Annotated in this window: 763 protein-coding genes, 8 tRNA genes, 14 pseudogenes and 2 riboswitches (1 of these 787 running past the window's edge); of the genes and pseudogenes, 349 read left to right on the forward strand and 436 right to left on the reverse strand. The window is 66.7% G+C overall.

What is annotated here, in order from left to right; translation table 11 throughout:
- Window positions 1–1,151, reverse strand: partial view of a carboxylesterase/lipase family protein gene (locus AC5Y4N_RS05685; protein WP_499912346.1) — the 5' portion only. Its footprint begins 364 nt before the window's first position; 1,151 of the gene's 1,515 nt are visible here — the first part of the coding sequence; its start codon is at window positions 1,149–1,151; its stop codon lies beyond the left edge, outside the window.
- A gap of 139 nt (window positions 1,152–1,290) precedes the next feature.
- Between AC5Y4N_RS05685 and AC5Y4N_RS05690 the strand changes: the two genes are divergently transcribed.
- Together AC5Y4N_RS05690 and AC5Y4N_RS05695 are read left to right on the forward strand one after the other, a co-directional pair.
- Complete coding sequence (locus AC5Y4N_RS05690; protein ID WP_499912302.1) at window positions 1,291–2,541, forward strand: cytochrome P450; 1,251 nt, start codon at window positions 1,291–1,293, stop codon at window positions 2,539–2,541.
- Window positions 2,542–2,655: 114 nt separating this feature from the next.
- Entirely contained in the window at window positions 2,656–4,317 is a 1,662-nt protein-coding gene (locus AC5Y4N_RS05695) for an MFS transporter (RefSeq protein ID WP_499912347.1), read from the forward strand.
- Here the strand turns inward: AC5Y4N_RS05695 and mftG are convergent.
- The 7 genes from mftG to mftA all read right to left on the reverse strand — a co-directional run bounded on the left by mftG (window position 4,234) and on the right by mftA (window position 10,666).
- Window positions 4,234–5,670: a mycofactocin dehydrogenase MftG gene (gene mftG / locus AC5Y4N_RS05700; RefSeq protein WP_499912305.1), complete on the reverse strand. Its 1,437-nt coding sequence runs from the start codon at window positions 5,668–5,670 to the stop codon at window positions 4,234–4,236. The genes AC5Y4N_RS05695 and mftG overlap by 84 nt on opposite strands.
- Before the next feature lie 7 nt (window positions 5,671–5,677).
- Window positions 5,678–7,090, reverse strand: coding sequence for a mycofactocin biosynthesis glycosyltransferase MftF (gene mftF, locus AC5Y4N_RS05705; protein ID WP_499912307.1), 1,413 nt, complete (start codon window positions 7,088–7,090; stop codon window positions 5,678–5,680).
- Window positions 7,087–7,827 (reverse strand): mycofactocin biosynthesis peptidyl-dipeptidase MftE, encoded by a 741-nt coding sequence (mftE, locus tag AC5Y4N_RS05710; RefSeq protein ID WP_499912310.1) that lies wholly within the window; start codon window positions 7,825–7,827, stop codon window positions 7,087–7,089. The genes mftF and mftE overlap by 4 nt, the downstream gene beginning before the upstream one ends.
- Before the next feature lie 124 nt (window positions 7,828–7,951).
- Window positions 7,952–9,136: a pre-mycofactocin synthase MftD gene (mftD, locus tag AC5Y4N_RS05715; RefSeq protein WP_499912312.1), complete on the reverse strand. Its 1,185-nt coding sequence runs from the start codon at window positions 9,134–9,136 to the stop codon at window positions 7,952–7,954.
- A 2-nt stretch (window positions 9,137–9,138) separates the two neighbouring features.
- On the reverse strand, window positions 9,139–10,302 hold the full coding sequence (mftC, locus tag AC5Y4N_RS05720) for a mycofactocin radical SAM maturase (RefSeq protein WP_499912315.1): 1,164 nt from the start codon (window positions 10,300–10,302) through the stop codon (window positions 9,139–9,141).
- A complete protein-coding gene (gene mftB / locus AC5Y4N_RS05725) occupies window positions 10,299–10,568 on the reverse strand; it encodes a mycofactocin biosynthesis chaperone MftB (RefSeq protein WP_499912317.1) in 270 nt (89 codons plus the stop codon). Before mftB ends, mftC begins: the two co-directional genes overlap by 4 nt.
- 2 nt (window positions 10,569–10,570) lie before the next feature.
- The gene (mftA, locus tag AC5Y4N_RS05730; RefSeq protein ID WP_499912319.1) at window positions 10,571–10,666 is read right to left on the reverse strand and encodes a mycofactocin precursor MftA; all 96 of its coding nucleotides are present in this window, start codon (window positions 10,664–10,666) and stop codon (window positions 10,571–10,573) included.
- 87 nt (window positions 10,667–10,753) lie between these two features.
- Between mftA and mftR the strand changes: the two are divergent.
- From mftR to AC5Y4N_RS05745, 3 genes and pseudogenes are all read left to right on the forward strand, one after another.
- Window positions 10,754–11,326: pseudogene (mftR, locus tag AC5Y4N_RS05735) on the forward strand (mycofactocin system transcriptional regulator MftR); the annotation flags it as partial.
- A 139-nt stretch (window positions 11,327–11,465) separates the two neighbouring features.
- Window positions 11,466–11,984 carry an RNA polymerase sigma factor gene (locus AC5Y4N_RS05740; protein ID WP_499912321.1) on the forward strand — a complete coding sequence of 173 codons (519 nt, stop codon included), beginning with the start codon at window positions 11,466–11,468 and terminating at the stop codon, window positions 11,982–11,984.
- Window positions 11,981–13,255 carry a VOC family protein gene (locus AC5Y4N_RS05745; protein WP_499912324.1) on the forward strand — a complete coding sequence of 425 codons (1,275 nt, stop codon included), beginning with the start codon at window positions 11,981–11,983 and terminating at the stop codon, window positions 13,253–13,255. The genes AC5Y4N_RS05740 and AC5Y4N_RS05745 overlap by 4 nt, the downstream gene beginning before the upstream one ends.
- Before the next feature lie 198 nt (window positions 13,256–13,453).
- Here AC5Y4N_RS05745 and AC5Y4N_RS05750 read toward each other — a convergent pair whose 3' ends face one another.
- From AC5Y4N_RS05750 to AC5Y4N_RS05785, 8 genes are all read right to left on the reverse strand, one after another.
- On the reverse strand, window positions 13,454–14,638 hold the full coding sequence (locus AC5Y4N_RS05750) for an NAD(P)/FAD-dependent oxidoreductase (RefSeq protein WP_499912326.1): 1,185 nt from the start codon (window positions 14,636–14,638) through the stop codon (window positions 13,454–13,456).
- A gap of 65 nt (window positions 14,639–14,703) precedes the next feature.
- Window positions 14,704–15,549, reverse strand: a complete 846-nt coding sequence (locus AC5Y4N_RS05755; RefSeq protein ID WP_499912328.1) for a mycofactocin-coupled SDR family oxidoreductase — start codon at window positions 15,547–15,549, stop codon at window positions 14,704–14,706.
- A gap of 148 nt (window positions 15,550–15,697) precedes the next feature.
- Entirely contained in the window at window positions 15,698–16,558 is an 861-nt protein-coding gene (locus tag AC5Y4N_RS05760) for an SHOCT domain-containing protein (protein ID WP_499912330.1), read from the reverse strand.
- Window positions 16,559–16,914: 356 nt separating this feature from the next.
- Window positions 16,915–18,105 (reverse strand): elongation factor Tu, encoded by a 1,191-nt coding sequence (gene tuf / locus AC5Y4N_RS05765; protein ID WP_499912332.1) that lies wholly within the window; start codon window positions 18,103–18,105, stop codon window positions 16,915–16,917.
- Between the two features lie 86 nt (window positions 18,106–18,191).
- Window positions 18,192–20,297: an elongation factor G gene (fusA, locus tag AC5Y4N_RS05770; RefSeq protein WP_499912335.1), complete on the reverse strand. Its 2,106-nt coding sequence runs from the start codon at window positions 20,295–20,297 to the stop codon at window positions 18,192–18,194.
- A gap of 76 nt (window positions 20,298–20,373) precedes the next feature.
- Complete coding sequence (gene rpsG, locus AC5Y4N_RS05775) at window positions 20,374–20,844, reverse strand: 30S ribosomal protein S7 (protein WP_499912338.1); 471 nt, start codon at window positions 20,842–20,844, stop codon at window positions 20,374–20,376.
- Entirely contained in the window at window positions 20,844–21,218 is a 375-nt protein-coding gene (gene rpsL, locus AC5Y4N_RS05780; protein ID WP_424745522.1) for a 30S ribosomal protein S12, read from the reverse strand. The genes rpsG and rpsL overlap by 1 nt, the downstream gene beginning before the upstream one ends.
- A 263-nt stretch (window positions 21,219–21,481) precedes the next feature.
- A complete protein-coding gene (locus AC5Y4N_RS05785) occupies window positions 21,482–22,030 on the reverse strand; it encodes a TetR/AcrR family transcriptional regulator (RefSeq protein WP_499912349.1) in 549 nt (182 codons plus the stop codon).
- Between the two features lie 259 nt (window positions 22,031–22,289).
- On the opposite strand from AC5Y4N_RS05785, the gene AC5Y4N_RS05790 reads away from it, so the two are divergent.
- Window positions 22,290–22,655 (forward strand): DUF3060 domain-containing protein, encoded by a 366-nt coding sequence (locus AC5Y4N_RS05790; protein WP_499914566.1) that lies wholly within the window; start codon window positions 22,290–22,292, stop codon window positions 22,653–22,655.
- An 82-nt stretch (window positions 22,656–22,737) separates the two neighbouring features.
- Here AC5Y4N_RS05790 and AC5Y4N_RS05795 read toward each other — a convergent pair whose 3' ends face one another.
- From AC5Y4N_RS05795 to AC5Y4N_RS05815, 5 genes are read right to left on the reverse strand one after another with little or no spacing between them, the layout of a single operon-like run.
- Entirely contained in the window at window positions 22,738–23,502 is a 765-nt protein-coding gene (locus AC5Y4N_RS05795; RefSeq protein WP_499906244.1) for a crotonase/enoyl-CoA hydratase family protein, read from the reverse strand.
- Complete coding sequence (locus AC5Y4N_RS05800) at window positions 23,499–24,218, reverse strand: PaaX family transcriptional regulator C-terminal domain-containing protein (RefSeq protein ID WP_499906241.1); 720 nt, start codon at window positions 24,216–24,218, stop codon at window positions 23,499–23,501. The genes AC5Y4N_RS05795 and AC5Y4N_RS05800 overlap by 4 nt, the downstream gene beginning before the upstream one ends.
- 56 nt (window positions 24,219–24,274) lie before the next feature.
- Entirely contained in the window at window positions 24,275–25,213 is a 939-nt protein-coding gene (locus AC5Y4N_RS05805; RefSeq protein ID WP_499906239.1) for a crotonase/enoyl-CoA hydratase family protein, read from the reverse strand.
- On the reverse strand, window positions 25,210–26,838 hold the full coding sequence (locus AC5Y4N_RS05810; RefSeq protein ID WP_499906237.1) for an acyl-CoA dehydrogenase family protein: 1,629 nt from the start codon (window positions 26,836–26,838) through the stop codon (window positions 25,210–25,212). Before AC5Y4N_RS05810 ends, AC5Y4N_RS05805 begins: the two co-directional genes overlap by 4 nt.
- Before the next feature lie 57 nt (window positions 26,839–26,895).
- Window positions 26,896–27,750 carry a CE1 family esterase gene (locus tag AC5Y4N_RS05815; protein WP_499906235.1) on the reverse strand — a complete coding sequence of 285 codons (855 nt, stop codon included), beginning with the start codon at window positions 27,748–27,750 and terminating at the stop codon, window positions 26,896–26,898.
- 225 nt (window positions 27,751–27,975) lie between these two features.
- Here AC5Y4N_RS05815 and AC5Y4N_RS05820 point away from each other — a divergent pair, with 225 nt between their 5' ends.
- The 3 genes from AC5Y4N_RS05820 to AC5Y4N_RS05830 are packed head-to-tail and all read left to right on the forward strand — an operon-like array spanning window position 27,976 to window position 29,186.
- On the forward strand, window positions 27,976–28,305 hold the full coding sequence (locus AC5Y4N_RS05820) for a hypothetical protein (protein ID WP_499906233.1): 330 nt from the start codon (window positions 27,976–27,978) through the stop codon (window positions 28,303–28,305).
- Window positions 28,302–28,478, forward strand: coding sequence for a hypothetical protein (locus tag AC5Y4N_RS05825; protein ID WP_499906231.1), 177 nt, complete (start codon window positions 28,302–28,304; stop codon window positions 28,476–28,478). The genes AC5Y4N_RS05820 and AC5Y4N_RS05825 overlap by 4 nt, the downstream gene beginning before the upstream one ends.
- 15 nt (window positions 28,479–28,493) lie before the next feature.
- Window positions 28,494–29,186, forward strand: a complete 693-nt coding sequence (locus AC5Y4N_RS05830) for a hypothetical protein (RefSeq protein ID WP_499906229.1) — start codon at window positions 28,494–28,496, stop codon at window positions 29,184–29,186.
- 637 nt (window positions 29,187–29,823) lie between these two features.
- Here the strand turns inward: AC5Y4N_RS05830 and AC5Y4N_RS05835 are convergent.
- From AC5Y4N_RS05835 to AC5Y4N_RS05870, 8 genes are all read right to left on the reverse strand, one after another.
- Complete coding sequence (locus tag AC5Y4N_RS05835; protein WP_499906226.1) at window positions 29,824–33,783, reverse strand: DNA-directed RNA polymerase subunit beta'; 3,960 nt, start codon at window positions 33,781–33,783, stop codon at window positions 29,824–29,826.
- Window positions 33,784–33,833: 50 nt separating this feature from the next.
- A complete protein-coding gene (gene rpoB / locus AC5Y4N_RS05840) occupies window positions 33,834–37,325 on the reverse strand; it encodes a DNA-directed RNA polymerase subunit beta (RefSeq protein ID WP_499906224.1) in 3,492 nt (1,163 codons plus the stop codon).
- Between the two features lie 327 nt (window positions 37,326–37,652).
- Window positions 37,653–38,792, reverse strand: coding sequence for a dienelactone hydrolase family protein (locus AC5Y4N_RS05845; protein ID WP_499906222.1), 1,140 nt, complete (start codon window positions 38,790–38,792; stop codon window positions 37,653–37,655).
- Window positions 38,793–39,531: 739 nt separating this feature from the next.
- Window positions 39,532–40,617 carry an ABC transporter ATP-binding protein gene (locus AC5Y4N_RS05850; RefSeq protein WP_499906220.1) on the reverse strand — a complete coding sequence of 362 codons (1,086 nt, stop codon included), beginning with the start codon at window positions 40,615–40,617 and terminating at the stop codon, window positions 39,532–39,534.
- 163 nt (window positions 40,618–40,780) lie between these two features.
- Window positions 40,781–41,176 carry a 50S ribosomal protein L7/L12 gene (gene rplL / locus AC5Y4N_RS05855; protein ID WP_499906218.1) on the reverse strand — a complete coding sequence of 132 codons (396 nt, stop codon included), beginning with the start codon at window positions 41,174–41,176 and terminating at the stop codon, window positions 40,781–40,783.
- A gap of 26 nt (window positions 41,177–41,202) precedes the next feature.
- A complete protein-coding gene (gene rplJ / locus AC5Y4N_RS05860) occupies window positions 41,203–41,763 on the reverse strand; it encodes a 50S ribosomal protein L10 (RefSeq protein WP_499906216.1) in 561 nt (186 codons plus the stop codon).
- A gap of 520 nt (window positions 41,764–42,283) precedes the next feature.
- Window positions 42,284–43,186 (reverse strand): ROK family protein, encoded by a 903-nt coding sequence (locus tag AC5Y4N_RS05865; RefSeq protein ID WP_499906214.1) that lies wholly within the window; start codon window positions 43,184–43,186, stop codon window positions 42,284–42,286.
- Complete coding sequence (locus AC5Y4N_RS05870; protein WP_499906212.1) at window positions 43,186–43,959, reverse strand: endonuclease/exonuclease/phosphatase family protein; 774 nt, start codon at window positions 43,957–43,959, stop codon at window positions 43,186–43,188. The genes AC5Y4N_RS05865 and AC5Y4N_RS05870 overlap by 1 nt, the downstream gene beginning before the upstream one ends.
- Before the next feature lie 35 nt (window positions 43,960–43,994).
- Between AC5Y4N_RS05870 and AC5Y4N_RS05875 the strand changes: the two genes are divergently transcribed.
- Complete coding sequence (locus tag AC5Y4N_RS05875; protein WP_499906210.1) at window positions 43,995–44,546, forward strand: nucleotidyltransferase family protein; 552 nt, start codon at window positions 43,995–43,997, stop codon at window positions 44,544–44,546.
- On the opposite strand, the gene AC5Y4N_RS05880 is transcribed toward AC5Y4N_RS05875, so the two are convergent.
- The gene (locus AC5Y4N_RS05880; protein ID WP_499906208.1) at window positions 44,536–45,492 is read right to left on the reverse strand and encodes a helix-turn-helix transcriptional regulator; all 957 of its coding nucleotides are present in this window, start codon (window positions 45,490–45,492) and stop codon (window positions 44,536–44,538) included. The genes AC5Y4N_RS05875 and AC5Y4N_RS05880 overlap by 11 nt on opposite strands.
- A 62-nt stretch (window positions 45,493–45,554) precedes the next feature.
- Here AC5Y4N_RS05880 and AC5Y4N_RS05885 point away from each other — a divergent pair, with 62 nt between their 5' ends.
- From AC5Y4N_RS05885 to AC5Y4N_RS05905, 5 genes are all read left to right on the forward strand, one after another.
- Window positions 45,555–46,082 carry a DinB family protein gene (locus AC5Y4N_RS05885; RefSeq protein ID WP_499906206.1) on the forward strand — a complete coding sequence of 176 codons (528 nt, stop codon included), beginning with the start codon at window positions 45,555–45,557 and terminating at the stop codon, window positions 46,080–46,082.
- Window positions 46,082–46,684, forward strand: coding sequence for a DinB family protein (locus AC5Y4N_RS05890; protein ID WP_499906204.1), 603 nt, complete (start codon window positions 46,082–46,084; stop codon window positions 46,682–46,684). Before AC5Y4N_RS05885 ends, AC5Y4N_RS05890 begins: the two co-directional genes overlap by 1 nt.
- 315 nt (window positions 46,685–46,999) lie before the next feature.
- A complete protein-coding gene (locus tag AC5Y4N_RS05895) occupies window positions 47,000–48,403 on the forward strand; it encodes an ABC1 kinase family protein (protein WP_499906202.1) in 1,404 nt (467 codons plus the stop codon).
- Window positions 48,403–49,311, forward strand: coding sequence for an alpha/beta fold hydrolase (locus AC5Y4N_RS05900; RefSeq protein ID WP_499906199.1), 909 nt, complete (start codon window positions 48,403–48,405; stop codon window positions 49,309–49,311). The genes AC5Y4N_RS05895 and AC5Y4N_RS05900 overlap by 1 nt, the downstream gene beginning before the upstream one ends.
- 93 nt (window positions 49,312–49,404) lie before the next feature.
- Complete coding sequence (locus tag AC5Y4N_RS05905) at window positions 49,405–50,301, forward strand: cyclopropane mycolic acid synthase family methyltransferase (protein ID WP_499906197.1); 897 nt, start codon at window positions 49,405–49,407, stop codon at window positions 50,299–50,301.
- On the opposite strand, the gene AC5Y4N_RS05910 is transcribed toward AC5Y4N_RS05905, so the two are convergent.
- Window positions 50,302–51,933 (reverse strand): PE-PPE domain-containing protein, encoded by a 1,632-nt coding sequence (locus AC5Y4N_RS05910; protein ID WP_499906195.1) that lies wholly within the window; start codon window positions 51,931–51,933, stop codon window positions 50,302–50,304. It lies immediately after the preceding gene.
- A 160-nt stretch (window positions 51,934–52,093) separates the two neighbouring features.
- On the opposite strand from AC5Y4N_RS05910, the gene AC5Y4N_RS05915 reads away from it, so the two are divergent.
- Window positions 52,094–53,161, forward strand: coding sequence for an alpha/beta hydrolase fold domain-containing protein (locus AC5Y4N_RS05915; protein WP_499906192.1), 1,068 nt, complete (start codon window positions 52,094–52,096; stop codon window positions 53,159–53,161).
- 32 nt (window positions 53,162–53,193) lie between these two features.
- Here AC5Y4N_RS05915 and rplA read toward each other — a convergent pair whose 3' ends face one another.
- The 12 genes from rplA to AC5Y4N_RS05975 all read right to left on the reverse strand — a co-directional run bounded on the left by rplA (window position 53,194) and on the right by AC5Y4N_RS05975 (window position 58,223).
- Window positions 53,194–53,901, reverse strand: coding sequence for a 50S ribosomal protein L1 (gene rplA, locus AC5Y4N_RS05920; RefSeq protein ID WP_499906190.1), 708 nt, complete (start codon window positions 53,899–53,901; stop codon window positions 53,194–53,196).
- Between the two features lie 71 nt (window positions 53,902–53,972).
- Window positions 53,973–54,401, reverse strand: a complete 429-nt coding sequence (rplK, locus tag AC5Y4N_RS05925) for a 50S ribosomal protein L11 (protein WP_499906187.1) — start codon at window positions 54,399–54,401, stop codon at window positions 53,973–53,975.
- A gap of 65 nt (window positions 54,402–54,466) precedes the next feature.
- A complete protein-coding gene (nusG, locus tag AC5Y4N_RS05930; RefSeq protein ID WP_499906185.1) occupies window positions 54,467–55,219 on the reverse strand; it encodes a transcription termination/antitermination protein NusG in 753 nt (250 codons plus the stop codon).
- Window positions 55,220–55,234: 15 nt separating this feature from the next.
- Window positions 55,235–55,675 (reverse strand): preprotein translocase subunit SecE, encoded by a 441-nt coding sequence (gene secE, locus AC5Y4N_RS05935; RefSeq protein ID WP_499906183.1) that lies wholly within the window; start codon window positions 55,673–55,675, stop codon window positions 55,235–55,237.
- A 72-nt stretch (window positions 55,676–55,747) separates the two neighbouring features.
- Window positions 55,748–55,820: transfer RNA gene (locus AC5Y4N_RS05940), tRNA-Trp, on the reverse strand.
- 160 nt (window positions 55,821–55,980) lie between these two features.
- Window positions 55,981–56,490 carry a (3R)-hydroxyacyl-ACP dehydratase subunit HadC gene (gene hadC / locus AC5Y4N_RS05945; RefSeq protein ID WP_499906180.1) on the reverse strand — a complete coding sequence of 170 codons (510 nt, stop codon included), beginning with the start codon at window positions 56,488–56,490 and terminating at the stop codon, window positions 55,981–55,983.
- Window positions 56,491–56,492: 2 nt separating this feature from the next.
- On the reverse strand, window positions 56,493–56,921 hold the full coding sequence (gene hadB, locus AC5Y4N_RS05950; RefSeq protein WP_499906176.1) for a (3R)-hydroxyacyl-ACP dehydratase subunit HadB: 429 nt from the start codon (window positions 56,919–56,921) through the stop codon (window positions 56,493–56,495).
- A complete protein-coding gene (gene hadA / locus AC5Y4N_RS05955) occupies window positions 56,908–57,387 on the reverse strand; it encodes a (3R)-hydroxyacyl-ACP dehydratase subunit HadA (RefSeq protein ID WP_499906173.1) in 480 nt (159 codons plus the stop codon). The genes hadB and hadA overlap by 14 nt, the downstream gene beginning before the upstream one ends.
- Window positions 57,388–57,403: 16 nt before the next feature.
- A complete protein-coding gene (gene rpmG, locus AC5Y4N_RS05960) occupies window positions 57,404–57,571 on the reverse strand; it encodes a 50S ribosomal protein L33 (protein ID WP_499906171.1) in 168 nt (55 codons plus the stop codon).
- A 31-nt stretch (window positions 57,572–57,602) separates the two neighbouring features.
- Window positions 57,603–57,676: transfer RNA gene (locus tag AC5Y4N_RS05965), tRNA-Met, on the reverse strand.
- Between the two features lie 38 nt (window positions 57,677–57,714).
- Window positions 57,715–57,787: transfer RNA gene (locus AC5Y4N_RS05970), tRNA-Thr, on the reverse strand.
- A gap of 64 nt (window positions 57,788–57,851) precedes the next feature.
- Window positions 57,852–58,223 (reverse strand): hypothetical protein, encoded by a 372-nt coding sequence (locus tag AC5Y4N_RS05975; protein ID WP_499906169.1) that lies wholly within the window; start codon window positions 58,221–58,223, stop codon window positions 57,852–57,854.
- A 191-nt stretch (window positions 58,224–58,414) separates the two neighbouring features.
- On the opposite strand from AC5Y4N_RS05975, the gene AC5Y4N_RS05980 reads away from it, so the two are divergent.
- Complete coding sequence (locus tag AC5Y4N_RS05980) at window positions 58,415–59,269, forward strand: NYN domain-containing protein (RefSeq protein WP_499906166.1); 855 nt, start codon at window positions 58,415–58,417, stop codon at window positions 59,267–59,269.
- A gap of 22 nt (window positions 59,270–59,291) precedes the next feature.
- On the opposite strand, the gene AC5Y4N_RS05985 is transcribed toward AC5Y4N_RS05980, so the two are convergent.
- Both AC5Y4N_RS05985 and AC5Y4N_RS05990 read right to left on the reverse strand, forming a co-directional pair.
- Window positions 59,292–59,597: a hypothetical protein gene (locus tag AC5Y4N_RS05985; protein WP_499940468.1), complete on the reverse strand. Its 306-nt coding sequence runs from the start codon at window positions 59,595–59,597 to the stop codon at window positions 59,292–59,294.
- A gap of 59 nt (window positions 59,598–59,656) precedes the next feature.
- Window positions 59,657–60,526 (reverse strand): hypothetical protein, encoded by an 870-nt coding sequence (locus AC5Y4N_RS05990; protein ID WP_499906160.1) that lies wholly within the window; start codon window positions 60,524–60,526, stop codon window positions 59,657–59,659.
- A 194-nt stretch (window positions 60,527–60,720) separates the two neighbouring features.
- Here AC5Y4N_RS05990 and AC5Y4N_RS05995 point away from each other — a divergent pair, with 194 nt between their 5' ends.
- Window positions 60,721–61,437: an MBL fold metallo-hydrolase gene (locus tag AC5Y4N_RS05995; protein WP_499906158.1), complete on the forward strand. Its 717-nt coding sequence runs from the start codon at window positions 60,721–60,723 to the stop codon at window positions 61,435–61,437.
- Between the two features lie 15 nt (window positions 61,438–61,452).
- Window positions 61,453–62,154 (forward strand): crotonase/enoyl-CoA hydratase family protein, encoded by a 702-nt coding sequence (locus AC5Y4N_RS06000; protein WP_499906155.1) that lies wholly within the window; start codon window positions 61,453–61,455, stop codon window positions 62,152–62,154.
- Here AC5Y4N_RS06000 and AC5Y4N_RS06005 read toward each other — a convergent pair.
- From AC5Y4N_RS06005 to AC5Y4N_RS06025, 5 genes are all read right to left on the reverse strand, one after another.
- Entirely contained in the window at window positions 62,129–62,947 is an 819-nt protein-coding gene (locus AC5Y4N_RS06005) for an SDR family NAD(P)-dependent oxidoreductase (RefSeq protein WP_499906153.1), read from the reverse strand. The genes AC5Y4N_RS06000 and AC5Y4N_RS06005 overlap by 26 nt on opposite strands.
- Window positions 62,948–62,951: 4 nt before the next feature.
- Entirely contained in the window at window positions 62,952–64,040 is a 1,089-nt protein-coding gene (locus AC5Y4N_RS06010; protein WP_499906151.1) for a galactokinase, read from the reverse strand.
- Window positions 64,030–65,112, reverse strand: a complete 1,083-nt coding sequence (gene galT, locus AC5Y4N_RS06015) for a galactose-1-phosphate uridylyltransferase (RefSeq protein WP_499906149.1) — start codon at window positions 65,110–65,112, stop codon at window positions 64,030–64,032. The genes AC5Y4N_RS06010 and galT overlap by 11 nt, the downstream gene beginning before the upstream one ends.
- 14 nt (window positions 65,113–65,126) lie before the next feature.
- Window positions 65,127–65,636, reverse strand: a complete 510-nt coding sequence (locus AC5Y4N_RS06020; protein ID WP_499906147.1) for an LppP/LprE family lipoprotein — start codon at window positions 65,634–65,636, stop codon at window positions 65,127–65,129.
- A gap of 135 nt (window positions 65,637–65,771) precedes the next feature.
- Complete coding sequence (locus AC5Y4N_RS06025; protein ID WP_499906145.1) at window positions 65,772–66,929, reverse strand: zinc-binding dehydrogenase; 1,158 nt, start codon at window positions 66,927–66,929, stop codon at window positions 65,772–65,774.
- Between the two features lie 59 nt (window positions 66,930–66,988).
- Between AC5Y4N_RS06025 and AC5Y4N_RS06030 the strand changes: the two genes are divergently transcribed.
- The 7 genes from AC5Y4N_RS06030 (at window position 66,989) to AC5Y4N_RS06060 (ending at window position 72,609) form a co-directional block, all read left to right on the forward strand.
- Window positions 66,989–67,291, forward strand: coding sequence for a hypothetical protein (locus AC5Y4N_RS06030; protein ID WP_499906142.1), 303 nt, complete (start codon window positions 66,989–66,991; stop codon window positions 67,289–67,291).
- Window positions 67,292–67,369: 78 nt separating this feature from the next.
- On the forward strand, window positions 67,370–67,630 hold the full coding sequence (locus AC5Y4N_RS06035) for a hypothetical protein (protein ID WP_499906140.1): 261 nt from the start codon (window positions 67,370–67,372) through the stop codon (window positions 67,628–67,630).
- 267 nt (window positions 67,631–67,897) lie between these two features.
- A complete protein-coding gene (locus tag AC5Y4N_RS06040; RefSeq protein ID WP_499906138.1) occupies window positions 67,898–68,335 on the forward strand; it encodes a hypothetical protein in 438 nt (145 codons plus the stop codon).
- A gap of 34 nt (window positions 68,336–68,369) precedes the next feature.
- Window positions 68,370–70,112 (forward strand): hypothetical protein, encoded by a 1,743-nt coding sequence (locus AC5Y4N_RS06045; RefSeq protein ID WP_499906135.1) that lies wholly within the window; start codon window positions 68,370–68,372, stop codon window positions 70,110–70,112.
- Window positions 70,109–70,411 carry a hypothetical protein gene (locus tag AC5Y4N_RS06050; protein WP_499906131.1) on the forward strand — a complete coding sequence of 101 codons (303 nt, stop codon included), beginning with the start codon at window positions 70,109–70,111 and terminating at the stop codon, window positions 70,409–70,411. Before AC5Y4N_RS06045 ends, AC5Y4N_RS06050 begins: the two co-directional genes overlap by 4 nt.
- Window positions 70,408–71,028, forward strand: coding sequence for a hypothetical protein (locus AC5Y4N_RS06055; protein ID WP_499906128.1), 621 nt, complete (start codon window positions 70,408–70,410; stop codon window positions 71,026–71,028). The genes AC5Y4N_RS06050 and AC5Y4N_RS06055 overlap by 4 nt, the downstream gene beginning before the upstream one ends.
- A 33-nt stretch (window positions 71,029–71,061) precedes the next feature.
- The gene (locus tag AC5Y4N_RS06060) at window positions 71,062–72,609 is read left to right on the forward strand and encodes an AAA family ATPase (protein ID WP_499906366.1); all 1,548 of its coding nucleotides are present in this window, start codon (window positions 71,062–71,064) and stop codon (window positions 72,607–72,609) included.
- Between the two features lie 33 nt (window positions 72,610–72,642).
- On the opposite strand, the gene AC5Y4N_RS06065 is transcribed toward AC5Y4N_RS06060, so the two are convergent.
- Both AC5Y4N_RS06065 and AC5Y4N_RS06070 read right to left on the reverse strand, forming a co-directional pair.
- A complete protein-coding gene (locus tag AC5Y4N_RS06065) occupies window positions 72,643–73,035 on the reverse strand; it encodes a PIN domain-containing protein (protein WP_499906126.1) in 393 nt (130 codons plus the stop codon).
- 2 nt (window positions 73,036–73,037) lie between these two features.
- Entirely contained in the window at window positions 73,038–73,280 is a 243-nt protein-coding gene (locus AC5Y4N_RS06070; RefSeq protein WP_499906124.1) for a type II toxin-antitoxin system Phd/YefM family antitoxin, read from the reverse strand.
- A gap of 64 nt (window positions 73,281–73,344) precedes the next feature.
- Between AC5Y4N_RS06070 and recC the strand changes: the two genes are divergently transcribed.
- From recC to recD, 3 genes are read left to right on the forward strand one after another with little or no spacing between them, the layout of a single operon-like run.
- The gene (recC, locus tag AC5Y4N_RS06075) at window positions 73,345–76,578 is read left to right on the forward strand and encodes an exodeoxyribonuclease V subunit gamma (RefSeq protein WP_499906122.1); all 3,234 of its coding nucleotides are present in this window, start codon (window positions 73,345–73,347) and stop codon (window positions 76,576–76,578) included.
- Complete coding sequence (gene recB, locus AC5Y4N_RS06080; RefSeq protein WP_499906120.1) at window positions 76,578–79,859, forward strand: exodeoxyribonuclease V subunit beta; 3,282 nt, start codon at window positions 76,578–76,580, stop codon at window positions 79,857–79,859. The genes recC and recB overlap by 1 nt, the downstream gene beginning before the upstream one ends.
- Window positions 79,856–81,547 (forward strand): exodeoxyribonuclease V subunit alpha, encoded by a 1,692-nt coding sequence (gene recD / locus AC5Y4N_RS06085; RefSeq protein WP_499906118.1) that lies wholly within the window; start codon window positions 79,856–79,858, stop codon window positions 81,545–81,547. The genes recB and recD overlap by 4 nt, the downstream gene beginning before the upstream one ends.
- A 6-nt stretch (window positions 81,548–81,553) precedes the next feature.
- Here recD and AC5Y4N_RS06090 read toward each other — a convergent pair whose 3' ends face one another.
- Window positions 81,554–82,018 (reverse strand): DUF1942 domain-containing protein, encoded by a 465-nt coding sequence (locus AC5Y4N_RS06090; RefSeq protein WP_499906114.1) that lies wholly within the window; start codon window positions 82,016–82,018, stop codon window positions 81,554–81,556.
- 85 nt (window positions 82,019–82,103) lie between these two features.
- Between AC5Y4N_RS06090 and AC5Y4N_RS06095 the strand changes: the two genes are divergently transcribed.
- Window positions 82,104–83,126 (forward strand): TIGR03617 family F420-dependent LLM class oxidoreductase, encoded by a 1,023-nt coding sequence (locus AC5Y4N_RS06095; protein ID WP_499906111.1) that lies wholly within the window; start codon window positions 82,104–82,106, stop codon window positions 83,124–83,126.
- 471 nt (window positions 83,127–83,597) lie between these two features.
- Here AC5Y4N_RS06095 and AC5Y4N_RS06100 read toward each other — a convergent pair whose 3' ends face one another.
- From AC5Y4N_RS06100 to AC5Y4N_RS06125, 6 genes and pseudogenes are all read right to left on the reverse strand, one after another.
- Window positions 83,598–84,188, reverse strand: a complete 591-nt coding sequence (locus AC5Y4N_RS06100) for a hypothetical protein (protein WP_499906105.1) — start codon at window positions 84,186–84,188, stop codon at window positions 83,598–83,600.
- Between the two features lie 238 nt (window positions 84,189–84,426).
- On the reverse strand, window positions 84,427–84,768 hold the full coding sequence (locus AC5Y4N_RS06105; protein WP_499906103.1) for an SWIM zinc finger family protein: 342 nt from the start codon (window positions 84,766–84,768) through the stop codon (window positions 84,427–84,429).
- Window positions 84,769–84,797: 29 nt separating this feature from the next.
- Window positions 84,798–85,178: a hypothetical protein gene (locus AC5Y4N_RS06110; protein WP_499906100.1), complete on the reverse strand. Its 381-nt coding sequence runs from the start codon at window positions 85,176–85,178 to the stop codon at window positions 84,798–84,800.
- A complete protein-coding gene (locus AC5Y4N_RS06115) occupies window positions 85,171–86,112 on the reverse strand; it encodes an ADP-ribosylglycohydrolase family protein (protein ID WP_499906098.1) in 942 nt (313 codons plus the stop codon). The genes AC5Y4N_RS06110 and AC5Y4N_RS06115 overlap by 8 nt, the downstream gene beginning before the upstream one ends.
- An 8-nt stretch (window positions 86,113–86,120) precedes the next feature.
- A pseudogene (locus AC5Y4N_RS06120) lies at window positions 86,121–86,735 on the reverse strand (ADP-ribosylglycohydrolase family protein); the annotation flags it as partial.
- A riboswitch (SAM riboswitch) is annotated at window positions 86,692–86,803 on the reverse strand. (Overlaps the previous pseudogene by 44 nt.)
- Before the next feature lie 57 nt (window positions 86,804–86,860).
- The gene (locus tag AC5Y4N_RS06125; RefSeq protein WP_499906095.1) at window positions 86,861–88,516 is read right to left on the reverse strand and encodes an NERD domain-containing protein; all 1,656 of its coding nucleotides are present in this window, start codon (window positions 88,514–88,516) and stop codon (window positions 86,861–86,863) included.
- Between the two features lie 132 nt (window positions 88,517–88,648).
- Here AC5Y4N_RS06125 and AC5Y4N_RS06130 point away from each other — a divergent pair, with 132 nt between their 5' ends.
- Window positions 88,649–89,611: a hypothetical protein gene (locus tag AC5Y4N_RS06130; RefSeq protein WP_499906093.1), complete on the forward strand. Its 963-nt coding sequence runs from the start codon at window positions 88,649–88,651 to the stop codon at window positions 89,609–89,611.
- A gap of 504 nt (window positions 89,612–90,115) precedes the next feature.
- Window positions 90,116–91,015, forward strand: a complete 900-nt coding sequence (locus AC5Y4N_RS06135; protein WP_499906090.1) for an HNH endonuclease — start codon at window positions 90,116–90,118, stop codon at window positions 91,013–91,015.
- On the opposite strand, the gene AC5Y4N_RS06140 is transcribed toward AC5Y4N_RS06135, so the two are convergent.
- The 11 genes from AC5Y4N_RS06140 to AC5Y4N_RS06190 all read right to left on the reverse strand — a co-directional run bounded on the left by AC5Y4N_RS06140 (window position 91,012) and on the right by AC5Y4N_RS06190 (window position 116,863).
- Complete coding sequence (locus tag AC5Y4N_RS06140) at window positions 91,012–91,452, reverse strand: very short patch repair endonuclease (RefSeq protein ID WP_499940470.1); 441 nt, start codon at window positions 91,450–91,452, stop codon at window positions 91,012–91,014. The two genes, AC5Y4N_RS06135 and AC5Y4N_RS06140, sit on opposite strands and share 4 nt — an antisense overlap.
- Entirely contained in the window at window positions 91,421–92,569 is a 1,149-nt protein-coding gene (locus tag AC5Y4N_RS06145; RefSeq protein WP_499906364.1) for a DNA cytosine methyltransferase, read from the reverse strand. The genes AC5Y4N_RS06140 and AC5Y4N_RS06145 overlap by 32 nt, the downstream gene beginning before the upstream one ends.
- An 18-nt stretch (window positions 92,570–92,587) precedes the next feature.
- Window positions 92,588–93,301: a DISARM system phospholipase D-like protein DrmC gene (gene drmC, locus AC5Y4N_RS06150; protein WP_499906086.1), complete on the reverse strand. Its 714-nt coding sequence runs from the start codon at window positions 93,299–93,301 to the stop codon at window positions 92,588–92,590.
- Window positions 93,301–95,370 carry a DrmB family protein gene (gene drmB, locus AC5Y4N_RS06155; protein WP_499906083.1) on the reverse strand — a complete coding sequence of 690 codons (2,070 nt, stop codon included), beginning with the start codon at window positions 95,368–95,370 and terminating at the stop codon, window positions 93,301–93,303. The genes drmC and drmB overlap by 1 nt, the downstream gene beginning before the upstream one ends.
- On the reverse strand, window positions 95,367–99,029 hold the full coding sequence (drmA, locus tag AC5Y4N_RS06160; RefSeq protein ID WP_499906081.1) for a DISARM system helicase DrmA: 3,663 nt from the start codon (window positions 99,027–99,029) through the stop codon (window positions 95,367–95,369). Before drmA ends, drmB begins: the two co-directional genes overlap by 4 nt.
- Window positions 99,026–103,060 carry an Eco57I restriction-modification methylase domain-containing protein gene (locus tag AC5Y4N_RS06165; RefSeq protein ID WP_499906078.1) on the reverse strand — a complete coding sequence of 1,345 codons (4,035 nt, stop codon included), beginning with the start codon at window positions 103,058–103,060 and terminating at the stop codon, window positions 99,026–99,028. The genes drmA and AC5Y4N_RS06165 overlap by 4 nt, the downstream gene beginning before the upstream one ends.
- The gene (gene drmD, locus AC5Y4N_RS06170; RefSeq protein ID WP_499906075.1) at window positions 103,057–106,665 is read right to left on the reverse strand and encodes a DISARM system SNF2-like helicase DrmD; all 3,609 of its coding nucleotides are present in this window, start codon (window positions 106,663–106,665) and stop codon (window positions 103,057–103,059) included. The genes AC5Y4N_RS06165 and drmD overlap by 4 nt, the downstream gene beginning before the upstream one ends.
- Window positions 106,666–106,746: 81 nt before the next feature.
- Window positions 106,747–110,502, reverse strand: coding sequence for an AAA family ATPase (locus AC5Y4N_RS06175; RefSeq protein WP_499906072.1), 3,756 nt, complete (start codon window positions 110,500–110,502; stop codon window positions 106,747–106,749).
- Window positions 110,503–110,509: 7 nt separating this feature from the next.
- On the reverse strand, window positions 110,510–112,474 hold the full coding sequence (locus tag AC5Y4N_RS06180; protein ID WP_499906070.1) for an AAA family ATPase: 1,965 nt from the start codon (window positions 112,472–112,474) through the stop codon (window positions 110,510–110,512).
- Complete coding sequence (locus tag AC5Y4N_RS06185; protein ID WP_499906068.1) at window positions 112,471–115,836, reverse strand: DEAD/DEAH box helicase; 3,366 nt, start codon at window positions 115,834–115,836, stop codon at window positions 112,471–112,473. The genes AC5Y4N_RS06180 and AC5Y4N_RS06185 overlap by 4 nt, the downstream gene beginning before the upstream one ends.
- A 427-nt stretch (window positions 115,837–116,263) precedes the next feature.
- On the reverse strand, window positions 116,264–116,863 hold the full coding sequence (locus AC5Y4N_RS06190; protein ID WP_499906064.1) for a rhomboid-like protein: 600 nt from the start codon (window positions 116,861–116,863) through the stop codon (window positions 116,264–116,266).
- 35 nt (window positions 116,864–116,898) lie between these two features.
- On the opposite strand from AC5Y4N_RS06190, the gene AC5Y4N_RS06195 reads away from it, so the two are divergent.
- Window positions 116,899–117,393 carry an SRPBCC family protein gene (locus tag AC5Y4N_RS06195; RefSeq protein WP_499906061.1) on the forward strand — a complete coding sequence of 165 codons (495 nt, stop codon included), beginning with the start codon at window positions 116,899–116,901 and terminating at the stop codon, window positions 117,391–117,393.
- An 85-nt stretch (window positions 117,394–117,478) separates the two neighbouring features.
- Window positions 117,479–118,303, forward strand: coding sequence for an SDR family oxidoreductase (locus tag AC5Y4N_RS06200; RefSeq protein WP_499906059.1), 825 nt, complete (start codon window positions 117,479–117,481; stop codon window positions 118,301–118,303).
- 21 nt (window positions 118,304–118,324) lie between these two features.
- Here AC5Y4N_RS06200 and AC5Y4N_RS06205 read toward each other — a convergent pair whose 3' ends face one another.
- Window positions 118,325–119,830: a serine hydrolase domain-containing protein gene (locus AC5Y4N_RS06205; RefSeq protein ID WP_499906362.1), complete on the reverse strand. Its 1,506-nt coding sequence runs from the start codon at window positions 119,828–119,830 to the stop codon at window positions 118,325–118,327.
- 24 nt (window positions 119,831–119,854) lie between these two features.
- Window positions 119,855–121,213 (reverse strand): MFS transporter, encoded by a 1,359-nt coding sequence (locus AC5Y4N_RS06210; protein WP_499906057.1) that lies wholly within the window; start codon window positions 121,211–121,213, stop codon window positions 119,855–119,857.
- Between the two features lie 151 nt (window positions 121,214–121,364).
- Here AC5Y4N_RS06210 and AC5Y4N_RS06215 point away from each other — a divergent pair, with 151 nt between their 5' ends.
- Window positions 121,365–121,745: a DUF732 domain-containing protein gene (locus AC5Y4N_RS06215; protein WP_499906053.1), complete on the forward strand. Its 381-nt coding sequence runs from the start codon at window positions 121,365–121,367 to the stop codon at window positions 121,743–121,745.
- Window positions 121,746–121,754: 9 nt separating this feature from the next.
- On the opposite strand, the gene AC5Y4N_RS06220 is transcribed toward AC5Y4N_RS06215, so the two are convergent.
- Window positions 121,755–123,275 carry a serine/threonine-protein kinase gene (locus tag AC5Y4N_RS06220; RefSeq protein ID WP_499906050.1) on the reverse strand — a complete coding sequence of 507 codons (1,521 nt, stop codon included), beginning with the start codon at window positions 123,273–123,275 and terminating at the stop codon, window positions 121,755–121,757.
- A 180-nt stretch (window positions 123,276–123,455) separates the two neighbouring features.
- Here AC5Y4N_RS06220 and AC5Y4N_RS06225 point away from each other — a divergent pair, with 180 nt between their 5' ends.
- The 3 genes from AC5Y4N_RS06225 (at window position 123,456) to AC5Y4N_RS06235 (ending at window position 125,564) form a co-directional block, all read left to right on the forward strand.
- Window positions 123,456–123,842: a DUF2237 family protein gene (locus AC5Y4N_RS06225; protein ID WP_499906047.1), complete on the forward strand. Its 387-nt coding sequence runs from the start codon at window positions 123,456–123,458 to the stop codon at window positions 123,840–123,842.
- 180 nt (window positions 123,843–124,022) lie between these two features.
- A complete protein-coding gene (locus AC5Y4N_RS06230) occupies window positions 124,023–125,249 on the forward strand; it encodes a DEAD/DEAH box helicase (RefSeq protein ID WP_499906044.1) in 1,227 nt (408 codons plus the stop codon).
- A 111-nt stretch (window positions 125,250–125,360) separates the two neighbouring features.
- Complete coding sequence (locus tag AC5Y4N_RS06235) at window positions 125,361–125,564, forward strand: cold-shock protein (protein ID WP_499906041.1); 204 nt, start codon at window positions 125,361–125,363, stop codon at window positions 125,562–125,564.
- Between the two features lie 73 nt (window positions 125,565–125,637).
- On the opposite strand, the gene AC5Y4N_RS06240 is transcribed toward AC5Y4N_RS06235, so the two are convergent.
- Window positions 125,638–126,144 (reverse strand): DUF5994 family protein, encoded by a 507-nt coding sequence (locus tag AC5Y4N_RS06240; protein WP_499906039.1) that lies wholly within the window; start codon window positions 126,142–126,144, stop codon window positions 125,638–125,640.
- A gap of 161 nt (window positions 126,145–126,305) precedes the next feature.
- On the opposite strand from AC5Y4N_RS06240, the gene AC5Y4N_RS06245 reads away from it, so the two are divergent.
- The 4 genes from AC5Y4N_RS06245 (at window position 126,306) to AC5Y4N_RS06260 (ending at window position 131,227) form a co-directional block, all read left to right on the forward strand.
- Window positions 126,306–127,010: a M15 family metallopeptidase gene (locus AC5Y4N_RS06245; protein ID WP_499906035.1), complete on the forward strand. Its 705-nt coding sequence runs from the start codon at window positions 126,306–126,308 to the stop codon at window positions 127,008–127,010.
- Window positions 127,011–127,048: 38 nt separating this feature from the next.
- Window positions 127,049–128,329, forward strand: a complete 1,281-nt coding sequence (locus tag AC5Y4N_RS06250) for an alpha/beta hydrolase fold domain-containing protein (protein WP_499906033.1) — start codon at window positions 127,049–127,051, stop codon at window positions 128,327–128,329.
- A 203-nt stretch (window positions 128,330–128,532) separates the two neighbouring features.
- Window positions 128,533–129,783, forward strand: a complete 1,251-nt coding sequence (locus AC5Y4N_RS06255; RefSeq protein ID WP_499906030.1) for a KasA/KasB family beta-ketoacyl-ACP synthase — start codon at window positions 128,533–128,535, stop codon at window positions 129,781–129,783.
- Window positions 129,784–129,811: 28 nt separating this feature from the next.
- Window positions 129,812–131,227, forward strand: coding sequence for an NCS2 family permease (locus tag AC5Y4N_RS06260; RefSeq protein ID WP_499906027.1), 1,416 nt, complete (start codon window positions 129,812–129,814; stop codon window positions 131,225–131,227).
- A gap of 2 nt (window positions 131,228–131,229) precedes the next feature.
- On the opposite strand, the gene AC5Y4N_RS06265 is transcribed toward AC5Y4N_RS06260, so the two are convergent.
- A complete protein-coding gene (locus tag AC5Y4N_RS06265) occupies window positions 131,230–132,174 on the reverse strand; it encodes a DUF3533 domain-containing protein (RefSeq protein WP_499906025.1) in 945 nt (314 codons plus the stop codon).
- Between the two features lie 263 nt (window positions 132,175–132,437).
- Here AC5Y4N_RS06265 and AC5Y4N_RS06270 point away from each other — a divergent pair, with 263 nt between their 5' ends.
- Window positions 132,438–132,863 (forward strand): STAS domain-containing protein, encoded by a 426-nt coding sequence (locus tag AC5Y4N_RS06270; protein ID WP_499906023.1) that lies wholly within the window; start codon window positions 132,438–132,440, stop codon window positions 132,861–132,863.
- A gap of 1 nt (window position 132,864) precedes the next feature.
- Here the strand turns inward: AC5Y4N_RS06270 and AC5Y4N_RS06275 are convergent, their stop codons facing one another.
- On the reverse strand, window positions 132,865–133,749 hold the full coding sequence (locus AC5Y4N_RS06275) for a cyclopropane mycolic acid synthase family methyltransferase (protein ID WP_499906020.1): 885 nt from the start codon (window positions 133,747–133,749) through the stop codon (window positions 132,865–132,867).
- Between the two features lie 25 nt (window positions 133,750–133,774).
- The gene (locus AC5Y4N_RS06280; RefSeq protein ID WP_499906017.1) at window positions 133,775–134,716 is read right to left on the reverse strand and encodes a cyclopropane mycolic acid synthase family methyltransferase; all 942 of its coding nucleotides are present in this window, start codon (window positions 134,714–134,716) and stop codon (window positions 133,775–133,777) included.
- 179 nt (window positions 134,717–134,895) lie between these two features.
- Between AC5Y4N_RS06280 and AC5Y4N_RS06285 the strand changes: the two genes are divergently transcribed.
- On the forward strand, window positions 134,896–135,357 hold the full coding sequence (locus AC5Y4N_RS06285; RefSeq protein WP_499906015.1) for an SRPBCC family protein: 462 nt from the start codon (window positions 134,896–134,898) through the stop codon (window positions 135,355–135,357).
- Window positions 135,341–135,868, forward strand: coding sequence for a TetR/AcrR family transcriptional regulator (locus tag AC5Y4N_RS06290; RefSeq protein ID WP_499906012.1), 528 nt, complete (start codon window positions 135,341–135,343; stop codon window positions 135,866–135,868). The genes AC5Y4N_RS06285 and AC5Y4N_RS06290 overlap by 17 nt, the downstream gene beginning before the upstream one ends.
- Here AC5Y4N_RS06290 and nrfD read toward each other — a convergent pair.
- The 6 genes from nrfD to AC5Y4N_RS06320 all read right to left on the reverse strand — a co-directional run bounded on the left by nrfD (window position 135,852) and on the right by AC5Y4N_RS06320 (window position 144,226).
- On the reverse strand, window positions 135,852–136,808 hold the full coding sequence (gene nrfD / locus AC5Y4N_RS06295) for an NrfD/PsrC family molybdoenzyme membrane anchor subunit (RefSeq protein ID WP_499906008.1): 957 nt from the start codon (window positions 136,806–136,808) through the stop codon (window positions 135,852–135,854). The genes AC5Y4N_RS06290 and nrfD overlap by 17 nt on opposite strands.
- Window positions 136,805–137,608, reverse strand: coding sequence for a 4Fe-4S dicluster domain-containing protein (locus AC5Y4N_RS06300; protein ID WP_499906006.1), 804 nt, complete (start codon window positions 137,606–137,608; stop codon window positions 136,805–136,807). Before AC5Y4N_RS06300 ends, nrfD begins: the two co-directional genes overlap by 4 nt.
- A complete protein-coding gene (gene fdh, locus AC5Y4N_RS06305) occupies window positions 137,605–140,835 on the reverse strand; it encodes a formate dehydrogenase (RefSeq protein WP_499940472.1) in 3,231 nt (1,076 codons plus the stop codon). The genes AC5Y4N_RS06300 and fdh overlap by 4 nt, the downstream gene beginning before the upstream one ends.
- 310 nt (window positions 140,836–141,145) lie before the next feature.
- On the reverse strand, window positions 141,146–142,846 hold the full coding sequence (locus AC5Y4N_RS06310) for a SelB domain-containing protein (RefSeq protein WP_499906002.1): 1,701 nt from the start codon (window positions 142,844–142,846) through the stop codon (window positions 141,146–141,148).
- Entirely contained in the window at window positions 142,837–144,114 is a 1,278-nt protein-coding gene (gene selA / locus AC5Y4N_RS06315) for an L-seryl-tRNA(Sec) selenium transferase (protein WP_499905999.1), read from the reverse strand. Before selA ends, AC5Y4N_RS06310 begins: the two co-directional genes overlap by 10 nt.
- A 17-nt stretch (window positions 144,115–144,131) precedes the next feature.
- Window positions 144,132–144,226: transfer RNA gene (locus AC5Y4N_RS06320), tRNA-Sec, on the reverse strand.
- A gap of 47 nt (window positions 144,227–144,273) precedes the next feature.
- On the opposite strand from AC5Y4N_RS06320, the gene selD reads away from it, so the two are divergent.
- Window positions 144,274–145,266 (forward strand): selenide, water dikinase SelD, encoded by a 993-nt coding sequence (selD, locus tag AC5Y4N_RS06325; RefSeq protein WP_499905997.1) that lies wholly within the window; start codon window positions 144,274–144,276, stop codon window positions 145,264–145,266.
- Between the two features lie 4 nt (window positions 145,267–145,270).
- On the opposite strand, the gene AC5Y4N_RS06330 is transcribed toward selD, so the two are convergent.
- Window positions 145,271–145,774 (reverse strand): hypothetical protein, encoded by a 504-nt coding sequence (locus AC5Y4N_RS06330; protein ID WP_499905994.1) that lies wholly within the window; start codon window positions 145,772–145,774, stop codon window positions 145,271–145,273.
- A 240-nt stretch (window positions 145,775–146,014) separates the two neighbouring features.
- On the opposite strand from AC5Y4N_RS06330, the gene AC5Y4N_RS06335 reads away from it, so the two are divergent.
- Window positions 146,015–146,215, forward strand: a complete 201-nt coding sequence (locus AC5Y4N_RS06335; RefSeq protein WP_499905989.1) for a hypothetical protein — start codon at window positions 146,015–146,017, stop codon at window positions 146,213–146,215.
- A 145-nt stretch (window positions 146,216–146,360) separates the two neighbouring features.
- Window positions 146,361–148,727, forward strand: a complete 2,367-nt coding sequence (locus tag AC5Y4N_RS06340; RefSeq protein ID WP_499905985.1) for a lysylphosphatidylglycerol synthase transmembrane domain-containing protein — start codon at window positions 146,361–146,363, stop codon at window positions 148,725–148,727.
- A 16-nt stretch (window positions 148,728–148,743) separates the two neighbouring features.
- On the opposite strand, the gene AC5Y4N_RS06345 is transcribed toward AC5Y4N_RS06340, so the two are convergent.
- A complete protein-coding gene (locus AC5Y4N_RS06345; RefSeq protein ID WP_499905982.1) occupies window positions 148,744–149,544 on the reverse strand; it encodes a GntR family transcriptional regulator in 801 nt (266 codons plus the stop codon).
- A 112-nt stretch (window positions 149,545–149,656) separates the two neighbouring features.
- Here AC5Y4N_RS06345 and AC5Y4N_RS06350 point away from each other — a divergent pair, with 112 nt between their 5' ends.
- The gene (locus AC5Y4N_RS06350) at window positions 149,657–149,911 is read left to right on the forward strand and encodes a sigma factor-like helix-turn-helix DNA-binding protein (RefSeq protein ID WP_499905977.1); all 255 of its coding nucleotides are present in this window, start codon (window positions 149,657–149,659) and stop codon (window positions 149,909–149,911) included.
- A 141-nt stretch (window positions 149,912–150,052) separates the two neighbouring features.
- Window positions 150,053–150,640 carry a VldE C-terminal domain-containing protein gene (locus AC5Y4N_RS06355; protein ID WP_499906359.1) on the forward strand — a complete coding sequence of 196 codons (588 nt, stop codon included), beginning with the start codon at window positions 150,053–150,055 and terminating at the stop codon, window positions 150,638–150,640.
- On the opposite strand, the gene AC5Y4N_RS06360 is transcribed toward AC5Y4N_RS06355, so the two are convergent.
- Entirely contained in the window at window positions 150,637–151,839 is a 1,203-nt protein-coding gene (locus AC5Y4N_RS06360; RefSeq protein WP_499905975.1) for a cytochrome P450, read from the reverse strand. The two genes, AC5Y4N_RS06355 and AC5Y4N_RS06360, sit on opposite strands and share 4 nt — an antisense overlap.
- A 12-nt stretch (window positions 151,840–151,851) precedes the next feature.
- Window positions 151,852–152,637 (reverse strand): spirocyclase AveC family protein, encoded by a 786-nt coding sequence (locus AC5Y4N_RS06365; RefSeq protein ID WP_499905972.1) that lies wholly within the window; start codon window positions 152,635–152,637, stop codon window positions 151,852–151,854.
- Window positions 152,638–152,868: 231 nt separating this feature from the next.
- On the opposite strand from AC5Y4N_RS06365, the gene AC5Y4N_RS06370 reads away from it, so the two are divergent.
- Both AC5Y4N_RS06370 and AC5Y4N_RS06375 read left to right on the forward strand, forming a co-directional pair.
- A complete protein-coding gene (locus AC5Y4N_RS06370) occupies window positions 152,869–153,519 on the forward strand; it encodes a TetR/AcrR family transcriptional regulator (protein WP_499906357.1) in 651 nt (216 codons plus the stop codon).
- A 158-nt stretch (window positions 153,520–153,677) separates the two neighbouring features.
- Window positions 153,678–154,013 carry a DUF732 domain-containing protein gene (locus AC5Y4N_RS06375; protein ID WP_499905970.1) on the forward strand — a complete coding sequence of 112 codons (336 nt, stop codon included), beginning with the start codon at window positions 153,678–153,680 and terminating at the stop codon, window positions 154,011–154,013.
- Between the two features lie 83 nt (window positions 154,014–154,096).
- Here AC5Y4N_RS06375 and AC5Y4N_RS06380 read toward each other — a convergent pair whose 3' ends face one another.
- A complete protein-coding gene (locus AC5Y4N_RS06380; RefSeq protein WP_499905967.1) occupies window positions 154,097–154,411 on the reverse strand; it encodes a DMT family transporter in 315 nt (104 codons plus the stop codon).
- On the reverse strand, window positions 154,408–155,043 hold the full coding sequence (locus AC5Y4N_RS06385; protein WP_499905963.1) for an FMN-dependent NADH-azoreductase: 636 nt from the start codon (window positions 155,041–155,043) through the stop codon (window positions 154,408–154,410). Before AC5Y4N_RS06385 ends, AC5Y4N_RS06380 begins: the two co-directional genes overlap by 4 nt.
- Before the next feature lie 83 nt (window positions 155,044–155,126).
- Here AC5Y4N_RS06385 and AC5Y4N_RS06390 point away from each other — a divergent pair, with 83 nt between their 5' ends.
- Window positions 155,127–155,711 carry a TetR/AcrR family transcriptional regulator gene (locus AC5Y4N_RS06390; protein WP_499905960.1) on the forward strand — a complete coding sequence of 195 codons (585 nt, stop codon included), beginning with the start codon at window positions 155,127–155,129 and terminating at the stop codon, window positions 155,709–155,711.
- Window positions 155,712–155,816: 105 nt separating this feature from the next.
- On the opposite strand, the gene AC5Y4N_RS06395 is transcribed toward AC5Y4N_RS06390, so the two are convergent.
- Window positions 155,817–155,899: transfer RNA gene (locus AC5Y4N_RS06395), tRNA-Tyr, on the reverse strand.
- A gap of 134 nt (window positions 155,900–156,033) precedes the next feature.
- On the opposite strand from AC5Y4N_RS06395, the gene AC5Y4N_RS06400 reads away from it, so the two are divergent.
- A complete protein-coding gene (locus AC5Y4N_RS06400; protein WP_499905956.1) occupies window positions 156,034–156,525 on the forward strand; it encodes a YajQ family cyclic di-GMP-binding protein in 492 nt (163 codons plus the stop codon).
- A 329-nt stretch (window positions 156,526–156,854) separates the two neighbouring features.
- On the opposite strand, the gene AC5Y4N_RS06405 is transcribed toward AC5Y4N_RS06400, so the two are convergent.
- A complete protein-coding gene (locus tag AC5Y4N_RS06405; protein WP_499905951.1) occupies window positions 156,855–158,351 on the reverse strand; it encodes a sensor histidine kinase in 1,497 nt (498 codons plus the stop codon).
- A complete protein-coding gene (locus AC5Y4N_RS06410; RefSeq protein ID WP_499905948.1) occupies window positions 158,348–159,121 on the reverse strand; it encodes a response regulator transcription factor in 774 nt (257 codons plus the stop codon). The genes AC5Y4N_RS06405 and AC5Y4N_RS06410 overlap by 4 nt, the downstream gene beginning before the upstream one ends.
- 283 nt (window positions 159,122–159,404) lie before the next feature.
- Between AC5Y4N_RS06410 and AC5Y4N_RS06415 the strand changes: the two genes are divergently transcribed.
- Complete coding sequence (locus AC5Y4N_RS06415) at window positions 159,405–161,657, forward strand: SulP family inorganic anion transporter (RefSeq protein ID WP_499905946.1); 2,253 nt, start codon at window positions 159,405–159,407, stop codon at window positions 161,655–161,657.
- Here AC5Y4N_RS06415 and AC5Y4N_RS06420 read toward each other — a convergent pair.
- The 3 genes from AC5Y4N_RS06420 to AC5Y4N_RS06430 are packed head-to-tail and all read right to left on the reverse strand — an operon-like array spanning window position 161,644 to window position 163,918.
- Window positions 161,644–162,081 carry a lipoprotein LppJ family protein gene (locus AC5Y4N_RS06420; protein WP_499905944.1) on the reverse strand — a complete coding sequence of 146 codons (438 nt, stop codon included), beginning with the start codon at window positions 162,079–162,081 and terminating at the stop codon, window positions 161,644–161,646. The two genes, AC5Y4N_RS06415 and AC5Y4N_RS06420, sit on opposite strands and share 14 nt — an antisense overlap.
- Window positions 162,078–163,301: an alpha/beta hydrolase gene (locus AC5Y4N_RS06425; RefSeq protein WP_499905940.1), complete on the reverse strand. Its 1,224-nt coding sequence runs from the start codon at window positions 163,299–163,301 to the stop codon at window positions 162,078–162,080. The genes AC5Y4N_RS06420 and AC5Y4N_RS06425 overlap by 4 nt, the downstream gene beginning before the upstream one ends.
- A complete protein-coding gene (locus AC5Y4N_RS06430) occupies window positions 163,298–163,918 on the reverse strand; it encodes a class I SAM-dependent methyltransferase (protein WP_499905938.1) in 621 nt (206 codons plus the stop codon). The genes AC5Y4N_RS06425 and AC5Y4N_RS06430 overlap by 4 nt, the downstream gene beginning before the upstream one ends.
- Before the next feature lie 68 nt (window positions 163,919–163,986).
- On the opposite strand from AC5Y4N_RS06430, the gene AC5Y4N_RS06435 reads away from it, so the two are divergent.
- Entirely contained in the window at window positions 163,987–165,429 is a 1,443-nt protein-coding gene (locus AC5Y4N_RS06435) for a flavin-containing monooxygenase (protein ID WP_499905936.1), read from the forward strand.
- On the opposite strand, the gene AC5Y4N_RS06440 is transcribed toward AC5Y4N_RS06435, so the two are convergent.
- The gene (locus AC5Y4N_RS06440; protein ID WP_499905933.1) at window positions 165,426–166,040 is read right to left on the reverse strand and encodes a nucleoside/nucleotide kinase family protein; all 615 of its coding nucleotides are present in this window, start codon (window positions 166,038–166,040) and stop codon (window positions 165,426–165,428) included. The two genes, AC5Y4N_RS06435 and AC5Y4N_RS06440, sit on opposite strands and share 4 nt — an antisense overlap.
- A gap of 35 nt (window positions 166,041–166,075) precedes the next feature.
- Here AC5Y4N_RS06440 and AC5Y4N_RS06445 point away from each other — a divergent pair, with 35 nt between their 5' ends.
- On the forward strand, window positions 166,076–167,101 hold the full coding sequence (locus tag AC5Y4N_RS06445) for an NAD(P)H-dependent glycerol-3-phosphate dehydrogenase (RefSeq protein WP_499905929.1): 1,026 nt from the start codon (window positions 166,076–166,078) through the stop codon (window positions 167,099–167,101).
- A 10-nt stretch (window positions 167,102–167,111) separates the two neighbouring features.
- Here AC5Y4N_RS06445 and AC5Y4N_RS06450 read toward each other — a convergent pair whose 3' ends face one another.
- The 4 genes from AC5Y4N_RS06450 to grcC1 form a co-directional block, all read right to left on the reverse strand.
- Window positions 167,112–167,585 (reverse strand): hypothetical protein, encoded by a 474-nt coding sequence (locus AC5Y4N_RS06450; protein ID WP_499905925.1) that lies wholly within the window; start codon window positions 167,583–167,585, stop codon window positions 167,112–167,114.
- A gap of 10 nt (window positions 167,586–167,595) precedes the next feature.
- The gene (locus AC5Y4N_RS06455; protein WP_499905922.1) at window positions 167,596–168,267 is read right to left on the reverse strand and encodes a GNAT family N-acetyltransferase; all 672 of its coding nucleotides are present in this window, start codon (window positions 168,265–168,267) and stop codon (window positions 167,596–167,598) included.
- Window positions 168,268–168,281: 14 nt separating this feature from the next.
- Entirely contained in the window at window positions 168,282–169,148 is an 867-nt protein-coding gene (htpX, locus tag AC5Y4N_RS06460) for a zinc metalloprotease HtpX (RefSeq protein WP_499905920.1), read from the reverse strand.
- 64 nt (window positions 169,149–169,212) lie between these two features.
- Window positions 169,213–170,217, reverse strand: coding sequence for a nonaprenyl/(2E,6E)-farnesyl/geranylgeranyl diphosphat synthase (grcC1, locus tag AC5Y4N_RS06465; protein ID WP_499905917.1), 1,005 nt, complete (start codon window positions 170,215–170,217; stop codon window positions 169,213–169,215).
- 21 nt (window positions 170,218–170,238) lie between these two features.
- Here grcC1 and menJ point away from each other — a divergent pair, with 21 nt between their 5' ends.
- The gene (menJ, locus tag AC5Y4N_RS06470; RefSeq protein ID WP_499905915.1) at window positions 170,239–171,486 is read left to right on the forward strand and encodes a menaquinone reductase MenJ; all 1,248 of its coding nucleotides are present in this window, start codon (window positions 170,239–170,241) and stop codon (window positions 171,484–171,486) included.
- Between the two features lie 95 nt (window positions 171,487–171,581).
- On the opposite strand, the gene AC5Y4N_RS06475 is transcribed toward menJ, so the two are convergent.
- Together AC5Y4N_RS06475 and AC5Y4N_RS06480 are read right to left on the reverse strand one after the other, a co-directional pair.
- Window positions 171,582–172,274, reverse strand: a complete 693-nt coding sequence (locus AC5Y4N_RS06475) for a demethylmenaquinone methyltransferase (RefSeq protein WP_499905913.1) — start codon at window positions 172,272–172,274, stop codon at window positions 171,582–171,584.
- Window positions 172,275–172,287: 13 nt separating this feature from the next.
- The gene (locus AC5Y4N_RS06480) at window positions 172,288–173,415 is read right to left on the reverse strand and encodes a glycosyltransferase family 4 protein (RefSeq protein ID WP_499905910.1); all 1,128 of its coding nucleotides are present in this window, start codon (window positions 173,413–173,415) and stop codon (window positions 172,288–172,290) included.
- Between the two features lie 132 nt (window positions 173,416–173,547).
- Between AC5Y4N_RS06480 and AC5Y4N_RS06485 the strand changes: the two genes are divergently transcribed.
- Both AC5Y4N_RS06485 and AC5Y4N_RS06490 read left to right on the forward strand, forming a co-directional pair.
- Window positions 173,548–173,946 (forward strand): hypothetical protein, encoded by a 399-nt coding sequence (locus AC5Y4N_RS06485; RefSeq protein ID WP_499905908.1) that lies wholly within the window; start codon window positions 173,548–173,550, stop codon window positions 173,944–173,946.
- Between the two features lie 49 nt (window positions 173,947–173,995).
- Entirely contained in the window at window positions 173,996–174,661 is a 666-nt protein-coding gene (locus AC5Y4N_RS06490) for a thioredoxin domain-containing protein (RefSeq protein WP_499905906.1), read from the forward strand.
- A 16-nt stretch (window positions 174,662–174,677) separates the two neighbouring features.
- On the opposite strand, the gene AC5Y4N_RS06495 is transcribed toward AC5Y4N_RS06490, so the two are convergent.
- From AC5Y4N_RS06495 to AC5Y4N_RS06520, 6 genes are all read right to left on the reverse strand, one after another.
- Entirely contained in the window at window positions 174,678–175,166 is a 489-nt protein-coding gene (locus tag AC5Y4N_RS06495; protein ID WP_499905903.1) for a DUF3592 domain-containing protein, read from the reverse strand.
- The gene (menD, locus tag AC5Y4N_RS06500) at window positions 175,163–176,800 is read right to left on the reverse strand and encodes a 2-succinyl-5-enolpyruvyl-6-hydroxy-3-cyclohexene-1-carboxylic-acid synthase (RefSeq protein ID WP_499905901.1); all 1,638 of its coding nucleotides are present in this window, start codon (window positions 176,798–176,800) and stop codon (window positions 175,163–175,165) included. Before menD ends, AC5Y4N_RS06495 begins: the two co-directional genes overlap by 4 nt.
- 68 nt (window positions 176,801–176,868) lie before the next feature.
- Window positions 176,869–177,582, reverse strand: a complete 714-nt coding sequence (locus tag AC5Y4N_RS06505; protein ID WP_499940474.1) for an alpha/beta fold hydrolase — start codon at window positions 177,580–177,582, stop codon at window positions 176,869–176,871.
- Complete coding sequence (locus AC5Y4N_RS06510) at window positions 177,479–178,522, reverse strand: DJ-1/PfpI family protein (protein ID WP_499906353.1); 1,044 nt, start codon at window positions 178,520–178,522, stop codon at window positions 177,479–177,481. The genes AC5Y4N_RS06505 and AC5Y4N_RS06510 overlap by 104 nt, the downstream gene beginning before the upstream one ends.
- A 118-nt stretch (window positions 178,523–178,640) precedes the next feature.
- The gene (locus AC5Y4N_RS06515) at window positions 178,641–179,591 is read right to left on the reverse strand and encodes an o-succinylbenzoate synthase (protein ID WP_499905898.1); all 951 of its coding nucleotides are present in this window, start codon (window positions 179,589–179,591) and stop codon (window positions 178,641–178,643) included.
- Window positions 179,588–181,189, reverse strand: coding sequence for an amidohydrolase (locus tag AC5Y4N_RS06520; RefSeq protein WP_499905895.1), 1,602 nt, complete (start codon window positions 181,187–181,189; stop codon window positions 179,588–179,590). Before AC5Y4N_RS06520 ends, AC5Y4N_RS06515 begins: the two co-directional genes overlap by 4 nt.
- 138 nt (window positions 181,190–181,327) lie before the next feature.
- On the opposite strand from AC5Y4N_RS06520, the gene AC5Y4N_RS06525 reads away from it, so the two are divergent.
- The 6 genes from AC5Y4N_RS06525 (at window position 181,328) to AC5Y4N_RS06550 (ending at window position 186,609) form a co-directional block, all read left to right on the forward strand.
- A complete protein-coding gene (locus tag AC5Y4N_RS06525; RefSeq protein ID WP_499905892.1) occupies window positions 181,328–182,047 on the forward strand; it encodes a sensor domain-containing protein in 720 nt (239 codons plus the stop codon).
- A 33-nt stretch (window positions 182,048–182,080) separates the two neighbouring features.
- On the forward strand, window positions 182,081–183,682 hold the full coding sequence (gene fadD8, locus AC5Y4N_RS06530; RefSeq protein WP_499905890.1) for a fatty-acid--CoA ligase FadD8: 1,602 nt from the start codon (window positions 182,081–182,083) through the stop codon (window positions 183,680–183,682).
- Window positions 183,683–183,879: 197 nt separating this feature from the next.
- Window positions 183,880–184,335: a nitroreductase family deazaflavin-dependent oxidoreductase gene (locus tag AC5Y4N_RS06535; protein ID WP_499905888.1), complete on the forward strand. Its 456-nt coding sequence runs from the start codon at window positions 183,880–183,882 to the stop codon at window positions 184,333–184,335.
- Between the two features lie 12 nt (window positions 184,336–184,347).
- Entirely contained in the window at window positions 184,348–185,250 is a 903-nt protein-coding gene (locus AC5Y4N_RS06540) for a 1,4-dihydroxy-2-naphthoyl-CoA synthase (protein ID WP_499905885.1), read from the forward strand.
- Between the two features lie 106 nt (window positions 185,251–185,356).
- A complete protein-coding gene (locus AC5Y4N_RS06545) occupies window positions 185,357–186,211 on the forward strand; it encodes an SDR family oxidoreductase (protein WP_499906351.1) in 855 nt (284 codons plus the stop codon).
- A gap of 14 nt (window positions 186,212–186,225) precedes the next feature.
- Complete coding sequence (locus AC5Y4N_RS06550; protein ID WP_499906349.1) at window positions 186,226–186,609, forward strand: VOC family protein; 384 nt, start codon at window positions 186,226–186,228, stop codon at window positions 186,607–186,609.
- A 387-nt stretch (window positions 186,610–186,996) separates the two neighbouring features.
- Here the strand turns inward: AC5Y4N_RS06550 and AC5Y4N_RS06555 are convergent, their stop codons facing one another.
- From AC5Y4N_RS06555 to AC5Y4N_RS06565, 3 genes are read right to left on the reverse strand one after another with little or no spacing between them, the layout of a single operon-like run.
- The gene (locus AC5Y4N_RS06555; protein WP_499905883.1) at window positions 186,997–187,314 is read right to left on the reverse strand and encodes a DUF3349 domain-containing protein; all 318 of its coding nucleotides are present in this window, start codon (window positions 187,312–187,314) and stop codon (window positions 186,997–186,999) included.
- Window positions 187,311–187,595, reverse strand: coding sequence for a hypothetical protein (locus tag AC5Y4N_RS06560; protein WP_499905879.1), 285 nt, complete (start codon window positions 187,593–187,595; stop codon window positions 187,311–187,313). The genes AC5Y4N_RS06555 and AC5Y4N_RS06560 overlap by 4 nt, the downstream gene beginning before the upstream one ends.
- Window positions 187,596–187,622: 27 nt before the next feature.
- Window positions 187,623–188,876 carry an inorganic phosphate transporter gene (locus AC5Y4N_RS06565; RefSeq protein ID WP_499905876.1) on the reverse strand — a complete coding sequence of 418 codons (1,254 nt, stop codon included), beginning with the start codon at window positions 188,874–188,876 and terminating at the stop codon, window positions 187,623–187,625.
- 223 nt (window positions 188,877–189,099) lie between these two features.
- Between AC5Y4N_RS06565 and AC5Y4N_RS06570 the strand changes: the two genes are divergently transcribed.
- The 5 genes from AC5Y4N_RS06570 (at window position 189,100) to AC5Y4N_RS06590 (ending at window position 193,774) form a co-directional block, all read left to right on the forward strand.
- Window positions 189,100–189,402 carry a DUF3349 domain-containing protein gene (locus tag AC5Y4N_RS06570; protein WP_499905873.1) on the forward strand — a complete coding sequence of 101 codons (303 nt, stop codon included), beginning with the start codon at window positions 189,100–189,102 and terminating at the stop codon, window positions 189,400–189,402.
- Window positions 189,403–189,449: 47 nt separating this feature from the next.
- Window positions 189,450–190,553 carry an o-succinylbenzoate--CoA ligase gene (menE, locus tag AC5Y4N_RS06575; protein WP_499905870.1) on the forward strand — a complete coding sequence of 368 codons (1,104 nt, stop codon included), beginning with the start codon at window positions 189,450–189,452 and terminating at the stop codon, window positions 190,551–190,553.
- 21 nt (window positions 190,554–190,574) lie between these two features.
- The gene (locus AC5Y4N_RS06580; protein ID WP_499905868.1) at window positions 190,575–191,927 is read left to right on the forward strand and encodes a hypothetical protein; all 1,353 of its coding nucleotides are present in this window, start codon (window positions 190,575–190,577) and stop codon (window positions 191,925–191,927) included.
- Window positions 191,928–191,984: 57 nt separating this feature from the next.
- The gene (locus tag AC5Y4N_RS06585; protein ID WP_499905865.1) at window positions 191,985–193,244 is read left to right on the forward strand and encodes a molybdopterin-dependent oxidoreductase; all 1,260 of its coding nucleotides are present in this window, start codon (window positions 191,985–191,987) and stop codon (window positions 193,242–193,244) included.
- A 68-nt stretch (window positions 193,245–193,312) separates the two neighbouring features.
- Entirely contained in the window at window positions 193,313–193,774 is a 462-nt protein-coding gene (locus AC5Y4N_RS06590; RefSeq protein ID WP_499906347.1) for a hypothetical protein, read from the forward strand.
- On the opposite strand, the gene AC5Y4N_RS06595 is transcribed toward AC5Y4N_RS06590, so the two are convergent.
- From AC5Y4N_RS06595 to AC5Y4N_RS06605, 3 genes are read right to left on the reverse strand one after another with little or no spacing between them, the layout of a single operon-like run.
- Window positions 193,683–194,348 carry a methyltransferase domain-containing protein gene (locus AC5Y4N_RS06595; protein ID WP_499905860.1) on the reverse strand — a complete coding sequence of 222 codons (666 nt, stop codon included), beginning with the start codon at window positions 194,346–194,348 and terminating at the stop codon, window positions 193,683–193,685. The two genes, AC5Y4N_RS06590 and AC5Y4N_RS06595, sit on opposite strands and share 92 nt — an antisense overlap.
- 1 nt (window position 194,349) lies before the next feature.
- Window positions 194,350–195,012, reverse strand: a complete 663-nt coding sequence (locus AC5Y4N_RS06600; RefSeq protein WP_499905858.1) for a TIGR04282 family arsenosugar biosynthesis glycosyltransferase — start codon at window positions 195,010–195,012, stop codon at window positions 194,350–194,352.
- On the reverse strand, window positions 195,009–195,665 hold the full coding sequence (locus AC5Y4N_RS06605) for a glycosyltransferase family 2 protein (protein ID WP_499905856.1): 657 nt from the start codon (window positions 195,663–195,665) through the stop codon (window positions 195,009–195,011). The genes AC5Y4N_RS06600 and AC5Y4N_RS06605 overlap by 4 nt, the downstream gene beginning before the upstream one ends.
- Window positions 195,666–195,769: 104 nt before the next feature.
- Between AC5Y4N_RS06605 and AC5Y4N_RS06610 the strand changes: the two genes are divergently transcribed.
- A complete protein-coding gene (locus AC5Y4N_RS06610; protein ID WP_499905854.1) occupies window positions 195,770–196,459 on the forward strand; it encodes a response regulator transcription factor in 690 nt (229 codons plus the stop codon).
- Window positions 196,446–197,474, forward strand: a complete 1,029-nt coding sequence (locus AC5Y4N_RS06615; protein ID WP_499905852.1) for a sensor histidine kinase — start codon at window positions 196,446–196,448, stop codon at window positions 197,472–197,474. The genes AC5Y4N_RS06610 and AC5Y4N_RS06615 overlap by 14 nt, the downstream gene beginning before the upstream one ends.
- Before the next feature lie 12 nt (window positions 197,475–197,486).
- On the opposite strand, the gene AC5Y4N_RS06620 is transcribed toward AC5Y4N_RS06615, so the two are convergent.
- Entirely contained in the window at window positions 197,487–198,521 is a 1,035-nt protein-coding gene (locus AC5Y4N_RS06620) for an NAD-dependent epimerase/dehydratase family protein (protein ID WP_499905850.1), read from the reverse strand.
- On the reverse strand, window positions 198,518–199,291 hold the full coding sequence (locus AC5Y4N_RS06625; RefSeq protein WP_499905847.1) for an S-methyl-5'-thioadenosine phosphorylase: 774 nt from the start codon (window positions 199,289–199,291) through the stop codon (window positions 198,518–198,520). Before AC5Y4N_RS06625 ends, AC5Y4N_RS06620 begins: the two co-directional genes overlap by 4 nt.
- A gap of 34 nt (window positions 199,292–199,325) precedes the next feature.
- Here AC5Y4N_RS06625 and AC5Y4N_RS06630 point away from each other — a divergent pair, with 34 nt between their 5' ends.
- Window positions 199,326–200,207 carry a 1,4-dihydroxy-2-naphthoate polyprenyltransferase gene (locus AC5Y4N_RS06630; RefSeq protein ID WP_499905845.1) on the forward strand — a complete coding sequence of 294 codons (882 nt, stop codon included), beginning with the start codon at window positions 199,326–199,328 and terminating at the stop codon, window positions 200,205–200,207.
- Here AC5Y4N_RS06630 and AC5Y4N_RS06635 read toward each other — a convergent pair whose 3' ends face one another.
- From AC5Y4N_RS06635 to AC5Y4N_RS06650, 4 genes are all read right to left on the reverse strand, one after another.
- Complete coding sequence (locus AC5Y4N_RS06635; RefSeq protein WP_499905842.1) at window positions 200,208–200,543, reverse strand: ester cyclase; 336 nt, start codon at window positions 200,541–200,543, stop codon at window positions 200,208–200,210.
- 69 nt (window positions 200,544–200,612) lie between these two features.
- A complete protein-coding gene (locus AC5Y4N_RS06640) occupies window positions 200,613–202,409 on the reverse strand; it encodes a serine/threonine-protein kinase (RefSeq protein WP_499905840.1) in 1,797 nt (598 codons plus the stop codon).
- Between the two features lie 91 nt (window positions 202,410–202,500).
- Window positions 202,501–203,649, reverse strand: a complete 1,149-nt coding sequence (locus AC5Y4N_RS06645) for a BTAD domain-containing putative transcriptional regulator (protein ID WP_499905838.1) — start codon at window positions 203,647–203,649, stop codon at window positions 202,501–202,503.
- Window positions 203,650–203,665: 16 nt separating this feature from the next.
- Window positions 203,666–204,019 carry a DUF4229 domain-containing protein gene (locus AC5Y4N_RS06650; RefSeq protein ID WP_499905835.1) on the reverse strand — a complete coding sequence of 118 codons (354 nt, stop codon included), beginning with the start codon at window positions 204,017–204,019 and terminating at the stop codon, window positions 203,666–203,668.
- 49 nt (window positions 204,020–204,068) lie between these two features.
- Between AC5Y4N_RS06650 and AC5Y4N_RS06655 the strand changes: the two genes are divergently transcribed.
- Window positions 204,069–204,242 carry a hypothetical protein gene (locus tag AC5Y4N_RS06655; protein ID WP_499906345.1) on the forward strand — a complete coding sequence of 58 codons (174 nt, stop codon included), beginning with the start codon at window positions 204,069–204,071 and terminating at the stop codon, window positions 204,240–204,242.
- Here AC5Y4N_RS06655 and AC5Y4N_RS06660 read toward each other — a convergent pair.
- From AC5Y4N_RS06660 to AC5Y4N_RS06700, 9 genes and pseudogenes are all read right to left on the reverse strand, one after another.
- On the reverse strand, window positions 204,239–205,360 hold the full coding sequence (locus tag AC5Y4N_RS06660; RefSeq protein WP_499905833.1) for a MinD/ParA family ATP-binding protein: 1,122 nt from the start codon (window positions 205,358–205,360) through the stop codon (window positions 204,239–204,241). The two genes, AC5Y4N_RS06655 and AC5Y4N_RS06660, sit on opposite strands and share 4 nt — an antisense overlap.
- Before the next feature lie 51 nt (window positions 205,361–205,411).
- On the reverse strand, window positions 205,412–206,383 hold the full coding sequence (gene ccsB, locus AC5Y4N_RS06665; RefSeq protein WP_499905831.1) for a c-type cytochrome biogenesis protein CcsB: 972 nt from the start codon (window positions 206,381–206,383) through the stop codon (window positions 205,412–205,414).
- 66 nt (window positions 206,384–206,449) lie between these two features.
- Window positions 206,450–208,033 carry a cytochrome c biogenesis protein ResB gene (resB, locus tag AC5Y4N_RS06670; RefSeq protein ID WP_499905827.1) on the reverse strand — a complete coding sequence of 528 codons (1,584 nt, stop codon included), beginning with the start codon at window positions 208,031–208,033 and terminating at the stop codon, window positions 206,450–206,452.
- Entirely contained in the window at window positions 208,030–208,800 is a 771-nt protein-coding gene (locus AC5Y4N_RS06675) for a cytochrome c biogenesis CcdA family protein (protein WP_499905825.1), read from the reverse strand. Before AC5Y4N_RS06675 ends, resB begins: the two co-directional genes overlap by 4 nt.
- Window positions 208,797–209,405: a TlpA disulfide reductase family protein gene (locus AC5Y4N_RS06680; RefSeq protein ID WP_499905823.1), complete on the reverse strand. Its 609-nt coding sequence runs from the start codon at window positions 209,403–209,405 to the stop codon at window positions 208,797–208,799. Before AC5Y4N_RS06680 ends, AC5Y4N_RS06675 begins: the two co-directional genes overlap by 4 nt.
- Window positions 209,402–210,010 (reverse strand): histidine phosphatase family protein, encoded by a 609-nt coding sequence (locus AC5Y4N_RS06685; RefSeq protein ID WP_499905820.1) that lies wholly within the window; start codon window positions 210,008–210,010, stop codon window positions 209,402–209,404. Before AC5Y4N_RS06685 ends, AC5Y4N_RS06680 begins: the two co-directional genes overlap by 4 nt.
- A complete protein-coding gene (hemL, locus tag AC5Y4N_RS06690) occupies window positions 210,010–211,353 on the reverse strand; it encodes a glutamate-1-semialdehyde 2,1-aminomutase (protein WP_499905817.1) in 1,344 nt (447 codons plus the stop codon). Before hemL ends, AC5Y4N_RS06685 begins: the two co-directional genes overlap by 1 nt.
- A gap of 52 nt (window positions 211,354–211,405) precedes the next feature.
- Window positions 211,406–211,960, reverse strand: coding sequence for a hypothetical protein (locus tag AC5Y4N_RS06695; protein WP_499905815.1), 555 nt, complete (start codon window positions 211,958–211,960; stop codon window positions 211,406–211,408).
- Between the two features lie 126 nt (window positions 211,961–212,086).
- Window positions 212,087–212,215 (reverse strand): annotated as a pseudogene (locus AC5Y4N_RS06700) (nitroreductase family deazaflavin-dependent oxidoreductase); the annotation flags it as partial.
- A 22-nt stretch (window positions 212,216–212,237) separates the two neighbouring features.
- On the opposite strand from AC5Y4N_RS06700, the gene AC5Y4N_RS06705 reads away from it, so the two are divergent.
- Both AC5Y4N_RS06705 and AC5Y4N_RS06710 read left to right on the forward strand, forming a co-directional pair.
- Window positions 212,238–212,624, forward strand: a complete 387-nt coding sequence (locus AC5Y4N_RS06705; protein ID WP_499906343.1) for a nitroreductase family deazaflavin-dependent oxidoreductase — start codon at window positions 212,238–212,240, stop codon at window positions 212,622–212,624.
- Window positions 212,621–213,004 carry a nitroreductase family deazaflavin-dependent oxidoreductase gene (locus AC5Y4N_RS06710; protein WP_499905811.1) on the forward strand — a complete coding sequence of 128 codons (384 nt, stop codon included), beginning with the start codon at window positions 212,621–212,623 and terminating at the stop codon, window positions 213,002–213,004. Before AC5Y4N_RS06705 ends, AC5Y4N_RS06710 begins: the two co-directional genes overlap by 4 nt.
- A gap of 70 nt (window positions 213,005–213,074) precedes the next feature.
- On the opposite strand, the gene AC5Y4N_RS06715 is transcribed toward AC5Y4N_RS06710, so the two are convergent.
- From AC5Y4N_RS06715 to AC5Y4N_RS06765, 11 genes are all read right to left on the reverse strand, one after another.
- Window positions 213,075–213,677, reverse strand: coding sequence for a TetR/AcrR family transcriptional regulator (locus AC5Y4N_RS06715; protein ID WP_499905807.1), 603 nt, complete (start codon window positions 213,675–213,677; stop codon window positions 213,075–213,077).
- On the reverse strand, window positions 213,655–214,521 hold the full coding sequence (locus AC5Y4N_RS06720; protein WP_499905802.1) for an oxygenase MpaB family protein: 867 nt from the start codon (window positions 214,519–214,521) through the stop codon (window positions 213,655–213,657). Before AC5Y4N_RS06720 ends, AC5Y4N_RS06715 begins: the two co-directional genes overlap by 23 nt.
- Complete coding sequence (locus tag AC5Y4N_RS06725; RefSeq protein ID WP_499905799.1) at window positions 214,518–214,787, reverse strand: hypothetical protein; 270 nt, start codon at window positions 214,785–214,787, stop codon at window positions 214,518–214,520. The genes AC5Y4N_RS06720 and AC5Y4N_RS06725 overlap by 4 nt, the downstream gene beginning before the upstream one ends.
- Window positions 214,784–215,281 carry a transport-regulating membrane protein Mce1N gene (gene mce1N / locus AC5Y4N_RS06730; protein WP_499905797.1) on the reverse strand — a complete coding sequence of 166 codons (498 nt, stop codon included), beginning with the start codon at window positions 215,279–215,281 and terminating at the stop codon, window positions 214,784–214,786. Before mce1N ends, AC5Y4N_RS06725 begins: the two co-directional genes overlap by 4 nt.
- Window positions 215,274–215,723, reverse strand: a complete 450-nt coding sequence (locus tag AC5Y4N_RS06735; RefSeq protein ID WP_499905795.1) for a hypothetical protein — start codon at window positions 215,721–215,723, stop codon at window positions 215,274–215,276. Before AC5Y4N_RS06735 ends, mce1N begins: the two co-directional genes overlap by 8 nt.
- A 22-nt stretch (window positions 215,724–215,745) precedes the next feature.
- Window positions 215,746–216,189, reverse strand: coding sequence for a hypothetical protein (locus AC5Y4N_RS06740; RefSeq protein WP_499905792.1), 444 nt, complete (start codon window positions 216,187–216,189; stop codon window positions 215,746–215,748).
- Complete coding sequence (gene hemB, locus AC5Y4N_RS06745) at window positions 216,167–217,147, reverse strand: porphobilinogen synthase (protein ID WP_499905790.1); 981 nt, start codon at window positions 217,145–217,147, stop codon at window positions 216,167–216,169. Before hemB ends, AC5Y4N_RS06740 begins: the two co-directional genes overlap by 23 nt.
- Before the next feature lie 3 nt (window positions 217,148–217,150).
- Window positions 217,151–218,785 carry a bifunctional uroporphyrinogen-III C-methyltransferase/uroporphyrinogen-III synthase gene (locus AC5Y4N_RS06750; protein ID WP_499905788.1) on the reverse strand — a complete coding sequence of 545 codons (1,635 nt, stop codon included), beginning with the start codon at window positions 218,783–218,785 and terminating at the stop codon, window positions 217,151–217,153.
- A 19-nt stretch (window positions 218,786–218,804) separates the two neighbouring features.
- On the reverse strand, window positions 218,805–219,734 hold the full coding sequence (gene hemC / locus AC5Y4N_RS06755; protein WP_499906341.1) for a hydroxymethylbilane synthase: 930 nt from the start codon (window positions 219,732–219,734) through the stop codon (window positions 218,805–218,807).
- Window positions 219,735–219,743: 9 nt separating this feature from the next.
- A complete protein-coding gene (locus AC5Y4N_RS06760; RefSeq protein WP_499905786.1) occupies window positions 219,744–221,081 on the reverse strand; it encodes a glutamyl-tRNA reductase in 1,338 nt (445 codons plus the stop codon).
- Between the two features lie 132 nt (window positions 221,082–221,213).
- A complete protein-coding gene (locus tag AC5Y4N_RS06765; RefSeq protein WP_499905783.1) occupies window positions 221,214–221,468 on the reverse strand; it encodes a glutaredoxin family protein in 255 nt (84 codons plus the stop codon).
- Window positions 221,469–221,506: 38 nt separating this feature from the next.
- Between AC5Y4N_RS06765 and AC5Y4N_RS06770 the strand changes: the two genes are divergently transcribed.
- A complete protein-coding gene (locus tag AC5Y4N_RS06770; RefSeq protein ID WP_499905780.1) occupies window positions 221,507–222,412 on the forward strand; it encodes an HAD family hydrolase in 906 nt (301 codons plus the stop codon).
- Between the two features lie 28 nt (window positions 222,413–222,440).
- Window positions 222,441–222,989, forward strand: coding sequence for an FAS1-like dehydratase domain-containing protein (locus AC5Y4N_RS06775; RefSeq protein ID WP_499905778.1), 549 nt, complete (start codon window positions 222,441–222,443; stop codon window positions 222,987–222,989).
- Here AC5Y4N_RS06775 and AC5Y4N_RS06780 read toward each other — a convergent pair.
- The 9 genes from AC5Y4N_RS06780 to AC5Y4N_RS06820 all read right to left on the reverse strand — a co-directional run bounded on the left by AC5Y4N_RS06780 (window position 222,986) and on the right by AC5Y4N_RS06820 (window position 230,379).
- Window positions 222,986–224,044 (reverse strand): lysophospholipid acyltransferase family protein, encoded by a 1,059-nt coding sequence (locus AC5Y4N_RS06780; protein ID WP_499905776.1) that lies wholly within the window; start codon window positions 224,042–224,044, stop codon window positions 222,986–222,988. The two genes, AC5Y4N_RS06775 and AC5Y4N_RS06780, sit on opposite strands and share 4 nt — an antisense overlap.
- A 45-nt stretch (window positions 224,045–224,089) precedes the next feature.
- Window positions 224,090–225,163 (reverse strand): SDR family oxidoreductase, encoded by a 1,074-nt coding sequence (locus AC5Y4N_RS06785; RefSeq protein WP_499905773.1) that lies wholly within the window; start codon window positions 225,161–225,163, stop codon window positions 224,090–224,092.
- A gap of 59 nt (window positions 225,164–225,222) precedes the next feature.
- Window positions 225,223–225,324, reverse strand: a complete 102-nt coding sequence (locus AC5Y4N_RS06790) for a 30S ribosomal protein bS22 (protein WP_003402602.1) — start codon at window positions 225,322–225,324, stop codon at window positions 225,223–225,225.
- A 120-nt stretch (window positions 225,325–225,444) separates the two neighbouring features.
- Window positions 225,445–225,705, reverse strand: coding sequence for a helix-turn-helix domain-containing protein (locus AC5Y4N_RS06795; RefSeq protein ID WP_499905770.1), 261 nt, complete (start codon window positions 225,703–225,705; stop codon window positions 225,445–225,447).
- Between the two features lie 139 nt (window positions 225,706–225,844).
- On the reverse strand, window positions 225,845–226,699 hold the full coding sequence (gene proC, locus AC5Y4N_RS06800; protein WP_499905767.1) for a pyrroline-5-carboxylate reductase: 855 nt from the start codon (window positions 226,697–226,699) through the stop codon (window positions 225,845–225,847).
- Window positions 226,700–226,720: 21 nt separating this feature from the next.
- Window positions 226,721–227,548: a thioesterase family protein gene (locus AC5Y4N_RS06805; RefSeq protein ID WP_499905765.1), complete on the reverse strand. Its 828-nt coding sequence runs from the start codon at window positions 227,546–227,548 to the stop codon at window positions 226,721–226,723.
- Window positions 227,549–227,556: 8 nt separating this feature from the next.
- Window positions 227,557–228,402, reverse strand: coding sequence for a sugar phosphate isomerase/epimerase family protein (locus AC5Y4N_RS06810; protein WP_499905764.1), 846 nt, complete (start codon window positions 228,400–228,402; stop codon window positions 227,557–227,559).
- 15 nt (window positions 228,403–228,417) lie between these two features.
- A complete protein-coding gene (locus AC5Y4N_RS06815) occupies window positions 228,418–229,326 on the reverse strand; it encodes an Rv0497 family membrane protein (RefSeq protein WP_499905763.1) in 909 nt (302 codons plus the stop codon).
- A gap of 3 nt (window positions 229,327–229,329) precedes the next feature.
- Window positions 229,330–230,379: a Ppx/GppA family phosphatase gene (locus AC5Y4N_RS06820; RefSeq protein ID WP_499905760.1), complete on the reverse strand. Its 1,050-nt coding sequence runs from the start codon at window positions 230,377–230,379 to the stop codon at window positions 229,330–229,332.
- Between the two features lie 12 nt (window positions 230,380–230,391).
- Between AC5Y4N_RS06820 and AC5Y4N_RS06825 the strand changes: the two genes are divergently transcribed.
- Both AC5Y4N_RS06825 and AC5Y4N_RS06830 read left to right on the forward strand, forming a co-directional pair.
- A complete protein-coding gene (locus tag AC5Y4N_RS06825; protein WP_499905756.1) occupies window positions 230,392–231,198 on the forward strand; it encodes a DUF3109 family protein in 807 nt (268 codons plus the stop codon).
- Window positions 231,195–231,494, forward strand: coding sequence for a YciI family protein (locus AC5Y4N_RS06830; protein ID WP_499905753.1), 300 nt, complete (start codon window positions 231,195–231,197; stop codon window positions 231,492–231,494). Before AC5Y4N_RS06825 ends, AC5Y4N_RS06830 begins: the two co-directional genes overlap by 4 nt.
- A gap of 13 nt (window positions 231,495–231,507) precedes the next feature.
- Here the strand turns inward: AC5Y4N_RS06830 and AC5Y4N_RS06835 are convergent, their stop codons facing one another.
- Window positions 231,508–232,371 (reverse strand): class I SAM-dependent methyltransferase, encoded by an 864-nt coding sequence (locus AC5Y4N_RS06835; RefSeq protein ID WP_499905750.1) that lies wholly within the window; start codon window positions 232,369–232,371, stop codon window positions 231,508–231,510.
- On the reverse strand, window positions 232,372–234,285 hold the full coding sequence (locus tag AC5Y4N_RS06840) for a hypothetical protein (RefSeq protein ID WP_499905747.1): 1,914 nt from the start codon (window positions 234,283–234,285) through the stop codon (window positions 232,372–232,374).
- 195 nt (window positions 234,286–234,480) lie between these two features.
- Here AC5Y4N_RS06840 and AC5Y4N_RS06845 point away from each other — a divergent pair, with 195 nt between their 5' ends.
- On the forward strand, window positions 234,481–235,848 hold the full coding sequence (locus AC5Y4N_RS06845) for a cytochrome P450 (RefSeq protein ID WP_499905745.1): 1,368 nt from the start codon (window positions 234,481–234,483) through the stop codon (window positions 235,846–235,848).
- A gap of 12 nt (window positions 235,849–235,860) precedes the next feature.
- Complete coding sequence (locus AC5Y4N_RS06850) at window positions 235,861–236,670, forward strand: phthiotriol/phenolphthiotriol dimycocerosates methyltransferase (RefSeq protein ID WP_499905743.1); 810 nt, start codon at window positions 235,861–235,863, stop codon at window positions 236,668–236,670.
- A gap of 12 nt (window positions 236,671–236,682) precedes the next feature.
- Here the strand turns inward: AC5Y4N_RS06850 and AC5Y4N_RS06855 are convergent, their stop codons facing one another.
- Window positions 236,683–238,176 carry a flavin-containing monooxygenase gene (locus tag AC5Y4N_RS06855; RefSeq protein WP_499905741.1) on the reverse strand — a complete coding sequence of 498 codons (1,494 nt, stop codon included), beginning with the start codon at window positions 238,174–238,176 and terminating at the stop codon, window positions 236,683–236,685.
- Window positions 238,177–238,273: 97 nt separating this feature from the next.
- Here AC5Y4N_RS06855 and AC5Y4N_RS06860 point away from each other — a divergent pair, with 97 nt between their 5' ends.
- Window positions 238,274–239,113, forward strand: a complete 840-nt coding sequence (locus AC5Y4N_RS06860) for a phthiotriol/phenolphthiotriol dimycocerosates methyltransferase (protein ID WP_499905739.1) — start codon at window positions 238,274–238,276, stop codon at window positions 239,111–239,113.
- A gap of 78 nt (window positions 239,114–239,191) precedes the next feature.
- Here the strand turns inward: AC5Y4N_RS06860 and AC5Y4N_RS06865 are convergent, their stop codons facing one another.
- The 3 genes from AC5Y4N_RS06865 to AC5Y4N_RS06875 form a co-directional block, all read right to left on the reverse strand.
- Window positions 239,192–240,022, reverse strand: coding sequence for an SDR family NAD(P)-dependent oxidoreductase (locus AC5Y4N_RS06865; RefSeq protein ID WP_499905737.1), 831 nt, complete (start codon window positions 240,020–240,022; stop codon window positions 239,192–239,194).
- A gap of 96 nt (window positions 240,023–240,118) precedes the next feature.
- Window positions 240,119–240,925 carry a mycolate reductase gene (gene cmrA / locus AC5Y4N_RS06870; RefSeq protein ID WP_499905734.1) on the reverse strand — a complete coding sequence of 269 codons (807 nt, stop codon included), beginning with the start codon at window positions 240,923–240,925 and terminating at the stop codon, window positions 240,119–240,121.
- A 273-nt stretch (window positions 240,926–241,198) separates the two neighbouring features.
- A complete protein-coding gene (locus AC5Y4N_RS06875) occupies window positions 241,199–244,051 on the reverse strand; it encodes an MMPL/RND family transporter (protein ID WP_499905732.1) in 2,853 nt (950 codons plus the stop codon).
- A gap of 274 nt (window positions 244,052–244,325) precedes the next feature.
- Between AC5Y4N_RS06875 and AC5Y4N_RS06880 the strand changes: the two genes are divergently transcribed.
- Entirely contained in the window at window positions 244,326–245,675 is a 1,350-nt protein-coding gene (locus AC5Y4N_RS06880; protein ID WP_499905730.1) for a cytochrome P450, read from the forward strand.
- Here AC5Y4N_RS06880 and AC5Y4N_RS06885 read toward each other — a convergent pair.
- Window positions 245,670–246,455 carry an alpha/beta hydrolase gene (locus tag AC5Y4N_RS06885; RefSeq protein WP_499906338.1) on the reverse strand — a complete coding sequence of 262 codons (786 nt, stop codon included), beginning with the start codon at window positions 246,453–246,455 and terminating at the stop codon, window positions 245,670–245,672. The genes AC5Y4N_RS06880 and AC5Y4N_RS06885 overlap by 6 nt on opposite strands.
- A 112-nt stretch (window positions 246,456–246,567) precedes the next feature.
- Here AC5Y4N_RS06885 and AC5Y4N_RS06890 point away from each other — a divergent pair, with 112 nt between their 5' ends.
- On the forward strand, window positions 246,568–247,491 hold the full coding sequence (locus AC5Y4N_RS06890) for an SDR family NAD(P)-dependent oxidoreductase (RefSeq protein WP_499905727.1): 924 nt from the start codon (window positions 246,568–246,570) through the stop codon (window positions 247,489–247,491).
- Here AC5Y4N_RS06890 and AC5Y4N_RS06895 read toward each other — a convergent pair.
- Both AC5Y4N_RS06895 and AC5Y4N_RS06900 read right to left on the reverse strand, forming a co-directional pair.
- Window positions 247,488–248,261, reverse strand: coding sequence for a nitroreductase family protein (locus tag AC5Y4N_RS06895; protein ID WP_499905723.1), 774 nt, complete (start codon window positions 248,259–248,261; stop codon window positions 247,488–247,490). The two genes, AC5Y4N_RS06890 and AC5Y4N_RS06895, sit on opposite strands and share 4 nt — an antisense overlap.
- A 30-nt stretch (window positions 248,262–248,291) precedes the next feature.
- Window positions 248,292–248,975: a flavodoxin family protein gene (locus AC5Y4N_RS06900; protein ID WP_499906336.1), complete on the reverse strand. Its 684-nt coding sequence runs from the start codon at window positions 248,973–248,975 to the stop codon at window positions 248,292–248,294.
- Window positions 248,976–249,052: 77 nt separating this feature from the next.
- Between AC5Y4N_RS06900 and AC5Y4N_RS06905 the strand changes: the two genes are divergently transcribed.
- The gene (locus AC5Y4N_RS06905; protein ID WP_499905719.1) at window positions 249,053–249,883 is read left to right on the forward strand and encodes a class I SAM-dependent methyltransferase; all 831 of its coding nucleotides are present in this window, start codon (window positions 249,053–249,055) and stop codon (window positions 249,881–249,883) included.
- Here the strand turns inward: AC5Y4N_RS06905 and AC5Y4N_RS06910 are convergent.
- From AC5Y4N_RS06910 to AC5Y4N_RS06975, 14 genes are all read right to left on the reverse strand, one after another.
- The gene (locus AC5Y4N_RS06910; RefSeq protein WP_499905715.1) at window positions 249,859–251,133 is read right to left on the reverse strand and encodes a phthiocerol/phthiodiolone dimycocerosyl transferase family protein; all 1,275 of its coding nucleotides are present in this window, start codon (window positions 251,131–251,133) and stop codon (window positions 249,859–249,861) included. The genes AC5Y4N_RS06905 and AC5Y4N_RS06910 overlap by 25 nt on opposite strands.
- Window positions 251,134–251,166: 33 nt before the next feature.
- Complete coding sequence (locus AC5Y4N_RS06915; protein ID WP_499906334.1) at window positions 251,167–255,528, reverse strand: type I polyketide synthase; 4,362 nt, start codon at window positions 255,526–255,528, stop codon at window positions 251,167–251,169.
- A gap of 44 nt (window positions 255,529–255,572) precedes the next feature.
- Window positions 255,573–260,966, reverse strand: a complete 5,394-nt coding sequence (locus AC5Y4N_RS06920) for a type I polyketide synthase (RefSeq protein ID WP_499905712.1) — start codon at window positions 260,964–260,966, stop codon at window positions 255,573–255,575.
- Complete coding sequence (locus tag AC5Y4N_RS06925) at window positions 260,966–266,299, reverse strand: SDR family NAD(P)-dependent oxidoreductase (RefSeq protein WP_499906331.1); 5,334 nt, start codon at window positions 266,297–266,299, stop codon at window positions 260,966–260,968. The genes AC5Y4N_RS06920 and AC5Y4N_RS06925 overlap by 1 nt, the downstream gene beginning before the upstream one ends.
- 5 nt (window positions 266,300–266,304) lie before the next feature.
- The gene (locus tag AC5Y4N_RS06930) at window positions 266,305–271,065 is read right to left on the reverse strand and encodes an SDR family NAD(P)-dependent oxidoreductase (RefSeq protein WP_499905710.1); all 4,761 of its coding nucleotides are present in this window, start codon (window positions 271,063–271,065) and stop codon (window positions 266,305–266,307) included.
- Entirely contained in the window at window positions 271,066–276,387 is a 5,322-nt protein-coding gene (locus AC5Y4N_RS06935) for a type I polyketide synthase (protein ID WP_499905708.1), read from the reverse strand. It abuts the gene before it with no gap.
- A gap of 103 nt (window positions 276,388–276,490) precedes the next feature.
- Complete coding sequence (locus AC5Y4N_RS06940) at window positions 276,491–278,239, reverse strand: AMP-binding protein (protein WP_499905705.1); 1,749 nt, start codon at window positions 278,237–278,239, stop codon at window positions 276,491–276,493.
- A gap of 730 nt (window positions 278,240–278,969) precedes the next feature.
- Entirely contained in the window at window positions 278,970–279,680 is a 711-nt protein-coding gene (locus AC5Y4N_RS06945; protein ID WP_499905703.1) for a thioesterase II family protein, read from the reverse strand.
- Between the two features lie 285 nt (window positions 279,681–279,965).
- Window positions 279,966–280,652 carry a two-component sensory transduction protein RegX gene (gene regX / locus AC5Y4N_RS06950; protein WP_499906329.1) on the reverse strand — a complete coding sequence of 229 codons (687 nt, stop codon included), beginning with the start codon at window positions 280,650–280,652 and terminating at the stop codon, window positions 279,966–279,968.
- A gap of 16 nt (window positions 280,653–280,668) precedes the next feature.
- Window positions 280,669–281,862: a sensor histidine kinase gene (locus tag AC5Y4N_RS06955; protein WP_499905699.1), complete on the reverse strand. Its 1,194-nt coding sequence runs from the start codon at window positions 281,860–281,862 to the stop codon at window positions 280,669–280,671.
- Window positions 281,863–281,985: 123 nt separating this feature from the next.
- Window positions 281,986–282,744 carry a phosphoglyceromutase gene (locus AC5Y4N_RS06960; protein ID WP_499905697.1) on the reverse strand — a complete coding sequence of 253 codons (759 nt, stop codon included), beginning with the start codon at window positions 282,742–282,744 and terminating at the stop codon, window positions 281,986–281,988.
- A gap of 13 nt (window positions 282,745–282,757) precedes the next feature.
- Complete coding sequence (locus AC5Y4N_RS06965) at window positions 282,758–283,273, reverse strand: type III secretion system chaperone family protein (RefSeq protein WP_499905695.1); 516 nt, start codon at window positions 283,271–283,273, stop codon at window positions 282,758–282,760.
- Entirely contained in the window at window positions 283,270–284,589 is a 1,320-nt protein-coding gene (mshA, locus tag AC5Y4N_RS06970; protein WP_499905693.1) for a D-inositol-3-phosphate glycosyltransferase, read from the reverse strand. The genes AC5Y4N_RS06965 and mshA overlap by 4 nt, the downstream gene beginning before the upstream one ends.
- A 59-nt stretch (window positions 284,590–284,648) precedes the next feature.
- Window positions 284,649–285,887, reverse strand: coding sequence for an ROK family protein (locus AC5Y4N_RS06975; protein ID WP_499905690.1), 1,239 nt, complete (start codon window positions 285,885–285,887; stop codon window positions 284,649–284,651).
- A 171-nt stretch (window positions 285,888–286,058) separates the two neighbouring features.
- Between AC5Y4N_RS06975 and AC5Y4N_RS06980 the strand changes: the two genes are divergently transcribed.
- Complete coding sequence (locus tag AC5Y4N_RS06980; RefSeq protein ID WP_499905687.1) at window positions 286,059–286,829, forward strand: SDR family oxidoreductase; 771 nt, start codon at window positions 286,059–286,061, stop codon at window positions 286,827–286,829.
- Here AC5Y4N_RS06980 and AC5Y4N_RS06985 read toward each other — a convergent pair.
- Both AC5Y4N_RS06985 and AC5Y4N_RS06990 read right to left on the reverse strand, forming a co-directional pair.
- Window positions 286,807–288,090, reverse strand: a complete 1,284-nt coding sequence (locus tag AC5Y4N_RS06985; protein WP_499905683.1) for a L,D-transpeptidase — start codon at window positions 288,088–288,090, stop codon at window positions 286,807–286,809. The two genes, AC5Y4N_RS06980 and AC5Y4N_RS06985, sit on opposite strands and share 23 nt — an antisense overlap.
- A 34-nt stretch (window positions 288,091–288,124) precedes the next feature.
- A complete protein-coding gene (locus tag AC5Y4N_RS06990) occupies window positions 288,125–289,183 on the reverse strand; it encodes a UDP-N-acetylmuramate dehydrogenase (RefSeq protein WP_499905680.1) in 1,059 nt (352 codons plus the stop codon).
- Between the two features lie 26 nt (window positions 289,184–289,209).
- Between AC5Y4N_RS06990 and AC5Y4N_RS06995 the strand changes: the two genes are divergently transcribed.
- From AC5Y4N_RS06995 to AC5Y4N_RS07010, 4 genes are read left to right on the forward strand one after another with little or no spacing between them, the layout of a single operon-like run.
- On the forward strand, window positions 289,210–289,716 hold the full coding sequence (locus AC5Y4N_RS06995) for a DUF2505 domain-containing protein (RefSeq protein WP_499905676.1): 507 nt from the start codon (window positions 289,210–289,212) through the stop codon (window positions 289,714–289,716).
- 20 nt (window positions 289,717–289,736) lie between these two features.
- Window positions 289,737–290,249, forward strand: a complete 513-nt coding sequence (locus AC5Y4N_RS07000; RefSeq protein WP_499905673.1) for a DUF2505 domain-containing protein — start codon at window positions 289,737–289,739, stop codon at window positions 290,247–290,249.
- Window positions 290,250–290,259: 10 nt separating this feature from the next.
- Complete coding sequence (locus AC5Y4N_RS07005) at window positions 290,260–291,078, forward strand: carbon-nitrogen hydrolase family protein (protein WP_499905670.1); 819 nt, start codon at window positions 290,260–290,262, stop codon at window positions 291,076–291,078.
- Window positions 291,075–292,064, forward strand: coding sequence for an LmeA family phospholipid-binding protein (locus AC5Y4N_RS07010; RefSeq protein WP_499905666.1), 990 nt, complete (start codon window positions 291,075–291,077; stop codon window positions 292,062–292,064). Before AC5Y4N_RS07005 ends, AC5Y4N_RS07010 begins: the two co-directional genes overlap by 4 nt.
- Here the strand turns inward: AC5Y4N_RS07010 and deoC are convergent.
- The 6 genes from deoC to AC5Y4N_RS07040 form a co-directional block, all read right to left on the reverse strand.
- Complete coding sequence (gene deoC, locus AC5Y4N_RS07015; RefSeq protein ID WP_499905662.1) at window positions 292,059–292,730, reverse strand: deoxyribose-phosphate aldolase; 672 nt, start codon at window positions 292,728–292,730, stop codon at window positions 292,059–292,061. The two genes, AC5Y4N_RS07010 and deoC, sit on opposite strands and share 6 nt — an antisense overlap.
- Window positions 292,730–293,128, reverse strand: a complete 399-nt coding sequence (locus AC5Y4N_RS07020) for a DUF2599 domain-containing protein (RefSeq protein WP_499905659.1) — start codon at window positions 293,126–293,128, stop codon at window positions 292,730–292,732. The genes deoC and AC5Y4N_RS07020 overlap by 1 nt, the downstream gene beginning before the upstream one ends.
- A gap of 3 nt (window positions 293,129–293,131) precedes the next feature.
- Window positions 293,132–293,407 carry a DUF2516 family protein gene (locus AC5Y4N_RS07025; RefSeq protein WP_499906327.1) on the reverse strand — a complete coding sequence of 92 codons (276 nt, stop codon included), beginning with the start codon at window positions 293,405–293,407 and terminating at the stop codon, window positions 293,132–293,134.
- Between the two features lie 44 nt (window positions 293,408–293,451).
- Window positions 293,452–294,069, reverse strand: coding sequence for an ATP synthase subunit B family protein (locus AC5Y4N_RS07030; protein ID WP_499905654.1), 618 nt, complete (start codon window positions 294,067–294,069; stop codon window positions 293,452–293,454).
- A gap of 60 nt (window positions 294,070–294,129) precedes the next feature.
- Window positions 294,130–294,564: a helix-turn-helix domain-containing protein gene (locus tag AC5Y4N_RS07035; protein WP_499905649.1), complete on the reverse strand. Its 435-nt coding sequence runs from the start codon at window positions 294,562–294,564 to the stop codon at window positions 294,130–294,132.
- Window positions 294,565–294,676: 112 nt separating this feature from the next.
- Window positions 294,677–295,939 (reverse strand): DUF445 domain-containing protein, encoded by a 1,263-nt coding sequence (locus tag AC5Y4N_RS07040; RefSeq protein WP_499906325.1) that lies wholly within the window; start codon window positions 295,937–295,939, stop codon window positions 294,677–294,679.
- 152 nt (window positions 295,940–296,091) lie between these two features.
- On the opposite strand from AC5Y4N_RS07040, the gene AC5Y4N_RS07045 reads away from it, so the two are divergent.
- The 3 genes from AC5Y4N_RS07045 (at window position 296,092) to AC5Y4N_RS07055 (ending at window position 298,709) form a co-directional block, all read left to right on the forward strand.
- Window positions 296,092–296,787 carry a TetR/AcrR family transcriptional regulator gene (locus AC5Y4N_RS07045; protein WP_499905646.1) on the forward strand — a complete coding sequence of 232 codons (696 nt, stop codon included), beginning with the start codon at window positions 296,092–296,094 and terminating at the stop codon, window positions 296,785–296,787.
- Window positions 296,784–297,638: a polyphosphate kinase 2 family protein gene (locus tag AC5Y4N_RS07050; protein ID WP_499905644.1), complete on the forward strand. Its 855-nt coding sequence runs from the start codon at window positions 296,784–296,786 to the stop codon at window positions 297,636–297,638. Before AC5Y4N_RS07045 ends, AC5Y4N_RS07050 begins: the two co-directional genes overlap by 4 nt.
- Before the next feature lie 204 nt (window positions 297,639–297,842).
- The gene (locus AC5Y4N_RS07055; RefSeq protein ID WP_499905641.1) at window positions 297,843–298,709 is read left to right on the forward strand and encodes an endonuclease domain-containing protein; all 867 of its coding nucleotides are present in this window, start codon (window positions 297,843–297,845) and stop codon (window positions 298,707–298,709) included.
- On the opposite strand, the gene AC5Y4N_RS07060 is transcribed toward AC5Y4N_RS07055, so the two are convergent.
- The 3 genes from AC5Y4N_RS07060 to AC5Y4N_RS07070 form a co-directional block, all read right to left on the reverse strand.
- Window positions 298,706–299,560, reverse strand: coding sequence for a 3-hydroxybutyryl-CoA dehydrogenase (locus AC5Y4N_RS07060; RefSeq protein WP_499905639.1), 855 nt, complete (start codon window positions 299,558–299,560; stop codon window positions 298,706–298,708). The genes AC5Y4N_RS07055 and AC5Y4N_RS07060 overlap by 4 nt on opposite strands.
- Window positions 299,561–299,664: 104 nt before the next feature.
- On the reverse strand, window positions 299,665–300,951 hold the full coding sequence (aceA, locus tag AC5Y4N_RS07065) for an isocitrate lyase (RefSeq protein ID WP_499905636.1): 1,287 nt from the start codon (window positions 300,949–300,951) through the stop codon (window positions 299,665–299,667).
- A gap of 269 nt (window positions 300,952–301,220) precedes the next feature.
- Window positions 301,221–302,027 carry an acyl-ACP thioesterase domain-containing protein gene (locus AC5Y4N_RS07070; RefSeq protein ID WP_499905631.1) on the reverse strand — a complete coding sequence of 269 codons (807 nt, stop codon included), beginning with the start codon at window positions 302,025–302,027 and terminating at the stop codon, window positions 301,221–301,223.
- 86 nt (window positions 302,028–302,113) lie between these two features.
- On the opposite strand from AC5Y4N_RS07070, the gene ramB reads away from it, so the two are divergent.
- Window positions 302,114–303,532 (forward strand): acetate metabolism transcriptional regulator RamB, encoded by a 1,419-nt coding sequence (ramB, locus tag AC5Y4N_RS07075; protein ID WP_499905628.1) that lies wholly within the window; start codon window positions 302,114–302,116, stop codon window positions 303,530–303,532.
- Window positions 303,529–304,068 carry a carboxymuconolactone decarboxylase family protein gene (locus tag AC5Y4N_RS07080; protein ID WP_499905625.1) on the forward strand — a complete coding sequence of 180 codons (540 nt, stop codon included), beginning with the start codon at window positions 303,529–303,531 and terminating at the stop codon, window positions 304,066–304,068. The genes ramB and AC5Y4N_RS07080 overlap by 4 nt, the downstream gene beginning before the upstream one ends.
- 6 nt (window positions 304,069–304,074) lie before the next feature.
- On the opposite strand, the gene AC5Y4N_RS07085 is transcribed toward AC5Y4N_RS07080, so the two are convergent.
- The 6 genes from AC5Y4N_RS07085 to adh are packed head-to-tail and all read right to left on the reverse strand — an operon-like array spanning window position 304,075 to window position 309,161.
- Window positions 304,075–304,914 (reverse strand): SMP-30/gluconolactonase/LRE family protein, encoded by an 840-nt coding sequence (locus AC5Y4N_RS07085; protein ID WP_499905622.1) that lies wholly within the window; start codon window positions 304,912–304,914, stop codon window positions 304,075–304,077.
- A 3-nt stretch (window positions 304,915–304,917) separates the two neighbouring features.
- Window positions 304,918–306,315 carry a dihydrolipoyl dehydrogenase gene (gene lpdA, locus AC5Y4N_RS07090; protein WP_499905619.1) on the reverse strand — a complete coding sequence of 466 codons (1,398 nt, stop codon included), beginning with the start codon at window positions 306,313–306,315 and terminating at the stop codon, window positions 304,918–304,920.
- A 9-nt stretch (window positions 306,316–306,324) separates the two neighbouring features.
- Entirely contained in the window at window positions 306,325–306,855 is a 531-nt protein-coding gene (locus tag AC5Y4N_RS07095; protein ID WP_499905616.1) for a hypothetical protein, read from the reverse strand.
- Window positions 306,848–307,126: a putative holin gene (locus AC5Y4N_RS07100; protein WP_499905612.1), complete on the reverse strand. Its 279-nt coding sequence runs from the start codon at window positions 307,124–307,126 to the stop codon at window positions 306,848–306,850. The genes AC5Y4N_RS07095 and AC5Y4N_RS07100 overlap by 8 nt, the downstream gene beginning before the upstream one ends.
- On the reverse strand, window positions 307,123–307,638 hold the full coding sequence (locus tag AC5Y4N_RS07105; protein WP_499905610.1) for a DUF779 domain-containing protein: 516 nt from the start codon (window positions 307,636–307,638) through the stop codon (window positions 307,123–307,125). The genes AC5Y4N_RS07100 and AC5Y4N_RS07105 overlap by 4 nt, the downstream gene beginning before the upstream one ends.
- Window positions 307,638–309,161: an aldehyde dehydrogenase gene (adh, locus tag AC5Y4N_RS07110; protein ID WP_499905608.1), complete on the reverse strand. Its 1,524-nt coding sequence runs from the start codon at window positions 309,159–309,161 to the stop codon at window positions 307,638–307,640. Before adh ends, AC5Y4N_RS07105 begins: the two co-directional genes overlap by 1 nt.
- Window positions 309,162–309,243: 82 nt before the next feature.
- Between adh and AC5Y4N_RS07115 the strand changes: the two genes are divergently transcribed.
- Window positions 309,244–311,250 (forward strand): prolyl oligopeptidase family serine peptidase, encoded by a 2,007-nt coding sequence (locus AC5Y4N_RS07115; RefSeq protein WP_499905606.1) that lies wholly within the window; start codon window positions 309,244–309,246, stop codon window positions 311,248–311,250.
- A 7-nt stretch (window positions 311,251–311,257) separates the two neighbouring features.
- On the forward strand, window positions 311,258–311,566 hold the full coding sequence (locus tag AC5Y4N_RS07120; RefSeq protein WP_499905604.1) for a DUF2563 family protein: 309 nt from the start codon (window positions 311,258–311,260) through the stop codon (window positions 311,564–311,566).
- 7 nt (window positions 311,567–311,573) lie between these two features.
- Here AC5Y4N_RS07120 and AC5Y4N_RS07125 read toward each other — a convergent pair whose 3' ends face one another.
- From AC5Y4N_RS07125 to AC5Y4N_RS07150, 6 genes are read right to left on the reverse strand one after another with little or no spacing between them, the layout of a single operon-like run.
- Window positions 311,574–312,332: a hypothetical protein gene (locus AC5Y4N_RS07125; protein ID WP_499905601.1), complete on the reverse strand. Its 759-nt coding sequence runs from the start codon at window positions 312,330–312,332 to the stop codon at window positions 311,574–311,576.
- A gap of 7 nt (window positions 312,333–312,339) precedes the next feature.
- Window positions 312,340–313,905: a DUF456 domain-containing protein gene (locus tag AC5Y4N_RS07130; protein WP_499905598.1), complete on the reverse strand. Its 1,566-nt coding sequence runs from the start codon at window positions 313,903–313,905 to the stop codon at window positions 312,340–312,342.
- Window positions 313,902–314,798 (reverse strand): hypothetical protein, encoded by an 897-nt coding sequence (locus tag AC5Y4N_RS07135; protein ID WP_499905596.1) that lies wholly within the window; start codon window positions 314,796–314,798, stop codon window positions 313,902–313,904. The genes AC5Y4N_RS07130 and AC5Y4N_RS07135 overlap by 4 nt, the downstream gene beginning before the upstream one ends.
- 9 nt (window positions 314,799–314,807) lie before the next feature.
- Window positions 314,808–316,343, reverse strand: a complete 1,536-nt coding sequence (locus AC5Y4N_RS07140; RefSeq protein WP_499905593.1) for an aldehyde dehydrogenase family protein — start codon at window positions 316,341–316,343, stop codon at window positions 314,808–314,810.
- 9 nt (window positions 316,344–316,352) lie between these two features.
- Window positions 316,353–316,892: a mycothiol transferase gene (locus AC5Y4N_RS07145; RefSeq protein WP_499905591.1), complete on the reverse strand. Its 540-nt coding sequence runs from the start codon at window positions 316,890–316,892 to the stop codon at window positions 316,353–316,355.
- Between the two features lie 10 nt (window positions 316,893–316,902).
- Window positions 316,903–317,277, reverse strand: coding sequence for a VOC family protein (locus AC5Y4N_RS07150; RefSeq protein WP_499906323.1), 375 nt, complete (start codon window positions 317,275–317,277; stop codon window positions 316,903–316,905).
- 30 nt (window positions 317,278–317,307) lie between these two features.
- Between AC5Y4N_RS07150 and AC5Y4N_RS07155 the strand changes: the two genes are divergently transcribed.
- A complete protein-coding gene (locus AC5Y4N_RS07155; protein ID WP_499905589.1) occupies window positions 317,308–319,032 on the forward strand; it encodes an N-acyl-D-amino-acid deacylase family protein in 1,725 nt (574 codons plus the stop codon).
- Window positions 319,029–319,592, forward strand: coding sequence for a carboxymuconolactone decarboxylase family protein (locus tag AC5Y4N_RS07160; protein WP_499905587.1), 564 nt, complete (start codon window positions 319,029–319,031; stop codon window positions 319,590–319,592). Before AC5Y4N_RS07155 ends, AC5Y4N_RS07160 begins: the two co-directional genes overlap by 4 nt.
- Here the strand turns inward: AC5Y4N_RS07160 and AC5Y4N_RS07165 are convergent.
- From AC5Y4N_RS07165 to groL, 3 genes are all read right to left on the reverse strand, one after another.
- Window positions 319,581–320,405 (reverse strand): SDR family NAD(P)-dependent oxidoreductase, encoded by an 825-nt coding sequence (locus AC5Y4N_RS07165; RefSeq protein WP_499905585.1) that lies wholly within the window; start codon window positions 320,403–320,405, stop codon window positions 319,581–319,583. The genes AC5Y4N_RS07160 and AC5Y4N_RS07165 overlap by 12 nt on opposite strands.
- A gap of 86 nt (window positions 320,406–320,491) precedes the next feature.
- The gene (locus AC5Y4N_RS07170) at window positions 320,492–321,364 is read right to left on the reverse strand and encodes a putative endonuclease domain-containing protein (protein WP_499905581.1); all 873 of its coding nucleotides are present in this window, start codon (window positions 321,362–321,364) and stop codon (window positions 320,492–320,494) included.
- 216 nt (window positions 321,365–321,580) lie between these two features.
- Window positions 321,581–323,206: a chaperonin GroEL gene (gene groL, locus AC5Y4N_RS07175; protein WP_499905579.1), complete on the reverse strand. Its 1,626-nt coding sequence runs from the start codon at window positions 323,204–323,206 to the stop codon at window positions 321,581–321,583.
- Between the two features lie 180 nt (window positions 323,207–323,386).
- On the opposite strand from groL, the gene AC5Y4N_RS07180 reads away from it, so the two are divergent.
- Both AC5Y4N_RS07180 and AC5Y4N_RS07185 read left to right on the forward strand, forming a co-directional pair.
- Window positions 323,387–323,884 (forward strand): cupin domain-containing protein, encoded by a 498-nt coding sequence (locus AC5Y4N_RS07180; protein WP_499905576.1) that lies wholly within the window; start codon window positions 323,387–323,389, stop codon window positions 323,882–323,884.
- Window positions 323,885–323,942: 58 nt separating this feature from the next.
- Entirely contained in the window at window positions 323,943–325,634 is a 1,692-nt protein-coding gene (locus AC5Y4N_RS07185; protein ID WP_499905572.1) for a DEAD/DEAH box helicase, read from the forward strand.
- On the opposite strand, the gene AC5Y4N_RS07190 is transcribed toward AC5Y4N_RS07185, so the two are convergent.
- The 4 genes from AC5Y4N_RS07190 to AC5Y4N_RS07205 all read right to left on the reverse strand — a co-directional run bounded on the left by AC5Y4N_RS07190 (window position 325,631) and on the right by AC5Y4N_RS07205 (window position 328,964).
- A complete protein-coding gene (locus AC5Y4N_RS07190) occupies window positions 325,631–326,104 on the reverse strand; it encodes an SRPBCC family protein (RefSeq protein ID WP_499905569.1) in 474 nt (157 codons plus the stop codon). The two genes, AC5Y4N_RS07185 and AC5Y4N_RS07190, sit on opposite strands and share 4 nt — an antisense overlap.
- A 30-nt stretch (window positions 326,105–326,134) precedes the next feature.
- Window positions 326,135–326,947, reverse strand: a complete 813-nt coding sequence (locus tag AC5Y4N_RS07195) for an HAD-IIA family hydrolase (protein WP_499906321.1) — start codon at window positions 326,945–326,947, stop codon at window positions 326,135–326,137.
- Window positions 326,948–327,111: 164 nt separating this feature from the next.
- Window positions 327,112–328,503 carry a PH domain-containing protein gene (locus AC5Y4N_RS07200; RefSeq protein WP_499906319.1) on the reverse strand — a complete coding sequence of 464 codons (1,392 nt, stop codon included), beginning with the start codon at window positions 328,501–328,503 and terminating at the stop codon, window positions 327,112–327,114.
- A 26-nt stretch (window positions 328,504–328,529) separates the two neighbouring features.
- Window positions 328,530–328,964 carry a PH domain-containing protein gene (locus tag AC5Y4N_RS07205; RefSeq protein ID WP_499905566.1) on the reverse strand — a complete coding sequence of 145 codons (435 nt, stop codon included), beginning with the start codon at window positions 328,962–328,964 and terminating at the stop codon, window positions 328,530–328,532.
- 115 nt (window positions 328,965–329,079) lie between these two features.
- Between AC5Y4N_RS07205 and AC5Y4N_RS07210 the strand changes: the two genes are divergently transcribed.
- The 11 genes from AC5Y4N_RS07210 (at window position 329,080) to mnhG (ending at window position 341,072) form a co-directional block, all read left to right on the forward strand.
- Window positions 329,080–329,997, forward strand: coding sequence for an SDR family NAD(P)-dependent oxidoreductase (locus tag AC5Y4N_RS07210; protein WP_499905562.1), 918 nt, complete (start codon window positions 329,080–329,082; stop codon window positions 329,995–329,997).
- Window positions 329,997–331,187, forward strand: coding sequence for a molybdopterin molybdotransferase MoeA (gene moeA / locus AC5Y4N_RS07215; RefSeq protein WP_499905558.1), 1,191 nt, complete (start codon window positions 329,997–329,999; stop codon window positions 331,185–331,187). The genes AC5Y4N_RS07210 and moeA overlap by 1 nt, the downstream gene beginning before the upstream one ends.
- Window positions 331,188–331,193: 6 nt before the next feature.
- Entirely contained in the window at window positions 331,194–331,907 is a 714-nt protein-coding gene (locus AC5Y4N_RS07220; RefSeq protein WP_499905555.1) for a phosphatidylserine decarboxylase, read from the forward strand.
- Window positions 331,904–332,755: a CDP-alcohol phosphatidyltransferase family protein gene (locus AC5Y4N_RS07225; RefSeq protein WP_499905551.1), complete on the forward strand. Its 852-nt coding sequence runs from the start codon at window positions 331,904–331,906 to the stop codon at window positions 332,753–332,755. Before AC5Y4N_RS07220 ends, AC5Y4N_RS07225 begins: the two co-directional genes overlap by 4 nt.
- Window position 332,756: 1 nt before the next feature.
- Window positions 332,757–334,913 carry an AAA family ATPase gene (locus tag AC5Y4N_RS07230; RefSeq protein WP_499906317.1) on the forward strand — a complete coding sequence of 719 codons (2,157 nt, stop codon included), beginning with the start codon at window positions 332,757–332,759 and terminating at the stop codon, window positions 334,911–334,913.
- 78 nt (window positions 334,914–334,991) lie between these two features.
- Window positions 334,992–337,850, forward strand: coding sequence for a Na+/H+ antiporter subunit A (locus AC5Y4N_RS07235; RefSeq protein WP_499905549.1), 2,859 nt, complete (start codon window positions 334,992–334,994; stop codon window positions 337,848–337,850).
- Entirely contained in the window at window positions 337,847–338,320 is a 474-nt protein-coding gene (locus tag AC5Y4N_RS07240) for a Na(+)/H(+) antiporter subunit C (protein ID WP_499905545.1), read from the forward strand. The genes AC5Y4N_RS07235 and AC5Y4N_RS07240 overlap by 4 nt, the downstream gene beginning before the upstream one ends.
- The gene (locus AC5Y4N_RS07245) at window positions 338,317–339,912 is read left to right on the forward strand and encodes a Na+/H+ antiporter subunit D (RefSeq protein WP_499905543.1); all 1,596 of its coding nucleotides are present in this window, start codon (window positions 338,317–338,319) and stop codon (window positions 339,910–339,912) included. Before AC5Y4N_RS07240 ends, AC5Y4N_RS07245 begins: the two co-directional genes overlap by 4 nt.
- Window positions 339,909–340,442, forward strand: coding sequence for a Na+/H+ antiporter subunit E (locus tag AC5Y4N_RS07250; protein ID WP_499905541.1), 534 nt, complete (start codon window positions 339,909–339,911; stop codon window positions 340,440–340,442). Before AC5Y4N_RS07245 ends, AC5Y4N_RS07250 begins: the two co-directional genes overlap by 4 nt.
- The gene (locus AC5Y4N_RS07255; protein ID WP_499905539.1) at window positions 340,439–340,717 is read left to right on the forward strand and encodes a monovalent cation/H+ antiporter complex subunit F; all 279 of its coding nucleotides are present in this window, start codon (window positions 340,439–340,441) and stop codon (window positions 340,715–340,717) included. The genes AC5Y4N_RS07250 and AC5Y4N_RS07255 overlap by 4 nt, the downstream gene beginning before the upstream one ends.
- A 25-nt stretch (window positions 340,718–340,742) precedes the next feature.
- Window positions 340,743–341,072: a monovalent cation/H(+) antiporter subunit G gene (mnhG, locus tag AC5Y4N_RS07260; protein ID WP_499905537.1), complete on the forward strand. Its 330-nt coding sequence runs from the start codon at window positions 340,743–340,745 to the stop codon at window positions 341,070–341,072.
- Window positions 341,073–341,078: 6 nt separating this feature from the next.
- Here the strand turns inward: mnhG and AC5Y4N_RS07265 are convergent.
- The 5 genes and pseudogenes from AC5Y4N_RS07265 to napA form a co-directional block, all read right to left on the reverse strand.
- Window positions 341,079–341,698, reverse strand: a pseudogene (locus AC5Y4N_RS07265) (LON peptidase substrate-binding domain-containing protein).
- Window positions 341,699–341,715: 17 nt separating this feature from the next.
- Window positions 341,716–342,852, reverse strand: a complete 1,137-nt coding sequence (locus AC5Y4N_RS07270) for a glutamate--cysteine ligase (RefSeq protein ID WP_499905533.1) — start codon at window positions 342,850–342,852, stop codon at window positions 341,716–341,718.
- Window positions 342,836–343,534: a superoxide dismutase[Cu-Zn] gene (gene sodC / locus AC5Y4N_RS07275; RefSeq protein ID WP_499905530.1), complete on the reverse strand. Its 699-nt coding sequence runs from the start codon at window positions 343,532–343,534 to the stop codon at window positions 342,836–342,838. Before sodC ends, AC5Y4N_RS07270 begins: the two co-directional genes overlap by 17 nt.
- 9 nt (window positions 343,535–343,543) lie before the next feature.
- A complete protein-coding gene (locus AC5Y4N_RS07280; protein ID WP_499905527.1) occupies window positions 343,544–344,002 on the reverse strand; it encodes a LytR C-terminal domain-containing protein in 459 nt (152 codons plus the stop codon).
- Between the two features lie 40 nt (window positions 344,003–344,042).
- Window positions 344,043–344,351 (reverse strand): nucleoid-associated protein NapA, encoded by a 309-nt coding sequence (gene napA / locus AC5Y4N_RS07285; protein ID WP_499905523.1) that lies wholly within the window; start codon window positions 344,349–344,351, stop codon window positions 344,043–344,045.
- Window positions 344,352–344,477: 126 nt separating this feature from the next.
- Between napA and AC5Y4N_RS07290 the strand changes: the two genes are divergently transcribed.
- Both AC5Y4N_RS07290 and AC5Y4N_RS07295 read left to right on the forward strand, forming a co-directional pair.
- Window positions 344,478–345,071 carry a peptide deformylase gene (locus tag AC5Y4N_RS07290; RefSeq protein ID WP_499905519.1) on the forward strand — a complete coding sequence of 198 codons (594 nt, stop codon included), beginning with the start codon at window positions 344,478–344,480 and terminating at the stop codon, window positions 345,069–345,071.
- A 16-nt stretch (window positions 345,072–345,087) separates the two neighbouring features.
- Window positions 345,088–345,894 carry an exodeoxyribonuclease III gene (locus AC5Y4N_RS07295; protein WP_499905515.1) on the forward strand — a complete coding sequence of 269 codons (807 nt, stop codon included), beginning with the start codon at window positions 345,088–345,090 and terminating at the stop codon, window positions 345,892–345,894.
- A 162-nt stretch (window positions 345,895–346,056) separates the two neighbouring features.
- Here the strand turns inward: AC5Y4N_RS07295 and AC5Y4N_RS07300 are convergent, their stop codons facing one another.
- Window positions 346,057–347,412, reverse strand: a complete 1,356-nt coding sequence (locus AC5Y4N_RS07300; protein ID WP_499905510.1) for a DUF5933 domain-containing protein — start codon at window positions 347,410–347,412, stop codon at window positions 346,057–346,059.
- Between the two features lie 77 nt (window positions 347,413–347,489).
- Window positions 347,490–349,241, reverse strand: coding sequence for an MFS transporter (locus AC5Y4N_RS07305; protein WP_499905509.1), 1,752 nt, complete (start codon window positions 349,239–349,241; stop codon window positions 347,490–347,492).
- A gap of 124 nt (window positions 349,242–349,365) precedes the next feature.
- A riboswitch (TPP riboswitch) is annotated at window positions 349,366–349,477 on the forward strand.
- Here AC5Y4N_RS07305 and thiC point away from each other — a divergent pair.
- The 4 genes from thiC to AC5Y4N_RS07325 all read left to right on the forward strand — a co-directional run bounded on the left by thiC (window position 349,469) and on the right by AC5Y4N_RS07325 (window position 354,136).
- A complete protein-coding gene (gene thiC / locus AC5Y4N_RS07310; RefSeq protein ID WP_499905508.1) occupies window positions 349,469–351,052 on the forward strand; it encodes a phosphomethylpyrimidine synthase ThiC in 1,584 nt (527 codons plus the stop codon). It overlaps the preceding riboswitch by 9 nt.
- Before the next feature lie 78 nt (window positions 351,053–351,130).
- Entirely contained in the window at window positions 351,131–351,961 is an 831-nt protein-coding gene (gene thiD, locus AC5Y4N_RS07315) for a bifunctional hydroxymethylpyrimidine kinase/phosphomethylpyrimidine kinase (RefSeq protein ID WP_499905507.1), read from the forward strand.
- A complete protein-coding gene (locus AC5Y4N_RS07320; RefSeq protein ID WP_499905505.1) occupies window positions 351,958–352,584 on the forward strand; it encodes an alpha/beta hydrolase family protein in 627 nt (208 codons plus the stop codon). Before thiD ends, AC5Y4N_RS07320 begins: the two co-directional genes overlap by 4 nt.
- Before the next feature lie 64 nt (window positions 352,585–352,648).
- Window positions 352,649–354,136: a flavin-containing monooxygenase gene (locus AC5Y4N_RS07325; protein ID WP_499905501.1), complete on the forward strand. Its 1,488-nt coding sequence runs from the start codon at window positions 352,649–352,651 to the stop codon at window positions 354,134–354,136.
- A gap of 10 nt (window positions 354,137–354,146) precedes the next feature.
- Here the strand turns inward: AC5Y4N_RS07325 and AC5Y4N_RS07330 are convergent, their stop codons facing one another.
- Window positions 354,147–355,334 carry a TetR/AcrR family transcriptional regulator gene (locus AC5Y4N_RS07330; RefSeq protein WP_499905499.1) on the reverse strand — a complete coding sequence of 396 codons (1,188 nt, stop codon included), beginning with the start codon at window positions 355,332–355,334 and terminating at the stop codon, window positions 354,147–354,149.
- 110 nt (window positions 355,335–355,444) lie between these two features.
- On the opposite strand from AC5Y4N_RS07330, the gene AC5Y4N_RS07335 reads away from it, so the two are divergent.
- Both AC5Y4N_RS07335 and AC5Y4N_RS07340 read left to right on the forward strand, forming a co-directional pair.
- Entirely contained in the window at window positions 355,445–355,669 is a 225-nt protein-coding gene (locus tag AC5Y4N_RS07335; protein WP_499905496.1) for a hypothetical protein, read from the forward strand.
- A 14-nt stretch (window positions 355,670–355,683) separates the two neighbouring features.
- Window positions 355,684–356,034, forward strand: a complete 351-nt coding sequence (locus AC5Y4N_RS07340; protein WP_499905494.1) for a hypothetical protein — start codon at window positions 355,684–355,686, stop codon at window positions 356,032–356,034.
- A gap of 45 nt (window positions 356,035–356,079) precedes the next feature.
- Here AC5Y4N_RS07340 and AC5Y4N_RS07345 read toward each other — a convergent pair whose 3' ends face one another.
- The 7 genes from AC5Y4N_RS07345 to thiO form a co-directional block, all read right to left on the reverse strand.
- On the reverse strand, window positions 356,080–357,585 hold the full coding sequence (locus AC5Y4N_RS07345; protein ID WP_499906315.1) for a M28 family metallopeptidase: 1,506 nt from the start codon (window positions 357,583–357,585) through the stop codon (window positions 356,080–356,082).
- A 23-nt stretch (window positions 357,586–357,608) separates the two neighbouring features.
- Window positions 357,609–358,352 (reverse strand): ABC transporter permease, encoded by a 744-nt coding sequence (locus AC5Y4N_RS07350; RefSeq protein ID WP_499905492.1) that lies wholly within the window; start codon window positions 358,350–358,352, stop codon window positions 357,609–357,611.
- Complete coding sequence (locus AC5Y4N_RS07355) at window positions 358,349–359,260, reverse strand: ABC transporter ATP-binding protein (protein WP_499906313.1); 912 nt, start codon at window positions 359,258–359,260, stop codon at window positions 358,349–358,351. Before AC5Y4N_RS07355 ends, AC5Y4N_RS07350 begins: the two co-directional genes overlap by 4 nt.
- Window positions 359,257–360,045: an SGNH/GDSL hydrolase family protein gene (locus AC5Y4N_RS07360; RefSeq protein ID WP_499905490.1), complete on the reverse strand. Its 789-nt coding sequence runs from the start codon at window positions 360,043–360,045 to the stop codon at window positions 359,257–359,259. The genes AC5Y4N_RS07355 and AC5Y4N_RS07360 overlap by 4 nt, the downstream gene beginning before the upstream one ends.
- A gap of 295 nt (window positions 360,046–360,340) precedes the next feature.
- Entirely contained in the window at window positions 360,341–361,126 is a 786-nt protein-coding gene (locus AC5Y4N_RS07365) for a thiazole synthase (RefSeq protein ID WP_499905488.1), read from the reverse strand.
- A complete protein-coding gene (gene thiS / locus AC5Y4N_RS07370; RefSeq protein ID WP_499905485.1) occupies window positions 361,119–361,316 on the reverse strand; it encodes a sulfur carrier protein ThiS in 198 nt (65 codons plus the stop codon). Before thiS ends, AC5Y4N_RS07365 begins: the two co-directional genes overlap by 8 nt.
- 7 nt (window positions 361,317–361,323) lie before the next feature.
- Window positions 361,324–362,337, reverse strand: coding sequence for a glycine oxidase ThiO (thiO, locus tag AC5Y4N_RS07375; protein WP_499905481.1), 1,014 nt, complete (start codon window positions 362,335–362,337; stop codon window positions 361,324–361,326).
- Between thiO and thiE the strand changes: the two genes are divergently transcribed.
- Window positions 362,336–363,025, forward strand: a complete 690-nt coding sequence (gene thiE, locus AC5Y4N_RS07380; protein ID WP_499905479.1) for a thiamine phosphate synthase — start codon at window positions 362,336–362,338, stop codon at window positions 363,023–363,025. The genes thiO and thiE overlap by 2 nt on opposite strands.
- Here thiE and AC5Y4N_RS07385 read toward each other — a convergent pair.
- A complete protein-coding gene (locus AC5Y4N_RS07385) occupies window positions 362,997–363,491 on the reverse strand; it encodes an NUDIX hydrolase (protein ID WP_499905477.1) in 495 nt (164 codons plus the stop codon). The two genes, thiE and AC5Y4N_RS07385, sit on opposite strands and share 29 nt — an antisense overlap.
- A 204-nt stretch (window positions 363,492–363,695) precedes the next feature.
- On the opposite strand from AC5Y4N_RS07385, the gene glnX reads away from it, so the two are divergent.
- From glnX to AC5Y4N_RS07400, 3 genes are read left to right on the forward strand one after another with little or no spacing between them, the layout of a single operon-like run.
- Entirely contained in the window at window positions 363,696–365,015 is a 1,320-nt protein-coding gene (gene glnX, locus AC5Y4N_RS07390; RefSeq protein ID WP_499905475.1) for a protein kinase G-activating protein GlnX, read from the forward strand.
- Window positions 365,016–365,047: 32 nt separating this feature from the next.
- Complete coding sequence (locus AC5Y4N_RS07395; RefSeq protein ID WP_499905473.1) at window positions 365,048–366,043, forward strand: glutamate ABC transporter substrate-binding protein; 996 nt, start codon at window positions 365,048–365,050, stop codon at window positions 366,041–366,043.
- Window positions 366,043–368,310, forward strand: coding sequence for a serine/threonine-protein kinase PknG (locus AC5Y4N_RS07400; RefSeq protein ID WP_499906311.1), 2,268 nt, complete (start codon window positions 366,043–366,045; stop codon window positions 368,308–368,310). Before AC5Y4N_RS07395 ends, AC5Y4N_RS07400 begins: the two co-directional genes overlap by 1 nt.
- Before the next feature lie 13 nt (window positions 368,311–368,323).
- Here AC5Y4N_RS07400 and AC5Y4N_RS07405 read toward each other — a convergent pair whose 3' ends face one another.
- The 4 genes from AC5Y4N_RS07405 to fgd all read right to left on the reverse strand — a co-directional run bounded on the left by AC5Y4N_RS07405 (window position 368,324) and on the right by fgd (window position 373,387).
- Complete coding sequence (locus tag AC5Y4N_RS07405; protein WP_499905470.1) at window positions 368,324–368,986, reverse strand: PAS and ANTAR domain-containing protein; 663 nt, start codon at window positions 368,984–368,986, stop codon at window positions 368,324–368,326.
- A gap of 192 nt (window positions 368,987–369,178) precedes the next feature.
- Window positions 369,179–370,309, reverse strand: coding sequence for an acetate kinase (locus AC5Y4N_RS07410; RefSeq protein WP_499905466.1), 1,131 nt, complete (start codon window positions 370,307–370,309; stop codon window positions 369,179–369,181).
- The gene (pta, locus tag AC5Y4N_RS07415) at window positions 370,306–372,375 is read right to left on the reverse strand and encodes a phosphate acetyltransferase (RefSeq protein WP_499905464.1); all 2,070 of its coding nucleotides are present in this window, start codon (window positions 372,373–372,375) and stop codon (window positions 370,306–370,308) included. The genes AC5Y4N_RS07410 and pta overlap by 4 nt, the downstream gene beginning before the upstream one ends.
- Before the next feature lies 1 nt (window position 372,376).
- Window positions 372,377–373,387, reverse strand: coding sequence for a glucose-6-phosphate dehydrogenase (coenzyme-F420) (fgd, locus tag AC5Y4N_RS07420; RefSeq protein WP_499905461.1), 1,011 nt, complete (start codon window positions 373,385–373,387; stop codon window positions 372,377–372,379).
- A gap of 34 nt (window positions 373,388–373,421) precedes the next feature.
- On the opposite strand from fgd, the gene AC5Y4N_RS07425 reads away from it, so the two are divergent.
- On the forward strand, window positions 373,422–374,153 hold the full coding sequence (locus AC5Y4N_RS07425; RefSeq protein ID WP_499905459.1) for an MBL fold metallo-hydrolase: 732 nt from the start codon (window positions 373,422–373,424) through the stop codon (window positions 374,151–374,153).
- Window positions 374,150–374,992 carry a class I SAM-dependent methyltransferase gene (locus AC5Y4N_RS07430; protein WP_499905455.1) on the forward strand — a complete coding sequence of 281 codons (843 nt, stop codon included), beginning with the start codon at window positions 374,150–374,152 and terminating at the stop codon, window positions 374,990–374,992. Before AC5Y4N_RS07425 ends, AC5Y4N_RS07430 begins: the two co-directional genes overlap by 4 nt.
- Before the next feature lie 3 nt (window positions 374,993–374,995).
- Here the strand turns inward: AC5Y4N_RS07430 and AC5Y4N_RS07435 are convergent, their stop codons facing one another.
- Together AC5Y4N_RS07435 and AC5Y4N_RS07440 are read right to left on the reverse strand one after the other, a co-directional pair.
- Window positions 374,996–375,769 (reverse strand): enoyl-CoA hydratase/isomerase family protein, encoded by a 774-nt coding sequence (locus AC5Y4N_RS07435; RefSeq protein WP_499905451.1) that lies wholly within the window; start codon window positions 375,767–375,769, stop codon window positions 374,996–374,998.
- Window positions 375,770–375,778: 9 nt separating this feature from the next.
- A complete protein-coding gene (locus AC5Y4N_RS07440) occupies window positions 375,779–376,273 on the reverse strand; it encodes a GNAT family N-acetyltransferase (RefSeq protein ID WP_499905448.1) in 495 nt (164 codons plus the stop codon).
- A 61-nt stretch (window positions 376,274–376,334) separates the two neighbouring features.
- Here AC5Y4N_RS07440 and AC5Y4N_RS07445 point away from each other — a divergent pair, with 61 nt between their 5' ends.
- Window positions 376,335–377,186 (forward strand): SDR family oxidoreductase, encoded by an 852-nt coding sequence (locus AC5Y4N_RS07445; protein ID WP_499905445.1) that lies wholly within the window; start codon window positions 376,335–376,337, stop codon window positions 377,184–377,186.
- On the opposite strand, the gene AC5Y4N_RS07450 is transcribed toward AC5Y4N_RS07445, so the two are convergent.
- The 5 genes from AC5Y4N_RS07450 to AC5Y4N_RS07470 all read right to left on the reverse strand — a co-directional run bounded on the left by AC5Y4N_RS07450 (window position 377,183) and on the right by AC5Y4N_RS07470 (window position 381,098).
- The gene (locus AC5Y4N_RS07450; protein ID WP_499905442.1) at window positions 377,183–377,731 is read right to left on the reverse strand and encodes a hypothetical protein; all 549 of its coding nucleotides are present in this window, start codon (window positions 377,729–377,731) and stop codon (window positions 377,183–377,185) included. The two genes, AC5Y4N_RS07445 and AC5Y4N_RS07450, sit on opposite strands and share 4 nt — an antisense overlap.
- Before the next feature lie 99 nt (window positions 377,732–377,830).
- The gene (locus AC5Y4N_RS07455; protein ID WP_499905441.1) at window positions 377,831–379,030 is read right to left on the reverse strand and encodes an O-succinylhomoserine sulfhydrylase; all 1,200 of its coding nucleotides are present in this window, start codon (window positions 379,028–379,030) and stop codon (window positions 377,831–377,833) included.
- Entirely contained in the window at window positions 379,027–379,440 is a 414-nt protein-coding gene (locus tag AC5Y4N_RS07460) for a rhodanese-like domain-containing protein (protein ID WP_499905439.1), read from the reverse strand. Before AC5Y4N_RS07460 ends, AC5Y4N_RS07455 begins: the two co-directional genes overlap by 4 nt.
- Before the next feature lie 122 nt (window positions 379,441–379,562).
- Window positions 379,563–380,750 (reverse strand): formate-dependent phosphoribosylglycinamide formyltransferase, encoded by a 1,188-nt coding sequence (gene purT, locus AC5Y4N_RS07465; protein WP_499906309.1) that lies wholly within the window; start codon window positions 380,748–380,750, stop codon window positions 379,563–379,565.
- 54 nt (window positions 380,751–380,804) lie between these two features.
- Entirely contained in the window at window positions 380,805–381,098 is a 294-nt protein-coding gene (locus tag AC5Y4N_RS07470; RefSeq protein WP_499905436.1) for a UBP-type zinc finger domain-containing protein, read from the reverse strand.
- Between the two features lie 19 nt (window positions 381,099–381,117).
- Here AC5Y4N_RS07470 and AC5Y4N_RS07475 point away from each other — a divergent pair, with 19 nt between their 5' ends.
- The gene (locus AC5Y4N_RS07475; RefSeq protein ID WP_499905433.1) at window positions 381,118–382,716 is read left to right on the forward strand and encodes a Na+/H+ antiporter; all 1,599 of its coding nucleotides are present in this window, start codon (window positions 381,118–381,120) and stop codon (window positions 382,714–382,716) included.
- Here the strand turns inward: AC5Y4N_RS07475 and AC5Y4N_RS07480 are convergent.
- Window positions 382,713–383,201: a MarR family winged helix-turn-helix transcriptional regulator gene (locus AC5Y4N_RS07480; RefSeq protein ID WP_499905429.1), complete on the reverse strand. Its 489-nt coding sequence runs from the start codon at window positions 383,199–383,201 to the stop codon at window positions 382,713–382,715. The two genes, AC5Y4N_RS07475 and AC5Y4N_RS07480, sit on opposite strands and share 4 nt — an antisense overlap.
- A 56-nt stretch (window positions 383,202–383,257) precedes the next feature.
- Here AC5Y4N_RS07480 and AC5Y4N_RS07485 point away from each other — a divergent pair, with 56 nt between their 5' ends.
- Entirely contained in the window at window positions 383,258–385,321 is a 2,064-nt protein-coding gene (locus tag AC5Y4N_RS07485) for an MMPL family transporter (protein WP_499905427.1), read from the forward strand.
- Here the strand turns inward: AC5Y4N_RS07485 and AC5Y4N_RS07490 are convergent.
- Window positions 385,278–386,393, reverse strand: coding sequence for a VIT1/CCC1 transporter family protein (locus tag AC5Y4N_RS07490; RefSeq protein WP_499905424.1), 1,116 nt, complete (start codon window positions 386,391–386,393; stop codon window positions 385,278–385,280). The two genes, AC5Y4N_RS07485 and AC5Y4N_RS07490, sit on opposite strands and share 44 nt — an antisense overlap.
- A gap of 288 nt (window positions 386,394–386,681) precedes the next feature.
- On the opposite strand from AC5Y4N_RS07490, the gene AC5Y4N_RS07495 reads away from it, so the two are divergent.
- The 5 genes from AC5Y4N_RS07495 to AC5Y4N_RS07515 all read left to right on the forward strand — a co-directional run bounded on the left by AC5Y4N_RS07495 (window position 386,682) and on the right by AC5Y4N_RS07515 (window position 391,715).
- Window positions 386,682–387,131: a lipoprotein LpqH gene (locus tag AC5Y4N_RS07495; protein ID WP_499905420.1), complete on the forward strand. Its 450-nt coding sequence runs from the start codon at window positions 386,682–386,684 to the stop codon at window positions 387,129–387,131.
- Between the two features lie 58 nt (window positions 387,132–387,189).
- The gene (locus tag AC5Y4N_RS07500; RefSeq protein ID WP_499905417.1) at window positions 387,190–388,074 is read left to right on the forward strand and encodes an MAP_0585 family protein; all 885 of its coding nucleotides are present in this window, start codon (window positions 387,190–387,192) and stop codon (window positions 388,072–388,074) included.
- A gap of 174 nt (window positions 388,075–388,248) precedes the next feature.
- A complete protein-coding gene (locus AC5Y4N_RS07505) occupies window positions 388,249–389,502 on the forward strand; it encodes an alpha/beta hydrolase (protein ID WP_499905414.1) in 1,254 nt (417 codons plus the stop codon).
- 92 nt (window positions 389,503–389,594) lie between these two features.
- Complete coding sequence (locus tag AC5Y4N_RS07510) at window positions 389,595–391,067, forward strand: alpha/beta hydrolase (RefSeq protein ID WP_499905409.1); 1,473 nt, start codon at window positions 389,595–389,597, stop codon at window positions 391,065–391,067.
- A 123-nt stretch (window positions 391,068–391,190) separates the two neighbouring features.
- Window positions 391,191–391,715 (forward strand): MarR family winged helix-turn-helix transcriptional regulator, encoded by a 525-nt coding sequence (locus tag AC5Y4N_RS07515; RefSeq protein ID WP_499905405.1) that lies wholly within the window; start codon window positions 391,191–391,193, stop codon window positions 391,713–391,715.
- Between the two features lie 20 nt (window positions 391,716–391,735).
- On the opposite strand, the gene AC5Y4N_RS07520 is transcribed toward AC5Y4N_RS07515, so the two are convergent.
- From AC5Y4N_RS07520 to AC5Y4N_RS07535, 4 genes are all read right to left on the reverse strand, one after another.
- Complete coding sequence (locus AC5Y4N_RS07520) at window positions 391,736–392,182, reverse strand: STAS domain-containing protein (RefSeq protein WP_499905403.1); 447 nt, start codon at window positions 392,180–392,182, stop codon at window positions 391,736–391,738.
- Window positions 392,183–392,462: 280 nt separating this feature from the next.
- Entirely contained in the window at window positions 392,463–393,239 is a 777-nt protein-coding gene (gene modA / locus AC5Y4N_RS07525) for a molybdate ABC transporter substrate-binding protein (protein ID WP_499905401.1), read from the reverse strand.
- Window positions 393,240–393,264: 25 nt separating this feature from the next.
- Complete coding sequence (locus AC5Y4N_RS07530) at window positions 393,265–393,894, reverse strand: PaaI family thioesterase (protein ID WP_499905398.1); 630 nt, start codon at window positions 393,892–393,894, stop codon at window positions 393,265–393,267.
- Window positions 393,891–395,189 carry an adenylosuccinate synthase gene (locus tag AC5Y4N_RS07535; RefSeq protein ID WP_499905396.1) on the reverse strand — a complete coding sequence of 433 codons (1,299 nt, stop codon included), beginning with the start codon at window positions 395,187–395,189 and terminating at the stop codon, window positions 393,891–393,893. Before AC5Y4N_RS07535 ends, AC5Y4N_RS07530 begins: the two co-directional genes overlap by 4 nt.
- Window positions 395,190–395,244: 55 nt before the next feature.
- Between AC5Y4N_RS07535 and AC5Y4N_RS07540 the strand changes: the two genes are divergently transcribed.
- From AC5Y4N_RS07540 to AC5Y4N_RS07550, 3 genes are read left to right on the forward strand one after another with little or no spacing between them, the layout of a single operon-like run.
- Window positions 395,245–395,928, forward strand: coding sequence for a peptidase M50 (locus AC5Y4N_RS07540; RefSeq protein WP_499905393.1), 684 nt, complete (start codon window positions 395,245–395,247; stop codon window positions 395,926–395,928).
- A gap of 38 nt (window positions 395,929–395,966) precedes the next feature.
- Entirely contained in the window at window positions 395,967–396,746 is a 780-nt protein-coding gene (locus AC5Y4N_RS07545; RefSeq protein ID WP_499905389.1) for a site-2 protease family protein, read from the forward strand.
- A gap of 52 nt (window positions 396,747–396,798) precedes the next feature.
- Window positions 396,799–397,692 (forward strand): cation diffusion facilitator family transporter, encoded by an 894-nt coding sequence (locus AC5Y4N_RS07550; RefSeq protein WP_499905385.1) that lies wholly within the window; start codon window positions 396,799–396,801, stop codon window positions 397,690–397,692.
- A gap of 1 nt (window position 397,693) precedes the next feature.
- Here the strand turns inward: AC5Y4N_RS07550 and AC5Y4N_RS07555 are convergent, their stop codons facing one another.
- Window positions 397,694–398,107, reverse strand: a complete 414-nt coding sequence (locus tag AC5Y4N_RS07555) for a DUF3151 domain-containing protein (protein WP_499905383.1) — start codon at window positions 398,105–398,107, stop codon at window positions 397,694–397,696.
- 124 nt (window positions 398,108–398,231) lie between these two features.
- Between AC5Y4N_RS07555 and AC5Y4N_RS07560 the strand changes: the two genes are divergently transcribed.
- Window positions 398,232–399,017 (forward strand): Rv0361 family membrane protein, encoded by a 786-nt coding sequence (locus tag AC5Y4N_RS07560; RefSeq protein WP_499905380.1) that lies wholly within the window; start codon window positions 398,232–398,234, stop codon window positions 399,015–399,017.
- A 16-nt stretch (window positions 399,018–399,033) separates the two neighbouring features.
- On the opposite strand, the gene fbaA is transcribed toward AC5Y4N_RS07560, so the two are convergent.
- Window positions 399,034–400,071: a class II fructose-bisphosphate aldolase gene (fbaA, locus tag AC5Y4N_RS07565; RefSeq protein WP_499905377.1), complete on the reverse strand. Its 1,038-nt coding sequence runs from the start codon at window positions 400,069–400,071 to the stop codon at window positions 399,034–399,036.
- A gap of 81 nt (window positions 400,072–400,152) precedes the next feature.
- On the opposite strand from fbaA, the gene AC5Y4N_RS07570 reads away from it, so the two are divergent.
- The 3 genes from AC5Y4N_RS07570 to AC5Y4N_RS07580 all read left to right on the forward strand — a co-directional run bounded on the left by AC5Y4N_RS07570 (window position 400,153) and on the right by AC5Y4N_RS07580 (window position 403,711).
- The gene (locus AC5Y4N_RS07570) at window positions 400,153–400,806 is read left to right on the forward strand and encodes a DedA family protein (RefSeq protein WP_499905374.1); all 654 of its coding nucleotides are present in this window, start codon (window positions 400,153–400,155) and stop codon (window positions 400,804–400,806) included.
- Between the two features lie 46 nt (window positions 400,807–400,852).
- On the forward strand, window positions 400,853–402,229 hold the full coding sequence (locus AC5Y4N_RS07575; protein ID WP_499905371.1) for an FAD-dependent oxidoreductase: 1,377 nt from the start codon (window positions 400,853–400,855) through the stop codon (window positions 402,227–402,229).
- A gap of 126 nt (window positions 402,230–402,355) precedes the next feature.
- Complete coding sequence (locus AC5Y4N_RS07580) at window positions 402,356–403,711, forward strand: HNH endonuclease signature motif containing protein (protein ID WP_499905368.1); 1,356 nt, start codon at window positions 402,356–402,358, stop codon at window positions 403,709–403,711.
- A gap of 32 nt (window positions 403,712–403,743) precedes the next feature.
- Here AC5Y4N_RS07580 and AC5Y4N_RS07585 read toward each other — a convergent pair whose 3' ends face one another.
- From AC5Y4N_RS07585 to clpB, 9 genes are all read right to left on the reverse strand, one after another.
- On the reverse strand, window positions 403,744–406,353 hold the full coding sequence (locus AC5Y4N_RS07585) for a helix-turn-helix transcriptional regulator (RefSeq protein WP_499905364.1): 2,610 nt from the start codon (window positions 406,351–406,353) through the stop codon (window positions 403,744–403,746).
- The gene (locus tag AC5Y4N_RS07590) at window positions 406,350–407,450 is read right to left on the reverse strand and encodes a glycoside hydrolase family 76 protein (RefSeq protein WP_499905362.1); all 1,101 of its coding nucleotides are present in this window, start codon (window positions 407,448–407,450) and stop codon (window positions 406,350–406,352) included. Before AC5Y4N_RS07590 ends, AC5Y4N_RS07585 begins: the two co-directional genes overlap by 4 nt.
- 15 nt (window positions 407,451–407,465) lie before the next feature.
- Window positions 407,466–408,107, reverse strand: coding sequence for a TrmH family RNA methyltransferase (locus tag AC5Y4N_RS07595; protein ID WP_499905359.1), 642 nt, complete (start codon window positions 408,105–408,107; stop codon window positions 407,466–407,468).
- Window positions 408,100–409,470 carry an alpha/beta hydrolase domain-containing protein gene (locus AC5Y4N_RS07600; protein ID WP_499906306.1) on the reverse strand — a complete coding sequence of 457 codons (1,371 nt, stop codon included), beginning with the start codon at window positions 409,468–409,470 and terminating at the stop codon, window positions 408,100–408,102. Before AC5Y4N_RS07600 ends, AC5Y4N_RS07595 begins: the two co-directional genes overlap by 8 nt.
- Before the next feature lie 45 nt (window positions 409,471–409,515).
- Window positions 409,516–410,412: a hypothetical protein gene (locus AC5Y4N_RS07605; protein WP_499905356.1), complete on the reverse strand. Its 897-nt coding sequence runs from the start codon at window positions 410,410–410,412 to the stop codon at window positions 409,516–409,518.
- A gap of 12 nt (window positions 410,413–410,424) precedes the next feature.
- The gene (locus AC5Y4N_RS07610) at window positions 410,425–411,210 is read right to left on the reverse strand and encodes an SDR family oxidoreductase (protein WP_499905353.1); all 786 of its coding nucleotides are present in this window, start codon (window positions 411,208–411,210) and stop codon (window positions 410,425–410,427) included.
- Window positions 411,197–411,973: an SDR family NAD(P)-dependent oxidoreductase gene (locus AC5Y4N_RS07615; RefSeq protein WP_499905350.1), complete on the reverse strand. Its 777-nt coding sequence runs from the start codon at window positions 411,971–411,973 to the stop codon at window positions 411,197–411,199. The genes AC5Y4N_RS07610 and AC5Y4N_RS07615 overlap by 14 nt, the downstream gene beginning before the upstream one ends.
- Before the next feature lie 6 nt (window positions 411,974–411,979).
- Window positions 411,980–412,834 (reverse strand): trehalose monomycolate transport factor TtfA, encoded by an 855-nt coding sequence (gene ttfA / locus AC5Y4N_RS07620; protein ID WP_499905346.1) that lies wholly within the window; start codon window positions 412,832–412,834, stop codon window positions 411,980–411,982.
- 85 nt (window positions 412,835–412,919) lie between these two features.
- Window positions 412,920–415,466, reverse strand: coding sequence for an ATP-dependent chaperone ClpB (clpB, locus tag AC5Y4N_RS07625; RefSeq protein ID WP_499905342.1), 2,547 nt, complete (start codon window positions 415,464–415,466; stop codon window positions 412,920–412,922).
- A gap of 187 nt (window positions 415,467–415,653) precedes the next feature.
- Here clpB and AC5Y4N_RS07630 point away from each other — a divergent pair, with 187 nt between their 5' ends.
- The 3 genes from AC5Y4N_RS07630 to AC5Y4N_RS07640 are packed head-to-tail and all read left to right on the forward strand — an operon-like array spanning window position 415,654 to window position 418,504.
- Window positions 415,654–416,322 (forward strand): GAP family protein, encoded by a 669-nt coding sequence (locus tag AC5Y4N_RS07630; RefSeq protein WP_499905340.1) that lies wholly within the window; start codon window positions 415,654–415,656, stop codon window positions 416,320–416,322.
- A 54-nt stretch (window positions 416,323–416,376) separates the two neighbouring features.
- Window positions 416,377–417,543 (forward strand): FAD-binding oxidoreductase, encoded by a 1,167-nt coding sequence (locus AC5Y4N_RS07635; protein WP_499905336.1) that lies wholly within the window; start codon window positions 416,377–416,379, stop codon window positions 417,541–417,543.
- 58 nt (window positions 417,544–417,601) lie between these two features.
- Window positions 417,602–418,504 (forward strand): aldose 1-epimerase, encoded by a 903-nt coding sequence (locus AC5Y4N_RS07640; RefSeq protein ID WP_499905331.1) that lies wholly within the window; start codon window positions 417,602–417,604, stop codon window positions 418,502–418,504.
- Here AC5Y4N_RS07640 and AC5Y4N_RS07645 read toward each other — a convergent pair.
- The 5 genes from AC5Y4N_RS07645 to AC5Y4N_RS07665 form a co-directional block, all read right to left on the reverse strand.
- Window positions 418,501–418,893, reverse strand: coding sequence for a heat shock protein transcriptional repressor HspR (locus AC5Y4N_RS07645; protein ID WP_499905327.1), 393 nt, complete (start codon window positions 418,891–418,893; stop codon window positions 418,501–418,503). The two genes, AC5Y4N_RS07640 and AC5Y4N_RS07645, sit on opposite strands and share 4 nt — an antisense overlap.
- Before the next feature lie 27 nt (window positions 418,894–418,920).
- The gene (gene dnaJ, locus AC5Y4N_RS07650; RefSeq protein ID WP_499905323.1) at window positions 418,921–420,090 is read right to left on the reverse strand and encodes a molecular chaperone DnaJ; all 1,170 of its coding nucleotides are present in this window, start codon (window positions 420,088–420,090) and stop codon (window positions 418,921–418,923) included.
- Window positions 420,091–420,122: 32 nt separating this feature from the next.
- Window positions 420,123–420,785, reverse strand: a complete 663-nt coding sequence (grpE, locus tag AC5Y4N_RS07655) for a nucleotide exchange factor GrpE (protein WP_499905318.1) — start codon at window positions 420,783–420,785, stop codon at window positions 420,123–420,125.
- On the reverse strand, window positions 420,782–422,635 hold the full coding sequence (dnaK, locus tag AC5Y4N_RS07660) for a molecular chaperone DnaK (RefSeq protein ID WP_499905314.1): 1,854 nt from the start codon (window positions 422,633–422,635) through the stop codon (window positions 420,782–420,784). Before dnaK ends, grpE begins: the two co-directional genes overlap by 4 nt.
- A 203-nt stretch (window positions 422,636–422,838) precedes the next feature.
- Window positions 422,839–423,087 carry an Rv2628 protein family gene (locus AC5Y4N_RS07665; RefSeq protein ID WP_499905313.1) on the reverse strand — a complete coding sequence of 83 codons (249 nt, stop codon included), beginning with the start codon at window positions 423,085–423,087 and terminating at the stop codon, window positions 422,839–422,841.
- A gap of 144 nt (window positions 423,088–423,231) precedes the next feature.
- Here AC5Y4N_RS07665 and AC5Y4N_RS07670 point away from each other — a divergent pair, with 144 nt between their 5' ends.
- The 3 genes from AC5Y4N_RS07670 to AC5Y4N_RS07680 are packed head-to-tail and all read left to right on the forward strand — an operon-like array spanning window position 423,232 to window position 424,801.
- Window positions 423,232–423,774, forward strand: a complete 543-nt coding sequence (locus tag AC5Y4N_RS07670) for a hypothetical protein (RefSeq protein ID WP_499905309.1) — start codon at window positions 423,232–423,234, stop codon at window positions 423,772–423,774.
- A 31-nt stretch (window positions 423,775–423,805) separates the two neighbouring features.
- Window positions 423,806–424,213, forward strand: coding sequence for a hypothetical protein (locus tag AC5Y4N_RS07675; RefSeq protein ID WP_499905307.1), 408 nt, complete (start codon window positions 423,806–423,808; stop codon window positions 424,211–424,213).
- Window positions 424,214–424,240: 27 nt separating this feature from the next.
- Window positions 424,241–424,801, forward strand: coding sequence for a hypothetical protein (locus AC5Y4N_RS07680; RefSeq protein WP_499905302.1), 561 nt, complete (start codon window positions 424,241–424,243; stop codon window positions 424,799–424,801).
- A gap of 60 nt (window positions 424,802–424,861) precedes the next feature.
- On the opposite strand, the gene AC5Y4N_RS07685 is transcribed toward AC5Y4N_RS07680, so the two are convergent.
- From AC5Y4N_RS07685 to AC5Y4N_RS07705, 5 genes are all read right to left on the reverse strand, one after another.
- On the reverse strand, window positions 424,862–425,329 hold the full coding sequence (locus tag AC5Y4N_RS07685) for a hypothetical protein (RefSeq protein WP_499905299.1): 468 nt from the start codon (window positions 425,327–425,329) through the stop codon (window positions 424,862–424,864).
- 5 nt (window positions 425,330–425,334) lie between these two features.
- Window positions 425,335–426,813, reverse strand: a complete 1,479-nt coding sequence (locus tag AC5Y4N_RS07690) for a dynamin family protein (RefSeq protein WP_499905297.1) — start codon at window positions 426,811–426,813, stop codon at window positions 425,335–425,337.
- Between the two features lie 9 nt (window positions 426,814–426,822).
- On the reverse strand, window positions 426,823–428,703 hold the full coding sequence (locus AC5Y4N_RS07695; protein WP_499905293.1) for a dynamin family protein: 1,881 nt from the start codon (window positions 428,701–428,703) through the stop codon (window positions 426,823–426,825).
- A gap of 99 nt (window positions 428,704–428,802) precedes the next feature.
- A complete protein-coding gene (locus tag AC5Y4N_RS07700) occupies window positions 428,803–429,834 on the reverse strand; it encodes an IniB N-terminal domain-containing protein (protein ID WP_499905289.1) in 1,032 nt (343 codons plus the stop codon).
- A gap of 270 nt (window positions 429,835–430,104) precedes the next feature.
- On the reverse strand, window positions 430,105–430,638 hold the full coding sequence (locus AC5Y4N_RS07705) for an Rv0340 family IniB-related protein (protein WP_499905286.1): 534 nt from the start codon (window positions 430,636–430,638) through the stop codon (window positions 430,105–430,107).
- A 200-nt stretch (window positions 430,639–430,838) separates the two neighbouring features.
- On the opposite strand from AC5Y4N_RS07705, the gene AC5Y4N_RS07710 reads away from it, so the two are divergent.
- From AC5Y4N_RS07710 to AC5Y4N_RS07725, 4 genes are all read left to right on the forward strand, one after another.
- Window positions 430,839–432,713 carry an Hsp70 family protein gene (locus tag AC5Y4N_RS07710; RefSeq protein WP_499905283.1) on the forward strand — a complete coding sequence of 625 codons (1,875 nt, stop codon included), beginning with the start codon at window positions 430,839–430,841 and terminating at the stop codon, window positions 432,711–432,713.
- A gap of 7 nt (window positions 432,714–432,720) precedes the next feature.
- The gene (iniR, locus tag AC5Y4N_RS07715) at window positions 432,721–435,207 is read left to right on the forward strand and encodes an isoniazid response ATPase/transcriptional regulator IniR (RefSeq protein WP_499905281.1); all 2,487 of its coding nucleotides are present in this window, start codon (window positions 432,721–432,723) and stop codon (window positions 435,205–435,207) included.
- Between the two features lie 102 nt (window positions 435,208–435,309).
- Window positions 435,310–438,168, forward strand: coding sequence for a (Fe-S)-binding protein (locus AC5Y4N_RS07720; protein WP_499905277.1), 2,859 nt, complete (start codon window positions 435,310–435,312; stop codon window positions 438,166–438,168).
- Window positions 438,169–438,190: 22 nt separating this feature from the next.
- Entirely contained in the window at window positions 438,191–439,483 is a 1,293-nt protein-coding gene (locus AC5Y4N_RS07725) for a pyridoxal phosphate-dependent aminotransferase (RefSeq protein ID WP_499906304.1), read from the forward strand.
- Here the strand turns inward: AC5Y4N_RS07725 and rfbA are convergent, their stop codons facing one another.
- The 7 genes from rfbA to dcd form a co-directional block, all read right to left on the reverse strand.
- Complete coding sequence (rfbA, locus tag AC5Y4N_RS07730) at window positions 439,484–440,350, reverse strand: glucose-1-phosphate thymidylyltransferase RfbA (RefSeq protein ID WP_499905275.1); 867 nt, start codon at window positions 440,348–440,350, stop codon at window positions 439,484–439,486.
- A 9-nt stretch (window positions 440,351–440,359) separates the two neighbouring features.
- The gene (locus AC5Y4N_RS07735; RefSeq protein ID WP_499905272.1) at window positions 440,360–440,728 is read right to left on the reverse strand and encodes a nuclear transport factor 2 family protein; all 369 of its coding nucleotides are present in this window, start codon (window positions 440,726–440,728) and stop codon (window positions 440,360–440,362) included.
- 14 nt (window positions 440,729–440,742) lie between these two features.
- Window positions 440,743–441,477 (reverse strand): maleylpyruvate isomerase family mycothiol-dependent enzyme, encoded by a 735-nt coding sequence (locus AC5Y4N_RS07740; protein ID WP_499905269.1) that lies wholly within the window; start codon window positions 441,475–441,477, stop codon window positions 440,743–440,745.
- Window position 441,478: 1 nt separating this feature from the next.
- The gene (locus tag AC5Y4N_RS07745) at window positions 441,479–442,765 is read right to left on the reverse strand and encodes a cytochrome P450 (protein WP_499905265.1); all 1,287 of its coding nucleotides are present in this window, start codon (window positions 442,763–442,765) and stop codon (window positions 441,479–441,481) included.
- A gap of 5 nt (window positions 442,766–442,770) precedes the next feature.
- Window positions 442,771–444,105 (reverse strand): UDP-glucose dehydrogenase family protein, encoded by a 1,335-nt coding sequence (locus AC5Y4N_RS07750; protein WP_499905261.1) that lies wholly within the window; start codon window positions 444,103–444,105, stop codon window positions 442,771–442,773.
- A 74-nt stretch (window positions 444,106–444,179) separates the two neighbouring features.
- Window positions 444,180–445,757, reverse strand: coding sequence for a DUF7159 family protein (locus AC5Y4N_RS07755; RefSeq protein WP_499905256.1), 1,578 nt, complete (start codon window positions 445,755–445,757; stop codon window positions 444,180–444,182).
- A 225-nt stretch (window positions 445,758–445,982) separates the two neighbouring features.
- Window positions 445,983–446,570 (reverse strand): dCTP deaminase, encoded by a 588-nt coding sequence (gene dcd / locus AC5Y4N_RS07760; RefSeq protein WP_499905254.1) that lies wholly within the window; start codon window positions 446,568–446,570, stop codon window positions 445,983–445,985.
- Window positions 446,571–446,723: 153 nt separating this feature from the next.
- On the opposite strand from dcd, the gene AC5Y4N_RS07765 reads away from it, so the two are divergent.
- Window positions 446,724–446,797, forward strand: a tRNA-Gly gene (locus AC5Y4N_RS07765).
- 102 nt (window positions 446,798–446,899) lie between these two features.
- Here the strand turns inward: AC5Y4N_RS07765 and AC5Y4N_RS07770 are convergent.
- A complete protein-coding gene (locus AC5Y4N_RS07770) occupies window positions 446,900–448,120 on the reverse strand; it encodes a cytochrome P450 (RefSeq protein ID WP_499905252.1) in 1,221 nt (406 codons plus the stop codon).
- A 187-nt stretch (window positions 448,121–448,307) separates the two neighbouring features.
- Here AC5Y4N_RS07770 and AC5Y4N_RS07775 point away from each other — a divergent pair, with 187 nt between their 5' ends.
- Entirely contained in the window at window positions 448,308–448,853 is a 546-nt protein-coding gene (locus tag AC5Y4N_RS07775) for a TetR/AcrR family transcriptional regulator (RefSeq protein WP_499905250.1), read from the forward strand.
- A gap of 231 nt (window positions 448,854–449,084) precedes the next feature.
- On the opposite strand, the gene AC5Y4N_RS07780 is transcribed toward AC5Y4N_RS07775, so the two are convergent.
- On the reverse strand, window positions 449,085–449,645 hold the full coding sequence (locus AC5Y4N_RS07780; protein WP_499905246.1) for a TetR/AcrR family transcriptional regulator: 561 nt from the start codon (window positions 449,643–449,645) through the stop codon (window positions 449,085–449,087).
- Window positions 449,646–449,747: 102 nt separating this feature from the next.
- Here AC5Y4N_RS07780 and AC5Y4N_RS07785 point away from each other — a divergent pair, with 102 nt between their 5' ends.
- Complete coding sequence (locus AC5Y4N_RS07785; protein ID WP_499905243.1) at window positions 449,748–450,668, forward strand: alpha/beta hydrolase; 921 nt, start codon at window positions 449,748–449,750, stop codon at window positions 450,666–450,668.
- 428 nt (window positions 450,669–451,096) lie between these two features.
- On the forward strand, window positions 451,097–451,399 hold the full coding sequence (locus tag AC5Y4N_RS07790; protein ID WP_499905240.1) for a WGxxGxxG family protein: 303 nt from the start codon (window positions 451,097–451,099) through the stop codon (window positions 451,397–451,399).
- Window positions 451,400–451,515: 116 nt separating this feature from the next.
- Here AC5Y4N_RS07790 and AC5Y4N_RS07795 read toward each other — a convergent pair whose 3' ends face one another.
- Window positions 451,516–452,181 (reverse strand): VldE C-terminal domain-containing protein, encoded by a 666-nt coding sequence (locus AC5Y4N_RS07795; RefSeq protein ID WP_499905235.1) that lies wholly within the window; start codon window positions 452,179–452,181, stop codon window positions 451,516–451,518.
- 767 nt (window positions 452,182–452,948) lie between these two features.
- On the opposite strand from AC5Y4N_RS07795, the gene AC5Y4N_RS07800 reads away from it, so the two are divergent.
- Window positions 452,949–455,072: a glycoside hydrolase family 183 protein gene (locus tag AC5Y4N_RS07800; protein WP_499905230.1), complete on the forward strand. Its 2,124-nt coding sequence runs from the start codon at window positions 452,949–452,951 to the stop codon at window positions 455,070–455,072.
- Between the two features lie 10 nt (window positions 455,073–455,082).
- Complete coding sequence (locus tag AC5Y4N_RS07805; RefSeq protein ID WP_499905228.1) at window positions 455,083–455,589, forward strand: hypothetical protein; 507 nt, start codon at window positions 455,083–455,085, stop codon at window positions 455,587–455,589.
- Window positions 455,590–455,595: 6 nt separating this feature from the next.
- Here AC5Y4N_RS07805 and purU read toward each other — a convergent pair.
- Both purU and AC5Y4N_RS07815 read right to left on the reverse strand, forming a co-directional pair.
- Window positions 455,596–456,505: pseudogene (gene purU / locus AC5Y4N_RS07810) on the reverse strand (formyltetrahydrofolate deformylase).
- Complete coding sequence (locus AC5Y4N_RS07815) at window positions 456,480–456,866, reverse strand: Rv0313 family protein (RefSeq protein ID WP_499905224.1); 387 nt, start codon at window positions 456,864–456,866, stop codon at window positions 456,480–456,482. Before AC5Y4N_RS07815 ends, purU begins: the two are co-directional and overlap by 26 nt.
- 104 nt (window positions 456,867–456,970) lie before the next feature.
- Between AC5Y4N_RS07815 and AC5Y4N_RS07820 the strand changes: the two genes are divergently transcribed.
- Window positions 456,971–458,041, forward strand: coding sequence for an NAD(P)H-dependent amine dehydrogenase family protein (locus AC5Y4N_RS07820; protein WP_499905220.1), 1,071 nt, complete (start codon window positions 456,971–456,973; stop codon window positions 458,039–458,041).
- Window positions 458,042–458,043: 2 nt separating this feature from the next.
- On the opposite strand, the gene AC5Y4N_RS07825 is transcribed toward AC5Y4N_RS07820, so the two are convergent.
- A complete protein-coding gene (locus tag AC5Y4N_RS07825) occupies window positions 458,044–459,666 on the reverse strand; it encodes a virulence factor Mce family protein (protein WP_499905215.1) in 1,623 nt (540 codons plus the stop codon).
- 149 nt (window positions 459,667–459,815) lie between these two features.
- Window positions 459,816–461,432 carry a right-handed parallel beta-helix repeat-containing protein gene (locus AC5Y4N_RS07830; protein ID WP_499905212.1) on the reverse strand — a complete coding sequence of 539 codons (1,617 nt, stop codon included), beginning with the start codon at window positions 461,430–461,432 and terminating at the stop codon, window positions 459,816–459,818.
- A gap of 67 nt (window positions 461,433–461,499) precedes the next feature.
- Between AC5Y4N_RS07830 and AC5Y4N_RS07835 the strand changes: the two genes are divergently transcribed.
- On the forward strand, window positions 461,500–461,976 hold the full coding sequence (locus AC5Y4N_RS07835) for a nuclear transport factor 2 family protein (protein ID WP_499906302.1): 477 nt from the start codon (window positions 461,500–461,502) through the stop codon (window positions 461,974–461,976).
- Window positions 461,977–461,986: 10 nt separating this feature from the next.
- Here the strand turns inward: AC5Y4N_RS07835 and AC5Y4N_RS07840 are convergent, their stop codons facing one another.
- The 3 genes from AC5Y4N_RS07840 to AC5Y4N_RS07850 form a co-directional block, all read right to left on the reverse strand.
- On the reverse strand, window positions 461,987–462,634 hold the full coding sequence (locus AC5Y4N_RS07840) for a L,D-transpeptidase family protein (RefSeq protein ID WP_499905209.1): 648 nt from the start codon (window positions 462,632–462,634) through the stop codon (window positions 461,987–461,989).
- Between the two features lie 112 nt (window positions 462,635–462,746).
- Window positions 462,747–463,175, reverse strand: coding sequence for an ankyrin repeat domain-containing protein (locus AC5Y4N_RS07845; protein WP_499905205.1), 429 nt, complete (start codon window positions 463,173–463,175; stop codon window positions 462,747–462,749).
- Entirely contained in the window at window positions 463,175–463,354 is a 180-nt protein-coding gene (locus tag AC5Y4N_RS07850; protein ID WP_499905201.1) for a hypothetical protein, read from the reverse strand. Before AC5Y4N_RS07850 ends, AC5Y4N_RS07845 begins: the two co-directional genes overlap by 1 nt.
- A 130-nt stretch (window positions 463,355–463,484) precedes the next feature.
- On the opposite strand from AC5Y4N_RS07850, the gene AC5Y4N_RS07855 reads away from it, so the two are divergent.
- The 3 genes from AC5Y4N_RS07855 to AC5Y4N_RS07865 all read left to right on the forward strand — a co-directional run bounded on the left by AC5Y4N_RS07855 (window position 463,485) and on the right by AC5Y4N_RS07865 (window position 469,523).
- Window positions 463,485–464,981: a bifunctional phosphatase PAP2/diacylglycerol kinase family protein gene (locus AC5Y4N_RS07855; protein WP_499905199.1), complete on the forward strand. Its 1,497-nt coding sequence runs from the start codon at window positions 463,485–463,487 to the stop codon at window positions 464,979–464,981.
- Between the two features lie 69 nt (window positions 464,982–465,050).
- Complete coding sequence (locus AC5Y4N_RS07860; protein WP_499905195.1) at window positions 465,051–466,205, forward strand: oxygenase MpaB family protein; 1,155 nt, start codon at window positions 465,051–465,053, stop codon at window positions 466,203–466,205.
- Window positions 466,206–466,289: 84 nt separating this feature from the next.
- Window positions 466,290–469,523 carry an ATP-binding protein gene (locus AC5Y4N_RS07865; RefSeq protein WP_499905193.1) on the forward strand — a complete coding sequence of 1,078 codons (3,234 nt, stop codon included), beginning with the start codon at window positions 466,290–466,292 and terminating at the stop codon, window positions 469,521–469,523.
- Here the strand turns inward: AC5Y4N_RS07865 and AC5Y4N_RS07870 are convergent, their stop codons facing one another.
- The 3 genes from AC5Y4N_RS07870 to AC5Y4N_RS07880 form a co-directional block, all read right to left on the reverse strand.
- On the reverse strand, window positions 469,524–470,381 hold the full coding sequence (locus AC5Y4N_RS07870; protein WP_499905190.1) for a DUF5995 family protein: 858 nt from the start codon (window positions 470,379–470,381) through the stop codon (window positions 469,524–469,526).
- A 184-nt stretch (window positions 470,382–470,565) separates the two neighbouring features.
- Window positions 470,566–471,237, reverse strand: coding sequence for a phosphatase PAP2 family protein (locus AC5Y4N_RS07875; protein ID WP_499905188.1), 672 nt, complete (start codon window positions 471,235–471,237; stop codon window positions 470,566–470,568).
- A gap of 12 nt (window positions 471,238–471,249) precedes the next feature.
- Window positions 471,250–472,308: an amidohydrolase family protein gene (locus AC5Y4N_RS07880; protein WP_499905185.1), complete on the reverse strand. Its 1,059-nt coding sequence runs from the start codon at window positions 472,306–472,308 to the stop codon at window positions 471,250–471,252.
- 86 nt (window positions 472,309–472,394) lie between these two features.
- Between AC5Y4N_RS07880 and AC5Y4N_RS07885 the strand changes: the two genes are divergently transcribed.
- From AC5Y4N_RS07885 to cysC, 4 genes are all read left to right on the forward strand, one after another.
- Window positions 472,395–473,774, forward strand: a complete 1,380-nt coding sequence (locus tag AC5Y4N_RS07885) for a sulfatase family protein (RefSeq protein ID WP_499905183.1) — start codon at window positions 472,395–472,397, stop codon at window positions 473,772–473,774.
- 65 nt (window positions 473,775–473,839) lie between these two features.
- A complete protein-coding gene (gene stf0 / locus AC5Y4N_RS07890) occupies window positions 473,840–474,643 on the forward strand; it encodes a trehalose 2-sulfotransferase (protein ID WP_499905179.1) in 804 nt (267 codons plus the stop codon).
- The gene (gene cysD, locus AC5Y4N_RS07895; RefSeq protein WP_499905177.1) at window positions 474,640–475,563 is read left to right on the forward strand and encodes a sulfate adenylyltransferase subunit CysD; all 924 of its coding nucleotides are present in this window, start codon (window positions 474,640–474,642) and stop codon (window positions 475,561–475,563) included. Before stf0 ends, cysD begins: the two co-directional genes overlap by 4 nt.
- Window position 475,564: 1 nt before the next feature.
- Complete coding sequence (gene cysC / locus AC5Y4N_RS07900; RefSeq protein WP_499905173.1) at window positions 475,565–477,469, forward strand: adenylyl-sulfate kinase; 1,905 nt, start codon at window positions 475,565–475,567, stop codon at window positions 477,467–477,469.
- A gap of 26 nt (window positions 477,470–477,495) precedes the next feature.
- On the opposite strand, the pseudogene AC5Y4N_RS07905 reads toward cysC, so the two are convergent.
- A pseudogene (locus tag AC5Y4N_RS07905) lies at window positions 477,496–478,257 on the reverse strand (trans-aconitate 2-methyltransferase); the annotation flags it as partial.
- Between the two features lie 105 nt (window positions 478,258–478,362).
- Here AC5Y4N_RS07905 and AC5Y4N_RS07910 point away from each other — a divergent pair.
- The 3 genes from AC5Y4N_RS07910 to AC5Y4N_RS07920 are packed head-to-tail and all read left to right on the forward strand — an operon-like array spanning window position 478,363 to window position 480,741.
- Window positions 478,363–478,722 (forward strand): hypothetical protein, encoded by a 360-nt coding sequence (locus tag AC5Y4N_RS07910; protein WP_499905170.1) that lies wholly within the window; start codon window positions 478,363–478,365, stop codon window positions 478,720–478,722.
- A 54-nt stretch (window positions 478,723–478,776) separates the two neighbouring features.
- A complete protein-coding gene (locus tag AC5Y4N_RS07915; protein WP_499905166.1) occupies window positions 478,777–479,973 on the forward strand; it encodes an alpha/beta hydrolase family protein in 1,197 nt (398 codons plus the stop codon).
- Window positions 479,974–480,024: 51 nt separating this feature from the next.
- The gene (locus tag AC5Y4N_RS07920) at window positions 480,025–480,741 is read left to right on the forward strand and encodes an MgtC/SapB family protein (RefSeq protein WP_499906300.1); all 717 of its coding nucleotides are present in this window, start codon (window positions 480,025–480,027) and stop codon (window positions 480,739–480,741) included.
- A 53-nt stretch (window positions 480,742–480,794) separates the two neighbouring features.
- Here the strand turns inward: AC5Y4N_RS07920 and AC5Y4N_RS07925 are convergent, their stop codons facing one another.
- Window positions 480,795–481,679, reverse strand: coding sequence for an oxygenase MpaB family protein (locus AC5Y4N_RS07925; RefSeq protein ID WP_499905162.1), 885 nt, complete (start codon window positions 481,677–481,679; stop codon window positions 480,795–480,797).
- A 79-nt stretch (window positions 481,680–481,758) separates the two neighbouring features.
- On the opposite strand from AC5Y4N_RS07925, the gene AC5Y4N_RS07930 reads away from it, so the two are divergent.
- On the forward strand, window positions 481,759–482,376 hold the full coding sequence (locus tag AC5Y4N_RS07930; RefSeq protein ID WP_499905157.1) for a TetR/AcrR family transcriptional regulator: 618 nt from the start codon (window positions 481,759–481,761) through the stop codon (window positions 482,374–482,376).
- Here AC5Y4N_RS07930 and AC5Y4N_RS07935 read toward each other — a convergent pair.
- Complete coding sequence (locus tag AC5Y4N_RS07935) at window positions 482,373–482,948, reverse strand: VOC family protein (protein WP_499905153.1); 576 nt, start codon at window positions 482,946–482,948, stop codon at window positions 482,373–482,375. The two genes, AC5Y4N_RS07930 and AC5Y4N_RS07935, sit on opposite strands and share 4 nt — an antisense overlap.
- Window positions 482,949–483,023: 75 nt before the next feature.
- Between AC5Y4N_RS07935 and AC5Y4N_RS07940 the strand changes: the two genes are divergently transcribed.
- From AC5Y4N_RS07940 to AC5Y4N_RS07955, 4 genes are read left to right on the forward strand one after another with little or no spacing between them, the layout of a single operon-like run.
- Window positions 483,024–483,662, forward strand: a complete 639-nt coding sequence (locus tag AC5Y4N_RS07940; protein ID WP_499905149.1) for a TetR/AcrR family transcriptional regulator — start codon at window positions 483,024–483,026, stop codon at window positions 483,660–483,662.
- Between the two features lies 1 nt (window position 483,663).
- On the forward strand, window positions 483,664–484,788 hold the full coding sequence (locus AC5Y4N_RS07945) for an alpha/beta hydrolase (RefSeq protein WP_499905143.1): 1,125 nt from the start codon (window positions 483,664–483,666) through the stop codon (window positions 484,786–484,788).
- A complete protein-coding gene (locus AC5Y4N_RS07950) occupies window positions 484,764–485,723 on the forward strand; it encodes a 2-hydroxyacid dehydrogenase (RefSeq protein WP_499905139.1) in 960 nt (319 codons plus the stop codon). Before AC5Y4N_RS07945 ends, AC5Y4N_RS07950 begins: the two co-directional genes overlap by 25 nt.
- A gap of 43 nt (window positions 485,724–485,766) precedes the next feature.
- Window positions 485,767–487,965 (forward strand): acyl-CoA dehydrogenase family protein, encoded by a 2,199-nt coding sequence (locus AC5Y4N_RS07955; protein WP_499905135.1) that lies wholly within the window; start codon window positions 485,767–485,769, stop codon window positions 487,963–487,965.
- Between the two features lie 55 nt (window positions 487,966–488,020).
- Here the strand turns inward: AC5Y4N_RS07955 and fadD2 are convergent, their stop codons facing one another.
- Complete coding sequence (gene fadD2, locus AC5Y4N_RS07960) at window positions 488,021–489,697, reverse strand: long-chain-fatty-acid--CoA ligase FadD2 (protein ID WP_499905131.1); 1,677 nt, start codon at window positions 489,695–489,697, stop codon at window positions 488,021–488,023.
- A gap of 55 nt (window positions 489,698–489,752) precedes the next feature.
- On the opposite strand from fadD2, the gene AC5Y4N_RS07965 reads away from it, so the two are divergent.
- The 6 genes from AC5Y4N_RS07965 to AC5Y4N_RS07990 all read left to right on the forward strand — a co-directional run bounded on the left by AC5Y4N_RS07965 (window position 489,753) and on the right by AC5Y4N_RS07990 (window position 496,876).
- Window positions 489,753–490,994, forward strand: coding sequence for a DNA polymerase domain-containing protein (locus AC5Y4N_RS07965; RefSeq protein WP_499905127.1), 1,242 nt, complete (start codon window positions 489,753–489,755; stop codon window positions 490,992–490,994).
- A 113-nt stretch (window positions 490,995–491,107) separates the two neighbouring features.
- Entirely contained in the window at window positions 491,108–491,542 is a 435-nt protein-coding gene (locus tag AC5Y4N_RS07970) for an Hsp20/alpha crystallin family protein (protein WP_499905123.1), read from the forward strand.
- A gap of 133 nt (window positions 491,543–491,675) precedes the next feature.
- Window positions 491,676–492,347: a hypothetical protein gene (locus tag AC5Y4N_RS07975; RefSeq protein WP_499905120.1), complete on the forward strand. Its 672-nt coding sequence runs from the start codon at window positions 491,676–491,678 to the stop codon at window positions 492,345–492,347.
- A gap of 87 nt (window positions 492,348–492,434) precedes the next feature.
- Window positions 492,435–493,724: a bifunctional glycosyltransferase family 2/GtrA family protein gene (locus tag AC5Y4N_RS07980; protein ID WP_499906298.1), complete on the forward strand. Its 1,290-nt coding sequence runs from the start codon at window positions 492,435–492,437 to the stop codon at window positions 493,722–493,724.
- Window positions 493,721–495,679 (forward strand): glycosyltransferase family 39 protein, encoded by a 1,959-nt coding sequence (locus tag AC5Y4N_RS07985; RefSeq protein WP_499905117.1) that lies wholly within the window; start codon window positions 493,721–493,723, stop codon window positions 495,677–495,679. The genes AC5Y4N_RS07980 and AC5Y4N_RS07985 overlap by 4 nt, the downstream gene beginning before the upstream one ends.
- A gap of 132 nt (window positions 495,680–495,811) precedes the next feature.
- Complete coding sequence (locus AC5Y4N_RS07990; RefSeq protein ID WP_499905113.1) at window positions 495,812–496,876, forward strand: sodium:calcium antiporter; 1,065 nt, start codon at window positions 495,812–495,814, stop codon at window positions 496,874–496,876.
- A gap of 21 nt (window positions 496,877–496,897) precedes the next feature.
- On the opposite strand, the gene AC5Y4N_RS07995 is transcribed toward AC5Y4N_RS07990, so the two are convergent.
- Window positions 496,898–497,308, reverse strand: coding sequence for a pyridoxamine 5'-phosphate oxidase family protein (locus tag AC5Y4N_RS07995; protein ID WP_499905111.1), 411 nt, complete (start codon window positions 497,306–497,308; stop codon window positions 496,898–496,900).
- A 99-nt stretch (window positions 497,309–497,407) separates the two neighbouring features.
- On the opposite strand from AC5Y4N_RS07995, the gene AC5Y4N_RS08000 reads away from it, so the two are divergent.
- The gene (locus AC5Y4N_RS08000) at window positions 497,408–498,076 is read left to right on the forward strand and encodes a DedA family protein (RefSeq protein ID WP_499905108.1); all 669 of its coding nucleotides are present in this window, start codon (window positions 497,408–497,410) and stop codon (window positions 498,074–498,076) included.
- 46 nt (window positions 498,077–498,122) lie between these two features.
- Here the strand turns inward: AC5Y4N_RS08000 and AC5Y4N_RS08005 are convergent, their stop codons facing one another.
- The 4 genes from AC5Y4N_RS08005 to AC5Y4N_RS08020 all read right to left on the reverse strand — a co-directional run bounded on the left by AC5Y4N_RS08005 (window position 498,123) and on the right by AC5Y4N_RS08020 (window position 501,196).
- The gene (locus AC5Y4N_RS08005) at window positions 498,123–499,292 is read right to left on the reverse strand and encodes a L,D-transpeptidase (RefSeq protein WP_499906296.1); all 1,170 of its coding nucleotides are present in this window, start codon (window positions 499,290–499,292) and stop codon (window positions 498,123–498,125) included.
- A gap of 127 nt (window positions 499,293–499,419) precedes the next feature.
- Complete coding sequence (locus AC5Y4N_RS08010) at window positions 499,420–500,019, reverse strand: phosphatase PAP2 family protein (RefSeq protein ID WP_499905106.1); 600 nt, start codon at window positions 500,017–500,019, stop codon at window positions 499,420–499,422.
- Entirely contained in the window at window positions 500,016–500,264 is a 249-nt protein-coding gene (locus AC5Y4N_RS08015) for a hypothetical protein (RefSeq protein ID WP_499905104.1), read from the reverse strand. Before AC5Y4N_RS08015 ends, AC5Y4N_RS08010 begins: the two co-directional genes overlap by 4 nt.
- Window positions 500,265–500,341: 77 nt before the next feature.
- Window positions 500,342–501,196, reverse strand: a complete 855-nt coding sequence (locus tag AC5Y4N_RS08020) for a polysaccharide deacetylase family protein (protein WP_499905101.1) — start codon at window positions 501,194–501,196, stop codon at window positions 500,342–500,344.
- A 138-nt stretch (window positions 501,197–501,334) separates the two neighbouring features.
- On the opposite strand from AC5Y4N_RS08020, the gene AC5Y4N_RS08025 reads away from it, so the two are divergent.
- From AC5Y4N_RS08025 to AC5Y4N_RS08045, 5 genes are all read left to right on the forward strand, one after another.
- The gene (locus AC5Y4N_RS08025; protein WP_499905096.1) at window positions 501,335–501,988 is read left to right on the forward strand and encodes a hypothetical protein; all 654 of its coding nucleotides are present in this window, start codon (window positions 501,335–501,337) and stop codon (window positions 501,986–501,988) included.
- Window positions 501,989–502,090: 102 nt separating this feature from the next.
- Window positions 502,091–502,606 carry a DoxX family protein gene (locus tag AC5Y4N_RS08030; RefSeq protein ID WP_499905093.1) on the forward strand — a complete coding sequence of 172 codons (516 nt, stop codon included), beginning with the start codon at window positions 502,091–502,093 and terminating at the stop codon, window positions 502,604–502,606.
- Window positions 502,607–502,711: 105 nt separating this feature from the next.
- Entirely contained in the window at window positions 502,712–503,110 is a 399-nt protein-coding gene (locus AC5Y4N_RS08035) for a hypothetical protein (protein WP_499905089.1), read from the forward strand.
- A 250-nt stretch (window positions 503,111–503,360) separates the two neighbouring features.
- Complete coding sequence (locus tag AC5Y4N_RS08040; RefSeq protein ID WP_499905085.1) at window positions 503,361–503,486, forward strand: hypothetical protein; 126 nt, start codon at window positions 503,361–503,363, stop codon at window positions 503,484–503,486.
- Between the two features lie 99 nt (window positions 503,487–503,585).
- Window positions 503,586–504,098, forward strand: a complete 513-nt coding sequence (locus tag AC5Y4N_RS08045) for a restriction endonuclease (protein ID WP_499905082.1) — start codon at window positions 503,586–503,588, stop codon at window positions 504,096–504,098.
- A 48-nt stretch (window positions 504,099–504,146) separates the two neighbouring features.
- On the opposite strand, the gene AC5Y4N_RS08050 is transcribed toward AC5Y4N_RS08045, so the two are convergent.
- On the reverse strand, window positions 504,147–504,401 hold the full coding sequence (locus AC5Y4N_RS08050) for a hypothetical protein (RefSeq protein ID WP_499905079.1): 255 nt from the start codon (window positions 504,399–504,401) through the stop codon (window positions 504,147–504,149).
- A 173-nt stretch (window positions 504,402–504,574) separates the two neighbouring features.
- Between AC5Y4N_RS08050 and AC5Y4N_RS08055 the strand changes: the two genes are divergently transcribed.
- The 12 genes from AC5Y4N_RS08055 (at window position 504,575) to AC5Y4N_RS08110 (ending at window position 512,226) form a co-directional block, all read left to right on the forward strand.
- Window positions 504,575–505,171, forward strand: coding sequence for a LysE/ArgO family amino acid transporter (locus tag AC5Y4N_RS08055; protein WP_499905075.1), 597 nt, complete (start codon window positions 504,575–504,577; stop codon window positions 505,169–505,171).
- 49 nt (window positions 505,172–505,220) lie between these two features.
- Window positions 505,221–506,216: an ABC transporter substrate-binding protein gene (locus AC5Y4N_RS08060; protein ID WP_499905071.1), complete on the forward strand. Its 996-nt coding sequence runs from the start codon at window positions 505,221–505,223 to the stop codon at window positions 506,214–506,216.
- Window position 506,217: 1 nt separating this feature from the next.
- On the forward strand, window positions 506,218–506,652 hold the full coding sequence (locus tag AC5Y4N_RS08065; protein WP_499905068.1) for a nuclear transport factor 2 family protein: 435 nt from the start codon (window positions 506,218–506,220) through the stop codon (window positions 506,650–506,652).
- Between the two features lie 23 nt (window positions 506,653–506,675).
- A complete protein-coding gene (locus tag AC5Y4N_RS08070; RefSeq protein WP_499905066.1) occupies window positions 506,676–507,386 on the forward strand; it encodes a queuosine precursor transporter in 711 nt (236 codons plus the stop codon).
- A gap of 83 nt (window positions 507,387–507,469) precedes the next feature.
- Entirely contained in the window at window positions 507,470–508,105 is a 636-nt protein-coding gene (locus AC5Y4N_RS08075; protein ID WP_499905064.1) for a 5-oxoprolinase subunit B family protein, read from the forward strand.
- Entirely contained in the window at window positions 508,102–508,995 is an 894-nt protein-coding gene (locus AC5Y4N_RS08080) for a 5-oxoprolinase/urea amidolyase family protein (protein ID WP_499905063.1), read from the forward strand. Before AC5Y4N_RS08075 ends, AC5Y4N_RS08080 begins: the two co-directional genes overlap by 4 nt.
- A gap of 10 nt (window positions 508,996–509,005) precedes the next feature.
- On the forward strand, window positions 509,006–509,551 hold the full coding sequence (locus AC5Y4N_RS08085; protein ID WP_499905062.1) for a GNAT family N-acetyltransferase: 546 nt from the start codon (window positions 509,006–509,008) through the stop codon (window positions 509,549–509,551).
- Window positions 509,552–509,570: 19 nt separating this feature from the next.
- Complete coding sequence (locus tag AC5Y4N_RS08090; protein WP_499905061.1) at window positions 509,571–510,350, forward strand: class I SAM-dependent methyltransferase; 780 nt, start codon at window positions 509,571–509,573, stop codon at window positions 510,348–510,350.
- A 368-nt stretch (window positions 510,351–510,718) separates the two neighbouring features.
- On the forward strand, window positions 510,719–511,192 hold the full coding sequence (locus AC5Y4N_RS08095) for a hypothetical protein (RefSeq protein WP_499905060.1): 474 nt from the start codon (window positions 510,719–510,721) through the stop codon (window positions 511,190–511,192).
- A complete protein-coding gene (locus tag AC5Y4N_RS08100; RefSeq protein WP_499905059.1) occupies window positions 511,189–511,332 on the forward strand; it encodes a hypothetical protein in 144 nt (47 codons plus the stop codon). The genes AC5Y4N_RS08095 and AC5Y4N_RS08100 overlap by 4 nt, the downstream gene beginning before the upstream one ends.
- Before the next feature lie 48 nt (window positions 511,333–511,380).
- Entirely contained in the window at window positions 511,381–511,572 is a 192-nt protein-coding gene (locus AC5Y4N_RS08105) for a hypothetical protein (RefSeq protein ID WP_499905058.1), read from the forward strand.
- A 219-nt stretch (window positions 511,573–511,791) separates the two neighbouring features.
- Window positions 511,792–512,226 carry an Hsp20/alpha crystallin family protein gene (locus AC5Y4N_RS08110; RefSeq protein ID WP_499905056.1) on the forward strand — a complete coding sequence of 145 codons (435 nt, stop codon included), beginning with the start codon at window positions 511,792–511,794 and terminating at the stop codon, window positions 512,224–512,226.
- Between the two features lie 55 nt (window positions 512,227–512,281).
- Here AC5Y4N_RS08110 and AC5Y4N_RS08115 read toward each other — a convergent pair whose 3' ends face one another.
- Entirely contained in the window at window positions 512,282–512,995 is a 714-nt protein-coding gene (locus AC5Y4N_RS08115; protein WP_499906294.1) for an isocitrate lyase/PEP mutase family protein, read from the reverse strand.
- A 161-nt stretch (window positions 512,996–513,156) separates the two neighbouring features.
- On the opposite strand from AC5Y4N_RS08115, the gene AC5Y4N_RS08120 reads away from it, so the two are divergent.
- The 5 genes from AC5Y4N_RS08120 to AC5Y4N_RS08140 all read left to right on the forward strand — a co-directional run bounded on the left by AC5Y4N_RS08120 (window position 513,157) and on the right by AC5Y4N_RS08140 (window position 519,115).
- Window positions 513,157–513,426, forward strand: a complete 270-nt coding sequence (locus AC5Y4N_RS08120; protein WP_499905053.1) for an Rv0250c family protein — start codon at window positions 513,157–513,159, stop codon at window positions 513,424–513,426.
- On the forward strand, window positions 513,423–514,253 hold the full coding sequence (sdhC, locus tag AC5Y4N_RS08125) for a succinate dehydrogenase subunit SdhC (protein ID WP_499905050.1): 831 nt from the start codon (window positions 513,423–513,425) through the stop codon (window positions 514,251–514,253). Before AC5Y4N_RS08120 ends, sdhC begins: the two co-directional genes overlap by 4 nt.
- A 33-nt stretch (window positions 514,254–514,286) precedes the next feature.
- The gene (locus AC5Y4N_RS08130) at window positions 514,287–516,203 is read left to right on the forward strand and encodes a fumarate reductase/succinate dehydrogenase flavoprotein subunit (protein WP_499905046.1); all 1,917 of its coding nucleotides are present in this window, start codon (window positions 514,287–514,289) and stop codon (window positions 516,201–516,203) included.
- Window positions 516,204–516,956, forward strand: coding sequence for a succinate dehydrogenase/fumarate reductase iron-sulfur subunit (locus tag AC5Y4N_RS08135; protein ID WP_499905043.1), 753 nt, complete (start codon window positions 516,204–516,206; stop codon window positions 516,954–516,956).
- Window positions 516,957–517,279: 323 nt separating this feature from the next.
- Complete coding sequence (locus AC5Y4N_RS08140) at window positions 517,280–519,115, forward strand: acyl-CoA dehydrogenase (RefSeq protein ID WP_499905039.1); 1,836 nt, start codon at window positions 517,280–517,282, stop codon at window positions 519,113–519,115.
- A gap of 418 nt (window positions 519,116–519,533) precedes the next feature.
- On the opposite strand, the gene AC5Y4N_RS08145 is transcribed toward AC5Y4N_RS08140, so the two are convergent.
- A complete protein-coding gene (locus tag AC5Y4N_RS08145) occupies window positions 519,534–520,844 on the reverse strand; it encodes an acetyl-CoA C-acetyltransferase (RefSeq protein WP_499905036.1) in 1,311 nt (436 codons plus the stop codon).
- Between the two features lie 111 nt (window positions 520,845–520,955).
- Between AC5Y4N_RS08145 and AC5Y4N_RS08150 the strand changes: the two genes are divergently transcribed.
- Complete coding sequence (locus AC5Y4N_RS08150; RefSeq protein WP_499905031.1) at window positions 520,956–522,308, forward strand: 3-oxoacyl-ACP reductase; 1,353 nt, start codon at window positions 520,956–520,958, stop codon at window positions 522,306–522,308.
- A 10-nt stretch (window positions 522,309–522,318) separates the two neighbouring features.
- Window positions 522,319–523,167, forward strand: a complete 849-nt coding sequence (locus AC5Y4N_RS08155; RefSeq protein WP_499906292.1) for a MaoC family dehydratase — start codon at window positions 522,319–522,321, stop codon at window positions 523,165–523,167.
- A gap of 58 nt (window positions 523,168–523,225) precedes the next feature.
- Here the strand turns inward: AC5Y4N_RS08155 and AC5Y4N_RS08160 are convergent, their stop codons facing one another.
- Window positions 523,226–523,840, reverse strand: a complete 615-nt coding sequence (locus AC5Y4N_RS08160) for a TetR/AcrR family transcriptional regulator (protein ID WP_499905026.1) — start codon at window positions 523,838–523,840, stop codon at window positions 523,226–523,228.
- Between the two features lie 21 nt (window positions 523,841–523,861).
- Window positions 523,862–525,088, reverse strand: coding sequence for a glycoside hydrolase family 3 N-terminal domain-containing protein (locus AC5Y4N_RS08165; RefSeq protein WP_499905021.1), 1,227 nt, complete (start codon window positions 525,086–525,088; stop codon window positions 523,862–523,864).
- 92 nt (window positions 525,089–525,180) lie between these two features.
- Between AC5Y4N_RS08165 and AC5Y4N_RS08170 the strand changes: the two genes are divergently transcribed.
- Together AC5Y4N_RS08170 and AC5Y4N_RS08175 are read left to right on the forward strand one after the other, a co-directional pair.
- The gene (locus tag AC5Y4N_RS08170) at window positions 525,181–525,351 is read left to right on the forward strand and encodes a DUF2613 domain-containing protein (protein WP_499905018.1); all 171 of its coding nucleotides are present in this window, start codon (window positions 525,181–525,183) and stop codon (window positions 525,349–525,351) included.
- Window positions 525,299–528,628, forward strand: a pseudogene (locus AC5Y4N_RS08175) (alpha-(1->3)-arabinofuranosyltransferase domain-containing protein); the annotation flags it as partial. The gene AC5Y4N_RS08170 and the pseudogene AC5Y4N_RS08175, both read left to right, overlap by 53 nt.
- An 860-nt stretch (window positions 528,629–529,488) precedes the next feature.
- Here AC5Y4N_RS08175 and AC5Y4N_RS08180 read toward each other — a convergent pair.
- On the reverse strand, window positions 529,489–530,622 hold the full coding sequence (locus tag AC5Y4N_RS08180) for an acyltransferase family protein (RefSeq protein WP_499906290.1): 1,134 nt from the start codon (window positions 530,620–530,622) through the stop codon (window positions 529,489–529,491).
- A gap of 144 nt (window positions 530,623–530,766) precedes the next feature.
- Between AC5Y4N_RS08180 and pgfA the strand changes: the two genes are divergently transcribed.
- Both pgfA and AC5Y4N_RS08190 read left to right on the forward strand, forming a co-directional pair.
- Window positions 530,767–532,065: a cell envelope lipid trafficking protein PgfA gene (gene pgfA / locus AC5Y4N_RS08185; protein WP_499905016.1), complete on the forward strand. Its 1,299-nt coding sequence runs from the start codon at window positions 530,767–530,769 to the stop codon at window positions 532,063–532,065.
- A gap of 8 nt (window positions 532,066–532,073) precedes the next feature.
- A complete protein-coding gene (locus AC5Y4N_RS08190) occupies window positions 532,074–533,780 on the forward strand; it encodes an MmpA family trehalose lipid delivery protein (RefSeq protein WP_499905011.1) in 1,707 nt (568 codons plus the stop codon).
- Here the strand turns inward: AC5Y4N_RS08190 and AC5Y4N_RS08195 are convergent.
- Window positions 533,777–534,949, reverse strand: a complete 1,173-nt coding sequence (locus AC5Y4N_RS08195) for a glycosyltransferase family 4 protein (protein WP_499905008.1) — start codon at window positions 534,947–534,949, stop codon at window positions 533,777–533,779. The genes AC5Y4N_RS08190 and AC5Y4N_RS08195 overlap by 4 nt on opposite strands.
- A 24-nt stretch (window positions 534,950–534,973) precedes the next feature.
- On the opposite strand from AC5Y4N_RS08195, the gene AC5Y4N_RS08200 reads away from it, so the two are divergent.
- Genes AC5Y4N_RS08200 through AC5Y4N_RS08210 form a run of 3 tightly spaced genes read left to right on the forward strand, consistent with a single transcriptional unit; the run spans window position 534,974 to window position 538,245 of the window.
- The gene (locus AC5Y4N_RS08200; protein ID WP_499905005.1) at window positions 534,974–535,732 is read left to right on the forward strand and encodes a class I SAM-dependent methyltransferase; all 759 of its coding nucleotides are present in this window, start codon (window positions 534,974–534,976) and stop codon (window positions 535,730–535,732) included.
- A 60-nt stretch (window positions 535,733–535,792) separates the two neighbouring features.
- Window positions 535,793–536,782, forward strand: a complete 990-nt coding sequence (locus AC5Y4N_RS08205) for a phosphotransferase family protein (RefSeq protein ID WP_499905003.1) — start codon at window positions 535,793–535,795, stop codon at window positions 536,780–536,782.
- A complete protein-coding gene (locus AC5Y4N_RS08210) occupies window positions 536,779–538,245 on the forward strand; it encodes an aldehyde dehydrogenase (RefSeq protein WP_499905001.1) in 1,467 nt (488 codons plus the stop codon). The genes AC5Y4N_RS08205 and AC5Y4N_RS08210 overlap by 4 nt, the downstream gene beginning before the upstream one ends.
- Before the next feature lie 88 nt (window positions 538,246–538,333).
- On the opposite strand, the gene AC5Y4N_RS08215 is transcribed toward AC5Y4N_RS08210, so the two are convergent.
- The 6 genes from AC5Y4N_RS08215 to AC5Y4N_RS08240 form a co-directional block, all read right to left on the reverse strand.
- Entirely contained in the window at window positions 538,334–538,792 is a 459-nt protein-coding gene (locus AC5Y4N_RS08215) for a MaoC family dehydratase (protein ID WP_499904999.1), read from the reverse strand.
- A 67-nt stretch (window positions 538,793–538,859) separates the two neighbouring features.
- Window positions 538,860–540,695: an acyl-CoA dehydrogenase gene (locus AC5Y4N_RS08220; protein ID WP_499904997.1), complete on the reverse strand. Its 1,836-nt coding sequence runs from the start codon at window positions 540,693–540,695 to the stop codon at window positions 538,860–538,862.
- Between the two features lie 78 nt (window positions 540,696–540,773).
- Window positions 540,774–541,211, reverse strand: coding sequence for an STAS domain-containing protein (locus tag AC5Y4N_RS08225; RefSeq protein ID WP_499904995.1), 438 nt, complete (start codon window positions 541,209–541,211; stop codon window positions 540,774–540,776).
- Window positions 541,212–541,395: 184 nt separating this feature from the next.
- Complete coding sequence (locus tag AC5Y4N_RS08230) at window positions 541,396–541,782, reverse strand: dihydrofolate reductase family protein (protein ID WP_499904992.1); 387 nt, start codon at window positions 541,780–541,782, stop codon at window positions 541,396–541,398.
- A 10-nt stretch (window positions 541,783–541,792) separates the two neighbouring features.
- Window positions 541,793–542,539 carry a class I SAM-dependent methyltransferase gene (locus tag AC5Y4N_RS08235; protein WP_499904990.1) on the reverse strand — a complete coding sequence of 249 codons (747 nt, stop codon included), beginning with the start codon at window positions 542,537–542,539 and terminating at the stop codon, window positions 541,793–541,795.
- Between the two features lie 8 nt (window positions 542,540–542,547).
- A complete protein-coding gene (locus AC5Y4N_RS08240) occupies window positions 542,548–543,330 on the reverse strand; it encodes a crotonase/enoyl-CoA hydratase family protein (RefSeq protein WP_499904986.1) in 783 nt (260 codons plus the stop codon).
- A 43-nt stretch (window positions 543,331–543,373) separates the two neighbouring features.
- Between AC5Y4N_RS08240 and AC5Y4N_RS08245 the strand changes: the two genes are divergently transcribed.
- On the forward strand, window positions 543,374–544,192 hold the full coding sequence (locus AC5Y4N_RS08245) for a lysophospholipid acyltransferase family protein (protein WP_499904982.1): 819 nt from the start codon (window positions 543,374–543,376) through the stop codon (window positions 544,190–544,192).
- 3 nt (window positions 544,193–544,195) lie between these two features.
- On the forward strand, window positions 544,196–545,464 hold the full coding sequence (locus tag AC5Y4N_RS08250; RefSeq protein WP_499904980.1) for an alpha/beta hydrolase: 1,269 nt from the start codon (window positions 544,196–544,198) through the stop codon (window positions 545,462–545,464).
- A 104-nt stretch (window positions 545,465–545,568) separates the two neighbouring features.
- Here AC5Y4N_RS08250 and AC5Y4N_RS08255 read toward each other — a convergent pair whose 3' ends face one another.
- Together AC5Y4N_RS08255 and AC5Y4N_RS08260 are read right to left on the reverse strand one after the other, a co-directional pair.
- The gene (locus AC5Y4N_RS08255; protein WP_499904977.1) at window positions 545,569–547,002 is read right to left on the reverse strand and encodes a WS/DGAT/MGAT family O-acyltransferase; all 1,434 of its coding nucleotides are present in this window, start codon (window positions 547,000–547,002) and stop codon (window positions 545,569–545,571) included.
- 39 nt (window positions 547,003–547,041) lie between these two features.
- Window positions 547,042–548,259 carry an alpha/beta hydrolase fold domain-containing protein gene (locus AC5Y4N_RS08260; RefSeq protein ID WP_499904975.1) on the reverse strand — a complete coding sequence of 406 codons (1,218 nt, stop codon included), beginning with the start codon at window positions 548,257–548,259 and terminating at the stop codon, window positions 547,042–547,044.
- Window positions 548,260–548,377: 118 nt separating this feature from the next.
- Here AC5Y4N_RS08260 and AC5Y4N_RS08265 point away from each other — a divergent pair, with 118 nt between their 5' ends.
- Window positions 548,378–549,271, forward strand: coding sequence for an alpha/beta hydrolase (locus AC5Y4N_RS08265; RefSeq protein ID WP_499904973.1), 894 nt, complete (start codon window positions 548,378–548,380; stop codon window positions 549,269–549,271).
- 16 nt (window positions 549,272–549,287) lie between these two features.
- Here AC5Y4N_RS08265 and AC5Y4N_RS08270 read toward each other — a convergent pair whose 3' ends face one another.
- Window positions 549,288–550,262, reverse strand: coding sequence for a MaoC family dehydratase (locus AC5Y4N_RS08270; RefSeq protein WP_499904971.1), 975 nt, complete (start codon window positions 550,260–550,262; stop codon window positions 549,288–549,290).
- Between the two features lie 112 nt (window positions 550,263–550,374).
- A complete protein-coding gene (fadD4, locus tag AC5Y4N_RS08275) occupies window positions 550,375–551,889 on the reverse strand; it encodes a fatty-acid--CoA ligase FadD4 (protein WP_499904969.1) in 1,515 nt (504 codons plus the stop codon).
- 148 nt (window positions 551,890–552,037) lie between these two features.
- Between fadD4 and AC5Y4N_RS08280 the strand changes: the two genes are divergently transcribed.
- From AC5Y4N_RS08280 to AC5Y4N_RS08290, 3 genes are all read left to right on the forward strand, one after another.
- Window positions 552,038–553,600: a DUF4407 domain-containing protein gene (locus AC5Y4N_RS08280; RefSeq protein ID WP_499904967.1), complete on the forward strand. Its 1,563-nt coding sequence runs from the start codon at window positions 552,038–552,040 to the stop codon at window positions 553,598–553,600.
- 38 nt (window positions 553,601–553,638) lie between these two features.
- Window positions 553,639–554,088 (forward strand): Rv1443c family protein, encoded by a 450-nt coding sequence (locus AC5Y4N_RS08285; RefSeq protein WP_499904965.1) that lies wholly within the window; start codon window positions 553,639–553,641, stop codon window positions 554,086–554,088.
- Window positions 554,089–554,178: 90 nt separating this feature from the next.
- Entirely contained in the window at window positions 554,179–555,039 is an 861-nt protein-coding gene (locus AC5Y4N_RS08290; protein ID WP_499904963.1) for a PDDEXK-like endonuclease domain-containing protein, read from the forward strand.
- Between the two features lie 31 nt (window positions 555,040–555,070).
- Here AC5Y4N_RS08290 and AC5Y4N_RS08295 read toward each other — a convergent pair whose 3' ends face one another.
- The 3 genes from AC5Y4N_RS08295 to AC5Y4N_RS08305 form a co-directional block, all read right to left on the reverse strand.
- Window positions 555,071–556,894 (reverse strand): phosphoenolpyruvate carboxykinase (GTP), encoded by a 1,824-nt coding sequence (locus tag AC5Y4N_RS08295; RefSeq protein WP_499904961.1) that lies wholly within the window; start codon window positions 556,892–556,894, stop codon window positions 555,071–555,073.
- A 130-nt stretch (window positions 556,895–557,024) separates the two neighbouring features.
- Complete coding sequence (locus AC5Y4N_RS08300; RefSeq protein ID WP_499904959.1) at window positions 557,025–558,455, reverse strand: hypothetical protein; 1,431 nt, start codon at window positions 558,453–558,455, stop codon at window positions 557,025–557,027.
- Complete coding sequence (locus AC5Y4N_RS08305; protein ID WP_499904957.1) at window positions 558,452–559,354, reverse strand: hypothetical protein; 903 nt, start codon at window positions 559,352–559,354, stop codon at window positions 558,452–558,454. Before AC5Y4N_RS08305 ends, AC5Y4N_RS08300 begins: the two co-directional genes overlap by 4 nt.
- Window positions 559,355–559,492: 138 nt before the next feature.
- On the opposite strand from AC5Y4N_RS08305, the gene AC5Y4N_RS08310 reads away from it, so the two are divergent.
- From AC5Y4N_RS08310 to mmpL3, 6 genes are all read left to right on the forward strand, one after another.
- Window positions 559,493–559,807, forward strand: a complete 315-nt coding sequence (locus tag AC5Y4N_RS08310; protein WP_499904955.1) for a WXG100 family type VII secretion target — start codon at window positions 559,493–559,495, stop codon at window positions 559,805–559,807.
- Window positions 559,808–559,810: 3 nt separating this feature from the next.
- Window positions 559,811–561,472 (forward strand): alpha/beta hydrolase, encoded by a 1,662-nt coding sequence (locus AC5Y4N_RS08315; RefSeq protein ID WP_499904953.1) that lies wholly within the window; start codon window positions 559,811–559,813, stop codon window positions 561,470–561,472.
- Entirely contained in the window at window positions 561,472–562,026 is a 555-nt protein-coding gene (locus AC5Y4N_RS08320; protein WP_499904950.1) for an LppA family lipoprotein, read from the forward strand. Before AC5Y4N_RS08315 ends, AC5Y4N_RS08320 begins: the two co-directional genes overlap by 1 nt.
- 82 nt (window positions 562,027–562,108) lie before the next feature.
- Complete coding sequence (gene trmB, locus AC5Y4N_RS08325) at window positions 562,109–562,834, forward strand: tRNA (guanosine(46)-N7)-methyltransferase TrmB (protein WP_499904946.1); 726 nt, start codon at window positions 562,109–562,111, stop codon at window positions 562,832–562,834.
- 22 nt (window positions 562,835–562,856) lie between these two features.
- Window positions 562,857–563,519 (forward strand): NYN domain-containing protein, encoded by a 663-nt coding sequence (locus AC5Y4N_RS08330; protein WP_499906288.1) that lies wholly within the window; start codon window positions 562,857–562,859, stop codon window positions 563,517–563,519.
- A gap of 76 nt (window positions 563,520–563,595) precedes the next feature.
- Window positions 563,596–566,478, forward strand: coding sequence for a trehalose monomycolate exporter MmpL3 (mmpL3, locus tag AC5Y4N_RS08335; protein ID WP_499904943.1), 2,883 nt, complete (start codon window positions 563,596–563,598; stop codon window positions 566,476–566,478).
- On the opposite strand, the gene AC5Y4N_RS08340 is transcribed toward mmpL3, so the two are convergent.
- The gene (locus AC5Y4N_RS08340) at window positions 566,479–567,624 is read right to left on the reverse strand and encodes an AI-2E family transporter (protein WP_499904941.1); all 1,146 of its coding nucleotides are present in this window, start codon (window positions 567,622–567,624) and stop codon (window positions 566,479–566,481) included.
- Between the two features lie 97 nt (window positions 567,625–567,721).
- On the opposite strand from AC5Y4N_RS08340, the gene AC5Y4N_RS08345 reads away from it, so the two are divergent.
- Genes AC5Y4N_RS08345 through AC5Y4N_RS08355 form a run of 3 tightly spaced genes read left to right on the forward strand, consistent with a single transcriptional unit; the run spans window position 567,722 to window position 570,491 of the window.
- Window positions 567,722–568,840, forward strand: coding sequence for a lysylphosphatidylglycerol synthase transmembrane domain-containing protein (locus tag AC5Y4N_RS08345; RefSeq protein ID WP_499904939.1), 1,119 nt, complete (start codon window positions 567,722–567,724; stop codon window positions 568,838–568,840).
- 20 nt (window positions 568,841–568,860) lie between these two features.
- On the forward strand, window positions 568,861–570,102 hold the full coding sequence (locus AC5Y4N_RS08350; RefSeq protein WP_499904935.1) for a M23 family metallopeptidase: 1,242 nt from the start codon (window positions 568,861–568,863) through the stop codon (window positions 570,100–570,102).
- Between the two features lie 26 nt (window positions 570,103–570,128).
- On the forward strand, window positions 570,129–570,491 hold the full coding sequence (locus tag AC5Y4N_RS08355; RefSeq protein ID WP_499906286.1) for a DUF3054 domain-containing protein: 363 nt from the start codon (window positions 570,129–570,131) through the stop codon (window positions 570,489–570,491).
- Here the strand turns inward: AC5Y4N_RS08355 and AC5Y4N_RS08360 are convergent.
- The 5 genes from AC5Y4N_RS08360 to AC5Y4N_RS08380 all read right to left on the reverse strand — a co-directional run bounded on the left by AC5Y4N_RS08360 (window position 570,394) and on the right by AC5Y4N_RS08380 (window position 573,785).
- The gene (locus AC5Y4N_RS08360; protein ID WP_499904933.1) at window positions 570,394–571,791 is read right to left on the reverse strand and encodes a HAMP domain-containing sensor histidine kinase; all 1,398 of its coding nucleotides are present in this window, start codon (window positions 571,789–571,791) and stop codon (window positions 570,394–570,396) included. The two genes, AC5Y4N_RS08355 and AC5Y4N_RS08360, sit on opposite strands and share 98 nt — an antisense overlap.
- A gap of 48 nt (window positions 571,792–571,839) precedes the next feature.
- Complete coding sequence (locus tag AC5Y4N_RS08365) at window positions 571,840–572,523, reverse strand: response regulator transcription factor (protein ID WP_499906284.1); 684 nt, start codon at window positions 572,521–572,523, stop codon at window positions 571,840–571,842.
- An 84-nt stretch (window positions 572,524–572,607) separates the two neighbouring features.
- Window positions 572,608–572,955 (reverse strand): heme-binding protein, encoded by a 348-nt coding sequence (locus AC5Y4N_RS08370; protein WP_499904931.1) that lies wholly within the window; start codon window positions 572,953–572,955, stop codon window positions 572,608–572,610.
- Between the two features lie 126 nt (window positions 572,956–573,081).
- Window positions 573,082–573,597, reverse strand: a complete 516-nt coding sequence (locus AC5Y4N_RS08375) for a hemophore (RefSeq protein ID WP_499904927.1) — start codon at window positions 573,595–573,597, stop codon at window positions 573,082–573,084.
- A gap of 11 nt (window positions 573,598–573,608) precedes the next feature.
- Window positions 573,609–573,785 carry a hypothetical protein gene (locus AC5Y4N_RS08380; RefSeq protein WP_499904922.1) on the reverse strand — a complete coding sequence of 59 codons (177 nt, stop codon included), beginning with the start codon at window positions 573,783–573,785 and terminating at the stop codon, window positions 573,609–573,611.
- Window positions 573,786–573,888: 103 nt separating this feature from the next.
- Here AC5Y4N_RS08380 and AC5Y4N_RS08385 point away from each other — a divergent pair, with 103 nt between their 5' ends.
- Genes AC5Y4N_RS08385 through AC5Y4N_RS08395 form a run of 3 tightly spaced genes read left to right on the forward strand, consistent with a single transcriptional unit; the run spans window position 573,889 to window position 577,793 of the window.
- On the forward strand, window positions 573,889–576,804 hold the full coding sequence (locus AC5Y4N_RS08385; RefSeq protein WP_499904917.1) for an MMPL family transporter: 2,916 nt from the start codon (window positions 573,889–573,891) through the stop codon (window positions 576,802–576,804).
- Window positions 576,801–577,325, forward strand: a complete 525-nt coding sequence (locus AC5Y4N_RS08390) for a helix-turn-helix domain-containing protein (RefSeq protein WP_499904914.1) — start codon at window positions 576,801–576,803, stop codon at window positions 577,323–577,325. The genes AC5Y4N_RS08385 and AC5Y4N_RS08390 overlap by 4 nt, the downstream gene beginning before the upstream one ends.
- Window positions 577,326–577,355: 30 nt before the next feature.
- A complete protein-coding gene (locus AC5Y4N_RS08395) occupies window positions 577,356–577,793 on the forward strand; it encodes a CoA-binding protein (RefSeq protein WP_499904910.1) in 438 nt (145 codons plus the stop codon).
- Here AC5Y4N_RS08395 and AC5Y4N_RS08400 read toward each other — a convergent pair.
- Both AC5Y4N_RS08400 and AC5Y4N_RS08405 read right to left on the reverse strand, forming a co-directional pair.
- On the reverse strand, window positions 577,762–578,469 hold the full coding sequence (locus AC5Y4N_RS08400; protein WP_499904907.1) for a hypothetical protein: 708 nt from the start codon (window positions 578,467–578,469) through the stop codon (window positions 577,762–577,764). The genes AC5Y4N_RS08395 and AC5Y4N_RS08400 overlap by 32 nt on opposite strands.
- Window positions 578,466–579,080 carry a hypothetical protein gene (locus AC5Y4N_RS08405; protein WP_499904904.1) on the reverse strand — a complete coding sequence of 205 codons (615 nt, stop codon included), beginning with the start codon at window positions 579,078–579,080 and terminating at the stop codon, window positions 578,466–578,468. The genes AC5Y4N_RS08400 and AC5Y4N_RS08405 overlap by 4 nt, the downstream gene beginning before the upstream one ends.
- Before the next feature lie 39 nt (window positions 579,081–579,119).
- Between AC5Y4N_RS08405 and AC5Y4N_RS08410 the strand changes: the two genes are divergently transcribed.
- Window positions 579,120–581,093: a M13 family metallopeptidase gene (locus AC5Y4N_RS08410; protein WP_499904900.1), complete on the forward strand. Its 1,974-nt coding sequence runs from the start codon at window positions 579,120–579,122 to the stop codon at window positions 581,091–581,093.
- 15 nt (window positions 581,094–581,108) lie between these two features.
- On the opposite strand, the gene AC5Y4N_RS08415 is transcribed toward AC5Y4N_RS08410, so the two are convergent.
- The 3 genes from AC5Y4N_RS08415 to AC5Y4N_RS08425 all read right to left on the reverse strand — a co-directional run bounded on the left by AC5Y4N_RS08415 (window position 581,109) and on the right by AC5Y4N_RS08425 (window position 583,182).
- Entirely contained in the window at window positions 581,109–582,185 is a 1,077-nt protein-coding gene (locus tag AC5Y4N_RS08415) for a L,D-transpeptidase (protein ID WP_499904897.1), read from the reverse strand.
- 133 nt (window positions 582,186–582,318) lie between these two features.
- Window positions 582,319–582,609, reverse strand: coding sequence for a copper-sensing transcriptional repressor RicR (gene ricR / locus AC5Y4N_RS08420; RefSeq protein ID WP_499904894.1), 291 nt, complete (start codon window positions 582,607–582,609; stop codon window positions 582,319–582,321).
- A complete protein-coding gene (locus AC5Y4N_RS08425) occupies window positions 582,610–583,182 on the reverse strand; it encodes a DUF305 domain-containing protein (RefSeq protein ID WP_499904890.1) in 573 nt (190 codons plus the stop codon).
- 47 nt (window positions 583,183–583,229) lie between these two features.
- Here AC5Y4N_RS08425 and ilvD point away from each other — a divergent pair, with 47 nt between their 5' ends.
- Window positions 583,230–584,948, forward strand: a complete 1,719-nt coding sequence (gene ilvD, locus AC5Y4N_RS08430) for a dihydroxy-acid dehydratase (RefSeq protein ID WP_499904888.1) — start codon at window positions 583,230–583,232, stop codon at window positions 584,946–584,948.
- Window positions 584,949–585,008: 60 nt separating this feature from the next.
- Here ilvD and AC5Y4N_RS08435 read toward each other — a convergent pair whose 3' ends face one another.
- From AC5Y4N_RS08435 to AC5Y4N_RS08460, 6 genes are read right to left on the reverse strand one after another with little or no spacing between them, the layout of a single operon-like run.
- Entirely contained in the window at window positions 585,009–585,515 is a 507-nt protein-coding gene (locus tag AC5Y4N_RS08435) for a DUF6790 family protein (RefSeq protein ID WP_499904886.1), read from the reverse strand.
- A gap of 2 nt (window positions 585,516–585,517) precedes the next feature.
- Window positions 585,518–586,153 carry an O-methyltransferase gene (locus tag AC5Y4N_RS08440; RefSeq protein WP_499906282.1) on the reverse strand — a complete coding sequence of 212 codons (636 nt, stop codon included), beginning with the start codon at window positions 586,151–586,153 and terminating at the stop codon, window positions 585,518–585,520.
- Window positions 586,154–586,195: 42 nt separating this feature from the next.
- Window positions 586,196–586,687, reverse strand: a complete 492-nt coding sequence (locus AC5Y4N_RS08445; protein WP_499904884.1) for a TIGR04338 family metallohydrolase — start codon at window positions 586,685–586,687, stop codon at window positions 586,196–586,198.
- Window positions 586,684–587,436 carry a DUF2786 domain-containing protein gene (locus tag AC5Y4N_RS08450; RefSeq protein ID WP_499904882.1) on the reverse strand — a complete coding sequence of 251 codons (753 nt, stop codon included), beginning with the start codon at window positions 587,434–587,436 and terminating at the stop codon, window positions 586,684–586,686. The genes AC5Y4N_RS08445 and AC5Y4N_RS08450 overlap by 4 nt, the downstream gene beginning before the upstream one ends.
- A 10-nt stretch (window positions 587,437–587,446) precedes the next feature.
- Window positions 587,447–588,493 (reverse strand): alpha/beta hydrolase family protein, encoded by a 1,047-nt coding sequence (locus AC5Y4N_RS08455; RefSeq protein WP_499904880.1) that lies wholly within the window; start codon window positions 588,491–588,493, stop codon window positions 587,447–587,449.
- Window positions 588,490–589,329 carry an alpha/beta hydrolase gene (locus AC5Y4N_RS08460; RefSeq protein ID WP_499904877.1) on the reverse strand — a complete coding sequence of 280 codons (840 nt, stop codon included), beginning with the start codon at window positions 589,327–589,329 and terminating at the stop codon, window positions 588,490–588,492. Before AC5Y4N_RS08460 ends, AC5Y4N_RS08455 begins: the two co-directional genes overlap by 4 nt.
- Between AC5Y4N_RS08460 and AC5Y4N_RS08465 the strand changes: the two are divergent.
- From AC5Y4N_RS08465 to AC5Y4N_RS08475, 3 genes and pseudogenes are all read left to right on the forward strand, one after another.
- Window positions 589,277–590,315, forward strand: a pseudogene (locus tag AC5Y4N_RS08465) (sigma-70 family RNA polymerase sigma factor). The gene AC5Y4N_RS08460 and the pseudogene AC5Y4N_RS08465 sit on opposite strands and share 53 nt — an antisense overlap.
- Window positions 590,316–590,360: 45 nt before the next feature.
- Window positions 590,361–591,068 carry a pirin family protein gene (locus AC5Y4N_RS08470; protein ID WP_499904872.1) on the forward strand — a complete coding sequence of 236 codons (708 nt, stop codon included), beginning with the start codon at window positions 590,361–590,363 and terminating at the stop codon, window positions 591,066–591,068.
- A complete protein-coding gene (locus tag AC5Y4N_RS08475) occupies window positions 591,049–592,317 on the forward strand; it encodes a PQQ-dependent sugar dehydrogenase (protein ID WP_499904870.1) in 1,269 nt (422 codons plus the stop codon). The genes AC5Y4N_RS08470 and AC5Y4N_RS08475 overlap by 20 nt, the downstream gene beginning before the upstream one ends.
- Window positions 592,318–592,321: 4 nt before the next feature.
- Here AC5Y4N_RS08475 and AC5Y4N_RS08480 read toward each other — a convergent pair whose 3' ends face one another.
- Window positions 592,322–592,603, reverse strand: coding sequence for a GlsB/YeaQ/YmgE family stress response membrane protein (locus AC5Y4N_RS08480; protein WP_499904868.1), 282 nt, complete (start codon window positions 592,601–592,603; stop codon window positions 592,322–592,324).
- Window positions 592,604–592,825: 222 nt separating this feature from the next.
- Between AC5Y4N_RS08480 and AC5Y4N_RS08485 the strand changes: the two genes are divergently transcribed.
- Window positions 592,826–593,836 carry a phosphodiester glycosidase family protein gene (locus tag AC5Y4N_RS08485; RefSeq protein WP_499906280.1) on the forward strand — a complete coding sequence of 337 codons (1,011 nt, stop codon included), beginning with the start codon at window positions 592,826–592,828 and terminating at the stop codon, window positions 593,834–593,836.
- Here AC5Y4N_RS08485 and AC5Y4N_RS08490 read toward each other — a convergent pair.
- From AC5Y4N_RS08490 to fadD5, 14 genes and pseudogenes are all read right to left on the reverse strand, one after another.
- Window positions 593,826–594,597, reverse strand: a pseudogene (locus AC5Y4N_RS08490) (fructosamine kinase family protein). The gene AC5Y4N_RS08485 and the pseudogene AC5Y4N_RS08490 sit on opposite strands and share 11 nt — an antisense overlap.
- Window positions 594,598–594,604: 7 nt before the next feature.
- A complete protein-coding gene (locus tag AC5Y4N_RS08495; RefSeq protein WP_499904865.1) occupies window positions 594,605–595,576 on the reverse strand; it encodes a mammalian cell entry protein in 972 nt (323 codons plus the stop codon).
- Complete coding sequence (locus AC5Y4N_RS08500; RefSeq protein WP_499904860.1) at window positions 595,543–596,112, reverse strand: Rv1363c family protein; 570 nt, start codon at window positions 596,110–596,112, stop codon at window positions 595,543–595,545. Before AC5Y4N_RS08500 ends, AC5Y4N_RS08495 begins: the two co-directional genes overlap by 34 nt.
- Window positions 596,109–597,086, reverse strand: a complete 978-nt coding sequence (locus AC5Y4N_RS08505) for an RDD family protein (RefSeq protein WP_499904856.1) — start codon at window positions 597,084–597,086, stop codon at window positions 596,109–596,111. The genes AC5Y4N_RS08500 and AC5Y4N_RS08505 overlap by 4 nt, the downstream gene beginning before the upstream one ends.
- Window positions 597,083–597,721 (reverse strand): Rv1363c family protein, encoded by a 639-nt coding sequence (locus AC5Y4N_RS08510; protein ID WP_499904852.1) that lies wholly within the window; start codon window positions 597,719–597,721, stop codon window positions 597,083–597,085. Before AC5Y4N_RS08510 ends, AC5Y4N_RS08505 begins: the two co-directional genes overlap by 4 nt.
- Entirely contained in the window at window positions 597,691–599,307 is a 1,617-nt protein-coding gene (locus AC5Y4N_RS08515; protein ID WP_499904847.1) for a virulence factor Mce family protein, read from the reverse strand. The genes AC5Y4N_RS08510 and AC5Y4N_RS08515 overlap by 31 nt, the downstream gene beginning before the upstream one ends.
- Window positions 599,308–599,310: 3 nt before the next feature.
- Window positions 599,311–600,462: a virulence factor Mce family protein gene (locus AC5Y4N_RS08520; RefSeq protein WP_499904844.1), complete on the reverse strand. Its 1,152-nt coding sequence runs from the start codon at window positions 600,460–600,462 to the stop codon at window positions 599,311–599,313.
- Window positions 600,459–602,081, reverse strand: a complete 1,623-nt coding sequence (locus AC5Y4N_RS08525; RefSeq protein WP_499904841.1) for a virulence factor Mce family protein — start codon at window positions 602,079–602,081, stop codon at window positions 600,459–600,461. Before AC5Y4N_RS08525 ends, AC5Y4N_RS08520 begins: the two co-directional genes overlap by 4 nt.
- A gap of 3 nt (window positions 602,082–602,084) precedes the next feature.
- A complete protein-coding gene (locus AC5Y4N_RS08530) occupies window positions 602,085–603,641 on the reverse strand; it encodes a virulence factor Mce family protein (protein ID WP_499904839.1) in 1,557 nt (518 codons plus the stop codon).
- Window positions 603,638–604,669: a virulence factor Mce family protein gene (locus AC5Y4N_RS08535; RefSeq protein ID WP_499904836.1), complete on the reverse strand. Its 1,032-nt coding sequence runs from the start codon at window positions 604,667–604,669 to the stop codon at window positions 603,638–603,640. The genes AC5Y4N_RS08530 and AC5Y4N_RS08535 overlap by 4 nt, the downstream gene beginning before the upstream one ends.
- The gene (locus tag AC5Y4N_RS08540) at window positions 604,666–605,877 is read right to left on the reverse strand and encodes an MCE family protein (protein ID WP_499904834.1); all 1,212 of its coding nucleotides are present in this window, start codon (window positions 605,875–605,877) and stop codon (window positions 604,666–604,668) included. Before AC5Y4N_RS08540 ends, AC5Y4N_RS08535 begins: the two co-directional genes overlap by 4 nt.
- A 4-nt stretch (window positions 605,878–605,881) precedes the next feature.
- Window positions 605,882–606,751, reverse strand: a complete 870-nt coding sequence (locus tag AC5Y4N_RS08545) for an MlaE family ABC transporter permease (RefSeq protein ID WP_499904831.1) — start codon at window positions 606,749–606,751, stop codon at window positions 605,882–605,884.
- A gap of 1 nt (window position 606,752) precedes the next feature.
- The gene (locus AC5Y4N_RS08550; protein ID WP_499904829.1) at window positions 606,753–607,550 is read right to left on the reverse strand and encodes an MlaE family ABC transporter permease; all 798 of its coding nucleotides are present in this window, start codon (window positions 607,548–607,550) and stop codon (window positions 606,753–606,755) included.
- 208 nt (window positions 607,551–607,758) lie between these two features.
- Window positions 607,759–609,399: a fatty-acid--CoA ligase FadD5 gene (gene fadD5, locus AC5Y4N_RS08555; RefSeq protein ID WP_499906278.1), complete on the reverse strand. Its 1,641-nt coding sequence runs from the start codon at window positions 609,397–609,399 to the stop codon at window positions 607,759–607,761.
- A 163-nt stretch (window positions 609,400–609,562) separates the two neighbouring features.
- On the opposite strand from fadD5, the gene AC5Y4N_RS08560 reads away from it, so the two are divergent.
- Window positions 609,563–610,249: a GntR family transcriptional regulator gene (locus AC5Y4N_RS08560; RefSeq protein WP_499904826.1), complete on the forward strand. Its 687-nt coding sequence runs from the start codon at window positions 609,563–609,565 to the stop codon at window positions 610,247–610,249.
- A gap of 85 nt (window positions 610,250–610,334) precedes the next feature.
- Here the strand turns inward: AC5Y4N_RS08560 and AC5Y4N_RS08565 are convergent, their stop codons facing one another.
- On the reverse strand, window positions 610,335–610,772 hold the full coding sequence (locus AC5Y4N_RS08565) for an SRPBCC family protein (RefSeq protein WP_499904824.1): 438 nt from the start codon (window positions 610,770–610,772) through the stop codon (window positions 610,335–610,337).
- Complete coding sequence (locus AC5Y4N_RS08570; protein WP_499904822.1) at window positions 610,772–611,455, reverse strand: TetR/AcrR family transcriptional regulator; 684 nt, start codon at window positions 611,453–611,455, stop codon at window positions 610,772–610,774. The genes AC5Y4N_RS08565 and AC5Y4N_RS08570 overlap by 1 nt, the downstream gene beginning before the upstream one ends.
- Before the next feature lie 121 nt (window positions 611,456–611,576).
- Here AC5Y4N_RS08570 and AC5Y4N_RS08575 point away from each other — a divergent pair, with 121 nt between their 5' ends.
- Window positions 611,577–611,705, forward strand: coding sequence for a hypothetical protein (locus AC5Y4N_RS08575; RefSeq protein ID WP_499904819.1), 129 nt, complete (start codon window positions 611,577–611,579; stop codon window positions 611,703–611,705).
- A 50-nt stretch (window positions 611,706–611,755) separates the two neighbouring features.
- Here the strand turns inward: AC5Y4N_RS08575 and AC5Y4N_RS08580 are convergent, their stop codons facing one another.
- Window positions 611,756–612,532: an SDR family oxidoreductase gene (locus AC5Y4N_RS08580; RefSeq protein WP_499904816.1), complete on the reverse strand. Its 777-nt coding sequence runs from the start codon at window positions 612,530–612,532 to the stop codon at window positions 611,756–611,758.
- Window positions 612,533–612,611: 79 nt separating this feature from the next.
- Between AC5Y4N_RS08580 and AC5Y4N_RS08585 the strand changes: the two genes are divergently transcribed.
- Window positions 612,612–613,352 (forward strand): HAD-IIA family hydrolase, encoded by a 741-nt coding sequence (locus AC5Y4N_RS08585; protein WP_499906276.1) that lies wholly within the window; start codon window positions 612,612–612,614, stop codon window positions 613,350–613,352.
- Between the two features lie 45 nt (window positions 613,353–613,397).
- Window positions 613,398–614,216, forward strand: a complete 819-nt coding sequence (locus tag AC5Y4N_RS08590) for a glycoside hydrolase family 16 protein (protein WP_499904813.1) — start codon at window positions 613,398–613,400, stop codon at window positions 614,214–614,216.
- Window positions 614,217–614,219: 3 nt separating this feature from the next.
- On the opposite strand, the gene AC5Y4N_RS08595 is transcribed toward AC5Y4N_RS08590, so the two are convergent.
- From AC5Y4N_RS08595 to AC5Y4N_RS08605, 3 genes are read right to left on the reverse strand one after another with little or no spacing between them, the layout of a single operon-like run.
- Entirely contained in the window at window positions 614,220–615,644 is a 1,425-nt protein-coding gene (locus AC5Y4N_RS08595; protein WP_499904809.1) for an NAD(P)(+) transhydrogenase (Re/Si-specific) subunit beta, read from the reverse strand.
- Entirely contained in the window at window positions 615,641–615,964 is a 324-nt protein-coding gene (locus AC5Y4N_RS08600) for an NAD(P) transhydrogenase subunit alpha part 2 (RefSeq protein WP_499904806.1), read from the reverse strand. The genes AC5Y4N_RS08595 and AC5Y4N_RS08600 overlap by 4 nt, the downstream gene beginning before the upstream one ends.
- A complete protein-coding gene (locus AC5Y4N_RS08605; RefSeq protein WP_499904804.1) occupies window positions 615,964–617,052 on the reverse strand; it encodes a Re/Si-specific NAD(P)(+) transhydrogenase subunit alpha in 1,089 nt (362 codons plus the stop codon). The genes AC5Y4N_RS08600 and AC5Y4N_RS08605 overlap by 1 nt, the downstream gene beginning before the upstream one ends.
- Before the next feature lie 19 nt (window positions 617,053–617,071).
- Between AC5Y4N_RS08605 and AC5Y4N_RS08610 the strand changes: the two genes are divergently transcribed.
- Window positions 617,072–618,214 (forward strand): acyl-CoA dehydrogenase family protein, encoded by a 1,143-nt coding sequence (locus tag AC5Y4N_RS08610; RefSeq protein WP_499904802.1) that lies wholly within the window; start codon window positions 617,072–617,074, stop codon window positions 618,212–618,214.
- Window positions 618,215–618,220: 6 nt separating this feature from the next.
- Here AC5Y4N_RS08610 and AC5Y4N_RS08615 read toward each other — a convergent pair whose 3' ends face one another.
- The 3 genes from AC5Y4N_RS08615 to AC5Y4N_RS08625 all read right to left on the reverse strand — a co-directional run bounded on the left by AC5Y4N_RS08615 (window position 618,221) and on the right by AC5Y4N_RS08625 (window position 620,296).
- Complete coding sequence (locus AC5Y4N_RS08615) at window positions 618,221–618,859, reverse strand: response regulator (protein ID WP_499904799.1); 639 nt, start codon at window positions 618,857–618,859, stop codon at window positions 618,221–618,223.
- Window positions 618,860–618,921: 62 nt separating this feature from the next.
- Window positions 618,922–619,560, reverse strand: coding sequence for a response regulator (locus tag AC5Y4N_RS08620; protein WP_499904796.1), 639 nt, complete (start codon window positions 619,558–619,560; stop codon window positions 618,922–618,924).
- A gap of 109 nt (window positions 619,561–619,669) precedes the next feature.
- Window positions 619,670–620,296 carry a response regulator transcription factor gene (locus AC5Y4N_RS08625; protein ID WP_499906274.1) on the reverse strand — a complete coding sequence of 209 codons (627 nt, stop codon included), beginning with the start codon at window positions 620,294–620,296 and terminating at the stop codon, window positions 619,670–619,672.
- Between the two features lie 385 nt (window positions 620,297–620,681).
- Between AC5Y4N_RS08625 and AC5Y4N_RS08630 the strand changes: the two genes are divergently transcribed.
- From AC5Y4N_RS08630 to AC5Y4N_RS08640, 3 genes are all read left to right on the forward strand, one after another.
- The gene (locus tag AC5Y4N_RS08630) at window positions 620,682–621,554 is read left to right on the forward strand and encodes a LuxR C-terminal-related transcriptional regulator (RefSeq protein ID WP_499904793.1); all 873 of its coding nucleotides are present in this window, start codon (window positions 620,682–620,684) and stop codon (window positions 621,552–621,554) included.
- 93 nt (window positions 621,555–621,647) lie between these two features.
- Window positions 621,648–622,859, forward strand: a complete 1,212-nt coding sequence (locus AC5Y4N_RS08635; RefSeq protein ID WP_499906272.1) for an acyl-CoA dehydrogenase family protein — start codon at window positions 621,648–621,650, stop codon at window positions 622,857–622,859.
- Entirely contained in the window at window positions 622,856–623,659 is an 804-nt protein-coding gene (locus AC5Y4N_RS08640) for a tyrosine-protein phosphatase (protein WP_499906270.1), read from the forward strand. Before AC5Y4N_RS08635 ends, AC5Y4N_RS08640 begins: the two co-directional genes overlap by 4 nt.
- Here the strand turns inward: AC5Y4N_RS08640 and AC5Y4N_RS08645 are convergent.
- The 9 genes from AC5Y4N_RS08645 to AC5Y4N_RS08685 all read right to left on the reverse strand — a co-directional run bounded on the left by AC5Y4N_RS08645 (window position 623,652) and on the right by AC5Y4N_RS08685 (window position 633,112).
- Entirely contained in the window at window positions 623,652–624,134 is a 483-nt protein-coding gene (locus AC5Y4N_RS08645; RefSeq protein ID WP_499904789.1) for a DUF456 domain-containing protein, read from the reverse strand. The two genes, AC5Y4N_RS08640 and AC5Y4N_RS08645, sit on opposite strands and share 8 nt — an antisense overlap.
- A gap of 9 nt (window positions 624,135–624,143) precedes the next feature.
- Window positions 624,144–625,058, reverse strand: a complete 915-nt coding sequence (locus tag AC5Y4N_RS08650) for an NAD-dependent epimerase/dehydratase family protein (protein WP_499904786.1) — start codon at window positions 625,056–625,058, stop codon at window positions 624,144–624,146.
- 151 nt (window positions 625,059–625,209) lie between these two features.
- Window positions 625,210–626,184, reverse strand: a complete 975-nt coding sequence (locus AC5Y4N_RS08655) for an NADPH:quinone oxidoreductase family protein (RefSeq protein WP_499904784.1) — start codon at window positions 626,182–626,184, stop codon at window positions 625,210–625,212.
- 6 nt (window positions 626,185–626,190) lie between these two features.
- Window positions 626,191–627,054, reverse strand: a complete 864-nt coding sequence (locus tag AC5Y4N_RS08660) for an SDR family oxidoreductase (protein WP_499904780.1) — start codon at window positions 627,052–627,054, stop codon at window positions 626,191–626,193.
- 25 nt (window positions 627,055–627,079) lie between these two features.
- Complete coding sequence (locus tag AC5Y4N_RS08665; protein WP_499904778.1) at window positions 627,080–628,489, reverse strand: aldehyde dehydrogenase family protein; 1,410 nt, start codon at window positions 628,487–628,489, stop codon at window positions 627,080–627,082.
- A gap of 87 nt (window positions 628,490–628,576) precedes the next feature.
- On the reverse strand, window positions 628,577–629,527 hold the full coding sequence (locus tag AC5Y4N_RS08670; protein ID WP_499904776.1) for a class I SAM-dependent methyltransferase: 951 nt from the start codon (window positions 629,525–629,527) through the stop codon (window positions 628,577–628,579).
- A 42-nt stretch (window positions 629,528–629,569) separates the two neighbouring features.
- Window positions 629,570–630,523: a class I SAM-dependent methyltransferase gene (locus tag AC5Y4N_RS08675; RefSeq protein ID WP_499904774.1), complete on the reverse strand. Its 954-nt coding sequence runs from the start codon at window positions 630,521–630,523 to the stop codon at window positions 629,570–629,572.
- Between the two features lie 62 nt (window positions 630,524–630,585).
- Entirely contained in the window at window positions 630,586–631,224 is a 639-nt protein-coding gene (locus AC5Y4N_RS08680; RefSeq protein ID WP_499904772.1) for a TetR/AcrR family transcriptional regulator, read from the reverse strand.
- A gap of 199 nt (window positions 631,225–631,423) precedes the next feature.
- Entirely contained in the window at window positions 631,424–633,112 is a 1,689-nt protein-coding gene (locus tag AC5Y4N_RS08685; protein WP_499904770.1) for a putative PEP-binding protein, read from the reverse strand.
- Window positions 633,113–633,211: 99 nt separating this feature from the next.
- On the opposite strand from AC5Y4N_RS08685, the gene AC5Y4N_RS08690 reads away from it, so the two are divergent.
- Genes AC5Y4N_RS08690 through AC5Y4N_RS08710 form a run of 5 tightly spaced genes read left to right on the forward strand, consistent with a single transcriptional unit; the run spans window position 633,212 to window position 637,496 of the window.
- Window positions 633,212–633,979, forward strand: a complete 768-nt coding sequence (locus tag AC5Y4N_RS08690; RefSeq protein WP_499904767.1) for a DeoR/GlpR family DNA-binding transcription regulator — start codon at window positions 633,212–633,214, stop codon at window positions 633,977–633,979.
- Window positions 633,976–634,950 (forward strand): 1-phosphofructokinase family hexose kinase, encoded by a 975-nt coding sequence (locus AC5Y4N_RS08695; RefSeq protein WP_499904763.1) that lies wholly within the window; start codon window positions 633,976–633,978, stop codon window positions 634,948–634,950. Before AC5Y4N_RS08690 ends, AC5Y4N_RS08695 begins: the two co-directional genes overlap by 4 nt.
- Window positions 634,951–634,966: 16 nt before the next feature.
- On the forward strand, window positions 634,967–636,973 hold the full coding sequence (locus tag AC5Y4N_RS08700) for a PTS fructose transporter subunit IIABC (RefSeq protein WP_499904758.1): 2,007 nt from the start codon (window positions 634,967–634,969) through the stop codon (window positions 636,971–636,973).
- 29 nt (window positions 636,974–637,002) lie between these two features.
- Complete coding sequence (locus AC5Y4N_RS08705; RefSeq protein WP_499904755.1) at window positions 637,003–637,260, forward strand: HPr family phosphocarrier protein; 258 nt, start codon at window positions 637,003–637,005, stop codon at window positions 637,258–637,260.
- Window positions 637,261–637,316: 56 nt separating this feature from the next.
- A complete protein-coding gene (locus AC5Y4N_RS08710) occupies window positions 637,317–637,496 on the forward strand; it encodes a CsbD family protein (RefSeq protein ID WP_499904752.1) in 180 nt (59 codons plus the stop codon).
- 9 nt (window positions 637,497–637,505) lie between these two features.
- Here AC5Y4N_RS08710 and AC5Y4N_RS08715 read toward each other — a convergent pair whose 3' ends face one another.
- A complete protein-coding gene (locus AC5Y4N_RS08715) occupies window positions 637,506–639,632 on the reverse strand; it encodes a heavy metal translocating P-type ATPase (RefSeq protein WP_499904749.1) in 2,127 nt (708 codons plus the stop codon).
- Between the two features lie 64 nt (window positions 639,633–639,696).
- The gene (locus tag AC5Y4N_RS08720) at window positions 639,697–641,136 is read right to left on the reverse strand and encodes an RNA polymerase sigma factor (RefSeq protein WP_499904746.1); all 1,440 of its coding nucleotides are present in this window, start codon (window positions 641,134–641,136) and stop codon (window positions 639,697–639,699) included.
- A gap of 95 nt (window positions 641,137–641,231) precedes the next feature.
- On the opposite strand from AC5Y4N_RS08720, the gene AC5Y4N_RS08725 reads away from it, so the two are divergent.
- On the forward strand, window positions 641,232–642,635 hold the full coding sequence (locus AC5Y4N_RS08725) for a chloride channel protein (protein ID WP_499904743.1): 1,404 nt from the start codon (window positions 641,232–641,234) through the stop codon (window positions 642,633–642,635).
- Here AC5Y4N_RS08725 and AC5Y4N_RS08730 read toward each other — a convergent pair whose 3' ends face one another.
- Window positions 642,636–643,193, reverse strand: coding sequence for a Dps family protein (locus AC5Y4N_RS08730; RefSeq protein ID WP_499904740.1), 558 nt, complete (start codon window positions 643,191–643,193; stop codon window positions 642,636–642,638). It lies immediately after the preceding gene.
- A 75-nt stretch (window positions 643,194–643,268) separates the two neighbouring features.
- Window positions 643,269–644,180, reverse strand: coding sequence for a DNA-3-methyladenine glycosylase family protein (locus AC5Y4N_RS08735; protein WP_499906268.1), 912 nt, complete (start codon window positions 644,178–644,180; stop codon window positions 643,269–643,271).
- A gap of 101 nt (window positions 644,181–644,281) precedes the next feature.
- On the opposite strand from AC5Y4N_RS08735, the gene AC5Y4N_RS08740 reads away from it, so the two are divergent.
- Genes AC5Y4N_RS08740 through AC5Y4N_RS08775 form a run of 8 tightly spaced genes read left to right on the forward strand, consistent with a single transcriptional unit; the run spans window position 644,282 to window position 651,784 of the window.
- Window positions 644,282–645,424: a polyprenyl synthetase family protein gene (locus AC5Y4N_RS08740; protein WP_499904738.1), complete on the forward strand. Its 1,143-nt coding sequence runs from the start codon at window positions 644,282–644,284 to the stop codon at window positions 645,422–645,424.
- Window positions 645,425–645,426: 2 nt separating this feature from the next.
- Window positions 645,427–646,944 carry a phytoene desaturase family protein gene (crtI, locus tag AC5Y4N_RS08745; protein WP_499906266.1) on the forward strand — a complete coding sequence of 506 codons (1,518 nt, stop codon included), beginning with the start codon at window positions 645,427–645,429 and terminating at the stop codon, window positions 646,942–646,944.
- The gene (locus tag AC5Y4N_RS08750; protein ID WP_499904735.1) at window positions 646,941–647,882 is read left to right on the forward strand and encodes a phytoene/squalene synthase family protein; all 942 of its coding nucleotides are present in this window, start codon (window positions 646,941–646,943) and stop codon (window positions 647,880–647,882) included. The genes crtI and AC5Y4N_RS08750 overlap by 4 nt, the downstream gene beginning before the upstream one ends.
- A gap of 2 nt (window positions 647,883–647,884) precedes the next feature.
- Window positions 647,885–648,208, forward strand: coding sequence for a lycopene cyclase domain-containing protein (locus AC5Y4N_RS08755; protein WP_499904731.1), 324 nt, complete (start codon window positions 647,885–647,887; stop codon window positions 648,206–648,208).
- Window positions 648,205–648,516: a lycopene cyclase domain-containing protein gene (locus AC5Y4N_RS08760; RefSeq protein ID WP_499904728.1), complete on the forward strand. Its 312-nt coding sequence runs from the start codon at window positions 648,205–648,207 to the stop codon at window positions 648,514–648,516. Before AC5Y4N_RS08755 ends, AC5Y4N_RS08760 begins: the two co-directional genes overlap by 4 nt.
- On the forward strand, window positions 648,503–649,231 hold the full coding sequence (locus tag AC5Y4N_RS08765; RefSeq protein WP_499904726.1) for a class I SAM-dependent methyltransferase: 729 nt from the start codon (window positions 648,503–648,505) through the stop codon (window positions 649,229–649,231). Before AC5Y4N_RS08760 ends, AC5Y4N_RS08765 begins: the two co-directional genes overlap by 14 nt.
- The gene (locus AC5Y4N_RS08770; protein ID WP_499904724.1) at window positions 649,224–650,786 is read left to right on the forward strand and encodes an FAD-dependent oxidoreductase; all 1,563 of its coding nucleotides are present in this window, start codon (window positions 649,224–649,226) and stop codon (window positions 650,784–650,786) included. The genes AC5Y4N_RS08765 and AC5Y4N_RS08770 overlap by 8 nt, the downstream gene beginning before the upstream one ends.
- Window positions 650,783–651,784 carry a Rieske (2Fe-2S) protein gene (locus tag AC5Y4N_RS08775; RefSeq protein WP_499904720.1) on the forward strand — a complete coding sequence of 334 codons (1,002 nt, stop codon included), beginning with the start codon at window positions 650,783–650,785 and terminating at the stop codon, window positions 651,782–651,784. The genes AC5Y4N_RS08770 and AC5Y4N_RS08775 overlap by 4 nt, the downstream gene beginning before the upstream one ends.
- Window positions 651,785–651,843: 59 nt before the next feature.
- On the opposite strand, the gene AC5Y4N_RS08780 is transcribed toward AC5Y4N_RS08775, so the two are convergent.
- From AC5Y4N_RS08780 to AC5Y4N_RS08790, 3 genes are read right to left on the reverse strand one after another with little or no spacing between them, the layout of a single operon-like run.
- Window positions 651,844–652,212, reverse strand: a complete 369-nt coding sequence (locus AC5Y4N_RS08780) for a DUF427 domain-containing protein (protein ID WP_499904717.1) — start codon at window positions 652,210–652,212, stop codon at window positions 651,844–651,846.
- Between the two features lie 58 nt (window positions 652,213–652,270).
- Window positions 652,271–653,278 carry an NAD-dependent epimerase/dehydratase family protein gene (locus AC5Y4N_RS08785; protein WP_499904714.1) on the reverse strand — a complete coding sequence of 336 codons (1,008 nt, stop codon included), beginning with the start codon at window positions 653,276–653,278 and terminating at the stop codon, window positions 652,271–652,273.
- A complete protein-coding gene (locus AC5Y4N_RS08790) occupies window positions 653,275–653,766 on the reverse strand; it encodes a nuclear transport factor 2 family protein (protein ID WP_499904712.1) in 492 nt (163 codons plus the stop codon). The genes AC5Y4N_RS08785 and AC5Y4N_RS08790 overlap by 4 nt, the downstream gene beginning before the upstream one ends.
- A gap of 66 nt (window positions 653,767–653,832) precedes the next feature.
- On the opposite strand from AC5Y4N_RS08790, the gene msrA reads away from it, so the two are divergent.
- A complete protein-coding gene (msrA, locus tag AC5Y4N_RS08795) occupies window positions 653,833–654,345 on the forward strand; it encodes a peptide-methionine (S)-S-oxide reductase MsrA (protein ID WP_499904709.1) in 513 nt (170 codons plus the stop codon).
- A gap of 3 nt (window positions 654,346–654,348) precedes the next feature.
- On the opposite strand, the gene AC5Y4N_RS08800 is transcribed toward msrA, so the two are convergent.
- Together AC5Y4N_RS08800 and AC5Y4N_RS08805 are read right to left on the reverse strand one after the other, a co-directional pair.
- The gene (locus tag AC5Y4N_RS08800; protein WP_499904704.1) at window positions 654,349–656,379 is read right to left on the reverse strand and encodes a hypothetical protein; all 2,031 of its coding nucleotides are present in this window, start codon (window positions 656,377–656,379) and stop codon (window positions 654,349–654,351) included.
- A gap of 37 nt (window positions 656,380–656,416) precedes the next feature.
- A complete protein-coding gene (locus AC5Y4N_RS08805; protein WP_499904701.1) occupies window positions 656,417–657,748 on the reverse strand; it encodes a cytochrome P450 in 1,332 nt (443 codons plus the stop codon).
- A 123-nt stretch (window positions 657,749–657,871) separates the two neighbouring features.
- Here AC5Y4N_RS08805 and AC5Y4N_RS08810 point away from each other — a divergent pair, with 123 nt between their 5' ends.
- Complete coding sequence (locus AC5Y4N_RS08810; RefSeq protein ID WP_499906264.1) at window positions 657,872–658,480, forward strand: TetR/AcrR family transcriptional regulator; 609 nt, start codon at window positions 657,872–657,874, stop codon at window positions 658,478–658,480.
- Here the strand turns inward: AC5Y4N_RS08810 and AC5Y4N_RS08815 are convergent.
- The 3 genes from AC5Y4N_RS08815 to AC5Y4N_RS08825 all read right to left on the reverse strand — a co-directional run bounded on the left by AC5Y4N_RS08815 (window position 658,468) and on the right by AC5Y4N_RS08825 (window position 660,597).
- On the reverse strand, window positions 658,468–659,088 hold the full coding sequence (locus AC5Y4N_RS08815; protein WP_499904698.1) for a TetR/AcrR family transcriptional regulator: 621 nt from the start codon (window positions 659,086–659,088) through the stop codon (window positions 658,468–658,470). The genes AC5Y4N_RS08810 and AC5Y4N_RS08815 overlap by 13 nt on opposite strands.
- 21 nt (window positions 659,089–659,109) lie before the next feature.
- Window positions 659,110–659,268, reverse strand: coding sequence for a hypothetical protein (locus AC5Y4N_RS08820; RefSeq protein WP_499904695.1), 159 nt, complete (start codon window positions 659,266–659,268; stop codon window positions 659,110–659,112).
- 150 nt (window positions 659,269–659,418) lie between these two features.
- Window positions 659,419–660,597, reverse strand: a complete 1,179-nt coding sequence (locus AC5Y4N_RS08825) for a zinc-dependent alcohol dehydrogenase (protein WP_499904692.1) — start codon at window positions 660,595–660,597, stop codon at window positions 659,419–659,421.
- Between the two features lie 135 nt (window positions 660,598–660,732).
- Here AC5Y4N_RS08825 and AC5Y4N_RS08830 point away from each other — a divergent pair, with 135 nt between their 5' ends.
- The 5 genes from AC5Y4N_RS08830 to AC5Y4N_RS08850 are packed head-to-tail and all read left to right on the forward strand — an operon-like array spanning window position 660,733 to window position 665,383.
- Entirely contained in the window at window positions 660,733–661,002 is a 270-nt protein-coding gene (locus AC5Y4N_RS08830; RefSeq protein WP_499904690.1) for a DUF4235 domain-containing protein, read from the forward strand.
- Window positions 660,986–662,038 (forward strand): YihY/virulence factor BrkB family protein, encoded by a 1,053-nt coding sequence (locus tag AC5Y4N_RS08835; RefSeq protein ID WP_499904686.1) that lies wholly within the window; start codon window positions 660,986–660,988, stop codon window positions 662,036–662,038. The genes AC5Y4N_RS08830 and AC5Y4N_RS08835 overlap by 17 nt, the downstream gene beginning before the upstream one ends.
- A complete protein-coding gene (locus AC5Y4N_RS08840; RefSeq protein WP_499904682.1) occupies window positions 662,038–662,856 on the forward strand; it encodes a DUF1206 domain-containing protein in 819 nt (272 codons plus the stop codon). Before AC5Y4N_RS08835 ends, AC5Y4N_RS08840 begins: the two co-directional genes overlap by 1 nt.
- 27 nt (window positions 662,857–662,883) lie before the next feature.
- Entirely contained in the window at window positions 662,884–665,034 is a 2,151-nt protein-coding gene (glgX, locus tag AC5Y4N_RS08845; RefSeq protein ID WP_499904679.1) for a glycogen debranching protein GlgX, read from the forward strand.
- Window positions 665,035–665,089: 55 nt separating this feature from the next.
- A complete protein-coding gene (locus AC5Y4N_RS08850; RefSeq protein ID WP_499904676.1) occupies window positions 665,090–665,383 on the forward strand; it encodes a DUF732 domain-containing protein in 294 nt (97 codons plus the stop codon).
- Window positions 665,384–665,420: 37 nt separating this feature from the next.
- On the opposite strand, the gene AC5Y4N_RS08855 is transcribed toward AC5Y4N_RS08850, so the two are convergent.
- Window positions 665,421–667,022, reverse strand: coding sequence for an HNH endonuclease signature motif containing protein (locus AC5Y4N_RS08855; RefSeq protein ID WP_499904672.1), 1,602 nt, complete (start codon window positions 667,020–667,022; stop codon window positions 665,421–665,423).
- 67 nt (window positions 667,023–667,089) lie between these two features.
- A complete protein-coding gene (locus AC5Y4N_RS08860; protein WP_499904669.1) occupies window positions 667,090–667,332 on the reverse strand; it encodes a hypothetical protein in 243 nt (80 codons plus the stop codon).
- 297 nt (window positions 667,333–667,629) lie between these two features.
- Here AC5Y4N_RS08860 and AC5Y4N_RS08865 point away from each other — a divergent pair, with 297 nt between their 5' ends.
- Genes AC5Y4N_RS08865 through AC5Y4N_RS08875 form a run of 3 tightly spaced genes read left to right on the forward strand, consistent with a single transcriptional unit; the run spans window position 667,630 to window position 670,319 of the window.
- A complete protein-coding gene (locus AC5Y4N_RS08865) occupies window positions 667,630–668,991 on the forward strand; it encodes an NAD(P)/FAD-dependent oxidoreductase (RefSeq protein ID WP_499904666.1) in 1,362 nt (453 codons plus the stop codon).
- A 9-nt stretch (window positions 668,992–669,000) separates the two neighbouring features.
- Window positions 669,001–669,774 carry a DUF427 domain-containing protein gene (locus AC5Y4N_RS08870; RefSeq protein WP_499904664.1) on the forward strand — a complete coding sequence of 258 codons (774 nt, stop codon included), beginning with the start codon at window positions 669,001–669,003 and terminating at the stop codon, window positions 669,772–669,774.
- On the forward strand, window positions 669,771–670,319 hold the full coding sequence (locus tag AC5Y4N_RS08875; RefSeq protein ID WP_499904662.1) for a nicotinamidase: 549 nt from the start codon (window positions 669,771–669,773) through the stop codon (window positions 670,317–670,319). The genes AC5Y4N_RS08870 and AC5Y4N_RS08875 overlap by 4 nt, the downstream gene beginning before the upstream one ends.
- A 1-nt stretch (window position 670,320) precedes the next feature.
- Here AC5Y4N_RS08875 and AC5Y4N_RS08880 read toward each other — a convergent pair whose 3' ends face one another.
- Both AC5Y4N_RS08880 and AC5Y4N_RS08885 read right to left on the reverse strand, forming a co-directional pair.
- Window positions 670,321–670,692 (reverse strand): hypothetical protein, encoded by a 372-nt coding sequence (locus tag AC5Y4N_RS08880; RefSeq protein WP_499904660.1) that lies wholly within the window; start codon window positions 670,690–670,692, stop codon window positions 670,321–670,323.
- Window positions 670,693–671,833: 1,141 nt separating this feature from the next.
- Window positions 671,834–673,222 carry an amidase gene (locus AC5Y4N_RS08885; protein ID WP_499906262.1) on the reverse strand — a complete coding sequence of 463 codons (1,389 nt, stop codon included), beginning with the start codon at window positions 673,220–673,222 and terminating at the stop codon, window positions 671,834–671,836.
- A 56-nt stretch (window positions 673,223–673,278) separates the two neighbouring features.
- Between AC5Y4N_RS08885 and AC5Y4N_RS08890 the strand changes: the two genes are divergently transcribed.
- Window positions 673,279–673,458 carry a hypothetical protein gene (locus AC5Y4N_RS08890; protein ID WP_499904658.1) on the forward strand — a complete coding sequence of 60 codons (180 nt, stop codon included), beginning with the start codon at window positions 673,279–673,281 and terminating at the stop codon, window positions 673,456–673,458.
- Window positions 673,459–673,840: 382 nt separating this feature from the next.
- The gene (locus tag AC5Y4N_RS08895; protein ID WP_499904656.1) at window positions 673,841–674,821 is read left to right on the forward strand and encodes an esterase family protein; all 981 of its coding nucleotides are present in this window, start codon (window positions 673,841–673,843) and stop codon (window positions 674,819–674,821) included.
- A 51-nt stretch (window positions 674,822–674,872) separates the two neighbouring features.
- Here AC5Y4N_RS08895 and AC5Y4N_RS08900 read toward each other — a convergent pair whose 3' ends face one another.
- On the reverse strand, window positions 674,873–676,093 hold the full coding sequence (locus AC5Y4N_RS08900; protein ID WP_499904654.1) for an Rv1453 family transcriptional regulator: 1,221 nt from the start codon (window positions 676,091–676,093) through the stop codon (window positions 674,873–674,875).
- A 124-nt stretch (window positions 676,094–676,217) separates the two neighbouring features.
- Here AC5Y4N_RS08900 and AC5Y4N_RS08905 point away from each other — a divergent pair, with 124 nt between their 5' ends.
- Window positions 676,218–677,699 carry a flavin-containing monooxygenase gene (locus AC5Y4N_RS08905; protein WP_499904652.1) on the forward strand — a complete coding sequence of 494 codons (1,482 nt, stop codon included), beginning with the start codon at window positions 676,218–676,220 and terminating at the stop codon, window positions 677,697–677,699.
- Here the strand turns inward: AC5Y4N_RS08905 and AC5Y4N_RS08910 are convergent.
- Window positions 677,696–678,667 (reverse strand): NADPH:quinone oxidoreductase family protein, encoded by a 972-nt coding sequence (locus tag AC5Y4N_RS08910; RefSeq protein ID WP_499904650.1) that lies wholly within the window; start codon window positions 678,665–678,667, stop codon window positions 677,696–677,698. The genes AC5Y4N_RS08905 and AC5Y4N_RS08910 overlap by 4 nt on opposite strands.
- Window positions 678,668–678,738: 71 nt before the next feature.
- Here AC5Y4N_RS08910 and AC5Y4N_RS08915 point away from each other — a divergent pair, with 71 nt between their 5' ends.
- Entirely contained in the window at window positions 678,739–679,875 is a 1,137-nt protein-coding gene (locus AC5Y4N_RS08915; RefSeq protein WP_499904648.1) for an acyl-CoA dehydrogenase family protein, read from the forward strand.
- An 8-nt stretch (window positions 679,876–679,883) separates the two neighbouring features.
- Window positions 679,884–680,960, forward strand: coding sequence for an acyl-CoA dehydrogenase family protein (locus AC5Y4N_RS08920; RefSeq protein ID WP_499904646.1), 1,077 nt, complete (start codon window positions 679,884–679,886; stop codon window positions 680,958–680,960).
- 94 nt (window positions 680,961–681,054) lie between these two features.
- Here AC5Y4N_RS08920 and AC5Y4N_RS08925 read toward each other — a convergent pair whose 3' ends face one another.
- From AC5Y4N_RS08925 to AC5Y4N_RS08965, 9 genes are all read right to left on the reverse strand, one after another.
- Window positions 681,055–682,383, reverse strand: coding sequence for a maltokinase N-terminal cap-like domain-containing protein (locus AC5Y4N_RS08925; protein ID WP_499906260.1), 1,329 nt, complete (start codon window positions 682,381–682,383; stop codon window positions 681,055–681,057).
- 20 nt (window positions 682,384–682,403) lie between these two features.
- Window positions 682,404–684,176 carry a maltose alpha-D-glucosyltransferase gene (treS, locus tag AC5Y4N_RS08930; RefSeq protein WP_499904644.1) on the reverse strand — a complete coding sequence of 591 codons (1,773 nt, stop codon included), beginning with the start codon at window positions 684,174–684,176 and terminating at the stop codon, window positions 682,404–682,406.
- Window positions 684,177–684,245: 69 nt separating this feature from the next.
- Window positions 684,246–684,680, reverse strand: a complete 435-nt coding sequence (locus AC5Y4N_RS08935) for an SRPBCC family protein (protein ID WP_499904642.1) — start codon at window positions 684,678–684,680, stop codon at window positions 684,246–684,248.
- 4 nt (window positions 684,681–684,684) lie between these two features.
- On the reverse strand, window positions 684,685–685,485 hold the full coding sequence (locus AC5Y4N_RS08940; protein ID WP_499904640.1) for a lysophospholipid acyltransferase family protein: 801 nt from the start codon (window positions 685,483–685,485) through the stop codon (window positions 684,685–684,687).
- Between the two features lie 16 nt (window positions 685,486–685,501).
- A complete protein-coding gene (locus AC5Y4N_RS08945; RefSeq protein WP_499904638.1) occupies window positions 685,502–685,948 on the reverse strand; it encodes a type II toxin-antitoxin system Rv0910 family toxin in 447 nt (148 codons plus the stop codon).
- Window positions 685,949–685,995: 47 nt separating this feature from the next.
- Window positions 685,996–686,247, reverse strand: coding sequence for a hypothetical protein (locus AC5Y4N_RS08950; protein WP_499904635.1), 252 nt, complete (start codon window positions 686,245–686,247; stop codon window positions 685,996–685,998).
- Window positions 686,244–686,459 (reverse strand): DUF3072 domain-containing protein, encoded by a 216-nt coding sequence (locus AC5Y4N_RS08955; protein ID WP_499904632.1) that lies wholly within the window; start codon window positions 686,457–686,459, stop codon window positions 686,244–686,246. The genes AC5Y4N_RS08950 and AC5Y4N_RS08955 overlap by 4 nt, the downstream gene beginning before the upstream one ends.
- 61 nt (window positions 686,460–686,520) lie before the next feature.
- Window positions 686,521–687,000: a hypothetical protein gene (locus tag AC5Y4N_RS08960; protein ID WP_499904628.1), complete on the reverse strand. Its 480-nt coding sequence runs from the start codon at window positions 686,998–687,000 to the stop codon at window positions 686,521–686,523.
- Window positions 686,997–689,330 carry a molybdopterin oxidoreductase family protein gene (locus tag AC5Y4N_RS08965; protein ID WP_499904626.1) on the reverse strand — a complete coding sequence of 778 codons (2,334 nt, stop codon included), beginning with the start codon at window positions 689,328–689,330 and terminating at the stop codon, window positions 686,997–686,999. The genes AC5Y4N_RS08960 and AC5Y4N_RS08965 overlap by 4 nt, the downstream gene beginning before the upstream one ends.
- Before the next feature lie 22 nt (window positions 689,331–689,352).
- On the opposite strand from AC5Y4N_RS08965, the gene AC5Y4N_RS08970 reads away from it, so the two are divergent.
- From AC5Y4N_RS08970 to AC5Y4N_RS08985, 4 genes are all read left to right on the forward strand, one after another.
- Entirely contained in the window at window positions 689,353–692,346 is a 2,994-nt protein-coding gene (locus AC5Y4N_RS08970) for an FAD-binding and (Fe-S)-binding domain-containing protein (protein ID WP_499904624.1), read from the forward strand.
- Window positions 692,304–693,362, forward strand: a complete 1,059-nt coding sequence (locus tag AC5Y4N_RS08975; RefSeq protein ID WP_499904620.1) for a glucose 1-dehydrogenase — start codon at window positions 692,304–692,306, stop codon at window positions 693,360–693,362. The genes AC5Y4N_RS08970 and AC5Y4N_RS08975 overlap by 43 nt, the downstream gene beginning before the upstream one ends.
- Window positions 693,362–695,152 carry a glycoside hydrolase family 15 protein gene (locus AC5Y4N_RS08980; RefSeq protein WP_499904618.1) on the forward strand — a complete coding sequence of 597 codons (1,791 nt, stop codon included), beginning with the start codon at window positions 693,362–693,364 and terminating at the stop codon, window positions 695,150–695,152. Before AC5Y4N_RS08975 ends, AC5Y4N_RS08980 begins: the two co-directional genes overlap by 1 nt.
- A gap of 82 nt (window positions 695,153–695,234) precedes the next feature.
- Window positions 695,235–696,077, forward strand: coding sequence for a nitroreductase family protein (locus tag AC5Y4N_RS08985; RefSeq protein ID WP_499904616.1), 843 nt, complete (start codon window positions 695,235–695,237; stop codon window positions 696,075–696,077).
- Between the two features lie 6 nt (window positions 696,078–696,083).
- Here the strand turns inward: AC5Y4N_RS08985 and AC5Y4N_RS08990 are convergent, their stop codons facing one another.
- On the reverse strand, window positions 696,084–696,926 hold the full coding sequence (locus AC5Y4N_RS08990; RefSeq protein WP_499904613.1) for a SigB/SigF/SigG family RNA polymerase sigma factor: 843 nt from the start codon (window positions 696,924–696,926) through the stop codon (window positions 696,084–696,086).
- 91 nt (window positions 696,927–697,017) lie between these two features.
- Between AC5Y4N_RS08990 and AC5Y4N_RS08995 the strand changes: the two genes are divergently transcribed.
- Window positions 697,018–697,593 carry a TetR/AcrR family transcriptional regulator gene (locus AC5Y4N_RS08995; RefSeq protein WP_499904611.1) on the forward strand — a complete coding sequence of 192 codons (576 nt, stop codon included), beginning with the start codon at window positions 697,018–697,020 and terminating at the stop codon, window positions 697,591–697,593.
- Here the strand turns inward: AC5Y4N_RS08995 and AC5Y4N_RS09000 are convergent.
- Window positions 697,590–698,702 (reverse strand): enolase C-terminal domain-like protein, encoded by a 1,113-nt coding sequence (locus tag AC5Y4N_RS09000; RefSeq protein WP_499904609.1) that lies wholly within the window; start codon window positions 698,700–698,702, stop codon window positions 697,590–697,592. The genes AC5Y4N_RS08995 and AC5Y4N_RS09000 overlap by 4 nt on opposite strands.
- Entirely contained in the window at window positions 698,699–700,501 is a 1,803-nt protein-coding gene (locus tag AC5Y4N_RS09005; RefSeq protein ID WP_499904607.1) for a thiamine pyrophosphate-requiring protein, read from the reverse strand. Before AC5Y4N_RS09005 ends, AC5Y4N_RS09000 begins: the two co-directional genes overlap by 4 nt.
- A 107-nt stretch (window positions 700,502–700,608) precedes the next feature.
- Here AC5Y4N_RS09005 and AC5Y4N_RS09010 point away from each other — a divergent pair, with 107 nt between their 5' ends.
- Window positions 700,609–701,400, forward strand: a complete 792-nt coding sequence (locus tag AC5Y4N_RS09010; RefSeq protein ID WP_499904604.1) for a HugZ family pyridoxamine 5'-phosphate oxidase — start codon at window positions 700,609–700,611, stop codon at window positions 701,398–701,400.
- Between the two features lie 2 nt (window positions 701,401–701,402).
- Here the strand turns inward: AC5Y4N_RS09010 and AC5Y4N_RS09015 are convergent, their stop codons facing one another.
- Complete coding sequence (locus AC5Y4N_RS09015; protein WP_499904602.1) at window positions 701,403–701,729, reverse strand: carboxymuconolactone decarboxylase family protein; 327 nt, start codon at window positions 701,727–701,729, stop codon at window positions 701,403–701,405.
- Window positions 701,726–702,166, reverse strand: coding sequence for an SRPBCC family protein (locus AC5Y4N_RS09020; RefSeq protein ID WP_499904599.1), 441 nt, complete (start codon window positions 702,164–702,166; stop codon window positions 701,726–701,728). The genes AC5Y4N_RS09015 and AC5Y4N_RS09020 overlap by 4 nt, the downstream gene beginning before the upstream one ends.
- A gap of 114 nt (window positions 702,167–702,280) precedes the next feature.
- On the opposite strand from AC5Y4N_RS09020, the gene AC5Y4N_RS09025 reads away from it, so the two are divergent.
- Genes AC5Y4N_RS09025 through AC5Y4N_RS09040 form a run of 4 tightly spaced genes read left to right on the forward strand, consistent with a single transcriptional unit; the run spans window position 702,281 to window position 706,097 of the window.
- Window positions 702,281–702,550 (forward strand): hypothetical protein, encoded by a 270-nt coding sequence (locus AC5Y4N_RS09025; RefSeq protein ID WP_499904597.1) that lies wholly within the window; start codon window positions 702,281–702,283, stop codon window positions 702,548–702,550.
- 57 nt (window positions 702,551–702,607) lie between these two features.
- A complete protein-coding gene (locus AC5Y4N_RS09030; RefSeq protein ID WP_499904593.1) occupies window positions 702,608–704,167 on the forward strand; it encodes a S53 family peptidase in 1,560 nt (519 codons plus the stop codon).
- Window positions 704,167–705,360, forward strand: coding sequence for a zinc ribbon domain-containing protein (locus AC5Y4N_RS09035; RefSeq protein WP_499904590.1), 1,194 nt, complete (start codon window positions 704,167–704,169; stop codon window positions 705,358–705,360). Before AC5Y4N_RS09030 ends, AC5Y4N_RS09035 begins: the two co-directional genes overlap by 1 nt.
- Window positions 705,357–706,097, forward strand: coding sequence for a hypothetical protein (locus tag AC5Y4N_RS09040; protein WP_499904587.1), 741 nt, complete (start codon window positions 705,357–705,359; stop codon window positions 706,095–706,097). The genes AC5Y4N_RS09035 and AC5Y4N_RS09040 overlap by 4 nt, the downstream gene beginning before the upstream one ends.
- Here the strand turns inward: AC5Y4N_RS09040 and AC5Y4N_RS09045 are convergent.
- A complete protein-coding gene (locus AC5Y4N_RS09045) occupies window positions 706,069–706,566 on the reverse strand; it encodes a DUF309 domain-containing protein (protein WP_499904581.1) in 498 nt (165 codons plus the stop codon). The two genes, AC5Y4N_RS09040 and AC5Y4N_RS09045, sit on opposite strands and share 29 nt — an antisense overlap.
- Window positions 706,567–706,652: 86 nt before the next feature.
- Here AC5Y4N_RS09045 and AC5Y4N_RS09050 point away from each other — a divergent pair, with 86 nt between their 5' ends.
- The 3 genes from AC5Y4N_RS09050 (at window position 706,653) to AC5Y4N_RS09060 (ending at window position 712,094) form a co-directional block, all read left to right on the forward strand.
- Window positions 706,653–708,785 carry an elongation factor G-like protein EF-G2 gene (locus tag AC5Y4N_RS09050; protein WP_499904579.1) on the forward strand — a complete coding sequence of 711 codons (2,133 nt, stop codon included), beginning with the start codon at window positions 706,653–706,655 and terminating at the stop codon, window positions 708,783–708,785.
- A gap of 76 nt (window positions 708,786–708,861) precedes the next feature.
- A complete protein-coding gene (locus AC5Y4N_RS09055; protein WP_499904574.1) occupies window positions 708,862–709,971 on the forward strand; it encodes an epoxide hydrolase family protein in 1,110 nt (369 codons plus the stop codon).
- 182 nt (window positions 709,972–710,153) lie between these two features.
- Window positions 710,154–712,094, forward strand: coding sequence for a potassium transporter Kup (locus AC5Y4N_RS09060; protein WP_499904571.1), 1,941 nt, complete (start codon window positions 710,154–710,156; stop codon window positions 712,092–712,094).
- 78 nt (window positions 712,095–712,172) lie between these two features.
- Here the strand turns inward: AC5Y4N_RS09060 and AC5Y4N_RS09065 are convergent, their stop codons facing one another.
- Window positions 712,173–712,883, reverse strand: coding sequence for a hypothetical protein (locus AC5Y4N_RS09065; protein WP_499904568.1), 711 nt, complete (start codon window positions 712,881–712,883; stop codon window positions 712,173–712,175).
- A gap of 25 nt (window positions 712,884–712,908) precedes the next feature.
- Here AC5Y4N_RS09065 and AC5Y4N_RS09070 point away from each other — a divergent pair, with 25 nt between their 5' ends.
- The 4 genes from AC5Y4N_RS09070 (at window position 712,909) to AC5Y4N_RS09085 (ending at window position 717,056) form a co-directional block, all read left to right on the forward strand.
- A complete protein-coding gene (locus tag AC5Y4N_RS09070) occupies window positions 712,909–713,709 on the forward strand; it encodes a PaaI family thioesterase (RefSeq protein ID WP_499904566.1) in 801 nt (266 codons plus the stop codon).
- 133 nt (window positions 713,710–713,842) lie between these two features.
- Complete coding sequence (locus tag AC5Y4N_RS09075) at window positions 713,843–714,619, forward strand: enoyl-CoA hydratase/isomerase family protein (protein ID WP_499904563.1); 777 nt, start codon at window positions 713,843–713,845, stop codon at window positions 714,617–714,619.
- Entirely contained in the window at window positions 714,616–715,761 is a 1,146-nt protein-coding gene (locus tag AC5Y4N_RS09080; RefSeq protein ID WP_499904561.1) for a CaiB/BaiF CoA transferase family protein, read from the forward strand. Before AC5Y4N_RS09075 ends, AC5Y4N_RS09080 begins: the two co-directional genes overlap by 4 nt.
- A complete protein-coding gene (locus AC5Y4N_RS09085) occupies window positions 715,761–717,056 on the forward strand; it encodes an acyl-CoA dehydrogenase family protein (RefSeq protein WP_499904559.1) in 1,296 nt (431 codons plus the stop codon). Before AC5Y4N_RS09080 ends, AC5Y4N_RS09085 begins: the two co-directional genes overlap by 1 nt.
- Window positions 717,057–717,130: 74 nt before the next feature.
- Here the strand turns inward: AC5Y4N_RS09085 and AC5Y4N_RS09090 are convergent, their stop codons facing one another.
- Window positions 717,131–717,919 (reverse strand): SDR family NAD(P)-dependent oxidoreductase, encoded by a 789-nt coding sequence (locus AC5Y4N_RS09090; protein WP_499904557.1) that lies wholly within the window; start codon window positions 717,917–717,919, stop codon window positions 717,131–717,133.
- Window positions 717,920–717,947: 28 nt separating this feature from the next.
- Between AC5Y4N_RS09090 and AC5Y4N_RS09095 the strand changes: the two genes are divergently transcribed.
- Window positions 717,948–718,808: an LLM class F420-dependent oxidoreductase gene (locus AC5Y4N_RS09095; RefSeq protein WP_499904555.1), complete on the forward strand. Its 861-nt coding sequence runs from the start codon at window positions 717,948–717,950 to the stop codon at window positions 718,806–718,808.
- Window positions 718,809–718,814: 6 nt separating this feature from the next.
- Window positions 718,815–719,750 (forward strand): LLM class flavin-dependent oxidoreductase, encoded by a 936-nt coding sequence (locus tag AC5Y4N_RS09100; protein ID WP_499904553.1) that lies wholly within the window; start codon window positions 718,815–718,817, stop codon window positions 719,748–719,750.
- 1 nt (window position 719,751) lies between these two features.
- Here AC5Y4N_RS09100 and AC5Y4N_RS09105 read toward each other — a convergent pair whose 3' ends face one another.
- The 4 genes from AC5Y4N_RS09105 to AC5Y4N_RS09120 all read right to left on the reverse strand — a co-directional run bounded on the left by AC5Y4N_RS09105 (window position 719,752) and on the right by AC5Y4N_RS09120 (window position 723,600).
- Window positions 719,752–721,254 carry an amino acid permease gene (locus AC5Y4N_RS09105; RefSeq protein WP_499904550.1) on the reverse strand — a complete coding sequence of 501 codons (1,503 nt, stop codon included), beginning with the start codon at window positions 721,252–721,254 and terminating at the stop codon, window positions 719,752–719,754.
- A 12-nt stretch (window positions 721,255–721,266) separates the two neighbouring features.
- Entirely contained in the window at window positions 721,267–721,488 is a 222-nt protein-coding gene (locus AC5Y4N_RS09110; RefSeq protein WP_499904548.1) for a hypothetical protein, read from the reverse strand.
- 67 nt (window positions 721,489–721,555) lie between these two features.
- Entirely contained in the window at window positions 721,556–722,758 is a 1,203-nt protein-coding gene (locus AC5Y4N_RS09115) for a cytochrome P450 (RefSeq protein WP_499904546.1), read from the reverse strand.
- A gap of 5 nt (window positions 722,759–722,763) precedes the next feature.
- Complete coding sequence (locus AC5Y4N_RS09120) at window positions 722,764–723,600, reverse strand: mycofactocin-coupled SDR family oxidoreductase (protein ID WP_499904544.1); 837 nt, start codon at window positions 723,598–723,600, stop codon at window positions 722,764–722,766.
- 169 nt (window positions 723,601–723,769) lie between these two features.
- Here AC5Y4N_RS09120 and AC5Y4N_RS09125 point away from each other — a divergent pair, with 169 nt between their 5' ends.
- The gene (locus tag AC5Y4N_RS09125; protein WP_499906258.1) at window positions 723,770–724,288 is read left to right on the forward strand and encodes a TetR/AcrR family transcriptional regulator; all 519 of its coding nucleotides are present in this window, start codon (window positions 723,770–723,772) and stop codon (window positions 724,286–724,288) included.
- On the opposite strand, the gene AC5Y4N_RS09130 is transcribed toward AC5Y4N_RS09125, so the two are convergent.
- Genes AC5Y4N_RS09130 through acuI form a run of 3 tightly spaced genes read right to left on the reverse strand, consistent with a single transcriptional unit; the run spans window position 724,285 to window position 728,112 of the window.
- Window positions 724,285–725,937: a class I adenylate-forming enzyme family protein gene (locus tag AC5Y4N_RS09130; RefSeq protein ID WP_499904542.1), complete on the reverse strand. Its 1,653-nt coding sequence runs from the start codon at window positions 725,935–725,937 to the stop codon at window positions 724,285–724,287. The genes AC5Y4N_RS09125 and AC5Y4N_RS09130 overlap by 4 nt on opposite strands.
- The gene (locus tag AC5Y4N_RS09135; protein ID WP_499904540.1) at window positions 725,937–727,106 is read right to left on the reverse strand and encodes a MaoC family dehydratase; all 1,170 of its coding nucleotides are present in this window, start codon (window positions 727,104–727,106) and stop codon (window positions 725,937–725,939) included. The genes AC5Y4N_RS09130 and AC5Y4N_RS09135 overlap by 1 nt, the downstream gene beginning before the upstream one ends.
- Window positions 727,107–727,116: 10 nt before the next feature.
- Complete coding sequence (acuI, locus tag AC5Y4N_RS09140) at window positions 727,117–728,112, reverse strand: acrylyl-CoA reductase (NADPH) (protein WP_499904538.1); 996 nt, start codon at window positions 728,110–728,112, stop codon at window positions 727,117–727,119.
- A gap of 96 nt (window positions 728,113–728,208) precedes the next feature.
- Here acuI and AC5Y4N_RS09145 point away from each other — a divergent pair, with 96 nt between their 5' ends.
- The 5 genes from AC5Y4N_RS09145 to AC5Y4N_RS09165 all read left to right on the forward strand — a co-directional run bounded on the left by AC5Y4N_RS09145 (window position 728,209) and on the right by AC5Y4N_RS09165 (window position 733,334).
- The gene (locus AC5Y4N_RS09145) at window positions 728,209–729,351 is read left to right on the forward strand and encodes an LLM class flavin-dependent oxidoreductase (RefSeq protein ID WP_499904536.1); all 1,143 of its coding nucleotides are present in this window, start codon (window positions 728,209–728,211) and stop codon (window positions 729,349–729,351) included.
- Between the two features lie 23 nt (window positions 729,352–729,374).
- On the forward strand, window positions 729,375–730,517 hold the full coding sequence (locus tag AC5Y4N_RS09150; protein WP_499906256.1) for a sulfotransferase family protein: 1,143 nt from the start codon (window positions 729,375–729,377) through the stop codon (window positions 730,515–730,517).
- The gene (locus AC5Y4N_RS09155; RefSeq protein ID WP_499904534.1) at window positions 730,510–731,289 is read left to right on the forward strand and encodes a sugar phosphate isomerase/epimerase family protein; all 780 of its coding nucleotides are present in this window, start codon (window positions 730,510–730,512) and stop codon (window positions 731,287–731,289) included. The genes AC5Y4N_RS09150 and AC5Y4N_RS09155 overlap by 8 nt, the downstream gene beginning before the upstream one ends.
- On the forward strand, window positions 731,289–732,497 hold the full coding sequence (locus tag AC5Y4N_RS09160; protein WP_499904532.1) for a DUF1214 domain-containing protein: 1,209 nt from the start codon (window positions 731,289–731,291) through the stop codon (window positions 732,495–732,497). Before AC5Y4N_RS09155 ends, AC5Y4N_RS09160 begins: the two co-directional genes overlap by 1 nt.
- A 78-nt stretch (window positions 732,498–732,575) precedes the next feature.
- Window positions 732,576–733,334, forward strand: coding sequence for an SDR family NAD(P)-dependent oxidoreductase (locus AC5Y4N_RS09165; protein WP_499904530.1), 759 nt, complete (start codon window positions 732,576–732,578; stop codon window positions 733,332–733,334).
- A 3-nt stretch (window positions 733,335–733,337) separates the two neighbouring features.
- On the opposite strand, the gene AC5Y4N_RS09170 is transcribed toward AC5Y4N_RS09165, so the two are convergent.
- The 4 genes and pseudogenes from AC5Y4N_RS09170 to AC5Y4N_RS09185 form a co-directional block, all read right to left on the reverse strand.
- Window positions 733,338–733,805, reverse strand: a complete 468-nt coding sequence (locus AC5Y4N_RS09170) for an SRPBCC family protein (RefSeq protein ID WP_499904526.1) — start codon at window positions 733,803–733,805, stop codon at window positions 733,338–733,340.
- 72 nt (window positions 733,806–733,877) lie between these two features.
- Window positions 733,878–734,690 (reverse strand): SDR family NAD(P)-dependent oxidoreductase, encoded by an 813-nt coding sequence (locus AC5Y4N_RS09175; protein ID WP_499904523.1) that lies wholly within the window; start codon window positions 734,688–734,690, stop codon window positions 733,878–733,880.
- A gap of 7 nt (window positions 734,691–734,697) precedes the next feature.
- Window positions 734,698–735,099: a nuclear transport factor 2 family protein gene (locus tag AC5Y4N_RS09180; RefSeq protein ID WP_499904520.1), complete on the reverse strand. Its 402-nt coding sequence runs from the start codon at window positions 735,097–735,099 to the stop codon at window positions 734,698–734,700.
- Window positions 735,096–735,251, reverse strand: a pseudogene (locus AC5Y4N_RS09185) (zinc-binding dehydrogenase); the annotation flags it as partial. The gene AC5Y4N_RS09180 and the pseudogene AC5Y4N_RS09185, both read right to left, overlap by 4 nt.
- A gap of 253 nt (window positions 735,252–735,504) precedes the next feature.
- On the opposite strand from AC5Y4N_RS09185, the gene AC5Y4N_RS09190 reads away from it, so the two are divergent.
- From AC5Y4N_RS09190 to lipE, 4 genes are read left to right on the forward strand one after another with little or no spacing between them, the layout of a single operon-like run.
- Window positions 735,505–735,999, forward strand: coding sequence for a nuclear transport factor 2 family protein (locus AC5Y4N_RS09190; RefSeq protein ID WP_499904518.1), 495 nt, complete (start codon window positions 735,505–735,507; stop codon window positions 735,997–735,999).
- 5 nt (window positions 736,000–736,004) lie between these two features.
- Entirely contained in the window at window positions 736,005–737,108 is a 1,104-nt protein-coding gene (locus AC5Y4N_RS09195; protein WP_499906254.1) for an NAD-dependent epimerase/dehydratase family protein, read from the forward strand.
- Window positions 737,109–737,144: 36 nt separating this feature from the next.
- Window positions 737,145–737,636 carry a peroxynitrite isomerase gene (locus AC5Y4N_RS09200; RefSeq protein ID WP_499904516.1) on the forward strand — a complete coding sequence of 164 codons (492 nt, stop codon included), beginning with the start codon at window positions 737,145–737,147 and terminating at the stop codon, window positions 737,634–737,636.
- A complete protein-coding gene (gene lipE, locus AC5Y4N_RS09205) occupies window positions 737,626–738,867 on the forward strand; it encodes a lipase LipE (protein ID WP_499904514.1) in 1,242 nt (413 codons plus the stop codon). Before AC5Y4N_RS09200 ends, lipE begins: the two co-directional genes overlap by 11 nt.
- A 7-nt stretch (window positions 738,868–738,874) precedes the next feature.
- Here the strand turns inward: lipE and AC5Y4N_RS09210 are convergent, their stop codons facing one another.
- Entirely contained in the window at window positions 738,875–739,897 is a 1,023-nt protein-coding gene (locus tag AC5Y4N_RS09210; RefSeq protein WP_499904512.1) for a zinc-dependent alcohol dehydrogenase family protein, read from the reverse strand.
- A 150-nt stretch (window positions 739,898–740,047) separates the two neighbouring features.
- Between AC5Y4N_RS09210 and AC5Y4N_RS09215 the strand changes: the two genes are divergently transcribed.
- The gene (locus tag AC5Y4N_RS09215; RefSeq protein WP_499904510.1) at window positions 740,048–740,470 is read left to right on the forward strand and encodes a hypothetical protein; all 423 of its coding nucleotides are present in this window, start codon (window positions 740,048–740,050) and stop codon (window positions 740,468–740,470) included.
- A gap of 45 nt (window positions 740,471–740,515) precedes the next feature.
- Here AC5Y4N_RS09215 and AC5Y4N_RS09220 read toward each other — a convergent pair whose 3' ends face one another.
- On the reverse strand, window positions 740,516–740,722 hold the full coding sequence (locus AC5Y4N_RS09220) for a zinc-ribbon domain-containing protein (protein WP_499904508.1): 207 nt from the start codon (window positions 740,720–740,722) through the stop codon (window positions 740,516–740,518).
- 124 nt (window positions 740,723–740,846) lie between these two features.
- Between AC5Y4N_RS09220 and AC5Y4N_RS09225 the strand changes: the two genes are divergently transcribed.
- Both AC5Y4N_RS09225 and AC5Y4N_RS09230 read left to right on the forward strand, forming a co-directional pair.
- Window positions 740,847–741,878 (forward strand): fused (3R)-hydroxyacyl-ACP dehydratase subunits HadA/HadB, encoded by a 1,032-nt coding sequence (locus AC5Y4N_RS09225; RefSeq protein ID WP_499904506.1) that lies wholly within the window; start codon window positions 740,847–740,849, stop codon window positions 741,876–741,878.
- 149 nt (window positions 741,879–742,027) lie between these two features.
- Window positions 742,028–742,564 (forward strand): hypothetical protein, encoded by a 537-nt coding sequence (locus tag AC5Y4N_RS09230; RefSeq protein ID WP_499904504.1) that lies wholly within the window; start codon window positions 742,028–742,030, stop codon window positions 742,562–742,564.
- On the opposite strand, the gene AC5Y4N_RS09235 is transcribed toward AC5Y4N_RS09230, so the two are convergent.
- From AC5Y4N_RS09235 to AC5Y4N_RS09255, 5 genes are all read right to left on the reverse strand, one after another.
- Window positions 742,507–745,392 carry an MMPL/RND family transporter gene (locus AC5Y4N_RS09235; RefSeq protein WP_499904503.1) on the reverse strand — a complete coding sequence of 962 codons (2,886 nt, stop codon included), beginning with the start codon at window positions 745,390–745,392 and terminating at the stop codon, window positions 742,507–742,509. The genes AC5Y4N_RS09230 and AC5Y4N_RS09235 overlap by 58 nt on opposite strands.
- Window positions 745,389–745,835, reverse strand: coding sequence for an MmpS family transport accessory protein (locus AC5Y4N_RS09240; RefSeq protein ID WP_499904501.1), 447 nt, complete (start codon window positions 745,833–745,835; stop codon window positions 745,389–745,391). Before AC5Y4N_RS09240 ends, AC5Y4N_RS09235 begins: the two co-directional genes overlap by 4 nt.
- A 119-nt stretch (window positions 745,836–745,954) precedes the next feature.
- Window positions 745,955–747,130: an RNA polymerase sigma factor gene (locus AC5Y4N_RS09245; protein ID WP_499904499.1), complete on the reverse strand. Its 1,176-nt coding sequence runs from the start codon at window positions 747,128–747,130 to the stop codon at window positions 745,955–745,957.
- Entirely contained in the window at window positions 747,130–747,537 is a 408-nt protein-coding gene (locus AC5Y4N_RS09250) for a YciI family protein (protein ID WP_499904497.1), read from the reverse strand. Before AC5Y4N_RS09250 ends, AC5Y4N_RS09245 begins: the two co-directional genes overlap by 1 nt.
- Window positions 747,538–747,633: 96 nt before the next feature.
- Window positions 747,634–748,551 (reverse strand): LLM class F420-dependent oxidoreductase, encoded by a 918-nt coding sequence (locus AC5Y4N_RS09255; protein ID WP_499904495.1) that lies wholly within the window; start codon window positions 748,549–748,551, stop codon window positions 747,634–747,636.
- 137 nt (window positions 748,552–748,688) lie between these two features.
- On the opposite strand from AC5Y4N_RS09255, the gene AC5Y4N_RS09260 reads away from it, so the two are divergent.
- Window positions 748,689–749,339, forward strand: coding sequence for a maleylpyruvate isomerase family mycothiol-dependent enzyme (locus AC5Y4N_RS09260; protein WP_499904493.1), 651 nt, complete (start codon window positions 748,689–748,691; stop codon window positions 749,337–749,339).
- A gap of 83 nt (window positions 749,340–749,422) precedes the next feature.
- Complete coding sequence (locus tag AC5Y4N_RS09265; RefSeq protein ID WP_499904490.1) at window positions 749,423–750,220, forward strand: DUF1906 domain-containing protein; 798 nt, start codon at window positions 749,423–749,425, stop codon at window positions 750,218–750,220.
- Window positions 750,221–750,246: 26 nt separating this feature from the next.
- On the opposite strand, the gene AC5Y4N_RS09270 is transcribed toward AC5Y4N_RS09265, so the two are convergent.
- Both AC5Y4N_RS09270 and AC5Y4N_RS09275 read right to left on the reverse strand, forming a co-directional pair.
- Entirely contained in the window at window positions 750,247–750,474 is a 228-nt protein-coding gene (locus tag AC5Y4N_RS09270) for a nitroreductase family protein (protein WP_499904488.1), read from the reverse strand.
- A 281-nt stretch (window positions 750,475–750,755) separates the two neighbouring features.
- A pseudogene (locus tag AC5Y4N_RS09275) lies at window positions 750,756–750,953 on the reverse strand (nitroreductase family protein); the annotation flags it as partial.
- A gap of 62 nt (window positions 750,954–751,015) precedes the next feature.
- On the opposite strand from AC5Y4N_RS09275, the gene AC5Y4N_RS09280 reads away from it, so the two are divergent.
- Entirely contained in the window at window positions 751,016–751,450 is a 435-nt protein-coding gene (locus tag AC5Y4N_RS09280; protein WP_499904486.1) for a MarR family winged helix-turn-helix transcriptional regulator, read from the forward strand.
- Between the two features lie 971 nt (window positions 751,451–752,421).
- Here AC5Y4N_RS09280 and dnaB read toward each other — a convergent pair.
- The 8 genes from dnaB to AC5Y4N_RS09320 all read right to left on the reverse strand — a co-directional run bounded on the left by dnaB (window position 752,422) and on the right by AC5Y4N_RS09320 (window position 760,754).
- On the reverse strand, window positions 752,422–753,804 hold the full coding sequence (gene dnaB / locus AC5Y4N_RS09285) for a replicative DNA helicase (protein WP_499904483.1): 1,383 nt from the start codon (window positions 753,802–753,804) through the stop codon (window positions 752,422–752,424).
- Between the two features lie 601 nt (window positions 753,805–754,405).
- A complete protein-coding gene (gene rplI / locus AC5Y4N_RS09290) occupies window positions 754,406–754,864 on the reverse strand; it encodes a 50S ribosomal protein L9 (RefSeq protein WP_499904481.1) in 459 nt (152 codons plus the stop codon).
- A gap of 23 nt (window positions 754,865–754,887) precedes the next feature.
- Entirely contained in the window at window positions 754,888–755,142 is a 255-nt protein-coding gene (gene rpsR / locus AC5Y4N_RS09295) for a 30S ribosomal protein S18 (protein ID WP_499904479.1), read from the reverse strand.
- Window positions 755,143–755,181: 39 nt separating this feature from the next.
- Window positions 755,182–755,676, reverse strand: coding sequence for a single-stranded DNA-binding protein (locus AC5Y4N_RS09300; protein WP_499904477.1), 495 nt, complete (start codon window positions 755,674–755,676; stop codon window positions 755,182–755,184).
- A 103-nt stretch (window positions 755,677–755,779) separates the two neighbouring features.
- On the reverse strand, window positions 755,780–756,070 hold the full coding sequence (gene rpsF / locus AC5Y4N_RS09305; protein ID WP_499904475.1) for a 30S ribosomal protein S6: 291 nt from the start codon (window positions 756,068–756,070) through the stop codon (window positions 755,780–755,782).
- 154 nt (window positions 756,071–756,224) lie between these two features.
- Entirely contained in the window at window positions 756,225–757,841 is a 1,617-nt protein-coding gene (locus AC5Y4N_RS09310) for a glycosyltransferase family 87 protein (protein WP_499906252.1), read from the reverse strand.
- Window positions 757,842–757,873: 32 nt separating this feature from the next.
- Window positions 757,874–760,285 (reverse strand): transglycosylase domain-containing protein, encoded by a 2,412-nt coding sequence (locus tag AC5Y4N_RS09315; protein WP_499904473.1) that lies wholly within the window; start codon window positions 760,283–760,285, stop codon window positions 757,874–757,876.
- Between the two features lie 43 nt (window positions 760,286–760,328).
- Window positions 760,329–760,754 (reverse strand): DUF5318 family protein, encoded by a 426-nt coding sequence (locus tag AC5Y4N_RS09320; protein ID WP_499904471.1) that lies wholly within the window; start codon window positions 760,752–760,754, stop codon window positions 760,329–760,331.
- Window positions 760,755–760,876: 122 nt separating this feature from the next.
- On the opposite strand from AC5Y4N_RS09320, the gene AC5Y4N_RS09325 reads away from it, so the two are divergent.
- From AC5Y4N_RS09325 to AC5Y4N_RS09375, 11 genes are all read left to right on the forward strand, one after another.
- Window positions 760,877–761,728, forward strand: a complete 852-nt coding sequence (locus AC5Y4N_RS09325) for a DUF1707 SHOCT-like domain-containing protein (RefSeq protein WP_499904469.1) — start codon at window positions 760,877–760,879, stop codon at window positions 761,726–761,728.
- A gap of 218 nt (window positions 761,729–761,946) precedes the next feature.
- The gene (locus AC5Y4N_RS09330; RefSeq protein WP_499904467.1) at window positions 761,947–762,483 is read left to right on the forward strand and encodes a PadR family transcriptional regulator; all 537 of its coding nucleotides are present in this window, start codon (window positions 761,947–761,949) and stop codon (window positions 762,481–762,483) included.
- Window positions 762,484–762,534: 51 nt separating this feature from the next.
- Window positions 762,535–763,626, forward strand: a complete 1,092-nt coding sequence (locus AC5Y4N_RS09335; protein ID WP_499904465.1) for an inositol-3-phosphate synthase — start codon at window positions 762,535–762,537, stop codon at window positions 763,624–763,626.
- 10 nt (window positions 763,627–763,636) lie between these two features.
- The gene (locus tag AC5Y4N_RS09340; protein WP_499904463.1) at window positions 763,637–764,554 is read left to right on the forward strand and encodes an Rv0045c family esterase; all 918 of its coding nucleotides are present in this window, start codon (window positions 763,637–763,639) and stop codon (window positions 764,552–764,554) included.
- A 33-nt stretch (window positions 764,555–764,587) separates the two neighbouring features.
- Window positions 764,588–764,788 (forward strand): hypothetical protein, encoded by a 201-nt coding sequence (locus AC5Y4N_RS09345; protein ID WP_499904461.1) that lies wholly within the window; start codon window positions 764,588–764,590, stop codon window positions 764,786–764,788.
- A gap of 90 nt (window positions 764,789–764,878) precedes the next feature.
- Window positions 764,879–765,841 (forward strand): hypothetical protein, encoded by a 963-nt coding sequence (locus tag AC5Y4N_RS09350; RefSeq protein WP_499904459.1) that lies wholly within the window; start codon window positions 764,879–764,881, stop codon window positions 765,839–765,841.
- A gap of 21 nt (window positions 765,842–765,862) precedes the next feature.
- On the forward strand, window positions 765,863–766,654 hold the full coding sequence (locus AC5Y4N_RS09355; protein WP_499904457.1) for an LLM class F420-dependent oxidoreductase: 792 nt from the start codon (window positions 765,863–765,865) through the stop codon (window positions 766,652–766,654).
- A gap of 37 nt (window positions 766,655–766,691) precedes the next feature.
- On the forward strand, window positions 766,692–767,588 hold the full coding sequence (locus AC5Y4N_RS09360; RefSeq protein WP_499904455.1) for a DUF4436 domain-containing protein: 897 nt from the start codon (window positions 766,692–766,694) through the stop codon (window positions 767,586–767,588).
- A gap of 101 nt (window positions 767,589–767,689) precedes the next feature.
- Window positions 767,690–769,405, forward strand: coding sequence for an ABC transporter substrate-binding protein/permease (locus tag AC5Y4N_RS09365; RefSeq protein ID WP_499906250.1), 1,716 nt, complete (start codon window positions 767,690–767,692; stop codon window positions 769,403–769,405).
- Window positions 769,406–769,408: 3 nt separating this feature from the next.
- Complete coding sequence (locus AC5Y4N_RS09370; protein WP_499904453.1) at window positions 769,409–770,155, forward strand: amino acid ABC transporter ATP-binding protein; 747 nt, start codon at window positions 769,409–769,411, stop codon at window positions 770,153–770,155.
- Between the two features lie 60 nt (window positions 770,156–770,215).
- On the forward strand, window positions 770,216–770,671 hold the full coding sequence (locus tag AC5Y4N_RS09375) for a MarR family winged helix-turn-helix transcriptional regulator (protein WP_499904451.1): 456 nt from the start codon (window positions 770,216–770,218) through the stop codon (window positions 770,669–770,671).
- A 2-nt stretch (window positions 770,672–770,673) separates the two neighbouring features.
- Here AC5Y4N_RS09375 and ggh read toward each other — a convergent pair whose 3' ends face one another.
- On the reverse strand, window positions 770,674–772,014 hold the full coding sequence (gene ggh, locus AC5Y4N_RS09380) for a glucosylglycerate hydrolase (protein WP_499904449.1): 1,341 nt from the start codon (window positions 772,012–772,014) through the stop codon (window positions 770,674–770,676).
- 63 nt (window positions 772,015–772,077) lie between these two features.
- On the opposite strand from ggh, the gene AC5Y4N_RS09385 reads away from it, so the two are divergent.
- Entirely contained in the window at window positions 772,078–772,740 is a 663-nt protein-coding gene (locus tag AC5Y4N_RS09385; protein WP_499904446.1) for an SDR family oxidoreductase, read from the forward strand.
- A gap of 23 nt (window positions 772,741–772,763) precedes the next feature.
- Here AC5Y4N_RS09385 and leuS read toward each other — a convergent pair whose 3' ends face one another.
- Window positions 772,764–775,640 carry a leucine--tRNA ligase gene (leuS, locus tag AC5Y4N_RS09390; protein WP_499904444.1) on the reverse strand — a complete coding sequence of 959 codons (2,877 nt, stop codon included), beginning with the start codon at window positions 775,638–775,640 and terminating at the stop codon, window positions 772,764–772,766.
- A gap of 629 nt (window positions 775,641–776,269) precedes the next feature.
- Here leuS and AC5Y4N_RS09395 point away from each other — a divergent pair.
- The 4 genes from AC5Y4N_RS09395 to AC5Y4N_RS09410 all read left to right on the forward strand — a co-directional run bounded on the left by AC5Y4N_RS09395 (window position 776,270) and on the right by AC5Y4N_RS09410 (window position 779,132).
- Complete coding sequence (locus tag AC5Y4N_RS09395; protein WP_499904442.1) at window positions 776,270–776,680, forward strand: hypothetical protein; 411 nt, start codon at window positions 776,270–776,272, stop codon at window positions 776,678–776,680.
- Window positions 776,681–776,811: 131 nt separating this feature from the next.
- Window positions 776,812–777,765, forward strand: a complete 954-nt coding sequence (locus AC5Y4N_RS09400; protein WP_499904440.1) for an LpqN/LpqT family lipoprotein — start codon at window positions 776,812–776,814, stop codon at window positions 777,763–777,765.
- A 42-nt stretch (window positions 777,766–777,807) separates the two neighbouring features.
- Window positions 777,808–778,149: a hypothetical protein gene (locus AC5Y4N_RS09405; RefSeq protein ID WP_499904438.1), complete on the forward strand. Its 342-nt coding sequence runs from the start codon at window positions 777,808–777,810 to the stop codon at window positions 778,147–778,149.
- Window positions 778,146–779,132 carry a bile acid:sodium symporter family protein gene (locus AC5Y4N_RS09410; RefSeq protein ID WP_499906248.1) on the forward strand — a complete coding sequence of 329 codons (987 nt, stop codon included), beginning with the start codon at window positions 778,146–778,148 and terminating at the stop codon, window positions 779,130–779,132. The genes AC5Y4N_RS09405 and AC5Y4N_RS09410 overlap by 4 nt, the downstream gene beginning before the upstream one ends.
- Here the strand turns inward: AC5Y4N_RS09410 and AC5Y4N_RS09415 are convergent.
- Entirely contained in the window at window positions 779,129–779,731 is a 603-nt protein-coding gene (locus AC5Y4N_RS09415; RefSeq protein ID WP_499904436.1) for a YqgE/AlgH family protein, read from the reverse strand. The two genes, AC5Y4N_RS09410 and AC5Y4N_RS09415, sit on opposite strands and share 4 nt — an antisense overlap.
- Before the next feature lie 163 nt (window positions 779,732–779,894).
- Between AC5Y4N_RS09415 and AC5Y4N_RS09420 the strand changes: the two genes are divergently transcribed.
- Window positions 779,895–781,136, forward strand: a complete 1,242-nt coding sequence (locus AC5Y4N_RS09420) for an MFS transporter (RefSeq protein WP_499913602.1) — start codon at window positions 779,895–779,897, stop codon at window positions 781,134–781,136.
- A gap of 10 nt (window positions 781,137–781,146) precedes the next feature.
- Window positions 781,147–781,920: a TIGR03084 family metal-binding protein gene (locus AC5Y4N_RS09425; RefSeq protein ID WP_499912683.1), complete on the forward strand. Its 774-nt coding sequence runs from the start codon at window positions 781,147–781,149 to the stop codon at window positions 781,918–781,920.
- Between the two features lie 30 nt (window positions 781,921–781,950).
- Here AC5Y4N_RS09425 and AC5Y4N_RS09430 read toward each other — a convergent pair whose 3' ends face one another.
- From AC5Y4N_RS09430 to AC5Y4N_RS09445, 4 genes and pseudogenes are all read right to left on the reverse strand, one after another.
- Window positions 781,951–782,316: a type II toxin-antitoxin system VapC family toxin gene (locus tag AC5Y4N_RS09430; protein WP_499912695.1), complete on the reverse strand. Its 366-nt coding sequence runs from the start codon at window positions 782,314–782,316 to the stop codon at window positions 781,951–781,953.
- Window positions 782,317–782,434: 118 nt separating this feature from the next.
- A pseudogene (locus AC5Y4N_RS09435) lies at window positions 782,435–782,552 on the reverse strand (type II toxin-antitoxin system CcdA family antitoxin); the annotation flags it as partial.
- 23 nt (window positions 782,553–782,575) lie between these two features.
- Window positions 782,576–783,079: a pullulanase gene (locus tag AC5Y4N_RS09440; RefSeq protein WP_499912693.1), complete on the reverse strand. Its 504-nt coding sequence runs from the start codon at window positions 783,077–783,079 to the stop codon at window positions 782,576–782,578.
- Between the two features lie 17 nt (window positions 783,080–783,096).
- Window positions 783,097–784,533, reverse strand: a complete 1,437-nt coding sequence (locus AC5Y4N_RS09445; RefSeq protein WP_499912682.1) for a CCA tRNA nucleotidyltransferase — start codon at window positions 784,531–784,533, stop codon at window positions 783,097–783,099.
- Window positions 784,534–784,632: 99 nt separating this feature from the next.
- Between AC5Y4N_RS09445 and AC5Y4N_RS09450 the strand changes: the two genes are divergently transcribed.
- The 8 genes from AC5Y4N_RS09450 to AC5Y4N_RS09485 all read left to right on the forward strand — a co-directional run bounded on the left by AC5Y4N_RS09450 (window position 784,633) and on the right by AC5Y4N_RS09485 (window position 795,499).
- Window positions 784,633–785,436, forward strand: a complete 804-nt coding sequence (locus tag AC5Y4N_RS09450; protein WP_499912680.1) for an NUDIX hydrolase — start codon at window positions 784,633–784,635, stop codon at window positions 785,434–785,436.
- 65 nt (window positions 785,437–785,501) lie between these two features.
- Window positions 785,502–787,766, forward strand: coding sequence for a DUF6049 family protein (locus AC5Y4N_RS09455; protein ID WP_499912690.1), 2,265 nt, complete (start codon window positions 785,502–785,504; stop codon window positions 787,764–787,766).
- Entirely contained in the window at window positions 787,763–791,347 is a 3,585-nt protein-coding gene (gene murJ / locus AC5Y4N_RS09460; protein WP_499912677.1) for a murein biosynthesis integral membrane protein MurJ, read from the forward strand. Before AC5Y4N_RS09455 ends, murJ begins: the two co-directional genes overlap by 4 nt.
- Before the next feature lie 190 nt (window positions 791,348–791,537).
- A complete protein-coding gene (gene sigM / locus AC5Y4N_RS09465; RefSeq protein WP_499912676.1) occupies window positions 791,538–792,110 on the forward strand; it encodes an RNA polymerase sigma factor SigM in 573 nt (190 codons plus the stop codon).
- A gap of 36 nt (window positions 792,111–792,146) precedes the next feature.
- Window positions 792,147–792,728 carry an RsmA family anti-sigma factor gene (locus tag AC5Y4N_RS09470; RefSeq protein ID WP_499912675.1) on the forward strand — a complete coding sequence of 194 codons (582 nt, stop codon included), beginning with the start codon at window positions 792,147–792,149 and terminating at the stop codon, window positions 792,726–792,728.
- Between the two features lie 109 nt (window positions 792,729–792,837).
- Window positions 792,838–793,812 carry a thioredoxin-disulfide reductase gene (gene trxB / locus AC5Y4N_RS09475; RefSeq protein ID WP_499912673.1) on the forward strand — a complete coding sequence of 325 codons (975 nt, stop codon included), beginning with the start codon at window positions 792,838–792,840 and terminating at the stop codon, window positions 793,810–793,812.
- On the forward strand, window positions 793,809–794,141 hold the full coding sequence (trxA, locus tag AC5Y4N_RS09480) for a thioredoxin (protein WP_499912671.1): 333 nt from the start codon (window positions 793,809–793,811) through the stop codon (window positions 794,139–794,141). The genes trxB and trxA overlap by 4 nt, the downstream gene beginning before the upstream one ends.
- A gap of 164 nt (window positions 794,142–794,305) precedes the next feature.
- Window positions 794,306–795,499: an N-acetylmuramoyl-L-alanine amidase gene (locus tag AC5Y4N_RS09485; protein WP_499912668.1), complete on the forward strand. Its 1,194-nt coding sequence runs from the start codon at window positions 794,306–794,308 to the stop codon at window positions 795,497–795,499.
- Here AC5Y4N_RS09485 and AC5Y4N_RS09490 read toward each other — a convergent pair.
- The 9 genes and pseudogenes from AC5Y4N_RS09490 to rpmH form a co-directional block, all read right to left on the reverse strand.
- On the reverse strand, window positions 795,489–796,247 hold the full coding sequence (locus AC5Y4N_RS09490) for an acetyltransferase (protein WP_499912666.1): 759 nt from the start codon (window positions 796,245–796,247) through the stop codon (window positions 795,489–795,491). The two genes, AC5Y4N_RS09485 and AC5Y4N_RS09490, sit on opposite strands and share 11 nt — an antisense overlap.
- Window positions 796,248–796,474: 227 nt before the next feature.
- Complete coding sequence (locus AC5Y4N_RS09495; protein WP_499912664.1) at window positions 796,475–797,446, reverse strand: ParB/RepB/Spo0J family partition protein; 972 nt, start codon at window positions 797,444–797,446, stop codon at window positions 796,475–796,477.
- A gap of 24 nt (window positions 797,447–797,470) precedes the next feature.
- Window positions 797,471–798,396 (reverse strand): annotated as a pseudogene (locus AC5Y4N_RS09500) (ParA family protein); the annotation flags it as partial.
- Between the two features lie 93 nt (window positions 798,397–798,489).
- On the reverse strand, window positions 798,490–799,182 hold the full coding sequence (gene rsmG, locus AC5Y4N_RS09505; RefSeq protein WP_499912662.1) for a 16S rRNA (guanine(527)-N(7))-methyltransferase RsmG: 693 nt from the start codon (window positions 799,180–799,182) through the stop codon (window positions 798,490–798,492).
- A gap of 66 nt (window positions 799,183–799,248) precedes the next feature.
- Complete coding sequence (locus tag AC5Y4N_RS09510; protein ID WP_499912660.1) at window positions 799,249–799,827, reverse strand: Jag family protein; 579 nt, start codon at window positions 799,825–799,827, stop codon at window positions 799,249–799,251.
- A 47-nt stretch (window positions 799,828–799,874) separates the two neighbouring features.
- A complete protein-coding gene (gene yidC, locus AC5Y4N_RS09515) occupies window positions 799,875–800,918 on the reverse strand; it encodes a membrane protein insertase YidC (protein WP_499912687.1) in 1,044 nt (347 codons plus the stop codon).
- Between the two features lie 43 nt (window positions 800,919–800,961).
- Window positions 800,962–801,321, reverse strand: a complete 360-nt coding sequence (gene yidD, locus AC5Y4N_RS09520; protein ID WP_499912658.1) for a membrane protein insertion efficiency factor YidD — start codon at window positions 801,319–801,321, stop codon at window positions 800,962–800,964.
- Window positions 801,318–801,677 carry a ribonuclease P protein component gene (gene rnpA / locus AC5Y4N_RS09525; RefSeq protein WP_499912656.1) on the reverse strand — a complete coding sequence of 120 codons (360 nt, stop codon included), beginning with the start codon at window positions 801,675–801,677 and terminating at the stop codon, window positions 801,318–801,320. Before rnpA ends, yidD begins: the two co-directional genes overlap by 4 nt.
- 22 nt (window positions 801,678–801,699) lie before the next feature.
- Entirely contained in the window at window positions 801,700–801,843 is a 144-nt protein-coding gene (rpmH, locus tag AC5Y4N_RS09530; RefSeq protein ID WP_083088040.1) for a 50S ribosomal protein L34, read from the reverse strand.
- A 484-nt stretch (window positions 801,844–802,327) separates the two neighbouring features.
- On the opposite strand from rpmH, the gene dnaA reads away from it, so the two are divergent.
- From dnaA to AC5Y4N_RS09580, 10 genes are all read left to right on the forward strand, one after another.
- Window positions 802,328–803,839 carry a chromosomal replication initiator protein DnaA gene (dnaA, locus tag AC5Y4N_RS09535; RefSeq protein ID WP_499912654.1) on the forward strand — a complete coding sequence of 504 codons (1,512 nt, stop codon included), beginning with the start codon at window positions 802,328–802,330 and terminating at the stop codon, window positions 803,837–803,839.
- Between the two features lie 513 nt (window positions 803,840–804,352).
- On the forward strand, window positions 804,353–805,546 hold the full coding sequence (gene dnaN / locus AC5Y4N_RS09540; RefSeq protein ID WP_499912652.1) for a DNA polymerase III subunit beta: 1,194 nt from the start codon (window positions 804,353–804,355) through the stop codon (window positions 805,544–805,546).
- Between the two features lie 43 nt (window positions 805,547–805,589).
- A complete protein-coding gene (gnd, locus tag AC5Y4N_RS09545) occupies window positions 805,590–806,483 on the forward strand; it encodes a phosphogluconate dehydrogenase (NAD(+)-dependent, decarboxylating) (RefSeq protein ID WP_499912650.1) in 894 nt (297 codons plus the stop codon).
- A gap of 10 nt (window positions 806,484–806,493) precedes the next feature.
- The gene (gene recF / locus AC5Y4N_RS09550; protein WP_499912648.1) at window positions 806,494–807,636 is read left to right on the forward strand and encodes a DNA replication/repair protein RecF; all 1,143 of its coding nucleotides are present in this window, start codon (window positions 806,494–806,496) and stop codon (window positions 807,634–807,636) included.
- Window positions 807,633–808,154 (forward strand): DUF721 family protein, encoded by a 522-nt coding sequence (locus AC5Y4N_RS09555; RefSeq protein WP_499912645.1) that lies wholly within the window; start codon window positions 807,633–807,635, stop codon window positions 808,152–808,154. The genes recF and AC5Y4N_RS09555 overlap by 4 nt, the downstream gene beginning before the upstream one ends.
- A 211-nt stretch (window positions 808,155–808,365) precedes the next feature.
- Window positions 808,366–810,396: a DNA topoisomerase (ATP-hydrolyzing) subunit B gene (gyrB, locus tag AC5Y4N_RS09560; RefSeq protein WP_499912643.1), complete on the forward strand. Its 2,031-nt coding sequence runs from the start codon at window positions 808,366–808,368 to the stop codon at window positions 810,394–810,396.
- A gap of 15 nt (window positions 810,397–810,411) precedes the next feature.
- Complete coding sequence (gene gyrA, locus AC5Y4N_RS09565) at window positions 810,412–813,414, forward strand: intein-containing DNA gyrase subunit A (protein WP_499912641.1); 3,003 nt, start codon at window positions 810,412–810,414, stop codon at window positions 813,412–813,414.
- A 34-nt stretch (window positions 813,415–813,448) separates the two neighbouring features.
- Complete coding sequence (locus tag AC5Y4N_RS09570; RefSeq protein WP_499912639.1) at window positions 813,449–814,177, forward strand: DUF3566 domain-containing protein; 729 nt, start codon at window positions 813,449–813,451, stop codon at window positions 814,175–814,177.
- Window positions 814,178–814,216: 39 nt separating this feature from the next.
- Window positions 814,217–814,290: transfer RNA gene (locus AC5Y4N_RS09575), tRNA-Ile, on the forward strand.
- A 106-nt stretch (window positions 814,291–814,396) separates the two neighbouring features.
- Window positions 814,397–814,469 (forward strand) — tRNA-Ala (locus AC5Y4N_RS09580).
- 186 nt (window positions 814,470–814,655) lie between these two features.
- On the opposite strand, the gene AC5Y4N_RS09585 is transcribed toward AC5Y4N_RS09580, so the two are convergent.
- A complete protein-coding gene (locus AC5Y4N_RS09585) occupies window positions 814,656–815,216 on the reverse strand; it encodes a TetR/AcrR family transcriptional regulator (protein ID WP_499912637.1) in 561 nt (186 codons plus the stop codon).
- A gap of 105 nt (window positions 815,217–815,321) precedes the next feature.
- Here AC5Y4N_RS09585 and AC5Y4N_RS09590 point away from each other — a divergent pair, with 105 nt between their 5' ends.
- On the forward strand, window positions 815,322–816,254 hold the full coding sequence (locus AC5Y4N_RS09590) for an alpha/beta hydrolase (RefSeq protein ID WP_499912635.1): 933 nt from the start codon (window positions 815,322–815,324) through the stop codon (window positions 816,252–816,254).
- A gap of 116 nt (window positions 816,255–816,370) precedes the next feature.
- Window positions 816,371–816,466 (forward strand): annotated as a pseudogene (locus AC5Y4N_RS09595) (SDR family NAD(P)-dependent oxidoreductase); the annotation flags it as partial.
- On the opposite strand, the gene AC5Y4N_RS09600 reads toward AC5Y4N_RS09595, so the two are convergent.
- Window positions 816,457–816,918: a hypothetical protein gene (locus tag AC5Y4N_RS09600; protein ID WP_499912697.1), complete on the reverse strand. Its 462-nt coding sequence runs from the start codon at window positions 816,916–816,918 to the stop codon at window positions 816,457–816,459. The pseudogene AC5Y4N_RS09595 and the gene AC5Y4N_RS09600 sit on opposite strands and share 10 nt — an antisense overlap.
- Window positions 816,919–817,299: 381 nt before the next feature.
- On the opposite strand from AC5Y4N_RS09600, the gene AC5Y4N_RS09605 reads away from it, so the two are divergent.
- A partial coding sequence (locus AC5Y4N_RS09605) for a DUF2510 domain-containing protein (protein WP_499912685.1) occupies window positions 817,300–817,378 on the forward strand: 79 nt, incomplete at its 3' end.

Raw genomic sequence — 817,378 nt, forward strand, 5'->3', positions numbered from 1 at the left:
ACGGCTAATTCGGTTGCCGGACAGGCGAATACAGCGTCAGTGGCGACAGTCGAGTACGCCAGCGCCGGGTCCGGGAAGCGGCTCAGCGGATACTGTTGCAGGATCCGGCCGGCGTCGGCTCCGAAAGCATCGGCCAGCACGGCAGGATAGTCCGGCATCCGGCCCTGCTTCAGATACTGCGTCGCGGCGAACAGCGTGAACTCGTCGCGATTGGTGCCGACCAGCACCGGAACACGCGCCGCCTCTCCCCCGGCGATCGCAGCCATCGGGTCGCGCGGGAGCACCGACGTCCCGGTGACGGGACCGGTGATGCCGTCGCCGGCCAGGCGGTAGTACACCGGCGGCCCGATCAGCTTCTCCACCGGCAGCGCCCGCAGGCACGACGCGGCCTGCCCCGGATCGGGACATCCCGCCGCCGCGGCGTAGTCGAGGCTGATGCGTTCGGCGGTGGCCCGATCGGTTTGCGCCTGGCACGGACCGCTTTGGATGATCGCGGCCCGAAACAGGCCCGCGGACCCGGGGGCGACGAGGTGGTCGCACACCGACATCGCGCCCGCTGATTCGCCGGCGACGGTCACTTTGGCCGGATCGCCTCCGAACGCGGCGATGTTGTCGCGCACCCAGCGCAGCGCCGCTTGCTGGTCGGCCAGCCCGTAGTTGCCGACGTCGCCGGCGTCGGCCAGTGCCGGATGGGCGAGAAAGCCCAGCGCGCCGAGGCGATAGTTCAACGTGACGACGATCATGTCGCCGCGTGCCGCCAGCCAGCGCGCGTCGTAGATGTCGCCACTGCCGTTGACGAAGCCGCCGCCGTGAATCCAGACAATCACCGGAAGACCCTGCGCGCTACGAGGTTTCGGCACCCACACGTTGAGCGTCAGGCAGTCCTCACTGACGGCTCGGCCGAAGTCGCGGTCGCTCGCCTGGTCTTGAACGCAGCGCGCGCCGTACTTCGACGCGTCACGCACTCCCGGCCACGACGGCGCCGGCTGCGGCGGTTTCCAGCGCAGTGCTCCAACCGGCGGCGCCGCGTACGGAATGCCGGCGAACAGCACGTGGTCGTCGCTGAACGCGCCCCGCAGAGCGCCGGAGAGCGTGTGCACCAGCGTGGAATCGGCGGTGGTCGTCGCGTCGTGGCCGCACGCCGTCACCATGAGAGCCGCGACAAGCAGGGCCGACGCCCAGCCGCGTCGGCGTCCAGAACGCACGTCGCCGAAGCCTACAGACCGGCTCTTCCCCTGACCGCCCGCCATGGTCGAGACTCGTGACCACCGACTCAACGAGGAGAAGGCCATGGGCGCGCCGATTGTCGATGACGCCGCGAGGGTGTTCGCGGATCCCACCTCTTACGCGGACGAGGAGCGGCTGCACGCCGCCATGGCACACCTTCGCGCTCATGCGCCCGTCGCGTACGTCGACGTGCCGCCGTACCGGCCGTTCTGGGCGATCACCAAGCATGCCGACATCATGGCGATCGAGCGCGACAACAACCTGTGGATCAACGAGCCCCGACCGCTGCTGCAGACGGCGGAGGCCGACGACTTGGCGCGCGCTCAACTGGAGGCCGGCATGGGACTGCGCACGCTGATCCACATGGACGACCCCTACCACCGCGACGTACGAGCGATCGGCGCCGACTGGTTTCGTCCAAAAGCCATGAGGGACTTGAAGGTTCGTGTCGACGAACTGGCCCGCCAAACCGTCGACAAGATGCGCGACATCGGGCCGGAATGCGACTTCGTCACCGACATCGCGATGAACTACCCGCTTCAGGTCATCATGTCGCTGCTGGGCATCCCCGAAGAGGACTTCCCTCGCATGCTGACGCTCACCCAGGAACTGTTCGGCGGCGACGACGACGAATACAAGCGCGGAACCACACCGGAGGAGCAGCTGCAGGTGCTGCTGGACTTCTTCGCCTATTTCAACGCGCTGACGGCGTCGCGGCGCGCCCATCCGACCGAGGACCTGGCGTCGGCAATCGCCAACGCCAAGGTCAATGGTGAGCCGCTGTCGGACCTCGACACGGCGTCGTACTACGTCATCGTCGCGACCGCCGGCCATGACACCACCAAGGACGCGATCTCCGGCGGCATGCGTGCGCTGATCGAGAACCCTGACCAGTTGGCGCGGCTGCGCGAGCACCCCGAGCTCATGCCCACGGCGGTCGAGGAAATGATCCGCTGGACCACACCCGTCAAGGAATTCATGCGCACCGCAACGCGAGACACCGAAGTGCGCGGCGTGCCGATCGCCAAAGGCGAGTCGGTGTACCTGGCATACACCTCCGCGAACCGCGACGAGGATGTCTTCGACGAACCGTTCCGCTTCGACGTGAGCCGCGATCCGAACAAGCACCTCGCGTTCGGTTACGGCGTGCATTTCTGCCTCGGTGCAGCGCTGGCCCGGATGGAGATGAGGAGCTTGTTCACCGAGCTCATCCCGCGCTTGGACGCGGTGGAGCTGGCAGGTCGTCCGGAGCTGTCCGCCACCGTGTTCGTCGGCGGCCTCAAGCACCTGCCTGTTCGCTATTCGCTGCGGTAACCGTCGGTGCGGCGGATGTTTGACCGCAAGACTTTCGGTCTATGAACTAGACGACTAGTCTCGAAAAATCCACCGCCCTCGACCGGAAGGACCACCGTGGCCGGTCTGACGACCATGGTCGACACCCTCATGCGGCCCGATGCCAGCACACCCGATGTGACCGACGTTTCCCGGCGCCGACGGACATGGACGCTGGTGGTGGCGTGCAGCGGCGTGGCTTTGGTGATCGCCTCGATGATCGCGTTGAACACCGCTCTAGGCGACATCGCCGTCGCCACCGCGGCCACGCAGACCCAGCTGACCTGGGTGGTCGACGGTTACACGCTGGTTCTCGCCTGCCTGCTGCTGCCCGCCGGCGCGATCGGCGATCGCTACGGACGCCGCAAAGCCTTGCTGGTGGGACTGGCCATCTTCTTTCTCGCGTCGCTGGCGCCGTTGTTGTTCGACAGCCCAATGCAGATCATCGTTTCGCGGGCTGTCGCCGGCGCGGGCGCGGCGTTCGTCATGCCGGCCACGCTGTCGCTACTCACCGTCGTCTACCCGAAAGACCAGCGCATTAAGGCCGTCGGCATCTGGGCAGGCGTCGCAGGCATGGCCGCCGTGGTGGGTCTGCTGGTGCCGGGGTTCCTGCTGAACTTCTGGGAGTGGAAGGCGATCTTCTGGGCGCTGGCCGCCGCGGCGGCGCTGCTGTTCGCGCTGACACTGACTGTGGCGGAATCCCGAGAAGACGACGCGCCGCCGGTCGACTGGCTGGGCGCAACACTGATCGCACTGTCGGTCGCGGTGTTCGTGTTCGGCGTCATCGAAGCACCGACGCGCGGGTGGACCGATCCTGTGGTGACCGTGTCTCTGGTGGCCGGGATAGTTCTCGCCGCGGTGTTCGGCTTCGTGGAGTTGCGCCGTCGCCGTCCGCTACTGGACGTGCGGCTGTTCAAGCGACCCGAATTCGCCACTGGCGCTTTGGCTGTCACGATCTTCTTCTTCGCCAATTTCGGTTTCTTCTACCTGATCATGCAGTATTGCCAAGAGGTGCTTGGCTATTCGGCTTTACACACCGCGCTCGCGCTGACACCGCTGTTCGTGCCCATCTTCATCCTGTGCCTGCTGTCCTTCTGGTATCTGCCGAAACTCGGCCTGCGGCTCGTGCTGTTCACCGGCCTTCTTCTCGTGGCGGTGGGGATCTTCTTCATGCGCACCATGGAGCTCGGCGCTACCTACTTGGAAATGGCGTGGCCGATCACGGTGATGTCGATCGGCATCGGACTGTGCACCGCGTCGGCGACATCGGCGATCATGAACGCCGCGCCCGACGAAAAGCAAGGCGTCGCATCGGCGATCAACGATGCCACCCGCGAAATCGGTGCGGCGCTGGGCATTGCGGTCGCCGGTTCCATTCTCGCCGCGAACTACGCAAACGTGTTGCGCCCCAAGCTCTCGACATTTCCCGAAGCTCTGCGCGGCCCGGCGTCACACTCCCTCGCTGAGGCCATCAAAGCGTCCGAACACCTTGGTCCGCAAGGACATCAGCTGGCAGACGTGGCGAAGGCATCGTTCGTCGAGGCCATGCACTCGTCGTCACTGGCTCTGGCGATCAGCATCGCGATCGGCGCCTGCCTCGTCGGGCTGTGGGCACCGGGACGCGACGGCCAACAGCTGCGGGTCGTGCGTTACTTGTCGGCCCGGTGGCGACGCTCACCCCGCGGTGACGAACTCGGCGGCGCGGTGGGCCAGCATCACGATTGTGGCGTGCGGGCCCCGGCTGGGTATCGCGGGTAGCGCAGCACCGTCGATCACCCACAGTCCCTCGATCCCGCGCACGCGGCACGTCGGGTCGAGCACCGCACGCTCGTCGTGGTCGGCGCCCATCGGCGCCGTCGCGCACAAATGCTGCGACGTCGACCACAGCGGTTCGGCCTCCGGATGGCTGAGCGGGCACAGGTGACTCGCGAGCTGGGCACCCTCGCGCAGGGCCGCGACGTCGGCCGGCTCACTGTCGTAGCGGTGCTCGATGCGTGGCGCCACATCCGGACGGGCCGACCGCACGGTGACCGTTCCACGCGACCGCGGCTGCATCAGCGCCACCCCGACGTGCGGCCAGTCCGGCCGCCCGGCCGTGCCGTCGCCGACCATGGCGATGAAACCGCCTGTGTAGGGCCGAATTTCGAGTCCCGAGCCGGTGTGCAGGACAGCCTCCAGCACCGGACGGCCGGGGCTGCTTCGCCAGCTGGTGGGCATCACCCACTCCGGATGGTCGACACAGTGCATGCCGACCGGTGCGGGTTGTACCACCTCTATTCCGTGGGCGCGCAGACCTTTCTCGTCGCCGATACCCGACAGCATCAGCAGGTGCGCCGTCGCGATCGCTCCGGCGCACAGCACGATGCGGTCCGCCGTCAACGACACGGACCCGTCAGCCCCGACGGCCTCAGCGCTGGTCACCCGGCCGGCCGAGATCCTGAGTCGGCGCACTGTCGTGCGGGTGAGCAGTGTCAGGTTAGGCCGGTCCAGAGCAGGTGCCAGGATGGCTGAACCCGGCTGGACCCGGGTGCCGTCGTCGACATTGAGCGGTACCGCGCCCACCCCGGTTGCCGCGTCCGCCGGGTGCACGGCACCGTTGAGGTCCGGTATCCAGTCGAAGCCGGCATCACGCGCCTTCTCGACGAATTCTGCTGTGCTGTCGGACATTTCGTTGACCCGCTGCACGGTGATCGGTCCCGAGCTGCCGTGCGCCGGGCCGTCGAAGTCCAGGTCGGTTTCCGTGTCGCGGAAGTGACGCAGCACATCTGACCAGCTCCAGCCGGGAAGTCCCCACGCGTCGAAGTCGCCCGGCAGACCGCGGCAGAAGTAGCCACCGTTGACCGCACCGGAGCCGCCGACCACCGCACCCCGGACGACCAGCGTCGGGCGGCGCGGATGCTGTGTCAGCAGAGTCTCGAACCGGTGCACCAGACGGCTTCCGGCACCCACCGGCAGCACCGAACCGTCCGCCACCACCGCCGCGACATCCGGATCGGTCGCCGCCGGTCCGGCCTCCACCACGGTGACCCGGCACCGTTCGTCGGCGGAGAGGCGCTCGGCGACAACACATCCTGCGCTACCGGCGCCGATGACCAAGACGTCGCTGTGCAACGGCTGGCTATGTCCGAATCTGCGGCTTCAACGGTCCGGGATGACGCTCCTGGACCATTCCCATCCACATTCCGGTGCCGTAGGCGAGATCGTCGAGACGCTTGAGCGCCAGGTAGGTCAGAACGCCGAGCTGCTTCGTCTGCCGGTCGACGTTGTTGTGCCGGCTCAGCCAGTCCGCCACCCCGTCGACCACTGCAGCCATCAGCACAATGTGCCGGCAGCGCCGGAAAAGTATCGCGGCCACCAGCGCGATCGGCCAGTAGTGGCGGCAGATCGCCGAGGCCAGTTGTAACGCTGCGCCTCCTAGGCCGCGCGCGGCGAGCACAGCGACATCGCGCGGTTTGGAGTCCACCCCGTCGAGCGTGTTGGCGATCCTGCGCGCCATCAGCACTGTGATGACCATCGACACCAGATAGCTCATGCACGACCCCATGGCCAGCAGCAGCCACAACACCAGGCTCCAGCCGGAGATGACCAGCGGAGCGGTCTTGTCGGGATGGCGGACCGACAGCGGCGCCGCAGAACTACCATAGAAGGCTTTGCGGGACAACCATTCTCGAACACCGACCCGATGGTCGTGGGCCACCAGCGCGATCGGCTCGTAGCGCAGCCGGGCGCCGGACTCGACCAGCCGCCAGCACAGGTCGACGTCTTCGCCGCAGCGCAACGTCTCGTCGAAACCGCCGGCGGCCAGCAGCGCCGAGCGTCGGCAGATGACCGCCGCGCTGGGCACATAGGACACGGTTCCGTACGGGACCACCGGCGCCTCGCGCCGCCCCAGATCCAGCGACGAGCGCACCGCCTCGTAGCGGGCGATCATGTTGTCGCTCTGGGTGAGCCCGATGATCCGCGGTGCCACCAGCGCCACGGCTGGGTCCACGAAGTGCCCTAGCAGCGCCTCCAGCCAGCCGCGGCGAGGCACGACGTCGGAGTCCAAGAACGCGACGAAGTCGGTGGTGCAGGCCGCCAGCCCGGTGTTGCGGGCCGCTGCGGGTCCCTTGCTCCGGGAGTGCCTGATCACCTGAACCTGGCAGCTGAAGCGCTCGAAGTCGGACTCCCTCACCGGTATCGCGGAGCCGTCGTCGACCACTACCACCCGCAACCCGCGCAGCGTCGACAACAGGCGGCGAAGACCAAACATGTTGTCTCGCACCGGAATAACGACGGTCACGTCGCGATGGGACGGGCCACCGGACGGCCGCGGGTGGGCCACCGTGGCGTCCAGCAGCGCCCGCGCCAGCTGTGCGGTGACAGCGTCGTGCACCTCCAGCCGGCCATTGTCCAGCAGGCTGCGGGCCGACGGCGCCAGCCGCAGCAGGCGGGTGGGCGACCCACCGAGAAGGGCGGCGTTTGCGCCGAGAACACGCACACGCCGGTCGACCTGGACGGCGAATCCGTCCGGCAGCCGCGGCTGGGTCATGTCAGCATTCCGTCGCCGCCTGGGGCCCAGCGCCGGACCCGGGCGACGCAGACGTCGGCCATCTGCCGAAAGAGACGCGCGCCAGCCTCGGCCGTCGCCGTGGTGGGGTCCCCCAGCACTCCTACCTCGCTCACTGCGGCTACTCCGCCGCGGCGCATGCTCGACATCAAGTCCGCTAGCGGAGACACGTTACCTGCACGACGCTCGTCGAGTCGCACAGTTGAGGGTGAAATGTGCAGCAATATCGACGTTTCTGTATGTCCGGCGTGCGCGTCGCAGCCCGGCACGGCACACGGGCACCACGCGACGTCGCGTTCTTCGCTCCTCAGCAGTCGCACCGCCGCGACCAGCGCGTCGAGGTTTCCGCCGTGACCGTTGACGAACACGATCCGCGGCGCCCACGCGCACGCCGAGCGTCCGAACTCGACCAGCAGCTGCTCGAGCACCGCCGTTCCGATCGAAATCGTCCCGGCGAAACCCTGATGCTCTCCGCTGGACCCGTAGGCGACCGCGGGTGCGGCGAGGGCCGGCTGACCAGCAGCGGCGAGGGCCGCGACGATGGCGTGCGTGACTGCGGCAGCGATGCGGGTGTCGGTGTCCAGCGGCAGGTGGGGTCCATGCTGCTCGGTGGAGCCCACCGGCACCACCACGATTGGCGACGCACCTTCGACCTGCTTCGACGTCGACTTCCCCAACTCCGTCGGGAAGGTCACGTGGCGATCGTAGGCCGAATTCATCTGGGATACATCAGATGTTGGGGGATGAGAAATCTTGCTTCGTCAAATGCCTAGCCTCTGACCCTCATCGTTCACGGCAGCACCGTCAGTCCCGTCGGCACCACCGCGGGCCGCCGGATCGTCGTCAACTCCGGTCGCGCGGCTCTCCCAATGCCCGGGTGAAGCCGGGCGGCACGACGACGTCGTCGGGACGCAGGTCGTGGATCGACGACCGGCCGAGCCCGCGCAGCGCCGAGTCGATGCCGCCGCGAAGGATGTCGAGCACGTTCTCCACGCCGGCCTGTCCGGCGGCGGCGAGACCCCACAGGTAGGCACGACCGATCATCACGGCGCGGGCGCCCAAGGCCACCGCCTTGACCACGTCGCTACCCCGGCGGATGCCGCCGTCCAGCAGCACCTCGACGTCGCCGCCCACCGCGTCGACGATCGCGGGCAGGGCCCGGATCGGAGCGGGTGTGGAATCGAGGTTGTTTCCTCCGTGGTTGGACACCGAGATCGCCGAAACACCCGCATCCACAGCGCGTTTCGCATCGTCGACCCGCATCACGCCCTTGAGCATGAAGGGCCCGCCCCACAGTTCCCGCAGCCAGGCGACGTCGTCCCAGGTGGGCGGTGGGGTGTTCATCCATTCCCCGTACGCGGTGAAAAACGGTGGGCCTTGTTCGCCGCGGCGCGCCTGATTGGGCACGCGCAGGTCGGGCGGTCGCATGGTCTTCGCCCACTCCCACAGCCAGGCGGGCCTGGTGAGGCCGGTCGGCAGCATCCGCACGGTGGTGCGCAGGTTCATCGCCTCAGGGATCTTCGGGCTGCCCCAGTCGCGACCGTGCGAGAAGCTCCAGTCCGTGGTGAGAATGAGCCCCGCGGCCCCGGCGTCGCGGGCACGCTGGACCCGCTGTGCGATCGCGTCGCGATCGCCGAGCCAGTAGATCTGGAAGAACAGCTTGGGGTTGGCGGCGATCACCTCTTCGATGGGCTTGCTCGCGAACGACGACAACCCCATCGCGGTGCCGCGAGCGGCGGCTGCCCGCGCGACGGCTACTTCGCCGTCTGGGTGAACCGCCTGCACCCCGGTCGGCGAGATGACCACAGGAAGCGAAATATCTTGTCCCAGAACGGTTGTCGCCATATCACGCTTCTCGGTGGCGCCGATGACGTGGGGCGCGAAGCCCAGTTCGCTGAAGGCCTCGACGTTGTCAGAGGCGGTCACGCCCTTTTCGCTGGCGGCCACCAATGCCGAGTACACCGGCTTGGGCAGCCGCTTTCTGGCCTTCTGCTGCGCGAACGCCACCGTTTCGAACCACTGAGCCATCGCTACACCGGGCTTTCGTTGCACAGGCGCGCCGGCGGGCGGGGCGCCAGGGTCAGCGGGACAGGACCACGACGCGAATGGTCGCCGCTGGGCCGGGGCACATGTCGAGGGTGCGCCAGCGCGCGCGCTCCGTAGCCTTGAACGCATTCCGGGTCCGGGCCGTCCATCGGCAGGCCGGTGAAGAACTTGGCAGCCATGCAACCGCCGCGGCAGCTGTCGTAATGCCCGCAGCTGTTGCACGCTCCGGCTGATTGTGGCTCACGCAGTTCCCGGAACAGCGGAGCGGTCTTCCACACGTGGTCAAATCCGCCGTCGCGCAAGACGTTTCCGGCCAGGAAGCGGTCGTGGATAGCGAACGGGCAGGCGTACACGTCGCCGACGGGGTCGATCAGGCACACCACCCGACCGGCGCCGCACAGGTTCAGGCCGGCGAGCGCTCCGGGCGCACCCAGCGGCGACAGGTGAAAGAACGAGTCGCCGGTGAGCACACGCTCACCGCGGTCCACCAGCCAGTGGTAGAGCTGCACCTGCTGCTCTGCGGTCGGATGCAGCTCATCCCACACGTCGGCGCCACGGCCGGAGGGGCGAAGTCTGGTGATGCGCAGCGTCGCGCCGTAACGGGTTGCCAGCGCGGCGAATTCGTCGAGCTGGCCGATGTTGTGGCGGGTGACCACCACCGAGATCTTGGCGTCTTCGAACCCCGCAGCCTGCAGATGATCGAGCGCCCGCATTGCCATGTCATACGAGCCGGGGCCGCGCACCGCGTCGTTGACCGCAGCGGTGGCGCCGTCGAGCGAAATCTGGACGTCGACGTAATCGCTGGCGGCGAGTTGCTCGGCTCGCGCCCGGGTGATCCGGACACCGTTGGTGGAGAACTTCACACCGACGTGATGCGCGGTGGCATAGTCGACGAGCTCCCAAAAGTCTTGGCGCACAGTCGGTTCGCCACCGCCGATGTTGACGTAGAAGACCTGCATACGCTCGAGCTCGTCGATCACGTCCATGCACTGGCGCGTGGTCAGCTCGCGGGGATCGCGGCGGCCCGACGACGACAGGCAGTGCACGCAGGCGAGGTTGCACGCGTAGGTCAATTCCCACGTCAGGCAGATCGGCGCGTCGAGGCCGCGTTCGAACTGCTCGACCAGACGAGGCACGGCCGTCATCACGCCTCCTGACCGATCAGCATGTCGGAAGCCGCCAGGGTTTCCAACGCGCGAAGGTAAGGCCGCTCGGCACCGTCCTGCACTCCGGCCGCGCGGCACGCGGCGCGAGCATCCGGGTGGTCACCGAGCGACTGCACGATCATCAGGATCGTGCGGTCCTTCAGAAACGACAGCTTGCGTGTGCCGAAGTGATAGAGCAGCGCACCGAACGGCTCGGGCCGCACCGCGACCTGAGGGTGCAGCCGCCAGCGTCGGGCGGGGTCGAACATGCCTAGTAGACGCCGCACATGCCGTCGATGGAGACCTCTTCGACGAGCGTCTCGGTGACCAAGTCCTCTTCGGTGTGCACCTGTGCGTTGGGTTCCATCGGGCTGCCTTCCTGCTGGTGGGGTCTCGACAGACTGCGGTTGAGTCGACAGAATATGGCATCGAGTGCCGTAATGGAAGGGCAGGTCTGGTGCAATCCAGAGTCGGCCGGCGCAGGTCGACCACACGCCACCACATCACCGATGTGGCCATCGACCTGTTCGCCCGCCGCGGGTTTGCCGAAGTCAGCGTCGACGACGTCGCCGAGGCGGCCGGGATCGCCCGCCGGACACTGTTCCGGTACTACCCGTCGAAGAACGCGATTCCGTGGGGCGACTTCGACGCACATCTGCAGCATTTGCGCGAACTGCTGGCTGCCGTCGATCCCGGTGTGCCCGTCGAGCAAGCGCTGCGCGATGCGCTGTTGGCGTTCAACACATTTGACGAATCCGAGACCACACGACACCGACTGCGCATGCAAGTGATCTTGCGAACCACGGAGCTGCAGGCGTACTCGATGACCATGTACGCGGGCTGGCGGGAAGTCATCGCAGAGTTCGTCGCCGCGCGGGCCGGCACCAAGCCCGATGACCTCGCACCGCAGACCGTCGCGTGGGCGTTGCTGGCGGTGTCGCTGGCGGCCTACGAGCATTGGCTTGCCGACGAGTCGGTGTCGCTGACCGACGCCCTGGGCGACGCGTTCGACGTGATCCGCCCGGGTGGCGAACTCCCACTCCCCCCGCGAGCGGGCGTGTCTGTACGGCGACACGCCGCGAGTAGCCGTACAGGACCGCACGCTCGCGCAGAAAAAGTCGCGCATGAAGCGTCGGAGTTCGGCGGCCGGCGGCGACGATAAGGGTGTGAGCGCCGAACCTCGCCCGCCCGACGCTCCGCGTGCGCTGCTTGCGCTCTACGACCAGGCGCTGCCCGCGGTGTACGGCTACTTCGTGCGCCGCTGCGGCGATCGGCGCGCCGCGGAGGATCTCACGTCGGAGACCTTCCTCGCGGCGATGGACAGCGCACGCAAGGCCGAACCGCCCGACATCAGTGTGCCGTGGCTGATCGGCGTCGCCAGACACAAACTGGCAGACCACTTTCGGCGTGGGCACGACCGCCATGCGATCTCTGTCGCCGATGTTCCGGAGGCCGCGGACCCTACCGACACGTGGGACGCGCAGCTGGACCGGTTGGTCGCCGAGGCCACGCTGCGACGATTGCCCGAGCCGCAGCGCACGGTGCTGGTACTGCGCTACATGGACGACTGCTCGGTGCCCGAATGCGCGCAACTGATCGGCCGCACCGTCCATGCCACCGAAGCGTTGCTCGTGCGGGCACGCCGGGCTTTTCGCAACCACTACGAGGAAGGAGGTGCGCAATGACGGATCCGCTCGACGTGCTGCGCGCCGACGACCTTCCGGTGCACCCCGATCCCGAGTTCGCGGCCCGGCTGCGGGCCCGGCTCGAATTTGCACTGTCCCTACCCGCCGGCACAGAAGGAGTTGAGATGAGCGGCACTGCGCAGGCCATCGCCGAGCTGACCGAACCCGCTGACACGTATGCGGCGCCGCCGCGTCCGGCCGCCCTGCCGTACCTCGCTGTCGCCGACGCGCGCGCTGCCATTGCCTGGTACACCGACGCGCTGGGCGCCGTCGTGGTCGGCGAGCCGATCGTGATGGAGGACGGGCGCATCGGTCACGCCGAGCTCGCCTTGGCCGACGGCGTGCTCTACCTCGCCGACGAATATCCCGAGCTCGGCCTCAGAGCCCCTGCGCCGCAAGCTGTTTCGGTGAGCCTGATGCTGCACGTCGCGGACATCGATGCCGCGTTGGCCCGGGCCCGCGCGCAGGGAGCGCAGGTGCAGCGCGATATCTACGAAGGCCATGGTGGCCGCAACGCCACCATCATCGACCCGTTCGGGCATCGCTGGATGCTCACCAGCCCGCTGGCCGCGCCTGTCGAGACGATTCGGCACGGCGACCTCGGCTACGTCTCGGTATGGACGCCGGATGCCGACCGGGCCGCGGCGTTCTACGGCCACGTGCTGGGATGGACCTACGACGCCGCCAGGCACATGGTGATCAGCACCGAGCAGCCGGTCGGAATTTTTCCGGTCGACTCCGCACCGACGCTGTTCTGCTGCTACGCGGTCGACGACCTGCAGGCCGCCGCGCAGGCGATCCGCGATGCGGGTGGCCAGCTCGGCGACCAGCGGACGTTCGACGTCGGCACCGTGCTCGACGCCACCGATCCCAGCGGCACCAGGTTCGCGGTTTATCAACCCGTCGGCCAGCCTCCACGGCCCCAGCTCAACGGTGCGGGGCCAGGCGAATTGTCTTATGTCACTTATGAAGTCGAGGACTCGGCGGCGTTCCGCGAGTTCTACGGGCGGGTGCTCGGTTGGAGCTTCGAGCCGGGCCGCATCGACGACGGCTGGCAGATCACCGGCACGCACCCGATGGCCGGCGTCGCGGGAGGCAGCGCCGCAGCCACCACCGTGCCGATGTGGTCGGTGGCCGACATCGCCGAAGCGGTGGCGCGGGTGCGCGAAGCCGGCGGGACGGTGCTTCAGGAGCCGACGAGGCAGCCATATGGCCTCATGGCGGAATGTCGTGACGACCAGGGCGGCCGGTTCTACCTCGGCCAGTTCTGAGCGTCACTAGCGTCCACGGGCGCGGGCACGGGCACGGGCACGGGCACGAGCACGGGCGGGGGCACGGGCACGAGCACGAGCGCGAGCGTGCGCCGTCGTACGTCTCGCGTCGGCGTGTCGGTGTACAGACGCGCACACTCGCGGCAACAGGCCAACAGGCCAACAGGCCAACAGGCCAACAGGCCGCTAGGCGCGCGCTCAGTTCAGCACTTCGGAGATCGGCGCGCCGGCGGCGATCTTGGCCCGCGTCTTCATCACCGCACCCGGCATGCCGCCACCGACCACGCCGGCCACCACGCCGTCGCGTTCGTAGTACGCCAGGAACTTGCGGCCGTCGTCGCGGACCAGATGCACGATGTCGTCGGCCTCCGGCTCGCCGAGGCACTGGATCTTGACGTCATACTGGTCGCTCCAAAAGTACGGCACCACAACGATATTCGACGGCACCTCCTGGCCGAGCAGTGAGGGCACCAGCACCCTGGCCTGCTCGGTGACGTTGCTCCAGTGCTCCACGCGCGCTTGGTGTCCGGTGGCATCCTCCCAGGATGCGACGTCGCCGAGCGCCCACACATGCGGTGCGCTGGTGCGACCGACGTGGTCGCACACCACCCCGTTGTCCACCTTGACGCCGCTGCCTTCGAGCCAGTCGGTGGCCGGCCGGGAGCCGATCCCGACGACCACGAGGTCGGTCTGCAGCTCGGACCCGTCAGTCAGCACGACCTTGTCGACCCGGTCGCCCCCGGTGACGGACTCGACGCCCAGACCCGTGCGCACGCCGACACCCTCGGCACGGTGCAGCCGCGACACCAGCGCCCCGATCTGCTCGCCCAGCACCGACGCCAGCGGTTCAGGTTGCGGTTCCACCATCACGACCTCGATGCCGAGTCCACGCAGGCTCGCCGCCACCTCACAGCCGATGAACCCGGCACCCACCACCACCGCGCGCTTGGCCGCCGCGGCCTCTGCCCGCAGCGCCATGCTTTCGTCGAACGACCGCAGGACATGGATGCCGGCCAAGTCAGGGAAGGACGGAATACGTCGCGGCACAAGGCCAGTCGCGATCACCGCTTCGTCGTACTCCAGCTGCGACCCGTCCTCCAGCGTCACCGTCTGATTTGCCGTGTCCAACCTGCGCGCGGCCGATCCGAGGAGCAGCGTGATGTCGTTCTCGTCGTAGAACTCTCGCGGCTTGAGGGCCGTGTCGTCCATCTCGCTGCGCAGCACCTGCTTGGACAGCGGCGGACGGTCATAGGGCAGGTGGACCTCGTCGCTGACGATCGTGATGGGCCCGTCGAAGTCACACCGCCGCAGTTGTTCGGCGGTACGGGCGGCCGCCAATCCGCCACCGACGATGACTATCCGTTTGCTCACGTAACGGTTCATACACGATCACCCGGCGCGGGAGTAGCGCTCCCCTGCCCTACTCGCCGGTAGCCGGCGCCGACGGGTCAGTACTTCAGCACGCCGCGGTCGACGGGAATCTGGACACCCGATAGCGTCGCTGAGCCGTCGCCGGCTAGCCATGCGACGACGTCGGAAACCTCTTCGGGCGTCATGAATTCATTGCGATGCCGCTTGCCGCCAACATCTTTGGGGTTCAGCGGCATCGGCGCGAAGCTGTGCAGGAAGCTCGGGTGGTTTTTGAAGAGCTCCATCATGGCCTCGCGCTCGATCATCGGGGTGTCGATCGAATACGGGTGAATGGAGTTCACCCGGATGCCGAACTCACCGACTTCCAGCGCCAGCGAGTTGGTCAGCGCCACCAGACCATGCTTGGACGCCGCATAGTGACCATTGCCCGGCGTGGCCTTCAGCCCGGCCGACGAGCTGACGATGATGATCGAGCCGCCGTTGCCGGCCTCGATCATGGCCGGAACCGCGGCGCGCAGAGTGCGCCAGGTGCCCGACAGGTTCACGTCGATGACTGTGTCCCACTGCTCTTCGGTCAACTCCCATATCCGGCCCCAACTGAGCACGCCCGCGTTGGCAACGAGGATGTCGAGCCGGGCGAACTGCTCGACGCCGTCGGCGACCACCTGCCGCAGGGCGGCGGCGTCGCGGATGTCGACATGTCGAGCGAGGATCTTGCGGCCCGCCGCCTCGACGCCCTGTACCGTCTCGTCGAGATCTTCGGGGGTCGCGAGCGGATAGGTGATCGACGGTGACACCGGCCCGCAGATGTCGATGGCGATGATGTCGGCGCCCTCGTGGGCCAGCCGTATCGCGTGGGCGCGGCCCTGACCCCGCGCGGCACCGGTGACGAACGCGACCCGTCCCTCGAGTGATCCAGCCATTCGGTCAGGCTAGCAGCGAAACTGGAACGTGTTCTAGTGGGGCTTGACGGCGATCACCGCGAGAGCGGCGATGTTGTCGCGGTGCGTCCGGGAAGGTACGCCTAACTTGCGGTCAATTGCGAGTCCCGGCTGAAGCGCTCCGCGAATGTCAGATCTCGGAGATGATCTGAGACCGCTTGGATTTGTACTCCTCCTCTGTCACTGCACCGGTCGCACGCAGCGTCTCGAGCTCTTGGAGCCGCTGCGAGATCGAGACCTGCGGCGGCGCGAAACTCGGCGACGCCACCGACGGCGGCGCTGCGACCGAAGGCGTTGCGACGGGGGCCGCGGCGGGCGCGGGCGGAGCCTGCTGGGCTACCGCGCGCCGCACAATCGCCTGAATCTGCTGCAGCAGAACAGGGTTGGACCGGATATCGACCATGCGGTTCAACGGTATGCCATTGGCCTTGAGCAATTGCAGAATCTCCATCAACGGGCCGGCTTGCCCGGACAGGTCGTACGTCTTGTTGTCTTCCGCGACGGTGAACTGAGCGGGCACCAGGCCATTGACCAAAGCGCTTCGCTCCCAGTCGATTTGGAAGTCATTAGTGGCAGGGTCGACGAGTACGACGAGTTTGCGGGCGTTGAAGTTGCCCAACCGTGTGACGGATGCGATGACGCGATCGTGCGCGTCGAACGCAGCGATACCAGGGCCTTCGATGTGCAGGTCGAGCTTCACCAGCGGTTGATCGTTGATGCGCGTACCGGTTTCGCCGATGCCGGTGATGTGAGCCAACGCGAGCACACCGCTCTGCTCCAAAGCTGCTGTCTTGGCAGCGGACTTCGCGCTGAAGTTGGCCAACGCCAATGCGATCAACACGTCCGCGGCCGTGATCAGTAGACCCACGAAGAACATCCACCGAAGGAGACTTGATTGGCCGGTGGCGAAGTACACCGCCAGGAAGATCGGCCCGACCAGGCCGCCGCACAGCAGGACGATTACTTGGGACTTCAGGTACCGCGCGAACATCGGGCGTGCTCCTCACCGCCCCCCTTGCATGTCAGATTAGCTGTAGGACCCGCTTTTCGCGGTGATTGTTGACGGGTCAGCCCGAAATCCTGCGCATGGACAACCCGCGTGGCTGCCAATCCTTCGAATAGTCAGACGGTGCCAGCCGGTGGGCGGATTGCTGTGCGGTGTGAATTTGCCTACGCGCCAACGGCATTACCATTCAGGTGAAAATCCGCGTAGGCCATCAGCTGGTCGATGATCCGTGCAGCTTGCAGCATCGCCTCTAGTCTGCCGCGTGGCGTATCGGGATATGTCCGCAAAAGCAAAACGGCGCCCACCCGTTCGGATGAGCGCCGTTTGGCGTGATGCTTGAACTACTTGATGATCTTCGTGACCCGGCCGGCGCCGACGGTGCGGCCGCCCTCGCGGATCGCGAAGCGCAGGCCCTCGTCCATCGCGACGGGCTGGATCAGCTTGACGTGAATGTTGGTGTTGTCGCCCGGCATCACCATCTCGGTGCCCTCGGGAAGAGTCACCACACCGGTCACGTCGGTGGTGCGGAAGTAGAACTGCGGACGGTAGTTGTTGAAGAACGGCGTGTGCCGGCCGCCCTCGTCCTTGGACAGGATGTACACCTGGCCCTCGAACTCGGTGTGCGGGGTAGTGGTGCCGGGCTTCACGACAACCTGGCCGCGCTCGACGTCCTCACGCTTCACGCCACGCAGCAGCAGACCGACGTTGTCGCCGGCCTGGCCCTGGTCGAGCAGCTTGCGGAACATCTCCACACCGGTGACCGTGGTCTTGGTGGTGTTCGGACGGATGCCGACGATCTCGACTTCCTCGTTCACGTTGATCACGCCGCGCTCCACACGACCGGTGACCACGGTGCCGCGGCCAGTGATCGTGAAGACGTCCTCCACGGGCATCAGGAACGGCTTGTCGGTCTCGCGGACCGGGTCAGGGATCGACTCGTCGACGGCCTCCATGAGCTCCTCGACGCTCTTCACCCACTTCTCGTCACCCTCGAGCGCCTTGAGCGCCGAGACCCGCACGACCGGAGCCTCCTCGTCGAACTCTTGGGCGGCCAGCAACTCGCGGACCTCCATCTCGACGAGCTCCAGCAGCTCCTCGTCGTCGACCGCGTCGGCCTTGTTCAGCGCCACGAGGATGTAAGGCACACCCACCTGGCGGGCGAGCAGCACATGCTCGCGGGTCTGCGGCATCGGACCGTCGGTGGCGGCGACCACCAGGATCGCGCCGTCCATCTGGGCGGCGCCGGTGATCATGTTCTTGATGTAGTCGGCGTGGCCCGGAGCGTCGACGTGCGCATAATGACGCTTCTCGGTCTGGTACTCCACGTGGGAGATGTTGATCGTGATGCCGCGCTGACGTTCCTCAGGCGCGTTGTCGATCTGGTCGAATGCGCGCGACTCGTTCAAATCGGGATACTTGTCGTGCAGAACCTTGGTGATTGCTGCGGTCAGCGTGGTCTTGCCGTGGTCAACGTGACCGATGGTCCCGATGTTGACGTGCGGCTTCGTCCGCTCGAACTTCGCCTTCGCCACTGTGTTGTCCTCCTGGACTTCTGTTGGTGCTTGCTAATGAAGCAGGGTTGATCTTTGCAGTTGTTGTTCGCCGCCCGACAACCGGGTTACTGACCCGTCGCCTTCGCGATGATTTCCTTCGACACCTGCGCCGGCACTTCGGCGTAGCTGTCGAACACCATGGAGTAGTTCGCCCGGCCCTGGGTCTTCGACCGAAGGTCGCCCACGTAGCCGAACATCTCCGACAGCGGCACATGTGCCTTGACGACGCGAGCACCGCCGCGCTCCTCCATGGCCTGGATCTGACCACGGCGCGAGTTCAGGTCGCCGATCACGTCGCCCATGTAGTCCTCGGGCGTGGTGACCTCGACGGCCATGATCGGCTCGAGGATCACCGGATTCGCTTGTTGCGCAGCCTTCTTCAGCGCCTGCGACCCGGCGATCTTGAACGCCATTTCCGACGAGTCGACCTCGTGGAACGCACCGTCGAGCAACGTGACCTTCAGATTCACCAGCGGATAGCCGGCCAGCACGCCGTACTGCATCGCGTCCTGCGCGCCGGCGTCCACCGACGGGATGTACTCCCGCGGGATCCGGCCACCGGTCACCTTGTTCTCGAACTCGTAGGTGGCACCGTCCTCGCCGACGAACGGCTCGACGCTGATGATCACCTTCGCAAACTGGCCGGAGCCACCCGTCTGCTTCTTGTGCGTGTACTCGACGTTCTCCACCTTGCGGCGGATGGTCTCCTTGTACGCCACCTGGGGCTTACCGACGTTGGCCTCGACCTTGAACTCGCGGCGCATGCGGTCCACCAGGATGTCGAGGTGCAACTCGCCCATGCCGCCGATCACGGTCTGACCGGTCTCCTGATCCAGATGCACCTTGAAGGTCGGATCTTCCTCGGCCAGCTTCTGGATCGAGGTCGACAGCTTCTCCTGGTCGCTCTTGGTCTTGGGTTCGATGGCCACCTCGATCACCGGATCGGGGAACGTCATCGACTCGAGCACCACCTGGTCATTCGGGTCGGAAAGCGTGTCACCGGTGGTGGTGTCCTTCAGCCCGATCACCGCGTAAATGTGGCCGGCACTTGCCCTTTCGACTGGGTTCTCCTTATTGGAGTGCATCTGGAACAGCTTGCCCAGCCGCTCTTTCTTGCCCTTGGTCGCATTGATCACCTGCGAGCCCGAGTCGACGGTGCCCGAGTACACGCGGATGTAGGTCAGCTTGCCGAAGAACGGATGCGTGGCGATCTTGAATGCCAGCGCGGCGAACGGCTCGTCGACGCTCGCGGTGCGGACGACCTCTTCGTCTTCCTTGCCGGGGCGGTGCCCGATCGCCGGCGGCACGTCCAGCGGCGACGGCAAGTAGTCGACGACCGCGTCGAGCATCGGCTGCACGCCCTTGTTCTTGAACGCGCTGCCGCACAGCACCGGGTAGATCTCCGAATTGATGGTCAGCTTGCGGATCGCACCCTTGATCTCGGCGACGGTCAATTCCTCGCCGCCGAGGTACTTCTCCAGCAGCTCTTCATCGGACTCTGCAACGATCTCCAGCAGCTTGGTGCGGTACTCCTCAGCCTTCTCCGCGAGACCGGCCGGGATGTCGACGACGTCGTACTTCTCGCCGAGCTTCGTCTCGGCGCTCCACACCTTGGCGTTCATCTCGACCAGGTCGACGACGCCCTCGAACTCGCTTTCCGAGCCGATCGGCAGCTGAATGGGCACCGCATTGGCGCCGAGGCGCTCCTCCATGGTGCGCACAGAGAAGTAGAAATCGGCGCCGATCTTGTCCATCTTGTTGACGAAGCAGATGCGGGGCACGTCGTACTTGTCGGCCTGGCGCCACACCTGCTCGGACTGCGGCTCCACGCCTTCCTTGCCGTCAAACACGGCGACGGCGCCGTCGAGCACCCGCAGGTTGCGCTCCACCTCGACGGTGAAGTCGACGTGCCCGGGGGTGTCGATGATGTTGAGCTGGTTGTCTTTCCAGAACGTGGTGGTGGCAGCCGAGGTGATCGTGATCCCTCGCTCCTGCTCCTGCTCCATCCAGTCCATGGTGGCGGCGCCGTCGTGCACCTCACCGATCTTGTAGTTGATGCCGGTGTAGTAGAGGATGCGCTCAGTCGTCGTGGTCTTACCGGCATCGATGTGCGCCATGATGCCGAAGTTGCGTACCTTGCTCAGGTCGGTCAGCACATCTTTCTGTGCCACAGAAGTCTCACTCTTTCGGTTGCGTTGTTGGCTTGGTTGGCGGTGCGCTCGCTACGGGCCGAGGACCCGGCGAACATCACCAGCGGTAGTGCGCGAAGGCCCGGTTCGCTTCGGCCATCTTGTGGGTGTCTTCGCGTCTCTTCACAGAGGCACCCAGCCCGTTGCTGGCGTCGAGAATCTCGTTGGCCAGCCGTTCGACCATCGTCTTCTCCCGACGCTGCCGCGAGTACCCCACCAGCCAGCGCAGAGCGAGCGTGGTGGAGCGGTCGGGACGCACCTCGACGGGAACCTGGTAGGTCGCACCACCGACGCGGCGGCTGCGGACCTCAAGCGCGGGCTTGACGTTGTCGAGGGCGCGCTTGAGCGTGACCACCGGATCGGTACCGGTCTTTTCGCGTGCCTGCTCGAGCGCACCATAAACAATGCGTTCGGCCAGCGATTTCTTCCCGCGCATCAGGACTTTGTTCACCAGTTGGGTGACCAGTTGCGACCCGTAGACCGGATCGTTGACCAGCGGACGCTTTGGCGCGGGCCCCTTGCGCGGCATCAGCTCTTCTCCTTCTTGGCCCCGTAACGGCTGCGCGCTTGCTTGCGGTTCTTCACACCCTGGGTGTCCAGCGAGCCGCGGATGATCTTGTAGCGCACGCCGGGGAGGTCCTTCACACGACCACCACGCACCAGCACCATCGAGTGCTCCTGCAAGTTGTGGCCCTCGCCGGGGATGTAGGCGGTGACCTCGACCTGGCTGGTCAGCTTCACGCGCGCGACCTTGCGAAGGGCCGAGTTCGGCTTCTTCGGCGTGGTGGTGTACACGCGGGTGCACACGCCGCGGCGCTGCGGGCTGCCCTTGAGCGCCGCGGTCTTCACCTTGGCGATCTTGTCCTGGCGCCCTTTGCGGACCAGCTGCTGGATGGTTGGCATCTACCGGCTTTCTCTGTTGCGTCTTTACGTCTGTACTGCGGTTTCGCCTGGCTCGGTCACCCCGAGGCCGGGCGTGTCGCATGCGTCCGCCGCGGTCTCGACCTGTCATCGGGGACATGCGAATTGGCCCGGCGTGCGGGCATGCGATACCGCAGGCGCCTTATCTGCCAGGCACGGACGACTACGATACCAGGGCCGGCACAGTCGAAACAAACTCGTCGGCCGCCCCTATGCGCAGGTCACCGGGCGTCTGCGTGCGTCGCCTACCGCTTCTCCATCCCAGTCGCGAGCCGCAAGACCATGTCGGAGAACACCGCGTCGACGTCGACGTCGGCCATCACGCCGGTCATCTCCAGCAGCACGAATCCGTGCAGGGCCGCCCAGAACTCCAGTGCCGCATGGAACGCCTCGTCGCCGTCGAGCCCGTAGGACGCCAGCACTGCGATGACGGGTTCGGCCGCGGCGCGGGCCACTGCGGTGAACTCCGGGTCGTCGCCGCCGTCCAGCGGCATCCGCGTGAACGCCGAGTACCGGCCCGGGTGATGGTGGGCGTAGCTGCGGTAAGCGCCGGCCATCACGAGCACGGCGTCGTCGCGGGTTCTGCCCTGCCCGACCGTCCCGAGCATCTCGATGATGTCGCCCACGACGCGCTTGCGCACCGATCGCCGCAAGTCGTCGAGGCTGGCGACGTGGTTGTACAACGACGGACCCTTGGTGCCCAGCTGGGCGGCCAGCGCATTGATGGTCAGCGCATCCCAGCCTTCACGGTCGAGGAAGGTCAGTGCGGCGTTGACGATCACGTCGCGGCTCAGCTTGGTCGACCGGCCCCCCGATTTCTGCTGGGCGCGCGCCGCTCCCCTGGCTCGGCCCGCCGGCCGCGGCTGCGGCTCAGCTGCCACGTCGTCCTTTCTCTTTGCGCTCGCGCGAGCGCTCTTCGGCAAAGAACTCTAGTCCTAGCCGTCGTGGCAGCGGTCAGCTGACGCCGTCGCAGCTGCGATGACGGACTTCTACCGCAGCGGGCGGCTACGTGGGTACGCTTTGCCGGTCGGGACGTGCGCAAAGGGGGCGACGATGACGCGAACCGTTGCATGTTGCACTGCCGCGGTGTGCTTGACGCTCTCGCTGGCCGCAATGCCGACGGCGCATGCTCGCGGCGAAGGCGACACGCACATCACCGGCGTGAGCATCCAGACGACCATCGACTGCAACAACGGCACGCTGTTCGTCAACGGATCGTGGAACACGATCACCGCGTCGGGAGTGTGCTACGCGGTCACCATGCAAGGCTCCGGCAATGTCGTGATCGCCGACACCATTACCGACGACATCACCGTCTACGGCTCCGATCAGACCGTGATGTTCCACAACGGCGACCCCTACATCCTCGACCGCGGCCGCGAACTCGGGATGACCAACCGGATCGACAAAGTCCCCTAACCCCCGTGCCGCGACCGTGCGTGTCGCGCCAGCGACACGCCGCATCGGATGGCATTCGGCGCACGGTCGCGCCGGCTGAGCGCTACGCCGGTGCGCCGTGGCGGCCCGCCCCGGCGGCGAACCGCCCCGCGCCTTCGAGCGCTTCGGCCGCCACCCGCGACAAACTGCCGAACTCGAAGTCCAGCGCCTCCTTCTCCGACAGGCCCCATTGGTTGAGCATCGACAGTCGGTCCGAGCGCATGCACTGTTGCGGCAACGTGGCGAGCTCGGCAGCCAACTGCTCGGCGGCTTGGCGTGCTTGTCCTCTCGGCACCACGCGATTGGCCAGTCCTATCTGATGGGCCTCCGCGGCATCGACCGGCCGGCCGGTGAGAATCATGTCCATCGCCCGGCTGTGGCCGATCAGCCGCGGCAGCCGAATCGTGCCGCCGTCGATCAACGGCACGCCCCAGCGGCGGCAGAAGACCCCGAACACGGCGTCTTCCTCCGCGACCCGCAGGTCACACCACAGCGCCAGCTCCAGCCCACCGGCGACCGCGTACCCGCTGACGGCGGCAATCACCGGCTTGGACAAGACCATTCGCGTCGGGCCCATCGGCCCCGGCCCGGTGCGGTGGGTGGCGTTGGCCTCCGGTGTGCCGAACGCCTTGAGATCGGCACCCGCACAGAATGTTCCGTGGTCGCCCCACAGCACAGCTACCGATGCGCCGTCGTCGGCATCGAACGCTTCGAACGCGGCCACCAGCTGTGCGGCCGTCGGGCCGTTGACGGCGTTGCGCGCAGCGGGCCGATTGATGATCACCGTCGTCACCGGCCCCTGACGTTCCACGCGAACTTCGTCGGTCATGACGATGCCTCCATGAGGTGTTGGGCCGGGTGACGACGGGCGGCCAGCTCGTCGGCAAAGCGAGAGTAGCTGTCCCGCAACGAGTTCGCGGGCCAGTCCGGCGGCAGGAGTTGCTCCGGTAGCACCGGGTCGGTGAGCAGGTGGCGCACCATGCCGGCGGCGGCCACGAACCGGCCGGGCGTGTCGGTCGCCGCGGCCATGTCGTCGAGCAGCTGGGTCGCGGTCTGCGCCCACCGCGACAGGTCCCACAGCTGGCTTGCCAGGTCGGCCGGATCGTCGTCGCGGGAATGCAGCACCCGAACTCTATTGGTGATGTCACTGGGAAGCGTGATGTCGAGATTGTCGGGCCGCAGCCACACCCCTTCGCGAAGCTCGCCAAACCGGCTCTGCTGCAACGTTGTTCGCAGCGACGCGCGGGTTCGGGGATCGGTGCCGATGCTGGTGATCACGAGCGTGGTCCAGGTACCGTCCCAGGGTTTGACGTGGGGGCGCATCGCCTCGTCCTGTCGCCGCTGGCGGGCCAGCAACCGATCCGACAAGCGATAGCCGTCGGCGGAGCGCACCAAATCGCCCGTCGCGACCAGCCTGGTCAGCGCGACCCGCACCGTCGATTCCTTCAAGCCGAAATCTGATGTCAGCGTGAGCAATTCGGCGGCGGTGGCCCACGCCGGATGCGCTCCCAGCAGTACGCTCAGGACCACCGAGCGTGCGGTCATCCGGTTGAGGGTCTTGGGTCGCGACGAGCGGCTCGCGCGAAGCGTATCGGACACGGTCAGACTTGCGACGCTCGTCGACCGTAGTCGCCGAATGGTTCGTCGCGCCGTCGCACCGCCTCGCGGAACCCGTGCTCTCGTGCCTCGGCGACGAACGCATGTCCTTCGGGGGTGTGCCGGGCAATGCCGTCGAACACCGTCGAGATCATCGCGCTGTTGGCGACGCCCTGGTTGTACAGCGCGCTGTTCATCGCCAGCTTGACCATGATGAGCTGGTTTACCGGAACGGCGGCGATGCGCTGCACCAGCCGTTCGGTGCGCTCGTCGAGGTCCTTCGGATCTGGAGCTTCGACCGCCAAACCCCATTCCGCGGCCTGGGCGCCGGTGATGCAATCACCGGTCAGCAGAAGGCGTTTCGCGCGTTGATCACCGAGCCGGTGGGCCCACATGCCGGCCGCCGGCACCCCCCACACGCGGGTGGGCGGGTAGCCGATCTTGGCGTCGGCCGCGGCGATCACCTGATCGGCATGCAGCGCGATGTCGGTGCCGCCGGCGACGCAATAGCCGTGAATCTTCACGACCGTCGGCTTGTCGGCATGCATCAGACTCGAGAAGCCGCGGACGAAGCGGCTCATCATCTGGTAGTCAATCATCGGATCCCACGGCTGATTCGGCAGATGGTTGACCGCCTGGGTCTTGCCGTCGAGCACCGTGCCCTTGTACGCACTTCCCCCTCCGGCCGAGGAGGACCCCTCCGCGTACGCGCTCAAATCAAAACCTGCGCAGAACCCTTCGCCGCGGCCGGACACCAGGATCACGTGCACGTTCGGATCGAGATCCGCACGCTCGACCAAGGCCGAGAGTTCCAACGGCGTGTCGGCGACGATCGCGTTGCCTTTTTCGGGGCGGTTGAACGTAATTCGGGCGACGCGGTCGGTGACCTCGTAGGTCATGGTTTTCAGGTTGTCGAAGTCGACGGGACGAATCGCGTGAGTCATCCCTTGACCAACGCGCGTTCGATGATCGGCGCGACGTCCACCCCGGTGGGCATGGTTCCGAACGCACCACCCCAAGCCCCGCCGAGCCGCGTCGCCAGGAACGCCTCTGCCACGGCGGGATGGCCGTGCCGCACCAACAGGGAGCCTTGCATCGCCAAGCAGATGTCCTCGGCCACCTTGCGAGCGCGGTACTGGATCGTGTCGAGGTCTTGCAGTTGCGGCTTGAGCTGCTCGACGTGCTCGTCCAGGCGTCGGTCGTGGCCGGTCGTGTTGGCCAGCTCGTCGAACAGCACGTCGACGCACTCGGGGTGAGTTGCCATGGCGCGCAACGTGTCCAACGCGCTGACGTTGCCTGAGCCCTCCCAGATGCCCATCAGCGGAGCTTCGCGGTACAGCCGCGCCATGCCGAAGTCCTCGACATAGCCGTTGCCGCCCAAGCATTCCATCGCCTCGGCAGCATGCGGGGTGGCGCGCTTGCACACCCAGTACTTGGCCGCCGCCAACCCGATGCGGCGCAAAAACTTCTCGCGTTCGTCGCCGCGCACTGCGTTGTCGGTGGCACCCGCCATCCGCATCGCGATCATGGTCGCCGCTTCCGCCTCGACCGCCAGATCGGCAAGCACGTTGCGCATCAGTGGCTGGTCAATCAAATAGGCGCCGAACGCTTTTCGATGCTGTGCGTGGTGGATGGCACGGGCCAGTCCGTTGCGCATGCTGGTGGCGCTGCCCAGTGTGCAGTCGAGCCGGGTGAGGTTGACCATCTCGATGATCGTCGGGACACCGCGACCCTCCTCGCCGACCAACCATGCGGTGGCGCCGTCGTATTCGACCTCGCTGGAGGCGTTCGCGTGGTTACCGAGCTTGTTCTTGAGGCGCTGCAACAGCATTCGGTTGCGGGTGCCGTCGGGAAGAATCCTCGGCAGGAAGAAACAGCTCAGACCGCGGGGAGCCTGGGCCAGCACGAGGAAGATGTCGCACATCGGCGCGGAGGTGAACCACTTGTGCCCGGTAAGGGTGTAGCTGCCGTCGGCGTTGCGGGTGGCCTGGGTGGTGCCGGCGCGGACGTCGGAGCCGCCTTGCTTCTCGGTCATCGACATGCCCGCCGTGATCCCGGCCTTGGTGGTGGGCACCTTGAGCTCGGGATCGTATTCGCGACTGGTCAGCAGCGGCTCGTAGACGGCGGCCAGCTCCGGGTTGCAGCGCAGCGCCGGCACCACCGCATACGTCATCGAGATCGGGCAGATGTGCCCCGGTTCGGGCGTCCACACGGAGGTCTTGGCCGCGCGCACGACGTGCGCACCCGGCCGGTCGTCGGCCCACGGGGCGGCATGCAGGCCGTGCCCAACGGCGACCCGCATCAACTCGTGGTAAGCGGGGTCGTATTCGACCTCGTCGATGCGGTGCCCGTACTTGTCGTGGGTGTGCAGGATCGGGCGGTTGCGGTCGGCCAGCTCGCCCCACCGCTGTGCCTGTGCGGAGCCGGCGAGCGCGCCGAGCTCGGCGACTTCGTCGAGACCCCATTGCCCGCCCTCGCGGATCAGCGCCTCGACGAGTACGGGCGACGAGGCGGGGTTGTAGTTCTCCAGCGGCGGGACCTGGTTGGTGACGAGGTGCGTGTCGGGCATGCCGCAATGTTACATTTTTCCGACGGCCGCACAAGATGCGTAACAGCCTGGCGGCGATCACGCCGCCCGCGGATGCGCGGCGAAGAACTCCCACAGCCGCTGCGTCGCAAACGGCGGCCATTCATGACGCCCGCCATCGACCGTGATCAGCGTGACGCCGCGGTTGTCAGGGCAGGCCGCGCTTGACGTGGTGACCGCCCCGTCAGTGGTGACGACGGGCTCGCCGCACCCGTCGACGCGCCGCCAGAAGGCGTTGACGTCAGGCACGGGCGGTCCGTTGATCCGGGCCACGCCTTCGCCCTGCCCACCGTCGAACCGAATATTGCGGTCGGCGGTGCCGTGGATGTGCATCACCGATGTGGGGTGGGGCGAGTCGCAGGGGTCGAGCTGGGTGGCGGAATCAGGGCCGATCGCGGCGAAGACGTCGGTGTTGCAGGCGAGCGCGTAGCTCATCATGCCGCCGTTGCTGATGCCGGTGGCATAGATGCGGTTCTGGTCGACGCCGACGTCTGCGCTCACTTCGCGGACCATCGCGGTGATGAAGCCCACGTCGTCAATGCCGTCGCGGCTGGGTTTGCCGCAGCAGCCGTGCACGTTCCATGCCCGCGCGATGCCGTCCGGGTACGCCACCACGAATTTCGCGCTGTCGGCCAATTCGTCCCAGCCGTAAGCTCTTTCGGCTTGCTCAGCGCTGCCGAACCCGCCGTGAAGCATCACCACCAGCGATGCGGAGCCGGGCAGTCCCGACGGTTTGTGGACTCGGTACGAGCGTTTCAGGCCGCCGACGTTGATGGTGTGCACGCTCGTGCCGTCCGGGAAGCCGGTTGCCGGCTCGGCTGAGCCGTGCGGGGCAGCCGAGCATCCGGCGACCACAGCGACCGCGGCCATGATGCTGAGCGCTCGCACAAGCATGCTCACCACGGTACGTGGAGAAGCGTTCGAGACTGGCGCACGCGGCCGATCCACCACGCGCCGAGCGTGAGCTGGCTGCGAGATTTCCAGCGAAATTTCGCAGCCAGCTCACGCTCGGGACGAGAGAAGAGGCCCCGGGATCACGGATGCCCGACGCGCCTACAGTGTGGCTGAACCAGTATTTGGTGCAGAGTGCCTGTCTAAGCGGTCATTGGGCTCATATCCATGAGCGCGGGGCGGATTGTCGCCGATTCTGCAGGGCTGCTGGGCTTCTCGGCCGCGTGCGAGCGTCACGCTGCCGACGTGGCCGATGTAAGTACGGCGACTCCGACTGTGCTGGCCCCTGGGCAGGCCACCGCCGCGGTGGTCAATGAAATCCACACAACTGTGGCTGGCATCGGCGCGGTTTTCGGGCAGTGTGTCCGCTACATCGGTGCCAGCGCCGCGCAAGCCGCACGTCTCTACGCCGCACAGGAGCGGATCAGCGTCGAGAATATCGACGCGCCGCGGGGCACACCCCGCCGGGATTCCGGATTACGCCCGGCCAGGCGGTGACGGCACCGTGCGATGCGGGGCCCGCGGCAACCAGCATCTATCAGCTGGGCGACCTGCGCGACACCGCGAAACATCACGGGGGCGCCATGGTAGGCAAAGCGGGATTTCACGAGTTCGTGCTGATCGACCGTGACGCTCACTCGGTGGCGTTGGTGGTCGCCAGCGACGATTGATTCAGGGGTCGACTAATGAATGACACCAGCGAGAGCCTCGGCGCTTCGAGGGATCACTCGGGGGAAGGTGGCCAATCGGCGGCCGAAGCCGTGCCGGTCGAGCAGCAGCTGGTTTATCAAGAGTCGGTGTTCATCAACTTCCTCAATGACACCTACCAGTGGGTGGATATCAAGCTGTTTGCCTTGCCACGCGGCGACGTCGACGACCGCGGCATGCTGGAGATGCTGACGCGCCATGTGCGCTACCGCGACAGCTACGCCGGCACAGGCGACAAAGACATGGAAATCATCCACGGCCCGTACTGGCTGAAAGCCATTACGCCCGTATCATTTACGCGAGTCGATGCCGCCGACGCCGAGGCGCTGTTGCGCACCTGGGCCGAATACAACGCACCGTTGCCCGATTCGGTTCGCACGCAGATGGAAACCGAACTGTATCCGCGCCTGCGCTCGGCAACCAGCATCTATCAGTTGGCCGACCTGCGCGCCACCGCCGAACACGACTGGGGCAACGTGGTGGGATTGACTGGGTTCTACGAGTTCGTACTGATCGACCGCGGCGCTCAAAATCGGTGGCGTTGGTCGTCGCCAGCGACGACTGATCATCCAGGCTGCCGAGAAAACCCTGATACACCGCATCCGAAAGCGCGACGACGTCGTCGGCGAAGCGGGACCGGTGACCGTCGTCCACGAAGACGTTATGGATGATCAGCCGAGCGGCGTGCGTGTGATCCGAGCCCGCGACATAGTTGCTTTGTTGCGCCCACACCGCCCGCCCACCTAGGAGAAACGTGCCGCTGCTACGGACCGCGGCTGTCCAGGTCCGCGCCAGCACCGGCAAGACGCGTGTACTGATGTCGGCAGCGTGCAGGTCGCGTAGCGTGCCCGCGGCATTGCTCATCACGTCCCCGAAACCGGGCCAACCGGTGAACGCGAACAGGCTGACCGTTTCGCTCGCATCCCAGCCACCGTCCGCGCGCTGCCCACTGACTGCTATTCGAGCTAATGCCCTTCCGCGATCACCGATTTGGGCCAGGTGCCAGCCCGCCGGCACCGGCAGCCGCCGCACCCACGCTGGCGCCGCGAAAGCATCCAGTGCGGCCAGGTCGACGATCTCCTCGTCGGACTCAAGCACCCGCACCAACGAGGAGGCCGTCATCAACCGAGACCACTCGTCACCACCCTGATCCTCGCCGGCCATGCGCCGACACTAACCACTGATGCCGGCCGACCCATGCGCCGAGCGTGAGCGCACGGCGACATCTCGGCGGAAATTTCGCAGCCAGCTCACACTCGGCGCAAAGAAAGAGCCCCCGGGATACCCCGGGGGCTCTTCTCAGGCGGACTAGCGGTAGTCGCTGTACCCGTAGTCGTCCAAAGGCACCGCGGCACCGGTGCTCTGGCCGAAGTCCGGGCTGTAGTACTGATCCTCGTAGCTGGGGATCGTGTACGCAGCGGCCCGGGCCTCTTCGGTGGGCTGCACCTGGATGTTGCGGTACCGGTTGATGCCCGTACCGGCCGGGATCAGCTTGCCGATGATCACGTTCTCCTTCAGACCATTCAGCTTGTCGCTGCGGCAGTTGATCGCCGCATCGGTGAGCACCCGAGTGGTCTCCTGGAACGACGCCGCCGACAGCCACGAGTCCGTGGCCAATGAGGCCTTCGTGATGCCCATCAGCACCGGACGGCCGGCTGCGGGCTCGCCGCCCTCGGCCACCACCCGACGGTTCTCGGCCTCGAACTCCGAACGCTCCGTCAACGACCCCGGCAGGAACTCCGTCGAACCCGAGTCGATGATGGTCACGCGCCGCAGCATCTGCCGCACGATCACCTCGATGTGCTTGTCGTGGATCGACACGCCCTGCGCCCGGTACACCTCCTGAACCTCGTGGGTCAGGTGCAGCTGCACCTCGCGCGGGCCCTGCACACGCAGCACCTCGTGCGGGTCGGCCGAGCCTTCCATCAGCTGGTCGCCGACCTCGACGTGGTCGCCGTCGCGCAGCAGGCCCTCGGTGCCGTCCTCGTGGACGACGGCCTTGAGCCGGCGATTACGCACCGGAATCTTGTCGTAGACGACTTCCTCGCTGCCGTCGTCAGGAACGATCGTGATCTTGTAGAACTTCTCGTCCTGCTCGACGCGCACCCGGCCCGACACCTCGGCGATGGGGGCCTTGTCCCGCGGCACGCGGGCCTCGAACAGCTCCTGCACGCGCGGCAGACCACCGGTTATGTCTTGGCCGCCGGTGACGCCACCCTGGTGGAACGTCCGCATGGTCAGCTGCGTGCCGGGCTCGCCGATCGACTGCGCGGCCACGATGCCCACCGCCTCGCCGATGTCGACGAGCTTGCCGGTGGCCATGGAACGGCCGTAGCACATCGCACAGACGCCGTTGGCAGACCCGCACGTCAGCACCGAGCGCACTCGCACCGACGAGATGCCGTGTGCCAGAAGCAGATCGATCGCCGGGTCCCCTAGGTCGTGGCCCTTCTCGACGAGCACGTTGCCGTTGGCGTCGACGGCGTCTTCGGCCAACGTCCGCGCGTACGCCGACGTCTCGACGTACTGATCCTTGACCAGCGAGCCGTCGGGCTGGACCTCGGCAAGCCGCACGGTGATGCCACGCTCGGTGCCGCAGTCGTGCTCGCGCACGATCACGTCCTGCGACACGTCCACCAGACGACGGGTCAGGTAACCCGAGTCGGCGGTACGAAGAGCGGTGTCGGCCAAGCCCTTTCGGGCACCGTGGGTGTTGATGAAGTACTCCAGCACCGTCAGGCCCTCGCGGAACGAGGACTTGATCGGACGCGGGATGTATTCGCCCTTCGGGTTGGTCACCAGGCCCTTCATGCCGGCCAGCGTCCGCGTCTGGGTGAAGTTACCGGTCGCACCGGACTCGACGATCGTGATGATCGGGTTGTCCTCGGGGTAGTGCGACCGCAGCGCCTCACCCACCTCTTCGGTGGCGTCCTGCCAGATCTTGACCAGTGCATCGTGACGCTCGTCTTTGTTCAAAGCGCCGCGCTGGTACTGCTTTTCGATCCGGTCGGCTTCCTTCTCGTAGCGCTCCAGGATCTCCTGCTTCTCCGGCGGCACCAGCACGTCGGCCATCGACACGGTGACACCCGAGCGGGTGGCCCAGTAGAAGCCGGCGTCCTTGAGCTTGTCGACGGTCTGCGCGACGACGATCATCGGGTACCGCTCCGCCAGGTCGTTGATGATCCGAGCCTGCACCTTCTTGTGCATCTGCTCGTTGACGAACGGATACCCATGCGGCAGCAGCTCGTTGAACATCACCCGGCCCAGCGTGGTGTGGATAGTCCACGCATCGCCCGGCTTCCAGCCTTCGTCACCGAACAGCTGAGCCTCCAGCTCCGCCGGCGGGCGCAGCTGGGTGAGACGAACCTTGATGGGTGCGCGCACGGACAGCGCGCCGCGGTCCATCGCCATGATCGCCTCGGCCGGCGAGCTGAATACGCCCTGCTCCGGCGAATCCTTTGTCGCAGGCTGGTATTCGCCCTTGTCGCCCGGAACCTCGGTGGTCAGGTAGTACAGCCCCGTGACCATGTCCAGTCGCGGCATGGCCAACGGCTTGCCGGAGGCCGGCGACAGGATGTTGTTCGACGACAGCATCAGGATGCGCGCCTCAGCCTGCGCCTCCGCCGACAGCGGAAGGTGCACGGCCATCTGGTCGCCGTCGAAGTCGGCGTTAAACGCCTCGCACACCAGCGGGTGCAGCTGAATTGCCTTGCCTTCCACCAGCATCGGCTCGAAGGCCTGGATGCCGAGGCGGTGCAGCGTCGGGGCACGGTTCAGCAGCACCGGGTGCTCGCTGATGACCTCTTCGAGCACGTCCCACACCTGCGGGCGCTGCCGCTCGACCATCCGCTTGGCGCTCTTGATGTTCTGCGCGTGGTTCAGGTCGACCAGCCGCTTCATCACGAACGGCTTGAACAGCTCGAGTGCCATCAGCTTGGGCAGGCCGCACTGGTGCAGCTTGAGCTGCGGGCCGACGACGATCACCGAGCGGCCCGAGTAGTCGACGCGCTTGCCGAGCAGGTTCTGACGGAACCGGCCCTGCTTGCCCTTGAGCAGATCCGACAGCGACTTCAGCGGGCGGTTGCCCGGCCCGGTGACCGGGCGGCCGCGGCGACCGTTGTCGAACAGCGCGTCCACCGACTCCTGAAGCATCCGCTTCTCGTTGTTGACGATGATCTCGGGCGCGCCGAGATCGATGAGTCGCTTCAACCGGTTGTTGCGGTTGATCACGCGCCGATACAAATCGTTCAGGTCGGAGGTCGCGAACCGGCCACCGTCCAGCTGGACCATCGGGCGCAGTTCCGGCGGGATCACCGGCACCGCATCCAGCACCATGCCCATCGGCGAGTTGCCCGACTGCTGGAACGCCGCAACCACCTTGAGGCGCTTCAACGCACGAAGCTTCTTCTGCCCCTTGCCGCTTCGGATGACCTCGCGCAGCGAATCCGCCTCGGCGTCGATGTCGAAATTCTCGATGAGCTTCTGAATGGCTTCCGCGCCCATCGAGCCGGTGAAGTACTCGCCGTAGCGGTCGACGAGCTCGCGGTAGAGCACCTCGTCGACGATCAGCTGCTTGGGGGCCAGCTTGGTGAACGTCGTCCAGATCTCTTCCAGCCGGGCCAGCTCACGCTGCGCGCGGTCACGGATCTGACGCATCTCGCGCTCGCCGCCGTCGCGCACCTTGCGTCGCACGTCGGACTTGGCGCCCTCCTCCTCGAGCTCCTTGAGGTCGGCTTCGAGCTTTTGGGCGCGGGCCTCCAGGTCGGCGTCGCGCTGATCCTCGATGGCCTTCTTCTCGACCTCCATCTCGGCTTCCAGCGTCGACAGCTCGTTGTGGCGCATCTCGTCGTCGACGGCTGTGATCACGTACGCCGCGAAGTAGATGATCTTCTCGAGGTCCTTAGGCGCCAGGTCGAGCAGGTACCCCAGACGCGACGGGACGCCCTTGAAGTACCAGATGTGCGTGACGGGGGCGGCCAACTCGATGTGGCCCATCCGCTCACGGCGCACCTTGGCGCGGGTCACCTCGACGCCGCAGCGCTCACAGATGATGCCCTTGAACCGGACGCGCTTGTACTTGCCGCAGTAGCACTCCCAGTCGCGAGTCGGCCCGAAGATCTTCTCGCAGAACAGGCCGTCCTTCTCCGGCTTGAGCGTGCGGTAGTTGATGGTCTCCGGCTTCTTGACCTCGCCGTAGGACCACTGACGAATGTCGTCGGCGGTGGCCAGGCCGATCCGGAGCTCATCGAAGAAGTTGACGTCTAACACGTAACTCCCTTTCCCCTTTCGGGATTAGAAATTTGTAAAGGAAAGATCCGCTATGCCAGATCTTCTACGGACGCAGATTCGTTGCGCGACAAGTTGATTCCGAGGTTGGCAGCAGCGCGCTCCAAGTCCTCGTCCTCGCCCTCGCGCAGCTCGATCGCCGCGCCGTCGGAAGACAGCACCTCGACGTTCAGGCACAGCGACTGCAGCTCTTTGAGCAGCACCTTGAACGACTCCGGAATGCCCGGCTCGGGGATGTTCTCGCCCTTGACGATCGCCTCGTACACCTTGACCCGACCGACGGTGTCGTCGGACTTGATGGTCAACAGCTCCTGCAGCGTGTACGCCGCGCCATAGGCCTGCATGGCCCAGCATTCCATCTCACCGAACCGCTGACCGCCGAACTGCGCCTTACCGCCCAGCGGCTGCTGGGTGATCATCGAGTACGGGCCAGTGGACCGGGCGTGGATCTTGTCGTCCACCAGGTGGTGCAGCTTCATGATGTACATGAAGCCGACCGTCACCGGATACGGGAACGGCTCACCGGAGCGGCCGTCGTAGAGCACCGCCTTGCCGTCGGCGTTGACGAGCACGTCGCCGTCGCGGTTTGGCTGCACCGACGACAGCAGGCCCTGTAACTCCTCCTCGCGGGCACCGTCGAACACCGGCGTGGCGACGATCGTGCCCGGGTCGGCTTCCAGCAGCTCCTCGGGCAGCTTGTTCGCCCAGTCGGGCGAGCCCTCGACCTTCCAGCCGCTGTGCGCACACCACCCCAGGTGGGTCTCCAAGATCTGCCCGATGTTCATGCGTCGCGGCACACCGTGGGTGTTCAGGATGATGTCCACCGGCGTCCCGTCCGGCAGGAACGGCATGTCCTCGACGGGCAGGATCTTGCCGATCACGCCCTTGTTGCCGTGGCGGCCGGCCAGCTTGTCGCCGTCGGAGATCTTGCGCTTCTGCGCGACGTACACGCGGACCAGCTCGTTGACGCCCGCGGGCAGCTCGTCGTCCTCCTCGCGGGAGAACATGCGCACGCCGATCACCTTTCCGGATTCGCCGTGCGGCACCTTCAGCGAGGTGTCGCGGACTTCGCGGGCCTTCTCGCCGAAGATCGCACGCAGCAGCCGCTCCTCCGGCGTCAGCTCGGTCTCACCCTTCGGGGTGACCTTGCCGACCAGGATGTCGCCGTCGCGGACCTCTGCGCCGATGCGCACGATGCCGCGTTCGTCGAGGTCGGCCAGCACCTCGTCGGACACGTTCGGGATGTCGCGGGTGATCTCCTCGGCGCCCAGCTTGGTGTCACGGGCGTCGATCTCGTGCTCCTCGATGTGGATCGAGGTGAGCACGTCCTCCTCGACGAGACGATTGGACAGGATGATCGCGTCCTCGTAGTTGTGGCCTTCCCACGGCATGATTGCGACGAGCAGGTTCTTGCCCAGCGCCATCTCGCCCTGGTCGGTGCACGGCCCGTCGGCGATCACCTGGCCCGACTCCACCCGCTGGCCGGCGTCGACGATCGGGCGCTGGTTGGCGCAGGTGCCGTGGTTGGACCGGGCGAACTTGCGCAGCTGGTAGCTACGCCGGGTGCCGTCGTCGGCCATCACGGTGATGTAGTCGGCTGAGACCTCCTCGACGACGCCGCTCTTCTCCGCGACGACCACGTCGCCGGCGTCGATCGCGGCACGCAACTCCATGCCGGTGCCCACCAGCGGCGCCTCGCTGCGCACCAGCGGCACGGCCTGACGCTGCATGTTCGCGCCCATCAGCGCGCGGTTGGCGTCGTCGTGCTCCAGGAACGGAATCATCGCCGTGGCCACCGACACCATCTGGCGCGGCGACACGTCCATGTAGTCGACCTCGTCGGAGCTGACGTACTCCACCTCGCCGCCCTTGCGGCGCACCAGGACGCGCGGCTCGGTGAACCGGCCCTGGTCGTCGATCGGCGAGTTGGCCTGCGCCACCACGTGGCGGTCCTCCTCGTCGGCCGTCAGGTAGTGGATCTCGTCGGTGACCACACCGTCGACGACCTTGCGGTACGGCGTCTCGATGAAGCCGAACGGGTTCACCCGGGCATACACCGACAGCGAGCCGATCAGGCCGATGTTCGGACCTTCCGGGGTCTCGATCGGGCACATGCGGCCGTAGTGGCTCGAGTGCACGTCGCGGACCTCGAGGCCGGCGCGCTCGCGGGACAGACCGCCCGGGCCCAGTGCCGAGAGGCGGCGCTTGTGGGTCAGCCCCGACAGCGGGTTGTTCTGGTCCATGAACTGCGACAGCTGGCTGGTGCCGAAGAACTCCTTGATCGCCGCCACAACCGGTCGGATGTTGATCAGGGTCTGCGGCGTAATCGCCTCGACGTCCTGGGTGGTCATCCGCTCCCGCACGACGCGCTCCATGCGGGACAGGCCGACGCGGATCTGGTTCTGGATCAGCTCGCCGACCGTGCGCAGGCGCCGGTTGCCGAAGTGGTCGATGTCGTCGGTCTCCACCGGCACCTCGACGCCGCCCGGAGCCGTCATCGTCGGCTGGCCCTCGTGCAGCCGCACCAGGTACTCGATGGTGGCGGCGATGTCTTCCGGGGTCAGCGTGGTGGTTTGCGAGGCGACCGGCTTGTCGGTGTTCAGGCCCAGCTTCTTGTTGACCTTGTAGCGGCCCACGCGGGCCAGGTCGTAGCGCTTCTCCTTGAAGAACAGGTTCTCCAGCAGGGTCTGCGCGGACTCCTTGGTGGGCGGCTCGCCCGGACGCAGCTTGCGGTAGATGTCGAGCAGCGCCTCGTCCTGGTTGGCGGTGTTGTCCTTCTCCAGGGTGGACATCATGATCTCGGAGAACCCGAACCGCTCGCGGATCTCCTCGGCGGTCCAGCCCAGCGCCTTCAGCAACACGGTGACGGGCTGACGACGCTTGCGGTCGATGCGCACCCCGACGGTGTCGCGCTTGTCGACGTCGAATTCCAGCCACGCGCCACGGCCGGGGATCACCTTGACCGAGTGCAGTGTCTTCTCGGTGGACTTGTCGATGGTCTCGTCGAAGTACACACCTGGCGAGCGCACCAGCTGCGAGACGACGACGCGCTCGGTGCCGTTGATGATGAAGGTGCCCTTCTCCGTCATCATCGGGAAGTCACCCATGAACACCGTCTGGCTCTTGATCTCGCCGGTGTTGTTGTTGATGAACTCGGCCGTCACGAACAGCGGGGCCGCGTAGGTCTGATCCTTCTCCTTGCACTCGTTGACCGGTGCCTTGACCTCGTCGAAGCGAGGATCGGAGAACGACAGCGACATCTGCCCCGAGAAGTCCTCGATCGGGGAGAGTTCCAAGAGCACCTCTTGGAGCCCGCCGACCGGGTTCACGTCGCCGCGGGCGACGGCCTTCTCGCGCCACTCGTCGGATCCGATCAGCCACTGGAACGACTCGGTCTGCACCTCGAGCAGACCAGGAACCTCGAGCGGTTCACGCAACTTTGCGAAAGAAATTCGATTGGGGGCTCCGGGAACGGAGCTATTAGCGGTAGCTACTGCTGATTTGCTCTGGCGAGAGACTGCCAAGATGCACCCTTCCAGCACCTCATGCGACCACAGTCACCGGATTACCGGCTTCTTCGTCGCTCTTCTGCGTCGGTTCGGCCGGCCGACAACCTGTCCGGTTCTCAGAGCACGCATATGAACCCCGACAGGGGCTCAAGCGTGGACCACGGTGTCAAATTCAGGTGAGGTGGGCAGGAGGCAGCCAGCGCAACGTCCAACAGTACCGCAGGACGCGGCATTCCTCAACCACGGCATGCTGACAGTAAAGGCGCTGGCTGGCGACCTGTACTGCGACATTTGTACATGCTGCCCAACAGACTGACGCCTTCACGCGCTCTCGTCAAGGGTTTACGCGGCGTTTGGCGTAGCCAATTGCGTGCCGGCACCACTTCGCAGAGGGGTCGGCGGATGCGCGGCGCCGGGGTCATTTCCAAGGAAACCGAAGAACAGGTCGCTGCCGACGCGGAACAGATCCCGCAGCAGATTTGTGACCGGGGTCAGTGCAGTCGGCGGTGCCGGTAACGCGATCGCGGTAGCGGTCCCCGCTGCCGTGGGAATGGAGATCGTCGCACCGGGCGTGCCATAGACACCGTTGGACGTCCCGGCCAACATGTCGTTGATCCATCCGCCGGCCAGCGTCTGAACGGCCGCGATGTTTCGCGGCTGCGAAACACCTGCGACAAGGTATGCCGCGCCTTGGATCAGCGGGTTGCCGCCCTGCATCGCGTCGATGTGGCGTCCACCGACCAACTGGACACCCACGAATCTTGCGGGCCGCGCCTCGGTGAGCTCGGCGCTGGCGATGCCGAACGAGTTCCATATGTAGGGCGGAGAGGAGATCATCAAGACGGGTATGTCGTCGGGAAGCTTGGCGAGCGCGGTAGGGATCGCGCCTTGCAGCCCTACGCCGTCGAGTAGCACTACGCCCTTCAGATCGGCCACTGCGCCGTTGTCGGCGGTGTATCCGGCGACGGCAGTGACGAACCCGCCGCCGAGTGAGTGCCCGACGAGCACGACGTCTTGTGGCAGCGACACCGGATGTCCAAGAGCCGCGCTGGCGCTGGCGGTCAGCGCTGCCCGATCGCCGACGAACAGGCCGGCGGCTGCCTGCTGCAGCGTCGAACCCCCGAGCCAATTGCCGTCGGTGGTGAAGAAGTTCGACGACAACGTCGGGACGACGACCACACTGTGCGTCTGCTCGGCGAGTCGGGCTGCGGTGTAGCTGTACATCGGGCCGGTCGCAAAGAAGCCATGCTGGAAGTAGATGACACTCTTCGCCGGGGCCGGGCCGGCCGGGACATACCAGTCGGCCGGGGCGGTGACGTCGCCGATCTGCAGGGTGGACTGGCGCACCGTCACAGTGCTTCCCGGCGGGAGCACCGGCGGACCTACCAGGCTTCTCTCCACCAACGAAATCGTGTTGACCACCAACGATCCGATGGCGTTGAGCAGCGGGGGCGCGCGCGGCATGGCAGGTCGCGTGGTCACGGCCTGCGGCTTGGCGGGCGATGGTGCAGGCGCCGGTGCGCCGACGGTCGCGAGGGCAACAGGTGTCGTCGTCGTCGTTTCTGCGGTCGTCGCGGACCGTTGAGCCACATCGGCTGTCGTCACTGCGCGGTGGATTCGCGCACTAGGCGCTTCATCTTTGGGCTGGGGCCGCGACAGTGGGCCAGCATCGGTGTCGGTCTGCGGCAGTCGCGTCTTGGTCAGCCGTGACGCGCCGATGGAGAGCGGCGGTTTGGTGGTGTCTCGGGACGCCTCCGACCGCTCTTCTGCGGGCGCTGCGTTCTCTGGCTGCGGTGGCCCTACGCGCTGCCCCGACCGGGTCTTCGACGGTGCGGTCGTCGGCGCCGTCTTGGAAGGCGACGACGACCCCGTCTCTGGACGTGGGGCACCTGCCGCGACCGAGTCGAGCCGCCCTGTTGGATGCCTCGTCGGCAGCGGCGTCCGAGTCGACGCCGGCGTCCGAGTCGACGGCTTGCTCGCCGTCTTACCCGCGGATGTCGGCGTCGAGGCTGCAGAGTTGGTGCTGTCGCTTTGGGCAGAGTCTGCCGATGCAAGTCCGCACCCCAAGCCCAGCGCCACCATCCCGGCGGCTGCGCCTGCAGCAACCCACAGCGCCAGTCGCCAGCGCTCGATGGTCACCGGCAGACTCCCTCGTGAGATCGGAGCTTCGGGCGACCCGACCTATCGGAGCACGACGATGTCGGGCTGCTCGGACGCCTGTTTAACGCTGGTCGCCGGAGACCGGAATCCGCCCGGTCGGCGCCTCGTCGCTGTAGCGGTCGCGATCCCCGTCGCTGGAGTCGGGGAAGTCGTGCGACTTGTACTTGTGCGTGCCCTCGAGGTCGTCGCGAATGGCCTCCTGGGCCGCCGGCGGCAGCGTGTCCAGGATTTCGCGCACCCGCGCCCGGCGGCGTGCCACCGCCTTGCGCTCCGGCATGCCCGGCGTGGCGCTGATCTGCGGCGGCACGCCCTCGATCTCCTCCACGCCACCGTGATGGTGGCCGGCTTCGACCATGGCCTGCTCTTCGGCCATCGTCGCCTCGTCCTTTTCCTCCGACATGCCGATCGGGCCGATCCGGCGGCCGTTGAGGAATTGACGGACCACGGGCTCGTCGCTGGTGAGCAGCACTTCGCGCGGTCCGAACATCACCAGCTTGCGGCGGAACAGCATGCCGATGTTGTCGGGCACCGTGCGGGCGATGTTGATGTTGTGCGTGACGATCAGGATCGTCGCGTCGATCTGGGCGTTGATGTCGATCAGCAGCTGGCTCAGGTACGCGGTACGCACCGGGTCCAAACCGGAGTCGGGCTCGTCGCAGAGGATGATTTCCGGGTCCAGCACCAGCGAACGGGCCAGGCCGGCACGCTTGCGCATACCGCCGGAGATCTCGCCGGGGAACTTCTTCTCGTCGCCTTCCAGACCGACCATTGCGAGCTTCTCCATGACGATGTCACGGATCTCGCTTTCCTTCTTCTTGGTGTGCTCGCGCAGCGGGAAGGCGGTGTTGTCGTAAAGGTTCATCGACCCGAACAGCGCGCCGTCCTGGAACATGACGCCGAACAGCTTCCGGATCTCGTAGAGCTCCTTGGCCGAGCTCTCGATGATGTTGGTTCCGTCGATGATGATCTTGCCGCGCTCGGGACGCAGCAGGCCGATCAGCGACTTCAAGAACACTGATTTGCCGGTACCCGAAGGGCCGAGCAACACGCTGACCTCGCCCGGCGGCAGGTCGAACGTGACGTCCTCCCAGATTCGCTGGGAGCCGAAGGACTTGGTCAGCCCCTCGATCTGAATGCCGATGCCCACGCGTAGTCCTTCCGCCAGTGCTTTCCCGCCACACACGCCCCGCTTGTGGTTGCGGTCACTCTAGCCTACGTCAGCAGGTGTCGTGAGCTATAGAGCCAGGTTGTGACATGCGAAAGGGGCCGCCCGGTCGACGCGGCGGCCCCTTTGCGTGGAACTGCGTGAACTACTTGACGGTGACGGTGGCGCCGGCGGCCTCGAGCTTGCTCTTGGCTTCCTCGGCGGCCTCCTTGGCAACCTTCTCGAGCAGCGGCTTCGGGGCGCTGTCGACGAGGTCCTTGGCCTCCTTGAGGCCCAGACCCGAGACGATCTCGCGGACGACCTTGATCACGCCGATCTTCTTGTCGCCGGCCGACTCGAGGATCACGTCGAACTCGCTCTGCTCCTCGGCCGCCTCGGCGGGGGCACCGCCCGCGGCAGCGCCAGGAGCGGCGGCCACTGCGACCGGTGCGGCGGCGGTGACGTCGAAGGTCTCCTCGAACGCCTTCACGAAGTCGGAGAGCTCCAGCAGCGTCATTTCCTTGAACGCGTCGAGCAGCTCGTCGGTGGACAGCTTGGCCATGGTGGGTTCCTTCCTGATTACGGGGTTTATTCGGCGGCAGCCGGTTCGGGGTTCGCGGTTTCCTGGCCGCCTTCTTGGCTCTTCTTCTCTTGCAGCGCGGCGGCCAGCCGTGCCACCTGCGATGCGGGTGCGTTGAACAGGCCGGCGGCCTTGGTCAAGTTGCCCTTCATCGCGCCGGCGAGCTTGGCCAGCAGCACCTCGCGCGACTCGAGGTCGGCGATGCGCTCGACCTCCGCAACGGTCAGCGGGCGACCGTCCATGTAGCCGCCCTTGATCACCAGCGCCTTGTGTTCGCGCGCGAACGTCTTCAGCGCCTTCGCGGCGTCGACCGGCTCGCCCTTGACGAACGCGATCGCCGTCGGGCCGGTGAACAGTTCGTCGAGTCCATCGATGCCGGCCTCGGTGGCCGCCCGCTTGGCGAGCGTGTTCTTGGCGACCGAATAGGTGGCGGACTCCCCGAGTGACCGGCGCAGCTGGGCAAGGTTGGCCACCGTGAGGCCGCGGTACTCGGTGACCAGCGCGGCGGTGGCTTCCTTGAACTGTTCGGCGATGTCGGCGACGGCGGCGGCTTTGTCAGCCTTGGCCATGCATGCCTCCTTGCGTGGGTGTGGGTCGCCCCGCAGAAGATCGTCGGTCGCCGGAAATGACGAACGCCCCGACGCAGGGATCGGGGCGCGCAATTGCAGATGCCTCGTCCGCCTGCGTGGGCCGCCGGGAGTTTCCCGGACCTTCGACCGGATTTCTCCGGTGACCGACGGTCTTCGGTGGAGCCGTCCCAGGTTAGCAGTTACCGCCCATGAACGCCGAATCGCGGCGCGACCACCCACGATCCGCCCTTCTTCTGACGCTCAGCGCATTAGCTAGCCAGCCTCTCGAACCTTCTGAAATATGTATGCTGGCAATCCGCGTGTTTGCGGTACAGCCAGCGCATTTTCGTTTACGATAAATTTGCTGTCGCCTCGGCAGCAGGTCGGGGAAGGGAAACCGCTATGTTGCTCGCAGTCATCATTTCGGTTTTCGGGTTGGCCACTGTGTGGCTCGTCAGCGAACTGCAGTCCTACGCCGAACGCAGGGTCGCACAAAAGCACGAGAACGACTGACCGCCGCTCAACTTTCGACGAGTGCTGCCGCGCCGATCAGCCCCGCATCCGCACCGAGCGCGGCAGGCACCATCCGCACTTTCCGGAGAAAGTCGAGTCCCGCGTAGCCGCTGAGCGCCTCGCGCAACGGGTCGAACAGCAGCGGGCCGGACCTCGCCACTCCCCCGCCGATCACCACCAAGTCCAGGTCGCAGACCGCCGCGACCGAAGCGATCATCGCGGCAATGGCTGTGGCCCCTCGACGAAAGGCCTTCAGCGCCGACGCGTCACCGGCGTTGGCGGCATCCGCAAGATCTTTCGCGTCGGCGTCTGGGGCACCGGACCATCCGTTGGTGCGCGCCCAGCGCACCAATTGCGGCCCCGACGCGATGGTTTCCACGCACCCGCGCCCGCCGCACGCGCACGGCTGGCCGTCGAGGTCGACGACGACGTGGCCGACGTGGCCCGCGTTGCCGCTGGCGCCGCCGTACGGTGCACCGTCGAGCACGAGCCCGCCGCCGACTCCGGTGGACACGACGATGCCGAGCAGAAACTGCACGCCGCGGCCAGCGCCGCGCCGGTGCTCGCCGAGTGCCATGCACAGCCCGTCGCCGGCAAGTCGCACCGGCACCCCGGGCAGCAGCGCCGCGACCTCAGCCACGATCGGGAAGTCGCGCCATGCAGCGATGTTGATCGGGCTCACGGTGCCGGCCGGGACGTTGATCGGCCCGGCCGAGCAGATGCCGACGCCCCGCACGCCGGAGTCCGAAACAAGCCGTCTCACAAGCTCTTTCACTGCCGACCACATAGCGTCGGCATCACCGCACGGTGTCGGGCGCCTCACCGTGCGGGTCAGCGCTCCAGCTGAATTCACCAGTCCGGCAGACAGTTTCGTGCCGCCGATGTCGACCGCCAGGACAGGTGATGCCATCAGTGCTGAGGCCGCGAGACGTCGACGACGAGCGCGCGGTGGTCTGAAACCGACATCAGCGGCGCCGAGAACGCATCGACTCCCAGGGTGTGGTCGTCGGTGAGAATGTGGTCGAGCTGACGCTCAGGCTCGGGGGCCGGGAACGTCAACGCCTCGGCGAGCGACCGCAGTCCGGTCCAGCGACTCGGCCTGGGCGGGCTCATGTTGAGATCGCCCATCAGCACGCGGGGCCCTGGGAAGCCGCGCAGATCGCGGATCAATCGCCGCAACTGCACGCGGTTCCAGCCCGGCACAAACGACAGATGCGTGTTCGCGACGGTGATCGGCCCGAGCGGTGAATCGATGCGTGCCACCACCGCCGCGCGGGGCTCCTCGTCGACAATCGTCACGCGGTTCGGCGCGGGCAGATACATCGGGAAGCGCATCGGAATGCGAGGCAGCCGCAGGACCTGCCAGCTCTCGACCGGGAACCGCGACAGCAGCGCAATGCCGTAGGCGGCCGTGCCCGGTTGTTCTTCGCCGGTCGCCGCCATCCAGGTCGCTCCCGGGGTGCCGGAGATGGCGGCGACGAAGCGGTGGCTGACAGCGCCCATCGCCTCGGCGGCGACGGCGGTCAGATCGGCCATCTGCGAGCGCGGCTGGTCACAGTCGACCTCTTGCAGCGCGAGCACGTCGGCGTCGAGTTGGCGCACGGACGCGGCGAGCCGGTCGGGTTCCACGTTGCCGTCATGCACGCTGCGGCCGTGCAGGATGTTGAAAGTCGCCATCCGCATGGGTACTACCTACCCAACGATCCCTTGGAAGAGACGTGCCTGACCGAAATGACGAGTTGCGCGACGCGCTCAAGCGCGCGGCGTCGGCGCTGAAGGCGAACGGACCTGAGTTCGCCCTCGCCGGCAGCTATGCGCTGTGGGTCTACGGTGGGCCGGAACCGGTGCACGACGTCGACTTCGTCGTCGCCGAATCCGACGTCGAGGCGGCCGTGGCGGCGCTCGAAGACGCGGGCTTCTCGATCGAGCGGACACCCGAGGACTGGCTGTTCAAGGCCTGTGTCGCCGAGGAATTCGTGATCGACGTGCTGCACCGGCTCAACGGCGTTCCGGTGGACAAGGAGCTGATCCGCTCGGCCGATGTACGCGAGGTGCTGGCGATCGCGATGCCGGTGTTGTCGCCGACGGTGGTGGTCACCGAAAAGCTGGCTTCGCTCCACGAACATCACTGCGACTTCGCCTCGTTGCTGCCCGGCGTGCGCGCGGTCCGCGAGCAGGTGGACTGGGATCGAGTGCGCGCCGACACCGCCGACAACGACTTCGCGGCGGCGTTCCTGGTGCTCACCGACCGGCTGGGCATCACGTCTTGACCGCTGCCCGCCGCAGCCGTTCGGCGAGCACACCCACTGCGTCGGCCACCTCCGGAGGCTCGAGCACTTCGAACTCCGCGTCCACCGTCGCCACGTACAGCGCGAGTAACTCGGCGTCGTCGGCGCCGGCCGTCACGATGCAGGCGTGTGGACCATCAGGCTCCACAGTCGCCGCTGCAGGCGAAAAGCGCTGTGCCACAACGCTTTCTGGCGCATAATACCGAACCCGTGCGACGTACCGGTACGGCGAGGCGGTGATCGAACGCGCCACAAACGCGGCCGCATCGGGAGCATCGCGGGGAGTGAACATGGTGCCCGCCGCGCGCGCCTCGGCGATTCGGTCCAGCCGCAGGCTGCGCCAGTCCTGCCGGTCGCGGTCGTAGGCCATCAGATACCAGCGCCGGCCGGTGGTCACCAAGTGGTAGGGCTCCAGCCGCCGGCGAGTGGTTCGGCCGGCGCGGTCGACGTATTCGGCGGTGACGTGTTCATGGTCGCGGCAGGCGCGCGCCAGCGTCGTCAGCGTGTCGGGTGCCACCGCTTCGGGCGGGTCGCGGGTCAGCGTCACGGTCGCGTCGTGCACGGCCCCGACCTGCGAGCGCAGTCGGGCAGGCAGCACCTGGTCGAGTTTGGTGAGCGCACGCAACGCGGCCTCACCCACTCCGGCGACCGTGCCGCCGGCGGCCAGCCGCAGGCACACGGCAACAGCCACCGCCTCGTCGGGATCCAGCAGCAGCGGAGGTAATGCGGCGCCTGCGCCGAGCCGGTAGCCGCCGCCGTGGCCCTTACTCGCGTGGACGGGGTAGCCGAGGTCGCGCAGCCGCTCGACGTCGCGGCGCACACTGCGGGTGGTCACGCCGAGCCGCTCTGCGAGCTCCTCACCGCTCCACACCCGCCGTGACTGCAGCAGTCCGAGCAGTTGCAGCACCCGCGCCGTCGTCTCGGCCATAAGTTGAGCGTGCCAGAGTCAGCGGACAGAAACTGTCCGGTGGTTCCGGCAAGCTGGTGCGCATGGAGATCACCGCGCAACTTGCCGACCAGCTCGACGTGCACTGGCGTGACCAACTGCGCCCGCGTCTCGACGGGTTGACCGACGACGAGTACTTCTGGGAGCCGGTGCCGGGCTGCTGGACGGTGCATCGCGACGGCGCGATCGACTTCGCCTATCCGCCGCCACGCCCCGAACCGTTCACGACGATCGCGTGGCGGATGGCGCACGTGATCGTCGGCGTGCTGGCGATGCGCAACCACTTCCATTTCGGCGGTCCACCCGCGGATTACCAGTCGTGGCAGTACGCCACCGATGCGGCGACAGCACTGGGCCAGCTCGACGACGCCTACGCACGGTGGAACGCCGGCGTGCGCGGGCTCGATGCGGCGGCGTTGGCGCGCCCGTGCGGACCGGCCGAAGGGCCGTACGCCGAGCTGCCGATGTCTGCGCTGATCCTCCACATCAACCGCGAGGTCATTCACCACGGTGCCGAAATCGCTTGTCTGCGCGACCTTTACGTCCATTCCCACCGAACAGGAGAACACTGATGCCCGCACTGGCTCGCCCTGTCGCCGACGAGCGCCACGCGCTTCGCGAATTCATCGCCTACCACCAGAACGCGTACTTCGCCATTGCCCATGGGTTGACCGACGAGCAAGCCCGGTTATCGCCGTCGGCGAGCGCCCTGTCGATCGGCGGCTTGGTCAAACATGCGACCGGCATGCAGCGGACGTGGATGCAGCGGGTCGCGGCCGCACCTGAATCTCCGCAGCCCGACACTCGGTCCTTCGAGGAACGCCGGGCCGCGTTCGAGGACGAGTTCGTGATGCGCGAGGACGAGACGCTGCACGACGTGCTGGCCGCGCTCGCCGCGCAGAACGCTGAGACGTTGCGGCTGCTGGACGCTGCCGACCTCGATGCACCGGTTCCCGTGCCGACGGACGCACCGTGGTTCCCGAAGGACATCACACAGTGGTCCGTGCGCTGGGTCTTCCACCATGTGATCAATGAGCTGGCCCGTCACTCCGGCCACGCGGACATCATCCGCGAGTCGCTCGACGGCGCGACGATGTACGAGCTGATCGCGGCGCACGAGGGCTGGCCGGAAACGGACTGGCTCAAGCCGTGGCGGCCGCCTGCGTCCCGCTGACCTCAGCAGTCACATTGCTCACTCTTGTCTTGCGCGGGCGGCGGGAAACCGTTGTGCCCGGCTCTTGGCGACAACTGCGAAAGCCCAGCGCAGCATCCCTAGATAGCACGCCAAACCAATCCGGCCTCTGCTCCGAACCCGCTGGTCAAACCGTGTCGCTAAGAGGCGGGCACAACGGACTCCAAACCGCCGAGTGACTCATGTGGCGCAAGTGGCGACGCAAACCCGCCCCCACGAGAAAAGCGCATGATGGACCGGGTGGAGCCGCCACCCGCAGATTATGAGAACCCTAAGAACGTTTGGCACACTGCGTCTATGAGCTCATTATCACGCTCTTCGCGCGAGCGCTCATCGCTATCTCTCTCTTCGCGCGAGCGCTCATCGACCAAGCATCGCGAGGTCGCCAAGCTCGACAGTGTGCCGCTTTTCACCGAGGCCGCCCGCATCGGGGCGACCGGCTGGCACGTAACCAGAGCCGCGGGCCGGGTAGCCGGAAAGCTGTTCGACGGAGGGCCCTGGCAACAGAAGGTCATCAAGGAGGTTCCGAACGTCTTCGCGGACCTCGGCCCCACCTACGTCAAGTTCGGCCAGATCATCGCGTCGAGTCCCGGTGCGTTCGGCGAACCGCTGTCGCGGGAATTCCGCAGCCTGCTCGACGCGGTGCCTCCTGCCGACCCCGATGAGGTACACAAGATCTTCGTCGAAGATCTTGGCGAGGACCCCAACACGCTGTTCGCCAAATGGGACGACCGGCCGTTCGCGTCCGCGTCGATCGCGCAGGTGCATTACGCCACGTTGCACACCGGCGAGGAAGTGGTGGTCAAGATCCAGCGGCCCGGCATCCGCCGACGGGTCGCCGCCGACTTGCAGATCCTCAAGCGCGGCGCACAGCTCGTCGAGCTCGCAAAGCTCGGCCGGCGGCTGTCCGCCCAGGACGTCGTCGCCGACTTCGCCGACAACCTGGCCGAAGAGCTCGACTTCCGGCTCGAGGCGCAGTCGATGGACGCCTGGGTAGCGCACATGCACGCCAGCCCGCTGGGCAAGAACATCCGCGTGCCGCAGGTGTATTGGGACTACACCACCAGCCGCGTGCTGACCATGGAGCGCGTACACGGCATCCGCATCGACGACGCCGCCGCGATTCGCAAGGCCGGCTTCGACGGCACCGAACTGGTCAAGTCGCTGTTGTTCAGCGTGTTCGAGGGCGGCCTGCGGCACGGCCTCTTCCACGGCGACCTGCACGCCGGGAACCTCTACGTCGACCCCAACGGCAAGATCGTGTTCCTGGACTTCGGGATCATGGGCCGCATCGACCCCCGAACCCGTTGGCTGTTAAGGGAATTGGTGTACGCCCTGCTGGTGAAGAAGGACCATGCCGCGGCAGGCAAGATCGTCGTGCTGATGGGTGCGGTCGGCACTACGAAGCCAGAGGCGCAGGCGGCCAAGGACCTGGAGAAGTTCGCAACGCCGCTGACCATGAAGAGCCTTGGCGACATGAGCTACGCGGAGATCGGCCGGCAGCTCTCCGCGCTGGCCGACGCCTACGACGTGAAGCTTCCCCGCGAGCTGGTGCTGATCGGCAAGCAGTTCCTCTACGTCGAGCGCTACATGAAGCTGCTGGCGCCCAAGTGGCAGATGATGTCCGATCCAGAGCTGACAGGCTACTTCGCGAACTTCATGGTCGAGGTCAGCCGCGAACACAAGGAAGTCGAGGTCTAGTGCAAATCCGAACCGGCACCGCCCGCTCGGGTGACCTGGACATCTACTACGAGGACATGGGCGACCCGGACGACCCGGCCGTGTTGCTGATCATGGGCCTGGGTGCGCAACTTCTCTTGTGGCGCAAGGCTTTTTGCGAGAAGCTGGTCAACCAGGGATTGCGGGTGATCCGCTACGACAACCGTGACGTCGGGCTGTCCTCCAAGCTGCACGGCCGTCGTCACCCGGGATCGCTGCCCGTGAAAATGGTGCGGCACTTCTTCGGCCTGCGTAACCCGGCCATCTACACCCTCGAGGACATGGCGGGCGACGCGGCCGCGGTTCTCGACCATCTCGGCATCGACCGGGCGCACGTGGTGGGCGCGTCGATGGGCGGCATGATCGCGCAGGTCTTCGCCGCCGAGTACAAGCACCGCACGAAGACGCTGGCCGTGATCTTCTCCAGCAACAACCAGCCGCTGTTGCCGCCACCCGGACCACAGCAGCTGCTCGCGATCCTGCAGAAGCCCAAGGGCTCAGACCGCGAGGCGATCATCGCCAACGCGATCCGGGTCAGCAAGATCATCGGCAGCCCCGGCTATCCCCGCAGCGACGACGTGATCCGCGCCGAGGCCATCGAGGGGTTCGACCGGTCCTACTACCCGGCCGGTATCGCGCGGCATTTCGGGGCGATCCTCGGTACCGGCAGCTTGCTGCGCTACAACCGGCAAACCGAGGCGCCGACAGTCGTCATCCACGGGAAAGCCGACAAGCTGATGCGTCCGACAGGTGGTCGTGCGGTGGCTCGGGCGATCCCGCACGCCCGGTTGGTGCTCTACGACGGGATGGGTCACGAGTTGCCCGAGCAATTGTGGGACGACATCGTGGGCGAGCTGAAAACAAACTTCAGCGAGGCCACGCCCGCGTGAGTTTCAGAGCAGTCCTGCACATCGGATAGCATTTCCAGTCAAGTCTTGGGGCGTCAGCCGCCTCGGAAAAACCACGAAAGGCAAGCTAGACACATGCCTAACAAGACCAAGCAAGCCGACGACATGCGGCCGCACTTCGAGGACATCCAGGCTCACTACGACCTGTCCAACGACTTTTTCGGCCTGTTCCAGGACCCCACTCGCAAGTACAGCTGCGCGTACTTCACGGGGCCGGACGTAACGTTGGAAGAGGCACAGCTCGCCGACGTCGACCTCAACCTCGACAAGCTCGACCTCAAGCCGGGCATGACGCTGCTGGACATCGGCTGCGGCTGGGGCGTCACCATGAAGCGGGCGCTGGAGAAGTACGACGTCAACGTCATCGGCCTGACACTGTCGAAGGAACAGCTGTCGTACTGCAAAGAGCTGCTGGGCAAGGTCGACACCGAACGCACCTACGACGTGCGTCTGGAGGGCTGGGAGCAGTTCCACGAGCCGGTCGACCGCATCGTGTCGATCGAGGCGTTCGAGCACTTCGGCTTCGAGCGCTACGACGACTTCTTCAAGAACTGCTTCGACATCCTGCCCGACGACGGCCGGATGACCATTCAAAGCAGCGTCGGCTACCACCCGTTCGACCTGGCCGCGCAGGGCAAGAAGCTGACCTTCGAGCTCGCCCGGTTCATCAAGTTCATGATCACGGAGATCTTCCCGGGCGGTCGGCTGCCCACCACGCAGATGATGATCGAGCACGGCGAGAAGGCCGGGTTCGTGGTGCCGGAGGCCAAGTCGCTGCGCACCCACTACATCAAGACGCTGGGTCTGTGGGCCGAGGCGCTGGAGCGCAACAAAGAGAAGGCCATCGAGGTCACCGACGAGGAGAACTACCACCGTTACATGCGGTACCTCAAGGGCTGCCAGTACTACTTCATCGACGAGAGCATCGACGTCAGCCTGGTGACCTACCTCAAGCCGGGCGCGGCGGCCTGATCACGCCGCCGCGCGCTGCCCGGAATCGGGCGACGTCGCGGCGTTCTGCTTGCCACCCGGCTTCGTGCCGTCCGTACCCGTCTGCCCGCTCTGGCCGGTCCTGTGCTTGCCGAACAGATCGCTGACGCGCGGTAGCGGGTTGTCGACCTTGGCAACGTCCCCCGGCTTCGGCAGCTTCGGCGCGGCCGGCTTGGGCGTCTTCGCAATCGGCGTCGTCTGATCTCCCGCGACCGACGACCTGCCCAACCTGAGCTTGAACGGGTTCTGATTCTGTTCGTTGGCGTTGCTGGAACCCTGCGCGGTGGCCGACTTTGTGGCATCGGGTTCGGTTGACGTCGTCCGCGCCAGATCGAGCGTCGGAACGGCATCCGCACTGGTCTGCTGCTGCTGGGTCTTCTGCACTTGAAGTGCTGGGTTCGATTGTTGCGCAGCAAATGTCGAGAACAGCGAGATCGTCGTCGTCGACGACGAGGACGGCGGCGTCACCGTCGGAACAATCGGCACGCCGTCGGTCGCGTCGTGAATGCCCTGCCCGATCGCCGCAATCAGATCGGTCGCGAGCTTCACCGGGTTGATGTTCGGGATCAGACGGAACGTCACGGGATCTCCCGGACTGGCCGTGCGGTCATAGCCGGTGTCGATCAGCACCTTCAGAGCCGGCTGGACCAGTTCCAGGAGCGGGTCGACGATCGCCGACGTGCCAGTCGCGTTGCCCAAGTCGATGAACGGCTGCAGGATCGGCAGCGACTTCGCCGGAATGGTGACGTACGTGGTGTCACCCTTCGTCGGATTGCCGGCCGCCTCGATGAAGTTCTGGATGTCTGCGGGCGTGTACCCCCACGGCAGCTGATCCGTCGGGCCGTTGCCGTTGGGCACCAGGTAGTAGCCGTGGACGAACTGGAAGCCGGCGATCGCATTGGCGACGGCGAGCAGGTTGAGCGGATACGCCGGGAAGTCGGACACCCCGTCGTACTCGAACGAGATGTCAGTGGTCTTGATGTCGGAGTTCGTCGGGGTGGGATTGCCAAACGACACGTCGAGGATCGGGATCGTCGGCAGGAAGCTCAGCCGCGACCAGAGCCCGCCGTTCGGGCGGCTGATGTTGCCGATCATGACCATTTCGACCTGCTTCTTCTGGTCGGGGGTCAGCGTGGCGGCCAGGCGCTCCTTTTCGATGCTGACCACGCGCGCGCCTTGCGAGTATCCGAAGATGACGAGCTTGTCGCCAGGCTGGAGGTTGCCGACTACTGGCTGAACCTCGTCGTCGAGGTGCTGCACGCCCTCGCCCACCGACTCGTTCCATTTGGCGCAGTTAGCCCCCGGGCACCAGTTGGGGATGAAGAAGATCGGCCAGAACGACGCCGGATAGTTGATGCCGCTGAGCGCGCAGTTGGTGGCTGCGGTGCACGTCGAGGGCACGCCTGTGGGGTCCGACGCGTAGATGTAGCGGTTGTAGGCGTTCTTCAGGTAGTCGGTGACCACATTCGCGTTGGGGGTACCGGTGCCCGGAACGACGAACGCCGTGACCGCGCCCCACGTCAGGGCCGCGCTGAACACCGACACGACGCCGAAGGCGACCGCCGACAACAGCGCTACGACAGCAAACAACGCCTTGCGGTATGTGGCACGCACCTTCAGCCTCCTGCATGACCCGTGGACCGCTTCCCCCGGACGGGGCGCGGCTGATTCAGGCGGTTTGAACGGCATCGTCCCACAGACGACCGACCGGTTTTACAGAACCGTCAAATCGGCCGTGGAAACTTTGCTGGGAGGCCGCGCATAGCATGACGACATGCTTCAAGGCCGCCTCGCAAATCCCGACTGCACCCTCGGCACAGACCCGCGCTCCGACCCCCGAATGGTCGCCGCGCTCGCGCCGTTCGGCCTCGACGGGCTGGCGCCCACTCCGCCGCTCACACCGGACGCGCCGCTGGCCGACCGGCTGGCCTACATCGCCAAAGCGGAGGAGGTGACGGTCGCATTCCTCACGGCGTTGGCCCAGAAGGCGCCGGCGGCTGAGGGCGTGTCGACCGAGACGGTGACCATCGACGGCGACGGCGGCGACATCACGCTCTACGTCAGCCGGCCGAGCGCATCGTCGTCGACGCTGCCGTGCCTCTTCCACATCCACGGCGGCGGCATGGCATTCGGAAGCGCCACCGACCTCGGTTACGTCCGCTGGCGCGACAACCTCGCGGCCACCGGGCTGCTGGTCGTCGGCGTCGAATTCCGCAACAGCGCAGGCAAATTGGGCCCGCACCCCTACCCCGCGGGCATCAACGACTGCGCGGCCGGAATCTGTTGGACTGCAGCGCATCTCGACGAATTGGGCGGATCGCACATCGTGGTGTCCGGCGAGTCCGGTGGCGGCAACCTGACGCTGGCGGTCACGCACAAGGCCAAGCGCGAGGGCTGGCTGCATGAGATCGCGGGCGTGTACGCACAATGCCCGTACATCTCCAACCGGTTCCTGGAGCAGCCCGACGAACTGCCCTCGCTCAAAGAGAACGACGGATACGTCTTCAGCTGCATGGAGCTGGCGGTCAACGGCTCGGTCTACGATCCCGACGGCGAGCACGCCAACGATCCGGCGTGCTGGCCCGGCAACGCGACCGAAGACGACCTCGAGGGCATGCCGCCGCACGTGATCGCCGTCAACGAACTCGACCCGCTGCGCGACGAGGGCCTGCTCTATTACCGACGGCTCGTGCGCGCCGGAGTGCCGGCGGTCGGCCGGATCATCGCCGGCACCGGGCATGCCGGCGACATGATGTGCGCGGGTGCGCTACCCGACGTCTACGGCGCGAGCCTGCGCGACGTCAGTGGCTTCACGAAATCGCTTGCGGCTCAGGGCGTTTAGACCTCCGACCTTATGGTCGGTTCCGGCTCCAACTACACCTCGGCAAAATTCCGCGTCACTGACGGGTCCACCGGGATGCCCGGGCCCGTCGTCGTCGACATGGTGATCTTCTTCAGGTAGCGGCCCTTCGACGCGGTCGGCTTGGCTCGCAGCACCTCGTCGATCGCGGCGCCGTAGTTCTCGACGAGCTTGTTCTCGTCGAACGACGCTTTGCCGATCACCAGATGAAGGTTGGCCTGCTTGTCGACGCGGAAGTTGATCTTGCCGCCTTTGATGTCGCTGACGGCCTTGGCGACGTCGGGGGTGACGGTGCCGGTCTTGGGGTTGGGCATCAGGCCACGCGGACCGAGGATGCGTGCGATCCGACCGACCTTGGCCATCTGGTCCGGCGTCGCGATGGCGGCGTCGAAGTCGAGGAAGCCACCCTGGATCCGCTCGATCAGATCGTCGCTTCCGACGATGTCGGCGCCGGCGGCCAGCGCCTCCTCAGCCTTGTCACCGACGGCGAACACCGCGACGCGAGCGGTCTTGCCGGTGCCGTTGGGCAGATTGACGGTGCCGCGCACCATCTGGTCGGCCTTACGCGGGTCGACGCCGAGCCGGATCGCAACCTCCACGGTGGCGTCCTGATTCTTCGACGACGTCTCCTTGGCCAGCTTGACCGCCTCGAGAGGCGAGTACAGGTGAGTGCGATCCACCTTCTCAGCGGCCGCGCGATATGCCTTGCTCTTCTTGCTCATTCGTTCATCCAATCGTGGTGTTGGAGCCGTGGTGCGGGCCGATGCCAGCCCTCCCACAGATGGTTGTTCCGCTATTCGACGGTGATGCCCATTGACCGGGCAGTCCCGGCGATGATCTTCGCCGCGGCGTCGATGTCGTTGGCGTTGAGGTCTTCCTTCTTGGTCTCGGCGATCTCACGGACCTGGTCCCACGACACCTTCGCGACCTTGTTGCGGTGTGGCTCAGCCGAACCCTTGTCCACGCGGGCAGCCTTGAGCAGCAGCTTGGCCGCAGGCGGCGTCTTCAGCTTGAAGTCGAAGCTGCGGTCCTCGTAGACGGTGATCTCCACCGGCACGACATTGCCGCGCTGGTTCTCGGTCGCGGCGTTGTAGGCCTTGCAAAACTCCATGATGTTGACGCCGTGCTGGCCGAGCGCCGGGCCGACGGGCGGCGCAGGGTTGGCCTGGCCGGCTTGGATCTGCAGCTTGATCAGCCCGGCGACCTTTTTTCTCGGGGGCATGCTCTTCCTTTCCTTTGCGATTTCGGTGCGTTTTCATGCGCTCAGCGCCGGTTAGCGCACCGAAATCAAAGCTTTGCGACCTGGTTGAAGGTCAGTTCGACGGGTGTTTCGCGGCCGAAGATCGACACAAGCACCTTGAGCTTCTGCTGTTCGGCGTTGACCTCGCTGATCGAGGCGGGCAGCGTCGCGAACGGGCCGTCCATGACGGTCACCGATTCGCCGACCTCGAAATCGACCTCGACCGGCGTCCGTTCGATTCCGCCGGTTTCAGCGGCAGCGCCGGCGGTCGCGGCCTTCGCGGTCTTCTTGCCCGCACCCTGCGGCAGCAGGAACTTCACCACTTCGTCGAGCGACAGCGGCGACGGCTTCGACGTCGCGCCGACGAAGCCGGTGACGCCCGGCGTGTTGCGCACGGCCGACCAGGACTCGTCGGTGAGGTCCATGCGGACCAGGATGTAGCCGGGCAGCACCTTGCGGTTGACCTGCTTGCGCTGGCCGTTCTTGATCTCGGTGACCTCTTCGGTGGGCACTTCGACCTGGAAGATGTAGTCGCCCACGTCGAGGTTCTGCACGCGGGTCTCGAGGTTGGCCTTCACCTTGTTCTCGTAGCCGGCGTAGCTGTGGATGACGTACCACTCGCCGGGCTTGGAACGCAGCTCGGCCTTGAGCGCCTCGGCCGGGTCGAGCTCTTCGGCAGGGGCCTCGTCGGCAGGAGCCTCTTCGGCCGAACGCTCGTCGACATCCACGGACGCACCCGCGGACAGCTCGGCGTCAGGCTGCTCCTCGGAGTAGCCCTCGACGCCGTCAGGGGTTGTCACGGTCCTTGTCCTTCCCTACTTAAATTTCAATGCCCAGTCGCCGGCGAACACGCCACGCACGATTGCCGCATAGCCGATGTCGACGACGAAGATCAACGCCACCATGAAGACCAGGAAAGCCAGCACCACGGAGGTGTAGCTGACCATCTGCTTGCGGTTCGGCCAGATGACCTTGCGCATCTCGGCAACGACTTGCCGCAGGTAGTTGATGACGAACGCGATCGGGTTGCCGCGACCCTTGTCCGGGCCGGTCTTCTTTGCGGCTTTGGCCTTGCCCTTGCCGCCATCCTTTGTTTCGCCGGCCTTTTCGATCGGCTCGGCCTCGACGGCCTCGGTCAGTTGCCGGGACCGCTTGCCGGTGGGGCGCAGCGGCCGAGTGGCGACCGCGGTCCGACCGCTGGCGGTGGTGTCTTCGCCGTCGCCTGCGGCGCCGGCAGCCTCGCGCTCGTCGCTCACCGCATGCCCTTCCGTTCGTGCCTTCGCCGTGTCCACCCTCCAGTGTCCACGATCACTTCGTGTTCGGTTCTGCAGGGGCGACAGGACTTGAACCTGCAACCTGCGGTTTTGGAGACCGCTGCTCTGCCAGTTGAGCTACGCCCCTAGAGGTTGGCAGGCCAACCTGTACGCGTTCAGGGGCCCACACAATTCGCGCGCTCCCCGTGCGGTCGATCCAATTACCGACGGACAGCGCGCTGACGTGGGGAAACCCCGAGGTCCGAGTGTACATCGGCCCGCGTCGGAGTTACCAATCCGATTACCGCCTACGCGCCGACGGCGGTCCGCACCACCTGCCCGGTTTCCGGATCCCATTTCGCCGAGATCGAGTTGTCGCCCTCGTGGCCCATCATCGTGGTGAAGGCCTCCATGATCACCTCGCCGTTCTCGTCTTGGACGACGTTGCGGGTGGTCACGATGTCGGCACCGAACCGCTCGTCCACGGACTCGACGTACATGGTCCCGAACAGCTTGTCCCCCGCCATGATCGGCCGGTGGAACTTGAACTTCTGGTCGACCTGGACGATCTGCAACGTCTCGAAGCCGATGTCGACGTGCTGGAAGAAGTGCCGCTGGATCATCACCGCAAAGATGGCCGCGAAAGTCAGCGGTGCCACCAGGCTGTCGTAACCGAGTTCGCGGGCAGCCTCTTCGTTGTGGCTGGCCGGATCGTATGCCTTGACCGCTGCGGCGTATTGGCGGACCTGTTCGCGGCTGACCTCGAAGTAGTCGGGATATTTCCAGACCATTCCGCGGATATCGGTTTTGAGCGCCATGGTTACGCCAGCTTCGCGGTCGCGACGGCGCGACCGAAGATCTTCTTCCCACCCGTGGTGGCCGACAGCGCGATCGTCACCGACTTCGTCTCGGGATCAACCGACTTCACGCGGCCGGTGAACACGATGTCGGCACCCTTGCCGTCGTTGGGAACCGGGACGACGGCAGTGAACCGGACGTTGTATTCGGTGACCGCGCCCGGGTCGCCGACCCAGGACGTCACGTAGCCGCCGCCCAGACCCATGGTCAGCATGCCGTGGGCGATCGCGGTGTCGAGGCCCACCTGCTTGGCGATGTCGTCGTCCCAGTGAATCGGGTTGAGGTCACCGGACACGCCGGCGTAGTTGACCAGGTCCTGGCGGGTCAGCGTGATGACCTTCTCGGGCAGCTGATCCCCGACCTTCACCGAACTGAATTCACGCAATGGCATCTTTGAAGCCCTCATCTCCCTCTTCGTCACTGCGACCGACGAGCGTCGTATAGCACTCCAGGACTTCTTCGCCCTTGTCATTCGTGACGACGTTCTTGGTGACCACCGTGTCGGTGCCGAACGACTGCCTGACCGAATCCACGTAGACGTCGCAGTACAGCCGATCGCCGGTCTTGAGCGGCTTGTGGAACTTGAGCACCTGGTCGACCTGCACGATCTTGGCGTCCTTGATGGCGACGTTCGCATTCTCGAAGAACGCGGACTGCGCTTGGTAACCGAACACCGAAATGAAGGTCAACGGCGCCACCAGCCCGTCATGGCCGAGCTCCGCCGCCGCTTTCTCGTCGAAATGCGCGGGATGGTCGTTCTTGACGGCCTCGGCGTACTCGCGGATTTTTTCCCGGCCGACTTCGTAGTAGTCGGGATAGCGAAAGTGCATCCCGACGATCCTGTCGGACAAAGACACGGCTGGCGAACCTACCTCAGCGGGTCTCTTTGTGTGCTTGGTGCTTGCCGCAGTTGGGGCAGAACTTCTTGAGTTCGAGCCGGTCGGGATCGTTGCGGCGGTTCTTCTTGGTGATGTAGTTGCGGTGTTTACACACCTCGCACGCCAACGTGATCTTCGGCCGAATGTCCGTGCTGGAGGCCACTTCTGCTGCCCTTCTTGTTCTTCCTGTCCTGTAGCGATGGCCGGACTCGAACCGGCGACCTAACGATTATGAGTCGTTCGCTCTAACCGACTGAGCTACATCGCCTTGTGCTGAGGCACCGCCAGTCCACCCGGCGTCCGCCGAGCCCCCTAACGGAATCGAACCGTTGACCTTTTCCTTACCATGGAAACGCTCTGCCGACTGAGCTAAGGGGGCCTTGACCCGCGCATTGGGCCTTGTAGAGGGTACAGCGTGGCTAGCTGGCCCGCCAAACAGGAGGTCAGTGCGGTTTGCGGTCTGCCCGGTGCCGCAACGGCCGCGCCGGGTCGGGATACACGTCGTTGTTGCCGCCTGTTGTGGACAATTCCGCGGCCTCGTCGCGCAGAGCCAGCACCCGCGTGTGAATGCGGTACTCCGTCGACCGCGGCATCGAGGCCGCGCTGTAGAGGCTGCGCCGACGTCTCCACACCCGCCCGAGCCGGATTTCCCACCGCAATGCATCAGAAATTGCTTTCGACGGCCGCCCGTCTGTGACGAAGTTCCACCTGGCCAGCATCACCGCGAGCTCCGCGACCGTTGCAGGGCCGTGAACATGCAGATGGTCAGTCAGCACGTAGCGCAATTCCGTTCCGCGCAGTAACCGCTTCGTCATGACCGGACCCTGACATGCGGGTCCGACACCGCGGATTGTCGCTTAGAGGCGGGCACGACGGGTCTCCCCCGACTTCCTCCGGCGAATAGCTCCCATCGGGCACGGGGACGTCACTGCCGGTAAAGGCCGACATGCCCGCCTCTAAGCGACAAACCTCGGAAGCCGCACCGGGGGGACCCTAGATTGAGCCCATGGCTGACGGCGGTGCGACCCGCGTTGCGGTGTACCTCGACTTCGACAACATCGTGATATCGCGGTACGACCAAATCCACGGCCGCAACTCGTTTCAGAAAGACAAGGCGCGCGGGCTGACGGCCGAGCGGCTCGCGGAGGCCACCGTGGACGTCGGGGCGATCATCGACTTCGCCTCGTCGTTCGGCACCTTGGTGCTCACCCGCGCCTATGCCGATTGGTCGGCCGACGTCAACGCGGGTTACAGCGGTCAGTTGGTGGCGCGCGCAGTGGATCTGGTGCAGCTGTTCCCCGCGGCGGCATACGGGAAGAACGGCGCGGACATCCGGCTTGCGGTCGACGCGGTCGAAGACATGTTCCGGCTTCCCGACCTCACGCACGTCGTCATCGTCGGCGGTGACTCCGACTACATCGCGCTGGCCCAGCGCTGCAAGCGCCTTGGTCGCTACGTCGTCGGAATCGGCGTGGCAGGAGCGAGCAGTGGCTCGCTGGCGGCCGCGTGCGACGAGTTCGTCACCTACGACGCTCTTCCTGGCGTCCCTTCGATAGAGGCACCGAAGAAGCGTGCCCGGCGCAAGGCGGCACCTGCGGTGGAGGGGGAACCGTCGCCTCCGGACGCGCAGCAGGTCGCCACCGACCTTCTGGAGCGGGCACTGCGAATCGGCCTGCAACGCGACGACACCGAATGGCTGCACAATTCCGCGGTCAAGGCCCAGATGAAGCGTATGGACCCGTCGTTCAGCGAGAAGGCCCTGGGCTTCCGCTCATTCAGCGACTTCCTGCGATCCCGTGCCCAGCTGGTGGACCTCGACGAGAGCAGCACGACGCGGATGGTGCGGCTGCACAGCGATTGACAAGCGGAGGCACCCTGGCGGATCAGCGCTCGCCGGAGTCGATCTCGGCGATGTAGCGGTCGTACACAGCTTCTGGATCGCCGCTGGCCATCGCCTCGGCGCGCACTTCCGGAGGGATCCGGTACACCCCGGGAATCGGATCATCCAGATGACGTGTGGCAGCGCGGAGAACCGCGACGATATAGCCCTTTTCGGTGGACGCACGACGTTGGTCCTCGGTACGCAGTTCCTCGATCGCTGCCTCACGCGTTTCACCGGACACCGTCCAGTCCCGGCAGGGATAACGCGCCTCCCATGTGCCGTCTGGGCGCTGCCATGCCTGAGGCACGAAGTAGAACGATGACCCATCGTTGGGAGGCAAGCCCTCTACCGGGGTTGTTGGTCCCATCACCATCCCATCGTTCCGGATTCGTCGGTGGGCGAGTAGAAAACCTCGTGCTTGCCGTTCGGGTAGTGAATCACGCAGGCGAACCCATACGCCGTATGCCCTGTGTCATCGCACCAGATGAGGAGTGGAGTATCAGGCGGCGGACCGCCCATCGCCTGGATGGCCTCGCCACAACATCCGCGGCGGTCGGGCAGCGACTCAAACCCGAAGCGGTCCAGTTCCGTTCGCACGGCGGTCAGCTTTGCCGCGACACTCCGGTCGACCGCATCCAATGCGGCCGCCCGCTGGTGAACAGCCGCGGCGAGGCGTTGCATCTCGGCAGCCTGGGCCCTTGTGGGCGGTGCTTGTGATGTCACGGTCAAGTCCTCATTGACGACGAGGCCCGCGGCCTGCGCCTGATGGACAGCGGCAATGGCGCGCTGCTGGGCGGCGGCAATCTCCGTTGCACCCGAACGCGCCATGGCGGCAGCCCCGTGCAATGCATCGGCGACGTCGACGACCTTGGCCCGGTCAGCCCGCGTCCTGTCTTGTGCAGCAGCCGCCGCCGATCCATGCCATACCGTTCCGCCAGGATCCTGCACGATGCCGTCAGCGGTTCTGAACGCGTTGTCCCAAGCGTTGGCGGCATCAGCCCATTGCACTGCCGCGATCTCGAGATGCTCAGTGCTCCAACGGCGCACTTGTGACAGCGTCGGGTTAGCCGGCATAAGCGGATTGCCCCACTGCGCGGATTGTCCTGCCGGAGTCGCTTTCTGTTCGCGAGTAATCACCCGCTGCTGAAGAAATCCTGGATGCCAGCGCCTCGATCCGGCGTTTGACCATCCCTGATGTTGTCGAGACTCCGGCATGAACGTCGCGCACCGCAGCAACCGTCGCTTGGTGCGACGGTCCAAGTGGCGCCGCGCCTACCACAAGCTGCGTGGCGTGCTGTCGAAGCAACGCTGCGGCAGCCTCGAGCCCACTCAAATCAGCCTCTGTCGCCCACATGCGATTCAGCCTATGGCCGCCTGCGGTGTCGCACCCGCACCAATTTCGTCTGCCAGAGGCCGAATACCCTGAACCCATGGCCAGCGACGATCGCCTGTATTTCCGCCAGCTGCTGTCCGGCCGCGATTTCGGGAAGACCGACATGATCGCCCAGCAGATGCGCAACTTCGCCTACCTCATCGGCGACCGGGAGACCAAGGACGCCGTGGTCGTCGACCCGGCCTACGCCGCCCAGGATCTGGTCGACGTGCTCGAACAAGACGGCATGCGCCTGTCCGGTGTGCTTGTCACGCACCATCATCCAGACCACGTCGGCGGCACCATGATGGGCTTCACGCTCAAGGGCCTGGCCGAACTGATGGAACACACGGAAGTTCCGGTCCACGTCAACTCCCACGAGGCGCTGTGGGTGTCGCGGGTGACGGGCATCCCGCTCGCCGAGCTCACCACCCACGAGCACGGCGACAAGGTCAACATCGGCGACGTCGAGATCGAACTGCTGCACACCCCAGGCCACACACCGGGCAGTCAGTGCTTCCTGCTCGACGGGCGCCTGGTGGCGGGCGACACGTTGTTCCTGGAAGGCTGCGGCCGCACCGACTTCCCAGGCGGCGACGTCGACGCCATGTACCGCAGCCTGCATCAGCTGGCGAAGCTGCCGGGCGACCCGACCGTCTACCCCGGCCACTGGTACTCAGCTGAGCCGAGCGCGTCGTTGTCGGAGGTGCGTCGCACCAACTACGTGTTCCGCCCGACCAGCCTGGAGCAGTGGCGGATGCTGATGGGCGTCTGAGTAACGTCGGTGGCCATGGGAGAACGGGTTCACTACAGCGTCGACGACTCGGTCGCGACGATCACCATGGACGACGGCAAGGTCAACGCGCTGTCGCCGGACATGCAGCTCGAGATCAACGAGGCGCTCGACCACGCTGAACTCGAAGGCGTGCAGGCGGTGGTGATAGCCGGCAACAACCGCGTGTTCTCCGGCGGCTTCGACCTCAAGGTGCTGACGGGCGGCGGCGATGCCGCTCTCGACATGCTCGTCGGCGGATTCGAGCTCGCCGCAAGGGTTCTCGCGTTCTCCAAGCCGGTGGTGATGGCGTGTACCGGCCATTGCATCGCGATGGGATCGTTTTTGATGCTCTGCGGTGACTACCTGATCGGCGCGCCGTCGCACCGCATCCAGGCCAACGAGGTAGCGATTGGGCTCACGATGCCGGGCCCGGCTCTCGCGATCATGCGAAATCGATTGACGCCTGGGGCGATTCAGCGTGCCGTCAACCTCGCCTACGAGTTCAAGGGCGAAAACGCTCTTGCCGCAGGATATCTCGACGAGTTGGTCGAGGCGGACATGGTGCGTCCGCGCGCACAGGAAGTCGCCAAGGGCTTCGCTGCGCTGGACGCGCGGGCGCACAAGGAAAGCAAGCTGAAGGTACGGGCGGCTGTGCTGGACGAGATCCGCACGACAATCGCCGCCGAGTTCCCTAGACCTTCCGATTCTCGGACTTGATCGTGCACGCCGGGCGTCGGGCGTTGCGGGCAGTCATCCCGCCGTCGACGACCACCATCGCACCGGTGATGTAAGAGGCTGCCGGCAGGCACAGGCTCAGGATCATGTGCGCTATTTCCGCCGGCTCGCCGTAACGGCCGAGGGCAGTCCGACGTTTCGCGAAGATCGTCTTGTGCTCGACCGGGATTCGCTCGGTGAGTGCGGTGTTGATCGGTCCGGGACAGACACAGTTGACGGTGATGCCCTCGCGCCCAAGGTCGACCGCGAGCGCACGCGTCAGGCCCACCACGCCGTGCTTGGCGACGGCGTAGATGCCGTTGCCGCGGGTGGCGCCCATCGCCTCGGTTGAGGCCAGGTTGACGATCCGCGGGCACGACGACTGCCGCAGATACGGCAGCGCCGCCCGGGCGATCCGCTGGTGTGCGGTCAGCATCACGTCCAGCTGCCACCGCCAGATGTCGTCGTACTGTTTGTCGTCCAACGCGGTCGGGCGCACAACTCCGGCGTTGTTGACGACGAAATCCAAGCCGCCGAGCGCGTCGGCGGCTTCGGGCACAGTCGTGGCGACCGCCGCCGCGTCGGCGACATCCAGGCGGTAAGCCGTTGCGTGCCCGCCTCGTTGGCGGATGGCGTCGGCCACCTGGTGCACCGCGTCGGACTGGATGTCGGCGAGCGCCACCCGCACGCCCTCGGCGGCGAAGACTTCTGCGGTCGCGCGGCCGATTCCACTGCCGGCGCCTGTGATGAAGGCCGTCCGGCCGGCGACGGAGCGGCTGAGGTTCGGGGTCGTCATCGCGTCAGCATTCCATGGCGCCGGGCCCTGCCGTCGTGCGCGTGACCGTCGGCGCGGGATAGCCGGCGCGGTGCGTGACGTTGCGCACGGATTCCGCCACGTCGTCGAGCCGGTTGAGGGGAACGAGTGCGATGACGCAGCCACCGAAGCCGCCGCCGGTCATCCGCGCACCCAGCGCTCCGGCTCGTACCGCAGCGTCGGCGATCAGATCGATGTGGTCGCTGGTGATGTCGAAGTCGTCGCGCATTGATCGGTGCGATTCGGTGAGGATGGCGCCAGCGCCTTGGAAGTCCCGATTGCCCAGCGCCGCAACGAAATCCAGCACCCTTCGGTTTTCGGTGAGAACGTGGCGTGCGCGACGTGCGTCGACGCCGGTGACCGTCTCGAGCGCTGCGAGGTCTTGCACGGCACGCAGGGTCGAGACGCCGAGGGTCGCGGCAGCGCGTTCGCATGAAGCGCGGCGGGCTGCATACTCGCCGTCGGCGTGGCGGTGCCGGGAGCGTGAGTCGATGAGCAGCAGCGCAACGTCGGATGCATCGGGATCGAACGGGACGGGCTGCACCGAAAGCGATTGGAAGTCAATGAGAATCGCGGTGCGCGGTGCGCCGAAGAGACTTGCCAATTGGTCGAGCAGTCCGGTGGGGGCGCCGACGTAGTGGTTCTCGGCCGCTTGCGCGATCTGCGCCTGCTCGACGGGATTCAGGCGTAGGCCTTTGGCAGTGATCAGTGCACCCAGCACTGCGCACTCCAGCGCCGCTGACGACGCCAGACCCGCGCCGATCGGGAGATCACTCGAGATCGACATGTCGCCGCCAAGCACCGGATAGCCGGCACGGCGCAGTGCCCATAGCACGCCGGCGACGTAAGCCGCCCAGCCGCTGACATCGCCGGGGGCAGTGCCGAGTGCGATCTGAGCAAGACCGTCTGCTGCGTCGCTGCGTACGGCCAGCGTGGCGGAACCGCTTGGCGCATAGGTGACGACGGTCCGTTGGGGCAGTGCGATCGGCAGCGCGAAGCCGAGGTTGTAGTCGGTGTGCTCGCCGATCAGGTTGACCCGCCCAGGTGCGGCATAGCGGATCACGTCAAGCCTCACGCAGACGCTGCGCGGTGCCTTCGGGTGTCACGTCGCTGATGAACGCGTCCATGGCCGATTCCGAGGCGGCGAGGTACTTCAGTTTGGTGGCGCTGCGGCGGATCGACATCAATTCGACGTGGAAGTAACCCTCACGCTGGACGTCGGTGTCGGCGTACTGATGCAGCGCGGACATGTAGGGCAGGGGCGCTGAATACAGGCGGTCGAAGCGGCGCAGGATGTCGAGGTAGATCTCGGTGAACTCGTCGAGTTCGTCGTCGTGGAGGTCGGTCAGGTTGTGTACGAACCGGTTCGGGTAGATGTGGACTTCGACCGGCCAGCGGGCGGCGAAGGGGACGAACGCGGTGAAGTGCCCGGTCTGCCGGACCACGCGTCGGCCGTCGGAACGCTCGGCCTGCAGGAGATCTTCAAACAGGTTTGTGCCATGACGTTTTCGGTGACGGCGTGCTTGGATCAGCATCACCTCGGTGCGGGGCGTGAGGAACGGGTAGCCGTAGATCTGGCCGTGTGGGTGGGTCAGGGTCACACCGACTTCCTCGCCGCGGTTCTCGAAGCAGAAGACTTGAGCGATGCCAGGTCGAGCCATCAGATCAGCGGTGCGGTGACACCATGCGTCGACGACGAGGCGGGCGTGCGGCTGGTCGAGCGCGGCAAACGAGCCAGTGTGGTCGCTGCAGAAGCAGATGACCTCGCAGCGGCCGCGGCTGGGCGCGGCGGTGAAGAGGTTGCCGTCGGGTGCGGCGAGATGGTCGGTCGCGTGGCCGGTGAAGCTCGGGAAGCGATTCTCGAAGACCACGACGTCGTAGTCGTCGGCAGGAATTTCACTGGTCAGGCCGGAAGGGCTTGGGCAAAGCGGACATTCGTCGGAGGGCGGCTTGTAGGTGCGGTCTTGGCGGGCCGTGGCGATCGTGATCCACTGGCCGGTCTGCCGGTCAAAGCGCAACTCGGCCAAGGCATGTTCGTGTTCGGGCAGGGACCGTCGGTCGGTGACCGGCATCGGGGTATGGCCGGGTAACGCGAAGAACAAGAGCTCGCGGCCGTCGGTAAGGGTCCAGGCCAGCGGCTCGGTCATATGTTGGCGGCTGCCTACGGGATAGGCCAATCCTGGCGGGGCGGGATGGGATCGGCCATGACGGCACGGGCGCCGTCCCAGTAGTAGCGGACCGGAGTGACCTTGCCGTCAGTGCAGGTTCCGCAGGTGCGGCCGGACACGTAGTCGACGATCAGGGTGTCCTTCGTGGATGCAGCCACGTCGATGGTGGTGAAAGGTTGGCCGCGAGTGAGCGCGTTACCGACGTAGTTGCCGCGGTTGAACAGGAAAACCTGGCGGGGGGACGACGGCTTGGCCATGTCGATGGTCAGGACGACGCCGGAGAGGTTCGCGCACGGGTCGAAATTGCTCATGACCGGGTTGGGGTTCCAGGGTCCTTGCGTCATGGACTCGTGGCGATCGTGGGCGGTTGCGATGGCGATGGCGGTGGCTTGATCGGGGCCGCATGCCGGTGGGGGGTCTGCGGTTGCAGTGGGCAGGCCGCCCAGGATGCCCGCAAAGGCGCACACCGCTGTTAAACTCGCCACTGCTCGGCTGATCGCCATGGTCACCTCCGCGTCGACTGTCGCCCTTGCGAAAGTATCGTGCCCGCGAGCGTTGATCGAGGGTTTTTGAGCGCATTGTCCACTTCGGCCACAGCGGCCACAGCTCTCGCTCATGAGGCAAATGCACAAGCGGTATCACGGGCTTGTCGCATCGCTTCTCGGGTCGATCAGGATCTTTGCGTGCTTGTCGGGATCGGCAAGCATGTCGAACGCAGATTCAACACCCGGCAGCCCGACCGTCCCAGTAATCAGCGGTGAGGCGTTGACCTTTCCGTCCGCGAGCATGTGCAGCGTGTCGCGGAATTCCAATGGCGTGTAGCCCAACACGAATCGTAGGTCGACCTGTTTGTTGATCGCCATCGCCGGACGGATGCGATCTGCACCCATGCACACGCCGGCCACCACGATCCGGGAGAATAGGGGTGCATCGGCGATGATGCGGTCGATCATGCCCGGCACGCCGACGCATTCGAAGATCACCGGACGCTTGGGCGCCGCCGCCCCCACCACTTCCGCGGCCCGCAACAAATGCCACCATGGCACGCGCAGCTTGTGCAGCGTTTCGAGCGCGCTGATGCGTCCGAAGGCGTCGGACACGGTGTCGAGGTGGCCGCGGCCGGCGGCCGCCTCGTACGGCGACTCCTGTGCGGGATCGACTACTGCGTCCGCTCCGCACGCGGTCGCGAGAGTACGTCGAGCAGACGACAAGTCGCTGGCGATCACGGTGCGGACACCGACGGCCTTGAGCATGCAGATCACCGCCAAACCGATCGGCCCGCAGCCGATGACGATCGCGACGTCGCCCTTGCCCACGTCGCTGATGCGCACAGCGTGCAAGCCGACGGCCATCGGCTCGGTGAGAGCGGCTACCTCAGGTGCCAACCCGTTCGGCACCGGGAACGCCAACATCTGCTCGATGAGAAGCTGCTCGGCGTAGGCCCCCGGCGCTTTTGTGGTCAGCCCGATCGCATGCACCTCCTTGCCGCGGCGCAACAGCGGCATCGCGACGACGACCGTGCCGGGGCGTGGCGACTTCCTGGTACCTGGGCCGTAATCGACTATCTCCCCGCAGAATTCGTGCCCGAACACGACTTGCTGATCCGAGCGCATGAAGTCGTCGTACCCGGACTCGGTCATCACGTCGGCGAGTTCGTCGCAGTGGTGTCGGGCGTGCAGGTCCGAACCACAGATACCGCACCGGAGGACGTCGATGAGCAGCTGGCCCTTCGCGGGTGTCGGGACCGGCAGTTCGACGACCTCGAGCGTGGCCTTGGTACAGGCGACGGCTTTCATCCGTCGAGCGTACGACCGATACGCGTGCGCTCGACAGACCAATGCGGGAGGCTTGAACCATGCGCACCGTGTTGTGGGCTGGGGCTGCGTCGATGTTCGTCGTCATAATGCCCACAGCGGCGAGCGCCGTCGCGGATCCGACTGCCACCGAGGTGATCAATGTGGTGGCAGTCGACGTGAACGGCCTACCGCTCAACGGCTATCACGTGGTGGCCCGGCAGAGCTCCCCCGACCTGGCAAGCTGCAATGCCCCGTCACCGGCCGCCACCGCCGCCGACATCTACGCCTGCGAACCGAGCGAAGCCGCCGCCCAAGTGTGCTGGCCGGCCCCGGGCTCGCTGTTGTGCGCGACGGATCCTTAGAGCAAGACACTGCGCCGGTTCCCCTCCCCTGGACCCCTTCCCACCGTCCAACCGCCCGCGACGCCGATACCGTTCGCGATGCTTCTCGACGACGGCACCCGCTGCATCCTTCCCAACGGCATCGACTTCGGCGGCCGCGCCGACGGCACCGTTCCGATCTACGGATGTGAACGCAACCTCGGCGTGCTGGCGCCGCCGAATTGGAATCCGGCCGACGCGATCGACCGGACCCGACCCCTGTGGGCCGTCTTCGTCGGCCAGTTGGGTCCGCGGGACACGCCGTTCCAGCCGCCGATACGCCACACGGTGACGACGGCGTGGTTCGCCACCAACGCCTGACGATATTGCGTTCGCCCCATTCCTTTAAGGACCTTTGCCCCTTTGCTGTGGGACGGCTCGCCCATACTCTGACGACGAAGACCGGCAGCTGACGTCACCGCGTCAGGTTTGCCGGAGATTACAGAATCGTCCACATCGACGGTGCATGTCTTCTACGCTCATGCAACCGAGGGGGTCTCTGATGCTCGTCATCGCCGGCCGGGAGGAGTCCCGGTGAGCTATGTATCGCGGCGCCGTGTTCTGCAGCAGCCGGAATCTCGCCTCGTCATGCCCACAAACGTGACCGCCACGACTGCGCCAGCCAACAAGATCGTGGTCGACCGGCAGCAAGTCACCAATCGAGTACGGCCGCGCTCCGCTGACCTGATGTCGGCGATCGCGAGTCTGGACACGACGGTCGATGCAGCCGCCCGTACACAAATCATGGACTGGGTTCGCCAGCAGTACGACGCCCGCCAGGGCGGCATGCTCATCGGCCTGTTTTCGAAGTGCTACCTCGGTCCCCCGTTCGTCGACCACAAGCTGAGCCTGACCCACACAATTCTCGAGCACTACTCTCCCGGCGACGATCCCGGATTCCCTTATAACCAGGCCCGCGGCTTGGCCTGCAGCGGCGCCTATGCCTACGTCGAGATTTACTCCGACGGCGCAATCGTTCCGGTCCGCACCGACGGCACCTCTGTGGATTTCACGCCCGCGACCTAGAAACCAGCACAAACCTGAAGAGAGCACTACCTGTATGAGCAACGGATACGTCAACCTCGCCCCGGTCATCAGCGCGATCAACAGCGTCGGCCGCGACATCTCCGTCCTGAGCAGTCAAGTCAGCGCCGTCGACGCCAATGTCGGGCGCGTCTCCGCAGACCTCACCTCTGCCAGAAGCGAACTCAACCAGTTGCGCGCGGACTTCGAGGCGTTCGTGCGGCAGGCGGAGCGCACTGCAGCAGTCCAGCGCTCCGAGACCGTGATCGGCAATATCGAGGCGCAGCTGGAACGTGAGTACGGCCATTACAAGATTGTTAGGCGCACCTCGATCGGCACGTTGCAAGCCTTCGACATCGGCAACGTCAGCAACCGCACGGTTCAGCAGATCTCAGAGGAGCTGATGCTGCAGACGCCGCAGTACTGGCTGGCCCCGGCTCTCGTGGCGCTGGCCGCATGGTCACGCGATAACCAAGACCTCGCCACCAGGTCTATCGACGCAGCCTTCAGCCGCGACCCGCAGAAGACCAGCCTGTTCTTTGCACTGGTCCTGCGCCGTCAGGCGCGATTGGAGGCAGCTGGCCGGTGGCTGCGTCACTACCTCGCCTCGCTCGATCCGCGCGCTCTCACAAGGGAATTCGTCGTCATTTTGGAAGCCGCCTCCCAGGACGCGTTCGGTCCACACGGCAAGGCGATCATCAGTGAGCAACTCGACGCATGGAACGCAAAGTTCCGCAATGACCCAGGAGTCTTGCGCGCTCAGGTGGATACCTGGGTCAAAGAGATCGCCATCCATCGCGCCACTGTCGACGAGTCGCTGTACCCATACCTGTCGAAAGTGTCGCCGCAGTGGCCGCAGTGGAAAGAACTGTTAGAGCGCGCATCCGCACTGCAGTTCGTCGCCGACAAGTATGCGAGGATCCGCGATACGTCGACACCTCTGGCACATTCGGTTCAGGAGCGTCTGGACGACATCCTCGAGGTGCTCGTCACCGAATTCGACGCGGAGGAGTTGCCGTTTCAGCGCGAAGTGGTCTTCCACCGCGAAGTAATCAACAGCGGCGGTGACCTCGACAGGGCAAGAGAGAAAGCGGACGCACTCAACCAAGCTCTCGATGAGAAGTTCGACGTGGTGTCGCTACAGACACAAGCGGCCATCCGTCCGAGCATGTTTGGAGTCTCCGTGTCGGCGCAGAAAATCGCGATCGACGGAGGCCGCGGCGACTTCAAGAAAGCCATCGGCACCTACACCGCCAACTACCGCGCCGGCTATCGCGATGCCGTCGACATTCAGCTGGATCGCAACCACTCGAACTATGCAGCGGCACTGGGTTTCCCAGGGTGGAAGGCAAGTACCGGGGTCACCCAACGGGAGGCCGAAGAGTCGCTCGCCGCAACATGGCGCAAAGCAGTCGAAGCCTACCTCGAGCGGGTGCGATTTAAGGAATACAACTACGTCATCGCCGGCGGGATCGCCTTGATCGGATTGCTGTTCATGATTCTGGCCTTCCCTGTGGGGATATTCTTGTTCCTTCTAGCAGCGGGGGGTGCGGCAATCTGGCTCTGGCGCACCAAGAGCACCGCTGATCAGAAATATCGTGAAGCGCGAAACATGGCACAACAGGCACTACAGCATTCGGTAGACATCTATCGAGCCGCGATCGCCGAATTCGTCGACGCCAAACTCGCCTATGCGTCAGCCGACCAGAAAGAAGGCGCGCTACTCGCCGTCGTGGACTCATGGCCGAGATACACCACGTCCCAGGAGCAGGCATCATGACATCCCCATCTTCAGGCGCGCCGCGCGGTAAAGCCGTACGCGCCAACCGCTCTGTGCATGCGCAGGTGCAACCCGGTGTTGTGGTGCGACGTACGCGCCGAAACCCGTTCATCGCGCCGACCGCTGGTGACGACGGACCGCCGGTCTCCCGTGAGTCGCTGAGCCGCGGCAGCATCGCCAAGCCGCAACTGTCGCGCAACCGTAAGATCGCGGGCGACCTTCCAAGCTGGGACCCCCTGCCGCCGGGCGAAATCACCGTTGTGCGACCGCCTGCGTCCGCCGGGCCGCGGACGCAGTGACCGCGCCCGGCAATAGCGCCTACGAGGCTTGGGTTCTCGCGCTGAAAGCATGGGCGAAGGACCCTAACCATGACCTCAGCGGCCTCCCCCGGCTCGAAGCCGACTCGCTACCCCCGTCCGCGTATGAACGGCTGGTCGCGCACATCGCCGCCGTACAGCAGGAAGTGATGAACACCTGGCAGCGACGGCTCGAGCGCAACATCGCTCGAGCCACTACCGAACACGACTACGCCCGCACGTTCGTCGAACTTCGGGCGCTGCTTGGGCGGCGCGTACAACTCGCACAGCACCGCTCTCTTCCATCCGAAATCCAGAAGCCGCTGCTGGAAAGCGTCGAGCGAGACGTTCGACGCATTCAGCATGACCTCGAATACGCCGTCACACAGCCCGCGCGGGGCGGAGCCGTGCAGATCGCCACGCGTGAACGGCTCCTGCGGTTGGTGCGGTCGAACAGCTTCACGGTCATCTTGCAGCCCGACTACCCATTGAACTCGCTGTATGTCAACGCGAAAGCAGCCGCACCGACTGCTTCCGAAACAGCATCGCGGCCTGCCGCACCGCCTTCACTCGGACCTGTCAGGGTCACGCGGCGCCGTGTCGTCATCAACGACGGTTGACGTACGAATAGGAAGGTTTTTCCGTTGCCTAACATGGTCGGCACCGCCGAAATACTCAACCGGTACCTCAAAGCCCGAGTCCCCGTCATCATCGTGCGCAGCGCGGAGAATGCGCGAGCCCTGGAGCTGATCCGAGGTGTCGCCGGACAGTTCAAATCGATGGCTTTCTACCGACATTCGATGGCGCAGGGACTTTTCGAGTTGTCCGGGCAGGTGCAGGTCATCGACGACCGCTCGTTCGTCGGCGCCCTGGAGTACGCGTCCGCGACGTTCAATTCCCGAAGCAATGCCAACTTCGTGTTCATGGACGTCGACGAGATCGACGGTGACAATTCGACGACGCGCTACCTCGCCGAGGTCGCTCGGATAGCGGACGAACGCCAAGGGTCGTTGATCCTGATCTCGTCAAAACCGGTGTGGACAGGGCTGACTCGGCTGGGGATGACCGTAACACTCGATTTGCCCGACCTCGACGAAATGCAGGAACTGGTGACCGCGCTTGTCGAGGATCACCGCAGTGTCATGCCGATCGAGTGGGGACCGGAGGACATTCGGCACGCCGCCGAGATCCTGCTCGGTGTCAGCGAGGCGCAGGCAGTCAACGCGATGACGACACTGCTGGCGAAGGGGTTTCTGAGAACCGACGACACCGTCGAATTGTCCGAGTTCAAAGACCAGATGTTCGGCGAGACAAGCGGTATCGAAAAGGTCAAAGTTCGCGAGGAGGACAGCCGCATAGGCGGACTCACCACATTGCGGCAATGGCTGGCCGAACAAGGCGAGCTACTGCGGGCGGACCTGACCAAGACCTCACTGCACCCACCCAAGGGAGTCCTACTGGTCGGCGTACCAGGCTGCGGGAAGTCGTTGAGCGCCAAGGCTATTGCCAGTGAATGGCGACTCCCGCTGTACCGGCTCGACATGGCGTCGATCCTCGGAATGTATGTCGGCGTTTCCGAAAGCCGCCTGAAGGAGGCCCTCGAGATGGCCGACCGGGTCGCGCCCTGCGTGCTGTGGGTCGACGAGATCGAGAAGGCGCTCGCAGGGTCAGGTGACGGCGACTCGGGCGTAACGCGCCGGTTGATCGGTCAATTCCTGTACTGGTTGCAGGAATCTCGGTCCAAGGTGTTCATGGTCGCGACATCAAACGACGTGACGTCGCTGCCTCCAGAACTGCTACGCAAGGGCCGCTTCGACGAGTTGTTTTTCGTGGATCTGCCCGACGACCAAGACCGCGCGGAGATCATCCGGCTGTACTTCGACAAATACCTGCACTATGAGCCGGCGCCAGACCTTATCGACGAATTAGTAAGCATTTCAGAGGGTTTCGCCGGGTCAGACCTGGAGTGGGTGGTGCACCAGATTGCGTCGGCCGCGTTCCGCGCTGGTGAGGCGAAGCCGTCCGAGGAGTTCATCAAGGCAAAATTCACGACGGTCATGCCGTTCAGCCGGACCAACCCCGAGCAAGTCGCGGCCATTCGCGCGTGGGGCAGGGAACGGGCAATGCCCGCAGGCCGCACCGGCCATATCGATGTGCACGACGTCGGCGGAAGCCCTCGGCGGGTGGTGCTGACGAGTTGAGGAATGTTCGCGTGGCGCAGATATTCGATGCGGCTAGCTCTCGACTTCAGTTGGACGACGAACATCCACGAGGTCGCTGATGATGCGAAAGTCGCCAACGTTGAACGAAAGTAGCGGGACACCGAGGACGTTTGCGGTTGCGGCGATTGCGAGGTCGACCGCACGCCGACGCGGCTGGCCGCCACGGTTCATTACGGCGGCTGACAGCCGGCCCCATTCGCGGGCCACATCATCTGTGATCGGGTGCGGGTCGAACGTGGCTTCAATCGCTCCAAGCCGGACCGCACGGCGGGCGCGTTCGTCGTCATCAATAGCGACCAACACACCGAAATACAGCTCTGCGATAGAAGCGACGCTGATCGCCGCCTCGACACCATTCGGCGCTGCCTCACCGACGAGCACGGAGGTGTCGAGAAGCGCACGCATCGCTACTCGAACGGATCGACCAGCGAGGCAGGAAGTCGCTCGAGATCATGCTCCAGTGTCTGCGGAGGGGCTGTGCGCCAGATGGCCTGCAGCGCCGGGCCGGTAACCCATCGCCGGTGCCGAGTGGGCCCGAGCCGAGCCACCGGTCTGCCGGCAACCGTTATCGTCAGCTCCTCGCCAGCCTCGGCGCGACGCAGCACCTCGGCGACGTTGTTGCGGAGTTCCTTCTGCGGGATCGTGGCCACAGCGCCGAGGGTAGCAGAATTGCTACCACCGCGATGTCGGTGCCGCAGCATATCGTGACCGTCAATGCTTCATCTCCACCGTGCCGAGCGCACCGACCTCCTAGCTGACGGCCTCGGCAAGCTGCTGTCCGACCCGCTCCCCGACCCGTTCGCCGAGGAGCTCGTCATCGTCCCCGCCAAGGGCGTCGAACGCTGGCTCAGCCAGCGCCTGTCCCACATCCTCGGCCGCGCCCACGAATCCGACGGTGTCTGCGCCGGCATCGCGTTCCGCAACCCGCAGTCGCTGATCGCGGAGATCACCAACACCGTCGACGACGACCCCTGGTCCCCCGACGCGACGGTGTGGCCCCTGCTCGACGTTGTCGACCGAAGCCTCGACGAGCCGTGGTGCACGACGCTCGCCACCCACCTCGGCCACTTCGCCTGCGGCGAAGAAAAGGAACTCAGACAGGGCCGGCGCTACGCCGTCGCCCGACGCCTCGCGGGGCTTTTCGCCTCTTACGCCCGCCAACGCCCACACCTGCTCGAAGCGTGGCTCCGCGGCACCACCGAAGGCCTCGACCGAGACCTCAGCTGGCAACCCGAACTGTGGCGCGCACTCGTCCACCGCATCGACGCCGACCCACCGCACATCAGGCACGCCAAAACCGTTGCGCGGCTGCAGGAGTCGCCTACTGACCTTCCGCAAAGACTCTCACTGTTCGGCCACACCCGGCTGGCGATCACCGATGTCGAGCTGCTGCAAGCGCTAGCCACCCATCACGACCTTCACCTGTGGCTGCCGCACCCCAGCGACGACCTCTGGCACAAGCTCCAAGACCACCACGGCCCCATCCTGAGAAAAGACGACACCAGCCACCGCCACGTCGAGCACCCGCTGCTGGCCACACTCGGCCGCGACCTCCGTGAGCTCCAACGCAACCTGCCGGAGCCTCACACCGACGAATATCTGGGCGGCACAACCAAACCCGACACGCTGCTCGGCTGGCTGCAGCAAGACATCACCGCCAACGCCATCAGGCCCGAAGGGCGCAGACACACCACACACGACCGCAGCATCCAGGTCCACAGCTGCCATGGGGCGGCCCGCCAAATCGACGTGCTCCGCGAAGTCTTACTCGGCCTGCTCCAAGACGACAAGACGCTGGAGCCGCGGGACATCCTCGTGATGTGCCCGGACATCGAGACCTACGCACCGCTGATCGTCGCGGGCTTCGGCCTCGGCGACATGATCAAGGGCGTCCATCCCGCACACCAGCTGCGCGTCAAGCTCGCCGACCGCGCGCTGACGCAAACCAACCCGCTGCTCGGCGTCGCGTCCCAACTCCTGGAACTCGCCGGCGGCAGGGCCACCGCCACCGAAGTGCTCAACCTCGCACAAGCCGCGCCGGTAAGAGCCAGGTTCGGCTTTACCGACGACAGCCTCGAAGACATCACTCGCTGGGTGCGCCAGGCCAACATCCGGTGGGGCTTCGACCGCGTGCATCGCCAGCCGTTCGGCGTCGACTTCGTCCAGAACACATGGCAATTCGGCATCGACCGCGTGCTCGCCGGTGTCGCCATGTCCGACGACTCACGCGCCTGGCTCGAGGCCACCCTGCCGCTCGACGACGTCAGCAGCAACCGCGTCGAACTCGCCGGCCAGCTGGCCGAATACATCGACCGCCTCAGGCATGCCGTCGAAAATCTCAGCGGCACAAAGCCATTGAACGAGTGGTTGACCGATCTCACGGAAGCCATCGAACTGCTCACCCGAGTCGGCGACGACGATGTCTGGCAGACCAGCCAGCTGCAGCGCGAATTCGGCGGCGTGCTGACCCACGCCGGAGATCGCACGGACACACCGATGCGACTGCCGGACGTCAAAGCAATCCTGCAACGCCACCTCGCCGGACGCCCCACACGCGCGAACTTCCGCACCGGCACGCTGACCGTCTGCACGATGGTGCCAATGCGCTCAGTGCCCCACCGGGTCGTGTGCCTCGTCGGACTGGACGACGGCGTGTTTCCGCGCCAAGGTGTGGTCGACGGCGACGACGCGCTCGCCCGCAACCCGATGACCGGCGAGCGGGACATCCGTTCGGAAGACCGCCAACTGCTGCTCGACGCAATCGGCGCGGCCACCGAGAAGCTGGTCATCACCTACACCGGCGCCAACGAATACTCGGGGCAGGAGCGGCCGCCCGCAGTGCCACTGGCCGAACTGCTCGACACCCTCGACATGACGACGGAACGCCACGTGCGCCACGACGTCGTCGTCAAGCATCCGTTGCAGCCCTTCGACACTCGCAACGTGATCCCTGGCAGATTGATCCCCGACGAACCGTTCACCTTCGACCCCACCGTCCTCAACGCCGCCCACGCCCGCGCGGCGGACCGGCACCCACGTCCACCGTTCATCGACGGCCCCCTTCCCGAGCCAGTACCCGACTACGTCGTGCTCGCCGACCTCGTCGCCTTCTTCAAAGATCCGGTGAAGGGATTCTTCAGGGCACTCGACTTCACGCTGCCGTGGGAGGTCGACGGCGTCGAGGACGCCATGCCCGTCGACATCAACGCGCTCGAGGAGTGGACGGTCGGCGACCGGATGCTGCACGACATGCTCAACGGCATGGACCCCGACCAGGCCCGGCATGCCGAATGGCGCCGCGGCACCCTGCCGCCAGGTCGGCTGGGTTGGCGTAAGGCCACCGAGATTCGCGACCAGGCCGCGCTGTTGGCTGAGACCGCCCGGCCATATCGACACGCAGAGCCCAGCGCGGTCGACGTCGACATCCATCTCGACGACGGCCGGCGCCTGACGGGCACGGTCTCACCCGTCTACGGGAATCGGCTCGTGTCGGTGACGTACTCGAAGCTCGACGGCCGCCACCTGATGCAGTCGTGGATCCCGTTGCTGGCGCTCGTCGCTCACGCTCCGCAGTCAGAGTGGGCGGCAATCTGCGTCGGTCGCCCGAAGCGGGGCACCACACCGAAAACCGATGAGCTGACCGGGCCGGCCGACACCGCCTTGAAACTGCTGAAAGACCTCGTCGCCATGTACGACGAGGGCCGCCGTAAACCGCTGCCGCTGCCGGTCAAAACGTCTTACGCCTGGGCAGCGGCCGTGCACAGCCACGACGACCCGCAGCGCGCAGCCGGCTATCGGTGGCGCTCCGACCGCTATCCCGGTGAGTATGCCGACCCGGCGCACGTCCGCGCGTTCGGTGAGGACGCCTGGCTCAGGGACCTCCTCGCGAGAGGCCTCGACGAGTACGCGCAACGACTGTGGCTGCCACTGTTGAGAGCGCTTGTCTGATGGATCCTTTCGACCTGCTGGGTCCGCTGCCCGCACCGTGTTCGACTACGGTGCTGGAAGCCAGCGCGGGTACGGGCAAGACGTTCGCGCTGGCCGGTCTGGTCACGCGGTACATCGCCGAGGGTGTAGCGACGCTCGACCAGATGCTGTTGATCACCTTCGGGCGCGCTGCCACCCAGGAGCTGCGCGACCGCGTGCGGTGCCAAATCGTCGACGCCGTAGCCGCTTTCGACGATCCGACCCGTATCGGTGACAACCAAGTGATCGAGCACCTGGTCACTGGAACTGACGAAGAGCGAAACCAGCGGAAAGGACGGCTGCGCGACGCGCTGGCTGCCTTCGACGCAGCGACCATCGCCACCACGCACCAGTTCTGTCAGATGGTGCTCAGGTCGCTGGGCGTGGCCGGCGACACGGACTCCGGCGTCACGCTGGTGGAAAGCCTCGACGAGCTGGTCACCGAGATCGTCGACGATCTGTATTTGCGCCACTTCGGCAACGAGCGCGACGACCCGCTGCTCAGCCACGCCGACGCCCTGGAGCTCGCACGTGAGGTGGTGAAGAACCACGCTACCGAGCTAAGGCCCGCAGACCCCGATCCCGATTCGCGCGCCGCGGTGTGTATTAGGTTCGCCAAGGACGTTCTGGAGGAACTCGAAATCCGCAAGCGCCGCAAGGCAATTCTGGGCTACGACGACCTGCTGAGCCGGCTCGCTGACGCCCTGTACGCCGACGATTCGCCGGCTCGAGCGCGGATGCATCACCGCTGGCCGATCGTGATGGTCGACGAGTTCCAGGACACCGACCCGGTGCAATGGAAGGTGATCGACCGCGCATTCACAGGACGCTCCACGCTGATCCTCATCGGCGACCCGAAGCAGGCAATCTACGCGTTTCGCGGCGGAGACATCGTCACGTATCTGAAGGCGGCCGAGACAGCGGGCACCAGGATGACGCTCGGCAAGAACTGGCGCAGCGACGGCGCGCTGGTGCAGCGGCTGCAAGCCGTGCTGGGTGGCGCGCAGCTCGGTGACCCGCGGATCGTCGTGCACAAGGTCGACGCTCATCACCAAGGATCACGTTTGAACGGCGCCGGTAACCCGTTCCGGCTCCGCGTCGTGCGCCGAGAAACGTTGGGCCGCAGCGGAATCAAGGTACTGCCGATCGCCGAACTGCGCGACCACATCCCCCGCGACCTTGCCGCTGACGTCGGCCATCTGCTGGCCAGTGGTGCCACGTTCGACGGCCGCCCGATCGAGGCGCGCGACATCGCGGTGATCGTCGAGAACCACAAAGACGCTCGCGCTTGCTACCGGGCCCTGTGCGACGCGGGCATCGCGGCGGTCTACACCGGTGACACCGACATCTTCACCTCCGAAGCCGCCGAGGACTGGCTGTGTCTACTAGAGGCTTTCGATCAGCCGCACCGCTCGGGCATGGTTCGCGCCGCCGCGGCGACCATGTTCTTCGGCAAGACCGCCGACGAGCTCGCCGACGGCGGTGACCACCTCACCGACGAGGTCGCAGAGACGTTGCGGGAGTGGGCCGGTCATGCCCGCGAACGCGGTGTCGCCGCGATCTTCGAAGCGGCCCAGCGCAACGGGATGAGCGACCGGGTGCTGTCCTGGCAGCGCGGCGAACGGCTGATGACCGACCTCGCACACATGACCCAGTTGCTGCAGGAGGCGGCGCACCGCGAGCACTTCAGCCTGCCCGCGCTGCGCGATTGGCTGCGCAGCCAACGCGAGGAGAGAAGCGGCGCAAAAGAACGCTCGCGTCGGCTCGACAATGACGCCGCCGCGGTGCAGATCATGACCGTATGGGTGGCCAAGGGTTTGCAGTTCCCGGTGGTGTATCTGCCGTTCGCGTTCAACCGCAACGTGCGGACCCGCGAAATCGTGCTCTACCACGACGGCGACACCCGCTGCCTGCACATCGGCGGCAGCGACAGCCCAGACTTCACCGCGGTGTCGCGGCTGGGTCGCGCTGAAGACGCCAGCGACGACAGCCGGTTGACGTATGTGGCGATGACGCGCGCGCAGGCTCAGGTGGTCGCGTGGTGGGCGCCGTCGAAAGACGAGCCGAACGGCGGGCTGTCGCGGCTGCTGCGAGGTCGCAATCCAGGCGAGCCACTGGTGCCGAATCGCTGCGTGCCTGACAAACTTTCGGACGACGACGCACTCGTGCGGTTCAAGGAGTGGGAGGCGGCCGGAGGTCCGGTCGTCGAGGAGTCGGTAGTGCGGCCGGTGCCTGCGTTGCCACCACAGAAGGCGCCGTCCCACCTCGGGGTGCGGCACTTCCACCGGTCCATCGACACGTCGTGGCGGCGGACGTCGTATTCGGGGTTGATCCGCGCCGCCGAGTCGTCTCCGGTGAGCAGTGAGCCGGAAGTGGTCGAACTCGACGACGAGGTCGCGGAGATTCCGTTGGTGTCGGCGGCCGCTGGCGCGGACGTGCCGTCGCCCATGGCGGAGCTGCCGACGGGCGCGAAGTTCGGCACGTCGGTGCACGCTGTGCTGGAGACGGCCGACCCGTTCGCAGCTGACCTGGCCGCTGAATTGGAGGCACGGATTCAAGAGCACGCGGTGTGGTGGCCGGTCGACGTGCCGGCATCCGAGATGGCGGCCGCGATGGTCCCCTTGCACGACACTCCGCTCGGCCCGCTGGTGGACGGGTCGACGCTGCGGCAGATCGGCCTGAAGGACCGGATGAGGGAGATGGAATTCGAATTCCCTTTGGCCGGCGGCGATTTGCGCACTGCCGCACCGGAGATCCGGCTTCGCGACGTCGGCGAGCTGCTGCGGGCGTATCTGCCCACCGATGATCCGCTGGCCTCGTATGCCGACCGGTTGGCCGAAGCGGCACTGGGCAGTCAGCCGCTGAGGGGCTACCTGTCGGGTTCGGTGGACGCGGTGCTGCGCGTCGCCGGCCGGTTCGTGGTCGTCGACTACAAGACCAACTGGCTGGGTGACCCGAGCCGGCCGTTGACGGCCGCCGACTACACCCGCCCGCGGCTGGTCGAGGCGATGCTGCATTCCGACTATCCGCTGCAGGCGCTGCTGTACAGCGTTGTGCTGCACCGGTTTCTGCGCTGGCGACTGCCCCGGTATGCGCCCGAACAGCATCTGGGCGGAGTCCTCTACCTCTTCCTGCGAGGCATGTGCGGGCCGGACACGCCTGTGGTGGACGGCCACACCGCAGGAGTGTTCAGCTGGCAGCCGCCCGCGGCGCTGGTCACGGCGCTGTCCGATCTGCTTGATTCGGGTGAGGTGGCGGCATGACGAGCGTGGAGTGGCGGCGTGCCCGCAGCGCCACGGGGCTGCTGCGGGTGTTCAGCGATGCCGAGGTGATCGAATCGTCGGATATCCATGTCGCGCAGCGTCTTTGCGTCTTGACATCCGAACACGACGAAACGGTGGCATTGGCAGTGGCGTTGACGGTGCGGGCTTTGCGCAACGGCTCGGTATGCCTGGATCTGCGGTCAGCCGAGCAGCAGGTCGGGGTCGAGGGCTTGCCGTGGCCGGACGTCGAAGCGTGGCTTGCGGCGGTGAGGGCCAGCCCGCTGGCCGGGTCGCCACCGGTCCTGCGCGTCGACGGTGATCTGATCTATCTCGACCGCTACTGGCTCGAGGAGCAGCAGGTCTGCCGCGACGTGCTCACGATGACGTCGACCGAACTGAAGCCGGTGTCGGCCGCCATCGAGCGCTTGTTCCCGGCGGGCTTCGAAGAGCAGCGTGCCGCCGCGGAAGTGGCGCTCTCGCAAGGCTTGACGGTGCTCACGGGCGGCCCAGGGACCGGCAAGACGACGACGGTGGCGCGGTTGTTGGCGTTGCTTGCCGCCGGCACGCGGTTGCGGATCGCTTTGGCCGCACCGACAGGCAAGGCAGCGGCACGGCTACAAGAGGCCGTGCAACTCCAGGTGGCCGAGCTCGAGCCGGCCGACCAGCAGGCGCTGTCGGGCCTGCACGCAACCACACTGCACCGGCTGTTGGGCAGCCGTCCGGACACGTCGGCGCGATTTCGCCACCACCGCGGAAACCGCCTGCCGCACGAGGTGATCGTGGTCGACGAGACGTCGATGGTGTCGTTGACCATGATGGCTCGGCTGCTGGAGGCGGTGCGTCCGGATGCGCGCCTGATCCTGGTGGGCGATCCCGACCAGTTGGCGTCGGTGGAAGCGGGCGCGGTGCTTGCCGACTTGGTCGACGGTCTCGGCGAGGCCAAGGTTGCGGCGCTCACGAGGTCGCACCGGTTCGGTAAGTCGATCGGCAGGCTGGCGTCGGCGATCCGCGCCGGAGATGCGGACGACGTCGTCGAGGTGTTGCGCGCGGGCGGCAAGCACGTCGAGTGGATCGAGACCGACGAACCGGCGGAGCCGTTACGCGAAGTGGTTGTCCCGCAAGCGATTCGGCTTCGTCAGGCGGCGATCCTGGGTGATGCCAACGAGGCGCTGCGTGCGCTGGACGAGCATCGGCTGCTGTGCGCGCACCGGCGCGGCCCGTTCGGGGTTCGGTACTGGAACCGTCAGGTGGAGCGGTGGCTGGCGGAGGCGACGGGCGAGCCGATCTGGTCGGCGTGGTACGCGGGCCGGCCGGTACTGGTGACGGCCAACGACTACGGGCTCGGGCTGTACAACGGCGACACGGGCGTCACCGTGGTGCGTGACGGCGTGCTGCGCGCGGTGATCGCGGGCGCGGAGCGGCTCGAGTTCGCGACGGGCAGGCTGTCAGATGTCGACACGATGCACGCGATGACCATCCACAAGAGCCAGGGCAGTCAGGCCGATGAGGTGACGGTGCTTCTGCCGCAAGAGGATTCGCGGTTGTTGTCGCGCGAGCTGCTGTACACCGCGGTCACGCGCGCGAAGAACCGGGTTCGGGTGATCGGCTCCGAGTCGGCGGTGCGGGCTGCGGTGCAGCGGCGTGTGGTGCGGGCGTCCGGGCTGGCGGAGCGCTTGCGGTCGGCTTAGGGCGGCTTACGGAACCCAGCCCAGCAGGTCTTCGAAGCCGTTGTTGTAGACGACGCTGTTGGGCGGGGCGCCGACGACGTCGAAGTAGATCTTGCCCGTCGTGCTGGCCCCCGGCGGCAAGGGGCCGCCGCCGATACCGTCGGGTGTCCAGACTTCGGCGAGCGCGCGGTAGTTGTCGCCGTTTTCCGCGCGGGCGTTGAAGAACGCGATCATCGGGGTGACCGTGCCGGCTAGCGATTCGGCGGTCACCGTCGCTTCGTACAGCTGGCCGGCGACCGGGTACGGGATGGCGTCGGCGCTGTGGGTAAGCGCCGTGACCGTGTAGCCGATCTCCGTGCCGTTCGGGTCTTTGAGCGTCTCGCGCACGCCGAACCGCTGAATGTTGCTGGTCGCCGAGGCCGGCGCCGTCGCACTGGCGCTGATCAGCATGGCCGCCGCGACCACGCTTCCCACGATCTTCGAGATCTTCACGGTGACTCACCCCCTCGTCTCCCTGCGCGACCAGTACCCCTGGCGTCGCGCCTGCGAAACCCCCGCCCGAGCGTATTGTTCCACCGTGCAGGTCGACGCGATGACGATTCCGCAGCCGTTGAACCAGATCGGCGGGCTTGCCCGACGGACGCAGCAGGCAGGATTCTCGGGTCTGCTGTTCACCGAGACCGGTCGGACGCCTTATCTGAACGCGGCCGTGGCGTCGCAGGCGGCGCCGGGCCTGGAGCTGTCGACCGGTGTCGCGGTCGCGTTTCCACGCAGTCCGTTCGTGACGGCGGCGGCGGCATGGGAGCTGCAGGAGGCGACGGGCGGCAAGTTCCGGCTCGGCATCGGCACGCAGGTGCGCACGCATGTGGTGCGGCGCTATGGCGTGGAGTTCGAGCATCCGGGTCCGCGGCTGCGCGACTACGTGCTGGCGGTGAAGGCGTGCTTCAGCGCGTTCCGGACCGGCAAGCTCGATCACCACGGCGAGTTCTACAACCTCGACTTCATCACGCCGCAGTGGAGTGCGGGGCCGATAGACGAACCGGACCCGAAAGTCGATGTGGCAGCGGTAAATCCGTGGATGCTGCGGATGGCGGGTGAGGTCGCGGATGGGGTGCATGTGCATCCGCTGGGCGAGCCGGGGTACATCGCGCGGCATGTGGTGCCGAATGTGGCTGCGGGAGCGGCGAAGTCGGGGCGCTTGCCGTCGGAGATCGCGGTGATCGTGCCGGTGATGACGATCGTCGGCGACACCGACGAGGAACGGCACCGGGAGCGTGAGGCGGTGCGGGCCAGCATGAGCTTCTATGGCAGCACGCCGAACTATGCGTTCATCTGGGACGAGGCAGGCTTCGAGGGGACGACGGCGCGCATCCGCGAGAAGCAGAAGGCGGGCGACTTCGCGGGGATGGCAGCGCAGGTCAGTGACGAGCACATCGCGACGTTCGCGACCGAGTCGACGTGGGATCGACTGGCAGATGCACTGATTCAGAAGTACGGGGATGTCGCGACGCGGCTGGTGTTGTACAACGCGCTAGGCGATGCTGAGCGGTTCGAGCGGTATGGTGAGGTGGCGAAGTCGATCGCGTTGCGTCGCGAGTAGTCTCGGTCAGACGCGAAAACGGCGTCGGAGGAGAACACCGTTGTGCCCGACTCTTAGCGACAATTGCGTGGTGCAGTGCGCGCTTGTCGCTAAGAGCCGGGCACACGCGCACTCAGCAATCCGCGATGGCGTCACCGGCGGAACAGTTCTGCCGGACGCCCCCGGCCCCCGGTGGCCGCGGAACACCTCAGGCTAGCGCTGGACGCCGCGGTGCGCGCGGGGAATGACACCGACACCGTGGCCGCGATCGCGGACGGTGAGGTTTATCGACGGGTCTCGGCACTCGATGAAGGCATGGTTCGTGTAAACGAGCCGGCGACAATGGAATTCGCCCTCGATGAGTTGACTGGCCGCTGAGGCGCGTCGGGTCGACTGGCCGTTACCAGTCGCAATAAATCAGTTGACGGCGTGGCGGTCGGGTGCAGTTCTGTTCGACTTGCCCTTTCCCGACGACCACCCCACCGATGACTCTCACCGACGAAGAATTGAACGATCCAGCCGCTCCGCCGACCGATCACCGACGTCAAATCGTGGCTCGAGGGCCTGGACTCCGATGTGCGCCCTGCGCTGCAAGCGCTCGGCGAGCTGTTGGTGGGTGTCGTCGAACGGGAAATCGCGGAAAGCGCAGACAGGTTCACCGCCCGCTGCTTGAGCGTCCCGGACTCTAGCCACCTCCTGGATGAGGAACGCGAGTTGAATTCCGTATCCCGGTTGACCGTTCCGCTGGCCCTGGCCGAGTGGATCGACAGGCACGCTGACCTCTGCGAGATCGGTCCGGGCGAGTACACGTCTCCACCGACGTGGACGCAGACCGAGATCGGCGGCCGGCAGCATCGGCACCCGCTCTGCTTGCGGGTGCATTTCCCCGCGGGGACGCTTGACGACACCGGATGCGTCATTCACGTCGATGCGCGCGAAAGCGTTATCCACACCGCCGAAGTGAGCGCGTACGTGGCGCCCGACAACCAGGTGCACGCCCGCGCTGTGCTGGACCGGCTGGCCGCGCGTGCCAATGTGCTGAACCCGTACCGTGGCCAGGCGGTGCGCGCCACCCTCGAGCACGGACTGCGGTTCGACGTGGTCGACCTACCGTCGACCGCGACCCGCGAGACCGTCATCGTCCCCGACGAGGTGTGGACTGAGGTCGACCTAGGTGTCACCGCCGTGCGCGACCGTCACGACGTACTCAACGCACACGGTCTCGGCGCACGACGCGGTGTGCTTTTGTGCGGTCCACCGGGCACCGGAAAGTCAGCGGTCAGTTCGGTCGTCGCTCGCGAGGTCGTCGGCCATTTCACCGTCATCTATGTGGAAGCCAAGGCACTACCGCTTCCAGCGCAGGCTCAGGCGTACCGGTGGTTGTGTCGTCGACGGCGACGCGTCCGGTGTCGAGCGCGGCTAGTCCGGTTGCGACCATGTGCTTGCAGAAGTTGCCGTCGGCATGGTGGGGGCAGGTACAGGATCCGTCGGGTAGCGGACCGGACCAGTCGAGTTCCACGGTGTAGACATTGTTGGCTTGGATCGACGCGTAGGCCTTAGCGTCGGTCACCCGGAGTCCTCGGACATAACGGACGTAGTCTTCGCCCCTGGCGTAGACCAGATCACCGGCCACGTTGAGCAGCGCTGTCTCGGAAAGCGGCACGTCATCATGGTGCCCGACGCGAGGGCAGACTAGCCGCGGAACTCCCCTTGCGACGTCTCGTGCCGTTTCGCCCGCTCGTAGGGCGCATGGCCGCTGGGATCGAACCATTGGCAACCCAGGCAGGCCGCACGGTCTATGGAAGAAACTGCGTCGAGCACCACACCGGGGTGCCGTGACGGCCATGCGTCTGGGTCGTTGCCGTACACGGATTCATATGTGCGCCGAAGGTATTCGCGTTGGGCCCAGAAGCGGCGGGCGACCTCCACGCCAGTGGAACCACGCTTCCAGTCGACCCAGGCTGTCACCATGGCCGGACGGTACATCGCATCCCAGTAGGGCCCCCAGCCACTGGAATACGGAGCCGACCATTGCGTTGACGGCTTCAACGGCCCACCGTACGGGTTATTCATGGCTGCTCCTCGCGAATGCGTTCTGATGCGGTCTCAGTCGGCGCAACGCCGACCAGAGCTCCGGGTTCGGATTAGCGCCGGGTAACACCGCACGAATGTCCTGCAGCGCTTCGAAGATGTCGATGTTCCGGCGTCGTGAGCCGTACAACGTGGCGACCGCGGGCGCACGATTCTGCACTGTCATGTCGTGCACGAACACCTCGTGGCCGTCGGCGCGAAGTCGCTCAATAGCCCGCACAGTGTCGAGGAGGACGAAGTCCACGTTGGCGTTCGCGCCCCTTTCACTAGCCAGCCGCACATCGAGATGTGTTACGTCGGCCGGAATGTGCCCGTCGGCGACCGGACACAACGAGACGACGGCGTCGACTCCTTTGGGGAGCTTCGGCAGCGAAGCGGCAGCTCCGATCCACACGAAGTCGTCGCGCGGGTGACGCATCGGCCGCGGATGTTCGCGGTACACACCGTGGCTGTAGTCGAACCTCCGGATGACTTCGGGATCGACGATCTTCGTGGCGAGGTGAGCGAGGCAGTGGGTGTTGAGGCCGGGCCAGCCCTTCAACGCCAGCCGCCACTGCCACGGCACGGCCGACACCCCGTAGACGGCGCCGAGCAACGCGCCTGCGGCAGAGCCGACGGTGTCGGTGTCACCGCCGGCACGGACCGCTGCTTCAAGGGCCAGCCGCAGATGATCGGCGCGGAACACTTGGGCGGCTGGGTGCTCAGTCGGTACCGGCGTTGCGACGATGGCCGACCACACGCACTGCAGCGCAGGCACCACAAGGCTGTTGGCGTCGGCGAAATCCGAAGGTTGTGCCCGTTCCGCATCCTCGATGCGTGAACGCCACAGGTCTTGGCGACCAAATCGATGTGGCGCAGGCCTATTCGGACATCCTGCTGTCCGGTCATCACGGCGTGGCGAATCGCAGCCGACCACAGCACACAGGCGTCAGCGGAGTCCGGGTCGGGATGGGTGAGTCCGCTGATTGCACGGGCTCCGGCCGCGAGCCCACGTTCATCGTCGAGATAGCCCAGCGCGATAGGCGCCGCGCGGGTCAGCACCGCACTGCTGGCGGCGTGACGTGCCCCGAACGCGGCGGCCGCTTGACGGACTGCGTTGGCAGTAGCGCCGCTCTGGCCCAGGGCACGGAAGATTGCCCACGTTTGGGGGTCGACGTCCATGGCGTTGCGCGCCCACCAGTGCCACCGTTTGACAACGGCGTCGAGCGAACGTTCGTCGCGCAGATCGGCTCCAGCGGCCAATGATTCGGCGATTGCGACCGTCATCGACGTGTCGTCGGTCCATTCGCCGGGCCGAAAAGGGCCACGGCCTCCTCCGATCATCTCGACCGAGTGATCGGGCGGCACGAGCCCACCGAATTCATACCCAGCGCCCAATGCGTCGCCGGCGGCAGTACCGACCAGTGCGCCGACCGCCCGGTCATGTTGGGCAGCAGTCAGATTCGACGAGGACGAGTTCACGGTCACTCCCGGACATACCGGGCCTTCGGTGAGGAAGGCGCTCTTGCCGGCACCGGTTGGTGCAGGCCGCTTCGTCATCCGAGCCACCCACGAGCGTGGGGTTGGCGCACCGTCAAGTCGGAGCTTGGCGACGGTGTCTCGTGAAGCAGGGCCAGTCTATACCGCCGGGCCGACAAGTCGAGAAAAAGTTACGGCCGCGAAGTTCACTGTGCAATGTTGAGCCGGCGAGCGAGATCGGGACCGCCGACGTCTCGGATGAAGTCGGGGTCGCCGCAGACGACGAGTTGATCGCGGGCACGGGACAATCCGACGTAGAGGCGTTCGCGGGAGCGCTCGAAGCGCGACTCCTCGTTGACGATGAGCACGATGGCGCGCCGCTCCAGGCCCTTGAAGCCGAGGACATGGCCGTAGAACACCTGATCGGTGTCCCAGAATGTGTCCCAGTACGCCGTGTTGCCGCTGGCTTGGCGGGCGACTTGCTCGGGATGGCGGCTGCCGGTGGTCAGCAACGCGAGATCCTCGGGGCGCCAACCTTGTTCGAGGAGCGCGTCGATCTGGTCGTCGCCTACGTTCATGGCTTCGTCGCGGCTGCATGCGATGAAGGTGACGGCCGGCCCGTCGCCGCCGAGGAATCGCATCGGGTGATCGACCAGGGGCTGGAACGTGGTGGCGATCTGGCGGGTGTTGCGCAGGTTGTGGTCGAGGATCAGCGGCGTGAGTGGCACCGGTGGTGAGCCGTGCCGGTTGAAGACGCGCTGGCCTTCGTCGGTGAAGACGTACAGGCCGCCGGTCTCTTCGTCTTTGAGCGCGGCGAGCAACGGATCCCACCAGGCGTCGGCGAAGTCCTGCGCCTCGTCGACGACGATCGCGTCGAACCGGTGGCCGGCCTCGAGTTGTGTTGCCAGCTCGACCATCTGAAGCGGCAAGTCGTGTTCCCAGAACTGCACCGTCTCGTCGGTGCGCACTGCCTCGTCGGGACCTTCGGGTGCACCCCACAGCATGCCGAGGGCGTGGAACTCGCCGACGTACCCGGGCTTTTGACGCCGCGGCCAGGCTTCGGTGACGCGCCGCAGGTACGAGGCCAGTCCGTGGGAGTAGCAGACGAGGGCGACGCGCTGGCCGCGTTGGGACAGCCGGCGGGCCTGCTCCATCGCCAGGAAGGTCTTGCCGCTGCCGGCGCCGCCGCGGACTTCGACGCGGTTCAGCAGCCGGATGGCGTCGAGGATGACGGCCTGGTGTTCGGTCAGTGCATCGGCGGCATCTTCGTTGGCGAGAGCACGCGCGACGACATCACGTTGCGGTAATCCCTTGCCGCTCAGAACAACTCGCAGCTGAGCAATGGCGTCGGATGTGAGCAGCGGCCGGTCGAGCTCCTGGCGGATGAGGACGTGGCGCAACTGGTGCGCGATCGCGGGCATACTGCGTCGGTCGACGATCTTCCATCGAGGACATTCGGGTAACGCGAAGTCCTCGGGAAGTTCGGTGTCGGGCAGGACGACGACGTGGTCCCAACGCAGCCGTCCCTGTGTCCAGCGCGGGTCGCTCTCGACGTAGTCGCGCAAGGCGTAGCAGGCTTCGCGAGCCTGACGGACGGGTTCGATGTCGACCGGCTTGTCGCCCCGGAATTGACGCCACCCGGTGCCGTCGTGCCAGACCTCGCCGCCCTTGACCTCGAGACAGACGATGCCGGCGCCTTCGATTGCGACGACGAAGTCGATCTCGTGGTCCTTGAGGTGATCGGTGACGCGCTGGCTGGGAACGATGAAGTCGCCTGGTTGAAGTTGCTCGAGCAGAGCTTGGTAGACGCGCCGCTCAGCGCGGTTGGCGAGCCGAGGGATCTCGGTCGACGTGATCGTCACCTTCGCTGCTCCCCCATTGCTTTCCGAGGTCTCCCAGAGACTGGAACGGCTTATTTTCGGCAAGCTTCATGGTGGCATTGGGGCGATTCTTTGCGTGCGGTTTTTGTCGGCCGTCCGGAGTAGCTTGCGGCCATGATGGCAAGGGGTCGATCGCGCTACGACAGCAGCGGCGCTGGTGTCGCGTTCTTCGCTCTGGTCGTAATCATCGCGTTCATCGTGGAGTTTTTCTGGTGGATCGTCGCCGGGGCAGCGCTTGCCGGGGTGATCTTTGCCGGGTACGTGATCGTGCGGAGGGTTCTAGCTCAGCGGGCCGAGGCAGCGCTTCGGGCTGACGAACTCGCCTACCGAGCGGAGTTGGCGAGTCGCAGAGCGCAACGTAGGCAGAGCAGCGATTTGTTCGGCGAATCGATCACACACGAGCTCGCTGGTGGTGCTTTGGACGACGAACACGCCGCGGTCGAGCTGCCGGCGCTGGCACGGACGCCAGCGGAATTGGAAAGGCTGCTGAGCGAGAAGGAGCCGGGCTGGCGGTGGGTGGCGTTCGGCTCGGTTCTGGTCCAGCGGCAGGCCGCTGTGCAGTCGCGGTTGCGGGATTGCCGGCTCGGCTACTCGCCCGGTGCCGTACTGCGCCTTCGCACGGGAAGCGAAGTCGCCAACTTCGTCATGGCGCGGATGGAGGAGCTGCAGCGACTGACGGGCCTGGTCGAAGCCTTGATGTCAGCGCCTGCGTTCAAGGAGGTATTCGGCGTAGCCGAGGATGAGAGCACTGCCGATGCGGACGGCATCGTTCAGGTGGCCAACAGGTTGATGGACTACCACGAGCGGTTCCTCGAGCTCGCGGAGCAGTGCCGCGACGTGGAGGTGCCGACGGAGTGCTCTGACTTGATGCGTAATTGCATGGATCTGATGAGCATTCCGCTCGACGGCTACGAAGACTTCATCGATGATTATTTGAAGCGGCTGAAGGACATTGACGAGTTGGCGCCGTATGCGCGCGGGCCGTTCGAGGTTGAGCCAGTGCTGCTCAATTTCGACGTGGACGATCGCCTTATCGACGTGATAGTGAAGCGGGTGAAGGCGGCGAGGAATGGGTAGTTGGGACAACTCCCCAGGGCTGGTTGGGGGCTGCGCTCCCACGCCGCGGTGAGGATTTGTGACATGGCGCCCTCATACTTGCTGTGCTAGCTGGAGGCAGTGGTGCGGCGACTGTCACTCGTATAGCTGAACGAACCGGCGGCTATTGGGGTAAGTCGATCGCAAACGCGGTTCCACTTCAGACCATCCGGACTCTCAATAAGGTTCTCGGACGGAATTTCGTCACGCTGTATGGGTCCAAGACTGGCATTCTTGTGCTAGGAAAGCCGCTCCGTTCGGAGTCGGCGCCGCGATTGGGGCCTGCGGCAATCTCGCGATAGCGCGGATGATCATCAAGACCACCAAGGCCCGCCTATGCGCCTATAGCCGCTAGCCCGCAGTCCCGGCAGTGATCAACTCGCACATGCCGATGTCTTCAGCCCGCCTTACCGATCATGCGTTCGGGCGACACAACATCGCGTCGAATCCTCTGCCGAAACCATGTCTGCATGCAAAGCTTCGATTATGGAAAGTTCGGTCGAGCTGCATCTCCGCGAGCTGCATCTCCGCGAGATTATCTTCAACAGGCTTGCCGAGCTTGTCGCTGAGCAAGGAGTCGTCACCCGAGCCCAGCTTGAATCATTCCAGATCGGTGATCAAACCCGACGCCTCATCGACCAGAGCCGGGGCATCTGGAATCCAAGAGATCTGCTCGCCACCCTTTCTATTGTCTCCAGCCCTGATGGGCCATATGCAGATGCCAATGTCTCTGAATCCCTTCTGGCTTACGACTATCGGAAGGGAAGCACCGACGGGGACAATCTGAAATTGCGTCGAGCCTACGAGCTAGGCCTTCCGATCATCCTCCTGCGAAAGATCAAAGCCGGCATCTATGTACCGGTTTTCCCTGCCTATGTCATCGCAGATGACATAGGCAACCGCCGCTTCATGATCGCCCTGGATGAGAGCCTTCGGACTGTTTCTGATCCCCTCCACCTGAAACCAATTGAACGCGCATACGCCGAAAGAGCTATGAAACAAAGGCTGCACCAGCCGGAGTTCCGCGGGCGCATCATGCTCGCGTACGAGCATCGATGCACGGTCTGTGCGCTCAAGCACGGGAAGCTTCTTGATGCCGCTCACATCATCGGTGACCACAAGCCCCATGGGGTTCCTGCAATCGACAACGGTCTAAGCCTCTGTAAAATTCATCACGCGGCCTACGACACGAACCTCCTTGGCATCTCACCGGATTACGTGGTCCGAATCAATGGCGAGCTGATGTCCGAAACCGACGGCCCAATGCTCCAACACGGACTGCAGGAGATGGATGGCCGTAAGTTGACGTTACCCAAGCGACCGGCCGACCGACCGTCGAAAGAACGTCTCGCAGAACGATTCAATGAGTTCAAGGCGGCAAGCTAGGCTGACTGCACCTTCAATAGTGCCTGCCTAATTCGCGCCGAGGCCTTGTCCGGCTTTTCGTGCTCCCACACGCGAACCACTGTCCACCCGAGATTCACGAGGGCCTGGGTGTTTCGCCGGTCTCTTTCGACGTTCGCACTCAGTTTCTTTCGCCACCACTCAGCATTGTTGGTCGGCGAGGTCGCGTGGATAGGACATCCGTGCCAGAAGCAGCCGTCCACGAAGACGATGACCTTCCACCGGGTAAAGACGATATCCCCTCGACACCGCAACGACTTCTCTGGCCGATAGTCGACTCGAAAACGAAATCCGTCCCGGTGCAATACTTTTCGGATTTGAACCTCAAGGGCGGTATCTCGTCGACGTTGGCGCTGCATTCGGCGACGAATTGAGTCATCAAGCGGCTCAGGAGGACTCGAGCGCATGAATGTGCGCATCCAACGCGTCGATGAATCCTGGTCGGCACCGGAGGCTGCTTGCCTTGAGGCGTGTAGTGAACCCCCTCGTTGCCCCCAGACTCAATGGCGAATCACCGTACTTCGCCAGCAGCCACTGAAGGGATCTCGTGGCAGCAACATGCCTAGGCCTCTCGCTCAACCGCCACGCCTCGCGACTTCTCCCAACGGCGGCAGCCGCCGTTGGCCACCGCTGTAATTCGGACAGACACTGACGCGGTACGTCGACAGGCTGACCTGGATGAACCAAACGACGCCCAACCCACCTCACGACGGGGACGGTCACGGCGTTCCCAACCAGCTTCCATCGCACGCCTTCTGCGCCCGATCCGGCTGTCCAGCCGCTGGGAAATCCCTGCAGCCGTTCCCCGGCTTCAATGCTCGGACGTGTAATCGCAGTGCCTTCGGGCCGGCCGTGGAGCCACACTCCGGGGGGCGACGCGATACCCAGCTTCGAACCACCTTTCAGTGTCGGAGTCACACCGTCACCCCACCCGAGACCTCGGTTCCCCTCAGTCCAATAGAAGCCGTAGGCGCCAAAACGCTTTCCAGCCGTCTGCCGTGGCGCATCATCCGCAAACAAGACCGTGCGCGGGTCTTCCGTGCGAGACGCCACAATGAAGACACGGCGTCGCCGTTGCCGAACACCAAAGTACTGTGAATCGACTGTTCTGTACGCCCAATTCCAGCCGTGATGATCAAGCCACTGTGCGATGTGCTCTATCGGCGCGCCGCCATGCAGACTGAGCATGTTCGGCACATTCTCCAGAACGAGCCACCGAGGTGGCACTTTCTCGATCAACCTGAAAACCTCACGGATCAAGCCTGATTCAGCACCGTGAATGCCTTCCTTACGGCCTACTTGACTGAGGTCAGTACAGGGAAATCCCGCAGTTACTATGTCGCACTTCGGTAATGCGCGAAGCTGACAGATATCCCCGACCACATCAGCCTCAAAACGGCTGCCCAAGGTTTGCACGGCCGGACCCCAAGATTCGCACAGAAGATCAACAGCAATCCCGACGTGGGCGAGTCCCAGCTCGAAGCCTCCTATGCCGGAGAATAGACCCACCGCGCGCACATCACGATCCTCGAGCATCCTGGTCGGAATGTCCACTCATCCAGCGAAATCGACGAGTACGCCATGTCTGCGAAGGTTTTGAAGATGCTCACGGATACTCACTGCTACGAGCGGATCCCGGCTCAGCATCCCGCATTCGAGGCTGCGTCTCGCTGCCGCAGAAGAGAAGTTGGCACTCGTTACGAATGCGGCCGCGTCATCTACCGTGATCAGTTTGGCGTGCTGAATCGCCCAGTCCCCGTCTTCGGGTTCCGTAAGCGTCCACACGCGGGCGCCTACTAGCGCTTTGCAGAGCATGGTTGCGTGATCCGAGCGATCCTTGACGTCAACCACGACGGTAACAGTCACCCCACGGTCAAGTGCGTTCCTCAGCGCAAACAGCTGCGGGGAATCCTTGCCTGCGGAGTATGTCGCGGCATACACGAATGCCGTTGCGCCGTTGATCATATCGAGCGCTGCAAGAGTGGTGTGTCCACCGGAGCCCGGTACCGACGGCGATGTCCACACCGGCACTGGCCTGTCCACCTGCGGCACCGCCGCGATTCCATCGAGAACCGCGGCGACTCTGAACAAGTCGCAGTCGCGACGGAGCAGCCGCCTCAACAACTGCTGGACCTCCGACCGATGGGAGGGGTATGCCCGCTTGGCCGCGAGATGAGGCAGCTTGAGCTGGCGGAGTGCGGCGGCGACCGACCTTGCTTCGTCGGCGCTGAGTAGTTCGCCCAGTCGCGCAACCTCTGCGCTGCTCATCAGAGAATCGAAAGCCCTTCGAGGAGAGCCGGTGTCTGGACATCCTGGTCGGTCATCAGGCCAAGCAGCAAGCGCCGATCGAGGAAGCGGTTCGTTCGTTCGCAGCTGGTCTCGCTGAGGAAGAGGCAGAAATGGCATGCTGCGCCGTGAAGGAACTCCTCCTTGTCCTTGGGTATGCGATGCGAACATATCGGGTCTGACGAGCATCGTTGTCCGCGGCGAATCGCCTCCACGAACAGCCGTTCCAACTTGGCCGGCTTGGCGAGCTCAACCAGGCCTCCAAGCGTGCCTTCTCCATCGGAGGCCGTCGTGCTGATGAGCAGCCCTGCAGCCGCCGGATGCTCAGCATCTGCCGGCCAGGCATAGATCCGCTCAGTCAAGCTGGCGCTGCCGTATCCGCTCGACATCGCTGCCTGGCGAATGAGTAGGTGCGACAAGGTATGTATTGCCCAATAGCGCGGGGCAGGGAACCGCGAATCGGGATCAATGTCGCCAGCCGTTCTGCTCGTCCGGCGTTGAAAGTTGCGTCTATGTGCTAGGCGAAAAGCCTCCCAGACCGGCAGTGCAAGAACTTGCTGCTCCCACGATGCAACGACTGACTCATCGAACTGCAGGAAGACACCTTCACCCCTGTCTTCTGTGGCGGGAACCCACGTCGGCTTGCCGCTGGTGCAGAGCGGGCCGACACGGTCCGCCGCGTCGTCGATGCGATCGAGGGCATCAATCCTCGTGAACCCTATGAAGGCATTGACCTTCTTCAGCTTCTCGACCGCGACTACCGCAGAAACCACCGGCTGCAGCGGCACAGGCACGTCGCGGCGGACTGCCCGGAAATCGCGCGAGCCACTCAACTGGGTGTACTTCGGTTCGTCGGTGAGCACGGCCCACTCAGGCGCAAGAATGATACGAGGATCTGTCTGTTGTCCCGATGAATCCTCGCCCTTCGGAATCATGGTTCCGCGCGCGATCTGTACTGCCTCCCAGAGCAATTCATCAGCGACATCATCGAAAGCATCGCTCTTCAGTGCCATTGCGGCGTACTTCCGAAACATCTTCATCTCGGCGACGCCCTGCAGGTCATCGAGATCCGACTTCGGCAGAGTCCGCAAAAGCATGGCAAGGTCTGACGCCGACGCCGATTCTTCTCGGGGTAAGGCGAGCAGGCCTAGGGTTGACGCAAACCACTGGTTGGCTGCTCCGAGCATCAACAGTCGCCCTCGCTGGTCGCACTTGTAGAAGGCGTCGAGGTGGGGATGCCGACCCCGGCACATCGGAAGCTTCTCGGCTGCTTTCGGGCCGACAGCCTCGAGCATTCCTCGGCTCTGTTGGCAGGAGCGACATTGGATCTGCACATCGGGACCGATGTTGCTCTTCCATTCCCGCATCCGGAGCTCAGGGAATGGGCTACCGGAGGAACATGCGCCGCCACGGTGAACCCATGCGTCATATGGGAACTCGTCGAGATGCGCGTTGACGCATGCGATCAAGTAGCGCGCTGGAAGCGCGACGGCTTTGAATGCCTTTTTCTTGCCCTCGAAGCCTTTGCAATTCTCGTGCAAGAACTCGGCGCGGTCGGGCCGATACTTCACGACATTGCGATAGGTGAAGCGCTCATGTGAGATCGGCGCCAGTAGGCCGCATCCCGTGCAGCGCAGCCATTGCGGGAATATTCTGCAAGGAATTCCGAGATCGATGGCCGACCCCGCCGCCCAACCCTTCTCTTCTGGTGCCCACGGCGGCTTGCGGAGCTCAGTCACCTGACTACCGAGGTGGCCACGGGTTAGCTCCAGCAGACGAGGTTCGGTGATCGTATCCGCTCCGCCGGGCCGGCGCGCGTAAACCCGCTCCCACGCATCAAGACCTGACGGCATCACTGCGAAATGCGGCAGGTCGACGGTCGCTCCGATGCCATTGGTGTAGAGCATCGCGGATGGTCGTATTGATCCCACCCTGGCGCAGTTCTTGGACGTCTTGGCTTCGACATCCGCGATGGGGTCCAGGGCCTCCACACCCACGGCAATGGGTTCGGCGTCCTCGAGTATGCCGGCTTCGGCGAGCGATTCGGTCACTTCTTGCTTTCGGCTGGAACATTCCACTTGGGGTAGTTGGGCTTCTCTCTGAACGCGAGGTTCTCCGTCGTGGGGCTGACTAGAAGGTTCAACTCCGGCTGCACCTCCCGCATCGAATTCGCGACAACGAACACCTGGTCGGCTGGCTTCATCAACGACGATTCCGGGCTGATCAACAATGGCCACGCCGTGACGTTCTTCGGAACCCGCTCGTAGAACAAGGCGCCCTGGGTCTCCTCCGCCTTGCCGTACCAACGGTCCTGTCGTTGAATCAGTTTCAGCCGCAGCCTCTCCGCAGCGGCCGCATCCTCGACTGCCGGTACAGCTCGCGCCGTGAGCTTCTCGATGAGTTCGGCGACCGTCGACATCGAATGCAGAATCGCGCCCGCTCCGCCTTCGGGTGAGAGCCCATTGTCGATCCGAGCCTGGGTGACCCGAGCAACGCTGACGAGGACGCCCATGAGACCGCGTTCCATCGCGGTATCCGAATAGGGCGTAACACTCAAGGCCTCGACCTGAGCGTAGAAGGTCTCGTGGTAGTGGCGGAACTGTTCGAAATGCGCCATGTCGCGCGGTCTGGACCAATTGGCAAGTGACAGAACAAGTCCGGGCTTTGACGGGTCACGACCGACTCGCGAGGAGGCCTGAATGTATTCGGCCGTGTTCTTCGGCTGCCCGACGACGACCATGAGTCCAAGCCTGGGAACGTCGACTCCTACTTGAAGCATCGATGTCGCGAGAACGAAGTCAAAAGGCTTGACGCCCCACTCGTGCTCCGGCTTGCCGGCCTTTCGAGCTGCGTCGCGGTCCTCGAAAAACTTCTTGCGCCCTTGGGTGCTCCATCGCTCCGTGAACGGCAGCGATAGTTTGTCGAGGTTCACCGAGATGTCTTCCGACGAGATCCGTGAAGTCAGTTCGCCGATCTCGAGCCGTTCGAAGTCGTTGGTTCGACGTGGGAACGGCTCGGTATTGCCGGTAACACGTGTCGTGACGTCGTCATCGAGGTAGCGCCGCATACCTGCGAGCTCCCGGGTAGCTGAGAAGTATGCGACGGTCGTCATGTATGGGTCGGCAGCCGCGCCAGCCTCGTCGAGCAACTTCTGTCCGGCGAGAAGTAGCACTTCGGCGATCCGAATTTCAGCTAGTGTCAACCTGATTCCGTGGGCACACACGCCGAGATACTTGCGGCCGGGTGCGTCGTCGCTGACGGGAACTTCTTTCGAGAAGTACGTGTCCCGCACGTCGAGCACTTGCGGTGGGAACATGTCGACACCCCGACCATAGAGCGCCTGTACTTGCTGTTCTGCGTTACGGACGGTGGCGGTAGACGCGACGATCAATGGACGGATCATCGTGCCGTCGCGCCGATACGAGCACAGCACATCGATGGCGTTCTCGAAGACGCCCACCGACGTTCCCAGAGCGCCTGTGATGAGATGAAGCTCGTCTTGGATGATCAGATCCGGCGGGCGCAGCCGATCAACGTGTTGCACCGCGACCTTCGGGTAGTCCCGACGACCACCCTTCACGGCGTTGTGCGACGAACCCTTTCCGCACAGTCCGCCACTGTCCGGGTGCCGGTATCCGTGTCGGGGGCACAACTCATGCACATACCCGAAAAGGCTCGCGGCCTGGCCTTCGCGTGCCAGACGCGCAAACTTGTCCACTGTTGCAAGAAGGAATGTGGGTGGATGCCGATAGATCTCGTCGTCGACAGTGAGAATGGGTAGCGGTCCATCGGCATCACCCTCACTACCAAACGGGCATTCGCCGCGACGCTCGCCGCAATAGACTTCGATGCGTTCAGCAGTTCGGTCGACTTGAAGGTCCCGCTTCGGATCGATCTTGGTGCCGCACCAGGGGCACCGTTGCAGCTGGAGCACCGTCAGGCCGAACGGCTTGCTGTTGCCCGACTTCACTTCTTCTACTTGAGTTTTCGCATCGTCGAAGCGCTTGGGGCTGACGGCGGTCCCGACCCACAGCCCAATGGTGAAGGGCGTCTCACCCCAGGTCGACGGATCTTCCTGCCGAATGAGCTCGGCCGCGCAGACGAGCGCGGTTGCACGCTGAAACTGTTGAGACGTGAGGAGGCGCAAGGTATATCGCATCAGAACGGCGACGCCGTCACCGCCATCGAGCGCGCCGTCGTCGGTGTCGATCTTGCCCTGCAAACGACGGATCGCGAATGTGTATGCAGCGAGGCCAAGGTAGGCCTCAGTCTTACCGCCGCCGGTAGGGAAGAACAGAAGCTCAACGTTGGCCGCGTCACCGCTGCGGAATGGCTGTGCCGGATCAGTGAGGGCTGGGAGCTGTAGCAGGATGAACGCGAGCTGGAATGGCCGCCAAGACGCTGCCTCATCGCCTTTGGCTTCGATCACGCTCAGCGCTTTATCGATAGTTTCCGACTCATTGGCGGCGCGTCGCATAGCTACCTGGCTGCGGATGCGCTGATCGCGCATCGCTCGATTCATGAAGCGGAAAGCTCTTATTGCTTGGGGCTGGGAACTCAGATACTCCACCCCTTCGCGCAACCGAGCAGCCGCGAGCTCTGCTTCAGCGATGGCGTTCCCTGCTGTGTCCTGCAGATGGTCAGGCAGCTGCTCGGCGATGGCTCGTTGCTCGTCTAGCCAATCGGTATAGCCGTCGATCAACGGCGCGAAGGCGTCGACTACCTGTTCCGGTGAGAGCTCCGCTAGCTCACGCATTGAGGTGACGGCCGTCCCGGCCGAACCGGTTTTGGTTTGCGGGACGTCCGCCGTCGGAAGCCATGTTGTCTCAACGCTCACAGCACGTCGAATACCGTTGCCGTCGACATCCGTTGGCTCATTCCAGGTAACGGATGTGGTGCGGCCGACGGCGAACTCAAGCCGATGCCGATATTGAAGATCGAGGCGCTGGCGCTCTTCATCGGTTTCGTCATAGCCCGGCTGCAGCACATCACGGGTAGGCAGAAACACAGGTTCACCGCTATTCGCCTCGACCCTTAGCTTGGTCTGGAAGAGCCAGTCGCCGGGCGGTGCATTCATGTCCGTGACTCTGTCGTTCGACAGCGCTAATTCGATGATCACCCGGTCAGGACGTGGGAAGAGTTCCACCCGCAACGAAACGAATTTATCAAGCGGGATTGGCGGTAATGATGTGTGGCTGCTGCAGCCGCGGGCATCGATCTCTGCGGCCTTCTCAACCGGGATGCGACGTGACCACTCAACTTTTCGACCGTCTTTGTCCTCTTGCCGGAAGGTTTCGTAACGGCCCCACGATGCTTTGACTGCGAGTAGACCACAGTCTCGCGGCACCTGGCACCGCAATCCCATTGAAGAGGGGTGGGTCAGTGCTCCTTTCGGCCCTTCATCTCGCTCTTCCTCGTCTTTGGAGTCCCCAGGATCCTCGTCGGTGTTGACCGGCACACCGCGTTGCTCGTTTTGGGTGACATCGGTGTCGTTCACCGCAACGCCGCTTTCACTCGGGTCACTCGACTCGACATCAGTAGTCACTGCCGCCGACGGGTCAACAGTTACTGGCGCCAGAGCGCCAACGGCGTATGCGGCGCGGGGAGTGCCTCTAATCTCTTCTTGCTCTCCGGCGCGCGGTCCCAAGAGCTCTCGTTCGACAAGCTTCACCAGGTCGGCGCGGATGATGGTTGATGGGCTCACCCTCATGAAAACAACACGTCTCGTTCGTCCACTGCGGCTCCTTCGAGACCGTCAGCCCGGCTATGGTTTTCCTCAAGCAGCCTGTCGAGAATCTCTACTCGCGCAGCAGGCGACACAGTAAACCTCTCCATCTGCCGGTATGTATGAAAGCCATGTTCAAGCTGCACATCGTCCCATCCGTACGCAGTCAAAACGGCATCGTCCAGATCGACGTGAATGGCGCGCATATGAAGTACATCAGGGTCATCGTCTACTAAAGGGTTATTGATCAGACTGTAGAGATCTGTGAGGCCGATCTTTCGCCGCAGCATGATTTCTCTTCGATCGGAATCGAGACGTCTTCCGACTTCGTCTAAGACTGGATTCGAAGTCGGTCGTGGAAAGGTCTCAAACACATCGGACGACGTATACCTGGGATCGCTGCGCATGCCGGAGCCATACTTAATTGCCCATAATTGATGAAGGCTTGATGACAGTACCGCCTGGTCACTGAACCTAGATGTAGCGAAAATCACCAATGCGTGGCTAAAGACCTGGCCGGTCGGAACACGTACGGGCATGACTGTTTTACTCACCACGGTAATCGTCAGTACTTCTTGAAGTGTCGCGATCGCTCTCTGAAGTGCTGGCCGCTTGTCGCCGTACTGCCACCAACGTTCGGGTAGCGGACGCCGCAGCACGTAGGTTCCGTCTTGGCGGGTCCGCTGTCGCTCAGGTTTGACCTCGGCAAGCGCTCTAGCGTAGGGCAACGCGTACGTAGCTGATTCCTCCTCGCTACGGTCGTAGAAATTTATTACCCATCTAGACGCAGAGCAGTCGGGGCGCGAATTCAAATCCTCCCCATTGAGATATGGAAACAATACTTCCGCGTTCCTGCAGTCGGCGGCAATCCATTCGCGCGCTTCGTCTTTCGATATCACAAAGCCTTGTCCGTACGGCTTGCATCCTTCGAACGAAATGCCTCGGTTTTCGTTCAGTCGCCGCGGATGGCCGTTTACACGGCCGACTGGTTCCAGCTGGGTCGAGATCTTCCTTACAAGAGCTCCGTCACAAAGTACTCGAACCCCGTTGTCAACCGGAGCGACTGTGCCCCAGACCGCGGCGTACTCCAGATTCACGCCAGCAGCCGGCCATTTTCTGCTTTGGATTGCTCGAATAATCGTGAACCCCGCCCGCGACATACTGTCGAGGCCGACCTCACGTGTATCGCCCTGTGCAACGGTGTTTGTAGCAATCAGCCCCAGCGCGCCGCGGCCGTTCAGCAAAGATAAGCTTCGCAAGAAGAAGTAAGCGACAAGATCAGAGCGTCCGCCACTGCGAGTCCGTGAGACACGATTCGCCAGCCAATCTCTTAAGTTAGATCCCATCGCTCCAGAGATCTTGGTTCCGCCCAAGAACGGCGGATTACCGACTATCGCGTCGAAGCCTCCCCGGTCCATCACATCTGGCACTGCTAGGGTCCAATGTAACGGCTGCCATCTCTCGTAGTCGGTGTCGATAGCGGGCGTTAACCCATTACTGACGATGGCATCAAGTTTGACACGGTTGCCTGGTGATCCGTCGGTTGGGAGTGCTTCGGCAAGTGCCCACTCCAGCGCCTTGTAGGCGTCTTCGAGTTGAGCGCCTGGCTTGCCGCCGAGGGCGAGACCCGCTCCGATGATCCCGTCCGCCATCAACCTCAGTCGCGCGGTGACTTCCTCGGCTCGCCGGAGGAGGCGTAGCTTGCCGGATGTCGAGCGTTGTGGGTCGTCCTCGTCGACCGGCGATGCCAGCTCCCGCCGCAGCCGTGTCGCTTCGGCGAGTACAGCGTCGACATCCACAAAGGGCTGCAGGAACTTTCGCTTCCGGTCCGGGTCAATGTGCAGATGCCTCAGCTGATCGAGTGTCGTCACGCCGAGTAGTGAATTACCGCAAAGGATCTTGTCATCGACAAACGAGAATGGCTTCGTTTTGTCCAGCGATACCAACCACAGCGACAGCTTGCACATTTCTACGGCCATCGGATTGATGTCCGCGCCATACAGGCACCGCGCCACCACCTCGCGGATCGCCCTCTCCTCCGCCAGCAGCGGACTGGAAACCTCGGCCTCGCTGAGCATCCCCTCCTGCGTCCACGCCTCGGTCACGCGTCTCGCAATAAACCTCGCCGCGGCAACCAGGAACGCTCCGGAACCCGCGGCGATATCTGCGACCTTGAGATCGAGAATTGCCGTGCTGGACTTCAGCTTCCATTCATCGACGTCATTTGTCTGCAACGGCCCGGGCTCATACACCACCGGTTCGAGCGCGTACTTGACAACTTCCTCGGCCAACGACCGGGGTGTGTAGTGCGCACCCGCGTTGCGCCGCGACGGAGTCTCCATCACCACCAAGCCGCCCGGCGGAACCACCAGCGGAATACCCCGCAGGTCACGACGAATCAGATTTCCCCACCGAATCAGATCGGCGAGCAGCTCAGGATCGTGCCCGGCCACCGGCGTGAGGAGACGACTTAGTTCCGCCTCATCGACCGGATCCTCAGTAAGCTTCTTCAGCTTCGCGGCCGTCTTCGTGCTTGCGGCGGGTTGGTCTTTCTTCACCCACTCGATCAGCTTGTCAACGAAAGCCTTGGTAGTGCTTGTACTTTCACGCAGCTCGTTCAGCTTGCGGAGCGTGATCTCGGGTTCCTCACCTTCCTTGCCGACCAAGCCGACCACAACATCGTCGGTGACGGTGGCGCAGGTGTAGCCCAACAGGCCTTCGTAAATGTACCCGATCTGTTCGACGTCGATGTCTCGGAACGAAATTCGTCGCGCTTCACCCCGGACTGTGGCCTCCTGCACCGATTGGAGTACGTGCAGCATCACTCGATCGGATACCTGCACCCGCAAGCCATGCTGATCGGTTGCCGTCAGCCAAGGAAATCGGTTCGGGTCCAACAGGGAGCCCCCGTAGGCGGGCATGCGCATCTCGTCGTAATTCACACCGAAGTACAACGCGTCACTGACCGCGAGGAGCCGATGCCAGACATCGTGGGTTTCGTCGAGGTGTTCCTCGCCGTTGGCCAACGCCCGGCCCTTGAGATCGTCGAGAAGCTCGCGGATGGCATAGGAATCCCAATACAACCGCTCGGTCGGCAGCATTCCTCGTTCCTCAGCGAACAGTAGGAACACCACACGCATCATCACGGTGACCGCGGCCTGGTAAACATCGTCAGGTTTCTCAGTCAGCGGATCAGGCTCATCATTCTCGGCTGCAAGCAGTCGTGTCTCCGAAAACGCTTGCACCAGAAGCTCGATCGACTTGCGAACCTGCGTGCCGAGGGCTTCGGTGATCTCCTCGGCCTCGAGTTCGCTGCGCTGCAACAATCGCGGTAGCCGGTGCTCGGGATTCTTCGCCCGTAGCAGCTGCTGATCGATCAACGTCAGGAACGCATCACGCAGCAGCGGTTCTTCAGCCCACGTGACCGCATCAACGATGCCCGACCCGGTAGCCGTGCCTTCCTCGGCCCACACGATCCCCCACCATCGGCCATCCGTGACCAGGCCGATCGGGACCCCCGCTTGCCGCAAAAGCGCTGCCATTCGGTCGATTTCGGTCGCCGCCCAGCCATCCAAACCAGGCCCGCGAAGATCCTCAGTCGGCGAGACCACCCGCAACAACGCCGCGACCTCATCGCTTTCCCGGCCGCGCAGCCCGCCATGGGCACGAATCCTTACCTGCTCACCCGGCGAATGAATCTCGAACGCCGCGGGCAATTCGTCGGCGCCAATACGTAGGCCGTCCCACCCGGCGAGCTCGTCGAGCACCGTGTCGACCCAGGCCCGCGCGGTTTCCGCGTACTGTTCCCGCTTCTCGAGCGATTGTTGGTCATAGGCGCGCAGCCAGACCGTGAAGCCCTGTTTGAACGTCACCAATCGGTCATCGGCGTCCCCCAACCGATCAACCCCACTGGGCCAAAACCCCTTCACCACAGGCAACGACAAAAACGGGCCATCGACATCAAACTGCTCGAGCCAACTGAAATCTGGACCTGAGTTGCGACGGGGCTTCCTCATCTGATGCTCATCTCCCCGCGCTCGATGTCCTTCGGAGACAATGCAAACAGGACCGCGGCGTGGAACGTGCGGGCCTGCACATTGGTGTAGCGGGTGTCCACCGCCGCCAACTCCGCGTCACGCTCATCAGCCAACGCGTCCATGCGCGCGCGGATCTGGCGCAGGTCCCGTTCACTCTGGCGACGCTCGTCATCGAACAGTGTCAGCTCGGATTCGATTGCCTCGGCTTCTGCCAAAGCGGATTTGAGCGTCGCACGGAATCGATCGAACGTGACGATGACGCGCTCACGATCCGCTGCCCGGCGTTCTTCCAGCTGAGCCGTGACCGCGTGCTGTCGACGTTCCACCCGCTCGGCGACAGCCTTGGCCACACGCGCCCGGAGACCGTCATCCCTGTCGTTACCCCACGCTCTCGCCAATTGTTCCGCGATGGATGTCGGCACGGGTTGGAGGTTCTCGGCATCGAGGGCCTTCTCGAGTAACTCCTCGGCGCGGTGTTCGCCGACTGCTCGGCGACGGCCCAACCGTGTGCCGGCGAGAAACACCTCTTCATGGAGTCGAAGCCCCGCCCTCCCGATGAGGACCAGGCGCGTGACCGCGGCAGCGAAGGACTCCTCCAGGCCAGGAACGACGACTGCGGTCACCCGTTCGAGCGATCGTTCACCCCCCCACAGGGCAGACCGCAATCTGCGAGTGGCGCGCTGGAGCAGTGGGCTGCCGAGATGCATGTACACAACTTCGGGATCCTCCGCGAGCACCGCAGGGTCGAACGCAATTGGGCGAAGGTTTTCCCGGTCGAGGGCAGTCGTCAATCCGCGCGTCACCTGCTCCCAGGAGCTGCCAAGCGCGGGCAGGCGAAAGACCGGGACGTCCGTGCGGTCCGAGCCGATTTCCTCTATGGGAGGTAGGCGGTCGAGCTCGAACGCGACGTCGACGACACGCTGTAGGTTCGCCGGCCGCAAGTGGAGGGTCTCACGGCTTTCGGCGATGTCCTGCGCCAGCTTGGTGAGCTCCGCACCGACGTCCCGACCGCCAGCGAGCATCTGCCCGATCGGGCTCTTCTCGGCCTTCCCCTTGCGAGGTGCTGCGTCGATCCCACCGAGCTGCCGTTGCAGGTCTGGCGCGATGATTTCGTTGGCCGAACCGAGGTCGGCCATGATCTGCGCGATCTTCTTCGCAACTCGTGCAAGCAGATCGACGTCCTCCCCTAGTTGAGTGCTCTTGTCATCCGTCGCGAAGTGTCGGACCTCTGGGTCGTGACTCTGGCCGTAACGGTCGATGCGGCCGATCCGCTGTTCGAGTCGGTTGGGATTGAAAGGTATGTCGAAGTTCACGAGTCGATGGCAGTAGTCCTGCAGGTCGATACCTTCCCCAGCTGCGTCGGTTGCAAGCAGGACCCGCAGCTTCTCCCGCGAGGGGTCGGTGTTGAATCGGGCACGGATCACCTCACGTTCGTCGCCGTCGGTGCCGCCGTCGATCACGGCGACGCGGTCATTCTCATATCCGCGCTGACGAAGGATGCCGTGGATCCATCCGAGCGTATCGACGTATTCGGTGAAGACGACGACTCGTTCGTTGAGCCACTCGCCGTTGGCTTTGGTGTTGGCTTCGAGGTAGTCGATGAGGGCCTTGAGCTTCGAGTCTGGGCGAGCTTCGTAGCTGTGGCCCCAATCGCTCAGCCAATCGAGGTCCTCCTTGTCCTCTGCCGTCAGGGGCGGGAGAGCGTTCTTGGTCTGTTGGAGTGTCTGCGTTTCAGTCTGTTCGACGCGACCTTCCTCGAGGTCGTCGGCATCGAGGCCGAGAATCTCGTCGTATTCAGCGTCGAAGTCGACCGCAAGGCCACGCTGTCGGGTGTCTTTGTAGACGTCGATGGTGCGGGCGAAGGCAACCGGTGAGGAGAAGAACCGTTTCTTCAGCAGCAGCGTGGCCATGTCCTTCGCGCCGCGGTCGTCGCCCTTAGCGGCCTTGTCGCGCCGCTTCGTGAAGGCGATCAGCCGATCGTAGGCCTCAGCTTCGTCCGACGATGGGGTGAACGTCAGCGACTTGACCTCGCGGTTCCGGAACTGACCAGGGAGGTCTTTCTTGAGGCGCCGCACTGCAACATCCTTCAGCGCTTGCTCGTCAAAGACCTTGCCGCGGACAAAGCGTTGGGGGTCGATCATTTCCAGCAGTGCCGTGAAGGATTCGGTGTAGCCGTTGTGTGGAGTCGCCGACAGGAAGAGCCGATGTTCCGAGCGCTCGGCGAGGTCGCGTACGGCCCGAGTGCGCTGCGAATCAACGGCGTAACCCTTTCGCAGGCCCGCCTTATCTGTCCGTATCGGGGTGGCCGGCGCGACATGGTGCGCCTCGTCGACGACAAGAATGTCGAAGGCGAAACGAGATGCCGCCCCGCGTGACTTGGTGATCAGCGCGTCGCGAAGCTGTCTCTGGGCACGGGGGCCCGGTAGCCACGCCATCGACACGATGATGCGGGGGAACAGTGTGAATGGGTTGGCGTGCACACCGTGAGTACGTCGAACCTCTTTCATCGCTTCGGAGTTGACGATGCGGAAGTCGAGGCCGAACTTGTCGCGCATCTCGTCCTGCCACTTCACGCACAAGCCAGCGGGGCAGACGATGATGACGGTGCGTGCACGGTGACGCAGCAGCAGCTCTTGAATCACCATGCCGGCTTCGATCGTCTTGCCCAGCCCGACGTCATCGGCGAGTAGCAAGTTGGCGCGCGGTGCGCTCAATGCTCGGCGGAGCGGCTCCAACTGATATGGCTCAACTTTGGCCCCCGAACGGAACGGAGCCTGAACGGTTTTCACGTCCGCGCTTGTGACTGCACCCCATCTGAGTGCGTCGATGAAAGCGGCGAGTCGCTCGGGCGGATCGAACCTCTGGGGATCGATATGGGCAGGCAGATCTTGTGGTGGTTTCAAGCCGCGTCCGGGCTCGAGCTCCCACACGACGCGCAGCTCTTCGCCAAGTCTGTCGTCCTCGACGGACTGGAGGGTCACAGCGTGCTGTAGCTGTCGGACAGCATCGTCATGGGCACTCCGCGGCAAGCTCTGCTGCTGAACGTCGGTGACCGCCCAATTCGACCCGCGGACGGTAACAATCTGACCGACTTCTGGGACAGCAGAGGACAGTTCGAGCGCGGTCGCGGATGCTACGGGTGGCGCTAGTGGCTTACTCATTGCCGACATTGTGCTGACAGACACTGCACCTCCATTACGCGCTGACAATGGTTTCTCAATCTGAGCGGCGGTCGTCGAAGCGTGGCGCGTGGTTCGGCCGGCTTCAGACTCATGTGATATCTCGCCGAAGGCTATGAACTCTCGAAGCACCACGGCCCTCAAGGTCTTCGCGTTTCTCAAACCACGCAGGTAATCCAGTTGCGCTTTGCGGTTGGTGATAGCTCCATCTTCTCCCCGAGCTTCTCGCACGGCCATGACAACCGAGTCTCTGGACGCTTTGCAATGTGCGAGCCAGGAGTCGAGCAGCGTCGGCCAGGCTTCCTTTACGAAGTCTTCTCTGGGCCGGGCGCCATAAATCTCAGCCAGCAGCTCGGCCGAGTCTCCGTCGCCGTCAATCAGGACTCCGCGCAATTCGTCGAGCAATTGAGGCGGGAGGTGAGACCACCGGAACTTGTACCTAGGCATTTCGCGGACGCCGTAGCGAATAGTCGTTGGGAAATCGCCTCATGTCCGCCGGACGACCTTGCTGCCTCTGCGAAGCTGACCCGGAGCCGAACCCGTACCAATGACCGTACGCGCCATCTCCGTCCACGCCGGTGTATCAACACCTTTGGCATCATCGGTCCACACGAGTATGCCGTTCGGCCCATCCTTGATCTCGTCTAGCGGACTGCCATCAGAGTCAAGCGCCGGGAGTATGCCATTCGAGCGATACCACTCGAGCTTTTCTTGCCACCGCTTCGCGTACGAGGGTTGATTCATCTTGCCGAGGTGCTCCCAGTAGACGGGCACACCGGATGGCCGGGTGACGGTGAAGTCGGGACGACACCATGAGCCATCGTCGCCTTTGAGCAGGACCTCGTACCGCCATCGTCCGGGCGCCACTCTATCCAGAATGTCTGCGACGATCACTTCGTTCTTGCTCCGCACCATTTCGCCATTGACAGCAACATGAACCAGGTTGCCGTCGAAAGGCTGTGGCACCCCGTCGACTTCGATCACACGCGGCTTGGAAGCAACGAAGAGATCGGTAAGCCGACGGGCAGTTTCCGAATAACGCGGATGTGCGAGCTCCACCAGTTCGTCGACCGAACCATCATGGAGGAGAATTACTCGCTCCTTCTGACGCGTAAGTGCGGTGTAGAGAAGCTCGCGAGAAACCTTGACGCGCTTGGGCAATACGAGAATCGTCGTGCCGAACTCGGAACCTTGCGACTTGTGGACGGTCACTGCCCATGCGAGTTCAAGCGGCTGGTCTTCCTGAGAGTTGGGCCAGTACCTGTAGGTTGCACCGAGCTGAGAAGAGAATTCGACATCTGCGGGAGGCCGAGGCTTGTTGTCCCATCGTCCGACGACCACGCCGATTTCACCGTTCGCGACATAGTCAAGACCCGATCCCCTCGGCCAGGCCTTCGCGCGCGAGTCGTTTTGCGTCTGCATCACCTTGTCGCCACGAACGATCTGCTCTGGACCCATCGGTCTCGGGTTTCGCCACCCTCTGTACTTGAACGCATCGGCGAGATCCCGCGTTCTAAATGTTCGCTTGATATGCCGATTGATTTCGACGGTCCCGAAGGCGCGGGATCTGAACGGACTCAAGATCTGCCACCGCTCGACTCCGTTGCCAGCGCCGCCTTGGCCCGTTTTCCAGTTCAGGTACTTGCCGTCGTCCGACAGCGTGCCGCCATAGCTGAGCTTGAAGGCGATTTCGCGGTCAGCATGCTTACTCCAGTCGATCACCTCCCCGAGTACCTCGTCTACCGACTTCAGGACGTCGCCGTCGCGCCACTGTCGATGCTCTACATGGCGCGATGTCGTCCCGTTGCGTAGGCGCTCCCAGACCGAATCAGCGCCCGCACCGACTTCGGTATCCCCGAACCACTGAGCAAGCATGACGTCGTCGCGGCTGCTTCCACCCTGACGGCGAGACACCGTCAGCTCGACATATGACTGCGCAATACGCGTAGCGGTGTTGCAGGAGTCTGGATGGAGGTGGTTTACGAGGTCGACGAATGGTCGGCCGGCCCCGATCGGGGGCAGCTGCCGCGGATCGCCGACCAAGATGAGCCTGCGAACATTTCCCAGCGCTGACAGCGTGGCAGCGAGCATCTCCTCGGTAAGCATCGAGGCCTCGTCTATCACGACCAATCCGGCATCCTCGGCGAACTTCGGGTTCACTTGCCGGTACAAATCCCTGTCCGGGTCATAACCGCCTTTCTTCACGAGGAAAGAAGCCAAGGTTCGCGCCTGGACACCGACTTTCATGCTCATCTGAACGCTCGCCTTGCCCGTCGGGGCAAGTAACAAGACGCCCTTGCTCGAGACCTCTGTGAGACCGGCCAACGCTTTCAATAGGGTTGTCTTCCCGGTCCCTGCTGGACCCACTAAGACTGAGACTCTGGACCGGAAAAGCTCTTCCAATCCGGCCGCCTTCTCCGATCGCGCAGCTTCCTCGTCCTCGTCTAGTGGATCTCCATGACCACTGACGCTAAGTGTCGCGTCGATTTCTTTCCGTGCGTCGAGATTCACCTCGTACGGTGCTACTTCCAGCCGTGGCTCAATCCATTCGAGGATCTTGCGCTTGGCGTCTACCAGTTCGAGGAGCTTGAATGCAGGCAGCTCATCACCAAGCGTAGCCCCGTAGAATGGCGACCAATAGTCAGCTCCAGTAAGGCTTTTCGCATCCAGTTTCAACCCTTGCAGCAGCGCAGGTGAAAGAACCACTTGCTCAACCATTTCCATGCTGTTGACGCGCTCGATCACCGCAGCCTCGGAGACAATCGTGTCACCGTTTCGAGCGGCGGCCCACAAGACATCGGTGATCAGGGCCCTGACGCGGCGCCAATCGCGATGGTCGGACATGCGGCACTGTTCGGGAACCTGCGAACTCCAACGCGCGTGTGCAGCTGGGAAGAGCGCGCGGTCGACTGTCCGGAGATCTATGCGTTCCGGGTCCGAATAGCTGCAAATCGCCGCGAGATATGGGTCCTCCAGCAGTTCACCAGGTTCGAGGTTGCCGGCTGTCTTCCCCGACATCACCAATGCAATCTGTTCAGGTCGAACGTCCATCGTCGAAAGCAATTTCAAAACCGTTCGATGCTCTTGCTCAAGGTGAGTCCACTCAACTCCTACTGACGGCGGAATCATGCCGCGTATCTGGTCCGGCCACATTTGACCGTCGGCAAAGCCCTTTTCCAGCAGCTGCCACGGGTCCGTCGTCGCGCGATTTAGCTCGCGTGCGACAACGTGTGCATGCTTGACCTGAAGGTGCGCTAGGACCGCAGCAAGACCGGGCGTCGCGCCCCGCTCATCCCACAGCCGGTGAATCTCGCTGTCGATCCAGCTGAGGGCTGCCTGTGGCACCTCTATGCCTAGATCTTGCATGCCTTCGGCAGCACAGCGCAATGAATTCAGAGCGTCGATTGCCAGGTCGCTACTGACATGTTCAGTGACATAAGAGAATTCGACGTTTCTGCCGTCAGGTACCCAAGCCAACGCTCCCGACACGTCCGTACCATCATCCATCAACTGCAGGAGCCGTTGGTACGGCAGTAGCACCCCCCGCTGTTGGTCGGATCGCAAGGAATGCACGATTTTCGTTTCCCACATCGAGGAGTCGAACGGCTGCCCTCCAGATTGATTCCAGAACCCCGGGAAGGCGATTGAGTCGATCATTGCTGCTCCGACCAGAAGCCGATCGGTTCTCTCGTCTTGGAATGGCGAGTGCTTGAGGTAGATGAAGACCAAGCTGGCCCCGGCGACAACAGGCTCGAAGAAGGAGCGGATGACGGCTTGCTGGTTCTGGCCGTCCATGATCCATGTGGGCCTCTTGATTCCTAGGATTTGCCCAACTCGTGCCTCGGCGTCAGGGTCGTAATCGCTGTGCCAGTTCTGCCAGAGAGTCGATTCGAACGTCTCGCGTGCCATCCACCGGAAAGGGACGGCTTCGAACGAATACGGCGGCATACTGAGCACCGTTGGCTCGAGGTGACCCTTGAGTGCGTCGTATGTCGCGTATGGATGGGTCTTCGTCACTTGGTATCCGCTTGTTGCCATGAACGTCCCGCGCTCACTGAGGCAGGGGATTTCACGGAGCTGTCCCATGTCTTTCAGCGCGTGCGCGACTTCATATTCGTCGTCACGTTTTCCGCCGATGTTCCTGAGAAGAATGCAGGAGGAGTTGTCGAGGGGACGAGCGCAGACACGGTTATCCCACGGCTGATCGCGCCACGGTACTCGCATAGAAAGGTGCGTGCTCATTCCTGCTCTACTTCCGCCGCAGCCCGTCCGGAAGGGGATGCGAGTGGACAATGGCGAGTTCACGATTCGGTCGTGTCAAGGCTGTATACAGTGGCCCGTGCCGACCGAAGTTCTTCGGAAATTCGGCAGGCTCAACGACCACCACCGCATCGAATTCGAGGCCTCGCGCTGCATCTGGCACGGCCACAGTTACTTCCTTGCCGTCCTTCTCCCATAGCTGCGGCTCACGAGCAGATGACATCCACCCCCTCAGCCTCAAGGCTCCGGTGACGAGAGCAGGCGAGGGACATATAGCCGCCACGGTCCCCGCGGGGTATGACGCGATAAGGCGATCGATTTCGCGAACGACCATGTCGCCCAATTCTTTCCGCCGTGCCTTGTGCACTGTCGGCTCTGGTCCGACCTCTTGAAATGCATGTAGTCTTCGCTGGTTGCGCGGCAGGAGGCGGTTCGCGAACTCGAGGATCGGCTTGGTGGATCGATATCCGCGCTTGATACTCCGGACCGGTGTTTCAGGGTCGATGGCAATGACATCCAATACCTGCGACCAGCTGGCCAGTGTGTGGTCGGAACGGCGTTGATTCAAGTCTCCTAGAATCGTCCATGCATCCGCTTCATTGATTTCATCGAGCAGGAGCCACTCCAATGGAGTTACGTCCTGCGCTTCATCCACGATGACGTGTTCGACGAACGCCAGGTCTCGCGGTCGCGCCACCTCCCATTTGATAAACGCCATCAGCGGAGCGTGAACTCGGTACGTCAGTGCTTCTTTGTATGGAGGGAGCTGCCTCAGGTATCGGGACCAATCAGGCTCCCGGGTAACCTTCTCAGGTCGTGTACGCAAGTACTCATACGTCTGTTCGGCAGTCGGCGTAACCCCCCTTGCCGTCTTCCACTTGCTGATAGCAGACCTTGCGAACTTGGCAAGTTCCCAGCTCACGTCTTGGTACGTCCGCGACACGCCCGCATGTGGTGACTTCTGGCCACCTATCAGATGATCGGCAAGCTCAGGCAGGGAGAGCACCTTTATCCGGTCATTCGAACCTGCCAACCGTGCGACCACTTCACGCACATGCCTCGAGTACCCGACCGTTGGTCCAACCAATAGGACGTTGCCATCAAGCCCGTTTTCAGGCGGGGTTTCTTCGTTGACGAGGTAGGCGGCACGGTGGGACGCGATGATTGTCTTGCCCGTTCCCGGTTGACCCTCGATGATGATGCTGTCCATAGCCGGAGCAGTGACCAAATCGTACTGATCGGGCTGCAACGTCGACAGCACGGGCGCAAGGCTTTTGGTCCGCGGAGCGTGGAGCTGCGCCCTCAACAACGGCTCCGCGCGCAGCGGGGGCAAGTTGCCGTTCGCCTCATCAGACCTCGATCCGGGCGCCGGTGTTGCATCAGAGGACTCGCCCGGATTTGAGCCCTGCAAGCCGTTGACCGAAGAAGACGTCGGTTCTCGTTTGTTCCTCGACAACGCCGACTCCGCTACATCCCGGCGGCCCGGCGGCGTCGGAATCGTCAAGCCACGCTTCCTGAATGGCTCGGCAGGCGCGTCGTCACGAACTCTTTCGTCGACGAAGTCGATTATTTGTCCGTTGTAGCGCCGAAACGAACGCACTACTCCGACGTCGTCACACAGCTCGTGGTGATCGGTCCCCCCAAAAAAGGTGCAGGCGATCGGCGCTGTCCACCCAAACACTTTTATCCCGTTGACATTCGCGTAGGTTTCGCCAATGTAGAAGTCAGAGCCACCATCCAGGAGGTCCTCATCGGGACGCACCAGAGCGACTCGCCCGACGAGTTCACCAGCCGAGACTCTTCGCTGCTTGGGCAGGCCAGTGCCTGTCCACAAGCTATTACGGGGGCCCTGGTACGCGGACGGCCGACTTGCCCTTTCTTGCAGTACCTTTGCGTAATGCTTCTGGGCAGTCCGCTCGTCTTCGAGTTCCAAGTCTTTGCGCTGCGCGCTCATGCCGACTGGCCCCTGCCGACAATCTTCAGGACACAGGCAGTCAACGGTTCTAGACGGATTTCTGGCTGCGATTGGTTCGAGACTTCATCTCTCAACCTTGCGAATCGCTCGTCGGCCTTCCGCAATTGGCTTCGGAACAAGGCGATCGACCCTTGCCGCCCTCCCCGGCTCTGCGCCGTGGCGATCCGATTCCGGATTGCGTCTTTTCTGCGCTGGTATTGAGCCTCCAAGCTGATCAACTTGGCTTCCTTCAGAGCGCCGAACTCGTGATCTCGCCTAACCTGCTCCTGCGCATGGCGCAACTGAAGCTGATCTAGCGCACGGGCGGTCAGCGTGTCGAGTCGGTTGATCGACGGCAATGGCGCGTCGTTCAGAGCGCCCTCTGCCAGTGCCGCCAGGAGGGCGTTCACCGGTCCATCGCCGGCGTTACGTCCTTGATCCGTAACAGCGCACCCCCAGATCTCATCGCCGCCTCGTGACGCGGAAACCGCCGTCGCTAGCACAGCAACATAGAGGCCCGGTACGACATCTTCTTCTGACGCTTCGACCTGCAGGCAGGCAAACCTTGCCTGGCGGTGTCCCGGAATCGCTGCCGCTGCCATAACTAACGGACTCGTTGCTGTCAGCAAGATGCCGCCGCTTGTCCTTGCGAACTCCTGGTCGAGCACCAGCGGCATTGGCAATTCATTCCGCAGGAAGGCCGAGATCGAGCTGGTTTCGGCACGCGTGCGCCGGCTGGTCTTCGCCAACTCGTCGACACGTGCGGCCATCGTTGGGTTGCCGCGCAGTTCGGCGGTTAGTCCATCAGCAGAAAATGTCATACCCGGCGCACCATCGACGCGCGCCCAGTCATCCAGCAGTAGCGCCAACTCGCGTTGGCCGATGTATTGTCCCGTCCGAACAAGGTCTTCCTCCAGCCCGGCGACATCGACGTCATTGCTGACAAGAAGTGCGCTAGAGGCATCCGAGACGTCCTGGATCCCAGCCTTTTGCTCTTCCAGTGCGGTGAGAGCTTCATGCATCTTCTGCTCGCGCTGTTCCGGCGTCAGGCTGAAGTCAAAACCGGCTTGCAGCACTTTGGGGGCATTTGCCGCGATGATCGGCTCGAGAGCGCCGATCGAAGACTCGAAAATGTCGATGCGATCCAGCAGTCGGGCCAAGATGCGTTCGTCGATCGTGCTTTCGTTGACGAAATTGACTACGACGATGACCTCTTCCTGTTGCCCAATGCGGTCGATCCGTCCAATGCGCTGCTCGATCTCCATCGGATTCCACGGCAAGTCATAATTGATTACTGCCGAACAGAACTCGAAGTCGAGCCCCTCGCTCGCAACACGGTTGGCAAGTACGAAGTCGTACTCGCCGGCACGGAAGTCGGCCATGATTCGTCGGCGCTCTTCGCGGTTCACCCCACCATGCATGACAGCGATCCGAAAGTCATTGCTCAGACGGCTCTGCAGATATGCGAGCGTTGGCCTGGAATGGGTGAAAAGCAGGGCCCTTCGTCCGTCGCCATGCAAAGTCGACAAAACACCATGGAGCAAATCGAATTTGGTGTCGACCCCCTCAGGCAGTCGAATCGCAGCCTCGACCAACTGTGAGTGGGGCTCCAATCGAGCCGCTGTCTCACCGGAATCGGCATCGGAAAGTGCTCCAAACCCGACTGGGTCGAGAACGGCGCGGCGAGCCATCGGCAAACAGGCACTTGCGAGGCGAAGGGGCATCTGCATCGCGAAGTAAAGCGGTCGCTCCATCGCGTCGGCTCGCATCCGGCACCACTCGAGGTACTCGGCATAGAAGTCCTCTTCTGCGCGAGTCCAGTGAACTTGTTGTCTTTCTTCTGTTCGCTTCGCCTTGCGGTCGTCGACCTCCACCTTCTTAGTACGTGTGATGACAGTGGAGAGCGTATTCAAATCAGCGAGGTATCGCTTCGCGTCGACGATGTCTCGAGGTGCCAGTTCATCTTTGACGAGCACCTTCTGCAACAGTTCAAAATCGGGCCGCTGCATCAATGCCCGACCGAGAGCCGTGCTCTTCAGTTCATCGAGTTCAGCAAGAAGCTCCTGCCCGCGAACGCCTTTATGAATGAGTTTCGCCGTCACGCTGTTGATGACGCGATTTGGTTCCAATCTCAATTCAAGGTCTTGAATACTGCCGTAGTCTTCTGGCGCAAGCAGTTCAAGCAGGTTCAGTAGGTCTTGCTGCCTGAGATTGATCGGCGTCGCGGTGAGGAAGACCAAACTATCTGCCCATTCGGCGATCTGGGTCCCCACTGCATAACTCTTCGTATCCTGATTGCGCATTGAATGCGCTTCGTCGACGATGACGAGATCGAACTCCGGCGGCAGGTCTGTCATCTCTACAAGTCCGTCCCAGCTGCGCAGACGTTCCAAACTGCAGACATACGCTTGGCGCCGGGGTAACCGATTCTGCATGTGTCGCTCGAGGAAGGTCCTCAGTCCCCCTCCGTCGAGTTCGAGCAGTTCGAACCCGAAGCGGTCTGCCATTTCCTCCTTCCACTTGCCGACAAGGCTCGAAGGACACACGACCAATACCCGGTCGGCTTCCTGCCGGGCCTCTAGCTCCGTCCAGATCAGCCCGGCTTCGATTGTCTTGCCGAGGCCCACCTCATCGGCGATCAACAATCGCGCTTTGCCCGTCTGAAGCAGCTTCAACACGGGCTTGAACTGATAGGGCCGGAAGGTCGTTCGTGTAGCGCGAAAGGAGAACAAGGTGTTGGCGAACTTCCCGACCAACTTCGCCCGCGTCAACGTCGCGCCGAACCGGCTCGCACGAGTCGGCTCCTGAGTCACCCACACGCTGGGCCCGTCAACGCGCGGCCGGACCTTCAAACGGGATTCGATGACTTCCTGTTGCCGCCCTTCGATGATGACCGAGTACGACCAGTGGTCGCTGAAGAACTTGCGGCCACGGACTGTTGCGTCAATGCCGCCCGGATCAGTGACGACAACGTCGTTGACTTGAAATTTTGGCGCTGGTACCACTGTGGATCTGCGCCACAATTCCTCAGCCCATCGCAGAGCGGCCATCAAAGAGTGTGACGCATCGATCGAACCGGCCGCGAATATGGTCGCATCGCCAGGAGGAGAGCCGACCGCGACCTGCATCAAGATGGGATCTTTGATGCCTTGAAACCAATAGAGTCCTTCGGGCAGTGCTACGTCGGGATGCCAGAGAACTCGACATTCGTCTACGTCGTCGACAAGTCCCCGCACCGGAAGATCGATTACGAGTGCGCGGCTGAATCGCCCGCGCTCCAACACGACCGGTAACGAATCGACGTCAGGGTAGTAGCCAAATGTGGGTGCTGCATCTTGCGCTGATTGCGCTGGGAAACTCATTTGCTGCGCTGTGTCCCTCCCCAGCTGTTTCCCATCGTTGCCGCGGAGCCCGAATGCCGCGGCTATGGTAGGTAGTGTACGTACCTATCCAGCATCTCGACGCTATTTGGAGGAAAATGCCAGTTCACAGCAGTGCAAGCGAGGTTGTGGGCTTAGACCTCGGGGCGCAGGACGCCCCGCGAGACTAGCGGCAGAGGCGGACCGGTCAGGACTTCTTCCAACCAGATATCGACAGCCGATTGTTAGCCCAATTTCGGCTGTGCAGCCGTCTGTGATCGGGCATGGCAATGCTTCGACTGTTAGCACCGTCTAATCGGTGTGATCAGGCGCCTGAACGCTGCTTCGACTGCAAGGTCAGTCTTGCTGCGATGCTCAAGCTCAGCTACACCAGATCATCCAAAGGAACCGCGAGCCGCGGGTCTCGAGCTTAAGCCTCGCCTGCCCCTATCAACCGACTCGCCCCCACACCGACAACAGACGCCGTCAAGTGCCCCACCTCCGTAAACGTCGGCCGCAGTGCGACATTCACCACCAACGCCAGCAGCGTGGCCAGCTGCCCCCGTAACCGCCACGGCGGCACCACATACGCCGACGCCGCACCCGCCACCCCGAACATGAAGTAGCTGACCCCCACATCGCGCGCATTGACCAACCGCCTGGGCGCCCGGCCGCCCCTGATCGACCACCGCAGATAGCCCTGGCCCACATACGTCCCGATCACATGCGCCGCAATCCCGACGAGAAGCCAACGCAGAGAACGTAATTGACGTTCCGCCGGTGCCGCGATCCCCGCGAACACCGGAACATACGGCCACCACCTGCGGTCGTCGAGCCAGAACAAACTCGTCACCAACACCCGCGACGGTTCCTTGCGCAGCTGCCGCAAGTTGGTGGAATGCCGCTTCTGAATCCGCCGCGCCCGCCACGGTGTCGCCGACCGCTGAATCCGCGTCGTCACGAACAACACCAGCAGCCACAGAAACGACAGTGGCGCGCTCGTCACCGCCCGCACCACGACAGCTTTCATACCGGTCAACGTAGCCGCCGTGACAGGATCGCTTCATGGCCGACCGCATCGAGGTCCAACGCACCATCGCCGCACCTGCCTCCGACATCTTCGCCGTGCTGTGCGACCCCCATGGTCACGTCGCCATCGACTCATCGGGCATGCTGCAAGACGCCGACGGCGAGCCCGTCACCGCCGCCGGTGACAGCTTCGTCGTCCACATGGACCGCCAGTCGCTCAACGATTTCCCCGAACTCGGCAAGTACGACGTCACCGTCACCATCCGCGACTTCGAGAAAGACCGCCTCATCTCGTGGACGGTGCTCGGCAAGATCCGCCCACAGATCGGGCACACTTACGGCTATCGGCTCGAGCCCGACCCCACCGGCGCTGGCACGCTCGTCACCTCGTTCTACGACTGGTCCGACATCGACCAGGTCTGGCAAGACGCCGGCATCTTCCCCGTCATCTCCGAAGCCGCGCTGCGGGCCACACTCGGCATCCTCGACCGCACCGTCCGCCGCGGATATCCCCGCGGCGCCAAGACCTGAGCCCAGAAAACTCACAGCCACACCCGGGAATGCCAGCGCGCCGAGACGCCTTGGTACCTGTCGTAGCGACTGAAAGGGTTCAACCTTGTCTGACAAAGTTTGGTTCATCACCGGCACCTCCCGCGGCTTCGGCCGGGAATGGGCCATCGCAGCACTCGACCGCGGCGACAAGGTCGCCGCCACCGCCCGCGACACCTCGACGCTCAACGACCTCGCCGACAAATACGGCGACGCGCTGCTGCCGATCCAGCTCGACGTCACCGACCGCGACGCCGACTTCGCCGCCGTCAAGCAGGCCCACGACCACTTCGGCCGCCTCGACATCGTCGTCAACAACGCCGGCTACGGCCAATTCGGTTTCGTCGAAGAGCTTTCCGAACAAGAAGCCCGCGACCAGATCGAGACGAATTTCTTTGGCGCCCTGTGGATCACTCAAGCGGCGCTACCGTTCCTCCGCGAGCAGCGCAGCGGCCACATCATCCAGGTCTCGTCGATCGGCGGCATCAGCGCCTTCCCCAACGTCGGGATCTACCACGCCTCCAAGTGGGCGCTCGAAGGGCTGTCCCAAGCCCTGGCCGCCGAAGTGAAGCCGTTCGGCATTCACGTCACGCTGATCGAACCGGGCGGCTTCGCCACCGACTGGGCCGGACCGTCGTCCAAGCACGCCCGGCCACTCCCCGACTATGACCAGATCAAGGAAGAAGCCGAGCGCCAACTCAGACAGCGCGCCGCTAAACCCGGTGATCCCAGAGCATCCGCGGCCGCCCTGCTCAAAGTGGTCGACGCCGAGGAGCCACCCCTGCGGGTCTTCTTCGGCGAGCTGCCGCTCCACATCGCAAAGGCCGACTACGAGAATCGCCTCAAGACCTGGGAGCAATGGCAACCGGTCGCCGTCGAAGCGCAGGGCTAGACAACGCCTTCCGCACGGCCGTCACCGCCCCGGCGGTGTAGCCGACGACGCGCCATAAAGACCCAACGCCTGCGCTGCCGCCGTCGAAACAGCGGCTTGCAGATCCGAGATCGGCGTACTGCCGCGCACGTGGATGGCGTTCGTCAACAGCACGACGTACGTGTCCGAGCCCGGGTCCATCCACAGCATCGTCCCGGTGAACCCCGTATGGCCAAAGCTCCCAACGGGAAACAGCACGCCGCGCGGCTTGGAGTGGCTCGTGTCGATGTCCCATCCGAAGCCGCGCAGGTTCTGCCCCCTGACGGCCGGGTAGTGCGGCGCCTTGACACCGGCTGCTCGCGCCGCCTCTTGCGCCGCCTGCAGTTGGCCAGCAGTATGCCCGGGCTGCTGCGGCGTCGTCATCACCTCCAAAGTCGGCTGCGCCAAAGGGAATTCACTCGGACGCCCCGCCAACCTATCGAGCAGACTCTGCGCATACACGCTCACGTCACGAGCCGTCGAGAACACCCCCGCATGGCCCGCCACTCCCCCCATGCGCCGCGCCGTCGGGTCATGCACCGTGCCCCGCAGTAGGTGATCGATGTCCGGGTTCTTGCTCGAATCGGTCCTGCTTTCCTCGTCAAGCGCCGTCGGCGCGATCCGCGGCAACACCTCGGCATTCCACGTACCCGCCGGGCAATTGGCTGCCTCACCATGCGGATCCCATGCCACCGCGGCTCCCCTTACGCCATGCGGCCCACACGCTTTCGCCAACGGGAGGTAACGAGTGTCCCGCATGCCAAGCGGCACAAACACATTCGCCTGGACGTAGTCGTCCTCCGGTTCTCCGCTGACCTTTTCCACCAGCGCACCCAGCAGGATGAAGTTGATGTCGGAGTAGCTGAACCCTCGACCCGGAGCCGATTGCAGCGGCGCGGTGAGCGCCCGACGGATGCCTTCTGCTTTGTCGGGACTCGCGAGTCCCCACGGGTCTCTGAGGTCGACGTCTCCCGGTTCGCCTGACGTGTGCGTGAGCAACGTGCGCACCGTCACCTCCGCCCGAACCGGATCGTGCGCTGGGTTGAACTCCGGCAAGTACCGTTCGACCGGATCGTCGACGCCGACGACTCCCTTTTCGTAGAGCTGCATCACGGCCGTCGCCGTTGCCAGCGGCTTGGTCAACGACGCCACGTCGAAAATCGTGTCCTCCGTCATTTGCTCTGCGGCAGAGGGCAATCCGTCGAGCCCCTGCTCGCCGGCAAGCTTGCGCACGCCGTACGCCTGATGGAAGACCACATGGCCGTCGTGGCCGATCACCACCACCGCCCCGGGCAGCCGACGCGCCGCAATCGCATCGTTGATGAGCTTGGACACCACCGGCAAGTCCGGCGTGGGAGCCAGAACCGGCGTGGTCGTCGGCACCACAGCCGCAGGCGCCGGAATCACCTGAGCCTGATGGCTGTCGTCATCGTGTACGGGAGAGGCGCACGACGACGCGGCAGCAATCGCAATCACGATCGCACCAACGGCTCGTGCCCTGGCGTTCATGCCGACCCGCACGCCCCTATCGTGTCACCGCGCACCACGTCGTGGCTCGAAAGCGCCGCCCTGCTCCCGATCCAGGTACGTCTCAGCCCTGTTCCTCAAACAGAACAGATAGACCACCAACGACACCGCGATGCACACGGTCACGTAGACGATGAACAGCGGCACCTCGTCGCGGGCCTTGAGCGCCTGGTAGATCGCCGGCGCGGTCCCACCGACCAACGAGTTCGCCAGCGCGTATCCCAACCCCACACCGAGCGCCCGGATGTGCGCCGGGAACAGCTCCGCCTTCACCACCGCGTTGATCGACGTGTACCCGGTCAAGATCACATAACCGAGCGCCACCAGAGCGAAAGTCGTTGCGGCCGAATGCGTGCGAGGTAAGTAGGTGATCAGCACGTAGGTGTATACCAGCCCGCCGAACCCGAACCACAACAGCAGCGGCTTGCGGCCCACCTTGTCGCTGAGCAGTCCGCCGACCGGCTGCAGCGCCATCAGCAACACCAGCCCTGCCAGGTTGATCCACGTCGCCGTCATCGCTTGGTTCTTGTACGTGGCCTTCACCATCGCCGGCGCGTTGACGCTGTACGTGTAGAACGCCACGGTGCCGCCCAGCGTGATCAAGAAGCACAACAGCAGCGGCTTCCAATAGCGCGTGAGCAACTCGCGCAGCGACCCTGACGCCCGGTCCCGGCCGCCCGCGACCGCCGCCAGATGCGACTCCGGGAGCGATTCGTCCATCGTGCGCCGCAGCCAGAACACCACCACTGCCGCGACGCCGCCTACGGCAAAGCCTATGCGCCAACCGAATTCGTGTACCTGCGCGTCGTCGAACACGGCCAGCACCACCAGCAGCGTGAACTGCGCCAGCACGTGACCGCCCACCAGCGTCACGTACTGAAACGACGAGAAGAAGCCCCGCCGTTCGCGGGTCGCCGCCTCCGACATGTACGTCGCCGATGTGCCGTACTCTCCGCCCGTCGCGAACCCTTGGACCAGCCGGCACAGGATCAGGATCACCGGCGCCGCCGCACCGATCACGTCCCGCGACGGCACCAGCGCCACCACCAGCGAGCAAGCCGCCATCAGCGACACACTGAACGTCAACGCCGCCCGGCGGCCGTGGCGGTCGGCGAACCGGCCGAAGAACCACGACCCGATCGGCCGCGTCACGAATGTCACCGCGAAGATCGCGTAGATGTAGATCGTCGAGTTCTTGTCGGCCTCGTCGAAGAACTTGTACTCGAAGTAGGGCGCGAACACCGTGTAGACGTACACGTCGTACCACTCGACGAGGTTGCCCGACGATCCCCTGACCGTGTTCCAGATTGCCCGGCGCGTCTCGGCCGGGGTCGATCGCGGCGCAGCTGTGGTGGTGGCCGTCATGCGAGCTCACGATAGCGAGGTCATCAGCCGACGATGCGCTTCGACCTCCGGCGTGTCGTCTTGACACATCTGCCCCATTCGCACTCGCCGACTTGTCGGTGGCTGGGTGTAGCTTCTCAGCGCTAGCCACCAGGCACCAAGGAGGCCGCACATGAACACCCACCAAAAGTGCTGGCGCACATCAACACTGGCGATCTTGATCGCCGCACTGACCCTTGCTGTCGGTCTCGCCGCCCCGGCGCACGCCGATCCGACGCAGGACTACGTCTACTACTCGACGCTCGACACCCTGGGCATGGTCGTCTGGGATCCACCGGGCATCCGGGTGCAGGGCCTGGCCGCGTGCGCGGACATGGCCAGCGGCAACAACTGGCGGATCACCGTGACCAAGCTGATGAACATCGGCTACACGCTGCACGAGGCGTCCATGATCTTGGCGGCCGCTACCGTCGCATACTGTCCGTCGCTTGATCCACGCCTGCAGGACGCAACTCCCCCGTCGTCAACTGGGCCTGGTCTCACGGTGACGTGACAGGCTGGCCTAACTGGACGCGTACTGCACCATCGGTTCCACTTCGGACGCTCGGCCGTTGGTGATCGTCAACTGGTCCGGCCGGATCACATATCGGGTGCCGTCGGCCGGGTTGACCACGTCCCACCCGCCCGCCGATCGCCTGGCGTCGGACAGCTCGATGCTCGCCCCGTCGCTGAGCCGCTGCCCGCGGTAGTAGTAAGTGCCCGAGCTGCCCTGGCACACCACGAGAACCGACTTGTCGGTGCGCGCCATCGCCGCGACGGGATCGCCGGAATTGCAGCGTGCGGCCGATCCCACGAAGCCCTGCGCGTCGGTGCCGGCCACATTGGTGGGTGCACGCGACGTCGAGCTCGGTGTCGTCGACGACGGACGCGACGTGGTCGTCGTCGCCCGGGAAGTCGTGGTCACAGACGTCGTCGGCGACGGTTCCGTCGTCGACAACGGCGCCGCCGAGGGCACCACCGCGTCCTGAGTTCCCTTGAACACCAACCACAATGCCACCACCAACGCCACCAGCAGCAACCCCGCAGCGGCCCCCGCCAACAGCAGTTGCAGCGGTCCCATTGCGCGCCTCCGCTGCGGCGTGACAGGCGGTTGCGCGTACGGGATGTAGCCGGTTCCGACAGGGTTGGGCCACTGCGCCGGGAACTGCCGTGTCTTCTGCGGTTCGCTGGGCTTCGAAGCGGCCGGCGGCGCACTCACGGCAGCTTTTGCCGCGGCCGCCAGCTCTCCCGCCGACGCGAAGCGCGCCGCCGGGTCTTTCGCCATGCCGCGTGCGATCACGTCGTCGAACGCGCGGCTGAGACCCGGCCGAACCAGGCTCGGCCGGGGCGGCGCCGTCAGCAGGTGCGCGCTCAGCAGCTGACTGAGCTCTCCCTCGAACGGCGGCCGGCCGGTCAGGCATTCGTAGAGCACACAGGTCAGCGAATAGATGTCGGCGCGCGGGCCCACCCGTCCGCCGTTGAACCGCTCCGGCGCCATGTACGCCGACGACCCGATCGCCAGCCCGGTGTTCGTCAGCCCCGCATCTCCGGCTCCATGCGCGATCCCGAAATCGGCGAGGTACGTGAAGTCGGTGGCGGTCAGCAGGATGTTCTCCGGCTTGATGTCGCGGTGTACCAGACCGTCGGCGTGCGCGGCGTCCAGTGCCGCCGCCACCTGCTCGACAATCGACACCGCCCGCGCCGGTTCCAGCGGACCCGTTCTCGCCAACAGCGACTTCAGGTTCGCCCCCTCGACCAGCCGCATGTCGATGAAGAGCACACCGCCGATGTCGCCCCAGTCGTGCACCGGGATGACGTGCGGCTCCTGCAGCCGCGCGGCCACCCGCGACTCTCGGCGGAACCTCTCCTGATAGCTCGGGTCAGCGGCGAGCTCAGGCCGCAGCAGCTTGAGCGCGACCATGCGGTCCCGCGCCGTGTCGTAGGCCCGGTACACCTCGCCCATGCCGCCGACCCCGATGAGCGACCGCAACTCGTAGGGACCGAACGTCGTCCCTACGCGGTAGCCGCCGCGCGCTGACACCATCGGAAAACTCCCAAAAACCCAACCCCGCCGGGCGGCCGCTCACTATCGGGGCCTGCCTCGCGTGGGTTCCGTCGACGTCGTACCGGAATCGATCGCGACGGTACCGAATCCGCGCGAGCTGCGCCAAAGACGCTCGCAGCCGCCCACGGTTCGCGCCGTTTCGACGCGCATACTGTGCCCATGGCTGACCGCAACGTGCTCGGCGGCGTTCTCGAGCCGTGCGGCACCGACCCGCTCACCGGCTTCTACCGCGACGGCTGCTGCTCGACCGGCCCGCAGGACATCGGCCTGCATACCATCTGTGCGGTGGTGACCGCCGAGTTCCTGCGTCACCAGCGCTCGATCGGCAATGACCTTTCCACGCCGATGCCCCAATACCGCTTCCCCGGCTTGGTGCCGGGCGACCGGTGGTGTGTGACCGCCGCGAACTGGCTGCGGGCCCACGTCGACGGCTGCGCCGCACCCGTCGTGCTGGCCTGCACTCACGAGGCCACGTTGGCGGTGGTGCCGCTGGAGACGCTGCAGAAATACGCCGTCGACGTGCCCGACGATCTCGGCGAACTCTGACTTCGGGCCGCCGTCAGGTAGGCTGGCTTACGACAAACCGTCGTGGAACCCCCATCGGCCAAGCCGAAATCCGATTCGCGGCGATCGATTTTGCCCACCGGCAATCTCGCCACGTTGTGCTGAGTTACCGCGCTGTTCGGCGCGACGAGCCTCGGCGCACCCAATGCCTGAAAGACACCCATGACCACAAACTTCGCCGACCTTGGCGTGCCTGCAGCAGTGATCGACGCGCTCGCCGCAGCCGGCATCACCCGCCCCTTCCCCATTCAGGCCGCCACCCTGGCCGACACTCTCGCCGGCCGTGACGTCCTCGGCCGCGGCAAGACCGGCAGCGGCAAGACCCTGGCCTTCGCGATCCCTCTGGCCAGTCGGCTCCACCGCGGAACGCGTCCGTCGGGACTCGTGCTGGCCCCGACCCGCGAACTGGCCGCCCAGATCAGCGCGACGCTGGAACCGCTGGCCGCAGCCCGCGATCTGCGCCTCACGACGATCTTCGGCGGCGTCCCGCAGGCCCGGCAGGTCAAGGCGCTGCGCGCCGGCGTCGACATCGTGGTCGCCTGCCCGGGCCGGCTCGAAGACCTGATGAAGCAACGCCTCGTCAGCCTCGACGGCGTGCAGATCACCGTGATCGACGAAGCCGACCACATGGCCGACCTCGGGTTCCTGCCGAGCGTCACACGCATCCTCGCCGCCACTCCGGCCGGCGGCCAGCGGCTGCTGTTCTCCGCGACGCTGGACAACGGCGTCGACAAGCTGGTCCGACGATTCCTGCGCGACGAGATCGCGCACTCCGTCGACAGCGCCAGCTCACCCGTCGCGGCGATGAACCATCACGTCTTCCACGTCGCGGGCGCGCAAGCCAAGAAGGAACTGGTGCACCGGTTGGCCTCAGGCACGGGGCGGCGAATCCTGTTCTCCCGCACCAAGCATCAGGCGCGCAAGCTCGCCAAGGAACTCACCGCGTCGGGTGTCCCGTCAGTTGACTTGCACGGCAACCTTTCTCAGCCCGCCCGAGCACGCAACCTCGCCGCGTTCACCGCGGGTGACGCTCGCGTGCTCGTGGCCACCGACATCGCCGCGCGCGGCGTGCACGTCGACGGCATCGAGTTGGTGGTGCACGTCGACCCGCCCAACGAACACAAGGCCTACCTTCACCGTTCCGGACGCACTGCCCGCGCCGGAAATGCCGGTGACGTGGTCACCGTCGTGCTGCCCGAACAACGCGGTGACACACGGACATTGCTGCGCAAGGCCGGAATTCACGTCAGTCCTCAGCACGTGGCTGCCGATTCGCCAGCGGTGCAAGCGCTGGTCGGCGAGCTGGCGCCCTACCGCGCACCGGCCGCTCCCGTTGCCGCGCCTGTCACTCGTCGCCGGTCGGGCCAACGCCGGCGACGCCCGCAATAACCGAAGGCGGCCAACGAAAATAGCGACGCAAGATGACAATTCGCGTTTCTTTGTTACGCTGGACCACGGATGTTCTACCTACATCCGCTTTGAATGAGAGAAGTTAATTTCATGACACAAGGAACCGTGAAGTGGTTCAACGGCGAAAAGGGCTACGGCTTCATCACTCCTGACGGTGCTACCGAGGATGTGTTCGTCCACTACTCCGAGATCCAGGGCAACGGCTATCGCAGCCTCGACGAAGACCAGCGCGTCGAATTCGAGATCGGGCAAGGCGCCAAAGGCCCTCAGGCAGTCGGAGTGACCAGACTCTGAGTTTCCACACGACCGTGGGCTGGGGTGGCAATGCCACACCAGCCCATTGGTCTTCCTAGGCCCTTTCTAGGCTCTAGGCCTGCGAAACGGCCTTGGCCCATGACGCGCTCTGCGCCTCGGCAACCCGCACCACTCGGTCAGCGGTCCGGAATTCCTGGCTGTCCTGTTCGGCGACGGTCAGCGGCCGCCCCGCCGCCCGGCGAAGCACCATCAGACCCAGCGCAGGCATGGTCAGATGCGGAACGACCAGCAGCGTCGCGCAGCCGCGATCGCCCTTCACAGCCATCAGCCGTTGCGGCCGGTCATTCGAGCAAAGGATCGGTTTGGGTCCGTAGCGCAACGCGTTCAAATCCGGTGCGCCGGCCATTGCTGACCAGTTGACGCTGATATCGAGGATCTCGCCGAGAAGACGATGCAGCGCCTCCACCAACTCGGGAAGCTCACCGGCCACTGACGCGGTCCGCGGCCACCAGGCCCCGTCGATGTCGCCGCCCAACGCATGGGCCAGAGTCACCCGCACCGGACGCGCCGAGCGCCGCGCGCCGGTCATGCCGTTCACGACGACACGTCTGATCGACACGAAAAGGCTTGTTGCGCAATTCTATTGACAAGAGTGGTGCGCGAGGGCACGGAATTCTTGCAGCTGACGATGGTAAGCGACTTGCGATGTTCCACGAAATTCCTCAAACCGTTGAACTTCCGACTGTACACCGATGACGAGCCGCGCCTACCATCTCCGCGGTGCCATTTCGCTTCGGAGCGGCGCGGATCGCTTCACCGGCAGCGTTACTCACCCTGTGTGCGCTGCTCACCCAGTGCACGTCCGTCCCGCCGGCGCCTCCGACGACGCCGATTCCACGGCCGGGCACAAGCGCGCTGCCGGCGGCGTCGGCCGCTGCCTCCGTCCGCCCCGTCAGCGCCGCGGAGCTGGGCGCCAGCTGGAGGCCGGGCTGCCCGGTCGCGCCTGAAGCGCTGCGGCTTGTCGAGGTGGACTACCTCGGCTTCGACGGCCACTCACACCGCGGCCAGTTGATCGTCGACGAAGACGTGGTAGCCGAGGTGATCGCGATCTTCGGCGAATTGCAGCGACTGCGCTATCCCATCGCGAAGATGCGCACCGTCGAGCAGTATCCGGGCGCCGACGACGAACTGTCGATGGAGGACAACAACACCTCGGCGTTCAACTGTCGCGACCTACCGGGAACCGGCCGCTGGTCTTTGCACGCCCTCGGTACCGCTGTCGACGTCAATCCGCTCCTCAACCCGTCCATCGACGCCGCGGGCGCCTTCCAACCGAAGAACGCCGCACGATATCTCGACCGCAACCGCACCGAGCCCGGCATCCTTCACGACGGCGACGCCGCCGTACGCGCCTTTACCGATCATGGCTGGCGCTGGGGCGGCAATTGGCGAAACCCGCACGACTATCAGCACTTCGAGCGGTGATTTCTGGCCGCCACCTGACCTTCTCGTATCGTGACCGAATGCGTAAGGCTCGACTCCTCCACATCGGCCGCCAAGTCGGCGCGCTGGGCGTCGCGGCAGTCGCCGCCGCGTCCACCCTCAACGGCTACCGGCCGCTGGCCCGGTCCGGCTACCCGTCGATCTGGGCGTGGGCATTCGGTTTGGTGGTCACCGAGTTACCGCTGCAGACGCTGGCCAGCCAGCTCGGCGGGCTTGCGCTGACCGCTCGGCGCCTCACCCGGCCGGTGCGCTTGATCGCCTGGGTCACCGCGGCCCTGTCCGCGCTGGGGCTGCTGACCTTCCACCGCGCCGGGCATCGCGCCGACGTTCCACTGAAAGCCGCGCTGGACGACGGCCTGGGCGCCGACCGCCGCACCGACTCGTCGGGGCTGTGGCGCCGGCCGGCCGGCGGCGGCACCGCCAAGACACCGGGTCCGGTGCGGATGCTGCGCATCTACCGCGACTACGCCCACGACTCCGACATCAGCTACGGCCCCTACGGCCGCGCCAACCACCTCGACATCTGGCGACGTCCCGACCTCGACCCTGACGGTGGCGCTCCCGTGCTGTTCCAGATCCCCGGCGGCGCCTGGACGACGGGAAACAAACGCGGACAAGCACATCCGTTGATGAGCCACCTCGCCGAACTCGGTTGGGTCTGCGTGGCGATCAATTACCGGCACAGCCCGCGCAACACCTGGCCCGACCACATCGTCGACGTCAAGCGTGCCCTCGCGTGGGTCAAGGCACACATCGCCGAATATGGCGGCGACCCGAATTTCATTGCGGTCACGGGTGGTTCGGCCGGCGGCCACCTGTCGTCACTCGCAGCGCTGACGCCCAACGATCCGCGGTTCCAGCCCGGATTCGAAGAGGCCGACACCCGCGTGCAGGCCGCCGTGCCGTTCTACGGTGTCTACGACTTCACCCGCTTCGACGACGCGATGCATCCGTCGATGCCCGAGCTGCTCGAGCGCTGGGTGGTCAAGCAGCCGCACTCGAAAAACCTTCAGCCGTACATCGACGCGTCACCGGTGCGCTACGTGTCTGCGGACGCTCCACCGTTCTTCGTCCTGCATGGCGTGAACGACTCGCTGGTTCCGGTGGAGCAGGCCCGCGCGTTCGTCGCGCGGCTGCGTGAGGTCAGCACGCAGCCGGTGGTATACGCCGAATTGCCTTGGACGCAGCACGGTTTCGACATCATCGGCTCGGCACGCGCCGCCCACGCGGCTGTTGCCGTCGAGCAGTTCCTGGCCGAGGTCTACGCCACCCAACGGGCGGTGCGAGTTCAGTACGCGTGACGCGCCGGTGCCTCGACCTTGCGCCGGGCATGCACGCGGGCCTGAATCCACCTGGGCAGCGTGGGGACCGGGAGGCAACCCGACTCGCTCATCGCTTCGAGCCTACGAGCCGCGGGCCGCAAGTGGGTGGCCACGGACTCGCCCGGGCTTTCGTAGGATGGAACAGCGTCCGAACGTCATCAACTAGCTAGGCGACCAGAGGCATGCCACCGTTGAGAACCGGGGACGGACTCCCCGACGTCGTCGTCACCGCAGTCACATCAACCACCGCGCTCGCGCCCGACGCCGAAGAGACATGGCAGCAGCTGCTGGCGGGTCGTAGCGGTATCCGGCCCCTGGAAAAGCCGTTCGTCCAAGAGTTCGATTCACCGGTGCGCATCGGCGGTGAACTGCGCGAGACATTCGACCAGCAGCTGGACCGCGTGGAGCGCAGACGCACCTCCTACATGCAGAAGATGTCGTTGGTGCTCAACCGCCGGCTGTGGAAGATCGCCGGCGAACCGGAGGTCGACACCAAACGGCTGCTGGTCTCCGTCGGCCTGGCCCTCGGCTCCACCCAGGAGATCCCCAACCAGCACGATCTGTGGCGCGAACGCGGCCTGCGTGCCGTCTCGCCGTTGTCGGTGCAGATGTTCATGCCCAACGCGCCGGCCGCCGCGGTCGGCCTCGACCGCCAGGCCAAGGCCGGGGTGATCTCGCCGGTGATGGCCGACGCCGCCGGAGCGGCCGCGATCGCCAAGGCCTGGCAGCACATCGTGTTCGGCGACGCCGACATCGCGATCTGCGGCGGCGTCGAAACCCACATCGAGGCAGTGCCCGTCGCCGCGTTCACCAAGCTGGGGCTGCTGTCCACCAACAACGACGACCCCGCGGGCGCCTGCCGTCCCTTCGACAAAGACCGGGACGGCATGGTGCTGGGTGAGGGCGGCGCCCTGATGCTCATCGAAACCGAGGAGCACGCGAAGGCCCGCGGCGCGCCGATCCTGGCGCGGCTGCTGGGCGTCGCGATCAGCTCCGACGGCTACGACGACGTCAAGCCCGACCCTTCGGGCGAGTCAGCGGCCGACGCGATCAGCCACGCCATCCACCTCGCCGGGCTGACCCCCGGCGACATCGACCACGTCAACGCCCACGCCACCGGCACCACGTTCGGAGACCTCGCCGAGGCCCGCGCGCTGAGGCGAGCGCTGAAGAACAACAACCCTGCCGTCTACGCCCCCAAAGCGGCACTGGGTCAGTCGCTGGGCGCCACCGCAGCGGTCGAAGCCGTCCTGACGGTGCAGGCGCTGCGCGACGGCGTCGTGCCGCCGACGCTCAACTTGCACACCCTCGACCCTGAGATCGACCTCGACGTGGTCGCCGGGGAACCGCGGCGCGCCGACTACCGGTACGCGCTGTCGAACTCCATGGGGCTGGGCGGGCACAACGTCGCGCTGGTGTTCGGCGCGTACTGAGGCCGAGCGCACCCCGTAGGGTCGAACGGTGAACCGTATCGACCGCTTCTTCGAGATCAGCTCGCGCGGCTCGACCGTCGGCACCGAAATACGCGGCGGCATAGTCACTTTCATCGCGATGGCCTACATCATCGTGCTGAACCCGATTGTCTTGTCGGGCACCGCCGACGTCGCCGGCCACCGGCTGGAATTCACTCAAGTCTCCGCGGTCACCTCGCTCGCTGCGGGCGTGATGACAGTCCTCTTCGGCGTCGCGGCGCGGCTGCCGTTCGCGTTCGCTGCCGGCCTGGGCATCAACTCGTTCCTCGCCAGCTCCGTCGTCGGTGATCTGACGTGGCCCGAGGCGATGGGCCTGGTCGTCATCGACGGACTGATCATCGTCGCGCTGGCCGCCACCGGCTTGCGCAGACTGATCTTCGACGCGGTGCCGATGCCGTTGAAGCTGGCCATCACCGCCGGCATCGGACTGTTCATCTTGTTCGTCGGCTTGGTGGACGCGGGTTTCGTCGGTTCGACGAAGCTGCCGTCGCCTCCTGTGGGCCTGGGCAGCCACGGGGGCGGCTCGATCAACACCGTGCCGACGGTCGTCTTCGTCGTCACGCTGCTGGCGACCGGCATCCTCGTGGCGCGAAAAGTACGCGGCGCCATCCTGATTGGGCTCATCTTCGGAACCTCGGTCGCCGTCGTCGTCGAAGCGATCTGGCACCTCGGGCCCGCGACCAAGAACCCCGGCGGCTGGACCCTGTCCGTGCCGACGCTGCAGCGTTCACCGTTCGCACTGCCCGACCTGACGTTGGTCGGCGAATTCAGCCTCAGCAGCTTCAGCCGCATCGGCATCGTGGCGGCCGTCATGCTGGTGTTCACGCTGGTGTTCACCAACTTCTTCGACGCGATGGGCAGCTTCACCGGCCTGGCGCGCCAGGCCGGGCTCTCCGACGAACACGGCAACTTCCCGCGCCTGCAGGCCGCCCTCGTCGTCGAAGGCGCCGGCGCGGTGGCCGGCGGCGCGGTGTCCGCGTCGTCGAACACGGTGTTCGTCGAGTCCGGGGCAGGCATCGGCGAAGGTGCCCGCACCGGACTTGCGAGCCTCGTGACCGGCGGATTGTTCTTGGCGGCAATGTTTTTGACGCCGTTGGCCGCGATCGTGCCGTCGGAGGTGGCCGCCGCCGCGCTGGTGATCGTCGGCACCATGATGGCCTCCGTCTTGCGGGAGATCGACTTCTCGGACTTCTCGGTGTCGCTGCCCGTGGTGCTGACGGTCGCTGTGATGCCGCTGAGCTACTCGATCGCCAACGGGATCGGCGTGGGGTTCATCGCGTGGGTGGTGCTGCGTGCGGCGTCGGGCAGAGTTCGCGAGATCAGCCCGCTGCTGTGGGTGGTGGCAGCCGGGTTCCTGTTGTACTTCGCCCGCGGATGGATCGACACGCTCCTCGGGGTGCGCTGAGCTCACGCATTCGCCGGCGAGCGCTTCAACAGCCGCGACGACACCAACAGCGCGGTCAGCGTCGCCCCCAGCCACACCCCGAGCACCACGAACGGCAGCGCGCGCTGGTTGTGCGGAAAGTACGACGCCGAGTGGATGGCGCTGACCGCCGCACCGCTGGGCAGCGCGTGATTGAGGAACGCGAACGGCTGCGGCAGCAGCGACGCGGACACCGCGCCGCCCGACGACGTGTTGCCCAGCAGGATGAACACGCCCCACGTCGGGATGATCGCCCACCGGTGGATCAGCACCAGCATGGTCGAGTTGAACAACGCCGCGATCGCGATCTGCAGCGACAGCAGCAACCACAGTTCCGCAAACGGCGCGTGCAGCGCATCCAGCAGCGGACCGGTGACGCCCGCCAGTGCGGCGCCACCCACGACCACCAGCGCCGCCACACACACCAGCCAGCGGCGCAGGTTCAGCGTCTTGACGTTGGCGCGCAACTGGAACATCGTGACGAAGCCCAGAATCGTCGCCGCGATGATCACGTAGAACGTGGCCAGTCCTGCGGGGTCCGTGGCCGGCAGCGGATGCAGGTCGATGACCGGAAGGATGAAGCGGCCGGGCGCCGACTGGTCCAGCTGGGTCAACACTCGCGCCGACGACGGGTCACTGGCGCTGGACAGCAGAAGCTGCGGGGGGCTCGCACTGGCGTCGATCACCGCAGGGATCTCCTGCCGATTCACCGCGGCGATCGCGGCCTCGCGAGACGGATATGTGCGCGCGTCGAACTCGTGGGACTTGATCTGCAGCTCATTGATGATCGCGGTCGTCGTTTCCGACGGACCCACGACCGCGATGGGCAGGTGGCGCGGAAACGGCCGGCCGAGCGCCACCGTGTACGTGGTGGCGAAGGCCGAGGCCATGAGCAGCGCAATAGCGAGAACCGTTGCGGCCTTTCGCATTTCGCGCACGGACCAGCGCGGCTCCGGTTCAGCTGCCGTTGGCTGTTGTCGAGTCATGTCGCGCGCGGCTCCCCGGGTGACACGGGATCGGGTGATGACGCAACTCTATGGGTTGTCATAGGCGACGCTCGCACGCCCGACGATGTGAAAGTTCCTGCGGATGAGTACGAAGTTGCTTCATCGGGTAAGCCTCTCGGACACGCCGTTTCCGACTACCGAGGGTTGCTTTGGCTGACAACGAATATCAGGAACGCGTTCGTACAGTGACCGTGCCGATCGAGCGCAAGGGCACCGAAGCGCCGCTGCGGTTAGGAAGTTATCCGCGCCCGCCGGCCACGGTCATCGAGGTGGCCGGTGACATCGACGCGTGCGACGAAGAGCAGGTCAGCGACTACCTGCTCGGCTTCGTCCACGTCGACCACCCGCTGGTGGTGGACTTCAGCGGGGTCGAATTCCTCGGTGTCGCCGGGCTCAAAGCCGTCCTGCGCTTCGCCCGCGCATGCGATCGAGCCGGGCGCGCGTGGATGCTCGTGACCAGCGACGCGGTGAACGTCGCGCTGGCTGTCACACCGGACCACCGGCTGCCGGTGGCGGAGACGTTGGACGAGGCGCTGCAGCGGCTGGCGAAGACACCGGATGCCGACAGGACGCTGCGGGCGCTCACCGCCGCCGACAGCAAGATCTGCTGAGCTACGCCTTGACGATCGTGAACTGCCCCAGCTCGCTGATGCCGCGCCGGAAGAAGTCGGAGCAGCCGGTCAGGTAGTGCATGTAGCGGTCGTACACCTCGACCGACGTCGCGGCGATCGCCTCGTCGCGCGCCGCTTGCAGGTTCATCGCCCAGGTGTCCAACGTGCGCACGTAGTGCTGATTGAGCCGCTGCACGTGCTCGACGGAAAACCCTGCGGCGCTTGACAACCCGATGATGTCCTCGTCGCACGGGATCGAGCCGCCCGGGAAGATCTCCTTGGCGATGAACCGCATGAACTTCAGGTCGGTCATCGTGATCGGGATGCCCATCTCCGGCCAGCGCTTCAGCGGATGACCCATGATCGTCTGCAACACCATGCGCCCGCCGCTGGGCAGGATCCGGTAGCAGGTCTCGAAGAACGCGCCGTACCGCTCCTTGGGGAATGCCTCGAACGCCTCGATCGACACGATGCGGTCGACGGGCTCGTCGAACTCCTCCCAGCCGCGCAAATAGACCTGCCGCGAGCGGTCGGTATCCATGGTGTCGAACATCTTCTCGCAGAAGGCCCGCTGGTTCTTGCTGAGGGTCAGACCGATGACGTTGACGTCGTAGCGCTCGACCGCGCGCTTCATCACCGAGCCCCAGCCGCAGCCCACGTCGAGCAGCGTCATGCCGGGCTGCAGATCAAGCTTGCCCAATGCGAGGTCGATCTTGGCCAGCTGCGCCTCTTCGAGCGTCATGTCCTGGCGCTCGTAGAACGCGCAACTGTAGGTCCGCGTGGGATCCTGGAAAACGCCGAAGAAGTCGTCCGAGAGGTCGTAATGCGCTTGGACCTCTTCGAACTGCGGGCGCATCGTCTTTACGCCCGCGCCTCCGTCAGACATCGGCTGTTGCTCCCTCCTCCGAAAATCAGGCCGCCTTCTCGCAGGTGAACTGACAGACGTCGGTGTAGCCCTGCCGGAACAGGTCGGCACAGCCGGTCAGGTACTTGTGGAACCGCTCGTAGATCTCCTCGGACGTGATCGCGATGGCCTCGTCCTTCTTGGCCTCGAGATTGGCGGCCCAGGTGTCCAACGTACGGGCGTAGTGCGGCTGCAGGTGCTGCTCGCGAGTGACGGTGTAGCCGGCCTTGGTGGCGTGCTCTTTGACCATCGAGGCCAGCGGCAGACGGCCACCGGGATAGATCTCGTCCATGATGAACTTGATGAACCGCACCCGCGACATGGTCAGCGGCAGCCCCTTGGCTTTGATCTCTTCATCCTCGGGAATGATGATCGTGTGTAGCAGCATCACGCCGTCGTCGGGAAGCCAGCTGTACGTCTTCTTGAAGTAATCGTCGTACTTGCTGAAACCGAAGTGCTCGAAGGCGCCGATCGACACGATCCGGTCGACCTTGCCCTCGAACTCCTCCCACGGTTGCAGCCGCACCTCCATGTGGCGCTTGCTCTTGGAGTTGGCGAACCAGTGTTCCTCGATGTGCCGCTTCTGGTTCTGCGACAGAGTCAGGCCGATGACGTTGACGTCGTACTTCTCCACGGCCCGCATGATCGTCGAGCCCCAGCCGCAGCCGATGTCCAGCAGCGTCATTCCGGGCTGCAGACCCAGCTTGCCGAGCGCCAAATCGACCTTGGCCATTTGCGCTTCTTCGAGGGTCATGTCGTCGCGCTCGAAGTAGGCGCAGCTATACGTCTGAGTGGGGTCTTGCCACAGCTTGAAGAACTCGTTGCTGATGTCGTAATGGAATTGGACTTCTTTGGCGTCCGACCCGCGTGCCTGGGCCGCAGATTTCGAAAGCCACTTGGATTGAGCTTGAGGCGTCTGGCTCTGGGTTTGACCTGAAGTTGTTGCCATAGTCCGTCCCTGGTTGGTACTTGGGGGCTGGCGTCCGCCGCTTGTACGGTTCTTGAGACTACATCTTCGAGCGGGCTTCGCAGCTGAGGCGTTCACCCGACGGGCCGCGTAGTCAGCGCGAGCAGTCGACGGCTTGCGCCAGCTGTCCGTCGCCACGTTGAAAATGTACCATCTGGTACATGATTACGGAGAGCAGCATCGAGATCGCCGCGCCCGCGGCCGTGGTGTGGGACGTGTTCAGCGACGTCGAACGCTGGCCGGAATGGACAGCCTCGGTCACCCGCCTCGTCGGACTGGACGGTCCCGCGCTGGCCGTCGGCAGGCGGTTCGCGATCAAGCAGCCCCGCATGCCGCGGCTGGTCTGGGAGGTCACCGAGCTGGAGCCTGGCAGCTCGTGGACCTGGGTACAGCGGTCGCCGGGCGGCGCGACCGTCGCACGGCATGACGTGCTCGCCACAGCCGGCGACTGCACGCTCGTGCGGCAGCAGCTCGATCAGCGAGGACCGGTAGGCACGCTGGTCGGCTGGCTCATGCGGCCGATGTCCAAGCGCTACCTCGACCTGGAGGCGCAGGGACTCAAGGCCCGCAGCGAGCAGCGCTGCCGCAACGGCGTCGACGGCCTCGATGGCCCGGTCTCCTGACGCGTCGCGACGCGCTGAGCTGCTCGGTGCGCTGGTCGACACGTTCGCGGCGGGCGGCATCGGCGACCGCTCGCTGCGTGAGGTGGCCCAGAGCATCGGCACCAGCCATCGAATGTTGTTGCATCACTTCGGTTCTCGCGACGAACTGCTGATGGCGATTGTCGACGAGGTCGAGCGCCGCCAACGTGCGTTGTCGCGGGAGCTGCCCAGCGAGCCGGCCGAGGCGTTCGCCGCGATGTGGGCCGACGTTCGCCGACCGCAGCTGCGTCCGTTCGAGCGACTGTTCTTCGAGTGCTACGCGCGCGCGGCCCAGGGCGAAAAGCCGTACGCGAACATGCTGCCGGGCGCGGTCGACGACTGGCTGGCCGAATTCGCCGGGGCCGAACCGGCATTCGCCCGACTGGGCCTGGCCGTGATCCGCGGACTGCTGCTGGATTTGGTGGCCACCGACGACGACGCTGGCGTGGACGCGGCGGCTCAGGCGTTCGTCGAAATCATCCGCCGGTCATGACTGTCGCGGCCCTCGCGTCGCGCCGCTCCCGTTGGGGGACGACGACGTACTTGGGGTCGCGGGTGGACGCGACGCCGGCCTCGAACACGCCGAACCGCTGCAGCGCGCTGCCCGCGAGCAGCGCCAGCCCCGCCAGCGCGACCACCGGCCGGCTGCGGCCGCCCGCGACCGCGCCGACCGCGCCACCGACCGTCAGGTACTCCGCCCACATCCGCAGCCGGTGCGCTTTACCTGTGGTGTAGGCCTCGCGGACCAGCCCGAGCCGCTGCTCTGACACTCGTGACGCCACGACTTCCAGCGCTGCGCCCGCGACCGCCATGCGTCTCGCAGGCGCGGACTCGTCGAGCGGTGCCAGCAGCATCCCCAGTCCACCTCCGCTGGCGGCCGCGGACCCGGTGAACACGAACGGAAGATACGGATGCGCCTCATGCCACGCCGGGACCGCGGTCTGCGACAGCAGCACTGCCGTGTACGACGCGACCCCGGGGGCCAGCGCCGCCGCGTGCAGGCCGGCCGGCCGAGCGAGCCGACTTGCGATTCGGCCAATTGGGTTGTCCTGCAGCCGTTGTGGCAGCAGCTCTGCGACCGCGGCCAGCCCCGCTCCGGGTCCGTAGGCGCCGAGTATCCAGGTGCCCACGCTCATCGGCGAGCTGGGTTTGGCCACTCTGAGCATGTGGTGGAACCGCTCGGGCCGGCCGAGGTCGGCGATCAGCAGGTACATGCTCACCACCAGGCTGCCCAGCGCGCCCAGGCGGCCGACCCGCCGCAGGTGTGGGCGGTTCGTCAGGTCGGCCCCGGCCGCCAGCAGCGCCGACCCCGCCGACAGCCCGCCCGTGAACAGGTAGGCCGCGATCATCCAGTTCCACACCGGCGACTTCAGCACCGGCCGGCCGTAGTAGGACCGGAACTCCGCGCGGGGAACCGCCAGTTGCTCTTTCATCTCCTGCGCCCCACGAACGCCGACACCGCTGCGGCCACCAACGCCGACGCCGCCATACCCGCGTAGCGCCACATCGCCGGTGCGTCACGCGTGGGCACCACGGGATCCGGTGGCAGCCCGTAGACCTCGGGCTCGTCGAGAAGCAGGAAGAACGCGCCGTTGCCGCCGACGCCGTCGTCGGGATCGTTGCCGTAGAGCCGCGCCTGCGTGACACCGCGCGCGTGCAGGTCGTCGACGCGCTGCTGTGCCCGCTCGCGCAGCTCGTCCAGCGGGCCGAACTGGATGGAGTCCGTCGGGCACGCTTTCGCGCATGCCGGCTCGAGACCGTCGTGCAGGCGGTCGTAGCACATCGTGCACTTCCATGCCCGGCCGTCGCCCTCGCGGCGCTCGATCACCCCGTAAGGGCAGCCCGACACACAGTAGCCACAGCCGTTGCAAATGTCTTGCTGCACAACGACGGTACTGAATTCTGTGCGGAACAGCGCGCCCGTCGGACAGACGTCCAGGCATCCGGCGTGGGTGCAGTGTTTGCACACGTCGGAGCTCATCAGCCACCGGAAGTTGTCGTCGGCGCGAGCCGGCTGCTCGACGAACGCGACGTGGCGCCACGAGTTGGCTCCCAGTGCACCGGTGTTGTCGAACGACATGCCCAACAAGTTGAACCCATCGTCGGGCACACCGTTCCATTCCTTGCACGCCACTTCACATGCCTTGCAGCCGATGCAGACCGAGGTGTCGGTGAAGAAGCCGACTCGCTGCGGATGGTCGTCGTAGCCGGATTGGCTTGCGGGATCGGTCATTGCTGTTCCTCGGTGTGGGTGTCCAAGTGGGTGCCGGTTTGCGGTGTGATGCCCGCGCGATCGCGGTATTCGGCGATGTAGCTCAGCAGCGCCGGACCGCGCGGCCGCCGCCCCGGCTGGATGTCGCAGGTGAGCACCTTGCTCTCCTGGATGAACACGTTGGGGTCGGCGACCACGCCGAGCAGGTCGTTGACCACGTCACCGTCGACGAGGCCCGAATGCCCCCAGTGATACGGCATCCAGATCTGGTGCACCACATGGTTTTCGATGCGCAGCGGCCGCATCCGGTCGGTCACGAACACGCGAGCGTCCACTGCGGTGCGACTGGTGATCACATGTGCCCACTCCATGTGTGTCAGCCCGCGCTCGCCCGCCAGCTCCGGCGACACCTCGACGAACAGTTCAGGCTGCAGCTCGGACAGATACGGCAGCTGCCGGCTCATCCCGCCCGCGGTGTGGTGCTCGGTGAGCCGCGCCGCGGTGAACACATACGGGAACACCTCGCCGTGCTGTTCGGGTGGCGCTGGGTTCGACGGGTTGTCTTGGCGCGCATAGACTTTGCGCGCCGGGTTGCCCTGCTGGCGGTACAGTGCGTTGCGCACCGGAGACTCGTGCGGCTCGTAGTGGGTGGGCAGCGGACCGTCGAGCACGCCGTTGGGCGCGAACAGCCAGGCCTTACCGTCGGCTTGCATGACGAACGGGTCGTCGCCGCGCAGTGCCGCGACGCCGACCGCGTCGTCAGGTGGTTGGTAGTCGGGCGGTTTGGCCTTCTCGAAGTCGGGCACGTCGTCGCCGGTCCATTCGCCTGCATCGGCGTCCCACCAGACAAGCTTCTTGCGTTCGCTCCACGGCCGCCCCTGCGGGTCGGCGGATGCGCGGTTGTAGAGCACCCGGCGGTTCATCGGCCACGCCCAGCCCCACTCGGATTCGTTGCCCGGGGTGCGCCGTGCCGCCTGGTTGACGTCACCGGCGTACACGCCGCTGTAGATCCAGCAGCCGCACATGGTCGTGCCGTCGGCTTTGAGGTCTGTGTAGCCGTCGACGACGCGACCCGTCGTCACGTCGATGCCGCTGATGCGGCGCAGCACGTCCTCGCCGGAGGGCTCGTCGCCGTCCATCGCGTAGTCCCAGGAGAGGTCGAGCAGCGGCCGGTCCGTGGGATCGGTTGAGCCAGCGAGCTTTTCGCGCAGGATACGGCCGAGGTGATAGAAGAACCAAAGCTCCGAGCGCGCGTCACCGGGCGGGTCGACCGCTTTTTCGCGCCACTGCAGCATCCGCTGGGTCTGGGTGAAGGTGCCGGCCTTCTCGACGTGCGATGCGGCCGGGAACAGGAAGACCTCCGTGCGGCAGGTCTGCGGGGTGATCTCCCCCGTCTCGACCTCCGGGCCGTCCTTCCAGAACGTCGCGCTCTCGATCTCCACGAGATCGCGCACCACCAGCCAGTCGAGGTTGGCCATGCCGAGGCGCTGCAGCTTGCCGTGCGCGGAACCGACGGCCGGGTTCTGTCCGAGCAGGAAATAGCCGAACACGTTGCCGTCGACCATGTCCATCACCGTGCGGTACGTGCCGTGGTCGCCGTTGATGCGGGGCAGGTAGTCGAAGCAGTAATCGTTTGCGGCGGTGGCGTTTTCGCCCCAGTATTCCTTCAGCAGCGACACCATGTAGGCATCGGCGTTGTGCCAGAAGCCTTTCTGATTGCGGCTGATGATGTCGTCGAGGTAATCGCTGAGCGTTTCCTGCCCGGCGTGCGGCATCGCGAGATAGCCGGGCAAAAGGTTGAACAGTGTCGGTACGTCGGTGGAGCCTTGAATGCTGGCGTGCCCTCGTAGCGCGAACACGCCGCCGCCCGGTCGTCCGATGTTGCCCAGTAGCAGTTGGATGATCGATCCGGCGCGGATGAACTGCGCGCCCATGGTGTGCTGCGTCCAGCCGACGCTGTACACCAGCGCGGAGGTGCGTTCGCGGCCGGAGTTCTGCGCCCACGTGCGGGCGACGTATTCGAACTGCTCGGCCGGCACCCCGCAGACCCGCTCCACCATCTCGGGGGTGTAGCGGGCGAAGTGGCGCTTGAGGATCTGGTAGACGCAGCGGGGGTGCTGCAGCGTCGGGTCGGACGGGATGTCCTTGGCTCCTTGGACCGGTGCGCCCCCGGAGCCCTGCTGGTCGGGTGCGCTGCGTTCCTTGGCTCCTGAGCCACCGCCTTGGGACTCGGTCTGCTGGTACTGCCAGGTCGACGTGTCGTAGGACGCGGTGTCGCGGTCGTAGCCGCTGAACAGCCCGTCGAGGTCCTCGGTGTCTTGGAACCCCTCGTCGACCAGGAAGGCGGCGTTGGTGTACGCGGTGACGTACTCACGGAAGTCGAGCTCGTTGGACAGGATGTAGTTGATCACCGCGCCGAGGAATGCGATGTCGCTGCCGGCTCTCAAAGGCACGTGCTTGTCGACGACCGCGCTGGTTCTGGTGAACCGCGGGTCGATGTGGACCACTTCGGCGCCGCGGGCCTTGGCCTCCATCACCCACTGGAACCCAACCGGATGGGCCTCGGCCATGTTCGAGCCCATGATGACGATGAAGTCCGAGTTGGCGAGGTCTTGCTGATAGTCCGTCGCTCCGCCGCGACCGAAGGAGGCTCCCAGACCGGGAACCGTGGCGCTGTGTCAAATACGGGCTTGGTTCTCGATCTGTAATGCGCCCAGCGCGGTGAAGAGCTTCTTGATGAGGTAGTTCTCTTCGTTGTCCAGGGTGGCGCCGCCGAGGCTGGCGATGCCCATGGTGCGGCGCAAGGTGTTGCGGTCTTTGTCGAAGTCCTGCCAGCCTTTGGCGCGGGCGTCGAGCACGCGATCGGCGACCATGTCCATCGCGGTGTCCAGGTCGAGGGTCTGCCACTCGGTGGCGTACGGCGCGCGGTACTTGATTGTGGTGAGCCGCTGCTTGCCGGTGACGAGTTGCTTGCTCGCAGATCCCTTGGGACACAAGCGACCTCGCGACACCAGGCTGTCCGGATTGCCTTCGATCTGGATGACCTGGCCGTCCTTCACGTACACCTTCTGCGCGCAGCCGACTGCGCAGAAGGGGCACACGGAGTGGGCGATGTGGTCGGCGTCGGCCGTGCGGGGTTGCAGTTGTTGTGAGCGGTGGGATTGAGCGGCCTTGCCGCGGCCCGTGCTGTCGCTGGAGGTGAGCTGCCGATAGACCGGCCACGACTCGATCAGCTTCCTGAAGTCCATGTGCCGCCCCTCCCGTGCTCGCCCCGGTGTGACTTCGGTGCGATTTCCGGCGCTGAGCGCCGCTTAGCGCACCGAAATCTACGAGCGACTCTAGGTGGTAAGCCCCCTGCTCTTGCTGAATTCGGCGCGTCAAAGATGTTTCCGGGCGTACATGCGTGTGCCCGCCTGTTAGCGACAATTCACTGACCTGCGCAGACAGCGCTGTGGCCGCCGTCGGCGGGGTCCGCCGTTTATTTCGTTGACCTGTGCAAACGCATTGTCGCTACGAGGCGGGCATGACGGTCCCCGGCCGGAATTCTCGACGCGAAGGTCAAGACGGTCCGACTATCCACCGGGCGCTGTCGTCGTCACGCCGGGTGATCCGGCGGGCGTCGAGGTGTTCGAGTAGCGGCACGGCGACTCGCCGGGTGGTGCCCAGAGCACGACGGGCCTCGCTGACCGTGAACGGTTGCGGCAGCGTGCGCAGAATCAAGGCCGCCCGGTCGAACACGTCGGGTCCCAACACCACACCGTCGCCAATGCGGGTCAGCCGTCCGGCACGCACCGCCGCAGCGAGTTCCTTCGGGCCGAGACCGAGGCCGGCCAGCTCGTCAGCCTCCGGGGCGCGGAACGGTTCCTCGGCCAGCCGTTCCTCGATGATGCGCACCGCCTTGTCGACCCGCGCAGGCAGCCCGATCCCCGGCTTGCGGACTCGACCATCGGCAACCTCGAGCCCGGTGCCCTCCACCAGCGGGGCGACCAGCTCAGCGGCGGGCAGGCCGAGTTGTCGGCGCAAGGTCTCCAGTGGCATGCCCGCGGCAAGATCGTGTTCGGCAGGCCAGGTTTCAACTGCGGCCACAAGATAACGCCGCCGTTCGGCCCACCACTTCGGGTCGACCACCCAGTCACCGACACGCTGCCCCCCAACAGGAAAACCCATGGCGCGCAGCTCCCTTGCACGGGCGCAAACAGGCGGATCGACCCGACCGCGGGCCAGCTCTTCGGCGCGCGCGCGTGCCGCCCCGCGGCGGCGCAGCGGCGCCGGCCGCACGTCGAGCACCTCGATGCCCGCCGCGATCCGATGCTCACCGGGATCACGCAACAGCCCGACGTCGCCGATGCGCAACGGCAACGGCCTGGCCAACCGAAGCCTCGCGGCCGCGCCGAGCGGACGCACGTGCACCGGCACGTTGGCAGAACCGATGTGCAGCACCAACTCTCGGTGCAGCTGCCCCGGCTTGCGCAGCGCCACGTCGATCTCGGCGGTGTCCAGCCATGCGCCCGGGGTGCGAACCGTGTCGCCGCGGCCGATGTGCTGACGGTCGACGCCGCGCAGGTTCACGGCGACGCGCGCCACTGCCGCGACTTCGGCGTGGTCGCGGCCCAGCGACTGCAGACCGCGGACGGTGACGCGCCGCCCCCCGTGTTCGAGCTCGTCGCCGACTCGGATGGTGCCTGCAGCCAGGGTGCCGGTGACGACGGTGCCTGCGCCGCGCACGGTGAACGAGCGGTCCACCCACAGCCGCACGTCGGCATCGCGGTCCGGTGCCGGCAGCTGGTCTGCCAGTGCCGCCAACTGGGTACGCACCTGCTCGAGATCGGTGCCCAGCACGACCGGTGCATGTGCGAGTGTCGTGTCCGAAAGCCGTTGCCGCCCTTGGTTTGTCACTGGCGCCGGATCCGCGAGATCAGCCTTACTGATCACCACCACGGCATGCCGCACTCCGAGCGCGTCGAGCGCGGCCAGATGCTCGTCAGACTGCGGCATCCATCCCTCGGTGGCCGCCACGACGAACATCACGGCCGGCACCGGGCCGACGCCGGCGAGCATGTTCGCGACGAACCGCTCGTGTCCGGGCACGTCGACGAACGCGATCTCCCGGCCCTCGATCGAGGTCCAGGCGAACCCGAGATCGATCGTCAGCCCTCGGCGTTGCTCCTCGGCCAGCCGGTCGGGCCACATGCCGGTGAGCCGCTGCACCAGCGTCGACTTGCCGTGGTCGACGTGCCCGGCCGTCGCTACTACGAACACGCCCTGACCGCCGCCAGCAGCAGTTCGTCGTCCTCGGGTGCAACCGTGCGCAGGTCGAGCACGCAGCGGCCACCTTCCAACCGCCCGACGACCGAAGGGGCGCCGGTGCGCAGCGGCGCCGCGTACCGCTCAGGCAGGCTCACCCCGGCGCTTGGCAGCTGCACCCCCGGCGCGCCTCCGCCGCCGACCGCGGCGATGCAATCGACGGCGTGCGCGTCCGAAAGTTGTGCGGCGAGGTGCTCCGCGCGCCGGCGCAACGACGCGACGTCAACCGAAAGATGCTCGACCACCGGCGGCGGCGGACCTACCAGCGTCGCTTCCAGCGCGGCGAGCGTCAGCTTGTCCACGCGCAGTGCCCGCGCCGCCGGGTGGCGCCGCAGCCGCTCGATCACGCCGGCCCGGCCGAGTAACAGCCCGGCCTGCGGTCCGCCCAGCAGCTTGTCGCCGCTGGCGGTCACCAGATCGGCGCCGTCACGCAAAACCGTTGTGGCATCGGGTTCGTCGGGCAAAAGAGGGTGTGGGGTCAGCAGCCCCGAGCCGATGTCGACGACGAGGGGGACGTCGAGTTTGGCCAACTCGGTGACCGCAACCGCCGACGTGAAGCCGGTGACGTGGAAATTCGACGGGTGCACCTTGAGCACGAAGCCGGTGTCGGGGCCGATCGCGTCGGTGTAGTCGCGCAGGCTGGTGCGGTTGGTGGTGCCGACTTCACGCAGCCGCGCCCCGGTGGACTCCAGCAATTCGGGGATGCGGAAGCCGTCGCCGATCTCCACGAGCTCACCCCGGCTGAGCACGATCTCCTTGCCACCGGCCAGCGTCATCGCGGTCAGCAGCAGGGCCGCGGCGTTGTTGTTGACCACGTGCACGCCCTCCGCGGCCGGTACGGCGCGCGCAAGTGCGGCCAGCGCGCCGCGGCCGCGGCGCGCGCGACGGCCGGTGGCGAGGTCGAATTCGACGTCGGTGGCCCCGCCCGCGGTCACCACCGCGTCCAGCGCGGCCTGCGACAGCGGTGCGCGCCCGAGGTTCGTGTGCACGATCACGCCGGTGGCGTTGATGACCGGCCGCAAGGTGGTCGCACGTGTTGGCAAGCCGGCGACCGCGGTGTCGGCGACCTGCTCCGGAGTGATCTCGCCCGCACGTGCGCGCTGCTGAGCTTGCGCCACAACGGTTTTCACCAAGGTGCGGCCCAGCACGCGTTGGGCCTCGGCGAGCCGCGGATCGGCCAGCAGCACGTCGGTGCGCGGCACGCGCCGCCGCGGGTCAGCCATCGACGCCCTCTGGACTATGGCGGAGGCGGACGGGAATCGAACCCGCCAGCGACAGAACCTGCCGCTCAACGATTTTGAAGACCGCGCCGGCCACCAGACCGGATACGCCTCCCTGGGCCATGACGCCATCATGGCAACTCGGTAGGGCAGCATGGAACGGTGGCCTACCGATTGACCCAGTACGCGCACGGCGGCGGCTGTGCCTGCAAGATCCCGCCCGGCGAGCTGGAAGACGTGGTCCGCGGGCTGTCGACGTCCGCGCCGCGGGATCCGGCCGGCGAACTGCTGGTCGGCCTCGACAGCGGCGACGACGCGGCCGCGGTGCGGATCGAAGGTGACGTGGCGCTGATTGCGACGACGGACTTCTTCACCCCGGTGGTCGACGACCCGTACGACTGGGGCCGCATCGCGGCGACGAACGCGCTGTCGGACGTGTACGCGATGGGTGGGCGACCGGTGGTGGCGGTCAACCTCCTGGGCTGGCCACGCGACGTGCTGCCGTTCGAGCTCGCCGCCGAAACTCTGCGTGGCGGATCGGACGTCTGCAACGCCGCCGGATGCCACCTGGCGGGCGGACACAGCGTCGACGATCCCGAACCCAAGTACGGGCTGGCTGTCACCGGCATCGCCGATCCGAATCGGTTGCTGCGCAACGATTCCGCTAAGCCGGGACTGCCGCTGTCATTGACCAAGCCGCTGGGCACCGGGGTGCTGAACAGCCGCCACAAGGCGACCGGCGAGCGGTTCGCTCAGGCGATCGACGCGATGACCACCCTCAATGCGGATGCGGCCAGAGCCGCACTGCAGGCCGGTGTCGAATGCGCCACGGACGTCACGGGTTTCGGGTTGCTGGGCCACCTGTACAAGCTGGCGCGGGCCAGCGGTGTCACCGCGGTGATCGACGCTGCCGCGGTGCCGTACCTCGACGGCGCCCGCGACGCACTGGCGGCCGGCTACGTCAGCGGCGGGACCCGGCGCAATCTCGACTGGGTGGCCCCCCATGCCGACTTGTCGGCGGTCAGCGAAGAGGAGGCGCTGCTGTTGGCCGATGCGCAAACCTCCGGCGGGCTGCTGATCGCCGGGGAGATTCCGGGCGCGCCCGTCGTGGGCGAACTCGTGCCGCGCGGCGAGCACGCGATCGTGGTGCGCTGACGAATTACGGACGACAGCCCAGCGGCTGCGGCAGACGGGTGATCATCACGCCGCCGTCGGTCAGGGAGACCCCGATGGTGTCGGCGGCCGATCCCCACGCCCACGTCGTGATCGCGTCGCTCAACTCGCCGCACCACGGCATCCCGTTCAGCGGCGCATACGTCGGCAACTCGGCGCGCATCTGTGCGACCAGCTCATGATGGCTGCCGGGCACCTCCCAGAACTCGAAACCCGGCGGTGTCGGCCGCTTGCCGACGTAGGGCCGCGCGCCCACCGGCAGCGTGACCTCTGGCACCAACTGCGAACGCGGACCGCCGAGGTCGGGCAGCGGCGAGGCGGAGGGCTGCGCGGCCGTCGTGGCGGCAGGCGACGCGGTTGGCCGCGACGGCGTAGTCGCGACGAGTATCCCGACGATCAGCGCGCTGACGGCCGCCGCGATCGCACCCAGCGCGAGCCAGCCTCGCCCGGACAATGGCGGGTGGGGCGTCTGCGGTTCCGGCGTCGTCATCGTTCCCCCTGTCGCCAACCTAGGGACGCATACCTGCGCTATCCGACCACACTTGACGTTGCACTGGAGACCGGACGGTCAAATTCCCCTGTTCGCAGCGCATCCGCTGCATTTCTGCCAACCCTGGACAACTTTCTGCCAAGCCGGAACTAAAAGTTTCGGCCGCCCTGTTTTCACGGTCGACCGGCCAGGAGAACCCACCGAGTCGGTCAGCAGACAAGCACAGAGCGAGGCACGACAATGAAGAAGAACGTCACATTCGCCACGATCGCAGCGAGCGCGCTGGCTGCGCTGTCCATCGGACTGGCCGCCCCGGTCGTGGCCGTCGCGCCGGCCGACAACGGGCACGATACGGTCGGTGTCGACACGAACAACTATCCGACGAATGCGCAAACGCCTTACGGCACATACCAGAACCCGCACAAGAGCGGAGCACACTGACGCTAGCCATTCGCGAAACAACGGGCGCCTGAAAAGGCGCCCGTTGTTTCGTTGTTGGTCGGAGTGATGCTGTTAGGGCGCGACCAGCGGGCGGCCGAGCGCAGAATCAATGCGACAGCCGACCAGCGAGACGAACGGTGCGAACATGCGAGTTGACGGGCGGGACATCACCGTTTCGGGCAGCTTGCTGCAGCCGTTGACGCGACGCACCAACGACATCCTGCGGCTCGCGCTGGCCACGGTTTTCCTGGCGATCGTGGTCACGGGGTCTCTTGTCACCCGCACCGAGTGGATGGCGTTGGAGAAGTCCATCTCCCGGATCGTCGGCATACTGCCGCCCGCCCAAGCCAATCTGATCTATCTGGTGTACGGCTTCGCGATCCTGGCGTTGCCGTTCTTGATCCTGGTCGGGCTGATCGTCGCCCGCCAGTGGAAACTGCTCGGCGCGTATGCGGCGGCCGCGCTGATCGCCCTGCTGGCCCTGTCGATCACCGGCAACGGCATCGCCGCGCCGCGATGGCACGTCGACCTCTCCGAAAAGCTGGACACCACGCTGTCGCAATTCCTCGACGACCCGCGCTGGATTGCGATGCTCGCGGCGGTGCTGACGGTCTCGGGCCCCTGGCTGCCCAGCCGGTGGCGACGCTGGTGGTGGACGCTTCTGCTGGCCTTCGTGCCCATCCATCTGGTCGTCAGCGCCGTCGTGCCGGCACGTGCGCTGCTCGGTCTCGCGGTGGGCTGGTTCGTCGGCGCATTGGTGGTGCTCGTCGTCGGTACACCGGCGTTGGAAGTGCCGCTCGACGGCGCCGTGCGGGCGTTGGCGCGGCGCGGATTCCATGCCACCGCGCTGACGGTGGTGCGGCCAGCCGGGCGCGGACCGCTCGTTTTGTCCGCGGCGTCGTCGGAACCCGGCACGCCCGCGATCGTGGAGATGTACGGGCCGAACCAGCGCAGCGGCGGTGTGCTGCGGCAGCTGTGGCGCAAACTGAAGCTGCGCGGAACCGAGACCGCCCCACTGCAGGCCTCGATGCGCCGCGCCGTCGAGCACCGCGCGCTGATGACAATTGCGATCGGCGACATCGGCATCGCCAACACATCCGCGGTCGCGGTCGCGGAGCTGGACCGTGGGTGGCATCTTTACGCCCACACGCCCGCCCGCGGCCGCCCACTTGACGACGCGATTCCCGTTGACCGCGTGTGGGATTCGTTGCATCTGCTGCATGACCGGCAGATTTCGCACGGCGACTTGCGGCGCAAGGAGATCACCGTCGAGGACGGCGCCGTGCTGTTCGGCGGATTCGGCCGCGCGGAGTACGGCGCCGCCGACGCTCAACTGCAATCCGACATCGCGCAGCTGTTGGTCACCACCACCCACATCTACGACGCCAAACGGGCGGTGGGCGCGGCGATCGACGCGTTCGGCAAGGACACGATTCTCACGGCGTCGCGCCGGCTCACGAAATCGGCTGTGCCCAAACGGCTTCGCGCCTCGATCATCGATGCGGCTGCCGTGATCTCTGCCGCCCGCGACGAGGTGAAACACCAGACCGGCGCCAACCAGATCCAGACCGAGACCATCACCCGGTTCACCCGCCGGCAACTCATTCAATTGGTGCTACTGGTCGCCTTGGTGTACGTCGCGTACCCGTTCATCAGCACGCTGCCGACGTTCTTCTCCGAGTTGCGGACCGCGAACTGGTGGTGGGCGCTACTGGGCTTGACGGTGTCGGCGCTGACGTACATCGGCGCAGCGATGGCGTTGTGGGCGTGCGCCAACGGATTGGTGAGCTTCCGGCACCTGGCGATCATGCAGGTGGCCAACACCTTCGCCGCCACCACCACGCCGGCCGGCGTCGGCGGGCTGGCACTGAGTACCCGCTTCCTGCAAAAGGGCGGACTCGGCGCGGTGCGCGCCACTGCCGCGGTGGCGCTTCAGCAGTCGGTCCAGGTGATCACCCACGTGGGGCTGCTGCTGTTCTTCAGCGCCGCGGCGGGCGCGTCAACCGACCTCTCCCACTTCGTGCCGTCGGCCACGATCCTGTACCTGATCGCCGGTCTAGCGCTCGGTGCGGTGGGCGCCTTCCTGTTCGTGCCCCGGCTGCGTAAGTGGCTGGGGACGGCGGTGCGGCCGCGTCTCGAAGAGGTGGGCGCCGACCTGGTCGACCTGGCTCGTGAACCGAAGCGACTCGCAATGATCGTGTTGGGTTGTGCAGCAACAACTCTCGGGATGGCGCTGGCGCTGTGGGCGAGCGTGGAGGCCTTCGGCGGTGGAACCACGTTCGTCACCGTCACCGTGGTCACGATGATCGGCGGCACGCTGGCGTCGGCGGCTCCCACACCCGGCGGCGTCGGCGCCGTCGAAGCCGCATTGATCGGCGGGCTGGCCGCGTTCGGGGTGCCGGCGGCTGTCGGCGTGCCGTCGGTGCTGCTGTACCGGGTGCTGACGTGCTGGTTGCCCGTATTCGTCGGTTGGCCGATCATGCGGTGGCTGACCAACAAGGACATGATTTGACCAGCCGCATCGCCAGTCACCTGCGTACGTCGTGCAGTATCGCCATGTTGGGCACGGTCTCGAGTTCTTCGACGGAGTGGCTGAGCAGAATACGGCTTCGGTTGGGCGACAACAAGATCGACAGGTGATGATGCGGCCGGTCGTTGTCGGTGAACGAGATACGGTCGATTCGGATGATCGGCGCGCCGATTGCGACGTCGAGCAGGCGCGCGTTGCGGGGGTTGGCGATCTCAGCGCTGAACTCGTGCTGCATGCGGGTGAATTTGACACTCGCCTCGGCGAGAAGTTGAAACATCGGTGTGTGCGCCATCTTCTCAGCGGTGACAGTTTTGGCGAGATCGGCAGGCATCCAGGCCTCCGTGACCATCAGCGGTTCGCGGGTGCGACGCGCGCGCCGGACGGCGAGGACGTACAGCGCGTCGCCGGCCAGACCGATTTTGTCGGCGATCACCGGCGGGGTGGTGCGGACGCCGAACTCGACCACCTCGACGCCGGATTCGAATTGGATCCGATGCATCTCGTCGTCGTAGAACCGGCTGGCCGTGGGCTCGTCATGCGAATCACGTTCGCGCACAAACGATCCCACCCCTTGTCGGCGCATGATATAGCCCTGGGCCGCGAGATCGGCCAATGCGCGCCGGACGGTGATGCGAGAGACACCGAACTGGTCGCACAATTCCTGCTCCGTCGGCAGCGGCTCGCCGGGGGCGATGGCACCGCGGGCGATCTCGTCGTGCAGCACCAAGAACAGTTGCCGGTGCAGCGGCACCCCTGCGCCGGCACGGACCAAGACGGGTGTGTTGCGAGTCTCGTCCACGGCTCCTTTTTGCCCTTGCCGTCGGTTGTGTTGTCTTGTTACTATAACAACATTATGTCTTCTGCGGCTCCTAGCGAAGTACCTGAGTGACCGTCACCCAGGAAGCAGTCCGATGGCCGACCCCCCGGTGAACCGCGAGATCTTGCTGAAGGCGCTCGCTCGGCTCAGCGCCGACCAGCGTGCGGTGATCGACCGGTGCTACTACGGCGCGCAGACGGTCGCGCAAATCGCCCGCGAGTTGAAGCTCGACGAAACCACTGTGCTGTCCCGGCTGCACTACGGGCTGCGCGCCCTGCGCTCGTCGCTTGGTGAGTCGGGAATCGCCGGCGCGCTCGGAGCGCCGCCGGACCAGCCGGCGTCGCCGTAGATAACGTCCTGGTCACGACCGCGAAGAACGCCATATCGGGTCGCCGTCGGCAGTAAAGTCCCGCTCGTGGCCACGAACCCGTTTGCCAACGCCAGAGGGCGGTGGCTGGCGTTCGCGGTTTCGCTCGCCGTGTCCGCGGCCATGTTCTACAGCCAAGGCAAAGAGACGCACTGCTGCGCCGCGGCACCTGCAGCGGTGCCGACTGCTGCTGCGGCGGCGGCGCCGGCCGATCCGCCCCGGGTCGCCAGCCCCGAGGAGGCGCAACTGCTGGCGGCGAGCGCACCGATCTCAGCCGCGGACCTGCAGTTCGCACTGCCTCGCGGTGTGGCGCCCGAAGACGGCCTGCAGGTGCACACCATCTGGGTCGCGCGGGCCATCAGCGTGATGTTCCCCGAGATCACCACCATCGGCGGGTTCCGCCAGGACCCGCTGAAGTGGCATCCCAACGGCTTGGCGATCGACGTGATGATCCCCAACCACCACTCGCCGGAGGGCATCGCGCTGGGCAACCAGATCGCCGGCTTGGCGTTGGCCAATGCGCAACGGTGGGGCGTGCTGCACGTGATCTGGCGGCAGGGGTTCTATCCGGGCATTGGGGCGCCGAGCTGGACGGCCGACTACGGCAATGAGACCGCGAACCACTTCGACCACGTCCATATCGCCACCGACGGCGGCGGCTATCCGACGGGGCGCGAGACCTACTTCCTCACGTCGATGCGGCCGGGCTAACCGGTCCTGACCGGAAGCTGTGCCCACCCCCGCACGCTCGACGTCCGAGCGCGTCGCGCATTGTCGTAGTCGACCTCCCAGTCGGTCCATCGCTTGAGCACTTCCTCCAAGGCGACTCGTCCTTCGAGGCGTGCCAACGCCGATCCCAGGCAAAAGTGCAGTCCCTGTCCGAAGCTCAGATGCCCGGCTTTGCGGTGGATGTCGTAGCGGTCGGGGTCGCTGTATCTGGTCTCGTCACGGTTGGCCGACCCGTTCAGCAGCAGCATGTACGAGCCCTCCGTGACGGTGTGCCCGTACAACTCGACGTCGCGGGCGACGGAGCGCGCCTGCACGGGTGAGGGGGGTTCGTAACGCAGCGTCTCTTCGACTGCCGATGGGATGAGCGAGGGGTTTGCGACGAGTTCGCGGCGCTGGTCGGGATGTTCGCCGAGCAGTTGGCCCATGAATCCGATGAGCCGAGCGGTGGTTTCGTTGCCGGCCCCGGCGATCATCGCAGTGTAGGCGAGCACTTCGGTACGTTCGAGCCGGCGCCGCGAGCCGTCTTCTTCTTCCACCTCTGCGTTGAGCAGATCGGTCATCAAGTCGTCGGACGGATGGGTCGCCCGCCACTCGATGTACTCGGCAAACAGCGCGATCGCGTCCTGAAAGACCGTCGGGCTGAGATCGCCGACGTTGTCCTTCGAGTCGACGGTGATGCTCTTGTCGTTGCGATCCCGGATCTGCTGTTGCGCCTCTTCGGGAATGCCGAGCAGGTAGCCGATGGTGCGCATCGGCATGATGGCACCGAGATCCAGCACGAAGTCGAATCCGTCGGCGTTGCGCAGCGGATCCAGTGCGCGACAACAGAATCCGCGGACCAGGTCTTCGACCGCCATCATCCGCCGCGGTGTGAAAACCCGGGACAACAACCGGCGGTGCAAGTCGTGCAAGGGCGGATCCTCGAAAAGCAAGATGCCCGGCGGCACTTCAAGGCCGCTGAACAAGATGTCTGCCGTCGTGCCGCGTCCCGACCGATACGTCCGCCAATCGGGAAGCGCACGCGCCACGTCGTCGTAGCGACTCAGCGCATAGAAGTTGTACTTGTCGTTGTGATAAAGCGGGGCTTCTGCGCGCATTCGCTTCCACACCGGATAGGGATCGTCGTCGATGTCGAAATCGAACGGGTCGTAGTACAGCTCCGCAGTCTGCTTGGTGCTCACTGATGCTCCTCCCTACCGGGGTTGGTTCGGCACTCCGGGGAACAGCTGCACTGTCGGCCCCGAGGTGACCCAGCCACCGAGCTTCGTCACCAGGTGTGGCGCGAAAACGGCGCCGTAGACGACGTTTCCGATGACGACGACGGCCACGATCGACAGGATCGACGACTGGACGCGGGTGTGCGACACCCTGTCGGCCCACATCTCGATGACGTTGCGTCCTTGCGCATCCGTCCGCCCGAGAAGGTAAGTGAAGACCATCATCTGGATCCCCATCGCCAGCGCGTCGTAGATCGGATATTGATGCAGCGTGCCCTCGAACAAGCCGAGGCCCGGAATCACGTAGGCGTAGTAGAAGACTCCGAGCCGGGCCCCCAGGCCGGCGTTGAATATCAAAGCCCAGCAGAAGCCGACGACCAGACCGACTGCGAGAAGCGTTATTGGCCTGCGCCAGTTGAACTTTGTGCTCAGCCGACGTCCGAGTGCCGCACCTATCACCGCGGGCACGCAGAAATAGCCGATGTAGCCGATCGGAACCGACGACGGCAGGCCGCCCCAGGTCATGTTCAACGGCCACCACGAGGGCATGCGTGGCAGTGCCGGTGGAAACTGCGCGTACATCGCCCAGTCGTAGGGTGCCTCGATCCACGAGAACGAGATCGCCGAAATGCAGAGCAGAAGAAGCGGGTGCAGACGTCGCCGGCGGACGCTCAGATACACGCCGGCGACGAGGAAAAGGATGCCGCTGGCCCAGCCGAAGATGACCGCAGCCACGAGCAACGGGGTCAGCTCTGTGTTCACGGTTCGCGCTCTTCGCTTGTGCCACTGCGCGCTTCGGGATCGAAGGACACGACCAGACCGAAGATGAGGACGATCAGGCCGAACAGGGTGCCCAGCATGATCACTGCTCCCACGACCACGCCCCTTTCGCCGCTCACGTTTTATAAAAGTGAATACTATTCTAAGGGCCCCGGTCAAGACCGCTATCGTGGATGCCGTCAAACCGCTGAGCGCGGTTCAAGGAGTGAGGCCGTGGCCCAGCGACGTTCGATCGACAAGACGCCGGTTCAGGCGATCCGCCGGCCCCGTGGCGAACCGCGAAGGCTTCTGCTCGATGCGGCACGAGAACTGTTCGCCCGTCGCGACTACCGGAGCACGACGACGCGCGAAATCGCCGAGGCGGCCGGAGTCAGCGAATACCTGCTTTTTCGTCACTTCGGCTCGAAGGCCGGCCTGTTTCGGGAAGCGCTCGTCTTACCGTTCACCGGCATCGTCGACGAATTCGCGCAGACGTGGCGGTCGGTGGTCCCCGAGCAGACCGACGAGGAAGAGCTGGCGCGTCATTTCGTCGAGCAGCTCTACGACGTGGTCGTCGAACACCGGGGTCTGCTGCTGACGCTCGTCGCCTCCGAGGCGTTCAGCGACGAGGAGATTGCCGACGCGGGCATCGCCGATATCAGACGGGCGCTGGCCTTGCTCAGCCGAATTGGCGCTGAGGGCATGCGATTGCGGGGGATGCGGTCGAGCGAGGCGGACCTACCGGCGCATTCGACCGTGGCCATGATCGTCGGCATGGTGGCACTGAGTTCGACGTTCTTCGGAGCGCAGCAGCCGTCGCGCGAAGCGATCGTCAACGAACTGGTTCAGGCGGTCCTGCACGGGTTCCTGCACCGGCACGACTGAGGGGGTATGTCGCGCCGCCTTCGCAAGAGCCAAGACCCGTTGTGCCCGCCTCATAGCGACAATTAGGGGCGCTGATCCAGACGACGGGCTACCCGACCGGCCGCGGACCCACTAACTTGAGTTCATCAGCGGCGGGTGCAAGTGACCGAGGAGTCGCCATGACGTTCGCGTATCAGGACATCGCCAAGATCGTGGGCATCGCGACAGCGGCAGCAGCACTGGGGCTGGCCACGGCGACCGGCGCGACCGCTGACTCTGACGACGACGCGTTCCTGCGCGCACTCAATGCCGACGCACTGTCGTTCGACCTGCCGCAGGTAGCGATCCAGAAGGCCTACGTGGTCTGCCAGGCATTTTCAGCAGGCGCATCGCCGGCGGACATTCTGAGCAAAATGCAGACCACGTTGCCGATGACGCCACGCCAGACGGCGATATTCATGACCAGGTCCGTGCAGGTCTACTGTCCGCAGTACGGTAGCCAGCTGTCCGGCTGAAACCCTCCGCGGACTTCGGTGGCAAGTGCAGCGTTCTGCATCAGGCGACAGGGCTAGTTGTTGCGCGGCGCCGACGCCTCGAATTACGCAGTTCTGAGAATCAACACACCACCGACCACCAACGCTATGCCGGTCAGCCGAAGGGCCGTGACCGGATCACCGTACAAGACGATGCCGAGGAGGACGGCTCCTGTCGCACCGACGCCGGTGAACACCGCGTACGCCGTTCCCACGGGGATGCTCTGCATCGCGAGGGTCAAGGGATAGACCGCCGCGACCGCGAGCAGGAAGCACAACAGTGTCGGCAACGGCCGGGTGAAGCCCTCGGTCGGTTTGATGCTCTGCGACCATGCGACCTCTGCCAGCGCGGCAGTCAGCAGCCACGCCCACCCGCTCATCGCGCACCTGCCAACGTTGCGGCGAGCTGGTGCGCCAAGCGTTCGGCCCGTCTCGCGGCTCCTACCAGATCCGGCCCGGGAAACGTTGGCTGCAGGCGTATTTCATGAATGTCGGTGATGCCGCAGTACTGCAACCACCACCGCAGATACGTGGATTGGTGGTCGGTGCCAAACGTCGGTGGCACACCCGGCGCGTAGACGCGGCTGGTGTAGACGGTCACCGCACGGCGTCCGGCGAGCAGGCCCCGGTATCCGGTCGCCGGATCGAATGTGAACGCGATGCCCGGCTGGGTCACAGTGTCGACGAACAGCTTCAGCGACCACGGGATTGCACCGTTCCACATCGGTACGGCGAAAACCAGCGTGTCTGCCGCCTGCACGCGCGCGGCGGTGTCGAGGACCGCAGACCAATCCCGTGCCGCCTCCTCGGGCACGGCCTGGCCGGCGATCACCGCCATCTTCGCCGCGACGTGTCGCTGGCCGAAAGGCGCGATGTCGGTGAAGGTGTCGAGCCGGTCCACCTTTGTGTCGGGCTCGTGGTCACGGTAGGCGTTGACGAACGTCTCGGCGAGCCTCAGCGAATGAGATTCGTCGCCACGGGGCGACGCATTGACCAGCAGCACACGGGCCATTTCGATCGCTCCCTAGTTGCGGAACACTGTTCCTTACCATGAACGCCCATATGCGGAACGCTATTCCGCAATAGCATGCGACCATGGACGGGTGGCAACCGCAGCGCGAAGCGGCGGCGCGCAACGAGGCGAAGGTGCTGGACGCGGCGCGCATGCTGCTGCGCTCCCCCGACGCCGGCGATGTCGACATGCGCGACATCGCACGGGCGGCAGGTGTCGGCGTCGGCACTTTGTACCGTCGGTTCGGCGATAAGGCCGGACTGCTGGCCGCGGTGGTTGGCGAAGACGAGAGGACGCTGCAGGAGGCGGTGCTGACCGGTCCCCCGCCGCTCGGCCCCGGCGCGGAGCCGGCGCAGCGGTTGGCTGCGTTCATCGACGCGCTGGTGGCGCTTACCGAACGCAACCTCGGCGCGCTGCTGGTGACCGACGCGACCCCGCCCGGGCGGCTGAAGATCGGCGCTTATCAGGGCTGGCGTCTACACCTTGTGACGCTTTTGCGCCGGCTGCGAGATGACTTCGACGCCAAGGACGCCGGCTGGCACGCCGACGTCCTGCTCGCGACGGTCGATCCGCAGCTGTACGCCTACCAGCGGCGAGAACTTCGGCTGAGCAAGCGGCGTATCGCCGAGAACGCCAAGGCGCTCGCCGCTGCAATCGCGGGCGACTGAGTCCAAGGACTGAACGCTCACGACGCGGCGAACGTGCGTAAAGAAAAAGCCCTGAACCCCAAACGCAGGTTCAGAGCTATTCCTATGTCCTGACACATCACTCGGTGGCAGGTGCAGGATTCGAACCTGCGTAGGCGTAAGCCGACGGATTTACAGTCCGCTCCCATTGGCCGCTCGGGCAACCTGCCGTGGTGCGAATAGCAGGGTACAACGAGCACCCTCGCCACTTCCAAACCATGCACCTGGCTTGGTCCTCCGAATCGCGTGCGACGAAGATGAACCTCACGACCACACCGGCAGAACTCCAGGAGGACCGGATCCCATGGCGGATTCATCGTTCGACGTCGTCAGCAAGGTGGACCGGCAAGAAGTCGACAACGCGCTGAACCAAGCCGCGAAGGAGCTGGCCACCCGCTTCGACTTCCGCGGCACCGACACCAAGATCTCGTGGAAGGGCGACGACGTCATCGAGATCACTTCGTCCACCGAGGAGCGTGTCAAGGCCGCCGTCGACGTCTTCAAGGAAAAGCTCGTCCGCCGCGACATTTCGATGAAGGCCTTCGACGTCGGCGAGCCACAAGCCTCGGGCAAGACGTACAAAGTCAGCGGCACCATCAAGCAGGGCATCTCGAGCGAGCACGCCAAAAAGATCACCAAACTGATCCGGGACGAGGGCCCGAAAAACGTCAAGACGCAAATTCAGGGCGACGAAATCCGCGTCAGCAGTAAGAAGAGAGACGACCTGCAGGCGGTCATTTCCCTTCTCAAAGGGGCCGACCTGGACGTCGCCCTGCAGTTCGTCAATTACCGCTGACGCGGAAATAGCTGCTAACGACGTGCCGCCGATTGCTGCGGCGTGTCGTTCTGGTATGTGCCGTACGGCGTTTGACCTGGCACAGCCCAGGAGCCGTGCGCGTTCGCACCCCGCGGGTCAGGCCCGAAGTCCCCTGGTCCCGACGGGCCCGCCATGGCTGGAGCGGCCAGCGCCATGAACAATGCGGACAACGCGGCGCCGGTAAGGGCAGCCATTCTTGTTCGCCTCATTTCGGTCCTCCTGATTGCGTTCATAACACCAGGTTAGAAGCGCTTTGACGCACCGGGAAGAAACTCATGTGAAATACAAAGAATGGCGCCGGATGCTATTTACGTGATTCCGACGGCTGCCTGGGCAGAATCCACCGCGACATTGTCGACCAGCGGAAGCCGCACCCGAAACACGGTTCGGCCGTCCGCCGATTCCGCGGTCACCGAGCCCTCGTGAGCCTCGACGATCGACGCGACGATCGCCAGCCCCAAACCCGTGCTGCCGGAGTGGTGCGACCTCGCCTTGTCGGCCCGCACGAACCGCTCGAACAAATGCGGCAACAACTCCGGATCGATGTCGGGCCCGTCGTCGGTAACGGTCAGCTCCGCGTAGTCGCCGTCGCGCGCGATCGCCGTCGTGACCGTCACCCCGGCAGGCGTGTGCACCCGCGCGTTGGTCAGCAGATTGCTCACCAACTGATGCAGCCGCGCCCGATCACCACGAACCCACACCGGGTCGTCGGGCAGATCGGTGAGCCAGCGGTGGCCCGGACCCGAGACCGCGGCGTCGTTGACCGCATCGATGGTGAGATCGACCAAATCGACGATGTCGGTCTCCAGGTCATGTCCTTCGTCGAGGCGTGACAGCAGCAGCAACTCCCCGACCAGCGACGCCATCCGCCGGGCTTCGGCCTCGATGCGCGCCAGCGCGTACTCGGTGGTGGGCGGAAGCTCGGCGCTGTCCTGGCGGGTCAGCTCGGCGTAACCCTGGATCGCCGCCAGCGGCGTACGCAGCTCGTGGCTCGCGTCGGCGAGGAACTGCCGCATCCGCCGGTCCGATTCCGCGCGCTGCGCCAGCGCCGAGTCGACGTTGGCGAGCAGCCGGTTCAACGTCTCGCCCACCATGCCGACTTCGTTGTCCGGGTCGGTGTCGCGCTCGCGTACCCGCGCGGTGATGCGGTGATCGTCCAGCGGCGCCTTCGCCGCCTTCGCGGCAGTGGCTGCGACGCGGCGCAGCGGGCGCAACGCATACCGCACGACCAGGAACGTGGCACCCGCCGTGACCAACAATGCGACGACGATCAGCGCGCCGGTGACCACCATCTTTTGCCTGACCGCATCGTTGGCCTCCTCCAACGACACCCCCGACACGATCACGCTGCCGTCGCCGATACCGCGGCTTTGCATCCGATACGAGCCCAAACCGGCCAATTCGACGGTTCGCGGCGGACCGTCCGACCACGACTGCGCCTTGATCTCGGAAACCACGTCGGACGACGCGGGCACCGGTTCACCATTGGAAAAGACCGCGGCCTCGACGACGTCGCCGTTGCGCAGGACCGCGATCACGTTGCCTTCGGCATGTCCGACGAACGCCGCCAGTGGTTCCTCGGTGTTGGTGATCTTGATGCGCTCGGCGGTCACTTTGTCGAACGACTCGCACACCGCGGCCAGCGACCGCGACACCTCCGAGTCCACCATGCCGGTCACATAGCTGCGCAGCACGAGCACCGACACCGCTCCGACCGCCAGCAGCACCACCGACACGACCGCGGTCACGCCGATGATCAGCTGTCGCCGCAGCGACCGCGGCCACCACCTGCGGACTGCACTCATCGGGGCGGGCGCAGCATGTACCCCACACCGCGCACGGTGTGGATCATCGGCTCACGGCCGGCGTCGATCTTCTTGCGCAGGTACGAGACGTAGAGGTCGACGATGCTCGCGCGGCCCCCGAAGCCGTAGTTCCACACGCGATCGAGGATCTGAGCACGGCTCAACGCCCGCTTCGGATTGCGCATCAGGTACCGCAGCAATTCGAACTCTGTGGCGGTCAATGCGATCGGCTCGCCCCCGCGGGTGACCTCCCGGCTCGCGCCGTCGAGCACCAGATCGCCGACCTTGAGCACCTCGTCTTCGGGTGCCGCCGTGACGTTGGACCGCCGAAGCAGCCCGCGAAGCCGCGCGACGAGCTCTTCGAGGCTGAACGGCTTGGTCATGTAGTCGTCGGCTCCCGCGGTGAGCCCGGTGACCCGGTCCGTCACGGAGTCGCGTGCCGTCAGGAACAGGATCGGCGTGTAGGTCTCCGCCTCGCGGACCCGGTGCAGGATCTGCATGCCGTCCATGTCGGGCAGCATGATGTCGAGAACGAGGATGTCCGGCTCCATCTCGTCGAACTTTCGCACCGCCTCCTGCCCGTCATGTGCGACGTCGACGGTCCAGCCCTCGTAGTGCAACGCCATCTTGACAAGGTTGGTGAGCGCCGGTTCGTCGTCGACAAGAAGCACCCGGATCGGTGAGCCGTCGGCGCGATGCATCTTGGGCAGCTGCCCCAGGATCGCTTGGCGAGGGCGTTGGTTTCGCGCGGGCACAGACAGCGTCGTCATGATTCCATAGTCCAGATCGCATATGTGACTGTCACGTTCTTCATAGAGTTTTCCTATCTGCGCTGCTCAACACCGGGACTCATGTACGGTCTTGTGGCGCGGGCCACATGAATCGCTTTCTGCTTCAAAGGGATTCGAATGGTCACGAACATATGACTTTCAAAGATTTGCATCTTCTATGCATTCGGTCTGATCGCTTGATCCGCCTGAACCGCGCAAATACGTTGCGTAGCAAGCCTTTAACGACCCTTCCCTGCTACGAGCGGAGCAAACCATTCACACCGTGAAAGTGACGGAGCCGCAAGCCGCCGTCACCAACAAAGAACCGACGCGACTCGACCGGCTTCGGCCGATCCTGCGCTACGACGTGCCGGCGTCGCTGGTGGTGTTCCTCGTCGCCCTGCCACTTTCGCTCGGCATCGCCGTCGCATCAGATGCCCCGGTGTTGGCCGGGATCATCGCAGCCATCGTCGGCGGCATCGTCGTCGGCGTTCTGGGCGGCTCGCCGCTGCAGGTCAGCGGCCCGGCCGCGGGATTGACCGTCGTCGTCGCGGGCCTGGTCGCCGAATTCGGCTGGGCCGTCACCTGCGCCATCACGGTGGCCGCCGGCGTGTGCCAAGTTCTGCTGGGCCTGAGCCGAGTGGCCCGCGCAGCGCTCGCGATCTCCCCTGTGGTGGTCCACGCGATGTTGGCCGGCATCGGGATCACGATCGCGCTTCAGCAGGTGCACGTGCTGCTGGGCGGCAGCTCGCAGTCGTCGGCCTGGACCAACGTGGTCGAGCTACCGGGCCAGCTGCTCAACGTGAACCCAGCCGAGTTGTTCATCGGTCTGCTGGTGATCGGGACGCTGGTGGCGTGGCGCTGGGTGCCGGGGTGGCTGGGCAAGGTGCCGGGGCCGCTGGTGGCGGTCGTGGGCGCGACGGTCATTTCGGTGGTGTTCGCGTTCGACGTCGAGCGGATCAAGCTCGACGGTTCGCTCGTCGATGCGCTGTCGCTGCCGAGTCTGCCGGACGGCCAGTGGGGCGCGTTCGCGGTCGGTGTGCTGACGATGACGCTGATCGCGTCTGTCGAGAGCCTGTTGTGCGCGGTGGCCGTGGACCGCATCGGCGGCACCAGCACCAACTTCAACCGGGAGATGATCGGTCAGGGTGCGGCCAACATCGCCTCCGGCACGCTGGGCGGTTTGCCGGTCACCGGGGTGATCGTGCGCAGCTCGACGAACGTCGCCGCAGGCGCTCGCACCCGGGCCTCGGCGATCCTGCACGGGGTGTGGGTGCTGCTGTTCGCGCTGCCATTCGTGGGCCTGGCCGAGCAGATCCCACTGTCGGCGCTGGCAGGACTCCTGGTGGTCATCGGCATTCAGCTGGTCAAGTGGGCGCACATTGAAACAGCTTTGCGCACAGGCGATCTCGCTGTCTACGTCGTGACGATCCTCGGTGTCATCTTCCTCAACTTGCTGGAGGGCGTGCTGATCGGGCTCGCCCTGACGATCGTGCTCACGGTGTGGCGGGTGGTGCGGGCGCAGATCCACGCCGAGCAGATCGGCGACAACGAGTGGCGGGTGTCCATCGACGGCTCGTGCAGTTTCCTGTCGCTACCGCGCCTGACCGCAGTGCTGGCCTCGATTCCACGAGGCACTGCGGTCGACGTCGAGCTGTCGGTGGACTTCATCGACCGCGCGGTCTACGAGACGATCGAGGAGTGGCAGAAGCGCCACTGCGAGGCCGGCGGCACCGTGCGCGTGCACGACGTCGGCACCGTCGACGTCTCCGACGCGGTGGCCGGGCCGCCGGCTCGCGGGTTCACGCCCATCGACAAGAGATCCGGTGTGGCGCCGTGGAGTTCATGGCAGCCGTCCAGTTCCAACGGCAACCGTAACGGTGCTCGTCCGGTGTTGCACGGGCTGGCCGTGTACCACCGCCGCACCGCGCCGTACCTTCGCCCGCACATGCGCGAGCTCGCCCACGCGCAACGGCCCGAGACGTTGTTCATCACGTGCACCGACTCGCGGATCGTGCCGAACGTCATCACCAGCAGCGGCCCAGGTGACTTGTTCACCGTCCGCAACGTCGGCAACCTCGTGCCCGCCGGGCGCCTGGACCCCTCGATCGAAGCGGCGATCGCGTTCGCGGTGGACAAGCTGCACGTGTCGTCGATCGTGGTCTGCGGTCACTCGAGTTGCGGCGCGATGAATGCGCTTCTGCCGCACGATATTTCGGAATCGCACCCGGACGACGAACCACTGCGCGCGTGGCTGCAGCACGGCCAACCCACGCTGGCCGCGTTCGCCGACGGCCGTCATCCCGTCGCACAGTCTGCGGCCGCCGCCGGCTTCGACACCGTCGACCAGCTCAGCATGGTCAACGTCGCGGTACAGGTGCAAACGCTGTCGGAGCATCCGGTGGTCAGCCGGGCGCGAGAAGAGCGCAATGTCAACGTGATCGGGCTGTTCTACGACATCCCCAGTGCGGGTGTGCTGAGGGTGACGCCGACGGGTGTGGAGGCGCTCGCCGACGCGGGCGTCAACGGCCACTGAGCCGCTCGCTGACGTCGACCCCGACCGTCTTGCCGTCGTGTCGGTGGTCGGTCATGTTGCGGCACTCACCGGACACCTGCACCGAGCCGCGGGCGATGTTGCCGGAGGCATGGCAGATGACCGCCATCACCGCCGGGGTGTGGACGGACTCCCCGAACGGGCACTTGCCCGGTGGCGGCCCCTCCGTCCAGCCGTTCTCTACCAGCGCCCGCGCGATCCGGCGGAAGTAGCCGGCAGGGTCGGCTCCCGCTGGTATCGCGAAGCTCATCTCGACATGGCCGCGATACGGCGTGCGGCCCTGGTCGTTGCACGACTCGAACGTGAACGCACCGGTGACGTCAGTCAGGCTGGCCACCCGCACGATCTCGCGGGCGGCGTTGAGCACCTGGGTCATCGCCTGCTCGTCGCTCAGCGGTTCTGTCATGACGCGTCCTCCCTGCCCCGCCCGGCTTCCGGATCGATGTAGGCCGGCACGCCCGGGATGCGAGTGTCGATGTGTGGCAACCGAATCGGGCCGATCCACGGCAGCGTGATCTGACTCGGCGTGCTGATATGCGGCTGGCGTCGTCCTTTCGCCAGCAGATTGTCGCGTGCCAGCGCATCGGGGTGGCCGGTCACGATGTGCACCATGCTGCGCAGCGCCTCGCCGCCCAAGTCGTAATAGTGCGAATGGTTGCGAAAGCTCAGCCCGTCACCGCCGGGCACCTCGGCGTGGAACCGGATCGCACCGAATCCGTCGCCGGCGGGATCGGTACCCAGGCCCGCATATCTGCCGAACGGATAGCCGAGCGCCTCGTTCAACTCGTTGGGGACACCGCCCGCCTCACCGAGCCAGCTGATCGGATCCGATGACGCCGAGCCGACGTATACGCGACCATTGATGTGAAAGTCGCTGGCGCTGTGCGCCAAGTCCGTTCCGGGACAACCGAGCAGGATCACGTCGTCGGCATGAGCACCGCTGCCGGCAAATGCGTCGGCGACAGTCGTCGCCCCGTACGAGTGACCCATCACAGTCACATGAGCCGGGGCGCCCACGTGGGTAGCAGCCAGTCCGTTGACGTCTTGCGCCAGGCGCGCACCCCCTTGACGAGCCAGCCACGGTGACGCCACGCGGGCGTCGTCGTAGCCGTCGGGGGTGTCGTAACCCATCCAGGCGATCACCGACAGGTCGTCGTCAGGGTGGGCGGCCTTCGACTGGTCGTAGAGGTTGATCGCGTCGTTGTGGCCGCCGTGCAGCCAGCCGCTGGCGACGCTGCTGCCCGCACCCGGCACGATCACCGCGATGTCCTCGGCGCGATCCGGATCGCCGATCGCGATCGCCGCGCGGCCCTGCCCGCCGAACGCCAAGGGCTCGTACGCCCACAGCAGCACCGGGCGCGGATTGCCAGGGTCCGCTCCCCTGTCATGGTCGAGGCCCATGGTGACCTGTTCGGCGTTGCGGTGCCGGACGTCGTCGTCGGGCCGATTGAGGTCGTCGGCCAGGACCGCGCGGTTGATCTGGTCGCGAACCTGTGCGGGAACGCCGTTGAGATTGCCCAACTCTGGTGGATGCGCAGCGATCAGTTGATCCTGCTGATCGCGACTCAGCGAGTTCCACCAGGCGGACACCTCGTCGGCGTTGGCGTCGGGCGGCGGCTGGGTCATCGCCGACGCAGCACCATCACGTTATCGGTGAGCACGGCGGGTTCGCCGTCGGGACTGACAGTTTGGCGTTCGACGGCTTCGACCCTGACCCGGTCCCAGTGCTTTTCGTCGAGTTCCAGAGACTCGACCACCTCGTCGGCGGTCGGGAACTGGTGGTCGTGCATCTTCGACGCCCACGGCGGGGCGGCGGCATGATCCACAATGAGCAAGGTGCCGCCGGGCTTGACCGCCTGAGCCGCGCGGCGCAACAACGACACCCGGTCCATCGGAGTCCGAGAATGCAAGAACTGGGCCGACACCAAGTCGAACTCGCCATCCGGGAAACTCTCGGTGAGGTCGCGTCGCTGAAAGTCAATGCGGGTCTTGATATTTCGTGCTTCAGCATCAGCCATGGCCCGATCCAGCGCTGTGGTCGAAATGTCCACCGCCGTTACCTGCCAACCCTGTTCGGCCAACCAAATCGCGTCGGCGCCCTCTCCGCAACCCAGGTCGAGTGCACGTCCGGGCGTCATGACCTCGGCCACCTCGGCCAGCCGGACGTTGACCCGACCGCTCCACACTCGGTCGCGTTCGCCGTAGAGCTCCTCCCACGCGCGCTCTGCTTCACTTATCGCCATACCGACCACCTTGCCACGCTGCGTAGCCCGCTGGCCCGCACAAGTGAGGCCTGCGTCACACTTGTCGGGTGACCGTCAGTGAGTACGCCGACGTGGTGATCGTCGGCGCCGGCATTTCCGGCATCGGCGCCGCCTACCGGATTCAGCAGCGAAACCCCGAGATCCGCTACGTGATCTTGGAGCGGCGCGCGAACATCGGCGGGACCTGGGACCTGTTCCGCTACCCCGGTATCCGCTCTGACAGCAGCATTTTCACGCTCAGCTTCCCGTGGGAGCCGTGGCCGCGGCGCGAGGGCATCGCCGACGGCGACCACATCCGCCAATACCTGATCGACAGCGCCCGAAAGCACGGCATCTACGAGCACATCCGGTTCAACAGCTACGTGCGTAGCGCCGACTGGGACTCCGCGACGCACACGTGGACGGTGTGCCTCGACGACGGGACGACGTACCGGTCGCGGTTCGTGTTCTTCGCCACCGGCTACTACAAGTACGACGAGGGCTACATCCCCGACTTTCCTGGAATGGCGCAGTTCACCGGCGACATCGTGCATCCACAGCACTGGCCACAAAACCTCGACTACACCGACAAGACGCTGGTGGTGATCGGCAGCGGCGCGACCGCCGTGTCGATGATTCCCGCGTTGGCCGAACGTGCCCGTCGGGTCGTGATGCTGCAGCGCACACCGAGCTACATCGGGACGTTTCCGCGGATCGATTCGTTGACCGAGGTTATGCGAAAGATTCTTCCTCTCAAAGCTTTTCACACTGTGGTCCGGTTCCGGATGGCGGTGCAGGAGGCCATCGGCTGGTTCCTGGCGCGCAAGACGCCCGAGTTCATGAAGTTCCTGTTCCGGCGCATGCAGAGCAAGCGGCTGCCCGCCGGCTACGACATCGGCACCCATTTCACGCCGCCGTATCAGCCGTGGGATCAGCGGATCTGCCTCGCCGCCGACGGCGATCTCTTCGAGGCGATCAACGCCGGGCGGGTGGAGGTGGTGACCGACCAGGTCGACCACTTCGACACCAACGGCATCACGCTGAGGTCGGGACGCCACCTCGACGCAGACGTGGTGGTGACGGCGACCGGCATGGATCTGCAGGCGCTGGGCGGGGTGGCGCTGAGCATCGACGGCACCGAGATCAAGCCGCAAGACCGCTTCGTCTACAAGGCGCACATGCTGCAAGACGTCCCGAACCTGTTCTGGTGCATCGGCTATGTGAACGCGTCGTGGACCCTACGGGCGGACATGACCGCACGCGCGACGGCCAAGCTGATCGCGTACATGCGCGACCACGGCTATACGTCGGCCTACCCGCATCTGCAGCGGGAGCCGATGACCGAGAAGCTGACGTGGGACATCGCCGCCGGCTACGTCCTTCGCAACCTGCACGCGCTGCCGAAATCGGGTACCAAGCGGCCGTGGAACGTGCGGCAGAACTACTTCGTCGACGCAATCGACCACCGGTTCGACAGGATCACGGAGTCGATGGTGTTCGACAGCGCCTAGCCCACGGAGTTGACGACGAAATCAGCCTTGTGCCTTGTGTTTTCGATGCGCCGGGCGTTCGCTTCGTCGACCTCTCTCACCCATCTCTCGGCCTGCTCGGGTGACTTGCCGAACGCGATGTGCCGATCGACGAGGCGGCGGTGGCGCTCGTCGTACCGCAGGTCGAGGTACCACACCTCGGTGAGGCGGGCTCGGATCGACGGCCATGGTGGTGCGTCGTCAAGCAGGTAATTGCCTTCGGTGACGACCAGCCGCGCGGAGGGCGGTAGCGGGATGCTGGCCGCGACGGGTTGTTCGATCTGGCGGTCGAACGCCGGCGCGTAGACCACGTGCGGCGGCTCGGCTGCGATCCGTTCCAACAGCGCAAGGTAGCCGTGCGCGTCGAAGGTGTCGACGGCTCCCTTGCGCTCGAGGCGTCGCAGGCGGGCCAGCTCGACGTCGGCGAGGTGGAACCCGTCCATGGGCACCTGCACTGCGTCGGCGAAGTGCGCGACGAGTTCGGCGGCCAAGGTCGACTTGCCGGCCCCGGGCGGGCCGGTGATGCCGAGGATCACGCGACGGCCGCGGCCGAGCAACACGTCGACTCGCCCAGCGAGTTCGCGCGACAGCACACGGCAAGTGTGCCGTCCTGAATAAGGTGACATGCATGACACCTGCTCGCCGCGAACCCCGCGTCGTCGTGCTCGGTGGCGGATCGTGGGGCACCACCGTCGCGTCCATCGCCTCCCGTCGGGCCGAGACGCTGCAGTGGGTGCGTTCACCCGAGACCGCCGAGGACATCAACGAACGCCACCGCAATCTGCGCTATCTGGGCGACGAAGTGGAACTGAGCCCAACCCTGAAGGCCACCACCGACTTCGAGAAAGCCGCAGACTCTGCCGACGTCGTGGTGATGGCCGTGCCGTCGCACAGCTTCCGCGACGTGCTGAAAGAGCTGCAGGCGTACCTGCGGCCGTGGGTGCCCATCGTGTCGCTGGTCAAGGGGCTCGAGCAGGGCACCAGTCTGCGGATGTCGCAGATCGTCGCCGAGGTGATGCCCGGGCATCCCGCTGGGATTCTGGCCGGGCCGAACATCGCCCGCGAGGTGGCGCAAGGCTATGCGGCGGCTGCAGTGATGGCGATGCCCGATCAGCAGTTGTCCACGCGGCTGGCCCAGATGTTCCGCACTCAGCGGTTCCGCGTGTACACCACCGACGACGTGCTGGGCGTCGAGATGTGTGGCGCGTTGAAGAACGTGTATGCGATTGCGACGGGCATGGGATATTCGCTGGGCATCGGCGAGAACACCCGCGCGCTGGTGATCGCGCGGGCGCTGCGGGAGATGACCAAGCTGGGTGTCGCGATGGGCGGGCAGCCGGAGACGTTCCCGGGGCTGGCGGGTCTGGGCGATCTGATCGTGACGTGCACGAGCCCGCGTAGCCGCAACCGCCACGTCGGCGAGCAGATCGGGGCGGGCAAGCCGATCGACGAGATCCTGGCGTCGATGGATCAAGTCGCCGAGGGCGTCAAGGCCGCCAGCGTGATCATGGAGCTGGCCGAGCGGTACGGCGTGCACATGCCGATCGCGCGCGAAGTCGACGGCGTGATCAACCACGGCCGCACGGTGGAGGACGCGTATCGCGGGCTGGCCGCGGAGACGCCGGGACATGAGATCCACGGCGCGGGGTTTTGAGGTCTTGGCCCTACCGGGCGAAGCTGCCTGACGGGCTCAGCACGAACCCGTGCTGCACGGCGTTGTTCACGCATACCGTGGCACCCGCTGCGTCGATCGCACAGCTGACATCGCGGTAGCTGATCCGGGTCTGCGGAGGCAGCGGCTTGGGCGCGCCCGCCGCCGCAAACAGTGGTGCCGCGCTGTTGGCGAACGTGGGTTCTTCTGCGCCGACGCCGCTCACCAAGTTTGCCCCGTTCGGTGCAGCCGGGATCGGTCCGCTGCAGCCGTACGCGTTGCGCGTCTTGTCGAGCACGCACGTCAGACCGTTCGGTGTGCCGAATGCGTACCAGGCGCCGTCCAACACCGAAAACTCCGCCGGAGAAATCGGCGGATAGACGTTGATGTTCGGCAGCGTCCCCTCGTCGGCTCCCGCGACGGCCGTCGTCACCACCACCACTGCTGCGACGGCACCGGCGAGACCGGTCAGCATCTTGCTCAGCACGGAATCACCCCTAAGCGCTCGTGCCACCCGCCGCGGGCGCACGCACCACGACCGGTACCGCCGGGAAATAGCCGGCCATCTCGGTGCGCGCCTTGCGCAGCGCCGCTGTGCCGTAGCCCTTCTTGCGGTGCTCAGGATGAATCCACACGCGCACGTTCACTTCGTGGTTGGCGAGTTCGCCGAACACCATGCCGACCTTCTCGGTTCCCGCGACCGCCACCAACCACACGGCGTCCTCGCTGTCGATGCGTCCCAGCCCCGAGGTGATCTCGTCGTCAAGAGAGCCGGCCGGGCCGCCGGAGCCATCCCCGGCCACATGCATGTCGTCGGTGCGCGCCGAGAAGATGTCGCGGTCTGCCTCGCCGAGGAACGGCCGCAAGGTCAACCCCTCACCGGTGCTGGCCGGGCGGTCTCCGAGCGTGAACGTCAACTGCTTGTTCAGATCCTCGAGCTCGGCGGCGATGCGCCGGCGCGAATCCTTGGTGAACTTGTCGAACGACATCCCGATGACCGCTTCGGCGCCAAGCCGTGACGTGCCCAGCAGCTTGGCGATGACCTCGACGGCGTCGTCGCGATTCTCGGCGTCCACGATCGCATCGGCCACCTCGTGGCGGCGCTCGAGCGCGTTGACCAGGGCATCGGCGATTTCACGTCGGGCGGCGGCGCGGTCATGGTCAGTCATGCCACGAGCGTAGTTCAGTACATCCCTCGAGCCATGTCCTCCAGCCGCGCAATCCGCTCCGCGATCGGCGGGTGCGTCGAGAACAAGCCCACGAACCGCTCACCGGCCCGGAACGGGCTGGCGATCATCAGGTGTGCCTCGCTGGCGAGCTTCGGCTCCGGCGGCAGCGGCGCCTGCTGCACCCCGGCCGAAATCTTGCGCAACGCCGACGCCAGTGCCAGCGGATCGCCCGTCAGTTCCGCGCCCGACTGGTCGGCCTGATACTCCCGCGACCTGGACACCGCCATCTGCACGACCGTCGCCGCAATCGGACCCAGCAGCGAAACCAGAAGCAGTGCAAAGGGATTGGCGTTGCCGTCCCGCCCGCCAAACCAGCTCATCAACACCGCCAGGTTCGCCAGCCCGGTGATCACCGCCGCGAGCGCACCGGCCACACATGAGATCAGGATGTCCCGGTTGTAGACGTGCGACAGTTCGTGGCCGAGCACCGCACGCAGCTCACGTTCGTTGAGGATCGCCAGGATGCCGGTGGTGCAACACACCGCCGCGTTGCGCGGATTGCGGCCTGTGGCAAAGGCATTCGGGTTGGCGGTGTCGCTGATGTACAACCGCGGCATCGGCTGGTGCGCCACCGTCGCCAACTCGCGGACGATCTTGTACATCGTCGGCTCTTGCAGCTCGGTGACCGGCTGCGCATGCATCGCCCGTAGCGCCAGCTTGTCGCTGTTGAAATACACCCACACGTTCATGCCGACCGCGAACAGGACCGCCAACAACATGATCCCGCGGCCGAACAGCGACCCGACGAACACGATCAGCGCCGACATCAGCCCGAGAAGCAGCACCGTCTTGATGCTGTTGCCCCACCGGTGCCCGACCATCACTCACTCCTCCTGGACGCAAACGGATCGTTAGGAGAACGCTGAGCGATGAGGCTGGGTTCCGTCAACCGTGACGCGAGATCGTGTACTCGACGAGGGTCGCCAAGGCATCGCGCCCCGCGCCCGGCGGCAGCCCGGCCAACTCGTCGCGGGCTTGGGCCGCATACCGGGCGACCGTGGCCTTTGCTTTCGCCATGCCCGACGACGCCCGCAGCAACGCCAACGCCTCCGCGACGTGCGCGTCGTCCATGGGTCCCGCCAGCAACTCGCGCAGCCGCTGCGCGTCCGGTCCGCTTTCCTGCAGCGCGTAGAGCACCGGCAGCGTGTGCACGCCCTCCCGCAGGTCGGTGCCGGGCGTCTTCCCGGACTCGTCGGAGTCGCTGGCGATGTCGATGATGTCGTCGGAGATCTGAAACGCGGTGCCGACGATCCCGCCCAGCCGGCTCAGCCGCTGCACATTGTCGTCGGACGCGCCCGAGAACGTCGCACCGAGCTGCCCGGACGCCGCGATCAACGACCCCGTCTTCTCGTGCACCACACGTAGGTAGTGTTCGACGGAATCGACGTGCTGTGCGGCCCCGCGGGTCTCTCGCATTTGGCCCGTGACCAGCTCGGCGAATGTCTCGGCGATCACCCGCACCGCGTCGGGGCCCAGCCGGCTGACCAGCCGCGAGGCGGTCGCGAACAAGTAATCGCCGGCCAGGATCGCGATGTTGTTGCTCCAGCGAGCGTTAGCGCTCGGGGCACCGCGGCGCACCTGCGCCTCGTCCATGACGTCGTCGTGGTACAGCGTCGCCAGATGCACCAACTCGATCACCGAACCGGCGACGGTCACCTGCCACGCGTCCGGGTTGGGGCCCAGTTGCGCGGCGAGCACCGTGAACAGCGGGCGGAAGCGCTTGCCGCCGGCCTCGAAAAGATGCAGCACCGCGTCGCGGATGATTTCGTCGCCCTTGCCGAGTTCCTCGCTGATCAGCGTTTCGATGCGGGCCACACCGTCACGGACACTGGCGGCAAAAGCCGGGTCTCCGAATTCGACGCCCGCCACCACGGTCGCTGGTGTCCTCACCCGTCCAACATACTGGTGAACATGCACGACCGCGGACGCGAGGAGCGCAATGGCGCGAGCGCGGACGTGGTCGTCGTCGGCGCCGGTCCGGCCGGCTCCGCCGCGGCGGCGTGGGCCGCGCGAGCCGGTCGCGATGTGCTGGTGGTCGACGCCGCCGAGTTCCCCCGCGACAAGCCGTGCGGCGACGGCCTGACACCGCGCGCCGTCGCCGAGTTGCGTCGTTTGGGCCTGGGCGACTGGCTCGACACCCGCATCAAACACCGTGGGCTGCGGCTGGCCGGGTTCGGCGGCGAGGTGGAGATCGACTGGCCAGGTCCGTCGTTTCCGGCGTACGGGTCTGCGGTGCCGCGGACCGAGCTCGACGAGCGGGTGCGCCAGGTGGCCGTCGACGCCGGATGCCGGATGTTGTTGGGCTCCAAAATCGTTGCTGCAGAACGAGATTCGCGGGGCCGCGTGGTGTCGTTGACGACGCGTTCGGGGTCGTCGGTGGCGTGCCGGGAACTGATCGTCGCCGACGGTGCGCGGTCACCGCTGGGGCGGGCGCTGGGTCGTGAGTGGCATCAGCAGACCGTCTACGGGGTGGCGGTGCGGGGATACCTGTCCACACCGCGCGCCGACGACCCCTGGCTCTCCTCGAATCTCGAGCTGCGGTCGCGTTCCGGCGAGCTGCTGCCGGGCTACGGCTGGATCTTCCCGCTGGGCAACGGCGAAGTGAACATCGGCGTCGGCGCGCTGGCGACCGCCAAGCGGCCGGCCGATGTGGCGCTGCGGACGCTGATCGGCCACTACGCCGACCAGCGTCGCGACGACTGGGAATTCGACGGGCCGCCGCGCGCGGTGTCGTCGGCCCTGCTGCCGATGGGAGGCGCGGTCAGTGGAGTGGCCGGGCCGAATTGGATGCTGATCGGCGATGCCGCCGCCGGGGTCAACCCGCTCAACGGCGAGGGCATCGACTACGGGCTGGAGATGGGCAGATTCGCCGCGGACATGCTCGGCAGCGGCGACTTGTCGCTGGCATGGCCTGCGCTGCTGCAAGCGCACTATGCCAAGGCGTTCTCGATTGCGCGGCGGTTGGCGTGGTTGCTGACGGTGCCGTGGCTGTTACCCAGCGTCGGGCCATTCGCGATGCGGTCGGTGACGTTCATGCAGATGGTGGTCCGTGTGATGGGCAACCTGGTGACCGACGACGACGTCGACCGAGTCGCACGGTTGTGGCGGCGGCTGGGCAGCGGCTCACGCTGGGTGGACCGCCGTCCGCCGTTCTCGTAAGCCGATGCGCGTACCGCGTTTTCTCCCCGCGAGCGTGCACTGCGGTACAGACCGGACCGGCGTGTCGGGGTACAGACACGCACGCTCGCGCAGAATCAAGAAGTGGGCTTGATCGCCGCGTGCAGGGCCACAATGCCGCCCGTGAGATTGCGCCACCGCACCTGCGACCACCCATTGCGCTCGATGCGACGGGCCAGCTCGGCCTGGTCGGGCCAAGCCCGGATCGACTCCGCGAGGTAGACGTACGCATCCGGGTTCGAGGACACCGCGCGCGCTACCCGGGGCAGCGCCTGCATCAGGTATTCCTTGTAGACCGTGCCGAACAGGCGGTTCGTCGGCGTCGAGAACTCACACACCACCAGCCGTCCGCCGGGCTTGGTCACCCGCGCCATTTCGCGCAGCGCTGCCTCGTGGTCGACGACGTTGCGCAGCCCGAAACTGATGGTCACCGCGTCGAACGCCTGGTCTGCGAACGGCAGCCGCGTCGCGTCGCCGGCCACTTTCGGCACCGGCCGCGCCCGGCCCGCTGACAGCATGCCCACCGAGAAGTCCGCGGCGACGCACCACGCTCCCGAGCGCGCCAGCTCGCAGGTGGACACCGCGGTGCCGGCCGCAAGATCGAGGACGTCGTCACCCTTTCCGACACTCAGCGCCTGCCGCGTCGCGCGGCGCCAGAAGCGGTCACGACCCAGCGACAGCACGGTGTTGGTGAGGTCGTAGCGACGCGCGACCGCATCGAACATCGACGCGACCTCGTGCGGATCCTTGTCCAGCGTCGCGCGTCCCACCCGGCCGAAGCTATCAGGCGGCGGCGGCCCGGCCGATCCCTCGGACGGCCTGATAGTGGGCCAGCAACTGGTCGCAAATCACCGGCCAGGTGCGCTGCAGCACGCTGCGCCGGGCCGCCGGTGCGTAGAGCGACCGCGCTCGCACCACATGAGCCACCGCCCCGGGCAGGTGCTGCTCGAACTCCGCGACCTCCAGCAGCAGCCCTGTGCGGCCCGGGCTGACCAGATCTCGCGGACCCCCGGAGTTCGGCGCCACCACCGGCACGCCCGAAGCCAGCGCCTCCTGCACCGCCTGACAAAACGTCTCGTGCTCTCCGGGGTGCACGAACACGTCCATGCTGGCGTACGCGCGCGCGAGCTCGGCACCGTACAGGGCGCCGGTGAAAACTGCTGTGGGAAGCATTTTTTCGAGCCTGGCGCGGTCGACTCCGGCGCCGACGATCACCACCTGCACATCGTCGTTGTGCGCCAGCACGCGCAGACGTTCGACGTGCTTCTCCGGCGCCAGCCTGCCGACGAACCCGACGATCGGCTTGCCGGCCGGCGACCACATGCGCCGTAAGTGCTCGTCGCGCGCGGACGGCGCGAAGCCGGCGATGTCCACTCCCCGTGCCCACAGATGAAGGCGCGGAATACGCTGTGCAGCAAGCATTTCCATCGTTGCTGACGACGGCGCCAACGTGCGGTCAGCGTGCCGGTGAAGATGGCGAAACCAGGCCCACGCCGCCCGGTGCGCCGCCCCGATGCCGTAGCTCTTCGCGAAACCCGGGACGTCGGTCTGGAAGACGGCGATCGTCGGTACCTTCAGCATGCGCGCGGCCTGCAGGCCGCCGTATCCGAGCAGTGCCGGAGAGGCGAGGTGGACCACGTCGGGCGCGAACTCGCGCAATATGCCGAGTATTCGTGGCATGGGAACACCTAAGGGAAGCGAGGTGATCCGGGGAAACATGCGCGACGGCATCCGATGGACCGGCACACCGTCGTGCTCTACCGCAGCAGGCTGTTCGCCTAACGGATTGTCCGGCGCGATGACGATCGCGTCATGACCGGTGCGGTTCAGATGCTCCAAGACCCGCAGCACCGAGTTGGAGACGCCGTTGACGTTGGGCAGGAAGGATTCCGCGACAATGGCCACTCGCACGCCGAGAGCGTGTCACCGGCGCCTTTCCCGGCGGTTGCGGACAGGAATACGACACACGAAATTCAGGCGCCCCGACGAATTCTTAACATTTAGTTATCCAGTTGGCCGCAAATTCAGGTACCGTCAGCCGGAATGCTGAAAGCTGACGCGCCCGGGGGGCGGATGGTAAACGGGTGGGATGATCCGGATTGCGCTGCTCGCCTCCGGGGAAAATTGACCAATGCTGTCGCGAGCATGCTCCGGTTGGGCATCAACCACAGTGACGCGGCTCGTATGCAGTGGCAGGGCGTCGCGCAAAAGTATCGGGACCGGTGGGCTCAGGGCGACGTCGACGGAATCATGCCGGTGCTGTCGGATCTGTTGATCTGGGTACGGCAGTCCAATATTGACGTGTCGAGAAATTCTGATGTGGTCGCGCTGTTCAACGATCCGGGATTTCGCAGCCTGCGCACGCGTATTCCGGCGATCAACAAAGATCCGAAGATGCTCGACATGTTCCGCCGGCTCGCCGGCGCGGGAGCTGTCGACTAGCCGAGTTCGGCTTTCAGCAGTTGCCCGAGTTGGACAGCTACGGTCGGATATGCGCTGGCTCAAGCTGGCCGCGGTCGTCGGTGTCCTGCTCGTGACTGCGGGCTGCGCCCGGGCGATCGACGGCTCGCCACTGGCGCCAGCCGGCACGCACCCCGCGGCCACCGTGCTGATCACCGGTGACGGGTACGGCATCCAACTCGGCAGGCCGGTGGCACGGGTGTCGTTGGAGATCTTCCTCGAACCGCAGTGCGCGCTGTGCGCGCGCATGCAGATGTTCCAGGGCGGTGAGATCGCCGACCACATCGACAGCGGCGACCTCTTGGTGACGTACCGGCCGGTGACGATCTTCGACACCACGCCAGCGGGCTATTCGCACCGCGTGAGCAACGCGCTGTTCATCGCTGCGGACGCCGATCTGGCAGCGGCAGCGTTCCAGGGCTTCGTCCAGCAGCTGTATTGGGACGCCGACCCGTCAGGCGACAACCGCTATCTGGCCGGCGTGGCCGAACGGGCACGGTTGCCGCAGAGCACGATCGACCACATCGCCGCGGGCGATCCCGCCGTCGACACTATTGCGATGGACGCCGCGAACCAGAAGCTGCTCAAGGAGATTCGCCACGCCGTGGTGATCCCGACGGTCTATGACTCCAACACTCACGAGGTCGTCGACACCGCCGACAACGACTGGCTGAAGCGGCTGGTGGGCAACCGCTAGCGGTGGGACCTGCCGGCTAGCGAACGTATCGGCGTTCCACGACTGTCGCCGCCACCAACAGCGCAGCCGCCACCAGCCAGCCCACCACCGCGATCGACCCGGCCGGGATGATCGCGAGCGCGGCGTTGCGATGTTGCACGCGAACGAGATTGGGGTTGTTGCGGTCGTATTCGACGTAGATGCGCATGCCGTCCGCGAGCTCCGACGGATACAGCACGCCGAGCTCCGGGCGGTAGGTGACGCGGTCGGGGGTGACGAACTCGATCGTCGAACGGCGCGGCCCAGCGCTGAGCACCTCGGCCTGCGCCACACCCATGTTCCGTTCGATCTGCCGGTCGTTGCGCCATGCGCCGGCCACCAGCAGCACCGATTGCAACGTCACCAGACACGCCGCAACGACGATGCCGATCTTGATGCGGCGCATGACCTTTCGGCCGGTGCTGTCGGGTTCGTCGGGGTCCCTGTCGTTTCGCAAGCGATTACCTACGCTGGCGAACCGGCTCATATCGCCGCCTTGATCGACGCGTGCAACTGCCGCAGCGTCGAGCGATCCGCTTTGACTTCGAGCACTCGCATCCCGGCAGACGAAGTGTTGATCGCCTCGACGAGGTCGTCGACCTCGACCTGCTGTGACTCGATGTGATAGGCGCGGCACAATGCGCCGACGTCGACGTCATGGGGCGTGCCGAAGATGCGCGACGACACATCGGAGAACCGCGGGTCGCCCTGCTCGAGAAGCTCGAAGATGCCGCCGCCGTTGTCGTTGGACACCACGATCGTCAGGTCCGTCGGCACGGGCTCCGTCGGCCCGATCAGCAAGCCGGAGGCGTCGTGCACGAAGGTCAGGTCTCCGATCAACGCGACTGTGCGGCCTCCCGAAAGATGCTCGTGCGCCAGCGCGGCACCGATCGCGGTGGACACCGTGCCGTCGATCCCCGCCACCCCCCGATTCGACCGCACCACAACACCTTTGGTGTGGGTCCCCACCAAGGCCGCGTCTCGCACCGGATTCGACGCCCCGAGCACCAACTGGTCGCCGGGCCGCAGCGCGTCGGCGACGGCGGCAGCGACGTGCAGGCCGGTGGTCAGCGGGTGGGCCTTCAGTTGGCGGCGCACCGCGTCGACCGCGCGGCGGTTGACCTCGGCGCAGCGCCGCAGCCAGCCCTCGCTCGGCGTGCCGGTGGTGATCGCGCGGGTGCCGGTGGCCTGGGAATTGCCCGACACGTCAGGCCAGCGCGGCCCGGTGGTCAGCGCGTACACCGGCACGGCGGGGTCGGCCAGGAGCGACGACACCGTCCGGTGCAGCGTCGGCCGGCCCAGCATGATCACCTGCTGCGGATGCAGCAGCGGCAGAGCGAGCGGGTGCAGAGGGTTCTCGGCGGGTGGCGCGGTGGGCTCGGCGACGGTCGGCAGCGCGGCGAGGTTCGGGTGGACACCGGCGCCGTGGCCGCTGATCACCACGGTGTCGTGGGACAGGTCGATCTCGAGTGGTTGGTCGAACGTCACGGGCGGTGTGTAAGTCCACGGTCGGCCGCCGGGGCGGCCCGACGGGACGGCGGCCAGGTCCGGTTCGGGGCCGGGTACCAGCGGCTCGCGCAGCGGGATGTCGAACTGCACCGGCCCGGCGTTGGCGGTCCGCGCGCCCGTCGCCGCGACGAGGACCCGGCACACCGCCGAGCGCCAGCGGGCGTTCTGTTCGGCCATCTTCTCGGTGCCCTCTTCGGCCAGGCCCAGGCTGATGGAGGCGCGCACCTGCGTGTCGAAGTAGCCGAGCTGCTCCATGGTCTGGTTGGCTCCGGTGCCCAGTAACTCGTATGGCCGGTTGGCCGACAGCACGATCAGCGGCACCCGCGCGTAGTTGGCTTCCGCGACGGCCGGACCGAGGTTGGCAACCGCGGTGCCCGACGTCATGACGATCGGCACCGGCGCCTGCCTGCCGACCGCCAGGCCGATGGCGAGGTAGCCGGCGGTGCGCTCGTCGATGCGGACATGCAGGCGCACCCGGCCGGCGGCGTCGGCGTCACGCAGCGCGAAGGCCAGCGGCGCGTTGCGCGAGCCGGGACACAGCACGACGTCGCGTACGCCGCCGCGAATCAGCTCGTCGACGACCACGCGCGCTTGCGCCGTGGAGGGGTTCACGTCTCCAGGGTGTCACAGGGAGTCGCCGGGCCGGCGACGTCACGGGCCGGAGCCGCTGGGCGGCGACATCAGGCGCCGGCGAGGAACTTCAGCATCGCGGCGTTGACCACGTCGGGGCGTTCCATGAAGCCGAGGTGCCCGGCGTCGGGGATTTCCAGGTAGCGGCCGTTGGGCAACGCATCGGCGACCTCCTTGCCCAGATACGCCGGCACTGCGAGATCGTCGGCGAACCCGATCACCAGCGTGGGCGTGGTGATCGCGCGGTACGCCGGCAGTCGATTGGTGTCCGGTGCGACTTCGCTTTGCGCCCGCACCCCTGGTGTCGACTTGGCGGGCCACAGCGTGAACATGTCGATCCAGTCCCGCACGGCGTCGTCATTGTTGAGCGTCTTCGGCGAAAAGCTTTCCAGAAGACGGATTTTCGCGCTGTAGGCGGCGGGCAGCTCGATGCCGGCGTCGGCCAGTTCCATTTCGGCTCTGCGGAAGAACTTGCGGGTCAGGTCCTCCCGGCCGCGGGTGCACAACAGCACCGCGCGCTTGACCAGTTCCGGCCGGGAGAGCATCAGCTCTTGGGCGATGAAAGAACCCATCGACGCTGCCACGATGTTGGTCGGCGCGAGGTCGAGCTTCTCGATGAGCGCGGCCGTGTCGGCGACCATGGTTTCGGTGGTGAATCCGTCAGCGTCCTTGGTGGCGCCGACTCCCCTGTTGTCGAAGGTCACGACGCGATAGCCCGCACCCAGGAACGCCGGCACCTGAAACGGCGCCCAGGTGCGGCCCACGCCACCATGTCCGGCGATGAACAACACCGGCTGACCGCTGCCGGAATCGTCGTAGGCGAGGTTGACCATGCGGCGAGGTTACCGTGGCGCCGAAATCGGGTTTTCCGACACGCTCTGCATGCGTTTGCATGCGACGGGGTTCTATCTCGCGGATTGTCAGACACGCTCGCGGCGCCCGAAACGGGGCCGGCCGCGCCGTGAGCGGGCAGCCTTGATCGCGGTCCCACACCAATTGCGACATCGGCTTGAGCTGGCCCCGGGTGACCAGATCCTTAAACATCAGCGCGGCTGCGGCGGCCTTGGTGCTGACCGACGCTTTGGACATGTGGCCCGAGTCGAACGGCGGCTGCGGGTCGTATTCCAGGGATAGCTGGATGACCTTGGCGCGGCTCTCGCCGCCGATCCGCGCGGCCAGCCACAGGCCGAGGTCGATGCCTGCCGAGACACCCGCACACGTGACGACGTCGCCTTGGTGGACAATGCGCTCGTCCCCGACAGGCTTGGCGCCCAATGCTTTCAGCACACTCAAGGCCGCCCAGTGGGAGGCCGCGCGTTTGCCGTCCAGCAGTCCGGCTGCGGCGAGGATGACCGAACCTGAGCACACCGACGTCGTCCACGTCGCCGTCTGGTGGGCCTGGCGCAACCAGTCGAGTACCTTCTCGTCGCGCGCGTGTTCCATCGAGGAGAACCCTCCGGGCACCAAAATGACGTCGGGAGAAGGTGTTTCGGCGAACGAATGTGTTGCCGCGATCACCAGCACGCCGGAGTCCGCGGTGACGGGTCCGGGTTCATGCCAGACGAACCGCACTTCGGCGTCCGGCAGCCAGCGCAGCACTTCGTATGGCCCGATGAAATCGAGTGCGGTGAAGCCGGGATAGAGCACAATGGCGACGCTGACGACCCGTCGCGTGGTGCCGGCGATGGTGCGCAGCCAACTCATCAACCGGGCGTCGGCGCGCGCGTCGTCGACTCCAATGCCGCCAGGCAGCAGCATGCATCCCACACATCAGGACAGCGACGTCGGCGCGCTGGGCGTCGCCTGAGCGTCGCAAAGCGCGTCAGCCCAGCAGCTCGTAGCACTCGATGATGCGCCGGATCCACCAGTCCCGCCGGTCTGCCGGCGCCTTGAGGGTCGCCAGCCGCGCGGGTTCGGGCACGGCTGCGGCCACCGCCAGGTAGCCGTCGACCGGTGCGACGGGCTCGGCGACGTCGTGTTCGAACAGTCGTCCGGTCGCAAGCCCGCAGGCATGCCTCAGCGTCGGCAGTGCCCCGGCGGCCTGCAGTCCCGTGCCGATGCCCACCGCCGAGTCGAGCGCACTGGAGACAACAACCGGAATGCCAAGCAGCTCAGCAGTTTTCAGCAACGCTAACCGGCCACCGAGCGGCGCGACCTTCACCACCGCGACGTCGGCGGCATCCGCGCGGACCACACGCAGCGGGTCCTGCGCCTTACGGATGCTCTCGTCGGCAGCGACCGGGGTGTCGATGCGCCGCCGGACCTCGGCGAGTTCGTCGACGGTCTGACACGGCTGCTCTATGTACTCCAGCGGGCCGAGTGCCGCCGCCGCCGTGACTGCTTCGTCGACCGTCCACCCGCCGTTGGCGTCGACCCGGACGGTGGAAACCAGCCCGCGCACGGCCTCGACCCGCGCTACGTCGTCGCGCAGCGTCTGTCCGGGTTCGGCGACCTTGACCTTGGCTGTGCGGGCGCCCGGGAAGCGGCTCAACACCTGCGCCACCTGGGCCGCCGGCACCGCGGGAACGGTGGCGTTGACCGGAATGCGATCCCGGCGCAGCTCCGGCGGCATCAGGTAGGCCGCCTCGATCGCCGAAGCCAGCCAGTGCGCGGCTTCGGGGGGCTCGTATTCGACGAACGCGCCGAACTCGCCCCAGCCGACGGGTCCCTCGATGAGCGCAACCTCGCGAATGGTGATGCCGCGGAAGCGAATTCGCATCGGCAGCGCGACCACGTGGACGCGTTCCAGCAAGTCGGCGAGGTCGGGTCTCAACTGCTGAAGACCTGCTTGCCCGCCAGATACGTGGACCGCACCTCCAGGTCGGCGACCTCCGCGGCGGGAACAATCCGCGGATCTTGCGACAGGACGACGAAGTCGGCGTACTTGCCCACCTCCAACGAGCCGACGATGTCGTCGGCGAACAGCTGCCACGCCGCGTCGATGGTCTGTGCGCGGATCGCCTGCTCGACGGTCAGCCGCTCCTCAGGGGCCAACACCCGCCCGCTGGGGGCCGTCCGGGTAGCCGCGACGCTGATGTTGCGCAGCGGCTCCTCGGGCGTCACCGGTGGGTCGTTGTGCAACGAAATCCGCATGCCGGTAGCGACCGCCGAACCGCACGGCATCCATCGCGATCCGTGCTCCGGGCCGAACAACCCGTCGACCAGCACGTCGCCCCAGTAATGAATCTGATCGACGAACAAGCTACACGTAATCCCAAGTGCCGCAGCGCGTTTGAGTTGCTCGTTGGTGATCGCGCCGACGTGCTCGAGTCGCAGCCGGTGATCCTCGCGGGGCCAGCGCTGCAGCGCTTCTTCGTACACGTCGAGGATCGTGTCGACGCCCGCGTCGCCCTGCACGTGGCAGGCCATCTGCCAACCCTGCGGGAAATACGCGCCGACGATCTCGGCGAGCTGGTCGCGGCTGTAGTTGGCGTGTCCGCACGAGCCGGGTACGACGCCGATGGTGCGGGTGGCATCGGTGTCGAGGTACGGAAACGACAGGTCGACGTTGCCGATCCACGGCGAGCCGTCCACCCAGATCTTGATGCCGACCTGTTTGACCATTTCGTCGCCGTTGTCGGGGAGGGCATCGCTGGCCAATCTGGCGGTCGAGATCTCGTAGGTCCGCAGCCGCACCGTGAGGTCGTCGTGCAGCTGCCCGAGCAACGGCCGAAACATCGGGTCGAACGCCATCTCCGAGCAGGTGGTCAACCCGGCGCGGTTCAGGCGAGCGCACTCCGCGCGCAGCATCGCCGGATAGTCGGCGGGCTCGACAGCGCCTGCGAGTAGCGAGAAAACCGCAGCGGTTTCCACAGCGGTCCCGTCGAGGTTGCCGCCGCTGTCGCGGCCGTAGCGGGCGCCTTTGGGGTCCGGGGTGTCGCGGGTCAGCCCGGCACGGCGCGCGGCCGCCGAATTGAAGAACGCCTTGTGGCCGGAGTTGTGGATGACGACCAGCGGCGTGTCGGGCGCGATGCCGTCGAGCCATGCCAGCGTGGGCTCCGGCAGGCCCGACTGCAGCAGCGGATCCCAGCCGACGAGATAGGCGCCCTCAGTCCCCCGAGCCGCCACTTCCCGCTTCACCGCGTCGACGACGGCGGTGGCGTCGCGGATCCTGACCGGGCGGATGTCGGCCATTCGGTCGGACAACACGATCGCTTCCATCAGCGGATGTCCGTGCGCCTCAACGAGTCCCGGTAGCACACAGCCGTCGATGTCGACTACGTCCGTGGCCTCGCCGATCCACGGCTCGACGTCGTCACGACTGCCGACCGCCACGATGCGCCCGTCTGTCACGGCCAGCGCCTCTGCGGTGGAATTGGCGTCGTCGACCGTGAGCACGGCGCCCCGAATGACGAGTTCTGCTACTGGCATGGGTCATATCTTGCGCCGCGGGGCGATGTTTGGGTCGGATGCTCGCGGATGTGCCCGTCGGCGGTTGCGGCTCGAATCACCCACCAACCGCGCGCCTCGCCCTACACTTCACCGAAAACTCAGGACGGGTGAGGCGACGTGGGGCGAGTGCTGGCCATCGCAGCGGCGACGTCGATGGCGGCCGCCTTGACCGCCGGGTGCGCGAACACCGTGGCCGGTACCCCCAGGCCTCAGATCTTTGCGCTTCCGAACTCCACCTCCTCAGCCGCGCCCGCGGCCGGTGGTGTGCAGGAGAAGGATCTCGAGGAGCTGTTGCTGGGGCTCGATGACGTGCGCACCATCATGGACGCCCCAGATCTCGCCGTACAGCAGAGCTATGCGCAGATGCCGCCCAGCACGGCCGGCTATGTGCCGGAGGACTGCGTTCGGGCCGCCTACAACACGGTCGAGGCCGGCTACCGCGACACCTCGTTCGTCGCGGTGCGCGGCTCGGTGATGCAGGAACCCGACGACAGCCCGCAACTGCTGCACATCGTCGACCAGGGCGTCGTGACGTTCCCGGACGAGGGCGCGGCCCGCACCTACGTGACCCGGACGCTGGAGACGTGGCGCCGCTGCGCCGGGACGCCCTTCACCGCGCTGCGGCCGGAGGCGACTGAGCACTGGACCTTCGGCCAGGTCACCGAGGCCGACGGGATCAGTGCGTTACCGAAGACGGCCGACGGCTCGCAGTGGTCCTGCTCGCACGCGATCACGTCGCGGTCCAACGCCGTCGTCGACGTGTCCGCATGCGGGTTCTCGATCACCGATCAGGCGACCACCCTCGCGTCCCGGATCCGCGACAAGTTCCCGGCGTAGGACATTTCTATAACACGTTCTAGTCTTGACCCCATGAGTCAGGAGCAGCTTCGCCATCCCATCCATTCCGGTCACCTCCTCGTGGGCGCGCTGAAGCGCCACAAAGACAAGCCGCTGCTGTATCTCGGCGACACCACGCTGACCGGCGGTCAGCTCGCCGACCGCATTACGCAGTACGTTCAGGCCTTCGAAGCGCTGGGCGCCGGCACCGGCGCCGCCGTCGGCCTGCTGTCGTTGAACCGGCCAGAGGTGCTGATGATCGTCGGCGCCGGGCAGACCCAGGGCTACCGCCGCACCGCACTACACCCTCTCGGCTCGCTGGACGACCACGCCTACGTGCTGACAGATGCGGGAGTCACGTCGCTGATCATCGACCCGAACCCGATGTTCACCGAACGCGCCCTCGGTCTGCTGGAACGCGTCGACTCGTTGAAGCAGATTCTGACGATCGGCCCGGTGCCCGACGCGCTGGCCGACGTGGCGGTGGACCTCAACGCCGAGGCCGACAAGTACCAGCCCCGCCCGCTGACGGCCGCGGAGTTGGCGCCCGACCACATCGTGGGCCTGACGTACACCGGCGGCACCACTGGCAAGCCGAAGGGCGTCATCATGACCTCGCAGACCACCACCACGATGACGTCGATCCAGCTGGCGGAGTGGGAATGGCCGGAGAATCCGCGGTTCCTCATGATCACCCCGCTGTCGCATGCCGGGGCAGCGTTTTTCTTGCCGACGGCGATCAAGGGCGGCGAGATGATCGTGCTGTCGAAGTTCGACCCCGCCGAGGTGCTTCGGGTCATCGAGGAGCAGCGCATCACCGCGACCATGGTGGTGCCGTCGATGCTGTATGCGCTTCTGGATCACCCGGATTCGCGCACCCGCGACCTGTCGTCGCTGGAAACCGTGTACTACGGCGCCTCGGCGATCAACCCGGTGCGGCTCAAGGAGGCGATCGACCGATTCGGACCGATTTTCGCGCAGTACTACGGCCAGTCCGAGGCGCCGATGGTGATCACCTACCTGCCCAAGGCCGACCACGACGAGAAGCGGCTCACCTCGTGTGGACGGCCGACGCTGTTCGCCCGCACTGCGCTCTTGGGCGAGGACGGCAAGCCGGTGCCGCAGGGCGAGGTCGGCGAAATCTGTGTCAGCGGACCGCTTTTGGCGGGCGGCTACTGGCAGCTTCCGGAGGCGACGGCTGAGACGTTCCGCGACGGCTGGTTGCACACTGGTGATCTGGCACGGGAGGACGAGGACGGGTTCTGGTACATCGTCGACCGGGTCAAGGACATGATCGTCACAGGCGGGTTCAACGTGTACCCGCGCGAAGTCGAGGACGTCGTTGCCGAGCACGAGGCGGTGGCGCAGGTGTGCGTGATCGGCACGCCGGACGACAAATGGGGCGAGGCCGTCACCGCGGTCGTTGTGCTGCGCGACGACGCGCCGCGCGACCAGGAGTCGATCACCCGGATGACCGCCGAGATCCAGGCTGCGGTCAAGGAGCGCAAGGGATCGGTGCAGTCGCCCAAGCAGGTCGTGGTGGTGGACGCGCTGCCGCTGACCGGGCTCGGCAAGCCGGACAAGAAGGCCGTGCGCGCCAAGTTCTGGGAGGGCGCGTCGCGCGCGGTCGGCTGAGCGTCGTGCACCGCGAATGTGGCGTCACGCCAGTCACTTTCGTAACTCGGCCGGGGCAATAGTCGTCGTGCCCGGCTCTTAGCGACAATCCCGGCGGGTAGCCGCCAGGCAAGGCCGATTGTCGCTAAGAGGCGGCCACATCGATCATCGCCCGCCTCAGCGACGGGTTCGACAGCACGACCGGTAGCGTGCCGAATATGACCCAAGAGCGAATTCGGCCGCCGTGGTGGCTGAAGCCGATGAACAAGGTCTTCATCGCCATGTCGAAGCTGGGCTTGAGCTTCGGCGGGGAAAGCCCAGTGGTGTTGACGGTGCCGGGCCGCAAGACCGGTAAGCCCCGATCCACACCCGTGACGCCGATGAACATCGACGGGAAACGCTATGTGGTGGGCGGCTTTCCGGGCGCCGACTGGGTAAAAAACGCGCGCGCGGCGGGCGAGGGCACGCTACAGCGCGGCCGTCGCACCGAGCGGGTTCGGCTGGTGGAGATGTCACCGGAAGAAGCGCGACCACTGCTGCGGGCGTTCCCGACCGAAGTCCCGACCGGAGTGAACTTCATGAAGAACGCCGGCCTGGTGAAAGACGGCCGTCCAGAGGAATTCGAAGCGCTTGCCGGCCGATGCGCGGTGTTCCGCTTCGACGCCGTCGGGTAGGAGCGAATTGCCTTGAGTCAGAATCCCTTTGACGCATCGCTGTGGCGGACGGTGCCCGGCTTCGACGACCTGACCGACATCACCTATCACCGGCACGTCGACGACGGCACGGTTCGGGTGGCGTTCAACAGGCCGGAGGTGCGCAACGCGTTCCGGCCGCACACCGTCGACGAGGTCTACAGGGCGTTGGACCACGCCCGCATGTCGCCGGACGTCGGCGTGGTGCTGCTCACCGGCAACGGGCCCTCCCCCAAGGACGGCGGATGGGCGTTCTGCTCCGGCGGCGATCAGCGCATCCGCGGCCGCACCGGCTATCAGTACGCCTCCGGTGAGACCGCCGACACCGTCGATCCGGCACGCGCCGGCCGGCTGCACATCCTCGAGGTGCAGCGGCTGATCCGGTTCATGCCGAAGGTGGTGATCTGCCTGGTGAGCGGCTGGGCGGCCGGCGGCGGGCACAGCTTGCACGTGGTGTGCGACCTGACGCTGGCCAGCCGCGAGCACGCCCGGTTCAAGCAGACCGACGCCGACGTGGGCAGCTTCGACGGCGGCTACGGGTCGGCTTATCTGGCCCGGCAGGTCGGGCAAAAGTTCGCCCGCGAGATCTTCTTCTTGGGCCGGCCCTACACCGCCGAGCAAATGCACCGGATGGGTGCGGTCAACGAGGTGGTCGACCATGCGGACCTGGAAACCGTCGGGCTGCAGTGGGCGAAGACGATCAACGCGAAATCGCCTCAGGCGCAACGGATGTTGAAGTTCGCGTTCAATCTGCTCGACGACGGCCTGGTAGGTCAGCAGCTGTTCGCCGGCGAGGCGACGCGGCTGGCGTACATGACCGACGAGGCCGTCGAGGGTCGAGACGCGTTCCTGGAGAAGCGAGACCCCGACTGGAGCCGCTTCCCACGCTACTTCTGACGCGATTTCGGTGCGATTCCAGGCGCTGAGCGCACGTTTGCGCACCGAAATCGCGGGGGGCCGTAGGCTGCGGAGCGTGAATCCGATCCGGCGGTTCTCCCGGGCGATGGTGATGGCCGGCATGCGGCCGCCGATCGCCGAACAACTGCTCCTGCACCTGCCATCCGCCGAAACCGTGCATCTGGGCGGCAAACGCGTGCTGATCACCGGCGCCTCCTCCGGTATCGGTGAGGCGGCCGCCGAGTTGTTCGCCCAAGCCGGCGCGAGCCTTGTGGTGGTCGCCCGGCGCAAGGACCTGCTGGACGCGGTGGCGCAGCGCATTGTCGGCCGCGGCGGTCAGGCCATCGCACTGCCCTGCGACCTATCCAACATGGAGGCCATCGACGAGCTGGTGGCCGCGGTCGACGACCGGCTCGGCGGCGTCGACATCCTGGTCAACAACGCCGGACGCTCGATCCGCCGCCCGCTCGCCGAGTCGCTGGACCGCTGGCATGACGTGGAGCGCACCATGACGCTGAATTACTATGCCCCGCTTCGGCTTATCCGTGGGCTGGCGCCGGGCATGCTGGCTCGCGGCGACGGCCACATCATCAACGTCGCGACGTGGGGTGTGTTCAGCGAGGCGTCACCGCTGTTCGCGGTGTACAACGCGTCCAAGGCTGCGTTGTCGTCGGTGAGTCGCGTGATCGAGACCGAATGGTCCGGCCGGGGCGTGGCGTCGACGACGCTGTACTACCCATTGGTCGCGACGCCGATGATCGCGCCCACCAAGGAGTATCAGGGGCTGCCGGCGCTGACGCCTCACGAGGCCGCGGAGTGGATGATCACGGCCGCGCACCGGCGACCGGTGCGAATCGCGCCGCGGATGTCGCTGTTCAGCCGGGCGCTCGACCTCATGAGCCCCGAGCTGGTCACCGCGATGATGAAGCGGCAGCGTGTTCAGCCGAACCCAGTGGCGTGATAGACACGACAACCATGGAGATTCTGGCCAGCCGGATGCTCATCCGTCCCGCCGACTACCAGCGGTCACTCGAGTTCTACCGCGACGCAATCGGGCTGGCTATTTGGCGTGAATATGGCGCCGGCACAGTGTTTTTCGCAGGCCAATCTCTCATCGAGCTGGCCGGCCACGGCCGCGACGACGACGGCGGCACATTTCCGGTTGCGCTCTGGCTGCAAGTCCGCGACGTTTACGCCACCCAGAGTGAACTGCAAGGCCGGGGCATCTCTATCGCCCGCGAGGCGCGCCAGGAGCCGTGGGGACTGCACGAGATGCATGTCGTCGATCCCGACGGCATCACGCTGATCTTCGTACAGGTGCCGCCCGAGCATCCGCTGCGCCGCGACGTCCGCGGCTGACTACCGCCCCGGCTATCTGTCGCGCGGGCCCGCTTGCGTCGGCGCGACGATCCCGTGGTCGTAAGCGAAGACGATCGCCGGGTTCCGCGCTTTGGAGCCACGACAGCGCCGCGAGTGGCCCACCGCTGCACTCACCGTCGATGCGACCGGCACCCCGGCCGGACTTCGTCACGTGCTTCGCCATACGGCACCGACGGAATCTGCACCTGTGTGTGATCGCTTCGACGGCTGCAGACGGAGTTGGTGACCACACTCACCGCTTCCTTCGACGACGCGCCGGCGGCCCTTCGCGAGCACTGCCACGGCGACGCGATCAAGACCATCCTGACCGCATGAATGGCCTTGCCTCACAACGCTAATCCGGCAACGGCCGCCGATGCAGCAGTGTCAGCGCGCCGCGGCAGCCAACGGCCAGCCGACCGAGGCCAGCCGCGACGCGACCTGGTTGACCTCGTCGGGATTCGGCTCCTTCTCGGTGATCTCCCGAATGGCGCGCTGAATCTGCTCACTCGTCACGGGCGTATCGGAGTCGGCCTGCTTGAGGATCGCCTGGGCAGCCCGCACGACTTCGTCCTCGCTCAAAGAGCGCTTGAGCAACGCCAGCAGCGGGAAGTAGTCCTTCGGCGGAACGCCGTCCGGATAGCCCTTACGGAGCCAGGTCAACACACACTCGAAGAAGCTTTCGGCCATTGCGGTTGCGCTCATTTCCTCGGCAGGAACGGGAACAGGTCGACTCCAAAGTGGTGAAGGATCATCCCTCGGGTGATCCACAAGATCCCGACGACGATCACCGCCGCAACAAGCAGGAACAGCGCCACGCCGACGGCCTTCAGGGCTGGATTAGTTTGCCGCACAACACCGTCGGCGTCGGCGCCAGCGGTCCCAGCCGAATAGGCCGCCAGCCCGACAGCGAAGATTGCCGGCAGCCCGGCGCCGAGAAGCAGTCCCACGACGAGCACCCGCAGAATGCTCTCCACGTATTGCATCAGCCGTTCCCCATCTCACACGATCGGTTATTTTGGCGCCGCAATGTCGGTCTGGTGAACCTCGACGGGCATCTGGCGAACTTCCGCGGGCACCACCGAATTCGTCGCGGTATCCCAGTCGGCGTTGACGTTGGTGTGGTCGACCTTCTGCTGCTGAGCGCGCCGCCAGATGTAGAACGACGCACCGACGAGGATCAGGAAGATGACGATGTCACCCCACAGCGGCGAGCTGAACCCGGTGATCCCGTGCGAAATCCAAAACGTCAGTGCGCCAACCACTCCCGCCGCTGGCAGCGTCAGCAGCCAAGCTACGGCCATCCGTCCGGCGACAGCCCACCGCACCTGAGCTCCCGGCTTTCCGACGCCGCTGCCCAGAATCGAGCCCGTCGCCACATGGGTGGTCGACAAGGCCATTCCGGCGGCGCTGGAACTGAGGATGATCGCCGCTGACGACGCCTCGGCGGCAAGGCCTTGCGGGGACTCGAGTTCCACCAGACCCTTGCCCAAGGTCCGGATCACCCGCCATCCGCCGATGTAGGTGCCCAGTCCGATCGCCACGGCACAGCTCGCGACAATCCAGAACGGCAGTCCGTCCTTCTTGACGTCGCCGGTCAGGTGCCCGGTGGTGATCAACGCCAGGGCAATCACACCCATCGTCTTCTGCGCGTCGTTCGTGCCGTGCGACAGAGCCACCAGCGAGGCCGTCGCGATCTGGCCCCACCGGAACCCTTCTTCGCGTCGGCTCTTCAGGACCTGGCGTGTGATCCGGTACACCAGCCACGTCGCGGCGGCCGCCACGATTCCCGCTATGACGGGCGCGGCGACGGCCGGGATCAAGACCTTCTGCGTGATGCCGCTCCAGTTGACGCCGCCGACGCCGATCGCCGCGAGGCCCGCTCCGATCAGCCCGCCGAACAGTGCGTGCGAGGAACTCGACGGAATGCCGAACAACCACGTGAACAGGTTCCACAGGATTCCGCCGATCAGCCCGGCGAAGATGATGGTCAGCCCCGTCGACGGGTCGATTCCAGCCAGTAGGTGGCCGGTCTTGGCGTCCTGGATCTTCAGCACCTGGGTGGTGACGGTGGCCGCCACCTCGACTGACAAGAATGCGCCCACGAGGTTGAGCACCCCGGCGAGCAGAACTGCCACCTTGGGTTTCAGAGCGCCGGTGGCAATCGACGTCGCCATCGCGTTGCCGGTGTCGTGGAATCCGTTGGTGAAGTCGAACACGAGTGCCGTCGCGACGAGCAACCCCAAGATCAGCAACTCCGCGCTCATGGCGCCCATTCTGCTGGCACGGAGGCTGATTCACACAAACTCCGTGGATAGCGCAACTCGTGTCGAGCAGGGAGTTTGCTCTGACCTGCGAGGAGTTCACCGATTATTCACCTGGCGGATGCGGTGTGTTGGGGCGTGCAGCCGATCCGGGGCTGGTCGCGTTCTCCGCTCTACGATCGAATCAACCAAACCGTGCGGGCGGACGTCGAGGAGAGGTGGCGCAGTGAACCGATTCCTCAGCGCGATCGCGTCGTGGCTGCGCGCGGGATATCCCGAGGGCATGCCCGCCACCGACTACATGCCGGTGCTCGCCCTGCTGTCGCGTCGCCTCACCACCGACGAGGTGAAAGCTGTCGCCGCCGACTTGATGAAGCGCGGTGATTTCGACCACATCGACATCGGCGTGGCCATCACCGGCATCACCGACGAACTGCCGTCGCCCGACGACGTGGAGCGCGTGCGTCAGCGCCTCGCCGTCGGTGGCTGGCCGCTGGACGATCCGAGAGACAGCGAGGACACCGGATAGCCACCCTGCACACGCTCGAGATTCCCGCCGGCGCCGAGGTTTCGCGTGTGCTGCCCGCGGTGGAGCAGATGCTGACCGGCCGCACCCAGGCACTGCTGCCCGTGCCGACCTGGAGCCCACGTGAATCTTCCTTGCTGACAACGTCTTTGCGGGCCGGCGAACCGATCGACGACGACGTGGCGCTGGTGGTTGCGACGTCAGGCACGACGGGTGTCCCGAAGGGCGCGATGCTGACCGCAGCGGCACTGCGCGCCAGCGCGTCTGCTGCACACGCGCGCCTGGGCGGTACCGGTCGTTGGCTATTGGCATTGCCGGCGCACCACATCGCCGGCATGCAGGTTTTGATCCGCAGCGCGCTCGCCGGCACCACGCCGGTGGTGCTCGACGTCTCCGGCGGTTTCGACGTCTCACTGCTGCCCGCCGCGGTGCAGGCGTTGGGTAGCGGTCGACGCTACGCGTCGTTGGTGGCAACCCAATTGGCAAAGGTGCTCGACGACCCGGCGGCGACCGGCGCACTGGCTGAGTTCGACGCGGTGCTGATCGGCGGCGGGCCGCTCCCTCCTCCGCTGGCGGAAAAAGCTCGTGGCGCAGGCATTCACGTGGTGCGCACCTACGGAATGAGCGAGACCGCCGGCGGCTGCGTCTATGACGGGGTGCCGCTGGACGGGGTGCGGATGCGGATCGACGATGCGCGAGTGGTGCTCGGTGGCGCCACGTTGGCCAAGGGGTACCGCAATCCGCCCTCGGGTGCTGACCCGTTCGCCGAACCGGGCTGGTTCCGCACCGACGACGCGGGCAGCATCGACGCCGACGGTGTGCTCACCGTGTACGGCCGGCTCGACGAGGGCATCAGCACGGGCGGGCTGACCGTGCAGCCACAGGTGGTCGAGGCCGTGATGTCAAGCCATCCGGCGGTGGCGCAGTGCGCGGTGTTCGGCGTACCCGACCCTCGCCTGGGCGAGCGGGTGGTCGCCGCGGTGGTGCCTGCGGCAAATCGTCAGCCGCCGACGCTGCAGGAGCTGCGGGCGTTCGTCGGCGCCTCATTGGACAGCACTGCCGCGCCGCGTGAGCTGCATATCGTCGACGAGCTGCCGCTGCGCGGAATCGGCAAGGTGGACAGGCGGGCGCTGGCCGGACGGTTCTCCCGGTGATCTGCCCATAGGGTGGGCGTCGTGAAAGTGCGCAGCGAGGCGGTCGCGGTACCGCTGGCCGTCGCGCTGGTGACAGCCGCGTTCGTCGTGCCGCACCTGCATCTCGGCGTCGTCACGCCGCTGATCCGCTCGTCACCCGACCGAATCCACCAATTCGCCGATACCGCACCGATATTCGGATGGTGGAACACCCACGTGGGATGGGGCACACCCGTCGCGGTGCTGATCGGCGTGCTTGCCGTCGCGTGCGGACCCACTGTCGCCCAACGCCTGCCGTGGCGAGCGCTGCCGGTTGTCGCGTGGGCGACGTCAGCGGCGTGGGCTTTCGCGCTGGCCATGGTCGACGGCTGGAAGCGCGGCTTTGCCGGCCGGTTGACCGCCCAGCACGAATACCTGCGTCAAGTGCCGTCCGTAACCGACATCCCGGCGGCACTGCGCAGTTTCGCCCGTCGCATCCCCGACTTCCAGCCCGACTCCTGGATCACCCACGTCTCCGGCCATCCGCCGGGTGCGCTGCTGACGTTCGTCTGGCTGGACCGCATCGGGCTGGGCGGCGGCGGCTGGGCCGGCACCTTGTGCCTGCTCACCGGATCCAGCGCGGCCGCGGCGATCGTCGTGACGCTGCGGGCCGTCGACGGCGAAGCCACCGCCCGGCTCGCCGCGCCGTTCGTGGCGGTCGCACCGACCGCCATCTGGGTTGCCGTGTCAGCCGACGGCTATTTCGCGGGAGTTGCCGCATGGGGCCTTGCGCTGCTGGCCCTGGCCGTCAGCCGAAGCGTCCGGCTGCCCGCCGTGGCCGCCGCCGGTGCCGGTCTGCTGCTGGGCTGGGCGGTCTTCTTGAACTACGGCCTGGCACTGATCGCAGTCCTGGCGGTGGCTGTGCTCTTCACCGCCGATCGACGTCGCGACGCGTTCACAGCGCTGGCCGTCGCGATACCCGCTGCGCTGATGGTCGTCGGTGTCTTCGCGTGGGCAGGCTTTTGGTGGTTCGACGGCTACACCTTTGTGCAGCAACGTTATTGGCAAGGCATTGCGAATGACCGACCGTTTCAGTACTGGAGCTGGGCCAATCTGGCGTCGGTGGTGTGCGCGATCGGTCTGGGCAGTGTCGCGGGAGTCAGCAAGGTCTTCGATCTCACGGCGATCCGCCGCCGCCGCGGTATTCACCTTCTGGTGTTGGCCTCACTCACCGCGATTGCGTGCGCGGACTTGTCGATGCTGAGCAAGGCTGAAACCGAACGCATCTGGCTGCCGTTCACGATGTGGCTGACAGCGGCGCCGGCACTGCTGCCGCAGCGGTCACATCGCTGGTGGCTGGCCGCCAACGTCGTCGGTGCGTTGGTGCTCAACCACGTCATCTACACGAACTGGTAAGAAATTCGTCTCCGGAAAAACGGTGCCGCTGCCCGCAGACCGGAGTAGACGAGAGACATGGCCGACGACAGTCCGCCGACAGGACGCCGGTGGCGCAGTCCCCTTCGCGGCCCATGGCTGACCTCGGTCCTGGGCCTGGTGCTGTTGGTCGCCCTGCCGGTCGTCATCCTCACCGGTTTGTTGTCCTACATCGCGTACGGCCCGCAGTACGGACAGGCCATCCCCGCCGACGTGGGATGGCTGAAACTGCCGACGTTCGACTGGCCCACTCAACCGGCATGGCTGTACCGGCTCACCCAGGGAGTGCACGTCGGGCTTGGACTCGTGCTCATCCCCGTGGTGCTGGCCAAACTGTGGTCGGTGATCCCGAAGCTTTTCGTCTGGCCACCGAGTCGGTCGATAGCCCAAATGCTGGAACGGGTTTCGCTGCTCATGCTCGTCGGCGGCATCTTGTTCGAGCTTGCCACCGGTGTGCTGAACATCCAATACGACTACATCTTCGGCTTCAGCTTCTACACCGCGCACTACTTCGGCGCATGGGTGTTCATCGTCGGCTTCCTGATGCACATCACATTGAAGGTTCCGCGCATGCTCAGCGGTGTGCGTGCCATCCCAGTGCGAGAAGTGTTGCGCACCAAACGCTCTGACACACAGCCAGAGCCGCCCGATCCCGACGGACTGGTGGCCGCCGATCCGGCACCGGCGACGGTGAGCCGCCGCGGTGCGTTGGCACTGGTGGGTGGCGGGGCGCTGGCCATGGCCGCGATCACCGCCGGGCAGACCGTCGGCGGCTGGACCCGCCATTCGGCGTTGCTGCTCCCACGCGGGCGCGACCACGGATCGGGGCCCAACGATTTTCAAGTCAACCGGACCGCATTCGCGGCAGCGATCAGCCCCGAGAGCACCGGCGAGCGGTGGCGACTCAGGCTGACCGGTGGAACCGCTCCGGTGACGCTGGACCGCGATGCACTGGCCGCCATGGCGCAACACACCGCACGGCTGCCGATCGCGTGCGTCGAAGGCTGGTCGACCACCGAAACATGGAGCGGCGTGCGGCTGCGTGACCTGGCCGCGCTCGCCGGCGTGCCGACGCCGCGGCTGGCGCGGGTGACGTCGTTGGAACGCTTCGGCGCATTCAATCGCGCTGTGCTGCAGCGCAACCAGGTGCTCGACCCCGATTCGCTACTGGCGCTGCGGGTCAACGGTGCGGAGTTGTCGGCGGACCACGGATATCCGGCGCGGATCGTCGTTCCCGCACTGCCCGGCGTCCACAACACCAAGTGGGTGGCGTCCATCGAGTTCGAGCCCCAACCGTGACCACCGCCCGCGGCCTGCTGGCCCGCTACCGCACGTTCTACGGGTCGCATCCGTTGCACCTGCTGACCATGCTGGCCGGGTTCGCCGCGCTGGCTTACGTCATCGCCGTGATGAAACCGCAGACACTGTGGAACCCGCACGTGTGGTGGCAGTCGATCGCGGTGTGGTTCGCAGCCGCCGTCGTCGGACACGACCTGGTGTTGTTTCCGCTGTACTCGTTGGCCGACCGACTCTTGACGTTGCCCGATCGGCGGCTGCCGAAAGCTTCTGTGCCCGTGGTGAACCACCTTCGCATGCCCCTGCTCGGCGCGGCGCTGACCCTGCTGGTGTTCCTGCCCGGAATCATCGAGCAGGGTGCCGCCACGTACCAGGCTGCCACCGGTCAGACGCAGCAGCCGTTTCTGGGCAGGTGGCTGTTGTTGTGTGCGGCGATGTTCGCTAGTAGCGCGGGCTGCTACGCGATCCGGCTGGTGCGGGTCCGACGGCGAGGCTCGCCACCACCCGTCGATCCACCCGATGAATTTCGATGACCGACATCCCGACGAGCTCGGCCAGCCGGGCGGCGCTGTCGACGCCGACGGACGCCCAGCGAAACCACGGCCCGACCGCCCGCGCGGACTCCAGCCGCACCCAGCCGCGGTGCACGCCCGTTGCGGCGCTGTCGAATTCGACCAGGCACCGCCCACCCTCCCGCAGCAGCTGACGGGCCCGCGCAAGGATCCGCCCCGGGTCGCCGTCCAGGCCGATGTTGCCGTCGGCGAGCAGCACGGTGTGCCAGCGGCCGGTGGCCGGCAATGGCGCGAACATGTCGCGGCGTAGTGCCGGCGCGCCTCGGCGCCGCGCGAGCCGCACTGCGGTGGCCGACTGGTCCACACCGAGCGCTGGGATGCCGCGGCGCATCAGCTGGGCCACCAATCGCCCTGGGCCGCAGCCTAAATCGAGGGTAGGGCCGTCACACAGGCCGACTACCGCGCGGTCGAAGGCATCGTCGGCCCCGCGCCCGCCCAGCCAGCTGCGCACCGGAAGCAGGTGCACGCGACCGTCGTCGTGGCGAACCCAGCACCGTTCACCGCTCAGCGCCAGTTCGTAGAGGTTGCCCAGCACGTCACAGCCCTTGGGTGATCTTGGCAAACCGCGATTCGGATGCGCACTGCTCTCGCACCGCGGCCACGTCGTCGATGGTGTCGACGTCGCGCAGTTCGTCGACAAGCACCACGTTGATTCCGGTGTCGCGCAAGGCGCGAAGCGTGATCGCACCCGTGTCGGGTTGCGACATCGGCACCGCGCGCAGCACGTCCGCCTCGATGGGCGAGTGCACCCCGAGCACCCACCAGCCGCCGTCGATCGCCATTCCGAGCACGGCAGGCGCGGCCAGCAGCGCGTCAGCGCAGCGGGAAAGCAACCCCGCCGTGACTTGCGGGGTGTCCATGCCGATCTGCAGCACGGGCCGCGGTCCAGCCGCGGTGGCGGCATCGGCGTGGGCGTTGGCCAGCCGGTCGCCGAAATCGGTACCGCGTTGCGGAACGACGATGAAAGAGCTCAGCGCCGAACGTATCTCGTCGGCCATCACCGCGGTGTCGAGATCACCCGTCAACGCGACCACACGACTGGCCACCGGCGCTGCCGCGACGGCGTCGAGCGTGTCCAGCAACGCGGCCGCAGCGATCTGTGCTGCCGCCTGTGCACCCACCGCCTCGGCCAGTCGAGTCTTGGCCTGCCCGGGTGTGGGCGCCTTCGCGACGACCAGCACCGTCACCGGAAGCGTCATGAGATCGCCCGCCAGAAGTCGACGGCCGCCACGAGGCTGCCACGCGCGGACCCGCTGACTTTCGACTTCCCGCCGGTACGGGGGCCGTAGCCGACGTCGCGCTCCACCACGCGCCAGCCGGCCTGTGCTGCCCGCACCAGTAGCTCCACCGGATATCCCGACCGGCGGTCCTCGACGCCGAGTCGCAGCAGCGCGTCGCGGCGGGCCACTCGCATCGGCGCGATGTCGTGTATCGGCAGCCCATAGCGGGTCCGCAGCCGCCAGCTCACCGCGGCGGTGCCCAGCCTCGCATGCCAGGGCCAGCGCAACCCGCGCACCGGGCGCCGACGTCCGATCACCATGTCGGCGCCCCGCTCGAGTTCGGCGACCATCAGCGGCAGCTCCGCCGGATCCAGCGAGCCGTCGGCGTCCAGCACCGCCACGATCGGCGTCGTCGCCGCGACGACGCCCGCGTGCACTGCCGAGCCGTACCCCGGCCGTGGTTCCGTGACCACCCGAGCGCCGTGGCTGCGCGCCACATCGGCGGTTTCGTCAGTGCTGTTGTTGTCGACCACCAGAGCCTGATAACCCGGCGGAATTCTCGCCAACACGCCCGGCAGGGACGCCGCTTCGTTCAAGCACGGCAGCACCACCGTCACCGAACAGTCGGGCATGTGTGCCGAGGTTAGTCACGCCGGTGTCCGCCGCTGCGCGGGCAGGGGTGACGAATCAATGACATCGCCGCAGGTCGTTCCCGTTTCCGACTAACCTCGGGGCTGTGGCCGCACGGGTACTGATCGCCGACGACGACACCGTCGTCCGTGACGTCGTGCGGCGCTATCTCGAGCGCGACGGCCTGGACGTCACCGTCGCCGGGGACGGGACCGAGGCGCTGCGGGTGCTGGGCACCCAGCGGATCGACGTCGCGGTGCTCGACGTGATGATGCCCGGCCCAAACGGGATGGCGCTGTGCCGCACCTTGCGCAGCGGCGGGGGCTACCCGATCCCGGTGATCCTGCTGACCGCGCTGGGTGAGGAAGACGACCGCATCGCGGGCCTGGAGGCAGGCGCCGACGACTACGTCACCAAACCGTTCAGCCCTCGAGAACTCGCGCTGCGGGTGCGCTCCGTGCTGCGCCGGGCCCCGGCTCCAGGCTCTGCGGTGCCGATGGAGATCACCGCCGACGGGCTCAAGGTGGTTACTGCCGCGCGGTCGGTGTACGTCGACGGGCGCAAGGTGAACCTGACCAACCGTGAGTTCGACCTGCTGCTGTTCCTGCTGACCCACCCGGACACCGTGTTCACCCGCGAGGAACTGCTCAAGCGGGTGTGGCGCTGGGAGTTCGGCGACCTGTCGACCGTGACCGTGCACGTGAAGAGGCTGCGTACGAAACTCGGTGCGCGACATCGTGTTCAGACCGTGTGGGGGCGCGGGTACATGTGGGGCGAACCGCATGCCGACACATGATCTGGTACAGATCGCCGGCTGGGCGCTGGGCTGCACGGTGCCCGTCGTGGTGGCCGGTTGGCTGGTGATCCGGCTGGCGCGGTCGTGGTCGCTGGCCGTCAGCATGGTGGTGCTGGTGCTCATCCCGACGCTCGCGACGTTGGCAGGCGTATTGGGCGCCTCGGGCTTCATGATCACGCAGACGTTCCGGCAGATAGCCGTGGTGCTGCTGATCGTCGCGGTGGTCACCATCCCGGCGGCGGTGATGCTGGCCCGGTTCCAGGCCCGAAGAACGGTGTGGGAGAGACAGATTCGCGACTCCGAGCGGTCCTCGGAGGAGTCGCGGCGGCAGCTGGTGGCGTTCGTCAGCCACGACCTGCGCACGCCGCTGGCCGGCATCCGCGCGGTCGCCGAGGCGCTGGCTGACGGCGTGGTGCCGCCGCGAGAAATCCGCGAGCACGCCAGACACATTGAGCAAGAGTCGATTCGGCTGTCGGAGATGGTCGACGACCTGTTCGAGATGTCGAAGATCAACGCCGGCGCCGTGCAGCTGACGCAGGAGCGGGTGGCACTCGACGAGGTGGTCGACGACGTGCTGGCCGCGCACAAGATCGCCGCGGAACGTGCCGGCGTGGCGTTGCAGGCGACGCTGCCCGCCGAGCCGGTCCGGGTGATCGGCAGCGACCGCGCGTTGGTGCGCGTGCTGTCGAATCTGGTGGCGAACGCAATCGCGCACACGCCGGCGGGCGGCACCGTGAAGCTGGCGCTCGGCGCCGACGAGAACGGTGCGTTCGCCCGCGTCGACGACACCGGCGTGGGCATCGACGAGGCCGACCTTCCGCGGGTGTTCGACGTGGCGTACCGGGGCTCCAACGGACGGGTGCCGCGCAGCGACCCATCGCTGCCGAGCGGTTCTGGTCTGGGGTTGGCGATCGCGGCCGGGTTGGTGCAGGCGCATCACGGCACGCTCTCGGCGCACAATCTCGGCACGGGCGCACGATTCGAGGTCAGGTTGCCGCTCGCGGCAGATCGCTGAGCCAGCCGTTTGTCAGGCGCGCAGCGGCGCCGTTGCAAAGGCACGAATGCCGTCCGCTGGGCGGACGCGGGCAGTGAACCCGAGCAGGTCGCGCGCCCGGGTGGGGTCGGCGACGATGTGGCGGACGTCCCCGCTGCGGTACTGGCCCGTGACCACGGGCGCCGGCCCGCCGCTTGCACTGCACAGCAGTTCGGCCACCTGCAGAATCGAGATGGGTTGTCCTGAGCAGACATTCGCGGCGGTGAACCACTGCGCGCCCACCCGGCGGACGGCCGCCGCATTGGCTGCTGCGACGTCGTCGACGTGGACGAAGTCGCGCATCTGGGCACCGTCTTCGAAAACCTTTGGAGCATCTCCTTTTTCGAGTGCCGACCGGAAGATCGCCGCGACCCCCGAATACGGCGTGTCTCGTGGCATGCCCGGGCCGTACACGTTGTGGTAGCGCAGCGCGATCACCGATCCGCCGGTCGCCTCGCTCCAGGCCAGTGCGTAATGCTCCTGCGCGGTCTTGCTGGCGGCATAAAGGCTGCGCGGCCGCAGCGGCGCGTCCTCGTCCACCAGTCGCCACTGCAGATCCTCGCCGCCGAGTGGGCAGCGGTGCTCGAACATGCCGGCGTCCATATCTTCGCGGCGCCGCGGCGGCGGCTCGACCGGCCCGTGGACCGGGCAGTCGTAGCGGCCCTGTCCGTACACCACCATCGACGAGGCAAGCACCAGCCGCGAACACCCCGCGGCGTACATCTGGGCCAGCAGCACGGTGGTGGCGTAGTCATTGTGGCTGCCGTACGCCGGGGCGTCGGCGGCGTTCACGCCGGCGCCCACCATGGCGGCCTGATGGCACACCACGTCGACACCTACCAGCAAGCTCGCCAGCGCGTCGGCGTCGCGGACGTCCACGCGATGACAGCCGGGCGGCGGCTGACTGCTCGGCGCGTGGGCGGCCGGAAGCATCACGTCCACACCCACGACCTCGTGGCCGTCGGCGCTGAGCGCATCGGCCACCCGCGTCCCGATGAACCCGGCCGCGCCGGTCACGAGCACCTTCATGGCAGCTCGAAGGGAAGCGACACGCCCTCATGCGGCAAGCAATGGGTACAGGTGCGCTCGCTGTGCACCGCACTGATGACGTCGAGCACCACTTGCTTGAACGGCCCCAGGTTTCGCTGGAACTCGGCGAACACGTCGACCGCGCGCACCCCGGATCCGACGTCGATACCGGCGTCCAGATCGGTGACCAAAGCGATTGCCGCGTAACATATTTCGAGTTCACGGGCCAACACCGCCTCCGGATACCCGGTCATGTTCACCAGCTCGAAGCCCTGGCTCGCGAACCACCGGCTCTCGGCACGGGTGGAAAACCGAGGACCCTGGACCACCACCATCGTCGCGCCGTCGGTGATCCCGGGCGCCAACGCCGCCTGCCGCAGCGTCGGGCAGTACGGGTCGGCGAAGGTGACGTGAATACCGCCGGAATCGAAGTAGGTGTCGGCGCGGCCGGACGTGCGGTCGACGAGCTGATCGGGCACCACCATCGCACCCGGGCCGAGCTCACGGCTCAGGCTGCCGACCGCGCACGGCCCGAAGACCCGCCGCACACCCAGCGCGCGCAACGCCCACATGTTGGCGCGGTACGGCACCGCATGCGGCGAAAACTCGTGGCGCACGCCGTGGCGCGGCAGAAACGCCACCTCATGGTGAGCGACCTCGCCGATGGTGATCGGCGCGCTGGGCGGCCCGTACGGGGTGTCCATCTCGACGCTGCGGGCGTCGTCGTCGAAGAACGTGTAGAAGCCGCTGCCTCCGATCACGCCGATCATTGGCCCATTCAAACAGCATGCGACTATCGACGCTGTGGCCAGCGTGGCGCAGTGGATCGAGGGAGCGCGTCCCCGTACGTTGCCCAACGCCGTCGCGCCGGTGATCGCCGGGACCGGGGCGGCCGCATGGCTGCACGCCGCGGTGTGGTGGAAGGCGCTGCTGGCGCTCCTGGTGGCGGTCGCGATGACCGTCGGGGTCAACTTCGCCAACGACTACTCCGACGGCATCCGCGGCACCGACGACGAGCGCGCGGGACCGCTGCGACTGGTCGGATCACGGCTTGCGACACCGAGATCGGTGCGGGCGGCCGCCGCGGTGAGCCTGACCGTCGCCGCAGCCGCAGGTCTGGCACTGGCCCTCACCAGCGCGCCGTGGCTGATCGCGGTCGGCGCGCTGTGCGTCGCGGGTGCCTGGCTGTATACGGGCGGCTCAAATCCGTACGGATACCGCGGCTTCGGCGAGCTGGCGGTGTTCGTGTTCTTCGGGTTGGTCGCGGTATTGGGCACGCAGTACGTGCAGGCGCTTCGCGTGGACTGGGTGGGCGTGGTGCTGGCGGTGGCGACGGGCTCGCTGTCGTCGGCAGTGCTCGTCGCCAACAACCTGCGCGACATCCCCACTGACGCGCGCACCGGAAAGGTCACGCTGGCGGTGCGGCTCGGCGATGCCCGCACCCGGGTGTTCTATCAAGTGCTGCTCGGTGCCGCGGCTGTCGCAACGTTGGGCCTGACGGCCGCAACCCCGTGGGCTGCGGGTGGTTTCATCGCTGCGCCGCTGGCGTGGCGGGCCGCGGCCCCGGTGCGGCGCGGCCGCGGTGGACGCCAATTGATTCCGGTGCTGCGCGACACCGGGCTCACGATGCTGGTGTGGTCGGCGGCCGTCGCACTGGCGCTGACACTGGCGGCGCCGCCGACGTGATCAGGCGGCCGACGTCCCCGTCCAGTATTCGACGAAGCGCCCGTCGGCGATCCGCAAGATGTCGTTGCCGGTGAACGCGACGCTTCCGTCGCCGCCACGACCGACCCATCGCGCAGCCAGCAGCTCACCGTCGACCAGCGGACCCACCTCGATGTCGAACGTCAAGTCCGGCATCATTTCTCGCGTCTCGTCCACGATCGCCTGCAGCTCCGATGGCCCGTGGATGTCACGCCCCGGCCAGTGGCCCACGAAGTCGTCGGACACCAACTCGGCGGCGACCGGCTTCCCCGACCACAATTCCTCGATCCACCTCTGGTACAACGATTGTGCGCTCATACACCCGATCTTAAAGAGCCGCGTCGGTTCGGCGCGTCGGCGTCGTCGGGTCAGGATGGGCCGCGGCGATCAGCCGAATTGCAGCCACCAGTCGTGTAGCGCAGCCATGTCGGGTCCCTGACCACTGCCCAGCATCAGGTCCTCGTTGCGGGTCCAGATGACATCCGAGTCGCCCTTGTATCTGCCGCACGCCACCTGGCCCTCGACCTTGTCCGGCGTGGACGTGTAGTGCCACGTGGTGGGCGAGGGCGTGTCGCTGCCGGGGCACGTCAGCAGCTCTTCGTCTTCTTTCATCGCGCTCTCGAAATGCCGGTCAAGGCTTGCCTGGTCACCGAACAACGAATAGCGGGCGACGGCGGGCCCGCCCGGCTTGGAGTTCTGTTCACAGTCGACCGTGGCCAAGGCATCCGCGACGGGAGTGACCGGCTTGCAGGTTCCCGGGTCGTAGCCCGGCGGCAGAAGCGTCATCAGCTTGGCGATCGGCCCGCCCTGACCGGTGGTCGACGGTGCGGTCCGGCTGGTGGTCCGCGTCTTCGTACTGGTCGTAGTGGTCGGCGACGTCGTAGTGGTCGTCGAGGTGTCGTCGTTGCTCTTGAGCAACTTCGGGATCAGCAGGATGGCCACCACGGCGACGATCACCACGACGACGAGCGCGACGATGCCGAGGATGATCGGTGTCCAGTTGCGTTGGGGCGGCTGGGCCGACGGCATCGGTCCCGACGGCGGCGGCTGCCACGGCGGTCCCCCCGGCGGGCCGCCGGGACCCATGGGACCGGTGGGTCCCCAGCCGCCAGGTCCCCAGCCGCCCGGTCCCGAAGGTGGAGGAGGCTGGTACGGCGGCTGAGACGATGCGGCCGCAAACGGCGGCGGCGTCGGCGGCGGAGTCTGCGAGCCCTGCGGCGGCACCGCAGGCGGCGGCGTCGAGAAGCTGGGCGGCGGCGTCGCAAAGCCGGCCGGAGTTGTCGGCGGGACTGCGGCCGGTATGGTGGCCGCCCCGCTTCGCGCCAGGATGGTCTCGGCTTGGTCCTTGTCACGGCTGGCGAGCGCTTCGTGCGCCGCCATCGCGAGGTCGCCCGCGGTGGCATACCGATCTTTCGGGTCTTTCGCCATGCCGCGGGCGATCACGTCGTCGAACGCCGCGGGTATGCCGGGGCGCACCACGCTGGGCCGGGGAATCGGATGCATCAGGTGTGCGGTGATGACCACGCTGACGCTGTCGGCCGGATACGGCTGCGCCCCCGTCAGGCACTCGTGCAACACGCATGCCAGCGCGTAGATGTCGGCGCGGTAGGTCACCTCCGAGTTGGTGAACCGCTCAGGCGCCATGTACGCGTACGTCCCCACCGCGGTGCCCAGTTCGGTGAGCTTCTCGTCGGTCGTGGCGTTGGCGATGCCGAAATCCACCAGATACGCGAAGTCGTCCCGAGTGATCAGAATGTTTTCCGGCTTGACGTCGCGGTGCATGATGCCACTCTCGTGGGCGGCGTCGAGCGCGGACGCGACCTGACGAATGATGGCCACCGCACGCGCCGGCGTCAGGGGCCCGTAGCGGACCAGCATCTTGCGCAGGTCCGTGCCGTCGATGTAGCGCATGTCGACGTAGAGCACCCCGTCGATTTCGCCGTAGTCGTGAATCGGAACCACATGCGGTTCCTGCAACCGGCCCGCCGAATGCGCTTCGCGCTGAAGGCGTTTGCGGAACACCGGGTCGTGAGTCATGGCCGACGGCAGCAACTTCAGCGCCACGGTCCGGTCCTTACGAGTGTCTTCGGCCTCGTACACCTCGCCCATGCCGCCACGCCCGAGCAACCGTCTCAAGTGATAGTGACCGAAGTCGGTTCCCACCCGCGAGTCGGTGTCACTCATTGGTCTTCCTCACCCTCCCGCGGGCCGCATCACGGGGCCGCTCAGGGCAACACGCTAATGCCTGCGGACGCGGCTCACAGGGGAAACCGGGCTACTGAGCGTGCTCGTCAGGGGAACGGATCTCGAATGTGAAGCGGTGATCGCAGATCCGGATCCGGTCACCGTCGTTCAGCGACGTACTGCCCCGCACCCGTTGCCCTTCCACGTACACCCCGTTGGCCGATCGAAGGTCGGTGATCACGAAGCTGGTGCCGGTGTCGATGATCACGGCGTGGTGGCGGCTGACGCTGGCGTCGTCGAGCACTAGGTCGTTGTCGGCGAGCCGACCGATCCGGGTGGCGGCCGCGAGAAGCGGATGACTGCGCCCTGACTGCTCGCGCAGGCATGCCAGCGCATGCTCGCCGCTGACCGCCGTGCGTTGGTCGATGCTGACCACGGTCTCCGCCGCGGTGGCCCTGGCGGTTCGCTTGATGTCCAGCGGCTCCTGCCGCAGAATCCGCCCGTAGAGCGCCTGCACCGTCGGGCCCGGATCGATCCCGAGGTCTTCTGCGAGCGTGTCTTTGAGCCGCCGGTAGGCGTCCAGCGCATCGGACTGCCGTTCGGCCAGATAGTAGGCGGTGATCAATTGCGCCCACAGCGGCTCGCGGTAAGGGTGCTCGGCCGTCAGGCTTTCGAGCTCACCGATCACCGCATAGCCACGGCCGCAGGCGATTTCGGCTTCGGCCCATGCGGTGTGGACGAGCAGCTTGTCCTCGGTAAGCGCGGCGGCGAACGCGTCGACGAACTGGAAGTCGCGCAGATCGTCGAGCACGGGGCCGCGCCACTGGACGAGCGCAGCCGTCAGATGCTCGCTGGCAGTATCGAATTCACCAGCGGCGGCCGCCTGCACCCCCTTATTCTTCTCGGCGATGAATCTGCCGATGTCACAGGCTGTTTCGGCGATGTTGAGGCGATAGCCAGGCGGCGCGCTGACCAACGCGGCGCGCGGGTCGACGCCCGCTTTGGCCAGCAGCCGACGCAGATTCGACACGTACGAATGCAGGCTTGCCCGCGCCTCGGCCGGCGGCCACTGCTCCCATGCCGCCGTGACCAACGATCCGATGCTGACGGCACGGTTGCGGTTGATCACCAGCATGGCCAGCACGGCCCGTTGCTTCGGCGTGCCCAGCGGCACCGCCGACCCGTCGACCGTCATCTCCAACGGACCCAAGACGCCGAAGCCCAGCCCGGTCTGCGTCATGGGCTCATAGTTTGCGCTACCCCGGCGGGTTTTCGCCACGAAGCCGAGCTCTCAACTGCTCTCGGTCCCGGCGGCGTCGTTCGTCGAAAGCGGCGATACTGGCGGTGGCCCGGCGCCGCAACGGTGTGAACAACCAGATGCCCAATGGCAGCGCGATCACGATCGCGAACGCCAACGCGATATAGAGCGGGAAGTCGTGCACGCCGGCCACGCGGGCGACGCCGTAGATCAGCGCGGTCAGGCCGGCGACCAGAAGAAGCCGGGCCAGCGCGTAAAGCACCACGTCACGTACCAGCCGAGGCCCCGGCCTCCCGTCGGACCCCTCATCGTTGCCTTCTGCTCTTCGCGCAAGCGGCTCATCGTTGCCCACCGCCCGAGCCTATCCACGCGCGTATATTCGACCCAAGGAGGTGTTCACGCTGGTATACCTGCTCATCATCTTGCTGATCCTGGCCAGCCTCATCTACGTCGGTTGGCGGATGGCGCAGGCTGCGCGCGCGCCTCGGCACCGAACCCGCGTCATCGGCCCGGACGACGATCCCGAATTCCTGTGGCGGCTCGGCCGGGGCAACGACGACACGACCAAGCGTTAAGCGAAGCCCTCCGGCCGGCCGCTCGGAAAGCCGTCGGCCACAACCGCGGCCAGTTCGATCAGTGCCTGCCGGGTCGCCGGCTTCAACCGATCCAAACTGATCTCGGCACCCGCTTCGAGATGAGGGTCGAACGGCACCAACCGCACCGCGCGGCACCGCCGCGAGAAATGGTCGATCACCTTCTGCAGATCCACTTTGCCCGAGCGGGGCCGCACCGCGTTGATCACCGCGACCGAGTTGCGCACCATCTCCTGATGTCCATGCGCGTCGAGCCAGTCCAGCGTCGCTGACGCGCTGCGGGCACCGTCGACGGAACCCGAACTGATCACGATCAAAACGTCGGCTTTCGACAGCACGGCCGACATCGCCGAATGCATCAGACCAGTACCGCAATCGGTGAGCACCAGGCTGTAGAAGCGTTCGAGAATGTCGAGCGTGCGGGTGTAGTCCTCTGAGCTGAATGCCTCCGACACGGCCGGATCGCTCTCGGAGGCCAACACTTCCAGGCGGCTCGGCCCTTGCGACGTGTAGCGGCGGACGTCGCTGTAGCGCTGAATGCCTTCGGCGTCACGCAGCAGGTGGCGCACGGTCGCGGGCGTCTCCAGCGGCACCTTCTGGCTGAGCGTTCCCCGGTCGGGGTTGGCGTCGACGGCGACGACCCGATCCCCACGGATCGTCGCAAATGTGCCACCTAGCGCCGCGGTGATCGTGGTCTTGCCGACGCCGCCTTTCAACGACAGCAGGGCAATTCGATAGCAGCCCTGCAGCGGCCGATTGACTTGCGCGAGCAGATTGTTGCGGTGCGCGTCCTTCGGGCTCTCGCCCAGGTTCACCGCCTTGAAGGTGGCGAGATACAACCATTTTCGCCAGCCGCTCGACGGCGGCGGCTTCGTCGGGCGCAACAACTCCGTGGTGGTCAGGTCCTCGGAGGTGGGCGGTGGGGGTGGCGGTTGATACGGGGGTGGCGCCGGCTGCGGGAAGCCGGTGGGCGGAGTCGCGGTGGCCCAGTGCGGCGGCGGCTGACTGTGACGGCCGTTGCTGCCCCGCACCGGCCCCGTGGTGGGCTCGTCGAAGCGCTGCTGTGCGCGAAAGCCGCCGGTGTCGAAGCCGTCAGGCACGCCCTGTCCCCCTAGCTCGTCTTTCCTTCGCGCACGACACTAGCGCAGCGATCAGCCGACTCCCGCGTACGAATGCAGGCCGACCGTCACCAAATTGATGAAAAACAGGTTGAACACCATCGCGACGAAGCCGACGACGTTGATCCACGCCGCCTTCTTGTCGCGCCAGCCCGCGGTGGACCGCGCGTGCAGGTACGCCGCATACACCACCCACGCAATGAACGACACCGTCTCCTTGGGGTCCCAGCCCCAGTAGCGACCCCATGCCTCCTCCGCCCAGATCGCTCCGAAGATCACCCCGAAGCCGAACACCGGAAACGCGAAAATCGTTGTGCGGTAAGCGATCCGATCAAGGATTTGAGCATCGGGCAGCTTCTGCACGACACGCGCCAACAGGCCCTCCGTATCGGGCTGGCTGAATCTGCTCATCCGCAACAGGAACAGGATGCTCGCGACGCCGGCGACCAGGAACACCCCCGAACCGAGGCTGACCACCGACACGTGAATCGGCAGCCAATACGACTGCAGCGCAGGCATCACCGGCGCGGCGGTGGCGTAGAGCCAGCGGCCCGAAATCGTCAGCAAGATCAACACCGGCAACAGCACGAACACCCACAGCGGGCGGTACTGCCGACGTCGCAACACAACCGCGGCGGCCACCAACCCGGACAGGCATGTCAGGTTGATGAACTCGTACATGTTGCCCCACGGCGCACGCATGGTGGCGAACCCGCGCAGCGCCACGCACGCGAACAGCAAGCCGATTCCGACGTACACCAGCGCCAGGCCGGCGCCGCCGACGCGCTCGTCGAATGGTCGCGCCGGATCGTCGGCCACGCCGGGTGCGGCACCGTCGCCGCCGACGCCGGCCGCGACCAACTCCCGCGCCTCGGCCTTGCGGCTGCGGCTGTAGGCCAACTCGAACGCCAACAGCAGCAGCGCCCCGACCAGCACGACGGTGGACGACGTGAAGGCCCAGTCCGAATAGGTCGCCAGCGTCACGTCGACGTGCTCGGTATTCATGCGCGATCCGCCTTCGCTTCTCGCTCGGTATTCATGCGCGATCCGCCTTCGCTTCTCGCTCGGTATTCATGCGAGATCCGCCTTCTCTCTCGTTGGCTCGGGCGCCGCCCGGTCCGGCAGCAGGCGCGTGACCAGCCGTTCGAACTCGTCACCCCAGCCGGAGTTGTCGGTGCGGGCCAAGCCGCCCAGCTCGACGTTCACGGTACCGACGATGTCTGACGGAACGATCCGGACCCAGATCCGTCGCCGCCTGACCACCAGCGACACCAACAAACCGGCCATCATCGTCAACGCGAACACGAGCACCCAGATCTGGCCCGGATCATGGGAGACCTGGAGGTTGACGAACGGCACGGCGCCGTCGAATCGCACCACGGTCCCGTCGTCGAGCCGCACCTGCTCGCCGGCCCGCAGATTGACGCGCGCCACTTTGGCGAGCCGGCCCTGATGCATCAGCGCCGGGTCGAGCGAGAACAGCGACTGCGGCTTGCCGGTGTCCAAACCGGCGTCACCGCGGTAGACGTCGACGGCCACGGCCGGGGCGTTGAGCGTCGGGAAGCTCGACGACAGCAGCGTGCCGTCCAGCTGCTCGGTGGGCGCGAACAACCCCTGGATCGCGATCTGGTGCTTGCGACGTTCATTGGGATCGGGATAGGTGCCGCCCGGCGGGTCGAACCGCATCGCGCCCGACGAGAGCAGCGTCCGCGGGTCGTCAGGGCGCCACTGCACGGTCTGGGTGCGGGTCTGCCCGTCGCGGAACGTCACCGTGAACGTCGGCGCGTAGCCGTGGCCTTGCAGGTAGATCCGGTCGCCCTCGACGCGCAGCGGGTGGTTGACCTCCAGCCGGTACGGCCGCCACCTGCCGGCGGTCACGTCGTCGCCGGCTTGATAGTCGATGTTCGCGGCGAACGACGTCGCCTGCCCCGATGGCAGATAATGTGCTTGAAAATCGTTGACTCGCAGACAAACCGGGTTCAGCGATGTGCCGTCGACGGTGTTGCCGGCACGGAACGAGTCGAACGCCGCGGGTGATGCGGAGCAGAATCCGGGACCGCCGTCGGCGATCACCACGACATTGCCCTCGTAACCGAAGAGCTTCCCGACCGCCACCGCCACCAGCAAGCCCAGCAGCGAGAAGTGGAACACCAGGTTGCCGAACTCGCGCAGGTAACCTTTCTCCGCTGAGATTTCGACGACGTCGTCGCTGCGGCGGATGACACGGCGCCACCCGCCGAGGCGGTCGTCGATCTCGGCAGCAAGCGCTTCCGGTTCCGCCTCGAGCCGGCGCTCGGCATGCTTGGGCAGCCGAGAAAGGTTGCGCGGCGCGGCAACCGGAGTGGTGCGCAAGCTCTTGACGTGGTCGACCATCCGCGGTGCCAGGCACCCGACCAGCGACACGAACAACAGGACGTAGATGGCGGTGAACCAGAAGCTCGAGAACACGTCGAATGCCTGCAGCCGGTCAAGCCACGGTCCGATCGTCGGATGCTCGTCGATGTACTGGATAACCTTGGTCTGATTGAGGTTTCGTTGCGGCAGCAGAGCACCGGGCACGGCGCCCAGAGCAAGCAGGAACAAGAGCACAAGCGCGGTGCCCATCGACGTCAGCGCCCGCCACGTGTTGCGGGCCCATGCGACAGCGCGCCTCATATCGGCAGCCTCACGTCTGTGACGAACGCGTCGCGCACCCAGGCAATGAAGTCGTTCCAGACGCCGGTGACCAGTGCCAGGCCCACCGCGATCAGCAGTGCTCCGCCGAAGATCTGGATCGCGCGGGTGTGCCGGCGCAGCCAGCCGAGCCCGCGCACAGCCCACGCCGACCCGAATGCCAATACCACGAACGGAATTCCGAGACCCAGACAGTACGCCACCACCAGCAGCACGCCCCGCGTGACGCTGGCCCCGTCGGTGGCCGACGCGACCGCGACCACCCCGGTCAGCGTCGGACCCAGACACGGCGTCCAGCCCAGCGCGAACACCGCACCGAGCAACGGGGCGCCCGCCACAGTTGACAGGCGGCGCGGCGTGAACCTGGCTTGGCGCTGCAACGCGGGAATGAACCCGATGAACACCAGCCCCATCACGATCGTCAGGACGCCGCCGATGCGTTGCAGCAGAAGCTGATTGGTGATCAGTGTCGTGGTCATCCCGAGCACCGCGACCGTGCCCAACACAAACACCGTGGTGAAGCCGGCCACGAACAAGACCGCCGAGCCGGCCACTCGCCAGCGGGCGGTCCTGACGGCGACGTTACCGTGCGCCTGCTCTTCGCCGACGACCGCGGCGAGATACGACAGATAGCCTGGCACCAGCGGCACCACACACGGCGACGCGAACGACACCAGACCCGCCAGCGCGGCTACCCCGACCGCGACGAGCAGTGGCCCGGCGGCGGCGAGATGAGCGAAACCCGTCACTGCACTCCCGGTTTCGGTTGCTCAGCCGCCAGCCGCTGCACCACCGGCAGCAAGTCCTCGGCAAGCAACTCACGCAAGAACACCGCTGCGACTCGGTGCTGGCGGTCCAGCACCAGGGTGGACGGGATCACGGTGGTGGGGAACTTGCCACCGAACGCGATCATCGTGCGCATCGCGGGGTCGTAGATGGACGGATAGCCGATCTTGCGGTCGACGACGAAATCCTTTGCGGCGTCACGGTTGCTGTCGCGCACGTCGATACCCAGAAACGCCACGCCGTCACGCCGGGTGGCGTCGTAGACCTTCTGCAGTTCCGCAGTTTCGGCGCGGCAGGGGCCGCACCACTGTCCCCAGATGTTGACGACGACCACCTGACCGCCGAAGTCGTTGAGCCCGACCGTCTTTGCGGGGTCCATCAAGCTTGGCCCAGCTAGGTCGCCCGGGCGACGGCGGGTGTCGGGCGGGTCGTAGAAGATGTCGGTTTGGCCACCCGGCGCGACGAACTGGAACGTGCCGCCCTGGGCGACGGCGTCGTCACCGGTGGAGCAGGCGGTCGACAGTGCCGCCACAGCCGCCAGCGAAGCGATCAGCCGACGCCCAGTCATTCCGCGGCCGGTTCCCAGTAGTTCGCGCGAATGAAATCCTCGCCGTCGAACACCAATGACGTCAACGACGCCAGATCACACTGGCGCTTGCGCGGGTCATGCCACAGCCGCCTGTTTTCGAGATGCCGCCGCAGCGTCCACACCGGCAGTTGATGGCTGACCACTACGGCCTCGTGCCCGGCTGCTTTCGCGCGCGCCTTCTCGATCGCGGTGCGCATGCGCGCGGCGATCTCCTTGTACGGCTCTCCCCACGACGGCCGGAACGGGTTGACCAGATAACGCCAATTGCGCGGATCCCGCAGCGCGCCGTCGCCAGGTGAAACACGTTGTCCCTCGAACACGTTCACTGACTCGATCAAGTCTGGGTCAGTCACCACGTCCAACCCGTGGCGGGCAGCGATCGGCTCGGCCGTCTCCTGCGCCCGCTGCAGCGGCGAGGCCACTACCAAGACGATGTCGTTGTCGGCCAGCGCGTCGGCCACCGCCTGGGCCTGCGCGCGACCCCGTTCGGAAAGTCCGTAGCCGTCCAGCCGGCCGTACAGGATCTTGTCGGGATTGTGCACTTCGCCATGTCGCATCACGTGCACGGTCGTGGTCTCTGCCATCACGCCTCCGGTCGTGGGGCTCTCGCCGCGGCCCGGGCGGCCGCGGGCAGCGCAGCCTCGATGCGGTAGAACGCCTCTTCGTCGAGAACCGCTGAGACGAACCAGGTTTCGAATGGGCTCGGGGGCGCATAGACGCCGCCGTCGAGCAGCGCATGAAAGAACGCCGGATATCGCCACGTCTGACTGGCCTTGGCCGAGGCGAAGTCGTTGACCGGACGGTCACCGAAGAACACCGACAGGAAGTTCCCGGCACGCGGAATGGCGTGCGGCACACCGGCTTCCGCGAGGGAATCATGCAGTAGCTCCGCCAGTCGCTCGGCGTTGTAGTCCAGATTGCGGTACACGGATTCGTCGGCGGCGCGCAGCGTCGCCAGCCCGGCTGCCACCGCGACCGGGTTTCCGGACAGGGTGCCGGCTTGGTACACCGGGCCCAGCGGCGCCAACCGCTCCATCACCTCGGCGCGCCCCCCGAACGCCGCGGCCGGCAGCCCACCGCTCATCACCTTGCCGAAGGTGTACAGATCTGCCTGCACCGGCTCCAGCCCGTACCAGCCCGACGGGCTCACCCGGAAGCCGGTCATCACCTCGTCGCTGATCAGCAGCGCCCCGGCTTGTCGGGTGATGCGACGCAACGCCTCGTTGTAGCCCGGCTCCGGCGCGACCGTGCCCATGTTGCCGGGGCAGGCTTCGGTGATGATGGCCGCGATCTCGGTGCCGAACCGGTCGAAGGCCTGCTCCACCGCGGCCACGTCGTTGTACGGCAGCACGATCGTGTCCGCGGCCGTCGCACCGGTAACCCCTGGCGTCGACGGCAGGCCCAGCGTCGCCACCCCGGAACCGGCGTCGGCAAGAAGCGCGTCGACGTGGCCGTGGTAGCAGCCGGCGAATTTGACGATCTTGGGCCGGCCGGTGAACCCGCGGGCCAGCCGCACCGCGCTCATGGTGGCCTCGGTGCCGGAGTTGACCAGCCGGACCCGCTCGGCCGGTGGCACGCGGCGGCTGATCTCCGCGGCGAGCTCGGTCTCCGCGGGTGTGGGCGCACCGAAGCTCAAGCCGGTGGAGGCGGCGCGCTGCACGGCCTCGACGACGGCTGGGTGGGCGTGGCCGAGGATCATCGGGCCCCACGAGCAGACGAGATCGACGTAGCGGTTGCGGTCGGCGTCGACGAGCCAATAGCCGCGGGCCGACGTGATGAACCGCGGCGTACCCCCAACCGATTTGAAAGCCCGCACCGGCGAGTTCACGCCGCCCGGGATCACGTCGCAGGCTTGGGCGAACAGACGGGCGGAAACAGCGGTGCGTGCGGCGCCGTCGTCGAGGCGGACCTGCTCAGCGCTGCACATGGAACCAGTGTCCCAGCCGCAGGCCAGGCGCTGACTACAGGGTGTAGGACCTCTAGCCGCTGCCGGACGAAATCTTCGCCACGGCCGACAGATGGTCGTTGGCGGCGTTCGCGTGCGTGACGAGCGCGTCGATGTCGGGCGAATCGGCCAGACAGGCTTGCGACGCGGCGTTGATCTCACTGACCGCGGCCTGCGCCTCGTCGGTGAGCGCCTGCTTCGGGGCGGGCAGGGTTGCCGCGAACCGGGCGCCGGCGCTGCTCAGCTGGCGGCATGCGGACTGCGTGGCACCGATGTCCGAAGCGTTCAGCGCGTCGCCCAGGCTGCCCAGCGCCTGCTGGATCGCCTGGAACGGTGCGTTGGCCTTGCTACCCCAGTCGGCGCTGTTCTCGGCCGGGCGTGGCTTCTGCGTCTGCCCGATAGCCGAACGAGGCTGGGGTACGGGCTTCGGCCCGAAGATCGGCCGCGGCACCCATGGCGTAGCGGTGGCTGCCGCCGTGGGCGACGAGACCACCGGCGCGCCCTCCGGCGCCACCGCGGCCACGACACTGGCGATCACCCCCGCAGAAACCGCAGCCGCGATTCCCGCCCACTTCGTACGGGTCGACATCGATGTCCCCCTGCGTTCGCGAAATTGCCGAAAACCGACTGTAAGCGACGCAGGCGGTCCCGCTCGTCGAATGCGAGATCTAGTGACTTAGGTCCTCGCCGGAGTGAGCGCGAAGACGGGATGGTCAGGCACTTTCTGCGGTTCCTTGGTGCTCCGCTTCGTCACCGTCAGCGTTTCCGTGTTCGCCATGCCGCTGGCCATCGCGAGCCGGTTGAAGATCTTGGCAGTGAACCACGGCGGCTTGAGGTAGGCCATGCCCACGAGTTTGATGGTCACCATGCAACTGCCGCAATGGCTTGCCCGGTTCAATCGCCGCGTCACAAACCCGATTCAGCGGCTGTGGGCGGGCTGGCTGCCGGCGATGGGCATCCTCGAACACGTCGGCCGGCGGTCGGGCAGGGTCTACCGCACGCCGCTGAACGTGTTCAGCACCCACGACGGTGTCGCGATAGTGCTGACCTACGGGCCCGACCGCGACTGGCTGAAGAACTTGACATCTGCCGGCCGGGGCCGAATGCAGCGCCACGGCAAGACGTTCACCGTGACCGATCCTCGGGTGATGCCGAAATCTGTGGCGGCGCCGTCGGTGAAGGGCCTGTGGCGGCCGATCTTCGCCAGGCTGCCGTTCGAGTACGCAGTGCTGCTGAAGAAAGATGACGCATGAGCGATTTCGCGCGCCGGCGGGCCCGGTTCAACCGGCAGGTGGTCAACCGGCTGGTCCGGCCGATCAGCGGCTGGGTGTCGATGTGGTCGATCATCGAGCACATCGGACGACGCTCGGGCAAGACCCACCGCACGCCGGTGTCCGTTTTCCGCACTCACGACGGCGTCGCCGTGCTGTTGCCGTACGGAACCGACAGCGACTGGGTGCGCAACGTGCAGGCGGCCAACGGCGCTCGAGTGATGTTGAACGGCAGGACGTTTCGGGTGACGAATCCCCGAATTCTGCCGACCGCCGAAGCGGTGAAGTCGGTCAAGCCGCCCTGGCGGCAGATCATGAAGGCGACGGGCATCAAGTCGACGCTGCTGCTGACCCGAGCGTGAACTCCTGGCGAGGCGCCTCGGCGTGTCGCCGCCGTGGACGCACGTTGGTGATCCGCTCCGGCGCCGGCCGCTACGCCGGAACGGCGCGCAGCGCGGCGGGCAGACTCGGCAGGAAATGGGCGGCGGCGAATGCTTTGATGTCGTCGGCCGTCTCCAGCGGTGTCGACGACGGCAACAGCAGCGCCATCAGCGCGTAGCGCAGGATGACGTCCGCGAGCTCGCCGACGGCCTGATCGCCGATCCGCTCGGCGAACCCGGCCGGGAAGATGACTCGCAGCGCCTCGGCCATCCGCTCGACCGCCGCGGGCCAGTGCTGGTGGGCCAGCGCCAGCGTGAGCGCAGGCTCGTCAGTGATCATCCGATTCAGCACCCGATGCCGGCGCAGCTGCAGGATCGCCGAGGTGAACGCTTCCACATAGTAATTACTCTGCGGCCCACGGCTTTTCAGCTGCTGAGCGATGTCGGCGAAGAGCGCGGCGTTCTCGCGGTCGATGACCGCGAGAACGAGTTGGTCACGGTTGGTGAAGCGCCGGTAGATCGTCATGCGGCTCACGCCGGCGCGCCGGGCGACGTCGTCGAGCGCCACCCGGCGGAACCCGTGGCGATCGAATTCCACCATTGCCGCGTCCAGGATCGCGGTGGTGACGGGGTCAGCCAGCTGCTGCTCTGGCATATCCGGACCGCGCAAACTTGTTGTATCGCAACCGCATCGGCAAGCGGTCCCACAGCCAGTTGACCGGCCTCGACCGGCACAGCGCGGCGAACCGCTGATAGCGCCGTTCTTGACGGTCAGTCCACGGCAGACCCAGCAGAACCCGTGCCCGCGGCGGCAGACCGCCCGTCGTCAAGAAGGCCGCCACCGGATTGAACAGCGGCGCCGCTATCCGCCATACCAGCGGCGGAACACCTTTCGGGCACGGAAAACCCTTGGTGACGTAGCCGACGCCGTATTTCGCGGTGGGATGAGCGACCACGACCTTGTCGAGCATTGTGTCCCAATACTGTTCGAATGCAGCGTAATCGGTGGGCATCACTCGGTCGCTGACGCCGTAGCGGCGGTACCAGGTCTTGGACTCCAGATAGATCTGTTCCTTCTTGGCGCGGCTGAGCCGCTTGACGAAGGTGTCGGCGAAGTAGAGCACCTGCTCGACGAAGGTGGCGTGCGCCCAGAAATAGGTTTCCGGGTCCAGCGCGTGATAGCGGCCGCCGTCGGGCATCTCGCCCTTGATCTGGTGGTGGAAGTCGCGGACCTGGTGGCCTGGGTTGTCTGCGTCCGAGCCGTACACGGTGTTGAAGATCGGCGGCAGCGAGCGCTTGACGCGGGCGGCGGTGTCGGAGAAGAACACCGAGTGGTCGAGAACGCCCTGGCCGAGTTCGGCCAGCATGTTCTGCAGCACGGCCGGGCGGGGGCCGATCAGCAACATCCGGTTGTCGCCGAAATACCGCCACACCAGCGACTGCGGGCCCAGCGGCAACGCGTCGTCGGTGCCGGGCGTGGTCTGCGCGAGCTCAGTCATGAAGACGATGTTACAGACACTGCACTCTGTAACAACTGGCGGTGGCGCCGGAGCCGGGCGATGCCGACGACCGCGAGTGCACCGGCGGCGGTGCCGAGCATGAACGCCAGAACCAGCAGCGGCGGGTAGTACGCGACCGAACTGGTGGCGGGCTCGCCGTCGGCAACCGGCGAAACCACGACGGTCGATTGGGCCCCGAGCCAGCTGAGCACACAGCCGGCCGCCAAGGCGACGGCCAGCACGAGCTCGACGATGGCGCGCTTCACGTGGCGGCGCCGGGGTTCTCGGCGCTGCGCTCCTGCACGAGTTCGATCAGCGCAGCTCGCAGTTCGCGATGCCGGCGCGCCCACGCCTGCACCGTGCGGTCCTCGGTGAGTTTGAGCCCGATGCCGAAGCGGCCGCGAGGCACCCCTGTCAGTTCGCCCAGCGCGCGGGCCGACTGCCATTTCGGCGGATCCGCCTCTTTGTCGGCCTCGGGGAAAACCCGCACGATCGCGCTGACGTCGATGGTCTCGGTGCCCTGGCGCAGGGTCTCGCGGGTGAGCTCGACCGAGGTGTGGATTCGCGCGGCCTTGATCTGGATGGCGAGGAACCCTGACACCATCACGAGGAAGAACGCCGGGATGATCAGCTGCGGACCGATTCCCGCGTTGACCTCGATGGCCAGCATGATCGCCGCCGCCAGCGGCCCGGCCAGCAACCACCACCAGCTGGCGCCCACCTCACGGAACAGCGGCGCCGACGGCGAGCCGTCAGTCACCCTGTGCCTCTGCATCCACGGCGTCGAACCACGTGGTCGCGGAGTCGCGGCTGGCCGCCACCGCCGCGACGAGCAACGCGATCGCCGCCGGCAGCGGCATCACGATGCCGAGCAGCAGCGCACACAACACCAGCAGCAGCACGATGCCGTACGACAGCGTGACGCATGCTCTCCGAAACCGCTTGTCGCCCTTGCGCGTTCGACCGACTAGGAAAGCGAGTAACGCTCCGGCGAGGATGAACAACACACCGAATCCACGGAAGACGAACGCCATCGAGCGGACCTGGTCCTCCGACAGGCTGGCAGTGGGAAAGCTGCCGACGAGCCGACCGTAATCGGCAGTCACGGCCAGCAGTCCGCTGAGCACCAGCCAGATCGCCGCAACCACCCACGCCCAGAACGCGATCTGGACCGACACGGGTCGCGAACTGGCTGAGGTCATGATCGAACCACTTTATCGACTTTCAGCGCGTGAAATAGGCGTGTGCGTCTTTGCGGTGCAGCAGGTACACGCCGCCGAGGATCAGCACCGACCCGACGATGCCCGTGATCGCATAGACCACCGCGCCCAGCGTGGGGCGCTGCACGGTGAACAGGCTGGTGACGACGTAGATCACCGACGCGACGCCGCCGCCGGTCAGCAGCGTGCGCGCCCACCGGTAGCCCTGCCGCATCAGAAAAAGGAAGGTGACCACCAGCGCAGTCACCACGAACATCGCCAATCCGGTCATCGAGTAGACGACGACATTGTGCGGCACCTCCGGCGACGTCGCGGTGTCCACGGCCTCGCCGATCAGCAGCAGCGGCAGCGCCGACAGCCACAGCCCGAACCCGGTCCCGACGTCCACCGGCCGGGTGGGCGGCTCCTGCTGCTGCTCGGGGGATTCAGCCGAGCCAGTTGGCGACATCCGCGGCCCAGTACGTCAGCACGATGTCGGCGCCCGCGCGCCGAATGCTGGTGAGTGTTTCCAGCGCGGCCGCCCGCCCGTCGATCCAGCCGTTGGCGGCGGCGGCGCTGATCATCGCGTACTCACCCGAGACTTGGTATGCGGCGACCGGCACCGGTGAGACCTCGGCGGCGGCGCGCACCACGTCGAGGTACGCCATCGCGGGTTTGACCATGATGATGTCGGCGCCTTCGTCGATGTCCAGCGCGATTTCCCGGGCGGCTTCCCGTGCGTTGCCGGCGTCCTGCTGATAGGTGCGCCGGTCTCCGGACAAACTGGAGGCCACCGCTTCCCGGAACGGTCCGTAGAACGACGACGCGAACTTCGCCGCGTACGCGAGGATGGCGACGTCGGTGTGGCCTGCTGCGTCCAATCCGTCACGTATCGCCGCGACCTGGCCGTCCATCATGCCGCTGGGCGACACCACGTGTGCACCCGAATCCGCTTGTGCCACAGCCATTTCCACGTACCGCGACAGCGTCTGGTCGTTGTCGACCCGCCCGGAGAAGTCCACCAGTCCGCAGTGACCGTGGTCGGTGAACTCGTCGAGACAGGTGTCGGCCATCAGCACGGTGGCTGAGCCCAGCTCCTTGTTCAGCTCGCGCAGAGCCCGGTTCAACACCCCGTCGGCAGCGACGGCAGCCTCTCCGGTGGGATCCTTGTCCTGCTCGCGGGGAACGCCGAACAGCATGATCCCGCCGACGCCGGCGGCGACCGCGTCGGTAGCCGCCTGGCGCAGGCTGTCGTAGGTGTGTTGCACCACGCCGGGCATCGACGTGATCGGGCGAGGTTGGTCGATCCCGTCGGCGACGAACATCGGCAACACCAGATGCCTTGGTTGCAAGGTTGTTTCCGCGACGAGCCGACGAAGCGCCGGGGTCGAGCGAAGGCGGCGCGGACGCTGGCGGGGGAACCCCACCCCCTACCGCCTGCGGCTCTTCTTACGCGGCGGCGGCAGCGCGCCCTCGGCCCGCAGCCGCGCAGCGTGCTCGGCCAGCGCGTCGACCAGCGGCCCGATCTGCGCCACCTCCGGCTGCACGTCCACCCGCAACCCGAATTCGGCCGCGGTCTCGGCGGTCTTCGGCCCGATGCACGCCACGATCGTGCGGGCGTGCGGCTTGCCAGCGATCCCGACCAGGTTGCGCACCGTGGAACTCGACGTGAAACAGACCGCGTCGAAGCCGCCGGACTTGATCATTTCCCGGGTCTCGGCCGGCGGCGGTGCCGCGCGGACCGTGCGGTACGCCGTGACGTCCTCGATCTCCCAACCGCGTTCGCGCAATCCCTCGGCCAACGTCTCGGTGGCGATGTCGGCACGCGGCAGCAACACACGGTTGACCGGGTCGAAAACGTCGTCGTAGGGCGGGAATTCGTCGAGCAGCCCCAGCGAACTCTGCTCGCCGGACGGCACCAGTTCGGGGGTGATCCCGAATGCCCGCACCCGGTCGGCGGTGGCCTGTCCCACGCAGGCGATCTTCACACCAGAGAACGCGCGGGCATCGAGGCCGAACTCGCCGAACTTCTCCCACACCGCGCGCACCGCGTTGGTGGACGTGAACACCACCCACTGGTAGCGCCCGTCGACCAGGCCCTTGACGGCCCGCTCCATCTGCGCGGGGCTGCGCGGCGGTTCGACCGCGATCGTCGGCACCTCGATGGGCACCGCGCCATGCCCGATCAGCCGCTCACTCATGTCGCCGGCCTGGTCCTTGGTGCGCGGCACCAGGACCGTCCAGCCGTACAGCGCCCGGCTCTCCCACCAGTTCAGCTTCGCGCGGTGGGCGACGGTGCGGCCGATCGTGACGATCAGCGGGCCCGTCAATGGTCCGGCGGGGTCCGACGCGCCCAGCGCTGCGGTGTCGGTCAGCGTCTGCAGTGTGCTCTCCACCGACCGCTGCTGGGTGGTGGTGCCGTGGGCGGTGACCACGCACTGCGTGGTCTCGTCGAGCCCGTAGTCGATCAGCGTGCGGGCGGCTTCCGCCAGGTGTTCGGCGGTGGCCTGCAGGATCAGCGGGCCCGGCGCCGCCGCCAACGCCGCCCAGTCGACATTGGGGTCGCGCACGTCGGCGACGGTGTGCGACGAACCCAGCGGCAGCCCCGCGTACGTCGGCACCGCGGTGCTGGCGGGCAGACCAGGAACGATCTCGAAATGCAGATGCGTCTTGGCCACGGCCTGCACCTCGGTGATCACCGCGTCCACCGATAGCGGGTCACCCGACACCAGCCGGACCACATCGATGCCGGCGCGCGCCTCGGCGGCCAGGGTCTTGGCCACCTCGGCCGGGTCGCCGAGCGCGGGGCGCACCTCGGGGACAGACGGCAGGTTCGGGTCCACCGTGTCGTCGGTGATGCCCGGATCCGGCGACGACAGCTTCGGCGGCTCAGGCAGAGTCGTCCCGACCAGCGCCAACACCTCGGCCGGCACGTCGGGATCGGTGAACACCAGCTCCGCGCACGCCAGTACCTGGCGTGCCCGCCCCGTCAGAAGGCCCGGGTCGCCGGGCCCCGAACCCACGAACACGACGCGTCCCGGCTTGGCCTTCCGCCCTCGCGTCATCTTTACCTCGCTTTACCCATTACTCGCGCTCACGCGCGGACATCAACTCCCGGGCACCCAGTTCGAACAGCTCGGCGGCAACAGAGCGGCCAAGCTCCGCAGCCTGCCCGGGCGTTCCGATCCCGGACGCACGGATCACGTCGGATCCGTCCAGCGTCGCCACGCAGCCGCGCAGTGACAGCTCGTCGAAGACGCGGCCGTCCTCGTCGATCGACTCGACCACCTCCGCGATCGCGCCGACCGGCGCGGAGCAACCCGCCTCCAGTTCGGCGAGCAGGACTCGTTCCGCGGTGACCGCTGCGCGCGTGTCGGCGTCGTCGAGCTCCGCCAACAGCGCCGCGAGCTTGGTGTCGCCGCTGCGGCACTCGACCGCGAGCGCACCCTGAGCCGGCGCGGGCAACATCTGCACCGGCTCGAGCGTCTCAGTCACATCCGCGAGGCGTCCGATGCGGGCCAAGCCCGCCCGGGCCACCACGACGCCGTCGAGATCACCGCTTACCACCCTGTTCAACCTGGTATCAAGGTTGCCTCTTAGGGGGCGGATTTCCAAACCGAGACCCAATGCTCTAAGCTGTGCAGCCCGCCGCGGGCTCGACGTGCCGATCACCGAGCCCGCAGGCAACTCGCCGAGCACCAAACCGTCCCGGGCCACCAGCGCGTCGCGCGGGTCTTCGCGCCGGGGAACTGCGGCGATCGTGAACCGCGGGTCCGGGGCGGTCGGCAAGTCCTTGTAGGAGTGCACGGCCATGTCCACGCGGCCGTCGTGAATCGCCTCGCGCAGTGCTGCGGTGAACACGCCCACGCCGATCGTCGCAATCGGCTCAGCCGACCGGTCGCCCTCGGTGCTGATCGTGACCAGTTCCGCCGCGTGGCCCCGCGCGATGAGCGCGTCTCTGATGGCACCGGCCTGGGTGGTGGCCAACAAACTGCCCCGGGTGCCGATCCGTATGGTCAAGCGCTACCTGGGAGCTTCCGGTTCGATCGTCAGCGGCAGTTCGCCGGCCGCGACGGCGTCGACGGCCTGTGGGTCGAGTTCGAAGAGCTCACGCAGCGCCTCGGCGTAGGTGTCGCCGCCCGGCGCGCTGGCGAGCTGCTTGACCCGCACGGTCGGGGCGTGCAGAAGCTTGTCGACGACCCGGCGCACGGTGCGCGCGACCTCCTCGCGGTGGGCGCCGTCCAGACCGGGCAGGCGGTTGTCCAGTCGCAGCAACTCAGCCTCGACCACCTCGGCGGCGCGCTGACGCAAAGCGGTGACGGTCGGGGTGACCTCTGCCATCCGCTGAGCCGAAAGGTATTGCGCGACTTCAGAAGCCACGATCAGGCGGGCTGCTTCGGCGTCGGCCGCGGCGGCGCGCGCCGACGGCTCGCGCTGGATGCGGTCCATGTCGACGACGTGCACGCCGGGCAGCCCGGCGACGGCCGGGTCGACGTCGCGGGGCATGCCGAGATCGCAGATCACCAGCTGCCGCTCACTGCCGTGTGCCAGTCCGCGGTGCACGTCGGCGAGCGAAACCACCGGACGGACTGCGCCGGTACAGCAGACGACGAGATCGGCTTCGGCGAGCACGCCGGACAGGTGATCGAGCGACCACGCGTCGGCGTCGACGCCGACGTCGCGGAGATTGTGGGCCAGCCTGCGGGCCCGCGGCAGCGACCTGTTGACGACGCGCACGCGGGCCACGCCGGCGCGGGCCAGTTGCTTGGCGGACAGCGCTCCCATCGCACCGGCGCCGACGACGACAGCGGTGCGGCCGGCCAGCCCGTCCAGCCGCGTTTGCGCCATGCCCAGCGCCACCGACACCACCGAGGCGCCGGCAGCGTCGATGCTGGTTTCGCTGTGCACGCGCTTGCCCACCGACAGCGCACGCTGGGCCAGTTCGTGCAGCACCCGCCCGACCGTGCGATTGGCCTCCGCGGCCGCGTAGGCCCGCCGAACCTGCCCGAGCACCTGCTGTTCGCCGACCACGGCGGAATCCAGCCCGCTGGCGACCGCGAAGAGGTGCTCGACGGCCGCTTCCGCGTAGCGCACGTAGGCGTATTTGGTCAGATCCTGCAGCGACATGCCCGAATGCTCGGAGAGCACCTGGCCGATCGCTGACAGGCCGCCATGGAACGCGTCGACGACCGCGTACACCTCGACGCGGTTGCACGTGGACAGCACCATGGCCTCGGTGATCAACGACGACTGCAGCAGCCGGTCGGCGATCTTCACCTGATCTGCTTCGTCGGTGCTCAATTGCTCGAGCACCGCTACTGGCGCGCTGCGGTGCGACACCCCGAAAAGCAGCACGCTCACGGCCGAATCACCACGGTATCCACGGTAATCGTTTGATGGTTAGCCGACCAAATTCCTCCGCCTTTTCCCGAAACGGTATTCCGCGCGGCCCGCTCTCGCACTTTCCCGCGGTGGCGTCAGTCTGGGTGAAGGTCAACGCGCCAGGTCCGCACGCAGCCGGAGCTCGTCGACCTCCCAGTAGCTGTGCTCACGCCCTTCGAGCAGCACTACCGGCAGCCGGTCACCGAACTCCGCACGCAGGCTTGGTCGGCCGTCGGCCGCCTCGGCGTCGACGTCGGTGACCGACAACTCGAAGCCCAGCTCGTCGGCAAGCTCGCGAAGCCGCCGCCGGGCCTGCTCGCACATCACGCACCCGTCCCGCGTCAGCAACGTCACCCGCCTGTTCACGTCGCAAGTATCCGCGGTCGGTGTCCTACTGTTGAACGGTGACGGAATCCGCCTCTCAGGATGTCGCCGGCAACGCCAGCGCAGAAGCCGCCGTCGCCGACCTCGCGGCCGATGTGGCCCGCCACGCCGAACTACCCGAACCGGCGCAGTCCGGTCCGCCGCCCCCGCCCGTCGACCTCACGGCCGCAGCGTTTTTCGACGTCGACAACACGTTGGTGCAGGGCTCGTCCCTGGTGCTGTTCGCCCGGGGACTGGCCGCCCGCAAGTACTTCAACTACAGCGACCTGCTTCGGTTCGTCTACGCGCAGGCCAAGTTTCAGTTCACCGGTCGAGAGAACAGCGACGACGTGGCCGAGGGCAGGCGAAAGGCGCTGGCGTTCATCGAAGGCCGCTCGACGGCCGAATTGGTGGCGCTCGGCGAGGAGATCTACGACGAGATCATCGCCGACAAGATCTGGCCGGGCACGCGAGCGCTGGCTCAGATGCACCTCGACGCCGGCCAGCAGGTGTGGCTGGTCACCGCGACGCCGTACGAGCTGGCCAACATCATCGCCAAGCGGCTGGGTCTGACCGGCGCGCTGGGCACCGTCGCCGAATCCGTCGACGGCGTGTTCACCGGCCGGCTCGTCGGCGACATCCTGCACGGCAGCGGCAAGGCACACGCCGTGCGCTCGCTGGCCATCCGGGAAGGTCTGAACCTCAAGCGCTGCACGGCCTACTCGGACAGCTACAACGACGTGCCGATGCTGTCGCTGGTCGGGACCGCCGTCGCCATCAACCCGGACCATGCGCTGCGCGCTCTGGCCCGGCAACGCGGCTGGGAGATCCGCGACTTTCGCACCGCACGCAAAGCCGCCCGCATCGGGGTGCCGTCTGCGTTGGCGCTGGGCGCGGCGGGTGGCGCGCTGGCCGCGATCGCGTCGCGCCGCCACGGCGAGCAGTGAAACCGGCATTAGATAGGCTCGCGGCGTTATGGCCATAGCTGAAGAGATCATCGGTACGCACTACCGCTACCCCGACTATTTCTCGGTGGACCGCGAAAAGATCCGCGAGTTCGCGCGCGCCGTGCAGAACGAGCACCCGGCGCACTACTCCGAAGAAGCTGCCGCTGAACTTGGCTACCCGGCCTTGGTGGCGCCGTTGACATTCCTGACGGTGGCGGGCCGCAAGGTTCAGCTGGAGATCTTCAAGAACTTCGACGTGCCGATCAACATGGAGCGGGTGCTGCACCGCGACCAGAAGATCATGTTCCACCGGCCGATCCTGGCCGGCGACAAGCTGTTCTTCGACTCCTATCTCGACAACGTGATCGAGTCGCACGGCACCGTGGTCACCGAAATTCGCGGCGAGGTCACCGACGCCGACGGCAAGCCCGTGATCACCAGCGTGGTGACCGTGATCGGCGAGGCGCTGCACGAGGGCGAGCCGGACGAGGTGGTCGCCGCGATCGCCGCGCGCCGTGACGCGATGATCGCCAAAGCGCTAGGGAAAGCGCCGGAGTCGGCTGAGCCGCAGGGTTAACCGAAGAACGTGTTGCGCCTGTTGGCCAGCAACCGGTACAGCGTCTGCTGGATGGTTTCGCGCACCTGGTCGGTGAGCTCGAATGTGACCATGGGATCTTCCGGCGCGGAGTCGTCGTAATCGGCGGTGACGATCGGCTCGCCGAATTCGATGTACCACTTGGACGGCAGCGGGATCATGCCGACCGGCCCCGCCAGCGGGAACAGTGGGGTGATCGGAAAGTACGGCAGCCCGAACAGCCTGGCCAGCAGCTTCAGGTCGCCGATCATCGGGTAGATCTCCTCGGAGCCGACGATCGAGCACGGGATGATCGGCGCCTTGGTGCGAAGCGCCGCTGACACGAACCCGCCGCGGCCGAACCGCTGCAGCTTGTAGCGGTCCTTGAACCGCTTGCCCAGACCTTTGTAGCCCTCCGGGAAGACCGCGGTCAGTTCCCCTTTGGCCAACAGCCGGTGCGCGTCGGCGGTGCACGCCATCGTGTGCCCCGCCTTGCGCGCGGCCTGCCCCAGCAGCGGGCTGTCGAAGACCATGTCGGCAGCCAACAGCCGCAAAGACCGGTGCGACGGATGCTTGTCGTGCACGGCCACCGACGCCATCAGCCCGTCGAACGGCAACACCCCGGCATGATTGGCCACGACCAGCGCGGCTCCGGTGTCCGGGAGGTTCTCGACACCGCTCACCTCCACGCGGAACCACGACGTGAACAACGTTCGCAGCAAAGGCAGCACGACTGCGTCGTTGAAGTGCGGGTCGAATCCGAATTCGTCGACGCTGTAGTCGCCGGTGAGGCGGCGACGGACGAAATCCGCGACCGCACCGATCCGCCGGGCCAGCTCGTTGGGCTCCTCCGGCTTCTCGGCCGGGCCGCCGGCGGCGCCTCGGTGCGCGTCGATTTCCCGCACGACGGCGGCGAGATCTTCAGCGGCGGCTTGGTGCTGCGGGTCGGACAGCACCGAGGGATGTCGGCGCGAGGCCTCGGCGCGCTGGGCGGCCCGCTGCGCCGCCCCCGGATTCCCATGCAGCGGAATCACTTTCGCCTTCGGCTCACCCGACACGATCGATACCTCTTCCCACCCGTCTGCTCGAGTGTGTGGTTGCGTCTACCCCCATCGTTGCGCGGTCGCCACCGCGCGGCTCTCCAGCGAGCGTACCCACCGAGGGTCGATGATTGGTGTGAGTCCGCGACCGCGAACGTAATCGTCGAACGCCTCGGCCGTAGACCACTTGGGATGGTAGTCCAGTTCCGTCTTCATCCGCGTGGTATCCATGACTCTGCCGAAGCTCAGGTAGTTCAACTGCTCGCGGTTGATCTCCGTGTAATGGTTCAGCCGCCGAAGCGAATCGACCGCCCACAACCCGAACCCGGGCACCGGCAACGGAATGCGGCCCGCCCGGCGGATTGCTTGGGACATCATGATGATTCCGTCGGCGCCGATGTTGAACGTGCCTGCCTTGCCGGCGACCGTGCCTCGCTCCAGCGCGCCCAGCGCGTCCTGCTCGTGCAGCAGCTGCAGCCGGGCGTCGCGTCCGAGCACGGTCGGCACGATCGGGCCGGCCAGGTAGCGTGACAGTGCCGTATCCATGGCCGGGCCGATCAGATTGGCGAGCCGCAGAATCGTCACCGCGATGTCCGGGCGGCGCCTGCCCAGCCCGCGCGCATAACCCTCGATGTCGAGACTGTCTTGGGCGAACCCGCTGCCCAGAGGGCGGCGGCTGGTGCAGTCCTCGGTGAACATCACCGGGTCGCGGGGGCTGGAGCCATACACCTCCGAAGTGGACTTCAGCACCACCCGTCGAACCGAGGGCGCCTTCTGGCAGGCGGCGAACAGCTGCATCGCGCCCATCACGTTGAGTTCCTTGAGCGCGGCCCGCCCACCGGCTTTGGGCGCGTACGACGCGGCGGCAGCATGCACCACCGTGTCCACATCGTTGTTGCGAATTACCTTGGCAATGAACGGATTTCGGATGTCGGCGCGGACGAACTCCGCACGCCCCATCCGGCGCAGCAGATCCTTGCTCGGGGCGATCGCGTCGACCGCGATGATCCGGCTGATGCGAGGGTTCTGCGCTAGCCGGGCCGCGAGATAGCCGCCGAGGAAGCGGCACGCGCCGGTAACCAGAACCACGTTGGGGTACGCGGTGTCGGACGTGTTTTCCCCCGCGGAAGCCATCATGACAGCCTAGCGATCTGAGCGGGGCCCGGCAGGTGGAAAACCGGGCCGCAGCGGCCGGTTTACTTGCCGAGTTTTCTGCGCTGAACCCGGGTGCGGCGAAGCAGCTTGCGGTGCTTCTTCTTCGACATGCGCTTGCGCCGTTTCTTGATGACTGAACCCATGAACTCCGCTACCTACTATGTGCCCGTCGGGGCTGCTGCCAGTGCTACGTCTGCGTCCCGTTTACCCAGGGACCCGGACACTTTACCCACCGACGAGCGAGATCGAAAAAAGCTGTGGGGTCAGCTGACGTCGAAGTACGACTTCTCCAGCATGTCGTGCACGGCTTTGGCATGCACGCGGAACGAGCGCCCCACTCGGACCGCGGGCAGTTCGCCGTTGTGCACCAACCGGTAGACCGTCATCTTGCTGACCCGCATCAAGCTGGCCACCTCGGCGACAGTGAGAAATTGAGCTCTAGCGGCCGGCTGAACGTCGGCGGCGGCAGAATCCCGCTTACTACTCGCAGAATCGCGCCCCGACGGCCCGTTCGTTGACGTCATCGCAACCCAATCCTTCAGGCGCGCGGGCGCCAGCGGCTTCCCCTCCGCTGGCACGGACGCGTGCATACATCGAGGAGAATAGCGGTACAGGTGGGATTACTGCGACGGGTGTGGGCTAATCCGTGGAAAATTAGGCGAACTACTCTGATGTAATTCCTAGCTGGCCAGCGCGGTTTTTTGCCGCGGCCACGGCTGCGGCGACCGCAGCCCTCATGCCACACCGCTCGAGCTCAGCCAATCCCGCCGCGGTGGTGCCGGCCGGCGACGTGACCATGGCCCGCAGCCGCGCCGGCGTGGTGTCGAGGTCGCCGGGCCGGCCGTTGTCGTCGAGCCGCTCCAGCAACATCGCTGCGGACCCCGCCAACGTTTGCACGACGAGGTCAGTCGCCACTGCCCGGCTCAGCCCCACCGCCACGCCGGCGTCGACGAGCGCCTCGACCATCAGGAAGATGTACGCCGGCCCCGAACCCGAGACGGCAGTGACGGCGTCGAGCTGCGACTCAGGTACCGTCAGCACCCCGCCGACCGAGTCGAACAGCGCGGAGACCTCCTTGAGCTGCTCCTGCGAGGCGAAGCGGCCCTTCGCAATTGCGCTGACGCCCGCGCCGACCACCATCGGCGCGTTGGGCATCACCCGGATGACGGCCGCGCCGGCCGGAAGTTTGCCCTCGAAGAATGCGGTGCTGACACCCGCGACGACGGTGACGAACACATGCTCGACGCTGCCGGCCTCGTCGCGCCCGACCGCGTCGGCGATCTCGTCGACCACCGCCTCGACGTCGGAGGGCTTGACCGCGACCACGACGAAGTTCGCGTTCTCCACCGCCTCGGCCACACCGGTCACCAGGACGGAGTACGTCTCAGAGAGGTGGCGAACGCGCGCCGGGAGCCGTTCGGCCACCACCATGTCCTTGACCTGCCGCCCTGATCGCAGCAAGCCGGCCAGCAGGGCCTCGCCGATGTTGCCGCCACCGATGATCGCGATTCTGGACACCGCAGCAGCATGCCAGACGCTCTAGTGGTCCGGCACCAATGCCAGCTGACGGGTCTGCACAATGATGCGGCCCTGACTGTCGACGACGGTGTGGTCCTCGTCGAACCAGTCTCGGCCGATCTGCGTGGTGGTGGCCATGATCCGCAGCCAGCCGTCGGCAGGCAGCCCACGCAGGTATGCGGTGAGCTGCACCGTCGGCGCCCAGCCACGCCGGCCCACCGCGAACGCGACCGGCATCGAGACGTCGCCGCACATCAGCGCGAACAGGATGTCGGGGGCCATGCCCCGGGGACGCGCCCAGATCTGGATCACTGGCGCCTCGCTGCTCGCCGAGCGCCCGTCGGGCACGCTGGACAACAGCGGCCGCACGTCGATGCCCTCCCAGTAGTTGACGGTCCCGAACATCGGATGGCCGGGGCCGATCGGCTCGACGTCGGACGGCGGCTCGGGAGCCATCAACGACAGCACGGGGTTGGCGGACAGTAGCGGCGGCGCCACGTGCTCCGGCTCGCCCAGCGTCACCACGGCGTGCACCGCGACGCGCTCATTGGCGCGGTCGCCGCCGATCAGCTCGACGTCGACGACGCTGATGCGGCGGCCCCGCTTGCGCACGAACGTCTCCAGCCGCATCTCGCCGGGACTCGGCGCGGACAGGAAGTTCGCCGACACCGAGATCGGCTCGATTTCACCACCAAGAGCTTCGCGGGCGGCCGCCGCGCACAGCGACAACATCGCGCCGCCGTGCAGCTTCGGCCCGATGGTCCAGGTCTTGTTCAACTCGCCCGCGTACGCGCCGTCGCCCAGCGGCCGCAGGGCCATCGCGTCGGAGAACAGGCTGGATTCGGTCATGGTTTCCTTCAGCGCAGCAGGTGGGTGCGGGCGAACTCCAGCGACTCGGTCAGCAAGGCTTCCCGCTCGGCCTCGGTGCGCACCCCGGACGTGGTGACCTCAAGAATCACATGGCCGGCGAAATCGCTGGCGGCCAGCATCTGGCACACCTCCGCGGCTGGCTGTGTGCCGCGTCCGGGCACCAGGTGCTCGTCGATGTAGGCGCCGGACCCGTCGGTCAGGTGCAGGTGCGCCAGCCCCGACCCCATCCGGCCGGCCATCTCCAGCGCGTCGGTGCCGGCGGTCGCGGTGTGGGACAGATCGAGCGTGTAGTGCGCGTAGTTGCCCTCGAGCGGGTCATAGGACGGCGAAAACGCCGAGATCGCCGGGCCGGGCCGGCCGCCACGCTTGCGCATCCGCTCGATCGACGCCTGGGTGCCGCCGAAGAACCGGTCGGCGCGGAACGGGAACATGTTCTCCACCGCGACGACGACGTCGCTGGACTCCTCGAGCCGCGCGACCTGTTCGGCGAAGCCCTCCGCATAGCGGCGCTGCCAGCGAAACGGGGGGTGGACGACGACGGTCTGGGCGCCCAGCTTCTCGGCGGCGGCCACGCTGCGGTCCAACTTGGGAACCGGGTTGGCGCCCCAAACCCGCTGCGAAATCAGCAGGCATGGCGCGTGCACGGCCAGCACCGGCACGCCGTAACGCTGCGACAGTTTGGCGATGGCGTCGACGTCCTGACTCACCGACTCGGCCCACACCATCAGTTCGACGCCGTCGTAGCCGAGCCGCGCCGCGTACTCGAAAGCCGCCTCGGTTCTCAGCGGGTAGACAGAGGCGGTCGACAGACCAACCTTGATCGCTGGGCGCACAGGGTTCCCGGCGCGCTAGCCCGACTGCAACAGTGCCAGCGGGCCGAGGGTGACCAGCGCGCCGACCGCCACTGCGATCAGCGTGCTGGTGATGTCCTCGGTCTTGCGAACGATGCGGACCGCGACCACCAAGCCCAAGATCACCAGCACCGACAACACCAGCGCGACGATGTTGTTCCACTTCCACAGCTCGTCGAAGCCGATGAACAGCCCGGCGCCGAATGCGACCGCCAGGATCGACTGCAGCACGATCAGCGCGCTGTGGCCGATCTGCTGCAGCCTCGACGGCGGCGCCTCGTCGTCGTAATCCTCGGCGGTGGTGGTCTCCCCGGGCACGTCGGGCAGCTCGGTCACCGAGTCGGCGACCGCGTCGGGCTCGTCGCCGCGGCGCAGCAGCTCGTCGTCCGAGCGGCCGCCGAACAGCGGCTCGCGCACAGCGTGCAGGTATGTCGGCGGCTCGGCGAGATCGGCCCGATCCTCTTCGACCGCGACCGCGGCGTCGCGGCCCTCAGCGTCCTCCTCCACCTCGATGTCGAGGTCGTCGCGCGCGTCCTCTACGCCTTGCGCGTCTTCGACGTCCTGCACGTCCTCCACGTCGATGGGGTCGGGAACCATTTCTTCGGCGGGCACGTCGGCGGCGACGAGTTCCTCGGCGCCGTCCTCAGTAGTCTCAGCGCCCGGCTCGGCGGTCTCGGCGACAGGTTCGGTGGCGCCGTTCGTGTCGGTGGGCGCTTCGGCGGGTGGTGCCTCGTCGCGGACGATCGGGATCTCGCCGGTCAGTTCGGCCACGGTGACCGCGTCCGCATTGCCCCGGCGCCGGCGCCGACGCCCACCGACCGGCGGGGCGCCGATGGTCCCGTTCCGCGCCAGCAACTCCGCGACCGAAATAGGCCGAGTATCGGAGCTGTCGTGGGGTCCGGTCATGGCTCAGTCGCCCGCCCGTCGTTTCAGGTCCACGTGAGAAGCATCTGCCACCGAGGTCTCCACCGCCCGCTTGTCGGCTCCGCTGACGGCCGCCTTCTTGTCAGCTCCGCTGACAAAAGCCGTTCCATCAGCTTCGCTGTCGAGTTTCCGCAGAATAAGGCCCTCCCGCAACGCCCAAGGGCAGATGTCCAGGGTTTCTATCGACAGGGCTTTCATGCTTGCCTCGGCTACCAACGCTCCAGCCACGATCTGTGGCGCTCGCTCGGCGCTCACTCCTTCCAGTTCGGCGCGGTCGGCCGTGGTCATCCGCGAGATGAATGCGATCAATTGCCGCAGTCCGGTCGCCGTCAATGTTCTTTTTACGCGCGGCCCCGCTCCTGAGGGCGCCGCGCCAGTCAGCCGGGCCAGCGACCGCACAGTCTTGGACGACGCCACGGCCAGGTCCGGCGGACCCGCTTTGAGCAGGGTACGGCTTGGCTCGGCCAGTTCATTATCCAGCCAGTCGCGCAGCATAGCGACCCGCCGGCGCCCGGGCGGATCGTCGGGCAGCCATTCGCGCGTGAGCCGGCCCGCCCCCAGCGGCAGCGACATTGCGACGTCGGGCTCCTCGTCGACGCCGCTGGACAGTTCCAGCGAGCCGCCACCGATGTCGATGTTGATGATCCGCCCAGCGCTCCAGCCGTACCAGCGGCGCACCGCCAGGAACGTCAGCCGCGCCTCGTCGACGCCGCTGAGCACCTGAAGCTCCACGCCGGTCTCGGCCAGCACACGCGCCAGCACGTCCTCGGAATTCTTCGCGTCGCGCACCGCCGACGTGGCGAACGCCATCAACTCGGTACAGCCGGAACTGGCCGCGATCTTCGCGAACTCGTCGACAGTGGAAATCAGCTTGTCGGCGCCCTTGCGCGTGAGTTTCCCGGAGCTGTCGATGGCCTCGGCCAGCCGCAGCGACGCCTTCGTCGAACTCATCGGAGTGGGGTGCCCGCCGCGCCGCGCGTCCACCACGAGCAGGTGGACCGTGTTGCTTCCGACGTCGAGCACGCCCAATCGCACGTTTCCAACTTAATGCGTCTACCTTGGACTTCTGTGACTGGCACACACCCCGGGGAAGTCGAGTTGGACTTCGCCCGGGAATGGGTGGAGTTCTACGACCCGGACAATCCCGAACACCTGATCGCCGCGGACATGACGTGGCTGCTGTCGCATTGGACGTGCGTATTCGGCACGCCTGCCTGCCGAGGCACGGTCGAGGGACGTCCCGACGACGGATGCTGCTCGCACGGGGCGTTTTTGACCGACGACGACGACCGCGCACAGCTCGACGACGCCGTCGCGCAGCTGACCGACGCCGACTGGCAGTTCCGCGAAAAGGGGCTGGGCCGCAAGGGCTATCTGGAGCTCGACGAATACGACGGCGAACCGCAGTGGCGCACCCGGAAATACAAGGGCGCCTGCATCTTCCTGAACCGGCCGGGTTTTCCCGCTGGGATCGGATGCGCATTGCACATCAAGGCGATGCGGCTGGGTGTGGAGCCGCTGACGATGAAGCCGGAGGTGTGCTGGCAGCTGCCGATCCGGCGCAGCCAGGAATGGGTGACGCGGCCGGACGGCACCGAGATTCTGAAGACCACGATCACCGAGTTCGACCGCCGCGGCTGGGGCGAGGGCGGTCACGACTTGCACTGGTACTGCACCGGCGATCCCGCCGTGCACGTGGGGCGCAAACAGGTGTGGGAGTCGATGGCCGCCGAGCTGACCGAGCTTCTGGGCGAAAAGGCTTACGCGGAGCTGGCCGCAATGTGCAAGCGGCGCAGGAAGCTTGGGCTGATGGTGGTGCACCCGGCGACCCGCGCGGCCGGCACCGACCGATGAGCGACAAGCTGTTTCTGTTCCGGCTCTTGCCGCCCCGCGCCGACTTCGCGCAGACGATGACGGCCCAGGAGCAGGACGCCATGGCCCGGCATGCCGCGTACTGGCACGAGTTGCTCAACGCCGGGTGGGTGGTGGTCTACGGTCCCGTCGCCGACCCCGAAGGGGTGTGGGGGCTCGGGGTGGTGCGCGCGGGCAGCCAGGCCGAGGTCGTGGAGCTGGGCGAGAAAGATCCGGTGATCGCGGCCGGGATCGCGACGTTCGACGTCGCCGAGATCCTGGGCGGCATCACCGGTTGAGAGTCCATGCGACTCAGAATCGGTAACAGAGAATTCGCCACTTGCGCGCCAGCACCGGGACATGGCCCGACAGCCGGACGCCGAGCCGTAGAGGTCGCGGAAACAGTTGCACCTCAGGTCTTTTCATCAGACTGATGTCATCCACCAGTCTCAGCCGGGGGTTGCACCGCTGCGGCCATCCCGGGTCAGCGAACCCCGCGTTGGCGAATGCTTTGCCGGTGTTCTGCGGCACGAGCTTCAACGCTGTCCGGCTGACTCTGCCGATGTGGCCGTAGTCGTTGAAGGCGAGCTCACCGGTGCGGAAGTGGTCGGTTATCGAGCGGAAGAAATCGACGAGGACCGGCTGACTCAAGAATCCCGTCAGGCCATCGGCGACCAGGATGGTGGGCCGGTCGGCCGGAATTACGTTGGCCCATCCGGGATCACCGATGCGCGCCGCCACGCGGCGTTCCTGGGCATGCGCAGGCAACACCGCCTCGCGCAGCGCGATCACGGCAGGCAGATCGACGCTGTACCAATCGACCGTCGCGGGAGGGCGGTTGCGCACGATGCCATGGCTCAGCCCGGCACCGAGGTCGACGACGACGGCGTCGGGGTGCTCGGTGGTGAAGTACCGCACCCGTTCGTCGAGTAGCTTCGCGCGCAATGCCACCGGGCATCGGACAGCCGCCCCGACCTTCAACGCGCCGAAGTCGTGATCGAGCGCTCGCACCACTGCGTCGGCGGTCGGGTCAGCCAAAATCGGTCGGCTGCAACGACTGTCGAGCGCTCGCGCATACAGCGTGAGCAGCGCGGTCTTCTCGACAGGAGCCAGGTCGTCGACCGGGATCTTCGCACCCGCGTTCAGTCCGGGGCCCTCCGGGCCGACGTCGAACAACTAGTTGTCGCCGGCGCCACTGTTGCGGGACGCACCGGCGGGGGCATCCTTACGGGGGCTCGTGTTGCTGGGTTTGTGCGGAAGCACTTTCCTCACTACGTCGTTCAGCGAGGGCAGGTTACGGGTTTTCGGCGGCCCGCTCGGCGTGGTCCTGCCGGTGGGATCTGAACCGCTCGCGCTGGTGTTACCGGTGTTCGTAGTAACCGCCGTATCCGGCGTCGAGCCCTTCGGATCCGCTCCCGGGGTAGCGGGTTTCCTCCACTGCGGCAGAATGCGATTCAGGTTCAGCCCCGGGCTGGGATCGCCGCCGGTAGCAGTCTTCTCGCCCTTGCCGATTTGCGACGTCTTCTCGTCATTGCCTTGCAGCTGTGGGGATTTCGCGTTCTCGTCGTTGCCGGGCGAAGCCGCTTCCTGTTGCTGCTGTGGCGTCGCACTCGAAACCTGCAGTGCGCGAAGCTGATTCGTGTTCGGAGTCGATTGCTGGTTCGGCACGGTGTCGGTGTTGAGCGGAGGCGGATTGAAACCGAGATCCGTCCACAACTTGTGGAAGAACGGCGCTAGGTCGCTGGGGTTGTAGCCGGTGCTCAACTCCGGTGGCAGGCTAGGATTGCCGAATGACCAGAAACTCCATTTGTTCAGCTCGACAGCACGGTCGATTTGCTCCTGCGTAGGCACGTTGGCCGTACCGGCCTTATAGGCCTCCACCCATTCGTCGATGACCGGGTTACCCGGCCACAGCTGACCGATGGCCTTCACGATGTCCGGGTAATCCATGCCCGCAGCTTTGACGAAGCCGCAGTTGCCCGGGCAGAGGGCACTTCCCGGGGTGAACGGATCGAAGGCGACCACCATACCTGCGAGGAGCGATTGGAATGCTCGGCCCACTTGCACCAAGTCGGGGAACTGAATCGGGTTGGTCGACGGGTCGGCCATCAAATGGTCGAAGTAATTCTGGAAGGGCTTCGACAGATCGAGCTTGTACGTCGAATCGGCCCACGGCATCACATTTTCATCGGTGACCGGATCGACATGGGTTCCTTCGAACCCGAGCAAGGGATAAACCACGCCACTGGGATCGGCATAGCCGGTGTAGTTCGGCCCAAAGGTGTACCCGGACACCAGCTCTGACGTCGGAACCTTGAACCAGTTGTCGACGAGCGGGAATTTCACGAGCCCGGTCAACAACAGCACATTCCAAATATTCTGGTCGATACCGCTGATGCCGGTAATGGGGCTGATGGGCACATTAGGCGGGCAGGTGTTTGCGGCGCAATACTTGCTCACCGGAAGCTCTGCGGCCAGGTATCCGGTGATTTGCTGACCCAGCCCCGCATCCCACTGGTAGGTCGGGCTTCCCATCCCGGACAGCGCCGGGAACGGCACCAGAGAGTTGATCAACGCCTCGTACTTCGGGGGGTCTCCGGGATCCACTCCCCAGATGTTGTTCGCGTGCACGACGAACCATGGCCCGCTGAACAGCAATGCCGCGCCCATGTTGTTCAAAGCCTGGGTCTCGTTGTACGGCACGTTCACCAGGTCAGTCAGCAGGTTCACCGGCACGTTGAAGATCGACGCGGCTGCCAGCCGCACCTCCATGCTGGCGACGCGCCGCTCGGGCACGCTGGCGGCGTGCGATTCGGGTGTCGGCGCAACGGGTGCGAGCGCGATGACGCTGGCCCCGATCACTGCAACCCCGGACATCAAATGCGAACGAACGGCAGCGGGCATGAAAATCTCCAACTCGATGTTTGCTGCGGTAGGCCTGAACCTACCCCGGCAAACGCCCTCATGACACCCGTTCGGAGATATTCGCTCGCTGAAGAAGCACAAATCCGGCCCCAGCGAACGACCGATCATGACGCGTGATCGGTCGATCGAATTCACTACTTTTCGGCCAACTGCAGCAAGCAGCATTCACCGGGATCTTCCTCCAGGCCATTGACCAGCGCACTGCTTGGTCGACGACGGGTCTGCTATCCACGGGCGCGAGCGAATCTTACTTAGCTATCGAGTTTTTGGGCGCTGTCGCGCCGAAATCAAAATTCATCTCGGGCTCGATCAATCGTCGCGATCGACTACTCTGACATACCGGCACCGAGAGGGGACGACATGGCCACCGCGACCAGTGAGCCGGTGCGGCTCCCCCCGCAGCCGCGTATCCCGAAGACCGTGCAGGGCATCGTGCTGCTGACCGCACTGTGCGAGGCGGTTCCCGTCCTGCGCCGTCGCTACGGCAGCACATTCATGATCAATTTGCCGGTGTTCGGCAAGACCGTGGTGATCAGCGACCCGGTCCTCGTCAAAGACATCTTCAGCACCAGCAGCGATCTGATCGAACGCCCGACGAATCTGGGCCACGTATTCGGGCCCGGATCGACGTTCAGCCTCAACGGTGCCGAACATGCGGAGCGCCGCAAGCTGATCCTCCCGGCGTTCCACGGGAAGCGGGTCAGAAGCTACGAGCGCATCGTCGAGGAAGAAGTGCTGCGCGAGACGGCGACCTGGCCGGAGGGCCGCGAATTCGAAACCCTGCCCTCCACGAGCCGGTTCACCCTCAACGCCATCCTGCGCGCGGTGTTCGGCGACGAGAAACAGGCGCTCGACGAACTCCGTGACGTGATCCCGGCGATGATCACAGTGGGCTCGCTGCTTCACCTCCTGCCCTCTGTCGTCGGTCGTGACCTCGGTCGGTGGAGCCCGGGCGGGCGGTTGGCGCGGTATCGGCGCCGGATGGACGCCGTCATCGATTCACTCATCGCCGCGGCCCGCGCCGACCCCGCACTGGAATCGCGCACCGACGTGCTCGCACTTCTGCTGCAGGCCCGATACGAAAACGGTGAAGCGATCCCGGACCGCCACATCGCCGACGAACTTCTCACCTTGGTCGCGGCCGGACACGAAACGACAGCGTCGCAATTGGCCTGGGCCATCGAGCGGTTGCGCCGGCATCCGGGCGTATTGGCCCGGCTGGTCGACGAAGTGGACGCCGGTGGGCACGAACTGCGGCAGGCGACAATCTATGAAGTGCAACGCACACGCGGCACGATCGAAGCTGCGCTACGGCGGGCCACGACGCGAATCCGCCTGGGCGAGTGGGTTCTTCCAGAAGGCGCGAATGTCATGGTGAACTTTCAACTCGCTCACGAGTCCGAGGAGAATTTCCCCGCTGCCGACGTCTTCGATCCGGATAGATTCGTGGGCGTCAACCCGAAAGCGTTCAGGTGGATACCGTATGGCGGCGGTGTAAACCGTTGCCTCGGTGCAGGTTTCGCTCACATGGAAATGGACGTTGCGTTGCGCACCTTGCTGCGCGAATTCCGGTTCAGCCCAACCGACGCGCCGGGAGAACGGCGGCGCTACCGCGGGGTGGCGATCGTGCCGGCCCGCGGTGCACGGGCAGTGGTTCATCGACGAACGGGCGCAGCGTCTCGTCACCAACAACAAGAAGATATGTCGTTGTCCGACAAGGTCGGCTGAGAGGGTCCTGGCATGGCAATCGCTCCCACCGAGAAGATCTCCGACGCCGGAGTCAAGTTGTTCAAGGCATTCATGAACAACTACTGGTATCCCTCGTTGACCCGCCGACTCGACGCGGAAGATCTCACCTGCCTCAATTACGGGTATGAAGAGGATCCGCCGATGCAGCTACCGCTCGACGAATCCGACGAGCGCAACCGGTTCGGCATCCAGCTCTATCATCGGGTCGCGACGCAGGTCGACTTGGGCGGCAAAGAGGTGCTGGAAGTCAGTTGCGGCCACGGCGGCGGAGCTTCGTACCTGGCGCGAACGTTGCATCCGGCCGCATACACGGGACTCGACTTCAATCCGGATGGCATCGCGTTCTGTCGCAGGCGACACCATGTGCCCCAACTGAGTTTCGTGCACGGTGACGCCGAGAAGCTACCCTTCGACGACGAATCCTTCGATGCGGTGATCAACATCGAAGCCTCGCACGCCTATCCCAACCTTTCCCGGTTCCTCGCTGAAGTGGTGAGAGTGCTCCGGCCGAAAGGACACTTCCTCTACGCCGACTTCCGAGGCAGCAGCGAGTTTCCCGGCTGGGACGCGGCGCTGGCCGACACGACGATGCGCCAACTCGACAAGCGGGTCATCAATCGGGAAGTGCTACGCGGACTGGAGCAGAACTCTGCGCGATCGATCGACTTGGTGGGCCGGCTGCTGCCTGCTCCGCTGAGGCCCTTCGGGCGCCGATTCGCCGGCGTGCCGGGCACCGGGCTCTACCGCGACATCGAAACCGGCAAGATCGAGTACCGGATGTACTGCTTCACCAAAGATTGAACCTGATCGTCGTCACGCGATGACGTAGTCCGACAACGGGAACCGGTCCTGTTCCTTGACGGCGCTGCGCACCGATGTGGGCCGGAACAGCGGTGCTTCCCCTGTGCCCGTGTGGTTTCTAAACCAGTACGAACGAGACGTTGCGCAGTTGCCCAGGGCGAAAGCCGAGTCTTGCAGCAACTCTGTCATCCGGTCGAGGAACCGGGCGTTGGCCTGCTCGGTGACCTCGAACGTGCGAGCGCCACGCCGTTGAACCTCACTGAAAAGCCTTGCCATGTGGCGCATCTGGTACTCGACGGTGTTGAACCACGACAACCCGACCCAGGAGTACGGGCTCGCCATGGTCAAGAAGTTCGGGAAGTAGGGAATCGATATCCCCTGGTAAGCTTGGAATTTCGTTTCCCGCCACCACTTTCCGAGGTTTCTTCCTTCCCGGCCGATTACCTCGATCGCGGGCAGATTCGCTTCCCAGACGTCGAATCCGGTAGCAAGCACCAACGTGTCGACGTACCGTTTGGTCCCGTCGCACGCGACGATGCCGTCGGGTTCGATGCGAGCGATCCCACTGGTCTCCAGCGACACGTTCGGCCTGGCGAACGCACGATAGAAGGAGTTGGAGATCGTCGGCCGTTTGCAACCGAAATCGAAATCCGGGTTGAGTTTGCGGGACAGTTCGCGGTTGCGCACCCACATCAGTCGGTAGGCCGCCGAGAGTGCGGCGATCGCCTTGTTGAAGAGCTTGAAGTAGCGATATTTCCACATCGTGACCACCATCGAGAACTCGAGGGTGGTATCGGTGAACCATCGAACGACGCGCTGGGTGAGCGGCGCCCGGGCAAAAAGCCGTTGCACCGCAGGCGGAAAGGGAATGTCGACCTTCGGCAACACCCAGATCGGCGTCCGCTGATACACGGTGAGCTCCGACACCTTCTTGGCCAGCTCTGGAATCACCTGTACGCCAGTGGAACCCGTGCCGATCACAGCTGCACGGCGACCGTCCAGTGGATAGCTGTCGTCCCAGGCGGCGGTGTGAATGATGCGCCCAGCGAAACTGTCGATGCCGGTGATATCGGGTGTTCGCGGCTGACAGAGAAAACCGGTAGCGGCAATGAGGAACTGGGCGGTCAACGTCTCGCCGCCGGCGATCGCCACCCGCCAGACGTGAGCGTCCTCGTCCCACCGCGCGCCTTCGACGGTGGTATTGAAACGCATGAAGCGGCGCACGTTGTACTTGTCAGCAACATGCTCGGCGTAGCGTTTGAGTTCCGCACCGGGCGCGTAAAGGCGTGACCAGAACGGGTTCGGTTCGAACCAGTACGAAAATGTCGGAGACGGCTGGTCGACGGCAAGTCCTGGGTAGTGGTTGACGTGCCACGTTCCGCCCAGATCGTCCTCGCGGTCGACGATCAGGATGTCGTAATAACCCAGCCGATTGAGTTGAATCGCGGCGCCGATACCGCCGAATCCGGCACCCACGATGATTGCGTCGAAGTGCTGCACGCCCATATCGAGACAATAGTGGAGAACAAGCTCGAGCGGACCAACAGCAAAGTATTTCTCGTTGCCGAGGACGCGAGGCGCGCGGCCTGCCATACTTGCCCGCATGACTCGCACAGCCTCATCGGAGACCTTGGACAACATCAGCGTGAAGCTGATTTACCGCATCGGGTCCACTCGCTTGTACAAAAGGATCTTCAAATACTGGTACCCCCTGATGACCCGGCGGCTCAGCCAAGACGAGGACGTCGTGTTTCTCAATTGGGGCTACGAGGAGGACCCGCCCATGGGTCTGCCTCTCGACGAGTCCGACGAGCCGAATCGGTGCAGCATCCAGCTGTATCACCAGACCGCCACGCAGGTCGACATCGGTGGCAAGGACGTGCTGGAAGTCAGTTGCGGCCATGGTGGCGGGGCGTCATACCTGGTCCGCACGCTGCATCCGGCCAGCTACACCGGACTCGATTTCAACTCGGCCGGCATCGCGTTCTGCCGAGAGAGGCACAAGCTGCCGGGCCTGGAGTTCGTACAGGGCGACGCCCAGGATCTGCCCTTCCCAGACCAGTCCTTCGACGCGGTGCTCAATGTCGAAGCCTCGCACATCTATCCGGACTTCGAGCGTTTCCTCAGCGAAGTCGCACGCGTGCTCCGGCCTGGCGGCCATTTCCTTTATGCCGACTTCCGCAACCGCGACGGAATTCCGGAATGGGAGGCCGCACTCGCCGCATTACCGATGCGGCTGGTCTCTATGAGGATCATCAACGAAGAAGTGCTGCGGGGACTGAACAAGAATTCCCAGCGTTCGATGGAAGTGATCAATCGCCATTTGCCGGCCTTTGCGCGCCGCTTCGGGCGCGAATTCGCCGTTGTCGACGGTTCTCTGTTTCATCGGGACCTCGCCCGGGGCGAAATCACGTATCGCATGTATTGTTTCGCGAAGGACTGAGCAAACACGAATCTCGGTCGACCGAATCGCACATTCTGGCGATGTCGCGTTACCGTGCGACCTGCTGCGGGTGGCGATTCAGCGAATCGCCGGCATGAACCTTCCCATGACCGCCGGAACTACCCGCTGATAGGCCGGCCCGGTCAGCCGCAGCAACAGATCGATGACTTTCATGTCCGGCCCGATCAGGACTCGGAGACGGTTCTTGCGGACGCCAGTGAGAATGACTCTGGCGGCTCTGTCCGGGGACGTGGACCACATGCGCTTGTTGAACGCGTCTCTCAAGTCGACGTCGCCCAATTCCTTCGCCACTGTCATATTGCGCACGAACGCGGTATTCACCCCGCCGGGAAAGACTGTCGTCACGTGCACCGGGTGTCCGGCCAGCGCCATCTCTTGTGCCAGGGCCTCCGTGAAACCGCGGACGGCAAACTTCGCGGAGTCGTAGGCGGCGGTGCCCGGCACCGCGAACAACCCGAACGCACTCGAGACGTTGACCACGTGACCGTCGCCGGAAGCGATGAGATACGGCAGAAAGGCCTTGGTGCCGTTCACCACCCCCCAGAAGTTGATGTTCATGACGCGCTCGATCTCCTCGAACTGGCTGATCTCGATGTCTCCGTAGAACGAGATGCCGGCGTTGTTGTAGATCTGGTTGACCCTGCCGAAGTGGTCGTTGACTTCCTCGGCATACGCAATGAACGCCGCCCTGTCGGAGACGTCGAGCTGGTCAGCCTTGACTTCGGCACCGATGCCCCGCAGCTGTTCTTCAGAGCGCGACAACCCTTCTCTGTCGATGTCGCTGATGGCCAGCTTGGCCCCCGACCGCGCCAATTCGAGCGCGAGCGCCTGACCGATGCCTGATCCGGCGCCCGTGATCGCGGCGACTTTCCCAGCGAACCCCTGCATGCGCGCACTCCCGTCAGCTAGCTGTGCCGAGCGTAGTCGGCTCACGGGCTGAGGCGGTCCGAGACGAGGAGACTTCAGGCAGGAGTCCGGTGTCGCCTAGCCGCCGCCGAGTTTCCGGTAGATCCTGCCGGCCACCGGCGCGACGACAGCTCGTGGTGCGTACAGGTTGACTGTCGAGATCACCTTGGAGGGGAGACCGGGGACGACGCGCATCTTGTTGCGCTCCAATCCATCCAGCGACGCCTTGGCGGTGTACTCCGCCGAGGTCCACAGCAGATTGGGCACCAACTTTTCGACCAGTGACGGCTCGACATACTCCGACAGTCCCGTCCGCACTGCACCTGGAGCCGACAGCGTCACGTGCACGCCTGAGCCGAGCAGTTCTCCGCGCAGCGACTCACTGAAGGTGTTGAGGAACGCTTTGGTGGAGGCGTAGGTCGCGTTGTGGGGTATCGGGGCATTGCCGGCGGTCGACCCGACGATCAGGATTCCGCCGGCCTTTCGCTCGAGCATTCCGGGCAGAACGGCCAGTGTGAGGTCATGCACCGCAACGACATTCAGTTGGACCTGGGCCCGCTCGACGGCTGGATCAAGCGTGGCGACGGGACCCACCGTTGCGATGCCGGCGTTGGCACACAGCACCGAAATGTGTCGCGCAGCTAATTCAGTGCACAAGTCGGCCCGTTGAGCAGGGTCGGTGAGATCTCCGGCGCGCGCCTCGACGGTTACCCCATATTGGTCGGCTAGCCGCGCAGCAAGGGCATTCAGCACACTTTCGCGACGCGCAGTGACGATCAGATTGTGGCCTCGGGCCGCCAATTCGACGGCTAGCGCTTCACCGATACCTTGCGAAGCACCGGTGATCACCGCACGCGCATCGGGACCAGGGGCAGGTAGCGGCACGAGTGAATCCTACCGCCCTTCGGTGGGCTCGTCGGCTGTTCGGCAAAGGCGACCCCAGCGCGAGAGTGCATGTAAGCGACCGTCGTTGCGATTGAAGAGCCCGGCGCCGCAAACCTTTCCATGGCGCCGGAGTGCATGGATTCCTGCCCAACAGCGCCTCGCATGTCGTCCGGCCGGTGTGCGCCGATCTCGATTGGCGTTGCCGCACAGTGTTTTTCAGAGCTGTCGAACGAGCTTGAACTTGCAGGCGACCCGATCGCCACCCACGCCAGGTCAAGAAACCCGGGCCGACCTCGCCCGCACGCGGGATGGTAGCAGCGAGCTGACATTCATCGGCCACCAGAACCAGCGGCCGAGCAGGGCTGCGGTGGAGGGCATCAGAAACGAGCGCACGACGAGGGTGTCGAACAGCAGACCCAAGCCGATGGTGGTACCGACCTGTCCGACGGCCCGCATGTCGCTGACCACCAGGGCCGCCATGGTGAAGGCGAATACCAAACCCGCGGCCGTCACGACTTTGCCGGTGCCGCCCATCGCCCGAATGATGCCGGTCTTGAGCCCGGCGCCTATTTCGGCTTTGAAGCGAGCGACGACGAGCAAGTTGTAGTCAGAACCCACGGCCAACAGGATTATCACCGACATCAGCAGCACCATCCAGTGCAATTCGACGCCCAGAATGTACTGCCATACCAAGACGGATAAGCCGAAGGAAGCACCCAACGACAACACCACCGTGCCCACAATCACGATCGCGGCGACAAGACTTCGCGTGATGATCAGCATGATGACGAAGATGATGCAGAGCGAGGCCACGCCGGCGATCAGCAGATCGTACTTCGATCCTTCTTGCAAGTCTTTGAGAACTGCTGCGTTCCCGGAGAGATAGATCTTCGAGTTCGCCAACGGCGTGCCCTTGAGTGCTTCCCGGGCGGCTTTCTTGATTGCGTCGACGCGCGCGATTCCCTCAGGCGTCGCCGGATCGCCGTCATGAGTGATGATGAACCGCGCCGCCTTGCCGTCCGGTGACATGAACAGCTTCATGACACGCTGAAATTCCGGGTTCTGGAAGGCAGAACGGGGCAGGTAGAACGAGTCGTCATTTTGGGCGGCATCGAAATCGCGGCCCATGGCGATCGTGTCGGTACCGACTTCTTCGATCTGCTCGATGATGCCGGACATGGTGCTGACGGTGGTGAGCAGCATCGTCTGGACGCTCTTGACGGTCTCGATCTGCGGGGGCAACTGGGCCATCAATTGCGGTATGACCGCGTCGATGGTGTCGAGATCCGGCGCGAGCGCATCGAGCTTGTCGCTTATTCTGTCCAGGCCGTCCGACGCGTCGTATGCCGACCTGAGCGCCCAGCAGATGGGGATGTCGAAACAGTGCGGTTCCCAGTAGAAATAGTTACGGATCGGCCTGAAGAAATCGTCGAAGTCGGCAAGCCGGTCGCGCATTTCCTTGGTGATGTCGATCATTTGTTTCGTCACACCCACTGAGTGATGGGTGGCGTCGGCAAGCTGCTGCGTCAATGCGTAGGTGCGCTCCAACGTCGCGACGGTTGCCGTCAGGTCATCGGCCTGAGTCCGCATGTCCGCCAGCCGATTTTTGATGAAGGGCATGTTCTCCTGCTGACCGGCGCTCTGCAGGCTCAACAGAAACGGTATGGACGTATGTGTGATCGGCGTTCCCTCGGGCCGGGTCACTCCCTGCACCATCGCAACGCCTTCGACCCCGAGAACGGCTCTGGCCACCTTGTTGAGCACCAGAAAGTCGGCCGAATTGCGCATGTCTTGGTTGGATTCGACCATCAACACTTCCGGCCGCATTCGGGCCTGCGAAAAATGGCGCTCGGCAGCCGACCACCCGATGTTGGCGGGAGTGTTCGACGGCATGTACGGCCGGTCGTTGTAGCTCACTTTGTAGCCGGGCAGCGCCAGAAGCCCGATCACGGCTATCACGAACGAAGCGACGAAGATGGGGCCCGGCCAGCGAACGACCGCTGTGCCCACTCTGCGCCAGCCTCGAACCGAGGTTGCGCGTTTGGGGTCGAGTAGCCGAAACCGACTGGCGACACTAAGGACAGCCGGAATCAGAGTCAGAGCTACCGCAACCGCGACGAGCATGGACACCGCGCAAGCGGCACCCATCGTTTGGAAGATGGGCAGTCTGGTGAAGCTGAGACAGTACGTGGCGCCGGCGATCGTCACGCCGGATGCCAGGATCACGTGAGCGACCCCGCGATAAGCGGTGTAGTAAGCCGTCTCCCTGTCCTCACCGGCCTGGCGCGCCTCGCGATAGCGCCCCAGCAGGAATATCCCGTAGTCGGTACCGGCCGCGATCGCGAGGGCGACGAGGATGCTGATCGCGAAAGTCGAGATGCCGATGAGCCCGGCGTTCGCCAGGAAAGCGACGAAACCGCGCACTGCCGCTAGGCCGACTCCCACTGTGGCCAACAAGATCGCCACTGTCGTGACCGACCGGTAGACGAGCAACAGCATGACGAAGATGACCACGACGGTGGCCACCGTGGTCTTGACGACCGCCCGATCGCCCGCGTCGATCAAATCCGCCGAAAGAGGTGTCGGCCCTGTGACGTACGCCTTCACTCCGGGTGGTGCGGGTGTTCTCTGCACGATGTCACGGACAGCCTGCACGGACTGGTTCGCCAGCGTCTCGCCTTGGTTACCAGCAAGATTCAGTTGAACGTAGGCTGCCTTACCGTCGTCACTCTGCGCGGCCGGCGCCGTGAGCGGGTCACCCCAGAAGTCCTGAATGTGCTGCACGTGAGTCGTGTCGGCACGCAACTGACGAATCAGCTCGTCGTAGTAGTTGTGGGCATCCTCGCCGAGCGGTTGCTGTCCCTCCAAGACGACCATTGCGACGCTGTCGGTATTGGAGTCCTTGAACACCTCGCCGATGCGCGTCATCGCCTGTAACGACGGCGCGTCCTTGGCACTCAGCGATACCGCCCGCTCCTTGGCGACGTGTTCGAGCGAGGGAACGAAGACATTCAAGACGGCGGTGATCGCCAACCACCCGAGGATGATCAGTGGCGCGAGCTTGCGGATCGCAGCCGCTGCGAATGGCCGCTCGTTGCGTTCAGTGGTCGTCCGGCGGCTACTCATGAGCTTCCGACAACGCCGTGATCGAACGCGCCCGAGTTCATCAATGCGTCTCAATCCGCAAAGTGCCGTGGACCTGCCCCGAGACGGGCGGCGCCGCCGGCGTCAAGCACCCGGTGACAGTGCCGCTTTGCGTGCCGCCGCACCTCGGCGGCCTGCATTTGCTCAGACCAGTTCCGCATCGCGAACATCTCTGCCACTCTAGGTGATACGGGGTTATGGCATCTGCCGTAATGCGCGATAAATTCCGCGAATCGTCACGAAGGAGTTCGTCCCCATGGCATTTGCTCAGGCGCTCCGATTCCACGTCAGCCTGATGAAGATCGGGGTGGACGGTCTGACCGGGGTGGCGCGGGACAAAGCCGTCGCTTACGGCTCCACGTTGACCGGCCGGAAAACTGCTCCGCTCACAGACTTCGACCCGCTTTCGGCGCAGACGATGCGCGATCCCTACCCCGGATACCAAGCACTGCTGAGCGGGCCCGACGTGCCGAACGTCTGGTACAACCGCAAGCGCGGAATCTACATCGTCGCCGGATACGACGACGTGCGAGCCGCACTGCGCGACCACGACGCGCTGTCCTCGGCCGAGAGTCAAGCACGCTATCGCGTGCACCTGCAGACCATGAACGCAACGGATCCACCGGATCACACTCGGCTTCGCAAGTTCGTGTCCCGGGCGTTCACCCCGCGGGCGATGACGGCGTGGCAGGCGGCCATCAACGAGGTCGCCGACGAACTGGTCGACGGCATGATCGCCCGCGAAAACACCGACGTGGTCACCGATCTGGCGAAACCGCTGCCGAACCGTCTGATTGCCATGATGTTGGGAATACCGCGCCAAGATCACAGCCGGTTCCTCGCGTGGTCCGATGCGATAGTCGAGGGTTCATTCGTGCCGCTCACCGCACACGGGGTGGCCCTCAGTGCGCGCTCAGCCCGTGCCACGGCGGCGATGCGCCGAGAGCTCGACCGCATGATCAAGCAGCGCCGCCGCCATCCCGGTGACGACCTGATCTCGATGATGACCGGCGCCGAAGGCGACGATGTGTTGACCGACGACGAGGTGTTCTGGAGCGCCTCGATGCTGATCGGCGCAGGCAGCGAGACGACGACGAACCTGCTGTCGGGCCTGTTCCTGACCCTCGCACAGCGGCCGGACGTGTACGCCGCGCTTCGCGCGCATCCCGAACTCATCCCCGCCGCAATCGAGGAGCAACTGCGATTCGTCTCGCCCGTTCAAGGGTTCTACCGAACCGCTACCCGCGACTACACCGTTGGAGCCAACACCATACCGGCCGGCGCACGGGTCTTGCTGCTGTTTGCCGCCGCGAACCGCGATCCGCGCCACTTCACCGACCCCAATACCTTTGATCTGCAACGCAATCCGACCGACCATCTCGCCTTCGGCGGCGGCATCCATTACTGCCTGGGCACGCATCTGACCCGCATGGAAGTCAGCCGGGTCTTGACGCAACTGCTACCACGAGTCGATGCCATCCGGATCGCCGGCGATTACCGCTACCTCGATAACCCGACGATGCGCGGGTTGGCCACCCTGCCGCTGGAGTTGGTGCGCAGCGCACGGGTGCACTCGCCGAACGGGCCGGCACGGCCGGCGTCATAGCCCGCGCGCACTGAGCCAGGTGTGGATGCGTTCGGCGACAGCAACCCAGCCAGGCTCCAGCATCATGTTGTGCCCCATGCCGGGAAAGAACTCGGCGCGTGTCCGGTATGCGCGCGCAGTCGCAAGAACTTCCTTCCTCGTGTGTGCGCCGTCCTCGTCGGCTCCGAGGACCAGAACCGGAGTCGTGACACGCTGCGGACGCGGCAAGCTGAGCACCAGGCAGTCGATCCCGATGCGCGAGCTGTCCTCTTGCAGCCGTGAGGCATAGCGCCGTACGTCTGCCTCTGGGGTGTGCGGCGAGAAGAACCGCTCCCGCGCGAGCTGCGGGGTGCTGATGTACGGCAATGCCTTGCCGGTCAGCGCCATCTTGGTGAAGTGCAAGGGGTGCTTACGAATCCATCGAAGGGCCGACCCGAGATTTCCCTGCGGAGGCATCGAGGTCATCAGCACCGCTGCCGGCGCAGCATGCGATTGCAAGTACTTCTGCACGATCAGTCCGCCCATGGAGTGACCGATCATCACCGGGGCCGTGGGCAGCGTCTCGGCCACCGACTTGACGTCTTCGACGTAGTCGGCAACCGAACAGGCGCGAAGCGGTTTGTCGGTGGCGCTGTTGCCGTGACCGCGGAAGCTGAGCGCCAGAGCTCGGTAGCCTCTGTCGGCGAAAAATCCCAGGAAGTGCTCGTCCCAGCACCACGCAGCATGCCAGGCGCCGTGGACGAATAGCAGCGGGACAGGATGGGATCGGCTGACATCGCCGCGGTCGATCACCTCGAGCATGTGGCACACGGCTTTTCGCGAACTGCGCACGTGGCATGCCTCCCGGTGATAGGTCGCCCTTGCGGGTATCCGCGAACAATTATGCGCGGGAAGGACACCGGCAGAGTCGGTTTTGCCGGCGGCCATCGGGTCACAGCCGTTACGCTGGCCGTGCACGCTGATTCGGACCTGCCGGATTACGACTGCCGTGAGGACCCACGATCCGATGACAGCTCAACCGACCGCTCTGGTGACCGGCGCAACAAGCGGCATCGGAGAGGCGACCGCCTACCGGCTGCACGGGAAAGGCTTCGCCGTCTTCGCCGTCGGCCGCAACCCGGTTGCTCTCGATGCATTGCGCGCACGCGGCCTGCAGGCACGTGCTGTCGACGTGACCGACGAAGCCGCGGTGGTCCGGCTGATCGACGAAATCCACAGCGATCACGCGGCGGTGGATGTCCTCGTCAACAGTGCCGGATTCCCCTTGCCCAGCCCGCTCGAACAGGTACCCCTGAGCGAAGTGCGGCGCCAGTTCGAAACGCATGTCGTTGCGCCTCTTGCGCTTTCACAGGCTGTGTTGCCCGGTATGCGCGCCAAGGGCTCGGGCACGATCGTCAACATCGGCAGCACCGGCGGGCGGTTCACCACCCCGGGTGCGGGCGCCTATCACATCAGTAAGTACGGCGTCGAGGCTCTTTCGCTGGCTCTTCGCGCCGAGGTGGCGCCCTTCGGAGTGCGCGTCGTGCTGATCGATCCGACCGGGGTTCGCACCCGATTCGTCGAAGCTCAGCTGGAAGAGCCACGCTCGTATACCGATGACGACCCGTACGCCGATTTCAAGCGCCGTTACGACAAGGCCACCCGGGCGCTGACCGAGATGCCGGGCGTCATGGTGAGCGCCGATACCGTGGCCCGCGAAGTGATGCGGGTGGTGGCGGCCAAAAACCCCAAGCCGCGCTATATCGTCGGCGCGTCCGGCAAGGGATCGGTGCTGGCCCGATCATTGTTGAGTGACCGGATGTGGGAGCGCGTGGTGATGATGGGAATGCGCGGTTAGCGCATTCGGCCCGAAAACGGCTGTCTTTCAGTCCCTTCCAGCCAAATGCGATTGCCGTACGCATCCAGATGCGTCACCTCCTCTACCGGCTTGCGGGTCGTCGGTCCGTACCTTCCGCGTGGCCAACCGAGCGGCACGATGCAGCAGGGTGTGACGTCGGACGGCAAGTCGAGGATTCTGCGCGCCGACGTTCTGCTCCACAGCGGCAGCGTGATCAGTGATGCTCCCAAGCCCATCGCCCGTGCGGCCAGCAGCAGGTTCTGCACGCTGGGATATATCGATCCCCAGTACGCCGATTCGGCGGCATGGGGCATCCGCACCACTGGCAGCCGCCCTTGCCGGGCACCGAGCCGCAGGCAGGCCACGACCAGAACCGGGATTTCGGGGAAGTGGTCGACTTGCCATTGCACCGCCCGCGCGATCTTGGCCATCGACTCGTCGCGGGCCGCGATCGGGCGAATCAATGCCTGCCATTGGACTTTCCAGCCTTGGCGGTAGCGTTTCGCAAGCTGTTCTTTGACTCGCCGATCCTTCACGACGACGAACTCCCAGTTCTGCCCGTCTGCACCGGTCGGGGCACGCAACGCCAACTCGATGCACTTCAACACCAAGGTGTCATCGACCGGGTCGGGCAACACCCGCCGAACCGCCCGCTGCGTCATCATCGCATCGAGCAACGACATGTCCAGGCCGGCAAGCGCTTGCGCTGTGGGCGGCTCAGTCGATCCGTCGGACGATCCGGGTCCGAGCGCGCCGAACGAACGAGACATGGTGAACCAGAATTCCTGAGCGTCAACGATTCATCGCGCCCGCACCTCACCGAACACGCGATCGGCGAGAGCGGCCGTGAAGCGTCGCGTCTGCTCGAGCTGCTGCGGCTGGACATTGGTGGGCGGGATGCGCACACCCAGGTAACGGTCCCGGTATTCACCCGATCCTAGATAGCTCGTCAGCGACAGCATGGATCGGAGATCGTCTCCGGGATACGTGAAGTGGATCTCGTCGACGTACCGACCGCCCTGCTGCTCAGCGAGTTCGCGCACGGCGGCGAGATTCTTCTGCCAGTACCGCCGACAAACGACGAACACGGCAAACGGCTTGCCTGCGAGAAGGTTCCATGCTTCGTCTGACATCAGGAAGGATCGCATCGGCATGCTCACGGTCTGCCACCAAGTCGGCGATCCGATGCAGATCAAGTCGTACTCGCCGTCGCGCACCGACTCCGGGATACGGATGTCTCCGGTGTCGCCCCGTCGTTGGGCCGGTAACACGCTGAGCATATCCGGCCACACTCGGCGCATCGGAAAGCGTGAGAACCGTTCGGCGTAACGTCGATCCGTGAATTCGATCTTGGCGTGCCGAACCTCGCAACCTCTCTCCCGGAACACTTCTGCCGCGGCCTCGAGCACCCGCAGCGACTGTCCGGTGAACGTGTAGTACAACAGCAAGACACGAGGCCGCCTCTGGCCGCCCTGACTTGTCATCTCGGTCATCAGGCCTCCCTGTCAGATGTGTTGTGCAACCGTGGCCCCCGCGGCGACTTCCCCATTAGGCTCAGCCCGTGACCGGCAAAGTCTCCGTCGACCTCAGCGGCCCCGCCCAGACCATGCTGACCACTCTGTACTGCAAGGCGTTGGACGCTGATTTCGACAGACCCGTCCTGGGCGATCGACTCGCGAAGGAGACGGTCGGCCGGATCGACTACGACTGGAATCAACTCGGCGTCGCCGACCGGTGGACGCCGCTGGTGACCGTCCGCGCGGCCCAATTCGACCTCTGGGTGTCTCAATTCCTGGCGGTGACACCGAACGCCACCGTGGTTCACCTGGGCTGCGGTCTGGACAGCCGCGTGTTTCGTCTTGACCCCGGCCCGCAAGTCCAGTGGTACGACGTCGACTACCCTGCTGTAATCACGTTGCGCGAGAAGATGTTTGCGCAACGGCCGCATTATCACCTGCTGGCCACGTCCGCAACGGATCTGTCCTGGCTCGATCAAATCCCGGCCGACCGCCCGGTGTTGCTGTTGGCGGAGGGCATCAGCATGTACCTGAGGCAGGACGAGGGAGTGATGCTGCTGCAGAAAGTCGTCGACCGATTCCCGTGCGGCGAAGTGCAGATCGACTTCTACAACTGGCTCGCCGTCCGCTCGCAGCGGACACACCGACTGCAGCGGCAATCCGGTTCGACGCTGCACTGGGCCGTCAACGGGCCGTCGGACATAGTGACCAGGGTGCCCCAATTGCGCCTGCTGATTGCGACGACGCTGTTCGATGCCGTCACCTTCGACCGCACGCCGGCCGGTTTCCGACGGACGCGGCGCGTGGTTCGTGCGATTCCGCCGCTGCGGCGAATGTTTCAATACCATCGCTACGCCTTCGGGCCCGTCAGCTGATCGCTGGTCGCGTGCTGGTCGGCGATGGCGGTCAGCAACGCACGTATCGCCCCGATCGATCTGTCCGGATCCGGGCCGTGCGAGTGATATTCCACCGTCAGGCGTCCCGCGAAAATTTGCGTGAAGTAGATCTCGATACCGGCGCTGACGGCGAAGAACAACTCGCCGTGCGTACTGACGACTTCCAGTTCAGGAGGCGTCGGTACCGGCGGCACGAGACCGTTGTCGGAGAGCAAGACCACATCGGGCAAGCCAGGGGCGTTGCCGACGTATTGGGGACTGAAATGAAGGCGGGACTGCTGAATGACACCGTCCGCGAGATCCGACCGGAACGTTTCGGCGATGTCGCGTGCCAGGCTCAGAATGCTTGTGCCGCGGTCGATCTCGGCGAGGTAGGTGGCCAATCCCACGGGGTTGGTGCATCCGGTGGCCGACACCGGCGGGGACAGGAAATACCGTAAATCCACTGTGTAGATCAGCGGGACGGGGATGTGGGGTGTGCCGCGCAGCTGCCACTCAGCCATCAGAACCACCGCCGAGAGCAGCGCGGTCAAGCCCAGCCCGTTCGTCTTGCACAGCGACACGATGCTGTCGGTGTGGTGTTCGCTCAGCTGACACGACACCATCGGAACGCGCACGGGTGAAGCCGGTGCCGCGCCCGTCGGGGCTCGCCGCGACGGCGGAAGATCGTAGGCGAACATCGCCGGCATGAAACGCTCTACGCCCGAGCGCTTTTGCTTGGCAATGCCCCGTTCGGCCAGCACCGTCTCGATCGACGCCGGTGCCGGCTGCGGAGTGACCGGCCGAATGGTGCCGGTGTTCACCATTTCGGTGTAGTACGACAGAAGTTCCTCGATGAGGCCGTACATGTGATGCCCGTCGGCGAGGCTGTGGTGAACGTAGAGCGTCGGCTGCGCTTGTCCGTCGCGGATCGTGACTCGAAGGTGCACCAGCGACTCACTCTGGTCGAAGTGCGGTGAGGGTGGCTCGGCTGTCGGGTCGCGGAGTTCGACAACCTCGATGCCTGCGGGCAACAAGTCGTCGGTGACGATCTGGTGGCGCCCGTCGGCTGCCCGCTCGATCCGCGCGGTGAGCACGGGATGTGCCTCGAGCAGCGCATCGTAGGCCGCCGAGATCGCGTCGATGTCGACCGGTCCCTTCATGTGCGCACCGAGACCCACGAAATTGTGCGTCTCGGCGAGCATCTCCTCGCTGTTCGCCAGCTTGCGAATCACCGACGACGGAAACATTTCCGGACTCCCTCGGGCATCAAGTTTCTCTGCCTAGCTCGACGACAGATCCACGAGCGACATCTGGTCGCTGACCGCATCCGTCTCGTCCTCGGCGATCGCAGCGCGCACCAGTGCCATCAGCTCGGTAGCGAAGTTGCCGGCGATCGCTTGCGCCCGCGCCGAAGGCACCCGGCGCGCATCGTGCCACCAATCCACGTGCAGCACACCACCCGACCGATACGCCCGCAGCTCGACCGCATGGCCCAGCCCCGGAAGGGTTTCGCGCAGTGGGATGTTCACGTCACCACTGAAGCGGACCGGCGTATCGACGGACGCCAAGGACGCTACGTCGGGAAGCGCGCCCATGTACGAGTAGAAGATGTCGGCGGGATGGATTGCGCCGAGGACCCGCGCGGTCGGCGCGTAGAGGTAACGCAGCAGTCCGTAGCCGATTCCGCAGTGCGGCACGGCATTGCGCACTTGCCGCACATCGTCGAACAGTTGCTTTGCGCTGACGCTTTGTTCTTCGCACGCAAGAGCAACCGGATAAAGGGTGTTGAACCAACCGACCGTCCGGCGCACGTCGATGTCGGGCTTCAGTACCGACCGACCGTCTCCGGCGAGGTCCACGGCGATGACGCCGTCACCGAGCGCGCTCGCCACTGCTCGGCTCAGCGCCCCGAGCACCATGTCGTCGATCGACACCCGAAGCCGGCGCCGCGCGTCGTCGATCTCGGCGGTCTCGGAGACGCTCAGCGACGAGCAGATTCGCACCAGGTCTTCCGAGCTCGGCGGCTCGGCCACCTCGGCACCGACACGCAGCTGCGCTGCCGCGGTGGATTGCAGCCAGTAGTCGCGGCTTTCGACGACGGCGGAATGCGTGGACAGTGCAGCGCAGCGCTGCGACCATTCCCGCCAGGGGGCGGTAGGCGGTTGCAACACAATGTCTTCGCCGGCCATGCGCTGACCGAAGGCCGTGAAGATATCGGTCAGTAGCATGTCGCGCGACGTGTTGTCGGCCACGGCGCCGTGCACACTGAGCATGAGGTAACTGGGGCCATCCGGGCGGCCACGGATGTGGGTGGCGGTCAGCGGCGGGCTCGACAAGTCCTGTTCTTGGATGTGCTTTTTGGCCATGTGCAGCAGGACTTCTCGCGCCTGCTCGGTTGCGGCCTCGACGCTCTCGGGCAATGACTGGACATCGACCTCAGCGTCGTCCTGCGGTTCGCCGAGCACCTGCTGCCAGGTTCCCGCATGCTCAACGAGGCGCAGACGCAACGCATCGTGGTGGTTGACCACTGCGGTGAGCACCGACCGGATGTCGTCGGTCTGCACATCCTGGCGCATCTCGAGAATGAGCGGGAAGCGCCACCGTCCGGACTCGCGGATCCCGTGTTCGAGGAAGTGCGCGATGTTCGGCGGGACGGGAGGGTGCGCGACGTCACCCGGCGCCTGGCGTGCCAGACCGTCGGCTGCGTGTCGGGCGACCAGCGCCTTGGAGAGCGCCACCACGGTTGGGTTGTCGTACAGGTCCTGCGGCGTGATGTCCAAGCCTTCGTTGGCAGCGGCCATCGCGACACTGATCGCCACCAGCGAGTCGCCGCCCAGCTCGAAGAAGTTCGCGTTGCGGTCGACCGAGCTGACGCCGAGGCACTGTGCCCAGATGCGCCGCAGGGTCGCTTCCACCGGTGAACTGCCGTTTGCCGCCGGCTGATTGGCAGCGCCGTTCGATCCGGCCGTCGACGGCGCGGTCGACGCGGCCCCCTCCCCCGCGGCCCATCTCGCCGCAGCGTTGTGGTCCACCCAATGCCGTTGACGTTCGAACGGATAGCCGGGAAGCGATACGAGGCGAGGTTTGTGGGGGCCGCGCAGAGGCGTCCAGTCGACGTCGACACCGGCCGACCACAGCTGGCCCAGCGCCAGCAGGAACGCGTCGCGGTCGTCGCGGTTCTGGGCGTGATGGCGCATCAATCGAACGGCGCGGTGACTGCTTGACCACCTCGGGTGCCGCGTCGCCGACGCGGTCAGGGTCCCACCCGGACCGACTTCCACGACGACGCGCTGCGGATCGGCCAGCAGCACGTCGAGCTCGTCGGCGAACCGGACCGTCGCACGCACCTGCCGCGCCCACGTCGCGGGATTGGTCGCCTCACTGGGAGTCAGCCAGGTGCCGGTCACGTTGGACAGCAACGGAATTCGTGGCTCGTGCAGCGACAGTCGGGACAAAAAGCCCTGGAATTCCGGGATCATCGAATCCATCAACCGCGAGTGGAACGCGTGCGAGGTGCGAACCCGCCGCGCCGCGATGCCGGCCGCGGCCAGGCGCTCGGTGAACGCCCGGATGTTCTCTTCGGTGCCGGCGACGACGCAACTGCCGGGGTCGTTGATCGCGGCCACGTCGACGTCGTCCGACAGGTGCTCGGCGATCGCATCGGGGCTTGTCGCGACCGAGACCATGACTCCGCGGGGCGCGGCATGCATCAGGCGCGCACGCATCGAGACGACTTTGAGGGCGGTGGGAAGGTCGAATACGCCGGCGACAGCGCCCGCGGCATACTCGCCGATGCTGTGTCCTGCGAGCGCTGACGGGCGAACGCCGTAGGTTTCGATCAGCTTCGCCAGAGCGTATTCCGTGGCGAACAACGCGGGCTGGGTGCGGTCAGTTCGTTCCAGATTGCGTGCGGAACCCTCGAAGATCTCCGCGCGCAGGTCGATGCCCAGTTCCTCGCGGAAGCCCGCGGCGCATGCGTCGAAATGTTCGGCGAACACCGGCTCAGACTCGTAGAGTCCACGCGCCATGCCGATGTGCTGGGCGCCCTGGCCGGGAAAGAGGAAGACCGTTTGGCGCGATTCCGTTGTCCCGCTGGGGGTCTCGCCGACGAAGACGTTGTCGTGTTCGGGCTCGCCGAGGACGGTGGCCGCGTTGCGCTGGTCGGTGACCACCGCTGCCAGGCGAACGTTTTCCGTGCGACGACCCGCGAGGGTGTGGGCCACATCAGCCAGGTCGACCGGGTCCGCGCCGGACAACTGCGCGGCCAGGGCGCTGCGTGACTGCTGCAGCGCATCGGTGGACCGGGCCGACAACAGCAGCACCTGTGGACCGGAGTGCGGAGTGCGCGCCGGGACGTCCGGGGCTTCCTCCACAACGACGTGCGCGTTGGTGCCGCCCACCCCGAACGAGCTGACCCCGGCCCGCCGGATGCCGTCCCACTCCCACGGACCGTATTCGCCGCGCACGACGAACGGGCCCTGCTCGAGGTGCAGTTCCGGGTTGGGGCTGGTGAAGTGCAACGTCGCGGGAATCGCTCGGTGCTCGAGGCACAGGATCGCCTTGATCAGCCCGGCCATCCCGGCCGCCGACTCCAGGTGACCGATGTTGGACTTGACGGAGCCGACGAAGCACGGCCCTTGCCTGCTTGCGGTCGAAACCGCGAAAGCCTGTCGCAGGCCTTCGATTTCGATCGGGTCGCCCAGCGGTGTCCCGGTTCCGTGCGTCTCGACATAGCTCACGGTCGCAGCGTCGATGTCTGCGACCGCGTGCGCCTCTGCGATGACGTCGGCTTGCCCGGCGGCGTTGGGCGCGGCGAACGTCATCTTCGTCGCTCCGTCGTTGTTCACCGCTGATCCCCGAATGACCGCGTGGATTCGGTCGCCGTGGTCGATCGCGGACTCGAGCGGTTTGAGCACCACAGCGGCGACTCCGCTGCTGAAGATCGTGCCGTCCGACCGCACGTCGAACGGGCGGCAATGGCCGCTCGGCGACACCATGGATCCCGGTTCGTACCAGTAGCCGACGCGGTGCGGAATGCGAAGGGACGCACCACCGGCCAACGCCATGTCGCATTCGCCGTTCAAGATGCTCTGACAGGCCAGGTGAAGTGCTACCAGAGACGACGAGCATGCCGTCTGGACGGACAGGGCGGGCCCGCGCAGGTTGAACTGATGCGCTACCCGCGTCGCCAGATAGTCCTTGTCGTTCTGCAACGACAGGTTGACCATCTCGAAGGTGACTCCCTGGCCGATGATCACGTTCGGGTCCCGGTGTGACATGAGGTTGTGCAGCAGGTATCCACTGGTGGTGCTGGTGCCGTACACGCCGACGGATGCATCGAGGTCCGTGGGGTCATAGCCGGCGTCTTCGAACGCATGCCAGGCGCACTGCAAAAACAGCCGGTGTTGCGGATCCATCGTGCGGGCGGCCTGAGCGGTGAAGCCGAAGAAGTCCGCGTCGAACTCGTCGATGCCGTCCAAGAGCGCCGCGCGCCGCACATACGCGTGGTTGCTCAGGGCCTTCTCGCTCACCCCAGCGACGACCAGGTCGTCCTCGGCGAGCGTGACTATCGATTCGGTGCCGCGCCGCAGGTTGTCCCAGAACTCCGAGACAGAGTTGGCGCCGGGGAAGCGCGCCGCCATGCCTACGACTGCGATCGCATTCGGCGGTAGTTCGCTGTTGGCGGTCACACGCGGTCTCCTACTTTCCGACGCGCTGCGGCCCGTTGCCGCGCTGCGGCGCGCTGCTTGGCTCGATCGCGCACTGAATCCGCGATCTCGGCTTTCTGGTGCCCGTTGATGCCTAGTTGGCCGATGAGGTCGGCGGTGACGTCGGCCAGCGAGGCGCCCCGCAGTAGCAGCGCGACGGCGGGCTCGACGCCGAAGTCGCCGCGCACGGTGTTGCGAATACGCACGGCCATCAGGGAATCCATCCCCAACTCGGTCAGCGGCTGGTCGGCGTCGATTTCGCTGTCCTTGGGGTAACCCATGATCGCGAGAATCCGACCGCCTACCCGCGCGGTGACGACCTTGGTGGCCTCAGCCGGCTCCATGTCGCGCAGCGCATCCAGACCCACCCAGTCGTCGTCGCTTTGCAACTCGAGTTCTTGCGCCAGCGCTGCGAAATATCCCAGCTGTTGAAGCTCCGGGAAGGCCGCCGCGGCACGGTCCAGGCGCAGTCGTGCGACGCCCAGCCGGCCCGTGTTGCCGGCGAGTGCCGCCTCCAGGGCCTCCAGACCCTCAGCTGGAGCGATGGGGTCGAGCGCGGAGAAGCTCAGGGCGCGGGCAACACCGATGTCCGACCATTGACCCCAATTGATCGTGATGCCAGCAAGATTCGCGGCGCGCCGCCAGGCGACCAGGCCGTCGAGCCACGCACTCGCAGCGGCGTACGCGCCTTGCCCGGGAGCGCCCAGCAACGACGACGTCGACGAGAATCCCACCCACCAGTCCAGCTCCCGATCGACCGTGGCGGCGTGAAGGCGCAGGGCGCCTGCGGCTTTGGGCGCCCACACCCGATCGAGGCTCTCGCTGCTGAGTGCCGCGACGATCTGATCGTCGATCACCGCAGCACCGTGAACGACGCCGCGCAACGTCAGGCCGGTCTCTTCGGCAGCAGCGACGAGTCGCTCCGCCACGCCCGGAACGGAGATGTCGCCGGTCACCACGGCGACTTGGGCTCGTTGGGCGAGTTCTTCCAGCACTGACCGCTGCCCGTCGCGAGCATCTGATCGGCTGTTGAGCACCACGCGCCCGGCACCCTTGTCGATCAGCCACCGCGCGACCACCAACCCGATCCCGCCGAGTCCGCCGCTGACGACGTATGCGCCATCGGGCCGGACGACCGGATTCTGTTGTGCTGTCGGGAGTTTCGCACGGGTGAGCCGCTGGGCGTATCTGCGCTCGCCACGCCAGCCGACGATGTCGTCGGTGTCCGACGATCCCAGCTCCGCGATCAGCGCCGAAACGGCGTCGCCGCCGGCGTCCAGATCGACTACGCGAGCGTGCAGGTCAGGGTGTTCGTACGCCAGCACCCGGATCAACCCTGTCAGCGCACAGATCGACGGGTCGCCGCCTTCGTCGTGGTGCACCGCGAGACCGTTGCGAGAGACCACCCACAGCCGCGGGCTCTTCCCGTGCCAGCCGCCGACTATGGCGCGCACCGTCGTCGACAGCGCCCAGACCAGATCGCGGCACCGGGCCGGCGCGGCGTCGGAGTCGGCCCCGCCGAACGGGTGCTGCTCGGCGAGCACCACGACTCCGACCGGAGGACGGTCAGGGTCAGCGGCAGCGTTCGCGAAGGCCTCCATCACCGCGGATTCCTGTCGCAGGTCTGCGGTGATCACCCGTCGCGTGTCTGAACTCAGCCGCGCGATGAAATCCTCTGCGAACCAGCCGGTTTCGGCGCCTTCGGTCAGCACCAACCAGCTGCCGTCGGCGGCCGTACCCGTCGGTGCGGGAGTGTGGATCCAGCTGGTGTCGAAGATCTTCTGCGTCAGTGGCATCGGCACGCTGCGGCGTTGCACCCGTTGCAGATAGATACCGGCGATCTCTGCGATCGCCGTGCCGGCATCGTCGGTCAAGACGACCCGACCGAGCTTGCCGGCACCGTCGTCGAGGCCGGTCAGCTCGGCGCGGCATCGGACATGCCGGCCGACGTCGCCGAACACCCGGATCGATTCCATCGCCACCGGCAGATAGGTGGCCTCGGCGGAATCGGTCAGCGACTCGGCAGGCATTGCGGCCGCCAGTCCCTGCAGCGCCGCATCGAGCAGCACTGGGTGGAGCCGGTAGTGGCGGTGTGCACTGGCCTGTTCGGGAAGGGTGATCTCCGTTTCCGAGACGCCGCCGGGCTTGCGCACGATGCGGGTCAACGCGGCGAATGCCGGGCCGTGGTGTAATCCGGTGCGGCGCAACGCGGTATAGAGGTCTGCCGGTGAGACGACGCTGCCGGTGTGCTCTGGAGTCAGCGTCGGAATCGGCGATGCAGATGGCACCGGCTCGACTTTGGCGACGGCGTGCCGGCGCCAGCTGCCGTTCACGGATCGGGAATGGACTTCGACACGGATGGAGTCGTGGTGGGTGAGATGCGTTGTCACCTGCGTGTGGTCGTCCAGTGGAAGCATTTGTTCGACTTCCAGGCGGTGGACCGCGACAGCTGTCGCAGGCAATCCCAGGGCTTCGCTCGCGGCGGCCAACGCGATTTCGGCGAACCCCGTCGCGGGCATGACCGCTTGGCCGTGCACCTTGTGATCCGCGAGCCAGGGAACGGATTCGGTGCCGACGTCCGCCTGCCACACGTGGCCCTGACCGGACGGTATCTCGACGTGCACGCCCAGCAGTGGATGAGCCGTGGCTGACTGTCGGCTTGCCGATGACGCGGCCCAATACCGGGCATGCAGCCACGGTGTGGGCGGCAGATCGACCAGTCGTGCTGTGCCGCCGGCACTTTCATCCGCCGTGGTTGTCGGCGATGCTGCGGCCGCCAGATAGGTATGAAAGGTCAGCGCTTCGGGCTGGTCCCGGTTCAGCGTGGCCGCCACGTGGGTGTCGCCGCGCGGCCTGGCCGACTGCAAGTTTTCGGTGATGGCGTGGGTGAGGAGGGGGTGGGGGCTGATTTCGACGAAGGTGGCGTGCTGTTGGGCGGCGATGCTGATCGCTTGACCAAACCGCACCGGCTGACGCAGATTGGCCACCCAATACTGGGCGTCGAACACCGGCGCCACACCGTTTTGGGCACCCACCGTACTGATCAACGACACCGTCGGCGACATCGGCGACAACCCCGCCAACCCAGCACGCAACTCTGCCAAAATCGGATCCACCGTCGGATGATGCGACGCCACATCCACCTCGACCCGCCGCGCCAACCGCCCCCCCGCATCGACCACCGCGATCACCGCATCCACCTGATCCGGCGGCCCGGCGATCACCGTCTGCGCCGGCGCGGCATACACCGCCACCGTCACCTGCGGATACTGGGCAATCAACGTCTCAACCGCAGCCGCCTCCAACTCCACCAGCGCCATCGCCCCGCGCCCCGACAACCGCGCCATCAACCGCGACCGCGTCGCAATCACCTTCAGCCCATCAGCAGCCGACAACGCCCCGGCCACCACCGCCGCACTGACCTCGCCCATCGAATGCCCGATCACCGCATCCGGTGTCACCCCATAGGATTGCCACAACCTCGTCAACGCCAACTGCATGCCCACCAACACCGGCTGAATCCGGTCGATGCCCATCACCGGCTCCCCCGACGCCAGCACCTCACGCAACGAAAACCCCACCTGCGCAACAAAAACCGGCTCCAACTCAGCCACCGCCGCACCAAACGCCGGCTCCTCGACCAACAACCGCCGACCCATCCCCGCCCACTGCGAACCCTGACCCGAATACACAAACACCGTCCCCACCCGAGACGTTGCGTCGCGTGGTGGCACGACGCCGGGCGCGGGGCGGCCGTCGGCCAGTGCCCGCAGGCCGGAGACGGCCTCGCGGTGATCGGATGCGACGACGGCGGCGAACTTTCCGTGCCGTCCCCGGCGGTGGTTGAGGGTTCGGGCGACATCGGCCAGCGGCACCGCGGCGCCGTCGCCGTCGATCCAGTCGCCCAGCGCCGACGCCCATGCCGCTATCCGTTGCTCGGTCTTGCCCGACAGCACCAGCGTGCTGACGGCCGGATCAGGCTGCGGCACAACGGACTGCGGATCAGGGCCTTGCTCGATCACCGCGTGCGCGTTTGTGCCACCGAGTCCGAACGACGACACGGCGGCTCGGCGGGGACTGTCGTCAGCCGGCCATGCTTGCAGATCGGTGGGCACGAACATCCGGGTGCGCGACGGGTCGATCGCCGGGTTCCACTCGGAGAAGTGCAGGTTCGGGGGGATCCGGCCCTTGTTCACCGACAAGGCAGCTTTGATGAATCCGGCGATTCCGGCCGCTGCCTCCAAGTGGCCCATGTTCGTCTTCACGGCCCCTAGAGCGCAGCGGGCGTCGCCGCGGCCATAGACGTCAGCCAGCGCCTCGAACTCGATCGGATCACCCAAAGCGGTTCCGGTGCCGTGTGTTTCGATCATGTTCACCGAGTTCGGTGTCACGTCGGCGCTGCGCAACGCCCGGGTGATCACGTCGCGTTGCGCGATGGTGTTCGGGGCGGTCAGGCCGTTGGAGCGGCCGTCCTGGTTGACTGCTGAGCCGCGCACCACGGCAAGCACCCGATCGTTGTCGCGCACCGCGTCGGTGAGCCGCTTGAGCGCCACGACACCGCATCCCTCGCCGCGCACGAATCCGTCGGCCCTGGAGTCGAAGGTGTGGCACCGGCCGCGCGGTGACAGCATGCCCCACTTGGCCATTGCTATCTGCGTTTCGGGTCGCAGGATCAAGCTGACCCCGCCCGCGAGGGCCAGATCGCTTTCCCGCAGCCGCAGACTCTGGCATGCCAGATGTATCGCCACCAGCGACGACGAGCACGCCGAGTCGACCGCTACCGCCGGACCGCGCAGTCCTAACAGATACGCGATCCGGCCGACCGCCACGGCATGGGCGTTGCCGGTGGCGGAGTAGGCGTCGATGGTGTCGGGGTTGGCAGCCGAAATAGTCTGATACTCGGTGTAATACACGCCCATCATCACTGCGGCGCGGACGCCGGAGAGCTCGTCCGGCGCCAGACCGGCATGCTCCAGAGCTTCCCAGGCCACCTCCAGCATCAGCCGCTGCTGGGGATCCATGGCTTCCGCCTCGCGCGGTGAGATGCCGAAGAAGTCGGCATCGAAGCCGGCCACATCGTCGAGGAAACCACCCCACTTCGACGACATCCGGCCGGGTGCGAACTGGTCCGGATCGTAGAATTCGTCGGCGTTCCAGCGGTCCGGGGGGATTTCGCTGATCGCGTCGGTGCCGTTTGCGAGGAATTTCCAGTAACTTTCGGGTCCGGCGACGCCGCCGGGGAAACGGCAGCCGATGCCGATCACCGCTACCGGTTCGGCGACCGCGATCCGGGAGGCCTTCTCGAACTGTTCGGTCAGCGAACCCCGCTGATCGGCCGTCATGGCCGCCACCCTGCCGAAGATCGTTCTCATCAGAAAACACCGCTTTCGCTACCGGCGGAGGCCGACTCGACGCTGTCGAACAGCGCATCCAGCACACTGCCGTCCTCGTCCAACGTTGGCTCGATGTCGTCGCGCTGTGAAGCATGTTGCGCCGCAAGCGTTTCCGCTAGATACGCCGCCAATGACCGGATGGTCGGATGGTTGAACAACGTGTTCGCCGATACGTCGAGGCCCACCAGCTTCTGGGTTTCCTTCAGCACCGTCATCGCCATCATCGAGTCGAGTCCGAGCTCCGGGAACGGCCGCTCGGCGTCGACGGCTGCTGCGGACAGGCGCAGTTCGCGAGCGAGGATGGCTTTGAGCCTGCTTTCGAGCTCGCCCGCCAGGTTCTCCGGCGGGATATCTGCCCAATCCGGAACTGCCGTCACGGCTTGACTGCCGGCGTTACCCGTCGAGCAGTCTCCGGTCGCAGAGCTACCGAGACCGTCGGACAACTCCGTGAAGTACCCCAGCTCAGCGAAAGCCGCGGTGGCGGCAGCCCTGTCCAGGCGCAGCCGGCCGACACCCGTGCGCGTCAGCGGGCTTCCCACCAGCGACTCCAGCGCCTCGATCCCTTCGTCGGGTGTGATCGGATCCAGCACGCTGTAGGTGAGGGCCCGGCTCATCCCGACGTCGGACCACTGGCCCCAGTTGATCGCGTTGGCGGGCAGACCGGACGCGCGCCGCCACGCGACCAGCGCGTCGAGCCAGGCGTTGGCCGTCGTATAGGCCAGCTGACCGGGCAAGCCCAAAAGCGTTGCCATCGAGGAGAAGCCGACCCACCAGTCGAGCTCTCGGGTGGCTGTGGCCGTGTGCAGTCGCAGTGCACCGGTCACCTTCGGCGCCCACACGCGCTCAAGTCCGTCCTCGGTGAGCGCGGTCACCAGGCCGTCGCCGCTCACCCCGGCCGCATGCACGACACCGCGTAGCCCATACCCGGTTTCTTCAGCGGCGGCCACCAGCCGTTCGGCGACTCCCGGCGTCGCGATGTCGCCTGGGACAAACGCGATTTCCGTGTCATCTGCCCACGCCGAGAGTGTCCGACGCTGGTCCTCTGAGGGTTCGGTCCGGCCGTTGAGGATCAGCCGGCCGGCGCCCCGCTTCAGCAGCCATCGCGTCACCACGCCGCCGAGGCCACCCAGTCCGCCGGTGACGATGTACGAGCCGTTCGTGCGGACAACCGCATGACCCGCCCCCGGCTCGAGCGTTGCGCGGGAGAGCCGTTCGACATATCGACGGCCGCCTCGCCAGGCGATCACGTCGTCATGGTCGGTTGCCCCGAATTCCGACATCAATGCCGTGAGGACGTCGCTGCGATGGTCGACATCGACCAGGGTGGCTCCCACGTCGGGTTCACCGGCGAGGACGCGAGCCGCTTCTCCCGGGAAGCGCCAGTTACGGACCAGCCCTTTGAGCGCGCCGATCGCCGGATCGCCCGTCTCACCGTCATCCACGGCCAGCCCATCGCGGGTGACCAGCCACAGCCGTGGCGGCTTGCCTCGGTTCGAGTCGACGACGCTGCGCACGGTGGCGTCGAGCGTCAAGATCAGCTTTCGGGCGCGCCGAAGGGTCTGGTCCGCATCACTGCCGTCGAACGAGCGCGTTGCGACGAACACGACCACACCGGCCGGTGAAATTTGTTCTCGGATCGACGCTTCCGCGAACAGCGACACGATGCTCACGCGCCTGGTCTGCGCGCTCAGCTGGGTCGCGACTTTCGCCGCGAGCTCCGTGGTTTCGGCGTCGTCATCGGTGAGCAGAAGCCAATTCCCGTCGGCAGCGGACGGCTTCTCGTGTGCGGGTGACGCCTCGGAAGGCGCCCAGCTGGTATCGAACACCATCTGTTCGAGCGGTAGCGAAATGTCGCGAGGGTCCACCGGCCGCATGCGAATTCCGGTGAGTTCCGCGAGCGGCGTTCCCGCGGCGTCGGTCAACAGGATCCGGCCGACACAGCCCGCGCCGTCCTGGCCGTCACCGGACAGCTCGACGCGGCACCACGCCCGCTGCCCTACCCGCCCGAACAGGCGAATCGTTGCGAAAGACACTGCGTCCAAACGCGTTTCGGGTGACCCGGCCGCACTGTTGATGGCATCGGCCAGGCACTGCAACCCCGTGTCGAGCAGCAGGGGCGCTATCCCGAAATCGGGATGGTCGACGACCTCGTCGGACAACCTGATCTCGGTTGCACCTTCGACGTCGACCGGGCAGGTCGACGGACCGTCGTCGACAGTACGGATACCGGCGACCGCACACCGATGCCACGTTCCGCCTACCGAACTGGCGTGTATCTCGACGCGAATTCCGTCCTGCGCCCGGACAAGCTGTGTCGTGAAACGCATGTGACCATGCGCGGTGAGCGTCCGCTCGATCTCGAGATCGCACACCTGCACGGCCGCGAGTGCAACGTCGAGGGCTTGGCTTGCGGCGCTCACGGCCATTTCGGCGAAGATTGCCGCCGGTACGACCGCCTGGCCGCTCACCTGGCGACCGGCCAGCCAATGCGGGATGTCGGCTCCGGTGTCGGTCTGCCACACATGGTCACGGCCGGAAGGCAACTCGACGTGTATTCCCAGCAGCGGATGTGTGGCTGAAATCTGCTGCGCAGCAGTCTTTTTCTCGAGCCAGTACCGTTCGTGCAGCCACGGCGACGGCGGAACGTCGATGAATCTGCCGGTGCGGTCGGCCGCGCTGACCCCGAGTGTGGCGAGCTGAGTATGGACGGACAGGGTCTCGTCTTCGCCACGCCTCATCGCCGACGTTACGACGGTGCGGTCGTTCGGCGACGTCGACGCGAGGGTTTCGGTGATGGCGTGGGTGAGGAGGGGGTGGGGGCTGATTTCGACGAAGGTGGCGTGCTGTTGGGCGGCGATGCTGATCGCTTGACCAAACCGCACCGGCTGACGCAGATTGGCCACCCAATACTGGGCGTCGAACACCGGCGCCACACCGTTTTGGGCACCCACCGTACTGATCAACGACACCGTCGGCGACATCGGCGACAACCCCGCCAACCCAGCACGCAACTCTGCCAAAATCGGATCCACCGTCGGATGATGCGACGCCACATCCACCTCGACCCGCCGCGCCAACCGCCCCCCCGCATCGACCACCGCGATCACCGCATCCACCTGATCCGGCGGCCCGGCGATCACCGTCTGCGCCGGCGCGGCATACACCGCCACCGTCACCTGCGGATACTGGGCAATCAACGTCTCAACCGCAGCCGCCTCCAACTCCACCAGCGCCATCGCCCCGCGCCCCGACAACCGCGCCATCAACCGCGACCGCGTCGCAATCACCTTCAGCCCATCAGCAGCCGACAACGCCCCGGCCACCACCGCCGCACTGACCTCGCCCATCGAATGCCCGATCACCGCATCCGGTGTCACCCCATAGGACTGCCACAACCTCGTCAACGCCAACTGCATGCCCACCAACACCGGCTGAATCCGGTCGATGCCCACCACCGGCTCCCCCGACGCCAGCACCTCACGCAACGAAAACCCCACCTGCGCAACAAACACCGGCTCCAACTCAGCCACCGCCGCACCAAACGCCGGCTCCTCGACCAACAACCGCCGACCCATCCCCGCCCACTGCGAACCCTGACCCGAATACACAAACACCGTCCCCACCCGAGACGGCAGTTCGGAAGGCTCCACGACACCCGGCGCCGATTCGCCGGCTGCCAATGCCCGCAGGCCAGATACCGCCTGGCTTCGATCGCGCGCGCTGACAGCAGCGAAGTGCTTGTGCCGCGTCCGATGCCGAGCCACGGTGTGCGCCACGTCGGCCAAGCGAACACCGGCACCCTCCCCGGCCAGCCAGTCGGCCAGCATCGCGGCCGTCGATGCGATGCGCGCCGGTGTCTTGCCCGACACCACCAGCGTGCTGACGGCCGGATCAGGCTGCGGCACAGCAGGTTCCGGATCAGGCGCCTGTTCCACGACCACATGTGCGTTGGTGCCGCTGACCCCGAACGACGACACCCCGGCCCTGCGGCGCCGCCCGGATGACGGCCATGGCATGCCTTCGGCAGCGATCGTGAACCGCGACGCCCCCGGCCCGGCGTGCGGAGTCAACCGCGCAAAGTTCAGGTGCTTGGGCACATAGCCGTGCTGGATGCTGAGCACCGTCTTGATGAATCCGGCAACTCCCGCAGCTGACTCCAGGTGACCGAAGTTCGTCTTGACCGAACCGAGCACCAACGGTGCGGCCCCGTCGCGCTCGCCGAACACCTGGCTGAGCGCGTCGAGTTCGATCGGGTCACCTAGCGCCGTGCCTGTGCCGTGCGCCTCGACATAGTCGATGTCGCTGGGCGCTAGCCGCGACGCCGCCAACGCCGAACGCATCAGCGCCTGCTGCGCCGGTCCGCTGGGCACCGTCTGCCCGCTGCTCGGACCGTCCTGATTGACCGCGGACCCGCGCACGAGCGCCAGCACCCTGTCGTTGTCGCGCACTGCGTCGCTGAGCCTCTTGAGCACCACCACACCGCAACCCTCGCTGCGCACATACCCGTTGGCGTCGGCGTCGAAGGTCTTGCAGCGGCCGTCGGGTGCGAGCATTCCCCACCGAGAGCACGCGATGCTGTTTTGGGGGCTCAGGATCAAGTTGACGCCGGCCGCCAGCGCCTGATCACTTTCCCGTCGCCGAAGGCTCTGACACGCCAGGTGGATCGCGACCAGCGACGACGAGCACGCCGTGTCGATGAACACCGCCGGGCCGTGCACGCCGAGTAGATACGCCAGCCGCCCCGCGGCGAAGTTCGCCGCATTCCCGAACGAGACGTACGGGTCGACGTCTTGTGGACGGGCTCCGGCCGAGTGCAGGTAGTAGTAGTCGCTGGTGGTGGCGCCGACGAACACTGCGGTCTGGGTGCCCCGGATCGCGGTTGCGGTGATACCGGCGTTTTCCAGTGCCTCCCAAGTTACTTCGAGCAGCAGCCGGTGCTGCGGGTCCATGCCGGCCGCCTCGCGCGGCGACATGCCGAAGAAGTCGGCGTCGAACTGGTCGGGCTGCCACGACGTGAGAAAGCCGCCCTCACGATTGCAGATGGTGCCCGGCACGGTGTGGTCTTCGCTGAAGAACGCGTCGGCGTCCCAGCGATCCGGCGGGACCCGCACGATGCCGCTCCTGCCGGAGTGCAGCAGCCGCCAGTACTCCGCCGGATTGTTCACCCCGCCCGGGAACCGGCAACCCATGCCCACCACGGCGATGGGCTCGGTGTCGCCTTTCTCGGCGATCTCCAGGCGTGCGGTCAGATCGTCGATCTTGCGAAGCGCTTCGGCGACGATGGACCGACGATCCGGCGGTGCGGCGGCCATCGCGCTCATCCGAGCCTTTCCGAGAGTTGTTGCAGCAGTTCGTCGTCGGTCAGATCGTCGTAGTCGTCGGCGCTGTCCTGTTCGGACACCTCGATCAGCTCGGGCAGGACCGTGGCCAGATAGCCGGCCAGTGCATCGACGGTCGGGTAGTCGAATACCACCGAAGCGGGCAACGCGACGCCGAGGCTCTCGGCGAGGGAACGCTTGAGCGTCACGCTCATCAACGAATCCATCCCCGATTGGAAGAAGCCCTCGAACGGATCCAATGACGCGGGTGAGTCCAGTCCCATCGCGGCCGCCACGTGGGCGGTCACGTGCTCCACCAGAAGCTCCCGACGCCGCGCCGGTTCGCAGTCGCGCAGCGCGGTGCGGAATTCGGTGGCTTGGGTAACCGAACTGTCGCCGTCGACATCGGTGCCGGCGCCCAGCAGATCGTCCACGATGTGCAGCGCTGCCCGGGTGCGGTAAGCGGCGGCCAGTCGGCCCCAGTCCGCGGCGACGATAGTGGCGCGGGCGCGGGCATCGCTGCCGATGACCCACGGCAAAGCCCGGATAGCGATTTCGTCGGGCATGGGTTCCAAACCCGAGTCGAGGGTGACCTGACGCTCTTCGTCACTTTGCCTGTCCGTCAACGACTTCCAGAGCCCCCAGTTGACGGCGGTTGCCGGAAGCCCTGCCGCCCGGCGTGCGAACGCGAACGTGTCCAAGAACGTCGTGGTGGCGGCGTAGTGAGCCAGCCACCGCGAACCGGTGATTCCGGAGATCGACGAGAACATCACGAACTGGCGTACCTGGTGCCTCAGCGACAGCTTGTGCAGCAGCGCCGCCACGTTCAGCTTCGGCCGGAACATCACCGCGACGTCGTCATCGGTCATGTCGCGCAGCGTCACCGGCCCCCCGGCGAAGGCGGCGAGATAGATGCCGGCCAGCGGCGGAAGATCCCTGCCGAAGCGGTCGAACAGCGCGGTCATCGCTGCTTCGTCAGCTGCGTCGGCGGCCACGGTGGTCAATGTTGTTCCGCTGGCCGACAGGCTGGCCGCCAAGGCATCGATGCTGGGGCCCGGATTGCGGGACACGGCAACGATATTCGTGGCACCCATGTCAGCGAGCTGCTCGATCAGGTACGGCCCGACATTGCCGGTGGCGCCGACGACCAAGTGGCAGCGGTCACTTTCGAGCTCGACCGGTGCGGTCGAGGACGGGTAGCCGTGACGCAGCCGGGGGACGCGCCGCACACCGGCCCGATAGACGACTTGGTCCTCGCCGTCGCGGCCGTGCGCCTCGTCCACCAGATACCGTGCAGCCAACTCGGCAGGCACCGACGCGTCGACGTCGACGATTCCGCCCCACAGTTCGGGATGTTCCAGCGCCAAGGTGCGGCCCACGCCCCATAACGTGGCGTGGCCTGGGTCGGCACGATCGCCGTCGTCGACGGGCTGGCCATTACGCGTCAGCACAAAGAGCCGCGGCGGCAACGCCATTGCGGCCATCGCCGCGGTCAGCCGTCGCACCGCGTCGAAAAGCAGGTAGGCCGGTGCGGGGTCGAAACATTCAGACACTGGCTCGGGCGCGTACAGCACATTGGTGACTCCGGCCAGACCGTTGACCAGTTCTGCCGCGTCGCGGTCGTCGCTCAGCACTGAGGTCGGCAGCACCGACACCGCAGAATGGTCGTCGAGCACGCGGCCGATTTCCTGGGCCAGTGCAGGTTCTCCGATGACCAGCCACCAACTGTCGGCGTCGGCCCGCGCAGTCTCCAATGGCGTTTCGGGCCAGACTAAATCGCAATACCACTGCGCGGGGACCACACCACCGATCGGCGCATTCGAATCGCCTTGCCGAAGGCGGGGTCGAGCGCCGTTCGACGGCGTGGCGGTGATCCAGTGCCGAGTGTGGTGCCAGGGTGTAGAAGGCAGCACCGGATGCGGTTCCGGCGGATGCGGGGTCTGAGGCGGTTGGCTCACGTGAACGCTGTTGAGGTTCGTGTGGAAGCTGATCGTGTCGTCACCGTCGCGCCAGAGCGTGCCCACGCTGTGGTGGTGTGCCGCCGACTCGAGTGTGTCGCTGACGGCGTGGGTGAGGATGGGATGAGCGCTGATCTCGACGAACGTGCCGTGGTCTCGGGCGGCCGCCGAGACTGCCTGCATGAACCGCGCCGGCTGGCGCACATTGGCGATCCAGTACTCGGCATCGAGCAGTGGGCTCGTGGTGCCTTCGGTGACAGTGGAAAAGAACGGAATCGTGACGGCTCCGGGGCGCAGATCGGCCAGTGCCGCGCGCAGTTGCGGCAGGATCGGTTCCATCAACGCGGTATGCGAGGCGACTTCCATGTTGACTCGCCGGGCGAACTTGTTGTCCGCGCTGAGCTTGGCGATCACCTCGTCGACCGGTGCCACCGGTCCGGCGATCACCGTCTGCGCGGGCGCGATGTAGCCGGCGACGCTCACCCCGGGCTGCTCTGCGATCACCGCTTCGGCGCGGTCGGCGTCGACCGTCAGTAACGCCACGGCGCCCTGCCCGGCCAGCGCCGACATCGCGCGGGATCGATTGGCGATCACCCGAAATCCCTCGGGCACGGTGAGCGCTCCGGCCACCACGGCAGCGGTCACCTCTCCCATCGAGTGGCCGATCACCGCGTCCGGATAGATCCCGTATGACCGCCAGAGGTCGGTCAGCGCGAGTTGTAGTCCCATCAGCACCGGCTGGACTCGCGCATCACCGCTGACCGGTTCGCCGTCCGCGATCACTTGTTGCAGCGAGAATCCGACGTGCTCGACGAACACCGGCTCCAATGCGGCGATCGCCGCGGCGAACGTCGGCTCGTCGTCAAGCAACTGCCGGCCCATGCCCGCCCATTGCGAGCCCTGACCCGAATAGACGAACACCGTGCCGGGGCGGCACTTCCCCTCGTGGGGACCCACCACACCGTCGACCGATTGACCGGCCGCCAACGCTTGCAAGGCTTTCACCGCGTCGGCACGATCGCGCGCACACACGGTCGCGAACCGGCCATGACGCTCCCTGTGGTGATTGAGCGTGTGCGCCACATCCGACAGCCGCACGTCCCCGCCGGCGCCAACCATCCACTCCGCCAATGCCGCAGCCGTCGACGCGATGCGTTCCGTCGACTTGCCCGAGACGACCAGCGTGGATACCGGCGGCTCCAGCGTCCGCTCAGCGGGAATGGGGTCGGGGGCCTGTTCGATCACGACATGCGCATTGGTGCCGCCGAAGCCGAAGGATGACACGCCGGCCCGGCGTGGCCGCTGCATATCCGGCCACTTCTGTTGCTGCGCAGCCACTTTCAGTCGCAGCTGGTCGAACGGTATGTGCGGGTTGGGGGTTGTGAAATGGAGGTTGCCGGGGATATCCGCGCGATGCACCGCCAGTACGGCCTTGATGAAGCCGGCGATACCGGCCGCAGCTTCGAGATGGCCGAGATTCGACTTGATCGCACCGATCAACAACGGCGACTGTGCCGCACGCCCACGGCCCAGCACCGTGCCGAGGGCGCGTGCCTCGATCGGGTCGCCGAGCAGCGTTCCGGTGCCGTGTGTTTCGACGTAGTCCACTTCATGGGGCGCCACGCCGGCGTTCGTGTACGCCGCGCGCAGCACCGCCATCTGCGCCGACGGGTTGGGAGCCATCAGCCCGTTCGATCGCCCATCCTGGTTGACGGCTGAGCCGCGGACGACCGCCAGGATCCTGTCGCCGTCACGCAGCGCATCCGAAAGACGTTTAAGCACCGCGACACCGCAGCCCTCGCCGCGCACGAACCCGTCCGCGCTGGCGTCGAAGGCATGGCATGCCCCGGTCGACGACAACGCGCCCGCCTGGTCGAACCCGCGGAAGACAGCAGGCAGCAACAGCAGGTTCACCCCGGCCGCGAGCGCGAGATTCGCGTCGCCGGTGCGCAGACTCTGACAAGCCAGATGCACTGCCACCAGCGACGACGAGCACGCCGTATCCAACGCCAGCGACGGGCCGCGCAGATCCAGGTGGTAGGAAAGCCGGTTCGCGATGATGCTCAACGCCCCACCGGTGTTGCTCCACGCGTCCACACTTGGCAGATCGCTGGACGCCAGGTACCCGTACTCGCTTAGGCAGGCGCCGACGAACACGCCGGTTTGCGTATGCCTCAAGGAACTCGGCCGAATTCCCGCATGCTCCAGAGCCTCCCAAGCGACCTCCAGCAGAAGGCGCTGCTGCGGATCCATCTTCGCCGCTTCGCGCGGCATGATGTCGAAGAACTCCGCGTCGAAGCGGTCGATGTCGCTCAGAAATGCGCCCCACCGGGTGGTGCCGGATAGTACCGCGGCGATCTCCGGTGTGGTGTCGTCGAACGAGGCCCACCGATCCGGGGGCACTTCCGACACCGCGGATCGACCGTCGGAAAGGAACTGCCACAACGACTCCGGGCCGCTGATCTGGCCCGGAAAACGGCAACCGACACCGACGACGGCGATCGGCTCGTCGGCCGACCCGCGTTCGACGCTCACGGCCTCGACCGGTGACTCCGGTTCGGCGCCGGTCAAGAACCGCGACAGCTCGTTGATCGTCGGGTGCTGCCAGAACTCGAGCGGCGAGACGGGTTGACCGATCAGCTCGGACAATTCGCCGGAGAGCACCACAGAATCCCGCGATCCCACGCCGAGATCGTTGAACGAGGCATCGAGATCGATGTCGTCGGGAGAGCACCCGATGTTGGTGATCAGGTAGTCGACCAGCCAGTCCCGAAGCCTGGCCTCGTCGGGAAGTACGCCCATCTAGAAGCCACTCTCTCTGCCGGCCGGAGCGGATTCGACGATGTCGAACAACTCCTCCAAGACGTTGCTGGCGGAATCGGTCAAGGCATCGAAATCCTCCGGCGAATCCTGCTGTGGCAGAAGCTTTGTCGCCAGATATGCCGCCAATGACGTGACCGTGGGGTGATTCCACAGCATCGTCACCGACAGTTCGAGGCCGACGAGTTGCTCCGCTTGCCGTCGAATGGACATCGCCAACACCGAGTTCAGCCCCATCTCCGCGAACGGACGGTCTGCGTCCAGTTCGGCTTCGGGCAGTTGCAGCTCGCGTCGCAGAATGGTCCGCAGTCCCTCGTCGAGCTTGCTGAGGACTTCGTCGGCAGACATCTGTGCCCAATCCGGCCGCACGGCCGACTCAGCCTGCGCTGCGGCAGAACTCGCTGGCGCGTCGGACGGCAGCGGAGCCATCACCACTTGCGCGATGTCGTAACGGTTCGCATGGTCCCACGCCGCGAACGCTTCGGCGGGATCGAGCGGACGTGAACCCATCCGTTCGAGTTCCTGGATCACCACCGCAGCGTCGGCGGCGAATCCGAGACCCCGCCATGCCACCCAATCCAGGCTCACGGTGCGGCACCCCTGCCGGCGACGTGCGCGGGCCAGACCGTCGAGGTAGGCGTTCGCCGACGCGTACGCCCCTTGCCCGGGAACCCCAAACACGGTGCCCGCCGAGGCCGTGAGGAAAAGGAAGTCCAAGCTGCCGGGTGGGAACTGCTCGTGCAGAACCTGTGCTCCGGCGATCTTCGGCCACAAGGTGCGACGCAGGCGGTCGCGCGAGATCTCGGTCAGCAGTTGGCCTTCCGTCACACCGGCCGCATGGATGACGCCACGAATCGGTGCTGCGCCGTCGTTGTCACGCCGGGCGAGCAGAGCCGCCAGCGCGTCGCGCGAGCCGATATCGAGCGCCACGGCCTCCACTGAGACGCCACGCGCCTCCAGCGCTCGGATCGCGGCGATCTTGTGACGCGTCTGATCGCTGTTGCGTTCGTCGTCCCAATCCCGTCGCGGCGGCAACGGTGTCCGGCCGGCGAGTATCAGACGACGCGCGCCATGGTCAGCGAGCCAACCCGCCATCAGCAAGCCAAGAGCGCCCATGCCGCCGGTGATCAGGTACGCACCATCGGACCGGCAGTGCAACGGTTCTCGAGCCGAAGGGCCGGACAGCGGCGCCAGAGCGGGCACGAGGAGGTCATCGCCGCGCACGGCGAGGATCGACCGGGCCGGCCTGGGCAGCAGGTCAGCCAGCGTTGTCGCGAGCTTTTGCTCGTCCTGTTCGGAGTCGGTATCGAGGTCGATCAGGCCACCCCAGAGCTGGGGCTGCTCGGCGTTTATCACGCCTGCGATCCCCCACAGACCGCTCTGGCGTACCGCTGCGCCGCAACTGCCCTCGCGCACACCGCGAGTGACGATCCACAGTGTCGCCGGGTTGTCGTCGTCGCGCTCGATCAGTATCCGCACCAGATCGGCCACTTCCGAAGACAACCGGACTGCGCACTCGGCGTCGGTCTCGGTGTCCCGTTCGCTGTCGGGAACGTAGACCACATACCGTGCACCAGCGATGTCGGCCGGCTGGTATCCCGCGGTGGCGAGTCGATCGCTGAAGCAGCGCACCGCTCCGGCTTCTCCGATGACAGCAACCGTGTGGGCACCGGCGGAGTGTGGTTGAGCGAGAAGGCTTTCGCGCGCCGACCGCCACTCGACCGCATGAGCCAGCGTGCGCGGGTCGCCGGCCACGGGGGCTGCTATCGCATCGACATCGACGGCGGCGTACCGCAGCGACCGGATGTCGATGCATGTGGTGCCGTCCGGCGCCTGCACCGAGATGTCGACGACGAGTTCTTGCTCGTCGGCGCCACCACGCCGATACGCTTCGACGCAACCCCGCCCCTCGGCCAATTCAGCATCGACCCGGATACTCTCGGCGGCCACGGGAAACATCAGCGCCGAGTTGGTGCCCTCGACGAGCCGTCCGACATGAAAGGCGGCGTCCAGCAGTGCAGCACTCGACGCTTCGGTCGGTTCGACGTCGGCGCGCACACCACCCGGCGCCGAGCGCACGGACTCGATCGACCATGTGAACGGTCGCCCGTCGATCTCCGGCTGCTGGTGCACGGCAGGCCCCGATTCGACAGCGACACCGTTCGCACCGCGCTCTCGGTGATCAGCTCCGTCGCGCACACGCTGCGATCCGGTCCGCGGGCGCGACAGTCGGGCGCAGACATGCTGTGTCCACGCATACCCGCTTGCCTCCGCGACGGGCCGCGACGACACCGAGAGCGATCCACCCTCGGCGAGCACCTGGACCAGGCGGGGCTGGTCGACGACGATCGGGTTCTCGAATCGGACGTCAGCAACAGCAGACGCGCCGAGCTCAGCTGCCACAGCCGAAAGTGTCTGCGCCAGAACCGATGCCGGCACCACTTCCGCGCCACGAATACGGTGCCGACCGGGATACGGCCTGGCTTCGGGCGCCAGTCGCGCCTGCCACAGATGAGCTGAACTGCCGGCCACGGCGATGTGCTGGCCCAGCACGGTTCCCGGCTTGGGCGGGGATTCCATTGTCGCCGTGGCGTCGTCGATGGATATCCAGTGACGGGTGTGGTGCCACGGGGTGGCAGGCAACACGGGATGCGGTTCCGGTGGGTGCGGCGTCTTCGGCGGCTGTGATGTGTGCAACGTGTTCAGGCTGGTGCGGAAGTTCACGGTGTCGTCACCGTCTCGCCACAACGTGCCGATGCTGCGGTGCGGAACGGAACCGAGCGTCTCCGCTATGGCGTGCGTCAGGATCGGATGAGCGCTGATCTCGACGAACGTCGAGTAATTACGGGCGGCCGCGACGACGGCCGCGTGCAACCGCGCAGGCTGTCGCACGTTGTCCACCCAGTAGTCGGCGTTGAGCACCGGCGCGGTGACACCTTCGATGACTGTCGAGAAGAGCGGAACAGCGGGCGATCGAGGGGTCAGATCCCCAAGGGCGGCACGCAGATCCGGTAGCACCGGGTCCATCTGTGCGGTGTGGGAGGCCACGTCCATGTTGACCCGGCGCGCGAAGCGGCCCCGTGCCGTCACTGCGGCGATCACCGCGTCGACAGGCGCTACGGGCCCGGCGATGACGGTTTGGCGCGGCGACACATAGCCGGCCACGCTGACCTGCGGGAAGTCAGCGATCACCGCGGCGCTGGCGTCTTCGTCCAGCTCCAGCAGCGCGACAGCTCCCTGCCCGGACAGCCGGGACATCAGGCGTGACCGGGTGGCGATGACACGCAGGCCCTCGGCCGGAGTCAACGCTCCCGCGACCACCGCCGCGGTGACTTCGCCCATCGAATGACCGATGACCGCATCGGGCGCCACGCCGTAGAAGCGCCACAACGCCGTCAGCGCCAACTGCAGTCCCATCACCACGGGCTGAACGCGGGCGTCACCGCTGATCTGCTCGCCCCCGGCGATTACGCGACGCAGCGAGAATCCCACGCGCTCAACGAAATCCGGTTCCAGTTCGTCTATTGCTGCGGCGAAGGCAGGTTCGTCGTCGAGTAATCGTTGGCCCATACCGGCCCAGTGGGCGCCTTGACCGGAGAACACGAAGACTGTGCCGACGCCCTGAGATCCCGTGTGCGGCGGCACCACACCGGGTGCGTTCTCGCCTGCAGCCAGGGCCCGCAAACCAGTTATCGCCTGGGCGCGGTCACGCGCGCACACTGTCGCGAAGACCTTGTGGCGGGTGCGGTGATGGTTGACGGTATGGGCGACGTCGGCCAACGGCACGTCGATACCGTCACCGGCCATCCATTCGGCCAGCGTCGCTGCCGTCGACGCGATCCGGGCGGGCGACTTTCCGGAGATCACCAAGGTGCTGACAACCGGATCGGCTTGTAACACAACGCCATTGGGGTCAGGCGCCTGCTCGACCACCACGTGGGCGTTGGTACCGCTGACCCCGAACGACGACACCCCGGCGCGGCGGCGGCGCCGCACCGACGGCCAGGCCATGGGCTGGGCCGCAACCGCCAGCCGCGATGCGCCCTCACTGGCGTGGGGGGTCAGCGAGTCGAAGTTGAGGTGCCGCGGAATGTGCCCGTGGCGCACGCTGAGCACGGCCTTGATGAAGCCCGCAATCCCGGCGGCCGACTCGAGGTGGCCGAGATTGGTTTTCACCGAACCGACCACCAACGGCACCGAATCGTCGCGCTGGGCGAAAACCTGGCTCAGAGCGTCGAGTTCGATCGGATCACCGAGCGCTGTTCCGGTCCCGTGCGCCTCGATGTAGTCGATCTCGCTCGGCTGTAACCGCGATGCAGCCAGCGCCTGGCGCAGCACCGCCTGCTGTGCAGGGCCGTTGGGCACGGTCTGGCCGCTGCTCGGGCCATCCTGATTGACTGCCGATCCGCGCACCACCGCCCACACCCGATCGCCGTGTCGCAGGGCATCGCTGAGCCGCTTGAGCACCACGACGCCGGCGCCTTCGCTGCGCACGTATCCGTCCGCCGCAGCGTCGAAGGTCTTGCAGCGGCCGTCAGGCGCGAGCATTCCCCACCGCGAGCACGCGATGCTGTTCTGCGGTGTGAGGATCAGATTGACTCCGGCGGCGAACGCCTGATCGCTCTCGCGCCGACGCAGGCTCTGGCAGGCCAAGTGGACCGCGACCAGAGACGACGAGCAAGCGGTGTCGACCACGACAGCCGGACCGTGCACGCCGAGGAAATACGACAGCCGCCCAGCTGCGAAATTCGACGCATTGCCGAACGGGATGTGTGGGTCGAGTTCCTCCGGACGCAACCTGCCGGCGATCAGCGAGTAGTCGTAGGTGGTCAATCCGACGAAGACAGATGTCTGCGAGCCGCGGATGGCGTGCGCGGGAATGCCGGCGTTTTCCAAAGCTTCCCAGGCGACTTCGAGCAGCAACCGCTGCTGAGGATCCATGCCTGCCGCCTCACGCGGTGACATGCCGAAGAACTCTGCGTCGAATTCGTCGGGCTGCCAACCAGTGAGGAAACCGCCTTCGCGACTGCAGATCGTGCCTGCGACGGTGTGGTCTGGCGAGTAGAACGCATCGGCGTCCCAGCGGTCGGCGGGCACGCGCACGATGCCGCTGTCGCCGTTGCGCAGTAACTGCCAGTATTGGGCCGGATCGTTGACTCCGCCGGGCAACCGGCAACCCATTCCCACGACCGCGATCGGCTCGGTCTCGCCCTTTTCGGCGATCTCCAGACGCGCGTTCAGTTCGTCGATCTTGCGTAACGCCTCGGCCATGATCGCCCGGCGATCCGCCGGTGCCGTGCTCATCGTGTCAACCTTCGCGTTCGTGAGATTCGATGTGCGGCTGCGCAATCGCGTAAGCCGTCGGAGCGCTTGTCCGCCGCCACAGGTGCATTCAGTTGGCCGGCCGTCATACGACCGCGTCGAGTCGCTGGAATTGATCGAGTCGATAACGCTCGACGCATGCCGAGCGCCGGATCTTGCCACTCGTGGTGATGGGGATCGAGCCGGGAGACACGAGCACCACATCGGCGGCCCGAACGCTGTGCACTCGCGAGATCGCCGCTGTGACATCACGTTTGAGCGTGCGAAGCCTTTGCTGCTCGTCTTGTTCTGGCGCGCGCGGCTTCCTGACCTCGACGATGACGACCAGCTGCTCTGTCCGATCACCGGGAACGGACACCGCCGCGACGCGGCCGCCGCTGATTTCTTGGACGGTCGCCTCGATGTCGTCGGGGTAGTGGTTACGCCCGTCGACGATCAGCAGGTCTTTGATGCGGCCGACGATGAAGAGCTCTCCCTCGGAGATCACGCCCAGATCGCCGGTACGCAGCCACGGACCCTCGGGCCGTCCCGGAGAATGGTCGAGAAGACGTCCGCCGAATGTCCGCTCCGACAACTCCGGATTGCGCCAATATCCGCTCGCCACGTTGGGGCCATGCACCCAGATCTCACCGACGTCGCCTGCCGCCTTCTCGTGGCCCGTTTCGGGATCGACGATCGCGAACGTCACGGCACGCGACCCGCCGTGGCTTACGAGTTCGGTGCCGGTTTCACTGTCGCAACGCTTTGCATGGCCGGCCGACAACTTCTCGTAGTCGAAGCGGACAGCGCTCGGCGGACGCTGCGGCGCCGAGGAGGCGACATACAGGGTGGCCTCGGCGAGGCCGTACGACGGTCGAACGACGGTGTCACTAAGCCCCAGAGGACAGAACCGGCCGTTGAACCGCCTGATGGTGGCAGCGTGATTCCGTTCGCTGCCGGCGATGATGCAGTACACGTTTCCCAGGTCGAGCCCCGCTAGGTCGTCGTCGGATGTGCGGCGCGCCGCCAGCTCGAACGCGAAATTCGGTGCGGCAGAGAAGGAATGAGGGTGACTTGCCAGCATCTGCATCCACCGGGCCGGCTTCTGCAGAAATGCCATGGGACTGGTGAGCACCGTGGAAACGCCCGACCAGACCGGTGCGGTGATTCCCAGCAGCAGTCCCATGTCGTGGTAGAAGGGCAGCCACGACACCAGTGTGGTGTCGGCGAAAGCTTCGCCCCTGCGGTCTTCGAAGTAGTCGGCAAAGACCTGCTGCAGGTTCTTGACGATGTTGTCGTGAGTCACCACGACACCTGCCGGCCGCCGCGTCGAGCCGGAGGTGTATTGCAACAGTGCCGTCGTGCGCCCGGAGATCTGGCGTGGCGCGCTTGGCTGTGGTGCATCGAGGTCCAGGGCGTCGATCTCGACAATCGCCGGCATTCGGCCGGGAACGGCCTGCGCGCACGAGACGACATCGTTGACGACCGTGGACGTCGTCAGCACCGCGACGGGTGCACTGTCCCGCAGGGCGGCAGTGATGCGTTCGTCATGAGTGCCGCCCAACGGAACTGACAGCGGCACCGCGACGAAGCCGCCATGGATGGCGCCGAGGAAGCCGACGATGTACTCCAAGCCCTGCGGTGCAACGATCGCGATGCGATCGCCCGGCGACCCGTACGCCCCGAGTTCGGCGGCGATCGCCTGCACCCGCTGGTACGCCTGAGACCACGTCAGGCTGTCGCTCAATCCGGCGGAGTCAATGTCGTAATCGATGAATCTGAACGCCGTCGCATCGGGCTGCAGTTCGGCTTGTTTCTGCAGCGCAGCAGGGACAAAAGAAGCGATTGACGGCATCGCATCACCCTTACGTAGTTAGCCAGCAGACGATCAGGGAAGACCCTACGAGCGAACGCTAACACGCTTTTCCGACCAATGCTTAGGAACGGCAATCTGGAAATTCTCAGGCCACGCGGAGCCCAATTCGACATATTTACCCCGGTCAGAGGCTTGCGCAGCAGTTAATGATGCTTTTCCGGATTTGACGGCCGGTGGCCGCTGGCCGTCGGTTCGCAAACAAATTGGATGCGGTGTGGGACGGTAATTCAGCAGCCTAGATTGTTTGCTGAATGTTGCGAGGTGCCGGTAAGGGTCGGCTAGGTCGCCGGCGTTGGCGGCGTGTCGCCAAGTCCGTGCGGCCGCGCAAAAACAACAGCGGATGCACCACTTCCCGCGCCGAAAAGCTTCAAAGAGCAAACATTCGTCAGACGGCGCCAAAAAAGTGGACACAGGCGAACGCGAGCCGCTCCCCGTTCTCCGGCGCAGACGTCGCGGACACCGCATGCGCGCGCCGCGAACCGGCGCGGCCATCGGGCGAGTGCTGTCGCAGCGCGCCGCTGGTTACCAGCGAGTACGAAAATTGCGGAGGTCGTGGCGCAGTCCACCCCCGGCGGTCAGTGCAACCGTCTCGGAGGCTTCTCGGAGGCCGTCCACCGGCTCGCACCAGGGTGACCGATCGGCGCGCCAGCATGCGGTCGCAGACGCCGACTCTACGAGCAGGTTTCAGGCGACGGCCGCGTGCCAGAAGCTACCGGCTGACGTACGACGTGATCTTGCCCTCGATGTCGTCGACGAGCTCGGGCAAATTGTCGTTCAGGTAGAAGTGGTGACCGGGGAAGGCGCGCACAGTGAACTCGCCCGCCGTGCGCTCGGCCCAGCCAGCTACCTTTTCGTAGGGGGCCACGTCGTCGCTGTCGCCGAGAAAAGCGAAGATGGGGCACGACACAATGGCGTCCGGCGGGCAGTTGTAATTGCTGATCGCTTTCAGGCCGCGCAGGGTCGGAAGTATCTTCGCCGCGAATTCCTCGTCTTCGATGAACTCTGGATCGGCGCCGGTCATCTGGCTGACGGCAGCAAGTAGCCCTTCGTCGGATTCAGGGATGTCCTCGAACCCCACTCGTCCGGGTGCGGCAGAGGCAGAGACGAACAGGGCTTCGATGGGATTGCCTGCCGCTTCGAACCGCAGCGCGACCTCGAATGACACCAGTGCGCCCATACTGTGCCCGAAGAATGCGACACCTCGTCCGGGCGTATCCCGCGGGGAAAGCATTCCACATACTTGATCCGCGAGATCCTGGACGCTTTTGAACGACGACAGGTCGTGAGTCCCGCGCCGTCCCGGATATTGCACTGCCAGGCGCTTGATATCCGATTTGAAAGCCTTTGCAAATGGCGCGTAATACTGCGCTGATCCACCGGCATGCGGAAAGATGTACAACGTCGGCGTGTGCGCGGCCACGAGATCACATTACCTCTGGGCTCGCCGACGGATCGGTTCTCCGGCGATCAGCAAAGCGACCCGACGCCGTGCAGCCGGCTCCCAGCTTCGCAGCGGCACTGGCCGTGTGGCCACCGAAGCGCTGCGCGGGATCGCGGCAGCAATCTCCGATGCCGGTGCCCCGGGGCCTGCCCACACGCCGGTCGGCCCGCCGTCGGAGATGTTTGAGAAAGCAAACAGGCATTAACTCGGTTGCGGGACAGCCAAATCCGCTGCGCCGAAGCGGCCGCGCCGGGTTGATCGGGACTAGCCCTCCAACTTGTAACCCAGGCCGCGCACCGTGATCAGATGCACTGGGTTTGCTGGATCTGCTTCGATCTTGGAGCGCAGCCGCTTCACGTGAACGTCGAGAGTCTTCGTGTCGCCGACGTAGTCGGCTCCCCACACCCGATCGATCAGTTGCCCGCGGGTGAGCACTCGGCCGCTGTTACGCATCAAGTACTCCAAGAGGTCGAACTCCTTGAGCGGCAGAGTGATCGGCTCACCGTTCACCGACACCACGTGGCGTTCGACGTCCATGCGGACCGGACCCGCTTCCAGCACACCGTCTGCCGCGCCCAGGTCGTCGGTGTCGGCGCCGCGGCGCAGCACCGCCCTGATCCGGGCGATCAGCTCGCGCGCCGAATACGGTTTGGTGACGTAATCGTCGGCACCGAGTTCCAGCCCCACCACTTTGTCGATCTCGCTGTCGCGAGCCGTCACCATGATGACCGGCACACTGGACTTGGCTCGCAGCTGCTTGCACACGTCGGTGCCGCTCATGCCGGGAAGCATGAGATCCAGCAGCACGATGTCGGCGCCGGCGCGGTCGAACTCGGCCAGCGCAGTGGGCCCGTCGGCAACCACGGTCGCCTCGAAGCCCTCCTTGCGCAACAGGAACGCCAGCGGGTCGGCGAGGGACTCCTCGTCCTCCACGATCAGCACACTGGTCACGACGTGGTGTTTCCTCTCATCCAGCCGACGGGTCGTCGGCGTCTTCATGGCCGGCTGCGCCGTCGGTGTCCTCATAGGCCGGAATCGACAGCGTGAACGTCGACCCCGTGCCCGGTTGGCTCCACAGCCGGATCGTCCCGTTGTGGTTGGCCGCAATGTGTTTGACGATCGCCAGCCCCAGCCCGGTACCGCCCGTCGCGCGGGAGCGGGCCTTGTCCACCCGGAAGAACCGCTCGAACACCCGCTCCTGGTGTTCCTTGGCAATCCCGATGCCCCGGTCGGTGACGGCGATTTCGACGTTGCCGCCGCGGCGGCGCCTACTGATCGACACCGGCGAGCCCGGCGGTGAATAGGAGATCGCATTACTGACCAGGTTGGCCAGTGCAGTGACCAGCAGACCTTGGTCGCCCAGCACCTTGAACCCGCTGGGCTCGTCGGTGGCGATCGTGATGTCGGCGTTGTCGGCAGCCACCTTGGAGCGCGATAGCGCCTCAGCGACAACGGTATCCACGTCGACCGCTTCGAGCTCGGGCAACCGTTCAGCTCCCTGCAGCCGCGACAGCTCGATCAGCTCGCTGACCATATTGGCCAGCCGCTGAGACTCGAAGTGCAACTTTTCGCCGAACCGGCGCACTGTGTCCGGGTCGTCGGCCGATTCCAGCAGCGCCTCGGCCAGCAGTCCCATCGCCCCCACCGGTGTCTTGAGTTCGTGGCTGACGTTGGCGACGAAATCACGACGAGTCGCTTCCATGCGCGCCACTTCGGAGTCGTCGAACACGTAGATCACCGCGAACCGGCGGTCTTCCTCGGCGAGCAGGCGCACCCGGCCGCGCACGGACAACCCGGACCGGCCGGACGGGGACGCCCCCGGCGACAAGTCGATGTCGACATCGTCCCCGCGGGCGAGCACGCGGCGCGCGGCCGTCCACGCCCGGTCGTCGAGCAGCCGGTCACGCACCAGGCCGAGTTCTTGGGCCCGGGCGTTCAAGAACACGACATCGCGATGGTTGTCGACGACAGCGACGCCGATCGGCGACAGCGCCACGATGCGGTGCAGCATCTGCGACACCGTCAGCCCGGCCTCTTGGGCGGCCACACGCCGGTTGTGTTCGGCGAGCCGCGGCATCACCGCGCCGCCGACGACGACGCCGATCACCAGCGCCACAGAGGCTGCCACCGCGGCCACGAGGACCGCAGACGCCACAGTCACGTCCGAATCGTACGCAGACGGTGAACGTCACCCCAGCAGCGTGAGGCCATTTCGGGACATCTCACACCCGTCGGCGAAGGAGTTCCACTGCAGTTCACCGACTGTTCGCCGAGGCGCGGCTGGTCAGCTCTTCGCGCCCGCGCCCTGGCTGGCCACTGCGGCGGCCCCGGCGGCGGCGGCCTCCGGATCGAGGTACTGCCCGCCGGGTGTCAGCGGCCGCAGGTCGGAATCGAGGTCGTAGCGCAGCGGAATCCCGGTCGGGATGTTGAGGCCGACCACCTCGTCGTCGGACATGCCGTCGAGGTACTTCACCAGCGCGCGCAGCGAGTTTCCGTGCGCGGCGATCAGCACGGTCTTGCCCAGCCGCAGGTCCGGCACGATGACGTCGGTGTAGTACGGCAGGAACCGCGCCACCACGTCGGCCAGGCATTCGGTGAGCGGGCCACCGCCGATGTCGACGTAGCGCGGGTCGGTGTCCTGGCTGTACTCGCTGCCCGGCTCGATCGGCGGCGGCGGGATGTCGTAGCTGCGCCGCCACGCCATGAACTGCTCTTCGCCGTACTTGGCTTTGGTTTCGGCTTTGTTGAGGCCCTGCAGGGCGCCGTAGTGACGCTCGTTGAGCCGCCAGCTGCGCTTGACTGGAATCCACAGCCGGTCGGCCGCATCCAGCGCCAGATGCGCAGTGGTGATGGCGCGGCGCAGCAGCGACGTATGCAACACGTCGGGCAGCAGCCCGTGCTCGGCGATCAACTCGCCACCCCGGATCGCCTCGGCGCGACCCTTCTCAGTCAGGTCGACGTCCACCCAACCGGTGAACAGGTTCTTGGCGTTCCATTCGCTTTCGCCGTGGCGAAGAAGCACGAGCGTGCCGACGTCTGCCATGCCGGAAAGTCTCTCACGGGGCCGAATCTGGGCGCTCGATCAGATGGGCGAACGCCTCGAGGTTCTTCAGCGACTCACCGCGCGACACCCGCCATGCCCACTCGCGGCGGATCGACGTCGAGAAACCCAATTCCAGCAGCGTGTTGAAGTCTTCGTCGACGGCCTCGAGCACCTGTCCCAGCACCCGGTCCAGCTCCTCGGCGGTCACCGCCGACAGCGCCATCCGGCCGACCAGGTAGATGTCGCCGACGTTGTCGAGGGTGTAGGCGACTCCGTAGAGCTTGCGATTGCGCTTGAGCAGAAATCGGTAGACCGCTTCGTGGTTTTCGTCGGGGTTGCGGCAGACGAACGCCTCCACCCGCACCGAGTGTTCGCCGACGGTCAGGATCGTGTTGGTCTTGAGCCGTCGCTCCCCCGGCAGCTCGACCACGATTCCGGGTGGTCCCCCGTGGGCGCCCTCGTGGTGAAAATAAGGCAGCCCGCTCTCGTCGAGCGCGTCTTCGATGCGCTGTTGGACGTCGTCGGTCATGCGCGTAACCCCCGCCTCATGCTCCACCGACGACCCAACCGGCGCGACGCCAGCGTGACAACCGCACCGCGTTGCCGTCCGGCGCGGTAGTCCTCGGTCGCCCGGCCGTAGGCGTCCAGCAGCGCGTCGACGGTGCGCGCCCACGAGAAGTTCGCGGCGTGCGCGACCGCGGCGCGGCTCATCGCCGGAGCTCTGGTCAGCAGCGCGTCGATGCTCTTGGCCCAGTCGTCGATGTCGTGGCTGGACACCAGCGCGCCGCTGACTCCGTCGCGGACCGCGACGGGTAATCCGCCCACGGCCGCCGCGACGACGGGCGTTCCGCAGGCCTGCGCCTCGATGGCCACCAGGCCGAACGACTCCGAGTAGCTGGGCACCGCAACGAGATCCGCGGCCCGGTACACGGTTATCAGCCCGGTGCGCGGCTGCGGCGGAAGGAACGTGACACGTGCGCTGATTCCCAGCTCGGCGGCTAGCCGCGCGAGCGTCTCGGGTGCCTGCAGCCCGGAGCCGGACGGCCCGCCGGCCACCACCACCCGCAGCCGCGGATGGGTATCGGTCAGTTTCGCGGCCGCACGCAGCAGGATGTCGGGGGCCTTCAGCGGCTGGATGCGCCCGACGAACGCCACCACCTGCTCGTCGCCGGCCAGTCCCAGCGCCACCCGCGCGGCGGCTTTGTCACCCGGCGTGAACGTCTGCAGGTCGACGCCGGGGTGCACCACGTCGATACGCGCAGGGTCCGCGTGGTGAATCGACATGAGCTGGCGCGCTTCGTCTTCGGTATTGACGATCAAGCGGTCGGCCTCGTCGACCACCTGCTGTTCACCGACCACGCGCATCAGCGGCTCGGGAGCGTCCCCGTCGGCCAGTGCCGCGTTCTTCACCGCGGCCAGCGTGTGAGCGGTGTGAACCAGCGGCACTGCCCAGCGGTCGCGAGCCAGCCAGCCGACTTGGCCGGACAGCCAGTAGTGCGAGTGCACGATGTCGTAGTAGCCGGGTTCGTGGGTGGCCTCGGCACGCACTACCCCGGCGGTGAACGCGCACAGCTGCGTCGGCAGGTCGTGCTTGTCCAACCCCTCGAAGGGACCGGCGACGACGTTGCGCACCAGCACACCGGGTGCCACCGGTACCGTCGGCGGATCCTGCGACGACGTCGCGCGAGTGAAAATCTCCACCTCGACGCCGCGGCGGGCCATCTCGAGCGCCGACTGCAGGATGTAGACGTTCATGCCGCCCGCATCGCCGGTACCGGGCTGCGCAAGCGGCGAGGTGTGCACCGACAGCACCGCGACGCGGCGGAGCTCCTGAGCGTCGGTCACATGCCATGTCTACCCGAAAGGGCTGCGGACCTATTCCCGCGGCACCCCGCTCGGCCGCGTCAGGCCGAGACGCCTTCACCGGCCGGCGCACCGCCGATGCGCCGGAACGCGCGCCTCATCGCCCCGATCGGGTCGGCGTAGAGGGCACTCAATGACGTCACGCCGGCGCCGGCCTCCTGCACCCGGTTGCCGAACGCCGTGACCCTGATGTCGCGCGGCGGCAGCGTGGAGTGCCGAACATAGGAGGCCTCAACCTCGGTGATGCCTTCGGGGTATTCGGTGAACGCCTGGCCGCCGACCACGAGGTCGTCGGGATTGAGCATGTCGCGCAACAGTGCCACCGCGCCACCGAGCACTCGGGCACGCTCGGCGAGCAGTTCGCGAGCCTGCCGGTTGCCGCCGCGCGCAACACGCAGCAGCGTGCTCATCGTGGCGCCGGCGGGGATCACGCCCAACCGGCGCCCGGCGGCCAGCACAGCCTCGTCGCTCACCGTGGACTCCAGCCGGCCCGAGCCGCCCAGCAGCTCGGACTGGGTGGGCAGCGCGGAAATGTTGCCCGGGCCGCTGGCCGGGCTGTGCACCCGGCCGCCGATCACCAAGGCATAGCCGACGGTCTCGCGGGCGTAGACGTAGAGGCTGGTCGACGACCGCGCGGCGAACCGTCGCATGCCCAGCAGCAGTTCCGCCCCGGCCATCGCGTCCACGTGCACGGCCACCGACACGGGCAGGTCCAGCGTGTCGGCGAACATCGGCCCGACCGGGGCGTCGGTCCAGCCGAGCCGCGGGTGGTCGACGGTTCCGGTGGCGCCGTCCACGACGCCGCCGATCGCCACGCCCACCCACAGGGCCCGGCGCCGATGCCAGCGCCTCAGGTACCGCTGGGCGCTGGCGGCCAGCGCCGTGAGCGTCGCGGCCTGGCCGGTCTGCGGGGTAGGGGTCTCGACGACGTCGAGCGTGCGGCCCAGCAGATCGGTGGCGACGATGCTGGTGGTCCGCGCGCCGATGTGCAGGCCCAGCGTCAGGTACGGCTCGTGGTTGATTTCGACGGGCACCCGGGGCCGGCCGATCGCACCTGACGCCGCCAGGTCGGGGCGTTCCCGCAGCAGCCCCGCGTCCAGCAGCGCGGTCACTTGGCGGTTGACCGTGGCGATCGACAGGGATGTGACTTGGGCGATCGCGTCACGCGCGATCGGGCCGCGGGTCCGTGCGGCGCCGAACACCGCGGCGGCTGCCGCCTCGGGCAGACCCAGCGACGGCGCGACGATGTGGTGGCGGGTCAGAAGAATCGTGGATCGCATGGGGGTTGTCCTTCGTCAGTCGGTTGGCTGGACCCTGGCCGCACCGACTCAGCGGTCAGGCGCGGCGATGACCGGGGCGACAACACCTACAGGCGAAGAACACGTCGTGGAACTTAGCACGGCTTTGCGACTGGCACAGGGCAGGGCGTCGGCGCTCTCTAGAGTGAGGGCATGACCGCGCAGCCGCAGAGAGTCGCCGTCGTCACCGGCGCCAGCTCGGGCATCGGCGCTGCAACCGCGAAAACCCTTGCGCGCCAAGGATTTCACGTAGTGGCCGTGGCTCGGCGTGCGGACCGCATCGAGGCGCTGGCCGCCGAGATCGGCGGCACCGCGATAGTGGCGGACGTCACGGACCAAACAGCCGTGGACGAGCTGTCACGGCGGCTGGATCGCGTCGATGTGCTGGTGAACAACGCCGGCGGCGCCAAGGGCTTGGCGCCGGTGGCCGACGCCGACCTCGAGCACTGGCGCTGGATGTGGGAAACCAACGTGCTCGGCACGCTGCGGGTGACCCGGGCGTTGCTGCCCAAGCTGATCGCATCGCAGGACGGGCTGATCGTCACGGTCACGTCGGTGGCGGCGTTGGAAACCTACGACGGCGGCGCCGGATACACCGCCGCCAAGCACGCCCAAGGGGCGTTGCACCGCACGCTGCGCGGCGAGCTGCTCGGAAAACCGGTGCGGCTCACCGAGATTGCGCCCGGTGCGGTGCAAACCGAGTTCTCGCTGGTGCGTTTCGACGGCGACCGCACGCGTGCCGACGCGGTGTATCGGGGCATCACCCCGCTGGTGGCCGAGGACGTCGCCGACGTGATCGGCTTCGTGGCGTCGCGGCCGTCGCACGTGAACTTAGACCTCGTCGTGATGCGGCCGCGCGATCAGGCGACCGCGTCGCGGTTCTACCGCCGAGACGACGGCGCTAACGGCCCGGGCGACCGTTGACCGGTTGCGGCGCGCCCGACGGGGTGGCCGGCGCGCTGCTGGGGATATTGGACGGCGGCTGCTGCGACGAGAGAGCCGACATCGAGCGCCACGTGTCCCAATCCACAGCCCAGTCCCAGATGTCGCCGTCGGAGTAGGACAGCTGAATCGACGTCCCGGTGACCTCGACCGGGTCGCCGTACATCGCGCTGTTGAAGTATTGGATGGCGTTTTCCAGGTTCAGATTGATGCACCCGTTGGTGACGTTTGTGTTGCCTTGCGCGCCAATGCTTTCCGGGTTGCAGTGAATGAATTCGCCGTTGTTGGAGATGCGCACGGCGTAGCGCTCGTGGACATTGCTGTAGCCGGCCGCTGGGTTGCTCATCCAGAAGTCGGCGTACTTCTCCGTGACCACATGGGTGCCGCTGCGAGTGACGTTGCGCGGCTGGTCTCCTTCGCCGTAGCTGCACGGGAAGTCCATGATCACGCCCGCGTCGGTCACCACCTGCATGCGATGCGACGGCGCGTGCGCCTTGACGATCTGGCGTCGGCCGATGGTGAAGTTCAGCGAGACGTCCTCCTCGCCGTAGGCGTCGTCGCCGAAGTTGACGCCGTAGAGCTTGGCGTCCACCTTCACGGTGGTGCCCGGCTGGTAGTACTCCTTGGTGCGCCAGTGCACACGCGAGCCTTGGGCCTCGTCGGGCAGCCAGGCCCAGCTGCCCTCGGTGGCGGGTTCGGTGGTCACCGTGAGCGCGCGTTCGACGGCGGCCTTATCGCTGATCGGCGCGTTGAATTGCAGGATGATCGGCGCGGCGATGCCGACGGTCTGCCCGTCTGCCAGCTGGAACTGGCCGCTGACCGTCTTGGTGGGTTTGACGGTGGTGAAGCTGCCGCTGACCGGGACCGTGGTGCCGTCGTGGCCGACCACTGACCCCGACCAGGTGTACTTCGAGCCGTAGCCGAGGGGTTCGGTCACGGTGTAGGACGTGCGGTCGCGGCCGAGCGCGCCGGCCACCACTTTGCCCTCAGAGTTGGTCAGCGTGACCCGCTGAAACCAGCCGTCACTGACCTCGGCACCGATCTGCGCGGTCGGCAGCACGTCTTCGGCGCCGTCGTTAGGCCGTAACGTCACGGTCGGCTTCGGCGGCGGGCCTGCCGTCTCACCCGGTTTGCCGGATCTGCTGATACACGACGCCAGCGCGCCAGGCGCAACCACCCCGACCGCGAGCGCAGTCAGGGCCCGGCGGCGAGTCAGCCGCGGCGCGTCGTTGGCTGGTGTCACGTCGACCCAGGGTACGGGTGGCCCGGTGTCCGTGCTAAATCGTCACGCCGACCAGCACGGGTTCTGGGACCAACGTGATCCCGAACGCGTCGCGCACGCCGTCGCGGATTCTGCGGGCCAGCGCCACGATGTCGGCCGTGGTGGCCGACCCTCGGTTGGTCAGCGCCAGTGAATGTTTTGTCGACAACCGGGCGGGCGCGCCCGCGCCGGGGTATCCCTTGTGAAACCCGGCCTGCTCCACCAGCCATGCGGCTGCCAGTTTGACCCCGTCCGGCGCCGGGAAATGCGGCACCGGCCCGGCGCTGCGGTAGGCGAGACGGTCATAAACCTGTTGTGACACAACGGGATTGGTGAAGAACGAGCCGGCGCTCCAGGTGTCGTGATCCCCGTCGTCGAGCACCATGCCCTTCCGGCGGCGCAAGGCCAGCACCGCGTTGCGCACGCGGCCCGGTTCGATGCGGTCGCCTTCCTGCGCGCCGAGCGCGGCGACCAGCTCTCGATAGCGCAGCGGGGCACTGCGACCCGTCGCGTCGAGCGCGAACTCGACCTCCAGCACCACGAACTCGTCGGCGCTCTTCAGCATGCTGTGGCGGTAGCCGAACCCCAACTCTTCCGGGGCGACCCACCGCACGTCGCCGCTGGCACGGTCCAGCAAACGCACCCGGGTGATGCAGTCGGCCACCTCCACGCCGTACGCGCCGACGTTCTGCACCGGTGTGGCGCCCGTCGACCCCGGGATGCCGGACAGGCACTCCAATCCGCCCAGCCCGTGCCGCAGCGAGGCAACCACGACGTCGTCCCAGACGGCTCCGGCTTCGGCCCGCAGGATCGGCCCGTCGATGGTCACGCCGCCGGTGGCCAGCCGCACCACGGTCAGATCGGTCAGGTCGTCGGCGATCACCAAGTTCGACCCGCCGGCCATCACCAACACCCGACCCGCTTGCGCGTCGACCGCGCGCATCGCCGCTACCACCTGATCCGTTGTGGCGCAGGTGATCACACGCCGAGCGACGGGTCCGACCCGCAGCGTGGTCAGCGGCGCGAGCGGAACGTCGTCCGCCACGCGAGCGCCGGCGTATTCAGCGGTGGCCACGGCCGGTAACGGTAACCTGACCTGCTATGCCGCGTTCATTCGACTTGTCGGCCGATTACCACGGCACTGTCGAGCAAGTGCGCGCGGCATTCTCCGACGAGCAGTACTGGCTGGCCCGGCTGGTCGACTCGGGCGCCGACGTCGCGACGCTGGATTCCTTGACGGTCGCCGACGACGGCTCCGTGACGGTGGCCACCACCCAGACGCTGCGCGCCGACCGGCTGCCGGCGGTGGTGACGCAATTCCATCCGCGCAATCTGCAGATCATCCGCAACGAGACGTGGACGCCGGTGCGCGACGGGGTGGCCCGCGCCGAAGTGTCCGGGGCGGTGCCGGGCGCTCCCGTGTCGCTGACAGGAACGGCGCTGCTCAGGCCTACAGAGACGGGCTCGCGGCTGCAGTTCAGCGCCACCGTCGAGGTGAACATTCCGCTGGTCGGCGGGAAGCTCGAGACGTTCATCGGCGGCAAGCTCGCCGAGCTCGTCGCCGCCGAGCAGCGCTTCACCACGGTGTGGATCACCGAGAACGCTTGAGCGCCAGCTAATCTGAACTGATGAGCCGACGACTCGACTACACGGTCACCTATGACGCGTCGGCCGCGGACGTCTACCGCAGCTTCACCAGCCTCATGTACTGGCAATCTCTGCTGCAGGAGTACCGCAGCGTGACTCCGGATTCCGAGCTCACGTCCTTTTCCACCGACCACACCGGAACGCGGGTCGTGTTGACCCACAGCCTGCCGCGCGCATACCTGCCGCCGATCGGGCGCGCCGTGGCGCCGGACGATGTGGTGGTGAGGCGTGAGCAGCAGTTCAAGCCGTACGACCCCCACCGGAATCAAGGCACCGGAACGTATCGGGCGTCGATCCCGCGGGTCGTCGGCCACTTCCAGGGCTCGCAGCTGCTCACCCAGACCCGCAACGGCTGTCAGTTGCGGCTGTCGAGCGTGTGCAAGGTGGCGATCCCGCTGGTCGGCCGACGACTCGAAGAGCTGGTGACCCGCCACGTCACCGCGCTGTTCGACGCTGAACGGCGGTTCACCACCGAGTGGGTGTGCCGACACTAGGCTCGCCTTCATGCGCATCGCGCTGGCGCAGATTCGCGCCGGAACCGACCCGTCAGCCAACCTGACGCTGGTCGCCGAGAACGTCCGCCAGGCCGCCGACGCCGGGGCGGCGCTGGTGGTGTTCCCGGAGGCGACGATGTGCCGCTTCGGTGTGCCGCTGGGCCCGGTGGCCGAACCGCTCGACGGGCCGTGGGCGTGCGCGGTGCGCTCGATCGCCGCCGACGCCGGCGTCGTCGTGGTGGCGGGCATGTTCGTGCCGACGCACGACGGACGGGTCACCAACACGCTGATCGCCACGGGGCCGGGGGTCGACGCCCACTACGACAAGATCCACCTCTACGACGCGTTCGGGTTCGCCGAGTCGCGGACCGTCGCACCGGGGCGCGAGCCCGTCGTGGTCGACGTGGCGGGCGTCGGAGTGGGCCTTTCCACGTGCTACGACGTGCGGTTCCCGGCGCTGTACACCGAGCTGGCCGACCGCGGCGCGCAGGTGATCACGGTATGTGCGTCGTGGGGGGCGGGCCCCGGCAAGCTCGACCAGTGGCGGTTGCTGGTGCGTGCCCGTGCGCTGGACTGCACCAGCTTCGTCGCCGCGACCGGCCAGGCCTATCCCGGCGACGACCTGGCAGCCAAAGGCGCGCCGACGGGCGTGGGCGGAAGCCTGGTTGCGTCGCCGTTCGGTGAGGTGGTTGCCGAAGCCGGTGCCGATCCGCAATTGGTGCTGGCCGACCTGGACCTCGACACCGTGGCCACGGCCCGCGACACGCTCGCCGTGCTTCGCAACCGCTCATCGTTCACTCAGGCGGATAGGGCAGAATCGCGCGGGTGACGAACCCGCAGGGCCCGCAGCACGGTGACCCGCAGGCCTGGAGCCGTCCCGGCAGCCAGCCTCCCCCGCCACCCCGCCAGCCGGGACCGCCGCCGGAGCAGCCCACCCACCAGATTCCCAGGGCCGGCAGCCCGATGGATGGGCCGACGACGCACATCCCCCGAGCGGGCCAGACCGAACCGCCCACCCAGCACATCCCCAAGGCGGCCCCACAAGCCGAAAAGCCGGCCGCCGCCCCTGCGGGCGGCAAGCGCAACTTCTGGCGCGACCCGCTGTCGATCGTGCTGGTCGTCGTCATCGTGCTGGCGGTGGTGGCCGCCGGGTTGATCGCCGGCGAGTTGTACGCGCGCCACCGCGCCGACAGCGTGGTGGCCGACGCGACCGAGTGCGTGACCCAAGACGGCGCCAGCGTCTCGTTCGGCGCGATGCCACCGTTCCTGTGGCAGCACATGACCGGTCACTACGACAACATCCTGATCAAGACCGACGGCAACCAGATCCGCAGCGCCAAGGGCATGAAGGCCGAAGTGTCGATCGACGACGTCGAGTTGGAAGGCGGCGCCAACAACAGGGGCATGATCGGTGCGCTCGACGCGACGATCACGTGGACCGCCGACGGCATCAAACAGACTGTGCAGAACGCGATTCCGATCTTCGGCAACTTCGTCACCGGAGTCGCGACCAATCCGTCGGACGGCACGATCGAATTGCAGGGCACCTTCGGTAGCATCACCGCCAAGCCGCAGGTGGTCGACGGCAACATCGCGTTGCAGGTGGTCAATGTCACGGGGCTGGGATTCGTCTTGCCCCGCGAATCGGTGCAGCCGGCGTTGGACGGGTTCACCAAGCAGCTGGCCGACAACTATCCGCTCGGCATCAAAGCCGACTCGCTGCAGGTCACGGATTCCGCTGTGGTAGGCCACTTTTCGACGCGCAACGCGTCGCTGCCGGCCGACCAGCAGGATCCCTGCTTCGCGCAGCTATAGCCCTTCGAGCACGCCGCGGGTCCCCGACAGACCCAAGCGCGTGGCGCCCGCGTCGATCATCGCAAGCGCGTCGGCGGCAGTGCGGATTCCGCCGCTGGCCTTCACGCCCAGGCGTCCGTTGACGGTGCGTGCCATCAACTCGACCGCCCGGATCGACGCGCCGCCGCTGGGGTGAAATCCGGTGGAGGTCTTCACGAAATCGGCTCCGGCGCCACCGGCGACGCGGCACACGTCGACCAGTGCCGGCTCACCGCCAAACTCGAGCAGCGCAGCCGATTCCACGATCACCTTCAACACCGCCCCCGGCACCGCGCGGCGCACACCTTCGATGTCGGCGCGTACAGCGTCGAAGTCACCGGCCAGCGCTGCCCCGATGTCGATGACCATGTCGATCTCGGCCGCACCGGCGCGCACCGCGAGCGCTGCCTCGCGGGCCTTGACCTCGGTGAGGTGCTTGCCCGACGGGAACCCGGCGACCGCCGCGACGACAGGGCCGCCGGGCGGCCGGGCCGCAACCGCCGCCGGCACCATCGACGGGGACACGCATACCGCAAAAGCGCTCAGCTGCACGGCTTCTGCGACCGCCGCCGCCACATCGGCTGCTGTCGCCTCGGGTTTGAGCAGGGTGTGGTCGACGAGCCCGGCCAGTTCGGCTGCCGACACCACTAGAACGGTTCTTCGACGTTGCCGGGATTGCAACCGGCGTCGACCATCTGGGCCGGCGTGACCACCGGGCGCCACGGCTCCAGGTTCCAGCTGACCTTGCCGGGTTGCGCGAATTCGGCTAGCTGCCAATGACACACGAATTGATCACGCATGCCGGGCAAGTCGGCATCGGGGGCGTGCCTGAGCACCTCCGACCATGCCTCGTCGGGGCTGACGAGCTCGATGCTGGCTTCCCGGCCCGCTGCAGTCGGATACACCCGCAGGCTGGACAGGTCGGCCCAGTGCACCCATTCGGTGTGGTCGACGTAGGGTGGCGGCGGCGCGTCGGCATGCGCCGGCGCAGCGACCATGACAGCCACTGGCAGCGCAGCGCACGCCGCGAGCAGGACGGCACGCATCCGCTAGCGCGACTTCCCTTGGATCTCAAGCAGTTTCGGCCGCACATCGACCAGATACACACCGGCGGCGCAGGCGGCGATCACCAGACCCATGACGCCCAACGGATACAGCAGCACACCGGCCGCACCGAGGATGAGAAGCCAGATCGGCTTGGTCAGCTTGCCCGTGGCGGTGTAGGCGTCGCTGCGCTGCAACGCAGCATGGACGAACGCATAGACAGTCATCACCAGTACGGCGATCTGCACGACGAAAAGGACGGTACCCGCGAGGCCAAGCATCACTGCTCAAGCCTAGGCGGATACCGTCCCGATCGTCGACTTGCCTACTTCTGCGTGACCTTCTTGGCCGCGCCCTTCTTGGCCGGCGCCTTCTTGGCAGCGGTCTTCTTGGCGGGCTCAGCCTTCTTGGCGGCGGCCTTCTTGGCCGGTGCCTTCTCCGCCTTCTGCGCCTTCGGAGCCGGCTCACGGCCGATCAGCTTGGCGGCCCGCTCGCCGACCGCGCGGGTCTGGCTTGCGACGTTGCCGAGCGCCTCTTGGGTCAGCTCGACGGTCTCGCTCAGCGCCTGCTCGGCGCGCGCGCGGCGTTCCTCGAACCCGGGCTGGTTGCGCAGCCGTTCCAGGGCGGCTTCACCGCGGGTGACGAGGTCGCGGTACAGCTCGGTGGCCTGCTCGCGGTAGCCCTCGGCGGCCTTGCGCAGCTCGTCGCCGCTCAGCCGGCCCCGAATCTCCTCGGCGCGTTGCGGGAGATCCTCGCGAGCCTTGGTGAGCCGGCCGCGTGTCTCCTCGACCCGGGTGCTCGCGTCCGTGCGGGCCTCTTCGGCACGCTCACGAAGCGCGGTGACGATCTCGTTGACCCGCTCCAGGGCGAGGTCAGCGGCACCGACCGCGGCAAGCAGCGGAGCCTTCAGATCCTCGGCAGTGGGGTTGGTCCTCTCGGCCATGTGTGTAATTCCTTTCGAATTCAGAAACGTATGGGGACGGATTGCACAATTTCCTGACAGTTATGCAGTTGACGACTCCTCACCGGCAGCTTCATCGGGTTGATGCGCCCTTTGTTGACGAAAGGAGGAGTAGATGTCAAGCAATACCTGCTTCTGCCGCTCAGTGATCGACGTGTCGTAAATGATCGCGTCGCGGACCGCACTGGGCTCGGTGGGCTCGAGAATTCCGGCCCGGATGTAGAGCACTTCCGCGGACACCCGCAACGCCTTGGCGATCTGGCTGAGCACTTCGGCGGACGGTTTGCGCAATCCGCGCTCGATCTGGCTGAGGTACGGATTGCTGACACCGGCCTTTTCGGCCAACTGCCGCACCGAAACCTGGGCCGCTTCTCGCTGGGCCCTGATGAAGCTACCGATATCTTGAGCGGCGTTCGTCACCACGGCGGCAATGTCGGAAGAAGCAAGGTCGCGCTCATGCTCTTCGCGCAAGCCCACTTCGACCTCTTGTGTCGGCATTGATCACCACCTCGACAAACGGGTATCAGTACGGACATTCGACACCCTACGGCGAAGTGCTAGCTTTAGCAAGCAGCCAGTTAGCGGTCTTTTAGAAAAGAAGCTGGCCGACGGTGTAAATCACCAGCCCCGCCAGCGAGCCGACCACCGTGCCGTTGATGCGGATGAATTGCAGGTCACGGCCCACGTGCAATTCAATGCGGCGACTGGCTTCGTCGGCGTCCCACCGCTCGATGGTCTCGGTAATGATCGCGGTGATCTCAACGCCGTATTCGGCCACCAGGTGCTTGACGCCGCGAATGATCCAGTCGTCGACTTTGTCGCGCAGGTCGGCGTCATCGCGCAGCGACTCCCCGATGTGCACGACGGAGTCGGCGATGCGGGTGCGCAGCGCGCTGGACGGGTCGTCGACAGACTCCACCAGGTTGCGCTTGAGCGCCGACCAGGCCGTCTCCGCCGCGCGGGTCACCTCGTCGCGGGCCATCACTTGCTCCTTGACCGTCTCCGCCCGCGCGATGGTGTCTTCGTCGTTCTGCAGGTCGTCGGCGAAGTCGAACAGGAACCGGGTGGCCGAGCGGCGCAGTTCGTGGTCCGGGTTGCGGCGCACCTTGTCGGTGAAGTCCATCAGCTCCCGGTGGATGCGGTCACCGACAAGGTGGTCGACCCAGCGGGGCGACCACGTCGGCGAATCCCGTTCCACCACGCGCTGGATGACTTCACCGGCGTTCAGCGACCAGTGGAACGCGCGGTCGGCCAGCAGCTGCAGCAGCGCCTCCTGCCGGTTCTCCCGCAGCAGAGTGCCCAGCACCCGGCCCACCGGCGGACCCCACTTAGGTTCGGCGAGCCGTTTGACGATCATGCGGTCGAAGACGTGCTGAACGTCCTCGTCCCGCAACATCTCGACCAATACCCGCAGCACGTTGGACGCCTCGGAGGCCACGCGGGTCGCGTGGTCGTGATCGGACAGCCACTTTCCCAACCGGCTGGCCACCTGCGCCTCCCGCAGCTTGGCCTCGACGTTCTCGGGCGACATGAAGTTCTCCCGCACGAAGGTGCCCAGCCCTTCGCCGAGCTGGTCCTTCTTGCGCTTGATGATCGCGGTATGCGGGATCGGTATGCCCAGCGGGTGCTTGAACAGCGCGGTGACCGCGAACCAGTCCGCGAGCGCGCCGACCATCCCCGCCTCGGCGGCCGCACCCACGTAGCCCACCCATGCGGGTGCATGGTTGGCCTGACCCCATCGGCAGAGAAGGAAGACCACGGTAGCGCCGAGCAAGAAGGCGAGCGCGACCACCTTCATCCGGCGCAGCTGGGTGCGGCGCTGCGCGTCCGCGCTCACGTCGACCGCGAACATGCCCTCGAGGTCTGCCGTCGGGCGCTCGTAGTTGCTCAGGCGGTGTGCCATCCCACCATCATCCAGGCAAATCGGGGTGCTCGGCGGAATGCGTCGCATGTCGGCGCCGGGCCGTAATATCGAAGTGGGCTAACGAACGGACATTCGCGACAGTGGTAGATCGACTCCCGGCGACAACCGCGAAGGTTGATGGTCGCAAACGGCGATGGCATCAGCACAAGGTGGACCGTCGCAACGAACTGGTGGACGGCACGTTGGAGGCCATCCGCCGCCGGGGCCGCTACGTCAGCATGGACGAGATCGCCGCGGACATCGGGGTGTCCAAGACCGTGTTGTACCGCTATTTCGTCGACAAGAACGACCTCACCACCGCGGTGATGATGCGGTTCGCGCAGACCACGCTGATCCCGAACATGGCCAAGGCGTTGTCGTCGAATCTCGACGGATACGAACTCACCCGCGAGATCATCCGGGTGTACGTCGACACCGTCGCCGCCGAACCCGAGCCGTACCGGTTCGTGATGGCCAACAGTTCGGCAAGCAAAAGCAAGGTGATTGCGGATTCGGAGCGGATCATTGCCCGCATGCTCGCGGTGATGCTGCGCCGCCGCATGCAGGCAGCCGGCATGGACACCCGCGGGGCTGAGCCGTGGGCGTACATGATCGTCGGCGGAGTGCAACTGGCCACCCACTCGTGGATGTCGGATCCGCGGATGACCGCCGACGAGCTGATCGACTACCTGACCATGCTGTCGTGGAATGCGTTGTGCGGCATCGTCGAAGTGGGCGGCTCGCTGGAGAAGTTCCGCGCCCAGGCCCACCCTGCGCCCGCATTGCCGCCGTCATGACGGACTGCTGGAACCGGGATGCCCGCAAGGTCTTGAGGTTTCGCGCCGGCGACAAGGTCGCCGACATCGACACCCGTGCTACTCCGGGCTTCTCCGGCAAGAAGAAGCATGCGCCGGCCATCCAGAACGAGCGCAACAAACGCTTCGCCGAATTGCAGGAGATGTTGTACGCCAACAGCAGAAGCGACGAAGGCGACCGTCACGCCGTCGTACTGGTACTACAGGGCATGGACACTGCCGGCAAAGGCGGCATCGTGAAACATGTTGTCGGAGCGGGCAATCCGCAGGGACTGCGGTATACGGCGTTCGGTGTGCCGACCGAAGAAGAACGCAAGCACCATTACCTGTGGCGAATTCGCAAGGCGCTGCCGGAATTCGGCGCGATCGGGGTATTCGATCGGTCACACTACGAGGACGTCTTGGTGGTGCGCGTGCACAACCTCGTGCCGCCCGAGGTGTGGGGCGGTCGCTACGACGAGATCAACGCATTCGAACGCGAGTTGGTGGACGAGGGCTTCAAGTTGGTGAAGGTCGCGATGTTCGTGTCGCTGGACGAGCAGAAAAAGCGGCTGGCCAAACGGCTTTCGCGACCGGACAAGTACTGGAAGTACAACCCGGGCGACGTCGACGAACGCAAGCTGTGGCCCGACTACCAGGAGGCGTACCAGGCGATGCTGGACCGCACGTCGACGGAGTATGCACCATGGTATGTGGTGCCGTCGGATCGCAAGTGGTACAGCCGGCTCGCGGTGACCGAGCTGCTGATCGCTGCGCTCGAAGACTTCGAGCTCTCCTGGCCCGCACCGGATTTCGATGTCGAGGCGGAGAAGCGGCGGCTCGCACAGGCCTAGCCCAGCCCTAGCCCAGGCCTAGCGGGGCTTGCGCCGCCCAGCTTGCGGCGCCCAGGTCCGGCGCCGAGCTCCGGCGCCCAGCTCCGGCGCCCAGCTCCGGCGCCCAGCTCCGGCGCCCAGGTCCGGCGCCGAGAACACACTTGTTGGCATGATTTCGGTGAATTGGCGTAAACAAGTGTGTTATCGGTGCACGAGAATGTGCTCATGGGGGGATTACTTGGCTTAGTAGTCGCGTCAGAGGCCCTGGAAACCGGCCAGGTGACCCGATGGCAGCTGCAACAGCACTACACCAAACTGTTCCGCAACGTGTATGTCCTCAACCGCGTAGAACTGGACGCTTTCCTACGTGCGCGCGCCGCGTGGTTGTGGTCAGGCCGCAAGGCGGTGCTCGTCGGCAACTCGGCGGCCGCAGTCCTAGGCTCGCGGTGGATACCCGCAGATAGTCCGGCGGAACTCGCGCGGGTACGGAATCGAGCTCCGGCAGGTATCGTCGCGCACGCTGGTCAACTTGCGCCCGACGAAGTGCGTCGTGTCGGCGACATGCTGTGTACCACCGCCGCCCGGACTGCCTACGACTTCGGTCGTCGACTTCCCTTCGACATCAACATCATTCGCATCGATGCGCTGCTGAATGCGACCGGCTGCACCGTTGCAGACGTGAACCGGATCGCCGCCCGGTACGACGGGGCGCGCGGCATATGCCAACTGCGGAAGGTGCTGGAGTTGGTCGACGCGGGAGCGGAATCACCCAAGGAGACCGAACTGAGGCTGCTGCTGGTGCGGGCGCGGTTACCAAGACCCGTGACCCAGATCCGTGTCGTGGACCCACGTCGTCGCAAGGTGCGCCGCATCGACATGGGATACCCCGAGTGGAAGGTCGGCGTGGAATACGACGGCGAGCACCACTGGACAAATCCGCGGCAGCATGCAGACGACATCGAACGGCTGGAATTCTTTGCCACACAAGGGTGGACGATCATCCGGGTCAGCGCACGGCAGCTACGGTATGAGCGCGACGAGATTGTGCGGCGTGTGCGTTGTGCGCTACTGCAGGCGGGCGCTGCAGTCTAGTAGGAGTAGAAACCCTGCCCGGACTTCTTGCCGAGCTGGCCGGCCTCGACCATCCGCAACAGCAGCGGCGGCGGACCGTAATGCGGCTCCTTGAACTCCTCGAACATCTTGTCCGCGATCAGTTTCAGCGTGTCCAACCCCACCAGGTCGGACAGCCGTAGCGGACCCATCGGATGCGAGAGCCCGGCCACCACCGCTTTGTCGACGTCTTCGACCGTCGCAAAGCCTGCCTCCACCATGCGGATCGCCGAGAGCAGGTACGGCACTAGCAGCGCATTGACCACGAAACCAGAACGGTCCGAACACCGCACCACCTTCTTGCCCAGCACCTCGCCCGCGAATCGCTCGGTCCGCTCCAGCGCGGCGTCGGACGTCGTCAATGCACTGACCAACTCGACCAGCGGCAGCACCGGCACCGGGTTGAAGAAGTGCAATCCCAGCACCCGGCTCGGATCTTGCGTTGCCGCAGCCAGTTTCATGATCGGGATGCTCGACGTATTCGACGCCAACACCGCATCCGGGTCGGTGATCACCCGATCCAGTTCGGCGAAGATCTGCTTCTTGACGGCCTCGTCTTCGATCACCGCCTCAATGACGAGCTGCCGGTCGGCCAGGTCGGCCAGGCTGGTCGTGAACTTCAGCCGGGCCACCGCGGCGTCGCGCTCGCGTTCGGTGATCTTTCCGGCGCTCACGCCGCGTTCGAGCGACTTCAAGATGCGGGCACGGCCCGCTGTCGTCAGCGCCTCGGTGGTCTCGAAGACCAGCACGTCCACGCCGGCGCGGGCCGACACCTCCGCGATGCCGGCGCCCATCTGACCGGCTCCCACCACACCTACTCGTTCAATACTCACGGTGTCTCCTTCACAGCATCGGGCCCCGCCCAACATCATGGACGGGGCCCGATGCCGTCAATTCAGCGGCTCAGTGAATCAGTGGGTCAGTGGCTCAGACATCGTCAGTGGAACTGGCCCTCTTCGGTCGACCCCTTCAGCGCGACCGTCGACGAGTTCGGGTCCACCGTCGTGGCGATCCGGTCGAAGTAGCCGGCGCCGACCTCGCGCTGATGCTTGGTGGCGGTGTAACCGCGCTCTTCGGCGGCGAACTCGCGCTCCTGCAGCTCCACGTACGCGGTCATCTGGTTGCGGGCGTAGCCGTAGGCCAGATCGAACATCGAGTAGTTCAGGGCGTGGAAGCCGGCCAGGGTGATGAACTGGAACTTGAAGCCCATCGCGGCGAGCTCCTTCTGGAACTTCGCGATCGTCGAGTCGTCGAGGTGCTTGCGCCAGTTGAACGACGGCGAGCAGTTGTACGCCAGCATCTGGTCCGGGAACTCCGCCTTGACTGCCTCGGCGAACTGCCTGGCCACCTCGAGGTCCGGCGTGCCGGTCTCCATCCAGATCAGGTCGGCGTAGGGGGCGTAGGCCTTGGCCCGCGCAATGCACGGCTCGATGCCGTTGCGCGTGCGGTAGAAGCCTTCCTTGGTGCGCTCGCCGGTGATGAACGGGCGGTCGTACTCGTCGACGTCGGAGGTGATCAGCGTCGCGGCCTCGGCGTCGGTGCGCGCGATCACCACGGTGGGCACGTCGGCAACGTCAGCGGCCAGCCGCGCCGAGGTCAGCGTGCGGATGTGCTGCTGGGTGGGGATCAGCACCTTGCCACCCAGGTGACCGCACTTCTTCTCGGAGGCCAGCTGGTCCTCCCAGTGAGTCCCGGCAGCGCCTGCGGCGATCATCGCCTTCTGCAACTCGTAGACGTTCAGCGCACCACCGAAGCCGGCTTCGCCGTCGGCGACGATCGGCACCAGCCAGTTGTCCACCGAGGTGTCGCCCTCGACCTTGGCGATCTGGTCGGCGCGCATCAGCGCGTTGTTGATCCGGCGCACCACCTGCGGCACCGAGTTGGCCGGGTACAGGCTCTGGTCCGGGTAGGTGTGGCCGGCCAGGTTCGCGTCACCGGCAACCTGCCACCCCGACAGATAAATGGCCTTCAGGCCGGCGCGCACCTGCTGCACCGCCTGATTGCCGGTCAGCGCACCGAGCGCGTTCACCCACTCCAGATCGTGCAGCTGCGACCACAGGATCTCGGCGCCTCGGCGGGCCAGGGTGTGCTCCTCGACCACAGTGCCCTGCAGCGCAACAACGTCCTGTGCGGTGTAGTTGCGGGTCACGCCCTTCCAGCGCGGATTGGTCTCCCAGTCGTGCTGAATCTGCTCTGCCGTTCTGGGCTTTCCAACGGTGGACATGCGACTCCTTCAGACGTTGCTCGACGGCCTCGACAGGACTGCTGACTCCATTGCCTGCTAACCCATCGGGCGGCTTTACTCACCAGTAACTTAACCATGCCACGGCACATATGCGCAGGTCCAGCGGTTCCAGTTGCGAATTTCAGCTATACCGGACGCTTGTCTTGCGAATCCTGCGAACCCGACGTGTAGCTGTACCGTTTCAGTTGCTACTCGTTGGTAACGTCATTGCCGCAGGTCAGGCCGTCAAAATCACGGCCGGATGATCTTTACAGTGAGAAGATCGACGCGACGGCTTTGGCCTCGTCGCCGACCAAATATGTGAGCGTTGTAACAGTCTTGTTCGCAAGCTCTTCGCCGAACCGGTCCGTGGAGCCGGGCGGATGCACATGCGCCGCAATCTCCAGCTTGTCGCCGAGACTCACCGGCGCCTCGTGCTCGATGGTCACCCGCGTCGGACTCCTCAGCAGTTCAGGCGTGGCCGAAAGGTAGTCCTCGACGACGCTCCAGTACACCGAGTTGTTCATGTGGTCGAAGAGGTCGATGTCGGTGAACCGCACCGGAAACTCGCGGATCTGGTCGGCGGTCTCGCGCGGCAGCGGCTTCAGGTAGGCCTTCCAACGCAGCCGGTCGACGCTCGTCGTGCGCTGCAGGCCTTCGATGAAGTCGTCGGCAATGCGCGCCGGGCCCTGCGTTTCGCGGTTGATGTTGATCCAGAACGCCTCGGACTCGATCAGCCCGCCCCTACGGCCGTCGACGCGGACCCGCATCTCACACCAGCGATTCGAGGTGCCCGAGCACCACCGGCGCAGCCGCAAGATGTCCTGAAATTCGATCGGCCGGATCAAGTCGACCATGGTGCGCCGCACGATCCACAGCGGATGAGTCTCCTGAAAACCCAACTCGCGCAGCTGATCTTGACCGATGTCCTGGATGTGCCGGGCGGCGGCGTCCAGGCGCAACCGGCCGGTCGCGTCGATGTCGGCGACCCGCACCGGCCATTCGCGGTCGAAGACGTCGGGATGCGGGTCGGGGACCGGCATCATTACTTTGGCTAGGCCGTTCTGCGCGCTCATGTGGCGCCGATCATGCCAAACGGCGCAGCGGCGGCCAAATGCCAAGACTGCGAAGCGCCACTTCACACGCGCGTACGCTGATCGGCATGCCTAAGACGTTCGTCGGGTCGCGGGTTCGTCAGCTGCGCCATGAACGGGGCTACAGCCAGGCCGCGCTGGCTCAGATGCTCGAGATCTCGCCGAGTTACCTCAACCAGATCGAGCACGACGTGCGTCCGCTGACCGTGGCGGTGCTGCTGCGGATCACCGAGGTGTTCGGCGTAGACGCAACGTTCTTCGCACCGCAAGACGACACCAGGCTGGTCGCCGAACTTCGCGAGGTGGTCATGGACCGCGACCTCGGCATCGACATCGATGCGGCCGAGGTCGCCGAGGTCGTCACCGCCCACCCTGCCCTGGCCCGGGCGATGGTGAACCTGCACCGGCGCTACCGGATCACCACCGCCCAGCTGGCCGCCGCCACCGAAGACCGCTTCAGCGACGGCAGCAGCGGCAGCGGCGCGATCACGATGCCGCACGAGGAGGTCCGCGACTACTTCTACGAACGGCAGAACTACCTGCACGAGCTCGACACCGCCGCTGAGGAGATGACCATTCGCATGAGAATGCACCGCGGCGACCTGGCGGGCGAGATCGCGCGCCGGCTCGCCGAAGTGCACGGCGTGCGCATTGTCAGGCGCATCGACCTCGGCGACACCGTGCTGCACCGGTTCGACCCGCAGACGAAGACGCTAGAGATCAGCAACCACTTGTCGACGGGCCAGCAGGTGTTCAAGATGGCCGCCGAGCTGGCCTACCTGGAATTCGGGGACCTGATCGACCGGCTGGTCGACGAGGGCAAGTTCACCAGCGAGGAATCGCGCACCCTGTTGCGGCTGGGCCTGGCCAACTACTTCGCGGCGGCCGCCGTGCTGCCGTATCGCCAATTCCATGACGTCACCGAGAATTTCCGCTACGACATCGAACGGCTCTCGGCGTTCTACTCGGTGAGCTACGAGACCATCTGCCACCGGCTTTCCACGCTGCAGCGGCCGTCGATGCGCGGCGTGCCGTTCTCGTTCGTCCGCGTCGACAAGGCTGGCAACATGTCAAAACGCCAGTCCGCCACCGGGTTTCACTTCTCGTCGAGCGGCGGCACCTGCCCACTGTGGAACGTCTACGAGACGTTTTCCAATCCGGGCAAGATTCTGGTGCAGATTGCGCAGATGCCCGACGGACGCAACTACATGTGGGTGGCACGCACCGTGGAGCGCCGGGCGTCGCGCTATGGTCAGCCGGGAAAGACGTTCGCAATCGGCCTGGGCTGCGAACTGCGCCATGCGCATCGGCTGGTGTACTCGGAGGGACTGGACTTGTCGGGCAACGTTGCCACCCCCATCGGCGCGGGCTGCCGGGTCTGCGAACGGGACAACTGCCCGCAGCGCGCATTCCCCGCACTCGGGCGCGCTCTCGATCTCGACGAGCACCGCAGCACCGTCTCGCCGTATCTGGTGAAACCGGCATGACCGCACCGCGAATCGAGCCGGGCGGCGTGCGTGAAATCGGCCTTGCGGGCTGGCTGATGTGCAAGGTGCTGGCGCGTGCGTCCGGCGTTCCGCAGGTGCATTTGTTCACCACGCTCGGACAGCACAAGCGGCTCTTTTGGACCTGGCTTCCGTTTTCCGGAATGCTGCTCGGTCCCGGGCGTCTCCCCCGCGCCGATGCCGAGCTGGTGATTCTGCGCGTCGCCCACACGCGCGGCTGCGAATACGAACTGCAGCACCATCGTCGGATGGCGAAGCGCCGCGGGGTAGACGCGGACAAGCAGCAACGCATCTTCGAGGGCCCAGACGCCGACGGGCTCAACGACCGCGAGCGGGCTCTGCTGACCGCTGTCGACGAACTCCTCGAAACCCGCAACGTGTCCACGCAGACCTGGCAGTGGCTCTCGCGCCACCTCGACCGTCGTCAACTCATCGAATTCGTCACGCTCACAGGGCAATACGACGCACTGGCCGCCACGCTCAACACGCTGAAGGTGCCGCTGGACTTCGCGGACTGATCGCGCTCACCGGGCCGGCACCGCGACGCTGACGGTCTCCACCTTCGCGCTGCGTGCCGCACGTGACTCGTCAGGCTGGATTGTCGACGCCGTGCAACAGAACAGGGTGCGGCCGTCGTCGCCTCCGAGCGCGCACGCAATCGCATGGCGGCCAGGCGTTTCCACGACGTCGGTCACCTCGCCGCCTTCCCGTACGCGCGCGAATCGGTCTGACGTCGGGCTCGCGAACCAGATCGCATCCTCGGCGTCGATGCAAATGCCATCGGGCACATCGCTTTTCGGCAGGTCCGCCCACACACGCTGGTTGGACAGCGCACCGGCGGGCGTCAGGGAGAACGCCACGAGGCGCTGCCCTGCGGTTTCGGCGACGATCAGAGTCTGGCGGTCCGCGGTGACAACCATGCCGTTGGCGAAGCGCAGACCCTCGGCGGCCCGGTGCACGCCCCCGTCGGGGTCGACGCGCAGCAGCGGCGCGGGTTTGATCGGTTCACCGGCGAACATGTCGCAGCCGAATTGGGACACGAAGGCATGCCCGGAGTCGTCGACGAGCATGTCGTTGATCGGATGCGGGGCAAGACGACTCAGATCGGCGTGCTCGGTCAGCGCGCTGCCGTCACCGCGACGACGCAGCAGCTTGCGGTCGTCCATCGACACGACCAGCATGCTGCCGTCGGGCAACCAACCGAGCCCCGACGGCGCGGTGTCGAGCCGTGCGATCACCTCGACGCTGCCGTCGGTCGTGATCCGCAGCACCTCGTGTGCGTGCATGTCGGAGACGAAGAGCGCGCCCTCATGCCAGCGCGGACCTTCGAGGAACACGCGGCCGTCGACAAGCGTGTCCGGCATGCCTTAGAAATTGATCATGTGGCCGACGAGCCCGTGGAAACACTCCTGCAGCGCCTCCGACAGCGTCGGGTGCGTGTGCACGTTGCGGGCGAGCTCGTTGGCCGTCAGGTCCCACTTCTGGGCCAGCGTCAACTCGGGCAGCAGCTCAGAGACGTCGTGCCCGATCAGGTGGCCGCCCAGCAGCTCGCCGTACTTCCCGTCGGCGATCAGCTTGACGAAGCCGGCCGTCTCCCCCAGACCGTGCGCCTTGCCGTTCGCGGTGAACGGAAACTTGGCGACCTTGACGTCATAGCCCTCGTCGCGGGCCTGCTCCTCGGTGAGCCCGAAGCTGGCCACCTGAGGCTGGCAGAACGTGGCGCGCGGCATCATCCGGTAGTCACCGAGCTCCAAAGTCTCTGCGCCCGCGATAGTTTCGGCCGCGACCACGCCCTGTGCCTCGGCGACGTGCGCGAGTTGCAGCAACCCGGTGACGTCACCGATCGCGTAGATGTGGTCGACGTTGGTGCGCATCCGCTCGTCGATCGCAATGGCCTTACGGTCCGACAGCTTCACCCCGGCGGCATCGAGGCCGTAGCCCTCGACGTTGGGCGCAAAGCCGATGGCCTGCAGCACGCGGTCGGCCTTGAGTTCCTCGGAGTTGCCGTCCTTGCTGACCTTCACCGTGACCGTCGACCCGTCGTCCTTGATCGACTCGACCTTGGTTCCGGTCATGATCTTGACGCCGAGCTTCTTGAACTGCTTCTCGATCTCCTTCGACACCTCGGCGTCCTCGTTGGGCAGTGCCCGCGGCAGGAACTCGACGATCGTCACGTCGACGCCGTAGTTGGCCAGAACGTAGCCGAACTCCATGCCGATCGCGCCGGCCCCGGCGATGACGATCGAGCCCGGCAGGTCGCGCGACAGGATCTGCTTCTCGTAGGTGACGACGTTCTCGGACAATTCGGTGCCGGGAACCAGCTTGGTGCTGGCACCGGTGGCGATGATCGCGTTGTCGAACGTCACGGTCTCGGTACCGCCGTCGTTGAGGTCGACCTCCAACGTGTTGGCGTCCTTGAACGTGCCGCGACCGTGGATTTCGGTGATCTTGTTCTTCTTCATCAAGAAGTGCACGCCCGCGACACGACCGTCGGCGACCTTGCGGCTGCGGTCGAACGCCACACCGTAGTCGAACGTCGCCTCGCCGTTGATGCCGAACGTCTTGGCCTGCTTGGTGAAGATGTGGGCCAGTTCGGCGTTGCGCAGCAACGACTTCGACGGGATGCACCCGACATTCAGGCAGACCCCGCCCCAGTACTTTTGCTCGACGATGGCGGTCTTGAGTCCCAGCTGGGCGGCACGGATGGCGGCGACGTATCCGCCGGGGCCTGCGCCGAGGACGACGACGTCGTAATGAGAAGTCACCAAGCCACCCTAATAAGGGATCACCCCGGCTAGGCAAGGCCGGGCAACCCGATCGCAGTAGTAGATGCCGTGCAGCACGGCCGCCGCGGCCACCGCGGCCAGCGGAGCCGACATGATCGCGATCCCCGCCGCTGCTACCAGCGGCTTGCCGTCGACCATCGCGGCGAGCATCGCCGCGACGCTGCACACGACCACGAAGATCAGCACCGCGAACACCGGCCAGGTCTTGTCCAGCGAGTGAAACCACCAGTAGTACAAGCCAAGACCAGCCGCAGCGGCAGGAATCCACACCGCGACGAGCGTCAGCACGAACGTCCACCGCTTGAGGTAGTGGTATTGGCCGGGCACCACGTGCGGTCGCGCCGAGATGGGCAGAAACTCGGGGACGGCCGGTTCGGCGGGTTCGTCGGCGGACTCGTCGGCCGGCCGTTCACGGTCGCCGATCAACGGCTCGCGGTGGGCGGTCAACGGCTCCCACGGATCCGGGCGGGCTTCTGGGCTGGGCTGGGTCTGCGGGCCGGTGTCGGCTGGATCAGGCACCGGACACCGCCTCGATCGCAGCGAGCACGCCGAACCAGCCCGGGCCGACCGCCAGCAGGAACGCCCCGAGCGCTGTCACCCACCGGACTCTCGACGACACGAGCAACACCAGCCCGAGGGTGGCCGGGACGCCGACGACGAGCGCGATCACCACGTCGGGCCGAATGGTGACGTCGACCGTCAGGGTCGCCGCGATCGCCGCCAGAACCCCCACCGCAGTACCGATCAGCATTGCACCGGCGAGCAGCCAAGGGCGGGGAAGCGGAATCACGCTCCCGAGGTTAGCGACCCCTTGACAGGCCTTGGGTTCGCCCCGCTCGCGGGCCGTCGGCCGTTTGCGTAGTCGGCACCGGTCAACGGCGGTTCCGCTTGCAGTTGTCGGAGTTCGTCGGCGGAGAACGTCCGGCCCCGGGACAGGAACCGCATGCCTTCGGGCGCCTCCATCGAAAAGCCGCCGCCGCGGCCGGGCACCGCGTCGATGATCAGCTGCGTGTGTTTCCACGCGTCGAACTGCGGGCCGGAGATCCACACCGGCGTGTCCTCGACGATGCCGAGCAGCACATCGCGGTCGCCGACGATGAACTCGCCGTCGGGATAGCACATCGGCGACGACCCGTCGCAGCAGCCGCCGGACTGATGAAACATCAACGGGCCGTGACGATTTCGCAGCTTGTGCAGCAGGCCGGCGGCGGTCTCGGTGATCAGCACCCGCGGCGGCGCGTCGCTGCGATTTGGGTGCGTTAACCGGCGCTCAGCGCCTGTTTTCGCACCGAAATCACCCATCAGAAGAAGCCCTGCGCCTTGTTGCTGTAGCTCACCAGCAGGTTCTTGGTCTGCTGGTAGTGGTCGAGCATCATCTTGTGGTTCTCGCGGCCGATGCCGGACTGCTTGTAGCCGCCGAACGCCGCGTGGGCCGGATAGGCGTGGTAGCAGTTCGTCCATACCCGGCCGGCCTTGATGTCACGGCCGGCGCGGTAGGCGGTGTTGCCGTCGCGGCTCCACACCCCCGCACCCAGGCCGTAGAGCGTGTCGTTGGCGATCGCGATCGCGTCGTCGTAATCACGGAAAGACGTGACCGCGACGACGGGCCCGAAGATCTCCTCTTGGAAGATCCGCATCTTGTTGTGGCCCTCGAAGATCGTCGGCTGCACGTAGTAGCCGCCGGACAGGTCGCCGCCGAGTTCGGCGCGCTCTCCGCCGGTGACGACGCGGGCGCCCTCGTCCTTGCCGATCTCGATGTAGGACAAGATCTTCTCCAGCTGGTCGTTGGAGGCCTGCGCGCCGATCATGGTCTCGGTGTCCAGCGGATTGCCTTGGCGTACCGCCTTGGTCCGGATCGCGGCGAGTTCCAGGAACTCGTCGTAGATGTCGGCCTGGATCAGGCTGCGCGACGGGCACGTGCACACTTCGCCCTGGTTCAGCGCGAACATCGTGAACCCTTCCAGCGCCTTGTCCTGGAAGTCGTCGTGGGCGGCCATGACGTCGTTGAAGAAGACGTTCGGGCTCTTGCCGCCGAGCTCCAGCGTGACCGGGATCAGGTTCTGCGAGGCGTACTGCATGATGAGCCGCCCGGTGGTGGTCTCCCCGGTGAACGCGATCTTGGCGATCCGATTGCTCGACGCCAGCGGCTTGCCCGCCTCGAAACCGAAGCCGTTGACCACGTTGACCACGCCGGGCGGGATCAGGTCGCCGATCAACCCGAGCAGGTACAGGATCGACGCCGGGGTCTGCTCGGCCGGTTTGAGCACGACGGCATTGCCGGCGGCCAGCGCCGGCGCCAACTTCCACGTGGCCATCAGAATCGGGAAGTTCCACGGGATGATCTGCCCGACGACCCCGAGCGGTTCGTGGAAGTGGTAGGCGACGGTGTCCTCGTCGATCTGGCTCAGCGACCCCTCTTGCGCGCGGATGGCGCCGGCGAAGTAGCGGAAGTGGTCGACGGCCAGCGGAATGTCGGCGTTGAGCGTCTCGCGGATCGGTTTGCCGTTGTCCCACGTTTCGGCGACGGCCAGCGACTCGAGGTTTTCTTCGATGCGGTCGGCGATCCTGTTCAGCATCAGCGCCCGCTCGGCCGGAGCCGTTTTGCCCCACGCCGGGGCAGCTGCGTGCGCGGCGTCGAGCGCCTTGTCGACGTCGGCTTCGGTGGAGCGGGGGATTTCGCAGAACGCCTCACCGGTGATCGGCGACGGGTTCTCGAAGTATTCGCCGCTGACAGGCGGAACCCACTCGCCGCCAATGAAATTGGCGTACCGGGACTCGTACGACATCAGCGAACCCTCGGCGCCGGGGCGGGCAAACACAGTCATGGTCGACTCCTTCGTCGTGCATGTGTTGTATGGCTCACACTACTCGCGGCACGGGCCGTGACCGCCCTGAGAGAATGCCGGAGTGGACGACCCCTACCTCTGGCTCGAGGACATCACCGGCGAAGAGGCCCTGGACTGGGTGCGCCGGCACAACGAGCCGACGTTGGCCGAGCTGTGCGACGAACGCTTCGAGCAGTTCCGTCAAGAGGCGCTGGAGGTGCTCGACACCGACGCCCGCATCCCGTACGTGGTGCGCCGGGGCGAGTATCTGTACAACTTCTGGCGCGACGCGGAGCACCCGCGGGGGCTGTGGCGTCGCACCACGCTTGAGCAGTACCGGACCGACGCGCCCGAATGGGATGTGTTGATCGACGTCGACGCACTGGCAGCCGACGAAGACGAGAACTGGGTGTGGGCCGGCGCGAACGTGATCGAGCCGGAATACACCCGAGCATTGGTCTCGCTGTCGCGCGGGGGCGCTGACGCCGCCGTCGTACGCGAATTCGACATGGCGACAAGGCGATTCGTCGCCGCCGGATTCGTGGTCGCAGAAGCCAAGACCAGCATCGACTGGGAGGACGCCGACACAGTGCTGGTGGGCACTGACTTCGGTGAGGGCTCACTGACCGATTCCGGTTACCCCAGACTGGTCAAGCGGTGGCGCCGCGGGCAGCCGCTGTCGTCGGCCGAGTTGTTGTTCTCCGGCACGCATGTGGACGTCAGCGTCGGAGCGTCGGTCGACCGCACCCCAGGGTTCGAACGCACGCTGGTGAGCCGGTCGATCGACTTCTTCAACAGCGAGGTCTACGAACTTCGGCACGGCGAATTCGTCCGCATCGACGCACCCACCGACGCGTCGCTGTCGGTGCACCGTCAATGGCTGCTCATTGAGCTGCGCACCGACTGGTACACCGCATCCGGCGATTACCGCGCCGGTTCGCTGCTGGCCGCTGATTACGAGGACTTCCTCAGCGGTACAGCGCAACTGGCGGTGATATTCGAGCCCGACGAACATACATGCCTTCACCACTACGCGTGGACGCGCGACCGTCTGGTGGTGGTCACGCTGGCCGACGTGGCGAGCCGCGTGCAGATCGCGACGCCGGGCGAGTGGTCGCTACAACCAGTGGTCGGGCTGCCGGAGAACGCCAACACGGTGATCGTGGCGGCTGACCATGCTGGCGACGAATTCTTCCTCGATTCAAGCGGATTCGATCGACCGTCGCGCCTGCTGCGCGGCGTAGCCGGCGGGGAGCTGGAGCACATCAAGTCTGCACCCCAGTTCTTCGACGCCGACGACCTCACCGTCACCCAGTATTTCGCGACATCTGAGGACGGCACGGCGGTGCCGTATTTTGTTGTCGCGCATACGGATGCCGACGGTCCCGGGCCGACGCTGCTCGGTGGATATGGCGGGTTCGAGGTGGCGCGCACACCCGGATACGACGGCGTGCTAGGCCGGCTGTGGCTGGCCCGCGGCGGGACGTACGCACTGGCCAACATTCGTGGAGGTGGCGAATACGGACCAGCCTGGCACACCCAGGCGATGCGCGAGGGCCGACACAAGGTTGCGGAGGATTTCGTCGCTGTCGCAAGGGATTTGGTGGACCGCGGCATCACCACGGTGCCGCAGCTCGGCGCCGCGGGCGGCAGCAATGGCGGGCTGCTGATGGGGATCATGCTGACGCAGTATCCGGAGTTGTTCGGTGCGCTGGTGTGCAGCGTCCCGCTGCTGGATATGCGCCGCTTCCATCGGTTGTTGGCCGGCGCTTCGTGGGTGGCGGAATACGGCAACCCCGACGACCCGGCGGACTGGGAGTTCATCTCCGAGTATTCGCCGTACCACCATATTTCGGCGGACCGTCGCTATCCCCCGCTGCTGATGACGACGTCGACCCGCGACGACCGCGTGCATCCTGGGCATGCCCGCAAGATGACCGCCGCGCTCGAGGCGGCCGGGCATCACGTGCGCTACTACGAGAACATCGAGGGCGGTCACGCCGGGGCAGCCGACAACAAGCAGGCCGCTTTCAAGGCGGCGCTGATGTACGAATTCTTGTGGCGGACCATCGGCGCGGCACGGCCATAATGGAGTCATGCTGGTCAACGTCGAGGGACTCTGCGTCGGGGCGAACACGTCGCACAAGGCGGCAGAGCGGGCGTCGGATGGCGCCAACAGGCTCGCTGTAGTGGGTTTAGCACCAACCGCTTTCGGCGATTTCGACGCCGCGTCGTCTTTTTACGCACGCGTCTTGTGCGCACAAAGGCATCACGCAGCGCTGATGGAAAGTCATCACCGCGCGCTGAGCACAATCGGCGAGAAGGCGCACGCGGTGGCCGTAGCCTTCACCGAGACCGAGGATCGCAATGCCGCAATGCTCGACGGGGTAGGGGCCGAGTCTTAGCGCTGGCTCACTCCGATTTCCGCCAGAAACGTGGATGTGCCGTGTACTCCATCGACCGCTTGAACCTCCACGGCCACCGCTTCCCGGCGGCGTAGGCGGCCAGATAGAGAACCGCGAAGACGCCTGCCGTGACGATGCCAACGAGCACGAACTGTAGGTACTGCCCGCGAGCAACCCGATATCCCCAACTTGCGTCACCATGGCCGAACACGAGGGCAACGAGTATTAGGCACACTGCAGTCACTAGCGGGAGCCAAGGACTTCCTCCGTGTACAAAGTAGAAGAAGACGTTCCCGGAACAGAGTCCCATCGCGAATACCATGTTCCACCAACTCTTTTGAGCGGTGGCCAAGCCGCCGTATGAGTCAGGCGCCGGATCGTAGTTCGGGTCGTCGCTACCCGGCGGAGGCGAACCGTCGGCGGCCGGATCCGGCAGACTGTCGCTGACACTGAACGCGTAGATCTTGCCGCGGATCTTGATGTAGGGCGTGGAAAAGTAGGCCTGGAGAACCATTAGGTACACGACAAACAGGGCGAGCATCGCGCCGGTGCCCCAGCGGGGAATTGACGCAAGGAACACAGACACAATCGCCCCCAGCGTCGCCGACCAGTAGAACCGTCGCTGCCACGCCCGGCTCTTCTTCTCTGGCATCACCACAGGACCGGCGACACAGAGCACCGCGATGACCAACAAGATCAACGTGTGCGGCTGGTGAAACATCGACTGCGACGCCATCCGCTCGATGCTCAATGGCAGCCCCGCCATGAGATAGCTAGCCTTTCATCCCGTCGATGACTTCCCCTGCAAGGTACTCGCCGCCCAAGGCGCCTGCAGTGCCGCCGACAAGCGCACCCACGAATGCGCCAGGCGGTCCGCCGACGAATGCGCCGATTTCCGCCCCGGCCTGCCCGCCTAGCCAAGCTGCACCCCACCCGGTCCCTGCCTCCGCAAGGACCTCCGCAGGCGGCTTGCCTTCTCCGAAGACCTCATAGAGGCCAGTGGCGAATTCCAGTACAGTGCCGACCCGCCCAACACCTTTGGCGAGGCGCTTCAGCGCTTCGATGTCCTGGGGGGAATAGGCCACGCCCGGTTCCCAGTGGCGTCCGGTGGGCACCAACTCGCTGTAGCGCTCAATGCCCTTCTTTCCGGCATCGAAGACGCTGCCGGCCGCAGAAGCGGCTTCGACATACTCGGGTGGTACGACGCCGCGGCCCATTCCCGTCGCGACGGAAGCGGCTCCCTGCGGCGACATGCCCGCGCGCTGAAGCTCCTCCTGCAGCGTCGTCAACGCGTTCACGCGATCCGTGACCTCCATCCTGTCCATCAGCATGGTCGCCTCATCAGGTGTCATCGGTTGCGAGCTGGAGGCTAGTTCACCGTTCTGCAAGTCACGCTGCAACTTCAACCTGGCTAGCGCGCGGTCGCGGGCATCACCGCCGAGCACGGGGTCGCGTGGCAGCGGCCCAACCAGCTGTGCGGTGTTGAAATCATCCAACCGCTCACCGGCCAGCCGGGCTGCCAGCTCTTGGTCGTGAGGGCTCCCGCGATGAGCCACCCCATGGGTCGGATCGGTAACCGACAGATAGTCTTCGAGCCGCTGAGCCGCGTCCTGCTCTTCTCGGCTCCAGTGGGGCTCAGGCTCACCGGTGGCTTCGGCTTGATCGACAAGGGACTGATCTCTCGCCCGCTGTCCCGACTCGTCGTAGCGCCGAGCAGCCTCTTGAGGTGAATCACCGGGCGATCCGTCGACACCGTCGAGCGCGTCGGGCACATATCCCGACGCCATCATCGCCGTTTCGAGGTCATGCAACTGCGCGACATAGCCGCCGCGGATGTTATCGATGTGGTCGAGTGCCGTTTTGACAGCGTCGCGCGCCTGACCGAACAACTGCAGCACCAGACACGGTGGGGCCGTGCGCATCTGCGTCGAAATCTGCTCGTCGATGCCGCGCAATTGGTCATTCAGGCGATCGATCTCGGCAGCACTGTCACGTTGCGCCGTCGCCAGGGCCGCCGCAGCCTGCTCCAAATCCGCTGCAATGCGGGTCAGTTCCTCCGGATGCCCGGCCAGCTCAGCGCTGACCCGAGCGACCTCTGCCGAGTCATTGATCGGATGTTTTATGCCGTCGCCATGGTATGAACCGAGGAAGTTCTGCTTTGCAGAGTTGAATTCGTCGTCGGCATCCTTGACGTAGACGCCGGACTGATGAAAGGCAGCGGCGAGTTCGTCGATCGCCGCCGCATCTCCGGCTTGCAACTCCTCGTCACGCTTCCACGGATCGCCGCCGACGACGGCCGACAGCTCAGCCGCCGTGAAGTTGACGAATTGCGAACTCACACATCAATCATCGGTCCTCTGCCGCGTCCGCTTTGCACCAACTTTGCGGTGCGCTGAGAGCGAAGAAGGGTACCGAGCATCGCTACGGCAACCCCGAAGACCACCAGCATGGCGCCCGCCGCGAGTGTGACGTTCAGCCAGTGATGAAGACTCGCTTCGGCGTGGTCGACCATCACGTCGGCGATCGTGCGAATGTTCCCCGACGTCTCGTTGAGCGCATTCTCCAGGCGGCGGCGCCCGATCTCCGCGCCAGCATATCCACCGCCGCCGACCAACAGCGCCGAAACCCCTAGCGCCGCAATAGCTTTCCCGCGCGCCTTCGCCACAGCAACCGTCAGTAGAGCCGCGATCCCGGACACTACGGCAGCAGCGAGAATCACCCACGGCCCCCACGTCGCCAATGGTCGCAGCTGCCCGGGATGCAGAGTCTCCACCGACTCGGACGTCACCGGGACCTCGACGCTTGACGGCACCGACAGTCCCCGGCTGCTCAAAGCCTGAATGATGGACAGGTTCCACAGCATCGGCCCGACGTCGACGGTCCAGCGGTCACCGCTCTGCTGCACCATGTCGGTGAACAGCCACCGGTGCGCGAGGCGGTTGACATCGGTGAACTGGCCGGGGAACGACGAGCTCGCAGTGTAGGCGCTCACTGCACCGCGGACCGCATCATCGCTGGGCTCGTAGCCACGCTTGCGCGCGATCACCAGCGTCTGAGTGGCGAGTTCGGCGGCCACCGCATTCTGCAGCGCTGGATCCCCTGCGGCCGACGATGCCAGGCGCGCGTAGCCGTCGGCGTCGATCAAGTTGCGCTGCACCCAGCCGCCCCCGATGGCGACCGCCAACGCGACCGTGGCGACGAGCCAGCACAGCACCGCCACCACCAACCGCACGGACCGACCTTAGCGGTCGCGCGCCACGCGTTTCGGCCGGCGCAGCGCCATCCACATCATCTGCTTGGACATGCGGGCCGCGGCTTTCGGCGACGAGGAGTAGTAGTTGGCGCCCGAGCCGATCTTGATACGCGGCTCGACGATCGTCTCCATCCGGCAGTACTTGCGCATACCCTCGGCACCACCGAAGCGCGCGCCGATGCCGGACTCCTTCCAGCCCCCCATCGGCGCAGTGGTACACATCAGGTTGGCCACCACGTCGTTGATGTTGACAGCACCGCAATCCAATTGCAGCGCAACCTCTTTGGCGCGCTCGATGTTGCGGGAGAAAACCGACGCGGACAGCCCGTACGGGCTGTCGTTGGCCAACCTCACCGCTTCGGCGACGCTACCGACCTTCATGATCGGCAGCGTGGGCCCGAAGGTCTCCTCGGTCATGCACTGCATGGAATGGTCGACGTTCACCAGCACGGTCGGCTGATAGAAGCTGCCCGGTCCCGGCACCCGCTCACCGCCGGTGAGCACCTGCGCCCCTTTGGCTTTCGCATCCGCAACGTGCCGCTCCACTACAGCCAGCTGCTGATCGTCGATCATCGACCCGAAGTGCGGGCCGTCGCCTGCGCCCACCTGCAGCGCTTTCACGTCGCGCACCACCGCGTCGACGAATTTGTCGTACACCGAATCCAGCACATAGATCCGCTCTACTGACACGCACATCTGCCCGGCGTTGAACAGGCCACCCCACACCGCGGCGTGCGCGGCCAGCTCGACGTCGGCGTCGTCGAGCACGATCATCGGGTCTTTGCCGCCGAGTTCCAGGCTCACCGGCGTCAGCCGCCGCGCCGCACGTTCCATCACCTTGCGGCCAGTCGCCGACGAGCCGGTGAAGTGGATGAAGTCGCTGTTGTCGATCACGGCCTCGGCGGCCTCGCGGGCGCCCTGCACCAAGGCGAACACGTCCGGAGCACCGGATTCGCGCCAGCCGCGCACCAGCACCTCGGCCGTCAGCGGGGTCCGCTCGGACGGCTTGAGCATCACCGCGCAGCCGGCGGCCAGCGCACCGAGCGCGTCCATCATCGCGTTGGCCACCGGAAAGTTCCACGGCGCGATGATTCCGACCACCGGACGGGGCCGGAAGTGCACCGTGATCTTCTTGACCGCCAGCGCCGGCAGCGGCGCGGGCCGCGTCTCCGGAGCCAGCGCCTTCTCCATGGTCTTGATCAGGTAGGAGGCGATCATCACCAGCATCGGCACTTCCTGCACCGCGTCGGTGCGCGACTTGCCGGTCTCGTTGATCAGCAGCTCTTCGATCTCGTCGCGGTGATCGCCGAGCCACACCGCGAACCGGGCCAGCACCTTGGCGCGGCCCTTCGCTCCGCGCTTCTCCCACTCGCGCTGCGCCTGCGCGAGGCGAGCGGCGATGCGCGGCACGTCGGCGGGATCAGTCCAGTGCACCTCACCGGCGACACCGCCGGTGGCGGGGTTGAGGATTGTGCCCGTGGAGCCAGGCTGAATCGATGGCTTGAGATCCGGTGTGGCGGTCATCACATCATGCTAGTCCGAGGCTATGCCGGCCAGGTATGCCGCCTGCCCGAGGTGCTGGGCACAATCGTCGATGATGCTGACCAGCCGCATGCTGGCGGTGACCGGCGGATCCCAGTTGCGGTCGATCACCCGGGCGAGACCGGCGGTGGTGAGGGTGGCGACGAACTCGAGCGTCATGTCATGCACGGCGCGGTAGTAGCCGGCCAGCAGTTCTGCCGACGCCCGCACCTTCGCGACGTCGTCGGGGCTGTGCCCGTAGCCGGTGTCGTCGCGAGGCAGGTCGAGGCCGAAGCGGTCTACAAAGCCGTCGCCCGTCCAGACTTGTTCGCGCCCGGCGATGTCGCAGACCTGCGCGTCCTGCACGCGGGCGCTGTGCCAGATCAGCCACGCGATGCTGTTGGCCTGAGGTGTCGGGCGGTAGAGCGCCACGCGATCGTCAAGGCCGTCAGTCAGCGCGTCGACGTGTTCGATCAGGCGGGTGAAGGCATCACGCAGCAGTTCCTGCGCGGCGGCGGCATCAGTGTCGGCGGTGTCGGCGGTGTCGGGCATACCGCCGAAGCTACTCGGACGCCGCCCCGTGGAACACGGCCTCGACGTTGTTGCCGTCGGGGTCGCGCACGAACGCACCGAAATAGCCGGGGTGGTACTCCGGCCACAGCCGCGGTGCGTGCAGAGATTCGGCACCGAGCGCGATCGCCGCGTCGTAGAACGCCTTGACGGCGTCTTCGTCGGCGGCCGAGAACGCGACATGGATTTCGCGGTTCGGACCGAGGTCGGCATCGGCGATCCAGAAGCTGGGCTTGCCGTCTTTGCCGTAGCCGATCGCCCTGCCGAAGTCCATTTGCCGCGTGAAGCCCAGGACACCGAGCACCCGGTCGTAGAACTGCTTGGCCTTCTCGAAATCGCTGCAGTTGATGCCGAAGTGATCTATCACGGCGCCCATCCTGACACTTACAGTCGGTTGATGAGCTACGACCTTGTCATCCGCGGCGGCACGATCGTCGACGGCCTCGGCGGCGATCCGTTCGTCGGCGACGTCGCCGTCAAAGACGGGGTGATCGTGGGTCTCGGCGCCGTCGACGGAGCCGGGACACGGGAGATCGATGCGACGGGCTTGCTTGTCAGCCCGGGCTTCGTCGACCTGCACACCCACTACGACGGGCAGGCCATCTGGTCGGACCGGTTGACGCCGTCGTCGCGGCACGGCGTCACCACCGCGGTGATGGGCAATTGCGGGGTGGGCTTCGCGCCGTGCCGCGCCGAAGACCACGACGTGCTCGTCGACGTGATGGCCGGCGTCGAAGACATTCCGGGTGTGGTGATGGCCGACGGACTGCCATGGGACTGGGAGACCTTTCCGCAGTACCTCGACGCGTTGGAGGCGCGGCAACGGGATATCGATGTCGCCGCCTACCTGCCGCATTCGCCGCTGCGGGTGTACGTGATGGGTGAGCGGGGAGTGAACCGCGAACCCGCGACCGACGAGGACTTGGCCGGCATGCGGGCGCTGGCCCGGGAGGCGGTCGAAGTGGGCGCCATGGGCTTCGCCTCGTCGCGGTTCGTGTTGCACAAAACCGCTGGGGGACAACAGATTCCGACCTACGGCGCGGCACGCGACGAGATCATGGCTATCGCTCAAGGGATCGCCGAGGGCGGCGGCGGGCTGATCCAATTCGTTCCCGATATTCCCGCGGGGGGCTACGAATCGGTGCTCGGAGCGGTCTTCGAGGTGGCTCAGGATGTCGGACTGCCGGTGACGTTCAGCATGGCCACCGGCAACAGCGGCGACCCGATGTGGCCAGACGCGTTCACGTTGATCGAGAAGTTCACGTCGGCGGGCGTCGACATCACTGCGCAGATGTTCCCGCGGCCGATCGGACTGGTGATCGGACTCGAACTCAGCGGCAACCCGTTCGTGCTGTGTCCAAGCTACCGGGAGATTTCCCACTTGCCGCTGGCGGAGCGTGTCGCTGAGATGCGTAAACCCGAAGTGCGCCAACGGATCCTGAATGACAAGCCGACGGAGCAGGGCAATCCACTGCTGCACCTGGCGCAGATGTGGGAGTGGATGTATCCGCTGGGCGATCCGCCGGACTACGAGCCGCCGGCGTCGTCGAGCATCTTGGCGCGGGCTGTCGCGCGCGGAGTGGATCCCAAAGAGGAAGCCTACGACCGGCTGCTCGACGACGACGGGCACGCCATGCTCTTGGTGGCGATGGGCAACTATCAGGACAACTCACTCGACACCCTGGGCCGGTTGTTGCGCCGCGATGACGTGGTGCTGGGGCTGGGCGACGGCGGCGCGCATTACGGAATGATCTGCGACGCAAGCTTTCCCACGTTTCTGCTGGCGCACTGGGCGCGCGACCGAGCGTCGGGGCGGCTGAGCGTGGCAGAGGCTGTTCGCGAACTGACATCGGTGCCGGCGCGAGTGGCCGGTTTGCATGATCGCGGTCGAATTGCCTTGGGATACAAGGCAGATCTCAACGTGATCGATCACGCCGGGTTGCGACTGCACCGGCCGGTGATCACCCACGATCTGCCGGCCGGCGGCAAGCGGCTGGACCAGACCGCCGACGGGTATGTCGCGACAGTCGTCAGCGGAGAGGTGATCGCCGCCAACGGCGAGCCGACGTCGGCGCGGCCGGGGCGGTTGGTGCGGGGACGGCAACCGGCACCAGCGGCATGACGCGCGTCGCACCGCTGGCTCCGCCGTGGAGCGAGGAGGACGCCGCGGCGATCAACAGCTGGGGCCATCCCGATCGCACGTATGAGCCGCTGCTGTTGGTGCGCTGCCTTCAGCGGCACCCGGTGTTGGCCGCCCGGCTGCGCAAGCTGGGCGAGTCGCTGTACGTCGATGCGCGCCTGCCACCACGGCTGCGCACGATCGCGATTCTGCGCACCTGCGCGCTGTTGAGATGCGAGTACGAGTGGGGCGGGCAGGCCGCGTTCTGGGGACCGATCGTCGGCGTCAGCGGTGACGAGTGCGACGCGCTGGTGACCGGCGGGGCCGACGACCCGCGCTGGATCGCGTCGGAACGTGAAGTGCTCTGTGCTGTCGACGAACTCGAACACACCGGGTCGTGGTCCGATCGGACGTGGACGGCTCTGGGCCGCGATCTCGACGACGAGCAGCGGATGGAGCTGCTGATCGTCATCGGCTGGTATCGGACCATCTGCACGTTGTGCAACGGCCTGGCGTTGCCGACCGAGGGCTGGATGCGGCGCTGGCCTGCGTCAGCGCGCTGAGCGGTCGCGCCGCAGTGCCGGATGCTGACGGGCCAGCAGCGGCAGCAGCACTCGCCGCGGCATGAACTGCAGCAGCCGAGTGCTGATCTGGCTGGGCAGCCCGGCGATCACCAGTCCCCGATCGTTGGCGACGGCGTCGACACCCGCTTTTGCTACCTCGCGCGACGGCATCCACAGCACCTTCGGGAATGCGTCGGCGAATGTGCGTTCGTCCATGCCCGCGGTCTTGAGGAACTCCGTGCGCACTGGGCCCGGGCACAGCGTGGCGACGGTGACACCGGTGCCGGCCAGTTCACCTCGCAGCCCTTCGCTGTAGGTGTTGACGAACGCTTTGGTGGCCGCATAGCAGGACTGACCAGGGAAAGGATGAAACCCGGCGGTGGATCCGACGTTCAAGATGGCACCGCGACCGCGTGGCACCATCTGCTGCAGTGCGCGGGTGGTCAGGTCTACCACGGCTTCGACGTTCACTCGAACCTGCGCGAGCTCGTCGGCAACTGGCGACTTGACCACCGAGCCCATGGTTCCGATCCCGGCGTTGTTCACCAGGATGTCGACGGTCAGGCCGCGCTCGGCGACCGCGTCGAGAAGCCCCGCCCGCGCATCGGCATCGGCGACGTCGCAGGCGATCACCTCCACGCGCACCGTCGAACCAAGCTCGGCGGCCAACTCGCGAAGGCGGTCCTCGCGCCGCGCGACGAGGGTGACGCCGTGGCCGCGCGCCGCCAATTCGCGGGCGATGTCTGCGCCGATACCGGACGAAGCTCCGGTGACGACGGCGGTGGTGGTCGGCGAAGGCGGCGGCAGCGGCATCGCTCGACGGTACTCGGCCGCCTCCTCCGCGCCGAGTGTGCGGTGTCGTAGACGACACGCCGCGGCAGGCATTCAAAACCGCACAGTCACCACGTCTTCGGGCAGCCGCGCGCAATCAGGGCCGCACCGACGCGGTCGAAGAAGGCCTGCGGTCGGTTGAGGAGCATGCCGCTTGTCACCCGGATGTCGTTCCAGCCCAGCGCGGGTAGGACGTTGTACCGCTCGGCGTCCTTCGAACGTTGCCCCGGATCGGTCCAGTGATGCGCGCCCTCGAAGTCGACGCCGACGAGGTACTTTCGCCATCCCATGTCGATGCGAGCCACCACGAAGCCGAACTCGTCGACGACGATGATCTGGGTGTCCGGTCGCGGAAAGCCGGCCTCTATGAGCAGCAGCCGAGTAAGCGATTCGTAGGGCGACTCTGCCCCACCGTCGACGAGATTCAACGTCTGGCGCAGCTGACATAGGCCGCGACTACCCGGGTGCGCTGCGATGACGGTTTGAATGTCGACGACCTTCACGTCGGTGGCATTCATCAGAGCATCGATGCGCTGCACGCCTTCCTTGAGGGGCAACCGCCGACCGAGGTCGAACGCGGTGCGCGCCGGCGTTGTCACAGACATCCCGGCGATGCGCACACATTCACCGGGTGCGAGCGCGTCGCTGTGCACTACGAGTGACGGCGGTGGCCGCCTGTTGTTGTGAATGAGCTCCGCCGGAGTATCCGGCTCGACCCATCGCGCACCCAGCATTGCGGAGGCCGACAACCCGGCGAGGACTCCGCGGCCCCGAGACCACAACCATGCCGCCCGCGAGCGCTGCGCGGTCGAAAGCTCGACTGCGCGTGGCACATAGACGCCGGGGTAGACGGGCGTATAGAACCGCCGCAACTCGTGGATCGTCAACTCACCGGCTTCGACTGCGTCCCAACCCCTGAACGGCCACTTGACTTCTGCCATAACAGCAGGGTCGTCGGGGTGCCCGACAGGAATCACCCGCTGCGCCGACTTATCCACAGCCCGCAACTGTGCGAATTTGTAGTGCCTCGGCGGCGTGTCGCATAGGACACCGCACAGTCGGCGTGAAGACGCCGGTGGGCGGCCGCGCACCGACCGGCCGCGCACCGCACGAAAAAGCCCGGCTCCCTTGGGAACCGGGCTTTCTCGTAGGCAGACTCAGAAGTCCATGCCGCCCATGCCGCCGGTCGGGTCGCCCGCAGGTGCGGCCGCCTTCTCCGGCTTGTCAGCGACAACCGCCTCGGTGGTGAGGAACAGGCCGGCGATCGACGCGGCGTTCTGCAGCGCCGAGCGCGTCACCTTCACCGGGTCGGCCACACCAGCGCCCAGCAGGTCCTCGTACTCGCCGGTGTCGGCGTTGAGGCCATGCCCCGACGGCAGGTTGCGCACCTTCTCGGCGACCACACCGGGCTCGAGGCCGGCGTTGAACGCGATCTGCTTCAGCGGAGCCTCCAGTGCCACCTTGACGATGTTGGCACCGGTGGCCTGGTCGCCCTCGAGCTTGAGCTCGTCGAGCGCCGGCGCGGCCTGCAGCAGGGCCACACCGCCACCGGCGACGATGCCCTCCTCGACGGCCGCCTTCGCGTTGCGCACGGCGTCCTCGATGCGGTGCTTGCGCTCCTTGAGCTCCACCTCGGTGGCAGCCCCGGCCTTGATCACCGCAACGCCGCCGGCCAGCTTGGCCAGCCGCTCCTGCAGCTTCTCGCGGTCGTAGTCGGAGTCGCTGTTCTCGATCTCCTGACGGATCTGCGCGACGCGGCCCGCGATGGCGTCGGGATCGCCGGCGCCTTCGACGATCGTGGTCTCGTCACGGGTGACGACGACCTTGCGGGCACGGCCGAGCAGCGACACGTCGGCGTTCTCCAGCGTCAGGCCGACCTCTTCGGAGATCACCTGGCCGCCGGTGAGGATCGCCATGTCCTGCAGCATCGCCTTGCGGCGGTCGCCGAAGCCCGGAGCCTTGACGGCGACGGACTTGAACGTGCCGCGAATCTTGTTGACCACCAACGTCGACAGGGCCTCGCCCTCGACGTCCTCGGCGATGATCAGCAGCGGCTTGCCGGCCTGGATGACCTTCTCCAGCAGCGGCAACAGATCCTTGACGGTGCTGACCTTCGACGACACCAACAGGATGTAGGGATCCTCGAGCACGGCTTCCTGACGCTCGGGGTCGGTCACGAAGTAGCCCGAGATGTAGCCCTTGTCGAAGCGCATGCCCTCGGTGAGCTCGAGCTGCAGGCCGAAGGTGTTGGACTCCTCGACCGTGATGACGCCCTCGTTGCCCACCTTGTCCATCGCCTCGGCGATCAGCTCGCCGATGGCCGGGTCAGCCGCGGAGATGCCTGCGGTTGCGGCGATCTGCTCCTTGGTCTCGACCTCCTTGGCCGACTTGAGCAGCGTCTCGGTCACCTTCTCGACGGCCTTCTCGATGCCGCGCTTGAGCGCCATCGGGTTCGCACCGGCCGCGACGTTGCGCAGACCCTCGCGCACGAGCGCCTGGGCCAGCACCGTCGCAGTGGTGGTGCCGTCACCGGCGACATCGTCGGTCTTCTTGGCGACTTCCTTGACCAGCTCGGCGCCGATCTTCTCGTACGGGTCCTCGAGCTCGATCTCCTTGGCGATCGACACGCCGTCGTTGGTGATCGTGGGGGCGCCCCACTTCTTCTCGAGGACGACGTTGCGGCCCTTGGGACCCAACGTCACCTTTACCGCGTCGGCGAGGCTGTTCAAACCCCGCTCGAGACCGCGCCGGGCCTCTTCGTCGTACGCAATGATCTTGGACATTTGCGAAGTAAATCCTCCGGTTGGGGGGTGACGTTCCGGGCCGGGTCAGTGCCCGCGACGGACGACCGAACTTCGGTCTCACCGTCCCGACCTAGCACTCGCCGGTCGGGAGTGCCAACGTCATTCTTAGCACTCGCCCATGCCGAGTGCAAGGTGCGGGCACGTGGCAGGCTTGGGGCGATGTCGCTCGTCGTGCCGCCCTATCCGCTACCCCGGTACACCGCCCGAGAACCCGAGGTCAGCGCCAGCCTGCGACGCGGCGACCAGCCTGCCGACTACGTGGCGGGCGGGATGGTCGAATACCACTATCTGGCCAACCAGCAGAAGACCGACGGCGACTACGGGCTGTATCGCGTCGAGCTGGCCCCGAAGGCCGGCGGACCGGGCCCGCATTTTCATCGAGCGATGTCCGAGGCGTTTTTCGTGCTGTCCGGCAGCATCAGGCTCTACGACGGGCGTGAGTGGGTGGACGGCTCGCGCAACGACTTCCTCTATGTCCCACCGGGCGGCGTGCATGGTTTCCGCAACGAAGCCGACGGACCCGCGTCGATCTTGATGCTGTTTGCTCCAGGCGCTCCGCGCGAGCAGTATTTCGAGGGACTTCCGCAGCTCGGCGACATGACCGACGACGAGCGCCGCGAGTGGTTCATTCGCCACGACAATTTCTGGGTCCCGTAACGGCGTGTGGCCGTAATCCCTTGGGCTACACTGTCCTTCGATCAGTGAGGAGTCTTGGGTGCGGGCTGGTGCTGCGCCCGACACCCAGGCTTTGCGGGGCTGGCAGCGTCGGGCATTGGTGCGGTATCTTGCCGCGCAGCCGCGCGATTTTCTTGCCGTGGCCACCCCCGGTTCCGGCAAGACCAGGTTTGCCCTACGCGTGGCCGGCGAGCTGCTTGCCGACGGCACCGTGGAGCGGATCACCGTGGTGGTGCCCACCGAGCACCTCAAGACGCAGTGGGCGGCAGCGGCTGCATCCGCCGGTATGGCGCTCGATCCCAAGTTCAGCAACACCTCGGGGCACACGTCGTCGGAGTACCACGGCGTCGTCGTCACCTACGCGCAAGTGGCCAGCCATCCGGTCCGGCACCGGATCCGCACCGAGCACTACCGCACGCTCGTGGTGTTCGACGAGATCCACCACGGCGGCGACGCGAAGAGCTGGGGCGACGCCATCCGCGAGGCGTTCGACGACGCCACGCGCCGGCTGGCGCTGACCGGCACGCCATTCCGCAGCGACGACGCGCCGATTCCGTTCGTCACATACGAGCCCGACGGCGAGGGCGTGCTGCGCTCGCGCGCCGACCACACCTACGGCTACGCCGAGGCACTGGCCGACTGTGTGGTGCGGCCAGTCGTGTTCCTGGCGTACTCCGGCGAGGCGCGGTGGCGCAGCAGCGCCGGGGAGGAGCACGCGGCCCGGCTCGGCGAGCCGCTGACCGCCGAGCAGACCGCACGGGCCTGGCGCACCGCGTTGGATCCGTCCGGGGAATGGATCCCCGCTGTGCTGCAGGCCGCCGACACCCGGCTGCGCCAGCTGCGGGTCGGCGGCATGCCGGACGCCGGAGCGATGGTGATCGCCTCCGACCAGACTGCGGCCCGCGCATATGCCGAGGTGCTGACCCGCCTCACCGGCGAGCAGCCGACGGTCGTACTCTCCGACGATCCGGGCTCGTCGAAACGCATCGCCGAGTACTCAGCAGGCACCAGTCCGTGGCTGGTCGCAGTGCGCATGGTGTCCGAGGGTGTCGACGTGCCGCGGCTGGCGGTCGGTGTGTACGCCACGAGCGCATCCACGCCGCTGTTCTTCGCGCAGGCGATCGGGCGTTTCGTGCGCTCGCGACGGCCCGGCGAAACCGCGAGCATCTTCCTCCCGTCGGTGCCGTCGCTGCTGGATTTGGCCAGCCAGTTGGAGGCACAACGCGACCATGTGCTGGGCCGTCCGCATCGCGAATCGCTCGGCGACCCGCTTGAGGGCGAGCTGGCCGAACGGCGCCGCAGCGAGCCGACCGACGACAAGGGGTTCGAGTCGCTGGGTGCCAGCGCTGAGCTCGATCAGGTGATCTTCGACGGCGCGTCGTTCGGTACCGCCACGCCCGCGGGCAGCGAGGAAGAAGCCGACTACCTCGGCATCCCCGGGCTGCTGGACGCCTCGCAGATGCGAGACCTCTTGCACCGCAGGCAAGAAGAACAGCTGACCCGGCGTACCGCTGCAGGCGAGAACCCGGCACCGCGCACCACGCACGGTCAGCTGCGCGAACTGCGTCGCGAGCTCAACACGCTGGTGTCCATCGCGCATCACCGAACCGGCAAGTCACACGGCTGGATTCACAACGAGCTGCGGCGGATCTGCGGCGGACCGCCGGTGGCGGCGGCGACCACCGATCAGCTCAGAGCACGCATCGAGGCTGTCCGCACTCTGAAGGCTTAATGGCCTTGCGCCAGCCGGGCGAGGTTGGTCAGCGAATTCTCGAGGTGCGACGGGTCGAACGGCGGGAAACCGATGTGATCACGCAGCTGCTGTGGCACTGCCGACCAGTCGTAGGTCAGCGTCACTTCGGTGTGCTCCGGGCCGGCGGGCTCGAGGTCGTAGCGCCAGATCCAGCCGCCGAATTCGACGTCGCCGTTCTCGTTCTCCTGGCCGGGCTGCCAGGCGATCACGCGCGGGCGGTCGAAGACCTCGACGCGGTTGGCCATTTGATAGTGCTTGTCTGGGTGGTTGTCGTGGTACATCGCCATCCGAAACAGCTGGCCCTGCTCCGTCAGGTGCTTCTCGTCCAGCGATTCGCGCACCCAGCCGGTGCCGTCGATCGCTTGGTGCGTAGCGGGGTCGGCCAGCACGTCGAACACGGCGTCGACGGGCGCGTGGATGGTCAGTGTGGAGTGGATGCTGTCAGTCACACCGGTACAGACCTGCGCCGGGCGATGAAGTCATCGCGACAGCCCCAGCAGCTCCGGCAGATCGGCCACCGAATCGATGACGTGGTTGGGCTGCATCGCGAATTCGTCTGCGGCCCAACGATCTAACGTGTCTTGACGGAACTTTCCGGTACGCACCAGCACCCCCGTCATGCCGACCACCTGGGCGGCCAGCACGTCGTTGTTGAGATCGTCGCCGACCATGTACATCTGTTCCGGGTCGACGCCGAGCCGAGCGGCCGCGGCGAGGAACCCGGCCGGCGCGGGCTTGCCGACGGCGGTGGCCTTGCGTCCGGAGGTCTGCTCCATCCCGATCAGGTACATGCCGGTGTCGATCCGCAATCCCTCGGTGGTTTTCCAGGCCGTGCTGCGGTGCATTGCGACGACGGGCACGCCCTGGGCCATCCAGTCGTAGACGCGGCTGAGCGTGAGGTGGTCGTACTCGGGGCCGGCCCCGCCCATGAGGATGACGTCCGGCGGTCCGTCGTCGGCGTATTCCGTGGAGGCGACGACGTCGACACCGGGCATGTCTTCGGTGATGTCGCCGCTGTTGACCAAGAAACATCGCGCGTGCGGATAGTTCTGGCGCACGTACTCGGCGGTGAGCGCCGCCGCGGTGATCACCTCGTCGGGGCGCACGGTGATGCCGGCGTCGGCCAAGGCCTCGGCGATCTGCTGGCGGGTACGCGTGGTGGTGTTGGTCAGATACGAGCAGGCGATCTGGTGGTCGGTGAGGATGCGCACCGTCTCGGCGGCACCCTCGATCGGCTTCCAGGACGTGACAAGCACGCCGTCGATGTCGAACAGCACCCCGCCGACGCCCATGGTCCCGACGATAAACGGGGTGCGCGGGTGCGCAAGTCGTAACGGGCAGCGGGCGGTCACCGGGCGGTCACCGGGCGGCCAGCGGGCGGTCACCGGGCGCCAGCGTGCGCTCTGGTACGCCTGGCGTCGGCGTGCCGGTGCACAGACACGCACCCTCGCGGAAACTAGCGGCGGGTCCAGATGCTGTCGGCCACCCACGGCGACGCCTCGGCGGCCACCGACCACGCCAACTCCGCGGGCACGTCGATCAGCTGGTAGTGCTTGCGTCCGGCCGCGGTAGCTGCGATCAACGTGGCGACGCCGGCGCGCCGCTGCAACAGCGTCTGACGCACGATCCAGCCGATGATGCCCGCGCATGCGATGCAGTCGCGCCGGCGTTCCAGGCTGCCGGTGCGTGCGACAAGCCAGCCGTCGGCCACTCGATGCCCCAGGGACCGGACGCGGTCCACCGCCAGCAGTGCGCACACCACCGCCGCGGCCGCCCAGCCCGCCCACACCCAAACCGGAAGCGGCGCAACGCAAATCACCGCAGCAGCCACGGCCGGGACAGCCATGGCCCGGGTCCAGCGCCGGCGCGCCGCCGCCCGGCCATGCCCGCGCAGCGGCCCGTCGACGGCCGCCTCGTCGTCGACCAGCTCGACGAGGACCGCCTTCGCGGTCGCCGCCGGGCACGGCGGCAGCAGCACTGACGACTCCCCTTCGCCGTGCACGCCCGTCATGACCGCGTCCAGCCGCGCGCCCCGCAACAACCGGACCAACAGGGGTTCACGAAGTGTGCCGCCGCGCAGCCGCCGCATGTCGAAGGTGTGCTCGCGCACCCGCAGCACCCCGTGGCGCAGATGCAGAACGCCGGCATCGCGGCGAAGCACCAGATTTCCGTACGTCGCCCACGACCACAGCACCGCCAGCGACAACGACACCAGCAGTACAACGACCACCCCGACGGCGACGACGACCGCGATGCCGGCTCGGTGCGCCGCCTCGGTGCCGGCCTTCGCCACCCGTTCGGACAACGTCACGCCGGCGCCCGCCTGGTACGCCAGGCCGATCACGGCTCCGATCATCACCAGGCCCGAGAAGTTCAGCGGCGCATACCGCAACCACGACGGTTGCCAACGCGCCAGCACCTGTCCTGCAGCCTGTTCGGGCAACGGCACCGACTCGGCCAACAGCGCCGCCCGCAGCTGCGGCACCTGCGCGGCCGCCACCGCGTCCAACGCGAATGCATTGTCGCGGTGTGCCTCCTGACCGGTGCCCACCCGCAGCACGGTCAGGCCGAGAATCCGGTGCAGCAACCGCGAGTCGGTCTGCACTGACCGAATCCTGTTGCGGGGCACAGACATCGACCGCCGACGCAGCACACCGGTGCGCAGTTCCAGATACTCGTCAGTGATGCGGTAAGTGGTGAAAACCCAACGCAGCAGCCCAATTCCGACCACCACGCCCAGCGCTGCCAGCGGCCAACCGTTGTTGCCTGTCGAGGATCCCAGAACCAACGACCCGACCAGCACTGGCAACTGACGCAGCACCTCGTGGACGGGATGCACCAAGAGCATGCGCGGGCTCAGCCGTTGCCAGGGGGTCACGTGGCGTCCTCGGCGCCAAGCGCCGCGATGTCGGTCAGTTGCGCAACAACGCGATCGGCCACGTCGGCGTCCAAAGCGACGATGTGCACCGCACCGGCCGAGGAGGCCGTCGTCACAGTCACGTTGGCCAACCCGAAAAGCCGGTCCAGCGGGCCGCGGTACGTGTCCACGGTCTGCACCCGCGAGATCGGCGCAATGCGCCGCTGCTGCACCAGCCACCCGGTGCGCGTGAACACCGCCTGCGAGCTGATCTCCCAGCGGTGCACCCGATAGCGCCACGCCGGAATGACGCCGACGTGCAATGCCATCAGCACGATCGTCGCGACCGCGACCGCCAGATGCCACCGGAGGTGCGCCGGCTGCACCACCCACCACACCACCTGGGCGACCGCCGGCACCATCCACGCGGACAGCGCAGACACTGCCCACATCAACGGTGCACGACGGCTAGGGGGATTCGCAGGCTCGGCGAACGTAAGCAACGACAGATTCCTGTTGGATTAGCTTTGACCGGTATGACGATACGTGCGGCCCGAAGGAGAGACGATGAGCAGCAAGTGGACCACCGCTGACATTCCCGACCAGTCGGGCCGGATCGCGATCATCACCGGAGCCAACACCGGCTTGGGGTTCTGGACCGCCAAGGCGCTCGCCGACAAGGGCGCCCACGTGGTGCTCGCGGTGCGCAACCTGGACAAGGGCAAGCAAGCCGCGGCGCAGATCAGCGCCGACAACCCGAACGCCGTCGTCGCATTGCAGCACCTGGATTTGACCTCGCTGCAGCAGATCCGCGAGGCGGCCGAGGAGCTCAAAGCCAACCATCAGCGGATCGACTTGCTGATCAACAACGCCGGCGTGATGTACACCGACAAGAGCACCACCAAGGACGGCTTCGAGTTGCAATTGGGCACCAACCACCTCGGCCACTTCGCGCTCACCGGCTTGCTGTTGGAGTGCCTGCTTCCGGTCGACGGCTCACGGGTGGTGACGGTCAGCAGCATTGGCCACCGGATCATGGCCAAGATCCACTTCGACGACTTGAACTTGGACCACGGATACAACCGGGTGGCCGCCTACGGGCAGTCCAAGCTCGCCAACCTGCTGTTCACCTATGAGCTGCAGCGCCGGCTGAAGCTCAAGGGAGCGCCAACGGCCGCGCTGGCGGCGCATCCCGGCGGCTCGAACACCGAACTGCTGCGCAACATGCCGGGCTGGATTCGAGGAGTTTCCCAGACCGTGTGGAACGTGTTCTCGCAGAGCGCCGAGATGGGCGCGCTGCCGACGCTGCGCGCGGCTACCGACCCCTCAGCGCAGGGCGGCCAGTACTACGGCCCGGACGGTCTAGGCGAGCAGCGCGGTCACCCCAAAGTGGTGAAGTCCAGCAAGCAGTCCCATGACCCGCAGCTTCAGCGCCGGCTGTGGCAGGTGTCGGAGGAACTGACCGGCGTCACGTATCCCGTGTGATGCGCTCGGTCGAGGAGCACGCCCGGGTAGTCGCCGGGCTGATCCAGCCGCGGTCGGCGATGCGGGTTCGGTTGACCGAGGCGGCGGGACTGGCCCTCGCCGACGACGTGGTGGCGCCGCTGTCGTTGCCCGGTTTCGACAACTCCGCGATGGACGGCTACGCGGTGGTGGCCGACGACGTCGCCGCCGCCAGCCCGGACAATCCGGTGTTGCTGCCCGTGGTCGAAGACATTTTCGCCGGCCGCACCGACACGCTGACGCTGAAACCCGGCACCGCGCACCGGATCATGACCGGCGCGCCGATGCCCGCGGGTGCGACGGCCGTGGTGCCGGTCGAGGCCACCGACGGCGGAACGGACACGGTCGCGGTGCGCGCCGCACCGAGGCTCGGCCAGCACATCCGCCGGGCCGGCGAGGACGTCACCGCCGGGATGACCGCACTGCGGGCCGGACAGATCGTCACGCCGGCCGCGCTGGGACTGGCCGCCGCACTCGGGCTCACCGAGGTGGTCGTGATCCCGCGGCAGCGCGTGCTGGTGGTGTCGACGGGCGAGGAGCTGGTGCCGCCGGGGCAGCCACTGCGGCCGGGACAGATCTACGAATCCAACGCGGTGATGCTGGCCGCCGCCGTGCGCGACGCCGGCGGTGAGGTGGTGGCCGCCCCGATGACCGGCGACGACGTCGGCGAATTCCGTCATGCGCTCGAGACCTATGCCGGCCTTGCCGACCTCGTGGTCACCACGGGCGGGGTCAGCGCAGGCGCCTACGAGGTGGTCAAAGACTCGCTGCGGGACGACGGGATCGAGTTCGTCAAGGTCGCGATGCAACCCGGCATGCCGCAGGGTGCCGGCCAGTTGAACGACACTGCGGTCGTCACGCTGCCGGGCAACCCCGTCAGCGCGCTGGTGTCGTTCGAGGTGTTCGTCCGGCCCGCCCTGCGCACCGCGATGGGCTTGCCGTCGCCGCACCGGCCCAGGCGGGCAGCAGTGCTGGCCGACGCGTTGACGTCGCCGCGCGGTAAGCGGCAGTTTCGCCGCGGCGTGCTGGACGGGGAACACGTGACGACGTACGGGCCGCCCGCATCGCATCACCTGCGGTGGCTGGCGTCGGCGAACTGTCTGCTCGAAATCCCCGAGGACGTCACCGAAATGGCGGCCGGAGCGCAGGTGCAAGTGTGGGACTTAAGATAGCGGCCAATGGCTAGACGCCCACATCTCCCGGCTGACGACTCGGAGTCGGAAGCCTCCCGGCTCATCGAGCTGGTCCGTTCGACCGTTCCGCCGATGCACCCCGCGGGGTTGCCGTTCGTCTCGGCGGGTCTCGCGGTCGCGGCGGCCGGCGTCAGAAACCGGTGGCTGCGCACGACGGGCCTGTCGGCGGCCGGCGCGTTCGCGCTGTTCTTCCGCCACCCGGCCCGGGTGCCACCGGACCGTTCCGGTGTCGTGGTGGCCCCTGCCGACGGGCAGGTCACGCTCGTCGACACCGCGGTGCCGCCGGCCGAACTCGGGTTGCCGGAGCAGCCGATGCCGCGGGTCAGCATCTTTTTGTCACTGTTCGACGTACACGTGCAACGGGTTCCAGTCGCCGGTGAGGTGGTCGCGGTGCGGCATCGGTCCGGCGCGCACGGGTCCGCCGACCGGCCTCGTTCCAGCGCCGAGAACGAGCGCAACAGCATGTGGATCCGCACACCGGATGGCCATGACGTGGTGGTCGTGCAGATCGCCGGGGTGTTGGCACGCCGCATCGTGTGCGATGCGCGCGCCGGGGACAAGCTCAGCATCGGCGACACCTACGGCCTGATCCGCTTCGGCTCCCGGCTGGACACCTACTTCCCCGAAGGGTCGACCGTGCCGGTCAAGCCGGGCCAGCGCGCGGTCGGGGCCGAGACCGTCATCGCCGAACTGCCATGACCACGCGGGTGAGCAAGCGGCAGAAGAGCCTGTATCTGCTGCCCAGTGCCATGACCGTGGCAGCGATCTGTCTGGCGATGACGTCGGTGGTGTGGGCGCACGACGGCGACCTCAAACCGGCTCTGGCGCTGCTGGCCGTCGCCGCGATCCTCGACGCGCTCGACGGTCGGATCGCCCGGGTTCTCAAGGCCACCTCACGCATGGGCGAGGAGATCGACTCGCTGGCCGACGCGGTGAACTTCGGCGTCGCGCCGGCGTTCATCGTCTACTGGACCCTGCTGTCGGGATCGCAGGTCGGCTTGATCGTGGTGCTGCTGTACACGTCGTGCATCGTGCTGCGGCTGGCGCGCTACAACGCGGCGCTCGACGAAGAGCAGCCCGCGTACATGAAGGACTACTTCGTCGGCATGCCGGCACCGGCCGGGGCGATCGGCGCGATCGGACCGCTGGCCGTGCAGCTGCAGTTCGGCCACGGCTGGTGGACGTCGGAATGGGCGGTATCGCTGTGGATGATCGGCGTGTCGCTGCTCGTGGTCAGCACCATCCCGATGCGCAAAGTGCACACCTTCTCGGTGCCGTCGAACATGGTGGTGCCGCTGCTGGCGTTGCTGGCACTGGGCATCGCCGCGTCGATCAAATTCGGGGCAGTCGTGTTGATGGTGATCATCGTCAGCTACGTCATCCACATCCCGTTCGCCTGGCGCAGCAACCGCTGGGCCGCAAACCATCCCGAAACATGGGATGACAAACCGCGGCAGCGCCGGGTACAACGCCGCGCCAGCCGCCGGGCTCAGCAGCCGCATCGCCGATCGGTGGCGCGGCTGGGCCTGCGCCGGCCGCAGCGATGACATGGCGCCGACCCTGACGCTGACCGCGCGGCTGAACACCTCCGCGGTTGATTCACGGCGCGGTGTCGTCCGTCTGCACGCGGAAGCCCTTGCGGCCCTTGGCATCAGGGAATGGGATGCGGTGTCGCTGACCGGCTCGCGCACCACCGCGGCCGTGGCGGGCCTGGCCGGTGCCGACGTGCCGGCCGGCACGATCCTGCTCGACGACGTCACGCTCTCCAACGCCGGGTTGCGCGAGGACACCCCGGTGATCGTGGCGCCGGTGACGGTGTACGGCGCGAAGTCGGTGACGCTGGCCGGCTCCAACCTTGCGCGGCAATCGATTTCGCCGGCGACGCTGCGGATGGCATTGCTGGGCAAGGTGATGACGGTCGGCGACACGGTTTCGCTGCTGCCCCGCGACCTGGGTCCCGGCACGTCGACGTCGGCGGCCAGCGCTGCGCTGGCGTCGTCGGTCGGCATCACCTGGACCTCGGAGCTCTTGACGGTCACCGGCACCGACCCGGCCGGACCGGTCAGCGTGCAACCGAACTCGTCGGTCACCTGGGGCGAAGGCGTGCCGACGGCCGCGCCGCGCGCCGTCTCCACCTACCAGCCGGCCACACCGCCGGTCGACGTCGCCGACCTCAAAGGCGCCGAAGCCCAGGCTGCGCGGCTGGCCGAATGGTTGCGGCTTGCGCTCGACGAACCCGAGCTACTCCGAAAGCTCGGAGCCACAGCCAATCTCGGCGTCTTGGTGTCCGGCCCGGCGGGTGTCGGCAAGGCGACGATGGTGCGCGCCGTCTGCGCCGACCGCCGACTCGTCGAACTCGACGGCCCCGACGTCGGCGCGCTGGCGGCCCAAGAACGGCTCAAGGCCGTCGCCGACGCGGTGGCCAAGGTGCGCGACGGCGGCGGAGTGCTGCTGATCACCGACGTCGACGCGCTGCTGCCGTCACCGGCCGAACCGGTGAGCACGCTGATCCTGGCCGAGCTGCGCACCGCAGTGGCCACCGACGGAGTGGCGTTCGTTGCGACCTCGCAAGCGCCTGACGCGCTGGACCCACGGCTGCGCTCACCCGAATTGTGCGACCGCGAACTCGGCTTGAGCCTGCCCGACGGCGCCACCCGCAAGGCGCTGCTGGAGGTGCTCCTTCGCGGCGTGCCCGCCGGGCATTTGGATCTCGACGAGATCGCTTCCAAGACACCAGGATTCGTGCGAGCGGATCTTGCCGCGCTGGTGCGCGAGGCGGCACTGCGGGCGGCGGCTCGCGCCAGCGAAGCCGACACACCGCCGGCGCTGACCCAAGACGACTTCACCGGCGCGCTGACGGTGATCCGCCCGCTGTCCCGGTCGGCGACCGAGGAGATAGCTGTCGGCGGGGTCACGCTCGAAGACGTCGGCGACATGGCGGACACCAAGCAGGCGCTCACGGAAGCCGTGCTGTGGCCGCTGCAGCATCCGGAGACGTTCGCGCGCTTGGGAATTCAGCCGCCGCGCGGCGTGCTGCTCTACGGCCCGCCCGGATGCGGCAAGACGTTCGTGGTGCGCGCGCTGGCCAGCTCGGGCCGGCTGTCGGTGCACGCGGTCAAGGGTGCCGAGCTGATGGACAAATGGGTGGGGGCTTCGGAGAAAGCGGTGCGCGAGTTGTTCCGTCGCGCCCGCGACTCAGCACCGTCGCTGGTGTTCCTCGACGAGATCGACGCGCTGGCGCCGCGGCGCGGCCAGAGCTTCGACTCCGGCGTGACCGACCGGGTGGTGGCGGCGCTGCTGACCGAGCTGGACGGCATCGAGCCACTGCGCGACGTCGTCGTGCTCGGTGCCACCAACCGCCCGGACCTGATCGACCCGGCGCTGCTGCGGCCGGGCCGGCTGGAGCGGCTGGTGTTCGTCGAACCTCCGGATGCAGACGCCCGCCGCGAGATCCTGCGCACCGCGGGCAAGTCCGTGCCGCTGGCGGCGGACGTCGACCTGGATGCAGTCGCCGCCGAGCTGGACGGCTACAGCGGCGCCGACTGCGTCGCACTGCTGCGAGAAGCGGCGCTGACCGCGATGCGGCGCTCGATCGACGCGGCCGACGTCACCGCCGCCGACATCGCCGCAGCGCGCGACAAGGTGCGACCGTCGCTGGATCCGATGCAGGTCGACTCACTGCGGGCGTTCGCGGCCGGCCGCTGAGCGCGCTGGACCGGCGCCCCAGTCGTCCAAGAGGCGAAAAGGAAAGCCCAAGCGGCGTCCGTAGACTGAGCTCACCCCATGCTCGCCATCCTGCTCGCCCACACTGTTGCTGCCGTGGTGGCGCCAGTTCTGGTGTATCGGTGGGGCCGCAAGGCGTTCTACCCGCTGGCAGTCGTTCCGGCCGCGTCGCTGATCTGGGTGGTGCTGCACTGGCCGAAGCCGACCAACGTCTACACCGAGCACATTCGGTGGGTGCCCGAACTGTCGATCAGCCTGGACCTGCGCCTTGATCCGCTGTCGGCGGTCATGGCGGTGCTGGTTCTGGGCATCGGCGCGCTGGTGCTGTTCTACTGCGCTGACTACTTCCACCATCACGACGGGCGTACAGAGCACCGCCTGCCCAGTTTCGCCGCCGAACTCATCGCATTCGCCGGCGCGATGTTCGGTGTGGTGGTCAGCGACAACATGCTGCTGCTCTACGTGTTCTGGGAGCTGACCACGGTGCTGTCGTTTCTGCTGGTGGCGCACTACGCCGAGCGGGCCACCAGCCGCCGCGCCGCGATGCAGGCGCTGCTGGTCACCACCGCCGGTGGCCTGGCCATGCTCGTCGGCATCATCGTGCTCGGCCGCACCGCCGGCACCTACCGGCTGTCGGAGCTGGTCGCCGACCCGCCGTCCGGCGCGGTCACAAGCGTGGGCCTGACGCTGCTGCTGGTCGGCGCGGTCAGCAAGAGCGCGCTGGTGCCGCTGCACTTCTGGCTGCCGGGCGCGATGGCGGCGCCCACACCGGTCAGCGCCTACCTGCATGCCGCCGCGATGGTGAAGGCCGGCGTGTACCTGGTTGCGCGGCTCACCCCCGGCTTCGCCGACGCGCCGCCGTGGCGCCCGACTGTGGTGATCCTGGGGCTGGCCACGATGCTGCTTGCCGGCTGGCGCGCGGTTCGCGAGTACGACCTCAAGCTGATCCTGGCATTCGGCACCGTCAGCCAACTCGGCTTCATCACGCTGCTCGTCGGCGCCGGCGGAGGCGACCTGATGCTCGCCGGGCTGGCTCTGTTGGTGGCGCACGCATTGTTCAAGGCGACGCTGTTCATGGTCGTCGGGATCATCGACCACGCCACCGGCACCCGCGACATCCGCCGGCTCGCGTGGCTGGGCAACCGCAACAAAGCGTTGTTCGTCATCGCCGCGTTCGCCACCGCCAGCATGGCCGCCGTACCGCCGTTTCTGGGCTTCGTCGCCAAAGAGGCCGACTTCGAGACGCTGGCACACAGTGCGTCGCTTGGCTCCGCCGCTCCGGTGGTGCTGGCCGCAGTGGTGCTGGGCTCGATCTTCACCACCATCTACAGCTTCCGGTTCCTGTGGGGGGCGTTCGCCCGCAAAGGCCGCAGCGGGCCCAGCTCCCTTGTGGACCACATGCACCAGCCGTCACCGAGTTTCCTTGTGCCACCGGCGATTCTGGCCGCAGTCAGTTTGCTGCTCGGCCTGGTGCCCGGCTGGCTGGACGACGTACTCGACGACTACGCCGACGTTCTGCCCGGCGAACACACCTACACGCTGTCACTGTGGCACGGCGTTGGCTTGGCCCTGGCGCTGTCGGCGGTCGTGCTGGTTGTCGGCGCCGGAGCGTTCCTGCTTCGAGATCGGTTGCGGCGCATGCGGATTGGCTGGCTTCCTCTGGGCAACGCCGATCGCGGCTACGACGCGGTGGTGCGCGCAGCAGACCGCCTTTCGCTCAAGGTCACCGCTGTGACGCAGCGCGGCTCGATCCCTGCGACGCAGGCGGTGATCCTCTCCACGCTGGTACTGCTGCCGATTGGTGCGCTGCTGTTCGGCGCCCGCGACCGCCCGCAGTTCCGGCTCTGGGATTCCGCACTGCAGCCGCTGGTGGGCCTGTTGATCGTCGCAGCGGCGGTGGGCACCACGATCATGCGTAACCGGCTGGCCGGCGTACTGCTGGTCGGAACCACCGGCTACGGCTGCGGCGTGATCTTCGCGCTGCACGGTGCACCGGACCTGGCGCTGACCCAATTCCTCGTCGAGACACTGACTCTCGTGGTGTTCGTACTCGTGCTGCGTGCACTGCCCGCCGAAGCGCCGGCCACCAACATCAGGCAGCACCGGTGGAAACGCATCACGCTGGCGCTGGCGGTCGGTGCCAGCGTCACCACACTCGCCGTGTTCGCGATGGCGGCGCGCACCGGCGCCTCGATCGCGTCGGTGCTGCCCACGGCCGCCCACCAGCGCGGCCACGGCTCCAACACCGTCAACGTGCTGCTCGTGGACATCCGCGCGTGGGACACGCTCGGCGAGATCATGGTGCTGCTGGTCGCGGCCACTGGTGTCGCGTCAATGGTGTTCCGGCACAGGCGCTTCGGCGCCGCACCCAGAGTGTCCGACGCTCCGCATCCGGCACCGGTCAGCAGCGACGTGACGTGGCTTCGCGGCAGCGAGCTGCGCGACCCGCGTCATCGCTCCCTGGTGCTGGAGGTCGCCACCCGGGTGATCTTCCCGTTGATCATGGTGCTGTCGGTCTACTTCTTCTTCGCTGGGCACAACACTCCCGGCGGCGGATTCGCGGGCGGGCTGACCGCCGGGCTGGCGTTGGTGCTGCGGTATCTGGCCGGGGGCCGCTACGAACTCGGCGAGACGCTGCCGATCGACGTCGGCAAGGTGCTGGGCGTCGGGCTGGCGCTGTCGGTGGGCACCGCGGTGGGCTCATTGCTGTTGGGTGCGCCGGTGCTGTCGTCGGCGCTGATCGAGGTGGACGTCCCGGTGCTGGGCCACGTCAAGTTAGTCACCGCACTGTTCTTCGACCTCGGCGTCTATCTGATCGTCGTGGGGCTGGTGCTCGACGTGCTGCGCAGCCTGGGCGCCCGGCTGGACGACGAACTCGCCCCTGCCGCAGCCGAATCCAGAAAGGCGACATTTCGATGACCACCTCGTTGGTTCCTCTCGTGCTGATCGGCGTGCTCACCAGCTGCGGTGTCTACCTGCTCCTCGAGCGCAGCCTCACCCGAATGTTGTTGGGCCTCTTGCTGATCGGCAACGCGGTAAACCTGCTGATCCTGTCGGTGGGCGGGGCGTCGGGCAACCCGCCGATCTTCGGGCGCACCAGCGCCGGCCGCACCACCACCGCCGACCCGTTGGTGCAGGGCATGATCCTCACCGCGATCGTGATCACTATGGGCGTCGCGGCGTTCGTGCTCGCGCTGGCGTACCGCTCGTACCGGCTCACCACCGCGGAGGAAGTGGGTGACGATCCCGAGGACACCCGCGTCTCCCAGCAGACAACCGACGAGTCCGACGACGACGTCATTCACCCCGAGCCGGACCGCGACGCCGACGAACCCGCCGAACTCGACGCGCTGCCCGCCTACTCGCAGAAGGCGCAAGAGACCTCGTGAGCGTCGCAGCCACCCTCACTCCGCTTCCGGTGCTGATCCCCGCCGGCGGGGCGGCGCTCACCATGTTCGTCGGTCGCCATCCTCGGTTGCAGCGCACGATCAGCCTGGTCGCGCTCGCGGCCGTCGTCGCCGTCTGCGTCACGCTGATTTATCTGACGGACCGCGACGGCACCGTCGCCGTCCACGTCGGCGGATGGGGGCAGACAGTGCCGGGCCTCGGGCCGCTCGGCATCACGCTCGTCGTGGACCGGCTCTCGGCGCTGATGATGGTGATCTCGTCGATCGTGCTGCTCGCCGTGGTGCTCTACGCGATCGGCCAGGGTATCCGCGACGGTGACCAGCGCCAGCCGGTGTCGATCTTTCTGCCCACCTACCTCGTGCTGTCAGCCGGTGTGTGCGGTGCGTTCTTGGCCGGTGACCTGTTCAACCTGTTCGTCGGCTTCGAGGTGCTGCTGACCGCGAGTTTCGTGCTGCTGACCGTCGGGGCCAGCGCAGACCGGGTACGCGCAGGCATCGCGTACGTGATGGTGTCGATGGTCTCGTCGCTGATCTTCTTGCTCGCGATCGCGCTGATCTACGCGGCGACCGGCACGCTGAACATGGCCGAGCTCGCGGTGCGGCTCGACAGCGTCGCGCCGGGTGTGCGCAGCGCGCTGTTCGCGGTGCTGCTCGTCGCGTTCGGCATCAAGGCCGCGGTGTTCCCGTTGTCCACCTGGCTGCCCGACTCCTACCCCACCGCGCCCGCGCCCGTGACCGCCGTCTTCGCCGGACTTCTCACCAAGGTCGGTGTGTACGCGATCATCCGGGCTCATTCGCTGCTGTTCCCCGCCGGCGGGTTGGACACGGTGCTGTTGGTCGCGGCGCTGGTGACCATGCTGGTCGGGGTGCTCGGCGCGATTGCGCAGAACGACATCAAACGGTTGCTGTCGTTCACGCTCGTCAGCCACATCGGTTACATGGTGTTCGGCATCGCGCTGGCCACCCGGCCCGGCATGTCCGGAGCGATCTACTACGTCGCCCACCACATCGTCGTGCAGACGACACTGTTCTTGGTCGCCGGGCTGATCGAGCGACAGGCCGGGGCGTCGACACTGCGCCGGCTCGGTGGTCTGGCCAGTGCGAGCCCGTTGCTGGCCCTGCTGTACCTGATACCGGCGCTGAATCTCGGTGGTATTCCCCCGTTTTCGGGGTTCCTCGGTAAGGTCGCGCTGCTGCAGGCAGGGGCTCGCGACGGGTCGGCGCTGTCGTGGGTATTGGTGGGTGGTGCGGTCACCACCAGCCTGCTGACGCTGTACGCGGTGTCGCGGGTGTACAGCAAGGCGTTCTGGCGTCCGCGCGCAGACGCGCCCGAGGGCGCGCTGTCCAGCGCCGGTCCGACCGTGCTTCTCGACGACGCCGACGAAGACGTCTCGTTCATCGACCGCGACGACGTCGGGCGGATGCCGTTCGGAATGCTGGCGCCGACGATGGCGCTGATCGCGGTGGGACTGGCGCTGACATTCTTGGCCGGGCCGTTCTTCTCTTACGCCGACCGTGCGGCCGCCGAAGTGCTCGACCGCGATCGCTACATCACCGCGGTGGTGTCCCGATGAGCCGGCGGTGGGCGTTGCGGGTGTGGTCGATCTGCTGGCTGGTCGCCGTGTGGATTCTGTTGTGGGGCACGCTTTCTGCCGCCAACGTGCTCAGCGGGCTGGCGGTGGCCTTACTGATCATCGTGCTGCTGCCGCTGCCTGTGGTGCCGGTGGAGGGCCGTTTGCATCCGCTGTCGCTGGCGCGGCTGAACCTGGTGATCGGCCGCAATCTGGTGGTGTCGAGCCTGCAGGTGGCATGGCTGTCCATCAAGCCGGGACCGCCGCCGATGAGCGCGGTGCTGCGGGCCAGACTGTCGCTGAAGTCGGACCTGGTGCTTGCGCTTGCAGTGCATGCGATCAACGTCACGCCGGGCACGATGGTGCTGGAGATCGACCGGGACCGGCGCCTGGTGTACGTCCATGTGCTCGACGTCGGCTCTCGGCGTGCCGTCGACCGGTTCTACCGCGAGGTCGCAGAGCTGGAGCGGCTGCTGATCGCGGCGTTCGAGCGCGACGAAGACTGGAAACCCGCCGTCGAGGAGAACGCATGACCACCGTCTGGATGATCGCGGCCGTCATGCTGACTGCCGCAGCCGCGCTCACCACATATCGAGTCTTGGCCGGCCCCAGCACATTAGACCGGTTGGTGGGCGTCGACACTCTGGTTGCCGTGGCGATGTGCGGCTTGGGCACGTGGGCGGCGTTCAGCCTGGATTCCACGGTCGTGTACGGAATCACCGCGCTGTCGTTGATCAGTTTCGTCGGCTCGGTCAGTGTCGCGCGGTTCCGGGTGCCCGACGTGGCGCCGGAGGACCGGGGCCGATGAGCGCTCGCGCCGAGAGCAACGGACGATGACCATGCTGGACGCGGTGACCGCGGTGGTGGTGCTGACCGGCTCCGCGCTGGCGTTGACCGCCTCGATCGGTGTGGTCCGCTTTCCGGACACGCTGTCGCGCATGCACGCCGCCACCAAGCCTCAGACCTTCGGGATGCTCTTGGTGTTGCTGGGCGCGGCGATTCAGCTGCGCGGCAACGTCGACGTCGGAATGCTGATCCTCACCGGCATGTTCACGTTGATCACCGCCCCGGTGGTCGCCAACCGCGTCGGGCAGCTGGCATACCGCGAACAGAACATCCGCGACGACCTGCTCACCGTCGACGAACTGGACGAGGACAGCTGACGGGGCTCAGTCCGGCAACTGGAAGTCGATCAACGCGGCCATGGTCTCGACCGCTTCGGAGATTGCCTGCAGCCGCGCGTGGGGCGACGGCGCCGACAGCACCGCGTAGCGGTCCGCCTGGCCCATCGGCACCGTGGACGCCAGTGCGTAGAGCTTTTCCCCGGCGTGTCGGCGAGTGTGACGCCCGCGAAAAGCATGTCCCGCGGCGGCATTTCGGCTCCCCTCGCCGCTGCGAGCCGTTCGAACAACGACATCACGCGGTCGGCCAGGCCTTGGATCGCTTCGTCGCTGACGGGCTCACCGGGTTCGTCGGGCCAACTGTGCACCACCGCACGCGGATACGGGTCGTCGGGCAGCCAGCGCTGCACCCGGATGCGTTCGGACATCCGGCAGCGCAACGTGTACTTGCCCGCCCCGAGCGCGCGATGCTCGACGATGCGTGCCAGCGCGCCCACGTCGTAGCGGTCGTCGCCGCCGCCGACCTCCCGGCCAGCCGCGATCAGCACGACCCCGAAAACCGGGTCGTCGGCTGCCAAACAGTCGGCGACCAGTTGCGAATAGCGCGGTTCGAAGATGCGCAGCGGCAGGTCGTCGTCGGGCAGCAGCGCCACCTCGAGCGGGAACATCGGCAGCTCGCGCTCCATCAGATGTCCAGCTCGCCGACCAACGCGTCGACCACCGCCCGCAGGTCGCCGTCATTGTCCTCCGCGATGCGTCGCTGCCTCTGGTACGACGCGCCGACCTTGGGAATCTCTGCGACAGAAGCGAGTTCGTCGGCGCAGCCCAATGACCGGGCGACCGGCTCGAGCCGGGTCAGCAGGTCGTCGAGGTCCTCGGTGACCAACCGTTCGTTGCTGTCGGCGTCGAGGATGATCACCGCATCCAGCCCGTAACGCGCTGCGCGCCACTTGTTTTCCTGGACATGCCACGGCGGCATCACGGGCAGCGACTCGCCGGCGTCCAGACGCCGGTCGAGGTCCACCACCAGACAGTGCGTCAACGCCACCAGCGCAGCCAGCTCGCGCAGGTTGGACACGCCATCGAAGATCCGTACCTCGACGGTGCCCAGGTGCGGAGAAGGCCTTACGTCCCAACGGATTTCGTCGATGTGGTCGATGATGCCGGTCTTCTTCTGGTCGTGGACGAATCCTTCGAACTGACTCCAGGTGCGGAACTGGAACGGCAGACCGGCCGTCGGCAGTTGCTGGAACATCATGGCCCGGTTGCTGGCATAGCCGGTGTCCTCGCCGGCCCAGAACGGCGACGACGCCGAGAGCGCCAACAAGTGTGGGTACTGGTTGAGCAACGACGAGATGATCGCCATCACCTTGTGCGCCGAGGAGATGCCGACGTGCACGTGCACTCCCCAGATCAGCATCTGCCGTCCCCACCACTGCGTACGCTTGATAAGTTCCGCGTAGCGCGGAGCGTCGGTGAGCTTCTGCGCCGACCACTTGGCGAACGGATGGGTGCCGGCACAGAACAGTTCCATGCCGTGACCGCGCACGATCTCGCGCGCGGTCACCAGCGTGGAGCGCAGATCCTCTATCGCCTGCGGGGTGGTGTCACAGACACCGGTGACGAACTCCACGGTGTTGCGCAGCAATTCCTTGTGCACCTTGGGGTTCTCGCCGATTTCGGCGATCACCGTGGCCGCTTCGTTGGACAGGTCGCGGGTCTCGGCGTCGACGAGCGCGAACTCCCATTCCACGCCGACGGTGGGACGGGGCGACGCAGCGAAGTCGATCCGGCGTCGGGTCTTGCTACCCGGTGATGACACCGCAGGCCAACCGCTTACCCGCGTCACCGGTAGCGAGCGTCTCAGCGTCGGGGCCTGCCTCGCTGTAGCGGGTGGGGATATTGGAGAAGTTGTCGGCCTTCTCGTGGATGATGATCGCGGTGCCCTGCCCTGCGAGCAGCTGTTCGGCGGTGAAGCCGTCGGTGGTGGTCACCAGCTTCGCGGCTCCGTTGGAGCGCACTTGAAGCGAGGTGAGGTCGCCGCTGGCGGGATGGCTGTCGTGGCCGGGAACTTGGAAGTGGCCGCCGGCGGACAGGAAGTCTCCTGGAGGGCCGCCGGTGGGTGCCACCGAATTGGCCTCGCACTTGCCTACCTGGTGGATGTGCATGCCGTGGAAGCCGGGCGACAGCACGCCGTCGCCGACCGTTTCGACGGTGACCGTGGCGTAGCCGTCCGAGAACTCGATCGTGGCGGTGGCGACGGGCTTGCCGGCCGGGTTCGCCAGCTGCGCGGTGAGCTTCTTGCCCTGGCCCGCCGGCGCCGGGGCACCGGGTGACTGCGCCCCCGGCGAGTGGGTGGGCGACGCCGACGGCGACGAGGCGCCCGTCCAGACCGGCGGTGTGGTGCCGGGGCTGGTGCTCGGCTTCTGGTTCGGGCTGCAGGCGCTCAATGCCAGAGCGGGGACGGTCAACAGGATGGCAGCGGCGGTGGCGGGTTTGACCATGCAGGAAGCCTATCCGGTGACGGTCACGATGACGCCGGGCGGCAGGTTCGCGAGTTCCGGGCGCCGGGCCTCCACCGGTGCGTTGTTCAGCAGCTTGGCCACTTCCTCCGCCGACTCCTTCTCGCCGGGAGTGTCGGTGAACCACACCGTGGTGGCGGTGACGTCGGGCAACTCGAGGGTGTTGGGCTCGACGGTGACGGACCAGCCGGCTTGCGTCAGCTGGTCACCGGTGCGCGCGGCGGCGCCCTCCACTTGGGAGATGTTGTAGACGAGCACGCCGGCCTTGGCCGGGGCGGTCGTGGTCGTGGCGGTCGTGGTGGTGGCCGCTGACGTCGCCTGATCGCTGGAGTCGTCGCCGGATACCGCTGCCTGGATTCCCAGCAGCAGAAACAGCACGGCGAGGAACAGCAGCACCATCACCATGGCCCGCAGAGGCAGGCCGCGGGAGTCGGGTACGCGCTGATTCATCGTGCCCACTGTAGCCAGGGCATCGTTTCGGCCGGAGAGCTCAGGTGAGGTCGAAGCCCAGCCGGCGTGCCGCTCTGGCCTTCTGCCGGCTGGCTCGCAGCCGGCGCAACCGCTTCACCAGCATGGGGTCGGCGGCCAGCGCCTCGGGCCGGTCCACCAACGCGTTGAGCACCTGGTAGTAGCGAGTGGCCGACATGGAGAACAACTCCTTGATGGCTTCTTCTTTCGAGCCGGCGAACTTCCACCACTGTCGCTCGAACGCGAGGATGTCGTGTTCTCGGCGAGTCAGCCCGTCGACGGGTTCAGCGTCATCATCCGACTGCTTTGCCCGCGCCATGGCGCCGTCCATATCGCTCCTCGGACCCCTCTGCAGAACTTCGATGACATCCCGTGGGTTTCGGCATGCATTCAATCACGGTTGACTGCACGCACACGTCAGCCGAGCCCGCGAGTCGGCTGACTAAGCTGTTGGTCCGTGACCGTGCTGCCGATCCGGATCGTCGGAGATCCCGTCTTGCACAACCCGACCAATCCCGTGGAGGTCGGGCCGGACGGGTCGATCCCCGAGGACGTGCGCAAGCTGATCGCAGACATGTACGAAACCATGGAGGCGGCGAACGGAGTCGGCTTGGCGGCCAACCAGGTTGGCGTGCCGCTGCGGATTTTCGTTTACGACTGCGCCGAAGCGCGCGGTAAGACGGTGCGCCGCAAGGGCGTGGTGATCAACCCGGTGCTCGAGACATCCGAAATCCCGGAAACCATGCCAGATCCCGAGAACGACGACGAGGGCTGCCTGTCGGTGCCCGGCGAGTCGTTTCCGACGGGCCGTGCGAAATGGGCGCGTGTGACCGGTCTCGACGCCGACGGGTCGCCAGTGACGTTGGAGGGCGAGGATCTGTTCGCGCGGATGCTGCAGCACGAGACCGGGCATCTGGACGGTCAGCTGTATCTCGACCGGCTGCTCGGCCGGCATGCGCGAAGCGCGAAGCGCATGCTGAAGTCGCACGGCTGGGGAGTTCCGGGGTTGTCGTGGACGCCGGGTGAGGTGCCCGATCCGTTCGGCCACTGAAACGTACGCTTGAGCGGTGCGGCTGGCCACCTGGAACGTCAACTCGATTCGCGCCAGGCTGCCGCGTGTGTTGGATTGGTTGCAGCGCGCCGACATCGACGTGCTGGCGATGCAAGAAACCAAGTGCTCCGACGAGCAGTTCCCGACGCTGCCGTTCTTCGAGCTGGGCTACGAGGTAGTGCATTGCGGGTTCAATCAGTGGAACGGGGTGGCGATCGCCTCGCGCGTGGGTGTCGACGACGTGCAGGTGGGTTTCGAAGGCCAGCCGTCGTGGAGTGACTCGCCTGAGGTCGAAGGCAAGGCCGAAGCCCGCGCGGTCGGTGCGACATGTGCGGGCGTTCGCGTCTGGAGCCTCTATGTGCCCAACGGTCGTGTGCCGGATTCGCCGCATTACTACTACAAGTTGGAATGGCTTGCGGCGCTGAGAGATGCAGCCCGCGGCTGGCTGGCGGACGACCCGCAGGCAAAGATCGCGCTGGTCGGTGACTGGAACATCGCACCGACCGATGACGACGTGTGGAGTGTGGAGTTCTACAAGAACAGCACACACGTGACCGAACCGGAGCGACGCGCGTTCCGCGAGATCGTCGACGCTCGATTCAGCGATGTGGTGCGGCCTTTCACGCCTGGGCCTGGTGTGTACACCTATTGGGACTACACGCAGTTGCGGTTCCCGAAGAACCGCGGCATGCGGATCGACTTCATCCTCGGCTCACCGGCGCTGGCCGCACGCGTGACGCATGCGGAGATCGTTCGCGATGAACGAAAAGGCAAGGGACCCAGCGATCACGCGCCAGTGCTGGTCGAGTTGAGCGAGGCCTAGAAGGGCGGTCAAGGCGACGGACATCAGGCTCCGTCTTCGCCGGGAACACACTTGTTGACGGAATTTCGGCGAATTGGCGCAAACAAGTGTGTTTTCGGTGCTCCTCAGACAGCAGGTATCTCGAGGTCGCGAGCGCCGACACACGCAGAGCCGAAGCCGACGTCAGCCGTAAAGCGCGTCCGGCTGCGGCTGATTCGCATCCGCACTCGCACGCCGCGGCGCCGTCCACGACGGGACCATGACACCGGCGCGCGCAAAGAACGTCGCATAGAACGCACAACCGAAAACGGCCAGGGCGCCAAGCATCAACGGTCCGAACAGCTGCGGATAACGCGCCATCGGCTCGGCGAGATAGCGACAGCTCAGCAGCAGCACCGCCAGGAACGACGCACCGCCGGCGACCAAGCCGATCCGTGACCAGCTTCCGCCTCGCACCGGCTCACGCAGTGCCGATTCCACTGAAAGGCACAGCACCGTCCCGGCAATCAGGTCGACGCCGTAGTGGTAGCCAAATCCCAGCGTCGCCGCGACGGTGCACATCAACCAGAAGGTGCCACCCCACCTCAGCAGCCGCGGCGCCTCGCGCGAATGAATGAAAAGCGCCATCGCCCAAGCGGTATGCATCGACGGCATGCAGTTGCGCGGAACCAAATCGTCGAATGCGATAGGCGACGGGACGATGTTGACCGGCGGCAAGATGTGCGGCCAGTAATCTCCTACTTGGAGACCGTCACCGGCAGCGCTGAACGCAAAGAGGGGACCCACCAACGGAAATACGACATAGAGGATCGGCCCCACCAATCCGAGTACCAGAAACGAGCGGACCAGAAAGTGGCGTGGCCAACCGGCACTTGTCACATTGCGCAATTGGTAGATTGCGACTACCAGTGCGGCGGCCGGCAATTCGATGTACACCCAATGCAGCACCCCCGACACCGCCGGTCCTGCCATGTCCACCAACCGGCCCATGAGCCACGACGGTTGCGCTAGTGCATGATCGGCCAACAGCGCGTACTGATCCCACACCCTCGGCCGAATCATCGCGGTGACGCGCAGCCACGTGTCACCGACCTTGGTGGCCAGAATCAGCAAGAACCCGAACGCAATTGCGCGCAATGCGGTGCTGCGCTGGTCGCCGGTCCAGCGCCACCACACCACCACCGCCAACCCGGTGAGAACGATCAACGGCCCGTTGCCGACGGTGAATTCTCCACCTCGCGCCAGCCGCTCGGCACAGAACAGCACATCGAGCCCGGCTGCCAACGCCAGCGCCGCAACTCGCCACCGGACGCCGACACCGACCATCGCGACGCCCAGCCCTACCCACGGCACCGTGGCCGACTTCGGCGTGGCCACATAGTCGCCGAGCAGGCTGTGCAGCGGACCCTGAAATCCCGCACTGCTGGCGACGGCCTGCAGCACGACCAAAAGCAGGGCGATCGCTACGACGAAAAGAGTTACCCAGGTGCGTGTCGACGCCATGCGCCACTGCACGGGACGCACGTCGTCGATGAACATCTGTCGAATCTTAGGTGCCCGACCGACGTCGACGGAATGAATTCAAGATCACGGCCCCGCTACGGCGCCGCGAGAACTCAGAGTTCGTCAGCGTAGCGGCCCGGATTGAACAGCGACGCCAGTGCGCCGATCAGCATCAACACCGCGGCGGCGACGAACACTACCGTCAGCCCGGAGTGGAACGGCCCGGAGATCAGCTCGGGAAAGAACGACTTACCAGTGAGCACATCGGCGTTGACGCCCGGCTGCTGCAGCGCATGCGACGGACCCAGCAACTCGCCGATCGGGTTGTAGCCGAGAAACGCCGCGAACAGGCTGCCGACGGGCGGCAGGCTGGCGACCTCGTGCGCCACCGTCGGCGAAACCCCTTGCTGCTGCAGCCCTGCGTTCAACGCGTCGGGCAGCGTGTTGGCCAAGCCGACGATCATCAGCGAGAAGAAGATCCCGATGGACAGCGACGAGCCGGCGTTGAAGAACGTCGACCGCACACCTGAGGCCGCGCCGCGCTCCTCGGCCGGCACGCTGGACATGATCGCAGCGGTGTTGGGCGCGGTGAAGATTCCGCCGCCCAGGCCGTTGAGGAACACCAGCACCGCGAAAAGCCAGTAGTTGAAGTTCACCGGAATCAGCACCAGCGCCACGAATGTGGCTGCCATCAACAGCATTCCGCTGACCGTGAACGGGCGCGCCCCGAACCGGTCGGCCAGCGAGCCCGCCACCGGCCCCGCGATGAGGAAGCCGAACGTCATCGGAAGCATGTAGATCCCCGCCCACAGGGGCGTGGACTCGAAGCTGTACCCGTGCAACGGCAGCCAGATGCCCTGCAGCCAGATGATCAACATGAACTGCAGCCCGCCGCGGCCGACCGACGACATCAACCCGGCCAAGTTGCCCATTCCGAACGACGTCGACCGGAACAGCCGGATGTTCACCATCGGTTGCGGTGCCCTCAGTTCGACGAAGCAGAACGCGACCAACAGCAGGACGCCGAAGATGATCGACCCCAGCACCCACGGATTGGTCCACCCCGTCGGATGACCTCCGTGGGGCTGAATGCCGTACGTGATGCCGGTCAGCACGACGGTCAAACCCACGCCGAACGTCACCGTGCCGGGCCAGTCCAGGCGGCCCCGTCGTCGCACCCCGATCTCGTGCAGCGAGCGCACGCTCCAGACCGTGCCGAGCACGCCGATGGGCACACCCACCCAGAAGATCGCGCGCCAGTCCCACTCGGAGAGCACGCCGCCGATCAGCAGCCCGAGAAACGAACCCGCGACGGCGGCGACCATGTTCACCCCGAGCGCCATGCCCCGCTGGTTGGCCGGAAACGCATCCGTGAGGATCGCTGCCGACGACGCCATCAGCATCGCGCCGCCGACGCCTTGCACCACGCGCCAGGCGATCAGCCACAGCGCGCCCCCGCCGAGATGGAAAGGGTCGAACGACAATGCGATCGCCGCGACCGTGAACACCGCGAACCCGGCGTTGTAGATCCGCACCCGCCCGTACATGTCGCCGAGCCGGCCGAAGAGCACCACCAGCACCGCGGTGACGACCAGGTAGCCCATCAGCATCCACAGCAGGTAGCTGACGTTGGCCGGGGCGAGCGGGTTCAGCCCGATGCCGCGGAAGATCGCCGGTAGCGAGATCAGCACGATCGACGCGTTGATCGTCGCCAGCAGCATGCCGAGCGTGGTGTTGGACAGCGCGATCCACTTGTAGCGCGGGTGGTCGCGATCCCACCGCCGTCGCCGGCGGTCCGTCTCCGCGACGGCAATCGCCGGGTTGGTGATGATGGGAGTGTCAGCCATCTCTACGTCAGTCGTCATCGTCAGTCATCGTCGTCGTCAATCATCGTCGCGTGCACAGAAAACACATATGTTAGCTATACAAATGAACTGAGGCCAATCGGTATTCCGCCGCCACCGCCGCTGCGCTAGCGTGGGACCGGTCAACCGACCACGCGGGAGCGCACGCCAAGTGTGCTGAGAGGGCGGCTATCGCGCCGTCGACCGTACGAACCTGACCGGGTAATGCCGGCGTAGGGAGATGTGCAATGACCGATTCCGCTGTCGCCGTCGACACCGCCACCGTCACCACCGGACCCATCGAGGGCAGCACCAAGATCTACCGCCGCCTCGACAACGGCGCCCGGGTGCCGTTCCGGCGGGTGCACCTGTCCAACGGCGAGCACCTCGACCTGTACGACACCTCGGGTCCTTACACCGACCCTGACGCCCGCATCGACCTGTCGGCGGGCCTGCCGCCCCGGGCCGGCATTGTCCGCGACCGCGGCACCCAGCTGCAGCGTGCACGCGCCGGCGAGATCACCGCTGAGATGGCGTTCATCGCCGAGCGCGAGGGTGTGCCGGCTGAGCTGGTGCGCGACGAGGTGGCCCGCGGCCGCGCGGTGATCCCCGCCAACCACAACCATCCCGAGTCCGAGCCGATGATCATCGGCAAGGCGTTTCTGGTGAAGGTCAATGCCAACATCGGCAATTCGGCCGTCACGTCGTCGATCGCCGAAGAGGTGGACAAGATGGTGTGGGCCACCCGCTGGGGCGCCGACACGATCATGGACCTGTCCACCGGCCGCGACATCCACCAGACCCGCGAATGGATTCTGCGCAACTCCCCGGTGCCCGTGGGCACCGTGCCGATCTACCAGGCGCTCGAGAAGGTCAACGGCGATCCGGCCGCGCTGACGTGGGAGATCTACCGCGACACCGTGATCGAGCAGTGCGAACAGGGCGTCGACTACATGACCGTGCATGCGGGCGTGCTGCTGCGCTACATCCCGCTGACGGTCGACAGGGTCACCGGCATCGTGTCCCGAGGCGGCTCGATCATGGCGGCCTGGATGCTGGCGCATCACCAGGAGTCGTTCCTGTACACCAACTTCCACGAACTGTGTGAGATCCTGGCGCGCTACGACGTGACGTTCTCGCTTGGCGACGGGCTGCGGCCGGGTTCGATCGCCGACGCCAACGACGCCGCACAGTTCGCCGAGCTGCGCACGCTGGGCGAGTTGACCAAGATCGCGAAATCCCATGGCGTGCAAGTGATGATCGAAGGCCCCGGCCATGTGCCGATGCACAAGATCGCCGAGAACGTGCGGCTGGAAGAAGAGTGGTGCGACGAAGCGCCGTTCTACACGCTCGGCCCGCTGGCCACCGACATCGCGCCCGCCTATGACCACATCACGTCGGCGATCGGGGCCGCGATGATCGCGCAAGCCGGCACCGCGATGCTGTGCTATGTCACGCCGAAGGAACATCTGGGCCTGCCCGACCGCAAGGACGTCAAGGACGGCGTGATCGCTTACAAGATCGCCGCGCACGCCGCGGACCTGGCGAAGGGGCATCCCCACGCCCAGCGCCGCGATAATGCGCTGTCACAGGCACGCTTCGAATTCCGGTGGCGCGATCAGTTCGCGCTGTCGCTGGACCCGGACACCGCACGCGCATACCACGACGAGACGCTGCCCGCCGAGCCCGCCAAGAGTGCGCACTTCTGCTCGATGTGCGGGCCGAAGTTCTGTTCCATGCGCATCAGCCAGGACGTGCGCGACGCGATGGCCGAGAAGTCGCAGGAGTTCGTCGAACAGGGCGGACGGGTGTACCTGCCGGTCACCTCATGACCGCCGCGCCGACTGTGCGGTTTCGCACTCGACACGCCGCTGCGGTCGTATGAAACCGCACGCTCGCGAGTGCCGCGCATGAGTTTCCTCCCCCTACCCAAGCCCGGCGAGACGCCGCGGCGGGTGTTGACCATCGCGGGCTCGGACTCCGGTGGCGGCGCCGGCATCCAAGCCGATCTGCGGACATGCGCAATGCTCGGCGTACACGCTCTGGTCGCGGTGACCGCAGTGACGGTGCAGAACTCGTTAGGCGTCAAGGGTTTTCATGAAATCCCGACGGACGTGGTCGCAGGCCAGATCGCGGCGGTCGCCTCTGACATCGGCGTGCAAGCCGCCAAGACGGGCATGCTGGCATCGTCGGCGATCATCGAGACGGTCGCCCAGACGTGGAAAGAGCAGCTCGCCGGCACCCCGCTTGTCGTCGACCCGGTGTGCGCGTCGATGCACGGCGATCCGCTGCTGCACCCCTCGGCGCTCGGTTCGCTCAAACGCCACCTGTTTCCGCTCGCCACACTGGTGACACCAAACCTCGACGAGGTTCGGCTGCTGGTGGACATCGACGTCACCGACCGGAGCTCGCAAGAGCAAGCGGCCCGCGCGCTGCATGCGCTCGGGCCGCGATGGGTGCTGGTCAAGGGCGGGCACCTGCGCAGCTCGAAGCACAGCCCCGATCTGCTGTTCGACGGCAAGCAGTTCCACGAGTTCGACGCTGTCCGGGTGGACACCGGCAACGACCACGGCGCCGGCGACACCCTGGCCGCGGCGACGGCCTGCGCGCTGGCACACGGCTACCCGGTGCCTGACGCTGTCGCGTTCGCCAAACGCTGGGTCACCGAATGCATCCGAGCCGCATACCCATTGGGCCACGGGCACGGCCCGGTGTCGGCGCTGTTTCGCCTGTCGTCGTGAATCTCGACGAGATCGCCGGGGTCGCGCACGAGCCGAACGGCAAGCCGCGAGGCGTGGTGGTGCTCACACATGGTGCCGGCGGCAGCCGGGATTCGCCGCTGCTGCACCGGCTCTGCGACGAATGGGCGCGCCGAGGCTGGCTGGCCGTGCGCTACAACCTTCCGTACCGGCGCCGCCGTCCGAAGGGGCCGCCGTCCGGATCGGCGGCCGCGGATCGCGCGGGCATCGTCGAGGCGGTGACTTTCGCGAGGACCTTGGCCGACGGTCCGGTGATCGCAGGCGGGCACTCCTACGGCGGCCGCCAGACCTCGATGGCCGTCGCCGACGACGGACTTGCGCTCGACGTGCTGACGCTGTTCTCGTATCCGGTGCATCCACCCGGCAAGCCGGAGAGGACTCGTACCGAACACCTTCCGCGCATCGTCGTGCCGACGGTGTTCACTCAAGGCACCAGCGATCCGTTCGGCACCATCGACGAACTGCGCGCGGCCGCCGCGCTCATCACGGCGCCCGTCGAGATCGTCGAGGTTGCCGGCGCTCGCCACGACCTGGGCGTCAAGGGCGCCGACGTACCGGCACTGGCGGTCGACGCGGCGCTGCGTCTGCTGAAAATCCGCAAGTGACCTGCGCCGCAGACTCCCGCGAGCCATTTCTTTGCAACTCGATACCTCAGGTACCGTTTTATCTATGACCGACCAGCAGTTCGACGTGATCATCGTCGGCGCGGGCTTCGGCGGAATCGGGGCCGCGATCCAGCTCAAGCGGCTGGGCTACGAGAACTTCATCATCGTCGACCGAGAAGACGACCTCGGCGGCACCTGGCACGTCAACCGCTATCCCGGGCTGGCGGTCGACGTGCCGACCACCAGCTACTCCTATCGGTTCGAGCCGAACCCCAATTGGTCGCGGCTGTTCTCGACCGGGCCGGAAATCAAGCAGTACGCCAACGACGTCGCCGACAAGTACGACGTGCGCCGGCACATGCGGTTCAACACCACTGTGGAGGGCGCACGCTGGGACGACGAGGCCAAGGTGTGGCGGGTCGCCCTTGCTGGTGGCGACACGCTCACCGGGCGGTTCCTGATCACCGCCACCGGTTTCCTCTCCCAGCCGCACACCCCCGACATCCCCGGCATCCACAGCTTCGGCGGCAAGATCATCCACAGCGCCGCCTGGGACGACACCTACGACCTCACGGACCGCAAAGTCGCGATCATCGGTACCGGGGCGACCGCGGTTCAGCTGATCCCAGAGCTGGCCAAGAGCGCCCGTGAATTGACGGTGTACCAACGCACGGCGATCTACGTGGTGCCGAAATTCGACCTTCGCATCCCTGAGCTAGCGAAGCGACTGTTCGCCAGAATCCCGGTCACCCAGCGCGCGGTCCGCTGGCTCACCGACGTGTTGTACGAGTTCTTCACCCACGTCACGATCTACTACCGGAGACTTTTTCCGCGGCGCATGATCGTCGCCGCCTCCGACCTGGCCAAGATGCATCGCTTCGCCTCGGTGCGCGACAAAGAGCTGCGCGCCAAGCTCACCCCGACCTACAGCTTCGGCTGCAAGCGGCCCACGTTCTCCAACGAGTACTACCGCGTCTTCACCAAACCGCACGTGCACCTGCAGACCAGCGGGATCGACCGCATCGAGCCCGACGGCATCGTCAACAACGACGGCACCAAGACAACCATCGACGCTCTCGTGCTGGCCACCGGGTTCAATATGTGGGAATCCAACTTCCCCGCCATCGAGATCATCGGCCGCCAAGGACGCAACCTCGGAAAGTGGTGGCGCGAGAACAGGTTCCAGGCTTACCAGGGCGTGTCGATCCCGTACTTCCCCAACATGCTGTGCTTGGCCGCACCCTACGGCTTCTTGGGTCTGAACTTTTTCAATACCGTTGACTACCAGATGCGGCACATGGACCGGCTGCTCGGCGAGGTGAAGCGCCGCGGCGCAACCACTTTCGAGGTCACCGAGGACGCCAACGCGCGGTACTTGCAGCGAATGACCGAACTCAATAGCAACACGGTATTCACACTGGTGGACTGCACGAACTCGAACTCGTACTACTTCAACCCGCACGGCGAACCGACCCTGCTACGGCCGCTGCCTACGCGTGTCGCGGTCCGGGAAGCATCGGAATTCCCGTTGAGCGACTACGCGATTGCCTGAGCGAACCTACTCAAGAGCCGAGCAGCGTGATCTCCATCAGCCGTCGCACGCACGCCTGAGAGTGTGCGGACCCGTCGTAGTGGACCAGCCGGCCGACGTCGACGACGAGCGCCATCGCCGCATGCACCAGGAAGCGGGCCTGGCTGGGCGTCAGTTCCGGCCGGGCCGAGATGGCCAGTCGCACCCAGGAGTCGACGGTCGACCGCTGCACATTGCGTAGCAGCGTCTGGTCGGCGTCCGCCAGGTTGACCCGTTCGGCGTAGTAGACGATGGCCAACTCCGGGTTCGCGAAAGATGTTGCGACATAAGCACTTATGAGCTGCGTCAGCACCTGTCGCGGCTCGGCGTCCTCGGGCGGGAGCACCGACAACTCCCCCGAAATCCGGTCCGCGGCCCGGCGCATCACGGTCGCGAGGATGTCGGCCTTGCCGGAGAAGTACCGATAGATCGCGGAGGTGGGTATGCCCACCGCCGCGGCGATTTGCTCCATGGTGGTGTCGCGGTAACCGTGCTTGTCGAACAGCACCAGCGACGCATGCAACAACGATTCGTAGACACCGGCATCCGAAAAGATCGCTCGCCCTTGGGGATTGGGCTGGGCTTCGTCGGGATGCGGCAGCTGCGCCGACAGCACGGCCAGCCCGGCGTCGGTGAACACGGCGCGGATCTGGTCGGCCGGCATCCGGACGCGATGGTCGACAATGCTGCCGATGACGCTCAGCAGCGCCGCCGACAGCATCCACCGCTGCGACGACGACAGCCCGGGGCGCAGTGCCACCAGCGGTTTCTGGATTCGTCGATTGACCATACGCAGCTGGTCGGCGAGCAGCGCCTGATCCTGCGGACGTAAGTACCGGGTCTGCCAGCGGTACAGTCCGCCGGACGCGCGGTTGGCCAGCGTGACGTCGATCAGCGCGTCGACAACCCGCTGCAAATCCGTGTCGGCGTCGACGAACGCGGTGCAGTCCACGAGCTGGCGGCCGAGGTTGAGCACAGCCGCCCGGAACATCTCGTACTTGCTGGGATAGTGGCGATACAACGCGGGCCCGGAGATCCCGACCTTCGCCGCGACCTCCTCCATCCGGACCGCGTGGTAGCCGGCGGCGCTGAACGCCTCGGCCGCTGCCCGTTCGACTTGGGCCTTGCGGTCCTTGGGGCGCCGACGGGACGCAGCCGGCTCGGCGGGCAGGGTAGCCATCGCGTCACGGTAACCCGATTGGCGAATCGATGTACACATCCACGGCGAATAGGCGAGCAACCTGCAAATTCTGCTCGCTCCGGCACGGAATGGTGATTAACATATGACGCGTGATCGAGAAGGTGCGCCGTCTGTTCGGCTACCGGCTCTCCATCGCTGAGCTGATCGGGATCGGGTTCCTGGTCGGTTTTCCCTATCTGCTCGTCGGGCTGCTGTGGTCGATCAACCACACCGATCATCTGCACCAGATGCATGGCTTGGACATGATCTTCTCGTTTCTCGGAGCAATCCTGTTGTGGCCCGTGCTGATCGTGTCCGACGTGTGCATGGTCTGACCTCAGGAGGCTCTGTGACGAACCGTGGTTGGCTGATTCTCACGCTGGGCGTGACGCTGCTGGGCGTCGGCCTGCTGGCGCTGAACTTCCCGGTGTTCCTCGACTCCTACGACCAGTGGGGTTGGCAGATCAAGTGCGGCACCGGATACAACACCAATCTGATGCAGGCCCAGATCGCCAACCAAACGTCGCCACAGGCCGACTTCGTGGGCCAGTGCCAAAACGCGCTCGCGTTGCGCAGAGCATGGACGATCTCGCTCGCAGTGATCGGCTGGGTGCTGTTGTCCGGTCTGGCGGTGGCGCTGTGGCGGCATGCCGGAGAGCACCACCACGCGACAGCCGAGCCGCAGAACGCCAACGCCTAGCGGCCGACGCGGCGTGTACGCGCTGCGCCGACGATCTGACGCGGCTTATTGAGCCGTCACCACGTGGCGGACCCGGTCGTCGCGAACCGGCACGCCGTTGCGCCCACCGATGTCCTGGGCATACAGCGCCACCGAATACGCCACCCCGCCGCCCTGAATGCCCAGCGCCGTGCGGTCGATGTGCGCCACGGTGTCGGTGGGCTTGTGGTAGTTCGGATCGAACGGCTGGTCGGCCTCGCCGCCCCACAACCGCGCCTGCTCGGAGCTCTTCTTCTCTTCCGCGCCGGCGAACAGACCGCCCGACGGGATGCCGGCTTGCGTGAAGCCGTCGTAGTCGGAACGCCCGTCGAACGATGTGTCCTCCGCGGTCTTGCCGGCCAGGGTCAGATACGTGACCAAGGTCCGTTCGATGCCGGCCGAACCCTCCGGCACCCGCGGCTGGTTCTCGCCGGGACCCGACGGCGTCGACTGATTGCCGTCATAGGTGAAATAGCCGGGGTTCGGCGAGGCCAGCATGTCGAAGTTCAGATACAGGGCAATGTCCTTGAGCGCTTCGACGTCCAGCGATTCGACGTAGTTCATGGAGCCGACCAGCCCGGCCTCCTCGGCGCCCCAGAACGCGAACCGGACCGCGTTTTGAACCGGCGGCGAACTGCCCATCTGCAGCGCGGTTTCCAGCACCGCCGCCACGCCGGAGCCGTTGTCGTTGATGCCAGGCCCCTCCGGCACGCTGTCCAGATGCGCGCCTGCGACCACCACGTTCTGCGTGGAGCCCGTCTTGGTTTGCGCAATCACGTTGCGGGCTTTGATTTGTTGGACCCTGGCGTCGACCTTCATGGTGACCGGACCCGGCTGAGCGCGCAGCCTCGCGCCGTCGGCTTTGGTGACACCGATCGCCGGGATCTTGACGTCGGTGCGGGCGCCCAGCGTGGCACTCATCTTCTCTTCGTCGACGTTGTCGGCGACGATCATGCCGACCGCGCCGCGCTGTACGGCCGCGCCCTCTTTGACGGAGAACGGGCAGTAGCCGCGGTCGACTAGCACCACCGCGCCGGAGACCGGCAGTCCGTCGTAGTCCGATGCCGAACAGCCCGGGGTGTCGTCACCGGGCGCACCGGGGGCAACGACCAGCGGACCGCTCACCCCATCGGGTCCGGTGCCGATCGAGTATTCGAGCACCTGCGCCGGGACCGTCGCGCCGTTCACCTTCAGCGTCACCTGGCCGGGCTCGAACTTGCGGAAGTCGAACTCCGGGGTTTGCACATCGAAACCCTTGTCGCGCAAGGTATTTGCAACGTACTCAACGCTGGCGTCGTAACCCGGCGTGGCTACCGCTCGGGTGTTGTGGTTGGCATCGGCGATCTGCTGGAGGCGCTGCAGGTGCGCGAACATCGCGTCGGTGCTGACCTTCTCGCGGATCGACTGCGCGTAGTCCGACGCCGCGGGTGCGGTGCGGCGTAGCTCGGAGTCGTGACGCGAGCAGCTCGCCAGCGCCGCGAGCACCGTCACCACGGTCAGCAGAGCGACTGCGGTTCTGCCTGTTCGCCACACTGCGCCCACGTTAGCCTCCGCCGTCAGGGATCGCGCCGATTGATCGCGAACACCGCGGCCGCGAACACCGCGACCACCACGCCGGTGAAGTACAGCAGCGATGCGACCGGACCCCATTGCGGCGCAAACCCGCCTAGCCACGGCACCTTCGTGAACGCGTACGCATTCGCGAACGGCAGCAGCGGACCGACATGCTCGCCGACGCGCGGTGCCGAGCTGAGCAGCGGCTCGATGACGAACGGCATGAGCAGCAGCACCGCGATCACCGCGGCCGCATGCCGCAGCAGCACGGCGAGCCCGACGGCGAGCACCGCCGCCAGCGCCGCGTACAACCCGACCGCCCCCACGGGCCGCCACGCCGGAGCTTGGGTCAGCGACAGCCGCGCGCCCACCTGACCGTCGGCCAGCACGTGCGCCACCACCAGGGACGCGATCACCATCACCGCGGCGAACACGCCGGCCACGCCGGCCGCAATCAGCGCCTTGGCGACCAGTACCCGGGTGCGGTTGGGGGTAGCCATGAACGTCGTACGGATCATCCCGGTGCGGTATTCGCCAGTGACGGTCATCGCCGCGAGGATCATCAGCACCGGCACTGCGAACGTGGCGACGCCGACGGCCGCGCGTTCCGGCGGCAACGGCGCGCCGGAGAAGCTGGCCGCGGGCTGGATCGCGGCGATGCCCAGCGACAGCACCGCCGCGACCGCGGCCCCCCACACCGGTGAGCGCGTGGTCGTGAGCTTGATGCGTTCGGCGGCGAGCGTCACGTCGGCACCTCGGTGGCCCGGAAGTCGACGCTGCCGTCGGTCAGCTTCATGTAGGCCTCCTCCAGCGACGCGCGCTCAGCGCTGAGTTCGTGCAGCGTGACGCCGCGGTCAGCGGCCAGCTCGCCCACCTGCTCCATGGTGCCGCCGCTCACCAGCAGCGCGTTCCCGCCGTCGCGCACCTGCAGGCCCGCGCCCGTCAGCGCCTCACGCAAAGCGGCCGGCTGGGGGCTGCGCACACGCACGGTGTCGGCGCCGGAGCGGCTGACGAAATCGGCCATCGTGGTGGCGGCGATCAGCCGGCCGCGGCCGATGACGACGAGCCGGTCGGCGGTGTTGGCCATCTCGGCGAGCAGGTGGCTGGACACGAACACGGTGCGACCCTCGTCGGCCAGCGTGCGCATCAGCATGCGGGCCCACCGAATGCCTTCGGGGTCAAGGCCGTTCACGGGTTCGTCGAAGATCAGCACCGGCGGGTCGCCCAGCAGCGCCGCCGCGATGCCCAGCCGCTGCGACATGCCCAGCGAGAACGTTCCCGCTTTCTTGTCGGCCACCTCTGTCAGCCCGACCATGGCCAGCACGTCGTCGACGCGCCGGGCCGGCAGCCGGTTGCTCGCAGCGATCCACCGCAGGTGGTTGCGCGCGCTGCGGTTCGGATGCAGCTGCCTCGCGTCGAGCAGCGCACCGACGGTGCGCAGTGGGTGGCGAAGTTCGCGGTACTCGCGGCCGTCGATGGTGGCGGTTCCGGCGGTGGGGCGATCCAGCCCGACGATCATCCGCATCGTGGTGGACTTACCGGCGCCGTTGGGGCCCAAGAAGCCGGTGACGACGCCGGGTTCGACAGTGCAGGTGAGGTTGTCGACGGCGCGGGTCCGACCGAACACTTTGGTCAGCCCGCGCAGCTCGATCACGGCGCCCATGATGGCAGGCCACCGGACACCTGTGCCGTGACCAGCGCGGCGACGGCCCACATGCCGGTGGCGTTGGGATGCATCGGCGCGGGTCGGCCCGGCAGCGGCAGCCGGAACCCGACGGTCCACGGCTGGTCCGACCAGGCGTGGTGCTCGCGGCTGGCCTCTGCTGCCCGCACGATCTCGCAGCCGGTCTGCTCGGCGGCTTCGGCGGTCATGGTTTCCAGTGCGCCGGCGATGTGGCGGCCGAGGTCGGCGTCGGCCTCAGACAGCGGCGGAGCCTTCTCACCGGGGGGCGGCAGCAGCGTGAGGTAGTCGACGAACAGCACTCTGGCCTGCGGGGCGCGGCGCCGGATCGCCTCGCCCACCTCGTGCAGCGCCAAGACGACTTCGCCGAGAGCTCGGTCGCGGGCGTCGCGGTTGCGCAGCTCGCGCAGCCGACACCCGAGCACAGGCAGCCATTGGGCCGGCCGGGGCAGGCACGCCAGAGTCAGCAGCGGCACGTAGCCGACGTCGTTGCCGCCGATCGTGACCGTCACCAGCGCCTCGGAGCCGTCGAGTGCCTCGATCTGTGGCGGCGCACCAAATTGCTTGTGGCGCAGCACATGTGCGGTAGTGGCACCAGAGTAGGTGACGTCCACCAGGTCGAGGCCCAGCTCCTTGGCAACCAGGTGCGGGTAGTTGCGCGCCGAGCGGCCCGACGGCCACGGTGCGCCGTCGGCGCGCGGCGGGATACCGGGACCGGCCGCCATCGAACTGCCGATCGCGACGTAGCGAGGCCTCATGGGCGCCATTGTGCCTACCTCGGCACGACCGTCACCGGGCAGCCGATGCCCGGCGTCAATGAGATGAGGCGCATGCAGGCGATCGGCTCCGGTCAGTTGCCGCGCCTGCCCGCGATTCAAGAGCGCCGAAAACCGCGGCCGACGCGTCGAGGACCATCATCGCGCCGGGCGCTCGTGCTCCAATGCCTCGCGGCCAGGCGCGTCAGCCGGTCCACCACCTCGTCGGGGACGTTGCGCAGGTACCGCGTCGTCACGACCAGGTGTTGCTCGCACTTTGCTTGCCCGCTGTTAGCGTTCAGCCACCCTGCCCGTCGGCCCACGGCAGCTCAGGGCTGGACGCCTGCGCCCAGAACCGCTTCGGAATGCGCCCGGCATGGCGCGCCAGGTGCCCGGCCGTGACGGCGGCGGCCATCGCCGCGGCCATCGCGGGCGGGTCGGCGGCCCTTGTCACCGCACTGGCCAACAGCACCGCGTCGCAACCGAGTTCCATCGCGAGCGCGGCGTCGCTGGCCGTGCCGATCCCCGCGTCGAGCACGACGGGCACGCCTGCGGCTTCGACGATCATCTCGATGTTGTGCGGGTTGGCGATGCCCAGGCCCGTGCCGATCGGCGAGCCCAGCGGCATCACCGCGGCGCAGCCGATGTCCTCCAGCCGCCGCGCCAGCACCGGATCGTCGTTGGTGTACGGCAGCACCACGAAACCGTCGTCGACCAATTGTTCTGCCGCCTTTACCAATTCGACGGCGTCGGGCAGCAGCGTGCGTTCGTCGGCGATCACTTCGAGCTTCACCCAGTCGGTCTGCAGCGCCTCGCGGGCCAACTGCGCGGTGAGCACGGCCTCTGCGGCGCTGCGACAGCCGGCCGTGTTGGGCAGCGGGGTGATGGACAGCCGGGCGAGCAGATCCAGCACGCCGGTGCCGCCGGCGGCGTCGACGCGGCGCATCGCCACGGTGGTGAGCTCTGTGCCGGATGCCACCAGCGCCTCCTCCAGCACCGCGAGGTTGGCGGCCCCGCCGGTCCCCATGATCAGCCGAGACGAGAAGCTGCGCCCCGCGATGGTCAGCTTGCCCGGATCAGCCACCTTGCACCGCCGTCACTACCTCCAGTCGATCACCGTCGGAAAGCCTTGTGTCCCAATCGGATCGGGGTAGCACCGACCAGTCCAGGGCGACCGCCACACCGCGGTCCGGAAAGCCGAGCCGGGCGAGCAGCGCGGCGACCGTGGTGTCGTCGTCCACCTGCACGCGTTCGTCGTTGACGGTGACAATCACCTGGCAATCACCTAGCCCCCACAAGTGCGTCGCATGCGGCGAGAATTTTCTCCGCCGTCCATGGTGCCAACAGGAAGCCCGACCGGCCATGGCCGACGGCCGCCAGCACCCTCTCATCCAACCGGCCGACTATCGGCAGATTGTCCGGCGTCATCGGCCGCAGCCCGGCCGCACATTCGGCCAGTTCGTACTCGCCCAACGCCGGCACCACCGCGCAGGCGTCGTCGAGCAGCTCGCGCACCCCGGCCACCGCCGGCGCGGTGTCACGGCCGTGCTCGTACTGGGTCGCGCCCACCACCACACCGTCTGCGCGCGGCACCAGATACACCTGGCGGCCATGCACGCGGGCGCGAATCACCCTCTGCGGCACGGGCATACAACCATGGCGCCACCGTAGGCGCAGCACCTCTCCCTTGACCGGCCGCACCGCAAGCCCCGGCCACAGCGCAGGCGCGTCGATGCCGTTGGCCAGCACCACCGCGTCGACATCGGTCACCTCGCCGAGGTCGTCGACGGGCGGCGCCCAGGCCACATCGAGGCGTTCACACTCCGCGGCCAGCGCCTGCACCACCGCTCGGTTGTCCACCGCCAATTCGGTGGTGGCACGAAAGCCGTGCCGAATGCCTTGCGCCAGAAGCGGTTCCACATCGCGGGCCGCGGTGGTCAAGGTCACGGGCTGGCCCTGGGCGGCCAGCCACTCGCCGACGGTTCGAAGATCGGCTGCATCGGCGCGGTCGACGGCCACGACCAGTGACTCCTGCGCCGTGATCACCGTTTCCGGCAGCCCGTCGGTGAACGAGGAGTGCCACAGAGCCAGCGACTCCAACCCGATCTGCAGGAGCCGCTCCTCCCCCGGCCAGCCCTCGCTGTGCGGGGCGAGCATGCCGCCGGCCACCCAGGAGGCGCCCGGGTCGTGAGGCTTGCGGTGCACGCGCACCGTTCGGCCGGACTGCGCGAGACGGCGGGCCACCGAAAGGCCGATGACGCCCCCGCCGATGACCGCAATGGACCGGATAGACATGTCGGTTTCTAGGCTAGTCCTCGTGCTGAGGACCCGGCTGGCGCAAGCGCGGCTGTACCTGTGCACCGACGCCCGCAGGGAGCGCGGCGATCTTGCCGAGTTCGCGGACGCGGCGCTGGCCGGCGGGGTCGACGTCATCCAGCTGCGCGACAAGGGCTCGCCGGGCGAGCGACAGTTCGGGCCGTTGGAGGCCCGCGCCGAGCTCGAAGCGCTGGCGGTGCTCGCGGACGCCGCCCGCCGGCACGGGGCGTTGCTGGCGGTCAACGACCGCGCCGACGTCGCCAAGGCCGCTGGCGCCGACGTCCTGCACCTCGGCCAGGACGACCTGCCGCTGGCCGTTGCCCGCGAGATCGTCGGGGCCGCCACGCTGATCGGCCGCTCCACTCACGACATCGACCAGGTGCGCACCGCGGTGACCGAGGACGTCGACTACTTCTGTGTGGGACCGTGCTGGCCCACGCCGACGAAGCCGGGCCGCCCGGCTCCCGGGCTCGATCTGGTGCGGGCGGTGGCGTCGTCGAATCCGGTCAAGCCGTGGTTCGCGATCGGCGGTATCGACCAGCAGCGGCTGCCAGAAGTGCTGGAGGCCGGCGCGCGGCGCGTGGTCGTGGTGCGGGCGATCACCGCAGCCGAGGATCCGGCGCGCGCCGCGCGTGACCTCAGCGCGGCACTTGCAGCAGCGGCGTGACGCGGCTCAACTCGAGCAGTTGGCCCCAGCTGGCCGCGAATCCGGGATGCAGCGGTAGCTCGGCGACCTGGTCTTCTTCGACCCAGCGCAGTTCGACGCTCTCGTAGTTGGGCATGGTCTGCAGCGGATGCGGCGCATCGGCGACCACGGTCGTGTAGGTCCAGTGGCTGCCGCTGGCCCTGGCCGTGACCACGGCCGCGCGCACCACTACGAGCTCGGCGGGCAGCCCGGCTTCCTCCGCGGCTTCGCGGACCGCGGTCTCTTCAGGAGTCTCGTGGCTGTCGCGCGCGCCGCCCGGCAGCGCCCAGGTGCCGCCCTGATGGCTCCACACCGCCCGGTGCTGGAGCAGCACCACGCGGCCCCCGTCGGGGTGCGGTGCCCGCAGTAGCAGGCCCGCCGCGCCGTGGCGGCCCCAGTACCTGGCGCCGGTGTCCGAGATCACCCACCCGTCGCCGTCGCCACGCACGAGTTCAGGATAGGGAACGGCCCGATGAGCGCTTGCGCGAAGAGCAAACGGCCCGATGAGCGCTTGCGCGAAGAGCAAACGGCCCGATGAGCGCTTGCGCGAAGAGCAACGACCTGCCACCGAGAAGCCGCACGCGTCTTGCCGGGTTCTCTTAGACTTCGCTTATAGATTGGGCGCGATCGAAGGCATGAAGGGCGCACATCGGTGACCGTGGAGCTGGCGCATCCGTCAACGGAGCCGGCCCCGTCGCAGGCAACCATCGACCCCACCCACCCGCGATGGTGGTTTTGGACCACCACCCCGGGCCGCATCCTGATCAGCGGCGCGGTGCTGATTGCGTTGGTGGCGCTGACGGCCTTCGCCACCTCCACGACGATCGACCGCCGCCAGCAGGCGCTGACCACGGTGCTCAACCACACAGAGCCGCTGGCGTTCGCGGCCGGGCAGCTGTACACGACGCTGTCGGTGGCCGACGCCGCGGCGGCCACCGCATTCATTGCGGGCGCGGAGCCGCGGGAGGTGCGGCAGCGCTACGAGCAAGCCGTCACCGACGCGGCGGTCGCGTTGACGCAGGCCTCCAGCGGTCTGACCGACCAGCAGATGCTCGAGGTGCTGGGCCGCATCAACGCACGGCTGGCCGTCTACACGGGGCTCATCGAGACCGCGCGCACCAACAACCGGGCCGGCAACCCTGTCGGTTCGTCGTACCTGTCCGAGGCGTCGGCGCTGATGCAGCAGCAAATCCTGCCGGACGCCAAACGGCTCTACGACGAGACTTCCGCGCAGGTGGACGTCGAGACGACCGCTTCGACGAACATCCCGACGCTGCTGATTGTGTTGGTGGCCGCGACGCTGCTGTTCGGGGCCTATTCCAATCGCTGGCTGGCACGCAAGACCCAGCGCCGGCTGAACTTCGGTTTCGTGGCCGGCGGGCTGGCGGTGCTGATTATCGTGATATGGGTGGGCACGGTGCTGGCTATCTCCACCACCGACAGCCGCAGCGCCAAGGGCACTGCCGCTGACTCACTGAAGACCATCACCAACCTGGCGATCATGGCCCAGCAGGCGCGTGCCGACGAGACCCTGGCGCTGATCCGCCGCGGTGACGAAGACGTCCGCAAGCAGTCGTATTACCAGCGGATCGACCAGATGCACCAGATGCTTGCGCAGTACACCGACCGCGAAGATGTGATCGACAAATCGGATCTGCAGAACGCCGACCAACTGCTGGACCGCTGGCGCAGGGCCGACGAGCGGATCAACTCCTACATCGCCGTGGGCAACTATCAAGCCGCCACACAGGTGGCGCTGGGCACCGGTGAGCAAGATTCGACTCCGGCGTTCGACCGGCTGGAGGAGGCGCTGAGCAACGGCATCGAGGAGAGCCGGCGCCAGCTGCGCAACGATATCGTCGACGCGCGCTCGGTGCTGTCGGGTGCGACGGTCGGCGCGGTGGTGCTGTCGGTGGTGGCGGCGCTGGCGGTGACGGTGGGGTTGTGGCCGCGAATGAGCGAGTACCGCTGATGAGCGCTTGCGCGAAGAAGAAACAAACCCCGATGAGCGCTTGCGCGAAGAAGAGACCAACCCTGATGAGAACGCGATTGCCCGCTGTCTTGGCCGCGACGATCTTGCTCGTGGCCGGATGCGGGCAGTCCGATTCGCTGACCCCGCAGCCGTCGCTGACCCTTTCTCCGCCGACACCCGCAGGCATGCAGGAGTTGCCGCCGCAGCAGAACCCGGCCCCGCTGCCCGACGGAAACTGCGACCGCACCGCGAGCCTTCGGCCGTTCACCGACAAGAAGGACGCCGACGCGGCGGTCGCCGGCATCAGGCAGCGCGGGCGGCTGCTGGTCGGCCTGGACATCGGCAGCAACCTGTTTTCGTTTCGCGACCCGATCACCGGCGAGATCACCGGCTTCGACGTCGACATCGCCGGTGAAGTGGCCCGCGACATCTTCGGCACGCCGTCGCAAGTCGAATACCGCATCATGTCGTCGGCCGAGCGGATCCGGGCGCTGAAGAACAACGACGTCGACATCGTCGTCAAGACCATGACGATCACCTGCGAGCGGCGCAAGGACGTCGCTTTCTCGACGGTGTATCTGCTTGCGAATCAACGGATTCTGGCGCCGCGGGACTCGGCGATCCGGCAGGCGGCGGACTTGTCGGGCAAGCGGGTGTGCGCAGCGCGGGGCACCACCTCGATCAACCGCTTGCAGCGGATCAGCCCGGCGCCGATCATCGTGTCGGTGGTGACATGGGCGGATTGCCTTGTGGCGCTGCAGCAGCGGCAGGTCGACGCCGTCAGCACCGACGATTCGATTCTCGCCGGCCTGGTGTCGCAGGATCCATACCTGCACATCGTCGGCTCGAATCTAGAAGAGGAGCCCTACGGAATCGGCATGAATCTGAACAACACCGGCTTGGTGCGGTTCGTCAACGGCACGCTGGAGCGCATTCGCCGCGACGGGACATGGTATGCGCTGTACCGCAAGTGGTTGACCGTGCTGGGCCCCACGCCGGCAGCCCCTACGCCGAGGTACTCGGACTGATGGATGCCGAGGAGCGCTCGCGTGTCGAGTCGACGGATCACGAGACGGTAGGCACGCAGCCCGCGGCCTTCGGGATCGACTACGGCGAGGACTCGTCGTCGATGCTGCGACCGATGGCCACGCAGGCGATCTTCCGTCCCGAGCTCGACGACGAGTCGCACGACGCCCAGACCGACCCGGCCACCGACGACCACACCAGCTCGATGACCCGCCAGTTGGCGCCGAGCCGCCGGCTGGGCGGCGGCCTGGTTGAGATCCCGCGGGTGCCGGAGAAGGACCCGCTGTCGGCGTTGATGCGCAATCCCGTTGTGGCCGAGTCGAAGCGGTTCTGCTGGAACTGTGGCCGGCCGGTCGGACGCTCAGGACCCGAGGGTCAGGCCAAGAGCGAAGGCTGGTGCCCGCACTGCGGCAGCCCGTATTCGTTCCTGCCGCAGCTGGGGCCCGGCGACAAGGTCGCCGGGCAGTACGAGATCAAAGGCTGCATCGCGCACGGCGGCCTGGGCTGGGTGTATCTGGCCGTCGACCACAACGTCAACGAGCGCCCGGTGGTGCTCAAGGGTCTGGTGCACGCCGGCGACGCCGAGGCGCAAGCGATCGCGATGGCCGAGCGGCAGTTCCTGGCCGAGGTCACCCACCCCTCGATCGTCAAGATCTTCAACTTCGTGCAGCATCCGGACAAGCACGGCGAGCCCGTCGGCTACATCGTGATGGAGTACGTCGGGGGCACGTCGCTCAAGCAAGCCAGGGGCCAGAGGTTGCCGGTGGCGCAAGCGATCGCCTACATGCTCGAGATTCTGCCCGCGCTGGGCTATCTGCATTCAATTGGCTTGGCGTACAACGACTTGAAGCCCGAGAACATCATGATCACCGAGGAGCAGCTGAAGCTGATCGACCTCGGCGCGGTGTCGCGCATCAACTCTTACGGCTACCTGTACGGCACGCCCGGATACCAGGCGCCCGAAATAGTCCGCACCGGCCCGACCGTGGCCACCGACATCTACACCGTGGGCCGCACGCTGGCCGCCCTGACGCTGGACATGCCGACGAAGCGGGGCCGCTACGTCGACGGCCTGCCCGAGGATGACCCGGTGTTGGCCACTTACGACTCGTATGCCCGGCTGCTGCGCCGAGCGATCGATCCGGACCCGCAGCGCCGGTTCGCCAGCGCCGAGGAGATGTCCGGGCAGCTGCTCGGCGTGCTGCGCGAGGTGGTCGCGCACGACAGCGGCACGCCGCGGCCGGGCCTGTCCACGGTGTTCAGCCCGACCCGCTCGACGTTCGGGGTGGAGCTTCTGGTCGCGCACACCGACGTCTACGTCGACGGCCTGGTGCACGCCGAGAAGCTGACCGCTTCTGAGATCGTCACTGCGTTGCCGGTGCCGCTGGTGGACCCGTCCGATGTCGGCGCCCCGGTGCTGTCGGCGAGCGTGCTCAGCCAGCCCGTCCAGACGCTGGACCAACTGCGCGCCGCACGGCACGGCGCGCTGGACAGCGAGGGCATCGACCTCACCGAGTCGGTGGAGTTGCCGCTGATGGAGGTGCGCGCCCTGCTCGATCTCGGCGACGTCGCGAAGGCCACCCGCAAGCTCGACGCGCTGGCCGAGCGGGTGGGCTGGCAGTGGCGGCTGGTCTGGTTCCGCGCGGTGGCCGAGTTGCTGATGGGCGACTATGACGCGGCGACAAAGCATTTCACCGAGGTGCTGGACCGGCTGCCCGGCGAGCTGGCACCCAAGCTGGCACTGGCAGCGACCGCCGAGCTGGCCGGGAACCCTGACGGGCTGAAGTTCTACGAGACCGTCTGGAGCACCGACAACGGCGTGATCTCCGCCGGCTTCGGGCTGGCGCGGGCCAAGTCGGCGCAGGGCGATCGGGAAGGCGCGGTGCGCACGCTGGACGCGGTGCCGGCCACCTCGCGGCACTTCACCACCGCGCGGCTGACCAGCGCGCTGACACTGCTGTCGGGGCGGTCGATGAGCGAGCTGACCGAGCAGCAGATCCGCGAGGCGGCCCGCCGCGTCGAGGCGCTGCCGGACTCCGAGCCGCGGGTGCTGCAGATCCGGGCGCTGGTGCTGGGCACCGCGCTCGATTGGATCAGTGAGAACACGGCCAGCACCAACCACATCCTCGGGTTCCCCTTCACTCCGCACGGGCTGAGGCTGGGGGTGGAGGCGTCGTTGCGTGGGCTGGCGCGGGTGGCGCCGACGCGCGCACACCGGTACGCGCTGGTCGACATGGCCAACGCGGTGCGCCCGGCGTCGACGTTCTAGGTCGGACGGCGTCTCAGGCGTTCGCTGTGATCCGGTGGTGGGCGGTCAGCAGCAGGTTGTCGTAGACCGACCGGGCCGGCAGCGCTTCGTCGTGGGCGACGGCGGAGAAGTCGGCGGCGATCTGCTCGGCCAGGGGCCGCAACTTGACGTTGGTTTCCTGTGAGCGCCACTTGAGCAGGTCGAACGCGGCGTCGGCGTCGATGCCGTAAATCGCCATCAGCATGCCCTTGGCCTGCTCGATGACCGCCCTGCTCTGCGTGATCTTGGTGACCTCGGCGGTCAGGTGGTCCTGGCGCGCCTGTTCGGCGGGCGTGATGTCGATGTAGAAGCCGTGCGTGCCGATCACCGAGCCGTCGGCGTCGCGCATCTGGTCGCCGACGACCACGACGTGGTGCACCACTCCCTCGGTGTCGCGGATGCGGTGACGACTGCTGAAGGCCTGCCGTGTCTGGCGGATAAGCGCCAGCGTGTCGGCGATCTGCCGGTAGTCGTCGGGATGCTTGTGCGAGAGCACCAACTGGGTGGTGGGGACGACGGTTCCGGGTTGGTATCCGTGCATCTTCGCCACTTGAGGCGACCATTCCCAGCGTTCGTCGTCGAAGAAATAACGAAACCACCCCACACGTTCGGGAGCGCCCCACGCCAGGGATTCCCCGCCGTCGTGCCCATTTGCCATTTGGCTCCGCCCCAGCAGTCCGCTTCTCGTTCCTGTGCCGCGCGCCAGAGGCTCGATCGAACGCGTCTCCCTGGGGAGACGCACCATTCGTACGTTCGCCCAGGGTCCTCGAGGCAGTAATTAACTACTACGTCGGGTCGCGCTGCGCAACCTTTCGGCATCGGCCTGCTACCAGTGTGCCAACACCTTCGCTCAGATGACCGTCATGCAGGCCCGGGCGATCGCCAGCTCCTCGTTGGTCGGGATCACCAGCACAGTCGTCGGCGACCGGTCGCTCGAAACCCGGCGCGGCCCGCGGGCAGGGTCGGCGTTGCGATCCTCGTCGAGCTCGATGCCCAGGCGGCTCATTCCGCACAGTGCATCCCGGCGCACCGCGGCGTCGTGTTCGCCTACCCCTGCGGTGAACGTGATCACGTCGGTGTGGCCGAGCAGGGCCAGGTAGCCGCCGATGTAGCGGCGCAGCCGGTGGATGTAGACCTCATAGGCGGTTTTCGCTGCGGTGTCGCCGGATTCGATGAGGTGGTGCACGCGGCGGAAGTCGATCTCGCCGCACATCCCCAGCATCCCGGAGCGACGGTTCAGCATGGTCTCGATCTCCTCGATGCCCATGCCGGCCGTGCGCCACAGATAGAAGACGATCCCCGGGTCGATGTCTCCGGCGCGGGTGCCCATGACCAGACCTTCCATCGGGGTCAGCCCCATGGTGGTGTCGACGGGCCGGCCGCCGACGATCGCGGTTGCCGACGCGCCGTTGCCCAGGTGCAGCACGATCTGACTCAGCGACTCGAGCGGCTGACCGAGGAACGTGGCGGCCTGCTCGCTGACGTACTGGTGGGAGGTGCCGTGGAAGCCGTAGCGACGCACGTCCCAGCGCTCGCTGAGCTCTCGGTCGATCGCATACAGCGCCGCGGCCGTCGGCAACCGGTGGAAGAACGCGGTGTCGAACACCGCCACGTGGGGCAGGTCCGGCAACGCTTGGCGGGCCACCTCGATGCCCAGCACACCCGGTGGGTTGTGCAGCGGGGCCAGCGGTGACAACTCCTGCAGTTTCTCCACCACCGCGTCGGTGATCACGGTCGGCTCGTAGAACGTCTTGCCGCCGTGGACGATTCGATGGCCGACCGCCACCAGCCCCTGCGGCTCGTCGAGCTGGTCGAACACCATGCGCAGCGCCTCGCGGTGGTCGGCCACGCCACCCTCGGCGCCATGGTCACCGATCCGCTCGACGATGCCGTCCGCCACCGATGTGCCCGAATCCGGTTGCACAACCGCATATTTCAGCGTCGACGAGCCCGAATTCAGCACCAGCACGGTGTCTGTCACGCGCGCTCCTGCGCCTGGATCGCGGTGATCGCCACGGTGTTGACGATGTCTTCGACCAGCGCGCCGCGCGACAGGTCGTTGACCGGCTTGCGCAGGCCCTGCAGCACGGGGCCGATCGCGATCGCTCCGGCGCTGCGCTGCACCGCCTTGTAAGTGTTGTTGCCGGTGTTGAGGTCGGGGAAGATCAGCACGGTCGCACGGCCGGCGACAGGTGAGTCCGGCGCCTTGCTGGCCGCCACCGACGGCTCCACCGCCGCGTCGTACTGGATCGGGCCGTCGACCAACAGCTCGGGTGCTCGTTGTCGCACCAATTCGGTTGCCCTACGGACCTTTTCGACTTCCGCACCCGCACCGGAGGTGCCGGTGGAGTACGACAGCATCGCGACGCGGGGCTCGATGCCGAACTGGGCGGCAGTGTTTGCCGACGAGATCGCGATGTCGGCCAGTTGTTCGGAGGTCGGCTCGGGAACGATCGCGCAATCGCCGTATGCCAGCACGCGATCGGCTAGGCACATCAGGAAAATGCTCGACACCGTCGACACACCGGGTTTGGTCCTGATGATCTCGAACGCGGGGCGCACGGTGTGAGCGGTGGTGTGCGCCGCACCCGACACCATGCCGTCGACGATGCCGTTGTACACGAGCATGGTGCCGAAGTAGGACACGTCGGCCATGGTTTCGCGGGCCTTTTCGATCGTGGCGCCCTTGTGCTTGCGTAGGTCGACGTACTGCTCGGCGAACTTTTCCGCGAGCTCGCTGGTCAGCGGGTCGAGCAGCGTCGCCGATGACAGGTCGACGTTGAGTTCCGCTGCACGCGAACGTATCTGAGCCTCCGGTCCGAGGATTGTCAGGTCGGCCACCCCGCGCTGCAGCAGCCGGCCCGCGGCCTGCAGGATCCTGTCGTCCTCGCCTTCGGGCAGCACGATGCGTTTGCGGTCGGCGCGGGCCCACTGGATCAGCTGGTAGGTGAACATCTGCGGAGTCGTCACGGTCGGGATCGGAACGTCCAGCAGCCCGAGAAGTTCTGGCATGTCGACGCAGCTCTCCATCAGCGACAGCGCGATGTCGATCTTGCGCTGCGAGGTGGCCGTCAGGCGTCCGCGTGTCGACGCGACTGCGCTGGCGGTCTCGAAGGTGCCCAGCGTCGTCGCGACCATCGGCAGCCGCAAACCCAGCCCGTTCACCAGCGCCGCGATCGACGGATGCAGCGGCAGGCCGCCGTTGAGGATGACCGCCGACAACGATGGAAACCCTTCGGCCGCATGCGCGCTGGCCACCGCAAGCACCACGTCCGAACGGTCGCCGGGGGTGATCACCGCTGCTCCGTCCGCCAACCGCTCGAGTACATGTTCGGCGGTCATGCCGGCCACCAACACCGACGTGACCTCGCGGCTCATCAGCGCGGCGCTGCCGCTGACCAGTTCTCCGTTCACCGAGCGCTGAAGGTCGGCAACGGTCGGGGCCACCAGCAGCGGCTCCTCCGGCAACACGTAGATCTTCGGCTCGAATCGCTGCAACGCCTCGGCCACCGCGTCCATCTGGGGCGGGTCGCACCGGTTCGCCACGACGGCGACGGTGTAGGCGTGCTGGTGGGCCAGCTCGCCGAGGCACAGCTCCACCACCTGCGCCACCTGCTCCGGGCTGCGACCCTTGGCTCGCACCGAAAGCAGCACGGGCGCACCGAGATTGACCGCGATGCGGCCGTTGACGCTCAACTCGGTGGGGGTGGCCACGTCGGTGTAGTCGCTGCCGACGATCACCACCGCGTCGCACTGGTCGGCGACGGCGTGATAGCGGTCGACGATCGCGGCGATCGCGGCATCGGTGTCCTCGTGCAGCTGCTGGTAGGTCACGCCCACGCACTGCTCGTAGGGCAGACCGGCGGTCGCGTGCGCCAGCAGCATTTCCAGTATGTAGTCGCGGTCCTCGCCGCGGCGCGTAATAGGCCGGAACACACCGACTTTCGCGACGGTGGCCGCCAGCCCATGCAGCACCCCGAGCGCGATCGTCGACTTGCCGGTGTCGCCTTCCGGGGACGTGATGTAGATGGACGGCTTGGCGGCCACGTCAGCCCAGCCGGCGCAGCCGCGGAGCGAGATCCTTCTCGAACAGTTCCAGGAACCGCCGCTGGTCGTGGCCGGGCGCGTGGAACACCAGGTGGTTGAGTCCCCAGTCGACGTACTGCTTCACCTTGTCGACGGCCTCATCGGGGTCCGACGCGACGATCCACCGCTTGGCCACCTGTTCGATCGGCAACTCGTCGGCCGCCTTCTCCATTTCGATCGGATCGTCGATGCTGTGCTTCTGCTCGGCGGAGAGCGACAGTGGCGCCCAGAATCGCGTGTTCTCCAGCGCCAGTTCCGGATCGGTGTCGTAGGAGATCTTGATCTCGATCATCTTGTCGATGGCGTCGGGATCCTTGCCGGCGGCCGCCGCCCCGTCCAGCACCGCGGGAATCAGCTTGTCCTTGTACAGCTCTTCGCCCTTGCCGGAGGTGCAGATGAACCCGTCGCCGGCGCGGCCCGCGTATTTCGCCACGACCGGACCGCCCGCCGCGATGTACACCGGCACGCCGCCGTCGGGCACGTCGTAGATCGCCGCGCCTTTGGTGCGGTAGTACTCGCCGTCGAATGTCACCCGGTCGCCGTTCCAGAGTTCGCGCATGAGCCGAACCGCCTCGCGCAGCCGCGCGAACCGCTCCTTGAAATCCGGCCAGTCGCCTTCGTATCCCGTCGCGATCTCGTTGAGCGCTTCCCCCGTGCCGACACCGAGGAAAACCCGGCCCGGATACAGGCAGCCCATGGTCGCGAACGCTTGCGCGATCACCGCCGGGTTGTAGCGGAACGTCGGCGTGAGCACCGACGTGCCGAGAACCAGGCGCTGTGTGCGTTCGCCGACCGCGGCCATCCACGCCAGCGAGAACGGCGCGTGGCCGCCCTCGAACCGCCACGGCTGGAAATGGTCGCTGACGGTGGCGCTGTCCATGCCGTGCTGCTCGGCCAGCACGGCCAGTTCGACGAGTTCGCGGGGGTCGAATTGTTCGGCCGACGCCTTGTATCCCAATTTCAGTTCAGGCACGTGTCAGTTCTACTCCTCACTAGACTCGGCGGTCATGGCGTGGGGGATCACTTCTGTCAGCGACAACGTTCATTTCGTGCAGGGCGACCTGGTGAACTGGGCGGTGGCGACGTCCGATGACGGTGTGACACTTTTCGACGCGGGGCTACCCGGCGATCGCGACGACGTGGTGGCGTCGCTGGCCGAGTTGGGTGCGACACCCGGCGACGTGCGCGCGATCGTGTTGACCCATGCTCATGTCGACCACCTGGGATCGGCCATCTGGTTCGCCAAAACCTATGGCACACAAGTGTTTTGCCATCCCGACGAGGTCGGCCATGCCAAGCGCGAATACCTGGAGCAGGTTTCGCCGCTGGACGTCGCGATGAACATCTGGCGGCCCCGGTGGGCGCCGTGGGCGGTGCGGCTACTGCGCAAGGGCGGCACGGTGCGGGACGGCATTCCCACGGCGCAGGCGCTGACCGCCGACATCGCCGCAACACTGCCCGGCCAGCCGATGGCCATTCCGACACCCGGCCACACCGGCGGACACTGCAGCTTCGTCGTCGACGGCGTGCTCGTCACCGGCGACGCGCTGGTCACCGCGCACGCGGTCAGCCGCCGGCGCGGCCCACAGCTACTACCGTCGGTGTTCAACCACGACGACGACGGCTGCCGGCGCAGCCTGGGTGCGCTCGAGCTGCTGGACACCGACGTGCTCCTGCCGGGGCACGGGCCGCTGTGGCGGGGGCCGATCCGCGAGGCCGTCAAGCAGGCACTGGCGTGACGGACCCGCTCAAGGAGGCACTGCGTGACATGTGGTCCTCGGCAGCACCCGCGTGGGCTCAGCACGCCGAGGCGGTAGACGAGTGCGGGAGGCCAGTCACCGAAGCCATGCTCGCGATGGCAGGTGTGCGACCTGGGATGCGAGTACTCGACCTGGCCTGTGGTGCCGGCGGTGTAGGTTTGGCGGCCGCACAAATAGTCGGACCCGGTGGTGAAGTGGTGCTGTCCGACGTCACACCGCAGATGACGGCGGTTGCCGCCGAGCGTGCCGACGCCCGGGCGCTGTCCAATGTGAAGGCCGCACAGCTCGACATGCAAGACATCGTGTTTCCAGATGCTTCGTTCGACGTGGTGCTCTGCCGCGACGGGTTGACTATGGTGTTGGATCCTCTTGCCGCACTTAGAGAGTCGTTTCGAGTGCTGGTGCCGGGTGGTCGCGCAGCGTTCTCGGTGTGGGGCCCCAGTGAGCGAAACCCGTGGGTGGCGCTGCTCTTCGACGTCATCACCTCACACACGGGAGTACCGTCACCGCCGCCAGGCATGCCGGACGCATTCGGCTTGGCCGGTTACGGTCACTTGGAACGGCTGATGGCCGCGGCGAGGTTCGCCGACGTCGCCGTTCGAGAGGTCTCGATGCGCTGGATGGTGCGGTCGTTCGACGAATGGTGGTCGGTGCTCACCGCACTAGCGGGCCCGGTTCGGCCGTTGCTTTCGATGCAGCCTGCGGAAACGATCGCCGCGATGAAAGCGCAAGCCAAGGTTGCGGTCGAGCAATTCCAGACGGAGACAGGACAAATCGAGCTACCCGGCCTCAGCTTCGTGGGGTGCGGCGTCCATTGACTCTCAGCGACCGCGCCAGTCGGGTTTGCGTTTGTCCCGCCAGGCACTGACACCTTCGGCCGCGTCTCGTGTTGCGGCAGCGACTTTGCGCATGGTCTCGCCGAAGCGCACCGCTTCGATCCAGCCCATGTCGGCGCTTCGCCATGCGACCTCCTTGGTCGCCCGTTGCGCCAGCGGGGCGGCTTCGGTGAGCGTGCGGGCCCACGCTCGAGCCTCTGTCTGAAGCTCGCCTGGCTCGACCAACTTCCAGACCAGACCGATCTCGTAGGCCCGCTCGGCGCTCATGGGCTTCCCGGTCAGCAGCAATTCCATCGCATGCGCCCACCGCACCCGCTGCGGCAACCGGATCGCGCCGACGATCGTCGGAACGCCAAGCGCCACTTCAGGAAACGAAAACGTTGACTCAGTGCTGGCAATGACGAAGTCGCAGAACAGGATTCCGGTCACGCCGTAGCCGATGCACGGGCCATGCACCGCGGCGATGGTCGGCTTGAACAGCTCCATCCCAGACTCGAACGAATTGATGGTCGGCTTCTCCCAGAAGGTGCCGGCGAAGGTACCGACGGAGCCTTCGCCGTCCTTCAAGTCACCGCCTGCGCAGAACACGTCGCCGTTTGCCGTCAGGATGGCGACCCAGGCGTCCTCCTCGTCGCGAAACCTGTTCCACGCCGCGTTGAGATCCTGGCGCAGTGCGCCGTTGATCGCGTTGCGCGCATCGGGGCGGTTGAGGGTGATCGTGGCGATGTGGTCGTGCAGCTCATACGTGACCAGACTCATGACTGCACCCTAGGTTCGCGCCAGCACCTTCAGGAAGGCGACCGGATAGACCTCGCGTTCGCCGGGCAACGGCTCGGGCAGCCGGGTATACCCGCGCGACAGGTACAACGCCTCGGCTTCGGGCTGGCGGTCACCGGTGGTCAGGTACACCCGGCGGTAGCCGCGCTGGGCGATCAGCGACTCCAACTCGGCCAGCAGTGCGCGGGCGTGGCCGCGGCGCCGGTACGCACGGTCGGTCCAAATGCGTTTCAGCTCAGCGGTTTGCGCGTCGAACCGGCGGAATGCGCCGCCCGTCACCGGCTTTCCGTCGAACAGCCCGAGCAGCATTGCGCCGTGCGGCGCGGCGAATTCGTCGGCCGGGTAGCCGTGCAGCCAGTTCAAGATGCGGCCGTGGTCGCCGCCGTAGCGCTCGGCGTACTCGGCGGCCAGCTCGGTCAACAACGGCGCAGCGAGCGGGTCGTCCTGTGACACCGCGACGAATCGCAGCAGAGCCGGCCCGGTCATGCCTCCCATCCTGCCGCGGCCGCGGCCGAGCGCGAACTTGACAGGCGTAAAGTTCGGCGCCATGGACAACATCAGCGGTAAGACCATCGCGATCACCGGCGCCGCACGGGGCATCGGCCACGCGACCGCTCAGGCGCTGCTGCGGCGCGGCGCGCGGGTGGTGATCGGCGACCGCGACGTCAACGCGCTCGAAACCGCGGTGTCGGCGCTGGACCGGCTGGGACCTGTGTCGGCCTACCCGCTGGACGTCACCAATCGGCAGTCGTTCGGGGAATTCCTCGACAAGGCGCGCAGCGAGGGCGGCGGGCACATCGACGTGCTGATCAACAACGCCGGGGTGATGCCGATTGGGCCCTTCTTGCAACAGTCCGAGCAGGCGATCCGCTCGGCGATCGAGGTCAACTTCTACGGCGTGCTGAACGGCTGTCAGTTGGTGCTGCCGGAGATGGTGGCCCGCCGCAGCGGACACATCGTCAACATTGCGTCGATGGCCGGCATGACAGCGGTGCCGGGTCAGGTGGTGTACGCGGGTACCAAGTTCGCGGTCGTCGGGCTGTCCACGGCAATGGCCGACGAATTCGCACCGCAGGGAATAGAAGTCAGCGCGATCCTGCCGACGTTCACCAACACCGAGTTGATCGCGGGCACGCACACCAGCTCCGCGCAGAAGCCGGTGCAGCCGGAAGACATTGCCGCGGCGGTGGTCAAGGTGCTGGACAGGCCGACCACGCTGGTGTCGGTGCCGCGGCAATTGCGGTTCATTGCCGCGCTGGCGCAGATGCTCGGTCCGCGAGGCCGGCGCTGGCTGAACCGCAAGCTCGGCAACGATCGCGTGTTCTTGGAATTCGACTCGACGGCTCGGCAACCTTACGAGGACCGCGCCCAGCACGCGTTGGGGGTCGACGACGGCTAGAGCTGCGGCCGCGGCCGCCCCGGCCGATGCGCCTCGATCGCGTCGATGTTCTCGAAGAAGCGGTCAGGTGAAAGCCGCAGCGCGACGTCGCTCGCGTCGGCGCCGACCAGGATCACCGACACGCTGTCGGGGAAGTCGTCGTGATCCTCGAGCTCGCTGTCGATGGTGAAGAACACCCGCGTGACCGCCTCGACGTCGTCGTCGTCGGGCTCGAAACCCGACGGCGCGAAGTGCCACACCGCCAGGCCGTGGATTGAATGTTCAGCGTCAAATGTCCAGCCGCGCTGGGTGATTCGGCGGTCGAAGCGGTCAGCCTGTGCCAGCAGATCCAACAGTTCGTCGGGGTGGCTGTCGTCGATTCCCTCCCCGACACCCAGTACGACGTCCGTGATGTCGCGCGCGTGGACGACGGTCAGTGCCCGGTCGAGCAGGTCCTCTTCGATCTCGTCGACCTCCTCCAGCAGCGACGTCAACGCCACCCATTCGGCACGCCGGCTCTGCCGCCTTTTACGACGCGCCTTCTTCGCGGCGCTCGGCTTGGACATGTGCCAGATGCTACGACGGCGTGCCGCGAAGTTGTCGGAACCGACGACCATCATGCCGGCATGGGCGAGGTCATCCGAGGCAGCGAGGCCGCACCAAAGCTACTTCAGCGCTTGGTCGAGGTCGTCGATCAAGTCGTCAGTGCCTTCGAGGCCGACCGAGATGCGCACCACGCCGTCGCCCAGGCCGATCGCCGCCCGGCCCTCGGGGCCCATCGCTCGATGTGTCGTGGTGGCCGGGTGCGTGATCAGCGACTTCGCGTCGCCGAGGTTGTTACTGATGTCGATCAGCCGCAGCCTGTCCAGCACCTCGAACGCACGCTCCTTGGTGCCGCCTTGCAGCTCGAAGGTGATGACGGTGCCGCCGCCGGTCATCTGCCGCTTGGCCAGGTCGTACTGCGGATGCGAGGGCAGAAACGGGTAGCGCACCCAACTCACCGCCGGGTGGTTTTCCAGAAACTCCGCGATCCGCAATGCCGACGCGGTGCTGTACTCCATCCGCACCGCCAACGTCTCCAGAGCCTTGAGCAGCAGCCACGCGTTGAACGCACTGATCGCCGGCCCGGTGTGACGCATGAGCTTTTGCACCGGCCCGTCGATGTACTCCTTGTCGCCCAGGATCGCACCGCCCAGCACCCGGCCCTGCCCGTCGATGTGCTTGGTCGCCGAGTAGACGACCACGTCGACGCCCAGCGGAAAGCCCTGCTGCAGCAACGGTGTCGCAAAGACGTTGTCCAGCACCACTTTTGCACCCGCCGCGTGCGCCAGCTGGCACACCGCTTCGATGTCCACCAGCGACTGCATCGGATTCGACGGCGTCTCGAAGAACACCGCCTGCGTGGGCACCGACAGCGCTTCTTCCCACTGCGAGAGGTCGTCACCGTCGACGAACACGGTCTCCACACCCCAGCGCGGCAGGATCTCGTCGCACACCACGAAGCACGACCCGAACAGGCTGCGGGCCGCCACCAGCCGGTCGCCCGCTCCCAGCAGCGCCCCAAGCGAAGTGAATACCGCAGCCATGCCCGTCGCGGTCGCAAAGCATGCGGGCGCGCCTTCGATCAGCCGCAGCCGCTCCTCGAACATCGAGATGGTCGGGTTGCCGTACCGCGAATACACGTAGCGATCGATGCCGCCGGCGAACGCCTCCTCGGCTTCGGCGGCGTTGGAGTACACGTACCCCGACGTCAGGTACATGGCCTCGGCCGTCTCCTCGAAGCCGGACCGCATCAGCGCGCCGCGCACGCCGATGGTGGCCTGGCTGACGCCCTCGGGCAGCTCGGCGGGATCTTTGATACTCATGTCTGCTTCCAGGGCAAACCCACTGCGCGCCAACCTGATCCGCCGCGGTGCCCGTGCTCGTCGAGGTGTCCCTCGAACCCGTCCAACACGTTGTACGACGGGCCGATGCCGGCTGCCGTCGCGGCCTTCGCGGCGCCGATCGACCGGTTGCCCGAGCGACACAGGAAGACGACGGGTCGTTCACCGGGCTCGACACCGGCCTGGATGAGTTCGTCGATGAACTTTTCGTTGTGTGTGCCGTCCACCCTCGACCACTCGACGTACACGACGTCACGGCCCAGATCCGAGATGTCGGGAACTCCGACGAACCGCCATTCGGCGTCGGTGCGGCAGTCCACGAGCACCGCGTCGGGGTTGTCGCTCAGCAGTTTCCAAGCCTCTTCGGGCGTGATGTCACCTGCGTAGCTCACGCTCCGAAGTCTCCCACAACTCCTTCTGCTCTTCGCGCGAGCGCTCGTCGCCCCGTTCTGCTCTTCGCGCGAGCGCTCATCGCCCTGTTCTGCTCTTCGCGCGAGCGCTCATCGCCCTGACATCACCAGAATTTCCGCAGAGCGGCGGCCACGCGGTGCACCCGCTCGCGAGCAGTGGTCACATCGGGTGCGGTGGCCAGCGCCACACCTTGGCGGCGGCGTGGATGAGACGCCGCGTGCCCGAAGATCCGCACGTCGCTTTCCGGCACGGCGAGCGCGTCCGTCAGCGCCTGCGTCGCCCGCTCGGTGTCGACGTCACCGTCGGGTGCGACGAGCTGGCTGTGGGCGTAGACCACCTGCCCGGCGCCGGGCGTGATCATGATCGTGTCCAGCGGCAGGCCCAGGATCGCGCGGGCGTGCAGCTCGAACTGCGACAGCCGCTGCGAGCGCAGTGTCACCAGCCCGGTGTCGGTGGGCCGGGGGCTGACGTCGACGAAGTACACCTCGTCGCCCTTCACCAGCAGCTCCACCCCGTACACCCCGCGGCCGCCGAGGCCGTTGACAATCCGCGCCGCAATGGACTTGGCCGCGTCCCTGGCCGCCGCCGTCATGGTCTGCGGCTGCCAGCACTCCAGTAGTCCGCCGTCGACCTGCCGGTGCCCGATCGGCGCGCAGAACTGCACCTCGCCGCGCCCGGGGCCGCGCACGGTCAGCAGCGTCACCTCATGGTCGATGTCCACCATGGTTTCGGCCATCACCCGCGTGTTTGCCACTCGACCACCCGCCGCGGCCGCCCGGTCCCATGCCGGCGCCACGTCCTCCGGCCGCAGCAGCACCGACTCGCCCTCCCCCGGGCTGCCGCTCACCGGCCGCACCACCAGCGGGAAGCCTGCGTGCTGCGCGACGGCGGCCAATTCGTCGGCCGACCCGGCGAACCAGAACGGCGCGGTCGGTAACCCGAGGTCGTCGGCGGCCAGCCTGCGCAAGCCCTCGCGGTCACCGCACAGCTGCGTGCTGCGCGGGGTGGGCACCACATCGGTCAGGCCGGCCTCGGCGACGGCCAGCAGCGCGTCGTAGGCGACGGCCGGCGTGCCGTCGGCGTCGACGGCGTCGGTCACGACGTAGTCCGGGCGCTCACGGTCGATCAGCGCGGTCAGCTCGTCGGCGTCAGTCATCTTGATCACGACGCTGCGGTCGGCCGCGTCGTGCGCGGGCGCATCGGCCTGGCGGTCGACCGCCGTCACCACCACTCCGAGCCGCTGCAACGCGGTGACCAGCTCGCGGCTCAACTCGCCGGCGCCGAGCAGCATCAGGCTCAGCGGCCGCGATTCGTCGGTCACCTCGTCAGCCTCCCAGATCGACGCTCAGCCGAGCAGGACGTCCACGTAGCACCACCGCCAGCTCTCGCCCGGCTCGGCCGACCGCATCACCGGATGACCAGTGGCCCGGAAATGCGCGGTGGCGTGCTTGTGGAGGCTGGAGTCGCAGCAACCGACGTGCCCGCAGCTCAAGCACATCCGCAAGTGCGCCCAGGTGGACTCGCCCTGTTCGGAGCACTCCTGGCAGCGGCCGGGGGTCAGCGGCTGCGGCTCACGCGCGCCCGCGGCCGCAGCCAAGTGCTCGCAGGTCTCGGGGGGCTCGGGTGCGCGGCGCCGCATGCTGCTCAAGGATAGGGACGTGAACACGCCGCTGTTGCTGGTCCTCGTCGCGGCCGTGCTGTTGGCGGCGGTGGCTCGGCGCTACAACGTGTCCGCGCCGTTGGCTCTGGTGGTCGCGGGACTGGTAACCGGCTTGATTCCCGGCGTGCCCTCTGTCGAGCTGAACCCCAATTTCGTGTTGTCGGTGATTCTGCCGCCACTGCTGTGGTCGGCCGGCTTGCAGAGCTCCTATGTCGCGTTGCGCAAGAATTTTCGCCCGATCGCATTGCTGGCGGTCGGTCTGCCGCTGGCGACAGCGTTCACTGTCGGCTTCGTCGCGTACCGCACGGTGCCCGAGCTGACGCCGGCGGCGGCGTTGACGCTCGGCGCGATCGTGGCGCCGCCCGACGCGATCGCCGCGCTCGCGGTGGGCCGCCGGCTTGGACTGCCGCGCAAGACGATGACGCTGCTCGGCGGCGAGAGCCTGCTCAACGACGCGACGGCGCTGACCGTCTACAAGGTGGCGCTGGCCGCGGCGATCGGCACCGCGGTCAGCTGGACGCAAGGCATAGGGACGTTCGCACTGGCTGCGGCCGGTGGCGTGGTGGTGGGCGCCCTGTTCGGCGTCACGGTGGACTTCATCCGGTCACGCCTCGACGACCCGCTGGTGGAAAGCGGCATCGGACTGGTGGCGCCGTTCGTCGTGTACCTGGTCGCCGAGGAGATTCACAGCTCCGGGGTGCTGGCCGTCGTCGTCGCCGCGTTGTATCTGGGCCAGCGCTCCACGCACGCCAGCTATGCGACCCGGCTTCAGGACCAAGCGGTGTGGCGGGCCTTGCAGCTGATCCTGGAGTCGTTTGCGTTCCTGCTCATCGGTCTGCAGCTGCCCGGGGTGGTGCGTGAGATGCGCGGGATGCCGGCGGCGACGGTGATCTGGTCGTCGGTGGCGGTGTTCTTGACGGTGCTGCTGGTGCGGATCGCGTGGGTGTACCTGTTCACGTACGTGCCGCGAGCCCTGTTCGCCGGCAAGCGAGAAGGCGACCCGAAGCCCACGCCGGCCCAGGTCTTCGTGTTGGCGTGGGCCGGAATGCGCGGCGTGGTCTCGCTGGCCGCGGCGTTCGCGGTGCCGCTGTCGACGGTGTCCGGTGCGCCGTTCCCGGGTCGGCCGCACCTGGTGTTCCTGACGTTCGTCGTGGTGATCGGCACGCTTCTGCTGCACGGCCTGACGCTGCCGTGGTTGATCCGGATCCTCGGCGTGCAGAGCGACGACGCGCAGCGCGACGCGGTCACGTTGGCGGCGGCTCAAGACCGTGCCGCCCGCGCGGCCGAGGCACGGCTCGAGGAGCTGCTCGCCGAGCAACAGCAGCGCGGCCCCGCCGACGTCCACGAGCATGCGGCGAAGATCCTGCAGCACTGGAACGAGCGGCGCCGCAACGCTGCCTGGGAGCGGCTGGGCCGAAGCGACGAGGAAATCGGCGAGGGGCCGGCCTCGGCGTTTCGCCGCCTGCGGCTGGAAATGCTTGCGGCAGAACGCAAGACGTTCATCGAGGAGCGCGACGCGGGCCGTATCGACGACGAGGTGCTGCGCACGGCGTTGCGTGGGCTCGACCTGGAAGAGGCCACGCTCAACCGCGACTAGGTGGAGTCTTCGCCGAGTTCGGCTTCGAATGCCCGCATCGCGGCGATCAGCGCGGTGAACACGCGATGGGCAGCGGCCAGGTCGTCGTCAGGCAGCTCTGCCATCGCCTCGCGGGTGTGCTCGGCCAGAGGGGCGAAAAAGGCACGGGCGACGGCCATTCCGTGTTCGGCGTACCGCAGCATCACCTTGCGACGGTCGGCCGGGTGAACTTCCCGGCGAATGTGGTCGGACTTGATCATCCGCTCGACCAAATAGGTGATCGCCGCCCCGGATACGCCCATGCGGTCGCGCAGCTCACCGGACGTGAGCGGCTCGCCGGCGCTGTCGGCCACCATCACGTGGAGCAGCGCGCGAAAATCATTAGGGCTCACGCCATGTCGCGCCGCAAACAGCCGGCCGATCTGATCGGATTCGGCAGACAACGCGCGGACGTCGGCGGAGATCTGCTCTTCGAGGTCCGCACGCGCACGCCGCTGTCTGGTCATCGACAGCAGCATACCTTCATTTGCTTAACTGTTAAGTATCTGAAATTATGCTCTCCATGTTCTGGGACAGGCTCGCAGCCGCAGTCACGGGCCGTCGGTCGTGGCTGATCGCTCTGGCCGTCGCGCTGCTCGGTGGCGCCTTGATGGGCTTGGTCGGCAGCAACGCGGCCGGTACTCAGGCGCCGCAATCATTGCCCGCCAACAGCGAATCGGCACACGCCGACGCTGCCGCCGAGCACTTCCCGGCTGGCGACGCAGCAGCGGCGATCGTCGTGGTGACCCGCACCGACGGCGGTGTGCTGAGTCCCGCCGAGCTTTCGGCGGTCGGCTCGGTCGCGGGAACCCCGCCGATCGCGTCGCAGGACGGCAAAGCCGCTATCACCCCGGTGCCGCTGGACCCTGCGCTGTCCGGATTCGCGCTGCGCGACGCGATCGCATCGCTGCGCCACTTAGCCGACGACCGATTGCCGGACACTCTCACCGCGCATGTCACCGGCGGCCCGGCCTTCGGTGCCGACATCGCGAACTCGTTCAGCGGCGCGAACATCACGCTGCTGGTCGTCACGGCACTGGTCGTGGCCCTTCTGCTGATCATCACCTACCGCTCGCCGGTGCTGTGGCTGGTGCCGCTGGCCGCGATCGGGTTCGCCGATCGGGTCGCCAGCGGGGTGGGCACCGCGGTCGCCGGCGCGACCGGGTTGACGTTCGACGGGTCGACCTCCGGCATCACCAGCGTGCTGGTGTTCGGCGCCGGAACGAACTATGCGTTGCTGTTGATCTCGCGGTACCGAGAAGAGCTGCGGCACAACGCAGACCATCGCTGCGCGCTGCGAACCGCGGTTCGCTCAGCCGGGCCCGCGATCGCCGCGAGCAACGCGACTGTGGTCCTGGCTCTGCTCACCCTGCTCCTGGCGGTCATCCCTAGCACGCGAAGCCTGGGTGCGCTGGCTGCGTGCGGGCTCGTAGTGGCCGCGGTGTTCGTGCTGCTGGTGCTGCCGCCGCTGCTGGCACTGTTCGGCAAGCGGTTGTTCTGGCCCTTCGTCCCGCGCCCGGGCAGCGCCGAGACCGTCGACACCGGTCCGTGGCACCGCGTCGCAGAGGCTGTGTCACGGCGTCCGACGTTGGTAGGCGGGGTTGCGATCGTCGTGCTGGCGGTGCTGGCGACCGGTCTTGCAGGCACCAAGATCGGGCTATCGCAGACCCAGCAGTTCCGGGTCAATGCCGACTCGGTGACCGGATTCGACGTGCTCGCAACACATTTCCCCGGCGGCTTCTCGGATCCGACAATCGTCGTCGCCCAGACCGATCACACGGCTGCGGTGCAGCAGGCGATCGACGGCACACCGGGCGTGGTGTCGGCTCGGGTCACCGGCCAGTCACCGACCGGGCTGACCCGGTGGTCGGTGATCGTCGATGCCGCGCCAGCGTCGGATGGCGCATTCAAAGCCGTTGCCGCGCTTCGTAATTCAGTGCATTCAGCAGACCCGAGCGCGCTGGTCGGCGGCTCGGACGCGAAAGCGTTCGACGTGCGCGACGCTGCCGCCCGGGATCGGCTCGTCGTCATTCCGGCGATCCTTGGCGTAGTGCTGCTGGTGTTGTACCTGCTGCTGCGCGCGGCGCTGGCGCCACTGGTGCTGATCGCGGCCACCGTACTGTCCGCGTTTGCCGCGCTCGGACTCGGCGGCTGGGCCAGCATCCACATGTTCGGCTTTCCCGCGCTCGACAACAGCACGCCGCTGTTCGCGCTCCTGTTCTTGGTCGCACTCGGTGTGGACTACACGATCTTTTTGGTCACTCGCGCCCGCGAAGAGACAACCCAGCACGGCACGCGGCAGGGGATGGTGCGCGCCGTCTCGGCAACGGGCGGGGTGATCACCAGCGCCGGCATCGTGCTGGCAGCAGTGTTCTGTGTGCTCGGCGTGCTGCCGCTGATCGTGATGACACAGCTGGGAATCATTGTCGGCCTTGGCATTCTGCTCGACACGTTCGTGGTGCGCACGCTTGTCATCCCAGCCTTGTTCGCGTTGATCGGCTCGGCGATCTGGTGGCCCGCAATCAAATCCGAAGACGCTCCGGCTAGCCGCCCGCGGTCCCGAACAACAAGCCCAGCAGGTAGGTGATGGTGGCCGCGCCGTAGCCGATCAGCAGCTGACGCACCGCGCGGCGCAGCGGCGAGCCGCCCGACAGCAGACCGACCACCGCGCCCGTCGCCAACAAGGTGAGTCCGACCAGCGCGGCAGCGATCACCAACGCGGCGGTTCCGCGCAGGCCCGCGAGAAACGGCAGGACCGGGATCAGCGCACCGGAGGCGAAAAAACAGAAGCTGGACGCCGCCGCCCGCATACCCGTTCCGATCGCCTCACTGCGCTCGGCGTGGCTCTGGCCGCTGTCCGCACTGCCCAGGTGAGGCTGCGCACTGCGCAGGACTTCGTCGGCGTGGGCACTGGCCTGTGCCGCGTCCATGCCTCGCGCCCGATAGATCAGCGCGAGCTCGTTGGCGTCGACGTCCAGCTGCGGCACCGCCGAGCTCGCCTGCGGGTGCGGGATGGACGCGTCCAACAGCTCGCGTTGCGAACTGACCGACACGTACTCACCGGCGCCCATCGATAGCGCTCCGGCGAGCAACCCGGCCAGTCCGGTGGCTAGCACCGTGTGCCCGGACGCCCCGGTTGCGCTGACACCCAGCACCAGCGCCAAGTTGCTGACGAGCCCGTCGTTGGCGCCGAACACCGCCGCGCGGAAGGTCCCCGACAACCGGTCGCGGCCCCGGCTGGCCAGTGCACGCACCACCTCCTCGTGGATGGTTTCGTCGGCCGCCATCGTCGGGGTCGCGTCGACGTGGGTGTCGTAGGCCGACCGGCCCTCGGCACGCTGGGCCAAGGCCAGCACGAAAACCGATCCGAAGTGGCGCGCCAGAAAGCCGAGCATCCGCGTGCGCAGATCTGGGCGGCGCGGCTTGCCGACCTGCGCACCGAGCAGGTCGAGCCAGTGCCGCTCGTGGCGGGCTTCCGCGGCGGCAAGAGCCAGCAGAATCTCGCGTTCCTCACCGCTGCGCCGTTGCGCCAGATCGCGATAGACGGCTGCCTCCGCGCGCTCATTGGCCAAGTGCCGCCGCCAGCGGCGCAGATCGGCCGCGCTCGGGCCTCCCGCAGCATCGCGTCGCGATCGGGCCGACTCGAACTCAGGGTCCATGAGGGCATTGTCGTCCCAGCGCTGACAGCGCCGGTTTTGAACGCCCCAACGACACGACTCGAGCCCAAAACACAGGAAAAGCAAAGGGTTTCACAGCCCGCACATATACCTGCTGATAGGCGGCCCCCCAGGAGCGCAACGGGACTGGCCCGTCGGGCTGCCTGAGCGCCCCTCTCGCTTCCGCCGTTGCGCGTCTTGGGTAAGAGTCTGTGTCAGCACGGCGGCGGCCGGCATCGGGTTGCCGCCGAGATGCATGTTCACCGGTGGAACCAGGCAAAGGAGAACGGGTTGAAGCGTGAATTGATGTTCGGTCTCGCGGCTGCAGGCATGGTGGCCGCGACGCTGGCGGGCTGTTCGGGTGGTAAGTCCCACGACAGCTCGTCGACGTCGTCAGCAGCGGCGGCCGGCCCGGCGGTGATCGTGGACGGGCAGAGTCAGAACGTCAGCGGCCAGGTCAGCTGCATCACCTCCGGGGACAACGTCAACATCGGCATCGGCGACCCGACGAACGGTGTCGGCGCGGTGGTCACCACCGCCAATCCGCCAGCGGTGCACGCGGTGGGGCTCGGCGTGGTCAACGGCGTGACACTGGGCTATTCCGATGCGGCCAACCAGGGCAGCGCGGCCGCATCGCTGAACGGAAAGTCCTACAAGATCACCGGCACGGCGACGGGTTTCGACAGCGGTACCCAGCAGCAGGTGTCGCGTTCGTTCGAGCTGGACGTCACCTGCCCGTAGAGATACTCGCCGGGAACCGGCGAGTCGCCAGCAGAACTCTCAAAGAAAGGAAATCACTGTGTACGTCAGACGAGTAGCCGGCGCAGCGGTAGCCGCCGGAGTCAGCCTATCGGCGATGCTGTGGGGCGCGGGCGCCCCAGCCGTCGCCGAGCCGTGCGGTCAGGGCGGCAACCAGCAGAACTGCCAGCCCGGCCCGAGCGGTCCGGGCCAGCAGGGCAATTCGCCACAAAGCCCACAGGACAGCAACCGCCAAGGGTCTCAGGGCAACTCGCCGCAGAGCCCACAGAATAATGCGCCGCAGAGTCCGCAGGGCAACTCGCAGAGTCCACAGGGCAACTCGGAGAGGCCGCAGAACAATGCGCCGCAAGCGCCGCAAGGCAATTCACCGCAGGCTCCGCAGGACAACAATCGCCAAGCGCCTGAAGACATTTCGCCCCAGGCTCCGCAAGGCGACAACCATCAAGCGCCCCGAGGCAACTCGCCCCAGGCTCCGCAGGGCGACCGGTCTGAGCAGGGGAACCAGCCGCAGGGTCCGCAGGGTAATGCGCCGGTGAACAACGCTCCGCCGTACATCCCGCCCGGGCATTTCGAGCGAGGCAACGACCAGGTCGGCGGACCCCGTGACGCACCGCACGGCTTCAGCACGCCTGGCAACGGTGCGCCGCCACCGCCGCCGGAACGCGGCCCCGGCTGGAACGACGGCCCGGCGCCAGGTGCGCCGCCACCGAACTGGGATGGTCCGCCGCCTGCCGGCGGCTGGGACGGACCGCCGCCGGCAGGGGGATGGAACCGTCACTATGACGGCCCACCGCGCGACGTGGTCGCTGCCCGCGCTGATTTCGGGCCGTTCGACTACAACGGCTACACCGCCATTCCGGTGTTCAACCCGCAGTTCGGCGGCTGGGGATTCTGGTACTTCGGAGTGTGGGTGCCCCTGTTCTGAGGGGATGCGGTTTCCGGCGTCGCGGACCGGTCCGGCTGACGGGCAGTCCGCGGCGCCGGTTTTGCGTATCCGCGAAAGCGCTGGCAGCGACGCCGCCATTCAATAGGATTCTCCGCGGGCACTGGGGACTCAGCGGCCAGTTCCCTTCGGCCCACAAGACCGGGGGTGGCTGCGATGAGGGTCTCGCTGCTGGACGGGTGGCTTCCGTGGGCCCTGCGGGCTGCCGCGTTGTGCGTGGTCCTGTTGGCCATCGGCTGGCGCACTCGGCACTGGCGGACACGGTGGCTTCCGCTCGTCGCCGTCGCCGCAGCCGTCGGTGCTGCCGCCGTCTGGTTTGCGGTGCCGGCCGTGCTGGGCATGGATGATCCACTGCCTGCCGAGGCGCCGGTCTGGGTGGCCGCGCTCCTGTTCGCGGCGCTCATACTCGTCGCGGGCTGGCGCGGCGAGCGGTGGTGGCGACGCGGGCTGGCCGCGCTGGCGGTACTGCTCAGCACGGTGACACTGGCCAACGCGGTCAACGCCGACGTCGGCTACTACCCCACACTGCGCGACGCGTGGTTGTCGATCTCGCATGCACCGATGCCCACTGTGGTGCAACTTTCCCAGCTCAGTGCCGTCTCGCCGAGCACCCGCACCGGGCGCGTCGTCGCGGTCTCGATACCGGCTACTGCCAGCCACTTCCGGCACCGCCAAGAGTTCGTCTACCTGCCGCCGGCGTGGTTCGGCCGGCCGAGGCCGCACCTGCCGGTGGTGGAGCTGATCGGTGGTGTGTTCGCTGCACCCGACGACTGGATTCGCGCCGGGCACGCGGTGCAGACCGCCGACGCCTACGCCGAGCAGCACGAAGGGCGTGCGCCGATCCTGGTGTTCACCGACGCCACCGGTGATGTGGTCACCGACACCGAGTGCGTCGACGGCGCCGCGGGTAACGCCGAAGACCATCTCGTCACCGACATCCCGACCTATCTGAGGGCGACGTTCGACGCCGCGGCGGGGCCGCGGAGATGGGCGGTGGCTGGCTGGTCGATGGGCGGCACCTGCGCGGTAAGCCTCGTGGTGGCACACGCCGCCGATTTCGGCAGCTTTGTCGACATCTCCGGTGATCTCGGACCCAACCTCGGCAGCAGACAAGACACGATCGCCAGATTGTTCAACGGCGACGCGGCCGCATGGGCCGCTCACGATCCGCTCACCGTGATGGCCCGCCACGGCCGCTACCACGACACCGCCGGGCTGTTCGTCAGCGGCACCGCCGAGCCCACCCACCAACGCCACGCCAACCAGCTCGCCGCCGCGGCCCGCCGGGCCGGCATCGCCGCCGAGGTGCAAGTCCTGCCGGGGGAACACACCTGGAAGTTCGCCGCGCACGCATTCGCCTCAGCCCTGCCCTGGCTCGCCGCGCACCTGGAGTCCGACCCTACTCGGTGAACGTTCAGCGGATTCGGCGCAAGCTTTCAGCCTGATCGACAGGAAGGCTGGCTCAATGGCGTTGTGAAAGTAGGAGCGGCGCAGCGGCGGCAATGATCAACCTGCTCTTCGACGCTCCGCCGGCACCGCCGTCCCCCGCGCCGCCTGCACCGTCGTCCCCAGTGCCGCCGGTTCCACCACCGGACTGGGTGCAGGCACGCCACGGCGTCTCTCTGCTCGGCGGGTGGCTTCCCCTCCTCGTCCAGGTCGCCGCCGTCGTCGCGGTGCTGGCCGCGGTCGGCTGGCGATCCCGGCGCTGGCGCCTGGTGTGGGTGCCGGTGAGTGTGGCCGCTGGAGCCGTCGCGGCGTTGGCGGCACGGGCCTACGTCAATTCCGAAGGTCTGGCGTCAGATCCGGCGCCGGTCCAACTATGGCTGTGGACCGCCGTCTTCGTCGCCGCGATCGCGGTGGCCGTCGTCGGGTGGCGCGGCGCCAAGATCTGGCGTCGGGTGGTGTCGGTGCTGACCGTTCCGCTGACGCTGCTGGCGGTGCTGATCACCCTCAACCAGTGGGTCGGCTACTACCCCACCGTCCAGGGGGCATGGAACGCGCTGACCGCGGGGCCGCTGCCGGACGAGGTAGACGCCAAAGATCTTCCCGCACTTCGTAATACGGCGGTGTCGACCGGCAAGTTGGTCAACGTCGACATTCCCGATGACGCCAGCGGCTTCAAGCATCGCAGCGAATACGTCTACCTGCCGCCCGCATGGTTCGACGGCGACACACCACCTCAGCTGCCGGCGGTAATGATGATCGGCGGCGAGTTCAACACGCCCGCCGACTGGATCCGCAGCGGCAACATCATGCCGGTCATCGACGGCTACGGCGCCAGCCACCCCGGGCAGGTGCCCATCTTCGTGTTCGTCGACGCCGGCGGTCGATTCAACAACGACACCGAATGCGTCAACGGCCCACGCGGCAACGCCGCCGATCATCTCATCAAAGACGTTCGGCCCTTCGTTATTTCGCGGTTCGGGGCGGCGCCGGACGCGGCCCGGTGGGCGGTGGTGGGCTGGTCGATGGGCGGCACCTGCGCAGTCGACCTGACGGTGATGCACCCCGAGCTGTTCTCCACCTTCGAAGACATTGCCGGCGATCACGGCCCGACCGCCGGAACCAAGCAACAGACCACCGATCGCCTCTACGGCGGCGACGCGGCGCAGTGGGCCGCCTACGATCCCGCCACCGTCATGGCCAAGCACGGACCTTACCGCGGCGTGGCGGGATGGTTCGAAGACACCATCAAACCACCCGCGGATCAACTGAATTCGGTGGTGGGGCACCTGGGCGCACGCCCGCATTCGGCCGCCCCGCAGGGATTCGGCGGACACGACGAGGGCAAAGACGCCGACCAGGCCGGCGCCGCCCAAGACCTATGCGCAGCGGCGACGAAGGTGAACATCAGCTGTTCGGTGCACAGCCAGGTCAGCTACCACACGTGGCAGTTCGCCGCCCGCGGATTCGCCGACGCCCTGCCATGGATTGCCGCACGGATCATGACTCCGCCCCAGGCCGCCAAGCCGTGACCACACCGGCGCTCTCGACCGGTTGGCCCTTGACGCCGCCCCAGCCGAAGCTGTGCGATGACTGAGTACCGCGACGATTCCCGCTTCGGCGGAGCAGTCAGCACCTGACGGAAACGGGCAGCCATGACCAAGCGCGCCGGCAAGCAGTTGTCCGGCCGCGCCGTACTGGAGGGGCTGATGTCCGCGGACTTGCGTGCGCTCACCGCGTACTCCGAACGCATCGGCCGCTATTTCGCCCAGGGCACCGGCGTCGGCAACAACGATTTTCACGCGCTGCTGCAGATCATGGTCGCCGAGACAACCGGTGAGCCGTTGACCGCGGTCACCCTGCGCCGCCACATGAACGTCTCCCCTGCCACCGTCACCTATCTGGTCGAGCGGATGATCACCGCCGGCCACATCCGCCGAGAACCGGACCCCACCGACGGCCGCCGTGCCCGACTGCGCTACACCGCCGCAGGCATGGCGCTCGCACAGCAGTTTTTCACCCGGCTCGGCGCTCACATGCGCGCCGAAATGGCTGGGCTGACCGACGAGCAGCTCAGTTCCGCACACCAGGTGTTCACGGCGATGATCGCCGCGATGACGGCCTTCGAGGACGAACTCGCCGACATGCGAGATTCGGGACCGACGTCAACCAAAGGCTAACGGCGCCAACCTAACTCGGCTCAGTTCTCCGACGTCATCAACCGCAACGTGCCCCGCGCGTGCTGCCGGATCCGCTGCAGCGCCTCGATCGCCGAGCCGACTGCGGGCAACGTTTGGTCGGGATCGCCGATCCGCAGGAGTCGGATTACAGCCGGGCTGGTGATCACCGACCAGCACACGCCGTGCCGAGCACACTCCACGCTGACCGTTTGCAGCGCGCGCAAGCCGTCTATGCCGACGAAATCGGTGTCGGCCATGTCGAGGATCAGCGCGCCTTGGGTGGGCACCGCCTCGCGCAACCACAAGCTCACCGAGTCGCTGTTGGCGGCGTCGATGTCGCCGCAGACCGTGATGATGGTCAGGGCGGGATCGGACACGCGTGCCCGCAGCCGGGCGCCTCGGCAGCTCAACTCGGCAACGCCGGATCCCGAATCCTCCTGCAGCCCGGTGAGTTTCAACTCGGCCATGGCGCTGGTCCTCATCTCCGCGCGGGACGCCGCGCGTTGCGTCGGCGCCGGCCGAAACGCCGTGGCGGTTCAGATGGCTCCGAAGAAGCCGTTAGATGCCGGCTGCGCTCTCAACCCGCAAGACGCCTCCGCGGCCGCATCTGCTGCCGATGGAGGTGTTTCACAATTTAGTCCTATCCGTCGCCGATGGATAGGTTTCGGACGTTTCTGCTACACGACTGTCAATAAGCAGCGGCGGTCGCTGTTCACCGGCAACTGGGTCCAATCGCGCCGCGCTTGTTCAGGGCTTGCCGAAACCGACTGCCGCCAATGTCCTCTGTCCGGCTTCACCGGTGACGAGATCGACGAATTTGTGTGCCAATTCTGGATTCTCGGACTGCTTGAGGACGGCAATCGGATAGGTGTTGACCGCTGCCGCAGCTTCAGGGAACCCCACAGCGGTGACCTTGCTGCCCGCGGCTTGCGCGTCCGTCACGTACACGACGCCGGCGTCGGCCTGTCCTGTCGTCACCTTGTTGAGTACGTCGGTGACTTGCGATTCTTCGCTGACGGGATTCAGCTGCACACCGGTGGCCTGCTCGACTTTATGAGTGGCCGACCCGCAAGGCACCTGCGGCGCACACACCACTACCGACAAGCCGGGTCGTGCCAAGTCCCGGAAAGAGCTGATCTTCTTCGGATTGCCCGGGGCCGCAACGATTGTCAACGTATTCGAGGCGAAGTTCACCGGGCTCCCGGACAGCAGGCCGGCCTGGGCAGCTTTGTTCATGTTGTTGGTGTCTGCCGAGGCGAATACGTCAGCCGGAGCGCCCTGGGTCAACTGGGTGACCAGATCCGACGACCCGGCGAAAGAGAATTCGACGTCGGCACCGGGGTTGTCCGTCTTGAATTGTTCGCCTATCTGGGTGAATGCCTTTTTCAGCGATGCTGCAGCGAACACGACGATTCTGCCGCTGTTCGACGACGAGGGCGCGGAAGTGTCCTTCGACGACCCGCACCCGGCGAGCAGCCCGACCACCATGAGTAGCGCCGCAGGCCATCGAGCCGCCCATGTCATGATTTTCCCCCTGGATCATCGGACGTCACGGCTGTCCGGGCAGGAGTCGCACCATCAGGCCGTGCGCCTCGGCGAGCAGCGCACCGTCGCCGTCGGTCAACTCCGCGGACACGAACGCCTTGCGACCTTCGGTCGAATCGACCCGGCCGCGCACGGTCAACGGCTGGTCGACCGGAGTCACCTTGCGGTAGTCGACATGCAGGAACGCCGTACGGCTGATGGGCCGGTTCGCCGCATGCACGACCATGCCGAACAGCCAGTCGAACAGCAACGGCAGCACGCCGCCGTGTACGGCGTTGTTCCCGCCCACGTGGTATCGGGTGAACTGTCCGCGCATTTCGACACCGTCGGACTGATAGCGAGTGAGCACCCACGGCGGCAACAGCAGGCTGCCCATCCCGGGCAGTTTGGGCGAGCGGCCGGCCGGGGCCACGCCCTCCGGCGCGACAGTGGGCGCCAACAGCTCGACGAGCTCTTCGGCCCGATCAGCCGCCTTGTCCCAGTCATCCTCGGAGGGATTGGCCGACACCGCAAGGTCTTGCAGCCGGCGCATCGCAGTGACGAATCGGACAAAACCCGGCGGCGGGTCGGTGGCCTCGTAGTCGGGGAATCCGCCGTGCTTGCGGTAGTCGGGATCCATCGGCTCGCTGCTCATGCGCCCGTCCGCAGAATGTCGCGCCGGACGATGGTCTGGTCGCGCCCCGGGCCGACGCCGATGCACGAAACATGCGCCCCCGCAAGCTCTTCCACGCGCAGCACATAGTCGCGGGCCTTGGCTGGCAGGTCGTCGAACTCGCGTGCTCCGGAGATGTCCTCCCACCACCCGGGCAACTCCTCGAAAACCGGTTCGGCGCGCATGAATTCACTCTGTGTCATCGGCATCTCGTCGACCCGCTTGCCGTCGACCGTGTAGGCGACGCACACCGGAACCGTCTGCAAGCTGGACAGCACGTCGAGCTTGGTCAGGAAGTAGTCGGTGATGCCGTTGACGCGCGTCGCATAACGGGCCACCACCGCGTCGAACCAGCCGCAGCGTCGGCGACGGCCGGTGGTGACGCCGAACTCGCCGCCGGTCTTGACCAGATACTCGCCGTGCTCGTCGAACAACTCGGTGGGGAACGGCCCGGACCCCACTCTCGTGGTGTAAGCCTTGAGGATTCCGAGCACCGCGGTGATCTTCGTAGGACCGATGCCCGACCCCACGCACGCGCCGCCGGCCGTCGGATTCGACGACGTGACATAGGGATACGTGCCGTGGTCGACGTCGAGGAGGGTGCCCTGCGAGCCCTCGAGCAACACGGTCTCTCCGCGGTCGAGGGCGGTGTTCAGCAGCAGCCGGGTGTCGGCGATGCGATGCGCGAATCCTTCGGCCTGCCGTAGCACCGTGTCGACGACGGTGTCGGGGTCCAGCGCCTTGCGGTTGTAGATCTTGACCAGCACCTGATTCTTGAATTCCAGTGCGGCTTCGACCTTTTGGGTCAACAGTGCCGGGTCGCGCACGTCGGCTACCCGGATACCCATGCGCGCGATCTTGTCCTGGTAACACGGTCCGATGCCACGTCCGGTGGTGCCGATCTTCTTGTTGCCGAGGTAGCGTTCGGTCACCTTGTCGATGGCGACGTGGTACGGCATCAACAGGTGCGCGTCGGCCGCGATCAGCAGCCGCTCGGTGTCCACGCCGCGCTCCTCGAGTCCGCTGAGCTCCGACAGCAGAACTCCGGGGTCGATCACCACGCCGTTGCCGATTACGTTCGTGACGCCCGGCGTCAGAATGCCCGATGGGATCAGGTGCAGCGCGAAATTCTCGCCGCTGGGCAACACCACGGTGTGCCCGGCGTTGTTGCCACCTTGATAGCGCACCACCCACTGGACGCGGCCACCGAGCAGATCAGTGGCCTTGCCCTTTCCTTCGTCGCCCCATTGGGCGCCGATCAGGACGATTGCCGGCATGGCGTAGTCTCCCGCTGAAATCGTGGTGCAGCCGGTGACCCACCCTATCCGAGCAATGCGCAGGAGTTTCGCTTTGACTGGCGATGAGCGCTCGCGCGAAGAGCAGAAAGATACCGCCGTCGCTGTGCTGGCGTTCGACGGCCGCTCTCTGCCGTGGGTGCTGCGCGAGCTGCCTGTCGCCGACGTGGACGACATCGAAGGCGCGGCCCGGTCGTATCGCCGGCTGATCGTCGTCGGCTCGGACGCCGACCTCGCCACAGTGCTGACGACGCTGCTGCGCACCGAAAACCTGGACGTGGAAATCGGATTCGTGTCGGCACACCGGTCGCCGGCCACTCGCGCCTACGGGCTGGCAGCAGGCCGGCGCGGCGCCCGACGGGCGTTGCGCCGCGCAGCGCAGCGGGTGCCGCTGATCCGCGACGACACCGGCCACGCGATCGCCGGCGCGGCGATGTGGCGCGGCGCCGACGGCTTGTTGCACGGTGAAGCGGTGGTCGACGACACCACGCTGTTCGACGGCGACGTGGCCTGGGTGCGGATCGAGCCGACGGCCTCGATGCCCGGCCTGCGGGCGGCGGTGGTGACGGCGCGCGGTGAGCGGCGCCGCTGGGTCACCGGCCGCGCGGCCCAGCTCGGCACTACCGGTGCGGTGGTCGCCCGTGACGGTGTGGCCGCAGCACGCACGGTGCGGCGGTCGACGTTCTATCGGCATGTCAAGGGTTGGCTGCTCGCACGGTAGAACCGGCAAGCCCGCGCACGGCAGGTAGTTTTCGTGGGGTGAACATCCGTCCGCTGCAGCAATCGGTGCGGCCCAGCCCGATTTTCTTGGCCATCTGCGCGACCACTGTGCTCGGCGGCGTCTTGGCGTGGCTCGCCGAGTCGTCCCGCACGCCGCTGGCGTATGCCGGGGTGTTCGTGTTCGTCATCGCAGGCTGGCTGGTGTCGCTGTGTCTGCACGAATTCGCGCACGCCTTCCTCGCGTGGCGCTACGGCGACCGCGACGTCGCGGTCCGCGGCTACCTGACCTTGAATCCGCTGCGTTACAGCAACCCGCTGCTGTCGCTGGGTTTGCCGATCCTGTTCATCGCGCTCGGCGCAATCGGGCTGCCCGGCGGCGCGGTGTACGTGCGCACCTCGTGGATGAAGCCCTGGCGACGCACGGCCGTCGCGCTGTCCGGCGCGGGCGTCAACGCGGTGCTGGCTGTGCTGTTGCTTGTTCTCACCGCAGAGTTCGCGGACCTCGGGCATGCGGTGTTCTGGTCCGGCATGGCGTTTCTGGGCTTCCTGCAAGTGACCGCGGTCGTGCTCAACCTGCTGCCGATCCCGGGGCTCGACGGGTACGAGGCGCTGGAGCCACACCTGAGTTACGAGACCCAGCGCGCGCTCGAGCCGGCCAAACAGTTCGGCTTTTTGGTGGTGTTCATCTTGCTGATCGCGCCACCGCTCAACCACGCGTTCTTCTCGATCGTCTACCAACTGTTCGAGCTGTCCGGCGTGCCGAGCATCCTGGCGGCGTGGGGCAGCCAGCTGACGCGGTTCTGGTCCGCGTGGTTCTGACCTAGCGACGTAGGCCTTGCGACATATGCGCGGCGGCGCATAGATTGCGGGCATGGGCGCAGGTCACGACCACAGAGCAGCCGACGCCCGCCTGTCCCGGATGGTTGCCGCGGCCGCTGTGCTGACCGTGTTCTTCGCCGTCGAGCTGACCACGGCGCTGCTGATCGGCTCGATCGCACTGCTTGCCGATGCGGGTCACATGCTCACCGACCTGGTCGCGCTGTTCATGGGACTCACGGCCCTGGTGCTCGCGCGCCGCGGCAGCAGCTCGCCCGCACGCACCTACGGCTGGCACCGCGCCGAGGTGTTCACCGCGGTCGGCAACGCGGTGCTGTTGCTCGGCGTCTCGGCGTTCATCCTCTACGAGGCGTTCGAACGGCTCGGCAACGCACCGGAAGTGGCCGGCGTGCCGATGATCGTCGTCGCGGTGGCGGGCCTCATCGCCAACGGTGTCGTGGTGCTGCTGCTGCGGTCCAGCTCGCGGGAGAGCCTGGCCGTCAAGGGGGCGTACATGGAGGTCGTCGCCGACACGGTCGGCAGCCTCGGTGTGCTCGTCGCGGGCGTCGTCACCGTCACCACGCACTGGCCGTACGCCGACGTCGTCGTCGCGGTGTTCGTCGCGCTGTGGGTGTTGCCGCGCGCACTGTCGCTGGCCCGTGCGGCGTTGCGCATCCTGTCCGAGTCGTCGCCCGCCCACATCGACGTCGACGAACTGCGCGCAGCCCTCCACGGCGTCGACGGCGTGCTCGACGTCCACGATCTGCACGTCTGGACCCTGGTACCGGGTAAGGACATGGCGACCGCGCACCTGACGAGCTGCGACGACTCGGCGCGAGTGCTTGCCGACGCGCGCGCGGTGCTCGCGGCACGGGGGCTGGAGCACGCGACGGTGCAAGTGGAGCCGCCCGAGGACGCCGACGACTGTCAGACCCAGACGGACTGGTGACTCAGAGCCCGAGCTTGCCGCGGGCGCTGGGATCGCAGTCGTCGAGCAGATCCAGGCAGCGCTGGTACTCGTCGGTCTCGCCGATCGTGTCCGCAGCCCGGGCCAGCGCGGCCACGCATCGCAGGAAACCGCGATTCGGCTCGTGGTCGTAGGGCACGGGGCCGAAACCCTTCCAGCCGTTGCGGCGCAGTTGGTCCAGCCCCCGGTGGTAGCCGGTGCGCGCGTAGGCGTAGGCGGTGATCGCCTTGTCGTCGGCCAGGGCGTCTTCGGCCAGCTGCGCCCACGCGACCGACGCCGCGGGGTGAGCCGCCGCGACGATCGCCGGGTTCTCGCCGGCAGCCAGCTCGGCCTCGGCCTGCGGGTCGCCGGGCAGCAGAACGGGGTCGGGTCCCAACAAGTCGCCGAACTGAGTCATGCGCCCCATTGTGCCGTGCCGCCTTCGACGCTTCGCCAGCCTGACCGGCACCGCCCGCACGAGTCGTTAAGCTTCCGCGGAGACAACCCGTCGCCCTCGTGACAACCAGAGGACAGCCACACCCATGTCGAACCCTTCGGGTCCCGGCCAGGACGCCACGCCGGACGAAACCGCGGCCGACGACCGCCAGGACCGGGCCGAAGAGCCGCCGTCGGAGCATCCGACCGAGGCGATCAGCACCGCCGACCCGCAACCCGAGTTCGACACCGCCGAGCCCACCGAGGTGCTGTCGGGCCACGACGACGAGCCGACGCAGCGGCGCTACAGCGCGCCGTCGAGTTTCGACGCGCGGTCCACGGAGATCATCCGCACCGCCCCCGAGCCGGTGACCGAGGTCATCGCCGCCCCCGGTCAACCGAGACCCATTGGGCCGCAATCGATCCCGCCACGACCGGACGTTGCGCGGCACCGCAGCTGGGGTCTGGTGCTCGCGCTGGCGCTGGTGATCGCCGCGCTTGCCGCGATCGCCGTGCTGGGCACCATCTGGCTGACGCACCGGTCCTCGTCGAAGGCCTCTCAGGAAGACCTGGTGCGCCAGACGATCGAGGAATTCGACACTGCGATCCAAAAGGGCGACCTGGCTCAACTGCGCAGTATCACCTGCGGCGCCACGCATGACCGCTACGCCAACTTTCCCGACGACGACTGGGCCGCCACCCATCAGCGGGTCGCGGCCGCCAAGCAGTACCCGGTGGTCGCCAGCATCGACCAGGTGGTGGTCAACGACAAGCATGCCGAGGCCAACGTCACCACGTTCATGGCCTACGCGCCGCAGGTGCGGTCGACCCGCAGCTTCGACCTGCAGTACTTGGACGACCGCTGGAAGATCTGCGACGGGCCAATCGGTTAGGCGCGAGATCGCCGGCTCAGCCGGCGGTCACCGAACGGCCGGCGCTGCGCAGGTCGTTGCAGGCTTCGACCACGCGTTCACTCATCGCCGCTTCAGCCTTCTTCATGTAGCTGCGCGGGTCGTAGACCTTCTTGTTGCCCACCTCGCCGTCGACCTTCAACACCCCGTCGTAGTTGGTGAACATGTGCCCGGCGACCGGCCGGGTGAACGCGTATTGGGTGTCGGTGTCGACGTTCATCTTCACCACGCCATAGCGCAGAGCCTCTTCGATCTCGGATTTCAGCGAGCCGGAGCCGCCGTGGAACACGAAGTCGAAGGGCTTGCTGTCCGGCGGCAGCCCGAGCTTGGCGGCGGCCACCTGCTGCCCCGTCGCGAGGATGTCGGGCCGCAGCTTGACGTTGCCCGGCTTGTACACGCCGTGGACGTTGCCGAATGTGGCGGCCAGCAGGTATTTGCCGTGCTCGCCGGCGCCTAGCGCGTCGATGGTCTTCTCGAAGTCCTCCGGCGTGGTGTACAGCTTCTCGTTGATCTCGTGCGCGACGCCGTCCTCCTCGCCGCCCACCACGCCGATTTCGATCTCGAGGATGATCTTCGCGGCCGCGGTCTGTTTCAGCAGCTCTTTGGCGATGGCCAGGTTCTCGTCGATCGGCACTGCGGAGCCGTCCCACATGTGCGACTGGATCAGCGGGTTGCCGCCGTCGGCCACCCGCTGCTGGGAGATCTTGAGCAGCGGCCGCACGTAGCTGTCGAGCTTGTCCTTCGGACAGTGGTCGGTGTGCAACGCCACGGTGATGGGGTACTTCTCGGCGACGACATGCGCGAACTCGGCCAGCGCCACCGCCCCGGTGACCATGTCCTTGACACCAAGACCCGAGCCGAATTCCGCTCCGCCCGTTGAGAATTGGATGATGCCGTCACTGCCGGCGTCCGCGAAGCCCTTCAGCGCAGCGTTGATGGTCTCCGACGACGTGCAGTTGATGGCCGGAAATGCGAACTCGTGCTGCTTGGCGCGGGACAGCATCTCGGCATAGATCTCGGGCGTGGCGATGGGCATGGGGTTCCTTTCGCCGTGGTCAAGGCGCTGCGGGAATGTCCCTGAAGTATCCCACCGGAAGCGACGGTATGTTGGGTCGTCATGAGCACGACGCTCGCGGCGTTGCCGGCAATCATGGACCCGTGGACTTACATCGGGCCCAACGGCCTGTTCGCGTCCGCGATCCTGCCCGGCATCCTGGTCATCGTCTTCATCGAGACCGGCCTGCTGTTCCCGTTCCTGCCCGGTGACTCGCTGCTGTTCACCGGAGGGCTGCTCGCCGCCAAGGGGACGCTCGACATCTGGACCCTGGCGATCGCAGTGCCGCTGGTGGCAATCGCCGGTGACCAGACCGCGTACTTCATCGGACGCCGGATCGGCCCCGCGCTGTTCAAGAAAGAAGATTCCCGCTTCTTCAAGAAGCACTACGTGACCGAATCACACGAATTCTTCGAGAAATACGGGCCGTTCACGGTCATCCTGGGCCGCTTCGTGCCGTTCGCGCGGACGTTTGTTCCGGTGATCGCGGGTGTCTCGAAGATGCGCTACCCGCTCTTCTTGGGTTTCGACATCATCGGCGGATTCGCCTGGGGCGCCGGCGTCACGCTGGCGGGCTACTTCCTGGGCAACATCTCCTTCGTCAACCGTCACCTCGAGCTGATCATCCTCGGGATCGTGTTCGTGTCCATCCTGCCGGCGCTCATCTCCGTCGGACGCGGGCTGCTGGCGCGCCGGCGGGCAGCCAAGGTGGAGTAGGCCGCTACGCTGTCGGCCTTCTCGGCCTGCCATGACGATCGGCTTCATGGCGAGAATCGGTAACCATGCGGTTGTCCTCGGTGCGAGTATGGCGGGCCTGCTGGCCGCGCGGGCGCTGGCTGACTTCTATGTCACCGTCACGATCGTGGAGCGAGATGTGTTACCTGACAGCGTCGCTCACCGCCGCGGGGTGCCGCAGGGCCGTCACGTGCACGGTTTGCTGCCGCGGGGTGCCCAGGCATTCGAGGAACTGCTGCCTGGCGTACTGAGCGAACTGACTCGCGACGGCGCACGCTATTTCGACGGCAGCGACATCTCTCGGCTGTACTACAACCTCAACGGGCACCGGATGGCCCCGACGGGTTCGGCGCCTAGCTTCACCGCATACTTGGCCAGTCGTCCGTTTCTGGAGCAGCACATCAGAGACCGAATCAGAGCGATTCCCAATGTCAGCGTGGTGCAGGGCCACGACGTGGCGGGCCTGACGGCGGTGCCATGGCGGGTCACCGGCGTGCGGACGGTGAACCGGCAGAGCCGCGAGGAGTCAATTCTTTCGGCCGATCTCGTGGTCGACGCAACGGGCCGTGGTTCGCGCACACCGTCATGGCTTGCGGCTCTAGGGTATTCACGTCCCGCGGAAGAACACGTTGTGGTGCAGCTGCGCTATTCGACGTTGTGGCTGCGGATGCCCGCTGATGCCATGCATGAAATGGGTGCTCTGGTTGGTCCGGTGCCGGGCCGCCCGACCGGACTGGGCTTGCTCGGCTGCGAGAACAACACGTGGTTGCTGACGCTCCAGGGGATGGCCGGGGTCGAGCCGCCCACCGACCCCAGCGAAATGTTCGATTGGGCGGGGAAATTCGCGCCAAACCATATTCTGGATGTGCTCCGCACCGCCGAGCCGATCAGTGAGGTGGCACAGCATCGATTCCCGTCGAGCCAATGGCGCCGCTATGACAAACTGCGCCACTTCCCTGAGGGGCTGTTGGTTACCGGTGACGCGGTCTGCAGCTTCAATCCGATCTACGCCCAAGGCATGACGGTGGCCGCTTTGCAGGCATTGGCCTTGCGCGACTGCCTCACACGCGGGACGACGGGTCTGGCGCGGCGGTATTTCCGCGCGACGGCCAAGCCGGTACGCCAGGCCTGGCAGTTGGCGACGGGCGGCGATCTTGCTCTGCCCGAGGTCCGCGGTGAAGAGCGTTGGCCCGCAAGGCTGTTCAACAGCTATGTCCAGCGCGTGCTCACCGCAACCGAATATGACACCGCCGCGGTGGATCAGTTCAGCCGAGTGACGTCACTGTTGGATCCGCCGACCCGGCTGCTTAGACCGGCGACGCTGTGGCGTGCCGCCGCCGCGAATTATCGGCATCCGCGTCGCCAGCCGGCCGATGAGGCAAGACCTATCGCTGTCGTGCAGTAGGTAGCTCGCTGTCGTCTGTCAAGGTCGGCGGGTGAATCTGTGGATGGATTCCCGACTGTGGATAACAGTCCGTGAAATCGGTTGCGGCGCAATGACTTGTCGGTGGGTGTCTCTAGATTCGGGGGTATGAGTTCTCGCGCGTTCGATGCGGCGTCGGCCTTGTGCGACCAAGTCGATGCCGCACTCGACGCGTTCGACAAGCTCGACGTCGACGGGCTCTCGACCGCGGAGCGGCTGGTGTTGTTGGAGCGCCGCGAAACGTGGCGGCGCCGGCTGCCCGCCGCCGAGCACACGCTCATCGCGGAATTGACCCACGCCCCGGCCGACGAGCTCGGCGGGCGGCTACCCCAGGTGCTGGCCAACCGGCTGCGGATCTATCGCCGCGAGGCGCTGCGGCGCGTCGACGAAGCCGCCGACCTCGCCCCACGGCGGGCGTTGACCGGGGATCCGCTGCCACCGAAGCTCGAGGCCACCGCCGCCGCGCAGCGCGCCGGAACCATCAGCGCCGAACACGTACGCATCATCCGGTCGTTTTTGGCGCATCTGCCGTGCTGGATCGCCGCACCCACCCGCGCCGAAGCCGAAGCGCGGCTCGCCGACATCGCCGGGCGACACCGCCCCGACGAACTGCAACGCGCCGCCGACCACTACACCGACGTACTCAACCCCGACGGCGACTACACCGACGAACACCGCGCCCGCCGCCGCGGCCTCACCATTTCCCCGCAAGCCCCCGACGGCATGTCCAAAATCAGCGGCTGGCTCGACCCCCAGCTGCGCGCCGGCCTGGACGCAGTGCTGTCCAAATGGGCCGCGCCGGGCGCCTGCAACCCCGCCGACGACACCCCCACCATCGACGGGCAACCATCCGAGCAAGCCGCCACCGCCGATGAGCGCAGCGCCGCCCAACGCAACCACGACGCCCTGGCGGCGATGGTGCGCGCCACCTTGATGTCCGGCCAGCTCGGCAGCCACCAGGGCCTGCCGGTGACCATCACCGCCACCGTCGCGCTCAATGATCTCCAAAACAAGGCGGGCAAGGCCCACACCGGCTCCGGCAGCTGGTTGCCGGTCACCGACCTGATCCGCATGGCCGCCCACGCCTACAACTACCTGCTGATCTTCGACCAGACCAAGCCGGTCCAGCTCTTCAGGGGCCGCGCCACCCGGCTGGCCACCCCCGAACAACGCCTCGTCCTGTATGCGATGGAGCGCGGCTGCTCCCACCCCGGCTGCGACGTCCCCGCCTACTGGTGCCAAACCCACCACGTCACGGATTGGGCCCACGGCGGCCCCACCGATATCGACAACCTCACCCTGTCCTGCGGACCGCATAACCGCGACGCCACCACCGGCTGGCAAACCCGAAAACAACCCGACGGAACCACCGAATGGATTCCACCCCCGCACCAAGACCACAACCAGCCCCACACCAACACCTACTGGCACCCCGACCGCATGCTCGACGACGAAAACCAATGACGATCCCGGGTAGGACGATCCCGGGTAGGCCGTCAGCGCCCGCCACGCACGATCGCGGCCAGTTCCTCGCGGGTGTTCGCGCCCACCCGCTGGCAGGCCCGGTACACGTGTCCTTCGACAGTGCGCACCGACATGACCAACCGGTCGGCGATGTCGCGGTTGGACAGGCCCGCCGCCACCAGCTCGATCACGTCGCGTTGCCGACCGGTCAGCGGGATGCCCAGCTGACTGCGCAGTGCGGGGGTGCACAGCCCACCGCACTCGTTGGCGAGCTCCTGCGCAATCGCCGCCGCATAGGAACCCCGGCTGCGCTTCTGACCCTGAACGAGCACCGCGGCAGCTTGGCCGGCACTGTCGGCCGCAGTGGCCCTGTCGCCGAGGGCTCGGTAGTCAGCCGACACCGCCAGCAGCCCCTCACCGTCGCCAGCCTGGAGCGAACGAGCATGGCGCGCAACACAATTCGCCAGCGGCAACGACAGCTGGTCGGCGAGTTCGCGGGCGCGCGCCGCACCCGAACCGTCGCCCCACTGCGTCGCGGCCTGGATACAGGCCAGTTCGTGCGTGGGTTGGTCGCGGTCGCGCGCCTCCGTAGCGGCCGCCTGCACCACCGCCACGGCCTCGGACAGCGATCCACCGGCGGCCAGTGCCCACCCTCGCGCCACCGCGAGCCCGGTGTGCATGAACAGGAAGTCGTCCGGCACGCGCGCGGCAGCAAGCGCAGCCATCGCCTCTTGGGGCTGGCCCAGCTTCGCATGCGCCTCCGCCAGTGCGAAGCAACTGGCTGCACGCAAACCTGTTGTGACACTGTGGTTCTCGGCGCCTGCCAGCGCTTCGTGCAGCAGCCGCACCGCGCGTGTCACGTCGCCGCGCATCAACGCGGCGTTGCCCAGCAGCAGCGCGAGGTTCGCGTATGCCAGGCCGGGAAGGTCGCGGGCGGTAGCGGCCAAAGTCTCGGCGGCCGCCACGAATTCGCCGATGCGGCCCGTGAGTCGGCATGCCCGCGCATACACCCCGGCGTACCAGAACCGCAGCGGCGACGCCTGGAACGACGTGGTGGCCCGCCGCAGTGCGTCGTCGGCCACCGCCGGGAGATCGTCGACATGACCGAGCGCCCCCATCGCCATGGTCAACGCCACCGATGCGACGGTGGCGTGGAAGTCGCCCAGCGCGCCGGATTCGATTGCGGCACGGGCTTTTTCCTCTCCGCTGCGGCACCGGGCTCCGACCACCTCCACACACGCCTCGATCGCCAGCCGCTCGAAAGACTCCGGCAACGCCGCCAGAATCGCAGCGGCGTCGCCCGGCCGGGCCAGCATCCAGATCAAGTTGGCTGCCCGCACCGTCGCCCAGTAGTCCGACGAGCCGGACATCCCCGACAGCACCGCCTCGGCTTGCTCGCCGCGGCCCAGCATCACGAGGTTCATGGCGAGAATGTCAGAAGCTTCGTCAGCGCCGGCGTCGGCCGCGGCCCGCGCGAATCGGTCAGCCAGGTCGAGGTCGAGCAGCGTCATCGCGGACCGCGCGGAGTCCAGGAACAGTTGCGGGTCGGGCGGGAGGTCGGATTCCAACGTCAGCAGCGCCCGACGCACGGTCGCGTAGACGTCGGCGTCGCCCTCCTTTTCCAGCCGCTGCGCCAGCCTGCCGCGGATCTTGGACAGGTACATTTCGCCGGCCGTGGCGCGTCGCACCTCCCCGAACAGCGGATGCGCCAACCGGACCATCAGCGCGCCGCCGGTGCGCTCGACGGTGACCAGGCGCAACTCCTCCGCGCGTTCCAGGTCGCGACGCCGCACCAGCGCGCAGATCACATCCACTCCAAGCGGCTCAGCCTGCGACAGGACGTCGACCACCATGGCCACCCCCGGGGTGAGCCGGCCCATCTCGCGTCCCACCATGTCCGCCACACTGGGCGTGGCCGCGATGCCTTCGTCGGCCATCCACACCCCGGCCACCTGACGGAATCGGCCCGCCGCCACCTGGTCTCTGACGAGCTGACGCAGGAACAGCGCGTTGCCGCCGGTCAGTTTCCAGAACCGCTGGGCAACCCGGGTGTCGACGGGACCGCCCAAGTCGGCCTCGATCACGCTGCGGGTGGCCTCGGCCGACAGCGGTGCCAAGTCCAGCCGGGCAAGCAGGTCGTTCTTCCATAACGCCGTCACAGCGTCTGGCTCCTGGCCGCCGCTGCGCAACGTGACCACCAGCCGCACGCCCCGGGTCTGCGCCAACTGGTGCACGACGTGCGCTGACAACCCGTCCAGCAGGTGCGCGTCGTCGACCCCGATCAGCGCCCGGCCCCGTTGTCGTTGAGCCACAAAGGAATTGATGATTCGCCGGACATTGGGAAGCGGCTCGGCCATCGGGTCGGGAAGCGCGCTGGCGAAAGCGCCCAGCGGCAGGGAGCGCGCCGATTCCGTGCCGACGATCCACTCGGTCCGCTCCCCCGCCGCCTGCGCACGGGCCAGCACCTCACGGGCGAGCCGCGTCTTGCCCACCCCCGGCGCGCCGACGACCGCCACACCCGCGTACTTGCCACCCGCACCGAGCGCACGCCGAATGTAAGCAAGTTCGCCGTCCCGGCCGGTCAGCGGATCGCCGCTGATCACCGGCCGAATATAGCGCCGATCGCCGGCGCCGGCGGTCATTCCGCGCTCAGCGCGTGCGCTGCCTCCATCAGCATCCACCCCGACAGCTGCACGGACAGGTCGCGTTCCGGCACCGCCGACGAGTACACCGCGCCGCCCGAGAACTGTGCGCCGGCGCTCTCCGTGGTCGGTACTTGGGCGGTCTGGTCCCAGTGCGCGCCGAACAGGGGTAGCCCGTCGACGGTCTGGCGGAATTCCCATGCCGACTGCGCCGACGTCAGCACTATTCTGCGGGCGGTGTCCCGGGCGGCGACGTCCTCGGGGCTGTCTCCGGGAAGCGCCGAGGCCACCAGTGCCAGATAGCGGACGGTCACCCCGCCGAACAACCCGCCGTCGCCGCCGCCCTCGCTCTTGAGCACGCCGTCGGTCGTCATGTTCTTCTCGACCGCGGCCACCAACCGGTGCACTCGGGGCCGATGACGGTCGTCGCGCGTGCGCACTGCTAGTTCGGTTTCCAGGCCGAGCACCACACCCTGGCAGTAGGTGAACTGGGCGCGATCCAGCGAGCCGTCCTTGATGCCGTCGAACACCAGGTGCGACTGCGGATCGATCAGCGTCTCGTCGATCCAGTCGGCCATCAGCTGGGCTTGCCGCAATTCGCCGTTGCGGGCCAAGAAGATTCCCGCGGGGCCGTTGGCCGGAGCGTTGAAGAAACGGTCCTGTTTGCGCCACGGGATGCCGCCGCCGAATTCGGGCATCCACGCGCGAGTGAACTGCTTGGTGAACGTGCGCAGCGCGCGCTCGCGTTCGACACCGGCGAGCCGGCCGCACCGTTCGAGAGCCAGCGCCAGCCACGCCATGTCGTCGTAGTAGCTGTTGGTCCAGCGACCGAGGTTGCGCAGATGGTGCCCCCGGATCTGCGCAGCGATGCGCTCGCGCCGCTGCGGCTGCGGATCGCGCAGCTGCGCGTCGACGAGGCAGTCCAGCAGATGTGCTTGCCACCAATAGTTCCAGCTGCCGAACAGCTTGTCGCGCCGGGTCGGCGGCCAGGCCACCACACCCAGCTGAGTGCCCGGCATCCCCCACAGCCGCGTCAAATGGCGTGCCGTGACGGCTGCTTCAGCGCTCGCAGCGCGATTGGCCCACTGCTGTTCCATGACAGCGATCCTGCCTCACCAGGCGTGGTTTAGGTCGGCATGCGCACGGATCCACGCATGCATCGCGATGCCCGCGGCGACGGACGCGTTGATGCTGCGGGTCGAACCGAACTGCGCGATGGACACCGTCAACGCCGAGCCGCTGCGCGCCTCCTCGGTGATGCCCGGGCCTTCCTGACCGAAGATCAGCAGGCATTCCCGCGGCAGCGTGGTCTCCTCCAAGCGCGCTGCCCCGGGCACATTGTCGACCGCCGCCACCGTCAGCCCGGCGTCGCGCGCAAAGGCCAGCAACTCGGCCGTCGTCTCGTGGTGGCGCAGTCGTTGATAGCGGTCGGTGACCATGGCTCCTCGCCGATTCCACCGTCGCCGCCCGACGATGTGCACCGTGTCGACAGCGAACGCGTTCGCGGTGCGCACCACGCCACCGATGTTCGCGTCATGGCCGAAATTCTCGATCGCGATGTGCAGGGGGTGACGCCGGGTGTCGATGTCGGCGATGATCGCCTCTCGCGTCCAGTAGCGGTAGGCGTCGACGACGTTGCGGCGGTCGCCGTCGCGCAGCAGCTGAGGGTCGTAGCGGGGATCGTCCGGCAGCGGACCGGACCAAGGCCCGACGCCGGGGCTCTCGCCCCATTCGGTGGGGCCCGACTCAGTCATGCCGCTCGCCGGGAAAGGTGGCGGCGGCGAGTTCGAGGATTTCGGCGCGGTCCGCGGCCACGATGAAACCCGCCGCGATCGCTCGGTCGAGCGCCTCGGTGAACCGCTCGAGGTAGTCCGTTGCGCCGGCGGGATACAGCCGGGCCAGCGTGGCGGCGTCGAACAGCTCACCGAAGCCGAACAGCGCCGACATGTCGCCCTGACCGGGGCTGCTGCCCGAGGTCCGGGCCACCGGAACGTCGACCCAGGGAGTGCGCACACCGCCTTGCGCTACTCCGTTTTCATCGAGGGCCAGCCCGAGCGGTTCGGTGGTCAGCGCGATCGGCGGGGCGGCGGGTGGTGATGCGCCTTCGCGCAGCCAGTCGTCGAGCCTGGCGATGGCGCCCTGTAGGACGTAGTGGTGTTGCGGCGCGAAATTGATTGCGTGGGAGAGCTTTTGGCCCATGAACTCACTGGTCGGCGCGTAGGCGGCCGCAATCCGATCGACGGGTTGGAATCCGTCGTCGATGAACCCGACGCGGATCGTGTAGTTGTCGGCGTGAGCGGTGCCGGGCACCTCCCATACGCGCAACCGCTCGTTGTCGGGCTGGCGGGCACGGTGATAGCCGGGGCGGATGACGTCGAGTAGATCGGTTTCGGTGATCACGCTGAGCACCGGAGCGCGCAGGTCGGTTCGGAATTGCACGGCGTCCGGAAGGCCGGTCGGTTCGAAGACGTTCGCCCCGTCCAGCGGCGCGGCCGGCCCGAATCGAGAGTGGACCAAAAAGCCGTCATAGGTTTCGGTGATCGGGTCCACGGCATTGACATAGCTCGTGAGAAACGCCGCAGACTGCGACTCCCCCACGGCCACAACATGTTTCGCCTCGATGCCGTCGATGGCGCCGTCTTGAACGAGCTGGCCGACCTGGGTGAACATGTCGTACGAGAACGCGTCCCCGGGATGGTTGAGCGCCGAATAGCGTTGTGCATCCTGTGCTTTCAACGACATGTCGAGGCCGGTGAGGCTGGCCCCGCCGTCGACGCCCACCTTCTGCGCCGACACGGCGACGTACGCGTAGCCGGCCCGGACGATCTCGCGGTGCGCCATGAACCAGACAGCCGCCGCGTCGATGCCGCCGCTGACGTTCAGCCACTCGACGATCACGGTCCCGTTGAAGCCGGCCTCCGGGGTCAGCACGACCATCCGCGTGGTGTAGTCCGCCTTGTCCGATGCCGCCACGCGCCAGTGTCCGTCGGGCCCGAGCTCGTCGACGGGTGAGTAGCGCGTTGCGGTCCCGGAGACGAAGAACTCAGCCGCGCGATATCCCAGTGTCGCTATGTCGTAGGCGCCGAGCAGCAGATTGGGGCGGCCGGGCACAGGCATGACGTCGGGCACACGTCATCGATACCACGCCCGCCCGGCGGCAGTTCACTCACCGGTGGTCCACACCGCCGCGTGCGTGCCGACGATGGACAGCGTCGCGTACAGCACCGCCTGGTTGATCTCGCCCTGCGTACACAGCGACGCGTCCACCTGCACGCCGTCCAGCTTCGCGTAGGGCATCACCAGCACCGAGGAGCCGTACGTCGCGCACGCGTGGCTGAGTCCCTGCCCCGCGGGCAGCGTCGGCGCCACCACCACCATCAGCGGGCCACCGCGCTGCGCCGACTCGTCGCGGTACTGCTCCTTGATCGCCGAAATCTCCAGTCCCACAAGCATGTAACCGTTTCCGTTAAAGGCGGCCGGATCGCCCAGAGACGTGGGGTTGAGCATCGTGCCGTCGGCCCGCCAGGCCGCCACACTGGTCGACTTGACCGTGATGCCGGTGTCGTTGCGGTTGGTCGGCAGGATCCCGACCGGAAAAGCCAGCGGGTAAGCAGCGGTGGTGCCGGCGATCCGATCATGCGGCGAGTACACGTAGACGCCGCGCACCGCGCTCTGGTCGTCGATCGGACCCAGGCATACCGTGCCGGTGAGCCGATCGGGATTCGGGGCGCCAAGCGGCGAGATCTTCAGCGACGCAACGTCTTTGCAGCTACCGATGCCGTCTGCTTCGACCGGGTGAGCCGGCGTCCCGTACAGCCCGAAGCGGATCTCCTCCGGCTTCGCGTGCGGCTTGCCCGGTTCGGCCGGGGCGGCGTCGACGTCGACCAGCACATGGTTGGCCTCCCACCGCAGATTCGTGACCGACATGTTCCAGCCCAGGATCGCGGCCGACTCGCCCACCTTCGCCGCCGCCGCGCCGTAGGGCTGGGGCGGGTGCTCGCTTGCCGCGCATCCGACAGCGAGCAGGGCGAGCGTGAGCAGGGCGACGACTACGCGCACCGGATCGATGCCTTAATGCGACAGCCGCTTGTTGACGAGTCGCGACATCCAGGCGGGGCTGACTTGCGCGAGGTAATACGCCAGCTTGGTCTGCGTGCCAACCGGGTGATGAACCTTCGGCACCCGCGACCGTCGGTGCACTACGCGCCATGCCGCGTCGGCGATGTCGTCAGGGGTGAGGTGGACGCCCAGGGATTCGGTGGTTCCGGTGCGCACGTCGGTGAGCATCGCGGTGTCGACGAACAGGGGCCACAGCGCGACCACCGTGATGTCGTGAGCGCGCCATTCCAGATCCAGCGCCTCGGTCAGCCCGCGGACCGCGAATTTCGTTGCGCTGTAAGACGCCAACTCGGCCTGGCCGTAGATCGCCGAGGCCGAGCACATGTTGAGCACGCGGGCGCCGGGGGTGTCGCGCAGGTATGGGAACGCCGTGTGGCAGCCGAACATCACGCCGGTGACGTTGACGTCGACCAGCTGCTTGTGCCGCGCCGGCGGGATGTCGACGAAGTGACCGGCCGACAGCAGGCCGGCATTGTTGACCAGGATGTCGAGCCGTCCGCCCGCGGTGTCGGTGAACTCCCGCAGCGTTCGGTGCCACGCGTCGACGTCGGTAACGTCCATCTGCGCGGTCCACAGCGACCAATTCTGGTGAGCTGCTTCAGATTTCAGGCTGGCCAGTGAGGTGGCGTCCACGTCGACCGCGCCGACCGTGTAACCCGCGGCGGCGAACCGGCGTGCGATCGCCAGCCCGATTCCGCGGGCGGCGCCGGTGACGAAGATCGACTCAGGTGCGGCCACGGCCCCGTCCCACCCTTTTGGTCATGAACCGCACCACGTCTCGCGGCACCAAGCGGCTGGCGGTGGTCAGCACCTTGTACTGCACCCCGGGGATGATCACCACTTTGCCTTTCGCGACGTCGGCCAGGCAGTCGTCGACGACGTCGTCGACCTCCAGCCACAGCACCGACGGCGTCTTGGCCATGTCGATGCCGGCCCGCTGGTGGAACTCGGTTCGCACGAACCCCGGGCACAGCGCGTGCACGCCGACGCCAGTGCCGGCCAGGCCGTTGGCCAGCCCTTCGGAGAACGCGATCACCCACGCCTTCGACGCCGAGTACGTCGACCCGCGCCCGGACACCAGACCGGCCACGCTGGCGACGTTGATCACGGTGCCCAGCCGGGCGTCGAGCATCGGCGGCAGCGCCGCGCGGGTGAGGTGCATGACGGCGGTGACATTGACGTCGAGCTGGGCCTGCAACAGCGCCGGGTCGGCCGTCCAGAACTCCCCCGACGTGCCGAAGCCGGCGTTGTTGACCAGCACCCGCACGCCGTCGGCGAGCCGCATGGCGACGGCGGCGCGGCCGTCTGCTTGGGCGAGGTCGGCGGTCAGGATCTCGACGTTGGTGCCGTGCGCTCGATGGAGCTCGTCGGCCAGTTCACGGAGGCGTTGGGTGGTGCGCGCGACCAGGGCGAGATCGTAGCCGTCGACCGCGTAGCGCCTGGCGAATCCCGCGCCGATGCCCGACGTGGCACCGGTGATCAGGGCAACGGGACGCGGCATCCGCGGCTACGGCTGAAAACTCGCCGGCCCCGGGCGGCTCGCGCGGGTCTGCTGCGGGCGGCGGACGGGTTCGGAGTGCGGCGGCTGGCGAGTCGGATCAGGGCGGCCGGGCTGCCGGAGTGCTTCGGTGCGGCCGGGATCGGCGCGGTAATCAGGCGGCGTGCGGCCGGGCTCAGGGCGGTAGTCGGGCGGGGTGATCGGCCGGCCGGGTGCGCCGTTGCGTCTGGCCGAGGCCTGCCCGATCGCCTTGTTCGGCACCGGCGGCAGCACCCGCAGCAGGTCGTTGAATTGGCGAACCGTGCGCAGCCCCTCGTCCCACTCGGCGCGCGTGCTGGTGATCGGCATGCTCACCAGCGTCCAGTTCTGCTCGTTCCACATGATCTCGGCGCAGTCGGGCGCGGTGTGGGCGAACGTCACCATGCGGCGGTCACACGCGCGGCGGGCGGCGTCGAGGTTCGTCGAGTACACCATCCGCGGGCCGATCGCGCCGAGCAGCCACATGTCGTTCTCGCGCGGCTCCTTGAGGCCCTTGAGCCGCAGATCCATCACCACGTTGGTGCCCACCTTGCGATGCAGCGCGATCACGGTCGCGACGTCTTCGAGGTCGAAGATGTAGACCGCTTCGCCTCGGATCTGCCCCAGCACCACGTTGCGGGCGGTCACGTCGCCCACGGTGGACATCACGCCGCGCTTCCAGCGCTTGACGATCTCGGCGTCCTCAGGGGTGTAGTCGAAGCCGTGCGAGCGCGCCCACGAGCGCCGACGGCGACCGTGGTTGTGGCGCCGGTCGAGGTCGACGTACAACAGCACGCCGGCGCTGACGAAACACAGCGCGGACAGCGTGAACCAAAGCGGAACCATCAGGACCTAGCCTATCTGCTGCGGGCAAGCCTGCGATTTCGGCGCGCTGACGGTCGCTGAGCGCACGTCAGCGCGCCGAAATCACTTAGCCGAGCACCAGCGAATCGCCGTCCGGGCTGACGTTGACGGGCACCGTGTCGCCGTCGTGAATCTGGCCGGACAGCAACATCTTGGCCAGCTGGTCGCCGATGGCCTGCTGCACCAGCCGACGCAGCGGCCGAGCGCCGTAGACGGGATCGAACCCGCGCTGAGCCAGCCACCTCTTCGCCGGCAGCGACACCTCCAGCTGCAACCGCCGCTGAGAGAGCCGCTTCTGCAGCTGCGCCAGCTGGATGTCTACGATCTGCACCAGCTCCTCGGGGTTGAGCCCCTCGAAGATCAGCACGTCGTCCAGGCGGTTGATGAACTCGGGCTTGAACGTCGCACGCACCGCGGCCATCACCTGCTCTTCGCTGCCGCCCGCCCCGAGGTTGGACGTCAGGATCAGGATCGTGTTGCGGAAGTCGACCGTGCGGCCCTGGCCGTCGGTCAACCGGCCCTCGTCGAGCACCTGCAGCAGCACGTCGAACACGTCCGGGTGTGCCTTCTCGATCTCGTCGAACAGCACCACGGTGTACGGCCGGCGCCGCACCGCCTCGGTCAGCTGACCGCCCTGCTCGTAGCCGACGTAGCCCGGAGGTGCACCGACCAGGCGAGCCACCGAGTGCTTCTCGCCGTACTCGCTCATGTCGATGCGCACCATCGCGCGTTCGTCGTCGAACAGGAACTCGGCCAGCGCCTTGGCCAGCTCGGTCTTGCCCACGCCCGTCGGGCCCAGGAACATGAACGCCCCGGTGGGCCGGTTCGGGTCGGACACGCCGGCCCGGCTGCGCCGCACCGCGTCCGCCACCGCCGTGACCGCCTTGCGCTGGCCGACGACGCGCTTGCCCAGCTCGTCCTCCATGCGCAGCAGCTTGGCGGTCTCGCCTTCCAGCATCCGGCCGGCCGGGATGCCGGTCCAGGACGACACGACTTCGGCGATGTCGTCGGGGCCGACCTCCTCCTTGAGCATCACGGCTTCGCGGGCCTGGGCCTGCGGCAGCGCAGCCTCGAGCTTCTTTTCGACCTCGGGGATGCGCCCGTAGCGCAGCTCGGCGGCCTTGGCCAGATCGCCGTCGCGCTCGGCGCGCTCGGACTCACCCCGCAGCCGTTCGAGCTCTTCCTTGAGCTCGCGGACGGTGTCGATCGCGTTCTTCTCGTTCTGCCAGCGCGTGGTCAGCTCGGCCAGCTTCTCCTTCTGGTCGGCCAGTTCGGCGCGCAGCTTCTCCAGCCGCTCCTTGGACGCGTCGTCTTCTTCCTTGGACAGCGCCATCTCCTCGATCTCCAGCCGGCGCACCAGCCGCTCGACCTCGTCGATCTCCACGGGCCGCGAGTCGATCTCCATCCGCAGCCGCGACGCGGCCTCGTCGACCAGGTCGATCGCCTTGTCGGGCAGGAAGCGGGCCGTGATGTAGCGGTCGGACAGCGTGGCCGCGGCCACCAGCGCGGAGTCGGTGATCCGCACGCCGTGGTGCACCTCGTAGCGCTCCTTCAGTCCGCGAAGGATGCCGATGGTGTCCTCGACGGACGGCTCGCCGACGTAGACGGGCTGGAAGCGGCGCTCCAGGGCTGCGTCCTTTTCGATGTGCTTGCGGTACTCGTCGAGCGTGGTCGCGCCGACCAGTCGCAGCTCGCCGCGGGCCAGCATCGGCTTGATCATGTTGCCGGCGTCCATCGCGCCCTCGCCGGTGGCACCGGCGCCGACGATCGTGTGCAGCTCGTCGATGAACGTGATGATCTGCCCGGCCGAGTTCTTGATGTCGTCCAGCACGGCCTTGAGCCGCTCCTCGAATTCACCGCGGTACTTGCTGCCCGCCACCATGGACCCGAGGTCCAGGGCGACAATTGTCTTGTCCCGCAAGCTTTCTGGGACGTCCCCGGCGACGATGCGCTGGGCCAGGCCCTCGACGATCGCCGTCTTGCCGACGCCGGGCTCACCGATGAGCACCGGGTTGTTCTTGGTGCGCCGGGAGAGCACCTGCACCACGCGTCGGATCTCGTTGTCGCGGCCGATCACCGGGTCGAGCTTGCCTTCACGGGCCCGCGCGGTGAGGTCGGTGGAGTACTTCTCCAGCGCTTGGTAGGTGCCCTCCGGGTCGGGGCTGGTGACGCGGGCGCTGCCGCGGACCTTGACGAACGCCTCACGCAACGCCTGCGGCGACGCGCCGTGGCCGGTGAGCAGCTTGGCGACGTCGGAGTCGCCCGTGGCGAGGCCGACCATCAGATGCTCGGTGGAGACGTACTCGTCGTCCATCTCGGTGGCCAGCTGCTGCGCGGCCGTGATCGCGGCCAGCGATTCGCGCGACAGCTGCGGTTGGCTGCTGGCGCCGCTGGCGCTGGGCAGCCGGTCGAGCAGGCGCTGCGCCTCGGCCCGGATGGTCGCCGGGTCCACACCGACCGCCTCCAACAGCGGCGCGGCGATCCCGTCGTTCTGCGTCAGCAGAGCCATCAGCAGATGCGCCGGGCGGATCTCCGGATTGCCAGCGGCGCTTGCCGCCTGTAGAGCCGCGGTCAGCGCCGCCTGAGTCTTCGTGGTCGGGTTGAACGAGTCCACGACGGTCCTCCGATCTTTCACATGAAGTCTGGAAAAATGCTTGTCGCGATGTTCAACGTCGTCAAGGTTGAGTCTGTTCCGCTCAAGTTCCCTTCTTTTCTGCGAACGTGCGGTTTCACACGCGACACGCCGGGGTCGGCGTACAAAACCGCACAGGCGGCGCCTTCCACGATCAAGATGCTGGGCTATGGCCACGACCTGGGGCACGGTGCTCACGGAGCTCATTCCGCTCGCGTCGGTGATCACGCTGTCGCCGCTGTCGATCATCCCGGTGGTGCTGGTGCTGCACTCGGCCCACCCGCGGCCCGCCGCGCTGGCGTACCTGCTCGGCTGGGTCGTGGCGCTGACAGCGCTCACCGCGGCGTTCGTCGGGATTTCCGGCCTGCTCGGTCAACTCGACGAGCCGCCGCGCTGGGCGTCGTGGCTGCGCATCGTCGTCGGCATCGCACTGATCGTGTTCGGTGTCTTCCGCTGGTTCACCCGCCACCGCTCCGCACATCTGCCCGGGTGGATGCGTCAGCTCACCAGCGTTACGCCAGTCAAAGCGGGCGGCTACGGCGCGGCACTGGCCGTGATCAATCCGAAGGTGCTTTTCATCTGTGCCGCAGCGGGATTGGCCATCGGCAGTGAAGGTATCGGCGTGGCCCGCGCAGGGCTGGCGGTCGGATACTTCGTCGCGATCGCCGCATCGTCGGTGGCGCTGCCCGCGCTGGCGTACGCCGTCGCCGGTGAGCACCTGGACGCGCCGCTGTCGACGCTGAAGGACTGGATGGAGCGACACAACGCCGCTCTGGTCGCGGCGATCTTGGTCGTGATCGGCGTGCTGGTGCTGTACAAGGGTGTTCACGCGCTGTGACGCCGCGGCCACGCGCGAAGCACAGCAACTGCCAGATGCCTACAATGGCCCGGCGTGGGCCTGGAGGATCGCGACGCGCTGCGCATTCTGCGCGCGGCCCTCGATCCCGGCGACGCCGACAACGAACTCGTGCGGCGGTTCTACACGCGCTGGTTCGCCATCGACCCGGCCATCCGCGACCTGTTTCCTCCCGACATGGCCGGCCAGCGTGCGGCATTCGGCCAGGCGCTGTGGTGGGTGTTCGGCGAGTTCGTCGCCCAGCGCTCCGAAGAGCCCGTCGCGTTTCTGGCGCAACTAGGCCGTGATCACCGCAAATACGGTGTGCGACAACAGCATTACCGCACCTTGCACGACGCGCTGTACGCCAGCTTGCGCAGCCACCTGAGCGAGCACTGGACCACCGCGGTCGACGACGCCGCCCGCGAAGCGCTGACATTGATCACCGGGGTGATGAGCGGCGCCGCCGAAGCCGAGTCCGGTCCGGCATGGTGGGACGGCACGGTCGTCGAGCATCGTCGCGCGTCGAGGGACATTGCGGTGATCCGCCTGCAGCTCGACCGCCCGATGGACTACGAGGCCGGCCAATACGTGAATGTCCATGTGCCACAGTGTCCTCGACGCTGGCGCTACCTCAGCCCCGCGATTCCCGCCGACCCCACCGGGGCGATCGAGTTCCATGTCCGCGCCGTGACCGGCGGACTGGTCAGCACTGCGCTCGTCGCCGAAACCCGCGTGGGGCATCGGTGGCGGCTGTCGGCCCCGCTCGGGGCGCTGCGGGTCGACCGCACCGGCGGCGACGTGCTGATGGTGGCCGGCAGCACCGGGCTGGCGCCGCTGCGTGCGCTGATCATGGATCTCACTCGCTTCCTCGACAATCCGCGGGTGCACCTGTTCTTCGGCGCCCGCTATCCCTGTGAGCTCTACGATCTGCGCACGCTGTGGCAGATCGCCGCACAGAATCCCTGGCTGTCGGTGTCACCCGTCTCGGAGTACAACAGCAATCCGCCGTGGGCCGCGGACTATCCGGACGTCGACCCGCCACGAGGCCTGCACGTGCGCCAGACCGGCCGGCTGCCCGAGGTGGTGACCAGGTACGGCGGCTGGGGTGACCGCCAGATCCTGCTCAGCGGTAACGCGGCGATGATCGCCAACACCAAAGCGGCGCTGATCGCCAAAGGTGCACCGCCCAAACGGATTCAGCACGATCCGCTGGTGAGCTGAGCTCGAACCACGCCAGGCGGCGAGTACCCCTGTGGCACAATCCCACGATGGCCCCGCCATGGCCGACGTCGAGACCGTCACGCTGGCAGACCCGTCCTCGGCACTCACCGCGACCTACGTGCCGATCGCCGGAATGGTCGGCAGCTCGCTGAACGACGACGGGGCCGAGTTGCTGGGTCAGCGCCGCGGTCTGCACGCCTACATCACCGTCGGCAAGACCATGGGCATTCCGCTCCTGTACCCGTGGGCAAACCGCTTGAGCGCCAACACATATCGCGTAGGCAAGGCAGCGGTGACACTGACGCCCGGGATCGGCGGAGTCCGCACGGACCAACATGGCGTGGTGATCCACGGGGTGATGGCCGCCTACGACGGGTGGGAAGTCACCGAGCGGACGGACAACCGGCTCGTCGCCCAGGTGGACTACGGCGGCACCCCGCGCCTGCTGGCCAGCTTTCCGTTCCCGCATCTGCTGACCATGGACGTCACGCTGGCCGACCGCACGCTCACCGTCCGCACCACCGTGACGCCCACGACCAGGGCCGACGTGCCGTTGTGTTTCGGGTACCACCCCTACCTACGGATTCCTGACGTTCCGCGCGCCGAGTGGCAGATCGAGTTGCCCGCCATGCGTTACTGCTCGGTGAACGCCTGGATGATCCCGACGGGCGAGACGCAAGAGCGCCCGGCGATCACCGAGACGCTGGACGACAACTACTTCGACGACAGCTACGACGAGGTCGAGCCCGGCTCAGTGTTCGCGATCTCCGGGGGCGACCGGCGCATCGAAGTCCACTTCGACGAGGGCTACACGGCGGCACAGGTCTTTTCGCCCAGCGACGACGACGTGGTGTGCTTCGAGCCGATGTGCGCGCCCACCGACTCCCTGCGCCGCGGCACCTATCGCGTGGCCACCCGAGACGAGCCGGCCACCGCGACGTTCTCCATCCACGTGGGTTAGCGGCGCGAGCGCTGCGGCTTGCGCGGCTCCCACACCACCAAGGCCGTCGACTTCGGCATCACGGCCAGATCGCGGCGCTGGTTGGCCCGCAGTTGCTCGACCTCCTTGGTCAGCTCGGCCACCCGTGACTGCAGCGCCTCCACCTGGTTGGTCAGCTCGATGATCCGTTTGATACCGGCCAGGTTGACGCCTTCGTCCTGCGACAGCCGCTGCACCTCGCGCAGCAGTTCGACGTCACGCTGCGAGTAGCGGCGGCCGCCGCCGGTGGTCCGCCGCGGCGTGACCAGGCCGAGCCGGTCGTAGGTGCGCAGCGTCTGCGCATGCATGCCGGCCAGTTGCGCGGCCACCGAGATGAGAAAGGTCCGGGATTCGTCTGAGGACTTGCTCATCTGTGCTGCCTCCTGCTCTTCGGGCGCTCATCGGCCCGGCCAGCCGGCCCGCGGGTCGAACCCGCTGGCCTTCTCCGCGGCCGCGTACTTCTCCAGCGCTTCCAGTGCGGCGCCTTCGAGGTTCGGCGGCACAGCTACTTTCACGGTCACCAGCAGGTCGCCACTGCCGCCGTCACGCTTGGGCACACCGCGGCCGCGCACCCGCAGGATGCGCCCGTCGGCTGTGCCCTTCGGCACCCGCACGCCGACCTTGCCATCCAGCGTCGGCACGGAAAGCGTTGTCCCCAAAGCCAATTCGGCAAAGCTGACGGGGACGGTGACGGTCAGGTCGTCGCCCTCACGGCCGAACACTTTGTCCGGCCGCACATGCACGGTGACGTACAGGTCACCCGACGGAGCGCCGCGCAGCCCGGCTTCCCCCTGCCCCGGCAAGCGGATCCGCTGGCCGTCCTGCACACCCGGTGGAATCCGGACGTTGATGGTGCGGGTGCGGGTGGCCACTCCGGTGCCTTTGCACTCCGGGCACGGGTGCTCGATGATCGAGCCGGTGCCGCGGCAGTCCGTGCACGGCTCGGAAAATCCGAACGCGCCCTGGTTGCGGTTGACCACCCCAGAGCCATTGCAGGTGCTGCACACTTTCGGGCTGGTGCCCGGCCGGGCTCCGCTGCCATGGCAGTTGGTGCACGGTGCGGGACTGGTGAGCCTCAGCGGCATCATCACGCCCTTGGTGGCCTCGACGAAGTCGAGCTCGGCCTCGGTCTCCAGGTCGTTGCCGCGGCGCGGACGGCTGGGCCGGCTGCCTGCACGGCCGAACAACCCGCCGAACAGATCGCCGATGTTCGCGCCGCCGGTCTGGCTGGCGGAGTCGAACAGGTCGTTCAGGTTGAACTCGCTGCCGTTCCCGGGCCCGAAGCCACCGAAGTTGCCGGCCGAGAACCGGCGCCGGCCGAAGCCGCCCTCGGCAAACAGCCGCCGCGTCTCGTCGTACTCCTTGCGCTTGGCCGGATCCGACAGCACGCTGTGCGCCTCGGACACCGCCTTGAACCGCTCGGCAGCCGTCGGGTTGTTCGGATTGGCGTCAGGGTGAAGGTCGCGGGCCAGCTTGCGGTAGGCCCGCTTGATCTCGTCGGCGCTGGCGTCAGAGGAGACGCCCAGCTCCTTGTAGAAGTCTTTCTCGACCCATTCGCGTTGGGCCATGGTGCGTCACCTCCTTTCGATGCTGTTCAAGCTCAGCCAGCTGACTGTTCTGATTCTGCGGCCTGGCCGTCTTCCGCGTCGGCATTGCCGGCGGACTGCTGCCCGTCGGTCGCGTCCTCGACGGTGTCGACGACCCCGACGAGCGCGTGGCGCAGGATTTGCTCACCCAGCCGGTAGCCCCGGCGCATCACCGTCCCGATCACTGGTCTGGTGCCGTCGCCCTCGTGCTGGACGGCCTCGTGCAGCGACGGATCGAACTCCTCGCCTTCGGTGCCGAACGACTGCAGACCCAGCCCCTCGAGCGTCTTGGTGAGCTTGTCCGCGAACGCCTTCAGCGGCCCGGACTCCAGATCGCCGTGGCGGCGGGCCGCGTCGAGATCGTCGAGAACACCGAGCAGTTGACTGATCACTGCACCCTTCGCGCGTTCGGCGGCCACCTGCTGGTCGCGCAGCGCACGCTTGCGGTAGTTGGCGAAGTCGGCCTGCACCCGTTGCAGGTCGGCGATCAACTCACCGGCCTTGTCCTCCGCTTGACCTGCGGACGCGGCGTCCTGCCCGGCGGCGTCCGGGCCCGGCCCACCGGGGGCCGGGCCGGACGCGCCCTCACGCACTTCGCCGGTCTTGGGGTCGATGCGGCGCTTGTCGGTGACGACGACCGGTTCTTCCGGGTGCAGTGGTTCGTTTTCCGAACTCACTTGTCCTCCCGTCCTTCGTCGACCACCTCGGCATCCACCACGTCGTCAGCACCCGACGCGTTCTCCGCGCCGCCGCTGGCGCCTTGCGAAGCCTGGGTGGCTTCGTAGATGGCCTGCCCCAGCGCCTGGCTTTCCTGGCCGAGCCGTTCCATCGCGGACTTGATCGCGTTGATGTCGGTGCCGCCCAGGGCCTGCTTGGCGTCGGCGATTGCCGCGTCGACCTTGCTCAGCACGTCCTCGGGCACCTTCGAGCCACCCTCGGCTCCACGCTGCTCGGCGACGAACTTCTCGGTCTGGTAGATCAGCGTCTCGGCCTGGTTGCGGACCTCGGCCTCCTCGCGGCGCTTGCGGTCCTCCTCGGCGTGGGCCTCGGCGTCCTTGATCATCCGGTCGATCTCCTCCTTGGACAGGCCGGAGCCCTCCTGGATGCGGATCGTGTTCTCCTTGCCGGTGCCCTTGTCCTTAGCGGTGACGTGCACGATGCCGTTCGCGTCGATGTCGAACGTGACCTCGATCTGCGGCACGCCGCGCGGCGCCGGCGGGATGCCGGTCAACTCGAAGCTGCCGAGCAGCTTGTTGTGCGCGGCGATCTCACGCTCACCCTGATACACCTGGATCTGCACCGACGGCTGGTTGTCGTCGGCCGTGGTGAAGGTCTCCGACCGCTTGGTGGGGATCGTGGTGTTGCGCTCGATCAGCTTGGTCATCACGCCGCCCTTGGTCTCGATACCCAGGCTCAGCGGCGTAACGTCAAGCAGCAGAACGTCTTTCACCTCGCCCTTGAGCACGCCGGCCTGCAAGGCGGCACCCACTGCGACGACCTCGTCCGGGTTGACGCCCTTGTTCGGCTCCTTGCCGCCGGTGAGTTCCTTGACCAGGTCGGTCACCGCGGGCATCCGGGTGGAGCCGCCCACCAGCACGACGTGGTCGATGTCGGAGACCGAGATCCCGGTGTCGGCGATGACCTGCTGGAACGGCTTGCGGCAGCGGTCGAGCAGGTCTTGCGTGATCCGCTGGAATTCCGCGCGCGTCAGCTGCTCGTCGAGGAACAGCGGGTTCTTGTCGGCGTCGACGGTGATGTAGGGCAGGTTGATCGAGGTGCTCTGCGAGCTGGACAACTCGATCTTGGCCTTCTCCGCGGCCTCACGCAGCCGCTGCATCGCCATCTTGTCCTTGGTCAGGTCGATGCCGCTGGTGCCCTTGAACTTGTCGACGAGCCAGTCGACGATGCGCTGATCCCAGTCGTCGCCACCCAGGTGGTTGTCACCGCTGGTGGCGCGGACCTCGACCACACCCTCGCCCATCTCCAGCAGCGAGACGTCGAACGTACCGCCACCGAGGTCGAACACCAGAATGGTCTGCTCCTTGTCGGCCTTATCGAGGCCGTAGGCCAGCGCGGCAGCCGTCGGTTCGTTGATGATGCGCAACACGTTCAGGCCGGCGATCTGGCCGGCGTCCTTGGTGGCTTGCCGCTGCGCGTCGTTGAAGTAGGCGGGCACGGTGATCACCGCGTCGGTGATGTCCTCACCCAGGTACGCCTCGGCGTCGCGCTTGAGCTTCATCAGCACCCGCGCGCTGATCTCCGGGGCGGTGTACTTCTTGCCGTCGATCTCGATCGACCAGTCCGTGCCCATGTGGCGCTTCACCGACCGGATGGTGCGGTCGACGTTGGTCACCGCCTGGTTCTTGGCGGGCTGGCCGACCAGGACCTCGCCGTTGCGCGCGAACGCGACGACGGACGGCGTAGTGCGGGAGCCCTCGGAGTTGGCAATGACGGTTGGGTCGCCACCTTCGAGAACGGCGACGACGGAGTTGGTGGTCCCGAGGTCGATTCCGACCGCACGAGCCATGGTGTTTCCTCCTGCTGTATATGAACGTCTGCTGAGCGAACTAGGCTCAAGTCTGCTCTGCCGGCATTCGCCGAGTCAAGCCAGAGTTGAGTCGTAATCACTCAAGTTGGTCGAGTCGTGCAACGGGTGCGACGACCGGTTTGTTCCCGCGGCATGCGAATTCGGCGCGCGAAGTTCGTAGGTTTGCGCGCCGACATCGCAACTCAAGCGGCCACGGTCACGTCGACGGACAGCAGGTCTTCGAGCGCGTGGGCGGTGGGCCAGTCGCCGCTGCCGACGGCGCGCGCCAGTTCGTCGGCCATGGGGCTGTCGACCTCGAGCTCGCCCAGCCACGCCGCGACCGTGGCGGCGATCTCATCGCTGCCCACCCACACGGCACGGCCGCGGTGCAGCCGGTCGGCGACCTGGTAGACGGTCTTGCGGGGTGTACGGCGGGGCCAGATGGTGCTCATCGCTTGCTCCTTGTCCGCGTCGCGGCCTTGGTGCCGCTCATCGGTAGGAGCGCCGTGCCTGCCCATCAGTGACACATTTCGGCCGGCGGCCCCGCGCGAGTCACTACAGCATCTCCTGTCACTCTTGCGTAGAGTTCAGACGTCATGAGGTCGACTCTTGCGGCGGTATTCCTGGTCGCGGTGATGGCGATGGCCGGATGCACGTCGTGGACCGACGGCAAGCCGGTCGCCGTCCCGTCCAATCCCACCGAGCCGACGTTCCCGACGACCCGCCCGACCCGCACGCCGCCGAGCACAACGACGCCGACGCGCGCCCCGACGACCACCACCACGACGCAGCCGGGCGGCGAGACGCTCGCCCCGAACGAGCAGGGCTACGTGTTCGTCGAAACCAAGTCCGGCAAGACCCGCTGCCAGATCTCCCGCACGGCCGTCGGCTGCGAGTCCGAATTCGCGAATCCGCCGATCCGCGACGGCTTTCCCGCCAACGGCGTCAACGTCACCGCAGACGGTCAGCTGAAGTGGCTGGTGGGCAACCTGGGCGACATCCAGCCCGTCACTCTGGATTACCGCACGTATCACGCGCAGGGCTGGACCATTGTCGCGGACGAGTCCGGCACGCGCTTCACCAACGACAGCACCGGCCACGGCATGTTCGTCAGCATCGAGAGGGTCGACTCGTTCTGACCCGGGCTCGCCGAGCCCATACGATCACGCCGTGCCCTACCGCGACGACGAGCGGCCCGACTCCGCCGAACCGAGCGAGCTTCCCTGGTATCAGACCAGCGGTGCTGTCACAGCCGCAGGAATCCTCGGCGTCGTCGTGGTGATCGTGCTGATCGTCGCCGTCATGCGGACGGCCGACAATTCCACCCGGCCAGCCAACGAGCTTCCGCTGCCCTACACGACCACGACAGCTGAGCCCACGACGACGACCACCACTACCACCACAACAACGACGCAGACCACCCCCACAACCACCACCACCTCGGAAACCACGACCACGACGACAGCCACCACGACGACCACCGAGGACACCACCAGCGAAACCACCACCACGACAACCAGTCGGACGTCGGGCCTGCGCGCGACGCCAAGTCCACATCCGCTGTTCCCCCACGGCTGACGAATCGTCGCCCCTTAATATCCGTCCATGGGGGTAACAGAGTCGTCGGGCGACTTCGACTACCTGTGGGAAGAGCTGGAGGAACCGGCCGAGGCGGAGTCGCGCTTCGGCTCCGGGTTCGACGACGACGACGACCTCGACGACTTCGGCGATGTGCGCCCGCGCACGCCGGTGCCTTGGTACCGCAGGAAAACTGCGGTCGTGGCCATCGGGGCGATCGCGGTCGGTGTGGTTGCGATTCTCGTCTCGGCGGTGCTGCTGGTGTCGCGCAGCTCCCGGGGACCGCAGACCAGTGTGCCCAGTGTGTCGACCACGCCGCCGTCGTCCGTGCGGTCGGCGCGTCGCCCGACGCCGAACGCGACGATCCCGCCGAATGCGACGCTCCCGCAGAGTTCGCCGGCCCCGCCGCCCGCGGCTACGCCGCCTGCGAGTGAGCCGTCTGCCAGCACGCCCGCGGTGGTCGCGCCGCCGCGCCAGCAACCACCGGAGCCTGCAAAACCGCCGCAGATCGGCGTCACCCGCTCCCCGGTGACGCGGTCGCCGATCAGCGTGCGGCCCGCGCCACGACCGGCTTTCCCTCACAACTGAGCGCCACCGGCTACCATCAAGCCCCGTGTCTCAGTACGGTCCGCCGGAAGACCCCAACTACTACCGCGACGAGCCGACCGCGTACAGCGCGTACGGCCAGCAACCGCCCGGCCCGCCGCCCGGTCCGCCGGAGGAACCGCCGGTGCCGTGGTACCGCAAACCCTGGGTCCTCGTCGCATTGGGCGCGCTGGGCGCCATCATCCTGGCGCTGATCATCTTCGCGATCTTCGGCGGCAACAACTCCGACGACAACAAGCCGCTCAGCCCGGTGACCAGCACAACACGGACGTCGCCGACGCTGACCACGACGCCGACGACGACCACGACCGCCGAGACCACGGAGACCAGCACGGCGACCACGACGTCGCCGACCAGCACCACTGAGCCGACGACAACCACCCCGAGCACCAGCACCAGCACGAGCACGACCGTCAGCGTCAGCACGAGCACCAGCACGATGACGATCACGATCCCGGCGATTCCGGGCTTGCCGACGCCGCCGCAGTGACGCGCCGGGCCTTCGCTCACGACGCCTAGGAATACGAGAACTGCGCCACCAGCGCTTCGGCGCTGCGCACCGCCGCCCGGCACGCGCGCGTGGTGAACGGGTCGTTGAGCGGATGCTCGGCGCGGCGGCGCCACCGCTGCGCCGCCGCGAAGGCCGCGCGCGGACCGTCGTACGGCGCGTCGGGCGTCAGCCCCAGCCTGCTGGCCGGATCAGTGCCCGAACCGCCGATGATGCGTCGCAGCGAGGCCATCTCGTCGTCGTTCAACGTCGTTGGACGCGAACGTAATTGGCTCAGCAGCCGCAACTCTTCGAAAGCGTGCGTGTCAGCCAGCAGCGGATCGATGTCCGCCAGGATGGCCGGCGTCGCCGGGATCGGGTTGACTTCGACGAACCGCCGCAGCGACAGCAGCGCGGTGTGCGCCTTCAACAGATCCGAGCGCTGCGCGAACTGCTGGTCGATCACGTCGCGCAGCTCCACCAGCCCGCTGCGCTCCAGCAGTTCGTCGGCCAGCGCCACCGAATCGCCGACGCCGGATCGCAGTACCGCGATCGAGATGCGGATGCCGAACATGCCGAACCGGTCCAGCAGCTGCGAGCGGGTGGCGGCATCGACGGGCAGCGAACTGTCCTCGCGCGCAAAGCGATCCGCCGACAGCATGGCCTTGGCCAGCTCGGCGGGCTCCACGCCGGCCAGCTTCTGCAGCGCCACGAATTCGCTTTGGCGAAGCGTTCGGGCGGTCAGCGCCAGCAGCCCCGACACGGGCACCACAGCCTGGCAGATGCCGGTCTTGTCCATCTCCTCGGTGAACCGCTTTGCGACGTCCTTGGCCGACAGCATTGCGTCGATGCGCCCGGCCCCGATCTCGTCGGCGCGCGACGCCACCCCGATCACTCCCAGCGCCCCGGCAGAACCGCCGACCAGCTCGCCGATCTGCTTGAGCAGCGCGATGTCCGTCGCATTCAGCGTGCGCAGCAGAAACACCACCGCGTCAACCCGCGGCACGCCGTCGTCAGGCACAAGCAGCCGCAGCGTGCGCGCCGACACGTCGCTGTTCAGCGACGATGTGCCCGGGGTGTCGACGATCGTCGCGTCGATCAGCTCAGCGGCCGGCCACTCCACGTCGAGGTCGGCAACTTCGACGGGGTCGACGCCACCCAGGTCGAACGTCAAGCCGTCGCCCCGGATGATCGGCACGTTCGTGCGCCGGCCGTCGCGGTGGTTGGCGGTGACCTTGGGCACTGGCCCGTGCCGGAACCAAGTCACAATGCGGGTGGCTTCGGTGGCGTCGGTGGGGGCGATGTTCTCCCCCACTAGCGCGTTGACCAGCGTGGACTTGCCGGCCTTCAAGCTGCCGGCCAGGGCGATGCGGATCGGCTGGTTGAGCCGCCAGCCAATCCATTCGAGTTCGCTGTGCAGGTCGGCGCGCTGCCGGTAGGTCGGATCGTTGCGGTAAGCCCGGATCGTGCCGCCGAGGATGGCGCGGACCTGATCGCTGGTGCTCACCGGTCAATGTTAGGTGGCGCCGCGCAGCGGAACCCGCGGCGCAGGGCGCACCGGACCGCTCACCACGGGCGTTGGGGCGGCCAGCTCCGCCGCCTTTGCCGACACCTGCCGCAGGATGTTGAGCTGGCGCTCGAGTTCGGCGATGCGCTGATTGCGCTCGTTCTCCTCCAGCCGCGCCGAGGTGAGCATGGCCTGCAGTGACTCGTTGAGCGATCGGCTGGTCTGGTTGGCAATGCCGCGGTAGTGGTTGCGCAGCTGGCGGTGGATGGCCTGCAGCCGGTCGCGCGATTCCTTGGTGACGACGAACGAGATGTCGTCGACGAACCGGCGCACGTTGTTCTTCGCCTCGTTGCGCACGCGCAGCATCCGGTTTTCCATGTCCTCCTTGTAGGCCTTGCGGCCCAGCAGCAGACCGGCGCCCACCGACAGCGGGTTGAACATGCCGAGCCCGGCCAGCGAGCCCAGCATGCCGAACATCAGCACACCGCCGTAGGAGCCGCGCATCCCGCTGACCACCTTGCTGCTGACGCTGACGGGCTTGGCGTCCATCCGCGCCAGCGACTTGAAGCCCGAGAAGGTGGCACCCATCTGCCGGGCGCTGATCTCCGGGGCCTTCACCTGTTGCAGACCGGCCTCCTCGAACGTGCGGGCCACGTCCTTGGCCAGCGCCTCGGCGCGCTGGAACGCCCAGACGAAATTGTCGCCCACCGCTTCGGCCACTGCCTGCTCCAGTTCGGTGCCGATCTCGGCCCAGTGCAGTGTCGGGTCGCAGCCGTCGATGACGGACTCGAAATGCTGTGTGATGGCACGGAACCGCGACCGCAGATCGTGGTCGACATCGGCGGTCAAGTCGGCGATCCCGTCGTTGAGCACCTGCTGCCACAGCGCCGATGCGGCCAGCGCGTCCTGCGCCTCGGCCTTGCGGCGTTCCAGGTCGGCGGTCAGCCGCTCACGCAAGCCAGGGTCGTTGAGCGTCGACAGTTCCGACTCCAGCGTCAGCGTCAAATGCTCTGCGGCAGAACGCAATTCATTGAGCACATGGTAACGCACCCGGTCGTTCTCTCCGGACAGCACCTTCTCGGACAGGAATTGCACGATCGCGGGGAAGTTCGACTCCTCGTTGAGTTCCTTGTCGTTGAGCGAGATCGCGTGGCTGCGCAGCAGCGACGACGCCGGAATCAGCGGAATGTCGAGTCCAGCCCGCTTGAGGTGGGCGGCGTCGGCGTCGACAACCGCGCGCCAGTGCGGGTACAGGTCGATCTTCGTGGCGACGATCGCGGCCACCGGGCAGATCTCGTAGGCCTGCCGGATGAACGTCATCTCCGGTTCGGTGAACTCCTGGCTGGTGTCGCTGACCATCAGCATCGCGTCGGCATCGGGTAGCAGCCCCAGGGTGGCGGCCAGGTGCGGCTGGCCGTGACCACCGACGCCCGGGGTGTCGATGAACACCAGCCCGCCCTTGAGCAGCGGGCTCGGCGCAATCACCTCGACCCGAAGCACCTCGCGGCCGCCGGCCTGCGGAGCGCGGCGCAGGTCCTTGTTGATGTCGGTGGTGGGGATCGGGATCGCCTCGGCACCACCGTCGCCGGTAGCGACGATCAGCTGCGCGGCGGCCTGCTCGCCGTAGAGCACGACGGTGGTCAGCACCGTGGACTCGTCGTCACCAACCCGCGCGACCGGCATGTTCAGCAGCGAGTTGAGCAGCTGGCTCTTGCCCTGCTTGAGCTGACCGGCGATCACCACCCGGATCTGCGGGTCGACGATTCGGTCGCGGGCCGCGGCCAGCCGGTCGATCAGATCGTCGCGCTGGTTGGTCTCGGCGATCCTGCGGGTGTGGTCGATCAGCTCGACGATGACCCGGGCCTGCCGCGGATCAGAAGGCTGCGTCACAATGTGTCCTTCCTCGGCGCTACCAACCGTATGCGCAAAAACCTGGCGGGGACCATTGCGGTCCCCGCCAGGTCGTCAACCAAGCGGCTGTGCGTCCGATCAGAAGCCCAGGTGCATGTCGTGGGTGTTCTGATGCGTCTGCACAGTGGTGTTGTCGTGCGTCGACGCGTCGTACGACGGCGAGTACGTCGACTGGTTGTCGTGCACTGAGCTGTTGTACGACTGGGCGTTGCTGTACGACGCCGCGTTGTCGTGCACCGAGCTGTCGTGGGTGGAGGTGTACTGCGACGACCAGTCGTGCACCGAGTTGTCGGCCACCGACGTCGACGTGGTGGTGGTGTGGGTGTTCACGACGCTGTGGGCGTTGTCGACGCCGCTGTAGTTGCCGGTGCCGTCGATGTTGGTCGTGGTCTGGTTCCCGTGCACCGCCGTCCAGTCGGTGTTGCCCTGCGCCGAGCTGGTGGTCCCGTGGCCGGAGGTCTGGATCACCGTGCCGTCGTGGGTCTCCAGGACGTCGTGGCCGGCGGCGGTGTTGCCCTGGCTGAACGAGTTGTCATGGCCGTACGCGAAATTCGAGTCCGCCCCGGTGTGGATGTTGCCGTTGTTGACCGAGTTCGCGTTGCCCAGCACAGCGCCGTCACCGCTGACGATGTCGCCCCGGTTGTCGCCATTGACTGCGACCGCGCCCTGGCCGTTGGCCGTGGTGGTGGTCTTGTCACCCAGCGTGATGTCGCCGAAGCCGAGGTTGAAGGCGCCCTGCTGTGCATTGGCGCCCGCGTCCTGGTTGGGGCTCATCACCGGCGTGTTGTTGTGGCTGGCGAAATCGGTATCGGTCCGGTTGCCGCTGAGGAAGTCGGTCTGCGGCGCATACGTCGGCGACCAGGTGGGCGACGGCGCGAACGTCGGCTCCCAGCCGTAGTGGTTGGCCACCGCACGCTGCAGGCCCACCACCGGGTCGCCGGCGCCCAGCGCGAGGCTCGGCACCGCGGTGGCAGCCACCGACGCCAGCTGCGCCGGGGCGACGTTGCCCAGCCCGGCGTCCAGCAGCGCCTGCTCGGGCTGCGCGACGTAGTCGGCAGCCGCCTGCTGGTCGCGGAACAGGTTGAGGATGAAGTCGATCAAGCTGATCATCGAAGTCCCTTTCGGTTGTCTCGGGTTTGCCCCTCACCGGCCTGCCCGGTGTCTGCTAGCCACGGTATGGAGCTGCGACTCGACTCGGAACGGGGTCGAGTCCCCTACCTCCACGCCCCTGTACCGGGGTGGTCCAGCAACTTCCGTTAGGGGATTAGGGGATTACTAGGGACATATCGGGAGTCCCCCAGCTGATGCACAGTTTCGCCAGCTCAAACGACGAACGCCCCCACATGCCGAAGCGTGCGGGGGCGTTCGAGGGTGTTCGCGTCAGAACAGCGGGCCGTCGAAACCGTGGGCGTCGTGCGCTGCACCGGGATCGAAGTGCCCATGGTGGTCGTCAACCGGATGCTCGAAGCCGGGGTCGACCGTTGCCGGCTCGACCACTGGCGCCGGGTCATGGGCGTCGGGCGCAGGGGCCGCCAGCGGCTCCGCCTCGAATGCGCCGAGGTGGCTGAACTGGTCGATACCGGCGTCCGGTTGAGTCAGGCCCGGTTGGTCGAGCACGAAGTCATGGGTGGGAGCCTCGATGCCGGCCGCCGGCGGGTGGTCGGAGAACGCGTCGAACGCCGCAGTCGCGGCCCCACTGGCCCAGACGTTCGCATCCCCGGCATCGGCTCCGAAGGCCGGGCTCGCGATCGACAGCGACTCCGACACCACCGGGATCAGGTTGTTGACGTCGGCACTGGTCACGTCGGTGAGATGAGCGTCGGCGATGGCTTGCTGCGGGTTGTCCGCGTAGCGTGCAGCGGCGTCGGGATCGCGCACCAGCGACATCACGAAGTCCAGTAGCTCATTGGCCATGGCGCCGATGTTAACGATCACCAGCTAATAACGGATCGGTGTCAAAGCCACTGCCGACACGGCGACGTTAGGGGATTGGCCGTTAGGGGATGAGGCGCGGTTAGGGGATGTCGCATGACGACCCCTCCCCGGCGCCGCTATCGTGAGGAACGGCCGCCGACGCTGCCACTGAACCGTGTCGACGACAAGGACCCTTCGAGATGACCGACTCCCTTGGGCTGTCCATCGGGATGACCAACCTGGTCGCGGCCCGGGTCGGCGCTGCGCCGGTCACGCGCCGCGCGGTGTTGACGCTCTATCCGCACCGCGCCCCCGAGGTGGGCGTGCCGGTCGAGAACCCGAACGCGGCCGAACCAGGTCTGGTGCTGTCCGGCTTCGTCGAACGCGTCGGTGATCCGGTGCCTCTGGTGGCGCCGGACGGGACCACCTACCGCGCCGACTGGCTGCTCGTCGAGGCCCTCGACGCCATGGCGCAGACCGTCGGCGACGGCTCGGCCGCCTCACAGGTCACCATCGCTGTGCCCGCGCACTGGGGTCCGGCGGTGCTGGGCGCGCTGCGAGGGGCGCTGCGCACCAAGCCCAACCTGTCGGCGGGCGGCGTGCCGCCGGTGCTGGTGTCCGACGCCGTGGCCGCGCTGGCCGCGTTGGCGACCAGCCCGGGATTGCCGGCGAGCGGAATCGTCGCGTTGCTCGATTTCGGCGGCAGCGGCACCAGCATCACGCTGGCCGACGCCGCCAACGATTTCCAGCCCATCGACGAAAGCCTGCGCTACACCGAATTTTCCGGCGCTGCGATCGACCAGGCGCTGCTCACCCATGTGCTCTCCGACATCAACCAGTCCAGCGGCGCCGACCCGGCCGGCACCACCGCCGTCGGTGCGCTCACTCGGCTACGCGAACAGTGCCGCGACGCCAAGGAGCGGCTGTCTGCTGACACCGCCACCGACCTGTCGGCTGAACTTCCCGGCTATCACTCCGATATCCGCGTCACCCGCGCCGAACTCGAGAACCTGATCAGCGGCCCGCTGGCCGGGGTACTCGCCGCTCTGGAAGAACTCTTGGGCCGCAACCGAATTCCCGCCGCGTCGCTGTCGGCGGTCGCCACTGTCGGTGGCGGCGCCGCGATCCCACTGATCACCCAGCGGCTCTCGGAGCAGTTCCGCGTGCCGGTGGTCACCACGCCGCGGCCGGCACTGAACACGGCGGCGGGCGCTGCGCTGCTGGCCACCCGCGGGCCGGGCGGCGACGTGCCGACCGGACTCGCGACTGCGGCCACCGAACCGCCCACCGGGATGGCCACCGCCGCGTGGGCCGCCGGGGCTGCCGGCGCAGCCGCCAAGGAGTCGGCCGCCGACGGCGCCGCGTCGGCCACCTTCCGGGCGCTCGCGTGGTCGGAAGATGCCGGCGGCGACGAACCGGCGCCCTATACCGGCGCTCAGTACGCCTACGAGCCGGAGCCCACCAGCGCGCGGCCCCAACTCGAGTTCGCTCCTCCGCCCGAGGGTCCGCATGAGGCAGAGGAGCCGTTGCCCTGGTACCGGCGGCCCCAGGTGCTGTTCGCGGCGGCACTGGTCACGGTGCTGGTCTTGACAGGCGGCCTGGTGTGGACGCTGACCAGCGAGTCCAGCCCGATGCGCTCCACGCGCACCCACACGGCGACGGTGCCGGCCACCACCAACCCCGAATCCCCGGGCGCGCCGCTGACCGACACGGTGACGTTCACCGGCACGGACGGTAGCCCGACCGTCGTCACGCCGCCGCCGTCGGCCACCACCCCACCGAGTTCGCCGCCCGACACCACGACGTCGGACACCACCACCTCGGCCACGACCACGACGCAGACCACGACCACCACCACGCAGCCGACCACCACGACCACCACCCAGCCGACCACCACCACGACGCAGCCGCCGACCACCACCACGCGACCGCCCACCACGACGACGCGACCGCCCACAACCAGCGCGGCGCCGCCCACCTCAGCGGTCAGCAACCAGTCCGCGCCCACGTCGGCTCAGTTGGCGCCCAATACACCGAGGCCGCAGCTCAGCGCGACAGCGCCGGTCAGCCCCTGACAGCCCGATGGACCAGCCGGCGTTGCACGAGCTGCCGCCCCAGGCACGCGAGCTCGTTGACGCGGTCACCACCAACCCGACCGACCCCGTCAAGGCCGTCGTCGTGGGCGGTATCGGCACCGGGAAAACCGCCACACTGACCGCGATCCGCACTGCGCTGCGGGCCGGCGGCATCGACGTCGCCTCCCGTCCGGATGTGCATCGGAGTGCCACGGCGATCGTCGTCGACGACGCGCACCTGCTTACGCACCAGCAGCTCACCACCCTCGCCGAGCGGGTCGACGATCCGTCCGCGACCGTCGTCGTCGCCACCGAGCCGTATCAACATTCGGCTGCGCTTCGCACGCTCACCATGGCGATCGAACGCGAGCGTCCGGCGGTGCTGCTCGGTGCGCTTCCGCCCCAGGAGCTGCACCGCCTGGCCACAGCGGCCCTCGGCGCACCGCCGACCGCCGAAGTGGTTCGCGCTCTGATGGCCGCGACCGCCGGATTGCCGTTTCTGGTGCGTGCGGCGCTGAGCCGCCCGGGCGACGACGCCTCACCCGCCATCGCGATCGCCCAGTCCGCCCGGTTCGCGCTGATCGACCGGCTGCGCGCAGTCGATGAGCCCGTCCTCGAGGCGCTGCTGATCGGATCGCTGAGCCCCGACCTCGGTGCCGCTGACCTGGCGGCCGCGCTGAGCATCAGCACCGACGACGCTCAGCGGCTGGTCGACCGCGCCCGAGGCAGCGGACTCCTCGAGCCCTCCCACAGCCCGGCGTTTCTGCGGTCGGTGCACCGCGCGGTCACGCAGATCGTCGGTGCAGCGCGCCACCACGACGTCGAAAAGGCTTTGCTCACAACACAATTGGAGCTGTCGACGCTGCCGGCGGACTTGGCGTTGCGGCTCGCCGAACACGGCATGCGCGACGAGCGGCTGGCCACGGTGCTGGAAACCCACGCCGAGCGCTCACCCGACCGCACCGCCGCGGCCCGGCTGTACCGCGCCGCCGTCGACGCCGGCGCGTCGCGGCTCACGGCCCGGCTTGCCGACGCGCTGGCGCTGACCGGAGACTGCGCGACGGCCGGCCGGCTCGCCGACGACCTGCTCTCGTCCGACGACCCCGCCGAGCGTGCCGCCGCGGTCCGCATCGCCGCGTCGGTAGCTGCCCATGACGGCAACGCCGACCAGTCCGCCGAGCTGTACCGCTGGCTCGGGCCGCACCCCGACGCGGTGGTCAGCTCCGCCGGCGCGGTGGTGCTGCTCGGCGCGGGCGACGCCGCGGCCGCCCGCGTGTCGATAACAGCACCGGCCGGCGGTCCGCCCACCGCCGCCGCCCGAGCCGCCCGCAGCCTGGCCGAAGGCCTGCTGCAGACACTGGACCAGCCGTTCACCGTGGCGGTCGCCAAGCTCGGGCAGTCGCTGACCGCCGGCTCGTCGGCCCGTTTCGTCACGCCGGACACGCCGGCGGCCCTCGTCGCGCTGGCGGCGTTGCATGCCGGCGATCCGGTCCGCGCACGCAGCGTGCTCACCCGCGCGCTGCAAGACGGCAGTGCGCCGCACGCCGAGCACCGGCACCGGCTGCTGCTGGCCTGGACGAAAATGCTCGACGGGCAGCTCGCGTCCGCGAGCGCCGAGGTGACCGTCGACGATGCCGTGCTGCACCGCCGGGATGCGTTATGGGCCGCCGCACTGCGCACCGGGCTGGCGCGGCGCACCGGCGACAGTGGCGCACTTCAGCGGCACTGGTACACCGCGATGGAAGTACTGGCCGAGTACACAGTTGACCTGTTCTCGCTGCTGCCGCTGGGCGAGCTGTGGGTGGCCGCGGCACGGCTGCGGCAGCTCGAGCGGATCCGCTACGCCGTCGAGCAGGCTCTAGAGCTTCTGGAGCGGCTCGGCAAGCCGGTGCTGTGGTCGGTGCCCTTGCACTGGTCGGGCGTGCACGCCGGCATCCTGGCCAACTCGCCGGATGCGGTGGCACCTCACGGGCAGGCGCTGACCGCGGCCGCAGCGACCAGCCCGTTCGCGAAAGTGCTGGCCGGCGCCGGGCGGGTGTGGCTGCGGGTGCTGGCCAATCAGGTCGAACTGGCCGAAGTCACGGCGGCTGCGCGCGGTCTGGCGCAGTACGGCCACACCGCCGACGGCACGCGGCTGGCCAGCCAGGCGGCTTTGCAGGCGCCCGACGCCCGCGTATCCGGGGCGATGCTGCAGCTGGCGCGCGATCTCAAGGCCAGCGCCGCGCTCGACGAGCAGCCGGTAACACCGTCGCAGCAGCGCGCTGTCGAGCCGGCGCGTCCCGCGGCGCGGGACTCGGCGCGGCTGTCCGAGCGCGAACGCGAGGTAGCCGAGCTGTTGCTGTTGGGCATGCCCTACCGCGACATCGGCAATCAGCTGTTCATCTCCGCCAAGACCGTCGAACACCACGTCGCACGGATACGACGGCGCCTGGGCGCTGAATCCCGCTCCGAGCTGCTGTCGATGCTACGGGCGATGCTGGCGCCGCAGCCCTGAGGTTAGGGCAACCTTTGTCGCGCCCGTAGCGGCCGAGATGTCACTATGAGCAGGCAAGAAAGACAAGTTACTGACCAGTAGCAAGCTGGGGAGGCGGCGCGCGTGGACACTCAGCAGGTGATCAGGCTCGTGGTTGGCCTGGGGTTGACGGCGCTGGTTTTGGTGTTCGCGGCGCGCCGGGTGTGGTGGCTGTTCACTCTCGTGCGATCGGGTCAGCCGGCCAGTGGCCGCACCGACAACCTGGGCAGGCGGATCTGGACGCAGGTCGAGGAGGTCTTCGGGCAGACGCGGCTGCTGCGATGGTCGATTCCCGGCCTGGCCCACTTCTTCACGATGTGGGGCTTTTTCATCCTGCTGACGGTCTACATCGAGGCCTACGGCGTCCTGTTCAATCCGAAGTTCGCGATCCCGATCATCGGCCATTGGCCGGTTCTGGGTTTCCTGCAGGACTTCTTCGCGCTGGCCGTGCTGCTGGGCATCACCACGTTCGCGATCATCCGGCTGATCCAAGGACCCAAGGAGCACGGTCGCGATTCGCGGTTCTACGGCAGCCACCTCGGCGGCGCGTGGCTGATCCTGTTCATGATCTTCAACGTCATCTGGACGTACGCGCTGTTCCGCGGCTCGTCGGTGAACAACGGAAACCTGCCGTACAACTGGGCGGCGTTCTTCTCCCACGCCATGGGCAAGGTGCTGTCACCGCTCGGGCACAGCGGCAACGAATACATGGAGACCGTTTCGCTGCTCCTGCACATCGGCGTGATGCTGGCGTTCTTGATCATCGTGCTGCATTCCAAGCACCTGCACATCTTCCTGGCGCCCATCAACGTGACGTTCAAGCGCCTGCCCAACGGGCTCGGGCCGCTGCTGCCGATCGAATACCAGGGCAAGCCAATCGATTTCGAGGATCCGCCGGAGGACGCCACCCTCGGTCGCGGCAAGATCGAGGACTTCAGCTGGAAGGGCATGCTGGACTTCGCCACCTGTACCGAGTGCGGGCGCTGCCAGTCGCAGTGTCCGGCGTGGAACACCGGAAAACCGTTGTCCCCCAAGCTCGTGATCATGGACCTGCGCGACCACTGGATGGCGAAGGCGCCCTACATCCTCGGCGACAAAGTCACGCCTGACGAGAGCACACCCGAAGGTGGCCTCTCCGAGAAGCTGGCCGGCGATCGCCACGAGGAAGTGCATCACGTGCCGGAGTCCGGGTTCGGGCGGGTCCCGCCGGAGTCGCCGCTGCAGGCGACGCGCCCGCTGGTCGGGACGGCCGAGCAGCTCGGCGTCATCGACCCCGACGTCTTGTGGTCGTGCACCACGTGCGGAGCGTGCGTCGAGCAGTGCCCGGTGGACATCGAGCACATCGACCACATCGTCGACATGCGCCGCTACCAGGTGATGATGGAGTCGGAGTTCCCGTCCGAGCTGTCGGTGCTGTTCAAGAACCTCGAGACGAAGTCGAATCCGTGGGGCCAGAACGCCTCCGACCGGCTCAACTGGATCAGCGAGGTCGACTTCGACGTGCCGGTGTTCGGCGTCGACGCGGAGTCCTTCGACGGCTACGAGTACCTGTTCTGGGTCGGCTGCGCCGGCGCGTTCGAGGACCGCGCCAAGAAGACCACCAAGGCGGTCGCCGAGTTGCTGTCGATCGCCGGGGTGAAGTACCTGGTGCTCGGCGCCGAGGAGACCTGCAACGGCGACTCGGCACGCCGCTCCGGCAACGAGTTCTTGTTCCAGCAGCTTGCCGCGCAGGCGGTCGAGACGCTCAACGGCGTGTTCGAGGGCGTCGAGACCGTCGACCGCAAGATCGTCGTCACCTGCCCGCACTGCTTCAACACCCTCGGCCGGGAATACCGCCAGCTCGGCGCCAACTACACCGTGCTGCACCACACCCAGCTGCTGAACCGGTTGGTGCGGGACAAGAAGCTGGTTCCGGTGAAGCCGGTGGGCGGCGAAAACGGCCAGGACGTCACCTACCATGACCCGTGCTACCTCGGCCGGCACAACAAGGTGTACGAGGCGCCGCGCGAGTTGATCGGCGCGTCGGGCGTCACGCTCAAGGAGATGCCGCGCCACGCCGAGACCGGGCTGTGCTGCGGCGCGGGCGGCGCGCGGATGTGGATGGAAGAGCACATCGGCAAGCGGGTCAACCACGAGCGCGTCGACGAGGCGCTGATGACGGTGTCCGACGGCGCGAAGATCGCGACGGGCTGCCCCTTCTGCCGCGTCATGATGACCGACGGCCTCACCGACCGTCAGGAGTCGGGCAAGGGTGAAGGCGTCGAGGTGCTCGACGTGGCTCAGCTGCTGCTGGGGTCGCTGGACAAGAGCACTGTCACGCTGCCGCCGAAGCGCTCTCCCGAAGAGAAGAAGAAGAAGGCTGCGGCCCCGGCGGCCGAGGCTCCTGCGGCAGCGCCGTCGGCACCAGCCGCAGCCGCACCGTCGGGAACCAAGGAAGCCAAGCCGGTCACCGGGCTGGGTATCGCAGGCGGCAAGCGCCCCGGCGCCAAGAAGTCCGCGCCGGCGCCTGCTGCCGAAAAGCCGTCGGCGACAACCCAAGCCGCGCCTGCCAAGGGACTCGGCATCGCCGCCGGCGCCAAGCGGCCGGGCGCCAAGAAGGCCGCACCGACCGCCGAGCAGCCGGCCGAGCAGGCGTCCGAGGAGCAGCCCGCCACCGAGGTCACTCAACCCGCGAACGCGGCGCCCGATCAAGCCAAGGCTGAGCCGGCGCCGGTCAAGGGGCTCGGCATCGCGGCTGGGGCCAAGCGGCCCGGCGCCAGGAAGACGAGCGCGCCCGCGGCCTCGGCTCCGTCGGCTCCGGCTCAGCAGTCGGAGCCTGAGCAGCCGAATCCTGCGGACACCGAGCAATCGAGGCCCGCTGATGACGGCAATGGCAGCGCGCCGACGCCTCCGGTCAAGGGCCTCGGCATTGCCCGCGGTGCCCGGCCGCCCGGCAAACGGTGATCCGGGCGAGCGGCGAAATTCACTGGACGCCAATGGCACCATGGTGGACGTGACTACTCACCAGGTCCCGTGGCAGGCCACCGGTCATCACGACCGGCAGCGCACGTTCACGCAGTCGACCAAGCTGCAGGACGTTCTCTACGAGATCCGCGGGCCGGTGCACGAGCACGCGTCGCGCCTGGAGGCCGAGGGCCACCGCATCCTGAAGCTCAACATCGGCAACCCTGCGCCGTTCGGTTTCGAAGCGCCGGACGTCATCATGCGCGACATCATCCAGGCATTGCCCCACGCGCAGGGCTATTCGGACTCCAAGGGGATTCTGCCGGCGCGGCGGGCGGTGGTCACGCGCTACGAACTCGTCGAGGGGTTCCCCCGGCTCGACGTCGACGACGTGTACCTCGGCAACGGCGTCTCTGAGCTCATCACGATGACGCTGCAGGCGTTGCTGGACAACGGCGACCAGGTTCTCATCCCCGCTCCTGACTACCCGCTGTGGACGGCGTCCACGTCACTGGCCGGCGGCACCCCCGTGCACTACCTGTGTGACGAAACGCAGGGCTGGCAGCCCGATGTCGCTGACATCGAGGCGAAGATCACCGAGCGCACTAAGGCGCTGGTGGTGATCAACCCGAACAACCCGACCGGCGCGGTGTACAGCCGCGAAGTGCTCGAGCAGATGGCCGATCTGGCGCGCAAGCACCAACTGCTGCTGCTTGCCGACGAGATCTACGACAAGATCCTCTACGACGACGCCAAGCACATCTGCATGGCGTCGGTGGCGCCGGATCTGTTGTGCCTCACCTTCAATGGGCTCTCGAAGGCCTACCGGGTGGCCGGCTACCGGGCCGGCTGGCTGGCGATCACCGGACCCAAGGAGCATGCGAGCAGCTTCCTGGAGGGCATCAGCCTGCTGGCCAACATGCGCTTGTGCCCGAATGTGCCTGCGCAACATGGCATTCAGGTGGCCCTCGGCGGGCATCAGAGCATCGAGGATCTGGTGCTGCCGGGTGGGCGGTTGCTCGAACAGCGCGACGTGGCGTGGCAGAAGCTCAACGAGATCCCCGGGGTGTCGTGCGTGAAGCCGCAGGGTGCCCTGTATGCCTTTCCGCGGCTTGACCCCGAGGTGTACGACATCGTCGACGACGAGCAGCTGGTGCTGGACCTGTTGCTGCAGGAGAAGATCCTGGTCACGCAGGGCACGGGCTTCAACTGGCCGGCGCCCGACCATCTGCGCATCGTCACGCTGCCGTGGGCGCGGGATCTCGCCGCGGCCATCGAGCGCCTCGGCAACTTCTTGGTCAGCTACCGGCAGTAGTCATTTCCGCTCAAGCAGTTCCAGCAGATAAGCGCCATAGCCGGATTTGAGCAGCTGGTTGGCCCGCGCGTACAACTGCTCGTCATCGATGAAACCCACCCGCCACGCCACCTCCTCGGGCACGCTGACCTTCAGGCCTTGTCGCCGTTCGATGGTGCGTACGAAGTCGCTGGCGTCCAGCAGCGAATCGAAGGTCCCGGTATCCAGCCAGGCGGTGCCACGAGCCAGCACCTCCACGGAGAGCTGCCCGCGGTTCAGGTAGGCCTGGTTGACTTCGGTGATCTCGTATTCGCCTCGGGCCGACGGCCGCAGCGATCGTGCGATCTCGACCACGTCGTTGTCGTAGAAGTACAGCCCGGGCACCGCGTAGTGCGATTTCGGTGTCGCGGGTTTTTCTTCCAGCGACGCAGCGGTGCCGTCGGCGCCGAATTCCACCACCCCGTACGCCGACGGGTTAGCCACCCAGTACGCGAAAATCGCTCCGCCGCTGACGTTTTGGAAGCGTCGCAGGCTGGTGCCCAGGCCCGGCCCGTAGAAGATGTTGTCCCCCAACACAAGCGCGACGGTGTCGTTGCCGATGTGCTCGGCGCCGATGACGAAAGCCTGTGCCAATCCTTCGGGACGAGGCTGCACGGCGTAACTGATGTGGATACCGAACGCCGAGCCGTCGCCCAGCAGCCGCTGAAACCCGGCCGCATCGGCCGGCGTCGTGATCACCAGGATGTCGCGGATGCCGGCCATGATCAGCGTGGACAGCGGATAGTAGATCAGCGGCTTGTCGTACACCGGGAGCAACTGCTTGCTGACACCCATCGTGATCGGGTACAGCCTGGTGCCCGCGCCGCCCGCGAGGATGATGCCTCGCATCTGGTCCTCCTACGCCTCGGCCAGGTCGTCTTCGGTGAGCTCGGTGGCAGCCAGCGCTGACTTCAGGTCATCGTGCTGGAACACCGACGTCACCTTGTCGTGCACCACCCGGAACGCCGACGCCGTCACCTGCGGGGAACCAGCGTCACCAACGTGCTGCTCGACGACGACGACGCCGTCGTGCACATACATCCGCCCGGGCTCGACGAGAAATCCCTTGGACGACACCCAGTTGCGCAGCGCCTCGTGGCCTTGCACAGCACCGTGCGCGTCGCCGATCTCGATGTCGCCGGTGGACAACTCCACCAGCGTGTCGAGATCCTGCGCATTGAGAGCGTCGTGCCACGCCAGGACGGTCGCGATCTCCGAAACGGTCATGACTGGACCGTAGCTCAGAACGGGGTGCGGTCCAGCCACCCCCGCCAGACCTGGTCGTCGCCGAAGACCTGGATCCGCTGATCATCGGCGGGGATGCGGCGGGTGATCGCCAGCAGCAGCGACGTGACGTCGCCGCGCACGGCGACGGTGGATTTCGCGTGCTGCTGATCGAGCCGCAGTGTGCCGCCGCCCTCACTGATCGTCCATTCGCCACCTTCTGCGGCGTGCAGGTGCAGCGACTGTCCGTCGGCCAGCGGCATCTGGTCGCCTCCGGCCCGGGTCACCACCCGCTCGAGCCATTCGGTCAGGCAGTCGGTGGCGACATCGGTCGGCAGCCGGAATTCGCGGCCCAGCGCCAGCTCCGCGTCGGCGCGGTGCACGGCCACTTCGTGGACGCGACGGCGCACCCACCACGCCGCCGGACGCGGACCCAGAAACGTCCACACCTCGGTGTCGCCGCCGGTACTGGACACCGCGTCGAGCAGCTCTTGCCCGCCACCGCGCACCCAGTCCGCCGCGCCGTCGGGATCGTCGGGCGGCTTGCCGTTGCGCACCTCACGGGGATCGAGAGGTTCTGCGCGCCGTTCGGCGACGATCTGCGCGGCCCATCGGTGCCCGCGCCCCACGTGCCGCAGCAGCTGCTTGAGTGTCCAGCCTGGGCAGGTTGGCACCGGCGTCGCGGGATCGGCAGTACGCAGCACCTCGGCGAACGCGGCGTCCTCGTCGAGAAGCGATGCGGCGAAATCCATTTCAGGCACCCAACATGATCGGCAATGACGCCCAGCCGCGCAGCACCCGGGTATCGCGGCGGCTGCCGCTGCCGGCCAGCCGCGCGTTGGGGTAGCGGTCGAAGAACGAGCGCAGGCCCACTTCACCTTCAGCGCGGGCCAATGCGGCGCCCAAACAGAAGTGTCTGCCGCTGGAGAACGACAGGTGTTTGTTGGCGTTCGGCCGCTCGATGTCGAAGCGGTGTGGGTCGTCGAACACGGCCGGGTCGCGGTTGGCACCGGCCAGATAGATCACCACCAGCTCGCCGCGCGGGATCGTCGTGCCCGCGATCTCGACGTCGCGCCGTGCGACCCGCGCACTCAACTGCACCGGGGAATCCAGCCGCAGAATCTCCTCGACCGCATTGGGCCACAACTCCGGGCGTGCCGCCAGCGTGGCGAGGTGTTGGGGGTTCTCCAGCAGCATGCGAATTCCGTTGCCCAGCAGATTGACTGTGGTTTCGAAGCCGGCGGCCAGGACCAGGCCGGCGGTGGCTTGCAGCTCGCGGTCGGTGAGCCGGCCGTCCTCGTCGGCGGCCAGGGTGAGCTGGCTCAGCAGGTCGTCGCCGGGATTGCGGCGGAGCTTCTCGAGGTGGTCGGCCAGCCACGCGTTGAAACCGGAGACGCCTTGGTACACCTGGTTGTACTGCTTCCACGACAATCCGATGTCCAGGCTCGGCGCACCGAGCTCGCCGTACTCGAGGATCTGCGGGCGGTCTTCGTCGGGCACGCCCAGGATGTCGCCGATGACGGCGACCGGCAGCTGTGAGCAGTACCGCGCGACGATGTCGACGACGCCGCGCGTTTCGCCGAGGTCGTCGAGGAGCACCTTGGCGGTTTCTTCCACGCGGTCGCGCAGCGCGGCCACCGCGCGGGTGGTGAACACCGACGACACCAGCTTGCGGTAGCGGGTGTGTTCGGGCGGCTCGACCGACAGCAGCGACGGCGGCTCCAGCGGATGCAGCAGGCCGGTCTTGGTCTTCTGGTTGATCCAGCGCAGGGGTTTGGGCAGGTTGCCGCCGAGCTCGATCACGCGGAAGTCATCCGAGCGCAGCAGTTCATGGGCGATCTCGTGGTCGACGGTCAAATAGACCGCGCGGCCTTTGACAATGCGGCCGCGGGAGCGCAGCTCCTCGATGAACGCGATGGGGTCGGTCCTCACGGCAGGATCGGCGATCATCCGAGCCTGCGGATCGCCGCTGCGCAACCCGATCGACGCCAGCGCGCGGACGAAGCCGTGCAGCGCGAGCCAGCGAATCCTCTGTCTCATGCCGATCAGGCTACGCCGGGGACTCGCCTTCCCAGGGCGAACACCCGCCAGCCCGCCGCACGCCACCGCGCGGCATCGAGGCAATTGCGGCCATCCACAACCACTTTCGCGTGCACGACGTCGCCGAGCTCGGCCGGGTCGAGGTCGACGAACTCACGCCACTCGGTGAGCACCAGCACCGCGTCGGCGCGCTGGCAGGCTTCGGTGACGCAAGTCGAGTAGTTCAGCGTGGGGAAGATGCGTCGCGAGTTCTCCACGGCCTTGGGGTCGTAGACGTTGACGGCCGCGCCGTTGAGTTGCAGCATGCCGGCCACGTTGAGTGCGGGCGAGTCGCGCACGTCGTCGGACTCGGGTTTGAACGCCGCGCCCAGCACGGCGACGTTGGCCCCGAGCAGCGATCCGCCGCAGGCCCGTGTTGCGAGCTCCACCATCTTGGTGCGGCGGCGCATGTTGATGCTGTCGACCTCTCGCAGGAACGTCAGGGCTTGGCTGGCGCCGAGTTCGCCGGCCCGCGCCATGAACGCGCGGATGTCTTTGGGCAAGCAGCCACCACCGAACCCGAGGCCGGCGTTGAGGAATCTGCGTCCGATGCGAGCGTCGTGGCCCAGCGCGTCGGCGAGCACAGTGACGTCGGCGTCCGCGGCCTCGCACACCTCCGAGATCGCGTTGATGAACGAGATCTTGGTAGCCAGAAAGGCATTCGCCGCCACCTTGACGAGCTCGGCGGTCTGCAGGTCGGTACACAGCAACGGCACACCGTCCTCGACGAGCGGTGCGTAGAGCTCCTCGATCGCCGCCTTCGTACGCTGCGAATCCTGTTGCACGCCAAGGACTATTCGATCCGGGTGCAGGGTGTCGTGAACGGCGAACCCCTCGCGCAGAAACTCGGGGTTCCAGGCGATTTCCACATCGACGCCCCAAGGCGCCAAATGCGTTGCCCGCCGGACTAATTCGGCTGCCGTGCCGACGGGAACAGTGGATTTCCCGACGATGACGGCAGGCCGGCTCAGCCTGGGAACCAGGGCGTCGATCACCGCGTGGACATGCCGAAGGTCGGCACCGTATTCGCCTTTCTTCTGCGGGGTGCCGACACCCAGGAAGTGCACGTCGGCGAACTCGGCGGCGTCGTCGTAGTCGGTGGTGAACCTTAGCCGACCAGCCGAGATGTTGTCCTGCAACAGTTTCCGCAGTCCGGGCTCATAGAACGGCGCCTCGCCGCTGTTCAGTTTGGCGACCTTGCCGGGGTCGACGTCGACGCCGACCACCTCGTGGCCGAGCTCGGCCATGCCGGCGGCGTGAGTGGCGCCGAGGTAGCCCGTGCCGAAGACGGTGCACCGCATACCCCCGGTATAGCGGCCCGGGGTGAGCTAACCGCGTCGGGACACCAAGCGTCAGGACAACGGGAGGTTACGTGTCAGCTGCCGGGCCAGTACGGCCACGACGGCATGCGGGGACCGCCGACCGGGCCCGACGGTTGCTGCGGTTGCTGATTGCGCGGCTGCTGCGGGGTCGCCGGCTGTTGGTTGACCGGGGGGTACTGCTGCTGCGGAATGTTCACGGGCGGTTGCCAATCCGAGTCCGGCGGCGGCTGCGACGGCGGCGTCCATCGCGGCTTCGACGGCGGAGTCCACGGAGGGGTCTGCGGCTCGCTGGTAGGCGGCTGCTGCGGATACCACGGCGGCCGGTACACCGGTCGCGGCCACGGCAACTGGATGATCGGGGGCGGCAGAACCACCGGCGGTGCGATCACCGGTGCCGGCGCAGCGGGCACGGGCTCAGGCGCCGGCGCCGCCGGCACCGGTGCGGGCGGTGGCGCGGCAGGAGCGGGCGCGGGGGCCGCAGGTGGCGGTGCGGCCGCCGGTGCCGCTGCCTGAGGTGCCTGGACGAACACGGTCCGCGGCGCCTGCGGCGCCTCCTGCGCGACGGGCACCGGAGCCTTGATGGTTTCGGGTGCCGGGGCAGCCGGTGGTGGGGGTGCCGGTTGCGCGACGGGCGGCGCCGGTTGAGCGGTGCTGGGCACGACGATGCTCTCACCGGGACTCGGCCGCTGATCGACGGTGGGCCTGATGCTCACCGCCAGCGAGATGACGAGCGCCACGACGCCCACCACGAAAATGCTTGTCAGAGTGCTGCCGACGAGGAGGAATGGCCGCCGGGTCTCGTCTTCGGCGGCGACGTCCTCGTCCACTACCGGCGCCACGGCACCGGCGGGCCGCAACTGGGTGGCCGCGAACGCCGGGTCGATTCGGTAGGCGTCCTCGGCCGGCAAGCCGTCGGGATCTTGGGAGTACGCGAGCCCGACCGTCGTCGCTTCGAAACGCGGCGCACTGGCGGCTGCCAGCGCGGCGCCGCGGGCAAGCGCCATCTCAGAGTCTTCAGGGGCGCTCACGGGCAGCGTCACCAGCTGCTCGAGGTGTTCCTTGACGGAGGTGACGTCGACGCCCGAGCCGACGACGAACAGGCCGCCGGGCCGGGGCTCGTGGGTGTCCAGATCGGTGACCATGTCCGCCATGACGGCCATGGCGTCGGCGCTGTGCAGATCGCGGTTCACCACCTTGACGATCGAGCCGTCGCGCGTCTCGACCACCGACAACGTCGCGCTGTCGCGCTCGACGAACATCAGCGCGGTCTTGTCGTAGCCGACGGCCCGGCCGACAGCCTGGGCGAGCGCGCCCGCCGCGTGGAGTTCGGAGACGAGCATGACGTCTTCGATGCCGCGGGCGGCCAAGCCGTCGCGCAGGGCGCTGGCCTCGTTGTGGTCGGACCACGTCACGCCGGTGGTGATCAGCCGGTGTCCACCGGCCAGAGCGCTCTGCTGAGTCCCGAGGATGGCCGAGATCACCTGATCGGCCGCACTCGAGTTTGCTGCTCCCTCAGCTGCCGTGATGTCGAAGACGTCGTGATCGACGGTGAGACCGTCGGCTTTATCGCCTTCGACCAGCACCATGCGGACCGTCGTGGGTGTCATCGACACGCCAAGTACGATGTCCACAGCCCCTCCATTTAGTTTGCTATCTAGCTTAGGCCCGCTGGGGCGTTATCCATCAAGAAGCTCGTCAACTAGTGGCTTCATCGCACGATCAGCCCGATGCGTTACATCCCCCGACGTTAGCTGATCTTGACGAAGTCACCGGTGGACAGCACTTGCTGGGCTCCGCAGAACCTGCGGGATAAACCCTACTCGTAATACACGATGGAAGCGCGGGCTGCGTTCACGCTACTGAGTGGGTTCCGGCGATGTGCTGATGAAGTTCTGATAGGAGCGCGACGGCGTGGGTCCGCGCTGTCCCTGATACTTCGAGCCCACCTTGGCGCTGCCGTACGGATGCTCGGCCGGACTGGTGAGGCGCAGCAGGCACAGCTGGCCGATCTTCATGCCGGGCCACAGCGTGATGGGAAGGTTGGCGACATTCGACAGCTCCAGCGTGATGTGGCCGCTGAAGCCCGGGTCGATGAAGCCGGCGGTCGAATGGGTGAGTAGGCCGAGCCGGCCCAGTGACGACTTGCCCTCCAGGCGGCCGGCGAGATCGTCTGGCAGAGTGCACAATTCGAGCGTCGAACCCAGGACGAATTCGCCGGGGTGCAACACGAACGGCTCGTCCGGCAGCGGTTCGACGAGGCTCGTCAGCTCGTCTTGTTGCAGGGCCGGGTCGATGTGGGTGTAGCGGGTGTTGTTGAACACCCGGAACAGGCTGTCCAACCGGACGTCGATGCTGGAGGGCTGCACCAGCGTGTCGTCGAAGGGGTCGAGGGCCAAGCGGCCGGCGTCGATCTCGGCGCGGATGTCGCGGTCGGAGAGCAGCACTCGTCGAGCCTAATGGCTGCGTGGCGGCATGGCTGCCGGCCACGACTGCGCTGACTGTGCGCTCAGGGCGCGCCCTACTCGCACTTTTGCGCCCTACCGGCACAGTCAACGGCGAGCGAGCCGCTGGGATTGCTATCCTTCGTCAGCACCAGCGCCGATGTAGTTCAATGGCAGAACATCAGCTTCCCAAGCTGAGAACGCGGGTTCGATTCCCGTCATCGGCTCCACGTCTACCAGCGCGAATGCTGTTGAACCATTCGAATGTAGGCCCTCATCGGGCCGTCGGCGCGGAGTGCGCCGAGCAAGTCCCTTGTCGGCGACAAGACCGCCTATTCGCAGGCCAGTTCGAGGCTTTCCAGGCGGCGCACCAGGAGGCTCGGCAGCCACCGCCCTGTTTCGGCGGCTTCAACCATTGACGTCCGCTCAAGGAGCTGACCAATCACAATCTGAGCTTCCAATCGCGCAAGTGCGGCTCCGAGGCAGAAGTGCGCGCCCTTGCCGAACGTGATGTGACCCTTTCCGCCGGACCGGTCTAGTCGGAATCGATCGGGATCGTCGAAGTGGGCTGGATCGCGATTTGCCGCCCCCCATAACAACAGGAGGTGCGAATCCGCCGGAAGTTCTACACCGCACAACGTCGTGTCGCTGACGACGTGGCGGTAATGGCCTCGAAACGGTGGTTCGTAGCGCAATACCTCCTCAAGAAATGCGCCGAGTAGTTTCGGTTGCTCGCGCACCTGCTGTTGGATATCGGGTCGAGTCGCCAAAAGCCAAGCAGCGGAACCGATTAGCGATGCAGTTGATTCGCCACCGGCACTGAACAGAATGATCATCATCGCCTGAGCGGTGAGTTCTTCCATTTCACCCGACGCGCACGCCGTGGCCAGATCGCCGAGCAAGTTGTCCTGCGGGTCCGCTGCGGCCTGCTGAAACTGATCGGTGATGTATGCGGCGAGTTCCATAACGGCGACGCCGGCAGCGTTGAGTTGATCTTGGCTGACAAGGCCCTCGACCACCTGAGTCGCCGCGTATCCCCACCGCACGAGCTTGTCGATGTCAGTGTCCGGAACGCCGATAATTCGCCCGACGATCATCATTGGCAGTCGGTTTGCCATCGCGCCCATCCATTCGATGCGCCCGTCTCGCACGTTGGCGTTCCAGAGCCGCTCGGCTGTTTCACGGATGAACGGCTCGAAGGCGCGAATACGCTTCGCTGCCAGTTGCGGAAGCAACGCTTTCCGGTGCGCCGTATGCGCGGGCTCGTCGGCGGTGGCCAGCACATGGCTCTTTCCGCCTAACCCTTCCATCTCAAAAGCACCCACCGAGCCGCCAGGCTGATAGGTCATCGTCGCGGTCAGATTCGAGGAAAAGTCTTCGGGGCGAGCGATGGCGTCGTTAACCGCATCCCAGCTGCACACCGCATAGAAAGCGGAATTGCCAATCTGATGCACCGGTGCTGTGTCCAACATCCGCCGGTAAAGAGGGTAAGGGTCTTGGATGCACTCATCATCGAACAACTCAATGCCCAGTTGGCCATTGTGGGACGTCATTTCTCTACGCTGACCGGCCCCGACAGTGCGCGTCAACCAGTCTGGAGAAGTTGAAATCCAGCCTGGACGCTTCGCATGGCGGCCGTCTCAGGTTGCATCCTCCACCGTGCATAAATGCTGAGATCTGCTGCTGGTTTCGTCTCAAGTCTGAGACGATATGGATCGTCCTTTAGGAGGGAATGATCCGTTGGCCCGAGACGATTGGCTCCTTGGCGGCGAGCGGCGTACGGCAGCCGCAGACCGAATTTATGCCGCGGCTACCGACCTCGTCTTGCGGGACGGACTGGACGCCTTCGACATGGACGCCTTGGCCGCACGAGTGCACTGTTCGCGGGCGACTATTTACCGCTACGCCGGAGGCAAAGCCCAGATCCGCGACGCCGTTCTACTGCGCCTGGCGGCCCGCATCGTCGACTCGGTCCGACGTGCCGTGAAAGACCTGAGTGGCGCAGAGCGAGTGGTAAAGGCAATCACAGTCGCACTCGAACACATTCGATCCGATCCGATACGCCAAATGATGATGGGCTTGAGCGCCGGTCGTGATCTGACCGAGCTTCCTTCGTCGCCGGTGCTGGGTCGTCTCGCCGCCGACCTCACCGGCATAACCGACGACGACCCGCAGGCGGCCCAATGGATCGTCCGCGTCGTCATGGCGCTGGCGGTCTGGCCAATCGGCGACAGCGAACTGGAACACCAGATAGTGCGGCGCTTCATCGCACCAGCATTCAACTGACGGGGCGGCTTCGGCCTTTTGAGCGGCGGGCTCATGTCGCTGTCACGACGTCGGCACAACTCACGGCCAACTCCTTGCGATCCGAGCGAATCCACTACCGTCCACGTAGGTCCAACTCCGCACGAAGGACCGCAGTTTCATCAGGGCTAGCGGCGAGGACAGCACGAGATTGTCAGCTGATGGGGCGTGGGCGTCACCGCAAGGGCACCAGACCTCACGTCAACTTCCCGCTCAGGACGAGTGCGGCCAGGGAGTGGTCCAGCGTGAAGCCAGGGCGTCGCAGATGGCGCGTTGCTCGATTTCGTTCAGGTCGTGCATGAGGAGCCCTTCGATGGTGAAGATGCCGATCATCACTTCGGCCTCCACAGTCGCAGGTGAGACTCCCGCGGTCTCTAATTCGTAACGGGCCAGGGCACCGGTGATCAGATGGAAGTTGTGATGCCACTCGGCGATAGCGGCCGAATGTTCGACGCGGGCGTGCACCGTCGTCACGAGGCGGCTCATCTGGTGTAACTGGCGAACCACCCACAGCAGTCGGGCGGCGATCGGTTCGGTCGCAACTTGTTGGTACTGCGGCCAGACGTCGGCCATGACGCTCTCGAGCACAGCGATCAGGACGTCGTCCTTATCCCCGAAGTACCAGTAGATGGTATTGGGCGCCACCCCGGATTCTTTGGACAGGCGGCTCATCGAGGTGGCGTCGTAGCCAGCATCGATGAACAGCCGTCGTGCCGCTGCGACGATTTCTGCACGCTTCTCGTCGGCGGCCTGCGGGCGCTTGTTCCGCGCCATTCCGCCCTCCCGACTGCCGTCTAGGTCACAGTGTCTTGAATGCCATTCAAGAGAGCGCTAAGTTCTTGAACAGCATTCAAGATACCGAAGGGAGGCGAGGACGTGAACCAGCTATTCAGCTATGTCCGACACGACGTGACCTTCACGTCCCACGCCACACCCTGCGCGGCGTGGCTCTACCGGCCCGAGGGCGTTGAGAATCCGCCGATCGTGGTGATGGCTCACGGGTTCGCCGCGTTCCGCGAGCTGCGCCTGGACGCCTACGCCGGACGGTTCGCCGAGGCCGGTTACGCCGTGCTGGTGTTCGACTACCGGTTCTGGGGTGCATCCGGCGGGCAGCCCCGCCGGATCCTGGACATCAAGGCCCAGCAAGCGGACTGGCGGGCTGCCATCGCCTACGCCCGCAGCCTGGACGGTGTCCACAACACCCGCGTCGTCGCCTGGGGTTCCTCCTTCGGAGGCGGGCACGTCCTGGTTCTGGCCAGCCACGACCACGACCTCGCTGCGGCAATCGTGCAGGTGCCGCACGTTTCCGGCCCAGCGTCGGCGTTCGCCCAATCCCCGAAGCTGGTATCGCGGTTGATTCTCGCGGGTGTGCGCGACCAAGTGGGTGACTGGCTGGGACGTCCGCCCTACCGCACCGCAGCTGTTGGCTATCCGGGTGACGTCGCGATGATGACCTCCCCCGGGGCCGCCGAGCTCGTCGAACGGATGGCGGGGGACAAGCGCGAAGAACTGCTCGCCGAGAACGACGTCGCTGCGCGTATTGCCCTGCGGGTGCCGCTGTACTCCCCGGCCCGTCACGTCGCCAAGATCACCGCACCCACATTGGTGCAGCTGGCCATCAAGGACGATGTCACCCCGTATGCGAAGGCTCGAAGAATCGTGTCCCGCATCCCCAACGGGGAGGTGAAGTCCTATGACTGCTCCCACTTTGAGCCGTACCTGGAACCCCACTTTGAGGGAATCATTGCTGACCAGATCGACTTCTTGAACCGCCACGTCCCGCTGGTGCGACCGTAACGCCAGGCGGGCCCTCCACCCGGCAGACACCCGACCCCGCAGCGCGTCCAAGTCCACAGCCGGTCCCCGAAGACGTACACGTTGCCCCTCTTCGGGTTTCGTTGTCTCCACGCACCGAGTGCCGCCATGACGTTGGCGTGGGCCTCGCCATACTGTGTGTATCAACGCGTTAGGACTAGTGCATCGCCCCGTTCGTTGACAGCGTGACGTATGCCGAGCAGGAGTCATCGCCTGACGAAGCTCCTATAGGCCCACTGAGTGACAGGTTGGCGCGGCTGGCGCAAACACACTCGGGCAGCCGCGCACACCGAGACCAATTGTTTCGCAATGATGACGTCCTGGGTATAGGACCCGCCACGACGTCAGATACGTCGTTCATAGCGGATGAAGTAAAGAAGCTGCTTCGAGTTCGTCCCGCTGACCGACTCATGACCAACGAGGGGAACATCGTCATGCGCAAGGCAATTGCAATCATGTCCACGACGGGGGCACTGCTGTTCGGGGGTGCGGGCATCGCCCACGCGACCACGGCCATTGAACCCGCTCCTGCTTCCACCACCAGCTATGTGGCAGCTGATGACAACGACAACGACAGCGGTAAGAACGGCCTGTGGGGCCTTATCGGGCTGCTCGGTCTGGGCGGCCTGCTCGGCCTTCGGCGGCGAAACGACGCCTACCGCGGCACCGGAACCACCGGGACGACGGGCGCTCCCGGGGGCGGCGTCCGCTAGGAGCCACACGTCGTAGCGACGTAGCGACACCACATTCGGCGCAGCCCGGTCGGGCAACAAGCGCAGCCGATCGGCGTAAGCGTCGAATGTGGTGTCGCACGTCCGACAGCCGCAGCTCAGCGCACGTATATCTCGTCGCCTGTCGGGTAACCCCCGCCGATAGTGGTGACGTGGACGTGGTCGAAGTGGCCGGCCGCACTTCCTTGCGGACCGTTCGGCGTGTAGTAGACACCCCGCCAGATTGCGTCCTGAATACCCAACCGATCGGCGTTCTTCAACACGTACGCGACGATCTGGTTACCCAACTCGATCCCTTCCTCCGAGCTGGGGTTCGGAATCATCACGTCGAGCGCCAGGCCGTTGGGGTGCCATCTCAGCGCATCCGGCCGCACGCCGCCGATGCTGTGAATCTCGGGGAATATCGCGCTGATGCTGCGGGCCGTCAGGATCGTCTTGACCTGCAGTCCCTGCTCAGGTGCTACTCCGGCGGGCAACGCTTGCGGTAACTGAACCACCCGATATCTCGACGCTGCTGCCGGTTGAGCCGGTGGGTCCGCCTCTGCCACCTGGATCAGCGACGCTGACGCGCGCACCATGGGTGCCGCCGCGACGATCTCCGCGCAGCACCGCCCAGGTGTCTCGACTACCGGTTCGATCGTCTCGCTCGCGGTGGATGTGTGCATGTCTCCCCCGGCGGCGAAAAGCACGGCCGCCGGGGCAATGAAAGCCGCAAGTCCGACTGGCGGCTTCCGTCGGCTCTTGGGTAGTGAGTGTCGGCCCACGCCAAGCACCATACGAGGTGAAGGGCCTTTATCACAATTTCATAACGGCGCGCCATCCAGCAGCGGGCCCGCCACTAGCGGAACCGGGGGCTTCGGCTCAGCGTCCAGCACTTCCGGGAAGGCGATGAAGTACGTCTGAGACGACGCGCAGCTGGCTGCCGACCGTCCGCGTTCAGACGCCGCCCCGCCGACGCCCCGGCGATCGACAACGCCATCGTGGCCGCCCGCAATTCGAACCCGCTGATCGCCTGAGGGACTTCACCCCGGCCCCGCGCATCTCAACCTGCTCCGACGCATTGGGGGATGCGCTATGCATCAGGCGTTTTCATCACGCTGCTCGGCACGGCATCGGCACCGAGTTCGGCTCCCAAGCGAATCATCAAGAGCCACAGTCGATTCAGACGTTGCCGCAAGCCGCTTCCACAGCTCAACGGAGCACGCCTTGCTGCACTGCGCGGCGGCAGCGCGGTGCGGGCAACAACGAATCGTAGAACAGCGCCGATCGAAGTCACTGTTTTCACACCAAACAGCGCTGTGGTGTGAGACAGTCCTTTTCGGGGTCGGGGCTGCATCATCGAGGGGACATCATGGGTGCTGCGGCTTGCATAGGTCGCGTAGGGGGATTGGCCGTGGCGCTGGGCGTCGGGGCCGCGGTCGTGACCGGTCAAGGGGTGGCATCGGCCACGCCGACCGGTTCTGACGCATCCGCGCAATCCGACTCAGGTCAGGGCAGCACAGGCACCCCAGGTGCGGAATCCGGTGGGACCGTGGCGAAGAAACCCACGGCGGCCACTGCGCAGGAGTCGACAAAGACCGATTCGTCGTCGACATCGAAGACCAGTCTTGGTTCGTCTGCTGCGACACCGCCGGCGAAACCGGGTGACGTGGTCAGCTCCGGCGGCGCACTCAGCAGCCAGCGCATCACCGACACGCTGAGCCGAGTGGCCGACACGTTCAGTAAGATCCGCTCCGGACTCGCCCCGCAGCAGGACGCGCAGAAGTCGCCGTCGCAGGACTCCGACTCCCCCACCGCGGCACAGACGCCGACGAAGACGCGGCTCACCATCGGCGACAAGGTTGCGCTTCGGAAGCGATCGTCGTCCAACGGCGCAACGGCAGACACGGCTGACACTGCGAACAGCGGACTTGCGTCGCCGTCGTCCTCAGTCGACGCCCGCACTGTCACCAGTGCAGCTCATGACATCACCTCGAGCACACTTGCGCCCCAGCGCCAATTGACCTTCGCTGCAACGGCATTGACGACGGCGTACAAGGCGTCGAAGGCGTCGGCTGCTCCGGCGACAGTTCCGGCGTCCGCGCCGCAGATCGTGGCCGAGCCGAAGCCGGCGGCGCCGACGACCGCCAATGTGCTCGCAAACGCCTTATCGGTCTTGGGCATCGGCCCACTTGCCGGCACCGTCCCCGGCGGTCCCGTCGGAGGTCCGATCGCGTTGACGTTGCTCGCGTTGGCAGCACGCCGGGAGACCGAGCAGAAGTTCGCCGAGGCCGCGCGCGTCACGACGACGAGCAGCGCGCCGGTCACCACCGCATTGCTCACCGATACGACGCCCACCTCTGCTCTGATGGCGCCCACCGCGGCCGTCACCGTCGACCCGTATCCGGGGACGACTAAGACGCCGACGGCGATCAGCGCCACCACGGACTTCATCGAATACGTGACAGGGCCTGGCGGTTTGAACAAGACCGACGTCCGCTTCGGCATCGGCGGCACCGACGTTGGCACCATGTGGGACAACGGAATCAAGGACGATCCCACCACCCCGGTCAACGAGCACCAGGTCCTGATCGCATTCGGCGACACCTTCGGAAACCCCTACCCGGCGCGCACCGGCTTCTGGCGGATGAACACGTTGTTGCGCACTCCCGACGCCACCCTCAACAACGGCATGTACGTGCCCAACAGCGTAAAGGGAGACATCTTCAGCGGTGCGTCGACGATCGCGCCGGAGGGCATCGACCCGAAGGAGATCGTCGACCGCAACAACATCAAGGGCTACGCCAAGGGCACCGAAACCACGATCATCCCGACCGCCGGCATCTCGGTGACCGACGCCGACGGCCACACCCGCCAGTACGTGGACTTCATGTCCGTGCGCAAGTGGGGCTCGCCGGGCCAGTGGACGACGAACTACTCGGGCATCGCGTACTCCGACGACAATGGGCAGACATGGCAAGTCGCCGATTCCAGCATCCGCCCCGCGGGCTATGGATACGCCAGCAAGCCCTTCGTGTCCGGTAACCAGCACTTCCAGCAGGGCGCCTACGTCAAGGGAGTGCAGATCGGCGCGGACGGTCAGGCCGTGCGGGATGCCAACGGGCAGTTGGTGAACGACGGATACGTCTACTCGTACGGAACGCCGGCGGGACGTACCGGAACGGTGTACCTGTCGCGTGTCAAAGAGGCCGAGATCCTGGACCAGACCAGATACGAGTACTGGAACGGAAAGACGTGGGTGGCCAACAAGCCCTCGGCCGCCACGGCGATCCTGCCGAAGACGACGGCCCCCGGCTTGTTGGGACTGTTCGGATTCAAGACGACCCCCTCGGTGAGCGAGATGTCGGTGCAGTACAACGAGTACCTCGGCAAGTACGTGATGATGTACGGCGACGGAAACAACAACATCGTCGTGCGCACCGCGACGACTCCGCAGGGAACATGGTCGGCCCCAACGACGTTGGTCACGTCAGCGCAGATGCCAGGGCTGTATGCCCCGATGATCCATCCGTGGTCGGGCACGGCCAACCTCGCGCCGGAGGACCAGAAGTACCTTTACTGGAATCTGTCGACGTGGGACAACTACGAGGTGCGGCTGATGCGCACCGATTTGACCAGGACGAACCTGGTTCCCAGCCCTGCGCTCTCGGTCTGACCTTCGGGCGATGAAGCAGCGCAAGTGCAGTGCGGTGGTATCGGCGGTCGTGGCCGCGGTTGCCGTGGCGCCAGCGGCACACGCTGAACCCCCTGTGCCACAACCAGGTTCGTCGTGTTCGGAAAGCCTCAGCGGTGCGCTGACGCAGCTGCTCGACTACCAGGCGCGCGTGACCACCTATCTGCAATGCCGCAGGCAAGCGAGTGGCGGCTATCAGTGGCAGGTGTTCGACGACCCTTACCCGAGCGGTGACCGTTGGTTCAGCTTCGGGCCGAAGATGATCCTGCACGGTGAAGGGCAGCCCAACCGCGAGATGGAATCCGGCGATTGGACTGCCACCCCGCAAGACCCGGACACCACGTGTAAGGCTGAACAAGTCGGCGTCGTCAGCGCGGGCACAGTCGGCGCACCGCAGGTCGCGACCGGCCAACCCGGACAGCCGCTGAGATTTCGCGTTGTGCCGCTGATGTTCACCATCGAGCTCAGCGGCGTCTGTCTGTGGCAGAAGGTCGGCTGACCCTTCTCAGAAGACGATCGTCTGGTTGCCGTACCGGATCACTCGGTCCTCGCAGTGCCACAGCACGGCCCGCGAGAGCACCGCGCGTTCGACGTCCGCGCCCAGCCGCGCGAGATCGTCCACGCTGTGCCGATGGTCGACGCGCACCACGTCCTGCTCGATGATGGGGCCTTCGTCGAGCTCCTCGGTCACGTAATGCGCAGTCGCGCCAACGATTTTCACGCCGCGGTCCTTGGCCTGTCGGTACGGTGCGGCACCGATGAACGCGGGCAGAAACGAGTGGTGGATGTTGATCAGCGGGCAGCCGACCTCGTCGAGAAAGCGCGGAGTCAGCACCTGCATGTAGCGCGCCAACACCACGAGGTCGACGTTGCCGCGCAACAGCTCGAGCTGGCGCTGCTCGGCTTGCTCCCGAATCTCCTTGGCGGCCGGTATGTACATGAACGGCACGCCGAACGGGCGCACGTCGTCGGCCAGGTCGGCATGGTTGGCGATCACCATCACCACCGACATGTCCAGCTCGCCGCGGCGATTGCGCCACAGCAAGTCGAGCAGGCAGTGGTCTTGCTTCGACGCCATGATGGCCACCCGTTTGCGCTTGGCGGCCTCGGTCAGCCGGAAGTCGATGCCGAACTTCGTGGCGACCTGCTCGGCGAACTCCCGTTCCAGCGTCTCGCGGGCCGCGGACAGCCCTGGCAGGTGAAAGATGGTGCGCTGCATGAAGATTCCATCCGTCTGTTCGGTGGAATGCTGGTCCAGCGACACGATGTTGGCACCGGCCTGCGCCAGGAATGTGCTGACGGCAGCCACCAGTCCGGGCCGGTCGGCACACCGCAGCAGCAACCGACCGATGTCCTTGACGGGCAGGGGAACCCGGCCCTCGGGGTACCTCAGGCCGACTCTTCGGTCGCGTCAAGCACGCTGACCGCGATCCCGTACGGCAAGAACCGCACTTTGCGATTGGGATCGGTGTTGGTCTTGTTCGCGCGCAGCGCGTCGAGTTCGGTGGGATACACCTGCTCGATGCGCGCGGCCCCCTCGTCGTCGACGGTGTAGATGGCCCAGACGCCGTCGCCGGTCTCGCCGGCGGTTTCCGGCTGCCCGCGCCGACCCGGTCGGGTGAACTCGTCGAACAGCGTCGACCAGCCGGCACGCTCACCGGGGAGGCTGAAGAACCTGCCGATCTGCTCGAAGGTGTCGCGCAGTCCCTCGCCCGCCTCGCGGACCACTCGTTCGAATTCGTCGGGATCGAATCCGAACGGTCCATCCTTGCCCATGACGCCTCCTGACGGCAGCGGTGTTTGATCCAGTGTGCGCTCAACAGGTTCGATGCGCTACGCAATCCGGTCCATCGGCACTGCCGCTGGCCTATGCTGTGCGAGTGCTCAACACCAAGCCATATCGGATCGTCCAGTGGACAACAGGCAACGTCGGCAAGAGTTCGGTGGAGGCGCTCGCCGCGAACCCGAACTATGAAATCGTCGGCTGCTACGCATGGTCGCAGGACAAGGCCGGCCGCGACGTCGGCGAACTCTGCGGTATCGCACCGTTGGGGGTGACCGCGACCAACGATGTCGACGCGCTGCTCGCGCTGAAGCCCGACTGCGTGGTCTACAACCCGATGTGGATCGACGTCGACGAACTGGTGCGCATCCTGTCCGCCGGCGTCAACGTGGTGTCCACCGCGTCGTTCATCACCGGACACAACCTCGGCGCCGGCCGCGACCGGATCGAGGAGGCGTGCCGGCAAGGCGGTTCGACGATGTTCGGTTCCGGCGTCAGCCCGGGCTTCGCCGAACTGCTGGCGATCGTCGCGGCCACCGGCTGTAGCCGCGTGGACAAGGTCACGATCGCCGAAGCGTCCGACACCACGTTCTACGACTCCCCCGCGACCGAGATTCCGGTAGGTTTCGGCACGCCGATCGACGACCCCGAGCTGCAGCCCATGGCAGCACAAGGCACCGCGGTGTTCGCCGAGGCGGTGCGGCTGGTCGGCGACGCACTGGGCGTCGAGTTCGACGAGGTGGTGTGTGAAGCGGAGTACGCCAAGACCACCCAGGACCTCGACCTCGGTTCGTGGACCATCAGCGCCGGTTGCGTGGCCGGCGTCTTCGCCAGCTGGCAGGGACGGATCGGCGGCAGAACAGTCGTCGACCTCAACGTGCGATGGCGCAAGGGGCAGACGCTCGATCCGGACTGGAAGATCGAAGGCGACCCGTGGAAGATCACCATCGACGGAATGCCCACCGTGACAATGAATGTGGGGTTCCTGCCGCCGCCGGACTTCCTCGAGAAGGCCAAGACCATGGCCGACTTCATGAGCCTCGGGCACACCATCACCGCGATGCCGGCGATCCACGCAATCCCGGCCGTCGTCGCCGCCTCACCGGGCATCAAGACGTACGCCGACCTGCCGCTAACACTGCCTCGAGGAACCGTGCCGCACAGCTGAATTCAGCTCGCGGGTGCCAGCATCTGCATCCAGCCGTCGTCGCCCGTTCCGGCCGAGTCGCGCACCGTGTATCGGCTTCCGTCGGGCGCGACGACCTCGCCGCTCTGCGGGTTGTAGATCGCAGTGGGAAGCTGCGCCGGCGTATAGGTGCACGGGTTCGGCTGCTGGCCGCTGCACGCCACACTGCCCTGGCCGGGCCGCGACAACGGATCGGACAGCGGCGCCGGAGTTCCATTGGGCGGCAACAGGTTTGCGGGCAACGGGTTCAAGCCGTTGTTGACGCTGGGCGCCGGGATCACCCGACCGGGCTCCACCGGCTGGTCACAGCGCGCCGCCGGTGCCGGGCAGGTCAGGATCTGGTTCGGATCGCCGTACCACGGGTTGGTGCCCATCGGCACATACGGCTCGTTGCTGCGGCACTCCTGCGGCGTCGCGGCCCGCTTGCCCGGGACGTCGGCGCACGGATAGTTGCGCGCACCGCGAACCACGTTGCCTTGGAAGTCCTTCGGGATCTTGCAATAGGTACCCGACGGCAACGGCGCTGGCGAGGTGTCGGCAGGCGCGCGCCACTGCGACGGCGGCAAAAAGCCGGTCAGGCACGGCGGCGGACTGTTGAGGGCAGCACCGAAACCCGGCGGCACAGCCTGCAGGGTCAACGCAGAGGCACCGATGCCCACGAACAACGGGCCGAGCGCGAAGTTGATGATGCCGTACCCCGGAAAAATAGAGCCGGCCTCTAGCTGTGCTGCGCCTTGCGGGAAGATCACCAAAGACTGTTCGACGCCCTTGTGGTAGCGCTTGAGCAAGTCGATGACGATCTCGAGGTTGGCCAGCGTCTGCGGCAGTGAATCGCGCACATCGGAGAACACCGCGTTGAGCTGATCGGCGGTGGGAGCGGCCTGCTGCAAACCGCTGCGCAGCGCTGCGTCCTGCTCAGCGGCCTGGGTGCCGATCGAATTCAGGTTCGCCGCCCAGGTTTCGATGTTGTCGCGCGAATTCACCTGCGAATCCAGGATCGGCGACGAGTTGGCGACGATGTCGTTGACCGGAGTCAAGTTGTCACGGAAGTCGCTGGCAATCGCGGTGGTCGAATCCACCAGCCGCTGCAAGGCCGGCCCCAGCCCACCGACGGCCTGCGACGTCTCGTCGAGCAACGTGGCGATCTTGTCCTTGGGCAACGCATTCAGCCCCCGGTTGGTGGCATCCAGCGCGGGACCCACGTCCGACGGCACGGTGCTGCGGGTGATCGTCTGACCGTCGTGCAGGTAGTCCTTGACGTTGCCCGTCGACACCAGGTCCAGGTACTGCTCACCGACCGCCGACACCGAGTGCACGTTCGCCGACGCGTTCGCCGGGATCTTGTACCGATCGTCGATGCTCAACGTGGCGCGCGCCCCGCGCTCGGTGGGCGACACATCGGTCACCCGACCGATCGCGATTCCCCGGTACGTCACGTTCGCCGTCCTGTACAGCCCGCCGGACCGCGGCAACTCCGCGTAGAGGGTGTACTGTCCGATGCCCATCAACCGCGGCGCTTGCAGGTAATAGAGGCCCAGCACCCCCAGCGCGAGCACGGTGAGCACGACGAATATCACCAGTTGCAGCTTGATGAACCGGTTCAGCAAGTGCGCTCACTTTCTACCAGAGGCAGTTGCGCGTTATGCGCAGGACTGCAAGCGGTTTCCGGCTCGAATTCGCTACGGAGGTTACCGCACCGTGTATGAGCTCGCTGACCTCGGAGTGCTTCGCGACGCTGGCCCTCGAAGTGAAAGCGCTACCGGCTCGCCGACTCCAGCGCGAAGGCCGTCGCGCCCACGATCTCGTTGTCGACCACCTCGTTCTGCACCGAGCCGCGGCCCACGAACACGCCTGAATAGTGCTGGCCGCGAATCTCGTTGCCCAGCACGATGTTGCCGGACGAGCCGACGAAATCCAGGTCGATGACGGGTTCGTCGGCCTCGGCCGCGCCCAGTTCGACACCGAAGAAGTGGAACTGCCCGCTCTGGCCCCGGTTGTTGTCGACGATGGTGTTCTTGGCGACGACGTTGAACAGCGCGGTGCGCACCATCTTCACCCCACCGCCGAAGTTTCCGACGATGTCGTTCGCGAAGATCTCGTTGTACAGCGCGTTGTCGATCGAGATGCCGGGCAGTTTGGCCATCGACGTGCCGTCGGCAGCCCGGCCCGCCGCGAGCACCGAGTCCAGCTTCAGCACCTCGTCCGGCTGCCCCCAGCGTCTCCCGTTGTCAGCCACCAGATTTGCCGCGAACACGTTCGCGGTGGCGCCGTTGTCGAAGCAGATGCCCTCTTTGGCATTGCCTTCGATGTGGTTGCCGACGAACACGTTGGCGATCGCGCCGTCGTTGTAGACGCCCGACGACAGGCCGTCGCGGATGTTGTTGCCCACGATCACGTTCTGCTCGGGGTTTTCCAACCGCTGCACCAGCGGCGTGGTGAGCACCCAGTAGTTGTCCGGCAGGAAGAACGAGCCGGGGTTGTCGGCGATGCCGGTGCCCCGGCCCGTCAGCACGATGCCGGCGGTCCAGTTGGAATGCCCGGTGAGATGGTCTATCTGGTTGCTGTCCACCAGCGCTTTGGTGACCGGGCCGTGAAGCAGAACGCCGGCGCGCTGCACGTCGTGCAAGCGGTTCGCGTGGATGTCGACCGCTGATGCTCTACCGGTCACCACGATGCCGTTCTGCGTCAGCCCGCGTAAATCGTTGCCCTCGATCGCAATCCCCGAACCGCCGTCTACCAGAAAGCCGTTCGTGCCGCCGGTGACGTTGGCGTGGATCACTGCGACGTCACGTGCACCCACGATCTTGACCAACCACAGCGGCGGCGTCTGGCCCGGCTGGATCACCGCATCCGCGAAGTCGACCACGACGTTGTGTCCGGTGATCGTCAGCGGGGTGTCGGCCTGCAGTGTCCGGCTGGCCACTGTGATGTGGGCCGCACCCGCACCGGTGATCATCCGCTCGAGTTCGGAGAACCGGCTGCCGGTGAATGTCATTGCGCGCAGGGGCTGCTGGCGCAGGGCGGGCAGCACCGAGCGGTTGACGGCCACTGTGTCGCGGGCGGTCGACCACGCCGCCATCGCGGTGCCGCTGCCGATCTTCAGCAGTTGCGCGCGCTGATACACCTGCGTGCGGTTGGCGATCTGAGCGGCCAAGTCGCCGGGGGCGTTGTGCAGCGGCGGCATGTCGAGCTGCTGGCGCAACGTGAACGGGTACAGCGGCGCCGCGGCCGGCGCTGTCGGTGAGGCATGCGCACCCGCCGGGGGCGGCTGGCTCTCGACCGCGGCCGGCACCGACGTCGGCGCCGAGCACACGGCGACGGCCGCGACCGTGAAAACGGCGGGCAGCCGAATCACCCACCGAAACCTGCGCATGCGCGCATCATCTCACCGCACGCTCGGTTGCCACGCCAGACTCGCGCCAGTTCCCTGCGCGCCGGGTTTGTGCTGCAATGCTGACGTGACCGACACCGCCGCCGACCTGCAAGCCATCGAGCGCGTCAAGTACCGCTACCTGCGGGCACTCGACACCAAGGACTGGGAGGCCTTCGCCGACACCCTGACCGACGACGTCACCGGCGACTACGGCGAGCGGTTGCACTTCACCAACCGCGCGGACCTCGTCGAGTACATGCGCTCGTCGGTCGGTCCGGCCGTGATCACCGAGCACCGCGTCACCCACCCGGAGATCACCGTCGACGGCGACCAGGCCACCGGCGTCTGGTACCTGCAAGACCGCGTGATCGTCGCCGATTTCGACTTCATGCTCATCGGCGCCGCGTTCTACCGCGACACCTACCGGCGTACGCCGCAGGGCTGGAAGATCAGCGCCACCGGCTACGACCGCACCTATGAGGCCACGATGTCGCTGCAGGGGCTGAACTTCACGCTGAAAACCGGTGCGGCGCTTCGCATTTGAGTGGCACTGATCACTTCCCGATTGCGATCAGCGCACCCGGACGCAGCCACTGGATGATCTTCACCAGGGTGGCGTCGTCGATCGCGACACAGCCGGCGGTGGGGCCGCCGTCGGTGGCGTGCATGAAGAACCCGGCGCCGTTGCCCGGCACGCGTTCCTTGGTGTTGACGCCCATCACCACTGAATGCACGTATTCGGGGATGTCGAGGTTCTCGCTGTCCGAGGTGTCGAAGTGGCACTGCTCCTTCTTGCAGTGCTGGTGGGTGTTGAACGTCGGACTGTGCGGGTCGCCGTCCCACCAGTCGTCCGGACCCACTTGCAGATACGGAAGCCCGCCGCCGGGCGACGGCGCCGTGCCGAACACGTAGTCGAGCGTGAAGACTCCCATCGGGGTGGCGGGATAACCGTCCTTGGATTGCGGCGTCATGCCTGCGGAGCCGATGTGCGCCGGAATGCCCGCCGCGACGGGCTGCCAACCGGCAGCACTGCGCTGCCAGACGTCCATCTTCGCCGTCGAACCACCAACGCCGACAACCGAAATGACCTGTGTGGCCCCGCCTACCGAGCGGGCGAACCACGGCGTGTAGTCGGCGCGGCCCGTCGGCGCAGCGACCATCGCGATGACGGCCGCGGCAAGAACAGCGACGAGACGGCGCACGCCTCATGGTCGACGCCGGCGTGGTTAGGGGTCAAGTCAAGGTTCAGCCACAACTCGGTCACAGCGACCGCACCGGCGACATCGTTGACGGCTTAAACGAACCGCGAGTGTCTTATTGGCCCGCGTGTTCTTCGAGCAGTTCGATCAGGGCTTCAGGGAAGCCGGCGATCATCTTGGCGAGTTCGAGCGGTGGTTGATGACCTTCGCCCCGATTCGGATCTGCACCATGCTCGAGTAACAGCCGGATGATGGCCCCGGGCGGCTCGGTCTTGTTGTAGTTGTAGACAGCCATCCAAAGCGGGGTGTTGCCCCACACATTGATCGGGTCGATGTCGACCCCCTTGTCCAGCAGCGCTTTTGCAAAATCGATACGGCCGTAATCGGCGGCGATGTGCAGCGGCGTCATGCCTTCAGGCCCCGGCGCGTTGACGTAGTTGCCGGCCGCCAATTCGACGGCGAAGGTGTCAATGTCGTTGTGCAGCACGGCCCTATGGATCGGTTTCATCGGATCGATCTTGGGCGGCCTGCCGCTACGGGCCATCAGTGAAGCACCTCAGAATCGGCGAATAGCGACCGGCACACATCGTCAACGGTACTGACGTTGCCGAGAAAGGCCCTGTGTACGGCGTCGCCCAGCTCGGCGATGTCGTCGACAAGCTGCCCGCGGCGGTCGGCCGCAACAACCAGCGTCTGATAGATCAGCAGCCCCTCGAAGCGCACACTCGTTGGTGATCCGCGGCGTCATCGACCAATGGGACCTCGGGCAACGACTCAATGCCGTCCGCGTGACCGGAGGCTTGACCAGCGCGCCGTCGCGTTTCGCGGCCGGATGCCCGGGATAGGTTGACGTATGCACTTTCCTGGGCCGCGACGCGACCGCGGGCTGCGGCAGATCACCAGAGGCCTCGGAACCCTGGACGAAAGCGTCTTCGACGCCGTCGCCAACTCCGAAAGCCAATTGCTCGACCTCACGATGCCCCGGCTTACCCGCGCCGCGGACCACTCGAAGCTGTGGTTGGCGATCGCAGCGGTACTGATGGCGTCGCGGCGGCCGTCGGCGCAGCGGGGCGCGGTCCGCGGGGTGCTCAGCCTGGCCGTGACCAGCCTGCTGACCAACCAAGGGGCCAAGCGGCTGCGACGCCGCCCTCGGCCCAGCTATCTACGGGTGCCGCTCGCGCGCCAGACTCATCGCCACCCCACCTCCAACTCACTGCCGTCCGGTCACTCGGCGAGCGCGGCGGCGTTCGCGGTGGGCGTCGGGCTGGAGAACTCGGTGCTCGGGCTGGTGCTGGCGCTGCTCGCGGGGCTGGTCGGCCTGTCGCGGGTGGCCACCGGCGCGCACTACCCCGGCGACGTGTTCATCGGATTCGGCATCGGCGCATCGGTCGCGGTGCTGGGCGCTCGGGTGGTGCCGCCGGTCGTGCCGCGCAATCTGCCCACCGCTGAGCCGCTGAAGGTCCAGACGCCGCCCCGGCCCGATGGCGCCGGTGTAGTCATGGTGGTCAACCCGGCGTCGGGCGGCGGCGCGGGCGCCGAGATCGCCGCGCGCGTCCGGGAATCGTTACCGGCGGCCGAGATCGTCGAACTCGGCCCTGACGACGACCTCGTGCCTGCGCTGAAATCGGCCGCACAACGCGCTCAAGTGCTGGCCATCGCCGGCGGCGACGGCTCGGTGTCGTGTGCCGCGGGCGTGGCCGTGGAGGCCGGGCTGCCGCTGGCGGTGTTTCCCGGCGGCACCTTCAACCACTTCGCCAAGGACATCGGCTGCGACACCGCCGACAAGACCATCCGTGCGATCAAGGACGGCAACGTCTTCTGCGTCGACCTGGTGTGCTTCAACGACGACAACATCGTGATCAACACCGCCAGCATCGGCGCCTACCCGAAGTTCGTGCAGACCCGAGAGCGGCTGGAACGCAAGATCTCCAAACCACTCGCCAGCGCGTACGCCATGCTGCACACGCTGCGCCACGACGAGCCGGTACGGATCGCGTTCGACAACCGGGAGATGCAGACGTCACTGTTCTTCCTGGGCAATTCCGCTTACTTACCATCGGGATTCGCGCCGTCGCGGCGGACCCGAATGGATGACGGGCTGCTGGACATCCGGATCCTGGAGACGGGTCCGCGGCTGGCCAAGCTGCGCATCCTGACGTCGCTGATGCTGGGCCGCTTGGAGCGCAGCCCGCTGTATCACGAACGGCAGGTGCCGGAGTTCAGCTTCCGCTGTCTCGACGGTCCGACGACCATCGCGCATGACGGCGAAGTCGGCTCGAAGCACGAGTCGGCCAGCTTCAGCGTGCGGTATCGGGCGCTAGCGGTGTTCCGTCCGCCGCCGCGCCGATAGCCGATAGCCGATCGGGCTCGAATCGGCATTCCGTCGGCGCACGGACCCGAATGCTGGGAAGCTGAACGCGTGGCCGGCGCCAGCACCCGGTGGACCGACGCAATGCTCGACAGCAAGCGGCGGGAGGGAGATCCGGTCGCTGACGAGGCCGTCGCTGAGGTCCTCGAACAGGGCGGCGTCGAGGCAGTCAACGCGGTCATGAAAACGCTGATCCGCACCGACGACCCGGTGCCGCCGGAACTGCCCGACCGCCTCGAGGCGTACCTGGCTGACACGTTGCCGTTGCCGCAGTGGGCGGATGCGGCTCGTATCGAGCGGGGACAACGGCTGTTCGAGACGTGGGGTCTGCATATCTCGTGCTGCTTGTTCTGCGCGTCGCTGCCGTCGTCGTACGCGGCGGCAAACGGCGTGAAGGTGCTCGCCATGACCGCCCGGCTCGACAGCGACGCGCGCCGACGGGTGATGGAGACAGGGCAGTTCTTGGTCGACGTGCTCAGCGTCGGCGGGCTCGATGACAACGGCAAGGGCCGTCGCGTCATCCAGAAGGTCCGGCTGATGCACGCCGCAGTGCGCCACCTGATCAAGGCGCGCAACCAAGGACAGCCCGGACTGTGGAACTACGAACAGTGGGGCGAGCCCGTCAACCAAGAAGACCTGGCCGGGACCATGCTCGCGTTCTCCTACGTCGTCGCCGACCCGCTCCGCCGCCTCGGCGTGCGGCTGCCCCCTGAGGACATCGACGCGTATCTGCACCTGTGGACCGTGATCGGTCACCTCATCGGCCTGGATGACGACATGCGGGTGGACGACGCGGAGGAGGCTGCTGCGCTCGTGGAGATCATCCGGCGACGCCAATTCGCCGCCTCGCCGGAAGGACAGCAGATGACGGCCGCGCTGCTCGAGCTGCTGGACAAGATGACCCCGGGCTATCTGTTCGACGACACCATCCCGCCGTTGATCCGCCACCTCATCGGAGACAAGACCGCCGACCTGATCCGTGTTCCGCGCGACCTCGGTTTCTTTTCCCGCCTGGCCAACTGGTTCTTGGTCAACGTCCTCGACAGAGCCGGAGAGCGGTCCCGGCGCTTCGGGCCGATGTCACGGCTGGCCGAACCGTTCGGTCGTGAACTCCTCCGGGGCTTGTTGACGTTGGAACGCCGCGGCGACCGCGCGGACTTCGCCATTCCGGACCACCTCGCCCTCCAGTGGCAGCTGCGGGCGTGACGACGGTGCCGGGCCGATACGCGCCCGGCAAGGCCGTCGGTGAAATGGACTGCAATATCGCCCAGGCGGTGCCACGATATTGACGTGGGCGACCGTAAGGGCCACCCAGAGGTCAACGGCGCAGGTCGGGACAGCGGCGGTTCGATCAACGAGCTCCTGGACCGGGCGGTGGCGGCCATCAATCGCGGTGACCGCGCGGCCGCCTCTGCGTTGGCCGGTCAGGTGCTGGCGGTCGACGCCTCGAACACCGACGCGGAAAAGCTGCTGGCCGAGGACTTCCCGGACGTCGGCGGCGGCGGCGAGATTCGGCGCCTGACCATCCTGTTCGTCGACCTGGTCGATTCGACGGTGCTGTCGACGCGGGTGGAGCCGGAGACCTACCGCATGCTGGTCGGACGCTATCGCGAGTACGTCGTGCAGATCGTCGACCGCTACGGCGGCCACATCGGCTCGACGAAAGGCGATGGGCTACTCGCCGTCTTCGGTCACCCCACCGCGCACGAGGACGGGGCGCAGCGCGCGGTGGCTGCCGGGCTCGACATCACCCGCGCCGTCACCCGGCTGAGCGAACAAGCCATGCGCCGACTCGACGTGGGACTCAGCGTGCGTGTGGGCATCCATCGTGGGCTGGTGTATCTGGACATCGCCCAAGACGACGTGTACGGGTTCGCCGCGAACCTCGCCGCGCGGATCTCCTCGCTGGCCGCGCCCGACACCGTGGCTGTCTCGGACGCTGTCGCAGCGCTGGTCGCGGACGCCTACGAGCTGGTCGCCGGCCCAGCCGCCGCGGTCAAAGGCGTCGAGAGTCCGGTCAACCACTATCGGGTGCTCGGCGAGCGACCGCATGCCTTGGCGCCGTCGTCGCCGCCGATGATCGGGCGTCACCGGGAGCGCGCCTGGCTGCAGCAGGTGTGGCAGCAGGCATGCGACGGTGCGGCCAGGTATCCCGGCGTCGCATTCTGCGGCGAACCGGGCATCGGCAAGACGCGACTGGCACGCGCGGCGGCCGACATCGTCGAGCAATCGGGCGGTGTGGTCGTCGAACTGCGAGGTTCGCCGCTGCACACCGAGACCGGCCTGCATCCGGTCCGGCGTCTGCTCGAAAGACGCTGCGGCATAACACGTTTGACCACGGGTTCGGAGCGGTTGCGGCTGCTGGAGACTGAGCTGCGCGCGCATGGCCTCGATCCGGTCGACGCGGTGCCGCTGATGGCGCCGGTGCTGGGCGTGGGCGCCGAGCACGGCTACACCCCTGCCGCTGTGGAAGGCCGCACGCTCTACGAGCTGATCGGCGCGACCGTGCACCGGTACCTGCTGGCGTGCCTACGAGATCGGGCGGGGCTCGTCGTGGCCGAGGATGTGCACTGGTTCGACACGTCGACCATCGACTTGCTGGACGCCGTTTTGGCCTCGGCCGACGGGCGGGTGATGGTCGTCATCACCACACGCGACCAGAACGTTATCGAAAAGCATTGGCCGGTAACGCTTTTCGAGCTCTCGCCATTGAGCGAAGCGGAGTCTGACGCGCTGATCGACGCGCTGGCCCCTGAGGTGACCGACGCTCAGCGGGCCGCGGTGCGCGAGCGTTGCGACGGCGTGCCGTTCCACATCGAGCACGTGGTCGCCGGCCTTGAGGCCAGTGAGCCGCAGGGACAGGTGCCCGAAGCGCTGTACGAACCGCTGTTCGCCCGACTGCACACCCGCGCCGACGTGGTGCCGGTGGTGGAAGCGGCGGCCGTGATCGGGCGAAGCGGCGACGTGGCGCTGCTGCGGCAGGTCGTCGGTGGCGAAGCGGACGTCGACGCGGTGCTGGCCGACCTCATGCGGGTGCGGGTGTTCGAGCGCAACGACACCGGCGGATGGCGGTTCCGCCACGAGCTGATCCGGGAAGTAGCCGCCGAGTTGGCGCCACCGACCGTGCATCGAAAGCTGCATGCCAGAACCGGACGAGCACTCACCGACACGGTCCCTGGCGTCGAACCCGATTGGCGTGTCATCGCACGGCATTACGCCCATGCGCACCGCTTCGCCGAGGCTGTCACGGCGCTGCGCAAGGCCTCCGTCGCGGCGCGCCGGCGGGGCGCTCTGCATGAGGCTCAGACATGCCTGACCGATGCGCTCAACCAGCTGACCCACTGCGCCGCTGGTGCCGCGCGCGACCGTCAAGAGATCGCGATCCGGCTAGAACGCGGATTTTTGGCGGGCGCGACGCAGGGCAGCATGAGCGGCCAGGGCCCGGCGGACTTCGAACGGTGCCTCGAGCTGGCCAGCGCCGAGAACTACGACGACGAACTGTTCGCCACCTTGACCGCGTTGATCGGCTACTACGTGCCGCGTGCCGAGTTGCGTCGCGCGCATGAGCTGCTCGAATCACTGTCGGCCCGGGTGACCAAAGACCGGCCGTGGAGTGAGCCCGTCATCGCGTCGTCATTGGGTTCGGTCACGTGGTTGCAAGGCGACTTCACCTCTGCGCGAAGCCATTTGCGTCGAGCGTTGGCCGACCAGTCCGCCGCCGACCCGCGGGTGCTCGACACCGCGTGGTGGGTGGCCATCGACCCGATCTCGTCGGCGCATACGTATCTGGCGCTCACCTACGCGATGGGCGGCGACCTCGACGCGGCGAATGCGCACTTGGCGGAGTCGGTGCACCGCTGCGAAGAGCTGGGATTTCCGCAGAACGCCTACAACCGGGCTCACACGCATTTCGTCGACATCTGGGTTCGGCTGGAGACCGGGCAGTACGCGGCGGCATCCGCTGGCGTGGCCGCTCTTCGCCAGTTGAGCGAGCAGTCAGGCTTGGATTTGTGGCGGCTCGTCGGTTCCACCGAGAACGCCACCGTCAAGGCGCTCAACGCGATGGACGCCGGTGCCGACGCAGCCGTCCTGGCCGGCGCGGCCGAGAAGATCGCCAAACGCGTGGACGGCTCGCGTCTTTTGCATCTCAACCTTTATCTGACGTTTCACGACGCGGTGATCGGCCGCGTGCTGACGGCAGCCGGCAAGCCCGAAAAGGCCCGTCGCCGGCTCGAGTCGGCATTGCAGCACGCCGGCGAGACCGGGATGCACTTCTACGACGCCGAGTTGATGCGACTGCGCGCGCACACCCTTGCCGACCCGCAATCGCGACAGGCGGCGCTTGCGGCCGCGGTCGAGGCGGCCCGCCGTCAGGAGGCACCGTTGTTCGAATTGCGTTGCGAGCTGGACTATTTCGAGACCGTCGGCTTCGCGCGCCGACGTGAGCTGGCCGACGCGCTGGCCCGCTTCGCCGGTGACGCGCGCTGGCCCGAATGGACCCGGGCCCAGCGCTTGCTCAGCTGATCAGCGGGATGCGGTTCGCACCAGGTACGCCTTCTTCATCGGCGCGGGGTCCTCGGCTTTTCCTTTGAGCGCGGCGATCGTCTCGGCGATGTCCGGATTTTCGTGTTTCGAGATCGTGCGGGTGAACCAGGGGAACGGCGCCCACCGGCCCAGCGGTTGCAGATACCAGGCGCCGACAGCCGCCGTGAACGCCGACTGGTTGACCCGAGCCTCGATCTCCCGGTCGGAATTCAGCGCCATGTAGACCGCGAAATGCCATGCACCCCTGCGCAATCTCTTCAGCAGGCGCTTGATCAAGAACACCTCGCCCGGCAGCAGCCGGCGCACCCACATGAGCACCGGTGAACGCTCGCTGACGATATCGAGCATGCCGTGCACTTGCGAGGCCAGGATCGCGTTGACGCGGTTGAAGTCGGCCTCGAGCGCGGCCAAATCCTCTTGGGCGGTGGCGAAGGCAGCCAGCCCGAGGTCCAGGCTGATGTGGGCGTTCATCCCGGTCATCAGATGCTGCAGGATGGTGGCCTGGCCGTCTTTGGCGCCGACGAACGACACCTCCCACGGAAGGGTCAACCCGCTGTACTGATCGGGCAGGAAATAGGCGTTCAATGCGTTGAAGTACCGGCTCGCAAAGACGATGTCGAGCTTCTCCATCCGCGCCCCGTCGTCGAAGTCGCCGTCGTCGATCGCCTTGCGGATCGCGACCGTCGTGCGCTTGTAGAGCGCCGCGAAGTAGCCGATCGTGCTGCGCGCTTCGACCGACCAGTCGATCACCTGATCGAGGTTGCGCACCACGTCGTCGATGCCGGCCGGCTCCCGAAGCGGTTCCCAGCGCGGGGAAACGGGGACCTGTGTTGCCATGTCGGACGACCCGGTTCTCGTGGTGGCCGCGGCGGACCGACCATTGACCAGCCTCAGGTCGTCTGCCGACGTGCTGAGCACACTTTCCATTGCCTGCCGCCTCAATCTATCCGGCCGCGACCGGGGTGTGGCGTGAACGAACTCAACAGTGGCATGCAGTTGCGCAACGGGGATGAGTACTCGACTACTCGACTGTGCCGACAGCGTGCGCTTCCGGTGCCGCGGGCGCGGCGAGCGGAAGCGGACGGATCGCGAAAAGGCATGCGACAAACCACAGGTAGCCCAGTGCCCAGCCGGCCAGCACGTCAGAGGGGTGATGGACGTTGAGCACCACCCGGCCGACTCCTACCGCAACCACCACGAGCGCGGCCACGGCCACCGCGGCAAGCCGCGCGCGGGCCTGCCACATGCCGGTCGAAATCGTCATCAGCGCAAGGACACCCGCCATGACCCCCAGCGCATGACCCGACGGGAACGAGGTCGAGCTGGCCGCCACCAATGCGCCTGACGGCCGCGGCCGGTCGGCCAGGTCCTTGGCGATCTGGGTGACGACGCCGCTGAGCCCGATGGCCGCCACCACGAAGAGGATGACCCGCAGATTGCGTCGCAGCAGTGCGACCACCACGACGCCTGCGCCCACGACGCGAAACCCCGCCGGACCCAGCACCGTGCACAGCACATCCCAAAACGTCACCCACGCATGGTGTTTCACGCCGAAGCGGTGCAGGGGTTGCAGCGCAGCGTTGTCGACCGCCGGCAACCACGCCCAATGCATCGCGTATGCCAGCCACAGCAAGCCGTAGCACGCGGCGGCCACAGCGGCGATGACCAGCATGGCCTTGCTGCGCTTGCCCATGCGACCAGACTGTCACGGCCGCGGCCCGGCGCCGATGCGGTACACCCGCTTGGCGTTGTCCCGCAACATCGGGCCGTCGTGGAAACGGTCACACAGGATCTCGCGCAGCACCCAAATGACCTCAGCTAGAGCGATGTTCGGCTTGTCCATCGGATAGTTCGACGCCCAGAACGTCCGCTGCGGACCGAAGGCCTGGTCGAGGTGCGTCACCAGCGGCGCGATCGCGTCGCGGAACTGCTCGCGCGGCAGCCGCCCGAGGCCCAGCACCGGCATGCCCAGACCCGAGTGTTTGGCGACCACGTTAGGTAACTCAGCCAGCGCGGAGATGCCGTCGCGCCAACGGGACAGGATGCTCGCGCGGCCCGCGGCGGTGTGCCCGGTGTGGCGGCCGCACGGCGCAAGCGCGCCGACCGGCGTCGCATAGTGGTCCAGCACGAACGTCGTCTCCGGATATTCACGCGCCAGCGTCACGGCGTCCGGCAGCTGGTGCCCGTAGACCCAGACCTCGAAGCTCAGCCCCCGCTCGGCGACGGCTTGGAAGCCGCGCAGGAAGGCCGGCTCGGACAGCAGGTGCGCTCGGCTGTCCCAGTCCATGATTCCGCGGTCGGCACTGTTCGCGGCGACGCAGCGCACTCCTCGCACGAGCGCACTGGCCTGCAGGTGGGCGTCGAGAACCTTTGCTATCTGCGGCTCGGAGGGATCGGCATGCGCCACGATGGCGCCCAGGGCCGGGGCGCTGGCTTCGCCGAACGGCAGGGCACTGACCCACCGGGTCTCGTCGGCGCTGCCCACCGGCTCCTTGCTGCGCCATCCGGCTTCCACGTGCACGACGGATTCGACGCACAGCGGCGCTGCGTCGGCCGTGTAGTCAGGGGGCAGGTATTCGTTGAGCAGATACTGCGGATCGCCGGCAAAGTCGCGCGCGGCGCGCGGAAACATGCGCATCATCACCGGCCTGGCGAACGGTGCCCGCCGGATGATCTTCGCCGGCCCGGACACCACCCGCGGCGTCGTGAACGGATCCCACTGGTGGATGTGCGCGTCGACCACCACGCGTGTGTCGTCTGCCACGATGTCAGTTTGGTGCTCGGCCGCCCGCCAATCGCGATGATCGAAAGAATTGGCAGCGCCGGGCCGAATGTGGAAGGTGGCCAACCGTGAGACGTCGCGACAACGTGCTGCTCGTGCACTGGCACGACCTGGGCCGCTGTCTGGGGGCCTACGGCTACGCCGATGTGTCCAGCCCACGCCTCGACCAGCTCGCGGCAGAAGGCATCTTGTTCACCCGTGCGCATGCCGCCGCGCCCCTGTGCTCGCCCTCGCGCGGAGCGTTGTTCACCGGCCGCTATCCGCATAGCAACGGCCTCGTCGGACTGGCCCATCACGGCTGGGAGTACCGCGCGGGCGTGCGGACCCTGCCGCACATGCTGTCCGAGCACGGTTACTACTCCGCGCTGTTCGGGATGCAGCACGAAACGTCCTACCCGGAGCGGCTCGGATTCGACGAGTTCGACGTGTCGAATTCGTACTGCGACTACGTGGTCGAGCGGACCCGGCAATGGCTGGCCGAGAGCGCCCCGGCCGAGGGCGACCAGCCGTTTCTACTCACAGCAGGCTTCTTCGAAACCCACCGGCCGTATCCGCCGGACCGCTACCAGCCGGCCGACCCTGAAGGGGTCGACGTGCCCGGCTACCTTCCCGAAATACCGGAAGTGCGCGACGATCTCGCGGCGTTCCACGGCGCGATCTCGGTCGCCGACGCCGCAGTGGGCCGGCTGCTCGACACGCTGCGCGACACGGGCCTGGACGAGAGCACCTGGGTGGTGTTCTTCACCGACCACGGCCCGGCGTTTCCGCGAGCCAAATCCACGTTGTACGACGCGGGCACCGGGATCGCGTTCATCGTGCGACCGCCGGTGGGCCGCGGCATCCCGCCGCGTCGATACGACGAATTGTTCAGCGGTGTCGACCTGGTGCCGACGATTCTCGGGCTGCTCGGCATCGACGTGCCCGACGACGTGGAAGGCGTGTCACACGCCGCGAACCTGCTGGCGTGCGGGGCGGCACCCGTGCGCGGGCACGTCTACACCGAGAAGACGTATCACGACTCGTTCGACCCGATCCGGGCGATCCGCACCAAGGAGTACAGCTACATCGAGAACTACGCGCACCGCCCGTTGCTGGATCTGCCGTGGGACATCGAGGAGAGCCCGTCGGGAAAGGCGGTCGCCCCGCATGTGCGCGGGCCTCGGCCGGAGCGTGAGCTCTACGACCTCGTTGCCGATCCGGGCGAGTACCGCAACTTGCTCGAAGGCGAGCACAGCGAGCACGCGGAAGCCGTAGCGCAGGATCTGGCGGTCACACTTCACGAGTGGCGGCAGAAGACCGGCGACGTGATTCCGTCGGTGTTCGCGGGCACCCGCATCTCGGCGCGCTACACCGAAACGTATCTGCTCATCCGCGGCCGCCGGCCCACGTCGCGGTCGGGCATCGCCGCCGAGCGAGGCATCGAGCATGAAACCAGCGCGCGGCAATAGTTCCGCTCACATTGATCAAATGTGCAGCTCAGCGCACAAATCGAGGTGCAGTTAGGCTTTCGTCCGTGCCCGATCACCCGTCGTCGTATCTGGTTCTCGCGTCCCAGCGCAGCGGCAGCACACTGTTGGTGGAATCGCTGCGCGCCACCGGTGTGGCAGGCGAGCCGCAAGAGTTCTTCCAGTACCTGCCGACCACCAGCCAGCCGCCGCAGCCGCGGCAGTGGTTCGCCGATGTCACCGACGAATCGATCCTGCGGCTGCTCGATCCGCTCGAGGAGGGCACCCCGGATCTGGCGCCGGCCGAGATCTGGCGTGACTACATCCGAACCGTCGGGCGCACGCCGAACGGCGTGTGGGGCGGCAAGCTGATGTGGAACCAGACTCCCCTGTTGTTGGAGCGCGCCCGCCAGCTGCCGAACCGTTCAGGCGACGGTCTGCTCGCCGCGATCCGCGACGTGATCGGCGAGGTGCCGGTGCTCGTGCACGTGTACCGGCCCGACGTGGTGTCGCAGGCGGTGTCGTTCTGGCGGGCCGTGCAGACCCGGGTGTGGCGCGGCCGCCCCGACCCGGTGCGCGACGCGCGCGCGGAGTACCACGCGGGTGCCATTGCGCACGTGATCACCATGCTGCGCGAGCAGGAAAAGGGTTGGCGCGCATGGTTCGACGAGGAGGGCATCGAGCCGCTCGACGTGCCGTATCCCGTGCTGTGGCGCAATCTGACGCAGATCGTGGCGACGATCCTCGAGGCGTTGGGGCAGGACCCGCGGCTCGCCCCGCCGCCAGTGCTCGAGCGCCAGGCCGATCAACGTTCCGACGAATGGGTGGACCGCTACCGCGCGGACGCAGAGAGGTTGGGATTACCGACATGACGACTTCGACACCGGTCGAGGCGCGGCGCGTTGACGAACTGCGCCTGCTGGAGGCCGAGGCCGTGCACATCATCCGGGAGGTGGTCGCCGAGCTGGAACGGCCGGTGCTGCTGTTTTCGGCCGGTAAGGACTCGATCGTGCTTCTTCGATTGGCGGAGAAGGCTTTTCGGCCCGCGCCCCTGCCCTTTCCGGTCATGCACGTCGACACCGGACACAACTTCGGTGAAGTCATCGAGTTCCGTGACCGCAGGGTCACCGGCCACGGGCACAAGCTGATCGTCGCGTCGGTGCAGGAGTCCATCGACTCGGGTCGGGTGGCCGACCCCGGGCCCGGCGCGTCACGCAACCGGCTGCAAACCCGCACGCTGCTGGATGCGTTGGAGGCTGGCGGATTCGACGCGGCGTTCGGCGGTGCGCGCCGCGACGAGGAGCGGGCCCGCGCCAAGGAGCGCATCCTGAGCTTCCGCGACGAATTCGGCCAGTGGGATCCGCGCGCGCAGCGGCCCGAGCCGTGGTCGCTGTACAACGGGCGGATCCGCAAGGGCGAGCAGGTGCGGGTGTTTCCGTTGTCCAACTGGACGGAACTGGATGTCTGGCGCTACATCGAGCTGGAAAATCTCGAGCTGCCGTCGATCTACTTCGCACATCAGCGTGAGGTGTTCGAGCGCGACGGGATCCTGCTCGCGGTGTCGGAATACGCAGCACCGCGCGACGGCGAGACGTCGGCGGTCGAATGGGTGCGCTACCGCACGGTTGGCGACCTGACGATCACCGGAGCGGTGCGGTCCCGGGCCACCGACATCAGCGGCGTGATCGCCGAAATCTCAGCGGCCACAGTGTCCGAACGCGGCGAGACGCGGGCCGATGACCGCACGTCGGCCGCCGCGATGGAAGACCGCAAACGTGAAGGGTACTTCTGACATGACTGCGACCAGCGAAGCCCCGGGCGAAGCCGTCCCCACCGTGACGCGGCAGCTGCTGCGGATCGCGACCGCCGGGTCGGTGGACGACGGCAAGAGCACGCTGATCGGTCGGCTGCTGCACGACACCGACAGTCTGCCGCTGGATCACCTCGAGGCTGTCACCGACGAGCATGGCGTGGCCGACCTGGCCGCGCTGTCCGACGGATTGCGCGCCGAACGCGAGCAGGGCATCACGATCGACGTCGCCTACCGGTTCTTCTCCACGCAGACCCGCAGCTACATCCTCGCCGACACCCCGGGGCACGAGCGCTACACCCGCAATATGTTCACCGGGGCGTCCAACGCGCACGTCGCGATCCTGCTCGTCGACGCGCGCGCCGGGGTGCTGCGGCAGACGCGCCGGCACGCATGGATCGCAAAACTGGTGGACGTCAAGCACTTCGTGGCCACCGTGAACAAGATCGACCTCGTCGATTTCGACCAGAATCGGTTCCGCGAGGTCGAACAACAGCTGCAGCAGATGGCGGCTCGCCTCGGGCTCCCGGAGATCACGGTGATTCCGATCGCTGCGAAGCACGGCGACAATGTCGTAGACCGGTCGCAGCGCACGCCGTGGTACAGCGGACCGACACTGTTGGAGTATCTGGAAGGTGTCGAGCTGGCCGCTCCGCAGGCCGAGGCCAGGCGGCTGCGGCTGCCGGTGCAGTGGGTGTCGCGGCCGACGGCGTCGCAGCGGCGCCGTTACACCGGCCGGCTCTCGGCCGGCACGCTGCAAGTCGGAGATCCGGTGGTGTCGCTGCCGGCCGGTACCCGCTCGACGGTGACTGCGCTCGACACGCTGGACGACAGTCGCTCGGTTGCCGTTGCGCCGCTGTCGGTTTCGATCGAGCTGGCCGATGACATCGACGTCGGACGCGGCGACGTCTTGGTCAGCGGCGCCGACGACGCCGTCCTGCCCGTGCTGGCCCGGGAGATCGAGGCCACGGTGTGCTGGTTCGCCGACACGCCACTGCGGGCGGGCGACCGGCTGGCGCTGAAGCAGGCCACCTCCACCGTGCGGGCCACTGTGCAGGAACTGCACACGCGTCTGGACCCGGAGACGCTCGACGAGCTCGACAATCCAGTCGAGTTGGGGCTCAACGACATCGGCCGGGTCACGTTGCGTACCAGCTCGGTGCTCGTCGCCGATTCGTATGCCGACAACCGCGACAGCGGCGCGTTCATCCTCATCGACGAAAACAGCAACGACACCGTTGGCGCGGGCACCATCCTGGAACCGCGTGAGGTCAAGCCGGGTACACAGACGCGGACCGACATCCGTTGGCACCCGTCGTCGCTGGACCGCTCGTATCGCTGGTCCAAGACCGGCCAGCCCGGGGCGACGATCTGGTTCACCGGCCTGCCCGCCTCGGGCAAGTCGACCATTGCGGTGGGCGTGGAGCGGGCGCTGGTGGAGTCCGGCCGGGTGGCGTATCTGCTCGACGGGGACAACCTGCGCCACGGGCTGTCGGACGATCTGGGGTTCTCGCCGGGCGACCGCGCCGAAAACATCCGTCGCGTGGGGCATTTGACGCGTCTGCTCGCCGATGCAGGCGTGGTGGCGTTGGCGTCGCTGGTGTCACCGCTGCAATCCGACCGGGAGATCGCGCGGGCGCTGAACGAGGCGGCCAAGCTGCCGTTCATCGAGGTGTATGTCGCGACGTCGTTGGAGGAATGCGAGAAGCGCGACCCGAAGGGGCTGTACGCGCGGGCCCGCAAAGGCGAGGTCAAGGGGCTGACGGGCGTCGACGCACCCTACGAGCCGCCGGAGAACCCGGACCTCGTGCTCGACACCACGGGAGCCGATCTCGACGAGCTCGTCGGCCGCGTCATAGCCCTGCTCAACGAACGCAGCCCGCGGTAGACGCCGAAACGGCTGTTCTCGCTCTGAGGTTTGTGCCCGACGGCGAAGATCCGCCGAAACGCGAACAGCGTGCCGTGCGGTCCAGCCGGATAGGCGCCCCGCAGTTCGGCCGCGAGTTGTGCGGTGAACTCTTCCGCATCGGCCGGCGACAACGCGGCGAGGACCGGACGTAGGCCGGTGCCGCGAATCCACTCCAGCACAGGGTCTTTGCCCGTGAGCACATGCAGATAGGTGGTCTCCCAGACGTCGGCGCGCAGCCCGGCGTCCAGAAGCACCGCCGCATACGACTCAACGGTGCCGACCGCGGGCATGCGGTTCTCGACAGCGCGCAGCTTGCCCGCCCACTGTGGAGCGGCGGCAAGTTGTCGCATCAGCACATGCGACGGCGAGTCGAAGTTGCCCGGCACCTGGACGGCCAGCCAGCCGCCGGCCGGAAGTGCGCGAGCCCACGCGGCAATCAGCTCGTGATGGCGTGGAATCCATTGCAGCACAGCGTTACTCACGACGACATCCACGCCGTCGGCTGGTTGCCAGTCGCCGGCGTCCCGGACGGAGAAGATCACGTTGGGCACCTCGGGCGCCTCGGCGATCATCTCCGGTGACGAGTCGAAACCTTCGACGACGGCATCGGGCCAACGCTGCGCCAGCGTCGCGGTCAGATGGCCCTGGCCGCAACCGACGTCGACGACGTGCCGGGGCGCGACCGCCCCGATTCGCGCCGTCAAGTCGAAAAACGGTCGGTCACGCTCGGCGGCGAAACGGCCGTACTGCGCGGGGTCCCATCGCATCCACGCCAGCGTATCCGCGCTGCCTCGTGCCGCGAGCATTCACGGGTTCTGCGCCGCCGACCGTTACAGTCGATGAATTCTCACCGTGCGATCAGGAGGTCCTTGATGCCCCGACGCCACCTCCCGCTTACCGTGCTGGCAGCCGCCGTGTTGGCCGTCGCCCCGGCCTGCTCGACAGGAAAAGCGCCGCACGAGAAGACCACCACGCCGACGACCACGTCGGTACCCGCGCAGTCGCACGGTGTGTACGAGCAGTGCCTCATCAACCACGGTGTACCGGCTCCACCGGCCGGGCCGCCTCCCGGTCCAGGTCCGGTGCCGGCGGGCCCGCTGCCCGGGCCGGTCGAGGGCAGCCCCGGTGCCACACCGCCACCGCCGCCACCCGGTGTGGACAAGGCGACCTGGGACAACGCGCAGAAGGCTTGCTCGTCGCTGCAGCCCACCCCGCCCACGACCGGCCCCTGAGTTAGCATCCGCTTAGCGGGTCTATGGACCCGGTGAAAGAAAGGCCGGCCGGCAATGACGTCAAGCGCTGACCCCGTCGAGCCACCCTTACCAGTTCCCAACGTCGCCGGTGCTGACGCCGGTGCGCGCGGCCTGCCCGACCGTTCCGAGCTGTCGATCGGTCAGCGGCTCACTGTCGACGTCTCCGCCGTCGCCGACGTCGGGTTGCGCACGTTTGTCGCCTCCCTCGTCGGTGCGGCGATGTTGCCGCCGATCCTCGCGGAACTGGTGCGCCGCTCCGACACCGCACGCGAGCGCGACCACATGCGGTTCTACGCCGAACTCGCAGCCGAACACGATCCCGCCGCGTCGTTCCCCGCGCCGCAAGAACCACCCCGCATCTACTCGCGCCCGGCCAACCCGATCGCAGAGTGGCTGGCCCACGGCCGCGTGCACAACATCCAGTTCCAGAGCAGCTTCGAGCCCGTGAACCCCGCGCTGCGGGAGCGGTGGCGTCGGCTGGAGCGCAACAACGTCGTGCGGGCACAGCATTGGCGACACGAGGACGGGCCGCATCCCACCTTGTGCTTGATCCACGGGTTCATGGGATCGCCGTACCTGCTCAACGGGTTGTGGATGTCGCTGCCGTGGTTCTACCGCTCCGGCTACGACGTGCTGCTCTACACGTTGCCATTCCACGGCCGGCGCGCCGAAAAGTATTCGCCCTTCAGCGGATACGGCTACTTCGCGGGCGGTCTGACCGGCTTCGCCGAGGCCATGGCACAGGCCGTCTACGACTTCCGGTCCCTGCTCGACTATCTCGAGTTCACCGGCGTGGAAAAGGTTGCGCTGACCGGCATTTCGCTGGGCGGCTACACCACCGCGCTGATCGCCGGAGTGGAAGACCGCCTCACCGCGGTCATCCCGAACGTCCCTGTCGTCTCGGTCGAAGACGAGCTGGAGGACTGGTTTCCGGCGAACAAGCTTTTCGCGTTGGGACGCAAGCTCGGAGAGATCGACCGAGACGAGTTCGTCGCCGCGTCGGCGTATCACTCACCGCTCAACTACCGCCCGCTGGTGCCCCGCGACCGTCGGCTCATCATCACGGGACTGGGCGACCGGCTGGCACCTCCTGAGCAGGCGGAGATGCTGTGGCGGCACTGGGACCAATGCCATTTGCACTGGTTTCCCGGCAACCACATCCTGCACGTCAGCCAGCCCGAGTACTTGCGCCGGATGACGCGGTTCCTGCGCCCGCTGATGTTCGGCTGAGCGTGTCCGCCCGCCGGCGTGCCGGCAGTGCGAGATGATTCCCGCATGACGTTGCCGGGCCTGGACCTGTTCTTGCGGGTCGGGCTTGCCACGTTGTTGGGCATCGCGATCGGTGTCGAGCGCCAGTGGCGCGCGCGGATGGCCGGGCTTCAGACCATGGCTCTGGTGTGCATGGGCGCGGCGCTGTTTCTGATCATGGGCGCGTATACCTTTCATCGCGAGCAGGACCCAACTCGGGTGGCCGCTCAAATCGTCACGGGCATAGGCTTTTTGGGCGCCGGTGTGATCATGAAGCAGGGTTCGTCGGTGGTCGGGTTGAACACGGCGGCGACCCTGTGGGCCACCGCCGCTGTCGGCGGGCTGGCCGGGGCATGGATGTGGCGCGAGGCCGTCGTCGGGGCCGCGGTGATCATCGCCGCCAACACGTTCCTGTCGCCGCTCGCGGCGCGCATGGATCAGGTGCGCTCGCGGACCGGGCGGGAGATCCCGCCCGCCGACTACGCGTTCGAACTGCAGTGCGCAGCGGACGCGGAGGCGCGCGTCAAGGTGTTGTTGCTCGACGCGTTGACGCAGCCCGGCCTCCAGTTGACGTCGGTGGGCTCGATGGCCACGTCCACACCTGGCGAAACCCGACTGCGCGCCGAGCTCTCGGCGGCCACGCGGTACGACGAGGTGCTGGAGAACGCCGTGCGGACACTGAGCATGGACCCCGACGTCAGATCGGCGCGGTGGTCGACGCTGGGTGAGGCCGGCGTGCGGTTCATGTGATTTCGGTGCGCTAACCGACGCGCAGCGAAGGTTTGCGCACCGAAATCGCGGGGTCAGACGAGCGGGCGCCCAGTACGCATCCGCCAGTCCAAGTCACGCAGCAGCACGTTGAACGGGAACTCCTGGACGAACTTGGGCGCCATGTTGTTGGCGACGCGGATCGCCGCCATCAGCCGGTCGAACCTGCGCTGCCGACGCTCGTCCCACGGCAGCCGCATTTCGTCCCGAAACCGTTGCGGCAGAAAGCCAGTCGTGATCAACAACCCGACGCTGTCCAGCGGTTCTTGCAGCCGGCGCGGCAAGGAAATGGGCGGCCGGCCCGCCGCGATCGGATACAGGAACTTGCGGACGGTGTCGTCGATGTGCACCTTTTCGAGCGACTCGCGCCAGTACTCGTCGAAAGCGGCGCGGTCCTTCGGCCACATCTCCGGCGGCACCTGCAGCGTGGTGCCGAACGCCATCGCGTCGCGGTAGTGCGCGTCGGCGGTTTCCTCGTCCATCTCGCCGACGAACAACCGCTCCACGTCGACCACGCCCTTGTACATGCAGGCGGCCACCCACAGCTGCAACTCGGGGTCGAAAGCGTGGTAGCGCACGGGGCTTTCGGCCGTCGAATACACCTGGGCGTGTGCCCGGTTGACAGCGCGGCGGTACGCCGCCTTCTGTTCCTCGGTGCCCGCGACCGCAACCGCGATGTAGGTGAACGTGGTCCGCGCTCGTTTGATGGGATGGCGGTCGATGCGCCCGCTTTCCACGCGGCTCTCCACCACGCCGTAGCCGACGCCAGGGCGGGACAGCTGCATGATCACGTTCGCAGGACCGGCCAGTAGGCCCACGCCCATCATTCCGGCGTCGGTACGCCTATTGATGCGACGTGCTCGCCGCACCGGGGCGGATACCGGCTGCTCGACGTAACTGTGTGGCTCGGCGACCGTCATGGGCACCCCTATCGAGAAATCTGCGAACGCGCGTTTCCTGAAGTTTCCCAGCGCGCGCCAAGGGTGTCAAGATGGTGCGATGGCGCCGACGAGCACTCGGCCGTATCGCGGCGTGCAACCTGACGACCGCCGCGCCGAGCGGCGAGCCAGGCTTCTCGACGCCGGGCTGACCATCCTCGGGTCGCAGGCCGGCCCGGATGCGTTGACGGTACGCGGCCTTTGCCGGCAGGCCAACGTCTCCGCCCGCTACTTCTACGAAAGCTTCTCCGACAGAGACGAGTTCGTGGCCGCCGTGTACGACTGGGTGATCACCGAACTCGTCAGCACCATCCGGGCCGCGGTGACAGCCGCACCGCAGAACGAACAGGCCCGCGCAGCGATGGCCAATCTCGTGTCGTACATCGACGAAGACCCGCGCGTGGGCCGGCTGGTGTTCAGCACCGAACTGGCCGATCCGGTGGTGGTGCGCAAGCGCGAGGAGTCGACTGCACTGATGGCGATGCTGCTGGGCCAGCATGTCGGCGAGACCCTGCGACTGCCTGAGGACGACAACCTGCGGGCGGCATCGCAATTCGCGGTCGGCGGCGTGCGGCAGGCGCTCAGTTCATGGCTGGGGGGTCAGGTCAGGTCGACGCCGGCCGCGCTGGTCGAGCAGCTGGCCTGGTGTATCGACCGACTGAACCCGCGGCGCGACTAGGCTCGTGCGGGCACTCGCCGGTCGGCGGCCGTCTTGGGTTGGGTGACGATCTCAGCTTCGCTGAATTCCTTTGTCCAGCAAGCGAATTCGAGTGTGATGCCGTCGGGGTCGTGGAAGTAGAACGACCTGACGTAGACGCCGGGATGCAACTGCGCGGCGACCTGGTTCTCGCTCTCGTCGTGGTTGAGCACCGGCCCGACACGCACACCCTTGTCCTTGAGCTTCTGACGGTATTCGTCGAACTTTTCGGCGGGCACGTGAAACGACAGGTGGTTCATGGAACTGACCGCACTGACGATGTCGCCGATCCCCGGAAGGTTCCTGGGCGCGGAGATACCCGGCACCGCGTCCGGCGCGTCGCGGAACCAGAAGAACGCGACACAGTCACCGTTGCCCGCGTCGAAGAAGAAGTGCTGACCGACTCCACCGGGCAGGTCGAGCGCCTTGATCAGCGGCATGCCCAGCACGTTGCGGTAGAAGTCGACGGTGCGTGCCATGTCCGAGCACACCAGCGCGACGTGATTGATGCCGCTCAACGCGAACTCGGTGTTGGTGTTCTGCGGCTTGATCATGACGTCCCCTCCGGACCTTCTCAACAGCCAAACATGAATCTAACATCAGATTCAGATTTAGCTCAATGGTTGGGAGTGACGTTGGCGCAACCGAACCAGCCCTCGAGGCAGCCACTGCCCACGGCGCGCGGTCGCCGGACCCAGGCCGCGATCGACGCGGCCGCCCGTGACGTGATTGCGCGCAAGGGAATTCTGGCGACGACGATCTCCGACATCGCTGCGCAAGCACGGCGCTCCACCGCGTCGTTCTACAACTATTACGAATCCAAGGAGGCCATGGTCCGCGAGTGGGCGGTGCGATTCCGCGACGAAGCCGGTGAACGCGCGGAAGCCGTGACGCGCCACGGTCTGTCGAATCGCGAACGCGCACGTGAGGCCGCGGCTGCGCACTGGCGCACCTACCGCCACCGGCTGGCCGAGATGATCAGCGTGTCGCAGCTGGCCATGGTCAACGACGACTTCGCCGCGTACTGGTCCGACATCTGCGCAATCCCGATCTCGTTCATCACACGCATGGTCGAACGCGCTCAGGCGGAGGGCTATTGCCCCGACGACGATCCGCACTTGATCGCCGTCGCGATCGTCTCGATGTTCAACCAGTTCTGCTACGTGCAGCTCTCCGGTCGCCACCCCGACGAGGTCGACGACGACGCGTGCATCACCACGCTCGCGAACATCTTCTACCGTGCGATCTATTGCAAGGGGGCGGCCTGACATGTCGCCGACACCGGGGGTGATCCGCGAGTTCGTGGGCCTGACGTCGCCGACCGCACGGCGAGCCGGCGCCGGCGGGCACCCGTGCCAAGGCTTGTATCACCGTGGCGTGGGCCGCAAACCGAAGGTGGCGATGATCGCCACGCATTACCAGATCGACTTCTCCGAGCACTACCTTGCCGACTACATGGCCACGCGCGGCGTCGGCTTCCTCGGCTGGAACACCCGATTTCGCGGCTTCGAAAGCAGCTTCCTGCTCGACCACGCCCTGGTGGACATCGGGGTCGGCGTGCGTTGGTTGCGCGACGTCCAGGGCGTCGAAACCGTGATACTGCTTGGCAATTCGGGCGGTGGCTCTTTGATGGCGGCATACCAGTCGCAGGCCACCGAACCGAACGTGGCGCCGGTGGCCGGAATGCGGCCCGCAGCCGGGGTGAACGAGCTGCCAGCCGCCGACGGGTACGTCGCCAGCGCCGCGCATCCCGGCCGCCCCGATGTGCTGACCGCATGGATGGACGGCTCGGTAGTCGACGAAAACGATGCTGTGGCAACAGATCCCAGTCTCGACATCTTCGACGAACGTAACGGCCCGCCGTTCTCACCCGAGTTCGTCGAGCGTTACCGTGCCGCGCAGCAGGCACGCAATCACGCGATCACCGACTGGGTCGAAGCCGAATTCGAACGGGTTCGCGCGGCGGGGTTTTCGGACCGGCCGTTCACGGTGATGCGCACCTGGGCGGATCCGCGGATGGTGGACCCCACACTGGAGCCCACCAAGCGGCCACCGAACATGTGCTATGCCGGGGTGCCTGCGAAGGCCAACCGTTCAGCGCACGGCATCGCCGCTGCCTGCACTCTGCGCAACTGGCTGGGCATGTGGAGCCTGCGCCACGCACAGACGCGAGCCGAGCCGCATCTGGCCCGCATGACCTGCCCGGCCCTGGTGATCAACGCAGAGCAGGACACCGGGGTGTTCCCGTCCGACGCGCAGCGCATCTACAACGCTCTGGGCAGCAGCGACAAAACGTCGGTCTCCATCGACAGCGACCACTACTTCACCACGCCCGGGGCGCGCAGCGAGCAGGCGGATACCATCGCCAAGTGGATCGCCAAACGGTGGCGGTAAGAGTCCTGGCCCACTTCACCCCCGGGCCCAAGGTGCTGAACTTCCTTGAACACCAAGCGGATTGGCTCGACGTCCGCTATTGCGCCGAGGACGACGACGCCACCTTCTATCGCGAGCTGCCCCAGGCAGAGGTGATCTGGCATGTGCTGCGGCCGCTGTCCGGATCTGATCTCGCGAAGGGCAAGCGGTTGCGGCTGGTCCACAAGCTGGGCGCAGGCGTGAACACCATCGACGTGGCCGCGGCGAGCTCGCTGGGCATCGCGGTCGCCAACATGCCCGGCGCCAACGCACCGTCGGTCGCCGAAGGCGCAGTGCTGCTGATGCTCGCGACCCTGCGCCGGCTGGTCGAATTGGACCGGGTGACCCGAGCCGGCGCGGGCTGGCCGACGGACCCGTCCCTGGGAGAAACCGTCCGCGACATCGGCAGTTGCACGGTCGGGCTCGTCGGCTACGGAAACATTGCGCGCCGCGTGGAGGCGATCGTCGCCGCGATGGGAGCCACGGTGCTGCACACCAGCACCGGCGACGACGGCACAGCCAGCTGGCGCCCGCTGCCAGCGCTGCTGGCCGACAGCGACATCGTGTCGCTGCACCTGCCGCTCACCGACGCGAGCGCTGGACTGCTCGGCAGCGGCGCGCTCGGGGCGATGAGGAACGACGCGGTGCTGGTGAACACCTCGCGGGGGCCGATCGTCGACGAAGCCGCCTTGGTCGAGGCGCTGACTACCGGCCGGCTCGCCGGCGCAGGCCTGGACGTGTTCGCCGTCGAACCCGTCGCCGCCGACAACCCGCTGCTGCGCCTCGACAACGTGGTGCTGACGCCGCACGTCACCTGGTACACCGCCGACACGATGCGGCGCTACCTCGTCGAGGGCGTCGAGAATTGCGCGCGGCTGCGGGACGGGCGCCCGCTGAACAACGTCGTCAACGAGTAATCTCAGACCCAACCCACCGGTTATTCGATGGAAGGCGCACCCCATGCCTCTGGCAATCACGACCGAACACAAGGACCTCGCCGAATCCGTGCGCGCGCTGGTCGAACGGGTGGCGCCGTCGGAGGTGCTGCACGAGGCGCTGGAAACACCGATCCCCAACCCGCCGCCTTACTGGAAGGCCGCAGCCGACCAGGGCCTGCACAGCGTGCATCTCGACGAGTCCGTGGGTGGGCAGGGCTTCGGCATCCTGGAGCTCGCGATTGTGATCGCAGAATTCGGTCGCGGCGCTGTGCCAGGGCCGTTCGTGCCGTCGGTGATCGCCAGCGCGCTGATCGCCGCGCACGACCCGCACGCGAAGGTGCTCGGCGACCTGGCGTCCGGCGCGGCGATCGCGGCCTACGCACTGGAGTCGTCGCTGACCGCGACCCGACAGGGCGACTCGTTGGTGGTTCGCGGTGAGGCCCGCTCGGTGCCGTCGGCCGCGCAGGCCTCGCTGCTGGTGCTGCCGGTTGCCGGCCTCGACCCGGAGACCAGCGGCACCGAATGGGTGGTGATCGATGCGGATGCGCTGGAGATCGAACCGGTGCAAAGCGTCGACCCGCTTCGGCCGGTGGCGCACGTACGGGCCAACGCCGTCGAAGTGCCCGCCGACCGCGTCCTCAGCAATCTCAACGTGGCCAGCGCACGCACGCTGGTGACCACGCTGCTGTCGGCCGAGGCCGTCGGCGTGGCACGCTGGGCCACCGACACCGCGGCGGCATACGCGAAGATCCGCGAGCAGTTCGGCCGGCCCATCGGGCAGTTCCAAGGCGTCAAGCACAAATGCGCGGAAATGGCCGCCGACACCGAGCGGGCCGTCGCGGCGGTGTGGGACGCCGCCCGGGCGATCGACGAGGGCATCGAAAACCCGGAGGCCGCTGCGGAATTCGCGGCCGCCGTGGCCGCGACCCTGGCACCGTCGGCCGCGCAGCGCTGCGCCCAGGACTGCATCCAGGTGCACGGCGGCATCGGATTCACCTGGGAGCACGACACCAACGTGTACTACCGGCGGGCGCTCGGCATCATCGCCGCGTTCGGCCGAATCTCGGACTACCCGCAGCTGGTTGTCGACACCGCGACCAGCACCGGGATGCGCAAACTCAACATCGACCTCGACCCGGAGACCGAGAAGCTCCGCGACGAGATCCGCGCGGAAGTGGCTGCGCTCAAAGCACTTCCGCGGGAGCAGCGCACCGCCGCAATTGCCGAAGGCGGCTGGGTGTCACCCCACTTGCCCAAGCCGTGGGGCCGCTCGGCGGGGCCCGTCGAGCAGATCATCATCCAGCAGGAGTTCGAGGCCGGTCGGGTCAAGCGGCCGAACCTCGGCATCGCGGCGTGGCTGGTGCCGTCGATCGTCGCGTTCGGCACCGAAGAGCAGAAGCAGCGCTTCCTGCCGCCGACGTTCCGCGGCGAATTGATCTGGTGCCAACTGTTTTCCGAGCCGGGAGCCGGTTCGGACCTGGCGAGCCTGACGACTAAGGCCACCAAAGTCGACGGCGGCTGGCGCATCACCGGCCAGAAGATCTGGACGACGGCCGCGCAGTACTCGCAGTGGGGTGCGCTGCTGGCCCGCACCGACCCCAGCGCACCCAAGCACAACGGGATCACGTACTTCCTGCTCGACATGTCCAGCGACGGCGTGGAAGTCAAGCCGCTGCGTGAGCTGACCGGCAACGCGATGTTCAACACGGTGTTCATCGACGACGTGTTCGTCCCCGACGACCTGGTGCTGGGCGAGGTGAACCGCGGCTGGGAAGTCAGCCGCAATACCCTTACGGCAGAACGGGTTTCGATCGGAAGCAGCGAGGCGCCGTTCTTGGCCAACCTCAATGGCCTGGTGGAGTTCTTGCGCGACGGCCATTTCGACCAGGTGGCACAGAACCGGGCGGGCCGGCTGATCGCTGAGGGCCATGCGGCCAAAGTGCTGAATCTGCGCTCCACGCTGTTGACGATCGCCGGATTCGACCCGATGCCCGCGGCCGCGGTGTCCAAGCTGCTGTCGATGCGCACCACTCAGGGCTACGCCGAATTCGGGGTGTCGTCGTTCGGCACCGACGGCGCGATCGGCGACCCCGACACGTTGCAGGGCAAGTGGGTGCAGTACCTGCTGGCCAGCCGTGCCACCACGATTTACGGCGGTACCTCGGAGGTGCAGCTGAACATCATCGCCGAGCGGCTGCTGGGCCTGCCCCGCGACCCCTAACCCCTTGCGATTTCGGTGCGTTTACGTGCGCTGAGCGCCGGTAAACGCACCGAAATCACAGCTTGCGGAGTTCGCGTTTGAGGATCTTGCCCGTCGGGTTGCGCGGCAACTCGTCGAGGAACACCACCTCGCGCGGCACCTTGTAGCGAGCCAGATGCTCGCGCACGTATTTCTTGATCGCGTCCTCGTCGATGCTCGAACCCTTCCGCTTCACGACGAAAGCCCGCAAGCGCGCGCCCCACTCCGGGTCCTCGACGCCCAGCGCGGTCGCCTCGACGACGTCCGGGTGGCCGCTGATCAGATCTTCGACCTCAGCCGGGAACACGTTTTCACCGCCGGAGACGATCATCTCGTCGTCGCGTCCGGTCACATACAGCAGCCCGTTGTCGTCGAAGTAGCCGACGTCGCCCGATGACAGCAGCCCGTCGATGATCTGCTTTCCCCCGCCGCCGGTGTATCCCTCGAACGGCATGAAGTTGCCGACGAAGATGCGGCCCACTTGTCCTTGCGGCACTTCATTGCCCTGGTCGTCGAGAATCTTGACCTTCGCGCCCTTGACCACGGGCCCCACCGTCGCCGGGTTGATGTCGAGGTCTTGCGGCCGCGCGATCGTGGCGAACGCGACCTCGGTGGACCCGTAGAGGTTGTAGATCACCGGTCCCAGCCGCTTGGTGGCGCGCGTGGCCAGCTCGGCGCCCAGCTGCGAACCGGAGACGAACACGATGCGCAGCGACGACAAGTCGTAGCTGCGCTCGGCGCTGTCGAGCGCGTCGAGTATGCGCGACAGCATCACGGGCACCACGACAAGTGCTGTGGCACGGTACTTTTCGATGTCCTCGATCACCGTGAGCGGGCGGAACTTGCGGCGCAGCACCAGCGTGGAGCCAAGTGTCATCGCGATCGTCGCATGCAGATAGCCGAGCGCGTGGAACATCGGTGACGGCAGCGCCGTCACCTCACCCGCCTTGAACGGCACATGCGAGAGGATCCCGCCGATCGGCGCCAAGGTGGGCGGGGTGTGCCGCGTGGCGCCTTTCGGCGTGCCGGTGGTGCCGCTGGTCAAGATCACCAGCGACGCGGTTTTCGACGGTTTCGGAGCGGGTGCCGTGTTCCCGCCCGCGACCACATCGGCCAAGGCCTTGTCCGTGCTGCCGGACGGCTCGTCCCGATCGGGGTTGTGCCCGAGCGCCCGCAGCTTGCCGAGTTCGAAGTTCGCCTCCGACACGGCCTGCGTGTATTCGTCGTCGTAGATGAGCAGTCGGGCGCCCTCACGGTCGGCGACCTCGGCGATCTGGCGGCCGGAGAAATCGGTGTTGAGCAGGATCGTGCGCGCGCCCACCCGCGCGCAGGCGTAGTTCGCGACTAGAAACCAGCGGTGGTTGCGGGCGAGAATCGCCACCCCGTTGCCGCCCTGAACACCCATCGCGACCATCTCGTTGGCCACCGCGTTGACGGCGTCGTCGAGCTCCTTGAACGTCATGGTGCCCTCGTCGTCGATCACTGCGACGCGGTGCGGCGCGCGGCGGGCATTGACCGACGGGATCATCCCGATCTCACCCCACCGCGCGATGTCGGCGGCCATCGCGGCAACCATTTGCGGCGACTCGAGCTTCAGCGCGCCGGCCTCGAACATTTTTCGGACGTAATGCAATTCGGCCGCGCCACGCTCGGCGTACTGCTTGGCCTTCGCGGCCGCTTGCGTCGCCAGTTCGACGGGGTTGAGAGAAACCATGCGCATACCCTATGTGACCGGCATCTCACGGCGGGATCGAACTTACGATGGCGGTATGGCCGGCCCGATGACGTTGGAGGTGGCCGGCCGCCGAGTCGACATCACGCATCCGGACAAGGTCGTCTTCCCGCCCACCGACGACCATCCCGCTCGCACCAAGCTCGACCTGATCAGCTATTACCTGTCCGTGGCCGACGGCGCCCTGCGCGGCGTCGCCGACCGGCCGATGATTCTCAAGCGCTTCGTCAAGGGGCTCACCGAAGAGGCGATCTTCCAGAAGAGGGCTCCGCAGAATCGGCCGGATTGGGTCGACGTCGCGGAGCTCAAGTACGCCTCGGGCACGTCGGCCAAAGAAGCGGTGATCCACGACGCCGCCGGCCTGGCATGGGCGGTCAACCTGGGCTGCGTGGACCTCAACCCGCATCCGGTGCGCTCCGGTGACCTCGAGCACCCCGACGAGTTGCGCATCGACCTGGACCCTGTGCCGGGCGTGACGTGGCAGCAGATCGTCGACGTTGCGCTCGTGGTCCGCGAGGTGCTGGCCGACCACGGCCTGACAGGCTGGCCGAAGACGTCCGGCTCACGCGGATTCCACGTCTACGCCCGGATCGCGCCGCACTGGCCGTACCGGCAGGTGCGCCTTGCCGCCGAAGCCGTCGCCCGCGAAGTCGAGCGGCGGGCACCGGATTTGGCCACCAGCCGGTGGTGGAAAGAGGAACGCCAAGGCGTGTTCGTCGACTTCAACCAGAACGCCAAAGACCGCACGACCGCCTCGGCGTACTCGGTGCGTGCCACGCCCGACGCAAGGGTGTCGACGCCGCTGTACTGGGACGAGGTGCCCACGTTCCGCCCTGAGGCGTTCACGATGGACACGGTTCCGGCGCGGTTCGCCGACATCGGCGATCCGTGGGCCGAAATGGACGCCACCACAGGCTCTTTGGAGGGGCTACTGGAGTTGGGGCAGAGGCTGGGTCCCGCGGAGAAGCCACCGAAGACCACGGGCGGCTCCGGTCGCCGCCGCTCGACGATGCCGCTGATCGAGGTGGCGCGGACGAAGACCAAGGACGAGGCGTTGGCCGCACTGGAGACCTGGCGGTCCCGGCATCCCGAGGCGGCCGCGCGACTGCAGCCGCCCGACGTGCTCGTCGACGGCATGCGCGGACCCAGCTCGATCTGGTACCGCGTCAGGATCAACCTGCAGCATGTGCCGCCAGCGCAGCGGCCGCCGCAAGAAGAGCTGTTGGCCGACTACAACCCTTGGGAGGGTTACTCGGGGCCGCAGTGGCTGCGCGGATGACGTTGGGACCGAACCCATTTCGCCTGTCCACTCGGGGCGCGGACGGAAATACGATCGCAGTCGCAGTCGTTTTTTGTGGCAGAAAAAGACATCCGACGAGTTCGGCAAAGGAGGTGAACACCATGCTCTGGTTCGATCCGTTCTTCCGCGATATCGACCGCTTGACGCAGCAGGTGTGGGGTTCGCTGGGCGCTCCGGGCCGACCGGCGGTGCTGCCCATGGACGCGTGGGGTGAGGACGGCAAGTTCGTCGTCGAACTCGACCTGCCGGGTATCGACGCCCAATCGGTCGACGTGACCGTCGACAACAACGTGCTCACCGTCCGTGCCGAGCGGCCCCAGAACACCGACGGCCGGAACTGGTTGGTCGCCGAACGCCCGCATGGCGTGTTCAGCAGGCAGATCTACCTTGGCAACAACCTCGACGCAGACCATGTCGCCGCTGAGTACACCGATGGGGTGCTGCGGCTGACCATCCCGGTGGCCGAGCAAGCCAAGCCGCGCAAGATCTCCATCGAGGCCGGCGAGAAGAAGGCCATCAACGCCTGACGATGGCCCGAACTCGATCACACAGTCCGCGCCGCAGCCGTGACCGCGCCCGTATGGGACCGTCACTCACGCTGCGGCGCCCTTGTGCGCAGACCCAGCGCATGCTCCTCCGAGCGCCTGGCAGGATCGACACGTGAACCGGCGACACGATCGGGGACGCGACAGGCTGCTGGCCATCGTGACCTCCCACCGAGCACTGACCGGTGAGGTCGTCAAGGCGGCGCGCCTGATGGCCGCCCAGGACCGGGGCGAGTTCGCTGCGCATCTCGATCGGCATCGCGCTGAATTGAACGTCATAGCAGGCGAATTCGGGATCTGGGCGGGAAGCTTCGGCGAGTGGGCCAAGATCGACGTCGCCCCCGCGATCTTTGCGCCGGCCACCGAACCGTCGGCGCCGATGCCCGACGCACAATTCGAGGCCGAACTGAGGCTGGCACGCGAAGCCCTGAAGTCTCGCCGCCGCGACGTGCTGGCCACCCTGGCTGACGCCCGCGACGAGCTGCGGTCCGCGGGACTGCCGGTGGACCAGCTCACTGCGTACCGCCGGGTGATCAGGGTATGGGCCGGCGAGGCCGTCGACCTCGTGACCGAAGTGCACCGATTGGCGGTCGCCGACCGATACCTGCACCGGCTGGAACTGCTGTCCGCGCAGAGCGACACCGACGCCGAGCTGCACCACGCGGGCAGCGCATTGCTACGGCAATGGATGCACGAACTCGAAGAGCCCGACCGCGAGGGCGAACTGGCATTCGCCGAAGTCTGCGGTTACGGGGCTCTGGTACAGCTGTACCGGTCGACGTCGTGAGCCGCTGTTTTCACAGCTGACGCATAGCCATCCCCCACGCTGCACCCACCGTCGGCACTGACGATGAGAGCCATGACGGACACCGTGATGGATCTCTTGCCGATGCCCGCCGATCCGGTGGATCAGAGTCGTCGGGTCTTCGCGTCGCGGCCCGACGCCGTGCAGCTCGCTCGCGCGGCCGGCACTCCCGTGCTCGATGTGGTGGTGCCGGTGTTCAACGAACAGGCGGCGCTGGCCGGCTCGATCCGCCGGCTGCACCGATACCTGCACGAGCACTTCCGCATCCCCGTGCGCATCACGATCGCCGACAACGCCAGCGTCGACGCGACGCCGCGGATCGCAGCCCAGCTGGCCGCCGAACTCGACGACGTGCGCGTGGTCCGGCTCGAGCAGAAGGGGCGTGGCCGGGCGCTGCACCATGTGTGGTCTACGTCCGACGCGCCGGTGCTGGCCTACATGGACGTCGACCTGTCCACCGACCTGACCGCGTTGGCGCCGCTTGTCGCGCCGCTGATTTCGGGTCACTCCGATGTCGCGATCGGCACACGGCTGAGCCGCGGCTCGCGTGTGGTCCGCGGCGCCAAGCGGGAGGTGATCTCCCGCTGCTACAACCTCATCCTCAAATCGACTCTGGCGGCGAAGTTTTCGGACGCCCAGTGCGGGTTCAAGGCGATTCGCGCCGACGTGGCGCGTGAGCTGCTGCCCCATGTGGTCGACACCGGCTGGTTCTTCGACACCGAGCTGCTGGTGCTCGCCGAACGCGCCGGGCTGCGGATCCACGAGGTTCCTGTGGACTGGGTCGACGACCCCGACAGCCGCGTGGACATCCTGGCCACCGCCGCGGCGGACCTCAAAGGTGTCGCTCGGCTGGCGAAAGGCTTTGCCACCGGGGCGATCCCGATCGCCGAGATCGCTGCGCAGCTGGGTTCGGCACACTCGGCGCCACCGGAATCGCTACTGCGACAGGCAGTCAGGTTCTGCGCGGTCGGCGTGGCCAGCACCATCGCGTATGTGGTGCTGTTCACCGCGCTGCACGCCGCGATGGGCGCGCAGGCTGCGAACCTGATCGCGCTGCTCGTGACGGCCGTGGGCAACACGGCAGCCAACCGGCGGTTCACCTTCGGGGTCCGCGGGCGCGGCAATGCCGGTCGCCACCACGTCGAGGGGCTGATCGTGTTCGGCATCGCGCTGGCGATCACCAGCGGCGCGCTCGCCGCGCTGCAGGCTGTGGGCGACCCCTCCCGCAATGTCGAGTTGGCCGCCGTGGTCGTCGCGAACCTCGTGGCCACCGTCGTGCGGTTCGTGCTGTTGCGCGGCTGGGTGTTTCATCCGCGCCGCCGATCACCGTCCGCCGCCACCCAGGAGCGATCCGCATGACCGCCACCGCGCTGACTCCCGACCGAACCGTCGACACCCCTCCTGCGGTCGACGCCGCGCCGGCGAATCCGCGCTGGGCGACGCCGGCGCTGGCGGCGCTGCTCGTCGCGACTGCCGGGTTCTGGTGCATCGGCCTGGGCCGCATGGGCTGGGCGAACGCGTTCTACGCGGCCGCGGTGCAAGCGGGCACCAAGAGCTGGAAGGCGTTCCTGTTCGGGTCGTCTGACGCCGGCAACTCGATCACCGTCGACAAGCCGCCGGCATCGCTGTGGCCCATGGAGATCAGCGGCCGCATCTTCGGGCTCAACAGCTGGTCGATGCTGCTGCCGGAAGTGCTCTTGGGAGTGGCGTCGGTCGCGTTGCTGTATGCGATCGTCAAACGGAATTTCGGTCCGGCGGCCGGCCTGATCGCCGGGGCCGCGCTGGCGCTCACACCTGTCGCGACGCTGATGTTCCGCTACAACAACCCCGACGCGCTGCTGGTCTTCTTGACGATCGCGTCGGCGTGGGCGCTGATGCGCGCGGTATCCGACGGCCGCACCCGTTGGCTGGTGCTGTGCGGTGCTCTCGTCGGTCTGGGCTTTTTGACCAAGCAGCTGCAAGTGATGTTGGTGGTGCCCGCCTTCGCGCTCGCCTATCTGGTGGCCGGGCCGCCCCGGCTGCGGGTGCGGCTGCTGCAACTGGGCGCCGGGCTGCTCGCGATGGTCGTCAGCGCCGGGTGGTGGGTGCTGCTGGTGTCGATGACGCCGGCCTCGGATCGCCCGTACATCGGAGGTTCGACCGACAACAGCTTCCTGAACCTGACGCTGGGCTACAACGGCCTGTCCCGGCTGCTGGGCCGCGGACACGGCATGCCCGGCGCTGCACCGCCCGGCGGTCCCGGCGGTCCACCGTCGGGCCATGGCGCCTTCGGTTCGTCGGCCGGACTGACCCGTCTCTTCAGCGGCGCGGCCGGCGGTCAGATCTCCTGGCTGCTGCCGGCGGCGCTGATCTTCGTGGCCGCGGGACTCGTGCTGTGCGGGCGCGCTTCTCGTACCGACCAACGCCGCGCGCAGTACCTGATGTGGGGCGCTTGGCTGGTGGGCGCAGGCGCGGTGCTGAGCTTCATGTCCGGGATGTTCCACGACTACTACACCGTCGAGCTGGCACCGGCGATTGCCGCGCTGGTGGGAATCGGACTGATCGACCTGTGGGCGCATCGCGAAAGTCGTTGGTCTGCTTGGGTTCTCGCCGGTACAGCGGCGCTGACCGCCGTGTGGTCGTGGGTCTTGCTGGCCCGATCGCCCGCTTTCGTGCCCCCGTTGCGGTGGGCCGTGCTGGCGGCCGGTGCCTCCGCCTCGATTGCGTTGGCCCTCAGTGTGATTCGCGGGCGCGGCCGGTCATCTGGCCGAATAGCGCGGTGGGCGGCGGCGGTCGCGGCGGTCGCGGCGGTGGCGGGCCCGCTCGCCTATTGCGTTCAGACGGTCAGTTCGTCGCACAGCGGTGGCGTCGTGACGGCTGGTCCGTCGGTGCAGGGATCGCGCGGCTTCGGCGGCCCCGGCCCAGCCGGGATGCGCGGACCAGAAGGCCGCCCCGGCGGACGGGGTGAACAAGTCAGTGCTGCGGTGGTGGCGCTGCTGTCTCGCGACACCGGGTACCGATGGGTGGCGGCGACCGACGGCGCCAACTCGGCAGCCGGTTATCAGCTCGCCACCCGCGAACCGGTGATGCCGATCGGCGGCTTCATGGGCCGGGACCCGTCGCCCACGCTGGCCCAGTTCCAGCAGTACGTCGCCGCCCGGCAGATCCACTACTACCTCGAGGGCCGCATGCCCGGACCGGGGGAAGGCGACGGACCGCAACGACGCGACGGCGAAACGGAAGCCGACAAGATCGGGGCGTGGGTGAAGCAGCACTTCACCGCGGTCACCGCCGACGGCGTCACCTATTACGACCTGACGGCTCCGGCGAAGTAGCCCGGCCCGCCAGTCTGGCAACTCGCTGGCAACTTGTGGCACAGCGGTTGAGAACGGCGCGGGTCGGGCATGCCGAAGGCACGGCCCGGTATGGCCGCGGCCACAACCGAAGCAGGACCGAGGAGCGCCAGGGTGACGTCGTTGCCGTCGCTTGCACTGCTGGCGATCTTCGTGGCGTGCGCCGCCGTCATCTGGTTCGCGGGAATCAAGCTGTCGGACATGACCGACGTGCTGTCGCAGCGATGGCATCTCGGATCGGCAATGGGTGGAGTGATTCTGCTGGCCATCGCGACCAACCTGCCCGAGATCGCGATCACCTCGAGCGCGTCGCTCGCCCACCAGCTCGACGTCGCGGTGGGAAACATCTTGGGCGGCATCGCACTTCAGACCGTAGTGCTGGTAGCCCTGGATGCCGCAGGGGTGCGGCCGCGGAAGCCGCTGACGTACTTGGCGGCGTCGCTGACCTTGGTCTTGGAAGGCGCGCTGGTGGTGGCGATGCTGGTGGTCGTGGTGATGTCGACGCAGTTGCCGCGCACGCTGATGGTGTGGCGGCTGACGCCTGGCGGGGTGCTGATCCTCGTTCTGTGGGTGGTGGGTCTGGTGCTGGTGCGCCGCGCCGATCAGGGGCTGCCATGGCACCAGAGCGGCCACGCCCCGGGCAGCCAGGACGATCCGCGCGGACATTCGGTGGCCACCAAGGAGGATCAAGCCACCCGGCAGGGGGTGAGCACTCGTCGCGCGGTGGTGGTATTCACCGCTTCCGCGGTCGCAACGCTGGTGGCCGGTGTGCTGATCGAACGCAGCGGTGAAGAGGTGTTCGGCCGCTGGGGCATGTCAGGCGTCGTGTTCGGCGCGACCGTCCTCGCCGCTGCCACGGCGTTGCCCGAACTGTCCACCGGTCTGGCCTCCACCCGTCTCGGTGACTACAAGCTGGCGGTCAGCGACATCTTCGGCGGCAACGCCTTTCTGCCGGTGCTGTTCCTGTTGGCGTCGTTGTTGTCCGGCTCGGCCGTCTTGCCGCTGGCACATCACAGCGACATCTATCTCACCGCGCTAGCCGGTCTTCTCACCGTTGTGTACATGTGCGGCTTGGTTTTTCGCCCGCAGCGGCAGTGGCTGCGGATGGGCGTGGACTCGATCGCCGTGCTGGTGCTCTACGTCGTCGGGATCGCCGGGCTGGCGTTCATCACGAACTGACGGTCAGCTCGGGCGCGACTTTCAGCTCGAGCTGAACCGGAACCGCCGGCCGGTGACCGCGGTCGGCAACACACGCACATAATGCGTCTTCTCGGTTGCCGTCCAACTCTGTAGCTGTGCTTGGTCGGCCTTCTCGACGTCCGCGTCGTCGCGCACCGTACGGGCGGTGCCTCTGACGATCACGCTCCACCCTTGCGCCGGGCCGTGATCGTCGGCCTCGAAGAGCACCTGGTTGTTGATCGCGGCGCTCACCAGCTTGGTGCCCTCGGCGGTGCGGAACAGCACCGTGCGGTCTTGCACGGCGAAGTTCACCGGGAAGATCTCCGCACGCCCGTCGACGGTGGTGACCAGGCGGCCCAGCGGCACGCTGGCCAGCAGCTCCCAGCATTCGCTGACTGAAAGGATGGTGACCGGGTCGTCGTTGTCAGCCATCAGCCGAGCACCGAGATCGCGCGGGCGACATACGTCATGGCCGTCAGTCTAGGGGTGTAACCGACTGCGAACGCGTCGTGATGCGGCATTGTAGGCACCGTGAATGTCGCCGAGCTGCTGCAGTCGATTCCGCCGCTTGCGGTGTATCTGCTCGTCGGCGGCGTCATCGGCATCGAAAGTCTCGGCGTCCCGCTGCCCGGCGAGATCACGCTCGTCAGCGCGGCGTTTTTGGCCTCACGACACACACTGGACATCAACCCGGTCGCGGTCGGCGCGGCCGCCACCGTCGGCGCGATCGTCGGCGACACCATCGGTTACACGATCGGTCGCCGGTTCGGCATGCCGCTTTTCGAACGGATGGGAAATCGCTTCCCGAAACATTTCGGCCCGGGGCATGTGGCGCTGGCCAAGAATCTGTTCGCGCGCTGGGGTGTGTGGGCGGTGTTCTTCGGGCGATTCATCGCGCTGCTACGCATCCTGGCCGGCCCGCTGGCCGGCGCGCTGCACATGCCCTATCGACGATTCCTGGCGGCCAACGCCACCGGCGCAGTGTGCTGGGCCGGCGGCACAACCGCTGTCGTCTATTTCGCGGGCCTGGCGGCCGAACACTGGCTCTCCCGGTTCTCCTGGATAGCCTTGGTCGTCGGGATCGTGTGCGGAATCGGATTCACCTGGTTTCTTCGGGAGCGGACCGCCGAACGCATCGCGCAGCTGGAAACCGAACACGACTGGGAGACGCTCAAGCGCCCCGGACCCACGTCGTCGTAGCGTGAATGTGGTTGTAGCGCATGAGCTTCGCGGCGCTACGAACCGGTCAGTGCAGGGCGCTGCCTTTGCGCCACTGGTCCCATGGAACGGTCCAGTCGCCGTTCTGCTCGATCCTCAGCGGAGGTCCGCCGGTGTTGCGGACCTCCACCACATCGCCGGGCCGAGAGAAGTTGTAGAACCATATTGCGTTGTCGGCGTTGAGGTTCAGACAGCCGTGTGACGTGTCGGTGTTGCCTTGGGCCCACACGGTGCTGTCCAGCTCGTGCAAGTAGATGCCGTCGATGCTGATGCGGGTGGCGTACTTGATGGTTTCGCGGTAGCCGAGCCGCGAATTGATCGGCAGGCCGAATGTCGAGGAGTCCATGATCACCGGGTTGCCCTTGTCCAGCACGGTGTAGATCCCCGGTGGGGTCCAGAACGACAGGGTGCGGCCGCCGATCTGCTGTGTGCCGCCCATGCCCATCGAAGTGGGCATGGTGCGCACCAGCTTGCCGTTCTCGTAAACGCTGACCTGCTTGGTGTTGTCGTCGGCGACGGAGATGTGCGCGTCGCCGATGGAGAACGACACGTGGGCGTCTTCTTCACCGTAGAGGCCGTTGCCCAGCGCGGCGCCGTAAATGTTAGCAGCCACAGTGACTTTCGTGCCTGGCGTGTAGTAGTGCTCGGGGCGCCAGTGGGCATTCTGGTCGTCGACCCAATACCACGATCCGGTCACCGGAGGTGAGGTGGTGACGGTCAGCCGTCGCTCCGCGGCGGCGCGGTCGGAGATCGGTTCGTCGAAGTGCGCCACCACGACGATTCCGACCCCGTAGACACCGCCGTCTTGCAGCGCCGCACCGGACGTGGTGTCGAGATAGACCTTGGCCTGATTGCCCGGGGTCAACGTGGTGAACGTCGACACTACGGTGCTGGGTACCCCGCCGGCGCCGCGGCCGGTGGCCGTAATCGTATATGTGCGGCCATATCCCAGCGGCACAGCAGGCTTCCACGTCGTGTTGTCCGGAGTCATGATGCCGTCGATCGGCTTGCCGGCGTCGTTGGCCATCCGGACGCTCACCAGCGTCCCGTTGGCGGCGCTCACGCTCACGGGTGCCAGGGGATCGACGTTGCGGGCGTCGCGCCCCGGCGTGATCGTGATCACCGCAGGCGCAGGCGACGGCGTGGCGGCGGTTCCGCCGACGGTTGCAGAACAGTCCGTCGTGCAACGCAGCAGCATCGCGCTCGCCACCGTGATCGAGGTCGCCGACATCACGATGACCGCGGCGACGGCCAAGACCCGCAGGCTGTGGTTTCTGATCACGAGGTAGCTGTTCCTGGAAGGCGAAATGCGAAAGACGTTTGCTTCAAGGGTATCTCGGCTGTGGCTCGGCAGTCGGCTCGTGCGGCGGATCGGCTGTCGACTTGCTGCCGCTGAGCCGCGCGGCGATGCACAGCAGTGCAGTGCCCAACAGGGCGGCACCGATCGCGTCGGTGACGTAGTGGTAGCCGCACAGCACCACACCCGCCGCGCCGAGCAGGCTCGCGATGAGCGCCGCGGTCAACGCCCACCATCGCGCACCCGCGACCAGCAGAAGTGCGCCCGTCACCACGATGACCAGGGTGACGTGCCCGCTCGGGTAGGCCAGCGCGGCACCCTTGTGCCGGCCGAAAAGCCGTTTGAGCACCTGCACGACGATGATAGCCACGACCGGGCTCACCGTGACCACCGCCGCCAGCTGCCACCGCCGCCGGTAGAGCGCCACCGCTGCGCAGGCCGCGAGCACCGCGCCGAGGAACGGCCAGTCGGTGAACACCAGCAGCGCAACGGGTCTGATCGCGAGCGCCCGACGCAGATCGTGCAGAAACCAGTCGTCCACTGCGGTGGACCGCTTGCCCACCGCCCAGCCCAGAAGCAACATTGCCGCCACTGCGACCGGCGGCCACCACAGCAACAGCCGGGTCATTGCCGCATCGCCGCGGCGACCTCCTGCTCGTCGACTCGGCGGCTGTCAGCGACCAAGGCCATCAGGCTGCCGGCAAAGCTCACCAGCGCCACGGCACCGGCCGATATCGCGAGCGACGGACCGGCCATGGCAAGCCCCGCCAGAAACAGCGCGAAGGCGATCACAGCGACCATGTTGAGAAGAAGCCCAACGGTGCTCAGCGCCTCGGTCGCTGGCTCGTCAACTCTGCGGGCCGGCTCGGCCATGGTCTCCTCCTGTGTGTGGCTAGCTGCGGCCGGAAGGTACCCGCCGTCCGGGTACAGCAAACCTCGGCAGCCGCCGGTCACCTAATTTCTTGGGGGCGCAGGAACACGTCATCGAAGGTCACGGTGCGCAGGCGGCGGCTGCGGATGACGTCGAGCAGCTTTCCGTACACAGCGGTGACCGGCATGTGGTTGAGGTGTCCGATCACGATGTTCTGCGGACGGAAGTAGGTCTCGGCCATCTTCACGATGAAGTCCTCGGTGACCACGGTGGAATCGGCCAGCGAGCCCGACCACATGGTGGTGATCGTGTAGCCCAGGTCGGCCGCGACCGCCTCGACAGCGCGGTTGTGCCGACCGTAGGGCGGCCGCAGGTAAGGCCGCGCGTCGACGCCGAACGTGTTCTTCAGAAAGGCATGGTTGCGGTTGATCTCGTCGGCGATCCGTGCGGAGCTCAGCGTGGTGAGATCGGGATGCGACCACGTGTGGTTGCCCAACTGGATATGGCCTGATTCCACCAGCGGCCGCAGCAGCCGGGCGTTGTCGGTCCAGGACTGGTAGATGCCGTTGACGAAGTAGGTCAGCCGCACACCGGTGTCACGGGCGAATTCGGTGTAGCGGCGCACCACCTCGGTGCTGACTCCGTCGTCGACGGTCAACGCGAGCAGGTCGCCGTCGCCGGGAAGGACCGACAGCACGCCGCGTGCCGGCAGCGCGACGCGGCTCGCGGGCGCGGGGGGCGGCAGCAGCGACTCCGCTGCGGGTGGCGCCGCGGGTAGAACCTGCGTAGGCGCCACGGGCAGTGCCGGCGCGCTCGCCGCGGCCAGTTGCGGGGACGAGCCGAACAGATAGCGCTGCACCTCGGCGGCGGTGGCCAATGACGGCGGTAAGAAGAGCGCAGCGGCTAAGCCGGTCAGAAAGCCCCTGCGGTTCATCGGCTCGAAACGGTAGCACCGTGGCGACACATTCGCTGACTCTGCGAATACGCCAGAAATGACTGGGAATCGGCTGGCAGACCAGCCGGCCGGAGCGGCTGGAACCTTGCGCGTCGCCGTCGGTGGCATGCTGGCGATGTGGGTGCGGTGTTCCGCCTGCTGGAGTTCTGGTGGGTGCTCTTGCCCGTCGCCGGGGCTGTCGCTGCGGTGGTGCGGGCGCTGCGCGATCGCGACGACCGCGACCGCGGCCGTTCTGCGGAAGCGCCGGACACCTCGGCGGCCGACCGGCGCCGGGCGATGTACCGGCGCGAGCTGGCGCGCGTGGTCAAGGAACACGAACGCACTGATGCCCGGTGGCTGAGCTACGAGCTGGACGCCGTCAAGCTTCTCGACTTTCCGATGATGACCGATATGCGCGACCCGCTGACGGTCGCGTTCCACAAGGCAAAGCTGCGTGCGCAACTTCTCCGGCCCGACGGCATCGACGACATCCTCGACGATCCGGAAGCACAGCAGCGGTACAGCGACGCCGTGCGCGACTACGTGACCGCCTTCGAGGTGGCGGAGTCGGAGGCGATCCGGCGGCGGCGAAGCGACTTTGCGCCCGACGACCGGCAGCGGCTGGGGCGCGCGCAACAGTTGCTGCGGCTCGCGGCGGATCCGGCGGCGACCCCGGAGGAGCGCAGGCGCGCCTACGACCGAGCCGACAAGGAACTCGACGGGCTCGTTGCGTTGCCCGCTCAGACCCGCGCCGGCATCGAACGGCGAGTGCTCGGTGAACTCGACGACTAACCGGCGGCCGCTTGTGATTCGCGGGTCAGCGGGTGTAACTGCGGCCGCTATCTCTTGCAGGGCCGGAGTCGACGGCCTCAGATCTGACACGAAAGGCCACCGATGAACGCCTACGAGCGTCCGCTCGCCCGCCTGACCGCGACCCGTGGGCCCGGCGCAGTAGCACTGATACGCCTCTATGTCGGGGTGGTCTTCGCCGGTGAAGGTGTCCTGAAGTTTCTGCGCCCAGACGCGCTGGGGCCCGGGCGTTTCGCCAAGGTGGACATCCCCGCAGCCTCGTTCTTCGCCTATCTGGACGGCGGTTTCGAGATCGGGTGCGGTGTTCTTATTCTGCTCGGACTGCTCACCCGGCTGGCGGTGCTGCCCATGATCGTCGACATGGTCGGTGCGCTGCTGATCACCAAGGTGCCGCTGCTGTGGGGCGCAGCAGCGCTGTATCCCCACGAGCGCGGCCTGTGGGACTTCTTCCACGAGGGCCGACTGGAGTTCGCGATGCTGTGCGGCAGCCTTTTTCTGCTGGCCGTCGGGGCCGGTGCGTACTCCGTCGACGCCCGATTCGGCAACGCCGGAGAAAGGGTGCGTGAAGATGACGCCGGTGCCGCGTCAGTAGCGCGATAGCGGGCGGTATCCGCAGAAAGGCTGCCAGTCAACAGCTTCCGATGCTCGCCCTACCCCGTGGGGCGCGGGAAGAACGGCAGATGCGGTCCCACCGTCACGGTCTGAGTGACGGTGCTGGTACTGGTCTCGGCGCTCGGCGCAGCCGTGGTGGTCGTCGCGGTGTCGGTGCTCGGCGGCGCCGTGCTGGTCGTGGTGGTGTCGGTCGTTGTTGCGGTGTCGGTGCTAGGTGTCGGCTCGGTGACCGCGGTGCCGTTCTGCGTGACGACGGTCGTCGCGGTGGTGCCGCTATATGCCGGCGCTGCAGCCGACGTGGTAACCGGCGTGCTGCTGGCAGTGACGGAAGTGGTTGTGGGCGTTGGGGATTGGGAGGAAGTCGAAGTGAGCCGAACGATCGCGACCAGCACGGCCGCAAGAGCCAACGCGACGACCGCCCCCAGGCCGACGAGTACCGGCGGCCGGCGGTACCACGGTGTCGGGATGGGGTTTTGCGGCGCGGAGTCGTGACCGCTGAATCGGGCGGCCTGCGTGGGCTCAGAGTAGTAGTCGTCGTTTTCCGGGTATCGCGGCACGCCGGCAGATGCTAGCGGCGGTTCCTGGCAATTTCCTCCGGACTCCACGACGGTTGGCCCACAACCCGATTCGAAGATTCACAGCGTCGAACAGCCTGGACATAGACCACGCACAGCTGATACCTAACTGGCACAGCTAGATTCGCCGAGGTCGGGGGTTGATCGAGTCCCATAGGTCTGACCCCGTGCCGCCGCCATGGGGACCACCACCGCCACCGATCGACTACGTCGGATTTCCAGTGCAGCCGGTCTGGGATCCCGGCTTGCGCCAGTGGGGCATCTGGTTCTTCGGGATCTGGATTCCGTTGTAGCCGCGGGCAAGATCTCGCCCGTCATCGACCTCAAAACCACGGCGGCGCATTGCGGAGCGTCGCCGTGGGTTGTCGGTGTCCCGGGATACGTTGGCCGGCGTGAAGAAGGCGTTGGTGGTCGCGTGCTGCGTTGCGTTCGCATTCGGCTACCGGTCGAGCGGAAAGCTCTCGGGCGCAGCAATGTTCGTCGCCCTATTCCTTTTCGCGGCAGTACTGGTCAGGTTGGTGTCAAAGCGCTGGCGCGATGCCCTCTATCTGATGTCGGGTATGCGACGCATCGATGCGATGAGCGGTCTGGAATTCGAAAAGTACGTGGCGGCCAAGTTCAGATCCGCGGGGTATCGCGTGTCAGAGACGCGAACCACTGGTGATTTCGGAGTGGATCTCATCGCGCGAAAAGGCGGCACGCGCATCGCCGTTCAATGCAAACGGCACAACCGCCCCGTCGGCACCGCGGCGGTGCAGCAGGTGGTGTCCGGCGCGGCGCTGCATCGCTGCACGTCCACGATGGTGGTGTCCAACCAGGAGTTCACCCCGGCGGCGGTCATGCTGGCGCGCACGCACCAGTGCAAGCTGGTGGGCCGGTCGCGGCTGCGGACTCTGCCCGTGTGAGCGCCGAGTCAGGCGTCGGCCCAGCGGGTTCCCGGCACCCGTGGAGGGTCAGCTTTCAGGTGCGAGTTGGTGGCTGTGGACGAACACCAAGTCACCACTGTCGAGCCGCACCGCCCAGCGTCGGGGCGGACCCGCGAAATGGCGGCCCCCGATGTCCACACCCTCTGCGGGCACGTCACCGAAGTCCTCGACCACCACGCCCGCCGCCTCTTCGTCGGTGCCGGGATACACCCGCACCCGCGTGTCCACCGCTATTCCTGTTGCGCCATCCCGCTCACCACGGGCCTCAGCTTCGTCCGCCACTGCCCCGCCCTCCGTCCAGTCAGGTTTTGACGCCTCAGCAAGTACACCACGAAGCGACCACAACACCTGCCAGCCACGCTTCCGGTGATTACCCGCGCTAAAGCGTCGCAACGCAAAATCGGCCGGCGGAAATCGGCTGTACTTTGACGCTGCGGGTTCCTAGCGTCGCGGTGGTGTTGTCCGTGCCGATACTGGGCTTTGCCACGGGTTTGACGCTCATCGTGGCGATCGGCGCGCAGAACGCGTTCGTCCTGCGGCAAGGCATCCGCGGCGAGTACGTACTGGCCGTCGTGGCCGTATGCACGCTCTCCGATGTCGTGTTGATCGCGGCCGGCGTCGCCGGCTTCGGTGTGGTGGTGTCCGCGCACCCGTCGACGGTCACGGTCGCACGGTTCGGTGGCGCGGCATTTCTGATCGGCTACGGACTCCTGGCGGCGCTGCGCGCACTGCGCCCCAGCGGCCTCACACCATCGGAGCAGTCCCCGCAGCGTGTGGTCGGCGTGGTACTCACCTGCTTGGCGCTGACGTTTTTCAACCCGCACGTCTATCTCGACACTGTGGTGCTGCCGGGTGCGCTGGCCAACGAACAACGAGATCGCCGTTGGCTTTTCGCTGTGGGTGCGATGGCCGCCAGCGCGGCGTGGTTCACCACGCTCGGATTCGGTGCCCGCCGGCTGGGCAGCGTGTTCACGTCGGCCAAGGCGTGGCGGATCCTCGACGGGCTGATCGCGGTCACGATGCTGGCACTGGCCGCAGCCCTGATCGCATAACGTCCTCATTTCCCGGGATTTCGGGTGCGCCCGGGCTACGCTCACCGGGATGCAACTGCTGAGCAGGCGGGGCCTTTTCAAGCTGGCGGGCGTGGGGGCGGCTGGAGCGACCGGGCTCCTGGCACTGGCCGCGTGCTCGTCGGAAAAACGCAACAGCGGCTCGCCGACGTCGGTGACCGTCAAGCATCAGTTCGGTGAGACCACCATCGCCGCACCGCCCAAGCGGGTGGTGAGCGCGGGCTTCACCGAACAGGACGACTTGCTGGCGGTCGGCGTCGTGCCGATAGCGGTCACGAACTGGTGGGGTGATCAACCGTTCGGCGTGTGGCCTTGGGCGCGACCGAAACTCGGCTCCGCCCAACCGGCGATCCTGTCGCTGGACAACGGGATCGAGTTCGACAAGATCGCCGCCCTGAAACCGGACCTGATCGTCGCCACCAACGCAGGTGTGGACCAAGACAGCTACACCAAGTTGTCCGGCATCGCTCCCACCATTGCGCAGTCCGGCGATCAGCCGTTCTTCGAGCCGTGGAAGACCCAAGCCACCGCGATCGGGCAGGCCGTGTTCCAGGCGGACCAGATGACGTCGTTGATCAGCGACGTCGACAACAAGTTCACCGAAGCCGGTAAGGCCAACGCAGAATTCAAGGACAAGAGGGTGCTGCTGCTGCAGGGCAGTCTGTACCGCGACAGCATGGTGGCGACGCTGCCGGGCTGGCGCACCGAGTTCCTCAGCCAGATGGGATTCGTCATCCCCGACGACATCAAGCAGTACGGGGTGGACGACCAGCGCGCGATGATTCCGCGGGACAAGGCCGTCGACGCGCTGGGCAACGCCGACGTGGTGATCTGGACGACGGAAAGCGACGACGACCAGGCGCGGCTGCAAGCCGATCCCGCGTTTCAGCAATTGAGGTCCACGGCCGGCAAGCGCAACGTGTTCACCGGCAAGGACTTGTCCGGCGCAATCGCGTTCTCGTCGCCGCTGAGCTTGCCGTTCGTGGCCGCGCAACTGCCGCCGCTGCTGGCCAAAGTGCTCGGCTGAGATGACGCCGGAAACCCAGATCGCCAACCTGCTCTACAGCTACGCCGAGCGGATGGACTCAGGCGACTTCGCCGGTGCCGCAGAGCTTTTCAGGCACGCCCGGCTGCGTATCAGCAATGCGGAGACCGTGGACTCCGACACCATGCTGGCGCTGTGGCGCGCGATGGTGACGATTCACCCGGACGGCACTCCACGCACCAAGCACCTCGTCACCAACCCGATTATCGAGGTCGACGACGACGCCGGCACTGCCACGTGCCGCAGCTATTACACGGTGCTGCAGCAGACCGACGACTTCCCGCTTCAGATCGTGGTGGCCGGCCGCTACCACGACACATTCGAGCGGGTCGAGGGCCGTTGGCGATTCCGCTACCGCGACTACACGCTGATGGACCACGTCGGCGACATCAGCCGTCACCTCTCGCAGCCGGGTTGAGCTCGCGGTGTTTGGATGGTCCGATGACCGCCGACACCCGCACCCAGCACGAGCCCGCCACCGGCTACGCCTCGGTGGGGTCGGCCTATTATCCGGTGCTCGTCGGTGCATTCACCGGGCTCGTTCTGATCTCCAACATCACCGCCACCAAGGGCGTCGCATTCGGGCCGATCATCGGCGACTGGTCGATCATCACCGACGGCGGATTCATCCTTTTCCCGCTGACTTACGTGATCGGCGATGTGCTGTCCGAGGTGTACGGGTTCCGCGCCACCCGACGCGCCATCTTCGTCGGCTTCGCGATGCAAGCCCTTGCGGCCGCCGCCTTTTGGACGACGATCTTTCTGCCTGCTGCCGACTTCTACACCAATCAGGACGCACTACGCACCGTCGTCGGCGCGTCGACGCAACTGATCGTCGCCGGGCTGGCCGGATTCGTCTGCGGGCAGACGCTCAACTCGTGGGTGGTGGTCCGGATCAAAGCCCGCACCAAGGAGAAGCACCTGTGGGCGCGGCTGGTGGGCTCCACCGTCGTCGGCGAGTTGGCCGACACGGTGGTGTTCTGCAGCATCGCGGCGGGAGCCATCGGGATCAACACGGCGCGAGACTTCATCACCTATGTTCTGCTCGGCTGGATCTACAAGACGGGCGTCGAGGTGGTGGTGCTGCCGATCACCTACCGGGTGATCGCCTACATCAAGCGCCGCGAGCCCACCTACCGCCCGGCCGGGTGAGCAGCTCGAGGCACCGCTACTTCAGTTCTGGCAGCGCACTCGAGCTGGGTGACCTGGCCCGTATCCGGGGCTACCGTGGATGAATGGGCGTCGCAACGGATCTGAGGATGCTCGAGTACGGCGACCATGCCCTGTTGCTGGAATGCGAGAGCACCGCCGACGTGCTGGCCTGGACAGCAGCGCTTCGGGAAGCGGAGCTCCTCGGTGTCACCGACATCGTGCCCGCATCACGAACCGTCTTGGTGAAAGTGGCCGCCGCCCGCTACCTTCCGCGCGCGCGGCGGCGAATCGAGAAGCTGCGCGTGGCCTCCAGTGCCGACGTCGTCACTTCCGCCAACCCGGACGTCGTCCTCGAAGTCGTCTACGACGGAAGTGATCTCGAGGAGGTGGGCCGACTCACCGGGCTCGGCGCGTCCGGCGTCGTCGCCGCGCACACCGGTGCGCTCTGGCGGGCGGCGTTCGGCGGATTCGTTCCCGGCTTTGCTTACCTGGTCGGCGGTGACCCGCGACTGGCCGTGCCCCGCCGTGACGAGCCGCGGACCCGGGTGCCGGCCGGATCAGTCGCTCTCGCAGGCGAATTCAGCGGTGTGTATCCGCGGGAGACGCCTGGCGGCTGGCAGTTGATCGGGCATACCGACGCGGTGCTGTGGGACATCGACCGGCCGGCACCGGCACTGCTCACACCAGGGATGACCGTGCAATTCAAGGCGGCGCAATGAGTGCGATCACGCTCGAGATCATGCGCACCGGCCCGCTCGCGCTGGTGCAAGACCTCGGCCGGCCCGGGCTGGCCCACATCGGTGTGACGAGGTCCGGCGCCGCGGATCGCCGCTCCCACACGCTGGCCAACCGTCTGGTGGCCAACCCCGGTGACCGCGCCACCATCGAGGTGATGTTCGGCGGCTTGTCGGTCCGGGTCCGGGGCGGCGACGTGGCGATCGCGGTCACCGGCGCCGACGCCGACCCGGCCGTCGACGGAATTCCGTTCGGCGCCAACAGCATTCATCGCGTCCACGACGGACAGGTGATCTCGCTGGGCGCACCGCGCACCGGGCTGCGGAGCTATCTGGCGGTGCGCGGCGGCGTCGACGTGGCCCCGGTGCTGGGATCGCGCAGCTACGACGTGATGTCGGCGATCGGGCCTGACCCGCTGCAACCGGGCGACGTGCTGCCGATCGGCGCACACACCGACGACTTCCCCGAGCTGGACCAGGCGCCCGTCGCCTCGCTTGCCGAGCAGCTGGTCGAGCTGACCGTCGTCCCGGGTCCGCGTGACGACTGGCTGGCAGATCCGGACGCACTGGTGCACACCGACTGGGTGGCGTCCGACCGCAGCGACCGCGTGGGAATGCGCCTGGCCGGCACACCGCTGGCGCTGCGCTGGCCCGAGCGGCAGCTGCCCAGCGAGGGCACGACGCGCGGTGCGATTCAGGTGCCGCCCAACGGGTTGCCGGTGATCCTGGGCCCCGACCACCCGGTGACGGGCGGCTATCCCGTCGCGGGGGTGGTCACCGACGCCGACATGGACAGGGCGGCGCAGATTCGCCCCGGTCAGACGGTCCGCTTCCGCTGGTCGCGACCGCGGCGCCGGCGCGCAGAGTTGTGGTAGACCCGAGGATGTGCGCACTCAGGTCCACGCCGCCCGCCTGATCCACACCTCCGATCTGGACAACGAGAGCCTGCACAACGCTCATCAGCTGCTCGTCGACGCGTTCGAGGGAGATTTCACCGACGACGACTGGGACCACATCCTCGGTGGCATGCACGCTCTCGTCTACCACCACGGCGCGCTGATCGCCCACGCGGCGGTGGTGATGCGCCGGCTGCTGTACCGCGGGAGGCCGCTGCGAGCCGGTTACGTCGAAGGCGTTGCGGTCCGCGAAGACTTCCGCGGACAAGGGCTGGGCAGAGCGTTGATGAACAGCTCCGAGCAGGTGATCCGCGGGGCCTACCACCTCGGTGCGCTCAGCCCGTCCGAATCCGCGCGCCACCTGTATGTGGGTCGCGGATGGATTCAATGGCAGGGCCCGACGTCGGTGCTGGCGCCGACAGGGGTGAAGCGCACGCCCGAGTCAGACGGCTACGTGTTCGTGCTGCCGGTCGACGTCACGCTGGACCCGACCGCAGATCTCGTGTGCGACTGGCGATCTGGCGACGTCTGGTAGCAGGCGTACGTTGGGAGGGGTGACGAACCCGACTGCCTTTCGCCCTAGTCCTGAGACGTTCGACAAGCTCTATCGAGGTGAGCCCACGTTCGAGGGCGCTCCCCCGCCGACCGGAATCCCCTGGGACGTCGGCCAAGCGCAGCCGCGGCTGATGGAGCTCGAGGCGCTGGGTGGCATCTCGGGAGAAGTACTCGACATCGGCTGCGGGCTCGGCGACAATGCGATTTTCCTTGCGTCGCGGGGTTATTCGGTCACCGCGCTCGACGGGTCGCCGACTGCGATCGAGCGCGCGCGCACCCGGGCGGCGCAGGCGGGCGTGCATGTGACGTTCGGGGTGGCCGACGCGACGGAGCTGACCGGTTACGACGGCCGCTTCGACACCGTGGTGGACAGCGCGCTGTATCACTGCCTCGACGACGACGGCCGGCTGGCTTATGCGGCTGCCCTGCACCGTGCCACGCGGCCGGGCGCGCGCTGGCATCTGTACTGCTTCTCCGACGGCAACGTCAACGGGGTGATCGCACCACTTCGAGCGGTGCCCGAACACAACATTCGCGACACCTTGACGGCCAACGGCTGGCGGATCGAATTCCTGGGGCCGACGACCTACCTGGCCAATACCAGTTCGCTGAGCGGCGATCCGGACAGCCTTCCCCAGCAAATGCGCGAGCAGATCCCGCGGGAGCAGCTGGAGCAGATGCGCGACGTGGCCGCGCGGTTTGCGGCGATCGTGCCGCTGGTCGACGACGGACGTGTGCATCTCCCGTTCACGGTCGTGCATGCGGTTCGGGTGGGCTGAGCGCGTTCGCTGCTGGCGAACACACAGCGGAACTTAAGCGTGGTCGATTCGACGACCTCGTTCCTGACGCCGTCTACATCACGCTGCCGCATCATCACCACGAGCTGCAGCGTGCCGCCTACTCGGATCAGACTCGCTTCCAAGAGGACTTCGCCGAGGACCTCAACAGCGGGGAGCCCCTTGATCAGCAGCAGCGTCAGTTCCTGCGCTGGATCAACCGCTGGGATGACATTCGCCGCAACGAACACGGCCAGTACATCCCACCGGAGAGCTGGAGCCCCGAGGACGAGGACTATGTCCGACCCGGTGCGCAGCGGTGGTGGGAGCACAGCGCAGGCATCCAGGACAACACCTACCCGCAGGGCTGGATGGATTTGCGATGGAGGCAGGCTGCATCCCGTCATCTCACCGACGAGGAACTGAACGAGGTGATGCGCCTGATCAACGAGACCGGTGGTTTCACGCTGCGCGATCATCCCGGAGACCAGCCCACCTCGGGGACGATGGTGTCTTTGCCCCGCGCAGAGGGGCACGAAGAGCCGCTTCCTCGCGAGCGGGTGTCCCCCGACACCGAGGGAGACTATCTCGATCGTAAGTGGGACCTCATACATTCGCGCCCCGATCTGTACGGCGGGGGCTGGGACAACGAGAAGGGTACGTTCTATAACGACGTCAACCGCAACTTTGCTGATCCCTGGGAGGCGGCGGGGTTTGGCCTGTCCGGTGATCAGGACAGTGTGTACGACCTGCACGGCTTGTGGCATCCTAGAGGGGAGCCGAGTGCGGTGAGCACATCACAGTTTTTTCACGACCAGATAGCAAAGGGCGGAGCACGACGATGACCCGGCAGCAGTGGGCGCAGATGTCTGACGCCGACATTCTGGCGCACTATCGTCGAACCAACCCCTACATCAGTCTGCGCGCAGCACGTGATCTGCACGGCACCGAGCTGAAGTTCTGGCACCTCAAGGCTTCGCACTAAACCCTGCCGGCCCCCTCCGAGCCGCCTCTAAGGGTGAGGAGGTAGTCGGTGGACGTCTATGCCCTGCTGCGGCAAGCGGCACAGATCGTTGCCGACACCCGGCGGCATCACGTTGCTACCAGCACCGACTGGGACTGGCGCGAATATGCCGTGATGTCTCGCCCTGCCGACCCCTCCCGCGACAGGCTGCTGGCCGACACCCTGCGCGATCATCGCTATCCCGACGAGGTCGTCGGCTGATCTCTGCGGCTGAGGCGTTCAGAGCACTCACCGACACGATGGACAGCTGGTATGTCCCGTTGCTGGCTCGGCTGCACTATCGGAGCGGGGGCACCCGGACGCAGCTCCTCGGCGTCCTCGGCACGGCGGTCGACGATGCCGCCACCGCCCGTGCTCGACTCAAGTTTTATTCGGTGAAAGGCCGGCATCGGGCCGGCCAACCGCACCGAGGAGGCAACGATGAGCAACCTCAGCTTGTGGACGCGGCCGGCATGGAATCTCGACCGCTGGGTCAACGATCTGTTCGGGCCTTCCGCAGCTAACGACTGGTTCAACGGCTCGTTCACCCCGTCCGCCGAGATCGTCAGGGACGGCGACGACGCGGTCGTGCGGGTTGAGCTGCCGGGTGTCGACGTGGAGAAGGACGTCACCGTCGAGGTCGACAACGGCGCGCTGGTCATCCACGGCGAGCGCCGCGACGAGCACTCGGAGGAAAAGGACGGCCGCACCCTGCACGAGATGCGCTACGGGTCGTTCCGACGCGCGTTCGCCATGCCCAAGCACGTCACCGGTGACGCCGTCACCGCCAGCTATGACGCCGGCGTGTTGACCGTGCGGGTAGCCGGTGCGTATGCCGGCAGCGAGCCGAAACGCATCGCGATCGAAAGCAAGTAACCGAAAAGCCCCCGAAAAGCCCTCACGTTCGGGGGCTTCGTCATCTCTGCGTTCGTCAGCGCCAGCGCTGCAGAATTTCTCGCGCCCGCGACGCCAGCGCGGCTTGCCAGAACGGGCCGAAACTGATCCGTCCCACGCCGAGCGGACCGAACGAGGCCGGGTCGTCTTCGTCGGGTCTGGCGATCGCGTTGACCGGAAGCGGCAGTTCGCTTGTCAGCCGCCGCAGCGTGTCGGGGTCGTGGCGTCCGACCGGATAGAGCACATCGGCGCCGGCTTGCGCCGCCGCCGTCAGCCGCGCGACCGCCCGGTCCACCCGGTCGGCCTCGTCACCGTCACGGCGCAAGAACACGTCCGTGCGAGCATTGATCACCACATGCACGCCGGCCGCATCGGCCGCCGCCCGAAGGTGACCGACCAGCTCGGCGTGCTCCTGCGCCGACCTCAGCCGCTTACCTTCGCGATGCACGGTGTCCTCGATGTTGAACCCGACCGCTCCGACGCCCAGCAGCCCGTCGATCAGCCGCTGCGGGGTCTCGCCGTAGCCAGACTCGACATCGACTGAGATCGGCACGTCGACCGCGGCGGTGATCTGCGCGACGCGGGCAAGCAGGTCGTCGAACGCCATGCCTTCGCCATCGGGCTTGCCCACGGAGTCGGCCACCGGGTGGCTGCCGACCGTCAAGGCCGCGAACCCCGCCTCGACGGCAAGGTTCGCCGACCAGGCATCCCACACCGTCGGTAGCACCACCGGATCGCCTGGCCGGTGCATAGCCAGCAGCGCCGACGCGTGCTGACGAAGTTGCTCGGTGGTACGCGTCACTGCCGCGCCTTCCTGATCGATTCCGTGACAGGTTTCACGCAGGACACCATTCTGTGGCTCGCGCTGCGTGTCGTACTGTGCTCTTGACACCTTCAGCCCAAGGAGGACCGTTGTCCAGCTCAGCCGAGCTTGCCGAGCTGCTCCATCTGGTCGGTGGTGTCAGGCAGTACGTCGTGTCGACGAAGTCTCAGCTCGAAGACGTTCCGCCGACGCGCCGCCTGGCCGACGACGCCGACATCGACGCAGCCGAGCTGGACGTGGAACGCGCCGCACAGCGGCAGACGGGAGAAACGATTCCTGTGCCGGACATCCAGTACGACACCGACTTCTGGCGTGATGCCGACAGCGAGCGCGTCGACGACCAAGCCGGTGTGCGATGAGCGCCCCGACCAAGCCGGGCCAAGGTACCGGAGTTTTCTCGCCGACGCGGGCAGACCTGCCGCAGCGCACGCTGCGCACCGACAAGTGGTGGCTGCCGACGCTGTGGACCGACCTCGGGTTCGCCACGTTCGTCATCTACGCCACCGTGCGCGCGTTCTGGGGCAGCGGCTACTACGTCAAGGAATACAACTACCTGACGCCGTTCTACTCCCCGTGCGTCAGCACCGGCTGCGTCGAGGGGTCCAGTCACTTCTGGCCTCAGTTCCTGCCTGACTGGTGGTGGTTGCCCTACGCCGCCGTGACATTGCCCTTCCTTCTCGCCTTCCGGTTGACGTGTTACTACTACCGCAAGGCCTACTACCGCTCCGTGTGGCAGTCGCCCCCGGCTTGTGCTGTGGCAGAACCACATTCAACCTACACCGGCGAGACCCGGCTACCACTGCTCCTCCAGAACGCACATCGCTACTTCTTCTATGCGGCGTTCATCATTTCGTTGATCAACACCTACGACGCAATCGTGGCTTTCCACTCCGACCACACCGCAAGCGGTTTCGGCTTCGGGTTGGGCAACGTCATTCTCGTCGTCAACGTGATCCTGCTCTGGATCTACACGCTGTCGTGCCACTCGTGCCGGCACATCGTCGGCGGCCGCCTCAAGCACTTCTCCAAGCATCCGGTGCGGTACTGGTTCTGGACACAGGTCAGCGTGCTCAACACCAAGCACATGCAGTGGGCGTGGATCACGCTGGGGACGCTGATCCTCACCGACCTCTACATCATGCTGGTGTCCAGCGGCGTGATCCACGACCTGAGATTCGTTGGCTGACAGGCTTTCCACAAAGACATAACGGAGTTTTCCATGGTTGAAATCGAACGGCACTCCTTCGACGTGGTCGTCGTCGGCGCCGGCGGGTCGGGCTTGCGCGCGGTCATCGAGGCACGTGAACGCGGCCTGAAGGTGGCCGTGGTGTGTAAGTCGCTGTTCGGTAAAGCGCACACCGTGATGGCGGAGGGCGGCTGTGCCGCAGCCATGGGCAACGCGAATCCAAAAGACAACTGGCAGATGCACTTCCGCGACACCATGCGTGGCGGCAAGTTCCTGAACAACTGGCGGATGGCCGAGCTGCACGCGCGCGAGGCGCCGGATCGGGTGTGGGAGCTGGAGACCTACGGCGCGCTGTTCGACCGGACCAAGGACGGCCGGATCAGCCAGCGCAACTTCGGCGGCCACACCTACGCGCGGCTCGCCCACGTGGGTGACCGCACCGGCCTGGAGATCATCCGGACCATGCAGCAGAAGATCGTCTCGCTGCAGCAGGAGGACAAGGCCGAGCTGGGCGACTACGAGGCGCGCATCAAGGTGTTCGCCGAGTGCACCATCACCGACCTGCTCAAAGACGGCGACCGGATCTCGGGCGCGTTCGCCTACTGGCGGCAGAACGGGAAATTCGTGCTGTTCGAGGCGCCGGCGATCGTGATGGCCACCGGCGGAATCGGCAAGTCCTACAAGGTGACGTCGAACTCGTGGGAGTACACGGGCGACGGGCACGCGCTGGCGCTGCGCGCCGGCGCGACGCTGATCAACATGGAGTTCGTCCAGTTCCATCCGACCGGGATGGTCTGGCCGCCCAGCGTGAAGGGCATCCTCGTCACCGAGGGCGTACGCGGCGACGGCGGCGTGCTGAAGAACTCCGAGGGCAAGCGGTTCATGTTCGACTACATCCCTCCGGTGTTCAAAGGTCAGTACGCCGAGACCGAGGAAGAGGCGGACCAGTGGCTCAAGGACAACGACTCCGCACGCCGCACCCCTGACCTGTTGCCGCGCGACGAGGTCGCCCGCGCGATCAACAACGAAGTCAAGTCGGGCCGCGGCACCCCGCACGGAGGGGTGTATCTGGACATCGCGTCGCGGCTGTCGCAGGCCGAGATCCTGCGCCGGCTTCCGTCGATGTACCACCAGTTCATGGAGCTGGCCGAGGTCGACATCACGAGGGAGCCAATGGAAGTGGGCCCGACCTGTCACTACGTGATGGGCGGCATCGAGGTGGATCCCGACACCGGGGCCGCCAAGGTGCCCGGGTTGTTCGCGGCTGGTGAGTGCTCGGGCGGCATGCACGGCAGCAACCGGCTGGGAGGCAATTCGCTGTCGGACTTGCTCGTGTTCGGCCGCCGCGCAGGGCTGGGCGCCGCCGACTACGTGCGGAGCCTCAAAGACCGTCCGGCCGTGAGTGATTCGGCGGTCGAGCAGGCGGCCAAGTTGGCGCTGGCGCCGTTCGAAGGGCCGTCCAATGGTGACAAGGCGGAGAACCCCTACACGCTGCAGCTCGACCTGCAAGACACGATGAACGAGCTCGTCGGGATCATTCGCAAAGCCGACGAGATCACTGAGGCGCTGGACAAGCTGACCGAGCTGCGCGAGCGGTTCAAGAACCTGAAGGTGGAAGGCGACCGGCTGTACAACCCCGGCTGGAACCTGGCGATCGACTTGCGCAACATGTTGCTGGTCAGCGAGTGCGTGGCCAAGGCGGCGCTCGAGCGCACGGAGAGCCGCGGCGGGCACACCCGCGACGACCATCCGTGCATGGACGCGAACTGGCGCAAGACGCTGCTGGTGTGCCGGGCCGGGGGCGGCGACACGGTCGTGCCCGACATCAGCGTGACGCGCGAACCGCAGGTTCCGATGCGTCCAGATCTGTTGGAGCTCTTCGAGATCGAAGAACTCGAGAAGTACTTCACCGACGAAGAGCTGGCCGACCACCCGGGACGGAGAGCGTAAATGACGTACAACGCAACGATGCGCGTCTGGCGCGGTGACGACACCAGCGGCGCACTGCAGGACTTCACCGTCGAGGTCAACGAGGGCGAGGTGGTGCTCGACATCATCCACCGCCTGCAGCAGACCCAGGCGCCCGACCTCGCGGTGCGGTGGAACTGTAAGGCGGGCAAGTGTGGATCGTGCTCGGCGGAGATCAACGGTCGCCCCAAGCTGATGTGCATGACCCGGATGTCGACCTTCGGCCCCGACGAAGTCGTCACCGTCACGCCGCTGCGCACGTTCCCGGTCGTCCGCGACCTCGTCACCGACGTGTCCTTCAACTACGAGAAGGCGCGCGAGATCCCGTCGTTCACGCCGCCGAAGGACCTGCAGCCCGGCGAATACCGGATGCAGCAGGAGGACGTGAACCGCAGCCAAGAGTTCCGCAAGTGCATCGAGTGCTTCTTGTGCCAAACGGTCTGCCACGTGATCCGCGACCACGAGGACAACAAGAAGGCGTTCGCCGGGCCGCGGTATCTGATGCGTCAGGCCGAACTCGACATGCACCCGTTGGACACCTTGAACCGTCGCCCCGAGACGGCGGTCGAGGAGAACGGTCTGGGCTTCTGCAACATCACCAAGTGCTGCACCGAGGTGTGCCCCGAGCACATCAAGATCACCGACAACGCATTGATCCCGATGAAGGAGCGCGCGGTCGACCGCAAGTACGACCCAGTGGTGTGGCTGGGCAGCAAGATCTTCCGGCGGAAGTAGTTCTCTCGCAGGCACGTGGCCTGCGAGAGGTAGGCGCGATGTAATCGGCGCGCCGACGCGGTGGTTGCTGTCCGCTGCTGGCTGCGCCGGTCGAGGCCCGTGTTCTCGCGGGTTCATGCCGCCGGACGTGTCGGGACGTGCCGTCGTCTGCGCTGGTCACCCGCCATCTACGACCGTTGCCGAGTGCTCAACCAACCGGTTTGTTAATTAGCTCACAGAGCAATTTGCGAATAAGTTACCGGCCGGTATAGTTGTGGCAGTTACTGGTGGGTAACTTAGCAGCAAGTACCCAACCACTGTGGCGCTCTCAACGAGGAGGAACCGTGAGCCACTACAAGAGCAACGTCCGCGATCAGGAGTTCAACCTGTTCGACGTATTCGGCGTTGACAAGGCGCTGGGCCAGGGCGAGTATAGCGACCTGGACGCCGACACCGCCCGCGAGATGCTGGCCGAGATGAGTCGGCTGGCCGAGGGCCCGATCGCGGAATCGTTCGTCGAGGGCGACCGCAATCCCCCCGTTTTCGATCCCAAGACCCACTCGGTGACGCTGCCGGAGGCGTTCACGAAGTCGGTTCACGCCGTCACCGAAGGCGGCTGGGACAAGGTGGGCATCGAAGAGGCGCTCGGCGGCATGCCGATGCCGCGGGCGCTCGTCTGGGCGCTGCACGAGCACATCCTGGGCGCCAACCCCGCAGTGTGGATGTACGCCGGCGGGGCCGGGTTCGCCAACATCCTCTACCACCTGGGTACCGAAGAGCAGAAGAAGTGGGCCGTGCTGGCCGCAGAACGCGGCTGGGGCGCCACGATGGTGCTGACCGAGCCTGACGCGGGTTCCGACGTCGGCGCCGGGCGCACCAAGGCCGTCCAGCAGGACGACGGGTCATGGCACATCGACGGCGTCAAGCGGTTCATCACGTCCGCTGACTCCGGCGACCTGTTCGAGAACATCTTCCACCTGGTGCTCGCCCGTCCCGAGGGCGCCGGCCCCGGCACCAAGGGCCTGTCGCTGTTCTTCGTGCCGAAGTTCCTGTTCGACTTCGAGACCGGCGAGCTGGGCGAGCGCAACGGAGTGTTCGTCACCAACGTCGAGCACAAGATGGGCCTCAAGGTGTCGGCGACGTGTGAGCTGTCGTTCGGCCAGCACGGTGTTCCGGCCAAGGGCTGGCTCGTCGGCGAGGTGCACAACGGCATCGCGCAGATGTTCGAGGTGATCGAACAGGCACGAATGATGGTGGGCACCAAGGCAATCGCCACTCTGTCGACCGGCTACCTCAACGCACTCGAGTACGCCAAGGAACGCGTGCAGGGCGCCGACATGACCCAGATGACCGACAAGACCGCTCCGCGGGTGACCATCACCCACCACCCGGACGTGCGCCGGTCGCTGATGACCCAGAAGGCTTACGCCGAGGGTCTGCGCGCGCTGTACATCTACGCTGCCACGTTCCAGGACAGCGCAGTGGCCAAGGCCGTGCACGACGTCGACGCCGATCTGGCGGTGCGGGTCAACGATCTGCTGCTGCCCGTGGTCAAGGGCGTGGGATCCGAGCAGGCATATGCCAAGCTCACCGAGAGTCTGCAGACGCTGGGCGGGTCGGGCTTCCTTCAGGACTACCCGATCGAGCAGTACATCCGTGACTCCAAGATCGACTCGCTCTACGAGGGCACGACGGCCATCCAGGCGCAGGACTTCTTCTTCCGCAAGATCATCCGCGACAAGGGTGTGGCGCTGTCACACGTTGCGGGCCAGATCGAGCAGTTCGTGAAGAACGAGGACGGCAACGGCCGGCTGAAGGCCGAGCGTGCGCTGCTGGAGACAGCGTTGCAGGACGTGCAGGCCATGGCCGCGTCGCTGACCGGCTACCTGATGGCCGCTCAGGAGGACCCGAAGAACGTCTACAAGGTGGGCCTGGGTTCGGTGCGGTTCCTGATGTCTGTCGGCGACCTGCTGATCGGCTGGCTGTTGCAGAAGCACGCCGCGGTGGCCATCGAGAAGCTCGACGCCGGCGCCAGCGGTGCCGACCGCGACTTCTACGAGGGCAAGATCGCGGTGGCGTCGTTCTTCGCGAAGAACTTCCTGCCGCTGCTGACCAGCACCCGCGTGGTTCTGGAGAACATCGACAACGACGTGATGGAGGTCCCCGAAGCGGCCTTCTGATCGCTCACGCGAAAGCCCCCGATCCCCTTGCGGGACGGGGGCTTTCGCGTTGAAGGCGGGTTCGGGGCGGCAATCGAGTGCGTCTCTCTTGTCCTGCGCTGCCGGATTTCATCTCGTCACCGGCTATTCGGATCGGCCAACCCCGAACCCGTCGTGCTGACGATGGTAGTCCTGATGACCGGTCGCCACTAGAGGAAGTCCAAAAGAAGGTCGCCACGAATTCCGGTCCGGAGAGGCCGAACCGCCGCCGGCCCCCCTCTTGCCGGCGGCGGTTCAAGCCTGGCTAATGACACCCCGTGTTGTCGTCGGGTCGGGGGGTCAGACGGCAACACGGGGCTAACCGGATATCGGCCTGGTTGGCGGGCGCGTTACAGCCCGCGACGAAATTTTTTTCGCGGCGGGCAGCCCGTGGGGCTACTCAGGCTTCCAAGATCGCCGCGACGCCCTGGCCACCGGCCGCGCAGATCGAAATCAGGCCGCGGACAGTGCCTTTGGCGCCGCCACCTTCCTTCTTCTTCTCCGCCAGCTGCTTGGCCAGCTGTGCCACAATCCGGCCGCCGGTCGCGGCGAACGGATGGCCGGCCGCGATCGACGAGCCGTTCACGTTGAGTTTGGACCGGTCGATCGAGCCGAGCGCCGCGTCGAGGCCCAGGTGCTCCTTGCAGTACTCCTCGGACTCCCATGCCTGTAGGTGACACAGCACCACCGACGCGAACGCCTCGTGGATCTCGTAGAAGTCGAAATCCTGCAGGCTCAAGCCGTTGCGGGCCAGCAGCCGCGGCACCGCGTATGTGGGCGCCATCAGCAGTCCGTCGGGACCGTTCACGTAGTCGACCGCGGCGGTTTCGGCGTCGACGAAGTACGCCAGCGGTTCGTGCGAATGCTGTTCGGCCCAGTCCTCACTGGCCAGCAATGCCACCGAGGCGCCGTCGGTCAGCGGTGTGGAATTGCCGGCCGTCATCGTCGCGTCGCCGGCCTTGACCCCGAACACCGGCTTGAGCTTGGCGAGCTTCTCCACCGACGCGTCCGGGCGCAGGTTGTTGTCGCGGTACACCCCCAGGAAGGGGGTCACCAGATCGTCGAAGAACCCGCGGTCGTATGCGGCGCTCATGTTGCGATGGCTCGCGGCCGCGAGCTCGTCCTGCGCGACGCGGCTGATGCCCATCTTCTTGGCGGTGATCGCCTGATGTTCGCCCATCGACAAGCCGGTGCGCGGCTCGCTGTTGACCGGGATCTCCACGCCCAGGGTCGCCGGCAGCTTGCCCACCAGCTTGAGGCGGTCGAGGTTGGACTTGGCCCGACGCAAGCCGAGCAGCGTGCGCCGCAGGTTGTCGCCGAGCCCGATCGGCGCGTCCGAGGTGGTGTCCACCCCGCCGGCGGCGGCTACCTCGTAGCGCCCCGAGGCGATCCCGTCGGCCGCGGCGATGGTCGCCTGCAGGCCCGTGCCGCACGCCTGCTGAAGGTCGAACGCCGGCGTGTACGACGACAGCGCGCTACCCAGCACGCACTCGCGCATGAGGTTGAAATCACGGCTGTGCTTGAGCACCGCCCCGCCGATCACTGCGCCCAATCGCTCGCCTTCGAGGCCGAATCTGTCGACGAGACCACCCAGCGCGGCGGTGAACATGTCCTGGTTCGACGCCTCGGCATACGCGCCGTCGGACCGCGCGAACGGAATGCGATTACCCCCCAGAACTGCGACCCGTCGACCGGTTTTATTGCTCGCCACGTTTGCCTCCACTGTGTCTCCGGCTATGAATACCCCATCGTAAACATGCTCCTTACTGCGGAGTAAGTTCGTCTTGACTCCACAGGAACGTCGACTACGAAAGGCATTTCCGTGGCTCCCGATCTGTTCACTCAAGTCGTCAACTCGGCGCCCGGGTCGTTTCTGGCCAAACAGCTGGGCATCCCACAGCCCGAACCGCTGCGCCGCTACAAGCCGGGCGAGCCGCCGCTGGCCGGCTCGCTGCTGATCGGCGGCGAGGGTCGCGTGGTCGAGCCGCTGCGCAGCGCGCTGGCCGACGACTACGAGCTGGTGCGCAACAACATCGGCGGCAAGTGGGCCGACTCGTTCGGCGGTCTGGTGTTCGACGCCACGGGCATCACCGCGCCGCAGGGCCTTACCGCGCTGTACGAGTTCTTCACTCCGCTGCTGCGCAACCTCGGCCACTCGGCACGCGTCGTGGTCGTCGGCACCACACCCGACCATGCGGGCAGCGTCGACGAGCACATCGCCCAGCGGGCGCTCGAGGGCTTCACCCGCTCGCTGGCCAAGGAATTGCGCAACGGCTCGACAGCACAACTGGTGTACCTTTCCCCGGACGCCAAGCCCGCCGCCACCGGCCTCGAGTCGACGATGCGGTTCATCTTGAGCGGCAAGTCCGCCTACGTGGACGGTCAGGTGTTCTATGTCGGCGCCGCCGACTCGACACCTCCGGCCGACTGGGACAAGCCGCTGGACGGCAAGGTCGCGATTGTCACCGGCGCCGCGCGCGGCATCGGCGCGACGATCGCCGAGGTGTTCGCCCGCGACGGCGCAAAGGTGATCGCCATCGACGTGGAAGCCTCGCGTGAGGCGCTGGGCATCACCGCCTCGAAGGTGGGCGGCACCGCGCTGCCCCTGGACGTGACCGCCGACGACGCCGTCGACCGGATCACCGAGCACCTTCGCGAGAACTACGACGGGCACGCCGACATCCTGGTCAACAACGCCGGCATTACTCGCGACAAGCTGCTGGTCAACATGGACGACGCGCGCTGGAACGCCGTGCTGGCCGTCAATCTCCTTGCGCCGCAACGGCTTACCCAAGGATTGGTCGACAACGGGTCGATCGGTGAAGGCGGTCGGGTGATCGGGCTGTCCTCGATGGCCGGCATCGCGGGCAACCGCGGCCAAACCAATTACGCGACCACCAAGGCCGGCATGATCGGCATCACCCAGGCGCTGGCGCCGGTGCTGTACGACAAGGGCATCACGATCAACGCGGTCGCGCCCGGCTTCATCGAAACCAAGATGACCGAGGCGATCCCGTTCGCCACCCGGGAGGTCGGCCGTCGGCTGAACTCGCTGTACCAAGGCGGCCAGCCCGTGGACGTCGCCGAGACCATCGCGTACTTCGCCAGCCCCGCGTCGAATGCCGTGACCGGAAACGTGATTCGCGTCTGCGGCCAAGCCATGCTGGGAGCCTGACGTGGGAGCCGTGCAGACCACCGACAAGCCAAGCGGGGTACTCAACCTGGTGCGGGCCGCCGCGGGCGCGCTGCCGTTCATCCCGCGCGGCGATGAGTTACCCAACCGCACGCTGAAAGTCAAAGGGCTGCAGATTGATCGGTCCAACGTCGCGGAGTACGCCGCTGTCACAGGGCTGCGCTACGGCGACCGGGTGCCGGTGACGTACCCGTTCGCGCTGACCTTCCCGGTCGTGATGTCGCTGGTGACCGGTTTCGACTTCCCGTTCGCCGCAATGGGTTCGGTGCACGTCGAAAACGACATCACCCAGTACCGCCCCATCTCGGTGACCGACGAAGTGGACGTGAAGGTGCACGCCGAGAATCTGCGCGAGCACCGCCGCGGCTTGCTGGTGGATGTGCTCACGGACGTGAACGTGGGCAATGAGCTGGCCTGGCATCAGGTGACGACGTTTCTGCATCAGCAGCGCACAAGCCTGTCCGACGAACCGAAGCCGCCGCCGAAGAAGCAACCGAAACTGCCGCCGCCCAACGGAGTGCTGAGCATCAGCGCCGGCCAGATCCGCCGGTACGCCTCGGTGAGCGGGGATCACAATCCCATCCACACCAACCCGATAGCGGCCAAGCTGTTCGGCTTCCCGACCGTCATCGCGCACGGAATGTTCACGGCGGCAGCGGTTTTGCGCACTATCGAAGGCCAGCTGCCCGATGCGGTGCGGTATTCGGTGCGGTTCGGCAAGCCGGTGGTGCTGCCGGCGAAGGCCAATCTGTACGTCTCGCGCACTGCCGACGGCTGGGATCTGGCGCTGCGCAACTCGAAAGGCGAGCCGCACCTGACGGGGACGGTTACCGGACTCTGACAAGCGGACGATTCGGGCGGCACCTGCGACTTCGTTCACCGACCCCATCGAGTCGGCGCTAACTGGCAGCGGCGTCCTCGTCGGCGGGTCGGCCGCGCAGGCCGCGCCAGAACAAGTTGATCAACAGCTCGGCGGCCTCGTCGACGTCGGCTTCTCCGGTGCTCACCCGGTTCGCCACGGCCTCGCCGGCACCGACCAGCGCCACTGCCATCATGTGAAAGTCGCTGCCCGGCTCGGGGTTTCGCGTGCCAGTGTTGAGCAGCCGGGCCACCAGGTCGATGATCCGTTCCCGGCCCTCGCGCACAGTGTGCGAATACAGCTGCGAACTGGTGGCCTGCTGATACAACACGATCCACGACGCCCGGTTCGCGTCGATGTAGCGCATGAACGCCAGGATTGTGCTGCGCAGCAACTCTTTTGGGCTCTGCTTGAGGTCGATGTCGGCGCGCACCGCCTCGATGAACCTGCTCAGCTCGCGGTTCAGGCACGCCCCGAACAGCTCGTCTTTGGAGCCGTAGTACAGGTAGAGCATCGGCTTGGAGATCTGCGCTTCGGCGGCGATCGCATCCATCGATGTCTCGTGGTAACCATTGCGCGAGAACATCTCCACGGCGGCGTCGAGCATCTGCTGCTCACGCACGGCGCGCGGCAACCGCTTCGTGCCTCCCGCCATCACTCAAGAGTAAGCAATCAATCAGCAACCGGGGCTGCGGCCCTTGGCCACCGCCAGCCGCCTGACCTTCTGGTCGACGTCTGCGGAACTCAGCTCGCCGGACCCGACCGCGGCCTGCAACCGGTCGAGCACCGCGGGCACCTCGTCGGTGGTCACCCACAGCGCGACATCGGCGCCGGCCTGCAACGCCATCAGCGCCGCGTCCGCGACGCCGTAGCGGTCGCTGATCGCCTTCATACTCGACAGGTCGTCGGTGAACACCAACCCGTCGAACGGCGGCCCGCCATATCCGCCGCTGCGCAGCAACGCGTACGCCGGCGCGCTGAGGCTTGCCGGCTGGCCTCCGGTCAGATCCGGAACCTCCATGTGCCCGACCATCACCGCGACCGGCTGCTCGGTCACCAGCGTGCGGTACGGGATCAGGTCGTCGTTTTGCAGCTGGGCCAACGGCGGCGCCACCACCGAGGTGGCGTGCGAGTCACCCGACCCGTGGCCGTGACCGGGGAAGTGCTTGAGCACCGGCAACAGCCCCGCGTCACGCAGACCCCGCGCGTACTCGCCGGCGTACTGGGTGACCCTCGCGGGATCGTCGGCAAACGACCGGTCGCCGATCACCGCGTCGTCGGGCTCATCGGAGACGTCGACCACCGGCGCGAAGTCGACGGTGATGCCGAGCTTGCGCATCGCCTCTCCGCGCTGACGGGCGAGTGCGTACACCTGCTCGGGTGAACTGCTCGACGCCAGCGCCCGCGCGGACGGCGCAGGCCCGATCAGCGACGACAGCCGCGACACCCGGCCGCCCTCCTCGTCGACGCTGACGGCCACGGGCAGCGGCGTGCCCAACGTCTGGATCTGCTGCAGCGTGCCGTCGCTCAGCATGGCCTTGTCGGTCCAGCCGCCGATGAAGATGCCGCCCACGTGGTGGTCGCCGACGACCGCGCGGGCGTCGTCGGCGCCGGTCACCCCGACCATCAGCAGCTGGGCCAGCTTGTCGCGCAGCGGCATGTCGGCGATCGCCGCGTCGTCGCAGACCGGTGCCGCGGCCGGAGCCATCGGCAGGTTGCTCGCCTGCTTGGCATTGGCCGCACGTTCCTTCGCGTCAGATCCGCCCCGGTGCGCAAACCACACGATTCCCGCGACCACGACGGCGGCGATTGCGAGGACACAGAAGACGACCTGCAGGATGGGAAGGGCACGCCGACCGTCGTGCCGGCTGTGTTTTTCTGGGCGTCGGCTGATCGACGGCATTGCCGGATACTACCGATCGGCGCAGCGAGGACGGGTGCGCCGTCTGCTACGTTGGCGACCAGTTCCGATGACCCTTCGCTAGGAGCCAAACGATGAACCGGTTCGTGCTGCCCGCGGCGGCCAGCATCGTCGTCGGCCTGCTGCTGGGCGCGGCCGCGGTCTTCGGTGTGACGCTGATGGTGCAGCAGGACACCAAGCCGCCGTTGTCGGTTGGCGACGGCGCGTCGATTCTCAATCGGGTGGAGTACGGCGACCGTAGCTAACCTGTCACGGCGCTGGCTGTGGGCCGTCGGGTCCGCCGCGCTGCTTCTGTCTTTCGCCCAGTCACCCGGCCGGGTCTCGCCCGACACCAAGCTCGACCTCACCGCGGCGCCGATGCGATTCCTGGCCCGCGCGACGAACCTGTGGAGCAGTGAGCTGCCGTTCGGGCAGACCCAGAACCAGGCCTACGGCTATCTGTTTCCGCACGGCGCGTTCTTCCTTCTCGGCGACGTCGTCGGCCTGCCCGGGTGGGTGACGCAACGACTGTGGTGGGCGCTGCTTTTGACTGTCGGCTTCTGGGGACTGCTGCGGGTAGCCGAGGCGCTCGGCATCGGCACCACTAGTTCGCGGGTGATCGCCGCAGCGGCGTTCGCGTTGTCGCCGCGGGTGCTGACGACGCTCGGGTCGATCTCGTCGGAGACCCTGCCGATGATGCTGGCGCCCTGGGTGCTGCTGCCTGTGATTTTGGCGCTGCGCGGGGATGCAGCGGCAGGACTGACGACATGGAGCCGGGGCTCGCCGAAGGTGTTGGCGGCCCAGGCGTCGGCGGCGGTGGCGTTGATGGGCGCGGTCAACGCGGTGGCGACGCTCACCGGCTGCCTGCCCGCAGTGATTTGGTGGGCATGTCACCGGCCGAATCGACGGTGGTGGCGATTCACCGGGTGGTGGCTGGTCGGCATCGCGCTGGCGACGACGTGGTGGCTGGTGGCACTGGTGCTGCTGGGCCGGGTCAGTCCGCCGTTTTTGGACTTCATCGAGTCGTCGGGCGTCACCACGCAATGGGCGTCGCTGACCGAGGTGCTGCGCGGCACCGACAGCTGGACGCCGTTCGTCGCGCCGGCGGCGACAGCGGGTCAGTCGCTGGTGACCAGCTCGGTGGCGATCCTGGCCACCACTTTGGTGGCTGCTGCGGGACTGGCCGGCCTGGCGCTGGGCAGCATGCCGGCCCGCGGGCGGCTGGTCACGGTATTGGTCACCGGTGTCGTTCTGCTGGCCGTCGGTTACTCCGGCGGGTTGGGCTCTCCGGTGGCGCATCATGTGCAGGCGTTTCTCGACGCGGCCGGGGCGCCGCTGCGCAACGTCCACAAACTCGAGCCGGTGATCCGCCTTCCGCTGGCGCTGGGTCTGGCGCATCTGCTCGGCCGCGTCCCGCTGCCCGGCAGCGTGCCCCGGAAGGTGTGGGTGCACGCCCTCGCCCACCCCGAGCACGACAAGCGCGTGGCCGTCGCGATCGTGGTGCTCGTCGCACTGGCGGCCGGCACATCGCTGGCCTGGACCGGAAGGCTTACTCCCCCAGGCACTTTCACTGCCATACCGCAGTATTGGCATGACGCGGCCGATTGGCTCGACGAGCACAACGCGGACGGCCCGACGCCGGGCAGGGTGCTGGTGGTGCCGGGATCGCCGTTTGCCACCCAGGTGTGGGGCACCAGCCACGACGAGCCGATGCAGGTGCTCGGGACAAGCCCCTGGGGCGTGCGGGACTCGGTGCCGCTGACCCCGCCCGCAACGATCCGCGCGCTGGACTCCGTCCAGCGTCTGTTCGCTGCGGGTCGGCCCTCCGCCGGTCTAGCGAATACCCTTGCGCGCCAAGAAATTTCATATCTAGTCGTGCGCAACGACCTCGATCCGGACACGTCGCGCTCGGCCAGGCCGATCCTGGTGCACCGGGCGATCAGCGGCTCGCCGGGGCTGACGAAGGTCGCCCAGTTCGGCGATCCGGTGGGGGCAGGCACCGTTTCCGGGTTCGTCGCCGACAGTGACCTGCGCCCGCAATATCCGGCCGTGGAGATCTTCCGTGTCGAGGGCGCACGCGCCGGTCCGTATCTCGCTGATGTCGATGCACTGCCGCGGGTGGACGGCGGTCCCGAGGCGCTGCTGCGGCTCGACGAGCGACGCCGGCTGCAAGCCCAGCCGCCGCTGGGTCCGGTGCTGCTGACGCCCGACGCACAGCGGGCCGGGCTGCCCGTGCCCGTCGTCACCGTCACCGACACACCCCTGGCCCGCGAGACCGACTACGGCCGCGTCGACGACCACTCGTCTGCCGTGCGGACGCCGGGCGATCAGCGGCACACGTTCAACCGTGTGCCCGACTATCCCGCCGCCGCACGACCCGTCTACGGCGACTGGGTCGGCGGCAGGCTGAGCGCATCCAGCTCGGCCGCCGACTCGACTGCCCTGCCCAATGTTTCGCCCGCGACCAGTCCCGCTGCCGCGGTCGACGGCGACGCGGCGACCAGCTGGGTGTCCAATGCGCTGCAGTCCGCGGTCGGCCAGTGGCTGCAGGTCGACTTCGACAACCCGGTCACCAACGCCATGCTCACGATCACCCCGAGCGCGACGGCCGTCGGGGCGCAGGTGCGCAAGATCGAGATCGCAACCGCCAACGGCACGACCACGCTGCGGTACGACAAGCCGGGGCAGCCGCTCACCGCGGCGCTGCCATACGGCGAGACACCGTGGGTGCGGGTGACCGCGGTGGGCACCGACGACGGGTCCGCAGGCGTCCAGTTCGGCATCACCGACATTGCGATCACCCAGTACGACGCCAACGGGTTCGCCCATCCCGTCGAGCTGCGGCACACCGTCGACGTGCCGGGGCCGGGCGCTCCGGCCGTCGCCGGCTGGGACCTGGGATCCGAGCTGTTGGGCCGGCTGGGATGCGCTGACGGCCCGGACCGTGTTCGCTGCGCCGCGACGATGGCACTGGCGCCTGAAGAGCCGGTGAACCTCAGCCGCATGCTCTCGGTGGCCCATGCGGTGAGCGTGACGCCGACGGTGTGGGTCCGCGCCCGCCAAGGTCCGAGGCTGGCGGATCTAGTCGCGCAGCCAGGGGCCGTGCGGGCCAGCGGAGACGCGGACGTGGTCGACGTGCTCGGGTCGGCGTACGCGGCCGCGGACGGCGACCCGCGGACCGCGTGGATCGCCCGGCAGGACACTGTGCACGACCGCACGCCGCCTACTCTCACGCTGAAACTGCCGAGGCCGACGGAGGTGGCGGCGTTGCGGCTGACGCCGAGTTCGTCCTCGGTGCCGGCACATCCCAAGCTGGTGGCGGTGGATCTCGGTGACGGCCCGCAGGTGCACGACATGACCGGTAGTCCTGACGGCGACGGCGACACCCGCACGCTGCGGCTGGCGACGCGGGTCACCGACACGGTCCGAATCAGCGTGCTGGATTGGGACGACGTCATCGACCGCACGGCGCTCGGGTTCGATCAGCTGAAGCCGCCCGGCATTGCGGAGGTGACAGCGCTGAGCCCCGACGGCATGCCGATCGCGGCCGCGGACGCCGGGCGAAACGTGGCCCGAGCGGTCGACCTGGAATGCGGGCGCGGCCCCACGATCGCGATCGCGGGGCGGTTCGTGCCGACCGCGGTGCACACCACGGTGCGGGCCCTGTTGTCGGGCGAACCAATCGCCGCGCAGCCGTGTCAGCCCGAGCCGATCAGCTTGCCCGCCGGTGAGCAGGAGCTCCTGATCAGCCCGGGCGAGGGCTTCGTCGTCGACGGTGCGCAGTTGGTGGCCACCCCGCCCCAGCCCCCGGCCGCAGTGACGCAGGCAGCGGTCGGCGTCTGGGGGCCGGACCACCGCGAGGTGCACACCGATCCGGCGGCCACCGGCCGCCTGCTCGTCGTACCGGAGAGCGTCAACCCCGGCTGGGTGGCGCGCACCGACGACGGCCGACAGCTGACGGCGGTGACGGTCAACGGCTGGCAGCAGGGCTGGGTGGTGCCGGCCGGAGTCGGCGGCACGATCACGCTGACGTTCCCGTCCAACGCGCTGTACCGGGCCGGCTTGTTCTGGGGGCTCGCGTTGCTGCCGCTGCTGGCACTGCTGGTGCTGGTACGTCCGCGCCGAGAAACCGGCCTGCAGCCCGCACGTACCTGGCAGCCGCCTGCGGCGGTGGCAGGCGTTGCGGTGCTGGCAGTGGGCTGGCTGATCTCCGGGGTCGCCGGGATCGCGGTGTTCGGCGGCCTCCTAGGCCTTCGCTACTGGTTGCAAACCCTCGGCAGGACAAGGCTTTTCGAGCGGATCACGCTCGGTGCCACTGCGACGAGCTTCGTCTTGGCCGGTGCTGCGCTGTCGCGGCATCCGTGGCGGTCGGTCGGCGGGTACGTCGGGCATTCGTGGGGCGTTCAGCTGCTGGCGCTCACCGCGATCGGGGCGCTGACGGTGTCGGTGGTGTCGGTGACTGACGAGTCCAATGGCGGCGCGTGGTGGCGAAATTCCCAGCGCCGCAAGGCAACTCGACACGGTGACTCGACCAGCGCGTAGCTGACCGCCGCGATCGCGAACCCGAAGAGCACCGTGAGCAAAAGCACCACGGGCATGTGGCCGCTGAACGCGAACTCGCCGATCACCGGGAACACCATGGTCAACGCAGCCAAGTGCCAGATGAACAGGCCGTAGGACCAGCGGCCCAGCGTGACCATCAGGCGGCTGCCGAGGACGCGGTGCGGGGTGTCGGGGCGGTCGAGCACCAGCGGCGCCACCAACGCGGCCGCCACCACTGCGCCCATCGCCGCCTTCACTATGAACTGCCCGACGGTGCCGGGGACAAGTCCTTCGGGGCCGGCCAGCGGGGACGCCGCCACTAAGAAGGCGCCGACCGCGACGACCGCCATCAGCACGCGGCGCCGGGCCAGCCGATGCGCCCATCCGAGCGGACTGACCGTCCACTCGGCGAGCAGCATGCCCGCGGCGAACCACGAGAAGAACGCCGGTGGCCAGTTCAGCTGGTTGACGCCCTCGCCGGTGTGCAGCGGAACCAGCGCCCACCCGAGGCTGAGCAGCGCCACCGCGCCGATGGCGGGAACCCGGGCGCGGACCGGCAGCCGGCGCGCGGCCATCGCCAGCACCGGCAGGGCCAAGTAGAAGCTGACCTCCACCGACAAGCTCCACATCTGCGTCAGCCCCGCGGTGAGCGTGAGCGGAACGTAGATCTGCGTGAGCGTGAGATTCGCCAACCACACCGTCAGACTCGACGTTTCGGCATCGGGCAGCAGCGTCAGGATGACGACGACGGCTACCAGGTATCCGGGCATGATCCGCACGATCCGCGAACGCAGGTAGTGCCCGGTGGGCGGCGTGCGCCTGAGTCCGCGCGCCGCGGCGGCATGCCCGCGCCACAGCAGGAAACCGGACAGCGCGAAGAACACTGCGACGGCCAGGTCGAAGCGGCCGAACAGCCGGCCGGCGATACCGGTGGAGTGGCCGGTCTGAAACGCCACATGAGTGATGACGACGCCGATTGCGGCGCACGCGCGCATGCCCTCGACCGCCGGCAGGAACGTGCGGGTGCCGCCGACCGCATCAGCTGGGGCAGCCGAAACCGTCACCGGATCAGGGTAAGCGTGTGCCTTAGTTCCTGCTGTTAGGGTCAGACGGGTTTGGTCCTGGGATGGGAGGCGCGGTTGAACCGGGCAGGGGCTCTTCGCATGACGGCGTACGGGCTGTTGGGCCTCGGTGCGGCCTTGCTGGTCGCGGCGTTGCTGCTGTCCACCTACACCACCAACAGGATCACCAAGATTCCGCTCGACATCGACACCACGCTGGTGAGCAACGGCACCGCCAAGGCGCTCGACCCCGCGTCGTTGGCGACGGACCGCTTCGTCGCCAACGACAACGTGCCGGTGGTCCAGCAGCAGCAGTACAGCACCGAGTCGGGAATCGACACTCCCTCGAACGCCGACGTCGTCACTCTGCAGGTGGGCACTACGCTGCGGCGCACCGACAAGCAACAGGACACCGGACTGCTGCTCGCAATCGTCGACACCGTGACGCTGAACCGCAGCACTGCGATGGCGGAGTCCAGCGACAGCAACCCGGCGGGTTTCGTGCAGCGGCCGCGCACGATGGACGACACCAAGCCGCCGACCAACATCCCCCTCAAGCACGAGGGGCTCAACTACCGGTTCCCGTTCGACGTCGAGAAGAAGACCTACCCGTACTTCGACCCGATCGCGCAGAAGACGTTCGACGCCAACTACGACGGCGAAGAGGACGTCCTGGGCCTCGCCGCCTTCCACTTCAAGCAGAACGTCGGCCTGGACAACAACGGCAAGCTGGTGGAGCCGGTCGAATACCCGTCGCTGTACGACCGCGACGAGGACGCCAGGGTCACCGCCCGCGCCGCGTTGTGGGGACTGCCCGGACCACCCGACGAGCAGGTGACCATGAAGCGCTACTACGCAGCACAGCGCGACTTCTGGGTGGACCCGGTCACCGGCACGATCGTCAAGTCCAAGGAACGCGCCATGCACTACTACGTGCGCTGTGGCGATCCTGACTGCAAGAACCGCGACGCGCTCAAGCCCGACGTGACGCTGGTGGACTACACGGTGACGTCCACCGAGGCCACCGTCGAGCAGCAGGTCAACGCCGCCCGCGACGAGCGCGACCGGATCGCCGTGTGGGGCCGCATCCTGCCGATCTCGTTCACCGCGCTGGGCATCGTCGCACTGGTGGGCGGCGCGCTGCTGGGGTGGTTCCTGCTGCGCACCGACACCGCGTTGATCGACCCCGGGCTGGACACCGCCGAACACGGGTTCTTCGGTGCCCGCGGCCCGTCGGGTGAACCGGTGCCGGGCGCGGAGGCGCAGACCGAGAAGCTGCCGGCCCAGCGCCGGCCACCGCCTGCGCCGCCGTCAGGACCGTCAGGGCCTTCGGGGCCGCCGCCCGCGCCGCCTTCGGGGCCGCCGCCCAACTCGTAGCAGCGGCCGTGGCGTTGGCGCGGCGCGGTGTGGCGCCTGGGTATTCACTGGCGTTGGCGCTGCTGGTCACTGCTCCGCTGTTGGGGCCGGGCTATCTCTTGCTGCGAGACGCAGTGTCCACGCCACGGTCGTATCTGTCCGACGACGCGCTCGGCCTGTCCGAATCGGCGCCGCGCGCACTGCCGCAGGACTTTGCGATCGCGGTTGCGTCCCACGTCGTCGACGGCGGGATCGTGGTCAAAGGGCTGTTGATCGTCGGGCTGTGGCTGGCGGGTTGGGGTGCGGCGCGGCTCGCCGCCCTGGTGGTTCCCGACGCCGGGCTGGGCGGGCAGCTGGTGGCAACGACCGTCGGCGTGTGGAATCCCTATGTGGCCGAACGGCTTTTGCAGGGCCACTGGAGCCTGCTGGTCGGCTATGGGTGTCTGCCGTGGGTGGCGGCGGTGATGCTGCGGGTGCGCGGTGAGGCCGCATCGTTTTGGCCCCTGCTGTTCTTCGTCGCACTCGCCGGGTTGACCCCCACAGGGCTGATGCTGGCGGCAACAGTGGCGCTGGTGTGCGTGGCTGCGCCGGGTGCGGGGCGGCCCCGGTGGCTGTGTGCAGCGGTGAGCTTGGCGGTGGCCGCTTTGGTCGCGTCGCCGTGGCTGGTGGCCAGTACGCTCGCCGGCACTTTGAGCTCCGAGCCGTCGGGGACTGCGGCGTTCGCCGCACGGGCCGAACTGGGGCTGGGGACGCTGGGCAGCCTGGCAGCGTTGGGCGGGATCTGGAATGCGGAGGCTGTGCCGGCGTCACGCGGCACGCTGTTCGCCGTTGTGGCGTCCGCGGTGCTGCTGGGCATCGTCGCCGCCGGGTTGCCGGTGTTGCGGCGACGACCGGCCGCGGTGGCGCTGCTGGTGCTGGCCGCGGTCGCGGTGGTGGTGCCGGCCGGGATGGCCACTCCGTGGGGAATCGCCGTGGTGGACGCAGTGGTCCGGGCGTTGCCGGGGCTGGGTGTGGTGCGAGACGGACAGAAGTGGGTGGCGCTGGCGATGCCGGGATATGCGCTGGCCGGTGCCGCAGCGGTGGTCACGTTGCGTAAGTGGTTGGCGTCACGGCTGGCGGCCGTGGCATGTTGTGCGGCGCTGATCGCGGTGCTGCCGGACCTCGTGTGGGGTGTGTGGGGCACGGTGACGCCGGTGCGCTATCCCGCCGGGTGGTCGGCGGTGGCGTCGCAGGTCAACGCCGACCCCCGAGCGGTTGTCGTGCTGCCGGCGGACACGATGCGGCGGTTCGACTGGTCGGGGCGGGCGCCGGTGCTGGACCCGTTACCGCGGTGGGTGCGAGCGCCGGTGTACTCGACGGGCGACTTGACGATCTCCGGCCGCACGGTGCGGGGAGAAGGCCACCGCGCGCGTGAGGTGCAGCAGCTGCTGCTGAGCGGCGCGGACCCGAAGGCGCTGGCCGCCGCTGGAGTCGGATGGGTCGTCGTGGAGCTGGGTACGCCAGGCGAAATAGGTTCTGCCGCAGAGGCATTGGCGCAGTTGCCGGTGGTCTACCGTGACGCCGACATCGCGTTGTACCGGGTCGGCGGCGATGTCGCAGGGGCGACGCCCGCGGACCGCCGGGTCATGGTGCTGATGCATGTGGTGTGGCTCGGCGTGCTCGCGGCGGGCGCGGCCGGTGCGATTTCGGTGCGTTTACCGGCGCTCAGCGCCGGTAAACGCACCGAAATCGCCTAGAGCACGCCGCTGACCAAGCGACCCGCGACCACCGACTCCAGCACTGCCCGCATCGCGTCGGCGCTTTGGCGCCAGGAGAATTCGAGGCTGCGCGCCTGCGCTTTGCGCCCGAGCTCGTCACGCAGCAGCGGATCGGTGAGCAACTCCTCGAGCCGCATCACCAGCTCGTCGCGGTCGTCCACCAGCACGCCGGTGACGCCGTCGACAACCGAGTCCGTGAGGCCGCCGGATGCGCGGTAGCCGATCGTCGGCACCCCATGCTGAGCCGCCTCCGTGACTGCCAGCCCCCAGCCCTCCTTCCGCGAGGGCAGCACATGCACCCAAGCCTGCTGCAGCAGAACATGTTTGGCGGCATCGCAGACATGCCCGCGAAACGTCACCGAATCGGCGATGCCCAGCCGCGCCGCACGGGCCACGAGCCGGTCCTGCCACCAACCGCCGCCCACGACGTCCAGATGCAGGCCCGGGATCCGGCCACGCAGCACTGCAATCGCTTCCAGCGCGTCCTCGATGTGCTTGTGCGGCACCAGCCTTGACAGCACCACCACCCGCGGCGCCGACGAGCGCGGCGCTTGCGGGCCGGGCGGAAGCGGGTCAAGGCCGTTGCGCACCACGGCAATCCGGCCGGCGTCGACGCCGAGGTCGGTCAGGTCACGCGCCGACGGCAGCGACACCGTGACGTATTGATTACGCCGATGCGCCCGCGGCGATACCGTCGACTCGCAGAACCAGCCCAGCCGCCCCATCACCGGGCCGGCCAGCGGCCACTGCTCGCGGTGACAGTGGTGCACCAGCACCATCGCTCTCCGGCCGAACACCAGCCGGGCGAAGAACGGCCATCCGTTCTGCGTGTCGATCACGACGTCGGGCCTCACCCCGCGCAGCGGACCGACACCCAGGCGGGCGCCGATCATCGCCAGCAGCGCCCACAGGTACACGCTGTAGCGTCCGCCGCCGCGGTTGATGCGCACCCCCTCGACCACCTCGTCGCGCGTGGCGCCGGGGTAGCGCGCCGTGCGCAACGTCACCGCGATCCCGTCGGCGGCAAGGTGCGCACCGATGCGTTGCAGATAGGTCTCGCTGCCCCCACCCTGCGGATGCCCGACGTCGCGCCAGCACAGCATCAGCACCGAGCCGACGCGTCCGGATTGGTCAGCGGCGGACGACATCCGGTTCAGCGTAGCCTCAGCGCGATGCCGCCGACCGACGTCTTCGCCAAACGCGCCACGCTGCGGCGGTCGCTGCGACTGCTGACCGAATTCCGCTACGAGCAGCGTGACCCCGACCGCTTCTACGGCGCGCTGGCGGCCGACACCGCAGCGCTTGTCGACGATTTGTGGCGCGGGCTGCACGCCGAGCCGGCGGCGGGCCGGTTGCTGCTGGACGTCGGCGGCGGCCCCGGCTACTTCGCGTCAACGTTCGCCGAGCGTGGCGTGCGGTATCTGGGCGTCGAGCCTGATCCCGCCGAAATGCACACAGCCCCTCGCGGGGACGGCGGCGGCACATTCGTCCGCGCGTCCGGGATGGCCCTGCCCTTCGCCGACGACAGCGTCGACATCTGCCTGTCGTCCAACGTCGCCGAACACGTCCCGCAGCCATGGCGACTCGGCGCCGAGATGCTGCGCGTGACGCGGCCCGGCGGCCTCGCGGTGCTGTCCTACACGGTGTGGCTCGGCCCGTTCGGCGGCCACGAGATGGGGCTGACGCACTACCTCGGCGGCGAGCGCGCCGCGCGCCGCTACATCCGCAAGCACGGTCGCACACCGAAGAATTACTACGGGTCGTCGCTGTTCGACGTCTCGGTGGCCGACGGTCTGCGCTGGGCGCGATCGACGGGCACACTGGCCGCCGCTTTCCCCCGCTACCACCCACGATGGGCGTGGTGGATGACGTCCGTGCCGGTGCTGCGCGAGTTCGTGGTGAGCAATCTGGTGCTGGTCCTGACGCCGTGACGGCGGCAGGACTGGAACAGGTTCTCGTTTGGCCCGCGGCTGGGTAATGTGGGCCACACCATGACAGTGCCGTCCACACTCACCACGTCACTACGCGAGGTCTTCGAACAGTGGCTGGCCGCTCGGCAGGCCGACGCGGCGGTGGCTGTGGCGGCGCTGTCGGCCGAACGCACGGTGCTGGTGGACGCCGGCTGGGGCGGAGAAGCCCACCGGCTGGTGGTGCGCCTCGGGGCGGTTGGCGACTTCGAGACACGCTTGCAATACCTCACGCTGCGCCGGCTGGGCACGCAGCTGTCACGGCCGGCGGTGCCCCCAGCGCTGTGGTACGAAGACGACCCGACCCTGCTGGGCGCGCCGTTCTTTGTGACGGCCCGCGTCGACGGACTCACGACGGCTAGGTACGAGACGCCGTACACCTTCGCCTCGTGGATCACCGATGCAAGCCCCGCCGAACGCGCCCGCATGCAACGAGCGACGGTCGAGCAGCTGGCGCGCGTCCACACCGCCGCGCCCGCCGACTTCACGTTCTTGGACCGGCGCCGTCGCGGCGAATCGGCGTTGGCCACGATCGTGCGGCGCACCGCCGAGCGCTACGAGTCCGTCGCGTCGCGGGGTCTTCGCGCTCCGCTGATCGAGCGCGGATTCGGGTGGCTGCGCGAGCACTGGCCCGTCGAGCGGACGCCGGTGCTGGTGTGGGGCGACGCGCGGATCGACAACATCACCTACCGCGATTTCACGCCGGTGGCGCTGACGAACTGGGAGCGCGCGACGCTGGGCCCGCGGGAGTTGGACTTGGGCGCGCTGGTGTTCCACCACCAGTTCGTCGACGAGCTGGCGTATGCGGCAGCGCGGCCCGGCCTTCCCGACTTTCTGCGGCCCGACGAGGTCGCCGCCACCTACGCCGACGTCACTGGGCATGAGCCTGAGCACCTCGGCTTCTACATCGTGTTCGCCGCGCTGGAGCATGCGATTGAAAAGATCCGAAGCCCGTTGCGCGCCAACGCTTTCAAGGCACTGACCCAGGCCCTCGAGGACACAGGAGAGAGATGACCGCGCAGTACAAGACCGAGTGGGACAAGTTGTTCATCGGCGGCAAGTGGACGGCACCGTCGACTGCCGAGGTGATCGAGGTCCATTCCCCCGCGACCGGCGAGCTGGTGGGCAAGGTGCCGCACGCGGCGGCAGCCGATGTGGATGCGGCCGTAGCTGCCGCCCGCGCGGCGTTCGACTCTGGCCCGTGGCCGTCGACCCCTCCGGCCGAACGCGCAGCGGTGATCCAGGCCGCGACCAAGCTGCTCGAAGACCGCAAGGACTACTTCACCTATCTGCTGACCTGCGAGACGGGACAACCCGTCACCATCATCGAGACGATGCACTGGGCCGGCTCACTGGGCGCGCTCAACTTCTTCGCCACCGGCGCGGACAAGGTGGCGTGGAAGGAAATCCGCAACGGCGCCTACGGCCAGTCGATCGTCACCCGCGAGCCGATGGGCGTGGTCGGGGCGATCATCGCCTGGAACGTGCCGCTGTTCCTGGCGGTCAACAAACTCGGCCCTGCGCTGCTGGCCGGTTGCACCGTGGTGCTCAAGCCCGCCGCGGAAACACCGTTGAGCGCCAACGCACTTGCAGAGGTGTTCGCCGAGGCCGGCCTGCCCGAAGGGGTGCTGTCGGTGGTGCCCGGCGGGATCGAAACCGGCCAGGCCCTGACCGCGAATTCCGACATCGACGCGTTCACGTTCACCGGCAGTTCCGCGGTAGGCAAGGAGGTGGGCAAGCGTGCGGCCGAGATGCTCAAGCCTTGCACGCTGGAGCTGGGCGGCAAGTCGGCGGCGATCGTGCTCGAGGACGTGGACCTCGCCTCGGCGGTGCCGATGATGGTGTTCTCCGGGATCATGAACGCCGGACAGGGTTGCGTGAACCAGACGCGGATCCTGGCACCGCGGTCGCGCTACGACGAAATCGTCGACGCGGTCAAGACTTTCGTCGAGGCGTTGCCGGTGGGTCTGCCGTCGGACCCGGCGGTGCAGATCGGCCCGCTGATCAGTGAGAAGCAGCGCCAGCGCGTCGAGGGCTACATCGCCAAGGGCATCGAGGAGGGCGCGCGGCTGGTGTGCGGCGGCGGCCGACCGGAGGGGCTGGACAGCGGCTACTTCGTGCAGCCAACGGTTTTCGCCGACGTCGACAACAAGATGACGATCGCCCAGGAGGAGATCTTCGGACCCGTGCTCTCGATCATCCCTTACGACACCGAAGAGGACGCGATCAAGATCGCCAACGACTCGGTCTACGGGCTGGCCGGCAGCGTGTGGACCACCGACGTGCCCAAGGGCATCGAGATCTCGCAGAAGATCCGCACCGGTACCTACGGAATCAACTGGTACGCCTTCGATCCGGGCTCACCGTTCGGCGGCTACAAGAACTCCGGTATCGGTCGCGAGAACGGCCCTGAGGGCGTCGAGCACTTCTGCCAGCTCAAGAGCGTCCTGCTGCCGATGGGCTACACGGTCGAGTAGCTCGCGTCTTTACCGCGAGCAGACGCTCAATCGCACGCTCCCGGGTATTGGTGATGCGATTCCGCGTCTGCTCGCGAGAAAAGGTGAGCTAGAAGATCACCCGCACGATGGTCTCCGCCACCGCCGCCGGCTTGTCGGAGCCGTCGAGTTCGATGGTGTGCTTCACCGTCAGGTTGACCATGCTGTCGCCCACCTTGGCGGCGTCGACGAGCTCGGAGCGGGCCCGGATCCGGCCACCTGACGGGACAGCCGCCAGGAAGCGAACCTTGTTGAGCCCGTAGTTGATTGCCATCTTGGCGTTCTCGACGCGGAAGTTGTCCTTGCTCATCGCCGGAATCATCGACAGCGTGAGGAAGCCGTGCGCAATCGTTGTGCCGTAAGGGCTTTCGGTCTTGGCACGCTCGACGTCGATGTGGATCCACTGGTGGTCCTCGGTGACGTCGGCGAACGCGTCGATGCGCTTCTGGTCGATCTCTTTCCACTCGCCGACACCAAGCTCCTGGCCGACCAGACCGACGGCGTCGTCGATGGATGAAATCACCTTCATTGGCGTGCTCCCTTGGCTAACGCAGTGTTGACGAGGGCCACGATATCTCTGCGTGCTGCCCGTCGCGCTAGAACGATTCCTCGCGCATCTCCATGATCGTCAGGTCCACGTTCTCGACGATGCTGCGCTCGGCGGACAGCCGCGGCAGCACGTTCTTGGCGAAGAACTTCGCGACCGCAACCTTGCCGAGGTAGAACGCGCGGTCACCCTCGTCGGGGTCGCCGTCGAGGGCCTGCAGCGCAATCTCGGCCTGCCACAACAGCAGCCACCCGATGAGCAGGTCCCCCACCGACAGCAGGAATTTCACCGACTCCAGACCCACGCGATACAGCTCTCGCGCATTGTTCTGAGACTCGATCAGATAGCCGGTGAGTGCGGCGGCCATGCCCTGCAGATCGGTGACCGCAGTGGCCAGCAGTGTCCGGCTCTCGGCCAGCTCCTGACGCGCCCCGTCGTCGTCGAGGAACTTCTGGATGCGGCTCACGACGTGCTGCAGCGCGACGCCGTGGTCGCGCGCGATCTTGCGAAAGAAGAAGTCCTGCGCCTGGATCGCGGTGGTGCCTTCATAGAGGCTGTCGATCTTGCTGTCGCGGATGTACTGCTCGATCGGGTAGTCCTGCAGGAAGCCGGAGCCGCCCAGCGTCTGCAGCGACTCGGTCAGAATTTCGTATGCGCGTTCGGAGCCGACGCCCTTGACGATCGGCAACAGCAGATCGTTGACCCGCTCGGCCAGCTCGGCGTCGGCTCCGGACACCACTGCGGCCACTGCCGGATCCTGATGCGCGGCGGTGTACAGGTACAGCGCCCGCAACCCCTCCGCGTAGGCCTTCTGGGTCATCAAGGCACGACGCACGTCGGGATGGTGGATGATCGTCACCCGAGGCGCGGCCTTGTCGGTCATCTGAGTCATGTCCGCGCCCTGTACCCGGGTCTTGGCGTAGTCGAGAGCGTTGAGGTAACCGGTGGACAGGGTCGCAATTGCCTTGGTCCCCACGAACATTCGCGCGTACTCGATGACTCGGAACATCTGCGCGATGCCGTTGTGGGTGTCGCCGACCAGATAACCGACCGCAGGTTTGCCGTGCTGACCGAAGGTCAGTTCACACGTGGCCGACGCCTTCAGCCCCATCTTGTGCTCCAGGCCGGTGACGTAGACGCCGTTGCGCTCGCCCGGCTCTCCGGTCTGCGGATCGAAGAGGAACTTCGGCACGTAGAACAGGCTCAGCCCCTTTGTGCCCGGGCCTGCGCCCTCGGGCCGGGCCAGCACCAGGTGCTGGATGTTTTCGAACAGGTCGTCGGTGTCCCCGTTGGTGATGAACCGCTTCACTCCGTCGATGTGCCAGGTGCCGTCCGGCTGCTGGGAAGCCTTGGTGCGGCCGGCCCCGACGTCGGAGCCCGCATCCGGTTCGGTGAGCACCATCGTGGCGCCCCAGTTGCGCTCGATGGCGAGCTTGGCCCAGTGCCGCTGCTGCTCGTTGCCGATGTGGTAGACGATGTTGGCCATGATCGGGCCGGCCATGTACATGAACACCGCGGGGTTGGCGCCCAAGACGAACTCGTTGATCGCCCACGCCACCATCGCCGGCGCGGGCACGCCACCGACGTGCTCGTCGAGCCCGACCCGGAACCACTCACCCTGCTGCCAGGCCCGCAGCGACTGCTTGAATAGTTCCGGCAGCCGCACGGCGTGCTCGGCGACGTCGAACGTCGGAGGATGACGGTCGGCTTCGGCGAACGACTCGGCCACCGGGCCCTCGGCCAACCGCGACGCTTCGGCAAGCATCTGGCGCACCGACTCGCCGTCGAGGTCGCCGAATCCTCCGCCGGCCAGTGCCTTGTCGAGCTCGAGGACCTCGAAGAGATTGAACTCGAGGTCGCGCACATTGCTCTTGTAGTGACCCATGCCCGGCACCTTCCGTAGTCGCGCGAAGCGCCGGTTTGAGGTGCTTCGCGTGAAGAGCCGAACCGAGCGTAACCCGCGCTAGGTGACCAGGCGCAACGGCCGCGGGTCACGACGCGAGCGGCGGACCCGCTGCAGCGCCTCGGTCGCCGACCGCACGGCGGGAACCAACTGGTCGCGGTCGCCGACCCGCAGCAGCCGGTGCACGGCGTGGCTGCCGATGACCGCCCATCGGGTGTCGGTGCGCATGGACTCGACGTTCCACGCGAACAGGGCGCGCAGTCCGTCGACGCCGATGAAATCCGTGTCGACCATGTCGACGATGAGCGCGCCGTCCTGGGGTATCAGCGCGATCACCCGGTGACGCAGTACGTCGGCATTGGTGGCGTCGATCTCGCCGCTGATGGTGATGACAGTCAGCCAGCTGTAGATCTGGGCCGTCAAATACGCACGGCCACAATCGATTACTGATGTGCCATGCGGCGCGTCAGACCTGGTATCGGTATGCACAGCAGTCATTGACGTACCCTCGTCGAGTCTGTCGCTGATCTTGTCGAAAACGCCTGGCGCGCAAGGGCTCTAATTGAACAACAGGTAAATTATCCGCCGCGCAGCGCTTTCACGGAGGCTGTGATCTCAACCTGCGGTGAGTGTAGCGCGGATCACGTCGAGCACCCGGGTGCTGACCACCGCGGAACCAGTTCTAACGGTTTCTTAACGGTAGCTTTCGCCACCGCGCGTAGACGAAGTCGCCGTTGACCCCGGATTCCACCAGCGACCACTCCGAAGCCGTGGGCAACAGCCGCCCGCCGCGGCCGAGCGTGCACGGGGCGAAGCTGACCACCAGTTCGTCGACAAGCCCCGCTTCGACGAATTGCGCCGCCGCCTCGCCGCCGCCGACGATCCACACGTCCTTGTATCCGGCGGCCTGGGTCGCACCCATGACCAGCGCACCGACCGACCGGATGAACGCTTCGTAGCCGTACGGGCCGGCCGGGTCGATGTCGCGCGACGTCAACCAGTCCAGGCTGTCGTGTTCGTCGACGATGAACCCGTCGAGGCTCGAGCCGGTGAAGTAGATGGTTGACATCGCTCGACCGTCAGCAGGGGGGTTTGGCCGGTTTGGTGGCGGTGACGTACTGCAGCACCCGCTGGGTCTCCTGGCGGACGTCGGTCAGGCCCGCCTCGGTGAACAAGTCGACGAACTCGCGCTCGTCGAACATGCGCAGGCCCACGGCGTCGGCCAGCGGTGCGGTCACCAGCCGCACCGGCGCCACCGTGCTGCGGCAACTGGTGAGGATCGCGATGCGGCCACCGGGCGCCAGCACGCGCACCATGTCCTGCGCGACGCGCAGCGGCTCGGGCATCAAGTACAGGGCGCCGAAGCAACACACCGCGTCGAAGGTTGCGTCGTCGAACGGCAGGTCCCGCGCGTCGGCGCGCACGTAGCAGGTGCGCGGGCCGCTGTTGTCGACCACGGCCCGCGTGAGCATCGGCTCGGAGATGTCCAGCCCGATCGCGATCCCACCGTCCGCCAGCTCGTCGGCCAGACGGCGCGTGAAATTGCCTGGGCCGCAAGCCACATCGAGCAGCTTGGCGGCGCCGACGGGCCGCAGGTCGTCACGGGCGCGGCGTAGCTCGGCGCCCGTGGTGACACCGCTTGCGACGTAGAACGACAGCGGCCGCCACACTCGCTCGTAGACGCCCGCGACGAACCGGCTGTTCATCGCACGCTGGGCGAACGTCGGCGCAGGCGAGCTCACCGATTCGCCGAGGACGTCGAGGTACCCGTGCCGCACATCCGCGTTGCGGTTGAGCAGGCCGCGGGTCACCTCGATCGGCGACATGGGCGCGCTCAGGATCCGGTCCAGCGCGGCGCGCGCTTCTCGGCGAACGCGATCGCCCCCTCCTTGGCGTCGTTCGACGCGAACACCGGCATCAGGATCTTGGTCTGCTCACGCCACATCTCGTCGGGACTCCAGCCTCGGGACTCGACGATGATGCGCTTGGTCGCGGCCACGGCGAGCGGGCCGTTGGCGGTGATCTTCTCCGCCAGCGCCAGCGCACCGTCCAGCGCCTTACCCGGTTCGGTCAGCACGTTGACCAGTCCCAGCGCGTGCGCCCGGTCGGCGGGCAGGTTGTCGCCGGTCAGCGCGAGCTCCATCGCGATCGCATACGGGATGCGCTGCGGCAGCCGCAGCAGCCCGCCGCCCCCCGCGACCAGCCCGCGCTTGACCTCCGGGATGCCGAAGGCGGAATTGTTGGCCGCCACGATCAGGTCGGTCGCCAGCGCGAGCTCGCAGCCGCCGGCCAGGCAGTAGCCCTCGACGGCCGCGATCAGCGGCTTGGCCGGCGGGCGTTCGGTGAAGCCCATGCCGCGGCCCTCGACGACGACGTTCTCGCCGCGGGCGAACGCCTTGAGATCCATGCCCGCGCTGAACGAGCCGCCCGCACCGGTCAGCACCCCCACCGACAGGCCGGCGTCACCGTCGAGGCGGTCCATCGCGTCGGCCAGACCGCGGCTCACGGCGGCGTTGACCGCATTCTTGGCTTCCGGCCGGTTGATGGTGATCAGCAGGATGCGGTCACGCTGCTCGACGAGGACGGGGGCTGACGATTCGGCTGACGGTTCGCTCATGAGTACCTGAAACTACTCCACGGCCCGTCGGTAGGATTCGACCATGGCAGACGCCGACGTCGACCGTGCCGAGATCGAAAAGTGGGATCCCGAGTTCACCGAGCGTGTCGTCGGCATCCTGCGGCCGCTGCTGCGCCGGTACTTCAGGACCGAGGTGCGCGGCCTGGACAACATTCCGCCCGCCGGCGGAGCGCTGCTGGTGTCCAACCACTCCGGCGGTCAGTTCGCGATGGACGTGCCGATCCTGGCCGTCGAGTTCTACGAGAAGTTCGGCTACGACCGGCCGATCCACACGCTCAGCCACGACATGCTGTTCTTCGGGCCGGTGGCCAACGCGCTGCTGCGCACCGGCTTCATTCGGGCGAACCGGGAGAACGCCGCCGAGGCACTGCGGTCGGGTCATCTGGTGGTGGTGTTCCCCGGCGGCGACTACGACGCGATGCGACCCACGGTGTGGGAGAACGTGATCGACTTCGACGGCCGTAAAGGCTACGTGCGCACCGCAATTGAAGCCGGCGTGCCGATTGTCCCCACCGTGTCGATCGGCGGACAGGAAAGCCAGCTGTTCTTGGCCCGCGGAACGGCACTGGCCAAGGCGCTCGGCCCGATCACCCGGGCGGCGCGCACCAAGATCATGCCGGTGTCGATCGGATTCCCGTTCGGCGTAAGCCTTTTCGGTGTCTTTCCGCCGAACCTGCCGCTGCCCACCAAGATCGTCACGCAGGTGCTCGAGCCGATCGACATCGCCGCGGAGTTCGGCGACGACCCCGACATCGACGAAGTCGACGCCCACGTCCGCGAGGTGATGCAGCGAGCGCTGGACCGCCTTGGACGTGAACGCCGGCTGCCGATCATCGGGTAGACGATGGCTGACTGGTTACGGCGCCTTCGGCGGCCGCGCCCACTTGTGCGTGCGGCCGTGGAGACGATCAACGCGCTCAACGGGTTGACGCCCCTGCGACGCACCGGCTTCAGCAGCGTGGTCGTGTTCTGGTTCGGCTGGCACACCTCGGAGCTGCCGCAGCTGTTTCTGGCCGGGTCGGCCCTCGACGCGATCCGGCGCGGGCGCCGGGGCGACTTCGGCGGGCGGCGCGGAAAGATCGCGCTGGCGTTGACCGTTGTTTCGTGGGCCGTGCTGGCGGTGGTCTACCGGCGCAACGTGACGACACCGGGTCCGGTACTGCAATCGGCGTTGCGCGACGGGCTCGGCGACGACTATCCAGAAGTGGTGTCGTCGCTGCCGACGACGCCGTCGCGCTCCGGGCGGCCGGCGGGCGCGCTGCGCACCAGTCAGATCCGTCGTCGCTACGTCGCACGCGACAACGTCGTGCGGTACGGCCCGCACCGGGCGAACGTCGCCGACGTCTGGCGCAAGCGTGATCTACCACGGGACGGGAAAGCGCCTGTGCTGGTTCAGGTTCCGGGCGGTGGGTGGATGATCGGGATGCGCCGGCCGCAGGCTTATCCATTGTTGAGCCACATGGCCGACCGCGGCTGGATCTGCGTGTCGCTGGGCTACCGTGTGTCGCCGCTGCACACCTGGCCGGACCACATCGTGGACGTCAAGCGTGGCCTGGCATGGGTCAAGGAGCACATCGCGGAGTTCGGCGGCGATCCGAATTTCGTTGCAATCACGGGCGGTTCGGCCGGCGGGCATCTGGCTTCGCTGGCCGCGCTGACGCCCAACGACCCGGTGTGGCAGCCGGGCTTCGAGGAGGCCGACACCTCGGTAGCAGCGGCGGTACCGATCTACGGCCGCTACGACTGGTATTCGATCGAGGGCCGGGATCGCCGCGAATTCGTCCGGCTGCTGGAGAAATTCGTGGTGAAGAAGAGCTACCGCGAGCACCGGCAGGTCTACGTCGACGCGTCGTCGATCACCCGCGTGCACTCCGATGCGCCGCCCTTTTTCGTGCTGCACGGGCGCGACGACACGCTGATCCCTGTGCAGGAGGCCCGCGACTTCGTGCACGAACTACGTGACGTGGCAAAGCGCCCGGTGCTCTACGCGGAATTGCCGCACGCTCAGCACGCCTTCGAGATGTACGGGTCTGCGCGGGCGCATCAAACCGCCGACGCGGTGGCGAACTTCCTGTCCTGGGTGTACGTCAAAACCCGCGAGGACCATAGCTGAGGTAGCTGCGGCGAGCAGACGCGGAATCGCATCGTCACCGGCTGGATTGTGCGAGTTGGTGTCTGCTCGCACGGCTCAGCCGGCGCGGTTCGCTTCTGCCGACCTCATCCCACCCGGGCCGGCGCCATCGCCGTCTCCACCGGTGTGAGCTCGCTGGAAAGCCCTGCCGCAGCTCGTATTTCGGCGAAGGAATGTACCATCGCGGCTGTGGCCTCGTGCGGATCGTCCAAGGTGACGTCGTCGGTGAGCACAGAGATGTTGAGCTGGTCGACATAGCTCCACACGGTGATGTTCATCCCGCTGCCTGCGACCAGTGGTCCCACCGAATAGATTTCGCTGACGGTGGCGCCACCGATGCGGCCGCGCTCGCGCGGGCCCGCCACGTTGGAGATCGGCAGATTCAGCAGCCTGCTCTGCGCTTCGCGTTTGGACAGCCAACGGAACACCGGCGGACCGAGGGTGGGTGGCAGGTACGCCGCCCATTGCGCCACCACATCCGGGCCGAGCAGACGGAACTCCTCTTTGGCGATGCCAGCCGACAGCGCGGTCAGCCGCACCCGCTCCAGCGGATCGTCGACGTGTACCGGCAGCGAGATGTTCATTCCCAGAAACTCGTTGCCCGTCAACCGATCAGGCGACGTATCGAGCGCGGCCGGCACCGACGCAATCAGCGGGGCATCCGCGCGGCCGTCGTACCGCAGCAACAGCTCGCGCAGGGCGCCGGCCGCGGTGGCCAGCACCAGATCGTTGATCGTGATGCCGAGTTGCTTGCTGGTCTGCTTGACGTCGGAGAGTGCGAGCGTAGCGGTGGCGAACCGGCGGCCCGGTGACACCACATGGTTGATGAATGTCGGCGGCGGCGAGAACGGCTTGGCCAGCTCTGGGTGCTCCCCGCGCTCCTTGGCGCGTCTGCGTACCCGTCCGATGCCCGCGGCGGTCTCCTTCGCCAGCCTTGGCAGCTTGCCGAACTGTTGCAGATGGTCACGCCACGCGGCCGAAAGCAATTCACTGGTGGACGGTGCCGAGTTGGTGGCGTAGAGGTCGCGCTCGTCTTGGATCGGCCCCTTCAGGTCCATCGCCTTGGCCATCAAGTTCGCCGACGCGACCCCGTCAGCCAGCGCGTGGTGGACCTTGCCCACCACGGCGAACCGGTTTTCGGCCATGCCCTCGACGAAGTACATCTGCCACAACGGCCGGCTGCGATCCAGCGGGGTGCTCGCGATCTCGCCGATCACCTCGTCGAGTTCGCGGCGCCCACCGGGCGAAGCCACCCGCACCCGGCGCAGGTGATGGTTCAGGTCGATCTCCGCCTTCTCCATCCACATCGGGTGATGCAGTTTGAACGGAATGTCGACGAGCTTGTAGCGCAACGGTTCGAGCAGATGCAGGCGGCGGCGCAGTGTGCGCCGGAACAGTTCGAAGGTGAACTCGCCGTCGAAGTCTGACGCGTCGATCACGCCGATTTTCAACGTGTGCGTGTGGATGTTGGGCGTCTCGCTGTACAACAGCATGGCGTCCCAGCCGTTGAGCCGTTTCACACCCCACCTCTTTCAAGGTCGACCCGACGGGTGTCGTAGCTAGATGACTTCTTTGGCCCTGCTCTGCAGATAGCTTCGGTGAATCTCGTTGAGGAACAACCCGATGACGGTGGCCACGGATCCAGTGCGGGCACCGTCGATCATGTCGAAGCCGTGGCTGGCGCCCGGCAACTCCAGGTAGCCGACCGTCGAACGCGACACGCCGCGCAGCTTTCCGACGAACGCGCGAGCCTGTTCGACCGGGATCACGCTGTCGCCCGAGCCGTGCACCACCAAGAACGGCGGCGCGTCGGGGCGCACCCGGGCGATCGGCGACGCTTTGAGGAACAGGTCGGGGTGCTTGGCCAGTCGTTTCTTGACGACGACGCGTTCCAGGAAGTCGACGAAGCGGTCGCGTTCCGGGGTGGAGCGGTCCACCCAGTCGTAGCGGCCATAGATGCCCACCACGGCGTCGACGGACGTGTCGGCATCTGAGGACAGCTCCATGTGGAATTCGGTGTCGTCGTGGGTCAGGCCGGCGAGCGCCGCCAGATGGCCGCCGGCCGAACAGCCGGCGATCGTGACGAACTCCCGGTCGCCGCCGAACCGGTCGACGTTGGCGCGCGCCCACGCGATCGCCGCCTTCACGTCGGCGATATGCCGCGGCCAGCGGTGATGCGGCGACACCCGGTAGTCGATCGACAGGCAGACCCAGCCCTGCTCCGCGAGGTGGCTGAGCAGCGTGTATCCCTGCAGCAGCCGGCTGCCGTGCACCCACGCACCGCCCGGCACGAACACCAGCACCGGCGCAGGTCCGGACAAATCCGGCCGGCGCCACACGTCGAGCACCTGGCCCGGCGCGTCGCCGTACCGAACCGTGCTTCTGTGCAGGTAGCGACGCCGCTGTGAGAGACCTCGCAGCACCGGGGCGACCCGATCCGGCTGCGGGAACTCGACTTTCTGCCGCTCGGGGGACACGAAGTCCTTCAGCGCGGCGGCTGCCACCTCGTGGGTCATCATCCGGTGTTGCCGGCGCTGCTCTGCAGCGGCGCGATTGCGGCTGCGGATCGCTGCGGTGACGAAGTCCGGCGCGTGCCGATACCCCCACACCCCCATGGCGGCGAGCCCACCGAAGGGCTCGAAATACTTGCCGACCAGCGGTAATCCTGCGTACATCTCGCTGAGGGCCAGCAGATAATCGCCAGGACTTGCGCGGAAGAACCACTCTGCCCGGGACTGCAGACTCGGCGTGCGACGCCCCGGATGCTGGGAAACCATTGCCTCACCGTACCCCCGCGGGGTCCGTTGGAAACGGCATTCTCGGCTGTGCGCTAGCTTCCTTTATTTGTGAGCGCTGCGTTCGACTCGGCGGTTCTCGAGGAAAGGCACCTGGGTTATGGCCCGTGACGACGGCTTTCACCCCGAATTGCGCTGGATAGCACGATTTCTGCCGCCCACCGCGGTGACGCCGAGAACGTTGTGGCTCATGCGTGTGTTGGAGCAGTGCCTGCCGGACAAATCGCAGCACGTTGAGGTGCTGACACTGACATCGGGCCGTAAGGTCCGGCTGTATCGGCCCGAGGGCGCCGCCAGCGGCCCGACACCTGCGGTGTTGTGGATTCACGGCGGCGGATATGTCATGGGCAGACCCAAACACAGCGACGACTTCTGCCTGCGGCTCAGCCGCACATTGGGCATCACGGTCGCCGCGCCCCAGTACCGGCTCGCGCCCGAAAACCCTTATCCGGCCGGGGTGCAGGACTGCTATGCGGCCCTGCGATGGCTGGCGTCGCTGCCGTCCGTCGACGCCAGCCGCATCGCGATCGCGGGCGAAAGTGGCGGCGGCGGCCTCGCGGCGGCGCTGGCTTTCGTCACTCGCGATCGCGGCGAGATCAGGCCGGTGCTGCAACTGCTGAGTTACCCGATGCTCGACGACCGGACGGTCGCGAAACATTCTGTGGCGCACTTGTATCGATTGTGGAACGAGCGCACCAACCGGTTCGCGTGGGAGTCCTATCTGCGCGGCGTGGACCGAGACGTCGCCGTTCCCGCACGGCGGACCGATCTCGCCGGACTGCCGCCGGCCTGGATCGGCACCGGGACCGTCGACCTGTTCTACGAAGAAGACATCGCCTACGCCAAACGGCTTCTCGAGGCAGGCGTGCCCTGTGATCTGGAGGTGGTGCAGGGCGCGTTCCACGGCTTCGACCGCATCGCCAGACGCACCTCCGTCGCGCAGAGGTTCTTCGAAAGCCAATGCGAAGCACTGCGAAAAGCGTTCGCGCTCTGAGCCTTTGGTGCGGCTGCTAGAACTGCAGCGCGGTGAACCGCCAATCCAGCACGGCACGCTCGTCGTCGCCGACTGCGGTGACCAACGAACGTAGCCGCAGCAAACCGCCGCTGTGCGGCAGTGGCTCGGTGGACTCCACATGCAGTTCGCTGACCAGCGTGTCACCCTCGTAGACGGGGCCGGTGTGGTCGCACGACTCCCAGGCCAGCACGGTCGCCACATTCGGCAGCAGCCGGGTGGCTTGGGCCAACGCTATCCCGATGGTGTGGCCGCCGTATACCAACCGTCGTCCGTTGACGCGTGAATCATGGTGCACCGCAGCGATATTCAACGTCAAGCGGGCCAGCTCCGGCCCGCTGGAAACGACGTCCGCACTGCTGTGCAGCACCGCGCCGGCCAACCCGGGACCGAAATGCGGGCCCGGTACGCGGGCGCGGAACGCGTCGGCGTCCCAACCGTCGGTGGCTCGGGTCAGCGCGACCGCGTCGGCACCGATCGTCGACAAGTCGTCGGCGGGCGGGTCCCGATCCGGGTCGGCGTCGGAGCTCAGCGGCAGCATTGCGCAGCGGTAGAAGTCCAGAACCAGCTGGCCGAGCTGGTCGATGGTGGTCATCCGCAGTGCCGCCATGCCGGTGGGCGGCCGTCCTGGCTTAGGTGAATTCTGGCGCAGCGCAACCACTTCCGTGCGCGTGAACAAACTGTCGCCGATGACCGGAAACCGGTGGAACACCAATCCCCGGTAGAACAGGTTCGCCTTCACGTGGTGGGTGGCCAACGTCGACTGCCCGATCGCCACGTCGCACACCAGCTGCGGATGCGCCAGCGCCGCAGTGGATTCCGTGACCGCGTAGGAAAGATGTGCATCCAGAGGCAGTCTGAGCCGGTCGCCGACGATCGCCTGGTGCGCGGCTGCCACACCCGAAGTGAGCGTCATCGACGGCGCCGTGTCGAATACCTGGCCGACGTGCAGATCGTCGAAGAAGGGGCTCATTGCACATCCTGTCCTGCCGAACGGCCAGTCATGCCACGGTTTCCCGGGCTCAAAAAGCGTCGGTCAAACCCTACGCTCGAATTCCTCGCTCAACGACGTGTGGCGGCGCTCGCTACCGCGAATATTTCTCGACGAGCTGCTGCTTGTAGAGCTTGCCGGTGTCCGTGCGCGGCAGCTGCGCCTCGAACGAGATCGAGCGCGGACACTTGTAGTGCGCTAAGCGTTCGCGCAGCCAGCCCAGCAACTCCTCGGCGAAGGCGTCAGTGGCATCGGCAGGATCGACGGTCTGCACCACCGCTTTCACCGACTGGCCCATCTCGTCGTCAGGAATGCCGAACACCGCCGCGTCGAGCACCTTCGGATGGGTGACCAACAGGTTCTCGGCCTCCTGCGGATAGATGTTCACCCCGCCGGAGATGATCATGTGGTGGCGGCGGTCGGTCAGGTACAGATAGCCGTCCTCGTCGAGATAGCCGATGTCGCCGACGGTCACCCAGCCCTGCTTGCTGCGTGAGGCGGCTGTCTTCTCCGGGTCGCGGTGGTATTCGAACGACACCTGCCCGATGTCGAAGTAGACCTGGCCGGGCTGGCCGGGCGGCAGGTCGTCGCCGTTCTCGTCGAGGATGTGGGCCACCCCGAGCAGCGGCTTGCCCACCGAGCCGGGATGGGTCATCCAGTCGTCGGCGGTGATGAACGTGATGCCTGCACCTTCTGACGAGGAGTAGTACTCGTCGACGATCGGCCCCCACCAGTCGATCATCTGCTTCTTGACTTCCACCGGGCACGGTGCGGCCGCATGCACCACCCGCTGCAGGCTCGACACGTCGTACGAATTGCGAACGGCCTCAGGCATTTTCAGCATGCGCACAAACATCGCCGGGACGAACTGGCCGTGCGTGACGCGGTAGCGCTGGATGGCGTCGAGCGTCTGCTCCGGATCGAACTTCTCCATCACCACCACGGTGGCGCCCATCGCCAGCGCCGACATCGACCACAGGCAGGGCGCCGTGTGATACAGCGGAGCGGGACTCAGATACACCGCGTCGGGCGTCATCCCGATCGCCATCAGCAATGCGCTGAGCACATTCGGGGCATCCGCGGGGCTTACGTGCGGCAGCGGGCGGCGAATCCCCTTCGGCCGTCCCGTCGTTCCCGACGAATACTGCAGCAGATCGCCTTCGCGTTCGTCGTCGATCGGGGTGTCGGGTTCGTCGGCCACACACTCCGGATAGCGTTTCCAGCCCGGCACGTCGTCGTCCGCGATCATCAACAACTCGGGCAGCTTCACGTGTTCGGCGATCCCCTCGCACACCGCTCGGGTGCGGCGCGAGCCGATCACCGCCTTGGCGCCGCTGTTGTCGACGATGTAGGCCGCCTCGGCGGCGGTGAGATGCGTGCTGATCAGCGCGTAGTACAGCCCGGACCGGCGCGCCGCCCACATCACCGGATGCACGTGCTCGCTGTTCTCCAAGATGACAGCCACGGTGTCGCCTTCCCGCAACCCCGCCTTACGGAAGTGGTGCGCCAGCCGGTTCGCGCGCGCCTCGAGGTCCGCGAAGGTCACCACGGTGCCGGCCGGGTGCACGATGACGGCCGGTTTGTCTCCGGCATGCTCGCGGATCTGCATGCGCAGCACTGTAGTTGACGGGTGTCGAGAGCCGTCGTGGCTGGGGCATCCGAACCGGAATGTGAACCGCGCCACACGCCGGCGGTCGGATTGGGTATGTCGGCGATTGCCCTGTCACGCTGTTGCACTGGAGGTGTTTGCAGTACCGATGGGCACGCACAAGATTTCCACAGCAAGCGTGGCAGCGATCGTAGGTGCAGCGCTGGCGTGGCTGGTGGCGACGATCGCGGTCGCGGAGTCGACGTCATGGCCGGTGTGGGCCATCGCGCCGCTGACGTTGCTGTTCGGCCTACTCGTCGGCGCGGTGTCCCGCGCGACGGCCAGCGGTCCGGTGCGGGGCTGGTCGGTGGTGGGTCGGGCAGCGGTCGCCGTGCTGGTAGGCGCCGTCGTGGGCGAGCTCGCCGCGCTGGTGCTGTTCGCCGGCTCGATCGACCGCCACATCGACCAACAGGCTGCGCGCACGTCAACGCCCGGGATTGTGCAGGCCGAGGCCGACCTCGCCCGGGCACGAGACGCACGCGCTGCGCTGGACGCCAGGGTCGACCAGGCCCGCATTCAGCGTGACCAGGCGCTCGTCGTCGCCCGGTGCGAGTTCCATCCGACGCCGAGCTGCCCGCAGACCCACATCACCGGTGTTCCCGGCGCTGGACCCGAAACCCGCACGGCCAATGACGTTCTCGCCGACGCTCAGCGGGAACTGGACAACGCGGTCGCCGCCCGGGACCGGCATGCGCCCGCGCTGGACGCGGCGGTCACCGGCGCCCAGCAGCAGTTGGCTGAGCAACGTCACACCGCGGTCGCCGCTGCGGATCGCGGCCTCGGCGCCCGCTGGGCGGCAATGCACGCAGTCACGCTGGCGAGTGCGGGCGCGCTGGTGGTGTGGGCGCTGACGATCGCATCCTTCGTGCTGCTGAGCCTGCTGCCGCTGATCCTGACACTGCTGCGCGGCGAGACGAGCGACGAGCGCGGCGCGGCAGCGCAACTGGCGCGAGAGCGGGCCGAGCTGGACGCCGACACCGCGATCGCGGTCAAGCGGGCCGAGGTGCGCGCGGCCATCGAGACGATGTGGGCCGAGCAGCAGCTGGCCAGCGCCCGGCTAGCCGTCGAGGCGCAGCAGGAGATCGACCGGGAGATGCAGCGGCGCCGCGTCGCCGAGGTGCTCGACGAGCCTGCGGCGCAGGCGAGGCTGGAACGAGCCGCCCCACCAGCCGACGACGACGTCTACCTGCCGATCGCCGCCGAGGCCGAAGCCGCCAGCCTGGCGGCACTGTCTGGCCCCACCCAAAACGTGCCGGCAAAAGCGGACGACGACGCTGTCGCCGCCCGCCCGGCGACCCCCAGCATCACCAGGACCGCCGCCCGCTGGATTCGGCCGCTGGTGCCGCCGATCGTCGCGCGTGCGATCGACACCACCGCTCACCCGCTGCGCACCGCGCGGCAGGTTTTCGAAGAGGTCGAGGAGATCACGTTCTCGTTCAAGCGCACCTACCGCGCGACCGTTTCCGACGAGCGCACCGACGAGCGCACGGCCGAGCCTGGCGCGCAAGCCTATTCGCCCGCCGGCGATGCGGGCGAGTCGTTGGAGTGGGTGAGCGCCGAGGAGACCTACCGGCTGGGAGTGCGTGAGAATCAGCCCGAGCTGCGGCACGCGAACGGCCCGGGTCGTCTTCGCAGTCCGGACGCGCCGCGTGAACTACCACCCGGGACGTAGACCACACAAAAGTCCGCGGATCGTCGAGAATCGCTGCCGTGCGCACGTTCGAGATCACGACCTCGCTCGCGGCGCCCGCCGACGCCGTGTGGAAGCGCGTCGTCACTCCTGAGGGCATCAACGACGAACTCATGCCGCTGCTGCGGATGACGATCCCGCCGAGCCTGCGCGGCGCCACGGTCGAGACTGTACCGGTAGGCGAAAAGCTCGGCCGCAGTTGGGTTTTGGCGTTCGGGATTGTTCCGGTAGATTTCGACGATCTCACCATCGCCGAACTGGGTTCGGGTCGCTTTGTTGAAGAATCCCGGATGCTAACGCAGTCGCGGTGGCGTCACGAGCGCGTGGTCGAACCGCACGGCAGCGGTTGCCGCGTCACCGACCGGCTCGCATGGCAGGGCCGCATCAAAGCGCTCGGCGTGCTGTTCAGCGTGGTCATCCCCGTCGTGTTCCGGCATCGGCACCGCCGCCTGCGCCGCCACTTCGTGTGATTTCGGTGCGTTAACCGGCGCTTAGCGCACGGTAACGCACCGAAATCGCTGGACCGGGAGCGCGGCGGCCGCTGGCGGAGTCCAACGAGAGTGCTCGATGAATATCTGCGTCTCCAGGATGGCGTCATCACTCTTGCTCAAGCCCAACGCTGCGGGCTCAGTCCTGACGCAGTGCGGCGTCGCGTGCGTTCGGGGCACTGGCGTCGATGCGCGCGCGGCGTCTACTTCGTCGACGATCGTCCGTTCACCCATGCCGCACGCGTTCGCGCGGCGGTGTGGGGGCACGGCTCGCGAGCCGCGGCGAGCGGTCTGGCCGCGGCATGGTGGCTGGATCTCACCCAATTCGCCCCGGACACAATCGAAGTCACCGTTCCGAGGAACAGCCATAGTCGCACGCACCCAGGCTCGCGACTTCGACGACGTGATCTTCACCCGTGCGACACTGTCATCCACCGCCGATTGCTCGTGACCGCATTGCCGCTGACGGCCATCGAAGCCGCGGTACGGCGACGCGGTGGTGCGAAGTTGATGGACGCCGCGCTGCAGCGTCATACGGAGCTGCGCCAGTTATGGCGTGCGCATTTACGCAACAAAGGCCGGTATGGCTCGCCTGCAGCCCGCATACTCCTGCAGTCGGCCGGCGACGGCGCGCGGTCCGCGGCCGAACGTCTCTTGGTGAAGCTGCTGAAAGATGGCGGGATGACCGGTTGGCGGGCGAACTACCGGATCGGTCCGTACAAGGTCGACGTCGCGTTCCCAAGGGCCAACGTCGCTATTGAAGTCGATGGCTGGGCATTCCACACCGACGAGGAAACCTTTCAGAACGATCGCAGGCGTCAGAACTACATCGCGCTATGCGGCTGGCAGGTGCTGCGGTTCACCTGGCTGGACCTCGTCGAGTACCCCGACCGGGTCCTCAGCCACGTCCGGCAAGCGATTTCGGTGCGTTAACCGGCGCTCACCGCACGGAAACGCACCGAAATCACTCGGCCGAGAGGCGGTGCTTCAGTGCGTCGAACTCGTCTTTGATGCCGGTGGGCAGCTTCTCGCCGACGAACTCGAACCACTCCTCGATCAGCGGCAGTTCCTCGCGCCACTCTTCGGGCCGGACCGCCAGCGCCTCTTCCACGTCGCTGCGGTCGACGTCGAGTCCCTCGAGGTCGAGATCCTCGGCGCTCGGCACGATGCCGATCGGGGTGGACTGGCCGTTGGCCCTGCCCTCGACGCGGTCGATGACCCACTTCAGCACACGGCTGTTCTCGCCGAATCCCGGCCACAGGAAGCGGCCGTCGTCGCCGCGGCGGAACCAGTTGACGAAGAAGATCTTCGGCATCTTCGACTCGTCGGACTGCTTGCCGATGTCGATCCAGTGCGCGAAGTAGTCGCCGACGTTGTAGCCCAGGAACGGCAGCATCGCCATCGGGTCGCGGCGCACGGTGCCGACCTTGCCCTCGGCGGCAGCGGTCTGCTCGGAACCCATTGTCGCGCCAATGAATACGCCGTGCTGCCAGTCATTGGCCTGCGTCACCAGCGGCACCGTGGTCTTGCGGCGGGCACCGAACAGAATGGCCGAAATCGGCACGCCCTGCGGATCGTCCCATTCGGGCGCCAGCGTCGGGCACTGCGACATCGGGGTGCAGTAGCGCGAATTGGGATGCGCCGCTTTCTCTTTCGAGTCAGGCGTCCAGTCGCGGCCCTTCCAGTCGATGAGGTGTTGCGGGTCGCCTTCCAGGCCCTCCCACCACACGTCGCCGTCATCGGTCAGTGCGACATTGGTGAAGACCGTGTTGCCCGCCGCGATCGTCTTCATCGCGTTCGGGTTCGAGTTCCAGTTGGTGCCGGGCGCCACGCCGAAGAAACCGAACTCCGGGTTGACCGCGTAGAGCCGGCCGTCCTTGCCGAACCGCATCCAGGCGATGTCGTCGCCGATGGTTTCGGCACGCCAGCCCGGAATCGTCGGCTGGATCATCGCCAGATTGGTCTTGCCACACGCCGACGGGAACGCCGCGGCGATGAAGTAGCTCTTGTTCTCCGGCGAGATCAGCTTGAGGATCAGCATGTGCTCGGCGAGCCAGCCCTCGTCGTGGGCCATCGCCGACGCGATCCGCAGCGAGTAGCACTTCTTGCCTAGCAGCGCGTTGCCGCCGTAGCCCGAGCCGTAGCTCCAGATCTCACGGGTCTCCGGGAAATGCGTGATGTATTTGGTGTCGTTGCAGGGCCACGGCACGTCCTTTTGGCCTGGCTCGAGCGGGGCGCCGACGGAGTGCAGGCACTTGACGAAGAACCCGTCGCTGCCCATCTTCTCCAGCGCGGCCTTGCCCATGCGGGTCATCGTGCGCATCGAGACCACGACGTACTCGGAGTCGGTGATCTCCACCCCGAGCTTCGGATCCTCGGCCCCCAGCGGCCCCATGCAGAACGGCACCACCCACATCGTGCGGCCGCGCATGCAGCCCCGGTACAGGTCCGTCATGGTCGACCGCATCTTCGCGGGGTCCATCCAGTTGTTGGTGGGGCCGGCGTCGACCTCGCGTTCGGTGCAGATGAAGGTGCGCGATTCCACGCGCGCCACGTCGGACGGGTCGGACTGAGCCAAATACGAGTTGGGCTTCTTGTCCTCGTTGAGCTTGATGAACGTGCCGGCGTCGACGAGGTGCTGGCAGAGCCGGTTGTACTCCTCCTCGGAGCCATCGGCGAACATGACGCGGTCGGGCTCGGTGAGCTCGGCGACTTCCCGCACCCAGGCAAGCAACCCTTCGTGATCTGTCGGGGCGTTGTCCAAACCGGGGATGGTCGCTGCAGTCATCACTCAACTCCTGCTGTCAGGTTCAATGCCAGGACACAGCCACGCTGCGCCGGCACGGCAGCGGCGGACGTCCCTTGAACTTCAGGTTAACGCGACCGCTATCACTCTGGTTAACCGGTGCGGAGCCGAATTACTCACAGGAACGATTCAGTTCGGCATCGACGGCCTCCAACGCGCGCCGCAACGAGGGCAATTCGCGCTCCCGGCGTACCGTCGCCGCCGCGGCGGCCGCGGCATGTTCGCGGAGCTCGTCGTCGATGCCGGCGACCCGCTCGGCGACGGTTGCCGCCTGCTGTTCGTCGCGCTGGGCCTGCTCGGTGGTCAGCGCAGCTTCGGCCTCCAGGACACGGCTGGCCACGTGCTCCTCGACGACCGGGCGCAGCTCGCCCACGACGTCGGCCACCCAGCGCTCCAGCACCGCCCGATCGCGCAGCGTGCGGCGCATGCCGACCACCCATACGGCGACCGCCAGCCCGACCGCAGCGCCGCCGGCAACACCGCCTGCGGTGTACGCCGGGGCCAGGTCGGTGAACACTCGGCTCAGCGTCAGCGCCACGCCGACGCCCAGGACCGCGCCGAGCAACATCATCAGCCGGCCCTCCAGACCGCCCGGCCGCAGCGGTGCCCGGGTGACCAGCGGCGTCGTCGGCCGCATTCCCTCCTGCGGCGGGGTGAGCCCGAACTCGGACGCCAGCTGGCGCAGATGGGTGCCGACGCCGACGTGGACGTCAGTGATCACCTCGTCGATGCGCCCGGCGACGTACTGCTCGAACTGGGGTAGCCGCCGCCGCGTCATCGAAGCGGCGTCCTCGGCCAGTTCGCTGCGCACCGAGGCGCAGCGGTTGCGGGCGAAATACCCGAGTTGCACCCTGGCCTGCTGCAGGCGGCTGCGCAGACCGATCGCGTGCTCGGACTTCTGCAGCCGGCGCTGGCGCAGCGTGTCGGCGCGTTCGCGCCGCAGCGCGGCCATCCTGGCTTCGCGGCCGACGCCAGCGGCAGCGTCGTCGTAGCCCTGCACAGCGCGGCGCAGCCGGTGTTGCCAGCTGCGCAACCGGTTGCGCCGCGGCAGGTCGGCGGCGGCCAGGCCGTCCGCGAGTGCGTCGGCCAGCTCGTCGATGCGACGTTCACCCCGCTGCGGGGCGGCCGCGACGCCCACCCACACCATGTCGGCGTAGCGGGGGTCGTGCGCGGCGGCGGCGGCACGGTCCGCGGTGAGCACGTCGCGCCAGTTGCGGTGCACGTCGACCTTGCTCACCGCGCCGATCACCAGGTCGGTGTTGGCTGCCGCGGCGTCCAGCAGCGCGCAGTCCGACGCCGTGAGCGGCGCGACCGCGGAGGCGACGAACACCACCGCCGCGGGGGCGTCGCCGTCGGCAAGATCCTCGGCCTCGACGAACGTGTGCTCCGGCAGGCGTTCGCGCAGCGCGGCGACGACGCTGGTGACGCCGGCCAGCCACGGCCCGGCGACGAGCACGACGTCGCGGGTGCGGATGCCCGGGTCGGTGCCGGCGCCGACGTGATGGCGCGTCACCAGCGCGTCGACGGCCGCTTCGTCGGTCACGACGCGGCCCGGCGCCACAGCCGCAGCGAGCCGCGCGCGATGTCGGCGCCGCACGACCGGTGCACCGCGGTGACCGGTCCGCGCTGATAGCGCTGCCACGTCGCGGCCCGCGACAGGTGGGCCGGTAAATCGTCGCCAGGGTCGACAGCCATACCGGCAGCTTCCACCACGTCGACGGCCGCCGCCATGCAGGCGATCACCGTGTCGTCGTCGCGCAGGAATTCAGCCACGCCAGCCGCCTGCTGCGGCCCGGCCGTCACCGCGAACGCCTCCAGCTCATGGCGTGCCCGCACAATGCGCCGGTAAGCGGCCTCGGCGACCAGCGGCGTCAACGCGGCCACCACGCCCTCGACTCCGCTGCGGATCCGCAGCACCCGCCGCAGCGCGGGCGCGTCCGCGCCCGCGCGTACCGCCTGCACGGCATGCTCGAGCCCGTACCAGTCCAGCGTCTCGAGCAGCCGGTCATCAGGTGCTGCCCGCAGCGCGGCGAGCATGGAGTCGTCGACCTGAACGTCTGCCAGGTGCGCGGCCATCGGGACGGCCGGCACCCCGGTCAGCGCACGGTATCGGTCGCACAGCGCATGCGCGCCGGAAATCAGGTCGGCCTTGTTCAACACGAGCAACACCGGCCCGTGGGATGCCGCGAGCGCGGCCCGGTCCTCGGGTTTGACCACCTCGGCGACGACGTGCACGTCGACGTCTGCGTTGTCGGCGACCGCGAGCCCAGCGGCCCGGAGCGCCCGCGCCACGCTGCCGCGGCCCACGCCCGGCCGGCCATGCACCGCCACAGTGACGGCGCCGGCGACGCGGGCGGCGATGGCGTCGACGCCGGGATCGTCCACAGCGGCCGCGAACCGCGTCAGCCGCTCGGCGAAGATCGCGTGCCCCTGTGTGCTCACCCTTGTTCATCGAAGATCCGCCGTGCGCCGCGGGCAAGTCGGATTCCACAAGCCGGATCGCTGGAACCGTGGTGCTGCCGGCGGCGTCTAAGCAAACTTGCGGTCAGCCTGCCGGCCGACCGGAAGTAGGGTTTACCCATGCTGCGAGTCGTTCCTGACGACCTGACCGTGTCCGGGCTGCGCACCCGTGACCATGCCGAGAACGTCGAAGCCGTGCATGCCGCATCCGACAGCCGCATCGCGTCCGCGCTACCGGGATGGTCGGGCGCGTCGCAGGCTGCGCTGGCCGCCAAGGCCGCGCAGTGGCAGGCAACCAGCACGGTGCTGTCCGCCCGCCTCTTCGACCATGCCCACGCACTTCATAAGGCCGGAAGTGATTACCAGACAACCGAATTGGACAACGCCCAATCGGTGAAAAGAGTGGGCGCAGAGGCCGGTCCCGAGGCGGGTTGAGACTTGGTTCTCAACGTCGCCGACATCGAGCGCTGGAATCCCGAGGATGTCCGTGACGTGTTCCACGCTGCTCGCAACCGCGCCGAAGCGGCGCACCTGGCTGCTGACGGGCTGGCTTCTCTGCCGGCTTTCGCCCAGTGGGGCGGCGACGCGGCCGAAGCCGCCCGCCAAGCACTCGGTAAGACCAGAGCCGACCTCGACGCCCACGGCCAAGAGGCGCTGGCCGTGGCGCTGGCCGCGGACCAGGCCGCCGACGGCATCGCCGACGTCAAGAGCCGGCTGGACCAGTTGCGCCAGCAAGCCGCTGGCCTGCACATGTCGATCGACGAGATCACCAACACCGTGCGGCCCGGCCCTGGCTTCCGCGGTGACGCACGCGCCGCCCAGGCCGCCATCGATGTGCTTCAGCCACAATTGAATTCGATCATCGAGCAGGCGAACCGGGTCGACGACGAGCTCGCGCACGCCATCAACATGGCCGGCGGGAAAGACCCGATTCCACAGGTGGGCCCCCCGGTGGTCAAGGACGGCCTCACGCCCAGCCAGGTGGACAGCGACGCCAACCAGGAACGGCTGCGCCAGCTGCGCGCCGACACCCAGGCCAGAGTCGACCAGCTGCAGCCGATCGTCGACAAACTGGCCGCCCACACCTACATGACCGGCGAGGAGTTACCGCCGGAGCTCAACGTCATGGTCACCGAGCTGCAGGACGCGAAGAACCGGCTCGCCGATATCGGCTCGATCGAGCAGGCCCTGCGGACCCCGGAGAGCTACCTCACCCAGCTGCGCGTGCCCGACGACCCGAGCAAGCAGCTGCTCGCCGCGGTCGCGGTCGGCAACCCGGACACCGCCCAGAACGTGTCGGTGGCGGTGCCGGGCGTTGGGTCGACCACCCGAGACTCGTTGCCCGGCATGGTGACTGAGGCCAACGCGCTGCGCACCGAGGAAATGCGGCAACTGTTCCTGGCGGGCAAGCCGCCGTCGGCCGCCGCGGTGGTCTGGATGGGCTACGACACCCCACCGAACCCGCTCAACGACCAGGCTTTGGACAACGCCGCCATGCACGACGTCTGGCAGACCATGACCGACGGCACCGCACGGGCCGCCGCGCCGGATCTCGCGAACTATCTACAACAGCTGCGCACCAACAACCCCGGCACGCACCTGACGCTGCTCGGCCACTCGTACGGATCGCTGACGTCCTCGCTGGCGCTGCAGGACCTCAACGCGCACGGACTGCATCCGGTCAACGACGCGGTGTTCTATGGTTCGCCGGGCCTGGAGTTGGTCAGCCCGGCGCAGCTCGGGCTGAACGGCGGCAATCCGTACGTGATGCAGGCCTCCCACGATCCGATCACCAACCTCGTCGCGCCGCTGGCGCCGCTGCACGGTTGGGGCGCCGACCCGTACGCGATGCCCGGGATGATCGAGCTCTCCACGGAATCAGGGCTCGACCCCGGGCGCGTTTGGCGCGACGGCGTCTACAGTCACGCGGACTATCCACGCATGTTCACCGACGCCACTGGACAGGAGCTGCTGCGAATGTCGGGCTACAACATGGCCGCGGTGGCCGCGGGCCTTGCTGATAATGAGGTCAAACAGTCACTTCTGCCGCCGATGCTGGGCGGCGGGATGCCCAGTGCGCCCGCTCCGGGAGGTCGTTGATGCGGTGGTCGGCGATCGGCGCGATCGCGCTGGCCTGCGCCGCGGTGGCGGGCTGCGACAGCAGCACAAACGGAGGTCAGCACGTGAGTTCGGAACAAGCTGCAGCGCTGGAGCAACAGCTGCGCGCTAAACCGCCGTTCGAGACCGCACAGGCGCAATACCGCGAGGCCGCCACCCGGCTGGCCAATCAGATCGCGGCGCTGATGCCCGGAACGACGTGGACCTTCGTCCAGGACACCTGGATGGGTTGCGGAGGCGACTTTGTCTGGACCCGCGGTAAAGCGGCGTACTTCATGGTCGGGTTCTCCGCCCCCATCCCCGACGACAAGTGGGATGAGGCCGTCGACATCGTCAAGAAAGGCACCGAGCAGTTCGGTGCCACCCGCTTCGGCGTCATGAAGAACAACGCCGGCGACCACGACGTCTACTTCTCCGGCCCCGACGGCGTCGAATTCAAGCTCGGCACCCAGAAGGCCGCGGTGCTGACCGCGCGCGGGGACTGCCGGATCAGCCGAACCGACACCGCCACCCCGTCGGCCACGCCTGGTCGCTGACGGTCCGTGGTCGAAGGCAACTGTTGGGTATCAATCTGCACCACATGTTCAGGCCAACCAGTTGATAGGCCACCATGGACGGATGCAAACGCAGTGCGACGGGGCGCCAGAGGTGCAGCCACCGCCGCAGCTGCATCGTCGGGTCACCAGCTTTCGGTCCCGCCGCGCCAGCCTTACCGACGCTCAACAGCGGACCTGGGCGCGGCTGTGGCCGCAGCTGGGCACCGAGGCCCGCACCACTGCGGGTGAGCCGATCGACGCGGACCGCTGGTTCGGCCGCGCCGCACCGCTTGTCCTCGAAATCGGTTGTGGCACAGGCGTTTCCACTGCGGCGATGGCCAAAGAGGAGCCGGGCGTCGACGTCATCGCGGTCGAGGTCTACCGCAAGGGCCTGGCACAGCTGCTCGGCGCGATCGACCGCGAGCAGATCACCAACATCAGGCTGATCCGCGGCGACGGCCTCGACGTGCTCGAGCACATGATCGGGCCGCAGACGCTGACCGGCGCGCGGGTCTTCTTCCCCGATCCGTGGCCGAAGGCGCGCCACCACAAGCGCCGGCTGCTGCAGCCCGGCACCGTCGCGCTGATCGCCGACCGGCTCAGGCCCGGCGGCGTCTTGCACGTCGCGACCGACCACGCCGGCTACGCCGAGCAGATCGCCGCCACCGCTGATGCGGAACCGCTGCTGCAGCGGGTGACCACGGACGCGCCGCTGCCCATTTCGGTGCGACGGCCCGTGACGAAGTACGAGTCCAAAGCTCACCACGCCGGAAGCGCGGTCGCCGAGCTGCTGTGGACCAGGAGGTGAGACGTTGAGCGTCACCGAAGAGATCCGCATCACCACCCCCGCCGACGTCGAAGCGCCGCCGGCGCCGCGGCGGGTGCTGTTGGTATGGGACGCGCCCAACCTCGACATGGGCCTCGGGTCGATTCTCGGTGGCCGCCCCACCGCCGCCTATCGCCCGCGGTTCGACGCGCTGGGGCGCTGGTTGTTGATGCGGACGGCTGAACTTGCCGCCAGGCACCCCGACGTGTCGCTGGAGCCGGAGGCGACCGTGTTCACCAACATCGCGCCCGGCAGCGCCGACGTCGTGCGGCCGTGGGTGGAGGCGCTGCGTAACGTGGGGTTCGCGGTGTTCGCGAAGCCGAAGATCGACGAGGACAGCGACGTCGACACCGACATGCTCGCCCACATTGCCCTGCGGCACAGCGAGGGGCTGGCCGCGGTGCTGGTCGCCTCAGCCGACGGCCAGGCCTTCCGCCAGCCGCTCGAAGAGATCGCCCGCGAGGGCGTGACCGTGCAGGTGCTCGGATTTCGTGAACATGCAAGCTGGGCGCTAGCCTCGGATACCTTGGACTTCGTCGACTTGGAAGACATTCCTGGCGTATTCCGGGAACCCCTGCCGCGGGTGGGCCTAGATTCGTTACCAGACCAGGGCGCGTGGTTGCAGCCGTTCCGGCCGCTGTCGTCGTTGCTGACCGCGCGCGTCTAGGCGACTGTGTAAGAGAGCAGCCCCGGAGGCGGCAAGAAACATATCGAGCGCGGCAATAGAGGCATAAGGAGCATAGGTGTTCGCCTGGTGGGGTCGAATCGTGTACCGCTACCGGTTCATCGTGATCGGGGTGATGGTCGCACTGAGCCTCGGCGGCGGCATCTTCGGGATGAGCCTGGGCAAGCACGTCACCCAGAGCGGCTTCTACGACGACGGCAGCCAGTCCGCCCGCGCCTCGGTCCTCGGCGACGAGGTCTACGGACGTGACCGCACCAGCCACATCGTCGCCACCTTCACCGCGCCGGACGGCAAAACGGTCGACGATCCGGACTGGCAGAAGAAGATCACCGACGAACTGAACAAGCTGCAGACCGACCATCCGGATCAGATTCTGGGCTGGGTCGGCTGGCTCAAGGCCCCGACGACCACCGATGCGACCGTGCAGAAGATGCACACCGCGGATATGCGGCGCACGTTCGTCAGCATCCCCCTCAAGGGTGACAACGACGACGAGATCCTCAACAACTACAAGTCCGTCGAAAGCGCGTTGCGCCAGCTCGACGGCGGCAACGTCGAACTGGCCGGCCTGCAGCCGGTGGCCAGCGAGCTGACCGGCACCATCGCCGAGGACCAGCGGCGCATGGAGGTATTGGCGCTGCCGCTGGTGGCGGTGGTGCTGTTCTTCGTGTTCGGCGGGGTGATCGCGGCCAGCCTGCCGGTGATCGTCGGCGGCCTGTCGATCGCCGGGTCGCTGGGCATCCTGCGTTTCATCGCGATCTTCGGCCCGGTGCACTACTTCGCGCAGCCCGTCGTCACGATGATCGGGCTCGGCATCGCAATCGACTACGGCTTGTTCGTGGTCAGCCGCTTCCGCGAAGAGATCGCCGAGGGCTACGACACCGAAGCGGCGGTGCGGCGCACGGTGATGACAGCCGGGCGCACGGTGGTGTTCTCGGCGGTGATCATCGTCGCGTCGGCGGCGGGTCTGCTGCTGTTCCCGCAGGGCTTCCTCAAATCGCTGACGTACGCGGTGATCGCCGCGGTGATGCTCTCAGCGCTGCTGTCGATCACCGTGCTGCCCGCGGTGCTGGGCATCCTCGGCCGCCACGTCGACGCCCTGGGCGTGCGCACGTTGCTGCGGGTGCCGCTGTTCCGCAACGTCGGCTGGATCAACGCCTACCTGAACTGGTTGGCCGAGCGGCTGCAGCGGACCAAGACCCGCGAAGAAGTGGAGCGCGGCTTCTGGGGCAAGCTGGTCAACCGCGTGATGAAGCGGCCGATCCTGTTCGCGGCCCCGATTCTGGTCATCATGATCCTGCTGATCATCCCGCTCGGAAAGCTGGCGCTGGGCGGCATCAGCGAGAAGTACCTGCCGCCCGACAACCCGGTGCGGGTGGCGCAGGAAGACTTCGACCGCACCTTCCCGGGCTTTCGCACCCAGCAGCTGACGCTGGTGATCCAGAACGCGTCGCCGCCGCAGATCGAGGAGATCGCGAACAAGGCCGCCCAGCTGAGCGGCTTCACCAACCCCACCTGGCAGACCCGGCCCGCGACCAACGAAGGCAACCACGACCCCAAAGTCACGGTGCTGCAGAACGGCTTGGTGAACCAGAACACCGCGGCCGACAAGATCAGTCAGCTTCGGTCGATCCAGCCGCCCAAGGGCGTGACGCTATGGGTCGGCGGCACACCGGCTTTGGAGCAGGACTCGATTCACAGCATCTTCGAGCACATGCCGTTGATGCTGCTGATCCTGATCTCCACCACGACGATCCTGATGTTCTTGGCGTTCGGGTCGATCGTGTTGCCGATCAAGGCGACGGTGATGAGTGCGCTGACGCTGGGCTCGACGCTGGGGATCTTGACGTGGATCTTCGTCGACGGCCACGGTTCGAGCGTGCTGAACTTCACCGCGACGCCGCTGACCGCGCCGGTGATCGGATTGATCATCGCGGTGGTGTACGGCTTGTCCACCGACTACGAGGTGTTCCTGGTCTCGCGCATGGTCGAGGCCCGTGAGCGCGGCATGTCGACAGCCGAGGCGATCCGGATGGGCACCGCGCAGACCGGCCGCATCATCACCGCAGCCGCACTGATCCTGATGGTGGTCGGCGGCGCGTTCATCTTCTCGGACCTCGTGATGATGAAGTACCTGGCGTTCGGTTTGGTGGCCGCACTGCTGCTGGACGCCACTGTGGTCCGGATGTTCTTGGTGCCGGCGATCATGAAGCTGCTCGGCGACGACTGCTGGTGGGCGCCACGCTGGATGAAGCGGCTGCAGAACCGCATCGGGCTGGGCGAGATCCACCTGCCCGACGAACGCAAGCGGCCCGCGGTGCGTGAACCCGAAGAGGCACTGGTGGGTGTCGGCGCCCCGGTGCTGCCGCCTCCGCGGCGCCCGCACGACCCGACCCATCCGGCAGTCGAGGCGCCGGCCCGCCCTGGTGCCGCACAGCCCGCGCCGAGGCCCGGCCGTCCGCCGCAGGCGCAGCCGCCGTCGGTGGCCGGGACCACGAGGATGCCGGGCGCTGCGCCGGCCGCCTCCTCTGAGCCGCCCACCACGCGGCTGTCGACAGCCGCGAAGAACGCAGCCAAGGCCGTCATCAACAACGCCGCCGCGATCACCCAGCGCACACAGCGCGCCGCTCCGACGCCGCCACCACCGCGCGAGGAGCGTGAGATCGAGTCGTGGCTCGGCGAACTGCGCGGCACTTCCCCTGGTCCCGCAGCGCCGGCGGAGCGCCCGCCGACACCGCCCTCGGCCGACGCCACCCGTGCGATGCCGGAGGCTGGCGCCGCCGCAGACGACAGCGCTGAGGAAACCACCGCGATCCCGGCGCACCGGCCCGACCCTGAGTCCACCGAGAAGCTGCCCGCGCCGGGTCAAAAGCCCGACGAGCGTCGGCGCGGCGGAGTGAGCGCCCAGGATCTGCTGCGGCGTGAAGGCCGCAGGCTGTAGTTAGTCGTCCGCGGTCGACGGGACCTCGTCGGGTTCGGCGGTGATGCCCACCGGCTCGTCGTAGTCCGATGTTTCTCCCGGCCCGCCTACGTCCTCGTGCCGTTCCAGCAGCACGCGCACGGCGCTGTTGAGGAACGCGATCGTGGGCACGGCCAGCAGCGCGCCGACGATCCCGGCCAGCACCCCACCCGTCGAGATCCCGAGCACCACGGCAAGCGGGTGGATCTGCACCGCACGGCCCATCACCAGCGGCTGCAGCACATGGCCCTCCAGCTGCTGCACCGCGATGATCAACCCCAGCGTGATCAGGGCGTAGATGAAGCCCTTCGACAGCAGAGCCACCACCACAGCCAGGAACCCGGCGATCACCGCACCGACCAGCGGGATGAACGCCCCGAGAAACACCAGCGAGGCCAGCGGCAGCGCCAGCGGCACACCCATGATGGCCAGGCCGGTGCCGATGCCGGTGGCGTCGACCAGTGCGACCAGAAACGTCGCGCGCACGTAGCCGATGAGCGAGCCGAACCCGGCCTTGCCGGCGTCGCGCACCTTCTCCCGGACGCTGGCCGGGAAGATGCGGGTGACGAACTCGTAGATGTTGCGGCCGCCGTACAGGAAGAAGATCAGCGTGAACAGCACGACGAACGCGCCGGTGACGATCTCGGTGATCGTGCTGGCGGTCGACAGCGCCCCGCTGGTCAGCTTCTCCTGGTTGTTGCGCAGCGCGTCGACCGCCGACTTCCCGGCATTGTCGATCTGCTGATTGTTCAAGTGCGCCGGCCCGTGGATCAGCCAGTTCTTGGCCGTGTCGATGCTGTGGGTGACCTGGTCCACCAGCCCGGGCAGGCCCTCGATGAACTGGCTGACGACGAACGCGAGCACCCCGCCGACCAGCGCGATACCGAACAACAGCAGCAGGAAAACGCCCCAGCCGCGTGGCACGCCGTGCCGGTCCAGCCAGTCGACGCCGGGCAGAAACAGCGCGGCGAGCATGGTCGCGATGGCCACCGGTACGAAGATCACCTCGAGGTGCTTGAACAACCACAACCCGGCCAGGACCAGGCCGAAGATGACCAGTAGGCGCCACGACCAGGCGGCCCCCTTGCGCACCAGGGGCGGGACGGCTGAGTCTTCGGGCGCTGGCATTTCCGTAGCGTAACCACCACCGCCGCCGCGAAACCGCGTCGACGTGTGCCGCGAGCCGTGGCCGTCGTGGCGGGTCTGCGGTCTTAACCTGTAGCACGTGTCGCACGACGCCCCGGTCAGCGATGCCTGTAGCGGCGAAGGTCAGTCCCGCGGCAAGTACTGGTGGTTGCGCTGGGCGATCATCGGAATCGCCGCGGTGGTGCTGTTCGTCGAGATCGTGCTCGTGCGTGACCAGCTCGCTCAGGCGTGGCGCAGCATCTCGGCGGCGAAGTGGTGGTGGGTGGCCGCCGCGGCCGCCGCTGCACTGGCGTCGATGCACAGTTTCGCGCAGATCCAGCGCACACTGCTGAGGTCGGCCGGGGTGGTGGTCAAACAGTGGCGTTCGGAGACCGCGTTCTACGCCGGCAACGCGCTGAGCACCACACTGCCGGGCGGACCGGTACTGTCGGCGACGTTCATCTACCGCCAGCAGCGACTGTGGGGCGCCTCGCCGATGGTGGCCTCGTGGCAGCTGGTGATGTCGGGCGCACTACAGGTGGCCGGGCTGGCGCTGCTCGGGCTTGGCGGCGCGTTCCTGTTGGGCGCCAAGAACAACCCGTTCTCGCTGATCTTCACGCTCGGCGGCTTCCTGCTGCTGCTGATGCTGGCGCAAGCAGTGGCGTCACGCCCGGAACTGATCGACGGCATCGGTGTGCGGGCGCTGTCGTGGGTGAATTCGGTTCGCGGCAAACCGCATGACGTCGGGCTCGACAAGTGGCGCGCCATGCTGAGCCAACTCGAGTCGGTGAGCCTGAGCCGCCGCGACCTGTCGGTCGCCTTCGGCTGGTCGTTGTTCAACTGGGTGGCCGACGTGGGCTGCTTGCTGTTCGCGACGTTCGCCGCGGGCGGCCACCCGTCGCTGGCAGGATTGACCGTCGCCTACGCCGCCGCGCGGGCCGTCGGGTCGATACCGCTGATGCCCGGCGGGCTGCTGGTGGTGGAGGCGGTGCTGGTACCGGGCCTGGTGACCAGCGGGGTGTCGCTGCCCGACGCGATCTCGGCGATGCTGATCTACCGGCTGATCAGCTGGATCTTCATCGCGGTCATCGGGTGGGTGCTGTTCTTCTTTCTGTTCCGCACCGAAAGCCAGATCGACCCGGACGCCGCCGAACGCGGCGGCATCGACGCCGAGCCCAAGCCGGCAGGCGGCGACTCCAACGGCGACGGCGCGTCGTGACGCCGTGCTTGGATGTCCGCATGCGACAACGTGTTTGGGCGACGGTGCTCTGCGCAGTCCTGGTCGCCACGTCGTGCGGCACCGGATCGCGGTCAAGTCCGTCACCCGCCCCGTCGACCGTCACCGTCACCACGGGTCCACCACCGGCGGCACTCGCACCCGCCGGCCCCGCGGCCGCCACACCGGTGATCGGGTCGGTGCTGGCGCCGCCGATGCCCGTGACCGGCAGCGACGGCAAGACGCACCTGGCTTACGAACTGCTGCTGACCAACACGACGGCGCAAGACGTCACCCTGACGTCGGTGGCAGCGACCGCGGACGGCAAACCGCTACTGAACCTCGACGGTGACGCGGTGGCGGCATGGACGCGGGTGCTGGGCAATCCGGCGCCTACCGCGACGATCGGGCCGGCCCAGACCGCGGCGGTGTGGTTCGACGTGGCGCTCGACGAGGGCGCGAGCATTCCCGCCGCGGTCAGCCACACCGTGTCGCTGTCGCTGCCCCAGCCCCAACCGCCGCTCACCGAGGCGACGATGAGCGAGACCATCGCGCCGACGACCGTGGACAACCGCAAGCCGGTGACCGTCTCGGCGCCGCTGGCCGGGGACGGCTGGGTTGCCGCGAACGGCTGCTGTGACATGAACCCGCACCGGATGGCGCTCAACCCGATCAGCGGTGCCCTGTGGGCGGGCGAGCGGTATGCGATCGACTACGTCCAGCTGACGCCCGACGGCCGGCTGTTCAACGGCGACAAAGGCGACCCCGCGAGCTATGCCTACTTCGGTGCCGACGTGCACGCCGTCGCCGACGGCCAGGTGGTCGCGGTGGTCAACGACCAGCCCGAGCAGGTGCCGGGCGTCCGCCCGACCGGCTTGGCGCTGGAGCAGTATCCGGGCAACCACGTCGTGGTCGACATCGGTGGCGGCAACTATGTCATGTATGCACACCTGAAGACCGGCAGCGTGAAGGTCACTCCGGGCGAGCGCATCATCACCGGCCAGAGCATCGCCTCGGTGGGCAACACCGGCAACACCGACGCGCCACATCTGCACTTCCAAGTGATGAGTACGCCAGATCCGTTGCGCTCCAACGGATTACCGTTCTTGCTCGACAAGTTCCGGCTGACCGGCCGATTGACGTCGCTCAGCGACGAGTTGGTGAGCACCGGCGGACCGGCACCGTTGCAGCAGGGCTTCGCGACCACAGACAAGACGTATGCGATGCCGCTGGACCTCGACGTGATGAGCTACCCGGGCCGCTGACCGGCTAGCCTCACCGGGTGGCTGTGATGCGGGTGCCGTGGGCGCTGGCCGCCGATGCGGCGTGCGTGCTGGTGTTCTGCGCGGTCGGCCGGCGAAGCCATGCCGAGGGCGTGACCGTGACCGGCGTCGCCGAGACGGCATGGCCGTTCCTCGCCGGGGCGGCGGTCGGCTGGCTACTCAGCCGCGGCTGGCGGGCTCCGCTGGCCGTTGTGCCCACGGGCGTGACCGTCTGGGTGTGTACGGTCGCGGTGGGAATGCTGCTGCGCAAAGCCAACTCGGCAAGTGTGGCAGTCACTTTCGTGATCGTCGCTTCAGTGGTGACCGGCGTCCTGCTGCTGGGCTGGCGGGGCCTTGCAACGGCGCGTCGGACGACGGCGCGCCCGCGGTAGCGACCGTCAGCGTCGCCCGTAACCCGCCGAGCGGTCCGTCGCACAACTCGATGCTGCCGCCATGCAGCGCGGCCTGCTGCGCGACCAGCGCGAGCCCGAGCCCGGACCCACCTGTCGCGGCCGTGCTGCCCCGGGTGAACCGGCCCAGCACCGCGCGGTGTTCCTCGGCGGGCAGCCCGCGCCCGTTGTCGTCGACGACGATGTCGAGTCGCTCGCCGTGCCGGAGTGCGGTCAGCACCACGCGGCTGGCCTCGCCATGCGTGATCGCATTGCGCACGAGGTTGTCCACCGCGAGCCGCAGCCCGCTGGGCCAACCGACGATCGCGCCCGCGTCGTCGGCGCGCACCTCGATCTGCACAGGCGGCGACTGTCGCATGTTGTCGCGGGCCACCCGCTCCAAAAGGTCTGCGACATCGATCGTTTCGCGGTCTTCGGCGCGGGCCAGCTGCCCGGACGCCAACTGACCCAGGGCGGTGATGATCGCCTCGACCCTGCGCTGCGCCCGCGACAGGTCGGCGACCACCTCCTCACGCTCTTCGGCGGGCAGGTCGTGGATGCGCAGTGTGTCGAGGTCTGCGCGCATCGCGGTCAGCGGAGTCCGCAGTTCATGCGCCGCGTTCGCGGCGAAGTCCTGCGCTGTCTGCAGCGAATTGGTGGTCGATTCCTGCGCGGCGGCGAGCCGTTGCAGCATGTCCGTCATCGCATCCGAAAGGTCCTCGGCCTCTCGGATGCCCCGCACCGGCGGCAGCGTGTCACTCCCCTTGCCCAGCCTGCGGGTGTGTTCGGTCAGCCGCCGCAGCGGGCCCACCGCAGGCCCGGCGAAAAGCCAGCCCAGCCCGGCCGCCACCAGCACCGCGGCGCCACCGATCAACAGGTACAACGGGATTCGCGTGCGGTCCAGCAGGATGCTGTCGACCCGGATGCCGATGGACACCAGCACGTCGCCGTCCGGGCGGGCCTGTTCGACGGTGCGCACCCGGTAGTTCACCCCGTTCACGCTGACCGTCGTGGTGCCCACCGGTAGCGGTGGCAACTGAAAACCATTGCGGTACAACACTTCTTGTGTGTTCTTTGACCGGATCGTCTGCAGGATCGCGCGCGGTTCAGCTGTGTTGCGGTTCGGCTCGATGCTGGTCTCGATGATCGCGTCGAGCCGCCGGTCCAGCTGGGCCGCATCGTTGTTCACCAACAGCACCGACGTCACGATCGCGAACAACGCGACCACCGCAGCCGCCGCCAGCGCGGCGGCGATGGCCACCCGGGTGCGCAGCGACACCGACCGCAGCCGAATCCGCCTCACGGCTCGCGATCCTCTGGTCGCCTCACGGCTCGCGATCCTTTGGTCGCCTCACGGCTCCGTCCGCAGCACGTATCCGATCCCGCGCACCGTGTGGATCACCCGCGGCACTCCGTCGCGCTCGAGCTTGCGCCGCAGATAGCTGATGAACACGTCGGCGACGTTGGTGTCGACGTCGAAGTCGTACCCCCAGACCAGTTCGAGCAGCCGCTGACGGGTGAGCACCACCCCGGCGTTCTCGGCGAGCACTGCCAGCAGGTCGAACTCCCGCTTGGTCAGCTCCACTCGCTCGCCGTCGACGAACACCAGCCGGCGCGCGGTGTCGATGGTCAACGGGCCGACCGTGATCGCGTCGGAGCGCTCGTCCTCGCTGCGTTGCGCCGAGTGCGACGATCGTCGCAGCAGGGCATGCAGCCGCGCGACCAGCTCACCGAGGTCGAACGGCTTGGTCAGGTAGTCGTCGGCCCCGGCCTCCAGCCCGAGGATCCGGTCGTTGACGGTGTCGCGGGCCGACAGCACGCAGATCGGGATGTCGTTGCCCAGCGCGCGCAGTGCCGTCACCACCGCGACGCCGTCCAACTCGGGCATCTGCACGTCGAGCACCAACGCGTCGTGGGTCTCGCTGGACAACAGGCGCAACGCTTCTTTGCCGGTCGCGGCGACCCGGACGTCGAAGCCCCAATGCCGCAATCCGCGCGCCACCGAGGTCCGCACATCCGGGTCGTCGTCGACCATCAACACCAGGGGGCCCGTGCCGCCGTTACGCGCGGGCGGTTGACCGCCGCCGGGGAGATTGGTTCCCAGCTCGGGCCGCACCGGCTACTGGCAGCGGTTCTTCAGGTCGACGAGCGGTTGGCGGATGCCCTGCAGGTCGGCCCGCACGGTGGGGTTGGCGTCGAGGTAGTTCTGCACGTCGTCGCGGATCTCGCTCTTGGGCTGACCTTTGAGACCGGTGAAGAACGCGTTGACGTCCGGATGGGTGAACAGATAGGCCGACGTGGACGCCGCGACGCCCGACGCCACACCAGCGAGGTCAGCCGCGGTGCAACCTGGCGGTGGGTCGGCCAGCGCGGTGGGAGCGGCGGCCAGCAGCACTGCGCCGGTGATGGCACCGGCACCCAGCAGGCCTGCAACCGCGCGGCGCGCGGCACAACGGGAGAGCGTCATCAGATAGCTCCTTCAGTCACGTGGCAAGTGAACCGTAACCATTGATGGTCATCGACATAGTCAAGCTAAGCAGAATCGACGTCCACTTTCTTGGCTTGCCGCCAAGCTGACGAAGAAAGCCGGCGGTCAGTGACTAGTCGGGCTGGTGGCGCCGCTGCTCGGTGCGCTGACCGGCGATACCGGCGCGGTGGCTGCCGGTCCCGGCAGTGGCCCGGGCGCGGTCGGCGCGCCCGCCGGCAAGCCGGCCCCGTTCTGAGCTGCCTGCACGAATTGCAGCAGCTGCGGGAACGAGATCGGCAGCCGGCACTTGCCGGCCAGCGCCTGCAGCGGTTGTTGAAGCGCCTGCAGATCCTTGCTGACCTGCGGGTTGGCGTCCATGTACGTTTTGACCGCGGCGACGGCCTGCGGCCCCTGCTGCTGCGCAGCAGCGCTCAGCGCGGTGTTGGTGGCCGGATGCGCGTCCAGATAGTTGCCGGTGTTCGTCGCCACCGACCCGATGGTCCGCGCGATCTCGCTCGCCGCACACGGATCGTTGGCGGCGGTGGCCGACGGAACCGTGCTCGCCGCCACGACACCACCGCTCAGGCAGGCCGCGAAGACGCCGGCAAGGGCACGGCGCACAGTCGGGGAAGCCGAGTTCATGGGACAGCTCCTCACAGTTCGCGGACATTCGGGGCAATGCGCATCGCTGCGACGCCGCCGTCGATGACCGCTGCCAGCAAACGACCGATCCACATGGTGCCACCTGCGGTGGGCTGGCCGCCAATCGAAGGACAAACGCCCACGTCATGGCGGTCTCCCCCGCGTCGGCCCAGCCGCAGAAAGCCCACGTGCGAAGCGTCCAAGCGCAGGTCAGAGTCGCAGTCGCCGCACAGCATCCTGTTGTAGGCTCACGACCACGGGAGAAAGCGGGGGACAGCCATCCAGCAGTTCATGATGCGCTTGAGCAGCAACCTGCGCCGCTACCGCTGGGCGGTGTTCACCACGTGGCTGCTCGTCCTGGTTCCCGCCGTGCTGATCGCGTTGCAACAGTCCAGCAACCTCACCGGCGGCGGGTTCGAGGTCGCCGGCTCGCAGTCGCTGCGGGTGCAGCGGGAACTCGAGAGTCACTTCCCCGACCAGGGCGCGTCGCCGCTTGCGCTGGTCGCCGCCCCGCGTCCCGGCGCCACCGCCGAGGACATGAAAGCCGCCGTGGCTCTGCTGGAGCAGAAGGCCGCCGAAGTGCCCAGCGTGACGGTGGTGCCCAACCCGGCGCAGCCGCCGCCGCGGCCGGACCGGCCCTATGTGGTCTCGCTCAAGCTCGGCTTCGACAACTCCGGCGCCGTCGACGTCGCCAAGCAGCTGCGCAGCAAAGTCGGCGTCCACGGCGACAAACCAGGTCAACTTGACAACGGCAGAGTCGAATTGTTCGTGATCGGCCAGGGCGCGCTGGGCGCTGCCGCGCAGGCCAACACCAAACACGACATCGCCGAGGCCGAGCGGTGGAACCTGCCGATCATCCTGGTGGTGCTGCTTGCGGTGTTCGGGTCGCTGGCGGCGGCGGCCATGCCGCTGATCCTTGGCATCGTCACGGTGGCCGTCAGCATGGGGCTGATCTATCTGCTGTCGATGTTCACCACGATGTCGGTGTTCGTCACGCCGACTGTCTCGATGTTCGGCATCGCGCTGGCCGTGGACTATTCGCTGTTCATCCTGATGCGCTACCGCGAGGAACTGCGCGCCGGACGTGACGCAAAGCAGGCCACCGACGCCGCGATGGCCACCTCGGGCCTTGCCGTGGTGTTGTCGGGGTTGACGGTGATCGCGTCGGTTACCGGCATCTACCTGATCAACACCCCGGTGCTGCGGTCGATGGCCACCGGCGCGGTGCTGACGGTCGCGGTCGCGGTGCTGACGTCCACGACCCTGATTCCGGCGGTGCTGGCGACGTTCGGCCGGGCTGCCGCGCGGCGGTCCTGGCTGCTGCAATGGTCGCGGCGCCCGGAGTCCACCCAATCGCCGTTCTGGTCACGCTGGGTCGGCTTCGTCATGCGCCGGCCCTGGGCGTCGGCACTGGCCGCCGCGGTGGTGTTGCTGACCCTGGCCGCTCCGGCGTTGTCGATGACGTTGTCCAACAGCATGCAGCGCCAGTTCTCGCCCGAACACGAGATCCGCGGCGGCGTCAACGCGGCCGCGGCCGCACTCGGACCCGGAGCGCTCGGCCCGATCCGCGTGCTGGTGACGTTCCCCGACGGGGCCGCCACCAGCGCCGAGCACCGGCAGGCCGTCGACGCGGTCGGCCTGCGGATGCGCGAGGCGCCGAACATCGTCACCGTGCAGCCGCCGGTGTTCGCCGACGACAACCGCAGCGCGCTGCTGTCAGCCGTGCTGGCAGTGGATCCGGAGGACATGTCCGCCCGCGAGACCGTCGACTGGATGCGCGATCGGCTTCCACAGGTGCCCGGTGCTGCCGACGCGCGGATCGACGTCGGCGGCCCCACCGCACTGATCAAGGACTTCGACGACCGCGTGGAAAAGACCCAGCCGTGGGTGTTCCTGTTCGTCTCGACGATCGCGTTCGTGATGCTGCTGATCTCGATCCGGTCGGTGTTCTTGGCGTTCAAGGGCGTGCTGATGACCGTGCTCTCGGTCGCGGCCGCTTACGGCAGCATCGTGATGGTGTTCCAGTGGGGTTGGCTCAAAGAACTTGGCTTCCAACCGATTTCGTCGCTCGACAGCTCGGTGCCGCCGCTGGTGCTGGCGATCACCTTCGGTTTGTCGATGGACTACGAGATCTTCTTGCTGACCCGCATCCGCGAACGTTTCCTGCAGACCAACAACACCCGTGACGCGGTCGCATGGGGGGTGAGCACCAGCGCCCGGACCATCACCAGTGCGGCGCTGATCATGATCGCGGTCTACATCGGGTTCGCGTTCGCGGGCATGCCGCTGGTAGCCGAACTCGGGGTGGCGTGCGCGGTGGCGATCGCGGTGGACGCGACAGTGGTGCGGCTGGTGCTGGTGCCGGCGCTGATGGCGATGTTCGCCCAGTGGAACTGGTGGCTGCCGGCCTGGCTGGCGCGGATCCTGCCGTCGGTGGACTTCGAGCGGCCGCTGCCCAAGGTCGACATCGGCGACGTCGTCGTCATTCCCGACGACATCTCCGCGCTCGGCGTGCCCAACTCCGACATGCGGATGGTGGTCAAGTCCGCCGCCAAGTTCAAAGACCTCGCGCCCGACGTCGTCTGTGTGGCCGACCCGTTGGCGTTCAGCGGGTGCGGCCGCCGCGACGAGGCGCCCGACGAGCCAGCACCCGACGCCGGCCACAGCGGGCTGCGGCGAAACGGTTCAGTGCCGTTGTCGCTGCGGCACCGCGGCAGCCGCAAACGCATGCCGTGGGCCGGTCGCGGCGTGCATCCGGTCACGATGTGGCGGGACAGATTGTCGGTGGCGTTGGACGCGCTGGAGGTCGACGCCCACACCGAGGCCCCGCCCGTCGCGCGGCGCAGCCCGGTGGAGACCACCAACGTCCAGTTGCCGACGGGCGATCGGCTGCAGATTCCGACGGGCGCGGAGACGCTGCGCATGAAGGGTTTTCTGCTGATGTGCCGCAACAGCCGCCGCGACTACGCGGAGTTTGCCGAATTGGTGGACGCCATCGACACCAGCACGGCTGCATCAGTGCTGGCCGGGATGGATAAGTACTACTGTGGGCAACAACCCAGGACGCAATGGGTTGCCACGCAATTGGTGCGCCGGCTGGCCGACCCCCGGCCGGCGGACGACGAGCTGGATCCCGACGTGGACTGGGCGGAAGTCAAGAAGCGATGCCTGTCGGTGGCCGTGGCGATGCTGGAGGAGGCGAGGTGACGTTGGCCCTGGATGCGCATGACGACGCGGCGACCACCATTCGCCTGCCCGGAGCAGCGCAGGCGTCGCCGCTGGCCGCCTACCAGAGCAAGCCCGTCGAGTTCTGGCCCACCGCGGCGATCCGCACCGCGGTGGAAAGCGGCGATCTGGCGATCTGGCAGCGCATCGTGGTGGCGCTCAAACGAGATCCGTTCGGCCGGACCGCGCGGCAGGTCGAGGAGGTGCTCGAAACGACGTCGTCATATGGCATCAACAACGCGCTCGCCGAGGTGCTGGCCCGCAGCCGGGCGCAGCTGGAGGCCGACGAACGCGCAGAGGTGGCCCGCCAGATCCGGGCGTTGATCGACCGCTCCGGACTTTCGGCCCGCGAGTTCGCGTCCCGCATCGGTGTCAGCGGCGACGACCTTGCCGCCTACCTCGCCGGCGAGGTCAGCCCGTCGGCGTCGCAGATGGTCCGGATGCGCCGGCTCGCCGACCGGTTCGCGAAGATGAGGACTCACCGCCCCACCCACCCGCAGTGATTCCGTCGGCTCCGCCCATACGATGTCCGAATGTGGACTGAGCCCGACGACGACGCACTGCGCGAGCTTCTGCAGGACACCCGCACGATCGCCGTGGTCGGAGTGTCGCCCGATCCGTTGCGTCCCAGCAACGGTGTCTACCGCTACCTGAGATCGGCCACCGACTACCAGCTCTATCCGGTGAACCCCGCGATCGACGAGCTCGACGGGCAACCGGTGTACCCGGATCTGGCGGCGCTGCCCGTGGTGCCGGACATGGTCGACGTATTCCGCCGTCCGGATCAGCTACGCGGGGTGCTCGACGCGGCGATCGCCGTGGGCGCCAAGAGCATCTGGCTGCAGCAGGGCCTGTGGGACGAGCAGCTGGCCCGCGACGCGGAGGCCGCCGGCATGCGGGTGGTCATGGACCGCTGCCTGAAGGTGGACCACGCGCGGCTCATCCGCCCGGGCCGGCCGGGGCGGGGTTGATCGGCGTGAAATCGAGCACACGCCATTGATCACCGCTGTGCGACAACGTAATTCGCAGTGCGATCACCGCCTTGTCGGCGGACTGGTTCGGCACGCTGCGGGTCGCACGCATCACCACTGCGACGCTGGCGTCGTCGGAGCTGATCGCTTCGACACCCGCGGAAATGGTCTGCGCTTGCGTCGTCACCTTCTTCGCCGCCTCGTCGGCGACGGTCTTGGCTGACGCGTCACGGAACCGTGTCGCCCGGTCTTGCTCCATCAGGTCGGCGGCCTTGTTGACCGATCCCATCGGATCCTGCGGCGAGAACGTCATCACCGCCTCGGCGAACCTCGATCCCAGCCGTGCCGCCTGGTCCATGCTGGCGGCCAGGTCACGGTCGGGCCGGGTCCACTGCGAGTAGGTCACCAGCATCGCGGCGACCAGCGCCGCGGTGGTCAGCCCTGCCACCGCCAAACGCAATCCGGGCCCGTCGTCGTCGGTGCCCAGCGTCACCCGGTCGCGCCGGAACAGGACGAAGTTGACGATCATGGCTTCGACGATCAGCGTGCACAGCACCGCGCACACCGCCACCCACCAGACCCGCCAGTCCAAGGCGTAGCCGATCACCAGCAGCGCTGCGATGGCCGCCAGCGGAGCCGCGATGTCGAACGCGAGCACGCGCCACGCGTTTCTCATCGCAGCAGCTCCAGGTGGGAGACCAAGAGCTGGCCGTCGACGTTCGACACGCTCACCCGCAGGTTCCAGTGCACGGTCTGCGGTTTGGCGCCGGCGTTCTCACTGACCGAGGTGGCGACAATCAGCACGGTGTCGGTGCGCGACGCCACATCCGTCGGCAGCGGTTCGGAGCGGGGCGGGGTCCCGGGCTGACGGTCCAGGTCGTGGTAGAACGCCTCGATCGACGCCGAGTTGATCTGTCCGGTCGTCTTGGACTGCAGCGTCTTCACCAGGTTGGTGTAGGGCTGGATGGCCTTGTCGAATTCGGTGTTGAGCTCCCCGACGGTGCCGTCATGCAGCTTCTGCAGGCTGGCGTCGATGTTGTCCTTGTTCATGTTGATCAGCACGCCCGCCCATGAGGCGGCCACCTGCATGACCCGGGCCTTGTACGCGAGCTCGCCTTCGTCGTCGCGATGGTTGGACCAGATCAGCGACGTCAGCACGATCGCGGCGACGCAGAGCACACCGAGCCCGGCCGATGCGAGGCCCAGCGGCGTGAACACCGGGGCACGGCCGAGCGGGGCCGGTGCCTTCGCGGGAGGGTTCTCGGAAGCGTCGGACTCCTCTGGCACGAAGGCGAGGTTACTTCAGTCGTCTGGAAGGATGGTCCGGTGAACTCCGGTATTGATCTTTCGTACGTGGATTCGGCGACTCGCCCGCAAGACGACCTGTTCGGCCATGTCAACGGACGCTGGCTGGCCGCCTACGAGATTCCGGCCGACCGGGCCACCGACGGCGCGTTCCGCGAGTTGTTCGACCGGGCCGAGGAGCAGGTGCGCGACATCATCACCCAAGCCGCGGCCTCGGACCCCCGGCCGGACACCGACGAGCAGCGCATCGGCGACTTGTACGCCAGCTTCATGGACGAAGACACCGTGGCCCGGGTCGGGTTGGCGCCGCTGCGTGACGAGCTGGCGCTCATCGACCAGGCCGGCGATCCCGCGGCACTGGCGGCGCTGGTCGGGCGGCTGCAGCGCACCGGCGTTGGTGGCGGCGCCGGGGTGTACGTCGACACCGACTCCAAGGACTCCACGCGCTATCTGTTGCACGTCAGCCAGTCCGGGCTGGGCCTGCCCGACGAGTCCTACTACCGCGACGAGCAGCACGCGCAGATCCTGGCCGCCTACCCGCGGCACATCGCCGCGATGTTCGCGCTGGTGTATGGCGGTAGCGCCGACGATCACGCCGACACCGCCGCGCGGATCGTAGCGCTGGAATCCAAACTGGCAGCAGCTCATTGGGACGTGGTCAAGCGCCGCGACGCCGACCTGACCTACAACTTGCGTGCGTTCTCCGATCTGCCCGACGAAGCGCCTGGCTTCGACTGGGCCGGCTGGGTTCGCGCGTTGGGCACCACACCGGAGGCGGCCGCGGAAGTCGTTGTGCGCCAACCTGATTACCTCACGGCATTTGCGGCGCTGTGGGCGGGCGAGGACATCGAGGATTGGCGGGCGTGGCTGCGCTGGCGGCTGATCCATGCTCGCGCCTTCCTGCTCACCGACGAGCTCGTCGCCGAGGACTTCGCGTTCTACGGGCGCACCTTGAGCGGCACCGAGCAGATCCGCGACCGGTGGAAGCGTGGCGTGTCGTTGGTGGAGAACCTGATGGGCGATGCCGTCGGCCGGCTCTACGTCGAGCGGCACTTTCCCCCGGAAGCCAAGGCGCGCATGGACGTTCTGGTGGACAACCTGCGCAGGGCATACCGGGTGAGCATCGAGTCGCTGGACTGGATGACGCCGCAGACCCGTCAGCGCGCGCTGGCGAAACTGGAGAAGTTCACCCCCAAGATCGGCTATCCGAACAAGTGGCGGGACTACTCGGCCCTGCGTGTGGACCGCTCGGATCTGTACGGCAACTTCCGTCGTGGCTACACGGTGAATTACGACCGCGAGCTGGCCAAGCTGGGCTCGCCGGTCGACCGCGACGAATGGTTCATGACGCCGCAGACCGTCAACGCCTACTACAACCCGGGCATGAACGAAATCGTGTTTCCCGCAGCGATTCTGCAGCCGCCGTTCTTCGACGCCAACGCTGACGACGCCGCCAACTACGGAGGCATCGGCGCGGTGATCGGCCACGAGATCGGGCACGGGTTCGACGACCAGGGCTCCAAATACGACGGCGACGGCAACCTCGTCGACTGGTGGACCGACGAGGACCGCGCTGAATTCAGCGCGCGCACAAAGGTTTTGATCGAGCAGTACGACGCCTACACGCCGCGCCAGCTGAGCGGCACCGGACATCACGTCAACGGCGCATTCACCGTCGGCGAGAACATCGGCGACCTCGGTGGGCTGTCGATCGCGCTGCTCGCTTACCAGCTGTCGCTGAGCGGCGCGCAGCCGCCGGTGATCGACGGGCTGACAGGCGTGCAGCGCGTGTTCTTCGGTTGGGCACAGGTGTGGCGCACGAAGTCACGTGACGCCGAGGCCATCCGCCGGCTGGCGATCGACCCGCACAGTCCGCCGGAGTTCCGGTGCAACGGCGTGGTCCGCAATATCGACGCGTTCTACGACGCGTTCGACGTCAGCGAGTCCGACGCGCTCTACCTCGAGCCCGAGCAGCGGGTGCACATCTGGAACTAGCGCGTCGGCGCGCGTCTAGAACAGCTGCCAGTCGTTGGCCCCGTCGGGCTTCTGCGTGCCCACGGAATTCTTGACGACGATCGGGTCGCCGCTGCCGAAGTTGTCGTAGAACCACTTCGCGTTGTCAGGGCTGATGTTGATGCAGCCGTGGCTGACGTTGCGCTTGCCCTGATCGCTCACTGACCACGGCGCACTGTGCACGAAGTTGCCGCTGTTGTCGAAACGCACCGCGAGTTGCACGTGCACCTTGTAGCCCTGCGGCGAGGTGTTGGGCACGCCGTAGGTCGCCGAGTCCATCACGATGTCGGGGAACTTCTCGAGCACGTAGTAGGTGCCGTTCGGGGTGTCGTGACCTGGCATGCCCATCGAGATCGGCATGGTCTTCTCGACCTTGCCGTTGCGGGTGATGGTCATTTGGTGGGTGGCATTGTCAGCCGTCGCCACCAGCTCGTCACCAGTGCGGAAGCTGGACTTGGTGCCCGCCGCGTCGATGTTCACGGTCGCGCGCGCGGGCCAGAACTTCAGCGGCCGCCACCGCACCTGGCTGTCGTTCATCCAGTAGAACCGGCCGGGCACAGGCGGGTTCGACGAGATGTGGATCGCCTGCTCAGCCATCGGGCGGTCGGCGATCGGCACCGCGAAGTTGATGATGATCGGCTTGGCCACGCCGACCATCGCGCCGTTGACGGGGTTGAACGTCGGCGGCCGGAACGGCGGCGTACCGGTGAACGGCGTCGGATTCTGGCCGGCGGGCGTGCCCTCGGGGATCGCGGCGGGTGGCGCGAGCGGGTCAACCGGCGGCGGGGTGGCCGACTCGCCCGGCGGCGGCGCGGGCGCTGCCAGCGGATCGGCCGGCGGCGCTGCCGGCAGCGCGGCTGCGGGCGGATCGGCCGGCGGAGGTCCAGGATCGACGGGGGCGGCGTCCACGGGTTGCGGAGGCGGAGGCAGATTGGGATCCGGCTCGGCCAGCGCCGACGGCGTCGCGACGAGCACCGCGCCAGCCACACCGGCCACGCAAAACACCGAGGTCAAGGTCTTTCTCACGCCCGGCCATGACGCCCAGCGCCCTACGGCTCCGGCTCGTCTACTCATCAACCCTCCAGACCTTCAGGTGCCCCCAGTGTGGCACAGCGGGCGGGGCCGTCCGGATCACTCGCCGGTCCCCCGTCGCTCGACAGCTATCTAGCCCATCCGCGTGAGCTGGGATTTCGTTACACCCGCGAGCTCAGGACCGCACCAGCCTGGCGATCGCCGCCGACGCTTCGGCCAGTTTCGCGTCGGCCTCCTCCCCTCCGGCCGCGACGGCATTGCTGACGCAGTGGCTGAGGTGTTCGTCGAGCAGACCCAGGGCGACGGCCTGCAGCGCGCTGTTGACCGCGCTGATCTGGGTGAGCACGTCGATGCAGTACTTGTCGTCCTCGATCATCTTCGCGATGCCGCGGACCTGACCCTCGATCCGGCGCAGCCGTTTGGCGTAGTCGTCCTTGCGCTCCGAATACCCTTGTGCTGCAGCCATTCACCCTCCCAGCATCTGCTTCATCTGGTCGATCTCGGCCTGCTGCGCGGTGACGATCGACCGAGCCAGATAGATGACGTCCGGGTTCTTTCCGTGCGCGATCTCGTCTTGGGCCATGGCGATCGCGCCGCGGTGGTGGTCGATCATCGACGTCAGCCAGAGCCGGTCGAAGTCGGCACCCCTGGCAGCTTTCAACTTGTCGATCGTGTCCGCCGCGACCATGCCGGGCATCGGCGCGCTGTGGTTGTCGTGGGCGGAGGCGCTGTCACCGGGGGCGTCCCACTGCATCAGCCACGCCCGGAACGCCTGGATTTCCGGTAGCTGGCTGGTGGTGATCCGGTTGGCCAGCTCGATGAGCTGCTGGTTGGAGGTGTTGGTGGGCACCATCTGCGTCATCAGCAGCGCCTGCTCGTGGTGGGCGATCATGTCGCGCGCGAACCTGAGGTCGTTGGCGTTGTGGTCCTGCTCGGCGGCGGCCTGCGAGGTGGTGGAGGTGGCGTGCTGGTTCCCGCCGCAGCCCGTGACGAGGGCGAGCGTCAGCAACCCCAGCCACAGCGCCGTCATCACCCTCATGTTCCCACTCTAACCGGTACCCCCGAGGGGTATGGGCTGCGTCTGGCATGCGCGTCGTCGAAGGCATACTTGAACGCATGCCGGACATCAAGCCTCGCAGCCGCGACGTCACCGACGGGTTGGAGAAGGCCGCCGCCCGCGGCATGCTACGGGCCGTCGGCATGGACGACGACGACTTCGCCAAACCGCAGATCGGTGTCGCGTCGTCGTGGAACGAGATCACCCCGTGCAACCTGTCGCTGGACCGGCTCGCCAAGGCCGCCAAGGACGGGGTGTTCGCCGCCGGCGGCTACCCGATGGAGTTCGGCACGATCTCGGTGTCCGACGGCATCTCGATGGGCCACGAGGGCATGCACTTCTCGCTGGTGAGCCGTGAGGTGATCGCCGACAGCGTCGAGACCGTGATGCAGGCCGAGCGGCTCGACGGCTCGGTGCTGCTGGCCGGGTGCGACAAGTCCCTGCCCGGCATGCTGATGGCCGCCGCGCGCCTCGACCTGGCGTCGGTATTCCTCTACGCCGGCTCGATCCTGCCGGGCCGCGCAAAATTGTCCGACGGCACCGAGCGCGACGTCACGATCATCGACGCGTTCGAGGCCGTCGGCGCGTGCGCCCGCGGACTGATGTCGCGCGAAGACGTCGACGCGATCGAGCGGGCGATCTGCCCCGGCGAGGGGGCCTGCGGCGGCATGTTCACCGCGAACACCATGGCCAGCGCGGCCGAGGCGCTGGGGATGTCGCTGCCCGGCAGCGCCGCCCCGCCGGCCACCGACCGGCGCCGCGACGGGTTCGCCCGCCGCAGCGGCCAGGCCGTCGTCGAGCTGCTGCGCCGCGGCATCACCGCCCGCGACATCCTCACCAAAGAGGCGTTCGAGAACGCGATCGCCGTGGTGATGGCGTTCGGCGGATCCACCAACGCCGTGCTGCACCTGCTCGCCATCGCCTTCGAGGCCAACGTGAAGCTGACGCTGGACGACTTCACCCGGATCGGCGCCAAGGTGCCGCATTTGGCCGACGTCAAACCGTTCGGCAAGCACGTGATGTTCGACGTCGACCGCATCGGCGGGGTGCCCGTGGTGATGAAGGCATTGTTGGATGCCGGGCTGCTGCACGGCGATTGCCTGACCGTCACCGGTCAGACTCTGGCGGAGAACCTGCGGCACATCGACCCGCCCGACCCCGACGGCAAGGTGCTGCGCGCCCTCGACAACCCGATCCATCCGACCGGCGGCATCACGATCCTGCACGGCTCGCTCGCCCCGGACGGTGCGGTGGTCAAGTCGGCCGGGTTCGACTCCGACGTGTTCGAAGGCACCGCAAGGGTTTTCGAGCGTGAGCGGGCGGCGCTGGATGCTTTGGAGGACGGCACGATCCAGGCCGGCGACGTCGTGGTGATCCGCTACGAAGGCCCGAAGGGCGGCCCGGGCATGCGCGAGATGCTCGCGATCACCGGTGCCATCAAGGGTGCCGGTCTGGGCAAGGACGTGCTGCTGATCACCGACGGCCGGTTCTCCGGCGGCACCACTGGCCTGTGCGTCGGTCACATCGCCCCCGAGGCCGTCGACGCCGGCCCGATCGCGTTCGTGCGCGACGGCGACAGGATTCGCCTCGACGTGCCCAACGCCACGCTCGACCTGCTCGTCGACCCTGACGAATTCGCTTCTCGCCAGCAGGGCTTCACGCCGCTGCCGCCTCGCTACACCAGCGGCGTGCTGGCCAAGTACGTCAAGCTGGTCGGCTCGGCAGCCCAAGGCGCCGTCTGCACCTAGCCCGCTTGCCTCCCGCTCGCCCCCGCGAGCGGGCGTGTCTGCGCACCGACACGCCGCGAATCAGTGTGCAACTGTGCACCCTCGCGCCGAAGTGAGCGCGTCGCCGTCGCGCCGGCGCGACCACACGTACAGCGCCCACAGCACGATTGGCACCACAATGTCCGCCCACAACGGCACCCCGATGTTGTACGGCTTGGTGTCGTGCTCAGCCACCCAGAAGTAGATGTGCCCGGCCGCGTCGCCGACGTACTGCACCGTCACGACGACAATTGTGGCCAGCCAGAAGTGCCCGCGAAACCAGTAGGCCATCACACCGACGACACCAATTGCCAAGTCTCCCATCGCGTTTTCCCATTGGAATCCACCGTCGCCGCGGGTGTAGCCGATCAGCTCCGCGGTTCGCGGGCCGTCGAAGATGTGATAACCCGCGCCGACGATCGACGCGATGCCCACGACCCACACCATCCACCACACCATGTGGACGTCGGCAGCCAGCCGGTGCTTGTGCCGTCGACTCGCAACGAGTCCGCCGATCAGCGCAATAACAGCCGCGATGACAGTGCTCACCGCTACAACTCCTTCCTCACGAGAGCCACCAGAAACCCGTCCCAACCCTTGACGCCGACGGTCTGGATGGCCGCCGCGTCCAGCTGCGGATGCTCGGCGATCATCGTGAGCATGTCGACCACACCTTGGGCCTGTCGGTCCTCGGCGGCCGGGGCGAGCACGCGCCCGAACCGAACGACGTTGTCCACCACGATCATCGAGCCGGCAGCACTCAGCTGCACAGCCCACTGCACGTATGCGGAGTTGTTCTCCTTGTCCGCGTCGATGAATACCAGGTCGAACGGCTCGGAACCGGCCAACCGCGGCAGCGTGTCCAGGGCAGCGCCGACTATCACCTCGACTCGGTCGGCGACACCGGCCCGCTCGAGGTTGGTCCGTGCCACGTCGGCATGCCTGGGGTCGTACTCCAAGGTGACGACGCGCCCGGCCGGTCCGACAGCGCGGGCCAGCCAGATTGTGCTGAACCCGCCCAGCGTGCCGATCTCGAGGATGCGCCGTGCCTGCATTGCCGACGCCAGCAGGAACAGCAGCTTGCCGTGCTGCGCCGACACTTCGATCGCCGGCATGCCCGCGGCCGCGGTGGCCGCCCGGGTGGCGTCGAGCACTGGGTCGGCGCCGATCAGCAATCGGTCGAACATCGCGTCCACGTCCGCTGGATCGGGCTCACTCACGGTGCCACGCTAGCCGCGCACGCCTTCTTTCATGTACACGACGCGCAAGACGTGTTCGACCTCCGGCCCCATCACGATGCCGGCGAGCGCACAGAACGCGCCGACGAATGGCGGACCGTGCGCCGGCGTCACGTCGCACAGATGGTGTGCGATCTCATGCAGCACAACGAGTTCCCGTAAGGCCCAGCGGTCGCGGGCAGGCACTGCTATCACCGCGTCGGCACCACGGTGTTCATAGTGCGCGGCGGCCTCACCGCGCCGGGGCCGCACGGACACCACACGTGTATCCGGCCAATGCCGTTGCACCGCAGGGTGATTCAGAACAGAGTCGACGTAGCTCTGCACCGACTCCACGGACGCGAACCGCGCTTCGGGCGGAAGCGTCAGCGCGGCGCCGAAGAACTCCACCGACCGTGACCCCCGCTCCTCGGCTCGGTCGAACAGCGTGCGCACGAACTGTTCGGCCGCATAGACCTTGGCCCGCTGGCTGTCTCGAGTCATCGCCTCTGCAGCGGAGTGCGCCCATTGGGCAATTCGCTGCTGCCGCCGAGCCGGGCGCGTCGGCCCGCCTTGTCGCCCGCCCGCCTGGCCGCAGACGAGTAGCCGGCCGACGCCCGGTGAGCCTGCCAGGTACCGCGCGCCTTCGACTCCCGGCCGTAGAAGTCGGTCAGCTCGATCTCTTTGTTGCGCAACGCAAGTGCGGTGCCAGGCCGGGACGAGGCACTGTTTCGCACCTCGCGCGTCGCCTCATCCCGCGCCTGCGCCAGCCGCTGGCCGATGCGGGCGCCGAACGCCAGCTGGAAATTCAGCCTGGCGGTGATGGTGGGCGTCGCCCGGTGTGCACCACTTGCCAGGTACGCCTCGGACGCGCGCACCATCTGCATCACCAGGCTGGCGTACAGCGCATGGCTGGCGTCGATGTCCTCGGGGAAGCCGTACGCGTAGACGAACGAGGAGTTGCTGGCAACGTCGACCTTCACGTCGTTTGCGGCGGCGATCACGGCGAACAGCTGAACATAAGTGCGCAGTCCCTTCGTGCCGGCCGCCCCGATGGTGATGGTGCGCTGCACCGGGGCTTGAGCTTTGGTGCGGGTGGCCGCATGCGCGCGCGCGACGGCCAGATCGATGGATGTCGCGGTGGCGAGCCGTTGCGCCGCGGCCATGAACGCCTCGGCTTCGTGCGGATTGTCGGTGCCCTCGGCCTGGCGCAGCAGGGCGGCGATGCGCCCCAGCATCTTGTCGTCGGTCATGGACGCCACGCTAAGCGACCGATCCGACAAAGGCGTTCAGCGCGCTGACCACCTGCGCCGACAGCGGCTGGCCGTTGGCGTAGTCGGTGATGCTGTCGGTGGGGTCGTCCTTGAGCACGTGGTTGACGCCGTGCAGTTCGGCGAAGGTCAGGCGGGTGTGCGCCAACGCGACGGCCAGCGGCCGCATCGCGTCGCATCGGGCCTGCGCGTCGGAGTCGCTGCACGTCAGCAACACGGCGGTGCCGGACGGGACGCGCGCCGCCAGCGCCATCGGGTCGATCGCGTCGGTCGCCAGCACCGCCCTGACGTTGCCGGGGTTGAGGATCGCGCCCAGCCCGTTGGGTAGCTGCGCCGGCACCGTGCCGTCGGCTCGCGCCGACGCGACAGCCGCCGTCCACGCCGCGATCACGTCCTGGCCCTGCTGCGGTGTGGCGCGGCCGGCCTTCACTTGGGCGTCCACGTCCGCCCGCACCCGCACGCTGATCAGGTCGAGGTAGCGGCCGGCCAGCGGTGCAAACAGCCCGAGCGCGTGGATCTTCGGTGCGCCGGAGGCGGTGTCGGAGGTCAGCATCATCGCGTGGACGGCGCCCTCGCCATGCCCGTACACCGCGATCCGGTTCGGGTCGACGTCCCGCTGAGCCGCCAAGAACCGAACCGCGGCCTTGGCGCCGGCGGTGTAAACCGCGCTGTCGACGTCGGCCGGGCGGCCCGCATACGGCCCCAGCCCTGTGCGGCCGGTGCCCACCTTGTCGTATCGCAGACTGGCCACACCCCGATCGGACAGCAGGCTGGCGAGGGTGCGCTGGGTGCCGATCTTTCCGGCGACCGCGTTGTCGCCGTTGCGGTCGGTGATGCCGCTCTCGGAGATCAGCAGCGCCGCCGGGCCCGACGGCGCGTCAGCGCGGTGCCGGTAGGTGCCGTAGATCGTCAAGCCGTCGGCGACGAAGCTCACCTCGTCGTCCACCCAAACCGGCGCCGGGTGCGTCGACGAGCAGCCGCCCACCCACACCAGCGCCACGATCAGCCAGGAAAGGCCAAGTCTCGCAACCGCTTTCACAAATGCGTTTCGATCCACGCGGTCACGTCGTCGAGCACGCGCTCTTTCTCGGGTTCGTTGAAGACCTCGTGGTACAAGCCGGGGTAGACCTTGAGCACCACCTGCGGCGAGGCAACATGCTCGATCAGCATGCGGCTGCCTTCCACACTGATCAGCCGGTCGTCTTCGCCGTGCACGATCAGCAGCGGAGCCGTCACCTTGGCGGCCAACTGTGGCTGGCGTTCGCCCACCTGCAGCAGCGCGCGGGTGATCCCGGCGGGCAGCCAGCCGTGGTACACCAGCGGGTCGGACTCGTAGGCGGCCACCACCTCGGGGTCGCGTGACACGGCGTCGGCGGGAAGCTTGCGCATCGGCAGCCCCGGGAAGAGCCTGCCCAGCGCCTTGCCGAGGACGGCCAGCGGTTTGGGCGCCTCCAGATGCGCCGCTACCGCCGGTCCCGACAGCACCATCGCGGTGTAGGTGTCCGGGTACTGGGCGCCGTACGCGAACACGATTCCACCGCCCATGCTGTGCCCGACCACCACTCGTGGCAGGCCCGGATAGTCCGACGCCGCAATCGCGACGAGCTTCGCGAAGTCCTCGGTGTAGTGCGACAGGTCTTTGAGCCACACCCGCTTGCCGCCGGAGCGGCCGTGGCCGCGGTGGTCGAGCGCGTAGGTGAGCAGGCCCGCATCGCCGAAACGCTGGGCGACGTGGTCGTAGCGGCGTGCGTGTTCGGCGTATCCGTGGGAGAGCACCACGACGCCGCGTGGACTGGTCTGCGGCGTCCACACGTCGTAGACGATTCGCACCCCGTCGACGCCGTCGAACGACCGCTCGGTTCGGGTGGTGAGCATGGGGCGAGCGTAATGGCGCGCGTAAGCTCGGCGCCGTGAGCGTCCTCGCCCGCGAGTCTGACGACGAGTTCTTGGTCCGTGCGGAGCCACACCGGCGTGAGCTGCTGGCGCACTGCTACCGGATGACCGGATCCCTGCACGACGCGGAGGATCTGGTGCAGGAGACCTACCTGCGGGCGTGGAAGGCGTACTCGGGTTTCCAGGGCAAGTCGTCGCTGCGCACCTGGCTGTACCGGATCGCGACGAACACGTGCCTGACGTCGCTGGAGGGACGGCAGCGACGGCCGCTGCCGAGCGGACTGGGCGGCCCCGACGCCGATCCGGCCGACGAGCTCGTCGAACGCCGCGAGGTGCCCTGGCTTGAGCCGCTGCCCGCCGACCCGTCGGAGGTCGTGGAGAACCGGGAGTCGGTACGGCTGGCGTTCGTCGCCGCGCTGCAGCACCTTTCGCCGCGGCAGCGGGCCGTGCTGGTGCTGCGCGACGTGCTGCAGTGGAAAGCCGCCGAGGTGGCCGAGGCGATCGGAACGTCGACGGCGGCGGTGAACAGTCTGCTGCAGCGGGCACGGGCTCAGCTCGATGCCGTCGGCCCCGACGATGCGCTGGCTGCCCCCGATTCACCTGAGGCACAGGACCAGCTGGCGCGTTACATCGCGGCGTTCGAGAAGTACGACATCGACGCGTTGGTGGAAATGTTCACCGCCGAAGCGGTTTGGGAGATGCCGCCGTTCGTCAACTGGTACCGCGGACCGCAGGCCATCGGCTCACTCATCCACCTGCAGTGCCCCGCCGAGCAACCCGGCGACATGCGGCTGATTCCTGTCACCGCCAACGGACAGCCGGCCGCCGCAATGTACATGCGCGAGGGCGACAAGCATGTGCCGTTTCAGCTGCATGTCGTGGACTTCACGGCCGACGGGGTGGCACATGTGGTGGCGTTCCTCGACACCACGCTGTTCGCGAAGTTCGGCTTGCCCGACTCCCTGTAGCCACGACACGACGCCGCCGGCGCATGTCGTTCTACCCTGGGCAGCGTGAGCCCAGACGTGCGACGTGCGGCCGACCGCGCCGTCACCACGACCGACTGGCTGACTTCACGACACTCGTTCTCGTTCGGCGACTACTACGACCCCGCCAACACCCATCACGGCCTGCTGTTGGTCAACAACGACGACATCGTGAAGCCCGGCGCAGGGTTCGACACCCACCCGCACCGCGACATGGAGATCGTCACGTGGGTGCTCAGCGGATCGCTGGCACACCGCGACTCAGCGGGAAACACGGGCGTGATCCGGCCCGGGCTCGCGCAGCGCATGTCGGCCGGCACCGGGATTCTGCACTCCGAGAAGAACGGATCGGCAACGGAGCCCGTGCATTTCGTGCAGATGTGGGTGGTGCCCGACGAGGCCGGCATCGAGCCCGGATACCAACAACACGAGGTGGACATCACCGGAAGCTTGGTGCCCATCGCCTCCGGCAAGAATGCCGACGCTGCGGTCGCCATCCACAATCGCCACGCCACCCTGCACGGTGCGCGGCTGAAGCCCGGCGACGCCGTCACGCTGCCGCAGGCGCCCTACCTGCACCTGTTCGTAGCGCGAGGTGCCGTGACGCTGGAAGCAACCGGCGGGCTGGAGGAAGGCGACGCCGTGCGACTCACCGCGTCGGGCGGCCAGCGGATCACCGCGACCGCACCGGCGGAGATTCTGGTCTGGGAGATGCATGCGGGCCTGGCGGCGTAGCGCGGTAGCCATCGCGCTCACCGTAATTGCGGCCGGATGTTCGACGGCGCCGACGCCGCCCGCGGCGCCGGGGCAGAACCCCGCGGGTTTGGTCCAGGTGACGGTGCAGGTTCCACCGCAACTGGCGCAAGCTCCGTTCGATGTCGCCCGCCAAGCGCTCGTACCGCCCGGCTGGACGATGGCGTTGTGGGCCCGGGTCCCCAAGGCGCGGCTGGCCGCGTGGGCCCCGGACGGCGCGCTGTTGGTTTCGGTGCCGGCCGACCGCAAGGTGCTCACGTTGACACCGGGACACCAAGAGGTGTTACTCGACGACTTGTCCGGACCGCACGGGCTCGCGTTTCGCGGGTCGACGCTGTATGTCGCGGAGAGCAACCAGATCGATGCCTACACCTATGCCGACGGCAGGGCCGCTGGTCGACGCGTGGTCGCCGCCGGACTGCCCGACATCAGCAGCCCCGAGCTGCACGGCGCCTACGAGCACACGCTGAAAAGCGTTGCGGTGGGCCCAGACGGCGCCGTGTACTTCTCGATCGGCTCCACCGGCAACGTCTCGGTCGAGGACCGCTCGGCGACCCCGGAGCGGGCGACGATCAACCGGATCCCGCCGCAGGGCGGTCCTTTCGAGGTGTTCTCGCGTGGAGTGCGCAACGGCACGGGGCTGGCGATCGCGCCGGACGGCTCGGTGTGGACGGCGGTGAACAACCGTGACAATGTCGCCGACCCGCGCCCCGGACCGTCGTACGCAAAGGTGATCCAGGACTACGTCGACGACCATCCACCGGAGTCGTTCGCGCGCCTGCGCGCCGGTCGCGACCTGGGCTGGCCGTTCTGCAACCCGGACGGCGAGGGCGGCCCGGTGCCGCTGATACGCGATGTCCAGACCAATCCCGATGGCCGGCAACTGGATTGCGCGCGGCTGCCTGCGATCGAGCAGACGCTCGGCGCGCACGCGGCGCCGCTGGGCTTGTCCTTCGTCGACGGGGGCTTGCCGGCGCCGTACTCGTCCGGCGCGCTGGTCGGCGTGCACGGATCGTGGAATCGGCAGTCGCCACGTGCCCCGGAGGTGTCGTTCTTTGCGTGGCAGAACGGCACTTTGGGCCGCCAGCAGACTCTGGTCGGCGGATTTCAGGCGCCGGACGGCTCGCGTTGGGGCCGTCCGGTCGCCGCGGTGGTGGGACCCGACGGCGCGGTGTACATCACCGACGACGACGCTGGCGCGGTGTACCGTGTCGCGCCGCCGGGTCGCTGACGGACTACGCGCGCGGTGTTCGAGCGCCGCGACCGGTGACCCCGACGTAGATCGCGATCAGCACGATGGCCGCGATGATCCCGACGAAGAATGGAATCCACTCGAAGCCCGCATTGCTGTTGGAGTACCCGACGGCATGGGTGACCCACGAGCCGATCAGCCCGCCGACGATGCCGAGCACGATCGTCATCAGCACGCCGATGTTCTGCTTACCCGGCATGATCAGCCGCGCCAGTGCACCGATGATGATTCCCACGATGATGGCACCGATTATCGATCCGAACACTGTTGCTCCTTTGCCCGGGCGTCGGGTTGACGCCGACGTCAACGTGTTCCCTTCGCAGCGCCACTTCTAACCCCGCGGGCACGCGATCGCGCCACCGGGACCAGACCGTGACGGTTTCGTTACTGAAGTGGCGACTGTTGCTGTTGGGATGGACGCGTGCCGATGTCCACAGCAATCCCGCTGCGTCTGGCGGCCGCCTTCGCCGCGACGACGCTGTTCACGATGCTGTCTGTGACGCCCATTGCGCGCGCTGACGACGCCCGCTCGGTACTGCTGGCCGCGATCGCCAACACCAAAGGGTCGTATCTGGTCTACAACTTCGGTGGGGATTTCGCGGCCCCGTTCCGCAGCGCCGGCGGTTCGGAGTACACGCTCAGCAACGGCGGGCATCTGATGATCGTCAAGAACGCCTCGACACGCCTGAACCCGCGGCTTCTCGTGGACACCCACCAGGGTTTCCAGGCCCGCTGTGAACGCGACCCCCGGGCGCGCACCAACGAAGGACTGTGGCAGGCGTCGGAAACCTATCCGCCGCTGCAGGCGTGGCAAGTGCTGGGCCGGCCGGTCATCGCCGTCAACGCCAACTTCTTCGACGTGCGCGGCCAGAAAGGCGGGTCGTGGAAGCAGACGAACTGCAGCTCGCCGCTGGGCGCGTACGTCGACAACACCAGCGGGCTCGGCCGCGCGAACGCCGCGGTCACCGGCACCGTCGCGTACGCAGGTAAGCAGGCGCTGTCCGGCGGCGACGAGGTCTGGACGGCGCTGGCCACCATGATCCTTCCGGTGGGCGGCGCCCCGTACGTCGTGATGCCGAAGAACGACCAGGACTACGACGCCGCCTCCCCGGAGATTCAGCGCCTGCTGGACGCAGGCACACGGTTCGTCGCGGTGAGCGGCATCGGCCTACTGGCCCCCGGCGCCACGGGACAGCTGGGCGACAGCGGTCCGAGCGCAGCGCGAACAGCGCTGGGCTACAACCGAACTCGCGACGAACTCTATGTGTTCCAGGGCGGCAGCTACACGCCCGACAACATGCAGGATCTGTTCCGCGGTCTAGGCGCCGACAGCGCACTGCTGCTCGACGGCGGTGGATCGTCGGCGATCGTGCTGCGCCGCGACACCGGCGGCATGTGGTCGGGGGCCGGATCACCCAGAGGAAACTGCGATACTCAGCAGGTGCTGTGCGACTCTCACGAGCGCGCGCTGCCGAGCTGGCTGGCGTTCAACCTCTGAGCGCGTCTTTCGCCGCCGCTTCCGCCTGCGCGCGATAGCCGCCACCGAACAGCACGACGTGCGCCAGAAGCGGATACAGCTGATGCAGTCCGACGCGCTCACGCCATCCCGCAGCCAGTGGCCGCACGGACTGATACCCGTCCAGAACGGCGTCGAGATGCGGGCATCCGAACAGCGCGAGCATGGCCAAATCGGTTTTCGCGATGGCCGCCGTGTGCCGCTGGATCGATCAGAACAGCGCCGCCGGACGTCCACATCACGTTGCCGCTCCACAGGTCGCCGTGCAGCCGTGCCGGGCGGCCGTCGTCGTCGAATTCGCCTGCACCGCAGCGCTTTACGATCTCGGCGACCGCGGCACGGCCAGCGGCCGACAATCGCGGCGCCGCCATCTCCGCCATCGGTGTCAGCCGTTCGTGCGCATAAAAGACTCCCCAGCTGTCGTGCGGTGTCAACGACATCGGCAGCGGGTGTGTCAGCGGCCCGAAGAAGCCCGGCCCGCTCCAGCCGTCAGGCGGGGCGCCGAACGCGGGGGCACCGGCGTCGTGGATGACCGCAAGCCGGCCGCCGAATTCGCGGGCCGCCGCGCGGGTGGGTGGCGTCGTGTCGAGTCGGCGCAGCGTCAGGCTGGTGTCGTCGTAATCGAGCACCTGCGCGCACGGCACCCCACCGTCGACGGCTGCGAGCCAGCGCAGCCCGGCGGCTTCACACGCGAAAAACCCGTGCGGCGCAGCGGGATTGCGTTTGACGAACTCGCCGCTCACCCCCGGCTCAGGGCGCCAGGCGGGTCAGGTCTTTCGAGGTGATCCACGGCATCTTGGTGATCACCCAGTCAGATCCCTTGCGCTGCATGCTCAGTCGGTACGAAACCAAGAAGAGCTTCGGCACATCCTTGGTGCTGGCACTGGTGTAGCTGATGTTGGCGTAGACCATTGCGGTGGCATCGCTGCCGTCCACGGACTCCACTGCCGTGCCGACGACTTCGGCGCTGCGCTTGACCTGGTTCTGCTTGTTGGTGGCGGCCAATGCGTCGATCTGCTTGGCGTACGCGTCTTTCAGCTCGCCGCCGAGGTATTTCGACGACCGCGCCGGCAGCTGATCCATGTCTTCGGGGGTGTACGTGAACAGGGTCGTGATCGCATCGGTGGCGGTGCGCGCGATCGTCATCTTGGTCGCGGCCGCCGCACGGTCGGCGAGGTAGGGCTGCAGCATCGAGCCGGCGAACGCTCCGGCGATCACGAACAACACGGCGGCCACAGCCACGGCGATCGTGATCCGCCGGCCGGCGGGCTTGCGCTCGACGAACTCGACGGGCTCGTCGTCGCCTTCTCCTTCGCCCGCGGCCTTGGCCTCAGCCTTGGCCTCCGCCTCGGCCTCAGCCGACGGTTCAGCATCCGACGCGACCCCCCGTCGGCGAAACCATCTGCGGCCCTTGGCTTCTGATGAAATCTGCGGATACGCGTCGGATGCCGGCTCCTCGACCGCGGTGCTCTCGGGTTGCTGTGCCGACGGTTCGACGTCACTGGTCGGCGAGCCCTCCTCAACGGAGGTCGGCTCGTCCGCCGATGCCCCGGTGGCCGCAGTGGCCGCCGGTGTGAAGGTGCGCGACCGCAAGTATCTGTGCCGGCCGCCGCGCTTGCCCGTCGGCACCCGACGTGCGGTCGGCTCGCCACCGTCGGTCGCCGACTGGTCGCCGGCGTCGGCGTCGGTCAGATCACTTGTGTCAGTTGGCTGATCTTCCACTGCTGCCCTTCCTTGACGGCCGTGACCACCCACCGGTTGCCGCTTTCGACCGGCTTCCTCGGCTCGCCGGCGGTGGTGTCGATCTTCGTCGCCACCAAAACGCTGACGCTGCCGTCGTCGTGCCACTTCTCGATGCCGGCCTCGATGACCGTGCCCTTGGTCGGTTCGGCCCTGGCAACCTGAATCAGGATTTCGTTCTGCTTGTCCTTGAACTCCTTGGCGAACTGGCCTGTCGCCTCCGCGAGGATGCGGTCCCCGTAGTCGTTCGCGTGGAACGGATCCAGGCTGGTGTACTCGGTCATGAAGTGCCCCACATAGCCGAGCGCGTCGGCGTCGCGCGCATTGGCCCTCTCGTCGGATACGTGCGACCACAGCATCAGCCCGCCCGCCGTGATCGCGGCCGCCACCACCAGTGATGCCAGCACGCTCAAGCCCGCCAGCCCCAACACATGGCCGAGCCAGTTCCGGCGGCCGCGCGTGACAAGAGGAACAGCGACCGTCTCTGCACCCGGCTCGATCCTGCGCCGCGGACTCATCGCGGACCTCTGTTCAGTGCCGGCTGCGGCAACACGGTCAGCTCCGAGACCCGCCAGGTGCCGTCGCGCGATTTCTCGAACGCCACCTTCGCGGTGGCGGTGATGAAGCGGACTTCCTGCTGCTGGGCTTGCCGCTGCCCCTGCAGGAACACCAGCATTGTCGCGTGGTCCGGTGTGGTGCCGGGAAGTACAGAACTGGTCACGGCCCAGTATTCGTTGTTCGCGGCCGCGTTTTTCTCGACGACGTGCTGCTGCTTCACCAATTCGTCGCGGTAGCTGTCAGTCACCAGGTTCTGCGCGCGCGCGAAGTCGTCCTTCATGGAGCCGGCGTTGTAGGTCAGGATCTGCTCGACGATGTGCGGGCCCTGATCGGCAATCTGACTTCGAGCCGTGTCCACGGCCTTGTCGTGCCGGTACACCGTGAGATACGTCAGCCCGGCGCCGGCCGCTGCGAGCAGCGCTCCGACGGTCAGCACGGCCCCGACGGCGCGGCGTACCCTGGGCTGCTCGCCGACGCGACGGACTTCGGTGCGCAGCAACAGGTCTGCGAACGTGCGGTTGCGTGAATCCCACAGCGGCCAGAGCCAGCCGACGAACAGCGCGGCCGTATCCAGGAGATGGGCCACATCGCGCACCACCAACCGGCCGATTCCCGCAGCGTCACCGTCGCGGCGCACCACCCTGATGCCCAGCAATGCCCGGCCCAGCGTCCAGCCGGTGACGGCCGGCACCACCAGACGGTTCAGCAGCATCGCCACCAGAACCAGTCCGCCGACGACGATCGACCCCCACCACGCCCAGCTGTACATCTGTGCCGTCGTCACCGCCAAGGCCACCGCGGCGACGACCCCCAACGGAAACAGCACGTCGAGCGCGAAAGCGCCCGCGCGCGACCACCACGACGCGACGGACGGGCTTTCGATCTGTTCGGTGACCGACTGCGCGCGCGTCTCCTCGGCGACGAGCACGGTCAAGTCATCACCGGGTCGAGCTTGGCGATTTTGTAACGGCCGTCTTCAGGAGCCATCTGCGCACGCAGCCGCATCCCGGTTTCCTGGTTCTGCGCGTCGGGGTTGGACGGCACCTTGAACCGGAACGCCACCAGCACGTCGATGGTGCCGTCGTCGTTGTGCCGTTCCACCGCTGCCCGCATGTTGGTCACCTCGACCTTGACGTTGGCCGCCTGATACGCCTCGACCATCATCGGGGCCATCATCTTGGCGTACGCGCCGAAGTCCCCGGTGGAGCAGTCGATGATTTTCTGCACGCTGGCGGCCATCGTCGCCGGGTCCGGCGCGTTGGTCGCCGACACGCAGTCCTTGGCGGCGTTCACCGCCTCCTGCTCGGCTCGCGCCGACGCCTCGGCGTTGTCATGCGAGCGCAACGCCAGGTAGCCGCCCGTCGCCACGCAGGCCGCCAAGACGATCAGGGTTGCGAACATTGCGACGAACCAGCCGCGGGTGAGCCGAGACGGTCGATCATCGGACGGGTCCAGCGCTTCGGGAGATTCGGGAGCCGAATCGGCCGCTGCCTCGGTGACGTGCTCTTCGGTCTCGTCGGCCTCGATGTTTGTCGGGTTCAGCTGGCTGGTGCCAGCATCTCCTTCCATCCGTCGTCTCCTGTGTTCGTCGAATCCTTCACGCTGTAGCGCGAGCCGTCGGGCGCTACCACCTCGCCGTTCTGCGGGTTGTAGATCGCTGTGGGCACCTGCGCGGGCGTGTAGGTGCACGGGTTGGGCTGTTGGCCGCTGCAGGTCACCGTACCCTGCCCTGGGCGCGACGGTGCGTCGCTGACCGGCGGAATGGGTGGTGGCAGCAAGTTGGCCGGCAGCGGGTTCATGCCGTTGTTGATGCTCGGCGCCGGGATCACCCGTCCCGGATCCACCGGCTGGTCGCAACGGGCGGCCGGCGCCGGGCAGGTCAGGATCTGGTTCGGGTCGCCGTACCAGGGGTTGGTGCCCATCGGGACATACGGCTCGTTGCTGTGGCACTCCTGCGGCGTCGCGGCCCGCTTGCCCGGCACGTCGGCGCACGGATAGTTGCGCGCACCGCGAACGACGTTGCCTTGGAAGTCCTTCGGGATCTTGCAGTAGGTGCCCGACGGCAGCGGGGCGGTGGTGACGTCAGCCGGGGAACGCCATTCCGAAGGCGGCAAAAAGCCGGTCAGGCACGGCGGCGGGCTGTTGAGGGCGGTGCCGAAACCCGGCGGCACAGCCTGCAGGGTCAACGCAGAGGCACCGATGCCCACGAACAACGGGCCGAGCGCGAAGTTGATGATGCCGTACCCCGGAAAAATAGAGCCGGCCTCTAGCTGTGCTGCGCCTTGCGGGAAGATCACCAAAGACTGTTCGACGCCCTTGTGGTAGCGCTTGAGCAAGTCGATGACGATCTCGAGGTTGGCCAGCGTCTGCGGCAGTGAATCGCGCACATCGGAGAACACCGCGTTGAGCTGATCGGCGGTGGGAGCAGCCTGCTGCAAACCGCTGCGCAGCGCTGCGTCCTGCTCAGCGGCCTGGGTGCCGATCGAATTCAGGTTCGCCGCCCAGGTTTCGATGTTGTCGCGCGAATTCACCTGCGAATCCAGAATCGGCGACGAGTTGGCGACGATGTCGTTGACCGGAGTCAAGTTGTCACGGAAATCGCTGGCGATGTTCGTCATCGAATCCACCAGCCTCTGCAGCGCCGGCCCCAGGCCGCCGACCGCTTGTGACGTCTCGTTGAGCAGCGTCGCGATCTTGTCCTTGGGCAACGCGTTGAGTCCACGGTTGGTCGCGTCCAGGGCCGGGCCCACGTCCGACGGCACGGTGCTGCGGGTGATGGTCTGCCCGTCGTGCAGGTATTGCTTGACGTTGCCGGTGGACACCAGGTCCAGGTACTGCTCACCGACCGCCGACACCGAGTGCACGTTGGCCGACGCGTCCGCCGGAATCTTGTACCGATCGTCGATGCTCAACGTGGCGCGCGCCCCGCGCTCGGTAGGCTCCACTGCGGTCACCTTGCCGATGGTGATGCCCCGGTAGGTGACGTTGGCGGTCTCGTACAGGCCGCCGGACCGCGGCAGATCGGCGTGCAGTGTGTACTGGCCGATCCCGATCAACCGCGGGATCCGCAGGTAGTACCAGCCGAGCACCACCAAGGCGATGACGGTCAGCACCGTGAACAGAATCAGCTGAATGCGGATTAACCGAGTGATCATCTCTCACTCATGCCTTTCCACCAGCGGCCCGTTCGGCGCGTCGTGCGGGTTCGGGGTGAACCGCACGTCCGGGATCATCGTCGCCGGATCGCGGCCCCACGACTGCTCGAGCGCGCGCAGCATGCCCGAGATGCCGGTGCCCGACAACTGACCGTTGTCGATCGCGCTGAGCGTCAGGTCGGCGAGGATCGACACGTTGATGTAGTCGCCCCGCACGACTTTCGGCACGTTCTCGATGTTGAACGGCGCGGTGAGCATCAGCTTCAGCGCCCCGATCAGATACGGCGACGCCTTACCCAGCTCACGCAGCGGCCGTTGCAACAGCTGCAGGTTGGTGTGCAGGTTCTCGCGCGCGGGCGTCAGTGTGTTGTCGGCTGCCCTGCTGATCCGGCCGAGTGCCACCACCGCGTCGGCGAACAGACCCTGGGTGTCGTTGAAATGCTTGATCAGCGGCGGGAATTCGGTCAGCACGCGATCCAGCGTCTCGTTGTTGTCGGCGACGATGGTCAAAAGCCGGTTCGACTGGTCGATCGCGCGGGTCAGATCGTCGCGCTGTTGGTTCAGCTCGTTGGTGAAGGTGTCGAGTTTGTTGAGGAACTCGCGGATCTGGGGCGCGCGACCCGTGAGGACGTTGTTGATCTCGGTCTGGATGACCTCCAGGTCCGGAATGCCGCCGCCGCGCAGGATCATCGAGATCGCGGCCAGCACACGTTCGGTACTCGGATACGCCTCCGACCGCGACAGCGGGATCACGTCGCCGCTCTTCAGGGGCTGCTTCGACGGGTTGGGCGGCACGTCCAGTTCGACGTGCTGAGATCCCAGCAGGCTGGTCTGGCCGATCTTCGCGGTCGCATTGGCGGGTAGCTTCACGCCCGGCTGCAGGTCGAGCGTCAGCCGGGGCACCCAGTTGCGCAGCTCGATCGCCTTGACCGAACCCACGTACACGTCTTTGACGCGGACCCGGCTGTTGACGTTGAGCGCCAACGTATCCGGCATGTCGACGTAGACGGTCATGTGGTCCGGCCCGGAGCCGGGGCCGCCCGGCAGCGGGACGTTGGCGATGCCCCGCCAGGAGCCGCAGGCCGTCAGCGTCAACGCCGTCGCCAGCAGCGCCACACCCCGGCGGCCGAGCCGGGTGATCCGAATACGTGTCATCGGCCGGCCCCCTCAGCTGGATAGCCGCCGGGCGGTGGCGGCGCAGCGGGCGCGGCCACCGGGGCCGGTGCGACCATCGGCACCTGAGACACACCGGGCGCGGGCGCCGGCGGCGGACCGGGCTGCGGATACCACGGCGGCGGCAGCGGTGTGTTCTCGCTGTAGGCGTTCGGCGGACCGGGCAGGTTACCGCCCGGCGGCGCGCCGAACGTCGGCGGCGCGGCCGGCGGCACGATGTCGGGGCCGCCCATCAGCTCGGCCAGCGACTCCGGCGTCAGCATGTTCGCGGTGAACGGCTGCACGTCCACACCCTGCATCCCCGGAGCCACCACCCAGCCCGGCTCATGGTTGCCGTGCGAGAACAGCGTGTCGCGCGAGAAGATGCCAGGCACAGTCGTGTCCTTGTAGCCGGGCGGCGGCCGCAGCCGGTCCTCGGAGTAGGCGACCATCTTCGGCAACGTTTCGGCCGTATAGGCCGTGTTCACGCCGAACGGCAGATAGTTGAACTTGATCGCGTCGAGGATCGGTGCCAGGTACTGGGCACACAACTCAGCCGACTCTTGGTAGCCCAGCCGGCTGCCGGCCTGAATCGCACTGCAGATGAACTGCATCGGGTTCGCGAAGTTCGCCAGCACCGGTAGCCCGACGATGCCGCCGGAGATCGGCGACGAGATGTTGACGATGTTGGACGCCAGGTTGGGGAACACGTGCAGACCTGTCTCCAGGCCGTTGCGGGGCTCCGGCTGCAAGATCGCGGTGGTGACATCGGCGAGATTGTTGATGTCATGCACCAGCACTTCGCTGTTCTTGTCCAAGAATGAGCGAGTGGTGGTCAGCAGCTGATTGATGTCGCGCAACGCGTTGGCGACTTCGCGGTCGGTGTTGTTGAACTTGTTGGTGATGCTGGCCAGATCGTTGTTCAGTGCGACGAACTGCTGATCGCTCTTGTACAGCGCATTGACGAACAGCGCCAGACTGCGCACCACGCTGAAGAAGTCACCGCGTCCGGAGTTCAGTGTGGTGAGCGCCTCCGAAAGGCTGTTGAGCGTCTTGTTGATCTGCTCACCCTTGCCGGACAGTCCGTCGGCGAACGACTCGATGACGTCACCGAATGGACCCTTGGGCTGCTGGTCAGTGGGACCCAGCCCGCTGAGGATTCGGTCGATCGCGTTGCGTAGTTCGTCGTATTCGACCGGCACCTGGGTGCGCTCCAGCGGAATGACGGCACCGTCTTTGAGCACCGGTCCCCCGGTGTAGGGGGGCGACAGCTGGATCACTCGGGACGCGACCAGTGTCGGGTTGAGGATCGACGCAGTGGCGTTCGCCGGCACCTTGTACTTGTTCTGGTAGTGGAACGTCACCTTCATCTTGTCGCCGGCCGGCTCGATCTTGTCGATCGTGCCGACGCGAACGCCCATGATCTGAACCTTGTCCCCCGGGTACAGGGCGAGGGCCTGGGTGAAATACGCGACGACGGTGTTGTTGGTCAGCTTCTTGTAGACCTGGAACCCGATGACGGCCGCGACGATCGCCAGCACGATCACCACCGCACCGATAACCAGTGCAGCCCGAGAGACATTGGGCAGCTTGAGATTTCGGATGTTGAAGATCGTCGACATCGGTCAGTGACCTCCAATGTCTACGGGTCCGGGCATGCCAGGCGGAGGACCGTCGGGCACCTGCGGCCCGGGTCCGGCAGGAGGCGGCGGCCCGGGCAGGTCAGCGGGCGGAACCGGCTGCGCCGGGAACGGATTCGAGACCGGCCCAAGGGGTTCGGTACGTGCACCCGGCGGTGCCGGCGGCAACGGAACCGGCACACCCTGCAACTCCGGCGGCGTCTGTCCCGGCACACCAGCACTGGTGATGCCCGGCGTGTAGCCCGGGCCGTTCGGATTCGGCGGCGAGGTGGCCACATTCGGTCCGGTGTAGTTCGGGCCGTAGGGGTTGTCGCCGTACGGGCCGACACTCAGGTGCGAGCAGGGCAGCGGATTGGCGGCGGTCGGAATCCCGTCTGCCGGCGGCGTGTACGAGCAGGGTGAGCCGGGCGGCACTGCCGGACCCGGGAAGTCGGGAGTGCCCTCCAATGGGGTCGGCGCCGGCGGCGGTGCACCGTTGGGGAACCGCGCGCCGTTGGGGTCGGGCCAGCGGAACGCCGGCAGACCGGCACCGCGCCAGAAGTTCTCCGGATCGATGCCGCGCTTCTTGAAGGCGGCGTCGACGAACGGCTGAAGGATCTGGTACGGCAGCAGGTTGACCAGCATGACCTTGAAGTAGGGACCCGATGCGATCGCCTCGCCCAGCGACGCGGTGAACTTGCTCAGCGTGGTCAGTGAGTCGGCCAGATCCATCTTCCGCTGGACCAGCAGATCGCTGACTGTGCGCAATTGTTCGAGCACGTGGTTGAGGTTCGGGTTCTCGTCGATGAACGCCTTCACCTGTTCGGAGAACGCCGACACGTTCTCGAGCAGGTAGGTGATCGCCTGTCCCCGTTCGTTGACGGCCGCCAGCAGGGTCTGCGCGTTCACCAGCAGGGCGTTGATCTGCCCGCCGCGGTTACCCAGGATCCCGGCGATCTTGTTGGCGTTGGCCAGCAGCTGCTTGATCTGGCCGTCGCGCTTGCCGATGGTGTCGGAGAACCGTTCGACGCCCTTGAGCGCATCGCTCAGATGCGGGTAGGTCTGGTCGATGGTCTGCGACAGCACGTTGAGCGACTGCTTGACGGTGTCGATGTCCCAGCCGGACGCCGCCTTCGTGACGTCGAACACCGCGTCATAGATCTGGTACGGCGTGCTGGTCTGCCCGACCGGCAGAACTCCGTTGGCGCGCAGCCGTTCTGAGCCGCGCGGCTCGATCGAGATGTTCTTGCGGCCCAGGATCGTGTCGGTCCTAATGGCAGCGCGGCTGTCCTTGCCGATCTGGTTGGGACCCAACGTGAAGCCGACGACGATGTGGTCACCCTGGATTTGCAGCGAACGCACCTGGCCCACCGCAACGCCGGCGACCTGGATCTTGTCGCCGGGTTTGATACCGCCCGCATCCTTGAACTGCGCATAGTACGTCGGCTGGGCGAACAACTGCGGAATGCTGACGAAGGTCTGGCCGACGGCCACCACAAGCAGCACCACGATGATGCCCATCAGGCCGACGCGTACGCGGTTTGAGCCCTCCAATGTTCTCATTGCGGTGTGCACCTGCCTGTGGGCTGCGTGGTGATGCGCACAGTGCGCACCGGACCGCCGGGCTGTAATCCGTTGAGCTTCAACGAGATATCGCAGGCGTAGAAGTTGAAGAAGTCACCGTACACGCCACCGGCCCGGCCGATGATCTTCAGCGACGTAGGCAGCCGCACCAGGATGTCGTTGAGCTGATCCTTCTGGTCGATCAGCGGCCCCTGGATGGTTTCCAGATGCTGCAGCGTGTCGTGCAGCAACGGCCGGTTGTCCGACAGTATCCCGGCGAGTGTGCCTGCGGCATTACTGATTTCAGCGGTCGAGTCGGCGATCGGATCGGCGCGATTCTTCAGACCGGTGATCAGCTTCTCGAAGTTGTCGACGGTCTCGTCGAGTTGCTTCTGGTGGCGCACCGTGGTGTCGAGCACCGTGTTGAGGTTCTTGATCACATCGCCGATGGCCTGGTCACGCTCGGCCAGGGTAGACGTCAATTGTGCGGTCTGATCGAGGATGTCGTTGATGGTGCCGCCCTGTCCCTGGAACACGGTGATGATCGACTGCGCGATGTTGTTGACCTTCTGCGGGTCCAGTGCGCGAAACAGCGGACGGAAGCTACCGATCAGCGCGTCGAGATCGAGTGCGGGCTTGGTCCTTTCGATGGGGATGGTGCTGCCGACCGGCATGCGCTTGTTGCCGTCACCGCGCTGCAGATCGAGGTAGCGGTCGCCGATCAGGTTCAGATAGCGGATTGATGCGGTGGTGCCTTCGTACAGCGGCAGCGACCGGTCGATCCGGAAGTTCACCAGCGCCCGCCGGCCGCCGTCGATCAACTGGACGTCGGCGACCTTGCCCACTTCCACGCCGGATGCCCGGACGAACTGGCCGCTGCGCAGGCCGCTGGCGTTGGAGAAGATCGCCGAGTAGCCGTTGGTGCGGTCGAAGCGCATCTGACCGAACACCACGATGATGATCACACTGAAGAGCAGGAGCACCACCGAGAATGCTCCGAGCTTGATCGCGGTCCCTCTGATGCTCATGGGTTTATCGTGTACTCCCCGATTTGCCGGCCCCACACGTACTCGATGGCGAACGGCGAGCCGAGTTCGAAGTGGTTGTACGGCGCAAGCGATGCACCGGTGTCCATCACCAGATAGGGCGCGGGCCACAGGTCACGGTTGACCTCCTGCCAGCAGCCCGGCTTGCCTTCCGGCCCGCCGTGGGCGTTGACCCGCGGCAGATTGTCGGGATAGACGTACGGGTTGCCGGCGCCCACGACTTCTGAGTGGGTCCGCAGCGAATATCCGTTTCCGCCAAGCGAATCGGCGATCTTCGGCGCGACGTCGTGGAACTTGCGGATCGTGCAGAACAGCGCGGGGCTGTACTCGTCGAGCAGCTGTGACGTCGGGATCAGGTCCTCGGCGCCGCGGGTCAGGTAGGGCCCACCGCGTTCGAAGATGTCGGCGCCCGTGTTCCCGAAGCCGATCGAGGCGGTCAGCGCCGCGTCGAGATTGGCTTGCTGCTCGTTGAACGTGTGCGCGGTGGTGACCGCACCGCGCAGGAACGCCCACAGGTCCGGTGACGCGTCGGCGTACACCTCGGCCAGATCTCCCAGCCGCTGAACGTCATAGCGAATCTGCGGCATCTTCGGATTCAGGTCGGCGAGGATGTCGTTGCCGTGGATGATGGACTGCCCGAACCGATCTCCCAAGCCGGACAACCCCTGCGCGGCCGCCGACAGCGTCTCGTTGAGCTTGACCGGATCGACTTTCTCCGAGATCGACAGCAACGTCTCGAACAGCGTGTTGAACTCTGTCGTCACCTGCGATGCCTGGATCACGTCGTTGGACGAAATACGCTGCTTCACAGGGTTTTTCGGCGAAGAGAACGACACGTACTTGTTGCCGAACACCGTGGTGGCCTGGATGGTGGCGTCGACGTTGGCCGGGATCAGGCGGACGTACTTGGGTTTGACGTCCAACGTCAACTTCGCCTTCGGTTCACCGTTGACCGTGGTCTCGGTGACGTCGGCGACCCGTCCGATCTCCACTCCGTTGTAGGTCACCTTGGAACCCGGGTCCATCACCAAGCCGGCCCGCTCGGACATCATGGTCAGCTGCGTCTTCGGCTCGAACTTGCCGCGGAACTGCAGACCGACCAGCACCACGATCAACACGAACGCGAGCACGAAAACGATCCCCGCCACTTTGTACGGCGGGGTGCGGCTGGAGTTCAGGGGTGCTGTCATGGTGCTACACCGTGAGGTTGAAGTTCGGGTTGGTGCCGTAGAGCGCCAACGAGGCGAACAGGACGACGAGCACGATCGCCACCAGCGATGCCCGCATGGATCGGCCCACGGCTTCTCCCACGCCGACGGGACCGCCGCTGGCGTTGTATCCGAAGTAGCAGTGGTTGAGCATCACGATGATCGAGATGATCACCGCCTGAATGAACGACCAGAACACGTCGTCGGGCCGCAGGAAGGTGCGGAAGTAGTGCTCGTAGGTGCCCGTCGACTGGCCGTAGAAGAGCGTGGTGGTGAGCTGTGCGGACAAGAAGGACAGGATGATCGCCATCGAGTACAGCGGCACGATCACCACCAGCCCGGCCAGGATGCGCGTCGAGACCAGATAGCAGACGGACCTGATGCCCATCACCTCGAGCGCATCGATCTCCTCGCTGATGCGCATCGCGCCCAGCTCGGCGGTCGCGCCTGCACCCACCGTGGCGGCCAGCGCCTGGCCGGCGACCAGGGGTGCGACGACGCGGACGTTCACCAGTGCGGCGACGAAGCCGGTGAACGCCTCCACACCGATGTTGCCCAGCGATGCGTAGCCCTGGATCGCAATCAGCGAGCCGCCCGACAGCGTCACGAAACCGACGATCGCGGTGGTGCCGCCTACCACGGCCATTGCGCCTGTGCCCATGCCGATTTCGGCCACCAGCCGCAGCATCGCGCGGCGGTAGTGCAGGATTGCGTTCGGGATCTGGCCGATCGCGGTGACGATGAACCAGGCGAGCCGGCCGGTGCTGTCCAGGAACCTGCCCGGAGCGCTGCCCCACCGGGTCGCGCGGTCGAAGGTCCGCGGGAACCGGCTGCGAAGGACGGTGGCAGTACTCACGTCAGCGCCCCGTTCCGTAGCGGACGCCGATGGTGGTCAGCACCACGTTGACGGCGAACAACGCCACCACCGACAGCACCAGCGTCTCGTTGACGGCGGTGCCCAATCCCTTGGAGCCACCGGACACGGTCAGGCCGCGGTAACAGCCGACCAGCCCGGCGATCAGGCCGAAGGTCAGAGCTTTGACGATCGAGATCACCACTTCGGGCAGGCCCGTCACCAGCGTCAAGGTGGACAGGTAGGCGCCTGCGGATACGTTCTGGAAATAGACGCCGAAGACGAAGCCGCCGACCAGCCCGATGATGATCACGGCACCGTTGAGCAGGACCGCGACGGCGGTCGCGGCGACCACACGCGGGACCACCAGCCGGTGGATCGGATCGATGCCCAGCACTTCGAGCGCGTCGATCTCCTCGCGGATGGTGCGTGCACCCAGGTCGGCGCAGATGGCGGTCGAGCCGGCACCGGCGACCACCAGCACGGTCACGATCGGCCCGAGCTGGGTGACGGCCGCCAGGCCGGCGCCGGCCCCGGACACGTCGGCCGCGCCGAACTCGACCAGCAACAGGTTGAGCGTGAAGATGATCAGCACCGTGTCCGGTATCGCGAGCGCGACGGTCGGAAGGAACGTCACCCGCATCAAGAACCACGACTGAAGGATGAATTCCTTGAACTCGAACGGCCATTTCGTCGTCGCTTTGGCCGTCAGCACGCACATCCGGAAGAAGCCACCGACTGCCTCCAGCGGTGGGCCGGCCCGATCCCGCAAATAACCAGTGAACCCGGTCGTTGCGGTCATCAGCGCACCCGCACGTCGGAGCCGCGTGTCGCGCGGCGCAACGGCAGATCCTGTTGCACGCCCCCTCCTAGCCCAGCACCCACGTGATCCCCGTCTCCCTACCGGTTGGTAGTAAGACGGACCACAGGACTGTACCCGATGGATTCTCGGCAGTACACCGCATCCGCGCGATTGACGCTGTATCCGTTAGCAAACAAGTCTCCCTTGCTCAACTGTCCGTCGCCCCGGCAGAAACTGTTGGCGCAGAGTCGCTTTGGCCGGCGACCCCGGCCGCCGCCCCGCCGAACCTCACGCGCAGTTCGGTTTTGAGCACTTTGCCAGCGGGGTTGCGCGGCAGCGCATCGACGATCTCGAGCGCCTTCGGGTGCTTGTACCGGGCCAGCCGCTCCGTCAGGAATTCGTCAAGATCAGCCAGGGTGATCTTCTCGTCAGCAACGGCCGCAACGGCTACCGGAACCTCACCCCATTTGTCATGGGGACGACCGATGACCGCTACTTCGATGATTGCCGGATGCGCCGCCAGCACGTTCTCCACCTCGGCGCAGTAGATGTTCTCTCCACCGGAGATGATCATGTCTTTCTTGCGGTCGACCACCCAGATGTAGCCTTCCTCGTCCTGGCGGACGAGATCACCGGAGTGGAACCAGCCGCCCGCGAACGCCTCGGCCGTGGCCTCGGGGTTGTTCCAGTAGCCGGCCATCAGAGTGGGTGCCCGGTAGACGATTTCGCCGACCTGCCCGACGGCGACGTCGTTCATGTCGTCGTCGACGATGCGCGCGGCGACCGTCGGAATGACCTTGCCGACTGAGCCGAGTTTGCGAATTGCGTCCTCTCCCAACAACATACAAGTCACAGGCGACATCTCGGTCTGCCCGAAGGCCGCCAGGATCTGCGTGCCCGGGAACGTGTCCGACATCTGGCGCAGCAGCGTATCGGAAGCCGGTGCGGCGCCCCAGGACAACACCCGCAGCGCGAGGTTGCGCGGCCTGGCCTGCTGTGCGGCGCATACCGCCTGCCACTGAGCGGGCACCAGGAAGATGCCCGTCACCTTCTCGGCCTCGAGCACGTCGAGCAGCTCGTTGGGGTCGAATGCGCCCAGCGGGTAGATGACCGTGGGCCGTCCCAGCAACAATCCCGGAATGGTGTTGCCGATACCGGCGATGTGGAACAGCGGGACGCCGATGAAGCCGACGTCGTGGTTGATGTCGGCGCCGTTGGTGAACAGGAACGTCAGCGCCTGGCCGGCCAGGTTGGTGTGGGTGAGTACCGCGCCCTTGGGCCGTCCGGTGGTGCCGGAGGTGTACATGATCAGCGCCGGCGAATCGTTGGGGATGTCGACGACGGGATGGGCTTCGCCGTCTTCGGCGATCAGGTCCTCGTAGCCCAGTACGCCGTCCTCGGTCGGCGAGCCGGCGACGACGACCGTGGCCAGCGTCGGGTCGATGTCGCGCACGGCAGTGGCTACCTTGGCGAGCACCGATTCGGTGACCACCACGTTGGCCTCGCAGTCGCTCACGAGGAAGGCGATCTCTGCGGGGGTCATCCGGAAATTGACCGGCACGGCGATGGCGCCGAGCGTGTTGGCGGCCAGGTACGACTCGACGAACTCGGGCCGATTGAGCATCAGGATCAGCACCCGATCCCCGAAGCCCACCCCGCGCCGGTGCAGCGCGTCGGCCAGTGCGTCCACCCGCCGCTTCAGCTCAGCCCAGGTAATGGTCTGGCCCAGAAACCGCAGCGCGGTGGCATCGGGCTGCATCAGCGCGTGGCGCGCCAGCTGATTCGTCCAGTTCTGGCGACGGGCCAGATAAGGCTGCTCGGTGGCCAACGAGTGGTCCTGCAAAGAGATTCCGTTTGACGGCTGACTGCTCACCTAATCTGCTCCCGCGGTTTCTCAGGGTTGCGCCGACTTGATATTTGATCAAAAATTCTCGTGCCCGGTCACACTATGGCCTCGGCCGCGGAGGGACAAGCCTCTTGCGAGCGTGCGATCGTCATGCGGGGAGGGGCCGGTGAACGCACCCGCGGTGCCGGGCAAGCCGAAGACCGTACGACGCGAACAGCTTTCCGACGAAGTCGCCGCGCATCTTCGCGCGGAGATCATGGTCGGCGCACTGCTGCCCGGAACTTTCATCCGCCTCGACGAGACCGCGGCGCAGCTTGGCGTCAGCATCACCCCGGTGCGTGAGGCGCTGCGCACCCTGCGCGGCGAGGGCATGGTGCTGCTGGAACCGCACCGCGGTCACGTGGTGGCGCCGCTGTCGCGCCGCGACGTCGAGGACATCTTCTGGCTGCAATCCACGATCGCCAAGGAGCTGGCCGTCAGCGCCACCGAGCGGATCACCGACGCCGAACTCGACGAGCTGGCCCACTGCGCCGACGCCTTGGCCGACGCAGTCGCCGACGCGGACGCAGACGCGGTGGCGACCGCGGAGTTCGCGTTTCACCGCACCTTCAACGTGGCGAGCGGGCGCATCAAGCTGGCATGGTTCTTGCTGCATGTGGCGCGCTACATGCCGCCGCTGATCTACGCTCGTGACCCGCAGTGGGGCGCGCTGGCGGTGGACAACCACCGCCGGCTGGTGGCGGCGCTGCGTCGTCGCGACACCGCAGAAGTGGTGGCACTGACCACCTGGCAGTTCGACGACGGCGTGCACCGGCTGATCGCGCGCCTGGAGTCGTCGGGGATCTGGGCCTGAGTTGCGCCGAAACGGTATTCCACGCGGCCGTTACTCGAAAAAGTCCGCGCCAGTCACCGTTTCGGCGCTCGGCGCTAGGCGCAGGCTAGGCGCTGAGCTGCTCGGCACGTTTCTTGAGGTTGTCGGCCAGGTAGTCGAGCGCGTCGTTGACCACCTTCTTGACCATGGTCTTGGGGACCGCCATCTTGGTTTCGACGTCCAGGTCGACGGTCAGCAGCGAGGTCGGGCCCATGCCCACCACCGAGAAATTCTGCTGCTGCTTGGAGAACAGGTCGCCCTGCTGCAGCACCGTGTAGATCTCAGCCGGACTGGGGTAGTACACCGCGCAGATGTAGGTGCCGTCCATGCCCTGGATCGACACGTCCACCCGCAGCTGGCTGGGCCGCCCGTCGTCGTAGCGGGCCAGCACCCAGCAGCCCTTGACCTCCTCGTTCCATTCGGGATAGGCCTCGAAGTCGGCGACGATCGACATGATCGTCTCCGGTGTGGCTGCCACCTCGACGGTCTTGCTGACCACCGGCATCAGGGCTGCGGCTCCGGCGTCGGCACGGCACCCAGCGGCACACCGAGCGGCGATTCCTCGCGCACGGCCGCGTCTCGGATCAGGCCGCGCAGCAGCGCGGTGCTGAACTCGATCGCGATCTCCTCGGCACTTCGCCGGCCGGTCGGCCGCAGCCAGCGGTAGGCGCCCAGCACCATCCCGATGTAGCCAAGAGCCAGCACGTGGGAGTCGCATTCGTAGAACTCGCCGCTGGCGATTCCCCGGTCGATGACGTCGCGGACGTGCTCGTAGACCGTGGTCTCGGCGGCACGGACGTAGGCCACCTGCTCTTCGGTGAACCACTCCGTGATGTAAGGACTCTCCTGGAAGTAGACCGCCGCGCCTTCGATGTTGTTGGCGATGTTCTCCAGCAGCCGACGGGTGAAGTGGAAGATCGCCTCACGCGCAGACCACCCGGGCTCGTCATGGACGGCGGCGACCGTGCGGTCGGCGGCTTCGCGGTAGATGTCGAACAGGATCAGCGACTTGCTGGCGTAGTAGTGGTACACGGTGGCCTTGTTGAGGCCGACCACGTCGGCGACGTCGTTGATCCTGGTGCCGTGGTAACCGCGCGCCGCGAACAGCTTGGTGGCGACGGCCAACAGCTCCTCGCGGCGCGAGAGCTCCGCTCCGTTCTCCTGTGGTGAGCTGCTGGATGCTCGCATGGCGATTCACTATATTTCCCGCCGCGAGCCTCAGCTCAATCAACCGGTTGGATTACTCACTTCTTCGCGCCCGGGGTGCGGGCTAGACTCGGCGCGGAAGCCGACGACGAGGGGGTGCTCCGTGGATCCGAACCCGGACTACGACGCCAGCGACGAGATCGAGTACTTCTTCAACTACCTGGGCTGGGCGTTGCGCGGGGTGTCGGGCCCGGGCGGCGGCTACCCCCCGCCGGCCTATCCCCCGGTCTGACGCCACGTCATCCGCGAACGTGAACGTGCTTTACGTTCGCAACCTGACACCTAGCGCAACACGCTCGCGCCGCCGTCGACCGGTATCACCGCTGCGGTGATGTAGGTGCTGGCGCGGCTAGCCAGAAACACTGCGATTCCGGCCATGTCGTCGGGCCGACCGATGCGCCCCAACGGCAGCGCGGCGCCCACCGCCTCGGCGCCCGGCGCCAGGATCGCTTTCGTCATCCGGGATGGGAACAGGCCAGGCGCAATCGCGTTCACCAAGATGTCGGGCGCGAGCTCGCCCGCAAGGTGCTGGGTGAGCATGTGCACGCCCGCCTTGCTGGCGCTGTAGGAGAAGTTGTCGCGACCTCGGGCCGGTGGCCGGATGCCGTCGATGCTGCCGGTGTTGATCACCCGCGCGGGATCCTCGGGCGTCGACGCCGCCTTCAGCAACGGCACCAGCGCACGGGTGAGCATGAAGACGCCTTTGATATTGACCGCGAGGATCCTGTCGAAGCCCGACTCAGGGAACTCGTCAAATGGGGCGCCCCACGCCATGCCCGCGTTGTTGAACAACGCATGGACCGCCTCCTCGCGATCGGCCAGCGCGGTGGCGAGGGCGTTCACCCCGTCGGCGGTGCCGAGATCGGCCGGGATGGCCGACACCGAACCCAGCGGCGACAACGCCTCGACCGCCGCGTCGAGTTCGTGCGCCTTGCGGCTGGACAGATACACCTTCGCGCCGGCCTCCAACAGTCCTCGCGCGATCATCAGACCGATCCCCCGGCCGCCGCCGGTGACCACGGCGACCTTCCCGTCGAGCCGGAACAGTTCAGCAACCATAGGCACCAGTCTGAGGCCCGGCCGATCCGGCTGACAGACTGGTCCGGTGCGGCAAGAGCCCAAGTGCTGGCTGACCGATATGGACGGCGTGCTGGTTCGCGAAGAGCACACGTTGCCCGGAGCGGCCGAGTTCTTGCAGCGGCTCGTCGACAAGCAGCGCAGATTCCTTGTGCTGACCAACAATTCGATCTTCACGCCGCGTGACCTGGCTGCCCGCTTGGCCCGCTCCGGCTTGCATGTGCCGGAGGAGTCGATATGGACGTCGGCGCTGGCGACCGCGGCCTTCCTCGACGACCAGTTGCACGCAGGGTCGGCGTATGTGATCGGCGAAGCCGGGCTCACCACGGCACTGCACGAGGTGGGCTACACGCTCACCGACATCGACCCCGACTTCGTGGTGCTCGGCGAGACGCGCACGTACTCGTTCGAGGCGATCACGAAGGCGATCCGGCTGATTCTGCGCGGCGCCCGGTTCATCGCGACCAACCCCGACGTGACGGGCCCTTCGGCGGAGGGGCCGCTGCCGGCGACGGGCTCGGTGGCCGCGCTGATCACCAAGGCCACCGGCCGCACCCCGTACTTCGTCGGAAAGCCGAACCCGATGATGTTCCGCAGCGCGCTCAACCGGATCGAAGCCCACTCCGAGAGCACGGTGATGATCGGCGACCGGATGGACACCGACGTGGTAGCCGGGATCGAAGCGGGACTGGAGACCATCCTCGTGCTCACTGGATCGACGACGCTCGAGGACGTGGAGCGCTACCCGTTTCGGCCGAGCCGGATCCTGCAGTCGATCGCCGACGCCATCGAACTGGTCTAGGCGGGTTGCGCGACCGCGGGCGGCGGCCACGTTCTATGGTGGGCTGTGCCCGAATTGAATCGCCGTCGCATGATGCTGATGACCGGGATGGGACTGCTGGGAGTCGCCGCGACCCCGTTGCCGAACGTCCTGCCCACCGCCAAGGCTGCGCCATCCAGCGGCCAGTCGGGGAACTACATCTTCCATGACGAGTTCGACGGACCGGCCGGCTCAGCCCCCGATCCGTCGAAGTGGATGATCGCCAAGGCACGCGAAACCATGAAGGACCCGACGTACTGGGAGCTGCCGGAGAACGTCGGGCAATACCGCGACGACCGCCGCAACGTGTTCCTCGACGGCAACGGCAACCTCGTCATCAAAGCCTTCAAGGAAGGCAACACCTACTACGGCGGCAAGGTCAACACCACCTGGGAAGGCGGCATCGGCCACACCTGGGAAGCCCGCATGAAGCTCGACTGCCTGACGGCGGGTGCCTGGCCGGCTTTCTGGCTGTCCAGTGACGCCGACGGCGAGATCGATGTCGTCGAGTGGTACGGCAACGGCAACTGGCCGTCGGCGACCACCGTCCACGCGAAGGCGAACGGCTCCGAGTGGGCGACGCAGAACATCGCGATCGACAACGCCTGGCACACCTGGCGCGTCCAGTGGGACGAGTCCGGGATGCGGTTCTGGAAGGACTACACCGACGGAGCCCAGCCGTACTTCACCGTTGCGGCGCACTCGCTGGCGGACTGGCCGTTCAACAACCCCGGCTACAAGGTGTACCCGATCTTCAACCTTGCGGTCGCCGGTTCCGGCGGCGGTGATCCCCGGCCGGGCACCTACCCGGCCCAGATGCTGGTCGACTACATCCGGGTCTGGTAGCCGCTACAGCGCTTTCAGTTCTTCGGTGACCTCGCTGACGGACTTCTTCGCGTCCCCGAACAGCATCGTGGTGCCCTCGCTGTAGAACAGCGGGTTGTCGATGCCGGCGAAGCCTGAATTCATCGACCGCTTCAGCACGATCACCGACTTGGCCTTGTCGACGTTGAGAATCGGCATGCCGTAGATCGGCGAGCTCGGCTCGTTGCGGGCCGCCGGGTTGGTGACGTCGTTGGCGCCGATGACGAGCGCGACGTCTGTGCGGGCGAACTCGTCGTTGATGTCGTCCATCTCTTTCATCGCGTCGTACTCGACGTCGGCCTCAGCCAGCAGCACGTTCATGTGCCCGGGCATCCGGCCCGCGACGGGATGGATCGCATACTTCACCGGCACACCTTTGTCCTCCAGCAGCGAGGCCATGTCCTTGACCGCGTGCTGCGCCTGCGCCACCGCCATGCCGTAGCCAGGGACCACGATCACCTGGTTGGCGTAGGCCATTTGAATTGCCGCGTCGGCCGCGGACGTCGACTTGACCGTGCGGTCCACGCCCTCTCCGCCGCCGACGGCCACTCCGCCGCCGCCGAATCCGCCGGCGACGATCGCCGGAATGGACCGGTTCATCGCCTTGGCCATCAGGTTGGTCAGGATCGAGCCGGAGGCGCCGACGATCATGCCGGCGACGATCATCGCGGTGTTGTTCAGCGCCAAACCGGCTGCGGCAGCTGACAATCCGGTCATCGCGTTCAGCAGCGAGATCACCACAGGCATGTCGGCACCGCCGATCGGCAGCACCACCATCAGCCCCAGCACTCCGGCGGCGGCCAGCACGCCGATCATCCACCACAGCGGAACGCCGCCGTCGGGATGAGCGCCCAGGCCGACCACGATCGCACAGGCGATGGCCCCCAGCAGCAGCACCGCGTTGAGCACCTGCTGCGCGTTGCCGGGCAGGCCGATCGGCCGCTGCGGCAGAGTTTCCTGCAGTTTGCCGAACGCGATCAGCGAGCCCCAGAACGAGATCGAGCCGATGATCGCGGCGAACAACGACGCCACGACGATGTGCGCCGTCGGCTCCTCATTGTGCGTGAATGCCGAAAAGCCATGCGTCTCAATGAATTCCGACAGCGAGATCAGGGCGACGGTGCCACCGCCGACGCCGTTGAACAGCGCCACCAGCTGCGGCATGGCGGTCATCTTCGTCAGGCGCGCCGGCGGCACGCCCAGCACCACACCCAAGAGCAGCCCGGCGATGATCAGCGGCCAGTTGGTGGTGTGGCGGATCAGGATCAGCGTCGCGAGCACCGCGACGGCCATGCCGGCCGCCGCAATCCAGTTGCCGCGCACGGCGGTTTTCGGCCCGGTCAGTCCCATCAGGCCGTAGATGAACATCGAGAACGCGACGATGTAGAGGACGGCGATCAGGTTGTTCATCGGCCCTGCCCGTTCGTCTCGACCTTCACCGGCTTCTTGCCCTTGAACATGCCCAGCATGCGGTCGGTGACGACGAACCCGCCGATCACGTTCAACGTGCCGAACACCAGCGCGACGAACAAGATGATCTGCAGCGCGATCGCCGGGTGTTCGAGATTGCCCAGCACGATCAGCGCGCCGAGCACGACGATGCCGTGGATCGCGTTGGTACCCGACATCAGCGGTGTGTGCAAGGTGTTGGGCACCTTCGAGATCACCGCGAAGCCGACGAACCCGGACAACACCAGGATCGCCAGATTGGCTAGTAGTCCCCCGTACATCAGTTGTCTCCTCGAGTGACACAGGCGGCCGCGACGATCTCGTCGCCGAAGTCGGGCGCCAGCGCGCCGTCCTTGACCAGCAGCTCCAACAGAGCGGTGATGTTCTTCGAATACAACTCGCTGGCATGCTCGGGCATGGTCGCGGGCAGGTTCAGCGGCGAGGCGATGGTCACGTCGTGCTTGACGACGGTGCGCCCCGGCTCGGTCAGCTCACAGTTGCCGCCCGCCTCGCCGGCAAGGTCCACCACCACGCTGCCGGGCGCCATTCCGGCCACCGCTTCGGCGGTCACGAGCCGCGGCGCGGGCCGACCCGGCACCAGCGCGGTGGTGATCACCACGTCGAAGCCCTTGATCGCCTCTTCGAGCTTCTTCTGCTGCTGGGCACGCTCCTCGTCGGTCAGCTCGCGGGCGTAGCCGCCCTCGCCGGCCGCGTCGATCCCCAGGTCCAGCCACTGTGCGCCCACCGACCGGACCTGCTCGGCGACCTCGGGACGCACGTCGTAACCCGTGGTGCGGGCACCGAGGCGCTTGGCAGTGGCCAGCGCCTGCAGGCCTGCCACCCCGACGCCGAGCACCAGCACGGTCGCCGGCTTCACCGTGCCCGCCGCGGTGGTCAGCATCGGGAAGAACCGCGTCGCCTCGTTGGCGGCCACCAGCACCGCCTTGTAACCGGCGACGTTGGCCTGCGACGACAGCGCGTCCATCGCCTGAGCGCGCGAGATGCGCGGGATCGCCTCGAGCGCGAACGCCTGCACACCCGCTTTCTTCAAGGCCTCGACCTGGTTGTCGGCGTCGCGCGGAGCGAGGAACCCGATCAGGGTCTGGCCGCCGTGCAGCCGGCTCACCTCGTCGGCCGTCGGCGGCGCCACCTTCACCACGACGTCGGCGGACCACGCATCGCCGATCGTCGCCCCGGCTTCGGTATACAGGTCGTCGGGAAGCAACGCGCCCTCACCGGCGCCGGCCTCGACCACCACCGCCAGCCCGCGCGCCGCGAGCCCACTGACCGCTTTGGGCACCAGCGCCACTCGGCGCTCGCCCTCGGCCGACTCTCGGACCACCCCGATGCTCAACTGCTGTTCTGTCATGTCGCCCTAATGTTGCTGCATGCCTGTCGACCGCCTGCTGCCGTCCGAGGAGGCGGCTGACCTCATCACACTTGTCCGCGACATTGCCGACAAGGTGCTGGCGCCAGTCGTCGACGCCCACGAGAAAGCGGAATCATATCCCGAGGGCGTATTCGGCCAACTCGGCGCGGCCGGGTTGCTGAGCCTGCCGCAGCCCGAGGAGTGGGGCGGCGGTGGTCAGCCGTTCGAGGTGTACCTGCAGGTCCTCGAGGAGATCGCCGCCCGCTGGGCCGCCGTCGCGGTGGCCGTCAGCGTGCACAGCTTGGCGTGCCATCCGCTGTTGACGTTCGGCACCGACGAGCAGAAACACCGCTGGTTGCCGGGCATGCTGTCGGGTGCGCAGATCGGCGCGTACAGCCTGTCGGAGCCGCAGGCCGGTTCAGACGCGGCGGCGTTGCGCTGCGCGGCCAAACCCGTCGACGGCGGCTACGTGATCAACGGATCGAAGTCGTGGATCACCCACGGTGGCCGCGCCGACTTCTACGTCCTGTTCGCCCGCACCGCAACGGGTTCACGGGGCGTGTCCTGTTTTCTGGTGCCTGCTGGACTCGAGGGTCTGACGTTCGGCAAACCCGAGGAGAAGATGGGTTTACATGCCGTGCCCACCACGTCGGCGTTCTACGACAACGCCTGCCTCGACGCCGACCGGCTGATCGGCGCGGAGGGCCAAGGCCTGCAGATCGCGTTCTCGGCCTTGGACTCAGGCCGGCTCGGCATCGCCGCGGTCGCGGTGGGTTTGGCGCAGGCGGCGCTGGACGAGGCATGCGCCTATGCCAACGAGCGCACGACGTTCGGGCGCAAGATCATCGACCACCAGGGCCTCGGCTTCGTGCTCGCGGACATGGCCGCCGCGGTGGCCAGCGCGCGGGCGACCTACCTCGACGCGGCCCGCAGACGCGACCAGGGCCGCCCGTATTCCACCCAGGCCAGCGTCGCCAAGCTGATCGCCACCGACGCGGCGATGAAAGTCACTACGGACGCGGTGCAGGTGTTCGGTGGCGTCGGCTACACCCGCGACTACCGGGTCGAGCGGTACATGCGCGAAGCCAAGATCATGCAGATCTTCGAAGGCACCAATCAGATCCAGCGTCTGGTCATCGCCCGCGCGCTGACCAGGAGCTAGCGGACGTCACTCCAACAGCTTGCGGCGCATCGCCTCGGCGACCGCGGCCGCCCGGTCGCCGACGCCCAGCTTGTCGTAGAGCCTCTGCACATGGGTCTTCACGGTCGACGGCGCCAGATACAGCTGCTTGGCGATCGCGGGAATGGTCAACCCGTCGGCGATCAGCCGAAGCACTTCCCGCTCGCGAGCGGTGAGCGTGGGCCCGGCCGGCTCGGCGCGGCGGCGGATCTCCGCGGCCAGGCCCTCCGCGAGTTCCGGCGGCACCACGTCGCGACCCTTCGCACAGTTGAGGACCGCGGCGAGAATCTGTGACCGGGACGACTCTTTCGGCAAGAAGCCGGCCGCGCCTGCGGACAGCGCGTGGTAGACGACCGCGGACTCGTCATGGGCGGACAACAGCAGCACCCGCGTCGGAAGCTCGTCGCGGCGCACCGCCGCTGCGACCTGGACACCGTCCATGTTGGGCATGCGGTAGTCCAGCAGCGCGACATCGGGCTGGTGTTGCTTGATCAGGTTCAGCGCCGCCGCGCCGTCGTCGGCCTCGCCCACCACGTCCACTTCACCGCTGGTCACCAGCGCCCGCACCACGCCTTCGCGGAACATCGGGTGGTCGTCGCCCACCACCAGCCGCACCTTGGGTGTCATGCGAAAAAGCTTGGCACAGCGCCGGCGCGACGAGCCGCCGAATACGAAGGCGGCACGGCGAGCTATTGCAGCAGCCCCCGGCGCATTGCCTCCGCGACCGCTGCGCCGCGGTCGCTGACGTTGAGTTTCTCGTAGAGCCGCTGGACGTGGGTCTTGACGGTCGACGGCGCGACGTAGAGTGTCCGCGCCATCACCGCGATGCTGGTGCCTTTGGCGATCATTTCCAGCACCTCGCGTTCGCGGGAGGTGAGCGATGCAGAAGTGTCTTCGTTGCGCCGCCGGATCTCGGCGACCAGACCCGTGGCCAGTGCGGGCGCCAGCACATCGAGCCCTCTCGCGCAATCGAGCACCGCGTTGACCATCTCGCTTCTGCTGCTCTCCTTCGCCAGGAAACCCGCGGCGCCTTGTTGCAGCGCGTGGTAGACGATCGGCGGGTCGTCGAATGCCGATACCAACAGCACGCGGGTGCTTAGGTTTTCGCGTCGGACCGCCGCCGCCACCTGGGCGCCGTTGAGCACCGGCATCCGGAAGTCGAGCACGGCCACGTCGGGTTCGAGGCTTCTGATGAGGTCCAGTGCCGACGACCCATCGGCGACTTCGGCCACGACTTCCACGGCGCCGCTGGACACCAAGGCGCGCACGACTCCGTCTCGGTAGAGCGGGTGATCGTCGCCGACGATTACCCGTACCAACTCGTTCACCGGGGAGCAGCTGATCGTAGGATGCGGACAGTTTCCCACCGCCGTCGTCTCTGCCGCAAACGAATGTCTGAGACGGCCAGGAATACTTTCGGCCCGAACTGCAGGCCGCTTATTCCACCAATCCGCGCCGCATGGCCTCCGCGACAGCCGACCCGCGATCGCTGACGTTGAGCTTCTCGTACAAGCGCTGGATGTGCGTCTTGACCGTCGACGGCGCCAAGAACAGGTCCTCGGCTATTCCGGCGATACTGCGGCCACGCGCAATCAGGTCGAGCACCTCCCGCTCGCGCGAACTCAGCAGCATCTGCGGCTCGCCGCGCCGGCGTATCTCCCCCACCAGACCGCTGGCCAGGGCTGGCGTCAAGACGTTGAGGCCCTTCGCGCAGTGCAGCACCGCATTGACCATCTCCGTTCTGCCGGTTTCCTTTGCCAAAAACCCTGCCGCGCCCTGTTGCAGCGCGTGGTAGACGACGGGCGGCTCGTCGTACGCGGAGACCAGCAACACCCGCGTCCGCAGCTGCTCACGCCTTACCGCCGAGGCAACCTGGGTGCCGTCCAGAATGGGCATCCGATAACCCAGCACGGCGACGTCGGGCTCGTGCAGCTTGATCAGCTCGAGCGCCAAAGCGCCGTCACCCGCCTCAGCAACGACGTCCACGGCACCGCATGCTTCCAGCGCGCGCACGACACCATCGCGGTACAAGGGATGATCGTCAGCGACCAGGACCCGCACCATCACGTGACTAACGGTAGTAGCAAATCGTTCCCCTGGCAGTCCACCGATCGGCCACTACCGCTATCCGTTCGGTGGACGAGGAGTACTCCTCTTGTGGAAAAAGTCGACTGTTTGCGTTCAGCAAAAGCACAGAAATCCATCGGGTCGTCTCGGAAAACGCCTGCTGGGCTTGTGGGGTCGCGCAGCAAATGCGGTGACCGGAGAACCCGCGAAAAGCCCCGATCGACCAAACGGCTAACCCGGATTCATCCTGTCCGTCAGCCGTTTGCCGACAGACAGGGTCGTGGCGATCCCCGAAAGTGAACACAACGATCTGGACCGGCACCGAGGCCGAGCCGGTACGGCTCGTCCCGCCGCATTGCGGCCGAACGCGAAGGACCCGATCATGGTTGACATTGCGGCGCCCCCACGAGGCGATCGACGCACCGACGGCATACAACTCGGCGGCCGCGAGGCCAGAGATCGGCCGGCCAGCCCTGCCGACGGCAGGCTGCGGTCGGCGGGCATCCTGCATCACCAAACCGTCGGCCTGGATGCGCGTTCGGCCTCCGACCATCGGGTTGCGTCCAACTCCACACCCGAGCGCCCGCACGTCGACACGGGCGTTCTGATCGTCGACGACTGCATACTGCACCTCGACTCCCTCGCGGCCAAATTCACCGAAAATTCAGGCGTCCCACCGGTACTCGCGTGGAACGTGTGGTCGACGCTCGCCGCTCTCGAAGAATGCGAGCCCGCTGTCGTCCTTCTGAACATCGACACTCACGAAAGCGTCCGACTGCTGCGCCAGATTCTCGAGGTCCGGCAGAGCACACGGGTGATCGTGCTCGGAGTGTCCGAAGACGACGAAGCACAGATCGTGGCCTGCGCGGAGGCCGGTGCCGCCGGCTACCACCTGCGCACGGAGTCATTCGAGGACCTAGTGGCGCTGATGCGCAGGGTTGCCGCCGGAGAGTCGTCGGTTTCGCCGCGGGTATCGGCGATTCTGCTTCGCCGGCTGTCGGCGTTGGCCGCGAAGGGACAGCCGCTCGGCAAGCACACCGTCCTGACAGCGCGGGAAGCCGAGATTCTGCGCATGCTGGAAATGGGCCTGTCGAACCGGGATATCGCAGATCGACTGTGCATCGCCGTCCACACCGTCAAGAACCACGTGCACAGCCTGTTGACCAAACTCGGGGTCAGCAGCCGCGCTGAGGCGGCGGCGCTGTCCCGGACCACCGACCGGCACTTCCCCGTCGCCGACCCTGTGGGGGCGTAGCCCCGCCTGCGACCGCCGGTCCGAAGGCCGGCACCGAGTGGCCTATCGTTGGGCCGGACGGGTGCAGGTGAAGGGGTGGCGATGGACTTCGCAATGTCGGCCAAGGCTCAGGACTATCACGACCGGTTGACGGCCTTCATGACCGAGTTCGTGTTTCCCGCCGAAGCCGAGTACGAGCGATTTCGCCTGGACAAAGGGCCCGACGATCACACCGTTCCGCCGGTCGTCGAGGACCTGAAGAAGCTCGCCCGTGAGCGGGGGCTGTGGAACCTGTTCCTGCCCTCGGTGTCCGGTCTGTCGAACACCGACTACGCGCCGCTGGCGGAGATCACCGGCTGGAGCATGGAACTCGCCCCGGAGGCCACCAACTGCGCCGCCCCCGACACCGGCAACATGGAGACCCTGCACCTGTTCGCCACCGAACAACAGCGCAAACAGTGGCTGGAGCCGCTGCTGAACGGTGAGATCCGCAGCGCGTTCTCGATGACGGAGCCCGCGGTCGCCTCCAGCGATGCCCGCAACATCGAGACCTCCATCGTTCGCGACGGCAGCGACTACGTCATCAACGGGCGCAAGTGGTGGACATCGGGCGCATCGGACCCACGCTGCAAGCTGCTGATCGTGATGGGCCGCACCAACCCCGACGCCGCAAGCCATCAACAGCAGTCCATGGTGCTGGTGCCCATCGACACCCCGGGCGTGCGCATCGTGCGGGACCTGCCGGTGTTCGGCTGGCACGACCAACACGGTCATGCCGAAGTGAGCTACGACAACGTGCGGGTGCCGGTCGAGAACCTGCTCGGCGAGGAGGGATCCGGATTCGCGATCGCGCAGGCGCGACTCGGCCCGGGGCGTATTCACCACTGCATGCGGGCGCTGGGTGCCGCCGAGCGCGCGCTGGCGCTGATGGTGGATCGGGCCTGCAAGCGCGTGGCATTCGGCAAGCCGCTCGCGGAGCAAGGTGTGGTCCGAGAGTCGATTGCCAAGTCGCGCAACGAGATCGACCAAGCGAGGCTGCTGTGTCATAAGGCGGCGTGGACCATCGACCAGTACGGCAACAAGGCCGCGCACCTGTTGGTCAGCCAGATCAAGGCCGTCGCACCGAAAGTGGCTTGCGACGTGATCGACCGCGCGATCCAGGTGTACGGCGGCGCCGGTGTCAGCGACGACACGCCGCTGGCTCGCCTCTACAGCTGGCACCGGGCGATGCGGATCTTCGACGGTCCGGACGAGGTGCACATGCGCACCGTGGCGCGCGCCGAGATCGGCCGCGAAAAGAGCCCGTTGGCGGCGGCGGTCACCTGAGGATGGCAGAACTAAAGGGCGCCTGGAACTTTCGCGACGTGGCCGAGGCCACCGGCATTCGCCCGGGTCTGTTCTTCCGGTCCAGTGAACTGAGCGCGCTGGAAGACGACGGCCAGAAGGTCCTGCGACAGCTGGGGATCTTCGACGTCGCCGACCTGCGCTCGCCGCGAGAGGTTCAGCGCCGCGGTCCCGGCCGCTTACCCGACGACGTCGCAGTCCACCTGCTGCCGTTTCCGGATCTGGCCGAATCCCCGGACAGTGAAGCGCCACACGAACATTCGTTCACGCGCATGCTCACCGAACCACCGGGCGACGAGCCGCCGGAGGAGTCGGCGGTGCGCTACATGAGCGAGGAGTACCGCCGCTTCCCCACCCTCGGTGGGGCCAAAAGGGCTGTCCGCCAAGTGGTCTCGGTGCTGGCCAGCGGCCGGCCGGTGATCACCCACTGCTTCGCCGGTAAGGACCGCACCGGATTCACCGTCGCCGTCGTGCTCGAATCCATCGGCGTGGACCGCGACGCGGTGACCGCCGACTACCTGCGCAGCAACGACGCGGTACCCGAATTGCGGCAACGCATCCTCGACATGGTCCACGAACGTGCCGGCTCCGAGGTGACGCCCGAAGCGGCGATGTGGGCGGAAGCCAAGCTCACCGACGAAGTCCTCGGCGTGCGTGAAGAGTACCTGCACGCCGCCCGCAAGAGCATCTCCGAGACGTACGGGTCGCTGCAGGGCTTTCTGCACGACGCGGGCGTTTCCCCGGCCGACCTCGACGCGTTGCGGGCGGCACTGCTCAGCTGACCAGGACGGCGAGAAGCCAGATCGCCGCGGCGACGAGCGCACCCACCAACTCGATCCCCATCGACAGAGCCACCGCCTTGACCGCGTGCACCGTCGACCGCCATGCGGCTCGGCCATCGCGCCACCGGCCGATCTCCGCCAGATACACGCCGAGGACGAATCCCGCCGCCAGCCCGACCACCGGGATCACGAAGAAGCCGACCACGCCGAGTGTTCCGCCCACCAGCAACGCCGTCGCCGGCACGTGGGCCCGGCGCATCCGGCGCGCGGGCCACAGATACTTGACGGCGGTGGCCGCACTCACCACCAGGGTGACGATGGCCAACGTCACCCATGACACGACGGTGTGCTCAGCCACCGCCCACACCAGGATCGCGGCGTACACCAGCAGCAGGCCGGGCAGCAGCGGCACAACGATTCCGACGATCCCCACCGCGATGGCCAGCGCCACCAGCAGTGTGCCTGTGGCATCCACCAAATCAGGTTAGACGCAGTCAAGCGCGAGCAGCTCTGACCGGAACGTGGTTTCCAGCCAGCGCAGCGTTCGGTGGATTCCTTGGGCTAGGTCTGTGGTGGGCGCCCAGCCCAGTTCGGCTGTGACACAGAGATTTTGAGCCGACGTCTTGTCGGTGACAGGGGACGGGACGGGGGCGTCGTCGAGCACCGCGGAGATCGTCTCGCGCGCCTCGGTGACCGACACAAACCGGCCGGTGCCGATCGGGTAGGTCCCGCCGGTCGTCGACGAGGCGGCGCCCGCTCGCACGAAGGCGTCGACCACGTCGTCGATGTAGACGAAATCGTGGGCGGTCACGCCGTCGCGGTACACGGTGAAGGGCTGGCCGGTGACCATGGCGCCGCACAGTGCCGCGATGACACCTGCGGCACCGTGCGGCTTCTGGCGAGGCCCGTAAACTTCGGCAAGCTCCAAGCAGATGGGCGCAAGGCCGTACTTGTCGCCGTAGGCGCGCACGTACAGGGCACCGGCGATCTTCGCCACCGCATGCGGCGAAAGCGGTTCACGATCGTTTCCACCCGACGTGGCGTAGACGATGCGACGTATTCCGTTGTGCCGGCACGCTTCGCAGAGGTTGATCGTGCCGAGGACGTTGTTGCGGGCATCGGATTGAGGATCACTGAAGGATGCCGCGATGTCGGCTTGGGCCGCCAGGTGATAGACGACGTCCGGATTGGTGCCGGCGACCAGATCGGTCAGTTCCGGCGCCTGCACGTCGCACTGGAAGAAGCTGAAGCGGTCGGGGTAGCGGAACGCATTGTCGAGATTGGTGACGACGCCCGTGCTGAGATTGTCGATGCCCACCACAAGGTGGCCGTCTGCCAGCAACCGGTCGACCAGCGAGGAGCCGATGAATCCGGCCGCCCCCGTGACAAAGACCCTCATGATCGACCGCCCCTGGATCGCCTATGGCCGCTGACCGCGGAAATAGCTGGCCGCCAACCGACCAGGCGAATCCCGGTAGCACCAGATCACTATCGCGAACATCCTGCGGTTGCGCATGAACCGTTGGAGCGATCTTTTGGAACTAGTTCGGTCAGCCGGCCGGCTCCAGCACCAACTTGCCGAACACCCCACCGTCAGCCAGCAGCTGCAGCGCCTCAGCCGCCTTGGACAGCGGATAGCGGACCGGCGGCGGAGGCCGAAGCCCCGCTTGCACCAGTCGGCTGACACCCCAGCCGAACAGCTGCTCGGCGCCGGGATGGGTGAGGAAGTACTCTCCCCACCCCACCCCGAGCACACCGACGTTGCGCATCAGCAGCCGGTTGACCTTGACCGTCGGGATGCGCCCTGCGGCAAAGCCGATCACCAGCAGCCGGCCCTCGGGCGCCAGCACGCGAACCGCGTCGTCGAACACGTCACCGCCGACCGGATCGACCACCACGTCCACGCCGCGGCCGCCGGTGTGTTCACGCACGGCTTGCGGCCATCCGTCGGTCAACGGCAGCACCGCGTCGGCGCCCAGCGATCCGACGTAGCCGGCGGCCTCCGCGCGGTGATACGCGGCGATCACATTGGCGCCCAAGGCCTTCGCGATCTGGACCGCCGCTGTGCCCACGCCGCCCGCCGACCCCAGCACCAGCACCGTCTCCCCCGGCCGCAGCGCCCCACGCCGCGCCAGCGCGAAGTACATGGTGTGGTAGTTGCGCAGCAACGCAACGGCTTCCGCGTCGTCGAGCACCGCCGGCGTCGGGAACACGCTTTCCGGCGCAACGGCGATCCGCTCCGCGTAACCGCCGTTCATGGTCACCGCCGCGACCCGGTCACCCGGCGTGAGGCTCGACTCCTCCGGAGCAGAGACCACCACACCGGCGACCTCCGCGCCCGGTATGAAGCCCGCCGGCGCCTTCATCTGGTACTCGCCGCGGATCACCAACAGGTCCGGATACAGCACACCGGCCGCCCGCACGTCGATCACCACCGCGCCGTCGACGTAGTCCGCGATGTCGTCGACGTCGCGGTAGACCAGCCCGGACGGACCCGAAAGCTCTTCGGCGACGATCGCTTTCACGCGATGCTAGCCAAGGGAGAAGTTGGCCTGCTTCGCCGCGGACAAATCGTCGATCTCGTTCCAGTGGGCGGCCACCTCGTCGACCGACGGCACGTGGTCGAACGTCACGCCGTCGTTCTGGAACAGCGCCACCCGCTGGACCTTGCCGCCGCCGACGATGTACACCGACGCGGTGTCGGGCACTTCCTCGGTCATCAGGTAGGCCACGATCGGCGCGACATACTCGGGCGTGAGCTTCTCGAACACCTCGGGCGGCAGGATGTCCTGCGTCATGCGGGTGGCCGCGATCGGCGCCACCGCATTGGTCTTGATGTTGTACTTCGCGCCCTCCTGGGCCAGCGTGTTGATCAGCCCGACGAGTCCGAGCTTGGCCGCGCTGTAGTTGGCCTGCCCGAAGTTGCCGAAGAGCCCGCTGGTGGACGTGGCCACCACCACGCGCCCAAAGCTCTGCTCGCGAAAGTGCGGCCAGGCCGCCCGGATCACGTTGTAGCCGCCGTAGAGGTGCACTTTCAGCACCGCGTCCCAGTTCTCGAACGGCATCTTGTGGAACGTGCCGTCGCGCAGGATGCCGGCGTTGCTCACGACGCCGTCGATCTTGCCGAACTCGTCGAGCGCGGTCTTGATGATGTTCGCGGCGCCGTCGGAGTCGGCGACGCTGTCGTAGTTGGCTACCGCCCGGCCGCCGGCTTCTTTGATCTCGTTGACCACCTGATCGGCCATCGAGTGGCCGGCACCGGTGCCGTCACGCGCGCCGCCGAGGTCGTTGACCACGACGCTGGCGCCCTCGCGGGCGAGCGTGAGCGCGTACTCGCGGCCCAGCCCGCCTCCGGCTCCGGTGACGACGATGACCCGGTCCTGCACTCCTGGCATGAGTATCCTTTCGTGATTACGTGCGTCAGAACAGCTTTCGTGCGAGCTTCCACGCCTTCTCGGTGTACGGCGGGTAGATCATGGCCGTGAGGTCGGGGCGGGTGGGCTTGGTCATCACCGCCTTGCGGTGGCTGAATTCCTCGAAGCCGAACCTACCGTGGTAGGCGCCCATTCCCGACGGACCGACGCCGCCGAACGGCAGCTTGTTGGTGGCGAAGTGGAAGACCAGGTGGTTGACCAGCATGCCGCCCGCCGACACCTCCTTGATCACCCGCTCGCGCACCGCCTTGGCCTTGGTGAACAGGTAGGCGGCCAGCGGCTTGGGCCGCGAGTTCACGAATTCGATTGCCTCGTCGAGTGATTGGACGGTCAGCACCGGCAGGATCGGGCCGAAGATCTCGTCGGTCATCAGCGGCTCGGCCGGGTCGGGATCGACGACGACGGTCGGCTCGATGCGGCACGCAGCGGCGTCCGCGCCGCCACCGACTGCGACCTTGCCCTTGGTGGCGGCCAGCGCCGTGGTCAGGCGGTCGAAGTGCCGTTGGTTCACGATCGGTTTGCCGCTCTCGCCGGCCTCGAACGTCATGACGGCGTCTTTGATCTTGTCGACGAGTTCGTCGCGGATCTTCGCGTCGGCGAGCACGTAGTCCGGAGCGATGCAGATTTGTCCGGAGTTCAGCAGCTTGGTCCATGCGATCCGCTTGGCGGCCACGTCGAGGTCGGCATCGGCCGACACGATCACTGGGCTCTTGCCGCCCAGCTCCAGCGTGACCGGCGTCAGGTGCGGCGCCGCGCTCTCGTACACCTTGCGGCCGATCTCCGTGCCGCCCGTGAAGAGCAAGTGGTCGAAGCCTTGCGCGATGAGTTCCTGGCTCACCGAGCCGTCGCCCTCGATCACGGCGATCGCATCGTTGTCCAGGTATCGGGCCACCAGCTCTGCCATCAACCGCGATGAAGCCGGCGCCACCTCGGATGGCTTGAGCACCACGGTGTTTCCCGCCGCGATCGCGCCGACGGCAGGACCCAGCGTCAGCGCGAACGGGAAGTTCCACGCGCCGATGATCAGCACTGTGCCGTACGGTTCGTACTCGACCCAGCCGCGGCCCGGCAGCAGCGAGAGCTCCAGCAACCGGTACCGGCGCCGCATCCATTTGCGGACGTTCTTGGCGGCGTCCTTCGCTTCGCCGGCCACGCTGGCGACGTCGGCGAGCCAGGCCTCGAACGGTTTGCGGCCGAGGTCAGCGGCCAGCGCGTCGGCGATGGCGGGCTCGTTTTCGACCATCAGCTTCTCGAGCTGGCGTAGCTGGTCCTGACGCCACTGGACCGGACGGGTCCGGCCGCTGGCGAAGGTGCGACGAAGCCGGGCGACGGTCTGGGCGATTTCGGAGCTGGCAGGTGCCGCTTGTTGCGCGGACGCGACGGAATCGGTGGTCATGCCCGGTCCTTCCTGGAAGGGATGAGCGCGATCCTAACCAACCGGTTGGCGCAGCGTTTCGGCGCGGCATAGGCCGCTGACGTCGCTCTAGTTCTGTGCCGACGAGTGCGCCCGCTGGGCGGTGACAAACGTGGAGAACGCGTCGCCGTCGTTGCCCGCGAGCTCGACGTGGCGACCGAGCCGGCGCTGGACGTCGTCTGACGCCTCGGCGCTTGCGGTCCACCCGTGGCTGTCGAGCCACTGCGCGACGTCGGCGCGGTCGGGATCGTCATAGGTGAGGTCCGAGATGTCCGGACCCTCCGGCATGCCTAGCTGCTCGCGCACCCGCTCGAAGCGCTCGCGCATCTGGGCACGCCGCTCGGGCGCGTGCCGGCCGGCGGTCTCGACCGCGATCCGGCTGCCCGGCGCGGACAGCTCGGTGACCTGCTCGAAAAGCCGGTCCTGAGCGGCGGCGGGCAGATACATCAGCAGCCCCTCGGCCAGCCACGCGGTGGGCTTCGACGGGTCGAAGCCGGCGTCGCGCAACGCTGCCGGCCAGTCGTAGCGCAGGTCCACCGGCACTTCGTGGCGCTGTGCGGCCGGCTGGGCGCCGTGTGCCGCCAGCGTCGCGGACTTGTACTCGAGGACCTTGGGCTGGTCGATCTCGAACACGACGGTGCCCGCCGGCCAGTCCAGCCGGTATGCGCGGGAATCCAGACCCGATGCCAGGATCACGATCTGGCGGATGCCGGCGCGCGAGGCATCGGCGAAGAACTCGTCGAAGAAGTGCGTGCGCACTGCCTGATAGCTGCGCATGTGCTCGAAGACGGCGGCGACTTCCGGATCGGCTTCGGCCAGCTTGGCCGGCACCGACTCGTCGAGCATCAACTCCCAGATTCCCGTGCCGGCGCCGGCAACCAGCACCTCGGCATACGGGTCGTCGATCAGCCGGTCGGGCCGGGCGGTCTCGGCGGCACGCGCGGCGGCGACCATCACCGCGGTGCTGCCCACGCTGGTGGCGATGTCCCAGGTGTCGTCGTCGGTGCGCAATGCGCTCATCGGGTCTCTCCTGATTGTCTTGTCTGAAGCGGGATTTACCCGTCACAGCCGGGCGGTAAGCAGCGTGCTGGACACGCTGTCGTCGACTAGCTCCTCGGGGACCGGACGACCAAGCCGGGCCATTTCATCGTGACTGTCGACGACGTCTACCCGCCACCCGTTTTCGGCCAGCCACTGCGCGGCGTCGGTGCGGTCTGGTTCCTGGTAGATCAGCGCCTCGAAGTCGGTGTCCAAGCCCAGTTGGCGACGCAGCCGCGCGGTGCGTTCCCGCCAGGCGGCACGTTGCTCCTCGGTCTGCGACGCGTGCGGGCGGAACGCCTCGACCGCGATCCGGCTGCCCGGCGCACTGAGCGCTGACACGTTCTCGAACAACCGGTCCGCAGCGTCGGCGGGAAGGTAGGGCAGGAGCCCTTCGGCGAGCCATGCGGTCGGCTGACCAGGCTCGAAGCCGGCCTCGATCAGTGCAGCAGGCCAGTCGTCACGCAGGTCGACGGGCACCGCGCAGCGCGTCGCGGTTGGCACCGCTCCGTGAGCGTCGAGGGTGTTCTCCTTGTAGGCCAGCACTTTGGGTTGGTCGATCTCGAACACGACGGTGCCGGACGGCCAGGTCAGCCGGTACGCCCGCGAGTCCAGGCCTGCCGCGAGGATCACGACCTGCCGGATGCCGTCGCGGGACGCGGCACCGAAGTACTCGTCGAAGTAGTGCGTCCGGACGGCCTGGTAGCTGCGCGACATCTGGTCGATCGCGCGACCGCGTTCGTCGTCGCCGTACATCGTCGCCGTCCCGGCGGCGAGCTCGGCCCACGCCGGGCCGGCGGCCGACACCAACAGATAGGCGAACGGGTCGCGGATCAGCGGATCGGGTTGAGCCGTTTCTGCGGCCCGTGCTGCCGCGACACCCAGTGCAGTTGCGCCGACGCTCTCAGTGATGTCCCAGCTGTCGCCGGGCGCGCGTGCTGACGAGACGATGTCGGCGGGCGTCTGCAGCTCAGTCATTTGGTAGACATACTACACAACAAGTTAGGCAACCTATGGGGTGTGTGCCCCAGATCACCCGACTACGAGGTGGGGTTCCAGTTCCACAGCTTTCCGACGAGCAGCTTCTTGAACTCGTCGGTGATCATGTCCAATTCGTCGTGGCTGCCCACGAAACCGGAATAGAAGCCCAGGCCCCAGAACATGGCCACCATCATTTCGACGAGCGGGCCGACCGGGGTATCGGTGGTGAGCTCGCCACGTTCGATGGCGCCGGTGATCGCCCACGTCAGGAACTGTCGCGTACCCCGCAGCGCGTCGTGGTCGTCGCGACGAAGTTCCGGGTGGCGTTGCGACTCGAGCACCGACGTGACCAGGAACGCCGCCGCGGAGCGGTCTTCTGAATCGGCGCCCACGGCGGCACTGATGAAACTGTCGAGCTGACCGATCAGCGTCGTCGCGTCGACCGCCTTTTTCATGCTTTCGACGACGATCATTTCGTTGGTCCGCTCGACGACTTCGCGGTAGAGCAGCTTTTTGCTCTTGAAATAGTGGTTGATTGCCGGGCGCGTCAGGTCGGCACGGACCGCGATTTCCTGGAACGTCGCCGCGTCATAACCCAGTTCGCTGAAGACCTCTCGCGCTGCACGCACAATGCGGTCACGCGTATCGGCGGCTTTCGCCGCCGGGGGTCTGCCCGGCCCCCTGGATGCCTTCGGCACCCACGCATTCTCGCATACGGTCTTTTGCGAACTTCGCCGGTCGAACATGGGATTTACCTTGCTGCCAATCCCATGCCGACGCGCAGGAAATTGCCAGAATCAGCTGGTTTTCTGTGCGGCACCAGTTGCGTTTCGTTTGCCAGGCCGCTACCCGCGGTGCGGCATCAGTGCGTTCGACGGGGTCTCGCCGAACCGGCGGTCAGCCGAGAACGTGCAACGCTGCCGCTCGCGCGGCAGTCGGATCGTCGGTGGCCAGCACGGCGTGGGCGGCATCTCTGCACTGCTGCAGCGACACCGAGGCGAGCTTGGCGCCGACGCCCGAAACGGCCGCGGCGGCCGCCGAGAGCGACGTGACGCCCAGCCCAACCAGCACACAAGCCAATAGCGGATCGGCCGCGGCTTCTCCACACACTCCGACCGGCTTGCCCGCCCGCGCGCCCGCGCGCGCAGTGCCGGCCACGAGCGTCAGCACGGCCGGCTGCCACGGATCGGTGAGCGTCGCCAGGTCGGCCGACATCCGGTCTGCGGCCATCGTGTACTGGGCCAGGTCGTTGGTGCCGATCGACACGAAGTCGACGTGCTCGAGGATCTTGTCGGCCAACAGTGCGGCCGCGGGCACCTCGATCATCACCCCGGGCGTCAACCCGTGCGACTGGGCCAGCCTGGCGAACGATGCGGCCTCCTGCGCGGTGGCGATCATCGGCGCCATCACCCAGGGCGAGCAGCCGGTCTGCGCGCCCGCGGCCGCGATCGCCTCCAGCTGGCGCTCCAGCAAGCCGGGATTGCCGCGCCCGATCCGGAACCCTCGAACGCCCAGCGCCGGGTTGGCCTCCTTGGGGTGCCGGACGAACTTCAGGGGCTTGTCGGACCCGGCGTCCAGCGTGCGCACCACCACCTTGAGCCCCGAAAAAGCTTGCAGCACATCGGCGTAAACGGCGGTCTGCTCGGCCACCGAGGGCTCGCGGTCGCGATTGAGAAAGCACAACTCGGTGCGGAAGAGCCCGACACCTTCGGCGGGGGTCTGCCGCGCGGCACGTGCGGTGGCGCCATCCTGCACGTTGGCCAGCACCGCGATCCGATGTCCGTCGACCGTCGCGCCGGGGCCCGACCAGGCGGCAAGGAGGTCCGCCCCGCGGCGGGCCTTCTCGACGGCCGCAGTGGCCACCGCCTCGTCCGGCGACAGCGTCACGGTGCCCAGGGTGCCGTCGACCAGAGCCATTGCCCCGGCAGCGACGTCGTCGAGGCCGTCGACTGCTACCACGCACGGAATGCCCAGCTGCCGCGCGATGATCGCCGTGTGGCTGGTCGGACCACCCAGTGTGGTGGCCAGCCCGACGATCAGCGACGGGTCGAGTCCGGCGGTGTCGACGGGCGCGAGGTCCTCGGCGCACAGGATGGACGGCTGCGCCGGCTGCGGCACGCCGGGTTCAGGGAGCCCGGACAGCTCCGCGACGACGCGGTCGCGGATGTCGCGCAGGTCGGTCACCCGCTCGGCCATCAGGCCGCCGATTTGGGTGAACAGGTCGACGAACTGCTCGACGGCCTGCACGGTGGCCCGCACTGCCGGGGCGCCCGCGGCGATGCGCTTCTCCGCCGCGGCCAGCCACGCGCGGTCCTGGGCCAGCGCTGCGGTAGCCGCCAGCACCTCTGCCGCCGCGCCACTGGCATGCTGCGAGCGATCACGCAACCGGCGGGCCACGGCGGCCGCCGCGGCGGTGAACCGCTCGCCCTCGGCTGGCCGGTCGGCCTCGTCGATGTCAGGGAGCGTGTCGACGTCGCGCAGCACCGGCAACCGCCCAGGTCGGATCACCGGCCCGTATGCGACTCCGCCCACCACCGGAACACCTCTGAGGACCGTGTGTGACGTGGGCGGTGAAGAAGCGGTCATGTGAACCACGTTACGAACTAACCGTTGACAAGTCAACACAAACAGGCGTAAAACCACATATATCCAAATCAACCGCGAACGATTCCACAGGGAACGCAGGTGTATCCGGAAGAACGGCAGCAGGCCATCGCCTCGCTGGTGATGAGTAGGGGGCGGGCGTCAGTGGCCGACCTGGCCCAGGCCTACGACGTCACCACCGAGACCGTGCGTCGCGACCTCGCCGCGCTGGACCGCGCCGGCATCCTGCGCCGGGTCCACGGCGGCGCGGTCCCCGCCCGCGCCCTGCATGTGGTGGAGCCCGGCGTCGTGGAACGCGAAACCACCCGCGCCGGCCACAAGGACGCGATCGCGCGCGCCGCGCTCGACTATCTGCCGGCCACCGGCGGCAGCGTGCTGCTCGACGCCGGGACCACCACCGGCCGGATAGCTGCGCAGCTGCCCACAGACCGCGAGTTCGTCGTCGTCACCAACTCGGTGCCCATCGCAGCCCGGCTGGCCGCCATGCCGTCGGTCACGCTGCAGCTACTCGGCGGCCGGGTCCGCGGCCTCACCCAGGCCGCGGTCGGGGAGCCGACGTTGCGGCTGCTGGACACGCTGCGCGTCGACGTCGCGTTCATCGGCACCAACGGCATCACCGTCGAGCATGGCCTTTCCACCCCCGACAGCGACGAGGCGGCAGTCAAGCGGGCGATGATCCGCGCCGCGAACTACGTCGTGGTGGTGGCCGACTCCTCGAAGATCGGCCGGGAAGACCTGATGAGCTTCGCGCCGATCGACCGGGTCGACGTGCTCGTCACCGACGCCGAGCTGTCCGACGCCGACCGCACCCGGTTCGTCGACCGGGGAGTCGAGGTCGTCGTCGCATGATCGTCACCGTCACCCCGAACCCGAGCATCGACCGGACCGTCACGGTCGACTCGCCACTGGTCCGCGGCGCCGTGCACCGGGTGGCATCGGTAACGGTCGAACCGGGCGGCAAAGGCGTCAACGTCGCGCGGACACTGATGCTGGCCGGTGTCGACGCGCTCGCGGTGCTGCCGGCCGCCGCCGGTGATCCTCTGCTGGCGGCACTGGACGCAATCGGCGTGAGCTACCGCGCGATCCCCTCCGGCGCGGCAGTGCGAATGAACGTGGCCGTGACCGAATTCGACGGCACCACAACCAAACTCAACGAACGCGGGCCGACCCTGGACGCCGCGACGGTCGACGCGTTGACCGCAGCCGTCGTGCAGGCCGCCGAGCGGGCATCGTGGGTGGTGTTGTCCGGGTCGCTGCCGCCGGGCGTGCCGCCCGGCTGGTATGCCGATGTCGTCTCGCTGTTGGCGCCGCTGGCCTGCCGCGTCGCCGTCGACACCTCCGACGAGCCGCTGGCCGCGTTGGCGTCCGCGTTCGCAAGTGCTGCGCCAGATCTGGTGAAGCCGAACGCCGAGGAACTCGCGAGCATCACAGGGTCATCCGCTGTCGCGATGGAAGACGCTGCGGCACAAGGCAATCCAGAGCCGGTGGTCGCGGCTGCCCGCCAGATCGTCGACCGCAGCGGGTGCGCGGTGCTTGCGACTCTTGGCCCTGCCGGCGCCGTGCTGGTCGACCAGACCGGCGCCTGGGTGGCCGCTGCTCCCCCGATCGCCGTGCGCAGCACGGTGGGTGCCGGCGACGCCTCGCTCGCCGGTTATCTCTACGCCGACGCGGCCGGGGCCGACGCACCGGACCGGTTGCGCACCGCCGTCGCCTACGGCAGCGCGGCCGCGTCGCTGCCCGGGTCTGCATTGCCGGCACCGAACGACGTCGACGTCGACGCGGTGACCGTGCACCCGATCGCCCGTCAGCCCGTCAACTAGCACCGAAGGTATCGCCATGCCCGAATCGATCATCAGCCCCGACCTGGTGTTGCTCGACGCCGACGCCGGCGCGGACAAGGAGGCGGTGATCGGCCGGCTCGCCCGGCAACTCGCCGACACCGGGCGCGCCACCGACGCTGACGGTCTGGTCACCGCGATCATGGCCCGCGAGGCGCAGTCGGCGACCGGCTTGCCCGGCGGCATCGCGATCCCGCACGCCCGTTCGCCACACGTGGGCACCGCGTCGATCGGTTTCGCGCGGCTGCAGCCGCCGGTGGACTTCGGCGCTCCCGACGGTCCGGCAGATCTTGTGTTCATGATCGCCGCGCCGGAGGCGGGCGGTTCGGAGCACATGAAGCTGCTGTCCAGCCTGGCTCGCGCGCTGGTGCGGCCTGAGTTCGTCGAGTCGCTGCGCGGGGCATCGAGCCGCGACGACGTGGTGCGGCTCGTCGAGAGTGTGGTGAAGCCGGCACCAGCTGCCGCGGCTCCACCCGCCGAACAGCCTGCGGCACAACGCAAGTCGGTCGTCGCCGTGACGGCGTGCCCCACCGGCATCGCGCACACGTACATGGCCGCCGACGCGTTGTCCGCCGCCGCCAAGCGGGCCGGTGTGACGCTGTCTGTGGAGACGCAGGGCTCATCCGGCAGCACCCCGCTGTCGTCCCAGGAGATCGCCGACGCCGACGCGGTCATCTTCGCCACCGATGTCGGCGTCAAAGACCGGCAGCGGTTCGCCGGCAAGCCGGTCGTCGCCTCCGGCGTCAAGCGGGCGATCAACGAACCGGACCGGATGATCGCCGAAGCAGTCTCGGCTGCAGCCAACCCCGCCGCCGCACGGGTGCAGGCCGCCCCCGGTGACGGAACACCTGAAGCCGCTGCGGCGGGCGGTGTCGGGTGGGGCACCCGAACCCGGCAGATCTTGCTCACCGGGGTGAGCTACATGATTCCGTTCGTCGCCGCGGGCGGTCTGCTGATCGCGTTGGGCTTTTTGTTCGGCGGCTACGAAATCGCCAATACACCAAGCGGTGCCACCGACACGCTCGGCAACATCATCGCCAGAACCAACTCGCTGACCGATCTTCCCGACGGCGGCCTGCTGAAGTATCTGGGCGCTGTGCTCTTCGCGCTCGGCAAGCTGGCGTTCGCATTCCTGGTCCCCGCGCTCGCGGGCTACATCGCGTTCGCGATCGCCGACCGGCCCGGGCTGGCCCCTGGTTTCACCGCGGGCGCGGTCGCAGTGTTCGTGGGCGCCGGGTTCATCGGCGGTATCGTCGGCGGGCTGATCGCCGGGTTCGTCGCGCTGTGGATCAGCAGGCTCACTGTGCCGGAATGGTTTCGCGGCCTGATGCCGGTCGTGGTCATCCCGCTGTTCGCGACGATGATCGTCGGGCTGTCGATGTTCCTGCTTCTCGGCCGGCCGCTGGCGTGGGTCACCACGAGCCTGACCAACTGGCTCAACGGAATGTCTGGAACGTCGGTGATCATCCTCGGCATCATCCTCGGGCTGATGATGTGCTTCGACCTCGGCGGCCCGGTCAACAAGGCCGCATACGCGTTCGCGACCGCAGGGCTCAACGTCGCCGACCCGGCCACCTTGCGGATCATGGCGGCCGTGATGGCCGCGGGAATGGTGCCGCCACTGGCGATGGCACTGGCATCGACCGTGCGGCCTGGATTGTTCACCGAGCCGGAACGCGAAAACGGCAGGGCCGCATGGCTTCTCGGTGCTTCGTTCATCTCCGAAGGTGCGATCCCGTTCGCGGCGGCCGACCCGTTGCGGGTGATTCCGTCGATGATGGCCGGCGGAGCGGTCACCGGTGCCCTCGTGATGGCGTTCGACGTGACACTCAAGGCGCCGCACGGCGGCATCTTCGTGTTCTTCGCGATCGGCAACCTGGTGTGGTTCTTGGTCGCGCTGGCCGCCGGCACCGCTGTGGGTGGCGTCGCAGTGATCTTCGCCAAGCAGTTCATCGGCGCCAAACCGCAGCCGTCGGCGGCCGAACCCGCATTGGCCGCCGCCTGAATCCCCCTGCAAATCAAGGAGAATCGCTCATGTACACGAAGACCGTGATCGTCGGCTCAGCCATCGGGCTGCACGCCCGGCCCGCGGCGATCATCGCCGATGCCGCCGTGAAAGCCGGTGCGCCCGTGACGCTGTCTGTCGACGGCGGCGAACCCGTGGACGCGGGTTCGGCGCTGATGATCATGACGCTGGGCGCGGGCAACGGCGCGCAGGTGACCGTGGCATCCGACGACGAGCAGGCCGTGCAGACCATCGCCGAGCTCGTGGCGCAGGACCTCGACGCCTGACGCTGTTTCATCGCGCCGGCGACGGGTATGCCGGTACGCACCGAGAGGAGATCGCCATGGGTGCCGCCGACAAAGTCCGCAACAAGATCGACCGATTCGCCGGCCGGGCCAAGGAAGCCCTCGGCCGCGCCAGCGGGGACCGCGACATGGAAACGCGCGGCCGCGGCCAGCAGTCGAAATCGCACTTGAAGGACGCCGGCGAGAAGATCAAAGACGCGTTCCGCCCGAAGCGTTAGCTCGCAGCGTCACCTCGCCGAAACAGGCGCCTCCGTGCTGGTTTCGCGCGAGCCACGACCCACCGTTTCACCACGGTCGGCGACGGCCGAATCACCCAGTACCGCACGCACACTCGCGTCGGGCCTCAGGTCCAACCGGCGCAGCAGCTGGGCATTGACGGCCACCACCACGGTGGACATCGACATCAGCAGCGCACCCACCGACATCGGCATCACAAAACCCACCGGCGCCAGCACACCGGCTGCCAGCGGTACCGACAGCAGGTTGTATCCCGCTGCCCACCACAGGTTCTGCTTCATCTTGCGGTAGGTGGCCTTCGACAGTTCGATCACCGACAGCACCGAGCGCGGGTCGGAACTGGCCAGAATGACGCCCGCCGAGGCGATCGCAACGTCGGTGCCCGCACCGATCGCGATCCCGACATCGGCCTGCGCCAGCGCCGGTGCGTCGTTGACACCATCGCCCACCATCGCGACGGTGTATCCCTCGCTTTGCAGTTCGCTGACTTTCGCGGCCTTGTCTTCGGGCCGCACTCGCGCGAACACCCGGTCGATGCCCAGCTCCGCGGCCACCGCATCGGCGACCGCAGGGGCGTCGCCGGTGATCATCACGACACGCAGGCCGAGCCGGTGCAGCGCGTCGACCGCCTGACGGGATTCCGGCCGGATCTCGTCGGCAAGCGCAAGCGCACCCACCACCTCGCCGTCGACCACCACGTGCAGCACGATCGCGCCTTCGCCGTGCCAGGCCGCCGCCTCCGGCAGTTCGTCGAGGCCTGCTTCCTCGAGCATGCGCGGCCCACCGACGCGCACGGTCCGCCCGTCGACCGTCGCGGTGACGCCGACCGCAGGCGCGGACGTGAAGTCGGTCCACCGGGGCAGTGACAACTCACGGCGGCGGGCCTCGTCGACGATCGCGCGGGCCAGTGGGTGCTCGCTGTCGGATTCGGCGGCCGCGGCAAGCGCCAGCACCTGCTCGGCGCTGCCGACCGCCGCAGCGATGCCCGTGACGGCCGGCTCGCCCTTGGTCAGGGTGCCGGTCTTGTCGAACAGCACCGCATCCACCGTGCGCATGCTCTCCAGCGCCAGCCGGTCCTTGACCAGCACGCCGCCGCGCGCCGCGCGCTCGGTGGCGATCGACACCACCAGCGGAATCGCCAGGCCCAGCGCGTGCGGGCAGGCGATCACCAGCACCGTGATGGTCCGGATCACCGCCTGGTCGGGGTGCCCGATGAAACCCCACACGATAGCGGTGATGATCGCCGAGCCGAGCGCGAACCAGAACAGCCCGCCGGCCGCGGTGTCGGCCAGCCGCTGGGCCCGCGACGACGAGTTCTGCGCCTCGGTGACCAGGCGCTGGATGCCGGCGAGTGCGGTGTCGTCGCCGACCGCCGTCACGCGGATGCGCAGACCGGAATCGGTCGCGACGGTGCCGGCCACCACCCGCTCGCCCGGTCCCCGGGTGACCGGGCGGGATTCGCCGGTCACCATCGACTCGTCGATCGCGGCGACTCCTTCGACGATTTCGCCGTCGGCCGGCACGCTGCCGCCGGGTCGCACGATCACCAGGTCGCCGACGCGAAGCTCTGCCGGCGCCACCCGTACGGTCGCGTCGCCGTCGACGCGCTCGGCTTCGTCGGGCAGCAGGGCGGCCAGCGAGTCGAGCGCCGAACTGGTTTGCGCCAACGACCGCATCTCGATCCAGTGGCCCAGCAGCATGATCACGATCAGCAGCGCGAGTTCCCACCAGAAATCGAGTTGATGGCCGAGCACCCCGAGGCTCGCACCCCAGGACGAGATGAACGCCACGGCGATCGCCAACCCGATCAGCAGCATCATTCCCGGTGCGCGCGACCGGATTTCGCTGACCGCGCCGGTGAGGAACGGCCGGCCACCCCAGACGAAGATGACCGTGCCGAGCACGGGCGACACCCAGCGCAGGCCGGGAAGCTCAGGAAGTGAGTAGCCGAGGATCATCGCGAACATGCCCGAGGCGGCAACCGTCGGGATGGCGAGCAGCAGCATGAGCCAGAACAGCCGCCGGTATTGCGCGACGTGATCGCTGTGGTCGCCGTGGCCGCCACCGCAGTGGCCGGCCGAGGCCGCGTTCTCGTGGTGCCGGTGATGCTCGGTCATGCGGTTCACTATACCCCTAGGGGGTATCAGCGCCCGGCACTGCCGGGCAAGGGCGCATTGCCGGTCAGTAGATGATCGGACCGCTGCCCGTCGAGGTGGGCGGTTTCACCGGCCCCACGGTCGGCCGAGAGATCGTCGGCTTGGAGGGTTTGACAGGACCGGCCGACGGCGACGGCGGCGTGGTGGACACAGGCGGCTCCTCGATCACCGACGGCGTGGTGGTCACGGGCGCCGGCGGCTCTGGCTGTTCCGGCGTCGTGGACGGGGTGAACACCGGAGCGGCCGACGTCCCCGACGACGGGCCGGCCGGCGGTGGGGCGACGGACGCGGTCGTCGTGACGGCGGGCGGTGCTTCCGATGGCTGCGCCGTCGGCGGAAGCGTGGTCACGGCGGGGATCGTCGTGGTGAGTTCGTCCGACGGCGGCGGTGCCGCCGGAGGGCCGGGTGGTGACGGCGTGACGACGCGCGGAGCCTGGAGTTGCCCGGTGGGCGGCGGCGCGGGCTTGGTGAGGTTCGCCGGCGCAATGTGCTCGTTGCGCTGGTGAAGCCACGCGATGGTCAGCCCGAGCACCAGAAGCAACGCCAGCGCGGCAAGCGCGGCGGGAAGCGCCGTGCGCCGCGAGAAGAATGTCGGCTCCTCGCCTGCACCGGCTTCGGCGAGTTCCGTCGGCTCGTCGCCGTCAGTGAGCGACGTGCTGGCGCAGGTGAGGTTGACGTGGTCCAGTGTGCGGTCGCGCAACCATGCCGGGGCAGGAATGAACACCGGAACAGCACCCAGCAGCGCGACAGGGTTGACCATTCGCCGCCGCTCCTCGTCGCACACCGGGCACGACTCGATATGGCGCGCAACCCGTTTGCGCATCAGCACCGTGAACTGGCCGTCCCAGCCGGCCAGGATCTCACCCAACTCGGGGCATGCGTCCGGATTGCTGCGCACGCCACGCGACACCAGCAGCGCACCCAGTGAGCGTTCGATGGTGTCACGCAGCCGCTGCGCCATCTTCTTCGCGTTGGCGGCGCTGACGCCCAGTGCCTCGGCAAGTTCGGGACCGTCCAGCCCGTGGCGGTAGGCCAGCTCCAGCACCGCACGGTCACGGTCGGACAGCCCTCCGGCCGCCTCCGCGATCAGGTCCGCGAGCTCACTGCGGGCGGCCAGGGTGTCCGGGCCGGCATCCGTCGACTCGACCTCCGGCAAGTCGTCCGACGCACGTTCGCGGCTGCGCGCGCGGATGCAGCGCAGGCACTCGTTGCGGGCGATCGCATACAGCCACGGCCGCAGCTTGTCGGCCTCCCGGAGTTGCGGAAGCCGCGTGGCCGCTGCACAGAACACGTCCTGCACGCAGTCCGCAGCGGCGTCGCGGTCGCGCAGCATGCCGATGCAGAAGTCGTGCAGCCGGTTGGCGTACCGGTCGTAGATCGTCGCGAACGCGCCACGGTCACCGCCCGCCGCAGCAGACGCCAGTTCGGCGTCGCTGACGAGGTCCCAATCGGGCAGAGCGGTCATCGCGGCGGTCCCCTCTGACTGCGCTTTGATCGTAGTTCGCGACAAGGACACGCTGGAGCCATCTGCAGAAGTTCAATCCGGCTAGCATCCGCTGCATGCTGGCCTCGCTGCGCTCGTCCGCCGGCCGAGCCCGGCAGTGGGCCAGCGCCTCGATCAACCGCGCGGGCTATCTGCGCAAGTGGCTGATCCTCGGTGTCGCGATCGGTGTCATCGCCGGACTCGGCGCCGTCGTGTTCTACCTGGCGCTGGACTACGCGGGCCGCGTGCTGCTCGGCTACCTCGCCGACTACCACATCCCCCAACCCGTCGGTGACGGCGCCGACCCCGGCTCAGCGCGCTTCACCCGGCCGTGGGCGATCCCGCTGGTCACGGTCGCCGGAGCGCTGGCGTCCGCGGTGCTGGTGGCCAAGTTCGCGCCGGAAGCCGAAGGACACGGCACCGACAGCGCGATCGAGGCCGTCCACACCGATCCGCGCGCGATCCGCGGGCGCGCGATCGTCGTCAAGACCATCGCCAGCGCGCTGACCATCGGCTCCGGCGGATCGGGCGGCCGGGAAGGCCCGGCGGCGCAGATCTCGGCGGGCTTCGGCTCGCTGCTCAGCCGCCAGCTCAACCTGACCGACGAGGACGGTCGCATCGCGGTGTCGCTGGGTATCGGCTCGGGCATCGGAGCGATCTTCGGCGCCCCGCTGGGCGGTGCCGTGCTGGCCGCATCGATCGTCTACCGCGACGACTTCGACTACCGCTCGCTGATTCCGGGCTTCATCACGTCGGCCACCGGTTACGCCGTGTTCGGCTCGATCCTCGGCTTCGAGCCGCTGTTCGGTGACGTGGCGTCGTCCTACCAGTTCCACCAACCGCTGCAGCTGATCTGGTTCGCCGTGTTGGGGATCGTCGCCGCGGCAGTGGGCTACCTGTACGCCAAGACGTTCTACGGCACCGTCGCGCTGACCGCGCGGCTGCCCGGCGGCGCTGTGATCAAGCCGGCAGCCGGCGGGCTGGCCGTCGGGCTCCTCGCGCTGCTGCTGCCCCAGGTGCTGTCCAGCGGCTACGGCTGGGCGCAGAAGGCCGCGGCCGCGCAGACGCTGATGGCGATCCCGCTGTGGGTGGTGCTGTTGCTGCCGATGGCCAAAATCGTGGCCACCTCGCTGTCGATCGGCACCGGCGGCTCGGGCGGCATCTTCGGCCCCGGGGTGGTGATCGGCGCCTTCACCGGCGCGGCGATCTGGCGGCTCGCGGACGCCCTGCATGCTCCCGGCTTACCGACCAACCCAGGCGTGTTCGTCGTCGTCGGCATGATGGCGTGCTTCGGCAGCGTCGCGCATGCTCCGCTCGCGATGATCATCATGGTGGCGGAGATGACGACGTCGTTCTCGGTGCTGCCGGGCGCGATGGTCGCGGTAGGAATCGCCTACCTGCTGATGTCGCGTACCGACGTGTCGATCTACCGGGCGCAGCGGCGCAACCGCGAGACCGCCGGCGAAGAGCGCCGCGCCTAGTTAGGCGCTCTTCTTGGCCGACTTCGCTGCCTGCGCTGCGCCTTGCTCGGTCTTCTCGCCCTCGTGGGTCAGCGTGCCGCCCGCGTTCTCCAGGTGCGCTCGCACGAACCACTGGAACTTCTCCAGCTCACCGGCGTGGTCGATCAGCATGTCCTGGGTGACCAGGTCGAGGTCTTCGAGCTTTTCGATGTTCTTGCGGGTGTCTTCGATCACGCCGTTGTACACGAGGTCGAGCGCGGCCAGGTGCGCCTGCACGGTGTCGCGGTCGACGGAGTAGTCGTCCCATGTGCGGTCGTTGATGATCGCTCCCGGCGTGCCCTTCGGCGAGTGGCCCAACGCGGCGATGCGCTCGGCGACCTCGTCGGCGTAGCCGCGCACCAGCGCCACCTGCGGATCGATCATCTCGTGGACGCCGATGAAGTTGGGCCCCACCACATTCCAGTGGATGTGCTTGAGCGTCAGGTGCAGGTCGTTGTACCGGCTGAGCTGCTTTTGGAGCAGTTCGGCGACCTCCGCCCCCTGCTTTTCCGACATGCCCGGAACAGTGAACTGACCCATTGCCACTCCTCGTCCTGCGTTTCTTGACTCGGTCCAGCAAGGGCTACCCATGACGCCCCTGGGGAAAACGAACCATTACAGCTTCGAAAGATTCTTGATCGCCTGCCGCGGGCCGAAACGTTCGTAGCGGGCGAACCCGCTGACCTCCAGCAGCCGGACCACGCGATACCGGTGCGGCCGTAGCGGCTCCAGCAGCGTCACCATCTGCGCGTCGTCGATCGGATATCCGAGCAGCGTGCGACCGATCACCCGGGCCAGGTGGTAATCGCCCACCGACAGTGCGTCGGCGTCTCCGAAGGCGCGTTGCGCGGTCTCGGCGGCCGTCCACACTCCCACCCCAGGCAGCGAGGTCAGCGCCTCGCGGGCCGCGTGCGCGCCGCGCCGGGTCAACCGCTCCAGCGCCGGGGCGCGCTGCGCGCACCCGACGATCGTGCGGGCCCGGCCGGGATCGACGTTGGCGCGGTGGAATTCCCACGACGGGATGCGCCGCCAGACCTCAGCCGACGGCGGCACCCGCATGCGCGCGGGTGCCGGACCCGGCGCCGGTGCGCCGTACTTGGTCACCAGCACCCGCCACGACCGGAACGCGTCCGCGCCGGCGACCCGCTGCTCCACCACCGCAGGAATCAGCGCCTCGAGCACGCGGCCGGTACGGCCCAGGCGCAGATGCGGCGCCTTGCGCCAGGCCGCGGTGATGGTCGGGTGCTGCGGCGCGAATCCGGCCGCGTCGTCGTCGAGGCCCAGCATCGCCGGCAGCGCGTCGGCGAATTCGGCAGCGCCCGCACCCCACGCTTCGCAGTCCACTACGCACGGCGCCGACTTCGTGATCCGGGCCGTCACCGGGCCGCTCGGCATCAGGCTGGTCCGCCAGATCGCTCCGTCGGGCGCCACCACGAAGCACGGATCGCCCCGGCCGCGTCGCAACGGGTCCAGTGTGGCCCGCGGTCGCGCCGGAGCGGGGAACGTGACGCTGCATTCGGATTTGATGAACCAATCGTGACATCCGTTGCGCGGGCTGAGCGATCGGTGCGCCGCTCCGATGTAATGAAGCCTGGTTGTCCGCCAAGGTGACGGGGTAGAAAAGGTCGATGGGGTTCCGGGGTCCGAGCGCGCGGCGGCTCGAGCTGCTCGACGCGCCCGCCGGCGGCGGCTCGGGCGCCGTCTCCGATACCGAGTCTTTCGACGCGTGGTGGGACCGCATCCGCCGCACGGTGCGCACGCACGTCGAGGACTTCGTCGACATGCGATGCGCAGCCGACTTGGCCGGCGCCGGTGTCGACGTGGCCGTCGATGTGTTGGCGCAGTTCGTGTCGGGCGGCAAGTGCCTGCGCTCGACGTTCGCGTATCTGGGCTGGCGATGCGGCGCCGCCGAGGACAACCGCGCGCTGCGCGCTGCGGCCAGCTTCGAGCTGCTGCACGCGTTCGCGTTGCTGCAAGACGACGTGATGGACGGCTCGGCGCTGCGCCGCGGCCGACCCGCGGCCCATGTGCAATTCGGCCACTGGCACCGCGACCGCAAGCTGTCCGGCTCAGCCCGCCGGTTCGGCGAGTCGGCCGCCATCCTGCTCGGCGACTTGTGCCTGGTCTGGGCCGCGCAGATGCTGCGCGAAAGCGGCCTGCCCGGCGAGGCGCTGAACCGCGCCTGGCCGCGGTACGACGCGATGCGCACCGAATTGGCGGTCGGCCAATTCGCGGATCTGGTGAACGACGCGCGGGGACTGCCCACACTGGACGACGTGCTCGACGTGGCGCGCCGCAAGTCCGGCAACTACACCGTGCGCCGCCCCCTGGAAATCGGCGCCACGCTGGCCGGCTGCGACAACGGGACACTGCTGCTGCTCGGCGGCTACGGCGCCGCGGTGGGCGAGGCCTTCCAGTTGCGCGACGACCTGCTGGGGATCTTCGGTTCGACCGCGGTCACCGGCAAGCCCAGCGGCGGCGACCTGTCCGAACACAAGGCCACCAGCGTCGTCGTCGCAGCGCACCGGATGGCCGACCCGACGATCCGCCGCCAGCTCACCGAACTGATGCACAGTGACGAGATCGACGACGACGACATCGCCCGCTGGCGGACGCTGATCGTGGCCACCGGCGCGGTGCAGTGGATCGAGGAGATGATCGACGAGCGGGTCGCCGCGGCGCGTCAGCAGATCGGCGACACCCGGATCGACGAGTCGGTGCGTGCAGCGCTGGCCAATATGGCGACCGTCTGCACCGCGCGGACCGCATGATGATCCGCACCGTCGGAGGGCACGCAGACCACGTCGTCGTGGTCGGCGCGGGCCTGGCCGGTCTCTCGGCCGCGCTGCACCTGGCTGGGCGCGGCCGCCAGGTGACCGTCGTCGAACGGGAGCCGGTTGCAGGTGGCCGGGTCGGTCGCGTCGACGCGCGCGGTTATCTGCTGGACACCGGCCCGACAGTGCTGACGATGCCCGACATCATCGACGACACATTCGCCGCGGTGGGTGAAAGTTGTTCTGCCCGATTGGATTTGGTTCCAGTTCAGCCGGCCTATCACGCCGCGTTCGCCGACGGCAGCGAGCTCGACGTGCACACAGAGGCGGGTGCTATGACCGCCGAAGTCGAAGCATTCGCCGGCCCGGACGCGGCCGCCGGCTATCTGCGGCTGCGCGAATGGCTGACTCGGCTGTACCGCACCGAATTCGACGGCTTCATCGCCGCCAACTTCGACTCACCGCTGGGCTTGCTCACGCCGCAACTCGCGCGACTGGCAGCGCTCGGCGGCTTTCGTCGGTGGGCACGGGTGGTGCAGCGGTTCATCGACGACGAGCGGCTGCGGCGGGTGTTCACGTTCCAGTCGCTGTATGCCGGCGTGCCGCCGCACCGGGCGCTGGCCGTGTATGCGGTGATCGCCTACATGGATACCGTTGCCGGCGTTTACTTCCCGCGGGGTGGAATGCGGGCGCTGCCCGACGCGCTCGCCGCGGCGGGCGCTGCCGCCGGTGTACGGTTCGAGTACTCGTCGGCCGTCACCGCGCTGGAGACGTCCGGCGACCGGGTCAGCGCCGTCCACACCGAGCGCGGCAGCCGCATCACCTGCGACGCCGTGGTGCTGACCACCGAACTGCCGCAGACGTACCGGCTCCTCGGTCGCACACCGCGCCGGCCGTTGCGGCTGCGTCCGGCGCCGTCGGCCGTGGTCGCCCACGTCGGCTGCGTCGCAGTGCAATCCGGTGCACACCACACCATCCTGTTCGGGCACGCGTGGGAACAGACCTTCGACGACATCATCCGCACCGGCCGACCGATGACCGATCCGTCACTGCTGGTGACCCGGCCCACCGCCACCGACGCATCTTTGGCGCCGCCGGGTCGGGATCTGCTGTACATCCTGGCTCCGGCGCCGAATCTTGCTCGCGGACAAGTGGATTGGGACACCATGGCTGACGGTTACGCCGCACGCCTGCTCGACACCGTGCGGGGCAGACTTCCCGGTGTCGGCGACGACGCCGAACTGCTGCATCTGGTGACTCCGGCCGATTGGGCCCGGCAGGGCATGCTGGCGGGCACGCCGTTCGCCTTGGCGCACACGTTCGCCCAAACCGGGCCGTTCCGGCCTGCCAACACCGTTCGCGGAGTGGCCAACGCGGTGCTCGCGGGTTCGTCGACGGTGCCGGGTGTCGGGGTGCCCACCGCGTTGCTGTCAGGGCGGCTCGCGGCCGACCGGATCACCGGACCGCTGCAGCAGCCCGCACGAAGGATCATCGCTACCGAAGGCAGCAACGCATGATCCGGTCCGAGCTCGACGCAGCAGGGGTGACGCAGCCGCGGCTGCGAATGGCCTATTGCCGCTGCCGCGACCTGAACGCCCGCCACGGCCGCACATTCTTCTTGGCCACCCGGCTGCTGACACCGGCGCAGCGGCCCGCCGTGCATGCGTTGTACGGGTTCGCCAGGCTGGCCGACGACATCCTCGACGACCTGAATTCGCCGCTCGACACCGAGGCGAAAGAGGCGGGGTTGCAACGCCTTTCGGATCTCTTCTTCGAAGGCGGCACCGCCGACGACGAGGAGACCGACCTGGTGCTCACGGCGGTGCGCCACACCGCGGCGTTCTACGGCATCGCCCCGGAACTGTTTCGCGACTTCTTGGCTTCGATGCGGATGGACCTGACGGTCACCGATTATCCCGACCGCGCGGCGCTCGAGCGCTACATGCACGGCTCGGCGGAAGTCATCGGCTTGCAGCTGCTGCCGGTCCTCGGCACGGTCGGCCCCGCCGACGAGGCGGCTCCCTACGCCGCGGCGCTGGGTCAAGCGTTTCAGCTCACCAACTTCCTGCGTGACGTCGACGAAGACTTGGCCAGAGAGCGGGTCTACCTGCCGGCCGACGAGCTCGCCGCGTTCGACGTCGACCGCGAGTTGTTGACGTGGTGTCACCAACACCGGCGCACTGATCCACGGGTGCGCCGGGCGCTGTCGGCACAGCACGACATCACCCGCGGCATCTACCGGTTCGCCGCCGACGGCGTGCAGATGCTGGCGCCGTGGTCGCGGCCGTGCGTGGCCACCGCACTGACCCTGTACTCGGAGATCCTCGACTGCATCGAGGCGAGTGACTTCGCGGTGTTCAGCCATCGCGCCCGGGTGGGCACCGCGCGTCGGCTGCAGGTGGCCGGTGGTGGGCTGATCCAGGCGTGGCGGGCGAGGCGCGGGCAGGCCGCGTAGCCGTGGACCGATGGCAGTACCTGCTGGTGCTGGGCGCCTGCCTGCTCGTCACCGCGCCGCTCGAGTTCTTCGGTCCCGGCGTATATCGCCAGCCGTTGCGCACCGTTCGGTCGGTGCTGCCGGTGGCGTTGCTGTTCGTCGTCTGGGATGCGCTGGCGGTCGCGGCGCACGTGTGGACGTACAACCCGCGCTACATCACCGGAGTTCACGTCGGCTTCGGCATTCCGCTGGAGGAATTACTGTTCTTCATCGTGATCCCGTTGTGCGGCTTGCTCACCTACAACGCGGTGACGGCGATGCTCGGCCGGCTCAGGCGCCGCTCGTGAGCGGGCTGGGCTACACGCTGCCCGCGGTGGTCGCGGTCGCCGCCGTCGTCGCGCTCGAGGTGGTGGTGTGGCGCACCGGGCTGTTCCGCAAGGGCGCGTACTGGCTGTCCATGTCGATCGTGCTCGGCTTCCAGATTCTCGTCGACGGTTGGCTCACCAAATTGAGCGCACCGATCGTCGTCTACGACGACGCGCACACCGTCGGCGTCCGGTTTCCGTTCGACATTCCCGTCGAGGACTTCCTGTTCGGGTTCGCGTTGGTGACGGCGGTGCTGTTGCTCTGGGAGCGGCAACGTGACAGTCGGTGACGCCGGCCTGCCGCGCGACGCGGTGCCTTCGGCGTTCGACGTCGGCGCACAGGCCTATGACCGCATGGTGGGTGCCAATCCCGGCTACCACGAGCATCTGCGAATCTCGGTGCAGCGCATGCGCATTCCGAACCGCGGGCGCGGATTGCGGCTGCTCGACGCCGGGTGCGGCACCGGCGCGTCGACGGCCGCGCTGGTCGCCGCGGCACCGGAAGCTCAGATCGTCGCGGTCGACGCGTCGGCGGGGATGCTGCGTGAGGCGCAAGCCAAGACGTGGCCATCGTCGGTGCGGTTCGTCCACGGCCGCATCGAAGACCTCGCCGACCTCGGCGTCACCGGCCCGTTCGACGGCATCCTGGCGGCCTACCTGGTGCGCAACCTGGCCGACCCCGACGCGCAGCTGAAGCGCTTTCTGACGTTGCTGCGGCCGGGCGGAACTCTTGCGGTGCACGAATATTCGGTACGCGATTCGCGTGCGGCGACGCTGACGTGGAGCGCGGTGTGCTGGGGCATCATCATCCCGTCGGGTTTCCGGCACACCCGCGACACTGCGCTGTACCGGCACTTGTGGCGCAGCGTGCTGGCGTTCGACGGCGCCACCCAGTTCCGCCGCCGGCTGGCCGACGCGGGGTTCGTGGCCGTGCACAGCGAGACGATGACGGGCTGGCAGCGCAACATCGTCCACACCTTCCTGGCCGACGCTCCTCATGACTAGCAACGGTTTTCGTGATTCGCGCCGGGTGACGCATGCCGCCGCGCCGGGCTTGCCGAACGCGGATTCACTGACGTCGAGACCGCACGCGGTGGTGGTGGGTGCGGGAATTGCGGGTTTGGCCGCAGCGACGGGACTTGCCGAGCGCGGCGTGAGCGTCGAGGTGCTGGAGCGACAACGGTATCTCGGCGGCCGGGTCGGCGGGTGGTCCGAGGCGCTGCCCGACGGCACTTCCGTCGCGATGAACCGTGGCTTCCATGCGTTCTTCCGCCAGTACTACAACTTGCGAAACCTGTTGCGGCGCACCGATCCGGCGCTGAGCCAACTGACCGCCGTCGACGACTACCCGCTCGTCGATGCCCAGGGCCGCCGCGACACTTTCCGTGGACTGCCGCGCACCCCGCCGTGGAATGCGCTGTTGTTTGCCCTTCGCAGCCCCACGTTTCGGCTACGGGACCTCGTCGCGCTCGACGCCCGCGCCGCCGCACCGCTGGCTGCGGTGTCGGTGCCGGACATCTACCACCGCCTCGACGACGTCGACGCCGAAACGTTTCTGCACCAGATCAACTTTCCCGACGCAGCGCGGCACCTGGCGTTCGAGGTGTTCTCCCGCAGCTTCTTCGCCGAGCCCGCGCAGCTGTCAGCAGCCGAGCTGGCGACGATGTTCCACATCTATTTCCTCGGCTCGAGCGAGGGCTTGGTGTTCGACGTCGCCGGCGCCAACTTCGACACCTGCCTATGGGAGCCGTTGCGGAAATATCTGTCCGACCGGGGTGTGCAGTTCCGCACCGGAGTGTCGGTGTCGTCGATCGGCACCGACGGCCCCAAAGCGTTTCGCGTGCATGCTGATTCGATCGACCCGGTCGACGCCGACGCTGTCGTCCTTGCCCCCGACGTCAGCGGGCTGCGCGCGATCGTAGGTGCGTCACCGGATCTCGGCGACGAAGTGTGGCGCGAGACGGTGGCGGCCCTGGGGACGGCGCCGCCGTTCGTCGTACAGCGGCTGTGGCTCGACCGCCCGGTGAAGCCGCAACGGCCGGCGTTCCTCGGCACCGGGGGGCTGCCGCCGCTGGACAACATCAGCGTGCTGAACCGCTATGAGCGCCAAGCAATCGACTGGTCACACCGCCACGGCGGCGCCGTCGTCGAGCTGCACTCGTATGCCGTGCGCGACCGCGACGGGCTGACGGAGCGGTTGCTCACTCGGCTGCACGAGTTGTACCCGGAGACCTGCGACGCCAGGGTGGTCGCCGAACGCACCTTGTGGCGCGACGATTGCCCCCGGTTCGCTCCGGGCGATTTCGCCCGCCGGCCGCAGGTCACCACGCCACATCCTCGGCTGATGCTCGCCGGCGACGGCATCCGCATCGACCTGCCGGTGGCGCTGATGGAACGCGCGGCCACCACCGGGTTCACCGCGGCCAACAAGCTGCTGGCCGGCTGGGGGCTGGCCGGGCACCCCCTGCACACCGTGCCGACGCAGGGCCGCATTCCGCTGCTGCGCCGCCTGGCGGGTGGTAGGCAACAAATGGTCGTGAGAGGGCAGAGCTCGCCGTGAAGTGGCCGAAAAACCTTCCTATTCAACTACTCCCGCGAACGCAGTGGGCGCAGCAGGAACCCACCTACCGCGACGCCGAACCGGCGATCATCGACGCGGCGCTGCGGCGCACACATCAGCGGCCGGCGGGCAACTGGTACGCGTTTGCCGCCAGCACCGGCGTGCACAGCCGGCGCCCGTTCGGCACGACGGTCGCCGGGGTGGAGATCGTCGCGTGGCGCGACAGCAACGGCGGGCTGCACGTCGGCCCCGCCACATGCCCGCATCTCGGCGCCGATCTGGCCACGGGAACGGTGGACTGCGGCGCGCTCGTCTGCCCGTGGCACGGGCTGCGCCTCACCGGCAACCGGGAGTTCGGATGGAAGCCGCTGCCGAGTCACGACGACGGCGTGCTGGTGTGGGTTCGACTGGACCGCATCGGCGGCGAGGAGCCCACCCCGCAGCCGGTAATTCCGTTGCGCCCCAATGGGATTCGGCTCGACGCGGTGACGCGGCTGGTCGGTATCTGCGAGCCGGACGACGTCATCGCCAACCGGCTCGACCCGTGGCACGGCGCGTGGTTCCATCCATACTCGTTCACGCGCCTCGAAGTTCTCAGCGCGCCACCGCCGGACGCCGACGACGACACCGACCGCTTCCTCGTCGCCGTAACGTTCAAGATGGGCCGGTTCGGCGTACCGGTGATTGCGGAGTTCACCAGCCCGGAGCGGCGCACGATCGTGATGCGGATCGTCGACGGCGAAGGCGCCGGCAGCGTGGTCGAGACGCACGCGACACCGCTGGGCGCAGGGCCCGACGGGCGCCCGCGCACCGCGGTGATCGAGGCAGTGATCGCCCACTCGGACCGGTCAGGTTTCGCCCGGACCCGCCACGTCGCCCCGATCATCACGCCGCTGATGCGGTACGCCGCCACGCGGCTGTGGCGCGATGACATCGCCTACGCCGAGCGCCGCTACCACGTGCGCACCCGAGCGCGCGATCTCCACCGCCGAATGTGAGCTGACGGCGAAAATCTTCGCGATTTTTCGCAACCCACGCACGCTCGGCGCACCGGTGGCTAGCCGACGGTGATCTCGGCCTTGTCGGGATAGAACGCCACGTGGCCGGCGATCGCGGCCACCGCCTCATACGGGTGCTCGTACGTCCAGATCGCATCTTCGACGGTGCCCGCAGAGGTCACCACGCTGTAGTAGCTCGCGTCGCCCTTGAAGGGGCAGTACGTCGCGGTGTCAGTGCGCCGCAGCAGGTCACGGTTGACGTCGCTGCGCGGGATGTACTGGACGGGCGGATACGTCGACTCCTGCAGCGTCAGCGCATTGTCCGTCTCGGCCACCACCTCCCCGTTGACGCGGACGGTGACGTGTCCGACGGTCGGGGTGACCGTGATCGGGTGGCGGGCGCTCGGTTGCAGACGCGGCTTGCTCATAGGACAGTCAACGCCGGACCGGGCGTAAGATTCCCGGGCAAGCCCAGCTGGAGAACGGCTAACCCGCCCTCGATTTCCTGGCCGCCGCCCGCAACTCGACCCAGAACCGCGCCGCGGCGCGAATCGAATCCTCGACCGGCTGCGGCTGCCAGCCCAGCTCCCGTACCGCCTTGCTGTGGTCGAGTGGTGCTTCGGCCCGCATCAGCCTCAGCGACCGCAGGGTCAGCATCTCGCGGCTGCCGCGGCGCGACTTGAGGCTGCCCATCGTCGCCATGCCGTAGAGCACCGGCAGCGGCACGGATCGGCGGGGCACCGGCGCACCGGACGCCTCGGCCGCAATCCGCACGATCTCCGCGTTGGTCATCATCTTCTCGGAGACGATGTAGCGCTCGCCGTTGCGGCCGCGTTCGGCAGCCAGAATCATGGCCCGCGCCGCATCGTCGACGCCGACGACCTCCAGCGCGATGCCGTTCATCACGAACGGCACCTTCCCGAATGCGGCGCCGGCGATCATCGCGCCGTGCGGCGTCATCGCCCAGTCGCCGGGGCCGTAGGTGGTGGACACGCACATCGCGACCGCGGGAAGCCCGTCGTCGGCGGCATAGCGCAGCACCAACTGCTCGGCCTGCAGCCGCGACAACACGTACGGGCCCAACGACCGCCGCCAGTGCAGCTGGTCCTCCTCGGTGGCGACGTGCCCTCGGCGGCGGCCGATCGTCACGTAGCTGCTGGTGAACACGAACCGCCGCAGCGGCATCGTGCGAGCCACCTCGAGCACGTTGCGGGTGCCCTCGACGTTCGTCCGGAACAGCGGCGCGGGATCCCGCAGCCACGCGCGGGTGTCCACCACGCAGTAGTAGACGACGTCGCAGCCGCTCATCGCCTCGCGCAGTACCTCGGTGTCGAACACGTCGCCGTAAAACCGTTGCACCGCAAGGTCGTCGATGCCTTTGGTGTTCGCGCCGCTGCGCACCATCGCGCGCACGTCGGCGCCGCTAGCCACCAGCTGGCGGGTGACGTGGCTGCCCAGGAATCCGTTCGCGCCGATCACCAGAGCCGTCGTCATCGGTATTGCTCCATCCAGCGGGCCGCCTCGTCGGGCAGCGTGCCGAGCTCTTGTGCCTTGCGGCACCACTTCATCGTCGCCTTGACGAACCGCAGCGGGTTGTAGACGTCCTCTTGGCGGCGCCACAGCCCGTCGCCGGCGTAGGTGATGATCGAAATGTTCGTGGCGCTGATGATCGTGCCGTCACCGGGATCGGCCATCGGGTTGTCGAGCTCCATGATGATCCGTCCCGTCGGCTCGTCGACCACCGACCACAGCGTCGGAAACGCAGTCATGTAGCTGCCCGGGAACGTCGTCATCGTCTTCCAGATCCACTCCCGCACTTCGTCGCGGCCGCGCATCGTGCCGGCGGCATGCTCCACGTATTCGACGTCTGCGGTGTACTGCTGCACCCACGGGTCCCAGTCGCGGGTCTCGGCGGCCCGCGCCACGGTCTGCTCGAAGTGCTCGAACGCCGCCGTCAACTCGGCGCGGCCAAAACCGGTCACAGCTCAAAACTAGAACACGTTCTACCAGCGTTGTCGAGGGGCGACCCATCGGTGTAAGGAGGAGCCATGACCTACAAGAAGGCGATACTGGCCGGCGGGTGCTTCTGGGGCATGCAGGAGCTGATCCGCAAGCAGCCCGGGGTGGTCAGCACGCGCGTCGGCTACACCGGCGGCGAGAACGCGAACGCCACCTACCGCAACCACCCCGGTCATGCCGAGGCCGTCGAGATCACCTACGACCCAGAGCAGACCGATTTCCGCACGCTGCTGGAATTCTTCTTCCAGATACACGACCCGACCACGAAAAACCGGCAGGGCAACGACGTCGGCACCAGCTACCGCTCGGCGATCTTCTACCTCGACGACGAGCAGAAGCAGATCGCCCTGGACACCATCGCCGACGTCGAGGCGTCTGGTTTGTGGCCCGGCAAGGTCGTCACCGAGGTGACCCCGGCGAGCGCCTTCTGGGAAGCCGAGCCGGAACACCAGGACTATCTGCAGCGCTATCCCAGCGGGTACACCTGCCACTACGTCCGGCCGGGCTGGAAGCTGCCCAGGCGGGCCAGCAGCACTAAGTAGTCATCAGCTGCACTGCGGCAGCGAGCGCAGCGCATCCGCCTCGAAATCCACGCGCTCACCGGAGTCGTCGAGCACCAGTTGCAGCTCGCCCGATTCGACGAACCGCCGACCGTCGTCGGCCGACAGCAGCCACTGCGCGCCGTCTCCGGGCCAACGGCCGCCGACCACGCGGATCTTGCCGTCGTCGTCCGCTTTGACGCAGCTGACCGGCAACTGGGGTGGCACCTGCCGGAAATACACCGCGAGCCGTTGCCGATTCAGGTTGGTGCCCACCGGGATTCCGATCACCGGAAGTTCGGTTCCGCTCGGCCGATCGCTGAGTGCCTTGCGTACCTCGCGTGAGCCCATCCCGGCCCCGAACCAGTTGAGCGTGAACACCGTGGAGAGGTAGTCGACGATCGCGAACGCCAGCAACCCACCCGCCCCGGCCGCACCCACCCCCGCAGCGCCGACGGCGGCCGTCACCGGCAGCGCCAGCAGCCCGACCACCGCGGCCACTCCCACCGCGGTCGCGGCGTGGCCCGCAGCGGTGAGGCTGAAGTTCGGCTGCACAACGGGTTTCGCAGTCTGGGTGGGTCGCACACCCACGGTGCGCGGTAGTTCGGCGATCCGGTCGTTGGCCCGCTTGACCTCCGCCTCGTACTCCTCTTCGCTCAATTCACCGGCGCTTCGGCGTTCGCCGGCCTGCTGCAGTGCGCGCTGCAATTCCTCCATCGTCTCGCCGGTGAAGGTTCTGGTCTCGTTGCCCACCGCGTCACGGGGGATGTCGTCGAGCACCATGTCGTAGGTGATCGTGAACGCGGCGTCGAAGTCGTAGAACTTGCTGTGCGCGGTGACTTTTCCGTCGATCACCAAGCGCCCGTCCCCGGTGCGGGGCGTGATGTCGGCGTCCAGTGATTCGAGCACACGCTCGTCGCCGCCGATCATCACGGTCTTCGGGCCGTCGAGCAGACACGGCGCGTCGGGGTCGAAGTCGGACTCGTCGAGATTGAACGTCGACTTCACGGTGTCACGCACCTCACGCAGGATGCTCCACCCGGTGACGGCCAAAGCCGTGTGCTCGCCAGGGTTTTCGGCGAGTACCGACGCGGGCAGCTCTTCGCCGGCTGGCAGTTCGCGCAGCGTCTTCAGTTGCACGACGATCGATTCGTGCGGGCGGCCGCCGACCTCGTAGCGTTGCACCACCGCGTCGAGCTCCTTGACGGTGCTGTCGTCGTCCGCGGCCGGGTCGACGTCCATGGTGGTGGGCAGCACGCCCACGATGCCGTCCTCGCCGAGTGCTGCCACCTCGGGGCCGACCGCCTCGGCGATCTGTGCGGCAATGAAGTCCAGCACCGCGGTGCGGGCGTCGTCGTCGGAGATCGCCGGGTGGCGCAGCTTCTGCAGATTCACCAGCAGCTCACCGGCGACGCAGTGGGTGATCCAGTACGCCTCGGCGTCGTCGAGGTCCCAGGTGACGCGCGGGTCCTTCCCACTGAACATGGTGTCGCCGTTGGGTTTTCGCTCGACACCGGGGCCGTAGAGACGTGCGCCGTCGTCGGCTGCAGCCGCCACGAGAACCGGCGCATCCTGCGATTTGAAATTCAGCGCAATGGTCTGCTTGCCGGGCTCGGGCTCACGGCATTCCAGTTGTTCGTGAATGGTGAGCCGGCCCATCAGCGGGATCTCGTTGTACGGGATCTGCCGCGACTCCCCGGCGCGCGGACCGTCGGGCACTGTGACTGTGCGCGGCGGTAGCGGCACCAGCGGGATGCAGGTGACGGATTCGATCGCGAGCTTGGAGTCGAAGATCGCCAGGTCGATCGCAAAGTGCCGCAGCGGATCCCGTTCTTGGCCGTCGACGTGCTCTCGCCACAGCCGCCCGCGGGCGTCTTCGACGAACCACACCCGGTCCAGGGTGAGGTCGAGCGTGGCGGTCGCGGTGAAGCCGGGGCCGTTGGCCGGCTGTGAATACTTCTCGCCGCCGAAGAACTCGAGCGTGAGGTCCTGCACCCGCTGTCGATGGATCTCGACCATGGTGTCGGGGCGATCCATGGCTGAACAGTTAGCCAGCCTGGCCGCGGCTCAAACGTCAGCGGTGACGCATGACGATCCGGCCGCCCTGCTTCGGCGTGTACGCCACGCCGCGAGAGTGCACCTTCTCGCCGGGGTCGGTGGTCGAGTCGAGCTCGAAATGACGCAAGACCGTCCGCAGCACCACATCCATCTCGGTGTTCGCGAACGCCGCGCCCAGGCAGCGCCGTGTCCCTCCCCCGAACGGCACCCAGGCGAACGTGGGCGGCCGGTTGCCGACAAACCGGTACGGGTCGAACCGCTCCGGCTCGGGGAACGCGGTCTCGTGCAGCTGCGCGATGCTGACGACGATCGAGTAGCCCTGTGGGATGCGCCAGTCACCGAGCTCGAACACGGGCGCCGCGACGTGGCGGCCGGCGAAGTCGATGACGGTCCGCGCCCGCTGCACCTCGAGGATGGTCGCTTGACGCAACTCGTTGCCGTCGCCGTCGGCCTCCTCGGTGAGTGCGGCGACGATGTCGGGGTGTCGGCGCAGCCGCTCGAACGCCCAGGCCAGCGTCGATGCCGTGGTCTCGTGGCCCGCGGCGACCAGCGTCAGCAGCTCGTCGGAGATGTCCCGGTGCGACATCGGCGAGCCGTCGTCGTAGCGGCTGCGCAGCATCAGCGCGAGGATGTCCGTGCGCTCGTCGAAGTACGGGTCGGCTTCGGCCTTCGCGATCAGGGTCTCGACGATCGTGTCGAACCGCTGGTGCGACGCCGCCAGCCGGCCCCACGGGCTGAACCGGCCGTACGTCCGTGACGGCTGGGGCAGTGTAGCCAGCCGCGAGCCGAGCTTCACCCAGCCGGGTATCAGCCGGCGCAGGTCCTCGAGCTCGGCGCCCTCCGCGCCGAACACCGCACGCAGGATCACATTCAGCGTGATCCGCATCATCGGCTCCAACGTCCGAAACTCCTGTCCCACAGGCCAATTCGTAGCCTCGCGGAGAGTCTCTTCTTCGATGATCCGTTCGTAGTTCTTGATGCTCTTGCCGTGAAACGGCGGGTGCAGCAGCTTGCGACGGTTGCGGTGCTCGGTGCGGTCGAGCGCGAAAATCGAGCCCGGCCCCAGTACTCGGCTGAGGTTGGGCTTGATGTTGAGCAGGTCGTCGGTGCTGGCCATGAACACCTGCTTGACCAATGCCGGCTCGGCGACCACGACGGTGTGGCCGAACACCGGAATGTTGAGCGTGAACACGTTGCCGTAGCGGCGGGCGGCTTGCCGAATGGTCCAGCGACGGGACACCACGAAACCCATGCCCTGAACCGGCCTGGGCAGCGGCACTTGCGGCGGGAGTTTGGCAGGGGGCGGCGCGCTGCCGCTTTCGACGAGGTTCAGGGCCGCTTCGCTCATCGCTCACTCCCAACCGCAGTCGTGGTACCACGCAGTACCACAGTGTCGTGTTGTACGGTACCGGTTAGTACCGTGCCGATCAAGACTCGACCGTGGACAGGAGGCGCGATGACGGTGGCCGACATCGCCGTCACGGCTTCCGAGCAAGACCTCGAGCACCCGTTTCGACGCCGACTGCTCGACGGTCTGGCCGAGTCGATCGCCGAGCGGGGGTACCGCGACACCACGATCGCCGACATCGTCCGGCACGCCCGCACCTCGAAGCGCACCTTCTACCAAGAGTTCGACGGCAAGGAACAGTGTTTCGTCGAGTTGCTGCGCACGGCGATCGAGGACATGGTCGTCCAGATCAAGGCGGCCGTCGACCCAGAAGCCAACTGGCAGAAGCAGATTCACCAGGCCATCGACGCCTACGTCGGCGTCATCGAGTCACGTCCGGCCGTCGCGCTGAGCTGGATCCGTGAGCTGCCTGCGCTGGGCGCCGCAGTGCGGTCGGTGCAGCGGCACAACATCGAGGTGCTGACGCAGATGCTGGCCGAGGTGACCAGCAATCCCGGGTTCCGGCGCGCAGGCCTGCGGCCGGCGTCCCCGCAGATGTCGGTGATTCTTCTCGGCGGCCTCCGTGAGTTGACCGCGTTGACAGTCGAGGACCGCAAGGATGTCCGCGCGATCGTCGACACCGCCGTGGCTGCCTCGATCGCTCTGGTGTCGGCCGAAGCTCAGGCGTCCTGACGCGCGTCGCGTCGGTACCGGCTGACGAATCTGCGTCCGTTCACCAGGAATTCGAGATTTTCGGCCACATCCCGCAGCGGCTGAGGGCTGCGCAGCGACCGGCACAGGATCACCGCGCCCTCGATCGCGGCAAGCATGGTGGTGGCCAGCGTCGCCGCGTCGTCGTCGGGAAAGCCGTCGGCCACGAACGAGCGGGTGAGCGCATCGCGCCACTGTCCGAATATGCGTGCCGCATCGGCGGCCAGCGGCGGATCCTCGTCGGTGCTGCTGATCGCCGCGGCGGCCACGGGACAGCCGGCCATGAAGTCGCTTTCACGCAGCACGGCTTCCCACATCTCGACGAATTCGTGGACCAGAGCCATCGGGCCTCTGGCGGCCGCCTCGCCGATCGCGGTCGTCATCGATTCGCCGGCGAACTGCAGCGCTTCGGCCAGCAACTGATGCCGGCCGCCCGGAAAGTGGTGATACACCGAGCCACGTGGCGCACCGCTGCGGGCAAGCACCTCGTCGATGGTGACGCCGGCCGCGCCGCGTTCCCGCAGCACTTCGGCGGCGCTGGTGAGCATCCGGCGCTTGGTGGCGCCTCGCTTAGCGCGTTGCCGCAGCATGTCCATGCTCGACGGCGCGCGTCACGCCGCGGAGTCGGCCGCCTGCACGGGACGGCCGGACCCGCGGACTTCTTTGCGGCGCCACGTCCGGCAGCTGTGGTACCAGGACTTCTTCCCGCCGTCGTCGTGTGCCGAACGCGTGAAGTGCAGTCCGGCGATGTTCAGCTCAATGGTCGTCATGGCGGTTTACCTTTCGCGGAGCGGTTGCATCTCCGCAGCCCCGACTATGCCGCTAGCCATACTAACGGTCAAGAAGGCCGTGATCTGGCCGTTATCTTTGCGGGCACTTCCCTGCGCTGATTGCCAGAACTATGCGCCAAGTCATACTTTCTACGGGGTCATCACGACCTTGATCATGCCGTCCTGCTTCTTCTGGAACGTCTCGTAGGCCGCCGGCGCCTCGTCGAGGGACAACCGGTGGGTGGCGAAGGACTCGACGCCCAGCGGGTCGTCGGACGTCAGCAGCGGCATGATGTCGGGAACCCAGCGCTTGACGTTGGCTTGCCCCATACGCAGCTGCACCTGCTTGTCGAACAGCGTCATCATGTTGATCGGGTCGGCGGCGCCGCCGTAGACGCCGGACAACGAAATCGTGCCGCCGCGGCGCACCATGCCGATCGCGGCATTCAACGCGGCGAGCCGGTCGACGCCCGCGTTGCGCATCACCACGCGACCGACCGGCGACGGCAGGAAACCAGCCGCGGTCTGGGCGGCCTCGGCGATCGGCGAGCCGTGCGCCTCCATCCCGACAGCGTCGATCACCGAATCGGCGCCACGACCGTCGGTGGCGTCGACCACCACGGGTTCGGCGTCGTGCTCGTTGAGGTCGATCACCTCGGCGCCGAAGTCGCGGGCCCGGCTGAGCCGCTCCGGCACCAGGTCCACACCGATCACGCGGCAGTTGCCACGATGCAATGCGATCCGGCACGCCATCGACCCGATCGGTCCGAGCCCGAGTACCACCAGCGTGCCGCCGTCGGGAACGGCGGCGTATTCCACCGCCTGCCATGCCGTCGGCAACACATCCGACAAATAGACGTACCGTTCGTCGGGCCCGTCGTCGGGCACCTTGATGTGCGTGTACTGGGCCTGCGGCACGCGCAGGTACTCGGCTTGGCCGCCGGCGACTTCGCCGTAGAGCTTGGAGTAGCCGAACAGCGCGGCACCGGTGCCCTGGTCCCGGTTCTGCGTGGTTTCGCACTGGCTTTGCAGCCCGTGGTCGCACATGAAGCAGTGCCCGCAGGAGATGTTGAACGGGATCACCACACGATCGCCGACCTTGAGGTCGCCGACCTCACGACCGACGTCTTCGACTACGCCCATCGCCTCGTGGCCGAGGATGTCTCCCGGTGTCATGAATGCGCCGAGCACTTCGTACAGGTGCAGGTCCGAGCCACAGAGGTTGGTCTTCGTCACCCGGATGATGGCGTCGGTGGGTTCCTTGATCAACGGGTCGGGCACGTTCTCGACCGACACCTTGCGCTTGCCCTGCCACGTCACTGCTCGCATCAGACCTCCCGGAGTTGCTTGGACAGCCATGCCCGTTCGCGGTGGTGTCAAACATTCAGTGCGCCAAGGCGACAAGTGTCGACGCGCAGGTAAGCGGGTATAGGTTGCGCCAACACTCGACGGCGGAGGTGACACGTGAGCGTGACTTCGAAGGTGGCGTACAAGGCCCTGTCGATTGCGGCGAGCGTCGCCGGCGGGCTTCTGGCGGGCGCCGTGTTCAACCAGATCTGGAAACGCGTCGGCGAGTCCGAGGAGACACCGGACCCGAAGGACCTCGGGCAGTCGTCGCGTGAGGTGCTGACGGCCGCCGCGCTGCAGGGTCTGGTATTCGGCGTCGTGCGGGCTGTCGTGGATCGGGCGGCGGCGCGCGGCTACCAGGCCGTCACCCATGAGAACCCCGTCTAGCGAACCGGCCGCAATGTCACCCGACCCGGAAGATCCGCGCAAGCCCGATTCGCCGACGGACCTCACCAAGCCCTCGCTGATCTATTCGGTGCGCATGGCGGTGCGCGAGTTCTCCCGCGACCAGTGCCTGGACCTGGCGGCGGCGTTGACGTACTACGCGGTGCTGTCCCTGTTCCCGGCACTGGTCGTGATGGTGTCGCTGCTCGGCGTGTTCGGCCAGGGCAAGCGCACCGTCGACACCGTGCTACAGGTGGTGGCCGACGTGGCGCCGGCGTCGGCGGTCGACACCCTTCGCGGTCCGGTTCAGCAGTTGGTCGACACGCCGTCGGCCGGTTTCGCGTTGGTTGTCGGTCTGCTGGGTGCGCTGTGGTCGGCGTCGGGATACGTCGGCGCGTTCAGCCGCGCGATGAACCGGATCTACGAGATCGAAGAGGGCCGACCCATCTGGAAGCTGCGCCCGCTGCAGTTGGCGTTGACGTTGGCGGGGCTGGTGCTGGCGGCGGCCGTCGCGTTCATGTTGACGGTGAGCGGGCCGCTGGCGTCGGCGATCGGGGATGCGATCGGCCTGGGTGATGTGGCGATGGGCGTCTGGCGGATCGGGCGGTGGCCGCTGATCTTGGTGTGCGTCGTGGTCGCGGTCGCGGTGCTCTATTACGCCACTCCGAATGTGCGGCAGCCGAAGTTCCGCTGGATCAGCGTCGGCGCGATGGTCGCGATCGTGGTGTGGGTGGTCGCGTCGATCGGGTTCGGCGTGTACGTCGCCAACTTCGCCAGTTACAACAAGACCTACGGCGCGCTAGGCGGGGTGATCGTCTTTTTGCTGTGGCTGTGGATCACCAATGTGGCCTTGCTGTTCGGCGCAGAGGTGGATTCGGAACTCGAGCGTGGCCGCGAACTGCAGGCCGGGCTGCCGGCTGAGGAGGAGCTGCAGTTGCCACCGCGCGACACGCGGCTTCTCGAGAAGAATCAGGCCAAGCAGGACAAGGACATCGAGCGTGGCACCGCGTTGCGGCAGTCCCGCGGGAAAGAGCAGTGATGGCCGCTAACCCGGTGCAGGGAGCGGTCGGCCGGGCCACCGACAACGACGCATTCCAGCTCGCGGCTCGCGCCGGGTTCGTGATCAGCGGCATCCTTCATCTTCTGGTCGGCTACATCGTCGCGCACATCGCGCTCGGGTCGGCCGGAACCGCCGACCAGTCCGGCGCACTGGCCGCGCTGGCAGCCGGACCCGGCGGAGCCGCGTTGCTGTGGGCAACTGCCGCCGGCTTGGCCGCGTTGGGCCTGTGGCGACTGGCCGAGACCGTCGTCGGCCAGCACCCCAGCGAGCGCAAGGTGGAGGAGCACGGCATCACGCAAGTGACCAACCGACTCAAGTCTTTTGGCATCGCCGTCGTCTACTTCGCGATTGCATTCTCGGCGGCCAAGTTCGCGACCGGCGGCAACGAGCCGAGCACGGCACGCAACGCCGGGCTGAGTGCGCGGCTCATGCAGCATGGGTGGGGAGAGTTCCTACTCGTGGTGATCGGGTTGGCGGTTGTGGCGGTCGGCGGCTATCACGTCCACAAGGGTGTGACGAAGCGTTTTCTGGACGACGTGACCGTTGCGGGTGGGCCGCTGCTCATACCGCTGGGCATTGCCGGTTACGTTGCCAAGGGACTGGTGCTGGCCGGTGCCGGCGTTCTGCTGATCGTCGCGACGATGACGTCCGACCCCGCCAAAGCCACAGGCATCGACGGTGCCGTGAAGCTCTTGGGTGCGGCACCGTTCGGCAAAGTGCTGCTGATTGCAGCGGCGCTCGGGTTCGCCGCGTTCGGGTTGTATAGCTTTGCCCACAGCCGGTACTGCCGGTTGTAAACGGATCGTCGACAGGAAGGTGCCCACGTGACCGAGGCTCCGAGGGAAGAACGCTCGTGGGAACAGTGGCCGGGCAAGGCCTATCCGCTGGGCGCCTCCTACGACGGGTCGGGCACCAACTTCGCGATCTTCAGCGAGGTGGCCGAGCGGGTGGAGTTGTGCCTGTTCGACGCCGACGGGACCGAGTCACGCGTGACGCTCAACGAGGTCGACGGATTCGTGTGGCACGGTTTTCTGCCGCAGGTCGAGCCGGGCCAGTGCTACGGGTACCGGGTGTACGGGCCGTACGATCCCGCCGCCGGACATCGGTGCAATCCGAACAAGCTGCTGCTGGACCCGTATGCCAAGGCCATCGACGGCAACTTCGAATGGAACCAAGCGCTTTTCAGCTACAACTTCGGCGACCCCGACAGCCGCAACGACGAGGACTCGGCACCGCACATGCCGAAATCGGTGGTCATCAACCCCTACTTCGACTGGGGTGTCGACCGCCCGCCCGGCCACGAGTACGCGAACACGGTGATCTACGAGGCCCACGTCAAGGGCATGACTCAGCTGCACCCAGACATCCCCGATCGCATCCGCGGCACCTACTCAGGGATCGCGCATCCGGCGATCATCGAGCATCTGCAGAAGCTGGGCGTCACCGCGATCGAGCTGATGCCGGTGCACCACTTCGCAAACGACTCGCATCTCGTCGAGAAGGGCCTGTCAAACTACTGGGGCTACAACACAATTGGGTTCTTTGCGCCCGATTTCAAATATGGCTCCAGCACCACCCCGGGCGGGCAGGTGCAGGAGTTCAAGACCATGGTGCGCACCCTGCACGAGGCGGACATCGAGGTGATCCTCGATGTCGTCTACAACCACACCGCCGAGGGGAACCATCTAGGCCCGACGCTGTCGATGCGCGGGATCGACAATGCCGCCTACTACCGCCTCGTCGACAACGACAAGCGCTACTACATGGACTACACCGGCACCGGCAACAGCCTCAACGTCGGGCATCCGCACACGCTGCAGCTGATCATGGATTCGCTTCGGTACTGGGTGACGGAGATGCACGTCGACGGATTCCGGTTCGACCTGGCGTCGACGCTGGCCCGGGAGTTCTACGACGTCGACCGGCTGGCCGCGTTTTTCGAACTGGTGCAACAGGATCCCATCGTCAGCCAGGTGAAGCTGATCGCCGAACCGTGGGATGTCGGCCCGGGCGGATATCAGGTGGGCAACTTCCCGCCGCAGTGGACGGAATGGAACGGCAAGTTCCGCGACACCGTGCGCGACTACTGGCGCGGAGAGCCGGCGACGCTCGACGAGTTCGCGTCGCGGCTGACCGGGTCGGCGGATCTGTACGAGCACACCGGACGGCGGCCCGTGGCGTCGATCAACTTCGTCACTTGCCACGACGGTTTTACGCTGCGAGACCTGGTGTCCTACAACGAGAAACACAACGAGGCCAACGGTGAGGACAACCGCGACGGCGAAAGCCACAACCGGTCGTGGAACTGCGGCGTCGAGGGACCCACGGACGACCCGGCGGTCAACGAGCTGCGGGCGCGTCAGCAGCGCAACTTCTTGGCAACCCTGTTGCTTTCGCAAGGCGTGCCGATGATCAGCCACGGTGACGAGTTGGGCCGCAGTCAGCAGGGCAACAACAACGGCTACTGCCAGGACAACGAGATCACCTGGGTCCATTGGGACGAGGCCGACACCGCGTTGACGGCGTTCACTCAAGAGGTGTCCGCGTTGCGTACCGAGCACCCAGTGTTCCGTCGTCGCCGATTCTTCACCGGCCGGCCGGTGCGCCGGCGCGGCGCCGAAGGCCTCCCCGACATCTCGTGGTTCCGGCCGGACGGGTCGGAGATGAGCGACGACGATTGGGAGGCCGGCTTCGGCCGGTCGATCGCCGTCTATCTGAACGGACTCGGGATTCCCGACCTCGACGCGCGCGGGCAGCGGGTGACCGACGACTCGTTCGTACTGTGCTTCAACGCTCACGACGAGGCGCTCGACTTCACACTGCCGCCGGCCGAATTCGGGTCGGCGTGGTTGCCGGTGGTCAACACGGCTGTCATCGCACCGACGGACGGGCCGGAGCCCAAGCCGATCGCGGCCGCCGGGATGCTGAAGGTCGAGTCACGCGCGATGGTGGTGCTCAAGAACGTATCGGAGTGAGCCCTTGGTGCCCTAGGCTTTGTCGAGGGTTGACTCCAGGCGGAGGTGATCGATCGTGGTTCGTGCACTAGGCATTCTGACCACCGCGGGTGCGGCCGCGCTGGCCGTCGCGGTGTCGACCGCCGCACCTGCGGCCGCCGGCGAGAACGAGTACCTGCATCTGCTGGCGCCGAAGTATCCGTTCCTCAGTAACCAGCAATTGCTCGACGAAGGCCACCGAGTGTGCCGCGCCATCGACAGCGGCATGATCTCCCCCGATGCCGCCAAAATGGTGCAAGACGATCTCAAGGCGTCGCTGGCTGTAGCGGTGGACATCGTCAGCACTGCCGCTGTCACGCTCGGCTGCTGATCTCGAATATCACTGGGAGGCAGCGGCTTTGACGGCCTCAGAACGGGGCCGGGTCGTCGTCGTCGGTCATACTCCTGCGCTCGATGTCCCATATATCGGCCCGCTCTTGCGGCGGTGGCGGCGGTTTGGCTCGAGCGGCGCTCGGTTGGCGTCGATACTCCGCTAGAGCGGCCGCGTTGAGCCTGCGCTCCTGCGCGATGTGGTGGGCGCGGTCAGCCGCACGGCTGCGGCGTCGCCGCGGCATCATCAGCCCGCGACTGGCAACCGGGTCTGCCGACACCGGTCGTTTGGGAAGTGCGGCGGTCGCGGTGTTCCAGGCGGGGAAGAAGATTCGGCTGCACGGCAGTGTCTTGTAGGTTCTGCCGCTGGGCGCCGTCCAGATCACGGTGCCGTCGGGTAATTGCTCGTCGACCCACCCGCCGATGCCTGTCCAGAAAGTCTTGAGCAAGTGGTGTTTTCGGCAAAGTGACTTGAGGTTGGACGGGTGGGTCGGGCCGATCGGCCACGGAATCGTATGGTCGACATCGCACAATTCCGCGGGGTGCTCGCATCCGGGGAAACGGCATGTGAGATCTCTACAGCGCACGAATTCGGCCATCTTGGCTGACGGGACATAGCCCGGTTCGGGCATGGCGCCGGGCGTGTAGACCTGCTTGACGGTGGCGCCTCGGCGGATCAGCTCGGCCAACAGCGGGCTCGGCACGATGCCCCGGCGGCCCAACAGGCCCACTGCCGGTGCGTGCTCCTGTGGCGGCGGCGGTTCCAACTCGCCGGCGGCGGGTTCTTCCCCGGACATCCGCGAATCGGGCTGGGCGCCAAGAGCGGAGGCGTCGGTGACCACGTGGATCACGACGTTGGCCGCTCTCGCGTCGGCACCGCCAGCCGAGCAGTCCGGGTTGTTGCAACCACACGCCAACCGGTCGGCCCCTGCCGCTAGCGCCCCGAGCGCGTCGGCACGGCGCTGTGCGATGGTACGCGGGTCATCGTCGCAGACTCCGTGGGCCATCGTCATGAGCCGGCGGTCCAACACCGCGGCGTCACTGGCATAGAGCCGACCCCACACCGCGGTGGTATCGCGCGCGTCGTCTTTTTTGCCCACGTGCAAATCGCGGCTGCGCGCACGCTGACGCACCTGTCGGCGTGCATCGGGATCACGGCGATCAATCCACACGTCGATCGCCTGAGCCAATTTGTAATCCGACAACTCGCCGAAGCTGCCGGCGCGCTCTGCCAGCGCTGAATCGATGTACTCCAGCACGGCCGCGTTCTCGACGAGATGCGTGTGCCAGGCAATCGCCGAAATCACCCGGTAGCTGACCTTCCCTTTCAAGAAGAGCGCAGCCACCTTGGGCACGCGGTCACGCAATGTCAAGCTCAACGACATCTGGCTCGACGCCTTTTTCGGACTGGTGCCCAACGCGGCAGCTACTTCGCCAGCGACGCTGTCCCAACCATCGCAGGCCCAGTGCGCGCGATCGCCTTCCTTGTCGCAGCGCCGTCCGGTGAGTTCGGCAATTGCGGCCAACCGGCGCGCACAGGCCGCCGCCTCGACGCGGTTCCATTGCTCGATGGCCGCGACCACGGTCTCGTCGTCGGCTGCGCGCAACGCCTCGGGTTCGGGCGGGAGGTCATCGAACATGTGTTCGAGTATAGCTGGATCCACTGACCGACCGATCACTTCGTCGCGAGCCTGTGGATGAACCGAATCAGTTGCTCGGGTGCCGGAATGGGCAGCCTAGTATTGCGCCGACGACGTAAAGCAGTGCGGTACCGAGCGAGGCGAACTTGACCAGTGCCGCGCGGCGCGCCCGACGCGTATTGACCGCAATCGCCTCACGATCCAGAACCTTCAGCAACGACACTCCCTCCAACGCATCGGCCAAGACAGCAGGTACCACCACCGCGACCACAATCGGCGGATGCTGGATCCGGCGGCGCGCCCGGTCCACCAGCAGCGCGGTCAGGAATCCATGCGTTCGGCTCGCGGTGCGGTCCCGGCCAGTTCGAACGGAATGATCCCTGGGCCGCCAGTGGGTCGCAGCCGTCGCTCGATCATGAGCATGACTGCGGTATGACCCACGAAAGCTACTGTCGCCGAGGCTAATTCGCGTGTCTGAGTGGACTGCACGAGAAACCCCTTCAACCAAGCGTTTTATCACTACCAATCCTTCGTTGACCAGTCGGCCGAAGCAACAGCGAAGATGGACTGGAACGCAGGATGACATGCAGAACGGAGTCGGACTTTCATGAGCAACGGGCGCCCCAACGTACTCATCATCGGCGGAGGGTTCGGCGGTCTGTTCTGCGCCCGCCGACTCGGACGCGTCGATGTAGACGTCACACTTCTCGACCGCACCGCCTGCCACGTCTTTCAGCCGCTGCTGTACCAATGTGCAACAGGAACGCTGAGCATCGGCCAAATCAGCCGGTCGCTCCGCGAAGAACTGGCCCGCCACCGCAACGTCACGACGCTGCTCGGCGAAGCCATCAGACTCGATGCTGATGCACGCCGAGTCACCGCCCGTCGTCCCGATGAATCGACTTTCGACCTCGAGTACGACTACTTGGTGATCGCGGCCGGCATGCGCCAGTCCTATTTCGGCAACGAAGAGTTCGCCGCATGGGCACCCGGAATGAAGACGCTTGACGACGCATTGAGCATTCGCCGTCGAGTGTTCGCAGCGTTCGAGATCGCCGAGAGCCTGCCGCCTGGTCCACAGCGAGACCAATGGCTTACGTTCGCCGTCACCGGAGCAGGGCCTACGGGTGTCGAACTGGCCGGGCAGATCCGGGAATTGGCGACCCGTTCGCTAGCCAATGAATTCCACAGCATCAACCCGGAGGACGCGCGGGTGCTGTTGTTCGACGGCGGAGACCGGGTCCTCAAGAGCTTCGCACCGGCGCTCGGTGAGCGCGCGTCACGGACATTGGAGGCATTGGGCGTCGAACTGCACCTCGGCGTGCACGTGACCGACGTCCGACGCGACGGGGTGACCGTGAGCCGGAAAGATGGTGGCCTGCAACAGAATTACGCCACCCGCACGGTGCTGTGGACGGCCGGCGTGGAGGCCGTCCCCTTTGCGCGGCACGCAGCGGAGGTGTTGGGCGCCAAGACCGACCGATCCGGGCGCATCTCGGTGAACTCGGACCTGTCCGTGCCCGGACATCCCCAGGTTTTCGTCGTCGGTGACCTGGCCGGGCGTGACGGCCTGCCCGGCGTGGCGGAGAACGCCATGCAGGGCGGATGGCACGTGGCCGCCTGCATCCGGCGCGAACTCGGCAGAGGCGGACGCAAGGATTACCGCTACCGCGACCTCGGATCAGCGGCGTACATCAGCCGTGGCCATGCGCTTCTGCAGGCGGGACCCCTCAAGATCACGGGCGTCCTCGGTTGGCTGGCCTGGGGTTTCATCCACATCGCATTCCTCACCGGGGTACGCAACCGCTTCAGCACCGTCGCGACGTGGATGGCGAGCATTGCGCGGGCCAACCGCAGCGACCGGACATTCATCCTCGGCGGTTCGGGCCACCCCGAGGAGCCATACACATGGGAATCACCGGTACATCAGGGACACCACAGTCTTGACGCGAAGCCGAAGCAGCATTAAGCCGACCACATGGCGGTAAAAATCACCGATCTCCTCGGCTCCCGACTCGACACTCTGCGCTACCAACCCACCGCGAAACGGCTACGCGCCGCGGTGAACCACCACGTCGTCGTCGACACCTGCGACGGTCTGCTGGTCTGGGAGCCCCGGCGCGTCGTTCCCACGTATGCTGTTCCGCTGCAAGCGGTCTCAGCGCAGCTACAGCCGACCACGAACCGGCCGGGGTCCGTCGATGCGCCCATCCTGGACCCCAGCAATCCTTTCGCCCACCACAGCAGCCCCGGCCAGTCCTACGATGTCGCGGTCGCCGGTATCACGCTGCCGTCAGCCGCTTTTCGTCCGACCGACCCAGACCTAGCACGTCATGTCATGCTGGATTTCGCCGCGTTCGACTGGCGTGAAGAGGACGAGCCGATCGTCGCTCATCCACACGATCCGTTTCACCGGATCGACATTCTGCGCAGCAGCCGCCATGTCCGCATCGAGCTCGGCGGGCAGGTTCTCGCGGAGTCGACGAAGCCCGTGCTGTTGTTCGAAACGCTTCTGCGCGTGCGGTACTACCTTCCTCCCGACGACGTCGCCGTGCGCCTAGAACCCAGCGACACTGTCACCTACTGTGCGTACAAGGGCCGCGCGTCGTACTTCTCGTTGCCCGGCGGACCGCGCGACATCGCCTGGACCTACCGCAGCCCGCTACGAGAAGCCGCCCCTATCGAAGGCCTCGTCTGCTTCTTCGACGAGCAACTCGACGTCACGGTCGACGGCGCTACCGTGGGGTCATGAAGGCGCTGATCATCACCGATGTCCAGAACGATTTCTGTGAAGGCGGCACCCTCGAAGTCACCGGCGGCAGCCGCGTCGCGCGGGCAATCAACCACCACCTTGCAACCACCCACTACGACCATGTGGTGGCCACCAAGGACTTTCACGTCGACCCGGGCAGCCACTTCTCCGAGAACCCGGACTATCTGCACTCGTGGCCGCGGCACTGCGTCGCCGGCACGCCCGGTGCTGAGTTTCACCCCGACCTATCCACCGAGCCGATCGAGGCGGTGTTCATCAAGGGCCGGTACTCAGCGGCGTACAGCGGCTTCGAAGGCACTGACGAGAACGGCACACTTCTCGCCGACTGGCTCAAGCAGCGGGGCGTCGACGAGGTCGTGGTGGTCGGCATCGCGACCGACTACTGCGTCCATGCGACCGCCCGCGACGCTGTCCGCCACGGGTTCAGGACGACGGTGCTGAGCGACCTGACGGCAGGCGTCGCGCCGGATACGTCGCACACCGCGCTCGACGATCTCCGCTCACGCGGCGTCGCAGTCGCCTGATTCAGTCGGCGACGGGGAAGAAAGAGTCGCCGTCTTCCGGCGTGCCGTCCACCTGGCCGCGCGTGACGCGGGAATCCTCGACGATCACCCCGTCCACCACGTCAGCTTCCTTCAGTCCGAACTCCGGCGAAGAAACGCCGTCCTCCAAGGTGTCCGGGTCGGGCGCGGGGCCGTCGGCGGCGGGCTCGGGCTCTTCGGCGGCCAGCCGCTCGTCGAGCGAATCGTCGTCACGCGGCTCGATCCAGGTGTCAGGCGGCTCCACCACCTCGTCACCGTCGTCGTTGCGTACGTCGTCGGAGTCCAGCGACTCCGCGGGGCTCAGGGTGTCGCCCGGCCCACCTGCGTCGGGATCATCAGCCCTGTCTGTTGGCATAGCGCTCGATTATCCGCCGCCTCCGTCCACTAAACACAGTCGCCGATCCAGCCTGACCACGGACGCCGACATCTGGGCCGCCCCAAGACGTCGACACCGACACGAGGACTTTCATAGCCGGGTCGCGTTCTTGCGCCGGAGCATTCTCTTGGAGATAGAGCGCGCATCGTGGCGCAGCGGTCGAAGACACCTCGGTCGTATAACGCGAAGAGGACTGAATACGACAGAGGCATGTCGACAGGCACCCTCGATAGCGCTGATCGGTATGAACTCAGATGGAAGCGCGGTTCTGAGCTCGGTGTTGACCCGTTGTTTCGCATCGGTCAACGGGATGTCCCGCGTCACCGTTTTGTCGTCGCTCGAACAGCCCGCAGCGAACAATAGTGCCGTTACCGTCAGCAGCTTGACCGGAAAAACGTTGGTACGAACGATCGCTATTCGCTATTCGCTATTCGCTATTGACAGCGGTGGCCTTCGACTCAATGTTCATTCGGACCTACAAGTGTTATGACAAAGTTAATAACGCGGCTCCCGCTCGCGTCAGGGTTCAGTTCCCGGTAAACATTTCCGGTTGTCGCTCCGCCGGTTTTCCATTCTGTATTCCAGATGGTCCATTGCTCGACAGTGGCACATTGGCCAAACACACCTGATCGATACCACATGTCAAGGAAGGCACGAGGTGGTTCCGCCACCATGCTCTGTTCAGTTGGGGCGGGGCACATCCGGCCACGGGTCGGAGCAAAGTCGCGTCTCTTTGAGCGTGCATCTGGCGCAAATACGCATCCACGTCTTGCTTCGGGGCTTCGAAGGCGGCTCCTATGCTCCGCTCTGAGCCGAGGTTTGGATGTGCCTCGAACGCCTGAATGGGGACGAACGAGTCTGGCAGTGGCACCGACTTGGCGGCGGCGTCAATCTTCTGCGCGGCTTCGTGGGCTGGGATGTTGTCCACAGATTCCGAACCGATGTCCGCGCACCCTGTAATTAGCAGAAGCGCTGCTAACACTGTGATCGCGCTGACCACGTTTCTTTGCGATATCAACGCACGTTTCCCTTGATAGTCTGCGGGGTGCTTGACCCCGTTATGAGGAAGTCCTGTGCTTTACCCGCGGCTTGAAGGTCGTGCGCATAGTTCGACATCGTGTCAGCTGACCGTCGGCCGGCGCGCCCACGGCCGCACCGATTCGATCTGCGCACTCAACGACAGCAGAGTGGCCTCGTCGTGCGGCCGGCCGACCAGCTGGATCGACAGCGGAAGCCCGTCGGCGTCAAAGCCGAACGGCACCACCGCGGCCGGCTGGCCGGTGACGTTGAACATCTCCTGAAACGGCACCCGCTGGCCGACGAGCAGCAGCGTCGTGACAGCGCCTCGGCGCTGGTAGGCACCGATCCGCGGTGGCCCGGTCGTCGCGCCGGGGGTGACGACGACGTCGACGTCGTCGAAGATCGACAGCACTCGCGCGCGGACGCGGTCCTCGGCCGCGAGGACGGCGGCCATCCGGCGGTTCGAGAACAGACCGCCCAGCCGTCCTATCCGCCGAGTGCGCGCTTCCAGTCGCTGCGGGTAGGGCATCGTCGCGATGTCGTCGTGCACGCCGCGCAGGTACCGGGGCAGCAGGTTGGTCAGCGTGGCGGTCGGTGGATAGTCCGGATCGCGGGCGACGACGTCGTGGCCGAGTTCGCGCAACAGCACGCCGGCGTCGTGAATCGCGCGACGCTGCGCCCGGCCGACGGGTGCAATCAGAGGCGGAGGAACTTTGCAGCTCAATGCAATTCGTAGCCGATCCGGTGGGCGCGCCGCGGCACCGACGAACCCGCCCGGTGGCGCTTGTATCGAGGTAGTGACGTCGAGGAAAAGCGCTGCGTCGGCGACGCTGCGGGCGATCGGACCGTTGACACTGAGCCCGTACCAAGCGTTGTCATGCGGAGCCAGCGGCACCCGGTCCCGCTGCGGCTTGATCCCGAACACGCCGCACCAGGTGGACGGAATCCGTATCGATCCGGCGCCGTCGGACCCCAGCGCCATCCCTGCGAGCCCCGCGGCCACCGCCGCCGCCGATCCGCCGCTGCTCCCGCCGGGAGTGCGGCCGAGATCCCATGGGTTTCGAGTGGCGCCGTACGTCAGCGACTCGGTAAACGGCCAGATGCACAGCTCGGGCACGTGCGTCTTACCGAGAATCACCGCGCCGGCCTTGCGCAACCTGCTTACCACTTCGGCATCCCGGGTCTTGGCCGGCCCGTGCGCCCCCGTGCCCATCGCGGTGACCTCTCCTGCGACGTCGACGTCGTCTTTGATCGCGATCGGAACACCCAGCAGCGGCAGCCTTTCTCCGGCGTCGATGCGCCGCTGCGCAGCCGCGGCTTCGTCACGCGCCGATTCCGCGAGCACCACGCGGTAGCTGCGCAACAGCGGGTCCAGCCGAGCGATCCGGTCCAGATAGGCCTCGACGAGTGCCGGCGCGCTGACAGTGCCGGCGGCAAGCATGCGGGCCAGCTCGGCGGCGCCGGCGAACGCGATGTCGGTGGTCACGATGCCGCCATTGTCACCGCCCGGTTTCCGACGGTCGCCACGCGGGTACCTGACGGCTCATGAGCACGCCGAAGGACGACGACAAGAGCGAAGGCGACGTCGGGTCGGATCCCAACGTCGCGAGCTCACGCGCCGGCAAAGAAGACGACGAAGACGGCACGTACGTCGGCCGTTCGGGTTCCGACGACGCCATCGACGTCGGTGAGAGCGGCGCAGAGGCCCGCAGCGACGACGGCTAGCTGACTCTGAGCTGTCGCGCTGACACGCCGGCGCCATCCCAATTGCATTACGACATGGGCACATTCGCCCTCCCGTGAAGAGTGGTGAGCAGCTGCGCCAGCCACTCGCGCTCGACTTGATGTGGGTGCACAGGTCGCGAGAACACGATCTACCCGCTAGCTGTGGCACTCAAATTCATTGTCTTGCAACGTATTTCGGAATGTAGCCGGTGCCAGCGGTGGCGCCCCTGAGTCCTTCCCGACGTGAAATCGTTAGCCAACCGCGACATCAAGATCGGGTGTAGATCGGCGGGACTGCGGACAAACGATGGTTCACTACCCCAGAAGCGACGACGTCGATCGCATGTGGTGCGGCATACGAAAGATGGGATGGATACCGAACATGAAGTTCTTTGAACGATTGCGTGGTGCGTGGGGGCGCCGGCTGACGGTCGCTGCGGTGGCCGCGGCGTTGCTGCCGGGGCTCGTCGGCATTGTCGGCAGCATGCCGGCGGCAAACGCGTTCTCGCGGCCCGGTCTGCCGGTGGAGTACCTGCAGGTGCCGTCGCCGTCGATGGGACGCCAGATCAAGGTGCAGTTCCAGTACGGCGGTCCGCACGCGGTGTATCTGCTCGACGGTCTGCGGGCCCGCGACGACTACAACGGCTGGGACCTCGAGCTGCCCACGTTCGAGTGGTACAACGGTTCGGGGTTGTCGGTGGTGATGCCCGTCGGCGGCATGTCGAGCTTTTACACCGACTGGTATCAGCCTGCGACGGGCAACGGCGGCACCTGGACGTACAAGTGGGAGACGTTCCTCACCCAGGAGCTGCCCGCCTACCTGGCCGCCAACAAGAACGTCTCGCCCACGGGCAATGCCGTTGTGGGCCTGTCGATGTCGGGTGGCTCCGCGCTGATCTTGTCGGCGTACTACCCGGACAAGTTCATCTACGCGTCGTCGCTCTCGGGCTTCCTCAACCCGTCTGAGGGTTGGTGGCCGATGCTGATCGGCATGGCCATGAACGACTCCGGCGGCTTCAACGCGACCGCGATGTGGGGCCCGTCCAGCGATCCGGCCTGGCAGCGCAACGACCCGATGCTGCAGATTCCGCGCTTGGTGGCCAACAACACTCGCATCTGGGTGTATTGCGGCAACGGCACGCCGAGCGAGCTGGGCGGCTCTGACCTGCCGGCGAAGTTCCTGGAAGGGTTCACGCTGCGGACCAACGTCACTTTCCGCGACAACTACCTCGCGGCGGGTGGTCGCAACGGCGTGTTCAACTTCCCGGAGAACGGCACCCACTCCTGGCCTTATTGGGGCGCCCAGTTGCAGGCCATGAAGCCGGACATCCAGCAGGTGTTGGGAGCAACTCCCACCGCCTGACCATCGAAACCACTTCGGCCCCGGCACCCCAACCGCCGGGGCCGAAGTGTTTCATCCCCCTCGCCAGCGCAGCGCTTCTAACGCGACCGCGACATGCACGCTGGTGTTCTCCAACGGCCGTGGCAGCATTTCCTCAGCGCGGGCGAGTCTGCGTAGCAACGTGTTTCGGTGGGTGTACAACTTCGCCGCGGCCCTCGACGCGTTGCACTGCTCGCTGACGAACGTCAGCACGGTTCGGTGCAACTCCGGGCCGGCGTGCTCGAAGTCTCCGAGAGTGTCGGAAATGAATCGGTCCGCGCGTTCGGGATCCGACGTGATCAGCGCGACGAGCTCCACGTCGGTGAAGCTGACCACTTTCTGCGCCGAACCCAGCCGGGCCATCATCCGCTGCGTGGTCACCGCGTCGAGGTGGCTGCGCCGGAACCCCTCGATGCCGGTGGCGCTCGGTCCGACCGCGACCCGCACCCCACGCAGGTCTGCCAGCGCGTCAGCGATGCGGGCCGGGTCCACGCCGTCGCGACCCGGAATCCACACCCACCTGGTAGCGGCGCCGGCCATCACGGACAGGGGCCGCCGACCGTCGCCGACGTGCAGCACCGCGTCGGTGGCACGGTCCAGATCGGATAGATCGGCAGTGGGCTGGTCACTCCAGATGACGGCCGCGGTGTGGGTTTGGTCGAGGCGGTAACCGAGCCGGCTTTCCGCGCGCTGGCGGGTGATCGGGGCTCCGTCGAGAATCAGCGCGACCACCTCGCGACGTTCGGCGTGCGTTCCGCGGGTGAGTTGTTCGCGTTCGATCTCCACTTGCCGATAGATGCCCGCGATCGTCGCGTCGACGAACGAGCTGATCGAGCGTGCTGACACGTCGAGCAGTTCGCGCAGCTCCTCCGGGTCCGACGTCAGCCCGAACGCCACCTGCATCCAGAACCGCCATGCGACGTTCTGGCCGATCCGGTATGCATCCACGGCGGACTCGTCGAGGCCACGGCGGATGAAGTCACGTGCCACATCGAGCGTCTCCGGGCTGAGATTCGCAGGCACGGGTGCGCACGGATGGCTGATGTTGGCGGCGGCCCAGTGCAGCAGGTTCGCCCGGTTGCTACGCCGGATCGACTCCGCGAGCACGGGATCGCCGGCGATGACACGCATGTACTCCGACGACAGCGTGGCGGTGTCCAACTCGTCGAGCCATTCCTGCGGCACGTTGAGCAGGAACTCTGCGCCTTGGCGCATCAGCTCGCAGATTCGTGGCGACGGGCGCGGCCACTCCATGTGCAGATGGTAGGTCCGTCGGTGCACATTGCACCAGTAACCCAGCGGAAACGGTGCAACTTGGCATTGTTCGACTGACCCCTCACGCCTGACGATGGGACGCACCGTCAAAGGAGCCAGTGTGATGCCACAAGTCCCCACCGACCACGTCGACGTCCTGATCATCGGCGCCGGTATCTCCGGAATCGGCGCGGCCTACTACCTGCAGACCGAGCGGCCCGGCAAGTCGTACGCGATCCTCGAGGCACGCGGCGACATCGGTGGCACCTGGGACCTGTTCCGCTATCCCGGCATCCGGTCGGACTCGGATCTGCACACTTTCGGCTACGAGTTCAAGCCGTGGGATGACGAGGACGCGATCGCGAGCGCCGACAAGATCCTGGCCTATCTGCGCGAGACCGTCGCCGAGAACGGCATCGGCCGACGCATTCGCTTCGACCACAAGGTTCTCGGTGCGGCCTGGTCGAGTTGCGACGCGCGCTGGTACGTCGACGTCGAGCATGCCGGTGAGCGGGTCACGGTGTCCGCGAACTGGCTGTTCTCCGCGGGCGGTTACTACCGCTACGACGCAGGCTTCACCCCGCACTTCGAGGGCCGCGACCGGTTCAGCGGGCAGATCGTGCACCCGCAGCACTGGCCGGAGAACCTCGACTACCGCGGCAAGCGCGTCGTGGTGATCGGCAGCGGCGCGACAGCGGTCACGTTGGTGCCGGCGATGGCCGGCGACGCGGCGCACGTCACGATGCTGCAGCGCTCGCCCACCTACATCATGCCGGTGCCGTCGAAGGACACGATTGCCAACGCGTTGAAGAAGGTCCTGGGCAGTCGGCGTGGCTACGCGATCACGCGTCGCAAGAACATGCTCAAGCAGCGAGCGGTTTACCGTGTGTGCCAACGCTTTCCGCGTGCGGCCCGGCAGATCATTCGCTACGTCAATGCCCGTCAGCTACCCGACGGCTATCCCGTCGACGAGCATTTCAACCCCAGCTACGACCCATGGGATCAGCGGTTGTGCGCGGTGCCCGACGCAGACCTGTTCAACGCCATCCGCGACGGCAACGCCTCGGTGGTCACCGACCGCATCGTCACGTTCACCGAACGAGGCATCCTGCTCGAGTCGGGTACCGAGCTGGAGGCCGACATCATCGTCACCGCAACAGGTTTGAACTTGCAGGCGTTCGGCGGCATTCAACTCAGCGTCGACGGCGAACCGGTGCATCTGCCCGACACGGTGGCCTACAAGAGCATGATGCTGTCGGGCGTGCCGAACTTCGCGTTCGTGTTCGGCTACACGAACTCGTCGTGGACGCTGAAAGTCGGCCCGCTGTGCGAGCATTTCTGCCGTCTGCTCGACTATATGGACGACCACGGCTACCACATCTGCGTCCCTGAGGTAGGCGATCCGGACATGGCGACCGGTCCACTGCTGGACTTCGACGCCGGCTATGTGAAGCGCGCCGTGCACCAGTTGCCCCGGCAGGGCGACCGCGGCCCGTGGCGCATGGTCATGGACTACCGCCGCGATGTCGAGTTGCTGCGCAACGGCCCAGTCACCGACGAGAATCTGACGTTCCGGACTGCGGCCGACGAGTTGGTGGCGGTCTAATCGCGCACGCGCAGAACGACTTTCCCCTTGGCGGTCCGGTTCTCCAGTGAAGCCACAGCGGCGGCAGCCTGCTCCAGCGGATACACCGCGGGTTCCGGTGCGCGCAGTCGCCCGGAGGAAAGCAGCTTCTCCAGTCCGGCCCACTGCTCGGCCAGCGCGCCCGGATGCGTCATCGTCCACGCGCCCCAGCCGACACCGACGACGTCGATGTTGTTGAGCAGCAACCGATTCACCTTCACCGTCGGAATCTCGCCGCCGGTGAAGCCCACTACCAGCAGCCGCCCCGCCGGTGCCAGCGAACGCAGCGAGTCGGTAAAGCGATCTCCGCCAACGGGATCCATCACGATGTCGACGCCACGACCGTCGGTGAGCTCCTTGACGGCGTCTTTGAACCCGTCGGCCAGCACCACGTCGGTGGCGCCCGCGGCCGTTGCGACAGACCGCTTCTCGTCGGTGCTCACCACCGCGATCGTGCGCGACGCCCCCAGTACCGGCGCCAGCCTCAATGTCGAGGTGCCGATGCCACCAGCGGCACCGTGCACCAGCACGGTCTCACCCTCGGTGAGACGGCCCCGGACCGTGAGCGCGAAGTACACCGTGAGGTCGTTGAACAGAAGGCCGGCGCCGGCTTCGAAGCTGACGTTGTCAGGCAGCTTGAACGTCCGCTGCGGGTCCAGCACCGCGACTTCGGCCATGCCGCCGCTGATCATCGTCAGCCCGGCGACCCGGTCCCCGGGTCGTACGTGGCTGCCGTCCGGGACGCTGCGCACCACGCCGGCGATCTCGCCGCCGGGAACGAACGGTGGCTGCAGCTTGTACTGGTACAGGCCGCGAGACAGCAGCGCATCGGGAAACGCGACACCCGCGGCGTGTACGTCGACCACCACACCGTCGCCGCTGGGCTCCGGGATCTCGGAGATCTCGATTGCGTCTGGACCGTCGAGCCGGGTCACCTGTGCTGCGCGCATGCCACCTCCGATTTGGGTCCGCGGCGACAAAGCCTACTGTTCACACCAACGGCAAGAAATGGAGGCATCCCATGCAGCTTGCGCTGACAGACGACGAGGCGAAGTTCCGCGACGAGCTTCGCGAGTTCTACACCACCGAGATCCCGGCGGAGGTACGCCAGCGGGTACGTGAAGGGGTGTTCGAGCGCGACGACATCGTCAACACACAGAAAACCCTGAACGCCAACGGCTTGGCGGTGCCGAACTGGCCGCTGGAGTGGGGCGGCAAGGACTGGACTCCCACCCAGCACCAGATCTGGCTCGACGAGATGCAGCTGGCCAGTGTGCCGGAGCCGCTGAACTTCAACACCAAGATGGTGGGCCCGGTGATCGCGGAGTTCGGTTCGCAGCAGATCAAGGAGCGCTTCCTTCCCCCGACGGCCAACCTCGACATCTGGTGGTGTCAGGGCTTCTCCGAACCGGAGGCCGGCTCGGACTTGGCGTCGCTGCGCACCACCGCGGTGCGTGACGGCGACAGCTACGTGGTCAACGGGCAGAAGACGTGGACCACGCTGGGGCAGTACGCCGACTGGATCTTCTGTCTGGTTCGCACCGACCCCGGTGCGCCGAAGAAGCAGGCCGGCATCTCGTTCTTGCTGATCGACCTCGACACTCCTGGCATCACGATGCGGCCGATCAAGCTGATCGACGGCAGCGTCGAAGTCAACGAGGTGTTCTTCGAAGACGTCCGAGTGCCTGCCGATCAGCTGGTCGGCGAGGAGAACCAGGGCTGGACCTACGCCAAGTTCCTGCTGGGCAACGAGCGCACCGGCATCGCGGGCGTCGGCCGAACCAAGGTGAAGCTGGCGTCGGTCAAGCAGCACGCCGCGCAGAAGGGAATGCTCGCCGATCCGTTGTTCGCCGCGCGCTTGGCTGAGGTCGAAAACGACCTGCTGTCACTGGAATTGACGCAGATGCGGGTGGTGGCGGGATCGGCGGACGGCAAACCGAACCCGGCCTCGTCGGTGCTGAAACTCAGGGGAAGCCAGCTGCAGCAAGCGGCCACCGAACTGCTGGTCGAGGTCGCCGGCTTCGACGCGCTGGGCGGTGGTGACGACTGGACCGGACGCGCTGCTCCGACCTATCTCAACTATCGGAAGACCTCGATCTACGGCGGCAGCAACGAAATCCAGCGCAACATCATCGCGTCGACGATTCTCGGATTGTGAGGTAGGCCATGGACTTTCAATTCTCAGAAGAGCAGATCCTGCTGCGCGACACCACCCGCAGCCTGTTGTCGCGCAGCTACGACCAGGAGAGCCGCAACAAGGTCGCCGACACCGAGCTCGGCTGGAGTCGCGAGGTGTGGAATCAGTTGGCGGAGATCGGGATTCTGGGTCTCGGGTTCGACGAGGACGCCGGCGGGCAGATCGAGATCCTAGTGGTGATGACGGAAGTCGGCCGCCATCTGGCGCCGGAACCGGTCGTCTTCGGTGCGCTGGCACCGGGCGGGCTGATCGCCGAACTGGGCACCGACGCACAGCGCGGGCTGCTCGACGAGGTCGCCGGCGGCCAGCGGCTGCTGGCTTTCGCTCACGAGGGCACCACTTCGGCTGCGCGACAAGGAGATTCATGGACGCTGAGCGGCCGCAAGAACCCCGTGCTTGCCGGTGACAGCGCCGACACGTTGGTGGTGAGTGCCGCATTACCCGACGGCGGCACCGGGCTGTTCGTCGTCGACGCGGCTGCCACGACCAGGCGCCCATACCGCACCTTCGACAGCCGCCGCGCAGCGCAGATCGACTTCGAAGAAACGCCGGCGGAGCCGCTGGGTGATGCGGTCGACGCGTCGGAGCACATTGCGACCGCCCTGATCCGGGCGCAGTCGGCGTTGTGCGCCGAAGCCGTCGGCGCGATGGAGGAGGCGCTGCGGTTGACCACCGAATACCTCACCACCCGAAAGCAATTCGGCGTGACGCTGAACAAGTTCCAGACGCTCACTCAGCGGGCGGCCGACATGTACGTGTCCCTGGAGATGGCCCGCAGCATGAGCCTGTACGCCGCGATGTCGATCGCGGACGGCCGGCTGGATCCGGTGGTTGCGTCGCGCGCCAAGCTGCAGATCGGCCGGGCGGGCCGACACATCGGGCAGGAGGCGATCCAGCTGCACGGCGGCATCGGCGTGACTGCGGAGTATCCGGTCGGCCACTACACCGCCCGGCTGACCGCGATCGAGCAGACGCTGGGCTCGTCCACGGACCACCTGCGCAGGCTCGTCGAGCACGTCGGCGACTACGACATCGTGACGTTGTGACCGTCGCGCCGAGCGTGAGCTGGTGGCGATATTTCGGCCGATTTTTCGCAACCAGCTCACGCTCGGCGCGGGAGTTGCACAGACCAGCGAGCGTTCAGTTGACCAGCCGCGCGATCGACCGCAGCGGAATCGACAGCCACGTCGGGCGGTGCCGCGCCTCGTAGGCGGCCTCGTACACGGCTTTGTCCAACTCGTACGCCGACAGCACGGTCGCCGAGTCGCGGGGATCGGCGCCGGCCACCGCGGCGTATCCGTCGCAGAACGCGGCCTGGTTGCGTTCCACCCACTCCCGCGCCCGGGCGGCCAACTGCTTGGCCGTGTCGCCGTCGTGGTCCACCAGCCGCTGATAGGCGGCGTACTCGTAGGACCGCAGCATGCCTGCCACGTCGCGCAACGGCGAGTCCGGCTTGCGCCGCTCGTCCAGCGGCTGCCCCGGCTCCCCTTCGAAGTCGATCAGCAGCCAGGTCTCCGGTGTCCGCAGCACCTGGCCGAGGTGCAGATCGCCGTGGATGCGCTGCACCGTCGTCGTCTCGCCGACGAGCTTGTGGAACCGCTCCTCGATGGCCGGCGCGAACTGCTGCAACTCCGGCACCGAAGCCGCCGCTGACGTCAACCGCCCCAGCATCACGTCGACCGGGAAATCGGCCGTCGAGGTGCCCAGCTCGGCGGCCAGCGTCGCGTGCACCGACGCCACCGCCTCACCCAGCCGGTACGACTCCCCGGCGAAGTCACCGCCGACCTCGTACGCGTAAAGGTCGCCCTCCGCGAACAGATCACGCGTGCTGGCCGTCGCCATGTCCCAGCCTTCGGCGGAGTTCGCCGCGAATTCGGTGACCATGCCCAACGGCCAGTCTTGCCCGTCCAGCCGCATTTCGATCGAGCCGAGCAACGCGGCGACGTGCGGATTGCCCGCCCGCGCGAGCACCCGGTTCAGCTCGATGTCGGGGTTGATCCCGGGCGCGATGCGGCGGAACACCTTGAGGATGGCTTCCTGCTCGAAGATCACGCTGGTGTTGCTCTGTTCGGACTCGAACACCCGAGGGGCAGCGTCGACTGGCAGCCTCGCGCCGGGCTCCTTCGCGAACCGGACGTCACCGCGGGTGGCGTCGGCGTCGATCAGCGACACCAAGAAGTGTGCAGCGGCGGGGTCGTACAGCGCGTCGTACCCGGTGTGCTCCCCCTCCGGTCCGGACGACGTGCCGATGGTCGCGACGTGGCTGTACTCGTCGGGCGGCGGGCAGTCCCACAGCACAATCACCTGGTAACGCTCGGATGAGCCGTCGGTGTAGGACACGTCGACGAGAACCAACTCGAGGTCCTCGCGCAGCGGCACCACCCGGGCAGGTTGCGCCGCTGCCAGCTCCCGACTGCGCCCCGCGTACCAGCGCTGCCGGGGAAGCCATTCGGCAAAAGGCAGGTTCATGTGTTCCTCGCGCAAGCTCATCACCGATTCTCCTCGAACATGCGCAGCTGGAACCAGTAGAAACCGTGGCCCGGCAGTGTCAGCAAGTACGGCAGGTGCCCGATCCGCGGGAATTCGACGTGCCCGGTCAGCTCGACCGGCGTGTAGCCGTTCCAGTGCTGCAGATACAGCTCGATCGGCTGCGGAAAGCGCGACAGGTTGTTGACACACAACACCAGGTCGTCTCCGTCTTCGCGCAGGTACGCCAGCACCGACGGGTTCGACCCGCCCAACTCCTTGAACGTGCCGGTGGCGAACGCGGGGTGGCGGCGCCGCACCGCCAGCATCGTGCGGGTCCAGTTCAGCAGCGAGGTGGAGCTGTCCAGCTGCGCCTCGACGTTCACCGACTGATAGCCGTAGATCGGGTCCTGGTTCGGTGGCAAGTAGAGCCGGCCCGGGTTGGCCTTCGAGAAGCCCGCGTTGCGGTCGGGCGTCCACTGCATCGGAGTGCGCACGCCGTCGCGGTCACCGAGCCAGATGATGTCGCCCATCCCGATCTCGTCGCCGTAGTAGATGACCGGCGACCCTGGCAGAGACAACAGCAACGCGGTGAACAGTTCGATCTGGTTGCGGTCGTTCTCCAGCAGCGGAGCCAGCCGACGACGGATGCCGACGTTGGCCTTCATCCGTGGGTCTTTGGCGTATTCGGCGTACATGTAGTCGCGCTCTTCGTCGGTGACCATCTCGAGCGTCAACTCGTCGTGGTTGCGCAGGAAGATGCCCCACTGCGCCATTTCGGGAATCGGCGGCGTCTGGGAAAGGATCTCCGAGATCGGGATCCGCGACTCGCGCCGCACGGCCATGAAGATGCGCGGCATCAGCGGAAAGTGAAATGCCATGTGGCATTCGTCGCCGCCGGTGGCCGGGTCGCCGAAGTACTCGACGACGTCGGCCGGCCACTGGTTGGCCTCGGCCAGCAGCACCCGGCCGGGGTATTCGTCGTCGAGCACCTTGCGGCAGCGCTTCAAGAACGCGTGCGTCTCCGGCAGGTTCTCGCAGTTGGTGCCCTCCCGCTCGAACAGGTACGGCACGGCGTCGAGTCGGAAGCCGTCGATTCCGAGGTCCAGCCAGAACCGCAGTACGTCGATCATCGCCTCTTGCACCGCGGGGTTGTCGTAGTTCAGGTCGGGTTGGTGCGAGAAGAACCGGTGCCAGTAGAACTGCCGACGGACCGGGTCGAATGTCCAGTTGGACTCCTCGGTGTCGACGAAGATGATCCGCGCCTCGGAGTACTTGTCGCTGGTGTCGCTCCACACGTAGAAGTCGCCGTACGGCCCGTCCGGGTCGCGGCGGGATTCCTGGAACCACGGGTGGGAATCGGAGGTGTGGTTCATCACCAAGTCGGTGATCACCCGGATGCCACGCCGGTGTGCTGCGTCCAACAGTGCGACGAAATCCTCGACAGTGCCGAAGTCGGGCAGCACCTTGTAGAAGTCACGGATGTCGTAGCCGCCGTCGCGCAGCGGCGAGTCGTAGAACGGCGGCAACCACAGGCAGTCAACGCCCAGCCACTGCAGGTAGTCGAGTTTCTCGGTCAGGCCGCGCAGGTCGCCGGAGCCGTCGGCGGTCGCGTCGTAGAACGCTCGCACCAGCACCTCGTAGAACACCGCGCGCTTGTACCAAGTCCGGTCCGGCGGCAGGATCCGCGCGTGCCCGAAGTCCTCGGCGGTGGGATGCTCTACGAGTCCGTCTTCGACGTGGCTGCCCTGCGAGCGATGAGTGCCATGATCCGGATCGCCGACGTCGTGTGTCATCTGCATCAGAATCTCACCTACCCGGACACGCGCAAACCCAACCCCGGCCGGCGAAAGCCATTGCGCCGCCTACTGCTCGAATTCCAGGTGGTGCCGGATCTCCTCGGCGGCGGCTTGTAACGTCCGCGAGACGATGCCGCGCCCGACGAGCTCGCCGAACCACGCAGTGCCCCATCCGGTCAGCGCGAACGTCAAAGACAGGGTGATACGGCATCCGAGCTCGTCGTCGTCGACATGTGCGTCAAGCGAATGCCGCGTTCCCGACAGTGATCGCCACCTCAGCTGCCGGTTCCCCGCTTGCGTCACCAGCACTCGGCCGCCGAGATAGATTGTGCCGCTTCGCATGAACACGTCCCATAGTTGGCCTTCGTCGCTGTCGCCGACGAACATGCAGCGCTTGAACGTCGACACTGCCGGAACCAGCTTGTGCATGTCGGTGAGGAACGCGGCGGCTTCGTCGGCCGGGCATTTCACCGTCTTGGTGACGGAGACCGTTTGCGCCATCGCCTCACCTGATCATGGGAACGACGGTTTTGCTTGCCAGCTTTGACAATCCGACTTGCATCACGCTGGTGACGTAGTCGTAGGCGAGGTCCCAGTCGGGGTGCTGGCCGAACCGGTCCTGCATGTCGATCGGTTCGAGCACCTGCATCCGGATTTTCGCGGGAAACGGAAAGTGCGGCAGCGGCAGCGGTGACAACCCCCACGGCATGCTGAATGTCAGCGGCAGGCTTTTGACCCGCAGCAGCTTGTCGAGCCGCAGAGCCTTCGCGGTGCGCCGGCCGTCGTTGAGCACGAACAGCGTGTCGTGTCCGCCGGTGGCGACCACCGGCACGATCTTGACGCCGTTCTGGTGGGCCAGCCGCAAAAAGCCCTTACGGCCGGAGAACACGATCTTGTGCCGATCACGCCACGGCCGCAGCGCCTCGACGTCACCGCCCGGGTAGACCAGCGCGCACCCGCCACTGGAGAAGATCTTCTCCGCACACGAGTTGTCGGCCGGGACGACGCCGAGCTTGCGTGTCAGCGGGCCGATCCCGGGCGCCTTGGTGACGGTGTCGTGTGCGAGCGCGTACAGCGGCCGTCCTTCGACCGTGAAGTAGGTGTTGTAGGCGAGCAGGAAGACGAAGGTGTCGGGGGTGGCACCGCCGCCGCTGTGGTTGCCGACGAACAACACCGGCTCGTCGGGCACATTCTCGAAGCCGTCCACTTCGGCGCGGAACCACACCGTCGCCGCAAGCCAGAGCGTGGGCAGCACGTTGCGGATGAACTCGGGGTCGCGGCCCCGTAACTCCTCGGGAACGTCCACGACAGCGTGCCGTGGTTCAGCGATTGGCCGTCGACGCCTGCAACCGCGACAGGTTCTCCACCGACTTGCGCACGTCGCTCTTCAGTACGCGCGCCACCAGCGAGCCCACCGGACCGGACAGCACGCCGCCGCACAGGTCAGCGCAGAGGTGGAATTCCGAGCCGCGGCGGTGCTCGGCGATGGTCAACGTCAGCGCGATCCGCACCCCGCCGAAACCGTGGCCTTTCATCTCGATACACGACGGCGGGTTGAACTGGGTGACCTTCCAGTGGATGGTGTTACGAAAGCCCTTGACTTTGATGCACGACGACACCTCGGTGCCTTCTTCGATGGTGTCCGGCACCTCGCTTCGCCAGCCGCCGAAGATGGTCAGCCACTCGTCGAAGCGGTTGAGGTCCGACGCCAACTCCCACGCCTGTTCGGGGGTCATGTCGGCGGCCACCGACACGTCAACTTTCGCCATCGCAAGCTCCCTTCGCTGCTGTCCCCGTACCCAGCGAATCGCCGCTCTTAACCGCCGAGCTCACGGACCGCCACGTCCAGGTTTTCCGCCTGCTCGGCGAGTTCCCGCTCCGACAGGTCCCGGCCACCGGTGCGTCTGAGCAGCTCGTCGCGTGTGATGACCTCCAGCGCGCCCCGGTATTGCTCGGAGTCGCGCTGCTCCCGACCCAGCACTTCGGTGCGGCCCTCGATGAGCACCAGCGCCGTGTCGGGCTGCTCGGCGTCGAGCAGCTTGCGCACGTCGTCGACCGAAATCGTCATGACTTGCCCCGTCCTGTTCGCTGCTGCAGCTGGTCGATGAGGTCCGACGCCTGCGCCTTGGTGAGGTCGTCGGGCACTTGCTCTCCGGCTTCCTGCGCCAGCGTGTTGAGGTAGCTGCGCTGGGCTCCGGTCATCGGTTCGTCGCCGGTCACCCAGTCCGCCGGGTCCTTCTCCGGATTCTCCGCGGGCGCCCTGTCGGCATTCTCGCTCATTACCCACACCCTTCTGTCAGTGTCCGGGGTAGGGATGCCCGCCAGTTCTGTTTGGTATGCGTCAGCTGGTCAGTACTTGTGGTGAGAGTTCTTTGAGCATGGCGTTGGCCCAGCGCATCTGCCGAAGGGTCTGCGGGTGGCATTGCGCGGTGAGCGCCAGTAGGTCTTTGTCCTTGGTGGCCTGCGCGGCTTGGCCCAGCAGTTCCCAGTCCAGCGACACCCCGGCCGCTGACCGGTGTGCGCGGCGCAGGTCCGCCAGCAGCATCAGCGCCGGTTCCGGCCGTCGGCGCAGCGCCTCGCTGATCCTGGTCTGCAGCGCCGAGGTGAGCGACGTGGTGCGCGGATGCGCCGACAGACGCACCCCGTGGCGCTTGCCGTGCTCGGCGAGTTCTTGGATGTGCTGCTGCGACCACCCCGCCAGGTCCAGCGCCAGGTGGACGATGTCGCTGTCGGCGTGGTGACGCGCGGCAATGCCGTGCAGTGTCTGCGCAAGTTTACGTTCTGAGCGGTGCAGCTCGTGAATTGCCAAGCCGATCTTCATGATTGGGCCTTTCGCACACCAGCCGCCGCAGTCTTGAAGATCGGCTGCTTGGACACCGGGTCCCAGTCGGTGAGGGTCATCTCGTTGGCGGCGCGGTGGTGGACGTCCTCGTCACCGGACTCGTCGACGTCCCAATAGCCGTAGTGGAACGGCAGGAACACCACGCCGGGCCGGATCTCGGTCAGGCGCACGGGCGCGACGACGCTGCCGCGCGCGGTCTTCACCTCGACGACGTCGCCGTCGGCGATGCCGGTGCGTTCCCCGTCAGTGCGCGACATTTCCACCCACACATCGGGTGCGGCTTGCTGAAGTTGTTGTGCTCGTGCGGTTTTGGTGCGGGTATGGAAATGGTAGACGGTCCGGCCGGTGATCAGCGCGTACGGGTACTCGCTGCTCGGCCGCTCATGCGGCGGCATGTACTCCGCGGCCTTGATGATCGCCTTGCCGAACGGGTTCATCGCCCGGTATTCGGTCGGCTCCAGCGGCGCACCTGTGATGAGGTCCTTGCCGTAGGCCTCGCAGTAGTCGGGCTTTGCCCAGAACGCGCCGTCGGCGTAGAGGCGTTCGGTGCCATCGGGATGCTCTGCGTTGCAGGGCCATTGGATGCCGCTGCGGCCGCGTAGCTTGTCGTAGGACAGGCCCGTGTAATCACAGGGCCGGCCTTCGGTGCACTTCTTCCACGCCTCGAACGCCGACTCCGGATCGTGCCACGGCAGTAGCGGAGCGCCGTCCTTGTCGCGAAAGTCCATCCGGCGCGCATAGTCCAGGAAGATGTCGAGGTCCGGTCGCGCGTCACCCGGCGGGTCGACGGCCTTCTCCGAAAGGTGAACGGTGCGATCGGCATTCGTGAATGTGCCGGTCTTCTCGCCCCACGCCGCCGCCGGCAGCACCACGTCGGCCAACTCGGCGGTCTCGGTCAGGAAGATGTCCTGAACCACCACGAACAGCCGTTCCTGCGCAAGGATGTCGCGGATGCGGCTGAGTTGCGGCAGCGACACCGCCGGGTTGGTTGCCGTGATCCACAGCATCCGCACGCTGCCTTCCTCGGCGTAGCGGAAGATCTGCATCGCGTGTGTCGGCGGCGCGTAATGCGGAATCTGGATCGGGTCGATGTTCCAGAGCCGGGCGAGCTCTTCGATGTGAGCGTCGTTGGCCCAGTTGCGGAATCCGGCGAGATCTCCGTCGGCGCCGCATTCGCGGGTGTTCTCTGCGGTGGGTTGTCCGTTCATCTGCAGCACTCCGCAACCCGGTTTGCCGAGCATGCCGCGAACCAGGTGGATGTTGTTCACTTGCACCGATGCCGCGGTCGCCTGATGCGACTGGTAAAAGCCCTGCAGCACAGTCGACATCAGCCGCTGGGCGGTGCCGATCAGCCGGGCGGCCTCTCGGATCTTCTCGGCGTCCACCCCGCAGATCGATGCGGCCTTCTGCGGCGGGAACTCCTCGACCCGCTTGCGCAGTTCCTCGAAACCGACGGTGTGTGCGTCGATGTAGTCGCGGTCGATCCAGCCGTTGGCGACGATCTCGTGCAGCAGCCCGTTCATCAACGCGACGTTGGTGCCCGGCAGCGGTGCCAGGTGCACGGTGGCGTGCTGTGCGACAGGAGTGGGCCGCGGGTCGACGCAGATGATCGCCGGCGGCGACGGGCCGGCCAGCCGGTCCAGCATCCGCATCCACAGCACGGTCTGCGTCTCGGCGACGTTGTGCCCGTACAGCGCAATCACATCGGCGTGGTCCACGTCGGTGTAGGAGCCGGGCTGGCCGTCGCAGCCGAACGACTCCTTGAGCGCCTCGGCGGCTGTCGCCGTGCACAGTCGGGTGTTGCCGTCGACGTGGTTGGTGCCGAGCGCGCCGTGCGCAATGACTCCCTGGGTGTAGTACTCCTCGGCGAACAGCTGCCCGGAGGTGTAGAACGCAACCGAGCTCGGACCACGCTCTTGCAGCAACGACTTACTGCGCCTGACGATCTCGCTCATCGCGGTGTCCCAGTCAGTCTCCACGAGCCGACCGCCGCGCCGGATCAGCGGCGTGGTGAGCCGATCCGGCGACGCGTTGGCCTGCCAACCGAACAAGTCTTTGGGATCCACCCGGCCGTGGTTGACGCGGTCGATGGCGCGGCCGCGCACACCGACGATGCGTCCGTCGCGCACCGCGATGTCGATGCCGTCGCCGTTGGAATGCAGCACCGCCGCCGACTGCACCCAGCGCTCGACCGTGTCCGGCGTCATCCCCTCGGCAAGGTAGGTGTCGACGCGTTCCGGCCACCGCTGCCCCGGTCCATACGGTGTCCTGCCGCCCCACGGGTTCGCGATGCGCTCCGCTGTCGCCACCGCAGAGACTTACCCGGCCGACATGCTGGATAACCGTCGAAAACTGGGGAAGTACTTCGCGGTGACAGCCCAACGACTGGAAACCATGCTGCGCGAACGCGTCGACGGCGAGGTGCGCTTCGACGACGCGAGCCGGGCCGCCTATTCCACCGATGCGTCGAATTTTCGGCAAGTGCCCATCGGTGTCGTGATCCCGCACACGCCCGAGGCGGCGGCCACCGCTGTTGCCGTTGCTCGCGAGTGCGGCGCTCCTATCCTCTCCCGCGGCGGCGGCACCAGCCTGGCCGGCCAGTGCACCAACACCGCCGTGGTGGTCGACTGGTCCAAATACTGCAACAAGCTCGAGTCCGTCGACGCCGACGCCCGTCGCTGCGTGGTGCAACCGGGCATCGTCCTCGACGATCTCAACCGCCAATTAGCAAGTACTGGTTTGCGATTCGGGCCCGAGCCGGCCACACACATGAACTGCACGCTGGGCGGGATGATCGGCAACAATTCGTGCGGCGCCACCGCGCAACGCACCGGCAAGGTCGTCGACAACATCGCACGCCTGGAAGTTCTGTGCTACGACGGCACCCGGTTCTGGTGCGGACCGACCACCGACGACGAGTACGCCCGCATCGAGGCGCGGGGTGATCTGCGTGCGGCGATCTACCGCCAACTGCGCCGACTACGCGACGAGTACGCCGACGACATCCGCGACGGCTTTCCGCACATCCCGCGGCGGGTGTCCGGCTACAACCTGGACTCGCTGCTGCCCGAGCACAGCTTCGACGTGGCCGGGCTGTTGGTGGGCAGTGAGTCGACGTTGGTCACCGTGTTGCGAGCGGAGCTGAAGTTGGTCGACGTGCTGCCGGAGCGCACGCTGGTGGTGCTGGGTTATCCGAGCATCGACAAAGCCGGCGACGCCGTACCGGCTGTGCTGCCGCACCAGCCGATCGCATTAGAGGGTTTGGACTCCAAGCTGATTCGCGACGAACAGCTCAAGCACCTCAACCCAGAGGCGTTGAGGAAGCTGCCCAAGGGGCCGGCGTTTTTGATGGTGCAATTCGGCGGTCACGACAAAGAGCACGTCGACCAGCGGGCTCACCGGCTGCTCGAGGCACTGGAAGGCGGCGACCACGACCCGACGGTCGCATTCCTCGACGACCCCGATCGTGAAGAGGAACTGTGGCACGTGCGCGAGGCCGGACTGGCCGCGACCGCGCATGTCCCCGGCCGTCCGGAAACATTTGAGGGATGGGAAGATTCGGCGGTCGCACCCGAGAAGCTGGGCGAATACCTGCGGCGGTTGACTGGGCTGTTCGCCGACTTCGGTTACGAGAGCGACACCGGTCCCAGTCTCTACGGACACTTCGGCCAGGGCTGCGTGCATACCCGGATTCCGTTCGACCTGTTCACCGCCGACGGGGTGGCCACCTATCGCCGGTTCCTGCAATGCGCCGCCGACCTGGTAAGCGAGTTCGGCGGCTCACTGTCCGGCGAGCACGGTGACGGGCAGACTCGGGGCGAGCTGTTGCCCAGGATGTTCGGCCCGCGGCTGATGGACGCGTTTGAAATGCTCAAGGGCATCTTCGACCCGTTCAACAAGATGAACCCGGGGAAGGTGGTCTTCCCCAGGCGCCTCGACCAGAACCTGCGACTCGGATCGGATTGGGCCCCAAAGGCTCCCACCGACCTGCACTTCCGATATCCGCACGACGAAGGCTCGTTCGTGCATGCTGTCAACCGCTGCGTCGGTGTCGGCAAGTGCCGCCAGCATTCCACCGATGGCGGTCAGGTGATGTGCCCGTCCTACCAGGTGACCCGCGAAGAGCACTACACCACGCGAGGCCGGGCCCGGCTGCTGTTCGAGATGCTCGACGGTCACGGCGATAGCCCGATCCGCGGCGACGGGTGGCGATCGGCAGCGGTCAAGGATGCGCTCGACTTGTGCTTGGCCTGCAAGGGATGCAAGACCGATTGCCCCGCCAACGTCGACATGGCCACCTACAAGGCCGAATTCCTGGCGCACCACTATGCCGGTCGGCAGTGGCGCCGGCCGCGCTCCGACCTGACGATGGGCTGGCTACCCGTCGCCGCCCGCATGGTGACTGCCGCGCGACTGGGGCCGCTGCTCAACGCGGCCGCTGCCTCGCCGAAACTGCGCCGGGCGGTCATAGCCGCTGCCGGGATCGAGGACCGTGACATCCCGCGGTTCGCGAATCAGACACTGCGGCAATGGTTTCGATCGCACACGCCGCGGGGCTCGGGTGAGCGCGGCACCGTCATGCTGTGGCCGGACACTTTCACCGACTGCTTTCATCCGCACATCGGCCAGGCCGCCATTGCCGTGCTCGAAGACGCCGGCTGGTCGGTCACCCTGCCGCCGAAGGCGTTGTGCTGCGGACTGACCTGGGTGTCCACCGGACAGCTCACCACCGCGAAGAAGGTTCTGTCGCGTACGGTGCGAGTACTCGCGCCGCACGTGCGGGCCGGCGGGCTGGTGGTGGGGCTGGAACCCAGCTGCACCACCGTCTTTCGCGCGGACGCGGCCGAGCTGTTTCCCGACGACCACGACGTGTTGCGGCTGCGCGACCAGACCGTCACGCTGGCCGAATTGCTCACCCGCCATTCGCCCGGCTACTGCCCGCCCGCCCGCCACGTCGACGCGCTGGCGCAGGTGCACTGCCACCAGCACGCGGTGCTCGGCTGGCAGGCCGACGAGGAACTGTTGCGTGCCGCCGGCGTGGACGTGCATCGCCTGGACTCCGGATGCTGCGGATTGGCAGGCAATTTCGGTTTCGAACGCGGCCATCTCGAGGTGAGCAAGGCATGCGCTGAACGGGTGCTGCTTCCCGAGATCCGCCGCGCCTCTCAGGACACCGTGGTACTGGCCGACGGCTTCAGTTGCCGCACCCAGATTGCCGAGCTGGCCAGTGGCCGTGAGGGACTGCACCTGGCCGAACTACTCGCCGACGGAAAGGGACAAGCATGCGAGCGATCACTGTCGAGCCGGGCCACCGTGGAACGCTGAAGGTCGCCGACGTGCCCGACCCGGAGCCGGGTGGGGGCGAGCTGCTGGTCGAGGGCATCGCGGTCGGCGTGTGCGGCACCGACAAGGAGATCGTCGCCGGCGAATACGGCTGGGCGCCGGCGGACACCCCGTGGTTGGTGCTCGGCCACGAATCGCTGGGCCGGGTTCGCCAAGCGCCTCCGGACAGCAACTTCAGGGAAGGTGACCTGGTGGTCGGCGTGGTCCGCCGCCCGGATCCGGTGCCGTGCGGTGCATGCGCGCACGGGGAATTCGACATGTGCCGCAACGGCCGATACCGCGAACGCGGCATCAAGGAACTGCACGGCTACGGCAGCCAGCAGTGGACCGTCGAACAGGATTACGCCGTGCGGCTCGACCCGGCGCTGCATGACGTCGGCGTGCTGATGGAGCCCACCTCGGTGGTGGCCAAGGCGTGGGAGCAGGTCGACGCGACAGGGCAGCGCAGTTGGTTCGAGCCGCACCGGGTGCTGGTCACCGGCGCCGGCCCGATCGGTTTGCTGGCCGCACTGATCGGCACGCAGCGCGGTCTGGACACCCACGTGCTGGACCAGGTCACCAGCGGGCCCAAACCCGAACTGGTGAAGTCGCTGGGCGCGACCTACCACCACGACGACGTCGACTCCGTCGCCAAGCAACTGCAGCCCGACGTCGTCATCGAGGCAACCGGCGTCGCGAGCCTGGTCTTCAGCGCCCTGCAGCACACCGACACCTACGGCATCACCTGCCTGACCGGGGTGTCGCCGACCGGCCGGAAGCTCAGCGTGGACGCCGGTGCGGTGAACCGGGAGATCGTGCTGGAAAACGACGTCGTGGTCGGTTCGGTCAACGCGAACCTGCGTCACTACCAGCAGGCCGCCGACGTGCTGGCGCGCGCGGACACCGGGTGGCTGGCGCGGCTGATCACCCGCAGGGTGCCGCTGGAGCGCGCCACCGAGGCGTTCGAGAAGCGAGACGGCGACGTCAAAGTGGTGATCGACCTCGACGGGCGCAACTGATGGCACCCAGCCGTATCGAGGACTACGCGCTGATCGGTGACCTGCACACGGCCGCGATGGTCGGCCGCGACGGCAGCATCGACTGGCTGTGTCTGCCGCGGTTCGACTCCGGGGCATGCTTTGCGGCCCTGCTGCACGACGAGTCGGCCGGACACTGGCGGCTCGCGCCGGCCGGCTGCGCAGCAGCGACCCGGCGGGGCTACCGCGACGACACGTTGATCTTGGACACCGAGTGGGACACCGACGGCGGGTCGGTGCGGGTCACCGACTTCATGCCGCCGCGTGGCGACGCCGCCGACGTGGTGCGGATCGTCGAAGGGCTGACGGGCACGGTGCGCATGAGCATGCGGCTGGTTATCCGCTTCGACTATGGGCACATCGTGCCGTGGGTGCGCCACGACGACGCCGGACTGACCGCCGTCGCCGGACCGGATGCGGTGTGTCTGCGGACGCCGGTGCCGGTGCACGGCCGCGACATGGCCAGCGTCGCCGAGTTCGACGTGAGCGCCGGGCAGCGGATTCCGTTTGTGCTCACCCATGTGCCGTCCTATCAACCCTGGAAAACGCGGGCCGAGGGCGAGCAGTCGCTGACCGACACCGAAAAGTATTGGCACGACTGGATCAGCCACTGCACCTATCGCGGCCCGTGGGAATCGGCGGTGCGCCGCGCGCTGATCACGTTGAAGGCGTTGACCTACCATCCCACCGGTGGCATCACCGCCGCGGCTACCACGTCGCTGCCGGAAGACCTTGGCGGCGTGCGCAATTGGGACTACCGCTATTGCTGGCTACGCGACGCGTCGTTCACGCTGCAGGCGCTGCTGGGCACCGGTTACATCGACGAGGCCAAAGCCTGGCGCGACTGGCTGGTGCGAGCCGTGGCCGGCGACCCGTCCAAGCTGCAGATCATGTACGGCCTCGACGGCGCGCGCCGGCTGCCTGAGCTCACGCTCGACTGGCTGTCCGGCTACGAAGGCTCTCGGCCGGTGCGCGTGGGCAATGCTGCGGCAGCGCAATTCCAGCTAGACGTGTGGGGCGAGGTCTTGGACGGCCTTCACTTCGCCCGCGACACCGGACTGTCGGCCGAGGAGACCGCGTGGGACGTTCAGCGCGCGCTCTTGGATTTCCTCGAAAGTCATTGGCAGGAGCCAGATTCCAGTCTTTGGGAGGTCCGCGGTCCGCGGCGGCATTTCGTGCACTCCAAGGTGATGGCATGGGCGGGCGTCGACCGGGCAGTGCACACCGTGGAGTGTCAGGGGCTCGACGGCCCGGTGGACAAGTGGCGCGCGCTACGCGACGAAATCCACGCGGACGTCTGCGCCAAAGGCTACGACTCCGACCGCGAGACGTTCACCCAGTTCTACGGCTCGCGCGGGCTGGATGCCGCGTTGTTGCTGCTGCCCCGCGTGGGCTTTCTGCCGTGGACCGATCCGAGAATGCTCGGCACCGTGAAGGCGGTGCAGCGCGAATTGTCGAGCGACGGCTTTCTTTTGCGGTACCGGCCCGATGCCGACGGCGGCGTCGACGGGCTACCGGGACATGAGGGCGCGTTTCTGGCGTGCACGTTCTGGCTCGCCGACGCGCTGCACGGCATCGGCCGCCGCGACGAAGCTCGCGAGCTTTTCGAGCGGCTGCTGTCGCTGCGCAACGACGTCGGACTGCTCAGCGAGGAATACGACACGGGCAGCGGACGCCAGGTGGGCAACACCCCGCAGGCGTTCTCCATGGTCGGATTGGTCAACACCGCACGCCAGCTCACCGGGACGTCCGCGGAGACCGATTCTGATTGATTCTCGGCGATCCTGAAAGCAGCGTCGGCGACACTGGTGATGACGAGATGACGCCAAACTGCGCGGGGGGAGGTGGTGACGAGTGGCAGCGTTGCCCGATGCAGCCACGCTGGAGAGTGCGTTGGACATGGCTGCGCGAGCGCCTTCGGTTCAGAATTCTCAGCCGTGGCATTGGCGGGTCAGCCGGGAAGGTGTGCACCTGTACGCCGACCGCAGTCGCCAACTCGGCGATGCCGACTTCGACCGGCGGGACGTCCTGCTGAGCTGCGGCGCTGTGCTGGACCACTGCGTCGTGGCGTTCGCGGCACACGGCTGGCACACCCACGTTCGGCGCTTCCCCGACGTCTCCGACCGCGATCATCTGGCCCTGATCGAGATCATCGAGACGCCGAGCCCCGAACCCACCAGAGAGTTGGCCGACGTCATCGCACGCCGCCGCGCCGACCGACGGCGGTATGGCGAGGGCCCGCTTCCGCCCGGCACGCTGGAACTGCTCTATGTCCGCGCGGCGCGCCGTCGGGTCACCCTGGGCGTGGTTCCGCGCGTGAGATGGTTCCGCCGGGACAGCGTGGCGCTGCGCTACGGCGGGACAGCCGCCAGCGCAGACCCGGCGCATGAGGACGACGGTGTGCTGCTCGTGATGGGAACCGAGACGGACGACGATCCGGCGCGGCTGCAGGCAGGTGAGGCGCTGAGTCGGCTCCTGTTGTCCGCCACGGCATTGGGACTGTCCAGTTGCCCGCTCACCGACCCACTCAGGCAAACACGAGACCGTCTGGCGCTCGCATGTGAGGTGTTCGACGGTGAGCGTTATCCGCAAGCATTGATCCGGTTGGGTCAGGGGTCACCCGACAGCGATCCGCTGCCCGAAATCGAGCGACTGTCGGTCGCGGAGACGACGAGCTGGGACAGCGGCATCCGTTAAGTGCAATCAGCCCGCGGTCGCCGGCGCGGCCATCTCCGCCCACAGCCTGCGGCGCAGCCGATCGAGTGTGCTTGCCAGCAGCCGCGATACATGCACCTGTGACTTGCCCAGCCGTTGAGCAATCTGGGTCTGGGTCATGCAGTCGCAGAACCGCATTCGCAGGATCTCGCGCTCCTGCTCTGACACTTGGGTGAGCAGGCCCGCGACCGCGACGCAGTCTTCGACGATGCCGTAGTGCGGGTCCTCGACACCGTGCAGCGACATCGTCGTGGCATCTCCGGTGTGGCTGCCGGGCAGCGCGGCGTCGAGGGACAACGGCCGGTACGCGTACGCGGCGTCCAGCGACTGCGACACCTCGTCGGAGTCGATGCCGAGTTCGCCGGCCAGTTCGGCGGCTGTCGGCGCGCGACCGAGCCGCTGCGACATCGGGTCGACAGCCGCACGCACGCGCAGATGGGTGTCTTTGAGCTTGCGTGGTACCCGCATGCCCCACGTGTTGTCGCGGAAGTACCTGCGCACCTCGCCGAAGATCGTCGGCACCGCGTAGGCCAGGAACCGCCCGCGGCCAGGATCGAAGCGGTCCACCGCCTTGACCAGCCCAAGCCGGGCCACCTGCAGTAGGTCGTCGCCCGGTTCGCCGCGGCCGACGAATCGGTAGGCGATGTGGTCGGCCAGCGGCAGACACCTGGTGATCACGTCGTTGCGCTGGCGTTCGAACTGGGCGCTCTCGCGGGGGATGTCGGCCAACTCCTCGAGCATCGCCTCCACGTGGGAGTAGTCCTCGTCGGTTGATTGGGGTTGCGGCGACGGCGGCCGGCACGTGCGGTCGTGGTCAGCGGAAACATCCATCGAGAAGTAGCCCCCTTCCCAGCGCTACAGACCTGTCTGTAGCGTAGACTACCCGTACCGGTCTGGTACAAACCTGAGAGAGGATTCGCTGATGAGCGTCACCCAATCAGCCGACGCGCGTGAGCGGATCATCGCGACCGCGTACGAGCTGTTCACCCGGCGCGGCATCCGCGATGTAGGAGTCGACGAAGTGGTGGAGAAGGCCAACGTCGCCAAGACCACGCTGTACCGGCATTTTCCGTCCAAGGACGAGCTGGTGCTGGCGTTCCTGGAAGAACGCGAACAGCAGTGGACCGTCGACATCGTCGACCGGCAGTCGGCGCAACGCGCCGACGATCCCGAGGGCCAGCTGCTGGCGATCTTCGACGTGTTCCACGACTGGTTCCACCAGCGCACGGACTACGAGGCGTGCTCGTTCGTCAAAGTCTTGATGGAGATGGGCGCCGAGGGCCCGATCGGTCAAGCCTGCATCGCGCACCTCGACAACATCCGCACGATCGTGCGGCAGCGTGCGCAACGCGCAGGCCTGCGCGACCCGGACGAGTTCTCGTGGTCCTTCAACGTCTTGATGAAAGGCAGCATCGTCGCGGCCGCCGAAGGCGACTTGGAGGCCGCCCGGCGGGCCAAGACCATGGCGGTCTGGCTGATCGACGCGTACCGGCGCTAGGCCCGCCGGTACCGCTCCAGGTCGGCCTGGCGCACGCTGAGGCCGTGGCCGATGTCCGCCTGCTTCGGCTCGACCGTTCCGCCGGTCGGATCCAGCGTCCCGTCGAACGCCAGCGACTCGATCCGCACGTGGTCATGGAACCACTCGAGGTGACGCAGATTCGGCGTCGCAGCCGCCGCATGCACGTGCAAATGCGGGGCGCAGTGGCCGGACACCTCTAGCCCGTGCGCCGCTGCCACGGCGGCCGCACGCTGCCATTCGGTGATGCCGCCGCACCGCGACGCGTCGACTTGCAGGCAGTCGACTGCCTCGGCGGCGCACATGCGCCGGAAATAGGTGAGATCGCTGCCGTACTCCCCCGCCGCGACGTCGGCGTCCACGGCGGCGCGCACCGCGCGCAAGCCTACGAGGTCGTCGGATGACACCGGCTCCTCGAACCACGTGACGCCGAGCCCGGAGGCCTCCCGCATGACGCGCACCGCCTGCTTGCCGGTGTAACCGCCGTTGGCGTCGACGAACAGTGCAGCATCCCCGATCACCTTGCGCGCCAACGTCATTCGGCGAAGGTCGCGAGCCGTGTCACCACCCCACGACTCGGCGATCTTGATTTTGACTCGCGGTATCTGCCGCTGGTGCACCCAACCGCTGAGCTGCTCGGTGAGGCGGGCGTCGTCGTAGCTGGTGAAGCCGCCGCTGCCGTAGATCGCGACGTCGGCACGCACAGCGCCGAGGAGTCGGTGCAGCGGCAGGTCGAGCAGGCGGCCCTTGAGGTCCCACAGCGCAACGTCGACAGCCGAGATCGCATACCCGGCTACGCCGGGCCGGCCGGCGTTGCGCACGGACTTCACCATCGCGTCGAAGGCGCCGCCGACGTCGAACGCATCGTGTCCGCACACGACGCCGGCGAGTTCGTCGCGCACGAAGTTCGCGCAGACCGCGGGCCCGTATGTCCATCCGACACCCACTTGGTGGCCCGCGCGGACCGTCACGAGCACCAGCGTGGTCGACGTCCACGTGAACGTGCCGTCGGCCTCGGGCGCATCCGTCGGAATCGTGTACGCCGCGGCGTCCACCTCGCGGATTGCGGTCTCGGCCGCAACCGCGCTCATCGCTTCGCGGTGTCGCGGTGCGGTAGGAACTCCTGCGCCTTGACTTTGATGCCCTCCTTGAGGATCCCGAACGCGTCCTCGTCACCCTTCAGCACGGCCGTCGCGGCGTCTTTCATCTGCTCGAAGGTCGCATGCGGGGGCACCGGCGGGATGTCGGGATCGCAGTGCACGTCGAGCACGGTCGGCCGGTCGGCCGCCAACGCCTGATCCCATGCCGGCGCGATGTGGTCCGGCTCGGTCACCGTCACCGATCCGAAGCCCAGGCTGGCCGCGAACGCGGCGTAATCCACATCCGGAAGTGTCTGCGACTCAGGGAATTTCGGCGATCCACCCATTGCCCGCATCTCCCAGGTCACCTGGTTCAGGTCGTTGTTGTGCAGCACCGCGACGATGATCCGCGGGTCGGACCACTCCTTGTAGTAGTGGGCGATCGTGATGAGCTCGGCCATGCCGTTCATCTGCATCGCGCCGTCGCCCGCGAACACGATCGCCGGCCGGTCCGGATGGGCGAACTTCGCGCCGATGCCGTACGGCACGCCGGGACCCATCGTGGCCAGCGTGCCGGACAGCGATCCGCGCACGCCGTCGCGGAACTTCAGCTGCCGCGCATACCAATTGGCCGCCGACCCCGAGTCCGCGGTGACGATCGCGTTGGGCGGCAAGCGTTTCGACAGCTCCGCGAACAGCAGCATCGGGTTGATCGGGTCGGCTTCGACGCGGGCCTCCATCGCCATGGTTTCCCACCACCGGGCGACGTTGTCTTCGATCTTCTTGCGCCAGGACCGGTCCTCTTTGCGCTGCAGCAGCGGCAGCAGCTCCCGAAGCGTCGCGGCGGCGTCGCCGACGAGGTTGACCTCGTTGGGGTAGCGCATCCCGATCAGCGCCGGATCGATGTCGATCTGGACGCCACGGGCCTGGTCGAAGCCGGGCAGGAACTGCGTGTAAGGGAAGCTGGACCCGACAGTCAGCAGCGTGTCGCAGTCGCGCATCATCTCGTAACTCGGCCGGGTGCCCAGCAGACCGATCGAGCCGGTCACCCACGGCAACTCGTCGGACAGAACGTCTTTTCCCAGAAGGGCTTTCGCGACGCCGGCGCCGAGCACGTCAGCAACCTGGGTGACCTCGGCCGCGGCGCCTCGCGCACCGCAGCCGATCAACATCGCCACCCGGCTACCGGCGTTGAGCACCTCAGCGGCGCGGCGCACACCGTCGGGGTCTGGTGTGACGACCGGCCATTCGAAGCCCACGCTCGACGGCACCATCTTGAACGCGTGCGACGGCGGCGAGTAGTCGAGCTCTTGCACATCGGCGGGGATGATGACGGCCGTCGGCGCGCGGCGGGTCATCGCGGTGCGGATCGCGCGGTCGAGCACGTTGGGCAGCTGCTCGGGCACCGTCACCATCTGGATGTAGTCGCTGGCGACGTCTTTGAACAAGCTCATCAAGTCGACCTCTTGCTGGTATGAGCCGCCCATGGCGCTGCGGTTGGTCTGCCCGACGATCGCGAGCATGGGCACGCGGTCCAGCTTCGCGTCGTAGAGCCCGTTGAGCAGGTGGATAGCGCCCGGCCCGGACGTCGCCGCGCAGACACCGATGCGGCCGCTGAATTTCGCATAGCCCACCGCCTCGAATGCACACATCTCTTCGTGGCGAGCCTGGATGAACTTGGGGTTGTTGTCGGCGCGGCCCCAGGCGCCGAGCAGGCCGTTGATGCCATCGCCCGCGTACGCGAAGACTTTCTCGACGCCCCAGTCGCGGAGTCGTTCCAGCACAAAGTCGGCCACCGTGGTCGATGACATCGGGACACCTCTTCTCGATTGAAGTCAGCTCGAGGAAGGTGTTACCCGGCAACTGCTCGGCGTAGACAGAAAGCCGAGGCCGCTGTGAGCCGGGGTATCGTGCCGACGTGACGCGCGATCACGGCGATCCGGGCGACGCGCCCTCGGTGCCGCCTCCCCTGGCGCCGGTCGTCAACCCGCGCCGACCGTCGGCTGCCGAGGAAGCCCGCACCATCGCGGCGTCCACCAACACCGCCACCTTGGCCACGCTGACCACGGGCGGTGATCCGTGGGCGTCGCTGGTCACCTACGGGCTGCTGAACGGCGCGCCGGTGTTGTGCGTGTCGCGGATGGCCGAGCACGGCCGCAACCTCGACCACGATCCGCGCGCGAGCCTGTCGATCGTCGCCCCCAGCACCGACGCCGACCCACTGGCCAATTCCCGAATCACACTGGCGGGCAAGGCTGAACGCCCGGTTGGCGACGAACTCGACGCGGCCCGCAGCGCCCATCTCGCTGCGGTGCCCGCGGCCAAGTACTACATCGACTACAGCGACTTCTCCGTGTGGGTGCTGCGCGTGCAGCGGGTGCGCTGGGTGGGAGGCTACGGCCGGATGGATTCGACGACGGGTGCGGAGTACCTGTCCGCAGCACCTGATCCGGTGAAGCCACTGGCCGCAGCGGCGATCGAACACCTCAACGCCGACCACGCCGACTCGCTGACCTCGATGGCACGGGTGCTCGGCGGATACCCCGACGCGCAGTCCGCCACCTGCACCGGCGTCGACCGCTACGGGCTCGACCTGAGAGTCACCACGCCCCGCGGAAGGGCTTATACCCGAGTCGGGTTCGCGTCAGCTATCGATTCGGTCGACCAATTGCGTTCGGCTGCAATTGAATTGGTCCGCCGGTCGTCATGACGTCAGCCCTCGTCGCCCAACAGGGTGTCGGCGGCGATGATCGACGCCGAGATCGCGGCCGGGAAACCGCCGTAGAACGCGACATGGGTGATCAGCGCTGAGATCTCGTCGTGCGTCAGCCCGTTGTCGACGGCGCGGCGCAGATGCGCGGGCAGCTCGTCGGGGCGGTAGAGCGCCGTCAGCGCGGCCAGCGTCGCGATGCTGCGGTCGCGCGGGCTGAGGCGTTCATCGGTCCACACGTCCGAATACAGCGGATCATTGATCAACTCGGTGAGCTGGGGAGTGAAACGCCGCGCGGCCTCACGCGGAGACTCCGGATAGTTGGTCATCGCTGCTTTTCCAATGCCTTCGCGCACGCCGCCAGTATCGCGGCGAAGCTCGACCGCAGCAGTCGCGAGCTGACCGCCTCCATCAATTTGCCGCCGCCGTGGACCGGGTGGGTGTAGCTGCTCGTCCAGTCGACGCGTTTTCCGTCTTGCACGGGCGTCAGCGTCAGTGTTCCACCGTCGTGTGCAATGGGCGGAAACGCCCGCAGGATCAGATACGAGTAGCTGTGCGGCGGGTCGTAGCCGGTGATCCGCTCGCGAAACCACAAGCCTAGCCCGGTCACCTCGCGCAGAGCTCCTACGCCGGGCGCCGGTGAGTCGTTCGTATAGCCAGCCGTCAAAGCCAGCGGAGCGGCGGTCAGATTGGCTGGCTCGGCCAGCCAATCGAAGACCTCCTGTGGCGGAGCCGCGATTGTGCGCTGCACGTGTAGCTGGACCATGAGCCTCCTCGATCTTCGGTCTGCCCAGCGTGCGACGGTGGTCAACTGGCCGCCCACTCCGCTGATCTGCGGTAGCGTGCCAGTACAGTGCCACACCTACAGACGGGAATCGCGATGAGGTCACGTTCGGTCACGCGTTGGGCAGCTGTCGCGGGTGCCGGCGCACTGATCGCGATGGGCGGTCTGACCGCCGGTTGCGGCGGCAAAGGTGAGGAAAAGCCCTCCACCACAACGCCTCCCACCACGACCACAACTACCACCACTACTCCGCCGCCGGTGTCGCCGACACAGCACGACATCAGCCCCAACGGACCGAACCTGTTCACGCCCACGCCGGTTCAGCCCATGCCCACCGTGTCGACGCACAAGCGCAGTCACGAGTAGGTCGTAGGAGCGGTCGCGAAGCCGGCGCAGACGTCGAGGTCCGCGTGGACCCGCTGGATGCGGGTGTTCGGGGCCGTGGTTGTGTTGCTGACCGCCGCGTCCGACCTGCGTCCGTCATCGCCGGATTCACGTGTGGTCGACGGCCCACTGGCGTTATTGCTCAGCGCTTCAACCGATCTCGGGCACGCGTCCACCGGCGAGGTACAGATGACCGTCATGCTGCGGGACGCAAGCCGGCCGCGAGCGTTGGCGGCTTGGGCGCGCGACAACGCGCTGTCGGTGCGCTGGCGTCCGGGCGACACCTGGGCGATCGTGGAGGGCGCACCCAGCGCCGTCGCCGAGACGTTCGACGTCGCGGTGCACGAGTACCGCGGGCGGCGCGGTCAGGTGTTCTACGCGTCGCCGCAGCAGCCGTCCATGCCGGCTTCGCTGGACCTCGAAGTGAGCGGCGTCGGAAGGATCCTCGGCTATACACCGCACCACACGGCACGCCCGCCTGTGCCGCTGACCGGCCGCCAGCCGGGCCTGACCCCTGTCGAGCTGTTGACGGCTTACAACGCGAATGGCCTTGTTGCTCAAGGCTTCACCGGTAAAGGCGCCACCATCGTGTTCTTCGAATTCGACGGTTTCGACCAAGCCGACCTCGATACGTTCGCACAGCAATCAGGGCTGCCGTCCTTCGCACCGGTGCTCATCGGCGGTCAACCGGGCAAGCCGACCGGCGAGACCACGATGGATCTCGAGGTCGCCCATGCGGTCGCCCCGGACGCGCAGCTGGTGGTAATCAATGCCGTGCCCACACTTCAAGGCGACGGCAATTTCGAGAAGATTGCGGCGATGTTCGACGACGCCGATCGACGCTTCCCGGGCGCGGTCTGGAGCCTGTCGATCGGCTGGGCGTGTGACCGGTTGTTGACTGCCGCCGATCTCGCGCCGGTCCGCGCGGCGCTCGCCAAGGCGCAGGCCCGCGGTACCGCAGCGTTCGCAGCCACCGGCGACAACGGCGGCCTGCAGTGCAAGGGCGGTGACGATTGGTCATCCCCGCCGGGGCCGAATGATATTGGCCTGGACGCGGTTTCGTCGTTGCCGGAGATGACCGCAGTGGGTGGCACGGCGTTGTCGCTCGACGAGAACGGGGGGTGGCTGGCCGAGCAGGCGTGGGTGAACTCGCCTCTGACAACCGGCAGCAGCGGCGGCGTGTCGGCGCTCTTCGCACGCCCCGGATGGCAACAGGGTGTCACGTCGGCGCGAGACGGCACCCACCGGCTGTCTCCCGACGTCGCCGCGGTCGCAGACCCGTTCACCGGACTGCGGATCGTGTTCGGCCAGCAGGTGCTGGTCGGCGGCGGCACCTCGCAGGCGGCACCGATCTGGGCCGGACTCGCCGCAGTGATGAACCAGTACCTGATCGCCAACAGCGGCCATGCGCTGGGTGCGCTGAACCCGCTGCTGTACCGGGTGGCGGCCGGGGCGTCGCGCCCGGCGTTTCGCGACGTGTCGCTCGGCGCGAACGCAGTGGATGTCGCCACCCCGGGATACGACCTGATCACCGGGCTGGGGCCGCCGAACGTGACGAACCTGGCCCGCGACATCCTCGACATCCAGAAGGGCGCGTGATGAGTACCGGCGAGGTGCCGACCACCGCGTGCCCGGTGTGCGAAGCCGACGTGCCCGCGGGCGCGTTCTGTGGCTATTGCGGCTCACACCTGGTGGCGCAGCGCGGTGACGGGCCGGCGTGGCTGCGGTTGCGGGCGTTCAGTGCGGCACCGACCCAGCACGTGTTGCTGCCGTCGGTGACGAGCTCGCTGTTCCCGCATCTGCACCACCGCTCTCAAGCGCCGTTCCGGATCGGATTGGCGGTGCTGGTGGCGGCGTTGGCCGCGTTCTCGGCGCTGCGGTGGCAGGCGCCGTTGATTGCGGTCAGCGTGCTCGGCTTGCCGCTGCTGTTCCATCTCTATCTGCTCGAGTCGCACACCTACCGCGATCTGCCGCGGCGCGTCCTGCTGTTCAGTACGGCTCTGGCGATCGTCCTGGGCGTCGGCTGGGCGTGGCAAACCGGCGCGGTAATCGCCCGCAGCTACGACGTCGCGTTTCGCACTGGCATGGAGTTCAAGCAGCCGCTGTGGGAGGGGCTTCTGATCCCGGTCGGCGGTGCACTGGTGATGCTGGTGCCGAGCGTGGCGGCGCGGCTGTGGAGTGTCGGCCCACGCGAGTCATTGGACGGCTTTCTCGTAGGCGCGATCACGGCGATGAGCTTCACCGCCGCTGCCACGCTCACGCGGTTGACGCCGCAGTTCGCCACCGGGTTGATGGCCACCAACCGCCCGATCATCGGGCTGATCGCCGAAGCCGTCATTCGCGGCGTGGCGATGTCCCTCGTCGCCGCGACGGCCGGCGGCATGCTCGGCGCGACCCTCTGGTTCACCAAACCCGTTCCAGCACACCAACATCGAGGTCAGGCGCTAGCGCATCCACTGCCCGCCACGGTGACCATACTCATCGCCTACGCGATCGTCGGGCTGACGGATGCGTCTCCTGCCCCCGAAACATGGCAATTGGTGGTGCATTTGGCGGTCGCGCTGATGATGCTGCTGGCCCTGCGGATGGTGCTGCACATGGCGCTGCTGCGTGAGACACAAGAGCCGGTGAGCTCCGAACCGCTGTTGTGCGAGCACTGCAGGCACGTGATCCCCGACATGGCGTTCTGCCCGCATTGTGGCGCGGCCATCCGCGCGTCGTCCCGCACGTCACGCACCGAAAGACGGCGACACCGGCCCGTGCGGATCGAGCCGCGCCCGGAGGGTCCGTGAGCGCGCCCGCATCCCTCGATCACTCGGTGCTACCGGGCTACGCGCTGCCGGCAGGCTCTTATGCGGCGGCGCCGGTACGGCACACCTCGCATCGCCGGGTGCTGGTGCAGCTTCTGGTCGGGGTGGCCGTGGTGATCGTCGGCGTGGTGGTGGCGTTTCAACTGCTCACCCCATCGGCACCGCGATACGTCTGCCCACCGGACTGCGGCCAGCCGCCACTCGGAAAACCGGTGCAACGGTTGCCGCGCTTCACGTCTGGAGACGGTGCATTCTCCGTGGCGTACCCCGGTCCGGGCACCGCCTACCGCGTCAGCATGAAACCGAACGGCGTGACCGCGGAGTTCACCGGCGGTGACGGCGGCACCATGCAGCTGTTCGGCGAGCCGGCACTGGGCCGGCAGCCGGTCGACATCGCGCACGAGCTGCTCGACGAGACCTATCCCGACGCGGTCAAGGACTACGAGATCCCGAACGCGATGGTCGGCTACCAGCTGGGCTACGGCGAGGTGGCTGACGTATATCCACAAGACGCGGCGGGCAACTTCGTGCGGCTGCGCGTGCTGGTGATGGTCGCGGTGAAGCACGATCTGGCATTGATCGCCGCGGCCGTCGGTCCGTACCACCGCTTCACGCCGGACTTCAGCACCGGCCAGCCGTCGGGCGTCAATCTTGCGCTCGCGCTGGACATGGCCGCCTACGTCAACAGCTTCATGTGGCGGGGCGACCCGCCGCGCTGACCACCAGACGCGGCCGCAGCCGCTCCGGTGTGATGTCGGCGCCGGCGCGCACGTCGGCACTCAACTGCTCGGCGTGGCGCACCAGCCCGTCGGCGTCGATCCCGTGCGGCACCGGCCGCGCGCTCGATTTCAGCCGGGCCACCGCGCGGTCGAGCAGTGCGCTTGCGCCCCTGCGGTTTCCGCGCTGGATATGGGTGATCCCGACTGCCAGTTGAGCCAGCCCCTGCCACAGCATGCGTTCTTGGGCGGGCCCGTTTTTCCAGGCCGCCTCCAGCACCTCGTGAGCGTTGAACGCGAGCCCACGGTCGAGGAGGTCTTGGGCGTAGCGCAGGGTTTCGGTCGGCGCGAGGTCGAGGTCGTCGGGGATGCGGGGCACGCCCTGGCTGCCGCGCGGGAGCGGCCGGCCCAACGCGTCGCGGGGACGCGCATTGCGGGCGTTGCCCGACTCGTCGCGGTCGCGTGACGGCATACCCGGTTGGTCCTTGTGCTCGATGGGTGCTTGGGGGAATTGTGGACCACACATCCGGTGGCAACGAAGCGCTCGGAGGGAATGCCGTGGCAGACAAGAGCAGCACAGCCAAAGGGGGTGGTGCCGCGCCGGTCGTGGACAGCCCGGCGGCCATCCGCAATGTGGTCCTGGTGGGGCCGTCGGGGGCCGGTAAAACCACACTCGTCGAGGCGCTGCTGGTAGCCGCGGGGGTGCTTCAGCGAGCCGGGTCGGTGGTCGACGGCACCACAGTGTGCGACTTCGACGACGCCGAGATCCGCCAGCAACGTTCGGTGGGGCTGGCGGTCGCGCCGCTGATGCACGATGGCGTCAAGGTGAACCTGATCGACACCCCCGGCTACGCCGACTTCGTGGGCGAGTTGCGCGCCGGCCTGCGAGCCGCCGACTGCGCGCTGTTCGTGATAGCCGCCAACGAGGGCGTCGACGAGCCCACCAAGATGCTGTGGCAGGAATGCGACCAGGTGGGCATGCCGCGGGCAGTGGTGGTGACAAAGCTCGACCACCCGCGTGCCAATTACGAGAACGCGCTGGCCGCCACCCGGGACGTGTTCGGCGACAAGGTGTTGCCGCTGTACCTTCCGGTGGACAACGGCTTGCTCGGGCTGCTGACTCAGCGCTGGTTTTTGTACGAGGACGGCAAACATGAAGTGCGAGAACCTGATTCGTCGTATACCGACCGGATCGAAGATGCCCGCGGCTCGCTGATCGAAGGCATCATCGAGGAGTCCGAGGACGAGTCGTTGATGGACCGCTACCTCGGTGGTGAGGACATCGACCAGGCGGTGCTGATCGAGGACCTGGAGAAGGCGGTCGCGCGTGGGTCGTTCTTTCCGGTCATTCCGGTCTGCAGCAGTACCGGCGTCGGAACGCTCGAGTTGCTGGAGGTGGCGACCAGCGGCTTCCCGTCACCGCTAGAGCATCCGCTGCCGGAGGTGTTCACGCCTCAGGGTGCCGCACGCACGCACCTCACCTGCGACCCGGCCGGCCCGTTGCTGGCCGAGGTGGTCAAGACGACCTCCGACCCGTACGTCGGGCGGGTGAGCCTGGTGCGCGTGTTCTCCGGCACCATCCGACCCGATGCGACGGTGCATGTCTCGGGTCACTTCAGTCAGTTCTACGAGCACAGCAGCCACGCCGACCACGACGAAGACGAACGCATCGGGCCGCTGTCGTTTCCGCTGGGCAAGCAGATGCGGCCGGCCCCGGCCGTCATCGCCGGCGACATCTGCGCGATCGGCCGACTCACCCGGGCAGAGACCGGAGACACGTTGTCGGACAAGGGCGAACCGCTTGTACTCAAGCCGTGGTCGATGCCCGAGCCGCTGCTGCCGGTGGCGGTGCAGGCGCACGCGAAGACCGACGAAGACAAGCTGTCGGTGGGTCTGCAGCGGTTGGCCGCCGAGGACCCGACTTTGCGTATCGAGCAGAACCAGGAAACACACCAGATTGTGTTGTGGTGCATGGGCGAAGCGCACGCCGGTGTGGTCCTCGACGCGCTCGCCAACCGCTTCGGGGTCACCGTCGACACCGTCGAACTGCGGGTGCCGCTGCGAGAAACGTTCGGCAGCAAGGCAAAAGGCCACGGCCGCCATGTCAAGCAGTCCGGCGGACACGGCCAGTACGGGGTCTGTGACATCGAGGTGGAGCCGCTGCCGGAGGGATCGGGATTCGAGTTCGTCGACAAGGTCGTGGGCGGCGCGATTCCGCGCCAGTTCATTCCCAGTGTCGAAAAGGGCGTACGCGCACAGATGGAAAAGGGCGTTGCCGCAGGCTATCCCGTTGTCGACATCCGGGTGACGCTGCTCGATGGAAAGGCGCACAGCGTCGACTCGAGCGACATGGCCTTCCAGATGGCCGGTGCGCTGGCGCTGCGGGAGGCGGCCGCCGCGGCGAAGATCAACCTGCTCGAACCGGTGGACACGGTGTCGGTGGTGGTGCCCGACGATCTGGTGGGCGCGGTGATGAGCGACCTGTCCGGCCGACGCGGCCGCTTGCTCGGCACGGACAACGTCGGCGACAACCGCACGATGATCAAGGCCGAGGTGCCCGAAGTGGAGCTGACCCGGTATGCGATCGACCTGCGTTCGCTGTCTCACGGTGCAGGCTCGTTCACCCGCACGTTCACCCGTTACGAGCCGATGCCGGAGTCGGCGGCCGCGAAAGTCAAAGCCAGCGCCTGAGAGTGTGCGATTTCGGTGCGTTTCCCTGCGCTGAGCGCCGGTTTGCGCACCGAAATCACGGTAGGGAGGTCGAGCTGTGACCGCTGTTAGCCCGTTTCGCATCGCAGTGCCCGACGACGTCCTCGACGACTTGCGACGCCGGCTCGCCCACACCCGGTGGCCGGAGCGCGAAACCGTCGACGATTGGAGCCAGGGCATCCCGCTGGCCTACACCCGGGAACTCGCCGAGTACTGGGCCGACGGGTACGACTGGCGCTCCCGCGAAGCGGCACTGAACCGGTTCGGCCAGTTCACCACCTTGATCGACGGGCTGACCATCCACTTCATCCATCAGCGCTCCCGCAACGACGACGCGTTCCCGCTGATCATCACCCACGGCTGGCCCGGCTCGATTGTGGAGTTCCAGAAGGTGATCGAGCCGCTCAACGACGCCGGATTCCACGTGGTCTGCCCGTCGCTGCCCGGCTACGGGTTCTCAGGAAAGCCGACCACCACCGGATGGGGCGTCGACAAGACCGCCGACGCGTGGGAGACGTTGATGACCCGGCTGGGCTACGACCGCTACGGCGCGCAAGGCGGCGACTGGGGCGCCGCGGTGACGACGGCGATCGGCCGCAACGGCGCGACCAACCACTGCGTGGGGATCCACCTCAACTTCGCGATCGCTTTCCCGCCAGGCGATCTGAGTGATCCGACACCAGAGGAGAAGCAAGCGCTGAAGGCCATGCGCTACTACGACAAGTGGGATTCGGGCTACTCCAAGCAACAGTCGACGCGTCCGCAAACAGTCGGCTACGGGTTGGTCGATTCCCCGGTCGGGCAGCTGGCCTGGATCGTCGAGAAGTTCTGGGCGTGGACGGACTGCGACGGGCATCCGGAGAACGCACTGACCAAAGACGAGCTGCTCGACAACGTGATGACGTACTGGGTGACGGCGTCGGCCGCATCATCGGCCCGGATGTACTGGGAAAGCTACAACTACTTCGGCAGCTCGGGCCGCGTCGAAATGCCCACGGGCATAGCGTCTTTCCCGAAGGAGGTCGTGCGCCCTCCGCGGCACTGGTGTGAGCCCAAGTACAACATCACGCACTGGACCGCGATGCCGCGCGGCGGGCACTTCGCCGCATTCGAGCAGCCGGACTTGTTCGTCGAAGACGTCCGGAAGTTCTTCGCGACGGTGCGCTAGGCGTTTGCCCTGAGTTACACCGAACGTGAGTGCAGAGCGAAATTTCGCCCGGTTTTTCGCGCTGTGCTCACGCTCGGTGAAGCTGACGGCACATGCCGGATGCCGGGCGCGCCGAGGCGAATCTGACTAGCCGGCCGGCCGTGGCGCACTAGTCTTTTCAGCTGACGAAAGGACGGTTTGCGGTGCGCACCGAATCCACGACCGACTTCGAGCCGCGCGCGGCCAGCGGTGCGCAGACGGCGCGGCTGGGGTTGACGGTCGGAGCCCTCGGTGTGGTGTTCGGCGACATCGGCACCAGCCCGATCTACACGATCCAGACGGTGTTCAATCCACGCGATCCGCACCCGGTACCGATATCCGAGCACAACATCTACGGCATCGTGTCGTTGATCTTCTGGTCAGTGATGATCATCGTCACGCTGACGTACGTCACGCTGGTGATGCGCGCCGACAACCACGGCGAGGGCGGCATCATGGCGCTGATCACGCTGGTGCGAAAGTGGGCCAGCGGCAGGAGTCGTCACACGGCGATGATCCTGGCCAGCCTCGGAATCTTCGGCGCCGCACTGTTCTTCGGCGACAGCATGATCACCCCTGCCATCTCGGTGCTGTCCTCCGTCGAAGGCCTCAAGGTGGTCGAGCCGGGCTTCGAGGACTGGGTGGTGCCGGTCACCGCGGTGATCATCGTGCTGTTGTTCTCCGTGCAGCGACGGGGCACGGGTACGGTTGGCCGGTTGTTCGGACCGGTGATGATCGTCTGGTTCGTGGCCATCGGCGCGTGCGGGATACGCAGCATCGTCGACCACCCGCTGATCCTCAAGGCGTTGTCACCGACGTATGCGCTGGCGTTCATCGCCGGTCACTTCCACATCGCGTTTTTCGCCTTGGCGGCAGTGGTGCTCGCAGTGACCGGCGCCGAAGCGCTCTACGCGGACATGGGCCATTTCGGCCGGCCGGCGATCGTCCGCGCCTGGCTGCTTCTGGTGTTGCCGGCCTGCACACTGAGCTATTTCGGTCAGGGGGCGTTGCTGCTCGGCGACGAGAAAAACCGCAGTGCGCCGTTTTTCCTTCTCACCCCGGAATGGGCGCGGATTCCGATGGTGCTGTTGGCCACTGCCGCGACGGTCATCGCATCGCAGGCAGTGATCACCGGGGCGTATTCGGTGGCGTCGCAGGCCGCGCAACTGGGTTATCTGCCGCGTCTGCGGATTGCCCATACTTCGGAATCGACGGTCGGGCAGATCTATGTGCCGTGGATCAACGGGATGCTGTTGGTCGCGGTGCTCACGCTGGTGTTCGCATTCCGCAGCTCCAGTGCGCTGGCCTACGCGTTCGGAATGGCGGTGACCGGAACGATCACGATCACGACGCTGCTGTTCTTCTACCTCGCCTACACACGATGGCGAACTCCGTTGTGGCTGGTGCTCATTGGCGGCGGCACGCTGCTGGCCGTGGACCTGATGTTCTTCGCCGCGAACCTCACCAAACTGGTGCACGGCGCATGGCTGCCACTGCTGATCGGCATCACCGCGTTCACGGTCATGACCACCTGGCAGCGCGGCCGCGAGATCGTGACGCGGGCACGTGCGCAAGCCGAAGGCCCGCTTCGCGGCTTCATCGACGAGATCACGCACCGGCAGCCGCCACTCGTGCGCATTCCGGGCACAGCCGTGTTCTTGAACCGCGGCAGTGAAACCGCCCCGCTGGCGTTGCGGGCCAACGTCGAACACAACCGCGTGCTGCACGAGCACGTCGTGATCTTGTCGCTCGACACTCTGCCCGTGCCACGTATCTCGGACGACGAGCGCGCTCAGATCGACGATCTGGGTTATGCCAAAGACGGCATCCTCCACGTCAACGCCCGGTTCGGTTACATGGAAAGACCCAATGTGCCAAGGACTTTACGGCTGCTGGACCCCAGCGAGACCGAGGGGAAACTCGCCGTCGAGAACGCGTCGTACTTCCTGTCGAAGCTGGAGCTGGTCACGGGCAACGCGCCGACGATGGCCAAATGGCGCAAGAAATTGTTCATCGCCACGTCGTACATCACTGCCGATGCCGCCGCGTTCTTCGGCCTGCCCTTGGACCGCACCGTGGTGATGGGCTCACGCATCGAGGTGTAGCCGCCCACGCTGGGCGCCGAAACGGTATTCCGCGTGGCCCGCTCTCGCGATTTCCCGCGCTGGCTACCGGCTCGGCGATCAGCCGCCTGCCTGCTTGCGCTGCGCCTGTGCATCCTTCAGCTGCTTTGCGGCGTCGCGGCTGGCGTCTTCAGCGGCGCGCAGGTCCCGCTCGGCTTCGTCGTAGCGCCTACGCGCCGCGGCGACCGCGTCATCGGCCTGGGCCTTCGCCTGTTCGGCCGCCGTCACCGCTGCCCGGGCTCGCTTGATCTTCGTCTGATCGGGTGCTTGTTCGACGTCCGGCTTCGAAGCGGCCACCGAAGCCGCCAACGCGTCATCACCGAAGCCCGACCATTGTTCGGGCCTGGTCAGCCGACCCAGCCGCGCGGCCACGTCGGGATCCGCAACCGCGGCTTGCAAGGTGGCCGTCACGTCCTCGCGCAGCGCCGCCGACGGGTCCGCGATCTCCGCAGCGTCAAATGCCGTCCGCGACAGTTCGTCGATGAGCTTGCGTTGTTCGGCGGACAATTCGCGAATGCGGTCGCCTTCCAACGCGGAGTGCGCCTGGCGTAACCGTTCCCCCAGATCCCTCAGCCGCTGCGTGGCCTTGCCCTGGCTCAAAGCAAGCCGGTTGACCACCCACGCGGCCTGCGTGGGTTTTCGGGCGGCGGTGATCTGCTTGACGGCCTGCGTGTCACCGCGATCCTTCGCGGCGGCCGCGAGCCTGCTGCGGGTGGCCGTGAACTTGCCCGGCGTCACCCAGTACAACTCGTCCAGCGCGTCGTCGGCCATGCCGCCATGATTACCCTTGACCGCGATGCTGCACCCACCGAACACCCCGCTGGGCAGGTTCGGCATGGAGACGCTCGTCGACAGCCCGGACCCGTTCGTGGGTGCGATCCCGATGGCCGGCCTCGAGAACCCGGTGACCGGCGCGCCCACCGTCGCGCCGCTGGCCGTGCTCGTCGACTTCGTCGCAGGACTGGTCAACCACTATCGCCGCGGCCCGGACGAGTGGACCGTGTCCAGCGAGCTGACGCTGGACCTCGCGCCGGACGCGCTGGCGGCGATCGCACAGGCGCCCGACATCCCCGTCGTGGGCACGGCACGGCCAGTAGGACCGAAGGGCGGCACGTCGCTGGGTATCTGCGACGTCACCCACCGTGACGCGATCATCGGTGTGGGCACCGTGCGGTCGGTTCACATTCGGCTTCCCGGCCACTTCCCGCAGGCGCCGAAACAGACGACGGCGGACCCGGCGCCGACTGGGCTGGCAGAGATCATGGCGCTGCGCATCGGACAGTGCGATCCGCCGGTGCTGTACCAAGACCCCCACGCGGCACTCGACAACAGCATGGGCATCGTGCACGGCGGAATTGCCGCTGCCGGATTGGAACTCGCCGCGTCAGCTGCACTCAGCGCCGGCCGCCCCGGCGGCCCGCTCGACACCGCGTCGCTGCGGGTGAACTACCTGCGCCCGTTCCGCGGCGGTGCCGAATCTCGTTACACCGCAGAGGTTTTGCACGCGGGACGGCGAAGCGGCGTCGCGACAGCACAGGCAATATGCGACGACGGCGCCGTCGCGCTCGTCGCCAACGTCACGGCCTACCGCCGATGAAGTTGGGCCGGCACAGCACGGTTCGCCGAAACGATCATCGACAAGTCGCGATGACCCCCAAGTCGCCGGCCCCGGTGGGCTGGCTCTACCTCCTCGTCCCCGCGGCGATCGGCCAGTGATTTACAGTCCGAAGGTGCCTTCGACAGTCAACGTCGACTTCGTCCGGCCCGGCGTCGCCTTGCTGCAGCTGAACCGTCCGGAGCGGCTGAACGCGATCGACCAGACCATGCGCTCCGAACTCCTGCAAGCGTTGCAAGCCCTCTCCGCCGACACGTCGGTCAACGTCGTCGTGGTCACCGGCACGGGCCGCGGCTTCTGCTCGGGCATGGATGTGCGCGGATTCGGCGCCAGCGCTCCGGAAGCGAACGACCCGGCGATCGAGCGGCTGCGCTTCCAGGAGTCGATGGCCGCGCTGCCCCAAGCGATTCGGGACCTGCCCCAGCCGGTGATCGCGGCGGTCAACGGGCCGTGCGTCGGCGCCGGCCTTGCGCTGTGCCTGGCTGCTGACATCAGGATCTGCTCTGCCACAGCGACATTCGGCAACGCGGCTATTTTGCTGGGGCTGTCGGGAGCGGAGATGGGGATGAGCTACTTCCTGCCCCGTATCGTCGGCTCGAGTGTGGCCGCCGACTGGATGCTGACCGGGCGCACGGTGTCGGCCGAGGAGGCTGATCGCCGCGGCCTGGTCAGCCGGGTCGTGGAAGCGGACCGCCTGCTGGACAGCGCCCTCGAAATCGCTTCTGACATCGCCGGTCTCACGCCGCTGGGTGTGCAGCTGACCAAGCGGGCACTCCAAGTCAACACCGACGCCGCCAGCCTGGCGTCGGCCCTGGAGCTCGAGAACCGCAACCAGGTGCTCAGCCACGCGACTGACGAAGCCGCCGCGCTGCGCCGGAAGTGGTCCACGTGAGCGGGCCGCTGCGCGGCGTGCGGGTGGTGATGATGGGCGGCTTGGGGCCGGGCCCGTTCTGCGGCATGCTGCTCGGCGACCTCGGCGCCGACGTGGTCAGGGTGGATCAGCCACGTCAGGTCGACGGCGGGTTGCCCATCGACTACACCGTGCGCCGCAACCAGCGTTCGGTGGCGCTCGACGTCAAGGACCCGCGTGGCCGCGAACTCGTGCACCGGTTGGTCGAAGACGCCGACGCGTTCGTCGACGTGTTTCGTCCCGGGGTGGCCGAGCGCCTGGGTATCGGCCCCGCCGAGCTGCACCAGGTCAACGGCCGGCTGGTGTACGCGCGGATGACCGGCTATGGCCAGGACGGTCCGTACGCCGACCGCGCCGGCCACGACATCAACTACATCGCACTGGCGGGCGCGCTGCACGGAATCGGCACCCAAGACACACCGGTTCCGCCGCTGAACCTCGTCGGCGACTACGGCGGCGGCGGAATGCTTTTGGCGGTGGGCTTGTTGAGCGCGATCCTGCACGCCCGCGAATCGGGCGAGGGTCAAGTGCTCGACGTGGCGATGGTCGACGGTGCCGCTGCGCTGATGGCTCCGTATCACGGGATGGTGGCCGCGGGCACGTGGCGCGATCATCGGTACGACAACCTTCTCGACGGCGCGGCGCACTTCTACGGTGTGTACGAGACCGCCGACGGCAAGCACATGGCGGTCGGAGCGCTCGAGCGACAGTTCTACGCGGACCTGTGCCGGCGAATGGACCTCGACATCCCGCACGACTACGACGATCCGTCGGCATGGAGTGCTCACCGCGAGACATTCGCGGCCCGGTTCCGACAGAAGACCCGCGCCGAGTGGGAACGCGAACTGGACTCGGCCGATTGCTGCGCAGCACCGGTGCTGTCGATCACCGAGGCGCCGCATCATCCGCACAACGTGGTCAGGGGATCGTACGTCGAAGTCGGCGGGGTGCTCCAACCGGCGCCCGCACCCCGGTTCTCCAAAACCGTTCCGGCACAACCTACTCCGTCGGCTCTGCCCGGCGACCACACCTGCCAGGTGCTGCGTCGGTTGGGCCTCGACGACCACGCGATCGCCGAGCTGGTCGACGCCGGCGTCGCCAGACAGAGCAGGAAGGACGACTAGTGGCGTGGGACTTCTCCACCGACTCCGAATGGGCCGCACAGTTGGAATGGGTGGACGACTTCGTCCGCGAGGAGTGCGAGCCGATCGATTTGATCGTCAACGAGTCTCACGACCTGAACGACCCGGTGCGCCAAGCTCTGATTCCGCCGCTGCAGGAAATCGTCAAAGAACGCGGCTTGTGGGCCACCCATCTCGGCCCGCATCTCGGCGGACCCGGCTACGGCCAGGTGAAGCTGGCGTTGCTGAACGAGATCCTGGGCCGCTCGGAGTGCGCGCCAATCGTTTTCGGCTCGCAAGCCCCTGACTCCGGCAATAGCGAAATCCTGGCCCACTACGGCACACCGGAACTCAAGCAGCGTTACCTCGAGCCGCTGCTGGACAACCGGATCGTGTCATGCTTCTCGATGACCGAGCCGCAGGGTGGCGCGGACCCGAAGGTGTTCACCACCACGGCCGTCCAGGACGGCGACCACTGGGTGATCAACGGAGAGAAGTGGTTCTCGTCGTTCGCGTCGATCGCGTCGTTCATCATCGTGATGGCGATGACCGATCCCGATGCGCCGCCTTACCAACGGTATTCGATGTTCGTCGTGCCGGCGGAGACACCCGGGATCAACGTGTTGCGCAACGTTGGCCTGGGTTATCAGCCTCTAGGCGGCGGCCGGGAGGGCTATGTGCGCTACGAGAACGTGCGCGTCCCGGCCGACCACATGCTGGGTCCGCGCGGCGGAGCGTTCGTCGTCGCCCAGACCCGCTTGGGCGGCGGCCGGATTCATCACGCGATGCGTACCGTCGGGCTGGTGCGGCGGATCTTCGACATGATCTGCGAGCGAGCGGTATCCCGGTACACCCAGGGCGGGATGCTGGCCAACAAGCAGTTGGTGCAGGAGATGGTGGCGGACTCGTGGATGGAGATCGAGGCGTTCCGGCTACTGACCTTGCAGACAGCGTGGAAGATCGACCAGCACAACGACTACAAGGCCGTTCGTACCGACATCTCCGCGGTCAAGGCGATGATGCAGAAGGTGCTGCACGACGTGTCGGCGCGGGCATTGCAATTACATGGCTCGCTGGGCGTGACGCACGAGATGCCGTTCGTGCAGTACCTTGTCGAGTCGTTCGTGCTCGGACTGGCCGACGGGCCCACCGAGGTACACAAGGTGACGCTCGCTCGTCTGCTGCTCAAAGACCGCACGCCGGCGCCGGACGTGTTCCCGTCCGAGCACCTGTTGCGGCTGCGCGAGGCGGCTGAGGCCAAGTTCGCTGACAAGCTGGCGGGCATACCGCGCAACTGAGCCGCCGAGAACACAGTTGTTGACGCTATTGCACGGTTTTCACGCCAACAAGTGTGTCCTCGGCGCGGTGGAGGCTAACGCAGCCAACCGGTTTCGGTCAGGAACGACTGTGTGTGCGCGATGCGGCCGGTGAGCGTCTTCGGATCGCCCGTGCACAGCTCCAGCGCAGTCTGCGTGATGAGCTCGATGTCCTCGGTGTCCGTCTTGGCCAGATCCAGGGTGCCGGCGCCCGGGGTGGCGACCGGGTTCGACGGTGCTGCGGCATTCACGGCGATGCCGTCGTCGTACAGTTCGGCGGCAAGGCTTTTCGTGAGCCGGTTCAACGCCGCCTTCACGGTTCCGTAGATCCCGAAGCCGGCTGTGCGGTCGAATTCGGAAAATGGGGGCCCCTCAGGCAAATCGCCGCCGACCGAGGTGACGTTGAGCACCCACCCGCGCCCGCGTTCCCGCATCGCCGGGATGGCCAGCTGAGTCAGGTGCAGCGGCGCGAGCACGTGCATCTCGAACATCAGCCGCACCCGTCGGTCCGGGAAGGTGTCCAGCGGCCGCAAAAAGGTGACGGCGGCGTTGTTGACCAGAATGTCGGGCGCGCCGATCTGCTCGACGACCTCGGTGAACAGCCGGTCCCGCTCCTCTGGCTTGGACAGGTCGGCCTGCACTGCGATCGCCGCGCCGCCGTCTGCGGTGATCTCGTCGAGCGTGTCCCTCAGCGAACCCTGATATCTGGGGTCGGGCTCCGTCGTCCGCGCGGTAAGCGCGACGGTCGCCCCTTCGCGGGCCAGCCGCTTGGCGATCGCCTTACCCAGACCCCGGCTGCTGCCAGTCACCAGCGCGGTCTTGCCGGCGCACCTTGCATTACTCATCGCAGAGACGCACGTTACCGTCAAGGGCGTGAAACTGTCCGGTGTTGGGATATGGAGTTCGCAGCTGCGGTACGGCGACAAGGCCCAAGTGGGCGAGGCCGCTGCCGAACTCGAGGAACTCGGTTATTCGGCGTTGTGGATTCCCGACGTCGGCGGACCGGTGTTCGATTCGGTGGCGCACCTGCTGGAGTGCACAAGGCGCACGGTGATCGCCACCGGAATCTTGAACCTGTGGATGCACACGCCTGACGAGACGGCGCAGTCCTTCGCCTCGCTCACCGCAGCGCACGGAGAGCGGGTTCTGCTGGGAATCGGGGTCAGCCACGCGCCGCTGATCGACTCCAAAGAGCCCGGCCGGTACCGCCGGCCGTTGGCGGCCACCCGATCGTTTCTCGACGGGTTGGACGCCGCGTCGCCGCCGGTGCCTGCCGAGCACCGCGTGCTGGCCGCGCTTGGGCCGAAGATGCTGCAGTTGGCGGCCACGCGGTCCGCGGGCGCACACCCCTACCTGGTGACACCGGAGCACACGGCGTTCGCCCGCGAGACGATGGGTGCTGGCCCGGTGTTGTATCCCGAGCAGACGGTGATCCTGGGCGACGACCGCGACACCGCACGCTCAATCGGCGCGAACTGGCTGCGCTCCTACCTCGCGTTGCCCAACTACGCGAACAACCTTCGGCGACTCGGCTTTTCGGACGACGACCTGTCCTCGGTGAGCGACCGGCTGCTCGACGCGGTGATAGCGTGGGGCGACGAGGACGCCGTCGCCCGCCGGGTCGACGAACACCGGTCCGCCGGCGCCGACCACGTCTGCATCCAGGCGCTCGACGCGGACCCCACCGCGTTCCCGCGTGAGCAGTGGCGCCGACTCGCCGCCGCGCTGACATAACCGGCCATGTCTGATCTCGACATCGGCATCTACGTGCCGCAGATGGGCTTCTCGTACGCCGACATCCTGCACCGCGCGCTGCGGTGCGAAGAGCTGGGCATCGGTTCGCTGTGGCTGTACGACCACCTGTACGGACCCGGCATGCCCGACGTGGCGTCGATGGAGGCCTGGACGGTGGCGACGGCGCTGCTGAGCCGCACCGAGCGGCTGCGGGTCGGACACATGGTGCTGTGCAATCAGTTTCGCCATCCCGCTGTTCTGGCCAAGATGGCCACCACGCTGGATCAGATTTCGGCGGGCCGGCTGTATCTAGGCATCGGCAGCGGTTCGATCGAGGACGAACACCACCGCACAGGTCTGCCGTGGGGCAGTTTTCGCGAGCGCTCGGAACGGCTGGGCGAGACGCTGGAAATCTTGACGCAGGCCTTCAGCGACAACGTGATCGACTTCGCCGGAACGCATTACACCGTGCGGGCGATGCCGATCAAGCCGGGTCCGGTTCAGCAACCGCGGCCGCCGATCATCGTCGGCGGTGTGGGTGAAAAGTACACGCTGCCGTTGGTCGCACGCTATGCCGACATCTGGAATGTGCCGACGTACGCGCTCGGCGAGCTGGAACACAAGGTGTCGGTGCTGCGATCACTGTGCGAGCAGATCGGGCGCGACTTCGATTCGATCGTGCTGTCGATCGAGGCGGTGATGGCGCTGGCTCCCGACGAGGCGTCGTTGCCCAAGGTGCGCGAGGTCGCCGAAAGGCGTTTCGGCGTACCAGCATTCGGGCTGCATAAAGGTGGGCTGATCGGCACCCCGCCGGCAGTTGTCGAACGGCTTGGCGAGTTGAAAGGACTCGGCTTTCGCCAGATCGTGCTGTTCACCCACGACCGCGCCGCCGACGACACGTTGGAGTTGTTCGCGTCGACGGTTCTGCCGCAGCTCGACTAGGTCAGTCCTTACGTTTGGTGTCCGGCAGTGGACGGTTCGCGACAACGGGGAACTCCCCGGTGAAACCCATGCGATCCCGGGCGACGGCCAGCACGCGGGCCCGAACCGCATACCAGCCTGCGATCAGCGCAGGAATGATGACTGCCAGGGTGGACACCGTCCACGTGCCGATCGGCGGGTCGAGTGCCATCAGAACGAGGACCGCGACCAAGAACGCCATCGTCAGGTAGCTGGTCCAGGGTGCACCCCACAACCGGAAAGTGGGCCGATTCAGGATGCCTTGTTTCGACCAGCGGTACAGCTGCAGCTGACACAGCACGATCGTGCCCCATGACGCGATGATGCCCAACGCGGCCATGTTCAGGACGATCTCGAACGCCATCTCGGGCACCACGCCGTTGAGCAGCACGCCGAACAACCCGATCAGGGCGGTGAGGCAGATGCCGCCGTACGGAACACCGCGCCGGTTCATCAGCGACGTGAACTTCGGCGCGCTGCCGTTCATCGCCATCGAACGCAGGATCCTGCCGGTCGAATACAGACCCGCGTTCAGGCTCGAGAACGCTGCCGTCAGGACAACGACGTTCATGATGGTGCCGGCACCGTTGACGCCGATCTTGGAAAAGAATGTGACGAAGGGACTTTCGCCGGGCTTGTAAGCCGAGTACGGCAACAGCAGGCCCAGCAGGAAGGTCGAGCCGACGTAGAAGAGCGCGATACGGGCGATCACCGAGTTGATCGCGCGGGGCATGACCTTCGCGGGATTGGCGGTCTCACCGGCTGCCGTGCCCACCAACTCCACGGCGGCATAGGCGAACACCACCCCCGAGGTGACGATCACCAAAGGAAACAGTCCCGTCGGGAACAGGCCCCCGTGGTTCGCGATCACGCTGAACCCGGTCGGCTGGCCCTGCACGTGGTAACGGCCGGCCAGAAAGATCGTGCCTGCCACCAGAAACGTCAGCAGCGCAAGCACTTTGACCAGTGCCGCCCAGAATTCCAGCTCGCCGAAGAGCGTCACCGAAATCAGATTCATCCCCAGAACGACGGCCAGGGCGATCAACGCTATGAGCCACTGCGGAACGCTTGAAAAGGCCGACCAGTAATGGAAATACGTGGCTATCGCGGTCGAGTCGACGATCGACGTCATCGCCCAGTTCAGGAAATACATCCAGCCGGCGACGAAAGCTGCCTTCTCACCGAAGAATTCGCGTGCATAGGATACGAACGAACCCGATGACGGCCGATGCAGCACAAGCTCGCCCAGCGCACGCAGGATCAGGAATACGAACACGCCGCAGATCCCGTACACCAAAAACAATGCAGGGCCGGCGTTTGCGAGCCGACCACCGGCACCCAGGAACAGCCCGGTGCCGATCGCGCCACCGATCGCGATCATCTGCAGCTGGCGCGGTTTCAGACCCTTGTGGTAGCCGGCCTCCTCGTGGGTGAAGGCGGACCGGTCGTAATCCGACGGCGTGCGCGATGCGGGGGTGGCGGCCATCGACCTGGTTCCTCACTCGTCGGTGTTCTGCTGCTGACCGGCGACAGGCGGATTCGGGATGTCACGAAATGTGAACACGAAGCCGAACACCGCGATGCCGGCCGCAGCAGCGTAGCCGATGATCGAGTACCACCCGGCGTGCAGATAAGCGGTCACCGCGACAATGAACATCGCGAGGAACACCATCGACATCCCGATCAACGGTGTCTTGGCCTGGAAATCGATCCGCGCCATCGACCATCACCTCCGCGCCCGCCACGGTGTACCGACAGTCAACACCGCGAGCGTGCCGACGGCAATGTCAGGGCAGCAGCAACCTCAGTCGTTCCCAGCCGCGAACGGTGGACGTCGGGGCCAATTTCATGGTGTCGTAGTCGATGTCCCACTCGGGCCAGCGATTCAGTAGTTCGTCGAGTGCCACCCGCCCCTCCAGCCGGGCCAAGTTCGCGCCGAGGCAGTAATGCAGTCCCTTGCCGAACGTAAGGTGGCTGATGTTGTCGCGGTGGATGTCGAACCGGTCGGGGTCTTCGTAGCGGCGTGGGTCGCGATTGGCCGCGCCGAACAGCAGCAGCATCGCGCTGCCCGCGGGCACGGTGGTGCCGTAGCACTCGAAATCCTTTGCCATGTACCGCGCGACATGCGGCCCGGTAGGCTCGAAGCGCAGCGTCTCGTCGACCGCACGCTGCAACAACGACCGGTCCTCGACCACTTCACGGCGCTGGTCCGGGTGTTCGGCGAGCACCTTCGCCAGCCAGCCGATCAGCCGTCCGGTGGTCTCGTTGCCGGCACCTGCGACCACTTGGGTGTAGTGCAGCACCTCTTTTCGGGTGAGCTTGCGGGTGACGCCCTGTTCGTCCTCGAACTCCACGTTCAGCAGCGCCGTCATCAGGTCGTCGGAGGGATTTTTGGACCGCCATTCCACATAGTCGGCATAGATGCGCCCGTCGGCGATCCGGTCCGGTTGGGAAACCTTCATCGGTGCACCGGGTTTGGTGCGCAGGTTGGCGTCGTTGGCATCGCGCACCGCCACCTGATCGGACTCCGGAATGCCTAGCAGCATGCCGATGACCCGCATCGGCATCATCGCGGCCAGTTCGGCGATGATGTCGAAGCTGTCCGAACCTACCAGCGGATCAAGGCAATTCACGCAGTACCGGCGGATCTGGTCTTCGATCTCAGCCATCCGTCGCGGCGTGAACACCCGCGACATCAGCCCGCGCAGCATCGTGTGGACGGGCGGGTCCTCGAACATCATCACGCCCTTGGGCATGTCGAACTCCGACTTCACCAGCTCCAGGATGTCGCTGCGCTGGTTGGAGAACGTCTCCCAGTTCAACAGGGCCTTCTCGACGTCGGCGAAGCGCGACAGCGCCCAGAAGTCGTAGCGGTCGTTGTAGTAGATCGGCGCCTCGTCACGCAGCCGCGCGTAGGTGGGGTACGGGTCGGTGACGATGTCGATGTCGTACGGGTCGTAATAGACGGCGGTGGAGTTCGCGATGGTCATGATCCCTACTTCAGACAGCTGCCGGCGTCGACAGGAAGCGTGACGCCGGTGACGTAACGCGATTCGTCGGAGGCGAGAAACAACACGGCGTTGCTGATGTCCTCGGCTTCCACCCAGGGAATCGGCAACATGTGGAACGTCTCGCACACCGGGGCGAGATCATCGGGCCCGGGATTTGGTAGATCCGGCCGGAACAGCCGGTACGTCTGCTCGTTCAACAGCAGCGGAGTGTTCACATGGGTGGGATGCACGGAGTTGACCCGAATCGAATATTGGCCCAGCTCAACGGCAAACGTCCGCATCAGCCCGACGACACCGTGTTTCGCGGCCGTGTAGTGCCCGGTGTGCGGATACGCCTTGAGGCCCGCCACCGAACTCGTGAGCACGATCGAGCCGCCTCGACCGCCGGCCTTGATGTGGCCGACGCCCGCCTTGACGGTCTTCCACACTCCGCTCAGGTTGACGTCGATCATCTCCTGCCAGACGTCGTCGTTTATCTTGTCGAGCCGCGAACCGATGGTGCCGATTCCGGCGTTGGCGACGATCACGTCGAGCCTGCCGAGTTGCGACACACCAGCGTCGACGGCGGTTCTCAGCGCCTCGAAGTCGCGCACGTCGACCTCGGCCGTGACGATCCGCCGGTCCAGGTTCTTGACCAGTTCCGCGGTGTGCGCCAGGTCTTCTGGCGTGGCGCCCGGTGCCGGCGACTTGTCGAACGGCCGGCAGATGTCGACGGCGATGATGTCCGCGCCCTCCTGCGCCAGTCGCACGGCGTGGCTGCGGCCTTGACCGCGCGCCGCGCCGGTGACCAGCGCGACCTTTCCCTCGACCCGTCCCGCCATCGCAGCCCTTCTCATTTTTGGGCGATCGCCCAATAATTGCCTTGCGGTATGTGTAGCACCACGTAGAGTGGTCGGTCAAGGGCAGGGAAAGGCCGAGATGACATCTGCGAAAGCCGGCGTGCGGGATTCAGGTACCCGCAGAGCGCTGATCAGGGCGACTGCCCAACTGATGCTCGAAGACGGCTATGCCGCCGCGACGTCGCGGCGGGTGGCTGCCAAAGCCGGCGTCAAGCCGGCACTGGTGCACTACTACTTCCCCAGCATGGACGACTTGTTCCTGGCTGTTTTCCGGGCGGGTGCAGAAGCCAACCTCGAACGTCTGCGTGCAGCGCTCACCGACGGTGAGCCGCTTCGCGCGCTGTGGCAGCTGAACAGCGCACAGGGCAGCCAGCTGCTCATGGAGTTCATGGCACTTGCCAACCACCGCAAGGCAATTCGCAGCGAAATCATCGCGTACTCCGAGCGCTTCCGGGACATGGAGGAGGCCGCGATGGCGCTGGTGCTGCGGGCGCACCGGGTGGACATGCAAGCGTTTCCACCGGTGGTGATGTCGATGATCGTCGCAAGCCTCTCCCGCATCCTGGGGATGGAGCAGGGCCTGGGCATCACGCGCGGGCACTCCGAGGCGACTGCGTTCGTCGAGCGCTATCTGAACACCTACGAGCTCAGCACTGCGGCGGACGGCTAGGCCAGTCGCGTGGCGGCCAGCTGCCGAAGATCTCCCGTCTTGATCTTCGCGTTGCCGGTCAGGGCGATCTCGTCGTCTGTGAAGAACAGCACGTGCCGCGGAACCTTGTAGCTGGCCAGCCGTTCTCTCAGAAAACTGCGAATCTCGTCGGCGTCCGGCGCCGACCCGTCGTGCGGCACGACGCAGGCGACGACGACCTCGCCGAGTGAATCGTGCGGTACGCCCACGGTGCGGGCCACCTTCACACTGGGATGGGCGGCCAGCGCCTCGTCGACCTCCAACGGCGAGACGTTGGCACCGCCGGTCTTGATGATGTCGGTGAGCCTGCCCTCCCAGTAGAGTCGGCCCACGTCGTCGAGATACCCGGCGTCGCCGGTACGGAAAAACCCTGCAGCGTCCAGGGTTTCGTCTAGAGGCGTCCCGATGTAGCCGAGCATCAGCGTCGGACCCTTGACGCAGATTTCGCCGCGTTGCCCGCGCGGCACGATGTCACCGGTGAGGGGGTCGACGATCTTCAGTGTCACGCCGGGAAGCGCCTCGCCGCTGCTTTCGGCATGCACCTCGGGCGGGGTGTTCGCAGGGAAACATGTTGTGATCGTGAAGGTTTCGGTGTTGCCATAGGCGTGTCCGGGCTCGAACCACTTGGTGGACACCGTGGGATGGCGTGCGACGGGCGTCTTGAAGTCGACGAACCGCATGCTGCTGAGGTCCACGTCGTTCCAGTTCGGTGCGCTCTCCAACTGTGCCCACTGATGCGGCCACGCGAACGGAAAGTTCACTCGCTCGGCCTGCATCAACTCCAGCGCTTCGGCGGCGTTGAACGTCGGCTGGAGAACCAACGAGCCGCCCGCGGCCAGCGTGGAGCCGACCGACATCCCGAAGTTGCCCGACCAGAAAAATCCGTTGGCCGACCAGCAGCGCACATAGTCCTGTGGCCCGAACCCGTACATACGCCGGAACCGCCACAGCTGGATCGACACACCGCGATGCGCGCTGAGGATGCCCTTGGGTCTGCTGGTGGACCCCGACGAGAAGAACAGCACGGCAGCATCACTGGGCCGGACCGCCGCGGCCGTCGCCTCCACCAGCTCACGAGGTTCGTCGCGCCCCCGCGCCAGGAAGTCATCCCAGGTCTCGACGCCCGGCGCGTCGTCGCCGACCACCACCAACTGCCGCAGAAACGGATAGGCGCGGGCGGGCAGCGACGTCGCGCCCAACTCCGCCAGCATCTCCGCAAAGTCCTTCTTGAGCACGTTGCGCTCGAACAGCAGCACCGAGATGCACGACGAAGCAAGCAGATAGTCGAGTTCAGCGGCTGTGGAGAACGTGCTCAAAGTGACAGCCACCCCGCCGGCCATCGCGATGCCGAACACCGCAGCCAGCCATTCCGGCCGGTTGGTCATCAGCACGCCGACGCGGGTGTCTTTGCCGACGCCCGACGCGCGCAGAGCGCGGGCTACGTCGACGGCGTGGTCGTAGAAATCGGTGTAGCTCCAACGCGTCACACCGCCGGATGCGCGGAACACCAAAGCCTCGCGGGCGCTGTACATTTCGGTGACCTCGCGGAGGAAGCCCGGCAACGTCAGCGCCCCGAGCCCCGGCTCGCTGCTCAGCGGAGGTCCCGAGACGATGGACAGCGGCTCTGTCATCACACCGGCAGCTCGACCTCGGCGGTGCAGTCAACCAGCCGCTCCCCATTCTGGTTGGTCAGCTGCAGCTGTACATTCACCAGTGGCATGCCCCAGACGGATTCCGGCTCCTTGCCTACGATCTCGGCGTCGAAATACGTCACGTCGCCTTCGAAGGCGGGGCCGCGGAAGTCTGCCTTGGTATGGCGGACCATGCCGTCGTGGCCGGCCCAGTAGGCCAGGTAGTCGGTGCACCAGGCGCCCATGGTCGCCCCGTAGCCGTAGGCGCGGGCCATTCCGACCTCGCTGGCTTTGTCGGCGTCGATGTGGCCTCGCGAAGGTCCGACGTAGAGTCCGTCACGCTTGCGCGGATCGATCTTGGCGTCTTCTTCGTCGAAGCGGAATTCTTCCCCCCAGCCGGGATCCTGGTACACCCACGGATCGTCGACACCTTCGGGCGTGACCCAGTAGAACGTGCCCCAGATGTTGAACAAGAACGCACGATATTCGGTGGTGAAGCTCGCGATGCTGTGCGGCCCGATGACGCGGCGCGGCAACGTGTCTCCGACCTTCACCTCGTCGAAATGCGGGGAGACGCCCGCCCGGTTGGATTCCAGCCAGTCCCGGCGCAGCTTCTCGATGCCGACGAGCTCGTCACGAGTCCACCGCTTGACCTCGCCGAGCTGGCTTTCGAACATGCCACGCTTCTTGGCTTCTTCGTACAGATACCGGATTGCCGTCGAACGCTCACGAGCCACCAGCACGCCGTGCTGATTGGTGTGTACGGTGTCGCCACGAGAAAACATGGTCGGCCCGGCGAACTTCGTCTGCACCACCTTGTAGTCGTGAAAGCGGCGCTGCTGGAAGAGCTGGTCACCTGGCCGTACCGGACAGCCGTAGAACCACCACTCCTCGCCGCCGAAGATCAAATGGCTGTTGGGAATATGGCCGACGCACGCCGGTGCGGCGCCATGGCCGTAGTCCAGCGCGACCGCGATCGACTGCGGCGCGACGATGCCGCCGAACTTCGACGCACGCGCGAATTCTTGGTCCCAGTGCAGCGGGTTGGGATAGTCCATCGCCATCACCCACCGACGAATGTCGCTGCTACTGCAGGGATCCCACAACTGCCCGCCACCGACGGGCTTGCCTACCCGGTGGTCGACGTCGGACAGATCGAGCTCGGCCATTTGCGTCTCCTCAGCGGTTGACGTCGACGACGATGCGACCGCGGACCTTGCCGTCGATGAGGTCCCCCGCCGCGGAAATCGCTTCTTGCAGCCCGATCTCCCGAGCAATCGATTCGAGCGCGTCCACGTCCAGGTCGCGTGCCAGCCGCGCCCATGCGGTGAGCCGCCGGCCGCGCGGCGCCATCACGCTGTCGATGCCAAGCAGCGAGACGCCGCGCAGGATGAACGGGGCCACGCTGGCGGGGAAGTCCATGCCCTGCGCGAGACCACAGGCCGCGACCGCGCCGCCGTAGCGGGTCTGCGCGCATGCGTTCGCGAGTGTGTGGCTGCCGACCGCGTCGACCACGCCGGCCCAGCGTTCCTTCTGCAGAGGCTTGCCGGCCTCGGCCAACTCGGCACGATCCACCACCGTGGTCGCACCGAGCCGCTGCAAATACTCTGTCTCCGAACTCTTTCCGGTGGCCGCGGCCACTTTGAAGCCGGCCTTGCTCAGCAACGCGACCGCGACGCTGCCCACTCCGCCGGTAGCACCTGTCACGAGCACCTCACCCTGGTCCGGCGCTACCCCGTGGGCCAGCAGGGCCTCGACGCAGAGGCTTGCCGTGTAGCCGGCGGTGCCGATCGCCATCGCCTGCCGCGCCGTGAACTCCGACGGCAGCGGAATCAGCCAGTCGCCGTTGAGGCGGGCGCGCTGAGCCAGCCCGCCCCAGTGCGTTTCGCCCACCCCCCAGCCGTTGAGCACCACCCGGTCGCCCTTCGCGAAGTCCGCATGCGAGCTGTCGGTGACCACGCCGGCGAGGTCGATCCCCGGAACCATCGGGAATTTGCGGACCACCGGCGACTTGCCGGTGATCGCCAAGCCGTCCTTGTAGTTCAGCGTGGAGTACTCGACGTCGACGCTGACCCAGCCGGTTGACGGGCCGTCGGGAAGTTGCGCCTCGTCGAGCTCGGTGACCTCCACCGTCTGCCCGGAGTCGCCCTTGTCGATCAGAATCGCCGAGAACATCAATGGGCCTCCTGCCGCAATATGGGTCCGGGTCTCGACGCGGAGAATATCATTCTCGATGATGAGCATGATATTTCCGTCGCCTTGGTCGCCCATATGATCGCGGACAGCGCCGCGGTGCAGCCTGCGGCATTCTTCCGCACCACGCTTCCGGTGGACTTCTCGCAGCTCGCGAGCTTGGACGCAGGGCGCTACCACTCGATATGGCTGCCGGATCACATGGTCAGCTTCTGGCCGGACTCCATCTGGACTCCCGAGTTCACCGACCTGGCCACCGCGTCACCGTCGCCGCACCGGCACCTCGACGGCATGGCTGTCGCCGCGGCGGTGGCCGTGCTGACCGAGCACACGCCGCTGGCGACCAGCGTGGTCGACACCGTGCGTCGCCACCCCGCCATGCTGGCGCAGACTGCGTTGACCATCGACCATCTGGCCAAGGGCCGGTTCATCCTCGGACTGGGCAGCGGCGAAAGCGAGAACGTCGTCCCGTACGGCTTCGACTTCGCCCGCCCGGTCAGCCGCTTCGAGGAGGCGGTGAAAGTCATCCGGCTGCTGTGGGAAAGCGACGGCCCGGTCGACTTCGACGGACAGTTCTACCGGCTGCGCCACGCGCGGTTGGACACCGAGCCTTACGGCGGGCAGTTCCCGGAAATCTGGATCGGGGCCAGTGGGCCGCGGATGCTCGAGATCGCCGGACGCTACGCCGACGGGTGGTGGCCGGCCGGTGCTTGGACGCCGGACCACTACGCGGAACTGCTTGGCGCAGTGCGGGATTCGGCTGAGCGGTCCGGACGTGATCCGATGGCCATCACACCGTGCTACATCCAAGTTTGCCTGATGGGACGCGACGACGCCCAACTGGCGCAAATCTTGGAGGCGCCGCTGGTCAAGGCGTTTCTGCTGCAGGTCTCCGCAGAGGTTCTGCGCCGCTTCGGGTTCGAGCATCCGATGGGCGAGAATTGGCGCGGCTTTCTCGACATCGACCCCGGGGTGCTTACTCGGGAGCGGATCATCGACTTCCTCGGTCGCGTCGATCCGGAGGCCATTTTGGCCGTCGTGCCGCACGGCACACCGCAGCAGGTCGCGCGCGTCGTCAAGACCTACGTCGACGCGGGATTGCGCGTGCCCAAGATCCTCGACTACGGGGCGATGGCCGGTCTGGACTATGCGGCCGCGTCGGCACACAACGTCCGGGCGGCCGAGGACGAACTGTTGCAGCTGTGCGGAGTTCCGGCGTGAGCGCGCCCTTGAACGCCTCGGAGATGCTGGCGCGGGCCGAGGCGCAGACGGGTCTTGACGACTACGGCGACCCCACGCTGCCGGAGCGGTTCGCTCTGGCCGTCGAGCACCTCAACAGCCTCGGACTGGATGACGACGGAAAGCGCCGCGCCGCGGAGGTGTGCCACTGGCTGCTGACCTCGCGGCTGGAGTTCTTCGAGGACCGCAACCGCTACCCCGTTGCCGATGAGGTGATCGAACGCCCGATGTTCGTCACCGGCGAGCCACGGTCGGGCACCACGTTGATGCACGCGCTGATGTCCGTCGACCCGACGGCGCGGGCGCTTCGCTTCTGGGAGGTGATGTATCCGTCACCGCCGCCCGGCCTCACCGGTCCCGACGATCCGCGCCGCGCGAAGGCCGACGCCGACTGGCGAGAGATCAACGCCCAGATGTCGAAATGGCTGCACAGCCATCCCTACAACGACATGCTCGGCGACGGCCTGCCCGAGGACGAACGGACCTGGGCGTTCGACTTCCGGGTAATGACGCCGACGGCGTGGTGGCGGGTGCCGATGCAGACGGTGGTCGGCGGGCTGCCCACCGATCCGGCCGCGCAATACCGCATCCACAAGGCGATGCTGCAGCAATTCCAGTACCGGCGGCCACGAAAGCACTGGGTGCTCAAGGGTTTCCACGGGTTCCGGCTCAAAGAGTTCTTCGCGGCCTATCCAGACGCGTCGCTGATGTGGCTGCACCGAGACCCCGTTCAGGTCGCCGCATCTCGCGCCATGATGATGGCCGACATCCTCGAGGGCATCGTCGGGCCGATCGATCTGCACGCGGCGGCCAAGATGCACCTGGAACTGACGCGCGAGAGCATCGCCAACACCATGACCAACCCTCTGGTCGACGATCCGCGGATCCTGCACGTGCGTTACACCGACTTCATCGCCGACCCCGTCGGCACGGTCCGACGGTTCTACGAGTTCGCCGGCTGGCCGCTCGGCGACGATGCGATCGCCGCGATGCGCGCGTATCTGGCCGACAATCCCGGTGACCGGCACGGCAAGTTCTCCTATTCCGCTCAGCTGCTGGTCGACATCGGCGAGGACCTCGACGCCTTGCATGCTGAATTCCGGCCATTCCGTGACCGTTTCGGTGTAGAGATCGAGAACCGTGGCTGACGCGGCGACGCACCACCGCCTGTCGGTGCACAGCGTCTCGTTCGCCGGCGCACCGCTGGGCGAGTTGGCGGCGCATTGGCGCGCATTGGGATTGCGGCGGCTGAGCCTGATCGACACGCAACTGTTCGAACCCGGGCTCGCCGGTGTGGTCGGCGACGGCGGCTACGCCGTGGAAACGGTCTGCCATGTGTTCTCGTCCACTGACCGGCTATTGCGTGTCATCGACGCGGCGGCCGCACTGCGTGCGCGGGTGATCTACATGCTGACCGGCGGGCGTGGCACATCGACGTGGGAGCAGGCCGCCGCGCAGTTCTGCACGGCGGTGCAGCCGTGCGTGCGAGCGGCAGAACAGGTGGGCGTGGCATTGGCGATCGAGCCGGCGTCCAGCCTGTACGCCGACATTCACATCGCCCACACGCTGCGCGACACGATCACCCTCGCCGAGATGGCCGGCGTCGGCATCTGCGTTGATCTGTTCCACTGCTGGGCAGAAGCCGGTTTCGGCGAGCTGGTCGAGCGCGCGCTGCCGCGAACCCAGCTGATCCAGCTGAGCGACTACGTGCTGGGCGACCGTGCGCTGCCGGCCAGGGCGGTGCCCGGCGACGGCGCCATCCCGATCGAGGCGTTCGTCAATCAAGCGCTCGCGGGCGGTTATCCGCACGGTTTCGATATCGAGCTCATCGGTCCGCGGATCGAGCGGGAGGGCCGGTTCGCCGCTGTGCAGCGGGCATGCGCAGTTCTCACGGCGATGCTGGAAAGGGCCGGTGCATAATGGCTTTCGGTGACGGGGACGACGACACCGCGCTGAGCGCGGCGTGGAGGCAGTTCTGCGAGCAGTTGAAGTCCGCGGGCGAGCGGGCGTTCAAGGACCACAACCCTGCGTCGGGCCTGCACCGCGCCGACGCGTTCCGGTTCCTCACCCAAAACCTCGGGCAGGCCTTCGACTTGGCGCTGGAAACCAAGGACACCCAGTATCCGGTGATTCACGCGTTCTGCACACCTCTGCGCAAACTCGGTGGGGACTGTGCCGATTTCACCTATCAGCAGGCGTGGATCGACGGGCGGTCGACGTACTGCATCACCGGGAATCGCGGTACCGCAAGGTTTTTCAACATCACTGTGCAGGGCTCTCGTCCTGATGGTCCCGCTGTGCTGCACGAGCCGTTCGGCGATGTTCCGGAGGCGAATCTGTTCGGCCATCAGTTGACGACGGACTCAGACGGTGATTTCGAGCTGTACATCGGCGGATCCCCGCGGGAACCAAATTGGCTGGCTACCACTGCCGAGTCGCGAAAACTGTTCATCCGTCAGGGATTTGACCGCTGGGACGAACGGCCCGCCCGACTGTCCATCGAACGCGTCGACATGGCCGCACCCCGGCCCGTGCCCACTCCCGAGACGATGATCGCGGCGATGCACTGGGCCGGGGAGTTCATCACAGGCCTGATGAGCGACTGGCCGGAGTTTCCGTTCACCCACGGCGGAGTCGACGCCGAGCACCCCAACCGATTTCCCCAGCCCGCCTCGACGAGCGCCGACGCCAAACGCGGCCGGGCGGCGGTGAACATGCACTGGGTGCTAGCGCGGGACGAGGCGCTGATCATCGAGTTCGACATGCACGAGGGGTTGTGGTCGTTCACCAACATGGGCGTGTTCTTCACCAGCATGGACTTCCTGTACCGGCCGGTGAGCTACACGCCCAGCCGCACGGTCGTCGACGAAGACGGCAAGGTCCGGCTGATCGTGGCCCATGACGATCCCGGTTACCACAACTGGATCGACACCCAGGGCTTCGAACGCGGCAACATCACCTATCGGCACATGCTCGAGGGCCAGCCGGCAGCGCTGAGGACCCGGCTCGTCAAGAGGGCGGAGCTTGCGCAGGCCCTGCCCGCGGACACGGCGACGGTGACCGTCGAGGAGCGGACTGCGCAGATGTGGGCGCGGTTCCACGGCGTCCGGCAGCGGTATGGGTTGTGAATCCGCCCGCCTTCTGCCCAATTCAGCCCGTCAGCTAGGTTGCTTTACAGTTCGGCCGGTTTGTGGAAAGGAAGCCAGGTGGAGATCGAGGGCAAGAAGGCAGTGATCGTCGGCGGTGCATCAGGCTTCGGCCGGGCAACCGCCGAGGCACTGGCCAAGCGCGGTGCGCGCGTGGCGGTGCTGGACCGCCCGCAATCGAAGGGCCAAGAGGCGGCCGACCAGATCGGCGGAAGCTTCTTCCCCGTCGACGTCACCGACTTCGCCGGCACCGAGCAGGTGTTGCAGCAGGCGGTCGACGCGCTGGGTGGCCTGCACATCGCTGTGACCACCGCGGGCGGCGGCATCGGTGAGCGCACCGTCAAGAAGGACGGCCCGCACAGCCTGGATTCGTTCCGCTCCACCATCGACCTGAACCTGATCGGCACGTTCAACGTCAGCCGGCTCGCCGCATGGCACATGAGCAAGAACGAACCCGAAGACGACGAACGCGGCGTCATCATCAACACGTCGTCGATCGCGGCGTTCGAGGGCCAGATCGGCCAGGTCGCCTACACCGCTGCCAAGGCAGCGATTGCCGGCATGTGCCTGACCATGGCCCGGGATCTGGGCAGCCTGGGGATCCGCGTACTTGCCATTGCGCCAAGCCTTTTCGCGACGGGGCTGACGCAAGGCATTCCCGACGAGTTCGCCACCCAGCTGACCAAGGACGCCGCGTTCCCCCGCCGTCTCGGTCGGCCCGACGAATTCGCCAAGCTGGCAGTGGCGATCGTGGAGAACCAGATGCTCAACGGGCAGTGCATCCGGCTGGACGCCGGGCAGCGGTTCGCGCCCAAGTAGCACTCACGGCTGCGTCGGCAATTCACGCTCGGCGACCTTGACCAGCCGCCGGGCGAAGAACCTGACCGCACTGCCAAGGATCACGCGCATGAGCGGCCCAGTGCCGGGCACCCCTTCAGTGAAGGAGCCGCTCCACCGCAGGTCGGTGCCGCCCGTCGCATTGGGAGTGAACAGCACTTCTGCCCGGTAACCGGTCGCAGGGGTGCGGGGAGCGATCAGCTCGTAGACGTGGCGGCGGTCTTGCTCGTACTCAAGTGTCTTCTCTTGCACCAGGACCGGCCACATGCCGACTCTGCGGACGGCGCCCACCCCGGCCGGCGGCGGATCACCTTGTTGTGCCCAGCCGGCTTGCATGATCAGCGGTTTGGCCCATTGCGACCAGGTGCTGGCGTCCGTCTCGAGCCGGAACAACGCCGCAGCCGGCGCGCGGCTGCTCATATTCACCTCGAACGAAAATGGCCGACCCGGCATAGCGCCTCCCGCGGGGGAAATCAGCGTGACTTCGCGCACCCTACCGGATCCGAGGAGTGAAGCAGCACGGCGTCATTCGCCCATCGATGCGGCACTGGCTGCGATGATCAAGTTGACCGCCTCGTTGCGGGTCAACGACTGCAGCACTTGTGCGGCGGCGCGCATGGTGTCGCCGACGAAAAGCGTCGGGCCGCAGGTGAGATTCGCGAACGCTTCGGTGACTACGGTCTGCACACTGTCGGCGTCACCGGGCGATTCGTCGGGCGAGCTGAGCAAGCCGCGTTCGTACTCGAGCCGCCGCAGCGCCGGGGTGTCGGTCTTCCCGAGAACCAGGCCGAGCACGTCGACACCCTTGTCGTGCAGTTCTGCCCACAGCGCTTCGGCGAACACCATGTCGAATGCCTTGGTGGCGGCATAGACCGCCATGTTGGGGCCGCCGGCCAGCGCAGCGCCCGAGCTGAAGATCGCAATGCCGCCGCTGCCGCGCTTCACCATCGACGCCGCGAAGTGATGGCACAGTTGCATCAGAACCACACAGTTGCGTTGCACCATGGCTTCGGCCGTCGCTATCGAATTGGCCAGAAACGGCTGGAAGTTCGGATCTGCGCCGGCGCAGTAAGCCAAAAAGCCGATGTCGAGATCCTGGGTCGCGTCGATGACACGTTTCGCTGCATCAGAAGTAGCGAGATCGATTGCGAGTACCCGGGTTTGAGCGCCGGTGCGCTCGGTGATGCCCTCAGCCACCTCCTCCAACACGGTTTGACGGCGGGCCAGCAGCACGACGTTGACCCCGCGGTCGGCAAGTGCCTCCGCGAACGCGGCACCCACACCGTCGGAGGCACCCGCGACCAAAGCCCACGGTCCATATGTACCGGCGAATGTCACGGCTCTCCTAGCTCAGCGGGGCCATTCGGACGGCCGTGAATTGGCGCCGGGCAATGCGCCAGCCGCCATCGGTGCGCACGACCTCGTCCTCGTAGTAGCCGATCGCATTCACGCCAGAGTTGTTGTCGCCGACCAGGATCATGTCCACGTAGGTACGCGCCTGTGCGTGGTCCCCGTCGACGGTGATCGCCTGATTACTCATCCGGTGCAGCGTCTGGACCCCGGCATGCGCGGCCTCCATGAACGCCGTGACCGCTTCGACGCCGTCCCAGGTACCGATTTCGCCGTAGTCGAGCCGGCAGTCCGCAGTGAACACCGTGCGAAACAACGGCCAGTCTTGGCGGTCGATCCCGGTGGCGTAACGCACCAGCAGGTCCGAAATATCCTGTCGGTCTCCGTAATTCGTCATGCTGGAGCTCCGTTCGGGTGCACGACGATGCGGGGTGGACCGTCGGACTTGCGGGCCAGCTCGAGCGCGTCGGGAACCTCGTGCAATGTGATGACCTTGCCGACACTGGGCAGCGGGTCCAGCCGTCCCGACGTGATCGCGTCAAGCGTGCCGTCGGCGCCGCCGTTGACCAAGCGGATCGGTATGGACGTGACCCGCCTGCCGATCGGATGTTGATCTGTACAGCCGGGACCGTGTCCGATCACCTCGCCGACGAACTCGTGGCTCAACACGATGTCGCGGTCCCCTGCCTGCCCACCACTGCCCGCACCACGACTCCTCAGCGACGATCCGTTCCTGCCGACTTTACGACTTCGGCTTACACTGTCACGCTCTTTGGTGAGGATGTCAGGAGGTCACCCTGCAATGGACGTGGACGCTCTGCGGGAGATCGAGGCGATCAAGCAGTTGAAGGCCCGGTACTGCCGGTACCTGGACGCCAAGGACTGGGGCGCGTGGCGGGAATTATTCACCGACGACTTCGTCAGCGACACATCGCAAGCCGGGGGCAAGGTGATCGTCGGCGCCGACGAATTCGTCGCTTTTCTGCGCAGGACACTCGGCAAACGCTCACAGCCGACGGTGCATCAGGTGCATGCACCCGAGATCGAGCTGACATCCGCCGCCACCGCGCGGGGCGTGTGGGCGTTGCAGGACGTGGTGCGCCTTGCACCAGGCGTGAACCTGGCGGGCTATGGCCACTACCACGAGACCTACGAGAAGGCCGACGGGCGTTGGCGCATCAAGACATCAACGCTGACCCGGTTACGCGAAGACGTCTTCAATCCCTTTGTCTGCGTGCGGGTTTCAGACCGCATGCGTAGGGTCGCCGCCAGGTTCGCACCCAGGGTAGCGCGGTGAGCGGCGTGCCCGTCGACACGGTGCTGGTGACCGGTGCATTCGGACAGATAGGCAGGCGCTGCACGGAGATTCTGCTCCGCCGCGGCCGCACCGTCGTCGCGATGGATCTGCGCAACGACAAGACCGTCGCCGAGGCGGAGAAGCTGTCGCGTCAGTCCCATCCCGGCACTCTGGTGCCCGCTTACGTCGACCTGCTCGACGCCGACGCCCTGCACGAGGTGGTCAACCGACACCAGCCGAAAGCGATCGTCCATTTGGCGGCGGTGTTTTCGCCGGCGTCGTACCGCAACCCGCGATTCGCCAGAAAGGTGAACGTCCAAGGCACCAGCAATCTCGTGGAGGCGGCGAAGGCGCTGCCCGCGCCACCGTTGTTCCTCAAAGCATCCAGCGCTGCGGTTTACGGTTCCCGCAATCCGTACCGCTACCCCGAGCGAATCACGCCGGACACGCCGCCGAGCCCCATCGACCAGTACGGCGAAGACAAGCTGCTGGCGGAGGCCGTGGTTCGGGAAAGCGGTCTGCCGTGGGCGGCCCTGCGGCTGGCTGGTGTGATCTCGCCCGACGCCGGTTCGAGTCTGGACCGCGACTACTTCCTTCTGATCCGTGCCACGCCGGGCGACAATCGGCTCCATACCGTAGATGCGCGTGATGCCGGGCTGGCGTTTGCCAACGCTGTCGACCGGGCTGAGACGATCGACGGCAAGATCCTGCTGATCGGCGGCGACGACTCCCATCTGCACACTCAGCGTGACGTCGAGGACGACATGATGGAAGCGTTCGGTATCGGGCGGCTCGGCCCGTCCGCCAGCCTGCCCGGCGATCCCGGCGACGACCGCGGGTGGAGCTTCACCGGTTTCTTCGACACCACCGAATCCCAAGCGCTCCTGCAGTTCCAACAACACGACTGGTCTCAGACCAAGGCGTGGATCACCGCTGCACAAGGCCGCCGCCGCATCGTCCTACAGGCACTGGGACCCGTGCTGCGTCCCGCGTTGCGGCTGCTGTTCATGGTTCAGCGCTGGATCGAACGGCGCGGTCCCTATGCCGATCCGTGGAAGCTGATTGCCCAGAAGTACGGACCGGATGTCCTGGCACCGACAAACTTCTGACCTGGGTTCCACTGCGACATCCGTACGCTGATCAGCGTGGCCGCGCTCCATCCCGACATCGCCGTACTCGCTCCCCTGCTGGGCACCTGGACTGGTCGGGGTCGCGGGGAATACCCGACGATCGAGCCGTTCGGCTACGTCGAGGAAGTCACGTTCGACCACGCAGGCAAGCCGTTCCTGACATACGGTCAAAGGACCAAAGCCGACGACGACGGGCGTCCGTTGCATGCCGAGACCGGATACGTGCGGGTGCCCTCGGCGGGACGCGTCGAATGGGTGCTGGCGCACCCGACCGGCATCACCGAGATCGAAGAAGGCACACTGACGGTCACTGGGACCACCATCGAGATGGTGATGGCCTCCACGACCGTGGCATGCACCGAGTCGGCGAAAGAGGTGACGGCAGTGCGCCGTTCGATTCGCGTAGACGGCGCCGAGCTGAGCTACGCCCTGCAGATGGCGGCAGTCGGCCAGCCGCTGCAACACCATCTGTCCGCCACGTTGCGGAGGACGTCACGTGACCGGTGACGGCAGAATCCGAGTCCCGGCTGATCTCGACGCCGTCACTGCCGTGGGCCCCGAAGATCACTCAGAGATCGGGTCGGCGGCGGTCGAGCGGATCTGGCAAGCCGCGCGGCACTGGTACCAAGCCGGCATGCACCCCGCCATCCAGCTGTGCCTGCGGCACAACGGCAAGGTGGTGCTGAACCGGGCGATCGGCCACGGCTGGGGCAACGCCCCCACCGATCCGCCGGATGCCGAGAAGGTTCCTGTCACAACGCAAACGCCATTCTGTGTGTACTCGGCCGCGAAAGCCATCACCACGACCGTCGTACACATGCTCGTCGAGCGCGGACACTTCTCCCTCGACGACCGCGTGTGTGACTACCTACCCAACTACACCAGCCACGGCAAGGACCGGACCACGATCCGGCACGTGATCACCCATAGCGCGGGAGTGCCGTTCGCCACCGGTCCGCGCCCCGACCTCAAACGCATGGACGACAGCGACTACGCGCGCGCGATGCTGGGCGAGTTGAAGCCGCTGTACCGTCCGGGGTTGGTGCACATCTATCACGGTGTGACGTGGGGTCCACTGGTGCGCGAGATCGTCTCGGCGGCCACGGGCAAGAACATTCGCGATATCCTGGCAACTGAGATCCTTCAGCCGCTCGGATTCCGGTGGACGAATTACGGTGTGGCGCAACGCGATGTACCGTTGGTGGCGCCCAGCCACGTCACCGGCAAGCCGCTTCCGAAGCCGATCGCAGCGGCCTTCCGCATGGCGGTCGGTGGTACCACCCAGCAGATCATCCCGTTCTCCAACACGCCGCTGTTCCTGACTGGCGTGGTGCCGTCGTCGAACACGGTGTCGACAGCCGACGAACTGTCGCGCTTCGCCGAAATCCTCCGTTGCGGAGGAGAACTCGACGGTGTGCGCGTGATGCGACCGGACACCCTACGGGCGGCCACCGTCGAATGCCGCCGGCTGCGGCCGGATCTCGCCACCGGTCTGGCCCCGCTGCGGTGGGGCACCGGATACATGCTCGGGTCGAAACGGTTCGGGCCGTTCGGCCGCGATGCACCTGCGGCATTCGGCCACACCGGATTGACCAATATCGCCGTCTGGGCCGATCCCGAGCGGCAACTTGCCGCCGGGCTGGTCAGCAGCGGAAAACCGGGCAGGCACCGCGAGGCGAATCGCTACACCGCCCTGCTGGACCGCATCACTGCCGAGATCCCGCGCCACATCACGTGATACACGATCAGACTGTCAGCAGCACCTTGACGGCGCGCCGTTCGTCCATCGCCTTGTATCCCTCGGCCGCCTCCTCCAGCGGAAGGGTGAGATCGAAAACCTTGCCCGGATCGATCTTTCGGTCCCAGATCAATCGGACCAGCTCCGGCAGAAACCGCCGTACCGGCGCAGGGCCGCCGTGCAGATGCACTGCCGATATGAAGAGCTCGTCAGCGGGAAGCTCCACGCCGTGGGTAACGCCGACGAAGCCGACATGCCCGCCTGGCCGCGTCGAGCGGATGGCCTGCAGCATGGATTCCTGAGTGCCGACCGCCTCGATGACGCTGTGAGCACCGAGGCCCTTGGTGAGTTCTTTGATCTTCGCCACGCCGTCGTCACCCCGCTCTTCGACGATCTCGGTGGCACCGTAGAACCGCGCCAGCTCTTGCCGGTCGGGATGCCGTGACATCGCGATGATGTGTTCGGCGCCAAGCTGTTTGGCCGCAAGCACACCCATCAGACCAACTGCGCCGTCACCGACCACGGCGACGGTCTTGCCCGGCCCCGCCTCTGCGGCGACGGCGGCGAACCAACCGGTGCCCAGCACGTCGGACGCCGCGAGCAGCGACGGCACCAGCGCCGGGTCCGGCTGACCGGGCAGAACGACCAGGGTGCCGTCGGCCAGCGGAATACGGGCACGTTCAGCCTGGGTCCCGATCGCAGCACCCATCAAAACGGCTTGTACACAACGGCTTTGGTATCCCGCCTGGCAGATATCGCAGGTGTTGTCCGACGCGAAAAACGATCCGACGACATAGTCGCCGACTGTCACGTTCTTGACATCTGCGCCTATTTCCTCCACGACGCCGACGTACTCGTGGCCCATCACCTGGTGGTCTGCCGCCTCGACTCCGCGGTATGGCCAGAGGTCGGACCCGCAGATGCAGGTCGCGGTCAATCGGATAACGGCATCGGTGGGTTCGACGATCTGCGGGTCGTCTCGGTCTTCGACCCGCACGTCGCCCGGGGAATGCATCACAACACCACGCATGGCTCATCTCCTTCTCCGTCTCGAAGTTCTCGCTACTCAGCCGGCCAAGCGCGTCAACCGACGTCGGCTTTTCAATCGACGTATCGCTGACGGTGGCCCACCGCGGAATTGCCTGCAGAACGGCTGGATACGCCGCTTAAGATTACCGCAGTGGGAACCGACAGCACCGACGCCGGCAATGCGCCGGTGGTCCACCCAGCTCAGAGCTGCGCCACCGATTCGGAGCAGAACCCGCGCCGGCACAACAAACACTGGGCTTGGTTCGTCGGCATCTTCACGGTGCTCGGGATGCTGGGGTTTGGCCTCGCCATCGTGCTCATGTTGCCGTTGGCAATGGCCACTGACCACTGCCATGACGGCAGCGCCGACAAGGTTTGCCACCTGTCGGCGGCAGGCCAGAACGTGCTTGTTTTGATCCCATGGATGTGTCTGATTGCAGGCAGTGCCGGGGCTGTCGTGAGCGCGGTCGTGGCTGGGATCTTGCAACGGACACCGCTCGTCGGCATACCCATTGGTGTCGCCGCCTACTTTGCGATGGCTCCACTTGGCTACTTGCTCGCGTTCTACATCTAGAGCCAAGCACTATGTGGTGAAAGCGGGCATCCAACGCGCGAGCACTCAACCGGCAATGTAAGCACCGCAGATCCCGCACACTTCGTACTGCCTGCGATTCCACCGTGCGATCGGAATGAAGAACACGCTGAACTGTTTGAACTGCCGCATCCGGCTCCACTGCGTGGTGTTGTGGCAGCGAGGGCAGGTGCGGAGTTGTCCAGGACCTAGGTACTGCTGCTTGCTGCCGTAGCCGAAGAGGAAAAACAACACGACACCAGCGTAGGGGCGCCACTGCGCAGGGCGGCCGGTCGGCGGCTGCATCGCTACCGCGCCCGCGCGTTAGTGTCAGTTGGTTGGCCACACCGACAAGCCGACAGAACAGTTGAGCAGATTTATGACCGCAGCAGCAGAGGTGTCGCCGCTTGAGTCGCGGGTCGGCCACTACTACCAGATGGACGGCACGTACCTGGTCGGCCGCGAGAAGGTGCGCGAATACGCGCGTGCTGTGCAGGACTATCACCCCGCGCATTGGGACGTCGACGCCGCAGTGAAGCTGGGTTATTCGGACCTGGTCGCGCCGCTGACGTTCACCTCTGTGCCGGGCATGACCTGCAATCGCCGCATGTTCGAAGAGGTCGTGGTCGGCTACGACACGTATATGCAGACCGAAGAGGTCTTTGAGCAACACCGCCCGATAGTCGCCGGCGACGAACTGAAGATCGACGTCGAATTGACCTCGGTGCGCCGGATCGCCGGTAGAGATCTGATCACCGTCACCAATACCTTTACCGACACTGACGGCGAGCGGGTGCACACCCTGCACACCACCGTTGTCGGCGTGACCGCCGAGGACGTCGATCCGACCATCAAGGCTGCCGTAGCGAGCGCGATGATGCACGACGTCAACATTCTCGAAGTCGGTCAGTCCGATGCCGCCTACGAGAAGACAGTCCGCCCTGCGGGCGAGATCCGCATCTCCGAAACAGGCGCCACCCGTACCCCGGGGACTCCGCCTCTTGAGAAGGTGCACGTCGGCGACGAGCTGCCAGTGCACCACACGCGGCTGTCGCGCGGCGACCTGGTGAACTATGCCGGCGTGGCCGGCGATGCGAACCCGATTCACTGGGACGAGAGCATCGCCAAGCTCGCCGGGCTGCCCGACGTGATCGCCCACGGCATGCTCACTATGGGCCTGGGTGCCGGATATGTCTCCGCTTGGTCAGGCGATCCCGGAGCGGTCACCCGTTACGCAGTGCGGCTGTCCGCACCGGCGATCGTCTCCGCCGCCGAAGGTGCAGACATCGAGTTCAGCGGCCGGATCAAGTCGCTGGATCCCGCGACCCGCAGCGGTGTCGTCATCGTCGGAGCCAAGTCCGGTGGCCGGAAAATCTTCGGCCTGGCCACGGTGAACATCCGCTTCCGCTGATAGCCGGCCCGTCCGCTCCGCCGCGTTGCGGTTTCGCACGCGACACGCCGTGGCAGATGTCCGATTCCGCACACTCGCCGCGTCTTCGGGCGTGGGCACTGAGCAGGTAACGTTCTCTTGATGATGCACTGGAGTCGAGGAGCGACGAGTTGACTCTCGGTCTGTGGGGCGATCTGACGATTCTCGCCGCCGTGATGGAAATCGTCTTTGCCACTTGCGTTTTCCTGTACATCAGCCGGCTGGAGAGGCGGACGTCTCATCCGCTGGGTGAGAAAGTCGGCGCCCACAAAGCGGTGCTGTCCAAACTTCGCAAGCGGCAACGATTGTCGCAAGAGGAATTGGAGTATGCGACCGAACTGGTGACCGACGCTCGGTCACCCCTCGCCTACGCGATACCCGCGGCTTTGTTCACCATGGGCTTCTTCTATGTGGTCGGCTGTCTGTTCGTTCTCGATTTGGACGGCGGCCACCCCTCATTTCGGACGTTCATCGGCGGCATCCCGATGCTCACCTCCATGAATATGGCCGCTCAGCTGCACCGGGTCGCACGGTTGAAAGCAAACCTGCGCAACGTGTCAGTCGAGCCAGTCGCTGAAACCGACGCAGATGCAACCGATTTCAGCCCGCCTCACGAACGCCGCGGTGATTCCGCGATTGCATCGTCGTCGTCCCAGAGCAGCAGTTGACGAACCGCGGGCCGTGATCCGTAGGGCTGAAGCATCTGGCTGGCGGGCCGTGGACGCACCCTCAGCGGCCACCAGAACCAGCGGCCGAGTAGCGCGGCAACAGCCGGCGTCATGAATGACCGCACGATCAGCGTGTCGAACAGCAGACCCAGCGCGATCGTCGTCCCGATCTGACCGAGAATCCGCAAGTCGGCGAAGACAAACGAGGCCATCGTGGCTGCGAACACCAGCCCGGCCGCCGTCACCACCGCTCCCGAGCCGGCCATGGCGCGGATGATGCCGGTGTTCAAGCCGGCGTCGATCTCCTCCTTGAAACGAGAAATCAAAAGCAGGTTGTAGTCCGACCCTACTGCCAGCAGCAGAATGACGGCGAGCGCCAACACGATCCAGAACAGCTGGATACCCAAGAGGTCCTGCCATATCAGCACGGAGAGCCCGAACGAGGCTCCCAACGACAGCGCCACGGTACCCACGATGACGAATGCGGCCACGACGCTTCGGGTGATGAACATCATGACGAGCAGAATCAGGCTCAGCGCGGCGATGCCGGCGATCATGAGGTCGTATTTGGCGCCGTCCTGGATGTCCTTGTAGGTGGCGGCAGTGCCGGCGATGTAGATCTTCGACCCGGCCAGAGGGGTGCCCTTGACGGCCTCCCGCGCGGCATGCCTGATGCCGTCGATGTGCGAAATGCCTTCCGGCGTCGCGGGATCGCCGTCGTGGGTGATGATCATGCGGGCGGCTTTACCGTCCGGTGACAGGAACAGCTTGAGCCCGCGCAGGAACTCCGGGTTGGTGAACGCCTCCGGCGGTAAGTAGAACGAGTCGTCGGTTTTCGACGCGTCGTACGCCTGTCCCAGGGCAGTCGAGTTCTGCAGCGCCGCCGCGGTCTGGTCGTTGATGCCCGAGGTGGTGGCGTAATTGGTCAGCGTGAGATCACGGTTGGTCTGCTGATTGGCGATTTGCGGCGGGATCAACGCCAACAGTTTGGGTTGCAGCTCATCGAGTTTGGTGATGCTCCCCGAGACGTTGGCCAACTGGTCGGTCAACTCATCGATGCCGTCCAGCGCGTCGAAGAGCGAGCGCAGCGCCCAGCAGGCCGGGATGTCGAAACAGTGCGGCTCCCAATAGAAGTAGTTGCGCAGCGGCCGGAAGAAGTCGTCGAAATTGGCGATCTTGTCGCGCAACTCCTGCGCTGTGGCGACCGTCTGCTGGAATGCTTTGGCCTGCTCGTCGGTAATGGCACTGGATTGCTGCTGCAACGCATACTGTTGGCGCAGAACGTTTATCGAGTCGTTGATCACGTCGACCTGCCTGAGCAGATCCGCGCCGCGGGCCTGCTGAAAGGGCAGGTTGTTGATCTGAGAAGCGTTGCCGGCACTGATCTGAAACGGTATCGACGTGTGGTTCAGCGGTGTGCCGAGCGGCCGGGTGATCGACTGCACCTGTGCGATGCCGTCAGTGTGGAAGACCGCCTTCGCGACACGTTCCAGCAGGATCATGTCGGTGGGGTTCCGGAGATCGTGCTCGGCTTCGACCATCAACACTTCGGGATTCAGCCGCGCCTCGGAGAAGTGGCGTTCGGCGGCCGTGTAACCGACATTCGCGGGGGCATTGCCCGGCATGTAGTGGCGGTTGTCGTAGTTCGTCTTGTAGTTCGGCAGCGCGAGAAGGCCGATGAGCGCGATGGCGACCGTCGCCACCAGAACAGGCCCGGGCCAGCGGACGATGGCGGTGCCGATGCGTCGCCAACCTTGCGTACGCATGGGGCGCGCCGGTTCGAACAGGCCGAAATGGCGGCCGACAACCAGCAGGGCAGGCGCCAGCGACAGCGCCGCCACGACCGCGACGAGGACGCCGATCCCGGCGGGTACTCCGAGACTCTGAAAGTACGGGAGCCGGGTGAAGGTGAGGCAGAGCACCGCGCCTGCGATCGTCAGGCCCGAACCGAGGATGATGTGAGCGGTGCCGCGATACATCGTGCTGAACGCCGCAATACGGTCCTGGCCGGCGTAACGCGCCTCGTGGAAACGACCGAGAATGAAGATCGCATAGTCGGTTCCGGCGGCGATGACAAGCAGCGTCAGCAGATTCGTCGAATATGTCGAGAGGTCGATGATGCCTGCGTTCGCGAGGACGGCGACGACGCCGCGTGACGCGGTCAATTCGATCATCACGGTGAAGATCACCAGCAACACCGTGGTGAGGCGACGGTAGAGGAAGAACAACATCACCGCGATGACCCCAATGGTGATCAGCGTGGTCTTCAGCGTGCCGTGACGGCCCACCTCGAATTGATCGGTGATCAGGGGCGCAGGTCCGGTGACGTAGGCCTTGATGCCCGGCGGCGGTGGCGTGTGGTCGACGATGTCGCGTACCGAATCGACCGACTCGTTGGCCAACGATTCACCCTGATTGCCGGCGAGGTACACCTGAACCAATGCCGCCTTGCCGTCGGCGCTCTGAGAGCCCGCCGCGGTCAGCGGATCTCCCCAGAAATTCTGGATGTGCTCGACGTGCTTGGTGTCTCGGGAGAGTTTGTCGATCAAGCCGTCGTAGTAGTGGTGCGCCTCGGCGCCGAGCGGCTGATCACCCTCCAACACGATCATCGCCGAGCTGTCGGAGTCGAACTCGCCGAACTTCTTGCCGATCTCTTTACTGGCCTGCAGCGACGGTGCGTCGTGCGGGCTCAGCGACACGTTGTGCGATTCGGCGACGGTTTCGAGTTGCGGCACAAAGACATTGGTCACCACCGCCAGACCTAGCCAGAACAGCGCGATGAGCACCGAGTACCGCCGGATGAGGTCTGGAATCCGTTGCATGTTCATCCGGACTTGTCCAGGCAGTAAGTGAATGCGTTCAAGGTGTTCACCGATCGCTCGTCTTTGACCACGTCGTCGATCTTGATTCGGCAGCCGATCGAACTGCTGTTGCCCTGGGCCTGCACGTTGACAGCCACGGCCGGCTCAGTGGTGGTGGTGTCGTACGTCCAGGGCAGGGCTGCATCGTCGACGCGCTGCGGTTGGGCGTTCACGTCGAGGTAGGTGATGGTGGCGACCGTGCCGGGCGGCCCGAAGACCTCCATGACCACGTGTTTGGGATTGAACGGAATGATCTCGTTCTCAGACCCGCTGGATGTCGACGTGACGTCATGGGAGGCGAAGATGGCGTGCAGGCGATACACCGCGAATCCAGCCACCGCCACGACGACCACCGCAACGACGATCATCCAGCGGCGGCGGAGTCGCCGTCTGACCGAAACCCGTTGCATCCGTGACCCTTTCATGAGCGGCGACAGGCGCGGACGGTGAGGATTCCTGTAGAAGTGCTAATCAACTAGGTTGAGATTACGATACGGTCTTCGACTCCACAACACAGGGATGTGTCGATTCATGCCTTGCGACCGTCGTCTAGGACCTGCTTTCGCAGCGTGGCCGCCCGGAAAGTGAGGTGATTGCGTTCGGCGACGGACTGCGCCTTCGCGGCGGCCTCCACGTATCGTTCTGCGGCCGTGCCGATTTCACCAGCGCGTTCGTAGCAGTAGGCCATCGCAGCGGTGTAGCGAGGAACGGATGGGTCCACTTCCGCCAGTGCGGCAAGCCCCGCATGCGGTCCATCCGCCTCAGCGACCGCGACGGCGCGGTTGAGCCGAATCACGGGACTGTCCGCGAGTCGAACCAGCTCGTCGTACCACTCGACAATCTGGACCCAGTCGGTCTCGTCGGCTGATGGCGCATCGGCATGCAGCGCCGCGATCGCAGCTTGCGCCTGGTACTCCCCGAGCCGGTCACGCGCTAGTGCGGCTTGCACGATGGCGACGCCCTCGGCGATCAGATCGCGCCGCCAGAGGCTGCGGTCTTGTTCGGACAACGGCACCAGGCTGCCGTCGGCACGTGTGCGGGCCGGGCGTCGCGCGTGGTGCAGCAGGAACAGGGCGAGCAGTCCCTGCACCTCCGGATCGTCGGTCATCTTGACCAGCTGCCGCGCCAGCCGAATTGCCTCGGCGGCCAGATCGACGTCCCCGCTGTAGCCCTCGTTGAAAATCAGGTAGAGCACCTTCATAACGGTGCGCAGGTCACCGAAACTGCTCAGTCCTGCTTCGCTCACAGTCTTCTTGGCGCGGCTGATCCGTTGCGCCATCGTGGCCTCGGGGACCATGCAGGCCCGGGCGATCTGACGCGTGGTCAAACCACCGACCGCCCGCAGCGTCAAGGCGACGGCCGAGGACGGGCTGAGCGCCGGGTGGGCACACAGGAAGTAGAGGTGCAGCGTGTCATCGACTGGGCCACCCGCACCGGATCGCGGCTCGCTGGCGACCAAGGACTCGCGGCGGCGCCGAGCAGCGTCGGAGCGGGTGATGTCGAGGAAGCGTCGCCACGCGGTCGTGATCAGCCACGCTTTCGGGTCGTCCGGCGGCTGGTCCGGCCACGTCTCGATGCCCCGGATGAGGGCGTCTTGGACGGCGTCCTCGGCGGTCGCGAAGTCTGCCCCGCGGTGGACCAGCGCAGCCAACACGCCGGGAATCAGCTCCCGCAGCTGCGTCCCGTCCACCGCGTGGGCGGCCATCACTCGGTGTCGGGCGACGTGTGCGTCAAGAACGGCCGAACCTCGAGCCACTCATGGATCGGCGTGCCGCCCGCGCCAGGTGCGGCCGACAATTCACCAGCCAATTCGATTGCGCGGTCGTAGCTGTCGACGTCCACGACCATCCAGCCGGCAATCAGGTCTTTGGTCTCGGCGAACGGGCCGTCGGTCACGGGCGGCTTGCCCTCGCCGTCGTAGCGCACCCAAACACCTTCCGGTGCCAAGGCCTGAGAATCGACATACTCGCCGCTGTCCTGCAGCCGGGCCGCAAAATCGTTCATGTACTTGATGTGCGCCTCGATCTCGGCGGGCGTCCATTGGTCCATCGGCACGTTGTTGACCGCTGCCGGCGCGCCTCGGTAGTGCTTGAGCATCAGGTACTTCGCCATGACTTTCTCCCTTCGCAAGTGGTGACCCTAATTGGTCACTCATCTGTGGGACGGAGCCGTCACGAAGATTTCGACATCCACTACCCGATTTTCGTTTCAGAGCGCCGCTGTAAGGCGCCAAAGCGCTTCGCGATCCGCGGAATTCGTTCGGTCCAGCGGGCTGATCACCACATCGGTGGCTCCAGCATCGCGATAACGGCGCAGCTGGCGCAAGACCGACTCTTCGGATCCGACCGCCGCGAGATCAGCAATATCGGTGACACCTTCTCGGGCAATCACGTTGCGGTACGACGGAATTGACTCGTAGACGCGCAGCCGCTGCGCCGCGATCACGCGAGCGGAGCCGGCATCCTCCGACAGCAGCACGGGCACCGCGGCGATCACGCGCGGTAGGGGACGGCCGGCTTGCTGCGCTGCTCTGGTGATCTCGGGCACGATGAATTCGGCGAGGGTCCGAGGCCCGGCGAGATACGGCAACGTCCCGTCAGCCAGTTCGCCGGCAACCTGCAATGCCTTAGGCCCCATCGCTGCGACGTATATCGGGATCGGAGTACCGCCGGCCACCTGCACCGGCCAGCTGGGGCTAGCGCTGAGTTCGCTGCCGTGGAAATCGACGGTTCCCGCGTCGAACACGGAGCGCAGGATCGTCAGATGCTCACGCAGCCGTGTGATGGTGTTCGGCCAGGCGATGCCGAAGGCCTGGCGTTCGATCTCGCGTGCGCCCAGACCGAGCCCCAGGCTGAAGTTGCCATGGGCGGCCGCCTGCGCCGTTTGTGCCAGCGAAGCGATGATCAGCGGATGGCGAGGATTGACGGGCACCACCGAGGTGCCCACGCCTAACCCCGGCACGGCGGCTCCCACGAGCGCTGCGAGCGCGATGGCGTCATAGTTCATCTGTTGCGGCAGCCAGACTTGAGCGACGCCGAGCTCGTGGGCTCGTCGCGCCTGTGCGATCACGTCATCGACGAGATTGGGCGCATCTGGGCGAGCCATGACGACGATTCCGGTAGGCATGTTGGCAACCAACGCGCGCGATCGACTCGTGATTCCAGGCGCCTCGTGGGAGCGGCGGGTACCCCTGACGTCCTCGATGAGTCTTGCGGCCGGCGCGGGTCTACGTCCAGTGACGGCATGTGAGCGAATGGAGCGATATGGCCAGACCCCGGCACGACCATCTGTGGGCATTGGCGCACGCCGAGCGTGCGGCGTTGGCGGAGGACCTCGCAGCCCTGCGCGACGAGCAGTGGCGGCACGGCACCTTGTGCGGGAATTGGGATGTCGAAGACGTCGTCGCACACCTGACGGCGGCCGCGAGTCTGAACCGGTGGAAGTGGCTGCGCAGCATGCTGGGAGCGCGTATGCGCCCTGACGTGCACAACCAGCGGCGGCTGGCCGAGCACCGCGGTGACACCCCGGCCGCGACACTTGATCGGTTCCGCGCCGTCATAGCAAGCACCACCGCGCCCTCCGGCCACATCCCCGCTTATCTGGGTGAGGTCGTCGTGCACGCGCAAGATATCCGTCAGCCGTTAGGGCTGGAGCGGTCACCTAGCGTCGACGCGCTGACGCCAGTGGCCGAGTTCTTCGCCCGACGCAACTTCGCAGTTGCCAGTCATAGCCGGGTGGCTGGGCTTCAGTTGCGAGCAGACGACGGGCCGTTTGCGGCGGGCAGCGGTCCTCTGGTTACCGGATCAACCCTTGCCTTGGTCATGAGCATGGCCGGCCGCGTGCCCTACCTCGACGAGCTCGACGGCCCGGGGGTGCAGCTTCTTCGGTCACGAGTGCAAGCCACCGCAGCGTGAGCGGCCATATCGCGATTGCTTTGTAACCGAATCGCCCCAGAAGGCTACATCATTAACAACAGTCTCACTGTTAACATCCAGCCGTGGAGCACCCGCCGGAGTCGTTCAGTCTTCGGCGATCTTTTTCCCGGCGCGACGCACTGCGCTACGCGGCCACTGCGTCGGTGCTGGCCGGGATTGGAGTAGCAGGGGCCCGGATACCAACTGCTGCGGCCGCCGCTCCCCAACTGATCGACTTTGCCGCGCATCAAATTCCCGCCGAACACATTCGAGGTGCGGGCTACGCCGGGGTGATCAACTACGTGTCACTGTCGCGGCCTGGCTCGACCTTTGGCGCCAAGCCGATCACCCGGCCCTATGCCGAGTCGCTGACGAAAGCGGGCCTGGTGATCGTCAGCAATTACCAATACGGGAAGCCTGGCGGGACCGCACCATCGGACTTCACCCGCGGGTTCGCCGGGGGTGTCGCAGACGCCAAGACGGCCTGGCAGCTGCACACTGCTGCAGGTGGCGGCCAGAGCGCACCGATCTTCTTCTCCATCGACGACGACATAGACCGAACCACCTGGAATAACGTTGCGCTGCAATGGTTTCGGGGAATCAATTCGGTGCTCGGCGTGCAGCGCACGGGCGTCTATGGCGGCATTGACGTGTGCCAGTGGGCCATCGCCGATGGGGTGGTCGGGAATTCGCGCACGCCCGGGCGCCGGTGGGCATGGCAGACGCGGGCCTGGTCTGGCAACCAGGTCCACCCGGCCGCCGTTCTCTACCAACGCATCGTGAGTACCAAATCGAATCCCGGCCCGTTGGTCGGCGGATATGAAGTCGACGTCAACGACGTCTTGGCCCAAGATTGCGGCCAGTGGAATCTGCATCCGTGACGTCAGCGACTGCGACCGATCTTGCCTCAATCGTGGAAGGTAACCGTCTCTTCGAGGGGTGCCTTGTCGATCCGGTACGCCGCCGCGGGTGACGACATGTCCGGGTAGCCGAACGAGATTCCGAACAGCAGCTTCATCGACGCGTCGATGCCCAAGACGTCGCGAAGAGGTTCGGCGAAAAAGCCGAGTAACGTCTGCGGCACTCCGCTGATGCCATGCGCGGCAAGTGACAACAGGAACGTCTGCGCATACATCCCGATATCACCGGCGAGCGAACGCCGTCGTAGAGGTGGGGCATGAAGAGCAGGCAGGCATGTGGTGCGCCGAAGAATTCCAGGTTCCGGCGCATTGCCACGCGTCGTTCCTCGCGGGCCTCCCGAGGGATGCCGAGGGCTTGGTAGTAGGCGGCGGCTTGGGCAACCTGCCGCTCGCGGTAAACGCCGTAGAGTTCGTCGACCGCCCAAGGAAAGTCAGGGCTCATCTGCTGGGCCGCCTCTGCGGCGAGCATTGCGCTGCTGACTTTGTCGCGCGTCGACCCCGACACGATATGGACATCCCAGGGCTGGATATTCGAGTTCGATGGGGTGTGACGGGCGTCCTCCAACACCTCATTGATGAGGGCGCGAGGAACGGGTGTGGGAAGGAAGCTGCGGATCGAGCGACGGTCGCGGACGATGTCGTGAAACGGCCTGGCCTGAGGCATCTTGCGTGTCTCCAAATGGGGCGGGATCATGAGAGCGATCAGCGCGAGTCGCCGGATTATCTAGTGCACTAGATACTATCGCAACAGAGGTTATGAGCCGCAGCCGCCGCAAGAAAAGTCACCCCGTCAACGAGCAGCTGTCATTTGCGCTCTACGGCGCGGCCAATCGGCTCGTGCGGATGCACAAGCCGTTTCTCGAGCCGCTGGGCCTGACGTTCCCGCAGTACCTGGTGATACTCGAGCTGCTCGGTGATGCACCACGATCGGTCGGCGAGCTAGGTGCCAAGCTCGGCATGGACACCGGGACCATCACTCCGCTGCTGAAGCGCCTCGAGCAGTCCGGCATGGTCAGCCGCAAACGTGATGCCCAGGATGAACGACGGGTCCTTGTCGATCTGACGCCGGCGGCCGAAAAGCTGCGCGACCGAGTGTGGGCGGTCCCCGGTCAGATCAATACCGCGTGCAATCTGTCAGCAGAGAAAGCCGACGAGCTTCGCGAAGCACTCGATAGGGTCGGCCGTCAATAAGCGTGCCGCGCGCTGGCCGCCGTAGTCGAATTCCGGGGGCGGGCGAGGAACTTGCGAAGGCGGCGACGTCAGTGGTGTGACTCTAACGGCTTTGTGCTGTAACGGCTTTGAGCGCTTCGGCGCGGCGGTGGAACGGTGTTAGTGGCACCCATGTCGGTGAACTACTGTCTAGCCGTTAGGCGTGCGCCATGGCTTGGTAGCCCTCACTGACGCCGGGGTAACGTGGCCGCCACCCGGCAGCGCCTCGGAATCGGGCGTTGCTGACACGCAGTGAGCGAGTCAACGAGGTCAGGCGGTTACCCATGAATAGGCCGATTCGGCCAGGAACTGTGACCCACAACCTAACCCCGACTGCATCGGCGCACGCCTGCGCGTATTGGCGCTTGGTGACCGGCTTGTCGTCGACGACGTTGTAGGTTCCGTCGCGGCAGGTGAGGGCGGCTTCCACTGCGTCACCGGCGTCGGCGACGTGTATCGACGATATGTAGGAGTCTGGGCGCCTTGGGCCGCGAACGCCGTGGCAACTCTCGAGATCACCTCTTGTTCAATGACTCCGTTGGTAAAACATCCCAGCGCACGGAGGTCCACCAACAACGCTTCGATGATCTGACGCGCGTCCCGGGGGCTCCGGACAACGGCTTCGAGCACCTTTCGCACGCGGGATTCTTTGTTCGGTCCCCCGCCTTGCGAATGATGGTGTGGTGCAACGTCATCGACTCCGTACCTTCTGAAAACCGCTGAAAGTTGGGGATGCGTTGGCCTGTCGACGCCTCCCTTGTACAGCTGAGCGAACCGTGCCGCGATATCCGCGCTGACAGGCGGACGACTCATGACTTTTTGCGCTTCCTACTCTCGCCGCAATCGCGGGGGCTCCGCCTGCCTACATTCTCATCCAAAGGTCCAATTGGACATCAGGTGGAGATTTGACATAAGAATTGGACATCAACTTGAGAAGCCAGAACAGAATGCCTCTACCTCGCCATGTTGGTGAAGCGCGAGTAATGCAGCTGATGCGCCACGGTGACCGTCTTCGTTTGGCCGTTACGGTGTTTGGCCACAATGAGATCTGCTTCGCCGAGGCGTTCTTCGTTCTCGTGATCGAACAGGTCTGGCCGGTGCACCAGAATCACGATGTCCGCGTCCTGCTCCAGCGACCCCGACTCACGGAGGTCAGCCAGCATCGGCTTCTTGTCTGTGCGCTGTTCGGGGCCGCGGTTCAGCTGGCTGAGCGCAACTACCGGCACCTCGAGCTCTTTGGCCAGCAGCTTGAGGTTACGCGAGAATTCCGACACCTCTTGCTGTCTGGACTCGAACCGCTTGCCCGACGTCATCAACTGCAGGTAGTCGACGACGATCAGTTTCAAGTCTGCCTTCTGGCGCAACCGCCTGGCCTTCGCGCGGATTTCCATCAACGTCAGGTTCGGCGAGTCGTCGATATACAGTGGCGCCTCACTGATTTGGCTCATCCGCCGCGCAAGCCGCGCCCAGTCGTCGTCGCCCATGCGGCCCGAGCGCATGTCGGAAAGTTTGATCTTCGCCTCGGCCGAGAGCAGTCGCATCACGATCTCCGACTTGCTCATCTCGAGCGAGAACATGACGCTGGCCATCTGATTCTTGATCGAACACGACCGCAGAAAGTCCAGTCCCAGTGTGCTTTTACCGGAACCGGGCCGGCCGGCGACGATGACCATCTGGCCGGGGTGCAGTCCGTTGGTGAGCTCGTCGAGCTCGACGAACCCCGTCGGTACCCCGCTCGCCCGGCCACCGCTGGATGCGATCGCGTCGATCTCGTCCATGGTGGGCTGCAGCAATTGTTCAAGCGGCACAAAGTCTTCCGACAACCGCCGGTCGGTGACGTCGTAGATCTCGGCCTGCGCGCGGTCGACCACTTCGGCGACATCGGACCCGTCGGCACCGGCGTATCCGTACTGCACGACGCGCGTTCCGGCCTCGACCAGCCGGCGCAACAACGCCTTCTCCGCGACGATGCCGGCGTAGTAGCCGGCGTTCGCGGCAGTGGGCACCGTGGAGATCAACGTGTGCAGATACGGTGCGCCGCCTATCCGCCGCAACAGTCCGCGTCGGTCGAGTTCTGCTGCGACGGTCACCGGGTCGGCCGGCTCACCCCGCGTCGAGAGATCGAGGATGACGTCGTAAATGCTCTGGTGGGCAGGACGATAGAAGTCACCCGGCCGCAGCTTTTCCACGACGTCGGCGACAGCGTCCTTGGAAAGCAGCATGCCGCCCAATACCGACTGTTCGGCGACGATGTCTTGGGGCGGCTGACGGCCGAACTCCTCATTGGTCGGAGGAACGCCTAAGCCAGAGTGCCCGAGATCGTCGACCACGGCCATGACGGCGCCCCACCTCCTCCCGAACGTACGTTCGCACGGCTGTCTCGACGATAAGTCACGGTGCCGACAACTCACCGACTCAACGCGCCGGGTTACCCCGGGACGTTCCGACGTTAAAGGTTGCTGGCGGAGCTGAAAAGCGGTGCTGTTGATGAACCTGTGTATCGCGTGTGGATATCTGCTCTGCGTCATGTTGACGGCTTGTGGACAACTTGTGGATGACGCAAATAATTGCCCACATATTCGCTGCTGAAGCCGACTTCTCGCGGTGTGTGGCCTGTGGATCAGAATCGCTACGGCGTGTCTTGCCGGGTTGCCGCTTCGGGCGTGTTGTGTTGCCTTGAGTTGAGGTACAGGTTAACAAATGGTTAGATTCGCTGCGGCGTCGCAGCCGCGGCTAGTTTGCTGGCACCGTCCAGCGGCGAGGTGCGCGGCCCGGGCGTCCGCCAGAACCCGTGGTGAGGACGTCGTAGCCCAAGTATTTGCGATAGCCGACAATTAGCTCGCACGCTCCAGCGGCGGCACGTCGCGGCGCGCAGCCGGCAGTGAACCGAAAACCGATGCAGTCCAGTCGGATTCGCGGATAGCGCGCCGAGGCCGGCTACTGCTCGGCGACGACCTCGAGCGTCACCGTGGCCTGTACCTCGGGGTGCAGCCGCACCACGATCGGATGGCTGCCGATCGACTTGATGTGCGCCTGAGGCATCTGCACCGTCCGCTTGTCGATGCTGGGGCCACCGGCCTTTTTGATCGCCGACACGACATCAGCCGCAGTGACCGAGCCGAACAGCTTGCCCGAACCACCCGCGGTGCGCGCCGGAAGTGACACAGAGCCAATGCCTTCGAGGGCTTTCTTCAGCTCGTCGGCGTGCTCGCGGTCGCGCACCGTCTTGGCTTCACGTGCGCGCCGGATCTCGCTGGCCTGACGCTCCGCGCCACGGGTGGCCAGGATGGCCAGGCCACGCGGCAGCAGATAGTTGCGGCCATAACCGTCTTTGACTTCCACAAGGTCGCCGGCCGAACCGAGATGGTCGACTTCGGCGGTGAGTATGAGCTTCATCGTCGTTCCTGTTCGTGGATTGCTCAGCGGGCCGATGAGGTGAACGGCAGCAGGGCAACCTCGCGCGCGTTTTTGACCGCGATCGCGATATCACGCTGGTGCTGCACACAATTGCCGGTCACTCGGCGGGCCCGGATCTTGCCGCGCTCGCTGATGTAAGTGCGCAGCAGCGCGGTGTCCTTGTAGTCGATCACTTGAGCTTTGTTGGCGCAGAACACGCACTTGCGTGTCTTCACCGGCTTCTCGGGCGCGGGGCGCCGCTTGTTGGACTTCGCCATCGGTTTTCTTCCTCGACTCTTCGTAAATGTTCGTTGTAATTAAAAGGGCGGCTCGTCGTCGCTGCCGCCGAAGGACCCCGACGCCGGGGCGCTGCCCCACGGATCATCGTTGGTGGCCTGGTTGCCGGATTGCCGTGCGCCGCTGCCGAATCCACCGCTGCTGCTGCCCCGGCTGGCCTTGTTGACCTTCGCTGTGGCGTAGCGCAGCGACGGGCCGATCTCGTCGACTTCGACCTCGACGACGGTGCGCTTCTCGCCCTCGCGGGTTTCGAATGAGCGCTGCTTGAGCCGACCGGTGACGATCACCCGCGACCCACGGGTGAGGCTTTCAGCGACGTTCTCGGCCGCCTCCCGCCAGATGTTGCACCGCAGAAACAACGCCTCGCCGTCCTTCCACTCCCCGCTCTGCCTGTCGTAGATGCGCGGCGTGGACGCGACCGTGAAGTTGGCGACGGCAGCGCCGGAGGGGGTGAAACGCAGTTCAGGGTCGGCCGTCAGGTTTCCGACGACGGTGATCGTGGTGTCACCAGCCACGAGATCCTCCTCGACTCATGTCGCTCCTCGCGTGGACGGAGCAGTCAGGCACGGTGCTTGTCGTGCGCGAGCCTACGCAGAGCAACTGACGTGCGGTACGCATTCAGTGCTTGTCTGTGCGCATCACCTTGGTACGCAGCACCGACTCGTTCAGGCTGAGCTGACGGTCGAGCTCGGTCACCGTCTTGGGTTCTGCCGTCACGTCGATCACCGCGTAGATGCCCTCGGAGTGCTTGGCGATCTCGTAGGCCAGCCGGCGCCGACCCCAGATGTCGACCTTGTCGACCTTGCCGCCGTCGTTGCGGATGACGTTGAGGAACGCCTCCAGCGACGGAGCCACGGTGCGTTCGTCAAGGGTGGGGTCGAGGATGACCATGATTTCGTATGGACGCATGGGAACCTCATCACCTCCTCTGGTCGTGTGCGGCCACGGCGTATCCGTAGCAGGAGGGTCGCCTGCGTCGGCAACCGGATCAGGTTACAGGAATGGCGGCTGATCTGCGAAATCGCACTGGTTCGCTCCGGCCGAGCGTGCGCTGCGGTACGCCCTAGACCGGCGTGTCGGCGCGCAGACCCGCACGCTCGCGCACAAGGGGCGGTGGGCCGGCGGCGCGGGGGCGCAACCACGAGGGCAGCCACGCGGGCGGCGCGTCAGGCGTGTTCTCGAAGACGCCGCCGGACGGGTCGTCGATACGGCCGCCGAACCGGACGAGGTCGCGTTCGGGGTGATAGATCTGCCAGACCACCACCGCGCACAACGCCATCACCGCGATGTCACGCAGCAGCACGGTGGCGGTGAACGGCTGCTCCGGCAGTCCGCGCGTTTGATCGCCGTACAGGTAGTACATGCGCGGCACCCACACCAACGCGTCGATGGTCATCCACGCCAGCAGGACTCGCCGATGCGGCAGCGCCAGTACCGCCAGCGGCACCAGCCACAGGGAAAACTGCGGACTCCACACCTTGTTGGTCAACAAGAACGCCGCGACCACCAGGAACGCCAGCTGCGCGACGCGGGGTCGGCGCGGGGCCGTCAACGCCACGTAAGCGATTGCGGCACAAGCGATGACGAAAAGCGCAGCGACGACGCTGTTCAGCACCACCGGCGGCTCCCAGAACCCGAGGTTGCCGTCGAAGCCCGACCACCCGGTGAACGACTTGATCACGTTGTACAGCGAATCCATGTCGTCACCGCGACGGGCGTTGAGCCGGAAGAACTCCGACCACCCCCGCGGAAAGAGCAGCATGACGGGCAGATTCACCACGAGCCAGCTGGCCGCGGCGGCTGCGCCGGTCTGGGCCACCGCGCGCAACCGGCCCGTGCGCACCCCGAGAGCCAGCAGCGGCACCAACAGCAGCAATGGATACAGCTTGGCCGCGACGCCCAGGCCGATCAGCACGCCGGCCAAGACGGGTTTTCGACGGGCCCACGCCAGCAGCGCACCGATCGCGAAGGCCGTTGCGAGCGCGTCGAAATTGGTGAAAATCTGGAATATCAGCAGCGGCGAGGCGGCGACCAGCGCCGCATCCCAGATCCGCCGGCCCGCCAGCGCGGACGTCGCCCACACGGTGGCCAGCCACGCCAGCGCCAGCCCGAACGCGGAGATGTTGAAGAACATCACCACCTCGGCGATCACAGGTATCCCCACCACTTTGGTCAGCGCCGTGTACGTCTTGGCCAGCGCCATCGACGCGTACTGGTAGAGCCCGGTCAGCACCGGATATTCCATGTACCGCACCGCGGGGCGCCCGTCGTACTGGGTCTTGGGTTTTCCGGCGGAGTCGGTCTCGCGCCAGCTGGACTTGTACGGAAACTTGCCTTGGTTCAGCAGCTCTGCGGTGTACAGCGGAACCGTGTCGGAGTAACACAGCTCGTAGTACTGACGGTTGTTCTGCCAGTTGGCGACTCGGGTGTCGGCGCTGCCGGTGGACGTGCTTTGCAGGCAGGCGGCCTTGGTCGAGTAACCCAACGCCAGGAACACCAGCCCGATGAGGAACATGACCCGCAATGGCGTCAGAAACCGCTGCCGGCCGATCAAGGCATGCCGGCCCACCGGACCGCCGATGGTCTCGGCCAGCGCAGCGCCGATTGGGTCTGTGCGACTGGGAAAATCGCGGTCGTCAAGGCTGCGCCGGTCGGCCGCGAGCGGCTGCGGCGAAACCACCGCAGCCGCGTGCTGCTCTGCCGCCGCGTCGGTCACGGCGGCGGTGGCGGCCCGGGCAGCGGACCCTGTCCACCGTTGTCGCCGCCGGGCGGCGGCGCCGCGGGAACCGTGGTGGGCGGTCCCAACGGGATTGTGATGCCGGGGGCCACTTCGATGCTGGGCTGGATCACCTCACCAGGCGTGGGAGTGGGCGCCGAGGAGGGCGGCGGTGTCGATCGCGGCGGAGGTGGCGGGGCGGCAGGCACGCCGGCATACCCGCCGATCATCGTTGGCTTGGGGAACTTCTCGTTCGGTGTGCCGTCGAGCGCGTTGTCCATGGTCGCCTTCCAGATGTCGGACGGCAACGTCGACCCCCACACCGGTGATCCCCACTTGTTCTCCAGCGGCTTGTCGCCGCGCACAGTGCCGACCCACACGGCCGTCGACAGTGACGGCGTGAACCCGACCATCCAGGCGTCCTTGTTGGCGCCGGTGTCGCCCAGCTGGGTGGTGCCGGTCTTGGCGCCCGAGGGCCGGCCGCCGGCCAGGTTGTGGCCGTTGGAGTAGCCCGCGATCGGTTGCATCGCAGAGATGACGTTATTGGCGACTCCTTCGTCGATGCGACGGTCGCCGCCGCTTTCCTGCGTAGACGCGTCGAACAGCACCTCGCCCTGGGAGTTCACCACCTTCTGCACGAAATGCGGGGCCCGGTAGATGCCCGAGGCCGCGATGGTGGCGTACGCCGATGCCATGTCGATGGGCCGAGTCTGGTACTGGCCCAACACGATTCCGTTGTTCGGGGGACCGCCTTTGCCGTCCTCGGACAGCGTGTGCTCCACGCCGGGGAAGCTCTCGGCTACGCCGGCGCGATGTGCGGCGTCGGCGACGTCGGACGGGCCGTTCTTCAGTTTCAGCATCAACCGGTAGTAGCTGGTGTTCAGCGACCGCTTGAGCGCCTCGGCGATGTTGCAGGTGCCGCAACTTTCGCCTTCGACGTTGGTGATCTTGATCCCGTCGACCGTCAACGGCGAGCTGTCGATCTGCGTGCCCAGCCCGATGCCCTGCTCGAGCGCGGCCACCAGCGCGAACACCTTGAACGACGAGCCGGTCTGCAGGCCTGCCTGGGCGAAGTCGAAACCGTTGGCGTCGCTGCCGCCGTAGTAGGCCTTGACGCCTCCGGTCTTCGGATCGATGGACACCACCGCGGCGCGCATGTCGGGGTCCTGGCCCTCGAGGTAACGGTTCACCGCGTCCTCGGCGGCCGACTGCGCCTTGGGATCGATGGTGGTGGTGATCTGCAGGCCCTGAGTGTTGAGCGTGCGCTCGTCGATGTTGAACAGGTCGAGGAGCTCCTTGGTGACTTCGCGCTCGATCAAACCGTTGGGCCCGGTGGTCTGGCTTTCCATGCGAGATTGATCTGGCGCCACCGTCTCGGGAAACACCTGTGCTGCCCGCTCGTTCTGCGGCAGTGCTCCGATGGTCACCATGCCGTCGAGCACCCAGTTCCACCGCTTCTCGGCACCCTCGCGATCCACGGCCGGGTCAAGACTGGACGGCCGCTGGATGAGCGCTGCCAGCAACGCACCTTCCGCGACGGTGAGCTGCTCGACGGGTTTGTTGAAGTAGGCCTTGGATGCCGCCGCGATACCGTACGCACCGCGGCCGAAGTAGATGATGTTCAGATACGCCTGCAGCACTTGGTCTTTGGACCACTCGCTGGACATCTTGGTGGCGATCACCAATTCCTTGGCCTTGCGGACCAAACCGCCGACGCCGGCACGCTGCGAACCCACCAGCGCGTTCTTGACGTACTGCTGCGTGATCGTCGAGCCGCCCTGCGTGTCGCCGCCGAACACGTTGTTCTTCACCGCGCGTGCGAAACCGCTGAACGAGAACCCGGGATTGGAGTAGAAGTCGCGGTCTTCGGCGGCCATCACCGCGTCGCGCACGTGCTGAGGCACCTGGCTGATGCTGACGTCGATCCGATTGCCTTCTGGCGGAACGATTTTCGCGAGCTCAGTGGTGCCGTCGCTAGCGAAGATGGTGGACACCTGATTGGTGCGGATGTCGCCGGGCTGCGGCACGTCGACAATGAAGTAAGCCATCGAGAACGTAACCAGGGGCAGCACGATGAGCAGCGCAGCGGCGATGATGACACCGCGCCGCACCCACTTCCAGTTGATGTGACGCGCGGGACGTCTGGGCCCGAATGGGGGGCCGCCCCCGGGCGGACGGCCGTGCGGCGGCTTGGGAGGGGGTCCACCGTCGAGCGCGGCCTTGACGACGTCGACCTCGTCGCGCAGCGGCTCGGTGTGCTCACCGACCGGTGGGATGACGCTTGTAGGACCGCCGTCGACGGGAGTGGTGCGGCGCGACGGTCGCGGTGCCGGAGGTCGGGGCGCGCGAGCCGGACCGTAGGCCGGGCCGGGCCGCTGCGGAGGGCGGGCGGCGCGGTCAGCCGCCATTCCGGGACGGTTGTCGGTGGCTGACCGGTCGGGACGCTCTCCCCTATTCACTGGCCGTGCGCGCGCCGCTGCGCGCCGTCCGAGTGCCACGCGATCCTGTCGGAGGACGGACCGCTCCCAGCACATACGACTTGACCAGATGGTTCCAGCTGCAGGTCCGGCATACCTCCACCACGTGTACCGAGAATTCGTCGTATCGGGCCGCCAGCATCACCAGCTCTTCGGCTGTGCGGGCAGACCCGGATACTGGGCCAAGGTGATCGCCGAACACCCACGACACCAGAGTCAGTTGTTCCTTGCGGCAGATCGGGCACATCACCGAACTGGGCTTGCCGTGATACTTGGCTGCCCGCAACAAGTAGGGATTCGCGTCGCAGACCTCGGTGACACCTGTGCGCCCCGAATACACCTCGGCCAGCAGGGACCGGCGCCGAAGCGCGTAGTCCACCACTTGTTGCTGCAATCGCACGGTGACCAGAGTACGTGCCTCCCCCGACGGTGGAAGCACAGAAGGGGCAGCCGATCTGTCGCCGCTCGCTGCGCTGGGCAGTTGCCCGTCGAATCGGCGGGGGCGCTCTTACGATCATCGTCGTGGCGACGCGGCAATCAATGAGCACCCGGGCCAAAGACAGCGACCGAAACGACACTTGCCAGGTGCTCGACACCGCGCTCGCCGAAGGCCAGTTGTCAATGGAAGAACACCGTCAGCGGGTCAGTGCTGCGACCAACGCGATGACGCTGGGCGAATTGAACGCATTGGTGTCTGACCTCCAGACCAGCAATGCGCCGGTGCAGTTGCCTCGGCTCAAGTCGCCGCGCGCCAGCACTGGTGATGCGGGCTGGGGCATGCGGATCGCCGTGGCAGCGGTGCTGGTGCTGTTGGGCGTGGGCATCGGTTGGGGCCTCTTCGGCAGTAGTGCGTCACCGCTGAGCAACGACCCGGGTGCTGCGCCCGACGGCATCGCCGCCAACGTCCAGGCGCCGCCGCGGCTGCTGCACTCGGCGAACGGGCTGAACGGCTTGTTCACCCAAGCCCGCAAGAAGTGGGGAGACACGCTGGGATTCAGCCTGACCATCTACCCCGACTACGCGTCGATGGAGCGCGCCGACCCCGCCGACGAGCGGCGCACGCTGCGGTACACGTATCGGGGCGGTTGGGACGGCGATCCGTCGGTGAGCGCGATCAGCGACGGCGAGCGTCTGGTCGACCTTGCGAAGTTCGACGTGCCTGCGATCATCGGCCGGATGCGGGGTGCGCCGCAGATCTTGGGCATCGAGCAGAAGGACGTGAAGTCGACCTACATGAACATCGAGCCCAGTAAGGATCCGACGACTCCTGACGCGGTGGTGATCGCGATCTACGTTTCGACGACCTATGAGCGCAGCGGCTACCTGACCGTCGGTCCGCAGGGCGACATCCTCAGCCAATACCCGCCGTCCTGACGGGCACCTGGGCCTGGCCGCCTGGCGCGAGCGTGCGGTGTTGCACGCCCGGCTCCGGCGTGCCGGTGCGCAGACACGCACACTCGCGCAGGAGCGTGGCCCGGGCATGGCCCGAAGCTGGCCGGGGGCTGGCCGGGGGCTGGCCGCGAATATATCGGCGCGATACTATGGCCCGAGGTGTCGACGGGTCGTAACGGCCAAGCAAAGGAGGTGACTCGGTGCTGGAGCTCGCCATCCTGGGACTTCTGCTCGAGTCGCCGATGCACGGCTACGAGCTGCGGAAACGCCTTACCGGTTTACTGGGTGCTTTCCGCGCGTTCTCGTACGGTTCGCTTTATCCGGCGCTGCGCCGGATGCAGCTCGACGGGCTGATCGCGGAGGATGCGGCACCGGCCGGAGCTCCCGTGCGCCGTGCGCGCCGGGTGTACCGGCTCACTGAGGCTGGTCGGCAGCGGTTCGCCGAGCTCGTCGCCGACACCGGTCCTCAGAACTACACCGACGACGGCTTCGGCGTGCATCTCGCATTCTTCAACCGCACCCCCGCAGAGGCGAGGATGCGGATTCTGGAGGGCCGGCGCCGTCAGGTGGAGGAGCGGCGGGAAGGTCTGCGCGAAGCCGTCGCGCGGGCCAGTAGCTCGTTCGACCGCTACACCCGCCAACTGCATCAGCTGGGCCTGGAGTCCAGCGAGCGGGAAGTGAAATGGCTCAACGATCTGATCGCCGCGGAACGAGTAGCCCAAGGACTCGCCGAGTAACCACTCGCACCGCACAAAAACGTCAAGTGGCAGGAGTAAGGAGAACCGCTCATGAGTGGCAATAAGACCGGCGCCGGTTCGGAGGTGCGCGTCGCGATCGTCGGCGTCGGCAACTGCGCGTCCTCACTGGTGCAGGGCGTGCAGTACTACCAGCACGCTGACGACAGCTCGACGGTTCCCGGCCTGATGCACGTCCGGTTCGGCCCCTACCACGTGCGCGACGTCAAGTTCGTCGCCGCATTCGACGTCGACGCCAAGAAGGTCGGCTTCGACCTGTCCGAGGCGATCTTCGCGTCGGAGAACAACACCATCAAGATCGCCGATGTGCCGCCCACCGACGTGGTGGTACAGCGCGGACCCACCCTCGACGGAATCGGCAAGTACTACGCCGACACCATCGACGTGTCCGACGCCGAGCCGGTGGACGTGGTCAAGGCGCTGCGCGACGCCGAGGCCGACGTGCTGGTCTCCTACCTGCCGGTCGGCTCCGAAGAGGCCGACAAGTTCTACGCCCAGTGCGCGATCGACGCCGGTGTGGCGTTCGTGAACGCGCTGCCGGTGTTCATCGCCTCAGACCCGGTGTGGGCCAAGAGGTTCGCCGACGCCGGGGTGCCGATCGTCGGCGACGACATCAAGAGCCAGGTCGGTGCGACGATCACCCACCGGGTGCTGGCCAAGCTGTTCGAAGACCGCGGCGTGCAGCTGGACCGCACGATGCAGCTCAACGTCGGCGGCAACATGGACTTCCTGAACATGCTCGAGCGTGAGCGGCTGGAGAGCAAGAAGATCTCCAAGACCCAGGCCGTTACCAGCAACCTGCAGCGCGAGTTCAAGACCAAAGACGTCCACATCGGCCCGTCCGACCATGTGGGCTGGCTCGACGACCGCAAGTGGGCGTACGTGCGGCTGGAAGGCCGGGCCTTCGGCGACGTGCCGCTGAACCTGGAGTACAAGCTCGAGGTGTGGGATTCGCCGAACTCGGCAGGCGTGATCATCGACGCGGTGCGGGCGGCGAAGATCGCCAAGGACCGCGGACTGGGCGGCCCGATCATCCCGGCGTCGGCCTACCTGATGAAGAGCCCGCCGGAACAGATGCCTGATGACGTGGCCCGCGCCCAGCTCGAGGACTTCATCCGCGGCTAGTGTCGTCGCCGTGACGGAGATCTCCGACGACGACCTGTTGGGTCTCGACGAATTCGCGCTGCTGCCCGAAAACGCCGAGCAGGCCGGTGTCAGCGGTCCGCTGCCGGTCGTCGAACGGCTGGACTCCGGACCCGTCAGCGCGTTGCGGTTCGGGTCCGCGCCGCCACGGGTGGTGTTCCTGCACGGCGGCGGGCAGAACGCGCACACCTGGGACACCGTCATTCTGGGACTCGGTGAGCCGGCGCTGGCCGTCGACCTGCCCGGGCACGGCCGGTCCGCCTGGCGGGAGGACGGCGATTACGGGCCCCTCCAGAACGCGGCGACGCTGTTGCCTGTGTTGCGCGAATGGGCTCCGGCCGCAGACCTTTTCGTCGGCCATTCTCTGGGCGGGCTGACCGCGATCCGGCTGGCGACGCAGGCGCCCGACCTGGTGCGGCGGCTGGTGCTCGTCGACGTCACCCCCACCTCCCCGGCCCGTCACGCGGAGATGACCGACGAGCAGAAGGGCACGGTGGCGCTGATCCAGGGCGAGCGCACCTTCCCGACCTTTCAGTCCATGGTGGACGTGACCGTCGCCGCGGCACCGCACCGAGACCGAAAGTCGTTGCGCCGCGGGGTTTTTCACAACTCGAAGCGCCTCGACGACGGCACCTGGACGTGGCGTTACGACTCCTTCCGTCAGGACGCCGACTACTCCGGCTTCCAGCGGTTGTGGGACGACGTGCCCGCGCTGTCCGCACCCACCACCCTGGTGCGGGGCGCACGGTCCGCCTTCGTCAACGACGAGGACGCCGACGAATTCGCCCGCACCGCACCGGGATTCCAGCGCGTGCACGTGGTGGCCGACGCCGGGCATTCGGTGCACAGCGACCAGCCGCTGGTGCTCGTCGAGATCTTGCGCGAAGTGCTCGGCGCAACTCGGTCATAGAAGTACAACAGCAGGGTCGCATTCGTTCACATCATGACCGAGACCGACCAGCAACTCGACCGGATCGAGCGGACCGTCGACATCGACGCCAGCGCCGAGCAGGTGTGGTCCCTCGTGCAGCGGCCCGGCTGGGTGCCGCGCCGGCGTCGGCCTCCGCGCTGGCACGACAACTGCCGATCAGCCGCCAGGCCATCGTCAAACATCTCGAGGTGCGCCAAGCCGCCGGCCTGGTGACGACGGAGCGACAGGGCCGCGAACTGATTTATTACGCGCTGGGCGGCCGGCTCAGCGACGTGGATGCGGTCGCCTTGGCAGAATCGGCTGGTGCGATGGCGATGGCTGGCGGTGGTGGTGCTGGTCCTGGCCGCGTGCACGGCGGCGCCGCCCGATCGGAGCGCCGAGGTGGACAAGCTCAGCCAGCGCATCCGCACGCTGGCGGGTGTGACGCAGGTGCACACCACGTTCGACGACGACGCGGCGCGCGGACCGGCGTACGCCGAATTCGACGTCGACGTGGCCGGCGAGGTCACCGCCGATCAGGTGGCCGCAGTCACGTCGTCCTACATCGACGACATGGCCACCAACGACTACAAGGGCTACCGCACCGAGCTCGACATCCGCACCGGCGACAACCTGTTCCGCGTGGACAACGGCGGTCGCCCGGTAAGCAACCGCGAGCAAGTCGTTCAGCAGGCGCGTAGCTGGGTAGCGCTGCGCCGCCAATTCCCCGGTGGCACAGTCAGACTGCGCGCCGCCACTGCGACGGTTCCGAATTCCGGCACCATCCAACTGCCCGACGCTGCTGACTACCGTGCGGTCGCCGCGGCCGTCGGCACCCTGGCCAGTAACTTCGCCGACATGGCCGCCGGTGAATGGACCGTGAACGCCGGCAAGCAGCACCCTGCCGAGATTCACACCTCGCGGCGACTGCCGACCCCTGCCGAGATGGAGCTGTGGGACACGCTCAACGCCGACCAGTCGATCCCGCACGCCGACGTCTTCACGATCAACGGCGCGGTCACCGGACCGCTATGGGTGTCGGAGAAGATCGGCGCCGACGACACCGCGCTGGCGCTGCGGCTCGCCGAGCAGCACCTGCCGGTCGTCGCGCGGCTGCCCGCGCCGGTGCTGTACTCGGCCACCAACCAGTACCAAGGCCGGCTCGGCTTCTACGGGCAGGCGACCGGCCCGGTCACCGTGTCGATCGGCACGTGCATCAGGCGCGACTACCGGCCGTCGCCGCCCGAACAGGCTCTGATCGACAGGTACGAGAACTGCCGCCACTGAGCTGCGCGATACCGTGGCCGCATGGCCTTCCCTCTTCGCATCGGCGTCCAACTCCAGCCGCAGCACGCACCGAACTACGCGAACATCCGTGACGCCGTCCGCCGCGCCGAAGACATCGGCGTCGACGTGGCGTTCAACTGGGACCACTTCTTTCCGCTCTACGGCGATCCCGACGGACCACACTTCGAGTGCTGGACGATGTTGGGCGCGTGGGCCGAGCAGACCTCACGGATCGAGATCGGCGCGCTGGTGACCTGCAACTCGTACCGCAACCCGGAGCTGCTCGCCGACATGGCGCGCACGGTCGACCACATCTCCAACGGCCGGCTGATCCTGGGCATCGGCTCCGGCTGGAAGCAGAAGGACTACGACGAATACGGCTACCCCTTCGGCACCGCGGGCAGCCGGCTGCGAGACCTCGCCGAGGCACTGCCACGCATCGAGTCACGGTTCGCCAAGCTCAATCCGCAACCGACCCGGCACATTCCGGTGCTCATCGGCGGCCAGGGCGAGCAGAAGACGCTGCGGCTGGTGGCCGAGCACGCCGACATCTGGCACGGGTTCGTCGACCGCGAAAGCTACCCACGCAAAGCCGAGGTCTTGGCGCAGCACTGCGCCGCGGTGGGCCGCGACCCCGAGTCGATCGAGCGGTCCGCGGGCGTTCAGGGTCGCTCCGAGGACGCCCTGCTGGCCGAGGCCGATGCGATGGCTGATCTGGGCGTCACGTTTCTGACGGTCGGCGTCAACGGTCCCGACTACGACCTGAGCCAAGCCGAGGCGTTATGCCGGTGGAAGGCTCGCCGGGCTCAATAAGCCACGCAGACAAAACAACTCACGCTAGATTTCCCGGGTGGTCGTTCAGACGCCGCCCGCGCCGGTTCGGCGCTCTCGTTGGCGGAAATTCGCAGCAGTCGGCGGCATAGTCTTCATCCTCGCCGCACTCTACGTCGGATCGTTACTCGGGTATCACGCGCTGAGCGGCTCCGCGCGGCCGCTTCCGCCGGCCAACCTCGGCACCACCGACGACACGGTGGTGGTGGTGAACCTCATCGCGTTGCACACCACCGACAACCGCCTCGACGTGCAAGTGCTTGTGTATCCAGAGGATTCGCTGATGGATACCAACCTCGACGTGGTCAAGCAGGACATCGCTGTGCGGATGTACCCGGCCAACGAGCTGGGCGACCTCGAGTACAAGAAGGGCAAACCCACCACCGCGCAGTACAAGACGACGATCGACGCCAACGGCCACCCGGACCGCTGGCCGTTCGATTCCTACACCACCGACGAGATCAGTGCCGACGTGCTGGTGGGCGACGGTGACAACCGCGACTACGTGTCGGCACGCGTGGAAGTGACCGGATCGATAGAAGGCTGGGACATTTCGGCCAGGCGCAGCGGACCGGCGACCCAGTCGGCACCCGACGGGGACAATGTGACGCTCACCCTCCACCGGGCGCAGGGGCCGTTGTTCTTCGACCTCGGCATCTGCGTGGTGCTGCTGAGCCTGCCGATCATGGCGTTGTTCGTCGCGATCCAAATGCTGCGCGGCAAGAAGAAGTTCGTGCCGCCGTTCTCCACCTGGTACGCGGCCATGCTGTTTGCGATCGTGCCGCTGCGCAACATCCTGCCCGGTGCTCCACCACCGGGCGCGTGGATCGACCAGGCATTGGTGCTGTGGGTGCTGCTCGCGTTGGTGACGGCGATGGCGCTGTACATCTTCGCGTGGCACCGGCATTCGGAATGACGCCCGACGCACTGCTGGTGCGCACATAGCGCGAGCCCGCGCGCGAACAACCGTACGCTCGGCGTGTGATTCGCGCTTGGGCGTTGGCCGCCGTGCTGCTGATGACTGCGCTTGTCGGTGCGCCCGCAGCGGCGGCCGACCAATGCTCGCCACCCGGCGTGCAAGCCGCCAGCCCGCTGCCAACCAATCTCGCCAAGGCTGCCAAAGGCTCGGCCGAAGACAAGTACACGACCGCGACCGTCGAACCGCTGAGCGCCGTCGACGTCACCAAGCTGGGCCTCGGCACACCCGGCACGCTCGTCGTCGGCACCCTGTCGGACGCCCCGCCCAGCGTCTGCATCAACTCGGCCGGCCAGTTCAGCGGATTCGACAACGAACTGCTGCGGGCGGTCGCGGCCAAACTCGGGTTGCAAGTGCGGTTCGTCGGCACCGACTTCTCCGGCCTGCTCGCACAGGTGGCGTCGCGGCGGTTCGACGTCGGCTCGTCATCGATCACCACCACCGACGCGCGCCGGAAGACCGTCGGCTTCACCAACGGCTACGACTTCGGATACTTCTCACTGGTGGTGCCGCCCGGCTCGCCGATCACCGGATTCGACAAGCTCGCACCCGGCCAGCGGATCGGCGTGGTGCAAGGCACCGTGCAAGAGGCCTACGTGATCGACACCCTGCATCTGCAGCCGGTGAAGTTTCCCGACTACAACACGGTGTACGGCAGCCTCAAGACACGTCAAATCGACGCATGGGTGGCACCGTCGCAGCAGGCGGTAGGCACCGTGCGCCCCGGGGACCAGGCCGTGATCGTCGAAAACACTTTCAGTTTGGACAATTTCGTGGCGTGGGCGGTCGCCAAAGAGAACACGCCGCTTATCGACGCGCTGAACGCGGGTTTGGACGCGGTGATCGCGGACGGCACCTGGTCGCGGCTGTATTCCGAGTGGGTGCCTCGGGCGCTGCCGCCAGGCTGGAAGCCGGGCTCGAAGTCGGCGCCGCAGCCGGTCCTGCCTGACTTCGCGGCGATCGCGGCGAGCCACACTCCGCGCGCCAGCACCGCCCCCGCCCCGAAATCCACGCTGGCGCAACTGAAAGACGCGTTCTTCGATTGGGGTCTCTACAAGCAGGCGATCCCCGACCTGTTCAAGACCGGGCTGCCCAACACGCTGATCCTGACGATCAGCGCCAGCATCATCGGGGTGGTGCTGGGCATGGTGCTGGCCGTCGCGGGCATCTCGCGGGCCCGGTGGCTGCGCTGGCCGGCGCGGGTGTACACCGACGTGTTCCGCGGTCTGCCGGAGGTGGTGGTCATTCTGCTGATCGGTCTGGGCGTGGGGCCGGTGGTGGGCGGATTGACCGGCAACAACCCGTATCCGCTGGGCATCGCGGCGCTCGGGTTGATGGCGGCGGCCTACGTGGGTGAGATCTTCCGCTCCGGTATCCAAAGCGTCGAACCCGGACAGATGGAGGCGGCTCGCGCGCTCGGCTTCAGCTACCGGCGGGCGATGCGCCTTGTCGTTGTGCCGCAGGGCATTCGGCGGGTCCTGCCAGCACTGGTCAACCAGTTCATCTCGCTGCTGAAAGCCTCCGCGCTGGTGTATTTTCTCGGTCTGGTCGCGGGACAGCGTGAGCTGTTCCAAGTGGGCCGCGACCTCAACGCGCAGACCGGCAACCTGTCGCCGTTGGTGGCGGCCGGGCTGTTCTATCTGGCGCTGACCATTCCGCTGACGCATCTGGTGAACTACATCGACAACCGGCTACGGCAGGGCCGTGCGGTGGCCGAACCGGAAGACCCCCTCGCCGAGGCTCAGGAGATGGTGTAAGTGGTGGCCGAGGTGGCACGTCCGCAGCCGGTTTCGTTGTCCGGCAGAGAGATTCATTTGTCGTTCGGTAAAAACGCCGTGTTGCGCGGCGTCGACATCGACGTGGCGGCAGGAAGCACCGTCGCCGTCATCGGGCCGTCCGGGTCCGGCAAGTCGACGCTGCTGCGCACCCTCAATCGCCTCTACGAACCGGACCGCGGTGACATCCTGCTCGACGGCCGGTCGGTGCTCGAGGACAACCCCGACCAGTTGCGACAGCGGATCGGGATGGTGTTCCAGAACTTCAACCTGTTTCCGCACCGCACTGTGATCGACAACGTGATGCTGGCGCCGCGCAAGCTCAAACGGCTCTCGGCAGAGGCCGCCCGTGAACTTGCGTTGGCACAGCTGGACCGAGTTGGCTTGCGGCACAAGGCCGACGTCCGGCCCGCGACGTTATCGGGTGGCCAACAGCAGCGGGTGGCGATTGCGCGGGCGTTGGCGATGGCGCCGCAGGTGATGTTCTTCGACGAAGCGACCTCGGCGCTCGATCCGGAACTCGTGAAGGGCATCTTGGCGTTGATCGCCGACCTGGGCTCCGAGGGTATGACGATGATCGTGGTCACCCACGAGATGGGCTTCGCCCGCTCCGCGTCGGAGGCCGTAGTCTTCATGGACCATGGCCGGGTGGTGGAATTCGGTCCGCCAGAGCGCATTTTCGACGCACCCGAGACTGAGCGTCTACAACGGTTTTTGTCGCAGCTGTTATGACTTTCGGAGATATTGCCGGATAGGGTCCTGGCAGCCACCGACAGGTTAGACTGGCGAATTATGGTCGAGACCGAGCAGCAGGTCACCGAGCTGGCCGAAGGGCTGCACCGGGTGCTCTCCAAGCTGTTCTCGGTACTGCGCCGGGGCGACACCACCCGAGTGGCGACCGGTGACCTGACGCTGGCTCAGCTGTCGATATTGGTGACGCTCATCGACCGCGGACCGATCCGCATGACGGAGTTGGCCGCCCACGAGCGGGTGCGGACCCCGACCACCACCGTGGCTATCCGCCGGCTCGAGAAGCTCGGCTTGGTGAAGCGGTCGAAGGACCCGTCCGACCTGCGCGCCGTGCTAGTCGACATCACCGAGAAAGGTCTAGCCGTGCATCGGGAGTCGCTGGCGAACCGGCGCGCCGCGCTGGCCGAGATGCTCGCCGCGCTGTCGGCCGAAGACCGTGAACTGCTGGCGCGTGCCCTCGCACCGCTGGAGCGGCTGGGCGGCCAGTCTGCCACCTAGCTCTACCCGAGCCAGTCCAACACCGCTGCGGCGGTCCAGGACTGCTGCATGCTGCCCAGCGGCTCACCGGTGAAGGGCTCGTAGTATTCCGCGAACGTGCCGTCGCTGGCTTGGCGCAATCCCTCTCTGCTCAACGTGCGCGAGCGTTCAGCCCAGCCTCGCCTCGCAAACGCCCACGAGAACAACCACGTCATCACGGGCCAGACCGGCCCGCGCCAGTACTCCCGCGGCCGGAAGTCGCGGGAAACCGGCGACGTCGACGGGATCAACGCGTACTTCAGGTCGGGATGACCGCAGAACCTCGGACCTTCCAACAACCGCAGCAGCGCGCGCTCCCGGTCGTGCGGCAAGCCGCCGCACAACAGCGGGGCGAATTGGGCCACGGTCTCCGTGACGATCCACTTGTTCGCGCGAACATCGAAATCCCTTGCCGCTCCGGTTCTTTCATCTGCGGTTTCGACCACTCCGGCGCGGAAGCGTTCAGCCCAGCTGTACAGGTCTTTGATGTCGGCGTTCGGCCGGTGGTAGTCCTCGCCGATGTTGGCCAGCACCTCACAAGCCAGCGAGAAGATCGCGGAGACGAACACGTCCTCGACGACGAAGCTCATCACCGTCGGCAACTGTTCGTCGTCGTAGCGGACGGATTTCATCTCCTCGAGCAACCACAGGTAGCGGTCGTATTCGCCGTCGGTGGGCCGCTGCGACGGGTCGAGCACGATCATGTTGTCTTTGCGTCGATATGCCGGGACCGCACCGGGTGACACGTTGGCGTAGGCGGCATCCCATCGCGGTGAGTTGTCCATTCCGGACTCCCAGCCGTGATACAGAGTGATGCGGCCGCGGCCGCGCTGATCGCGCGCCTCGGCGAGCCATCGGTGCCAGCGGACCAAGTCGTCCCAGCGGCGGTCCAGAAATGCCTCGGCGACCTGTCGCGTGGAGCGGCCGCGCCGGCGGGCGTGGTCGAGGATGCGCTCGACCGCGATCGCGTGCACCGGCGGCTGCGTGATGCCCGACGTCTGGTGATGTGCCGGGGCATGTTCGGCCAACTCGGAGCAGGCCCATCGGGCCGGACCCGGGAAATAGCCGTCGACGTCGTTGGCAAACACGATGTGCGGGATCATCCCGTTCGCCCACTGCGCCGACAGAAGCGTGTCCAGCTCGACGACCGCGCGCTCGACGCTCAGCGGCGCCAAACCCACCGCGACGAACGCCGCGTCCCAGCTCCACATGTGCGGATACAGCAACGGCGCGGCCGTCGTCATCACACCCAGGTCGTTGCCGCGTAGCAGGTAGGCCGCTCGGGCGGCGAGCTGCGTCGGCGAGAAGCTGGGATCGGGGGCCATCAGTTCTATGATGCGGCCGGTCACGCCCGCTCGCTTGCCAAGCGAGCCGATAAGGTGGCCGGCATGCCGACCGCGCTGATCACCGGGGCCGGCGGCGGCCTCGGGTCCGCCATCGCCGATGCCCTCGCTCCCACGCATACGCTGCTGCTCGCGGGGCGGCCGTCCCAGCGGTTGGACGCCGTCGCGGGGCGAGTAGGCGCTTCTGTGGTGCCGTTGGATCTGACCGACGCCGACGCGCTCGATCTCGACGTCGGTGAGGAGCTCGACGTCCTGGTACACAACGCCGGGGTGGCGTTTCCGGACCGGCTCGCCGAGTCACGCATCGCCGACTGGCGAACGACGTTCGAAATCAACGTGATCGGCGCGGTGGCGCTGACCCATGCGCTGCTGCCTGCGCTTCGTCGTGCGAAAGGGCAAGTGCTGTTTGTCAATTCAGGCGCAGGGCTGCATGTGTTGCCCGGAATGGCGTCCTACTCGGCGAGCAAGTTCGCGCTGCGTGCGTACGCGGATTCGCTGCGGGCGGAGGAGCCGTCGTTGCGGGTGACGTCGGTTCACCCGGGGCGTATTGCTACCGACATGCAGCGTCAGCTCCGCGAATTCGAAGGCGGCGACTACGATCCCGCGAATTACCTACGGCCTGAGACGGTTGCCCGGGCGATCGCCGACATCGTCGCCACCCCGCCGGACGGACACGTGCACGAGGTCGTGATCCGTCACCGCGGCTGAACCTCGGGTTTCCCGGTGAGCGCCTAGACGACGAGGTTGACCAGCCGGCCGGGGACCACGATCACTTTCTTCGGCGTCGCACCGGCCAAGAACGTCGCCACCTTCTCGTCGGCCAGAGCAGCAGCCTCCAGCGCGTCCTTGTCCGCGTCCGCAGGCACTGAAATGTGGCCGCGCACCTTGCCGTTCACTTGAACGGGGTATTCGACGGTGTCCTCGGTCAGATAGCGCTCGTCGGCCTGCGGGAACGGGCCGTGCGCCAGCGACCCGTCGTGGCCGAGCCGCCGCCACATCTCCTCAGCCAAGTGCGGCGCCACGGGGGCCAGCATGCGCACCAGCGGCTCGACCGCAGCGCGTGCCGTGATTCCTTGCTTGGTCAGGTGATTGGTGTACTCGATCAGCTTGGCGATCGCTGTGTTGTTACGCAGGCCCGCATAGTCGTCGGCGACACCGGCGGCAGTGCGGTGCAGCGCCCGCAGCGTCTGCTCGTCGACGGATTCCTCGGACACCCTGGTTTCGCCGGTCTGCTCGTCGACCACCAACCGCCACACCCGCTGCAGGAACCGGTGCGCACCCACCACATCCTTTGTGGCCCAAGGCCTTGACGCCTCCAGCGGTCCCATCGCCATCTCGTACACTCGCAGGGTGTCTGCGCCGTACTCGTCGCAGATCTCGTCGGGCGACACCGAGTTCTTCAAACTCTTACCGATCTTGCCGAACTCCTGGAATACCTCGATCTCGCCGTCCGGGCCGGTGTAGTAGAACCTGCCGTCGCGTTCGACGACCTCGGCGGCGGGCACGTAGGCGCCGCGGGAGTCGGTGTAGGCGAACGCCTGGATGTAGCCCTGGTTGACCAGTCGCCGGTAGGGTTCACATGAGCTCACATGCCCCAGGTCGAACAGCACCTTGTGCCAGAACCGGCAATACAGCAGGTGCAGCACCGCGTGCTCGACGCCGCCGACGTAAAGGTCGACGCCGCCTGGGTCATTCGGGCCGTGCTCGGCGGGCCGGGGACCCATCCAATACGCCTCGTTCTCTTTGGCGCAGAACCGTTCTGAGTTGTGCGGGTCGGTGTAACGCAGCTCGTACCAGCAGCTGCCAGCCCACTGCGGCATCACGTTGGTGTCGCGGGTGTAGGTCTTGACTCCGTCGCCGAGATCGAGTTCGACGTGCACCCAGTCAGTGGCCTTGTTCAGCGGCGGCGACGGCTCGCTGTCGGCATCCTCGGGGTCGAACAGCACTGGTGAGTAGTCGGAGATGTCGGGTAGCACCACGGGCAGTTCCGACTCGGGCAGCGGATGGGGGTGGCCGTCCTCGTCGTAGACGATCGGAAACGGCTCGCCCCAGTACCGTTGGCGAGCGAACAGCCAGTCGCGCAGCTTGTATTCGATCCGGGCCCGGCCTCTGCCATCGGATTCCAGGCGCCGTGTGATCGCCTCCTTGGCGGCGGGCACGTCGAGACCGTTGAGGTAGGCGGAGTTGACGAGGAGTCCCTCCCCGGTGTAGGCCTCGCGCGAAACATCGCCTCCGGCAATGACTTCCACAATAGGTAGCCCGAACTCGGTAGCGAACTCCCAGTCGCGTTGGTCGTGGCCGGGGACCGCCATGATGGCGCCGGTGCCGTAGCCCACCAGCACATAGTCGGCGATGAAGACGGGCACCCGCTCACCATTGGCCGGGTTGGTGGCGTAGGTGCCAAGGAAGACACCGGTTTTCGCCTTGTTCTCTTGACGCTCGAGGTCCGACTTCGCGGCGATCGAACGCCGGTAGGCTGCGACGGCCGCCCTCGGGTTCTGGGCACCGAAGGTCCAGCGGGGATCGACACCTTCCGGCCAGTGGTCGGTTACCAGCCGGTCGACGAGGTCGTGTTCAGGCGCCAGCACCATGTAGGTGGCGCCGAAGAGCGTGTCCGGCCGCGTGGTGAACACCTCGATGTCCACCGGTGCACCATCGTTCGCAGTGGCGGCGAACAAGGCCGCTGCGCCGGTGGAGCGGCCGATCCAGTTGCGCTGCATGGTCTTGACCTTCTCCGGCCAGTCCAGCAGGTCGAGGTCGTCGAGCAGCCGGTCGGAATAGGCGGTGATGCGCATCATCCACTGCCGCAATCGTTTTCGAAAGACCGGGAAGTTGCCGCGCTCACTGCGGCCCTCGGCGGTGACCTCTTCGTTGGCCAGCACGGTGCCCAGGCCGGGGCACCAGTTGACCAGCGAGTCGGCGCGGTAGACCAGCCGGAAAGAGTCTACGACGTCGGCGCGCTCTCCCTTCGAGAGCTCCGCCCAGCTGCGGCCGTCCGCCAATGTGCGCGCGCCCGACTCGAATTCGGCGATCAGCTCGGCGATGGGCCGGGCCCTATTCGCGTCGTCGTCGTACCAGGCGTTGTAGATCTGCAGGAAGATCCACTGCGTCCACTTGTAGAACTCGACATCGGTGGTGGAAAAGCTGCGCCGCGAATCGTGACCGAATCCCAGCCGCCCCAGTTGACGGCGGAAGTTGACGATGTTGGCTTCGGTGCGCGTGCGCGGATGCGTGCCGGTCTGGATCGCGTACTGCTCGGCGGGCAGGCCGAAGGCGTCGAAACCCAACGCGTGCAACACGTTGCGGCCCGTCATCCGGCAGTATCGCGCGTAGACGTCGGTGGCGATGTAGCCCAGCGGGTGCCCGACGTGCAGGCCTTCGCCTGACGGGTAGGGAAACATGTCCTGGACGAACATCTTGTCGTCGGGCACGGCGCTGCCGTCCGCAGGTGCCAGCGACCCGACCGGATTGGGCACGTTGAACGTGCCGGTCTCGGCCCAGTATTGCTGCCATGACCGCTCGATCTTGCCGGCGAGCTCCGCGGTGTAGCGGAACTCGGGCACGTCGGCGTCGGCGCGTGGGCCGGTAGGGGACGGGGAGTCGGTCACCCCCACAGGTTAGTCAGCGGCCTCTGATGGCGCGCCCGCAGACGGTGCCGCGCAAGCCCCGGTGCTGGCGATCCCAGTGTGAGCAGTTCCTGTCTCAGTCGTCGCGCACGCTGTCGTAGCGTTGATTTGGGCGGCTCGATCCGCCGGCTTCAAACCCGGCAGCGGTCACAAGGCATGCCAGTCGCAGGGATCAGGTAGCAGGGATAAGGAGGTTCTATGAACGGGCGGATTGCCGTTGATTCCGATCGGTTGCTGGACTTCGCTGCCATGTGCCGGCGTCGCGCTGCCGAGGTAGCTGCTACCGGCTCGACGCCCCCGCGCCTCAGGTCTTCTCCGCAGTGGTGACCGCGTCGTTCGATGTGACATCCACAACTATGCCGTTAACAGCGCCGCGGGCGGCGCACTCATCGAGCAATCGCTCGTTATCGGCACCGACACGTCGTCGGCGCTGGAATCTGAAGTCAACAAACTGACCGAAAATCTTCACCAGTCGCTACTGGCAAGCATCGCCAGTGCACCCAATCCGGGGCAGGTGGAGTCACCGTGATCAAATCTATGGGACTAGCCTCGCCGGCGCTGCGAGACAAATCGCCCCGTCAGCACAATCGGCTGCGATTGGTAGAAATTTGATGAGTGTTATTCGTGTGAATTATCTGCCCGAGTTCGAATACGGGCATGACGCGGTGCTGTTGACCATGGATGGCGCGGGCGTTGACACATTTCGAGCCGCGCTAAGCGACGCCTTGCATCAAGGGACATCACTTCTCGAGCACGCCGGCGTGACGCACGAATTTCGCATCCAGTCAGGCGCGGCCAATATCGACCTCGACAAGACCCATGTGGTATGGCGACTCGATATCGCTAAGGCCCGTGAAATCGTCTTGGAGTTGGATAATTTGAGCAGGAAAGGCTGCGCGGGTCACAACTACGTCGACATGTTGACGCCTGCGCCCACCCTGGTTGTGTCCCGTGATGAATACGTCGACGTCGTCTATCCATGGGTCTCACCTGCATCGGTAAATCACGGTCGTCCGCATTAGCGTCCGGGCTGCATGGCCAGGTCTCGGTTGCGTTGCGGACCGATCAGAGGTCGGTTCCAGCTCTAGTGGTACCAGAGTGACGGTTGTTACCGTCGGCTCTCGCCGCGCGCGGGGAAGGAGGAGGGAGCGTAATGGTCAACTGCGAAGAGCGGCTTGCGCGACGAGACGGTGGCATCGCGAAGGGCCGAATGTGGTTAGCGGCGGCGGGAGCGTGCGCCGCAGGCGCTGCCGGTGTCGTCTGCCTGTCCATCCCCAGCGCCGGCGCCGAACCACTGCCCCCGCCCGTGCCGACGCCCGTCACGGTCACCCAAACCGTGACCGTCGCGCCCGGCCTGGTGGCACCGCACGCGGTCCCCCAGGTCGCTGCCGCGCCCGTGCAGCGCGCGCCGGTCGGCTTCGCTCCCGCGCCCAGCGCGCCCGTCGCCGGGGCGCCCTCCGCGCCGATGGTGCCGCAGTCCGGGGTCACCGCCGCGACACCCGCCGTGCCCGCGCCCACGTTGGTGCCAGCGACGTCGGGCACCATCACCGACTTCCTGAAGAGCAAGAACGTCAAGCTGGAACCCCAACGCGCACAAGGCTTCCAGGCTTTCAACATCACGTTGCCGATGCCGCCTGGCTGGACGCAGGTGCCCGACCCGAACGTCCCGGACGCGTTCGCGGTGATCGCCAACCGAACCAGCCCCGACCTCTACACGCCTAATGCGCAGGTGGTCGTCTACAAGCTGGTCGGCGACTTCGACCCGAAGGAAGCGATCACCCACGGGTTCGTCGACAGCCAGTCGCTGCCGGCCTGGCGCACCACCGACGCGTCGTTTGCGGACTTCTACGGGTTCCCGTCGTCGATCATCGAGGGCACCTACCGCCAAAACGACATGACGCTGAACACGTCGCGGCGGCATGTGATTGCGACGGCCGGCGCCGACCGGTACCTGGTGTCCTTGTCGGTGACGTCGCTGGCCAACATTCAGGGCGCGCCGTCCGCCGCCGACGCCACGGACGCAATCGTCAATGGCTTCCGGGTCGCACCGGCGACAGCAGCACCGCCCGCGCCGGCAGCCCAGCCCGGCCCTGCACCCACCCGGTAGGCGCCCTCTGCGGGGCTTTCGGCGCTCTCGTATTGTGACCGCATGCTCGTTGCCGGTGTGTTGTGCCTGTGCGCCGCCGGAGTTTTGGCAGTACTGGGTGCCCGGGCGCTGGCGCGGCCGGCTCCGGCCGGTGGTGCACAACAGGTGCTGCGTGCGGTCGCACCCACCCAGTTGGCAGCCGCGATGATGCTGGCCGCCGGTGGTGTCGTCGCTCTGTCGAGCCGGCCCTCGGTCGGGCTGCTGGCGCTGTGCATCACCGGAGCGGTCGGCACGGTCGCCGTCGGGGTGTGGCAGGGCGCCCGCTATGCGCAGGTCGCCTTGCAGCGCGGTGGTTCCTGTCAGCGTGACCTACCCTGCGCTTCCTGCACACAGTCGTGCCGATAGCGCGGATCCCGCGGCTGCCCGTCGACTCGTTCGTTCTGGCCCTGCTCGCGACCGTCGGGCTGGCCGCGCTGGCCCCGGCAACGGGTGTCGGCGCCGACGTCGTGTCAGTGACCACCAAAGTCGCAATCGCTCTGCTGTTCTTGCTGTACGGCGTGCGGCTGTCGCCGGTGCAGGCCCTGCACGGGCTGCGGCACTGGCGCCTGCACCTGATGGTGCTCGCGGTCACGTTCATCGTGTTTCCACTGCTCGGCCTCGCGGCGCGAGTCTTCGAACCGAGCCTGCTCGACGCCGAGCTCTACACCGGGTTGTTGTTCCTGTGCCTGGTGCCGTCGACCGTGCAATCGTCGATCGCGTTCACATCGATCGCTCGCGGCAACGTCGCGGCGGCGATCGTCAGCGCCACGATCTCCAACATCCTGGGTGTGATCCTGACCCCGCTGTTGGTGGTCGCGTTGATGCGAACCAGCGGCGGTGCGCGGTTCGACGGAACCGCCGTGGTGGACATCGTCCTGCAACTGCTGGCGCCGTTCGTCGTCGGGCAACTGCTGCGGCCGTGGGTCGCGGACTGGGTGTACCGGCACACGACGCTGACCAAAGTGGTGGACCGCGGCTCGATCCTGCTGGTGGTCTACGCCGCGTTCTCGGCCGGTATCACCGAACGCGTCTTCAGCGCGGTGACGCCGTGGCGGCTGGCCGCACTCGTGGCGGTCTGTGGCGCCTTGCTGGCGGTGGTGCTAGCGGTGACCTCGATGCTGGCCCGGCTAGCGCGGCTCAACCGGGGCGACGCGATTGTCGTGCTGTTCTGCGGATCGAAGAAGAGCCTGGCGTCAGGTCTGCCGATGGCCCTGGTTCTCTTCGGCTCGGCCAGTGTGGGTCTGATCATGTTGCCGCTCATGGTGTTTCACATGATTCAGCTGCTGGTGTGCGCGGTGATCGCTGGTCGGCTGTCCCGGCAAGGCGTGCCGGAAACTGCCCCCGGCTAGTTGCGGCTGACGTCGATGGGATGGGTTGCCAGCAGCGACAGCGGCAACGGCTGACGCCGCAGCACCCGCGCCCAAAGGTCCACTCGCGGCTCGACGAGCACGTCAGAAGGCAACGCGGACAACACGATCCAGTCATCCCGCTCGATCTCGCCTTCGAGCTGACCGATGGTCCACCCCGAGTAGCCCGCGAAAATACGCACCCCTTCGACCAACGGGGCGATCGAGTCGGGCTCGGCGTCGAGGTCCACCATCACCACGCGGCCCTGCACGTGACGTAGCCCCGGCACACCGTCACAGGTGACACCCACCCGCAGCGTCGCCAAGCACAGCGCCGCGTCGCGCTTGACCGGACCCCCGATGAACATGGTCTTGGGCTTGGCCGCCAACTTTGCCCACTGCGGCAACACGTTGTACACCGCAGTCTCGCTCGGCCGGTTGAGCACCACACCTAGTGTGCCGCCGTCGTTGTGCTCGACGACGTAGATCACGCTGCGCCGAAACGTCGGCTCGAGCAGGTCGGTGTTGGCCAACAGCAGAGTGCCGGAGCGCACCCGATTGGTAGTGGGAGCGTAATCCTCCGGATCCTCTGAGTAAGCCACGTCACCATCATGTCACCAGCACAGCGCAATTGGGGCGATCGGCGGATGCTGGGCTCGATATTTGTACTGTAGGTTCGGCTCGCTCTGTGGCGGCGGCTGGCAGGAAGTGACTTGAGTGGTTGACGTGCACGCACCGGCCGCGGTGTGGCGGTCGGTCCGGGCCATGCCCGAGTTCGGGCGGCTGCTCGCTCTGCGCGTCGCCAGCCAGTTCGGCGACGGGCTGTTCAACGCGGGGCTTGCCGGGGCATTGCTGTTCAACCCTGATCGGGCCGCGACGCCGGGCGACGTCGCGTGGTCGTTCGCGGTGCTGTTTCTGCCGTATTCGCTTCTCGGGCCCTTCGCCGGTGCGCTGCTGGACCGGTGGGACCGCCGCTTCGTGCTGGTCGGTGCCAACGCCGCGCGGCTGATCCTCGTCATCGGTGTGGGCGCGCTGCTGGCCATCGGCTCCGGCGGCCATGTGATCCTCGCCGGGGCCCTGCTGGTCAACGGCGTCAACCGGTTCGTCACCTCCGGGTTGTCAGCGGCGCTGCCTCATGTGGTGCCGCGCGATCAAGTGGTGCGAATGAACGCGCTCGCCACTGCGGTGGGGGCCGTCGCCAGCTTCGTCGGCGCCAACTTCATGCTGGTGACCCGCTGGCTCTTCGGCGCCAACGACACCGCTTCTGCCGCAGTCATTTTCGTCGTCGCCGCCCCGGTTCTTGTGGCGCTGCTGCTGGCGTTGCGGTTCCCGCCGCACAGCCTCGGCCCAGACGAGACCGCGCGATCGATTCACGGTTCGGCCGTCTACGCCGTGGCCACCGGCTGGCTGCACGGATTGCGGACCGTCGTCGCGACACCCAGTGTCGCGGCGACTCTGTCGGGACTTGCTGCACATCGCATCGCGTTCGGCGTCAACACGCTGCTGCTGCTGGTGATCGCGCGGCACACCGGTGCGCAAGGCGTCGCGGGCCTTGGCGTGGCCGCGGTGTTCCTTGCCGCCGCGGCCACCGGCGCGTTCGCCGCAACCCTGCTCACGCCGGCGCTCGTGCGACGCGTGGGCCGGATCGCCGCTGCCAACATTGCGCTCGCAGCGGCGACCGCGGTCCAGCTCGTCGGCGCCGCACTGGTCTTGCCGGTGATGCTGGTGTGCGCGCTCTTCCTGGGCGCAGCCGGGCAGGTGGTCAAGTTGTGCGCGGACACCGCGATGCAGATCGACGTGGACGACCCCCGCCGCGGCCATGTGTTCGCCGTGCAGGACTCGCTTTTCTGGCTGACGTTCGTGGCGGCGGCCGCGGCGGCCGCGGCGCTGGTACCGGCCGACGGCCACTCCCCCGCACTCGCCTTGGCGGCGGCCGGTGCCTACCTGGCCGGCATGGTGGTGCACGCCACGGTCGGCCGGCGGCACGTGGGCTCTGCCGAGGGTTAATGTTTGCGGCATGGCGGATGCGGCTCCTATCGTCGACGACCTGCGCGCAGAGAGTGACGAACTCGACGCCCTGGTTGCCTCGCTGCCTGAAAGCCGTTGGCGGACAGCCACACCCGCGCCCGGTTGGACGATTGCGCACCAGATCGGTCACTTGTTGTGGACCGACCGGGTGGCGCTGACGTCGGTCACCGACGAACCCGCGTTCGGCGAGCTGCTGGCGGCCGCGGCCGCCGATCCCACCGGGTTCGTGGACGCCGCGGCCGAAGAGGAGTCGAGGCGGTCGCCTGCCGAGCTGCTCGACGACTGGCGCATCACGCGTCGGCGGCTACACGACGAGCTGCTCGCGGTACCGCCGACCCGCAAGCTGATGTGGTTCGGGCCGCCGATGAGCGCCTCGTCGATGGCCACTGCGCGGTTGATGGAGACGTGGGCGCATGGCCTCGACGTGGCTGACGCGCTGCAGGTGCAGCGGGAGCCCACCGCGCGGCTGCGTTCGATCGCACACCTCGGGGTGCGCACCCGTGACTATGCGTATGCGGTGCACGGCCTGCCTGTGCCGGCCGAGCCGTTTCGGGTGGAGCTGGCCGCTCCCGACGGTTCCACATGGACGTGGGGCCCCGAGGATGCTCGTCAGCGGATCACCGGTTCAGCGTTGGACTTCTGCTACTTGGTGACGCAACGGCGGCCGCTGTCGGCACTCGACGTCAAGGCAGAGGGCGACGACGCTGCGCATTGGCTGACGATCGCGCAGGCGTTCGCCGGCCCGCCCGGACCCGGCCGCTGAGCCTGCCGACGCAAAGCGTCGCTCTCGGCATCAGAGCAATTCCGCTGCGGAGTATGCACTCGCTAATCGCGCGTCTGTGGTCAGCAGCGGAAGGCCGAGTCGCTCAGCAAGCTCGACGTAGAGCGCGTCAACTAGGCGAAAGCTGTTCCGTCGGCGCCAGGCACCGACGACAAGGCTGTCGGACGGGTGGCGTGTGAACGGCGCGCGTTGGAGAGCCTCAACACAGGCGGTGGCGTCTTCGACATCGACCAGGTCCGCCCGCCATAGCCGGCCGACCGCGGAGAGCACCTCGGCGTCGAAATGTGCCGGCACGTGAACCTGGGCAATCTCCAGCCGATCGCGGGCTCCGATGCGACCCAGCAACAGGTCAACCATGGCCGATGCGTCAAGGACGATACTCGCCTCGCTCACCTGCCGAACTCGTCGCGCGCCTGGTCGAGCGCGGCGATCGCCGTCTCATGCTCAACGGGTCGGCTGACGACGGGCAGGTCACCAAGCCAGCTCGCCATCGCCGTTCGCGTGAGTTCGGCGGCAATTGCGGCCTGGGTCAGCGCTGACACATTCAACCCTCGAGCACGGGCGCGCTCGGCCAACTCGTCGGGAACGTAGACATTCAGCCGGGCCATACACATAAATGTACACACCAGGCGGATCGCTACAGCTGTTTGGACATGTCGGCGGCACCGTCGCCGTCGGTGTCGGCGAGCTCGAGGTCCCAGCGCCCGTCGCCGTCGGTGTCCACGTAGCCGACTGCGCCGTCGTCGCACAGCACCCGGTCGGCCAGTCCGTTGCCATCGCTGTCGACCAGCCGGTCGTCGTCCTGCCCGTCGCCGTCGAAGTCGACGCTCGGGCCGCCGGTGTGTTCGATGCCGTCGAGGCTGAACCAGCGCAGTTGACCGGCGCGCTGCGCCGCTACCGCCCACGTGCCCGACCCGTCGTCGGTGAACCAGCTTTCGGCGGTGCCGTCGTCGTCGACATCCAGTGCGACGTGGTCGGCGAGCCCGTCGCCGTCGAGGTCGGCGATCGCGTCGTCGAGGCGACCGTCGCCGTCGAAATCCAGCCGCAATGCGTCCAGCTCACCGTCGCCGTCGAGGTCGGTGTCCGGTGTGCCCACCCACATCGACGCGGAGCCGTCACCGGCACCGAAGCAGTACTCCATGCCGGTTGGACGCCGCCCTACCTTCGCGCGTTCCACCACTTCAGCAGCTCGGCGGTGGCCTCCTCTTTCGACAGCGGGCCGCGCTCCAGCCGCAACTCCTTCAGGTACCGCCACGCCTCTCCGACTTGGGGGCCGGCCGGGATGCCCAGCAGCTGCATGATCTCGTTGCCGTCGAGGTCGGGCCGCACCCGCTGCAGATCCTCCTGGGCGGCGAGCTCGGCGATGCGTCGCTCGAGATCGTCGTAGTTGGCCTGCAGCCGCGCGGCGCGGCGCTTGTTGCGGGTGGTGCAGTCAGCGCGGACCAGCTTGTGCAGCTTGGGCAGCAGGGGGCCGGCGTCGGTGACGTAGCGCCGCACCGCCGAGTCGCTCCACTTGCCGTCCCCATAACCGTGAAAACGCAGATGCAGATACACCAGCTGCGAGACGTCGTCGATCATCTGCTTGGAGTACTTCAGGGCGCGCATCCGCTTGCGCACCATCTTCGCGCCGACCACCTCGTGATGGTGGAAGCTGACCCCGCCGTCGGGCTCGAGCTTGCGGGTCACCGGCTTGCCGATGTCGTGCAGCAGCGCCGCCCAGCGCAACACCAGATCCGGGCCGTCGTTCTCGAGCTCGATCGCCTGCCGCAGGACGGTCAGAGAGTGCCGGTAGACGTCCTTGTGCTGATGGTGTTCGTCGATCGCCAGCCGCATCGCGCCGACCTCCGGCAGCACCACGTCGCCCATGCCGGTGTCGACCATCAGCTCGATGCCGGCCACCGGGTCCTGACCCAGCAGCAACTTGTCGAGTTCGGCGGCCACCCGTTCGGCGGTGATCCGGCTCAGCTGCGGCGCCATCTGCTCGATGGCGGCACGCACCCGCGGCGCGACGGAGAAGCCGAGCTGCGAGACGAACCGCGCCGCCCGCAGCATCCGCAGCGGGTCGTCGCCGAACGACACCTCCGGCGCGGACGGCGTATCGAGGAGCCGATCACGGATCGCCGCCAGCCCGTTGAGCGGATCGATGAAGTCCGCCGGGCCGTCCGCAGTGATCCGCACGGCCATCGCGTTCGCCGTGAAATCGCGGCGGACCAGGTCCTCGTCGATGCTGGTGCCGAACCGCACGTCCGGATTGCGCGACACCTGATCGTAGGTGTCGGAGCGGAAGGTAGTGATCTCGAACCGGTGCTCGCCTTTGGTAGCCCCGATGGTGCCGAACTCAATGCCGATGTCCCACAAGCCATCCGCCCAGGGACGCAGGATCTGCTGCACCTCTTCGGGAGGTGCGTCGGTGGCGAAGTCGAAGTCGGCGCCCAACCGGCCCAGGACCGCGTCTCGCACACTGCCGCCCACCAGATACAGTTCGCGGTTCGCCCGGACGAACACCGAGCCCAGGGAGCGCAGCGTGTCCGCGTGCTGATTCAGTGCAACCGCGGCGCCGGCGAGCAGTTCGGCGTCGGAGGCGGTTTCAGGCACGTTCGACTACCCTAATGCGCACTCCCCAGCCATACGGTGCGCCCCGTCCACCGGCGCGTGGGCCAGGAGTGAAATGTCATGACAGCTACTATCGCTTGGGTGTCGGACGGCGAACAGGCAAGGCCGCGACGGCGCCGAGGTCGGCGCCGAGGCAAGCGTGCCGCCGCCCCCACTGACACCGCAGCCCCGCAGTCCACGAAGCAAACCCCCACCCCAAGCAGTGACACGAAACCGGCAAAACGCGGCCGTCGATCGCCGGACCGCTTGCGTACCGTGCACGAAACCTCTGCGGGTGGATTGGTGGTCGACGGACTCGACGATCCGCACGGCAGCCAGATGGCGGCACTGATCGGCCGCATCGACCGGCGCGGCCGGATGCTGTGGTCGCTGCCGAAGGGCCACATCGAACTCGGCGAGACCGCCGAGCAGACCGCGATCCGGGAAGTTGCCGAGGAAACCGGCATCCAGGGCGACGTGCTCGCCTCGCTCGGCAGCATCGACTACTGGTTCGTCACCGAAGGCCGGCGCGTCCACAAGACCGTGCACCACTACCTCCTGCGGTTCCTCGGCGGCGAGCTGTCCGACCGCGACCTCGAAGTCAGCGAGGTGGCCTGGGTGCCGCTGGACGAGCTGCCGTCGCGGCTGGCCTACGCCGACGAACGCCGGCTCGCGGAGGTAGCCGGTGAGCTGATCCAGACCCTGCACACCAAGGGGCCCGGCGCGCTGCCGCCGCTGCCGCACAGCACACCGTGGCGGCGGCGCCAGACACACAGCCGGACCCGACGGCGGCGCGACGAGCAGACGCCAGAGGGCGAGCGACTGCGCGAAGCTCGCGAGCCGCTTGCGCAAGAAGCAGATAGTGGCGAGTCCGACCGGACGAACGGTCACAGGCGCCGGCAGTGACACCTTCGCGGCGCCGCGCACTCCTGCGGGCACCCGCAGCGGCTTTGCGGCTCGTCGTCGCGGCAATGCTGGTCGCCATGCCCGCGGTGATGGCCCTGGGGCCGCGCGCCGCGGCAGGCGAACCCGGCGACGTCCGCTTCGTGGAAGTCAGCATCGACCGCGTCACCCCGGGGATCGTCACAACCACGGGAGACGCCACTGTCACGGTCAACGGCACCGTCCGCAACGTCGGCGACCGCTCGGTGCGCGACATCGTCGTCCGCCTCGAGCACGCCGGGCCGGTCACGTCACCGCAGGGGCTGCGGACCAACCTCGACGGCAGTACTGACCAATACCGCCCGGTCGGCGACTTCGTCACCGTGGCTCCCGAGTTGCAGCGCGGCCAGTCCAGCGGCTTCACACTCGCGTATCCGCTGCGCTCGTCGTCGGCGCCGTCGCTGGGCATCGACCAGCCCGGCGTGTACCCGCTGCTCGTCAACGTCAACGGCACCCCCGATTACGGCGAGCCGGCCCGACTCGACGACGGCCGCTTCCTGTTGCCGGTGCTCGGTGTGCCCGCGGACCCGTCGGTGGAGTCGGCCGATGCGCTGACGTCGGTGGTGCCGCCCGACACGTCTAAACCCGTCGCCGTGACGATGCTGTGGCCACTGGCCGACCGGCCGCGGCTCGCCCCCGGCGCGCCGGGCGGTGTGACGCCGGTCCGGCTCGTCGACGACGAGTTGGCGACGTCGCTGGCCCCGGGCGGGCGGCTGGACATCTTGCTGTCAGCCGCAGACTTCGCCACTTCACCGACCGTGGACCCCGGCGGTCGCGTCGGCGGGGCGCTGTGCCTGGCGGTGGACCCCGACCTGCTCGTGACCGTCAACGCGATGACGGCCGGCTACGTCGTCACCGACAAGCCCGACGACCGCAACTCCCCCACCCATCCGGGCGCCGGTCAGGCCGCGGCGACGAGCTGGTTGGACCGGCTGCGCGCGCTGGCTCGGCGGATGTGTGTGGCGCCGACGCCGTACGCCCAAGCCGACCTCGACGCGCTGCAGCGGGTCGGCGACCCCGGTTTGGCGGCTATTGCGACGGAAAACGCCGCCGACGTCGTCGACCAGATCCTCGGGGTGAACTCCACGCGCGGTGTCACGCTGATGGGTGACGGCACGCTGACCTCGGCAGCAGCCCAGCTGCTGACCGCGCACGGCCCCACTGTCGCGATCTCCGCCGCCGACTGCACCGCGCAAGACGAAATCGACGGCAAGCCGCAGCCGGCGAACGTGAACCCGCACCGGCTGTCCGACCGGCTGGTCGCGGCACCGTTCGATCCGACGGTCGGCGCCGCGCTCGCCGCGGCCGGCCGCAGCCCGGTGTCACCGTCGTATCTGGACCACTCGCTGGTCGTGCCTAACAGTCATGACTCGGAGGCGGCGCGCCGCCAGGACGCAATCGGCGCGATGTTATGGCTTGGGCTCAACCCCGACACCGCGCCGCGCAGCCAGATCTTGATGCCACCGCTGGCGTGGGATCTACAGGCGCCTGACGCGCAGGCGATCATGACCGCTTTGGCGACGGCCGTGCACGCCGGCCTGGCCGCGCCCCGCCCGCTCCAAGCGCTGATCGGCGAGGCCGCCGCGACAGCGACGTCGAGTTCGCAGACGATGGCCAGCCCCGGCCGCAATCGCATCGACGACGCGGTGACCGCCGACATGACTCGTCAGGTCGGCCGGCTGTGGGGGCTGACGTCGGCGTTGACCACCGACCCGCGCACCGGGCTGAGCGGCACCCAGTACACCGCGCCGCTGCGCGAAGACATGCTGCGCGCGCTGAGCCAGGCGATCGCGCCCGACGCCCGTAACGACGAAGCGCGGCAACGGATGTCGGCCGTCGACGTCGCGGTCGACGACATGTTCGGGGCGGTGACGATCGTGAACCCCGGCGGGTCCTACACCCTGGCCACCGAGCACAGTCCGCTGCCGCTGGCGCTGCGCAACGACCTGCCGGTGCCCATCAAGGTGCGGCTGCAGGTGGACACTCCGCCCGGCATGACAGCCACCGATATCGGCGTGCAAGAACTCCCGCCGGGATACCTGCCGCTGCGGGTGCCCATCGAGGTCAACTTCACTCAACGCGTCGCCGTCGACGTCACCCTGCGCACACCCGACGGTCTGCAACTGGGTGAGCCGGTGCGGTTGTCGGTGCATTCCAACGCCTACGGCAAGGTGTTGTTCGCGATCACGATGGCGGCGGCGGCGGTGCTGGTGGCGCTGGCCGGGCGGCGGTTGTGGCACCGGTTCCGCGGCCAGCCCGATCCCGCCGACCTCGACCGGCCGGAACCGCAGTGACCGCCGGCAGCCGGCCCGCCGCGGCCCGGCCCGACGCTGCGGGCTCAAGCGCCGCATCACCCACTGCCGCTCGGGCCGAGTTGACCGACGCGGCGGTGGTGTCGCGGTCCTGGGGCATGGCGTTCGCGACCCTTGTCAGCCGCATCACCGGCTTCACCCGGATCGTGCTGCTGGCCGCGATCCTCGGCGCCGCGCTGTCGAGTGCGTTCTCGGTGGCCAATCAGCTGCCCAACATGGTCGCCGCGCTGGTGCTGGAAGCCACCTTCACCGCGATCTTCGTGCCGGTGCTGGCCCGTGCCGAACGCGACGATCCCGACGGCGGCGCCGCATTCGTGCGCAGGCTGGTCACGCTGGCCACGACACTGCTGATCGTCACCACCGCGCTGTCCGTCGCGGGGGCGCCGCTGCTGGTCCGGCTGATGCTGGGCAGCGACCCCCAGGTGGACAAGCCGCTCACCATCGCGTTCGCATATCTGCTCCTGCCTCAAGTACTTTTCTACGGGCTGTCGTCGGTGTTCATGGCAATCCTGAACAACCGCAACATTTTTGGGCCGCCTGCCTGGGCACCGGTGGTCAACAACCTCGTCGCGATCGCGACGCTGGGCGTGTATGTCTTTGTCCCCGGCGAACTTTCGGTGGAGCCGGGCAACACCAAACTTCTGGTGCTGGGCATCGGCACCACGCTGGGGGTGGCCGCACAGACCGTGGTGCTGTTGGTGGCGATCACCCGCGAGCGCATCAGCCTGCGTCCGCTGTGGGGCCTCGACGATCGGCTCAAACAGTTCGGCGCGATGGCCGCCGCGATGGTGCTGTACGTGTTGATCAGCCAGTTCGGTCTGGTGGTCGGCAACCAAATCGCAAGCTGGGCCGCGGCTTCCGGCCCAGCGATCTACAACTACACCTGGCTGGTGCTGATGCTGCCGTTCGGCATGATCGGTGTGACGGTGCTGACTGTGGTGATGCCGCGACTGTCCCGCAACGCCGCCGCCGACGACATTCCGGCCGTGCTCGACGACCTCGCGCTGGCCACCCGACTCACGATGGTGACGCTGATTCCGACGGTCGCGGTCATGACCGTGGGCGGATCGGCAATCGGCTCGGCACTTTTCGCCTACGGCAAGTTCGGCTCCGTCGACGCCGGCTACCTGGGCAGCGCGATCGCGTTGTCAGCCTTCACGCTCATCCCGTACGCACTGGTGCTGCTGCAGCTGCGGGTGTTCTACGCGCGCCAGCGGCCGTGGACGCCGATCGCGATCATCGTCGTGATCACCACCGTGAAGATCGCCGCATCCCTTGCGGTGCAACAGCTCACGGCACATCACGTGATCGACAATCCCGAGATGGTCGCCGGGTACCTTGGCCTTGCCAACGGGCTCGGCTTCCTCGCCGGTGCGATCGCCGGTTACCTGCTGCTGCGCCCCGCCCTGAACCTGACGCACGGCCACCTCTACACCGCCGAGGTGGTACGCACCGTGCTGGTCACCACCGCCGCATCGCTGCTGGCAGCGCTCGCCGCCTACGTTGCCGACCGGCTGCTGGGGTTCCACCGCCTGACAGAGCACGGCGGCGGCGCCGGATCGCTGGTGCGGTTGGTGCTGCTGGGCCTGATCATGGCGCCGATCATCGCCGCGGTGATGCTCAGCGCCCAGGTGCCCGAGGCTCACGCGGCGGTTTCCGCGGTGCGCCGGCGCCTGCACCGCTTTGCGCAGAACACAGCTCGCGAGGCAATTCCGGTTTCGGACCGGCCTCGCCCGGATACCACCCTCACGTACTCTGAACAGAGGTTTTCGTTGGCGCGAAGCCCCCTGATGCGGCCCCAGCCCGGCCCGCGCGGGGCCGGCGGTGTGCGCGCCGACGCGCGGGAGAGGATGGCGGTGACCGACGAGGACGCGGGCAGGACCGCCTCGGATGCGACCACCCGGCTGCAGCGGCCGGCGGCGGACGATTTCCAGCCTGACGTGCCCGCCGAGCCGACCGAACATCTCGAGACGACGGGGCTTGGCCGTCCAGATCGCTCACCGGGCGATTTCGCCGGCGACCCGACGCGGGAGTCGATGGGCATCGCCGCGCCGCGCGACACGGCCGACTCGTCACGTTCAGAAGCCGACGTCCCTCTCATCCCGGGCGCGATCATCGCCGACGGCCGCTACCGGCTGCTGGTGTTCCACGGCGGACCGGAGAGCCTGCAGTTCTGGCAGGCCCTGGACACCGCGTTGGACCGTCAGGTGGCGCTGACGTTCGTCGACCCCGATGGACAGCTGCCCGCGGATGTCGTCCAGGACATCCTCGCCCGCACGCTGCGGCTGAGCCGGATCGACTTGCCCGGCATCGCCCGCGTGCTCGACGTCGCACGCACCCGCCACGGGGGGCTGGTGGTGTCGGAGTGGATCCGCGGCGGCTCCCTGAAGGAGGTGGCCGACACTTCGCCGTCGCCGATCGGTGGCGCCCGGGCGATGCAGTCACTGGCTGCAGCCGCCGAAGCGGCTCACCGCGCCGGTGTCGCATTGTCGATCGACCACCCCAGCCGCGTGCGCGTCAGTATCGAAGGCAATGTGGCGCTGGCCTTTCCGGCGACCATGCCCGACGCGACGCCGGAAAGCGACCTGCGCGGCATCGGTGCTGCGTTGTACGCACTGCTGGTGGATCGCTGGCCATTACCCGAAAGTGGGGTGCCCAGCGGGTTGGCGCCGGCCGACCTCGATCCGGCGGGCAATCCGATCGAGCCGAAAGTCGTCGACAACACGATTCCGTTCCAGATTTCCGCGGCCGCCGCGCGATCTGTCCAGAAGGCGGGCGGAATCTCAAGCGCTGCAACGCTTTTGAATGTCTTACAGCAGGCCACTGCGGATGCCGACCGCACCGAGTTGATCACCCCGGTCGAGGCGCCGGCACCGTCGTCGCGCTTCCGCAGCTACGGCTTTCGTAACTCGAGTGCGTTGGACGACGACGAGCGCGCTCGGCGCCGGAAAAGCCTGCTGATCGGACTCGGTGTGGTAGGCGCGATCCTGGTGGTGGCCACGTTGTTGGCCGCAGCGCTGTTCAACGGCTTCGACGACGGCTACTCGAGCACCCAGGATCAGCTGGGCCTCAATCCCACCAGCAGTCTGCCGTCGGCGCCGGGCACCAGCGGCAACACCATCAAACCTGTTCGCGCAGAAGTCTTTTCACCGGGCGGTGGCCCGGACAACCCCGGCGACGCCGGATCGGCCATCGACGGCAACACGTCGACCGCGTGGAAGACCGACGTCTACACCGACAGCGTCCCGTTTCCGAACTTCAAGAACGGTGTCGGGCTGATGTTGCAACTTGCCCAGCCCACCAAGCTCACCGCGGTCAACATCAACCTGTCGAGCACCGGCACGCAGATTCAAATCCGTGCCGCCAACAGTGCCTCGCCCGGCAGCCTCGACGACACCGCGGCGCTGACCGCTCCCACCCCGGTGCAGCCCGGCCCGAACCGGATCCCGGTCAACACGTCGACCGCGACATCGCATGTGCTGGTGTGGATTTCGACGTTGGGCAGCACAGACGGCCAAAGCGTCTCCAACATCTACGAGGTCTCGCTCGAAGGCACCACGTAGCCGTCGTCCAGTGAATGCCATCGATGGAGTTTGCGCGCGACCCAGACGGCATCGGCTAACCGCACCACGTGGACCGATCTGCGATGCGCGGAACGCGGGCTAACCGTACATAGCCGACGACTGATTGCGATCGTCAGCAATCTCCCAGTTAGCGTTCAGGGGTGCCCCTGCGTCGGCTTAGGGTTCGGCTGTGGGGTGCTTCGGGGGATCACAGCAACGTTCCGACGCAGAATTGCTCGCCGCACACGTCGCAGGCGACCGCTACGCATTCGAGGAGCTGTTCCTACGCCATCAACGTCAGCTCTACCGGCTGGCCCGGCTCACCAGCCGCACCGGGGAAGACGCCGCAGACGCTTTGCAGGACGCCATGCTGTCGGCGCATCGCAGCGCGGCTTCGTTCCGCAACGACGCCGCCGTCAGCAGCTGGCTGCACCGCATCGTGGTCAACGCCTGCCTTGATCGATTGCGGCGCAACAAGACTCACGTCACCGTCCAGATCGAAGACGATGTCTACCCGGTCAGCGACCCCAGCTCGCGCACCGACACCGCAGTGGAAGTGCAGCGGGCGTTGATGCGGCTGCCGGTCGAGCAGCGCGCTGCCGTCGTCGCGGTCGACATGCAGGGGTACTCGGTGGCCGACGCCGCCAGGCTGCTGGGCGTACCGCAGGGCACGGTCAAAAGCCGATGCGCCCGCGGGCGCGCCCGGCTGGCGTTGATGCTGCGCTACTTTCACCCCGACGCTGCCAGCAGCGCCGCCGGATAACACAAGTCCGTCGCCCGGCCGCGGTACAACAGGTGCATGGACAGCGGCAGACCGGCGGTGCCTGCGGTCGACAGAATCCGCGCCGACCTCGCCCGCCTCGGCGCCGACGCCGACTCGGCGCCGGAGATCCCGACGTCGGTCACCGCGCGCGTGGTCTGCGCCTTGCGCGCCACGTCGCCGCCTCGGCGGACCACGGCCGCCCGGATCAGCGCCGCGGTGGGCGTCGCCGCCGCGGTTGCGGCGGCCGGCCTGGGCACGGCCATGCTCCTGCGAAACAGCGGCCCAGGGACCGCGTTCTCGCCTCAGCAGCTGACCTCCGCACCGTCCGCCCCGACCGTGCCGCTTGCCGACCACGAAATTATCGCGATGCTCAACCAGCCACCCGACTTCGGCGGACTCGCGGACCCTCGCCGCCGCTCGTCGTGCTTGAGCGGGCTGGGATACCCGGCGGCCGGCCCCGTGCTGGGTGCCCGGCAAGTCCAGATCAGCGGTGCGCCCGCCGTCGTACTGGTGCTGCCCGGTGACAACCCGGACACCGTCGCGGCGCTGGCGGTACGGCCGAGCTGCAGTTCGGCGGACACCGGCTTGGTCGCCGACACCCGGATCCGCCGTCCATGACACGGGCGCCATGACAAGGGCCGGGAACACCGCCACATACCCTGGTGTTTGAACCATCGCCCCCGGAGTCCGACACGATGGCGAGCAGACCACGGGCAGAAAGGCTGACATGGCGTCGTCCCCCACCGTCCACGACCTGATCATCATCGGCTCAGGACCGGCCGGCTACACCGCGGCGATCTACGCCGCCCGCGCCCAGCTGTCCCCCGTGGTGTTCGAAGGCTCGCAATTCGGTGGCGCGCTGATGACAACCACCGAAGTCGAGAACTTTCCGGGATTTCGCGCCGGTATCACCGGCCCCGAGTTGATGGACGAAATGCGCGAGCAGGCACTGCGGTTCGGCGCCGACCTGCGCATGGAAGACGTCGACGCGGTGTCGCTGACCGGGCCGGTGAAGACCGTCACCGTCGGCGACGAAACCCACCATGCCCGCGCGGTGATCCTGGCGATGGGAGCTGCCCCGCGCTACCTCGGCGTACCGGGCGAGCAGGAGTTGCTGGGCCGCGGGGTCAGCTCGTGTGCCACCTGCGACGGGTTCTTCTTTCGCGAGCAGGACATCGCGGTGATCGGCGGCGGCGACTCGGCAATGGAAGAGGCGACGTTTCTGACCCGCTTCGCCCGAAGCGTCACGATCGTGCACCGCCGCGACGAGTTCCGTGCGTCGAAAATCATGCTGGCCCGCGCCGAAGACAACGACAAGATCCGCTTCCTCACTAACACCGTGGTTTCTGAAGTGCGCGGCGACAGCAGCGTCACCGGGCTTCGCGTGCACAACACCAAGACCGGCGAGGACAGCACGCTCGACGTCACCGGCGTGTTCGTCGCGATCGGCCACGATCCCCGTTCTGATCTGGTCCGCGACCAGATCGACGTCGACGGCGACGGCTACGTACTGGTGCGCGGCCGCAGTACCCACACCTCAGCGGAGGGGGTCTTCGCCGCCGGCGACCTGGTGGACCGCACCTACCGGCAAGCGGTGACGGCGGCCGGCACCGGCTGTTCCGCGGCTATCGACGCCGAACGCTGGCTCGCCGAGACCGCCCACACCGACACCGCCGACAACTTGATTGGAGCACCGCTGTGACCGAATCCACTGCGACCATCGCCGTCACCGACGACTCCTTCGCCCAGGACGTCCTCGCCAACGAGCGGCCCGTCCTGGTCGACTTCTGGGCGACGTGGTGCTCGCCGTGCCGGATGGTGGCCCCGGTGCTCGAGGAGATCGCCGCAGAGAAGTCCGGCGCGCTGACCGTCGCCAAGATCGACATCGACGCCAATCCGGGGACCGCCCGCGACTTCCAGGTGATCTCGATCCCGACGCTGATCCTGTTCAAGGGTGGCCAGCCGGTCAAACGGATCGTCGGCGCCAAGAGCAAGGCGGCCCTGTTGCGGGAGCTCGCCGACGAGATCTAGCCGACAAGGCGGCCCGCCGGGTCGCCTGGCGTTTTCTCGATTCGGAGAACCGTCTGCGACAATATGTGTAGTTCGGCGATGAGCCGGTTGCGCGAGAAGCATTGAGAACACGACAACCGCGCGACGTGACGTCTGGCTCGACGACCGTGACCGAAAGGCCTTCTATGTCGACTCTGCGCCGCGGCGACCGCAGCAGCGCGGTTGCCGAAATCCGCAGCGCGCTCGCGTCGCTCGGTTGGCTGGAGGATCCCGACGCGGACCTGACCACCGGAAAGCATTCGGTCCCCGAGCTGTTCGACGCCGAACTCGACCAAGCCGTGCGGGCGTTCCAGCAGCATCGCGGCCTGCTCGTCGACGGGGTCGTCGGTGAAGCCACGTACCGGGCGTTGAAAGAGGCGTCATACCGGCTCGGCGCACGAGTCCTGCATCACCAGTTCGGCGCGCCGATGTACGGCGACGACGTGGCCTCGCTGCAGGCCCGACTGCAAGATCTGGGCTTTTACACCGGGCTGGTGGACGGCCACTTCGGTTTGCATACCCACAACGCACTGATGTCCTACCAGCGCGAGTACGGGCTCACTCCGGACGGTATCTGCGGCCCAGAAACGTTGCGCTCCTTGTACTTTCTCGGTTCCCGCGTGACCGGCGGTTCCCCGCATGCGATTCGGGAAGAAGAGCTGGTGCGCAGCTCCGGCCCACGGCTGTCCGGCAAGCGAATCATCATCGACCCGGGCCGCGGCGGTGACGATCACGGCGCGATCGTGCAAGGGCCCGCAGGGCCGATCAGCGAGTCAGACATCTTGTGGGACTTGGCTTCACGGCTTGAGGGCCGGATGACCGCGATCGGGATGGAAACGTTTCTGTCCCGCCCGGCCAACCGCAGCCCGTCGGATGCCGAGCGGGCCGCAACGGCGAACACCGTCGGCGCCGATCTGATGATCAGCTTGCGCTGCGCCACCCAGCCCAGTCCGCTGCCCAACGGTGTTGCGTCGTTTCACTTCGGCAACTCGCACGGCTCGGTGTCGACGATCGGGCGCAACCTCGCCGACTTCATTCAGCGTGAAGTGGTGGCGCGCACGGGATTACTGGACTGCCGCGCGCACGGCCGCACCTGGGATCTGCTGCGGTTGACGCGGATGCCGACGGTTCAGGTGGACATCGGCTACATCACGAATCCACGCGACCGCGCGATGTTGGTAACCGCACAGACCCGCGACTCGATCGCCGAAGGAATTCTGGCCGCGGTCAAGCGCCTCTATCTGCTCGGCAAAAACGACCGCCCCACAGGCACTTTCACGTTCGCCGAGCTGCTGGCGCACGAACTGTCGGTGGAACAGACCAGCCGGCTCAGTCGGTAGCGTCCACCCTGCAGGCACCGGCGCCCACCGGCTCCATCTGCGCGCTCTGCAGCAGCCGCTCCAGCGCCGCCTCCACTTCGGCCTTCCACCCCAAGCCTTGGTCGAGTTCCAGCCGCAGCCGCGGGAAGTACGGATGGGGGGCGACGACCGTGAAGCCGACGTCGAGCAAGAAGTCCGCGGTGATCATGCACTGGTCGAACGAGCAGTCACCGAACGGCTCGACCACCGGCTTGACGTCTGCCGGCGCGGCGCGATGGTCGACGAGTTCGTCGGCTTCGGCGGTGCGACCGAACGCCTCCAGCGCTCGCACGCCGCGGCGCTGCAGATCAGCGACCGCCTGCGCGATCAGGCGCCGCGACAGCGTATCGGCATGTTCGGGCTCGACCCCCAACGTCGTCAGCAACACCGCATCCGGGCTCACCGGAGCGGTGGGGAAACATCTCGCGCGCTGCACCGCGCCCGGCGGCGCGTACAGCGCGTAGCCGATACACGGCGCGTCGAGGGCGGTGTCTTCGCCGCCGTCTTCGGCATCGGTGCGTTCGTCCCGAGCCGGGACCGCGATCTGGCCGCACGCACCCCACTCGAGCATGACCATCGACAGCCAGGCCTCTTTCTCGAACTCGGGATCGGCGAAGTGGTCGTCGCTGCCCAGCGCAGTCGGGTCGACCTCCCAGTACACGCAGCGCCGGGCATGCTTAGGAAGCTGCTCGAAATACTCGAGCCGCAGTGGCGTGATTCGGGCAGACACTACGCTCTGAGGCCTCCATGGGATGCTGCTGCCCAAGGCAGCGCTTCCAGAATAAAAGAGGGTGGGCGGTATGGGCCAGTTTCGGCGGTTCTGCATTGGTCGACTCCCCCGCAGCGTGAAAATTCCTGAGCCACACAATCTTTCGCGCGGAGGTCACTTGCACGTCGCGATCCGGTCTTGATGCCGTCACAGTGACGTATCGGCCCGGTGTCAGCGCACGGGCGAAATCAGCGGTTCGCGTTGTCCATCAGCGCCACGATCCGCTGCAAATCGTCGACGGATCCGAACTCGACGACGATCTTGCCCTTGCGCTTGCCCAGGCTCACGGTGACCCGCGTGTCGAACGCGCCCGACAGTCGCTCGGCGATGTCTTGCAAGCCCGGCATCTGGATCGGTTTGCGGCGCGGTCCGGTACTGGGTGTGGCGTCGCCGCGGTTGGCCAGCGTGACAGCCTCCTCGGTGGCGCGCACGGAAAGCCCCTCGGCGACAATCCGGGCCGCCATCTCCTCCTGTGCGTCCGGACCCCCCTCCAGTGCCAGCAGCGCGCGGGCATGGCCCGCCGAGAGCACGCCCGCAGCGACGCGGCGCTGCACCGGGATCGGCAACCGCAGCAGCCGGATCATGTTCGTGATCAACGGCCGCGACCGGCCGATCCGCGCGGCAAGTTCGTCGTGGGTGACGTTGAACTCGTCGAGCAGCTGCTGGTAGGCCGCCGCCTCCTCGAGTGGGTTGAGCTGCACCCGGTGGATGTTCTCCAGCAAAGCGTCGCGCAGCATGTTGTCGTCGGAGGTCTCGCGCACGATAGCGGGGATCGCGGTGAGGCCGGCCTGCTGGGCGGCTCGCCAGCGCCGCTCCCCCATGACCAACTGATAGCGGCCGGCCGAATCGGGAGCGCGCACGACGATCGGCTGCATCAACCCGAACTCGCGGATGGAGTGCACGAGTTCGGCGAGGGCTTCGTCGTCGAACACCTGTCGCGGCTGACGCGGGTTCGGCACGATCATCGCCGGGTCGATCTCTCGGTACACCGCACCGACGGACGCGGCGTCGACCGCGGGCGGACCACCCAGCACGACGTCCGCGGCGGCGTCACCCATGCGCGGTCCGAGGCCCGCCGCACCGGTCTCGGTGGGGCCGGTCGGGATCAGCGATGCCAGCCCGCGGCCGAGGCCGCCCTTGCGGCGTGACGCTTGGGTCATCAGTGCCTCCTCTTCGTTGGTCTGTCAGCGACTCGGTGGCCCAGTGGGGCCGTCGCGGTGCGCGAGTTCGCGACTGGCGTCGAGGTAACTCATCGCTCCGCGTGAGCCCGGGTCGTAGTCGATGATCGTCATGCTGTAGCCCGGCGCCTCGGAGACTTTGACGCTGCGCGGGATGACGGTACGCAGCACCTTGTCACCGAAGTACCGGCGGACCTCTTCAGCCACCTGGTCGGCCAGCTTGGTCCGGCCGTCGTACATGGTCAGCACCACCGTCGACACAGTCAGCGCCGGGTTCAGATGCGCTCGGACCATCTCGATGTTGTTCATCAACTGCGACACCCCCTCGAGCGCGTAGTACTCGCACTGGATGGGGATGAGGACCTCGGGTGCGGCAACGAGCGCGTTGATGGTCAGCAGGCCAAGCGACGGCGGGCAGTCGATGAAGACGTAGTCGAAGTCGGTGGTGTCCAGGGCGGCGAGCGCGGTGCGCAACCGGTTCTCCCGCGCCACCATGCTGACCAATTCGATCTCCGCGCCGGCGAGGTCGATGGTCGCCGGGACGCAGAACAGGCGCTCGCTGTGCGGGCTCTTGCGGATCGCGTCGGCCAGCGGTAGTTCGCCGAGCAACATCTCGTATGACGACGGCGTGCCGGCGTGCCGGTGCTCGATGCCCAGGGCGGTGCTCGCATTGCCCTGCGGATCGAGGTCGATGACCAAGGTCTTGAGGCCTTGCAGCGCGAGAGCCGCCGCGAGGTTCACCGCGGTGGTGGTCTTGCCGACGCCGCCCTTCTGATTCGCGACCGTGAAGATCCGCCGGCGCGACGGTCGAGGGAGGCGGGGGTGCGTGGTGTGCAGAATCTGCGTGGCCCGGTGCGCGGCGGCGCCGATCGGGGTGTCGGCCGGGTCGGCGCGCCACGGGGAGTCGGTGTCGGCGGCGGGGTTGCTCGGCGTTACGTCGGTGACGCTCCCCGGCCCCGCTATCGAGGTTTCACGTGAAACATTCGCGTCCGCGGTGGCCGCTTCTCTGGACGTGTCGCCCGTCGTCACGGTCGCCTCCCGCTTTGCGCTCGCCTTCGCGTCTGCCGTGGGGTCGCGTCGGTCCGCTCCCCGACCACTGCGGTCGTCGGCGGATCTAAGTCGTCCCCGCCACATCTCACCACCCTGACAGTCTCTATACCTAACGACGCCATCACACGCCGATACCGTTCCACTTCTTCCTCGGCTCGCTCGCCTTTGATCGCAATGAGCAATCCCCCGCGCACCAACAGCGGCGCCGACCACTTCGCCAACTTATCGAGCGACGCGACCGCCCGGCACACCACGGCGTCTGCCGGGCCGACCTGAGCGCGAACGTCCGGTTCCTCCGCTCTGCCGCGGACGACCGCGACACCGAGCCCGAGCGCGTCGACCGCCTCCAGCAAGAAGGTGGCCCGGCGCAGCATCGGCTCCACCAACGACATCCGTAGGTCCGGCCTCGCGAGGACGAGGGGTATGCCGGGAAGGCCAGCCCCGCTGCCGATGTCCGCTACTCGCGCACCCGGCGGCAGCAGCTCAGCAATAGCCGCGCTGTTCAGAATGTGGCGGTCCCAGATGCGGTCGACCTCCCGTGGGCCGATCAGTCCCCGCTCGACGCCGGCAGTGACGAGGAGCTCGGCGTACCGCATCGCCAAGCCGAGGCGATCTCCGAGTAGACGACCCGCAGCGGGCGGGGGATCAGGCGGCACGCCATGTTTCACGTGAAACATCCCTCCGCGGCGGCCGGGACAATCGCGGCCATCGAACTACATCGATGTAAGTCGGGCCTACTGATCCAGCAGGACGACGACGCGCCGCGCGGGCTCCTGACCTTCGCTCTCGCTGCGAACACCGGGGATCGCCGCCACCGCGTCGTGCACGATCTTGCGCTCGAATGGCGTCATCGGGGCGAGCTGCTCGCGGGTTCCCGTCTCCAACACTCGCTGGGCCACCTTTTGTCCGAGGGCGGCCAGCTCCTCGCGGCGGCGGCGGCGCCAGTTCGCGATGTCGAGCATCAACCGACTGCGCTCGCCTGTCTTCTGATGCACGGCCAGCCGGGTGAGCTCTTGCAGCGCGTCGAGCACCTCACCGCGGCGGCCGACCAGCTTCACCAAGTCCTGGCCGCCGTCGATGCTGACGACGGCTCGGTTGCCCTCGACGTCGAGGTCGATATCACCGTCGAAGTCCAACAAATCGAGTAGCTCCTCGAGATAGTCCCCGGCGATCTCGCCTTCGGCCACCAAGCGCTCCTCGAGGTCGTCGACCTTGGTACTGCCGGCCGCCTCGTCGCTCACATCGCCCGTCGAGTCGTCGTTCACGTTGTCGTCGACGTTGTCTTCGCGCTCGGCGGTCTCTGCGTCGCTCATCCGTGTCCCTCTCCCCTATGTGCCCGCCGCTGTCGCGGCATCCGGCTTCAACGTTTGCGCTTCTTCGGACGCGCGCCCGGTCGCGGCGTGCGGCCGACGCCACCTCCGCCGTCCGAGGCTGCACCGTTTGGAGGTGTGCTGTCGCTCTTTCCCGAGCGGCCATCCGCCGCCTCGGCGTCGGGCTTCACCGCGCCGTCACCGGCTCCGTCCCCCGCTGCCTTCTTGGGCCGGGTCGGTTTCGCGCCGGGTGCGGGTGCATTGGCCGCCCGTCGGGCGAGCGCTTCCTGCTTCTTCGCCTCTTCCTCTTTGGCGATCTTGCCGAACACGTAGTGCTGCTGCCCGAACGTCCAGATGTTGTTGGCGAACCAGTAGATGATGATGGCCAGCGGCAGGAACGGACCACCCACGACCACGCCGAGCGGAAAGATGTACAGCGCAAGGCGATTCATGATCGCGGTCTGCGGGTTGGCCGCCGCCTCGGGGCTCTGCCGCGTGATCGACGCCCGGCTGTTCATGTGCGTCGCGAAGCCCGCCAGCAGCATCAGCGGCACCCCGATCAAAATCACCGACAGCCGGTTGAATTCGTGGAACGCTGCGATGCTTCCCGTCGACTGGGTCATCGACGCCCCGATTGGCGCACCGAACAAGTTGGCGTCGAGGAAGTGGTTCACGTCGGCGACGCTGAACACATAGTTGCCGATCTGGCGGTTCTGATCGGGGCTCAGCCCCAGCCGACCGATGCCGTGTTGGGTCCGGTTGAACGACATCAGCACGTGGTAGAGCCCGAGGAACACCGGGATCTGCGCGAGCATCGGCAGGCACCCGAGGATCGGGTTCACGCCGTGCTCGCGCTGCAGCTTCTGCATCTCCAGCGCCAGGCGCTGCCGGTCCTTGCCGTACTTCTTCTGCAGCGCTTTGATCTGCGGCTGCATCTCCTGCATCTGGCGGGTGGTGCGGATCTGCCGAACGAACGGCTTGTACAGAATCGCGCGCAACGTGAACACCAGGAACATCACCGACAGCGCCCATGTGAAGAAGCTCGACGGGCCGAGGAACGGCACTGCGGCGAAGGCCTTGTACCAAAGCCACATGATCGCCGACACCGGGTAGTAGATGATGTCGAGGCTGAACAGATCAAACACGGGACGTGCTCTCCCCTCGCTGCGCTGGGGTCTCCCAGCCGTCGGCTGCGCATTCTGGGCTTCGGGCAAGCGCTTCCACGTCGCCGCACCGATGATTGCTGTTGTGTTCCTCCGGAACTGGGTCCCATCCGCCGCGATGCCACGGTCCGCATTTCGCCAGCCGCACCGCGGTCAGCCAGCCGCCTTTGACCAAGCCGTACTCGGTCAGCGCCTCGACCGCGTACTGGCTACAGGTCGGCATGAACCGGCATGTCGGCAAGCGCAGCGGTGACACGTAGGTGCGGTACAGCTCGATCGCGAAGATTGCACAGCGCACGGGCCAGCGGCGCGCCGCCGCGAGGTCCGCTCTCACCGTTGGCTCCTCGGCAGCACCCGGGCACGCGTCAGACCCGACCGCAGTTCCTGTTCCAGCCGCGCCGAGATCGCGTAGCGGCTGCCGGGCAGCGCCCTGATCACGATCCGGTCCGCCGGGTCGAGTTCGGTGAGCAGATTGCGCGCGACGTGACGCAGCCGTCGCGCCACCCGGTGCCGATCCACGGCGGAGCCGACGGACTTACCGACAACCAGGCCGATCCGCGGGCCGGCGTCGTCGGGGCGGTCACAGCGATGCGCGTGCACCACGAGATCCCGTTCGACGGCCCGCACCCCGTTTTTGACAGTGGCGCCGAACTCCGTCGACCGCGTCATCCGGTTGTGCGCCGGAAGCACCGTCGTCGCTATCCGCGCCGACTCAAGCAGTCAGCGTCCGCCGGCCCTTGCGCCGGCGGTTGGATACGATCGCGCGCCCCGCGCGGGTCCTCATCCGAAGGCGAAAACCGTGCACGCGTGCGCGCCGGCGATTGTTCGGCTGGAAGGTGCGCTTGCCCTTGGCCACGGCATTTTCTCCTCATGCGTCTGGCACCTCGTCGACTCGCGCATCGTCTAACCCACCATGCCGAAGCTGACGCGGATGCCGCTCGTAAGCTCGTCTCGCTCGCTAACCGGCGCGGACCCCGGTGGACACTCCCCCGGTTCGCTGCCGTATCGCCGACTTTCGGGCGACCGTTTGAGGGTACTGACACCGATACCGCCGGTCAAACGGCGTCCGGCCACCACAGCGGCGATCACTGTTGTCACAACCGTCACCATCGTCAAGCGACACGCCGACTTGTCGTCGGCAATGTTGCCGAACGGTTGGCCAGCCTTCGCCAAACCTGTTAGCTTCTGGCAGTGCCGTTTCCATGCGGAGCGGCCGAAGACTCACGCCGAGCGACATCGAAGCGAGCCGCTGTCCTGTCCACACCTGTGGATAACTATGTGGACAGTTGACCTCGTTACTTTTGTCGACCCTCGACCGACGCCAAAGGGGGTTCTCGTCGTTGACCGCTGAACCCGACGCGCCGTTCGCCGAGGTATGGAACACCGTCGTCTCCGAACTCAACGGCGACATCCCGAACGGCTCGTCAGCCAGCAACGGCGACCGCACCGGTCCACCGCTGACTCCACAGCAGCGGGCATGGCTCACCTTGGTCAAACCGCTGACCATCGCCGAAGGGTTCGCGCTGCTGTCGGTGCCCAGCAGTTTCGTCCAGAACGAGATCGAACGCCACCTGCGCAACCAGATCATCGACGCGCTGAGCCGCCGGCTCGGCCAACGTGTGGAGCTCGGCGTGCGGATTGCGCCGCCGGAGCCCGGGGACGCCGACGAACCCCCGCCCGCCGAGCCACAGCTCGACGACCCGCATCTCGACAGCGACGACGAGGTCGACGACGACACCGAAGCGTTGGCCAGCGCGCACGAGTCGTGGCCGTCGTACTTCTTGAACAAACCCGCCCACAATCCCGCCGGCCAGTCACAGGGCGTCAGCCTCAACAAGCGCTACACCTTCGACACGTTCGTCATCGGTGCGTCGAACCGCTTCGCACATGCCGCCGCCCTCGCCATCGCCGAGGCGCCGGCCCGCGCGTACAACCCGTTGTTCATCTGGGGCGAGTCCGGGCTGGGCAAGACCCACCTGCTGCACGCGGCCGGCAACTACGCCCAGCGCCTCTTCCCCGGCATGCGGGTCAAGTACGTCTCCACCGAAGAGTTCACCAACGACTTCATCAACTCCCTGCGCGACGACCGCAAGGTCGCGTTCAAACGCAGCTACCGCGACATCGACGTGCTTCTGGTCGACGACATCCAGTTCATCGAAGGCAAGGAAGGCATCCAGGAGGAGTTCTTCCACACCTTCAACACGCTGCACAACGCGAACAAGCAGATCGTGATCTCGTCGGACCGGCCGCCCAAGCAGCTGGCCACGTTGGAGGACCGGCTGCGCACGCGGTTCGAATGGGGTCTGATCACCGACGTCCAGCCGCCGGAACTGGAGACACGCATCGCGATTCTGCGCAAGAAGGCGCAGATGGACCGGCTCGACGTGCCCGACGACGTCCTGGAGCTGATCGCCAGCAGCATCGAACGCAACATCCGCGAACTCGAGGGTGCGCTGATCCGGGTGACTGCATTCGCGTCGCTGAACCAGACGCCGATCGACCGCGCACTCGCCGAAATAGTGCTGCGCGATCTGATCTCCGACGCGGAAAGCATGCAGATCAGCACCGCGATGATCATGGCGGCCACCGCCGAGTACTTCGAAACCACCATCGAGGAACTGCGCGGGCCCGGCAAGACCCGCTCGCTGGCACAGGCTCGCCAGGTTGCGATGTATCTGTGCCGCGAGCTCACCGACCTGTCGCTGCCCAAGATCGGCCAGGCGTTCGGCCGCGACCACACCACGGTGATGTACGCGGAGCGCAAGATCCGCGGCGAGATGGCTCAGCGTCGCGAGGTTTTCGATCAGGTGAAAGAACTCACCACCCGCATCCGCCAGCGCTCCAAGCGCTGATCTCATCCCACATTCGACCGTGCCGGCGCCAAGAACCTCGGCCGCGTGCACCCCTTTTTTCGCCACCCCGCGTGTGCATAACCTTGTGCACAACTCCGCGACAACGCCGCCGACTGTGCACCGGGACGTGGACAGCCGCCCGCCATGCACATCGCCAGAGTCCTAGGGGCACAGTCGTGCACCGGCCGTACACAACGCGGTGCGGCACCCTTTCAGCACAAACGCGAGGTATCCACAGATTCCACAGGCCCTACTACTGTTGCTTATCTATCTCTCTATATTTCGGTCAGAAGAAGGCGCTGGGGACAACGGTTCTGCACACCCGTGGCGGGGCTCGCGGACAGTGCTTGTCGGGCTGATCGATTAGCTTTTATCGAGCGGGCGAAAGCTCTACGGTGGTGCCTCGACAGCCATTACGGTCGTCGTAGGTACACGACGGTCACCTGGTTGTGAGGCCCGGGAACCGCGGACGAAGTGTGTGACGAACAGTGATCCAAGAAAAGGCTGTGTGAGGTGGCGACGACGACGGTCGGCTTGACCGACTTGAAATTCCGGCTGGTCCGCGAGGACTTCGCCGATGCGGTGGCGTGGGTAGCGCGTAACGTGCCGACCCGGCCGACGGTGCCGGTGCTCGCCGGTGTGCTCCTGGAAGGCACCGACACCGGATTGACCATCTGCTCGTTCGACTACGAAGTGTCGGCCGAGGTTCAGGTACCCGCTGAAATCGCCACTCCCGGAAAGGTTTTGGTGTCCGGACGGCTACTGTCGGACATCACCCGTGCGCTACCGGCCAAACCGGTCGACGTCAGCGTCGACGGCACCCGCGTGGCGCTGACGTGCGGCAGCGCCCGGTTCTCACTGCCCACCATGGCGGTCGAGGACTATCCGGCGCTGCCCGCGCTGCCGGAGGAAACCGGGGTGATCTCCGCTGAATTGTTCTCCGAGGCCATCGCGCAGGTCGCCGTGGCGGCCGGGCGCGACGACACGTTGCCCATGCTGACAGGCATCCGCGTGGAAATCTCCGGCGAGACAGTTGTTTTGGCTGCCACCGACCGGTTCCGGCTGGCGGTTCGCGAACTGACGTGGTCGACGTCATCGGCGGACATCGAGGCCGCGGTGCTGGTGCCGGCCAAGACACTGGCCGAGGTCGCCCGAGCCGGAATCACCGGCGCCGAGGTCGGGCTCGCGTTGGGTGCGGGCGCAAATGTCGGCAAGGAGGGGCTGCTCGGCATCCGAAGTGAAGGCAAACGCAGCACCACGCGACTGCTCGACGCCGAATTCCCGAAGTTCCGCCAGCTGCTGCCCAGCGAACACACCGCCGTCGCCACCGTGGACGTCGCGGAACTCGTGGAAGCCATCAAACGTGTGGCGCTGGTCGCCGACCGCGGCGCGCAAGTCCGCATGGAGTTCAGCGAAGGCAGTTTGCGGCTGGCCGCCGGCGCCGACGACGTCGGCCGCGCGGAAGAGGATCTGCCGGTGGAGTTTTCGGGAGACCCGCTCACCATCGCGTTCAACCCGACGTACCTGACCGACGGCCTGACTTCGCTGCACAGCGAGAAGGTGTCGTTTGGATTCACCACCCCCAGCCGGCCCGCCGTGCTGCGCCCGGCCGCCGGGGACGACACGTCGCGTCCCGCCGCTGGGCCGTTCCCGGCCGTGCCGTCGGACTACGTCTACCTGCTGATGCCCGTTCGGCTACCCGGCTGACGCGCCGATCCTGTCCGCGCGATTCCACAAGAGGGAGGCATACATGCAGCTGGGCCTGGTGGGTCTGGGCAAGATGGGTTTCAACATGCGCGAACGATTACGCGACGGCGGCCACGACGTCGTCGGGTACGACCCGCGGCCCGAAGTCACCGATGTGCCGTCACTGGCTGCGCTCGCCGAAGCGCTGACGCCCCCGCGGGTGGTGTGGGTGATGGTGCCCTCGGGGCCGATCACCCACGGAACCATCGCGTCGCTGGCCGAGGAGCTCGATGAGGGCGACTTGGTGATCGACGGCGGCAACTCGCGGTACACCGAGGACGGTCCCCATGCAAAGCTCTTGGCGCAGAAGGGGATTGCGTTCATCGATGCCGGCGTTTCGGGCGGTATCTGGGGATTGAAGGCCGGTTATGGGTTGATGGTGGGCGGCAGCGACGCCGACGTCGCGCGGGCCATGCCGATCTTCGACGCGCTGCGGCCGCCGGGCCCGCGCGAAGACGGCTTCGTGCACGCCGGGCCGGTGGGTGCCGGCCACTTCGCGAAGATGGTGCACAACGGTGTCGAGTACGCGCTCATGTCGGCCTATGCCGAGGGCTACGAACTGCTGAACGCCGAGGACCTGATTCAAGACCCGCAAGCCGTCTACCAAGCGTGGACCAACGGCACGGTGGTGCGGTCTTGGCTGCAGCAACTGCTGGCCAAAGCGCTCAAGGAGGACCCCGGGCTGACACAGATCACCGGCTACACCGAGGATTCCGGCGAGGGCCGCTGGACCGTCGAAGAGGCCATTCGGCTGCGGGTACCGGTTCCGGGGATCGCTGCATCGCTGTTCGCGCGGTTCTTGTCTCGCCAGGAGGACTCCCCCACCATGAAAGCTGTTGCCGCTCTGCGTAATCAATTCGGTGGTCACGCCGTTCACCGGGTGAGCCAATCGGGATAGTTCGCAGCCCATGTATGTGCGGCACTTGGGATTGCGCGACTTCCGGTCCTGGTCGGAAGTGGACCTGGAGTTGGTGCCCGGGCGGACTGTGTTCGTCGGGCCGAACGGCTACGGAAAGACGAATCTTGTTGAGGCCCTGTGGTATTCGTCGACCCTCGGCTCGCACCGGGTGGCCACCGACGCACCGTTGATTCGCGCGGGCCGACCGCGCGCGGTGGTCTCGACGATCGTGGTCAACGATGGCCGTGAGCTGTCCGTCGACCTGGAGATCACGGCCGGTAAGGCGAACAAGGCTCGGTTGAACCGCTCCCCCGTTCGCAGCCCACGTGAAGTGCTCGGCGTGCTGCGCGCCGTCCTCTTCGCTCCCGAGGACCTGGCCCTGGTGCGCGGCGATCCGAGCGAGCGCAGAAGGTACCTGGACGACCTCGCGACACTTCGGCGCCCGGCGCTGGCCGGTGTCCGCGCCGACTATGACCGGGTGCTGCGCCAACGCACAGCTCTGCTGAAAACCGCTGCCGGACACCGCACCCGCGACGACGGGCTGCTGCACACCCTCGATGTCTGGGATCGCCACCTGGCCGAGCACGGAGCACAGCTACTGGCTGCGCGCATCGCATTGGCCAACGAGCTGAGACCCGAAGTCGAGAAGGCCTACCAGCTGCTGGCACCCGGGTCGCGCAGCGCAGACGTCCGCTACCGGTCGAGCATCGACGCGGAGTTAGGCCCCGGCGACACAGCGGATCTGGAAGCGGCGCTGCTGGCCGCACTGGCGGCGCGCCGCTCCGCGGAACTGGACCGCGGTGTCTGCCTGGTCGGCCCCCACCGTGACGACCTCGATCTCATCCTCGGTGCGCAGCCCGCGAAAGGCTTTGCCTCTCATGGTGAATCGTGGTCCATGGCTTTGGCATTGCGGCTGGCGGCATACCAGCTGTTGCGGTCCGACGGCACCGAGCCCGTGTTATTACTTGACGACGTGTTCGCCGAACTCGACACCACGCGCAGACGGGCGCTGGCTGCGGTTGCCGCCGAAGCCGAGCAGGTGCTGGTGACGGCGGCAGTGGTCGAGGACATTCCGGCACAGCTCGAGGCCCGGCGCATCATGATCGGGCTGTGCGAGGACGACGCCGGCCGCATGTCGGTGGTGACGTCATGAGCGACGACGCGATGGATCTGGTGCGCCGCACGCTGGAAGAGGCCCGCAGCGCCGCCCGCGCGCAGGGCAAGAACGTCGGGCAGGGCCGCCGCGGCACCGGCACGCCACGCGTGGCCGGGCGGCAAGGCAACCGGCGCTCATGGTCCGGCCCCGGTCCCGACGTCCGAGATCCCCAACCACTTGGCGCGGCCGCGCGCGATGTCGCGGCGACGCGCGGATGGTCGGGCCGGGTGGCCGAAGGAGCGGTCTTCGGGCGCTGGCGGTCGGTGGTCGGCGAACAGATCGCCGAGCACGCCACACCTACGGCCCTGCACGACGGGGTGCTCAGCGTGACGGCCGAAAGCACAGCCTGGGCCACACAGCTGCGCATGATGCAGGCCCAATTGCTCGCGAAGATCGCCGCCGCGGTCGGCGACGGCGTCGTGACGTCGCTGAAGATCACCGGACCGGTGGCACCGTCGTGGCGAAAAGGACCGCTGCGGGTGGCGGGGCGTGGACCGCGCGACACCTACGGATAAGCATCGCTGAGAGCCGCTTGAACCGCGAAAAGAAAAGCCGCAAGCGTCAGGACGCGCCGCTGGTCGCGAAATCTCGTACACGGCGTTTTTAGCTGTGTAGAAACACCGCTTCAGAATCGGTGCTGGCGGCAGTTACCGGTAGACTGGGCGAAGACCCCGCTCGCGGTGACCGAACCGCTCGCATGCGAACCCCAAGGAGACCTGTCCGACCGTGGCTGCCCAGAAGAAGAAAGCACAAACGGAGTACGGCGCCTCATCCATCACCATCCTCGAGGGGCTGGAGGCGGTTCGCAAGCGGCCCGGCATGTATATCGGCTCCACCGGTGAGCGCGGTTTGCATCACCTGATCTGGGAGGTGGTCGACAACGCGGTCGACGAGGCGATGGCCGGCTACGCCAGCCGCGTCGACGTGCGGCTGCTTGCCGACGGCGGCGTCGAAGTCACCGACGACGGTCGCGGTATCCCGGTCGAGATGCACGCCAGTGGCGCGCCGACCGTGGACGTGGTGATGACCCAGCTGCACGCCGGCGGCAAGTTCGGCGGTGAAGACGGCGCCTACGCGGTGTCCGGCGGGCTGCACGGCGTCGGCGTCTCCGTGGTGAACGCGCTGTCCACCCGGCTCGAAGTCGACATCTCACGGGACGGCTATGAGTGGTTCCAGTCCTACGACCACTCGGTGCCCGGCACCCTCAAGCAGGGCGAGAAGACCAAGAAGACCGGCACCACGGTGCGGTTCTGGGCCGACCCGGACATCTTCGAAACCACCGAATACGACTTCGAGACCGTCGCGCGGCGGCTGCAGGAGATGGCGTTCCTCAACAAGGGGCTGACCATCACCCTCACCGACGAGCGGGTGTCGGAAGTGGAAGTGGTCGACGAGGTCGTCAGCGACACCGCCGAGGCGCCGAAGACCGCCGAGGAACAAGCAGCCGAAGCCACCGCCCACAAGGTCAAGCGGCGGGAGTTCCACTACCCCGGCGGCCTGGTCGACTTCGTCAAGCACATCAACCGCACCAAACAGCCGATTCACAACAGCGTCGTCGACTTCTCCGGCAAGGGTCCGGGTCACGAGGTCGAGGTCGCGATGCAGTGGAACGCCGGCTATTCCGAGTCGGTGCACACCTTCGCCAACACCATCAACACCCACGAGGGCGGCACTCACGAGGAAGGGTTCCGGGCCGCGTTGACGTCGGTGGTCAACAAGTACGCCAAAGACCGGAAGTTGTTGAAAGACAAGGACCCCAACCTCACCGGCGACGACATCCGCGAAGGCCTGGCCGCGGTGATCTCGGTCAAGGTCGCCGAGCCGCAGTTCGAAGGCCAGACCAAAACCAAGCTCGGCAACACCGAGGTGAAGTCGTTCGTCCAGCGCGTCTGCAACGAGCAACTCACCCACTGGTTCGAGGCGAATCCTGCCGACGCGAAAGTCGTTGTGAACAAGGCGGTTTCGTCAGCCCAGGCGCGCATCGCAGCACGCAAGGCCCGCGAACTGGTGCGGCGCAAGAGCGCCACCGACATCGGTGGGCTGCCCGGCAAGCTCGCCGATTGCCGCTCCACTGATCCGCGCAAGTCGGAACTGTATGTGGTGGAGGGCGATTCGGCGGGTGGTTCGGCCAAGAGCGGACGCGACTCGATGTTCCAGGCGATCCTGCCGCTGCGGGGCAAGATCATCAACGTCGAGAAGGCGCGCATCGACCGCGTGCTGAAAAACACCGAGGTGCAGGCGATCATCACTGCGCTGGGCACCGGCATCCACGACGAGTTCGACATCTCCAAGCTGCGCTACCACAAGATCGTGCTGATGGCCGACGCCGACGTCGACGGCCAGCACATCTCGACACTGCTGCTGACGCTGTTGTTCCGGTTCATGCGGCCGCTGATCGAAAACGGGCACGTGTTCTTGGCCCAGCCGCCGCTGTACAAGCTCAAGTGGCAGCGCGCCGAGCCGGAGTTCGCGTACTCCGATCGGGAACGCGACGGGTTGCTCGAAGCCGGTCTGAAGGCCGGCAAGAAGATCAACAAGGACGACGGCATCCAACGCTACAAGGGTCTCGGCGAGATGGACGCCAAGGAATTGTGGGAGACCACGATGGACCCGTCGGTGCGGGTGCTGCGACAGGTCACTTTGGACGACGCGGCCGCGGCCGACGAGCTGTTCTCGATTCTGATGGGCGAGGACGTCGAAGCGCGGCGCTCATTCATCACCCGCAATGCCAAAGACGTTCGCTTCCTCGACGTTTAGTCCACAAAGGAACTCATGACTGACACCACGCTGCCGCCAGACGAGTCCGCCGACCGGGTCGAACCGGTCGACATCCAGCAGGAGATGCAGCGCAGCTACATCGACTACGCGATGAGCGTAATCGTCGGGCGTGCCCTGCCGGAAGTGCGCGACGGCCTCAAGCCGGTGCACCGCCGGGTCCTCTACGCGATGTTCGACTCCGGGTTCCGTCCGGATCGCTCGCACGCGAAATCCGCACGCTCCGTTGCCGAAACGATGGGTAACTACCACCCTCACGGTGACGCGTCGATCTACGACACCTTGGTACGCATGGCGCAGCCGTGGTCGCTGCGTTACCCGCTTGTCGACGGTCAGGGCAACTTCGGTTCGCCGGGCAACGACCCACCGGCGGCGATGAGGTATTGCGTCACCGGTGATGCGTTGGTGGCTTTGCCGGATGGTGATTCCGTTCGCATTCGCGACGTGGTGCCCGGGGCGAGGCCGAACTCGGACAACATCATCGAGCTGAAAGTCGTTGGCCGCCACGGCGAACCGGTGCTCGCCGACCGGCTGTTTCACTCCGGCGATCACCAGACCTACACCGTGCGTACGGTCGAAGGCTTCGAAGTCACCGGCACGCCCAACCACCCGCTGTTGTGCGTGGTCGGGGGCAAGCACGAATGGAAGCTCATCGAGAAAATCCGGGCCGGCGACGTGGTGGTGATGCTGGCCGAGAACACAGTTGTTGGCAAAAAATCCCCGACATCGCAGCAACAAGTGTGTTTTCCGCACGTGGGCTCGCCGTACTACTACGCGCGCGTCGCTTCGGTGACCGACGCCGGCGTACAACCGGTCTACAGCCTGCGCATCGATACAGACGACCACGCGTTCGTCACCAACGGGTTCGTCAGCCACAACACCGAAGCGCGGCTCACTCCCCTGGCGATGGAGATGCTGCGTGAAATCGACGAGGAGACAGTCGATTTCATCCCGAACTACGACGGTCGCGTGCAGGAGCCGACCGTCCTGCCGAGCCGGTTCCCCAACCTGCTCGCCAACGGCTCCGGCGGCATCGCGGTCGGCATGGCCACCAACATCCCGCCGCACAATCTGCGCGAGCTGGCCGACGCGGTGTTCTGGTGCCTGGACAACTACGACGCCGACGAGGAGACCACCCTCAAGGCGGTGATGAAGTACGTCAAGGGACCTGACTTCCCCACAGCGGGCTTGATCGTCGGCACACAAGGGATCACCGACGCATACACCACCGGGCGCGGGTCCATCCGCATGCGCGGTGTTGCCGAGATCGAAGAGGACTCGCGCGGCCGCACCTCGCTGGTGATCACCGAGCTGCCCTATCAGGTCAACCACGACAACTTCATCACGTCCATCGCCGAGCAGGTTCGCGACGGAAAGCTCTCCGGCATAGCGAATATCGAAGACCAGGGCAGTGATCGGGTCGGCATCCGCATCGTCGTCGAGCTCAAGCGCGACGCGGTGGCCAAGGTCGTGCTGAACAACCTGTACAAGCACACCCAACTACAGACCAGCTTCGGCGCGAACATGCTCGCCATCGTCGACGGCGTGCCGCGCACCCTGCGGCTCGACCAGATGATCCGGCTGTATGTGGACCATCAGCTCGACGTCATCATCCGCCGCACCCGCTACCGGCTGCGAAAAGCCAACGAACGCGCGCACATCCTGCGCGGCCTGGTCAAGGCGCTCGACGCGCTCGACGAGGTGATCGCGTTGATCCGGGGATCGCAAACCGTCGACGAGGCCCGCCAAGGCCTGATCGAGCTCCTCGACATCGACGAGATCCAGGCCCAGGCGATTCTCGACATGCAGCTGCGCCGGCTGGCCGCCCTGGAGCGTCAGCGCATCGTCGACGACTTGGCCAAGATCGAGGCCGAGATCGCCGACCTGGAAGACATTCTCGCCAAGCCGGAACGCCAGCGCGGGATCGTCAAAGACGAACTCAAAGAGATCGCCGACAAGCACGGCGATGACCGGCGCACCCGGATCATCGCCGCCGACGGCGACGTGTCCGACGAAGACCTGATCGCGCGCGAGGACGTCGTCGTCACGATCACCGAAACCGGCTACGCCAAACGCACCAAGACCGACCTGTACCGCAGTCAGAAGCGCGGCGGCAAGGGCGTGCAGGGCGCCGGGCTCAAGCAAGACGACATTGTCAACCACTTCTTCGTCTGCTCCACTCACGACTGGATCCTGTTCTTCACCACCCAAGGCCGGGTCTATCGCGCAAAGGCCTACGACCTGCCCGAGGCCTCCCGCACCGCGCGTGGCCAGCACGTCGCCAACCTGCTGGCGTTCCAGCCCGACGAACGCATCGCGCAGGTGATCCAGATCAAGTCGTACGACGACGCTCCGTATTTGGTGCTGGCCACCCGCAACGGGCTGGTGAAGAAGTCGCGCCTCAGCGATTTCGACTCGAACCGATCCGGCGGCATCGTCGCGATCAACCTGCGTGACGGCGACGAGCTCGTCGGCGCGGTGTTGTGTTCCGGCGACGACGACCTATTGCTGGTGTCCGCGAAGGGCCAGTCGATCCGGTTCACCGCCAGCGACGAGGCGCTGCGCCCCATGGGCCGCGCCACCTCGGGCGTGCAGGGCATGCGGTTCAACACCGACGACGCGCTGTTGTCGCTGAACGTCGTGCGCGAGGGCACCTATCTGCTGGTCGCCACGTCCGGCGGCTACGCGAAGCGCACGGCCATCGACGAGTACCCCGTCCAGGGCCGCGGCGGTAAAGGGGTGCTGACCATCCAATACGACAAACGGCGTGGCACGCTGGTGGGCGCATTGGTGGTCGACGACGACACCGAGTTGTACGCGATCACTTCGGGCGGCGGCGTGATCCGCACCGCCGCACGGCAGGTCCGCAAGGCCGGCCGGCAGACCAAGGGGGTTCGATTGATGAACCTGGGCGAGGGCGACACACTGGTAGCCATCGCACGCAACGCCGAGGAAACTGACAGTGCCCAGGCCGACGAGCGCTTGCGCGACGAGCAATAGGCCCGACCGGACTCGACCACGTAAGGAGCGGTAGGTGAGCTCACCGAACGAGCCGGGCAACGGCGACGGCCCGCGCCCCTGGCAGCGCTCTGCGGCCACGGCCCGCCCGCCGCAGCAGCCGCCGCGGCGTCCCGAGGCGTCCGGCCCCCACGAACCGGCCGGCATCGAGGAGCGGATCAACCGCTTCATCTCGGGATCGCCGGCCGGTGCGCCGCCCGCGGAAGCGGAGGTCCCCGCACCTGCCCGCACAGAGGTGCCGACGCGCGCGGAGAACGTGCGCAGCGAGCTCCCGGATCTCTCCGGCCCGGTCCCGCCGCGTCCGCCGCGGCCGGCGCCCGCAACCGAGAGGCAGGGCGAGCCCGCAGCTCCGCCGCGTCCCCGTGTGCAGGTGGGCACCCGTACCAGCGGTCCGGTACGGGCCAGCATGCAGATCCGCCGCGTCGACCCGTGGAGCGTGCTGAAGGTGTCGCTGGTGCTGTCGGTGGCGCTGTTCTTCGCGTGGATGATCGCCGTCGCGTTCCTGTACCTGGTGCTCGGCGGCATGGGCGTGTGGGCCAAGCTCAACAGCAACGTCGGCGACCTGCTGAACAACACTTCCAACAGCGAGCTGGTGTCCAGCGGCACCATCTTCGGCAGCGCGGCGCTGATCGGCCTGGTCAACATCGTCCTGTTGACGGCGCTGGCCACCGTCGGCGCGTTCATCTACAACCTCACCACCGATCTGGTCGGCGGAGTCGAGGTGACGCTCGCCGATCGCGATTAACAGAGGCAGGCGCCGTTGCGGTAATCTCGGCGGTCGTTCGGGGCTATAGCTCAGGCGGTTAGAGCGCTTCGCTGATAACGAAGAGGTCGGAGGTTCGAGTCCTCCTAGCCCCACGAAAATGAGATGGGTTGTGGTGCTCGCCGCGCTGGCGGCGCTGGTGATCTGGGCGCGATCGCGGCGGGCCGCCGAGGTCTGGCACACCCTGCCGACCCACCCCGAGGGGCCTTAGCTCAGTTGGTAGAGCGCTGCCTTTGCAAGGCAGAAGTCAGGGGTTCGAATCCCCTAGGCTCCACTTTCTCGACACCTAAGTGTCCTTACTCTAACCCTGCGAAGTCGGCGAATCGCTTACCCTCTCAAGGATTCAGCTGGTGCCGCTCGCATGACGCGATCCAACATGTGATGACCTACTCGATGCGAACGAGTCAGCCGACATCAACCTGGGCAGCCCAGGCAGCAGACCGCTCGTCAACTTCCCTGCTCAGGACGGGTGCGGCTGGGTCAAAGTCCAGCGTGAAGCAAGGGCGTTGCAGATGGCGCGTTGCTCGTTTTCGTTCTGGTCGTGCATGAGGAGTCCTTCGATGGTGAAGATTCCGATCATCACTTCGGCTTCCACAGTCGAAGTTGAGACTCCGGCAGTCTCCAATTCGTAACGGGCCAGGGCGCCGGTGATCAGATGGAAGTTGTGATGCCACTCGGCTATGGCGGCGGAATGTTCGACGCGGGCGTGCACCGTCGTCACTAGGTGGCTCATCTGGTGTAACTGGCGAACCACCCACAGCAGTCGGACGGGGATCGGTTCGGTCGCAACTTGTTCATACTGCGGCCAGACGTCGGCCATGACGCTCTCGAGCACAGCGATCAGAACGTCGTCCTTATCCCCGAAGTACCAGTAGATGGTGTTGGGTGCCACCCCGGCTTCCTTGGCCAGGCGGCTCATCGGGGTGGCGTCATAGCCGGCATCTATGAACAGCCGCCTCGCTGCTGCGACGATTTCTGCACGCTTCTCGTCGGCGGCTTGCGGGCGCTTGTTCCGCGCCATCACGTCCTCCTGATTGCCGTCTACGTCACATTCTGTTGAATGGCGTTCAAGAAGATATTACGTTTTGTTGAACAGCATTCAAGATAGCCGATGGAGGCCAGCACCATGAACCAGCCGCTTAGCTACGTCCGACACGACGTCACGTTTGCGTCCGAGGGCGCCTCCTGCGCGGCGTGGCTCTATCAGCCCGAGGGCGTCGAGAATCCGCCCATCGTGGTGCTGGCGCACGGGTTTGCCGCGTTCCGCGAGCTGCGCCTGGACGCCTACGCCGTACGATTCGCCCAAGCCGGCTACGCCGCCCTGGTGTTCGACTACCGGCACTGGGGTGCCAGCGAGGGACAACCCCGCCGCATCCTTGACATCGCCAAACAGCAGGCTGACTGGCGGGCCGCCATCGCCTTCGCCCGCAGCCTGGACAACGTCGACACCACCCGGGTGGTGGCTTGGGGTTCCTCCTTCGGCGGTGGCCACGTTCTCAACTTGGCCGCCCGCGACCACGATCTCGCGGCCGCCATCGTCCAGGTGCCCCACGTCACCGGACCCGCATCAGCGTTCTCTCAATCCCCCAAATTGGTCGCACGCCTCATCGCCGCAGGACTGCGCGATCAGGTCGGCGCATGGCTCGGGCGGGCACCCTACCGAGTGAAGTCCATCGGCAGGCCCGGCGAGGTCGCCATGATGACCTCACCCGGCGCCTATGAACTCGTCGAGGAGATGGCCGGGGGCGAAGCGGCCGAGCACAAGCGCGAGCAACTTCTCGCCGAAAACGACGTCGCCGCCCGCATCGCCCTGCGCGTGCCGCTGTATTCACCCGGACGACATGCCGCCAAGATCATCGCGCCGACGTTGGTTCAACTCGCCACGAAGGACGACGTCACTCCCTACGCCAAGGCCCAGAAGACTGTGGCGCGTATCCCACACGGTGAAGTCCGCTCCTATGACTGCACGCATTTCGAGCCGTACCTGGATCCGCACTTCGACCGGATCGTCACCGACCAGATCGACTTCATAAATCGCCACGTCCCAGTGGTGGTGTGAGCCAACGCCAGGCGGCCTCCCACCCCACAGACACCCCACCCCCGCAGCGCACTACACGCGCACCCCCGATCCGTCGGCCATGGTGGCCGACGCCTACCAGTGAGGAACACCCACCCATGAACACGACCCGACGCGCTGCCCTGATCACAGGAGCATCTGCCGGCATCGGAGCGGCCTTCGCTCGCCACCTCGCCAGCGAGGGCTACGACATCTTCACACCACGCTTGCGCAGCTGGCGCCATACCGTGCCGTGGTCGACACCGAGGTGCTTTCGGATCCACGCCAATGACTTGCCGTCCACGTATAGCTTGATGGCCTCCTCGACCTGCTCCTGAGTGAGCCCTTGCTTGCGGATTGCCACGCCGGCATTGCGAACAAGCCGAATGACGCTGCCCTTGCTGATGTTGAAGCTGGTGGCGATGGAGGTCGAGGGTTCTCCTGCTTGGTAGCAGGCAATGATTTGGTCTATGACGTCCGGCTTGAGCCGTTGGGTGAGTTTGAACGGCTCGGGCGGATCAACCTCAACACGAGTGGAACTCGGTGCCTGGACATGCCCGTCAGGGGTTAGCGCACCGGATTCACGCAGCATATGAACGATTTTTGCCATACTGTCAAGGTTCGAGTAACGCCGCATCAGCTCCACATGTGTGATGAGTCGGGTCATGGTTTACACATGAGTCGCGTGATCGGTTACGGGTCCTGGCCAGCGGCCGGGGCTTTTTTGTTGGTTGCGCCAGTAGTTGTGGTCGGGGTCGATGTGGTGGCTGGCGATGAGTCGGTGGGGCGGTGGCCACGACGCTGACGGTGGTGGCTGTGACGATGATGAGGACTTTGGTGCCGGCGTGGGTGCGGCCGATGCCGAGGTGGTGTAGGCGACTGGCGTGGCGCAGGGTGAGTTTGCCGATCTTCGCGACACGGGAGATAACGAATCCCCTAGGCCTGCACAAGTTTGCTACCGGGGTGGTACGCGGGCATGCCATAGGCTGAAATCGGTCAGGACGCCGTCCGGCTGCGCCTACTCGCCCAGATGGCCTGAGGAACTGCTATGTCAAACATTGTTAATCCCCCTCCAGGGTGGTATCCCGATCCAGGAGGCACTGAGGGAACACGATATTGGGACGGCG

Source organism: Mycobacterium sp. NGS19 (assembly GCF_059813155.1).

Bases quoted from the DNA above. Each gene is read 5' to 3' on its own strand.
- AC5Y4N_RS08605 (WP_499904804.1), bottom strand. From the start codon at position 617,052: ATGACAGAACAGCAGTTGAGCATCGGGGTGGTCCGAGAGTCGGCCGAG.
- AC5Y4N_RS08970 (WP_499904624.1), top strand. From the start codon at position 689,353: ATGCTGGATAACCGTCGAAAACTGGGGAAGTACTTCGCGGTGACAGCC.
- AC5Y4N_RS06790 (WP_003402602.1), bottom strand. From the start codon at position 225,324: ATGGGTTCAGTCATCAAGAAACGGCGCAAGCGCATGTCGAAGAAGAAG.
- recC (WP_499906122.1), top strand. From the start codon at position 73,345: ATGCTTCATCTCCACCGTGCCGAGCGCACCGACCTCCTAGCTGACGGC.
- AC5Y4N_RS08350 (WP_499904935.1), top strand. From the start codon at position 568,861: ATGCGACAACGTGTTTGGGCGACGGTGCTCTGCGCAGTCCTGGTCGCC.
- AC5Y4N_RS06805 (WP_499905765.1), bottom strand. From the start codon at position 227,548: ATGACCGAATCCAGCCTGTTCTCCGACGCGATGGCCCTGCGGCCGCTG.
- AC5Y4N_RS06220 (WP_499906050.1), bottom strand. From the start codon at position 123,275: ATGGTGTCAGCGCGCGGCGGCTACCGCGTAGGGACGACGTTCGGTCCC.
- AC5Y4N_RS09355 (WP_499904457.1), top strand. From the start codon at position 765,863: ATGGCCTTCCCTCTTCGCATCGGCGTCCAACTCCAGCCGCAGCACGCA.
- AC5Y4N_RS07520 (WP_499905403.1), bottom strand. From the start codon at position 392,182: ATGGCCGAGTTGAAACTCACCGGGCTGCAGGAGGATTCGGGATCCGGC.
- AC5Y4N_RS07615 (WP_499905350.1), bottom strand. From the start codon at position 411,973: ATGCCGCGTCCCGTTGCCCTGATCACCGGTGCCACGTCGGGCATCGGC.
- AC5Y4N_RS07490 (WP_499905424.1), bottom strand. From the start codon at position 386,393: ATGGACCCTGAGTTCGAGTCGGCCCGATCGCGACGCGATGCTGCGGGA.
- napA (WP_499905523.1), bottom strand. From the start codon at position 344,351: ATGGACGGCGCCATGGCGCGGGCAAAGCAGTCGGATGATGACGCTGAA.
- AC5Y4N_RS07645 (WP_499905327.1), bottom strand. From the start codon at position 418,893: ATGAGCAAGTCCTCAGACGAATCCCGGACCTTTCTCATCTCGGTGGCC.
- AC5Y4N_RS08875 (WP_499904662.1), top strand. From the start codon at position 669,771: ATGAAGGCGCTGATCATCACCGATGTCCAGAACGATTTCTGTGAAGGC.
- AC5Y4N_RS08320 (WP_499904950.1), top strand. From the start codon at position 561,472: ATGCGGTGGTCGGCGATCGGCGCGATCGCGCTGGCCTGCGCCGCGGTG.
- AC5Y4N_RS06385 (WP_499905963.1), bottom strand. From the start codon at position 155,043: ATGGCCCGTGTGCTGCTGGTCAATGCGTCGCCCCGTGGCGACGAATCT.
- AC5Y4N_RS09225 (WP_499904506.1), top strand. From the start codon at position 740,847: ATGACCGCAGCAGCAGAGGTGTCGCCGCTTGAGTCGCGGGTCGGCCAC.
- thiE (WP_499905479.1), top strand. From the start codon at position 362,336: ATGTCGGTTTCTAGGCTAGTCCTCGTGCTGAGGACCCGGCTGGCGCAA.
- AC5Y4N_RS08195 (WP_499905008.1), bottom strand. From the start codon at position 534,949: ATGTCGTCCGCCGCTGACCAATCCGGACGCGTCGGCTCGGTGCTGATG.
- AC5Y4N_RS08685 (WP_499904770.1), bottom strand. From the start codon at position 633,112: ATGACCGCTTCTTCACCGCCCACGTCACACACGGTCCTCAGAGGTGTT.
- AC5Y4N_RS06995 (WP_499905676.1), top strand. From the start codon at position 289,210: ATGCCGCGTTCATTCGACTTGTCGGCCGATTACCACGGCACTGTCGAG.
- AC5Y4N_RS08020 (WP_499905101.1), bottom strand. From the start codon at position 501,196: ATGAACCGCAGGGGCTTTCTGACCGGCTTAGCCGCTGCGCTCTTCTTA.
- AC5Y4N_RS06050 (WP_499906131.1), top strand. From the start codon at position 70,109: ATGACATCCCCATCTTCAGGCGCGCCGCGCGGTAAAGCCGTACGCGCC.
- AC5Y4N_RS08060 (WP_499905071.1), top strand. From the start codon at position 505,221: ATGCAACTGCTGAGCAGGCGGGGCCTTTTCAAGCTGGCGGGCGTGGGG.
- AC5Y4N_RS06710 (WP_499905811.1), top strand. From the start codon at position 212,621: ATGAGCGATTTCGCGCGCCGGCGGGCCCGGTTCAACCGGCAGGTGGTC.
- AC5Y4N_RS08005 (WP_499906296.1), bottom strand. From the start codon at position 499,292: ATGCTGCTGCGTTGCACGACGGACTGTTCTGCAACCGTCGGCGGAACC.
- AC5Y4N_RS08580 (WP_499904816.1), bottom strand. From the start codon at position 612,532: ATGGTTGCTGAACTGTTCCGGCTCGACGGGAAGGTCGCCGTGGTCACC.
- AC5Y4N_RS08920 (WP_499904646.1), top strand. From the start codon at position 679,884: ATGGACTTTCAATTCTCAGAAGAGCAGATCCTGCTGCGCGACACCACC.
- AC5Y4N_RS06600 (WP_499905858.1), bottom strand. From the start codon at position 195,012: ATGACGCTTCCGGTGACGGTGCTGGTCGTCGCGAAGGCGCCCACACCC.
- AC5Y4N_RS08355 (WP_499906286.1), top strand. From the start codon at position 570,129: ATGCGGGTGCCGTGGGCGCTGGCCGCCGATGCGGCGTGCGTGCTGGTG.
- aceA (WP_499905636.1), bottom strand. From the start codon at position 300,951: ATGTCCACCGTTGGAAAGCCCAGAACGGCAGAGCAGATTCAGCACGAC.
- AC5Y4N_RS05870 (WP_499906212.1), bottom strand. From the start codon at position 43,959: ATGCGGATGGCGACTTTCAACATCCTGCACGGCCGCAGCGTGCATGAC.
- AC5Y4N_RS08295 (WP_499904961.1), bottom strand. From the start codon at position 556,894: ATGACTGCAGCGACCATCCCCGGTTTGGACAACGCCCCGACAGATCAC.
- AC5Y4N_RS07855 (WP_499905199.1), top strand. From the start codon at position 463,485: ATGCACTTTCCTGGGCCGCGACGCGACCGCGGGCTGCGGCAGATCACC.
- AC5Y4N_RS08240 (WP_499904986.1), bottom strand. From the start codon at position 543,330: ATGAGCGAACCGTCAGCCGAATCGTCAGCCCCCGTCCTCGTCGAGCAG.
- ricR (WP_499904894.1), bottom strand. From the start codon at position 582,609: ATGGCTGCAGCACAAGGGTATTCGGAGCGCAAGGACGACTACGCCAAA.
- AC5Y4N_RS06425 (WP_499905940.1), bottom strand. From the start codon at position 163,301: ATGACCCAGCCGCCGCCCGACGCCAACGCCGACGAGGTGTCCGCCTGG.
- AC5Y4N_RS08840 (WP_499904682.1), top strand. From the start codon at position 662,038: ATGGCCGCTAACCCGGTGCAGGGAGCGGTCGGCCGGGCCACCGACAAC.
- AC5Y4N_RS08595 (WP_499904809.1), bottom strand. From the start codon at position 615,644: ATGAACAACCTGATCGCCGTCCTCTACATCGTCGCGTTCTCGATGTTC.
- AC5Y4N_RS08115 (WP_499906294.1), bottom strand. From the start codon at position 512,995: ATGCACCGGCCAGGCGATCCGGTGGTGCTACCGACGGTGTGGGATGCC.
- AC5Y4N_RS08510 (WP_499904852.1), bottom strand. From the start codon at position 597,721: ATGGAAGGAGATGCTGGCACCAGCCAGCTGAACCCGACAAACATCGAG.
- rplJ (WP_499906216.1), bottom strand. From the start codon at position 41,763: ATGGCCAAGGCTGACAAAGCCGCCGCCGTCGCCGACATCGCCGAACAG.
- AC5Y4N_RS07195 (WP_499906321.1), bottom strand. From the start codon at position 326,947: ATGGGCGTCGGCGGGGTGCTGTTCGACATCGACGGCGTGCTTGTCACG.
- AC5Y4N_RS08200 (WP_499905005.1), top strand. From the start codon at position 534,974: ATGCCGCCGACCGACGTCTTCGCCAAACGCGCCACGCTGCGGCGGTCG.
- AC5Y4N_RS06815 (WP_499905763.1), bottom strand. From the start codon at position 229,326: ATGACCGGACCCCACGACAGCTCCGATACTCGGCCTATTTCGGTCGCG.
- AC5Y4N_RS05895 (WP_499906202.1), top strand. From the start codon at position 47,000: ATGAGCTCATTATCACGCTCTTCGCGCGAGCGCTCATCGCTATCTCTC.
- AC5Y4N_RS06635 (WP_499905842.1), bottom strand. From the start codon at position 200,543: ATGAGCGCACAATCGTTGTACCAGAGGTGGATCGAGGAATTGTGGTCG.
- AC5Y4N_RS08960 (WP_499904628.1), bottom strand. From the start codon at position 687,000: ATGAAGATCGGCTTGGCAATTCACGAGCTGCACCGCTCAGAACGTAAA.
- AC5Y4N_RS09335 (WP_499904465.1), top strand. From the start codon at position 762,535: ATGAGTGGCAATAAGACCGGCGCCGGTTCGGAGGTGCGCGTCGCGATC.
- AC5Y4N_RS07505 (WP_499905414.1), top strand. From the start codon at position 388,249: ATGAGGGTCTCGCTGCTGGACGGGTGGCTTCCGTGGGCCCTGCGGGCT.
- AC5Y4N_RS08715 (WP_499904749.1), bottom strand. From the start codon at position 639,632: ATGACCGAGCATCACCGGCACCACGAGAACGCGGCCTCGGCCGGCCAC.
- AC5Y4N_RS06900 (WP_499906336.1), bottom strand. From the start codon at position 248,975: ATGACAAGTCAGGGCGGCCAGAGGCGGCCTCGTGTCTTGCTGTTGTAC.
- AC5Y4N_RS08460 (WP_499904877.1), bottom strand. From the start codon at position 589,329: ATGCTCACCACCCGAACCGAGCGGTCGTTCGACGGCGTCGACGGGGTG.
- AC5Y4N_RS08385 (WP_499904917.1), top strand. From the start codon at position 573,889: ATGATGCGCTTGAGCAGCAACCTGCGCCGCTACCGCTGGGCGGTGTTC.
- AC5Y4N_RS08370 (WP_499904931.1), bottom strand. From the start codon at position 572,955: ATGACGCTCTCCCGTTGTGCCGCGCGCCGCGCGGTTGCAGGCCTGCTG.
- AC5Y4N_RS06195 (WP_499906061.1), top strand. From the start codon at position 116,899: ATGGCCGACCGCATCGAGGTCCAACGCACCATCGCCGCACCTGCCTCC.
- AC5Y4N_RS05905 (WP_499906197.1), top strand. From the start codon at position 49,405: ATGCCTAACAAGACCAAGCAAGCCGACGACATGCGGCCGCACTTCGAG.
- AC5Y4N_RS07280 (WP_499905527.1), bottom strand. From the start codon at position 344,002: ATGAATCAGCGCGTACCCGACTCCCGCGGCCTGCCTCTGCGGGCCATG.
- mftA (WP_499912319.1), bottom strand. From the start codon at position 10,666: ATGGAACCCAACGCACAGGTGCACACCGAAGAGGACTTGGTCACCGAG.
- AC5Y4N_RS09455 (WP_499912690.1), top strand. From the start codon at position 785,502: ATGCTGGTCGCCATGCCCGCGGTGATGGCCCTGGGGCCGCGCGCCGCG.
- AC5Y4N_RS07680 (WP_499905302.1), top strand. From the start codon at position 424,241: ATGGGGGTAACAGAGTCGTCGGGCGACTTCGACTACCTGTGGGAAGAG.
- AC5Y4N_RS05790 (WP_499914566.1), top strand. From the start codon at position 22,290: ATGACGCGAACCGTTGCATGTTGCACTGCCGCGGTGTGCTTGACGCTC.
- AC5Y4N_RS06715 (WP_499905807.1), bottom strand. From the start codon at position 213,677: ATGCCAGAGCAGCAGCTGGCTGACCCCGTCACCACCGCGATCCTGGAC.
- hadB (WP_499906176.1), bottom strand. From the start codon at position 56,921: ATGCCATTGCGTGAATTCAGTTCGGTGAAGGTCGGGGATCAGCTGCCC.
- AC5Y4N_RS06420 (WP_499905944.1), bottom strand. From the start codon at position 162,081: ATGACAGAACCGCTGAGCGACGAGCAGGCGATGACCCAGGTGCTCAAC.
- AC5Y4N_RS08925 (WP_499906260.1), bottom strand. From the start codon at position 682,383: ATGAACCTGCCTTTTGCCGAATGGCTTCCCCGGCAGCGCTGGTACGCG.
- AC5Y4N_RS06275 (WP_499906020.1), bottom strand. From the start codon at position 133,749: ATGTCTGACGGAGGCGCGGGCGTAAAGACGATGCGCCCGCAGTTCGAA.
- AC5Y4N_RS08695 (WP_499904763.1), top strand. From the start codon at position 633,976: ATGATCGTCACCGTCACCCCGAACCCGAGCATCGACCGGACCGTCACG.
- AC5Y4N_RS05880 (WP_499906208.1), bottom strand. From the start codon at position 45,492: ATGGCCGAGACGACGGCGCGGGTGCTGCAACTGCTCGGACTGCTGCAG.
- AC5Y4N_RS06585 (WP_499905865.1), top strand. From the start codon at position 191,985: ATGGCCGACGACAGTCCGCCGACAGGACGCCGGTGGCGCAGTCCCCTT.
- AC5Y4N_RS07540 (WP_499905393.1), top strand. From the start codon at position 395,245: ATGCGCAGGAGTTTCGCTTTGACTGGCGATGAGCGCTCGCGCGAAGAG.
- AC5Y4N_RS07395 (WP_499905473.1), top strand. From the start codon at position 365,048: ATGAGCGCTTGCGCGAAGAAGAGACCAACCCTGATGAGAACGCGATTG.
- AC5Y4N_RS07770 (WP_499905252.1), bottom strand. From the start codon at position 448,120: ATGACGTCCCACAATGGCCAACTGGGCATTGAGTTGTTCGATGATGAG.
- AC5Y4N_RS08015 (WP_499905104.1), bottom strand. From the start codon at position 500,264: ATGGCCGAGCCGGCCCGCAGAGTTGACGAGCCAGCGACCGAGGCGCTG.
- AC5Y4N_RS08915 (WP_499904648.1), top strand. From the start codon at position 678,739: ATGCAGCTTGCGCTGACAGACGACGAGGCGAAGTTCCGCGACGAGCTT.
- AC5Y4N_RS08980 (WP_499904618.1), top strand. From the start codon at position 693,362: ATGGCACCCAGCCGTATCGAGGACTACGCGCTGATCGGTGACCTGCAC.
- AC5Y4N_RS07740 (WP_499905269.1), bottom strand. From the start codon at position 441,477: ATGGATTTCGCCGCATCGCTTCTCGACGAGGACGCCGCGTTCGCCGAG.
- AC5Y4N_RS08955 (WP_499904632.1), bottom strand. From the start codon at position 686,459: ATGAGCGAGAATGCCGACAGGGCGCCCGCGGAGAATCCGGAGAAGGAC.
- AC5Y4N_RS09115 (WP_499904546.1), bottom strand. From the start codon at position 722,758: ATGACCATCGCGAACTCCACCGCCGTCTATTACGACCCGTACGACATC.
- fadD8 (WP_499905890.1), top strand. From the start codon at position 182,081: ATGAGTCAGGAGCAGCTTCGCCATCCCATCCATTCCGGTCACCTCCTC.
- cysC (WP_499905173.1), top strand. From the start codon at position 475,565: ATGACTGCGACCAGCGAAGCCCCGGGCGAAGCCGTCCCCACCGTGACG.
- moeA (WP_499905558.1), top strand. From the start codon at position 329,997: ATGCGCTCGGTCGAGGAGCACGCCCGGGTAGTCGCCGGGCTGATCCAG.
- AC5Y4N_RS08205 (WP_499905003.1), top strand. From the start codon at position 535,793: ATGACAGTGCCGTCCACACTCACCACGTCACTACGCGAGGTCTTCGAA.
- AC5Y4N_RS09190 (WP_499904518.1), top strand. From the start codon at position 735,505: ATGGACGTGGACGCTCTGCGGGAGATCGAGGCGATCAAGCAGTTGAAG.
- AC5Y4N_RS06640 (WP_499905840.1), bottom strand. From the start codon at position 202,409: ATGAGTGACACCGACTCGCGGGTGGGAACCGACTTCGGTCACTATCAC.
- AC5Y4N_RS09555 (WP_499912645.1), top strand. From the start codon at position 807,633: ATGAGCGACGACGCGATGGATCTGGTGCGCCGCACGCTGGAAGAGGCC.
- AC5Y4N_RS06545 (WP_499906351.1), top strand. From the start codon at position 185,357: ATGGTGATGGCCGGCATGCGGCCGCCGATCGCCGAACAACTGCTCCTG.
- AC5Y4N_RS09120 (WP_499904544.1), bottom strand. From the start codon at position 723,600: ATGGCGGGACGGGTCGAGGGAAAGGTCGCGCTGGTCACCGGCGCGGCG.
- AC5Y4N_RS07405 (WP_499905470.1), bottom strand. From the start codon at position 368,986: ATGGCAAATGGGCACGACGGCGGGGAATCCCTGGCGTGGGGCGCTCCC.
- AC5Y4N_RS07070 (WP_499905631.1), bottom strand. From the start codon at position 302,027: ATGAGCGCGCAGAACGGCCTAGCCAAAGTAATGATGCCGGTCCCCGAC.
- AC5Y4N_RS06140 (WP_499940470.1), bottom strand. From the start codon at position 91,452: ATGCGCACATTCATGCGCTCGAGTCCTCCTGAGCCGCTTGATGACTCA.
- AC5Y4N_RS06910 (WP_499905715.1), bottom strand. From the start codon at position 251,133: ATGTTTCCGTCGTCGGTGATTCGCAAGCTGGCGAACAGCGAGGAGATG.
- AC5Y4N_RS07145 (WP_499905591.1), bottom strand. From the start codon at position 316,892: ATGCCCGACACCGCCGACACCGCCGACACTGATGCCGCCGCCGCGCAG.
- AC5Y4N_RS06940 (WP_499905705.1), bottom strand. From the start codon at position 278,239: ATGCCGTCAATCGCTTCTTTTGTCCCTGCTGCGCTGCAGAAACAAGCC.
- AC5Y4N_RS06750 (WP_499905788.1), bottom strand. From the start codon at position 218,785: ATGACGCGAGGGCGGAAGGCCAAGCCGGGACGCGTCGTGTTCGTGGGT.
- AC5Y4N_RS08740 (WP_499904738.1), top strand. From the start codon at position 644,282: ATGGGGTTCCGGGGTCCGAGCGCGCGGCGGCTCGAGCTGCTCGACGCG.
- AC5Y4N_RS08935 (WP_499904642.1), bottom strand. From the start codon at position 684,680: ATGGCGCAAACGGTCTCCGTCACCAAGACGGTGAAATGCCCGGCCGAC.
- ccsB (WP_499905831.1), bottom strand. From the start codon at position 206,383: ATGAATACCGAGCACGTCGACGTGACGCTGGCGACCTATTCGGACTGG.
- AC5Y4N_RS08030 (WP_499905093.1), top strand. From the start codon at position 502,091: ATGAACGCCTACGAGCGTCCGCTCGCCCGCCTGACCGCGACCCGTGGG.
- AC5Y4N_RS09135 (WP_499904540.1), bottom strand. From the start codon at position 727,106: ATGGCCGAGCTCGATCTGTCCGACGTCGACCACCGGGTAGGCAAGCCC.
- AC5Y4N_RS08220 (WP_499904997.1), bottom strand. From the start codon at position 540,695: ATGGGTCACTACAAGAGCAATGTGCGCGACCTCGAGTTCAATCTCTTC.
- thiO (WP_499905481.1), bottom strand. From the start codon at position 362,337: ATGTCTATCCGGTCCATTGCGGTCATCGGCGGGGGCGTCATCGGCCTT.
- AC5Y4N_RS06720 (WP_499905802.1), bottom strand. From the start codon at position 214,521: ATGACTGAGCTCGCGCAGACCACGCCCGGCACCGACGACGCGTTGCCG.
- AC5Y4N_RS08310 (WP_499904955.1), top strand. From the start codon at position 559,493: ATGCTGCGAGTCGTTCCTGACGACCTGACCGTGTCCGGGCTGCGCACC.
- AC5Y4N_RS07700 (WP_499905289.1), bottom strand. From the start codon at position 429,834: ATGATCAGCTTGATCGACTTCATCCTCAACCTGTTCCGCGACCAGCAG.
- AC5Y4N_RS06250 (WP_499906033.1), top strand. From the start codon at position 127,049: ATGCGTAAGGCTCGACTCCTCCACATCGGCCGCCAAGTCGGCGCGCTG.
- AC5Y4N_RS08615 (WP_499904799.1), bottom strand. From the start codon at position 618,859: ATGACACCCAAGGTGCGGCTGGTGGTGGGCGACGACCACCCGATGTTC.
- AC5Y4N_RS08720 (WP_499904746.1), bottom strand. From the start codon at position 641,136: ATGACCGCTCTGCCCGATTGGGACCTCGTCAGCGACGCCGAACTGGCG.
- AC5Y4N_RS09405 (WP_499904438.1), top strand. From the start codon at position 777,808: ATGCTCGTTGCCGGTGTGTTGTGCCTGTGCGCCGCCGGAGTTTTGGCA.
- AC5Y4N_RS08270 (WP_499904971.1), bottom strand. From the start codon at position 550,262: ATGAGCCCCTTCTTCGACGATCTGCACGTCGGCCAGGTATTCGACACG.
- fadD4 (WP_499904969.1), bottom strand. From the start codon at position 551,889: ATGCAGATCCGCGAGCATGCCGGAGACAAACCGGCCGTCATCGTGCAC.
- AC5Y4N_RS08265 (WP_499904973.1), top strand. From the start codon at position 548,378: ATGGCCCGTGACGACGGCTTTCACCCCGAATTGCGCTGGATAGCACGA.
- AC5Y4N_RS06885 (WP_499906338.1), bottom strand. From the start codon at position 246,455: ATGCTCGAGGTGATCGACCGCGGCGATGTCAGCCGATCCCATCCTGTC.
- thiD (WP_499905507.1), top strand. From the start codon at position 351,131: ATGAGTTTCCTCCCCCTACCCAAGCCCGGCGAGACGCCGCGGCGGGTG.
- AC5Y4N_RS09385 (WP_499904446.1), top strand. From the start codon at position 772,078: ATGCCGACCGCGCTGATCACCGGGGCCGGCGGCGGCCTCGGGTCCGCC.
- AC5Y4N_RS06830 (WP_499905753.1), top strand. From the start codon at position 231,195: ATGAGCGACAAGCTGTTTCTGTTCCGGCTCTTGCCGCCCCGCGCCGAC.
- AC5Y4N_RS08820 (WP_499904695.1), bottom strand. From the start codon at position 659,268: ATGACGACCATTGAGCTGAACATCGCCGGACTGCACTTCACGCGTTCG.
- dnaJ (WP_499905323.1), bottom strand. From the start codon at position 420,090: ATGGCCCAACGCGAATGGGTCGAGAAAGACTTCTACAAGGAGCTGGGC.
- AC5Y4N_RS08675 (WP_499904774.1), bottom strand. From the start codon at position 630,523: ATGACTGAGCTGCAGACGCCCGCCGACATCGTCTCGTCAGCACGCGCG.
- AC5Y4N_RS09045 (WP_499904581.1), bottom strand. From the start codon at position 706,566: ATGCCGTCACGCGACCGCGACGAGTCGGGCAACGCCCGCAATGCGCGT.
- AC5Y4N_RS08635 (WP_499906272.1), top strand. From the start codon at position 621,648: ATGTCGGCCAAGGCTCAGGACTATCACGACCGGTTGACGGCCTTCATG.
- AC5Y4N_RS07005 (WP_499905670.1), top strand. From the start codon at position 290,260: ATGCGCATCGCGCTGGCGCAGATTCGCGCCGGAACCGACCCGTCAGCC.
- cysD (WP_499905177.1), top strand. From the start codon at position 474,640: ATGACGACTTCGACACCGGTCGAGGCGCGGCGCGTTGACGAACTGCGC.
- AC5Y4N_RS07435 (WP_499905451.1), bottom strand. From the start codon at position 375,769: ATGAGTCTGGTCACGTATGAGCTGCACGACCACATCGCCACGATCACC.
- AC5Y4N_RS06235 (WP_499906041.1), top strand. From the start codon at position 125,361: ATGACACAAGGAACCGTGAAGTGGTTCAACGGCGAAAAGGGCTACGGC.
- AC5Y4N_RS07220 (WP_499905555.1), top strand. From the start codon at position 331,194: ATGGCTAGACGCCCACATCTCCCGGCTGACGACTCGGAGTCGGAAGCC.
- AC5Y4N_RS06180 (WP_499906070.1), bottom strand. From the start codon at position 112,474: ATGAGCGCGCAGCGCAAAGACTTGGAACTCGAAGACGAGCGGACTGCC.
- AC5Y4N_RS09400 (WP_499904440.1), top strand. From the start codon at position 776,812: ATGGTCAACTGCGAAGAGCGGCTTGCGCGACGAGACGGTGGCATCGCG.
- AC5Y4N_RS06535 (WP_499905888.1), top strand. From the start codon at position 183,880: ATGACCCAAGAGCGAATTCGGCCGCCGTGGTGGCTGAAGCCGATGAAC.
- AC5Y4N_RS08725 (WP_499904743.1), top strand. From the start codon at position 641,232: ATGCTGGCCTCGCTGCGCTCGTCCGCCGGCCGAGCCCGGCAGTGGGCC.
- AC5Y4N_RS07830 (WP_499905212.1), bottom strand. From the start codon at position 461,432: ATGCGCAGGTTTCGGTGGGTGATTCGGCTGCCCGCCGTTTTCACGGTC.
- AC5Y4N_RS07235 (WP_499905549.1), top strand. From the start codon at position 334,992: ATGCTCGCCATCCTGCTCGCCCACACTGTTGCTGCCGTGGTGGCGCCA.
- AC5Y4N_RS06030 (WP_499906142.1), top strand. From the start codon at position 66,989: ATGCGCACCGTGTTGTGGGCTGGGGCTGCGTCGATGTTCGTCGTCATA.
- AC5Y4N_RS06555 (WP_499905883.1), bottom strand. From the start codon at position 187,314: ATGAGCGCAACCGCAATGGCCGAAAGCTTCTTCGAGTGTGTGTTGACC.
- AC5Y4N_RS06880 (WP_499905730.1), top strand. From the start codon at position 244,326: ATGGCATTTGCTCAGGCGCTCCGATTCCACGTCAGCCTGATGAAGATC.
- mftF (WP_499912307.1), bottom strand. From the start codon at position 7,090: ATGACCCAGCCGCGGCTGCCGGACGGATTCGCCGTCCAGGTCGACCGG.
- AC5Y4N_RS08500 (WP_499904860.1), bottom strand. From the start codon at position 596,112: ATGAGTCCGCGGCGCAGGATCGAGCCGGGTGCAGAGACGGTCGCTGTT.
- AC5Y4N_RS06300 (WP_499906006.1), bottom strand. From the start codon at position 137,608: ATGACCGATCCCGCAAGCCAATCCGGCTACGACGACCATCCGCAGCGA.
- mnhG (WP_499905537.1), top strand. From the start codon at position 340,743: ATGACCATGCTGGACGCGGTGACCGCGGTGGTGGTGCTGACCGGCTCC.
- AC5Y4N_RS08650 (WP_499904786.1), bottom strand. From the start codon at position 625,058: ATGAGGGTCTTTGTCACGGGGGCGGCCGGATTCATCGGCTCCTCGCTG.
- AC5Y4N_RS08475 (WP_499904870.1), top strand. From the start codon at position 591,049: ATGCGGGCCTGGCGGCGTAGCGCGGTAGCCATCGCGCTCACCGTAATT.
- acuI (WP_499904538.1), bottom strand. From the start codon at position 728,112: ATGTTCTCGGCGATTCTGATCGACAAGGGCGACTCCGGGCAGACGGTG.
- AC5Y4N_RS08880 (WP_499904660.1), bottom strand. From the start codon at position 670,692: ATGCCAACAGACAGGGCTGATGATCCCGACGCAGGTGGGCCGGGCGAC.
- AC5Y4N_RS06615 (WP_499905852.1), top strand. From the start codon at position 196,446: ATGCCGACACATGATCTGGTACAGATCGCCGGCTGGGCGCTGGGCTGC.
- AC5Y4N_RS08990 (WP_499904613.1), bottom strand. From the start codon at position 696,926: ATGGATGTTTCCGCTGACCACGACCGCACGTGCCGGCCGCCGTCGCCG.
- AC5Y4N_RS07000 (WP_499905673.1), top strand. From the start codon at position 289,737: ATGAGCCGACGACTCGACTACACGGTCACCTATGACGCGTCGGCCGCG.
- AC5Y4N_RS06065 (WP_499906126.1), bottom strand. From the start codon at position 73,035: ATGCGTGCGCTTCTCGACACCTCCGTGCTCGTCGGTGAGGCAGCGCCG.
- AC5Y4N_RS07555 (WP_499905383.1), bottom strand. From the start codon at position 398,107: ATGACTCAGTTCGGCGACTTGTTGGGACCCGACCCCGTTCTGCTGCCC.
- AC5Y4N_RS06550 (WP_499906349.1), top strand. From the start codon at position 186,226: ATGGAGATTCTGGCCAGCCGGATGCTCATCCGTCCCGCCGACTACCAG.
- ramB (WP_499905628.1), top strand. From the start codon at position 302,114: ATGCCTAAGACGTTCGTCGGGTCGCGGGTTCGTCAGCTGCGCCATGAA.
- AC5Y4N_RS06205 (WP_499906362.1), bottom strand. From the start codon at position 119,830: ATGAACGCCAGGGCACGAGCCGTTGGTGCGATCGTGATTGCGATTGCT.
- AC5Y4N_RS09125 (WP_499906258.1), top strand. From the start codon at position 723,770: ATGCTCGAAGACGGCTATGCCGCCGCGACGTCGCGGCGGGTGGCTGCC.
- AC5Y4N_RS08250 (WP_499904980.1), top strand. From the start codon at position 544,196: ATGGCTGACTGGTTACGGCGCCTTCGGCGGCCGCGCCCACTTGTGCGT.
- AC5Y4N_RS06735 (WP_499905795.1), bottom strand. From the start codon at position 215,723: ATGACCTCAGCCAGTTCGCGACCCGTGTCGGTCCAGATCGCGTTCTGG.
- iniR (WP_499905281.1), top strand. From the start codon at position 432,721: ATGGACCAGCCGGCGTTGCACGAGCTGCCGCCCCAGGCACGCGAGCTC.
- AC5Y4N_RS08895 (WP_499904656.1), top strand. From the start codon at position 673,841: ATGAAGTTCTTTGAACGATTGCGTGGTGCGTGGGGGCGCCGGCTGACG.
- AC5Y4N_RS09240 (WP_499904501.1), bottom strand. From the start codon at position 745,835: ATGCAACGGGTTTCGGTCAGACGGCGACTCCGCCGCCGCTGGATGATC.
- AC5Y4N_RS06290 (WP_499906012.1), top strand. From the start codon at position 135,341: ATGGCCCGGTCTCCTGACGCGTCGCGACGCGCTGAGCTGCTCGGTGCG.
- AC5Y4N_RS07085 (WP_499905622.1), bottom strand. From the start codon at position 304,914: ATGCCGGACACGCTTGTCGACGGCCGCGTGTTCCTCGAAGGTCCGCGC.
- rplK (WP_499906187.1), bottom strand. From the start codon at position 54,401: ATGCCCCCGAGAAAAAAGGTCGCCGGGCTGATCAAGCTGCAGATCCAA.
- AC5Y4N_RS07580 (WP_499905368.1), top strand. From the start codon at position 402,356: ATGAGTTCTCGCGCGTTCGATGCGGCGTCGGCCTTGTGCGACCAAGTC.
- AC5Y4N_RS06495 (WP_499905903.1), bottom strand. From the start codon at position 175,166: ATGAGCCGGTTCGCCAGCGTAGGTAATCGCTTGCGAAACGACAGGGAC.
- AC5Y4N_RS07875 (WP_499905188.1), bottom strand. From the start codon at position 471,237: ATGGGCAAGCGCAGCAAGGCCATGCTGGTCATCGCCGCTGTGGCCGCC.
- AC5Y4N_RS09105 (WP_499904550.1), bottom strand. From the start codon at position 721,254: ATGGCCGCCACCCCCGCATCGCGCACGCCGTCGGATTACGACCGGTCC.
- recB (WP_499906120.1), top strand. From the start codon at position 76,578: ATGGATCCTTTCGACCTGCTGGGTCCGCTGCCCGCACCGTGTTCGACT.
- AC5Y4N_RS06340 (WP_499905985.1), top strand. From the start codon at position 146,361: ATGCGAGTTGACGGGCGGGACATCACCGTTTCGGGCAGCTTGCTGCAG.
- AC5Y4N_RS07330 (WP_499905499.1), bottom strand. From the start codon at position 355,334: ATGGCTACCCTGCCCGCCGAGCCGGCTGCGTCCCGTCGGCGCCCCAAG.
- AC5Y4N_RS07425 (WP_499905459.1), top strand. From the start codon at position 373,422: ATGGCGTGGGGGATCACTTCTGTCAGCGACAACGTTCATTTCGTGCAG.
- AC5Y4N_RS07305 (WP_499905509.1), bottom strand. From the start codon at position 349,241: ATGACGACTGACGTAGAGATGGCTGACACTCCCATCATCACCAACCCG.
- AC5Y4N_RS07945 (WP_499905143.1), top strand. From the start codon at position 483,664: ATGTCGCCGACACCGGGGGTGATCCGCGAGTTCGTGGGCCTGACGTCG.
- AC5Y4N_RS08100 (WP_499905059.1), top strand. From the start codon at position 511,189: ATGACCCGGCAGCAGTGGGCGCAGATGTCTGACGCCGACATTCTGGCG.
- hadC (WP_499906180.1), bottom strand. From the start codon at position 56,490: ATGGCGCTCAAAACCGATATCCGCGGAATGGTCTGGAAATATCCCGAC.
- AC5Y4N_RS08130 (WP_499905046.1), top strand. From the start codon at position 514,287: ATGGTTGAAATCGAACGGCACTCCTTCGACGTGGTCGTCGTCGGCGCC.
- AC5Y4N_RS07160 (WP_499905587.1), top strand. From the start codon at position 319,029: ATGACGCGCGTCGCACCGCTGGCTCCGCCGTGGAGCGAGGAGGACGCC.
- AC5Y4N_RS06230 (WP_499906044.1), top strand. From the start codon at position 124,023: ATGACCACAAACTTCGCCGACCTTGGCGTGCCTGCAGCAGTGATCGAC.
- AC5Y4N_RS06695 (WP_499905815.1), bottom strand. From the start codon at position 211,960: ATGTCGACCCGTACGAAGTGGGCGGGAATCGCGGCTGCGGTTTCTGCG.
- AC5Y4N_RS08835 (WP_499904686.1), top strand. From the start codon at position 660,986: ATGAGAACCCCGTCTAGCGAACCGGCCGCAATGTCACCCGACCCGGAA.
- AC5Y4N_RS07510 (WP_499905409.1), top strand. From the start codon at position 389,595: ATGATCAACCTGCTCTTCGACGCTCCGCCGGCACCGCCGTCCCCCGCG.
- AC5Y4N_RS07240 (WP_499905545.1), top strand. From the start codon at position 337,847: ATGACCACCTCGTTGGTTCCTCTCGTGCTGATCGGCGTGCTCACCAGC.
- AC5Y4N_RS07025 (WP_499906327.1), bottom strand. From the start codon at position 293,407: ATGCTTGGCCTCGCGGGTACCGTCCTTTTCGTCGTGCAGATCGCCGTA.
- AC5Y4N_RS06330 (WP_499905994.1), bottom strand. From the start codon at position 145,774: ATGACGACGCCGGAACCGCAGACGCCCCACCCGCCATTGTCCGGGCGA.
- AC5Y4N_RS07735 (WP_499905272.1), bottom strand. From the start codon at position 440,728: ATGACCGTTTCGGAGATCGCGACCGTCCTGGCGTGGCACGACGCTCTC.
- recD (WP_499906118.1), top strand. From the start codon at position 79,856: ATGACGAGCGTGGAGTGGCGGCGTGCCCGCAGCGCCACGGGGCTGCTG.
- AC5Y4N_RS07745 (WP_499905265.1), bottom strand. From the start codon at position 442,765: ATGAGACAGAGGATTCGCTGGCTCGCGCTGCACGGCTTCGTCCGCGCG.
- AC5Y4N_RS09110 (WP_499904548.1), bottom strand. From the start codon at position 721,488: ATGGCGCGGATCGATTTCCAGGCCAAGACACCGTTGATCGGGATGTCG.
- AC5Y4N_RS08750 (WP_499904735.1), top strand. From the start codon at position 646,941: ATGATCCGGTCCGAGCTCGACGCAGCAGGGGTGACGCAGCCGCGGCTG.
- sodC (WP_499905530.1), bottom strand. From the start codon at position 343,534: ATGGTCAAACCCGCCACCGCCGCTGCCATCCTGTTGACCGTCCCCGCT.
- AC5Y4N_RS06375 (WP_499905970.1), top strand. From the start codon at position 153,678: ATGACGTTCGCGTATCAGGACATCGCCAAGATCGTGGGCATCGCGACA.
- AC5Y4N_RS06400 (WP_499905956.1), top strand. From the start codon at position 156,034: ATGGCGGATTCATCGTTCGACGTCGTCAGCAAGGTGGACCGGCAAGAA.
- AC5Y4N_RS06485 (WP_499905908.1), top strand. From the start codon at position 173,548: ATGCTGAAAGCTGACGCGCCCGGGGGGCGGATGGTAAACGGGTGGGAT.
- AC5Y4N_RS08665 (WP_499904778.1), bottom strand. From the start codon at position 628,489: ATGACCACCGATTCCGTCGCGTCCGCGCAACAAGCGGCACCTGCCAGC.
- AC5Y4N_RS07480 (WP_499905429.1), bottom strand. From the start codon at position 383,201: ATGACCAGACAGCGGCGTGCGCGTGCGGACCTCGAAGAGCAGATCTCC.
- fbaA (WP_499905377.1), bottom strand. From the start codon at position 400,071: ATGCCCATCGCCACGCCCGAGATCTATGCCGAGATGCTGTCCCGCGCC.
- AC5Y4N_RS06135 (WP_499906090.1), top strand. From the start codon at position 90,116: ATGGAAAGTTCGGTCGAGCTGCATCTCCGCGAGCTGCATCTCCGCGAG.
- AC5Y4N_RS06850 (WP_499905743.1), top strand. From the start codon at position 235,861: ATGGCAATCGCTCCCACCGAGAAGATCTCCGACGCCGGAGTCAAGTTG.
- AC5Y4N_RS05890 (WP_499906204.1), top strand. From the start codon at position 46,082: ATGCCCGCACTGGCTCGCCCTGTCGCCGACGAGCGCCACGCGCTTCGC.
- gyrA (WP_499912641.1), top strand. From the start codon at position 810,412: ATGACTGACACCACGCTGCCGCCAGACGAGTCCGCCGACCGGGTCGAA.
- AC5Y4N_RS08975 (WP_499904620.1), top strand. From the start codon at position 692,304: ATGCGAGCGATCACTGTCGAGCCGGGCCACCGTGGAACGCTGAAGGTC.
- AC5Y4N_RS05800 (WP_499906241.1), bottom strand. From the start codon at position 24,218: ATGACCGCACGCTCGGTGGTCCTGAGCGTACTGCTGGGAGCGCATCCG.
- AC5Y4N_RS05815 (WP_499906235.1), bottom strand. From the start codon at position 27,750: ATGCTTGTGCGAGCGCTCAGCATCATGGCCGCGGTCGCTGTGGTCGCC.
- htpX (WP_499905920.1), bottom strand. From the start codon at position 169,148: ATGGTCGGGCACCGGTGGGGCAACAGCATCAAGACGGTGCTGCTTCTC.
- AC5Y4N_RS06035 (WP_499906140.1), top strand. From the start codon at position 67,370: ATGCTTCTCGACGACGGCACCCGCTGCATCCTTCCCAACGGCATCGAC.
- AC5Y4N_RS08070 (WP_499905066.1), top strand. From the start codon at position 506,676: ATGACCGCCGACACCCGCACCCAGCACGAGCCCGCCACCGGCTACGCC.
- AC5Y4N_RS08110 (WP_499905056.1), top strand. From the start codon at position 511,792: ATGAGCAACCTCAGCTTGTGGACGCGGCCGGCATGGAATCTCGACCGC.
- AC5Y4N_RS07790 (WP_499905240.1), top strand. From the start codon at position 451,097: ATGACCAACGAGGGGAACATCGTCATGCGCAAGGCAATTGCAATCATG.
- AC5Y4N_RS08950 (WP_499904635.1), bottom strand. From the start codon at position 686,247: ATGACGATTTCGGTCGACGACGTGCGCAAGCTGCTCGACGCCGAGCAG.
- AC5Y4N_RS07955 (WP_499905135.1), top strand. From the start codon at position 485,767: ATGCCTCTGGCAATCACGACCGAACACAAGGACCTCGCCGAATCCGTG.
- AC5Y4N_RS07105 (WP_499905610.1), bottom strand. From the start codon at position 307,638: ATGGGTGATTTCGGTGCGAAAACAGGCGCTGAGCGCCGGTTAACGCAC.
- AC5Y4N_RS07535 (WP_499905396.1), bottom strand. From the start codon at position 395,189: ATGCCGGCAATCGTCCTGATCGGCGCCCAATGGGGCGACGAAGGAAAG.
- AC5Y4N_RS07170 (WP_499905581.1), bottom strand. From the start codon at position 321,364: ATGGCAGAAGTCAAGTGGCCGTTCAGGGGTTGGGACGCAGTCGAAGCC.
- AC5Y4N_RS09375 (WP_499904451.1), top strand. From the start codon at position 770,216: ATGGTCGAGACCGAGCAGCAGGTCACCGAGCTGGCCGAAGGGCTGCAC.
- AC5Y4N_RS08815 (WP_499904698.1), bottom strand. From the start codon at position 659,088: ATGCTGCGGCAACGCGCTAAGCGAGGCGCCACCAAGCGCCGGATGCTC.
- AC5Y4N_RS09020 (WP_499904599.1), bottom strand. From the start codon at position 702,166: ATGGTCCAGCTACACGTGCAGCGCACAATCGCGGCTCCGCCACAGGAG.
- AC5Y4N_RS06285 (WP_499906015.1), top strand. From the start codon at position 134,896: ATGATTACGGAGAGCAGCATCGAGATCGCCGCGCCCGCGGCCGTGGTG.
- thiC (WP_499905508.1), top strand. From the start codon at position 349,469: ATGACCGATTCCGCTGTCGCCGTCGACACCGCCACCGTCACCACCGGA.
- AC5Y4N_RS07925 (WP_499905162.1), bottom strand. From the start codon at position 481,679: ATGACGGTCGCCGAGCCACACAGTTACGTCGAGCAGCCGGTATCCGCC.
- AC5Y4N_RS08340 (WP_499904941.1), bottom strand. From the start codon at position 567,624: ATGCCAGCGCCCGAAGACTCAGCCGTCCCGCCCCTGGTGCGCAAGGGG.
- AC5Y4N_RS06380 (WP_499905967.1), bottom strand. From the start codon at position 154,411: ATGAGCGGGTGGGCGTGGCTGCTGACTGCCGCGCTGGCAGAGGTCGCA.
- AC5Y4N_RS05865 (WP_499906214.1), bottom strand. From the start codon at position 43,186: ATGGCATCACCTGTCCTGGCGGTCGACATCGGCGGCACGAAACTGTCT.
- AC5Y4N_RS07600 (WP_499906306.1), bottom strand. From the start codon at position 409,470: ATGCCTGTGCCCGGCCGCCCCAATCTGCTGCTCGGCGCCTACGACATA.
- AC5Y4N_RS08160 (WP_499905026.1), bottom strand. From the start codon at position 523,840: ATGGCGGGAGGCACGAAGCGGTTGCCGCGCGCCGTGCGTGAGCAGCAG.
- AC5Y4N_RS05820 (WP_499906233.1), top strand. From the start codon at position 27,976: ATGAGCGCGGGGCGGATTGTCGCCGATTCTGCAGGGCTGCTGGGCTTC.
- AC5Y4N_RS07230 (WP_499906317.1), top strand. From the start codon at position 332,757: ATGGCGCCGACCCTGACGCTGACCGCGCGGCTGAACACCTCCGCGGTT.
- AC5Y4N_RS07125 (WP_499905601.1), bottom strand. From the start codon at position 312,332: ATGGCGGGGCTGCCATTGAGCATCGAGCGGATGGCGTCGCAGTCGATG.
- AC5Y4N_RS08180 (WP_499906290.1), bottom strand. From the start codon at position 530,622: ATGCGCGCGTGCGCCGCAATCGGCGTCGTCATCACTCATGTGGCGTTT.
- AC5Y4N_RS06840 (WP_499905747.1), bottom strand. From the start codon at position 234,285: ATGCTGCTTGCTGCAGTTGGCCGAAAAGTAGTGAATTCGATCGACCGA.
- AC5Y4N_RS07670 (WP_499905309.1), top strand. From the start codon at position 423,232: ATGAGGTCGACTCTTGCGGCGGTATTCCTGGTCGCGGTGATGGCGATG.
- sdhC (WP_499905050.1), top strand. From the start codon at position 513,423: ATGAGCGCCCCGACCAAGCCGGGCCAAGGTACCGGAGTTTTCTCGCCG.
- AC5Y4N_RS07250 (WP_499905541.1), top strand. From the start codon at position 339,909: ATGAGCCGGCGGTGGGCGTTGCGGGTGTGGTCGATCTGCTGGCTGGTC.
- AC5Y4N_RS06895 (WP_499905723.1), bottom strand. From the start codon at position 248,261: ATGTCTCGTTCGTTCGGCGCGCTCGGACCCGGATCGTCCGACGGATCG.
- AC5Y4N_RS06430 (WP_499905938.1), bottom strand. From the start codon at position 163,918: ATGGCGATAAGTGAAGCAGAGCGCGCGTGGGAGGAGCTCTACGGCGAA.
- drmC (WP_499906086.1), bottom strand. From the start codon at position 93,301: ATGAGCAGCGCAGAGGTTGCGCGACTGGGCGAACTACTCAGCGCCGAC.
- AC5Y4N_RS07200 (WP_499906319.1), bottom strand. From the start codon at position 328,503: ATGCTCTTGGTGCATCCCGTCCACGAGGTGCTGCGTCAGTTGCCAGTG.
- AC5Y4N_RS06350 (WP_499905977.1), top strand. From the start codon at position 149,657: ATGGCCGACCCCCCGGTGAACCGCGAGATCTTGCTGAAGGCGCTCGCT.
- AC5Y4N_RS09280 (WP_499904486.1), top strand. From the start codon at position 751,016: ATGAGCCGCAGCCGCCGCAAGAAAAGTCACCCCGTCAACGAGCAGCTG.
- AC5Y4N_RS06190 (WP_499906064.1), bottom strand. From the start codon at position 116,863: ATGAAAGCTGTCGTGGTGCGGGCGGTGACGAGCGCGCCACTGTCGTTT.
- AC5Y4N_RS06020 (WP_499906147.1), bottom strand. From the start codon at position 65,636: ATGGCGATCAGCCGAGCAGTGGCGAGTTTAACAGCGGTGTGCGCCTTT.
- AC5Y4N_RS06855 (WP_499905741.1), bottom strand. From the start codon at position 238,176: ATGGGCGTGCAGCACTTCGACGCAATCATCGTGGGTGCCGGATTCGGC.
- AC5Y4N_RS09485 (WP_499912668.1), top strand. From the start codon at position 794,306: ATGTCGACTCTGCGCCGCGGCGACCGCAGCAGCGCGGTTGCCGAAATC.
- AC5Y4N_RS08400 (WP_499904907.1), bottom strand. From the start codon at position 578,469: ATGAGAAACGCGTGGCGCGTGCTCGCGTTCGACATCGCGGCTCCGCTG.
- AC5Y4N_RS07965 (WP_499905127.1), top strand. From the start codon at position 489,753: ATGGCCGGCCCGATGACGTTGGAGGTGGCCGGCCGCCGAGTCGACATC.
- AC5Y4N_RS09070 (WP_499904566.1), top strand. From the start codon at position 712,909: ATGCTGCACCCACCGAACACCCCGCTGGGCAGGTTCGGCATGGAGACG.
- AC5Y4N_RS05915 (WP_499906192.1), top strand. From the start codon at position 52,094: ATGCTTCAAGGCCGCCTCGCAAATCCCGACTGCACCCTCGGCACAGAC.
- AC5Y4N_RS09315 (WP_499904473.1), bottom strand. From the start codon at position 760,285: ATGGCGGCTGACCGCGCCGCCCGCCCTCCGCAGCGGCCCGGCCCGGCC.
- AC5Y4N_RS07470 (WP_499905436.1), bottom strand. From the start codon at position 381,098: ATGCGGCGCCGCGCACCCGAGCCCCCCGAGACCTGCGAGCACTTGGCT.
- AC5Y4N_RS08900 (WP_499904654.1), bottom strand. From the start codon at position 676,093: ATGGAGTGGCCGCGCCCGTCGCCACGAATCTGCGAGCTGATGCGCCAA.
- AC5Y4N_RS08710 (WP_499904752.1), top strand. From the start codon at position 637,317: ATGGGTGCCGCCGACAAAGTCCGCAACAAGATCGACCGATTCGCCGGC.
- AC5Y4N_RS06025 (WP_499906145.1), bottom strand. From the start codon at position 66,929: ATGAAAGCCGTCGCCTGTACCAAGGCCACGCTCGAGGTCGTCGAACTG.
- AC5Y4N_RS08095 (WP_499905060.1), top strand. From the start codon at position 510,719: ATGGATTTGCGATGGAGGCAGGCTGCATCCCGTCATCTCACCGACGAG.
- AC5Y4N_RS08065 (WP_499905068.1), top strand. From the start codon at position 506,218: ATGACGCCGGAAACCCAGATCGCCAACCTGCTCTACAGCTACGCCGAG.
- AC5Y4N_RS06590 (WP_499906347.1), top strand. From the start codon at position 193,313: ATGCTGGCCGGGTTCGCCGCGCTGGCTTACGTCATCGCCGTGATGAAA.
- AC5Y4N_RS07935 (WP_499905153.1), bottom strand. From the start codon at position 482,948: ATGATCAAGCCGCAGAACACCAACACCGAGTTCGCGTTGAGCGGCATC.
- AC5Y4N_RS06825 (WP_499905756.1), top strand. From the start codon at position 230,392: ATGCGTCTACCTTGGACTTCTGTGACTGGCACACACCCCGGGGAAGTC.
- AC5Y4N_RS08395 (WP_499904910.1), top strand. From the start codon at position 577,356: ATGTGGACTGAGCCCGACGACGACGCACTGCGCGAGCTTCTGCAGGAC.
- AC5Y4N_RS08995 (WP_499904611.1), top strand. From the start codon at position 697,018: ATGAGCGTCACCCAATCAGCCGACGCGCGTGAGCGGATCATCGCGACC.
- AC5Y4N_RS06210 (WP_499906057.1), bottom strand. From the start codon at position 121,213: ATGACGGCCACCACCACAGCTGCGCCGCGATCGACCCCGGCCGAGACG.
- modA (WP_499905401.1), bottom strand. From the start codon at position 393,239: ATGACATGGGCGGCTCGATGGCCTGCGGCGCTACTCATGGTGGTCGGG.
- AC5Y4N_RS05755 (WP_499912328.1), bottom strand. From the start codon at position 15,549: ATGGCTGGATCACTCGAGGGACGGGTCGCGTTCGTCACCGGTGCCGCG.
- AC5Y4N_RS07710 (WP_499905283.1), top strand. From the start codon at position 430,839: ATGACCGACTCCCTTGGGCTGTCCATCGGGATGACCAACCTGGTCGCG.
- AC5Y4N_RS07750 (WP_499905261.1), bottom strand. From the start codon at position 444,105: ATGCGGTGCACCGTCTTCGGCACGGGCTACCTCGGCGCCACTCACGCC.
- AC5Y4N_RS05745 (WP_499912324.1), top strand. From the start codon at position 11,981: ATGACGGATCCGCTCGACGTGCTGCGCGCCGACGACCTTCCGGTGCAC.
- AC5Y4N_RS08010 (WP_499905106.1), bottom strand. From the start codon at position 500,019: ATGACCCGGCTGTTGCTGTGGTGGCCGCCGGTCGCAGTGGCGGCAATG.
- AC5Y4N_RS08520 (WP_499904844.1), bottom strand. From the start codon at position 600,462: ATGACACGTATTCGGATCACCCGGCTCGGCCGCCGGGGTGTGGCGCTG.
- rfbA (WP_499905275.1), bottom strand. From the start codon at position 440,350: ATGCGAGGCATCATCCTCGCGGGCGGCGCGGGCACCAGGCTGTACCCG.
- AC5Y4N_RS08785 (WP_499904714.1), bottom strand. From the start codon at position 653,278: ATGACGACGGCTCTGGTGATCGGCGCGAACGGATTCCTGGGCAGCCAC.
- AC5Y4N_RS07630 (WP_499905340.1), top strand. From the start codon at position 415,654: ATGGCCACGACCTGGGGCACGGTGCTCACGGAGCTCATTCCGCTCGCG.
- AC5Y4N_RS07455 (WP_499905441.1), bottom strand. From the start codon at position 379,030: ATGAGTATCAAAGATCCCGCCGAGCTGCCCGAGGGCGTCAGCCAGGCC.
- AC5Y4N_RS09245 (WP_499904499.1), bottom strand. From the start codon at position 747,130: ATGGCCGCCCACGCGGTGGACGGGACGCAGCTGCGGGAGCTGATTCCC.
- AC5Y4N_RS07400 (WP_499906311.1), top strand. From the start codon at position 366,043: ATGGATGCCGAGGAGCGCTCGCGTGTCGAGTCGACGGATCACGAGACG.
- AC5Y4N_RS09470 (WP_499912675.1), top strand. From the start codon at position 792,147: ATGGACAGCGGCAGACCGGCGGTGCCTGCGGTCGACAGAATCCGCGCC.
- AC5Y4N_RS05805 (WP_499906239.1), bottom strand. From the start codon at position 25,213: ATGACTCACGCGATTCGTCCCGTCGACTTCGACAACCTGAAAACCATG.
- AC5Y4N_RS08230 (WP_499904992.1), bottom strand. From the start codon at position 541,782: ATGTCAACCATCTACTTCACCGGCTCGAGCCTCGACGGGTTCATCGTC.
- AC5Y4N_RS07155 (WP_499905589.1), top strand. From the start codon at position 317,308: ATGAGCTACGACCTTGTCATCCGCGGCGGCACGATCGTCGACGGCCTC.
- AC5Y4N_RS06785 (WP_499905773.1), bottom strand. From the start codon at position 225,163: ATGATGGCTTCCGCGGGGGAAAACACGTCCGACACCGCGTACCCCAAC.
- AC5Y4N_RS09210 (WP_499904512.1), bottom strand. From the start codon at position 739,897: ATGCGTGGTGTTGTGATGCATTCCCCGGGCGACGTGCGGGTCGAAGAC.
- AC5Y4N_RS08210 (WP_499905001.1), top strand. From the start codon at position 536,779: ATGACCGCGCAGTACAAGACCGAGTGGGACAAGTTGTTCATCGGCGGC.
- AC5Y4N_RS07590 (WP_499905362.1), bottom strand. From the start codon at position 407,450: ATGGAACAGCAGTGGGCCAATCGCGCTGCGAGCGCTGAAGCAGCCGTC.
- AC5Y4N_RS06110 (WP_499906100.1), bottom strand. From the start codon at position 85,178: ATGAATAACCCGTACGGTGGGCCGTTGAAGCCGTCAACGCAATGGTCG.
- AC5Y4N_RS09345 (WP_499904461.1), top strand. From the start codon at position 764,588: ATGACCGAGACCGACCAGCAACTCGACCGGATCGAGCGGACCGTCGAC.
- AC5Y4N_RS08780 (WP_499904717.1), bottom strand. From the start codon at position 652,212: ATGAGCAAGCCGCGTCTGCAACCGAGCGCCCGCCACCCGATCACGGTC.
- AC5Y4N_RS09420 (WP_499913602.1), top strand. From the start codon at position 779,895: ATGCCCGAGTTCGGGCGGCTGCTCGCTCTGCGCGTCGCCAGCCAGTTC.
- AC5Y4N_RS06520 (WP_499905895.1), bottom strand. From the start codon at position 181,189: ATGCCAGTAGCAGAACTCGTCATTCGGGGCGCCGTGCTCACGGTCGAC.
- AC5Y4N_RS07915 (WP_499905166.1), top strand. From the start codon at position 478,777: ATGACGTCAAGCGCTGACCCCGTCGAGCCACCCTTACCAGTTCCCAAC.
- AC5Y4N_RS08215 (WP_499904999.1), bottom strand. From the start codon at position 538,792: ATGAAGGTGATTTCATCCATCGACGACGCCGTCGGTCTGGTCGGCCAG.
- AC5Y4N_RS06390 (WP_499905960.1), top strand. From the start codon at position 155,127: ATGGACGGGTGGCAACCGCAGCGCGAAGCGGCGGCGCGCAACGAGGCG.
- AC5Y4N_RS07980 (WP_499906298.1), top strand. From the start codon at position 492,435: ATGGATCTCTTGCCGATGCCCGCCGATCCGGTGGATCAGAGTCGTCGG.
- rpsR (WP_499904479.1), bottom strand. From the start codon at position 755,142: ATGGCGAAGTCCAACAAGCGGCGCCCCGCGCCCGAGAAGCCGGTGAAG.
- AC5Y4N_RS09035 (WP_499904590.1), top strand. From the start codon at position 704,167: ATGAGTACCGGCGAGGTGCCGACCACCGCGTGCCCGGTGTGCGAAGCC.
- AC5Y4N_RS06005 (WP_499906153.1), bottom strand. From the start codon at position 62,947: ATGACGACCCCGAACCTCAGCCGCTCCGTCGCCGGCCGGACGGCCTTC.
- drmA (WP_499906081.1), bottom strand. From the start codon at position 99,029: ATGAGGGTGAGCCCATCAACCATCATCCGCGCCGACCTGGTGAAGCTT.
- trxB (WP_499912673.1), top strand. From the start codon at position 792,838: ATGGCGTCGTCCCCCACCGTCCACGACCTGATCATCATCGGCTCAGGA.
- AC5Y4N_RS08080 (WP_499905063.1), top strand. From the start codon at position 508,102: ATGAGTGCGATCACGCTCGAGATCATGCGCACCGGCCCGCTCGCGCTG.
- AC5Y4N_RS05830 (WP_499906229.1), top strand. From the start codon at position 28,494: ATGAATGACACCAGCGAGAGCCTCGGCGCTTCGAGGGATCACTCGGGG.
- AC5Y4N_RS08165 (WP_499905021.1), bottom strand. From the start codon at position 525,088: ATGCCGTCGATCAGCCGACGCCCAGAAAAACACAGCCGGCACGACGGT.
- AC5Y4N_RS08855 (WP_499904672.1), bottom strand. From the start codon at position 667,022: ATGTTCGATGACCTCCCGCCCGAACCCGAGGCGTTGCGCGCAGCCGAC.
- AC5Y4N_RS08525 (WP_499904841.1), bottom strand. From the start codon at position 602,081: ATGTCGACGATCTTCAACATCCGAAATCTCAAGCTGCCCAATGTCTCT.
- AC5Y4N_RS09425 (WP_499912683.1), top strand. From the start codon at position 781,147: ATGGCGGATGCGGCTCCTATCGTCGACGACCTGCGCGCAGAGAGTGAC.
- AC5Y4N_RS06680 (WP_499905823.1), bottom strand. From the start codon at position 209,405: ATGACTGGGCGTCGGCTGATCGCTTCGCTGGCGGCTGTGGCGGCACTG.
- AC5Y4N_RS07560 (WP_499905380.1), top strand. From the start codon at position 398,232: ATGTCGAACCCTTCGGGTCCCGGCCAGGACGCCACGCCGGACGAAACC.
- AC5Y4N_RS08800 (WP_499904704.1), bottom strand. From the start codon at position 656,379: ATGGATCGCCCCGACACCATGGTCGAGATCCATCGACAGCGGGTGCAG.
- AC5Y4N_RS06925 (WP_499906331.1), bottom strand. From the start codon at position 266,299: ATGGCCGCCGCACCGCCGGATCGTCGGTCCATCGTCGCCGAAGCGCTT.
- AC5Y4N_RS06775 (WP_499905778.1), top strand. From the start codon at position 222,441: ATGGCCATAGCTGAAGAGATCATCGGTACGCACTACCGCTACCCCGAC.
- msrA (WP_499904709.1), top strand. From the start codon at position 653,833: ATGACCTACAAGAAGGCGATACTGGCCGGCGGGTGCTTCTGGGGCATG.
- AC5Y4N_RS06265 (WP_499906025.1), bottom strand. From the start codon at position 132,174: ATGCGAAAGGCCGCAACGGTTCTCGCTATTGCGCTGCTCATGGCCTCG.
- AC5Y4N_RS06000 (WP_499906155.1), top strand. From the start codon at position 61,453: ATGGGAGAACGGGTTCACTACAGCGTCGACGACTCGGTCGCGACGATC.
- ggh (WP_499904449.1), bottom strand. From the start codon at position 772,014: ATGGCCCCCGATCCCAGCTTCTCGCCGACGCAGCTCGCCGCCCGAGCG.
- AC5Y4N_RS06225 (WP_499906047.1), top strand. From the start codon at position 123,456: ATGGCTGACCGCAACGTGCTCGGCGGCGTTCTCGAGCCGTGCGGCACC.
- AC5Y4N_RS07640 (WP_499905331.1), top strand. From the start codon at position 417,602: ATGGCCGACGTCGAGACCGTCACGCTGGCAGACCCGTCCTCGGCACTC.
- fadD2 (WP_499905131.1), bottom strand. From the start codon at position 489,697: ATGGTTTCTCTCAACCCCGTCGAACTGGCGACGCAAGCGGCCGCGAAG.
- AC5Y4N_RS09495 (WP_499912664.1), bottom strand. From the start codon at position 797,446: ATGACCCAAGCGTCACGCCGCAAGGGCGGCCTCGGCCGCGGGCTGGCA.
- AC5Y4N_RS09395 (WP_499904442.1), top strand. From the start codon at position 776,270: ATGAGTGTTATTCGTGTGAATTATCTGCCCGAGTTCGAATACGGGCAT.
- AC5Y4N_RS08700 (WP_499904758.1), top strand. From the start codon at position 634,967: ATGCCCGAATCGATCATCAGCCCCGACCTGGTGTTGCTCGACGCCGAC.
- AC5Y4N_RS05750 (WP_499912326.1), bottom strand. From the start codon at position 14,638: ATGAACCGTTACGTGAGCAAACGGATAGTCATCGTCGGTGGCGGATTG.
- AC5Y4N_RS06860 (WP_499905739.1), top strand. From the start codon at position 238,274: ATGACTCGCACAGCCTCATCGGAGACCTTGGACAACATCAGCGTGAAG.
- AC5Y4N_RS06335 (WP_499905989.1), top strand. From the start codon at position 146,015: ATGAAGAAGAACGTCACATTCGCCACGATCGCAGCGAGCGCGCTGGCT.
- AC5Y4N_RS06915 (WP_499906334.1), bottom strand. From the start codon at position 255,528: ATGGCGGCGCGCTTCCCCGGCGCCAACTCTGTCTCGGAGTTCTGGGAC.
- AC5Y4N_RS08485 (WP_499906280.1), top strand. From the start codon at position 592,826: ATGCTGTCTGTGACGCCCATTGCGCGCGCTGACGACGCCCGCTCGGTA.
- AC5Y4N_RS07360 (WP_499905490.1), bottom strand. From the start codon at position 360,045: ATGAGGCCTCGCTACGTCGCGATCGGCAGTTCGATGGCGGCCGGTCCC.
- AC5Y4N_RS08730 (WP_499904740.1), bottom strand. From the start codon at position 643,193: ATGGGTCAGTTCACTGTTCCGGGCATGTCGGAAAAGCAGGGGGCGGAG.
- gnd (WP_499912650.1), top strand. From the start codon at position 805,590: ATGCAGCTGGGCCTGGTGGGTCTGGGCAAGATGGGTTTCAACATGCGC.
- AC5Y4N_RS08170 (WP_499905018.1), top strand. From the start codon at position 525,181: ATGAACCGGTTCGTGCTGCCCGCGGCGGCCAGCATCGTCGTCGGCCTG.
- AC5Y4N_RS09000 (WP_499904609.1), bottom strand. From the start codon at position 698,702: ATGAGCGCGGTTGCGGCCGAGACCGCAATCCGCGAGGTGGACGCCGCG.
- AC5Y4N_RS06795 (WP_499905770.1), bottom strand. From the start codon at position 225,705: ATGACGTCAACGAACGGGCCGTCGGGGCGCGATTCTGCGAGTAGTAAG.
- trmB (WP_499904946.1), top strand. From the start codon at position 562,109: ATGCAAACGCAGTGCGACGGGGCGCCAGAGGTGCAGCCACCGCCGCAG.
- AC5Y4N_RS07530 (WP_499905398.1), bottom strand. From the start codon at position 393,894: ATGAGCAGCGAGCCGATGGATCCCGACTACCGCAAGCACGGCGGATTC.
- rplI (WP_499904481.1), bottom strand. From the start codon at position 754,864: ATGAAGCTCATACTCACCGCCGAAGTCGACCATCTCGGTTCGGCCGGC.
- groL (WP_499905579.1), bottom strand. From the start codon at position 323,206: ATGTCCAAGATCATTGCGTACGACGAAGAGGCCCGGCGCGGTCTCGAG.
- AC5Y4N_RS07445 (WP_499905445.1), top strand. From the start codon at position 376,335: ATGGACAACATCAGCGGTAAGACCATCGCGATCACCGGCGCCGCACGG.
- AC5Y4N_RS08890 (WP_499904658.1), top strand. From the start codon at position 673,279: ATGAGCACGCCGAAGGACGACGACAAGAGCGAAGGCGACGTCGGGTCG.
- AC5Y4N_RS09510 (WP_499912660.1), bottom strand. From the start codon at position 799,827: ATGAGCGACGCAGAGACCGCCGAGCGCGAAGACAACGTCGACGACAAC.
- AC5Y4N_RS06740 (WP_499905792.1), bottom strand. From the start codon at position 216,189: ATGTCGCCAACTGGCTCGGCTGAATCCCCCGAGCAGCAGCAGGAGCCG.
- purT (WP_499906309.1), bottom strand. From the start codon at position 380,750: ATGCTGCTCGGCGCCGGCGAGTTGAGCCGCGAGCTGGTCACCGCGTTG.
- AC5Y4N_RS07575 (WP_499905371.1), top strand. From the start codon at position 400,853: ATGGCGAGAATCGGTAACCATGCGGTTGTCCTCGGTGCGAGTATGGCG.
- AC5Y4N_RS06410 (WP_499905948.1), bottom strand. From the start codon at position 159,121: ATGACGACGCTGTCTGTGCCCGCGCGAAACCAACGCCCTCGCCAAGCG.
- hemL (WP_499905817.1), bottom strand. From the start codon at position 211,353: ATGTGCAGCGCTGAGCAGGTCCGCCTCGACGACGGCGCCGCACGCACC.
- AC5Y4N_RS07815 (WP_499905224.1), bottom strand. From the start codon at position 456,866: ATGGGCAAGGATGGACCGTTCGGATTCGATCCCGACGAATTCGAACGA.
- selA (WP_499905999.1), bottom strand. From the start codon at position 144,114: ATGGCTGACCCGCGGCGGCGCGTGCCGCGCACCGACGTGCTGCTGGCC.
- AC5Y4N_RS05695 (WP_499912347.1), top strand. From the start codon at position 2,656: ATGGTCGACACCCTCATGCGGCCCGATGCCAGCACACCCGATGTGACC.
- nrfD (WP_499906008.1), bottom strand. From the start codon at position 136,808: ATGAAAGAGCAACTGGCGGTTCCCCGCGCGGAGTTCCGGTCCTACTAC.
- AC5Y4N_RS07570 (WP_499905374.1), top strand. From the start codon at position 400,153: ATGAGCACGACGCTCGCGGCGTTGCCGGCAATCATGGACCCGTGGACT.
- AC5Y4N_RS07665 (WP_499905313.1), bottom strand. From the start codon at position 423,087: ATGAGCACCATCTGGCCCCGCCGTACACCCCGCAAGACCGTCTACCAG.
- AC5Y4N_RS08135 (WP_499905043.1), top strand. From the start codon at position 516,204: ATGACGTACAACGCAACGATGCGCGTCTGGCGCGGTGACGACACCAGC.
- AC5Y4N_RS07595 (WP_499905359.1), bottom strand. From the start codon at position 408,107: ATGACTGAGTCGGGCCCCACCGAATGGGGCGAGAGCCCCGGCGTCGGG.
- AC5Y4N_RS06935 (WP_499905708.1), bottom strand. From the start codon at position 276,387: ATGAGCACGGCACCGGCGGATCGCCGGGCGATCATGGCCGAGGCGTTA.
- AC5Y4N_RS07030 (WP_499905654.1), bottom strand. From the start codon at position 294,069: ATGGCCGAGAGGACCAACCCCACTGCCGAGGATCTGAAGGCTCCGCTG.
- AC5Y4N_RS06130 (WP_499906093.1), top strand. From the start codon at position 88,649: ATGATGGCAAGGGGTCGATCGCGCTACGACAGCAGCGGCGCTGGTGTC.
- AC5Y4N_RS08365 (WP_499906284.1), bottom strand. From the start codon at position 572,523: ATGGTCGACGACGACCCGGATGTGCGGACCTCGGTGGCGCGCGGATTG.
- recF (WP_499912648.1), top strand. From the start codon at position 806,494: ATGTATGTGCGGCACTTGGGATTGCGCGACTTCCGGTCCTGGTCGGAA.
- AC5Y4N_RS06405 (WP_499905951.1), bottom strand. From the start codon at position 158,351: ATGAGTGCAGTCCGCAGGTGGTGGCCGCGGTCGCTGCGGCGACAGCTG.
- AC5Y4N_RS08625 (WP_499906274.1), bottom strand. From the start codon at position 620,296: ATGGTGCGGGTCCTGGTCGCTGACGATCATCCCTTGTACCGCGATGGT.
- resB (WP_499905827.1), bottom strand. From the start codon at position 208,033: ATGAGGCGCGCTGTCGCATGGGCCCGCAACACGTGGCGGGCGCTGACG.
- AC5Y4N_RS06445 (WP_499905929.1), top strand. From the start codon at position 166,076: ATGACACCTGCTCGCCGCGAACCCCGCGTCGTCGTGCTCGGTGGCGGA.
- AC5Y4N_RS06975 (WP_499905690.1), bottom strand. From the start codon at position 285,887: ATGCGATCCACGATTCTTCTGACCCGCCACCACATCGTCGCGCCGTCG.
- AC5Y4N_RS05760 (WP_499912330.1), bottom strand. From the start codon at position 16,558: ATGTTCGCGCGGTACCTGAAGTCCCAAGTAATCGTCCTGCTGTGCGGC.
- AC5Y4N_RS09235 (WP_499904503.1), bottom strand. From the start codon at position 745,392: ATGAACATGCAACGGATTCCAGACCTCATCCGGCGGTACTCGGTGCTC.
- dnaB (WP_499904483.1), bottom strand. From the start codon at position 753,804: ATGGCCGTGGTCGACGATCTCGGGCACTCTGGCTTAGGCGTTCCTCCG.
- AC5Y4N_RS08705 (WP_499904755.1), top strand. From the start codon at position 637,003: ATGTACACGAAGACCGTGATCGTCGGCTCAGCCATCGGGCTGCACGCC.
- AC5Y4N_RS09255 (WP_499904495.1), bottom strand. From the start codon at position 748,551: ATGCCTACCGGAATCGTCGTCATGGCTCGCCCAGATGCGCCCAATCTC.
- AC5Y4N_RS08565 (WP_499904824.1), bottom strand. From the start codon at position 610,772: ATGCCGGTGGTCAGCAAGACCGTCGAGGTGGCAGCCACACCGGAGACG.
- AC5Y4N_RS07515 (WP_499905405.1), top strand. From the start codon at position 391,191: ATGACCAAGCGCGCCGGCAAGCAGTTGTCCGGCCGCGCCGTACTGGAG.
- AC5Y4N_RS08905 (WP_499904652.1), top strand. From the start codon at position 676,218: ATGCCACAAGTCCCCACCGACCACGTCGACGTCCTGATCATCGGCGCC.
- AC5Y4N_RS08910 (WP_499904650.1), bottom strand. From the start codon at position 678,667: ATGCGCGCAGCACAGGTGACCCGGCTCGACGGTCCAGACGCAATCGAG.
- AC5Y4N_RS06040 (WP_499906138.1), top strand. From the start codon at position 67,898: ATGCCCACAAACGTGACCGCCACGACTGCGCCAGCCAACAAGATCGTG.
- AC5Y4N_RS07805 (WP_499905228.1), top strand. From the start codon at position 455,083: ATGAAGCAGCGCAAGTGCAGTGCGGTGGTATCGGCGGTCGTGGCCGCG.
- mftD (WP_499912312.1), bottom strand. From the start codon at position 9,136: ATGGCTCAGTGGTTCGAAACGGTGGCGTTCGCGCAGCAGAAGGCCAGA.
- AC5Y4N_RS08225 (WP_499904995.1), bottom strand. From the start codon at position 541,211: ATGACTGCTGTGCATACCGATACCAGGTCTGACGCGCCGCATGGCACA.
- AC5Y4N_RS06215 (WP_499906053.1), top strand. From the start codon at position 121,365: ATGAACACCCACCAAAAGTGCTGGCGCACATCAACACTGGCGATCTTG.
- AC5Y4N_RS07550 (WP_499905385.1), top strand. From the start codon at position 396,799: ATGGGCGCAGGTCACGACCACAGAGCAGCCGACGCCCGCCTGTCCCGG.
- AC5Y4N_RS08550 (WP_499904829.1), bottom strand. From the start codon at position 607,550: ATGACCGCAACGACCGGGTTCACTGGTTATTTGCGGGATCGGGCCGGC.
- AC5Y4N_RS09160 (WP_499904532.1), top strand. From the start codon at position 731,289: ATGGCTTTCGGTGACGGGGACGACGACACCGCGCTGAGCGCGGCGTGG.
- galT (WP_499906149.1), bottom strand. From the start codon at position 65,112: ATGACCGAGCCGCTGGCCTGGACCCTTACCGACGGCCGCGAGCTCTTG.
- rpsG (WP_499912338.1), bottom strand. From the start codon at position 20,844: ATGCCGCGCAAGGGGCCCGCGCCAAAGCGTCCGCTGGTCAACGATCCG.
- AC5Y4N_RS06185 (WP_499906068.1), bottom strand. From the start codon at position 115,836: ATGAGTTTCCCAGCGCAATCAGCGCAAGATGCAGCACCCACATTTGGC.
- AC5Y4N_RS08865 (WP_499904666.1), top strand. From the start codon at position 667,630: ATGAGCAACGGGCGCCCCAACGTACTCATCATCGGCGGAGGGTTCGGC.
- yidC (WP_499912687.1), bottom strand. From the start codon at position 800,918: ATGTGGCTTTGGTACAAGGCCTTCGCCGCAGTGCCGTTCCTCGGCCCG.
- AC5Y4N_RS09600 (WP_499912697.1), bottom strand. From the start codon at position 816,918: ATGACCCGACTCATCACACATGTGGAGCTGATGCGGCGTTACTCGAAC.
- AC5Y4N_RS05795 (WP_499906244.1), bottom strand. From the start codon at position 23,502: ATGACCGACGAAGTTCGCGTGGAACGTCAGGGGCCGGTGACGACGGTG.
- AC5Y4N_RS06455 (WP_499905922.1), bottom strand. From the start codon at position 168,267: ATGACTGACCATGACCGCGCCGCCGCCCGACGTGAAATCGCCGATGCC.
- AC5Y4N_RS09025 (WP_499904597.1), top strand. From the start codon at position 702,281: ATGAGGTCACGTTCGGTCACGCGTTGGGCAGCTGTCGCGGGTGCCGGC.
- AC5Y4N_RS09590 (WP_499912635.1), top strand. From the start codon at position 815,322: ATGAACCAGCCGCTTAGCTACGTCCGACACGACGTCACGTTTGCGTCC.
- AC5Y4N_RS06845 (WP_499905745.1), top strand. From the start codon at position 234,481: ATGGCCACCGCGACCAGTGAGCCGGTGCGGCTCCCCCCGCAGCCGCGT.
- AC5Y4N_RS07050 (WP_499905644.1), top strand. From the start codon at position 296,784: ATGACGGACTGCTGGAACCGGGATGCCCGCAAGGTCTTGAGGTTTCGC.
- AC5Y4N_RS06625 (WP_499905847.1), bottom strand. From the start codon at position 199,291: ATGATCGGCGTGATCGGAGGCAGCGGCTTCTACACGTTCTTCGACGAC.
- AC5Y4N_RS07040 (WP_499906325.1), bottom strand. From the start codon at position 295,939: ATGTTCGCGGTCGACGTGAGCGCGGACGCGCAGCGCCGCACCCAGCTG.
- AC5Y4N_RS06965 (WP_499905695.1), bottom strand. From the start codon at position 283,273: ATGACCGACGACGTCCAACAGCGCATCGAAGACGCGCTCGACGAGAGC.
- AC5Y4N_RS07995 (WP_499905111.1), bottom strand. From the start codon at position 497,308: ATGGCTGACAACGACGACCCGGTCACCATCCTTTCAGTCAGCGAATGC.
- AC5Y4N_RS06960 (WP_499905697.1), bottom strand. From the start codon at position 282,744: ATGGCAGACGTCGGCACGCTCGTGCTTCTTCGCCACGGCGAAAGCGAA.
- AC5Y4N_RS05980 (WP_499906166.1), top strand. From the start codon at position 58,415: ATGGCTGACGGCGGTGCGACCCGCGTTGCGGTGTACCTCGACTTCGAC.
- AC5Y4N_RS07845 (WP_499905205.1), bottom strand. From the start codon at position 463,175: ATGGCCCGTAGCGGCAGGCCGCCCAAGATCGATCCGATGAAACCGATC.
- AC5Y4N_RS08535 (WP_499904836.1), bottom strand. From the start codon at position 604,669: ATGAGCATCAGAGGGACCGCGATCAAGCTCGGAGCATTCTCGGTGGTG.
- AC5Y4N_RS09005 (WP_499904607.1), bottom strand. From the start codon at position 700,501: ATGTCATCGACCACGGTGGCCGACTTTGTGCTGGAACGACTCCGCGAC.
- AC5Y4N_RS08245 (WP_499904982.1), top strand. From the start codon at position 543,374: ATGGCAGACGCCGACGTCGACCGTGCCGAGATCGAAAAGTGGGATCCC.
- AC5Y4N_RS09015 (WP_499904602.1), bottom strand. From the start codon at position 701,729: ATGACCAACTATCCGGAGTCTCCGCGTGAGGCCGCGCGGCGTTTCACT.
- AC5Y4N_RS06560 (WP_499905879.1), bottom strand. From the start codon at position 187,595: ATGCAATACGTGGAGAGCATTCTGCGGGTGCTCGTCGTGGGACTGCTT.
- AC5Y4N_RS06865 (WP_499905737.1), bottom strand. From the start codon at position 240,022: ATGCAGGGGTTCGCTGGGAAAGTCGCCGCGATCACGGGCGCCGGATCA.
- AC5Y4N_RS07325 (WP_499905501.1), top strand. From the start codon at position 352,649: ATGACCGACCAGCAGTTCGACGTGATCATCGTCGGCGCGGGCTTCGGC.
- mftE (WP_499912310.1), bottom strand. From the start codon at position 7,827: ATGAATTCGGCCTACGATCGCCACGTGACCTTCCCGACGGAGTTGGGG.
- AC5Y4N_RS09065 (WP_499904568.1), bottom strand. From the start codon at position 712,883: ATGGCCGACGACGCGCTGGACGAGTTGTACTGGGTGACGCCGGGCAAG.
- AC5Y4N_RS06045 (WP_499906135.1), top strand. From the start codon at position 68,370: ATGAGCAACGGATACGTCAACCTCGCCCCGGTCATCAGCGCGATCAAC.
- AC5Y4N_RS07210 (WP_499905562.1), top strand. From the start codon at position 329,080: ATGAGCAGCAAGTGGACCACCGCTGACATTCCCGACCAGTCGGGCCGG.
- AC5Y4N_RS08805 (WP_499904701.1), bottom strand. From the start codon at position 657,748: ATGAGCGAAGCGGCCCTGAACCTCGTCGAAAGCGGCAGCGCGCCGCCC.
- AC5Y4N_RS08075 (WP_499905064.1), top strand. From the start codon at position 507,470: ATGGGCGTCGCAACGGATCTGAGGATGCTCGAGTACGGCGACCATGCC.
- AC5Y4N_RS07930 (WP_499905157.1), top strand. From the start codon at position 481,759: ATGGCGCCGACGAGCACTCGGCCGTATCGCGGCGTGCAACCTGACGAC.
- rpsF (WP_499904475.1), bottom strand. From the start codon at position 756,070: ATGCGTCCATACGAAATCATGGTCATCCTCGACCCCACCCTTGACGAA.
- AC5Y4N_RS07180 (WP_499905576.1), top strand. From the start codon at position 323,387: ATGTCGCTCGTCGTGCCGCCCTATCCGCTACCCCGGTACACCGCCCGA.
- AC5Y4N_RS06510 (WP_499906353.1), bottom strand. From the start codon at position 178,522: ATGAGTTGGCTGCGCACCATCGCCGGCACCACGCGACGGGTCGTCAGC.
- AC5Y4N_RS08670 (WP_499904776.1), bottom strand. From the start codon at position 629,527: ATGAGCGCATTGCGCACCGACGACGACACCTGGGACATCGCCACCAGC.
- AC5Y4N_RS09130 (WP_499904542.1), bottom strand. From the start codon at position 725,937: ATGACAGAGCCGCTGTCCATCGTCTCGGGACCTCCGCTGAGCAGCGAG.
- treS (WP_499904644.1), bottom strand. From the start codon at position 684,176: ATGACACACGACGTCGGCGATCCGGATCATGGCACTCATCGCTCGCAG.
- AC5Y4N_RS08945 (WP_499904638.1), bottom strand. From the start codon at position 685,948: ATGGCGAAAGTTGACGTGTCGGTGGCCGCCGACATGACCCCCGAACAG.
- AC5Y4N_RS05885 (WP_499906206.1), top strand. From the start codon at position 45,555: ATGGAGATCACCGCGCAACTTGCCGACCAGCTCGACGTGCACTGGCGT.
- AC5Y4N_RS07585 (WP_499905364.1), bottom strand. From the start codon at position 406,353: ATGACCGCCGGCGCCGGCGATCGGCGCTATATTCGGCCGGTGATCAGC.
- AC5Y4N_RS09170 (WP_499904526.1), bottom strand. From the start codon at position 733,805: ATGCCGGGTCGGCCATTTTCGTTCGAGGTGAATATGAGCAGCCGCGCG.
- AC5Y4N_RS07450 (WP_499905442.1), bottom strand. From the start codon at position 377,731: ATGTCCAAGCCGAGCGCCGCGAAGAAGGCGCGTCGTAAAAGGCGGCAG.
- AC5Y4N_RS06980 (WP_499905687.1), top strand. From the start codon at position 286,059: ATGACCGCGCAGCCGCAGAGAGTCGCCGTCGTCACCGGCGCCAGCTCG.
- AC5Y4N_RS08235 (WP_499904990.1), bottom strand. From the start codon at position 542,539: ATGTCGCCGATCGAGGTGACCCGCGGCCTGCTCAACCGCAACGCGGAT.
- AC5Y4N_RS07870 (WP_499905190.1), bottom strand. From the start codon at position 470,381: ATGGCAACACAGGTCCCCGTTTCCCCGCGCTGGGAACCGCTTCGGGAG.
- AC5Y4N_RS07705 (WP_499905286.1), bottom strand. From the start codon at position 430,638: ATGGCCAATGAGCTACTGGACTTCGTGATGTCGCTGGTGCGCGATCCC.
- AC5Y4N_RS06145 (WP_499906364.1), bottom strand. From the start codon at position 92,569: ATGCTCGAGGATCGTGATGTGCGCGCGGTGGGTCTATTCTCCGGCATA.
- AC5Y4N_RS06930 (WP_499905710.1), bottom strand. From the start codon at position 271,065: ATGGGCGTACTTCCCGACGAGGCCAGGCTTCGGGACTGGCTGGTCGAC.
- AC5Y4N_RS09260 (WP_499904493.1), top strand. From the start codon at position 748,689: ATGGCCAGACCCCGGCACGACCATCTGTGGGCATTGGCGCACGCCGAG.
- AC5Y4N_RS05995 (WP_499906158.1), top strand. From the start codon at position 60,721: ATGGCCAGCGACGATCGCCTGTATTTCCGCCAGCTGCTGTCCGGCCGC.
- AC5Y4N_RS06355 (WP_499906359.1), top strand. From the start codon at position 150,053: ATGTTCTACAGCCAAGGCAAAGAGACGCACTGCTGCGCCGCGGCACCT.
- menJ (WP_499905915.1), top strand. From the start codon at position 170,239: ATGCACGACCGCGGACGCGAGGAGCGCAATGGCGCGAGCGCGGACGTG.
- AC5Y4N_RS06280 (WP_499906017.1), bottom strand. From the start codon at position 134,716: ATGGCAACAACTTCAGGTCAAACCCAGAGCCAGACGCCTCAAGCTCAA.
- AC5Y4N_RS08825 (WP_499904692.1), bottom strand. From the start codon at position 660,597: ATGCGAGCAGTGACGTGGCAGGGCAAGCGCAAGGTGTCGGTCGAGAAC.
- AC5Y4N_RS07225 (WP_499905551.1), top strand. From the start codon at position 331,904: ATGACCACGCGGGTGAGCAAGCGGCAGAAGAGCCTGTATCTGCTGCCC.
- AC5Y4N_RS05690 (WP_499912302.1), top strand. From the start codon at position 1,291: ATGGGCGCGCCGATTGTCGATGACGCCGCGAGGGTGTTCGCGGATCCC.
- AC5Y4N_RS09150 (WP_499906256.1), top strand. From the start codon at position 729,375: ATGCTGGCGCGGGCCGAGGCGCAGACGGGTCTTGACGACTACGGCGAC.
- rplL (WP_499906218.1), bottom strand. From the start codon at position 41,176: ATGGCCAAGCTGTCCACCGACGAGCTGCTCGACGCGTTCAAGGAAATG.
- AC5Y4N_RS09270 (WP_499904488.1), bottom strand. From the start codon at position 750,474: ATGTATGCGCAGACGTTCCTGTTGTCACTTGCCGCGCATGGCATCAGC.
- AC5Y4N_RS08540 (WP_499904834.1), bottom strand. From the start codon at position 605,877: ATGACAGCACCCCTGAACTCCAGCCGCACCCCGCCGTACAAAGTGGCG.
- AC5Y4N_RS08425 (WP_499904890.1), bottom strand. From the start codon at position 583,182: ATGAGGGTGATGACGGCGCTGTGGCTGGGGTTGCTGACGCTCGCCCTC.
- AC5Y4N_RS09440 (WP_499912693.1), bottom strand. From the start codon at position 783,079: ATGGAGTACTGCTTCGGTGCCGGTGACGGCTCCGCGTCGATGTGGGTG.
- AC5Y4N_RS08515 (WP_499904847.1), bottom strand. From the start codon at position 599,307: ATGATCACTCGGTTAATCCGCATTCAGCTGATTCTGTTCACGGTGCTG.
- AC5Y4N_RS06165 (WP_499906078.1), bottom strand. From the start codon at position 103,060: ATGAGGAAGCCCCGTCGCAACTCAGGTCCAGATTTCAGTTGGCTCGAG.
- AC5Y4N_RS08660 (WP_499904780.1), bottom strand. From the start codon at position 627,054: ATGCCAGGAGTGCAGGACCGGGTCATCGTCGTCACCGGAGCCGGAGGC.
- AC5Y4N_RS06605 (WP_499905856.1), bottom strand. From the start codon at position 195,665: ATGCCCGACTGTTCGGTGACGGTGGTGCTGCCGTGCTTGAACGAAGCG.
- AC5Y4N_RS09250 (WP_499904497.1), bottom strand. From the start codon at position 747,537: ATGGCGAAGTACCTGATGCTCAAGCACTACCGAGGCGCGCCGGCAGCG.
- AC5Y4N_RS06645 (WP_499905838.1), bottom strand. From the start codon at position 203,649: ATGACGCAGACCGGGCTGGGCTTCGGCGTCTTGGGTCCGTTGGAGATG.
- AC5Y4N_RS09100 (WP_499904553.1), top strand. From the start codon at position 718,815: ATGTCTGATCTCGACATCGGCATCTACGTGCCGCAGATGGGCTTCTCG.
- AC5Y4N_RS08530 (WP_499904839.1), bottom strand. From the start codon at position 603,641: ATGAGAACATTGGAGGGCTCAAACCGCGTACGCGTCGGCCTGATGGGC.
- AC5Y4N_RS07120 (WP_499905604.1), top strand. From the start codon at position 311,258: ATGCTGGTCAACGTCGAGGGACTCTGCGTCGGGGCGAACACGTCGCAC.
- AC5Y4N_RS08770 (WP_499904724.1), top strand. From the start codon at position 649,224: ATGACTAGCAACGGTTTTCGTGATTCGCGCCGGGTGACGCATGCCGCC.
- AC5Y4N_RS06705 (WP_499906343.1), top strand. From the start codon at position 212,238: ATGCAACTGCCGCAATGGCTTGCCCGGTTCAATCGCCGCGTCACAAAC.
- rpsL (WP_424745522.1), bottom strand. From the start codon at position 21,218: ATGCCAACCATCCAGCAGCTGGTCCGCAAAGGGCGCCAGGACAAGATC.
- AC5Y4N_RS07255 (WP_499905539.1), top strand. From the start codon at position 340,439: ATGACCACCGTCTGGATGATCGCGGCCGTCATGCTGACTGCCGCAGCC.
- AC5Y4N_RS09585 (WP_499912637.1), bottom strand. From the start codon at position 815,216: ATGGCGCGGAACAAGCGCCCGCAAGCCGCCGACGAGAAGCGTGCAGAA.
- rplA (WP_499906190.1), bottom strand. From the start codon at position 53,901: ATGAGCAAGAAGAGCAAGGCATATCGCGCGGCCGCTGAGAAGGTGGAT.
- AC5Y4N_RS05810 (WP_499906237.1), bottom strand. From the start codon at position 26,838: ATGCCCGACACGCACCTCGTCACCAACCAGGTCCCGCCGCTGGAGAAC.
- AC5Y4N_RS08870 (WP_499904664.1), top strand. From the start codon at position 669,001: ATGGCGGTAAAAATCACCGATCTCCTCGGCTCCCGACTCGACACTCTG.
- AC5Y4N_RS07910 (WP_499905170.1), top strand. From the start codon at position 478,363: ATGCCCCGACGCCACCTCCCGCTTACCGTGCTGGCAGCCGCCGTGTTG.
- AC5Y4N_RS07080 (WP_499905625.1), top strand. From the start codon at position 303,529: ATGACCGCACCGCGAATCGAGCCGGGCGGCGTGCGTGAAATCGGCCTT.
- AC5Y4N_RS09090 (WP_499904557.1), bottom strand. From the start codon at position 717,919: ATGAGTAATGCAAGGTGCGCCGGCAAGACCGCGCTGGTGACTGGCAGC.
- AC5Y4N_RS06175 (WP_499906072.1), bottom strand. From the start codon at position 110,502: ATGAGCACGCACCTTTCTATGCGAGTACCGTGGCGCGATCAGCCGTGG.
- ilvD (WP_499904888.1), top strand. From the start codon at position 583,230: ATGCGCGTCGTCGAAGGCATACTTGAACGCATGCCGGACATCAAGCCT.
- AC5Y4N_RS07985 (WP_499905117.1), top strand. From the start codon at position 493,721: ATGACCGCCACCGCGCTGACTCCCGACCGAACCGTCGACACCCCTCCT.
- AC5Y4N_RS08375 (WP_499904927.1), bottom strand. From the start codon at position 573,597: ATGAACTCGGCTTCCCCGACTGTGCGCCGTGCCCTTGCCGGCGTCTTC.
- AC5Y4N_RS08280 (WP_499904967.1), top strand. From the start codon at position 552,038: ATGGGCACGCACAAGATTTCCACAGCAAGCGTGGCAGCGATCGTAGGT.
- AC5Y4N_RS08440 (WP_499906282.1), bottom strand. From the start codon at position 586,153: ATGTTCGACCGATTGCTGATCGGCGCCGACCCAGTGCTCGACGCCACC.
- AC5Y4N_RS08630 (WP_499904793.1), top strand. From the start codon at position 620,682: ATGGTTGACATTGCGGCGCCCCCACGAGGCGATCGACGCACCGACGGC.
- AC5Y4N_RS07055 (WP_499905641.1), top strand. From the start codon at position 297,843: ATGGGGGGATTACTTGGCTTAGTAGTCGCGTCAGAGGCCCTGGAAACC.
- AC5Y4N_RS08585 (WP_499906276.1), top strand. From the start codon at position 612,612: ATGGACGGCGTGCTGGTTCGCGAAGAGCACACGTTGCCCGGAGCGGCC.
- AC5Y4N_RS09145 (WP_499904536.1), top strand. From the start codon at position 728,209: ATGATCGCGGACAGCGCCGCGGTGCAGCCTGCGGCATTCTTCCGCACC.
- AC5Y4N_RS07165 (WP_499905585.1), bottom strand. From the start codon at position 320,405: ATGCCGCTGCCGCCGCCTTCGCCGACCACCACCGCCGTCGTCACCGGA.
- AC5Y4N_RS09030 (WP_499904593.1), top strand. From the start codon at position 702,608: ATGCGGGTGTTCGGGGCCGTGGTTGTGTTGCTGACCGCCGCGTCCGAC.
- AC5Y4N_RS08600 (WP_499904806.1), bottom strand. From the start codon at position 615,964: ATGTACGGGGGACTACTAGCCAATCTGGCGATCCTGGTGTTGTCCGGG.
- mftB (WP_499912317.1), bottom strand. From the start codon at position 10,568: ATGTTCGACCCCGCCCGACGCTGGCGGCTGCACCCTCAGGTCGCGGTG.
- AC5Y4N_RS08415 (WP_499904897.1), bottom strand. From the start codon at position 582,185: ATGAGTAGACGAGCCGGAGCCGTAGGGCGCTGGGCGTCATGGCCGGGC.
- AC5Y4N_RS06875 (WP_499905732.1), bottom strand. From the start codon at position 244,051: ATGAGTAGCCGCCGGACGACCACTGAACGCAACGAGCGGCCATTCGCA.
- AC5Y4N_RS07485 (WP_499905427.1), top strand. From the start codon at position 383,258: ATGTTCTGGGACAGGCTCGCAGCCGCAGTCACGGGCCGTCGGTCGTGG.
- AC5Y4N_RS07300 (WP_499905510.1), bottom strand. From the start codon at position 347,412: ATGTTCATCGACGACGTGCGTCCCGTGCAGTGGCGCATGGCGTCGACA.
- AC5Y4N_RS07205 (WP_499905566.1), bottom strand. From the start codon at position 328,964: ATGTGGGCAGTGTCTGCGCTGTCCGCGTGGATGGTGCCGGCGGTCGCC.
- AC5Y4N_RS08570 (WP_499904822.1), bottom strand. From the start codon at position 611,455: ATGCGAGCATCCAGCAGCTCACCACAGGAGAACGGAGCGGAGCTCTCG.
- AC5Y4N_RS06565 (WP_499905876.1), bottom strand. From the start codon at position 188,876: ATGAGCGCGGAGTTGCTGATCTTGGGGTTGCTCGTCGCGACGGCACTC.
- AC5Y4N_RS06620 (WP_499905850.1), bottom strand. From the start codon at position 198,521: ATGAAGGTGCTCGTGACCGGCGCGGCCGGGTTCATCGGGACGCGGGTG.
- AC5Y4N_RS06060 (WP_499906366.1), top strand. From the start codon at position 71,062: ATGGTCGGCACCGCCGAAATACTCAACCGGTACCTCAAAGCCCGAGTC.
- AC5Y4N_RS08445 (WP_499904884.1), bottom strand. From the start codon at position 586,687: ATGACTCGAGACAGCCAGCGGGCCAAGGTCTATGCGGCCGAACAGTTC.
- AC5Y4N_RS08610 (WP_499904802.1), top strand. From the start codon at position 617,072: ATGCCTGTCGACCGCCTGCTGCCGTCCGAGGAGGCGGCTGACCTCATC.
- AC5Y4N_RS06255 (WP_499906030.1), top strand. From the start codon at position 128,533: ATGCCACCGTTGAGAACCGGGGACGGACTCCCCGACGTCGTCGTCACC.
- adh (WP_499905608.1), bottom strand. From the start codon at position 309,161: ATGACTGTGTTTGCCCGCCCCGGCGCCGAGGGTTCGCTGATGTCGTAC.
- AC5Y4N_RS05975 (WP_499906169.1), bottom strand. From the start codon at position 58,223: ATGACGAAGCGGTTACTGCGCGGAACGGAATTGCGCTACGTGCTGACT.
- AC5Y4N_RS07780 (WP_499905246.1), bottom strand. From the start codon at position 449,645: ATGGCGCGGAACAAGCGCCCGCAGGCCGCCGACGAGAAGCGTGCAGAA.
- AC5Y4N_RS07140 (WP_499905593.1), bottom strand. From the start codon at position 316,343: ATGACCGCCACACCGGATCTCAAGCCATCGATTCAGCCTGGCTCCACG.
- dnaK (WP_499905314.1), bottom strand. From the start codon at position 422,635: ATGGCTCGTGCGGTCGGAATCGACCTCGGGACCACCAACTCCGTCGTC.
- AC5Y4N_RS06490 (WP_499905906.1), top strand. From the start codon at position 173,996: ATGCGCTGGCTCAAGCTGGCCGCGGTCGTCGGTGTCCTGCTCGTGACT.
- AC5Y4N_RS06685 (WP_499905820.1), bottom strand. From the start codon at position 210,010: ATGGCAGAGACCACGACCGTGCACGTGATGCGACATGGCGAAGTGCAC.
- AC5Y4N_RS09180 (WP_499904520.1), bottom strand. From the start codon at position 735,099: ATGACGAATTACGGAGACCGACAGGATATTTCGGACCTGCTGGTGCGT.
- AC5Y4N_RS07020 (WP_499905659.1), bottom strand. From the start codon at position 293,128: ATGCGTGCCGTCCTGCTCGCGGCGTGCGCTGCGCTGCCAGTGGCTGTC.
- AC5Y4N_RS06920 (WP_499905712.1), bottom strand. From the start codon at position 260,966: ATGAGAACGATCTTCGGCAGGGTGGCGGCCATGACGGCCGATCAGCGG.
- ttfA (WP_499905346.1), bottom strand. From the start codon at position 412,834: ATGGTTCCGCTTTGGTTCACGCTGTCCGCGCTGTGTTTCGTCAGCGCC.
- AC5Y4N_RS09365 (WP_499906250.1), top strand. From the start codon at position 767,690: ATGACTGCGCTTGTCGGTGCGCCCGCAGCGGCGGCCGACCAATGCTCG.
- AC5Y4N_RS08450 (WP_499904882.1), bottom strand. From the start codon at position 587,436: ATGACCGACGACAAGATGCTGGGGCGCATCGCCGCCCTGCTGCGCCAG.
- AC5Y4N_RS08260 (WP_499904975.1), bottom strand. From the start codon at position 548,259: ATGGTTTCCCAGCATCCGGGGCGTCGCACGCCGAGTCTGCAGTCCCGG.
- AC5Y4N_RS07440 (WP_499905448.1), bottom strand. From the start codon at position 376,273: ATGACCGGGCCGGCTCTGCTGCGATTCGTCGCGGTGTCACAGGACGAC.